Source organism: Pristimantibacillus sp. Z349TD_6, from assembly GCF_056173205.1.
In genome coordinates, this window is record NZ_CM149662.1 from 6048528 (window position 1) to 6960000 (window position 911473).

At 44.5% G+C, this 911473-nt stretch carries 750 protein-coding genes, 14 tRNA genes, 3 rRNA genes, 11 pseudogenes, 1 riboswitch and 2 other annotated features (2 of these 781 only partly in view); of the genes and pseudogenes, 166 read left to right on the forward strand and 612 right to left on the reverse strand.

Translation table 11 applies throughout. From position 1 onward, the window contains the following. Nucleotides 1-344 carry the 3' portion of an NAD(P)/FAD-dependent oxidoreductase gene (locus tag AC0VYE_RS26325; protein ID WP_475443488.1) on the forward strand. It extends 724 nt beyond the left edge of the window, so 344 of the gene's 1068 nt are visible here — the last part of the coding sequence; the start codon falls outside the window, past its left edge; it ends in the stop codon at nt 342-344. A gap of 9 nt (nt 345-353) precedes the next feature. On the opposite strand, the gene AC0VYE_RS26330 is transcribed toward AC0VYE_RS26325, so the two are convergent. Next, nucleotides 354-626, reverse strand: a complete 273-nt coding sequence (locus AC0VYE_RS26330) for a YuzB family protein (RefSeq protein ID WP_076267525.1) — start codon at nt 624-626, stop codon at nt 354-356. 86 nt (nt 627-712) lie between these two features. Here AC0VYE_RS26330 and AC0VYE_RS26335 point away from each other — a divergent pair, with 86 nt between their 5' ends. Then, nucleotides 713-958: a NifU family protein gene (locus tag AC0VYE_RS26335; RefSeq protein WP_054026871.1), complete on the forward strand. Its 246-nt coding sequence runs from the start codon at nt 713-715 to the stop codon at nt 956-958. Nucleotides 959-1078: 120 nt separating this feature from the next. Here AC0VYE_RS26335 and AC0VYE_RS26340 read toward each other — a convergent pair whose 3' ends face one another. From AC0VYE_RS26340 to AC0VYE_RS26440, 21 genes are all read right to left on the reverse strand, one after another. Further along, the gene (locus tag AC0VYE_RS26340) at nt 1079-1861 is read right to left on the reverse strand and encodes an SDR family oxidoreductase (RefSeq protein ID WP_076267524.1); all 783 of its coding nucleotides are present in this window, start codon (nt 1859-1861) and stop codon (nt 1079-1081) included. Nucleotides 1862-1880: 19 nt separating this feature from the next. After that, complete coding sequence (locus tag AC0VYE_RS26345; RefSeq protein ID WP_475443491.1) at nt 1881-2597, reverse strand: Cthe_2314 family HEPN domain-containing protein; 717 nt, start codon at nt 2595-2597, stop codon at nt 1881-1883. Nucleotides 2598-2658: 61 nt separating this feature from the next. After that, nucleotides 2659-3588 carry a COX15/CtaA family protein gene (locus AC0VYE_RS26350; RefSeq protein WP_475443493.1) on the reverse strand — a complete coding sequence of 310 codons (930 nt, stop codon included), beginning with the start codon at nt 3586-3588 and terminating at the stop codon, nt 2659-2661. 156 nt (nt 3589-3744) lie between these two features. Further along, complete coding sequence (locus AC0VYE_RS26355) at nt 3745-4092, reverse strand: thioredoxin family protein (protein WP_339204466.1); 348 nt, start codon at nt 4090-4092, stop codon at nt 3745-3747. A gap of 45 nt (nt 4093-4137) precedes the next feature. After that, nucleotides 4138-5757, reverse strand: a complete 1620-nt coding sequence (locus AC0VYE_RS26360) for a copper amine oxidase N-terminal domain-containing protein (RefSeq protein WP_475443496.1) — start codon at nt 5755-5757, stop codon at nt 4138-4140. Nucleotides 5758-5901: 144 nt separating this feature from the next. Beyond that, entirely contained in the window at nt 5902-7083 is a 1182-nt protein-coding gene (locus AC0VYE_RS26365) for a polysaccharide deacetylase family protein (protein ID WP_475443498.1), read from the reverse strand. A 96-nt stretch (nt 7084-7179) separates the two neighbouring features. After that, nucleotides 7180-8523, reverse strand: coding sequence for a sensor histidine kinase (locus tag AC0VYE_RS26370; RefSeq protein WP_256710850.1), 1344 nt, complete (start codon nt 8521-8523; stop codon nt 7180-7182). A gap of 66 nt (nt 8524-8589) precedes the next feature. Further along, a complete protein-coding gene (locus AC0VYE_RS26375) occupies nt 8590-9288 on the reverse strand; it encodes a response regulator transcription factor (RefSeq protein ID WP_076267519.1) in 699 nt (232 codons plus the stop codon). Nucleotides 9289-9444: 156 nt separating this feature from the next. Continuing rightward, a complete protein-coding gene (locus tag AC0VYE_RS26380) occupies nt 9445-10875 on the reverse strand; it encodes an ABC transporter substrate-binding protein (RefSeq protein ID WP_076267518.1) in 1431 nt (476 codons plus the stop codon). Between the two features lie 222 nt (nt 10876-11097). After that, nucleotides 11098-12741, reverse strand: coding sequence for a putative polysaccharide biosynthesis protein (locus AC0VYE_RS26385; protein ID WP_076267517.1), 1644 nt, complete (start codon nt 12739-12741; stop codon nt 11098-11100). 20 nt (nt 12742-12761) lie between these two features. Further along, complete coding sequence (locus AC0VYE_RS26390; protein ID WP_475443501.1) at nt 12762-13487, reverse strand: ThuA domain-containing protein; 726 nt, start codon at nt 13485-13487, stop codon at nt 12762-12764. A 27-nt stretch (nt 13488-13514) separates the two neighbouring features. Beyond that, nucleotides 13515-13997, reverse strand: coding sequence for a DUF456 domain-containing protein (locus AC0VYE_RS26395; RefSeq protein ID WP_076267515.1), 483 nt, complete (start codon nt 13995-13997; stop codon nt 13515-13517). Nucleotides 13998-14004: 7 nt separating this feature from the next. Then, nucleotides 14005-14757, reverse strand: a complete 753-nt coding sequence (locus AC0VYE_RS26400; protein WP_339204476.1) for a Cof-type HAD-IIB family hydrolase — start codon at nt 14755-14757, stop codon at nt 14005-14007. 177 nt (nt 14758-14934) lie between these two features. Next, nucleotides 14935-16389 (reverse strand): ABC transporter substrate-binding protein, encoded by a 1455-nt coding sequence (locus AC0VYE_RS26405; protein ID WP_076267513.1) that lies wholly within the window; start codon nt 16387-16389, stop codon nt 14935-14937. A gap of 141 nt (nt 16390-16530) precedes the next feature. Then, the gene (locus AC0VYE_RS26410) at nt 16531-17400 is read right to left on the reverse strand and encodes a metal ABC transporter permease (protein WP_076267512.1); all 870 of its coding nucleotides are present in this window, start codon (nt 17398-17400) and stop codon (nt 16531-16533) included. Next, nucleotides 17397-18338 carry a metal ABC transporter permease gene (locus AC0VYE_RS26415; RefSeq protein ID WP_076267511.1) on the reverse strand — a complete coding sequence of 314 codons (942 nt, stop codon included), beginning with the start codon at nt 18336-18338 and terminating at the stop codon, nt 17397-17399. Before AC0VYE_RS26415 ends, AC0VYE_RS26410 begins: the two co-directional genes overlap by 4 nt. A 3-nt stretch (nt 18339-18341) precedes the next feature. Further along, complete coding sequence (locus AC0VYE_RS26420) at nt 18342-19148, reverse strand: metal ABC transporter ATP-binding protein (RefSeq protein ID WP_076267510.1); 807 nt, start codon at nt 19146-19148, stop codon at nt 18342-18344. A 34-nt stretch (nt 19149-19182) separates the two neighbouring features. Beyond that, nucleotides 19183-20136 carry a metal ABC transporter solute-binding protein, Zn/Mn family gene (locus tag AC0VYE_RS26425; RefSeq protein WP_475443507.1) on the reverse strand — a complete coding sequence of 318 codons (954 nt, stop codon included), beginning with the start codon at nt 20134-20136 and terminating at the stop codon, nt 19183-19185. A 203-nt stretch (nt 20137-20339) separates the two neighbouring features. Next, entirely contained in the window at nt 20340-22436 is a 2097-nt protein-coding gene (locus AC0VYE_RS26430) for a peptidoglycan D,D-transpeptidase FtsI family protein (protein ID WP_475443509.1), read from the reverse strand. Between the two features lie 32 nt (nt 22437-22468). Further along, the gene (locus tag AC0VYE_RS26435; RefSeq protein ID WP_475443511.1) at nt 22469-23632 is read right to left on the reverse strand and encodes a transglutaminase domain-containing protein; all 1164 of its coding nucleotides are present in this window, start codon (nt 23630-23632) and stop codon (nt 22469-22471) included. Continuing rightward, nucleotides 23632-24081 (reverse strand): hypothetical protein, encoded by a 450-nt coding sequence (locus AC0VYE_RS26440; protein ID WP_076267507.1) that lies wholly within the window; start codon nt 24079-24081, stop codon nt 23632-23634. Before AC0VYE_RS26440 ends, AC0VYE_RS26435 begins: the two co-directional genes overlap by 1 nt. 162 nt (nt 24082-24243) lie before the next feature. On the opposite strand from AC0VYE_RS26440, the gene AC0VYE_RS26445 reads away from it, so the two are divergent. Both AC0VYE_RS26445 and AC0VYE_RS26450 read left to right on the forward strand, forming a co-directional pair. After that, nucleotides 24244-25407 (forward strand): MFS transporter, encoded by a 1164-nt coding sequence (locus AC0VYE_RS26445; RefSeq protein WP_076267506.1) that lies wholly within the window; start codon nt 24244-24246, stop codon nt 25405-25407. Nucleotides 25408-25814: 407 nt separating this feature from the next. Then, a complete protein-coding gene (locus tag AC0VYE_RS26450; protein WP_430059985.1) occupies nt 25815-26186 on the forward strand; it encodes a toprim domain-containing protein in 372 nt (123 codons plus the stop codon). Here AC0VYE_RS26450 and AC0VYE_RS26455 read toward each other — a convergent pair. Together AC0VYE_RS26455 and cyoE are read right to left on the reverse strand one after the other, a co-directional pair. Continuing rightward, the gene (locus AC0VYE_RS26455; RefSeq protein WP_339204487.1) at nt 26183-26788 is read right to left on the reverse strand and encodes an SCO family protein; all 606 of its coding nucleotides are present in this window, start codon (nt 26786-26788) and stop codon (nt 26183-26185) included. The genes AC0VYE_RS26450 and AC0VYE_RS26455 overlap by 4 nt on opposite strands. 24 nt (nt 26789-26812) lie before the next feature. Further along, nucleotides 26813-27670, reverse strand: coding sequence for a heme o synthase (cyoE, locus tag AC0VYE_RS26460; protein ID WP_076267502.1), 858 nt, complete (start codon nt 27668-27670; stop codon nt 26813-26815). Between the two features lie 261 nt (nt 27671-27931). Here cyoE and AC0VYE_RS26465 point away from each other — a divergent pair, with 261 nt between their 5' ends. Together AC0VYE_RS26465 and gerQ are read left to right on the forward strand one after the other, a co-directional pair. Further along, entirely contained in the window at nt 27932-28354 is a 423-nt protein-coding gene (locus AC0VYE_RS26465) for a cell wall hydrolase (RefSeq protein WP_076267501.1), read from the forward strand. 36 nt (nt 28355-28390) lie between these two features. Next, nucleotides 28391-28954, forward strand: coding sequence for a spore coat protein GerQ (gene gerQ, locus AC0VYE_RS26470; RefSeq protein ID WP_076267500.1), 564 nt, complete (start codon nt 28391-28393; stop codon nt 28952-28954). Here the strand turns inward: gerQ and AC0VYE_RS26475 are convergent. Next, on the reverse strand, nt 28944-29252 hold the full coding sequence (locus AC0VYE_RS26475; RefSeq protein ID WP_076267499.1) for a hypothetical protein: 309 nt from the start codon (nt 29250-29252) through the stop codon (nt 28944-28946). The two genes, gerQ and AC0VYE_RS26475, sit on opposite strands and share 11 nt — an antisense overlap. An 87-nt stretch (nt 29253-29339) precedes the next feature. Between AC0VYE_RS26475 and AC0VYE_RS26480 the strand changes: the two genes are divergently transcribed. Continuing rightward, the gene (locus tag AC0VYE_RS26480) at nt 29340-30326 is read left to right on the forward strand and encodes a metal-dependent hydrolase (protein ID WP_475443517.1); all 987 of its coding nucleotides are present in this window, start codon (nt 29340-29342) and stop codon (nt 30324-30326) included. A 166-nt stretch (nt 30327-30492) separates the two neighbouring features. Here the strand turns inward: AC0VYE_RS26480 and AC0VYE_RS26485 are convergent, their stop codons facing one another. Next, on the reverse strand, nt 30493-30705 hold the full coding sequence (locus AC0VYE_RS26485; protein WP_054023438.1) for an alpha/beta-type small acid-soluble spore protein: 213 nt from the start codon (nt 30703-30705) through the stop codon (nt 30493-30495). Nucleotides 30706-30837: 132 nt separating this feature from the next. On the opposite strand from AC0VYE_RS26485, the gene AC0VYE_RS26490 reads away from it, so the two are divergent. Beyond that, nucleotides 30838-31014 (forward strand): DUF5325 family protein, encoded by a 177-nt coding sequence (locus tag AC0VYE_RS26490; protein ID WP_179089778.1) that lies wholly within the window; start codon nt 30838-30840, stop codon nt 31012-31014. Nucleotides 31015-31048: 34 nt separating this feature from the next. Here AC0VYE_RS26490 and trpS read toward each other — a convergent pair whose 3' ends face one another. Next, nucleotides 31049-32038 (reverse strand): tryptophan--tRNA ligase, encoded by a 990-nt coding sequence (trpS, locus tag AC0VYE_RS26495; protein WP_475443520.1) that lies wholly within the window; start codon nt 32036-32038, stop codon nt 31049-31051. 61 nt (nt 32039-32099) lie between these two features. Then, nucleotides 32100-32361, reverse strand: a binding site (T-box leader). A gap of 120 nt (nt 32362-32481) precedes the next feature. Here trpS and AC0VYE_RS26500 point away from each other — a divergent pair. Both AC0VYE_RS26500 and AC0VYE_RS26505 read left to right on the forward strand, forming a co-directional pair. Further along, on the forward strand, nt 32482-33519 hold the full coding sequence (locus AC0VYE_RS26500; protein ID WP_475443522.1) for a permease: 1038 nt from the start codon (nt 32482-32484) through the stop codon (nt 33517-33519). Beyond that, entirely contained in the window at nt 33516-34346 is an 831-nt protein-coding gene (locus AC0VYE_RS26505; RefSeq protein ID WP_475443524.1) for a TIGR03943 family putative permease subunit, read from the forward strand. Before AC0VYE_RS26500 ends, AC0VYE_RS26505 begins: the two co-directional genes overlap by 4 nt. A 53-nt stretch (nt 34347-34399) precedes the next feature. Here AC0VYE_RS26505 and AC0VYE_RS26510 read toward each other — a convergent pair whose 3' ends face one another. Further along, nucleotides 34400-34804, reverse strand: a complete 405-nt coding sequence (locus AC0VYE_RS26510; protein ID WP_076267494.1) for an O-methyltransferase — start codon at nt 34802-34804, stop codon at nt 34400-34402. Nucleotides 34805-35313: 509 nt separating this feature from the next. Between AC0VYE_RS26510 and AC0VYE_RS26515 the strand changes: the two genes are divergently transcribed. After that, nucleotides 35314-36576, forward strand: coding sequence for a methyl-accepting chemotaxis protein (locus tag AC0VYE_RS26515; protein WP_372238977.1), 1263 nt, complete (start codon nt 35314-35316; stop codon nt 36574-36576). A gap of 82 nt (nt 36577-36658) precedes the next feature. Here the strand turns inward: AC0VYE_RS26515 and AC0VYE_RS26520 are convergent, their stop codons facing one another. Continuing rightward, the gene (locus tag AC0VYE_RS26520) at nt 36659-37468 is read right to left on the reverse strand and encodes a (2Fe-2S)-binding protein (RefSeq protein WP_475443527.1); all 810 of its coding nucleotides are present in this window, start codon (nt 37466-37468) and stop codon (nt 36659-36661) included. Nucleotides 37469-37560: 92 nt separating this feature from the next. Then, nucleotides 37561-38445: a fumarylacetoacetate hydrolase family protein gene (locus AC0VYE_RS26525; protein ID WP_475443529.1), complete on the reverse strand. Its 885-nt coding sequence runs from the start codon at nt 38443-38445 to the stop codon at nt 37561-37563. A gap of 88 nt (nt 38446-38533) precedes the next feature. Between AC0VYE_RS26525 and AC0VYE_RS26530 the strand changes: the two genes are divergently transcribed. Then, nucleotides 38534-39412: a polysaccharide deacetylase family protein gene (locus AC0VYE_RS26530; RefSeq protein ID WP_256710848.1), complete on the forward strand. Its 879-nt coding sequence runs from the start codon at nt 38534-38536 to the stop codon at nt 39410-39412. Between the two features lie 62 nt (nt 39413-39474). On the opposite strand, the gene AC0VYE_RS26535 is transcribed toward AC0VYE_RS26530, so the two are convergent. From AC0VYE_RS26535 to yicI, 9 genes are all read right to left on the reverse strand, one after another. Continuing rightward, complete coding sequence (locus tag AC0VYE_RS26535) at nt 39475-40113, reverse strand: 3D domain-containing protein (RefSeq protein ID WP_076267489.1); 639 nt, start codon at nt 40111-40113, stop codon at nt 39475-39477. A 119-nt stretch (nt 40114-40232) separates the two neighbouring features. Beyond that, entirely contained in the window at nt 40233-41111 is an 879-nt protein-coding gene (locus tag AC0VYE_RS26540; RefSeq protein WP_475443532.1) for a CAP domain-containing protein, read from the reverse strand. 230 nt (nt 41112-41341) lie between these two features. After that, the gene (locus AC0VYE_RS26545) at nt 41342-42028 is read right to left on the reverse strand and encodes a peptidoglycan recognition protein family protein (RefSeq protein ID WP_475443534.1); all 687 of its coding nucleotides are present in this window, start codon (nt 42026-42028) and stop codon (nt 41342-41344) included. 138 nt (nt 42029-42166) lie between these two features. Beyond that, the gene (locus AC0VYE_RS26550) at nt 42167-43006 is read right to left on the reverse strand and encodes a DUF4097 family beta strand repeat-containing protein (RefSeq protein WP_475443536.1); all 840 of its coding nucleotides are present in this window, start codon (nt 43004-43006) and stop codon (nt 42167-42169) included. Further along, nucleotides 43003-43560 carry an HAAS signaling domain-containing protein gene (locus AC0VYE_RS26555; RefSeq protein WP_076267485.1) on the reverse strand — a complete coding sequence of 186 codons (558 nt, stop codon included), beginning with the start codon at nt 43558-43560 and terminating at the stop codon, nt 43003-43005. The genes AC0VYE_RS26550 and AC0VYE_RS26555 overlap by 4 nt, the downstream gene beginning before the upstream one ends. Next, a complete protein-coding gene (locus tag AC0VYE_RS26560; RefSeq protein ID WP_076267484.1) occupies nt 43557-43877 on the reverse strand; it encodes a PadR family transcriptional regulator in 321 nt (106 codons plus the stop codon). The genes AC0VYE_RS26555 and AC0VYE_RS26560 overlap by 4 nt, the downstream gene beginning before the upstream one ends. A 220-nt stretch (nt 43878-44097) precedes the next feature. Then, the gene (locus tag AC0VYE_RS26565; protein WP_475443538.1) at nt 44098-45117 is read right to left on the reverse strand and encodes a Gfo/Idh/MocA family protein; all 1020 of its coding nucleotides are present in this window, start codon (nt 45115-45117) and stop codon (nt 44098-44100) included. Between the two features lie 34 nt (nt 45118-45151). Next, complete coding sequence (locus AC0VYE_RS26570; protein WP_076267482.1) at nt 45152-45922, reverse strand: sugar phosphate isomerase/epimerase family protein; 771 nt, start codon at nt 45920-45922, stop codon at nt 45152-45154. A gap of 205 nt (nt 45923-46127) precedes the next feature. Beyond that, the gene (yicI, locus tag AC0VYE_RS26575) at nt 46128-48449 is read right to left on the reverse strand and encodes an alpha-xylosidase (RefSeq protein WP_475443541.1); all 2322 of its coding nucleotides are present in this window, start codon (nt 48447-48449) and stop codon (nt 46128-46130) included. A gap of 171 nt (nt 48450-48620) precedes the next feature. On the opposite strand from yicI, the gene AC0VYE_RS26580 reads away from it, so the two are divergent. The 3 genes from AC0VYE_RS26580 (at nt 48621) to AC0VYE_RS26590 (ending at nt 50980) form a co-directional block, all read left to right on the forward strand. Beyond that, on the forward strand, nt 48621-49532 hold the full coding sequence (locus AC0VYE_RS26580) for an AraC family transcriptional regulator (RefSeq protein WP_076267480.1): 912 nt from the start codon (nt 48621-48623) through the stop codon (nt 49530-49532). A gap of 140 nt (nt 49533-49672) precedes the next feature. Then, the gene (locus AC0VYE_RS26585) at nt 49673-49900 is read left to right on the forward strand and encodes a hypothetical protein (protein ID WP_053372108.1); all 228 of its coding nucleotides are present in this window, start codon (nt 49673-49675) and stop codon (nt 49898-49900) included. A 180-nt stretch (nt 49901-50080) separates the two neighbouring features. Beyond that, nucleotides 50081-50980, forward strand: coding sequence for an ArsR/SmtB family transcription factor (locus tag AC0VYE_RS26590; protein WP_076267479.1), 900 nt, complete (start codon nt 50081-50083; stop codon nt 50978-50980). A gap of 6 nt (nt 50981-50986) precedes the next feature. Here the strand turns inward: AC0VYE_RS26590 and AC0VYE_RS26595 are convergent, their stop codons facing one another. The 9 genes from AC0VYE_RS26595 to AC0VYE_RS26635 all read right to left on the reverse strand — a co-directional run bounded on the left by AC0VYE_RS26595 (nt 50987) and on the right by AC0VYE_RS26635 (nt 63401). Continuing rightward, nucleotides 50987-52612, reverse strand: a complete 1626-nt coding sequence (locus AC0VYE_RS26595; protein WP_475443544.1) for a response regulator — start codon at nt 52610-52612, stop codon at nt 50987-50989. Beyond that, the gene (locus AC0VYE_RS26600) at nt 52605-54428 is read right to left on the reverse strand and encodes a cache domain-containing sensor histidine kinase (protein ID WP_475443546.1); all 1824 of its coding nucleotides are present in this window, start codon (nt 54426-54428) and stop codon (nt 52605-52607) included. Before AC0VYE_RS26600 ends, AC0VYE_RS26595 begins: the two co-directional genes overlap by 8 nt. 10 nt (nt 54429-54438) lie before the next feature. Beyond that, nucleotides 54439-55743 carry an ABC transporter substrate-binding protein gene (locus AC0VYE_RS26605; protein ID WP_076267476.1) on the reverse strand — a complete coding sequence of 435 codons (1305 nt, stop codon included), beginning with the start codon at nt 55741-55743 and terminating at the stop codon, nt 54439-54441. A gap of 30 nt (nt 55744-55773) precedes the next feature. After that, nucleotides 55774-57525: a family 43 glycosylhydrolase gene (locus tag AC0VYE_RS26610; protein ID WP_475443548.1), complete on the reverse strand. Its 1752-nt coding sequence runs from the start codon at nt 57523-57525 to the stop codon at nt 55774-55776. 84 nt (nt 57526-57609) lie between these two features. After that, entirely contained in the window at nt 57610-58443 is an 834-nt protein-coding gene (locus AC0VYE_RS26615; protein WP_475443549.1) for a carbohydrate ABC transporter permease, read from the reverse strand. Next, the gene (locus AC0VYE_RS26620; RefSeq protein WP_475443551.1) at nt 58444-59340 is read right to left on the reverse strand and encodes a carbohydrate ABC transporter permease; all 897 of its coding nucleotides are present in this window, start codon (nt 59338-59340) and stop codon (nt 58444-58446) included. A gap of 106 nt (nt 59341-59446) precedes the next feature. Then, nucleotides 59447-60733 carry an ABC transporter substrate-binding protein gene (locus AC0VYE_RS26625; RefSeq protein ID WP_441908357.1) on the reverse strand — a complete coding sequence of 429 codons (1287 nt, stop codon included), beginning with the start codon at nt 60731-60733 and terminating at the stop codon, nt 59447-59449. A 660-nt stretch (nt 60734-61393) separates the two neighbouring features. Next, entirely contained in the window at nt 61394-62053 is a 660-nt protein-coding gene (locus tag AC0VYE_RS26630) for a hypothetical protein (protein ID WP_475443553.1), read from the reverse strand. Nucleotides 62054-62150: 97 nt separating this feature from the next. Next, complete coding sequence (locus AC0VYE_RS26635) at nt 62151-63401, reverse strand: MFS transporter (RefSeq protein ID WP_475443555.1); 1251 nt, start codon at nt 63399-63401, stop codon at nt 62151-62153. Nucleotides 63402-63656: 255 nt separating this feature from the next. Here AC0VYE_RS26635 and AC0VYE_RS26640 point away from each other — a divergent pair, with 255 nt between their 5' ends. From AC0VYE_RS26640 to AC0VYE_RS26665, 6 genes are all read left to right on the forward strand, one after another. Beyond that, a complete protein-coding gene (locus AC0VYE_RS26640) occupies nt 63657-64547 on the forward strand; it encodes an ROK family protein (protein WP_076267469.1) in 891 nt (296 codons plus the stop codon). A gap of 230 nt (nt 64548-64777) precedes the next feature. Further along, complete coding sequence (locus AC0VYE_RS26645) at nt 64778-65380, forward strand: DUF4183 domain-containing protein (protein ID WP_475443558.1); 603 nt, start codon at nt 64778-64780, stop codon at nt 65378-65380. An 83-nt stretch (nt 65381-65463) separates the two neighbouring features. Beyond that, nucleotides 65464-65748, forward strand: coding sequence for a DUF4183 domain-containing protein (locus AC0VYE_RS26650; protein WP_076267468.1), 285 nt, complete (start codon nt 65464-65466; stop codon nt 65746-65748). Nucleotides 65749-65865: 117 nt separating this feature from the next. Continuing rightward, nucleotides 65866-66300 (forward strand): hypothetical protein, encoded by a 435-nt coding sequence (locus AC0VYE_RS26655; RefSeq protein ID WP_475443560.1) that lies wholly within the window; start codon nt 65866-65868, stop codon nt 66298-66300. 212 nt (nt 66301-66512) lie between these two features. Further along, complete coding sequence (locus AC0VYE_RS26660; RefSeq protein WP_076267466.1) at nt 66513-67064, forward strand: glutathione peroxidase; 552 nt, start codon at nt 66513-66515, stop codon at nt 67062-67064. Between the two features lie 48 nt (nt 67065-67112). Further along, nucleotides 67113-67793: a class I SAM-dependent methyltransferase gene (locus tag AC0VYE_RS26665; protein ID WP_076267465.1), complete on the forward strand. Its 681-nt coding sequence runs from the start codon at nt 67113-67115 to the stop codon at nt 67791-67793. A gap of 63 nt (nt 67794-67856) precedes the next feature. Here AC0VYE_RS26665 and AC0VYE_RS26670 read toward each other — a convergent pair whose 3' ends face one another. The 3 genes from AC0VYE_RS26670 to rbsK form a co-directional block, all read right to left on the reverse strand. Continuing rightward, complete coding sequence (locus AC0VYE_RS26670) at nt 67857-68423, reverse strand: TetR/AcrR family transcriptional regulator (RefSeq protein WP_076267464.1); 567 nt, start codon at nt 68421-68423, stop codon at nt 67857-67859. Nucleotides 68424-68442: 19 nt separating this feature from the next. After that, a complete protein-coding gene (locus tag AC0VYE_RS26675; protein WP_441908367.1) occupies nt 68443-69153 on the reverse strand; it encodes an MBL fold metallo-hydrolase in 711 nt (236 codons plus the stop codon). Between the two features lie 79 nt (nt 69154-69232). Further along, entirely contained in the window at nt 69233-70159 is a 927-nt protein-coding gene (gene rbsK, locus AC0VYE_RS26680) for a ribokinase (RefSeq protein ID WP_475443564.1), read from the reverse strand. Nucleotides 70160-70246: 87 nt separating this feature from the next. On the opposite strand from rbsK, the gene AC0VYE_RS26685 reads away from it, so the two are divergent. Next, a complete protein-coding gene (locus tag AC0VYE_RS26685; protein WP_475443566.1) occupies nt 70247-70792 on the forward strand; it encodes a hypothetical protein in 546 nt (181 codons plus the stop codon). 23 nt (nt 70793-70815) lie between these two features. Here the strand turns inward: AC0VYE_RS26685 and AC0VYE_RS26690 are convergent, their stop codons facing one another. Further along, on the reverse strand, nt 70816-72096 hold the full coding sequence (locus AC0VYE_RS26690; RefSeq protein WP_475443568.1) for an adenylosuccinate synthase: 1281 nt from the start codon (nt 72094-72096) through the stop codon (nt 70816-70818). 110 nt (nt 72097-72206) lie between these two features. On the opposite strand from AC0VYE_RS26690, the gene AC0VYE_RS26695 reads away from it, so the two are divergent. Continuing rightward, on the forward strand, nt 72207-73085 hold the full coding sequence (locus AC0VYE_RS26695; RefSeq protein WP_475443570.1) for a LysR family transcriptional regulator: 879 nt from the start codon (nt 72207-72209) through the stop codon (nt 73083-73085). Nucleotides 73086-73126: 41 nt separating this feature from the next. Here the strand turns inward: AC0VYE_RS26695 and AC0VYE_RS26700 are convergent, their stop codons facing one another. The 6 genes from AC0VYE_RS26700 to AC0VYE_RS26725 all read right to left on the reverse strand — a co-directional run bounded on the left by AC0VYE_RS26700 (nt 73127) and on the right by AC0VYE_RS26725 (nt 81152). Further along, nucleotides 73127-74905 (reverse strand): sensor histidine kinase, encoded by a 1779-nt coding sequence (locus AC0VYE_RS26700; protein ID WP_076267458.1) that lies wholly within the window; start codon nt 74903-74905, stop codon nt 73127-73129. Next, on the reverse strand, nt 74902-76443 hold the full coding sequence (locus AC0VYE_RS26705) for a response regulator (protein ID WP_475443572.1): 1542 nt from the start codon (nt 76441-76443) through the stop codon (nt 74902-74904). The genes AC0VYE_RS26700 and AC0VYE_RS26705 overlap by 4 nt, the downstream gene beginning before the upstream one ends. Nucleotides 76444-76570: 127 nt before the next feature. After that, entirely contained in the window at nt 76571-78226 is a 1656-nt protein-coding gene (locus AC0VYE_RS26710) for an extracellular solute-binding protein (protein ID WP_339204532.1), read from the reverse strand. Between the two features lie 77 nt (nt 78227-78303). Then, nucleotides 78304-79200 carry a carbohydrate ABC transporter permease gene (locus AC0VYE_RS26715; RefSeq protein ID WP_076267455.1) on the reverse strand — a complete coding sequence of 299 codons (897 nt, stop codon included), beginning with the start codon at nt 79198-79200 and terminating at the stop codon, nt 78304-78306. Between the two features lie 34 nt (nt 79201-79234). Beyond that, the gene (locus AC0VYE_RS26720; RefSeq protein WP_076267454.1) at nt 79235-80197 is read right to left on the reverse strand and encodes an ABC transporter permease; all 963 of its coding nucleotides are present in this window, start codon (nt 80195-80197) and stop codon (nt 79235-79237) included. Between the two features lie 175 nt (nt 80198-80372). Further along, nucleotides 80373-81152 (reverse strand): YheC/YheD family protein, encoded by a 780-nt coding sequence (locus AC0VYE_RS26725; RefSeq protein WP_475443576.1) that lies wholly within the window; start codon nt 81150-81152, stop codon nt 80373-80375. 298 nt (nt 81153-81450) lie between these two features. Between AC0VYE_RS26725 and AC0VYE_RS26730 the strand changes: the two genes are divergently transcribed. Continuing rightward, nucleotides 81451-82752 carry a glycosyltransferase family 39 protein gene (locus AC0VYE_RS26730; RefSeq protein WP_475443578.1) on the forward strand — a complete coding sequence of 434 codons (1302 nt, stop codon included), beginning with the start codon at nt 81451-81453 and terminating at the stop codon, nt 82750-82752. 1506 nt (nt 82753-84258) lie between these two features. Here the strand turns inward: AC0VYE_RS26730 and AC0VYE_RS26735 are convergent. The 13 genes from AC0VYE_RS26735 to AC0VYE_RS26795 form a co-directional block, all read right to left on the reverse strand. Further along, the gene (locus AC0VYE_RS26735) at nt 84259-85137 is read right to left on the reverse strand and encodes a carbohydrate ABC transporter permease (RefSeq protein WP_076267451.1); all 879 of its coding nucleotides are present in this window, start codon (nt 85135-85137) and stop codon (nt 84259-84261) included. An 82-nt stretch (nt 85138-85219) separates the two neighbouring features. Beyond that, nucleotides 85220-86080: an ABC transporter permease gene (locus tag AC0VYE_RS26740; protein WP_076267739.1), complete on the reverse strand. Its 861-nt coding sequence runs from the start codon at nt 86078-86080 to the stop codon at nt 85220-85222. Nucleotides 86081-86415: 335 nt separating this feature from the next. After that, nucleotides 86416-88113 (reverse strand): type 2 periplasmic-binding domain-containing protein, encoded by a 1698-nt coding sequence (locus AC0VYE_RS26745; RefSeq protein WP_475443580.1) that lies wholly within the window; start codon nt 88111-88113, stop codon nt 86416-86418. Between the two features lie 103 nt (nt 88114-88216). Continuing rightward, nucleotides 88217-89857, reverse strand: coding sequence for a response regulator transcription factor (locus tag AC0VYE_RS26750; protein WP_076267449.1), 1641 nt, complete (start codon nt 89855-89857; stop codon nt 88217-88219). Nucleotides 89858-89877: 20 nt separating this feature from the next. Further along, complete coding sequence (locus AC0VYE_RS26755) at nt 89878-91593, reverse strand: sensor histidine kinase (RefSeq protein ID WP_076267448.1); 1716 nt, start codon at nt 91591-91593, stop codon at nt 89878-89880. Between the two features lie 215 nt (nt 91594-91808). Beyond that, entirely contained in the window at nt 91809-93284 is a 1476-nt protein-coding gene (locus AC0VYE_RS26760) for a glycoside hydrolase family 53 protein (RefSeq protein WP_475443582.1), read from the reverse strand. Nucleotides 93285-93482: 198 nt separating this feature from the next. Next, a complete protein-coding gene (locus tag AC0VYE_RS26765) occupies nt 93483-98990 on the reverse strand; it encodes a glycosyl hydrolase 53 family protein (protein WP_475443584.1) in 5508 nt (1835 codons plus the stop codon). Between the two features lie 278 nt (nt 98991-99268). Continuing rightward, complete coding sequence (hflC, locus tag AC0VYE_RS26770) at nt 99269-100135, reverse strand: protease modulator HflC (RefSeq protein ID WP_076267445.1); 867 nt, start codon at nt 100133-100135, stop codon at nt 99269-99271. Then, nucleotides 100132-101202, reverse strand: coding sequence for an FtsH protease activity modulator HflK (hflK, locus tag AC0VYE_RS26775; protein WP_256710847.1), 1071 nt, complete (start codon nt 101200-101202; stop codon nt 100132-100134). Before hflK ends, hflC begins: the two co-directional genes overlap by 4 nt. Before the next feature lie 152 nt (nt 101203-101354). Continuing rightward, nucleotides 101355-103418 (reverse strand): alpha-galactosidase, encoded by a 2064-nt coding sequence (locus AC0VYE_RS26780; protein WP_076267444.1) that lies wholly within the window; start codon nt 103416-103418, stop codon nt 101355-101357. Between the two features lie 69 nt (nt 103419-103487). Beyond that, nucleotides 103488-105104, reverse strand: coding sequence for an ABC transporter substrate-binding protein (locus tag AC0VYE_RS26785; protein ID WP_076267443.1), 1617 nt, complete (start codon nt 105102-105104; stop codon nt 103488-103490). Nucleotides 105105-105198: 94 nt separating this feature from the next. Continuing rightward, the gene (locus tag AC0VYE_RS26790) at nt 105199-106086 is read right to left on the reverse strand and encodes a carbohydrate ABC transporter permease (RefSeq protein ID WP_076267442.1); all 888 of its coding nucleotides are present in this window, start codon (nt 106084-106086) and stop codon (nt 105199-105201) included. Between the two features lie 26 nt (nt 106087-106112). Continuing rightward, nucleotides 106113-107102, reverse strand: a complete 990-nt coding sequence (locus AC0VYE_RS26795) for an ABC transporter permease (RefSeq protein WP_256710846.1) — start codon at nt 107100-107102, stop codon at nt 106113-106115. Between the two features lie 196 nt (nt 107103-107298). Here AC0VYE_RS26795 and AC0VYE_RS26800 point away from each other — a divergent pair, with 196 nt between their 5' ends. Both AC0VYE_RS26800 and AC0VYE_RS26805 read left to right on the forward strand, forming a co-directional pair. Continuing rightward, nucleotides 107299-108873 carry a response regulator gene (locus AC0VYE_RS26800; RefSeq protein ID WP_076267441.1) on the forward strand — a complete coding sequence of 525 codons (1575 nt, stop codon included), beginning with the start codon at nt 107299-107301 and terminating at the stop codon, nt 108871-108873. Between the two features lie 16 nt (nt 108874-108889). Then, the gene (locus AC0VYE_RS26805) at nt 108890-110647 is read left to right on the forward strand and encodes a sensor histidine kinase (RefSeq protein ID WP_430059808.1); all 1758 of its coding nucleotides are present in this window, start codon (nt 108890-108892) and stop codon (nt 110645-110647) included. A gap of 94 nt (nt 110648-110741) precedes the next feature. Here the strand turns inward: AC0VYE_RS26805 and AC0VYE_RS26810 are convergent, their stop codons facing one another. The 3 genes from AC0VYE_RS26810 to AC0VYE_RS26820 all read right to left on the reverse strand — a co-directional run bounded on the left by AC0VYE_RS26810 (nt 110742) and on the right by AC0VYE_RS26820 (nt 115334). After that, on the reverse strand, nt 110742-113774 hold the full coding sequence (locus AC0VYE_RS26810) for a carbohydrate-binding protein (RefSeq protein WP_475443589.1): 3033 nt from the start codon (nt 113772-113774) through the stop codon (nt 110742-110744). Nucleotides 113775-113972: 198 nt separating this feature from the next. Beyond that, complete coding sequence (locus AC0VYE_RS26815) at nt 113973-114899, reverse strand: SPFH domain-containing protein (protein ID WP_475443591.1); 927 nt, start codon at nt 114897-114899, stop codon at nt 113973-113975. 6 nt (nt 114900-114905) lie between these two features. Next, the gene (locus AC0VYE_RS26820; RefSeq protein ID WP_475443593.1) at nt 114906-115334 is read right to left on the reverse strand and encodes an NfeD family protein; all 429 of its coding nucleotides are present in this window, start codon (nt 115332-115334) and stop codon (nt 114906-114908) included. A gap of 141 nt (nt 115335-115475) precedes the next feature. Between AC0VYE_RS26820 and uraA the strand changes: the two genes are divergently transcribed. Further along, complete coding sequence (uraA, locus tag AC0VYE_RS26825) at nt 115476-116777, forward strand: uracil permease (RefSeq protein ID WP_076267436.1); 1302 nt, start codon at nt 115476-115478, stop codon at nt 116775-116777. Nucleotides 116778-116848: 71 nt separating this feature from the next. Here the strand turns inward: uraA and AC0VYE_RS26830 are convergent, their stop codons facing one another. Further along, the gene (locus AC0VYE_RS26830; RefSeq protein ID WP_076267435.1) at nt 116849-117319 is read right to left on the reverse strand and encodes a 2-thiouracil desulfurase family protein; all 471 of its coding nucleotides are present in this window, start codon (nt 117317-117319) and stop codon (nt 116849-116851) included. A gap of 208 nt (nt 117320-117527) precedes the next feature. On the opposite strand from AC0VYE_RS26830, the gene AC0VYE_RS26835 reads away from it, so the two are divergent. After that, nucleotides 117528-118469 (forward strand): NADP-dependent oxidoreductase, encoded by a 942-nt coding sequence (locus tag AC0VYE_RS26835; RefSeq protein ID WP_475443596.1) that lies wholly within the window; start codon nt 117528-117530, stop codon nt 118467-118469. A gap of 116 nt (nt 118470-118585) precedes the next feature. Next, nucleotides 118586-118924: a L,D-transpeptidase gene (locus AC0VYE_RS26840; protein WP_076267434.1), complete on the forward strand. Its 339-nt coding sequence runs from the start codon at nt 118586-118588 to the stop codon at nt 118922-118924. A gap of 1 nt (nt 118925) precedes the next feature. Here the strand turns inward: AC0VYE_RS26840 and AC0VYE_RS26845 are convergent, their stop codons facing one another. The 4 genes from AC0VYE_RS26845 to AC0VYE_RS26860 are packed head-to-tail and all read right to left on the reverse strand — an operon-like array spanning nt 118926 to nt 123265. Beyond that, on the reverse strand, nt 118926-119888 hold the full coding sequence (locus AC0VYE_RS26845) for a DUF1861 family protein (RefSeq protein WP_475449741.1): 963 nt from the start codon (nt 119886-119888) through the stop codon (nt 118926-118928). A gap of 26 nt (nt 119889-119914) precedes the next feature. Then, nucleotides 119915-120994 carry a mannose-1-phosphate guanylyltransferase gene (locus AC0VYE_RS26850; protein ID WP_475443598.1) on the reverse strand — a complete coding sequence of 360 codons (1080 nt, stop codon included), beginning with the start codon at nt 120992-120994 and terminating at the stop codon, nt 119915-119917. Next, complete coding sequence (locus AC0VYE_RS26855) at nt 120987-122084, reverse strand: glycosyltransferase (RefSeq protein WP_475443600.1); 1098 nt, start codon at nt 122082-122084, stop codon at nt 120987-120989. The genes AC0VYE_RS26850 and AC0VYE_RS26855 overlap by 8 nt, the downstream gene beginning before the upstream one ends. Beyond that, nucleotides 122084-123265, reverse strand: a complete 1182-nt coding sequence (locus AC0VYE_RS26860) for a glycosyltransferase family 4 protein (RefSeq protein ID WP_475443602.1) — start codon at nt 123263-123265, stop codon at nt 122084-122086. The genes AC0VYE_RS26855 and AC0VYE_RS26860 overlap by 1 nt, the downstream gene beginning before the upstream one ends. A 366-nt stretch (nt 123266-123631) precedes the next feature. Here AC0VYE_RS26860 and AC0VYE_RS26865 point away from each other — a divergent pair, with 366 nt between their 5' ends. Then, nucleotides 123632-124207, forward strand: a complete 576-nt coding sequence (locus AC0VYE_RS26865) for a 50S ribosomal protein L25 (protein ID WP_083681848.1) — start codon at nt 123632-123634, stop codon at nt 124205-124207. A 52-nt stretch (nt 124208-124259) separates the two neighbouring features. On the opposite strand, the gene AC0VYE_RS26870 is transcribed toward AC0VYE_RS26865, so the two are convergent. The 11 genes from AC0VYE_RS26870 to AC0VYE_RS26920 all read right to left on the reverse strand — a co-directional run bounded on the left by AC0VYE_RS26870 (nt 124260) and on the right by AC0VYE_RS26920 (nt 126734). Next, entirely contained in the window at nt 124260-124499 is a 240-nt protein-coding gene (locus AC0VYE_RS26870) for a helix-turn-helix domain-containing protein (protein WP_076267430.1), read from the reverse strand. A gap of 167 nt (nt 124500-124666) precedes the next feature. Next, nucleotides 124667-124751: transfer RNA gene (locus AC0VYE_RS26875), tRNA-Leu, on the reverse strand. Nucleotides 124752-124800: 49 nt separating this feature from the next. Continuing rightward, nucleotides 124801-124876: transfer RNA gene (locus tag AC0VYE_RS26880), tRNA-Lys, on the reverse strand. Nucleotides 124877-124925: 49 nt separating this feature from the next. Next, nucleotides 124926-125000 (reverse strand) — tRNA-Glu (locus AC0VYE_RS26885). A gap of 110 nt (nt 125001-125110) precedes the next feature. Next, a complete protein-coding gene (locus AC0VYE_RS26890) occupies nt 125111-125428 on the reverse strand; it encodes a hypothetical protein (protein ID WP_076267429.1) in 318 nt (105 codons plus the stop codon). 180 nt (nt 125429-125608) lie between these two features. Next, a tRNA-Leu gene (locus AC0VYE_RS26895) sits at nt 125609-125693 on the reverse strand. Between the two features lie 49 nt (nt 125694-125742). Further along, a tRNA-Lys gene (locus AC0VYE_RS26900) sits at nt 125743-125818 on the reverse strand. Nucleotides 125819-125875: 57 nt separating this feature from the next. Next, a tRNA-Glu gene (locus AC0VYE_RS26905) sits at nt 125876-125950 on the reverse strand. A 105-nt stretch (nt 125951-126055) separates the two neighbouring features. Further along, nucleotides 126056-126146 (reverse strand) — tRNA-Ser (locus AC0VYE_RS26910). Nucleotides 126147-126151: 5 nt separating this feature from the next. Next, nucleotides 126152-126227: transfer RNA gene (locus tag AC0VYE_RS26915), tRNA-Asn, on the reverse strand. A gap of 27 nt (nt 126228-126254) precedes the next feature. Then, nucleotides 126255-126734 carry a SprT family protein gene (locus AC0VYE_RS26920; RefSeq protein WP_475443605.1) on the reverse strand — a complete coding sequence of 160 codons (480 nt, stop codon included), beginning with the start codon at nt 126732-126734 and terminating at the stop codon, nt 126255-126257. Nucleotides 126735-126865: 131 nt separating this feature from the next. Between AC0VYE_RS26920 and AC0VYE_RS26925 the strand changes: the two genes are divergently transcribed. Together AC0VYE_RS26925 and cmpA are read left to right on the forward strand one after the other, a co-directional pair. Beyond that, complete coding sequence (locus AC0VYE_RS26925; protein WP_076271831.1) at nt 126866-127228, forward strand: hydrolase/acyltransferase; 363 nt, start codon at nt 126866-126868, stop codon at nt 127226-127228. Between the two features lie 80 nt (nt 127229-127308). Continuing rightward, a complete protein-coding gene (gene cmpA, locus AC0VYE_RS26930) occupies nt 127309-127461 on the forward strand; it encodes a cortex morphogenetic protein CmpA (protein WP_144376923.1) in 153 nt (50 codons plus the stop codon). Nucleotides 127462-127646: 185 nt separating this feature from the next. On the opposite strand, the gene AC0VYE_RS26935 is transcribed toward cmpA, so the two are convergent. The 6 genes from AC0VYE_RS26935 to uptA form a co-directional block, all read right to left on the reverse strand. Then, on the reverse strand, nt 127647-128318 hold the full coding sequence (locus tag AC0VYE_RS26935) for a nitroreductase family protein (RefSeq protein WP_076271830.1): 672 nt from the start codon (nt 128316-128318) through the stop codon (nt 127647-127649). A gap of 179 nt (nt 128319-128497) precedes the next feature. Next, the gene (locus AC0VYE_RS26940) at nt 128498-128944 is read right to left on the reverse strand and encodes an RrF2 family transcriptional regulator (RefSeq protein WP_475443608.1); all 447 of its coding nucleotides are present in this window, start codon (nt 128942-128944) and stop codon (nt 128498-128500) included. Between the two features lie 103 nt (nt 128945-129047). After that, entirely contained in the window at nt 129048-131306 is a 2259-nt protein-coding gene (locus AC0VYE_RS26945; protein WP_475443609.1) for a Tex family protein, read from the reverse strand. 23 nt (nt 131307-131329) lie between these two features. After that, complete coding sequence (locus AC0VYE_RS26950) at nt 131330-131983, reverse strand: MBL fold metallo-hydrolase (protein ID WP_076271835.1); 654 nt, start codon at nt 131981-131983, stop codon at nt 131330-131332. A gap of 18 nt (nt 131984-132001) precedes the next feature. Further along, the gene (locus tag AC0VYE_RS26955) at nt 132002-132568 is read right to left on the reverse strand and encodes a thioredoxin family protein (RefSeq protein WP_076271827.1); all 567 of its coding nucleotides are present in this window, start codon (nt 132566-132568) and stop codon (nt 132002-132004) included. A 66-nt stretch (nt 132569-132634) separates the two neighbouring features. After that, complete coding sequence (gene uptA / locus AC0VYE_RS26960) at nt 132635-133243, reverse strand: undecaprenyl phosphate transporter UptA (protein WP_076271826.1); 609 nt, start codon at nt 133241-133243, stop codon at nt 132635-132637. 167 nt (nt 133244-133410) lie between these two features. Between uptA and AC0VYE_RS26965 the strand changes: the two genes are divergently transcribed. Both AC0VYE_RS26965 and AC0VYE_RS26970 read left to right on the forward strand, forming a co-directional pair. Next, complete coding sequence (locus AC0VYE_RS26965) at nt 133411-133857, forward strand: cupredoxin domain-containing protein (RefSeq protein ID WP_441876396.1); 447 nt, start codon at nt 133411-133413, stop codon at nt 133855-133857. Between the two features lie 75 nt (nt 133858-133932). Next, the gene (locus tag AC0VYE_RS26970; protein ID WP_076271824.1) at nt 133933-134244 is read left to right on the forward strand and encodes a dehydrogenase; all 312 of its coding nucleotides are present in this window, start codon (nt 133933-133935) and stop codon (nt 134242-134244) included. A gap of 95 nt (nt 134245-134339) precedes the next feature. On the opposite strand, the gene AC0VYE_RS26975 is transcribed toward AC0VYE_RS26970, so the two are convergent. From AC0VYE_RS26975 to AC0VYE_RS27085, 23 genes are all read right to left on the reverse strand, one after another. Beyond that, a complete protein-coding gene (locus tag AC0VYE_RS26975) occupies nt 134340-134522 on the reverse strand; it encodes an H-type small acid-soluble spore protein (RefSeq protein WP_475443613.1) in 183 nt (60 codons plus the stop codon). A gap of 40 nt (nt 134523-134562) precedes the next feature. Then, nucleotides 134563-134745 carry a hypothetical protein gene (locus AC0VYE_RS26980; RefSeq protein ID WP_076271822.1) on the reverse strand — a complete coding sequence of 61 codons (183 nt, stop codon included), beginning with the start codon at nt 134743-134745 and terminating at the stop codon, nt 134563-134565. 130 nt (nt 134746-134875) lie between these two features. Then, entirely contained in the window at nt 134876-136300 is a 1425-nt protein-coding gene (cls, locus tag AC0VYE_RS26985) for a cardiolipin synthase (RefSeq protein WP_475443614.1), read from the reverse strand. Between the two features lie 189 nt (nt 136301-136489). Continuing rightward, complete coding sequence (locus AC0VYE_RS26990; protein ID WP_475443616.1) at nt 136490-137461, reverse strand: glycosyltransferase family 2 protein; 972 nt, start codon at nt 137459-137461, stop codon at nt 136490-136492. Then, nucleotides 137451-138851, reverse strand: coding sequence for an undecaprenyl-phosphate glucose phosphotransferase (locus AC0VYE_RS26995; RefSeq protein WP_475443618.1), 1401 nt, complete (start codon nt 138849-138851; stop codon nt 137451-137453). The genes AC0VYE_RS26990 and AC0VYE_RS26995 overlap by 11 nt, the downstream gene beginning before the upstream one ends. Nucleotides 138852-139035: 184 nt before the next feature. Then, a complete protein-coding gene (rfbD, locus tag AC0VYE_RS27000; RefSeq protein WP_475443620.1) occupies nt 139036-139878 on the reverse strand; it encodes a dTDP-4-dehydrorhamnose reductase in 843 nt (280 codons plus the stop codon). Continuing rightward, on the reverse strand, nt 139879-140901 hold the full coding sequence (rfbB, locus tag AC0VYE_RS27005) for a dTDP-glucose 4,6-dehydratase (RefSeq protein WP_475443622.1): 1023 nt from the start codon (nt 140899-140901) through the stop codon (nt 139879-139881). Nucleotides 140902-140910: 9 nt separating this feature from the next. Further along, nucleotides 140911-141468: a dTDP-4-dehydrorhamnose 3,5-epimerase gene (gene rfbC, locus AC0VYE_RS27010; protein WP_475443624.1), complete on the reverse strand. Its 558-nt coding sequence runs from the start codon at nt 141466-141468 to the stop codon at nt 140911-140913. A gap of 14 nt (nt 141469-141482) precedes the next feature. Next, a complete protein-coding gene (locus AC0VYE_RS27015; protein WP_475443626.1) occupies nt 141483-142226 on the reverse strand; it encodes a sugar phosphate nucleotidyltransferase in 744 nt (247 codons plus the stop codon). A 15-nt stretch (nt 142227-142241) separates the two neighbouring features. Beyond that, nucleotides 142242-143372, reverse strand: a complete 1131-nt coding sequence (rffA, locus tag AC0VYE_RS27020) for a dTDP-4-amino-4,6-dideoxygalactose transaminase (RefSeq protein ID WP_475443628.1) — start codon at nt 143370-143372, stop codon at nt 142242-142244. Further along, the gene (locus AC0VYE_RS27025) at nt 143359-143796 is read right to left on the reverse strand and encodes an acyltransferase (RefSeq protein ID WP_430059771.1); all 438 of its coding nucleotides are present in this window, start codon (nt 143794-143796) and stop codon (nt 143359-143361) included. The genes rffA and AC0VYE_RS27025 overlap by 14 nt, the downstream gene beginning before the upstream one ends. A gap of 92 nt (nt 143797-143888) precedes the next feature. Then, on the reverse strand, nt 143889-144218 hold the full coding sequence (locus tag AC0VYE_RS27030) for an EamA family transporter (protein WP_430059769.1): 330 nt from the start codon (nt 144216-144218) through the stop codon (nt 143889-143891). Continuing rightward, entirely contained in the window at nt 144215-144574 is a 360-nt protein-coding gene (locus tag AC0VYE_RS27035; RefSeq protein WP_475443630.1) for an EamA family transporter, read from the reverse strand. Before AC0VYE_RS27035 ends, AC0VYE_RS27030 begins: the two co-directional genes overlap by 4 nt. Then, nucleotides 144558-145271, reverse strand: coding sequence for a WbqC family protein (locus AC0VYE_RS27040; RefSeq protein WP_475443632.1), 714 nt, complete (start codon nt 145269-145271; stop codon nt 144558-144560). The genes AC0VYE_RS27035 and AC0VYE_RS27040 overlap by 17 nt, the downstream gene beginning before the upstream one ends. Continuing rightward, a complete protein-coding gene (locus tag AC0VYE_RS27045; RefSeq protein ID WP_475443634.1) occupies nt 145268-145846 on the reverse strand; it encodes a PglD-related sugar-binding protein in 579 nt (192 codons plus the stop codon). The genes AC0VYE_RS27040 and AC0VYE_RS27045 overlap by 4 nt, the downstream gene beginning before the upstream one ends. Further along, nucleotides 145846-146784 (reverse strand): glycosyltransferase family 2 protein, encoded by a 939-nt coding sequence (locus AC0VYE_RS27050; RefSeq protein ID WP_475443636.1) that lies wholly within the window; start codon nt 146782-146784, stop codon nt 145846-145848. Before AC0VYE_RS27050 ends, AC0VYE_RS27045 begins: the two co-directional genes overlap by 1 nt. A 67-nt stretch (nt 146785-146851) precedes the next feature. Continuing rightward, complete coding sequence (locus AC0VYE_RS27055) at nt 146852-149062, reverse strand: hypothetical protein (RefSeq protein ID WP_475443638.1); 2211 nt, start codon at nt 149060-149062, stop codon at nt 146852-146854. 52 nt (nt 149063-149114) lie between these two features. Then, nucleotides 149115-150752 (reverse strand): acyltransferase family protein, encoded by a 1638-nt coding sequence (locus AC0VYE_RS27060; protein ID WP_475443639.1) that lies wholly within the window; start codon nt 150750-150752, stop codon nt 149115-149117. A gap of 19 nt (nt 150753-150771) precedes the next feature. Beyond that, the gene (locus AC0VYE_RS27065) at nt 150772-152130 is read right to left on the reverse strand and encodes a mannose-1-phosphate guanylyltransferase/mannose-6-phosphate isomerase (protein WP_475443641.1); all 1359 of its coding nucleotides are present in this window, start codon (nt 152128-152130) and stop codon (nt 150772-150774) included. Beyond that, the gene (locus tag AC0VYE_RS27070) at nt 152130-155387 is read right to left on the reverse strand and encodes a glycosyltransferase (protein WP_475443643.1); all 3258 of its coding nucleotides are present in this window, start codon (nt 155385-155387) and stop codon (nt 152130-152132) included. Before AC0VYE_RS27070 ends, AC0VYE_RS27065 begins: the two co-directional genes overlap by 1 nt. Further along, a complete protein-coding gene (locus tag AC0VYE_RS27075) occupies nt 155384-156289 on the reverse strand; it encodes a class I SAM-dependent methyltransferase (protein ID WP_475443645.1) in 906 nt (301 codons plus the stop codon). Before AC0VYE_RS27075 ends, AC0VYE_RS27070 begins: the two co-directional genes overlap by 4 nt. 13 nt (nt 156290-156302) lie before the next feature. Further along, complete coding sequence (locus AC0VYE_RS27080) at nt 156303-157565, reverse strand: ABC transporter ATP-binding protein (protein WP_475443647.1); 1263 nt, start codon at nt 157563-157565, stop codon at nt 156303-156305. A gap of 17 nt (nt 157566-157582) precedes the next feature. Further along, the gene (locus AC0VYE_RS27085) at nt 157583-158377 is read right to left on the reverse strand and encodes an ABC transporter permease (protein ID WP_475443650.1); all 795 of its coding nucleotides are present in this window, start codon (nt 158375-158377) and stop codon (nt 157583-157585) included. Between the two features lie 282 nt (nt 158378-158659). On the opposite strand from AC0VYE_RS27085, the gene AC0VYE_RS27090 reads away from it, so the two are divergent. From AC0VYE_RS27090 to AC0VYE_RS27100, 3 genes are all read left to right on the forward strand, one after another. Then, nucleotides 158660-160921: an O-antigen ligase family protein gene (locus AC0VYE_RS27090; RefSeq protein WP_475443652.1), complete on the forward strand. Its 2262-nt coding sequence runs from the start codon at nt 158660-158662 to the stop codon at nt 160919-160921. A gap of 185 nt (nt 160922-161106) precedes the next feature. Next, complete coding sequence (locus tag AC0VYE_RS27095) at nt 161107-162120, forward strand: peptidoglycan DD-metalloendopeptidase family protein (RefSeq protein ID WP_475443654.1); 1014 nt, start codon at nt 161107-161109, stop codon at nt 162118-162120. 5 nt (nt 162121-162125) lie between these two features. Next, a complete protein-coding gene (locus AC0VYE_RS27100) occupies nt 162126-162572 on the forward strand; it encodes a bactofilin family protein (RefSeq protein ID WP_475443656.1) in 447 nt (148 codons plus the stop codon). Between the two features lie 83 nt (nt 162573-162655). On the opposite strand, the gene AC0VYE_RS27105 is transcribed toward AC0VYE_RS27100, so the two are convergent. From AC0VYE_RS27105 to gltB, 5 genes are all read right to left on the reverse strand, one after another. Further along, nucleotides 162656-163450 (reverse strand): ABC transporter permease, encoded by a 795-nt coding sequence (locus tag AC0VYE_RS27105; RefSeq protein ID WP_475443658.1) that lies wholly within the window; start codon nt 163448-163450, stop codon nt 162656-162658. Further along, on the reverse strand, nt 163443-164363 hold the full coding sequence (locus AC0VYE_RS27110) for an ABC transporter ATP-binding protein (RefSeq protein WP_076268919.1): 921 nt from the start codon (nt 164361-164363) through the stop codon (nt 163443-163445). Before AC0VYE_RS27110 ends, AC0VYE_RS27105 begins: the two co-directional genes overlap by 8 nt. A gap of 518 nt (nt 164364-164881) precedes the next feature. Then, nucleotides 164882-166264 carry a sugar phosphate nucleotidyltransferase gene (locus AC0VYE_RS27115; protein ID WP_475443661.1) on the reverse strand — a complete coding sequence of 461 codons (1383 nt, stop codon included), beginning with the start codon at nt 166262-166264 and terminating at the stop codon, nt 164882-164884. Nucleotides 166265-166314: 50 nt separating this feature from the next. After that, nucleotides 166315-166755, reverse strand: coding sequence for a PilZ domain-containing protein (locus tag AC0VYE_RS27120; protein ID WP_441908428.1), 441 nt, complete (start codon nt 166753-166755; stop codon nt 166315-166317). A 385-nt stretch (nt 166756-167140) separates the two neighbouring features. Next, nucleotides 167141-171745, reverse strand: a complete 4605-nt coding sequence (gene gltB, locus AC0VYE_RS27125) for a glutamate synthase large subunit (RefSeq protein ID WP_475443663.1) — start codon at nt 171743-171745, stop codon at nt 167141-167143. A gap of 419 nt (nt 171746-172164) precedes the next feature. Here gltB and AC0VYE_RS27130 point away from each other — a divergent pair, with 419 nt between their 5' ends. Beyond that, nucleotides 172165-173514 (forward strand): SGNH/GDSL hydrolase family protein, encoded by a 1350-nt coding sequence (locus tag AC0VYE_RS27130; protein ID WP_475443665.1) that lies wholly within the window; start codon nt 172165-172167, stop codon nt 173512-173514. A gap of 7 nt (nt 173515-173521) precedes the next feature. Here the strand turns inward: AC0VYE_RS27130 and kapB are convergent, their stop codons facing one another. Then, nucleotides 173522-173917, reverse strand: coding sequence for a kinase-associated lipoprotein KapB (gene kapB / locus AC0VYE_RS27135; RefSeq protein WP_076268924.1), 396 nt, complete (start codon nt 173915-173917; stop codon nt 173522-173524). Between the two features lie 204 nt (nt 173918-174121). On the opposite strand from kapB, the gene AC0VYE_RS27140 reads away from it, so the two are divergent. The 3 genes from AC0VYE_RS27140 to AC0VYE_RS27150 all read left to right on the forward strand — a co-directional run bounded on the left by AC0VYE_RS27140 (nt 174122) and on the right by AC0VYE_RS27150 (nt 177783). Then, the gene (locus AC0VYE_RS27140; protein ID WP_076268925.1) at nt 174122-175237 is read left to right on the forward strand and encodes an MGDG synthase family glycosyltransferase; all 1116 of its coding nucleotides are present in this window, start codon (nt 174122-174124) and stop codon (nt 175235-175237) included. 83 nt (nt 175238-175320) lie between these two features. Continuing rightward, nucleotides 175321-176736 (forward strand): NAD-dependent malic enzyme, encoded by a 1416-nt coding sequence (locus tag AC0VYE_RS27145; protein ID WP_475443667.1) that lies wholly within the window; start codon nt 175321-175323, stop codon nt 176734-176736. A 402-nt stretch (nt 176737-177138) separates the two neighbouring features. Then, nucleotides 177139-177783, forward strand: coding sequence for a YqaA family protein (locus AC0VYE_RS27150; protein ID WP_076268927.1), 645 nt, complete (start codon nt 177139-177141; stop codon nt 177781-177783). Nucleotides 177784-177844: 61 nt separating this feature from the next. Here AC0VYE_RS27150 and AC0VYE_RS27155 read toward each other — a convergent pair whose 3' ends face one another. The 3 genes from AC0VYE_RS27155 to AC0VYE_RS27165 all read right to left on the reverse strand — a co-directional run bounded on the left by AC0VYE_RS27155 (nt 177845) and on the right by AC0VYE_RS27165 (nt 181269). Continuing rightward, on the reverse strand, nt 177845-178873 hold the full coding sequence (locus AC0VYE_RS27155) for a C40 family peptidase (protein ID WP_475443670.1): 1029 nt from the start codon (nt 178871-178873) through the stop codon (nt 177845-177847). 337 nt (nt 178874-179210) lie between these two features. Continuing rightward, complete coding sequence (locus AC0VYE_RS27160) at nt 179211-180116, reverse strand: cation diffusion facilitator family transporter (protein WP_475449743.1); 906 nt, start codon at nt 180114-180116, stop codon at nt 179211-179213. Nucleotides 180117-180270: 154 nt separating this feature from the next. Then, the gene (locus AC0VYE_RS27165) at nt 180271-181269 is read right to left on the reverse strand and encodes an ABC transporter substrate-binding protein (protein ID WP_475443671.1); all 999 of its coding nucleotides are present in this window, start codon (nt 181267-181269) and stop codon (nt 180271-180273) included. Nucleotides 181270-181466: 197 nt separating this feature from the next. On the opposite strand from AC0VYE_RS27165, the gene AC0VYE_RS27170 reads away from it, so the two are divergent. From AC0VYE_RS27170 to AC0VYE_RS27180, 3 genes are read left to right on the forward strand one after another with little or no spacing between them, the layout of a single operon-like run. Further along, complete coding sequence (locus tag AC0VYE_RS27170) at nt 181467-182474, forward strand: FecCD family ABC transporter permease (RefSeq protein WP_339204605.1); 1008 nt, start codon at nt 181467-181469, stop codon at nt 182472-182474. A gap of 1 nt (nt 182475) precedes the next feature. Beyond that, complete coding sequence (locus AC0VYE_RS27175; protein WP_475443673.1) at nt 182476-183522, forward strand: FecCD family ABC transporter permease; 1047 nt, start codon at nt 182476-182478, stop codon at nt 183520-183522. A 51-nt stretch (nt 183523-183573) separates the two neighbouring features. Further along, on the forward strand, nt 183574-184389 hold the full coding sequence (locus AC0VYE_RS27180; RefSeq protein ID WP_475443675.1) for an ABC transporter ATP-binding protein: 816 nt from the start codon (nt 183574-183576) through the stop codon (nt 184387-184389). 76 nt (nt 184390-184465) lie between these two features. Here AC0VYE_RS27180 and AC0VYE_RS27185 read toward each other — a convergent pair whose 3' ends face one another. The 8 genes from AC0VYE_RS27185 to AC0VYE_RS27220 form a co-directional block, all read right to left on the reverse strand. Next, nucleotides 184466-186121 (reverse strand): glycoside hydrolase family 13 protein, encoded by a 1656-nt coding sequence (locus tag AC0VYE_RS27185; RefSeq protein WP_475449745.1) that lies wholly within the window; start codon nt 186119-186121, stop codon nt 184466-184468. Between the two features lie 89 nt (nt 186122-186210). Then, entirely contained in the window at nt 186211-187302 is a 1092-nt protein-coding gene (locus tag AC0VYE_RS27190; RefSeq protein ID WP_076268932.1) for a carbohydrate ABC transporter permease, read from the reverse strand. A 1-nt stretch (nt 187303) separates the two neighbouring features. Continuing rightward, a complete protein-coding gene (locus AC0VYE_RS27195; RefSeq protein ID WP_076268933.1) occupies nt 187304-188386 on the reverse strand; it encodes a carbohydrate ABC transporter permease in 1083 nt (360 codons plus the stop codon). 203 nt (nt 188387-188589) lie between these two features. Then, nucleotides 188590-189981, reverse strand: coding sequence for an ABC transporter substrate-binding protein (locus AC0VYE_RS27200; protein ID WP_076268934.1), 1392 nt, complete (start codon nt 189979-189981; stop codon nt 188590-188592). A 294-nt stretch (nt 189982-190275) separates the two neighbouring features. Continuing rightward, on the reverse strand, nt 190276-191286 hold the full coding sequence (locus AC0VYE_RS27205; protein WP_475443678.1) for a LacI family DNA-binding transcriptional regulator: 1011 nt from the start codon (nt 191284-191286) through the stop codon (nt 190276-190278). 370 nt (nt 191287-191656) lie between these two features. Then, nucleotides 191657-193276 (reverse strand): ABC-F family ATP-binding cassette domain-containing protein, encoded by a 1620-nt coding sequence (locus tag AC0VYE_RS27210; RefSeq protein WP_076268936.1) that lies wholly within the window; start codon nt 193274-193276, stop codon nt 191657-191659. Between the two features lie 248 nt (nt 193277-193524). After that, nucleotides 193525-194592 (reverse strand): Gfo/Idh/MocA family protein, encoded by a 1068-nt coding sequence (locus tag AC0VYE_RS27215; RefSeq protein ID WP_441908444.1) that lies wholly within the window; start codon nt 194590-194592, stop codon nt 193525-193527. A 169-nt stretch (nt 194593-194761) separates the two neighbouring features. Continuing rightward, entirely contained in the window at nt 194762-195817 is a 1056-nt protein-coding gene (locus AC0VYE_RS27220) for an MBL fold metallo-hydrolase (protein ID WP_475449747.1), read from the reverse strand. Nucleotides 195818-196156: 339 nt separating this feature from the next. On the opposite strand from AC0VYE_RS27220, the gene AC0VYE_RS27225 reads away from it, so the two are divergent. After that, nucleotides 196157-197311: a virulence factor gene (locus tag AC0VYE_RS27225; protein WP_475443681.1), complete on the forward strand. Its 1155-nt coding sequence runs from the start codon at nt 196157-196159 to the stop codon at nt 197309-197311. 90 nt (nt 197312-197401) lie between these two features. Here AC0VYE_RS27225 and AC0VYE_RS27230 read toward each other — a convergent pair whose 3' ends face one another. The 5 genes from AC0VYE_RS27230 to AC0VYE_RS27250 all read right to left on the reverse strand — a co-directional run bounded on the left by AC0VYE_RS27230 (nt 197402) and on the right by AC0VYE_RS27250 (nt 202541). Further along, entirely contained in the window at nt 197402-198586 is a 1185-nt protein-coding gene (locus tag AC0VYE_RS27230; RefSeq protein WP_475443683.1) for a transglutaminase domain-containing protein, read from the reverse strand. A 179-nt stretch (nt 198587-198765) separates the two neighbouring features. Further along, the gene (locus tag AC0VYE_RS27235) at nt 198766-199743 is read right to left on the reverse strand and encodes an alpha/beta hydrolase (RefSeq protein WP_475443684.1); all 978 of its coding nucleotides are present in this window, start codon (nt 199741-199743) and stop codon (nt 198766-198768) included. Between the two features lie 17 nt (nt 199744-199760). Beyond that, on the reverse strand, nt 199761-200393 hold the full coding sequence (locus tag AC0VYE_RS27240) for a bifunctional 4-hydroxy-2-oxoglutarate aldolase/2-dehydro-3-deoxy-phosphogluconate aldolase (RefSeq protein WP_475443686.1): 633 nt from the start codon (nt 200391-200393) through the stop codon (nt 199761-199763). 28 nt (nt 200394-200421) lie between these two features. Further along, entirely contained in the window at nt 200422-201663 is a 1242-nt protein-coding gene (mutY, locus tag AC0VYE_RS27245) for an A/G-specific adenine glycosylase (RefSeq protein ID WP_475443687.1), read from the reverse strand. Further along, the gene (locus AC0VYE_RS27250) at nt 201663-202541 is read right to left on the reverse strand and encodes an AraC family transcriptional regulator (RefSeq protein ID WP_076268944.1); all 879 of its coding nucleotides are present in this window, start codon (nt 202539-202541) and stop codon (nt 201663-201665) included. Before AC0VYE_RS27250 ends, mutY begins: the two co-directional genes overlap by 1 nt. A 169-nt stretch (nt 202542-202710) precedes the next feature. Here AC0VYE_RS27250 and AC0VYE_RS27255 point away from each other — a divergent pair, with 169 nt between their 5' ends. Further along, on the forward strand, nt 202711-203058 hold the full coding sequence (locus AC0VYE_RS27255; protein ID WP_076268945.1) for a c-type cytochrome: 348 nt from the start codon (nt 202711-202713) through the stop codon (nt 203056-203058). A 77-nt stretch (nt 203059-203135) separates the two neighbouring features. Here the strand turns inward: AC0VYE_RS27255 and AC0VYE_RS27260 are convergent, their stop codons facing one another. The 5 genes from AC0VYE_RS27260 to AC0VYE_RS27280 form a co-directional block, all read right to left on the reverse strand. Continuing rightward, nucleotides 203136-203363 carry a hypothetical protein gene (locus AC0VYE_RS27260; protein WP_076268946.1) on the reverse strand — a complete coding sequence of 76 codons (228 nt, stop codon included), beginning with the start codon at nt 203361-203363 and terminating at the stop codon, nt 203136-203138. Nucleotides 203364-203424: 61 nt separating this feature from the next. Continuing rightward, the gene (acpS, locus tag AC0VYE_RS27265) at nt 203425-203823 is read right to left on the reverse strand and encodes a holo-ACP synthase (RefSeq protein ID WP_076268947.1); all 399 of its coding nucleotides are present in this window, start codon (nt 203821-203823) and stop codon (nt 203425-203427) included. A 95-nt stretch (nt 203824-203918) separates the two neighbouring features. Beyond that, nucleotides 203919-205991, reverse strand: coding sequence for a copper resistance CopC/CopD family protein (locus AC0VYE_RS27270; RefSeq protein ID WP_475443691.1), 2073 nt, complete (start codon nt 205989-205991; stop codon nt 203919-203921). Nucleotides 205992-206000: 9 nt separating this feature from the next. Then, nucleotides 206001-207062, reverse strand: coding sequence for a DUF4198 domain-containing protein (locus AC0VYE_RS27275; RefSeq protein ID WP_475443692.1), 1062 nt, complete (start codon nt 207060-207062; stop codon nt 206001-206003). Between the two features lie 164 nt (nt 207063-207226). Then, nucleotides 207227-208858, reverse strand: coding sequence for a hypothetical protein (locus tag AC0VYE_RS27280; protein ID WP_475443694.1), 1632 nt, complete (start codon nt 208856-208858; stop codon nt 207227-207229). A 219-nt stretch (nt 208859-209077) separates the two neighbouring features. Here AC0VYE_RS27280 and AC0VYE_RS27285 point away from each other — a divergent pair, with 219 nt between their 5' ends. Then, nucleotides 209078-209986 (forward strand): amidoligase family protein, encoded by a 909-nt coding sequence (locus AC0VYE_RS27285; RefSeq protein ID WP_475443696.1) that lies wholly within the window; start codon nt 209078-209080, stop codon nt 209984-209986. A 40-nt stretch (nt 209987-210026) separates the two neighbouring features. Here the strand turns inward: AC0VYE_RS27285 and AC0VYE_RS27290 are convergent, their stop codons facing one another. From AC0VYE_RS27290 to AC0VYE_RS27330, 9 genes are all read right to left on the reverse strand, one after another. Next, the gene (locus tag AC0VYE_RS27290; protein WP_076268952.1) at nt 210027-210407 is read right to left on the reverse strand and encodes a ribosomal maturation YjgA family protein; all 381 of its coding nucleotides are present in this window, start codon (nt 210405-210407) and stop codon (nt 210027-210029) included. 7 nt (nt 210408-210414) lie between these two features. Continuing rightward, the gene (locus tag AC0VYE_RS27295; protein WP_475443699.1) at nt 210415-211254 is read right to left on the reverse strand and encodes a P-loop NTPase family protein; all 840 of its coding nucleotides are present in this window, start codon (nt 211252-211254) and stop codon (nt 210415-210417) included. A 175-nt stretch (nt 211255-211429) separates the two neighbouring features. Beyond that, nucleotides 211430-212239 carry an ammonia-dependent NAD(+) synthetase gene (gene nadE, locus AC0VYE_RS27300; RefSeq protein WP_076268954.1) on the reverse strand — a complete coding sequence of 270 codons (810 nt, stop codon included), beginning with the start codon at nt 212237-212239 and terminating at the stop codon, nt 211430-211432. A 14-nt stretch (nt 212240-212253) separates the two neighbouring features. Continuing rightward, complete coding sequence (locus AC0VYE_RS27305; protein WP_076268955.1) at nt 212254-212688, reverse strand: BrxA/BrxB family bacilliredoxin; 435 nt, start codon at nt 212686-212688, stop codon at nt 212254-212256. A 102-nt stretch (nt 212689-212790) separates the two neighbouring features. After that, on the reverse strand, nt 212791-213168 hold the full coding sequence (locus AC0VYE_RS27310; protein ID WP_475443702.1) for a DUF3905 domain-containing protein: 378 nt from the start codon (nt 213166-213168) through the stop codon (nt 212791-212793). A gap of 15 nt (nt 213169-213183) precedes the next feature. Then, nucleotides 213184-213324 carry a hypothetical protein gene (locus AC0VYE_RS27315; protein WP_179089822.1) on the reverse strand — a complete coding sequence of 47 codons (141 nt, stop codon included), beginning with the start codon at nt 213322-213324 and terminating at the stop codon, nt 213184-213186. 81 nt (nt 213325-213405) lie between these two features. Further along, nucleotides 213406-213858, reverse strand: coding sequence for a GNAT family N-acetyltransferase (locus tag AC0VYE_RS27320; RefSeq protein WP_475449749.1), 453 nt, complete (start codon nt 213856-213858; stop codon nt 213406-213408). A gap of 24 nt (nt 213859-213882) precedes the next feature. Beyond that, nucleotides 213883-215568, reverse strand: a complete 1686-nt coding sequence (locus AC0VYE_RS27325; protein ID WP_475443704.1) for an ATP-binding protein — start codon at nt 215566-215568, stop codon at nt 213883-213885. Nucleotides 215569-215679: 111 nt separating this feature from the next. Further along, complete coding sequence (locus AC0VYE_RS27330) at nt 215680-216516, reverse strand: lysophospholipase (protein ID WP_475443706.1); 837 nt, start codon at nt 216514-216516, stop codon at nt 215680-215682. 62 nt (nt 216517-216578) lie between these two features. Between AC0VYE_RS27330 and AC0VYE_RS27335 the strand changes: the two genes are divergently transcribed. Next, on the forward strand, nt 216579-217835 hold the full coding sequence (locus AC0VYE_RS27335) for a BaiN/RdsA family NAD(P)/FAD-dependent oxidoreductase (protein WP_475443708.1): 1257 nt from the start codon (nt 216579-216581) through the stop codon (nt 217833-217835). A 76-nt stretch (nt 217836-217911) separates the two neighbouring features. Here the strand turns inward: AC0VYE_RS27335 and AC0VYE_RS27340 are convergent, their stop codons facing one another. Next, on the reverse strand, nt 217912-218322 hold the full coding sequence (locus AC0VYE_RS27340) for a hypothetical protein (RefSeq protein WP_076268960.1): 411 nt from the start codon (nt 218320-218322) through the stop codon (nt 217912-217914). A gap of 181 nt (nt 218323-218503) precedes the next feature. On the opposite strand from AC0VYE_RS27340, the gene AC0VYE_RS27345 reads away from it, so the two are divergent. Further along, nucleotides 218504-219409, forward strand: a complete 906-nt coding sequence (locus AC0VYE_RS27345; protein WP_475443711.1) for a helix-turn-helix domain-containing protein — start codon at nt 218504-218506, stop codon at nt 219407-219409. 19 nt (nt 219410-219428) lie between these two features. Here the strand turns inward: AC0VYE_RS27345 and AC0VYE_RS27350 are convergent, their stop codons facing one another. The 3 genes from AC0VYE_RS27350 to xylA form a co-directional block, all read right to left on the reverse strand. Continuing rightward, the gene (locus AC0VYE_RS27350; protein WP_475443713.1) at nt 219429-221144 is read right to left on the reverse strand and encodes a methyl-accepting chemotaxis protein; all 1716 of its coding nucleotides are present in this window, start codon (nt 221142-221144) and stop codon (nt 219429-219431) included. 268 nt (nt 221145-221412) lie between these two features. Further along, the gene (gene xylB, locus AC0VYE_RS27355; protein ID WP_475443715.1) at nt 221413-222909 is read right to left on the reverse strand and encodes a xylulokinase; all 1497 of its coding nucleotides are present in this window, start codon (nt 222907-222909) and stop codon (nt 221413-221415) included. Between the two features lie 19 nt (nt 222910-222928). Next, the gene (gene xylA / locus AC0VYE_RS27360) at nt 222929-224242 is read right to left on the reverse strand and encodes a xylose isomerase (protein WP_076268964.1); all 1314 of its coding nucleotides are present in this window, start codon (nt 224240-224242) and stop codon (nt 222929-222931) included. A 231-nt stretch (nt 224243-224473) separates the two neighbouring features. On the opposite strand from xylA, the gene AC0VYE_RS27365 reads away from it, so the two are divergent. After that, complete coding sequence (locus AC0VYE_RS27365) at nt 224474-225640, forward strand: ROK family transcriptional regulator (protein ID WP_076268965.1); 1167 nt, start codon at nt 224474-224476, stop codon at nt 225638-225640. Between the two features lie 599 nt (nt 225641-226239). Next, entirely contained in the window at nt 226240-227988 is a 1749-nt protein-coding gene (locus AC0VYE_RS27370; protein ID WP_475443718.1) for a glycoside hydrolase family 2 protein, read from the forward strand. A gap of 97 nt (nt 227989-228085) precedes the next feature. Here AC0VYE_RS27370 and AC0VYE_RS27375 read toward each other — a convergent pair whose 3' ends face one another. The 7 genes from AC0VYE_RS27375 to AC0VYE_RS27405 form a co-directional block, all read right to left on the reverse strand. Next, nucleotides 228086-234415, reverse strand: coding sequence for an Athe_2463 domain-containing protein (locus tag AC0VYE_RS27375; protein WP_475443720.1), 6330 nt, complete (start codon nt 234413-234415; stop codon nt 228086-228088). Between the two features lie 245 nt (nt 234416-234660). Then, the gene (locus tag AC0VYE_RS27380; protein ID WP_475443722.1) at nt 234661-235647 is read right to left on the reverse strand and encodes an S-layer homology domain-containing protein; all 987 of its coding nucleotides are present in this window, start codon (nt 235645-235647) and stop codon (nt 234661-234663) included. A 368-nt stretch (nt 235648-236015) separates the two neighbouring features. Then, nucleotides 236016-236192 carry a hypothetical protein gene (locus AC0VYE_RS27385; RefSeq protein WP_475443724.1) on the reverse strand — a complete coding sequence of 59 codons (177 nt, stop codon included), beginning with the start codon at nt 236190-236192 and terminating at the stop codon, nt 236016-236018. A gap of 233 nt (nt 236193-236425) precedes the next feature. Then, the gene (locus tag AC0VYE_RS27390) at nt 236426-237670 is read right to left on the reverse strand and encodes an MFS transporter (protein WP_441886481.1); all 1245 of its coding nucleotides are present in this window, start codon (nt 237668-237670) and stop codon (nt 236426-236428) included. A 34-nt stretch (nt 237671-237704) separates the two neighbouring features. Continuing rightward, nucleotides 237705-239066, reverse strand: a complete 1362-nt coding sequence (locus AC0VYE_RS27395; RefSeq protein WP_475443727.1) for a DUF2087 domain-containing protein — start codon at nt 239064-239066, stop codon at nt 237705-237707. Between the two features lie 145 nt (nt 239067-239211). After that, nucleotides 239212-240438 (reverse strand): MFS transporter, encoded by a 1227-nt coding sequence (locus AC0VYE_RS27400; RefSeq protein ID WP_475443729.1) that lies wholly within the window; start codon nt 240436-240438, stop codon nt 239212-239214. A gap of 42 nt (nt 240439-240480) precedes the next feature. Then, nucleotides 240481-241578: a lactonase family protein gene (locus AC0VYE_RS27405; protein ID WP_475443731.1), complete on the reverse strand. Its 1098-nt coding sequence runs from the start codon at nt 241576-241578 to the stop codon at nt 240481-240483. A 167-nt stretch (nt 241579-241745) separates the two neighbouring features. Between AC0VYE_RS27405 and AC0VYE_RS27410 the strand changes: the two genes are divergently transcribed. From AC0VYE_RS27410 to AC0VYE_RS27425, 4 genes are all read left to right on the forward strand, one after another. After that, on the forward strand, nt 241746-242108 hold the full coding sequence (locus AC0VYE_RS27410; RefSeq protein ID WP_076268974.1) for a LytTR family transcriptional regulator DNA-binding domain-containing protein: 363 nt from the start codon (nt 241746-241748) through the stop codon (nt 242106-242108). 144 nt (nt 242109-242252) lie between these two features. After that, nucleotides 242253-243251 carry an aldose 1-epimerase gene (locus AC0VYE_RS27415; protein WP_076268975.1) on the forward strand — a complete coding sequence of 333 codons (999 nt, stop codon included), beginning with the start codon at nt 242253-242255 and terminating at the stop codon, nt 243249-243251. A 177-nt stretch (nt 243252-243428) separates the two neighbouring features. Then, complete coding sequence (locus AC0VYE_RS27420; protein WP_475443734.1) at nt 243429-243923, forward strand: hypothetical protein; 495 nt, start codon at nt 243429-243431, stop codon at nt 243921-243923. Next, nucleotides 243920-244609: an AIM24 family protein gene (locus AC0VYE_RS27425; RefSeq protein ID WP_076268977.1), complete on the forward strand. Its 690-nt coding sequence runs from the start codon at nt 243920-243922 to the stop codon at nt 244607-244609. The genes AC0VYE_RS27420 and AC0VYE_RS27425 overlap by 4 nt, the downstream gene beginning before the upstream one ends. Before the next feature lie 50 nt (nt 244610-244659). Here the strand turns inward: AC0VYE_RS27425 and lacZ are convergent, their stop codons facing one another. From lacZ to AC0VYE_RS27455, 6 genes are all read right to left on the reverse strand, one after another. Beyond that, the gene (gene lacZ, locus AC0VYE_RS27430; RefSeq protein ID WP_475443737.1) at nt 244660-247767 is read right to left on the reverse strand and encodes a beta-galactosidase, LacZ type; all 3108 of its coding nucleotides are present in this window, start codon (nt 247765-247767) and stop codon (nt 244660-244662) included. A 219-nt stretch (nt 247768-247986) separates the two neighbouring features. After that, the gene (locus tag AC0VYE_RS27435; protein WP_475443739.1) at nt 247987-249792 is read right to left on the reverse strand and encodes an ABC transporter ATP-binding protein; all 1806 of its coding nucleotides are present in this window, start codon (nt 249790-249792) and stop codon (nt 247987-247989) included. A 140-nt stretch (nt 249793-249932) separates the two neighbouring features. Next, nucleotides 249933-250697, reverse strand: a complete 765-nt coding sequence (locus AC0VYE_RS27440) for a response regulator transcription factor (RefSeq protein WP_475443741.1) — start codon at nt 250695-250697, stop codon at nt 249933-249935. A gap of 81 nt (nt 250698-250778) precedes the next feature. Continuing rightward, nucleotides 250779-251609, reverse strand: coding sequence for a carbohydrate ABC transporter permease (locus AC0VYE_RS27445; protein ID WP_076268980.1), 831 nt, complete (start codon nt 251607-251609; stop codon nt 250779-250781). 3 nt (nt 251610-251612) lie between these two features. Further along, the gene (locus tag AC0VYE_RS27450) at nt 251613-252503 is read right to left on the reverse strand and encodes a carbohydrate ABC transporter permease (protein WP_076268981.1); all 891 of its coding nucleotides are present in this window, start codon (nt 252501-252503) and stop codon (nt 251613-251615) included. An 86-nt stretch (nt 252504-252589) separates the two neighbouring features. Beyond that, nucleotides 252590-253903, reverse strand: a complete 1314-nt coding sequence (locus AC0VYE_RS27455; RefSeq protein ID WP_475443744.1) for an ABC transporter substrate-binding protein — start codon at nt 253901-253903, stop codon at nt 252590-252592. 315 nt (nt 253904-254218) lie between these two features. Here AC0VYE_RS27455 and AC0VYE_RS27460 point away from each other — a divergent pair, with 315 nt between their 5' ends. From AC0VYE_RS27460 to AC0VYE_RS27470, 3 genes are read left to right on the forward strand one after another with little or no spacing between them, the layout of a single operon-like run. Then, the gene (locus AC0VYE_RS27460) at nt 254219-255193 is read left to right on the forward strand and encodes a glycoside hydrolase family 113 (RefSeq protein WP_475443746.1); all 975 of its coding nucleotides are present in this window, start codon (nt 254219-254221) and stop codon (nt 255191-255193) included. Then, nucleotides 255190-256401, forward strand: a complete 1212-nt coding sequence (locus tag AC0VYE_RS27465) for an AGE family epimerase/isomerase (RefSeq protein ID WP_475443748.1) — start codon at nt 255190-255192, stop codon at nt 256399-256401. The genes AC0VYE_RS27460 and AC0VYE_RS27465 overlap by 4 nt, the downstream gene beginning before the upstream one ends. A 14-nt stretch (nt 256402-256415) precedes the next feature. Further along, nucleotides 256416-257585, forward strand: a complete 1170-nt coding sequence (locus tag AC0VYE_RS27470; protein WP_475443750.1) for a glycoside hydrolase family 130 protein — start codon at nt 256416-256418, stop codon at nt 257583-257585. A 113-nt stretch (nt 257586-257698) separates the two neighbouring features. Here the strand turns inward: AC0VYE_RS27470 and AC0VYE_RS27475 are convergent, their stop codons facing one another. Both AC0VYE_RS27475 and AC0VYE_RS27480 read right to left on the reverse strand, forming a co-directional pair. Continuing rightward, on the reverse strand, nt 257699-259018 hold the full coding sequence (locus AC0VYE_RS27475) for a DUF4179 domain-containing protein (protein WP_475443752.1): 1320 nt from the start codon (nt 259016-259018) through the stop codon (nt 257699-257701). After that, entirely contained in the window at nt 258945-259547 is a 603-nt protein-coding gene (locus tag AC0VYE_RS27480) for an RNA polymerase sigma factor (RefSeq protein WP_475443754.1), read from the reverse strand. The genes AC0VYE_RS27475 and AC0VYE_RS27480 overlap by 74 nt, the downstream gene beginning before the upstream one ends. A 79-nt stretch (nt 259548-259626) precedes the next feature. Here AC0VYE_RS27480 and AC0VYE_RS27485 point away from each other — a divergent pair. Together AC0VYE_RS27485 and AC0VYE_RS27490 are read left to right on the forward strand one after the other, a co-directional pair. Further along, nucleotides 259627-259743 (forward strand): annotated as a pseudogene (locus AC0VYE_RS27485) (MBL fold metallo-hydrolase); the annotation flags it as partial. 139 nt (nt 259744-259882) lie between these two features. Continuing rightward, nucleotides 259883-260395, forward strand: coding sequence for an acyl-CoA thioesterase (locus AC0VYE_RS27490; protein WP_076269129.1), 513 nt, complete (start codon nt 259883-259885; stop codon nt 260393-260395). Nucleotides 260396-260408: 13 nt separating this feature from the next. On the opposite strand, the gene AC0VYE_RS27495 is transcribed toward AC0VYE_RS27490, so the two are convergent. From AC0VYE_RS27495 to AC0VYE_RS27545, 11 genes are all read right to left on the reverse strand, one after another. After that, nucleotides 260409-261611 carry a benzoate/H(+) symporter BenE family transporter gene (locus AC0VYE_RS27495; protein ID WP_475443756.1) on the reverse strand — a complete coding sequence of 401 codons (1203 nt, stop codon included), beginning with the start codon at nt 261609-261611 and terminating at the stop codon, nt 260409-260411. Between the two features lie 759 nt (nt 261612-262370). Continuing rightward, entirely contained in the window at nt 262371-264557 is a 2187-nt protein-coding gene (locus AC0VYE_RS27500; RefSeq protein ID WP_475443758.1) for a hypothetical protein, read from the reverse strand. Nucleotides 264558-264572: 15 nt separating this feature from the next. Further along, nucleotides 264573-266249 (reverse strand): extracellular solute-binding protein, encoded by a 1677-nt coding sequence (locus AC0VYE_RS27505; protein ID WP_076268990.1) that lies wholly within the window; start codon nt 266247-266249, stop codon nt 264573-264575. A gap of 54 nt (nt 266250-266303) precedes the next feature. Further along, a complete protein-coding gene (locus tag AC0VYE_RS27510; RefSeq protein ID WP_076268991.1) occupies nt 266304-267200 on the reverse strand; it encodes a carbohydrate ABC transporter permease in 897 nt (298 codons plus the stop codon). A 13-nt stretch (nt 267201-267213) separates the two neighbouring features. After that, on the reverse strand, nt 267214-268125 hold the full coding sequence (locus tag AC0VYE_RS27515) for an ABC transporter permease (RefSeq protein WP_076268992.1): 912 nt from the start codon (nt 268123-268125) through the stop codon (nt 267214-267216). A 5-nt stretch (nt 268126-268130) separates the two neighbouring features. Continuing rightward, nucleotides 268131-271205 (reverse strand): alpha-mannosidase, encoded by a 3075-nt coding sequence (locus AC0VYE_RS27520; RefSeq protein ID WP_475443761.1) that lies wholly within the window; start codon nt 271203-271205, stop codon nt 268131-268133. A 256-nt stretch (nt 271206-271461) separates the two neighbouring features. Next, nucleotides 271462-272619, reverse strand: coding sequence for a GntR family transcriptional regulator (locus tag AC0VYE_RS27525; RefSeq protein WP_475443763.1), 1158 nt, complete (start codon nt 272617-272619; stop codon nt 271462-271464). A 312-nt stretch (nt 272620-272931) separates the two neighbouring features. Beyond that, nucleotides 272932-274005, reverse strand: a complete 1074-nt coding sequence (locus AC0VYE_RS27530) for a LacI family DNA-binding transcriptional regulator (RefSeq protein ID WP_076268995.1) — start codon at nt 274003-274005, stop codon at nt 272932-272934. A gap of 12 nt (nt 274006-274017) precedes the next feature. Continuing rightward, a complete protein-coding gene (locus tag AC0VYE_RS27535; protein ID WP_475443765.1) occupies nt 274018-275307 on the reverse strand; it encodes an ABC transporter substrate-binding protein in 1290 nt (429 codons plus the stop codon). 17 nt (nt 275308-275324) lie between these two features. After that, nucleotides 275325-277175 (reverse strand): cache domain-containing sensor histidine kinase, encoded by a 1851-nt coding sequence (locus AC0VYE_RS27540; RefSeq protein WP_475443767.1) that lies wholly within the window; start codon nt 277173-277175, stop codon nt 275325-275327. Between the two features lie 20 nt (nt 277176-277195). Next, a complete protein-coding gene (locus AC0VYE_RS27545; protein ID WP_475443769.1) occupies nt 277196-277957 on the reverse strand; it encodes an SDR family NAD(P)-dependent oxidoreductase in 762 nt (253 codons plus the stop codon). A 290-nt stretch (nt 277958-278247) separates the two neighbouring features. Here AC0VYE_RS27545 and AC0VYE_RS27550 point away from each other — a divergent pair, with 290 nt between their 5' ends. Next, nucleotides 278248-279180 carry an ArsR/SmtB family transcription factor gene (locus AC0VYE_RS27550; RefSeq protein ID WP_475443771.1) on the forward strand — a complete coding sequence of 311 codons (933 nt, stop codon included), beginning with the start codon at nt 278248-278250 and terminating at the stop codon, nt 279178-279180. A gap of 93 nt (nt 279181-279273) precedes the next feature. Here the strand turns inward: AC0VYE_RS27550 and AC0VYE_RS27555 are convergent, their stop codons facing one another. After that, complete coding sequence (locus AC0VYE_RS27555; protein WP_475443773.1) at nt 279274-283683, reverse strand: DUF4855 domain-containing protein; 4410 nt, start codon at nt 283681-283683, stop codon at nt 279274-279276. Nucleotides 283684-284118: 435 nt separating this feature from the next. Between AC0VYE_RS27555 and AC0VYE_RS27560 the strand changes: the two genes are divergently transcribed. Then, nucleotides 284119-284313, forward strand: coding sequence for a hypothetical protein (locus AC0VYE_RS27560; RefSeq protein ID WP_475443775.1), 195 nt, complete (start codon nt 284119-284121; stop codon nt 284311-284313). A gap of 208 nt (nt 284314-284521) precedes the next feature. Here the strand turns inward: AC0VYE_RS27560 and AC0VYE_RS27565 are convergent, their stop codons facing one another. From AC0VYE_RS27565 to AC0VYE_RS27590, 6 genes are all read right to left on the reverse strand, one after another. Beyond that, nucleotides 284522-285796 (reverse strand): Gfo/Idh/MocA family protein, encoded by a 1275-nt coding sequence (locus tag AC0VYE_RS27565; RefSeq protein WP_475443777.1) that lies wholly within the window; start codon nt 285794-285796, stop codon nt 284522-284524. Between the two features lie 89 nt (nt 285797-285885). After that, on the reverse strand, nt 285886-287577 hold the full coding sequence (locus AC0VYE_RS27570; RefSeq protein ID WP_475443779.1) for a response regulator transcription factor: 1692 nt from the start codon (nt 287575-287577) through the stop codon (nt 285886-285888). Between the two features lie 13 nt (nt 287578-287590). Continuing rightward, the gene (locus AC0VYE_RS27575) at nt 287591-289324 is read right to left on the reverse strand and encodes a sensor histidine kinase (protein WP_076269003.1); all 1734 of its coding nucleotides are present in this window, start codon (nt 289322-289324) and stop codon (nt 287591-287593) included. A gap of 39 nt (nt 289325-289363) precedes the next feature. Continuing rightward, on the reverse strand, nt 289364-290188 hold the full coding sequence (locus AC0VYE_RS27580; protein ID WP_372239007.1) for a carbohydrate ABC transporter permease: 825 nt from the start codon (nt 290186-290188) through the stop codon (nt 289364-289366). Nucleotides 290189-290281: 93 nt separating this feature from the next. Continuing rightward, on the reverse strand, nt 290282-291169 hold the full coding sequence (locus tag AC0VYE_RS27585; RefSeq protein ID WP_179089829.1) for an ABC transporter permease: 888 nt from the start codon (nt 291167-291169) through the stop codon (nt 290282-290284). A 94-nt stretch (nt 291170-291263) separates the two neighbouring features. Continuing rightward, on the reverse strand, nt 291264-292904 hold the full coding sequence (locus AC0VYE_RS27590; RefSeq protein ID WP_475443781.1) for an extracellular solute-binding protein: 1641 nt from the start codon (nt 292902-292904) through the stop codon (nt 291264-291266). A gap of 376 nt (nt 292905-293280) precedes the next feature. On the opposite strand from AC0VYE_RS27590, the gene argH reads away from it, so the two are divergent. The 7 genes from argH (at nt 293281) to AC0VYE_RS27625 (ending at nt 301266) form a co-directional block, all read left to right on the forward strand. Then, complete coding sequence (gene argH, locus AC0VYE_RS27595) at nt 293281-294792, forward strand: argininosuccinate lyase (RefSeq protein WP_475443783.1); 1512 nt, start codon at nt 293281-293283, stop codon at nt 294790-294792. Between the two features lie 13 nt (nt 294793-294805). Beyond that, complete coding sequence (locus AC0VYE_RS27600) at nt 294806-295774, forward strand: amidohydrolase family protein (RefSeq protein WP_475443784.1); 969 nt, start codon at nt 294806-294808, stop codon at nt 295772-295774. Nucleotides 295775-295809: 35 nt separating this feature from the next. Then, on the forward strand, nt 295810-297171 hold the full coding sequence (locus AC0VYE_RS27605) for an extracellular solute-binding protein (protein ID WP_475443786.1): 1362 nt from the start codon (nt 295810-295812) through the stop codon (nt 297169-297171). Nucleotides 297172-297234: 63 nt separating this feature from the next. After that, a complete protein-coding gene (locus AC0VYE_RS27610) occupies nt 297235-298167 on the forward strand; it encodes a carbohydrate ABC transporter permease (protein ID WP_475443787.1) in 933 nt (310 codons plus the stop codon). A 15-nt stretch (nt 298168-298182) separates the two neighbouring features. Beyond that, nucleotides 298183-299046 carry a carbohydrate ABC transporter permease gene (locus tag AC0VYE_RS27615; protein WP_256710944.1) on the forward strand — a complete coding sequence of 288 codons (864 nt, stop codon included), beginning with the start codon at nt 298183-298185 and terminating at the stop codon, nt 299044-299046. 16 nt (nt 299047-299062) lie between these two features. Then, a complete protein-coding gene (locus AC0VYE_RS27620; RefSeq protein WP_475443789.1) occupies nt 299063-300373 on the forward strand; it encodes an LLM class flavin-dependent oxidoreductase in 1311 nt (436 codons plus the stop codon). Between the two features lie 77 nt (nt 300374-300450). Continuing rightward, the gene (locus AC0VYE_RS27625; protein WP_475443790.1) at nt 300451-301266 is read left to right on the forward strand and encodes a sulfurtransferase; all 816 of its coding nucleotides are present in this window, start codon (nt 300451-300453) and stop codon (nt 301264-301266) included. 69 nt (nt 301267-301335) lie between these two features. On the opposite strand, the gene AC0VYE_RS27630 is transcribed toward AC0VYE_RS27625, so the two are convergent. From AC0VYE_RS27630 to nfsA, 13 genes are all read right to left on the reverse strand, one after another. Then, the gene (locus tag AC0VYE_RS27630; protein ID WP_076269010.1) at nt 301336-302223 is read right to left on the reverse strand and encodes an ABC transporter ATP-binding protein; all 888 of its coding nucleotides are present in this window, start codon (nt 302221-302223) and stop codon (nt 301336-301338) included. A 3-nt stretch (nt 302224-302226) separates the two neighbouring features. Beyond that, nucleotides 302227-305118, reverse strand: a complete 2892-nt coding sequence (locus AC0VYE_RS27635) for an ABC transporter permease (RefSeq protein WP_076269011.1) — start codon at nt 305116-305118, stop codon at nt 302227-302229. Between the two features lie 82 nt (nt 305119-305200). Next, complete coding sequence (locus AC0VYE_RS27640; RefSeq protein WP_179089824.1) at nt 305201-306226, reverse strand: efflux RND transporter periplasmic adaptor subunit; 1026 nt, start codon at nt 306224-306226, stop codon at nt 305201-305203. After that, entirely contained in the window at nt 306210-306902 is a 693-nt protein-coding gene (locus tag AC0VYE_RS27645) for an ABC transporter ATP-binding protein (RefSeq protein WP_076269013.1), read from the reverse strand. The genes AC0VYE_RS27640 and AC0VYE_RS27645 overlap by 17 nt, the downstream gene beginning before the upstream one ends. A 135-nt stretch (nt 306903-307037) precedes the next feature. After that, nucleotides 307038-307970 carry an AEC family transporter gene (locus tag AC0VYE_RS27650; protein WP_475443794.1) on the reverse strand — a complete coding sequence of 311 codons (933 nt, stop codon included), beginning with the start codon at nt 307968-307970 and terminating at the stop codon, nt 307038-307040. A 1718-nt stretch (nt 307971-309688) separates the two neighbouring features. After that, nucleotides 309689-310633 carry a cysteine synthase A gene (gene cysK, locus AC0VYE_RS27655; protein WP_339204702.1) on the reverse strand — a complete coding sequence of 315 codons (945 nt, stop codon included), beginning with the start codon at nt 310631-310633 and terminating at the stop codon, nt 309689-309691. 73 nt (nt 310634-310706) lie between these two features. Next, a complete protein-coding gene (locus AC0VYE_RS27660) occupies nt 310707-312590 on the reverse strand; it encodes an ABC transporter ATP-binding protein (RefSeq protein ID WP_076269016.1) in 1884 nt (627 codons plus the stop codon). Continuing rightward, nucleotides 312565-314328: an ABC transporter ATP-binding protein gene (locus tag AC0VYE_RS27665; protein ID WP_475443796.1), complete on the reverse strand. Its 1764-nt coding sequence runs from the start codon at nt 314326-314328 to the stop codon at nt 312565-312567. Before AC0VYE_RS27665 ends, AC0VYE_RS27660 begins: the two co-directional genes overlap by 26 nt. A 27-nt stretch (nt 314329-314355) precedes the next feature. Next, nucleotides 314356-316197 carry an ABC transporter ATP-binding protein gene (locus tag AC0VYE_RS27670; protein WP_475443798.1) on the reverse strand — a complete coding sequence of 614 codons (1842 nt, stop codon included), beginning with the start codon at nt 316195-316197 and terminating at the stop codon, nt 314356-314358. After that, nucleotides 316194-316784 carry a PadR family transcriptional regulator gene (locus AC0VYE_RS27675; protein ID WP_475443800.1) on the reverse strand — a complete coding sequence of 197 codons (591 nt, stop codon included), beginning with the start codon at nt 316782-316784 and terminating at the stop codon, nt 316194-316196. Before AC0VYE_RS27675 ends, AC0VYE_RS27670 begins: the two co-directional genes overlap by 4 nt. Nucleotides 316785-316933: 149 nt before the next feature. After that, nucleotides 316934-317908, reverse strand: coding sequence for an aldo/keto reductase family protein (locus AC0VYE_RS27680; RefSeq protein ID WP_475443802.1), 975 nt, complete (start codon nt 317906-317908; stop codon nt 316934-316936). Nucleotides 317909-317989: 81 nt separating this feature from the next. Next, on the reverse strand, nt 317990-319348 hold the full coding sequence (locus tag AC0VYE_RS27685; RefSeq protein ID WP_475443804.1) for an LLM class flavin-dependent oxidoreductase: 1359 nt from the start codon (nt 319346-319348) through the stop codon (nt 317990-317992). 436 nt (nt 319349-319784) lie between these two features. Then, nucleotides 319785-320537 carry an oxygen-insensitive NADPH nitroreductase gene (nfsA, locus tag AC0VYE_RS27690; RefSeq protein ID WP_475443806.1) on the reverse strand — a complete coding sequence of 251 codons (753 nt, stop codon included), beginning with the start codon at nt 320535-320537 and terminating at the stop codon, nt 319785-319787. Between the two features lie 287 nt (nt 320538-320824). Here nfsA and AC0VYE_RS27695 point away from each other — a divergent pair, with 287 nt between their 5' ends. Further along, nucleotides 320825-321949, forward strand: coding sequence for an NAD(P)-binding domain-containing protein (locus AC0VYE_RS27695; RefSeq protein WP_475443807.1), 1125 nt, complete (start codon nt 320825-320827; stop codon nt 321947-321949). Nucleotides 321950-322086: 137 nt separating this feature from the next. Here AC0VYE_RS27695 and AC0VYE_RS27700 read toward each other — a convergent pair whose 3' ends face one another. The 23 genes from AC0VYE_RS27700 to AC0VYE_RS27810 all read right to left on the reverse strand — a co-directional run bounded on the left by AC0VYE_RS27700 (nt 322087) and on the right by AC0VYE_RS27810 (nt 349513). Further along, on the reverse strand, nt 322087-323472 hold the full coding sequence (locus AC0VYE_RS27700; RefSeq protein WP_475443809.1) for an ABC transporter substrate-binding protein: 1386 nt from the start codon (nt 323470-323472) through the stop codon (nt 322087-322089). Nucleotides 323473-323545: 73 nt separating this feature from the next. Continuing rightward, nucleotides 323546-324868, reverse strand: a complete 1323-nt coding sequence (locus tag AC0VYE_RS27705; RefSeq protein WP_441908521.1) for an LLM class flavin-dependent oxidoreductase — start codon at nt 324866-324868, stop codon at nt 323546-323548. A gap of 25 nt (nt 324869-324893) precedes the next feature. Then, complete coding sequence (locus AC0VYE_RS27710) at nt 324894-326264, reverse strand: ABC transporter substrate-binding protein (RefSeq protein WP_475443812.1); 1371 nt, start codon at nt 326262-326264, stop codon at nt 324894-324896. A 28-nt stretch (nt 326265-326292) separates the two neighbouring features. After that, entirely contained in the window at nt 326293-327609 is a 1317-nt protein-coding gene (locus AC0VYE_RS27715) for an LLM class flavin-dependent oxidoreductase (protein WP_475443814.1), read from the reverse strand. Continuing rightward, nucleotides 327609-328943 carry an LLM class flavin-dependent oxidoreductase gene (locus AC0VYE_RS27720; RefSeq protein ID WP_475443816.1) on the reverse strand — a complete coding sequence of 445 codons (1335 nt, stop codon included), beginning with the start codon at nt 328941-328943 and terminating at the stop codon, nt 327609-327611. Before AC0VYE_RS27720 ends, AC0VYE_RS27715 begins: the two co-directional genes overlap by 1 nt. Nucleotides 328944-329142: 199 nt before the next feature. After that, nucleotides 329143-330117: a carbohydrate ABC transporter permease gene (locus tag AC0VYE_RS27725; RefSeq protein ID WP_441908525.1), complete on the reverse strand. Its 975-nt coding sequence runs from the start codon at nt 330115-330117 to the stop codon at nt 329143-329145. A 23-nt stretch (nt 330118-330140) separates the two neighbouring features. Then, the gene (locus AC0VYE_RS27730) at nt 330141-331007 is read right to left on the reverse strand and encodes a carbohydrate ABC transporter permease (protein ID WP_076269028.1); all 867 of its coding nucleotides are present in this window, start codon (nt 331005-331007) and stop codon (nt 330141-330143) included. Continuing rightward, the gene (locus AC0VYE_RS27735; RefSeq protein WP_475443818.1) at nt 331004-333274 is read right to left on the reverse strand and encodes a DUF5696 domain-containing protein; all 2271 of its coding nucleotides are present in this window, start codon (nt 333272-333274) and stop codon (nt 331004-331006) included. The genes AC0VYE_RS27730 and AC0VYE_RS27735 overlap by 4 nt, the downstream gene beginning before the upstream one ends. Then, complete coding sequence (locus AC0VYE_RS27740; protein WP_475443820.1) at nt 333271-335424, reverse strand: YIP1 family protein; 2154 nt, start codon at nt 335422-335424, stop codon at nt 333271-333273. Before AC0VYE_RS27740 ends, AC0VYE_RS27735 begins: the two co-directional genes overlap by 4 nt. Nucleotides 335425-335436: 12 nt before the next feature. After that, nucleotides 335437-336240, reverse strand: a complete 804-nt coding sequence (locus AC0VYE_RS27745) for a carbohydrate ABC transporter permease (RefSeq protein WP_475443822.1) — start codon at nt 336238-336240, stop codon at nt 335437-335439. Between the two features lie 48 nt (nt 336241-336288). Then, nucleotides 336289-337185 carry a carbohydrate ABC transporter permease gene (locus tag AC0VYE_RS27750; RefSeq protein WP_441883658.1) on the reverse strand — a complete coding sequence of 299 codons (897 nt, stop codon included), beginning with the start codon at nt 337183-337185 and terminating at the stop codon, nt 336289-336291. Next, the gene (locus tag AC0VYE_RS27755) at nt 337175-340129 is read right to left on the reverse strand and encodes an extracellular solute-binding protein (protein ID WP_475443824.1); all 2955 of its coding nucleotides are present in this window, start codon (nt 340127-340129) and stop codon (nt 337175-337177) included. Before AC0VYE_RS27755 ends, AC0VYE_RS27750 begins: the two co-directional genes overlap by 11 nt. 36 nt (nt 340130-340165) lie before the next feature. Then, complete coding sequence (locus AC0VYE_RS27760; RefSeq protein WP_076269033.1) at nt 340166-341275, reverse strand: ABC transporter ATP-binding protein; 1110 nt, start codon at nt 341273-341275, stop codon at nt 340166-340168. Between the two features lie 98 nt (nt 341276-341373). After that, nucleotides 341374-342342 carry an aldo/keto reductase gene (locus AC0VYE_RS27765; protein WP_475443825.1) on the reverse strand — a complete coding sequence of 323 codons (969 nt, stop codon included), beginning with the start codon at nt 342340-342342 and terminating at the stop codon, nt 341374-341376. A gap of 95 nt (nt 342343-342437) precedes the next feature. Next, complete coding sequence (locus AC0VYE_RS27770) at nt 342438-342746, reverse strand: hypothetical protein (protein ID WP_339204725.1); 309 nt, start codon at nt 342744-342746, stop codon at nt 342438-342440. Nucleotides 342747-342771: 25 nt separating this feature from the next. After that, nucleotides 342772-342954 (reverse strand): YezD family protein, encoded by a 183-nt coding sequence (locus AC0VYE_RS27775; protein WP_076269036.1) that lies wholly within the window; start codon nt 342952-342954, stop codon nt 342772-342774. A gap of 104 nt (nt 342955-343058) precedes the next feature. Then, the gene (locus tag AC0VYE_RS27780; protein ID WP_475443827.1) at nt 343059-343844 is read right to left on the reverse strand and encodes a nitroreductase family protein; all 786 of its coding nucleotides are present in this window, start codon (nt 343842-343844) and stop codon (nt 343059-343061) included. Between the two features lie 737 nt (nt 343845-344581). Beyond that, entirely contained in the window at nt 344582-345109 is a 528-nt protein-coding gene (locus AC0VYE_RS27785; protein WP_475443829.1) for a nucleoside-triphosphatase, read from the reverse strand. 166 nt (nt 345110-345275) lie between these two features. Next, on the reverse strand, nt 345276-345527 hold the full coding sequence (locus AC0VYE_RS27790; protein ID WP_475443831.1) for a hypothetical protein: 252 nt from the start codon (nt 345525-345527) through the stop codon (nt 345276-345278). A 189-nt stretch (nt 345528-345716) separates the two neighbouring features. Next, a complete protein-coding gene (locus tag AC0VYE_RS27795) occupies nt 345717-346070 on the reverse strand; it encodes a nuclear transport factor 2 family protein (RefSeq protein WP_475443833.1) in 354 nt (117 codons plus the stop codon). Beyond that, nucleotides 346060-347115, reverse strand: a complete 1056-nt coding sequence (locus tag AC0VYE_RS27800) for a phosphotransferase enzyme family protein (protein ID WP_475443835.1) — start codon at nt 347113-347115, stop codon at nt 346060-346062. Before AC0VYE_RS27800 ends, AC0VYE_RS27795 begins: the two co-directional genes overlap by 11 nt. A gap of 292 nt (nt 347116-347407) precedes the next feature. Further along, nucleotides 347408-348889 carry a methyl-accepting chemotaxis protein gene (locus AC0VYE_RS27805; protein WP_076269042.1) on the reverse strand — a complete coding sequence of 494 codons (1482 nt, stop codon included), beginning with the start codon at nt 348887-348889 and terminating at the stop codon, nt 347408-347410. A 42-nt stretch (nt 348890-348931) separates the two neighbouring features. Further along, nucleotides 348932-349513 (reverse strand): hypothetical protein, encoded by a 582-nt coding sequence (locus AC0VYE_RS27810; protein ID WP_076269043.1) that lies wholly within the window; start codon nt 349511-349513, stop codon nt 348932-348934. 418 nt (nt 349514-349931) lie between these two features. On the opposite strand from AC0VYE_RS27810, the gene AC0VYE_RS27815 reads away from it, so the two are divergent. Both AC0VYE_RS27815 and AC0VYE_RS27820 read left to right on the forward strand, forming a co-directional pair. Beyond that, a complete protein-coding gene (locus tag AC0VYE_RS27815) occupies nt 349932-350288 on the forward strand; it encodes a YtxH domain-containing protein (protein WP_076269044.1) in 357 nt (118 codons plus the stop codon). 4 nt (nt 350289-350292) lie between these two features. Further along, nucleotides 350293-350439, forward strand: coding sequence for a hypothetical protein (locus AC0VYE_RS27820; RefSeq protein ID WP_179089826.1), 147 nt, complete (start codon nt 350293-350295; stop codon nt 350437-350439). Nucleotides 350440-350522: 83 nt separating this feature from the next. On the opposite strand, the gene AC0VYE_RS27825 is transcribed toward AC0VYE_RS27820, so the two are convergent. From AC0VYE_RS27825 to AC0VYE_RS27835, 3 genes are read right to left on the reverse strand one after another with little or no spacing between them, the layout of a single operon-like run. Next, complete coding sequence (locus tag AC0VYE_RS27825; protein WP_475443838.1) at nt 350523-351305, reverse strand: sigma-70 family RNA polymerase sigma factor; 783 nt, start codon at nt 351303-351305, stop codon at nt 350523-350525. Next, nucleotides 351302-351742 carry an anti-sigma B factor RsbW gene (gene rsbW / locus AC0VYE_RS27830; RefSeq protein ID WP_076269046.1) on the reverse strand — a complete coding sequence of 147 codons (441 nt, stop codon included), beginning with the start codon at nt 351740-351742 and terminating at the stop codon, nt 351302-351304. Before rsbW (AC0VYE_RS27830) ends, AC0VYE_RS27825 begins: the two co-directional genes overlap by 4 nt. Before the next feature lie 38 nt (nt 351743-351780). Then, entirely contained in the window at nt 351781-352212 is a 432-nt protein-coding gene (locus AC0VYE_RS27835; protein WP_076269047.1) for a DUF948 domain-containing protein, read from the reverse strand. Nucleotides 352213-352374: 162 nt separating this feature from the next. On the opposite strand from AC0VYE_RS27835, the gene AC0VYE_RS27840 reads away from it, so the two are divergent. Beyond that, nucleotides 352375-355122, forward strand: a complete 2748-nt coding sequence (locus AC0VYE_RS27840; protein ID WP_475443839.1) for an ATP-binding protein — start codon at nt 352375-352377, stop codon at nt 355120-355122. After that, nucleotides 355095-355985, forward strand: coding sequence for a CheR family methyltransferase (locus AC0VYE_RS27845; RefSeq protein ID WP_475443841.1), 891 nt, complete (start codon nt 355095-355097; stop codon nt 355983-355985). The genes AC0VYE_RS27840 and AC0VYE_RS27845 overlap by 28 nt, the downstream gene beginning before the upstream one ends. Nucleotides 355986-356084: 99 nt before the next feature. On the opposite strand, the gene AC0VYE_RS27850 is transcribed toward AC0VYE_RS27845, so the two are convergent. The 11 genes from AC0VYE_RS27850 to AC0VYE_RS27900 form a co-directional block, all read right to left on the reverse strand. Further along, a complete protein-coding gene (locus AC0VYE_RS27850; protein WP_076269050.1) occupies nt 356085-356336 on the reverse strand; it encodes a hypothetical protein in 252 nt (83 codons plus the stop codon). Between the two features lie 12 nt (nt 356337-356348). Continuing rightward, a complete protein-coding gene (locus tag AC0VYE_RS27855; RefSeq protein WP_475443844.1) occupies nt 356349-357623 on the reverse strand; it encodes a hypothetical protein in 1275 nt (424 codons plus the stop codon). Nucleotides 357624-357634: 11 nt separating this feature from the next. Continuing rightward, nucleotides 357635-358477 (reverse strand): hypothetical protein, encoded by an 843-nt coding sequence (locus AC0VYE_RS27860; protein ID WP_475443846.1) that lies wholly within the window; start codon nt 358475-358477, stop codon nt 357635-357637. After that, complete coding sequence (locus AC0VYE_RS27865) at nt 358474-359163, reverse strand: ATP-binding cassette domain-containing protein (RefSeq protein WP_475443848.1); 690 nt, start codon at nt 359161-359163, stop codon at nt 358474-358476. Before AC0VYE_RS27865 ends, AC0VYE_RS27860 begins: the two co-directional genes overlap by 4 nt. Next, nucleotides 359156-359557: a GntR family transcriptional regulator gene (locus AC0VYE_RS27870; protein WP_076269054.1), complete on the reverse strand. Its 402-nt coding sequence runs from the start codon at nt 359555-359557 to the stop codon at nt 359156-359158. Before AC0VYE_RS27870 ends, AC0VYE_RS27865 begins: the two co-directional genes overlap by 8 nt. A 785-nt stretch (nt 359558-360342) precedes the next feature. Next, on the reverse strand, nt 360343-360780 hold the full coding sequence (gene rsbW / locus AC0VYE_RS27875; protein ID WP_475443851.1) for an anti-sigma B factor RsbW: 438 nt from the start codon (nt 360778-360780) through the stop codon (nt 360343-360345). Next, nucleotides 360777-361109 (reverse strand): STAS domain-containing protein, encoded by a 333-nt coding sequence (locus AC0VYE_RS27880; protein ID WP_076269057.1) that lies wholly within the window; start codon nt 361107-361109, stop codon nt 360777-360779. Before AC0VYE_RS27880 ends, rsbW (AC0VYE_RS27875) begins: the two co-directional genes overlap by 4 nt. 77 nt (nt 361110-361186) lie before the next feature. Further along, the gene (locus AC0VYE_RS27885; RefSeq protein WP_475443853.1) at nt 361187-361801 is read right to left on the reverse strand and encodes a hypothetical protein; all 615 of its coding nucleotides are present in this window, start codon (nt 361799-361801) and stop codon (nt 361187-361189) included. A 129-nt stretch (nt 361802-361930) separates the two neighbouring features. After that, nucleotides 361931-363067 (reverse strand): SpoIIE family protein phosphatase, encoded by a 1137-nt coding sequence (locus tag AC0VYE_RS27890; RefSeq protein ID WP_475443855.1) that lies wholly within the window; start codon nt 363065-363067, stop codon nt 361931-361933. A gap of 201 nt (nt 363068-363268) precedes the next feature. Beyond that, a complete protein-coding gene (locus tag AC0VYE_RS27895; protein WP_076269060.1) occupies nt 363269-363667 on the reverse strand; it encodes a YflT domain-containing protein in 399 nt (132 codons plus the stop codon). A 73-nt stretch (nt 363668-363740) separates the two neighbouring features. Next, nucleotides 363741-363905, reverse strand: a complete 165-nt coding sequence (locus AC0VYE_RS27900) for a DUF1328 domain-containing protein (RefSeq protein WP_076269061.1) — start codon at nt 363903-363905, stop codon at nt 363741-363743. 236 nt (nt 363906-364141) lie between these two features. Between AC0VYE_RS27900 and AC0VYE_RS27905 the strand changes: the two genes are divergently transcribed. The 5 genes from AC0VYE_RS27905 (at nt 364142) to AC0VYE_RS27925 (ending at nt 368085) form a co-directional block, all read left to right on the forward strand. Beyond that, the gene (locus AC0VYE_RS27905; RefSeq protein ID WP_076269062.1) at nt 364142-365023 is read left to right on the forward strand and encodes an alpha/beta fold hydrolase; all 882 of its coding nucleotides are present in this window, start codon (nt 364142-364144) and stop codon (nt 365021-365023) included. A 111-nt stretch (nt 365024-365134) separates the two neighbouring features. Further along, nucleotides 365135-365293, forward strand: coding sequence for a hypothetical protein (locus tag AC0VYE_RS27910; RefSeq protein ID WP_179089827.1), 159 nt, complete (start codon nt 365135-365137; stop codon nt 365291-365293). 152 nt (nt 365294-365445) lie between these two features. Continuing rightward, nucleotides 365446-366123, forward strand: a complete 678-nt coding sequence (locus tag AC0VYE_RS27915; protein ID WP_076269063.1) for a GntR family transcriptional regulator — start codon at nt 365446-365448, stop codon at nt 366121-366123. A 19-nt stretch (nt 366124-366142) separates the two neighbouring features. Further along, nucleotides 366143-367234 carry a mannonate dehydratase gene (uxuA, locus tag AC0VYE_RS27920; protein ID WP_475443860.1) on the forward strand — a complete coding sequence of 364 codons (1092 nt, stop codon included), beginning with the start codon at nt 366143-366145 and terminating at the stop codon, nt 367232-367234. Beyond that, on the forward strand, nt 367231-368085 hold the full coding sequence (locus tag AC0VYE_RS27925) for an SDR family oxidoreductase (protein WP_475443862.1): 855 nt from the start codon (nt 367231-367233) through the stop codon (nt 368083-368085). The genes uxuA and AC0VYE_RS27925 overlap by 4 nt, the downstream gene beginning before the upstream one ends. A 107-nt stretch (nt 368086-368192) precedes the next feature. On the opposite strand, the gene AC0VYE_RS27930 is transcribed toward AC0VYE_RS27925, so the two are convergent. The 19 genes and pseudogenes from AC0VYE_RS27930 to AC0VYE_RS28020 form a co-directional block, all read right to left on the reverse strand. Beyond that, nucleotides 368193-368480: a 4a-hydroxytetrahydrobiopterin dehydratase gene (locus AC0VYE_RS27930; protein ID WP_076269066.1), complete on the reverse strand. Its 288-nt coding sequence runs from the start codon at nt 368478-368480 to the stop codon at nt 368193-368195. A gap of 305 nt (nt 368481-368785) precedes the next feature. Further along, on the reverse strand, nt 368786-369010 hold the full coding sequence (locus tag AC0VYE_RS27935; RefSeq protein ID WP_076269070.1) for a helix-turn-helix transcriptional regulator: 225 nt from the start codon (nt 369008-369010) through the stop codon (nt 368786-368788). A 122-nt stretch (nt 369011-369132) separates the two neighbouring features. Then, on the reverse strand, nt 369133-370461 hold the full coding sequence (locus AC0VYE_RS27940; RefSeq protein WP_475443865.1) for an LLM class flavin-dependent oxidoreductase: 1329 nt from the start codon (nt 370459-370461) through the stop codon (nt 369133-369135). A gap of 63 nt (nt 370462-370524) precedes the next feature. Then, nucleotides 370525-371061, reverse strand: a complete 537-nt coding sequence (locus AC0VYE_RS27945; RefSeq protein WP_441908559.1) for a GNAT family N-acetyltransferase — start codon at nt 371059-371061, stop codon at nt 370525-370527. 63 nt (nt 371062-371124) lie between these two features. Beyond that, on the reverse strand, nt 371125-371604 hold the full coding sequence (locus AC0VYE_RS27950) for a DinB family protein (RefSeq protein WP_475443867.1): 480 nt from the start codon (nt 371602-371604) through the stop codon (nt 371125-371127). A gap of 37 nt (nt 371605-371641) precedes the next feature. Next, entirely contained in the window at nt 371642-372799 is a 1158-nt protein-coding gene (solA, locus tag AC0VYE_RS27955; protein ID WP_475443869.1) for an N-methyl-L-tryptophan oxidase, read from the reverse strand. Next, complete coding sequence (locus AC0VYE_RS27960) at nt 372762-373952, reverse strand: amidohydrolase (protein WP_475443870.1); 1191 nt, start codon at nt 373950-373952, stop codon at nt 372762-372764. Before AC0VYE_RS27960 ends, solA begins: the two co-directional genes overlap by 38 nt. Beyond that, nucleotides 373949-374959 carry an LLM class flavin-dependent oxidoreductase gene (locus AC0VYE_RS27965; RefSeq protein WP_475443872.1) on the reverse strand — a complete coding sequence of 337 codons (1011 nt, stop codon included), beginning with the start codon at nt 374957-374959 and terminating at the stop codon, nt 373949-373951. Before AC0VYE_RS27965 ends, AC0VYE_RS27960 begins: the two co-directional genes overlap by 4 nt. Before the next feature lie 21 nt (nt 374960-374980). Further along, nucleotides 374981-375733: an amino acid ABC transporter ATP-binding protein gene (locus tag AC0VYE_RS27970; RefSeq protein ID WP_475443874.1), complete on the reverse strand. Its 753-nt coding sequence runs from the start codon at nt 375731-375733 to the stop codon at nt 374981-374983. Further along, nucleotides 375730-376440: an amino acid ABC transporter permease gene (locus AC0VYE_RS27975; protein WP_475443876.1), complete on the reverse strand. Its 711-nt coding sequence runs from the start codon at nt 376438-376440 to the stop codon at nt 375730-375732. The genes AC0VYE_RS27970 and AC0VYE_RS27975 overlap by 4 nt, the downstream gene beginning before the upstream one ends. After that, nucleotides 376430-377218 carry an amino acid ABC transporter permease gene (locus AC0VYE_RS27980; RefSeq protein WP_076269078.1) on the reverse strand — a complete coding sequence of 263 codons (789 nt, stop codon included), beginning with the start codon at nt 377216-377218 and terminating at the stop codon, nt 376430-376432. Before AC0VYE_RS27980 ends, AC0VYE_RS27975 begins: the two co-directional genes overlap by 11 nt. 27 nt (nt 377219-377245) lie before the next feature. Continuing rightward, a complete protein-coding gene (locus tag AC0VYE_RS27985; protein WP_076269079.1) occupies nt 377246-378082 on the reverse strand; it encodes a transporter substrate-binding domain-containing protein in 837 nt (278 codons plus the stop codon). Nucleotides 378083-378366: 284 nt separating this feature from the next. Beyond that, on the reverse strand, nt 378367-379278 hold the full coding sequence (locus AC0VYE_RS27990) for a LysR family transcriptional regulator (RefSeq protein WP_076269139.1): 912 nt from the start codon (nt 379276-379278) through the stop codon (nt 378367-378369). Nucleotides 379279-379440: 162 nt separating this feature from the next. Then, a complete protein-coding gene (locus AC0VYE_RS27995; protein ID WP_076269080.1) occupies nt 379441-379971 on the reverse strand; it encodes a DoxX family protein in 531 nt (176 codons plus the stop codon). A gap of 25 nt (nt 379972-379996) precedes the next feature. Further along, nucleotides 379997-380911 carry an L-lactate dehydrogenase gene (locus AC0VYE_RS28000; protein WP_430059526.1) on the reverse strand — a complete coding sequence of 305 codons (915 nt, stop codon included), beginning with the start codon at nt 380909-380911 and terminating at the stop codon, nt 379997-379999. A gap of 2 nt (nt 380912-380913) precedes the next feature. Beyond that, nucleotides 380914-381696: a formate/nitrite transporter family protein gene (locus AC0VYE_RS28005; protein ID WP_076269082.1), complete on the reverse strand. Its 783-nt coding sequence runs from the start codon at nt 381694-381696 to the stop codon at nt 380914-380916. Nucleotides 381697-382195: 499 nt separating this feature from the next. After that, nucleotides 382196-382483, reverse strand: a complete 288-nt coding sequence (locus AC0VYE_RS28010; RefSeq protein ID WP_076269083.1) for a HesB/YadR/YfhF family protein — start codon at nt 382481-382483, stop codon at nt 382196-382198. A gap of 124 nt (nt 382484-382607) precedes the next feature. Then, nucleotides 382608-383167 (reverse strand): annotated as a pseudogene (locus AC0VYE_RS28015) (HAD-IIB family hydrolase). Between the two features lie 105 nt (nt 383168-383272). Continuing rightward, nucleotides 383273-384211, reverse strand: coding sequence for a VanW family protein (locus tag AC0VYE_RS28020; RefSeq protein WP_475443881.1), 939 nt, complete (start codon nt 384209-384211; stop codon nt 383273-383275). Between the two features lie 144 nt (nt 384212-384355). Here AC0VYE_RS28020 and AC0VYE_RS28025 point away from each other — a divergent pair, with 144 nt between their 5' ends. Further along, a complete protein-coding gene (locus tag AC0VYE_RS28025) occupies nt 384356-385522 on the forward strand; it encodes a hypothetical protein (protein WP_475443883.1) in 1167 nt (388 codons plus the stop codon). Nucleotides 385523-385596: 74 nt separating this feature from the next. Here AC0VYE_RS28025 and AC0VYE_RS28030 read toward each other — a convergent pair whose 3' ends face one another. Further along, the gene (locus AC0VYE_RS28030; protein WP_475443885.1) at nt 385597-392478 is read right to left on the reverse strand and encodes a rhamnogalacturonan lyase family protein; all 6882 of its coding nucleotides are present in this window, start codon (nt 392476-392478) and stop codon (nt 385597-385599) included. A 594-nt stretch (nt 392479-393072) separates the two neighbouring features. Between AC0VYE_RS28030 and AC0VYE_RS28035 the strand changes: the two genes are divergently transcribed. Then, nucleotides 393073-393429 (forward strand): helix-turn-helix domain-containing protein, encoded by a 357-nt coding sequence (locus AC0VYE_RS28035; RefSeq protein ID WP_076269086.1) that lies wholly within the window; start codon nt 393073-393075, stop codon nt 393427-393429. A 55-nt stretch (nt 393430-393484) separates the two neighbouring features. Here AC0VYE_RS28035 and AC0VYE_RS28040 read toward each other — a convergent pair whose 3' ends face one another. The 20 genes from AC0VYE_RS28040 to AC0VYE_RS28135 form a co-directional block, all read right to left on the reverse strand. Next, complete coding sequence (locus AC0VYE_RS28040) at nt 393485-394348, reverse strand: hypothetical protein (protein WP_475443887.1); 864 nt, start codon at nt 394346-394348, stop codon at nt 393485-393487. A gap of 85 nt (nt 394349-394433) precedes the next feature. Next, the gene (locus AC0VYE_RS28045) at nt 394434-397676 is read right to left on the reverse strand and encodes a hypothetical protein (RefSeq protein WP_475443889.1); all 3243 of its coding nucleotides are present in this window, start codon (nt 397674-397676) and stop codon (nt 394434-394436) included. 28 nt (nt 397677-397704) lie between these two features. Further along, nucleotides 397705-399045: a UDP-glucose dehydrogenase family protein gene (locus tag AC0VYE_RS28050; RefSeq protein ID WP_076269089.1), complete on the reverse strand. Its 1341-nt coding sequence runs from the start codon at nt 399043-399045 to the stop codon at nt 397705-397707. Nucleotides 399046-399074: 29 nt separating this feature from the next. Then, a complete protein-coding gene (locus tag AC0VYE_RS28055; protein ID WP_076269090.1) occupies nt 399075-400442 on the reverse strand; it encodes a sugar phosphate nucleotidyltransferase in 1368 nt (455 codons plus the stop codon). A gap of 73 nt (nt 400443-400515) precedes the next feature. After that, complete coding sequence (locus tag AC0VYE_RS28060; protein WP_076269091.1) at nt 400516-401469, reverse strand: polysaccharide pyruvyl transferase family protein; 954 nt, start codon at nt 401467-401469, stop codon at nt 400516-400518. A gap of 1 nt (nt 401470) precedes the next feature. After that, on the reverse strand, nt 401471-402823 hold the full coding sequence (locus AC0VYE_RS28065) for a lipopolysaccharide biosynthesis protein (RefSeq protein WP_076269092.1): 1353 nt from the start codon (nt 402821-402823) through the stop codon (nt 401471-401473). A gap of 9 nt (nt 402824-402832) precedes the next feature. Then, the gene (locus tag AC0VYE_RS28070; protein WP_076269093.1) at nt 402833-403732 is read right to left on the reverse strand and encodes a glycosyltransferase; all 900 of its coding nucleotides are present in this window, start codon (nt 403730-403732) and stop codon (nt 402833-402835) included. 3 nt (nt 403733-403735) lie between these two features. Continuing rightward, entirely contained in the window at nt 403736-404767 is a 1032-nt protein-coding gene (locus tag AC0VYE_RS28075) for a glycosyltransferase family 4 protein (RefSeq protein ID WP_076269094.1), read from the reverse strand. A gap of 15 nt (nt 404768-404782) precedes the next feature. Further along, nucleotides 404783-405355, reverse strand: a complete 573-nt coding sequence (locus AC0VYE_RS28080) for a DapH/DapD/GlmU-related protein (protein WP_076269095.1) — start codon at nt 405353-405355, stop codon at nt 404783-404785. Next, entirely contained in the window at nt 405352-406485 is a 1134-nt protein-coding gene (locus AC0VYE_RS28085) for a glycosyltransferase (RefSeq protein ID WP_076269096.1), read from the reverse strand. Before AC0VYE_RS28085 ends, AC0VYE_RS28080 begins: the two co-directional genes overlap by 4 nt. A 1-nt stretch (nt 406486) precedes the next feature. Next, nucleotides 406487-407656, reverse strand: coding sequence for a glycosyltransferase family 4 protein (locus AC0VYE_RS28090; RefSeq protein WP_475443894.1), 1170 nt, complete (start codon nt 407654-407656; stop codon nt 406487-406489). After that, nucleotides 407653-409038 (reverse strand): hypothetical protein, encoded by a 1386-nt coding sequence (locus tag AC0VYE_RS28095; protein WP_076269098.1) that lies wholly within the window; start codon nt 409036-409038, stop codon nt 407653-407655. The genes AC0VYE_RS28090 and AC0VYE_RS28095 overlap by 4 nt, the downstream gene beginning before the upstream one ends. A 21-nt stretch (nt 409039-409059) precedes the next feature. Then, nucleotides 409060-410175: a glycosyltransferase family 4 protein gene (locus AC0VYE_RS28100; RefSeq protein ID WP_475443896.1), complete on the reverse strand. Its 1116-nt coding sequence runs from the start codon at nt 410173-410175 to the stop codon at nt 409060-409062. 95 nt (nt 410176-410270) lie between these two features. After that, the gene (locus tag AC0VYE_RS28105) at nt 410271-410960 is read right to left on the reverse strand and encodes a sugar transferase (RefSeq protein ID WP_076269100.1); all 690 of its coding nucleotides are present in this window, start codon (nt 410958-410960) and stop codon (nt 410271-410273) included. Further along, nucleotides 410957-411865: a UTP--glucose-1-phosphate uridylyltransferase GalU gene (gene galU / locus AC0VYE_RS28110; RefSeq protein WP_076269101.1), complete on the reverse strand. Its 909-nt coding sequence runs from the start codon at nt 411863-411865 to the stop codon at nt 410957-410959. The genes AC0VYE_RS28105 and galU overlap by 4 nt, the downstream gene beginning before the upstream one ends. A gap of 189 nt (nt 411866-412054) precedes the next feature. After that, complete coding sequence (locus AC0VYE_RS28115; RefSeq protein WP_076269102.1) at nt 412055-412747, reverse strand: CpsD/CapB family tyrosine-protein kinase; 693 nt, start codon at nt 412745-412747, stop codon at nt 412055-412057. Continuing rightward, nucleotides 412728-413483 carry a YveK family protein gene (locus tag AC0VYE_RS28120; RefSeq protein ID WP_475443899.1) on the reverse strand — a complete coding sequence of 252 codons (756 nt, stop codon included), beginning with the start codon at nt 413481-413483 and terminating at the stop codon, nt 412728-412730. Before AC0VYE_RS28120 ends, AC0VYE_RS28115 begins: the two co-directional genes overlap by 20 nt. 163 nt (nt 413484-413646) lie before the next feature. Next, nucleotides 413647-413931 (reverse strand): hypothetical protein, encoded by a 285-nt coding sequence (locus tag AC0VYE_RS28125; protein WP_076269104.1) that lies wholly within the window; start codon nt 413929-413931, stop codon nt 413647-413649. 861 nt (nt 413932-414792) lie between these two features. Beyond that, nucleotides 414793-415842: a M42 family metallopeptidase gene (locus AC0VYE_RS28130; RefSeq protein WP_475443901.1), complete on the reverse strand. Its 1050-nt coding sequence runs from the start codon at nt 415840-415842 to the stop codon at nt 414793-414795. Nucleotides 415843-415886: 44 nt separating this feature from the next. Further along, a complete protein-coding gene (locus AC0VYE_RS28135; protein ID WP_475443903.1) occupies nt 415887-416363 on the reverse strand; it encodes a GyrI-like domain-containing protein in 477 nt (158 codons plus the stop codon). Nucleotides 416364-416527: 164 nt separating this feature from the next. On the opposite strand from AC0VYE_RS28135, the gene AC0VYE_RS28140 reads away from it, so the two are divergent. Genes AC0VYE_RS28140 through AC0VYE_RS28150 form a run of 3 tightly spaced genes read left to right on the forward strand, consistent with a single transcriptional unit; the run spans nt 416528 to nt 418440 of the window. Continuing rightward, nucleotides 416528-417121 carry a bifunctional transcriptional activator/DNA repair enzyme AdaA gene (locus AC0VYE_RS28140; protein WP_475443905.1) on the forward strand — a complete coding sequence of 198 codons (594 nt, stop codon included), beginning with the start codon at nt 416528-416530 and terminating at the stop codon, nt 417119-417121. Further along, nucleotides 417105-417620 carry a methylated-DNA--[protein]-cysteine S-methyltransferase gene (locus AC0VYE_RS28145; protein WP_475443907.1) on the forward strand — a complete coding sequence of 172 codons (516 nt, stop codon included), beginning with the start codon at nt 417105-417107 and terminating at the stop codon, nt 417618-417620. Before AC0VYE_RS28140 ends, AC0VYE_RS28145 begins: the two co-directional genes overlap by 17 nt. Before the next feature lies 1 nt (nt 417621). Further along, nucleotides 417622-418440 (forward strand): SPL family radical SAM protein, encoded by an 819-nt coding sequence (locus AC0VYE_RS28150; RefSeq protein ID WP_475443909.1) that lies wholly within the window; start codon nt 417622-417624, stop codon nt 418438-418440. Here AC0VYE_RS28150 and AC0VYE_RS28155 read toward each other — a convergent pair. The 14 genes from AC0VYE_RS28155 to AC0VYE_RS28220 form a co-directional block, all read right to left on the reverse strand. Then, nucleotides 418437-419132: a DNA alkylation repair protein gene (locus tag AC0VYE_RS28155; RefSeq protein WP_475443911.1), complete on the reverse strand. Its 696-nt coding sequence runs from the start codon at nt 419130-419132 to the stop codon at nt 418437-418439. The genes AC0VYE_RS28150 and AC0VYE_RS28155 overlap by 4 nt on opposite strands. A gap of 19 nt (nt 419133-419151) precedes the next feature. Beyond that, nucleotides 419152-419769 (reverse strand): DNA-3-methyladenine glycosylase family protein, encoded by a 618-nt coding sequence (locus AC0VYE_RS28160; protein ID WP_475449752.1) that lies wholly within the window; start codon nt 419767-419769, stop codon nt 419152-419154. Between the two features lie 440 nt (nt 419770-420209). After that, complete coding sequence (pgsA, locus tag AC0VYE_RS28165; protein WP_475443913.1) at nt 420210-420788, reverse strand: CDP-diacylglycerol--glycerol-3-phosphate 3-phosphatidyltransferase; 579 nt, start codon at nt 420786-420788, stop codon at nt 420210-420212. Nucleotides 420789-420877: 89 nt separating this feature from the next. Continuing rightward, entirely contained in the window at nt 420878-422806 is a 1929-nt protein-coding gene (locus tag AC0VYE_RS28170) for a family 10 glycosylhydrolase (RefSeq protein ID WP_475443914.1), read from the reverse strand. Nucleotides 422807-422915: 109 nt separating this feature from the next. Further along, nucleotides 422916-424397: an extracellular solute-binding protein gene (locus tag AC0VYE_RS28175; RefSeq protein ID WP_475443916.1), complete on the reverse strand. Its 1482-nt coding sequence runs from the start codon at nt 424395-424397 to the stop codon at nt 422916-422918. A 105-nt stretch (nt 424398-424502) separates the two neighbouring features. Continuing rightward, nucleotides 424503-425372 (reverse strand): carbohydrate ABC transporter permease, encoded by an 870-nt coding sequence (locus AC0VYE_RS28180; protein ID WP_372239005.1) that lies wholly within the window; start codon nt 425370-425372, stop codon nt 424503-424505. Between the two features lie 24 nt (nt 425373-425396). Continuing rightward, nucleotides 425397-426353, reverse strand: coding sequence for an ABC transporter permease (locus AC0VYE_RS28185; RefSeq protein ID WP_475443919.1), 957 nt, complete (start codon nt 426351-426353; stop codon nt 425397-425399). 222 nt (nt 426354-426575) lie between these two features. Continuing rightward, the gene (locus AC0VYE_RS28190; RefSeq protein WP_475443921.1) at nt 426576-428180 is read right to left on the reverse strand and encodes a response regulator transcription factor; all 1605 of its coding nucleotides are present in this window, start codon (nt 428178-428180) and stop codon (nt 426576-426578) included. Continuing rightward, nucleotides 428177-430048 carry a cache domain-containing sensor histidine kinase gene (locus tag AC0VYE_RS28195; protein ID WP_475443922.1) on the reverse strand — a complete coding sequence of 624 codons (1872 nt, stop codon included), beginning with the start codon at nt 430046-430048 and terminating at the stop codon, nt 428177-428179. The genes AC0VYE_RS28190 and AC0VYE_RS28195 overlap by 4 nt, the downstream gene beginning before the upstream one ends. Nucleotides 430049-430050: 2 nt before the next feature. Further along, entirely contained in the window at nt 430051-431580 is a 1530-nt protein-coding gene (locus AC0VYE_RS28200; RefSeq protein ID WP_475443923.1) for an extracellular solute-binding protein, read from the reverse strand. 481 nt (nt 431581-432061) lie between these two features. Beyond that, nucleotides 432062-432943, reverse strand: coding sequence for a sugar phosphate isomerase/epimerase family protein (locus tag AC0VYE_RS28205; protein WP_475443924.1), 882 nt, complete (start codon nt 432941-432943; stop codon nt 432062-432064). An 18-nt stretch (nt 432944-432961) separates the two neighbouring features. After that, on the reverse strand, nt 432962-434026 hold the full coding sequence (locus tag AC0VYE_RS28210; protein WP_076269120.1) for a Gfo/Idh/MocA family protein: 1065 nt from the start codon (nt 434024-434026) through the stop codon (nt 432962-432964). 30 nt (nt 434027-434056) lie between these two features. Then, nucleotides 434057-435631 (reverse strand): FAD-dependent oxidoreductase, encoded by a 1575-nt coding sequence (locus AC0VYE_RS28215; RefSeq protein WP_475443926.1) that lies wholly within the window; start codon nt 435629-435631, stop codon nt 434057-434059. A 19-nt stretch (nt 435632-435650) separates the two neighbouring features. Continuing rightward, nucleotides 435651-436469, reverse strand: a complete 819-nt coding sequence (locus tag AC0VYE_RS28220) for a sugar phosphate isomerase/epimerase family protein (protein ID WP_475443928.1) — start codon at nt 436467-436469, stop codon at nt 435651-435653. Between the two features lie 659 nt (nt 436470-437128). Here AC0VYE_RS28220 and AC0VYE_RS28225 point away from each other — a divergent pair. Further along, nucleotides 437129-437379 (forward strand): annotated as a pseudogene (locus AC0VYE_RS28225) (transposase); the annotation flags it as partial. Between the two features lie 90 nt (nt 437380-437469). On the opposite strand, the gene AC0VYE_RS28230 reads toward AC0VYE_RS28225, so the two are convergent. From AC0VYE_RS28230 to AC0VYE_RS28285, 12 genes are all read right to left on the reverse strand, one after another. Continuing rightward, nucleotides 437470-439017 carry an ABC transporter substrate-binding protein gene (locus AC0VYE_RS28230; protein WP_076267075.1) on the reverse strand — a complete coding sequence of 516 codons (1548 nt, stop codon included), beginning with the start codon at nt 439015-439017 and terminating at the stop codon, nt 437470-437472. Nucleotides 439018-439100: 83 nt separating this feature from the next. Beyond that, nucleotides 439101-439991 (reverse strand): carbohydrate ABC transporter permease, encoded by an 891-nt coding sequence (locus AC0VYE_RS28235; protein WP_076267076.1) that lies wholly within the window; start codon nt 439989-439991, stop codon nt 439101-439103. Between the two features lie 15 nt (nt 439992-440006). Further along, entirely contained in the window at nt 440007-440912 is a 906-nt protein-coding gene (locus tag AC0VYE_RS28240; RefSeq protein WP_372238971.1) for an ABC transporter permease, read from the reverse strand. A gap of 251 nt (nt 440913-441163) precedes the next feature. Continuing rightward, on the reverse strand, nt 441164-442735 hold the full coding sequence (locus AC0VYE_RS28245) for a response regulator (RefSeq protein WP_076267077.1): 1572 nt from the start codon (nt 442733-442735) through the stop codon (nt 441164-441166). A 2-nt stretch (nt 442736-442737) separates the two neighbouring features. Further along, complete coding sequence (locus tag AC0VYE_RS28250) at nt 442738-444483, reverse strand: sensor histidine kinase (protein WP_475443931.1); 1746 nt, start codon at nt 444481-444483, stop codon at nt 442738-442740. A 92-nt stretch (nt 444484-444575) separates the two neighbouring features. Continuing rightward, the gene (locus tag AC0VYE_RS28255; RefSeq protein ID WP_475443933.1) at nt 444576-446846 is read right to left on the reverse strand and encodes a glycoside hydrolase family 3 protein; all 2271 of its coding nucleotides are present in this window, start codon (nt 446844-446846) and stop codon (nt 444576-444578) included. A 129-nt stretch (nt 446847-446975) separates the two neighbouring features. Then, on the reverse strand, nt 446976-448079 hold the full coding sequence (locus AC0VYE_RS28260) for a Gfo/Idh/MocA family protein (protein WP_475443935.1): 1104 nt from the start codon (nt 448077-448079) through the stop codon (nt 446976-446978). 22 nt (nt 448080-448101) lie between these two features. Then, nucleotides 448102-448971 carry a sugar phosphate isomerase/epimerase family protein gene (locus AC0VYE_RS28265; protein ID WP_475443937.1) on the reverse strand — a complete coding sequence of 290 codons (870 nt, stop codon included), beginning with the start codon at nt 448969-448971 and terminating at the stop codon, nt 448102-448104. A 574-nt stretch (nt 448972-449545) separates the two neighbouring features. Further along, the gene (locus AC0VYE_RS28270) at nt 449546-450454 is read right to left on the reverse strand and encodes a fumarylacetoacetate hydrolase family protein (RefSeq protein ID WP_076267082.1); all 909 of its coding nucleotides are present in this window, start codon (nt 450452-450454) and stop codon (nt 449546-449548) included. Nucleotides 450455-450495: 41 nt separating this feature from the next. Further along, nucleotides 450496-451269, reverse strand: coding sequence for an SDR family NAD(P)-dependent oxidoreductase (locus AC0VYE_RS28275; protein ID WP_076267083.1), 774 nt, complete (start codon nt 451267-451269; stop codon nt 450496-450498). A gap of 67 nt (nt 451270-451336) precedes the next feature. After that, nucleotides 451337-452497 (reverse strand): UxaA family hydrolase, encoded by a 1161-nt coding sequence (locus AC0VYE_RS28280; RefSeq protein WP_076267084.1) that lies wholly within the window; start codon nt 452495-452497, stop codon nt 451337-451339. Then, nucleotides 452494-452817, reverse strand: a complete 324-nt coding sequence (locus AC0VYE_RS28285) for a UxaA family hydrolase (RefSeq protein WP_076267085.1) — start codon at nt 452815-452817, stop codon at nt 452494-452496. The genes AC0VYE_RS28280 and AC0VYE_RS28285 overlap by 4 nt, the downstream gene beginning before the upstream one ends. A 212-nt stretch (nt 452818-453029) precedes the next feature. Here AC0VYE_RS28285 and AC0VYE_RS28290 point away from each other — a divergent pair, with 212 nt between their 5' ends. Continuing rightward, nucleotides 453030-453902 (forward strand): AraC family transcriptional regulator, encoded by an 873-nt coding sequence (locus tag AC0VYE_RS28290; protein WP_076267086.1) that lies wholly within the window; start codon nt 453030-453032, stop codon nt 453900-453902. Between the two features lie 134 nt (nt 453903-454036). Beyond that, nucleotides 454037-454903 carry a phytanoyl-CoA dioxygenase family protein gene (locus AC0VYE_RS28295; RefSeq protein ID WP_475443942.1) on the forward strand — a complete coding sequence of 289 codons (867 nt, stop codon included), beginning with the start codon at nt 454037-454039 and terminating at the stop codon, nt 454901-454903. 121 nt (nt 454904-455024) lie between these two features. On the opposite strand, the gene AC0VYE_RS28300 is transcribed toward AC0VYE_RS28295, so the two are convergent. The 22 genes from AC0VYE_RS28300 to AC0VYE_RS28405 all read right to left on the reverse strand — a co-directional run bounded on the left by AC0VYE_RS28300 (nt 455025) and on the right by AC0VYE_RS28405 (nt 497744). Beyond that, nucleotides 455025-455822 (reverse strand): polysaccharide deacetylase family protein, encoded by a 798-nt coding sequence (locus AC0VYE_RS28300; RefSeq protein ID WP_475449754.1) that lies wholly within the window; start codon nt 455820-455822, stop codon nt 455025-455027. A gap of 96 nt (nt 455823-455918) precedes the next feature. Further along, nucleotides 455919-457631 (reverse strand): hypothetical protein, encoded by a 1713-nt coding sequence (locus AC0VYE_RS28305; protein ID WP_475443944.1) that lies wholly within the window; start codon nt 457629-457631, stop codon nt 455919-455921. 1 nt (nt 457632) lies between these two features. Further along, nucleotides 457633-458715 (reverse strand): glycoside hydrolase family 88/105 protein, encoded by a 1083-nt coding sequence (locus AC0VYE_RS28310; protein ID WP_475443946.1) that lies wholly within the window; start codon nt 458713-458715, stop codon nt 457633-457635. A gap of 1 nt (nt 458716) precedes the next feature. Beyond that, the gene (locus AC0VYE_RS28315; protein WP_475443948.1) at nt 458717-459787 is read right to left on the reverse strand and encodes a TolB family protein; all 1071 of its coding nucleotides are present in this window, start codon (nt 459785-459787) and stop codon (nt 458717-458719) included. Between the two features lie 26 nt (nt 459788-459813). Beyond that, nucleotides 459814-462156 (reverse strand): helix-turn-helix domain-containing protein, encoded by a 2343-nt coding sequence (locus AC0VYE_RS28320; protein WP_076267092.1) that lies wholly within the window; start codon nt 462154-462156, stop codon nt 459814-459816. Nucleotides 462157-462212: 56 nt separating this feature from the next. Next, nucleotides 462213-463826 (reverse strand): extracellular solute-binding protein, encoded by a 1614-nt coding sequence (locus AC0VYE_RS28325; protein WP_475443951.1) that lies wholly within the window; start codon nt 463824-463826, stop codon nt 462213-462215. Nucleotides 463827-463906: 80 nt separating this feature from the next. Further along, nucleotides 463907-464713, reverse strand: a complete 807-nt coding sequence (locus AC0VYE_RS28330) for a carbohydrate ABC transporter permease (RefSeq protein WP_083681751.1) — start codon at nt 464711-464713, stop codon at nt 463907-463909. Nucleotides 464714-464813: 100 nt separating this feature from the next. Next, a complete protein-coding gene (locus tag AC0VYE_RS28335) occupies nt 464814-465794 on the reverse strand; it encodes an ABC transporter permease (RefSeq protein WP_339204824.1) in 981 nt (326 codons plus the stop codon). A 323-nt stretch (nt 465795-466117) separates the two neighbouring features. Next, on the reverse strand, nt 466118-468487 hold the full coding sequence (locus AC0VYE_RS28340) for an S-layer homology domain-containing protein (RefSeq protein ID WP_475443954.1): 2370 nt from the start codon (nt 468485-468487) through the stop codon (nt 466118-466120). A gap of 43 nt (nt 468488-468530) precedes the next feature. Next, nucleotides 468531-470153 carry an extracellular solute-binding protein gene (locus AC0VYE_RS28345; protein ID WP_475443956.1) on the reverse strand — a complete coding sequence of 541 codons (1623 nt, stop codon included), beginning with the start codon at nt 470151-470153 and terminating at the stop codon, nt 468531-468533. A gap of 30 nt (nt 470154-470183) precedes the next feature. After that, nucleotides 470184-471074: a carbohydrate ABC transporter permease gene (locus tag AC0VYE_RS28350; RefSeq protein ID WP_475443958.1), complete on the reverse strand. Its 891-nt coding sequence runs from the start codon at nt 471072-471074 to the stop codon at nt 470184-470186. Between the two features lie 33 nt (nt 471075-471107). Further along, nucleotides 471108-472034 carry an ABC transporter permease gene (locus tag AC0VYE_RS28355; RefSeq protein ID WP_441912201.1) on the reverse strand — a complete coding sequence of 309 codons (927 nt, stop codon included), beginning with the start codon at nt 472032-472034 and terminating at the stop codon, nt 471108-471110. 244 nt (nt 472035-472278) lie between these two features. Beyond that, nucleotides 472279-473283, reverse strand: coding sequence for an N-acetylglucosamine kinase (locus AC0VYE_RS28360; RefSeq protein WP_475443961.1), 1005 nt, complete (start codon nt 473281-473283; stop codon nt 472279-472281). Between the two features lie 18 nt (nt 473284-473301). Next, complete coding sequence (locus tag AC0VYE_RS28365; protein ID WP_339204840.1) at nt 473302-474306, reverse strand: LacI family DNA-binding transcriptional regulator; 1005 nt, start codon at nt 474304-474306, stop codon at nt 473302-473304. A gap of 130 nt (nt 474307-474436) precedes the next feature. Beyond that, entirely contained in the window at nt 474437-476665 is a 2229-nt protein-coding gene (locus tag AC0VYE_RS28370) for a family 10 glycosylhydrolase (RefSeq protein WP_475443963.1), read from the reverse strand. A 517-nt stretch (nt 476666-477182) separates the two neighbouring features. Continuing rightward, nucleotides 477183-478397: a formaldehyde dehydrogenase, glutathione-independent gene (fdhA, locus tag AC0VYE_RS28375; RefSeq protein ID WP_308995947.1), complete on the reverse strand. Its 1215-nt coding sequence runs from the start codon at nt 478395-478397 to the stop codon at nt 477183-477185. A gap of 91 nt (nt 478398-478488) precedes the next feature. Next, nucleotides 478489-479421 carry an NHL repeat-containing protein gene (locus tag AC0VYE_RS28380; protein ID WP_475443966.1) on the reverse strand — a complete coding sequence of 311 codons (933 nt, stop codon included), beginning with the start codon at nt 479419-479421 and terminating at the stop codon, nt 478489-478491. 319 nt (nt 479422-479740) lie between these two features. Beyond that, nucleotides 479741-480781, reverse strand: a complete 1041-nt coding sequence (locus AC0VYE_RS28385) for an S-layer homology domain-containing protein (RefSeq protein WP_475443968.1) — start codon at nt 480779-480781, stop codon at nt 479741-479743. Between the two features lie 329 nt (nt 480782-481110). Beyond that, nucleotides 481111-486801 (reverse strand): Ig-like domain-containing protein, encoded by a 5691-nt coding sequence (locus tag AC0VYE_RS28390; RefSeq protein ID WP_475443970.1) that lies wholly within the window; start codon nt 486799-486801, stop codon nt 481111-481113. Nucleotides 486802-487296: 495 nt separating this feature from the next. Next, on the reverse strand, nt 487297-493281 hold the full coding sequence (locus tag AC0VYE_RS28395) for a DUF7402 domain-containing protein (RefSeq protein ID WP_475443972.1): 5985 nt from the start codon (nt 493279-493281) through the stop codon (nt 487297-487299). A gap of 588 nt (nt 493282-493869) precedes the next feature. Further along, nucleotides 493870-495144 (reverse strand): Gfo/Idh/MocA family protein, encoded by a 1275-nt coding sequence (locus tag AC0VYE_RS28400; protein ID WP_475443974.1) that lies wholly within the window; start codon nt 495142-495144, stop codon nt 493870-493872. Between the two features lie 209 nt (nt 495145-495353). Then, on the reverse strand, nt 495354-497744 hold the full coding sequence (locus AC0VYE_RS28405) for an AraC family transcriptional regulator (RefSeq protein WP_076267119.1): 2391 nt from the start codon (nt 497742-497744) through the stop codon (nt 495354-495356). Between the two features lie 237 nt (nt 497745-497981). Between AC0VYE_RS28405 and AC0VYE_RS28410 the strand changes: the two genes are divergently transcribed. From AC0VYE_RS28410 to AC0VYE_RS28420, 3 genes are read left to right on the forward strand one after another with little or no spacing between them, the layout of a single operon-like run. Beyond that, nucleotides 497982-498935, forward strand: coding sequence for an ABC transporter permease (locus tag AC0VYE_RS28410; RefSeq protein WP_076267120.1), 954 nt, complete (start codon nt 497982-497984; stop codon nt 498933-498935). 52 nt (nt 498936-498987) lie between these two features. Then, complete coding sequence (locus AC0VYE_RS28415) at nt 498988-499854, forward strand: carbohydrate ABC transporter permease (protein ID WP_475443978.1); 867 nt, start codon at nt 498988-498990, stop codon at nt 499852-499854. 49 nt (nt 499855-499903) lie between these two features. Continuing rightward, nucleotides 499904-501502, forward strand: a complete 1599-nt coding sequence (locus AC0VYE_RS28420) for an ABC transporter substrate-binding protein (RefSeq protein WP_076267122.1) — start codon at nt 499904-499906, stop codon at nt 501500-501502. 193 nt (nt 501503-501695) lie between these two features. Here the strand turns inward: AC0VYE_RS28420 and AC0VYE_RS28425 are convergent, their stop codons facing one another. The 4 genes from AC0VYE_RS28425 to AC0VYE_RS28440 are packed head-to-tail and all read right to left on the reverse strand — an operon-like array spanning nt 501696 to nt 504941. Beyond that, entirely contained in the window at nt 501696-503054 is a 1359-nt protein-coding gene (locus AC0VYE_RS28425; RefSeq protein ID WP_076267123.1) for a hypothetical protein, read from the reverse strand. Nucleotides 503055-503079: 25 nt separating this feature from the next. Then, nucleotides 503080-503850 carry a DODA-type extradiol aromatic ring-opening family dioxygenase gene (locus AC0VYE_RS28430; RefSeq protein ID WP_475443981.1) on the reverse strand — a complete coding sequence of 257 codons (771 nt, stop codon included), beginning with the start codon at nt 503848-503850 and terminating at the stop codon, nt 503080-503082. Between the two features lie 6 nt (nt 503851-503856). Next, entirely contained in the window at nt 503857-504516 is a 660-nt protein-coding gene (locus AC0VYE_RS28435) for an alpha/beta hydrolase (RefSeq protein ID WP_475443983.1), read from the reverse strand. Between the two features lie 23 nt (nt 504517-504539). Further along, entirely contained in the window at nt 504540-504941 is a 402-nt protein-coding gene (locus AC0VYE_RS28440; RefSeq protein ID WP_475443985.1) for a DoxX family protein, read from the reverse strand. A 142-nt stretch (nt 504942-505083) separates the two neighbouring features. Here AC0VYE_RS28440 and AC0VYE_RS28445 point away from each other — a divergent pair, with 142 nt between their 5' ends. After that, nucleotides 505084-505635 carry a helix-turn-helix domain-containing protein gene (locus tag AC0VYE_RS28445; protein WP_475443987.1) on the forward strand — a complete coding sequence of 184 codons (552 nt, stop codon included), beginning with the start codon at nt 505084-505086 and terminating at the stop codon, nt 505633-505635. A 364-nt stretch (nt 505636-505999) separates the two neighbouring features. On the opposite strand, the gene AC0VYE_RS28450 is transcribed toward AC0VYE_RS28445, so the two are convergent. From AC0VYE_RS28450 to AC0VYE_RS28510, 13 genes are all read right to left on the reverse strand, one after another. Further along, a complete protein-coding gene (locus AC0VYE_RS28450) occupies nt 506000-508294 on the reverse strand; it encodes a glycoside hydrolase family 95 protein (RefSeq protein ID WP_475443989.1) in 2295 nt (764 codons plus the stop codon). Nucleotides 508295-508328: 34 nt separating this feature from the next. Then, on the reverse strand, nt 508329-508493 hold the full coding sequence (locus tag AC0VYE_RS28455) for a hypothetical protein (RefSeq protein WP_475443991.1): 165 nt from the start codon (nt 508491-508493) through the stop codon (nt 508329-508331). After that, the gene (locus AC0VYE_RS28460; protein WP_475443993.1) at nt 508490-508627 is read right to left on the reverse strand and encodes a hypothetical protein; all 138 of its coding nucleotides are present in this window, start codon (nt 508625-508627) and stop codon (nt 508490-508492) included. Before AC0VYE_RS28460 ends, AC0VYE_RS28455 begins: the two co-directional genes overlap by 4 nt. Before the next feature lie 457 nt (nt 508628-509084). Then, complete coding sequence (locus tag AC0VYE_RS28465; RefSeq protein ID WP_475443995.1) at nt 509085-514610, reverse strand: glycosyl hydrolase family 95 catalytic domain-containing protein; 5526 nt, start codon at nt 514608-514610, stop codon at nt 509085-509087. 113 nt (nt 514611-514723) lie between these two features. Then, entirely contained in the window at nt 514724-515731 is a 1008-nt protein-coding gene (locus tag AC0VYE_RS28470) for an S-layer homology domain-containing protein (protein ID WP_475443997.1), read from the reverse strand. A 57-nt stretch (nt 515732-515788) separates the two neighbouring features. Then, nucleotides 515789-519052: a cohesin domain-containing protein gene (locus AC0VYE_RS28475; RefSeq protein WP_475443999.1), complete on the reverse strand. Its 3264-nt coding sequence runs from the start codon at nt 519050-519052 to the stop codon at nt 515789-515791. A 5-nt stretch (nt 519053-519057) separates the two neighbouring features. Then, entirely contained in the window at nt 519058-520512 is a 1455-nt protein-coding gene (locus AC0VYE_RS28480; protein ID WP_475444001.1) for an OmpL47-type beta-barrel domain-containing protein, read from the reverse strand. A 247-nt stretch (nt 520513-520759) separates the two neighbouring features. Continuing rightward, nucleotides 520760-523138: a beta-galactosidase GalA gene (gene galA, locus AC0VYE_RS28485; RefSeq protein WP_475444003.1), complete on the reverse strand. Its 2379-nt coding sequence runs from the start codon at nt 523136-523138 to the stop codon at nt 520760-520762. Between the two features lie 21 nt (nt 523139-523159). Beyond that, on the reverse strand, nt 523160-524047 hold the full coding sequence (locus AC0VYE_RS28490; RefSeq protein WP_475444005.1) for a carbohydrate ABC transporter permease: 888 nt from the start codon (nt 524045-524047) through the stop codon (nt 523160-523162). A 13-nt stretch (nt 524048-524060) separates the two neighbouring features. Then, nucleotides 524061-524948: a carbohydrate ABC transporter permease gene (locus tag AC0VYE_RS28495; protein WP_475444007.1), complete on the reverse strand. Its 888-nt coding sequence runs from the start codon at nt 524946-524948 to the stop codon at nt 524061-524063. A 64-nt stretch (nt 524949-525012) separates the two neighbouring features. Continuing rightward, entirely contained in the window at nt 525013-526362 is a 1350-nt protein-coding gene (locus AC0VYE_RS28500; RefSeq protein ID WP_475444009.1) for an ABC transporter substrate-binding protein, read from the reverse strand. Between the two features lie 109 nt (nt 526363-526471). After that, nucleotides 526472-527257: a response regulator transcription factor gene (locus tag AC0VYE_RS28505; protein WP_475444011.1), complete on the reverse strand. Its 786-nt coding sequence runs from the start codon at nt 527255-527257 to the stop codon at nt 526472-526474. 4 nt (nt 527258-527261) lie between these two features. Next, nucleotides 527262-529034: a sensor histidine kinase gene (locus AC0VYE_RS28510; RefSeq protein WP_475444012.1), complete on the reverse strand. Its 1773-nt coding sequence runs from the start codon at nt 529032-529034 to the stop codon at nt 527262-527264. Between the two features lie 571 nt (nt 529035-529605). Here AC0VYE_RS28510 and AC0VYE_RS28515 point away from each other — a divergent pair. Continuing rightward, nucleotides 529606-529815, forward strand: a pseudogene (locus AC0VYE_RS28515) (transposase); the annotation flags it as partial. A 319-nt stretch (nt 529816-530134) separates the two neighbouring features. Here the strand turns inward: AC0VYE_RS28515 and AC0VYE_RS28520 are convergent. The 11 genes from AC0VYE_RS28520 to coxB all read right to left on the reverse strand — a co-directional run bounded on the left by AC0VYE_RS28520 (nt 530135) and on the right by coxB (nt 540081). Then, nucleotides 530135-531484: an ABC transporter permease gene (locus AC0VYE_RS28520; protein ID WP_475444015.1), complete on the reverse strand. Its 1350-nt coding sequence runs from the start codon at nt 531482-531484 to the stop codon at nt 530135-530137. After that, on the reverse strand, nt 531444-532346 hold the full coding sequence (locus AC0VYE_RS28525) for an ABC transporter ATP-binding protein (RefSeq protein WP_076267143.1): 903 nt from the start codon (nt 532344-532346) through the stop codon (nt 531444-531446). The genes AC0VYE_RS28520 and AC0VYE_RS28525 overlap by 41 nt, the downstream gene beginning before the upstream one ends. A 17-nt stretch (nt 532347-532363) precedes the next feature. After that, on the reverse strand, nt 532364-533281 hold the full coding sequence (locus AC0VYE_RS28530) for an ABC transporter ATP-binding protein (protein WP_475444017.1): 918 nt from the start codon (nt 533279-533281) through the stop codon (nt 532364-532366). A 12-nt stretch (nt 533282-533293) separates the two neighbouring features. Further along, nucleotides 533294-533680: a GntR family transcriptional regulator gene (locus tag AC0VYE_RS28535; protein ID WP_076267145.1), complete on the reverse strand. Its 387-nt coding sequence runs from the start codon at nt 533678-533680 to the stop codon at nt 533294-533296. Nucleotides 533681-533709: 29 nt separating this feature from the next. Continuing rightward, a complete protein-coding gene (locus AC0VYE_RS28540; protein ID WP_076267146.1) occupies nt 533710-534435 on the reverse strand; it encodes a hypothetical protein in 726 nt (241 codons plus the stop codon). A gap of 251 nt (nt 534436-534686) precedes the next feature. Next, entirely contained in the window at nt 534687-535148 is a 462-nt protein-coding gene (locus AC0VYE_RS28545) for a DUF420 domain-containing protein (protein ID WP_339204859.1), read from the reverse strand. Between the two features lie 35 nt (nt 535149-535183). Then, the gene (gene ctaG / locus AC0VYE_RS28550; protein WP_076267148.1) at nt 535184-536080 is read right to left on the reverse strand and encodes a cytochrome c oxidase assembly factor CtaG; all 897 of its coding nucleotides are present in this window, start codon (nt 536078-536080) and stop codon (nt 535184-535186) included. 91 nt (nt 536081-536171) lie between these two features. Continuing rightward, a complete protein-coding gene (locus AC0VYE_RS28555) occupies nt 536172-536489 on the reverse strand; it encodes a cytochrome C oxidase subunit IV family protein (RefSeq protein WP_076267149.1) in 318 nt (105 codons plus the stop codon). 3 nt (nt 536490-536492) lie between these two features. Beyond that, nucleotides 536493-537110 carry a cytochrome c oxidase subunit 3 gene (locus tag AC0VYE_RS28560; protein WP_076267150.1) on the reverse strand — a complete coding sequence of 206 codons (618 nt, stop codon included), beginning with the start codon at nt 537108-537110 and terminating at the stop codon, nt 536493-536495. Further along, nucleotides 537107-538954 carry a cytochrome c oxidase subunit I gene (gene ctaD / locus AC0VYE_RS28565; protein ID WP_076267396.1) on the reverse strand — a complete coding sequence of 616 codons (1848 nt, stop codon included), beginning with the start codon at nt 538952-538954 and terminating at the stop codon, nt 537107-537109. Before ctaD ends, AC0VYE_RS28560 begins: the two co-directional genes overlap by 4 nt. Before the next feature lie 74 nt (nt 538955-539028). Beyond that, nucleotides 539029-540081, reverse strand: a complete 1053-nt coding sequence (coxB, locus tag AC0VYE_RS28570) for a cytochrome c oxidase subunit II (RefSeq protein ID WP_076267151.1) — start codon at nt 540079-540081, stop codon at nt 539029-539031. A 368-nt stretch (nt 540082-540449) separates the two neighbouring features. On the opposite strand from coxB, the gene AC0VYE_RS28575 reads away from it, so the two are divergent. Then, the gene (locus AC0VYE_RS28575; protein WP_475444021.1) at nt 540450-541178 is read left to right on the forward strand and encodes a YhcN/YlaJ family sporulation lipoprotein; all 729 of its coding nucleotides are present in this window, start codon (nt 540450-540452) and stop codon (nt 541176-541178) included. An 81-nt stretch (nt 541179-541259) separates the two neighbouring features. Here the strand turns inward: AC0VYE_RS28575 and AC0VYE_RS28580 are convergent. Then, nucleotides 541260-541977, reverse strand: a pseudogene (locus tag AC0VYE_RS28580) (aldo/keto reductase); the annotation flags it as partial. 226 nt (nt 541978-542203) lie between these two features. Between AC0VYE_RS28580 and AC0VYE_RS28585 the strand changes: the two are divergent. Then, nucleotides 542204-542536 (forward strand): winged helix-turn-helix transcriptional regulator, encoded by a 333-nt coding sequence (locus AC0VYE_RS28585; protein ID WP_076267153.1) that lies wholly within the window; start codon nt 542204-542206, stop codon nt 542534-542536. 1 nt (nt 542537) lies between these two features. Here the strand turns inward: AC0VYE_RS28585 and AC0VYE_RS28590 are convergent, their stop codons facing one another. The 9 genes from AC0VYE_RS28590 to AC0VYE_RS28630 all read right to left on the reverse strand — a co-directional run bounded on the left by AC0VYE_RS28590 (nt 542538) and on the right by AC0VYE_RS28630 (nt 555247). Continuing rightward, nucleotides 542538-543410 carry a DUF421 domain-containing protein gene (locus AC0VYE_RS28590; RefSeq protein ID WP_076267154.1) on the reverse strand — a complete coding sequence of 291 codons (873 nt, stop codon included), beginning with the start codon at nt 543408-543410 and terminating at the stop codon, nt 542538-542540. A 445-nt stretch (nt 543411-543855) separates the two neighbouring features. Beyond that, a complete protein-coding gene (locus tag AC0VYE_RS28595) occupies nt 543856-544593 on the reverse strand; it encodes a GTP cyclohydrolase II (RefSeq protein WP_076267155.1) in 738 nt (245 codons plus the stop codon). 100 nt (nt 544594-544693) lie between these two features. After that, nucleotides 544694-546460 carry a glycoside hydrolase family 2 protein gene (locus AC0VYE_RS28600; protein WP_475444024.1) on the reverse strand — a complete coding sequence of 589 codons (1767 nt, stop codon included), beginning with the start codon at nt 546458-546460 and terminating at the stop codon, nt 544694-544696. 35 nt (nt 546461-546495) lie between these two features. Beyond that, nucleotides 546496-548970: a family 43 glycosylhydrolase gene (locus AC0VYE_RS28605; protein WP_475444026.1), complete on the reverse strand. Its 2475-nt coding sequence runs from the start codon at nt 548968-548970 to the stop codon at nt 546496-546498. 3 nt (nt 548971-548973) lie between these two features. Then, nucleotides 548974-549810: a carbohydrate ABC transporter permease gene (locus tag AC0VYE_RS28610; RefSeq protein WP_475444028.1), complete on the reverse strand. Its 837-nt coding sequence runs from the start codon at nt 549808-549810 to the stop codon at nt 548974-548976. Between the two features lie 40 nt (nt 549811-549850). Continuing rightward, nucleotides 549851-550744: a carbohydrate ABC transporter permease gene (locus AC0VYE_RS28615; RefSeq protein ID WP_076267158.1), complete on the reverse strand. Its 894-nt coding sequence runs from the start codon at nt 550742-550744 to the stop codon at nt 549851-549853. Nucleotides 550745-550802: 58 nt separating this feature from the next. After that, nucleotides 550803-552179 carry an ABC transporter substrate-binding protein gene (locus tag AC0VYE_RS28620; protein ID WP_475444031.1) on the reverse strand — a complete coding sequence of 459 codons (1377 nt, stop codon included), beginning with the start codon at nt 552177-552179 and terminating at the stop codon, nt 550803-550805. A 165-nt stretch (nt 552180-552344) separates the two neighbouring features. After that, nucleotides 552345-553403 (reverse strand): GntR family transcriptional regulator, encoded by a 1059-nt coding sequence (locus AC0VYE_RS28625; RefSeq protein WP_076271923.1) that lies wholly within the window; start codon nt 553401-553403, stop codon nt 552345-552347. Between the two features lie 467 nt (nt 553404-553870). After that, entirely contained in the window at nt 553871-555247 is a 1377-nt protein-coding gene (locus tag AC0VYE_RS28630) for an ABC transporter substrate-binding protein (RefSeq protein WP_475444033.1), read from the reverse strand. A gap of 309 nt (nt 555248-555556) precedes the next feature. On the opposite strand from AC0VYE_RS28630, the gene AC0VYE_RS28635 reads away from it, so the two are divergent. Next, nucleotides 555557-557602 (forward strand): RICIN domain-containing protein, encoded by a 2046-nt coding sequence (locus AC0VYE_RS28635; protein ID WP_475444036.1) that lies wholly within the window; start codon nt 555557-555559, stop codon nt 557600-557602. Nucleotides 557603-559001: 1399 nt separating this feature from the next. Here the strand turns inward: AC0VYE_RS28635 and AC0VYE_RS28640 are convergent. Next, nucleotides 559002-559754, reverse strand: a complete 753-nt coding sequence (locus AC0VYE_RS28640) for an SDR family NAD(P)-dependent oxidoreductase (RefSeq protein WP_475444038.1) — start codon at nt 559752-559754, stop codon at nt 559002-559004. A gap of 162 nt (nt 559755-559916) precedes the next feature. Between AC0VYE_RS28640 and AC0VYE_RS28645 the strand changes: the two genes are divergently transcribed. After that, the gene (locus AC0VYE_RS28645; RefSeq protein WP_475444039.1) at nt 559917-560600 is read left to right on the forward strand and encodes an HAD family hydrolase; all 684 of its coding nucleotides are present in this window, start codon (nt 559917-559919) and stop codon (nt 560598-560600) included. Nucleotides 560601-560915: 315 nt separating this feature from the next. After that, the gene (locus AC0VYE_RS28650; RefSeq protein ID WP_076267398.1) at nt 560916-562244 is read left to right on the forward strand and encodes an FAD-dependent oxidoreductase; all 1329 of its coding nucleotides are present in this window, start codon (nt 560916-560918) and stop codon (nt 562242-562244) included. Nucleotides 562245-562341: 97 nt separating this feature from the next. Here the strand turns inward: AC0VYE_RS28650 and AC0VYE_RS28655 are convergent, their stop codons facing one another. After that, nucleotides 562342-563310 (reverse strand): glycoside hydrolase family 43 protein, encoded by a 969-nt coding sequence (locus tag AC0VYE_RS28655; RefSeq protein WP_475444041.1) that lies wholly within the window; start codon nt 563308-563310, stop codon nt 562342-562344. Nucleotides 563311-563544: 234 nt separating this feature from the next. Between AC0VYE_RS28655 and AC0VYE_RS28660 the strand changes: the two genes are divergently transcribed. Continuing rightward, complete coding sequence (locus AC0VYE_RS28660; RefSeq protein WP_441882668.1) at nt 563545-564459, forward strand: ArsR/SmtB family transcription factor; 915 nt, start codon at nt 563545-563547, stop codon at nt 564457-564459. 38 nt (nt 564460-564497) lie between these two features. Here AC0VYE_RS28660 and AC0VYE_RS28665 read toward each other — a convergent pair whose 3' ends face one another. From AC0VYE_RS28665 to AC0VYE_RS28720, 12 genes are all read right to left on the reverse strand, one after another. After that, complete coding sequence (locus AC0VYE_RS28665) at nt 564498-564707, reverse strand: hypothetical protein (RefSeq protein ID WP_475444043.1); 210 nt, start codon at nt 564705-564707, stop codon at nt 564498-564500. Between the two features lie 17 nt (nt 564708-564724). Next, nucleotides 564725-564898 (reverse strand): hypothetical protein, encoded by a 174-nt coding sequence (locus AC0VYE_RS28670; RefSeq protein ID WP_475444045.1) that lies wholly within the window; start codon nt 564896-564898, stop codon nt 564725-564727. A 226-nt stretch (nt 564899-565124) separates the two neighbouring features. Then, a complete protein-coding gene (locus AC0VYE_RS28675) occupies nt 565125-566105 on the reverse strand; it encodes a carbohydrate ABC transporter permease (RefSeq protein ID WP_441912869.1) in 981 nt (326 codons plus the stop codon). Between the two features lie 5 nt (nt 566106-566110). After that, complete coding sequence (locus AC0VYE_RS28680; RefSeq protein WP_076267167.1) at nt 566111-566989, reverse strand: carbohydrate ABC transporter permease; 879 nt, start codon at nt 566987-566989, stop codon at nt 566111-566113. A 2-nt stretch (nt 566990-566991) separates the two neighbouring features. Beyond that, nucleotides 566992-569358: a DUF5696 domain-containing protein gene (locus AC0VYE_RS28685; RefSeq protein ID WP_475444048.1), complete on the reverse strand. Its 2367-nt coding sequence runs from the start codon at nt 569356-569358 to the stop codon at nt 566992-566994. Nucleotides 569359-569367: 9 nt separating this feature from the next. After that, the gene (locus AC0VYE_RS28690) at nt 569368-569985 is read right to left on the reverse strand and encodes a YIP1 family protein (protein ID WP_475444050.1); all 618 of its coding nucleotides are present in this window, start codon (nt 569983-569985) and stop codon (nt 569368-569370) included. Further along, entirely contained in the window at nt 569969-571468 is a 1500-nt protein-coding gene (locus AC0VYE_RS28695; RefSeq protein WP_475444052.1) for a hypothetical protein, read from the reverse strand. Before AC0VYE_RS28695 ends, AC0VYE_RS28690 begins: the two co-directional genes overlap by 17 nt. Before the next feature lie 13 nt (nt 571469-571481). Beyond that, nucleotides 571482-572342, reverse strand: a complete 861-nt coding sequence (locus AC0VYE_RS28700; RefSeq protein ID WP_256710834.1) for a carbohydrate ABC transporter permease — start codon at nt 572340-572342, stop codon at nt 571482-571484. Between the two features lie 6 nt (nt 572343-572348). Further along, the gene (locus AC0VYE_RS28705) at nt 572349-573308 is read right to left on the reverse strand and encodes a carbohydrate ABC transporter permease (RefSeq protein ID WP_475449756.1); all 960 of its coding nucleotides are present in this window, start codon (nt 573306-573308) and stop codon (nt 572349-572351) included. A 2-nt stretch (nt 573309-573310) separates the two neighbouring features. Then, a complete protein-coding gene (locus AC0VYE_RS28710) occupies nt 573311-576316 on the reverse strand; it encodes an extracellular solute-binding protein (RefSeq protein WP_475444055.1) in 3006 nt (1001 codons plus the stop codon). 159 nt (nt 576317-576475) lie between these two features. Continuing rightward, complete coding sequence (locus AC0VYE_RS28715) at nt 576476-577897, reverse strand: ABC transporter substrate-binding protein (protein ID WP_076267172.1); 1422 nt, start codon at nt 577895-577897, stop codon at nt 576476-576478. Between the two features lie 650 nt (nt 577898-578547). Then, on the reverse strand, nt 578548-579486 hold the full coding sequence (locus AC0VYE_RS28720) for a hypothetical protein (RefSeq protein ID WP_475444057.1): 939 nt from the start codon (nt 579484-579486) through the stop codon (nt 578548-578550). Between the two features lie 189 nt (nt 579487-579675). On the opposite strand from AC0VYE_RS28720, the gene AC0VYE_RS28725 reads away from it, so the two are divergent. Continuing rightward, nucleotides 579676-580173, forward strand: a complete 498-nt coding sequence (locus AC0VYE_RS28725) for a DinB family protein (RefSeq protein ID WP_475444059.1) — start codon at nt 579676-579678, stop codon at nt 580171-580173. Nucleotides 580174-580259: 86 nt separating this feature from the next. Here AC0VYE_RS28725 and AC0VYE_RS28730 read toward each other — a convergent pair whose 3' ends face one another. After that, nucleotides 580260-580460, reverse strand: a complete 201-nt coding sequence (locus tag AC0VYE_RS28730) for a copper ion binding protein (RefSeq protein ID WP_475444061.1) — start codon at nt 580458-580460, stop codon at nt 580260-580262. Nucleotides 580461-580483: 23 nt separating this feature from the next. After that, complete coding sequence (locus AC0VYE_RS28735; RefSeq protein ID WP_475444063.1) at nt 580484-580837, reverse strand: metal-sensitive transcriptional regulator; 354 nt, start codon at nt 580835-580837, stop codon at nt 580484-580486. 184 nt (nt 580838-581021) lie between these two features. Between AC0VYE_RS28735 and AC0VYE_RS28740 the strand changes: the two genes are divergently transcribed. The 3 genes from AC0VYE_RS28740 to AC0VYE_RS28750 all read left to right on the forward strand — a co-directional run bounded on the left by AC0VYE_RS28740 (nt 581022) and on the right by AC0VYE_RS28750 (nt 584023). Further along, entirely contained in the window at nt 581022-581966 is a 945-nt protein-coding gene (locus AC0VYE_RS28740; RefSeq protein WP_475444065.1) for a hypothetical protein, read from the forward strand. A gap of 111 nt (nt 581967-582077) precedes the next feature. Next, nucleotides 582078-582815, forward strand: coding sequence for a glycerophosphodiester phosphodiesterase (locus AC0VYE_RS28745; protein WP_475449758.1), 738 nt, complete (start codon nt 582078-582080; stop codon nt 582813-582815). A gap of 5 nt (nt 582816-582820) precedes the next feature. After that, on the forward strand, nt 582821-584023 hold the full coding sequence (locus tag AC0VYE_RS28750; protein WP_475444067.1) for an SLC45 family MFS transporter: 1203 nt from the start codon (nt 582821-582823) through the stop codon (nt 584021-584023). A gap of 59 nt (nt 584024-584082) precedes the next feature. On the opposite strand, the gene AC0VYE_RS28755 is transcribed toward AC0VYE_RS28750, so the two are convergent. The 4 genes from AC0VYE_RS28755 to AC0VYE_RS28770 form a co-directional block, all read right to left on the reverse strand. Continuing rightward, on the reverse strand, nt 584083-584949 hold the full coding sequence (locus tag AC0VYE_RS28755; RefSeq protein WP_076267179.1) for a YitT family protein: 867 nt from the start codon (nt 584947-584949) through the stop codon (nt 584083-584085). A gap of 256 nt (nt 584950-585205) precedes the next feature. Beyond that, the gene (locus tag AC0VYE_RS28760) at nt 585206-585484 is read right to left on the reverse strand and encodes a hypothetical protein (protein WP_076267180.1); all 279 of its coding nucleotides are present in this window, start codon (nt 585482-585484) and stop codon (nt 585206-585208) included. Between the two features lie 72 nt (nt 585485-585556). Further along, on the reverse strand, nt 585557-587296 hold the full coding sequence (locus AC0VYE_RS28765) for an ABC transporter ATP-binding protein (protein WP_475444070.1): 1740 nt from the start codon (nt 587294-587296) through the stop codon (nt 585557-585559). Between the two features lie 3 nt (nt 587297-587299). Continuing rightward, complete coding sequence (locus tag AC0VYE_RS28770) at nt 587300-589024, reverse strand: ABC transporter ATP-binding protein (RefSeq protein WP_475444072.1); 1725 nt, start codon at nt 589022-589024, stop codon at nt 587300-587302. 181 nt (nt 589025-589205) lie between these two features. Further along, nucleotides 589206-589284: riboswitch (ZMP/ZTP riboswitch) on the forward strand. A gap of 65 nt (nt 589285-589349) precedes the next feature. Here AC0VYE_RS28770 and AC0VYE_RS28775 point away from each other — a divergent pair. Further along, nucleotides 589350-590195, forward strand: a complete 846-nt coding sequence (locus AC0VYE_RS28775) for a bifunctional 5,10-methylenetetrahydrofolate dehydrogenase/5,10-methenyltetrahydrofolate cyclohydrolase (protein WP_475444074.1) — start codon at nt 589350-589352, stop codon at nt 590193-590195. 77 nt (nt 590196-590272) lie between these two features. Here the strand turns inward: AC0VYE_RS28775 and AC0VYE_RS28780 are convergent, their stop codons facing one another. Continuing rightward, entirely contained in the window at nt 590273-591229 is a 957-nt protein-coding gene (locus AC0VYE_RS28780) for a sugar-binding transcriptional regulator (protein WP_076267183.1), read from the reverse strand. 171 nt (nt 591230-591400) lie between these two features. Next, entirely contained in the window at nt 591401-598645 is a 7245-nt protein-coding gene (locus AC0VYE_RS28785; protein ID WP_475444077.1) for a 5'-nucleotidase C-terminal domain-containing protein, read from the reverse strand. A gap of 1242 nt (nt 598646-599887) precedes the next feature. Between AC0VYE_RS28785 and AC0VYE_RS28790 the strand changes: the two genes are divergently transcribed. Together AC0VYE_RS28790 and AC0VYE_RS28795 are read left to right on the forward strand one after the other, a co-directional pair. Continuing rightward, complete coding sequence (locus tag AC0VYE_RS28790; RefSeq protein ID WP_475444079.1) at nt 599888-600823, forward strand: helix-turn-helix transcriptional regulator; 936 nt, start codon at nt 599888-599890, stop codon at nt 600821-600823. An 81-nt stretch (nt 600824-600904) separates the two neighbouring features. Further along, nucleotides 600905-601408 (forward strand): DinB family protein, encoded by a 504-nt coding sequence (locus tag AC0VYE_RS28795; RefSeq protein ID WP_475444081.1) that lies wholly within the window; start codon nt 600905-600907, stop codon nt 601406-601408. Between the two features lie 157 nt (nt 601409-601565). Here the strand turns inward: AC0VYE_RS28795 and AC0VYE_RS28800 are convergent, their stop codons facing one another. Genes AC0VYE_RS28800 through AC0VYE_RS28815 form a run of 4 tightly spaced genes read right to left on the reverse strand, consistent with a single transcriptional unit; the run spans nt 601566 to nt 606511 of the window. Then, a complete protein-coding gene (locus AC0VYE_RS28800; RefSeq protein WP_475444083.1) occupies nt 601566-603347 on the reverse strand; it encodes an ABC transporter ATP-binding protein in 1782 nt (593 codons plus the stop codon). A 10-nt stretch (nt 603348-603357) separates the two neighbouring features. Then, the gene (locus tag AC0VYE_RS28805) at nt 603358-605100 is read right to left on the reverse strand and encodes an ABC transporter ATP-binding protein (RefSeq protein ID WP_475444085.1); all 1743 of its coding nucleotides are present in this window, start codon (nt 605098-605100) and stop codon (nt 603358-603360) included. Between the two features lie 17 nt (nt 605101-605117). Continuing rightward, complete coding sequence (locus AC0VYE_RS28810) at nt 605118-605693, reverse strand: hypothetical protein (RefSeq protein WP_076267188.1); 576 nt, start codon at nt 605691-605693, stop codon at nt 605118-605120. Beyond that, a complete protein-coding gene (locus tag AC0VYE_RS28815; RefSeq protein WP_475444088.1) occupies nt 605690-606511 on the reverse strand; it encodes a hypothetical protein in 822 nt (273 codons plus the stop codon). The genes AC0VYE_RS28810 and AC0VYE_RS28815 overlap by 4 nt, the downstream gene beginning before the upstream one ends. Before the next feature lie 154 nt (nt 606512-606665). Between AC0VYE_RS28815 and AC0VYE_RS28820 the strand changes: the two genes are divergently transcribed. Further along, entirely contained in the window at nt 606666-607754 is a 1089-nt protein-coding gene (locus AC0VYE_RS28820) for a glycosyltransferase (RefSeq protein WP_475444090.1), read from the forward strand. 86 nt (nt 607755-607840) lie between these two features. Further along, complete coding sequence (locus tag AC0VYE_RS28825; RefSeq protein WP_475444092.1) at nt 607841-608788, forward strand: TRM11 family SAM-dependent methyltransferase; 948 nt, start codon at nt 607841-607843, stop codon at nt 608786-608788. 13 nt (nt 608789-608801) lie between these two features. On the opposite strand, the gene AC0VYE_RS28830 is transcribed toward AC0VYE_RS28825, so the two are convergent. From AC0VYE_RS28830 to AC0VYE_RS28905, 16 genes are all read right to left on the reverse strand, one after another. Further along, complete coding sequence (locus AC0VYE_RS28830) at nt 608802-609575, reverse strand: alpha/beta hydrolase (protein WP_475449760.1); 774 nt, start codon at nt 609573-609575, stop codon at nt 608802-608804. 179 nt (nt 609576-609754) lie between these two features. Then, nucleotides 609755-610219: a divergent PAP2 family protein gene (locus tag AC0VYE_RS28835; protein WP_076267192.1), complete on the reverse strand. Its 465-nt coding sequence runs from the start codon at nt 610217-610219 to the stop codon at nt 609755-609757. A 54-nt stretch (nt 610220-610273) separates the two neighbouring features. Continuing rightward, a complete protein-coding gene (locus tag AC0VYE_RS28840; protein ID WP_475449762.1) occupies nt 610274-611125 on the reverse strand; it encodes an MBL fold metallo-hydrolase in 852 nt (283 codons plus the stop codon). Further along, on the reverse strand, nt 611125-611886 hold the full coding sequence (locus AC0VYE_RS28845; RefSeq protein ID WP_076267194.1) for an ABC transporter permease: 762 nt from the start codon (nt 611884-611886) through the stop codon (nt 611125-611127). Before AC0VYE_RS28845 ends, AC0VYE_RS28840 begins: the two co-directional genes overlap by 1 nt. Beyond that, nucleotides 611874-612626: an ABC transporter ATP-binding protein gene (locus AC0VYE_RS28850; protein ID WP_475444095.1), complete on the reverse strand. Its 753-nt coding sequence runs from the start codon at nt 612624-612626 to the stop codon at nt 611874-611876. The genes AC0VYE_RS28845 and AC0VYE_RS28850 overlap by 13 nt, the downstream gene beginning before the upstream one ends. 168 nt (nt 612627-612794) lie before the next feature. After that, nucleotides 612795-613775: a siderophore ABC transporter substrate-binding protein gene (locus AC0VYE_RS28855; RefSeq protein WP_339204896.1), complete on the reverse strand. Its 981-nt coding sequence runs from the start codon at nt 613773-613775 to the stop codon at nt 612795-612797. Between the two features lie 71 nt (nt 613776-613846). Then, nucleotides 613847-614605 (reverse strand): iron ABC transporter ATP-binding protein, encoded by a 759-nt coding sequence (locus tag AC0VYE_RS28860; RefSeq protein ID WP_076267195.1) that lies wholly within the window; start codon nt 614603-614605, stop codon nt 613847-613849. Further along, the gene (locus AC0VYE_RS28865; protein ID WP_475444097.1) at nt 614602-615543 is read right to left on the reverse strand and encodes an iron chelate uptake ABC transporter family permease subunit; all 942 of its coding nucleotides are present in this window, start codon (nt 615541-615543) and stop codon (nt 614602-614604) included. The genes AC0VYE_RS28860 and AC0VYE_RS28865 overlap by 4 nt, the downstream gene beginning before the upstream one ends. Next, on the reverse strand, nt 615533-616486 hold the full coding sequence (locus AC0VYE_RS28870) for an ABC transporter permease (protein ID WP_475444099.1): 954 nt from the start codon (nt 616484-616486) through the stop codon (nt 615533-615535). Before AC0VYE_RS28870 ends, AC0VYE_RS28865 begins: the two co-directional genes overlap by 11 nt. A gap of 1433 nt (nt 616487-617919) precedes the next feature. Next, nucleotides 617920-619629, reverse strand: coding sequence for an ABC transporter ATP-binding protein (locus tag AC0VYE_RS28875; RefSeq protein WP_475444101.1), 1710 nt, complete (start codon nt 619627-619629; stop codon nt 617920-617922). Beyond that, nucleotides 619616-621478, reverse strand: coding sequence for an ABC transporter ATP-binding protein (locus AC0VYE_RS28880; protein WP_475444103.1), 1863 nt, complete (start codon nt 621476-621478; stop codon nt 619616-619618). The genes AC0VYE_RS28875 and AC0VYE_RS28880 overlap by 14 nt, the downstream gene beginning before the upstream one ends. A 224-nt stretch (nt 621479-621702) precedes the next feature. Further along, nucleotides 621703-622716 carry a zinc-binding alcohol dehydrogenase family protein gene (locus tag AC0VYE_RS28885; protein ID WP_475444104.1) on the reverse strand — a complete coding sequence of 338 codons (1014 nt, stop codon included), beginning with the start codon at nt 622714-622716 and terminating at the stop codon, nt 621703-621705. Between the two features lie 14 nt (nt 622717-622730). Beyond that, the gene (locus tag AC0VYE_RS28890) at nt 622731-623675 is read right to left on the reverse strand and encodes an aldo/keto reductase (protein WP_475444106.1); all 945 of its coding nucleotides are present in this window, start codon (nt 623673-623675) and stop codon (nt 622731-622733) included. Nucleotides 623676-623739: 64 nt separating this feature from the next. After that, on the reverse strand, nt 623740-625242 hold the full coding sequence (locus tag AC0VYE_RS28895) for a UxaA family hydrolase (protein WP_475444108.1): 1503 nt from the start codon (nt 625240-625242) through the stop codon (nt 623740-623742). Next, entirely contained in the window at nt 625235-626731 is a 1497-nt protein-coding gene (locus tag AC0VYE_RS28900) for a tagaturonate reductase (protein WP_475444110.1), read from the reverse strand. The genes AC0VYE_RS28895 and AC0VYE_RS28900 overlap by 8 nt, the downstream gene beginning before the upstream one ends. After that, nucleotides 626728-627558, reverse strand: coding sequence for an amidohydrolase family protein (locus tag AC0VYE_RS28905; RefSeq protein ID WP_475444112.1), 831 nt, complete (start codon nt 627556-627558; stop codon nt 626728-626730). The genes AC0VYE_RS28900 and AC0VYE_RS28905 overlap by 4 nt, the downstream gene beginning before the upstream one ends. A 177-nt stretch (nt 627559-627735) precedes the next feature. Here AC0VYE_RS28905 and AC0VYE_RS28910 point away from each other — a divergent pair, with 177 nt between their 5' ends. Next, nucleotides 627736-628215 carry a GNAT family N-acetyltransferase gene (locus AC0VYE_RS28910; RefSeq protein WP_475444114.1) on the forward strand — a complete coding sequence of 160 codons (480 nt, stop codon included), beginning with the start codon at nt 627736-627738 and terminating at the stop codon, nt 628213-628215. A 9-nt stretch (nt 628216-628224) separates the two neighbouring features. After that, nucleotides 628225-629085, forward strand: a complete 861-nt coding sequence (locus AC0VYE_RS28915; RefSeq protein ID WP_475444116.1) for a helix-turn-helix domain-containing protein — start codon at nt 628225-628227, stop codon at nt 629083-629085. 67 nt (nt 629086-629152) lie between these two features. Here AC0VYE_RS28915 and AC0VYE_RS28920 read toward each other — a convergent pair whose 3' ends face one another. The 10 genes from AC0VYE_RS28920 to AC0VYE_RS28965 all read right to left on the reverse strand — a co-directional run bounded on the left by AC0VYE_RS28920 (nt 629153) and on the right by AC0VYE_RS28965 (nt 640445). Beyond that, nucleotides 629153-629947, reverse strand: a complete 795-nt coding sequence (locus tag AC0VYE_RS28920; RefSeq protein WP_475444118.1) for an ABC transporter permease — start codon at nt 629945-629947, stop codon at nt 629153-629155. Beyond that, nucleotides 629944-630903, reverse strand: a complete 960-nt coding sequence (locus AC0VYE_RS28925) for an ABC transporter ATP-binding protein (RefSeq protein WP_475444119.1) — start codon at nt 630901-630903, stop codon at nt 629944-629946. Before AC0VYE_RS28925 ends, AC0VYE_RS28920 begins: the two co-directional genes overlap by 4 nt. Nucleotides 630904-630924: 21 nt before the next feature. Beyond that, nucleotides 630925-632034: an ArsR/SmtB family transcription factor gene (locus tag AC0VYE_RS28930; RefSeq protein ID WP_076267207.1), complete on the reverse strand. Its 1110-nt coding sequence runs from the start codon at nt 632032-632034 to the stop codon at nt 630925-630927. Between the two features lie 171 nt (nt 632035-632205). Beyond that, on the reverse strand, nt 632206-633150 hold the full coding sequence (locus tag AC0VYE_RS28935; protein WP_475444122.1) for an EamA family transporter: 945 nt from the start codon (nt 633148-633150) through the stop codon (nt 632206-632208). Nucleotides 633151-633265: 115 nt separating this feature from the next. Then, the gene (locus tag AC0VYE_RS28940) at nt 633266-634084 is read right to left on the reverse strand and encodes an inositol monophosphatase family protein (RefSeq protein WP_475444124.1); all 819 of its coding nucleotides are present in this window, start codon (nt 634082-634084) and stop codon (nt 633266-633268) included. Between the two features lie 53 nt (nt 634085-634137). Next, nucleotides 634138-635085 (reverse strand): ComEC/Rec2 family competence protein, encoded by a 948-nt coding sequence (locus AC0VYE_RS28945; RefSeq protein WP_475444126.1) that lies wholly within the window; start codon nt 635083-635085, stop codon nt 634138-634140. A 32-nt stretch (nt 635086-635117) separates the two neighbouring features. Then, on the reverse strand, nt 635118-636200 hold the full coding sequence (locus AC0VYE_RS28950) for an ABC transporter ATP-binding protein (protein WP_475444128.1): 1083 nt from the start codon (nt 636198-636200) through the stop codon (nt 635118-635120). A gap of 12 nt (nt 636201-636212) precedes the next feature. Further along, nucleotides 636213-637859, reverse strand: a complete 1647-nt coding sequence (locus tag AC0VYE_RS28955) for an ABC transporter permease (protein WP_475444130.1) — start codon at nt 637857-637859, stop codon at nt 636213-636215. Nucleotides 637860-637945: 86 nt separating this feature from the next. Then, the gene (locus tag AC0VYE_RS28960) at nt 637946-639061 is read right to left on the reverse strand and encodes an ABC transporter substrate-binding protein (protein ID WP_441958255.1); all 1116 of its coding nucleotides are present in this window, start codon (nt 639059-639061) and stop codon (nt 637946-637948) included. A gap of 49 nt (nt 639062-639110) precedes the next feature. After that, entirely contained in the window at nt 639111-640445 is a 1335-nt protein-coding gene (locus AC0VYE_RS28965; protein WP_076267212.1) for a hypothetical protein, read from the reverse strand. Nucleotides 640446-640794: 349 nt separating this feature from the next. Between AC0VYE_RS28965 and AC0VYE_RS28970 the strand changes: the two genes are divergently transcribed. Continuing rightward, entirely contained in the window at nt 640795-641502 is a 708-nt protein-coding gene (locus AC0VYE_RS28970; RefSeq protein ID WP_475444132.1) for a GntR family transcriptional regulator, read from the forward strand. Nucleotides 641503-641612: 110 nt separating this feature from the next. Here the strand turns inward: AC0VYE_RS28970 and AC0VYE_RS28975 are convergent, their stop codons facing one another. Genes AC0VYE_RS28975 through lpdA form a run of 3 tightly spaced genes read right to left on the reverse strand, consistent with a single transcriptional unit; the run spans nt 641613 to nt 644844 of the window. Further along, on the reverse strand, nt 641613-642797 hold the full coding sequence (locus AC0VYE_RS28975; RefSeq protein WP_475444134.1) for an ABC transporter permease: 1185 nt from the start codon (nt 642795-642797) through the stop codon (nt 641613-641615). Beyond that, nucleotides 642781-643413 carry a biotin/lipoyl-containing protein gene (locus tag AC0VYE_RS28980; RefSeq protein WP_475444136.1) on the reverse strand — a complete coding sequence of 211 codons (633 nt, stop codon included), beginning with the start codon at nt 643411-643413 and terminating at the stop codon, nt 642781-642783. The genes AC0VYE_RS28975 and AC0VYE_RS28980 overlap by 17 nt, the downstream gene beginning before the upstream one ends. A gap of 30 nt (nt 643414-643443) precedes the next feature. Further along, a complete protein-coding gene (gene lpdA / locus AC0VYE_RS28985; RefSeq protein WP_475444138.1) occupies nt 643444-644844 on the reverse strand; it encodes a dihydrolipoyl dehydrogenase in 1401 nt (466 codons plus the stop codon). Between the two features lie 195 nt (nt 644845-645039). Between lpdA and AC0VYE_RS28990 the strand changes: the two genes are divergently transcribed. After that, nucleotides 645040-645606, forward strand: coding sequence for a TetR/AcrR family transcriptional regulator (locus tag AC0VYE_RS28990; RefSeq protein ID WP_475449764.1), 567 nt, complete (start codon nt 645040-645042; stop codon nt 645604-645606). 240 nt (nt 645607-645846) lie between these two features. On the opposite strand, the gene AC0VYE_RS28995 is transcribed toward AC0VYE_RS28990, so the two are convergent. Further along, the gene (locus AC0VYE_RS28995) at nt 645847-650226 is read right to left on the reverse strand and encodes a helix-turn-helix transcriptional regulator (RefSeq protein ID WP_475444140.1); all 4380 of its coding nucleotides are present in this window, start codon (nt 650224-650226) and stop codon (nt 645847-645849) included. A 352-nt stretch (nt 650227-650578) separates the two neighbouring features. On the opposite strand from AC0VYE_RS28995, the gene AC0VYE_RS29000 reads away from it, so the two are divergent. Further along, entirely contained in the window at nt 650579-651763 is a 1185-nt protein-coding gene (locus AC0VYE_RS29000; RefSeq protein WP_475444142.1) for an acyltransferase, read from the forward strand. 52 nt (nt 651764-651815) lie between these two features. Here the strand turns inward: AC0VYE_RS29000 and AC0VYE_RS29005 are convergent, their stop codons facing one another. Then, entirely contained in the window at nt 651816-652451 is a 636-nt protein-coding gene (locus tag AC0VYE_RS29005) for a hypothetical protein (RefSeq protein WP_475444144.1), read from the reverse strand. Then, nucleotides 652451-652918 (reverse strand): hypothetical protein, encoded by a 468-nt coding sequence (locus AC0VYE_RS29010; RefSeq protein WP_475444146.1) that lies wholly within the window; start codon nt 652916-652918, stop codon nt 652451-652453. Before AC0VYE_RS29010 ends, AC0VYE_RS29005 begins: the two co-directional genes overlap by 1 nt. A 243-nt stretch (nt 652919-653161) precedes the next feature. Here AC0VYE_RS29010 and AC0VYE_RS29015 point away from each other — a divergent pair, with 243 nt between their 5' ends. Next, nucleotides 653162-654034, forward strand: coding sequence for a VOC family protein (locus AC0VYE_RS29015; RefSeq protein ID WP_475444147.1), 873 nt, complete (start codon nt 653162-653164; stop codon nt 654032-654034). A 96-nt stretch (nt 654035-654130) separates the two neighbouring features. Here AC0VYE_RS29015 and AC0VYE_RS29020 read toward each other — a convergent pair whose 3' ends face one another. The 4 genes from AC0VYE_RS29020 to AC0VYE_RS29035 form a co-directional block, all read right to left on the reverse strand. Continuing rightward, nucleotides 654131-654538 (reverse strand): GNAT family N-acetyltransferase, encoded by a 408-nt coding sequence (locus AC0VYE_RS29020; protein WP_475444149.1) that lies wholly within the window; start codon nt 654536-654538, stop codon nt 654131-654133. A 184-nt stretch (nt 654539-654722) separates the two neighbouring features. Next, complete coding sequence (locus tag AC0VYE_RS29025; protein WP_475444151.1) at nt 654723-655769, reverse strand: hypothetical protein; 1047 nt, start codon at nt 655767-655769, stop codon at nt 654723-654725. Next, a complete protein-coding gene (locus AC0VYE_RS29030) occupies nt 655735-656262 on the reverse strand; it encodes an RNA polymerase sigma factor (RefSeq protein WP_475444152.1) in 528 nt (175 codons plus the stop codon). The genes AC0VYE_RS29025 and AC0VYE_RS29030 overlap by 35 nt, the downstream gene beginning before the upstream one ends. A 413-nt stretch (nt 656263-656675) precedes the next feature. Beyond that, nucleotides 656676-657185 (reverse strand): N-acetyltransferase family protein, encoded by a 510-nt coding sequence (locus tag AC0VYE_RS29035; RefSeq protein WP_475444154.1) that lies wholly within the window; start codon nt 657183-657185, stop codon nt 656676-656678. 114 nt (nt 657186-657299) lie between these two features. On the opposite strand from AC0VYE_RS29035, the gene AC0VYE_RS29040 reads away from it, so the two are divergent. From AC0VYE_RS29040 to AC0VYE_RS29050, 3 genes are all read left to right on the forward strand, one after another. Then, complete coding sequence (locus AC0VYE_RS29040; RefSeq protein ID WP_475444156.1) at nt 657300-658181, forward strand: LysR family transcriptional regulator; 882 nt, start codon at nt 657300-657302, stop codon at nt 658179-658181. Nucleotides 658182-658503: 322 nt separating this feature from the next. After that, on the forward strand, nt 658504-659433 hold the full coding sequence (locus tag AC0VYE_RS29045) for an ABC transporter ATP-binding protein (RefSeq protein WP_475444158.1): 930 nt from the start codon (nt 658504-658506) through the stop codon (nt 659431-659433). 5 nt (nt 659434-659438) lie between these two features. Then, nucleotides 659439-660560 carry an ABC transporter permease gene (locus AC0VYE_RS29050; RefSeq protein ID WP_475444160.1) on the forward strand — a complete coding sequence of 374 codons (1122 nt, stop codon included), beginning with the start codon at nt 659439-659441 and terminating at the stop codon, nt 660558-660560. 84 nt (nt 660561-660644) lie between these two features. Here AC0VYE_RS29050 and AC0VYE_RS29055 read toward each other — a convergent pair whose 3' ends face one another. From AC0VYE_RS29055 to AC0VYE_RS29085, 7 genes are all read right to left on the reverse strand, one after another. Then, nucleotides 660645-661721 (reverse strand): cation diffusion facilitator family transporter, encoded by a 1077-nt coding sequence (locus tag AC0VYE_RS29055; protein ID WP_475444162.1) that lies wholly within the window; start codon nt 661719-661721, stop codon nt 660645-660647. Between the two features lie 232 nt (nt 661722-661953). Continuing rightward, nucleotides 661954-663636, reverse strand: a complete 1683-nt coding sequence (locus tag AC0VYE_RS29060; protein ID WP_475449766.1) for a glycerol-3-phosphate dehydrogenase/oxidase — start codon at nt 663634-663636, stop codon at nt 661954-661956. A gap of 186 nt (nt 663637-663822) precedes the next feature. Continuing rightward, the gene (glpK, locus tag AC0VYE_RS29065) at nt 663823-665313 is read right to left on the reverse strand and encodes a glycerol kinase GlpK (protein ID WP_475444163.1); all 1491 of its coding nucleotides are present in this window, start codon (nt 665311-665313) and stop codon (nt 663823-663825) included. Between the two features lie 31 nt (nt 665314-665344). Next, nucleotides 665345-665899 (reverse strand): glycerol-3-phosphate responsive antiterminator, encoded by a 555-nt coding sequence (locus AC0VYE_RS29070; protein ID WP_430063306.1) that lies wholly within the window; start codon nt 665897-665899, stop codon nt 665345-665347. A gap of 59 nt (nt 665900-665958) precedes the next feature. After that, on the reverse strand, nt 665959-666978 hold the full coding sequence (locus AC0VYE_RS29075; protein WP_475444165.1) for a LacI family DNA-binding transcriptional regulator: 1020 nt from the start codon (nt 666976-666978) through the stop codon (nt 665959-665961). A 140-nt stretch (nt 666979-667118) separates the two neighbouring features. Then, nucleotides 667119-667487 (reverse strand): ArsR/SmtB family transcription factor, encoded by a 369-nt coding sequence (locus AC0VYE_RS29080; protein ID WP_372238973.1) that lies wholly within the window; start codon nt 667485-667487, stop codon nt 667119-667121. Between the two features lie 92 nt (nt 667488-667579). Next, entirely contained in the window at nt 667580-670246 is a 2667-nt protein-coding gene (locus AC0VYE_RS29085; protein ID WP_475444167.1) for a family 78 glycoside hydrolase catalytic domain, read from the reverse strand. A 219-nt stretch (nt 670247-670465) separates the two neighbouring features. On the opposite strand from AC0VYE_RS29085, the gene AC0VYE_RS29090 reads away from it, so the two are divergent. Genes AC0VYE_RS29090 through AC0VYE_RS29100 form a run of 3 tightly spaced genes read left to right on the forward strand, consistent with a single transcriptional unit; the run spans nt 670466 to nt 672235 of the window. Beyond that, entirely contained in the window at nt 670466-671332 is an 867-nt protein-coding gene (locus tag AC0VYE_RS29090; RefSeq protein WP_475444169.1) for a helix-turn-helix domain-containing protein, read from the forward strand. Between the two features lie 49 nt (nt 671333-671381). Then, the gene (locus tag AC0VYE_RS29095) at nt 671382-671543 is read left to right on the forward strand and encodes a hypothetical protein (protein ID WP_339204950.1); all 162 of its coding nucleotides are present in this window, start codon (nt 671382-671384) and stop codon (nt 671541-671543) included. A 47-nt stretch (nt 671544-671590) separates the two neighbouring features. Next, complete coding sequence (locus AC0VYE_RS29100) at nt 671591-672235, forward strand: metal-dependent hydrolase (RefSeq protein ID WP_076267236.1); 645 nt, start codon at nt 671591-671593, stop codon at nt 672233-672235. A gap of 104 nt (nt 672236-672339) precedes the next feature. On the opposite strand, the gene AC0VYE_RS29105 is transcribed toward AC0VYE_RS29100, so the two are convergent. The 12 genes from AC0VYE_RS29105 to AC0VYE_RS29160 form a co-directional block, all read right to left on the reverse strand. Then, nucleotides 672340-673323 carry an alpha/beta hydrolase gene (locus AC0VYE_RS29105; protein WP_076267413.1) on the reverse strand — a complete coding sequence of 328 codons (984 nt, stop codon included), beginning with the start codon at nt 673321-673323 and terminating at the stop codon, nt 672340-672342. Nucleotides 673324-673558: 235 nt separating this feature from the next. Further along, complete coding sequence (locus tag AC0VYE_RS29110; RefSeq protein ID WP_475444171.1) at nt 673559-674926, reverse strand: sensor histidine kinase; 1368 nt, start codon at nt 674924-674926, stop codon at nt 673559-673561. After that, a complete protein-coding gene (locus tag AC0VYE_RS29115) occupies nt 674923-675597 on the reverse strand; it encodes a response regulator transcription factor (RefSeq protein WP_475444173.1) in 675 nt (224 codons plus the stop codon). Before AC0VYE_RS29115 ends, AC0VYE_RS29110 begins: the two co-directional genes overlap by 4 nt. Before the next feature lie 130 nt (nt 675598-675727). After that, nucleotides 675728-677203 carry a protein adenylyltransferase SelO gene (locus AC0VYE_RS29120; protein ID WP_475444175.1) on the reverse strand — a complete coding sequence of 492 codons (1476 nt, stop codon included), beginning with the start codon at nt 677201-677203 and terminating at the stop codon, nt 675728-675730. Nucleotides 677204-677474: 271 nt separating this feature from the next. Then, on the reverse strand, nt 677475-679682 hold the full coding sequence (locus AC0VYE_RS29125; protein WP_475444177.1) for an S-layer homology domain-containing protein: 2208 nt from the start codon (nt 679680-679682) through the stop codon (nt 677475-677477). A 180-nt stretch (nt 679683-679862) separates the two neighbouring features. Continuing rightward, nucleotides 679863-680345, reverse strand: a complete 483-nt coding sequence (locus tag AC0VYE_RS29130; RefSeq protein ID WP_475444179.1) for a tetratricopeptide repeat protein — start codon at nt 680343-680345, stop codon at nt 679863-679865. Between the two features lie 590 nt (nt 680346-680935). Beyond that, on the reverse strand, nt 680936-683224 hold the full coding sequence (metE, locus tag AC0VYE_RS29135; RefSeq protein ID WP_475444181.1) for a 5-methyltetrahydropteroyltriglutamate--homocysteine S-methyltransferase: 2289 nt from the start codon (nt 683222-683224) through the stop codon (nt 680936-680938). Nucleotides 683225-683334: 110 nt separating this feature from the next. Continuing rightward, complete coding sequence (locus tag AC0VYE_RS29140; protein ID WP_076267414.1) at nt 683335-684237, reverse strand: LysR family transcriptional regulator; 903 nt, start codon at nt 684235-684237, stop codon at nt 683335-683337. Between the two features lie 370 nt (nt 684238-684607). Next, complete coding sequence (locus AC0VYE_RS29145; protein WP_475444183.1) at nt 684608-685609, reverse strand: phosphotransferase; 1002 nt, start codon at nt 685607-685609, stop codon at nt 684608-684610. A gap of 33 nt (nt 685610-685642) precedes the next feature. Next, nucleotides 685643-686368, reverse strand: a complete 726-nt coding sequence (locus AC0VYE_RS29150; protein WP_475444185.1) for a class I SAM-dependent methyltransferase — start codon at nt 686366-686368, stop codon at nt 685643-685645. A 97-nt stretch (nt 686369-686465) separates the two neighbouring features. Continuing rightward, nucleotides 686466-686624: a hypothetical protein gene (locus AC0VYE_RS29155; protein WP_179089773.1), complete on the reverse strand. Its 159-nt coding sequence runs from the start codon at nt 686622-686624 to the stop codon at nt 686466-686468. Between the two features lie 175 nt (nt 686625-686799). Then, the gene (locus AC0VYE_RS29160; protein ID WP_475444187.1) at nt 686800-687270 is read right to left on the reverse strand and encodes an SRPBCC family protein; all 471 of its coding nucleotides are present in this window, start codon (nt 687268-687270) and stop codon (nt 686800-686802) included. A gap of 287 nt (nt 687271-687557) precedes the next feature. Here AC0VYE_RS29160 and AC0VYE_RS29165 point away from each other — a divergent pair, with 287 nt between their 5' ends. Continuing rightward, nucleotides 687558-687962, forward strand: a complete 405-nt coding sequence (locus tag AC0VYE_RS29165; RefSeq protein ID WP_475444189.1) for a VOC family protein — start codon at nt 687558-687560, stop codon at nt 687960-687962. A gap of 94 nt (nt 687963-688056) precedes the next feature. On the opposite strand, the gene AC0VYE_RS29170 is transcribed toward AC0VYE_RS29165, so the two are convergent. From AC0VYE_RS29170 to AC0VYE_RS29215, 10 genes are all read right to left on the reverse strand, one after another. Continuing rightward, nucleotides 688057-688380 carry a hypothetical protein gene (locus tag AC0VYE_RS29170; RefSeq protein WP_475444191.1) on the reverse strand — a complete coding sequence of 108 codons (324 nt, stop codon included), beginning with the start codon at nt 688378-688380 and terminating at the stop codon, nt 688057-688059. Nucleotides 688381-688493: 113 nt separating this feature from the next. Then, a complete protein-coding gene (locus AC0VYE_RS29175) occupies nt 688494-689372 on the reverse strand; it encodes a cation diffusion facilitator family transporter (RefSeq protein WP_475444193.1) in 879 nt (292 codons plus the stop codon). Nucleotides 689373-689607: 235 nt separating this feature from the next. Then, a complete protein-coding gene (gene abc-f, locus AC0VYE_RS29180; protein WP_475444195.1) occupies nt 689608-691101 on the reverse strand; it encodes a ribosomal protection-like ABC-F family protein in 1494 nt (497 codons plus the stop codon). Between the two features lie 323 nt (nt 691102-691424). Beyond that, nucleotides 691425-691784 carry an MmcQ/YjbR family DNA-binding protein gene (locus AC0VYE_RS29185; protein WP_475444197.1) on the reverse strand — a complete coding sequence of 120 codons (360 nt, stop codon included), beginning with the start codon at nt 691782-691784 and terminating at the stop codon, nt 691425-691427. A gap of 57 nt (nt 691785-691841) precedes the next feature. Continuing rightward, nucleotides 691842-692966, reverse strand: a complete 1125-nt coding sequence (locus tag AC0VYE_RS29190; RefSeq protein WP_475449769.1) for an NAD(P)/FAD-dependent oxidoreductase — start codon at nt 692964-692966, stop codon at nt 691842-691844. A 121-nt stretch (nt 692967-693087) separates the two neighbouring features. After that, a complete protein-coding gene (locus AC0VYE_RS29195) occupies nt 693088-693714 on the reverse strand; it encodes a hypothetical protein (protein ID WP_475444199.1) in 627 nt (208 codons plus the stop codon). A 288-nt stretch (nt 693715-694002) separates the two neighbouring features. Further along, on the reverse strand, nt 694003-695394 hold the full coding sequence (locus tag AC0VYE_RS29200) for a family 4 glycosyl hydrolase (protein ID WP_475444201.1): 1392 nt from the start codon (nt 695392-695394) through the stop codon (nt 694003-694005). Nucleotides 695395-695405: 11 nt separating this feature from the next. Next, nucleotides 695406-696245 carry a carbohydrate ABC transporter permease gene (locus AC0VYE_RS29205; protein WP_475444203.1) on the reverse strand — a complete coding sequence of 280 codons (840 nt, stop codon included), beginning with the start codon at nt 696243-696245 and terminating at the stop codon, nt 695406-695408. Beyond that, nucleotides 696242-697138, reverse strand: a complete 897-nt coding sequence (locus AC0VYE_RS29210) for a carbohydrate ABC transporter permease (protein WP_076267254.1) — start codon at nt 697136-697138, stop codon at nt 696242-696244. The genes AC0VYE_RS29205 and AC0VYE_RS29210 overlap by 4 nt, the downstream gene beginning before the upstream one ends. Before the next feature lie 95 nt (nt 697139-697233). Then, a complete protein-coding gene (locus AC0VYE_RS29215) occupies nt 697234-698556 on the reverse strand; it encodes an ABC transporter substrate-binding protein (protein ID WP_441958123.1) in 1323 nt (440 codons plus the stop codon). Between the two features lie 255 nt (nt 698557-698811). On the opposite strand from AC0VYE_RS29215, the gene AC0VYE_RS29220 reads away from it, so the two are divergent. Beyond that, on the forward strand, nt 698812-699543 hold the full coding sequence (locus AC0VYE_RS29220; protein ID WP_076267256.1) for a response regulator transcription factor: 732 nt from the start codon (nt 698812-698814) through the stop codon (nt 699541-699543). A gap of 8 nt (nt 699544-699551) precedes the next feature. Further along, a complete protein-coding gene (locus AC0VYE_RS29225) occupies nt 699552-701303 on the forward strand; it encodes a cache domain-containing sensor histidine kinase (protein ID WP_475444207.1) in 1752 nt (583 codons plus the stop codon). Between the two features lie 135 nt (nt 701304-701438). On the opposite strand, the gene AC0VYE_RS29230 is transcribed toward AC0VYE_RS29225, so the two are convergent. The 3 genes from AC0VYE_RS29230 to AC0VYE_RS29240 all read right to left on the reverse strand — a co-directional run bounded on the left by AC0VYE_RS29230 (nt 701439) and on the right by AC0VYE_RS29240 (nt 705045). Then, nucleotides 701439-702275, reverse strand: a complete 837-nt coding sequence (locus tag AC0VYE_RS29230; protein ID WP_475444209.1) for a sugar nucleotide-binding protein — start codon at nt 702273-702275, stop codon at nt 701439-701441. 175 nt (nt 702276-702450) lie between these two features. Next, nucleotides 702451-703935: an amidase family protein gene (locus AC0VYE_RS29235; RefSeq protein ID WP_475444211.1), complete on the reverse strand. Its 1485-nt coding sequence runs from the start codon at nt 703933-703935 to the stop codon at nt 702451-702453. Nucleotides 703936-704076: 141 nt separating this feature from the next. Next, the gene (locus tag AC0VYE_RS29240; protein ID WP_256710836.1) at nt 704077-705045 is read right to left on the reverse strand and encodes a DMT family transporter; all 969 of its coding nucleotides are present in this window, start codon (nt 705043-705045) and stop codon (nt 704077-704079) included. A gap of 117 nt (nt 705046-705162) precedes the next feature. On the opposite strand from AC0VYE_RS29240, the gene AC0VYE_RS29245 reads away from it, so the two are divergent. Continuing rightward, nucleotides 705163-706515, forward strand: coding sequence for an aminotransferase-like domain-containing protein (locus tag AC0VYE_RS29245; RefSeq protein ID WP_076267260.1), 1353 nt, complete (start codon nt 705163-705165; stop codon nt 706513-706515). Nucleotides 706516-706518: 3 nt separating this feature from the next. Here AC0VYE_RS29245 and pruA read toward each other — a convergent pair whose 3' ends face one another. From pruA to AC0VYE_RS29260, 3 genes are read right to left on the reverse strand one after another with little or no spacing between them, the layout of a single operon-like run. Continuing rightward, nucleotides 706519-708066 (reverse strand): L-glutamate gamma-semialdehyde dehydrogenase, encoded by a 1548-nt coding sequence (gene pruA / locus AC0VYE_RS29250; RefSeq protein ID WP_076267261.1) that lies wholly within the window; start codon nt 708064-708066, stop codon nt 706519-706521. A 60-nt stretch (nt 708067-708126) separates the two neighbouring features. Further along, nucleotides 708127-709029: an arginase gene (gene rocF / locus AC0VYE_RS29255; RefSeq protein WP_475444214.1), complete on the reverse strand. Its 903-nt coding sequence runs from the start codon at nt 709027-709029 to the stop codon at nt 708127-708129. Between the two features lie 5 nt (nt 709030-709034). After that, the gene (locus AC0VYE_RS29260) at nt 709035-710246 is read right to left on the reverse strand and encodes an ornithine--oxo-acid transaminase (protein ID WP_475444216.1); all 1212 of its coding nucleotides are present in this window, start codon (nt 710244-710246) and stop codon (nt 709035-709037) included. 169 nt (nt 710247-710415) lie between these two features. On the opposite strand from AC0VYE_RS29260, the gene AC0VYE_RS29265 reads away from it, so the two are divergent. Then, on the forward strand, nt 710416-710727 hold the full coding sequence (locus AC0VYE_RS29265) for a hypothetical protein (protein WP_475444218.1): 312 nt from the start codon (nt 710416-710418) through the stop codon (nt 710725-710727). A gap of 79 nt (nt 710728-710806) precedes the next feature. On the opposite strand, the gene AC0VYE_RS29270 is transcribed toward AC0VYE_RS29265, so the two are convergent. From AC0VYE_RS29270 to AC0VYE_RS29280, 3 genes are all read right to left on the reverse strand, one after another. Continuing rightward, nucleotides 710807-711103, reverse strand: a complete 297-nt coding sequence (locus AC0VYE_RS29270) for a DUF6509 family protein (RefSeq protein ID WP_475444220.1) — start codon at nt 711101-711103, stop codon at nt 710807-710809. A 109-nt stretch (nt 711104-711212) separates the two neighbouring features. After that, nucleotides 711213-712145, reverse strand: coding sequence for a manganese-dependent inorganic pyrophosphatase (locus AC0VYE_RS29275; protein WP_076267266.1), 933 nt, complete (start codon nt 712143-712145; stop codon nt 711213-711215). A 136-nt stretch (nt 712146-712281) separates the two neighbouring features. Continuing rightward, entirely contained in the window at nt 712282-712875 is a 594-nt protein-coding gene (locus AC0VYE_RS29280; protein WP_076267267.1) for a GNAT family N-acetyltransferase, read from the reverse strand. Between the two features lie 346 nt (nt 712876-713221). Between AC0VYE_RS29280 and AC0VYE_RS29285 the strand changes: the two genes are divergently transcribed. The 8 genes from AC0VYE_RS29285 to AC0VYE_RS29320 all read left to right on the forward strand — a co-directional run bounded on the left by AC0VYE_RS29285 (nt 713222) and on the right by AC0VYE_RS29320 (nt 719852). Next, on the forward strand, nt 713222-713773 hold the full coding sequence (locus AC0VYE_RS29285) for an RNA polymerase sigma factor (protein WP_076267268.1): 552 nt from the start codon (nt 713222-713224) through the stop codon (nt 713771-713773). Continuing rightward, nucleotides 713766-714530 (forward strand): hypothetical protein, encoded by a 765-nt coding sequence (locus AC0VYE_RS29290; RefSeq protein ID WP_475444223.1) that lies wholly within the window; start codon nt 713766-713768, stop codon nt 714528-714530. The genes AC0VYE_RS29285 and AC0VYE_RS29290 overlap by 8 nt, the downstream gene beginning before the upstream one ends. A gap of 1 nt (nt 714531) precedes the next feature. Next, nucleotides 714532-715413, forward strand: a complete 882-nt coding sequence (locus tag AC0VYE_RS29295; RefSeq protein ID WP_076267270.1) for an ABC transporter ATP-binding protein — start codon at nt 714532-714534, stop codon at nt 715411-715413. Further along, nucleotides 715410-716699 (forward strand): hypothetical protein, encoded by a 1290-nt coding sequence (locus AC0VYE_RS29300; protein WP_475444226.1) that lies wholly within the window; start codon nt 715410-715412, stop codon nt 716697-716699. Before AC0VYE_RS29295 ends, AC0VYE_RS29300 begins: the two co-directional genes overlap by 4 nt. Nucleotides 716700-716711: 12 nt before the next feature. After that, nucleotides 716712-717857, forward strand: a complete 1146-nt coding sequence (locus AC0VYE_RS29305; protein WP_475444228.1) for a hypothetical protein — start codon at nt 716712-716714, stop codon at nt 717855-717857. Between the two features lie 163 nt (nt 717858-718020). Continuing rightward, on the forward strand, nt 718021-718449 hold the full coding sequence (locus AC0VYE_RS29310; protein WP_076267273.1) for a MarR family winged helix-turn-helix transcriptional regulator: 429 nt from the start codon (nt 718021-718023) through the stop codon (nt 718447-718449). 91 nt (nt 718450-718540) lie between these two features. Then, a complete protein-coding gene (locus tag AC0VYE_RS29315) occupies nt 718541-719374 on the forward strand; it encodes an NAD(P)H-binding protein (protein ID WP_475444230.1) in 834 nt (277 codons plus the stop codon). Then, on the forward strand, nt 719367-719852 hold the full coding sequence (locus AC0VYE_RS29320; protein WP_475444231.1) for an anthrone oxygenase family protein: 486 nt from the start codon (nt 719367-719369) through the stop codon (nt 719850-719852). The genes AC0VYE_RS29315 and AC0VYE_RS29320 overlap by 8 nt, the downstream gene beginning before the upstream one ends. A gap of 9 nt (nt 719853-719861) precedes the next feature. On the opposite strand, the gene AC0VYE_RS29325 is transcribed toward AC0VYE_RS29320, so the two are convergent. The 4 genes from AC0VYE_RS29325 to AC0VYE_RS29340 form a co-directional block, all read right to left on the reverse strand. After that, nucleotides 719862-720317 carry a GNAT family N-acetyltransferase gene (locus AC0VYE_RS29325; RefSeq protein ID WP_076267276.1) on the reverse strand — a complete coding sequence of 152 codons (456 nt, stop codon included), beginning with the start codon at nt 720315-720317 and terminating at the stop codon, nt 719862-719864. A 323-nt stretch (nt 720318-720640) separates the two neighbouring features. Further along, nucleotides 720641-721534: a sugar phosphate isomerase/epimerase family protein gene (locus tag AC0VYE_RS29330; RefSeq protein ID WP_076267277.1), complete on the reverse strand. Its 894-nt coding sequence runs from the start codon at nt 721532-721534 to the stop codon at nt 720641-720643. Between the two features lie 19 nt (nt 721535-721553). After that, nucleotides 721554-722411, reverse strand: coding sequence for a sugar phosphate isomerase/epimerase family protein (locus AC0VYE_RS29335; RefSeq protein WP_475444234.1), 858 nt, complete (start codon nt 722409-722411; stop codon nt 721554-721556). Next, nucleotides 722408-723466, reverse strand: coding sequence for a Gfo/Idh/MocA family protein (locus AC0VYE_RS29340; RefSeq protein WP_076267279.1), 1059 nt, complete (start codon nt 723464-723466; stop codon nt 722408-722410). The genes AC0VYE_RS29335 and AC0VYE_RS29340 overlap by 4 nt, the downstream gene beginning before the upstream one ends. Nucleotides 723467-723609: 143 nt before the next feature. Here AC0VYE_RS29340 and AC0VYE_RS29345 point away from each other — a divergent pair, with 143 nt between their 5' ends. After that, nucleotides 723610-724476 carry an AraC family transcriptional regulator gene (locus tag AC0VYE_RS29345; RefSeq protein ID WP_372238970.1) on the forward strand — a complete coding sequence of 289 codons (867 nt, stop codon included), beginning with the start codon at nt 723610-723612 and terminating at the stop codon, nt 724474-724476. A 69-nt stretch (nt 724477-724545) separates the two neighbouring features. Here AC0VYE_RS29345 and rnhA read toward each other — a convergent pair whose 3' ends face one another. From rnhA to AC0VYE_RS29390, 9 genes are all read right to left on the reverse strand, one after another. Next, a complete protein-coding gene (gene rnhA, locus AC0VYE_RS29350; protein ID WP_475444237.1) occupies nt 724546-725211 on the reverse strand; it encodes a ribonuclease H in 666 nt (221 codons plus the stop codon). A 123-nt stretch (nt 725212-725334) separates the two neighbouring features. Further along, nucleotides 725335-726567, reverse strand: a complete 1233-nt coding sequence (locus AC0VYE_RS29355) for a glycosyltransferase family 39 protein (protein WP_475444239.1) — start codon at nt 726565-726567, stop codon at nt 725335-725337. 201 nt (nt 726568-726768) lie between these two features. Then, nucleotides 726769-727521 carry a methylenetetrahydrofolate reductase gene (locus AC0VYE_RS29360; protein WP_076267282.1) on the reverse strand — a complete coding sequence of 251 codons (753 nt, stop codon included), beginning with the start codon at nt 727519-727521 and terminating at the stop codon, nt 726769-726771. A 168-nt stretch (nt 727522-727689) separates the two neighbouring features. Next, the gene (gene pyrE / locus AC0VYE_RS29365) at nt 727690-728220 is read right to left on the reverse strand and encodes an orotate phosphoribosyltransferase (RefSeq protein WP_475444240.1); all 531 of its coding nucleotides are present in this window, start codon (nt 728218-728220) and stop codon (nt 727690-727692) included. Between the two features lie 221 nt (nt 728221-728441). Continuing rightward, complete coding sequence (locus AC0VYE_RS29370; RefSeq protein ID WP_475444242.1) at nt 728442-728831, reverse strand: NUDIX domain-containing protein; 390 nt, start codon at nt 728829-728831, stop codon at nt 728442-728444. A 15-nt stretch (nt 728832-728846) separates the two neighbouring features. Beyond that, entirely contained in the window at nt 728847-729509 is a 663-nt protein-coding gene (locus AC0VYE_RS29375) for an HAD family hydrolase (RefSeq protein WP_475444244.1), read from the reverse strand. Then, nucleotides 729506-730837: a serine hydrolase domain-containing protein gene (locus tag AC0VYE_RS29380; protein ID WP_475444246.1), complete on the reverse strand. Its 1332-nt coding sequence runs from the start codon at nt 730835-730837 to the stop codon at nt 729506-729508. Before AC0VYE_RS29380 ends, AC0VYE_RS29375 begins: the two co-directional genes overlap by 4 nt. Before the next feature lie 372 nt (nt 730838-731209). Continuing rightward, nucleotides 731210-732568 carry a UTP--glucose-1-phosphate uridylyltransferase gene (locus AC0VYE_RS29385; protein WP_475444248.1) on the reverse strand — a complete coding sequence of 453 codons (1359 nt, stop codon included), beginning with the start codon at nt 732566-732568 and terminating at the stop codon, nt 731210-731212. An 18-nt stretch (nt 732569-732586) separates the two neighbouring features. Further along, entirely contained in the window at nt 732587-733483 is an 897-nt protein-coding gene (locus AC0VYE_RS29390) for a LysR family transcriptional regulator (RefSeq protein WP_076267287.1), read from the reverse strand. A gap of 123 nt (nt 733484-733606) precedes the next feature. Between AC0VYE_RS29390 and AC0VYE_RS29395 the strand changes: the two genes are divergently transcribed. After that, nucleotides 733607-734689 (forward strand): branched-chain amino acid aminotransferase, encoded by a 1083-nt coding sequence (locus tag AC0VYE_RS29395; protein WP_475444250.1) that lies wholly within the window; start codon nt 733607-733609, stop codon nt 734687-734689. Nucleotides 734690-734740: 51 nt separating this feature from the next. Here AC0VYE_RS29395 and AC0VYE_RS29400 read toward each other — a convergent pair whose 3' ends face one another. Then, on the reverse strand, nt 734741-735142 hold the full coding sequence (locus tag AC0VYE_RS29400; protein WP_475444252.1) for a VOC family protein: 402 nt from the start codon (nt 735140-735142) through the stop codon (nt 734741-734743). Nucleotides 735143-735492: 350 nt separating this feature from the next. After that, a pseudogene (locus AC0VYE_RS29405) lies at nt 735493-735760 on the reverse strand (ATP-binding cassette domain-containing protein); the annotation flags it as partial. Nucleotides 735761-735913: 153 nt separating this feature from the next. On the opposite strand from AC0VYE_RS29405, the gene AC0VYE_RS29410 reads away from it, so the two are divergent. After that, nucleotides 735914-737854, forward strand: a complete 1941-nt coding sequence (locus AC0VYE_RS29410; RefSeq protein WP_475444254.1) for a sugar-binding protein — start codon at nt 735914-735916, stop codon at nt 737852-737854. A 91-nt stretch (nt 737855-737945) separates the two neighbouring features. Then, nucleotides 737946-739376 (forward strand): S-layer homology domain-containing protein, encoded by a 1431-nt coding sequence (locus tag AC0VYE_RS29415; protein ID WP_475444256.1) that lies wholly within the window; start codon nt 737946-737948, stop codon nt 739374-739376. A gap of 145 nt (nt 739377-739521) precedes the next feature. On the opposite strand, the gene AC0VYE_RS29420 is transcribed toward AC0VYE_RS29415, so the two are convergent. The 3 genes from AC0VYE_RS29420 to AC0VYE_RS29430 form a co-directional block, all read right to left on the reverse strand. After that, complete coding sequence (locus AC0VYE_RS29420; protein ID WP_475444258.1) at nt 739522-739839, reverse strand: substrate-binding domain-containing protein; 318 nt, start codon at nt 739837-739839, stop codon at nt 739522-739524. A gap of 274 nt (nt 739840-740113) precedes the next feature. Beyond that, complete coding sequence (locus tag AC0VYE_RS29425; RefSeq protein ID WP_475444259.1) at nt 740114-740707, reverse strand: chloramphenicol phosphotransferase CPT family protein; 594 nt, start codon at nt 740705-740707, stop codon at nt 740114-740116. A gap of 191 nt (nt 740708-740898) precedes the next feature. Further along, on the reverse strand, nt 740899-741396 hold the full coding sequence (locus AC0VYE_RS29430) for an AAA family ATPase (RefSeq protein WP_441911517.1): 498 nt from the start codon (nt 741394-741396) through the stop codon (nt 740899-740901). A gap of 561 nt (nt 741397-741957) precedes the next feature. Between AC0VYE_RS29430 and AC0VYE_RS29435 the strand changes: the two are divergent. Then, nucleotides 741958-742647: pseudogene (locus AC0VYE_RS29435) on the forward strand (SDR family oxidoreductase); the annotation flags it as partial. Nucleotides 742648-743035: 388 nt separating this feature from the next. On the opposite strand, the gene AC0VYE_RS29440 reads toward AC0VYE_RS29435, so the two are convergent. From AC0VYE_RS29440 to AC0VYE_RS29495, 12 genes are all read right to left on the reverse strand, one after another. Further along, nucleotides 743036-743833, reverse strand: coding sequence for a YwqG family protein (locus AC0VYE_RS29440; RefSeq protein ID WP_475444262.1), 798 nt, complete (start codon nt 743831-743833; stop codon nt 743036-743038). Nucleotides 743834-744091: 258 nt separating this feature from the next. Further along, the gene (locus tag AC0VYE_RS29445) at nt 744092-744682 is read right to left on the reverse strand and encodes a tyrosine-type recombinase/integrase (RefSeq protein WP_475444264.1); all 591 of its coding nucleotides are present in this window, start codon (nt 744680-744682) and stop codon (nt 744092-744094) included. 249 nt (nt 744683-744931) lie between these two features. After that, nucleotides 744932-745726: a histidinol-phosphatase HisJ gene (gene hisJ / locus AC0VYE_RS29450; RefSeq protein ID WP_475444266.1), complete on the reverse strand. Its 795-nt coding sequence runs from the start codon at nt 745724-745726 to the stop codon at nt 744932-744934. 102 nt (nt 745727-745828) lie between these two features. Beyond that, on the reverse strand, nt 745829-746305 hold the full coding sequence (locus tag AC0VYE_RS29455) for a UPF0158 family protein (RefSeq protein ID WP_441880892.1): 477 nt from the start codon (nt 746303-746305) through the stop codon (nt 745829-745831). 241 nt (nt 746306-746546) lie between these two features. Then, nucleotides 746547-747140 carry a hypothetical protein gene (locus AC0VYE_RS29460; protein ID WP_475444268.1) on the reverse strand — a complete coding sequence of 198 codons (594 nt, stop codon included), beginning with the start codon at nt 747138-747140 and terminating at the stop codon, nt 746547-746549. A 211-nt stretch (nt 747141-747351) separates the two neighbouring features. Then, the gene (locus AC0VYE_RS29465) at nt 747352-747537 is read right to left on the reverse strand and encodes a hypothetical protein (RefSeq protein ID WP_475444269.1); all 186 of its coding nucleotides are present in this window, start codon (nt 747535-747537) and stop codon (nt 747352-747354) included. A 381-nt stretch (nt 747538-747918) separates the two neighbouring features. Further along, nucleotides 747919-748194, reverse strand: a complete 276-nt coding sequence (locus AC0VYE_RS29470) for a hypothetical protein (RefSeq protein ID WP_475444271.1) — start codon at nt 748192-748194, stop codon at nt 747919-747921. A gap of 133 nt (nt 748195-748327) precedes the next feature. Then, a complete protein-coding gene (locus tag AC0VYE_RS29475) occupies nt 748328-749170 on the reverse strand; it encodes a tyrosine-type recombinase/integrase (RefSeq protein ID WP_475444273.1) in 843 nt (280 codons plus the stop codon). Nucleotides 749171-749256: 86 nt separating this feature from the next. Beyond that, nucleotides 749257-749697, reverse strand: coding sequence for an oxidoreductase (locus tag AC0VYE_RS29480; protein ID WP_475444275.1), 441 nt, complete (start codon nt 749695-749697; stop codon nt 749257-749259). Between the two features lie 155 nt (nt 749698-749852). Further along, a complete protein-coding gene (locus AC0VYE_RS29485) occupies nt 749853-750854 on the reverse strand; it encodes an anti sigma factor C-terminal domain-containing protein (RefSeq protein ID WP_179089708.1) in 1002 nt (333 codons plus the stop codon). Beyond that, on the reverse strand, nt 750844-751338 hold the full coding sequence (locus AC0VYE_RS29490) for an RNA polymerase sigma factor (protein WP_076265443.1): 495 nt from the start codon (nt 751336-751338) through the stop codon (nt 750844-750846). The genes AC0VYE_RS29485 and AC0VYE_RS29490 overlap by 11 nt, the downstream gene beginning before the upstream one ends. Nucleotides 751339-751636: 298 nt before the next feature. Then, nucleotides 751637-752140, reverse strand: coding sequence for a hypothetical protein (locus AC0VYE_RS29495; RefSeq protein WP_475444278.1), 504 nt, complete (start codon nt 752138-752140; stop codon nt 751637-751639). 165 nt (nt 752141-752305) lie between these two features. On the opposite strand from AC0VYE_RS29495, the gene AC0VYE_RS29500 reads away from it, so the two are divergent. Continuing rightward, nucleotides 752306-753544 carry an RNA polymerase sigma factor gene (locus AC0VYE_RS29500; RefSeq protein ID WP_475444280.1) on the forward strand — a complete coding sequence of 413 codons (1239 nt, stop codon included), beginning with the start codon at nt 752306-752308 and terminating at the stop codon, nt 753542-753544. 957 nt (nt 753545-754501) lie between these two features. Here AC0VYE_RS29500 and AC0VYE_RS29505 read toward each other — a convergent pair. The 7 genes from AC0VYE_RS29505 to AC0VYE_RS29535 form a co-directional block, all read right to left on the reverse strand. Then, nucleotides 754502-754933 carry a DUF3888 domain-containing protein gene (locus tag AC0VYE_RS29505; RefSeq protein ID WP_441913536.1) on the reverse strand — a complete coding sequence of 144 codons (432 nt, stop codon included), beginning with the start codon at nt 754931-754933 and terminating at the stop codon, nt 754502-754504. A 158-nt stretch (nt 754934-755091) separates the two neighbouring features. Next, the gene (locus AC0VYE_RS29510) at nt 755092-755457 is read right to left on the reverse strand and encodes a hypothetical protein (protein ID WP_475444282.1); all 366 of its coding nucleotides are present in this window, start codon (nt 755455-755457) and stop codon (nt 755092-755094) included. A gap of 99 nt (nt 755458-755556) precedes the next feature. Beyond that, the gene (locus AC0VYE_RS29515) at nt 755557-755865 is read right to left on the reverse strand and encodes a hypothetical protein (protein ID WP_475444284.1); all 309 of its coding nucleotides are present in this window, start codon (nt 755863-755865) and stop codon (nt 755557-755559) included. Nucleotides 755866-755987: 122 nt separating this feature from the next. After that, nucleotides 755988-756488: an immunoglobulin-like domain-containing protein gene (locus AC0VYE_RS29520; RefSeq protein WP_475444286.1), complete on the reverse strand. Its 501-nt coding sequence runs from the start codon at nt 756486-756488 to the stop codon at nt 755988-755990. Nucleotides 756489-756756: 268 nt separating this feature from the next. Further along, nucleotides 756757-759438, reverse strand: a complete 2682-nt coding sequence (locus AC0VYE_RS29525; RefSeq protein WP_475444288.1) for an S-layer homology domain-containing protein — start codon at nt 759436-759438, stop codon at nt 756757-756759. A gap of 386 nt (nt 759439-759824) precedes the next feature. Beyond that, nucleotides 759825-761150 (reverse strand): UDP-N-acetylmuramoyl-L-alanine--D-glutamate ligase, encoded by a 1326-nt coding sequence (gene murD / locus AC0VYE_RS29530; RefSeq protein WP_475444290.1) that lies wholly within the window; start codon nt 761148-761150, stop codon nt 759825-759827. A gap of 250 nt (nt 761151-761400) precedes the next feature. Continuing rightward, entirely contained in the window at nt 761401-762600 is a 1200-nt protein-coding gene (locus AC0VYE_RS29535) for an MFS transporter (protein WP_076267294.1), read from the reverse strand. Nucleotides 762601-763038: 438 nt separating this feature from the next. On the opposite strand from AC0VYE_RS29535, the gene AC0VYE_RS29540 reads away from it, so the two are divergent. Then, the gene (locus AC0VYE_RS29540; RefSeq protein ID WP_475444292.1) at nt 763039-765300 is read left to right on the forward strand and encodes a fibronectin type III domain-containing protein; all 2262 of its coding nucleotides are present in this window, start codon (nt 763039-763041) and stop codon (nt 765298-765300) included. Between the two features lie 56 nt (nt 765301-765356). Here AC0VYE_RS29540 and AC0VYE_RS29545 read toward each other — a convergent pair whose 3' ends face one another. From AC0VYE_RS29545 to AC0VYE_RS29575, 7 genes are all read right to left on the reverse strand, one after another. Then, nucleotides 765357-766196, reverse strand: a complete 840-nt coding sequence (locus AC0VYE_RS29545) for an SDR family oxidoreductase (RefSeq protein ID WP_475444294.1) — start codon at nt 766194-766196, stop codon at nt 765357-765359. A gap of 17 nt (nt 766197-766213) precedes the next feature. Next, nucleotides 766214-766720 (reverse strand): YfiT family bacillithiol transferase, encoded by a 507-nt coding sequence (locus AC0VYE_RS29550; RefSeq protein ID WP_475444296.1) that lies wholly within the window; start codon nt 766718-766720, stop codon nt 766214-766216. 148 nt (nt 766721-766868) lie between these two features. Further along, nucleotides 766869-767579, reverse strand: a complete 711-nt coding sequence (locus AC0VYE_RS29555; RefSeq protein WP_475444298.1) for a hypothetical protein — start codon at nt 767577-767579, stop codon at nt 766869-766871. A 28-nt stretch (nt 767580-767607) separates the two neighbouring features. Then, complete coding sequence (locus tag AC0VYE_RS29560) at nt 767608-768519, reverse strand: 2-hydroxyacid dehydrogenase (protein WP_475444300.1); 912 nt, start codon at nt 768517-768519, stop codon at nt 767608-767610. Between the two features lie 426 nt (nt 768520-768945). Then, nucleotides 768946-769488 (reverse strand): DinB family protein, encoded by a 543-nt coding sequence (locus tag AC0VYE_RS29565; RefSeq protein WP_475449771.1) that lies wholly within the window; start codon nt 769486-769488, stop codon nt 768946-768948. A 67-nt stretch (nt 769489-769555) separates the two neighbouring features. Further along, a complete protein-coding gene (locus tag AC0VYE_RS29570; RefSeq protein ID WP_475444302.1) occupies nt 769556-770503 on the reverse strand; it encodes a helix-turn-helix transcriptional regulator in 948 nt (315 codons plus the stop codon). A 282-nt stretch (nt 770504-770785) separates the two neighbouring features. Further along, the gene (locus tag AC0VYE_RS29575; RefSeq protein WP_076267300.1) at nt 770786-771370 is read right to left on the reverse strand and encodes a TetR/AcrR family transcriptional regulator; all 585 of its coding nucleotides are present in this window, start codon (nt 771368-771370) and stop codon (nt 770786-770788) included. A 238-nt stretch (nt 771371-771608) separates the two neighbouring features. Here AC0VYE_RS29575 and AC0VYE_RS29580 point away from each other — a divergent pair, with 238 nt between their 5' ends. Further along, nucleotides 771609-772079 (forward strand): anthrone oxygenase family protein, encoded by a 471-nt coding sequence (locus tag AC0VYE_RS29580; RefSeq protein WP_076267301.1) that lies wholly within the window; start codon nt 771609-771611, stop codon nt 772077-772079. A 103-nt stretch (nt 772080-772182) separates the two neighbouring features. On the opposite strand, the gene AC0VYE_RS29585 is transcribed toward AC0VYE_RS29580, so the two are convergent. From AC0VYE_RS29585 to AC0VYE_RS29600, 4 genes are read right to left on the reverse strand one after another with little or no spacing between them, the layout of a single operon-like run. Continuing rightward, nucleotides 772183-772779 (reverse strand): hypothetical protein, encoded by a 597-nt coding sequence (locus tag AC0VYE_RS29585; protein ID WP_475444304.1) that lies wholly within the window; start codon nt 772777-772779, stop codon nt 772183-772185. Then, nucleotides 772755-773252, reverse strand: coding sequence for a GNAT family N-acetyltransferase (locus AC0VYE_RS29590; protein WP_475444306.1), 498 nt, complete (start codon nt 773250-773252; stop codon nt 772755-772757). The genes AC0VYE_RS29585 and AC0VYE_RS29590 overlap by 25 nt, the downstream gene beginning before the upstream one ends. 36 nt (nt 773253-773288) lie before the next feature. Then, entirely contained in the window at nt 773289-773840 is a 552-nt protein-coding gene (locus tag AC0VYE_RS29595; RefSeq protein ID WP_475444307.1) for an SMI1/KNR4 family protein, read from the reverse strand. Beyond that, the gene (locus AC0VYE_RS29600) at nt 773837-774859 is read right to left on the reverse strand and encodes a serine hydrolase domain-containing protein (protein WP_475444309.1); all 1023 of its coding nucleotides are present in this window, start codon (nt 774857-774859) and stop codon (nt 773837-773839) included. The genes AC0VYE_RS29595 and AC0VYE_RS29600 overlap by 4 nt, the downstream gene beginning before the upstream one ends. 197 nt (nt 774860-775056) lie before the next feature. Here AC0VYE_RS29600 and AC0VYE_RS29605 point away from each other — a divergent pair, with 197 nt between their 5' ends. The 3 genes from AC0VYE_RS29605 (at nt 775057) to AC0VYE_RS29615 (ending at nt 777756) form a co-directional block, all read left to right on the forward strand. Then, nucleotides 775057-776037 (forward strand): phosphotransferase, encoded by a 981-nt coding sequence (locus AC0VYE_RS29605; protein ID WP_475444311.1) that lies wholly within the window; start codon nt 775057-775059, stop codon nt 776035-776037. 169 nt (nt 776038-776206) lie between these two features. After that, on the forward strand, nt 776207-776488 hold the full coding sequence (locus tag AC0VYE_RS29610; RefSeq protein ID WP_054025100.1) for an ArsR/SmtB family transcription factor: 282 nt from the start codon (nt 776207-776209) through the stop codon (nt 776486-776488). Between the two features lie 71 nt (nt 776489-776559). Further along, nucleotides 776560-777756, forward strand: a complete 1197-nt coding sequence (locus AC0VYE_RS29615; RefSeq protein WP_475444314.1) for an MFS transporter — start codon at nt 776560-776562, stop codon at nt 777754-777756. 608 nt (nt 777757-778364) lie between these two features. On the opposite strand, the gene tyrS is transcribed toward AC0VYE_RS29615, so the two are convergent. The 14 genes from tyrS to AC0VYE_RS29685 form a co-directional block, all read right to left on the reverse strand. Then, entirely contained in the window at nt 778365-779654 is a 1290-nt protein-coding gene (tyrS, locus tag AC0VYE_RS29620; protein WP_475444316.1) for a tyrosine--tRNA ligase, read from the reverse strand. A gap of 73 nt (nt 779655-779727) precedes the next feature. Continuing rightward, entirely contained in the window at nt 779728-780786 is a 1059-nt protein-coding gene (locus AC0VYE_RS29625) for a hypothetical protein (protein WP_475444318.1), read from the reverse strand. A gap of 195 nt (nt 780787-780981) precedes the next feature. Then, on the reverse strand, nt 780982-782661 hold the full coding sequence (locus AC0VYE_RS29630) for a glutamine--tRNA ligase/YqeY domain fusion protein (protein WP_475444320.1): 1680 nt from the start codon (nt 782659-782661) through the stop codon (nt 780982-780984). A gap of 189 nt (nt 782662-782850) precedes the next feature. Continuing rightward, nucleotides 782851-783104 (reverse strand) — a binding site (T-box leader). A gap of 73 nt (nt 783105-783177) precedes the next feature. Then, nucleotides 783178-783504, reverse strand: coding sequence for a YnfA family protein (locus AC0VYE_RS29635; protein ID WP_076267312.1), 327 nt, complete (start codon nt 783502-783504; stop codon nt 783178-783180). 42 nt (nt 783505-783546) lie between these two features. Next, nucleotides 783547-784029: an SRPBCC family protein gene (locus AC0VYE_RS29640; protein WP_475444321.1), complete on the reverse strand. Its 483-nt coding sequence runs from the start codon at nt 784027-784029 to the stop codon at nt 783547-783549. Between the two features lie 21 nt (nt 784030-784050). Continuing rightward, nucleotides 784051-784305: a hypothetical protein gene (locus AC0VYE_RS29645; RefSeq protein ID WP_076267314.1), complete on the reverse strand. Its 255-nt coding sequence runs from the start codon at nt 784303-784305 to the stop codon at nt 784051-784053. Nucleotides 784306-784487: 182 nt separating this feature from the next. Then, a complete protein-coding gene (locus tag AC0VYE_RS29650) occupies nt 784488-785645 on the reverse strand; it encodes a Gfo/Idh/MocA family protein (RefSeq protein ID WP_076267315.1) in 1158 nt (385 codons plus the stop codon). Next, nucleotides 785646-786053, reverse strand: coding sequence for a VOC family protein (locus tag AC0VYE_RS29655; protein ID WP_076267316.1), 408 nt, complete (start codon nt 786051-786053; stop codon nt 785646-785648). A gap of 2 nt (nt 786054-786055) precedes the next feature. Next, nucleotides 786056-786487, reverse strand: a complete 432-nt coding sequence (locus AC0VYE_RS29660) for a VOC family protein (protein ID WP_076267317.1) — start codon at nt 786485-786487, stop codon at nt 786056-786058. 57 nt (nt 786488-786544) lie between these two features. After that, nucleotides 786545-787024: a VOC family protein gene (locus AC0VYE_RS29665; protein WP_475444325.1), complete on the reverse strand. Its 480-nt coding sequence runs from the start codon at nt 787022-787024 to the stop codon at nt 786545-786547. Between the two features lie 70 nt (nt 787025-787094). Continuing rightward, nucleotides 787095-787973 carry a carbohydrate ABC transporter permease gene (locus AC0VYE_RS29670; protein ID WP_076267319.1) on the reverse strand — a complete coding sequence of 293 codons (879 nt, stop codon included), beginning with the start codon at nt 787971-787973 and terminating at the stop codon, nt 787095-787097. Nucleotides 787974-787985: 12 nt separating this feature from the next. Continuing rightward, nucleotides 787986-788876, reverse strand: coding sequence for a carbohydrate ABC transporter permease (locus AC0VYE_RS29675; RefSeq protein ID WP_256710838.1), 891 nt, complete (start codon nt 788874-788876; stop codon nt 787986-787988). 128 nt (nt 788877-789004) lie between these two features. Beyond that, on the reverse strand, nt 789005-790435 hold the full coding sequence (locus tag AC0VYE_RS29680) for an ABC transporter substrate-binding protein (RefSeq protein WP_475444327.1): 1431 nt from the start codon (nt 790433-790435) through the stop codon (nt 789005-789007). Nucleotides 790436-790559: 124 nt separating this feature from the next. Continuing rightward, the gene (locus AC0VYE_RS29685) at nt 790560-791600 is read right to left on the reverse strand and encodes a LacI family DNA-binding transcriptional regulator (protein ID WP_083681815.1); all 1041 of its coding nucleotides are present in this window, start codon (nt 791598-791600) and stop codon (nt 790560-790562) included. Nucleotides 791601-791820: 220 nt separating this feature from the next. On the opposite strand from AC0VYE_RS29685, the gene AC0VYE_RS29690 reads away from it, so the two are divergent. Together AC0VYE_RS29690 and AC0VYE_RS29695 are read left to right on the forward strand one after the other, a co-directional pair. Then, entirely contained in the window at nt 791821-792654 is an 834-nt protein-coding gene (locus AC0VYE_RS29690) for a sugar phosphate isomerase/epimerase family protein (RefSeq protein WP_076267320.1), read from the forward strand. A 14-nt stretch (nt 792655-792668) separates the two neighbouring features. Continuing rightward, on the forward strand, nt 792669-793139 hold the full coding sequence (locus AC0VYE_RS29695) for a heme-degrading domain-containing protein (RefSeq protein WP_475444330.1): 471 nt from the start codon (nt 792669-792671) through the stop codon (nt 793137-793139). Between the two features lie 81 nt (nt 793140-793220). Here the strand turns inward: AC0VYE_RS29695 and thrC are convergent, their stop codons facing one another. The 5 genes from thrC to AC0VYE_RS29720 form a co-directional block, all read right to left on the reverse strand. Next, nucleotides 793221-794615, reverse strand: a complete 1395-nt coding sequence (thrC, locus tag AC0VYE_RS29700; protein WP_475444332.1) for a threonine synthase — start codon at nt 794613-794615, stop codon at nt 793221-793223. A gap of 220 nt (nt 794616-794835) precedes the next feature. Then, a complete protein-coding gene (locus AC0VYE_RS29705) occupies nt 794836-799527 on the reverse strand; it encodes an S-layer homology domain-containing protein (protein WP_475444334.1) in 4692 nt (1563 codons plus the stop codon). Nucleotides 799528-799797: 270 nt separating this feature from the next. Further along, nucleotides 799798-800334, reverse strand: a complete 537-nt coding sequence (locus AC0VYE_RS29710) for a DUF2812 domain-containing protein (RefSeq protein WP_076267324.1) — start codon at nt 800332-800334, stop codon at nt 799798-799800. Continuing rightward, a complete protein-coding gene (locus AC0VYE_RS29715; RefSeq protein WP_475444336.1) occupies nt 800327-800653 on the reverse strand; it encodes a PadR family transcriptional regulator in 327 nt (108 codons plus the stop codon). The genes AC0VYE_RS29710 and AC0VYE_RS29715 overlap by 8 nt, the downstream gene beginning before the upstream one ends. 194 nt (nt 800654-800847) lie before the next feature. Continuing rightward, entirely contained in the window at nt 800848-801504 is a 657-nt protein-coding gene (locus AC0VYE_RS29720) for a pentapeptide repeat-containing protein (protein ID WP_475444338.1), read from the reverse strand. A 269-nt stretch (nt 801505-801773) separates the two neighbouring features. Here AC0VYE_RS29720 and AC0VYE_RS29725 point away from each other — a divergent pair, with 269 nt between their 5' ends. The 5 genes from AC0VYE_RS29725 (at nt 801774) to AC0VYE_RS29745 (ending at nt 807630) form a co-directional block, all read left to right on the forward strand. Then, nucleotides 801774-803048 (forward strand): DUF3895 domain-containing protein, encoded by a 1275-nt coding sequence (locus AC0VYE_RS29725; RefSeq protein WP_475444340.1) that lies wholly within the window; start codon nt 801774-801776, stop codon nt 803046-803048. 312 nt (nt 803049-803360) lie between these two features. Next, nucleotides 803361-803885 carry a DUF4358 domain-containing protein gene (locus tag AC0VYE_RS29730; protein WP_475444342.1) on the forward strand — a complete coding sequence of 175 codons (525 nt, stop codon included), beginning with the start codon at nt 803361-803363 and terminating at the stop codon, nt 803883-803885. A gap of 5 nt (nt 803886-803890) precedes the next feature. Beyond that, the gene (locus AC0VYE_RS29735; RefSeq protein WP_475444344.1) at nt 803891-805279 is read left to right on the forward strand and encodes an MBOAT family O-acyltransferase; all 1389 of its coding nucleotides are present in this window, start codon (nt 803891-803893) and stop codon (nt 805277-805279) included. A gap of 21 nt (nt 805280-805300) precedes the next feature. Then, complete coding sequence (locus AC0VYE_RS29740) at nt 805301-806449, forward strand: DHHW family protein (RefSeq protein WP_475444346.1); 1149 nt, start codon at nt 805301-805303, stop codon at nt 806447-806449. A gap of 521 nt (nt 806450-806970) precedes the next feature. Next, entirely contained in the window at nt 806971-807630 is a 660-nt protein-coding gene (locus AC0VYE_RS29745; RefSeq protein WP_076267331.1) for a P-loop NTPase family protein, read from the forward strand. Nucleotides 807631-807720: 90 nt separating this feature from the next. Here AC0VYE_RS29745 and AC0VYE_RS29750 read toward each other — a convergent pair whose 3' ends face one another. From AC0VYE_RS29750 to AC0VYE_RS29795, 10 genes and pseudogenes are all read right to left on the reverse strand, one after another. After that, nucleotides 807721-808659: a magnesium transporter CorA family protein gene (locus AC0VYE_RS29750; protein ID WP_475444348.1), complete on the reverse strand. Its 939-nt coding sequence runs from the start codon at nt 808657-808659 to the stop codon at nt 807721-807723. Between the two features lie 18 nt (nt 808660-808677). Then, the gene (locus AC0VYE_RS29755; RefSeq protein ID WP_179089775.1) at nt 808678-808818 is read right to left on the reverse strand and encodes a hypothetical protein; all 141 of its coding nucleotides are present in this window, start codon (nt 808816-808818) and stop codon (nt 808678-808680) included. 200 nt (nt 808819-809018) lie between these two features. Further along, a complete protein-coding gene (locus AC0VYE_RS29760) occupies nt 809019-809897 on the reverse strand; it encodes an NAD-dependent epimerase/dehydratase family protein (RefSeq protein WP_475444350.1) in 879 nt (292 codons plus the stop codon). A 325-nt stretch (nt 809898-810222) separates the two neighbouring features. Next, the gene (locus AC0VYE_RS29765) at nt 810223-810858 is read right to left on the reverse strand and encodes an HAD-IA family hydrolase (RefSeq protein WP_475444352.1); all 636 of its coding nucleotides are present in this window, start codon (nt 810856-810858) and stop codon (nt 810223-810225) included. 15 nt (nt 810859-810873) lie between these two features. Next, on the reverse strand, nt 810874-811788 hold the full coding sequence (locus tag AC0VYE_RS29770; RefSeq protein ID WP_475444354.1) for a PhzF family phenazine biosynthesis isomerase: 915 nt from the start codon (nt 811786-811788) through the stop codon (nt 810874-810876). Nucleotides 811789-811854: 66 nt separating this feature from the next. Beyond that, the gene (locus tag AC0VYE_RS29775; RefSeq protein ID WP_475444356.1) at nt 811855-812385 is read right to left on the reverse strand and encodes a hypothetical protein; all 531 of its coding nucleotides are present in this window, start codon (nt 812383-812385) and stop codon (nt 811855-811857) included. 60 nt (nt 812386-812445) lie between these two features. Further along, entirely contained in the window at nt 812446-813321 is an 876-nt protein-coding gene (locus tag AC0VYE_RS29780; protein ID WP_076267337.1) for a DUF72 domain-containing protein, read from the reverse strand. A gap of 31 nt (nt 813322-813352) precedes the next feature. Further along, a complete protein-coding gene (locus AC0VYE_RS29785) occupies nt 813353-813775 on the reverse strand; it encodes a hypothetical protein (protein WP_475444358.1) in 423 nt (140 codons plus the stop codon). 99 nt (nt 813776-813874) lie between these two features. Next, nucleotides 813875-815110 carry a 2,3-bisphosphoglycerate-independent phosphoglycerate mutase gene (apgM, locus tag AC0VYE_RS29790; RefSeq protein WP_475444360.1) on the reverse strand — a complete coding sequence of 412 codons (1236 nt, stop codon included), beginning with the start codon at nt 815108-815110 and terminating at the stop codon, nt 813875-813877. A 21-nt stretch (nt 815111-815131) separates the two neighbouring features. Beyond that, a pseudogene (locus AC0VYE_RS29795) lies at nt 815132-816619 on the reverse strand (SLC13 family permease). Nucleotides 816620-816760: 141 nt separating this feature from the next. Here AC0VYE_RS29795 and AC0VYE_RS29800 point away from each other — a divergent pair. After that, complete coding sequence (locus tag AC0VYE_RS29800; RefSeq protein ID WP_475444362.1) at nt 816761-817651, forward strand: LysR substrate-binding domain-containing protein; 891 nt, start codon at nt 816761-816763, stop codon at nt 817649-817651. Between the two features lie 136 nt (nt 817652-817787). Then, on the forward strand, nt 817788-819143 hold the full coding sequence (locus AC0VYE_RS29805) for a dipeptidase (protein ID WP_076267342.1): 1356 nt from the start codon (nt 817788-817790) through the stop codon (nt 819141-819143). A 403-nt stretch (nt 819144-819546) separates the two neighbouring features. Here the strand turns inward: AC0VYE_RS29805 and AC0VYE_RS29810 are convergent, their stop codons facing one another. From AC0VYE_RS29810 to AC0VYE_RS29840, 7 genes are all read right to left on the reverse strand, one after another. Continuing rightward, nucleotides 819547-819999, reverse strand: a complete 453-nt coding sequence (locus AC0VYE_RS29810) for a disulfide oxidoreductase (protein WP_430063411.1) — start codon at nt 819997-819999, stop codon at nt 819547-819549. A 594-nt stretch (nt 820000-820593) separates the two neighbouring features. Further along, nucleotides 820594-822246: an extracellular solute-binding protein gene (locus AC0VYE_RS29815; protein WP_475444365.1), complete on the reverse strand. Its 1653-nt coding sequence runs from the start codon at nt 822244-822246 to the stop codon at nt 820594-820596. 72 nt (nt 822247-822318) lie between these two features. Beyond that, nucleotides 822319-823221: a carbohydrate ABC transporter permease gene (locus AC0VYE_RS29820; protein WP_076267345.1), complete on the reverse strand. Its 903-nt coding sequence runs from the start codon at nt 823219-823221 to the stop codon at nt 822319-822321. Nucleotides 823222-823264: 43 nt separating this feature from the next. Further along, nucleotides 823265-824128, reverse strand: coding sequence for an ABC transporter permease (locus tag AC0VYE_RS29825; RefSeq protein WP_083681842.1), 864 nt, complete (start codon nt 824126-824128; stop codon nt 823265-823267). 126 nt (nt 824129-824254) lie between these two features. Beyond that, complete coding sequence (locus AC0VYE_RS29830; RefSeq protein WP_441885103.1) at nt 824255-825139, reverse strand: carbohydrate ABC transporter permease; 885 nt, start codon at nt 825137-825139, stop codon at nt 824255-824257. A 55-nt stretch (nt 825140-825194) separates the two neighbouring features. Then, a complete protein-coding gene (locus tag AC0VYE_RS29835) occupies nt 825195-826079 on the reverse strand; it encodes a carbohydrate ABC transporter permease (RefSeq protein ID WP_076267347.1) in 885 nt (294 codons plus the stop codon). An 82-nt stretch (nt 826080-826161) separates the two neighbouring features. Next, nucleotides 826162-827520 (reverse strand): ABC transporter substrate-binding protein, encoded by a 1359-nt coding sequence (locus tag AC0VYE_RS29840; RefSeq protein WP_339205059.1) that lies wholly within the window; start codon nt 827518-827520, stop codon nt 826162-826164. A gap of 191 nt (nt 827521-827711) precedes the next feature. Here AC0VYE_RS29840 and AC0VYE_RS29845 point away from each other — a divergent pair, with 191 nt between their 5' ends. Next, complete coding sequence (locus AC0VYE_RS29845) at nt 827712-829535, forward strand: sensor histidine kinase (RefSeq protein ID WP_475444369.1); 1824 nt, start codon at nt 827712-827714, stop codon at nt 829533-829535. Continuing rightward, on the forward strand, nt 829525-831153 hold the full coding sequence (locus tag AC0VYE_RS29850; protein WP_475444371.1) for a response regulator transcription factor: 1629 nt from the start codon (nt 829525-829527) through the stop codon (nt 831151-831153). The genes AC0VYE_RS29845 and AC0VYE_RS29850 overlap by 11 nt, the downstream gene beginning before the upstream one ends. Nucleotides 831154-831301: 148 nt before the next feature. Here the strand turns inward: AC0VYE_RS29850 and gucD are convergent, their stop codons facing one another. The 18 genes from gucD to AC0VYE_RS29940 form a co-directional block, all read right to left on the reverse strand. Beyond that, a complete protein-coding gene (gucD, locus tag AC0VYE_RS29855; RefSeq protein WP_475444373.1) occupies nt 831302-832759 on the reverse strand; it encodes an alpha-ketoglutaric semialdehyde dehydrogenase GucD in 1458 nt (485 codons plus the stop codon). Nucleotides 832760-832792: 33 nt separating this feature from the next. Further along, nucleotides 832793-833725 carry a hypothetical protein gene (locus tag AC0VYE_RS29860; protein ID WP_475444375.1) on the reverse strand — a complete coding sequence of 311 codons (933 nt, stop codon included), beginning with the start codon at nt 833723-833725 and terminating at the stop codon, nt 832793-832795. A 49-nt stretch (nt 833726-833774) separates the two neighbouring features. Next, a complete protein-coding gene (locus AC0VYE_RS29865) occupies nt 833775-835496 on the reverse strand; it encodes a dihydroxy-acid dehydratase (protein WP_475444377.1) in 1722 nt (573 codons plus the stop codon). Nucleotides 835497-835498: 2 nt separating this feature from the next. Further along, entirely contained in the window at nt 835499-836476 is a 978-nt protein-coding gene (locus tag AC0VYE_RS29870; protein WP_475444379.1) for an aldose epimerase family protein, read from the reverse strand. 14 nt (nt 836477-836490) lie between these two features. Then, nucleotides 836491-837837: a family 4 glycosyl hydrolase gene (locus tag AC0VYE_RS29875; protein ID WP_475444381.1), complete on the reverse strand. Its 1347-nt coding sequence runs from the start codon at nt 837835-837837 to the stop codon at nt 836491-836493. A 49-nt stretch (nt 837838-837886) separates the two neighbouring features. Next, the gene (locus AC0VYE_RS29880) at nt 837887-838666 is read right to left on the reverse strand and encodes an SDR family NAD(P)-dependent oxidoreductase (RefSeq protein ID WP_441911994.1); all 780 of its coding nucleotides are present in this window, start codon (nt 838664-838666) and stop codon (nt 837887-837889) included. A gap of 36 nt (nt 838667-838702) precedes the next feature. After that, complete coding sequence (locus AC0VYE_RS29885; RefSeq protein ID WP_339205068.1) at nt 838703-839533, reverse strand: carbohydrate ABC transporter permease; 831 nt, start codon at nt 839531-839533, stop codon at nt 838703-838705. Nucleotides 839534-839542: 9 nt separating this feature from the next. Further along, nucleotides 839543-840409: a carbohydrate ABC transporter permease gene (locus AC0VYE_RS29890; protein ID WP_083681827.1), complete on the reverse strand. Its 867-nt coding sequence runs from the start codon at nt 840407-840409 to the stop codon at nt 839543-839545. Between the two features lie 68 nt (nt 840410-840477). After that, on the reverse strand, nt 840478-841803 hold the full coding sequence (locus AC0VYE_RS29895; RefSeq protein ID WP_475444384.1) for an ABC transporter substrate-binding protein: 1326 nt from the start codon (nt 841801-841803) through the stop codon (nt 840478-840480). A 152-nt stretch (nt 841804-841955) separates the two neighbouring features. Beyond that, complete coding sequence (locus tag AC0VYE_RS29900; RefSeq protein ID WP_475444386.1) at nt 841956-843530, reverse strand: response regulator transcription factor; 1575 nt, start codon at nt 843528-843530, stop codon at nt 841956-841958. Next, a complete protein-coding gene (locus AC0VYE_RS29905) occupies nt 843527-845353 on the reverse strand; it encodes a sensor histidine kinase (RefSeq protein WP_475444388.1) in 1827 nt (608 codons plus the stop codon). Before AC0VYE_RS29905 ends, AC0VYE_RS29900 begins: the two co-directional genes overlap by 4 nt. Before the next feature lie 282 nt (nt 845354-845635). Then, the gene (gene htpG, locus AC0VYE_RS29910) at nt 845636-847516 is read right to left on the reverse strand and encodes a molecular chaperone HtpG (protein WP_475444390.1); all 1881 of its coding nucleotides are present in this window, start codon (nt 847514-847516) and stop codon (nt 845636-845638) included. Nucleotides 847517-847782: 266 nt separating this feature from the next. Next, nucleotides 847783-848841, reverse strand: a complete 1059-nt coding sequence (locus AC0VYE_RS29915; protein WP_475444392.1) for a polysaccharide pyruvyl transferase family protein — start codon at nt 848839-848841, stop codon at nt 847783-847785. Nucleotides 848842-848857: 16 nt separating this feature from the next. Next, a complete protein-coding gene (locus AC0VYE_RS29920; protein ID WP_475444394.1) occupies nt 848858-849979 on the reverse strand; it encodes a glycosyltransferase in 1122 nt (373 codons plus the stop codon). Nucleotides 849980-849985: 6 nt separating this feature from the next. After that, complete coding sequence (locus AC0VYE_RS29925; RefSeq protein ID WP_076267364.1) at nt 849986-850678, reverse strand: glycosyltransferase family 2 protein; 693 nt, start codon at nt 850676-850678, stop codon at nt 849986-849988. Next, nucleotides 850654-851529, reverse strand: a complete 876-nt coding sequence (locus AC0VYE_RS29930) for a glycosyltransferase family 2 protein (RefSeq protein ID WP_475444397.1) — start codon at nt 851527-851529, stop codon at nt 850654-850656. The genes AC0VYE_RS29925 and AC0VYE_RS29930 overlap by 25 nt, the downstream gene beginning before the upstream one ends. After that, nucleotides 851513-851713 (reverse strand): hypothetical protein, encoded by a 201-nt coding sequence (locus AC0VYE_RS29935; protein WP_076267366.1) that lies wholly within the window; start codon nt 851711-851713, stop codon nt 851513-851515. Before AC0VYE_RS29935 ends, AC0VYE_RS29930 begins: the two co-directional genes overlap by 17 nt. A gap of 186 nt (nt 851714-851899) precedes the next feature. Continuing rightward, nucleotides 851900-859441 carry a glycoside hydrolase family 3 N-terminal domain-containing protein gene (locus AC0VYE_RS29940; protein WP_475444398.1) on the reverse strand — a complete coding sequence of 2514 codons (7542 nt, stop codon included), beginning with the start codon at nt 859439-859441 and terminating at the stop codon, nt 851900-851902. A 333-nt stretch (nt 859442-859774) separates the two neighbouring features. On the opposite strand from AC0VYE_RS29940, the gene AC0VYE_RS29945 reads away from it, so the two are divergent. Next, on the forward strand, nt 859775-860221 hold the full coding sequence (locus AC0VYE_RS29945; protein ID WP_076267368.1) for a tellurite resistance TerB family protein: 447 nt from the start codon (nt 859775-859777) through the stop codon (nt 860219-860221). A 79-nt stretch (nt 860222-860300) separates the two neighbouring features. Here the strand turns inward: AC0VYE_RS29945 and AC0VYE_RS29950 are convergent, their stop codons facing one another. The 16 genes and pseudogenes from AC0VYE_RS29950 to AC0VYE_RS30025 all read right to left on the reverse strand — a co-directional run bounded on the left by AC0VYE_RS29950 (nt 860301) and on the right by AC0VYE_RS30025 (nt 876344). After that, nucleotides 860301-860891: a thymidine kinase gene (locus AC0VYE_RS29950; RefSeq protein ID WP_083681829.1), complete on the reverse strand. Its 591-nt coding sequence runs from the start codon at nt 860889-860891 to the stop codon at nt 860301-860303. A 53-nt stretch (nt 860892-860944) separates the two neighbouring features. Then, nucleotides 860945-861511, reverse strand: a complete 567-nt coding sequence (locus AC0VYE_RS29955) for a hypothetical protein (RefSeq protein WP_076267370.1) — start codon at nt 861509-861511, stop codon at nt 860945-860947. 311 nt (nt 861512-861822) lie between these two features. Further along, nucleotides 861823-862917, reverse strand: coding sequence for a toxic anion resistance protein (locus tag AC0VYE_RS29960; protein ID WP_076267371.1), 1095 nt, complete (start codon nt 862915-862917; stop codon nt 861823-861825). 18 nt (nt 862918-862935) lie between these two features. Beyond that, the gene (locus tag AC0VYE_RS29965; protein ID WP_076267372.1) at nt 862936-863628 is read right to left on the reverse strand and encodes a hypothetical protein; all 693 of its coding nucleotides are present in this window, start codon (nt 863626-863628) and stop codon (nt 862936-862938) included. A gap of 169 nt (nt 863629-863797) precedes the next feature. Next, nucleotides 863798-864826, reverse strand: coding sequence for an ATP-grasp domain-containing protein (locus tag AC0VYE_RS29970; protein WP_076267373.1), 1029 nt, complete (start codon nt 864824-864826; stop codon nt 863798-863800). A gap of 48 nt (nt 864827-864874) precedes the next feature. Next, on the reverse strand, nt 864875-865672 hold the full coding sequence (locus tag AC0VYE_RS29975; RefSeq protein ID WP_475444401.1) for an HAD family hydrolase: 798 nt from the start codon (nt 865670-865672) through the stop codon (nt 864875-864877). Further along, on the reverse strand, nt 865669-866823 hold the full coding sequence (locus AC0VYE_RS29980; protein ID WP_475449774.1) for a cysteine protease StiP family protein: 1155 nt from the start codon (nt 866821-866823) through the stop codon (nt 865669-865671). The genes AC0VYE_RS29975 and AC0VYE_RS29980 overlap by 4 nt, the downstream gene beginning before the upstream one ends. A 27-nt stretch (nt 866824-866850) precedes the next feature. After that, nucleotides 866851-868152 (reverse strand): annotated as a pseudogene (locus AC0VYE_RS29985) (phosphoribosyltransferase family protein); the annotation flags it as partial. After that, on the reverse strand, nt 868094-869299 hold the full coding sequence (locus AC0VYE_RS29990; RefSeq protein WP_256710842.1) for an HpcH/HpaI aldolase/citrate lyase family protein: 1206 nt from the start codon (nt 869297-869299) through the stop codon (nt 868094-868096). The gene AC0VYE_RS29990 and the pseudogene AC0VYE_RS29985, both read right to left, overlap by 59 nt. A gap of 100 nt (nt 869300-869399) precedes the next feature. Next, a complete protein-coding gene (locus AC0VYE_RS29995; RefSeq protein ID WP_076267376.1) occupies nt 869400-870191 on the reverse strand; it encodes a TerC family protein in 792 nt (263 codons plus the stop codon). Nucleotides 870192-870214: 23 nt separating this feature from the next. Further along, nucleotides 870215-871495 (reverse strand): TerD family protein, encoded by a 1281-nt coding sequence (locus AC0VYE_RS30000; protein ID WP_076267377.1) that lies wholly within the window; start codon nt 871493-871495, stop codon nt 870215-870217. A 73-nt stretch (nt 871496-871568) separates the two neighbouring features. Further along, the gene (locus tag AC0VYE_RS30005; RefSeq protein WP_076267378.1) at nt 871569-872147 is read right to left on the reverse strand and encodes a TerD family protein; all 579 of its coding nucleotides are present in this window, start codon (nt 872145-872147) and stop codon (nt 871569-871571) included. A 168-nt stretch (nt 872148-872315) separates the two neighbouring features. Then, the gene (locus AC0VYE_RS30010; RefSeq protein ID WP_076267379.1) at nt 872316-872897 is read right to left on the reverse strand and encodes a TerD family protein; all 582 of its coding nucleotides are present in this window, start codon (nt 872895-872897) and stop codon (nt 872316-872318) included. A gap of 28 nt (nt 872898-872925) precedes the next feature. Beyond that, entirely contained in the window at nt 872926-873519 is a 594-nt protein-coding gene (locus AC0VYE_RS30015) for a TerD family protein (protein WP_076267380.1), read from the reverse strand. A gap of 540 nt (nt 873520-874059) precedes the next feature. Then, a complete protein-coding gene (locus AC0VYE_RS30020; protein ID WP_475444405.1) occupies nt 874060-874755 on the reverse strand; it encodes a response regulator in 696 nt (231 codons plus the stop codon). Continuing rightward, nucleotides 874752-876344 (reverse strand): ATP-binding protein, encoded by a 1593-nt coding sequence (locus AC0VYE_RS30025; protein ID WP_475444407.1) that lies wholly within the window; start codon nt 876342-876344, stop codon nt 874752-874754. The genes AC0VYE_RS30020 and AC0VYE_RS30025 overlap by 4 nt, the downstream gene beginning before the upstream one ends. Nucleotides 876345-876606: 262 nt before the next feature. On the opposite strand from AC0VYE_RS30025, the gene AC0VYE_RS30030 reads away from it, so the two are divergent. From AC0VYE_RS30030 to AC0VYE_RS30050, 5 genes are all read left to right on the forward strand, one after another. Beyond that, nucleotides 876607-877623, forward strand: coding sequence for a Bug family tripartite tricarboxylate transporter substrate binding protein (locus AC0VYE_RS30030; protein WP_475444409.1), 1017 nt, complete (start codon nt 876607-876609; stop codon nt 877621-877623). Nucleotides 877624-877731: 108 nt separating this feature from the next. Further along, complete coding sequence (locus tag AC0VYE_RS30035; RefSeq protein WP_076267384.1) at nt 877732-878187, forward strand: tripartite tricarboxylate transporter TctB family protein; 456 nt, start codon at nt 877732-877734, stop codon at nt 878185-878187. Between the two features lie 17 nt (nt 878188-878204). After that, complete coding sequence (locus AC0VYE_RS30040) at nt 878205-879731, forward strand: tripartite tricarboxylate transporter permease (RefSeq protein WP_475444411.1); 1527 nt, start codon at nt 878205-878207, stop codon at nt 879729-879731. A 39-nt stretch (nt 879732-879770) separates the two neighbouring features. After that, the gene (locus AC0VYE_RS30045; RefSeq protein WP_441957918.1) at nt 879771-881192 is read left to right on the forward strand and encodes an NAD-dependent malic enzyme; all 1422 of its coding nucleotides are present in this window, start codon (nt 879771-879773) and stop codon (nt 881190-881192) included. A 29-nt stretch (nt 881193-881221) separates the two neighbouring features. Beyond that, on the forward strand, nt 881222-881467 hold the full coding sequence (locus AC0VYE_RS30050) for an HPr family phosphocarrier protein (RefSeq protein WP_339205101.1): 246 nt from the start codon (nt 881222-881224) through the stop codon (nt 881465-881467). Nucleotides 881468-881572: 105 nt separating this feature from the next. Here AC0VYE_RS30050 and AC0VYE_RS30055 read toward each other — a convergent pair whose 3' ends face one another. From AC0VYE_RS30055 to abc-f (AC0VYE_RS30070), 4 genes and pseudogenes are all read right to left on the reverse strand, one after another. Then, nucleotides 881573-881878 (reverse strand): hypothetical protein, encoded by a 306-nt coding sequence (locus AC0VYE_RS30055; protein WP_475444414.1) that lies wholly within the window; start codon nt 881876-881878, stop codon nt 881573-881575. A 574-nt stretch (nt 881879-882452) separates the two neighbouring features. Next, nucleotides 882453-882659 (reverse strand): annotated as a pseudogene (locus tag AC0VYE_RS30060) (helix-turn-helix transcriptional regulator). A gap of 314 nt (nt 882660-882973) precedes the next feature. Next, nucleotides 882974-883423, reverse strand: a complete 450-nt coding sequence (locus AC0VYE_RS30065) for a DUF4362 domain-containing protein (RefSeq protein ID WP_475444416.1) — start codon at nt 883421-883423, stop codon at nt 882974-882976. Nucleotides 883424-883454: 31 nt separating this feature from the next. Beyond that, nucleotides 883455-885269 (reverse strand): ribosomal protection-like ABC-F family protein, encoded by a 1815-nt coding sequence (abc-f, locus tag AC0VYE_RS30070; protein WP_475444417.1) that lies wholly within the window; start codon nt 885267-885269, stop codon nt 883455-883457. A 433-nt stretch (nt 885270-885702) separates the two neighbouring features. On the opposite strand from abc-f (AC0VYE_RS30070), the gene AC0VYE_RS30075 reads away from it, so the two are divergent. Further along, the gene (locus AC0VYE_RS30075; RefSeq protein ID WP_441957926.1) at nt 885703-887577 is read left to right on the forward strand and encodes a 3-oxoacyl-[acyl-carrier-protein] synthase III C-terminal domain-containing protein; all 1875 of its coding nucleotides are present in this window, start codon (nt 885703-885705) and stop codon (nt 887575-887577) included. Next, a complete protein-coding gene (locus AC0VYE_RS30080; protein ID WP_475444419.1) occupies nt 887574-888458 on the forward strand; it encodes a DUF6999 family protein in 885 nt (294 codons plus the stop codon). Before AC0VYE_RS30075 ends, AC0VYE_RS30080 begins: the two co-directional genes overlap by 4 nt. A 65-nt stretch (nt 888459-888523) precedes the next feature. Here AC0VYE_RS30080 and AC0VYE_RS30085 read toward each other — a convergent pair whose 3' ends face one another. Beyond that, nucleotides 888524-889762, reverse strand: coding sequence for a TraB/GumN family protein (locus AC0VYE_RS30085; protein WP_475444421.1), 1239 nt, complete (start codon nt 889760-889762; stop codon nt 888524-888526). 606 nt (nt 889763-890368) lie between these two features. On the opposite strand from AC0VYE_RS30085, the pseudogene AC0VYE_RS30090 reads away from it, so the two are divergent. Continuing rightward, nucleotides 890369-890544 (forward strand): annotated as a pseudogene (locus tag AC0VYE_RS30090) (transposase); the annotation flags it as partial. A 156-nt stretch (nt 890545-890700) separates the two neighbouring features. Here AC0VYE_RS30090 and AC0VYE_RS30095 read toward each other — a convergent pair. Continuing rightward, entirely contained in the window at nt 890701-892314 is a 1614-nt protein-coding gene (locus tag AC0VYE_RS30095; RefSeq protein ID WP_475444423.1) for an S-layer homology domain-containing protein, read from the reverse strand. Nucleotides 892315-892496: 182 nt separating this feature from the next. Here AC0VYE_RS30095 and AC0VYE_RS30100 point away from each other — a divergent pair, with 182 nt between their 5' ends. Both AC0VYE_RS30100 and AC0VYE_RS30105 read left to right on the forward strand, forming a co-directional pair. Continuing rightward, nucleotides 892497-893117 carry a M15 family metallopeptidase gene (locus tag AC0VYE_RS30100; RefSeq protein ID WP_475444425.1) on the forward strand — a complete coding sequence of 207 codons (621 nt, stop codon included), beginning with the start codon at nt 892497-892499 and terminating at the stop codon, nt 893115-893117. Between the two features lie 129 nt (nt 893118-893246). Continuing rightward, nucleotides 893247-894575 carry an IS3 family transposase gene (locus tag AC0VYE_RS30105; protein WP_475442581.1) on the forward strand — a complete coding sequence of 443 codons (1329 nt, stop codon included), beginning with the start codon at nt 893247-893249 and terminating at the stop codon, nt 894573-894575. 105 nt (nt 894576-894680) lie between these two features. Here AC0VYE_RS30105 and AC0VYE_RS30110 read toward each other — a convergent pair whose 3' ends face one another. The 6 genes from AC0VYE_RS30110 to AC0VYE_RS30135 all read right to left on the reverse strand — a co-directional run bounded on the left by AC0VYE_RS30110 (nt 894681) and on the right by AC0VYE_RS30135 (nt 900214). After that, nucleotides 894681-895697 carry an LLM class flavin-dependent oxidoreductase gene (locus AC0VYE_RS30110; protein ID WP_475444427.1) on the reverse strand — a complete coding sequence of 339 codons (1017 nt, stop codon included), beginning with the start codon at nt 895695-895697 and terminating at the stop codon, nt 894681-894683. Nucleotides 895698-895920: 223 nt separating this feature from the next. Continuing rightward, on the reverse strand, nt 895921-896364 hold the full coding sequence (locus tag AC0VYE_RS30115) for an RrF2 family transcriptional regulator (protein WP_076271867.1): 444 nt from the start codon (nt 896362-896364) through the stop codon (nt 895921-895923). A gap of 225 nt (nt 896365-896589) precedes the next feature. Then, nucleotides 896590-897588 (reverse strand): hypothetical protein, encoded by a 999-nt coding sequence (locus AC0VYE_RS30120; RefSeq protein ID WP_083682758.1) that lies wholly within the window; start codon nt 897586-897588, stop codon nt 896590-896592. A gap of 42 nt (nt 897589-897630) precedes the next feature. Beyond that, nucleotides 897631-898401, reverse strand: a complete 771-nt coding sequence (locus AC0VYE_RS30125) for an RNA polymerase sigma factor (protein WP_475444430.1) — start codon at nt 898399-898401, stop codon at nt 897631-897633. Nucleotides 898402-898513: 112 nt separating this feature from the next. Continuing rightward, nucleotides 898514-899422: an aldo/keto reductase gene (locus tag AC0VYE_RS30130; protein WP_475444432.1), complete on the reverse strand. Its 909-nt coding sequence runs from the start codon at nt 899420-899422 to the stop codon at nt 898514-898516. A gap of 99 nt (nt 899423-899521) precedes the next feature. After that, nucleotides 899522-900214 carry a type 1 glutamine amidotransferase gene (locus tag AC0VYE_RS30135; protein WP_475444434.1) on the reverse strand — a complete coding sequence of 231 codons (693 nt, stop codon included), beginning with the start codon at nt 900212-900214 and terminating at the stop codon, nt 899522-899524. A gap of 207 nt (nt 900215-900421) precedes the next feature. Here AC0VYE_RS30135 and AC0VYE_RS30140 point away from each other — a divergent pair, with 207 nt between their 5' ends. After that, nucleotides 900422-901483, forward strand: a complete 1062-nt coding sequence (locus tag AC0VYE_RS30140; RefSeq protein WP_475444436.1) for an endonuclease/exonuclease/phosphatase family protein — start codon at nt 900422-900424, stop codon at nt 901481-901483. A gap of 68 nt (nt 901484-901551) precedes the next feature. On the opposite strand, the gene AC0VYE_RS30145 is transcribed toward AC0VYE_RS30140, so the two are convergent. The 14 genes from AC0VYE_RS30145 to AC0VYE_RS30210 form a co-directional block, all read right to left on the reverse strand. Continuing rightward, nucleotides 901552-902847 carry an outer membrane protein assembly factor BamB family protein gene (locus tag AC0VYE_RS30145; RefSeq protein WP_475444438.1) on the reverse strand — a complete coding sequence of 432 codons (1296 nt, stop codon included), beginning with the start codon at nt 902845-902847 and terminating at the stop codon, nt 901552-901554. A 142-nt stretch (nt 902848-902989) separates the two neighbouring features. Further along, nucleotides 902990-903406, reverse strand: a complete 417-nt coding sequence (locus AC0VYE_RS30150) for a DUF2203 domain-containing protein (RefSeq protein ID WP_441913722.1) — start codon at nt 903404-903406, stop codon at nt 902990-902992. Between the two features lie 215 nt (nt 903407-903621). Then, the gene (locus AC0VYE_RS30155; RefSeq protein WP_076271872.1) at nt 903622-904206 is read right to left on the reverse strand and encodes a GNAT family N-acetyltransferase; all 585 of its coding nucleotides are present in this window, start codon (nt 904204-904206) and stop codon (nt 903622-903624) included. A 40-nt stretch (nt 904207-904246) separates the two neighbouring features. Further along, nucleotides 904247-904423 (reverse strand): hypothetical protein, encoded by a 177-nt coding sequence (locus AC0VYE_RS30160; RefSeq protein WP_179089958.1) that lies wholly within the window; start codon nt 904421-904423, stop codon nt 904247-904249. A 659-nt stretch (nt 904424-905082) separates the two neighbouring features. After that, entirely contained in the window at nt 905083-907038 is a 1956-nt protein-coding gene (locus AC0VYE_RS30165; protein WP_475444441.1) for an AraC family transcriptional regulator, read from the reverse strand. A gap of 243 nt (nt 907039-907281) precedes the next feature. Continuing rightward, a tRNA-Leu gene (locus tag AC0VYE_RS30170) sits at nt 907282-907363 on the reverse strand. A 13-nt stretch (nt 907364-907376) separates the two neighbouring features. Continuing rightward, nucleotides 907377-907453, reverse strand: a tRNA-Arg gene (locus AC0VYE_RS30175). A gap of 17 nt (nt 907454-907470) precedes the next feature. Then, nucleotides 907471-907544, reverse strand: a tRNA-Cys gene (locus AC0VYE_RS30180). An 8-nt stretch (nt 907545-907552) separates the two neighbouring features. After that, nucleotides 907553-907627: transfer RNA gene (locus AC0VYE_RS30185), tRNA-Gly, on the reverse strand. Nucleotides 907628-907634: 7 nt separating this feature from the next. Beyond that, nucleotides 907635-907709, reverse strand: a tRNA-Gln gene (locus AC0VYE_RS30190). A 30-nt stretch (nt 907710-907739) separates the two neighbouring features. Continuing rightward, nucleotides 907740-907815, reverse strand: a tRNA-His gene (locus AC0VYE_RS30195). Nucleotides 907816-907982: 167 nt separating this feature from the next. Beyond that, nucleotides 907983-910914, reverse strand: a 23S ribosomal RNA gene (locus AC0VYE_RS30200). Nucleotides 910915-911153: 239 nt separating this feature from the next. After that, nucleotides 911154-911270, reverse strand: a 5S ribosomal RNA gene (gene rrf / locus AC0VYE_RS30205). 136 nt (nt 911271-911406) lie between these two features. Next, nucleotides 911407-911473: ribosomal RNA gene (locus AC0VYE_RS30210) — 16S ribosomal RNA — on the reverse strand; it runs 1489 nt beyond the window's last position. Together the 16S, 23S and 5S rRNA genes with 6 tRNA genes alongside form the textbook arrangement of a ribosomal RNA operon.

Below are 911473 nucleotides of genomic sequence, written 5' to 3' on the forward strand. Positions count from 1 at the left end.
AGCGAATGGAATTGCCGAAGGATAATCAAGGCAGACTTATCATTAATGAATACCATCAATTGCCCGATCATACCGATGTATTTATCGTTGGTGACTGCGCAGCACTGCCGCTGTCGCCAAGCGGTCAAGCCGCAGGTGCCCAAGGCAAGCAAATTGCCGAGGTACTGCAGGCTATCTGGCATGATAAGACACCTCGTCTTGGCAAAATCAAGCTAAAAGGCGTTCTCGGTTCACTCGGCAAAAAAAGCGGCTTCGGCTTGATGGGCGGAACCGCTATTATGGGCCGTGTGCCACGCCTTGTTAAGAGTGGAGTGCTTTGGAGATCTAAACGTCACCTAGGCTAGTACAACGTATTACAAATCATCGAGCAGCTTATCCAGCGCATCTTGATCTGCCTTTTGCTGCTCAATGGCTTTCAAAATATTGTCGTGCAGCTCGTCTACCGAGTCTGCGGATACGATTGCACCCTCAACTAACGCAAATGGGTTTAAATAACATTCGCCGCAGTTGCCTAAGCAGCCATATTCGGTTACTTCGTATTCATCATTTTGCTCAAATAATTGCATTATACGATCAGTGCCGTGGTGCATATTACTGGCACAAAACTCAATCATTGTTTTAAACATGAGGCCTCACCTAACTTTACTAAGTTACTATCCATTTTCAATTGCTTCACTTTGTACTATAATAGGGGAGAAAGGAGATGATTGCAATGAGTGAACAAGTACAAGACACGATGTACGATGAAGTATTGGACGTACTCGATAAGCTTCGTCCGTTTTTGCAGCGCGACGGCGGCGATGTTGAACTAGTCGATGTTGAAGGCGGCATCATCAAGCTTCGCCTAATGGGTGCATGCGGAAGCTGCCCAAGCTCGACGATCACGCTTAAAGCGGGTATCGAACGCGCACTTCTTGAAGAAGTTGAAGGTGTAATCGAAGTCGTTCAAGTATTCTAAAAATATAAGAACGAATCATGATTGCTCTAGGCATGACAAATGATGAAGAGTCTTATCGACAGCATAGGAGCAAGCTCCGAAGCTTAACGATAAGACTCTTTTTTTTAAAATCCTATAAGATCAGAACATCCCTTTAATATTGGCGACGATTGGATCAAAGCCGCCCGTGACATCAATTACATTGCCCGTTAAGAAATTCGATTGCCGGTCACATAGAAACAGCACCACACGCGCTACATCCTCGCCAGTACCTGGACGTCCGATCGGCGATTCTTTATCGTAGTCTTCCTCAACCTCAGCAATAGATCGTTCCTTGTTGACGCCCCGGATATCTCCAGGCCCAATTAAATTAACGGTAATGCCATGCGGTGCTTCTTCGACTGCTAACGACTTCGTAAACGAGACAAGTCCTGTCTTCGCAGCGGCATATACCGCTCGATGCGGCCAAGCCCGCGCTTCTCCTGCATGTCCGAAGCCAAAGTGAACGATACGTCCCCATTTGCGCTCTCGCATGCCAGGCAGCAGGCGATGATCCAGCAGCATAACGCCTAACAAATTGCCGTGGAGCAGTCTAATAATAGTCTCTTCATCATATTCGCTGAATAGACGCCGCTTGCGGACAAATGGGCCTGCGTTGTTGACCAGTATATCTACGCCGCCAAATGAACGCTCAGCCTCGTCAGCAAGCCGCTCAACGCCCTCAGTCGTAGCAATATCAGCTTGCACGGTAATTGCCTTTACACCAAGCTGCTCGATCTGTGCCTTTACCTGCTGTGCTTCAAGCTCGCTCTCGTAGTAGTTAATGACAACATTGCAGCCTTGCTCAGCAAGCTGGAGCGCCGTTCGTTTGCCGAGTCCCTTAGCGCTGCCTGTTACTAATGCTGTTTTCCCTTTGAGTCCCACGAGTTTTCCCCCCTCGGGATTATGGTTGCTTGTTTCGCATCAATCCGCATGCGTATTGATACGTGAGCAGCAGCGATTCCATCGCTAAATATAGACCCTGCGTCAAATCAGCGGATTGCTCTGCTACATTTTCCAGCTTGATCTCTTCACCGTACATACGGCTGCTTTGAATAAGATCATCCTGCATCTCCGAGTTCATAAAATGAATCTCGGTGTTTCTGCGCTTGCGCATCCTTGTTGTTGATTCCTTGTATTTCTCCTTCACATCATTCAGCTTCCAAGTAAGCCCTGGATGAGCTTTCTTCTCCCGCATGTTGCGCAAAACGGTGAAATAGGAAAAATGCGGCTTTATCCGCTCCGTTCTCATATCGAGAAGTTCATTAAGGAACGTACCAAGCTTATCCAGCAAAGAAAATACACGGATAAAAGCGTTTTTATCAAAGTAGATATAACGATTATAATGGATACGTTCCTCATCTGTCATTTGTTTGAGAGATGAGGAAGTAATTTTATGTTGAAAATGAAGGGCGACATAATGGCTTTGCTCTAGCTCGTCCAAAGAAGAACGAAGTCCAAGCGTCCAAATCTCATATTTGCGCAGCTTTTGAACGTCAGCTCCGCTCTCAGCCATTTTTTTGGACAAAATGGAGATGAACTGATCCATGAAACGATACGTTTCTGCAAGGGTTCCTTCCGCTTTTCTTAAGGGTTCATCAAACAGGAAACGCAGCATCATCGAACAGTCCCTTCTACATTAACATGCCTATTGCTGACTTTGATCATTTCAAATGCTTTTACTATCCTTTGCGCCCTTCTCTGAGGCGCCATGAACGAATTAATATGTCCATTAATAATCCAAACAATCCGGTTACAATCAGATTGTGCAATAAATTGGTGAACAGAAACCACTCTGAGTTTGTAATCGTAGCTGTCAAAAGCGCGCCGCTGAAAATTTGAGTAATGACAAGTCCGAGCGTCCACGCAGCAGGCTTCGTTAAACCAGCTCCGCCATGGCTGACCTTACGAATATGGAGATACAATCCTGCAAGGCTGATACCAAGCAGCAAAGCAGCCACACGGTGGATAAATACCGCTCCTGTTGCTCCGCTAATCTCTGGAATCACTTCACCGTTACAAAGCGGCCAGCCCAGACATCCGCCGCCAGACTCCGTATGCCGAATGAATGCTCCCAAATATACAACAACGTAACAAAAGATAGCCGTAAGCAGGACGCGAGGGAAAATAGAACGCGGTACTTTAAACTCCACTGGCGGTCCGTCTTTCGCTCTAAACGTCCAAATGACTAACAACAGTGTTGCTGCAAAAGCGATTAATGAAATACCAAAATGTATGGCCATAATAGGTGGCGATTGAGGCCACATGACGGCGGCTGCCCCCATTAACGCTTGGATGATTGTGAATAACAATGCACCGCCAGCATAAAAAAATGGCTCTTTGTAGCTGTTTCGGTTTTGCCTAAATTTACGGAACATTGCAACGGCAGTAGCGAGAACAAGAAGACCTTCAAAGCCTGTCACAAGCCGATGTGAATATTCAATCATGGATTCAATTGTATAAGCAGGAATAAATTTGCCATGACACAAAGGCCAGTCATCACCGCAGCCTCGTCCAGAATCCGTATTCGTCACTAATGCTCCGCCGAGCAGTACAAGAAGCATTCCGATGCACGCAGCGAGAGCTAACGCGCGAAAACGCCCGGTTACCATAATAAAATCACCTTATTTCATGTTTTAATAACAGTTCAATTATAGCCATAAAAAAAGGCAAAAGCCATGTTGAAAATGTGACACTTCAAGTAGAAGCACTGAAAAAAAGGAAAGCCCGCGCTGAGAGAATGAATTCTCTAAGGCGCGGACTAACGATTACTTTTGAGCCAGCGCGTCGCTGACTTGGATGGCACGATCGACGAATTCCTCGATTTCCTCGCGTGATTTGCGCAGCTTGCTAACGAATCTAACTAGCTCCTTGCTTTCACGGAAAGCGATAAAGCTCGGTATGCCCAGTATGTTCAGTTCGGAGCAAAGATCAGGTAGATCGTCGCGATCCAGCTCGATGAAAGTAACCTTGCCTTCATAATGACGTTCTAAATCCGGCATAAACGGATCGATAAAATGGCAATCCTTGCACCAAGTCGTCTTAAATACTGCAATCGTGAGCCCTTCGCTTGCCACTGCTTCGCGGAAAGCCTCATCTGTCGTTAACTTTTTCATCTCGCACCTCTGCACATCGTTGTATTTAACTTGATCTTATGCTGCTTATACTTCCCGATCCAGCGTAAATATTCTCATGTCATCGCCCATGTCGATCCAGCCAATCTTTGCTTTTAATGCTGCAGCCAAATTACGCGCTGGAACATAAGTCGTACCGTTAATAACGGTTACCGGGAACGCCCATTTTACATTTTTACCGTTAACGACGGCTGTATCGCTGCCATTTTTTAAAACAATGGTCGTATTTGTAGCTCCATCATTAACTTTTAAGCTTTTCGTTTTTGCGTCATACGTCAGAGTAGCACCCAACTGCTCAACCGTATCGCGGAGAGGAATAATTGTAATATTGTCGGCAGTCAAAATCACTGGATTATAATAATCAGAAGGATACCATGTGATGTTCTGCTTGCCGATATGCAATTTATTTTTCAATAAATCATAAGCAAATGATTTTTCATCAAATTGCTTCAAAACTTGATAACCTTGCATGCCAAGAAGCTTATCTAAAGAAATATCCGTCTTGGATGCTACAGGCGCATCTGCCTTTACAGCGCCGTTTACATTCCAAGTTTCGCTCTCAACCTTGATTGTCAGCCCTTTAACCGGCAAAATACCATATTCTAGGTCCACAGCTGGAACATAAGAAAGCTCATAGGCTTGTTTCCGAATATCTAGCTTATTATCGAAATAAACATCTGCTTTGATGGTTAAGTCCTTGCTGAAAATTTCGTCTAATGTTTCATCCGGCTCTTCCTCAAGCAGCTTCAGCTCGCCCTGCAGCTCCGTTAAGAGAAGAGCGATAGCGTCCGTTGCTTCCTTGATCGCTTCCTTAGGATCCTCGGCATCTAATCCGCTGCCTTCAAACGGGTTAATCGTACCTGCAGCTGCCCACACATTTGGATTGCTCTGAAGAATCTCAAACACGCCTGTTATCATCTTGTCTAAACCAGCACGATCAGCAACAAGTGCATCAACATATTTTTTCACCCATGCCCAAATTTCAGGACCATCGAGGTCAACATGCACTTTCATCAATGAAGTCGGTGAACCATTAATGGATTCATTTACTGGCTTCACTTCAATTCGTTCTGGATTTGGCAGGTTATGTATAACATACGAGCCAATGGTATCCAGCATCTGGTGGCCAAGCGCAGTTAGCGCCGCTTCATCAACTGCCGGAGCTTCAGCAGATGCTGCTCCCGCTGGCAAGCCCGTCAAATCTGATACCCCAGTCAAACCAAGCAAACCCTCGCTCGTCAGATCAAGCACAAAAGGATGCTTCGCTCCCTCAAGCTCCATCACAGCAAGTTTGTCAGACATTTTCAATGAGAATTTAATGCTTGCCGTTTCTCCAAAAACGAGGCTTCCATCCATGGAGATATTTGAGCTGTCCTGCGCTTTAACATGATCCAGTTGAAGCTTCATATTGGAAACCAGCTTCATAATGGCAAGTTCTTCTTCAGGAGCACCTTCATAGGCTTCCTCATCTAGCAAGAGCTTAAATTCTAGCGATTGCTTGCTTTCACTTGAGGTAACTTTAAGCGAGTTTTTGAGCGCCGTATTAAAATCAAGATTGGAAACCGCTTGACAACCGGCAACGAAAATAAGTGTTAAAGCTAATAAAAGAATCAATAACTTGCTTGGTCTTGCAAAAAATGATTTCATTCACTCGTCTCCTTTGTTATCGAACATCAATAAGCAGGTTATTGTTATTCACAAACTCTACTCATTGTACAGGAGACTCTATTTGTTGTAAATGTATGGAAAGCACTAGTTTTGTCGAATTTTCAAGCCTTTTACAAGCAGCCATTACGACTGTTTTGTTTGGATTTCCACTTGCTTTGTATCACGACGCCAATTGATTTTCCAATCATAATAAGTTGCAATGTCTCGCAACGCAATCATTTGCACCTCAGTACCAGATTTCTCGGAGAAATGGATGTCAGGAACCTCTTTCTCGTCTATAAGCAGCTTAGCAGAATGATCGCCCTTCAACTTACGGATAAGCTCTTCTTCGGTTTCACCTGCTCTTGCCCCATTGATTCGGAAGCCATTGTGATGAAGCTTAGCGTTAATGCCTTCTTTCGTCGTAAACGTAATAGGTATACCTACCGCTTTGGTCAGCTCCAAAACAGCTTCACTATAAGCACCATATGGAAACGCAAGCGCACTCACCTTATTGCTGAGTTCACTCTTCAGCCGATCCTCAGCCCTAAGCAAATCTTTTTTCAACCGTTCAACGTACTCCGCCTTTGTTTCCATCTTTTTCTTTTGTTTATCATAATTAAGCTTGGACATGACAGGCGCTTCATTACCGTGTTCGTTCACTGCTCCATAACGATGCATATCAAAAGTGTGGCTCATAAAGCTCATTCCCGCTTGCTGCATTTCCCTCATCTGATCCCAAGTCAGCTTTGGCGTTCCCGGCTTCGTACGGTCATCGATCGTCGAGACGATTACAAAGTTGACAGCAGGATAACCGTATTCCTTCAGAATCGGATAAGCAAGCTTATAAAAGCTTTCATAGCCGTCATCAAATGTAATCAACAGCGCATTGTCCGGCACATGGCCTTTTCCTTGCATGAAGTTAATATATTGTTCAATAGTAATAACTTGAAAGCCGTTTTGCTTCACAAGCTGCATTTGTTTTTTAAATCGCTCCACAGCAATAATGCCATCAGACTGAGGTTTTATTGCGATATCATGATACATAAGGACGGCGACCTGCTCTGAATAATAAACACTCTTTTTACTGGAAGACATACTGAATAAATCAAACTGCTCGTCAAACGCTTGCTCCAAATATTGCGCCGATACCATCAAGCGGTCGTTTTGAATCATAGCAGGCGCCTCGCCCTCTAGCTTTGTACCATTTACTATCAATTGAACGCTGTTTACCTTGTTCTCATTTGAACATCCTGTCAGCAGCCATCCAACCATCATAGCGACAGCAATGACGATTGCTAGCGCTGCTTTTTTCTTTTGATCCATTATGATTTCCCCCTCAACTACCCAACTAATGGATAGTGTAGAGGAGAAATCTTATCGACTGCGTTTATAGCCGCTTAACATATGCTTAAAGAAATCTTAAGTTTCAAGATGCGCCAACGGGAAGCTCATCTCGAATATCGTTTCCTTAGTGGAACTGCTAACCGATATTCGTCCATTTTGCGCTTCGATAATACTTTTGGTAATCGCGAGTCCAAGGCCCGTTCCTCCAGACCCCGATTCAGAAGATCGTGATCGGTCAACACGGTAGAAGCGGTCAAAAATAAAAGGAACATCTTGTGCCGGAATTTGCTCGCCGTAATTAATAACTCGAATGACAGCTCGATCTTCTATATTCTCGATCTGCAAATCGATAATTTTGCCTGTGCTGCCATATTGCATGGCGTTCGTCATTAAATTATCGAAGGCGCGCGCCAGCATATTCCCGTCCGCCATAATGAACAATGTGTTTTCCTTTGTTTGAATATTGCAGGTCATCTTGGCCTTCTCTAGGCTTGGAACGAACTCCTCCGTAAGCTGAAGTGCGAAGCCGACAATGTCTAGTTCATCAAGCTCCAGCGGCATGCCGTTGTTTAGCTTTGTGTATTCAAACAGATCATCGATCAATCGTTTCAGATGCTTCGATTTCTCATAGGCGATGTTAACGAAATATCGAAGCTCTACCTCATCCTGATAACGATCCTGATCGATCAGTTCAAGGAATCCTAAAATGGACGTAAGCGGTGTGCGCAGATCATGAGATACACCCGTAATTAAATCATTTTTTGATTTCTCGGCATTTCGCTCATCCTGCAGCAGCTGATTGAACTGCTTGCCTAATCCATTTATGCTGCTTGCAATTTCTCCAAGCTCATCCGACGCTTTGACAGGAATAACATAATCAAGCTCCCCAGCGCCCAGCTGCTGCAGGCCAAATCGTATTTCCTTCAAATAGTTAATCATGTTCCTGCTTGTCCAGAAAAATAAAGCTAGAAAAAGCAGACATCCAAAAATAGCAATGACAGGGGCAGAACCGATATTGTTTACGATCCAAATTAATGTACGATTATACGATGTGTATTGTATAAGAAAATAGGCAAGCAAATGCCCTGCAATGACGCAGCATAACATAAGACCTAAGCTTTGCAAGAAAGCAATGATAAAGGATAAACGAATGGTACGGAAAAACTTATAGCCTTTCGGATTATCACTCGCCCCACGCTGGTCAAGCTTCCTGTAGCAAATTACAAAGATCAATAAACCCGCAGCAGCTGCGATTGGCGTTGATCCGATGTTCTCAATTGCCCATTTGATTGTCTTGTCGTATGGGTTTATATCTAACATAAACCACAGCAGCATCCAGCCAATCACAGCAAACAGCACCGCTGCTCCTAAACTTGCTGCAGCTGCCTTTAAGTTGAATTTGTTCTTTTTCTTCATCATTTCAGCACCTTCATTTGCGAGGTTTGCATCTAAATAGGCAGGTGGAAGACGTGGTTTACACGATGCCTATAGCGCATCCATTTTATAGCCTATTCCCCAAACGGTTTTGATAAATCTCGGATTTTGGGCGTCCTTCTCAATTTTCTCTCGAATTTTACGGATGTGAACCATAACGGTGTTTTTGGATTCCATAAAAGGCTCGTTCCATGCGTTCTCATATATTTTGTCCATACTGAGGACAATACCGCGATTGACAGCCAGCAGGTTAAGAATAGAAAATTCACGAGGCGTTAGTTTAATTTCCTGCCGATCAACGGTTACCGTGTGCGTAGCTGTATTTATAATGAGATCATCGATGATGATTTCATTATCATTATGACTCGCTTTCGAATGAAATTGCTTTGCTCTGCGGATATGCGATTTGACGCTGGCAAGCAGTACCAGCGGGCTGAATGGCTTCGTCACATATTCGTCCGCCCCGAGGCTAAGACCCGATATTTTATCAATATCCTGCGATTTTGCGGACAGCATAATAATTGGAATATGGTTTTGCTCCCGAATTTTCATGCACGCTTCAAGCCCGTCCATAACAGGCATCATCACATCAAGTATAATAAGATCCACCTTATGCGTATTAAGCTTCTCCAGCGCTTCAAGCCCATTGGATGCCTTTAGCATCGTAAATCCTTCATTTTTAAAATAAATTTCCATTAGGCTTAGTATTTCCTTCTCATCATCTACCATTAGTATCGTTTCTCTATTCATGTCTCTGTACTCCCTCCTGCGGTGTGCTACTCATTAAATATAACATGATCTGTATCCATTGGTTCATTTATGTATGTTAGAGAGTGGCGCCGCAAATAAAAAAAGGAGCAGACTTCGCTTGATGGCGCAAGCAAGCTCCCCTTTATAATTGATTCCTTACTCCGTTTTGGACGATGCTTCGCTGCTTTCACCTGCAGCTGAGCCATCCGCCCGTGCTGGATCTTCTTTAAGCATTTCTTGGCCTTTAACCTGCAAAATACTAAGTGCCGAGTTTAGATCCTGTGTGTCTTCCTTCACCTTTTTCATCTCTTCCTTAACCGCCTTTGTGAATTCCTCATAGAAGTTGTCAGGCAGCTTGTTAAAATTTTTGTAGCCATTAAAAGGACTTGGCTTTAACTCATAGAATGCAGCATAATTATGTCCTTCAACATCCGTAATATATTTGGTGCGAACCGGCAAACCATTGTAGTTGTTCGACTTGGATTTTACTCTTGCATAATCATCGCTTGTCACATACTTGAGAAAATCCCATGCGACCTCCTTGTTTGGAGAGTCTGCTCGAATTGCAAACAAATTATTAAATGACATCAGATTCGATTCATCTGGACTTTGCTGTCCGATTGGAGCTGTCACAATGTCCCAATTTTTTACGATCTTATTTTTTAGGCTTGGATAATCGCTTGCCTGCTTGATTTGGTTCGTGTAACCAACGTCTTGAATCGTCATCGCCAAACGACCGGACAGGAAAGGATCTGATAACAGGTAGTCCTCATAGGACTGTGACATCGCTCCCTCTTGGCTGCTCATACTTTCAAAATAAAGCGCGTTTGATTCTACTGCATCCAGCGCCTGCTGAAATACATTTTTCCACGAATCCGTATGTATGGTCATTTGCTTTTGCCCAGCATTCACATAGCTAACTTTTTCAGACTCTGCAAGCATGATGGCCAAATCAAACAGCTCCTCGCGATATCCCATCTTTAAACCGTATACCCGTTCCTTCCTATCACCGTCCGTAGGGAAACGCCTCGCCAATTGTATCGTTTCATTCCAGCTCATTCGGCTTCGCGGAAGCTCAATTTTGTATTTTTCAAATAAATCCTTGTTGTAGTAAATAACCTGGCTGTAGAAGCTAGGCGCTAAACCGTATACTTTGCCGCCGCCCTGCTCTTTCAAATAGTCAAGCATACCGGGAATCAATCCCTCGGTTTCGTACTTTTCCTTTTCCATAACAGCATCGAGATCATAAAGCTTGCCTTCTTGTGACAGCTTTTGGTACCTCTCTCCATCCAGCATTAAAATATCAGGCTGTTTTTCTTCTATAAATTTGTTAAACGCAGTATCGTAGTCTGTATTTTCTTCACTGTACATCGACTGATTGCTAATGACTTCAATTTCAACATTCGGATATAATGCCGAGAACACCATACCATAATCTTGAAAGAACATGCCTTCATCGTAATACATGACCTTCAGTGACGACTGCTTCATTTTATTACTGTCCTTATTGTCACCTCCAAAGCTGCAGCCAGTTGCCACTAATGCCAAAACAACGACTGATAAAACAAACCTCGACCATGCTTTCATCTTTCGTTTCTCTCCCTCTCCGCATATCCCTAATATGTATCCATATCCTATTCATAAATAGTCTAGAGGAAAAAACTTACTAATTCTCTCTGCTATTTCTTAACAATAGCTTAATGAATGCTTAAGTTTTTCAAAGTTTTCGAAGCAGCAAGGGAGCTCTAACGAAAAAAAGGACACATCCCCCTATAAGGGCTGTGTCCTTTCTTCCATGAAAACTTATGATTATACCGCTTTTTTGTAAAATGGCTTTAAAACAATCCCGAGTATTTTGCGGAGCGGCCCCGGGAACGAGCGCACATCCTCTGGAGTGATAACGCGAAGCGCAGCGAGCAATATCAGATAAAGTGAGCCTACAACAACAGATGCAACAGCAGCTGCCAAGAAATAGGAAAGCTTATCTGCCCATGCACCCGTAATAGCCAGCACCCCGTACTCAGCTCCCCAGCCTGCAAGGGCAGGTACAGCAATTGCGATCAAATAGGCAATCCATTTGCCGCCTAGCACGTTCAAGTTAACGTCCTTGTTAATGCTTCTTAAGTTCAAATACGTAATGACAACGAAACAAATCGTAGATCCAATAATAAATCCATAGACGCCAAGCAAAGGAGCAAGCGCCAGACTGAACACCACTTTAAGCGCCAAACCAATAAACGTATGGTTCATCGGCAGCTTAGGTTTGTTGAGTCCGTATAGGATCGAATTCGAAATCATCATTGTAATTTGGAAGATCGCTCCGGCTGTAAGCATCGCTACCGTCCCGCTTCCGCTTGGAGTCGTAAATAGCAGTCCAGTTACAGAATAAGAGGCTACTGCCAGCAGCAGCGCAACCGGTACGCCTGTAAACAACACAATCCGCATGACGAGCGAGGATTGACGCTGTACTTCCTTCATATTATTCAAGGCAAATGCCGAGGAAATGATCGGAATAATCGAAGCGCCGAGCGCAATCGCAAGAATCGGAGGTATGCCTGCTATCCCCATCGCCTTCGTGGAGTAATCCGCCAACGCTTTTGTTGCTGAATTTTCATTATAAAAGGATTCCGTCAATCGCATAAATATCGTTATATCAAAAAAGTACAAAAGCTGTACCGTCATCGCCGTTACGACAGCAGGAATGGAAGTGCCGAATATTTCTTTATAAATGGTCCGATAAGGCAGGTTGGAGCTTGTCTTTACCGACTTATCCTTCACATTTATAGCAGATTTGGCATGCTCCGATTGATCTTGTTTTTTCAGCTTACGCCAAAACCACATCATAACCGAAAATGCACCAATACTTCCGAGCACAGAACCAAACGCAATAGCTGCAGCGCCGTACTTATCTCCCCAGCCCCAGCCGAGAACGATCAGGGCTAGTCCAATTCCACCGATGAGCCGCAAAATTTGTTCCATGATTTGAGAAATACCGCCTGCGGACATGATCTGCCGGCCTTGGAAGTAACCTCGCATCATTGCAATAATAGGAAATAGCAGCAGCGCAGGCGCTATAGCTTGCAGCGATAAAGCTGCATCCGGCACCTTCGAGAACCGTTCATAAGCTGGTGCAAAAACAAACATCGCAGTGGCAAGCAATATTCCTGTCACTGCTCCAAACATTAATGCCGCTCGATAAATTCGTTTGGCTTCATCGGGCCGGCCAAGCGCATAGCGCTGTGAAATCATTCGACTAATCGATAGCGGTATGCCGCCCGTCGCAATCGTTAGCAGTAATAAGTAAATCGTATTCGCTGAGTTGAATGCCGCCTGTCCGGCAGCTCCCAGCATGTATTCGAGCGGAATCCGCTGGAACAAGCCGAGAAACCGGACGACCAGCGCTGCGGCAGCCAGTATAATTGTGCCTTTAATTAATGAGTCTTTTTTTAGCATAATGGTCTGTCAAAGTCTCCCTATCCTTTATTTCCAATGGGCTCCAGCGGCTGATGATTGCCGCGTACGGGCACTGCTGCATGAGATGGAGAAGCCCAACGCACACCATTTTGAATCACTTGCAGCACTTGCGGGTTATAGTAAGTTGGATAAGTCTCATGCCCCGGACGGAAGTAAAAGATTTTGCCTTGGCCGCGGTTAAAGGTACAGCCGCTGCGGAACACCTCGCCGCCTTCAAACCAGCTCACAAAAACAAGCTCATCCGGCGCTGGGATATCAAAATGCTCACCATACATTTCCTCATGCTCCAGCGTAATGTATTCCGGCAAGCCAGCTGCTATTGGATGCGCTGGATTTACGACCCAAATTCTTTCCTTCTCGCCCACTTCACGCCATTTGAGATCACAACCTGTGCCCATCAGCTTCTTGAAAATTTTTGAGAAGTGACCCGAGTGCAGCACGATTAAGCCCATTCCTGCGAGTACGCGCTGTTGAACACGATCTACAATAGCGTCATCCACCTGGTCATGCCCCATATGTCCCCACCATATTAGAACATCCGTATTGGCTAGACGCACTTCTGTAAGGCCATGCTCCGGCTCTTCAAGCGTTGCTGTCGCTACTTCGATATCTCCACTTGCGATCCCTTTGGCTAAAGCTTGATGAATGCCATCTGGATATACATTTTTGACTTCCTCATGAATCTTCTCATGCAAAAACTCATTCCATACGGTTACTTTAATCATTGAGCTATCCACCTTTTATTCATTTCATTAAAAGACGAGCCATAGGACAAACACCACGATCATCGCCAGCTGCAAAATTACCTTCACGACTACGCTTGAAAACAATCCTACAACTGAACCTAAACCAACCTTGAGCGATTTGTCAAAACGTGTTCCGATAATCATCTCACCAATGACGGCACCAACAAAAGGACCGATAATAAGACCAAGTGCTGGAATAACGAAAGGACCAAAGATAAGACCAATTGTACTGCCGATCACTGAGGCTCGCGAGCCTCCAAATCGTTTGACGCCCCAGGCGCTAACCGCATAATCGGCGACAAACAGCACGATTAAAGTTACCGTCTGAATGAACCAGAACCAAAAACCAAATTCACTAAACGAGAAAAATAAGCCATAAACAAAAAATGCGCCATAAATGGCAAGAGCTCCCGGAAGAATCGGATAAATAGCTCCTGCCATCCCTACTACAAATAATAGAATAACTAATGTCCAGCCTAAAATATCCATACGTTTCTCATCCCTTCAGAAGGTAACGTCTAATCACTTCTGCAACTCCATGCTCATTATTCGTAAAAGTAATGAAGTCTGCAGCTTCCTTGACCGTTTCCTGCGCATTGCCCATCGCTACGCCTAAGCCAGCTTCGCGAATCGCCGCAATATCGTTCAAGCTATCGCCTACAGCAATGACTTGCGACATCTCGATGTTAAGCAAGCCGCAAAGCTCTTGAAGAGCGCTTGCCTTTGAAACGCCGAGCGGATTAAGCTCCAAATTAAATGGAGATGAATTCGTAATCTCAAGCGCTCCCCAGCTTTGTACTTCAGCGAGCAGCTTCTCCCTGATGCTGTCATCCTCTGTGTAATAGCCGAATTTCAACCAGTGATGTGATGCATAATCATCAGCAGGCGTAATCCATTTCTCTTTATTGTAAATTTCATCAGCTGTATACGCCCAGAACCACGGCTCGCCATGTGCGAGAGCAAGCTCATGCAGCCTTTGCACGTAAACGTGGCTTAGATGAGTACGTTTATGAAGCACATGCGGACGATGCCAGATCTCACTGCCGTTTACTGTGATCATAGGTGTTTCCAGCTTCAATTGCTCAGCGTAAGGCAATGCACTGCGAAAACCTCTTCCCGTTGAGAAGCTGACAATAACTCCAGCATCAAGTGCTTTTTGAATCCATTCTGCATTTTCCGTACTAATTTCACTCTGTTCATTTAGCAATGTTCCGTCCATATCAAGCGCAAGCAATTTATAATCTCCCAATATTGTGCCTCCTCGTAAATGCCGTATCGTTGTTGTACCTAACTAGTAAATTATTTTAGCACATTTACGACAGATTCCAAATGAAAGTCACTCTAAAAAACACGAATTCATCATACTTGCTCAGAAAAAAGGAGCAGCCTCCGCTAATTTGCGTAAGCATGCTCCCCATCTTTTAACTTACTCCGTTGTTTCAATTGTCGTAACAGATCCGCTGCTTTCCGAAGTTCCAGCTCCTTCAGCACCTTCAGTAGGTACAGGATCTTCCTTCAACAGCATTTCTTGGCCTTTCACCTGCAAAATGTCAAGCGCCGCATCGAGTTCCTGTTCTTTTTTCTTCACTTTTTCAAGCTCTTGGCTGGCTGCGCCTCTAAATTCTCCCCAGAAGCTTTGTGGCAGCTTGTCAAAATCTTTATAGCTATTAAATGTACTTGGCTTCAAATCATAAAATGCTGCAAAATTATGCCCTTCTGTATCCGTAATATATTTAGTGCGGACAGGCAATCCATTATAATTGTTCGACTTTGACTTTACTCTTGCAAAGTCCTCACTCGTTACATAGCTAAGGAATTTCCACGCAGCGTCCTTACTCGGCGATTCCGAGCGAATAGAGAAAATATTGTTGAAAGACATCATGCTTGATTGATCCGGATTTTGTTGTCCAACCGGAACCGTTACAATATCCCAGTTTTTCACGATCTTATCTTTTACTTTCTCATTCTCAGCCGCTTGCTTAATTTGATTGATGAAATTAATATCGCCCATCGTCATCGCCAATCGGCCCGCTATGAAGGGATCGCTTAACAAATAGTCCTCATAGGTTTGCGCCATCGCTTCGTCGCCACCTTGATTACGCATGCTATCAAAATAAAGCGCGTTCGAATCCAATGCGTCAATTGCTTGCTTAAATGCATTTTTCCATGAATCTGTGTTTATCGTCATTTGTTTTTGCGAAGCATTCACATAATTAACGTTTTCTGAATTAGCAAGAATGCTTGCCATTTCAAATAAATCTTCGCTGTAGCCCATTTTCAGCCCGTAAATCCGTTCCTTTTTGTCGCCATCCGTAGGGAAGCGGCGTGCCAATTGTATCGTCTGGTCCCAGCTCATGCGATTGGTTGGCGGCTCGATTTGGTATTTCTCAAACAAATCCTTGTTGTAGAACATAACTTGACTATAGAAGCTTGGCGTCATGCCAAAAACCTGTCCGCCGCCATTTTCTCTCAAATAATCAAGCATGCCGGGAATCAAGCCCTCTGTATTATACTTTTCCTTCTCCATAACCGGATCAAGATCATAAAGCTTGCCATCGAGTGCCAGCTTTTTGTATTGATCGGTATCAAGCATCAAAATATCTGGCTGCTCCTCCGTAATAAACTTTTCGAGAGCAGCATCCATATCCTTGTTTTCACTTTGATACATTTTCCTATTTTCTACGACTTGAATTTCGATATTTGGATATAATGCCGAGAACACCATGCCATACTCCTGAAAGAAAGAACCTTCATCGTAATACATAATTTTCAGCGTTGACTGTTCATTTTCTTTTTGTTCGTTTTTGCCCCCAAAGCTGCAACCGGTTACCAATAATGTAAAAACTACTAGCGGTATGACGAATTTTGACAACACTTTCATGTTCAATTTTCTCTCCTCTTCAGTTTCCTCCTAATATGTACCAATTACATTACGTTTCTTTTTGGATATAAGTTGCAGTTATACACCTTTTTTTGAAATAAATATGAAAAAAGCATCCATTAAGGATGCTTTTCGCAATTATTATGCTAACTTTCTTAGACGCAGTTTCTTGATTACAATGCCATGTGAGGGCGAGAACAAAAATGCGATAACGAACAATAATGCAGCTGCGCAGACCATACAGCCAGCAATTGAAGCATCCAATAAAACAGCTGCACCATACCCGATGAATGTACTAGCTACGCCGGCTGCTACACTCAAAACGATCATCAGGCCGAGCCGATCTGTCAGTAAATAAGCGGTAGATGCCGGGATAATCAGCAGTCCTACAACGAGTATCGCTCCTACGCTTTCAAAGGAGCTGACGGTAGCCATCGATACGAGACCCATTAACAAATAATGAAAGATAGCTACAGGTATGCCGATTGCAGCCGCTAGGGCGGGATCAAACGCGCATAACTTGAATTGTTTATAGAACAAAACGATAACTGACGTTATAATCAGCAGCGTTGTACCGAGCAGCCAAACGGCTTTCGGGCCCATATTTACGCCGCCAAGCTCCCAAATATTCCAGTGTACATACGCAATCTCACCGTACAAAATCGCATCCTGGTCCAAATGCACCTGACGAGCATACAAGCTTACAAGAACGACGCCAATGGCGAATAATGCTGTAAAGACAACGCCGATCGAAGCATCGGATTGAATGCCGCTTTGCTGAAACATTTGAATAAGAAAGGTCGTCAGCAATCCGCATAATAGTGCTGCGAACATCATCAGCAGCGAATCGCGTGAGCCGCTGAGCAGAAACGCGATAACGATACCGGGCATGACGGAGTGGCTAATCGCATCGCCGATCATCGCCATTTTGCGCAAAACGAGAAATACACCTAGAATACCGCAGCAGCTTGCTACTAGTGCACCTGTAAGCAAGATCCAGAAGTCGCTCATAATGCCGCCTCCTTCTTCACTTTGCCCTCAAGCAGCATTTCGGAGTCACGATTATAGCTTTGCTTCACTCTTTGGCGCACCAGTCTTTTTGCAAGTAATCCGCGCTGTGGACCAAATAGAATGGAAATGCAGAAGAGTAAGGTTGCTGCCAGCACCGTAACAGGTCCCGTTGGCAAGTTAGACACCGATGCGCTAATCCAAGTGCCTGCCGCACCGCTAACTGCACCGAATATGCCTGATAATACAACCATAAGCCCAAGGCGATCCGTCCAGTATCTAGCCGATACGGCCGGTGTTATAAGCAGCGCAGCTACGAGTACGACACCTACCGCTTGAATGCCCGCTACTACAGCAACGACGATTAGAAGCATAAGCAGCTGCTCAAGAAAGGCTACGGGATAACCGATGCCTCTAGCAAACCCGGGATCAAAAGAAATAATTTTAAACTGTTTAAAGAGCAGCGTGCAAACCGTAATAAGAGACACACATACGACCGTCATCGTAATAACATCAGATGCAATCATGGATGCCGCCTGCCCAAACAGGAATTTATCCAATCCGGCTTGATTGCCATAGCTGCCATGCTGGATAAGTGTAAGCAGTACGATACCTAGGCCAAAAAATCCTGACAAGACGATCCCCATCGCTGCATCCTGTTTAAGCTTAGAGTTTCGAGTAATATATCCAATACCGAACGTTGCGATAAGACCAGATATGCCTGCTCCTATGAGAAACAGTCCAATCGATTTAACGCCAGTAAGCATGAATGCAATGCATATGCCCGGCAATGCCGCATGGGCTAACGTATCGCCCATTAAGCTTTGTTTTCGAAGATACGAGAAGCAGCCGATCACACCGCTGCTTAAGCCAAGCAGCGTACAGCCTAGAAAAATCCATTGCATATTCGGATCGGTCAGCATCAACCATATTTTATCCATGAATTACTCACCCTTTCCGTCAAAACGTGACGGAGACTGCATGCTGCGATCAAGAAACGCCAGTCTGCCGCCGTAAGTACGCTGTAATTTCTCCTGCGTAAAGGTTTGTTCTGTTTTGCCGAATGCCTGAAGCTCTACATTCAGAAGCAGTACCGAGTCAAAATAATCTTGCACAGTCGCTAGATCATGATGGACAACGATGACCGTTTTCCCTTGCAGCTTCAGCTCCTGCAGCAATGTGATAATGGCTTTCTCTGTCGCTGCATCCACGCCTGCAAATGGTTCATCCATAAAGTACAGCTTCGCGTCCTGCGCCAGTGCACGCGCTAGAAACACGCGCTGCTGCTGTCCGCCAGAGAGCTGACTGATTTGCCTGCCTGCATAATCGGCCATTCCAACCTTGTTCAGGCACTCCAGCGCAATCGCCTTATCCTTCGCGCTTGGGCGGCGGAACCAGCCTAAATGACCATAACGGCCCATAAGTACAACATCAAGCGCATTCGTTGGAAAATCCCAATCCACCGATTCTCGCTGCGGGACATATCCGATCATTTTCCGCTGCTGCTTATAAGGCTTGCCATATACTAACACTTCTCCGCCAATACTCGGTATGAGGCCAAGAGCCGCCTTCATCAGTGTTGACTTACCTGCGCCATTGGGCCCGATTACCCCGACGAGCTCACCCTCGCTTACTTCAAACGATACGTTCCGAAGCACTGGCTTCTTCTGATAAGCAACGCTTAGTCCCTTAATCGTAAGCGGTGCAATTTGTTTCGTATTTTGCTTGGCTGCTGTTGTAGATTGGTTCATATTTATCACTCACTTTCCTTGCCTTTGTTATGTGCTATTTCAAAGCGGCTACAATCGTATCCACGTTATGCTTCACCATTCCGATATAAGTGCCTTCAAACGTACCGGCATCTCCCATTGCGTCGGAGTAAAGCTCGCCGCCAATCTTCACCTCATGGCCTAAGCTTTTTGCCCCTTCTATGACCGATTCAATTGATTTTTTCGGAACGCTGGATTCGATAAAAACAGCTTTTATTTTTTTCTCAACTAAGTAGTCGCGCAGCTTGCTAACATCCTTTGAGCCGTACTCCGACATCGTATTCATCCCTTGCAAACCCGTGACAGTTAGACCATACGCTTCGCCAAAATATCCAAATGCATCGTGTGCTGTTACTAAAATGCGGTCTGCCTCAGGAATAAGTGCAATTTGCTCTCTCGCGTAATTATCCAGATCCTCCAACTGCTTGATGTAGGCTGCTGCATGCTCTTTGTAGTACTCAGCGTGGACCGCATCCTTCTCCATTAGCGTGTCGCGGATCACCTCTGTTGTAGAAATCCAAAGCTTCACATTAAACCAAATATGCGGATCATGCATGCCCGCCCCTTGCCCTGGGGCAGAGTGCAGCTGATCTTCCGTCAAATATTTGGAGACGGCTACCGTCGGCTTGCGCTTCTCCAATTTCTCGAACATCTCGGCCATCTTGCCCTCTAAGTGCAAGCCGTTATAAAAAATAATGTCCGCATTATCCAGCTTCCGCACGTCTCCTTGAGATGCCTTGTATAGATGGGGGTCAATCCCTGCCCCCATCAATCCGCTAACATCGACATACTCACCGCCTACCTGCTGCACTACGTCTGTGATCATTCCTGTTGTTGTCGTAATTTTCAATTTCCCATCGCTCGTTCCTTGCTGACCGCAAGCTGAGGTTACCATTGCCGTCATCGCCAGAAAAGCGATAACCATAATAAATCTCCGAAGAGCAGAATTTGTTTTGTACGTTTTACGCATTGTGCTACCTCCTCCATCCCTGTCATTTTTTATATGCTCTAAAGTTTGCCCTTATGAATCTTAGTTTACCTAATGCCTTTTTTTTAATAATACACAAAAATGTTTCACTCGTGCAACATTTATTTTAAAATGGGCGATTTGCATAGCAAAAAAGGCAGATCGGAGTTGATGCTCCGACCTGCCTTTTTGATGTTTTTAGACCACTATTCGTTTGTTCCTGTTCCTGTATCAGTTCCTGTATTAGCATTATCCGCTGTATTATTAGCCGTATTTCCAGCAGCATCATTTGTAGCTGGCGCCTTCTTCTTCGGCACGCCGTACAAACCAATTTCCTCGTCATAAGCATCAAAAATCTTACGAGCAATTGGAGAGGCCCCATAACTCCCGAATCCACCATCAGGTACAACAACAGCTACAGCAAGCTTCGGTTTATCGGCAGGTGCATAGGCGATAAATACCGCATTTTCTGCAGTCCGCCCTTTTACTGATTGCTGTGACGTACCTGTCTTACGGTTATAGGTGTAATCCACGCCTTCAAAGCCTTGCGAGCTAACCTTCGACATGCCTAGCTCAACTTCTTTCCAGTATTCAATCGGGTAATTTACTTCATTCAAAATGACAGGCGTATAACCTTGAATAATATTTCCATCTGCATCCTTAATTTCGTTTACAAATTGCGGCTTCATTCGTTTGCCGCGATTAGCAAGCATTGCAGTATATTGCGCGAGCTGCAACGTTGTATACCGCCCTTGCTGACCGAAGGAGGCTTGAACGAGCGCTGATTGCGAACTGGCATTTTTCGCCTCGTTAAAGTACTCAATAACGCCCTTCGTTTCGTTAGGCAAATCGCTTTCCGTCAGGACGCCAAGACCAAATTGCTTCATGTATTCGTCCCAAATTTCTACGCCGTTCTTGCCATTTTGCGAGTCTCTTCTATAAAGCTTATCCCCAACCATAGCTGCCATAAACGTATTGGAAGAATGCTGAATAGCTTGGGCTCCATCAATGTAGCCATAAGATTTGAATTGGGAGTTACGGATATATGTCTCGTACCCTGTTCTACCATACGAGAATCTCCCATTATCTAAATAAGTACTTGACGTCTTAAACAATTTCTCATTTAATCCAACAAGAACGGATAATGGCTTCAATACAGAACCCGAAGGAAGGATAGAAGAAGGATGCTCATTGCGCTCCTCTTCGGAATATTTGCCATAGACCGTTCGAATCGTACCGTTCGATAAGATATTCTGGAAGTTCTCGTAATCCTCTTTGCTAATACGGCCGCCTGACCAAATATTGGGATCATAATCCGGCATACTCGCCATCGCCACGATTTTACCTGTATCAACTTCCATCGCTACTGCGAATCCGGTTTGTGCATATTTGGCACGCTCATATTTGTTTGTAGACGTTGATATTTTTTTGAGCTGATCCATAATGGCTGTTTCCGTCGTTAACTGCACGTTTTTGTTTATGGTTAAATAAAGATCCGACCCCTTCGTAGGGTTCGTTATTTCCATAGGCCCGATAATACGCTCCGCATTGTTAACGGGATAGGTTTTCAACCCATTTTTGCCGCGCAGCACGTCCTGATACATCCGCTCAAGACCGTCGAAGCCAACGTCCTCTTCATCCAAGTATCTCAGCGTAGGATCTTCCTCTGTCGTCTTTTCCTTGTAGAAGTCTACGTTTTCGCGAACGGTATTAAACTTCTTCAAATACCCGACAAGCTGCACCGAAATCGAATCTTTGTCATAATTCCGAACGCTTTCCTCCATGATATCTACACCTTTGAACGCCGTGCGATTTTCCATGAAATAAGCAACTTCTTTATTCGTGAGGCCGGATTTAATCCGCCGCGGGGTCGAGATATTATTCCGCTTAAAATCAAGATCCATCTGGCGAATAATATCGTCAACCGTCATCGCCTTGGCAGGATCGCCAAGCTTTGTAAATATTTCATAAAGCTTCTGCGCCATCTCTTTAGCACTTGCAGTCGCTTTCTCCAGCTTAAGCTCAGGCTGAATCGTGAAATAGATGGATTGGGTCGAAGTCGAATAGGCAATTGCATGACCCGTAGAGTCGTAAATGTTGCCCCTAATCGGCGGAATCTTCACGCTGCGTGTACTTTTGCCGATCCCTTCAGCACTTAACGTCGGCCCTTCTACAAACTGTAAAATGGCTAGCCTTACAATCAAAACACTAAATAATGCGAACGTAATAAAGAAAAATAAGTTCAATCGAAACGAAAAATGACGTCGATTTATAATTTCCCGTTTCTGCGGATCATCTTGCACGTCTAATCACCTCATAACCTTCTCATTTTAAGCTATGCATCACGTATGTGAGTATCGTCAAATGCCGGCGGATTAAACCAATTCCCGGTATTTGCCCAAGTAGCATCCAGTGGAATCCAGCCATTATCCCCTTCGCTGATTCGCACCTCATTCCAAGCATGGGGACCGAAGCCTCCCTTGCCGTTAGCTCCCATTCCAGTTACAACCCGTACCTCTAGACCTGCTGACCTAGCCATTACAGCATATAAACGAGCTATATCTATACATACGCCTTTGCGCGTATCAAATGTTTCGGGAGGTGTCTGTTCCTTCCAAATTCCCTGCTCTTCATAATTCCGAGCTTTGTCCCAATCGTAAGCAATTCTTGTTCCAAGAAAGTCATATAGCTTTCTCGCCTTATCCTCATTCGTTTGCGCATCCTTGGTCACATAAAGAGCAGCTTTCTCAATCTCAGCTGGGATGGCGTAATCAATAATCTCATATTTTCGTTGTAAAATTTGTTTGAACTGCGCTTCAACCGCTTGGGCGAGCACGGGTCCTTGCCCTGCTAGAACGTCTCCGGCAACTGGACTCAGCCACGAAGCCGCTTTGGTATAAACCGGCGATTCGGAAATTTTGTCGACATACCAGCCATTTGGCACAAGGGACACATAAACGAATAAAAGAACGACGAATACAAATGAACGACCCGCTCCGTGAGCAGCACCAATTAAAGCCCCTATGGCACGGCTAGCACTTCGCCTGCCTTGCAAGTGAGCCATAGGCTCTTCCTTGCCGCTCCTCAGAACGCCTTCTACTGCTCTTTCCAGCAAAGGCTCAATAGAAGCTGCCAATGCCCGCAGCAGTAAATAACCGAGCAGGAACAAGACGCCATAGCGCAGCAATGCAAAATCCCTCAAACTCGTAAGCAGCGTGTACCATGCTTGCTCCACCCCGCTGAGGTCATGAAGAGGAACCTTCACCTTGCTAGTCAGCCACTTCGCTACAGCTGGCGACAATGTATTCGTAAGCTGTGCTGCCAGTACCAAACATACGATAACTGCTAAACCTTCCCAAACAAAAAAGAAAAGACGCCTCGCAGATCCCGATGCGCCTCTCCTCATCCCCTGTATAAGAGAGCCAATTAGCAATAGAAGCACAATGATAGCAATGGGCTCCGGCTCTCTAAATAATTGATCCCAGCTTGTCATCGGCATTACCCGTTCTGCTTCGCTTGGTCGATGAAGGTTTGTATCGTATTATCGAGCTCCCACTTGCCGAGCGCCGTTCCGCGGAATGAAATGGCAACCTCATTCGCACCAGGCTCTCCGGTAAGCTCTACATTTTTAGTTTTCACTGTAAAGGTTCCATCCCCGTTATTCACGAAAGTAGCATCCTTTGCTTCGCCTACCATTGCATTAACGGCTTCCTGTTTTACTGTATCTGCAACCTTAGTGCCAATCTCTTTCAAATCATCCATAGTGTAGCCGCTATATACGACAATACCAAGCACGATTGCCACCACGAGTGCCCATTTAACTACAGTTTTCACGATGCGGATAATAATTAATAGTAAGATAAGCGCAATAACCAGCACAAGCCAATGTTCTTTAAGAAAAGCTGTCCAAGTGTCCCAATCATAGGTCGAAAAATTCAAAAAATCCAATTGCGATCCCCTCCATTATACCTCGTACAAAATCCCATTACAAAATATTATAACCTACGGAATATAGGGCGTAAACGCTCGTTTCCTTTTTATGCAGACATATCCTGTCCCAATTAGACGTACAAGTATATAAGAATGTAATTGGCAAGGAGGGTCAGCTCTGTGAAAACCGCGGTTTGGCTGTACTTATTTTTGTTTATCGCCTTTTTTGATTTGCATGCGCAATACCCCATTTTAACACCTTTTGCCATCTCTTTAGGTGCAGCGCCTTCCTTCATCGGACTCATGATGGGCATGTACTCCATTACGCATTTGCCTGGAAATCTCATTGCAGGCTTTGGCGTTGACCGTTATGGCAGCAGATTGTTTATCGTCTTCAGTCTTATGGCAGCCGGCATTGTTCTCCTGTTTCAATCGCATGTAACTAATCCTTGGCAGCTGCTCGCGCTCCGCTCCATCAGCGGTTTTGTGCTTGCATTTCTGTCTCCGGCTTGCTTGTCCCTGCTTGCAAGAATAACGAGCGATCGAACGGAGCAAGGAAAGCTTATGGCTGGCAATGGACTAGTTCATACGCTAGCATCAGTCGTATCTCCAGCAGCAGGAGCGTATCTCGTTGCAAAAATTGGATTTTCAACCGCTTTTACGCTGCTTGGATGGGTTCTGATCGTAACATCTGTCTGCGCTCTGTTCTTTATTAAAGAAGTTCGCCAGAAGGTAGAGCAAACGGAAGCTGAGGGCAACGACGGAAAAAAGAAAACGAAGCTGCCGCTTGAACCTGCAGTGCCTATTCCTTGGCTCGTCTACCTGCTGCCTGTTGCAATAAGCTGCGCGCAGGGTATCCTATCGTTCGAGCTGCCACTGCTTGCCAAAACGCAGGAAGCGATGATGACGACCGGACTTTTATTTTCCGTTATCAGTATCGGCGCACTCGTCACATTAAGCATGCTGTTTCTGAACCGCGTATCTGCGTATCTGCGAACTTTGTGGGGCTCGCTCATTCTTGCCATTATTTATTTTGGCATTGCATCCGATATACCGGCACCTCTAACATTGATGCTGCTGTTTGTCGGTATGGCGAAAGGAGTCATTTTGCCCGCGCTGTCCACCTTATTAATTGAGCTTAGCGGCGGAGCACGTTACGGCCGTACTTTTTCCGTATTATCCATCGCCTTCTCCATCGGTGCGTTTATCGGACCGATGGCGGCAGGACAGCTTCGCAACTATATATCGCCTTACTACATCGCGTTTATTGCATTGATGATAGCAGTCGCTCTGCTCCCGCTGCGAATTTCCCGTTCACTTTCTTCCCGCACCCATTTTTCGTAGGCATAGGTAAATGCACAGGGCTAATTCCCCATCATGTCATATGCTGTACTATGACAGGTGACTAGTTAGAACAGCTAAGCTCAGCTGTTTGCATTCATCCTTCTAACACTACGGAAACGAGGTGACCCCATATATGTCTGCAAATGTAAGTTCAGAAAATCGTGGTTATGGCCACGGCGGTTTCTCAAACCTTGGCATTATCCTTGTATTGTTTATCCTGCTCGTAATCATAGCTTGCACTTGTCTCTACTAGTAAAATAATAAACGGTCTGCAAACTGCAGACCGTTTATTCATTTTCAAACGAAAAAACCGATCATTTCCCGTTCTCGGTAAAATCGATTTTTGGTGGTAAACTATACATATGCTTCATGACCCTGCTCTACATTCACTACGCGAGGTGACTTCCATGGATATAGCCATTATCGTAGAAGGAAAAAATGACAAGGCAAGACTTAAACGCGTCCTTCATCAAGATGTACCGATTTTCTGCACCTTCGGCACGCCCGGTTCCGAGCAATTGGACAAGCTTAGAAAACAAATTGGCAAAAGCCAAGCTTATATTTTCACCGACAATGATTCCTCTGGAAAACGGATTCGCTTCTTATTGCGCGACGTATTTCCAGATGCTGAGCATATTTATACCCGCAGAGGTTATTCGGGCGTTGAGCATACGCCAGAGGAATATTTAATTGAGCAATTAGAAAAAGCGGGCCTCGATGCGCATATCCTGTACCCTGCGCAGAGTCCCGCTTCTATTTGGAGCAAAGATGAATTTTAAAGCACCTTGTTTAATTGATTTACAATTTCCTCAGCCGTCAAATCTTCTTTGCTGCCATCAATCCATTTGCGAATTTGACCGTCCTTATCCACAATCGTAATGACATTGGAGTGAGAGAAGGAGCCATCCTCATTTTTAATGACGCCAATGCCAAAATCTCTAGCAATTTGCATCGTGTTTGACTCATCGCCCCGCAGGAAACGCCAACCATTAAGATCAGCAAAATTCCGCTTTGCAAAATCACGAATCACTTCAGGTGTATCCCGTACCGGATCAAACGTAATCGAGATGAGCTCTGCTTTAGTGCCGAGCTTGCCTTCCTCTTTAAGCTGCTCCTGTACTTGCGACAACAAGAAGGTAGTTGGCGGACAAACATCTGGACAATTAGCGAAATAGAAATATACAATTCGCGCCTTACCATTTGTTGAAGCGAGCGTTACCTTCTGATCATCCAGATCCGTCAGCTCAAACGCTGGCGCAGCCTTCTCGATTGGAAGAGTCTGCTTCTCCGGCATGCCGTACGTAATAAATAAATAAATTCCCATTGCTGCGCAAAGCGCAAGTACTGCAATTTTGAAGCTATGCTTTTTGACAAAATCCACGCCAGTCACTCCTTAAGACGATAATTATGATCCCGTCGTATTAAGAATCATAACGATAAATATAACCATTAAATAATTGACCGAGATAAGAAAATTGGTTTTTGCCCATTTGTCGGTATCCTTGGCTTTTGGCCCCTTCAACGTATGGATAAGCCAGATTAAGCCGCCTGCAACGGATATGACCAAGAAGAAAATACCAACGTAACCGTAGGAATAAAACAATATGCCCGTTGGCAAAAGCAATACGATGTAAGGAATCATTTGAAACTTTGTACGTTTGATTCCTTTCACGACAGGCAGCAATGGAAAACCTGCTGCGCGATATTCTTCTACCCTTCTAATGGCAAGCGACCAGAAATGAGCAGGCTGCCATAGGAACATCAGAGCAAACAATATCCAAGCACCCGCATCGATTTCACCTGTTACCGCGCAATAACCGATAACCGGCGGCATCGCGCCAGAGATGCCTCCAACCGATGTACTCCAAGTTGAAGTACGCTTGAGCCACATCGTGTAAACCACAATGTAAACACCCCACCCTAGCAGTCCAAGCCAGCCTGATAAAGGATTAACGAGCAGGAAGAGAACAGCTAGTCCAACAACCCCCAAAATAATACCATAGGCCAGAACAGAGCCTGGCGTCATTCGACCGGTAGGAAGCGCGCGATCCTTCGTACGTTCCATTTTCAAATCAAGTTCCCGATCCCAATAATTATTAATCACGGTTGCTGACGCTATCGTCAACGTTGAGCCAATAATCGCCCATATAAGCAATAGAACGTTAATGTCCCATTTGGAAGCAACCATGAAACCACCTATCGCAGCAAATACATTAAGTCGAAGTAGCCGCGGTTTTGTCAATGCAATCCAGTCTTTAAGCACGAAGCTAGCCTCCCAAGTTATGCGACAAGACGCTGATGGCGTCTATCATCCATTGATGAATCGTTTTTAATCATACCGAAAAAAGAACACGATGACAACGTTCGACGGTTTTGTTCATCATTTTGCCACGTAAATTGTGACAAATCATTTAGTAACCAAATGGGCGGGTGCACAATACAATAACTATGTAGTTTGATGCCTATGCCGAACAGCAAATCAAACCGTCCTAAAGTCTACGAAAGGAAGTGATCTGTCAATTCCATGGCTGTCATCAAAACCAATTCCGAAGATACGAAGATGCTCGCTAGACTCATGCGAGCGGAAGCAGAGGGCGAGGGCGAGCTCGGCATGCTTATGGTAGGCAACGTTGGCGTAAACCGTGTACTAGGAAATTGTATCGACTTTAGAAATCTTCGTTCCATCCCAGACATGGTCTATCAAAGTCCTGGCGGTTTCGAAGCAATCACCAAAAGCTACTTTTATCAAAGCGCTCGTGATAAAGATATTCGATTAGCAAAGCGGGTCATTAACGGCGAGCGTCAGCACCCGGCTTCTAATGCATTATGGTTTTTCCGCCCAGCAGGCAGCTGCCCTGATACGTGGTGGGATCAGGCCAATAGCGGAAGGTATAAGAAACATTGCTTCTTCGTTCCAACGCCAGAGGATTGTCCGGCCGTTTATTAAAACTATTTCTAAAGTATGAAAGTGAGGAAATTCTAAATGTCTAATGGTTATGGTTACAAAAATCAAGTAAGCCCCGCAAATACAGGTCCTGTTCAAGGATTCGGCTACGGCGGTTATGGTCAATACCAGTTTCCAATGGGGATGCAGCAGCCGATGGGGATGGGCATGCAACAGCCAACTACGCTCCCAGCCAACTTTCAAACCCAACAAGCACAAGTCATTCCGCCAAATGTGCCAAGCGGATCGTTTATTACGCCACAAGGCGGCACCATCGTTTCGATGCCTTCCGTTGAAGAATCCTATGTAGAAAACATTTTGCGTCTGAACCGCGGCAAAATGGCAACTTTTTATATGACTTACGAAAACAATCGCGAGTGGAACGCCAAAATTTTCAAAGGAATCATCGAAGCTGCTGGACGTGATCACATCGTTATTAGCGATCCAACGACTGGTATGCGCTACTTACTTTTGACGCTTAATCTTGATTATGTAACATTCGATGAGCCGATTGCTTATGAATATCCATTCCAAGGCGGAGTAGTAAGCTCTTCCACTCCACTTGGCATGGCTACTCTCGGCACAGCAAATTCTAGCCGTTAATCGCTGCTTCGCCCTTTAGATGTGCTGGCTTAAAGGTCCAAATGTGCATTTTCGCAGCTCCCCCAACAATAAAGCTCGATATATGCATCCAAGAGGAACGCTCACTGCAGCGTTCTTTTTTGATTTGCTCCGCTTGCTCGCAGGTAGCTGCGTTCCAAACCTCTACAAATAAACCCGGCTGATCTGTTCCTTCATATAATTGCACATCGTATCCTTCCTTTAGCAGCGAAGCTGTGTATTCAAGATATTGTGCCCGAAATTCTGGTGAAACACGATATTCTGCAAAACATATGTACATTTGCCTTCAGTCTCCTTTAGATTATATTGATAAAGTTGCTCCCCTCCGCCGATACTACATCTAATTATCGATTGGGGAGGACTTGTCATGGACACAGGCACACATCTTATCATGGGCATCGGTTTAGGGGGACTTGCCGCAATAGATCCCGTGGTAGCAGCAAATCCAGCCATTCACACCGCTGTATTGCTCGGCACAGTTATCGGATCGCAAGCGCCCGATTTAGATGGCCTACTTCGTTTAAAAGGCAATGCGATTTACATTCGCAATCATCGCGGCATCTCTCACTCCTTGCCGGCTATCGCCATTTGGACTGCGCTAATTACCGGCCTCCTCCAATTATTTTACCGCGGCTCGCTGCCTTGGCTGCATATTGGAGGCTGGGTGCTGCTCGCCGTATGCGTGCATGTATTCACCGATTTATTTAATACTTACGGCACTCAAGCGATGCGACCCTTCACGGACAAATGGATCTCTTGGAATATTATACACATATTTGATCCCATCATTTTCACAACGCATGTCATAGCTATTTTACTGTGGGCAGGCGGATTCGTAAATCCAGCTTCAATATTCCCGCTTATGTACTTGTTTCTAGCCGTTTATTTTGTATGGCGAACAGTTACCTCCAGAAGTACGCTGCAACGGATGAAGACGCTGGACACTGAATATCATGAAGGCGATGCTTATATCGTCATTCCAACGATTTCTCTAACGATATGGAATGTAGTCAAGCAAGTTAAAAATGGCGGATTCGCTATCGGAAATTTACGAAATAACAATTTAGTATGGATTGATTATGTGGAATGCTCTGATCACCCGGCAGTCGCCAAATCCAAAAACGATCCCGCCATTCGATCCTTTTTATATTTCACCAGCTTTGCATGCGCAGACGTTCGGGAGCATACATGGGGCTATGAGGTCAGATGGTGCGACGTACGTTATCGCCATCGCAAGCAATACCCATTCGTTGGTGTTCTGCTTATGAATAAAAAGGATGAGACCATTGGCTCTTATGTCGGCTGGCTTAGCGATGAACGTTTATTGAAAAGATTGCGCATGGATACTTTTTAGTATTGACGTTCGAAAGCCCTTTGCTTCAAAATAGAGGGGGCTTTCTTTTTTTTGTTTTATATTATAGAAGAAAGTCGATGAGCCCTGTGCTAAAATGATGGTTACCATAATAAAAAGCCCAAGGATTACCCTTGGGCTTCATTTCATCACTGTGTATTAGAAGCGATTAACGGGAGCCGCCTGACAATTGTTGTTCAGCAATTTGAACAAGCTTTTTCGTAATATAACCACCTAGGGAGCCTGCATCACGAGTTGAAACATTACCGTAGTAGCCATCTTGAGGAATTTGTACGCCCAGTTCTTGCGCTGCCTCAAGTTTCATTTGTTGTAATGCTGCAGTTGCTTGTGGAACAACAAGTTGATTTCTGCTTCCTGCCATAATGTATTTCTCCTTTCGTCCTCTGCACTTTGATGTGTGTTGCAAGCTTGCAAGCTTATTATGTGCACCATCAAAGAATCTATTCTTAAACCTTTAAAATATATTGACGATTTATTAAGGAGAGAAAACAAGATGTCCAAACCGCTTTCTTTGTTCTTTTCCGTACTAGCTATCGTATTTATGAGCGCTATGGCTATCTCCATCAGCTATAATGGCTGGTTTGTATTATTGTTTGGTTTGTTGAGCCTTTTCACTATAGGAGCCGGCTTTATTACAAAAGCTCGCTTGCGCAGAAAAAAACAAGGCTGACGCTATGGCGTCAGCCTTGTAAGTACCTAAAAGATTAGCCGCGAGGCGGCAGAAAACCCATAAGCTCTTTCACGTCTGCAAGTGTACGATCTGCGACCAAGGAAGCCTTTTCTGCGCCTTGCTTCAAGATTTGATGAATTTCGCCCGAACTGCGAATTTCATTATATCGAGCTTGCAGCGGTTCTATAACCGCAACCACCTGCTCCGCAAGATCCTTCTTGAAAGGTCCATAACCTTGCCCATCATAACGAGCCTCGATATCTTCAATGCTCATATTTGCACAATGAGCATAAATACTCATTAGATTGCTAATCTCAGGTTTATTTGCTGGATCGTATTTCACTTCGCGGCCTGAATCTGTTGTCGCTCTGCTAATTTTTTTGCGAATCACATCTGGAGAATCAAGCAGCGCAATGAAGCTTCCTACGTTTGGATTGCTTTTGCTCATTTTTTTGCTGGCATCATCAAGCGACATGACCCTTGCGCCTACTTTCGGAATATAAGGCTCCGGTATCGTAAAGTATTTGCCAAACCTTGTATTGAAGCGATGCGCCAAATCACGAGTAAGCTCCAAATGCTGCTTCTGATCGTCGCCAACTGGTACAAGATCCGCATTATAAACCAATATATCGGCAGCCATCAGCGTCGGATAGACGAACAACCCCGCCCCAACAGAATCTTTTCCTGCAGATTTATCTTTGAATTGCGTCATTCTTTCCAGCTCGCCCATATTGGCAAGCGTCGTAAACAACCATCCAAGCTCAGCATGCGCGCGAACATGCGATTGTACAAATACATTCGCTTTGAGCGGATCTATGCCTGCAGCAATAAATAATGCGGCTACCGCTTCCGTTTGTTCTCTTAAGGCAGCCGGCTCCTGTGGAACCGAAATCGCATGCAAATCAACAATCATAAAAAAACATTCTTCCGTATGCTGCAGCTTTACGAAGTTTTGCATGGCGCCAATGTAGTTTCCAAGTGTGAGCTGACCGCTTGGCTGAATACCGGAGAGTACTTTTTTCATAATGCTTCAACCTCTTTCTTGTTAATTTCAGTCTAAAAAAAAACGCAAAAAATCCCCCGCCGCAAGGGACGAGGGACCGTGGTGCCACCCTAATTCGCTTATGGTACGCTTTGTTATACAATCGAAGCGTATTATTATCCCACAAGCCTTGTTGCTCCGTAACGGGGAACGTCCGTACAAACATCTTCGGCTGCTCGTGCAGCCAGTTTCCGTTCATAGGCTCCGGGGCCCATTCAGCATCGTTGTTTGCACCGGTTCGCAGCAACCACCGGCTCTCTGTACGCAATCCAATCGAGCTTACTTATTCCCATCATTGCATTTAAAACGATTATACATCTGTAATCGTTAATGTCAAGCGATACGAAAGTTGTCCTATCCCGCATCGATACCGCATAAGCTATAGTCATAATCGTAATCCTTACATAAAGAAAGGATATTGCACTATGGCAAAATTTCTTTACCGCATCTGCACGCCATTGCTCGGAGTAGGCTGCTTGATCATGCTCGCCCTTATCGTAACCAATCGAGAGCTTCCCACACATCTTTTTAGTATCGCTAATTTGCAATCCTTCAAAATATTATTTATAAGCATTATTTTAGAAGCATTTCCATTTATCCTGCTCGGTGTAATCTTTTCTGCACTTTTGCAAGTCTTCGTTTCGGACGAGCTCATTCAAAAATTCATGCCCAAAAACCCGGTATTAGGCGTTCTTTTTGGGGCGCTGCTGGGCATTTTATTCCCATTATGTGAATGCGGAATGATACCGGTTGTCAGGCGGCTTATTCGCAAAGGCATGCCTGCTTATATCGGAATCGTTTATTTATTGGCAGGACCCATCGTTAATCCAATCGTTTTTGCATCAACCTTTGCTGCATTTCGAACGACGCCAGAAATGGCTTACGCACGAATGATATTAGCCTTTGTCATTGCTGTTATCATCGGCTTGCTCCTTTATAAATTTATGCGAAGCAGTCCGCTCAAATTAGCTCAACCGTTTCATTTAATTAAACAGGGTCATACACACAGCCACAATCACACCCATAATCATGAGCATGGGACAAGCGGTACTGGATTCCGAGGAAGAGCCGCCTCAACCCTATCACATGCTTCAAACGAGTTTTTTGAAATGGGCAAATATTTTATTTTCGGAGCAATGTTGACCGCCATTATTCAAACGGTTATTGATCGCAGCACCTTTGAGGCATTTGCTGATCAGCCTTTATTTTCATACCTTTTCATGATGGGCTTTGCTTTTATATTATCAATCTGCTCCACTTCGGATGCTTTCATTGCTTCATCGTTCAGCGGCATGTTTGATTTTGGACCGCTGCTTGCTTTTCTTGTATTCGGCCCAATGATCGATCTTAAAAATACGTTAATGCTGCTAACGACATTCCGTATTAAATTCGTATTTATTCTCATTGTACTAACCGCGGCGCTAACCTTCATCGGCGCTTGGATAACGGAGGCGCTGCTATGATTCATCATCTTTTGCGTGCCGCAATTCTTACTGGATTTGCTCTGTTTATTCTCTACTTGGATCGAACGGGTGAAATGGCTCTTTATATCGCTCCAAAAATGGAGGTATACGTAAAGCTGTCAGCGTTAGGCCTCTATGCAGCAGCTATTTATCAAGTCTATGCCGCTTTACAGAAACGTATCGAAAATCAAACGCCAAGCTGTGATTGCGAGCACGAGCCATCTCCATCCGTGTTCAAAAACATCATCATTTATGGGTTGTTTATTTTTCCGCTGCTGCTCGGTTTTCTCGTCCCGACCGGGACGCTTGGGAGCGATATTGCTTCAAAAAAAGGGATCAGCTTATCTGGAATTTCAACAACTGAAGAAAATGGTGCCGGAGTCGATGCCTTTTATCCTTTCGATGGCTATATGGAAGCACATACAGCATACGCGAAGAAACTGTACAGCCAACCACTTATCCGTGTACCTGATACTCAATTTATTGAGACGTTGACGACATTTGATCTCTTTCGAGAGAAACTAATCGGTAAAGAAGTTGAAATTTCGGGGTTTATTTACCACGAGGACGAGATGGGCAAGGGGCGATTTGCGGTCAGTAGATTTGCAATGAATTGTTGTTCGGCCGACGCTATGCCTTATGGACTTATGGTATCTTGGCCAAAAGCGATGGATTACGCCGACGATGAATGGGTGACGGTGACAGGAAGGTTAACGACATCAACTTATATGAATCATGTTGTCATGACTTTAGAAGCCCAGCGGCTTGAACGAACCAAGGTGCCGGAATCACCTTATGTGTATCCTGATCTAGATTTCGGACAATAAAATGAGGAGCTGACGGGTGCCGTCAGCTCTTTTTTTTCTTTACGTAATTTTATTTATTGTGAATCCCATAAATCATTTCTTTTCGGATAATAGCGAGAATTCCAATTGGCCATATTGTAATTAGATTCAAAAAGTATGCTTGCCGACCAAGAATTAGCGCTTGAACGAACGGAAAAATCATATAAAATTTCGCCATGCGACCAGTCTTTCCTAAACTTAAGCGATTCAATGGCCATTTGTTTAAATGCCTGTACCTGAACAGCTGTCAGTCCTTTATCGACACTCTCGAACTTTCCATTTTTGCATTCGATTGGATGGTGCCTAACCCCAAATTTACCCACCGCATTGTTTCGAATATGTATTAATACTGTACCAGCCGTAGCATTTGTCAGTTCACTTTCAAGCTGACGAAACACAAATTCAACTTGACGAGCGAGAGCTGCAGATTCCGTTTGCATACTTATTATCCTCCTTTATGATTTATTAGGCATGAGTTTCCACTTAGGTCTCAACGCATATTATATAGTCCATTTCTATCATTATCAATATACTAAACAACATTATTTTTATTTATTCGATATTATTCGACCTTTATTTACTGGTTATATAACTTATTTTTACATAATTAAAGAAAGACCTTTTTTTACATCTTAATAAAATGAACCTTGCGAACTAAAATAATATTTTTTAATTTATTTTTCAATTCTAATTTCAAGATGTTTTTCTTTCTTACTTAGGAGTTATGTACCATGCAATCTAAACCATCAATTAATAATAAAAATGATTTCTAATTACCGATAATGGTATCATTTTCTATTTATTGTTACACCGAAAACGTATTTAGTATTTTCCGAAGTGCCGCATGCGGTCATTATTTATCTATTTTTTATGAATCGACAATTATAGACCAATTTCGCAGCTGGTGCTATAATATGGATATTCTATTAAAAGGAGCGCTTACATAATGATCCAATGGTACTATTCGCTTTCCGTGCGCAATAAGCTGCTGATTACTTCTTACCTAAATTTAGCAGTGTTTGCCCTCATTATGCTTGTCATATTATCAGTATCAGGCGGCTCGCTTATCGCTGGAATTGTTTTCACAATCATTATGGCAATCGCTACGCTTCCACTCGTTTCCTTCATCGAGAGATCCATCAATAATTCATTTGATGAAATTAAAGGAACCGCGCTTCGTATTTCCAAAGGTGATTTCACTCAAAAAATCGACACAACGTCTTCATCAGCTTTAGGCGAGCTTGGACATTCGTTTAACAGTATGATTGATAAACTTCGTGACATTCTTACGGAAACGACGAACATCATCCGTCATGTGTCCGATACAAGTCACAGCATTTTTGACAAAAATAATAATATTCAAATCGCGATGCAGCAGGTTGCTGCTTCCGCAAACGAGCTTGCTACTGGCGCAAACGAAATTTCCGAGGACGTTTCGGAGATGAGCGAATCCATTACCGAGATTGAAGAGAAAGTTTCCGATTACGCTACCTCAACAAAGGAAATGAACACACGCTCTGAGCAAACGCTTCAGCTCGTAGATAAAGGCATGAAGGCTCTTGATATTCAAGCCGACGGCATGCGCCGCAACGTTGAGGCAACCGAGAAGGTGTCTGCTACAATTGAAGATCTAGCCCGCAAAGCAAGAGGCATTAGTGCAATTACGACGACTATTTCCGATTTGGCTGAACAAACTAACCTGCTTTCATTGAATGCCTCTATCGAGGCTGCAAGAGCAGGCGAGCACGGACGAGGTTTTGCCGTTGTTGCACAGGAAGTCCGCAAGCTTGCTGAGGAATCCAGCGCTTCAACTAAACAAGTATTCAACCTAGTGAAAAGTATTGATGAGGGTATCAAGCAAACGATCAGCAATATGAAAACAAACGAAGAGGTCGTTAAGCTGCAAACCGAGCATATTAAGGAATCCGAAGTCGTATTCTCAGAAATTGTTCAAAGTGTTCAATTTATTACGGATAAAATTTATGTTTTCTCCCAAGAAAGCGACGCTATGCTTGAGAGTGCCCGCAAAATTTCCGGAGCCATCCAAAATATATCCGCGATTACGCAGCAGTCGGCTGCTGGCACTGAGCAAGTTTCCGCATCTATGAATGAGCAGATTGCATCTGTACAAGCGGTGGTAGAAGAAACCGAACGCATGCGTACAATGGCGGCTCAGCTGCTCAGAACCATCAATGTTTTCAAAATGAAATAATCAAGTTTTTGATTGTTTATCACGCAACAAAAAAAGACCATAATCCTTCCATTCAACATGGATGATTATGGTCTTTCTTATTTTACGCCTGCTGCTTGCAGCGATATTCTTCACGCTGTTCTGCACGAACGCTTTCTTTAACCCTTGGGCAAGTATAACAATAATAGCCGCCATCAACTAGGTAATACAAGCAGCATGCTGCTTTCAGCCGAACCTGCTTATCTTTGTCTCCCAATGACTCTGTCATACGGAATTTCACATCAAGCGGATTTTTGCTTCTGCCAAAAACCTCGCCATCAAGCGATTTGACCATATTGAAATAGGTCACAATGCTTTGCTTTGCCTGTTCATCTACTTCGGCACTCAGCATCCTGTCATACCCATATTCAAGCGAGGTAGGAAGCTGGCTCCAGAGCATGCCTACTTTCAATGTTCCTACCTTTGCAATCATGTCAAATACAGGACGTATCGTATGCTCAAAAAAAGAGCTGATTTTATCCTTAACCCACATGTCTTGTTCATCTAAAGGTAGTGGTGCCGCTACAAATTCAGAGTTATGTAAGTAAAAGCTGACAGCAATATATTCATGATTGTTATATTCAGCCTTGTATATTTGAACCGTTAAATTGTTAAGTGATAAATCCGGCGCTTGTTTCAATACCGACAACGTATAGAGCAAGCCCAGCATAGGCCCGCGAAACCAACCTGCCATGTACACTTCCCCTACGGAAGGGTCCATGCCTTTAACTAGCGGTGTATAGAAAGCTAATAATTGCTTCAATTTGTGCTCATCCAACAGCTCTATTGCAGGGCAGGTAAACAGAAGATTTTCTCGTTTATTTACCGTTAAATCATAGCTGTCCTCCAACATCGCAAACAACGCTTCATTCATTGATGTTCTCGTCCTTCCATAACATGAATGTACAATAATAAACGATACGATTTATTATACAACGGACGAAAATGATTATCAATTGCATTTCATTATCTCATTGTGACAGTTAACTCACCAAGCTGCTCGATTTCCACGGTTACCACATCACCTGATTTTAAATACACCCTTTGATCTCTCGGGTATCCGATTACTACCCCTTCCGGAGTCCCTGTTAATATGATATCGCCAGGTACGAGTGTCATATGCTTAGAAATATAACTAATGATAGATCGGCAAGAAAAAATCATATCTTCCGTATTCGAATGCTGCTTTTGAACACCGTTTACGCGGCAAGAAATAGTGAGCTTATCCGGATCATTTACTTCATCTGCCGTTACAATATAAGGACCAATTGGTGCAAATCCGTCGCAGCTTTTGCCAAGCATCCACTGGGATGTTCGGCGCTGCAGGTTCCTCGCTGACAAATCGTTAGCGCAGCTATAGCCAAAAACATAATCAAGCGCATCCGCTTCTTCGATGTTTTTTGCCGTTTTTCCTATAATGATCGCAAGCTCAGCTTCATAATCCACCTCATTGCTCGTAAGCGGCAGCTCCACCTCATCACCATGTGCACTCAGGGCATTGGCAAATTTATTAAACAAAATAGGGGAGGTCGGAATTTCAGCTTTCGTCTCCTCTGCATGCTTGCGGTAATTTAAACCGACGCAAATCATTTTTTGCGGGCTCGAAACGACCGGTGCGTAAGCGAAAGTTGTATCCTGTAGCACATACATGTGGTTGTTATTTGCAACGACAGCCTCAATAACCGCTTGAAGTTCCGCTAATGCTGTTTTACCGCCTCTTATAACTTCTTCTATAGAAAGCGGAGCTGGAATATCCAGAGCTTGAGAGGCCATTTTAATATCAATAATTCCTAAGTCAACCTGCACGCCGAGTCTTAGTTGATCAGATTGCTTAAACTGCAATAACTTCATAAAAGATAACCTCCCTGCCATGAATTGGTGAACTATATTTAGTTTAAGCCTCTCTTTTTTTAAAGTAAAGCGCATGAAAGTATGCAGCATGGGTAAAATAGCGGCACGGCTTGTTTACAATCAATCATGGGGACTGATGCAAATGTGGAAAACACCACATAAAATAGGGAAGACCGTGGCGGGCATTGCTTTAATCGGTTGTATGCTGCTTAACCTATCAACCGATTCCTATGCTTCAGCTGCCGATAAGCAGCAAATAGCTCAGTTCAAACCTGCAAAAGAATCAAAAAAACGAAAAACTGCTGTCGTGTCTTGGGATAGGCTTCATAGGCAATTTCCCAATACCTTTCTCCTTAATGGGCCTCGTAATAAGAAAAGAGTCGCGCTAACGTTTGATGATGTTCCCGATCCAAGATATACACCAGCTATTTTGGATATATTAGCGGAGCATGATGTTTGCGCTACCTTTTTTATTGTAGGGAACCGTGCTGCCAAATACCCTGCATTAGTAAAGCGGATACATAACGAAGGACATGTCATTGGTAATCACTCTTATGACCATGCCATTTTTTCAAAGCTTACTTTAACGAAGTATCAGAAGCAAATTTGGCGAACGGACACCATAATAAAAAATATAGTCGGATATTCTCCTCACTTTATACGACCGCCATACGGTGAACTGCTGCCTCAGCAAGTAAGATGGAGCAAGCAGGCTGGTTTTGCTATCGTCAACTGGGATGTGGATTCCGTAGATTGGAAAAACAATCCTAGCAGCGCATTGGTGCTGCAAAATATAAAAAGAACACTTCAACCTGGATCGATAATTTTACAGCACGCAGGCGGAGGAGTCGGCCAAAACTTATCCGGCACGGTTGCTGCACTCCCGAAGCTCATCCAATTGCTGGAAAGCAAAGGGTATGAGCTCGTTACATTGCCTGAGCTCGTCGGACAATCCGCAGCCCGTTGAGTTTATGTACAAAAAAAAGGCAATCCCTCATGAAGAGTGGATTGCCTTTTCCATCTATATTTTTATTCAAGAACGAATACTTTCACGTTTTGAATACCAAAAGACATGGCTTGGCTTGTTGAGCCTGGTACAAAAATATCAACGCGATTGCCTTTAATCGAACCGCCAATATCTGTTGCTGTTGCAATCATTCCGCCTTGCGGCAAACCATTATAGGAATACCCTGTCACATAAAGCTTAGTGCCAAGAGGTATCATTTTCGGATCTACGGCAATCGTACCAACCTGGAGCTTGTCTCCAAAGTAGTCGACTGCTCCCCACTTGCCATTCTCAGATGCTGCTGCTGTATAAGCTGTAGCTTGTACGAGAAGCGCTTTCGAGTAAGCGTATTCTTTACCATTCATAGCTTTAACTGTTTTTGAGGAGTCGTCAGCTGCTGAATTCATCGTTGCCGGTTTCTTCTCTACAGAAGCTTCTGTGGAAGGTATAGTAAGCTTTAAACCTTTATATAGGTTAAGCGGATCTATCTTAGGATTAGCTTCCATTAGTGTATCCAAAGGTACACTGTACTGCTTGGATAGCTTCCAGAATGTATCATTGTCATTCGCTGTATGTGTTTTCGAAGCTGCACTTACTGTTCCTGCTGCCATCATAACCGATAATCCTACTACTGCTGCTGCTAATGTACGTTTTTTAAACATGGGGTAAATCCTCCTGTGCGTTCCCGAAGTTTCACAACTTCGATCACGTGATTATAAATCTTGTTAAGGGCGGTTGTCCGCCCTTAACGTATTGCTGTTGTCTAAGGTTTAAGGAAAGACTAGCCGATAAACATTTGAACCCATTCGCCGTTTACATAACCAACGCCGATTTTAGTAAAGTTGCCGCTAAGAATGTTTGCTTTGTGACCTGGGCTGTTCATCCAAGCAGTCATAACATCTTGTGGTGTTTTTTGACCAGAAGCAATGTTCTCACCAGCATAAGAATAAGTCACTCCGAAAGAACGCATCATATCAAATGGAGATCCGTAAGTCGGCGATGTGTGGCTGAAGTAATTGTTAACGTCCATATCTCTTGCTTTCTCTGATGCTACTTTCGTAAGAAGCGTATCGCTCTTCAAAGCGGACAAGCCCACTTTAGCACGTTCCTTATTAACTAAGTCGACAACTTGTGATTGATAAGCACTCAAATTGGAAGCTCCTGTGTCAGTACCTGTGCCTGGTTTTGTTTCAGTTCCTGTACCAGTCCCAGTGCCTGTTCCTGGTTTTGTTACTGTTCCTGTACCAGTTCCTGGTTTTGTTACTGTTCCTGTACCAGTTCCTGGTTTTGTTACTGTTCCAGTACCTGTTCCTGGCTTAGTTACTGTTCCAGTACCTGTTCCTGGTTTTGTTACTGTTCCAGTGCCTGTTCCCGGATTAGTTACTGTTCCAGTACCTGTTCCCGGTTTTGTTACTGTTCCTGTGTTACCGCCTGTCGTAGGCCATTGAATGAAGCTGCCATTCAAAAGCTTGCTAAAATCTATTCCATATTTATCACCGATCTGTTTGATCGTATCTTGGCTAATGAGGCATGGTTGTTGAATCGTGGAGAAAGTTTTCACAGCCGGTGCTGCACCTGCCGTTGGAGCCGTAAAACCTGCGCCGATCACCGTTGCTGCGATTATGCCAGCGACACCTACACGTATTGGTTGCATCTTCATGAATGAATCCTCCTAATAAGATAAGTTTTTGTAAAAAAGCGTCTGACGACTGAAGCTTTTTCAGCTGCGCATTCGTTTTGTTTGCGCATCGTTCTTCCTGACGCCACTTATCTTACCATGGGGTTTTTGGTGTTTCATGACACAAAAACTGGTAATCGCGTGAAAATAGCTAGCAAAACAGCACCATTACTGCTTTATGAGAATATGCTCATCACCGTTTTTTGCTGCTTTTAGAGCTGACCGCTAGCTTTTCGAAGCTCGTTTGCGAGCCGATGAATTTCATCTTTCTCCGCTTTTGTGGTTGCTGCAAACCATGCTGGAGAGAGCCAAGTAGAGATAATTTTGTTAGCATCTGATGCGTTCATATCAACATCCCTCCAGTCGCGAACAAGCTCTAAGAAAGCCGCTTTGTTAACTGAACTTCCTGGACATGTTTTCGCTGGATTCATTTCGCGATGAAACAAAATTTGACTGTCTGGCAGCTTCCACATGGCAGCAATTTGACTTGTCAGCTTAACGGCTGAAGCAAGCTGAGCACCTTCCAGCTTCTCCGCTCCAACATCAAAATTACCGATCATCTCGAACATAAACGGATGTATGCGATCTGGATCAGGGTCGTTGTAGCCAACAGCAGAGGCCGGCGCTTCCAGAAGAGAACGCCCCTCCCATATATAGCCGTCAGGGTCGATCGTTGCATGCTGGGCGATATCACCCCAATTTTGGGTAATTGCATGAAACCGCCACATCCCTTGAATGATTTTCATTTTATCCGCAGCTCTCCGGTAATCCACAATAGTCGGCTTCCATGTTCCATGCACATGAATCTGCGAAAACTTCACTTTTGATACGAATGGTTTCAAATACTCAACATACTCCGCAAAAGTAAACCTTTGAAAATATTTGCGCTCTACGACCATTACGCATCGCATCCTCTCGATAAACAATTGCTATATTTTATGCGATACATGAATGAATCGAGACGGCAAACACATAAAAAAAGCAAGCCATGGATATATTCCACGACCTGCTTCTTGTTTTTATAAATCTATTTTTGCTTATCGAGTGCCGAGTTTGATGTTGCCCGTCTCCGACTCCATGCTTATTTTGATATCACCGCTGCCGATTACACCTTCAATATTATTTTCTGTCTCCTTGTTAACCGAGAAACCATCCCAATCCACCTTGCTGTTTCCGGTATCCTTCTTGATACGAATAGTAGCCGAAGCAGGCTGTTTATCTGCATTAACGATAATATTCCCGGTATCCGTCTTAATTGAAAGATCGCTGCGCAATTCGTCTGCTTCAACTCGTACATTTCCCGTCTCAGATTCTGCTTTTAGAATGCCTTTTCCGTCCGCAATATTAATGTTTCCAGTATCTGTTTTTAATTCAAGCTCCTGTGCCGCATAATTCGTTAATTTGATATTGCCGGTTTCTGATTTTAATTTCATTTTGTCAGCTTCCATCTGATCAACGACAATGTTTCCTGTATCGCTTTCGATATCGATCGAGCTCCATAACTTTTCAGGAACCTCAATCGTCAGCTTCAAGTTAACGATAGAAATACCGAATGTAAAACGATCCTTCGTATTTGCCTCAATATTAAGCGTATCCCCTTTAGGAGCTGCCGTTAGAATGACGTCTCCAGCAAGCTTTTCACTTACATCTCCTTCAAGTCTCACTTTAATATCATCTGCTGTGCCGGGAACGAAAGTGATATTAAACGTATCCGTCTCCGCATGGATCGAGCGAATGGACGATGCATCAATCGTTTTTTCCTGCAAAAAAGGTTCGCCCTGAAATTTCGTTACAAGTTCATCTTTATCGAATACAAAAAACGCGCAAAGTACTCCTATACCAAGCAAAATTAAAGCGAATGCGGCTAGTTTTTTCATTTGTTATTCCCCTTTACAATTCTTGTGTTGAATTTCAAATATTTTAAGGTCATCTTATAGAAGGAAGTTGTAAGTGCCTTTAAGCCGATGATGAGTAAAATCGTAATTGAGCTTGTAATCAAGCCTATCGTCAATGCCTGCGGCATAGTAAATGTGCCGTTCCATAAGCTCTCTACCATGATTCCGATACCGCCTACGCCTATTCCCAAAGCTGACGCCCATAAAGCAACAATGACCGACGCCAGAGCCAGATAGGGTCCTAGAACGAATATAATATTGAATAAACCAAGGCTTGCTGTTGCAAATACAGCCTTAGAGAGCTTTCCGAAGCCCTTGTTCGTCTCTGCCTGATTAACTCGGTATCCAAGCAGCATCTCGTTCGCAATCATTCTTGGATCTCCCAGCTCGCTTGCTGCTTGCTCCTCGGTTTGACCATTCTCTACCGCTTGCTGAAAATGAAGATAATAATCGTACAGCCATTCCTTACGCTGCGGCTCTGGAATGACTTTGAGCATGCTCTCAAGCTCCAACATATATCGATCTCTTGTCGTCATGGTCTTAAACCTTCCTCTACAATTTCATTTACGGATTGCGTGAAACTTTCCCATTCTGCAATTAATTTGCGCATATGACTCCAGCCCTCTGCTGTTAATTGATAATATTTCCGAGGCGGGCCTTCAGTTGATTCCTTCAAATAGGTTGAGAAATAGCCGTCCTGTGTCAATCTGCTTAGTAATGGATATACGCTTCCGACTGCTACTTCAAACTTTTCGGAAATTTTAACAGCCAGCTCATAGCCATATCGGTCTCCCCTTGTCGCAAGCACAAGAACGCATATTTCAAGCACGCCCTTTTTAAATTGAATGTTCATTTCGTGTCCTCCATCATTGAAGTTCTAATTCTTCGGTACTGTATGTGGAAAGATACTAAGCATAACTTACTATTAATCAATACAGTATAGCATCGTACAGCAATTCCGTCTTTTGTATAATTTACCACATGCTATTCTACAATGCAAGATAGTGTGCAAAAAAGAATACCTCCAACCTCACGGCTTGCGCACGTCGGTTGAAGGCATTCCTGTACATTGCTTAGTTTACGCTAATGAATTTGCCTGTTGCTTGTGACTCAAATGCACACAAGATAACTTTCAAAGAAGCACGGCCGTCTTCACCGCTTACAGCAGGTGTTGTGTTCGTAAGAATGCTTTCCAAGAAAGCATTGACTACACCGCTTGTCTCTTGCTTTTCGTTAGTTGAGATTGCGCCTACTTTATGCTTCTCAACTGTGCCGTTGCGCAGCTCTACGATTACTTGATCGTCAGGATGCGTACCGATTTTCATAACGCCGTTCTCGCACCACAAAATAGTGCTGTTGTCCTCACCCTTATAGTAAGTCCAGCTTGCTACAAGCGTGCCGATTGCACCGCTCTTCATACGAAGCAAGCATGATGCGTTATCATCAACATCGGTATCCTTATCAAGCGTGCCAACAAAACCAGCTACTTCTGAAACTTCGTCGTCAAGCATCCAGCGAATAAGATCGGATTTATGAACGCCAAGATCGCCCATTGCGCCCATAATAGCTTCTGGCTTACGGAAGAACCAGCTTTCTGCGCCATCGATGCTCCAGCCATCTGGACCAGGGTGACCAAACGATGTACGGAATGTAAGTACTTTGCCTAGAATGCCGGACTGCAATACTTGCTTCGCTTTAACATGCGGCGGCATGAAGCGTTGGTTGTGGCCAACCATCAAGTGAACGCCGTTTTTCTTAGCTGCTTCAATCATCGCTTCCGCTTCTTCATCGGTTACAGCCATTGGCTTCTCAACAAGAACATGAGCGCCCGCATTAGCTGCAGTAATTGACATTGAAGCATGCAATGCATTTGGCGTACATACGCTTACTGCATCAGGTTTGATTTCTGCAAGCATCGTTTCGAAATCAGCAAACGCTTTGCCGCCATGCAAATTCGCATAGTGTTCTGCGCGCTCGATAATTGGATCTACGAATGCAACAAGCTCAACATTCTCATGAGCTGCATATTCCGGGATATGACGGTATTTCGAAATCGATCCACAACCTATAACTGCTACACGTACTTTAGACATGAATATTTTCCCCTATCTATTATCAATTAGATTATTATTTGTTCAAAAAATTAGTTTTCAACCATTCCATGCTTTCTGCAACAGCCTCAATCGGAGGATTCGCACAAGTGTCCTGCTCAACAATAATCCATTCAACAGATGCTTTCGAGGCAGCATCAATAATAGGAAGAAGCGGCAAATCGCCACGGCCAAGCTCTACTGTATCGATTTGCCCACCCTTCTCACCAGCGCGGAAGTCCTTCAAATGAAGAAGTGGCAGACGTCCTGCGTATTTTGCAATGTAAGCAAGCGGATCTACACCGGAGTATTGTACCCAGCCGATATCCATTTCAACTTGCAGATATTGCGGATCAATCCGCTCATACAAAGCGTCAAATACGATTTGGCCGTCGATTTCAACTTCAAATTCAAATTCATGGTTGTGGTAAGCAAAAGAAATGCCTGCTTCACGGAAACGCTTACCATACTCTTCAAATTTCACGAGATGTCCACGCCATGCTTCTGTATCACGAGCATCTACCGGCAACCAAGGACAAATAGCATATTTAGCTCCAATGGTTTGAAGATAAGCAATTTCCTCATCAAGATTGCCTTCAAGCAGATGCAAGCCGACGTGGCTGCCGATTGCTTTCAAATTCAATTCTTGTAGCAGATCGCGCATGTCTTCAGCTTTGATATCACCGTATCCTGCAAATTCTACGCCCTCATAACCCATTGCTGCAACCTTGCGAAGCGTACCTTCAAAATCTTGTGCGGTAGCGTCTCTTAGCGTGTACAATTGCAAACCAATATTCATTCGTGACATGTGAGCTGCACTCCCTTATATTTATTATTTGATGTATTTGATTTTGTTTTCTGATCTTTATTATATCGACAGTCCTATGCGAAAACCAGTTGTATTATTAGTCTTTTCTTATGCGATTTTGGTCAATGCTCGTACAATGGCACTATAAAAGGGGCAGCTTCGCCCTAGCCTGCATACGGCTGGGACATAGCTGCCTCTTATTTGTTTAGATATGAATCGTAAACGCCAGCTGCTTCGAGCCTGCAGCAATGTGCAGAACTGTATCCTTCACATCAGCTTTTACCCCTTCGACAGAACGAATTGGACCGAACCCCTTCAGTGCCAATGAGAATGCTTTCCCGCTGCCCTCTAATTGAAGAGTGATCGCTTCGCCTTGGCGTGTTGCCGAGATCGTCAATTCTGTATCGCCTTTGGTATTGCGTACAGCCGTTGCAGCTGTTTTTCCGTCTTCCAGATTATGAAGCTCAAACTGGACGCCATCCGCATAATCATAATCTGGTTTAACCTCATTCGCTCCAAGCGCAATAATGGAATTAGGACGAACGAATAGTGGAAGGCTAAAGAAATCATATTTCTCTTTGCGCCATGAGCCGCCTTCTACAATTTCTCCGGATAACAAATGCGTCCATTTTCCAGCTGGCAAATAATAAGTGACATGGCCCTGCTCGTTGAAAATTGGAGCTACCAGTATAGAGTCGCCCAGCATGTATTGGCGGTCCAGCATTTCGCTGGTCGGATCTTCTGGGAACTCAAGCACCATGGCACGCATCGAAGGCAAGCCCAGCTCAGTTGCTTGAACAGCTGTATTAAATAAGTAAGGCATGATCCGGCATTTCAGCTTCGTGAAGAAGCGAGTAACATCTACCGCTTCCGTATCGTATGCCCAAGGCACTCTATACGATTTGCTTCCATGCAGGCGGCTATGGCTGGACAGCAGACCAAAGGCTAACCAACGTTTGAATACATGCTCTGGCGCAGTGTTCTCGAATCCGCCAATATCGTGGCTCCAGAAGCCGAAGCCCGACATCCCAAGCGATAAACCGCCGCGCAAGCTCTCCGCCATGGACTCATAATCCGCATAACAGTCACCGCCCCAATGTACGGGGAATTTCTGTCCGCCTGCCGTAGCTGAACGGGCAAACAAAGCGGCTTCGTTTCGGCCAAGCTTCTCTTCAAGCACTTCAAATACGACTTTGTTATAAAGCTGAGTATAGTAATTGTGCATTTTCATCGGATCGGAGCCGTCAAAATAAGCGACATCGGTCGGAATACGCTCACCGAAGTCGGTTTTAAAGCTGTCCACACCCATATCGACAAGCTCACGCAGATAATTTGCGTACCACTTGCATGCTGCTGGGTTTGTGAAATCAACGAGCGCCATGCCTGGCTGCCACAAATCCCATTGCCATACATCGCCGTTTGGCTTTTTCACCAAATAGCCATTTTGTTTGCCTTCCTCGAACAAACGCGAGCGCTGAGCAATGTAAGGATTGATCCACACGCAAATTTTAAGCCCTTTTTCTTTGAGCCGCGACAGCATGCCGACAGGGTCTGGGAATACCCGCTCATCCCACTTGAAATCGGTCCAATGAAACTCACGCATCCAGAAACAATCGAAGTGGAACACATGCAATGGAAGATCACGTTCTGCCATGCCATCGACGAATGAATTAACTGTTGCTTCATCATAGTTAGTCGTAAATGAAGTGGTAAGCCATAATCCAAATGTCCATGCCGGCGGCAGCGCTGGCTTGCCAGTCAAATCCGTATATTTATGAAGAACATCCTTCATGCTCGGACCATCGATAATGAAATATTCGAGTGATTCTCCTGACACACTGAATTGCACTTTTTTCACTTTTTCCGAAGCGATCTCGAATGATACCAGCTCTGGATGATTGACGAATACGCCATATCCCTTATTGGTCATGTAGAAAGGAATATTTTTGTACGATTGCTCCGAGCTTGTGCCCCCGTCTTTGTTCCAGAGGTCGACGACTTGTCCGTTTCTTACGAAAGGCGTGAAGCGCTCGCCAAGGCCATATACCCACTCGCCAACACCAACATCCAATTCTTCGCGCATAAACGTATTGCCGTTGTCTTCTTTAATGTAGGCCATCGATTTTTGCGTACTTCCCGTAATCCGCTCGCCCGCGCGATAGAAATCCACCGCCCATACGGCTCCTTTACGGATATGGACGCTGAGGCTGCCGCTTGTTAGAACAGCCCGCTCATCATTTTCTTCGATTACAACATGGTCGCCAGTTTGCGAGGACAACTCGAACACTGGGCCACGCTCCCGAACGCCTGCATGATGCACAAGCTTAACGCCAATAATGCCTGGCAGCGGAGAATGAAAATGGACCGTTAACAACATCGTATCCAGCATATTAGAGCGATTATAGATAGGTTGTGGCGAAGCATAAGCAGTTAGTTTGCCATCCTTTTGCTCGAAATCATGGACTTGTACAGCCCCTAATACTTTGTATTCATCACGAATGAGCCAGTTGCCGTCTGTAAATTTCATCGACTGAACCAACCTTCCTGTTTAGTTTTATTTGCAATCCTATATAATTGCATTATACTGATAATTAATCGAATAATTCTAACAGAATACTGCTCATCTATAGCACTATTTTGACGATATGCCTCTATGGAATGGTAACTAACTCGCATCAAGCACAGGAGGCCTCTCAAAATGGATCAAACAACTAGGCACGCCTTAAAAGAAGACCGGCTGCATGGCGACAATATGTTCCCGCTTGCCGCCTACTGGATTGAACATGAAGAGGCTGGCGTCCCCGTTCTGGATTGTCATTGGCATGCTGAAGCAGAGTTTTTTTATGTGCTTGAAGGTGAAGTGCTGTTCCAGGTTGATACCGATTATTTCATTGTAAAAGCAGGCGAAGCTGTTTTTATAGACGGTGGCGACATTCATGCTGGTCATGCACAAGGCGATACTGCCTGTTCTTTTTGCGCCATCGTGTTCGATACTCATTTGCTCGCCAGTGCCAGCTATGATGCCGTACAGGAACGATTTATTTCACCGCTTCAGGACAAGAAAAAGACGTTTCCTAGACATATTCAGCCAAAAACAGAATGGGAAATCGCGCTGCTTCAGCATTTGCAATGCATTATGAACGTATGTCAAAGTCAGAAGCCTGGTCATGAGACCGCGGTGAAGGGTCACTTTTATTTAATGCTTCATGAAATTGCCGCGCAAAGCAAGTTTTGCAACAGAAGTGAAACAAGCAATGCCGACTCTACAAAAATTGACAGACTGAAGACCGCTATTGTTTATATGCAAAATCATTTCCAGCGCCCTATACGGATCGCAGAAATTGCTGATCAAATTCCGATGAGCGAAGGTCAGTTTTGCCGATTCTTCAAGACGATGACCAGACAAACGCCAATTGAGTATTTGAATGCTTATCGAATTAGACAAGCAACGGAGCTGCTTCTGAAGCCAGAGCTCAAAATAGCAGCTGTAGCGCTTGATGTCGGATTCGATCATATTAGTTATTTCGTCAAAGTATTTCGCAAAATGATGAAATGCACGCCTTCCCAGTTTCGCAAAAAACAGCTTGAATCGTCGGATCGTCGTCCATAATAAGAAAAAACGTGTATGATTTGGTCATTTACTCAAAAGTTACAGCTTTGTAACCAAATACTCACCGAATTTTAAGAATTATTTAATAATTGTACGTTACACTATAAAAAAAAATCCTTCGCGGGATGGAGGTCCATACTATGAAAACGATGCTGATGTTCCAAAATAAAACGATACCTGTCTATTTAACAGATACAAATAAGCAAGCCATTGAGAAATTGACCGCAGTACTTAATCGTAAACTGACAACAGGCAAAAACGCACTTAAAACATGTATCAAATCGCTTATTAGCGTAGAAATTGTAGGCAGTGAGGCAACGCTTCATTCTTATTTCGAACGTGACACTCTAACCATTTCCCTATATTAATCTAGACTTCCCATATACCGAAATACGAAGAGGGTGATCCTTTTGGTCTATACAGGCCATCAGGACACCCTCTTCTTTTATTTACAACGTTCAAACGCTTTAATTAGTAAACATTTGAGTTGTGTAATTAACTTTCGAATTATATAATGTTAGCAAACATAACGGAATGAGGATCAATCGATGAACATAGAGGTTAACAGCCGCAATATCAAATTTCTTGAATGCTTTGCATCGGACACAAGAGTGAAGATCATTGAATTATTAAATATTAAACCAATGAATATTAAAGAAATAGCTGAAGCGCTAGGCATTTCGTCAGCCATCGTGACTAAGCATATTCAGAAGCTTGAAGAAGCATCCATTATTACGACAGAAAGTGTGCCCAGCACGAGAGGCCGTCAGAAGGTGTGCCATCTCACACTCGATTCTGCTACGCTGCAATTTCGTGTGAAGGAGCAAGCCATTCAAAATAGGTATGCCGTATCCATTCCAATTGGTCAATATTCCTCTTATGAAGTAAAACCTACTTGCGGATTGACATCGGATACCAAAATTATCGGCATGGTGGATGACCCGCGCTACTTCTCCGATCCTGAGCATGTGAAGGCATGCCATCTGTGGTTCGGAAGCGGCTATATTGAATATCGCATTCCTAATTATTTAGTAGGAAAACAATCGGCAAAAAGCATTTCCATATCGCTTGAAATATGCTCGGAAGCACCGCACTACAACGAGAACTGGCCTTCCGATCTTTCCTTTTATATTAATGACATCTTGCTCGGAGTATGGACTTGCCCAGGAGACTTCGGTGCAGTAAAGGGCGTGTATACGCCGAGCTGGTGGGATTTGGGGACTCAGCATGGCTTGCTGAAACAAATAACCATCGACTCAGGAGGCTCCTTCATCGATGGCATTCGGATGTCTGACCGGACGATAACGGATCTTGATGTTGGCTTTGGCGACGACATCAGATTCCGCATATGCGCGCCGGAGACGGCAACCCACAGCGGAGGGTTAAGCATGTTCGGCAAGCAATTCGGAAATTATGATCAGGACATTCAAGTTTACGTCGCCTACTAGCAGCAGCTAGTTCTGCATAACATTCGGTTTGATATGAATATCTTCACGGTATTCCTTTGGCGACATACCGGTTTCATTGCGAAACACACGGTTAAAATGGCGAATATTCGTGAAGCCCGTATGTTCAGCTATCGTAGCAATTTTATTATCGGTTTGAACCATTTGCCGCTTCGCTTCAAAGATTCGAATCTCAGTAAGCCGCTCAACGAAGGATTTCCCGGTTTGCTTCTTGAACAAGGTGCTGAAATATGCTGCATTTAAATAGACGGAATCGGCTACCTCTTTAAGCGTCAGCGCTTTGGAATAATGCTGTTCAATATATCGAATCGATTTTTCAATGGGATCATGCTCAGGCTGCGCCGTACTCTCAGCGATACATACGGCTAAACGAACGAGCAGCTGTGAGCATGCATCCATCAGCTCTTCTCTGGAAGAGATCGAGCAAATATCAAATAGAACGGTTTTCATATCCTTCATGCCCAGCCACTGCTTCGTTAGCCGCAGCCGCCCTGCTGCTTCATAATAATGAATGAGCAGCTTGCATAGCTGCTGATGCACGGTTTCCGGCGTTTTGGCATCAAGGCAAAGCTCACTAACGAAAGCATGGGCTGCCGCCGTGACCTGTTCCAGCTTCCCCTCATTCATGGCCAGATCCAGCTTCTCCCACGACCATTTTTTCAGTTCACCTTTGAAACGATCTTCCGTGCCTAAATCACTGTAGACTAACACTTTATCTCCGCCAACGATGAGCCTGTGAAGCAAAGCAATTTCCGCTTCGTTGTACGCATCGGATATCGATTTAAAGCCCTTTGCCACCTGGCCTATGCCGATCGTGACCGTCATATTCGATAAGCTTGTAATTTGTCTGCGAATCGTCTCGCCTATTTCCCGCACGGCAGCCATCGCTTGGTCACTATCCTCAATATTTAGCAGCGCCGCTACTTCCGTCTCCGACATGATAAAGCAAAAGCCATTTGTTCTCCTGCTCAGCACTTCTTGCACGAGCTGTTGAATATACAATTGAAACAAAGAAGGATCAGCTTGATTATACCGCTCACTGCCGATTGAATTTTTGTCTAATTTCACAACCATGCAGGTGAAGTAAGGTTGATGAAAGTCGATCCCAATGGTCCGAAGCAGCTCCAAATCCGCTTCATTCACGCTGCCCTTCAGAAGGCCAGTTAACAGATGTTCACTGACATGCTGCCTAATCCGATGCTCATCACGATGGGGATTGCTAACCGGAACCGCTTGGCTAAGCTGTACTTTCTCTTTAAGCATTTGAAGCACCTTATCCAGCTCTTCGCGCTCAATCGGCTTCATCATATAATCCTTCGCGCCTTGCCTCATCGATTGCTGAATATAGACAAAATCATCAAACCCGCTAATAACGACACATAACACATGCGGAAAACGCTCCTTCATCATCTGCTGCAATTGAATGCCATCCATGCGAGGCATCCGAATATCCGTCAGAATAGCTTCTGGCTCAAGTTCCTCCACCAGCTGCAATGCTTCATAACCATCCCGCGCTTCACCAACGACCTCCCATTCCGGGTCGAGTTCTATTATCATTTTGCGCAAGCCTTTTCTAAATATCGATTCATCATCTACAATAACGATTCTAGGCATGAGCATCCCCTTTCATTTGATCAGGCTTCTCAAATACAGCAGGAAAAGTCATCGTAACTTTCAAGCCTTGATATGGCATGCTCTCCAGCATTAAACCATACGATTCACCATAATGAAGAACAATTCTGCGATGGACATTTAATAATCCATTGCCGGAGCTGCCACCTAAATCCTTCGAATGCTGAAGTCGACGGCGAATATCCGCGAGCTGCTCCTCCGTCATCCCAATACCATCGTCTTCAATGATAATACGCAGCACGTTTTCTTCTATTTTGCAGGTTAATGTAATTCGCCCGTTGCCCACACCCTGATCGATGCCGTGGTTAATGGCGTTCTCGACAATCGGTTGAATAATTAAGGGAATGACCATACAGGTCAAAGAAGCCTCTTCTCGGTCTAATCGAAAATCGATCCGATCCTCATAGCGCATTTTTTGAATCGTCATGTAACCCAAGACATGTCCCAGCTCATCCTCAAGGTTGACATGTTCTTTCTGGCTGCTCAAGCTGTAACGCAGCAGCCTGCTTAAATTGTTCGTCATTTTGACAACCTCTTGATTGCCGTCGACTTCTGCATACATACTGATCGATCCAAGCGTATTATACAAAAAATGCGGATTGATTTTGCTTTGCAAAGCCGCAATCTGCGCATCCTTCTCGCGAATCTCTGTCTCATAAAGCAAGTAACCAAGCTCGCTTAGCTTGGATACCATCGTATTGAACGCTTTGCCCAAATGGCCAACTTCATCCCATTGCTTGACGGGAAAGGATACGAGAAGATCGCCGCGTTCCACCTTGCGCATGAGCCTAATTAAACCTCGCAGCGGCTCTGTTATTCGAAACGCAAGGAATACCGACATAAGCATAGCAAGGCCCATACAGATGACACCAAACAGAATAATCGAATTCCGCATAATTAAACTGTCCTTCATCAGCTCCGACACCGGAACGACTCCAACTGTCGTCCAATTGGTGATCGATGACGTCACGTAAGAAACGAGCTGCCGCTCTCCGTTAAGTGCAGCGTGTGTAACCCCTTCCGGTGCTTTATCCTTATAAAGGCCTCCCAAAGCCTCTTGCGGCATCGCTCGATTTTTACCGACAACGACTCCACTGTCTTGATCCATAATATATAAAGCTTCCTTCGTTCCGAGCGTAACCTGCGATATCATCTTATGAATGACCGTTGGATCTACATCAATAACGATATATCCAAGCTTTTTCCCGCTATCAAAGCTGCGCAGCTCCCTTGCAATAGAGAACACGGGGTATACCGTTCCGCTGGTAGACTGAATATTGTGGGTTGTAATAAAAATGGATTGTCCGTTGCCGCCCTTCTCGTTTTGGAGCCATTGCGCATTCTCATCTAGTCGATACGTCGTGACATATTGGCTTTCCGGCAGTACAACATAGGATGCGCCGCTTTCCCCAAATAACGAGACACCCACAATATCGATGCGGCCGTTCAGAAATACTTGGGAGACAAAGCTGTTTAATTGCTTAATCTCTTCCAGTGTTAAAGCCTGACCCTGCTCACGCTTGCTCTCTAGAAAAGCTGTGATTTGTTCATATTGATAGGGCATAAGCGTCAAACGATCTAATTCTGCCATATAAGTATCCAGATTTAGCGTCAGCTGCTTCATCGTCTGCAGTTGATAGTCGCCGACCTTCTGCTCAAGCGTCGAAGCAAACCGAGTGAAGGCGAAATACCCCATAACGCTGAGTGGAAGCACGATGAGTATAAAGTTTATGAGGATGAGCTTTCGTGCCAGCTCCTGATTTTTGAACCACCCAATCACCGCGAGTACCCGCTTCATAGCTATCTCCTTACTTCCTCAGCTCGATGTTCACCCTTTTCACGGCTGCTTGCAGCGTTTCCTCAGGCGTTTGCTCCGAATAATTCATTTTTTCAAATTCTTGAATTAAAATTTCAACGATCGACCATTGCCGGACATGACGCGGCCAATAGGCTACATAGTTTGCGGAAGCTGCATAGGAGCTTCTGTAATTCAAGCTGTTAAACGGTTCGCTGGCAACGACCTTTGTCATGCTTGGCACATGGCCCGCTTCCGCCCACATCGCACCGTTTTCTACACACCATTTGACAAAAGTAAGCGCCGCTCGCTTCTTCTCATCTGTCATCCCATGCTTGGTCGGTATGGCAATGGTGTGCGAATCCCCCCATACCGCAGCCCGGTCGAACAACGCAGGCATTGGAATTACGCCAAAGTCCAAATTTTTTGCTTTCTCAAATGCCCCCGTTCCCCACATCCCTGTAATTAGCACCGCAGCTTTTCCATCATAAAAAAGCTTGAATGCATCATTAATATCAGGCGGAATAAGCCCTTTCTTGTACAAATCATTCATATAGCTTAGCGCTTGCAGCGCTTGCGGATTGTTGAATACGGCAGCAGTTGCATCCTCATTATAAAAGCTGCCCCCGCCGTCTATTTGGTTATAAAGACTCCACCAAAGCCATACGGAATCAATCCGAGTACTCGGCTGAGCCATCGGCGCAATGTCGGCTGGTATCGAAGACTTAAGCTTCTGCAGGAAAGCTTCAAATCCCGCAGCTCCTGCCCCGATCAATGGCTTATCCGCCTCATCAATTAGACCTGCTTTACGCAAATAGGTTTTATTGTAAAACATAACAAGCGCATGCGTATCAAGCGGCACAGCGTAAGGGATTCCGTCATACATGGTAGAATCGAGAATATTGCGATTAAAGCCCGACCAGTCCAGCCCGATCTGCTTAGCAGGCTCTGTCAGATTCTCGATATAGCCGTTCTGAACGAACTGCGGCAAGCTTGTCTGATGCAAAATCGCAAGCTCCGGCGCATTGCCAGACATTATCGCCGTTTTTAGCCTCGTGTAATAGTCATCCAATCGAGAGTTTACTTGCACAACGTTAATCGTCGGATTCTCTTCATTAAATCGTGTGACCATTTCCGTCATAAACTGATTGTCGCCGCCGCTAAACGGCGTCCAGTACTCAAGCCTTATAGCCTCAGGCTTCGTCTCTTCATTCTTCTGATCTGCTTCTTGCTCGGAGGCGCAGCTTGTCAAGGCAATGACCAGGAGACCAATTAGTGTATAGGAGACCCACTGCGCGCTCCATTTTTTTATATTCATGTCTAGCGCCTCCGTAGCCTGAGTTGTTAGTTAGTTTCTATCGGATACAATATCGATATAATCGATTTCAAGCGGCCCGGTCGCATTTCCAAATTGCAAAGTATTGTCATCCATTTTCAGGTTTACGCTTACGGTTATCTGCTGCTCTGCATCTGCCTCACTTGCGGGAATGCTTATCTTTTGTACACGTCCGCTATTAACCTTCAGCTCCAGCATCTGCTTGCTTCCTGTCCCATTAGCCACACTTAAATGTAAAGCATATTTCCCACCCATCGGAACTCTAACATGATCAAAACGAATCGCGTCCTTATCACCCTCTGCCAATTGAACAGAACGGCCATTCGATTTTGTCGAGCTTTCAATAAGCTCACTGTCTGATGAGAACTGCGCGTACTCCGCTTCAAAACGTGGAATTTCAATCGCCGAGATCAGATCAGCTGCCTGATTTCCAATAAAAGAAAGGTTGTTTTGCCCTTCGTTCAGCGCAATTGAAGCATATACATATCCCACTTCATTTGGCTTAGTAGGTAGAAGTATAATTTCTGCACCAGCCGCATCATTCACATTGACCTGAATACGCTGCTCTGTTTCCGCATCGTTTGTGTAATGGACTAATAATGGGGCATCCGTATTAAGTGACGAGGATATCCCGCTGAAATCTAAGTTATCTTTGTCAGCAGCTGCTGCATGCTCTGCACGTATTAATCCTGTGCCCGCTGGTACTTCAATTGCTGTAGCAAGCGATAATGGAGAACCAAAGACAGGCAAACCATCCTTCTGCCATTCAATCCGCTGAGCACGCGCCTTCCGATTATTCCAGCCGTCCCCTTGACCGCTTGTCGCATGATAGACGATCCACTCCTCGGTTCCATCTGGCGAGGCAACAAACGTATTGTGACCAGGACCGTAAACCTCAGCGTCTCCATCCATTTGCATAAGCGGCTGCTCAGCCTTTGTCCATTTCGCCGGATCAAGCGGATCTGCTCCCAGCTCTAGTGACAATAATCCAATGCTATAGAACGGTGTCCAGCTTCCCGCACCAGAATAAGCAATCCATACACGGCCGTCTTTTTTCAAAATCGCTTGGCCTTCATTTATGAACGGAGGTCCGCCTGCTCTCTCCCATTCCAAATCCGGCTCGCTAAGCAATACTCGCGGTCCGCTAATCGTGTATGGATTGCTCATCGGTGCAATGTACGTATTTTGTTGTACATTTAAATCGCCTTCCCAGCCCGACCATACAAAATACAGCTGCCCCTCATGCTCAAGCGCGAGGCCGTCAATAGCCCATTTGTTTGTCGAATCCGTCACTTGACCTTTAAACGCATAGCTGCCCATCGGATCGCTGGTCTCCGCTTCGAGCGCATACATGCGATGGTTTTCATTTTCACCGTTATCTGCTGCAAAATAAATATAAAACTTTCCTTGAATATATTGAATTTCCGGCGCCCACAAATTTGCCGAATACATCGTATCCACAGGCGGGTACCATACCACCTTCCGCTCTGCTTGATTGAAGTCGAGCGATCGCGATTTCATAATCATAATATCCGTTCCGTTATGCGTAAACGTCATATAATAAAATCCATTGACGTAAATGATGCTCGGATCTGGTGTATCCATAGATGCTAATGTATTTTTGAACGTTCCACCATGCCCATTATAAGCTCCCGCAGCCGTAGTGTCATGATTCATTTTATTCACGATCCAAGCCCCCAAAATAATAATAATTACCGCAATCATAGATGTGATCAGAGTTATACGCTTACGATTAAGTTTCATGCCATTCCCTCCGCTTACTCGCCAACATGGACAGAAAGAGACCTTATCGGTCTCTTCTCCTTGCCATATCGGTGTAATCATTGATTATTTCACTGCCGATTGTGTAATAGCTCTCACAAAGGAGCGCTGTCCAAGAATGAATACAATAACGACTGGAAGCGTTGCGACTGTCGTCATCGCCATAAGCTTGCCGTAGCTTTGGGTATAGCTTCCTGTTGCCATCATCGCTATGCCCGCCGTGATCGTGCGCATCTCGGGTGATGTTGTCGCATACAGCGGCCATACAAAATCGTTATAGATCCCCATAAAAGTGAAGATGGCTAATGTCACCATAATAGAAACGGCGGATGGCAATAAAATACGAGCATATATCTGCCACTTGTTCGCTCCGTCAATACGCGCCGCTTCTTCGATTTCCTTTGGAAAGGAAGCGAAAAACTGATAGAGCAAAAAGACGCCAAACGCCCCCGCTGTTGCCGGCAAAATCAGTGCGGGATACGTATTAATTAAATTGAGTGCATTAAATTCCAAATACATGGGCAGAAACGTGAGAACGCCAGGAATCATAAGTGATGCGATAAATAAGGAAAGCATAATTCTGCGAAGCGGCAAATCGTTTAATCTCGCCAATGCGTAAGCAGCCATAGAATCGATAATGAGTACGAGAATGGTGCCAATGAGCCCAACCGACAAGGAGTTTACAATCCAGCGCGTAATGGGTACGTTCATTAATTCACCAGTCAAGCCTTGTACGAAGTTATCGAGCGTTGGTTTTATCGGAAAAAAGTTCATTTTCCCAGACAATGCTTCGAAATCATTTTTAAACGATGTTGAAATCATCCAAACGAGCGGGAGGAGGAAAAATACCGCAATGATTATGGCAAGCACGATAAGCCATAACTTTTTTGTCTTTACCATTTAAACCTCTCCCTTTCTGCCGCTCGTCAGCTTGAACTGTACGATGGATATAATAATAATGAGCAGTGCCATAACGATCGCCATCGCTGAAGCTGAACCTACTTCTTTGCGTAAAAAGGCTTGATCCAGCACATTGATGAGCAGCACCTTCGTCGTATCGCCGGGTCCGCCGCGTGTTAATAAATAAGGCTGCGCATAAATATTAAAGGAAGCAATCGTCGATGTAATCATAATGAACAGCATAACCGGACGAATCGACGGTAGCGTTATTTTCGTAAATTTATTCCATGCGTTTGCCCCATCAATCGAAGCAGCTTCATAGAAATCCTCTGGCACTTCATTTAGTGCATTTATAAAAATAATCATATTGAAGCCAATTGTCCACCAAAGCGTCGTCACAATAAGCGAGATCCACGCCCATGGCGTATCCGTTAGCCAAGGAATGCTGCTGATGCCAAGCTTCGCAAGCATACTATTAAGAAAACCGGCATTCGTATCGAACATCATCAGCCAAATGACCGCCATAACGGAAGCTGACAACGCGTACGGAAGAAAATAAAAGGTACGAAACAAACCGCGTATTTTGGCAGGCAGCGCATTAACAAGCATCGCTAATGACAACCCAACAATGATTAAGAGTGGAACGGAAAATAAGACAAACTGAGCGGTTACCCACAACCCTCTAAAGAAAATATCGTTGAGATACGTGCCTGGCGTAAAAATTTTGATGTAGTTGGCAAGTCCAACAAATTCATGTTCCTTCGATAGCAGCTCGAAATTTTGAAGGCTGATATATACGCCGTAAAGAATCGGGAACAGCAAAAAAATACTGAACGCTGCTAAGTATGGCAGTACGAATAAAAAAGAAGTGAATCGTGACGCAAATGTCGTTTTCAAACGGAGTCCCCCTGACGCTTTCCATATTTTCCAGCACAAGCAATCGCAGCTTTAGAAGATGGGAACGGACTCTGCTATTCCCATCCTCCTCGCTGCTTACAAATATTTATTTTTTCATTGCTTGCTTCGATTTGGCCGCCGCATCATCAAGAGCCTTTTGTGCATCTTTTTTGCCAAGCAATGCATTGTTCAGCTCGCCCCAGATTGGCTCAGAGATCGTGCCCCAGTTCAATACATTTGGCGCAAATTGTACATAAGAAAATGCCGATGCTACATTGTTTTGGAACGTTAGCGCTTTAAACGCATCACTCTCAAGCATTGGTTTCGATGCCAGCGCTTGACCGGATTCCGCCCAGTCCATGGAATTTGTAGATACGTATTTCAAGAAATCGCCGATACCTGCTGTTTTGGCTGCATCCGTTACGCTTTTTGGAATAACGAAGCCATGGGAGCCTGCGAATACCGCTTGCTTCGCTTTACCGATTTGTGGAACAGGCGCAACGCCATAATTTAATCCTGCTTCATCAAATTGTGACTTCATCCACGGGCCGTTGAATTGGATCGCATTTTTTCCTTGCAGGAACAATGTGTTTTCGCCGTCTTGTTGAACATTCCCAGGTGAAACGCCGTTATCCACCATGCCGCGCAGCCATTGAACCATTTCAACCGCTTCCGGAGAGTTGTAGGCTACGTCTGTTCCGTTCCAAAGCTCGCCGCCATTTTGCCATACTAGTGTTGGGAAAATGAACTGCTGTGGCCATAAGGTTGGAACAACATAACCGTAAACGCCTTTCTCTTTGTCCGTCAGCTTCTGAACGGCATCATCAAACTCTGTACGGTTCGTTGGAGCTGCAGAAATGCCCGCTTTATCGAACAAATCTTTGTTGTAATACATCACAAGCGGATGGATATCAAGCGGAATGGAATACCACTTGCCATCGAGCGTCGAATACGTCGTTGCTGCATCTGCAAAGTCCGCTTTATTGATGCCTGCGCCCGCTGCAATCTCATCGATCGGCTGCAATTGATCTTTGCTAGCGTAGGTTGGTACTTGATCAACGTGCATAATCATCATGTCCGGGCTTTCTTTGCCTGTGCTTAGCGCTACGTCCAATTGCTTGTAATATTCGCCGTTTGGCTGAATAACGAAATTCACTTTATATTGATCTTGCGAGCCGTTATATTTGTCTACGATTTTTTTCATGAACGGGCCATCCGAACCAGAGAATGGTGACCAGAACAAAATTTCTGTCTTTTTGCCGCTGCCGGCGCTTTTACCGCCGTCTGCTGGCTTCTCTCCGCCATCCTTGTTGCCGCTGCAGCCAGCTGCAACCAGCGCAATGATCGTGACCATTAGAAGCAGCATTGAAAACTTATTGCGTGCTTTACTCATTTTTTTGTCCCCCTAAAAATGATATTGGATAGACTTGGTGTCTTCCGTGGTTTCATCATAAGCGGAGGGGCAAAGCAAACATATGCCGCATTTATAGATGATATGGACATATTTTTGGATAGCTCTAGTTACCGAATGTGTATACAACGTAAAAAAAGGCCAACCAGTAAGCTCTGGTTGACCTAATCATACAAAGGAGCTGCCCCAGTAGTAGATTTATCTACGTTTGGAACAGCCCCTGCTTTTTATTGATAGAGCTTAGAAAGAAGAACGATGATGTCCTCTCCTTATCACACTTATAGCTTACGAACCTAGTAGGCCTTATTTAAAGCATTCTTAATGAATTAACATTATAACGAACTCTAGAATCGTTATTACGAGGAATGCAGCTCATGAGACCATGCAAATCATGATATAACGTGAATACGGTTCGTTAAAATGAAAGAAGAACGGTCTTCTGCATCATAAGCATACTACAGTTCGTTAGAGCAACCAGCGAACAGATTGCTTTTGAGAATGCCTACTTCTAATGTGCATAGGATGTTGAGACGACTAAAGTAGCATTATCGCTGCAGGTGCTTCGCTTTCGGAGGGTGCATTAGTTGATGCTTTGCTACTTGTGTTATTCGTACCGCCGCAGGCGGATACGAGGACAGATAGCTATTGCGTCGTAGTCTGCTGCTCCTGCTGCCTTGGCTGTCTGCCGCCGCCAGCGCCTCCGCCAAAACCACCGAAACCTCCCGTACGAACAGTAATGGATTCTGCAATCTGCGTATCGTCAGTTAGCATAATAGACAAAATATCATCAGCTTTTAGATCTGCCAGCGTTATTTCTTTCTCTGCCATTTGTTCATTCTCGAAGGTGACTGTCATAATTTTGGTCGTATCTGTCACTTGAATGTCCACCGTCTCCTCTGAGAACATAGCGTCCATATTCATCCTGCCGCCGCCCTCAGGAGCCGTTCCATCACCAACGGGGGGCTGCGGAGCCTCACCTTCTGCTGGCATTTCAGCGCCTTCTGGAGCCTGCTGCCCCTCGCCCGCTCCAGGCATATTGTCCGTTAAATCCCCTTGCGGCGGACCGCCTTGTCCCATAGCCGATTTGTAGAGGGTAATCGTTTGGCCATCCACCGATTTCACTTTACCCATCAAATCCGCTTGAGCCCCCATCTGCCCCATGCCCGCTCTGGCTCCATTCCGCTGTACTTTGCCCTGAGCATCCACTTGCTGATCGGATGAAACCTGTTCGTCCTGAGCTCCGCAGCCTGCCAAAGCAGCAGCGATAACCACAGCGCTAAGCATCACTTTCCATTTGTTCATATCGTTCATCTCCTACGAATATGTAATGAATAGCTTCTATTCATAACATTCTAGCATTCGATTATGAACATGAGATGAACGGAAACTGAAGCGAAAATTAACCTCTTTGAGTAAGCGGATTCCGCTTCCAATTGCCTGATATAAATAGAAACGTACCGATCCATCCGCATATAGAAGCAATAACCAGCAGCAATGACAAAGATACACTATGCGAAAGCGATGTGCTTAAAGTCGGCCCAATCGTTCCTCGAACGCCAAAAAGCATCAAATGCAGCCCGAAAACCATTGCTTCCCGGCCAGGCGCCAGTCGGAAGACAAATGCCAATATGCCGATATCCCAAATCGCTTCCCCGATTCCTTGTATCGCATTGCCGGTTATAACCGCGGCATAGCTGCCCCAAAGTCCATATAACATCGGCACTATAGCGTAAGCTGCAATGCCGCATAACAGCGTATATTTAATATCGATGCGATCAATCATCCAGCCCGCTATCCAGAACGTAAGCAGCAGCGCTGTAAAATAAGCGACACGAGCATAACCAATTTGCAAATTGGAAAGCTGAAGCACATCTACCTGTATAATTTGATACAACGGATTTGCAAACATATTGCCAAACCCGGTAAGTGTAGTCGCAGCTAAAAAAACAGCTAACGTTCGATTTTCTTTAATAAGCTTCCACTGCTCCTGAAGCGGGAACCGGCTCGTTTTTTTCAGAGAAGCAGGTTTATCAGGAGCCTTCTGTACAGGCAGCTTCAGTGTATTAAATAGACTTATAGAGAGAAAACCCGCAATGGAAGCTGCAATGAGTGGACCTGACGGCCCAAAGGCATCCGACCAGCTGCCAACAAAGTAAGCAAGCGGGATCATAATAATCCCCATTGCCACCCGCACATACCCCATTAGTCTTCCACGCAAATCAGAAGGATACATACGCGATACTAATGCCGCATACGCAGGAGCCTGCACGCCCATTAACAGCTGAAATACAAGCGCAGCCACTACATACAAGGATGGATAAGCGAAAAAAGCCGGCAACAGCAGGAGCAATCTGCCGATGGCATTAGGAATGACGACGAACGGCTTGGGATTATTCGCTTTCTCAATCCAAGACGCCCAAAATGGCGAAAACAATAAACCAACGGCAGGTGCTGCTGACAATAATCCAACTTGAAAATTGCTTGCTCCTTGTTGAATCGCGAAAGCTACATAGAACTGGTTCATGACGACATTAAATAAGCTGAAAAGACAGGATGCACCTAAATCGATGCGGGCATTTCTCCATACATTTGCAGTCATTGGCATACCGAACTTCATGATTCGCGAACTTTCCTTGGCCTCGGATTCCATTTGGGCAGCTACCTTCTTCTCTAGGTTGATGATATACGCACGGAGGACCCTTTGCGCCGCAAAGGATCCTCTCTCAAGCACTTCATTCGATTGGATATTACTACACTCCTTACTTTTTGTACAGCATTAGTTGATTAAAAAAGCATACGCTTCCAAAAGGCACTGATACGTTCGGTTCTTTCTAATATTCCAGTAGTATGATAGACTTTTTCTCAAAGGTTCACAGTCATTTTCATTTCATTGGAGGGTATTTACGTGAGTATTGCAGTAGGAATTGATATTGGTGGAACAAAAATAGCATTTGGCTTCGTAGACGAGCAAGGAAACGTTATTGCGAAAGGTTCATTAAAAACTAATCTACAGATCACGCCCGCAGACATGCTTGCGCAGGTTGCAGACGCGGTAAAGCAGCTGGCAGAGCAAAATGGGCTAGCGCTAGAGACGCTTAAAGGTGTTGGCGTAGGTGCACCCGGACCGCTTAATACGATAAAGGGTGAGCTGACTTGCCCTCCAAACTTAAAAAGCTGGTGGGGTTTCCCCGTTGTTGAGGCATTGCAAGCCCATCTGCCGCTTCCGATTAAGATGGAGAATGATGCAACCGCTGCTGCCCTTGCTGAGAAATGGGTCGGCGCTGCACAGGATTCCGAGCATTTCATCTTTATTACGATAAGCACAGGCATTGGCGCAGGCATCTTTATGCATGGCAAGCTGCTTACTGGGTCAACAGGAAATGCCGGCGATGCTGGCTTTATGATTATGGATCAAGCCGGTACGCCATGGGAAGTCGTCGCTTCCGGTACAGCCGTTGCCCGTCAAGCGACGGAGCTGCTCGGCCGAGACGTTTCTTCCAAAGAAGCATTTGAGCTGGCGGCGCAAGGCGACCCCCAAATGTCTGAGCTGGTTAATCGTGTATTCAAAACAATCGGCATGGGCTGCGTATCGCTAATCAATATTCTTGATCCGAACAAAATCGTTATCGGCGGCGGCGTCTCACAAGTAGGCGAACCACTATTTGCAGCGGTCAGAGACTATGTATCCAAAAACGCGCTTAACCCGTCAGGCAGGGAAACGGCTATCGTACCTGCGAAGCTTCAGCAGGACGCTGGACTAATCGGCGCTGCCGCATTAATTCAACAAGCTTACTAAGCGGTTGAAAATATAATATAAAAGGAGCTGCTGTTCGAGGCTATAAGCCTTGTACAGCAGCTCCTTTTTTGCGTGATGAATGAATAGAGTTATATTTGGATACTTGGTCTCTCCGTTACCTATTTTCATTTAAATAGTTTGCAGCCTAATTGTAATGGACGTTTAGTCCATACCGCTGTTCGATGGCGTCATATCATACCCTATATAGTTTAATATTTAGGGAGGTATGAATGAGCTTGGGAAATCCACTCGCAACAAAGAAGAAAACAATTCGTATATGCCCAATAAAAAGAAAGAAAAAGCACAAAAAGATCATTAATTTCAAGAAGAGGCCTCATGCTGTCAATCAACATAACTCACAAGAAATTCGAGGGCTACAAGGTTCGCAAGGGTCTCCAGGTCCTCAAGGTACACAAGGTCTTCAAGGGCTTCAAGGGCTTCAAGGGCCTCAAGGACCTCAAGGACCTCAAGGACCACAAGGACCTCAAGGACCTCAAGGGCCCCAAGGCGAATCGGGATCTATTATCGTCCCTTCTATTATCATTTTACCAGCTGCCCAAAGATTTTTTTATAAGATGACCTCAGATGCAGAATCCCAATTCACTATTCCAGCCGATGATTTTACAAACGATGAAGGAGCTTTCATAACTGCTTTTACAGGCAATGGTCCAAATAGCTATAGCAATCTTTATATCAATGGAATATTGCAAGCAGGCAGTTTGTATATCATTAATGAAAATAATTTGAACATTAGTCTCGATAATCAAACGATTTATTCGGGTACGCCAATCATTCTCGAAACCGTTACATTCTCAGCTACAGTTGTTCCTTAGTTCAATCTATTAAACTCCGCGATTCAGACCTTCCCTTTTTCGAATACTAGCATAAGTTAGTAGAGAGAAGAGAGGTGATATAAATGCCAATTACAAAACCATTCATGGCTGCCAGAAGATTTAGTGCCACAGCAGGGGACGGAACTGGAGTAGGTGCTGCGTATAATATTCTTGCAACAGCAACAACGAATGACACCGGTACAGCTGCAACTGCATTTCCAACTGCTCCTGCTTACTACAATCTATATATTAATGCACAGATTCAAACTGCAGATACATCAACCGTTACGACTACTGCAATTACCATACCAGACGGTGATACACTCGATCCTTTGACTCCAATTGTAATCGAATTTGTTGTAAACTAACCTAATTTGTTGACTTGGTGCCGACAATACTTCTTTTTTTATTGTCGGCATTGTTTTTCATTAGAGGTTATTAATTCCTTACATAGCTTCTAATTATAAATAAGGAGTTGAATATGAATGCCGTTCATTTACCCTATCTCTCCCCCAATAGGTTCTGGATATATTTATAATATCAGCGCTCAAACGGTTCCGGTGGAGGCAGATACTATTTTTGATACAAGTATTATTTTCACACCCGGTATTACGCATTCCCCTGGAACCAGTCAGATTACCGTTTCCACCACTGGAAATTACGAAGTTACTTTTTCAGTGCCGGGAGTAGAACCGAATCAATTCGCCTTATTTTCAAATGGAACGCTAGTTACAGGAACCATATATGGTTCAGGAGCTGGTACTCAGCAAAATAATGGGCAGTCTATTATGGCTCTAGCGGCTGGAAGTATTCTCACACTGCGAAATCATAGTTCAACTGCTGCCGTTACGCTGCAAACTCTGACCGGTGGCACTCAAACAAATGTAAATGCTTCTGTTGTAATCAAAAAATTAAGTTGATTTCTAATCCACAACCTCACGAGGATGTGGATTTTTCTTTCCTGCATAATAAATTAGCTTTATAATTTTTGCTAATGGCATCGACTGTTTATTGCATTTACCTATAACCATTATTTTCTTTATATATTATACCAATAGAATATTTGGCTATATGATAGATTGAATCATACAAATTGAAAAAATAAATCAGTAACACAAAGGAGGTTAACCACATGTCGATTTATGATTTTCAAGCAATCTCCATTTTCGGAGAAACAGTAAAACTGTCATCCTACCGCGGAAAAGTTATCTTGATCGTCAACACGGCAAGCAAATGCAGTTATTCACGTCAATTCAATGATCTGCAGGTGTTATACGAAAAATATCAGGAACAAGGATTCGAAATTCTCGCTTTTCCTTGCAACCAATTCAACGAGAAAGAGCCAGGCAGCAATTCGGAAGTGAAGCAATTTTGCGAGGTCAACTTCAAAGTTACGTTCCCGCTGTTTGAGAAAACGAATGTGATAGGAGCATCATCTCATCCATTATTTCAATATCTGACGCAGCAAGCTCCGTTCCAAGGCTTCGACACAGAGACGGCGAGCGGACAATGGATGCAGCACTTCCTGCAGGAGAAATACCCAGAAATATCTGCTGGGGACGGGATCAAGTGGAATTTTTCCAAGTTTTTAATTAATCGCGACGGATATGTTCAAGAAAGATTCGAATCGACGATAGAGCCCATCGCTATTGAGCCTGCCATCATATCGCTTCTATGTACTTAAGGAGAGAGCCAGTGAGAACATATTCGGATAGTCTAGGAGGATAAACGGATGGGAATAGAATGGTACGATCGAATTGCACGAAAAAATGGCGGATATCGAAGCAATGCGGTATTTACGATCGAAGGTATTTCAGCAGAGCAATTATTTGAAGAAAAATTAGTTGAAATGCTGCCTGCATTTGATACGGTTCTTGATGCGGGTTGCGGACACGGCGATTTTACACTAAAGATGTCACTTCATACTAAGTCGATTGTTGGATTTGATAATTCAATGGAAATGATTAAGATTGCCAACTCCATGAAAGATGAGAGCCAAGCTCATAATATATCGTTTATTTACGCGACTACAAAAACCGATTTGCCATTTACCGACGGACAATTTGATCTCATTTACGATAGGCGCGGACCAACGTCCATTTTGAATCATAGCAGAATACTACGCTCGGGAGGTACGATATTTGGTATACATTCAGGCGCTCTCGAATTGGTCAAAGAAAGATTAAACAGTAATGGTTTTATAAATATTCAAATTGAAGAGTTTAATCAAGCTGTTTTCTATTTTCCAGACACAAATGAATTTGCTAAGTTTCTCACAGGCATTCCCGGAAATCCTGACTATACTGATCCTTTATTAAGCAAGGATTTCGACGCCAAAGTTGAAGAGAATCAAATAAATGGAAAACTGGGCGTAAAAGAATACAAATATATTTGGAAAGCTAACAAACCTTAAATTACTATCGAAGCGGGATCCAAGCCAATCTATTTAGCATCTCTGGCTCCTGCTTCTTTTCTATCATGATTTAACACGAAGACCGTTCAAATACGTTTGGATGACAATTTTTAAGCTTTCGTCGATAGCCTGAGGCATGCCAAATCCACCCTTTTGTTCAATCGAAGCGAATCCGTGCAGCAAGCTGCGCAATCCCCGTACACTGTGAATGGCCTTCTCATACCCAAGTTCATAATGGCTTAGCGTCTTAACGAGCAAATCCACAAGCTGCTCTCCAATTGCTGCGTATTCTGCTTCATCCGCATCTGGCGAGCGCAGCGTCAGCTCATAGACGCCTGGATGTTTTCTGGCAAAAGAAATGTAGGCAGAAGCAATAGCATGAACCGCTTCATCGCCTTCTTTATTTTGTAACGATTCATTTATCGCTGCAAGCAGCTTCTGTAAACCGTAGATAGCCAGCTGTATGCGCAAAGCGTTTAATCCATCCACATGGTTATATAATGAAGGAGAACGCACTCCAAGCTTCTTGGCGAGCGTCGCCAGCGTAACCTCTTCGATGCCTAGCTCATCTGCTATGGCAGCTGCTTCCTCTACGATAGTCGCCAAATCAAGCCCTCTTCTAGGTGACATACAATCCCCCCTCTCCTATTTATTTAACTAAAGAACGTTCCGCTGTGGCAATCGCCTTATCCAATAAACGTTTAGGCTGCAGCACCATGTTGCCATGGCCAGCAGCGAGCAACGATGGTTTCAAATCTCTTAACCTTCGAGCCGTCTCCAAGCTCGTTTGTTTATCCCAAGTAGCCATTGCTGGAAAAGGAAACAGCAGCTTTATCTGTCCTGATACTGCAACGCCTGCTCTAGTTTGAAAAGCATCCCCTACGATGAGAATATCATTCCTCGTATCTAAAAATGCCATCGAACCAGGCGTGTGTCCCGGTGCAGCTACCGCAAGCAAAGAGCCCACGCGATCACCATCCACCAGCAAAACATCAGGTTTTGTTCGAACGTTTTTAGGCAAACCGCCTCGTATGGGCAAGCTGCTCTCATTAGGATCTAACGTATGATCACCGCTAAGCAGTCTTGCATCTCTCTTGGATATAAACACCTGTGCATTTGGAAGCCTTTCTTTTAGCCCGTCGAGCGAACCGATGTGATCCGCATGAGCATGAGTCAAAACAATGCGGGTAATCGGCTTGCCTAGCTGCTCCGCTGCCCTCAGAATGGCATTGACGTTGTTTGGAAGTGCAGCATCCACTAACGTCAATCCTTCCGCCTCCTCCACCAAGTAACAATTTACTGGAAATACCTTAGGTAAATAGGTCAGTTGTACAACCGTTTTCTCGCGTGTCATTCTCATTTCAAATGGCCTCCTCAACAAAAACTAATGATATTAGTTTTATAATAAACTAATACCATTAGTTTTAGCAAGCCTATTTTTAATTTTTCTGTTCGCTTTGAAGAAAAGCTTCAATTTCTGCTTTAGTGGGAATTGATGCTTGGGCACCTTCCTTCGTAACGGCTAGTGCCGCTGCTGCTGCTGCAAAGATTAAAGCCTGCTCAGCCTGGCAGCCATCGGCGCTTGCAGCGGCGAATGCACCGAAGAAAGTATCGCCCGCTGCCGTCGTATCAACAGGTTTTACTTTGAACGCAGGAATGGTAGCTGTGTCGCCTTGCTTATTTTGATAGAAACAGCCTTTCTCCCCTAAAGTTATAATGACGTTTCTTGTTCCTTTGCCCATGACTACTTCTGCAGCCGCTTGAGCTGAGGAAGCATCGTTTACCGTTAAGCCCGTAACAACAGCCGCCTCGGTTTCATTTATAATAAGAGTATCAATAAGCGGAAAAACATGCTCAGGAATAGCCTGTGCCGGGGCAGGGTTATAAAATACTTTACTGCCGCTGCTGCTAGCACTATTCATGACGGATAGCGTCGTCTCCCACGGTATTTCATTTTGAAGCAGCACGGCATAAATATCCGACCACTCTCCATAACCCGCTGCTGCATCCTTGTCTGTCAGTTGACCATTCGCACCCTCAGATAAAACAATATGGTTTTCGCCTTCACCATTCACAGTAATAATAGCGAAACCTGATGTTCCTTGCTTGCGTAATACTTGACTAGTGGAAATTCCATTATCTTGTAATGATGTAATCAATGTCTGAGCAAAAGGATCCTCGCCAACTGCGCCGATCATCACACATTCCGCACCTGCGCGAGCCGCTGCAACCGCTTGATTCGCCCCTTTACCGCCCGGAAAAAACGAGGTGGCTGCACTAGAGATTGTTTCACCCGGGAGCGGGAATTTTTCGACCTGACTAACGATATCCATATTTATGCTTCCAACAACGAGTATTTTTTTCATAATTTGTTCATACCCTTCCCTAATTAACGATTCAGTTCATTCTTTTGAATGCATGTACCTATTTTAACAGAAGGAGTAGATCTTCACATGATTACCGCTTTTATTATCGGCTGCGAGATAGGATTTTGGTTATTTGTACTTATCGGCTTATTATGCCGCTATATTTTCCGTTTAAAAAAGCTTGGCGCTATATTCTTGATTGCAACACCCCTCATCGATTTGGCACTAGTTATTGCTACTATTTATGATCTTCGCGGCGGCGCAACAGCTACCTTCGCGCATAGCTTGGCTGCAATATATATCGGGGTTTCCATCGCTTGGGGTCATCGAATGATCAAATGGGCCGATGAAAGGTTCGCTCATCGCTTTGCCGGCGGACCTGCTCCTGCTCGGAAGCCCAAATATGGCAAAGATCATGCTCGCTACGAGCGAAATGGCTGGCTGCATCACTTGCTCGCATGGGTGATAGGCGCTGCCATTTTGTATGGCATGATTTTAATGGTTGGCGATGCGGTGCGAACGGAGGTTTTATTTAACACGCTTCGTTTATGGTCGATTATACTCGTCATTGATTTTGTCGTCAGCTTTAGCTATAGCCTATGGCCACGCACCAAAAAAGCAGAATCCAATTAGGATTCTGCTTTTCATTTACTAAATTATCGTGTGATTAGCTGCTCACGACGCGGTCCTACCGATACGCTTGCAACTTTTACGCCAATCGCTTCTTCCACAAACTGAACGTATTTCTGCGCTGCTTCAGGCAACTGCTCAAAAGTTGTAGCTTGCGAAATATCGCAGTTCCAGCCTGGCAAGCGCTTTAGCAGTGGCTTAGCGGATGCAAGCGCTGCTGTCACTGGGAATGAATCCTTAATGATTTGTCCACCCAATTCATAACCTATGCATACTGGAATTTCATCTAAGTATCCTAAAACATCAAGATTGGTCAGCGCAACCTCCGTAGCCCCTTGCAGCATGCAGCCATAACGCGTAGCCACCGCATCAAACCACCCCATTCGGCGCGGGCGCCCTGTATTCACGCCAAATTCTCCTGCGTCGCCTCCCAAACGGCGAAGCTCATCCGCCTCCGCACCTGTCAGCTCACTGACGAACGGTCCGGCTCCAACACAGCTGGAATATGCCTTAACTACCGCAATAATTCTCGTAATTGCATAGGGTGGAAGACCCGCGCCTACTGGCGCAAAACCCGCCAGCGTAGATGATGATGTGGAATAAGGATAGATGCCGTGATCCGGATCACGCAGCGCCCCAAGCTGTCCTTCCAGCAATATCGACTCTCCAGCTCGATACGCATCATTTAACAGCTTCGTTGTATCACAAACGAAAGGCCGCAGCTTCTCCGCTTGCTCGAGCAGCACGGTCAGAAGCTCCTCCGCTTTGATCGGCTTTCTATTGTACAACTGCTCAAGCAGTACATTCTTGGCTGCCAAGGATTGCTCTAAACGCTGCAGCAATCGCTGCTCATCATACAGATCCGCAACTTGTACGCCAAGCTTTGCATATTTATCTGAATAAAAAGGAGCAATGCCTCTTTTCGTCGATCCGAAGCCGTTTGAGCCAAGCCTTTCCTCCTCCAGCTCGTCAAATAAGCGGTGAATAGGCAGTACAACCTGTGCTCGTTCGGATATTCGAATTTGCGGCTCCGGTACTCCTCGTGCTATTAGCTCAGTCCTCTCCCGCAGCAGCACTTCAATATCAAGAGCTGTGCCTGGGCCAATGACGTTCGTAATCTCTGGATAAAAGACGCCAGACGGCAGCATATTCATCGCGAATTTACCGTAGCTGTTAATAATCGTATGCCCTGCATTGCTGCCTCCTTGATAACGTACGACAAATGAGGATTTGGCAGCTAACGCATCTGTCATTTTCCCCTTGCCTTCATCTCCCCAATTCGCTCCCACTATAGCGGTTACCGTCAATTCAATCGCCTCCTAATGTTGTTAATGCCCTTTAAGGTTTATTATAATGAATCATGTGACATTAAAATAATTGATATAACTAATACTTCATATTAGGTGGGATTATATCTGTGATCGTAAACATGGAGTGGTATCGCGTCTTTTATTGGACGGCTAAGACAGGAAGCTTATCGCGCGCTGCAGAACAGCTTTATATTACGCAGCCAGCCGTGACGCATACGATTAAGCAATTAGAGGCAAAGCTAGGCGGCCAGCTTTTTTTCCGTATGGCCAAGGGGGTTAAGCTTACGACTGAAGGCGAGGTACTCTTTCGATATATTGAGCAAGCGTATAGCTTTATTGAAACTGGGGAAAAAATGCTCGCAGAAATGCACAACCTGCAAAGCGGTGAAATTAGTATCGGTGCAAGCGACACGTTATGCAAGCATTATTTGATGCCATATTTGGAGCAGTTTCATACGGAATATCCAGAGATTCGCATTCGTGTGACGAATCGAACAACCCCTGAAACCATCCAGCTTCTAAAGGAAGGAAAAATTGATTTTGGCATCGTACATATGCCTGCTTCGGACAGTCAGTTAGACTTTCGGTTAAGCGTGCCCTTGCAAGATATACTCGTCGGTGGTCCCGCTTATTCATCTCTTGGTGATACCGCCATCGAGCTTGAGGATATTAGCAAGTACCCGTTATTGCTTCTAGAAAAAGGGGCGGGCACACGAGAGTTCCTTGACGAGTATGCCGCAGCGCATGGTACAAAGCTCACGCCAGAGCTTGAGCTTGGCAGCATGGATTTGCTTGCAAAGTTCGCACGAAGCGGCTTTGGGCTGGCCTTCCTCGTTCGCAGCTATGCTGCTGATGAGCTTGCTTCAGGCGAGCTCGTCGAAATTCCGCTGCTCCCGCCCATCCCGGCACGCAGCATCGGTATCGCAACGCTTCGCGGAGTGCCGCAATCCGCAGCATCCAAACGATTTTTGGAGATGCTGCCTTAGCCGCTTGGCAAAAACTAAATGCATAAAAAAAACGTCCTATTCTAAATAGGACGTTCTGGTTCTATATCTTTTTTTCTAGCTGGAATAGTGATCGAAATGGATGTGCCCATTCCTCTTTTGCTCACGATACGAACGCCGTATTCTGCTCCAAAATGAAGCTTGATCCGCTCGTCCACATTCCGAACCCCGTAGCCCACATTCACTCTCTCAATAGGATCGGACATTTGGCGTAAAATCTCAGGATTAATGCCAACGCCGTCATCAATGACTTGGAAGGTTATTAAATCTCCCTCCATCTTGCCTACGATTCGAATATTAATCTGTGCTCCATACCAAGCATGCTCAAGCGCATTTTCGATAAAAGGCTGCAAAATAAGCTTTACGGTCGTAAATCTTAAAATATCAGGATCAATGTCAAACCAGATTTGCATACCGTCCTCGAATTTCGTCTTCTGAATATTGATATAGGCATTAATCTGCTCCAGCTCATTCCGAATCGGAATAACGGTTCTACCTTCATTCAGAGATAGCCGGTAAAATTTCGCTAAATCAAGCACCATTCGCTGCAGCTTATCTACCTGTCCAAACTTAGCCAATCTACTGATCGAGGACAATGTGTTATATAAGAAATGCGGATTGATTTGCGCTTGCAGCGATTCCAACTCCGCTTCTTTTTTCTTCATGTTTGTCATATAGACTTCTTGAATTAATCCGTCAATATTATGACCCATATCGTTTAAAGCAAAGGAAATGCGCGTAAATTCATCCTTCCCTTTAAAATGAATCTTTTTCTTGAAATTCCCTTCTTGAAAGGCATCCAGCACACGAACGATCTTGATAACCTTACGGGAATAAAAGCGAGAAATATACAAGCCTGCAAGTGAAAATACAACAAAGCAAGCCAAGCAAATTAAGAAGGTCCAAAGCTTTACCTTGTCAGTAGCCTTCTCCATAATATCGGTTGGAACGAGTGCGAGCAGCTTCCAATTCAGCTGTGGTATCTTTTCCTCTACGGCCCAATAGTTCGCCATTTCCGCTTCACTCAGCGATTCACCAATATTAAAATGGGTATCACCGGAGGAGAACATAATTCTTCCATTCTCGTTGAGTGCAAATATTTTCGTTCCTTTACCGATTTTCTCAGAATCAACGCTCTCGAGCAGATCGGTAAGTCTCAGGCTAATACGAACGAAACCAATTTCCTCAAGCGTAATGGGATCATTCATATTAACAAGTCTTCTGAGCAAGGAAATATGCCCGAATTTTGTATCCCCTTCAACCTGCTTCCACTGCATGGTCTCGCCATACCGCTCCACGGGGTAATCTATATACCATGCCCTGTCCTTAATTCTAGAAATATGGTACAAATCAAATAAAGGCCCCTCCGCGTTCAGCGGATCGGTATTATTATAATTGTGATAAATTTCCGGCAATGTATTGTTATGTAGATAGACTGCAAGACGCATTTTGTTGCTTGCTGCCTCCACCGTTGTTTGCATTTTTGGAAGGAGCTGCTTCGTCGTGGCTTCGTAGCTAACCCAGCCTTCTTCATAATGACGCAAATAGGATGCAAGATTACTGTCAAAATAAAGCATGCCGGATATACGTGACACATCCTCCATTTTGTACATAATATTATCCTTCATCTGAGCCAGCGTACCAAGATTAATCTCGCGGGTTCGCTCTTGAATGGAGCTTGTAAAAATAACATTCGCTGCATAGCCAATTAGGATCACCGGCACCATGATAAACAAGCTGTAGGTGAGCATAATTTTGATCCCAAACGGAATATAACGGTGCTCCTTCTTATGTTTGGTCATTTTCGTCTAAACTCCAACGGCGTCATACCGTACATTTCTTTAAATTGCTTGCTGAAATATGGCAAGTGACGATAGCCTACCTGATCTGCTATCTCATAAATTTTCATATTTGTTGTTTTGAGCAGCTCACACGATTTCTCCATGCGCAGCTGAATAAAATATTCGCTGAAGTTTTTACCTGTCTCCTCTTTAAAAATAAGGCCAAGGTAGTTCGGCGATAATGAAAATTGCTCCGCCAAATCGCGCAATGTAATGTTATCATGTGTACGTTCTTTCATATAATCAATCATTTGTTTAATAAGCTTCCAATTTTTTTTGTGCTTGTTTGCCTGCAAAGTTTCGGATATTTCGTAAACCCTGCGTCTCAGCCACACATGAATATCGTTGATCGTCTCAAACTGCATAATAATATCGTAATTATTCAGCTCCATGCCAAGCAGCTGAAATACATTTTCATTCGTTCTTTGCAAATAATTATCAAGCTTCATTACGATATAAAGCGCATAGTTGCGCAGCGTAAACTTTGACTTTAAGTTTTTGGCAACCTGAAATAAGTCATCCAGCTCATCATGAATGCGAACGAGCTCATAACCCGACATCGCAACAAACAAGGCTTCCAGCTTCGCATCGAGATGCTTAACATCCTCTTTCTCTGCCGGCCTAACCTCGCCGTGGCCAATGACCTTTCCTTTGCCATAAAACATTTTCAAATCCAAAGCTTCAACGGCCTGACGATAAGAGGCCGGGAATTCGTTGATCGAATCACATAATTCACCTACGCCTGCGGTAATGGAGAAGGTATGCTGTTCGTTGACTCGATTAACGATCTTGAGTGGCAAAACATCTTTATCCGATTGCTCAATGAGAATCGCAACCCGGAATTTGCTAATTTTACAAATATGCGAAATGCCAAACTCCTTACAGATCGATACCACTTGTTGAATCTCATCCTGCTCTGCCCGCGTCTCATCGTTCAGTTTCCAAGACAAATCATCGACTTCAATTACGGCTACTAAGCCAGGATAGAGAAAACGATTCATCTCATATTCTTGACTCAATACCTCAATGGTTTTGTCATCGCTCGTTCCTTCAAGCAATTGCAGCATATATTCATTTTTTACGATCGGAACCATTTGTCCATATGTATTTTGCCGCTCTTGCTCATGGTCCAAAACATCTCGAACCTTAAGCAGGGAATCAATCAGCTCCTGATCATCCATCGGCTTTAAAACATAATTGACAGCATTAAGCGACAATGCCTGCTTAACATAGCTGAAATCCTGATATCCGCTTACGAAAATAATTTTAATATCCTTCGACATCTCGAGTGCGCGTCTAGCCAGCTCAAGCCCCGTCATATTAGGCATACGGACGTCAGTTACAAGAATATCTATTTTTTCCGTATCCAGCACCTTACAAGCATCAAATCCGTTCATCACACCCGCTACGATTTCCATACCGAGATCTGTCCAAGGAATAAAAGCACGCATACCTTCCAAATCTAGCTTTTCGTCGTCCGCCAGCAATACTTTATACATGATGTTATCAGCTCCAATTAGGCAAAGGCTTTACGTTCATCGAACATTTCATCGTTCTATTAAAACGAAAAAACTCGGGTACACTAAATATCTTAGTATACCCGTCGTTTTTACGAAAAGCTATGGCTTATTCAGCTTTCATTTTTGCAAGGTTAGCTTGCCATTTTTCTGTTTTGAATGCTAGCAATTTGTCATAACCAGCAGCTTGAGCGTCTTTTTCGCCTTTATCAAGAACAGCTAGTACTTCAGCATCATTTTTCGCGAACAATGCTTTTGCTCTAACTTCTAGGAACAAGTCCTCGATACGTTGACGGATGATACCTTCTTCTGTATCCGGTTGTGGATCGATGTTAATGAATTCTGTTGCATTGGATTGCGTTTTCCACGTAATTTCACGTTGGTAACGAGTAGACCAGTTTTGTTGCTCAACTGGCAACGACTCTTCAAATTTAGCTTTTGTAGTATCTAGGAATACTGTGTTACCAACCCAGTTAAGGTTCGTTGTAATCGCTTGAAGCTTACCAAGACCGCCTGCATCTGAAGTGTATTTTTCTGTGAACTTCGGAGTTTCGCCGTCAGCTTCTACGCCATCCCAATAGATTCCTGGAGGTCCCCACATCAAAGCGCTTTGTCCTTCTGGACCAGTCAACCAGTCATAGAAAGCGAAGATTGCTTCTGGGTTTTTAGCGCTTTTCGTAATAACCGTTACGTTCCAGCCTAACATACCATACGTACCAGGGAATACTTTGTTTTTGTCAACGCCTTCTTTGTGAATCGGCCAGATCATGAAATATCCAGCTTCCGGATCGTTTTTCGTAAGCTCAGCATGTGCTTGCATTGCAATTTCAGTCGGGCTTGCTGATGCAAATACTGCTACACGGCCAGTCATTACTTTTTCAGTAATTTGGTCAACGGTTTGCGTCATTGCATCTTGCGTAATCAATTTTTCACGGAACAGCTTGGAAGTGTACTGCATTGCTTCACGGTACTCAGGATCAAGGAAGATCGAAGTCAACTTGTCGCCGTTAGGCACAGCACGCATACCTGGGAACTTCTGATCGTTTTCTTTGAATGCAGAGTACAATACATCAAGGCCTTGTCCATCTTTTGCTAAATGCGGCTCGTAAGGAACAACATTCGGATATTTTTCTTTAACCAGCTTCAAGTAGCTGTACAGATCATCTGTTGTTTCAAGCTTAGGTGAACCAAGCTCTGTGTAAATCTTTTTGTTTACAACATAACCAGAGTTTCCGTTAGGTTGTTTTGTATACCAGTTAGGGAATTGATAAAGCTTGCCATCTTCTGAACGAAGCATGTTGATGCCTTCATCGCCCAACCATTTTTTCAAGTTCGGATATTTATCAAGATAGTCATCGAATGGAACAAGCAGATCCGCTGTGCGCAATTTCTCAACATCAACGCGCTCTAGCCAGATCGCATCAGGAAGCTCGCCAGTCGCAATCATCGTATTCAGCTTTTGTGGAGCCGCACCACCGGAGTGGATTGGTTTTACGTTTACTTTCTTTGTATCTCTAATCCAAGTACTCGTAATGTCGCCGCCCCATGCTGGCATAGTGTACCAGTCATAATGGCCATAAAGGGTGAAATCAAGCTGCTCCTTGCCAAGTTCATAAACCGATGCCGGCTTATTGCCGCTATTTTCCTCCGGCTTGCTTCCTGTTTCTCCGTTTTCTGTTTTACCGGAATTACCGCTACAGCCTGCCATTAAAGAAACGGCCATAAATGCAGAGACGATTGGGACGAGTAGTTTTCTTTTTTTCATCTGTTTATTATCCCCTTTCAAGCTCATTTTTATATGTTCAAAGCTTTCGCTCTAAACCACATGTCTTAAACTGCCTGCTACTCTTTCAATGATCCAACAAGAACACCTTTAACGAAATATTTCTGAACGAATGGATACACCATAATGATAGGAATCGTGGCAACCATCATCGTTGCCATAGACAACGATTTGCTCGTTACCGTTCTCATTTTGGCTAACTGCCCTTGCGCAGCAGAGTCTAGCTGTGACATTTGATCGGATACGATATTAGAGTTCAAAATCTGCTTAAGCATCGTTTGTATAGGAAGCAGCTTCTCATTGGTGATGTAAATACTTGGACCAAACCAATCATTCCAATGAAAAACAGCCGTGAAAAGCGACAACGTTGCAATAACGGGACCAGAGAGTGGAACAACAATGCGGAAGAAGATACCCCAGTTGCCGCTTCCATCGATTTTCGCCGATTCCTCAAGCCCTGCTGGCAAGCCTTGGAAGAATGTGCGGAAGATGATCATGTTCCAAACGCTGACTAGTGTTGGAATAATGAATACCCAGAATGTATTCATGAGGTGAAGCTCACGAATGAGCAAGAAAGAAGGAATAAGTCCACCACTGAAGTACATCGTAATGATACACAAGATCATGTAAAACTTGCGGCCCATCAATTCTTTCTTCGAGAGGCCATAGGCGAATAATGCCGTTATAAAAATGGATGCGATTGTACCGACAACTGTCCGACTGATCGAAACCAGAAACGCAGTTACCAATCGTTCATCCTTGAATACGATACCGTAGTTTTCCAAAGTCCAATCACGCGGCCAAAAGGTTACGCCCCCCATGGAGGTGTCTATTCCGCTGTTGAAGGATATGACAAGTGCATTCCAGAATGGATAAAAGGTCATAAAAGCTAATAACGTTAGTAAAATGTAGATGGTCACCGTCATCACGCGGTCTCCAAAACTGAGCCTGATCACTGCATCATCCGCCTTTCCGGGCTAATTGTATAGTTTACCACAAGCTGCTGCCGGCCCTGCGTGCCAGAAAGTTCGCCATTGTCAAAAGTCCTACGCTGATAACGGCTTTGAACAATCCAACCGCTGTTGCGTATGAGTATCTAGAGCTTTGTATCCCGACTCGATAAACGTACGTATCGATAACATCTGACACGTCCCTGAGTACAGGGTTTACAGCAAGCAATAGAATGTCTTCGAAACCTGCATTGAGTAGATTGCCAATCGCCAGAATCATGAAGATAAGGACAACCGGCATGATCGAAGGCAATGTGATCAAAAAGATTTGTTTGAACTTACTCGCGCCATCCATAGATGCTGCTTCATACATGCTAGGATCAATACTTGCTATTGCTGCTAGATATACGATGGAGCCAAATCCAATTTCCTTCCAAACCCCAGTCGAAACGAGGATGGACCAGAATAGTTCTGGAAGTGATAGGAAGTTGATCGGTTCATCGATAAAGTTCATTTTCTCAAGTACGATGTTAATGCTTCCATTGTCCGTAGACAGCATCGACATAATCAGTCCCGCAACGATTACCCATGACATAAAGTGAGGCAGGTAACTTACCGTTTGAACCAGCCGCTTAAACATTAAGTTTTTCACTTCGTTAAGCATAAGCGCCAGCAAAATCGGTGCCGGGAATCCAATGAAAAATTTCAACAAGCTGATAATAACCGTATTTCGCATGACCTTGAAAAACTCCGGGGAGCTGAAGAACATGTCAAAATGTTTTAATCCAACCCATTCGCTTGCCATAAAACCTTTGAAGATGCTGTAGTCTTGAAATGCCATCAATATACCGTACATTGGGATGTAACTAAACACGATGATTAGTAACAATGCCGGCAATACCATCATTTGAATGTCCCATTGTTTTGCGAAACGCAGAAACGCATTTTTAGTTTTAGGTTTTGGTTTTTTTAATAGTTCTTCATTAACGGATAGTTGCGCCACTACTCAATCCCCCTTGCTCTAGTTGTTCTACTAGTATTCTATCGCGATCATAAACGCACTAATAGCTATCTGAACAACTAAAAATGATACTTTTCAATCATTGGAGTAAGCGCAATCATTAATAAGTATAAAAAAGCAGATCGAGAAATCGTCTCGATCTGCTTTACATTTTTTTTCATTTTGCATCGCGCCTTCCGTAGCTGGCAGCAAAATGTTTCATTTTTTTATAGGCCGAAGGATCAAGCTTTTTAAGGGGATGAAATTGCGGATGATTGGAATTCACCTCAAGAACCCATAACTGCTGCTTCTGATCATATGCAAAGTCGATGCCAAGCTCGTGCATACCCGATCGTTTTTTGCTTAATGTCCGTGATATTCGCAAGGCCACCTTGCTTAGTCTGCTGATCCGCTTATCCGTTGCTTCAATAGAAAGTCCTTGCCTTTTTCCGAGTTTTTTCATCGAATAGATTGCTCCGCCTTGATAATAGTTCGTTACGATTTTATGGCGAGCTCCTACCTTTACCATTAAACCCGTACAAACCCACTTGCCTTCCGGCTTCCGCTGAACCATCGCTCGAATATCGTAGGGACATCCATCCACGCGATCTAATGATATTCCTTTTTGAATAATAAGCTTACTCGATTTCATTTTTTTTATTTGCGAATAAGCTTCGGAAACGGAATTATAAAATTTTTGTATTTGTTTTTTCTTAACGATTGAATAAAGCTCATAACCTGAATTCACCCGTTTCAGCTTAAATATGCCCAAACCGAGTGAGCCAATATCTGGCTTGACATAAACGGTGTCATGACGGTTTAGCATCATCTGCAAGTGCTCACGGCTGAATGATACCGTATTCGGTACATACCGCTTCAATTTTTTATTCGCACATAAGTATTTGCAGACCCGCAGTTTTCCTCTTATATTGCGACTTGCATACTTTTTCTTATACACAAAAGTTCACCTCAGCTTACTTTATGACAGGCTGAACAAGTGCAACTGTACGAACGTTTATAGACAGCAAATATACTAATCCATTTTTCTTCCAACCGATTGGAACATTTTTCATATGATACACGTTATAATGGAGTTATTATAAGTGAAAGGTGAGCAGCAGAATAAAAACTAGGACTGATAGAAATCGTTGTAGCTTGAAAGAACTCGTTTAACCCAAATAGACCCATTAGACACAAAGCTTAAGGTCACACTATTATTTATAAGAGTTATAAATCATGAAAAGCGGGGCAATGAAATGAAAATTTTTCAAAAAGTAGACAATGAAGCACTTTTATACCGTATTATTTTAGCAGCTGTTGTTGTGTTTTTCATTGCAATAGGAACATTCATCACGTTTCAGCAAGGCAGCGATATGTATTTAGGCAATTTCGAAGAATATAATAACGATGATGTAAAATATATACGAAGTGCCGAGACATTGCTTAATGAAGGTACATTTACTTATCACAAAGTAGAAGATTCGACCGTATTTATTATGCCTGCCCTTACGATGGTGTTGGCATTTTGTATGAAGATATTTGGATATTGGCAAGGTATTACTGCATTCCGCATTCTTCAAGTTTTAATGATGGCAGGTACGATGATTCTTCTTTATCAAGTTTGTCGACGATTTTTTCATGAACGAATCGGTGTAATAGCAATCATGCTGTTCGCGCTATATGCACCTAACTATATGGCAGCAAATTTGATTTTAACGGAAGCCTTTGGGCAGTTGTTTTTATGGCTGTTTATTTATACCGGAATTATAGCTGTAGATAAAAAGAAATTGAGTTGGTTCGCCATTGCAGCAGTATGTTTAAGTATCGGGATATATGCAAGGCCAAACTTTGCACTCCTTCCGGTCGTATTTTTAATCTACATGCTAGTTAGAGGATATAAAATAAAAGAGATTATTAAACCAGCTATTGTTGTATCTGCTGTAATATTAATTTGCATTTCCCCTTGGTGGATAAGAAATGCTGTCGTATTTGATAAATTTATTCCGCTCACGCTCTCGTCCGGCAATCCATCTGTATTAGGAGCTATGATCGATTGGAGATATCCTGCTGGTGCAGAAGAGAAATTCAGTGAGGACTTTAAGCGGTTAGGCGAGGCAAAGGATGCTATCGAATCCAATGAAATTCAAGCTGAGCTTGCCAAAAAAATTAGAAATTATGGATTTGAAACGGATCGCAATCGTTATATTAAACATTACACCGTTGATCGGGTAGTCGATATGGTCAAAGTACCTTATTATTGGAAGCCCGTACTTCATATTTCGAAACCCATCGTGGGCGTATATCACTACGTGCTGCTATTGCTCGGAGTAATTGGATTGATCATGACCGTTATTTTTAAAAGCAAACGCAAAGAACTATCCATATTGATAATAACCATTTTATATTTCATTTTTACTTCGCTGCCATTTATTACGTTTGAACGATACGGTTACTTCATTATGGCGTTTATCACGATATATGCAGCCTATCTCATTCATGAGCTAGTTGAAGCTGTGCGTTCGAAGAAGAGAAGTTCTTTGAGACAATCAAATCATTAGAGGGAGGAACCAAACCTTTAGAGGCTTCTACCGGACCTTCAAAGGCTTTTCCAAACCTTATAGGATTACTACCAGACCTTCAAAAGCGTTTCGAACCCTTTAATGATTACTTCAAAGGCGTTTCGAACCCTCCCAAACCCTCCCTTCCAAGGGAGGGCCCCAAGGGCTGCGCCCTCTGGACACCCGCAATTGGACTAACGCTAAAGCTAACCATGCCCTCGTTTGCTACGTTTGTGTTGGAACGCTTTCGTCCCTTTGGGACACGCTTTACTTTGGGTGCATAACCCGCTGATTACTTGTTAACCCAACTTCAAAGGCGTTTCGAACCCACCCAAACCCTCCCTTCCAAGGGAGGGCCCCAAGGACTGCGCCCTCTGGACACCCGCAATTGGACTAACGTTAAAGCTAACCATGTGCTCTTTTGCTGCGTTTGCGTTGGAACGCTTTCGTCCCTATGGGACACGCTTTACTTTGGGTGCATAATCCGCTGATTACTTAAATACAATAACCAAACCTTCAAAGGCGTTTCGAACCCACCTAAACCCTCCCTTCCAAAGGAGGGCCCCAAGGGCTGCGCCCTCTGGACACCCGCAATTGGACTAACGTTAAAGCTAACCATGCACTCTTTTGCTGCGTTTGCGTTGGAACGCTTTCGTCCCTTTGGGACACGCTTTACTTTGGGTGCATAACCCGCTGATTACTTAAATACAATAACCAAACCTTCAAAGGCATTTCGAACCCACCCAAACCCTCCCTTCCAAGGGAGGGCCTCAAGGGCTGCGCCCTCTGGACACCCGCAATTGGACTAACGTCAGAGCTAGCCATGCGCTCGTTTGCTGCGTTTGCGTTGGAACGCTTTCGTCCCTTTGGGACACGCTTTACTTTGGGTGCATAACCCGCTGATTACTTAAATACAATAACCAAACCTTCAAAGGCGTTTCGAACCCACCCAAACCCTCCCTTCCAAGGGAGGGCCCCAAGGGCTGCGCCCTCTGGACACCCGCAATTGGACTAATGTTAAAGCTAACCATGCGCTCGTTTGCTGCGTTTGCGTTGGAACGCTTTCGTCCCTTTGGGACACGCTTTACTTTGGGTGCATAACCCGCTGATTACTTCTATAAGGAACTGTATGATGCTTATTTTGCTGAAAACTACTTTGTTAAAGTTCTAACGAATCCTAGGGACGTTATCTCATGTTATTTGGGGTGATATGTGCTACTTTTCCCGAAATAACGATTCTGGGGTTCGTTAGATTATTAATCCAGGACGAAACGTTTGAATAAGAGCTGCTGGGTTCGTTAGAGTTGGCAATTGCGTCGCTCTGCTTAAACTTCATCCATAAAACCCAGAAATACAGTGATAAAACCCAGAAATACAGTGATAAAACCCAGAAATACAGTGATAAAACCCAGAAATACAGAGGGGCTGTTCCTAGCGTAGATAAATCTACGTTTGGAACAGCCCCTGTTTTTTGGTGGGATGTGAGTGTGTGTTGTGTTTACTCGATTACTCTTTGACCGAACCCATTACCAGACCTTTGACAAAAAACTTTTGGAGGAATGGATATACGATAAGTATCGGGAGAGCGCCGATGAAAATTTGCGCTGATTTTACTGTTTTTTGTGAGATTAGCGCTAAATCAGCTGGGTTCATGCTCATCGAGCTCATATCGCGCTGGATGATAACCGTTTGAAGGAATGTGGCCAGCGGATAACGCTTTGGATCTCCGATATAAAGCAGACCGTCAAACCATGAATTCCAATGAAAGACCATGCTGAACAAAGCGAGCGTTGCAATGGCCGGTAAAGAAACGGGTAGATAGATGCTGAACAATGTACGGAAATGTCCTGCTCCATCAATAAGCGCTGCTTCCTCCAGCTCCTTGGGTACTCCGCGGAAAAAGTTGAGCATAAGGATCGTTAAGAAGACATTAACCGCTCCTGGAAGCACGAGCACCCAAAAGTTGTCCATAAGGCCAATCTTTTGAATGACCATATAAAACGGGACAAGTCCCCCGTTGAAGAGCATCGTGAATACGAACAGCCAAGCATAAATATTTCTGCCGCGGAATGCGGTGTTTTCTTTGGATAGCGGATAAGCTGCCAAGAAGGCTAACAACAAAGTCAACAGCGTACCGATTACCGTCCTCTGAACGGCGATCCACATCGAGTTTAGAAAGATCGGATTGCTTGTCGTTTTTCGGTAAGCATCCAACGTGAAATCTACCGGCCATAGACCGACGATATTGGCATCCGCTGCCGCCTTTGCACTTAGCGATACGGCAAGCACATGCAGCAGCGGAATCACACATAGCAGGGCAAGAACGATCAATAGGATCGTATTGAACGTGTTGAAAACGCGATAGGATGGTGATTTATGATACATTCGGCAGGTCCTCCTTTGGCTAGCGTAAACGGCCGTCGCGTCCTCAGACGGCTAACTCGTTTCGCGATCTTGCTTATATTTTTTAAAAAATTCTGTAATTGGCTAGTTTGTAAGCAAGGCGATAAGAGATAACGACTAAGACAAAGCTGATCACCGATTTAAACAATCCGATTGCCGTACCAAAGCCCATTTCGCCGCTTAAAATAGCTGTGCGGTATACAAACGTATCAATAATATCGCCCTTCGCGTAAACCAATGAATTATAAAGGTTGAAAATTTGATCGAAGCCCGCATTCAGCACGTTTCCGAGCGCCAGTGTACCGACTACAATCGCAATGGGAATCATCGACGGAACCGTAATATGAAGCGTTTGCTTCCAGCGGCTTGCGCCATCCACCTCTGCCGCCTCATAAAGCGATGGGTTAACGTTGGCAAGCGCTGCAAGGAATACGACGGTACCGAATCCAAACTCTTTCCATACATCAGAGAGGATAACGGTGAAGCGGAACCAATCGCCATCACCTAGGAAGAAGATCGGCTCGATTCCGAATATTCCTGTTAGGAGACGGTTCACCAGCCCGCCTTCCGTCGATAGAAGATCTGTAAGAATGCCGCCCAAGATAACCCAAGATAAAAAATGCGGCAAATAGACTAGCGTCTGTACAAAACGTTTAACAAGCTGTTTTCTAATTTCATTTAAAAGAATAGCGAATACGAATGGAGCAAAAAGATTCAGTACCATTTTGAAAATGGCGATGATTAGCGTGTTCCAGATTACCTGCAGGCTGTCTTGCCTCTCGAACAAATAGCGGAACTGATCCAGTCCAACCCATTCCGAGCCTGTCAGGCCTAGCCATGGTTTATAATCCTGAAAAGCCATTACAAGTCCACCCATTGGCAAGTATGCGAAGATGATTAGAAAGACGAGGGATGGAAGCACCATAAGATGGAATGGCCATTGCTTTATGAGGTAATAAAACAGCGGTTTTCCTTTTGATTTGACAACAGATACCGAAATGTCATCTTGTTGAATTGTTTGCTGCTGAGACATGTTTTGTTCCTCCCGCTGGATGAGATGCAGAACGCAATCAGCCTGTCACGGCACGTATGCATTGCGTTCCTTATATAAAAATTATATCAGCGACGGAAAAATTGAAGTAGCTAACAAACCCAACATTCATGGCACAAATGCAACCACTTTTGCAATCCAACATGTGAATTTAGCTTGCTGTATAACACAAAAAAATACGGCCCCTCAGGGACCGCATTTCGTCAAGCTTATTTCGTTAAACTAGCATACCACTCATTAACTTCTTTCGTCATATCGTCGCCGCCGGATGACTTCCAGCTTTTCACGAATTCATCAAAAGCTTCAGCAGGTTTAGCGCCATAAATGATTTCGTTAAACGTTTGAGCTTCAATTTTTTTCAAATAGTCCATGCGTGATTTCATTGTTTTGGTAGGAGGTCCTACAAACATATCCTTCTTGGAAATCGCATCTTGCTCCATAACGACAGTTGCAGCAAGCGCCGTTTCCGGTCCGTACTGCGCAACAACTTCCTTCTCGCGATAGGTTTTTGCTTCTTTGCCTTCAGCTAGGTTAAGCAATGCTTTAAACTGTGCATCAGGAATACGCGCACCGTCGCGTACAATGAAGTAACGTAGTGGAGCCGTAATGGCACCGCCTGGAACATCATCCAGGTACAGCGGTTTGCCGCTAGCATCAAGAGCGTAATCATAACCTTCAAAAGCGCCTAGCTCGAACGGGCTTCCTTCTTGCGGGTCAGCTAGGTTGTCGAATAGATAGTTCTCGTAAGTGAAGAAAGCTTCTGGATTTTTCATATCTTTATTGATCAGAATAACGCCATTTACAAAGGAAGTGCCGTGACGCATTGCTTTACCGTCTTCACCAGTTGGAATCGCATAAGGCTTCCATACTGCGCCTTCAGCATTTTTTGCTGTATCCAATAGCGGCCAGCCGCTCATCCAGTAAGGTCCAGGAATAATGCCTGCTGTTCCAGCTACAGCTGGTTCAGACGTTTTATTCTCATCCCACAGTGCTGCTTCTTTCGGAATATAACCTTTGTCGCGCCACTCTTTAAGCTTAATAAGACCTTGCTTCATGCCTGCGTTCGTAGAACCGTATTCCAAAGTTCCATCCGCTGCCTCATTCCATTGTGCTGGAAGTGTGCCATATGCGCCAAATACCCATGATGGATCACCCATCCAAGTGTTCATCGACGTTTTAAAGCCAACGCTTAGTGGAACAACTTTTTCTGGCGACAATCCTTGTGGATTATTGTTTTTAAAAGCTTCCATTACCGTTTCCAGCTCAGCAATCGTTTTTGGAGCTTTCAAATTAAGCTTATCCATCCAGTCTTGACGAATCCAGAGCACGTAGTCGTTGTTGTAAGCATAATCAAGTAATGGAATACCGATTCGTTTTCCATCACGCATATAAGCATTCCATACGCTGGTATCAAGATTCATTGCCGCTTTCCATTTCTCGCCGGCATATTTATCGAACAGCTCGCCTGCGTCTTGGAACATGCCGGAGTCAATTAGATCTTGTGCCAGCAGCTTGTCGCCAACGACAGCAACATCCGGCATTTTTTGTCCTGAAGACATCGCAAGGCGCATTTTTGTTGCAAATGCTCCATTTGTATCTGTCACTGACCAAAGGGAATCTACTTTAATACCAAGCGTATCGAGCGCCCATTTTGTTGCCACGTTGTTTTCAATCGTTTCTCCCTCACGGAAGGTTAGCGCAGGGTCTACTCCCCATACCGTGGAAATCGTAACCGGCGGATCGTATTTCTCTTTGTAAGGGTTTTCCTCATTGCCCGCGGAAGTGTTGTCGCTTGGCTTATTCGACGGCTCTGCCTTGCTGCCGCTGTTCGAGCAGCCAATGATGGCTGATACGATTAGAAGCATACAAAGCATGAACGTGAACCGTTTCTTTGTTTTCATATTCATTGTAATCCCCCTCATGATTATGTTCTACATGCTTAATTATAGGCTTAGGGGCAATTTCAGCCTATGACACAAAGCGAACATATCAGCACCTTTTACAACCACTTTACTGTTCGCGAAACTCCTGAGGTGTCATACCATAATATTTTTTGAACGTTTTGCTAAAATATTGCGGATTCTGATAACCAAGCTCACTCGTAATTTCATATATTTTTTTGTTCGTATTTTTCAGCAAATAAAGCGCCCGCTCCATCTTCATTCCGATGATCCATTCACTTAAGCTTTCTCCCGTTTCCGCTTTAAATACTTTCGAGAGATAGACCGGGTGAAGAAACACGCGATCAGCAATCGTTTTTACAGTCGTATCTAAGCTGAGGTTGTTCGCAACAATTTCCTGCACCTGCTTAACGATAAAGCTTTTGGAGCTCTCCTCTTTCACTGAAAGCACGCTTTGCAGCTTATGCAATACGCCAATTGACCAATCCTCCAGCCGATCAGGCGATAGTACAACCGTTTGATCCAAAATAAAATCGATACCCAGCTCATTGATTTGGGATACGTATTGGCCCTGTCTATGCGTAATATACATAAAAGCATTGGTAAGCGCTAAGTATACCTCGTATAGATGCTCTCTTGAGAATCGGGTATTTTTCAAATCGGCAAAAACATCTTTAATTTTCTGCTCTACCGCATCCCAGCGCTTCGACTCCAGCAATGTTATCATCGTAGGCGGCTTATATAAGCTTTCCATAGATTTAACAAAAGTGTTGTCCTTGCCCGAGCGATCCTCCAAATAATGAATAGAGTGCTGCTCTTCATTTGCAATCATGAACATCGCTCCTAGGCCAGAACGATACGCTGTCGTAATCGCACTAGGAAACTCGAACCAATCCGTAACGACAATGGAGATATCTCCTTTGAGATAGTTGCTCACATTTGTACGAAGCTTCTTGGTTGCTTCGGCAAGTATCGTTTTACGTAAATTGCGGCTTTCCATACTAAATTCTGATTTCTCGCCGGCTTCCGTTTTAGGCTGCGCCATAATAAGCAAATATTCATGCGGAGCTTTGCAATGCCATACATGGAAATGCTGAGCAAACGACTCCTCCGCAATATTCCCTACGGCAAACTCCATAAGTGAGGAAGAGCTATAATCCAGATGTGAAAATTGTTTGCCCAGTTGGACGAGCATCATGACGGTTGGACGTTCTATCTCAAGAGAAATTTCGTATTGCGTCAGCTTCTCTTTAATCGTCTTTGGCGAAAGCTGTCTGCCTAATACCAAGTCGACCATAAAATTGGCGCGCAGCACCTTGAAATCAGATTTGCGATCATACAGCAGCTGCTGATATTTCTCTGCCTGCTCCCATTCATCCTTTAGCGCTTCGATTGCTCCTGATATCGTTTTCACAAATTCATCGTCATTTACAGGCTTTAATATATAATCAAATGCTTGCAGCTGAACGGCCTTTTTGGCGTATTGAAAATCAGAATGCCCTGTAAGCAAAATGCATTTGATATTAGGCCAGCGCTGGCTGATCTCTTGAACGAGCTCAAGCCCGTTCATTTCCGGCATCGCAATATCGGTAACGACAATATCTATCGAGTTTTCTTCAAGAAGCTCCAACGCCTCAAAGGCAGATGTCGCTTGATACACGCTTTTCACGCCAATCGAGAGCCAAGGAATGGTCTTCTCCAAGCTTCCCGTAACATACGACTCATCATCAATCAATAAAATTTCAATCATTTGAAAACCCCTTTTTTTATCTAGCTTGGTGACCAAGTAATCGTGACTTTTAGACCTCCAAGATTTGAGGATGAGAAGCTAACCCCTGCTGATCCGCGAAATCGTAAGTGCATGCGCTGATGAACATTCCATAACCCGCAGCCCATTTGCTCATCCATTTGGTTCTGCATTTTGTGCTGAAGAATAAGAATATCCTCCATGCTCATCCCCTTGCCGTCATCCTCTACGACAAGCCGTGCTCCCTCTTCATGCCACTCTCCCGTTATTTGAATAATCGATGCATCAGTCCATGCCTCAATACCATGAATAACTGCATTCTCAACGAGCGGCTGCAGCATCAGCGGCGGAATTTCAAGATGGCGCATATCCGCAGGCAAGCTGATTGAATACTGTAGTCGCGGCATGCGCATTTTTTGAATTTCCAAATAGCTGGTCACAAAATTAATTTCCTCTGACATCGCAACAAGATCGCGTTCTTGCCTTGTCGTATAACGGTAATAGTTGGACAAATGATGCGACATGGCAACGACTGCTTCATTCTTTTCAAGCTTGGCCATGCTTGAGATGAACGAGAAACAATTATAAAAGAAATGCGGATTAATTTGTGATTGCAGCTGTTTTAAACGTGCTTCCCGCACATGAATTTTTTCCAAATACACCGTTTCAAACAGCTCTTGAATTTGAGCGACCATCAAGTTGAAGCGCGTATAAAGAAAACCAAACTCGCTCCTGCCGCGCGGCTTCATTCGAACCGAATAATCACCATTTTTCAGCTTTTGAAACCCAACGATGAGATGCTTAATAGGAACCTGTACCTGCGCATATAAAAGATAAGCAGCGATGCAGCATAACAGCAGCAAGCCTGCCAAAGATACATAAAATAATTGATTGGTCTTTTGAATAGGCCGAATGATTTCGGAAATCGGAATATAATCGATCAAATGCCAACCAATCGTTTCTGACTTCACAATATTGACCAAATATTTTTCCCCGCCCAAATCGATCGTACGGCTTTCCAAGTCCTGAAGCGGCTGCTGCTTCAACAAATGGATTACGTTGTTCGTCAGTTCCTTATCTGCCGAGCGATTATAAATAACGCCGACGCCTTCCAAATAATAAAAGGGTTCTCGGCGGCCATCGCTCTTGAACTTGTCCAACATATCTTTAATGTTCGAGCTGTCGAACTGCACCTCAATGACCAGGTTCGAGCTGCTTGGGTCCAAGTAACTAGAATACGGTGTTACCGCATAACGAGAGAAAACAAATTCATTATTTTCAGCGGCCTTCACTTGCCAGCCAGGCTTTAATCTTTTTTTCAAATCGGCGTCGTCATAAAGCACAACGTCATTATCCGAAATATCTCTATGGAGAATCGGTGAATAGATATGAAGACTGCTTCGCCACTTCGATGAATTTTGCTGAATGGCCAGCTTCGTTTGAATTCTTTTGATCAAAGTAATCATGCCCAGACTCAGCTCCGGCATTTCCGTAAAAATATCGCGAAGCGACGAAATATCGGGGTCCTGTATCAATAAGTCAGGCCAAAGGGCCATCGAATCGATGCTTGTATTGACTTGATTCTGAAAGAATAGGAGCTGATTCGTGTTCGACTTGTTAAGCTCCTCGCCAAGAATGTCGGTGCTAGTCTTATTAGAGTAGAAATAGAGCAGCATAATCGGAACCAGCATAATGATGATTAGAGCGACGATTTTAGTAAATAAATTAATTTTAGGCATATTGCTTTGCACCTCTGCTGGATGTCATTTGGGCTGCTGCTTAATAATCATTTTCTTCCTCTTCACCATACGTGGACATTCCATTCAATTCAACCCGTAAAATCGAAATGTATGTTATGTTTTTACAACTACTTTATCGCACAACATTTCTATTCTTTCAAAAAAAGAACCAGAATATCGGTTTTTACTCCGATATCCCAGTTCTTACGTTTACGTTAATTGTTATATTTGTACGCAAGCATGGAGGGCAGCGCATTTCCTTCAAAATCAAACAGCGTCGTGTTATCAACCACATTAGGAGCGTCCTTCTGCCAGCCTACGCCTGGTACATAAATCATGACGGGGTCCCAGTAGAGCACGCCTAGGCATCTTCCCCCATCTACCTGCTTAATGCCGTTCATCAGAGAATACATGAAATCACGTTGACCCTCTGGCGTACTCTCGTACGGCTCGGGCCCATTGTTCTCAAGCTGACCTCGCATGCCAGCCCCCGTAAACGCGCTCCAGTTAAAACCCGCTTCCATGAGCAAAATATCCTTATCAAATCTGGCAACCAGCTTATTGCAAAAGGCCACTAGCTGCTGAACCGATGCCTGTGTCCAGAACGGATAATAGGATGGTCCGATAATGTCATAGGGAACGTCATACCGCTCGCAATTGCCAAAAAACTGCTCGTATTTCTCATCCTCAGTCGCGCCGTCCAAATGAATAACGACCTTGCTCGTTTCAGATACTTCCTTCACCGCTTGATAACCTGCCTTTAGAAGCTCAGCCAGCTGCGGCCAATTCGCAATAGCACCATCGGGATAACACATGCCGCCTTGTATTTCATTGCCAAGCGATACATACTCAGGAGCTGTGCCTTGCTCGACCAAACGCGTCATAAAGGCTCGTGTATATTGATATAAGGCTTCTCTCAGCTCCGCAAAAGAAAGTCCTTCCCAGTTATGGGGCTTGTGCTGAGCCAAACCGTTTGTCCAGTAATCACTGTAATGGAAAGAGAATTGAATTTGGAATCCCATATCCTTCGCTCTTTTTACTAAAGCGAGCGTTCTTTCCTCGTTCTGATAACCTCTAGCATCCAGCTGATTCGAAGGCCAGTAGTCTTTGTTTCCAGGATCATTATATAGTCGAATCCGAACAATGTTATGCCCATAAGCTTTCAATATTTCAAGGCCGTCCATCGGTTCATGATTATCCTTATAAATACCGCCGTTTTCCTCAATCCGCGGCATCTCGGAGATGTCCCCGCCCTTCAGCAGCTCATAGGACTCATCACTTTTCACAAGCTCAAACGATTTCACCTTACACCAACTTCCGCCGTTCCCTTCGGTAAAGAGACCAATGGTGCACTTTCCATCCCTTACTTCTATGCCTCGTATAATAACAGGTATCCACTCCGATGATACTGGAAGGCTTGTTATCCGAGTCTCACCAGTTACAGCCTCCGCGAAAATATAGCAGGTTTGTTGCCCTCCGCTGTTTTGCGTCAATGCTGTCAATGTATAATAGCCGTTCTCAAGCTTTTCAATAGTCCTAGACGCCGCTGAGCAATAAGAAGAAGTATGTTGAAGCATGATATACTCAGTAGACGACGGATGATCCTGCTGGATGCCTTCAGCGTCTTGATTGCCGTTAGAAAACAAGCTCCAGTCCGCCCTTTGGTTTGTCTCAAAAGAAAAATGCATCATATACCTCCGATTTCATTCGTAATCGTTCTTTGCTATCGTATCAAACCGATTCCACGCCATACAGGGCATATTCACAACATATTGGTTGCTTTTTTAACCATACGCATAATTAGGCATGTTGAGTGAACGTACAAAAGGTTTTTTAATACAAACAGGGCATATCCGTCTAAGGATATACCCTGTTTGTTGTCTAACTCATTAATGTACAGAATACATCATTTGAAACAATCTTTCTAAAATAACAGCAGCCTGTGCTCTTGTCGCATGGCCTTTCGGTGCAAATACACCCTGCCCGACTCCGTTGACTAAACCGGCTTGCTGCATCTGTTGAATAGCTTCTGCGGCATAATCAGCTATTTGCGCTTGATCAGCAAAAGCTTCCACGTTTGTTAGATTACTCAGCTTTACGTTGACTGCTTTTACAGCACGGTACATCATAACAGCCATTTCTTCACGGCTTATGACATCATGCACACCGAAGCTGCCATCATCTTTGCCCTTCACAATACCGAGCTTTTGAGCGTTTATGATCGCTTCTGCATACCATGCTCCTTCTTTAACATCCGAGAAGCCTGGTCCATCTCCCTTAGCTGCTGTATCCAAAATCCCCATTAACATTTGCAGAAATTGTCCTCTTGTTACGGCATCTGTCGGTTTAAAGGTTTGATCCTCAAATCCGCTTATGATGCCTCTTGCCGCAAGGAACTCGATACTCTGCTGTGCCCATCCGGCCTTAGCTAGATCGGTAAATGAAACAGCCTTATAAACCGCTGCATATTTACTGAAATGCGATGGACTAAAAGTGATTGTCGCCTTCGCAGCATCATATATCGCGTTTTTCACTATTTCCAGCTTACCATCCTCGTTGATGTAAAAAATAACAACGTTATGAGGCTCTTCTCCTTGACGCAACGTATACGGAAGTTCGATTATGACCTTGTTCTTATCAAAATGAGGAACTTTCACCCCATCGACGGTAAGATTAAAATCATAAACCGTATGGTCGCCTACAGCCTTCTTCACTTGATTGGATAAGGCTGAAGCATCCACTTTAGCAGCTGAAAATTGTACGTTGTTTGATGCTGGGTTGATTACATCCTTGAACAGGTCAGGTGCGAACGAGATCGTTGCAAAGCCGGTTTTGAAAATAACCGCTTGCAGTCCTTCATTTGCTAACTCTGTCATCTGCTTTGCAGCCATATTCGCAATGATGCCTAAGGCTCCCGTTGTCGGCATCGTGGTTACTGTGATTGAATGATCCTTATCATTCTTCAGCCCTTGCCTCAAATCAACATTCACCGCCTGCACAGTTGGTGTAGGCTGCGGTGTCGCTGGTGTGGCCGGTGTCGGTGTTGGCTCCACCGGCGTCGTTGGTGTTGGTTCTGGCTCCACTGGTGTCGTCGGTGTTGGTGACGGTCCCGCTTCTGCTGCCAGCACAATCGTTACTCCAGTTGTCACCTGCTTATCGGTAACAGCCACCTCAGTTACTGAGCTCGTGATATAGCCTGCTTTACTCACAGCAATAGAATAACCCGATCCTTGCGGTATATCTGACAAGGTGAACTCGCCCGCAGCACTTGTAACCGCTGCATATTCTACTCCTTTAATGACAGTTTTTACGGCAGCATCCGCCAGCTTGTTGCCTTCTGCATCCTGCACTTCTCCGCTGATCGCACCGGTTCCTTCACCTAGAAAACCAACTGCAACCGCATCAACTAAAGCCCAGTTTCCTGCATTCGCGTTTGCATAGAAGCCAAATGTCAGCTCCCCGTGCTCTACTTTCACAACCATGCTGAATGGCGTCATCGCATTTGTTTTCGGAATATTTAGACGTGCCAGTTCACCGTTCGAGTCCTTGGCGTACATATAATATTCCTTCTGCTCACCGCCATTATAGAACCATGCTGAAACCGTATAATAACCATTTGCAAGCCCTGTAATCGTCTGATTAGCATCCGATTCATAGGCTCCCGCATGCCAAAGATTTAGTACATAACTTCCATCCTTTGGATTATCTTTCGAAGCAAAGGTTGCATTTGCTGTTCCCGTTGTGTTCCATCCTGGAAGAGTGTATTTATCGGCACCCTGCTGCTCAAAACCAGCATTGATTAACGGTATTTTCGCAGCTAAAATGATGTTGCCAGCTTTTATTGTCTGACGAGTCGCAACATCAACCGCTGAGGCCGAGCCGTTTAAATATCCTTCTTTGCTTGCCGAAACGGCGTAACCATTGCCGCCTAATACATCAGCAAGTACATATTGTCCCGCTGCATTCGTCTTTGCTGTATAGGTTTTCTCACCCTTAACTGCAATGACCGTCGCATCTTCAACAGGCGAGTATGAGCTGTCTAATACGATACCTGTTATCGCTCCAAGATTATTCAATAGCGTCAAATGAACATCACTAGTCGTTTCGCCAACTTTAACCGAAACAGGGGATGACTCCGCATTTAAATAACCTGATTTAATAGCAATGACCTTATAGTTGCTTCCCGCAGGTATGTTCACTAGTCGATATTCACCAGCTGCATTGGTCAATGCGGAATACACTTTTCCTGCTGCAGCAACGCTAACCTGCGCTTTATCGATTGGTGCTTTGTCACTTCCAATGATTGTACCTGTTATCGTGCCTGAATTTAATGCTAAAGATAAATCAATCGACGAAGTCGTCGACCCAATTGCTACCGAAGCGTTGACAGCTCCCTCGCTAACATAACCTTCTTTAGCAGCCGTCACAGTCACATTTGTAGCAGCAGGCAAATCTGCAAGCGTATACTGCCCTGAGCTATCCGTAACTACGCTGTATACAACGCCATCAATCATCGCACTAACCTTCGCATCAATAACCGCATTATCGTTTTGATCCTTAACGGCTCCCGTAATAGCGCCGCCGATCATTGCAATATTCTGATTCGACGTGAACGTACCCGCTTCCAAGAGGTTAACGGAAATATTTCCGCCTTCATAGCCGCTTTTTGCAGCTGTAATCGTATAGACTTGGCCGATTGGCAAATCCGGAATGAAATAGTTCCCAGCTGCATCCGATTTTGTCGTCAACATCGTACCATTTACATCAACAGCTATCGTCGCATGAGCGATGCTCTTGCCAAGCGCGCCTCGCACAACACCCGAAATATGTCCAAGCGTCGACCCTTCCGTATTTTGCTTGTAGGCATCATGAGCGGGCAATGCTTTGCCATCAAAATCAAACAAAGTCGTATTTGACACCACGTTCAAATCGGGTTGATCGTCAATTTCTTTAATCGCCCAGCCTACACCCGGCACTGCAATCATAATCGGGTCCCAATATAGATCGCCGATAACTCTGCCATTATCTACGCTCTTCAGACCGTTGAATAAATTAATCATAAATTCTTTTTGCCCTTGCGGAGAGCTCGTATCTGCTGGGTAGGGTCCGTTATCGTTTAGCTGGCCAATTGTGCCATTTGGCAGCGTGGGATTCCAGTTATATCCAGTCTCCATAATCATAATATCTTTATCATATTTTTTGCTGAAATAATTACAAAACGCAACGATTTGTTCAATCGTGTCATCCGTCCAGAACGGATAATAGGACGGTCCGATAATGTCATAAGGGACCTCTCTTGCCTCTATCTCATCAAAAAAGTTTTCATATTTGCTCGTGTTGCCTGCGTCATCCAGATGCAGAATGACCTTTGAGGTCGGAGAAGCCTTCTTAACCTCTTCCGCTCCGGCTTTAAGGAACCTTGCTAGATTAGCCCAGCTCCCTCCAGATGCTCTGCCGTAAGGAAACAAAATACCCGATTGCATTTCATTGCCTAACGACACGAACTCCGGCGTCGTGCCTTGGTCTACCATTGCTTCCATAACGTCTAACGTATATGCTCGCAAAAGCTCCTCCAGCTTAGTCACCTTTGCAGCATCATCTGCCAAATCCTTAATCGCCGTTTGCCATGCGTTAGGGATATTATGCGTAGCGCCGTTCGTCCAGTAATCGCTATAGTGGAAGGACAATTGAATTTGCAAACCAGCAGCTTTTGCACGTTTGGCAAGCTTCAGAATGTCCGCCTTATCCATAATGCCTGCTGGACGGTAATAGCTGCCGTCGCCATGGCCTTTGCCCGGTTCGTTATAGACGCGCAGACGTACGATATCGTGGCCGTTTTCTTTCAACAGCTGAAATAAATCCTTCTCATTCCCTTTGCTGTCGTAAAATTTGCCGCCTTGCGATTCTACATAAGTAAGCTCTGAGACATCGCCGCCTTTGAGAAATTTGTACGGCTGGTCATCCTTCACCAGCTCGACAAAATCAAGCTTCGTCCAGTTGCCTGCTTTTGCATCTGAGAATAAACCGATCGTCGCTGTTCCATTCGTAACCTGAATACCGCGCAAATACACCTTTGTCCATGTGCTGCCGATCGGTACCGCAGCTCTCGCCTCCGAGGTGCCATGGTCACGGGCGAATATGTAGCCCGCTTGCTGGCCACCGCCATTTTGCGCCCATGCTGTCAGCGTGTAATATCCGTTCTCTAGTCCCGTAATCGTCTGGGAGGTAGTCACCTTATAATCGTGATCAGAATAATGCGTTAAGCCATAGCTGCTTAAATAGCCCGGTGCTTCCGTATAAGAAGCGTCCATATCGCCTTCCTCTGACCAGGAGCTGATGACCTGAGCAGGTTCTTCCGCTTCGAAGCCCTGATTGCCAATCGCTACGCCAACAGGCTCCAGCTGGGCTTCCTCTTCTTTAACCAGTGAAATCAGATCGACACCAAGCCATTTGTCTGCAGCTCCGTCTGCATAAAAGCCGATCGTAACCTGATTGTTTTCAATAACGACTGGCAAGCTAATTTTGGTCCACGAGGATGAGCTGACCGGAATATTTACCTTCACCTCTGCTCTTCCCGTGTTTTTCGCGTACATATAGCTTTGTGTGAAGCCATCGCCTCTTGCAACCCAAGCCGATAACGTATAGGTACCGTTCTCAAGCCCCGTTGCGGTCTGGAACGTATCCGCTGTGTAAGCGTTAGCGCTCCAGTAGTTCAGACGCTTCGTGCCGCCATTCTCAGGAGTCCAATCTTTAATAGAGATAGGCGTCTCGCTGCCTTCTGGCCCAAAGCTCGTCTCCCATCCTGTTAAATCATTTTCAAAGCTCGTATTTTCAAGAGCTCTTGCCGGATCAGCTTCATCCAAGACGAGTGTAATCAAATCAACGCCCATAAAGTTGTTTGCATTGCCATCCGCATAAAAACCTAATGTCAGCTGGTTGTTTGCAACGACTAATGGCATGCTGATTTGTACCCATGCGCCGCTCTCCGGCACATTTACTTTTACTTCAGCAAGTCCCATGTCTTTGGCATACATATAGCTCTCATTAAATCCTGCTCCGCGCTCTACCCATGCGGATAACGTGTAGGAACCATTTTTCAAACCAGTAATGGTCTGATGCGTGTTAGCCGTATAATCTGACGCACTCCAGTAATCCAATCGTTTGGTACCGCCTCCGGTTGGAATCCAGCTTCCTTGAATCGTTATCGGCGTCGTTCCTTCAGCCGGTGTAAACGATGTATTCCACGAAGCAAGATCACTCTCAAAGCTTCCGTTTGGCACAATAACCGGCGTGCCTGCTGCATAAACTACAGGCCTATGAACACCTGTAAACAAACCCAATACGACACAAAATATAACAAAAATACTAATGCCCTTTTTACTGCTTCTTCTACTCACTTGGTTCACCCCTTCATCCCTGTTATCGATCCCCTGCGTCAAACACGAACCAAATAAAGCGCTGTCATTTATGGCAATGAAAATCGCTTTATGAGATATTACCTCTTTAACTTTAAAGGATTTGAAGTATACTACAAGCAGTACAAATGCAATATTTATGCAGGTTTGATAGCCTTTTCTATACAAAAAAACAGCATTTCGAGTTTTCACTCTCAAAATGCCGTTAGCTGGCCTTTACAAAAAGAAATCCCCAACGCTGAGGCGAAGGGGATTTCCGGTTATTGACCTAATAATATTTTTGCATAAGGTGAATCGATTGGCATCATAATGACTGGTTCGTTTTTCAACGTCGTTGCATAGCTCTCCAACGTCCGATAGAAATTGTAGAACTGCGGGTCGCTGCCGTATGCTTTGTTATAAATAACGGCTGCTTCACGCTCGCCTTCAGCGACGATTTTTTTGGCATCAGCTTGCGCTTGCGCTAAGAGCTCCGTAGCTGTACGATCTGCTTTGGAAGTAATTTTTCGCGACTCCTCATCACCTTCGGACAAGTAGCGTGCAGCGATCGATTGACGATCTGAAATCATCCGGTTGTATACGCTTTGCTTGTTTTCTTCCGGCAAATCGGTACGTTTAATGCGAACATCGATAACTTCAATACCATAATTATCACGTGTCAACGCCGACACAACATCCTTCGTAATCTCATCGTTAATATTGCCGCGCGCTGTGTTCTCACTAATGATATTATCGTAATTAACCTCTGATAGCTTACGGCGAACAGAGTTGTACACGGCCTCATCTATCCGCTGTATACCGCCGCTGACCGACTGCACCGTTCTTAAAAACTGTGATGCATTCGTGATGCGCCATACCGTATAGTTGTCTACTACGATCGGCTTCTGATCCTTTGTTAGAATCGTCGTCGGCGTGCTTTCATATGTCATTTGATATTTCGGCAGCGTCGATACGTTCTCAATGAACGGAAGCTTAAATTTAAGGCCCGGCTCTGGCACAGCTCTCATCGCTTCACCAAATCGAAGCACAACCTTATATTCGCCTTCCTTCACGATATACATCGAGCCTGAGCCCAATATGACAACAACCAGCACAACTATAATTGTTAACCATTGGTTTCTTTTCATTGTGCGTCACCTCCTTGCGGAGCTTCTGCGGCTGGCGGCGGCGTTGTTACCGGCGGAGTCGTCGTGCTGCCGCTACCGCTGCGCAGCAATTCATTTAGCGGCAAATAATTTACGGTATCGCTGTTCGAATTCGTAATAAAGATTTTCGCGTTTGGCAATATTTTTTCAAGGGTCTCCAGCACCAAACGACTTTGGGTAACATTCGGATTTTTTTTGTACTCGCCGAATATTGCATTAAACTTGGCAACGTCACCCTCGGCGTTCAGAATCCGAGATTTCTTCTGTCCTTCGGCATTTTCAAGAAGCGCTTGCGCCTCACCGCGCGCTTTCGGAATACGGTCATTCTCGTACTTCGCAGCGTTATTAATTTTGGTGTTTTTCTCCTCGCGAGCATTCGTTACCTCACGGAAGGCCTCAGCCACTTGACCGCTTGGCGGCTCGATATCCTGGAACTTAATGTCAATGATTTGTATGCCGGTTTTGTACTTGGACTGCAGCTCAATCAGCTTCTCCCGAACCTTGTCTTGGATGACTGTCTTACCGTCAGTAATGGCGTAATCAAGCTTCTCCGAGCCGATTACTGCACGAATCGAGGAGCTTGCTGCATTTCGCAGAAACTGTTCCGCATCAGAAATATTGTATAAGTAATCATGAATGTTGCTTATCTTCCATTGTACAACCGCATCCGCGGAAACGATGTTTTCATCACCCGTGATCATCATCGCTTCATCATCATTTGGAACGGCTTCAGAGCCCACTTGACGATAACCGATATGAATCCGCTGAGTCAGCTCCGCTTTTACAATTTTGACATCTTGAATCGGATAAGGCCATTTAAAATGCAAACCTGCTGAAGTTTCATTCGAATACTTGCCAAAGGTTAAAATGGCTGCCCGTTCCTGCTCCTGTACTGTGTAAAAGGAGGTTGTTCCTAAATAAATGACGATAACTGCGGCGACGATACCGAATACGATTTTTTTAACCGTACTTGGCTTTAGCTCTGGCGGCCTTCGACCGCTCATACTGTGATTCTCGCCTAGGTTCTGATTTTGATCTGTAAAGCTCAAAGAAATCTCCCCTTCCAAGCATCTTTTATATGGCTATAGGGGATAATACGCGAAAACGATGAAAAAGTAACCGATTTTGTCATATTTTTCTTAGCTTTCGTATTAAATAGCTCGTTTCCTGCATTTTACTTGCTATTAATCCATTTTAGTCGCTATTGCGCCTGTACATAGAGAAGCAGCTTAGACTCCGATGGTGCCAACTCAATACGATGTCCGTCACCCTCTGTCACGGCTTGACCCTCCTGTCCACTCCACAAATCCCGAACGACTATCCCCTTAGAGGAATCTATGCCCATTCTTGCAAATGATGCGTGCAACAAGCTTTCCTTCTCCACTTCGAAATTAAAAGCAGCGACATAAGTCCCTTCATCTGCACACATCATGAACAGATTTTCACTTTTGTTCCCACTGCTGCACTCAACCGGACGGAAGGTCACACCTCGTTTAGCTAACGCCATAATTTCTGGATTTGTCATCCATTCCTTGGCTCGCCGCGCTGCCTCCTCCATTCGGTAATCATCGCCGAGCAGAAGCGACGTACCTGCAATCACCGCACTGTTCAAACGGCTTCTCCCTTCATGCTCGCTAATCGCACGCTGGTTGTCGCTTTTATAGAGGACAACATGATCGGGGTCGTTGAAACGATACAAGCTATCGTTAATCCACCAGCCGTACGTTAACGCGTTAAGCATATATTCGGTATCATTAATCGTTCCGAATGCATCGCAGGATACACGGCGGCTGTGTGCATAGCCATGCGGAAATAACGGTGCAATAGACAGATTAATTAAGAACGGTCTGCCAATTTTCTCAGGATTCAGTGTCTCACGCACACAAGCCATACCTTTGTTGTACGCCTGTATTCCTGTTCTTATATCGGGGTCATAGAAAACGCCTTCCATCGCGCCATGCGTCAGAAAATCCAGCTTAACATAATCAAAGCCCTGCTCTATAAAGCTCTCCAGCCTTTTTCTAATTCGCTCCAGCGCGACTGGATGCGATGGATCTATCGCAAATGCGCCATCCAGCTTCGGCAGCGGCTGTCCAGCTGCATCCTTGATCAATATCTCACGGTAAAGCACTGCCCCATCTGTTCCTTCTACGGGCGTATCCGGATCGTTGCCCCAGAAAGCGAATGGCGTATAATAAGTGCCCGGCTTTTGACCGTTTGCTTTTACCCGTCTTAGTGCGTCCTTTAGCTGCTCTTCCGATAAATTGTCCCAGAAGGAGTCGAAGTTCACGTAAAGGCTTCCCTGATCGTCAGCAAAGCTGTTTTGCTGCAATTGTTTGGAGAAGAAATCAGATGTATACGTATACACATCATAATCAAGCTTGCCCATGACGGCTGACCAGCTGTTCCAGCCCATCGGTACGCCGCCTTCCCAAGGAAGTGCTGGTGTCAATACGGCATTCGCCTTGCCATACACTTCAAGCCCATCGCGGTAATCCGAGAACGCGCCTACAAAAATCGTCGGAGATACAATGCTTTTACCGCGAATTGTTCCGTGTGCGACTGTATCTCTCGTCTGCATATCGGCGGCTCCGCCATAAACGCGCAGCCTGCCCAGATCCTCAGGGAACGTCCCTTCCACAACAACCCCTGTTTTCCAAGTATCATGTGTGACTGATCCAATAACAAATCCGTTTCTGCTTTGCGCGCGATAAATGGCGGTTGTCTCATAGCTGTGTACGCTGCAAGGAATAGCATGCGAGGCAAAACGAACCCATTTGTCATTATCGAATGGAACGAATAACGCCCTGATTTCCTCGCTGGCACCTGCATCTGCCCCAAATTGTGCAATACTTCCATCATTTAAATATGCGGCTAGCGGCGTGATTTCATTCGTCTCCCATTCGAGCTCGCTTTCCACTTCAAGCTCCATCAACAAATAAGGCAGCTGCTCGTACATACGGAAATGCTGACGCATTAATGGCTTGCCAAGCTCTTCATGCTCAAAGCTCCAGTGCACTCCTTTGCCAAACCCATCCTCAATGGCGTGGGTAGACGTTTCGTTTACAACATGCTTGCTGTAGAAAGTGGAGCGAAGCTGCTCCAAACCATAACGCGCTTCGGCATAAAGGCCAACCAGCGCGGCGCCGCTGCTCCACTTCAGCGATACATGCCCATCCGTCAAATGTACAGTTGCCTGAATGACTCCGTTATCAACAACATATTCCTCCATGCGCTGCTCCAGCTCGAATTGTCCAATCTTCATCTCTCATCCGCTCCTCTTTTATAATGGAGAAGGCCGGCAGCGCCGGCCTCCATTATGCTTGCATTATGTTTATTTCCAAAGTTCAACACGATTTTTGTAATTGGTTGTATAAATCGCTTCAACCTTTGCATCTCCAGCAGCCTTCATGTCACTAAGCATTTTATCAAAAATGCTGTTTGCTTCTTCAGGAGACTTCGCCATAATCGCTTTCGTCAGCCCCTGCTTCACAATATCATTAACCTTCTGCTCATTCAGTGCTTCTGGCGTTCCTCCCTGCGGTCCAAGACCATCGTAGAGTACGGAGTCATACACCGAGTCAGACAAGTTTTTGAGTGCCATCTTATCGACAGCGCCACGTTCGAAGCGGCCCGCTAAGTCATAAGGTGTTCCGTCGGAACCATTGCCGTTTTTGATAAACCAAGTCCATTTGCGAATGCCTGATTCCTTTGTATAGGCATTCCAATCGTCTTTAAAGCTTTGCAGCACTTCTGGACGCGGCGTATGCTTGCCATCCTTCATATCCCAGTGCTGGCCTTCAATTCCCCACATCAACAAATATTGTCCTTCTTCGCTCGCGAGGAAGTTCATAAATTTCATCGTGCGTTCCGGGTTTTTATTTTTTTTCGTAATCGTAATCGCATCCCAGCCAAGTGAGCTGCGTCCGCCGTATGTCGTTTTTGCAGGATCTATGCCATCTGCTACAACCTTGTAAGGGAACAGCTGTGATTCTTCACCACGATCCTTCTTCAGAATCGTGTTTGCTCCTCCAGCATCCCAATACGCGCCTGTTGAAGCAAATACAGAACCTGTCGCCAATTTTTGTTCCCAAGCTTGCTTTTTGTTAATTGCCCATTCCTTATCGATCAGGCCTGTGTTGTACAAATCATTCATGTACATAATCATTTTGCGGTATTGCGGGTCTTTCACATCAAACTTCAGCTCACCATTCTCATCGTAGAAAGGCAGCATACCGAACATACCTTTGAAAGTGCCTAGCGTACCGCCAAAGTTCTCTCCATCCATCGATAGTGCGATCGTTTCTTTACCGTCCATCGTAGGATATTTCGCTTTAAAATCAAGCAATAGCTGCTTGAATTCAGTTTCCGTGAAAGGCACTCCGCCTTCTGCTTTATCAGGAGCCAGCTCCTTCAAAATATCTTTACGCATATTGAAGCCAAATACGGGCTCATTCTCAAACCCATACCAGTTGGAAAGGTAATAGTTTTTACCGTCTTTATAACGCGTTTTGTTAAGCACATCGCCATACATTTTTGCTACATCCGGGCCGTTTTTTTCAATCAAATCATTTAGTGGAATGATAGCACCCGACTCAATGTATTTGTTAACCAAATCACTGCTTCTCTCGAACATGATGAGATCCGGCAGATCATCACTTGCAAGCATCAGATTCAGCTTCTCCGCTGGATTTCCGGTTGGCTGCTGAATTTCTACTGTAATTCCTGTCCGCTTCGTAATTTCCGCCGCTACCGCGTTGCTGAATTTATCTCCCGTATTTTTATCGAAAAAGGTTATGGTCAGTGGTTCGTTAGACTTGTCATTTCCAGCGCTATTCTCGCCAGCACTCGAGTTGCCGTTTTCTTTAGCATTATTGGAGCCGCAAGCTGATAATACGGAAATGACAACGATCATGCTTAAAAATAATACGATCCATTTTTTAGTACGCATAGTATAAATCCCCCTCGTAAGTGATTCTATTATAGTACATTTTCATCCCTATTTAAGCGTGATCGGCATCACCTCCAACAAAGTTTCCGCTTCTTTAGCTTTTTACTGCGCCAAGGGTCATGCCTTTAACAAAATATTTTTGTAAAAATGGATAAACCATTAATATCGGAAGCGTTGCTACCATAGTTGCCGCCATCCGAATCGTATCCGGAGACACGGCCAGTCGTTTCGAAGCATCAGCGAGCTGCTGCGCATCGCCAACCATGGAGCTGGTTTGATACTGATTCAAGATTTTTACGAGTACGGCCTGAAGCGTCTTAAGATCAGAGTTATACGTGAACACGTAGGAATCGAACCAAGCGTTCCAGTGGCCAATAGCCGTAAACATGCCGATCGTCGCGAGCACTGGTGTCGTTAGCGGCAGTATAATTTTGAAGAAAATTTGCATGTAATTAGCGCCGTCTATTTTTGCTGATTCGTCCAGCTCCTGCGGAAGCTGCTGCATGAAGGTTCGAACAATAATCATATAAAAGACGTTCATCATGCCCGGTAAAATAAACACCATAAAGCTGTCAATGAGGTGTAAGCTTTTGAGCACCATATAATAAGGAATGAGTCCGCCGCCAAAATACATCGTGAACACAAAATACAGTGACCAGAACCGATTTCCAACGAGCTCGCGTTTACTTAGTGAATAGGAAAGCATACTAATGACAATAACCGCGAGTGGCGTTCCGATTAGCGTCCGCAGCACCGTAACTTTAATAGCCGTCCAAATCTCGCTATCGGATAAAATTTGCTTATAGCTGGCTAGGCTGAAATCCCTTGGCCACAAATACAGATTTCCTCGCAGCGTATCTTCAGCACTATTGAACGAAATGATAAAGATGTTCCAGAAAGGATAAAAGGTTACGATAAAAACCGCGATGATGAATAAGTAGACGATCGACATAAACAGAAAATCATTTTTAAATTTTGCCATGAAGTGTTCTCCTTTTCTTGTTTGTCCTAGAACAACGACTGTTCATTCATTTTTTTGGCCATCTTATTGACGCTTAGAACAAGGATAAACGCGACGACCGATTTGAATAATCCAACAGCTGCTCCGTAAGAGAACATTCCGTTTTGTAAACCATATTTGTACGTGTACGTGTCAATAACTTCCGAATATTGGAGCACGGTATTATTTTGCATCAAAAATTGCTGATCAAAACCTGCATTCAATATTCCGCCAACTGCTAAAATGGCAAGAATGATAATAGTCGGTTTAATAGACGGCAGCGTGATATGCAGCATTTGCTTTAATCGGCTTGCCCCGTCTACCTTCGCCACCTCATACAGCTCTGGGTTAATAGCTGAGATAGCGGCCAAATACATAATGGCATTAAAGCCCATGTCCTTCCATGTGTTGGAGAAAGCGATAATCCACCAGAACAGCGGACCGTTTTGCATAAATTGAATCGGCTCATCGATGATTCCAAGCCCCGTCAACAAATTGTTGATGACACCGCTTGAAGAAAGTACCGTGATAATAATATTTGCGGCAATGACCCACGAAATAAAATGAGGCATGTAAGATACCGTTTGAAACGTCCGTTTGAACCAGCCATTGCGCATTTCATTAATCATTAAGGCAAGAATAATCGGCATGGGGAAACCGAATAACAGAGATAGAAAGCTTTGTGCCAGCGTATTGCGCATTACTCTGACGAAATCGCCATTCGTAAAGAAGTAGTTAAACCACTCCAGCCCTACAAACTCTGTTGTAAAAAACTGACCAAAAAACGATCCCCCGCCTGGCGAGTAATTAATGAAAGCCATGTATAAGCCAAACATGGGAACGTAAGAAAATATGAGTGTGACGATTAAAGCCGGAAGCATGAGCACAAATAATAGCCGCTGTTCCTTCAATCTGCCCCACACATTTGAATTTCCAATGCTGCGCTTCTTTTTGGGTGGAACAGATTTACTTGATTCCGCTTTCATTATGGATTCCATTTAATAACCTCCTGCCAATCTTGCGTTGCTTAGTGACTTCATTATAGGTCGGCCGCCCTGCCCATTCTATACAAGCATTTACCGATTTGTAACGCAAAACGACACACTTCCATATGCTCCATTGTTGAAATGCGGTATTGCAGATAAACTAAATAAACATTCAAAAACAGATACATGATAAAAGGTGGGAACAAGCATGTACAGCATTTTGATAGTGGATGATGAAGCCATTGAGCTCGAAACGATGGAGCATTATGTGCCATGGGACAAAATCGGCATTACGGTCGCGGGAACGGCGCGAAATGGCAAGGAAGCGCTTAGTAAGCTGGCTGAATTAAAGCCTGACATTATTTTGACAGATGTCCGCATGCCCATTATGGACGGGCTGGAATTCGGAAGAAGAGCAAAGCAAATCGATAAGAACGTAAAAATCATATTTTTGAGCGGACATAACGAGTTTCAGTATATTAAGGCAGCGCTGAACATTGAGGCGACTGGCTACTTGTTAAAACCGATAGATATGGAGGAGCTGATCGCGTTAATTGAGAAGGTAAAGAAAAAATGCGAGGAGGAACAGATATCAGATCAGGGCGGAGAATGGCTGCGTGAAAAATGGATGACCCGTATTATACGCGAGCCGAATGAAGAGAAGCGGAAGGATTGGATTCGGAAATGGGAGCTTAGCTCATCTGATTTCAGTGCAAACAGGGAGTTTGCAGCCTTTTATGCAACGATTGATGCGCCGGCAGACTATCCGATTTCTGCACAGCCAGCAAGCGAAGCCTCTCCCGACAGAGTGGAGCTCATGCGGACTATTGCCCGGCAGTATCTCGATTCCTTTATTGTTGTTGAAAGCGAGCCGCATGCTTTATTCGTTCTCTTTCAATGGCGAAATGAGCAGAGAGCCGCACAATCTACAACGGATTTCTGGGAAAAGTTCCGAGAGGAGCTCTCCCTCTCCTTCGGCGCACAAATTACGATAGGATTGTCCGCGCCGCATACCGGGTTTCATCTTATTTGGGATGCCTACTTGCAGGCGCGCGCTTGCAATGAGGAGAAGTTTTTCAGGCTCGGCGGAGCCGTCATAACGCCGGATGATTTATTGCCTACCAAACAAACGGATGATGATGGCGAGCAGCTTGCAGCTCGGCTTGCTGCCGCCTTGCAGTCAGGAGACGCCAAGCAGGTAACCATGCAGTTAGAAGCGCTCTTCTCAACGATTCGCGTAGAACGTATCCATCGAAATTTCACTATCCGAGCCATTATTCGGCTAATGGCTGCATTAGAGCAGCATTTCTCCATGCTGCTTGCAGGCTCGCTCAAGGACTTGCTGCTTGTGGACCATTGGAAGGAAATTTCGTCGATGAGCTCATCCTCACAGATTCAAGCTTATGTCATGCACTTCTGCGAAGAAATAAGAAAGGCATTAAGCGAAAGAGATGTTGACCGCAATCAAGCCGTAGCCGACCAAATCGTTAAGCTTATTAGCGAGCGGTATCATTTGCCGCTTACGGTCGAGGAGATCGCCAAGGAGGTCTACTTATCACCCAACTATATTCGAAGCATTTTCAAAGAAAAAATGGGTGAGACGATTCTTGATTATATAACGAAGGTTCGTATGAACCAGGCAGCTGACTTGTTAAAGGACAAATCCCTTAAGGTGCGTGAGGTCGCTCACAGCGTCGGGTATGAGAACGTCTCTTATTTTTGCTCCATCTTCCATAGGCACAAAGGCAGTACACCTAATGAGTTTCGGAAAATGTATCTATAGGCTGGAGTGAGAGCGCATGAAAAAGGTAACAGGCTGGCTGACGAGGCCTTTTAACAATTTGCGGCTAAGAGAAAAGCTGTTTGTCATGTTTTTACTCGGGGCCATTATTCCTTTAGTATTTTTTGTTTTATATTCTTATCAGACGATTAAGAGCGAGCTTTCTGACCAAATGTACACGAACTCCGTTGCGTCTGTTGCTCAAATCAATTCAAATTTAGAAAATAAGCTGGATACGTACACAAAGCTTTCAGCAAATCTTTATTTAAACAATTCGCTGCGCGCTTACTTAACGAATAACTATACAGAGGAGCCCTCTCTTTTTGTTGATGCCTATCAATACATTAATAACACCTTTTCGAATATGCTGACTACAAATCCAGATATTCATTCCATGTCTATTTATATTAATAACGATTCGCTGCCAGCTGACGGCATTTACATTAAACGAATGGATGATGCGTTCAAAAGGTCGACTACGTACCGCTCATTGCTTAACAGCTACGGAAATGTTCGGTTTGTAGCAACGCCCCCTGTTGTTGACCAGCCTTCCATGTTTACGCTGACACGCATGCTTAATATTAGCAATCTAGACAATGCCTATGGGATTTTGACCATCAACATTTTGGAATCGGATATTTTCCGTTTGATGGAGAAAGAGACTTCAGAGAAAACGATATTAATCGTTAATGATAGCGGCCTTATTATGTCCGCTAAGGACAAAAACATGTTAAATCGTCCGCTTAATCAATTTGTGAAGGAGAAATTTCCGAGCGCCAGAGAAGGAAGATTCGACAGCAGCTTTAATGGAGAGAAAATGCTTGTCGTCTATAATACGACCAAATTCGGTTGGAAAAGCATCTCGCTCGTCCCTTACAGCAGCTTCCTTACCAAGGCGAATAAAACAGCCAAGCGGATTTTAATTTTTGCGTTAATCAGCTTTGGGCTTATGACGCTGTTCATCTACGCCACAGCCAGACAATTTACGAAACGCGTCGATTATTTAGTCGGCATGATCCGGCGCATCGAAAGAGAGGAGTTCGATCTCTTCGATATGAGGCCGCTTGGACGCGATGAAATTGGCCAAATCGGAAATGTGCTGCGGAAGATGGCGCAGCGGCTCAGCAATTTAATTTCCGACGTATACAAGAAAGAAATCGATAAGCGAGAAGCCGAGATGAATGTGCTGCAAGCGCAAATTAATCCGCATTTTTTGTACAATACACTCGCCTCCATATCGTCGCTTGCCATTCGAAATTCTGATCAGCGAATGAACAAAATGGTTACGGATCTAGCAAAGTTTTACCGGATCTCGCTCAACAAAGGGAAAAACAAACTTTCAATCCATGAAGAAATTCAGCTTACCCGCTACTACGTTGCCATCCAGCAGGTAAGATTCGGCGAACTCATTCGCGTGCATTATCAAATCGAAGAATCTGTGCTGCCCTGCCCAATCGTAAAGCTAACACTACAGCCATTCGTTGAAAACGCAATGAACCATGCCATTTGGGACGACACGCTCGGAATAAACATTATGATAAAGGCTTATCGCGATGGCCATGATATCATTCTCAAAGTCATCGATGACGGCATGGGCATGCATATGCGCGGCCATAGCGGAGAAGAGCTGCCGGTTAGCAGCGACAACTTGTCTGGTTATGGCATTCGCAACGTCGACAATCGAATTAAACTTTTGTACGGCGAATCATATGGCGTCTCTATTTACAGCAGGCTCGGAATTGGCACGACGGTCACGATAAGAATTCCTGGACGTTAAAATGCTAGACAATAAAAATCTCTCAAGCACTATTGCTTGAGGGATTTTTCGGTTTCACAGTCATAGCTGCTTAGTCATGATTTTTGCTGCTGGTTTATTTTACGGTAATTTTGTAAAGCTTCGATTGCGCGCCATTCAAGTCCACCTTTAGTTGATTTGCTGCCTGACTGGATGCATTCGTCCATAGGTCCGTAACTTTTACTTTGGAGGACGATGGAATGCCAACACGCGCAAAATCTACCGTATTCGACACAGGGGTATTCGTATAGTTAAATACAGCAAGATAATAATCTTTCCCTTCTTGCATGATGAATGTATCCGCAGCCCCTGTACCTGTGTTGCCCTCTACTGGCTTGAACGCCTGACCTTTAAGTGCCACCTCATTCACTTGCTTGTTAGTGAGCAGCTTCTTCATCAATTCTTGTGCTGCCGGATTGCTGACATCGTCTGAGCTTAGAAATACAGTACCGGAAATAGCCGCTGAATTGACCCGAGACTGCGCAGCATCAAACGAACCGCCCTTCACAAGCGTCATATAATCTGGATCGGTATACGGATAGATCGTTCCGTTCTGCCACCAGCCATAGGTAAGGTTGTTCAGCTGATATTCCGTGCGGCTCAGTGAGCCGTCAATATCACATGAGATCCGTCTTGCGTGGGCGTATTGACTCGGAAATAAAGGAGCAATAGAGGCGCTGATGAACATTTTTCCGCCAAGCACCTTATTGATATGAGCCATGCCTTGATTGTAAGCCTGAATGCCCGTTTGAACATTAGGGTCATAATGTTTGCCCTCAAAAGAGCCATGGCTTAGGAAATCGATTTTAATATACTCATATCCGTAATCAAGAAAGCGTTTGAAATAATATTCGATCCGCTGCTTAGAGCCCGGATGAGTCGGATCGATCGCGTAGGCGCCGTCTACTTTCGGCAGCGGGTTTCCGCTTTGATCCCGCAAAATAATATCTCCATACGTGTATTTCCCGTCTGTACCCTCTACGACCTGACTCATGTTGTCGCCCCAATAAACAAAAGGGCCATAATAAATACCGGCTTTTTGCCCGTTTTTGTTAATAACCTTGACTGCTTGCTTCAACTGCTCCTCGGACAGATTATCCCAATAGGAGTCCAAATTAATATAAACATTGCCTTTGTTCGAGAAGGAATTTTTCTGCAAATTTTTCTTGAAGAAATCAGACACAGCGACTACTTTATCGTAGCTTAAATCACTTTCATATGCGCCCCAACTGTTCCAGCCCACAGGCACACCCTTTGGCACGCCGTGCTTAAATGCAAGCGGCGGCGCAACTGCAGCGTTCGCTTGACCGAAGCTCTCAAGGCCTAGGCGGTAGTCGGAATAGTAGCCAACGAGAATTTGCGGCGAAGTAATCGTCGTTCCCGTTACCTTTCCATGTGGAATCGTATCATGCGTCGAGGTAGGGGAAGAGAAACCGCCGTATACCTTGAGCTTGTTTAAACGATCATTAGAACCGCTCCAATAAATTCCTGTTTTCCATTTATCATGTGTGACTGAACCAATAACCAATCCATTTCGGCTAGTATTATCATAAATAGCTGTCAATTCTGAGCTGACATAATTATTGTTGTTCAGACTTGTATTTATCGTCCGCGCTTGGTATCTAGACCACGCGTCATTATCGAACGGAGCGACCAGCACCCTATTATCCGAGTAGCTTCCAATATCGATTCCACCCTTGGCATTAAGGACAAGAGGAGCCATATCATTCGTGCTGAGCGTGTCTTTACCCGTTACTTGTTGACTAATTAGAAAATAAGGCAAACGCTCATAGATTTGATAAATTTGCTTCATTGTCGGCAGGCCGGACTCACGATTCTCAATCGTTACCCGAATGCCTTTGCCATGACCGTCATTTATCTTTTCAACTTTTTTCATGGAGAACAAATGCTCAGCGTAGTTTTTGCTGTCGAGCTGCTTGTCCAATTGGATACTGCTGTACAACCCTTTGGCGATCGTCTTGTTGTTCCATTCGAACGCTGAAAGTCCAGACTCTGTGTTATAAATGATTTTGTAGACACCGTTTGATAAAGTGACGCCTGACTTATGCTGCTCCACTTTAATCGAGCCAAATTTGCTGGAATCGATTTGCTTGCCAATATTGCCGATCCCATCCACATCACCCGGATTTTCACCCGGTGCCTGCGAGCTCATGATCTCGATTTTATCAATATCCGGCGACCATCCGCCGTCATCATCAAATAAAATGGTATTGCTGCCCGCTTGCAGCTGTACCTCAATACTGAACACGCCAACCGTATCCCAGTTCGCAGTCGCAGGCGGGGAATAGGTCTCTTTCTCGTTATTGTTCACACGAATGGAAAATGAACGAGGATCGCCGGAAATATAGCTCACCTTTAAGGTATAGATCCCCTCTGCTTTTGCAGCAACCTTTTGGAAAAGCAGCGTTGATCCGCCCCAAATGTCGCCTACCTTTTTTCCACCGGAGCATTCCGTTTCCGCTTTGCAGGATTTTACAGCAGAATTGCCGGCTAGCTTATTGTCCGGTCCTTCCGCTTCATACACTTGTCCGCTTCCAGCAGGCGGTTCATTCGGATCTGTGCCCGGACCAGCATTCAGCAATTTCAGCTCGATCTTGTCGATATCCGGCGCGTATCCGCCCTCATCATCGAAACGAATGACGTTCTCGCCTTGACGAAGCTCCAGCTGGATCTCGTAAGTTCCTCGCGTGCTCCAATCTGCCGTTTTCGGCAAATCATAATGATCGGTTCCCCCGCCGTTCACACTGACGGCTAACGATCTCGGATCGCCCGATATGTAATGCACCGTCATCGTATAGATCCCTTTAGTATCCACATTCACAGCGTTGAACTGTAAAGCAGAACCGCCCCACAGACTGCCTACCAGCTTATTGCCTGAGCAGCCCACCGCAAGCTCGCAGTCCTTAACCTCTGCTTTACCGCTAAGCTGATTAATGGCTGCCTCAGCCTCATAGGATTGGCTGTTTACAGCAGCAACCGGCGTCTGCGCCTCAGCAACTGTCGTATTCGCACCGACCGCCGTTTGGAATAACACAAGCAATGCAAAAATAATGGACCAACCTTTCTTGAATTTAAATCTACTCAACATTATTTCCTCCTCTTACGCGTTTAATATAAAGCGCTTTCTTTTTAAGTTTAAGGGGGAATCTCATGTTGAACTATCCAAGAATGTTATGATTCGTACTGCAAACCCACTGACTTTAGAAAAATATAATATCGGATGGCAAAAAAAATATCCCAAAAGCAGAATACGCTGCTCCTGAGACATTTTTTGCAATCACTTTATTTATTTGCTCGCTTTAAGCATTTCCCCAATGGCTCCAATGCTGCCAAGTGTATCGACTGCCCGTGTTGGAATGAAAACTTTATTCGCAGCTCCCTGAGCGATATCGGATAACGCCTCGAGTGAGCGGTACGTCAGCACATTCTCATCTAGACCCGCAGAGCGTATAAGCTCAATTCGATTTTTCTCAGCTTCAGCGATGGATTGAATGGCCTTCGCTTCACCAAGCGCTTCCAGCTCCTGCGCATGGCGCTGACCCTCCGCTTGACGGATTCTGGCTTCCTTATCGCCTTCAGCCTTCAGTATTTTACTTTGCTTGTCACCCTCTGCCCGCAAGATCATATCCTGCTTCGCTGCCTCTGCATCAAGCACCATTGCTCGTTTGCTTCGCTCCGCCTTCATTTGCTTATCCATTGCATCTTGGATGTCCGCTGGCGGCTGAATATCAATAACCTCTACGCGCTCGATGCGCACGCCCCACTTCTCTGTCGCTTCATCCAGCGCGATCCGAATGTCGGTCGATATTTTCTCGCGGCCTGATAATGTTTCATCAAGCTCCATTTTACCAATAATTTGCCTCATCGTAGCTGTGCTTATATTTCGCACCCCATATACATAATCAGATATGCCATATGTAGCCTGTTCTGGGCCGGTCACTTGATAAAAAATAATCGTATCGATTTTGACCTGTACGTTATCCTTCGTTATGACCGTTTGCGGCGGAACGTTTGCCTGCTGAATACGCAAATCATGATACGTTCGTACATGATCAATAATCGGAATTAGAATATTAACCCCCGGCGTAAGCAGCCGATTAAACTTTCCTAGACGCTCGACAACGCCTATCCTTTGCTGCGGTACGATTTTGATCGATAATGATACAAAAACGACAACGATAATCAATAAAATAATAGCAATAATATAACCCATATCTAGTTAGCCTCCCCATTTCTCAACTTGAAGCACTGCACTGCCGCGACTGACAACCCTAACTGTATCACCTTTCAATAACCGGTCATTCGATGCTGCACTCCACGTTTCATTTCCCACCTTGACGATACCGGGTACATCTGCCGCAATATCCTCAAGCACAATTCCTTGTTTGCCGACGAGCTCGTCCACGGCATCCTTAAAACCTTTTGAGGAATGGAAACGACGAGTAATTGGACCAGTGAAGATAGTCAAGATAAGGACAATGATACATCCAGCCACCAGCTCCACGACAAATGAGCCCGGCCAAAACCAATCAATGACAGCAGCGACTATGGCACCAATCGCAAGCCAAAGCAAATAAAATGTAAGCGTCAGCATTTCCACGACGATCAGTATGCCAGCGAGAATAAGATATATCACCCACAATTCCATCCTTTCACCTCCCCTTCTTCATTAATGTATTCGTATATGACCAGCGTATGATAAGAAAACACTTGTCAAACCTCGCTTCACTATGTAGAATCAACAAGGGTCAAAAATAGACAACCTATTAAATTGAAGGAGCTTATTCTCATGAAAAAAGCAATTGGCGTTCATGAAAGACCGCCTGCCCTGCAAAGCGCACTGCTAAGCTTGCAGCATTTGTTTGCTATGTTCGGCTCTACCGTGCTCGTACCGAATATACTCGGTGTTGATCCGGCAATTTGTTTGCTTATGAACGGAATCGGAACACTTCTTTATCTCTGGATATGCAACAATAAGATTCCAGCATATCTCGGTTCCAGCTTTGCATTCCTCGCACCAGCAGGCGCCGTAATCGGCGATCAAGTGGGCGGAGGCAGTTATGCCGCTGCATTAGGCGGATTTATTATTTCAGGCGTTATCTTTACGATTGTCGCTCTCATCATTCAAGCAGCAGGCACCGGCTGGATTAATGTTGTATTTCCTCCAGCAGCGATGGGGGCAATCGTCGCGATTATCGGTTTAGAGCTCATTCCAGTTGCTGCTCGGATGGCAGGCTGGATTATTCCGACTGATGCCGATCCTGCCGTCGTATGGAGCCCGGATCCAAAAATCGTAATCTTATCTACCGTCACCCTTGCCGTTACGGTGCTAGGTTCCGTCTTATTCCGCGGATTCATGCGCATTATTCCGATTCTGATCGGTATTACTACAGGTTATGTACTCGCTCATTTCATGGGCTTCACTGATTTCAGCAAGCTCGCTGAGAATAGCTTTGTTCAATTGCCGCATTTCACTTTCCCTGAGTTCCACTGGTCGGCGATTATTGCGATTGCACCTGCGTCGCTTGTCGTCATTGCCGAGCATATTGGGCATTTGGTTGTTACGGGCAATATCGTAGACAAAGATCTATCGAAGGACCCAGGTCTGCACCGCTCCATGCTGGGCAACGGTATTTCCACCATTCTATCGGGTTTTGTAGGCTCTACGCCGAACACGACCTACGGTGAAAATATTGGTGTTCTAGCGATCACAAAGGTTTACTCCACCTTTGTCATTGGCGGCGCGGCTGTCATTGCGATCGTCCTTTCCTTCTCTGGTAAATTCTCTGCACTTATTTCCGGTATTCCAACGCCAGTTATGGGCGGTGTGTCCTTGCTGCTGTTCGGTGTTATCGCTGCTTCCGGCTTCCGGATGCTCGTTGAGTCCAAAGTGGATTACAGCAAACCGACCAACCTGTTTTTGACAACCGTCGTTCTTGTGACTGGACTTAGCGGTGTAAAGCTTACAATCGGAGACTTCTCGCTTACTGGGATGGCGCTTGCAACCGTAGTAGCTATTATACTTAGTCTATTGTTCAAAGTATTTGACGTACTTAAGCTATCCAACGACCACGAAGCATCAGGTCACTAAACACGAAAGACGGGGCCTCCTAGGAGGCTCTTTTTATTTATGATTCTATTATTTTCTTGAATTTATTTCTGCTAGAAACTCATTTCCACCAAAAATTCCCCAAGCTGCTCTTCGGATATCACTCTTATGCCATTTCTTCTAAGCAGGGCAGTCGTGACCCCATTTCCAGTCCTCTTATTGCCTTTAAACTCACCATTATAAATCATCGCGCTGCCGCAAGAAGGGCTGTATTCCTTAAGTACAATCACTTCCGCATTTACTTCCTTCGCTTTTTTGAGAGTAATGTGTGCACCTTCCACATACATCGCCGTTACGTCCCTGCCCGATTTCTCTACTACTCTAGCTGTACCGTTTAACACATCATCGCCGTCGCCGCCAACAATTTCGGCTGACTCTCTTGGAGTAGAGAAGCCGCCCAGCAATTCAGGACATACAGCAACGGCTTTCTTTTGCTGCACCAATTGTTGAATGATTTCATTTACACTATGCGTTGCATTATATCTTACCTCATACCCTGCTAAACAAGAGCTTACTAGGATCATAAACTGCACCTCTTTAAGAAAATCATGATGTTCATTCATCTATTACTTTTATTGTACCATAGAAGCTGAGCAAGCTAATCTTAAGGAATCGTTTCGATCAGAAAAAAGTGTCTGCTTGCTTCCTTAATAGCATCAAGGTACATTTAACTCATATACAAATAGCCGAGCATTTGAACGATATAAAAAAATTTAAAGGAGCTGCTTCCCTATGTCGGATCAAACGATGCAAGCAATAAGAGTATATCAATATGGCAATGAAGAGGTGCTGCAGCTTGAGAGCATCCCCGTTCCTGTTCCAAAAGATAATGAGGTTCTCATACGTGTTCATTATGCGGGAATTGTTCCTGTAGATTACAAAATCCGAAATGGCTGGATGCATGCCAGATTTCCGCAAACCTTTCCCTATATCCCAGGCACAATCATGTCCGGTGTCATAGACACTGTCGGTTCCGCTGTAAGCGAGTTTAAAGCAGGTGACCGCGTATTTGGTTCGGTAAAAGGAGCTTATGCAGAGTATGCGATTGCTGAGCCAAAAGAGCTGGTGCATATGCCAGACAGACTCTCGCTGAAAGAGGCTGCTACCATTAGAGGCGGAGCTGACACCGCTTGGAAAGCTTTATTTTCAGAAGGAGAGCTAGGCGCAGGACAGACCGTACTTATCCATGCTGCTGCTGGCGGTGTGGGGCATTTCGCAGTGCAGTTGGCCAAATGGAGAGGCGCGACTGTCATCGGAACGGCATCCACAGGAAATATAGACTATATTCAGTCGCTTGGTGCAGACCAAGCCATTGATTATACGACTACAGTTTTTGAGAGCGTAGTTCATGATGTTGATCTTGTCGTTGATGCAGTCGGCGGAACTACAGAAGATCGTTCATGGTCTGTTATTAAACAAGGCGGCAAATTGGTCGCACTAACGCAGCTTCCCTCCAAAGAAAAAGCCAAGGAATTTAATGTAACAGCTACATTCAACACAAAGTTCCCTACTCATGCTAACCTTGAACAGCTTGCTCAACTCCTTGCAGATGGAACGATCAAAGCAGAGATCAACACTGTCTATTCTCTAGCAGATGTAAAACAAGCACATAAACAATGTGAGGGAAAACGAGGGCGAGGCAGAATATTGCTAGAGTTATTTACTATAAAATAAAATGACCAAAGAGCCCTAGGACACATCCTTAGGGCTCTCATTTTACGCCGTGCCTAAATCCTTGAAGCAAACCGCCGCCGCTCTACATAACATAGGAGAAAAGGAGTGAGTCCCCAATGCCCGACTACCGTATTATCATCGATCTTTCCGATCGTCAGCTCTATCTGCTGGACGGCGACGTCGTCACTCAAGCTTTTCCCGTTGGCATCGGCAAAATGGTAACTCAAACGCCTACAGGTGAATTTACGATTATTAATAAACAGCCCAATCCCGGCGGACCGTTCGGCGCCTTTTGGATGGGACTCTCGAAGCCGCATTATGGCATCCATGGCACCAACGACCCTTCTTCCATCGGACATATTGTCTCACACGGCTGCATCCGAATGTTTAACGATGATGTACTCGCCTTGTCCAAAATAGTGCCTATTGGCACTCGTGTTACCATTCGCCCTTAGCCTAGCAGCCAGCTTCATCTTGCTTCATCGCTTCGTACTCCGTGAACGGGTCTGCAATATCGATGTAATGCGCCTCCGTGTCGCTAGCGCCCACATAGAGCTCCGCTCGGTTGTTAGCCTTGCGGACCAGTCCACCGCTGAAGATTACATCAACTAGATTCGGGCGTTTAGCCGGACCCTCAGGGAAGTCGCTTCTTGTTGCTATGATTTTGACCGGTGACTTCTCTCTCGTCCAAGGATTGAGAACAAATGACATCGCATGATAATGAAGATTGGACTCCTCATCCGTATAAGAGATGTGGCCTAATACGCCGAGATACCCATTTTTGAGCAAATGAATTTCATTGGCCCCTCCCCATTCATCCTTTAGAAATTGATCACGAAACAATGGAGCGTTAATAATAGCTGTTTCGGACAACTCCTCAAAGGAATCAATAATGCTGAAGCCGATTACAGCTCTCGTGCCTTCAATCCCAAATGGTCTCGAAAAAATACCGATTTTCCCATCAGATAATTGTGTTAAGCGAATATCCTTCATGTTCCAAGGGCCTGTTGCAGCATGTACAAGCTCATGCAAATTTTTTCCTCGGTAAAGCACGGTTTTCCAGCCTATAATCGACCTCGATGTTTCAGAGTCAAAATAAAGATGGACCCCGCCGAACACCCACTCGCCGTTAATTTTCGTAATAAACGGATCCTGCAGCTGAAACTTAGGCAAATCCAGCTGCGGAGTCCAGATTCCATCTCTGCATGTAAAAAAGATAATCTCGGATTCCTCCGAATGACGATCTTCTACACGGCCGGCAATATAAAGCTCCCCCGCATTCAAGAATGGAGCAGTAATATTGTAAACATCGCGGTCCCCAACGCCAGCAAAATGAAGCTTCGTGCCTTGTTTTTGAGCAGGCTCATATTCTAGCAGCAGCTCTTTGCATGTTTTCGTTATCCATTCGAGCTTCATCATGGGGTTCATTTGAATGTAAGCCTTTCTTAGGCGTATTCGTGCATTCCCTTATCCTTCAATATTCGAACGATTTCCTTTACCTCTTGCGCTTTGTCTTTGGCACATATCAGCAGCGCATCCTTGGTATCCGCAATAATCAGACCATCAATTCCAATTGTAGTAATGAGCCGGTCATCGCCGTAGATGATGGAGTTCTGTGTGTCGATGCCTACGTAGTTCGCTTTGACAATGTTTCCATGCTCATCTGGAGGAAATATCGCGCCGAGCGCATCCCAGCTTCCAATATCATTCCATCCAAAATCGCCTTCAATAACGACAACCTCGTCACTGCGTTCTAAAATACCATAGTCGATTGAAATGTTTTGCAGCAAAGGATAAATCTCATTAATCATTTCTTCTTCGCGCTCCGTGCCCATGTACGCAATTAAAGGAAGCATTGTTTTGAAGAGCCTCGGAAGAAACCTTTTGAAATTATCAATGATGCAGGAGGTTTTCCAAATAAACATACCGCTGTTCCACAAATAATGACCGGACTGAAGATAAGATTGTGCTTTCGCAAAATTAGGCTTTTCGACAAATTCGGCTGCCTCATAAACAGGACAAGGCTCCTTGATGAAAGAGTCTTTCTTGCAAGAAATATAGCCATAGCCAGTTGAAGGAAAGGTAGGCTTGATGCCAATCGTAACAATCTTGTTTGTCTCCATAGCTACGATGCAAGCATCATTCAATGTTTTCTTAAAGTTATCCGTTTCGGTAATATGATGATCGGATGGAAATACGACCATCAGAGAATCACCATGGTTTTTCTCAATAAATAAAGCTGCAAGGAGTATGCTCGCCGCCGTATTTTTGGCAACAGGCTCTACCAGAATGTTAACGTGCTGAACACTCTTATGCATGATCCTCTCGAGCAGCGCCGCTTGGGTTCGATTCGTTACTACGATTGTGTTTTCCATCGGAATAACGCCGTTAAAGCGTTCAATCGTATCATTGAGCATAATGTCAGTGCCGCTTATATTGATCAGCTGCTTTGGCAGCTCCTGCCGGGATAAAGGCCAAAAACGTGTTCCGCCTCCGCCTGCGAGAATCGTAGCAAATTTATTCATTATGCATCACCTCATGAGCCATGCAGTATGAAACAATGTTTTCCGAGCCTTGATTTAAATTCAGGCCGCTTGCATGTATGCCATCATAACAGCCGCCGGTCTCTGCATCTATTAACGATTCTTTACGGGAGTTTCGCCCATGAAACCATTCATAGCATAAGGAAGCTTGCTCGCGATAGGTTTCCTTCCCTAACGTCTTGTACGCCTCTAAGCAGGCTAACAGCATCTCGCAAGCTTCTATCGGCTGCTCGTCATATAACGCTGCTTCTCCGCCTCTATCAAGCCAGCCATGACTGCCCACTGGTTTGAAATAACCTTCTTTTGCAAAAGTTATTGAGGCTAGAAAGTCCATACTTTCTTTAGCGGTTTGTCTGAATGTTTCTTTATTCGAAAAATGTGATGCTTTGAAAAGCGCCCAAGGCAGCATCGCATTGCCGTAAGTAATACGATCCTCAAACCACTGCCAGACCTCTCCTTTATTGCTTTGATACTGTGTATGCAGTCTCATCGCTAATTCCTCAATTAACGAAACGATTTGAGCTTCTGGAAGAAAGGCTGGATCATCGCTTTCCATATTCGGGTATGGGAACTTATAACGGAGCGCGTTCTCGGTCTGCATCATGGAAGTTAAGCCGATAATTGCATAAGCCATCGCTCTTGGCGATCTCAAGCTCCGCACATGCGGCAGCGCCTGATTGATCATATATTTACATGTATTTTGCACATTATGCGGGACGGAGGGCTCCGAAAGTGTAAATCCGAGCGCCCACAAACAGCGCCCCAGACAATCCTCAGAGCCTGTTTTTTCTATGAACAAACGGTTGTAGTCCATAAAGTTTCGAAAGCTGCCGTCTTCATTTTGAGCATGATGAATAAAGGCCAAATACGTATTTATAAGATTCAAGGATTCCTTATCTCTAATGCGCTTATTGAGCATAACTGCCGCAATCAAGGCCCTTGCATTATCATCGGAGGTATAACCTTTGGAACGGTCGGGAATACCGAATTTAGTATGCTGGAAGATGCCTGTATCATCTGTTAATGAGCGCAAATAATTCGTTGATAACGGCTTGATCATACTTACTCCCATTAAACCGCACTCCCTTTTAACACATAATGATGTGCCATCGTTTCACGGAAAAGTACCGCGTAAGATTTGGCGACTTCATTCCACATCATTGTACTGCCTAAAGCGAGCGTCTTGCTCTCCTTCTCCGCTTTTAGATTCGGATCGTCCAATATCGTTACAATATGATTTTCTAATGATGCGGAGTTGTGGAAATCCGCGAGCAATCCTCTTCCGTCAGCCAGCATCTCAACAGCGTAGCGATACGGAGTCGAGATAATCACCCTGCCGTAACCAATTCCGAATGCTAGTGTTCCACTTACAGCTTGATCCTTGCCAAGATAAGGCGTCACATAAATATCCGACAATACAAGAGATTGAACAACCTCCTCCTGCGTCAGATGCTTATCAACAAACGTAACATGATGCTGAAGGCCAAGCTTTTCCACTAGGTCTGTCAGCTTCTGTCTGTACACTTCTCCAACCTCTTGTTTCACAACAGGATGCGTTTTGCCGAGAATCATATAAAGTGCTTCCGGGTGCTTCTTCACTACGCCGCTCATGGCCTCTATGGCATATTCAATCCCTTTGCCTGGGCTTAAAAAACCGAATGTTGAAATGATTTGCCGATTCGTATACCCGAACCTTTCTTTAAGCTCAATTCTAGATTCGGTTGCAACTACCGGAACCCCATGATGGAACATCTCTATCTTTTCAAGTGTTATGCCGTAAACCTCATGCAAATCCTGTATTTTGGTATGGGCCATCGTAATGACCTTATAGCTTAAATCCGCCAGCTGCTTCATAATTAAACGCTGCTTCTCGCTCGGTTCGGACAATACGGTATGAAAAATAACGATAAACGGGATTTTGAGCTTCGCTGCCAAATCCAAAACGTATTCTCCGCTTTCCCCGCCGTAAATGCCGAACTCATGCTGAATGACTAACATATCTATATTGGATTGATTAAGATCCATTGCTATTTTGCTATAATCTGCACGATTGTGCTGTCCAATCTGAGCCATCACCTGATTACCGTACGCATAGGACTTATTGTTGTTAACCGCAATCATGCGTGGTGCATTAAAATCTTGAATTTGTTCGATCTCATTCATCAGATCCTGAGAAAAAGTAGCTAATCCGCATTCTCTAGGCAAGCTCGTTCCCAAAAATGCTATATTCCGCTTGATTAAAACTTTTTTCAATGAAATCACTCCCTTATTTTAAAAATATTTACAAATGACAATAAAAAAAAGAAATAAAGATGACTTTATTTCCGAGATTAAACGATATGCTTTTGGTTTTTAGCTATCCCAGTGTTACTGCTTAACAGCTTTCAGTTGCTGCCATTTCTTGCAATTCCGCTCCTATCTGCTGTTTAAACCTTAACACGACCATATTTTCTTGTCAATCGAGCCGGATTTGTACGGATTTGACAAGCAGAGAACTTGTGATAAAATTAACATATGACAAGAAAATATGGTCGTTAGCGGGCTGATTAGACATTCTATTGCTAATCAGTCTTTTTTATTGTCGGTTTGACAGTACCCCATTCGATTAGGAGGCAACAAATGATGAGCAATACTATCCAGTTAAACGAACGGGTCGATTTAAGCAAATCTAAGATTAATCTATTAAGAAAGCAAGGACAGGTACCAGCTATTGTATACGGCAAGGATGTCGGCAGCATTTCTGTTATCGTCGCTGAGAAAGAAATATTATCAGTCATAAAGCACAACCCGCGCGCCATTTTAAATGCAGCTATTCCGGAAAAAGGGAATAAGCCAGTATTAATTCAAAATATACAAAGAGATCCGTTAAGCAATAAAATTGTTCACGTTGATTTCTATCAATTGAATATGAATGTAAGTTTAGATTCGAAAGTAACGATTCACTTCTCCGGAGAACCAGCAGGTGTCAAAGAAGGCGGAATGCTTCAAGTCGAGATGTACGAAGTAGAGGTTCGCTGCATGCCAGACAATCTGCTCAGCGCATTCGAGGTAGATATTAGCGGCCTTAAAATAGGAGATCATTTACTAGTGTCTGACCTCTCCTTCCATGAAGGTATCGAAGTTTTGTCCGATCCTGGTGATATGTTAGTTAAAATCTCGCAGGCACAAGCCGAAGAAATAGTCGCTTCCGCATAATTATCATATAATTAGAAAAGGGAACCCTATACAAAATGTACAGGGTTCCCTTTTATTTATCCGGATCTATATCTTTATCGTCATGAACGACTACAATAAACTGTCCAGGACTGACATCAAAATATTTGCATAACCTCCATATCAGATCCCGCGGATACTGAACCATCTCATCCTTATACATCTTCCGAACAGAATCAAAATGATAGTCAATATCTTTGGCAAGCTGCCTAATCGATAGGTTTGGATCTTTAGCTCTCATGATTTCTTTTAAATTACTATGAACCCCCGGCATTTGTACACCCCCACTTCGCTAAATATATAACGGTCTAACTATATAATCAACCATTCCAACCTCTAGTATTCCCATTTTTTCAATATAACCATAAGTAGGATATCTTTTTTTGGTTAGAACACACAAAAAAACGGCTCTATCACTAGAGCCGTACGATTTATATACTTTGGTGCGGTAGACAGGATTTGAACCTGCACGTCCATGGGACACTACCCCCTCAAGATAGCGTGTCTGCCGTTCCACCACTACCGCACATTGTAAATTGTACGATCCTTCCCTCACATCTTCTTGATCAAGAAAATGGTGAGCCATGAAGGACTCGAACCTTCGACACCCTGATTAAAAGTCAGGTGCTCTACCAACTGAGCTAATGGCTCTCGTGTGATTGCAACGAGCTCCATAGAGCTGGTACACTTTGAGGATTAATGGTGACCCGTAGGGGACTCGAACCCCTGTTACCTCCGTGAAAGGGAGGTGTCTTAACCACTTGACCAACGGGCCGTCTGGAACTAAGAGAACAAATATGCTTGAGACAACAAAAATGATTATATCAGCTTATCATCAGAAGTTCAAGCATTTTTTCTCAAGTTTTTTAAAATATAATTTTAGCCTTACGATTCAATCGTTTCAGCCTTAAATACATTGTCTAACTTGTCTTCAGGCGTAAGTCTTTTCTTAAGCGGCACCTTAACGTCTCTTCCCAATTCTTTGAAGAAGGTTTCAACGTCACATTCGATTTTGTCCACAAATACGGATAATTTGCCTCTTTCAATAATCGCTTCATTGCCTTCTGCTGGTACAGTTACTTCGATTGAGTATTTTTTCATTAAGGTATTGCTGTACCGTGCGAAAATCTCAAGCAATTCCTCGTTGTTAAATTTGCTAATCGCTGCTTGTCCCTTGTTCGTAAAGTTTAAGTTTATTTTCATGTTTACAGCTCCTCATCTCTAATGATGCATCTGTTTTCACGGCTCGAGCAACTTATAACGAAAAAACCACTCTCTAGTCAGATTTATGATCTGAATATAAAGTGGCATCATCTATCAGAAAAGTGCATGCAAAATGACACCTTCTAAGTTCACCTATATACATCGGCAAAGAGTAAGTTATGGTGCGGTAGACAGGATTTGAACCTGCACGTCCATGGGACACTACCCCCTCAAGATAGCGTGTCTGCCGTTCCACCACTACCGCACATTTATAAGTCGAACGTTCATCGCTCGCATCTTCTTAATCAAGAAAATGGTGAGCCATGAAGGACTCGAACCTTCGACACCCTGATTAAAAGTCAGGTGCTCTACCAACTGAGCTAATGGCTCTCGCTGTAATTGTAAACGAGCTCCGAAGAGCTAGTACATTTTTTTTGTGTGAATAATTGGTGACCCGTAGGGGACTCGAACCCCTGTTACCTCCGTGAAAGGGAGGTGTCTTAACCACTTGACCAACGGGCCATACAGAACACTTCAAATGAGATTTCCACGATGCTGCAACCACTGTGGCAAATAAAAAAGACCGGATGAACGGTCTTCCCGTTGCAAACACTTGTGAGAAAAATGTGGCGGAGAGAGAGGGATTCGAACCCTCGCACCACTTACGCAGTCTAACCCCTTAGCAGAGGGTCCCCTTGAGCCACTTGGGTATCTCTCCAAATCTGGCTCCCCGAACAGGACTCGAACCTGTGACAACTCGATTAACAGTCGAGTGCTCTACCAACTGAGCTATCAGGGAAAAGTAAAAGTGACAAGTAATAATATATCATGTACTACTTTGATTGTCAATCACTTTTAACACTAATTTTCCGCGACATTTTCCACAAGCGTATTTAGCCGGATCAATCTTCCTTTTGCGCAGATACTCCATCCCGCATTTGGTACAAACAAGCTTGTACCGAAATGGCTGCTGCTTACGCTGCGAGCGTTCAGGCAACGACTGACAATAGCGTGAGCCGCCTACCTTAGCCAGCAGCTGTTTGAATTCAATATCACGATGCTGGTATCCCCGCTTCAATATATGCAAGTGATAATGGCAAAGCTCATGCTTAATAATTTTCTCTGTTTCTTCATGCCCGAAAGCCGAAAGCTGATGAGGACTGATCTCAATATTATGGGACCTTGTAAAGTAGCGTCCTCCTGTTGCTTTAAGTCGGCTGTTGAATGTAGCTTGATGTAAAAACGGACGATTAAAAAAGGTTATCGAAATATGCTCAACCCATTGCTGAAGCGCCTCATTATTCATTCATTATTCTCCCCCAACTACTTGAATTTTAAAGCTGGCATAGGCTACACTGTCAAGTAGGAATTATTAAATGTGCAGAAAATTTACAGTATATGTACGGTAACAAACTAAAGGGGAGATCAATAATTATTATGGCAACTATGCGCTACGTCCTATTGAAACAAAATGACATCATCTTTTTCGTGGAAATGCCTGAATCGCACGCTTATCAGCTAAGCGCGCTTAACCTCCGGCTTCATAAAGAAATTGACAAGCTAACGGCAGAGCATGTTCCAGTATTGCCTTATGCTGTAGCAGAGTGCAACGATGTTGAGCTTCATGATACTTCCATTAAAATCATCTCAGGCCTGGATTACATTAACAGCCTTGAGAAGGATTTTGCCGGCGTACAAGAGAAGTCCTATCCGCTTATTTCGCTTCTAACAGAAATTCGCGCCCTGCAAGCTCAGCTTGAACAGTGGTACGAAGAGTATGAAGAAGAACAGAGTATATAGGTAGGACCTGCACGGACACACGCCCTTCCCCATATTGTAGTATTACAACAAGTTAGGCCTGGGGAAGGAGTACGATAGGTATGCCACAGTGGCTGTGCAATCAAATGATGCGTGCATTTCAAAAAAAAGACCGCAGACAAATTAAGCTGCTTAATGACTGCTGGTATTTTTACCGCAACAAACAAGGTTCAAAGGAAGATGGCACCGGAACCGAATTCACCGAATTTCAGTAATGAATCACTGCCCAACCACATAACCGTATACGGCTGCTGCCATACTCTTAAGGGATTAGCTCGTTTAAACGGTGAATTAATGCAGAATGTAAAGGCGAACTCCTAATTACTTATCGTTAGAATAACAAAAGCGACCCCCATTATCTGAGGGTCGCTTTTTTTGTTATTGTTTGGTTATCGATAAATTAAAATTTATTAAAAAATGTAACATCATCAACCGATAGACGAGTCGTTTCACGGCCTTCTACTGCTGCTTTGCCGATTGGAAGCATCAATGTCGGCAAATAACGATCTGAAATATTAAACAGTTCCATCACTTGATCACGGTTATATCCGCCCATAGGAACGGAATCATACCCTTTAGCACGAGCTGTCAGCATAAGCTGCATCGCCACTAGGCCTGTGTCAAATACAACGATTTCTTTCAAGCGCTCTGCTGGCAAAGCTGAGTACATTTTCGTAGAATTCGCAATAAAGTTGTTGCCCACTTCTTCAGTCATGAAACCTGCTTCAATCGCAGATCCATAAATTTTTTCGGACAACGTGTACATTTCCAAATCAGCAAGAACAATAACAATGGCTGATGCAGCAGCTACCTGCTTTTGGTTAAATGCGATTGGAAGCAGCTTTTGCTTCAGTTCAGGATCAGTTACAACGAGAAAACGCCAAGGCTGCATATTCGATGAAGATGGCGCTTTGATCGCAGTTGCAAGAATGTCTCTGATTTCTTCCTCAGAAATTACTGCACTGCTGTCGTATTCACGTACAGAACGACGGCTATTTAAAACATCAAAGAAAGTTGCATTCAATTGTTCATTCGTTTGAGTTTCTTGTGAATTGCTTTGAGTTGTTGTCATATGGTTCCCTCCAAAGGAAAATTTTTTATCTGTGCAAGATTCTACTCAGTTAATCTCGCGAATATACTGTGCTTCGTACGGCACAGTTAATGAAAGATAAACTGTAACATTTATATACACAGTATAGGTCGTGTCGATACTTTTGTCAATCGACTAACTTTAGTAAATTTAATTACTTTTTAAGAAGAATTAGGCAATGTTTTTTGAGCAAGCTGCGCAATTGTAGACTGCTGCAGTGTTTCGATCGTATTTTGTTCAATCTCATTTGCAATATCCATGAATGCTGATTTCATATTCAATCCAGCATCATGCAGGCTGATTGTATCCAGCATGCCACTGCAGAGAGGTTCTCCTACTTTGAGAGCAATGTACACCTCAGCGAGCGATATCGCCTCTGGAGGGCGTTTCAGCCTATAACCTCCATCACGGCCTTCTCTTGTTTCAATCAACTGCCCAGCAGCCAGCTTAGCCAGCACTTTCCGCAATTGTGTTGCTTCCGAGTTCAAGCAGCCTGCAATAGCCGCACTTGGATAACATTCTGATTTGTGCGATAAAATAACGAGTGCCTGCAAAGCGAGTCCAAACCATTTTGAATGGGTCGATCCGCTTACCTTTTCTGTCTTCATAGTCATCTCACTCCTTTTGTAGGGTAGTAGGCGATGCCCATGCACTTGTTAAATTATAAAGGGCTTGCCTCCTAACAGGCAAGCCCTTTATATATGGAAACCGTTAGTTAGGCTTGCGCATCGTCAAGCTTACTCGGCCTTTTTTCGAATCGACACTAAGCACCCATACCGTCACCGTATCACCGACAGATACAACATCCATCGGACGTTTAACGAATTTATCGCTAAGCTGTGAAATATGAACGAGTCCATCATTTTTGATGCCGATATCGACAAAAGCACCAAAATCGATGACATTCCGCACCGTCCCGTGAAGCTCCATTCCTGGAGCCAGATCCTCGATATTCAGTACATCAGTATGGAAAATCGGAGGAGGAAGCTCTTCACGCGGGTCGCGACCCGGACGAAGCAAGCTATCCATGATGTCCCGCAAAGTTGGTACGCCCACGCCAAGCGTTGGTGCGATACGATCTGCGTCTAGCTCCGCAAGCTTCGTTCTTAGCTCTTCTGAGCCTAACTGCTTAAGGCTAAGGCCCATCTCACTAAACAGCTTGTCTACAACATCATAAGACTCCGGATGAATCGGCGTGCTGTCTAGAGGATTGACTGGTTCAGCAATTCTCAAGAAACCAATACATTGCTCATAAGATTTTGCGCCAAGACGCGGTACCTTCTGCAGCTGGTTTCGTTTAATGAAGCGTCCGTTTTCATCACGGTATTTCACGATATTTTTAGCGATCGTAGCATTAATGCCTGCCACGTAGGACAACAAAGATGCTGATGCTGTGTTCACATCGACGCCAACATGGTTAACTGCCGATTCAACTACACCGCCAAGCGTCTCATCAAGGCGCTTCTGACTAACGTCATGCTGATATTGTCCAACTCCGATTGCTTTAGGCTCGATTTTGACGAGCTCTGCAAGCGGGTCTTGCAATCTGCGGGCAATCGACACTGCGCTGCGCTCTGCGACGTCTAGCGCCGGAAACTCCTCCTGAGCGAGCTTAGAGGCCGAATAAACGCTTGCGCCTGCTTCGTTGACAATTATGTACTTAAGCTCAGCACCACCCGCTCCGGTCGCTTTGCGCTTGCCTATTAAGTCAGCAATAAATTGCTCCGTCTCACGTGAGGCTGTTCCATTGCCTATGACGATCAATTCTACTTTGTATTTATCAATTAAACCATTGATAAGCTTCTCAGCTTCAGCCACTTTGTTGTTCGGAGGAGTGGGATAGGATACCGCGACCTCCAGCAGCTTGCCAATATCATCAATGACTGCTAGTTTGCACCCGGTACGGAAAGCCGGATCAACTCCAAGCACGATATTGCCGCGAACAGGCGGCTGAAGCAGCAGATTGCGCAAGTTTTCAGAGAAAATGGAGATGGCATGCTCCTCTGCCTTTTCTGTCAGCTCGCCACGAACTTCACGCTCAATGGATGGCGAGATAAGACGCTTATACGAGTCTTCAATAACCGATATAAGCACATCGCGTACAGATTGCGCAGTCCCGTTTCTAAGCAGCTTTCTCTGGATATGCTCATGAATGCGTTCCGTAGGAACATCAAAGGCAACACGCAGCACATCCTCGCGTTCAGCACGATTAATCGCAAGAACACGATGTGGAGGAAGTTTTCGAACCGGCTCCTGATAGCTGTAATACATTTCGTATACCGTTTCCTCAGCAGCATTTTTTGCTTCTGTCTTGATTAGCGCTTGATCAAATGTAAATTTGCGAACCCAAGCGCGAATAGATGCATCATCGGCAATATTTTCGGCAATGATGTCCGAAGCTCCATTTAAAGCATCCTGAGCGGTCGGTACACCTTTTTCCTCGTTCACATAACGAGCAGCTTCAACAAGCGGGTCTCCGCTGCGCGGCTGTGACCACAGCCATTCTGACAGTGGCTCCAGTCCTCTTTCCTTCGCGACGCTCGCACGAGTCTTACGCTTTTGCCGATATGGCCGGTATAGATCTTCTATCTCTTGCAGCTTAACCGATTGGGTAATCGAAGTACGCAGCTCTTCAGTCAGCTTGCCTTGCTCATCAATTAGACGAATAACCTCACGCTTGCGCTCTTCCAGGTTCCGCATATATTGCAGCTTCTCTTCGATTGCTCTTAGATCATTCTCATCCAGCTCACCCGTCATCTCTTTGCGATAACGCGCGATAAATGGAATGGTGTTGCCCTCATCGAGCAAGCCTACTGCAGATTTCACTTTTGTTACCGGGATCGATAACTGTGCAGCTATTCCAGTAATAATTCGCTGACTTTCGGCAGCTTTCTGTTCCACTGTCAATTTCGATTTTCCCGCATTTTCTTCTACATCATCTGTAAAATGCTGTACCTTTGTATCCGCCAAACGTCATGCCCCTTCCTCATGCTTCATGCACCCGTATATGGGTTGTTCGCCATTTCAAAACCAATCGTCGTACGTCCGCCATGTCCTGGATATACAATGACTTCTGGGTTTAGTTTGTACAGCTTCAAGCGAATGGAGTCATATAAATCACGTTCACGTCCGCCTGGCAGGTCCGTTCGGCCAACTGACATTTTGAATAGCACATCGCCTGAGAACAGATGGTTGCCGTGCAGGAAGCTTACGCTGCCGGGAGAATGCCCCGGTGTATGCATGACTCGGAAAGATAATCCAAGCAGCGATAAGGTTTGACCTTCCGCGAGCGCATATTCAGCGGGGTCCGTTGAGAGCGGAGGCGTTACATCCTGCCATCTCATTGAACCATTTTTACGCGGATCCGTTAGCCAGTCTGCCTCCAAGTCATGGATGTACACAGGACAGTCAGCGAGCTTTCGCACTTCATCCACGCCGCCCATATGATCGAAATGAGCGTGAGTCAATAAAATTGCCTCCACCTTCACACCTTTAAGGCGCTCGATCAGCTTGCGCGGATTCATTCCTGGATCAATCACGATGCCGCGTTCCTGCCCCTCTTCACCACTTGCCGTTGCAGGCTCCTTCACCGTAATGAGATAAGCATTCGTTTGCAGGGGACCTAATGTAAAAGTTTCAATCTTCATATTCTCACTCATATTCGTTTAAAATGACTCCAACAAATTGCGGAGCTCTTTCACAATAACGGATTGATATGCAGTTCCTTCTCCATAACGACGGCCAATTTCCTGTCTTGTAATCGCCAGCTTCTCTTGATAGTCGGCTGCTTCACGGTCTGGATTTTCTTTTTTGAACGCGAGCATTGCTTCCTGAACATGAGTAGGACGCGGTCCCCACTTGCCTAGCACTGCTCCGCCTGTATCCGCAACAATAACGACAGGAACAGAACGGCCGCCAAGTGTCAAAAATTGATCCATCGTGTCGAGATGCTCTTCCATAATGAGCACGTCAATCGGAACGCCGCTGTTCTCTAGCGCTTTGAATACAACAGGAATGTTGCGTACAACATCGCCACACCAATCAGCCATCAGGATCAATACACGAAGATCATCACGATTGTTAAGCGATTCAAAATATTCCTTGTCGCTTTCGTCAGTCCAAACGAACTTTTCCGACCAATCCAAAAACTGCTCTTTATTTTTGGTCATGCCGTCAATAAATTGTTGCGGGCTAATCCCTTTGCCCAGTTTATCTGCAATGCTTTTGCTCATATGAATCCCTCTTTCGTCTATTTAATGGATGCTCATCAGAAAAAAAATGCAAGGTTGACTGTTCTATTATACCGATTTGCGGCGTGAGCGTACAAATTTGAAAAGGACATAAATAATAAGCAGTGCAATTGCGATAAGAATAGCAGGCTGTACATAAGGCGCAGCTTTCTCATCGATTTTGTCCCAGTTCTCGCCAAGCGATTTGCCCAGATAAATAAACAATATAGACCATGGAAGCGATGCAAGTGCAGTCAGCAATGTAAATAATCCAAAATTCATCCTTGCCATACCGGCTGGAATGGAAATAACCTGTCTCATTACTGGGACAAAACGTGCAGTGAACACGATGCCTACGCCATACTTGTTAAACCAATTTTCAGAAATATCTACATGTTTTTGTTTGATCTTTATATATTTACCGTATTTCTCGACGATTGGCCGTCCGCCATATCTGCCAATCCAATATAAAATCCAGTTTTGCCCAATTGCTCCTAACGTACCGAACAACACTGCCCCCCAGAAGGAAATATCCCCTTTGTATACGAGATAACCTCCAAAGCCGAGCACAATTTCACTTGGTATAACTTCAATTAATAGTCCGATCAAAATACCAAAGTACCCTAGACTCTCTACCCATTGCAATACATTGTCCAATACTTCATGAATAAAATCCATTCCTGTTCTCAATCCGCCTTCCTGCATAAAATATGGCTTTCACTTGCTTTTACTGCGCTGAAGCTATTCTAACATACGATACAGACAACCTTCCACTTTTGTCATGTGCTGACAAGCCCCTGCATAGACTAGCCTTAAATGATACGAATGGATGAGGTGAGCGTTTCATGTCAAAGGTCTTTATTGTAAGTAAACGACAAATTCAACTGTTTATTGTAGTTGCAGTCCTTATCGTATTCACCGGCGTTTACTTAAGCTGGGACAGATCAAAAGAGGTAGATGGACAACCGTCAGAGCCGCGAATTTTCCAGATTGTTACGGTTGAATACAAGTCACAAACCGCTGACGGCAAAGAGCATGAAATGTATCGCTGGGATCCGGGTCAAATTGTTGTCCAAAAGGATGAACTAACTGAGCTGCATATTAGTGGTGTAAGTGGGGCAAGCCATCCCTTTGTCATTGAAGGGCTTGGCATTAAGGGAGAAGTGCTAAAAGGCAAAACGACGGTTGTACGATTCACTGCCAAAAAAGAGGGGACTTATCCTATTTTATGCTTGACCCATACTGATATGCGCCACGGCGGACCAATGGTTGGTTATATCACAGTAGATTAGCAGGCAAACAGCTGTAACGAGTGACCTCCTTCTCTCCGGGCGCATACATATGGGGTAGAGAGGAGTCGGTCTATAATGAAAGCTAACGCGCCAAAACATACAGCCGGCTTACCGACTGCGCGTAAAATTCGCAGAGCCTGCAGCAACGAGCTATACCGCACCGTGAAGCGCATGAAAGTTTGGGTATCCAAAGAGAAAATCGAGCAAGCTGAAAAACTTTATTTTAAAAAGGTTATTGTCAACCTGATCTGGGTTCACGAAAATAAAGACAATCGGAAGGTCCAATGCGACTGGTGGGAAGAGAATGTCAGCGCTGAAATTGCCGAGTTATGGGAAGTCGATCGAAACCAGCTTTGTATCGCGTTTAGAGAAGCTTTTGGCGGTTAAGATGGTTATTGGGTAAACAAAAAAAGAGGCTTTCCCATTTATTATTGGGATTGCCTCTTTTTCTGTACAGCTGCTTGTTGCTTAGCTTGTAACGATTAACTTTCTTCCTTCAATCGGTCACAGGATACCGTTTTTGTGTTCACAGGATTGTTGCCGACCATAACGGTCGCCATCCCATTCGCCTCGTCGACATTTTCAATCCAGACCGAATCCTCATCCAGATTAACTTTAACTGTCTGTTCAGATTCGTATATTTGCTTCGCGCGTGCTACGTCCATACTGTCTCCCCTCCTTTTTTATAAATTCATCGAACTATTGCTATCTGGATTCACGTTCCATCGTATCTGTTGTTGATTCGTCAATAAGGCCGTTTTGCAGCGTTACATTGCCGCCGCCCAATCCTTCATTTACCATCCTGTCGATATCCATAAAATAATCCTCTCGACCCTCATGCTTCGGATCTGCCGCCTCTTGTTTTTGCTCGTCGTTAGTATCTGTCATAGTTACACCCTCCCATTTGTTTTGGCGAATACGTATACCGTGTAGGCCCGATTTCGCATTCGCGGCGGTAATAACATGGTTTATCCACCTTCGAAAAATATGCCCGAAAACGCAGTCAAGCATGCATCGTTCACAGCAGCGGCGATAACATGCGCAGTAATGCTTCTGCTGCCTTTTGTCGATTCGGTCGATTCATAAAGGTCTTTTTGTCCAATTCTCGGCTATGCTTCATATCCTCCATAAAATCCGTTTCCAGCTTCTTAATCGTCCCTTCGTCAAAAAGCACTGCGTTCAGCTCAAAATTACTTAGCAAGCTGCGCATATCAACATTTGCTGTTCCAACAGTGGCCAGCATATGATCTACAATCATCACCTTCGAGTGAATAAATCCTTTCTCATAACGATAAACCTTCACTCCCGCATCCAGCATCTCTTGCATATAGGATAGTGTGGCAAGCAGCACGAGCTTGGAGTCTGCAATGCCCGGTATAATCAACCTCACATCTACCCCGCTGAGTGCTGCCGTTCTGAGACCCATAAGCAGGCTGGAATCAGGTATAAAATAAGGCGTCGTTATATATATCCTCGTCAAAGCCGCTGTTATCGCAGCAAACATGACCTCGTCGATCTTATGAGCATGCTGTCCTGGTTTACTTGAGACCATCAGCACCCTTTCATTTCCTAGGCAATGATGCTGCGTCATATACGCTTTACCATCCAGCTCTTCTTTTGCCGCGAAGGCCCAGTCGTTCATGAACAGCTCCTGCAGGTAATATACGGAGTCCCCTTTCAGACGCAAATGAGTATCCCTCCAGAAGCCCAGCTTCGGATCCTTTCCTAAGTATTCATCACCGATATTGATACCACCGATAAATCCTACGGTCCCATCTACTACAACGATTTTGCGATGATTGCGATAATTTAATTTTCTGTCAAAAAAGGCGATACGCGGCGGTAAAAAGCAGCTTGTCCGAACTCCTGCAAGGTGAAGCTCTTCGATATACTTATCACTTAAATGCAGGCTTCCTATCCCATCATATACGACTCGGACCTGGACTCCTTCTCTCGCCTTACTCGTTAACACCTGCAAAAAACGTTGGCCAATTTCATCATCTCTAATCGTGTAATAATCCATATGTATATGATGGGTCGCTCGCCTCAGCTCTCTCAATATCTCCTCGTATGTGTCATCACCGTTATTCAGAACGAATGCTTCATTATTACGGGTAATCGGAAACGGAGCTAAGCCGGTAAGCATGGCAAACAGCTTCTTTTGTGTCTCAACCTGCTCATTTTCCATATCCGCTGCCTCTGTAACCTGCTGGGATAATTGATTCGCATAGCGTATATTCTCCTGCTTAAATCGTTCCAAACGCCTGCGTCTGACAAAGTCTTTCCCAAGCATGATATAGGCTATAAAGCCTATGAACGGGAACATAAATGTAATGAGAAGCCATGCAGTCAACTGTGCTTGACGACGATGCTCCATCACAAATACCGCAGCGAGCTGAATAATATATACGATTAATATTGCCGACAGCCAAATGAACCCCATAGTTAAAATAACACCTCGTTTTCTCCTTACCGTACATAGTCTTACAAGTCCCTCTAGTTTGAACGCATGCTTACATACCTATTCTTATAAAATCTTATAACATGAAAAAAAGCTCGTCCGATTATTATTAATCGGACGAGCTTTAGAACTTGAAATATTGCAGATTAATGACTAAATCTTGTGAGTGGATTATTGCTTCAATGTCACGCCGGCATTATTATTTTCGATATGAGTAAGGATAAGGCGATGCATGCTAAGCCTTCTTGTTATAAACTGCGGCAGTAAACGGTAATTCATGCCTAGCTTATAGCCAATCAGCTTTGCTGCTGATTCAGCGATCAGCTTTGGAATCAGATGCCATTTGCGGGTTCGATTGAGCTCATTCAGCTGCAGCTTAACGAGCTTTGAGCCTGCCTTGCCAACCGCGCTGTAAGGCGTGATCCATGTATTGCATCGCATAGATATTCCATTATCGAAGTAACGCTTGAATTGCTGCTTTATCGAATAGTCATGCGAATGAAAAACAAGAGCCTCTGCGCAGTAAGCAACCTTATAGCCAGTCAAAATGCATTTGGCAGCCATAAACAAGTCCTCATTAAAGATGACTGGCTCCTGAAACCGTCCCATTGTCTCAAACGTCTCACGCCAAATCGCTGAGCATACGTTGGAGCAAAAAAATGTTTTTATCCCAAGCTGCTCAATATCCTCATAAGCTTTCAATTGCGACTGTGCCGGATAGTTATGTTCCCTTGCCAGTCTTTCCAGCACATTAGCTTCTGGTCTCGGCAGCTGCCTTGCATAGGCATATGCCACATTATTTCCAGAAAAAAGTGGGCGAGTCAGCTCTTCAATAAGCTTATCGTTGCAAGGGAGAGCATCCTGCGTCATAAATAGCAAAATATCGCCGCGCGCTTGCATCGCTGCAACGTTGCGCGTACCACCGTGATCGAAGTCACGACGTTCAACGCGCATCACTTGGGCGCCAGCCATGAGCGCTCGCTCCTGCGTTCCGTCGTCCGAGCAGGAATCCATAATGATGATTTCATATGGAGGAAGCGACTGATGCTTCAATCGCTCTAATAGCTCTTCCAGCTCTGGCCCTGCATTTAATGTAGGAATAATAATCGATACTCGGCATGCTGAATCGCTGTTAGTAAGCATTTTTGTTAATCAAGCCCTTCAGTACCGTTTTGAAAATAATTTTGATATCAAAGAAAAAAGTCCAGTTTTCAATATAAAAAATATCAAACATAATACGGTCTTGTATGGAAGTGTCGCCTCTTAAGCCATTGGTCTGTGCCCAGCCTGTTATCCCAGGTCTAATCTGATGCTTAACCATATATTTTGGAATTTCCTCTTTGAACTGATTCACGAAATAGGGACGTTCTGGCCGCGGACCAACCACGCTCATATGGCCGAGCAGAACATTAAAAAACTGCGGCAGCTCATCCAGACTCGTGCGACGAAGGAAGCTGCCAAACTTGGTGCGCCTTGGATCGTTCTCTACCGTCCACTGTGTATCCGATACTTTATCCGTCGATACACGCATCGAGCGGAATTTAAACATATGGAACGTTTTGCGATCGAGTCCCATCCGCTCCTGCTTAAACAATACCGGTCCAGGCGATGTAAGCTTTAGCCCTATGACAGCGAACAACATGATTGGAGACGTTATAACAATCGCTACTAATGAGAAGGCGATATCAAACCAGCGCTTTAATATCCGATTGCTCAGCTCATCGAGCGGAATATCCCTTACATTAATAAGTGGGATGCCTGCAAAATTATCAAAAAATGGCCGAGCCGGCAGCAAATCAAAGAAGTCAGGAATAATTAGCGTCTTCACGCCCGTTCGTTCACACATTTCAATAATTTCCGCATACTTCGCATGCGCTTCAAGCGGCAGTGCAATGATGACTTCATCAATAGGCATCATATCCAGCTTTTGCTTCAAAGCATCTAGCCTTCCGATAATCGGCTTCATATACTGATGCTCAGTCGCATGCTCATCTTGATAATCATCCAAAAAGCCGACTACCTCATAACCAAGATCCGGGTGCTGCTGCAGATTCGTATAGAAACTGCGTCCCACCGAACCAGCCCCAACGATAAGCACAAAACGTTTATTAAAGCCTTTGCGACGAAATGAAGCGAGGATCGATTTGACCCAATATCGGTATGACGCAATGGCGATAAAATTCATGAAAAAGAAAATGGCTAGAAATTCACGAGAGATATGTACTTCACGGGTGAAATATAACATGCCTAACAGACCAAGAAAACTAATGGTTTGAATCTGAAAAATCTTCCAAATGTCATAAGAATATCTTTTTCGACGCTTAGGGGAATAAAACTGCAGATAAAAACCAATTAATACTGCCGAGAAAGAATAAACTGTTCCCCATAACAAATAAGTAGAAAATGGTAGTGATTTAATATTAGGCAATATATAAAACTTTAACCAATACGCAAATAAAAATACAAGCAAAGCGCATATAAGATCTGCCATCATGTATAATTGCGTCAGAAACCGTTGGTTTTGTCGAAGCATTTTGCTGAGTTCACCTACGTTTCTTTAAAATTCGATCTAGTAACAGTTTATCAAAATCTTTAATATGTTTAAATACCTCAAAAGACATATATTACAAAATATCAGAACTATCATATAAGAATATAAAAAAGGGGGCCTTGGACAGTGTTTACTTCCTCGACCTCCCCGATATCATTAATTAATATTAACTATTTAAATAATGATTAAGTGCTTCTCTCCATGGTCGAAGCAGTTTTAAACCATTAATTCTTATACCGCTATGTTCCATAACCGAATAAGCTGGTCTTGGAGCTGGACGAGGAAATTCCTCTGTACTACAAGCAGTAACGATTGTTTTATGTCCGCTTTCTTCAAAAATTGCTTTTGCAAAATCAAACCACGAACAAACTCCAGTATTAGACGCATGATAAATTCCAAAATAATCGGTCTGTACCAATTCTATTAAGAATTCTGCTAAATCATACGTATAGGTTGGTGATCCAAGCTGATCCGAAACCACTTTAAGTTCACTTTTTTCTTCAGCCAGCTTTAACATGGTATTAACGAAGTTATTTCCAAACTTACCATAAACCCATGATGTACGCACAATATAATATCGATCATGTAATGTTTGTACTAGACGCTCGCCTGCTAATTTTGACTTACCATATACCGTCTTCGGGTTGGTAATGTCATACTCCTGATAAGGGGTGACTCCAAACCCATCAAACACATAGTCTGTACTGATGTAGCAGAGCTTGGCACCTATCTCCCTAGCAGCAATAGCGACATTACGCGTACCAACAGCATTTACTCGAAAAGCTTCATCTGATTCAGATTCAGCTTGATCCACTGCTGTATATGCGGCACAATGAATGACGATGTCGGGACTGTGAAGTGAAAATATTTGGCGACAAGCTGATAAACTCTTAATATCAAGGATATCTCGACTAAGTCCAATAATATCGGCGGATATGTTCGACCACTGTGATAACTCTTTTCCCAGTTGCCCATTAGCACCCGTTACAACTATTTTTAGTCTAGACATTTATTTTTTCGCCTCCAAACGCTCCTTGTATTGAGTATCGTAGTATTGTTGATAAGAGCCTGACGTAATTTGTTCCATCCATTCTTTATTATTTAGATACCAGTGAATTGTTTCCTTAATTCCGTTCTCATAGTTAAACTTTGGCTGCCAGCCTAGTTCATTGCGGATTTTATCTGCATCAATTGCATAGCGGCGGTCATGGCCAAGACGATCTTTTACAAATGTAATTAGTGATTCTGGTTTACCTAGTTCTGCGAGAATTGTACGAACAACCTCTAAATTGTTGCGTTCATTTCGACCTCCGATGTTGTAAACTTCACCACTACGTCCTTTTTGAAGTACCAGATCGATAGCACTGCAGTGGTCTTCAACATATAGCCAGTCACGAACATTCAATCCATTACCGTAAATAGGCAGGAGTTTGTCTTGTAAAGCGTTTTGAATCATCAAAGGAATAAGCTTCTCGGGGAATTGGTAAGGACCATAGTTGTTTGAACACCGAGTAATATTTACATTCATTCCAAATGTTTCATGATAAGCTCTTACAAGCAAATCTGCTCCTGCTTTACTTGCTGAGTATGGACTATTAGCTGCAAGAGGAGTCTCTTCCGTAAAGAGACCAGTCTCACCCAATGTCCCATATACCTCATCTGTAGAGACTTGTACAAATTTATTAACATCATATTGCTTCGTAAGGTCAAGAAGAGTTTGAGTACCAAGTATATTGGTTCGTACAAATACATCTGGTTGCAATATACTCCGATCAACATGAGACTCCGCTGCAAAGTTAATAACTGCATCTATGCCATACGCAAATAATGGCTCCAACTCTGTGCGTTCAGTAATATCTGCTTTGACAAATTTATAATTCGGTAGATTCTCTATTGAACGTAAGTTTTCTAGATTGCCAGCATAAGTAAGTGCGTCAACATTAATGATTTCATAGCTTGGATAATTATTAAGCATATATAAAACAAAGTTGCTACCAATAAATCCGGCACCGCCGGTTATGAGTAATTTCACGGTATTAGCTCACCTTTCGTATACAAAATTAATTTCCGCTTCTGCAAGTAACGGGTGTTTCTTGTCTTTATCAGACAAAATCGGAATCGATATAGGCCAATCTATTGCTAGAGCTGGATCGTTCCAAGCGATACCACGGTCATTTTCTGGTGAATATAATTCATCTACTTTATATTGCACTTCACTGTTTATATCAAGTGTACAAAATCCATGAGCAAAACCTTTGGGAACAAGTAACTGCTTTTTATTAGCTGCACTAAGAGTAAAACCTTGCCACTGTCCAAAAGTAGGAGAGCCATGGCGAATATCAACTACAACATCATAGATTGAACCTGCCGTAACACGTAATAATTTTGTTTGTGCTCTCGGATTTAATTGGTAATGCAATCCACGAAGTACACCTACCTCAACTGATAGTGAATGATTATCTTGAATAAATACACTTGTAATTCCATTTTCATTTGCAACCTTTTCATTATAGCTTTCCATAAAAAAGCCTCTGTGATCACCAAAAACTGCAGGCTCCAGGAGCTTTACGCCTGGTAGATTCGTATCTATTACCTTCATACGTCACCTACTTTTTATAATTTTAATTTTCCAAACTCTTCACCAAAAGTCGTTTCTTTCGCCAATTCATTAGCTTTTGCAAATGAGTCATGTGTACCTGCATCTGTCCACCAACCTGGTAATATATCAAATGATAATTGCATATCCTTAATATATGCATTATTAACATCAGTGATTTCCAATTCACCGCGGCCTGAAGGTTTTAATTTTTTAACAATATCAAATACTTTGGAATCAAACATATAAATCCCAGTAACTGCATAATTGCTTTTTGGTTTCTTCGGTTTTTCTTCAATAGAAATAATATTATTACCTTGAAGCTCAGCCACACCATATCTCTGAGGGTCATGAACCTCTTGAATTATGATTCTAGCACCTTTACTCTGCTGTTTAAAACTACTAACGAATGGTGAAATACCATCTTCGAAGACATTATCACCAAGGATCACAACCATCTGATCACCGTTCACGAAGCTCTCTGCTAGGCCCAGTGCTTGCGCTATTCCACCTGCTTCATCTTGCACTTTATATGTAAAGTTTACCCCAAATTCATAACCACTACCAAGAAGGTTAACAACATCCCCCATATGATCCTTACCAGTAACGATTAATATATCAACTATATCCGCTTCTTTTAGTTTATGTATAGAATGAAAAATCATCGGATATTTACCTACAGGCAATAAATGTTTATTAGTTACTTTTGTAAGGGGAAATAATCTTGAACCCGTTCCCCCGGCTAAAATGATACCCTTCATCTTGTCACTTCCCAATTATGATTTATAAAACTTATTGATGCAGTCTACTACTTTCTCAACATCACTTTTCGATAAATTATAATACATTGGTAGCCTTAATAGCTTTTCGCTTTCCGTTGTTGTAAATCTATCTTCACCATTAAACCTTCCATATTTAATACCAGCTTCAGATGAATGTAATGGAACATAATGAAATACCGATTGGATGTCACATTCCTTCAGATAACTCATTAATCTTGTTCTCTCGTGAAGAGACTTACATTTTAAATAAAACATATGTGCATTATGAGCACACTCATCTGGAATATGAGGTAATTCAATAAATCCATCATCCTTGAGCTGAGACAATCCTAAATAATAGCTATTCCAAGTTTCTAATCGATTATTATTTATTGCCTCAGCATTCTCTAATTGCGCATATAAAAATGCTGCATTGATTTCACTAGGCAAGTAAGAGGAACCTATATCAACCCAAGAATACTTATCTACCTGACCTCTAAAAAACCTTGATCGATTTGTTCCTTTTTCACGAATAATTTCCGACCGCTCTATATATCCATTAAGATTCAATAGTAGAGCTCCGCCCTCACCACAATTATAATTTTTAGTTTCATGAAAACTATAGGCTCCTATATGACCTAAAGTCCCTAGATGCCTGCCCTTGTACTGACTCATTACTCCTTGTGCAGCATCCTCAATTACTAATAGATTATACTTCAGAGCCAGTTCCATAATTTTATCCATTTCACAAGATACGCCTGCATAATGAACAGGTACAATTGCTTTTGTTTTTGAGGTAATCGCTTCCTCAATTAATGTTTCATCTATGTTCATCGTATCTGGACGAATATCCACGAAAACAATTTTGGCACCTCTCAATACAAATGCGTTTGCAGTAGAAACAAATGTATAAGAAGGCATTATAATTTCATCGCCTTCTTTAATGTTAGCTAAAATCGCTGCCATTTCTAGAGCATGCGTACACGATGTTGTTAATAATACTTTGAGAGTATCAAATCTGTTCTCCATCCACTGATTACTTAACTTAGTGTATTCACCATCTCCTGAAAGTTTTCCCCCTAAAATCGCCTTTTGAATATAAGTTTGTTCCTTACCAGTTATTGTAGGGATATTAAACAGTATCATTAATAATCTCTCTCCTTTTAATAACTACTGCTGGGCTTCCAATTGCTATAGAATATGGTGGAATATTTTTTGTTACGATAGAGCCAGCACCAACTACAGCCCCTTCACCAATAACTACACCAGGCAAGATAATAGTGTTCCCACCAACCCATACATTATTGTTAATTATGACAGAACCTGCTGTATCAGGAAGATTTAAATACCGATAATCATGAGAAGCCGAGAATATAATCACATTCGGTCCTAAAGCAATATTATTACCTAGAACAATTTCCGCATCTTTAATATAATAAGAACCGTATAATTGACAACCTCTATTAATCCACACATTATTACCGATTGAGATTTTCGTTGGGTATCTAAAATACGTCTTATAATCAATATTATTATTTGTACCAAAATTTTTAAATACTATCTTGAACATGAGTCCTCGAATAATTGGAGGGAGAACTTCTAATAAAATAAAAAACAAATTGAATAAATACGAATAGAGGCTGAACAAAAACCTTTTTATGTTCATATATTAAAAACAATCACTCCCGCAATAATTAATATTGTTGAAATCACTTTTATCTTGGTGTACTTTTCCTTCAGTATTAAATTGGAAAACACTAATGTACCAACATAATTTAGCGCTATAACTAAAGTTAAACTCTTAAATTCAATAAATTTCAGAAGGTAGACTGATAATAGTGTTGCAATAAAAAACAATAAATATCCAAATATTGTTTCGGGACTGATTCTCAAAAAAAATACTTTCTTACCTACTTTGGTAGCCCCAATTTTTAATAATATTTGAGCAAAACTATTAATCAAAACCAATATGAAAATGAGTGCTAATGTCATTTAGTCACACTCTTTAAGTTCAGAACTACTATCCCTATCATAATTATTATTACTCCTAAAATATTATTAGTAGTGATTTGTTCACCAAATATATAAAAGCTGAATATTAGAATAAAGACATTATTAAAAGCTGTTAATGGGTATGCTACTGATAGTTCAACTTTTCTGAGCGTTAATTGCCAAAATCCTGCTTGTAGGACTAAAAGAAATAATGACAATAAGTAATAGATATTTAGCATTGTCCCTATGAAATTATTAGATTCCATTTCTAATGAAGCTATTTTTGAAAATATAAAAGAAACTGATTGAAAAAATATACTCAATATCAAATATAAGTAATTAACCTTTGACTGCATGCTTCTCTTGCCTCCAGCCCCATATTAAATATGCGGATTCAGGACCAGCATGAAACAATAAATCTAGTATTGATACGTAATGATCAAAGGGAGGATGAAACTGTTCATACTCTGGGTAATCCTTATAATCCTTATAGACTAGTTCAATCCCCTCTACATGAAATCGAGATGGATCAATATAATCACTTGCCGCAGGTCCTGAGATATACTCTTTTGCCTCTGTTTTTTTCAAAATATCAATTAATCTATCCAATTTTTTTCCCGTACTAACAAACTCACGCGAGTCTTTAAACTCAGTAGTAATGCCTAAAAATTCCCTTGATATATATTTAATTAAATATTGATTTAATTCTGAGAGATTAGACCACTTCAGTTCTAAATATACGTATTCAAGAAATGGCTTATACAGTTTATAATAAGCTGCCTTTGAGTACAGAGCATTTAATGTTTTGAAGTGCTTGGCTAAAAGATTGGAATTTGACAAAACAACATCACATATCAATAAATCATTTGATGCATTTACAGGTATTGTTATCCACTGAGAGCCTGTCGACGATTTAATTTTGTTACGATTTCTCCAATCATTCTTAGTATATTGAACATCATCATAAAACACAAAAAGGTCAACATCGTTAATAATGTCAAAATAACCTTTCCATGGTATGTAGTTCGATTGAATTATTGCTACTTTTTTCATTCTGTACCTCCTTTCCTGTGATAAACTACCCCAGCTTTAACAAATGAGTTATCTGGAATATTGTTACCATTTACCACAACAGCCGAAGCACCTACAAAACAATGATCTCCTATATTAACAAAACCGCAAATATTAACCTGTGGAGATAAGAAACAATTTGAACCAATATTAGAATCATGGTTCACTATTACTCCAGGCCATATAAAAGTAACTTCTCCAACCTTTGTGTTATAGTCTAAAATTGCTCCTATGGATATTATCGTTCCATTACCAATAATAGATGATTTATGTATATTTGCTTTTGGATGAATTAATGAAATAACTTTATAACCACTCTCCACAACTCTTTCATAGACATCCCATCTTGTTTTCAAGTCGGAGTATCCAATTGCAATAACAATATCATAGTCTTCTTTTTTAAAGGTCTCTTTCACTTTGTTAAAAGACCCTAGAATATTTTCACCTTGATCATTAAAATCATCTATAAAGCCGACAAAGCTATGACCACATTCAATTACAAGGTCTCTCACATATTGCGAAAATTGTTGCGAACCATAAATTATCACATTGCTCATTAAAATTCTCCATCTTCATATTCGTATATTTTTTTTATTACAGTAATAGGTCTATCCTTAGTCTCAGTATAAATTTTCGAAATATAAATTCCTAAAGTCCCAATAGAAAATAAAATAATCCCACTTAGAAACCATACAGAAACCATTAAACTTGTCCAACCACTAATCATGGATATATTGAAAATTTTACGAACAATTAGAAAAAAAGCATATAGAAATGAAATTGAAGAGATCATTAATCCAGTCATCATAATAACCAATAAAGGTTTACTACTAAATGACGTTATTGCATCAGTCATTAACGCAATCTTCTTAAATGTATTATAAGAGGAGCTACCCTTGTAGTTTTTGTTTATCCTAATAGATTTTTGTTTAAAACCCGTCTTCTCAAATAATGCAGCTAAAAAAACATTTTTATCTTTGAAGCCCAATAAACTATCAACGTACCTTTTAGTCATTAAGCGCACAGTACATATATTTTCAGAAATTTGAACATCAGATAAATAGTTGAATAACTTGTAGAACATCGCCCCTGCAATACGTCTATAGAAGGTTCCACTTCTATTTTCTTGAATTCCATACATTACATCATACACTTCTTCATTTTCTATCCATTCTTTATAAAATTGTGATAATAATTCAGGTTCCTCTTCTAAATCACAATCAATTAAAAAAACAATATTACCTGATACGTAAGATAGTCCTGTAAGAATAGCTTTATGATGTCCAAAATTCTTTGATAAATCTATAACTTTAACTGAAGTATCAATATTCTGAATTTTAGTAGCTATATCCAATGAATTATCCGGCGAGCCATCGTTAACCATAATAATTTCATGGGTTAGGTTCATAGACTTCAATGTATTTTTTATTCGAGTATAAAATTCCTCTAAATATTTCTCTGATTTGTAGAGTGTTGTCACAATTGAAACATGCATATAATTCTTCCTTTCAGATAACGGATCTGTAGAAATTCTAACAATACATCCAAATTCACACTATTACTCATTGTTCTTTTGTATCAATGAGTATTAGATCATACTTTTCTCCAGATAGGACCTGACCATTCTGATTACTGGTTTTCCTAAATTCATCTAAGAGTATATAAATAGGGTCTTTACTTTCTTCAACTGTATTTGGCAATATAATATATTTAACTTTACTCCAAGTAATATATTCATTTAAACTTTTAAGATCAGAAAATATTTTTGAATTGCCTAAATAATCATTTCCAGAAGCATTAACAGTCTCCATCCCACACGCGAGCTGATTTAATAAATAATCGTCCCCATACCCTATACATCTATCCATGCTTCCTGTATTATTTAAGTATTTTTCAATTTCTGATAAACCGTGATATTCAAACATTTTATTTTTGATTTCTTTTGTATTATTGACATCCTTGTAAGTGAAGTTCACGGGAGACATACCATAACTCCATGATGGATGTGAAACAAACATTACTAATGTCTGGATAGGTATAAATAATAACAAGGAAATCAATAGCATCTTTTTATATTGAAATAGTAAAGAATTCATGAACGTCAATAGACCAATCATTCCTAATATTAGAGGAACCATATAGGTATTACCGTCTCCTCCATTTGGAATAATGGTCGCATAATAGATACCAAGGAGACATATTGGAGAAACTAGAAACAGAAAATTGTTTTTTTCTATAGATTTAATTTTAAAACCGAAAATCAATATAAATAATCCCACTAATAAGAAACTCAAATTACCAATCCAAAGCATAATTACATGCCCAAATGGTTGAGGATCAAAGAACATGTGATACCAACGGGTTACGAAACTCCTTATTTCAAAAGAGGCCGCAAATTCACCTACATTTTTTAGAATATGTGGATATTTCCCTTCAAAACCCAGATGTGACCAAAGGTTACCTAGAGTTGGGTAGATTGGAAACCCTGTAATCTTATACGTTCTATAACAAACTCCTAAATATACCAACAATGATAAAACAAAAAGCACAAAAACTCTCAAATTAAAACCAACAATATTAATTAAATTATTATGTTTGAATTCTTTTTTATTAATAATTATATATAACGCTAAACCAAGAATTATAAATGGAACATACACTATACTAGTAGGCTTACCACCAAGTGACAAAACAAATGCTATGGTAGCAAACCACAAATACTCGCTTTTTATATTTACGTTCGGTTTAGATATTTCCAATATCCAATTCCAAATGTAATATACCCCAAGAACCAATAAAAAAGTAGAGGATATATCTGATTTTGCAGTAGAAGCCATGTTTGAAATAACTGGGGTACTTGCTATCAAACACGTATAAAACAAGGAGACTACTTTATTAATTTTCATTTCTTTGAAAAAATAAATCATTAAATACATCAAAAGGGATAATATCATCACATTTACAGATAGAATATACTTATAACTTCCTAAATTGCTCATTGGGAGCAAGAATAACTCGAATAACTTAGGATAAAAATGGACAAAGCTCAAAAAACCTAAATTGTCAAAAAAAGAATCCCCCCCAACTAGCACAGCTTCTGGCCTCAATCCATACCACACTGAATCAAATTCATTTGCTAAAAGTGTGTTTGATTTAGCGAATTGAATTAATATTAATAACAACAAAAATGACGCAGGTAACTTCTCATACTTCGTTAAGGTTTTGTATTTTTTGAAGATATGTACAACGAAAGGTGTATTAAATCCGTTAATAAAACTTATCAATACTAGAATTATTGTTACTATTCTTAAATCATTGATACCCCCAAAACCAAATAAAGAACTCACAATACTTACAAAACTCCATATCAATAAACCAACTAAGAAATAAGATAGATATTCTGAATTTCTTTCTTTCTTTTTAAATAAAAAAGATATGCTAGATCTACCAATTGACATGATTGATTCAAAGTAAATTAAGCACAACATAGCAGATAACAAAACTCCGTGAATTTGCAGGAAAATTCCACAAACAATAATAATCAGTAGTGTAGACCATCTAGACTTAATAATAAAAATTATTACGCAAAAAATAATTGCAACAATAAATAATTCTAGCAATCCATTAATTGATTCGGGTTGTGCTAATTGCCATTTATAAACCTTATACAATATGTTCTTCAATGCGGAAAATTGAAATAAAACTGAGCATATTGAAATAATTATTAAGCAGAATATTAAACTTTTCTTTCTCAACTCTAGCTTCAATTTCATAATGCCCTCCCGATCCCTGTATCATCTAGTGAAATAGTAAGGTAATACTATTTCAGTTTTTTATCTCAATTTTACTTATTAAAGCGCTCAATAATCTTTGATCGACATCATTATCCGCAGGAATGTGCGCTGCATTAAACTCTATAGTCACTACAGTGCTATTACTCTTCGATTTTATCGGGAAATTTAAAAAGAAACCTTCACCTGCTATAAGATTACTCTCTCCAACCATCATATTATCTGAATATATGATAACCTTATTAACCTCAGTAAAGGACTCTGGTACAAATCCATTAATAATCAATACAGAATTAATAGAGGCGTCTAGCTCAACACTAGCCTTATTAGCAATCCATCGATAATTCTCATCTTTATTCTGCGGTAGCCAACCATCATAAAAAATATTCTCACCCTTCAAATAAGGAAACTCAATTACATTCGGCTTCGAATTGAAATTTAAAAATAGCAGAACAAATATAATAAAATAAATAGAGAATTTCATCCAACTTATGCTAAGAAGGTATTTAAGAAGAGTTTTAAAATCCTCACACATTTTTTTAATAGGTTTAGCAAAACTTTCAGTTTTGAAGGTTTCTCCTACAATCTTGAGCTTTTTCAATTTAAGAAAATTCTTCTCTATTATGAACCATGAAGCTATTGCAAATAATATTGTCAACGGTGTTGCAATAAGAAAGTTTGCTAACAGGCTTGTCTTACCTCCATACCAATGAGTTATAGCCTGCTGAATAGGAAAGGCATATAAATATATACCATAAGAAAAATCACCGTACTTAGTTATTAATGCAACCTTGGTTTTTGGTAAAAACGCAATATAAAGGATAATGTAAGTACCAAAGATAGCGAAAAGTGGCTTGAAGCCTCCATAAAATATTGAAATAAATAGAATAAATATTCCTATCATAACAAGTTTTTTATCTAAGTAAATTATTTCTTTAAATAAACAGGCTAGAGTTCCCATAAGAAAAAACAATAATAATTCAACTAATGTCTTTATTTCTAATCCAAAAATATGCCCCGCGCCAGTTGGCGATATTTTCTCGTTAAACAAGTAATAATAAAAAAGTCCCGCAGTTACTAACAACACCAAGTACTTGTGTTTTAGTAACCCTAGAAATCCTAACGCACCTATTAGAAGATAACACAAAAATTCAAAAGGTATCGTCCACAATGACCCATTCACAGCGCCTTTATATGCGTTCTCCTCAAATACTCCTGGTAAATTCCACTGCATCGGGAAAAGAAATATAGCTTTTAAATATTGAATTACACCATAATTAGAAATATATTCACTAACGGAGAAAGAAGTAACCATAGGTCCTAATATGAAAGCAGAAAATAACAATACTCCCAATAATCCCGGAAAAATTCTTAATACTCTATTTTTCAAGAAAGTAATTAAATTATTGGAATACAAAAAACTTTGTGTTATTAGCAAACCACTTATAATAAAAAATATAATTACAGCTAGATTTCCAAAAGTGGTTTGACCATTTGTAATGTGGTACAAAGGTTCCGCTTTTCCTGTTCCTGATAGAGGATAGGCATGAGAAAAGATAACTAGCAGAGCTGCTATCAATCTGATTAAATCAAAATAATTATCTCTTCCCTTTAGTAAATCATTCAAAGATTTAGTATTACTAATCCCATCTATTTCAATTGACTCTTTCATATTAACTCCCTATTTCAGATTATTTCTTTAACCGAACCACATCGTCTTCCTCCACATACTCCCCTGCTTGTACCTCAATCAGATGAAGATCAATTTTCCCTGGATTTTCCACAAAATGTTCATCACCCATTCTAATAAACGTTGATTCATTTGTACGAAGTAAAGACTGCTCACCATTTACGGTAATAAGTGCTGTTCCACTAACGACGATCCAGTGTTCATTCCGATGAAAGTGTTTTTGAATACTTAACTTCTGACCCGGTTTAACAATCACTTTTTTTATTTTGTAATTTTGGGACTTATCTAACACAGTGTGATTGCCCCACGGTCTATATGCTGTTACATGATTGTCGCTTAAATTAGATCTTCTATTCTTCAATTCTTCTACAATTTGTTTAACTTTCTGTGAAGAACCTTGTTTGGAGATCAATAATGCGTCTGCTGTGTCAACGATTACGAGATCATCTACATCTACTGTAGCAATCATCCGCTGGTTAGTGACGATTAAGTTTCGTGATGAATCGATACCAATATGCTGATCTGTAATTGTATTCCCTTCTTTATTTTTCGGAAGCTCTTCATAAAGCGCTTCAAAACTTCCAAGGTCCGACCATGCGAAATCTGAGGCAACAACCTTCACAATGCTGCTCTTTTCCATCACAGCATAATCAATGCTGTCAGCAGGAATAGATTTCATGTCACTAGTATGTATTCTATAAATTTCATTATGTTTATACGCTTTCTCAAATGCAGTAAGTGAAGCTGCGTAAATATCAGGAGCATGCCTCTGCAATTCTCTCAGAAAAGCCCCCGCTTTAAACATAAAAATACCGCTGTTCCAATAAAAATTGCCTTGTTGTATGTACTTCTCAGCTAGCTTTTGATCTGGCTTCTCCTTAAAGGAAAGTACCGTACTGCCATTTGCTTCAATATAACCATAACCTGTCTCAGGATAATCTGGCGTAACGCCAAAAGTAACAAGACTTCCCTCTTCTGCCAACAGCTTTGCTTTTTGTATACAGGAATGATAATATTCATTATTTTTAACAATATGATCAGAAGGCGTAATAAGTAACAATTCTTCTTCATCGACTGATAAGCTCGCAAGAGCTATAGCTGGAGCAGTGTTTCTCCCTATTGGTTCAAGTAAGAACTTAGCTTCTTTCATTTGAAGCTCATCTAAGTGATCTAGAGCTAAGAAATATTGCTCTTCATTCGAAACAATTAATGTATGATCGCAAATTGAATGATTACGTTCTACTGTCAGTTGAAACAATGAACGATTAGACATAAATTTATTAAATTGTTTTGGGTAAAGCGTTCTAGAAACGGGCCATAATCTGGTCCCGTTTCCTCCGCACAAAACTACATTTATCATTAGGAATTCTCCTGATTTGTAATGTCTAAAGATAAAATTTCCTTTGCAGCTTCTACCGTGAAATATTTATCAACATAATTTACTGATGCCACGGAATTTGCATCCCATATGGCAGCATCGTTATATAGCCTGATAACAGCATCGGAGAACTCTTGCTCTTGATCTTTGACAGTTAAGACTCCATCGACCTCCTGCAAGCCTTCAGCTCCAATCGAGGTTGTTATAACAGGGACCTGATAATACATTGCTTCAACAACTTTCCCTTTGACTCCAGCACCATAACGCAACGGCACAACAACAATTCTAGAAGTAGCATAATATTTTTCTAATTCATTATCAGTAACATATCCTGTAATAATAATATTTTCAGATTGCTTTTGGAGCAGATCATCAGGAGGGTTGGAGCCTACGATATACAACTTAATATCAGGGATGTTTAACTTAATAAGAGGTAGGATATGATCAATGAACCACACAATACCATCAAAATTGGGCTTATGATTAAATCCTCCGACAAAAAGCAGATCTTTTCGAATATCAAATCCAGGAACAAGATTATTGGTAGAATATAAGCTGTCATAAGGAAATAAAGGAATATTCCGAATCGATTTATCCGAAATTTGCTCCTGAAGCACTTTTTGTTCATAGGAACCTACAACATGAATAACATCTACGGAATGAAATAATTTAAACTCTACTTCTTTCCATTCCATAGATGATTTTAATAGGCTAGGATTTTTTGTTATTTCGTAATTCCGCATTTCACGAAGATAATGAAGATCGTGACCGAAATAAATAATTTTAGCCTTTGTATGCATTTTAAAGATGTCAATATACTTAATTGATATATGAGGTCGATTCAAATAAACATAATCAATGTATTTTCCATTTGTTTTAATCCATTGGTTAATATTTTTCGCGTACCAATTTCCATATATGACTTCTATGCCAATCTGCTGAAGCTCACTCGTATAGGGTTCATGTCTATAAAAATTGTCACCAATAAATATTACATGGTAACCCATTGAAACCATAAGCTTCATATACAAATTTGTGCAGCGGCCTCCCGCATCCTTATCATAATGAGGAACATAATGATCGACTACTACAATTGTCTTTTTGTATCTTGATCTGTCACGGGCTAAAAACACATGCTCTGCATTTGGAAATTGATTTTTCTCCAAATCGGCCTTCCACTTTTGAAGAAACTTTTCTTTGTTAGTAACCTGATAACTTTTTATGCCACTACCTGTATCAGTACCGTGAGAAATACCTTCAAAATGAACAATTACTGACTTAGGCTGCAACATAACTTTATAACCTAGACTTCTTATTGCGAAAGCCAAATCTGTGTCCTCAAAGTATGCAGGAACATATTGTTCATCAAACCCGCCAAGTTTAAGCCATAAATCATGTCTAACCAAAATAGCCGCACCAGAGATATAGTCGACCTCTTTCACATAACTATATTCCGATTTATCTGGATCATCTAATCTTCCGAAATTCCAGCCGCTAGCATCATTCCAAATGATTCCCCCTGCTTCTTGCTGTCTGCCATCTGGATAAATAAGTTTCGACCCCACCATGCCAATGGTATCGTCTGATTCAATTAATCTCAGTAAATAATCTAACCACTGATCTTGAACATTTGTATCATTATTTAGAAAGAAGATATACTTCCCTTTTGCATGTTTTGCAGCATTATTGCAGTTCAGTAGGAAACCGCGATTAACGCCATCCCGAATTACAGTAATATTTTTAATATAGGTCTCTATGTTAATAGTCTCATCTGTAGACATATCATCTGCAATTATGATTTCGTATGATAATCCTTTTGTGTTCTCTAATATAGATGCCAAGCAGGCGTAAGTATAACTAAACTGATTGTAAACTGGAATAATAATTGATACCTCTGGATCTGCTTGAAAATCAAATTCCAGTTTTGAATACTCAGAGTTATTAAACAACTGAATTGGCATTTGTGGTTCACTCGAAATTTGATGCCTATTCATAAAGCTATCAATCCGATGCTCAACTAGACTAGCATCTTCTGAACTTAAGTAATATTTCAGCTTCTTTAAATTTGATTTATTTAAATTATTAATTAGCAATTTGGGATTTCTTAAAAACCTCGAAAAAAGTTTTACAGCCAATCTAGCTTTACTATTAGTGGGTATAACCGAGTCCCGAGTTTTATAATATGTTTTTAATAATCGCCAACCACTTGATTTATAAATGTTTTCTAATTCTCGTTCTTGAATAAGCAGTTGTTGGATATGTCCCTCTTTATTAAGAATAGTTTGATTTTTCTCAGTTATGAATAGTTCCAATGCCTTGATTTGGTCTATTTGCTCATCTATTGTTTTCTCAAGTCTTTCGGCTCTTGAACGTATATTTCCAACTAAAACAAAGCTTTCTTCTAATTCACTATTTTTATTAAATAATTCAATGTTTTTATGCTCAATATCTTGCTTCAGTTTTAAGTTGATATTCTCAAGATCAGCTAAAGAAATAACATTATTTTGCACCTTTGATGCATTTGAGAAATGTCTTGATTCTCCAAATACAAAATTTTGAAAACCAATTTCCATCTCCTTAAAATGTTCAATGTGTTCCTCTTTTATGCCCAAATATGTATATATTTCAGAAATGCTAACAAAACCAACTAAATTTTTCTCATACTTGCTCAAAAACTCTGTAACACTTCTAAACATTACGAATTCTACAGGTAAGTAAAATTTGAATACCCACTCATAATCTATTACTGTCAATCGTTCACCGTCAAAAGTTAAATTATCGAATGTTAAATCAATATTAATGGGCTTAAGACATAACACATTCCGAAGATTCACTTTCTTTTTGAACACATTTTCAAACAATTGATCTGATTCATAGTTTTCGAAAAAGACCGTATCTTGTTTATGAATCATTTGCTTGTAGATGCCAAGATAATTTAAAAATAATTTTTTATTATTATTTAACATTGATTTATATAAATAGCTTTCTAATAATGGAGAATCTGAGTATTCAAAAGTAATGGAATCTCCATCCAGCTCAGAATTCGCTATCTGAACTGCTTTCATTGTATGTTTTAAAGTATTATAATTATCAAACATTAGGTTAATATGATGAAACGCTTCAGGGTTTAATGCTTTTTTACGAGTAAAAAAAACACCTGATTTTCTATAAATAATCGTTTCTGTCTGGAATTCAGGCAAGCGTTCTCTATTATATTTCGTAAACAATATATCCATCATTCATCACCTTGCCTAGAAAAAGTTAAAAAAGAATTTGCGAAAAACGGAAATTGATTATTATCAACAATATTGTTAAATGTGCTTTGTTCATTAAATAATAGATAGCGGTCCCGATCATAGTTAGGTGTCGTTCTAATATCGCCCGGCTTAGGAAGATAGTGATCTGAATATATTTTGTTAGGTAACTTGTAATCAGGTAGCGGATAATAAAACCGATTGCTCAATAAGCCGGATTCATAAAGAAGTTCTTCTAACTCATTTCTACTGAATGTTTTAACACCATCATTTTGTAGATATCCTTCAACACTCTCGAACAGTTTTCCAGAATGATCTTCTCTAGCACCAGCCCAGTATTTTAACCCAAATTTATTTTCGATGGCTACTATTAACGTTCCATTCGGTTTAAGTAAGGATCTAACTAATTCCAGAAATTTTTTGTGTGGCTGTACACCGTCTATATATTTTCCAGCGTATTCTAATACACCTATTAAAGTTATATAATCGAATTTTTTTTCAAAATGTATATCCTCGATATTACCAACTATAATCTCTAGATTCTCTTGCTTTTTACATCTGTGCGAAATGATTTCGGCTCTTTTTTTCGACAATTCTACCGCTGTAACATCATGTACCTGTTTACAAAATAGACCCGTTAAAGCACCGCAGCCTGCTCCAATTTCCAATAAAGATGACTCTTTTTCAAATGGATACCATTGCAATAAATTCCACCTTAATGGAGACAAGTGATAAAGTATGGGCCATCTCTTATTATCTTGAAGAATACTTTCATATGAATCATATTTTTGAACGATTTCTAGCAATTCATTTTCAACGTCACCATCACTATAATAATCACTGCCACTATAGTATATTAGGTTTAACTTCACACTATTTCGCTCCATAGTAACCTCTTCCCTAACCCAAACGTTCGATATGAATATTGGTATTTAAATTTGTTATGCCAACAATGGATTTAAATAAAACAACTCTAAAAAAAATAACGTCATATAATCGATGATAAACAACCAGTTCATCCCCAACATATCCTGTACAGCCTAATGACAGCATATAGTCTCCATGCTGCAAATTTAATTGATGAACAAAAGTAACAATTACTTCATCACCTTGTCTATAATCTCCAGTCAGAACACTGTCATACCAAGAATTACTACCTGCTATTTCAAGACCTTTTACATCTTTAATCGTATACGCAAAGATTGGGTTTGAAATATCTTGATGAAAATGGATTTTCATTTTAAATGTAGTCATTTCGTCACTTTGTAACGTTGTATTTAATTCATTTGCTTCATTGAATATGCCATAGTCTACAATTTCAATTTGTTTGTCGCCATATTCCAATCGATGAGGATGTATCTCCATCTCATCTTTCCAATTAGAATTGGATTCTTTCGTTATGTCTTTAACATTATTACGTGTTGTACTCTTAGTTATAATTTTTTTGAAAATATCTACCATTTCTTTAGGAGATCCTTGATTAATCAGTTCTCCTTCATTCAAGACAATAGCTGAAGTACAGTATCTTATAATACTGTCTAATGAGTGAGTCACAAATAAAATTGTCTTGCCTTGCTCTTTAAACTCATCAAACTTACGATAACACTTCGCTTGAAAATGAATGTCACCTACTGCTAATGCCTCATCTACAATTAAAATATCAGGATCAACATTTATCGCAACGGCAAAAGCTAATCTGGCAAACATACCGCTTGAATATGATTTGACAGGTTGATTTATAAACTCTCCGATATCGGCGAAAGATAAAATATCATCTAATCTTGCATCCACTTCTTCATTACTAATTCCCATGATTGTTGCATTTAAATAGATATTCTCCAGACCAGTATACTCAGGGTTAAAACCAGCCCCTAGCTCCAATAAGGCCGAAATTCTTCCATTTACATTTACGCTTCCTGAAGTAGGAGTAAGAACACCTGTAATTATCTTCAACAAAGTGGACTTCCCAGATCCGTTTTTACCGATAATTCCAAGCGCTTCTCCTTTTTTCAATGAAAAGCTTACATCTTTTAAAGCTCCAAAGTCTTTATGATATTTTTTCTTCACAGGATTTAATGCTTCTTTTAATCGATCCGAAGGTTTGTCATACAATTTATACTTTTTAGTTAGATTACGGACTTCAATTACAAACTCATCGCTCATTTACATGTTCCTTTCTATTACAAAACATCTGCAAAATGCGGACGAAGTTTTTTAAAGACAACTGTACCTACAACTAAAACAATTAAAGTAAAACACCAATAATATATTGTAAGATTAGGATACTCCCAAAACCATTTATGATAGATAAAAGAATCCCGATATCCTTGTACAATATAATAAAAGGGATTTAACTTAAAAAAGAAATGAAATCTTTCAGGAACCATTTTCAAAGAATAGAAAATGGGAGTTAGCCAAAAACCGAATTGTATCATCACTGATATAATCTGACCTACATCCTTTAGAAATATAACTAATGATGAAGTAATCCATGAGAGTCCTATTACTAGAATAATTGCTGATGCTAAATAATAGATTACCTGTAAAGAATAGATCGAGGGAAAGTAACCGTATAACGCAAACATTACAATCATAAATATCAAGAAAAATAAATGTATATACAAAGCTGAATATACTTTAACTATGGGAAGAATACTTACTCTAAAGACTACCTTCTTCACCAAATAACTATTATCAACTATCGAATTTGTTGAGTTTTGTATACTATCAGACACAAAGAACCATGGGACCATTGCACTTACTAGCCACAATATAAATGGAAAATTATCAATTGGCACCGATTTAAATCCAACCTGAAAAATAAACCAATATATAATAATTTGAATGGTTGGTTGTATAAATGCCCACAGAACTCCTAAAAAAGATCCTAAATATCTAGCTTTAAAATCGCGTATTGAGAATTCCCAGATAAACTTTTGTATATTCTTAAAATCTCTAAGAAAGCTTAAAACCATCCTTAATATCCTCATTTCTTTAAACGAAAATCTTGACTAATCTACCCCTGCTATCTTACCAAAATTCCTCCCACATTAACACCTTATTCTACCTTTACACCGAATAAATTGTAGAATTTTTCCGATTTCATCTCTATTTCGACAAAACCTCATATTCTACAAATTTGTAAACTACATACAAATCGCTTCTCCTAATATAGTAATCTACTCCCCCATTTGTTAAAATACAAATAAAGCTAAATGTTTCATATCTACATAACGATGGATGAGGAGTACATACGAATGGGTGCACGGAACAAATCAAAAAGGAATACGAACACTTTAAATGCTGATTTTGCGCTTTTGAGGTGGATTGGGGCTATTGGAATCGCTCTATTTCTAGTCATCTTCCCCTATGAGAGAGCATTGTTTAACGGCTACGAATTAAGCTTTGAAGGCCCTATTTATGGGGCACTCATCTTCGGTTACGTGATGCTTGCCTTTACTGCATTTTATGTGTATCGCAACTCACAGATGAACAGTTATCGTGGAATTTTGTCGATTGCCGTCATGCTGCTTCCATTCATTTATTGGTTGTCATCATTACAGGCGGTTTCAACCTATTACGCGAAGTTTATGACTCTCGTATTTTTCTTACTTGCTGCTTTATTCATAGGCGCTCTGTATTTTGCAGAAAATAAGCTTACGCGCAAAACGATCGAATACGCGATTATGCTCTCCTCCTATTTAATTGTACTATTTGGTTTACTCAACCTTTTTGGTCAAATCTATTATAAGGATGCGCTATGGCTTGCACATGACGGCTACCGGCTTTCATCGGTATTCCAATACTCAAACTCATACGCCGGCTTCCTAGTCGCTTTATTTCTAGTTAGTTTGTATTATGCAGTTCACTGCGTGCGTCCATCTGCAAGAATCATTCATGCTGCCATGCTTGTACCGATTTGGATTTCATTCATGCTCACTTATTCCCGCGGTGCAATTGTTATTATTCCGGTTATGCTGCTTATTGTACTGCCTTTCTTACGCTTAACGAAGCAAATTACATACATCGTGTTTATGGGCATATCTGTAGTGGTTTCCATGGCTGTCCTTGGAAAACTAACAACGATTGCTGATAAAATAGCAACACTAGTTCAACCTACTGAAACGAAAGCGCCAAGTACAATTTCCTTGTTCAGCTCACTGCCTATGCAGGGCTGGGGATTACTTGTGCTAGGCCTGCTCATTGTTACTGGCCTTATCATGCTTTATCATGCCAAAGCTGCTGCATTCCTAGAAACGAAGCTTACCAAGCTTTCTTCGTACAAGTGGTCTTTTGCGGCTGTGCCTGTCATTACAATCGTGCTTACTGCTATAGCAGCGGTCAGCCTTCTTGGCAGCAGTGCTATTCGCGGCTTGCTTCCTGACAAAATTGCTGCACGCTTTGAAAATATTAACCTCCAACAGCACAGCGTTTTGGAACGTTTAACCTTTTACAAAGACGGTCTTCGTGTAGCTGAGGATTACCCTCTGCTTGGGGGCGGCGGCGGCGCTTGGCAAGCCATGTTTGAGCAATATCAGAATAACCCTTACTGGAGCAGACAAGCACATAGCTTCTTTGTACAAGTTCTTGTGGAGAGCGGTTGGCTTGGTTTACTAGCAATCGTCGGACTGCTGGCGTTTGTATATTTTTTATACATCCGATCCTTTATTCGTTATCCCGAGCTTAGAGGCAGCCATTTTGTCTTTTTCATTTTTTCTTTGGCGCTGCTAGTCCACAGTGTGATCGATTTTGATATGAGCTATATTTATATTATCTCTCTCGTCTTTATTTCTCTCGGTTGTATGCTAGCTCCATATAGCCACAAGCTAATAATCGAACGTATGAATGGCAAGCTTAATAAATCTTGGCCAAAAATCGCATATCCAGCGGTTATGGCGTTATTGTCTATATTCCTTCTCGTCATTGCCATTCGAGAAACTAACGCAACTAGTAACTATAATAAAGCTATCGATTTGGCAGTTGGGCAGCAAACTTCTTTAGAACAACTTCTGCCTATTCTTGATCGTGCCATTAAGTCTTCACCAACACAGCCTTATTATAAGCTAACGAAAGCTGACTGGCTGGAGCAGGCTTATAAGCAAACGAACACCGCTACATTCCTTGATCAGGCACTTAGTACAGTTAAGGAAGGCAGAAAATATGATCCTTATAATCGAAGCCTTCTAATGTCGGAATATCGTTTTCTGCAAGAAAAGGGACTTTTTGAAGAATCGCTCGCAACAATTAATGAAGGTGTCAAAAAATTCCCTTGGGACATCAATCTATATGAAGCTGCGATAACCTCATACGCCAAAGCAAATCAAACTGCACTGACGGGCAAGGATGAAGCTAAAGCAAAAGAATATGCTCAGCAAGTTGTCGATCTCTCTAACGAAGTTAAAAGAAGAATCGGTCAGCTAGCTTCACTTCCAGCCGAGCAGCAGCAAGGACGTACATTTGCAATGACACCAGGTATAGAGGAAGCAGTAGCCCAAATCGAGCTTGCTTCGGCACAATAAAGTGTTGTCATGATCTCGTATTACAAAGACTGCCCGCTTGCACAATTCATGTGCGACGGGCAGTCTTTCTCGTTTCATACAAGTTTCACGCAAGTTTTATGGCATGTTTTACTTCGTTTAAGAATAAATAGCAATAGAACGTTCTGATCGTTTATAGCCAATCTTAAGTAGGAAGGAGAAGTCTATTGAAACGAGTCCAGAAGCCAAAATGGTCTTTTGTCGTGCTGCGCGGCGCTGACAAAACCGTTAAACAGTTTCACGTTTCAAAGCGATCGGTCTTTGCCGCTCCAACGGCGGTAGTAATAGCGGTTACGGGCTGTATTGCTGGGCTTCAAATAAAGTCGGCCTATGAAATGAACCAACTGGAAGAACAGATGTCACAACAAGACGAACTATTTGCACAAACCGTTTCCGATAAAAACGAAGCTATTGTCTCGCTGCAGCAAGAGATAATCGGATTGTCAGAGCAAGCAAATGAAATGAAAGAGAAAATCGATGATCTGCAGCAGCTCGAGCTGAAGCTAAAGCAGTTTATCGCAAACTATGGCAGTAAACTTGAAACCTCTACCTATCTGACGCCGATAGACAAAAGTGAGACAGCTGTAAAAATTCTATCCGATACTCCCTCATCAGGAAATCGGAGCTTTAACGATTCGAAGCAAAGCAAACAGTTTGTTTTGCTCGCACAAGAAACAGGACTTCATCTCGCCGATTTGCAGCGGATGGTTGAGACGATGGAGGATTCATTAACGTTGACGCTGCAGCTCGCACAAGCGACAAGAGTCTCCGTTGATGCTTATCCTTCCGGCTGGCCGACACGCTCCAAAATGCTGACTTCTGGATTCGGTTATCGAAGAGATCCTTTTACTGGACGAACGGCTTTCCACGCTGGACTAGACATCACTGGCAAGCTAGGAGATCCTATATTTAGCGCAGCAGACGGCACTGTATCGGACACTGGCTTCAATAACTCATTGGGCAAGTATATAATCATTGATCATCTCGGAGGCCTGCAGAGCGCCTATATGCACTTGAAGGAAATCGAAGCGAAAGAAGGCGACATCGTCGTTCGAGGCGAAAAGATTGGTTTACTCGGATCGAGCGGCAGAAGCACTGGCCCGCATTTGCATTTCCAAATTATGCAGAAAAACGAGCCTGTTAACCCTTTACCATTTTTGTCATTAATAAAGGAGGATTAATGTTTATGTTCAAGGACCATAAGCGGCTGGCAGCCACTGATACATTAATTGGCCAAGGCACGATAAGCGAGGGACGGCTAATTTGTGAAGCAAGTCTTCGCATTGAAGGGGAACACCGAGGCGATATCGAATGCAAAGCTGACGTCATTATTGGAGAATGCGGCCTTGCTCGCTCAAATATTACGGCGCGTGATATTACCATTGCCGGAAAGGTTTTCGGAGATATCGTCACCAAGGGAAGGCTAATCATTACTTCTTCCGGCACGTTAACCGGGGCAATTACAACTCAAACACTTATCATTCAAGATGGCGGCAAGCTGAATGGCAACTGCCACATGGAGCAAACAGCTGACAGCAAAAATCGTGTGCCATTAGAATCCGATCCGCCTCACATCAACGTTAAAGAAACAGTAATTAAAGAATCCAAAGAAAAATCTCGCCAAGCAGGATAGTACAGCAAAAAAGCCGTTCTACACATGCATGTCTTCCGAAGAAGCGGCATGTATAGAAACGGCTTTTTAAATTCATCTAAAGTCTAAGCTGCAACATCGCGTTTCTTAAAGGTATACCATGTAATGGCGATGAAAAGAGCATAATAAACACCGAGCACCACAAGCGAAAAGCCTAAGGTCATGCCCTCTCTCATCGGATTTCCATCCAAGTATTGCGTTAGATTCAAATGAATAAACAATAGATAATCGATCCATTTGTAATCGAGCATTGCAACTAAACCAATAAAGCTGTTCACGCCTAGAAGAAGAAACAATGCCATACCAATCGCTAAACCGCTGCTGCGGAATACAGTAGAGAGCATGAACGCAAGCGTTACGGTAACAACAAGCGAAATTAACGTTAAGCCATAATACTTAAGCATATACGAAAATGGATTCGTTCCTTCATCTCCAACGAAGGTTGGCTTTATATCCGGCGACGCATTAATGCCGAAGCAAATCCAGTTCACAAATATCGTCACAGCAAACAGTACAATAGCAAGCAAAAGAGCGAATATCATGATCGAAATATATTTTGACAACAATATTTTTGAGCGTGACCAAGGTCTGATTAGGAGAAGCTTGATGGTACCGCTCGTAAATTCCTCTGCAACGCCGCCAGCAGCGATTACAACGGTAAAGATCGTAACGAGCAGAAACAAAATGGAGGATTCCATAAAAGCAACATCCCACATCGAAGCATCTCTACCGCCGAATATTACCCATAAAATAGAAATAGCCAGTACTAACAAAATCAATATGCCGGTCATCACCCATGTGCGAGGACGACGGTAAATTTTCATATTCTCATTTTGAATAAGCGGCAAAAAATTACCCAATTCGTTCCCCTCCTGTCACTTCTAAAAATTGGTCTTCAAGTGTCTTAACCTGTACGCGAATGCCATAAACCTTGATTCCAGCATGAACGAGAGATGCATTAATGGCAGCTGTGTTTTCCTTATCTGTTTCAACCGCTATGGCATCTTTGCCTTCAAGCACAGCAGTAAAGCCAGATGTGAACAGCACATCCATCGCTGCCTGCTGACTGTCCACTTCAATAACAACACGGTTATGTACTTTAGCTGCATGCTCACCCTTAATGGTTCGCACGTCTATGAGCTTGCCATTTTGAATGATCGCAACACGATCACACATAAGCTCCATTTCAGATAATAAGTGGCTCGAAACAAATACAGCAATACCTTCTTCTTTGGAAAGCATGCGCAAATAATCACGAAGCTCTCTTATCCCTGCCGGATCCAAGCCATTCGTAGGTTCATCCAAAATAAGCAGCTGAGGCTTATGCAAAATAGCCTGTGCTACGCCAAGCCGCTGCCGCATGCCGAGCGAATAGGTTTTCACCTTATCCCGAATTCGTCCTTCAAGACCAACAAGCTTAACAACCTCATGAACACGATGTTCTGTGATGCCTGGAATCATTCGTGCATAATGAATTAAATTATCATAGCCGCTCAAGTATTTGTACATTTCAGGATTCTCAACAATCGCTCCAACATGGCGAATTGCCTTTTCGTATTCCTTCGTAATGCTATGTCCTCCAATAGTGATTTCACCATCTGTGAGCGACATTAAGCCAACCATCATTCGAATTGTAGTGGTTTTACCCGAGCCGTTGGGACCAAGGAAACCAAATACTTCCCCAAGCGGGATATCAAGCGTTAAGCGATCAATAATCGTTCTGCCGCCGATTTTTTTGGTTACATTTTTTAATTTAACAATAGGCTGATCCATATTTGTGCTCCTCCTTCAAAAATCCAAATCCTATTCATTATAAACGATTAAGGAAACAATTGGTAGTTTACAAAAAAATACACCTCCACTCTACAGTTAAACTGTAGGGCAGAGGCTCTCATTATCATTTGTGCGATAGGGCTGTATAACATGTTCGGCAACTTTCGCATCTGCACGAAGGAACATTTTATAGTCGTAGTTACTGGTCTTACCCGGCGATCCTACTATAGCATCCAGCCTATCCTGCTCCACGCTGCATGTTAAGCAATAACCCATTGGATGTACCACTCGGAAAAATCCTGTTCGAAACAAAATATCTGCTTCAGGACTTAAAAGCATCTCCCCGCAACTAACACAATAAAAACGGTCCTTTGAACATATCATTCGATAGATCGCTCCCTCTCTCTTTCGTAATGATTGTATCAACCTCAACATTAAAAACGGCATTAAGCGTTAAATGGCAGAAGTTCTATCATAACGTCGATTGCAATCCATCCCAAACATGCTTTAACAGCATATTATACACTATTTAATTGACTAGTGATTTCATCCCATGTCGTTCCAAGCCTTATAATGTCATCCTCATTAATCTGTTTGCCTGTCTGAACCTCAATTAGCTCAACGTCCGTAATTGCCCGCAGGCTGTGCCTCGTTCTCTCCGGAATCGATACGGTATCGCCTGGCTCAACGTGACGGTACAGATCATCCAGAATTAGCACTCCCTCTCCTGAGATAATGGTCCACGCTTCTCTTCGCTTAAAATGCATTTGATAGCTTATATTTTGGCCAGCTGCAACAAAAACCCGCTTAGTAACACAATGAGTTCCTGATGACAAGACAACGGAATCAACAATCTTGGAATGCCCCCACCTGCGCTCCTCATACTTTGGACGCTCATTCATGAGCTTAAGCTTCGCATCGAGCTCATTACTCGCATTTTTGCTAGTAACCAAAATGCCGTCGGGACTTGCCGCAACAATCACATTCGTAAGCCCAATAATGGAGATAGGAATGTCCAGCTCATTGATGAGCTGGGATTGCTCACTGTCATCCGATATTTCGCCCATGCCTAGTCGTTCAAAGGCCAGCTCCTCGGATAATGTTTTCCATGTGCCAAGATCTTTCCACTCACCGTCGTAACAGATAACTGAACGAGAGGTTTCTTTTTGCGATACTTCAATTTCGAAACTTGATTTAGGAATTTTCGTATATTGTTTATATAATTCGTCATAATGGATAGGCAGCCTGCGATTCATGAGCAAAGTAATCATATAATCAAGCTTGAAAGCGTAAATACCGCTATTCCATAACGCTCCGCCTTTTATTAATTGATTAGCTTCAGCCTCATACGGTTTCTCTTTGAATGAATGTACTCTACGTTCATAGCTATCATCATCATTGCTGTGCCGATTGGCTTCTGGAACGATATATCCATATTGCTCTGACGGATAACTTGGCTTAGTCCCAACCATAAGCAGCTCAGATTTGCTTTCTCTGATCAACTTTGGAAGTCCTCTTATACATGAGAAAAAATCACAGCTTACATAAGCATCAACTGGTATGACAATGACCGTTTCATTTAAAGATACGCCCGCGATTGAATACAAATAAGCAGCGGATAACGCTATCGCAGGAAACGTGTCACGCTGCTCAGGCTCAATGATAAGCGGTGCTTTTACACCAACCTGTCTTTGTAAAATCTCCACCTGCTCACGGCAAGTCGAAATGCGAGTATGCTCCTGCAAATCCGACTCTTCCAACTGGCGCCATATACGCTGCAGCATTGATTCCATGCCGCCGTTTGGACTCTCCAGTACAGTTAAATATTGTTTTGCTCGACTACTATTCGACAAAGGCCATAATCTCTTTCCAGATCCGCCTGATAACAAAATAATTTTCAAAGCATGTCCCCCTTCTAAGTTGTTATTGAATTCTACTTCCTATCAGATCGTTAACTACTGTAATACAGCCGTTTTGTATTCAATAATCTGCTGTATAAATAATGAATTTTTTTCTGCTGTGGCTGACTTTCTAATATTTCTTGGTTCATGACACCAATAATAAGAGAGCGAAGTGTATTCGAGCATTCAAATAACACGCCATGAGCGAATTGATTATCTTGTTTCAAATTCCAAACGATCCGACCGCGAATCATAATCTGTACATTCGAAATCGTCATTCGAAATTCAACAAGATAATTGGATTGAATCGGTAATTGCAAGCCGGATAAGAAGCATAAACCATTTTGGCTTAAATTAAGTAGAAGTACTGTAGTCGTAGACGGCGTCAACAATTGTCCATCTTTACTAATTAGCCGCAGCTCTGCCTTAACGCCCTCTGTGAAGCGTAGCCTAATGTGGTTGCGCGAGGCATCATTTGAATTCGTCGCCATGCTTAATTCCTCCATCATACCTAATAGCAATAACAATCCTTGTTACAGCTCAAATACTGGACTCCATTTCTATTAATGCCTATTCCTCTAGCAAGAAATCTATTTCAAGTACAGTGACGGCTGCGTCCCAAGCTCCCTCTCCGCTATCCATCTCTACTTTATCTCTTAACCTCTGACCAACTACATATAAATTACTAATAATGATAGATATATTAACATCATTATACCCGAGTCCGCGGATGGAATATGTCGGTTAATGGGCGCGGCTTTCTTCTAATTTGGTGGCATTTTGTCGAAAAACAAAAGGGACTGTCGTCTGAAGTAATGAAGCTACTTCAGGGACAGTCCCTTGACTCGTATATACGATTTATAAAATAAGTCTGAATTACTTGCCGCCTGCGCGTGCAAGCTCTTTCTTGTTCGCTTCGAACGCTGCAAGAAGTGCCGCTTCGCCCACTAAACCTGTGTCTTCAACCTTGCGGATCTGTTCAAGCATACGCTTGTAGTCCTTAGGAATAACTTTAACGAATTTCGAAAGCGATGCTTCCCAATCATTCATTAGACGGGTACCAATCGCACTCTCTGTATACTTAACATGTGATTCAATCAAACCACGAAGTTCAGCAACATCTACAGAGTCCTCTAGGCGCTCCAGCAATACCATCTCCAGATTGCAATGATTGTAGAAATCGCCTTTCTCATCGTAGATATAAGCGACTCCGCCAGACATGCCTGCCGCAAAGTTGCGACCTGTGAGACCAAGAATAACGACGCGCCCGCCTGTCATATACTCACAGCCATGATCGCCGACACCTTCTACAACTACATTTGCGCCGCTGTTCCGAACAGCGAAGCGTTCGCCAGCTGCACCGCGGATATAGGCTTGACCGCTAGTAGCACCATACAGCGCTGTGTTACCGATAATAACATTGTCCTCAGCCACAAAAGTTGCCTTTGGTGACGGTGCTACAATGATTTTACCGCCGGATAGCCCTTTTCCTACATAGTCATTCGAATCGCCTTCGATTGACAACGTGATTCCTTTTGGCACGAATGCACCAAAGCTTTGGCCAGCCGTACCGACAAAATGGTAAGAAATCGTATCTTCCGGCAAACCTGCTGCACCGTATTTACGCGTAACTTCGCTGCCAAGAATCGTACCAACAACACGGTTCGTGTTCAAAATAGGGAATGTTCCGCGCACGCGCTCGCCATTCTCTATCGCAGCCTTTGCAAGTGGAACGAGCTGCTGCATATCAAGCGACAATTCAAGACCATGGTTTTGCTCTTGAACATTGTAGCGAACTGCATCCTGTGGTAGATCAGCTTCGTACAGCAAGCCAGAGAGATCAATACCTTTTGCTTTGTAATGCTCAAGCAGCTGCTTCGTTTCCAAAATATCGACGCGTCCAACCATTTCTTGAATGGTACGGAAACCGAGCTCTGCCATAATTTCACGCAGCTCTTCAGCAATGAAGCGCAGGTAGTTAACAACATGGCTAGGATCGCCCATAAATTTTTTGCGAAGCTCAGGATTTTGTGTTGCAACGCCTACTGGACAAGTATCCAATTGGCATACACGCATCATGATGCAGCCTAGCACGATAAGCGGAGCCGTCGAGAAGCCATATTCTTCTGCTCCAAGCAGTACAGCAATCGCAACGTCACGGCCATTCATCATTTTGCCATCTGTTTCAAGAACGACACGGTCACGCAATTTATTTAGCATTAGCGTTTGATGTGTTTCTGCAAGACCAAGCTCCCACGGCAAACCTGCGTGACGAATCGAGCCCATTGGAGAAGCTCCAGTTCCGCCATCATAACCGCTGACCATAATAACATCTGCGCGGCCTTTCGCAACGCCAGTCGCAATCGTACCAACGCCGACACCAGATACCAGCTTTACATTGATTCTTGCGCGTGGATTAGCATTTTTCAAATCATGAACAAGCTCTGCCAAATCCTCAATAGAATAAATATCGTGATGCGGCGGCGGCGAGATCAGTCCTACGCCAGGCGTGGAACCACGAACCTCAGCTACCCAAGGATATACTTTAAGGCCAGGCAGTTGACCGCCTTCACCAGGCTTAGCGCCTTGAGCCATTTTAATTTGAATCTCATCTGCATTAACCAAGTAGTTGCTCGTTACGCCAAAACGTCCCGATGCTACTTGTTTAATCGCGCTGCGTCTGGAGTCGCCATTCGCATCTGGTATAAAGCGTGCTGGATCTTCTCCACCTTCGCCCGTATTCGATTTGCCGCCTAGACGGTTCATCGCAATAGCCAGACTCTCATGAGCTTCTTTACTGATTGAACCAAATGACATCGCACCTGTTTTGAAGCGTTTTACGATGGATTCAAGTGATTCAACTTCCTCAAGCGGAACGGCTTGACGACCTTCCTTAAACTTGAGCAAAGAACGAAGCGTAAGATGTTTTTTGTCCTCGCCCTGTACAAGCGCAGAGAACTTTTTGTAAAGCTTGTAGTCATTTGCACGAGAAGCCATTTGTAGCGTATGAATCGTTTGCGGCGTGAACAAATGGTCTTCGCCATCTTTACGCCACTGGTAATCACCGCCAGAGTCAAGCTCTTTCTCTCCGCCTTCTTGCTCAGCGAATGCGCGGTTATGGTGCTTCAACGTCTCTTCGGCAATAACATCTAGACCGATGCCCCCGATGCGGGACGGTGTCCATGTGAAGTACTCGTTGATCACATCTTCTTTCAAGCCGAGCGCTTCAAAAATTTGAGCACCACGGTAGGATTGAATGGTCGAGATACCCATTTTGGACAATATTTTGATAACGCCTTTAGTGGCTGCTTTAATATAGTTTTTCACTGCTTTATCATGCGATACGCCGCGAAGCAAACCTTGCTTAATCATGTCGTCAAGCGATTCAAATGCAAGATAAGGGTTAACTGCGCTTACGCCGTAACCAAGCAGCAATGCATAGTGATGCACTTCACGAGGTTCGCCGGATTCCAGCAAAATAGCAACCTTCGTCCGTGTACCTTGGCGAATAAGATGATGATGCAGTGCCGCTACTGCCAGCAAAGCTGGAATTGCAGCATTTTCCTTGTCGACGCCGCGATCGGAAAGAATAAGCAGATTATGTCCCTTCGCAATAACACGATCAGCCGCTTCACACATTTGTGTAAGCGCAGCTCGCAAGCCCGTCTCACCTTCATTTGCAGGGAAGAAGATCGGGAGTGTAATGGAACGGAAGCCAGGACGGCGCACATGGCGCAGCTTGGCGAATTGCTCATTAGACAAAATAGGCGTATCCAATTTGATGTGTCGGCAGCTCTCTGGCTCTGGATTAAGCAGATTGCGTTCTGGACCAATCGTTGTACCTGTCGCCGTAATAATCTCCTCACGAATCGCATCAATAGGCGGATTCGTAACTTGTGCAAACAACTGCTTGAAGTAATTGTACAGACGCTGCGGGCGCTCTGACAACACCGCCAGCGGTGCATCATAACCCATCGAAGCGATAGGCTCCATGCCGCTGCCAGCCATCGGCTCAAGCACTTTGCGAATGTCCTCAAAAGTATATCCGAACGCTTGCTGTCTCATTTGAACAGTAGCATGGTTTGGTTCTGGCAGCTCAGGAGCTTCCGGCAAATCTTCCAAATCAACAAGATGCTCATTCAGCCATTCGCGATATGGATGCTCGGTCTCGATTTCCGCTTTCACTTCTTCATCAGAAATGATGCGGCCTTGCTCTGTATCTACAAGCAGCATGCGTCCTGGACGCAAGCGGTCTTTGTACAAAATATCCTCTGGCGGAATCTCCACGGTTCCAGCCTCGGAGCCGAGAATAATATGATCGTCCTTCGTTACGTAATAACGAGCTGGACGAAGACCATTGCGGTCAAGCACCGCACCGATTTTTACGCCGTCAGTAAAACCAAGCGCAGCTGGGCCATCCCATGGCTCCATCAATGTGCTGTGATATTCATAAAATGCTTTGCGCTCGTCGCTCATGCTCTCATGATTGGACCAAGGCTCTGGCACCATCATCATCGCGGCATGTGCCATCGAACGGCCGGACAAGAATAGGAACTCCAGCGTGTTGTCGAACATTGCTGTATCCGATCCATCTGGGTTAATAACAGGTTTGATTTTCTCGATATCATCACCGAACAATTCAGAGGCAAACAAGGTTTGACGGGCATGCATCCAGTTCACATTGCCGCGAAGGGTATTAATTTCTCCGTTATGAATCATATAATGGAAAGGATGAGCGCGTTCCCAGCTTGGGAATGTATTCGTACTAAAACGGGAATGTACAAGCGCCATTGCCGAGACAACGGATTCATCGTTCAGCTCGGTATAGAACGAACGCACCTGCTCTGTCGTAAGCATTCCTTTATATACGATTTTTCTGGAGGATAGGCTTGAGAAGTAAAACATATTGCCGCCTTCTTTGCCGGCATAACGAATCGCAAGCTCAGCGCGCTTACGAATAACATATAATTTGCGTTCAAATGCCATATTGTCCTTCAGACTGTCGTTCATGCCGATAAACAATTGACGAACATAAGGCTTAACAGCTAATGCGGATTCACCCAGTTTCTTATCATCCGTTGGAACCGTACGCCAACCGATAACCGATTGGTTCTCCTCTTGAACGATCGTTTCCACTTCACGCTCAATTGCACGGCGAGCTTCTTCATCCTGCGGCATAAAAATCATACCTACGGCATAGTGTCCTTCGGCGGGAAGTACAATTTCTTGCTTCTTTAATTCAGCCGCAAAAAATGTATGAGGAATTTGAAGTAAAATACCTGCTCCATCTCCCGTATTCGGTTCGCTGCCTTGACCGCCGCGATGCTCCATATTCTCGAGCAGCATCAGCGCTTGGCGAATGACCTTGTGTGACTTGATTCCCTTGATGTTGGCCACAAAGCCCATGCCGCATGCATCTTTCTCAAACTGCGGATCATAGAGCCCCTGCTTCGGCGGCAATCCCAAAATATGTTCTTTCATTGTGAGCAACCTTTCTATGAGAAGATTTTTGGGTAAGCGTGAACGTGTTGAAATTAAGCACCGATGAATACGCATTACGCTTCATTTTTGGCTTGTTTTATCATAGAATGGTAGTCAGCGAGGCACACCGGCCTGCTCCTTGACATTCCTAAGCTAAACGGAAACGTCTCTTATAGAGCGTTAACGTTTAATTGACCACACCCGGCCTTTACCGCGTCATAGCGATTATCCTGTTATTTTATCATTAGGCCAAAGCGGAATCAATTTAATATTTTCATAATAGTTTGCACTATTTTACTACAAATTCAATTATCGAACATGGTTTTGGAAGGCGTTAGCTTCGATTCTCTGCGGAGTATCATCATAGCATACCCTGCAGTTTTTATTTCCTTTTATTTTAACAGAGGAGTGTGTACTTATTGTATAGCAAGTTTAGGAAAGCGGCGTTTCGCGCTGCATCGTCAGTAATGATCGCTATCGTGCTTACAACCGGTATTTTCTCTCCACTAAGTATAAGCACTGCCGGGAATAACGCTCCTACTGCTCACGCTGCCTCTGTAGTTGACAAAAAGAAAGATGATCACACTTACCGCATCGTCGCGGTTGGTGATTCATTAACTGCCGGCTACGAATATGGCTTTACCGAACAATCCATTCCATATGGCTTCGTAGAGCATGTATACGAACAAGCTCTATTCCATGGACTTCGTGCAGAGTACATCAATTATGGGGTTCTAGGGCTCCGAACATCAGGATTAAATCGATGGATTGATGCCGTTGTGAGCGGTGTCAGCGTAAAAAGCTCTGATATTCAGAGCGGACTGCCAGATCCACGCGCAGAGCGAATTTTTGCTGAAACATCGCTGCTCCGCTCTGCCTTAAGTGAAGCTGATCTAATCGTAATGACAATAGGCGGAAACGACTTGTATGCTGTTCTCGACAAGCTAAATAAGGGTGCCGATCATGCCGAGACGATAGCTGTGCTGGACAAGGCTTTGGACACTTACGAGACGGAGCTTGAGCCTGCTCTAAGATTGCTGCTTTCTCAGCAGCCAAATGCCCAAATCATTATCGCAGATCAATATCTGCCAATACCTCCTCCATTAAAGGTAGGGTCGCTCATCTTTCCTCTATACCCTGAGGCTGACCGGTTGTTTCTGAAGGATAGCATCAAGCAGCTGCGGGAACGCTTAAATCAGATAATCGATCGGCTTGTGAAAGAAGGATTTAATGTTAAAATCGCAAATGTCTCATCTTCCTTCATAGATAATGAGCTTAGCTATACTTCAATTGCAAAAGGGGACATACATCCTAGCAGGGTGGGTTATGCTGCAATGGGGAAATCCTTTTCGAAAGCCATTTGGGGAGATTATCGTGTTGTTAAGCCAAGTGCAAAAGATAGTGAGGCTGCTCTTGCTATTGTCGTTAATGGAAAAGAAATGATTAGCGCAAATAAACCAATGGTTGTTCAAAATCGCACCTTCGTACCGCTTCGGAGCATTGCAGACGCATTAGGCGCTACCACCAAATGGAACGCCGCTGCTCAGACGGCAACTATAAAAGTTGCCGATCGAGCGGTGGATATAACGGTAGGACAATCCTCTTTCCGTGAAAACGGTGCAGTTAAAGCACTAAATGCACCGCCTGCTTTTATCCATACCGTTGGCAAAGCAAGTACGTTATATGTTCCGCTTGCCGCATTATCAGAAGGATTGCAATTCCAAGTGATTTATCGCGGTACTCTAAAAACCGTCTTCATTAATAAATAATATAAAGCTATTTATATTCTTTTAAGAGCTGCTGCATTTGCTCTAAGCCTTTAGCCGCCCAGCGCTGCAGTCGATCCAGTGAAGCAATTTCGGCTTCTGCGGCTGCTCTTAAAGAATCGTTATACTCTGGAATAATGCCTGTATGCCGCTTTACGTCACGCAGCAAAACATTTGTTTTTTCTGTAAAGCTTAGTGCACGACGCTCATGAAACATAGGCACGTCTGGATTATAAGGATTATGCAGGTCTCCTTGCTCAGGATGCTTTAACACAGCTAATACCTTTACGAGAGCACGAGGCCCGTTAATTTCAACAAGCTCGCCTAGATAATGACCGGAGCGGATTTCAGCTCTAACGTTATCCCCTATTTTCAAACTATCGTCAACCTGGTTATTTCGTTCCATATCGAACCATCCTCACTTTATTATGTTATATTTGCTTGTAAAATATATGTAAATATAGTTGACTACTTAGTTACATATAATAATAATGTGTACATCTTCATTCTAGGATAATTTATCCACCACATTATTCGCAACCCTAGCGGATAAAACTTGTGTTAGTCGCACTTGCATCGTAATATGGAATTAGAAAAGTAGGTGGAATGAATGCGTAAGAAAAGAGTGCTTCTGCTCTCTGAAGGCTTTGGCTCTGGTCATACCCAAGCTGCCTATGCGCTCGCTGTCGGACTCAAGCAATTAAGTCCGGGGATTCAGACCCGCGTCATCGAGTTAGGAAATTTCCTTAATCCGGTGCTTGGTCCGTGGATTATATCTGCATATCGCAAAACGGTAAGCAAACAACCAAAGATGGTCGGTCTTATGTACCGCAGCAACTATAAGAAGTCGCTTAACCGCTTTACACAGCTTGCGCTTCATCGTGTGTTTTATACCCAAACGTCACAGGTCATATCCCAGCTGAAGCCAGAACTAATCGTATGCACCCATCCTGTACCGAATGCTGTCGTTGCTCGGCTTAAACGTCTAGGACTAGACATACGGTTATATACGCTTATTACAGACTATGATGCACATGGGTCATGGGTAAACCAAGAAGTCAATAAATACCTCGTTTCAAGCGAGCTTGTGAAAGAGCGGCTCATGGAAAAAGGGGTTACAACAGACCGAATTGAAGTAACAGGAATTCCTGTTCACCCCAACTTCTGGCATACATACGAGAAAGAAGAGATTAGAGAGCAATTTGATTTAAAAAACATGCCGACCGTACTCATAATGGGCGGCGGATGGGGAATTTTATACGAGGACAATGCCCTTGAATATATGACCAAATGGCGCGAAAGCACACAGCTCATTTACTGCGTTGGCTCAAACGAGAAGATGAAGGAAAAAATGCTTGCCGATCCCCTTTTTCAGCATCCGAACATTCGTATACTTGGCTTCACTCGCGAGGTGAACAAGCTGATGGATGTCTCCGATCTTCTAATTACGAAGCCTGGCGGCATGACCTGCACAGAAGGAATGAGCAAAGGAATTCCAATGCTGTTTTATGAGCCGATTCCTGGACAAGAAGAAGAGAACTGCGAATATTTCATCAATAACGGATTTGGTGAAATGCTCGATTCGAACGATACTGTCGATAAGTGGTTCAAGCTTATCCATGAGCCCTACGCTTCAGGTCAGTTTAGAGACAGCCTGCTTACCAAACGCAATCAACAATACGACCCCACGAGTTGTCCGAACGCCGTCCTGCGACTGATGCAGTGACGGTTTTCTTTTTAAAATAAGAATGAAGCATAAATTGTATGCCCTTATCCAAATAGTATAACTGATGAAGGGAGCTGTTTATAATGAGTTCGAAGATGACAGACGGAAAAACGATTATTTTGAGGTTGGAAATTGATACGAATCTTGCGCAGTTTGGCCGAGCAGCTACAGCAATCGAACAAGCCAAAGGCGATATTATCGCCATAGACGTCATACATACAGACAAAAATAAAAGCTTGCGCGATTTAACTGTGAAAATATCGGAGCATGGCGCAGCAGAACGGCTTACGACAGCGCTGAAATCATTGGAAGGCATTCGGCTCGTTCATATATCCGACCGTACCTTCCTGCTTCATCTTGGAGGAAAAATTTCAATTCAGCCGAAAACGCCGATCCAAAACCGCGATGACTTGTCCCGTGTCTATACGCCGGATGTGGCTAGAGTATGCCAAGCGATTGCTGAAGAACCATCCAAAGCTTATACGCTTACCATAAAAAGAAATATGGTTGCCGTCGTTTCCGACGGGAGCGCGGTGCTTGGTCTCGGCAATATCGGTCCGTATGCAGCTATGCCAGTCATGGAAGGCAAAGCGATGCTGTTCAAGCAATTTGCCGATGTCGATGCGTTCCCGATCTGCCTTGACACGCAGGATACCGAAACCATCATTGCTACGATCAAAAATATTGCTCCTGCCTTTGGCGGCATTAACTTAGAGGATATTTCCTCCCCTCGCTGCTTTGAAATCGAACAACGGTTAAAGCAGGAGCTTGATATCCCTGTCTTTCATGATGATCAGCATGGTACTGCAGTCGTATTATACGCAGGGCTGCTAAATGCGCTGAAGCTGACAAATCGCAGCCTCCAAGAGGCTCGCATCGTTATTTGTGGAATCGGGGCAGCAGGAACCGCTTGTACAAAAATGCTGATCGCCGGGGGAGCAAAACATATTATAGGTGTGGACCGGGCTGGGATATTGTCCGCTGACTGTGTTTATGACAACCCGATGTGGCAGTGGTATGCTAATCATACGAATGAAGAGCGAATCACAGGCGGTTTAGCTGAAGCGCTAAACGGCGCTGATGTTTTTATAGGCGTTTCGGCCGGCGGCATATTGACGCGAGAGCATATTACAACGATGGCAAAAGATCCAATCGTTTTCGCAATGGCGAATCCAGAGCCCGAAATACGCCCTGAACTAGCTGAGGATATCGTTGCTGTTTTTGCTACGGGGAGATCGGATTATCCTAATCAGATTAACAATGTTCTCTGCTTTCCGGGAATTTTCCGTGGAGCGCTCGATAGCCGCGCTGCTACGATTAATGAAGAAATGAAGCTTGCGGCAGCAGAAGCCATTGCCTCCGTTATCAGTGATGAAGAGCTGAGCCCTATGTATATCGTTCCTAGCGTCTTCAACACGAGAGTGGTTGAGGAAGTACGGCGACGCGTCATACAGGCTGCACAGCAAAGCGGTGTCTCTCGCCGTCAAATTCGGGAGTAGCTGCTGCCGCTCTATTCTTTGTAGTCATTTCCGCTCGTTTACGGACCCCGTAACGAGCTTTTTTTATTTCTAACAACTTAAATGTCTCTAAGTAATCAATATGCATAAGAATTGAAAATGCTTGGGGGGGAATATTCTGAAAAAGACGTTGAAACCTGTAAGCAGGTTATCACGTATTCGTTCTTAAGCACTTGGTCTAGAGGAACTAGAGAAGCGGAAATGAAACACATGACAAGTATCATCTTCTTAAGGGAAAAAATTATGCTATAATTAAAATATCAAGCGCTAAAGCGCTTTTTCAACAAGCTGCAGCATATGTTAGCATAAGTGGAATTTACACACGGTATATTTCGTAAAAGCAGGCTTTATGTGCAGGTTAGTTGATGGAAAGGGAGCCTGGTAATGTTTCAAGCCGTAGTCGATTTTTTAAAGGATTTCGGTCCACTCGGATTGTTTATTCATTCGTTTCTAGACGCAGTTATATTTCCCATTCCTGCTTTTTTTCTTCAAGTCTCATTGAGCATACTCAATCCATCTACAGCATTATGGCTGGCCACTGTGGGCTATATCGCCTGCCTCCTAGGTACACCTGTCGGGTATTATTTGGGAAAGATTATGGGCAAATCCGTTCTATATAAATTTCTAAAAAAAGAATGGATCGATGCCGCTACGGATAAATTTCAGAAAAATGGCGAAGCAGCCATTCTTATTGGCTCTTTCACACCTATTCCATTCAAAGTATTTACAATATTGTCTGGTTGCTTAAATTTCCCTCTTTGGAGATTAATCGGTTACGCAGCAATTGGCCGGGGCTTAAAGTTCTATATTGTTGGATCATTATTTTATTTCTACGGACGCGCTGCGGAAAGCATGGTTAAGGATGTTTCCTTGTATATTTTTTTAGGAGCCGTGCCTATTCTCATTGTTTATCTTTTACTTCGCAAGAGACGTAACAAGAAGAAAGCGCTCGAAGACAAAGAAGCTGAAGCAGTCCAGAACGAACAAATTAAACATAACGATAATGCGAAAATTCAAATAGATTCTTAAGCAATTTCATACAGATGTAAAAAAGCCAGTTAGGATTAAATCCTAACTGGCTTTTTTGAGGTTACAACGCGCTTCCGCCAAACAGAATCCGATACTCCCAATGTGTACCTTCAATACTGCTGACGGTAACGCCGCCCCCCTCTTTCGAATACGTATGCAATACTTTGCCGTCTCCCAAATAAATACCGTCATGAGTAATCGTAGCTTTAGATTTATCAATTCCATTATAGGCTGATGCCTTCGTTCCTTTATAGGACATAAAGAATACGATATCACCGCGTTTCAACTGCTTCCAGTTGGTCGTAATCGAACCTTTATCCTTTACGTACTGGCCTTGCTGACGAGAGTCAGCCGGGAGCTTCAGTGAGACGCCATCAAGAAAGGCTTGTCTCACGAAATCAGAGCAATCAAAAGTTGTCGTCGTGTTGCGATCAGAGCTGTATTCATAAGGGGTGCCTAAATACTTCATCCCTGCAGCTATGATTTTCTCAATCTGCTTATCTTTTGAAACATCAGGATTCGTAACTGATCCGCCGCCATTGCCGCCCGTGTTCCCACCAGTATTCCCACCAGGAATAGTACCAGTAACTTTCAAGTAGGAAGAATCTGTGCTTACATAGCCGCGAACACCGTTGCCATCCTTCACTTCATACCAATAGCTGTTTGTCTTTGCTACGATAGTTACCTGCTCGCCTTTCTTCAAATATCGAATGCGTTCACCCGATGTCGATGCCGCCTTTCGGAAGGAAACAGACGATAGAGCGACTGCATTGCCGTCTTGTGCAGGAACCGAGGCTTGAAGCTCAATATACTGTGATGAGGTAGATATGTAACCTTGCTTACCTGAAGAATCTGCTACTTTATACCAATATGAATTAACCTTATCCATCACCGTAATTTGTTCGCCTTTCTTTAAACTGCGAATAATGGATGCTGATGTGGAAGGTGATGTGCGCATATTTACGCTTGATTGTACCTCTGCTGCTTGTGTTGTCTGAGCCGCCAGCGCTGCTGGAACTGAAAGTGAACTAAACAATAATGCTGCCGTTAACGTTGCTGTTGCCATCCTTTTTTTCATGCTGTGTTGCAATCCTTACGCCTCCTTGGTGTGTAAACAGTTTAAGTTTCACGGTTCTGCTTCATTGTAAATTCGATTAGATTAGACAAGTATCGACCAAAAAGCCTATTTAACCCCTCTTTGTAATAGGTTTTAAGAACCATAAATTCGTCGTATGTACACAAAAAAAAGACATCCTAATTTAGAGGATGCCTTAGTACCTAGTTATACTTGAAATTTACTCCATCACTGCAACTAAATTGTATGATTTTCATGTAAAGAGTAGGTCTTTTGGTAGAATCAGCCTTTCATGCCATTTGAACCATGAATTTTGGTTTTGAACTCATTTGGCAACAATTACCGATTGGATTTAATGATTTTCCGGCTTGTTTGCCCCTGTATTCTCGATTAACTCATCGGGCTCAACGTGAACATGTATGCTCATTATGTTATGCTTCCTGCTCATTCGACGCTCGATTTCGTCACTTATTTGATGGCTTTCGATCAATGTAAGCTCGGGATCAACCTGAACGATTACATCGACAAGTACATGACTGCCATGTACTCTAGCTTTAATATCCTTAATCGATTTAACACCTTTCGTTTTGGCAATTGTTGAACGTAGAGAGGACAGCTCATTCTCATCAAAGCCGTCCGTAAGCGCGTGCGTGGAGCTATAAAAGATTTCCCAAGCCGTTTTACATATGATAATACCTACAGCTATTGCCGCTACAGGATCAAGCCATGGCAAGCCAAATTGTGATCCTATAATACCGATAGCTGCCCCTATGCTCACAAGTGCATCTGACAAGTTATCCTTAGCCGCCGCTAATAAAGCTTGATTGTTAATTCGGAGGGCCAGCCTTCGATTATAAATATAAACCCCGCCCATACATGCCGCTGCAAACAAAGCAATCCATGCTGTCATTAGATTAGGTATATGATGATTAGCAGCAAACAAGGATTTTACTGCACTGATCAATACTTGGATGCCCACCGTCGCCATAATGAACGAAGCGATAAGTGCTGCAATGGTCTCCGCTCGAAAATGTCCGTATGGATGATCCTTATCCGGCGGCTTCTGTGAAATTCGCAATCCAATCAGTACAGCTACTGATGCAACAATATCCGTAAGATTGTTATAGCCGTCTGCAACGAGTGCTCCCGATACGAACCAGTAGCCTGCTCCGAGTTTGATGGCGGATAACCCCAAATAGGCGCCGATACTGACCCAAGCACCCTTCTCGCCCTGTTTTATCTCATCATACTGATTCAGCTTAAATACCCCCAAGCAATAAAAGTATGTATTTTAAAACCATCCAAATAACCTATCGGTATCATATTCGAACGATCATATCCTAATTAACTTACCCGTTATTATAAGAAAAAAACAGCCGGTATAAGAACCGGCTGCTTTAAAAAGCGACTATTTAGTTAATTTCATAAATCTTATAAAGTTCATCAAGCATTAGATTAGCTGCAATGACGCCGCCGGCTGTATTCCAGATTGCATCGCTCACTCTAATCGCTTTATTATTTTTTACAACTTGAAGGCTTTGCCACAATGGATCCTTCAACATCTCTTCTTCCATCTTCGTTCCTTTGCCATCACCTGTTTCATAAGTGAAGTAGAACAGCATATCAGCATCTACTTCCGGCAAACGTTCTTTCGTAATTTCCTCAACGAATGTATCTTTATATTTTTGATTGTCTGGACGTGTAATTCCAAGCTTCGAGAATGCAATCCCTGTAAAAGTATCCTCTAAGTAAATACGCGTTTTGCCTGCCATAAACCGAACGACTGACACCTTCTGGTTGAGCTTGTCGCCAGCTTTACTTTTAAAGTCTGCTGCACGGTTGTCATAGTCGGCAATGATTTTTTCACCATCAGCTTTTTTGCCGATCGCATCAGCATATAGCATGAAATTAGACTGCCAAGCACCACGAAGCGTTTCAGAAAACACAGTAGGTGCAATAGCCTTAAGCTGATCATAAACTTTCTCTTGGCGCAGTTTATTACCAATAATAAGATCAGGTTTTAGGCTTGCAATCAGCTCGATGTTAGGCTGACTCTCTTCACCTACAACGGTAACACCTTCCATATCCGCTTTTATGTGGTCATACCATGGGTCGCCTGTCCAAGATTTCACTGCGCCTACCGGTTTAATGCCAAGTGCCAGCAACGCTTCTGTTCCTTCGTTAGATAATACGACGATACGAGTTGGATTACCTTCTATTTTTGTCTCGCCCATTGCATGCGTAATTACTCTCGTGTCTGCTGTCTTCGACGCGTTCGTTCCTTCTGTTGCCGATGAATTGCCTTCGTTATTTTTTGAACCGGATTGGCCGCATCCCGAAACAATTACGGCTAGTGCAAGCAATAGGGCGGATGCTGTCCAAGTAAATTTCTTCTTTAATACATAAGACATTTTTTTCTCCCCTTCATGTTGAAAATCATTCTCAGTTTTATTACAAACGAAACTATACCAGCCATATAAAACAATGTCAATAACTGTTGATAATGATTTTCAACTTCATTGACACTATGTACATGATCCCCTAAAATGTTTTAGTAGTCCTAAATCATGAATACCCTTCACAATTGACACCAAGGAAAGAGGAAATTATGAGTACATTATTACATACACGAGCCCAGAAAATAATAGGGCTGATAACCGGCTTGCTCCTCTTTGCTGCTGGTATCGTTTGCAGCATCGCTTTTGGAGTAACGAATATTAGCTGGCGCACGATTTTAGCTTCATTTACCGCATTTGATGGCTCTCAGGAGCAACTCATCATTCAAACGGCAAGAGTGCCGCGCGCGTTTATCGCAGCCGCAGTCGGAGCGAGTCTAGCTGTAGCAGGCTCGCTCATGCAGGGAATTACCCGCAATCAGCTTGCTTCTCCAAGCATATTCGGCGTGAATTCAGGAGCCGCTTTCTTCATCGTCATCGGCTCTGCCTTTTTCGGAGCTAGCGGCATGACGACTTTTGCAACTCTGGCGTTTGTAGGAGCAGCCTTTACAGTGACTCTCGTTTACTCGCTTGGCTCGATCGGCAACGATGGTTTGACACCGCTCAAGGTTACGCTTGCCGGCGCAGCTATGACTGCTTTTTTCTCTTCACTCACGCTGGGTGTATTGCTTACAAGCGGCCAGACGTTTGATCAGGTGCTTTATTGGTTTGTCGGCTCCGTCTCAGGACGCGACATGAACATCTTTACAGCCGCTGCTCCATATATGGGTATTGCCTTGATAGCGGCCATCGTGCTTGCAAGACATATGAACGTGCTGGCGCTTGGAGAAGATGTTGCTGTTGGATTAGGTCAAAAAACCGTCTATATCAAATTAGCAGCTGGAATCATTATTGTCCTTCTAGCAGGCGGCTCGGTCTCTATGGCTGGTCCTATAGCTTTCGTTGGCATTATTATTCCTCATCTAATGCGTTATTTAGTTGGTATTGACTATCGTTGGGTTATTCCATACTGCGCAGTGTTTGGCGGCATATTGCTGCTTGCTGCTGATATCGGATCAAGATATATTTCATTTCCGAAGGAAGTTCCCGTGGGAATCATGACAGCGATTATTGGTGTTCCTTTCTTCGTGTTTATCGCTAGAAGAGGAGGCCAATCCTAATATGAATAAATGGATCACACTCAGGGGCCGCAAACACTCCTTTCAACTTGACCGCCGAACGTTAATGGTGATCGTTATGTTGCTAATTGCCAATTTTGCAGCAGTCGTCATTTGTGTTGGGCTTGGCAGCAAAACCATTAATCCTATCGATGTCTTACTTACTTTTGTGGGACAAGGTGATTCGTCAGATGCGATGATTATTTTTTCACTTCGTCTGCCACGCGTGTTGATTGCCGTAATGGTAGGCTCAGCACTCGCCGTTTCAGGGGCGCTGCTGCAAGGTATTGTGCGCAATCCTTTAACATCTCCCGACATTATCGGTATCACGGGCGGAGCCTCTCTTGGCACCGTTATATTCATTTTGTATTTTTCGCATATAAGCATCCGATTCATGCCGATCAGTGCTGTTATTGGAGCTTTTGCCGCTGCGTTTCTCATTTATTTATTTGCTTACCGAAAAGGAATCACGCCGCTCAGGCTCGTCCTAATCGGTATCGGAATGGCTACCGCACTAACTGCGGTTACCTACATGCTTATCCTTACGTCATCCTTCACGCCTACTGCGGTAGCCGTCAAAGCCTTTACTTTTATGACTGGCAGCATCTACGGCGTATCATGGGACAGAGACTTTTGGACTTTGCTTCCTTGGCTTGTCGTTTTGTTTCCAATTGCGCTTATCTACGCTCGGCATCTTAATGTCCAGGAGCTTGGCGATGAGGTTGCTACAAGCGTAGGCAGCTCCGTTCAAATCAAAAGAACGATACTGCTCATCATCAGCGTTGCGCTCGCGGGTGTTGCGGTTGCTATAGGTGGTGCCATTAATTTCATCGGGCTTATGGCGCCTCATATTGCCCGGAAGCTTGTAGGCCCGTCTTATGGTGGCGTAATACCTGTGTCCGCTTTAATAGGGTCGCTCGTATTGCTGCTCTCTGACCTTATCGCAAGAACTGCATTCCTTCCGCTAGATATTCCAGCAGGTGTCTTCACTGCAGCGATAGGCGCACCGTTCTTTATCTATTTATTGTATCGCCATCGCAACCGATCATAACGCACTGCGCGTTTATAATTAAACAATAATAAGCAAAGGGGAGAGATTATCGTGTCCTCCATTCAAGCGAAAAATCTTACGTTATCCTACGGACAAAAAGCGATTTTCAATAATCTTGATTTGCTGATCCCTCCCGGCAAGATCACGGTATTCATTGGCAGCAACGGCTGCGGCAAGTCAACGCTGCTCCGTTCCCTTGCCCGCCTTTTAAAGCCGCAAGAAGGCTCTATTCTTATTGATGGCTATGAGATTGCCAAACTCTCGAGCAAGGAAATCGCAAGGCGCCTAGCGATCTTGCCGCAAGGTCCAATCGCGCCGGAAGGCTTAACCGTCCATCAGCTCGTCAAGCAAGGCCGTTATCCTTATCAAAGCTGGCTGCAGCAATGGTCGCATGAAGACGAGAAGATGGTCAAAAAGGCGCTTGAAGTGACGCATATGGACGAGCTGTCCTCGCGCTCACTGGACTCGCTATCCGGCGGTCAACGCCAACGTGCTTGGATAGCAATGACGCTAGCCCAAAACACGCCGACTATTTTGCTTGATGAGCCAACAACCTATTTGGATATGGCCCATCAGATCGAAATTCTTGATTTGCTTTTTGATTTAAACGAGCAGGAGAATCGTACGATTGTGATGGTGCTGCATGACATTAACCTAGCTTGCCGTTATGCTGACCATATTGTAGCTGTGAAAGACGGCCAAATACATGCGCAAGGCAAACCGGAAGCCATTATGAACGAACAGCTTATACGCACCGTGTTTGATATGGAATGCCAAATCACAGCAGATCCCATATTTGGCACTCCCCTTTGCATCCCTTACGGGAAAGGCCGCAAGCTGCCATTAAAGCAAGAAAGCATGCGTTAAGCGCATAACAAAAAAAATGGTGGGGCAGTTTTTTCTCTGCTCCACCATTTCTTTATAATCGCACGCTCACGCTGAGTTAGGTGATTACTTCATAGATTCGCGCTTCAAATTGCCTCAGCTCAATGCTTCGCCCTTCGTCATCCCAAGTGCTTAATGTATTCTCATACGTACCAAGCACCAGCTTCAGCTTCAAAGCTTCCTCTCCAAAAAACGAATCCGAAAACGTAAAGGTTCGGGCTTCTTCTCCGTGATTCAAAAGCACAACCCATTCGGTTCCCTCCAGCTCTCGAACATAAACATATAGATTCGGATCATCTTCACTTATATCGGTAAAGTCGCCATAAACCATGACTGGATTGCTCTTTCTAAGCGCAATGAGCTTCCGATAAAAAGCTAATACCGAATTTGGATCTTTTTCCGCTTGCTCTACATTAATCTCTTCATAATTTGGATTAACCTTTATCCATGGCTCGGCGCTGCCAAAACCTGCATTAAGCTCCGTATTCCATTGCATTGGCGTTCTGGAGTTATCCCGGCTAAGCGCCTGCAATGAACGAAACACTGCGGCAGGATCTTTGCCTTTGCCGACTTCCTCCACATATCTGTTAATCATCGCAATATCTTTATAATCGCCGATCGTTTCATACCTTACGCCTGTCATACCAATTTCTTCGCCTTGATAAATGTATGGAATGCCTGGAAGCGTATGGACCATCGTAGCAAGCAGCTTAGCTGATTCCTCGCGGAATTCCTTGTCATTCCCATAACGAGATACTTGCCGCGTATGATCATGGTTATTTAAAAACTGCGAGCCAAAGCCTCGGCCAGCCAAAGCCTCCGCCCACTGCCTCTGGATGCGCTTGTAACGAACCATATCCCATTCCGGCATTTCATCCGCAACTTCAAAATGGAACAGCGTATTCAGCTCCATACGCTCCTCTTCAACGAACAAAGGACCTGTCTCCGGTGTTGCGAACGCGATTTCGCCAACGGTCATCATATCGTAATGCCGGAAAACCTCACGGTTCATTTCCTGCAAATAGTCATGCAGTCCCGGATTATGTGTTAAATACCTGATGTCATGTGGATCTTCTACATCGCTGAAGCTGTTTGGCTTAGCCAGCAACGCCAGAGCGTCGAGCCGCAGCCCGTCTACTCCTTTATCCAGCCAGAAACGCAGCATGCTGTAGATTTCCATTCTCATTTCTTTGTTTGCCCAGTTTAAATCCGGCTGCTCGATCGCAAAGGAATGCATATAATATTGCTTTGTCGTCTCATCAAATTCCCAGCTTGAAGGGTTAAAATAAGAACGCCAGTTGGTAGGCGGCTCGCCCTCTCTACCATCCTGCCAAATATACCAATCTCGCTTCGGATTATTGATCGAGGAACGAGATTCGATGAACCAAGGATGATGATTGGATGTATGATTAACGACGACGTCCATCATCAGCTTCATGCCCCTTGCATGCGTCTCCGCAACGAGCTGATCAAAGTCCTCCATCGTACCTGCTTTTTTCATTACCGTATAATAGTCGGACACATCGTAACCATTGTCCTTGTCTGGGGATTCATTAAATGGATTAATCCAGACCATTGTCACACCTAACGATTGAATATAATCCAGCTTTTCAATAACACCTCGAAGATCACCAATGCCATCCCCGTTTGTATCTTTAAAGCTGCGCCAATAAACCTGATAAACAACTGATTCCTTCCACCAAGCTGGTTTTATCTGCATTCTAATCTCTCCTTCTCTCTATACAAACAAATGGCGCGCGAGAGGACACCGTGTCCAGACGCTGCGCCATTCTTTTGCTGCTGTTACCCTTTGATGGAACCGCCAAGCATCCCGCGAACAAAGTATTTTTGAAGTGCAAAAAATACGGTGAGCGGCATGAGCATCGAAACAAATGCTGCTGCTGTAAGCAAATGCCAGTCATTGCCTCTGGAGCCTACCATGTTTGCAATATTCATTGACAATACCTGCACTTCAGGCTGGCTTCCGAGAAATATAAGGGATATCAAATAATCATTCCATACCCATAAAAATTGGAATATGCTGATCGATGCTAGTGCAGGGACGGATAGCGGCAGGATGAGCCTGCTGAAAATCGTAAAGTTCGTAGCCCCGTCCATAAATGCCGATTCGAACAAATCCTTGGGCAGCTGACTAATTGATGTGTACATGAAATATGTGATCAATGGCAAACCAAACGCCGTATGCGCAAGCCAGATCCCAAAGTATGTGCCATTCAGTCCAAGCGACGTATAATCACGCAAAATCGGAATGAGCGCTACCTGCAAAGGCACGACAAGCAAAGCGATGACAATAACAAACAACGTCTTTCTCCCTGGGAACTTGAGCCAAGCAAAAGCATAAGCAGCAAAGGAGGCGATGAAAATCGGAATTACGGTAGCTGGTACTGTAACCGCAATCGTATTCCAGAAGGAACGCGACATACCGCTGCCCTTCTCTGTCTTGGTCGTACCATCTGGCATCGTGATGGAATACGTTTTTCCACCCAGCACCGTCTCATAGTTCTGAGTTGTAAAATTAGAAATGATCGTCCACTGCTTATCCTGTACATTCAGAAGTCTAGCTCTCCGGTTTTCCCAAATCATTCGTTCACCGTTAAGCTCCACACCCGCACGCAGCTGATCATCGGTAAACGTTGTTCCATTCACCTTAATGGGCTCACGAAGATCGGTGTCCTTGGGCAGCTGAATTTGCTCTGTTGTGCTCCAATCTCGATGAGGCAGTATATTCCACCAGCCTGTAGATAATATATCTGCTGCAGGCCGGAAAGAGGAAACGAGCAGACCGAGCGTCGGGATTGTCCAAATGAGACATATGACAGCTAGCACTGTATTCACGAGCCACTTGGACTTACGGGATTTTTTATTCCTGCTCATATTAGAACCCTCCTTCTCTACGGAACTGCCGCAGATTGATTATGATGACTGGAATGACGGCAACGAGAAGCACAATGGCTAAGGTTGAACCATAACCTGCATTTTGGTACATAAACAGCTGGCGATAGAACTGTGTTGCCACAACGTCCGTCTCATATTGTCCGCCTGTCATGATCATAACAACATCGAAGATTTTTAGTGTAAACACAATAATCGTTGTTGTAACGGATAACAAAGTTCCCGCAATGTAAGGAATCATGATTTTGAAAAAAATACGAACCTCGCCTGCGCCATCCATACGAGCGGCCTCCAGCATATCCTCTGGGATGCTCTTAATTGCAGCTGAGAATATAACCATTGCAAAACCTGTTTGCATCCAAATGAGAATAACGATAAGGAACAGGTTATTCCACGGCTGAATCATACTGAGCCATGCCTGCGGTTCCCCGCCAAATTTCACTACGATCGCATTGAGCAGTCCAATTTGCTCTTGGCCTGGCTGATAGTAATAAATAAATTTCCAGATAACGCCTGCCGCTACGAACGAGATCGCCATCGGCATAAATATAAGACCCTTAGCCAGCTTCTCGAAGCTGCTTCGATCGGCAAGTATCGCAATTAAAAGACCTAAGCCAACACAAGCCAGTGTGCCAAAGAACACCCAAAGCAAGTTGTTGCGTAGCGCCATAATGAGCAAGCGGTCCGTAAATACAGCTACGTAGTTGGCGAAACCGACAAAATTGACCGAGCCGGCATCAAAAAAGCTTAAGTATAGCGTCCGCAATGTCGGAAAGACAAGCAGCCAACCAAGCAGCAGCACCGCTGGGCCAACAAATACAAAAGGCAATATTCTCCGCTTCCATTGATCCGGATACTTTTCAACTACCCAGTTAAACGAATAGTAAATCGAATAAATGCCAACTGCTCCCCATATGACTGCAAACACCGCATTGAGGATAGGCGGAAGGTTGGAGTCGCGAAAAAGTATAAATATGCCCCCGTGAATGACAATATTGATAACTGGCACGAGTATGGATAACAACAGTAGCCGCAGAGCATTGCCTTTCCTAGCCTGTAATTCCATATGAATCCTCCTCCAAGGTTTGTAAAACAAACCTTTCTTCGTAAGAGTAAACTTAGGTTTGCGTAGCAAACCTATCTTCGTAAGCATAAACTTAGGTTTGTAAAACAAACCTTTCTTCGTAAAAGCCACCATTATCTGCGCTGATTATAGAGGGGCTTTCGCCTTGCGGCGAGAAGCCCCCGAATCACTCAAGCAGCAGTCAATTATTTTTTCCAGCCTGCTTGAATTTCTTTTAGTGCTGTATCCAAATCTACTGTTCCACTTACCCAGTCCGTCATACCTTTCCAGAATGTACCTGCGCCAACTGCGCCTGGCATAAGGTCAGAACCGTCAAAACGAATCGTTTCCGCTGTTTTCACGAATTCTGCCATTCTGCGTTCTTGATCGTTCGGGTACCATGATGGATCAGCATCATTCATAGGAGCCGTTACGCCGCCTGTTTGAATCCAAGCTTTAAGCGACTCGCCCGTTGTGAAGAATTCCATGACAGCGCGAACCTCTGGACGATCATTAAACATAGCATAAATATCTCCTGAGATTAGAGCTGGTTGACCATATTTCTCATCAATGGCTGGAAGTGGGAACCAATCATAATCATCAGCTGTCAAGCCTTCTGGGAAGAAGCTTGTAATAAAGCCAGCTTGACGGTGAAGCCATGCTTTTGGCGGATTATCGAATAGCGGCTTAACTGCATCACCAAACGATGTTGTAGCGATTGATTTTTTTCCACCGTATACATAGTCCTCGTTGAACCAGATTTCAGCCATTTTTTCTGCTGCATTTTTGACTACAGGGTCTGTGAATGGAAGCTCACCCGATACCCATTTGTCATAATTTTCAGGCGTAGTCGTGCGGAGCATAATATCCTCCATCCAGTCTGTAGCCGGCCAGCCAGTTGCTGTACCGCTCTCGATGCCGATGCTCCAAGCTGGATCGCCGTCTTTTGCGATTTGATCAGTCAGCGCCATAAGCTCTGTCCATGTTTTTGGAACGGTATAACCTGCTTCTGCAAATGCTTTTTTGTTGTACCATACTAAGCTTTTTACGCTGCTGCGTGCCCAGATGCCAGACATTACGTCTCCGCCAGTACCTTTCATCGTAGCCATGTCGAGCCAGCTTTGGTTGTATTGTTTCTTCAAATACTCATCGCTAAGGAATGATTTTACATCAATTACCTTGCCAGAGTTCACAAAGCCCTTCAGCAAACCCGGCTGCGGGAAATCCGCAATATCAGGAGCATTTCCGCCGTTTACACGTACCGAAATCGTTGCTTCGAACTCTTTAGAGCCTTCATACGCGATGTCAATTCCAGTCTTGTCTTCGAACGCTTTAATGCTTTCGTTAAATTTCACTTCATCCGCATCCGTAAACGGACCGAACATCGTAACCTTTTTACCTTTAAAATCGCCGTTCAATGCTTTAGCTAGCGCACTGTCGCCCGCCCCTGCTCCTGCGTTCGTTCCGCCCTCTGCTGGCTTCTCTGTCGGTTGGTTCGTTGTATTATTATTTTTTCCTCCGCAAGCCGTAATCGTCATAACAAGCGCTAGCGTTAGAATAAAGACAGTCGATGCTTTTTTTGTTTTTCTCGTGTACATAGACCTCATCCTTTCATGTTTAAGTAATCAGTAATTAAATTACACTTACTCGGCCCTTTTGAAACGTTAAATTAACGTCAGATAACAAGTTGTTGCCTCACCTCCTTTAAAGTGCCAATGTAGGTTGTTTTTATGCTCAACAGGTATCGAAAACAAAATCTTTTAAATAGATAACGCTTCCATTACTCTGAAAAGCTTTTCAGAGAAGAGTTAAAGCGAACGACCAAAGCCAAAATTTAGAGGCAAAGCCGTTTCGCTATTAATATTCGCAATCTAAGCATTGTTATTTCACGACTATGATAAATAGGACTTGGTTGACTCCCGTACAATTAAATGATGTGGAAGCTTCTCTCTGAGTACTTCAACTTTCCCTGTTGTAATCAGCTCATGCAGCTTCTCAACGGATCGATACCCAATATCATAGGTTGGCTGGTCTATCGTCGTTAGCTTAGGTATAAACATCTGAGCCATTCGGATATTGTCAAAACCTACGACGGACATTTGCTCAGGTACGGACTTGCCATTGTCGCGCAAATATGAAATCGCACCCATCGCGAATTCATCTGAAGCTGCAAAAACGGCCGTTAAATCGGGACAACGAGTGAACAGTCGTTCAGCTGCATCATAAGCATGCTCAAATCGATGTATTGCAAATTCAATGCAATTCTCGTTTTCTGAGAGGTTATATTCCAGAAGCGCCTTCTTAAAGCCCGTATATCGCGGCTCACCGGAGATTGTGATTCCTAAAGGAAAACCAATCATACCTATGCGGCGATGTCCTGCTTCAATTAAATGTTTGACCGCATCATACGCACCCTGCTCATCATCAATATCAACGGACGGAATATCATACTCCGGAGCATTGGTAGAAGCTAGAACGAATGGCAGACGATAGCGCTGCATCTCCTCATAATATTCTTCATGCAAAGAATCACTCGTAAATATGATGCCATCTACCTGCTTCTCAAAAAAGCTTTGCACATAAGAGATCGTCCGCTGCTTGTCGCGGTCTGTATTACAGATCATCAGACTATGGTTCAGCATAACAGCCGCATCCTGCATTCCGCGTATTAAGCCGGCATAATACGGATTTTCTATATCCGGAATCATAACGCCAAGCGTGTCTGATTTTTTGTAAATCAACCCTCTGGCAAATCCATTCGGCTGGTATTGAAGCGCCTCAATAGCTTCCAGCACCTTGATACGTTTCTCCTCCACTACGGTTTCCGGCGCATTCATGACCCGGGATACGGTGCTTATGGACACGTTAGCGTATTTTGCTACATCGCGTATAGTCGATTTCATAATGGCACGCCTTTCTTGATGAGTAAGAATCATGTAACATGCGCTTGTTTGCATTTTATTATGATGAGTCATGTTTCACATTAATGAAAGTGCTTTCTGAAAAGCTTTTCTGAAAACCTTTTCAAACGTAGTATAACTCCCTTTTACGCATAAATCAACCTAAAATTTTGCATGTTTGTCCACTTTATTTATGCCAATTGTTGCACAACTTTAGATAAGACTGCTGCTTTCGAGCTTAATAATGTGAAGCTTCATGCTGTTTATCGTAAGCAAGTGGCTAGAATTTTAAACTAAATTTCATAACCTTATATAGTCAAAAAAAAGCGTCAATCAGCGAGACTATCCTCACTGATTGACGCTCTATAGTAAATTAAACAGCGTACATACGTTCACGAAGCGCTTTAACCTCAGCACTTTCAAGGTACTCGTCATAAGTCATCATCCGGTCGATTACACCGTTCGGCGTAATTTCAACGATGCGGTTAGCGATCGTTTGTACGAACTGATGGTCATGCGAAGTGAACAAAATCGTACAATCCGTATCGGTCAGACCATTATTCAGAGCCGTAATGGATTCAAGATCCAAGTGATTCGTTGGCTCATCCAAAATAAATACGTTCGCGCCCTCAAGCATCATCTTGGAGAGCATGCAGCGAACTTTCTCGCCTCCGGACAACACGCTTGCTTTCTTCATTGCATCATCGCCCGAGAAGAGCATACGGCCAAGGAATCCGCGAATAAAGGTTTCATCCGGATCTTTCGAATATTGACGAAGCCATTCCACAAGGTTCAAATCAACACCATCAAAATATGGTGAGTTGTCTTTCGGGAAATAAGCCTGCGATGTTGTTACACCCCATGAGTAGCTGCCAGCATCCGCTTCAACTTCACCAACAAGCAATTGGAAAAGCAAAGTCTTAGGCAAGCTGTTCGGTCCAACAAATGCAACTTTATCGCCTTTATTAAGAGCGATCGTCAGATTGTCGATCACTTTCTCGCCGTCGATCGTTTTGGTCAAGCCATCAACAAGCAGGAGCTGCTTGCCCGCTTCACGCTCACCTTTGAAGAGGATAAACGGATATTTACGGTTAGATGGACGAATATCATCAAGCGAAATTTTCTCAAGAAGCTTCTGTCTCGAAGTTGCTTGTTTCGCTTTCGATTTGTTCGCACTAAAGCGTTGAATAAACGCCTGCAATTCCTTGATCTTGTCTTCCTTCTTCTTGTTCTCACCGCGCATCAACTGCAAAGCAAGTTGGCTGGATTCGTACCAGAAGTCATAGTTGCCGACATACATTTGGATTTTGCCAAAGTCGATATCCGCAATATGTGTACATACCGTATTCAGGAAGTGCCTGTCATGGCTGACTACGACAACAGTTCCTTGGTAATCGGCAAGGAAATCTTCCAACCAGCGAATGGACTCAATGTCCAAGTGGTTGGTAGGCTCATCGAGCAATAGAATGTTCGGTGTGCCAAACAATGCTTGAGCCAGCAATACGCGGACTTTCTCATTGCCGCTTAGCTCAGCCATTTTCTTATCATGCAGGTCAGGAGTAATACCAAGTCCATTTAGCATCTCTGCTGCTTCAGACTCAGCTTCCCAGCCGTTCATGTCTGCGAAGTCAGCTTCAAGCTCACCTGCTCGCATCCCGTCTTCATCAGTGAAGTCTGCTTTTGCATACAAAGCGTCCTTCTCCTTCATTACTTCATAAAGACGCTTGTGACCCATCATTACCGTCTCAAGTACAACGGACTCATCGTATTCATAATGGTTCTGCTTTAGAACGGCTAGCCGTTCACCCGGCGTTATATGCACTTCTCCGTGCGATTGCTCAACTTCACCGGATAATATTTTCAAAAATGTCGATTTGCCCGCGCCGTTAGCGCCGATCAAGCCATAACAGTTGCCTGGCGTGAACTTAATGCTAACATCTTCAAAAAGCGCCCGCTTCCCGTAACGGAGCGTTATGCCACTTGTACTAATCATTCGTTTAATCCCGTCCTTCACTACAAAATCACTTTATCTTGATCTATTATACCACAGTATGCAAGGAAACCGAACCTTCTTTTGCCTTTGCCTTAGCATTTGGATAGACAATCCAGCAACGAGGATTACTTTTAATTCATAGATCTCACGATAAAAAAACCTTCCTCCATGCGACTTTGATACAGTTGTCGCATTAGGGAAGGTTTTTAGTATTACGATATGAAGCAGTGAAGTCTTTTATTAAAAGATTAATCCCACTTCAGCTTAACTTCATTGCCCGTGCGGGATGATTCATATATTGCATCAAGAATACGGTTATTTGTATAACCCGAAAGTGCAGATGTAATCGGCTGCCTGCCTTCGCGAATGCAATCGACAAAATGGCGGCTCATTAGAATCCGATCCTCTTCACCCTCTAGCGGAGTGATGTCGCTTTCAACGACTTCATTGTTCTCATGCGTAACATACTTGCCGTTATTGCCAATGATCGCTACGCCGCCCTCTGTTCCCATCAAATGAATAAACGGATCTTCCGGCAGGAAGGCTGAATGTGCAGCCCAGCTAACCTCAAGCGACAAGGTCGCTCCATTATCAAGTTTAATAAGCGCCGAGGCAAGGTCCTCAACGTCATAATACCCGTCCCAATTTGGCGTGCCCCATGTCCCAGTACCGAGACGGTTAGGTCCAAATTCAGCATAGGTCGAGCCGTATACGGAAACAGGCTTCGGATTGCCCATGAGATAAAGCGAAAGATCAAGCATATGAACGCCGATGTCAATAAGCGGGCCGCCGCCTGCTTGGTCTTTGCGAGTGAACCACGAGCCCCAGCCGGGAATGCCTTTTTTGCGGAACCAGCCAGCTTTGGCATTATAGATATGGCCTACATCGCCGTTATCAATTCGCTGCTTAAGTGCGCGGCTTAGTCCAGTCCAGCGCATTTGATGCGACATCATTAGTATTTTACCTGATTTCTCAGCTTCCTCTACGATTAACCGCGCTGCTTCGGAATCAATGGCCATCGGTTTCTCCAGCAGAACATGCTTGCCTTGCTTCAGTGCTTCAATAGCAAGCTCGGCATGAAATTGGTTAGGCACACCAATAACAACTGCATCGATCGATGAATCCTCTAGCAGTGATTGTGGACTAGGATGAACCGTTTCAATACCGTACTCAGCAGCACGCTGCTCAGCAAGCGGAAGGTAAGCGTCCGTTACAGCAACAACATCGATACCTTCGACTTTATTGAATGTCTGCATATGTATGCTACCGATTGCACCTGCACCGATAACGCCTAGACGAATGTTTGCATGAATCATTCCTTGCTCCTCCTTATAGGTACCTTGCTTCGTAAGATAAGCTTAGATTTGCGCATGCAAACCTAAGCTCCCTAAAATTATTCCACTATGCATACTTATACTTAGCAAGTATAACGGTTTCGCTTACCTTCGTCATTGCTCGAATTTGGCAAACCTTTGTCCTCGTTTGTTATTTCCCGGACATACGCCATGTCTCGCCATGCGGCAGAACTAGAATTCGCTCGTCAGAAATACATCGTTTTCTGCGTTCAGCTTCCAAGCGATCGAGCGCTTCACGAGGCGTATCATCCGCAAGCTTAAACGCACCATAGTGCATAGGAATAAACCACTTGGCATCCAAATCATCGAAGGCTTGAAGCGCTTGCTCCGGCGTAATATGCTGCGGCGCCATGAACCATTCCGGCTCATACGCTCCAATCGGCAATAACGCTACATCAACCGGGAAGCGGCGGCCGATCTCCTTAAAGCCTTGAAAATAACCGCTGTCCCCTGCGAAATAAATAGTCGGAAAATCAGATAGGACTGGCCGCTCGACGGATGCTGCACCGCTAAAAAACGGACAACTCCGAGCAGCTGCCGGCTCGGACGCGCTTGCGATTTGCGCTCGCGACTCTGCAGCTGATTCCATTCCGTTACCAGCCGCAAAAGTATCACGAACATGGCTTACAAGCTTTTCGCTGCGTGATGCTGGACGCTCAATGACAAAGCCTCCCCAATGCGAGCTATTCGTATCCCATGGATTGCGGCGAGTCGAATGCTGCGAAGGAACGAATGTGAATTTTACGCCGTTATACATAACGGATTCCCACCAGTGCAGCTCCTTAATTCTAAGAAAGCCCTTCTTGCGAAGCTTGGCACCAAGTCCTGCAGGCACAAGCAATTGTCTAGCGCCAACCAGTCTGCGCAGCGAATTTATATTTAAATGATCATAATGAGAATGCGATATTAGCACGATATCAATAGGCGGAACGTCCTCTACCTTGATACCTGGCGCTGAAAGTCTTTTTTGAAATGCCATTTGAGTCGACCACACAGGGTCTGTAATAATGTTTAATCCGCCGAACTGAATAAAAAAAGTGGAATGCCCTACCCAAGTAATAGAAGGCCATTTTCGGTTATTTTCCAAGTATGCGATGTCAGGTTCAACATTCGGAACGGTGAATGAATAATCTTTCATTCTCAGCTTGCGAATGCGTTCCTGACGCCATCTTTTGAACTGCTTCATTGAAGTGTGCTGCTCGATAGGATCTATATTAGCAAATCGTTTTAACTTCAACCGTCCATCCCTCCTTCGCATTCATTTGTTGTTTTATTAAGATACCAAGCCAGCGGTACTCAATGCAAATATGTTATTTATGCGAAATCATCCACGCACTCGTATGACAGTCTATCCAGAAATGTGAATTAGAGACAATCTCTCGTTTCATCGTTCGCATCCTAACATAAAATCAGTTACACTTGGTTATAAAGCATTTACACATAAGATTACGCTTTCGACGCAGCATTTGTTACATAAATGAAGCAGATGAGCGTCTAAATATCAATTAGCCCAGGAGGTTTCCTTATGAAACTAATTTCAATAGAACCAACGCCGAGTCCTAATTCCATGAAGCTGAACGTCGATGAGATGCTCCCTCGCGGACGCAGACTCACCTACAAAACGAGTGAAGCTAGCGACGCTCCTGAGCTGCTTCAGCAGCTTTTGCAAATAAACGGAGTGAAAAGCTTATTCCGTACAGCTGACTTTATTGCGCTTGACCGCAAGCCCGGAGCAGATTGGGCTGCTATACTCGCTGAAGCAGGACAATTGCTGCAGAAGGTTGCTGATGGCGACAACGGCGAGGGCAGCGGGAGCGGGCCTTCAACTAGCTTTGGCGAAGCGCAGGTGCTCGTTCAAATGTATCGCGGCATTCCGATGCAGGTGCGCGTAAGAATGGGAGACATCGAGGCACGTTCAGCGCTTCCGCCACAGTTTGGCGAGGCGGTTAACCTTGCCGCTGGCTCAGGCATGATTCGCGAGCGCAAGCTGGAAGAGTTTGGCGTTCGATACGGAGAACCCGAGGAGATTGCAGCTGAAATTGTACGCGAGCTGGAAGCTTCCTATTCGAGTGAGAGATTGGATACTCTTGTACAAGCAGCTATTGAGCAAGGGAATGCTGGTGCTCAAGGCGAAGCTCCAGCTGTCGTAAGGCCAGCTCCGCTAACTTTTGAACAAGCGCAAGAGCAGTTCACCTCATCGAATTGGCAGGTTCGTTACGCAGCATTGGAGCGATATGTTTCCGCTATAGAAGGTTTGCCTTTGCTTGCACAAGCGATACAGGATGAGAACACATCCATTCGTCGTCTTGCCGTTATCTATCTTGGCGATCTGCGAGCGCCTGAAGCGCTGCCGTATTTGTTTATGGCGCTGCGTGATTCCTCAACTTCCGTTAGAAGGACGGCTGGCGATACGCTGTCTGATCTTGGTGATCCCGCTGCGGTTGGACCGATGATTGAATCGCTCCGTGACAAAAACAAGCTTGTCCGCTGGCGCGCGGCACGCTTCCTCTATGAAGCAGGAGATGAATCTGCGATCGATGCGCTGCGCGAAGCTGCTAACGATAATGAATTTGAAATTCAGCTTCAGGCCAAAATGGCGCTTGAACGTATTGAACGCGGTGAAGAAGCAGCCGGCTCTGTATGGCAGCAAATGACCGCGGCGAGAAAAAATGAGCAATAATTGACTTACTCAAATAGGAAAGGGGGTGCAGAGATGCACCCCCTTTCCTATTTGAACAAAATGAGGTGCAGCCCTCTGCACCTCATCCTATTATTTCGCATATTCCAGCTGAAGATTAACAAGAAGTGATTGATCGCCAGCATAAGGCTCATAGCTTGCCCGATAACCAACTGCTACGTTTATACGTTTGAAGGCAGCCTTTAAAGCTGCTGGGAATTGATCACCTTGCTCATATCGGAATGATAAGCTCCCTGCCTTGGAATCAAGCGCCGATTGTATAACTTGATTCAGCTGCGCTGAGCTTGATACTGTATATTCCGGTTCTAGCCAGTGCAAGCCAAGCGCGATCTTCAGCCTGCTGAAGCGGCTGCGCTCCGTTTGCGCCCCTTGCTTCTCCAGCTCACGAATCGTATCGGCATAGGAGACGTTTGCAGCAGGATAAGTTCTAGTCCACTGGTGATCAACGCGCAGTTCCTCATCCGTTCTCAAATAATAGTTATAGCGAATCGTACTCTCGCTTGGCGAAACTTTTTGTACCGTATTTTGGCTGCCTGCTGATGCTGCTGCGACCGGATCATCCCAGGTTAGATCCAAATGGTACCAAACACCGTCTACTTGCACCATATTCCATGCATGCTCGCCCGTATTCACAGTACCCTCTGCGATTAGAACCGTCAGTCCCGCTTGCTTCAGCATTTTATAGCCTAGCAATGAGTATCCTTGACACACGGTTTCTCCGAGTGTCACCGCATCATAAGCAGTGTAATGCTTCAATGTTTTATCATACTCCACATGGCTAACGACCCAGTCGTGAATGGCTTTTATTTTCTCATGCTCATTCATTCCCGGCTCTATTATAGATTGGAGCGCCTTTGCAACGGTGCGATCTACAACTGCCGTTTGTTCCAGTGTCTCGCGGTATCTGGCTTCCAGAGCAATCGTCGATTTATTTCCCCAGCTGCGAATGGTGTAGATGTAGGATTCAAGAATGTAGGCTGAATAATCATCATGCTTTAAAGCAGCACGAATGACCTCTGTCATTTTCTTCGATAGTTCCTGCTTGTCCCCCGTGTATGTCACTGAAAACCGCTCAGACCTGGCTTTGAAATGTTTAGCAAGCTCGAGCTCCAAGCGCTCCATCTTATTCGTTTCATCCAAGGCGGCCACCTCCTCCGACTCTGCTGCCGCCGGAAATAAATCCAGCTTGAGGTCAAGACAAAATGCAGCTACTACGATAACGACAACCACCAACAATTTAGAAGCTACTCTACGCATTCGAACCTCCTTAACAATAAGTGAAAGAAAGCAACCATTTATCGGAAACTTCTTCACATTTATATTTTCAACTAAAAGGGATGCCCGCTTAAAGCTAGCAGCCTTGTAATCAAACTGTAATATTTCTCTCATCTTGGTTTCATCTTATGCTTATATAATAAATTCATGACCCCCCTTTATTATATATTCTCTCTTGAAGCCTGCAGCCTCGTGCCGCGGGCTTCCTTTTTGATAGAAGCATACTCCATGGATTCCAGCAAAAAAGGGATAACCTTCTCCCAAAAGCTAGAATCTTGCTCGGAAGTGCTATGTCCTTTGGTCGATACGAACAGTGTTTGAATCAGATGATCTGGCAATTGCTCTTTCAGCTGCTTCAGATCCTCCGCACTAATAAACTCATCACCATTCGAATGAACCATCATAATCGGTGTACGGCCAATGTCGGAACTGCCGGCATGTTTAGCTATTACAGCAGGAATGCTGGCCTCTTTAAACTGCGACCACGATATGCGTGAACGAATAAGCCATATCATAGGAATCAGATAGGCTAGCGGGAAAAGCGGCAGTTTTTTGCGTCGCAATTCCGATTTCATCATCGTATCGAAATGGACGGGCATTGAATCCGTTACGACCGCTCTCACCTTCATACCTTGATCAAGGGCAAGCAGCGCTCCAAATCCGCCAAGGGAATGACCTAGTATGGCAATTCGGTCTGGATCAACACCTGGCAAACTTTTGGCTGTTTCAAGAGCAGCGAGCACATCATCCCGAAACATGAGCGCGGAAGGCGCAGAAATCGAATCGCTGTTGCCGTGGCTGCGTGCATCATACATCAATATAGCGAACCCTGCTTCATAAATCGGACGCGTATACCTAAGCACTCTCGTCCGATTCGATCCCCAGCCATGCGCAATAATAATAAGAGGCGCAAGTCCATCCTTTAACAAGTTGTTGGAAGCAGGCTGAAGGAGCCAGCCTTCCAGCTTAGAGCCATAATTAGTGAACGTTAAGGATTGCCACTGCGTGTCGACAATAGGAGTCTCCGCATTCATAATCTTTCGAGGCTTCTGGCTGCGCGCGCCCATTTGCCAGATTAGCGCAGCAAGCAGCAAAACAATAATAAAGAAGATGATAACGATCCATAAGACAACGTCCATGAGATAACCTCCTTGCTCTATAACTTGCTTACGATATCTACGAATTGCCGCGCTCGTTCCGTTACTTGAGCGAATTTCCCCTCGCGAACCCATTCCAAATTAACGAGCTTGCTGCCCATTCCAACAGCATTTGCTCCTGCTTTAAAATAATCTGCAATATTATGTAAATCCACTCCGCCAGTAGCGATCATCGGAATATCGTTTAATGGTCCGCGAATTTCCTGCAAGTAACCTATGCCGAGCGTGCCCATTGGAAAAATTTTCACAGCATCCGCTCCTGCCTTCCAAGCTTTCACAATTTCAGTCGGTGTCATAACACCGGGCCATACGGAGAGGCCGTGCTCGCGGCCATATTCAATAACTTCCTCATCTAGATTAGGCGATATGAGATATTGGGCACCTGCCGCCACAGCCTCCTTAGCAAGGTCTACATCCGTTACTGTGCCGGCGCCTACTGCAGCCTTTCCATCAAACTTCGAACGCCAACGCTCTATCATAGCCACTGCTCCGTCCGTGTTCATCGTAATCTCCATCATATGAATGCCGCCATCTATTAAAGCCTGCGCTGTATCATCTGCATGCCGATCTTCAATTCCTCGTAAAATGGCTACGATTTTGTGCTGCAAGAGCAGCTCCAGCATATTGCTCATTTGCTTCTCCTCCGACTCTTATAATCATTTATTCCCAAAATTGCTTTAAAATGCGCAAAAATAAATTCGGAAACGGCAGCGTGTCCATATCTTCCTTTGAAATCCATCGGTAAGTGCCCGGCTGCTCCTTATGTTCCTCAGTAGAAACATCTATAGCTGCCGCCTTTTGATTCACTTCATAAGAGGACGCTGCCTCCGCAGCAATAGCTGCGTTGTCCGATGCAACTGCGATGTCTGCGTCTACAGCTGAATAAGATGTTTCACCCAAATCGGCTAAATAAAAACGCATTTTCCAATGAATATGACTAAAAATATGATCAGCATCTGTAAACCAGCTGCGCGGACGAATAAGAAGTCCTGTGTCCTCATCAAGCATGCGGCTGATCATCTCGGCGAGCTCGCCCTGCTCCTTCGGCGCTGTTTCATCCAGCCAGTTCACCTTATCCGGCGGCAGCAGCAAATGAGGAAGCTCCCACATTTGGGCTAGAAGGCCTGTAGCTGGACGCTGCCTTACGAGCACTTTGCCGGCATTTTCTCCGCTGCCAACAACGATCGCTGCCGCCCTAAACTCTGGACGAGGAGGCTTAGCCTTCGTCTTGATCGGCAATTCTATCTCTCTGCCTGCTAGCCTCGCCTCACAATGCTCCATGACAGGGCAAGGCAAACAGCTTGGCGATTTGGGCGTACATACGAGAGCACCAAGCTCCATCAGCGCTTGATTGAAGTCACCAGCAGCACCTTCAGGAATCAGCGAAGCAGCCAGCTTCTCAATGCCTACTCGCGTAGAAGCTTTTGCGATATCATCCTCCAAGCAAAAAAATCGCGAGAGCACACGCATCACATTACCATCCACTGCCGGCTCTGGACGATTAAATGCGATGCTCATAATAGCTCCGCTAGTATAAGGGCCAACGCCCTTCAATCCAGCAACGGACGCTTTATCATCTGGGACAATTCCCCCATAACGCTGAGCGACCTCTTTGGCACCTGCCTGCAAATTGCGGGCACGCGAGTAGTAGCCGAGTCCTTCCCAGCTTTTGAGCACTTCCTCCTCAGGAGCTTCAGCAAGCGCTCGCACGGTGGGGAATTTACTCATAAATTGGTTGTAATATGGAATGACAGTGTCTACCCTCGTCTGCTGCAGCATAATTTCGGATACCCATACCCGGTAAGGATCTTTATTAATCCGCCATGGCAAATCGCGTTTGATAAGCCGATACCAATTTAGCAGCTCTGTACTAAAATATGTCTTTACATCTATTTCTCCCATTAGCTTTTCTCCTCGTTCATTCTTGTTGTAAGCGTCTTTCGATTGGTTCCGGTATTTTTTCCAATCCGTCTATACTGAACCGGCGTGATGCCTGTATATCTTTTGAACAGCCGAGATAAATAATGATTTTGCATGCCAACCTGCTTCGCAACAACCGCTACAGGAAGCTCCGTTTCCATAAGCAGCTGCTTAGCGATCGCGATGCGGCGATTCGTCACATATTGGATCGGCGAACAGCCCATGATGTTTTTGAAGGATGTAATGAAATAGTTTGGATGAAGAAAAGCAAACTTAGCTAGCTCCTCAATTTGTATATTCTGATGCAAATTTGCTTCAATATAGGCGAGCACTTCATTCCATTTTACCTCAAAATCCGATTGCTGGAATGTTGTTCTCTGCACATGGCTTTCTTCTAAATAATAGGCAAGCAGCTCCAGCAGCACCGACTTTAACCGCAGCTCTCGTGTAATCGATTTACGATGCTGATATTCGTTCATTTTTATAAAAAGGTTCTTCATCATTTCTTTGTCTTTCACATAAACAAATGGCGGAAGCTGCAGCGCATTTATAACTTGAAAATCGCTAAGCTCCAAACGGAAATGGCACCAATAAAGCCCAAGCTTTTCATTTCCCTCTGTACCAAAAGATTGTTTTGTACCCGCCGGCAAAAAATAGAGAGTGCCCGGCTGTACGAAATAAGTGTCATTTTGTATGTTAAGCCGGGCTTCTCCCTTGACTGTATAACCGAAACGGAAAAAATCCGGCTCGGTTTTCTGCTCGAACCAGCCCGGTTCAAATTCGTTATAGGCAGTCATAATAACCTCGGCTTGAATGTTGTTCAACTGATTTTGCAAAATACTTTCTATTGTCGGTTTCATGAATTCTCCTATAAGTAAAACTGAGATATAATAGTTATATCTTCTCTCTAGTGGTTAACATCTTCTCTATTATACGAACTAACGATTCAAATTCATATGGAAGTCTTATGAAGACCCTGAACAAGACCGAATCTTCTATAATAAACAATTAATGAAAGGATTGCTATATATGAATCGAAACCGAGGTTTTTCTATCGCAATAACATTCTTTTTAGCTGTAATACTGCTAGCGGGCTGTGGAGGCAAGGAGAACAGCTCGACTGAGAAAACCAACGCGCTGATTGGGCCGGAGGAAGTGATTTCGGTTTATAAGGCCAATTGCGTCAGCTGTCACGGAACCGGGCTTCAAGGCAGAGTAGGCCCGGCAACAAATCTCCAAAAAGTTGGAGAGCGCATGAGTGCTGCTGATATTACGAAACAGATTGAAGAGGGCGAAGGCTCGATGCCTGCTTTCAAAGAGCGTCTGACTGCTGAAGAAATTGCTGGGCTCGTTAATTGGTTGGCAAGCAAAAAATAACAAAGGCTTAGCGAAAAAAAAGGATGCCTGAGCAGATTATGCTGCTCAAGCATCCTTTTTTTCTTGTTCACGATCGCTTAATAGCCGATATGATGGCCGTTTATTTTTGGAGAGCTCATGAAATGAAGTGCCGCTTGGCCGGCGTAGGTCCAATGCGTTTCACCCATTTGGGGATGCATCGGAAAAAGATCACCCTGTACAAGCACTAGATCTCCGCCCCAATCGTCTGAATACAACCCGTCGAATTCAACCCATTGTCCGGTTTTAAAACGACGCTTCGTTTTTTGCAGCCGCTGCTCCTTCATTGTCGACATCCCCTCTCGACTAGCTAACTTGGTATATTACATTCCAAGTATAGTCAAAAGGTTACTCCGATATCCGTTCCGCAACAGCAAAAGCTGAAGCAAGCTTTCGCTCATGCGTAATCGTAACATGAACTCGAACAGCCTCAGGGCTAAAGCCTAGACGATTCCAAGCTGCCACCGTTAAGTTGCACTCGGGTTTGCCGCAGCTTCCTCGCAATATTTCAATGTCTGTGAATCCTAATATATTCCCTATTCCACAGCCAAAAGCTTTCACAACCGCTTCCTTCGCAGCGAACCGGCCAGCCGTAAACTGATAAAGCCGCTCGCCTGTATACTCCGAAGCCAGCTCTCGCTCGCCCGCAGACAGCACCCGCTCCAAAAACCTTCTGCCTGTGCGGCCATCCACTATTTTCGCGATTCTTGTAATATCTGATAAATCATGTCCGATGCCGATGATCATGCTAACACCCGCCTTTTCCCTGATGGTGAGATTAGCAGAAGCATGAAGCGAAGTCAAGCATGGACGTGACTTTCACACTTATTTTGACGTAACAACTATTCCGTCAGAGAGTCGCCTATCGCTCGCTCATAATGGAAGTTGTTTCCTTTCTCGTCTTTTACATCTACTGTAATTAACCCTTTTTTCTGATTATCGATAAACTCACCTGATGAACGATACGTATATTTCGTAAAGCCTGGAAATTCAAACATCTCTTCCCCCATCGGCTGCAATTCCAACGGAATCACGATTTGGTTTCCTTGCTCGGTTTCCTTTTCCGCTTCCGCTTGATTCGAGTCTATCTTAACAGCTACTTCCGCGGATAAAGGCGTTCCCTGATCTTCAGGAAGCCACAAATCAAGGCGTACAGCCTGATCCCCAGTCTGATCATTCTCCGAAATACGCAAACTCATATGCGCCTGCTCACCCATCACATGCCAATAAATCGGTTCAGCCAGCTTCGACTCCACGCGCGCTTCCGGCGGAGAAGTTGTAGACAACCAGCCTGCCAGCACGAATAGAGCAACAGCAAGCAGCATCTCAATTCGGATGCCAACCAGCAAACCTCTTGCTGCGCTCGCTTTCGCGATTTGCGGCATGAATACGAGCTTATGAAGTGCTGCAATGACGACGACAAGCAGCATGAGAATGGTTTTGGCGAGGATTAGCTTGCCATACGCTGTAGTGAACAATTGTCCCCATTCTGAGAGCCTAGCAGCCGAAAGCCAGATTCCGCTAATCAAAATAACGATCATGCTTGGCAGCGCCCACTTTGCGAAACGCACAGCCGCTTGGTTCAAGTGCTCCACAGCATTTCTATCGAAAGTTAATGACAGCAAACCCGCAAGGCCGCCAAACCATATTGCGGCAGCAGACATATGGACTGTATGGGTCACTATTCCAAATACGACATCGGTTAAAGCAGCATTCGCATGGCCTGTGAGCGGGAAGCTCACTATCAATGCCGCTGCAGCTATCCATTTAATCATATTCGCCCATCGTCTCTCCCGAATAGGGGCAAATGCGAGAAGAAGAGCGATTAAAGCAAGCCCAACCCTTAACGTCGCTATCTTTCCGATCATTGTTCCATTAGCTAGTGCATAGATGGATACACCGCCGAATTGGTCTGCAAGCATCGACAAGCGAAGCAATCCGGAAACCAGCCAAATAAGCGCCGCAGCTCCCATCACTAGTCTCTCGGCTCGGACGGAGAAACCAAAGGGTGCCTTAGATTCATCATCTCTCCAGATGGCATATCGGAAGAACAGTATTCCAGCGAGAACAACCGCCGTCAAAATATCGAGTATGCGCATCAGCACCATGAAGCCTTGGCCACCTGCATGATCGTGCTCGGCCTCTCCAGCGCTGCTGTCGCCGCTGTGATTGCTATGGCTGCTGTGATCATTAGCCGTATCCTGTTCGATCAGCGGGGCAGCATTATCATCTTCCACAGCATCCGCATCAACATCTTTTGTATTTGTATTTGAATCCGGCTCCGCTGTCACCACCTCTTCACTGCTTGAAATCGTGGGAGACGGGGTAGCGACCGTCCCTTCACTGACTTCTATAGACTTTGCAGTCGGAGTGGGCGATGTAGATGGCGTAGGCGTTATATCCGGCTTCTTTGTAGGCTTAGGTTTATTTGTGGACTCTGGACTCTTTGTAATTACTGGTTTGTCAGTCACTTTTGCTTCATTTCCAGAGCTGTTCCCTGTATTACCAGCAGAAGCACCGTCCAGTGAAACCGTATCATCCGGTTTCACAGCCTCAAGCTTCACGCCTACCGCAAATTTAAAGGAACCGTCTGTTATATGAGAATCAAGCGATAACACCTGCCAGCTTACTTCATAAATGCCCTTATCCAGCTTAGGAATGGTATAAACAAGCGTAAGATCATCATCACTGCTTAACTTGCCAGTAATGTCAGTGCCGCTACTGCTTTTTAGTGAAATATTACTTAGCTTCGTATCGATTTTCTCTGTAAATTTTATTCGAATGGCGGGCGGAGCTTCCGCCAGCTCCGCATCCCCATAAGGTGTCGATTGCGCAATATAGGCATGCGCCGAGACGAAGCTCGGCAGGCATGCCCATATTATTACTATTGCAACTATCAATCTTATTTTTTTCATCTGCAATCCTTATTTCGTGTAAATGGCGACAGCTGCTTGATTACCGCCTACGGCAGGGAAGTATTCAACAGAAGCACCAGCTGCCTCAGCTGCGGAACGAAGGGTTACTGCACCTGTGCCTTTATATGCTGCGTCTACGTATTGCTTAATAAACGCTGCATCTACTTTCGTCGTACCATTTGAAACGGTCAAACTGCTTACAGCTACTACGTTTCCGTTTACGTAAATATGTGGTTTAGCAGACACGGCGCTGCCTGGGAGCTTCACTGATTTATTTTGAACCGTGAAAGTCATTGTAGCTTCGTAATTGGTTGCGCTGTATTCGCCTTCCTTAGCTTCCGTAGTGCTTGGCTTCGCACGTACTAAGTAATAATCGGCAGCACCCGTCGTAAATGAAACCACGCCCTTATCATCGGTCTTCAGCTCCACTGCTTCAGAATTGCTTCGACGAATAATATCAACCGATGTGTTGGTAAGCGGTTTTCCCTTTAGAAGCAGCTCAATCGACACTTTTTCACCCGGTGTAACTGCAGCAGGATTGAACAAAGGGATGAGCTCCGCTCTATCCGGGCTTACTTCCTTAGAGAAACCTGTAAGTGCTTTAACCCGCTCAATGACAGGAATATCGCTAATCGCTACGAATGATTTGGCACTGCGCAGCGTACGAGTAGCAGCGTCTGCACCTTTGTACACGCTGTCTGCTTCGGTTGATATAATGTACGCGCCTGGAACATTTGATTTAAATGACGCAACAAAGTAATTATTTAGCGCTGGCGTTGTTTCCGTAGCCGGCTCTCCAGTATAGAAACGAGTGCCTGTAATATCTGACTTTTGCCCTGCCGGCGTAGTCACATATACTTTTGAAGTGCTGCCCCACTGTCCTTCCAAGCGGTAGCTCTTGTGCTCGTTGGAGTGGTTTCCATACATAAGCTCAACATAGGAAACTTGACCCGGCGCTACGATTGGTGCACTCGTCTGAGACCAACCGTCATGCGCGAATACTGGAGCCGCCGCTCCTAATGTCAACACAGCTGCCAGTGCGACACCTGCGATTTTTTTCTTAAGCTTCATAAAAATACCCCCATCGATTTGGATTCACTGTCCAAATTGTATCAATGGGGGAGCTGTATCACATGACTCGTTAGAGCTATATAGTGGTGAAAGATATGTGAATCATGACTATGCAATTATGGAAAATGAAGCTTGCCTTCCGTCTTTAACAATACGCAACTCGTTTAAATTCTATATTCACTAAAATCAACCGAAAGGCCATTGATCAATTTTTCAATGCTGCCTGTTCCATCCACATTTAGCTCAAGTACGCTTTTATCATGGCTCACATACTTCACACTAAGCCTTTCCTCAGCAGACCAAGCTGGCCTATTGTTTTTTGCCTGTTCCACAAATGCCTCATAGCTGCTTATGCCTTTCTTCAACGCATCGTAACGGCTGATTACTTCGACAATTACGCCGTTTTCTGAGCCTTTGCTTGTCACGATAGAGCGATCCGAACGATGTTCCAGATCATAAGGCTGCATGACATAAATCGCCAAAAACACATTCTCTGTCTGACCAACAAGCATGCCCGGCTCTTGCAGCCAATCCATACATGGCAATAACCCGATAATCGTATTGTCTTTGTCAGATGGAATCGGATATAAAGCCATTATTGTGTTTTTATAATAGAGAACTTCCGTAAACTCGGTTTGATGCCGCAAATCTTCAACCGCATTCGCCTCTGCCGGATGGAAGAAGTAGAGTTGATTCACGCCGTTTTGCAGTCCCAATGGCAAAGAAATATCCCAGCGATGCTGCTCATTGTCAAACTCCGAGAATCGCTCCCACATTCCGCCCGCTGCAAAATCCGAAGTAATGTAAGCATAGCTGTGAAGCATGCTTGCTCCTTCATCCGTAAGCTTCGTAATCGCCTTTTTCACCTCAGTTGGCTCACTTCGATTAAGCGCCGTACGACGAGCTGTTTCAGGCGCCTCGTAAAATAAAAATCCTGCATACTCCGTCCGCGGCATTTGCTCTGGAAGCTCGAAATCACCGAATTGCACATAATCATGCAGAACATTGCTATCAAGCGGAATGTCATGCTTCTGACCGCGGCAATGAGCTCCGACAAAGGCGCCTTTCAAGTAGAATGCAGCTCGCTCATTCCAGAGAAAATCAAGCATATCGGCGAGCTCTTGTTTAATGGCTGCGTCCTCTATTTCGTACCAAGCACAAGTGAATGCCTGCACCCAATGCCAGAACCAAGGCAAGCTGTTGTATTCGGACATGCCATACTTGCGGATATGGGCTAATGTAAGCTGAAGATTGCTGCGACCATCCTCCAGCAAATCAGCATCGGCAAACATCTGTCCAAAAATCAGCTTTGCAGCTGTATATTTTGCATCATGATGACCAAATACATTTTTATGATGGAAGAAGCCGCTTCGATAAATATGGATAAAGGCAGTATCAAATGCTTGGACTAGCTGTTCGTCAAAAAACGTCCTATAGCGGCTCGCAAAAAATGCCATCAAGCTCCCCATCAGCTCCACGGGCAACGTATTTGGCTTGGAGTCCTTCGGAACATCCTCTAGTCTAAGCGGCCAATGTCCATAAGTATCGCTTTCTACAGCCTGATCTTGCAGCGCGAGCACCTCTAGGAGCACAGATCCCGCAGTTCGTTTAGCAGCCTCTCTTTCAAACGGCAGCTGCTCTGATTCATCAACTGCAGCTGCAAACAAATAGGAAGCATAATAAAAGTTATCGCGTAAATCGTGGTGGAACCATAAACCGCTGCTTAATAATGGCTGGTTATGGGCTGCAATTGCTATTTTTTGAATAATCTCTTTTTGCTTAGCTGTAAAGCTCATTATACGAATCTCCTCAATTTACCTTTTTTCTTCTAATCATATATAATTTGAATAATAAGAGATACCACTTCATTATTTTTTTAGTTCAAAACTACAATCATTTTTTCGAATAAGGAGGACATTTTATGTTCAGAAAAAAAATCCCTCGTTAATCTCGTGGTCCGCCTCGCTTCCTCTCTTTAAACTATCCAGCTTATATAAATGGAGAGGATGATGGCAATGTGGCCAAAAATCGTTGATTGGAAAGAGCTGCGCTTTGGCGTGGAAATTGAGTTTGTAGGCGGAAATCCAGAAAGCTTGGAGCTGCTGCCTGGTTGGGTTATTTCTTTGGATGAGCGGCAAATTGATGCAGAAGGTATGGAATCAGGCAGTGAGCTTAAGCCTCCTCCGATCTTGTGGGAAGAGCGTGAGCAAATTCAAATCATGTTAAACAGGCTGAGGGAACAAGGAGCAACAGCTAATTGGAGCTGCGGACTCCATGTTCATATCGGTCTCGAACCGTGGGGAGAAGATGCTGTCCTCCCGCTTATAGACGCCGCACTGGAATATCAACAAACGATCCAAGCGTTATTGAATACGAGCGAGCACCGACTGCTGTTCTGCCCGCCCGTTACTCCGGACATGCGAGAGAGCTATATTAAAAATCCAAGCGATGAAGCCGTTCTCCATGAAGGTCGTCCGCAATCTCATCGTTGTGGAATAAACACAGCGGCTTGGTTTGATATAGGCACGGTGGAAATTCGTTATGCAAATGGCTCGGTGTGTGATGAAGAAATTCTTCGTACCATTGAGCTGTGCTTGCGATTCGTAGCAGCGATAGGTGCCGGCCGTAAGCTTTCCACCGATCCCCTAAAAATGGCTCTTGAGCTTGAAGCACCTATTGATGGTTATCCTTCAGATTTATCACCGCCACAATGGTATCAAGAAAGGTGCTGGCTGGAGGAAGCTCTCATTCCTATCTTGACGCCGCTGGCAGCCGAACTTGTACCGGGTGGAGAAATTCATCATATCGTACCTGTTCAAGATGGTATTATGGTTGTTATTGAGAAATCTGGAGAACACCTATTTAAATTTGTGCTAAAGCCTGCTGCTGAGAGCTGGACAGTTGTACGTCAAGTTGAATCATAAATCAAAAACCCTTCCGCCGCATTTCGGTGGAAGGGTCTTCTTATTTTTTAAAAATAAAATATCGATCAACAACTATGGCAAACATAATGCCCACGCTGTACCTGATCAAATCCACGGTCAAAAAACCGCTCCCGAGCACTAAAGCTCCAATAAATGTCCTGCGAATCTCATTGATCCAATCTGCCTGGTAGAGCTGACTAAACTCGATGCCAAAACAAAAGATGAGGCTAGCGCCAGCAGCCCAAAACAAGTTTTTGTGCACAACTATAGTACGGAAGCCATAATAAATCATACATGCCCAAAGCGCATCGCCAAAATGCTCTGCAGCAAACTCAGGCAGCGAATCTGCAAAGCTCCTTGAACTGTAGCCAAGCACCATCGTTATAACAACCGCAATCGCGTATCGTATTCTCGGTTTCATTTGAAAATCACCTGCTTAAACGATTTTGCAGATCGCTTTGGATTTGGCTGTGGATCTTGACCCAGTCCAAGCTGCTTTTATTAAACAGCATTTTATCGATCGGCAGCTCGTTTAGTATCGCTAATTCATAAGCCTTTCGCAGCTCAAGCACCTCGAGAAGACCTTGAGTTCCCTTGAGCCCTTTACTTTTGCCGTAGCCCTGCTCCGTGTAATACCAAGTAATAAAGTTTAGCCATTCTGTTGGCCGTTCAGCAATTATTGCAGGAAATGCATGTTTAAAGTCATCCTGATACAAATAGAACAACACCGGATTTAGCTGCTTAATCAAGCGGTTCAGTTCATGAATGTAGGTCGTTATTTCAACCTCGGAACAATTGTCTCGTACAAGCATGACGGTTAACGGATTTTGCAAAAAACAGCATTCCAATATGTACACTTCATCTTCGTTAATAGCCTGTCTCGAAAAATCGCTCCACTTTTCAAAAATGAGCTGCTGATGCCTCTCCAAAGGGAGGTTATATACATCATAATCCCCGAAATATTCACTATTAATCGAATCTGTTTCCTTTAGCAGCTTCCCGTAATATACGATATACCCGTCAGCCTTAGCTTCGGAATGCTTAATGATTAACTGCTGTTGCTCCGTATACTTTTGCAGCATTTGCTTATATTGTTCTTCTGTAAAATAAGCGGCGGAATCATAATCGGCTGGGTGCTCCAAATCCCCCTCCAAAAACAAGCGATTGGCAATATTCTGTTCATCTAATAGCTGTTTTATATAACGTGCCGTACTCGTTTTTCCTGATCCGGGCAATCCTTCAACAAGGATTAACTTCGTATTATTCATGGCATTCAGCTCCTTTCACAACTACTATATTCTATCTCCCATCCGTTTCTCCTCCATCATTGGCGTCCGCTTAGCTATTCAAATGCTAGTCCACTGCAACAAAAAAAGACTGTCCCCTGCCGATTTCTCGGTTCAAGGGACAGTCTTTGTATTGCTCGAAGCTTAAGGCAGCTCATTAAATACCCGGAATCGGGGAGCGCTTATGCTCGGTTTTCAAATATTGCTTTTCAAGCTTCTCGCGAGCCTCTTCGCTAATGGACTTGCCTTCAAGATAGTCACTGTTATCACCGTAAGTGATGCCTAGCTCGCCCTCGTCGGTTTGTCCGTCCCATAGGCCTGCCGTTGGCGCTTTGTCGAGCACGCTTTGCGGTACGCCGATATGAGAGGCCAGCTCACGAACCTGCCGTTTGTTAAGCGTACTAAGCGGAGTAACATCTACCGCTCCGTCGCCCCATTTCGTGTAAAAGCCTGTAATCGCTTCAGATGCATGATCTGTACCAACGACTAACAGATTAAGGTCGAATGCAAGCGCGTATTGCATAACCATCCGCGTTCTTGCTTTCACGTTGCCTTTGCCGCCGCGGCTCAAATGACGCGGAATGCCTAACGACTTAAAGCTATGCTCTACTTCAATCGCGATTTCATCCACAGCTTCTTCAATATTCGTCTCCGCGCGGTGCTTTAGCTGGAACGCTTCCGCTACTGCATAACTATCCGCAATATCGGATTGCTCGCCATAAGGCTGAAATACGCCAAGCGTCATATACTCGCGGCCTGTTTCAGCGCTAAGCTCATCTGTTGCCCGCTTGCAAAGACCCGCTGCGACTGCGCTGTCAATTCCGCCGCTAATCGCAATAAGCAAACCCGTTGTTCCCGAGTTCGTTACGTATTCCTTCAAGAAATCAACCCGTTTGCGAATTTCCTGCTCCGGATCGATTTGCGGCTTAACGCCAAGTCTTTGAATAATGGATTGTTGTAAGCTCATAGTTACCTTCCTAATTAGCGGCAAAACCGATCGAAAGCGTCTGTCAGATCGGCTGCAATATCCGATGCGGAACGATTTTCGATCTGGTGGCGCTCGATAAAGTGTACTAGCTCTCCATCCTTCAACAAAGCGATTGAAGGGGAAGATGGCGGATATGGAGCGAAAAACTCACGAGCTTTTGCTGTTGCTTCTTTATCTTGTCCTGCAAATACAGTGTATAAATGATCAGGAGTAATATCGTGTTGAAGCGCATCAGCCACGCCTGGACGACATTGACCTGCTGCACATCCGCAAACGGAATTGATAACAACAAGCGCCGTACCTTTTGCATTTGGCAATTTTTCTTCTACTTCTTCAGGTGTGCGAAGCTCCTGAATACCAATTCGAGTAAGATCGTCTCTCATAGGCTGCACCATATCTAACATGTATCGTTCGAATGACATCGACATCGAAACACACTCCTTTAATTACTTTATTTTAGCTACTATTATACCTTCCGTAGTCAAAATAAAGCAACCGGAGCGCTCGCACTCCGGCTGTTCTTTTTCAGCTTAAACAGGAGCGTCTTTCGGCTTGTCCAAACCATATGACGCATTTTTGTCAGGATGAGTAAATATGCCTCCTTGCGGCTGAAGGCCCTCCTCAAAAATATCCCGATTTTCAGCGGTTAAAAAACCTACATCCTTAAAAGGATGCACCCATTCATCGCCAGCCATCACAGCTGGATCTGTTTCCTCGCTCCACTGCGACAATGGTGAATCCGGAGACTCATATTCATGATCGCCTATAACGATGCCGTGTGAGTTCACAAACGGCGCACGGCTTCCTCGCCCTTCGCGAAACTGAGGCAGAAATTCGATTTCAAAAGGATCTAATGCGGGATCATCTTTAAGCATTTCATCTTCATTCTTGTGCTCATGATCTGGCATATGAACACCTCCGCGCTAAATTGAAGGACGATTAGGTCCATCAAGCTTTTTGTCAAAACCAGCGGATTCGGGTGATTTGCTGTCAGCAGCCGTATTATTTTTAGCCTGCTTCGCTTGCTCAGTCGAACGATCTTTTTCCTCATTATGCTGCGTCATTGTGAGCGCTCCTCTCGTCATAAAATGTAACCGCAATTGCCGGTTATCTTTCAGAGGTAGTATGCTCAGCTGGCGCTTTCCTTATAAATCCTGTGATAAACGAACCATATCAACAACCTGTATTCCGTTCTCATAAATCGCTTCCGGATAATGTCTAACAAAGAAGTCACGGTCAATACTCGTCATTCGAAAGCCGCATTTCTGATACAATGCAAGCTGGCTGACCCCTGAATTGCCCGTTCCAATTTCAATCGTTTTGTAGCCTAGAAGCTTTGCATATGAAATCGCATAAAGTACCATTTGCTTTCCAAGCCCTTGACCTTGCTCTGGCTCCGCTACTGCTACATTTACGATCTCGATCGTCTCTGGCCTGGTTGGCAGCAGTACAAATACTGCAATAATTTCATTGCTTATAACACCTACAAAAACTTCCCCGCGTTTTATGTATTCTTCTACGAGCTTAATCGAAGGATCTGCTAACAAGAGCAGTTCCATTGGGGGTAGTTCGTTTGCTAACAACTTACGTATTTCCATTTCCACTCTAATATGCTCCTTCATTCAACTCGCGCGTTCCTCCGGCACTGTGAAAGTAACGATAAATGCTGTACCTTCACCTTCCTTCGACTCTACGTCAATTCGGCCATTATGGCGCTCAGCGATGCTTAAGCATAACGGAAGGCCAAGGCCCGTTCCTTGCGTCTTCGTCGAGAAAAAAGGCTCGAACAAATGCTGCATTTGCTCTGGAGGTATACCGACACCCTGATCGGCAATCCGCAGCTCAATTTTATTCCCATTATTACGAGTACTAATATGTAATGAGCCTTTATTGTCCATAGCTTCCATTCCGTTACGGGCAATATTAAGAAAAAGCTGCTTAATCTCTCTGTCGTTCATCATAATTAAAGGAATATCTTCGCAAAGGCTCACTTCAATAGATTGGCCTCGCAAATTCGCATCCGCACTAAGCAGCGGTATAAGTTCATTAACAACATCATGCAGCGAAGTCAGCTCCATGGCTAGTTCCCTATTTTGAGCAAGCGATAGAAAATCACTAATAATCATATTCGCACGATCCAGCTCATCGATCACAATCTGAAAGTATTCCTCTTGATTTTTTGGACTGCGCTCCTGAATCAATTGGACAAAGCCGCGAATAACCGCCATCGGATTGCGTATTTCATGAGTGATGCTTGCTGCCATTTGACCTATCAGGCTTAATCGTTCCATTCGCCCAACCTCACTCTGAAGTTGACGAAGCTCCGTTACATCCTGAACGATAAGTGATGCGCCTGCATTTTCAGCATTAACCGATGTACGCATCGAAATAGTTGACAAGAGCAGCATTTTATCGCCGCTAACGTACGGAACGAGAGTGTTCTTCCTGCCGTTTAACGCCTGAGAAAGCAGATTTATGCAGACATCGCCATGTCCGTCCTGAAAAATAAGCGGGAAGGCGACGCCTAGCAAATCCTTCACTTCCGAATCCTTTGAAGGAAGACTGAGAACTGTTTTGGCTATATCATTAAAATGTGTGATTTTCCCTTCACGATCAACAATGACTACCCCAAATGAAGTCTCATCTATAAATTGCTGAAGCTTCTCCACTTCATTGCTATAATTAACCGACATTCGTTTCACTTCATCATAGAGCTGCTGCTTCTCTTTAACATTTTCGATCATAAAGATAGAGAGCCAGGTTGCCATTAATGATGCACAAACAGAGATCAACTGCACGTAAATCATCACATTCGACCACCAAATACCATTAAATAACATAATTCCAGTAACGGAAATAATGTAGTATAGAATCAAAATGGACATGATCACTAAGCCCCTGCGTTTTTTCTGTTCTTTGCCTAAAACAGAGGTACGCTGGAAAGATGGAATCGCATACAACATCAGCGGGACAAAACCAATGACAAAAATAATAAAGTTAATGACTTCCAAGCTGCCTTCGAGCATAGATACTCTTACTGCAATGTAGATGACAGTTAAGACGGCTAATGTAGGCACGCCTCCATAGAGAGAACCTATTACATAAGGAATGAGACGAAAATCGACTTCATAACCTAATAAATCAGGAGCAGTCACCATACACAATACCATCGATCCACCGCAAAATAGGCTCATAAAAATAGGTATTCCCTTCCATCTTTGGTCTTTGTCGTACCAAAGCTGAAAGGCGAAAACAGGCAATAAGGACACAATGAATTGTAAGAGCAATTCCTTTAACACAGACGTCACGTCCGATCCCCCTACTACGCTCTGAATCTATTCCATATTATGTTTTTTACGTAAAATAGCTTTGTATTTGAATCCATCTATTAATCCGATTAAAACATAAAATACCTCTATTTACAATTGTTCTTCTAACCAATCAATTAGCTCTTGAACAGCCTCTTTCCCCTCCACGTCATTGTGCAACTCATGATACCCGCCATCCCAGCGTCTAAAATAACATTGGTCTCCGATTCGCTCAGCAACAAGCGCGCTTGCTTCAAAGGATGTTACGCGATCTGAAGTGCCGTGCATAAGCAGCAGCGGGACCTGCAGGCTGGATGCATGAGCGATCGCCCACTCGCCGGCAGCGGTAATCTCCATATAGGTTTGGAGTGTAATTTTGGTATGACATAAAGGATCTTCCACGATTGGCGCAGCAAGGTCATAGCCAGGACGAAATAAATCGGCAGGATTTAAGCCTGTAGATTGGTGCATCGTCGGGACAAACGCTGCCAATTTGCGTCCAAACCACTCAACAGCTGGATGCGGTTTGAATGCAAGCCTAAGCCAAGGGCTTGTCAGTATGAGTCCACGAATTGGAGGCTGAAGTCGCAGCGCACAATTAAGCGCCACATTGCCTCCCATACTGTGGCCGTATAAGAAGATCGGCGTTCCAGGGTGCCGTTTGCCAGCCTCTTCAATCATAAGCGCTGCATCGCTTACAGCTGCGCCAAGTGAATGCAGATGCCCCCGTTTGCCTGAAGAGCGGCCATGGCCTTGCTGATCCAGCGCTATAAGTACAAAGCCAGCAGCAGTAAGCTGAGCAGCTACATGTCCATAACGATCGCCATGCTCCCCCATCCCGTGTACGAGACAGACGACAGCTTTTGTCTCTAACGTTTCTGACGTCCATTCCCGCAAAAATATTTGCGACCCCTTAGCGCCAGTTATGACCCATTCATCTCGCAGCATTCAAACGCCGCCTTTCTTTTGTGGTATTATAATACTACTAATAATATAGCAGGTGGAAAGCGATGCAATATGATGCAATTGTAATTGGTGGAGGCTCCGCGGGACTAATGGCGGGTATTGCTGCAAGCAAGGAAGGCGCTAAAGTGCTTCTCCTAGACAAAGGCGATAAATTAGGACGCAAACTCGGCATATCCGGCGGCGGCCGATGCAATGTAACGAATAATAAAGAACTGGATGAGCTGATCAAGCATATTCCCGGTAATGGGCGTTTTCTTCACAGTACATTCTCTAATTTCAACAACAAGGATATTATCGCCTTTTTTGAGAACCTTGGCATTGCTTTAAAGGAAGAGGATAACGGGCGCATGTTTCCCGTATCAGATAGAGCTAAAACGGTGGTAGATACGCTTGTTAACCAAGTACGCAAACAAGGTGTCAAAATCATACTGAACGCTCCTGTCGATCATATCATGTATGACAATGGAAGGGTCACAGGCGTGCGTACAAAAGCTGGTGAAACATTCCGTGCCCGCAGTGTCATCGTAGCTTCCGGCGGCAAGTCCGTGCCCCAGACCGGTTCAACCGGCGACGGTTATGCATGGGCAGAAAAAGCTGGACATACGATAACTGAGCTTTTTCCAACTGAGGTTCCGCTTACGTCAAATGAGCCCTTCATTGTAAGCAAGGAGCTGCAAGGGCTATCTCTAAGGGACGTTGCGCTGTCGGTTTGGAACCCGAAAGGGAAACAGATTATTGAGCATCAAGGCGATATGCTATTTACGCATTTCGGTATTTCCGGACCTATTGTGCTAAGATGCAGTCAATTTGTAGTGAAAGCTCTTAAGCAATTTAAGACGGGCAATATTGAGGTTGCGATTGACTTAGTGCCTGATAAAAGCAAAGACGAGGTCTATAAGGAAACATTGAAACTCTCCGAGCTTGAACCGAAAAAAACGATTAAAAATGTCCTTAAAGGTTATTTGCCGGAAAAAATGATACCAATCTTGCTTCAAAAGGCCGGATTGCCGGATAGCCTTACTTATGACAATATTCCAAAACAGGACTGGATAGCCCTTTCGCTGCTGATCAAACATTTTCCGATTAGAGTGTATGGCTCCTTATCCATTGAAGATGCTTTCGTAACCGGCGGAGGCATTCAGTTAAAAGAAGTCGATCCAAAGACGATGCAATCCAAGCTCATGAGCGGTTTGTTTTTTTGCGGAGAAATATTGGATATTCATGGCTACACCGGAGGCTACAACATTACTGCGGCTTTCTCCACAGGTTATACGGCAGGACTTCATGCTGTCATTCAGTAAGGATATAAAAAGGCTGTCAAACGTCGTTAAACGTTGAGACAGCCTTTTTTAATGCAATTATGTACATGAAGTACGTCTAAATTCGAACATCACCTGAAAAATGATCATACGTCCCGGGATCAGGAAGAAATTCCTCGGAATAATCCGCAGCTTCATCCCGATTGTGCAGCTCCTCAGCATCATTGCCTTGTCCATCGGTTGCAGCCCAGTCCTCATTCACAAGATGTGCCGGAATTGCAATCGCATCAAGCGAGTATGCAGTACCGGTAACTGCGTTCGCATCGATATTCGCTTGCTCGACGAGCTGCCCCCCATGTGATTGTGCAATTTCGAGTGCTGAAGTTAGATCGCTTCCTTCTAAATGAACATGCATGCTGCTTCCTTCATGAAGAACCGTCTCATATCCGAGCTCCCTCAGCGTCTCGCAAGCAAGAGCTGCACTTTGAGCATCGTTAAAATCAAACAATAAGGCTGAGTTCGTAGACAATAGCGATCATCCTTTCTAACGTTTTGTTTAACATACCCTATTCATACAAAATCATGTAAAAAAAGAATACGGAAAGGCGTCATGATATATAATTACAAATAACTATTTTATTATGTTATGTTTTATGACATAATCATTACATAAGTGTGCAGCTAGGCTATTGATAAGGAGGATGTCATCGATGAACCATTTATTTTATTTACTTTCAGATCCTATGCTTATCGTCGAGTGGGACGAATCCCGTTGGTCTATTGTAGACGTCAATCAAGCTTTTGCAGCTTTTTCCGGTTTTAAGAAATCAGATCTTATGCTCCTCGATCCATCTACTATTATATCAACGGATGAGACAGCTCTCTCCTTTGATGAAGCCGTACATCAACTTGCTGATGAGCAAGCCCTATCACCGCTTCTTGAATGCAAGCTTGTCACGAAGTCATCGACTCCTGCAGATATACGTTTGTCCTGCCGCAAGCTCCAGCTCGAAGACCGCATTGTTTATGTCATCATTTGCAAGGATTTACGGGAAGCCAAATGGATTGACGAATATATTTTGCATCATAAAATAATGGTATCTACCGTTGTGAATGAGCGCTATAACATTATGAGCTTTAAGCATTATTACGCTCCAGTGCAGCAGCCGTCCTCTTCCTATTTAAACAAATCCATATTTGAGCTTGTTCCAGACCATGAACGAAGCAAGCTTAAGCGAGTATTAGAATATGCGAAAAACAACCGAACGGCTGAATCCGTGGACTTCCATCTTAAGCTTGGGGATCGTTGCTATAATGCTGATGCGGTTGTTCAACCGTTTTACAATGGCAATCGGACCTTAAAAAACTTTGTTGTCATATTAACCAGCCTTCATATGAATAATCAGGATGAGGACCCCTCCTACAAGCTTCGTATGCTTATGCTCAGTAAAAATATATCCGTCACTTCTCTCGCTCAGTCAACGCTTATCTCTCTTACGACCATTTCCAAAATACGCAATGGGAAAATAAAAAAGCCCCAGCGTCTAACGGCAGAATTGATCGCCGGAGAGCTGGGTGTTAGACCCGAAATGATATGGAGCAGCTATAAACGATAATAGCTGCTCCACGTTTTATTTACAGCTTGAATTTTTGAGCCACTTCGTTCATTTCCATTGCAATTACACTCAAGCCGTTAGCTGATGATGATATTTCCTCTGCTGAGGCATACTGCACTTCCGAGGATGCAGAAACTTCGCCGGCAATAGCGGAGGTTCTAGAGGCAATTCCTGTCATTTGGGAAATGGATGAATTGACCTCCCGCGCACTTGCTGCCAGCTGCTCCGAGGAGGACGCTGCCTCCTGAATTTTTTCAAGCACATCTCTTGAAGCATGTGCGATTTGAATGAATGCATCTCCTGCATCTGTTATGCTCGCCAGTCCTTCTATCGATTCAGCTTCACTCATTCTCATCGCCTTCACGGCAGTTTCTGTATCATTCTGAATTTCATTGATCAAATCCTGAATTTTTACAACAGATTCCGCTGACTGTGTAGAGAGCTTGCGCACTTCTTCCGCTACAACCGCGAAGCCCCTTCCATGCTCTCCCGCTCTTGCCGCCTCAATCGCAGCGTTCAGCGCCAGCAGATTTGTCTGCTTTGAAATATTTCCAATCAGCTCAGATATGGCTCCAATATTTCGGGTATGCGCTGCGAGCTGCTGTACTTGCTCAGCTGACTGGCGTACTGCCATATCAATCAACGTCATCTTGTTAACCACCGTCTCAATTAACTCGCCGCCCGTCCGTGAACGATCTACCGCAGCGACTGACAGTTCAGATACATAGGAACTTGCTGCTGCAATCTGCTGTACACCAAGAGCCATTTCTTCTGAGGCGCGGCTTATATCTAGAAAGCTATGCAGCTGCTCCTGCGAGCCTGCGGCTACCTCTCGAAAACTGTTCATTGCATGCTGCGCCGAGTTGCGATTTTGCTCTGAAATAGCCAGCATCTCTTCTGATGAAGCGGTTATGTTCATCGAAGCATGCTGTACGCTCGTAATGGCAGAACGGAGAGAGGCAAGCATTTCAGCGGAAGCACTGACCATATCTCCAATTTCATCACGATTTTTCACTTTCGGGACAATAGCGGATAAATTTCCTTGAGCTACCTCCGAAAGGACTTGCGCCGTTTTCTGAATCGGAATGGAGATCGCTCTGCGAACGTACCAGATAAGAAATCCGACAAGTACCGTTGCCGCTGCAAGACCGCTAATGATCTCAATGTTGTTCTGTTTATGTATATCCCCGCTAACGATTACCGCTCTATCTGCTCCTTCACGATTAAGCCGAATGAGCGTATCTGTAAAGGTCTGCATCGCCTTGAACGACTGCTCGGACTCTGCCAAAGCTGCATCTAAAATTTCTTCATTGCTCGGCTGCGCAGCTGCGAGCATCACTTTTTTGTAGATTTCGATATATGACTTCCATTCGTTATTCAACGATTGTGAAAAGTTCATATCCTCTTCCTTGGAACGGTTTGCGCTATATGTCTTGAACAGCTCGTCGATGGAGCTGATCGTAACTTCCCCATCGGCTGCCAGCATTTCCTTCTTAAGCGGCTCTTCGGTCGTCGCAGCTTTAAGCTGCAACGTAAATAAATGCTCTGTTAAATAATTGATTCGATGGATCGTTTCAATATTGGGCATCCATGTTTCGGATATCACCGCTGCTTGCTTATTCATATTCTCAGTCATACTAAATACTAATAACCCATTTAATAACAAAATAATTAAAATACTCAAGAAGGAAACGGTTAACTTTCTGCTTACGGTCATGCGCATGCTTCGTTTCATAGGGATATCCTCCTCAAGAGTTGGCAATCACTAATCTATCAATCTTTACAAAATAGTATAACTTATAATGGTAATAGGACTAAAGATTTATTTTTTTATTGTAATAGGGCTTAAAGACTCATTCCCTTCAACTAAAGAACCATTGCTCTCATTCATGAATGTTAGTTTAAATGTTTTAATAAAAGGCACTTTTCTGAAGCATTGGTCAAAAAAAAGAAAGGACCGTCACCCTCAAATCGAGGATAACAGTCCCTTCTATTGTGTACGACTAGCCGCGATAAGGCGCTAGCGCCTCATTTAAGCCTTTTGTTTGTTCATAAACCTGCTGGTACACTTTGAAAATGCCTGCATAAGCAGCAACCGCTTCAGGCTGCGGCGAATACGAATCTGCATGTTTAACGAATTTATTTGCACAGGACTCCAAGCTGTCGAACCAGCCTGCACCATATGCAGCTAGCATCGCAGCGCCTAAACCAGGTCCTTGCTCATTCTCTAACGCGACAACCTTAGCATCGAAAATATCAGCCTGCATTTGCAGCCATACTGGGTTCTGCGCGCCGCCGCCGATCGAAATGATCGTATCGACCGTCTTGCCGGCGCGTCTAAACATATCGACTGACTCATTGAGGGAGAAAGTAATGCCTTCCATCACCGCACGAGCAAAATGAATGCGTTCATGTGAGCCGTCAACACCGATAAAGCTTGCACGAATGAGCGGATCTGCATGTGGGGTGCGTTCGCCAACGAGATATGGCGTGAACACTAGTCCGCCAGCTCCCGGCTTCACTGCACCTACACCTTCGAGCAACTGATCAAAGGATTCATTCGGAGCGAATGTTTTCTTAAACCAGCTTAAGCTGTAGCCAGCAGCAAGTGTAACTCCCATTGCATAAAACGAGTCCTCTTTGCCGTGATTAAAGAAATGCACCTTGCCTGCAAAATCCTTTGTCTTGTCATTCTCATAAGAGAGAATAACGCCGGAAGTACCAATGCTGCAAAGCGTTAACCCTTCGGATAAAATACCTGAGCCAATCGCCCCGCATGCATTATCCGCTCCACCCGCGAACACCTTCGTTGTGTTTGGCAGCCCCGTGCTGTCAGCATACTGCGGCAGCAGCGTACCTACGAGATCATGCGACTCAACAAGCGGTGGACAAAATTGTGCCGGAATTCCAAACGCTTCAAGCACTTCTTCGCTCCATGCTTTGCCAGCCACATCAAGAAGAAGCGTTCCCGCCGCATCGGAGTAATCCATATGAAGCTCGCCTGTTAAGCGGTAGCGAAGATAATCCTTCGGCAGAAGGAACAGCTTTGCCTTGGCGAAGGCATCCGGCTCGTTCTCGCGAACCCATAAAATTTTTGGAAGCGTAAAGCCCTCCAAAGCTGGATTGCGAGTAATGCTAAGCAGCTTGTCTCCAAGCGTGCGTTCGATTTCACGGCATTGCCCCGTTGTACGCGTATCATTCCATAAGATAGCGTTGCGAACAGGGTTTCCTTCACCGTCCAGCAGTACAAGTCCATGCATTTGGCCGGAGAAGCTAATCCCTTCAATTGACTGGGCATCGATGCCTGCTGTTGATGTCAATTCACGCAAAGCCTCAACTGTACCTTCTACCCAATCATCTGCCCGCTGTTCGCTCCACCCGGAGTAAGCATGAAACAGCGGGTAGCTGCGGGAGACTTCCCCAGCTACCGTGCCATCACGGTCAACAAGCAGCACTTTAACGGCGCTCGTTCCTAAATCTATACCGATTACATAGCTCATTTGTCAGAGTCCTCCCGACTTAAACGCTGAAAATAACTTCGCTCAAGATAAGGCGGATTCGTTCTTGACGTCCGGACTCATTTTTAATTGGATTGTTTTGAAGCGCATATTGCTCAAGTGAAGCAAGCGTTGCTTTGCCGGAAACGATATCCGCGCCGATGCCCTCTTTAAAGCTGCGGTAACGGTTGTCAACGATGTTGTCGAGAATTTTCTCTTCCGTCAATTTGGCAGCTGCTTTCAAGCCCCAAGCGAAGCTGTCCATACCAGCGATGTGAGCAAGGAACAGATCATCCGTTTCGAATGATGCACGGCGAACCTTCGCATCGAAGTTAACGCCGCCGCGGCCAATGCCGCCAGCTTTCAATACTTCAAACATCGTTAGTGTAGTTGAATATAGATCAGTTGGGAATTCATCTGTATCCCAGCCAAGAAGCAGGTCGCCTTGGTTCGCATCAAGCGATCCAAGCATGCCGTTAATTGCTGCCGTACGAATCTCGTGCTCGAACGTATGGCCAGCAAGCGTAGCATGGTTCGCTTCAAGGTTAAGTTTGAAATGATCCTTCAAGCCGTATTTTTGCAGGAATGAAATCGTTGTTGCTGCGTCATAGTCGTACTGATGCTTAGTAGGCTCTTTTGGTTTCGGCTCGATCAGGAATTGTGCGTCGAAGCCAATTTCCTTCGCGTAAGCGATTGCCATATGATACAAGCGTGCTAGGTTATCAAGCTCAAAGCCCATGTCCGTGTTAAGAAGTGTTTCGTAACCTTCGCGGCCGCCCCAGAAAACATAGTTTTCCGCTCCAAGCTCTTTACCCACTTCAAGACCTTTTTTCAGCTGCGCACCAGCATAAGCATAAACGTCCGCATTGCAAGTTGTGCCAGCGCCATGAACAAAGCGCGGATTCGTGAACATATTAACAGTGTTCCAAAGCAGCTTTTTACCGGAGGATTTCATGTTGTCCTTCAATAAAGCTACGATGACATCAAGATTTTTGTTCGTTTCTTGCAGCGTTTCGCCTTCAGGTGCAATGTCCACATCGTGGAATGCAAAGAAAGGAATATTCAATTTAGTCATGAATTCAAAGTTAGCTTCAACACGCGCTTTCGAGCGGTCAAGGCCTGTATATTGATCCCAGCCGCGAACCATAGTAGCTGATCCGAATGGGTCCGAACCATTCGCATTAAATGTATGCCAGTAAGCAACTGCGAAGCGAAGATGCTCTTCCATCGTTTTGCCCATAATAACTTGGTTTGGATCGTAATGTTTGAATGCAAGCGGATTGTCTGAGCCCTTACCTTCAAATTGGATTGTGTTAATATTTTTAAAATAAGTCATCGTAATCAAAATCCTCCTTCATGGATTAGAAGTTTATGATAGTGCTTACATAAAGAATAACATGCCTCTACTTAGTTTGTCTATTAAACAAACTAAGTTTTTGTGTTAAAATAAATGCAGTACTTATTTGGCTTAGATGTCTCAAAATCCACATCCCCATCTAGTAGGCTCTAGATTAAGCTTTTCATGATACAATAATAAATATTTTTATTTGGACGGAGGCATTCTTTTTTGAAAAGGAAACCAACAGGCGACTTAGCGCTCATCAAAAAAATAAATACAGCCATCGTGCTTGAAGCGGTGCTTGGTTATGCCCCGCTCTCTCGAGCTCAAATATCGGAGTTCACGGGATTAAATAAGGCAACCGTTTCCAGTCTCGTTCAGGATTTGATCGACACCCATCTCGTCGTTGAGAATGGTCCCGGGCTATCCAGCGGCGGGCGCAAACCTGTCATGCTGCTCTTTAATGGTACGGCCGGTTATGCTGTCGGCATCGATCTGGGTGTCAATTATATTCGCGGCCTGCTCGTAGACCTCGAAGGCAATGTGATTGCAGAGCAGCAGCGCAGTCTGAAGCAGCAGGATGCCGATCATGTAATTGGGCAGTTAATTTCATGTATTGAGCTGCTTATTAATGATGCGCCGGAGAGCTCATACGGAATTGTCGGAATCGGCGTCGGTGTACCAGGTATCGTGGATGACAATGGCACGATTCTTTTTGCCCCAAACTTAAAATGGCGACAAGTTGAGCTGCAGCAGCAGCTCGAAGAGCGTTTCAACCTTCCCGTTACGATAGACAATGAAGCGAATGCGGGCGCGCAAGGAGAGCAGAAATACGGGGCAGGACGAGGCATCGCCAACCAAATTTATGTCAGCGTCGGGATTGGTATTGGAACAGGCATTATTTTGAACAAGGAATTATATAAGGGCGCGTCAGGATTCTCAGGTGAGCTCGGCCATCTCTCGATTGAGTATGACGGCAAGCCTTGCAGCTGCGGCAATCGGGGCTGTTGGGAGCTATATGCTTCGGAGAACGCTTTGCTTGAGAGTACAGCATCGTTAGGCTTTGAGAGCTTGGAGGATCTGCTGCTTGCTGCAACAGCTGGAGATGAACGCGTTATCGCGCATATACGCTCGATTGGCGATTATTTAGGCGCAGGCATTGCTAATATCGTCAACGTATTTAATCCTGACGTTGTCATTATTGGCAACCGTATGAGCCGTGCTGCTCAGTGGCTGCAGCCAGCCGTACAAGCTGCCGTCGATCAGCGCACACTTTCGTATCATCGCGAACGTATGCGAATCTTGTTTGCAGAGCTTCAAGAGCAGTCTGCTGTGCGCGGCGCGGCATATTACGCGATTAGCACGTTTTTCACGAAGATTAAGAGCGGGCAGTAGCATCGTTATGCATTGCTAAACATTGCTAAACAAAAAGTTTTTTCTACAAGCTTGCAGCAGATCAACTCTGATGCAGGCTTTTATTAACAGGACTGCGTTAAAATAATATTCATCCGGCATGATCAGCTCCTTTTCCCCCTCTTTATTTCTCTTTTCACGATACCTCTTGGAAAATATGAAGTGCTCACATTTATGTTTAATACGGCTACCTAGGTTATTGTACGGCTGTAACTATGATTAGTATTTTTAATCAGTAATGTTACTCAGTAATGTTACTCAGTAGTATTGATCAGTATTATTATTCAGTATTTTTATTAAGTATTTTTATTAAGTATTTTTATTAAGTATTTTTATTAAGTATTTTTATTAAGTATTTTTATTAAGTATTTTTATTAAGTTTCGTTAATCAGTTAATAGTATCGATTTAATACCATCTTCTTTTAGATTGGTGTTTTAAATAGATTTTGTAATTAATTTATAAGTTAATTACAAAAGATTAAAATTAATTATTTATTGACAATTCGGTCAAATATTCATTAAAATCAATAATATAAGAACTTATTATTAACTTTTAAATTAATATAATGGAGGAATAAAAAATGGAACAGCAGCTAATCCCTCGCCCTGAATACCCAAGACCCCAGTTCACTCGAAATTCATGGCTCAATTTAAATGGTGAATGGCAATTCGAAATGGACCCTGGAAAAAGCGGTATCTCGCGCGGATTAAACCAAGACGAGCAAAAGCTAACTCAACGCATCATCGTCCCCTTTTGTCCAGAAAGCCGGCTGTCAGGCATTGGGCATACAGATTTCATTCCAGCCGTTTGGTACAAACGAAGCTTCAAGCTTCCTGACAACTGGAACGGCGGACATACATTAATGCATTTTGGAGCGGTAGACTATGAGGCTCAGGTGTGGGTTAATGGCAAACATGTAGGCAAGCATCGAGGCGGTTACAGCTCTTTCTCATTCAATATTACAGATGCCCTGCATCAAGGTGACAATGTGGTTACCGTATATGCCGAGGATGATACTCGCTCTGGCTTACAGCCACGCGGCAAGCAGAGCGGTACCTACCATTCACAAGGCTGCGACTATACCCGCACGACTGGCATATGGCAAACGGTTTGGCTTGAGCATGTGTCGGAAACATATATAGAATCCTGCCGTTTCGTTCCAGACCCGGAGAACAGCTGCCTGCACGTAACTGCCAAGCTGTCTGGAAACACAAAAGATGTAGAGTTCCGCTGTAATGCGCTGCTCGATGGCCTGTTGGTAGGAAAACAAACGGCAAACGCCGGCTCGATGTCCGTTTCATTAACGCTGCCCCTCTCCCAAATCAAATTATGGAACACCGATTCACCTGTTCTTTATGATCTGGAGCTTGAACTCATTCGTGATGGCGAAGTATTGGACTCAGCATCTTCATATTTCGGTTTGCGTTCCATTCAATTGGATGGCAAGGCGTTCCGTATTAATGGCAAATCCGTATTCCAACGGCTCGTTCTTGATCAAGGCTTTTATCCTGAAGGCATTTATACAGCACCTACTGACGATGATCTAAAACAAGATATTGAAATGTCACTCGCACTTGGTTTCAACGGTGCAAGATTGCATGAGAAAATGTTCGAGCCTAGATTCCTATATTGGGCAGATAAGCTTGGATATTTGGTATGGGGAGAGCATGCTAACTGGGGTCTCGATATATCAACAGCTGCCAGCCTTGCTCAATTTCTACCGGAATGGATTGAGGGTGTGGAACGAGACTTCAACCATCCAAGCTTGATCGGATGGTGCCCATTTAATGAAACTTGGGACTCATCACGCGGCACTCGTCAAGATAATGACGTACTTCGCGTCGTTTATGAGACGACTAAAGCTATTGATCCAACGCGTCCGGTCATCGATACAAGCGGCAACTTCCATGTTGTAACGGACATTTTTGACGTCCACGATTATGATCAGAATCCTGTTACATTCAGGGAACGTTATCAGCCGTTTGCCGAGAAAGGCGAGGCGTGGGTATCCTTCCCCGACAGACAAAGCTATAACGGCCAACCTTATTTCGTCAGTGAGTATGGCGGAATTTGGTGGAATCCTAATCAGTCCGACGAGAAAAGCTGGGGCTACGGGGATCGTCCACAAAGCGTCGAGCAATTTATTGAAAGATATGACGGCTTGACCAGTACTCTTCTTGAGAATCCTAATATGTTCGGGTTCTGTTATACACAGCTTTATGACGTGGAACAAGAAGTGAATGGGCTTTATACTTACGATCGACAACCGAAGTTTGATGTTGAACGAATTAAAGCGATCAACAGCAAAAAAGCCGCTATCGAGGATTAGTGCTCATTAATCTCAAACAAAAAACAGGCATGCTGCGATGGCAGCATGCCTGTTTTTATAGCTTTTCTACTTACAAATGACCTAGTAACCCGCTCCACTATTGAACGCGATGTACGCCAACAATATCTAATGTTTGCCCATCTATCGTTATGTCTACTGACTTCGTTTTCACTGTGCCATTATTGTAGTAAGCAGAAAATGTGAATGTTAAGGTGCCTTTAGCAAGCTTTGTGAATGAGGCATCCCAAAGCTCACCCTGCCAGCTGGTTTGCCCTGTGTTTAACGCAGTTAGAGACGTTTCGTAATTACGCATATGCACCTCTACCCGATCCGCTTTTGTAGCCGTACCTGTAAGGGTTGTATCTGCCTCCAGTATAAATTTCTCTCCTGCCCAAAATACCGAATAACCGCGCGGCGAATTCTCATCTCCTGAATGTTTTAAATTAAAAGCCTTACGATGCTTATCCCATAGCTCCGTATGTCGTACATAACCATTGACTTGAAGCGGCAGCACCTGCAGCGTTTTGGTCACGCTAACCGGCTCAGCTATACCGTCGCTAACCGTGAGCTTCATACTCCAAAGTCCGACCGTTGTTAACCTTAGTGAAGGCCCTTTTACCGGATAGTTTGGACCATTAACGGTATAGTAATAGCTGCTCTTCACACCAAGCGGACTTGTCAGCTCATAAGCAATCGTAAGCGTATTGCCATCAGCATCTGTCACATTGGATAGAAAAGTTGTCATATCTCCTTCATATACAGGTTTGGGCGTCCAATCAAAGTCAGCCGTCGGAGGTCGATTGGTAACGAAATAAATATATTCATAATGCCCTTCATTGCCGGCAACGTCATAATCGATTACGGTAAGACGATATGCTTGTCCAGAAATCAACCCAGCAACTTTGTATGATTGCTTAGAAAGTGCTAAAGGAATGCTGTATTCCGTTTTACCGTCACCATTTAAATCAATATTCGTCACACTGCCGTCCGCGTTCACTTTTTGCAAATAGAAGGTGCGAGCAGCATGTCCCGAGGAAGGCTCGGCATCATAGAAGGTATTGAACTGAACCGTTACGGCCGTAGGTTCAACAGTAAGCTGTTCTTTCACATCTGCAGGTTTAACCGTATCGACAAAGAAAAACCCGTTGCTTGAATACGGTCCCCATAAAAAGCTGTCATTCGCTCTCGCTCTCCAGTAATGCAGCCCCTCAGCTAATACAGGTGTTGTGTAATTAGCAGCAGCCAAAGCAGAGTTCGTGTCCACTACCATAACACCGCTCGATGCTTTGAACACCTCATAGTCTATCGCTTTAATGGGGTGGTTCTCTGGATCAATCGTAAACGCGTGCAGCTGTGGACGATTTGAGTTTGTATAAATAGGATTATTGGCATCAAGCCCGTTAAATGAAAGTAAATAGGTTTGCGGCGGGAGATCCAGCACAAAATATTTAATATTACTTAAATTTGACCATACCCCAGCTGAGTAAACCTGCCCTTGCACCTTAACGACGCGACCTGGAACGATGCTTTCCGCAAGCATAGGATACGTAAGTGCATTTCCTTCATGCTCAATATACAAGGCCGTTTCATTGTTATCGACATAGGTTAGTGTTAAACGATAACTTTCTTGCGGATCATTCTCCTTATCATAATACGTCCATCGAATCGTCGGTTCTTTTATCAGCACTGTTGGTGTTGTTTGAGTTGTTCCAGCTGGAACCGTAATGGTCATAACAGGCTTCGTTTGGTTAACTGGCGGTATTCCGTCCTTATAGACTATCGATTGCCCCCAATAAGACCATGCTCCGTGTATATCTCGAACTTGCTCCTGTACAATCAGCTCCACTCCAGGGCGATTATAGTACTCTCGTTTCCCGACTGTCCATGTGCTTTGATCAGCCCACCGTGTACGGAATAACTTGTCTGATAAAATATGAGCAATATCAGGATCATAAGAGGTATCAAAGGTTTCATAATCCAGTGCTTCACCTTCTGCAAAAACTTTGCCTGTAAACCTAACATCAGGCTGTGCGACCGGTCGTCGATGCACATAGAGCAGCTTTTTCACTGGCTCTGACCATTTGCTATAAGCAGAAAGACCAGGATTGTCTTTAGCACGAAAGGTGATTTCATATACCCCAGGCTTCTCTAGCGCGTTTATAGTTGATCCATACGTTTTTCCGCTATAAATGCTCAATCCTTCTGGATTTTCAAAAAAGTTTGGATTATGGCTGTAGCTCCACTCTTCTGCTCCCATTGGGTCTTTTTCAACGTCATTGAACAGTTTCTCATAAGAGATCGGATCATTGACGAGAACAGAATCATAGGTTTGTTCGATGTAAGTGTCACCATAGTTCGTTTTCTTTACATTAGAGAATACAGCGTTGGATTGCCCAAGTGACATTAATCCCGCGTAGCCTCTTGTATACGTACCATCGGCAACCTCCAGTACTTTTGCATAATTCACGTATACGCGCTGAATGCCATTAACCGATTCTACTTTAATCGGATACGTGTTAAACGCAGTCCGTGTCATAGGTGCAGATTTCAATAATCTTTTCGCACCATTGACTACACGGAATAGCGACAGGGTGTTCTTGCTCCACTCCATTGCATACATATTCTTTTCATTCTGAATCTGAAAAGCAGCTCCGATAACCTTGTCGTTTCTTATATCACTTACATTTACATGAAATTCTAAAGCATAGTTTTTCATAGAGCTTCCTGCATCATAGAGCAGTCCGCCCCAATCGTCGCTCGTAATTTCAACGGTATTTGCATCTATTTCCTTTAATGTTCCATTTGCGTTAGCTGAAACAAACGGCATGACATTTTTATCGTAAAAAACATAAATGGAGCCATCCGGTAAAATAGGTGTTGATGTTCCTGATTGCTTCTGATTATTTCCTGGTTCTGGTCCGGAATATGGTGTCTGGGCAATGACACTATTGGTTGTTGCGTTATACAACGTGGCCCATATTTTTTTAGGTGCATCGGCATCACCCCAAGAGCTTCCCACACCCATAAACACTGGATAAATAATCTGATCGTATTGATTGATAAATATTTTACCAAGGTTTGCACCATAATCTACACCTTGAAAACTGCCGTGTTGGTCTCCATAGTAATTAAAAAATGCATTATACGATTCGTGCGTTCTGCCTTGGGAATACGTCAATAAATTGGAAAATACGATTGGATTTGCATTGGGTGCTACATCTGAATAACCTAATGGATGTGAACTTTCGTAACTGACAACCCTTCTTCCAAAAGCACTCTTAAATATTTCTTCACCGTAATAGTTAGTACCGCTCTCAATTGCCTCAAACATAGTAGTACCTGTTTTACTGCTACCCATGGACACATAATTTACATATACATATCTTTTTGAATCTGATATGGAAGCCGCAGATAGTCCAATTGCACCCCCTACAGTAACGGTACGAGCTACACCATTTTTTTTCACTTGTACAACGAGACCTCTCACTCCTCCTAATCCAGAAGAATAGCGATCTTCAAAATTATACGTAAAGTACGCATCTCCGTTATCATCTTCGGTCAAGTTGATGTTTGTAATAAATCCACGATCCAAGTTCTCTCCTGGTGCTTCCCACACTAAGCTTTTCGTTTTTAAGGAGTATTTGAAAATTCGCAATTGATTATTGTAATTATAATTATATTGCTCTGGTACATCATACGAGAATTTACTAGCTACATACATATACTCACCATTAGATGATATTTGAACAAGAGCCGGTCCAATTCCGCTGCCTAGTCCGCTAGGTGATGTTAAACTAGATTGCAAATGAATGGAATCAAGATATACACCATTTTTATCGTACCTGGCAATGACCACTAAATACGGGTTGGCTGCATTTTGACTTCTATCTGCAAAGTAAAATGTTTCATCTCCGTCAATTTCCATAAGTGTGAAGCCACCTGGGGTATCAAAATTAACCGTCCTCAAAAGCTCACCTGTAATTGAATTACGTTCATAAAAAGTATAGGGATAGTTAGGCAAGCTATAATTTTGATTATAAGAATATAGACGGTTTCCACCGAAAACCTTGTTAAATAATATTTCATTAACCGGCACAGTCCAAGTGGGTTTAGCAACAATATCAGCAGCAAGCTGATATTTGGTTCGCGAGTTCGCTCCATTTCCTGAGTTCGGGTATCCAACAGAAAAGTTTGCGTATACTCCATTTTTTGTCGATAGTGTAGTAGCATCCGCTTTCCATGCCGCTATTTGAGCATTTCCGCCTTTGTATGGCGTCTTAGCCGTCCATGAACGGAAAATTGATTGTGTTGAGTAGTTCGTAACTGGTGGGCCGCTGTCTTCTCCCTGTCCTGGCTGCTGTGTAGTTCCAAACACGTTGAAGTTTGCAGACGGCGCGTAGTTCAGAATATCAGTAGTGGCAATGCCCGAATTGCCTTTTAACCCATAGTCTTCTGTCACGGTAGCACGATATTGCCTCTTCCCAACTTTGGAGTAATTGAGCGAATGTGTTGTCTTAAAAACTCCATCATATAAGGGTTTCCACGCTTCTTCCTCAAAGTTTTCATCACCATCTTGGTCATATCGCTCTTCGAGAAAAAGATGATTTAGAATATCGCCGTCAGGACTCTCAGCATCGATATAAAGCATGAATCCGTTACCTCGATATGATTCTTCAGGTGCTATCACTTCAACTGTAGGTGGTGCATCAGGTATAACCTCCATAATCAAATCATCCCAATCACTAACTCTTCCAGTCGTGTCATAAACCTTTCCTTCGATACGATATTCGCCTAAATTAGCAGGCGTTACGGTGAACCAACCATTTGTATAGGCTGCATCCCCTACTTTTTTATAGCGCATCTCCGACTTGCTAAAATCTATTTTTTCGCCTCTATCCTCTAATGGTGTATACGAGTTTAAAAGATTGTAAGGCCGCTCTAACGGTCTTCCTTGTATTACACGCGTTATTCCCGATACAATGGCTACTGGTTTGGGATCGACAACCCGAAGCAATGCAGTATCCTTTTGCGATCCGCCAAATTCATCGGTTACGGTAATTTCAGCCGTATAAAATCCAGGATTTGAATACGTTTTGTACAGAAACTCAAAGTCTGTATTATTGGGTAGTACAGCGCTCAAGTTGTTCGTAAATGTCCATGTATAGCCGTTCAATCCTTTTGACCGATTTATAAGCGAGGACTTTTCCCCTGCAATGATACTAGGGGGATCAAATTCTATATCCGCTTTCAAATCAGGCTTAGGTGTAGGTGTTGGCTCAGGAGTTGGCGTAGGGCTTGCGCTTGGATTAGGCGTTGCTTTATTTGCCACGTTTATTATCAGCTGCGCCCATTCCGAAACTTTTTTTGCGCTATTGGTGACACGCAGCTCAATTAGGTATTTCCCTTCAGCAGCAAAATCTTTTTCTGTTGGTTTTGTCGCAACCGTTTTACCAGTTGGGTTTTTATATTTCCATTCTCGAATGGTGATTGATTCCTTGCCTGGCGAATAGGAGAGTTTGTCATCAAGCATCGGCTCTGTTGCCGGCTTCATGGTTATTTCGGGGGTTGTTCGATGGTCTCCCTCTTTATGAGAGATGATAGCTATTGGAGTAGTGGGTTCGTTCTTTTTATTGAATGCAATTTTAAAATCTTTGGTGTTGTTATTTTCGTTTGATTCGATGACTGCTTCACCAAAGTCAGTCTTCGCTGTGAAGGTCTTAAATCCGCTTGTTGTAGAGGATACATTGACGGTAACTGTTTTGGTTTGTCCGGGAGGAAGATTTGAAATAACTTCTGATTTAATGGTAGTACCAACTATGCCGACTGTAAAAGCACCGCTATTTTCTATTCCTTGATTCTTAGTTGTTATCTTTATCGGTACCGAGTCTCCAACCCATGAATCAGCAGGACTAATTAATTCACTAATAATGAGGTCAGGCTGTTTCTTAACCTCTAGCTTGTTTAATGGTGGTATATAAAACATCTCGTACCACCAAGATCCGTCAGGTTGCCAAATATTCCACATTTGCACAATTCCAGGAGTGTAGCCTGTTGGTACTTGTTGGATAATCACATAGTCTTTAAGCGTATCTCCCGTCCATCCTTTATTTGTTCGTTTATTATAACTCTGAATAAATGTCGGAGATTCTTTATAGGGATCTATAATAGATTCTAACCATTTTTTCGCATCAGGATGGGATGTTAATAATGGAGTTGGGGTAATTTGCTTACTTTCTCCTACCGATGTATTCCAAGGTGTTTTCACCCAATTTTTAGCTACATTTAAGGTAGCTCTTGAATCACTACGAAATAGCCAGTTACGATAAAGATTTCCGTTAATATCCCAACCAAGGTAACGCCATTGTCCTTGATCAAACGTATTTCCCTCTGCTGTAGAGATGTGAAGAGGAGATCCGTATACAACCAACTTCCCACCCATACCGCACTTATTTGAAAGAAAGTTTCCGTTTAATGCTTTTTTTCCCTTTCCAGTTTCTATAGAAGTAGGAAGGTTGTACTGCTCAATTAGAATTATCGCCTCTGAATCATAAGATGATGGTAGAGGGCAATCTTGGCTACCTGCTGCTTCAACATTAAATGGGATAGAGGTTACTAATAGTAAAAATATCAAAGTCAATATTATATTTTTTCGTAGTTTCTTGTACAAGTACATCATTCTCCAATCCGGATCATTACTGTTTTGTTATCATTCCCCTTATAAACTTTAAAAGTGCGATTATCGTATTTAGACTCGAACACACTATTTGAATTAGTAGAATCTAAACCATTAACCTTGATATAGCTCGCATAAGCCTTTTCAAAAGATTTTGGATAATAATATTTTAATAATTCTTTAACAATGCTTTGGTTTTCAGACGTGGATTCTGAAATTATAATTGATGTTTTTTTTAATTCACTTACGTATTCAATGGCTAGTGTATTATCAAAATACTCATCTGATCCTTTTGAGTTAATCAATACAATTCCATTATGACCAAAAGTCGTATTCCCTTTAAAACCTGATAATGACTTAATCATTGTATTAAGTTGTTCTTTTGTCTTGGGATATGACGTAACTGGTGCTGGAGGATTCTTCACAGTCAGTGTATTAGTAATCATCACCACTGCCTCAGCACGAGTTGCATTCTTCTCCCCGCCCATCGAACCATCGGGATAACCCTTCATAATTTCAAGCTTCTTTGCCACAGCCAAATAACCCGAATTTACGCCTTCGGCATCTTTGCCTAGCGCACGGATCGTCATGCGCGCGATCTCTTCTCTCGTAATCATACGATTTGGTTCAAATGTATTTTCTGGATAGTCCCCAACCTTAATAATGGATTGCTTCAATCCTGTTGCAATGTATGAGCGGAACCAACCGGTATCATCAACAAAAGGAGTATCTGTATCTTCCACTTTCAACTTCATCGCCATCACAATCGACTTCAAAAACTCTGCGCGTGTCATGTTCGCATTTGGCTTAAATGTTTTTGCATCATAACCATTAATCCATCCTTGATTAACCGCCGTCGCAATTTCATCCTTTGCCCAATGCGTTTTTGTATCTGTAAAAGCAACCGTTGCCGCAGCTGTCTCCGTATTTATCAGAATCGTCACCAATAACGTAATTGCGAGCATGATTTGTCCTATTTTCCGCATATTTAACCACTCCATTTATTAGGATGATATAAATTCACCAACGATCTAAATAACATTTTTAACACATTTTTTTACAGCAGCTTCATAATCATTCTTCTTGCCTGTCTCTTTTCCCTTCTTTTCTTATCCCCTTTCCCTCCAATATTTCCCGTATTTCGACAGCATTCCTTCCCCCCATCAGCAGGCCACTCTCCCAAGAAACACCGCTGAAGCAACGCAAAAAAGCACGCCCCTCCCTCTACCGAGGGAATAAGCGTGCTTCGCTATCCTACATATCAACTACAGCAAATGTTACTTCACACCGGAGAATCTGTCAATATATAGGTTTAATCACTTTTATCGTTACTATTTTTTGATTTTATTATATTCTACTGCTTTTGATTCTTTTTATAATATTTCATAATAAAAGATACAATAACGAAAACCGATCCTAATAACCCGATATACATATAGTAATCAGGATTGTCCGTACTAATTAAGCCGCCGCCTCCAAAGATGACTGCTAGTGGAATCCCAAATACGAGCAATAGTCGATCCACCTTCATATACAGACCTCCCCCTACAAGTTCAAAAGATAAATTTAACGCTTTGAAATTCACATCATCTTTTATAGATTAACAATCAACTTACCAATCAACAACGAAAATAGATTTAGTGTTTTCCGAAATCTATTTTGCGCACGCACATTTTTGCTTTAACAAAAAAATACAGAGCATTGAGGTTTATTCCCCATCCATGCTCTGTATCCCTATTCATTATGAATAAACTTTCTCTCCAACTAAGAACTAGACTGAACAACAAGCGGTTTATGCTTGAACAACGGAACTAGGAGCAGCATTCCCAAAAACATAATCGATCCTGCGACGCAATAAATGCCGACGAGCGGAAACACCGTTTTGAGCTGTCCGGCAACAAGCGTCATAATAACCATCATCCCCATAAACATCGGGGTAAGCACGCCATTGACCCGTCCCGTATAGGACTCCTCTGAATATTGCAAAATCATTGTGCTAATACCGATCTGAATCATCGGGAAGCCTAAGCCGCTAATAAATTGCAGCACTAATGTAATGGGTATGCTTGTTGATAAGCCTACACCAATCATACAAAGCGAGCTCATCAATAGGCCGATTGCTAGCAGCTTTTGCGGAGCTACTTTTTTGGCTATAACCATGACAGCCCCGCCGCCAACCAGCATCGCTATCCCGTTAACCATCAGAATATATTGCAAAAATTCCTTAGGCTGACCGAGACGTTCAAGCACGATGAACAAGCCAAGCGTCTGGGCAATTCCTACCGCCGTACCCGCTAATGCAAACGTACCTCCAAGTGCTTTCAAGACTGGACTGCGCCATACATACTTGAATCCATCCTTGAACTCTTTCCAGAAATGTCTCTCCAATGCAGCGTCTGTTTTCTCCACTTCACGATCACGCGGAATTCTGAACAACACGACAGCGGACAGCAAGAACGCTACACCCATGACTCCAATGGAAACTTCGATGCCGAATTTTTGATACGATATGACACCAAGTGACGGACCAAGCACCATGAATATCGCCATAAGCGATTGGAACATCGCCATCGCCGATTGCAATTGCTCTGCCGGAATATGCTGCTTAAACAGCTTCATAGCAGAGGGCTGTGAAAATTGCGATAGGATTGCCGATACAAACGTTGCAAAATACACCATATGCCACGAACCGTAAAGCAATGTAATCAGTACAACAAACACAGATAACGCTGATAAAAAGTCACACCAAATCATCGTGAGCCGCGGCTTCCAGCGATCTGCAAACGTTCCTCCGATAAACGAGAATACGAAAATCGGTAAAAATTCCACGAAGCCCATCAAACTAATCGCAAACGGGTCCTCGTTCGTCTTGTCTGTCACATACATCAGAATAGCGAAGTTCCTTACCCAAATTCCAATTTGAAGCAATACGTTTGAAAATATAATCGTTTGAAAAAACTTGTTCCGAAGCAAACTTTCTCCCGCTCCTGTTACTTCTTTAGCAGACATTTCAATCAGCACTCTCCCTCAACCAAAAAATGATTTATTTCTCCACCTTCTCGGCTGGGCCATGATAACCCTTTTCACCATAAGGCTGCAGCTTTTGGGCCCATATCTCCTTTAAATCGTTGACTTCTCTGTTGTATTGTCGCACCATGTCAACGGGTTGACGGCCTTCCGGGTCCAATACGTCTTTATAATCATAACGAATCTTTTGTTCCAATTTAACGGTCTCTAGAACGAGAAAAGAAAAGTTTTCGCCGCCAAATTGCTTCCATTCCTTCTGCAGCGCCTTATTCGCATGACCATTCATATTCAGTACAAACTGTTCTTTTCCCCAAAGGGCATCTAAATTAGTGGAGCTTCCTAAATAAATTTTTCCGTTCACATTATTTTTGATCTGAAAAACACCCATCTGCCGCTCACGCTCTTGGTATTCAGCTGTCAGCTGCTTCCTCTTTGCCTTATCCATTTTTGGCTCACCCTTTCGTTCTTCCTCTTGCTCCTGCACTTTGGCCTGAGCTTTCTGTTTATCCGTTTTTCCTTGCTTGCCTTTAGCAGATTTCTTTGGGGCTGTCATTTGCTCAACCTGCTCGGTCGACCCACTCTGTTCAAGCTCATTTTTCTTAACTCCTGAACCCTTCACCCAATACACTTTGCCATCATCTTTACGATCCAAGTAGCCATAATCGATCAGATAGCGGCGCAGTGTTGCATAATCCTCTTCCCAAAAAGACATTAACCGCTCATTCACTTCTTTCTCGGTATAGCGGACTCCGCTTTTGAAATAAGAGGCGATATGACGCAGCACTGCTACTTTACGTTTCTCCTTGCGCGGAAATGAGGCGAGCGGACCTTCAGGACCATCCGGAAAATATTGCTTTAAAAGATCTGCGTATTCATCCTCTGTAATTGCATAACGTTCATCGATTTGTGTAGCCGTCCGATGTACAGGCACGAATCGCGGAGCCGCAGTGTTGCCATGATCCATCATTTCAATAATCGCGAGCAGCAGCTTTGCCTGCTTGGCCTTTTCCTTCAGCACGAAACGATGATTTCGAATGGTCGAAGCGCTGCCTATTCCAGTACGGCTCATCATTACGTTGTCAGTCAGCTGATCGGCAAAACCTTGAATAAGCTCCTTTTGCAAGTCGGTCAGACCCGTCTGCCGCTTATCCAGCTCAAGTAAATAATCAAGCATGGAGCCATGCTCCTGCTGCACATGATAGGCTGCATATTTACGCGCCTCATACCAGCGTCCAGACTGCTCATCCCGAAAAATCTCTCCGTCCTCAAAACGTTCTCCGCAAATAAGGCAATAATAAAATCCTTCGGCTTCCTCATATACATAACCCTGCTTCAATTCTTCTACCGATGCCGACCAAAAACGTTCTTCATCAACCATTTATCCAAACACCTCTCAATAACGTCTACTTATTTTATAAACATTATATAATTATGTTTGGTTTTTATCAAATAATTTTTCTAACAAAAAAAAGTCGCCTTAAGGAATTATCCTTAAAGCGACTATTCTGCCATTCCTATTCGAGTTAAACCATTTCTTTCCTATCCTTTGGCAGCATAAGCGCCAGCAAGCCCATCAGCGGCAACACGCTGCAAGCGACCATAACAAAGCTGAGTGAACGGGCATCCGCCAAATATCCGAGAACAACCGCACCAAGACCACCCATTCCAAAAGCAAGACCCGTTATAAGCCCTGAAGCCGTCCCTACCTTGCTCGGCATTAGCTCCTGCGCATACACGACGCTGACCGAGAAGCCGGATTGCAAAACAAAACCAAGCACTACGATTACTGGATATACCCAGGCTAGAGGCAGATGCGGCAGAATCAGAGCAAATGGTGCTGCACCTAGAATGGAAATCAGCATCATTTTTTTGCGTCCGATCCGATCCGCCAATATACCGCCAAGAAAGGTGCCGGCAACACCGGCTGCCATAAATAGAAATAATGGAATCTGTGCTTGCTTAATCGTCAGATGATAGGCTTCCACCACATAAAACTGATAAAAGTTGCCGATCGCTGCCGCATACCAGGATCGTGCAAATACGATCACGAACAAGATAGCAAGTGCAAACGCAACAACCTTGGGTGCAAGAGCGGGCTTCGCGCTGCCTGCCGCTTTGCGCTGCATGTTGCCATCATGTACAGCTAACTGCGTCTTATACCAAGGAACGACTTTCGTCAAAATAATAATGGCAGTAGCAGCAAGCAATGTCCCCCATATAGCGCCCTTCTGTCCAAACGGCAGGAAGATCAGCATCGTCATCAACGGACCGAGCATTTGACCAAAATTACCGCCAACCTGATAGATCGACTGGGAGAAAGCTCTGCGATTGCCTGCGGCCAAATGAACAACCCGAGAGCCCTCTGGATGGAACACGGCTGAGCCAAGCCCCACAAACACAACCGCGAGCAGCACCAAGTAGAAGTTCGGTGCGAAGGCTAAGCCAACCATCCCAAGCATGCTGGCACACATACCGACAAGAAGCATCCAAGGCGCAGGCCTCTTATCCGAGATCAAGCCCACAACAGGCTGCATAACGGATGAAGTCATATTGAGTGTAAAAGCAATCCAGCCGATTTGTGCCAAGCTTAACCGCAGAGATTGCTCCAATACGGGAAACAGCGCGGATACAACCGATTGCATCATATCATTCATGAGATGAACGGAGCTGATACAAATGAGAATCGAGTATACAGTAGCAGATTTTATCGCTTCTTTATTCAATGTTCTGGTGCCTTGCGGTGCAGACATGTTTAGCAGGACCTGCCTCTCTTATGGAAAAAACCTCGGAAGCTAAGCTATTGCAAACTTCATGCAAACAGGACTAGGCAGCTCAAGCTCCGAATCCAGCTTTGACAGCAGTCCGCTCTCCGCATCTACCGAGAATACAGCAATATTGCCTGTCTTCTGATTCGCAACGAGCAAATGATCGCCGCTTGGCGTAATGACGAAATTTCGCGGCGACTCTCCGCCGCAATCGATATGCTGAATAAGCGTGAGCTGTCCGTTTCCTTGATCCACTGCAAATACAGCAATACTATTATGACCACGGTTAGAGCTGTACAAATAACGTCCCGAAACTCCTAAATGAATATCCGCTGAATCGTTATATCCATTGTAGTCCGCTGGCAAAGCTGATATCACCTGGTTTGCTGTTAATGCGCCCAGTTCCGCATCCACATCAAATTGTGTAATCGTCGAATCCAGCTCATTCATCACGTAGCCTGTTTTTAAATGAGGATGGAAAATCAAGTGACGTGGACCAGCACCGCGATGAACCTTGCTAATCCCATGAGGAATAAGCGAGCGCCGTTCCTCATCAAAGCGATAAATAACGATCGCATCGATACCCAAATCAACTGCACATACATAAGAAGAACCAAACGGAATGATGCAATGGGCATGCGGTGCATCCTGCCTTGCTGCGTTTGGACCGAGCTCACCGGCATTTTGCTGAACAGATGTTGCCTCCTCCAGCCCGCCATCAGCCTTAATCGGTAATAATGCAACGTTTCCACCTGTATAATTGGCAGCTAAGAGCACCTGCCCCGCTTTGTCGGTGCTGATGTAGCAAGGATGAGCGCCATATGTAAGCAGGCGGTTGCCTGTAGGCTTCAGCAAGCCCGTTGCTTTATCAATCTCAAATGAAGCGACTGAACCGCCGCTGGCATCACCAGTTACTTCAGTTTCACTAGCTGCATATAAGCTGCCGCCACTTAGATTTAAAGTCAAATAAGAAGCGTTTTCGAGCCCGCTAAGACGCTGCAATATCGTTAACTCACCTGTCGTGTCGTCGAACGTACATACATGAATCGTTGATTCCTCTGCTGTTCCATATGAACCGATATAAAGGATGCTGCTGGATGTCGATAATCCATTTTGATTGCTCATTTTATACCCTACCTCTCTGACTTTTTGGCTTTACAGTGACCATAGCATAAGCGGCTTCATCAAACAATGTCTTTTTTTTATAAAAGACTTCACAAATACTATTGTGACATGTTACAATGTAAGCGCTAACAAATTCAGCGATTCACATTTCTAAAGGGGGAATTGAGATGATGAATGTTGTAATGAGCGAACGGAATGTGTATGAGGATTTCGAGTTGGAGACAGACGTGCTCTATTTCAAGCTCGGTATGCAAGGACTCGTAAGCTTCCATGGCAGAAACTATAATATAAAGAGACGAATGACTGCCGAACAGATTAGCCAGTTGACTAACGAACGCAGCTTCTATCAAGTCAGCTCTAATTGCTACATCAATATCGGAAAAATCAAGACGATTGATGCTGGTACGATTTATTTTGACTCCGAAATAACAGACTCTAAGCAAGTAACCGTAAATCGCCGCAAGCAGTTCGTCATCCAACAGCTGTTTTCACAGCGTGCTTCAAGCAAAGAATATCGGATAACAAAATAGTTGTACATACAACCGCCCCATTTTCCGCTATTATCGGAATAGGGCGGTTGTTTGTTGTCTACTGTCCTGCTATTCTAAAGTTGAATATTATTATATTTTTCGCACAAATGAAGTCAATTATTAATCACTTTTAGGAGGACTACCATGTCTACGCAAGGACAAGCATTTGAGAAATTATTTCATGATGAGCAAGCTGTATGGCTGCAATGGGGCGCTTATGAAGCAGCTGTATTGCCAGCAGTTGGTGCAAATCTTATTGCGTTTCGCGATAAAGCAAACAACTATACCTTCCTTCGCGAACCATCCCTAGAGGAAATGGACAGCTTCAGAGAGAATCCGGGCATTCACGGCATCCCCGTTCTGTTCCCCCCAAACCGTTATGAAGATGGTACTTTTACATGGAACGGCAGAACGTATAACTTTCCAGTTAACGAAGCAAAAACGGGCAACCATTTGCACGGGTTTTTCCATACAGCAGCTTGGAGTGTCGAGGATTTTGGCACAAACAAAACGGAAAGCTACGTATCGCTCAAAATTTCAATCGATGAAAGCCACCCGATCTACACGTATTTGCCGCATCGCTTCACGATTAAGCTTCGTTATGCTTTAAATGATACTGGTCTGCTGCAGCATGTATCGGTACATAATGAAGGAACGGACGCTATGCCTTGCTTGATCGCTTTCCATACAACGATCAATGCACCGTTCGCATCAAATAGTACAGCAGATGATTACCGCTTCACGCTTACAACCGGCAAGCGCTGGGAGCTTAACGAGCGGATGCTGCCGACAGGCAATTATCAGACGCTAGTTGCTGACGAGGAAGCCATGAAAACAACAGGCATCTCCCCATTCTGGGAGCCGATGGATAATCACTACACAACCGAGCCGCAAAACGGCCGCAACGCGATGGAGCTGACTGATACACGCAATGGCGTAACGCTAGTCTACGATATTGGAACAGCTTACAAGCAGTGGATGATTTGGAACAACAACGCTACGCCAGGCTTCTTCTGTCCGGAGCCGCAGCTGAATCTCGTCAATGCGCCAAATGTGAACTTGCCAGCTGAGCAAATCGGGCTTGTCTCACTTGAGCCAGGCGGCATTTGGGAAGAAACGAGCCGCTTGTACGTAAGAAAATAGGAACTGGTCAAAGGATAGCAGCAATTTCGCTGCTATCCTTTTTTTTATGTAGAAATAGATTTTTAACGAAGCCGAATCATTTTTTCCATCCAAATACAGGACAGGAGTGACTATTGTCGAGAAAGGCTGTAAAATGTAAGCATCAGCCCCTCTTATGTCGAAAACTGAAGGGAGAATATGATGCGGCAATCATTATGGAAAGCACTTGTCATTACAAGCTTCTTATCCTTTATTCTCATCATCATTCCACAATCAACTGTCCACGCAGGTTTAATTGATCGAATCAAAGACATTTACAATACACCTGAGAAAATAAGCGAGCTCCAGGAGCAGTATATTGAAGCTACAGAAGCGCTCGCTAAGCAGCAGCAGCAGCTTGAGGAATCCGCAAAGGCTGCGGCAGCGTATGCAATGAAGCAACAGGAGCTGCTTGAACAAAACAATCAGCTTATCGCGCAAAATGCCGAGCTGCAAGAAGAGATGGATCGCATGAAGCAGGACAAACAATCGTTTATCAGCAAGCTTATTAATACTGTCATTATAATCGCAGCTGTTTTTGTTGCTTATATCGTATCTCTGAGAGTTTGGCGTTATGTCGTATGGCGCAAGCAGCGCAGCACAAGCAGTAGAGACAGCAGAGGCAGCAAAGGCAGCAGAGGAATTAGCGGATGAAAATAACCGTTCCTGCCCAAGTCGGCCATGTGCATCTCACCCTTGATACTGCGGACAAGCTTCATGTTCTGCATCCAAAATCAATCATCGCTTTCCAAGGTGATCCACAAAATCGCGAGGATCGTTTCATGGATTTGGCAGGCATGTATCGCAAGAAACGCTGGATTCGCTCCCTTATTTCTGGACCGGCCGAATTCATTGTCGGCTTGCCTGCAGGCTGCTCGCTCGAAACGCTGCACATCGACGAGAAAAGCGACTTGCTGTTTGATTTCAGGCATATTATCTTTTTCTCGGACGGCATGAAGCTAAAGTCTGTCGTGCAGAAGCTCAAAAACGCATGGATTACGAAGGAATTTGTGCGAATGCGATTTTCCGGGCCGGGCTTGCTCGGAATCATTACCGCTGGTGATGTGAAATCCATTCAGCTCCATCCGGATCGTCCTTTGTATGTTGAGACTGGAGCACTCGTCGCATATCCAGAGCATGCTTCCATCCAGCTGTCTGTTTACGGCAACAAGCTCGCAAGCCAGCATATGAATGTGCAGTGGGAAATTCGCGGCACCGGCCCAGTACTTATCCAAACAGGCTCCCGCGATGCCGAACTGGAGGAGCAGCTGCAAAACGGCGGCTTTATCAAAAGAATTCTTCGCGAAGTGCTGCCGTTTGGCGGCATCTATATCAAATAAAACAGAGGCCAGCCGACCGTCAGCAGACGGAAGACAAGCCTCTTTTTATTTTAAAGCCCTTTAATTGAAAACTGATGGGAGTATGCTTGGTTCGCAAACAAAATGTATTCCTTCTCCGGAAGCTGTCCCCAGCTGTCATGTCCACCCACGCCAGTTTGCTTATGGTTGACGCGTACAACCGTTTTGTTGCTTGGTGGCAGCAGATGAATATGATCATGCGCCTCCAGCTCCAATGGCGTATAAGGCAGTACATTTAGTTCAAAATGTGGCGCGCCCTTCAGCACGATACCCTCGCCCTTTGCATTCGTAACCGCAGCATGGCGAACGTCCATCTTATTGCCGCATTCCTGTGGCCTGATATACGGTACGAGCTGATCCTGAACGCTGCCAGCGTAAAGCCCAAGCTTACCTCCCGTCTGGCGATCCCAATACGTCTCGTCTGGACCTTTGCCATACCAGCTTACTTGATCAAATGATGCTGGCATCTGGAAGAGCATGCCGATTTCCGGAATTTCCGGTAAATCCGCTCCAGGCTGCAGCTTCTCGTATACATTGATCTCACCATCTGCATTTACTTTGTAAATTAACGACAGCATCGATTCCGTTGAAGTAGGCAAGCTATACTGCACATGAATTGTTGCACTGCTTGCCTCAAGCTCCCAAGTCATCGCTTGCAGAACGCGCTCTGTCCCCGCTTCACGCCATGTTGCACAGCGCAAATGCTGCTGATTGCCGCGATCATTATCCGTGTATGCACGCCAGAAATTCGGAGTCAATCCTTGCAATAACCGCTCTGAGCCATTCCACACGTAGGAAGCAAGGCTGCCATTTGCTAGATCAAATTGCGCAGTGAAGCTTTCACCGCTTACGAGCAGCGCCGTTGCCGACAGTTCAGCATGAACAGCAGGCTTAGCTGGTACAAGACCAATAATCGGCTCAATAGGCGCAGGCAGTACAAATTGCTCAAACGCGATTTCATGACCCGCTTCGGCCCAAAGGGTTTGCTCCTTCAGCCGCAGCTGTACCGTTAGTACAGCCTCTTCTGAAATGGAAGAAAGCTTAGGCAGCGTATAAGGAATCGTTATCGTTTCCTCACTCTCAGGTTGTGCGGCCGCTTCTACCGTGCCTGCTTCCACAGAAACACCGTTAATCGCTACTTGCCAAGCAAGCGTAAAGCTATTTAAAGCACTGAATAAATGACGATTGGTCACCTTAATGGTGCCATTCTTCAGATCAATCGCTTCAAACTTAGCATTTTGGTATACCTTCTTCACCTCTTGAAGCTTAGGCGACACTGTACGATCTGCGAAAATAAGGCCGTTGCCGCAGAAATTGCCATCATGCGGCGATTCGCCAAAGTCGCCTCCATACATCATTTTCACTGTGCCGCTCTCATCTCTTACTCGAATGGCTTGATCGATCCAATCCCATATGAATCCGCCCTGCAACACAGGATACTTCTCAAAAACCTCCCAATACACATGCAAGCCCCCGCAGGAATTGCCCATTGCATGACTGTATTCGCATAAAATATAAGGTTTTTGCGGGTTGCTTCTCGCATACTGTTCAACGCCCTGAGGGCTGGTGTACATATGGCTTTCGATATCAGAAGCAGCATCCGATTCGCGGTAGTGAAACGCTCCCTCATAATGAACGACGCGCGACGGGTCAGCTTCACGCAAAAAATCATGCATTTTTATGAAATTGTCTCCGCCGAATGATTCATTTCCAAGCGACCAGATGACGATAGATGCATGGTTTTTGTCTCTTTGCATCATCGAATTGCAGCGATCGAGCACAGCCCCTGTCCATTCCGGTCTGCTTCCAGGCACCGTAGTGCCAAGCTCCTTCTGTCCATAAGTCCAAGAACCATGGGTTTCCAGATTCGTTTCATCAATGACATAAAGTCCATATTCATCACAAAGCTCGTACCAGAGCGAGTTGTTCGGATAATGTGAGGTGCGGACGGCATTGATATTATATTGCTTCATCAGTTCAATATCTTTGCGCATATCCGCTACATTAATCGCACGGCCTGTATCGCATGAGAATTCATGACGATTTACCCCTTTGAACATGATCCGGCGTCCATTGATTTGCATCAGGCCATCTTTGATCTCAAACTTGCGGAAGCCGACCTTGCAGCTTATCGCTTCAAGCAGCGTGCCGTCCTCTGATTTCAAGCTAAGTATTAGCGTATATAAATTCGGCTGCTCAGCACTCCATTTGAGCGGATTTGAAACAGCGGCGCGCAGTTGAACAGAAGTGAGCTCCTCGCCTTTCACCTGCGTCTGGATCGTCAGCGGGCTTGGAAATACGGCAGCTCGATTCGCGTCATATAGCGCTGTCTCCAACGTTATTTTGCCAATTGGCCTGACAAAATAGTTAAGCAGCTTCGCATCAACAATCAGCTCTGCGTCAAGGCACTGCTCATCAAGCTCTGTATGTACAAAATAGTCATAGATATGCGCCTCTGGAGTGGAGTACAAGTAGACATCTCGGAAAATACCGCTCATTCGCCAAAAATCCTGATCCTCCAGCCAGCTTGCGTCACTCCAACGATAAACCTCTACGGCCAGCTTATTCTCTCCGTCTACAAGGTAAGGCGTTAGATCGAACTCGGATGGGGTAAACGTATCTTGGCTAAAACCAACAAGCTCACCGTTAAGCCATACGTAGAAAGCCGACTCCACACCTTGGAAGCTGATAAATACAGGTTTACCATCCCACTCGGATGGTACTGTAAAAGTACGAGCATATGATCCAACTGGATTATATGCAGTAGGGGCAAACGGCGGCTTTATGTCCTCGTTGCCATCCCAAGGATATCTGACATTCGTATATTGCGGATAATCATAGCCCTGCAGCTGCCAATGCGCGGGTACCGTAATGCTGTCCCACTGGCTATGATCATAATCAGCTTCATAAAAGTTGACTATTCGTGATTCGGCATTCGCTGCAAACGCAAATTTCCACTGGCCGTTCAGCGATAAATAATTCGAAGACTTATTATGATCGCCATCCCATGCCTCCTCTATCGTATCGAAGGGCATTAACGAAGCATGCGCATCCATACGGTTCAAACGATAAATTTCAGGGTTATTGTTCCACTCCGGGTAACCGTTGGCCGGCGGCGTATAGACTAGCTTTTTTCGCATAAAATCAAGCACCTCATCACTATTATTGGATATGATATTCACATTATAAGGCATTGCTATTTCTGATATCATAAAACAATTTTCATATCTTCTATAAAAATATGAACATTACGATTCAAACGGTGCTCGTGATTGGAAGCGTAAAGCAAAAAAAGGCTGACCGAGATAAAAACACCCGATCAGCCTTAACCGCCATATCTAGAAGCAGACCCGCCTCTTCTAGAGCTGCAGCTGCTTCAAATTATAAAACTCGCCTTTGCTTGCCATCAGCTCATCGAAGGTGCCGACCTCAACAATACGTCCATGCTTCATGACGACAATACGATCTGCATCACGAATCGTAGACAGGCGGTGAGCGACAATGAATGTCGTCCGGCCCTTAATCAGCTCCTGCATCGCCTTCTGAACATGAAATTCTGACTCATTATCCAGTGCGGAGGTGGCTTCATCCAAAATAATAATTTTTGGCTCGCGTACAAGCGCACGTGCAATCGCAATCCGCTGACGCTGGCCGCCAGACAGCTTGCCGCCATGTTCGCCAACCATTGTATCAAGGCCATCCGGAAGCTGCCCGATAAACTCGGATAGGTTAGCCATCTCAACAACACGATTCACTTGCTCATCGGTAATATCGCGAAGGCCATACGTAATATTGTCTCGAATCGTACCTGAGAACAAAATATTCGTTTGCGGCACGACCGCCAAATGCTTGCGATAGCTGCGCAGGTCAATGTCCGCCAGATCAATGCCGTCCATCATTACTTTCCCGCCCGTTGGCTGCAGGAAGCCGATAACTAGATTGAGCACTGTTGATTTGCCTGCGCCGGATGCGCCAACAAATGCAATGCATTCGCCTGCTTCAACTTCGAGGGTAACATCCTCAAGCACATGATGTTCACTGCCCGGATATGAAAGCTCTACACCCTCGAAAGAAAATTCGCCTCGTACATCGGCAACTTTTCTTTTGCCGCTATTATTTTCAATATCGGTCGATACCAAAATCTCTTTAATGGAATGAATCGATTCAAGACCTTTGGCAATTTGCGGATAAATGTTAATAAGACCGGTAACGGAAGCCAAAATCATCGCAAAAAAACCTTGGTACATAACGACGTCGCCAACCTGAATTTGCCCATTGTAAGCTAAGTATGCCGTAAAAATTAAGCAAAGCACCTGAAAAATTTGAAACGTCACCCAGTTTGTTGAGCCAAAATACGCCTCCACCAAATCCAGCCGATACCCTTTGCCTTGAATGTTGCTCAGCGTCTTGTCAATACGTGCGATCTCAACCTTCTCCAGACCGTGTGCGCGCGTAATCGGAATCATCTCGACCATCTCTGACACGCGAGAGGACATGTATTCTATTTCTTTACGGAATTCCTTGTTCGACTTACGGATTTTACGCCTGAAAATCGTTACGATTGTTATAGACATTGGAATGGTCAGTATAAAAAACAACGACACAATCCAGCTGCTGTTCAGCGTTATAATAAACGATACGATAATGTTAACGACAGCCGGCGCCAAAGCAATCATGAACTGCTTTGACATCATCTCAACCGCTTCGACATCGCGCAGCACCTTCGATTGCAGCTTGCCGGCAGGCAGCTCCCTATGTTGATTAATGGACAACTGCTGCAGCTTGCGCACAAGCGCGCTGCGAAGTCCCGCTTCTACATATCTTACTGCACGGCTCAAAAAAGATATGTAAGCGGCGTGGGTTGGTATGTTCTGCAGGATGACGATCAAAATAATAACAAAGTTAATCCAAATGCCGCTTAGCGGATATTTTGCTGGATTCGTCGCAATGTTGATAATATTAGCTGTTACAATTGGCAGCACATAAATGGGCGCGCTTTTGATGAACAAAAATAATAATGAAATCAATAGATTGGCAAAGTTGCCTTTGTATAATGACAATAAAAACTTCAACGGGCTGGCATTTTCCTCTAGTGCCGCGTTTTCAAATGTGCTCGCTAGTCCTTTTGCAGCACCAAGCTGAGTTTTTACAACCCTCTCTGACATTTCTCTCTCCATCCTTCTGCAGCTCTGCATGCTGTCCAACCATTCTTAATTCGGCAAGCTACCGCATCATCTTACGCTCATTCCACCTTCCTGTAAATGTGCGATATTGCACTTCTTATATTCAATTTTGCTCTTCAATACTAGTGGTGCTTGGCTTTATAATCCTTAGGAGTTTCTCCAACCATTTTCTTAAAAAGCTTATTAAAGTAAACAGGATCACTATAGCCGACCAGCTGTGATATTTCGTAATTTTTCAAATTTGGATGATCGCTCAAAAATTGCTTTGCCTTCTCTATCCGAATATCGATCAAATAGTCTGTCAGCGTCATGCCCGTCTCCTGCTTAAATAAACGGCTCAAATAATTGGCGCTCATGCCGACGGTGTCAGCGATACGCTCCATTTCGAAGTTTTTGCCGTATTCTTGCTCCAAAATCGTTTTCATTTGCTCAATAACATGATGCTCTTTTTCCTTCGAGATCGTCTCTTGAGCTGGAGCAGATACCGCTGATTCCGATGTTTGCCCGTTTTCATTGCGCTCCTGCTCAATCTTAACCAGTATGTCGTACAAGTTCGCCTTGTCCACCGGCTTGAGCAAATAATCCCGCACACCCGAGCGAAGAGCCTTGCGCGCATATTCAAATTCACTAAATCCACTGAGCACAATCGTATCAATCGACTTATCGCGCAAGTGCTCAATAAGACGCAAACCGTCCATCATCGGCATCTTTATATCGGTAATCAGCACATCCAGCTCGCCTTCACTAAGCTTCGAAATTTGCGCCCAAGCGTCCATTCCGTTGCTGTAGGAGCCGATAACTTTGATGTCCAAATCCATTTTCGTTAATATTTTTTCTAGACCCAGCCTTATGAATTCTTCATCATCCGCGATCATAATGTTCAACAATCCTGCTCGCTCCTCCCCGCGTGTTCCTCATCTAGTTTGTGCTAAAATCGGTACATCTGCAATGAAAAGAAAGCGGACGGTTTATTTAACCGCACCGCTTGTCACACCCGCGAAAATATATTTTTGCAAGAACACATAAAGAATAGCGGTAGGAATCATAATGATAAGAATGGCTGAGGATATCATTTGCCAGTCCCCGCTGTTGACCCCGAAGAAGCGCATGAGTGACGTTGATACGACAACATGTTCGGCCCTAGGCAGATACAGGAGCGGAATAAACATGTCATTATAGATGCTGATTGTTTTCAAAATAATGATTGTCGCTGTCGCTGGCGCAAGCAGCGGGAAGATGATGGAGCGGAAAATACGAATCAATGAAGCACCTTCGATCATCGCGCTTTCATCTAGTTCATAAGGGATATTTCTAATGAATTGCAGATAAATGTAGATTTGCAAAATATCTGCGCCTACGTAGATTAGTACAGGTCCCATCAAATTATTCGTTAAGCCAAGCGCCTGAATCGTTTTGTAATTGACGACTTGCGTTGTAATCGCTGGAATAATCGTGGCGAATAGGAACAAGCCGACTAACGGGCCTTTAAATTTGAAATTGAAGCGCCCAACGGCATAACAGAACGCCGATCCGATCAATATGTTCAAAATTAGCGTGATCGCGATAATAAACAGCGTATTCCCGAACGCATGGAGCATATCCGCCTGCTTGAAGGCTTGCGCAAAGTTTTTAAAATAGAGAAAGCTATCCGGCATAGCGATCGTCGATTTCGTGTGAAATTCATCCTTCGTCTTAAAGGCATTGACGACGATGATATAAGGCGGGAACAAAATCGCAAACGCAGCCAATAGAAGGCTTAAATACTTGATTGTGTCCCAAAGCTTATTGGATTTATTCATCGATTATTCCCCCTTTCCTTTCAACAAAAACCGCTGAATCGATAATACGATGACAACAAAGAGTAACAAGACGACGCTCATTGCGGATGCCAAGCCATAGTTGTTGAACTGAAAGGCGGTCTCAACAATTTTCATAACGAAGGTTTCACTCGATCCTGCCGGCCCGCCCTTGGTTAAAATATAAGGCAGATCAAACACCTCTAAAGCGCCGGTGACCGTTAGGAACAAATTGAGCTCGATAATTTTGTAAATGTTCGGCAGCGTGATGCTAATAAATTTTTGCCAGCCGTTTGCCCCGTCAATCGATGCCGCTTCGTAAATATCACTTGGAATCGATTGAAGCGCCGCCAAATAAATGACCATATTGAAGCCCATAAAGCGCCAGAAGCCAATAGAAGCAAGCGTATAGTTTACAAAAGAACCACTGCCGAGCCAGCTTGTTTTGGAGAGTGCATCAAAGCCGAGCTGTCCTAGCAAATAGTTTAATGATCCGTTTGTCGTATCGAATACGTAACCGAATAAGTATGCTACAGCAACGCCATTTAGGATGTACGGTAAAAAAAGCAGCAGCCTGAAAAAGTTTTTCCCCTTCAGCTTGCTGTTCAGCACCACTGCGAAATAAATCGCGGCGATATTTTGTACGATTCCAACAGCGAAATAGGCAAAGTTATGTTTGAAGACGCCAAATATAGCTGGATTTGAAAATACTTCTTTGTAGTTCGACCAACCGATCCATGGTTTGTTTTGACTTAAGCCGTCCCAGCTCGTAAAGCTTAATCGAATGAGTTCCATTGCCGGATAATAGGCGAATGTCAGCAGCAGCAGCAGCGGCAATGCGACGAAGCCAATAATGACATAGTTCTTCTGTGTTTTAAAAGGCAATCTGCTAAACATGAGACAACCCCATCCTCCCTGCGTCTTTCTAATTGGAAGGTGCAGGATAGACATCCGTTAAAGGTTATCCATCCTGCACGCAGCCCTTACAATCCTAAATCTTTTTTCGCTTTCGCCCACGCTGTGTTCACTTTATCCAATACCTTTTGCGGGTCTTTCGCTAAGACGAATTCTTGTACAACTGCAGCTTGATCAAGCTGCGCTTTGTTTTGAATTTCTGTCGCTGCATCTACAGGTGCAGCCGGCTCGAAAAATTTAGGGGTAAAGCTGTTGAATTCCGAAAGCTGTGGAAGCTTCGATTCTTTCGCTTTCAAAGTAGGAATGAAACCTGCGAAATCATCATAACCGGATTCTTCGATCATCCATTGTACGAATGCTTTGCCTGCTTCAACATTGCCGTTTTTGTTAACTGCATAGAAGAAATCCGGGTTAAGCGGTGCTTTAGCTTCGCCTGTGTTATCGACTGGGAATGGGAAGAAGCCAATGTCTTCTGCAGGAGCGCCGTTTTCGATTACTTGGTTAATTACCCAGTTGCCAAGCAGATACATACCGAATTTGCCGGTTGCTACGTATTTTTTCGATTGCTCCCAGTTCGTCGAGTTCACGTCTGTTTCTAGGAAACCTTTTGTGTACAACTCACGAAGAATTCCCCATGATTTGCCGTATGCATTATCAAGCGTGTACGGTGTTTCAGATTCAGCACGTTTGTTTTGGTGGTCAGAAGCTCCGCCGATTAGCGTTGGAACATCGTATACCCAAGTATCAAGCGGCCATTTATCTTTGAAGTTTGATGCAAGCGGCACGATGCCTGCGTCTTTAAGCTTTTGCGATGCAGCTAGAAATTCGTCGTACGTTTTTGGAAGAGCTGTAATGCCTGCTTTCTCGAAAGCTTTCTTGTTGTATACGATACCGACTGTCGATCCGCCAGAGGATACACCATACATTTTGCCTTCTTGCGCCTTCAAATCCTTGAAGTGAATTTCACCTGAGAATGCAATGTCGTCAAGCGGAGCGAAATAATTAGGCAGCTCTGCGTTTGGAATGGTTGGTACAAATACGACATCTGGGAAGTCTCCGGAAGCGATGCGGATTTTCAACGTTTTATCATAGTCTGTTATGGCTTCAAATTTAAGATCGACACCAGGGTATTTGTCTTCAAAACGTTTTTCGTAATCGACGTACTGTTTGTTAATCATGTCGGTACGGTTTGTTAAGAATACGACTTCACCTTTTATCGTTGATGCTTCTTCTGTTCCACCGTTTTCCGGTTTGTTTGTTGCGGTGTTATCCGTGCTCGGCTTGTTCGTAGGTGTATTCGTGCTTGCGTTATTTCCACCACACGCAGCTAACGATGTTAGCATAACTACAGAAACAAGTGCTAACGAAATGACTTTTTTCATTTTCTAAATCCCCCTCAGCTCGTTTTGATTCCGCTTACATTTCGATAATACCTCATAAAATGTGGTTCTAAAATGGTTTAAAATATGATTTATAGTCTTCAACTGTCATTTTGTGAAAACGCTTTTTTACGCATTTTCACTCATTATTGTGCATACACATGCCGCTTTCCGTGTTATTAAATGAAGCAATTTTATAAGGTTGCTTGCTGTTCAAGAAAGGTATTGCAAACAAGACTAGAATCATGTTTACTTGTTATATAACAAAAATATTATTAGCAATAACAAAAATATCAAATACAAAGTGAGGCGACTCCAATGACAACTAAAGCAGCCTATATAGGCGGAATGACATGGGGCTGGACAGGCATTCGAGGCACATGGACTGGCGAAAAAGCGGATCGTTCGATGGAACTGATGGCCGAGCGGTTAAGTGTGAACTGGACAGCTATTGCACTTGGCGCACTTCAAGATCATGCCCACTCCACCGAAATTAAGTTTCGCGAGGCGCCTACGGTTACCGATGAGGAAGTTCTTAGTGCCATTCACAAAGCGAAAGAACTAGGCCTTAACGTTTGTTTGAAGCCGGTCGTCAATTGTGCGGATGGCACATGGCGTGCTCATATTAATTTCTTTGATCTCGATGTGCCTTGCGAGCCAAAATGGTCTGACTGGTTCGCTTCGTATACCACATTCATTTTGCACTATGCCAAAATTGCCGAAGAAACAGGTTGTGAAATGTTTTGTGTTGGATGCGAAATGGTTCAAACCGATCGCAGAGAAACGGAATGGCGTGAGCTCATCGCAGAGGTTCGCAAAGTTTATTCGGGCATCGTTACGTACAACTGCGACAAATATCAAGAAGGCCAAATTAAATGGTGGGATGCTGTTGATGTCATTTCTTCCAGCGGCTACTACCCTATCGATGCTTGGGAAGAGCAGCTGAACCGGATTGAAAAGGTCGTATCCGAATACGACAAGCCTTTTTTCTTCATGGAAGCAGGCTGCCCTAGCCGCGAAGGCTCGCAGTATATTCCGAACGATTGGGGACTTGCCGGCGCGCCTAGCGAAGAGGTTCAGCGTCAGTTCTACGAGACGATGTTCTCCCATACGGACAAGCGTGATTGGGTTGGCGGCTTTATGCTTTGGGATTGGCCGGCGAGACTATATGAAGAGGCCGATGCGAGTGCTAACGACGATTATTGTATGTATGGCAAGCAAGCAGAACAAACCGTTCGTCAATATTATGCAGCCAAAATAGCTGAATCGAGTGACGGAGGTTTGGGCGAATGAACGTAAATAACGAGCAGTGGCTAGCAAGCATCAAGCAGGAGCTGGAATCTAACATTCTCGGCTTTTGGATGAAGCATACGATCGATGAGCAAAAAGGCGGTTTCTACGGCAATATCAGCAGAGATTTAACCGTTAACGATGAAGCTGGCAAAAGCTTGGTGCTTAACACACGTATCTTGTGGACCTTTGCCTCCGCTTATCGCATGACTGGCAATGAAGCTTATCTCGAAATGGCTGATCGTGCCTATCGATATGTAAATAAATACTTTGTAGATCAAGAATACGGCGGATTATACTGGATGGTCGACGCAGCTGGCAGCCCAGCCGAAACGAAAAAGCAGGTATACGGCCAAGCCTTTGCTATTTATGCTTACTCCGAGTATTACCGCGCTACCGGTAATGAAGCTGCGCTTCAGAAAGCGATCTCACTATTTCATACGCTTGAGAAATATAGCTACGATGAGCAATATAAAGGTTACTTCGAGGCTCTTACACGCGAGTGGCTGGAAACCGACGATAATAGCCTGAGTGAAAAGGATTTGAACGAGAAGAAATCTATGAATACTCATCTCCACATCATGGAGGGTTATACGAACCTTTACCGGGTATGGAAATCAGATGAGCTGTATGCCAAGCTGAGAGAACTAATCGAAATCACAATAAAACATATTATTAACCCAGATAACGCGCACTTTATCCTTTTCTTCGATGAAAAATGGAACGGCAGATCCGAGCATATTTCTTACGGTCATGATATTGAGGGCAGCTGGCTGCTGGTCGAGGCCGCTGAGGTGCTTGGAGATGCAGCATTGCTGGCTGAAGCCAAAGCCGTCGCCATTCGAATGGCAGAAGCGACGCTGAATGAAGGCGTTGACGAGGACGGCGGTCTTCTTAATGAGGCAGGTCCTGATGGGATCATCGATTCGCACAAGGATTGGTGGCCGCAAGCAGAAGCTGTTGTTGGTTTCTATAATGCTTATCAAATGACAGGCGATGAGAAATACCTTAAGGCTGCTTTGAAATCTTGGCAATTCATTGAAAATTTTATCGTCGACAAACAGTTTGGCGAATGGTACTGGAGCGTAACTCGCGATGGAGCTCCAAGCGACAATTTACAAAAGGTTAGTCCTTGGAAATGCCCTTATCATAATGGTCGTGCATGCTTTGAAATGATCGAACGCTTGTCTGGTAAAGCAATTTCACACTAATGGAGGTTTATACAATGAGTAAATTTAATGAACGCAAGCAAATGCTAACAGACCGTTATGAGGCGCTCGTACAGCGTAAAAACGAGCCAGCAGAAGTTAGCAACGGTGTTTTTGATCGTTACGTGCACCCTGTTCTAACAGCAGAACACGCTCCGCTGATTTGGAAATATGATTTTAATCCTGAGACGAATCCTTATTTCTTGGAGCGCCTCGGCGTTCATTGCGTATTCAATCCAGGCGCAATCTTCTTAAATGGCAAATTCCATCTCGTAGCGCGCGTTGAAGGCAATGATCGCAAATCATTTTTCGCCATTGCAGAGAGTGACAGCCCCGTTGATGGTTTCCGCTTCTGGAACCACCCTATCTTGCTTCCAGAAACAAGCGATCCCGATATTAACGTCTATGATATGCGCCTCGTTCAACATGAGGACGGCTGGATTTATGGTCTGTTCTGCACAGAGAGGAAAGATCCTTCCGCTCCAAAAGGAGATCTGTCGAGCGCGATTGCACAATGCGGTATCGTAAGAACAAAGGATTTGAAGCAATGGGAGCGCCTTGCTGATCTAAAAACAGCGTCCAACCAACAGCGCAACGTCGTGCTTCACCCTGAATTTGTTGACGGCAAATACGCCTTTTATACTCGACCGCAAGACGGCTTTATCGATACGGGCTCAGGCGGCGGTATTGGCTGGGGACTATCTGATACGATCGAGAACGCTGTTGTAGAGCGTGAGATCATTATTGATGAACGCCATTATCATACAATTAAAGAAGTGAAGAACGGTCAAGGTCCCGCTCCAATTAAGACGGACAAAGGCTGGATTCATATTGCTCACGGCGTTCGCAACACTGCGGCTGGCTTGCGTTATGTACTCTATGCATTCCTATCCGACTTGCAGGAGCCTAACAAAGTAACGCATCGTCCGGGCGGCCACTTGCTTGCGCCAGAGGGCATTGAACGCGTCGGCGACGTATCGAACGTAGCTTTCTGCAATGGTGTTATCGCACAGGATAACGGTGACGTGTATATTTACTATGCTTCCTCCGACACACGCTGTCACGTTGCTGCAACGACCGTCGATCAACTGCTCGACTATTGCTTAAACACACCGGAAGATCCGCTTCGTTCCTACGCATGTGTAGAGCAGCGCATCGCTTTAATTGATCGCAACTTGCAGCTATAATCCGCTTCGCCATAGCAAGGACCTTTAGTCTTTCCAGCCTAAAAGAAAGAGCTTCCCAGAGAGCAGCATTTCTGCTTTTGGGAAGCCCTTTTTCATTTATGGTTTGATACAAATTACTTTTTGATATCCATAGGAATAGAGATTGTCTTATCGTAGGTTTTAATATAGGAAAATCCGTTAAGCAGCAGCTGTTCCGGTTCCTCTTCCGTGTTAAAAGAAAACGTCTGCTCCCACAAGATATTGCCATTTTTCAAATCCCACGGGCGTGATGAGGAAATGGATGAGATAGGAACTACACTATCACCCGATTGAACAGATAAGTTTTCCGTTTCCAAGATTGTAAATTGTTTTCTGGCGATAACGATATCATAACCTGTATCGGTTTTTGTGACGCTGCGAATCCATAACTTTTCATTCCCAATCTCTATGGACAGATCTGATGGTGAAGCTAGGGAGATCGGTTCTTCTATTTTCTGATAGCCAGCAAAATTTTCAAGTACGAGCTCAATGGTTTCCAGCTTGTCTGTCGGCAGCACATCAAATTCAAGTTCAAATGCTGCTTTGCCCTTTTCACCGGAATGATCCGACTGCATTCCCCATGATTTCACTTCTGTTCCATTCACATAAAGCTTTGTTTTTCCTGAGAACCTCGGGTATCCCCCATCATTCATTTCATAATGTCCCTTTACGATTGTAGAAGTAGGTGAAGCTGTGATGGCGTCATAGTGGACCGATCCCTCATCGACCGAAACGGATTTTGAGATCTCCTCTTTAAGCATGCTTTTCATCGCTTTATTCGCTTCAAACTTGAAGGAGATTGGGTAAGATGCCCGTTCTCCATTTTCTAGCCACTCACTAAATGTAACGGTTAATGTTCTAGAGAATGGACTAACCGATTCAAATTTATAGACACCCTCGTACTGGGTCTCGTCTTTGCTATAATTGCCGCTTCCTTCTTTGGGATCGGAATCCGTCAAGAATCCTTCCATTTGACCCACGTTATAACGCAGTGAACTATTGTCAGTAAATACAGAGCCTTCGGTTCTATCAATGCTATAATACATAAGCAAAGCGTTATCGTCCGCAATAACCCCGTTGATGGTAATGACAGTACCGTCCTCTAGCGTTTTGCTTTTGTTGACCGATTGTCCGTAGCCTTGCTCCGCCACTTCGGAGAAGCTAAGAGAGTTCAGCTCGATTTTGTTAAACAACTTGCCTCCGTAAAAAGCAAATGCAGGATATTGATAAGTGCCTACAATTAATAGGAGTGCTGCAGCTGATGCGACAACCCATGTCATCGCTCTATTTAACTTTCTTTTCTTAGCAGGAACATGCTCAAGTGCATTTCGAAGTCTGTCCTCAAGTCCTGACGGTGCCTGCACGATATTCAAGCTCTGTTTGTGCTCCTGTAATCTCTCCTCGATCGTTTTCATTACGATCCCCTCCGATCATCGCTTTCAGTTTTTGTATGCCTTGCGAAATTCTTGATTTGATTGTTCCAATCGGCGAACAGGTCATGTCCGCAATCGTCTGATACGGAAGATCATGTACGTAACGAAGCTCGATAGCTTCCCGCTGCTGTGCATTTAGATTAGAAAGCAGCACCTGCATGTTCATCTCAGACTCCGTGTTGCGATAAGGGTTATCTTCAGTTAATCCAGCAAAGGATGATTCTCCCTCGTCTCCCAGTGGAACAAATCGTTCTTTTTGGCGGAGCAGTTTTTTGCAACGATTGACGAGAATGGTTTTGCTCCAGCTGTAGAAGGCTTCACTCTTTTGCAATTGATCCAGCTTTTCATAAAGCGTAACAATCATATCTGCCATGGCATCCATCGCGTCATGCTCATTTCTCAAATAGCTGTAGGCAAGACGATAATAAGCGTCCCGATCGGCTATGATTAGTTGTAATAAAGCTTCTTTGTTGCCTTTTTGAGCTTGTCTGACAAGACGGCTTACATTCATGTTCTCACCCCTTTCATAGATAAGAGATCACAGAGGCTATTAAAGTTCATTTTGCGAAAAAAAATATTATATAAAAGAGGCTCGTCTCTCTTTGAAAAAATACGTAGACCTCGATATTGCATCCGTCGTTTGTTATCACGGGGGATTAAGTACCGAAAATGTTAATGATCAGTTGTTAAAGCTCAGCCAAGAGTAACTATATATAAAGGGTTCCACATACTAATCAAGCTTTATATGTGGAACCCTTTTAAGTTTTATTTTAGAAGCATAACCTATCCATAAAGGGGAGAAAATACCCAAAGATCAGCCACTTTCTAGAAAGTTGTGTGAATGCTTTGGAAAATAAATATGTCAAAGAAACGCGATCCTTTAAGGTTTCGAGAGTATTCCCAACCGATGTAAACAATCATAATACGTTGTTCGGCGGCAAACTTATGTCTTATATCGATGATATTGCTTCGATATCCGCTTCCAAATTATGCAGAGTTACCGCGGTAACCGCTTCGACGGATTCCGTTGATTTCTTGCATCCAATCCGGCCAACAGATTCCGTTTCCCTAGAGTCCTTCGTTACTTGGACAGGCAAAAGTTCAATCGAGGTTTTTGTGAAAGTGATACGAGAAGATTTAAGAAGCGGCGAGCGAAAAATAGCAGCAACCTCTTTTCTTACTTTCGTTGCCTTAGATGAACAAAATAAGACAATACTTGTACCTCGTATTGTCCCTGAAACGGAAGAAGAAATTAAATTATATGAAACGGCCGAGCATCGCACGGCAATGAGGAAGCAGCGCAGAGAAGAGAGCAAAAAGTTTGCTGACTTTTTGCTGACGAAGTTTCCGTGGGAATAATCGTCCCCTTTTATTACAGTTTATTTTGACGAACGGCATCATTGCTATTGCTGCGCGTTCCCTCGCCCAGCAATTTCATCGTAACCATGCCGATTGCCAAGCACCAAACAGGCGCAGAAACGCCGAGAAAGGCGACGTTCGCTACCGCAATCGCAAATGTAAAGGCCGTTGAGTAGCGGTAGGCAGATTCCGAAAAAGCTGATTGAAGGCTTTGAATGAATACCCCCATCAATGAAAAACCCGTTAGAAGCCAAATAAATGAAGACGGCAGAATATTAATAAAGGCAATAACCTTCCAAGCAAATAATCCAAACAGCGCCACTAATGCGCCCGAGACAATCGCTGCATAAGGACGAGATTCCTTTGCACCAGCTTCTTCGCTGCTGCACAGCATACTCATCATTCCGCCAACATTTACGCTATGACCGCCAAGAAACGCTACAGCAGTCGTGGCAAAACCAGTTATCGTAATCGTCTTGGAAGCGGATGGCTCATAGCCATTTTTGCGAAGTGCTGCCAAAGCTACAAACAAATCGTTGCTAAGCACGAGTATCGACAAAGGGATAGCTAACGATAACAGCCCATTAATCGAAAACTCAGGGTTCACCACATGCGGCAGCGCAAACGGCAGCACCTCCATAGGAGGCAAATCGTAGCCAATCCATAGAGCAAGCAGCCCCATACAAACGACGCCGAGCACAGGCGGAAAGCCCTTGAATAAACGGGGAAATAAGAAAAAACCGACCAATGCCATGAACCCGACAAAGGGAGCATCCTTGACCGCGGGAACGATTTTTACAATATGGTTGAATATTAAACCGGCAAGCATCGCGTCCATCAACGGCTTGGGCAGGAAAGCCAGCAGCTTATCGGACAGACCAGATAAACCAAATACAGCGATAATAATCCCGGAAATAATGCTCGCACCAGCTAACTCCTGCACGGTAAACTGTGTCGCAGAAGTGCTTAAGAAAGCAACGGCGGTTATCGAATGCGCGCCGCCAAACGGAATTTTATATATCAACGTCAAAGCTATGTTCAGCAGTCCGCCAAAAAAATAAACGGCGAACAGCCACGCGACGAGCTCTAAGGTTGAAAAACCTGCTTTTTCAGCGCTGCTCACGATGAGTACGGCTCCGCCTGTACATGCCAGCATCGCAGATAATATACCAGTAAACACATTTTGCCGACTGAGCTTGGAATGGGTTTTTATCATCAAATCGCTTCCTAATCGTATAATAATATGGCTTCCGTGTTGTTCAAGTGCTTAAGTATAACCGTTTCTCAGCAATTTGTACCCATCCACTGCTCAAACTTTTTTCAGCCATTTCTGCGCATAACATATCAAGGCATCCCAAGACATCCCAAGATCAATTCTCTAACGAACTGTATTATTCTTATTGTGATGAAAATAGCTTATTTAAGTTTTAACGAACCTCATGAACGTTATAGCATGCTGAATTGGGTGTCATAAGCTATTATTCTCGAAATAGCGATTCTGGAGTTCGTTACACTTTTAATCTATTACTTTTGATTAAAATAAGAGCTGCTAGGTTCGTAAGTAATAGGTCCGAAAACGTTCACTCTGTCTGAGCTCCAGCTCCATTTCCCACCTCGATCATACGCCGCAGCTACTCTATAAGCGCATATTTGTGCTTACAGACCACAAAACTAGCCCTTTCTCTCGCTGTAAGAACATATACGTGCTTATTGCTCAATTTCTTACCTCGATCATACGCCGCCGCTACTCTATAAGCGCATATATGTGCTTATTGCTCCATTTCCTACCTCGATCATACGCCAAGATTCGCTTGTCCATCATTTGCTTAAGCAAACATCAATAGACCAAAATAGAAAAAAGGCGTCACAGGAATAAATCTCTGTGACGCCATTTTTTCAATATTCATATCGAGCTATCTCTCCAGTGAGATCATCACTTTGGGACAGCCCCTTCAATCGTTCGGTTATTATCGCATTACCATTCCACGCTTACTGCAATTCCTTCGGGAACGCCCGGATAGCGAAGAAGTACCGTTCCTGACTCTCCATCATACTCGTATGATGCCGCTTGATCACCAGCTGTGACGCTGCTAGGCTCACTTGGAATACGCAAGCGCGTACTAACCGTGATGTCCAGCGGTGACTCTGAAACAAAGGAAATTCGGTTTTCAGCCGACAGCTCCTCACGAATGCGAGATGAACTAACAAGAATACTTGTTTCCCCTTGCTGGTTATCAGAGTAGTTCAAATCAAACAACAAGCTGTCCTCGCCCGATTTGATTTCCACGGAATGTTTCACAGGCATGCTCGCTTCGAACAAATCAACGAACTGACCCTCCAGAACGATTGAATCATCCGCTTCCCTCTCATCCAGCACATGAGTAATGACATAAGGCCCCCGTCTAATATGCAGCGAGGTGCTTTCCTTATAGTCAGCCATTTCTCCGCGGATCTCGAGCGACCTTTTTACAGCACTCCGTATAAGAGCTGCACCCGCTTCAGAGCGGGACAACTCCGCCGGATTCTCACGGTAAAATAAAACAGCACCGCTGCCTACCGTAAACTCTCCTTGCTCCGGGTTTCTACCTAAGCCAAGCGACTCGAATAAATGTTCTTCCGGACGCATGTAAGAGCGGCGGCTGTTCTCACGGTTCCACCATTCCCGCACTTCATGATAGGGGTCCGATCCGTCACCGACATAGATGAGTATGCCGCCCTCCCTCACCCATTGTCCGATAGCTTGATGAATGCCCGGATGCTCCGGCTTCATAAATTCGTAGCTGAGCAGCAGCACTCGGTAATGATCCAAATATCCTGGGAAGGTCAAAATATTGTCCAGCTGTACCGGTCTTAGCGGAATGCCTACCTTCACGAGCGGAAGCGCGAGTCCGTAAAAGGATGACCAGTCAAGAAGCTCCTTCTGCTCTGCACTCAGCTCTTCAGCTGAACTCGTTCCGTCATATTTGGCAGCTTCGCCTTCCTGCTCGCCTTCACGGATAACGTCCCCGCGTTGATACATCGCGGAGTTGGATAAGCAAAGGCCAATGCCAGCTGTGTAGGCGTCGTCTCCAGCAACCTCATCATGGTTATGCATGTCGCGCAGCACATTCATGACCGTCAGAAGTACGGTCGCATAGTCACCCGGGATCATTTCTTTTCCTTTCCCGTCCTCAGTCGGATAGCTGCCCTCGAATACACGGCGCGGCCATGGGCATACCTCGTATTGCTTCACCTCAGGATGCAGCAGGGAAGCAACAACAGTAGAACGATAGTTTTTACGATAATCGCTCCAGCTGTATCTAGGGTTATCCTCAATCGGATCGTGAAGGAACCACATTTCACGCCCCGTCCCCCGCGTGAGCTCCTGCATAATTCCATATTCCAAATATGCCGTCTCGAAGGTTCGCTCTCTGCGCAGTCCCTTATAAACGTTCGGAGTACGAGCCGTTCCCGTCCAGATCTGAGCAATGAAACCGTCACAGCCAGGCATCGACACGAGCAGCGCCTCAGGACTAATAATTCGCCACTGCGTATAATTGATCAAGCTGTGAGTTGGGACATAGAAACGCACCGTTCTACCGTAGGTTACTAACGAATATTCCTTCATTTGACTGCAAAGCCGGTCAAGCGCACGATAGTACATTGCCGCCTTCAGCTTGGATGCTCTGTACTGAGCGTCCGGCGAGGAGTGGGGAGGAATCCAATCCTCCCCGTAATAGTTCAGCCACTCCCGCTTGAACGCATCAGAATAACCCGATGCTGCCCAAAATTCCGGCTCCTCCAAATGAATCGCTTCTGCGCCAGAGTCGATTGCCCGTTTAATATGAGAAGCCAAATATTCAGCGAAGGCAATGGTCGGAACCATATAAGGAACATCCTTGCCATGAAGCAGATGATTTCCGCTGCGGTCCATTTGAGCTTCATCCCAGTGCTCCCGTCCGTCGAATCGACCATACAAGTAGTCCTGATACTCCCCCCAAGATACACCTGTCATCAAATGAATCTTATAGCCGGCATTTCTCCAGCCTTCGATCCGCTCAGGCAAATCATCAGATATTCCGTATACCATGACAAAATCGGTCCGCAAATCATACTTCGGGCCATACGGCCTTGATTCCTGAAAACCGGTCCACTCTGCTCGTTGTCCCAAACCCTTCGTCAAAGCGAGAAGCCTCCTTTAGTTTGCCATTCCAAACAAAGCAACTTCCTTGCCTTTCAAGTTGTCATTAGTAAACTGCATTGCTTCTTTATAGCCTGTTTTATTCATCTGTCCACGAAGATCATTAATGATTTTCAGTGCCGCTTCATCCGATTTCGCATAAATCGCTTCTTTCCAGACGTCGCCTATTTTGTCCATGGATGGCTTCAGCATTTCCCACTGTGGAGACTTAATCATAACGTCGCCAGGATTGTATGCCGAAATAACACTAATACCGTTTGGACGTAAAATTTTACGCGCATTATCCATTGCTGCCAGACGATCCTGATCAGACCAGATGTCTCCAGCGCCAACAGAGTTGATGCGGTCTTGGCCAGACATGCTCTCAAGGCCAATACCCATGCCTTCGTTTTTCTTCATCTTGCCCGTTGTGTCCGCTGAGAATTTATCAAACCATTCTTTTTTGGCTACAGGCTTGCCGTTTTCCATATCCCAATGTTCGCCTTGAATGCCGTAACGTACGAGAAGGAAACCTTCATCAGAAGCAAGATAATCCAGCAAGCGAAGCGCTGCATCTACGTTTTTCGATTTTTTCGGAATAACGGTTACGTTGTTTCCTTGAATAGAAAGGTCAGCAGGACGGTCTGCAGCAGCGCCAGCACGCTCAAGCGGGCCAACTGGAATATAATCACTGCCTGGATGCGCTTTCACATAGTCTTTGGAAGCATCGAGAATCGCTGGATAGTGAGCTGCCAGCACTGCAATACGGCCTTGCTTGATTTTCTCATTCGCGATTGGATCGGTTTGCGTAAACGCTTCAAGATCAAGTAGACCTTCGGAGATCAGCTTGCGGTAATACAGCGTATAATCCTCGTATTGTTTCGAGAAGAAGCTGTTTTCCAGCGTTCCATCACCTTTATCTACATAACCAGAGCCATAGAACATCGTATTACCAATACCAACAGCCCAGCCGTTATGGAAGCCTCCGAGAGGAATAACAGACATGCCATTTTCCTTCAGGTCAGCGTCCTTGATTTTTTTCAGGAAGCTGTAAAGCTCTTCCTTTGTACGCACGGATTGTGGATCTACTCCAACCTTCTCAGCAATATCCTTGCGGACGTAGAAGCCATAAAGCCAATCCATTGCATCCTCTGGTGTTGCAGGGTGGTTCTGATAAAGCAAGAACTGCTTGCCACCGTACACATCAAAAGCTTTCTCATAAAGCGCTGGCGGAACATTGTCTTTCTGAATCGCTTTTGCTAGATTTGGATATTTGTCCAGCTTATCCGAAAGATCGACCAATTGGTCTTCCTTCGCTGCTTTTATAATGCCATCTAGCTCTCCGCCCCAAGCTGGACCTGTGTAAATATCAGGCATATCTTGAGTTGCAAAAATGGTGTTCACTTTCTCAACTTCACTGCCCTTTGTATATTCCCACTCGATCGTAATCCCCGTTTTTTCTTTAATAACCTTCTCGATCGCCGTCGTGTCTGTGTCACTGCCGCTGGAGCCGTTCCAGTTGTGAAGAACTTTGAGTTTCACCTCTTTTTGCTCTGTACCGCTGTTAGTTGTGCCTGCGTTGTCCGAAGGCTTATTGACGGCGCCACCGTTGTTGTTGCTGCAGCCAAACAGCGTAACCGCCATCAGAGTTACTGCGAGTAACAACGAAGTGCTTTTTGCTCTTTTGTTCTTCATAAAAACCCTCCCGTGAACTGTAATGAAATATGATAAAGTCCCGAATGCGGACGATTATCCTTTGACCGAGCCAATCATAACGCCCTTGACGAAGTAACGCTGCAAAAACGGGTAAATACACAAGATCGGAAACACCGTGATAACGAGCAAAGCCATTCGAAGCGATTCCGGTGTTGCCCCAGCCACATTGACGCTGACGGTCTGACCGCCTTGCTGCGCCGCTCTTTGCATGGAGGATGATAGCGCTTCCGCTTCGGTCAGCAATTCTTGCAGCAGCGTTTGAACGGGTATCAGATTTTTATCCGACACATAATAGGCGCCTGTAAACCAGTCGTTCCAATGTGAAACCCCGATAAACAAAGCGATAGTCGCAAGAACTGGACCCGATAACGGTAAAATGATTTTAAGGAATATTTGAAAGTCACCGTAGCCGTCAATTCGTGCCGATTCCTCAAGCTCCTCCGGTATGCCTTGCAGGAACGTTCGAAGAATGACGATATGCATGAAATTGAATAACATCGGAATGACATATACCCAAAAACTGTTGATCAGATGCAGCTTCTGCAAAGTGATGAAATACGGAATGAATCCAGCGCTGAATATCGTTGGCAAAAAGATGTAATACGTAAAAAATGTTCTTCCTGGCAGCGATTTTTTGGAAAGCGCATAAGCCATCAGCGTACAAAGCCCTACGTGCAGGAATGTGCCGAGCACCGTTCGGAGCAGCGTAATTTTGTAGGCCTGCCAAATGCGGGCATTATCAAAAACCTCTACGTAATTGTCGAGTGTAAATTTACGAGGGAAGAAATAAAGCGCACCCATCATCGAATCTTTTCCGTCGTTGAGCGAGTAGACCAGAATGTAAATAAACGGGTAGATCATCGACAATCCGAACAATGTTAAGAAAATATAATTACAAATGCTAAATATAGAAAATCGGCTTTTCGCCATATCAAACCACTCCTTAAAACAGGGATACGTCGCTAACCTTGCGAGCAATTCGGTTGACAGTCACGATGAGAATGAGTGCAATGACACTCTGGAATAATCCTACAGCAGCCGCATAACTTAATCGGCCTTCACCTATACCGGAGCTGATAACATGCACATCGAGTACGCTGCCGATTGCGGCGGTAGCCGGACCGTTCAGCAGGAGCAGCTGCTCATAACCAGCGCTCATTAAGCTGCCGGCCGAGAGTATGAACAAAATAACGGCAATGTTGCGAATACCAGGAAGCGTTACATGCCACATTTGGCGAGTGCGCCCAGCGCCGTCGATCTTAGCCGCCTCGTAAAGCTGCTGGTCAATGCCGGCGATTGCTGCCATATAGATGATCGAGTTCCACCCGATGTTTTTCCAAATATCTGAGCCTACAACAATTTGATAAAACCATGTTGTATTGTTCAAGAACTGAATCGGTTCTACACCAAACACACCAAGCAATTCATTGATTGGACCTCCAGATGGAGTAAGAAGACGCTGCATCAGCGTAACAACTACAATCCATGAAACGAAATACGGTAAATAAGAAAGCGTTTGCACGGTTTTCTTGAATTTAATGTTTCGAACCTCGTTCAATAGGATTGCGAGACATATAGGCATTGCAAATCCGATAAGAAGCTTCATGAGACTGATGATAATCGTGTTGCGGATCAACTCGAATGACTGATAATAGGAGAAAAACTGCTGGAAGTATTTCAGTCCTGCCCAGGGGCTTCCAGTGAAGCCCCCAGAGAACATGAAATCACGAAATGCCACTTGTACGCCAAAAAGTGGAACGTAGGAAAAGAGGAAAAACCAGATGATGCCGGGCAGCATAAACAAATAAAATAGTTTGTGCCGCCAAATTCGTTTCCACAATACTGACTCTGTCATATGCTCTACCTCCTTGCCAAACGGATCGTTTTTATTTCAAATGGAGTAAAGGCCAGGTGGTATGCCCCTTCCTCCGCATGGATTCTATCGATGGGTGTTTCCATCAAATCAGTAAGCCAAGCATCCGCTTCGTTCATAGCTGCAATGAGTTTTGCCTTAAGATGTGTTCCTGCGGTTTCATATAAACGGATGATGAGATCATCTCCGTCCTCTGCCTGCTTCACCGTTTCAACCATTACATTGGAATGGTCAACGCTGAAAAATGATTTTGCTGCTGGCAGATACTGTGCCTCGTCGCTTGCTGGCATGCTTACCGAACGCAGTGGTACGTTAAGCTCATATCCACGCTTATAAACCTCTGCCTGAACATGATCACCCTTGTGCGGGTACAAGGAGTACGTAAACTGATGCTCTGCTTGATCGGCTTCTGGATCTGGATACGATGTACTGCGCAAAAGATTCAAATCCAGCACATTCTGCCAAGCACGGTGTCCGTATTTGCAATCATTGAGAAGTGCGACGCCATAATCCGACTCCGAAAGATCGATCCATTGATGAGCGCAAATTTCATCCTTCGCATAATCCCACAGCGTATTGCGATGTGTAGGGCGTTTCAAGTAGCCGAACTGAATTTCACAGCTCGCGCTGTCCGAACGAATATTGACAGGGAAGGATGTACGCAGCATCTTCGCTGATTCTTTCCAATCAACGTCCGTAACGAAATCGATGCGGCGGCTGCCTTGTGTCAGGATGACCTTCTGCGTCATTGTTGATTGACCAAACTGATATACAAGCAGCAAGCCTACCGTTGGACCATCTTGGAAAGCTGATGATTCAGATGGCTCAAGCGGCACTCCTCCCGAGAGGCGATAATCTTGTTTAATATCCCATGCATCGCCCTCATCATGATACAGGCTGAGTTCATTCGCCTTCTGGCCATGCGGGATGATTTCCCGTCCAAGCTCTTTATCAATGATGGATATAATCGTGAAGTCTTCAGCGAACGTAACCGATAACAAATCATTTTCCATTATCCGATCGATAGCCGATGACCTCATATCAGGAAAGAGGTTATTTGCCGCTGTTTTTTCTTGCGTCCGGGCAGCTGCAATTCCTGCTTCAGCTGCTGCCGTTTCAGCAAGCGCTAGTGAACCATTTGCAACGGCATATCCCATAGCAGGAATACGAACCCGCTGCCATGTGCCATTGTTTTCAATCCATTCTTCCCGATCCCATGACAGGGAGTTAAAGATTACTTCAGAGCCTTTCTCGGCAGTTACGGATTGTGCAACCGCTTCGTACGCTTCGGAAATTAATTGCTCGACACGGTCCAGCAGTATAGCGTATCTCTCCAGCGATTCATCATATACGCGCTTGATAGAGGAGCCTGGCAATATATCATGGAATTGATAGAGCAGTACTTCTTTCCATATCGTTTCCAGCTCCTGCGCAGGATAAGGTTTGCCCTTTGTTCTTTCAGCCAAGACAGCTGCATATTCTAGCTCGCGCAATGCTTTCTCAAGCTTTCGGTTATACCGTTTATTGCGTGCTTGACTCGTCAGCGTTCCTTGATGGCGCTCCAGATAAAGCTCGCCGGACCACACTTGATAACGATCTGAACCAACTGCAAGCTTCTCAAAAAATTGTGAAGAATGCTCTTGAACAACTGGGCTAAGGCCAAGTAAATTTTTCTCCCGTTGCAATCTCTCGAGATGCTCCTCGCCAGGACCGCCTCCGCCATCGCCAATTCCGAACAACATGAGACAATTCTCCGATACGTTTTTGTCCATATATTCATTCTCTGCCTTCACAATGGAACGAGGTGCAGCCGGGCTGTTATACGTATCCTCAGGCGGCATATGAGTCAGGACACGCGAGCCGTCGATTCCTTCCCAATGGAACGTATGGTGGGGATGACGGTTGTAAATGCTCCATGACAGCTTCTGCGTCATCATGTAATCAACGCCTGATTTTTTCAAAATTTGAGGCAGGCTCGCTGTGTATCCAAATACATCCGGCATCCAAAGCGACTTCATCTCTTGACCAAACTCTGCTTGGAAATACCGTTTTCCGTAAAGGATTTGACGAATCAGCGCTTCCCCGCTAGGCACGTTTGTATCCGATTCAACCCACATTGCGCCTTGCAGCTCCCAGCGCCCTTCTTGTACACGCTCTTTGATGCTTGCATACAGCTTCGGATAATGAATTTTCATCCAATCATAAAGCTGTGGCTGGCTTGCTCCAAAGATGTAGTCAGGGTAACGTTCCATCATCCGCAGCACCGTTGAAAATGTGCGTGCTCCCTTACGGATCGTTTCACGGATAGGCCATAACCAAGCCAGATCCATATGCGCGTGACCGACGGCACTAATAGTAAGCACTGGATCTCCGCCGCGTTTATCAAGCTGCTCGCGCAGCAGTTTCGATGCCTTAGCTACTCTTTCTTCACTCAAAGATGTAAGGATATGAGAGGCTTCATACAAAGACTGCAAAATGCGTGCTCTGCGTGCTGAACCTTCAGGCAAACGATCCGCCGTCTCCAGCAGTACCTCAGCGTCATAATAAAGCTGATGGATGTTCTCGTGGCAGATTGCGACTTGGGCTTCCTTCAAAGTGCCGCTGCGGAAGCGACCGAACAAATCATTGCAGCCTGCGTCGCCCCACAAATCAATTTCTTCATCTCCCTGCGCGCTTTCACTAATGTGTACTACACGTTTGCCAGGAAGGCCAAGGCTATAATCAAACTCAGAATTAATATTCGTTAAACCCTGAGTAGGTGTTCCCTCTTCATCTACTAAACAAAGCTCACCATTCACATCGATAAGAAGTACAATTTTGGAGCCCTTCGCCTCTTGCGGTACTTTTCCGCTAAAGTGAAACCAAGCGCAGTCCCAAAGATTTCCCCAACGGTCTCCCGCAGCGAGTTCAATCTTCCGGCCTGACTCCCTATCCTCGTAAGAAACCGGCTCCTCAGTAACCCAAGCGGTTACTTTCAAATCCGTAAGCGGCTTGTAGATTTGTTCCTTCAACCGATCTAACAGCGACTTCAACTGCTCCGTTCTCACTTTTTCGTATGGCATTTGTAGGTCTCCTTTATCATCCAGTTCTATATTTCATACAGGCTTTTTCCCATACATGCCTATCGACTTCAAATTGTTAGCGTTTTCAGATCGTACTCGTGAATCTATTCAAAACTTCGCTATATGACTTTTGCAATCAAGCTTTATAAACATTCGTCTTATTCATAATATAATATATAGATTCAATATATTCAATATATAAATAAAAAAATCTTTTCCTTAGCGGAAAAGATTCTCAATTTTATCGCTTATTCAATTATTGAACAGGTCTTGGTCCAGTCGTTTGGCGGATAACCAGCTCAGGATTAAGCAGCGTTTTGCTATATCTATTGTTTGGGTCTACCCCATTCTCAATAATGTTGATCAGCGTGCTTGCTGCACGATAACCCATATCATGCTCAAACTGATTGATATGTGTAAATAAGCTGAACTCATCTACGATAGATGTCGGGTCATCGAAGCTGATGATAGACAAATCCTCAGGCACGCGAAGCCCCGCTTGCCTAGCCATTTGATAAATTCGAACAGCCAGCCTTCCGTTAAGCGTAATATAAGCAGTAGCCATTCGGTTGCGAATATAGCGGTATAACGGGTGCTTCTCCGCATCCTCAAGACTACTAACATTAAAATCGGTAATAATATGAGCCGGATTAATGAGTGCGCCTTTGTTTTTCAAAGCGTCCATATAACCTTCAATCCGCTCCTGTACCGTAACCGTTTGCAGCGGAGAATCTGAGCAAATCGCAATTTCCCGGTGCCCAAGCTCCCACATATATTCGACTGCAAGGCTTGTTCCAAGCCTTCCATCCGCAGCGATATAATTGGTTTCTACGCCAGGCAGGAAACGATCGATAAGTACAAAGGGGTAGCCATTGAACTTCATATTTAATATTTCTTCGTTATAATTCTCTTCATCTACGGGAAATACAAGCAAACCATCCGTACCAAATTCCTTGAGACTCTTAAACGCTTCTTTCTCTTTATCCACATCGCCCTCAGACAGCAAAATCATGCTTCGGTAGCCCTTTTCTCTTAGCGCCCTCTGCACTCCCTCAACTAAACGGATGGCAAAATAATCATAAATAGATGGCATAACGAGACCAATCATACGCGTTTTATTCTGGGTTGCCGCTCTTTCTAAACCAACTGTCGGCGCAGCCGGCACAATCTCATCAACTTCTACCGGCCCATCATTGCTGACGAAGCTGCCCTTTCCTGGTACCCTTGAAATGATTCCATCGTTCGCAAGTCCGACCATCGCATTCACTACAGTTATTTTACTGACGTTAAACAACTTCATTAGATCTTTTTCGGTCGGAATGCGGTCCCCCGCCTTCAAGCCTTCCGTAGCAATCAACTCGCGGATATAATCCTGGATTTTCTGGTAAAGCGGCGTACGGACTGTTGAATTCATTTGCTATCACCAAGCTCCATATTAATATTTGTAATATATAATATAGGTTAGCCTCTTTTTAGGCAATACCTACATCTTTGTCGAATGAAGTAAATCACCCTTCTTTGGAACTAAGGAAAACGCTAATTTATAGCTTTTTTCCTATACATCGGGCGTTTTTAACCACTTTTCTTGTCGAATATCGCGAATTTTGTATATATAATATATACAATATATATTTTTAAATGTATTCGAAATCGTTATCAATATGACAAATCATACGCAATTTATCCATTTAAACCTCATTGTTCATGCATCAACCTATGTCCTAAGTCATGCTTTCACCTGCGCTGTTGACTCTCGGTACAAGATCTCTCCAGCTACAAGCAGCTTCTCCATCGGCTCCTGCTTGTTCGCTATTCTGCTAATCAGCCTCTCTACCGCCCGCTTGCCAAGCGCTTCCTTAGGCACATGCACCGTCGACAAAGAAGGTGTCATGCGATAGGAATCGTCAATGTTGTCATAGCCTGTAATAGACACCTCTTCCGGCACCGCAATACCTAGCTCCTTCATGGCGTCAATTGCACCGATACCGATCATGTCATTTGCACAAAGAAGCGCCGTTGGCATCGTCTTTGCCTTGAGCCTTTTGATTGCCCACTGTTTTATCGGCTCTTGAAACTGCTCATGCTCAAAACCTTCAACGGGAAGATAACAGTCATTGCTCATTTGAAACTTAGGCTCTACCAGAGCCTGCTCCTCCAATACACTTCGGAACCCAAGAAACCGATCCTTAAAGCTCCGCGAATAATTCATATCCCCAATAAAGCACAGCTGCGTATGTCCTTTACCAATCAAATGTTTCGTCAAGCGATACATTGAATCATAATTGTTCGTAAACACCGTATCACTAGGAATCAACATATCCTCATGATCCACGAGCACCATTGGCAAGCCGATGCGATGCACCTCTAGCAGCAGCGGAGTTGAAATTTCTCCCACGCCGATAAGCCCCAATATGCCATTCGGGTTCAAGAAATGAAGGAAATGATCGACGCTTTGCTCTGACACAATGACCATGCCATAACCATCTTCCTCCAATCGCGAAGCAATCCCATCGAGGATTCTTCCCCAATACAGAGACTCCTTCGTTTGGAAGCGAATATTAGGCATAAGCACAAGCACCGATTGTTTGTGGGCGGCAGGCGTTTTGGGAAGCTGCTCAAGCTTCATTGTTTTCACATAAGCATTCTTTTGCGTAAAATAACCCAGCTGCGATGCCGCTTGAATAACCCGCTCCTGTGTTGCCTCACTGACGCCGCCTTTGCCAGAGAGCGCCTTCGAGACAACAAACTTTGATACGCTTAAATAATCAGCAATTTGCTGCATTGTAACCTTGTTTGACATCGGTAGTCCACCTTAGCTTTCAGTAATGGTTCGCGCTTCTTTCCAGCGCCTATTGTATTCGGTAAACACCTTCTGCAAATCTGGAGAGGCAATCCACTCTTGAATATAATCGCCGGACCAAAATGCAATTTGAGCTGTATTCGCAATTTCAAGCAAGAGGTCGTCTGGCACTCTTCGCTCCAGAAATTCGATGTTGAACGATAAAAACTGTTGAAATTGCGGCAAGGAAGGCTGCTTATCCTCAATCACAGGCAAGAAACCCGAATCATCAACATAACCAGATTCGTTTACAAAAAATTTGACCCACGCCTCGGCAAGCTCTTTATTCTCGCTAAATTTGCTTACGCCCACAAACCAATCCGGGCTTAGCGGCGAGAAGCGCTTCTCGCTGTTGTCGTAAGGGAATGGGAAAAATCCGATATCTTCCGATTTCGCACCCGCTGCAATAACTTGATTAATGACCCAGTTACCCATTAAATACATGGCGGCTCTACCGTCAGCAAGCTCTTTTTTGGATGTTTCCCATTGATTCGTGAGCAATTGGTTTTCCACATAACCTTTTGATATTAATGTTTTGACGATGGAAATTGACTGTCCCCATGCATTATCAATAGTCCACGGCTCGTCCGTGTTGACCATATTATTTAAATAGTCGGCATTGCCAGTCATATAGCTGACTAAATCCTCTCCCCAAGTCATAAGCGGCCACTGAGCGCCATAGTTCAGATAGACAGGCACAATGCCGGCTTTCTTTAGCTTCTCGCATGCTGCATAAAACTGCTCCAAGGTCGTTGGAATTTGTGTAATGCCTGCCTTTTTGAAAGCTTGCTTATTATATACGATCCCTGTCGTGGAAGCGCCCGTAGCAATACCAAAGCGTTGTCCAGCATATGCTTTAAAGTCTGCAAAATGAATATGCTCAAACAAGCTGTCGCTTAGCGGCTCAAAATAATCAGGCAAGTCTTCATTTTTAATATTGTTCGGAAGCAGCAGCACATCGCCTAAGCTGCGAGTGGATAAGCGCAGCATAATATCGCTGGCATAATTGGTTATGCCCTCAAACTTGACCGTTACGCCAGGATTCAGCTGTGCAAATTGATCGGCATATTTTTGAAACACGCCATTCTCCATCAGATCAACGCGATTGGTCATTACGTTAATCGTCACATTTTGACCAACTTGTTCCCCTTTGCTAACAGGCTCCTTTTCCTTCTCGCTGTTGACTTGTGCCTTCTGGCATCCCGTCAAACCTATGCTGGACAAAAGAACAATAAGCAGCAGCATACAAATGTATTTGTTCATGCAGCGTCTCTCCCTCATTATAGTGGAAACTGTAAAATAACCTCGGTGCCTTTCCCCCGTTCACTGGTCACCTTCAAGCCATACGCGTTTCCGTAGTGGAGCTTGATACGCTCGTTTACATTTTTCAAGCCGATTCCGCCTGATTTGCGCTTGACGACCGCTTCCTCCGATCCTGCAAGTGAACGGTTTAAGCGATCTAATGTATCCTCATCCATGCCAAGCCCATCATCTTTTATGCGAAGAAGTACACCATGCGGTGTACGCTCGCTGCTCATCACAATTCTCATCGAGGCCTTATTGTCATCCATGCCGTGATAAATTGCATTCTCGACAATGGGCTGCAGCACAAGCTTAATCATAGGATACTTCAGCATGTCCTCGGTTATATGCGTTTCTAAATGGAAGCGGTTCGGATAACGATAATTAAGCATTTCCACATAGTTGCGCATATGCAGAACCTCATTCTCCAGCGTTACTTCCTCATGCAAATCGCTTATGCTGTATCGCAGCAGCTTCCCGAGTATGGCAATCATGTCTGCTGCGATCTGATCGTCGTTCAGCTCAGCCGCCATTCGTATCGATTCGAGCGTATTATACATGAAATGCGGATTAATCTGGCTTTGCAGCGCGTGCAGTTCAGCTTCCTTCTTCTTTGTCTCCATCAAATAAATATCCTGAATGAGGTGATCAATTCGGACAATCATTCGGTTGAACTGATTGCCTAGCTGGCCTACCTCGTCCCGATATTTCACTTGAAACTGAACGTTAAAGTCACCCTCCTGCACGTTCTTCATCAATCGCATCATTTTGCGGAGCGGATTCGTTAGTGCAAAGGAAAACACAACCGATATGAAAAGCGCGACGATAATCGTAATAATCGTAGCAATCCAAGTTACGTTGCGAATGACAACGGCATCTTTCGTCAGCTCACTATCCGGAATGGAGGTCATTACCTTCCATTTCGTATTGGGCGAGGTCGTATAAATGTATAAACGATTAACACCGTCACGCTCAAAATAAAAGCTCCCCTTCGTGCCCTTTGCTTGGGCTACCGTAGGATCACTCATAATGTTTGTGGCCATTCGCTGCTTGTCGCTGTCATAAACGACATTGCCAAGCTCATCGATAATGACCGATTTTCCATTTGTCACCTTGTCGAGCTCACTCATTTGATCCTCAATGACGCTAATATTCGCATCCACCGCAATCATGCCGATAGGCTTAAGCGATTTATCAATCACCTTGCGAACGACGGTAAACGCATATTTGATGCTCTGCAAATTGCTCGTATATTTTTGCGTGCTGAACAGCCTCGCTTCACCGCCGGAAGTATTGATGAGCTCTCGCCATTTCTCATAGCTCTCCTTCACGTTCAGCCGAATGCCGCCGCCTGCTGTAGAATAATAGCCATTGCCGAACTGATCAAATATATAAACCGAGTTGGCGCCGCGTTTTATCGTATTGATGAACGAAATATTTCCCTCAATGCCTCGCTGAATCAAGAGCAGAAGGTCAAAATCGTCAGGCACCTGATTGCTATTATCGATCGACGTTTGCTGCCTTTTCTCGTAATAGCTGTTCGAGAGAATCAGGTTTTGTTTGATATCGTTCTGGTACGCAGGAATAGAGGAAATACGAATCATATCCTCGATATAATCGTCAACACGAACCATCATGTTCTCAAGCATCTTGGTCGAATAAACAATCGTTTTCTCCTCAATCGAACGCGAGTAATTGCTATATGAGATGTAGCCTATAAACGATAACGGCAGCGTGATTAGAAGCAGGAAAACGATAAAAAGCTTCCCCTCCATTCTCATGCTGCCTAAAGCTGCCCATATGCGCCACAATCGTTTTCTGGGGCTCATCCTCTTAACTCTCCCTTATTCTAGATGGCAGGCATAACGTTTCCGCCGTTTACAGGAATGTAAGCGCCAGTTATAAAGCTTGCTAGATCCGATGCTAGAAAAGCGACCGTATTGGCAATCTCTTGGTCCGTTCCTCTGCGTTTAAGCGGAACGTTTTGTGAATAATCAAGGTTCTCCTCCGTACCGGTGGCACGATCGCGATCGCTGATGGTCCACCCTGGCGCCACCTGATTAACCGTAATTTGATGCTCCCCAGCTTCTTTGGCTAACACACGATAGACGCCATCCATCCCGCGTTTCCCAGCTGTATAGGCTGATTGTCCCGCAAAATTTTGCATCGCGCATTCGGTGTTGATGCCAATGACTCTACCGCCGCCCCGCTCGATCATCGCCGGCACAAAAGCTTTTGCTAAAAAGACGCTTTGCAATACGCAGGATTCGAATTGGCTGACATAATCAGCAACAGGCTGTTCTAGTATGCTTGTCCATTGGTACTGAATGACCGCGTTAGCGACAACGATGTCTACATGGCCGAGCTCCTCTGTTACCTTAGCTTTCATTTCATTAATATGCTGTTCATTCGTTACGTCTGCCTGTACGATCATCGCTTTTCTGCCCATAGCTGTAATTTCCGTCTGCAATTCTTTGGCCTTTGCTTCGTTATTATTGTAGTGCAGAACGATGTTAGCGCCGCAGCTTGCCAGTGTACGTGCCATAACCCGTCCTAAATCGCCAGTAGCTCCTGTGATTAAAGCTGTTTTATTAGAAAGATCAATTTGCATGAATAAGGTCACCTTTCTTTATGGAAACAGATTTGTTAGATCATTTGCTAATAATTATGCTACCAAAAAATATTCATTTTATAAAGCTTATCCAAAAAAAATGAATTTGTACACACAAGTAAACGATACGGCGAATTAATTTACAATATGGTTATCTTCTTCGTGGCTTTCAGCGGCTATTTCAAGCAATATTCCTTGTGATTTCGACTATTTTCATGTATATTACAGACTATAGCCTACTCTAAACATTCACATATGTATTAATAATAACTCTTATTCGGAGGTAACCCTTGAAAATCGAGCTATCAGAGCAAAGCCTGCCTATATTTGAGGCTATATCGAGTAATGTACGTATTCAAATGATTCACCTGCTCTCCAAAAAATCAATGAACATTCGCGAGCTGGCAGAGGCTTTAGGCTTAAGCAGTGCAATCATGACAATGCACGTAAAAAAGCTGGAGAAGGCCGGAATCATCAAATCCGAAATGACTCCTGGCAAAGGCGGTGCCGCTCAGAAGGTGTGCTCGCTTAGCATGGATGGACTTGAAATAGCATTCCCCCGCAAGGACGTCGTACAGCGCGAGTCAAGAAGAACCGAGGTTTCCATCGGACACTATACCGATCTCAACATCGTTCCTACATGCGGCATTTGCACGACGGAAAAGGTTATCGGAATTTTCGACGACCCCCGCTACTTTCTTGATCCCGATCGCGTGAACGCCAAAATATTATGGTTCTCGCAAGGCTATATCGAATACAAAATTCCTAACTTCCTATTAACGAGCGAGAGTCCAGACGAGCTCGAAATTTCGATGGAAATTTCGTCTGAAGCGCCTCTCACCAATATGAACTGGCCTTCGGATCTTACGTTTTTCTTTAATGGTGTAAATGTTGGCATGTGGACGAGCCCTGCCGATTATGGAGGAAAAGGCAAGCTTAACCCACCTTGGTGGTTTGATGATGTCAACCAATTCGGTTTATTGAAGCGGTTGATTATTAAGAAGGATGGTACTTACATGGACGGCCTTAGGCTCTCGGATGTAAGTCTCGACCAGATTGATATTAGCAACAGTCACTGGACGTTCCGCATTGCGATTTTGGAGGATGCTGAGCATATTGGCGGCTTTACTTTATTCGGCTCTGGTTTCGGAAACTATAATCAGGATCTCATTTTCAAGCTGTACTATACGAAGCTGGCGCAAGAGGATCGGATAACCGTCTAATCTGCTAAATACGAAGAAAAGAAGAGGAGCCCCGCATGGGGCTCCTCTTCTTTATCTTGATTAAGCTGCTTCCTGTCATACTGCCTCGTTAATCTATTCTTTCTCTGATAGCAAATTCAATATTCGGTAAAGAAAAACTGCTGTTTCAGCACGGGTAGTATGACTGCTTGGCTTGATCATGCCGCCATCGCCTTGAATGAGCCCAAGCTCAATCATGCCTGCTATGCTGCCGGCTGCATAATCCGGCACCTTATCTGCATCCTTGAAGCTGCTGAGCGATGCAATATCGCTAGGTAGCTCTAACGCTTCCGCTGCCTTTAATGTCCGCGCTGCCATAACCATCATATCTTGCCTTGTCATCTTTGCTTTCGGCTCAAATCGTCCACCTTCCATGCCGGTAACGATACCTAGCTTCTTGGCAATAGCCACTGCATCATAATAATAATCCTGTGGCTGAACATCTGTAAATGTATCGCTTGCCTCCGCTTTCAAGCCTAGCGCTCTTACAAGCATTAGAATAAAGTCTGCTCGGCTTACCTGTACAGCCGGGCTGAAGGTTGCAGCCGATGTTCCTTTTACGATACCTAAGGCAGCCAACTTCTCAACCGCTTCCTGCGCCCAAGAGTATTTGCCGAGATCTGTAAAGGCTGCTGTAGGCTGTTTATAAAATACTGCATAGATGCCCATACGGTCTGTTTGGAACCTGATATGTTTATCTGAGTCGGAATAGGCTGCTGCCGCAATTGCTGATGCTGTTCCTTGTTCATTAATGGACAAAATACCGATTCTTGACGCTGTCTCGCTGCCTGTTAACAAATACGGAACCGTAACGGTAATCGGTGCTTTTGCATTGTTCCATGTATAAGCCTTTCCGTCCAATAGCGCCGAAAGCTCAACGACTGCTCTTTCACCTACCTGGATCTGTACATCCTGCTTCAACGTCTTAATGTCCCGCTCGCCAATAATAAGACGCAGCTCCCTGCCAAGCTCTGAAGACTTCACCAGCATCTGTCCAGATAGCAAAATCGTTGCTTTAGGCGTCGTTACTTCAATAAACAAGTTAGGATGATCAGACAAGAAGGATACAGGAAGATCCAAGGCATATTTCGCTGCCTCACCGTTTTTCTTAAGCACAATCGTTGCTTTCAGCTTTCCGTCTTTATCTGCTTTCGCCCGAGCTATCGCCTTCTGCAGGTCTTGTTCACTGACCACACCGACAGCCATCGTTCCGCTCGGATCAAGCTTAGTGCTCATTTCCGCTTTGACAGAACCATCTGCTTGCAGCTGGAACAAGTCAGGAATGGAAATAACCGAGTCCCCGCCTCCTCCGCCAGTCGATGCTTTCTTGTATTCAAAAGTAACCCACTTAGGCTCGCTCATATCATCTAATGCTAGATACGCCTCATAGATACCCTCTGCATCACCTGTCAATGTAAAGGCGAATTGAAAGTTTCCAGCTTCTGTACTCGTCGTCTCAGCTGTGTAATTCACCTTGCCTTGTGGATCAAGCACCTTCAAGCTTACTTTTGTATGATCGCCATTCACCACTAACCCATCAATTGTTACCTTTTTTGCCGCAGTATCTAGTCCTGCTTTAAGTCCTTCTATCGTCTTAATAAGCTCAATCTCTTTTTTGTATTCAAAAGTAATCTTCTCCGGCTCACTCATATCATCTGTTGCTAGATAGGCCTCATAGGTACCCTCTAGTTCACCTGTAAGTGTAAAGTCGAATTGGAAGTTTCCGGCAGCTTCACTCATCTTCTTCGCTTCATATTGAACTTTTCCTTGTGGATCGACGACTTTCAAACTTACGTTTGCAAGATCGCCATTCATCACTAGACCGTCTAAAGTTACTTTTTTGGATGCCGCATCTACCGTAGTTTTAATGCCTTCAATAGGCTTGGCTTCCTCTGCTCCCGATAAGTGATAAACGCCAAATTCATAGAACGAATATCCGTAAAATGTTGCTCTTTCTATCCCTTCAAATTTAATGTATCTAGCCTTGATAGGGTCAAAATGAACCGTTTCTTTGCCGTCTTTCGCCGTAATTACGCCAGCATTTTCCTTGATCACACTCTTCCAATTTTGCTTATCATCGGAGACGAGTAATTTATAGGTTTTTGCGCGAGCGTATTCCCAATCAATCGTTACAGTGTCCATCTCCGTCACTTCTCCGAGATCGACCTGGAACCATGTATTGTTCAGCAGTTCACTTGCCCATCTTGTTGAAGGGAATCCATCAACTGCTCTCCCCGGAGCATAATTTGGATTATCAGCTTCTACTGTAGATGCTTCCGCGGCCTTATTCTGTGCCAAATTTCCAAGCAGGTAATAGACGTCTTCCTTCAGCGTGCTGTACGCCCCGTCTGTAATCATATGCTCTTTTTTCAGAAGCTCCAGCTTCGCATTAAAGCCTTTTAAGTACTTGGTAAACTTCGTCTTGTCGTTTCCTTCGAACCGGCTCATCATCTCCAAATAATTGTTCAGCGAGCGAGCTGCTTCGTCATTCGTGATTTGTTTGGTTTCCTTGTAGCTTTCAATTAATGTTTTCAAATCGGATGCGCTGGTACCCGCTTCAATCACATAAAATGTTTTCTCCGATTTGCCTGCTGCTACGGTAATGACAAGCTCATGTTTTCCTGGCTTGCCTGCCAAATTTACAACCGTTCCTTCTGTGTAAGGCTTGCCATTAAAGGTAGCAGTTACTTTATTCAATCCGCTTCCATCATCATTGATTAATTTCCATGTAAACGAAACGGGTTCTCTTTCCGAAATAGCCACTCCGCTTTGAAGCACTTGGCCATTCATTTGTACTTCTGCCTTTGGAGGGGCAGCGTTGTTCGCTTGATACGTTCCATTTATAAATTGATAGAGCCAATCGTACAAAATGCGTGTTGCAGGATCAGCACTTACCGCCGTATCAAATACAGCATTATTACCTTGGTAGTAGGCTTTAAAGGCTGATTGCATAAAGCCGGTTTGGACGCCGCTGTTTAAATAATCAACATATCGCTCCCTAAACACGCCATCAGTCACCATACGATCATCAAACTCGAGCTCAACGCCCATCCCATACTGCTTCGCTATGTTCGTGGCGTCTTCCAGACGATCCTCATCCAATGGCTCGAAAAAGTAGTTTGGCTGGAAGGCTACTGCATCTATCCCAACATCCTTCCACATATGGCTTTTGTAAGCTAAGAAGTGCGGTATCCAGAAAAGCTTCAAGTTCTGAGCATGCACTTTATTACTCGTCGAACGAATTAAATCCGGCCCTGTCGCGCTTGTACTGATTTGTTCCTCCAGCCAGTACATGCCGGCAAGCTCAAGATGAGAGTAGTGGTTTAATGCCCATTTTTGTTCCGCTTCATTTAACCACCACTGTATCGCTTTCTCTCTATTTGCATACGCTTTCATTTCTCCGACTTCAGAAGCATTGAAGCTTTCAGATATACCATCACCGTCAATATCTCCGAAATCGTTCACATACTCACCTGGGTCTGGAATCATTAAAACAACCTTGACCTTATGATCAGGCTGATTCAGCTTGCTTCCAACTTCCATTGCCGCTTCGTTTAGCTGCTGCATATCGCCTGTTTCTGCAAATGTTTTGTTCAGGTACCATTTCCAGTCCTCCAGTGTAGCTCCTCCGCCAAACGCATTTCCGGCCGGCGATGTAAGTCCGAGATAAAGAACGCCGTCAAAAAGCCAATCCACTGGTTCTCCGGCCCCATCTACGTAACTGATATTAGGAATAATCCGATCCTTCGTCCAAGTACCCTTATCATTCGCATATTGTCCGTTATAGAGCAATCCAAGATTACGAATGCCAGCCGTTGCTTCTCCCGGCTCTAAGTAGCTCGGCTGCTCAGCGGCAACTTCTTCCGCTCCTTCCACTTTACCATCTGCGCCCCAAATTTCGATTTCATCAATGAAGGTCCAAGCTCTCGTATGCATCGAGAAGGTTACTTTCACATAACGGGCATAAGCCATCTCCGCATCAGAATTCCCGCTTTTGATGCCATCTCTGCTTCCATTCCAGTCATATACCTCTTCTCTTGGCGGACCATCCCCCCAAAGCAGCTTGGTTGAATTGTGTGAAAGCGTTCCCCAATTTTCTTTGTCGTCGGATACGTACATTGAGACCGTCAACGGCACAAGCATCGTGTTGTCAGGCCAATCCTGCAAAAATCGCGCTTTAATGCTCGAGATAGATTTCTTCTCGCCTAAATCAAACACAACCTCGCGAGTCATCTTCTTCACATGTCCTACCCAAGCCGGGTCCGACATATCCAACTTGCCATAAATGCCATCCGTCAGCTTATTATGATCATCCGGGTACTTAGCCTCCGGCGCTTCGGACCATTCATATCCAAGCCCCGCAGCAAGATTACGGAATGCAGACTGTCCCTGATCTTGTCCCTCTTCCGCTTGTACTGCCGGAATCAGTGTCAATAACAGGGCACTTATCAATGCGATAGCTATCCAGCTTTTACTTCTTTTCATTAATGACAGCTCCCTTTCTATTCTCAAATAAAAAGACTACTAAACATGCAATACAATAGGTTTCATTTCAAGCCTGCTTTAAGTCTTTTGCAGCACTCAATCCCCCTTCCTAAGATTCCATCGCAACCGATATAGAAGCTTGCAGCCATGTTCTTACTGTTACTTTAAGAAACTTGACCCGACTTTCAAAGAGATAACTTATGACTTTGATATACATTTGTTTACTTGTCTCATTTCACCGCCCAGATTGACCTTGTCATGGACAAATAAATGGGCCTATCTCAAAAATAAATAGACCCAAATAGGGAATGGCGTCACAGAAATAAATTTCTGTGACGCCATTTTTTCATCAGCTGCATGATTATTAATGAAATTGAGCTATCTCTCCAGAGAGTTTATCTCTTTTGAGACACAGCTTGCATGGGAGCGATAGGTTTGATTTTACAACGCAGTCTACTTTCGCATTTAGGCGTATTCACACAATCCGCCTCAACTGTTGACGCTCAAAATGCTCTGTTGCTAGCGGTCATCGTTAAAGCATATATCGCTAACGAACCTAGCAGCTCTTATTTAGACTATTCGTATCGTTTTGAAATTCTAACGAACTACAGAATCGTTAATTCGAGGTAAATGAGGCATAACACCTTATAAAACTTGGAATAACGACAATAAGGTTCGTTAAAACTTAAAACAGGTATTTTTCTGTACAATAAGCTTAATACAGTTCGTTAGAGAAGTGATCTTAACATGTTGTACGCCGCTGACAGCGGCACAACGATTAAACACAAAAGGGTACTATCCACTATTGAGACACCTTATCTCAACCTGTCTGTTTACCTTATGCAGGCAGCTCTTGCTTCTCAAGCATATCCGACAGTTTGATCGCAAGCCCCTCATGCAGCCTCGAATGCTCCGACGCAAATGCGATCAGATGGCTTTGCAGCGACGCCGTTGCAGAGGTCAAGCCATGTGAAGGATTGCTGTCGAACTGGCAAACGTTTCGCAGGAACGAGCTGACCATCCGATCATCTCCGCCTCCGTGGCCATCCCCTTGGACGCTGCAGCGAATTTCAAGCTGTTCTCCTGTTGCATAACGATACAGCGTAAAAGAACCTTTCTCCATATCGCCAATAATTTCACCTTTTGTGCCCATCATTTGAACACGGCGTGTACCGCTTTGCGTCAATCCTGACATAATGAACGATGCATTCGCTCCATTCTCGAATTGCATATTCACAACCTGATGGTCAACGACATTGTTATCGCAGCGGTATACACAACGTCCAAACGGTCCTTCCTTCAGTGCTTTCAGAATACCCTCTTGTGACAAATCATTCGTCATATATCTCGCCCAAGCGTGATCCGGCGCCTGCATATACATCTTTATCGCTGAGAAAGCACAATCCTTCTCGACGGCGCAGCCATCAATGCAGCGTTCCGCTGAACCATCCGGAGCATTCTCCGATTTGAAATGCAATAAAGAGCCGTACGAGCTAACGCTTGTACAAGGCTGATCCATAAGCCAGGAGATGATATCCAGATCGTGGCACGATTTGGCCAAAATCATTGGACTAGTCTCCTCTGAATTCCGCCAATTGCCGCGCACATAACTATGCGTCATATGCTGATAACCAACATTCTCCGTTAATTGAATCGTACCCACCGTGCCAAGCTCGCCGTCCTCGATACATTTTTTAATCCCAGACCAAAATGGTGAATACCGAAGCACATGCGTAACAACAAGCAGCCTTTTATGCCGCAGTGACGCCTGCTCAAGCTGAATGCATTCCGTAAGTGAAGGCGACATCGGCTTCTCAAGCAGGACGTGATAACCGAGCTCCATGGCCTTCATCGCCGGTATATAATGCATCCGATCGAGTGTACAGATGATCATGACATCTGCTATACGCCCTTGCTCAAATACTTTCTCCCAGCTGTCATACACATGCTCTTGGTTGATTTGATGGATTTCTGCAAACCGATTTCTGCGTTCTTCATTTGGTTCAGCTACAGCAACCATTTTTAATTCATTCGGAAATTTCTCCGCATACGGCCCGTAAATGTATCTCCCTCTGCTGCCTGCGCCTAGTAATACGGCTGTTAATGTTCTCAAAATTTCTCCTCCTCTTGTGCGCTATCTATACATCAATTGTAAGGGGAGCGTTCAGGAGGAGACAGAGATCGTTGTTTACAATCCATATACTATTGTTGACCTTGCATTTGCGACTGGCACCTTGCCATGCGGAAATCCTGCGGCGTCGTCTCGTTCTGCTTCTTGAAAAAGCGAATAAAGGCAAGCGCGGAATTGTATCCGAGCGCAGCCGCAATTTCATTAACTTTCATGGATGTGTTCAGAAGCATGTCTTTGGCAACCAAATTCCGATAGTCGTTCACGTATTTTGATAAGCCTATGCCCGTTATTTGCTTATAAAGTCTGGACAAATAAGAAGGATTTAAGCTTACGTAATCCGCTAAAGCGGTTAAGGAAATATCGGTAGACAAATTCTCTTCGATATAGCGATGTACTTTATTTACTACCTCAGTCGGCAATTGCGAGCCGCGCAGCGTATTCCATTCAAAAAAACAGTCCGCCATTTGCCTATAATACTGAATCAGTTCCGTCCATGAGGTAGAGTCCCCGTAGCGGTATAACTTCTCCAAGTCGAGCTGTGTATTCATGTAATCCCGAATGTCCCGGTTTTTGTGTATATAGTAAAGAAACACTGCCGAGAGGGAATGATACATTTCTATTTTGCGCTCATTTGGCGTTCCAGGGACATTCCAAATTGCAGTAAGCTCCACATACAATTTATTGAACTGCTCCCGATTGTTATTTTCTAGACAGCTCATCAGCAATTGCACCCGAGCATGGTAAAAGCTATCATGAATGCCGCCGGCTTTATCGTCTGTCTCTTGGTTCTGAATGTCCTTGTCGGTCATAATGACCTCATTAAACAATCCATGCCCTTGCACCAAACCATATTTGTTCGCATGAAAACGATCCGATAGATCATTCCATTCCGTCACTTCGCTGCCAAGGAGAAAAGAAACGGTCGTTCCCAGCAGCCTCTTGCATGTGCCTTGAATCGTTTCCAATATGCCGCTCGTATAGCGATAGGCTCTAACAAAATCCAAATTGCTGGAACTGGTATCAGCAGATAACTCATCAGAGCTTTTCGGTTGAATCAACCAGACGATCTTTGACAGCTCAAATACAACGGAATAGCTTTTTACCTGTGCAGACAAATATTCGTCGCCAATATTTTGCAGTGCATAAGTTAATAAAGCTTTATCAGGCGCAGTGAACATTTCCTTCCATACATCGATTCTGGCAATGAGCACATAAACCGGCAGGGCAGCATCGAGCGGAATATTTAACTCATTGAAGGCCTGCTTTAACTGATTCTCCGCTGCATGCTTGCCCTGCAGAAGCCCCCATATATACTCTTTTTGCAATGAGGGCAATGCCAGCCTCATACTGGTTTGGGCTCTCGTAATCATCTGTACTTGATCCTGTTCCTCTTCTATTTTCTCGATAGCTCGTTCGACAGACTGGATGATTTTCTCGTCGCTTTCTATTTTCAGAATATAATCAAAACCACCGTAAGTAATGGCGTTTCTTGCATATTGAAAATCGTTATATCCCGTTAGAAAAATAACTTTGCAGGCAGGCCACTGTGCCTTTATTTCCTGCAACAGCTCGATTCCTTCTATTCCCGGCATTTTAATGTCGGATACGACGATATCCATGCGATGCTGGGATAATACCTCCAATGCTTCTTCCCCTGAATAAGCTTTCATCACTTCGAGCTGCAAATGCTCTGTCTGCTCGAACAGCTCTACTAAACCATCTACAATAATGGGCAGGTCATCTACAATGAGCAGTCTGTACATGGTGTTTCCTCCTCTAGCTTGCACTCAGTTTGATTGTGACCATCAATCCGCCTAAATCAGATCGTGACAGCGCAATGCCGTAATCCTCTCCGTAACGCAGTTGAATTCTACGATGCACATTAATAATTCCTGTTGTTTCCTCGATATGATTGGTTGAATGCCGCAGCTTCTTCTGAAGCTGTTCAATCTCTTTATCCGTAATGCTCTGGCCATTATCCTCCACATAAATCGTGAATTCATTTTCCGTTTGGTCACTGTGTACCTTCAATTCGCCGCGCTGTACCATATTGCCTAAAGCATGCTTATAGGCATTCTCAATAATAGGCTGCAAAATCAGTCTTGGTACGTGAATAGCTGGGACATCTCCTGCAAAAGAAACCTGTATCCGTTCCCCGTAACAGATCGATTGCATGTCAACATAAGTACGCGAATGCTCTACCTCAAGCTCGAGAGGGATCTCATCCTCATCATCGCGAGTAATAAACTGAAAGTATTGCCCAATGTATAAACAAAATTGATAGGCCTTCTCCTTCTGACTGTCCAATTTAATTAATCGGCATAGAACAAAAAAACAGTTATATAAAAAATGAGGATTAATTTGCGATTGCAGTCGTTTCAGCTCCGAGCGCTGATTCCGAATTTGCTGCTCGTAATTTTCCTTAATTAACGTATTGAGCGATCGTACCGTGTCATTAAAGGCTTTGTACAAATATCCGAATTCATCTCCTCCACGGTCAATCACAATCGGCTCCAGCCTATTCTGCTGAACACGGCGGAAAGCTTGCACCAGCTTCATAAGAGGCCGGTAAATAAAGCGCAATAGGAAATAGGTGAAAAACAAGACGATACCTACCGAAAGAGCACAAGCCCATAAAAATAATGTTCTGTACATTTGCAATGATCCAAGAACCTTCTCTTCGGGAATACAGGTAATCGAATAGGAATTCCAAAGCGTAGAATATTTATATACTGTAAGAAAGCGCTTACCATTGTAGATAACCGTTTCGTAACCTTCATTGGACTTTGATTCCTGCTTTTTTACAGCTAAAGCTTTCATTTGCCCCAGTAAAGCCGGGTCTACCCCGCTTTCAATTTCCCAGCCGCGTTCCAAATTAAGCAGCACGCTGTGTCCGTCTCGCGTTCCGCCAATTTGCGATAACGTGTCCTTTATTTTGCTCGTTGAGAGCTCAACCCCTACAATATACAACGGATTTTTAACTGAAATAATAGGATATTGCATCGTTATAAACAATCGGTTTTCCCAATAAATAAAGGGCTCTTCATACAATTTCACATTAGCCTGCATCGCGGTATACTCCGATTCATTCAAAGAGGTCTCAAAATCATTGCTCAGAATCGTGCGCTTGATTAATGGAATATACGCCTTTGCTTCTTTAATAAACGGACTTGAATTTTTCATAAGCTCAAGCCTTCGCTGGATATCCAATATTTTGCGCGAACGCTCATATGAGCTCATGTCATTGCCCGTTGTAGCAATTTCCATCAAATCTTTGTCCATCACATAGTTCGGCAAGTAACGGCTAATTCGATCCGCTTCCTTGTCGAGAGAGTCCATATAAAACCTAGTCGTATTCAGTATCGATTCTGAGATCTCGCTGCGAATATTTTCCGAGCCCTTCTCTATAATCATCCAAGTAATAGCCATCAGCGGCAGCAAGGCCGCCAAAAAGGCAGCCATAATTTTTTTGAATATGGAGGAATCATGCAAAAAGAATAGGTTTTTCATCGTTTTTACTCCTGCTCGTAGTAGTAGACCATTCCGGCACTATTCTTTTACGCTCCCCATTACGATTCCTTTGATGAAAAACCTCTGTAAAAAAGGATACACAATCAGAATCGGAAATGCTGCGACAAAAATTTGTGCCGCTCGGCTTGTGCGATCAGACAGCTTAAGCATCAATTCGGCATTCTCCGCTTTAATAAAGCGGAAATCCATCTTGATAATGACCGTCTGCAGAAACGTCTGAAGCGGATAATTCTCAGTATGATTCATATACAGCATGCCGTCAAACCAACTATTCCAATGCCCCACCATCGTAAGAAGTCCCGTCGTTGCCAAAGCTGGTAACGATAGCGGTACATATATTTTCCATAATGTAGTGAAATGACCTGCACCATCTATACGCGAGGATTCCTCTAGTTCTTTAGGCAAATTACGATAGAAGTTAAGCAATAAAATAACATTAAACACCGGAATAGCCGTTGGCAGGACGAGCGCCCACATCGTATCGATTAAACCTAGCGATTTTACAGTCAAATAAGAAGGAATCAGACCGCCGCTGAACAAAATCGTAAACACGAATAACCATGCATATAAGGTTCTAAGCCGAAATTGACGGGGATCTTTGGATAATGGATAAGCGGTTATAATCATCAAAACCATACTAATGGAGGTTCCTAGAACAACGCGCTGAATCGATACCCAGAACGCACGCAAATATTCCGGTTTTCCAAATACATTATCATAAGCCGCAGTCGTGAATTCAACCGGCCATAAAATAACCTTCCCAGCAGCCGCGGCAGCTCCAGAGCTGAATGAGATCGCCAAAATATGAATGATAGGCATGAGGCATAAGAAGGATGTCAGCATGAGAAAAGTAAAGTTGCACGCTACAAATAGCCGTCTGCTAAATGATCGGTTTGTAATCACGTAATGTCTCCCTTCTGAATTACGAACGCATCGTTAAAAAATGCGGTAATTCGCTACACGATAAGCTAATAGATAAGAAAGAGAAATGAATATAAAAGAAACGATAGATTTCAATAAGCCTACTGCCGTGGCGAAACCGAATTGCGCTTGCTGCACACCCATTCGATAGACAAAGGTGTCAATAATATCTGCGCTTTCATAGACAGGCGGACTATACAAATTAAAGATTTGTTCGAAGCCTGCGTTCAGTACATTCCCGATATTAAGCGTAAACATAAGCACGATAATCGGCATCATTCCAGGCAGTGTGACATGGAAGGTCTGTTTGATACGCCCTGCACCGTCAATTTCGGCTGCTTCATAAAGCGAGGGATTGATGCCCGTCAGCGCAGCCAAATACACAATTGTGCCAAATCCAAACTCCTTCCATACATCCGAGGCGACCATAACATATGGAAACCAATCATTGCTCCCTAAGAAAAAAATAGGCTTTATCCCGAACAAGCCTAATATTTGATTGAAAACGCCTGAGGATGGAGAAAAAACATCAACGATAATTCCGCTTAGCAGTACCCATGATAGAAAATGAGGCAAGTAAACGAGCGTCTGAAACGTCCGTTTTATCCATTCTCTCCGCAGCTCATTAAGCAATATCGCAATCGTGATCGGTACAATGAGACCTACTATGATTTTCATCACGGCGATATAGACCGTATTAAAGAAAATACGCCCGATATCAGGGTAATCAATCAATAGCTGAAAGTTTTTCAGTCCAATGAAGGGGGACCCGAATAACCCTTTGTTTGGTACATATTTCTGAAAAGCCATCATGATGCCGACCATTGGGACATAGCTAAAAATCAAAACCAAAACGATTCCCGGTAGCAGCATCAGATGAAGAGGCCATTCCCTCTTCCACATCCGTGTCAGTACATTCAAGCCATTCACCTCGTTGTTTAAGGTTAATAAAAAGAGGGATTGCTTCAACCAATCCCTCTACTCATTCGTTTTGCAATTATTTCAGAGCAGCGTAAAACTCGTTTACTTCTTTTGTAATTTCATCGCCGCCAAGCTTTTTCCATTCCACGACGAATTTATCGAATTCATCCACCGATACTTGATTCATGATGATTTTGAAGAAAACTTCATCCCGCTTTTTGAGCAAAATTTCTTGTCGGTCTACCATAGTTGGAGTTGGCGCTCCGTAAAATTTATTTTGCAAATATTGCTTATTCTTCTGGATTTCCGGTACATGAGAGAACGCGCCGCCTGGGCCTGAGATCAAATACTCCCACCACATGCTCGTATCACCGTCAACATACTTCATTGCCCGCTCATACCGCGTTTTATGATCCTTCGTTACCAAAATGCTAGTGTCTTTATTGGCAATCGCTTTTGGCAGTATTTCGCCGTTGTTATCCAGTTGTTTACCTACGCGCAGCGGACTAAGCAGCCAGTAGTTGTTGCCCTTCTCTTTCAAGTCTTTACCGAATTCATATACCTTTTGCTCATCGGTTGGATGATTATCGACGGCAATCCACTGGTTCAACAGCTTAATAACGCCTTCTGGATGCTTCGCCTTCTTGGAGATGACATAATATTCATCAACACCCAGCCCGATTTGGGACAATGCAGGGCTGCTGTCTACCGTTGGAATCGGGAATGCTCCCCACTCCTGAACCACTTTTCCGTCCTTCACAGCACCTTTCACAAGCTGAGCTGGTGTCCAAGATGCACCGTAAACCATGCCAATGCTATTGTTGTAAACGAGTTCTGCCGCTTTCTCCACATCTTTTACAGCGAACTCAGGATCAATCAGCCCTTTTTTGAACATATCCTGCAGTGCAGCAAGCGCATCCTTTACTTGCGGCTGAATGTCGCTGTTAACCAAGCCGCCTTTGCCATCTTCAATCCAAATATTTTCATAGGCATGATAACCATTGAGGAATGCACGTAGTCCCGTTACTCCTGTATCCATACTGAATGGATTTTTACTTACGGCAAGCCCGTATGATGTGCCTGTGCCGCCTGGATCTTTGGCTTTGAAAGCTTCAGCAATCGCCATGAAATCTGCCATCGTCTTCGGCTCAGGCAAATTCAGCTCCTTCAGCCAGTCTGTACGCACATACAAAAACTGATATTGGTACGGATTGTATGAGCTCGGAATACCCATCAGTTTGTTGTCAAACATCGCTGTTTTCATCTGCATGCCGCCATCCATCGTCAAAAACTTTTTCGTTTCCTCTGTGGCATTCTCGTCATACACTTTGGTCAAATCCATAATCATATCCGCTTCAGTCAGCTCTTTCAATTGCGTTGCATTAACTAAGAGGAAATCGGGAAGATCGTCGGATGCGATCGTAATCTTTACCTTTTCCTTGAATTGGCTCGTATCGGCTACCCACTTGTTCGTAATCTTGACGCCAATGTCTTTCTCATAGGCATCGTATACGGAATTTTTCTCGAAACTCTCGCCCTCATCAAACTTCAAATATTGATCGCTTGGCGAAACCGTCGATACTTCAATTACTTCATTTCCTTTTTCAACAGGCGTGTTAGTCGATTTTTCCGGTTCATTCGTGTTTTTGCCACATCCAGCTACGGCCAAGCTAAGAACCAATGCGATACTCAAAAGCGCCTTCCTTTTCTTCTTCATACTACCCCTCCACATGGTCTTCATAATAATAATGCGGCTGCTTTTATGCAGCTTTCCTTCTTAGTTCTAGTATAGAAAGGTGAGCAATGTTGATCCATATACTAGTCTTTACTTTCGTATACACCTCTTGACTCGAGCGAGCTCCTGCCTGTACCAAGCGATGAAATGTCGAAGATCTAACGGACAATAAAAAGAGTTGCGCTCCAAATAAAACCGTGATACTATTCTAATCATACAATTCCACTAGGAATAATATGGAAAACGACCGGACAGCCGGAGAAATCGCTTTATGCGATAGCTCCGGCTGTTTTTATATTCTCATGCAATCTCAACATCTGCCAAATAAAAAGTTATTTTACGAAGGAGGGCGTACACGATGACGATTAGACGGAGCGACACAGCGGAAGGCAGCTCGTTCCCTGGCAGAACCTATGCTGAAGCGGTACTTGCGCCTGCCTATGACCAAGCCAAGAAGGAGCTTCTGCTTCCAATGATCTCCGTGCATAAAGCGCATCTCATCATGCTGCTTGAGCAAGGGCTGCTCAGCAAGGAAGAAGGCCATAAAATCGCCAAATCATTATTTTCTGTTGATTTGGCGCAGTTAAACAGCGGTACCTATACCGGCCAATTTGAGGATTTGTTTTTTGAAGTGGAACACCAGCTGCTTAAATTATCGGATGAAGCCTCCGGCAGCCTTCATTTGGCTCGAAGCCGCAATGACATGGGTATCGCCATATACCGAATCACTTTACGAGAAAAACTGCTTAAAACGATCTCGTCTGCCCTGAAGCTGCACACTGAACTGCTTGCTTTCGCCCAGAAGCATACAGAAACGATCTTTATCGCTCATACGCATACCCAGCAAGCACAGCCGACGACAATCGCCCACTACATTGCAGCGGTAACCGACTCGCTCGCAAGGGATATACGCAGATTGCAAGCGGCCTACGCAAATTGTAATTTAAGCAGCATGGGAGCTGCCGCTCTGACAACGTCGGGTTTTGCCATTAGCCGGGAACGCGTTGCCGAGCTGCTTGCTTTTGACGGGTTAATTGAAAACTCATATGACGCTGTAAGCGGAGCAGATTATGTAGGTGAAATCGCCGCTGGAATCTCGCTCGCAGCGATTAATCTTGGACGATTTACGCAGGAGCTGCTGCTGTGGTGCACACAGGAATTTGGAGTCATTCAAATAGCCGCCCCATACGTCCAGATCAGCTCCATTATGCCGCAAAAAAGAAATCCCGTTTCTGTTGAGCATATCCGTTCACTCTTATCCAGCATTGCAGGCAATGCTCAGACCGTCCTTACAATGATTCACAATACGCCTTTTGGCGATATTGTGGATACCGAAGACGATATGCAGCCCTATGCTTGGCGCAGCCTAGAGACGCTTGAAGTTGTATACCGATTGTTGTCCAAGGTCATCTCCACCTTGCAGCTAAACGAGGATGTTCTGAGGCAGCGCACTGCTGCAAGCTTCGCTACTGTTACCGAACTTGCTGATACGATCGTCAGAGATGAAGGATTATCTTTTCATAAAGCACATTCAATCGTAAGCAAGCTCGTCACGCATGCCGTTCAGCATGGCAACAAGATAGCTGACTTGAACCTTGAAGCATTAAATGAAGCTGCGATCCAAACCATTGGCATCCCGCTTGGGCTGACTGAGGAGCAATTAAAGCAAGCGTTGGAGCCTGCGCATTTTGTAAATATACGCAGGCTCCGGGGCGGTCCTAGCCCTGCCGAGATGAACCGGGCACTTACCGTTCAGCAAGATAGATTATCCGAGCTTGCGCTATGGCTGGAGGAACGAGAATCACGATTGGCAGCTGGCGCTGCCGATATTGATTTGATTTTGACTGATTGGATCATCAAGGAATTATGAATGGAGTGAAGCTATGTTTCGCAGCCAATTTAAAGTATTTGATGTACATGGACATCTTCCTTACCGATTAGTGCTAGGAAATAACAAACGACATGAATCTGTTGCTCGCTATGGTGCAGAGAGAAGCGAGCGAATGCGGCTCACTTGGGATTTTCCAGATGCAACGATTGCAGACAACGATAGTGAAAATGAAAACACGCCGTTAATTGACCGATGGGTGAAGGAGCTTGATAAGTACGGGATCGGAGGACTCAACTTCCTCACCGCGCTTGATAATGACAATTTGGCCGATCATCTGGCCAGTCATCCTGATCGTTTTACCGGCTTTGCCCATCACGCCATCGAGGATGCTGGCGCAGAGGAAGAACTTCGAAGGGCAGTTAATGAGTTAGGGCTTAAAGGTTATAAGCTGTTCGGCCCGCTGACTTCCATTCCTTTTGATGATCCGTCCCTCACGCCCGTATGGACCTTTCTCGCAGAGAAGAAGCTTCCTGTGTTGATCCACTTCGGTTTACTCGGCCATGCGGGAGGAATTGCCCATCATCCGAATATAAGTCCTCTAGCAATTTTCAACACGGCAAGAGAATTTCCGGACATTCCGTTCATCATTCCTCACTTTGGCGCAGGTTATTTCCAAGAGCTGCTTCATCTGTGCTGGAGCTGCCCGAATGTATATGTCGATACTTCCGGCTCCAATCAATGGATGCGCTGGATGCCCTATGAGCTCACCTTGGAATACGCGCTTCGCAAAACCTATGAGCTGATCGGGCCTGAACGTATTATTTTTGGAACGGACGCCAGCGGATTTCCTCGAGGTTACCCTTATCGTTACCTGCAGGATCAAGTTCGCGCCTGCCGCGAGCTGCGATTCGGAGAGGAAGATATCGAGAATATATTCGGCAATAACGCTAGGCGCCTGCTCGGTCTTGAGCTGCCGCCTAACACGATTTCCAAGAAATCCGACATCGCAAGCCAAGCATAAGCATCGTTTTTCTATAAAAAAAGGAGTGGATACCATTGAAGAACAAAAGCTTAGTTTCTATCGTTACAGGATCACTTATCATCGCACTTGCTCTAGCAGGCTGCGGCAGCAACAATCAAGCAAACAGCACAGAACAAAATAAAGCAACGGAAAAACCAACCGATAAAGCAACAAACAAAGAAACAGACAAAGAAACAGATAAAAAAGTGACGATTGAATATTGGCAATATGAATTTCCAGCCAAGGTTGAACTGATCAACGAACTCATAAAAGAATTCCAAACCTTACATCCGAACATTACCGTAAAACAAACCAACTTCCCTTATGATCAATACAATCAGAAGGTTGCTACGCTCGTGCCAGCCGGCAAAGGCCCAGATGTTATTAACCTCTACTATGGCTGGCTGCCGAAATACGTCTCATCCGGTTATTTGCAGCCGCTGCCTGAGGATCATTTTCCAACTGCGGAAATTGAAAGCAATTTTTACCCATTAGTGAGCGCCGCAAAAATTAATGGCTCCTATTACGCTATTCCTACTGCCGTACGCACACTCGCCTTGTTCTACAATAAGGATCTATTGTCCAAAGCCAATATTACTGAGCTTCCTACAACATGGGAGCAGCTGGTAGACGTATCCAAGAAACTGACAGAAACAGATGCCAAAGGGCAGTTTGTCACTGAAGGTTTCGCATGGGAGCCCGGCGCGCAGCTGCATCACTGGTATCGAGATGGTCTGCTGCATCAAGCAGGCGGTCAAGACTTAAGTGATGATCGTCGCAAAATATTATGGGCAGAAACACCTGCAGGTTTGGAGGCATTTCAATATTTAATCGATTTTGCCGTGAAGCATAAGGTTGGGATTAACGGATTTTATGAGAATGACAGCAATGCCTTTATGACCGGTCATGCGGCTATTAATATCGACGGTTCCTTCCGGCTTGGCTCCATTAAGAAGGACTTTCCAGATTTAAATTATGGCGTTGCACCTCTTCCGTCCTACAAAACCAAATCAGCTCCGTCCTCCTTCTGGGCGAACGCCATTCCCAAAAATGTAGAAGGCGACAAGCTGAAGGCTGCTTCTGAATTTTTGGAATTTCTAACGAGCAAAGAGGTTCAGGAGAAATGGGTAGAGCAAATCGGAGAGCTTCCAGCACAGAAAGCTGTTGCGACGCAGGATAAATACGTAAACGACGAGAAGCTAGGGCCATTTATTTCCCAATTGGACGATAGCCGCGCGCATTTCTTCATCGACGAAACCCAAGAAAAAACATTGTTTGTTGATGCGACAAATGAAGTGCTGCTTAATAAAGTTCCGGTCGAGAAGGCCTTCCAAGACCTTGTAGCCAAAACGCAAAAGCTCTATGACGACTATTGGGCTGCTGCAGACAAAAAGTAATCTAAAAGGCGCTCGGCCTAGAGCGAGCGCCTTTCTTTTGATGAAATGGAGGTGAGTTCCATTATGATTGCACATGCCTTAAAGCTAACCGTACGCAAAAGCCGAGAACTGTTCCTCACACGTTTATCCTACCGCACGCAGCGTTATTTGTTTATTTATATTACGCTCGGAATTCCTCTGCTTTATTTCCTCAGCACGCGGTTGCTCCCCATCTTGTATGCCTTCAATGTGAGCGTTCGTGAATGGGATTTATTGTCCCCGAGCAAACCTTATGTTGGACTGGCGAATTTCAAGACGCTGTTCACAGATGAATTCTTCCTCAAGTCGATTGCCAATACGTTCAAATTTGTTGTTATTGGTGTTCCCGGACAGCTGATCGTTGGGCTATTTGTCGCATTGCTGCTTCACAATATCAAGCGGCTGCGCGGCTTGTTCCGTACCGTGTACTTCATCCCTTACGTCACAAGCATCGTCGCAGTAAGCTGGGTATTCCGGTGGATTCTCATGCGCAACGGCTGGTTAAACGAGATGTTATTAAATCTCGGTCTAGAACCGCAATTGTTTCTGCAATCGCCGCGTCAGGCGCTTATTCTCATTACATTAACGATGATATGGCAAAGCACTGGCTTTCAAATGCTTATCTTTATGACAGGGCTTGAAGCGATACCGCGCATGTATTATGAAGCGGCAGCTATCGATGGTGCAAGCGCATGGCGGAAATTCCGTCATATTACGCTTCCGCTGCTTAATCCCGTCATCGTTTTTTCGGCTGTCATTGGCGTCATCTCTTATTTGCAATCGTTCGGACAGGTGCTGAGCATGACAAATGGAGGACCGCTGAATGCGACAACGACGATGGTGCTCCATATTTACAATTTAGCGTTTCAGCAGTTTAAGATGGGCAGCGCCGCAGCTGCTACAGTTATTTTGTTCGTCGTCATTTTGGTGCTTACGCTGCTTCAATTAAAAGTGTTGAACAAAAAAGTAGAATATTGATGGGAGGACGAATCAGTGAGCACACAAAGCGTTTACAAAACACAGAAAAACGCAAAGTCCCCCGCAGAGAGGCTGCGCACGCTTGTCATTTATTTGCTGCTAACGCTTGGCGTCGGCATCATGCTGTTTCCGTTCTTATGGATGGTCGCTACCTCCTTCAAGCTTCCTCAGGACGTTTACAATCTACGCTTAATTCCTGAGACGATAACCTTTGACAACTACGCTGCCATATTCAAGAAGGCTCCTTTCGCACAATGGATCAAAAATACGCTCATCATCTCTCTGATTGCAACCTCTACTGTTCTAATCTTCGATACAGCGGCGGGGTATGTGCTCGCCAAATTTTCTTTCGTCGGCAAACAGCTCATTTTTCTGCTCATAATCAGCACCTTAATGGTTCCAACAGAGATGCTCATCATCCCGTGGTATTTAATTGCGAATGAATTAGGCTGGTCCGACACTTATTGGGGCGTGCTGTTTCCCGGCATTATTACGGCCTTCGGCATCTTTCTTATGAGGCAGTTTATGGACTCCATTCCTTCCGATTTGCTGGATGCGGCTCGCATTGATGGACTTAATGAATGGCGTATTCTGCTGCATATCGCCATCCCACTAGTGAAGCCAGCTATAATCACTTTGATTATTCTTACCTTTATCGGGAACTGGAACCAGTTCATCTGGCCGCTCATCGTGCTGCAAACGGAGGAGAAATTCACACTGCCCGTCGGGATTGTTTATTTTTCCAGCGAGCTGAAGGATACGAGCAATTGGATCTTAATTATGGCAGGAACAACGATATCAATCGCTCCGCTTATTGTTATTTTTCTTATTTTCCAGAAGCAAATCATTCGTGGAATTGCGCTTAGCGGCATGAAATAAACAGGAGGTGATCCAGATGAGCGAGCCTAATCGCAGAATGATTTTAAATTTGTTTCTACACAATGCGGGTGCTCACAAAGGAGCTTGGCGTCATGCAAGCACGAAGCTGGATGAAATTCATGACGTCAGTCATTTCCTGCGGATCGCCAAAAAAGCGGAAGCCGCCCGGATAGACTCCCTATTTATCGCGGACGGTCTGTCGATTGAGGCAAAAGCAGTCCAGCATGGTCCGATCTTCGGCTTCGAACCACTGACATTGTTATCTGCCATTGCGACCGTAACGGAGCGAATCGGCCTTATTGCTACCGTTTCTACAAGCTTCACCGAGCCCTATAACACAGCTAGAATATTCGCCTCGCTTGATCATATAAGCGGCGGGCGAGCTGGTTGGAACATTGTAACCACTGGCGTAGAACGTACCGCCTTCAACTTTGGGCTGGAGCAATTGCCAGCTCATGCAGAACGTTACGAGCGAGCGCGGGAATTCACAGAGGTCGTGCTCAAATTGTGGAGCAGCTGGGAAGCCGATGCGCTCGTCCAAGACAAAACATCCGGTGTGTATGCCGACGTCAACAAGGTTCATGATATACAGCATCAGGGGGATTATTATTCCGTACGCGGTGCGCTTAACATGATGCGTCCACCGCAAGGAAGACCTCTGCTTATCCAAGCCGGAGCCTCAGAGGATGGCAGAAATTTAGCTGCTCAATATGCCGAGCTTATATTCACCGTCCAAAACTCATTTGAAGACGCGCAGCTGTTTTATCAAGACATCAAAGAAAGAACTGTCAAAGCCGGACGTTCCGCGCATGATATTAAAGTATTGCCGGGCATTCATGTTATTGTTGGTGAAACGGAGGCTGAAGCTCGTGACATTGCGAGAGAGCTGCAGCAGCTCGGTTCAATAGAACGTTCGGTCATGTCTCTTTCCAATTTGCTTGGCATCGATTTTTCGGGATATGCACTGGATGATCCTTTTCCGAAGCTTCCTGATATAGGCCAAGTTAATGCGTATCAAACCTTCTATCAGATGGTCAAAAAGATTGTTGATAATGAACAGCTGACACTCCGGGAGCTGCTCGAGAAATATTGGGTAGGCAACGGTCAGCTAAGCATTGCTGGAACACCTAACCAAGTAGCTGATATTATGGAGCATTGGTTCGTAAATGGTGCTGCTGATGGCTTTAGCGTTATGCCTCAGCTGGCATTTGGCGGTATTGACGCCTTTCTGGAACTAGTCGTTCCTGAGCTGCAAAGGCGAGGATTATTTCCTAGCGAGTATGCTGGACAAAATTTGCGTGAAAACCTCGGCTTCAGTCCGTTGTAACTTATTAAGATGAGGAGGCTGCTAACATAACGAATACGAGCGATTTACATTACCCTAATGAACATCTGCTGGCAGAGGTGCATTGGCTTAAAAACCATTACCAAGAGCAGAACATCGTTTTATTAGATGTCAGAGCCCGCGGATATGAATCAGGTCACATTCCAGGGGCGTACTGGCTGGACGCCAAAGCATTAAAGGATAGCTCACGCTGCACTTTTGCTGCCGCGGATGCTCTTGCTTATTTGTTTGAAAATGTTGGCGTCAGCAATGATTCAACAATTATCGTCTATGATGATGGAGGCGGAGTGTTAGCGGCGCGCGTCTTTTATGTGCTGGAGTATTATGGTCTGAAGGATCAAGTGAAGCTATTGAATGGCGGTTTCGCAGCGTGGACTACGGCGAGTTATGAGACAACAACTGATTTGCCGCCAGCCTCTAAAGGTACACTGACGTTATCCGCTCATTCAGAGCTGGTTGCCACGAAAGCATCTATCCAAGCTGGGCTCGAGAATTGTCTTCTTGTCGATACACGTTCCGCTTTAGAATACACCGGAGCTGATCAACGCTCGAATCGAAAGGGCGGGCATATTTCTGGCGCAGTTCATCGAGAGTGGAACGATTCCCTAGAAGGGGCAGATCAAAATGGCGTCGTGCGTTTCCAAGCTTATCGAGATTTAAAGCAGCAATTTGATGCTCTTGGCATTGACCCTGCAAAAACAATCGTGCCTTATTGCCAAACAAATCAACGCGGAGCGCATACTTATTTTACTTTACGACTAATGGGCTATCCTCATATTCGCCCCTATGAAGGCTCTTGGGATGAATGGGGCAACGATGAGTTTACCGAAGTGAGCCAATCGAACGCCTCATTCTCTAGCTTATCTAACTCGTAAGCTTGCAAGAAAAAGAGCTGTGCAACGGTCATTGCAGACCAAGCACAGCTCTTTTTGCCACCCAATATTTTACTCGGCTTTTTCTTTCTCCTCAGGAGGCAGCAGGATAATCTTGCCTTCTCCAAGCTCTACGCGCAGCTTATTCGAGTTTTTCACACCGATGGATTCCAAATAGTTGGAAGGCACCTGCAATCGACCCGCTTTATCAAGCACCGCATATTCTACATGCGTGCCTTCCTCATCCTCCTGCTCAAGCTCCGCCAGCTCTTCCGCATATGAACGTTTGCGCAGCATTTCGGATGAAATCTTGCCGTCTCGGATGGCTGCTACACGATCTACCTTCTTCGCAAGCTCTGGATCATGCGTAACGATAACAACGGTAATGCCAATCGTACGATTCAGTTCACGGAATAAGTCCAAAATCTGATTAGCCATTCGCGAGTCTACCGACCCAGTAGGCTCATCCGCAAGCAGCAGCTTAGGATGATTGGCGAGCGCAATGGCGATTGCCACCCGCTGCTGTTCTCCCCCTGATAATTCATATAGCTTATTTGAAGCACGGTGGCTTAGGCCAACGGCGTCAAGCAGCTCCTTCGCTCTCCAGCGCTTGCGACTGCCTGTTAGCAAAATAGGCAGCTCTACATTTTCAAGCGCGGTTAAATAAGGGATCAAGTTTCTCGCATTATTTTGCCAGACGAAACCTACGCTCTCTCGCTTATACCGAACGAAGTCGCGCTCCTTAAACTTCAGCATGTCTCTTCCGTCAACGGTCAGCTTGCCTGCCGTCGGACGGTCCAGTCCGCCAAGCATATTCAGCAGCGTTGATTTGCCGCTGCCGCTGTTGCCAATAATGGCCATCAGCTCGCCGCTTTCAATTTGAAGATCGAGGCCTTGCAGGGCGAATACCTCTAGGTCGGCTGTTTTGTATATTTTGACAAGCCCTTCGCAATGAATCATCCGTCAATCCTCCCCTAGCTTGATCGCTTGATGAATACGCAGCTTCGATAGCATATAAGCTAATATGCCAAGTCCGATGACCAACATAAAGCCGACAAGCACATAGATCCGTATTAAATCCGTCGCATCGAACATAACCTTGAAAGGCGGTACAAGGCTGCTTGGATTGAACGCAATTTGGAAGTTAGGCACATACAATCGACTGGCAATATTTCCGACACCTATTCCAATAAGAACAGCAACGCCCGAAGTTAACAGCTGCTCAACCCCAAGCATGCCGATGAGCTGTCTCAGCGATAGACCGATCGCGCGCAAAATACCATTTTGCAAGGTCCGGCCTCGGAGTGATAATACCCAGTATAATAAAAACCCGATAAAGCTAACAAGAATCGACAAGACGAAACCTAAAGTCAAAATACCGTTTAGTGCCATAAGGAACGGATCGTTTTTGGCAGTCACCAGCTTCTCTCTTGTATTGACAATATTCGTAATCGGAAGCTTCGATTCCTTAAGCCCCTCATAAAACTCGGAAGTGCTCACCTCAGGCTTTAATTTAAGCCATACGTCGTAAGGCTCAAGTGCAAGCTGAACTTGAATACGCGGCAAATGGCCAACGATCAGCATCGGTGCTCGGCCACCCGATGTATCTTTATCTTCGCTAACATTTACGCTGCCTACAGCAGGGTTCGGATTAAAGGTTGGGAAATAATTAATGATGCCATACACCTTGAACGGCTGCTGCGGTACATCGCTCCAGCCTACCCAAATCGTGTCGCCAGGCTTCACTTTGTTCTGATCGGCTAACGTCCGCGATATGAGAACAGCCTGCGGATCTGCTGCAAGCAGGTTCAAATAATCATTAAGCGGATAGTCAAGCAAGCTGTCACGGAACCACGTTGTTTCTCCAAACTCATCGGAATCAATACCAATTAACGTTGCAGGGCCATTGCTTTCATTTACGCTAAAGGCGACTTCTTTCTTGAATACTTTAGCTGCATGCTCTACACCTTTGAGTGCTTTAAAGGGCTCGAATGCCGGCTCCAAGTAATGAACAGGCGCGAGCATAGCTAAATCCTGCGCTGGCGTCGACGGTGCTCCCGGAGGCGGAGGCGGCGGTGCATCGTTCATCCATTGTGTAGTCAATACGACCTCTGCGCCATTGCCATACCTGATTCGATCCTCTGTGTTATTGTTGATCGTTCTTGCCGCTGAAGCGCTAAATACGCCGGTAGCAATCGTCATAATAAGAAAAATCATTAAAAACTGATATTGCGAACTGGAGCGTCCAACCTGAATTAATGTGGCATATACGGAAGGCGGCCACCATTTCTTGCCGATCCAATAGATGAGTCTAAGAACCCACGGGTACAAACGAAGCAAGAGCAAACCTGCACCCATAATAAACAAAGCAGGAACAACAAATTGCAGCGGATCGATGTTCAGATCATCCGCATTTAAACCTAAGCTCTGCAAATCAGCAAGCCTTTTCCGGAATGTATATAAGCCATAAATAGCCAACGCTAATGCAATCACATCAAGGAACATTTTGTGCCATAACGGTGATTTCAAAAGTCTAGCCAGCTGCTGCTTATGACCAACAATAGAGACGCGAGTAGCCATAATGATAGGAATCATCATAATGACAAAACAAACGCCGGAGGCAATCGCTCCATAACGGAAAGACTCGTCCGTAAGTTTGACAGGCAGCCGAACGCGCTGTACAAATTCAAGGAAACCATTGGATGCACCAAGCATCTCGGTCAGCATGACGCCAAGCAAAGGACCCACACCAAAGGCGATGCCGCATAAAATAATGCCTTCCACGGCATAAGAGCTAATAACCTGCCAACGTGCAGCTCCTCTGCTTCGCAGAACAGCAATCTCATTTTTTTGCCGATCCGCAATTAGATTGGATACCATGAACATGTAGAACCCGAGCATAATCAAAACAGGAACATTAAGCGACCACATGAGCGTCTTCAGCTGTTCTGCCCGTACCATGTATTTCGAAATCGTATCCAGAGCCGGTGTTTCCGAGACGGCTTGATACATCGTTACATTATTAAGCATAACGTTGCGAATTTTATTCGTTGTCTGTATGAAGCCATCTACCAAGCTTAGCTCAAGCTTAGAATAATCCAATACAAAAAACCAACCAACGGACGCTACCGGAATCCGGCTTTCCTGCATGAGCTGCTGCTTAGCGAGTTTATCACTAATGACAAAGCTCGAGCTTAGCTCACTTAGATCCGTATCTCTAAAATAGGGATCGTCATCCTGCTTTTTCTTGAACACGCCTACCGGCTTAAATGCTATTTCCCCGGCAATTTTATCGTCGTTCACATAAAACTTTGAATCCAGTACTGTTTTGAACTGAACCAGGCTTCGTTCTGTAACAAGCACCTCATAAACGCCATCAACTGGCTGCTGCTCAGCCGGCATTCTGCCGTCCGTCAGCGTAATATGCTCTTCAAGATCACTGAAGGAGCGAAGCGACATCGTCTTGAGATTTTTTTTCGTATCGGGCTCAGGATCATTCTCCGGTCTGATCTTCATTGATCTGGATTGAAAATCAACGATAAGCTCCTGCACCGGTATGCCAAAGTTGGATTGTGCTTGCTCACGTATGTAGCGATCTACTTTTGTATAAATCTTATTAACTTGCTCCGGTGTTTCTTTCGTGTAAAAAAGTTTATTGTATTGATTGCCGGGATATATCCCCCGCTCGCTCTGCATAGTCTCTAAATCCTTGACCAGCATCCTCGATAAAATGGCTTCCGAATAAATCGGCATGCTGCTTACCAAGGCTACGGACATGACTAAGCCAATAAACAAGCTCCCGACCAACCACTTATTTTGCACCATTTTACGAATAATCATAATAAACAAAGCCACTTCAAAACCTCCCAAGCGTAAACGGCTCATAACCTTTCCTATGAAGCTAGTTGATGGTTATCAATCGTTCTATACAGACTCATTATTGAAGTACAACAATCGCGCCTTCTTCCAAGCCCTTCGTAATTTCAATTTCCGTCGAGCCTTTTATGCCCGTTTCGACATCAATCTCACGAATTTTATTGCCATCCTCAAGCGTTCTTACGAATGTTCTGCCAAGGAAGCTGCGCACGCCGCTGCGTGGGATTTTGAGTACATCATCACGCTGCTGCAAAATAATTTTGACATCGGCAAACGCTCCGATTGTGGCGTTCCCAGGCACTTTCGGCACTTCAATAAATAATGTTTTGGAGTAACGATCTTGAAGCTGCTGGTTCAGCGTTGAAGGAGCCGATGATGGTGTCTGTACGACTTTCCCGTTCACTTCTTCAGACCCGAAGGTAACCATTGCTGGGAAACCAACATCAACGCTGCTAATTTCCGCACCTGATTCAACTCGCAGCGCCAGGCGCAGCTGTGATGGATCGGATATGACAACAAGCGTTTGATAAGCCTCAACAAAATCGCCTTCCTTCAGATCCTCAACGAAAGTTACTTGGCCGTTCATTTCGGCAACAAGCTGCTTGCTGTTAAAGGTCGCGGTCAAACGATCCAGCTTTAACTGCTCAATATCCATTTGCAGCTTAGCGATATCAATCGCATCATTGTCTCCGCCTAATTTAGCCTGTTTAAATGAAAGCTTAGCTTTGGCATGGGCGAGCTGCTGTTCCTTTAATTGAATGTCCAGTCCATCTACATTAAGCTGAACCAAGACATCTCCTTTCTTCACCTGCGCTCCCGAGGTAACCATCATCTTCGCAATACGGCCGCCTTGTCCTTTAAACTGCGCAATCTCTGATTGCGTCGACTCCAGGCTTCCGCTTCCTTTAATTTCTTGTGTAATTGTCCCCTTCTCGACCGTTACCGTGCGGTAATTTTCTTGTGCCGGCTTAACAAGAGGAGGTTTTAAGGCAGCCTCCTCGGCAGGAAGCAAGGAGCACCCTGTTAGTGAAGCGCTAAGAAGCAGCGCGAATGACCAGCCGAGTATCGGCTTAAGCTTTTGCGACAATTTGTCCATCCTCCAATTCATAAACATGGTCAACAATTTCCATTATTGCAGGATCATGTGTCGTCATGATGATTGTCATTCCTGCCATTTCTACCAAATCACGAAACACTTTCATAATTTGCAAGCCTGTGCGGCTATCCAGTTCAGCTGTAGGCTCGTCTGCCAAAAGAAGCTTCGGCTTATGGGCAATTGCCCGTGCTATAGCTGTTCGCTGCTGCTCTCCGCCCGATAGCTCGAATGGCCGATGATGCATGCGGCTTTTTAAGCCAACCTGCTCTAAAGCGTTAATCGCTGCTTCCTTGCGGCCGTTTGCCGCCATACCTGAAACTCTTAATATAAACTCCACGTTCTCATAGGCGGACATTAGAGGAATGAGTGCAAAGGATTGAAAAATAAGCCCCATTTCCTTGCGGCGTACCATATCTCTCTCTTGATTCGACATCGCCGTCAGATCGCGTCCAGCAAACGTAATATTCCCTTCGGTCGGACGATCCAGTGCGCTTAACAAATTAATAAGCGTCGTTTTGCCAGAACCTGATCTCCCTTTAAATGCAATAAGCTTGCCGGATGGTATCGACAAATCGACACCTTTTAGTACGGTAACTGCACCGTTTCCACGTCCAAATGTTCTTTTTAAAGCGCTTGCATGAATAATATCATGCGTGATAGGCAGCATCTAGTAATAGACCTCCATTTCCAATAAATCGATTACCCTTGTATCTTTTTCCATTTTAACCTTGTCCATCTTGTTGTACAAGAAATAAAAAACCTAACAAACTCAAAATTAAGAGGTTGATAGGTTTACTAGTTTCTAGATATCAAGATTTAAGAAAAAAATGACTGCGGTAACCGTGACTATACTTAAAATAGTAGAAACAAAAACAGATTGCGAGGCAAACTCTGGCTCGTTGTCAAACTCTACAGCGAGAAGCACACTGCTGAGTGAAGTAGGGACAGCTGATGAAACGATGAGTGCAGCTGCCGTCATCTTGTCGAGTCCCATCAGCCAGACGATCAGCCACGCGAGCAAAGGACCGGCAATCAGTCTGAGTATGCCCGATATGCTGACATCAATGAGAAGTGACCGCTTTATTTTCCACTCCATATTGCCCAGCTGTACGCCCAGCGTAATAAGCGCTGTACCGATAAACGCTGCTGATAAGTAACCGATCGGTGTAGCTATAGGCTGCGGGATGGGAACGTCGAACCCTCTGAGCAGGAAGGCAAGCGGGATGACATATATAATCGGCATTGAGATAATTGTCCGCCAAATCGCCCGCATATCGGCTTTGTGCGCGTTGACGTTGTATATGCCATACGTGTTCGGTATAAGAGATTGCATCATCATAATTAATATCTGAATAGCGAGTGTTTTCTCGTTTCCTGCAAAAGCCAGCTGATTGAGCGGAATGCCGTAATTTGCGCTGTTATAGAATAAGACGCTGTTGCGCATCGCGCTCTTCATGCTTGGCTGATACCCTCTTATTCTAATAACCAGCTCAACGATAATATATTGCGTAACCATAAACAGCACAAAAAATAATAAAATTCTCCCTACTACTTGGGCAGAAATGTCCGTTTTATATAGGAGGTCGAACATAATAGCCGGTGAAAATAAATAAAAATTCAGCTTCGATAACGTTTTAATATCCAGCTTGAACGCTCTTTGAATAATAATGCCAAGCCCAATCATGATGACCATCGGAAGCACGTTTGTCATTAAAATGTGAAAGAAAATATTCATCGCTGCATCTGCTTCTTTCTATTATATAGTGTGAAAAATGATAGTGTCGGAAATGGCCATGACTGCGACTAAGATTGCTTCCTCATTTTAATAGGTTCATGCTTGATAAGGCAAGCATTCATGTGGGACTGGCTATTGTGATAAAGCGTTTGGTCTTCAGTGAGTTGCTGTGAGTTGTTGTGATGTGCGATACTACAAATCAATTCACATACACATCCATGCGGCGAATCAGCCCATCTTCCCTCTAAGCCGTGAATCGGCTGAAATAGATCTAGAAACTAGTCTTATCCTGATGTAAATTTCCCACTATACACGTCAAAACACCAAATCAGCAAAAATAGAACTAAAAACTAGATCTATTTCCATAATATCAGCTTGTTTCGTGCGAATAAGACTATGAACTAGTCTTATCCGTAAGTAAATCGCCCCACTATCCTCATCTAATCGGCGAATCAACAGAAATAGAATTAGAAACTAGCTCTATTTCCATTAAATTAGCTGGTTTCGTGCAAATAAGACTAATAACTAGTCTTATCCGTAAGTAAATCGCCCCATATCCTCGCCAAAGTATCAAATCACCAAAAATAGAACTAAAAACTAGATCTATTTCCAAAATATCAACTTGTTTCGTGCGAATAAGACTATGAACTAGTCTTATCCGTAAGTAAATCGCCCCACTATCCTCGCCAAAGTATCAAATCACCAAAAATAGAACTAGAAACTAGCTCTATTTCCATTAAATTAGCTGGTTTCGTGCAAATAAGACTAATAACTAGTCTTATCCGTAAGTAAATCGCCCCATATCCCCCTCAAAGTACCAAATCAGCAGAAATAGAGCTAGAAACTAGTTCTATTTCCATCAAATTAGCTTATTTCGTGCGAATAAGACTAGAAACTAGACTTATCCTAATGAAAATCGTCCCAATATCATCATCTAATCGGCGAATTAACAGAAATAGAATTAGAAACTAGTTCTATTTCCATCAAATTAGCTTATTTCGTTCATATAAGACTAAAAACAAGTCTTATCCATAATTAAATCGACCGAATATATCCGTCTAAGTAGCAAATCAGCAAAAATAGATCTAGAAATTAGTTCTATTTCCACTAAATTTGTTTGTTTCGTGGGAATAAGACTAGAAACTAGACTTAACCTAATGTAAATCGCCCCAGTATCCTCATCTAATCGGCGAATCAACATAAATAGAACTAGTTTCTAGTTCTATTCCCATCAAATTAGCTTATTTCGTGCAAATAAGACTAGTAACTAGTCTTATCCGTAAGTAAATCGCTCCACTATCCCCACCAAAGTATTAAATCAGCAGAAATAGAGCTAGAAACTATTTCTATTTCCATCAAATTAGCTGGTTTCGTGCATATAAGACTAAAGACTAGTCTTATCTATAAATAAATCGCCACACTATCCTCGTCTAAGCAACAAATCAGCAAAAATAGAACTAAAAAATAGATCTATTCCCACCAATCCAGCTTGATACGTGCAAATTAGTCTAAAAGCTAGACTCCCCCCATATGGACACAACATTCAACAAAGCAAACAATCACTTAGTCAATTAACCAAACACGTTAACCTAACCGCTCACTCCAAAACAGTCTGAGCCTGTTACTGCCTTACGCTCCCACCATCCGCAGCAGCAAATAAAAGACAGCCATTGGCTATATCGCCTCTGGCTGTCTCTCCTTCTACTATGACCAAACCTTTAAAGCTGCTGCTCCTGTTGATACAGCACCGTTGACAAGTAGCGCTCGCCGTTGCTTGGGATAACAGCAACTACCCGCTTGCCGGTGCCCAGCTTCTGCGCCAATTGAATAGCGGCATATATAGCTGCTCCTGAGGAAATGCCGCCTAAGATCCCTTCCTCCTTAGCCACTCTTCTAGCTGTCTCAAATGCATCGTCATTGCTCACTTGAATAATCTCGTTATAAATATCGGCATCCAATATTGAAGGTACAAAACCCGCGCCAATGCCTTGAATTTTGTGCAGGCCAGGAGCACCTCCCGATAAAACCGGTGATGAGGACGGCTCAACAGCTACAATATGGATATCGGGGAAACGATCGCGCAGTACTTCGCCAGCGCCCGTAATCGTACCCCCTGTGCCCACACCTGCTACAAAACCGTCCAGCTTGCCATCAAGCGACTCCACTGCTCTTACGATTTCAGGGCCAGTCGTTTCCCGGTGAATTTTCACATTTGCCGGATTATCGAATTGCAGCGCAGGGAAATAATCGGGATGTTTCTCTTGCAGCTCCTTCGCGGTGCGAATCGCTCCCTTCATTCCCTCAGCTCCGGGCGTAAGCACCAGTTCCGCACCGTATGCCCGCAGCAGATTGCGGCGCTCCAAGCTCATCGTCTCCGGCATAACAAGCACCGCTTTATAGCCTCTAGCTGCGGCTACCAATGCAATGCCAATGCCCGTATTGCCGCTCGTCGCTTCAATGATCGTATCGCCCGGCTTCAGCTTCCCTTCCCGCTCCGCCTCTTCAATAATGCTGATGGCAATCCGGTCCTTTACGCTGCTGCCCGGATTAAAAAACTCCAGCTTCAAATAAATTTCTGCACTTCCGTCCGGCACGACCCTGTTCAAACGAACCAAAGGCGTGTTTCCTATCAAATCCGTAATATGATTGACAACATGACTCATCTAATCTGCCTCCTATATGATGAATGGCCTAGCGGCTCGTGCCGAAAAAAGTAAATATGGCGCAAAAAGAGTTTTATACAGCAATATTGCCTTGCGAATGCTCATACAGCTCCTTATAATGTCCATCATGCTCCAGCAGTTCCTGATGATTGCCTTGCTCCACGATTTCACCGTGACTCATTACAATAATCCGATCCGCCTGCATGATCGTCGACAAGCGATGCGCAATTACAATGGTTGTTCGATCCTGTGATACGACCTGAAGCGCATTTTGAATCAATTGTTCCGTATGAGAATCCAAGTTAGCGCTCGCTTCATCCAAAATAAGCACTTTAGGTTTGAACACAATAATTCTCGCAAAAGAAATCAGCTGCCGCTCACCTGCGGATAAACCGCTGCCGCGTTCTGACAGCATTGTATCGTAGCCATCCCTCAGCTTATGAATAATCGTATCCGCGCCTACAAATTCACAGGCACGAATAACCTCCTCGCGAGAAATGGATTCGTCGAACATTCTTATATTCTCGATAATGCTACCCGAATACAGATAAGGCTCCTGCTGAACCAAGCCGACTAGTCGATGCAAAGTTGCTTGCGGGATATCCCTGACATCAATTTCATCTATTCTTATGCTGCCTTCCTTCACATCATAGAATCTGCATAATAAGCTGATCAGCGAGCTTTTGCCCGCACCTGTTGTACCTACGACGCCAATCAGCTCACCCGAATGGATATGCAAATCCAAATCTTTTATGATCGGAATTCCTTCCTCATAGGAGAAGGAGATCCGATTAAAATCAATTTGGCCCTTCACCTGCTCCAAGCTCAAATTGGATATAGACGCTTGACGTTCATCCGCCTCTTCATCGCTATCCGTCTTATGCAGCTCGATCGATTCAAGCTCGCGATCTGTAATGTCAGGCTTATTCGCGAAAACGCCCCAAATTCTCGTAATGGCAACGGTAGCAGACTGCAACGTATTCCACTGCTGCGTAATCGTATTAATCGGTTGAAAAAACTGGCGGATATACGTAATAAACGCATACAATACGCCGAATTCCAGCTGGTGGCCAAGAACAGCATTCCCGCCAATCCATGTCACAAAGGCAATCGATAAATTGCTCAAAATATCAAAGGTTCGGCCAAACACAACATTCGTCCGAATTTCCCGAAGATTTGCTTTAAAATATAAGCTGTTTCTCTCGTTGAATTGCTTCTCTTGCTCCTTCTGCTGATGAAACACCTGTACAAGGTTCATCCCCGACAGGTTCTCGGCAACAAACGCTACAAGCCGAGATAGCCTCGTTCTAGCAAGCTGATAGGTCGTGCGCATAAAGGAGCGGAAGGCGATTGCAATCGCCCATATGATCGGCAATAAAATCAAGCAATAAAGCGCCAGCTCCGTGTCTAATTGAAACATCATCACCATAATAAAAATGAGTGTAAGCCCATCCCTAAACAAGCTCAGCAGCACCTGATTAAAAAACTGGTTCAGCGCCTCTGTATCGCTTGAGACATGCGTAATTAAGCTGCCGCTCGACATCCGATCGAAATACCGCATAGACTGCTTCAAAATATGACCAAACAACTGCTTGCGAATGCGCGACACGATGCTTTGCCCAATATTTTGAAGCAGATTGTTTTGCAAATAGCTAAACAGCAAACTGGACATGGATAAGCCCAAATAGATGAAACAAATGGTTAGCAACCCTTTGTAGTCATTTTTGCCGGATAATAAATTGTCATCAATCGCTATTTTCATTAAAAAAGGCTGGAACAAATCAGATAAAATCGCGATTAACGTACAACAAAAAACACCAATAAAAGCCCATAGATGAGGTCTCGCATACCCGAACAATGTGCGGAAGGCCGAGACATATTCCGGTTTCTGCTCCGGTTGATTCGGATCAGCCTTCTGATCTGCCTGCCAATTATGAATGGCTTGTGCCGGTCGCATGTTGACTTCCCTCCTCCTGTATCGCATGAAGCGTCGCATAGAGTCCTTGCTGCGAGAGCAGCTCTATATGAGTGCCCCGCTGCACAATCAAGCCGTCATCCATCACAATGATTTCATCCGCATGCTTGATTGCACTAATTCGGTGCGCAATAATGATCGTCGTTTTGCTGTCTCTTTCCGTTTGAATCGCTTCTATAATATCCTTCTCTGTCACCGCATCTACGGCACTGACACTATCGTCCAAAATCATAATCGGAGCATTCTTAATCATTCCGCGGGCCAAGCTTGTGCGCTGACGCTGACCGCCGGATAAGGTTAATCCGCGCTCGCCGAGCCTCGTTTCAAACTGATCAGGCAGCTCAGCAATATTATTATAAATTTGAGCTTGCTTCGCGGCTTGCTCAACCGCTTCAAGCTCAAGCTCTCGGTTAGAGAAAGCAATATTTTCTCTAATTGTTGTACTGAACAAAAAGCCGTCCTGCGGGACGTAGGCAACTTGAGTTCGCAAGCTCTCAAGCGTCATTTCTCTTATATCTGTTTCTCCATACCAGACCGTCTCTGGAGGCGGGTCGTAGGTGCGAAGCAGCAGCTTCATTAATGTTGTCTTGCCGCTCCCTGTACGCCCGATGATGCCAAGTGTTGAGCCTGGTTTAACGTTCAGGTTAATATTTTTCAGTACTGGACTAGACAATGGATCGTATGAAAAGGATAGATTACGAATCGTAATGCCCGCGTCTGTCAAATTCACTTCTTTCGCATTAGGAAGCTCCATAATTTCGGTTTGCTGCGACAATAAGCCGTTTAGACGCTCAAGTGAAGCGCGAGAACGTTGAATGGAATTAATGACATTGCCGATCTGCTGGAGTGGATTCATCAGCATTCTAATATAGAGCGTCAATGCAACGAAGTTGCCCAGCGTAATTTGCTTCGTGATCGTCATGTAACCGCCAAAAGCAAGCGCGACGATTAAAGAAATTGCTCCTAGAAACGGAATCAACGCTTGGAAAAAAGAAGAAACGCGCACTAGCCGCAATTGCTTCAGCCTGATCTGGTCGACCGTTTTGCCGAAGCGTTCATTCATAATGTCTTCTACCGCAAATTTTTTCGTTACACGGATGCCGCCGAATTGCTCCTCTGCCGTCTCTGTCATGAGGCCTAGAGATTCCTGCACCTCAAGCGACCTTTTTCTAATAATAGGTCCGAGATATACGACGATAAAAGGGATAAGCAGCAGTGGAAATATCGAAGCCAATATCAAATAATAAGGAATATGGCTGACAAGCATCATCGTTATAGAAGCCACGAGCAGCATCGACGCATTCGCTGTTGAATTGACCCCCATCGAGATCGATTCCCTTACAGCTGTAACGTCATTCATAAAGTAGCTGAGCAGCTTGCCTACACCATTTTTCGAATAAAACCGTTCGCCCATTTGTGTAAAATGCTTGAATAGCCCTCTTCGAACAACAAATTCAAATTTTCTTCCTACATACATAACCAAATACATTGCGATGCCGTTAAACAGCACCTGTCCAACGCCAATAAGCAGCAGCAATAAGCTGTAATCCACAATAAGCTTGCTTGTTAATCCGCCAATTTGCAGCTTATCCGTGAATTGTCCCAGTACCTTTGGAAAAAAAACGTTGATCAGGTTAGAAATCAAATGGAAAAAGAGAGAGAACAGGTAAATATGCCACGTACTCCGAAAAAAATCGGCCAACAGCCTTTTTGATCTCAAGAAGCGACCACTTCCTATTTTTCAAAATTATTGTTCCGAAACATCCTTTTGCGGGAATTGCAGCTCATAGAGCTGACTGTACCGGCCTTGATGATTGAGCAGTTCATCATGCGTTCCATGCTCGACGATTTCACCTTGCTCCAGCACGTAAATCCGATCCGCCTTCTGAATCGTAGACAGACGATGCGCGATGACGAGACAAGTCCGGCCTTGCAATAATTGTGCGAGCGCGTCTTGAATATGCTGCTCTGATTCGGTATCAAGTGATGCAGTAGCCTCATCCAAAATAATAATCCGCGGATTTTTTAAAATCGCCCGCGCAATGGAAAGCCGCTGCTTCTGCCCGCCTGACAGCTTCACGCCGCGCTCGCCAATTTGCGTCTCATAGCCCTGCAGGAACGATTCTATAAAGCCGGCAGCATTTGCCGCTTTTGCCGCTGCAATAACTTCCTGATCTGTCGCATGCAGATTGCCATACCGAATATTCTCTTCAATAGAGCCATTGAACAGCACGATATCCTGTGATACGATGCCGATTTGCTCCCTAAGAGACGCGATCGTTATATCCTTTAAGGAATAACCATCAATCGTGATGTCGCCAGACTGAGGTTCATAAAATCTAGCGATAAGATGTGCAATGGTTGTTTTGCCAGAGCCCGAAGATCCAACAAGCGCTGTCACCTTGCCTGCCGCAAGCTCCAATTGGAAATCGTTTAACACAGTCGAATCCTTTGAATACGCAAAATCAATATGATCAAAAACAATATGCCCGCTCACTGGCGGAAGCTTCACAGCTCCTTTCTTCTCAATAATTTCAGCCTTCGTGTTCATAACCTCCATAATGCGTTCATAAGCGGCGGCCGATTGCTGAATCGTATTAATAATGCGGCTAAAATGACGAATCGGGTTTTGCAGCAGTCTGAGATAAGCTATAAAAGCAACGATTGTACCCACTGTCATTTGTTCTTTCATTGCAAGCCATGCGCCAAAAACAAGGACGATTGCAAGGCCAAGAAAATTTAGAAAATCAATAATAGGTTCATAAGCGGCTCGCAGGCGAGTCACCTGAATATTCGCATCCATATTTTTCTGTGTTCGCTCGGAGAATCGTTCAGACTCGTAATTCTCGGCAGTAAACGCTTTAATAAGGCGGATGCCGGTTAACGTATTTTGCAGATGATCGCTTACATCAGCCACCGATTCCTGTACCGTTCGGAACGAGGAGCGCATTCTTTTGCTGAAAAATCTAGTTGTCAAAATCATAAAAGGGAAGGTTGCAAGCAGCATTAACGTCAGCTTCCAATCGATCCACAGCATATAAACCGCAATGGCCGTAAAGGTGAAAAAATCGGTAAACAACTGCATCATGCTGGAGGAAATCATTTGCTGTAGGATGCTTACGTCATTCGTGACCCGAGACATTAAATCACCGGTACGATTGCGATCGAAGAAAGAAATATCAAGGCTTTGCATATGGCGATACAAGTCGTTTCGCAAATTGTAAAGTACCCTTTGACCGATAGACGCCATAAGAGAAGTGCTAATATAGCGCAAAGCACCGAGCGCAACAGCTGCTCCCATGACGCCACCGCCGATAAGCAGCAGTTTATTAAAAAGCTTATTCGGAATGATGTGGTCAATCGTCAGTCTCGTTAGCTGCGGAACGATGAATTCAAGCAGCGATATGGCGATAACGCAGGCAACTGCTGCAATCAATGCGGGCAATTGCGTCCGCGCATGCGCATATATTCGTATAAACATGCTGTAAATGCTGGCAGGCTTTACTTTCTCGCCTGTTCCGAATTTTCTCATGCCGCCCATTCCTGCCCCGCCTCGAAATGCCGGCGCTGAATTGTGCTGCTCTCTCATATCGCGCCGCCTTCTTTGCTGTCACAGTCGGTTTCTGTTGTGATTTGGCGAAGCGATACTCGAAGGTCATCCAGGATGACGCGCAGCTGCGCAGCTTTGCTCGGATCAGTGACAGCCGCTCGTTCTGCAGCCTTCAGCAAATGCAGCAGCTCCTTGCCAGCAGGCGTTAATCGACGGTTCGGCTTTCTTCTCTCAAAGGGAGCGCCTTCGTCTTCGGGTTCACTCTGCTCAGGGCGTTCCATTCCCGTTCCAGCATTATCGTTCTCCTCCAGCAAATAAGCTCTGCCTTCCTCAGTAATCTCGAACACCTTTTTGCCGTCTTGCTTGGAAGACTCTACAAATCCTTGATCCCGCAGCATCTGGAGCGTGGGATAAATGGAGCCAGCACTTGGTTTATAGGTGCCTCCTGATTGCTCCTCAAGCGCCTTCATCATTTGGTAGCCGTGCATGCCCTCCTGTTCTAGCAGTGCCAGCAAAGCATATTTAACTCCGCCGCGGCTGAAAAAACGTCTGCCCGAGCCGTGTCCCTCCCTTTCATTCGCATGATGTAAAAACAATTGTTCCTCTGGCTGCCATTCTTTCGTCATTGTGTAATCTCCTTCGTTAACGATATATCGTATTAATTTACATACTATACGATATATCGTTAACTGGCAATTACTTCTTGCGATTTCATGACAAAGTCCAGTAACGAGATGCTCTTTACTGGACTTTGCTCATTTTTGGCCAGAGATGATTAGAATGAACCTCGTGTAGATACAGGGCCGTTATCGATAACCGCTGCAATACGTTCTAGTGTCTCATGATCAAGTTCAATACCTGATGCCTTCACGTTTTCTTCGACCTGATCGGGACGGCTTGCACCAATCAAAGCGCTGGATACGTTCGGCTGGCGCAAAATCCATGCGAGCGACAGCTGACCCACCGTCAGCTCCAATTCGGATGCGATTTCCTTCAGCAGCTCAACCTTCGCCAGCTTTTCCTCCGTTATGCGGTTTTTAAAATTTTCTTGCTTCGCGGCTCGCGACTCATCGGGCACTTGTTGATTGGATGAGTACTTCCCTGTGAGCAGCCCCTGCGCAAGCGGCGAGAACACGACCTGCCCGAAGCCCTTTTTAATGCCTAGCGGTATAATCTCCTTCTCGATATAGCGCTCAAACAAATTATAGATAGGCTGATTCACGACAATACGATCGAGTAAATATTTGTCTGCGATGGCGAACGCTTCGGTTATTTGAGCAGCCGTCCATTCGCTGACGCCGACATAATGCACCTTGCCTTGACGGACCAAATCCTCAAAGGCGCGCAGCGTTTCTTCAAGCGACGTCTCCTGATCAAAGCGATGGCTGTAGAACACATCTACGTATTCAAGTCCAAGCCTCTTCAAGCTTGCATTTGCTGATTCAATGACATGTTTGCGAGAGAGCCCGCGATCATTCGGTCCATCGCCAATTTTTCCATAGACCTTGGTCGCCAGCACATAGGATTCTCGGGGATAAGCACGTAGCGTTTCTCCGACTACTTTCTCGGCTTCGCCTTTCGCATACACATTAGCTGTATCAAAAAAATTAATGCCGAGATCATACGCCGTTTGAATCGACTTCACTGCATTTTCACGCTCGACATAACCACCATACGTCAGCCAGCTCCCGAGACTAATCTCACTAACCTTTAATCCGCTTGCGCCTAAATTTCGATATTGAATCGCCATATGAACAACCTCCTCAAATGTATACAAACGTTAGTTTTCTGCTGCGGCAGCGGAATGAAAGCTACTGCCTCGTTATGGAAATCAGCCGTTTATCTTTTCTGCTTCTTTGCTTAAAGCCCATATCGCTTTATGTTTATTTTCCGGCTTTTCCAGCCCTAAATTCTCGCGCAGCGTTTTACCCTCATAGGCCGTTCGGAAGAGTCCGCGATTTTGCAGCTCAGGAATGACCTTATCAACAAACGTCTCCAACCCGCTGTAATAAATATGCGGCAAAATATTAAAGCCGTCCGCGCCGTTATTTCTAATCCAGCTTTCAATGAAATCCGCCGTTTGCAGTACAGAACCCGTAAACGATACATGACCATGACCGGCTGCGCTTCGAGCAAGAAACTGACGAATCGTCATTTTGTCTCGTACCGCGGCATCCACGACTACCTCCTGCCGGCTTGTAATGCCTGTCGTTATCGTTCCGTATGGCTTTGCTTTATCGACGGGAACAAGACTATCAAGCGGATATTCTGACAAATCGACTGTAAAATAGTTTGAAAGCCGCTTTAACGCTTGCTTCGTATTCAGCAGTTCGTTAAACTCATCCTCGATATCGCGGGCTTCTGCTTCCGTATCGGCCACAATTGGACTAAGCCCTGGCATAATGAGCAGCTGCTCCGGCGTCCTTCCATGCTTCTGCAATCTCCCCTTCACATCCGCATAAAACGCCTGAGCAGCACCTAATGTTTGCTGTGCTGTAAAAATAACATCCGCTGTTTTGGCTGCCAGCTCCTTGCCGTTTTCCGAGGAGCCCGCTTGCACTAGAACCGGATATCCCTGCGGAGGCCGAGGGATGTTAAGCGGTCCTTTTACCGTGTGATATTTGCCCTTAAAGTTAATTTCGTACACTTTGCTTTTGTCCAACGAGACATCTGCAGCTCTGTCATAGATCAGCGCATCCTCTTCCCAGCTATCCCAAAGCTGCTTCGTCACCTCAACAAATTCATCGCCGATTTCGTAGCGCTTTTGCACGTCTGGATGTTCCGTCTTATTAAAGTTTTCAGCATCATCTTGCGAATGCCCCGTTACGATATTCCAAGCAGCCCGCCCTTTGCTGATATGATCCAGCGAAGCGAATTTCCGCGCTACATGGTAAGGATCGTTATAAGTTGTACTGACGGTTGCGATAAGTCCAACATGCTTAGTCAGCGCAGCAAGCCCAGAGAGAAGCGTAAATGGCTCCAGTCTCCTGCCAAGTCCGGAATAGTTGTCGGCTGTAAACAACGAATCAAACAGCCCTCTTTCCGCAATCTTTGCTATGTTCGCATAATACTCCAAATCCAAATCTTCCTTTGGATTCGAATCCGGATGTTTCCACGCGGCAGAATGATGACCCGCTCCACGCAAAAACACGTTGAAATGCGCCTTCTTGTCCCGCTTATTCTCGCTCATTTGCCATCCCTCATTTTCGATTCATTATGAAAACACTTTAAGTTCAATATGAAAACACTTTAAGTTTAATGTTGATTCTCAGGCATCGTTTCTTCACCACGCTATTCGGTGCCACTTGAGTACTTAACAGGAATTTCTCCTGTTCATTCAGCGGAATTCGAATAGAAAAGAGAGTTAACAGGAATTTCTCCTGTTAATTTAAACATTTGCTGATAAAACCGCTTATTTCCGCCCATTTAACAGGAGCTTTTCCTGTTAAATGGCACCCATCTGATGAATTCGCAAAAATAGCTGGAGTTTTTCCCGTTAGTTTAAAAAACAAAATAAGATTCCAAATAAAATGAGTCTAACTAAATAAAAAGAGACTTAGCTTATCGTTAGCTAAATCTCCGGTGGTCCGGTCGTATGGTATGGATTGTGCCTTTTATAAATAAATTCATTTCAGCTTGAACCCTTGACCTACAAGGAAGTCATGCAAATGATCACGCAGCCGGTCCGACTTAAACCTTCTTAACATTTCACGAGACCACCTTGTTTCCTGCTCTCCGCCTTTGCCTCCGCCTTTGCGCGTAGCATAATACTCCCGAGTGATCGAATCGTAAGCAATAATTTCATCCTCCAACCCGCTCTGCTTATACGTTTCTTGATGATAGACAGCTGCGAGCGGCAATCTTGGACGAAGATCAGGCTCTTGATCAGAAACGCCTACGCACATGCCAAACACTGGATAGACAAGCTCAGGCAGTTCAAGCAATTCCGTTACTTCTTTAGGATTATTGCGAATTCCACCGATATAAACGATCCCATAACCAAGTGACTCCGCAGCGATTGCCGCATTTTGAGCAGCCAGTGTCGCGTCAATCGTTCCGAGCAGAAACAGCTCCACGTTCTGACGAAGCTCTACATCCTCATGCAGCCTTGCTGCCAATCTGACTTTATTTAGATCGGCACACCAGATGAGAAACACCGGACTTACCACTATTTGCTGCTGATGGCCAGCAAGCTCCGCAAGCTTTCGTTTCCGCCCAGAGTCCTTTACCGCAATTACGCTGTAAGCTTGGATATTAGATGAGGTGGAGGCTGCTTGCCCTGCCAATATGATTTGTTCCAAATGCTGCTCAGGAATGGGCGAGTCTTTATATTTGCGGATGGAGCGATGGTTTTTTAATAAAGCAATTACTTCGTTCATTGCTATACCTCCTCTACATGAATAAGTGCTCTTGAAACAAAAAAACCGAAGACACAGATCAACTGTTGTCTCCGGTTTTCCGGTAGAACTATAATTCCGATTATTCAAACTGTTTTAGTGCGAAAAATGTACTGAAAATTTATCACGTAATAAATCTTTTGTCAATCATCATTGTTGTACGCAATACGATCTATCGTACCTTTTAGAAAAAAGTGTATTGCAAAACATATTATTCTTAGTATAATACTCGGCATAAAATCAAAACAACTCAAATGGAGGTGAAATCTGTGGTTGATCTCATCATTATTGGCGCAGGCCCCTACGGAATTTCACTTGCCGCTCATGCAGCCGCAAGCCAAATGTCCTATGTCCTTCTGGGCAAACCTATGTTTTTCTGGAAGCAGCAAATGCCGCAAAATATGTTCATTCGCACCCATCCCCGCTACATCAGTCTCTCCGATAAGAATGATGAATTCACCATTGAACGATTCAGCTGCGAAACCGGCATAGAACTGCAGCCTCCCTTTCCTCGTCCTCATTTTGTTGATTATGCCTTTTGGTTTGCCAAACAAACCGATATCTCCTTCACATCGGAGCATGTATCAGAGCTTCATTATTCATCCTCAGGCTTCAGCGTGATCACTCACGAAGGTAAGCAATATCAAGCCAAACATGTGGTCATAGCTACAGGTTTGCAGCATTATAGCTACATCCCTCCAGTACTAAGCTCGTTGCCGCCTCAGCTCATCTCCCACACCTTCGCTCATCTTGATTTTAAGCCCTACGCAAACAAGAAGGTAGCTGTTATCGGCAGCGGCCAAAGCGCTTGGGAAGCTGCCGCACTGCTTCATATGGCTGGAAGCGAGGTTGAGCTTTTGTTCCGGCGTGACGCCGTTCAGTATGCAAGCGAGGATAATGTCGAATCTGGCCAGAAGCTCATCGACTCCGCTGAACAGTTCTATCTACAGTCCGACCAGCTCAAGGAGGAGCGGCGAAATACACCGCGTAAAAGCAGTGTTGCTCCTTTCTTAAAGCCCTACGTAGAAGGGAAAGTGACGATGACTGGCGGCGCAGCCATTGCGCATGCAGAAGCTACGATTGATGGCAAGGTGCTGCTTCAGCTTGGAAACAATGAAACTCGCCTCGTCGATCATGTTATTGCCGCTACCGGCTATCAGATCAATCTTGACCAAGTACCTTTTCTGCCGTCCCATGTGTTGCAGCTTATCGAGCGAGAGCCGTATTCTAATGCAAAATTCCCTCTGCTAAGCGCGCAATTTGAAAGCAGCATACCTGGACTTTACTTTGCCGGCCCACTAGCGACCTATACACATGGTCCCGCTTTCGGCTTCGTTGCTGGCTTGCGCCAAGCATGCCGATCCATTATTCCTCATATCCAGCAGCATACGTAATAAAAGCAGGGGCAAATGAATGTAACATTCACTTGCTCCTTCGCTTTCCTTCCTTATCCTATTCCAATCTGCTTAAATGAACAGCACAAAACAAAGGGGCCGCATTTAACGCTGCACCTTTGCTTTGGCTCTCTAATCTACTTATCTCCTATTGTCGTTCGGAGCGTTTCAACGTCTTTATTGATGGCCTCCGTTGCTTTGCGAATCGCAGAGTTTACATCCAACCCGTTGATGGCTAAATCCTCAGCCGCCTCAGTCAATCTTGTCGTTATTTCTAGCTCGTAGGGATGAACGTAATGCTCCTGCAGCGGCTCGCCAATAAACACATTTTGCACCGCTTTCCCCTGCAGCACTGGAATATCCAGCCCATATTCCTTCTCCAGCTCTGGATTAATAACAGCCGGAACTCGGCCATTTCTCGATAAAATCCGCTGGCCCTCATCCGATAAAATTTCAGCAATGACTTGGAAAGCTTCATCCTTATGCTTGCTCTGGCTGTTCACCGAAAGCGAATGAATTTGCGCCTCTCTTGTTTTGCCCAATTGGTCGCTAAAGTTTGGTGCCGGAGCGAAATCCCAATTAAACTCAACGCCCTGCTGACGCAGCTCCTCCAGCGGACCGATCATATTTGCCAGCCAAGTTACCCGCATGCCGATAATTTGATCCTTCATAAATTGATCGCGTCCCCAGTTCCATGTATGGTCTGGCGTTACGTAACCAGGAATTTCAAAGATGCGCTTGTTAAGCTCAAACACGCGCAGCCAGTCGGGCGTATCGAGTGCAGCATTTCCCGTATCATGATCGACGTACGGCAGCCCCAGCCCTTTGGCTAGCCCCGTTAGGTTATCAACCGATAGACCGATATACTGCACGCCATTCTCCGTACGAGTCAGCTTTGCAGCAATATCCAGCACCTCATCCCAGGTCAGCTGTTTTTCTGTAGGATACGGAACACCAAACTTATCAAAAATATCTTTATTATAGTAGAGGATATGCTGATTGGAGTTAAACGGAATCGCATAGATTTCGCCTCCCTTGTCTTTCGTTATATCTTTGATGTAGTCATACAAAATGGGTTTGATCCGGCTCTCATCAAAATGATGGCGTTTAATCAGCTCTCTCAAATCCTCATAGGCGCCCGTTCGAATAATGCGCTGATGGGAGGAAGAGGAGGAATAAATAATGTCCGGAACATGTGTGGAAAGCACTTCTTCATTTGTAGTTGTTGCCGCAGGCGTTATTCTTTCGATGGTTACATTTGGAAATTTTTTCTTAATGGGGTCCGCTATGAGCGTATTAAATTCCACGTCTGGAAAAGTACCGCTCGTGCTGAAAAGGGTTAACGTAAGCGGCTCGTCACCAAGCTTTTTGAAATCCGCTTCTTCCTTTTCAGCTGCGTTCGTTTCTTGCTGCTTATTTGCATTGCTCCCAGCCTTATTGGCCGGTGTATTATCCTTACTGGCACAAGCCCCCAATAAAGCAAACAACATTAAAATAACTACGCCTATCGTAAGTTTTTTCATGATTAAACTCTCTCTCCTCTATCATGAGGTACAGCTGTGTCGTTTAATAGCCAACAAGCTCTCACCTAGTCTTTTAAAGTACAGCTTTGCTCTCATAACGAATATTCGCCGGCCGCTTCAATCCAAGCTGCTCTCGCAAGCTCGTTCCCGAATATTCCGTCCGAAACAATCCGCGATTTTGCAGCTCTGGAATCACCTTATCTACAAATTGCGTAAGGCCGCTCGGGAAAATCTGTGGCATAACATTGAACCCATCAGCAGCGCCGTTAACAAACCAATTTTCAATCACATCTGCAAGCTGAAGAGGTGTACCCGTAAATGTAAAATGCCCTCTCGCTCCTGCTAGCCGATTGATCAATTGCTTCAGCGTTAACTGCTCATGGCGGACGAGATCCAGTATGAGCTGATGTCTGCTCTTATTGCCATTAACCTCATCCGTTTCACGCACACCCTCCAATGAAAGCGGCTCATCCAGCGGATACTCGGATAAATCAATGCCTAATCGCTCCGATAGCTGTTTAATTGCACCATCTTTATTTACATAATTGAATAATTCGCTCTCGATTTCTCTCGCTTCCTCCACCGTGTCTGCCAATATCGGGCTAATACCCGGCAAAATCTTCAGCTGGTCAGCCTCTCTTCCATACTTCGGCAGTCTTGATTTCACATCCTTATAAAACTGCTGAGCACTTTCAATGCTTTGATGCGCGGTAAAAATAACTTCCGCTACCTTTGCCGCAAATTCCTTGCCGCTCTCCGAGGAACCCGCCTGCACCAGCACAGGATAACCCTGCGGCGGCCTTGCGATATTTAGAGGTCCCTTCACCGAATAATATTTTCCTTTAAAATCAATCGTATGGACTTTGTCTTTATGAATACGGGTTCCTACCGTTTTATCATTAATGACCGCCTCATCCTCCCAGCTGTCCCACAGCTGTTTGGCGATTTCTACGAATTCATCTGCTTCCTCGTAACGCAGCGCATGATCAGGATGATCCTCCCTGCCGAAATTATGTGCGGCCGATCCAGCACCTGTAACAATATTCCAGCCCGCTCTGCCTTTGCTTATGTGGTCTAGAGAGGCAAACTTCCGCGCCACATGAAAAGGTTCATTATACGTAGTGCCAACCGTAGCAATTAAACCGATATGCTTCGTCCTGCTTGCCAGCGCAGCCAGCTCCGTGAATGGCTCGAGCTTATTGGAGCGTCCGATATAGCCATCAGCCAAAAATACGGAATCCATTAGTCCTCTTTCAGCCGTCTGAACGATTTGCAGCACATGCTCGAAATCAAGGTTGCGGCTCGGCTCCGCCTCCGGCAGCCGCCATGAAGCTTCATGATGGCCGGTCCCGAACAAAAAGGCGTTGAGATTTAATTTGCGCTCCGATTCTCCCATATTTAATCCCCTCTCCATCGTCTGCTTATTGACCGATCGTCGTTTTTAAAGTCTCTACATCTTTATTAATCGCATCCGTTGCTTTGCGTATAGCCGAGTTAACATCTAGACCATGGATAGCAAGATCCTCAGCTGCTTCGGTAAGCCGTATCGTAATGCTCGATTCATAAGGATGAATGAAATGCTCTTGAATGGGCTTCCCAATAAAAACATTCTGAACGGTTTTGCCTTGCAGCACCGGTATTTCTAAGCCGTAATCCTTCTCCAGTTCCGGATTGATAATAGCTGGAACACGTCCGTTCTTAGCAATAATCCGCTGCCCCTCATCCGATAAAATTTCTGCGATTACTTGAAACGCCTCATCTTGATGCGGGCTTTGGCTGTTGATCGCAATAGAGTGGATTTGCGCTTCTCTCGTATTGCCAAGCTGATCGCTGAAGTTTGGCGCCGGCGCAATATCCCAGTTGAATTCCACACCTTGTTGGCGCAGCTCCTCAAGCGGACCAACCATATTGGCAAGCCAAGAAACCCGAATGGCAATGTTTTGATCCTTCATGAAATGGTCACGAGTCCAGTTCCATGTGCCGTCCTGCGCTACATAACCTGGTATTTCAAAAATCTTCTTCTGCAGTTCGAATACACGAAGCCATTCCGGCGTATCGAGCGCAGCCTGCCCCGTCTCGCGGTCCAAGTAAGGAATACCCAGCGATTTACCCAAACCAGTTAAATTGTCTACAACTAGCCCGATATATTGAATGCCGTTTTCTGTTCTGGTCAGCTTCGTGCCAAGCTCCACCGCTTCGTCCCATGTCAACTGCTTCTCGGTTGGATAAGGAACGCCGAATTTATCAAAAATATCTTTGTTATAATACAAAACATGCTGATTGATATTGAAAGGTAGCGCGAGAACCGCATCTCCTTTGCCCTTCGTTATGTCCTTGATATAATCGTAGCCAATCGGTTTGAGACGGCTCTCGTCAAAATGATGTTTTTTGATTAATTCTCTTAAATCCTGATATACACCCGTCCGAATAACCCGCTGCTGCACACTGCCAAATATAATGTCCGGCACATGTGTGGACAGCACCTCCTCCGGAGTCGTCGTCGCTGCTGGCGTTATTCGTTCAATCGTTACATTCGGATACTTCGCATGAATGGGACCTGCAATCATTGCTTCAAATTCCACGTCCGTAAAGGTAGCGCCAGTGGAATAAAACGATAATTTTAGCGGCTCATCCCCAAGCTTCTTGAAATCAGCCGTTTCGGTCGCACTGTTCGTTGCCTCCTTCTTGCCTGATGCATCATTCTGCTTTGCAGGTGCGATATTGTCTCCCCCGCATGCGGAGATCGATGCTGCAAGAACAAATATGACGATAATAACCCCTAGTTTCTTCATCCGATATCCTCTCATTTCTATTATTTATTTATATTTGCTGAAGATGGCGCGTATTGGCGGGGCGCTGAAGACCTAAGCTGTCACGTAGCGTCTTACCTTCATATTCGGTGCGGAATAAACCACGGTTTTGCAGCTCTGGAATGACCTTGTCTACAAAGGTTTCAAGCCCTGTAGGAAAGAGCTGCGGCAGCACGTTGAAGCCATCAGCCGCATGGTTTTTAAACCATTTTTCAATAAAATCTGCGGTTTGAAGCACAGACCCGGTAAACGTGATATGCCCATGTCCTCCATTGCTGCGATAAAGAAGCTGGCGAATCGTAAAGCTTTCTCTGCGCGCCGCATCGATAATAACCTCCTGCCTGCTGCGAATGCCGTTGAACTCCTCAGCAGGTTTGGCTTTCTCGAGCGGTACCGGCGCATCCAGCGGATAATCATTCAAATTCACCGTGAATCGCTCCGATAAGCTATCAAGTGCACGCCTTGTATCTACAAAAGCATGCAGCTCTTCCTCGATCTCGCGCGCTTCCGCTTCCGTATCAGCCACAATCGGAGCGAGCCCTGGCAAAATAACGAGCTCATCAACCGTTCTCCCATACTTCGCCAAACGTGATTTCACATCGTAGTAGAAGGCACGGCCTGCATCGAACGTTTGCTGCGCCGTAAAAATAACCTCCGCCGTTTTCGCTGCCAGCTCCTTGCCTTGCTCGGAGGAGCCTGCTTGCACGAGCACCGGATATCCTTGCGGCGGACGCGGAATATTGAGCGGTCCCTTCACCGAATAGGTATGTCCTTTGAAGTTGATCTCGTGCACCTTATTTGCATCCAGCAATTTACCCGCTTTTTTATCGAAAATAAGGGCGTCGTCTTCCCAGCTGTCCCATAGCTGCTTCACCACTTCCACGAACTCCTCGCCCGTCTCGTAGCGCTGCGCATGCTCTGGGTGTTCGTCTCTGCTGAAGTTATGGGCAGCTGAGCCCGCACCCGTCACGATATTCCAGCCAGCTCTGCCTCCGCTTATATGATCCAGCGAGGCGAATTGCCTTGCGACATGGAACGGATCGTTATATACGGTCCCGACTGTCGCAATCAAGCCGATATGCTCCGTTACAGAAGCAAGTGCTGCGAGCAGCGTGAACGGCTCCAGCTTGCTGCCGCCGCCTGCATATCCATCTGCTAAAAATACGGAATCCAGCTTGCCACGCTCAGCGATTCGAGCAAGCTGCCCTAAGTAATCAATGTCCAGCTCCAAATCCGGACGAGCATCTGGATGCCGCCAAGCTCCCGCATGATGGCCTGTCGCTCTCAAAAAAACGTTCAAATGAACCTTTCGACTCGCTTCACTCATTAGGAATGCACCTCTTCTTCCTTTTTTTTGGCCTGCCAGCTATTTGTAGGTCTCGCTAAACCTAGATTTCCGCGCAGCGTTTGCTCTTCATAGGAGGTACGGAACAATCCGCGATTTTGCAGCTCAGGGATAACTTTGTCGACAAAGCGCTCCAGCCCGCTCGGATACACCTGTGGCATCACATTAAAGCCATCAGCCGCCCCATTCTTGAACCACTTTTCAATGACATCGGCCAGCTGCAGCGGTGTACCCGTAAAAGTAAAATGCCCTCTTGCCCCTGCTAAGCGATTGATCAATTGCCTGAGCGTCGGCTGTTCGCGTTCTACTAAATCCAAAATAAGCTGGTGGCGACTCTTCATGCCGCTTACCTGATCTGTCGTTTGTGCGCCATCCAGATTGACAAGGTCATCAAGCGAATGATTAGACAAATCAACGCCTAAGCGGCCCGATAACCGCTTAATCGCTCCTTCATGATCGATAAGCTCAAACAGCTCATTTTCCAGATCCTGCGCCTCTGCTTCTGTATCCGCCAATATCGGACTAAGTCCAGGCAATATTTTCAGCTGATCCGCCGTCCTGCCATACTTCGCCAAACGTGACTTCACGTCTTTATAAAAGGCTGCTGCCTCCTCGAAGGTTAGTTGAGCAGTAAAAATAACCTCCGCCAGCTTAGCGGCAAATTCCTTGCCCGTCTCAGATGAGCCCGCTTGGACGAGTACAGGATAACCTTGCGGCGGCCGCGCGATATTCAGCGGTCCCTTTACTTTGAAATATTTTCCATCATAATCAATCGTATGAACCTTGGCTTCATCGATCAGGATGCCGCTTATCTTGTCATTTGGCAGCGCGTCATCCTCCCAGCTGTCCCACAGCTGCTTGACGATTTCTACAAATTCCTCCGCTGATTCATAACGATCATGATGCTCCGGATGCTGCTCCCTGCTGAACTGTTCTGCAGCAGGTCCCGCTCCGGTCACGATATTCCAGCCTGCACGACCCTTGCTAATATGGTCTAAGGAAGCAAACTTCCTTGCGATATGAAACGGTTGATTATAGGTCGTTTCTACCGTTGCAATTAAGCCGATATGTTTGGTTGCTGCTGCTAATGCTGACAGCATGGTGAACGGTTCAAGCGATCCCGATCCCGCCCAGTAGCCATCCGCCAGAAATACAGAATCGAGCAAGCCGCGTTCGGCAATTTGAGTCAGCTTTAAGTAGTGTTTAATATCAACACCTCGCTCCGGCTGCGTATCCGCATGCCGCCACGATGCTTCATGATGGCCTGATGCGGCCAGAAACGCATTAAGATTTAGTTTTCTTTCCAATCCACTCATCGCACGACTCCCCTTAAGTCATTTTCGAATGAAATAACTTTGTTCAATTCCCCAAAAAAAATAGCCAGAGCTGCCCTAAGGCAATCTCCGGCTATCCGGTCGATTATTTCCAATTAAATCAATTGGTTTTATAAGGATTATAGTAAGTGGTAAGAATTTATCATCTCAACTTCGTAATGTCAACGTTTTTTTTGATCTACTATTCTACCAATCCTGTCCGTTCTACCCCTTCAATGAACCATCGCTGAGCGAACAAATACACGACAAGCAGCGGCATAATAATTAGGAATGAAGCCGCCATCTTGATCGCTTCGGCATAAACGGTAATCTCCCCCGCTCCTTCTGCAAGCTTCATCTCGCCAGCCATTCTTGCCAGCGTAATGGAGAGAGGTACGTTCTCCGCAGTAAACATAAAGAGTGACGGAAAGTAAAAATCATTCCAGTTCCAGACGAAGGAAAATAGTACGACCACAACGGTAGCCGACCTCGACAGCGGAAACATGACGCGAAAGAACAGGCGGAAAGGGCCTGCGCCGTCCATACGCGCAGCCTCGTCCAGCTCTTTGGGCAATGTGGAATAGAAGGATCGATAGATGATTACGAACATCGCTCCTTTCAAGCCATGGCCAAATAAAGCGGGGACAACCATCGGCAAAAACGTGTTTAGCCAGCCGAACTCTTTAAAGAGCATAATCGATGGCAAAATCGTAATTTGCGGCGGCATAATAAACGTAAACAACAGCAGAGCTCCCCATACTTTTTTGAAGGGGAACTCCAGCCTTGCGAACGCATAACCGGCAATTGCACAGGAAAATACCTGCAGCACCGCTACGGAAGAAGCCAGCGAGACGCTGATGAGGAAACTCTTCGTGTAATTCAGCATTTCACTCGCCTGCTGCAGATGCCCCAAAAATATGGACCGCGGCACCCAAATAACGGTAGGGTCAAGAATATTTCTCGCATCCTTCACCATCGTCGTCACCATGTATAGAATCGGCTTCATATAGATGAAGGCGACATTGATCAGAATAATATAAACAAACAGCTTGAAGAGAATGCCCTTATCTATTTCAGCTCCAAGCAGCCGATACCTGAGACCAATCAAGCTTCTTCGCAGCTTTTCATCGCTATATAGATTAGTCGCAATCTCATTTCCTTTTTTCACAATTTTCATGAACGCTCACCTCTCTTTCCCGCTTATCGTTTTCCTGAAAGCGACTTATCCACTCGGCTGTATAGCAATAAGGTCAAGAGTACGAAAGTTAGGATGATTAAGAAATAGATCCATGCCAAAGCGCTGGAGCTGCCATAATTGCTCGTATTCACTCGGCTGACAATCGGATTGGAAGGGAAGGTGAATAAATCGACTACCGTGTACATTAAGTTCAAGAAAATATAAGGGACAAGTCCGGGCAGCGTTATTTTCCAAAACGTATTCCAAGGTCCCGAGCCGTCAATACGGGAAGCCTCGTACACAGATGCCGGAAGTGTCTGGCGTCCAGCAAGGAAAATTAGAATTTGCACTCCTGAATACCAAAGGACAAGCACAAATGAGCTCATAACCTTTTGAATCGGAGCCGCCCATGAACCCGGAACATATTCACGCAAATAATAGTCGATACGCAGCGTCTCCATAATGCTGAGGGAGCCTTCTCCCTGCGCAATAAACTCCTGCACGATCTGTCCGGAGGAGAAAATAACAGGCAAAAAGAAGATAACCCGAAACAGCGTTCTGCCTGGAAAACGCAAATTAAGCAAGATGGCGACAAACAGGGAAAAGACAAGAATGATCGGAATCATCATGGCTGACTCCCTTAGAAACGGGAACAGCTCCTCATAGAGCAAGCTTCCGTTCGCGATCAATATTTCCCGGTAATGGCTGAGTCCAATAAACGTATAGTTGACGCTGCTCACCGTAATTTTCACCTGATGAAAGCTCATATACAGCGAATAGCCGAGCGGGAACGCCACAAAAACGAGGAAGCCAAACACCCATGGCGCGATAAATAGGGAGCCTTCGAGCTTCCTAACTGTCGTATTTTCCAGCTTGCGACTCCATCTCATGGCTTCGTTCCTCCTTTTATGACGACAAAGTCTTTTGCTGGAACGATAATGCCATCCTTGCTGTAATCGGTCTGATTATAATTGACGATGATACGATAATCGCTGCCATACTCTGTTTCCTTCACATTTGGAGCAAGCGTACGATGTCCCGTAATAAACTGCTCCTGCACAGCTGCAAGCGCCTCATTTGTTTTGGCATATTCAGCTCGTAAATGATCGATCCAATCCTTATAGTTCAAGCTGTAATACCAGTAGGAATAGGAATTTTTCAAATCAGCTGCCTTGTCGCCGCTAAGCACATACGCAGGGTATGCCCCATATTCAATGCTGCGGAGCAGCTCATCATCGAACTCATCGCGCAAATTAGACCATTCCAGCGAATACGTGCGCAAGCCATGGAGAACGATTTGGGCAAAAGGAATCGCTTCACTGATGAAGACATCATACGAATAATCAGCGGTTAGGCGGTGGACATGATCGATTTGGGCTAGCGCATAGAAATTCACGTTATTCGCCGCAAGCGACCCGAGTGCTTCCTTGCTTTTGTTCAAAATGCTGCGCTGTACATCGACAACCTCTGCCCTGCTCGCCGAGTATCGGCTGTTGAAATCCGTATTGACCTGCTTGCCGATGCCATCCTCGAAATAGATGCCGTCTGCTCCCAAGCTCTTATAGCTGTTCAAATCGGCCGAGACCACCTTCTCATAAAACCTCGGGCTTACAAACTTCGCTGCGTCCTGGTCCTCATTTCCCCTTTCCTCCAGCACCGTTCCTGCCAAATTGCGCAAGCCGTCGCGTCTCCACCAGAACCGATCGTCGCCATTCGTATTGAGCGTATAATTCGCCGTCAAATAAACCGGAATATCCAAGGTATGAGCGAAGGAGATAAAGCTTTTCATCCCTTTGTTTCCACCTAAGCGCTTATCTACAGGAAAGTAGCCGCCATGCGTGCTGTAACCGTCCTGCTGCCACCCTGAGAATTGAATTTGCAGATGCTGAATCCCGCTGTCATAAATCGAACGAACAAGCTCGGTCGCCTCTTCTGTCGTGGTCGCTTTTAAATATGAATCTGCAAAAAGCCCCTTCTCGATGTCTGCGCCTACAATGTCCACAAACAGCGGAATGTCCTTTTTATTTGTTTCCAGCGGTTTTACACCCTGCTCTTGAATCAAATAATTGCGATAAACCTCCGCCATGCCAGCATAATCACTTTTATTAGGGAGTAGTGGATAATAACGTGTTGCGCGAGCATTCGTTATAAACTTATCGCCGCTGTATGTATAGAAGCCTTCACCCGTGCTCTTGCTTACACTTTGGAAAAACTTCTTCCGATACTGCCATTCGGTCGTCACCCAGTTCGAGCGGCCCACCGCGCCTGACGGCGCTGCATAAACATTCGCGAACGACTCCCCTTCAGAGATAATCGCAACAAACGCCTGATCCCCTGACTTTAGGCCGAATACAGGCATCGTAATCCCCTGTCTGCCTGTATTTTCGTTGTAATAGGATAGATCCTGCCCATAAACACTTTCATTATAGGTCAACTGCTGCATCAAGCGATCTGCCTCAAAATGGATCAACGAACCGGAGCCGTCCGGCAGCAAAAGGTAACCCTCCTGCCCAGCAGACGGCTGGGCCCCAAACAAAGGGTAAAGCTTAATATTCAATAAGCTTAAAGCCCCTTCGACGATTCCCTCATCCAAAATTCTCGTCTCTACATAATCCTTGTGCAGACGCACCTCAATCGGAATTTTCAACTGCACCTTCGGCAGCGCGAAGGTCACTGTGAATCCATTTTCCGCAGCCTGGAAATTTTCCAAGTAACCTTGGTTCTCGATTAATCCGGCAGTTACAGAGGAGGATTTGTAGTTTTTTGCATTTACGTATTCAATAATGACAGGAGAAGTTAAATTATTTTTCCACGTATTCGGAACCGTTTCTTCCTCCCAATACTTCGGCTCTGGATAAGAACGCCATATCTTCCCTGTTGCTTTATCGATTACTTGGAAGTGAGCAGATGCCTTATCTACAAGTAGCTTTAATTGGTCTGATTCTGCGATTTGCTCAAAATTTGCTTCAACTGGCAATCCCGCCTTATAGGGAACGGTTCCTTTCATTTCAAATGGATTTCCAGCAACTACGGCCACATCAGCGGGCTTGCCCCATAACCCAACCGCCACAAGAGCAAACCATCCTATACCGATCAGCAAAACAGCAGAGAGCAGCAGCTTCATAACGAGCTTTATGTTTATTTTGCGCACAGTCATCGGATGATCACCTCCTGATATAAGGAATTAATAAAGTTGACCAATTCTATGCTTAAGCTAATTAAGATGAAAATGAGAATGACAATAATAGCAAGCGCAAGTAACGATAGTAGAATAATAAAAATAGCTTCAATAAAGGTGTAGTTGTGTATGCCCTGCACCATCCATATGAACAGGAAGACTACCCATAAAACGATAAACAGCTTCAAAAACTTAAAGATCGCCAGCTCGTTTAAGGTCAGCACATTGGAGAGCAGAGTTACAGGTATACCGATGAGAATAATCGGAAATAAGGCGTAGCAGCTGCCATAAAATACGTCTCGGAACCGTCCCTCACCTCTAAGAAGCGAGCTGATTAAATAGTTGGAGACGACAAAGCCGAGCCAAATCCCAACAAATTGAATCGTAATGGGAAACAGATCAATACCGACATGCACAGCAGGGTTAAAGACAAAGCCTGTTCCCGCCTGTATATATCCGTACGATGCTAGTGCAAATATAAGTATCAGTATGCTGCTTAACCAACCTGCCTTGTTTTCGTACCGAATAGCATAGAAGCCGTCTACAGGATGTTTTATTAAATAGAACATATGCTGCAGCTGTTCAAGTATCGGATGCCTAGCACTGCGTTTAGCTGACGATTTGCCTTTTAAGCGAAGCTTTTTGGATAAAGCATTCCATAGAAGATACACGACGCCGAGCACGAGCGCCACATTCATGAGGACGCCAAAGTGCTTCTGAAACCATGTCAACCGATTTTGCCAAAAGGATTCTGAATAGCCGCCTACTACGCCCGCCTGATAAAACAGCTGCTCCGACCTTGCATACTCCTCTTTTTTGTAAGCGGCCTTCGCCAAACCGATCAGTGCCGGTGTATATTGTGCATTTAAACGATGAACCTCGCTCCAGAGCGGCTCGCTTTGCTCGTATCTCCCTTCCTGCGTTAATTGATTCGCTTCATGGACGAGATGGCCGAACTCAGACAGCCGCAGTACTTGAATGAAATTATTAACGCTGTCCAGCACGAGCAGTTCACCCTTGGAATTGCTCGCAATAGCTGCTGGCGCTTTGACGATTCCTGTCTTGGACGTAGCGGTAATGACATCCCCGCCCCAGAAAAACAACAGATTGCCATTCGAATCATATTGGCTAATCATATTGCCTACAGAGTCGATCACAGTAAAGTTGCCGGCAGCATCCACCGTAATATCATTGAGCTGAGGACTTACACTTTGCCTAGTTCTGTGAAATACCTCTCCGTAAGAACGCACTGGCTGCAAGGCGGCGAATTCCCCTTTGCCTACCAGCTGGTCGAGACCCGCGATGTTAAGCTTCTTCACCTGATCCGAGCTAATTTCCTTCGTCACCGTATAAATAAATCCGTTCTTGTCTATCGTTGAGCCCGCAATAGCTCCAGGCAGCTTCTTCAGCTCCCTTTGATACATTTCCCGCGTATATACAAATCGCTTAAATGCGTCAAACAAAGAGAAGCTTACACGATTCGGCCCAAAAAAACTAATGAAATTGCCCTCTGGATCTAGCTGCACCAAGCCTTGAAAAGCGCCAAGCGTCGTTACATAAATAAAACCGCGCTTATCTACAATGAGGTTAACCGGGTCATACTTGAAAGCCGGCGGCAAATAGCTGGACTCCGGACGGCCAAATGCTTTTAGCAGCTTGCCTTCTTGATCGAGCCTTACGACCCGGTTGTTGCCCGTATCTGCAACGTAAATCTCTCCAGCTTCATCGACATAAATGCCGCTTGGCTTCTTGAGCGGGCTTTCTGTTACTTTGATTTCACGAATATATTGGCCGTGCTCATTCAAGTGTACGATTCGATTATTGCCCGTGTCTGCAATGTAGATATGGTCCTTATCATCCACAAATAGATCCTTGGGCTGATTAAGCTGCAGCTTTGTTTTCCCTTCGGCTCCCGCAGCTTGGTTTGCTTCCGTAATCTCAACATTCGTGCCAATAATGCCAGCAGGAATGTAAGCCGCTTGCGTCTTCACCAGCTGTCCGAATCCATCCTTATAGTAGGTTTCGTACGGTAACTGCGAGGCTGTGGCCGGTGAGATGGGCCAAGCTATGTAAATCGCCGTAATCAGGATTATAATGATCGGACGAATCCGCAGCCTCCTGTTCTTCAAACGATTTCCCCCTTATTTAATACCGGAATGCGCCATTGTCGAAATGACCTTGCTTTGCAAAATAACAAAGAAAATTAAATTCGGAACGAGCATAATAAGCGCTGCTACAGCAGCGGCACCTTGACGCGCCACATTGTTCGCCAAGTTATTGGTCAATGTCGATAGGAAAAACGGAAAGTTTTTCATTTCATCGTCCTGCATAAACAGCATCGATGTCTCCACGTTGCCCCAAGAGTTCTGAAAGGCGAGGATCGCAACGGTCGCGATGGCCGGCATACACATCGGAATGACGATTCGAGCAAATACGATAAATTCGTTTGCCCCGTCTATTCGTGCAGCCTCCAGCAGTGAATCAGGAATCTGATCCACGAATTGCTTGAGCAGGAACACGCCCACCGGCAAAGCAAGTACGGGCAGCAAATGCCCCCAATACGTATTCATAATGCCAAGGTGGCTGACGACCAAATACCTCGGAATTTGAATTACCTCCGGCGTAAACATCAGCATCAGAATAATCGTAGCAAAGATGAATGCGCGGCCCGGAAAAGGATGTTTTGACAGCGGATAAGCGCAAAGCGCACTCACCGTCGTCACGCCAACAACACTCGCAGCCGAAATGAACAAGCTATTGAACAAATAGCGCGATACCGGAACGATTGAATTGGACGTTACCCAAAAGAGCTCAACAAAATTCTGAATGTTCGGCTCCTTCACAAAGAAGCTCGGCGGATAGACGAACAATTCATGATAAGGCTTGAAGGCATGATTAAAAATATAAATGATCGGCAAGATCATGATGACGGATATGATGAGCATGAACAGATTAAAGCTTATTTTTATACCAAGGCTTGATTGTTTCAGCTGTTATTCCTCCTTCGTACCGAACAATCCCCAGCTGAGCTTGTTCGCGAAATACATAAATATAAGAAGAAACACCGAAACCGTCGCCGCATAACCCATTTCAAAACGGATGAGACCATAATCGTTAATATGGTTCACGATCAAATGCCCGGCATATTCCGGCGTCGGGTTTTGACCGGAGAGCTCAACACCAATGGATCCGGTCTTAAAGGTCGTAACGATCGCCATTACGGCGCCAAACAGCATTTGCGGCTTCATGGACGGAATCGTAATATACCATAGCTCCTGTATATTGTTTTTGATGCCGTCGATTCTTCCAGCCTCATAAAGTATCGTATCCACGTTAAGAATACCCGCGAGCATCGCTAGGAAGCCTACACCCATGCTCGACCACAACGTGACGACGATCATCGAGTTCATAAGAAACTCTGGACTTGTCACCCATAACTTTGGCACGTCGATAAGGCCTGCTTTTAATAGAAAGCTGTTCAAATAGCCAATGCGATCGCCCGACAGCAAGGGAAGCCAGATAATCGTCATCGCTATGCCAACGGTAAGCGATGGCGTATACATCGCAAGCGCCACCCACTTGCGAACGCCGCCGCTCAGCCGTGAAATAAGCCATGCGAGCAGGAAGGCGGCAGCATAACCGCCGGGACCAACAATGACAGCAAACTTAAATGTATTGGGCAGCGCATATTTTAGGAACAGCAGATCCTGCGCGATCAAATACTGAAAGTTGCTCCAGCCAATAAAGCGAGGAGGCTCAATCCCGTTGTAATAGGTAAAGCTTAAGCCTACCGCCGCAAGAATCGGAATAACGATAAACAGAGCGAAACATATAAGAAACGGCGCGATAAACAAATACGAAATGCGATACGACCATAATCTACTCCACATAACGATCAATCCCTTCCCAAGGCTGATCGACAATAGGAATGTCCAACTTATTCACCTGTTCGCCTCGCTCATTAATGTAGCCAAATTCCTGCTGCTTCCTTAGAAGCTCACGGTTAATGTCCCGAACGGCTTGCTCCAAGGAGGACATATAATTCGCCGTTCCAACAACGGATCGATTCCATGCATTATGAATCTCGCGTTCCAAGAAATATCCGCCGGGCACATTCGGAATATCCTTATACCATTTCCACTGGTTCAAAATAATTTCAGCATCCTCCTTTTTCCACGGCAGATGCGTGAAGGCTTCCACGTTGGACGTATTCCAGCGGAAAGCGACGCCATTGACCGCTTCCAAGTCAGAGCCATATTGCTCCTGCACCTCGGCTGACAACCACCACTTCAGGAATTGCCATGCCTCTGCTTTTTTATTGGACTTGTCAAAAATGACACCCGTACGCTGCCCCCCGCCAGCCCAGCGGCTTATCGATCCGTCCGCCTGCTTCGTACCGGGAATAAGCGCGATACCCCAGCGGCCATTCAGCTCAGGCGCAGCAGCCGAAAGCTGCACATACATGTTGTAATCCGATATGCCGATTGGCATCGTTCCGCTGCGGAAATGCTGATAGAAGCTCGGCACCTCCCGCTCCACAGCGTACGTATTAAATAGATCCGTCCACTGCTTGAAGGAACGATAAGCTTCTGGACCATCGAGACCTGATTTCACACCGCCCGGTTCATAAAACTCCACGCCGTTTTGATAGAAAAAATGCGTAAACTCCTTCGGATTTACGTAGAAGTTCATAAAGTTTTGCTGCAGCGTAGGCAATAACTGATAAACGTCCTCCCATGTCTCGGGAATTTCAGCTCCTATGCGCTTCAAAATATCCTTGCGATAATAGAGAACTTGAAACGACTGCGTTTCCGGTACGCCATAATAACCGCCATCGTAGTGCAGCGGCAGCCATGATCCCGGACTGAACTTCGGATACAGCTGATCAAAGTCTTCAAACTCGCTTAAATCCTGCAGTGTACCGCGAATGGCATAATCGACCGGCAAATCCTGCGTCAAGCCAAGGGCAATATCCGGCTGCACGCCAGCTGCATTAGACATAAGCAACAGCTCAGCATTTGGAAGCAGGTTCACCTTTACCTCAATGCCTGTTTCTGGCGTGAACGACTCATCTGCAAGCTGCTGCAGCTGATCCACATAATCCCTGCCGCGCTGAACCCAAATGTTCAGCTTCTTGTCGTCCAAATCGTTAAGGCTGTCCCTCGCATCGAAAGAGTAAATAAAGTTTTGAGCGCTGCCCCATAGCCGGCCAAAAAAACCAGCTTCCATTTTCGGAGCATCCGTCTTCTCGGGAATAATATAAACCTCATCCAGCTGCAGCGATTGCTTGAGCAGTGTATCGATAAAAGTACCGAATTTCTCTCTCATCGAAGAAATCTCTTCGACCTGATAAGGAATTTCTTCAGGCTTCTTAAGCAATGCACGCAAATCCTTCGCTGATGTATCGAGTCCTTGACTGATTGAATCCTTGTTGCCGTTTGCTTTCACTACCCGCTTCGACAGTGACTCCATGACATCCGCTGCCAGCGCCATCTTGTCAGTCATCCCCGGGAAGTCCTGCTCCATGTTCCACGTACGATTGCGGTCAATGGTCTTCTTCGAGCTCGAACCTGTAATCGTACGCAAATCCCAGTCAATCGCATCCAAATGAGCGATCAGCTTCTCGACATCCACAACAATTGACTTGATAGGCGATTGTGTGACGGCTAGCGACAACGTATGCTTTCCTTTCTCAAGCTTAAGCAAATACGGATTATTTTTTTCGTCCTGCAAAATCATTCCGTTCCAACCAGTAGAATAAGGAAATCCATACGCTAAAAATTGCTTAAACGGTACCTCTCCATCCACTCGAACGACCCGGTAGGAGGTTTTCTGAGCTATCGTATTTTGCAGAGCGCGAAAGCCTATTTTGTACAAGCCGCTCTCCGGCACCTCAAACGACCATGAGATTTCCTGATTTTGTTCAAGCCAGCGCGGACCGCCAACCGTATTGTAAATAATTCTTCCCATATACCGCGGCAGCGTGCGTGAGTTTTTATCCGAAAATAGCTTAATTGCCGTATCATTTTTGCTCGTGAAATCCTCCGCTTGAATCGTCAATACATCGCCTGCAAGAGAAGGCGTATCGGCATACGCAGCCTTAACTTCAGCATAATCTGGTATTTGCTTGCTCGGAACAAGCTTAATTCGCTCAAGCGCAACAGGGTCAAACCCTTGCAATCGAATGGTATGCGTTCCTTGTTCGAAATGCCATTGCAAAGGCTGCGCATATGCCCCTCCTGAATCCGTTAACGGCTTCTCGCTCCAGCCCGACACATCAATCGAACGAGGACGAATTTCATCGCCGTCTGAGTTTTTCAGAATAGGACGCACATCCTCCCATGTCCGATATAAGGATATGGAAGAGGCTTCCCTAAACGGTCTTTGGCCATCTATCGTTACCTCCCACCCGATCGGTCCCTTTCTTCCATCCTTCAGAGGGTTATAAGAAACGTGGATTTCATACAGCGCACTCTCTGCAACGTCAACTTGATATTCAACCCATCCTGTGTTCCTTGTATTCCAAATCAGTATGTTTGATTTACCGTCGTAATCGCCTGCTTTGATCTCCTCTTCATTCGATACACGAGATGGCTTCGCTGCATCCAGCTGAATTGAAGTTGTTGCATTGCTCAGCCCCTTCTCCTGCCATGCTGCCAGCGCATCGCTAAAATAAGGGTCAACCTCATAATTAAATGTAGTTACGAGCTTGTCATATTGGACCGTATCGGTTTTGTCTCCAGATTCTGAGTTTACTGCCGCTCCAGCATTAAGCAGCCATGCTGCTATGACAATACTGGCACCATAGACAAGCCATTTCCGTTTTTTATTCATAAAGGTTAAGCCGCCTCCCTCCTTCGCAAATACCGATCATTCTGTAAATCTTTCACCCGTATCCTTATGAAAGAAATGAGCCTTCGATAGATCAAGCTCTACCTTCACTTTCTCATTTTCAGCAAAACGATTATCGGGATCGACGCGTGCAATAAGCAGCTTCTCCTGTCCGATGTCTAAATAAAGAAAACGATCAGCGCCCATAAGTTCATTGTCCTTATAGGTTCCGGTAATGATCGTCTCCGAGAACAAGCCTTCCAGCTTCACATTTTCCGGCCTTATACCTAATATTACCGATTTGTTTAGTTGGTTATTTTTGCGTAAAATATCCTCCATCACTTCATTTAACTTCAGTTGAAAACGATTCGTATGAAACTCTAATCGCCCCTGCGGATTCTCCTGCACGCGTCCATGAATGAAATTGATTTGAGGAGAACCTATGAAGCTCGCAACAAACGTATTCGAAGGTTTGGAGTAGATCAGCTCCGGCGTATCACATTGTTGAATGACGCCGCCCTTCATCACGACAATACGGTCCGCCATCGTCATCGCTTCGACCTGATCATGGGTAACGAATATAAAGGTTGTGCCTAATTTTTTGTGCAGCTTCGTTATTTCCATTCGCATCGTTACTCTAAGCTTGGCATCTAAGTTAGACAACGGCTCATCCATCAAAAACAGCTTCGGGTCACGCACGATAGCTCTGCCAAGCGCCACCCGCTGGCGCTGACCGCCTGACAGCTCCTTTGGCTTGCGATTTAAATACGGCTCAATCTCCAGAATTCGGCTAGCATTTTTTACCGCCAAATCGATCTCATGCTTCGGAAGCTTGCGCATCCTCAGTCCAAACGCAATATTCTCGTATACACTTAGATTGGGGTAGAGGGCATAGTTCTGGAAAACCATCGAAATATCACGGTCCTTCGGAGGTAGCTTATTGACGAGCTGCTCTCCAATATAAATCTCGCCTTCGGAGATCTCTTCAAGCCCCGCAATCATTCTTAATGTCGTCGATTTGCCGCAGCCGGAAGGACCGACAAAAACGATAAATTCTTTATCTTTAATTTCCAGCTGGAAATCCTGCACAACCGCGTGTTTGTCTTTGCCATATCTTTTGTATAGATGATTAATCGTTACTCCCGCCATGCTTACCGCCTCCCATCCGAACTTGATAAAAAAATGAGGATATCACGCACTGCTCTGATATCCTCCATTGATACGGTAGAATGTATTTAATTATAGAATTAGCTCGGAATGGCTTCTTTTGCCGGCTCCAAATTGGAGGTTGCTTCATCGGCCTTCGCTAGTTCCTCAGCGCTTAGTTTAACATCCCAGCTTTTTGCAGCTTCCGTAATATGCTCAAGTTTCGAAGCGCCTAGAATCGCCGACGTAATGCCAGGACGACTCAGTACCCAAGACAATGCGTATTGCGCTTGAGTAAGGCCTTTTTCTTCCGCCAAAGGTCTAATCGCCTCAGCAACTGGAATTGCATTTTTTTTCAAAAGCTCCTCCAGCCTTTGCTCGCCTGCCGCAAGCCGTGATCCTTCAGGCGGCGCTTCTCCAACCCGATACTTGCCAGAGAGTATTCCTCTGCCAAGCGGACTATAAACGATAACGCCAACTTGCTCCGATTGCACAAAAGGTATAATTTCCTTCTCAATTTCACGCGAAATGATGCTGTATTCCGGTTGGAGACTTTCAAAGCGATGCAGGCTATGCAGCGCGCTTATACCGTGAGCCTTCGCAAGCTGCCATGCAGCAAAATTAGAAGCGCCTATGTATCTTACTTTCCCTTGACGCACCAGATCATCTAAAGCTCGAAGCGTTTCTTCAAGGGGGGTATTAGAATCAAATCGATGTACCTGATACAGATCCAAATAATCGGTTTTCAACCTTTTTAAGCTGTCTTCAACAGCTTTGTAAATATGATAGCGGCTTTGCCCAGAATCATTTATCCCTTCGCCTACGCGGCCATGAACTTTGGTTGCCAGCACAATTTGGTGGCGCCTTTCTTTTAACAAATTGCCCAGTATACGTTCCGACTCGCCTTCCCCGTATACATTAGCAGTGTCAACGAGGTTAATGCCATGATCCAGCGCGGCATCCAAAATCGCAGCAGATGCATCCTCATCAATCCATCTTCCAAACGCCATCGTACCTAAGCTCACCTCAGATACTTTTAATCCTGTTCTTCCCAATTTACGATATTCCATGTTCGATATCCTCCTCAAATTTTGTACAAAAAAAACCGGAGACAGGTTTTGCATTTGCAAAATGTCTCCGGTTTTCCGGTCGAATATATTCATTATTAGTATGCGGCCAAGGCTCTTATTACCGGAACTTCGTGTTCAGCAGCAAATTGGCTAAGCTGAGCGACCAAATTCCCTTTGCCAAAAGATAAATACTTATGGCCTTCTTCCGCCTGCAGCTTGATCATGTGATCTAGAAACTGAATAATCATCTTCCGCCGGCCTTTGATTCCAGCATAACCGTTGTCATACAGCCATTGATCAATGGTATTGTAGACACCACGGTTCAGCCGATACATTTGCAAGCAGTAATGATGAAAGGCAAGATCTGGCCATTCATATAAACTGGAGCTCCTATCGTTCTTCATACGCATCCTCTCCACTTATAAACGGTTATCTTTGCTTGCGAGCAGCAGATGGCAGCTTCTCCACCTCGTAACGGCTGCGCTCCGTCCGATCAATTTGTACAATTTGACCATTATGAATCGTAATTTGAACGATGCCATATTGAACGCCTGCCAATTGATCCTGTATTCGCTTCAACCATTCATCAGCAACCTCAACCGTTCTGGACATATTCAACATCCTCTCCAAATTTATAAGTGTTTTCAAACTAAATGTATAAGTGCCATCAAACCAAATGCATGGTCACACGGGTTTCCAGAAATGCGATTAGCCGTTTAATCTACCTTAATCTCCAATAGACTCTCAGCCAAGGGGCGTCGCCCATTCGGAATTTCTTTATCGCGAAACTTTTCATCGAGCGTATCAAGTCCTCCACGATGACCGAGTGCAATGACGGCATGCAGTGCAATATGTTCGGGTACTTCTAAAATCTTGCGTGCTTCCGCTCGGTCAAATCCTCCAACGGCACGAGTCGATAGACCAAGCAGCCTCGCTTGCAGCGCCAAAGTTGCCCAAGCAGCTCCTGTATCGAAAGCATGCGACACATTCGGATTGCCATCTTGCTTAACCGCTTCAGAAGCTAGAAGCAGCAGCACGGGTGCGCGATCTGTCCACAAGCGGTTGCCAGGCACGATGAACTTGCGGAACTGCTCATGCTCGGCTTCTTCCCTTGCGACGTAAAATCTCCATGGCTGCAAGTTGCTGGACGATGGCGCCCATCTTGCAGCTTCCAAAACCGTATAAAGCTCTTCATCGCTCACAAGCTGCTCCGAGTAAGATCGTGGCGACCATCGATTCAGAATAAGCGGGTGTACAGGATAATCAGGGCTTCTTGCATCGGCAACCTCTTTACTGTATTGCTGCTCAAGTGACTGAGCATTAGCTCCAAAACCAACATGACTCACTATCCCCATCTCCTCTTCCTTTGAATAAAAAGAAGGCGCACGACAACCGATTCGGCATTCGGTTGGCATGCGCCTCCAGTTTTCTAGCGAGCGCGACTTGCAATCAAATACAGCGAAACCATTGCCATGAATGACGATGCAAGTGTCATTATTCATTTCCGACTAATTCAATAGGATAAATTAAATTTAACATGATGTTTTCCATCCGTCAACACTTATCGGACTAATTTATACGACTCTTTTTTACAAATTAGCACCATGCTTTCGCTGCTGCAAAGGCCAAGCTTGCTTCGCCACTTGCTACTGAGCTCTCTACGCCAACTGAAGATTCACACACTCAATTCACTAATTTATTACCTAAATCCTTATACTGACTGGATTCTTCGTATGAATTTCCCCATGATACGCAACTCCCTATACTAACTCGATTCTTCATACGGGATTTCCTCTCAATTGGTACGAGAATCCCTACGCTAACTCGATTTTTACGCGGGATTCACGCAAATGTTACCCAAACCCTTTACTAAATCGATTCTTCACACGTAAATCCCTTCAATTGTTACGAGAATCCCTACGCTAACGGGAATTTCTCCTGTTAATTCATCAAAAAGGGGCTAATTCAACTAATTACATGGAAATTCTCCCGTTAAATTTCTTCTTATTCCTCAATTAGAGCTAATTTCGCGAAATTAACGGGAGATTTTCCTGTTAATTGAGCATTTGACGTATAAACTGAGAAATTAACAGGAGTTTTTCCTGTTAGTAGATCGATTACTCAAAACACGATTAACCTCACACATACTCATTATCGAGCAAATCTGCCCATTCAAAAAAAGCCTCCCCACCCACTTAGAACGTGGATTAGGAAGCTTCTTTATCGTACAATAAACCACCTACAATAACCTAAAAAGATCGTTCTCCAACGCCTCTATCGTTAATTCTCTATTTTCTTCATTCATAACGTAAAGCTTAATGCCTGGCAGTTCCTTTATCTTGTCAATTTCGGGATGGCTATCCAAGCAAATCGTGCCTATGATGAGATGCTGAGAGCTTGAAACTAGGTCAAAGACCATTTTCCGAAAAGGTACCGATAACATTTGCATGTAGCCAATTTCATCAATAACCGTTACCTTCTTCGTCTTCAAGGATTGTCTAATTGACGTCAGAGCTAAATTCTCAAAAGCTTCTAATTCAACGCCATATCTTCCTATTCTTATGGAACTTGTACTATCTACACTTGCTATTCTTACGCTTTCTCCATCCAATGTTACGCAGTTAAATCCAATACGATCCGTCTCATTTCGTATTTCTTCCGTATAAAATCCTCCAACATGCTCAGCGCCTATTCGGTTAATGAGCTGTATAATGGCAGTCGATTTGCCCACTCGCGGTTTCCCAGACAACAAAAAAGATGTTTCCATATCATTCCCTCATTCGGCGGTGCAGCATATTTTCTGCTAGGGCATATAACAAGCCCACAACCGCAAATATTATAATAGAGCTATTTCTATTCAACTCGTATCCCGAGACAAAATTATCATATAAATAATGAAACATATATACTCCCACCAATCCACCAAACAGGATTTAGATTGAAGCCTTAATCATTAGTGATTTCACCAGCTTATGAACAACCAAAGAGATGGGCAGCAATGTAATCGGATAAAGAAAGAAGGCGTAAACAACCATCAGCAAAACGAACGTCAGCCCGATATTACGGAGACCATAATATTCGGTTGTCATAATTTTGCTCCCCTCGAATAATTCCAAGACCACCGCTGCCGCAACAAACAATATAATCATAAAAATCCAAAGAAAAAAATGTTTGACTATCTCCAATTAAACACCGCCTTGTTTGCTTAGATAAGTATTAAACGTTTATTTAATTTACAATGTTTCACAATTGCCTCATCTGTTTTATTATTTAGATGCTTCGCTCCATACACAAAAAAGCCCGCGCAGCGCACGGACTTAACAACGATCAGCCTTTGTGGAACTAAAATCATATTTTTCACCTATCAACCCTCGTTATACAGGTGTACCTTGATGGAAAAACATTTGCCAGTTTCCATCTCTAAACTTCCAGATTGAGCTGCGCAGCGTATACTGCACTTTTACGTGATTGAATATTCGGTATGTAGTTAACACAGTATCATTAGCTAGTTTATGAATTTCAAAATCCTCCAGCGTCATGTTTACGATACCAATTCCCTCTTCACCAATACCATCGCTCCTGCGCCAAACGATACCTGAGCTGCCAAATTCAAAAAAATCATCTGCAAGCAGCTTTAACAATGCTCCGCGGGATGTACGAGTTTCCGGCTTTAACAACTCATTCTCGAGTTCAAGCAGCTGTTTCTTTAAGGAAGCTTCACTTTCCATTATCCTTCCTCCCTAAAATTGCTGTTCTATCGATTTCCACAGGTTCGATAACTTGGAATAAAAACCGTGTATCGTTTAAATAATCTCTTATATACGCCTGAGCATACGGCTGTTCTGCAATTAAACTGGCTGTTTCTCTTGGGTCTGAGGCATGATGGCAATAATTCTCGATCATGAACATGACGAAAAAACATTCAAGCCTCTTAACATAGTCCGTTTCCAGCTTTCTTACGCTCTCGTAGCCTTGAATAAACAGCCAGCGATGCTTCGGATAAAGCTCTAATAGCGAGCCTGCCATATCGTACAGAAAATAACCAAAACCGCATCTGCCAAAATCAATGGGATACGGCAGATCCTCGTTAAAAACGATGTTGCCGCTATGCAAATCCGCATGAATGAGTCCGTAGTTATCTCCGCTTCGTTCCATTGCAGCCAGTTCCGATATGATTTTCTCAGCCGCTGCTTGATACGAGCTCCATGCCTCACCCGATAAAAAACATCCATAATACTGTTCCAGCTTAGCCATTTGACGACTAAAGCTCTCTGCTCCCCAAACAGGACGAACAAAATCAGAAGTTGGGACAAAATTTGCAGCCGCTTTGTGAAGCCTTCCCATCATGGCACCCATAAGCTGAACCGTATGATCCGAAAACTCCACGCTAGCGTGCTCCCCATCTACCCATCGCATCAGAGTAACATACGGACGATGATAGCCCGCTTCCGTATCGATCTGCAAAACATAAGCGCCGCTGCAGCTTGCCAGTGCTTCTGGCACATACAAATCTTCCGATTTATTTAAGGCCTGAAGCAAAGCAAGCTCTGAACGAATTTCCTCTATGCTGAGTCGATCCGAATGAATTCGAAGCAAATATTTTTCCGCTGTACCTGTCTCAATTTTATATGTGATCGTGTCGGATAGCTGAACAAATTGAATGCTCACCCATTCCAAGTCATACTCCAGCAGTGCCGATAATGCAACTTTTCTCGCTCGAGCTAGCAGTGATATCCTATTCTCATCTGTATCAAAACGAAAAAAATCAATCATATCTTATCCCCTTCAACGGCTCTAACCACTATTTTCATTGTTCTTGTCATTATAATGGCTATCATGCCGTGAACCTAAGTAATAAACATTTAGAAATCATTTAGTACACAAAATCACTCCATTATCTGCTCAACGATAACAGAGGTTTGTGATTCCATATTTGCGCGTAAATTATTCATGCATATTCATATAAAACTAACAAAAAAACGCCATTTCAGGAGCCGCCAACCCCATTCGCGGTAAGCAGTACTCCTTCTATTGGCGTTTTCAATAAAACTTATAACAAATCAGCTTAATGCTTCGCCGCCATTTGCTTAAGCTCTGAAAGCAATTGATCAAGCTGAGCATATTCTTCTACCATCGTATGAATCTTCATATCCTGTGTTTCCATGCTGGCATGGACCTCTTCAACAGAAGCCATATTTTGTTCCGTCGTAGCTGCGATATTGAGCATTTCACTCGACATGCTCGCATAACGCTCATGCAATTCATTGGCAGAGCTGCCAACTGAATCGGAATGCCTTTTTACAAGCTCCGTATTCTCGTTTATCTGATCAATAAGCTTCTCAACCTGCAAAGATACATCTCTGCTCGTTGTCACTGCCGCTTGGCCACTTTCAACTTGCGCATGTACAGCACTGATTTGTGAACGAATACCTGTCAAAATTTCAGATATTTCATTCGTCGCCGCTCTCGCATTATCTGCAAGCTTGCGCACCTCGCCTGATACGACAGCAAAACCTCTGCCGTGCTCTCCTGCGCGAGCTGCTTCAATCGCAGCATTAAGCGCAAGTAGATTCGTCTGCTCAGCAATCGTACTAATCGTTTCTACAATTGAGCTTACACGATCATTTTGCTCATTGAGTTCAATCATCATGTCCACGGTATGTGTAATGATAGAGCGAACGCTTTCTACCTCTGACGATAACACAGCCATTTTCTCCCGATTGTTCTCCGTCAAATCTGCATTAACCGTAGAAAATTGCTTCAGCTGCTCCGTACCTTCCAAAAGCGTTTTAACCGAAGTATCAATGACCTGCGAGGATTCACTAATGTTCATAATAGTCCCTGTCTGCTTCTCGATCGCAGCCGACATTTCGGAGAACGTTGCCGTTACCTCTTTCGATATTTCTCCAGTGGAACGAACCGTCAGCTGCTGGCTGCTGCTGAACTCCGTTAACACAATAATAGAAGAGTTTAGTTTAGCGAGCAGCGCCTCTGCCATATCCTTAGAAGCTAAAGCTTCCCGCTGCTTGTCTGTTACCTGCCGCTGCAATTTGCCGCTGAAGCCAGCTGAGAATGCGAGTGCAACGGTAGCAAATAAGAGATACAAAAATAAATAAACAAGCGATTCGTTAGGGAATAGCTTAGGCTGCAGCACAGGATCAAAGAATAAATATGTGCTTACTGCCGCTCCCAAAACACCTGTCAAAATAATCGGTCTATAGTCTGCGTAAAGAGTAATGATTGCAAGATTTACATAAACTAAAAAGTACGTGCTCACAATAGGATTCGGATCCGATACAATTAATAAAGTAACGATAATGGTCAATATAAAGGGTACAAAAAATTTAATAGATTGTGTAAAAATGCCACGGTATGTCATGAAAGTAGCTGCACCGCACAAAAATATACCGACTCCCGCAAGAAGAAGAACCATCTTTGCATCAAGCCCAATAGCAAGATCTGTAACGATCCCGAGAGCAAGCAAACTCCACAGGATTTTTATTAACAATCGATTCCGTTTGTCTAGTTCTGTTAATTCTTTTTTCATGACATTTCCGCCTTTTCTGAGTTAACTCATGTTTTCATACGTTTAAACGGTACGTCCAGTTCCTCCTGCACCGTTTGCAGCCAAAACCGCTTCTTGCGGATAGACGAGCCATTCATAACTATTTTTGTTGCGATACATCTTTTCCATATCGAACAATACGGGAATGACGTCATCTCCCTTATAGAACACCTTCTCTCCTACTTTTTCTAATGGTACTTGATATGAAATACGAAGTGCCCTCATAAATTTCGGCTCAAGCAAAGAGACAAAATATTTCAGCTGCAGCTTCTCTGCTATGTAGACTGCCGACGAGAGCAAATCTGAGATATGCCTTCCTCTATAGGATCGGAGCAGTGCAATTTTGTCAATTTCAGCTACAGCGTCGCCTGCTTCAATAATTTTCGGATGCGTTTGAAACGGACCTGCATCGTTAATGGAGCTTGAAGTCAAGGAATAGGGCTTAATTTCAGATGTCCCTACATAATGTCCTTCCTCTGTCACAATGACGAATCTCTCAAGAGTGTGTTCAGAAAATTCAAGTTCAAAACCTTTCTCCATCCAGACGGTTGTCCAAATGCCGTTAAACATAGCCAGCTCCAGCTCATTCTCCACTCGTTTAAACATGATTTCTCTCCTCTATCTCTCTATTTTTGCGAGTTTCTACATAGGTGAAATAGGCAGGCAATTTTTTTATCGGAATAATTAACTCAATAATTAACCAATTTAAGAGAATAAATATATTAATTTTAAAAACTTTTCTAAAGCTTCTTCCAATTTTTCTTCTTACTAAATATAAACGCCCTCCTTCTCAATCTTTTTATATAAATTATTCCATGCTTTCGATTACTCAACCGTTCATATCACATAATTCCTAGCAAGTAAGTGAGAAATCGAAACAAATCGTAGCATCGTCTCCCTTTAATTGTCAATAGTTTCCTTATTGTTTTGTTTCAAAACGTTTGTTTTCGTTTATATATAATTAAGAAATTCAAACAACGTTGATCAACTTGATCGACAAATACAAATCGAGGAGAGATGACAAATGTCACGAGAAAACTCTAGTAACGGCGTATTGATTGGCGCAATCGTAGGAGGTGCTATCGGTGCTATTTCAGCTCTGCTGTTCGCACCAAAAACAGGTGCAAACCTGCGGGAGGATCTCTCCAACAAGTTCAAGACGATTAGCGAGAAGACAAAGGAAATTGCCACTACGGTGGGAAATAATACAAAGGATTTAGCTGCTACCGTTGGACAAAACACGAAGGATATAGCAACTAATATCAAAGAGGAAGCTGGCGACTTGGTAGATCACGCCAAAAAATCAAATCAGCATATTATGGATTCCATTTCCTCTGCTAAAGATGATGTCAAGGATGGACTTGCAACAACCGGGAGGTAATAAAATGAAAGACGAGGACGAGCTTGAATCAACTACAAATTCAATGGCACCTACAGAAGAAGAGATGATTAAGCTTGGCGAGGATATGGAGAACATGGAAACCAATGCGCAAGTCATTGAGAATGGCATGGTACCCGATCCGGTTCAATAACAATAAGGCTTATAACAAAAACCCCCTTTCCATCAAGATGGAAAGGGGGTTTTTAATATATTAAAAAAATAATAAAAGTGCTTTTACGTTCCAAATTCAGCGCTATGATCTGCTAAGAGTACCTTCAGTTTCTCAATCGCCCGCTTTTGTATACGAGAAACGCTCATCTGCGATACGCCAAGCTGATCGGCTATATCACGCTGAGATTGACCATTGTGATATGCAAGAATGAGTACCTTCTTCTCCTCTTCTTTCAGTTGATCCATCGCCTCCTCCAAGTCTAGACGATTATCAACATTCTGATAATCGTCCTTGTCTGAGCCAATTAGATCGCCTATAGTAGCAGCGCTTTCCCCTTCGCTTGATAATGGAGTATCAAGCGATACATAATGATAGGATTCGCGGCAAGAGAGTATCTCTATCGTTTCTTCCACCGAAAGCCCCAAATGAACCGCAATTTCTTCCATTTTGGGCGAGTGGCCGAGCTCGACGGTTAAGTGATCGATGGCTTGCTGAATCAGCAAGCCTTTTTCTTTAATCCGTCTCGGCACCTGGATATACCAAGACTTGTCTCGCAAATAGTTTTTCAAATGCCCGATAATGCTCTTCATTGCATATCCCTCAAATGGGATTTCACGCGAGCTGTCATACTGCCTAAATAAACGCAGCATAGACAGCTGACCGACTTGGTATAAATCCTCATAGAGATCTGGTCTGCTGCGCGACATCTTTGCAGCGGCCATCTTCACAATAGGCTCAAAATGCTGCAGCAATACGGTTGCAACTTCATTACAATTCGATTGCTGATACAATTTTATTTTTTCAATCATATGTTCTGGATCCAGGAAGGATGAATTTGCGTTCATGCCATCTCCTCTTTCCTACCAAATAGCTTGGTCAAAATTACCTCGGTGCCTCTCTCAGAAAACACTTCCACTTTATCCATCAATGCATGCATCATAAACAGCCCAAGTCCACCAGCCGTTACTTCACTTAGTTCTTTATTGTGCAGAGACTCGGTTTTACTTGCGGATGGCTCATATTTAAAGCTCGTACCCTCGTCCTTGATGCGAATAGAAAGCCCTTCTTCCTCAAGTTCGAAGCTAATATCCACTACACCAGGCTGGCTGTTGCTGTACGCATGGAGTACAACGTTCGTACAAGCCTCGGTTACAGCAACCTTCATATCTTCAATTTCCTCATAGGAGAAACCTGCTTTGTTCGCAACGCCAAATAATGTAAGTCTAACAATATCAATAAATTCTGCTCTCGCCGGAATCGATAAACGAATGAATGAGTTCATAGTCGCTTCTGTCCTCTCTTCTATGTTCCTATTATAGCTTATATTTTCTTAACTTTATTCCATATCCTTATTGTGGAAATCGCACCATCGTATATCGTACTTATTAAGCTAGGTTCTGACGCTGGTTTCTTCTTGCCTTCACCTTTAATGGAAGCAACTACGCTTGCTGCCGATTCCTTAGCCGCTCCAGTAAATGAGTGCAAGGCGTGACCAAGATCATTGACAGATGCGAACAACACATCGAGCGAGCTTAGCTTCGTTCGTACATCTAGTGTCATTGCATTCGTATTATGAATGGCCTCCTTCACCTCAACACTAATTTGAGTCACTTCGGTTCGCAGCGAGCCAACGGTTTGCCTCATTTCATCGAGTGCACCTCGCAATACTTTCAACGTTTGAATTAGTGAATACAAGAGAACAAGAAAAGCAATCGCTATAACCGCAATACTGATTTGCATAAGTAGATCCATCGGTCATCACTTCCTTTTTTTCATTACATACCCGTAATTTCATTCTTTGAAACAAAAAGCGGTTTTTCTCATAATAGAGGTAGGAATATTCTATGCACTCATTCATGCTATAATAAAGAGAGACTGTTACTAGAATTCTTTCATATAAAGGAGTTTATTCTATTGGGTAATTTACGTTTCAAAATCCGCTCAAAGATTTTACTCGGCTATTTTCTGATCATACTCTGCTTGGGCGTTTCTATCCTTGTCGTCAGCGAGAGAATATCATCCTTACAAACAGAAATTGAGTCCATTACAAGTCGAGACATCGAAGTTCATAATTTGATTACCAGTATTCGCTATAATGTCGTAAGCATGGAGACTAGCCAGCGCGGTTATGTGATTACGGGCAATGACCTTTATTTAGAGCCCTATATTCGTGGAAAAAGCGAATGGGAAGCCAACTATAACGCACTGTACCAGTATTTATCCGACAATCCAACTACACTCAAAAGTATGGAAGAAATAAAACTGACCATACAAAATTGGATCGAAATTGCCGGTGAGCCTACTCTAACCATGCGCAAAAATAACGATACGCAAGGCATTATTGATTTCTTTAATGACGACATTGGAAAAGACCATATTGATTCGCTTCGGATACAGTTAGAAACCTTGCGACAAAATGAGATCACTTCAACGAAAGAGCACATTGCTGAATTGGAAAACCGAAATGACATACTCATTATTAGCTTGTATCTCATGCTGCTTATCGTGTCCGTTGTTGCTTTCATTATCGTTTCATTTGTTTCCGGCGCAATCGTCAAAACGATCCAACAGGTTGTGAAGACGATAAACGATATCGCATCCTCCGGAGGGGATTTATCCACTCGTATTAAAGTAAATACACGAGATGAAATTAAAGATCTCGCCGAAGCAACCAACAGTTTGCTTGATAATATAAACGATCAAGATTGGATCAAAACAAAAGTTGCCGAAGTGGCAACGATGAATCAAGGCATTAATGATACCTCAACGCTAGCCGATTCGTTTCTCACGAAGCTTGCTCCAATTCTAGGTGCTGCCTATGGCTTATTTTATCTCCGCCAAGGTGCAGGCGAGCAGCAGAGACTTGTGAAAATGGCTTCCTATGCAGCCCATGGCGACCAGTCTGGACTAGAAAGCTTCCGGTTGGGCGAAGGCCTTGTCGGTCAAGCAGCGCTTGAAAAACGTACGTTTTTGTTGAACACGGCTCCAGAGCATCCTATTAACTTAACCTCAGGTCTTGGAACGCTTCAGCCTAAGAGCATCCTGATCGTGCCTTTCGAGTATGAAGGCAAAGTAGTAGCTGTCGTTGAATTTGCTTCCACCGAGTCGTTCACTTCTCAGCACCTAAAGCTGCTTGAACAAATCGATACTCATTTTGGCGTTGCGATTAACAGCGTTGTTGGCCGAATGGAAATCGAGAGGCTGCTTAGCGAATCGCAAGTAATGACGGAGGAGCTTCAAACGCAAACCGAGGAGCTGCAGACACAGTCTGAAGAGCTTCAGATGCAGCAAGAGGAAATGCGCATGACTACCGAGCATCTAGAGGAACAGAATCTATTTGCTGAGCAGAAAACAAAGGAATTGGAAAAAGCAAAAGAAGAGCTTGAGGCCTATTCGGAGCAGCTTAAACAAAGCTCGCAGTACAAATCCAATTTCTTGGCTAATATGTCTCATGAGCTTCGTACTCCATTAAACAGCATCTTAATTCTCTCTCAGCTCCTTGCGGAAAATGAGAACCATACGCTTAATTCAGATGAAGAAGGGTATGCTAAAGTCATTAATACTTCCGGTAATGATCTATTAACGCTAATAGATGACATTCTTGATCTGTCTAAAGTCGAGGCAGGAAAGCTCATCTTGACGATGGATGAGGTAAACGTAAGTGAAATTCCTGAACATATGAAGCTGCTATTCCAACCTGTCGCTGAGCAGAAAGAGATAGCTTTCCATATTAACGTCAATGCTAATGTACCTCAATTGCTTTATACAGATGGTCAGCGGCTGCAGCAAATTTTGAAAAATCTACTGTCCAATGCTTTTAAATTTACGGAAAAAGGATCAGTTACTCTGAGCATCCAAAAGGCTGGCTCGCATGAAGTACAAAAACTTGTACCAGCACATATAAATAAAGACGTTTTGGCCATATCTGTAACCGACACCGGAATAGGCATTCCACTGGATAAACAGCAGCTTATATTTGAAGCGTTCCAGCAGGTCGATGGCGAAACGAATCGACAATATGGCGGAACAGGATTAGGTTTATCCATTTGCAATGAATTTACTAAGCTTCTGGGCGGCAGTATCGTCCTTGAAAGCTCGCCAAAAAAAGGGAGTACTTTTACTCTCTACGTACCAAGTCTGCCTGATATGGAGAAAGAACAGCTTGTATCCCTTAATCAAGAGGTTGCAGCAGCTTCAGAAACTGTGGTCAGCGATACCGCGCCTGATATTGCCGATCATAACATTTCTGACTTATCGGAAGATGAATGCACTCTATTTAAAGGGAAAAAGGTGCTGCTTGTCGAGGATGATTCCCGTAATGTATTCGCTCTCGTCAAAGCGCTTGAGAACAAAGCATTTAACGTAACCGTGGCAAGCAATGGTAGACAATGTTTGGACATTATAAAAGAACAATCCGACTTCGATATTGTGCTCATGGACATTATGATGCCAATTATGGATGGATTTGAAACGATGCAAATCATACGTCAGGATACTGAAATGAAGGATACGCCAATTATTGCGCTTACGGCGAAAGCGATGAAAAGCGATCGCGACAAATGTTTGGAAGCCGGCGCTTCCGATTATATTAGCAAACCTCTAAATATGGACCAGCTTTTCTCGCTGATGCGGGTATGGTTGACGAAGCAGGTGGGCAATTGACCAGTCAAGGAAATGAAGAAGCTGTAGATTATAATGAATTAACGCTCGATGATCTGGAACGAATCGAAATCGATTTATTATTGGATGGCATTTACCGCGTCTATGGTTATGACTTCCGCAATTACTTGCGTTCATCGCTTCGCAGACGCATTACGCATCGAATGAATCTTGAAGGCTTGCCTACGATCACCTCTCTCCTAGAGAAGGTGCTCCATGAGCCTGGATTTATTCATATATTGCTTAATGATTTCTCCATACGAGTAACGGAAATGTTCCGTGATCCAAATTTCTTTGCTGCGTTCCGCAAGGATGTTATTCCTTTTCTTAGGAACCTTCCTGAAATTCGCATTTGGCATGCGGGCTGTGCGACTGGAGAAGAAGTTTATTCGATGGCTATCCTGCTCCAAGAAGAAGGCTTGCTGGATAAAGCGAAGATTTATGCGACGGATATGAATGAGCATGTTATCGAGAGTGCAAAGCAAGGGAAGTTCCCACTCAAACGAATGCAAGGATTCACCAAAAATTACTTGCAGGCTGGCGGTACAAAAGAATTTTCCTCTTATTATACGACCGATTATGAGCATGCTTTATTCCATCCTTATATCAAAGAAAATTTGATGTTTGCCCAGCATAACTTGGCAACGGATCGTTCTTTCAATGAGTTTCATGTTATTTTGTGCCGGAACGTTCTCATTTATTTTGACCCGGATCTGCAAAGCCGTGTTCATACTTTGTTTTTTGAAAGCCTCGCTCTACAAGGCTTCTTGGCACTAGGCAATATGGAATCACTAATCTCGGTTCATAAAATCAAATACGAGGATTTTAATCAGTCAGAACGAATTTTCCGCAAAATAAGTAATTAGCTAAAGCTGCTTCAGCTCACGAAACAAATAAGAGCCAAAATCCTTTCCTAAGGATTTTGGCTCTTTCCGTTTTAACGTATGGATGATTTCGTTTGTCTCCTATCGGCTAATCGAAACCGAACCTGCTGCTTTAATTGAGGCACTAATCGTTAGTTTTTTCGCTAGGCCTTGCAGCTCCTCCGCCGTTCCCTCGAATGGCTTGTGAGCAAGGCATAATTGCAATAAAGCAGCTTTTGCTGCCTCTTCTGCGAGATATGCATCTTGCAAAATAAAGTGAGCAACCTGATAGGCGTATTGCTCAATCCCTTTTAGCTGCTGGAGCTTGCAAGGTGTTAGAATGGCTCTGCTCATAACATTTCCTCATCAATTTATTTTTCCGACGATTTCCAAATTGTTTAAATGTAAATTCTCCTTTAATTCTTCTGGTGTTTGCTTGTCATTACCGATTTCAACAACACGGCCAGTGTAGAGCAACTCCCCTGTTGCAAGATCGAGTACAGATGCTCCGGCAACATCTGCATGATTGGTCATAACGTATACACGATTTGATTTAATCAACGGGAATTTGATCTCGTCTACGTTCAACTGGTCTGCGGATAATTTGGCATAAGCTTGCTCGAATTTATTCGTTGATAAATGATAACGCGATAAGGTGATGTGTTCAGGTCCACTTTCTGCTACATAATATTCATCGCCCTGCAGACTCGTCCACGCTTCCTTAATAACTAAATTAGTCAATTCAGTCATTAAGCCCGTACGGTAGGAATAGGCATAATATTTCTCGCTTAGCGTTTCTGGCACCTTGTTCGCTTCTCGATCTTGTTGGCTAATTTTCTCTTCCCTTACAATAAAGAGTACTTTCTCGAGAGGAGTACTGTATTGGCCACTTGAATCCCCCATATGTCCAATTTGGATTTGAACATTTTTTTTATTGCTTGTGGACTTGATGCCCAGTGACTCGATATTCGTATTACGCCGCAGCTTCCCGCTTTTCATATCGATGACAAATATCTCGTACCTGCTGCTCTCGTTGTCGTAATCATATGTACTGACGAGCAAATGAATCTCTTCATCTACCTTTTGAACATCCACTAAATTCATATAATTATTGCTGAAATTGTTCACTCTTGTCGTTTTCACAGCTCTCGGCAGCTCATAAGTCACTTTAAGCTTCGATACTTTGTCTGTTGATTCTTCAAGCAGCTGCAGCTGAAATACCGCCATTGCGGCTTCTGAGCCCTTTTTTTCTGCTTTGACTTCTGCATAAATGACCCACTCCTCGTCCCTGTAAAAGCCTTGAGCATTAAGTTTACCCCGCATAAATGACTTATGGTCTTTTATCATTTGCTTAATGTCAGGCTGCTTATAGAACCACGAGTCTCCGCTAAGCACATTTTTACGCATATTTTCATTCGACCTGTAATATTCGCTTCCTTTGGAATTAATATTTAGAGCTTCGGAGCGTCTCTCTAAATATTGAGAGCCTGATAATTCGATAACAGCGCCTTCCTTGGCATCGCCTTGTATCGTTTCCAGCTTATAATCAGGCAAAAAATCTAATCTGCCATATGAATAATAAATGGCTATTCCGCTTACAACGAGCACAACCATTAAGATCGATAACCAATAACGTCTCATGAACATTCTCCTTACACCGTAATCTTTTTGGCCATCAGCCGCATGCCGAGCCACACCGAAATGCCGAGCACAAGAATGCACAGGGTTAGCCCAAGCGTAAATATTTCATAGGGATACAAATAACTATAGTACTGATCCATATACAAAAATAAAAATGGAGCTGCCACAACGAACACACAACCGACCAAATAAAGCACGCCATACAAAATGCCTAAACGGCGATAGCTTCGCTCCAGCAAAATAGCAGTAAACACAGCGACTACAACGATGGCTCCAAAGCCGTATAAATAAACAAACTGTTCAAACTGCTGCGGAATAAGCCATACAAGTGCTTGATTGCTGATGATTGCTTCAACGATATGGGAGTCTATTCGCTGATCAGCCGGAACGATGAGGTTGAATACGATATGCTGAACCTTGAGCAATAGTAATTGAAACGAAATAAACGCAAGAACGAACAGGAGAAATGCCGATATTTTGGCTAAATAAAGATTCCTTCTAGCCGTTGGCAGCATAAGCAATCGATATACAAAAGTAGAACGGCCAAACCAATCACGGTACCAGATAACAAAAACATATAAGGCAAGTACACCCATACAAAGGAACATCGGCAAAATATAACCCATCTGCGAGCTGAAAATGGCCCATTCAAACGATAAATATTGAGGAGAAAAACCACCCAGGAGACTCTTGTCTACAGTCTCTAACAACAGCTTTTCTCGAAATGACAATTCTTTGGTCGTCGCCCAAATGAGCGAAGCAAATTGGGTAATCGCAACAATTGCCATTAGAATAGCGAGCACCCAGCGAAAACGATGTACTTCCATATGAACAAGCTTCAAATAACGGTTCATCCTCGGTACACCTCTCTCATCACATCAATGACTGATTTCCCTTGCTCGCTGCGCATTTCTTCGCAGTAAAACGATTTGTTTATTTTACCGTTCTGCAATAAAATAGCTTTATCAATGAGCTGCTCCATCTCTCCGATTTCATGCGTTGTTAGCAAAACGCCACGCCCCTCAATCAATTCACTCGTAAACACGTCCACTATCGTTTCTCTGCTGAACAAGTCGATGCCCGAAAACGGTTCGTCCATTAAGATATAATCAGCATCTTGTCCTAATCCCAGCATGAGATTGAATTTAGCGGCAGTTCCTTTCGACAGGTTCCCGATTTTATCCGAATACTCCAGCTTAAAAAACTGCATGAGCTCACTTGCGCGTTTTGGATTCCAGCTTTCATAAAAGTCAGCCATAAACTTGATTGCATCGGATATTTTCATGCTGGTTGGCATCGTCAAATGATCGGGCACGAACGCTATTTTCTCATACAAGCTTGGACTTAAAAGTTGTTCATCAATAAGGATCGAGCCTGCCGATACTGGAGTCAGTCCCATGATTGCCTTCAGAATCGTTGACTTACCAGCTCCATTCACGCCGATAAGGCAAGCGATTTCTCCCTTTTGTACGGTAAAAGAAACGCCACTCAGAACATCGCGGCGTCGATACCGCTTATGTATATCTTTTACCTCAATCATGCTCCGGCTCACCTTCCTCATATTTGTTCTTTACCAGCTGCAGCAGCTCTTCGATAGGTACATCAATTTTGCGCACCGACGCCACAAAAGCACCTACCGCCTCGCCAATGAGCTCCGATCTTATTTGATTCAGCAGTTCTTTATCATTCGTAATTCGGCTAGGTGAGTTTCCTTCCGTAATAATCAATTGCTGCTCCTCCATTTCCTTATACGCTTTCTGTACCGTATTTGGATTAATTTTCATAAGCGTGCCCAGCTCCCTTCTGGAGGGAGTTTCCTGGCCAGCGGCAAGCTTGCCCGTTGCGATTCGTTCTTTAAAATGACGGACCACCTGCAAATAAACAGGGTCCCGATTATTGAACGCAACTTCCGTCCAGCCTTCTATCGTGTTCATAGTCATACCTCACATTCATCGCAAATGTGTATTACACGCGTAATACACTTCATAAGCGTATTATGCATGTAATACACTTGGAAGTCAATGGGAAATTAGACAATAAAAAAGAAGGGCTTTCCCAACAGTGGATACAGCTACACTGGAAATAGCGCCTCCTTTTTTATTTAGTAGACATTAGGCAGAATGAATCTCCGAGCGGATCGTTATCTTATTGGATATATAGCTAACGAACCCAGCAGCTCTTATCTCATCCATTAGTAATGAATTATACTTTTAACGAACTCCAGAATTGTTATTTCGAGGAAAATAGCTTATGACACCCTATAAAGCATGAAATAACGCCAATAGGATTCGTTAAAACTTCAGAACCTTAGTTTTCAGCATTATAAGCACATTACAGTTCGTTAGATAAGCGAGCTTGTGTGGATGTGGATCATTGCTTAGTCCTTTTCCATAAACAGAGGTTGCCTGAATGGGATGAGATCAGAAATTCGAGTCATTCTGAGGGATATAAGCTGCAAATAACAAGTGAAAAAAAGTGATGCAGCGAGGAACGTTATTTGCTGTCGCTCAGAAGTTTGACTAAAACCCACAGTGAATATGAGCAGGAAAAAAATAAGCAGGAATTCAAGCTATTTCTGCTTCGCAGCTGCTAATAGTATGCCTAGGCCGCGTTTTGCTTTCTCATGCTTACAACCAGTAACCCTGGATCGAAATTAAAAAAAGCGGTGCAGGAAAAATTCCTGCACCGCTTTTTTTATGTTTTTGTAACCTTAATCACACTAATCCTCTGCTGCTGCATCCAAATATTTGGTTAGGACGACTTCCGTACCATTCTCCAATGGATGAACTTCTACCTCGTCCATCAGCGCCTGCATTAAATAAATGCCTAGGCCTCCGACACGAAGCCCGCTAACGTCGGCTTCAGGGAGCGGAGCTGCTTTATCGAGTGCATCCGATAAAGGGAAAGCTGATCCACTATTCTTTACTTTGATCGTTAATCCCGTTTCAGTTGGTTCAAAGGAAACGTCGATAACCTCCTGAGCGGAGTTCTGAACGCCATGAATAACTGCGTTGTTGCAGGCTTCAGAAACAGCCACCTTCATATCTTCCATATCTTCATATGCATAACTCATCTTTGAGGCAATTCCGAATAGACAGATTCTGACCAGATCGATATAGTCCGCATGGGCCGGTATTTGTAAACGAATGGCATTCATGCTTGGGCCTCTGTCCCTTCTATTAAATATCTTGAAATGCCTGTGATGTCAAACAGACGCTTAACCGCGGAAGGAATATCCCGCACGAAAAACGGCGCTTTTAGCTCATCACGAAGTTTTAGCACCGAAACGATAATGCCGATTCCGGTACTGTCGATATATTTTAAATGTTTAAGATTTAGAATCAATGCTTTATCTTCGCGGTTCATAACCGGTTCCAGAGCTGCCCGCAGCTGCGGCACTACAGATAAGTCCAACTCTCCGCTTACATGAAGAATAATTTGATTTTGTGTCTCTTCTTGCTTGACTTGAAATTGCTCAGCTTTCATTCCATTCACTCCGCTCACTTTTGTTTAATAAATAGTATCAAGATCCTTCTCCTTGTACAAGCTGTACAAGTGAATTATTACATAGAGAAGCTGTGGAAGTAATGAATGGACGTCAGCTTCTGCGTATCCGCATCAATGAAAAGCTTTAATAAGGCTTCATCTCGCTCGAATACGATACCGTCCTCCGTCACATAATCGGGTTCCCCTAACGCATCCTTTACAGCATCTACTGTCGCTGCAACTTCACTTCCATCAATCAGCAGCGTTTTGGTATTCTCCGCCATTTCAACAGATTGTATGAACTCACCGCTAAAAATGACATTCATATTCGGGTATTCATAGGTGATCAGATCGGTTAAATCCGGGTCCGCCGTTTTGCTTTTTGGTTTACCCAGCTTCTGAATCACAAGGCTTGGATCATCATAAAGCGTGATGCCGTTAACCGTTTGAAGCGTAAATTTTGGTTTCTTTGCCTTCACAACCGGTGTTGATTCTGCTGCATAGGTAACTTCGGTTACAGTAGAGGGAGATGCAGAAGCGATTACAATTTCATGAGTTGCTTCCTCAGCCTTTATCGCCTTCACTGGGCTTGAAGCAGTCACTGGCGAATACGTTGCGGTGACCTGTCCAATATCTCCCGTGTATGCGAATATACCTCCGATTAAACAACCAATAAGAATAAACGTCCTCATAATTATCTCCCTCCTATGCGGGATTGTCGAGCTTCCTTTTGCTTATACTTACATATAAACCGTTCGGATTGCTTTGAAACAGGTTAAACAGATATTTTTAAAATATAATGATATCTCCAAGCCGGAAATTTATTTGGTTTCAATCATGACTAAGCATATATCGTCCTTCTGGCTGACACTCGCATGCTCCGATAAAAATGCACTGACCATTTCCGCATGCTCACTCGCATCTTCTTTTATTAGCTGTTCGACAAGCATATTAAGCTTATCCTCTTCTTTATCTCCAAGAGATTCACTTAATCCATCCGTATAAAGAACGATCTTCATATGATCCTCGTAAGAGATGCTGCCCTTATGGATGTCGATATTTTCAAACAGCCCAATCGCACAGCAGCCTGCAGTCAACAAGGTTGTCTCGTCGCCAATTAGTACTTTTCCCGGAGGATGTCCGGCATTTACATATTCAATGACCCGCTTATTCGTATCCAGTACTAAATAAATGGCGGTAAAATAATAATTAAGCAGTTCTTCCTTCTTATACAGCTGGTTCATATACCGATTCAGCTCGCGCATAACAAGACTTGGATCGGTAATATGCGTAATTGTATCCTTAAGAACCGAGGAGATATACATGCAAACCAATGAAGAAGAAATGCCATGTCCCATCATATCCAGCAAAATAACACCGTAACGATTCTCATCAATCGGGTACCATGCGTAGAAATCGCCCGCAAGCTCCGAAGAAGGCTGATATACAGCACTTATCGCCACATGATCATCGTTGATCGGCTGGCTTAATACATTTCGTTGCACCTTTTTGGCTAGCTCCAGCTTTGCTTTAATCTGCCTGTCTCTTTCTTTGTGCCAATCAATTTCACGCTTGAGCCTTAAAGCAGAACGAATCCTAGCGAGCAGCTCCATCTTGTTAATCGGCTTCATCACGTAATCACTGGCACCGGCATCAAGCGCTTCCGCCATCTTGCTGGAATCGCCAAGCGCAGTAACAAAAATAATCGGAACATCCTTATAGCGCTCCACCTGCAATATTCGTTTGCAAGCTTCTAAGCCATCGATCTCCGGCATCATCATATCCATCAAAATCAAATCTACGTTTGATTCAGTCGATAACGTACAATCAATGTCCAGCATCGTATAAAGCTCTTTTGCCGAGGACGCGATCTTCAAATTTTTATAACCTTCTTTATTTAAAATAGCTTTAATAATAATCTGGTTAGTAGCATTATCATCTACAATTATAATACTCATATGCAGGCTCCTTTAGCTCCAATAACTACTACTTATATTCTGAGCGTAAGCGGTAGTAGAGTCAAATTTTTATAAGTAAAATTACCAAGCAGCATATTAACTTATAAGCTTACTTATAAAATTGAAACTTAGCTTTCTAATAAAGGGCCTACCCTCGCGGATAGGCCCTGATTGAATTCTTGGTAGTTGTGGTGCCTGTTGTTAACCCATGTATTGAGGGTAGTAGTATACGGCAGGGTCAAATTCTTCACCTGTATATTCTTTACCGCCCCATGCGATGACCAAGATTTTATCCTGATCCATCTCGCGCTCAAGACGCTGTGACTCTTGCTCCGAAATACCAAGTGATCTCATCTTCGCCCGCAGCTCATCTCCGGTCGAGCGGAAAATGTTTGCGATCGCCGATCCTAGACCTTCTTCGGAAATGCCGATTTTCTCAGCGTCCGTGTTGTCAGCAATACGATTTGTCCGGTCCTTGTCATGCGTCAGTACAAAAATTTTGTCCTTCGCATAACCTTCCGTTTGAAATTTATAAACCTGCTCTTGCACCTCGACAGCGTTGTTTACCGTGTGTACCTTCGTATTGGATAAATGGTTCATAATAAATTCCTCCTCAGTTTTTGTTTGGAATCGTTTTGTTTAAATTAGTGTTGTTCTACTTTGTTAGATGAAGTTAACTGACTCGTCTTCTACCAACGATGAGAGAAACAATAAAGAGAATAACGAATACGACGAATAATATTTTTGCTATCCCGGCTAATGCGGAGGCAATGCCTAGAAATCCGAAAATGCCTGCGACAATGGCAAAGATGAAAAATAATAATGCCCATCCTAACATCGGAATCATCCTTCCTTTGAAGCTGTGTTTTTGTTGATTGGTTAATTTGTTAACTTGTCATGTTATTAACCAGCCTATTGACCTTTGAAACAACCCATTCTCAGACTTCCGAATTGAAAATAGGGCTATTAATGAAGAAATAAATAATCCGTTTTTTCAAATGTTTCAGAAGCTCTGGAATAGGTTAAGAGACTACACCAAAACAAATCGATAATAGAAAAGGCTGGTGATGATCGATGGAAAAGCAGCGTATACACGTTAATGGCATCGATTTAGTCTATGAAGAATGTGGCAGTAGTAAAGGAGACGTCATTGTATTGCTCCACGGCTTTTGCGGCTCATCTCAATACTGGCAAAAAATCTGTCCTGTATTAGGTGATCAATATCGCGTCATCATCCCTGATCTCCGCGGTCACGGCGGTTCATCTGCTCCTGAGGGCCCGTATACAATGGAGACTATGGCCGAGGATATTGCAGCACTTTTGGAAGCACTTGCAATTGAGAAGGTTGTTATGTTCGGTCATTCCTTGGGCGGTTATGTAACAGCTGCCTTTGCAGAGAAATATCCGGACAAGCTCGCAGGTTTTGCCCTTATCCATTCGACTGTGCTTCCCGACTCCGAGGTTACAAAGGAGAAACGTGATACAGATATTGAAGCGATTCACGAAAAAGGCATTTCAAAATATTTGTACAGCATCATTCCTAATCTATTTACCGATGATAAAGTCGGAGAAATGCGCGACGAGGTCAATCAGCTAATTGGAGTAGGTCAGGAAATGGAGGCGCACGCTGCTATCGCTACATTAGAGGGGATGAAGATGCGTCCCGACCGCAGCCATGTGCTGGCAGAAGCCAAATACCCTATTTTGCTAGTAGCAGGCGCAGAGGATGGTGTCATTAAACCTAATGATACGTTCACGGTTACGAGTCTGGATCAACCTGAAACGACGTTCAAATACCCTCATATTCTGGAGACAACATTCGAGGATGTCGGACATATGAGTCTTATGGAAGTATCCGATCAGCTAGCGAGAGTGATGTCGACGTATTTGAAAACGCTATTAGAGCGTGAGAAAACGAGAACTGAAGCAAAAACGGAAAATGCCGCAAGCAGCTAAGTTATCTTTTTTCACTACAAACTGTTTCATATCATGCTAAGCGGGGTAAATAAGAATAAGCAGGTAACCCCCTATCTACCTGCTACAAAATAACTGGAGGTGCTAGTTACTATGAGTAGTACGAATACTTCTTATCGAACGGGAGAAATTGTTAAGCATGCTGGGAACTACATTTCAGAATCAGGCAAGAAAGATAAGCTCCAAAAGGGAGAAAAATTCCCTGCTTGTCCTATTAGCGGTAATGAAACAACTTGGAGTAATGCCGATTAGCGCAAAATAAACGTATGGAACCATATTGAAGGGCTGTCTCAGAAGTAGTTTATCTACTTTTGGGGCAGCCCTTCTGGCATTTTAAATTTATGCTTACGCACTTGTATACTTGTATGGTAGTATGGTAGTGTGAAGATGAAAGGAATGAGCCGATGGATTACCATGTACGTCAACAGCCCCTATCCACTAGAGACTCCGTTTATATGCAGCTAAGAGAACAGATTTTGAAGCTGGAACTGCCGCCTGGAACAGCTCTTTCAGAGAATGAGACTTCCATTTTGTTCAAGGTCAGCCGTACTCCCGTGAGGGAAAGCTTCCTTAGACTCGCTCAAGAGGGTCTTGTTCAAGTGCTTCCACAGCGGGGAACACTCGTTTCATTAATCGACACTGCACTCGTAGAGGAAGCAAGATTTATGCGAGAGCATCTAGAGAGGGCTGTCATTCGGTTAGCGTGCAGCCATTTTCCAGCGCCCTACCTTCTCGAGCTTCAGAACAACCTTCACCTTCAGCAGGAAAGCATTCACAACAAAGATAACCAAAGTATGTTTTCGCTTGACGAAGCCTTTCATCGCATCTTATTTGAAGGCTGCAGCAAGAGCAACACCTGGTCGAATATGCAGCAAATGAATGGGCATCTCAATCGAAGCCGTATGCTGCGTCTAGTGGATGATCTCCACTGGGAAAATCTTTATGCGCAGCATCGCATGATGGCAGAAGCTGTAGAAGCTCAAGATGCGGATACTGCTGAACGGCTCATGACGGAGCATCTTACTCAGAACATATCCGATCAGGCCGTGCTTAAGGAAAAGTATCCTCATTACTACAAATAAAACGGGAGGATTGATACGCATGAAAATGACTTTTAGATGGTTCGGAGAAGGCAACGATACGGTTCCCCTTAGCTATATTAAACAAATTCCCGGTACAGACGGTATCGTCTGGTCGCTTCATGATGTTGCGGCAGGAGAGGAATGGCCGCTGGAGCGAATTTTGGAGGTAAAGCAGCAAGCAGAGCAATACGGTTTGCATATCGATGTCGTTGAAAGCGTTAACGTGCACGAGGACATTAAGCTTGGTTTGCCGTCTCGTGATTTATACATAGACAATTATAAGAAAACAATTGAGAAGCTAGGCAGCGTTGGCGTTAAAGTTATTTGCTATAACTTCATGCCCATCTTCGACTGGCTGCGCACCGATTTGCACAAGCCGATGGGCAATGGTGCAACCGCTTTATTTTATGAAAATAGCCGAATAGCTGATGCCGATCCATTCCAATTTGTTGAAGAGATTAACGCGAACTCAGCGTTAACTATGCCGGGTTGGGAGCCTGAGCGGCTTCAGCATTTGACGAAGCTGTTTGAGGCTTATCAAGGCGTGACCGAAGAGCATCTATGGGAAAATCTTCGTTACTTCTTAAATGAAATTATACCTGTGGCAGCACGCAACGGCATTCGAATGGCCATTCATCCGGATGATCCGCCATGGTCTGTGTTCGGATTGCCGCGTATTATGACTTGTCAGGAAAACTTCAGAACTTTCCTCAAGCTGTATGATAGTCCTTTTAACGGAATCACGCTTTGCAGCGGCTCGCTCGGCGCAAATCCTAACAATGATATTATTTCTATGATTCATGAGTTTGCAGACCGTATCCCATTCGCCCATATCCGCAACGTCCGCGTGTATGAGAACGGAGATTTTATCGAGACTTCTCACCGTACAGAAGATGGAACCGTTGATATCGCCGGCATTGTGAGGGCTTATCACGAGGTTGGCTACACAGGATATGCAAGGCCTGATCATGGGCGTCATATCTTCGATGAGCAGTGCAGACCGGGATATGGCCTATACGATCGCGCGCTGGGCATTATGTATTTATGGGGGCTTTGGGATGCGTATCAGCTTGCAGCCACTACGACTGCAGGTTCGGAGGGCAAATCATGACACAGCTGCCTAAGCATGAGTCATTTGAAGGCAAGGTCGCTGTCATCACTGGCGGTGCGGGCGTACTTTGCCGAGTCATGGCGCTTGAGCTTGCTAGGCAAGGTGCCAAAATCGCCATTCTCAATCGCACCGCTGAGAAAGGGATTGCCGTGGCTGAGGAGATACAGGCTGCCGGCGGGATCGCCATCGCTGTCGCATGTGATGTCACGAGCGCTGAGAGCACGAAAGCAGCAGCAGCGGCTGTGCTCGATAAGCTTGGTCCATGCGATATATTAATTAATGGTGCAGGCGGCAATCATCCTAGCGCGAATACGACGAACGAGACCTTTAAGCCGGAGCATCTTCACGCAGAAAATATAACGACGCTGTTTAATTTGAGCATTGAAGGATTCCGCAGCGTCATGGATCTCAACTTTATCGGCACACTTATTCCAACGCAAATCTTTACAGAACAAATGCTTGGCCGTCAGGGCGCAACGATCATAAATATTTCATCGATGAGCGCTCCATCGCCGATGACCAAAGTACCTGCCTATAGTGCAGCCAAAGCAGCTATCGTCAATTTCACGCAGTGGCTGGCCGTTCATCTAGCTGAATCCGGCATTCGAGTTAACGCTATTGCTCCTGGATTTTTCCTAACTGAACAGAACAGAAAGCTGCTATTGGACGAGAATGGTCATTTAACCGAACGCTCGGGCAAAATTATTTCCCATACTCCAATGCGCCGATTCGGCAAACCCGAAGATTTGCTGGGCACTCTATTATGGCTCGCTGACGAGACAACGGCAGGTTTTGTCACTGGTACAACGATTCCAGTTGACGGCGGTTTTTTAGCCTATTCAGGTGTTTAGTTTTTCATAAAAAATAGCAGGCTGCCTAATGAACTTATCGTCTGGGGCAGCCTGCTAACCTTTTCCCATACATTTGCTTAGAAAATTCAGCTTAATCAAGGGTATAGTCAAGCGCTGGCATAAGCAAGGTCAAAAGCTGCTGCTGCTGTAAAATCCAGCTCCGTAAGGCCGCCATCATGCCATGTCGTCATTCGGAGCGTTACCATTTTATAATCGATAGCTATGAATGGATGATGGTTCAGACGCTCGGATGCTTGCGCAACCTCGTTTACGAAAGCGATAGCGCTTGGAAACGATTTAAAGCGATATTTTTTGATCATCCATTTACCCTCCTCCCGCTTCCAGCCTTCACATGCCGCCAAGCTTTTTTCGATTTCGGGCTCCGTTAGCTTCATACATTCCACTCCCTCGTCTCACTATGACTCCACTCCTGTACAAGGTCTATCTTATTTCATAATGTTATAGCAAGAAAAAGGATTGAACAAGTTTGGCCATACGAATTAATGAACATATTGCATATGCGAACCTTCGCTATTAAATGGAGAGTGCGACAGCAAGAAAAACGCCGCCCAGGGAGCTGGACAGCGTTATTTTTTAAGGCTTATGCTCTGTACAGGTCGGCTTCCTGCACGTCCAATATTTTCAGCGAAATAGCCCGGCAGGTCGTAGAAGACCTACAGGGCTATTTTTCTTTGAATTATTATTCTACTTCATTGGATGTCCGCAACTCATAGAGTTCGGGTACATCACATTTAATCGTTGCAGCTATCGAAATCGCCACCTTAAGCGGCATGATTCGTTTGTTGTCGATATAGTCGCCGATCCTCTCGGGTCTCACCATCAGTGCATCTGCAAGCTGCGCCTGCGATAACCCGCGTTCGCTTAATCGCTGCTCCAGCAGGCAATTGCCCAGTTCGTATTTCATCGTATTGCACCTCCATTTAACAGAGCGCTCAATACAAGTCTACCCAAGCGACCATCTCTATACCCTCTCAAGACTTGTCATTATCACAACATGGAAGGAAGGACTATACATTTTTAAATTAATTAGCTATTCACTTTCTCTTTGGTATAGCGATTCGCTGGAATCTGTAAGCCGAGATTGCCGCGCAGCGTATCCGATTCATAATCAGTGCGATAAATGCCGCGCTCTTGGAGAATTGGAACAACCAGCTCAACAAAATCATTCAAGCCGCTTGGAATCGAAGAATGAATAATGAAGCCGTCTGCTGCTCCCTCTTCATGCCACTCCTCAATCAGATCTGCAATTTTCTCAGGTGTACCGATGAATTGCGGACGCGGAGTCGCGGATTGAAGCGCAACCTGGCGCAGCGTAAGATTTTTCTCTTTCGCTACTTTTTTAATTTTGTCCGTTCCGCTGCGGAAGCTGTTTTGACCGAGGTCGCCAAGCTCTGGGAACTGCTCATCAAGCTGATATTGAGAGAAGTCATGATGCTCGAAGAAACGCCCTAAATAGTTCAAAGCATTCTCGATCGTCACTAACTCTGCCAGCTCTTGGTACTTGCGCTCAGCTTCCTCTTCCGTGCGTCCAATAATCGGACCAATGCCAGGAAGAATAACGATATCATCCACCGAACGGCCTTCAGCCACCGTACGATCCTTCACGTCTTTATAAAATGCTTTGGCATCTTCGATATTGTCATGGCCTGTGAATACCGCATCTGCTGCTTTGCCAGCCAGCTTCTTGCCGCTCTCAGAAGAGCCCGCTTGAAAAATAACCGGATGACCTTGCTTCGAGCGAGCAATATTAAGCGGACCTTGAACGGAGAAATACTCGCCTTTATGATCTAGACGGTGCAGCTTAGACGGATCAAAGAACACACCTGACTCTTTGTCTCTGACGAAAGCATCGTCCTCCCAAGAATCCCACAAACCGCGTGTCACTTCCAAATACTCTTCGGCAATTTTGTAGCGCTCATCATGTGTCGGATGATCCGTTTTGCTGAAATTGCTTGCCGAGCCCTCAAGCGGAGATGTAACAACATTCCATCCAGCACGACCGCCGCTAATATGATCTAAAGAGCCAAATTGTCTTGCAACCGTAAACGGCTCACTATATGAGCTCGATAATGTGCCAACCAATCCAATTTTGGACGTAACAGCTGCCAGCGCGGACAATATCGTAATCGGCTCAAAGCGGTTTAAAAAATGCGGAATCGATTTTTCGTTTATATATAGACCGTCAGCGATAAAGACTAGATCAAACTTACCCGCTTCAGCAGTCTGTGCTTGCTCCGTATAAAATTTAAAGTTCACGCTCGCATCAGCCGGCACTTCCGGATGCCGCCATGCCGAGATATTGCCTCCCACACCATGAATCAATGCGCCAAACTTAAGTTGCTTGCGGTTCGCCATAATAAACAGCCTCCTAATAAACATAGTATGATTGATCTTCTGACAGCAAAAGCAGCAGTCCTGCTAAGTTACCTGCAATAACGACGCTTCCTTTAATTGAAGCCGGTAGCTCTTAACGAGCGTTTCCCCATTCATTAAATCCTTATCGAATGCGCGCTCGAAGCCAAGGCGCTCGTACAGCCTTACAGCTGAATCCATCATGTCTGAAGTATGAAGATGCAGCGTCTCCGCTCCCCATTCCTTTGCAAGCTTTGCACTGGCACGGATAAGCTCCGTCGCTACGCCGAAGCCGCGTGCTGTCTGCGATACAGCGAGCAGGCGAATAATCGGTGAATGAATTTGAAGCTCCGGCCGTCCATAGGCCGCTTCAGAGGAATCAAACAAGAACACACTTCCAACGATCTTCCCGCCGAGCACCGCGACTAAACGCGCCTTCGTTGCTGCGCCTTCAACAGATTCCAGTATGCTTTCTTTATATTGATTCCATGCCGCTTCAGGCAGCACTTGCTCATATTGGCCATAAGCATCAATAAGTACTTCCCGTGTAGCATCTAGATCCTCAAGCTCAGCATTACGAATAATGACAGCTGTATCAGACATGCTTCTTCACCTGCTCTCCCTTTATATGATTACAATGGCTATACCTTTTAAAATGGCATCAATCTAATTGCGAGAGTCCAGCTCTCCCTGCTTGATTCGACGAATTTGACCTAAGTGACCTTGCACGTGTTTCACAAATGCCGGTACGATCACAGCTATTGATACGGGCTCACCTTTAAAGTTAATGCCGGTCTTGCTCCATTCTTCCTCGGTCAAACGATTAAACAACAGGCTGTTATATTGAACAAGTGAACGTGCCGCAAGCAAAATATCTTTAGCATCGCCTTCATTTGCCCTTTGGCCAGACACCCAAGCATCCTGTTTAAAGGAAGGCAGCCTTGTCTCGGAGCCAGACAAGATTTCACGAATGCGAAAGGATACGATAATGCTGTGATCAATGAGATGAGCGAGCACCTCGGTCACACTCCATGACTCAGGGGCAGCCTTCCATTTCAGCTGGTGATCCGACAGCCCTTCCAATTCCTGCTCAATTTGATCATATACGTTCACAAATGCATGAATATCGACAATGGGTTCGCTCATTTAAAATCCTCCTCGTGAATAACAAAAGTAAATTGTGTTATGCCCTGCTAAAACGATCAAGCTCAAATAATCGTAAATCGTACCCTGTATTCTTTTTTTGTATTTTGTCAGCCAAAATCTCGCCAACCACGCTCGCAAATTTAAAGCCATGACCGGAAAAACCGCCAGCAAGCAGCACATTATGATGCTCAGGATGAGCATCAATAATGAAATCCTCATCAGGCGTAAACTCGTATTTGCATACTGCCCCCCGCAAAAGCTTGCCGGCCGCATCCGGAACAAAAGCGGCAAGCGCGCGGCGAAGATCCTCTTCGTCTTCTGGATAAGCACCAAATGGAGCAATCGGCTCACCTGGCTGCCACTCCACGCCTGTATCGTGTCTGCCAATTTTAATTCCAGCGCCGCCGATGCTCGGAAAGCCGTAGTAGCCTCCCAGCGCGCCGCCCCAAGTGAAGCCGGGAAATACGCCTGCATCAAAAGCGGGTGAACGCGTTTCAAACCACCCTACTACCTTGCGAACTGCACGAATGGGAAGCTTAACATGCTTCGCGAGCATGCCAAACCATGCGCCGGCGGTAATAATGATTTGCTGTGCGGTATAAGCAGCTTCTTTCGTATGAACGGTGACGCTTGAAGCACTCGCCTGAATATCTGTAACGAAGCTGTTTACCAGAAGCTCTGCTCCGGCTGCTATAGCTTGCTGCTTATAAGCAGCTACACATTTTTCACTGTATAAGTAACCCGCATTCGGCTCGTACATCCCTTGGAAGGAGTCAGCCAATTGAACACCTGGAAAACGCCGATTAATTTCTTCCGCTCGCAGCAGCTCCACTTGAACGCCGTTGGCCATAGCATCGCCTAATCTGCCTTCATAATTGTAAAAGCTCGATTCTGCCATATTGAGCACGCCCGATCGCTCCAGCAGCTTTTCCCCCGTTGCTTTCTCGAGTGCCAGCCACCTCTCATCAGCACGAAGCGCCATCTTCACATAAGTATCGCCGCCATGATAAGCATGCCGGATTAGACGCGGCTCGCCGTGATGGCTTCCCATATTATGCGGCGGATCAAAAGCATCAATGAGTAAAGTCCTTGCTCCGCGGGCTGCGAGCTCATAACCTGCGCTCATCCCCATGGAGCCTGCCCCAACGATGATCACATCATATGATTTCGGAATGTTGTCGTCCTCCCGGCGCATTCTCGCCCGCCAGCTTGCGCAGAGCATCCACAGCAAGGGAAGCAAAAAAAGAAGCAGCAATCGGCAATGCTTTTTCATCTAAATCAAAGGCTGGATGATGCCATTCCTGTGAGCCGGCTGTGCCAAAAAACACAAACACCCCTTCGGTTTCCTTCAAATAAAACGCAAAATCCTCGCCTGCCGGAGAAGGCGTCGGCTTCACCACTGCAAGGCCAAGAGCATTCGCTGTTATCGAAGCTTGATCGGCCCACTTCTGATCATTGACAACTGCTGGCGGCCCTTCCAGCCACTTCACTTTCGCACTCGTTGCAAACGCCGATGCTACACCATTTACGACCTGATCAAAGCGCTCGCGCACTTTCATGCGGACATGCTCTTCAAACGTACGCAGCGTACCGTCAAATACCGCTTTGTCCGAAATAATATTCCAAGCGGTTCCCGCATGAAGCCTTGTCACACTAACAACCGCACTGTCCAGCGCACTTACGCTGCGGCTTACGATCGATTGCAGCGCCGTAATCATATGCGCCGCGGTTACGATCGGATCAAGACCCGCTTCAGGTACTGCGGCATGACTGCCGCGGCCTTCCACTTCAACGACAAAACCATCAGCTGCCGCCATGATTGGCCCGCCTGTAATTCCAATCGTTCCAACTGGGAGATCCGGCTTGTTATGCATGCCGAACACCGCGCTCACGCCTTCCAAAGCTCCGCTTGCAATAAGCCTCTGAGCACCCTTTGCTTTTTCTTCCGCAGGCTGGAACAACAAGCGCACCGTTCCTTGCAGCTCCTGCTCCCGTTCCTTGAGCAAAAGAGCAGTTCCTATAATCGACGCCGTGTGGAAATCATGTCCGCAGGCATGCATTTTACCCGGAATTGTTGAAGCAAATGCAAGACCCGTCTCCTCCTGTATCGGCAGTGCGTCTATATCCGCGCGAACCGCGACAATCGGGCCGCCGTGCAATCCACCAATCTCTGCAATGACACCGGTTTGAAGTCCATAATCAACAACTCGAATGCCCGCCTCCGTTAACCAGCCGCGTATGGAAGCCGTCGTCTCGAACTCCTCATGAGAAAGCTCAGGATGCTGATGCAGCTGCCTTCGAATGGCTATCAACTTCTCCTCTATGAATTCAGCTGAGAAATCGCTCATACCAACTCTCCTTCAAAGGCTTCCTTAAGCAGCTCGAAGGATCGTACACGCTTGGCGAAATCAGGAATAATCGTCGTAAAAATAAACTCATCCACGCCATACTGCTCCCCAATTTCAAGCAGTCGTTTGCGAACCGTCTCCTTGGTGCCGCGGGTAATATCCGCATCCCTTTCCTCTGCTGTAAATGTCTCTCCCGCCTGCCTAGCAAATTCCTTCGCTTGTTCCAGCGTGCCTACGTTTACAGTCTTGCCGCTTGCCAGTGTAACTCTCACATTTTTAAAATGACCTGCCAGCTCATTCGCTTCTTCTTCCGAATCGGATGCTATTACTGACAATGCTAGAATCGCTTTAGGCTCTCCGCCAAACGACCGATTAAATTTATTCCGATACGTATTTATCGCCTTTTGAGCCGTATCTGGATCGTTATTAATGAATAATGCAAAAGCATACGGATAACCCTTCTCCGCAGCCAGCTCCGCGCTTGATAAGCTTGTGCCAAGCAAAAAAATGTCAGCAGGCTGCTTCGGCAGCGGACTTGCAACAAGCCCAGCCAGCGGATGCTCTTCGCCAGTCTTATCATGGAGCAGCTGCTCCAGCTCTGTCAGCTTCTCAGCTAAAGTGTCGACTTCCGCTACGCCCTTCTGCAAAGCTTTCGTAGAACGCGGCAATCCGCCTGGCGCTCGCCCGATGCCCAGCTCAACTCTTCCTGGCGCGAGTGAAGCAAGCACATTAAAATTTTCTGCCACTTTATAAGGGCTGTAATGCTGGAGCATTACGCCGCCTGAACCAATGCGAATGGATGATGTTTGAGCCAGCAAATAAGCAATAAGCACCTCTGGCGAGGACCCCGCCATCCCGGGAGAATCATGATGCTCTGATACCCAGAAGCGCTCGAAACCAAGCGTTTCTGCCAATTGCGCCAGCCTCACGGTATTCGCCAAGGCTTCAGCAGCAGTTTGACCGGGAAAAATAATACTTTGATCCAGAATGCCAATTTTGAGTGACATATTGATTCGCTCCTCTATGTGTTAGATGGAATAGACACCCTCAGGTGTGATCCGTTTCAAAAATTGTTTGGTTCGTTCTTCTTTCGGATTGGTGAAAATATCGTTAGGCCTGCCCTCTTCAACGATCGCTCCGCCGTCCATAAAGACAACATGGCTGGCAACATCCTGCGCAAAGCTCATTTCATGGGTCACGATAATCATCGTAATGCCTTCTTTTGCGATTTTGCGAATTACGCTAAGCACCTCGCCAACCAGCTCTGGATCAAGCGCCGAAGTCGGCTCATCGAACAAAATAACTTCTGGGTTCAGCGCCAGCGCACGAGCGATGCCCACACGCTGCTGTTGTCCGCCAGACAGCTCGCTCGGATAAGCATGCAGCTTATTGCCAAGACCAACCTTTTCAAGCAGCTCCTCGCTTTTTTGCCGCGCCTCTTCCTTCGGGAGCTTCTTAACGATGAGGAGACCTTCCATTACATTTTCAATTGCCGTCTTATGCTTAAATAAATTATATTGCTGGAAAACCATTGCGCTCTTTTGCCGAAGCGCATGAATTCCTTTTTTATCGGGACGTTTGCAATTAACGGTGAAATCACCAATCGAAATTTGACCGTCGCTTGGCTTCTCTAAATAATTGATGCAGCGCAGCAGCGTTGTTTTCCCGGAGCCGCTTGGCCCGAGTATCGCAACGACCTCGCCTTTATTGACTGTAAGATCGATTCCTTTGAGCACTTCATTGCGTCCGAAGCTCTTCCTAATTTGCGTCAGCTTAATCATGAGACACCGCCTCTGTTGTACAGGTTAAAGCGCTTCTCGGCTAACGCGGTCAGTCGCTCGATGAAAAAGGTTAATCCCCAGAAAATAAGAGCTGCGGCAAGGTATGCCTCAAAAAACTTCCAGTTTGTTGAAGCAACGATTTGCGCTTTAGCATTAATGTCAACGACGGACACTGTAAAAGCCAGCGTTGATCCGTGCAGCATGCCAATTACCGAGTTCGATAAGTTAGGCAAGCTGGCAGCAAAGGCTTGGGGCAAAATAATTCGGCGCATCGCTTGCGAGGTCGTCATTCCAATGGAATACGCTGCTTCCATTTGTCCTCGGTTAACCGCAAGCAGTCCCGATCTGACAACCTCAGACATGTATGCGCCAGCCGTAATCGAGAAAGAAATATAAGCGAATCCTATCATGGGAATTGAAACCGAACGGAACGACAAGCCTAACGCCTCAGCTATACCATCAACGATAATCGGCAAACCGAAATAAATAAGCAATAAATGCGTTAGCATAGGAGTTCCGCGGATGACGGTAACATAGGAAACGGCGATAGGATAAAGGACTGGAATCTTATAAAGTCTAATGACGGCTACAGATGTGCCAATGATAAAGCCGCAAAAAACAGAAACGAACGTAATCGCCAAAGCCGTAGGCACCGCGCTCAAAAGCTGAACAAAAGCCGTCCATATGAATGCGAAATCAAGCTTCATTTTCCCTTCCTCCTCTGCCAAAGCCTATTCCGGCTGCAAACCGCCTTGATTTATCTTTTTTGATAAGAGGTTCTTTGTCTTCTACCGCGATGCGGCGCTCGTGCTTCAATAACCTGCGTTCGATCAAATGGAACAGCTTCTCAAGCCCAAAGCTCAAAATAAAGTAGATAATCGCGAGCGAAACATACGTTTCAAGGAAATGCCTCGACATAACAGCCAGTGTTTGTGATTTTCCTGTTAATTCCATAATACCTAACGAAAAGGCGAGTGATGTATCCTTCAAATTTGCGATAACAAGATTAGAGAATACCGGCAATGCAATCGAAACGGCTTGAGGTAGTACAATTCGGGTAAAAGCTTGGAAACCCGTCATTCCTACCGCATAAGCTGCTTCAACCTGGCCCCTATCCACTGCCCCGACAGCCGCGCGAATCATCTCCGCTATATAGGCTCCGCTGTGCAGCGCATAAGTAAGGATGACAAAATATAATGCCGGCACTTTAGCTACATCCAAATGAAAAAGCTTCAAAACCTCAGGCAAGCCGTAATAAAACAGAAATAGCTGAATGAGTATAGGCGTCCCTCTAAAAAAAGATAAATACACCTGTGAAAACCGTCTTAGAACCGGAATCTTATAAAGCTGGGGAAAGGCGACGATAAATCCGACGCCAACCCCAAGTACGATGGAACTCACCACAATAAGAAGAGTGACTTTCAAGGTAGGCAGCAGCTTTATTAGATACTCGAACACGTAGCTGATATCAAAAGGTTCTCCCACCTTAGCCATCTCACCTTTCAATTGGGTTTATTTTTCTTGGGAAGTAAAATCATCGCCCAGCCATTCTGAGCTAAGCTTAGCCAGCGTACCGTCTGCTTTCAGTTCTTTGATTACTACATCAACTGCATCAGAAAGCTTTTGCTGCTCCGGATCGTCCTTGCGGAACATGAACAAGATGTCTGCTTCGCTCAGTGCCGGTCCTACTGCTTTAAGCTCTTTCTTCGGATCAACTAACGATAAAGTAAAGTCAGCAGCGAGGAAGGCATCCACTCGGCCCGAGGTTACTTGCGATACGTTGTCGTTTGCGCCGCCATTTTGATACACAAGCTCAAGCGCGTTTCCGTTTTCCTTGTTGTAATTTTCAAGAATCGTTGCCGCTGCGCTTGTTGCCGTTGTTAGCACTTTTTTACCTTTTAGATCAGCCAACGTTTGAACTGAATTATTGTCCTTGTCAACAATGATCTTGTTTCTCCAGTGCGCATAAGGCTCTTTATTAAAGAGGTACTTCTGTACGCGTTCCGGATTTTGCTCCATCTCATGTGCAATCATGTCAATTTTTTTCGTTTCCAAGCTTAACAGCAGGTTCGTAAATTCAAGCGTTTGAATGTCAAATTCATAATCTGGAAGACGTTTATCAATTTCTCTTACAAGCTCTACATCGAAACCAGTAAGCTTGCCATTCTCATCTATAAAGCAAACTTTAGGGAATTGTGTTCCTGTGCCAACAACAATTTTTGTTACGGATTTGGAAGCCTCTCCGCTTCCTGTTTCCGCACTGCCGCCGGTGTTGTTTTTATTGCTTCCGCAGCCAGCAACTGTAAGGGCAAGGACGAGTGCAATCGATAAAACGAATCGTTTTTTCATTTTCTTTTCCCCCTAAATGTTTAAATCCTTATAATTCCTACCTGTTAAGTAAGGATTATGTTGAATTCACTTTACCACCGGACTGCCAGCTTCGTCAATCCTCTAGCTTATAGAGATCTTCTATAAGAAAATTGAATAATCCAATGATGCTTTTATCAACAAAAAACGTCCGCTGCTTCAGTAGGAGCAGCGGACGAATGTGATTAAGTGCACTTTTCATATCGGCTTAACTGTAATTATGAATGTACCATACCCATCGCTTTTCGAATAATAGAGTTTTTGTATTACAGATTTATATTTGCTGATAAGCTTAGCTCCGCATCTGCTAATTGCTTGCCTATTTCGGTAATGGCATGTACAAATTCCAAATGCTCTCCATGATGCGAAATGAGGTTCGTCTGTAAAAAAATGCCTTCCGTCTCGGGGACGCGTATCGGATAAAGCTTCCCATCCTGCAGCTCCTGCTGGGCGCATAAGCCTGGAAGAAACGCGATGCCTGCTTTCTGAATGACAAGCTTTTTGGCCATCTCAGAATTATCCGTCTGAATTTGAATGTTGGGCGGCAGCTCCAAATTCTCGAATATACGATGAATGCGAAGCCAATCCAATGAGCCGCATTCAAAAAAAACGAGCGGCTGCTCAGCGATCGCCTCAACCGTCAGCTTATCCGTTGTTAAGAACGGATGCCCATGATACACATGCAGCCGTATTGGATCTTCATAGAACTTGGTCGACTGCAGGTTAGGATGATTCACCTTGCGAACAAAGCCAATATCCACTTCCTTGCTCAGCACTTTATTCACAATCTCATCCGTGGTGCTTGTGACGATTTTATAGTGAGTGTGTGGGAATTTCTTCTTTAAGCGAGGTAATAAGTCAGGAATAATATAATTGGAGACAGACACGGTACAGCCAATTCGGAACTCGTTCGGCAAAGACTTCTTCTGATTAATATGCTGCTTGCCCTTCTGATAGATGAGCAGCAGCTGCTGGGCATAAGGGAGAAATCGTTTACCGTCTTCCGTTATTTGAATCTGTTTGCCATTTCGATCGAACAGCTTGCAGTCGAGCTCCTGCTCAAGGGACTTAATTCTTGCTGTTACAGAAGGCTGAGACAAATACAACGCGTCAGCTGCTTTATTAAAGCTTCCACAATGGATGACATAGACGAATGCTTCTATATTCTCAATGTTGATTTGACACACCTCCACTTACTTAAATCCAACTAAACCAATACGAATATATATAATTAAAGTAACAAACTAAGGAGTTCATGTCAATCGACCAAAAAAAACGGGTTGCCCCAAAAGTAGATACCTACTTGTGGAGCAACCCTTATTCTTTACATTCGTTCCGCTCTAACGAGGGATTGTATTGTTGTCCGCATACCCGCTATCGCTGCGGTTGCCTTTCTTAAATAATTTGCGCAGATAAGGAAGGGCAAAGTAATCAATACCGAATTTACCTGCGTTCGTGCCAGCGATGAATACGATAATTCCGATTAGCAGCATCCAAGGGTTAGTCGATACCGTACCTGCAAACATAAACATGAAGTTCATTAATAATCCGAAAAATGCTGCAGCTGTCGTAAGTGCGCCAACGATAAGTCCAAGCCCTACCAAACATTCACCAACGGGAATGAGGAAGTTAATGATGCCTGCATTCGGAAGAGCAACATGTTCTAGAAATGCAGTGAACGTCGGATAAACTAATTCGTTTGTCGCTTTATCCATTACTGGGTTGCCAATAGCTCCTTTTAAAAATCCGCTGGCATCAAATCCGCCCAGCTTATGCCATCCAGCGCTCAGCCATTGCCATCCCAAATACACCCGCAGCACAAGCATTAAGCCCGCTGCATATTTGTTTTCGCTTAGCCATTTGGTTACCATGACGATCAGCTCCTCTTATTTTTGTCTAAACCGAGATCGTTTCAATCAGTTCCTTCAGTTTGTTCGCCGAACGGTGCAGCAGCGCTTTTTCTTCCTCTGTAATCGGAATGTCCAGCACCTCTCTTACTCCATTGCGATCAACGACGCACGGAACACCCATGTATACATCCGATATGCCGTGGTAGTTTTCAACTAACGTGGATACATTGAGTACAGCCGACTCATTGGACAATATCGCAGTTACAATACGATCCAGTGCTAACGCAATAGCGTAATAAGTGGCACCTTTCGCTTCTATGATTTCGTAGGCCGCATCTCTCGTATGCGTAAAGATGTCTGACTTTTCTTCCTCGCTAAGCGAGATGGACGAACCAGCTACGTTTGCGAGGCTCCATAATGGAAGCTCGGAATCCCCATGCTCCCCAATGATATGGGCATGTACGCTGCGCGGGTCAAGCTGCAATCGCTCGCCGATTAGATAGCGGAAACGAGCACTATCGAGCAATGTGCCTGAACCGATTACACGGTGAGTTGGCCAGCCCGACTTTTTCTGGCAGAAGTAACTCATAATATCTACCGGATTCGTAGCGATTAATAGAATGCCGTCATCATTGTATTTCAATACTTCGGATACGATGCTTTCATAGATGGCAATGTTGCGCTTTAATAGATTCAGCCTTGGCTCCCCAGGCTTCTGTGCTGCTCCAGCTGTAATGATGACGATATCCGCATCCTTACAGTCCTCGTAAGTTCCTGCCCATACTTTAGTCTGACCAAGGAATGGCATCCCGTGATTCATATCAAGCGCATCCCCAACTGCTTTGCCTGCATTCGCATCTATTAACACAAGCTCATCCATCCGGCTGCGAAGCAGCAGCGTATAGGCTGTTGTGGATCCTACTGCTCCTACACCAATAACGACAACTTTTGATTTTTTCATTGTTATTCCACCTCTTCAAATGGTTTGTTTACGAAATAATACATAACGCCCATAAGGACGGAGCCACCAATTAAATTACCTAGTGTTACAGGTACAAGATTATGAATCATGCCTTCTAGTGAAATGGTTCCCGGATGATTCAGCACAAGCGCAATGGCGAAGGTGCAAAGATTAGCGATGCTGTGCTCGTAGCCTGAAATAAAGAAGCAGAATACGAATAGCATCATAGCGAACAACTTTGGCCCATCTCCGCGCAGTGACATCGGAACAAAAAATGCTAAGCAGACCAGCCAGTTACACAATACACCCCGGAAAAACAATTCCCATACCGGTGCGTGAAGCTTCTTCTCTACGACACTGAGTAAAAATCCATTAACGGACGCATCGCTGAACAATCCGGTTGCCCATATGAGAAGGGCGAAAGCAACTGCACCAAGAAAGTTGCCTGCGTAGCTTGCACACCATAGCTTTACAACGTTTAGCCAGCGCATTTTGCCCCTAAGAGCTGCAAAGGTGAAATAGAAGGTGTTTCCTGTAAAAAGATCTCCTCCGCCATAGGCGATTAGAATGATTGCTGCTCCAAACGTTATCGCCGCCATTGGATAGGTTAGCGGACTATGTGACTCATAGAAAAAGCTGCCTGTCTTAAACGCTACGATTACGCCAAATCCGATAAACATACTCGCTAACATGGCTCGCAATATATATCTCAGCTTGCTTGTCAAAAACACCTTTTGCTTCTTCAAAGCAAGCTGTTCAACCCTTCTCAAAGGAGCATGCTCCATATGAAATCCTCCTAATGTGTGGTGTTAATCGTTTATGCTGTGCTCGCTTTCGTTTGCTACACCTTTAGTTTAGGGGATTCTCTTCCATTTGTATGTCGGGGAACTCCCTGAACTATAGCTAAGGGTTTCTATGCGAAAGCTGCTTAGCAAATAGGGAGGTTCCCCGATGTGGCCTCCATGATCATTCTTTTATAATAGAAATAAGTGATCGGTAAATGAGAGGATGGCGGTAAACAAAATGGACATACAAGCATCTATAAATGAGGATAACAAGGAGAATACAGAAAACGGAGCACCACATGATAAAGACAAGGCAGCTGGTCATCGTCATAACGGCAAATGCTGCAATTGCTCAAAAAGCTCATGCCAGGACAAAACTAAAGCAGAATCGCATCATGATAAGTAACAAATAAGCGCCAACACGCAAAAAAGGAGCAGCTCCTTAAGGTTTATGACCTATGGAGCTGCTCCTTTTTTGTTGTCCTGCTATGCCATGTGGTTATTCCACAACCATTTTAATTTCTTCATACTTCTCGTCAAAAGAAATGCGAAGCGTCTTATTATCCAAATACCACAGATTATCATCTTCTATAAAATAGGTAATACCTTCTACGACATCACGAAGTCCCGCTGTCTTGGGCTCATCCTTCATAATGCCAAGTGAAAGTCCTGGATGAACGCTGCCGCAGCCGCCCAGGCGAACGTAAATACGAATCGCTTCACCATCGGAAAGACCCATTTCTTTTTTGTACCAGCGAGCTGCTGGTTGTTCCACTATTAAATTCATCTTAGGTCAGCTCCTTCCGCTACATGCTCTACTCCATCATCACGAAATCGCTTAGCGGTGTCAACCCTTACGTACCAAACCATCATCAAAAAAAGCCGATCACTTTCGTATAAGAAGGAAAGGGTTATATAATCCCATACTTTTTGAGCGCAAACTCAATTCCGTCCTCGCTCGACTTTTTGGTAACAAAATCAGCTGCTTCTTTTAGCCGTTCACTCCCATTGCCCATTGCAATGCCTAGCCCTACAAATTCGAGCATATCTATGTCGTTCTCGCCATCGCCAAAGGCAACCGCTTCTGATTTATCAAGGTTAAAATACTGCAAAACCTTGATGATCGCCAGCGACTTGGATACCTCCTCCTGCAATACATTGAGGACAAAAGGATGCCATCTTCTAAAGGTTAAATGAGGAAACTGCTCCCTGTATTTCTGGGCTGTTTCTTCATCAGCAAACAAGCACATTAAATAAACCTCTTGTTCATAAATCAAAGGATTTGCCGCTGGGTAATGAAGCAAGGATTAATTTCATCGCACATGGATAACGGCCTGCCTGTTGCAGCAACGACCTTGATTCCTTTGTCAATTAGCGCCTTTATCGCTTTTTTTGTTTGATTTGAAATGCTGCCATCCTCATGGTGCGTAATCGTTCCATCTACATCGAAAAAAACAATTTTGTAATCCATAAGCATCTCTCCCTTGCTTTACTTTACCTTTGCAATTGAGATCTAGCAATAAATTACATCATAAAAAGACTGCCAACTGGCAGTCCCTAATCTAATCTTTTATGTTTATTTTTGTGGCTCCGAGCCGCCAGCATCCATCTCCAGCTTAATTTCCTCAGGCAATTTTTTCGAAGCGCTGGGCACTTGTCTCGTTTTTGCATTAACGTCTTCCGAAGAGCAAATAACGATGCTAACCTGTCCTCCCTGCGCATAAGCACGAATGAGTATAGGCTGATCATATTTATTTTGAAACACAAAGTCCGGCCCATACCAGCTTACCGTCGCATCACGTCCTGGAGGAACATATTTGACATGCCGGCTGTGTGAGTAGCGCTCAACAATTTTGAGTCCTGCCCGGTCCACCGCATTAAAGAGGGTAGATGAAATTTGACAAATACCGCCGCCGACGTCTTCCGAAACTTCTCCCCTCACAATGACTGGAGCACGCAAATACCCTTTTTCCCTTGTCCGCATGCCAACAACCTCATTAAAAGAAAACCGTTCATCCGGGAAAACGACATGGTTATTAATTGCTTTCGCAGCTAATTCAACATTATGAGAACGGTTTTTGTTGCGTGAGTTGTAGTATGTAGCATAGAGTCCAATTTTTTTGGTCTTGATGTTCGAGAGCAGCTCGCTGTCTACTTTCGGATAAGTCGTTAGCATAGGAGCCTCAAGCTTTAATAATTCCCCTTCATAAATAAAGCTGTAAAACAGCTCCTCGAACGCTTTACGATTAAGCTTACTTCCTGTCTGCTCGGACATGATTCTCCCCGCTCCATCCAGCGCTGCGTTAATAGGAGGCTTCTGCACTCGTTTATCAAGCTCATCCATAAATTTATCAAGCTTCTCTTGATTAACGAGCGGAATGCCAGTCATCGAATCGCTATACTGTGCACGTTTCATTTCCGAAATCGCATGGCCTTCATGCTCGATAACTAAAGAATCAGAATATGCTCCTTGCTGGAACAAAAACAATATGGCCAGAATCCAAGGCAATCCCATTGTCGTTAATCACCCCTATACGGTAGTATCCGTGCTAGTATGAATCATTTTAGGCAGAAGCATGCATACGCGGTGACCACATAATTAACGGGAAATTGGCTGAATATAAAGATAACGACAATTGGGATTGGAGGAGGACAACTTATGACCCGGATCTGGAGACAAGCAGCTGTTGTTATATTCGTTCTTATATCGCTGTTAACCTTACAAGCCAACGATGCCGCTGCGCAGACGATGATGTTGAAGCCCAAAAAATCAAATGAGCAGCAGCAACTTATAATGATTATGACTGTCCGCTCTGGTCAACAATCCTCATTTATGAGCGAGCTGCAAATTGAAAGCCAAGAAATGGATGCCGCTTTGCGTCAATCCAAGCATGTTCCTGAAGCAGAAATAGACTATTACTCCGATATAGACATCGCACTAAAGTCTGCTGAAACGGTACATTATCGCTTGGATCGCTCTGGACAGCTCTGGAACGAAGCAAAAGCAGAAAAAATAATTTTGCCTGACAAGCTAGCTAAGAAGCTGGTTCGATTAGCCGAGGGTTTGCGGACACAGCATTACGGGAAATTGTTGACATGGCAGCAAGCAACGGAGCTTTTGCCTAAAAAAAGCATGTTTTCCGTGACGGAGCTGGAGACGGGATTAACCTTCCATGTACAGCGGCGCGCTGGCAGCGATCATGCAGATGTTCAGCCGTTAACGAAAGAGGATTCCCGTGTTATGAAGCAAATTTATAATGACAAATGGAGCTGGAAAAGAAAAGCCATACTCGTCCACTCCGGCGACACCTGGATCGCTGCTTCTATGAATGGCATGCCGCATGGCGGTGACGGCATTCCGGAGAATGGCTTCTCTGGTCACTTTTGCATTCACTTTCTAGGCAGCTCCACCCATAAATCAGATACACCAGACCCCGCGCACCAAATGATGGTACATAAGGCTGCTGGTCAAATCAAACCTTATTTTGAATCTGTTCAGCCAAGCGTTCTAGCTAGAAGCTTCGTTGAAGCGATGTATCATCAAGACCATGAATTGTTGCTTCCGCTCGCCAAAGAAATGCCAAAGGAAAAGCTCGCTTCCATCTTACATGTTATGGAGTCACTCGTTTCCATACGAGAGCAAATCCCGCCAAAATCCAAAGGCCAGATCCACACCGATGAGCTTGGTGATGCTTTAACGACCCAAATAAGATTACCTGTATCCATCCATCAGCTGAATAAGCCTCGCCGAAGCAGCGTCTATACCTTTATGTTCAAACGAGAAACCTCTAAGTCCCCGTGGCATATTCAAGATATTATTGAATAAAAAAATCCCTATAGCTGCGGAATCCGAATCACTCGGCTTTCCTTCGCTATAGGGATTTGTTCAGTTGAAATATTTTATTCGAGCATGCTCATCATCGAGTAAATGACTTTTGCTGCCTGTGCTCTTGTACTCCATCCATTTGGCATAAATGTATTACCCGACATGCCGTTCAGAATGCCTGTCGACTGCATTTCCTGAACAGCCTTGACTGCATAATCGGCAATCTCCTTCTGATCGGTGAAAGCAATCGCGCTTCCACTCACAAGCTTCAAGCCAGCCGCCTCAGCTGCACGGTGGGCCATAACGGCCATATCCTGCCGTGAGATAAGCTCGTTGACGCCAAAGGTTCCGTCAGACTTGCCTTTTATTATGCCAAGCTTCTCAGCTGCGGCAATTGTGCTGGCGTACCATGCGCCTGCTTTCACGTCGCTAAAGCTGCTTACGCCTTCGCTGTCTTCTAGCTCTAATGCTAGCATCAGCATTTTCACAAATGCTCCTCGTGTCACCTCGCCATTTGGCTGGAAGCTGCTATCTCCATAGCCATTAACAATGCTGCGCGCTGCCAATGCTTCAATCGGATCGATTGCCCATAAAGCTTGATTCAGATCCGTGAATGCAGATGCCGCATATAGGCTAGAATAATAGCTGAAATGATTCGTATTGAAGGTGATCGTCCCTGTTTTTGCATCATACTTTCCATTGCGAACGATTTTGAATTTGCCATCGTCTGCGATATAATAAACGACCACATTGCCCGGCTTCTCACCTGGCTTAAGCACATAAGGAACACTTATCTCAAGTGCATGCTTGCCGCCCGCGAATTCACTAATTTTCTTATCGCCTACATATAGATTGAAATCATAGACGGCTGCATCGCCAACTTTCTCTCGAATAGTCTCGGAGAGACCAGAAGCATCCATCCTATCGATTGATAGTTTAAGCGTTTCTGTACCTGCGCCAAGCGCACCCTTAAGTGCTTTGTTCGAAAGGGTTACTTTTGCCGAGCCCGTATCAATGGTTAAAGATAATTCATCCTTCGTATTCAAGCCCGCAAACGCACCGCCACGAATGCTGATCTCTACTGATTTGGCAGACCCTACCGCATTCACCTTAATGGCGAGCGATTTCGTTGCTGCTTCGATCGCTTTTTGGAGATCTGCAGCTTCTACCACCGCTGTCGCTTTTCCGTTCACTGTCACTGCTTCAACCGTTACTTGATTGCCAGCAGGTGCTGGAGTTGGCGCTGTACCACCAGGCGGTGAATCCGGTGTTGGACTTGGAGTTGGTGTCGGTGATGGACTTGGTGAAACGACTGGATTCGCAAGCAGGGTAATTACTTTCTCCCCTTTTACACCCGATCCATCCGCAGCCGTCGCTACGACGGTTACCTTTCCTTCCGCTGTCGCATGTAGCAGGCCATCTGTTCCGATTGCTGCCAGAGTAGTAGTGCTGCTATCCTCATTCACAACTGACCAAACAACATTTTTGTTAGCCGCAGTATCCATATGAACCTCTGCATTCATCTGGAGCGTGCTGCCCACCTTAACAGAATCGGCTTGCCCTGCCGCTGTTACCGTTATCGAAGTAACTAGCGCTTGAATATATTGAATACTTGGAGCTGCTGGCATCGCCATTCCGTCTCCTAAATAGAAGCTTGGATGCGGCGGCTGGTTATAAGCAACATTTTGCCAAGCTACTCCTAAACGATAGTTCGGATCATGCATCAGCGTGCGAATGCGATATTCAGTTTCATCCACAGTAGAGTAGATTCTAAATTCGCTGCTGTCTTCTGAACGCCACATGATCTCCTCGCGCCAGTCGCCGAACAAATCAGCCTGCAAGCTAGAGTTCGCTTTCGTCGAGTTATTTGTAGCGGAGCCAACTGCGGTCAATAAATTAACCGTTTTTGCATTCATATAATCCCACTTATCGATGCGATTATAATCCTGCAGCTCGCGCAGCAGATCGCCATCCCACCATACGCCAAAGTTTGTCGAGCTTGGGATGCTCGTCGTTATTTTCTCGCCTTTGGCGCTATACAAGCCTGTAACCGGGATATGCTCGCTACTTACAATATTGGCGCTCCACATCTCTTCACCCAAATATCTTGGATCGAGATCCGCTGACATCCCGCGGCCCGTATCTACGCCGGTATGAATACCCCAAATAATTTCGCCTGTACGCGCATCCTTCAAATCCATCCCATATGGGGAGTCGCTATGCTCTTGTACAGCGAATATTTCCAGTCCCGGACGTTCAGGGTCGAGGTCGCCAAAGTGCATCGCATCACCATGACCAAGTCCCGTATTGTAGAGCGGCTTGCCATCGTCATCAATACCCATCGCGCCAAAATGAATCTCGTCTTTGCCGTCGCCGTCCGAATCGCCTATCGATAAATTGTGATTCCCTTGGCCTGCAAAGGAGCCGTTTCCTTCATCGTTAGAGTCAAATACCCACCGCTTCGTCAGCTGACCATTGCGATAGTCATAAGCAGCAAGCACCGTACGCGTATAATACCCTCTGCTAAAAACCAAGCTCGGCTTCTCGCCGTCAAGATACGCGACCGCTGCTAGAAAACGGTCTACCCGATTGCCGTAAGCATCTCCCCACGCTGCAACATCACCGCGAGGCGGATCATATTCTGTTGTGGCAAGCGCTTTTCCAGTTGAGCCTTCGAATACGGTTAAATATTCATTGCCTAACAAAACATATCCGGTACTGTTGCGATAATCCTTGCTAGGATCACCGATGGCTTTGCCCGTTCCGTCAATCGTACCATCCGCTGTCTTGAACGTTACTTCCGCACGTCCATCACCATCCAAGTCATAAACCATAAACTGCGTATAATGCGCTCCTGCTCGAATATTTGGTCCGAGATTAATGCGCCATAGCCGCGTGCCGTCAAGCTTATAAGCGTCCATATATACAATGCCTGTGTAACCGGCTTGGGAATTGTCTTTGCTGTTGGATGGCGACCATAACATGACAATCTCATATTTACCGTCACCGTCCAGATCCCCTACGCTAGCGTCACCCGCTGAATACGTGTACGGCTGTCCGTCCTTCGTATAATCATCAGCTGGCTTCTGCAGCGGCACTGATTTGTACTGCTTTTGCCAAACGCCGAAGCTGCTGGTCGCCGCCTGCTCAACACCGCTCAGCACCGATGTAATATGGTACGAGGATGTGTCTGTACCCGCCGTATCCACATAGTTCGTGCTCTTCGTGATTAGCTCATCGTTAAGCTTGACGCCGTCACGATAAACATTGAAGCCGATTGACTCTGGATCAAGTCCTAACATACGCCATCCCAAATAGTTGCCGTTCTCCGTCTTAATGGCGACAGGCGAACGATCCAGATACTCCATTGCACGAACTAGCGTTGTAATTGCCTGTGTCTCCAAAGCATCCGACAGCTCAGAAATACCGCCCTCATTGACAGAGGCCACTTTATAGTAATAAGGAATCGTCGTCAAAACGGTGGTGTCGGTATAAGCTGCCGTAGAAGACTTTCCAATCAACGTATAAGGGCCATTCGCTTCTTTGGCGCGATATACATTGTACATTCTTGCCTGTGGAACGGCATCCCAAGTGAAGCTGATATCGTTTTTGTGAATGGAAGCAAGCGCAAGGCCTGTTGGAATCGCTGCTTTCTCCACATTCGGATCAATCATGGACACCTGTAGGAAATTAGAGGTCACTGACTCGAATCCGGTATTGTCTATTGCCGACACCGAATATACGTATTCTAGGCCAACATCCGCGCTTGTATCAATAAACGTTGGTTGCGTCGTCACGCCTAGCAGCTCGGCGCTGCTTGCGACAGTAGCCTTGCGATAAACATGATATTTTACAGCATCTGCTACTCCCGTCCATGAAAGCTCCGCCTTAATTGGATTGCTGCTCAAATCAAGATCGTTTAGCTCTAGCTTCGTAGGCGCTAGAAGCAGCGGCGTTATTTCGACCCCATTCAAATGAGCAGTCTGACCGCTGAGGATCATGTTCAGCTGTCCGTCCTTAACGGCAATCATGTTGAACACCCGTTCAGCAATATTTTCCTTGCCCGATGATACCGTGCCATAATCCTTATTTTCAATATTAATATTCGTTTTCGTTGACCCGATCCAGTCCCCCGTATAGGTTTTGACTGAGTAATAACCGTTTGGCAGGTCGACTTTGAATTCATAGCTATTGCCAAAATAAGCAACAAAGTCTCGTCTGAGCGCATCCGTACCCGCTCCGCGGTCGCGATCTATCATACCTGTACTGTCTGTTATGCCATACCCGCGTTCAGCGGTGTAGATCGTATTGCGAGTAACCTCGGTATATCCGGCCTCAACTACACCGCCAATCGTTCCGAAATCATATTTGTACAATGCCGATTTCGTTTGAATAAAGATGGGATCGGATGGCGCAGACTCTCCTTTGCCATTCACTGCTGTCACATAAACATGATAGCTGTTCCCTTCAACTAGGCCGCCCATATTCAGCGTCGGAAGTGTAGAGGTACCAATCATGGCATACGCGCTATCCTGCTCTGAGGAAAGCTTGCGATAGATTTTATAAATGTCTGCCGTTGCTGTTTTGTCCCATTTGAGCAATGCTCCTGCATTGCTTATGCTTCCAGCGATAAGGCTGGTCGGCTTAGCTGGGACGTTTGCTGGCAATTCAATTTCTTTTACGGATTGAGCCAGAGGCAAATCCAGCTGCTTAATCGCTGCCGAGAGCATACGCGCAAGCTGGATGGCGCCATATTCTTGGAAATGCGTATCATCAGCGGAGCCATTCGGGAATGCTCCGTATACACCAGCTGGCGTATGAAGGAACACCGATAACGTTGCTGCTGGACCGATTGAATCATAATACGCAATACTCAGCGTGCTCAAATCGACCACATTAACGTCAAGCTCCTGCCCAACTTCCTTCATCGCTTGCACGTATTCTGGGAAGCTGACGTTAAACTTTCCAGTCTCGGCGTTGAAGCTGCGCCTGCCCATCGGTGTCACAAGAATTGGCGTTGCTCCGCGCTGCTTCGCGCCGTTTACATACGTTTTCAAATAGTTTTTGTAATCAGCTGGAGATGCATAACGATCCGGTACGCTAATCGTTGCATCATTATGACCAAATTGCACGAGGAAATAATCGCCCGGCTTAATAGCTCTCAGCACCTCGTCCAAGCGGCCTTCGGATATAAAGTTTTTGGTGCTACGACCGCCGATTGCATGATTTTTGAAAATAACATTTTCAGAGAAAAAGCTTGGAATCATTTGTCCCCAGCCCGCTTGTGGAAGCCAGTACGGATCGTACGTTTGTACTGTAGAGTCACCTGCTAGATAAATAGTAGGCAGCTCGCCTGGTGTACGCTCCGCTTTTTTCGTAATGACGAGCGCGTTGATTTTTGGAGCAGTCCCCGTAAACTCGAAGTTCAGCTGCCCGTCTACGAGCGCAATATCAAAGTTCATTTCAAGAAATTGACCTGCTGGCCTAACCGCATTGCCGTCCAGTCGTTTTACCTTTTCAATGTTCTCGACCGTAATTGAAATATCCGTTACGTCATTCAGATCCCCAGCAATAAGAGACACGGTGTAATCTGCATTCGGCAGATCCACAATAAAGGATGTGTCTTTTATGATGCTGAAATCCGAGCGCAGCGCATCCGCTGTGCCGCTGTCGACGAAGCTTACCTTTGCCGGATCGCCAAATCCGTATTTTCGCTCCGCGGAATAAGCAACAGCAGAGGAAACGGAAACATAACCATCGGCTGTAGAACCTTTTCCAAAATCAAAACGTTTCACGACTCCATCCGGCAAGACGACCGGCGGCACATAAACGGTGCTTGCCGCGTAAGCCGAGAAGTCCGACGTGACTTGTCCATTCCGTGCTTTTATTTTGTAATATTGTACGATAGCGGTATTCGCTGTTTGATCGATATAAGACAATGCTGCTGATTGGCCAATCTCAGCATACGTCCCATCCACTGCATCCGAACGATATACCACATAGTCCGCCGCTCCGGCAGAAGCGCCCCAAGCAAGCCGAGTAGAGGCGGCATTCACTTCGGTAACTGCTAGATTGGTGGGAACAACAGGAGACTGCGGCATCGGAATCGAGGCAGCCTCGCTAGCAGTGCTTAAAGGCGATTGCTGGCCAAAGGCATTGACGGACGAAACATAATACGTATAGCTATCCCCAACACTTACATTAGCATCGGAATAGCTCGTTTCTTTGATTTGCTCAGCAATCGGCGCACTTGGCTCACTGCCGCCAGTTGTACGATATACATGGTAGTAAACCGCATCCGTAACAGCTGTCCATTTCATTGAAACTCCGCTTGCGCTTATACTCGTCAGCATGAGTCCTTCTGGCGCAGAAGGAAGTACTTGCTCGATGATGACAGCGTTCAAAACACTGAATGTTCCATCGCCTGTCAGTTGAATATTTAGTTGTCCATCTGCGACTGAAGCATGATAAACCTTGCTCTCTACAGCTCTGCGAGAGTTGATAGATTCCCCGGCTACATCCTCAATCGTTACCTTCGTTTTGTAGGTAGAAGTCGTTTGAAGAAGATCACCGGAATAAAGCGTGACCTTATAGTTGCCATTAGGTATGTCCGCTTTGAATACAAAAGGAACATTGGTTCCTCCCAAAACAAAATCGTTAATTACGTTATCCGGTGATTCTGCCCCTCGAAAACGAGAAGCAAGATTCATATCCAAACCATAGCCCTTCTCAGGTGTATAAAGCGTCGTTCCAGTAATTCCGATATAACCATCCGCAACAGGACCGCCTGTACTTCCAGCAGGTGCTGGCGCTGAACCAAAATCAAACTTCCACATCTGCGGCTGTGCAGTTTGCGCGGCCTCTGCTTGCTCATTTGTAAATCCTGCAAAAACCGTGCAGAAAACCATAACTACTGCCAACACTAACGACATGCTCCGTTTCAATCGCTTACTCATTCAGCATTTGTTCCCCTTTCATAAATGGGCTAAAATAAGCTGTAAACGTTTCTAGCAATCACGCAAAATTTTTTGCAAGAAATATTTACCTCTTAATAGTACTCTTATAAAGAATGCGCTTTCATTAGAAAAAACCATAATGATTGTTCAAATATCCGTGTATTTAGGCAGCTTTTGCAAATACGACAGACTTCGGCGGCGGCATACAGGGCTGTTGATTAGTGAAGGTGACTGTAAGCAAGTCGGTGTTCTAAAAGCTTTAAAGTTATGTTAGTTTGGTAGCTGTAGGTACATATATGCGCTTATAGAGTTAGGTGGGCCGTTGGAGTGGGGATTTATGGTGGCTATTAGAACGTATATGTTCTTAGAGCCTTGAAGTATCATGAGTTTGGTGGTTATAAGCACATAGATGTGCTTATGGAGTCAATTCGGAGTCGGAGCGGGACTTTTGGCGGCTGTAAGGTTGCTTACAACAAGCTAGTGTTCTGATTTGTACATGCAATTGGAAAACATGATATAATTATGTGTGCATTTACCTTGCAAGCAATATGATCATTTTAAATAGACATTGTGACGTTGGAGAGGGGGATATTGATGTTTGCGAAGCGCCTTAAACAGCTGCGTAAATCGAGGAAATTAACGATGCAGGAAGTTGCTGATTATTTAGGAGTTGCGAAAAGCACCTATGCAGGTTATGAATCCGGCTATCGACAGCCGACTCTTGAATCCATTCAAACCATTTCACGCAAGCTGCGCACTTCCGCTGATTATCTTCTTGGGCTTACTGATTATCCTGAGCCGCCAATCGAGCTTAATCATAATGCGAAGGAATATTTGAATTATGATCAGCTGCACTGGGATGGGGTTCCTTTGGAAAAGGACGACCTGGATTTAATTCGCAACTTGCTCGAACGTGTACTCCGCGATCGCACCTTGCCAAAGGATGAATGATCTATCCACTATATCTATATTTGATTAAAATAAGGAACTCCAAACGTTCTTAGCTTCAACCGCCCATCAATTGCAGCAGCTTCGCCTCGAATTGCCCTTCAAGCTGCAGCATGAGATCGCTGAACGTTTGCTCCCACTTATCCGTAATTTCTGCCTCTACATTATCCTTTTCTGCTTGTGCAATAATTCCTTGCATTTTTGTACTGCATGTCGCTTCCACCTTCGAAAGCCCGTCCATCCATTTCTGGCTTAACTCCTGAAACGCGTAAGGATCAGACATATCCAATTGTGCAACACTTGATTCCGCCCCTGCCAATACATCATTCATATCCTGCGTACACTTAGCTTGAATCTGAACAATCTGCTGCTCATACTTTTCTGTTGACGTAATTGGAGCTTCCGTTTCCGGCACATTTGGCTGATCAGGCGAAGGCGTTGGCTTTGGTTTTGTCGTTGGCGTTGACGTTGAACCATCATTCGGCTTCGTCTCTGTCCCTTTGTTCGGTTTAGATGTACTTGATGGCTTCGTCGTCTGAACGGGCAAAGGATTTTCATTTTCCCCAGCCGGCTTATCCGCCTCTTTCTCCGGCAGTACAGCTTCCCCTCCACTTCCAGCAGGCTTACCCGCTACCTGTTCCACTGGTTTGCCGGTTTTGTCAGTTGTTGGCGGTACGCCATCTACAGTTGGACTCGTTTTCTCAGGCGCTGTCCCATACAGTTCTTCCTCACTCAGCTGTGCTTGCTCGTTTAATGCTGCGCCATTCGCATTCACAATAAGTGATTGTTGTGAGGATTCATTCCAATAGAGACCGCCCCACACAAATAACAGAATAAGCGTTAATGAGCCTAAAATAATATTAATCGTATCCGGTCTCTGAAGCCGCGGACGCCGTTTCTTCCTTGCATGATGCTTACTCATATTATGCTCATACCACCTTCCGTTTTGAATAGAAAGCAGCCAGTCTCCTTTCTCTTAGGCGAGAAGGAAGACTGGCTGCTTTTTGTTAAGATCGCATGATTTCCGTAATAATAGTAGTAAGCAATTTGTTGACCTTGCTTTTCGTTTCATTTATCGCCTTATTTTTCAGCGCATTCGTTGTTTTTACTTTATTGATCTCATCAACAGCTACATTTCTAGCCTGTACAACATCCATGATCAGTTGTGCCTTCTGCTCATCGTTAGTCGCTGCTTTCAGCTTTTTCTTAACCTCGTTCAGCTTGCTATCCAATTCTTCAGCTATTCTCTTAAACTCTGCCTTAGGATCAATTTCGACATCTTCATTAACGAGCGTCACTTCTTGCTGGAAAATCACTTTAGCAGAGCCGCCGTATGGATTCACTAACGTCGCTTGAATAACAGCCGTACCATTAGCAACCTTTTTCGGAATCGTTACTTTCCCTCGTGAATCGACCGTGACATCTTTGCTTCCCGATACTTTCTTCCATTTCAAGAACGAGGATGGCAAAACAGTGCCAAGCAGCTTCAAGCTGTATTCATGCTGCCTACCGCTAGCCGTAATCTTCACCGCCGAAATAACTTCTGAACGGATATAAGCAACTGTTAATGCGTTAAGGGCCCGCTCATCATATTTCAGCTTTAGTTGGAATTTAAAAACAGATAGTCGTACATCAGCCGATTTAACACCTAAGTTGTTCAGCGCCTCGCTTAATGCATAATCATCCTTTTTGGATAAAATTTCACCCATGGCTTCCATAATAACCGCATTTATTTTTTCCTTGTTGCCGAGCAGCTGAGCGATCTCCTGAGGCTTCATATCCGAGATAATTTTGCGAACGGTCCCTTCAACACCTAGGCGGTCAGCTCCGTCACCGAACAACAGAACGAGGAAATCATCCATGCTGAGGCTTGTTACCCCGCCTGCTGCGGCAATCGTCTTCAGTGCAGCTCGGAACTCTGGATTCGTTCGAATCGCTTCAAGTCCCTTCGCTTCTGGATCATATTGCAGGGAGCCTACAGACTGAATGATCTGGAACACAGTCTTCTTCAGCTCCGCTTGGTTAACCGTTGCGGGAAGCTTAGGAGCAATTTTGACCCACACAGGATCAATAAGGGATTGATCCTTGGCGAAATCAAGCTTGGCGATCTCATCGCGCAAATTGCGTACATCCTGCACATCCGAAGGATCTCCAGCAAGCAGTGCCGCGTGAAGCTTATTCATTCTCTCAAGGAATTCTTCTGCCGGGAAGTGTTCTCCCTCTCCATTTGTAGCTGTTAACGTAACCTCTTTCTCAAATATAACTTTAGCTTGTCCACCATATGGGTTAATCAATGTCGCTTGAACAACCGCCGATCCGCTGGCAACGCCTCGCGGAAGCGTAACCGTACCGCCAGTAGATACTTTCACATCTTTGCTTCCAGATACTTTGCTCCACCTTAGCGCAAGCGGCGGAACATCCACGCCGAACACCTTCAAGCTGAATTTTTGCTCACGGCCGTCTTCACTGATTTTAACAGCCTCGACAGCTTCAGAGCGCATATGAGCGATAATTAGCGCTTGAATTGCTGGCTCATCCATCTTCAATCGAGCTTGGAAGTTAAGCATGGTCGCAGCAGACTCCTCCGCCGTTACACCCAACTGGCTTAAAACGGAGCTCAACTTATAATTGCCGGTTTCACTTAGCAGCTCCTCTGTCTTCTGGAGCAGCAGTGTGGAAATCGCTTGCTTATCTCCAATCAACTGCAGCAGCTGAGTCGGTGACAGGCTGGCAAGCTTCTGCCTTATAGCGCCATCTATACCTGGGTTAACGCCACCATCGCCAAATAAAAACATGAGAATATCGTCTATTACAAAGCTAGTTTCACCGCCTCCGGCTGCTCCAAGCTCAGCTAACACAGCACGATATTCAGGATTTTTGCGAATCGCCTCTAAACTTGCAGCCTGCGGGTCATATGGAATCAAGCTAATGTCCTTAACCATATTGAATAAAACAGCCTTCAGCTTTGCTTGGTCTGCTTCTGCGGGCAGCTTAGCTGCAATCTTCTTCCAAATCGGGTCGATTAAATTGTGATCCTTAGCAAAGTCCAGCCCGGCAAGCTCATCACGCAAATTGCGAACGGCCCCAATATCTGCTGGATCTCCTGCTGCTAGAGCAGAATGCAGCTTATTCATCCGCGCAAGGAATGACTCCACAGGAAACTCGGTCTCATGCGAAATTGCAGCGTTTAAAGTAACCTCTTGCTCAAATATGACTTTCGCCGAGCCACCGTATGGATTAATCAGCTTAGCCTGAATAACAGCTGTGCCGGTTTTCGCAGCATCCGGTATAGTAACGACACCCGTAGGCAATACCTTTACATTAGAATCGCCGGATACCTTTGACCACTGCAGAACTTGAGGGAAAAGATATACGCCGAACACATTTAGGCTATACGAATGCACACGACCGGTGTAGTCTATTTTCACGCTTGACTTCACGCTTGAACGAATATACGCCACAGTCATCGCGCTGATCGCAGGCTCGTCCTTCTGAAGCTTCACCTGGAAGTTTTGTACGGTCGCTCTTACATCCTGCGGCGTCACGCCTAAATTTTTCAAAATAGAGCTGAACTTGTACTCCTTTGTCTCACCCATCAGCTTCTCCATCGCTTGAAGAAGAACCGTTACAATGCCCTGCTTATTGCCAAGCAGCAAAATCAGCTCCTCCGGAGACTTCTGCGCGATCAGGCTGCCAATCGTTCCTTCCACGCCTTTACGGCTGCTGCCATCGCCAAACATAAAGACAAGAAAGTCTTCCAATCGGATGTTCTCGTCACCGCCGGCAGCTGCAATCGTCTTTAACGTTGCACGAAACTCTGGATTCGTGCGAATAGCCTCCAAATCAGAGGCTTCAGGGTCGTAACGGAAGGAGCCTACAGCCTTGATCAACCGGAACAGGCTCGCTTTAAGTTCCGCTTTATCGGCAGACTCAGGAAGCTTCTCGCTAATTTTTGTCCAAATCGGATCGATCAGCTGCTGATTTGTTGCCTCATCCAGACCGGCAATTTCATCTCGCAAATTTTTAACCTCTTGCATGTCCTTCTTGTCCCCAGCTGCTAGTGCAGCATATAGAGCCTGCATACGCTCCAAAAACACGCTTGAAGGCAGCGCAGCTTCTGCGGCACTCGCCGCTTGAACAAATCCCAGCTTCTCCGTCAGCCCTTTCTGGCTGAGCGGCAATCCGCCTAGCGATGCTGTAAGCATGGAGATCGCCAGCGCGGATAAGGTTACTTTTTTTCGAAACGTCATTTCATTCACCTCTGGTCATTAGTTTGGTTTAAAATTGTAATACAGGTATTTGCTGCTTTACGCCTTGATTAAGGCTAGGGCGGCCTACGGAGTAATAAACAAATTCAGTACCAACCAAATGCTCCTCTTCGAAAACATTGCGGCCGTCAATCAGAATCGGACTTTTTAATACTTGTTGAAGCAGTCCAAGGTCAACATGCGAGAACTCCTCCCACTCTGTCAGCAAGCAAAGCGCATCCGCATCTTTTGCCGCTTCCATCGCGTCCTCACACCATTCAACACCGCTAATTTCATATAAAGTGCGGAAGTTGTCAGTCGCAATAGGGTCATAAGCCTTGACCTTAACGCCGTTGTCCACCAAATGTTGAATAATTTCCGATGCCGGCGAATCCCGCACATCATCGGTATTCGGCTTGAACGCAAGCCCCCATACTGCAATCGTCTTGCCTGAAAGCTCACCTTGGAATATTGTCTCCAGCTTGCGAATGACGTTGAAGCGTTGATCCTGATTGACCTCTACTACCGAGCGCAGCAGCTTGAACTCATAATCAACATGTCCGGCAATTTGAATTAAGGCGCTTGTATCCTTTGGAAAACAAGAGCCCCCGTAGCCGATTCCCGCTTTTAGGAACGATGGGCCAATTCGCTTGTCATAACCCATTCCTTCAGCTACCTTCGTTACATCTGCGCCTACCTTCTCGCAAATATTAGCGATTTCATTGATAAATGATATTTTGGTAGCTAGAAATGCATTGGACGCATATTTAATCATTTCAGCGCTGCGAATATCTGTAATAACGATTTGTTCCGTTAAAGGAATATGAAGCAGCTTCATAATTTCTGCTGCGCTTTGTGAGCTGGCTCCGATAATAATGCGATCGGGATGCAGCGTATCTTGTATCGCCGAGCCCTCGCGCAAAAACTCTGGCAGCGAGATACTGTCAAACAACTCACTCGTGTGGGAGGCGATAACGGTTGCTAGGCGTTCATTCGTTCCAACGGGTACGGTGCTTTTTACCGCTATGATTTTATAACCGTTCATCGCCTTAGCAATCTCTATGGCTGCTTGGTCAATGTAAGATAGATTAGCCTCGCCATTTGGCAGCGGCGGTGTTCCTACCGCCAAAATAATAATGTCCGATTGCTGTACCGCGCTTCGCAAATCAGTCGTGAAGGTGAGCATTCCTGCAGCTCGGTTCGACGCTGCTAGCTCCTTGAGGCCTGGCTCATAGATCGGAATGCCGCCAGCGTTTAGTGTCTCAATTTTGCGCGGGTCCTTGTCTACGCAGATGACGCGATTGCCAAGCTCCGCATAACAAATGCCCGACACGAGCCCCACGTAGCCCGTTCCAATAACCGTGATGTTCATGCTATTCGCTCCTTCATTGAATGATTTATTTATACGGTGCATATTTGCATAATCTCATTCCAATCGAAGGCAAGCCGGACGATGTCCTCTTCAATAAGCTCCGTCCCTGTCTGAATTTCGATAATGTCCATTTCCGTTTCTGCGCGCAGACTATGAAGGCTTTCTTTCGATATCGTTAGCACATCGCCTGATTTCACTTCAAAGCTTCGACCATTCAGTACCATGACGCCATGTCCGGCAACAATCGTCCATACCTCATCTCTCAGCAAATGATATTGATAGCTTAAGTTCCGTCCTGGCGCAACGCATATTCGTTTAGTCAGCACTTCCTTGCCGTCGGGATATTTCAAATAATCAAGCACACGATAGCGGCCCCAACGACGCTCCTCATACATCGGACGCTGGTCGGAATGCTTCATGACCTCCTTGATCATAGGACTAGCGGCTTTATCCGATACCAAAATTCCGTCCGGACTCGCCGCTACAATGACATTCGATACATTCAGCAGCGTAATCGGGATGTCGAGCTCATTGATGACATGCGTGTTCGTTGAATCTCCCGAAATAATCCCTTTCCCAATAAGCGGCGTTTCGATTTCCTCGGTCAAGGTGTTCCAAGTTCCAAGGTCTTTCCAATCGCCCTCATAAGGCAAGGCTACGATATGATTGGACTTTTCTACGATTTCATAGTCAAAGCTGTTTTTCGGCATCTTCCCGTATTGCTTCAGCATCTCGTCGTATTGAATCGGCAGTTCATTAGCAATCAGAATGTTAATGAGAAAATCAAGCTTGAATGCAAAAACCCCGCAGTTCCAAAGTGCAGCCTGCTCAATCATGGCTGCCGCTTCTTCTTCGCGGGGTTTTTCTCTAAAGCTGTTTACATTGACATAATTGTTCGCCTCAGCTGCAAGCTCAGGAACGATATAGCCGTATTTTTCCGAAGGATACGTTGGCTTCACGCCCATAAGCGCTAAGTCTGCTCCCGATTCATTCAAAACCAGCTCAAGCTCCTTCGTCTTATGGAAAAACGATTGCTCCACGTAGGGATCAACTGGCATGACAACGACTGTTTCATTCAAGCTTACACCTTGCACCGAATATAAATAGGTTGCTGCGAGCGCGATAGCAGGGAAGGTATCCCTTCTTTCCGGCTCGACGATCACTTCAATCTCGCTTCCGAGCTGGCTGTGAATCATATCTACCTGCGGCTTGCTTGTTGCGATATAGGCATGCTCGCGTAAACCCGCCTTCGTGATTTGTCCCCACACGCGCTGAACCATCGATTCACGCTCGCCGCTCTCGTCTTTTAGCACCTTCAAAAACTGCTTGGATCTCGATTCGTTCGACAACGGCCACAGCCGCTTGCCCGAGCCTCCGGATAGAAGAACAATCTTCATGTTGATTCCTCCTAATCGTTTTTATGATACGGTGATTCGATTCGCACTTACTCTCTTCGATATACCGGGGTTATTATGCTTCGTTCTTCACCACCAGCTGCGCTGACTTGATCCCGCTGGTCCATGTATTGTAATAGTTCGAGTTTTTGCCATATGAGTTATCGAGCAGCGTATTAGGCTTGTCCATCAAGCAGGATAATATATGCCCGTGCAGCCTGGAGGTTTGCACGATGCGATAGCCGCTGAAGCGCTTGACCGCTTTGTCTACGAGATAGTCGGAGTACTTGCCCCATATCGCCTGCATCGGCAGAGGGACACCGCTTTTCGTCATCATCTGCCCGATCATCTTAATTGATTTTTTCTCGACGCGATTGTATAGGGAAGCCCAGTCCAAATAATCGCCTCTCCCTGCCAGTTCAAAGCTCGCCTGCTCGCTTGTCTTCTCGATGTCGGTACGGAAGAAGCAGAGCAGCTCCTTGCCGGGGCTGCTTTTGGGCAAAATCGGCCACAGTTGATGTGCCATATCCGGCGATAAGTATACGCAGCATTTATCAAATTTTTGAGCTGCTATCCCATAGGACAGCGTATCCCGCACAAAAAGATGAACATCCTTATGTGCGTTAAAAATACGCGCCGTGCGATCATACTCCGCTTCCTTCTCGAAGAAAATCGTCTGCGGCAGCAGTACAATTCGGTGATTAGGATAATCCTTTACAATTTTCTCCCGCAGCTTCTGATGAACCGGGTACAAATCACCAAAGTTGCCTCCGCCTTGAAGCACGATAATTTGATCATTTGGAATGGTCAGCTTGTCTGGAAAATCAAGAACGCTATAACGCGCGGCCACGCGGATATGATTGTCTTTAAAAAACGCCTCTGCACCCTTCATAATGAGCAAATCGCCGCCATTGTTGTAAACGGGATAATCGATATAATAAATGCTTGAACCCGGTGGTATTACCTTTGTAATTCGGAGAAGCATTTTTTTGAGGCCCTCCATCGGATGTACCTGTGCTTCAACTTGCATATCAACGCGCTCCTTTACGTTGTTTTTTGTCTTTCAAACGCTCGATTAAAAAACGGAAATCATTTTTATCAAACAGCATCCCTGATAGTTTTACTTGGAAAATAATTCTCATAGACGCCAACGTCACTACTAAACGAATGACTGCGCCGATTAATAAAGCAAGTGCAATTCCATTAAGCCCATACAAGGGTGTAAACAGAAAAAACAATCCGATGGTTGCCGCTAGGGCAATAAGCTGGCGGACAAGTACCAGCCCTGGACGACCCATCGCATTAAACGAGGATGCCAAAATCCATGAGCCCCCGCCGAGAATGCATTCGAACGACAGCAGATAGAAGGCCCCGCTTGCTTCAAGGAACGGCGCTCCGAACAGGATGCCCATCAGATAACGCCCAATGAACATGCTCGGGATAACGACGATCGTCATCAGCAGCATCGATAACCGAAACGCCCTGCCTACCGTTGCGATGATGGCTGACTTCTCCATGCCGGTAACCTTCGGAAACACAACATTCGTAATCGCCATCTGTACGACATTGAATACGCGGGACAGCGCATAAACGACCGTATACAACCCCAGTTCTCTAGCTGTCAGCATCGATAGAATGATAAGCTTGTCAAACTGCGTGTACAGTGTGCCGAGCAGTTCCACTCCGAACACTTTGCTGCCATAGCCGAATAACGCTTTCGCTGCCAGCCGATTGCCGAGGCCCTTCAACCAGTTCATCTGAAGCGTTTCTCTTAAACTATAGAGCGACCATGAAACGACAAGCACGCTGGTTACGAGAAATACAAGCGATGCATTATGCAGGCTTAAATCGCCAATTACCCATAACCCCAAGAGCCCAACTAGATTGCACAGCGGAACCAGTAAGCGCAGACCGTTATAAATGTTAAACTTGCCCGTACTTTGCGCCAGCGCCGATATTAAATTAATAGCGAGCAGAATCGGCAGCATGAGTACCGTATACCATCTCGTAATTTGAATGATGTCAGCTGGGTAATTGCCAAGCCAAACTGGCAGCCATATCCACGCGACCACGCCAATGATGATGCTAACCGGAATTTGAAATAGAAAACCCGCTCTAACAAAATCGCTGCCGCTGCCTTTGTTTTGCTTCATATTATAAATAAGAGAGGTCGGCAGGCCGAAGCCAACAAGACCCGCGAGAAGCGTTGGCCAAAACAAAATGGCTGAAAATTCGCCCTTGCCAACAACGCCGAACATGCGCGCCGTCACGATGGAAGTCAGCGTGCTGATGACCATGACTAGCAGGTTCGTTGCACTCGTGCGCATAATCGTTTGAACGAGGCCGTTGCCTCTCCACGCTTTAGAGATTGCGAGCTGTGCCATAACTTTCCGTCAACCCCTACCGTTATAGCGCAGAATGCCGACTAATGACCCGTTGCGATAACATATTTTCACGATCTGACTGATGAATTTCTTAAAATGAAAAATCGACAGCAAGGATGTTCCAATCGCCTGAATCATTCGGATCACATGTTTTACGATAGCAAAGAGGCTTCGATCCTGTCGCTTAACCGCATCGCTCACGCCTTGCCAGAAGATCCGCTTCAAAAACCATTTTTTTGTCGTTCTCTCCTTGGCAATTTTGTGTTGAACGGATCCATATGGCGTATAAAATACTTTGTAGCTTTCACGAATCCGTGCGATGAGCTCACTTTCCTCACTTGAGAGCAGATTTGTGCCTACCCGCCCAAGATCCTCTCGGAACGGCTTATACTTATGAAAGACGCTTGCCCGAAATGCTACGTTAGCGCCATATGGAATGGACGGTGCAGGCATTTCCTTCACCACGTTTGCATAATCAAGAATCGTGAATACCGAGCGATGCTCCTCTGGAATCCAGTCCGGCTCAGCCGCTTCCCAAATCGGATCAATTTTGCCGCCTACGCAGCCAATCGCCGGATCGCTTTCGAACACGTTCACAATATGCTGCACCCAGTCCCGCGAAGCCAACGCATCATCATCCAAAAATAAAATGAATTCACCGTTTGCTTCCTTAATCGCTCGATTGCGGGCTACCGACAAACCAAGCTTGTTCTCAAAAATATACCGAATGCTTGGGCCATACCGATACGCAAGCTTGCCTACCACTTCAGCCGTATTGTCTGTTGATCTGTTGTCGATTACAACAATCTCGATTTGTTCCCGCTCAAAGCTTTGAGCAATTACGCTCTCTATTGCCTCTCCCGTATCCTTCGCCCGGTTATGGGTGCAGATGGCCACCGTTACCTTCATCCTTTATCCCCATCCTTGGTAAACATTTTTTATCCTCTGTGCGATCGCGCTCCAGTCGAGCTCCTTAAGCACTTCTTCGTACTTAGGCGTCTTATGCTCTCTCTTCACATTTAACGCGGCTTTCATTGCATTTTCGAGACCGTTATAATCGCTTGGGTTGTAGCTCACGACCATATCCTCCATAAAATACTCATCGATAAAATCATTGTCCGGCATGACGATCAGCTTCCTGAACGAGAGGCCAAGTATCGCAGAGCCGGAGGTCGTAATTTCCTTGTACGGCATCACCATCACATCAACGGCGCTAATCAAGTCAGCGACTGCTTCATTGGGAATAAAGCGCAGGTCCAAAATAATGTTTTCCTTATCCTCTACCCGCTTCAAATAGGATTCCATTTGCTTGTCCGCTTTGCCCGCAATGATCAGATAGGTGTTTCGAGTCTTGAATGCATTAAACGCTTCAATTAAATCCTCGACACCCTTATACGCTTTGATTGCCCCTAAAAACAAATAAACATCAGCTTCCTCGCTGATGCCATAAGACGCTCTGAAGTTGAAGCCTGCAGGCTTATAAACGCCAAGATAATGACCATGCTTTACGACAAAAAGCTTGCTAGCCGGCACTCCGAATTCCATCATAACCTTACGTTTGATCGACTCCGAAGCAACCAGCAGCTTGCTGCAAAATTTGCAAATGATCGTTCGCATGTAACGCTCCAGCCGCTTATACTTCACCTGATGCGGATACAGATTATGAATCGTCCAAACCAGCTGCACTTTTCGCAGCTTCAAATAAAGCATCGTCATTATAAATATGATCGATTTCACCATGAACAACAGCAGATTATCATTCTGATAGGCATGATGCATCCAGTGAATATGGACGATGTCGCCAGCTTTCGCTTGCCCGACCTGAAGCGCTAGCTTGCCATGCTGCAAATCCTTTACTTCCATGCCTGCACTGCTGAGTGAATCGGTCAATAAATCATTGTAAAAGTTCAATTCGCTTGATTTTGGCCACATCCATACTTTCATCGCCGTACGCTCCCTTTAGTTATATCTGCGAACCCATTCCTTCGTAATTTGGAGCTCGCGAATAATCTTTGCGGGTGCACCGCCTGCCAGCACATTATCCGGAATATCCCGCGTTACGATGCTGCCTGCAGCAATGACTGAACCGCTGCCAATCGTTACGCCAGGCAAAATAACAGCTCCGCGTCCAATCCACACATTGTCCGAAATGACGATGTCCTTGCTGCCAGCTCGGTCTTTCATATCTACAGGGTGGAAGTTCGTATCGATAATGTTCACCATCGGACCGATAATCGTGTTGCTGCCAATTCGGATTGATTTCGTACAGCCAATATCGAGGCCATAATTAAAAAACACATTATCACCTACCCAAAGCTCCGCCTGCTTCTCTACGGTAACGGAAGAAGGCAGCGGCTTCGCATGGAAAGAAACATTTTTCCCAACGATGAACCGCCCTTTGTTTCGCAAGGTCAGCTTTCCGGAAATACGGCCAAGCCTGCCAGCTGAACTCGTCTTGACTCGCAGTATGGCAGCCCCCTTTAATACAGCCAGGAGCTTGCCGAAGCTTAATCGATTATATACGGTGCTCATCTAACCATCCCGCCTGCCGCTTCCGATTTTAAGTTTGGCGCAAGCAGCTCACGATATGTCGACTCCACCTTCTTCGCTATGGAGCTCATATTAAAGTCGCTCATTACGCTTGCATAACCTTGGCTAGATAGTTCCTCATAATCAACTTCCCCATCGTAGACGCTTCTCATCGTCTGATATAGCTCTTCCACGTCGCCGTCCTTCACGATGAAGCCGCCTCTCGTATGATGGATGATTTCTGGCGCTCCGCCCGAATCTGCAACGATAACTGGCGTTTCAACGAGCATCGATTCAATAATAACTCTGCCAAACGGCTCGTTAAGGGAGAAGTTTATCGTTAAATCACATTCCTTCATCACATCTAGCGGCTTTTTGCTGTAGCCATAGAAGACCACATGATGCTCCAAGCCGTAGGACAGCACCTTTTGGATCATGTCATTATAATAGTCATCCGACCCGTCAACGGATGCATCGCCCACGATGAGCAGCTTCCAATTGTTCCGATTGCTGTCGCTTAGTTTCTTTACTGCCTCGATCATGAGATGGTATCTTTTCCATTCCACAATCCGGCCGAATGTCCCGATGACGAGCGTATCATCCTCCATAAAAGCTCTGCTCTTTCTTGTCAAAGCAAGCTCTGGATCAACACCGTTATAAATGATCGTCTTGTTGCTGCCCTGAATCGAATTGGCTACAAAATGCGAAATGCATATCACCTGATCAAAAAATTTAGGCAGCACTTGGTTGAACATACGCAAATGGGTATAGTCGCGATGATGCCAGATCAGCTTTGACTTCGTCATAAACTTTAGCGGAGCTGTGTACCAAGGTGCGCGCCAGCCATTGGCATGAACGATGTCGATGCGATTTTTACGAACAAAGGACTGAATCTTAAGCACCGTTTCGATATAACCTAAGCCTAGTTTTTTCTTAATGCTGCCCAGCTGCAGCGGAAAATGAACATAATCCGATCTAATTTCATTTAGATACGACGCATCGCGAGGGCTTAATAAGAAAATCCGATATTTTGACGTGTCCAAATAATTGATGAGATGGATCAGGCTTTGCTCAGCGCCGCCCTTCTTATCCGCGTGGGTAACAAACAACACATTCGTTTTACTTCGACTCATATTAGAGCACCTGCTTTACTGGATAACTGACGTTCAAGGATTGCATATATGTTTTCAATACTTCTTTGTGATTGTAATGGATGCGCAAGAAGCTTTGCGATGACTCCAGCAATGATTTTGCCCTTTGCGGATCATCGAATAGCTGCTTGATTTTCCCATAAAATTGTTCCGGCCGATCAGCGACCATGATATGCTCGTTATCTACAAGTCCTGTTCCCTCGTAGCCGATGGAGGTGGAGATAACCGGCAAGCCGTTCTGAATCGCTTCAATCGTCTTCAGCTTGACGCCTGCTCCGTTCTGCATCGGGTTAACGAATAAATAGCCGCTTCGGTATATTTCATCCAAACTCTTTGGCGTATCATGCACAATGACATTCTTTAGGTTGTAGCTGTCGAGCCAGCTGAGACTCTGTTTTCTGCTGTTCCCTGCTATGATGAACTTATAGTCCGGCTCCTTCAGCATCAGCGGGTGGATATGCTCCAGATACCACTGAATCGCTTCTCGGTTGTTCGGCATAAATAGGGAACCAATGAACACGACATGCTTGCTGCGAAAATCACTAGCTTCGAAATTGACCTTCGTAACCGGAGGCGGAAGGAACAAGCTTTTTGCAGCAGGATGCTGTTTGCGGAAGCTTTCAAATTCCTTGCTCGATATAAACAAGTATTTATCCACCTTCTCCAGCATTTTTTTTTGCAAAATCGTGAATTTGCGGCTCTCCATGTGGTAATACATTTTGTGAACGACGTTTTTGGTGCTATTGGCTAGCGCCTTGAAATAGACCGCTTCATCGTTATGCACCCGCAGGATAACCGTATCATGCTTGATCTTTGGATTTTGCAAAACCGGATACACGTAGTCGCCTTCAAGCAGTACATAATCATAATCTCCTGCCAGCTCTACATTACTTAGTTCACTGCGCGACTGTACCTGCATTGGAATAACATGCAGCAGATCAGCCAGCTTGCTTCTTCGATCACATAACGTAATCTCTTCCACGTAATTATATACTGTGTCCATTTCTTTCTTAGATGGCATCTGCTTGCCGCAAACGAGCAAGTGGATTTTCCAGCCAAGCTCCGCCAGCACCTTGATTCTCCCCCATGTGTCTACCCTTCCGCCATGATCGGCGGGATAGGGAAAATCACTGCACACCACAAGCATCTTCATTTGGATACCCCCGACCTTTTTGGTTGATCTATATCGTTTTTCCCTAAATAAAGGCTAATAAAAGCAAATAGCAGCCATATCTCATATTTAATCTCCAAGGAAACAAGAAGCATTGAAAATAAGATAAAAACTAAAGCAAGAAATAGTATAGAGCTGGATTTCACTTTGACGATCAGGTTTTTGGCAAGCAGATAAAAGAACACGACTGCGAAAAGCCCGCCAAACATAATCCATTGGAAAAAGCCCGATTTGACGCCTAAGTTTTTGTCCGAGCCCGAATATTGCAACAGCTCCCCCGCATTAATTTGGCTGATGCCAAATGTATTGTAATAGAAATGAGACATCATGCTGATCGAATCATTCACATACTTATCGAAATACATGAGATATGCTCCTGTGCCAACCCCGAGCGGATTGTGAAACACCGTAATCAGCGCGATGATGATCGTTCCCATACGCGTGTAGGAAGATGTGTAGTTTTCGATGTCATTACTGAACGAGCTGACCAGCCCCGCAGAAAAATTAGTGATGAACATATACATGGCCAGAACGACTGAGATGAGCAAAACAAAATTTTTCTTTTTCCGAAAATCCAAAAACTTAATCATCGTCACGACTAGCGTGAACAAGCTGATAATCATAAACCCTTTGGAGCCTGTAATAAATAAGTAAAACAGAAAAAAACCTGAAGCATAAACGATCGTTAGCGTCTTGCCAAAGCTGTTCAAATACTTTGTCAGATATACCAAAATGGATGCATACACGACCACGATGGAGCCCGTCGTGCTGCTCTCCGAGGTCAACATCCGAACCCTCCAATAAGGGTTGCTCCCTGCATGCAAATACGTGAAGGCGTTCGGCATACTCATAAGCTCCAAAATCATAATGACCGTCAGCAGCGTAACGATTGCAAGGAAGCAGCCATACAGCGTCTTAAAGCTTGTAATTTTGGAAAAAACGAGCTGCATATGCCTGATGTAAAGCAGGATGAGCACAAAATAAATAAGTACCTTTATCGCTTTGCCAAGCAAACTCTCTGATCCAAAGCTATAGCTGCCTTGAATGAATTGAATAAGCAAATAGGCAATGCTGATAAAGCACAAATATAAAATAAATCCGAATATATACTTCTGCAGCATGCTGCCATGCATCACCCGCTTATGCTTCGCCAGCAGCCCAATTTCGCATAACACAAACAGCGGAACCAGCAAAATAATGGGTGACCTGCCAATCTCGCCGATCATATTGACTAACGGGAAATCCTGGTAGACGGTCAGCACCAGCAAGAAGCATAAATAAATCGCCAAAAAGATTTGCTGCTTCTCTTCTTTTTTGGCTAATTTAGCTTTAATCACTAGATTGCTTTGCAAGATTTGGCTCATCTTCTCTCCATCCCCGTAAATCTAGACGTATTTTTTGACGGCGGAGGATAACGGTTTGCTTGATTTCTGCAAGGCTTCCTCGTAAAGCCGCTCGATTTGGTTGTTCATTTTATCCGAATGGAATTTCTCTTGGAAAATGTCCCATCCCGCTAAGCCAAGCTCTCTCAGCTTCGGCTTGTCCAGCTCATGAATGATGTCTGCCAGCTCCTGCTTATTATCGAAGTCGAATACATACCCGTTAACGCCATCGCTTATAATTTCCGGCAGCGCTCCTCGATTGCTCGCAATAACCGGCTTCTTATTCCGCAGCGCTTCAATGGCGACGATGCCGAAGCCTTCCCAGCGAGATGGAATAATGACCGCATCACAGGATTGCATATAACGATCGATCTGAGAATTGTCCACCCAGCCGATCTTAATTGTGTTCTCAGGAAACTTGTATTCAACTTCCTTCAGCACCGTATCGCCAACCAAATATAGGCGAACGTTTGTAAACTGATGCTTGTTGAACACCTCAAGCAGCAGATCAAACCCCTTCTGCCGATCGAAGCGTCCTACATAAAGTAGATGAATCATGTCAGGATCAGTCTCGAAAGGCGGCGTGCTTAATTCCGACGTATCCGAAACGCCGTTATAGACGACTCCCGACTTGGCTGCTGGCAGTCCATAATGCATGGCCTTCTCATATTCATGCCTCGAGATATTAATAATGAAATCAGTCCGAAGTGCGAGCGTCTTCTCAACTAAGGCGAATATCCGCTGCTTCCACGGCTTAATATCCATCAGAAAAGCCCAGCCATGCGCATTATAGATGACGACCGGGCGCTTGCTCTTGAAAAAAAACAACGTCCGCAGGAAAACACCTGCGAACGTTCCGTGTACATGTACAATATCAGGCTTGAAGTCCTTTACCTTACGATGAATAGCTTTCATGGCTTTCACAAAATAAGCCGGCTTCCTCTTGTAAGGGTACAAGCACAATCGATCTTGGCTAATTTGAAGCGACTCAGGGCTCGAATTCTGCTCAGAAGCCATAAGAAATATATCATGTCTGCTCGCTTGGTAGCTCAGCACCTCGTTCAAGTGCGTCTCGATACCGCCCTTCGTGAACTCCGAAATATGCAGGATTCTTGCCATTTTTATCAACTCCTCAAAGTTTTGCGAAGCAAAACTGACTTCGAAAGCATACGCTTGTTGTGCGTAGCAAAACTATCTTCGTAAGCCTTCACACTCTAAAAAGCATCCTGAGAGCCGACTAACGTTTTCACCGTTCTCAGCATAATTTTGAAATCGAACCAAATGCATCGCTTCTGAATATAGGTCAGGTCAAGCTCAACCATTTGCTTAAAGCATAGATTGTTTCTGCCGCTTACCTGCCAAAGTCCCGTGCAGCCTGGCGTTACGGACAAGCGCTGCTTGTCGTACTCCGTATATTCCGCTACCTCCCGTGAAAGAGGCGGCCTTGGACCAACCAAGGACATTTCGCCCCTCAGCACGTTCAGCAGCTGAGGCAGCTCATCGATGCTCGTTTTGCGAATGATCTTGCCGATCTTTGTAATGCGCGGATCATCCTTCATCTTGAACATTGCACCGCTAATTTCGTTCTTATCCAGCAGATCCTTCAGCTTGTCCTCCGCACCCGTCAGCATCGAGCGAAATTTGTACATGCGAAACGGCTTCTCATCCTTGCCGATCCTTGTTTGATAGAAGAAGACAGAACCTTTAGGGTCCTCCCACTTAATAAGGATAGCGATGATGATAAACAGCGGGCTTAACAGGATTAAACCGACTAGCGAACCAACAATGTCAATCGTGCGTTTGATAATCGAATACATGCTTACTGTTTGCTGAGCGCTGCGTCTATTCGAATAGTAATCTGAAACGCCGATTACCGCTTCATCCTGATATTGTGGAGGTGTCATCTTCTATCACTCCTTCCAGCTAATAACTGCTTGCTAAGCTCCCGTTCCATTAATTCCTCAAGCTCAGTCATCAACTGATACTTAATTTCATTATTTCTTAAGGCAAAGTCAAGCGTCGTCATAATGAAGCCAAGCTTCTCTCCGACATCATAACGAATGCCTTGGAAGTCAAAGGCATAAACGCCTTTTTCTACGTTAAGCTTTTGAATCGCATCGGTAAGCTGAATTTCGCCTCCAGCTCCGCGCTCATGACGTCCTAAATATTCGAATATATCGGGAGTAAGCACATAACGGCCCATGATAGCTAGATTGGAAGGCGCTTGTCCTTGCGGCGGCTTCTCTACAAAGCGATTAACCTCATAAAGATTGTCTACCCGCTGTCCTGGGTCAACGATACCGTAACGATGCGTCTGATCAACGCCAACCGTCTGTACGCCAATGACCGAGCGGCCGGTTTTCTCATATTGCTCAATAAGCTGCCTTGTGCAAGGGACTTCTGCTTCTACAATGTCATCCCCAAGAAGCACTGCAAACGGCTCGTCCCCAATGAAGTTGCGAGCGCACCATACCGCATGCCCAAGCCCCTTCGCTTCTTTTTGCCTTATGTAGTGAAGATTCACATTTGATGATTTTCTTACCTTTTCCAATATATCCAGCTTGCCTTTTTCTTCTAATATATGCTCAAGCTCAAATGCGATATCGAAGTGATCTTCAATCGCCCGCTTTCCTTTACCCGTAACGACGATGATATCCTCAACGCCTGATTCAATAGCTTCCTCTACAATGTATTGAATGGTCGGTTTATCGACGATCGGAAGCATTTCTTTTGGCATCGCTTTGGTTGCCGGTAAAAACCGTGTTCCAAGTCCTGCGGCGGGGATAATGGCTTTTCTCACTTTTTTCATTTGATTTCACCCTATCCTATTATTTTTTTTTTGGTTGTTAAGGGGCATCTAACCCCTCCTCACGTCACACCCTTGACGATTAACGTCTAAGGTCGGCTGACCCACAGCATGACCGAGTGCCTCCGGTGATAGAGGTGCAGGAGACATTACCTATCTATTTCTTGCTTCTATGAGCTGGAGCAAAGACGATTAAGCTTCTGTCTTTTCTCCGTAGTAGTAAGAGTAGATATCTGAATGATTTCGATTGATCTTATTCAGCACGACGCCGATAAGATTTGCTTTCACATGTTCAAGTGACGCTTTTGCTTTAAGGGCAACATCTTTTTTCACTTTTCCCGAGTCAATCACAAGAACGACCCCATCGCTTTGCGTGGCTACTATTTGAGCATCCGTTACAGACATGATCGGCGGCGTGTCGATAATGACTACATCGTACCGCTCTCTAGCTGTCTTAAGCAGCTCCGCCATTTGCTCCGACGAGAGCAGCTCGGAAGGATTGGGAGGCGTTGGCCCCGCTTGGATAATGGACAGATTTTCCGTATTCGTAAACTGAATGATGTCCTCAAGCTTCAGTTGGTTCAATAAAGCCGTCGTTAAGCCGCTGCGGTTGGACTTCCCAAAAATATGATGCTGCGAAGGCTTGCGAAGATCCGCATCAATCAGAAGCACTTTTTTGTTTGCTTGTGCAAATGCGACTGCCATATTGGCGCATGTCGTGCTTTTGCCCTCGCTTGGCTTGGAAGAGGTGACCATAATAATTTGCAGCTTTTGATTAATTGTCGAGAACTCAATGTTTGTCCTGAGCATACGGTACCCTTCAGAAATGGGCGATTTGGGATTAAGCTCCGTTATCAAGTTCCATTTAGGAATCAAACGAGACATTTTGTTCCCTCCCTGCATTCGTCTTTAACGAGGCGTTGCTGCTATGTTCTGTCGCATCCCGCTCTTCGAACTTCGGAATCGATGTTAGTACTGGTACTTCCAGCAGTGCCTCGATGTCCTCTTCGGTCTTAATCGTGTCATCCAAGTAATCCAGCAGGAAGGAGATGCCTACACCTACCATCAATGCCAGCATGAACGTGACTGCAATGTTCATCTTAGGATTCGGAGCAACGGGCCCGTGTTGTTCATGCGGATCAGCTTGGTCCAGCACGGAAACATTATCTACCTTCATCAGCTCTGGAACCGATTTTTGAAAAACGATGGCGATCGCATTCGCGATTTTTGCTGCTTGCTCATAGGAGTCATCACGTACCGATATGGACATGACCTGTGTTTCATTCACTGAGCTTACACTTACCTTGCCGATGAGCTCGCCGTATGTCACACCGAGATCCGGGTATTGCTTGACAACTCGCTTCATCATTCGCGGCGTTCGCAAAATCTCTTTATAGGTTTTGATAAGTCCGATCGTGGAGTTAATCGATCCAACATCTATGCTCGGAATGAGCGAGCTGCTGTCCTTATACTGGTTAACGATTAACTTAGCGGATGCTTCATACTGTGGTTTGATAAAGTAGCTGGAGTAAATGCCGATGGTTAGACAGCTCACTGAAATAATTAAAGCTATCATCAATAGCCTTCTTTTGACGATGATCCAATACTGTTTTAATTCCAAATCATTTCCTCCATTGCTTTAAAATCATCCGTTGCCGAACTTCACGAAAGTTGTTCTTAATGAATATTAAAATTCTCTCATTATTCAAAACGCGAACTTTTGGGCATCATTTGTTTACAGGAATAGGCTTATCCATGGATTCCTGCTTAGACATAAAATGTTATCATCTCGTGTTATTAATGAACTCATCCACGGTCCCGCCATTCATTACATGCTCCATCATATCGTTAGAGCAGGCTTGCAGGCCGATCTTACCGAGCAGCTGAGATATCAGCTTCGCCATGTCAATCGGTTCATTATGGATTAGGCAGCCAGTTGCCATAAGCAGCTCAGGCAGCGACCTCGCTTCCGATTGACCGTCTTTCTGTAATAGAGAAGGATCCTCGGATAGTATTTTCAAAAACTGCTTCAGCTTCATCTGCTTCTGCTCCTGATTTGAAACATTCATCTCTGAAACCTCCATTCATCAGCTCGCTCATACATTTTGAGTTTTGGAAAGCTTCTTGTCTCTCTTTGCACTCTAGTATGACACAGATGATAATAATTCTTGAGGGAATAAAGACATGGTCACACTTAGACAATCTTGCTCATTTTCATTATGGTTTTCATAAGTACGGACTCCTAATTGATGCGAATAGTGGGATATGTCATGTCATGTTTTTTATCGCCAAATTGATAATTCTGACTATTGAAAGCGCTTAATAAACAGAAGGTGAAATTCCCACTTGGGACTCATGTTTTCCCGCATGCTTTTTCCCTCTAACCCATGTAAAATAAAGGTTTTTTTTCTGTTTGCCACTTTCCACCGAACGAAAAATCCAATTAAAATTCCACTGATTCAGCGAAAAAATAAGGGACTATTGACCAGCATCCTACCTAAGCAGCAGTAAATCACCATTCGACATATTTCGCATTCCTCTTTTTCCTGTACGTTTTAACCCCTAACTGCCGTAAATTTACACTTAAAAAACAAAAAAAAGCGGGGTTTGAATTGAAAAAGGGACTATTTGGAGCCTAAAAAGCGGATATTCCATCGTTCTCAGCTAATCGATCATACGTTTCAGCAATCTATATTTTGCACCCTATCAGGATAAACCAACATCATTCGGGATAAATATAAAGCTTCTAAAGCACTGAAATCAAAGAGCATTCCCTATCTTTTTGTCCCAAAATAACGCTTGGCGCTCTTCTACTAACGTCCTACTTCATTGTCTTTCTGACAAGATTAGTCATCAAAAAAAGAAGAGCACCGATGTCATCGTCGCTCTTCTTCGCATTTTTTCTACCTGTTGAATATTAACTAGAAATCTCACTCCATGACGTACGCCAGAAGCAAAGCAGACGTGCCAACGATGGCATCTGCGTGTGTGCGTTCCATGCCGTGGGAAGCGTGAACGCCCGGTCCGATTAGTGCCGCACGAATATTGCTTCCGCCGCGCAGCGCAGCCGATGCATCGGAGCCATAGTGCGGGTAAATATCTACTGCATAAGCTAGGTTCTCACGTTTGGCTAATTCAATTAACTTAGTCGTCATATTATAATCGTATGGTCCAGTCGAATCCTTGGCGCAAATGGATATATCCTGCTCTGTCGCAGAAAGATCATCTCCCAGCGCTCCCATATCCACCGCAATCATCTCCGTTATATCCTCAGGAATATAAGAACTTCCGTGTCCCACCTCTTCGTAGGTCGAGAAGATCAGCTTGAGTGTATGTGCAGGTGTGTTTCCTTCTCGCTTGAACCATTCCATTAATCCAAGCAGCGCTGCTACGCTTGCTTTATCGTCCAAATGCCGTGACTTCACCCAGCCATTCGGAAAGATGCGCACTCGCGGCTCCCACGAAATGATATCGCCTACGGAAATGCCCAGCCCCTCTGTATCTGCTTTGGTTTTCACCAGCTCATCTATGCGAATTTCCATATTCGCTTCTTCGCGCTTCCACTCCCGCGAATCGGAGTATACATGCACAGAGGCTTTCGTAGACAACACCGTTCCCTCATATTTCCGGCCGTCACGCGTATGAATAACGCAATATTCCCCTTCGACCGTTTGCATATTGTAGCCCCCGATCGACGTGAAGCGAAGCTTCCCATCCGACTTGATCGAACGAACCATCGCTCCAAGCGTATCCAAATGCGCGGTTATGCCGATCACCTTCTCTGAATTGACGCCTGGAATGGTTATCATTCCATTGCCTTTTGGCGTTATTTCGAGCGAATAGCCAAGTCTCTCTGCTTCCACTCCTAGATGCTTCACAATGTCCATACAGTACCCGCTAGGGCTTGGAATGTTCAGTAAAGCTTCAAGCTGGCTAAGTATAAAATCCCGATTAAGCTGTTTCGAAAGTGGCAATGACATGATATTGTGCTCCTTTTAAAGCTATATTTTTTTATAACCTCTCATTACTTCAATGCAATATACAAATCAATTTCATTATCGGGACTTTCGGGTTGATATCGTTCATCCCAAATTTCAAAATCGTAATCTTTGGGTTCATTTCCCGTTTCATTCATCCAATCGCCATAGACATAGCCGTACGAACGACTTAGCTCGGATTCAAGTCCTTTGTGCTTGTATGTAACATACTTACTTTCAGTGACGGTATGACTAGTCATATCTACTGGAACATCAGCTTGTTCACTTACCTCATAACAGATCAGATTCGTAAACCGATCGACCTGTGGGTCAAAATCATCATTCATGGGGTAGATTTGCATTAACATCACATTTTCATTTTTTCTATTCATAATTTCCGCTTTTCTTTCAACGAGTAAACGATAAGTATCCTTGCCAAGACCAGACTCAAACTCTGCTACGTTAGCTTCAATACGATAACCTACAACATGTAATAAAGGTAATGTTATTACTTTAGCTTCCATAGGCTCTCCTCCATTGGCAGCATTGATCCTTCTATTTTACGCGATTGCGCGTCAGGATCAAAGTCTACCCTCTAATCATCCCGCTTTCGTTATCTTGCTTTTACATTCTAAAATGCGTACATACGTTCACTTTCGAGGTTATACTAATGATGGAGGTGAGCAAAATGGAGAAACAACACTCAGAAACATTGACCGAGGAAAGGTGGCATGCCATCTTAAACAACAATGCTGCTTATGACGGAATCTTCTTTTACGCGGTGAAAACGACAGGTATATTTTGCAGGCCATCCTGCAAATCCAAACCGCCCAACAAAGAAAATATTGCTATCTACTCGACGGCCGAGCAAGCTTTATCTGCCCGCTTTCGCCCATGCAAACGATGCAAGCCTACCGGGATGCGCCTGCCTGATGATGAATGGATTCATTTGGCTGCCCAATATATCGGCAGAAACTATATGAACAACTTAACTTTACAAGTCGTTGCCGATCAATGTCACGGCAGCCCCTATCACCTGCATCGGACCTTCAAAAAAATCAAACACATGACACCAGTTGAATATATACAGCAATTACGAGTCGATAAAGCGAAGGAGCAGCTGACATCATCCGATTTGTCCATTTCAGACATCGGTTCAAGCGTCGGCATGCGCAACACGCCGTATTTTGTAACGTTGTTTAAAAAGAAGACAGGCTGCACACCCGCAGCCTATCGGCAATTGCACAAACAGGAGGCTGATTCGAATGATCAAACACAGTAAACCGCCCATTTATTGGACATTGCTTACGCACGAGGCTTGGAGCCTATACGTTGCAGCCACAACGGAAGGACTTTGTTTTATCGGCTCTCAGAATGAATCGATAGACGAGCTGGTCCAATGGGCAAATACCCGCTATCCAGGCAGCCCTTTACTAGAGAATGTTGAGCTGCTCCAGCCTTATACAATTGAAATAGCTGAATACCTTCAAGGTTCCCGCAAGCAATTCAGCATTTCCTTCCACTATCAAGGAACAGCCTTCCAACAGGAAGTATGGAAAGCACTTTGCGAAATACCTTATGGGGAAACGAAGTCTTATTCCGATATCGCTCATCAAATCCAGCGGCCAGCAGCCGTTCGCGCTGTGGGCACGGCGATTGGCGCTAATCCGATTTTAATTACAATTCCCTGCCACCGCGTCATTGGAAAGAACGGATCGCTGACTGGCTACCGCGGCGGCATAGAAATGAAAACAAAGCTGCTTCAGCTGGAAAAATACTAATATGACGATCGAATATTTCTATACACAGCCCAAAACCTTATTGAATAAAGGAACCGGCTTTCTTACCGGCTACAGCCATTCCTTAAATCCTTATACAGGGTGTACGTTTGGCTGTTCCTACTGCTATGTGCGGAAAATACCTGTTTCTTTATTTCGAGGCGCCGAATGGGGAACATGGGTCGATATTAAGGAAAATGCTGCTGAAGTTTTTCGCAAACAATTTTTAAGAGAAAAGTCTAAAGGTCCGGTTACTATTTTTATGTCATCCAGCACTGATCCCTATCAGCCGATTGAATATAAGGAACAAATTACTCGCTCCTTGCTCGAGGCGATGGTTGATGATCCTCCTGATTTTTTGTTCGTGCAAACGCGAAGCCCGCTTGTTCAGCGGGATATTGATCTGCTCTTGCGACTTGGAGAGAAGGTTCGCGTCAGTATGACAGTGGAAACAGATCGCGAGGACATTCGAAAACATTTTTCACCGAATGCCCCTCCGATTAAGGCTAGGCTAAAGACGCTTCAATTGCTAGATGATGCGGGCGTTCCTACTCAAGCGACGATTGCCCCCATGCTGCCAAGCAGTGAGCAATTCGCCGAAATACTGCGACCGCTCGTTGACCGCATCTGCATAGACGATTATTTTAAGGGTGACGGAAGCAGTGGAAAACGAACGCGACAACTAGGCATCGATGCTTTGTATGAGCAGCTAGGTCTTGAGGAATGGTATCATCCGGCTGCTTATCGCGTCGTATACGAGCGGTTCAAGCAGGTTTTTTCCGAGGATCGCATTTATGTAAGCCAGGAAGGCTTTGAGCCTTAGCTTTTTTTTCGTTTCATACCGCGTATTATCATTTTGGTTTCTTGATCGACGCGGTATGATTCTATTATTTTTTGCAGAGCTTTGTTGTAGGTGAAATCGTCTAAAGAATTAGCACCGCTTTTCAAATAATTCATAGTAGCCTCTGGCTGCTTAATATAACAAATCGACAATGCCCATGCTACCGCCATCTTGACGTAATACGTCTCTCGTTTCGTCTGATCAAGCAGCTGCAAGAGGCGCTCAATATAAGTTTCTTCAATATAATAGCCAAGCAGCATAACGACGCCAAAGCGTATCTCATACTCTTTGTCAGATACCAAATACGGCTGTATGAAATCCCATACCGCTGACTTATTGTCCGTTGTAAATTTCAGTCCATTGCAAAAGCTGTCACAGACTGACCAATTGTCTATCTTCGGAACAAATTCAGCGACAATGTTTAAGCGTTCTGTGATATCCGCTTGAGCATAACCAATGACCATCCCCTGCAGCATCACTTCCTCAAAGTACTCGCTATCCGCAGCCTTTAAATAGGTACGCCAGTCATCGCTTGCTATCGACTTAGCCAGCTGGCGAAGCTTCGGCAGGCGAACGCCTAATACATTATTTATTGTAGGAATAAGCGCAGCCGTAAATTTCTGAAAATCGTCTTCCTTCAATGCTATGAGCTGTTCTTTTATTGTTTTCTTCATGTTGTTGCTCCTTTTTAGCTTACTCCATTGACAAGGTCCACAAATAAATCGAAGCCACTGAACCATAGGGGGAATACCTTAGCCGGTAGGTATCGAACTGTTCTTTGGTTAAATCTTGAAGACCATACAGCTTCATCATCCCGCGGCGAATGGCAATATCTCCCCAGCTCACGACATCTGGGCGCTCCATCGCATGAATGAGCAGCATTTCAGCCGTCCACTTGCCAATTCCCTTTAAGGTCATCAGCTGCTTGATAACCTCTGCATCCGATAAGCGGTTCAGCTCTTCCAGCCGGATTTCACCTTGTATAATCGACTCCGCAATGCTTTTTATGCAAACAGCCTTCTTCATCGTTATCCCGCAGCTTTGAATATAATCTGCCGTTTGATTAGCTATGTTCGAAGGGGATATTTCGCCAAGCCGCACCTGCATTCGCTCCCATATGGTGTGTACTGCTTTAGCTGAGATCAGCTGGCCTACAATCGCATAAACGAGTGAAGTGAATAAGTCAGGCATAATGATGCGTTCGACTTTTCCGAGCCGAGACATGGCAGCACCAAGCGCTTCATCTACGCTTTTCAAATAATCGATCTCTGCTTGCCCATAGTCAAAAAGCTTTGTTTGTATCGTTTGCAGACGGCTCGCCCCCTGTAAATCGAAATAAATAGCTGTATATTCTTACTATACCTCATCGGGCTTTGTATGTTTTGATTACCGAATATAATCGCAAGATAACGAAATCGGCGATGATAGAAATAACGGACATCAGATGCCTTATTTGCCTTGATTTCCTCTTTTTTCAGAAGTAACGGACATAAGGTACGCTATTTGGCTCCAATCGTTATGATTTAACACGATTTCGACTAAATAGCGTATCCTATGTCCGTTAAATTCAAATTAAGCCCGAATTATGAAGAATAGCGGATTCTATGTCCGTTAGCATCAAGCCTGAGCCACAAATGTATAAGAATGCTTAGAAGGAAAACGAGCTTTTACTAAAACAGCGGCAGCCTTGGACTGTTTCATCTCGTCCATCGCTGCCGCTGTATTTTAATCTTTCTACTCTACTCTTATTTCTACTGCAGCAAGCGATAGTTGTTTTTGATGTAGTTAGCTCCTGATAGGATGGTCAACGCTAAGGCAACATACATCAAAATTTGATCAACAGGAATCGCTGTCAAAAAGCTGAGCGGACGATGGTTTAACAACACCGCTGAAATCGCAACAACTTGAAAGACCATCTTAATTTTGCCGAATTGGTCGGCTTGCAAGGCAATTTTTTGAGATGAGGCAACAATTCGAATGCCCGTAATAATAATCTCTCTTCCGATAATCACAACTGCAATCCAGCTGTATATCATCTGCTCGCCTACCATTAATATTAACGCGGCGGATATTAGCAGCTTGTCTGCCAGCGGATCGAGCAGCTTGCCAAGATTCGTAATCTGATTATATTTTCTTGCAATATGTCCATCTAGTTTATCTGTCGCTGAAGCGAGTATAAATAATGCTGCTGCATAATAAATGCCATAGGTATCTATATGTAGAAAAAATTCTGATTTGTTGATTAACCACTCGGGGTATATCGGGAAAAATAAAATAAACACAGGTATTAATAAAATACGAGCAATCGTTATTTTATTCGCTAGATTCATATGGTTCCTCCTTCGCATTATGCTAGTCATCATACCATATGTTGGGAGGTTTCTAAAGAAGCTGCCTGTGCGCCACCATCACCTATCCTTTACGCTCTCTTTAAAGACTGATTAAGCATATCCCAATCGGCATGCGAGGCGTCAAACAGCATTAGCCCGTCTGTGTACCGGAAAGCCGAATGGAATACCTCACCCTGCCGCTCGACGCTATTCATTTGATTAAGAGAAATGCCCGCATATACCGGAACTTCTCCACCTGTGGCAATGTTGCCAAGCGCCATATATTTCTCCACCTCGGCCAGCGTATCCTGATAGGTACCAATCATGAGGAAATTCAAGTGCCGGACATAGCCAGTGTCTCGGTAGTCCTTAGTATAGACGGAGCCCTCCTGAAATAGTAGGCGGCTGTCATATTGAAAATCAGGGCTGGACCAGTTTGCACCGTTGACATAATAGGTATCAAACCAAGACCCCACGTAGGCAGATAACAAAACATCGCTTCCCGTCTGTCGATTATGACCGTCCACCATCTCCTTGACCTCCGCAACAAAAGTGGTAATGACGCCTGCACGGAAAGCCCACCAGTCCAAAATCAACGGACCATCTATTCTCGTATTGCCTTCGTAATCGAATATATCCTCAGGCCAACGATGAAGCCGCTTGCCCCTTTCCGCCAAATAAGCCTCAAAGCGGCTTCGTGTCAAAGGACTGAAGTCCGCCGTTTCATTGTCGTATCTGCCCCGGTCCAAAATAATGCCGTCCACCTGATAGCCGGCAATCACTTCCCGGAAAGCAGCCAATTGATGCTCGCGCACCTTCGCATGCAGCGGGTTGGCAAACGCAACCAAGCCCGGAGCCGAGCTGTCTCGCTGCCGCTTGATCACACCTTTATCCTGATGCTTGTAAACCATTTCCTCCCATTCAGGATGCTCATTTAGAATCGCATATTGACCACGTACAATGGAGCCTTCTGCAAATACATTCATGGATGCATGAATAGCTAGACCAAGATGATGCCCCTCTTCTATAAAAATCTGCAGCAAATCCAGCTTTGGATAAGGAATACTCTGCCCAGCGTTTACCAATTCACTCATGTGGGGACGGCTCGTCAGCGGATTTTTGAAGTAAGAAACGTAACCTTCCACCCCTTTAACGTCAAGCGCAATATCCGTAACGCCTGCATGTTTTGCACGCTCCAGCAGTTTTCTTACAGCGTCCGCAGACTGCAGCTTCCCACTGTTGGCTCTCTGATCTATCCAAAGGATCGTCCTCTGCTTGCTCTCAGCACGGCTCTTAGAAAAAATGGCTAAGCTTCGAGCAACTGATGTTTCGTTCCCCGTTTTGATCTCCACATCAACAAAGTTTACGCCAAGCGCCAGTTTCAGCGTATGGGCAAAAGCACCATGCTCGTCTACCACAGCAGCTTCACCATTAACCGTTAGCGCCGGAAACTCGCCCGCTTTGCCGCCGCTCACAATACCGCTAACTGTGGTTACAGTCTGCGTTTCCGAATAAACGGATGGATGGTTCAAATAAAGGCTGAATTCATGATCAGCAGCGCCTGCCAGCCCGTGATAATCAGTCACTGCACCATCCTTGCGCAGCTTGATCCGATCTCCTTTTCTAAAGCAGGTAGACAAAAAGAAGCGGCTGCTTTCCGGAGCATACAAGGGATCAAGGGCAACAAGCACGTAACCATCCTCAGGGATGTCTAGTATCGTTGGGCCCGACCAGGCCGGTGCGAAGCCGACAGGCGCTTCATTAACGACGCGTAAAACCAAGCCGCCTGTTCCTACCTGCACCGCAACGCCATTCTCAGGAACAGTGACCGATTTCCCCCATGCGCTTGTAAATAAGACAAGCCACTCTTCGGCCGCCGGAATGGTGTTGACTGCCGATATAGCATGCCGCTGCCCTTCTAATGTAATCGTAATATCCTCTGGCGCAGCTTCCACTTGGGCATGGATAGCAAGCATATCAACCTCACTGCCTTTATACGGCTTAAATGGTTCGTTCATTTCTGTTCCCCCTCAGTTAATTATGCCGGGCATTTCGCCTGGGCGACAAAGAGGCACCTGCGATTCGCAGCTGCCCCTTGCCATCAAGCCTACGTCTATAGGCAAGCCTTTATTTTGAAATGGTTTGATACCACTCGTTCGCTTCCTTGACGGATTCTGCGCCGCCTTCGGCCATCCATTGCGCAAGGAAGGTATCGTAGCTGTCTCTAGATTGCGCACCTGCGATATACATTAGCACCGTGTCGTCCAGCAGCTTCGTCAGCTTTTGCTTGTTTTTGGATACCGCATCGATCGGCGGCGCAATCGACATCGGATCAACGACAATATTGCCTTTCGCCGCGTTTTCCTGAAACGCCTCATAGTAGCTTTGCAGCACAGGGTCCTTCCGAACGCGCGCCTGCCAGTAAGCTGGATAATCATATTCATTAACCCCGGTCATGTAGGAGCTTGCATTGGTCAAGTCATCATTGAATTTAGGCAGAATGGGATAATATTTGCCATCCTTCACTTCGTGATGAACGCCTTCCTCGCCAATGGCGAGCTTTATGAAGATATCCTTCTTCAGCTTGGTATCGAGCAGCTTGATCGCATGCTCCTTTTGCTTGGATACTTTCGGTATCGCTATAAACCAAGTAGTTGCCAGGTTAACGCCAATCGATGATTTGCCATCCTTGCCAACTAAGTAAGGAATAATGCCGATTTTGGCTTCTGGAAAGTTTTTGACAAGGGCAGCTTCTGCGCTAGAAGCACTCCACCAAGCCAGCTTGATCATTGCGGCATTGCCGCTGGAAAACTTCTCAATCGCTTTCGCACTCGTATTGATTGGCATCTCCGAATCCAGCAGTCCTTCGCTGTACAGCTTGTTCATATAAGCCAAAAATTCCTTCATCTGCGGAAGCTCTGCTTTATGCAGAAGCTTGCCATCCACATCGTTCCAGTCGTTCAGCACGCCGAATGCCGCTGCAATATCTCCATAGATGGAATCCTTTGAACCCGTTAACGGTACAATATTTTTGGCTTTCTTGATCGCTTTCAACACCTCATACAGCTCATCCGGCGTTGTCGGGTTTTTCAAGCTCAGTTCTTCCATCCAATCCTGACGGACAACGAGCTCCTCGCCTACGCTAATGCCAGAGCCAGTCTCCGGTATAGCATAGATTTTGCCGTCGATCGTAACGCTTTCCCATGAATCTTCCTTAATCGCCGCTTTGATGTTAGGGCCATGGCTTTCGATCAGATCATTCAGCGGCTCCAGCGCGCCCGCTGTTGCCAGCTTGTAGAACTGAGCAGAACCCAGCTTCATGATATCGAAGTTTTGCTTGTTCGCAACCATCAAGTTCAGCTTCTCGTCGGCACTTTCCGCCGGAAGCATTTCATAGGTAACCTTGTAGCCGGTCGCATCTTCTATGTTTTTAGCAACCGGGTCTGCGTTCGGATCGAACAGGCTGTACTGCATCAGCATCGTGAGGTTAGGATTGCCTTCGCCATCTCCCCCTGAGCCGCTGCCCGGAGCCGGAGTGGAATTGTTGCCGCATGCGGCAAGAGCAAGAGCAAATACAAGGACTATGGCCAACCAAGAACCTTTTTTCATAGAGTACCCTCCCGAATATGTGTTTTAAAGTCAAACTTCATTACCCTTCCATTGCCCGCTATCATGACAAGCTGACAGCATCACCGCCTTTCATGGCCGATAGGTTTAACCCTTAACCGAACCTACCAGCACACCTTTGACAAAATATTTTTGCAAGAACGGATAAACCATCAGGATCGGCAGCGTAGCCAGCAATATTGAAGCTGCCTGAATGGATTGTGGCGTTATGTTCAGCGCCGCGTCCACGTTATCCTTCAAAAACTCGCTGCTGGAGGAAACCAACAGTTCCTTCAGATACAGCTGCAGCGGTTTGAAATCCTGATTGGTAATGTAGATCATCGATGTAAAATAGTCGTTCCAGAACGCCACCGCGAAAAATAGCGCAATGGTTGCCAGCACAGGAAGCGACAGCGGCAAAACAATGGAGAATAAAATTCGGATGTTGCTTGCTCCGTCCAGCTTGGCGGACTCCTCCAGCCCGTCCGGCAGCCCTTCAAAGTAATTTTTGATAATCAGCATGTTGAACACGTTGATGGCCGCCGGCAGGAATAGAACAGGAAACTGATTGACCAGTCCAAGATTCTGCATGAGCAGGTAGGTAGGAATCAGGCCGCCGCTGAACAGCATTGTGAAAATAAACATTAGCAGAAACCATTTTCTGCCTCGAAGCTGAACGCGAGATAATGGATACGCCGTAATGGTCGTGAGGAATAATCCTAACGCCGTCCCCACAATGGCCAAAAGAATCGAATTTTTTAAAGAGTTAAGAAACATGGAATCCTTGAGCACATACATGTATGTCCCAGTCTGAAAGCCAACAGGCAGCAAATTGACCTTGCCGGAAATGACCGCCGCTTCGCTGCTGAACGATTTGGCGATCAGGTTAACGAAGGGCAGCAGCGTCGTCAGACCTACCAGTATGAAAAATAAATAGTTGCAGAAATTGAACAGCTTCTCTGAAAATGATGTTTTCACGGTCACAGCAATCTCCCCTTTCAGTTACCAAATCCCGCGTTGCAGGTATTTGCGGCTAAGCGCGTTGCCCGCCAAGACGAGCGTGAAGGCAATAACGGATTCAAATACGCCAACAGCAGTCGTGAAGCTGTAATCCTGATTGCCGAGGCCCATTCGGTATACGTAGGTGCCGATGACATCAGAGACCTTGTATACTGTGGGATTGTACATGACGAGAATTTGCTCTGTGCCAGCCTCCAGAATGCTGCCCAGCCTTAGAATAAACATCAGCAGTATAATGGGCGCGATGCCAGGCAGCGTAATGTGCCACAGCTGCTTCATCCGACCCGCTCCGTCAATCTTGGCTGCTTCGTACAAGCCGGGATCAATTGTGGCGAAAGCCGCAAGATACACGATGGTACTCCACCCAGTCTCCTTCCAGCCCGCTGAAGTAATCAGAACACCTCGGAACACGCTGTTGTCTAGGAAAAACGAGATCGGCTCCATGCCGATCATACCCATTACCTTGTTGACCAAACCGCCGTTGCTGGACAGCATGTCAATAAATAGACCGCTTACGATAACCCATGACAGAAAATGCGGCAAATAGATAACGGTCTGAATCGCACGCTTGAACAACATCCGCCTGATCTCATTCAACAGCAGGGCAATGAGAATCGGCAGCGGGAACAAGATACCGATCTTCAGAAAACTGATAATAACGGTGTTTTGAAAAACATGCAGAAAATCGGGAGAGTTGAACAGTTTGGCAAAATGCTTCCATCCCACCCACGGGCTAGCGTCATAGCCATCAAAGATATTGAAATCCTTAAAGGCGATGGTAATGCCATACATCGGGGCATATTTGAAGAGCAAAAGAAACAAAATTCCAGGGACAAGAAGTGCATATAAATCCCAATCCCGTTTGACATCGGCAGCAAGCCGTTTGACATAATTGCTTTTAGCCTGGGGCTTATCCAGTGGTGCCGTTGCGCTTTTCATCGTATTCCCCCTCGATTTGATGCTTTCTACCTAAAATTGTAGTATCCAGCGCTCAGGGTTGGTAGAGTAATGCCATTACTATTTCTGGTACTTTGATGTTTGATTTCTTCACAAAGGAACGTAATCGGCATAAAAAAAGACAAAACCGCTTTCTTTAACTGAAAGCGGTTTTGTCTTTTTAATTTTTTGGTTATTGCACGCCAGCATAATTAGGCGCAGCTGTCACGCTTTAACTCCACCCGGGTTGACGCCCCAATATTTACGGAACACCTTGGTGAAATAGCTCACATCCCGGTAGCCCACGAGACGAGCGGCATCGTACACCTTGCCCCCATTCTGCAGAACGGTTTTGGCCCGTTCCATCTTGCGCTCCAGCACATAGGTCGAAAACGGTACTCCTGTCTCCTGCTTAAACAGCCGACTTAAGTAAGATGAATTGATAAAAAGGCGATCTGCGACCGTATGCAGCGTAATATCCTGATCGATTTCCTGATTGACGATAGACAGAATGGAGCGTACCACTCCATTGCTCGTCGTTTTCCGCTGCTGCTGCAGGTAATCGCAGATGCGGCCAGTCAAGCGGACCAGCCAAGCCCGAATCTGCTCCTTCGTCGCCAGCAGCCTGATGTTCTCGAAATAAATCATATCCTCTCCTGCCACGCAGCCAATTCGCCAGCCCTGCTTCTGAATCATACGGATATACAGGCTGCTCAAATAAAGGACAGCCTCATGAACCTCTTCCGCCGTCTCCACGGACTCTAGGCTTTTGTCCCACAATCCTTGCAGCGCCTCCAGCGCCTTGGCCTCGTCAGCGGTTTCCAATGCGATCTCCAGCGCTTTCTCCAGCCCTTGCTGTACCTGAACCCCCTGTTCCTTACGGCCAATCTCGCGGTAAGGAATGGCGATGTCGCAGCCGTATACAATACGCTCCTGCAAGGCTCGGCAAGCTTCGGCATACAGCGCGCTCATGCTGCCAATCCCTCCGGCCGCAGCGCAAATGCCTGCGCTCGCTGTCAGCCCAAGCGTCTCCCGGGTGCGCGACAGCAATTGAACGACCGAGGCCTGTACACGCAAGGCGCTGTCACCCGGCTCCTCCTCGCGCCGCAGCACAAAAACAAGGAGAGTGTACCCCTGATGATCAGGGCACACCCAACAGGAAGCGGGCAGCATTTCTCTCGCCAGACATTGCAAAGAGAAACGCCACATTGGAGCATCCTCCGCGCGAAAGCAGCCATCCCCTTGCGGAAGCGGGTCAATATCCACCACCGCAACTGCGATCCGGTCGGACTCCTCAAGCTCAATCTGATATTCCGCACCTCTTCGCAGCACCTCGCTATCGTCGTAGTCGCCTGCTGCCCACTGCCGAATAAAACTGCTTTGCAAATGGGGAAGATGCTCACGCCACTTTACCTTTAGCTCTGCCTGCTCGCGCCACTGCTCCATCTCGTCTCGCAGCTGCTTTGCCGCTTCCAGTACGGCGCCCAATATTTCCTCTTCAGCCGCGGGCTTCAGCAAATACTGGGAAACCCCTAAAGCGATAGCATCCTGAGCGAAGCCAAAGTTGTCATGTCCGCTTAATATAATCAGTTTCAGCTGTACGCCGTTGTCTGGATATTCCCTCAGCTTCCTCACCAGTGTCAGCCCATCCATCTCCGGCATCTGGACATCAATCAGCATGATATCGGGTCGCTTCCGCTCGATCAACGCCAGCGCTTCTACCCCGCTGGCAGCCAGTCCGACGACCTCAATGCCATGCTCCTCCCATGGAATATTATTAGCCAATCCCAACCTAAGCCGCAGTTCATCCTCAACGATCATTAAATTCATGCGGATCGCTCCCCTTTTTCCAGAGTATGGTGAGTTACAGCACGAAAACTTTCCTTGCATTGATCCAGCGGCAGCGAAATGGTGACCGAGGTTCCATGTCCTTGCACGCTTTCGACAATCAATTCAGCTTCCTTGCCGTAATAAAGCTTAATGCGGGTCATTACATTGCGCAGGCCGAACAGGTCACCCGTCTCCTCGTCCTCCAGCGAAAACAGATTCGCTTCGCGCCGCCCCAGCCGCTTCATTTCTTCTTGAATATAGGCTAGCCGCTGCGAACTCATCCCTGAACCATTGTCGCTAACGGTGACCTGAACGGCCTCTCCATCTTTTATTCGGCCCGAGATAACAAGCTTTCCGCCTTCCGTTTTCCCCTCCATCCCATGCAGGATAGCATTCTCCACAAGCGGCTGCAGCAGCAGCTTCAGAATCGGGATGGGGCGGCAATCCTCCTGAATGTCGTATTCCACCTCAAAGCTGTCCAAATAACGAATTTGCTGAATGCGAATGTAATAATGCAGATGCGACAAGCTTTCGTCAATCGTAAATACATCCTTGCCCTTGTTCAGGCTTAGCCGGAAAAACCGCGACAAATTCAGTACCATCTCGCTAATTTCATCCGCCTCGTAATTTTTAGCTGTCCAGTTAATTGAATCCAGCGTATTATACAAAAAATGAGGGTTAATCTGGGTTTGCAAAAATTGAAGCTCCGTCTTGGCCAGCCTCAGCTGCTGCTCGTAATGATCTTCAATTAGCCGCTTCTGGTCTACCACCATCCGATTAAACGCTTCCGTCAAATAACCCAGCTCGTCGTGCCGCGTATTCTCCAGATGCACATTCATATTTCCCGTACCCAGACGCTTCATGCCCTTGAACAGCTTATCTACCGGAGAAGCGATACCGATATAAACGAGCCAGGATATGCCCAGCGCCAGAAGGACGCTGACGAAAATAATAGCTAACGTATACAATCGAAGCTGATCTGTTTTGGCGTACAGCTCTTTTTTGGGTTGAATCAGCGTCAGCCGCCATTTGGAATACTCCGAATCGATAGACACCGACATCTCCGCATCCGTCGTACGGGGAAGGCCAGGCATGCCCCCGCCCTCCGCAAGCGTATGCTCTGCGCCGTCGAGCTTGCCTGTCCCGGCAATCAATTTGCCGGTATCGCTGTGCAAATAAATGGTAGCTGAAGGCGATGGGAGCAGCGATTTCATCAGATTGATCAGCTTGCTTTTGTCCACTGTAATAATAACTACATCCGCTCGGCGATTGTTGTTGTACAAATCCATGGTTCGCAGCAGCGATACGCTATCGGTATTAATTAAGCTGCCGAAGGTCGCGTTGCCGGCAATCGGCTCCTCCGCCAGCAGATAAGTGATTTCCGTCCCGCTAGTAATGGCGGTATTCTCAAGCCATTGCTGCTGCTCAGGGCTGCTCAGCCTTCTCCCTCCATAATTCGTCGAAATCATCATATGGGAGGGCTGATGATACAAGGATATTTGCGATACGATATGATTAATAGAGTTTACATTCGACAGCTGCTTCAGCAGCATCGAAAAATCGACGATGGAGAGCGGCGACAATTCCGCTCCGTTATCTGCAAGCAGCTTGATAAACACAGGGTCTGTTGCAATCAGCGTCGAAATCTCCTCCACATTTTGCAAAGTCAAATCAATATAGTCCATAGCTGAATTCAGTACCGTACTGGACCGCTCCACCGCTTGGTCATGCAAAATGCTGCGGGAGCGATCAACGGCAAATAAGCTTACCAACACGAGCGGCAGCAATATCAACATAAAATAGCAGGTTAGCCGAAACTGGATTTTGCGGGAAAAGCGATCCCGAAACCATTTGACGGGATTTCTCATACTTATCTCCCCCCTCCGGCGCTCAAGCGGGCTTCGTACCATTGATTAACTTCCGCTGTAACCTCTGCGCCACCCTCGCGGTACCACTCCTCCACAAAGCTGTCGAACTTATCCAGCGAAACAATACCCATCACGATTTGTGTAAAAACGCTCTCAAGCTCCTCTAAATGTCCGGCATACTTGCTCATCGCCGGTGTGGGAATTCCGAAAAATTCGTTTTTAATTAAATTTTGTTCAATCATTTGCAAATTATCGTATAAGTGAAAGTCGCCCAGCGAATCTAATCGAGCCTTAGCCATGACAGGATCAATGACATCGACGAGCGACTGGTAGATGCCCCTGTACAAATGCTTGTCATGCTCTTCAAAATCGGTGACCATTTTCCCGTTTTCCATCGACCAAATCTCACCTTCAAAACCAAGCTTCAACGTCTCCCTGCCCTCTCCCACGATGAAATTAAGCAGCTTTACCACTTCTTCGGGATGTTTCTTACCAACTGGCACCACGTTGTAACCGCGGATTAAATCCTTGTTATATACGCCGCTGTGCCCCTCCGGTCCAACGGGATACTCCAGCGGAATCCATTCCGCCTTGGGATCTTTCTTTTTGCTTGCCGCGATGGGTCCGCGCGTATCATACCAAGTCGCTGAGAACATGCCGACCTTCCCGTTCTCGATTTTTTCGATAAAGGCATTGTTGCGGTTAAGTGGGAATTCCGGATCAATCAACCCTTCCCGGTAAAGCTTTGCCAGGAAAGCGAGCGCTTGCTTGGTCTCCGGCAGCGTACTGCCATTAACCAGCTTTCCATCGCGCGCCACCCAAGAGTTCAATTGAACACCAAAAGCGCCAAAAAACGGCGCAGTCCGCCCCATGTCCTCGAGCAAAATAAGGCCCATCGTATCATTAAGCCCGTTCCGGTCAGGGTCTTCCTTAGCAAAGGCACGCATAACTTCATAATATTCTTCCAGCGTCTTAGGCGGCTGCTTCCCTAAAACATCAAGCCAATCCTTCCGCACATACATCAACTCGATGCCCTGCACGTCTGTTAAACTTGGAATGCCGTAAATTTTTCCGTCGTAGCGCATTCGATCCCACGCCTCTTCAGGAATAAACTTCTTCAGGTCTTGTCCATATTCGTTGATATAGTCGTCAAGCGGCGTAAAAGCCCCTTTTTTGACATATTCATCAAACCAAACCGGGTTAAAGGTGTGAATGAGATCCGGGAGATTTCCGGAAGCCATAATGACATTCAGTTTCTCTTCGTAAACTTCCTGAGGGGGAATATTGACCCGCAAATCCAGTCCTGTACGTTCCTTTATATAGTTTATATAAGGATTATCGTTTTCGTCTGAACCATCCGGGAATGTCATGCCCAAATCGTTAATGACCATCGAGATCGCGACGCGGCTCTGCGATGTGGGCAGCGGCTCGCCCAATTTCTCCCACTCGCTGCAGCTTGGCACCGTCGCAGCTACCATTAACAATGCTATTATCCGAACAATCATACGACAGTTGAACCTTTTGCGCTCCATAGCTCCCCCTCCATCTCTTCCGGAATGCATCCGGCATTACTCCCTATTCAACTTCTCCTTCAAGCAAGCGCTAGACTTCGGTGCATAACCAGCAAAAGCAGCCTCCTTCCCACCTACTGACTGTTATCTACCTAAATCATGTTAACTATAATAACATTAAATACAACTAACGAGAGTGGAAAGGCATAACACATTAGTCATACCTTCATTTCACGTCACAAAATCGAACATCAATTAAAGCGGTTGCATAAATAACAAGGTAATGCGGATATCGCTATTGAATATACTTTCCTATATTTTAGAATAAATAGAAGCGGCTGCCCTTACGGCTATTCGAACTTTGCAGGCTGTTGAGCCCATCCTATTCCAATAGCCGCTCCAGCAACCGCTTTACGTCCAATCCAGCAAATGTGAATAAATCTGTTATTTCCAATGTACTTCCAACAAGCGCCCGCTCAAATCTTAGATTCCACAACAGCGGCTAGCGGAAGCTCTTAATAAATTGAACCGCTTTGCGTATATCGGTCTCCGGCTGATCTCCAACTTCGCGTTCGATCGTCAGATAGCCATTATATCCAATCTCCTTTAACGCCGTAAAGTATCTGTCGAAATCAACATTCCCTTCGCCGAGCGGCAGCTCGCGGAAAAATTGTCCCGAGCTCACCATCTCCGCAATTTTGGCATGATCCATCGGCTCATAGCCAAGCGCACCGTATACCATGCGAGGATCTACCACCTTGCGACGTATGCCGTCCTTGACGTGGGTGTGCACGACGTAATCCTTAAGCAGTCGAACCCCTTCCGCTGGATCATCTCCCGTCACCATCACCATATTGGCAGGGTCAAAGTTGACAGATACCCCTCTGCCACCTAGCGTATCCAAAAAACCCTTCAGATGAGCCGCCGTCTCCGGGCCGGTCTCGATAGCGAAATAGGCCTTCATGCTGCTGGCATATTCATTCAGCTCGCGGCAAGCCTCCTGCATAACAGCGAACACCTCTCCATCTTGGTCCTCCGGCACGATTCCGATGTGAGTCGTTACAATGGTCGTGCCGAGGTCCAGCGCCAAATCGAGAATCCGCTTTGATTTCTCCACCTTTTCCACGTTAACGGATTTATCCTGGAAGCCATGGCCACCTAGGTCACCGCATAACGCGCTGATTTCCAGCCCTAATGAATCGATATAAGCCTTTAGCTCCCTGCGGGCGGCAGCGTTCAGATTAGCAGGGTCCATCTCGCCTGAAACGGCATAGATTTGCACCCCCTCCGCACCAACCTCCTTCGCCTTCTTCAGCCCTTCCTTAACGCCGACGCCAAAGCTGTCTACAATGACGCCTATGGGATTTCTGATATTTACAGACATGCCGATTCCACGCCTCCCCTAGTCGAAATGGATTTCCTTGCCTAGAGTCGCCGACTCGTACACGCCGCAAAGTATTTTCATGATTTCAACGCCGTCCTGCACTGGACTGATCGTGTTTTTCTTCCCTTGGCAAACTTCAACAAAGTAATTTATTTCGTCTTGGAAGCCCTGCACAAATTCGAATGAGAGATTGTCAATTTGCGGCGTGGCGTTCAGAATCGTGTCATACTTCTCTGTAATTAAAGTCAGCTCCGGCTCCAGCTCGACGCCGCCTTTCTCGCCATAGAGCTTTACCGTCAGCTCATCCTGCTTCGCATGCAGCGTAAAGCTGACATCAACCAGCAGCGACGCCCCGTTCTCAAAGCGTACCAGCGCATTGGCCATGTCCTCAACCGTGTTCAGTGCTGCATCATAATCGGCAGCTTTGTAGAACTTCAAGTTTTTCACATTGGAGCGGTTGCCTAAACGGTTGTAGGTATTGCCGCTAATAGATTTAACTTTGGGCTTGCCCATCAAATACCAGCATAGATCGATGACGTGAACGCCGATATCGATCAGCGGACCGCCGCCGGAGCGCTCCACATCAGCGAACCAGCCGCCAGGGTTGCCCAGCTTGCGTATGCATGAAGCTTTGGCGTAATAAATCGGACCGATTTCACCATTGTCCAAAAATGCTTTTACAATCCGCGTATTGGAGGCATAGCGGCGGACAAATCCTACCTGCAGCGTCTTGCCGGATTCCTTAACAGCTGCTTCAACCGCCAGTGCCTCTTCCACCGTTTTGCTGAGCGGCTTCTCGCAAAGCACATGCTTGCCTGCCTTCAGAGCGGCGATACTGATCTCCGCATGGGTGTTGTTCCAAGTACAGATGCTGACCGCATCAATATCGGGGTTCGCCAATAGCTCGTTGTAATCGGTGTAAACGTTAGGAATGTCATATTTCTCCGCCTTTGCCTTTGCCCGTTCTTCCTTCAAGTCGCAGACAGCGACCAGCACGGCATCCACGTTTTTGCTGTAGGAGCCAAAGTGCATTTCTGATATGGAACCAGCTCCGATTACGCCAATTCGAATAGGATTGCTCATTGCGATTTTCACCTCATTAGTTAATTTAGTTTAAACTGCGCGCAGCGAAGGCCATGCCAACTCGATGCCCTCTGCAGCCAGAAACCTCTGGTAAGCGGCAAGCTCTGTCTCCGAAGAGCGGACATCGCTTGGCGTTAAGCCGCGATCCAAGCAGAAGCTGGCACAATAGCCCGCTGCCTCGCCAATATTCCATTCCACCGGATGAAGCCGGTAGCAGCCGTTTGTAATATGAGTAGTTCCGATATTTTTACAAGCAGCAAGCAGATTGTTCACTCTTACCGGGATGAGACTGCCCAAAGGAATCTGGAATGGCAGCGACGATATATCAATATAGGGCTGATTTTCCGTGCTGGGATGCAGATCAATGCGGTAACAGCCGATGCCCACTGAATCCGCGAAATGTTCCGCACGGCCGTCAGGACGGCTTTCCGTTGCAACATGCTGCTCCAGAATCGTAAACTCCGCCTTGATTCGGCGCGACTCCCGAACGTACGGATACATGGCAAGCCCATCCTCTGTCCCCACCACATCGGGACGAAGCCTGAGCCCAGGGTAACCTTTTCCCCCATCCGGGCGAGGAGCCTCTGTCTGCATCCAATAAAGCAGCGACAGGCTGAGCTGCTTCGCCTCGCTTAAGTGACGCTCCCTATCTTCCGGCTTCACATCGATAATAGAGCCCAGCCAATAATCGTTCTGCGGCCAGTTGACCAGAGAAATAGAACTGTTGTAGGTACCTTGAGCGTAGTGCTCCTTCTCAGCGATTTGACGATATTTGAACAGCGAAAAAGCGCCTTCGCCAGGGAACAGACCGTACTGAACCGGCTGCATCGTTGCCGGCTTGACGCCGGTCCAGCTTAGCAGGCGATCCGGCCAGAAATCCGCCTTGTATTCCTTCCAGAAATCATAGAGCTCTGGCTTTGGAATCGTATGATCCTCGCCTTCCAGATAATCGATGGCGAAGCAATAAGTAAAGCCCTGCATATCTTGCGGCAGCGCCTCTCCTTCTACAGCATGAGGCTCCCCGGTTTCTTCACGTGCTTCCGCACCTGTAACATATTCAACGCCGGCCAGCGGAAGCAGGTCGCCGCATTCCGTAGCGTCGAGAAAATATGGAGCCTTCAGCAGCACGGTATTTCCGCTGTCCAAGCTTTTAACCGTCACCGAGACGATGGCATCGCCATCGCAATGGGCGTTTACTGGAACATGGCGGCGCAATATCGTCAGCTGCCCGCTATGTACATAAGGAGCAAGCTGACGCTCCAAAACGGCAAGCGCGGCGCGTGGCTCATGACATAAACGGCTGACCGTACCGCCACCTGGATTTAGCTGTTCGTTCTCCCGCGCCGCTGTCGTGAGTGGAAAAGCATCCCGGTAATAAGCGCGGATATCCTCGCGAAAGCGGCGATAGCTCCGGGTGCAGCCGAAGGACTCGATCCAGGGATGCTCGTCAGGCGGAACCGCCTGACTCGTTAATTGACCGCCGATCCAATCCGTCTCCTCGGTCATGATAACGGTTTTGCCCGACTTCGCCGCTGCCAGCGCCGCCGCAACTCCTCCCGTGCTTCCTCCTACAACTACGATGTCGGCCATTGCTTCTCGTTCCATGCGCTTATCTCCTTTGGGGTTAAATAATGGTTGCAAAATAGTCATAGCTGCGCCGGATGCCTTCCGCCTCGCTGCCTACACCTTCATATTCAAGAACAAACGCTCCGCGGTATCCATTCTCCACCAGCTTGTTCACGATTTTCTCCAATTCAACATCGCCGTCTCCTAGGTTGATTCCTTCAAAAGCTTTGCCTCCGAGAGACTTATAGCGCCCGTCTTCACGCATTTCAAAATCCTTGAAATGAACATGCGAGACATAAGGGAGCAGCGTCTCAAGCGCAGCTGTCGGATGCTCGTCTACGAGCAGGAAATTGCCTGTGTCAAACGTGGATCGCAGAGCTGGAGAACCAACCCGATCGATGATCGTTTTGACCTGCTCGCCGCTTCCCGCTAACTTTCCGTGGTTTTCCAAACAGAGAACCAAGCCTTCCTTCTCAGCGACCGCAGCAGCTTCTTTCAGTCCATCCACTATCCAGTCCAGCGCTTCTTCGTAGGTTGCAATGTCGCTGAGGTTGCCGGAGAACACGCGGATGACGTTTGTTCCGAGTACCTTCGCAACAGGGTAGGCATCCGTAATCTCCTTCAGCGCCCCTGCTCGTTCCTCCTCGGTTGCCTTGACGAAATCATTGGCTACCGCGTAGCTGGACACCTTGATGCCATTATCTCTCACAAATGCAAGCACGCTTGGCAGTTCCTCCAGAACGTCCTTCCAGAACACATTCAACAGCTCGACATCCTCAATCCCTTCATCCTTGCAAAAGGATAGAAAATCCAGCACCTTCCATCCGTTTTCTCTCACGGTTCTGTGCATGCTCCACATGCTAAGTGACAGCTTCATTTTGCAACTCCCTCCATGCTCTGTTATGGCCTCGCTTTGTTGAAAGGCAACGCTATTGCTTACTGCGTACCACCATTGTAAAAGCTGCCATCCGGCATAAATAGGGTAGACCGATGACCATTTTTGGTAACTTGATGCGATTATCTCTCCATTCACTAAAAAAAGAATTGAAAGTTCCTTGCGCAGCCCTATTTGTTCGTAGTCGGCTTGTGCTATCCTGTATTTGCTGGCTACGCTCTCCAGCAGTCGAAACCAATGCGAAAGTTGAATAGTTTAGTTCTTATATAACTAAAAAAGGGGCTGTCCCAAAAGTCATTTTGCGATTTTTTGAGCACTACTTAGAACTTATTTTCATCGAGAAAAAGGACCTCAAGCTCCACTATACAGTGGAATTTGAAGTCCTTTCATTTGAAAACGGGAATGTTTCCCTGATGCAAAGACTTTTGCGGCAGCACCTGCAGCAGCTTCATCTAAGTGCAGAAATGCACTTATTTAACCAAATTTTCTTCAAATCTGATCAATTAGAGGTATTAGTACACCTATTTGCAACTTTCCAATCTTGTTTGTTAAAAACAGGTGCACTTTTACACTTATTTACTCTCCACTATCGGTTCGCGCACATTACAATCATACGACGATCATCGCTGATGCTGGATATGGTCAGTCTGAGTTATTATGCGCTACAAGCAGCAAGCAAGGGAAATAGCGAGGAAGGATATTCGCTGTCGGTAAGACGAATGATTGAACCCGAAAGTATTTTAGGGCAGATAAAGAATAACCAAGGATTCCGGCGTTTCCGCTTCGCAGCTTACCTAAGGTAAGTCTGGAGGTCGAGTGGCTTTCGCTTGCCCATAGTCCTATGAAGCAAGCAACCATAGACCAGAATAGAAAAATAGCAGTACAGGAATAGCTCTCCTGTACTGCTACCAATACTCCCGTTTAAAACGAGCTATTCCTCAGCGAGCTTGATGCTTATGGGACAGCCCCATTCAGCTTCTGCCTATTTTTTAGCTGCCGCCCAAGCGTCCAGCTGTTTTTGTTTCTCTGCGATAATTTTGTCTATTCCCGCTGCTTTCAGCTGTTTATTGAATTCAGGCAGCTTCGAAACAGGATCGACCGTTCCGGTCTCCAGTGCAATTTTGTACTGGTTTTGCACATTCGTTACTGCCGCAATTTCTGTTTTCACGGCATCCGCATTAAAGGTAAAGCCAAGCGCTTTTGATTTCACGGCGTTTCTATTAAACTCAGCCAGCTGATTCCAAAGCTCTGGATCATCGCCATTCCAAATGTGTGAAAGCGATTGGTTGCCAAACATCCAGCCCATTTGAAGGTTGTAGCCTGAGTTCGTTGCATCCACGCCTTGCGGGTAATCAATGACATTGTCGGAAACCTTCACGTAATGCTTGTTCTCAATCCCGTAATCCAGCAGGTTGATGAAGTCTTTATCGGTATACATCATATTCAGCAGCATCATCGCTCTCTCAGGGTCCTTCGAGTTTCTTGCGATACTCCACATAACGGAAGTAATATTATACGTCGCTGTTGCTGCAGGGCGGAAATGCACCGATACCATCTCTTTGCCTGTAGATCTTGATTCCTGCGTCTCAATACCCGGCTTCATATGGGATATGAACGAGAATGCTTTGCCGGATTTAACTAGATTGTATTGCGTCTCAGTGCTTGTAGCTGCATCCTTGGCAATATAACCTGCTTGATTCCATCTTCTCACTGTATTCAGCATTTCGGCATATTCCGGCGTCTCATACATGTTCACAACCTTCAAGTCGTTGTCATAGCCTGGAAGCACGCCAAAACCTTCGCCCAAGTTATCAAAGTAGCTGAGAACAAAAATATCGAGAATAGATGTTCCATACTTAACTGTCGGAATCATATCCGGTTCATTATCTTTAATTGTTTTGAATACAGCGTCCAAATCATCCAAAGATTTAATCGCGGCAGTATCAATGTTATATTTTTCAACCAAATCCTTGCGCATCGTGATGCCATAATCTGCTGCCAAATCCCTGATACTTGGTACTGCATATATTTTTCCATCGATTCTCGTCGCATTCAAGAACGCAGTATCAAGGGAATCTAACGCTTCCGTAACCCCTTGTCCATTCTCAGCCAAGTATCCATCAAGCTCAAGAAGCTGCCCTTTAGCTACATCTTGGCTGTAGGTTCCAAGTCCGCTGACGATCAAATCCACCTGTTCATTACCCGACATCATTAGCGTCTTCTGCTGAGCCCATGCGCCAAAGCCGATAGGTACCAGCTTTACCGTCGCATTGATTTTTGCTTTTGTCATTTTGTTGATTTCATCCTGCACCAGCTTTAAATCCTTTGGCTCGCCCCCGACCGGAAATACCATAACTAGCTCAACAGGCTTGAGCTCCCCGCTGCTGTTGCCGCTTTTTCCTTCTGCTGTTTTTCCATCGTTGCCTGCATTAGTGCCCTTGTTGTCTCCATTGCCGCATGCACTGATCACCATTGCGAAAGCTAGTACGATTAAGAGAAGCGTTTTTGCCACAAACTTGTTTTTTCTCATTGCTGTGACCTCCCTATTTTTATTTATGATCCGATTCTATCTATAAATGCATGATCCATGCCGTTATAGCGTCTATGAAAGATTTATCCTTTAACAGCACCAATCGTCAGGCCTTTAACGAAATACTTTTGGAAAAACGGATAGGCGATCAACAGTGGAATGACTCCAATTGCGGCCATTGCCATCCGCATTGGCGCAAGCGGAATATTCGCTCCAATATCTGCATTACGGCTGCCTGCCTGCGTAGAAGATTGTAAGAACTGTACGTCCAGCAATATTCGATTAAGAAGGTTTTGAAGGCTATAGTAGTGACTATCTGTAAGATAGATTAGGCCATTAAACCAGTCATTCCAATATAATATGGTGTAAAATAATCCTACTGTAGCAAGCACCGGCGTCGAGAGCGGCAATACGATCCGGTAAAATATTTTCCATTCCCTTGCCCCGTCGATATAGGCGGATTCAATAATCGCTGTCGGAATTGAGCTTGCAAAAAAGGTTCTCATCAATATGATAAAAAATCCGTTCATCAAAAGGCCCGGTATGATTAAGGCCAGCATCGTATTTTTTAAATCAAAATAGTTGGTGTAAAGCAAGTACGTCGGTACAAGACCTCCGTTAAACAGCATCGTAAAAAATACATAAAATGCGAGCGTGTTGCGAAACGGCATTTCTAGACGCGAAAGCGGATAAGCGACCATCGCAGTAAGCGTAAGTCCAAGCGTCGTACCAATTATAGTCGTTAAAACCGTAATGCTGTATGCCCTTATAATGTCAGAAGAGCTGTTCCACAAATAGTGGTATGCGGAGAAGCTGATTTTATCTGGGAAAAAAGCATAACCGCTGCGAACGAGCTCCATATCATCGGTAAGGGAGGCGGAGAACAGCAGCCAGAAAGGCATGATGCAGAAAAAAGTGAACACTAGCATAACGATGTTAATGATCCATTGATAGAGCTTCCCCGATGCTTGCATAATACATCTCCCTTTCTAAAACAACGCGTTGTCTTTGTTGTATTTTCGTACGACCGCATTCGATAAAATAACCAAAATGAATCCGACCAATGCTTGGTACAAACCTGCGGCCGAGGACATCCCGATGTCGCCGAGGTTAATCAATGCTCGATAAACATAGGTATCAATCGTATTCGTTACTGGCATCAGCGCGCCTGTGTTAAGCGGAACTTGAAAGAATAAGCCGAAATCGGAGTAGAATATACGTCCAATGGCGAGCAAGGTCATAATCGTAATAACCGGCGATACGAGCGGAAGCGTAATCTTCGTAATTTGCTGCCACCGGTTAGCTCCGTCGATCGTTGCTGCCTCGTAATACTCATTATCGATGCCGATGATCGCTGCCAAATAGATGATGCACAAATTACCTACGCCTTTCCACACGCTTACGAGCGTTAGAATCCAAGGCCAATACTTGGTCTCACTGTACCAAGAGATCGGATCAAGCCCCATCATCGGAAGCAAGGTTTTGTTCATGAATCCGTTCTCAACATCGAGGAAGCCGAGCACCAGATAGCCGACAATAACCATCGAGATTAGAAAGGGAAGCAGGATTAGCGTCTGATACAGCCTTGATAAGAAACGTTTGCGAATTTCATTAAGCATGATCGCAAGCGCTAATGCAATCCCCGTATTCAGCAGGATAAAGGTAATATTATAAAGCAGCGTATTTCTTGTAATGATGTAAGCATCCGTTGTTTTGAACAAATACTCAAAGTTTTTAAAGCCAATCCAGTCGCTGCCCATAATTCCTTTGGCAAAATTGATGTCCTTAAATGCGATCACGATTCCGAACATCGGCAAATAGTTGTTAATCAGCAGGTACAAAAGGCCGGGCAGCGCCATCAGTACGAGGGCGCGGTATTTCTTAACCTTTCTCATCTCCGATGCGAATGCTGCTTTCTTCTTCGTCTTCAATGAGACCTGCTTCATATTGGAGGGTGACGTCTCAGGATTTGCTTGCACGGGTCTCAACCACCTTTGGCTTCGTTTAATATGTTGCTTAACTAATAGTAGCGCAAACAAAATAGAGCCACTACTAATAATCCGACATCCGACTTTCGAGTTTCCGACATCTTAAACGGGAAAAGAAAAATGCCGTCAGAGGGTCTCTAATCCTCTAACGGCATCGTTTATTTGGACGGACAGCCTTTGCGATAATACTGGGGTGTCATCGATACTTCTTTTTTAAACAACGTAGAAAAATACGAAAAATTCGAGAAGCCAACCGCGAGTGCGACGTTGCTGATCGTAGTATCGGTTCTTGCGAGCAGCTCCTTTGCAAGATTGATTCTTTCTTTCAAAATATAGTCGGATATCGAGAGCCCCGTCTCTTTCTTAAACAGTTTAACGATGTAATCAGGGCTTAAGCCAATATAATCGGCGATATATTGTCTGGACAGCTCCTCATCGATGTGAAGGGCAATATAGCGCTTGATCTTCTCGACCACCGTCTCCGTCGAATCCAGCTTTTCCATATGGACGAGCGCCTTCTCAAGCACATCCCGCACCCAATTCTGAAGGTTCGTCACGCTTCGTGTCGCTGACAAAATACGCTCTGGCGTCAAATGATCCGAAAAAATTTCATCCGCGCGCAGCCCCTGCTCATGCAGCGTATGCAGAACCATTTGCAGAAAGCTTTGATAAAATTGCTGCAGCCTTTTGGCACCTAAGCACTCAATTCGTTTCCACGAATCCAAAAACAGCTGCAATTCATCGAGTACCTTTTTCTTATTTCCTTGCTTAATGAGCTCCGACCATACATTCATGGGCGGCATTGGAATCTGCGATTCCTTCTTTATTGGATCATCGATGAACATCACACAGTCTGCCATATTAACTTGATTCTTTTTAAAAGCAATCAAGCCTTCCACCATATCCCGCACTTCATGGACTTGTGCCGATTTGCCAATATAGCAGGACACATGACAATATAAATAATGATTGCTCATCTCAATAAATGACTGACAGCGCCTTTTAATTTCTTTGCTAAAGAGCTTGCCATCTTCTGTTTGCATAACATCCTGTGCAAACACAATGAGCATGTAATCAGCGTTCATCCGTACGATTTGCGCACTAGCAGCACGCTGAATAACGACCTCCTCAAGGGCGTTGTGTAGCGCATACTCCATAATTTGCAGATCACGGGCGGTTAATGATTTCTCCCAATGCTCGATACTGATAAGAACCGGTAGAAATGTCATAGACCTCGTATACGGAAGCTTCTGCTTGCCGATAACCTCCATCATTTTATGCTGGTTAGACGGAATGGCTTGCTTCAGTACATCCTGCCAAAAACGCTCGGCCGCCATCGTTGCCGATTCCCGTTCCTTCCTGATTTTCTCAATTAGCTTCGTCATCACAAGCTTCAATTCATCATGCGGAACGGGCTTCAACAAATATTCAAAGCTGCCAAGCTGAAGAGCTTTTTTCGCATATTGAAAATCAGCGTGACAGGTTAGAAATACACATTCGGTTTGGGGATATTGTTCACGCACCCATTCAAAGAGCTCCAGCCCGCTGCCCTGCGGCATTTCAATATCACAAATCATCATATCAAATGGCTGAAGACTAAATTCCTCCTTCGCTTGCCGAAGATTATGTGCGAGAGTGACACTTATAATGCCGAGCTCTCTCCAGTTCACACTCGATTTAATGCCATTTGCGATAAAGATCTCATCATCAACGATTAATAAACGGTACATATTCACGACCTCATTTCTTTCGTTAAAGGCATCGTTATTTCAACTGCTGCACCATCTTCGTTATAAAAAGCCATGCTCGCCTTGTCCCCGTATAACAGTCGCAATCTGCGTCTAACATTCCAAATGCCAATATGCTCGCCATCTTCATTCATTAAATTAATTTCCTGCTGCAGCTTCTGCAAAACCTCCTCAGAGAAGCCGCGGCCTGTATCATGAATTTGAATTCGCAGCCTCTCTTCTAGCATCGATTCGCATCTTCCAATCGTTATCGCAATATGAGTCGGCTCATCTGTGTTAATTGCATGTTTTATCGTATTCTCCGCAAAGCTTTGGATAATTAACGGAGGAATATAACATTCCCTCAGCTCGCCATCAACAGCGATGTCGTACGTAAAGCTTCCGGGAAAACGAAAGGTCTGGATTTTTAAATAGTTTTCACTATGATTTAGCTCATCCTGCAGAAGCACGTAATCCGTCTGGCTGCGGAACATAAACCGGAAATAGCGGATCAAGGAGAGGGACAGCTCCTGTATTAATTCGTACTTCTTCTCTTGCGCCAAGTAATAGACGATGTTGAGGCTATTCAAAAAGAAGTGAGGGTTAATCTGCAGCTGCAGCTGTTTCAGCTCTGCTTTCTGATTAATCAATTGTTCCTCATATACGTCAATTTTCAATTGTTGAATATCGCAGACCATGCTGTTGAACGTTTCATTCATCATTTCGAATTCATTGGAGGTCGGTTTATTTGGTATTCTTGCCTCCATATAGCCTTCTTTGATTTTGCGCATGGCGACAATAATTCGATTGATCGGCAGCAGGACCACTTTACGCAGAAAATACAAAGCAATCACTAGAATGAGAATCGAGCCTGTCGCAATCAGCACAATGATTCTTTGCAGATAAGGAAGCTTCTCCAAAATATTTTGCTCGGGTACGACAGCTACTAATCCAAACTCACCTTTGCCTGACTTTTCGCCCATGACGAGGTAATTGTTGTCTGCGCCGGAAAGCTGATACGTCTTAGAGATATAGGATAAATCAATTTTATTTTTTTCGAAAAAGTCCTCGTCCTGAAGCGGCCTATTGCTCTCATCAACAAGCAGTGACCTGCCTTCCGATCCGAGGTCTAGAAAGTCCAACGGGTCCATAACTCCGTCCACATTTACCCCTGCCCCAATGTACAGGCTGCCAGCCTTAATCATATGAAGCAAATAATTTTGTTCTTTCAAATTCAGCACAGACCATTTATCGTACTGATAGCTTTTCATCGCTTGTTCATCGTTCAGAAGCGCAACAATTCCTTCCTTGATGAAATCATTGTTGGTATAAGCAGAGCCCGTCAGCTTAGGCGCGAACAACAAATCCTGATTCAAGGGTGAATAAATAAAAAAATAGTCCAATGCTTTATAATAAGTCGCATTGTCTCTTAACTCTGTAAATAGCCAAATTCGCTGCAAATTGTATAAATCTACATCTGCTTCTGGGAGACTATCGAGAATATTCAAACCGGATTCTTCCGCAGTAAATTTGAGCATGTAGCTATCTATATCCTCAAGCGTCGTGTCAATCAAACCCATGTATAGATTAAGCATATTGCTGTTGGACTGCGCTACTTGATTACGAACGACATCAATCGAATACAAATTGTTATAAATGAGAAAGGAAACCATCGGAATCATAATAAGCATAAGCCCTGTTACCAGCTTAAATCGAAGCGAATTAAAGAGAGAACGATTAAGTAATTTCAAGTTCTGCTAAGCCCCCATTTGCCTCTTAAATAAAAAATAGAGCTATATACAACTATTAGCCGGGGATTAATCCCCGGCCGCACGTTATCAAACTATTTTTTCTTGCCGTAGTGTTTCGTCCTATCATCCACGATAATCCCGCTCCAGTTTAAGCCATATGCAAAATCATAGGCGTTCCCCTCGGAATCAACATGTACTTCCATATCATGTGCAACATCTTCCAGCTGCTCCTCAACGGTCTTCATATTCGCAGGCATCTGCATCGGCAGCAGCCCTGAAGGCTCTGCTTCACCGGTAATAATATCTAGAATCGCTTGGTCCTGTACACCAAATGCAGCAATGATTGCATCGGCCTCTGCTTCAAATTCTGCAACGATAGAAGGCTTCGATAATTGCAGCGACACAATGACAGGTTTGCCTTTCATAACCTCTTTCGTTCTCAGTACAGCCTCCAAGTCCGAAGCATTTGCGGTCGTTACCGTTTTCCCCTTATAGGAGCGGTTTAACACATCTCTTTCATCGCCGGCTATACTAATTTCCCTAGCATGCTCTGCAGTATAAGGGGCGTATTGCAAGCTTATCGGAACATAACCGTTTCCACCTGCTTCAGCATCTGCCTTGCTGTATCCGCTGCCGGAATCTGCCCCTGTAATGAACACCATTGCAAAATCAGCTGTCTCCGGGTCATCCGTTACGTTGAAATATTTCTGTATAAAATCCATATTGACGGGATATCCGTCAAATGCAGCAGTCGGGAATCCGATCCAATTGGTACCTGCTGGTCTGAAGCGTTTAGGAATATAGACCGTCTTCAGTTCTTGTATCGGGAGAACATTTCCTTTGTTTTTAAGCAAAACGAGTGATTTGAGCTGCGCTTCGTAGCCTGCAGTCATAAATTCAGCATTGCCGACAATGCGAGTGGTTTGTTCGGGTTCACAATACGGGTTCTCGAATAAGCCGACGCGGAACATGTTCTTCAAGAGCCTTACCGCTGACTGCTCAAACCTTGCTCGCATATAGGCTTCACCATGCTCTGCCACACCGATATGATAAGCTTCAATGACAGGACCTGCGTCATTATTTCCACCGAATTGATCTACTCCGGCCATAAGTGCTTTGTAATGACGCTCCGAAGCGGTATAACCTTCCTCAACCCCCCATGCACGTCCTCCTGGAAACAATCGTGTAATATCAGTGCCTTCATCGTCCGTAATTCCCCAGTCCGTGCACACGACACCATCGTAGCCATATTTATCACGAAGCAGGTTTCCGATAATATGAGCGTTGTAAGCATTGCCGACATTCTCGCCATTCACCTGATCTTGATTATAGGAAATCGTATAATAAGGCATAATGGCCGATGCTTTCTCCGTCCCTCCTGAGAGCTTGAATGCGCCGTCCAAGAACGGGATCAGATGCTCCTCGAAGTTGTTGCCTGGATATACTGCAAATTTGCCGTATCCAAAATGAGCATCTCTGCCGCCTTCGCCCGAACCGCCGCCTGGCCAATGCTTGACCATCGCATTTACGCTTCCTGAACCCCAGCCGTCTGATGGAGTCTCTTCTTCAAACGAGGTCTGAAACCCGTCGACGTAGGCTTTTGCCAAATCGGCTGACAGTCTTGAATCCTCTCCGAACGTGCCGTCGAAGCGTGACCATCTTGGATCGGTCGCGATATCGATTTGGGGAGAAAGAGCGGTTGCAATGCCAAGCGCCCTGTATTCCTGAGCAGCGATCTTCCCAAACTGATGAACAAGCTCAGGATCAAAAGCTGCTGCAAGCCCCAGCGTTTCGGGCCACATGGAAATTGCGCCTCCCGCCCCTGCATTATATTCCTTGCTCGCATCGGATCCATGGCGCGGATCGCTGCTGTTGTTCGCCGGGATGCCCAAACCTGTACTTTCGGCCAAGGCTTGTACTTTATTGTTCCAATGAGCAGCAATCTCCGGACTTTCAACAAAAGTAAGGAGCACATGCCGCAGATGGTCTTGGGTTAAAAACTTTATTTGTTCATCGGATAAATCATGCGGCATCGCACCGCTCTCCGAATAGGGCTTGCCATTATAAGAGGCGGTGAAAAAGCCATGCGAAGCTGGAACCGCCTGATGCGCGCTGTACAACATCAAACCGGCAATTTGCTCGATGGACATTTTTGAGGCTAAATCCTTTGCTCGCTCTTCTGCCGGCAAGCGCCAGTCCTCGTATTTATCCAGCTTCCCATCCTTATTGAGGTCTTTAAATGCAAAACCATCTTCCACTATAATATTTACGCCTGAATTAGCTGAATACCCGAGTGTTGGGCCACCTTCGTTTTTTACATATGTAATCGTTTCCAATTTTGTTTCAGTCCAATGATCACTCATGTCATTACTGCCTCCTAGGACGATTATCATATTCAGACATTAACGTATTCCCTCTCACTAGCGGAAAAACCTTCCCACTGATGGAAAGGCTCCCTTTTATATTGTTACTCCGTTAAATGAATTGAAACTTTATTCAAATTCTACAACTTTGCCCGTTTCAGCTGACTTATAGATCGCCTCTAAAATTTGCGTGACCACATAAGCTTGCTCTGGTTTTACGAGAGGTTCGGTATCATTAATAATACTATCCAGCCATTGTCTTGCCTCTTTCACGCCATCATCCTCAGCCCCTGGACCGAAGTAAGCAATGCCCCCGCTAAAAGAAGGTTTCGTCTCCACAAGCTGTCCGTGCTTGGCGCTATTAAAGATGACATCGCTTTTCCCAAACGTTGAGCTAGCTTTCATTTCTGCTCCGCCTTCTGTCCCGCAAAGCGTAGTCATCGCCTCTTTAGCATCGGTTGTATTTAATATCCATGACGCCTCCAAGAAAATCGTAGCGCCGTTTTCCATTTTAATAAATCCGAAAGCCGAGTCTTCTACATCATATCTTTCCGGGTCCCATGCACCCATCATATTGCCTTCGAACTTATCCGCCATTTTATGATAGACAGAACCACTCACCGATTTCGGCTTATAGTTATCCATGAACCATAATGCCAAGTCCAGCGCATGCGTGCCTAAATCGATTAACGGTCCGCCGCCCTGCTGCTCTTTATCCAGAAAGACACCCCATGTCGGCACTCCGCGTCTGCGCACGGCATGAGCTTTAGTCATATAAATGTCTCCTAAATCACCTTCGCGGCATGCCTTATGCAAAATTTGAGAGTCATTTCTAAATCTATTCTGATAACCAATCGTCAGTTTCTTGCCTGTCCGCTTAGCCGCATCTACCATTTTTTTAGCTTCAATTGAGTTGATCGCCATTGGCTTCTCACACATAACATGTTTGCCCGCTTCTAGTGCATCAACTGTTATATAAGAATGCTGCAGGTTCGGTGTTAATACATGAACAACATCGATTGATTCGTCTTCGAGCAGCTTTTTGTAATCGGCATAAACTTTAGCGCCCTCGCTTCCAAAATCCTGAGCTGCCTTTTGCGCTTTCTCTTCAATAACATCACAGAAGGCAACCATTTCACCCATATGTGAAAGCTTGGCTAACGATGGCATATGCTTCTGGTTCGCGATACCGCCGCAGCCGATAATACCGATCTTAAGTTTTCCTTTGTTCATTGAACATTCTCCTCCTTGTGGGCTATACATATTGTTGAAGCACAGTCAGATCCTTGCGAATGCTGCCAAACTTGTCTTCCGACTCGCCCTCGTTCTCCACAAGCGCATAACGGACATGCCCCATTGCTCGGATTTGCTCATACACAGCTGCAAAATCAAACCTGCCTGTGCCAAGGTCAACGAAGTCTCCAGGGCCAATATGCTTCTGATAGATTTGAAATGGTTCAAGCCCTTCTTCGCTGCCTTGCTGCATAGCTTCCATAATATTGAGCTGGCCGGATAGATTATTGCTTATATCCTTCTGGTGGACAATATCACAACGATCGCCAAGCTTCTCTAACACATGAATCGGATCTATGCCTGCGCGTACGACCCATGCCATATCGATTTCAAATTTCACATAGGATGGATCTGTATTTTCCAAAATCAAGTCGAACAGCGTTTGATCACCGACCGCTTTAAACTCATGCGCGTGATTATGCAGATAAAACTGGAACCCGCCATCCTTCATTTTTTTGCCGATACTGTTCATTTGCTCCGCAGCTTTCAGCGTATCCTCACGATCTTTGATCCACACGGATGGGAGCACGATTCGTTGGCAACCGATACCCGCGTAATACTTCATAAGCGAATCCCAGTCATGCGAAATCAATTCTTGCCCTGGCATCGTGCCTTCATGAACCGCTACTGCATTTAGACCAAGCTCACGAAACTTATCTCGAACCGCTTCCATAGGAATTTCATCGATATATCGTGTAAAGGACTTCATATTGAATCCAATAAGTTCAATATTTACATACCCTGCGGCAGCAACCTTCTCCAGCGTTCCAAAGTAATCCTCACCAAGCTCCCTGTATACGGAAAAAATATTAATGCCAGCTTCAATAGTCATTCGGCGAAATACCCCCATCTCGATTGGTTGATTGTGTTCTTATTTATTATGATAGAATACCGGAGACTTTCTTTCTTTCACGTATCCGTCATTCTATTATTGAATTTCCGCACTGTGGCTGTCGGAACGAAAGTTTTGCCGCTAACTAGTTGGATAAAAAAAAGGGCTGTCTCAAAAGTAGAATGACCTCCACTTGAAACAGGCCCTGCTTTTTTTGGATAGAGCTTAGGCAAAACGATGTCCTTCCCTTATCATACTTTTAGCTTGCGAACCGAATAACCCTTATTTCGAACATTCATCGTGGTTTATAATTGTAACGAACTCTAGAATCGTTATTTAGAGAAAAGTTGCTCATAACCCCTTATAAAGCATGCTATAACGTTAATAAGGTTCGTTAAAATAAAAGAAAGGACGTTTTCTGCGTAATAAGCATAATACAGTTCGTTAGTGAAATGATCTTGGAATGTTATGCGCTGGGCGAGCCTATTTATAGCCAACCACATTTCTTTCTCTATTAATAAAAAAAGAAAGCCTCAATGAAACAGGCTTTCTCCACTCGCTGAATCTATGCTGTTTACTGAACTTCCTCTACAAACCGATTCGTCAGCGAACCCAGCTTTTCGATTTCGATCGTAACCGTATCGCCAGCCTTCAGCCATACCCGCTTCTCTTCCGGGTAGCCGAGTACAACACCCTCAGGCGTTCCAGTAAGAATAATATCGCCTGGCGACAATGTCATATGCTGTGAGACATAACTCACGATTTCATCACAGCTAAAAACCATATCCGAAGTATTGGACTGCTGACGCACTTCGCCGTTAACCGTGCAGCCAATAGACAGATTGTTAGGGTCTGCAATTTCATCTGCAGTGACCAAATAAGGGCCGAGCGGGCTGAACTTGTCCAATGATTTGCCAAGCAGCCACTGCTGCGTGCGCATTTGCAGATCCCTTGCGGACAAGTCGTTGACGCAGCAATAACCGAATACATGCTCCAGCGCCTGCCCCTTCTCAACATACTTTGTTTTCTTGCCAATGACGATAACCAGTTCAGCTTCATAATCAACCTGACTTGTCACCTTTGTTGGAAGCGGAATATCTTCTCCATGAGCAGCTACGGTGTTATCGAATTTGTTGAACAAAATCGGATACGCAGGAATTGGAGCGTTGGTCTCATGCGCGTGTTTGCGGTAGTTCAGTCCGATGCAAATAATTTTGCCCGGCTCGGTTACACATGGGCCGAATGTAATATCCTCTTCGCGGTATAGGGCAGCAGAATATTGTTCTAAAGCTGCGGACACTTCCTCCACAAACTGGCTTAACGCACCAAGCGTATCCGAACCACCTTCAATCACTTCCATAACTGCTGTCGGTACATTCGGCTTATTGTTGATTTTCAGCGCCTCAACGATATCCAAGACGCCACTCGCTAATTTAACTCCTAAATGAGAGCCATTTTCTTTTTGAATGACAAGCAATTTCATAGTTATCTTCCTCTCTTTTGTGGATGATTCATACTGCCGCGTCAAGCATTTTTGCCAAACACGACGCCTCCATCAATGTAAAGCGGTGAGCCCATCATAAAGCTCGACTCATCGGATGCAAGAAACAGTGCCGCCTTCGCTACATCTTCCGGACGGCCTAATTCATTGCTGAGCTGCCGTGATTTTAGCGATGCGATGGCAGCCTCTGGGTCCTCGTAAGAGGTGCGTAAATAGTTTTCAACAAACGGCGTCATAATCGTACCCGGCAAAAGTGCATTCACACGAATATTGTACTTAGCATAATCGACCTGCATCGATTTGGTAAGTGCCAGTACCGCTCCTTTGGTAGCTGCATAAGATGCGCGGTTTGCAAGACCCATCTCTGCAATACAGGAAGACATGTTAATAATCGTGCCGCTCGCTCGTTCCATCATATGAGGCAGGACATACTTGGAAGGCAAATAAACCCCGCGAATATTGACCCGGATCACGCGATCCCAATCATCCGGCTCCACCTCATGAAGCGCCCCTACACCGCTAATGCCGGCATTATTGAACAGGACGTCAATTCGGTCGTGTGCGGCAAGCGTTTCGCTTACCATGGATTGAACGGAATCTGGATCAGTAACATCCGCATAAACAAACGAAGCCCGCCCCCCTAGGGAGTTGATCTCTTCTACCGTTTCCTTTCCTTTATCTGCGTTCAGATCGTTAACAACAACAAACGCGCCTTCCTTGGCGAATAGCAGCGCCGAGCTCCTGCCAATGCCTGAACCTGAACCGGTAATGAGGACAATCTTATCCGCTAATCTCATATACTAAGCTCCCTTCTATATTCGAATTCACGCCCCAAAACTAACCGCGCGACCTCACAAAATGTTCCTATAGGCTAGGTCCGATACGGTTAATGCTGAATTCTTGATGGCCCAGTGTTTCTGCCTTCGTCCATTTTCCATCCGCTACATCTATGATTTCTTGCCATATTTTCTCTCCTGCCGACTCCAAGCTCAGCATGCCGCCCAGCATATCGCTGACGTCGACGTCCATATTATCTTCCATCCGCTCAAACATCCGTTTGTTCCCTGTAATTTTGATGACTGGCACGACTGCTGCCCCCGTTGGCGTTCCTCTTCCCGTCGTAAAACAAACGATATGAACGCCCCCCGCTGCCATACCCGATACACATTCGATATCATTGCCCGGCGAGTCCATGAAGTAGAGTCCACCCTCCGGTATTTGTTCTGCGTATTCGATAACTCCTTTAATGGGTGCTTTCCCGCATTTGCTAATGCAGCCTAGTGATTTCTCTTCAATCGTAGAAAGGCCGCCTTCAATATTGCCGGGACTCGGATTGCCGCCCCGCATGTCAGCGCCCATCCGCTCTACCTCTTTCTCAAAACGGCCGACAATATGATACAGCATATCCGCTGTTTCCGGCGTGGCACAGCGCTGTGCCAGCACATGCTCGGCGCCGATAATTTCGGTCGTCTCGCCGATAACGATTGTTCCGCCTGCTGCGATTAAAGAATCCGCGGCTTCACCAAGTGCCGGATTCGACGACAAGCCGGAAGTGGCATCGGAGCCGCCGCATTTCACGGCTACCTTGAGTTTTGACAGCGGAACAGGTACTTTCGGCTGAAGCTCTAGCTCCGCCATCATTTTTTTGGCTAGCTCCGTTCCATGCTGGATCGCTTTCACCGAGCCGCCAACCGACTGGATATCAAATACTTCCACCAGTTTGCCGGTTTTACGAATATCCTCTGCAAGCGCGTAAGGATCCACTACCTCACACCCTAGACTGATGATGATCACTCCGCCTACATTTGGATTTTTCCCAGTTCCCGACAGCACCTCGAAAGTACGTTCCTTGTCCGCTCCGATCTGGCTGCAGCCATGCTGATGAGGAATGGCCACAGTACCCGGTACTAGCTGCATGATTCGGTTGCAAACCTGATTGGAACAGATGACTGTTGGAATGATGAGCAGATGATTGCGGATGCCAATATCTCCGTTCGCTCTTTCGTACCCCATAAATGTACTCATGCTTCCACCTTCCCGGCTATGTCGCCTCTGCCGCGTATTCCTTCAATATTGTGGACATGAACATGCTGCCCCGCCAAAATGGCCATGCTCGCTCGCCCGATGGTTTCGCCGTATTTCCGCACTTCCTGTCCTTCGCTAAGCGCCTTAATCGCCAGCTTATGTCCGAATGGAATAGCATCAAGTGCTTTTATTTCATGAATTTCCTCACCATCTCTGTAGCGAATGGTTTCTTCAGCTTCAACATCACGCAGCGCCATCACAACATGATCTCGGTCATCCATAATTAAAGCATCGACGCCATCTGTCATTTGTTGTTTCATTCAGCCACTCCTCCATCTTTTGTTCGTTCATGACTAATCGGTTTACTATCCATTTTGTAATCGTTATCCTTCATAATAATCGAGCATTTAAGATATGAAAATTGCGAGAAAACGCTTAAACATACCCTATTTTGACTATTATTCGGATAGCCATTACACTAGTACCGAACAGCATATTTTTATATCTTTCTCATCAAGGAGGCACCGCCAAAATGAAGCCGATTCGCAAGCAATTTGATGCTGCTGCTTCTTTTCCATTCGAATTCAGCTATCGTGCGGTAAAGGATTCGCATAATGAGCTGCCCAACCACCTGCATGATTGGCATGAAATCGTCTATGTCCATTCGGGAAAAGGCGTGTTTTTTATTGATGGCTCCTTCTATGCCATAGAACCCGGTGATTTATTTCTGCTCCCTGGCAACACCGTCCATCGTGCATTGCCGGATGAAGAAGCGCCGTTGACGGTGAGCGCCATTTATTTTCACGGTCGTATTGTTCAATGGGACTCCTTAGGCGATACCTTTTCTTTTGTTCAATGCTTTGAGGAGGCTAACAAGCGGAAAAGCCAGAAGCTCAGTCTGGATACATCCGACCAGCACTTGATAGAAACAATGCTGGTTCATATTAATGATGAGTTGACGATGGATAAACCAGGGCGCCGCCATGCTGCCGTCCTTCATCTGCTCCAGCTGCTGCTTCTGCTGAATCGCCAAATACCCGCTCCAACAGCCGAACGGAAACATACGGGTGCGCCGGAGTGGATGAGGCTAACGCTTCGTACAATCGACGAACATCCTTTTGGCGACGTCAGCTTATCCACGCTAACCGCCAAAGCGGCAGTGAATCCATCACATTTTACACGTGTCTTTAAGCTCCTTACTGGTATGACGCTAACTGAATATGTCACGGCAAAACGGATCAGTCACGCCAAGGAGCTCCTTCTATCCTCGGATGCGCCAATTCATGCGATAGCGAGCGAATGCGGGTTTGAGAGCCTGCCGCATTTCCATCGCACATTCAAAAAACTAACAGGAACGACGCCAGCCGGCTACAAACGCAGCAGCCTAGCGTCAGACTTTAAATAGGCGCAGCAGGGACTTCATGTTAAGCAGGTTAGCGGATGTATTGATAAATCATCGTACTGTTATCTAAATACAGCTTCAGCTCCTATTTGGTACGATGGGTTCAATTGTTGATAACGAATAGGAGGAAATAAAACATGACAAGTCCATCTAAATTCGGTAGTTTAACGAAAGAACAAATTGATTTTTATAATGAGCAGGGGTATCTTGTGCTTCCAAATCTGCTGTTGGAACAGGACTTAGCGCCCGCCAAAGAAGCGATGAATAAGAAAGTATCCATGATTGCAGATGAGTTAATGCATGCAGGACTTATTAGCGATAAACTGGAGCATCGGCCCTTCAAATATAGGCTCGCGGAGTTGTTTGCGGATTTGACCTCAGAGGAATTTCTGAACTACGGTAGAAGCTGGCGTGATAGACTGCCTGGCTACTTTGATTTAATGAGCAATCCAAAAATATTGGACGCTGTAGAATCTTTAATCGGGGGAGAGCTTTTTTCCAATCCGGTCTACAACACAAGACCCAAAATTCCGAAGGTTGCTGCTGGAGCAGTGCCTTGGCATCAAGATAAATCATATTGGCCCGATGCCAATTCTAATCCTGTCATCACCGTTTGGATTCCTCTTGTCGATGCGAACGAAGTTAATGGCTGCTTGCATATCAAGCCTAAGACTCATCGCACGAAGCTATTGGAATGGCATAGCGAAAGCCATACAGGTACAGGCTACACGGCGTTGCATGAAAGCCAGCTGGGAAAAACAAAAACTGTCGTCTTGCCCGTTCCAGCTGGAAGCGCGATTCTATTTAATGACCGTTGTCTGCATATGTCCACACCGAATGAATCAGACGAGGTACGCTGGAGCGTAGATTTGCGATATCAACCAACGGATCAAGATCCTATGCCATCCCATGGCGCAGGTTTTCTAGCAAGAAGCTATCTTCACCCAGAAAGAGTAGCCACTCTGGAAGATTGGCTTGCAGAAAAGCCCGAACACAACACATAAAATATAAGGGAAAAAGCCGCACTACTTAGCATTTGTTCAGCCAGAAGAGCGAGATATGCTCTTCTGGCTGTTTATTTTATAAGCTGCAGAACGTCAGGAATGGCGAAAGCTTAGCCTTATTTTAAAGCTGAATAACTTGACCTGCACTAATTTTAATAGGTTTATCGTCCACGCTTATCCAGACGTCGAGCGCAGAAGGGTTATGAACAATGCTTCTATCTACTGAGAATCTAAGTCTCTCGAGCGCTTGCATATAGGCTATAATCTCTGCATTCGTTGCATGCCAGATAGTATCGTTATCCTTTAGCAGCTCCCCCGCTTGATCAATAATTTCCCAGTTATCGTCATTGTCAAACTCATAGCTATGGCCCCAAACATAAAGCAAAGACATTCTTTTAAATCTTTCCTGATAGTCTCTGAAAATTTCAACCTGTTCTAGCAATTGTTTATGATGACATGTTGGATGCCAACGAAGCGGATCAGCTGGCATATCGAATCTGCCATGGCTGTTCACCGTTCTAGCATACTCAATTCCAAGCGCTGGAAGCATAGCAACGACTTTATCATTATAAGTGCCAAAAGGATAACTCATTCCACGTACCGGATATTGTACAAGACTCTCCAGCGTCCGCCGATCCTCCAAAATTTCATGTGCTACTTGATCTGGTGGAGATATTTCTAGAAAAGGGTGACTAACCGTATGTGCTGATACTTCATGGCCCTGAAAGAGCGTTCTAACCTCTTCCGCTGTAATATATCCCTCGCGCCCAAGAAAACCAGAGTTAAGATGAAAGGTACCTTTGAAGCCGTACTGATTTAATTTCGCTACGAGCAGCCGGTCTTGAGTGCGCCCATCATCATAGCTGAAGGTCATCGCCTTCGTTCGTCCTTCTGGAAATAACGTGTACTGAACTTTCATCACATTTCGTCCTCTCTTATTCTTTTTGCTCAGCTGGACTATACACACTGCTAAAAGAAAAACCCATCAGTTCGATGGGTCAAGCTTCGTGGATAATTACAGCATACTAGGCTTCAACTGCAAAGTAAGCGCTATATCCTCATTATTCCAGCTTGCACTAATAGTTGCAAGCTCTTTTGTACGTTCGATTTGCGGCTTAAAGCTATCAACTTCTTCTCCTATACAAAGAGAGAAAAGAAATGCAGCCTCATTCATTTTTTGAAAATCAATGACCTTCTTTTCACCGGTATGAAGCACAAGGTCGATGCCGAGCAACTCACCCTCCCTAGTTACTTCCCAGCTCCAGTCTCTTACAGCCTCGCCTGCACTCTGATTATCAAAGGCTGCAAACCAGCTGCGCAGCGATACCACAGTCTCCCCTATTCGCAGGCTAACACTGCCTTTCTCCACTACGGTGCTGACCTGATCCAAAGCGCCGCCAATTTCCAGACGGAATCGCAAATCTGAAGCTTCGATTGAGCCATGAATCATATCCAAATTCGGGTGGGTATCTCCGCCATTGACGACAAAATTCACTCCAAACAGCAGATGGTTCTCCCGCTGCTCCCCATGAAAAATAGCCGAGCAATAATCATAACCATCGTGCAGCGCACGCAGATGCAAGTAAGTCGCCTCGCCGCCATTATCAACATAGGCGAGCAAAGTCCTTGTCTGGTTCCACATAATCTCTTTGTTGAAGCTGCCAAGTGAATAGGCCTGTGTCATATAAGTAGTTGCCCACTTCTCTTTACCGTTCCCATTGATCCCGAAGCATTCCTTTATCGTCCGCTGACCGCGCTCAAGGAAATCTTCTACATATTGCTCTGGACATACAGCGCCGCACTTATACCAATCTTCATAATAAGGAAGTTCATCCTCCGTATAGAAAGCCAGCTTTCCTCCGGTTGCTAGTTGTAGAAAAGCTTTGCTTTGAGGTGTAAGCAGCGTTTTGTAACAACGGCTGTGCGGACCGGACCACTGCCTTGTACCGGCATGAAAATGATCCGCTACACTTTTCCATGCGATGTTTAGCAAGTCGTTTCCAAGCTTCTTTGCATGAGTATTGCTCGTTTCCGTTACAATAGCAGACAGCTCCAAAATAGCAACATAAGTGTACGTCGGACTATTATATTCTTGAAACGCCTGCCGAGGCATTGTATAGTTATGCAGCTTTTCCAGTCGTTCCAATCCGTATTTCGCATAATCCTGCCGCTCGAACCATTCACCAGCGATGAGCGTAACGAACGCGCCCATAATCGCAATGTTAGTGTAATGCGGTCCAACATTCCGAATGATAATCGCATCACAGGCATTACAGATAGCTTGTTGCACCGACTGCCGCAGCTTCTCTGGCAGCCTTGCGTCGTGCCTTGAAATGACCAGCACAAGCAGCTTGCCGCAAAAGTCAGCCCAGTTCCAATCAGGAGGGGACATTTGATCAAGCGGCTCCTCATAAAACCAAGACCAGATACCGAACGTATTGCGGCTCCGATCTGTATCCTGCAAGGAGACCATTTGCTCAATGATATCGAAAGCACGCTGCTCATACTGTTCTTTTCCTGTATCCAGCAGACCAAGCGCATAGCTGAGAGAACTCCGTGTTGAATGGATAAAATCAGCCTGTTTAATGGTCGTATGATAGCCGGGACTACTGAAGGGTGACCTAAGTAAACGGTTTTCTGAATTGTACTGGGAGTCTAGGGAATCAATCAGCTCAATCAACTTGTTTCTGTTATCGAATGAATTATTGGAATTGTCCACTATGTTCATTTCATCCCTCACCTGTAATCAAGTTATCTTCGTTTGCTTGCTCAGAAGTCAGCAAAAGCTTAAATTCTGTCAACAGCTGTAAAGTTAAGCCTTGCCCATAAAGTGTCGGATAGATCGGAATCTGATTATAAGCGTCCACGGATGGCATAATAGGTGTTCCGCCCGAGACACCTGCAACTTCACCATTAGAATTAATTAACGACAACACTTCAGATAGCGTTCGCTCAGCCGGCTCCAGAAATGAGGCGTCAAGCATACCTGTGTTGACCCCTCTGAGAAAACCGCATGCAATTCCAGCACTTGCCGAGGTTTCTTTATACGTATCCGTGCGATCCAGCACCGTATGCCACAGCCCGTCTGCAGCCTGACAAGAGCGTAGTGCAGCGGCAAGAGTGGAATATCGTTTATTAAGCTCTGTTGGTATGGCTGCTAACCCGCTGATTTCACTCACAATCTCGGGTATGCTCATAACGATCCATGCATTGGCGCGAGCCCAACGAACCGCTGATAAATGGTTGCCTGCCTCACAGTTCCAGCCGTGAAATAACAATCCCGAATTTGAATCCTGCAGCAGTTGCAAGTGAAGCATGGTCTGCTCCAGTGCCTCTTTAGCCAACTGCTTATCACCCGTCGTTTTCGCCAGCCTAGCTAGAAATAAGACAGCCATAAATACCGTATCTGCCCAAACCTGTTCACGAAATTCTACCGCCTCCGTAACGGTGTGCTCGAAAGCCCGCTCGCGTGTGCGAGGCGCTTCATTCAGCATCCACTGTGCAATTTCCTGCGACTTGGCGAGCAGCCACTGCTCTTCAGTACGGCGATATAAGGAAGGAAATACGGCAAAAGGCGCCATTGCATTAATTACTTTCAGAGCATCGGCCTTATGCTTATTCTGCTCTACCCATTTTTCTACGTACTGGATCGCTTCTTCTTGCCCTGATTTCTCACCATAATCCAAAATTGAGATGATACCGACACCAGGAACCCAGTCCCACTGATTCATATCCATGCCCCAATTTCCCTGATGATCATCGGTCATATAACTGTAGATTTTGCTCATCGCCTCTGCAATTTGCCCTGTCATATCAGTTCTCCTCAGTTAATTGATCAATGTCAATGATGCCAATCCATAAGTGCTGATCCTCATCTGCAAAAGTAAACGACACCTTTTTACTATCGGGACTGAACATGGGGTGAGGATGTCCGGGATGATCTCTCCAAAGAGGCAGCTCGCACAGCAGCTTGGAGGTTCTTTTCTCCAAATTGATGAGGACGATTTTGCTTACCTTCATTCCCTCTTCAAACGTATCCGCAACGGCAAAACGCCCATCTGGACTCGGCGCTACATGCCAGTACCTGTAGTCGCCATTGATAAGTTCATAATCTTTGCCCGTTTTTTCAACCCGATATACTCCTGTTGGTTTTAGCGGGCTTTGCGGATACTTGACGAAATACAGATACTCCCCATCTGCTGCCCACATCTCGTGCCCCACATACTCCACATGCTCACCTGTATCCAGCCGCTGCTGGCGAAAAATATTTCGTATCTCACGCGTTGTTGTATCAGCAACGTAGATACGATCTGCAATATGGTCTGTCCTGCCCTCATGGGCAAAAAAAACAAGCTGATCATAACGAGGATTAATCATCGAATGATTCGCAATAGGGTAGGGCTCTTTAAACCCCGGTGCAGCAACAATAGAGACCTCACCTGTGAGGACCTCAACAATCCCGACTACCCATTCCTCGCTGCGTTTCCAGTAAGTTCCTATTTTCTTCCCGTCATTTGTGATGGAGAGCGGACCATACACCTCAGTCCCAACTTCCATTTTGCATACGTTGCGAGACAGCTTCGTATGCAAATTAAACTCATAAATCGCAGATCCGACATAATAATAGAAATAATCATTTGACGATACAACACCGCATCCCCAGCTGAGGTTTTCAATCAGTGTTTCAACCGCACCCGTCTCTATATCAAAAAGAACATAACGCCCTTTAAAGCTCTCATCTATATCTGTACAGACCATAATATTGCGGCTGTCTGCCATCCAGGTTTGTGCTGTAAAATAGTTTTGGCCGGTATCCGTACCAGGGTTCCCAACAGCCTGAATAGTGATATTCGTTAAAGGATCCTTCAACTTGCGAATGATCATGCTGCACCTTTCCTCTCCTCTATATTTCAAACCTCTCCATCTTGTTCTCTCCGCGCCCGCTCTCTGAATTCCGTAGGCGTTAGCCCTGTTATTTTCTTGAATAATCTCACAAAGCTATTCACATTTGTATAACCTACGCCCTCCGCAATATCGCGTATTTTCTCTTCCGTATCCTTCAGCAGCTGCTTGGCCTTGTTCATGCGCGTCTCCATCAAATAATCGATAAAATTGCATTCCTGCTGTTCTTTAAACAGCTTGCTGAGATGAGATACGCTCAAATGAAATTCGCTCGCGAGCAAATTAAGCGACAGGTCGCTGCGCATATAATGTTTTTGAATATAGAGCATCACATTGTCAATGACATCATTTCGTTCCCTGCTGCTTCGCTTTTCCTTAATTCGTTCGATGAAGCTCGAGAGGGATTGTATCGTAAAGGCCTCAAGATGGTGCAGCTGCTCATACTGGTTCAACATTTCAACCATGTACTGCTCCGGCAAAATTCCCTCGGGGTCAACGCCAATTTCAACAGTGGCTGTCGCGGCCTTCATCAGGCATTGTACAATCAGCTGCATAATCATTTCCGGCGGCACAACATGCTCGGTGAACGATTCGAACCATCTGTGTACTTGCAGCTTCATCTTGTCTGTATCTGACACCTTAACCGAAGCGACAATCCCATCTGTCATGGCAAATAATCGGTAAAATTGCGGGGATTGCTCACTGAACACATCCTCTTTCGTAATAATCGAATTGCTCCCCATTACGAGCTTATAGCTCAGCGCCTCAAGCGATTGCTTATAGGAGCGATGAATTTCGTTGACCGTTTCAACAATATCTCCGATGCCAATCGTAATCGTGCGGTTAAAATATTCCTGAACAAAATCCTTCATTAAATCAGCTACTGCGACCGCCCGCATCATATGGCGCTGCGGATCATCGTGATCGCCGAAGCTCATAATGACAGCGCATTTGCCAATGCTCAGTTCCACTGCAATGCCGCGGCTCTCCGCATTCATCAGCTCCTCTGCTACATTGCAGAGCGCATAGGCATAAAGCTGCAAATCCCGCGGCGAAGCAAATTCATGCTTGTTGTCAAATTCAATGCTCATGACGACATAATGCTCTAGATACAAACTAATGCCAAGCATATCCATATAAGGCTGCAGCACTGCAATATTTTTGCGTTTCTCAGAAAGCAATTCAGTGAGCAGCTGCCATTTGATAAGTGGCTTGCTCTCAATCACCTGCTTATGCAGCTCTTCCCGATCTTGCAAAATATGCTGTACCGTCGATTCGAAATATTGAAATTCATCAGTGTATTTCCGTGTTGTTCCTTCCTTCGGATGGATCGTCAAATGCCGAGTCATCGCCTGAATAAATCGGTTAACTGGCTTGAAAATCCAGCGACCTACCATCGCTGCCGATGCCGTCGCCACCACAAACAATACAATGGCAAGAATAAGCAGGCCATTGCGAATGGCATAAAGCGGCTTTAGAAACTGTGCTTCTGGCACTACCCGAACAATATTCCATCCCGTATAGTCTGACTTCACATAAAAAACGGAGGATGCTGTCCGTTCAACCTGCTCAGAAAAATGGCCGCTCGTTTCCGAGGCATTCAATATTTGGTTAATATACGGAAATTCACTAATGTCCTTGCCCAGCTTGCTTTGGTCTGCATGCAGCACCACGACGCCTTCACTATCCATAATGAAGGTCTGTCCTTTATCCATCGCAGCCGTATTGCGAATCAAGCCATACAGCAGATCCTCCTTAATATTTACGGCGATCGCACCTTCCCGCGTACCTGACGAATGAATAAGCGGATAAGAGCGTACCAGCGTTACAACATTGCGGTATACCGGATATTGCGAGTGATTAAGCTGTACCTTGCGAGTCGACATCCAATTGAAGTATCCATCATACTGCTGAAATTCTGGAATCCATGAGAAATCCAGCTTATAATCCTGTTCAGTCAATACATTTCCTGAAACAAGCCGCTGCGTGCCATAGGAATAAAGATCGATGGAAAAGAGATAATCAATACTATTAATCGCATTCGTAATTAGAGTGGATACGCGAAAAGCATTGTTCTTACTCTCCAAATCGCTCAGCTCATCATTGAAGAACCGTCCCACCTCAGACGTCTTCAGCAGCTGAATTGCCGATTTATCAATATGTTTAAGCGACAGCTCCAGCTTCTGATCCAGTTGTCCTAGCAGTTCCATGTTCGTACTGGTCAACTGCCGCTCCAGCTGTCGGTTGAATACGGAGTATGTCAAAAATGCAGAAGAAAAAACGAGGAAGAACAGCAGCATCGATAGTACTGCAACCGCTTTTACAAGCCGCCGATTTTGTACGAGCTTCATATCTGTTCCTCCTTCATTTTTGTCTTATCGCGCAAATGCTTCGAATTTAAAAGAATCTAGAAGCTGGCTTTATTTTCTTCATACCACTTCTGGGCAATCTCTTCTGCTTTTTCACCGCCAAGGCGTTTCCATTCCTTGCGAATCTGGTCCAGTGCCCATTGACCTGTATATTTGTCTCCTTGGGTTACGGCATTAGCACGTGTTTCCCTAATGAAGGTATCCAGTGTTGAACGGATTTCATTAATTTCATCAAAGCTTGGCTGATATGGAATATCGCGGCGGAACTCATTTTTCAACGCAATATCGAGCGATTCCATATCAAGCTTAGCAACGCGTTGTGACAAATCATCGCTGGCCGCTTGAACAAGCAAATTCTCGGCTTTAAAACCGCTCTCGTCACGCAATACAGCGTATTCCCCTGCATAAATCACTTCTTTTGTAAATTTATCCGGATCAAGACGTTTCGCAACGTCACCTACCATTTCATGATGGACGCCTTCCTCTCCATTCACGAGTGTGAACCAGCCCTTCTCCAAAATCCAATCCAAATACTCCATAGCGGCCTTCGGATTTTTCATATCCTTATTGAAAGTGACATAAAATAGCGGCGAAGCCTCCTGATACGTACCATATTTGCCATGCGGAGTAGCAACCGCTTCCAATGGCTCAGGCTTGGCGTCCGGCACATTAATGAGTAGATCCTTCGTTATAATATCGGTATTACCGAGTCCCCATTGCCCCATATAGATTCCAGCTTTACCTGTTGTCCACAACTGAGTTGCACGCTGATTGTTGCTATCCGTTAAATATTCACGATCAACAAGTCCCAAATCATACAACTGCTTTTCCAGTTCAATCGCTTCACCAAAACGGTCAAGGGTTGCACCATATACCATTTTCCCATCTTCCACATACCATTGATTGTTCATTGCCGCATATAGAGCAGAGTAAATATCGAATGTCGTATGACCGACTATTGGCGTGCTGTCTGGGTAGCGTTCTTTCATCGCTTTGGCTACAGCAACAAGCTCTTCCACTGTCGTCGGCCTCTCAAGCTTCAATTCGTCGAGCCAATCCTGTCTTATCCACATGCCATGGTTTACAATGCCGGTAATCGCACGTTTCGTCACTGCCGCATAAACTTCTCCATTGAAAGTAATATAGGGCAGCAAATCCGGATTTTCTTCCAAATATTTTTTGTAGGTCGTGCTGTATTTCTCAATATAATCACCGATCGGTTGAATAACTCCTTGGGTGACCAGCTTGCCAATATATGTCCGGTCATATTCCCACAGCAGGTCCGGCGCTTGTTTCGATGCAATTAATACGTTAAGCGCATCCTGTGCTTGGTTGCGCGGTACAGGTACGATCGTTACATCAATACCCGATTGCTCGCGAATCCATTTTACCCAGCGATTTTCTTCATAGGTACCCTCATCGCTTGACACTGCTCCTCGATCAAACGTGGAAATGCTGACCTTCTTAGGCATCCCATCATAGGGATCTTTTTCGCCTGTAGAGGACTCGTTGGCAGGTTTGTCAGTGGCCTTGTTCGTTGTATTCGTAGAACTGCTGTTTTCCCCACTGTTGGAACATGCCGTTGCCAAGAGTGCCATAATCATAATCAGCATAAGCAGCATTTTTCCTTTTTGTATTCTCTTCTGTTTCATGCTTGACCTCCTACAAAATAATTTTTTTTATATCAAAATGTGCATTCTTGGCACCCTTGATATTCAGCTCATGCCGTGCATTATCCTTTAATCGAACCAAGCAGCACGCCTTTAATAAAATGCTTTTGCAAAAATGGATACACACACAGAATCGGCACGATAGCAAACACGACTGCTGCAGCCCGAATGCCTTCCGGCGTAATCGAGATTTGCGACACACCTTCACCGCTTCCACGCAGCAGTTCTGGACTTACCAAATCGATCATCTGGTACAGCTTCACCATCAATGACACTTTATCCGTACTTCGAATGTAGATTAAGACATTCATATAGGAATTCCACCAGCCCACGGCATAGAACAATGTTAATGCAGCGATGACTGGTTTGGAGAGAGGCAATATGATTCGCCATAAAATAGTGAAATCACCGGCACCGTCAATCGCAGCGGATTCTTCCATCTCGTCAGGCAGCCCTTCCAGAAACGACTTCATTACGAACATATTGTAAGCGCTTATAAGTGCTGGCAGCCAAAGTGCCCAATACGTATTGGTAAGTCCAATGCTATTGATAAGCAGAAAATTAGGAATCAACCCGCCGCTGAACAGCATCGTAAATAAAATAGCCATCAGCATGACATTTCTGCCTTTTAATCTTGCTTTAGAGAGCGGATAGGCAGCAATGATCGTAAAAATCATATTCAACGCGGTGCCGATGACCGTAATGATGATGGTGTTCTTCATCGCTACAATTAATTGGCCGTCTTTCAGCAGCTTTAGATAGGCTTCCACATTGAAATCAACCGGCCACATAAAAATTTCTGCCGCATTGATTGCCCTGCTGCTGCTGAATGAAACAGCAATGACGTTAATAAACGGAAACAACGCCATGTAAGCAAGCAGCGCCAGCAAGATGTAGTTAAGCCAGCGAAATATGACCGAAAAAACGCTTTGTTTTCCAAGCTTCAGGTTGCATCACTCCTTTCATCCCTTACCACAATCCTCGTTCTCCCAGCGCCTTAATGATTCGGTTCACCGACACAATAAGAATGAGCGCAATCAGTGATTGGAATAAGCCTAATGCGGTTGTGTAACTGTACTGCAGGTTGACAATCCCCCTTGTGTACACGAAGGTACTGATTACCTCCGCCACACTCGTTACCGCCGGATTCCGCAGTGCATAGACCTGCTCGAAACCAACGTCCATCATTTTGCCTACTTGCAAAATAAGAAGAATCGCAATCGTACTGCGAATGCCTGGCAATGTCACATGCCAGATCTGTCTTATTTTATTGGCGCCGTCAATTTTGGCCGCTTCATACAACGTTGGATCAATTGAGGCCATCGCAGCTAAATAAAGAATCGTCCCAAATCCGGCTTCTTTCCAAATGCCCGACACAATAAACGTCACCGGCCACCATAGCTTATCTGCCATAAAATAAATTGGCTCTATTCCAAACGCCTGCAATAAATAATTCACTATGCCTGTAGATGGCGATAACAGTGCAATAATGATGCTTCCGAGGACGATCCACGAAATAAAATGAGGAATGTAGAGCAAGTTTTGCAATGTTCGTTTGTACCACTCCACCCGAACTTCATTGAGCATGATTGCGAGCAGAATCGGAGCAGGAAACGCAAAAAGCAAGCTGTACAGGTTAAGCAGCAGCGTATTTTTTAATACGATATAAAACTCGCGACTGGCAAACAACTTTTCAAACTGCTGGAACCCTACCCAAGAGCTTCCCCAAATCCCATCGGATAATCGGTAATTTTTGAAAGCAATGATTTCTCCAGCCATCGGTGCGTATTTAAATAGCAATAAATAGATGGCTACTGGCACTAGAAGCATATAAAGAAATCGATTGCGTTTTAATTCCTTCCGCATGGACCTTATCCATCTCGAGCCTGCTCCTGCTTTCGGCATTTTAGGCATGGGAGCTAAATCCGCTGACTGCGAATGTTGCTTCAAAGTAATCCCCCTTTCTTTTGGCATGTTATCATTCTGTTCAGCAACGCCTTGCCAACTTAACGTAACATGTACAGCCGAATGCGGAAATCTCCACTTTTTGTGCTGCTATTCCTTCACTCTGAAAGCGCACCTTCCATTTTTGTGATGCTATCCCTTTTTCATTATCTATCGGCTGAAAACCCTTTATTTACTTGAGATCTGGGATTTCAGAATACAAAGTCTTAGGTACAAATTATTTCAAACCTAGAAAAAAGAAAAGAACTTCTTACACCCGCTCCCAGCGGAGCGGGTAAGAAGTTCCGATCTATACAACATGGTTTTTGCTACTTTCCTTCATCACCTGCGATAACATGAACATTAGTGAATACTGCCTTATTATCACTTGTACTAGCTGGATTGCTGAGTGCCAAGCCTATATAGGCATCTTCATTCATAATCGTTTCAAAACTGCTGACTACCGTCCAGTCCATTCCATTATCTGAAATTGAACCGGTAAATACATTGCCGCTGCGATTCAGCTTAAGCCACAATGGCGGACTCCCATCCATCGTTTGATCGACGGTGCCTCCCCCTTCATTTTCCCGATATTGAAAGGTAGCTCCATTAACTGGGGTAACCATCATGTCTACATGCTTGGCGTCCACGTCCAGCGTCTCACGAATCATCAAGCCTGCTTTGGCCCACTCACTCATTTCTTCCATTACAGTCACTTGCGCTATAATCTCCCCATCCTCGTGCAATGGCTTATAAATATAATTCAATAGATCATTATTTCCCCAAATATCGGTTGAACTTCCTGTTAACGTGAATGTCTCGTCCGCTGCATTATAGGATGCATCGCCAGACTTCAACCCGATATTTCTAGCTTTCCAGGGCTGTGGAAGATCAGCATCATAATCATGCTCCACAGGCGGCTCCCAGCCTGCAGTTGGCCAAGCTCTTCTCGCATCGATTGCCTTAAGCACATTCCAATCCCAAGCGCCATAATTAAAGTAAGAGAGATGTGTAATTGCAGGAAAGTTCTCTCGAATTCCGCCATACACCGCTTGATATTCGTCATCCGTCCAATTGTCATCGAGCGTCGGCACGATCGCTACTCCAGAACCGACAAGAAACGATGTATCGGATAAAATCCCGTTCTTATCATAGACCCATTCCTCATCGAATCCCCAATCATCGAAATAAGCCATCGGAGCGACAAAATTCACTGCATCCTTGAACTTCGAAGCATTTTGGCCAACCTCTACGAATTCCGGAGGCAAAATGAAAACGCCCAGCTCCATGCCCGCTTTAATCTCATCGATATCCTCACGAACATCCTGCACATAGCCGCCGATTTGATCCGTTCTCCATTCATTCCATTCATTCCTGCGAGTAGAATCTTCATCAAAGTTAATCTCAAGCGGCGAATATCCGTATATGCTCTCGTATAGGTTAACCGTGTAGCTGCTTACATCCATATTGTAATTATCGAATCTTAACCAATCGAGAACAACGCCATCTACATCATAATTGCTTACGACCTCTTCAATAATCGAGCGCTGATAGGCTTGAACATCGGGATGGATCGGGTTGACGAAATACTCGCTGCCATTCGAGCCTGTATAAGGAACTACAATACCGTCAACTAAAGCGTGCATCTGCCAGCTTGGATCCTTATGAAAGGCTGCCTGATCATGGAACTGAGGAATCCATGCACGAACCTCGATTCCCTTCTGATGCGCCTGCGTGATCACTTGCGAAAGAGCATCGAAGCTCTCATAGCCATCGGCTATGGGGGCGATCGCACTGTTGTAGAATACATGGCCTGAAGGCACTTCATCGTCTTCGTCCTGCTTGACACTCATATTAATAATATCCACATTGTACTTAACGGCTTGCTCAACAAAGTCCGCTACATCACTTGCACTACGAAACTGGTTAACCGTTCGTACCGTAATCTCGGTTTTGAACGGCGTGTTCTCTTCTTCAACGGGCGAGGTACCTCCCCCGTTGCCGTTTCCTCCATTATTGCCGCCGTTATTACCGTTCCCACCAACATTCCCGTTTTCCGGTTTGATGGGAAGCTGGCTTAATTTAACTTGCAGCGAGCGGTCCAGGATAACCACCAACTCCGCACGTGTCAATGGATTCAAAGGCTTAAATATGTTTGCAGAATTATAGCCGCGCATTATTCCGTGAATGACCACATTACTAATAGCTTCCTTGGCCCATTCGGCAAATTGTTCACTATCCGAAAACTCCATCATCGCTGCATTTTTGTCCACTTGCAATTGAAGCAACCGATTTATGACGACAGCCGCTTGCTGCCTTGTAATGAACTCTCGCGGCGCGAATTGCTTTGCACTCTTGCCGCTGATATAACCCGCTGCGACAGCCCTTGCAACATCTTGATAAAACCAACTATGCTTAGGCACATCTTGGAAGGTCAGCTCCGATTCATTCGTGAATTGAAAGGATCGATTAACAAGCGCTACAAATTCGGCTCTCGTTAAAAGCTGATCCGGCTGAATTGAACCATCCCCGTAGCCTTTCAGCCAACCCTTATCCATCCATTCTGATAATTCCTTATTAGCCCAATGATCGACAATATCCCGTTCCGATTTTGCCTCCGCTGCAAAGCTAAATGAAGTGAATAACATACTAAAAATGAGCATTAATGCAGCGATCCTATATGATTTTAAATGACTCATGCTCCGGCCCCCTATTGTAGATCTGGGTTACACCTTGCTCCACTCAATATTCGGCATTAATTTTCTTAACATTCGCCTGCCATTTCTCGGTTTTAAATTCGAGCAGCCGCTCCAGCCCTGCTTTTTGTGCGTCATTTGCTGTTTTCTCCATGATGGATGCGACCTCATCATCAGATTTAGCAAATACCATATTTGCAAAGGCTACTGTGAAAATATCAGAGATTTGCTGTGAGATAATGCCGAGCTCTGAATCAGGCAGCGGATCCACATTGACGAATTCGGTAATGTCCTTCGATGTCGCCCAAGTGACAGAGCTTTGCGCTATCGTCTCCCATGATCTTAGCTTCTCCGACAAGGCCATCTCCAAGCTTACCTTGGCTTTATCGATGAAGGTCGTGTTGCCCGCCCAGTTAAAATCTTCGAATTTTCTCATCGTTTCCGAACGCTTATTGACGTCCCCACTTTTATAGTTTTCATTCGGAATTGGCGATCCGTCCTCATTTTGCTCATCCCAATAAAGGCCTTGCGGTCCGAAGAATAGAACCTTCTGTCCTTCAGGTCCAGTAAGCCAGTCATAATAAGCGAAGATTGCTTCGGGATCTTTGGCTTCGGTCGTAATAACGTTGACATTCCATCCTAAGCTTTCAAATCCACTCACAAAAATATTCTTTTTGTCCAAGCCAGCTTTATGAATCGGCCAAATAATTTCGTAACCACCGTCTGGTTTAACCTTAGTCAATTCACGATGCCCTTCTGCTCCGTAAGTTGTAATATTCGATTCGACCATAACAGCCACTCGGCCAGTGTTCACTTTTTCTTTGACTGCATCCTGGGTTTGTGTAATAGCATCTTGGGTAATCAATCTCTCTCGGAATAGCTTGCTAATATACTTCATCGTTTCCTGAAATGCAGAATCCTCATAGATCGAGACTAGCTTGTCGCCTTCCGGATAGCCTCTCATGCCGATGAATTTGCTAGTTACACCTTCTTTGAAGCCTCCGTACAACAATTCCAAGCCTGCGCCTTTCTCCCCAACTTCAAGCGGTACAACATCTGGGTACGTGTCTCTGACTTTAATTAAGTAATTGTATAGATCATCGAATGTTTCCAGCTTCGGCCTGCCAAGTTCATTATAAATTTCTATGTTGACCATCCATCCGCCGTTCCCAAAGGTTCCCGATGTATACCAATTTGGAATTTGATAGATCTTTCCATCCTCGGAACGAAGCAGATTGAGCGTAGATTCCTTCACATACTTTTTGAAATTGGGATACTTATCGTAATACTCATCAAGCGGCACAAGCTTACGTGCTTGAACCAAGCGATCGACTGTCGCACCGCGATCGGTAAATATGACATCTGGCAAATCGTCAGAGACAATCATCGTGTTCAGCTTCTCTACCGATGCGCCGCCAGATTGAATCGGCTTAACGGTAACTTTCTTGTTGTCCAAAATCCATCTGGTTGCTTCGTTATCCGCCCAAGGTGCCGTAGTTAACCAATCATAATGACCATAAAATGAAAATGTTACCGGCTTTGGACCGTCGTTTCCTCCGGAATTATTCGGGTTGTTCGATACTTGCGGCCCATTGTTGTTGTTTGAACAAGCAGCCAGAAAAACCATCAGGACAATCAATAACGACACCCATCTCAATCTTGTATTCATTTTTTCCCCTACCTTCTTTTTTTATTGGGACTATCCCTTTATCGAACCGATCAATACCCCTTTGACAAAATATTTCTGCAGGAAAGGGTAGGTCAGAATGATGGGAATAGTAGCAACCATCATCGTAGCCATCAGAAGAGACTTTGTCGTTATGCTTCGGTTTCTGTTGATATGTTCCATTGCAATTGCATTGCCGGACGACATTTCTGTCATAATATTCGAATTCATAATTTGCCTTAATAAGGTCTGAATGGGCAATAGCTCATCCTTGGAAATATAAATGGCTCCGGTAAACCAATCATTCCAATGACCCACCGCCGTAAATAATCCGATGGTAGCTATAATTGGACCCGATATAGGCACAACAATTCGAAAAAAGATTCCGTAATTGCTGCATCCATCGATCTTCGCGGATTCTTCCAGACCGTCGGGAAGCGCAGAGAAAAAGGTACGGAAAATGATCATATGATAAACACTGATTAGTCCCGGAATAATCATGACCCAGAACGTGTTCATCAATCCAAGGTTTCGCACCAGCAGGAAGGTCGGAATTAATCCGCCGCTGAAAAACATCGTTACAATGAAGAAAATCATATAGTAGTTCCGTAGCTGTAGATCTCTCTTAGACATCCCGTATGCCAGCAGCGACGTAACGAATACGGACAGAATCGTGCCGATCACTGTACGCATCACCGAGATCCAGAAGGAATTCAACAATCGAGTATCCTTGAATACAACATTATAATTTTCAAGTGTAAATGCCCTCGGCCAGATCGTAACTCCGCCAAGAGCCGTATCTCTTCCTTCATTAAAGGAAATAACTAGAGAATTCCAGAAAGGATAGAACATCAAGATTCCCAAAATGATCAGGCTTGCATATATCAAAGTCTGAAATACTTTATCGCCCGTGCTAAGCCTCATGCTTGCATTCCCCCCCTAATATTGCAAAATGAATTACCAAAGACTAACTCCCGCCCTGCGTGCCACTCTATTCGCTATTAGCAGCAAAACAACACTAATAATAGATTTGAACAAACCAACAGCTGTCGCATAAGAGAACCGTGAATTTTGAATGCCGACTCGATAAACATAGGTATCTATGACATCTGAATATTCTCTGAGAATTGGATTGGAGGCCAGCAATAGAATATCTTCAAATCCAGCGCTAAGGATCCCGCCAATGGCCAATATCATGAAGATGATAATAACCGGGGTTATACATGGAAGTGTCACTAAATAAATTTGCTTAAATCGGCTGGCTCCATCTATTGATGCAGCTTCATACAGCGTTGGATCTACTCCAGCAATGGCTGCTAGGTACACAATGCTTGCAAACCCAACCTCCTTCCACACGTTGACGCTTACTAGAATCGACCAGAAATACTCAGGGATGGATAGAAAATTTATGGGATGCTCTATGAGATCCAGCTTTGCGAGAAGAATGTTCACTGTACCGTTATCAACCGATAACAATGAGACGACGAAGCCGGATACGATGACCCAGGATAAAAAATAAGGCAGATAACTGACCGTTTGAATGATGCGCTTAAACGCCATATTTCGAATCTCATTAAGCATGAGTGCCAAAATAATCGGTGCTGGGAAAGAAATGAGCAGCTTTAAAAAACTGATAGCTATCGTGTTGCGCAGCACATTAAAAAATTCCGGAGCATTAAAAAATAGGCGAAAATTAGTCCATCCCACCCAACGGCTATCCCAAATCCCTGCGAAAATGTCATATTGCTGAAAAGCCATTAACACCCCATACATCGGAATATAACTGAATACAAATACGAAAATGATTCCGGGTAAAACCATAGATTGAAGATCCCATTGTTTCATAAATAGGCTGCGTCTAGTTGGCTTTGAGTTGATTTTCATTCGCCTTTTGCTCCTTTGCCAAGATTAAATAAATCAGACAACATAGGTATTTAATATCTCTTTAGTTGCTAGTTCGAACCACTGCTACCTGCTGCTGCAGCAGCTCATCCTTCCTATAGGAATAGTTCTAACAATATAATGGAACCGCTTTCAGCATAAGAAAAATTCAATGGCACCAAATCTGATCAGGAGCATAGCTGGCATGATTCGATTACAGATAATTCCCACTCACTATAATTATTTTTTACATCGTTTTTTGAACATTTTGAATATTTCGAATATTTTTTAGCTTAAATTCGGTTAAGTTATTCATAATATCGGGTGAAACCTCCTCACCACTGCTCTCCATGGCTAGAATGAGAGCACCAACCGCCGGCTCCGTATTTAAAATAGTAATCGAACAACGCGGCGCTGCTTGCTTAGCCTTTCGTTCAATAATACTCCGCAGCAGCCCGTCCTGGTCGCCGCGTGTCAATATACTGCCTGCCAAGACAATATCGAATTTTTCCTCGTTCATAGCTAATCGATTGATGGTTGCTGCGGCCGCTAAGCCTAATTCTTCGCCCTGCTTTACCAAGATACGCCTCGCTACTTCATCCCCTTGCTGCACGGCATCGAACAACAATCTTGCAACTTCGACAGGCAAATAGTTGGAGTAATCAAGGAAATTATCCCTTAACGCCTCAACGCTTTCATACCCTAATTTATTTATTAGCAAATTCGATAAGCTCGTTTCTTCCTCTCTTCCCTCCCAGGCACGCATTACGCTGCGGAATACCTCTATACTCAAATCTTGCCCTCCGCCAAAGTCACCGAACATATAGCCGAATCCCCCACATTGAAAGGATTCGCCTTTTCTGTTCATTCCTGAGCAATTCACTCCTGTTCCACAGATGAGAACAACACCAAATGGCTGATTTGTTCCTGCTCGAAGCGCTATTGTTGTATCACACGAAATATTTGTATTCGGAAGATTCATCTTCTGAATGATTGGCCTTAAGATGCGATAGTCGCTTTCTCTGTCCGCACCAGCTAAGCCAAACCAAGCAAATTCGATTTGATCAACGTTTAATTGGGCTTGCCTTAATGCATCTGAGACTGCACTACTCAGGCTTGCTTCCGCTTGATCACGATTGGTTTGGTGATTGCCGTTTCCCCCTCTTCCTACACTCAGAATGGTTCCCTCAGAATTAGCGACGAGGGCATAGGTTTTACTTCCCCCTGCATCAATACCCATATAATATTTCAAGTAAATCGTCACTCCTATTTATATTGAGTTATTTTTTCTCAAGTAGGCCGTTGATTCTCTAATTAATAATTGGGGTGTCAGCTTGGTGATCGTCGTTTCCTGAATCGTGCCGTTAATATGCTTCAGGAGCAGTTCAACTCCGATAGTGCCTAATTGTGCTTCAGGTTGCCTGACGGTCGTTAATCTTGGGAAAAACCCAGCAGCCAGCACCTGATCATCATAACCTACGACTGAAATATCATGAGGAACACTTAACCCTTCTTCACTTAGAGCATGGATAACCCCAAGTGCAATGAAGTCATCTGCTGCGAATATGGCCGTCGGCAGGCTATCATCCCTGATCCATTTCTTAGCTACTTTGTAACCATCACTTACCGTAAACTGGCTATACTCAATAGCAAAAGGGGTTAGCCCTGCTTCGGATAAGGCTTGCAAGTACCCCCTTCTTCGCTCCTTAACGCTCAAGAACAGCGTTGGTCCCCCAATATGGGCAATCTCCGTATGACCTAGATCTATCAAGTGTTTCGTTGCCTCATACCCACCTAAATAATTGTCAACAACCACACTCGATACATCCTCATGCTCTTCTTGATTATCCAGTAGAACGAAAGGAATATTTTTTCTTTTCAACTCGGCGATATAGCTTTCTTCTTCAATCGGGGAGAGGACAATAATGCCATCCACCCTGTCCTTCTGAAATAAGAAATTGCTGGTGTCCCCTTCCCCCTCATTTTCCGAAATAGACAAGGTTAGAAAGTAGCCTTGCTCTGCTAATTTCCGATTAGCAGCCTTAATCACTCTATCGTAAAAAGAATCGTTAAGATTCATAATGGTCATGCCAATAATTCCGGTCTTTCCTCGAATTAAGCTTTGGGCAGCGGAATTGGGCTGATAATTCAATTCTTCCATCGCCTTTAATACCTTCTCCCTGTTCTTTTCACGAACAGACGGTGCATTATTGATGACTCGAGAAACCGTCACAACAGATAAACCGGATTTTTTTGCCACATCATGTATATTCACTGTAATGTTGTTCTCCTTTTAGTAAGTATTAAAGTTAAATCCTTTTAATTTCAATGTGATGCTAGCATCCATCCAGCATTGTGTCAATCCTGGATGGATGCTAAGCGTTGTGTACCCTATAAATAACTGCTTAAAGCACAATCTTGACCTCATTGAACAATGCCTGATTGGAGGTAGAACTGCCTGGATTGCTTAGAGCAAGCCCAATGTAAGCTCCGCTGTTCATGGTCAATGTGCGTCTGCCAACCTCTGTCCAGCTAACCCCGTTGGAGGAGATATAGCCAATGAATTGATTGTTTATTCGCTCCAGCTTAACCCAACGCGGCAAGGATGCGGCAGTTACGGTGTCCGTTGTTATGCCTCCAGCTGCCTGCCTGTATTGAAACGATGCTCCATTGCTAGGGGTGATAAGCATGTCGACATGCTTCGCATTGGCACCCAAAGTCTCACGAATCATGACTCCCGCTTTTGCCCATCCGTTCATATTTGTCATATTGGAAACCTTAGCGATAATCGATCCATTACCGGTTAACGGAAGATAAGCATATCGCATTTTGTCTACGGTTCCCCATATATCAGTGTCTCTGCTCGATAAAGTATAAGTTCCTGACTGAAAATGGGCAGCTCCTGTAGTCGAGTTAATATCCGTGGTTTTCCACAGTACAGGCAAAGCGCCGCTAAGCGAGACATGATCGATTAGCGCTTGACTATTGGCCGAGCTGCTCGAATTGCTCAGTGCCAAACCTATATACACATTGCTGCCCATTGCGATTGATGCGCTGCTCACTGCGGTCCAGTTTTCCCCGTCTGTAGATATCGAGCCTGTGAACTGATTGCCACTGCGCTCCAGCATTAACCACGACGGAGGAGCTTCAGCTATAATATGATCGACTGTGTTCCCTTGGTTAGCTGCTCGGTATTGAAATGCGGCTCCATTCTCAGGAGTTACGATCATGTCCGCATGTTTAGCATCCACAGCAAGCGATTCACGGATCATTAAGCCTGCTTTCGCCCAACCGTCCATATTATTCATTCCTGCAACCCTAGCAACAATCGCTCCATCCCCTTGCAGAGATTGATAGATGTAGTTTAATTGATCCTCATTGCCCCATATATCCGATGCGTTGCCTGACAATGTGAAGACCCCGCCGCTATAGCTAGCACTACCTGGCTTAAAGCCAATATTTCTTGCCTTCCATTCCGTTGGAATATTCGCTGCATAGTCTTGTGCAACAGGCCAGGTCCTACGCGAATTAATATCGCTTAGCACGTTCTCATTCCAAGCTCCATAGGAGAAGAAGGAGAGATGAGTCACTTGTGGAAAGTGATCTCTAATACCGCCATATACCTCCTGATATTCATTCACTGTCCAATCGTTATCCAGTGTTGGAACAATCGTTACTCCAGAACCAGCAAGCGACGATGTATCTGACAAAATCCCATTGGCGCCATAGACCCATTCCGTATCAAATTCCCAATCATCAAAATAAGCCATTGGTGCAACAAAATCAATCGCATCCTTGAACTTCGCAACATTTTGACCAACCTCTGTGAATTCCGGCGGCAAAATATAAACACCGAGCTCCATATCTGCATTTATCTGATCAATGTCTTCACGAACGTCCTGCACATAGCCGCCGATTTGATCCGTTCTCCATTCATTCCATTCATTCCTACGATTAGAATCCACATTAAAGTTAATATCGAGTGGAGAATATCCGTATATACTCTCGTATAGGTTAACCGTGTAGCTGCTTACATCCATGTTGTAATCGTCAAATCTCAACCAATCGAGTACTACGCCATCTATATCATAGTTGCTTACAACCTCTTCAATTATCGAGCGCTCATAGGCTTGAACATCGGGATGGATCGGGTTGACGAAATACTCACTGCCATTCGAGCCTGTAAAAGGGACTGCATTACCGTCAACGAAAGCGTGCATTTGCCAGCTTGGATCCTTAAGAAATGCTGCTTGATCATGGAACTGGGGAATCCATGCACGGACCTCGATACCCTGCTGATGCGCCTGCGTGATCACATGCGAAAGCGCGTCGAAATTCTCATAGCCGGCGGCAATCGGGGCAATCGCACTGTTATAGAATACATGACCAGAAGGCACCTCATCATCTTCATCCTGCTTTACGTTCATGCTAATAATATCTACATTGTACTGAACAGCTTTTTGAATGAATGCGGTTACATCGGCGACATTTCTAAATTGGTTAACGGTCCGTACAATGATCTCGGTTCCGAACGGTGCTTGTTGGATTGCCTGAACTCCCAATGAATGAGTAGGAAATAGGACACTGACAAATAACACAAACACCAGCAATTTCAAACCTTTAGTTTTAATCACCCTAATATCTCCACCTTTTTTATCAAAAGTTTAAAGCATTTAACTTTCAGGCTAAAAAAAATGCTAAAACCGTGAGATCACATATTGAGCGACTAACTGTTTGTTGATTAAGTCCTAATAATGGTTTGTTTATTCAAGTTGTTATTCAATCCATTGCAAACATTCCAAAAGTTTAAAGCTTTTAACTTTAGCTAGATATTATCATTCAATCGGAAATACGTCAATAACTGGAAGAAAAAATATTGTTCTTCCGTGCAACCGATTCAGTACTGTACTGACCCACATTCAGGAGGTAAATCAGGTTCCTCTCGTTTATACGATCGCGTTCGTAGAGGGCAGAAAAGGAATAAGGAATCAGAAAAAGGAAAAGAACTCCTTACCCTCGCCCCTAGCGGAGCGTGCAAGAAGTTCCTAACGAAATATTGGAGTTAAAGCATCTACTTGTTCAACCTAAGCTTCTTCAACAACATAACAATGCATGCTGCAAATCAATGCGTATTATAAAACAGTGACTACATTATTTAACGACGCCATGGGGATCTATAACAAATTTCCGGGAAACGCCGCGATCAAAATCTTGATAAGCTTTTGGAGCCTCATTTAATGATATAAGTGTGGCATTCACGGCTTTAGCAATTTGTGCACGGCCGCTCATGATTGCCATCATTAATTCTCTGTTGTATTTCATAACTGGCGTTTGGCCTGTCACAAACGTGTGGGACTTCGCCCAACCGAGACCAAAACGAATTTTCAATGTTCCAATTTTCGAATCCTCATCCACAGCACCTGGATCCCCTGTTACATAAAGTCCCGGAATTCCTAAGCTGCCGCCTGCACGAGTAACTTCCATAATGGAGTTCAATACCGTTGCTGGCGCCTCGCCATGCCCCTTCCCATGCCCATGCGCTTCAAAACCAACACAATCTATCGCTGAATCTACTTCAGGAGATCCCAAAATTTGATCAATTTGTCCGGCCAAATCACCATTCTCACGAAGATTAATCGTCTCACAACCAAAGCTTTTTGCTTGGGCAAGACGCTCTGCATTTAAATCACCTACGATAACAACCGCTGCCCCTAGCAATTGAGCAGAGTGCGCTGCGGCAAGACCTACCGGACCTGCACCGGCAACATATACCGTTGATCCTGGGCGAACCCCAGCACTAACCGCACCATGATAACCTGTTGGGAAAATATCGGAGAGCATCGTTAAATCCAGAATTTTTTCCATTGCTTTCTCTTTATCTGGAAACTTCAATAACTGAAAGTCTGCGTATGGAACCATGACATATTCGGATTGCCCGCCAACCCATCCACCCATATCCACATAACCATAAGCGGAACCAGGACGATCTGGATTGACATTTAAACATATATTTGTATTACGTTCTTTACAACTGCGACAACGTCCGCAGGCAATATTAAAAGGAACAGAGACCAAGTCGCCCTTTTTTATAAACTCGACATCACGGCCAACTTCAATAACTTCACCTGTTATCTCATGACCTAAGATAAGACCGGATGGAGCCGTCGTCCTTCCTCTAACCATGTGCTGATCGCTTCCGCAAATATTCGTTGTAATCACTTTCAGAATAACCCCATGCTCACATTTACGTCCTACATTCAATGGATTGACACCGGGTCCATCCTTCAATACCAAGTCTGGATAAGCGGTGTCTCGTACCTCAACACTTCCCGGTTTACTATAAACAACTGCTTTATTTCCAGACATGTTCTCATCTCCATTTACTAGATTATTTAATTACAGTTTAGATGCTTTATCAGCCTGTATGCCTAAATAATGAAGATTCTTTACCACGAAATTATGCAAGTGTAAGCTTAGTTATACGTCCATCGAAAATCCATTCCGCAACATAGACAGAACCTTTGGAATCCACACAAATACCATGTGGTGAACTAAATTTATTATCCCTGTAGTAAGACTTAGGCAAATTCGGCCAGCCTGCTTGTTTGTAAGCCTGCTGATCTTCACCTAAATGACAGATCAACCGATCATTTTTGTCGAAGATCGTAATCCGACTGTTTAAGTCTGGGAAGAAGAGATCGTCCCCGTGATAATAGAAGCTGCAGGGCTGATCCATATCATCGATGATGACTCTTTTGAAATCGCCCTGTAGAGTGAAGACTTGAATCCGATGATTGCCACGATCAGCTACATAAACTTCTTCTATCCCACTGCGAATATCAATCGAAATACCATGCGGGCAGTTCAGCTGTCCTAGTTCCGTACCTTTCCCACCCCACGAACGGATATATTCTCCTGCTGCTGTATATTGATGAATCCAGCTTTGTCCATAACCATCGGATACATAAATATCGCCATTTGCCGAAACGGCTACGTCTGTAGGGACATATTTAAGCTCATCGTTATAAATATCAGGACGATCAGGTGTTCCCAATGTCAATAAGTGCTTTCCGCTCAAATCCATTTTCACAACATTACCGCGAGCTGTGTCTGTGATATAAAGGTATTCGCTATTTTGCTCCTTATGAAGATAAAATCCGTGTGCGCCACCCTCGAACTCTTCGCCCCAAGCCGCTTGAAATTGTCCAGTCTGATCAAATTTGAAAATGGAGGGTTTTCCTGTATGAAAGACATAAACATTATCCTGTTGGTCTACGACGATTCCATGTGTATAGCCAAACTCCAAGTGAGCAGGAAGCTTTGCCCAGCCTTGAACAAGATCATAGCTGCGTGCCGTATTTCCTAATTGCGGTGTTTTGTTTGTGATCATATTTAAATCCTCTTTTCCTTAGTTGAGTGATTAACTTTTTTGTTAGCAAACGCTATCATGAATTGGCTCATCATTTGATTTAAGATCAGCTTTTACCCGCTCGCGAATCAACAAATGATAGTGTTGTCTGATATGATAAACTCCCAACCTCTATTAGTCTTTGAACTAACGAGACTTAATTTTGCACTATATGGACATTTAGATGAAAAACGAAGATTTTAATCATTGGCTTCTTCAATAAAAGAAGAAGGGAAGGCTTTTCTGCCTCCCCTCTGTTCCAACTACTTTGGCCCTGAATTATACCTTTTCCGCTTCACTATTAATTTGCTTTTTCTTTATGTTCCAACATCCCCAAGATCATGATCACTGCTTCCGCTCTCGTGGCGTTCTCATTCGGTGCGAAGAGGTTCTTCCCGCGGCCTTTAATGAGATTCACTTCATACGCTGCAGAAACAGAGGGTCTTGCCCAATCAGCTACTTTGTCCGCATCGGCAAAAGATAACTTCGCATTCGGATCAACTTTGAGCTTTAGTGCACGAACGATCATTACCGTCATTTCAGCGCGGGTAATATTACGTGCCGGACGGAAGGTGTTATTGTCATAGCCTTTCAAAATGCCTGCTTCTATCGTTTGTGAGATGGAAGGTCTAGCCCATGCCGGAATCTTATTAAGATCCGTGAAAGGCAGATCTCTTTCTACGCCTTCTAGTTTCAATGCACGGCTCATCATGACGGCGAATTCACTTCGTGTGGTTTGTGCGTTCGGCCGGAATGTACCATCAGTAAAGCCCGCGATGAATCCTAACTTAACCGCTTCTTCGATAGACAATTTCGCCCAGTGACTGGAAATGTCGGTAAACCCATTGGCATTAGTTCCTGTATCGTTTTTCACAACAGCTTTCACGCTGGAACGACTTGAAACGACCGTGGACTCTATTTCGGAATTTACGAGTTTCATGCTTGAAAGTGTAATTTCGACTGATCCCACAGCAATCGCCTTAAAGGTTAGTGTGGCTAGAGCCACATTTCCTTTTTTGCCTGCTTTTTCTCCTATTTGTGTATGAGCTAACTGAATCGTATTTCCTTTCAAAATCGGTTTTACTGCGAACCCGTCCTTTCCGAGGTCCGCGCTCACAAACTGAAGTCGTTTCGAATCGTAAGTTAAATTAATTTCATAAGCGTACAAATCAATAACATTTGTTCCATTCACTTTGACCTGAAAGGTTTGGTTCACCTTTGGACTAGCATTGGCAATGGATAACGAGTAGGCTTGCTCTTTCGCTGCAAACGCAGCTTTCGGAGGAAAACAAGATATACACAGGAATAAAGCCAAACTGTACAAAAGTAATTTACGAATCATTATTGAATCATCCTTTCGATAGTTGAATGGCTATTCGCTCACTGTTTACTACCTCAGTATATGTTGATAACCTCACCATACTAAACATTAAAAAATGAATAAAACATCAAAATCAATAGACTCGACGCACCAAAAAATAAAGAAACTCTAAAAAGAGAATACTATTCAAGCTCTACATATAGTTAAGGCACGGCTCAGAATGATTGAGCCGTGCCTTCTGTGTTTTCACCGAACATAGCAGTCGACTTATTTATTAGTAAAGAGAATCATAGTGACCACTTTCGCCCATGTTACAAACTTAATAATCTTCCTTTTTAGGTTAATAAAGGTCATTCCAAAATCTTTCTAGCAATCGCCGCAAGATCCAGAATATCGATAACGCCATTACGGTCAAAGTCTGCGGACTTGAACTGATTCCAATCTGGGTGCTTTTCATCCATACCATAATGAGCCGCTGCGATAGCGAGATCGGCGATCGAGTACTTGTTATCGTTGTTCGAGTCTCCTGGCAATATAGGAACCGTCATTACCTCAACGTGTACAGACGCTGGAATTGCTAGACTTTCATTTCCTTCCGCGTCGCCTAAAACGGCGCTTGTTACCGATATCGACCCGCTTGCGTTCTGCGAGACTTGCTTAGCTATAAATTTCAGCTCTACGATTTCTGCATCACCCTTGATCGCATTGTCCATTCCAAGACTAGCGACTAGCAAACGTATTTGTCCAGGAGCAGGTATCTCCTGTACATAGACACTAATTCCCTCATGAATGGCAACCGCCTCTTTGAAATCATAGAGACTGGAGTCATACTGGAGCAGCACATCCTGACCCAGCACCGGATTTTGTACTTCCTTCAGACCATATTTCAACGAGAACGGCTCGCCCTTCATAACGGAAGACGGTCCAGAAAGCTTCACAGCTGTTTGCTGCTCGTCGCGCTTTGTCACATGAACCTGCGCCGTCACCGTTTTTCCGCCATAAGTTGCGCTCAACGTCGTGCTTCCTTCCCCTACCCCGGTCACCATTCCTTTGTTATCTACAGTGGCAATCTTCCGGTCCTCTGTCGTGAATATGGCTAGTGAGGTGACATCCTTCACCACTCCGGATTCGCTGTATGTCGATGTGACGACCGTTTGGTGCGTATCGCCTACGGTCAGGCTGTAGGACGGTTTGTTCAGGCTGAGCGTAAACAATTGTTGAACCTCAGCTACTCTAATCGTAGCTTTTGGTTCCGCCGATGATCCTTCTACCGTTCCTTTAACGGTAATCACGCCCGCTTGGGCTACCATTTCTGCCGTAATTGGTGACCACACAACATCCGCGAGTCCAGTCGTTCCGTCGTTGTACACGGCTTCAACCTGTGCGGGAAGTGTGGGAATTACGCCTTGATCCGTATCTACGGCAACCGATTTATAATCCACAATTGTTTTTTCGAATGGTGCCTCTGCCGCGAATACTTCAAATTCTGTAAGTCCTAGCTCACCCTGTTCAGCAGGGGATGAGTTCGAATATTTATTGTCCGGGTCTATTGTGAATTTAATCCAGCTCGTCAAAATCGGCTCGTCAAAGATGACTACGTTATCGGGTTTGCCGTCCCACTTTATATTCTGAACCTTCCGGCTGCCGCCTTCCCATTCCAGAACCCCTTCCCCGATCTCATTGATTTTGTGACCGCGGTCAACTAGATTCACCTTACCGATTGTGTACGGAGCATCAAATTCCAATCGAATCCATGGAGCCTTGATGTTGTCGCTTGGAGATGACGCCCAGCTTGTCGATTTGTCGCCGTCGATCGCTTTCGTGCCCACGTACCGGGCATCATCGAATCTGACCGACACGACTGAGACCTTGGCTGACCGAGCTAAATTCTCGCCGACCGCAGTAATTGCCATAGGGCTGCTAATTTGAGTTATCCCATCCAATGTGACCTTAACAGTAACATTCGCTTTAAATCCATTGCCGATATCACCCTTCACAACGATCGTATTGCTGCCCTCGACAACGGACAACCTTCCATCGCTGAATTGATATTCGACTACAGCTCTAGATAAATCAGCCTGTGTACCCGTGTTTAACCTTCCCTCTAAAGTCCCTATAATCGGTTCATTCAATCTTATGGAGCTGTTATTTAGAGATAGCTTCACTTCTCTCAGAAAAGGAGCTGAATGTATGTTACCGTCAGCGTCAACATCCACATAGAAGAAATCGCTAGCGCTATTGCTGCCAAGCCTTGCGGTTACATTGATCTTCGCCTTGCCTTCTGCCACGGCTGTAATCACCCCATCTGCGCCAACAGCTGCAACGGAGGGGTTTTCACTTGTGATCGTAATTTTTGCATCGGTAAGGTCCAGAGGTTCTCCTAAGAAGGAAAAACCTTCTACATTTACCGTTACCGTTTTGTTATCCACACCGACCTTCGGTGCAAGCTTAATGTTCCCAAGTGCTGTTAAATCTCCTGATGAGAATACCTTAACCTCCAGCACATCAATCGGGCTTCCTCCTTGACCGCCGCCTGGAAAGGATACTCTTACAAAACGCCCCTGTGCGTCGGGTTTGCTCGGATCAAGCGGATAGTTGTAATACAAGCCCTCTTGCTCCCAAGCATACAAGGTTGTATTGCTTTTTGGAACGGCCAGTGTATTTCTCGATGTCGGCAATCCACCGCCAGACAATGTATTAGTTTCATTGCCTGCTATCCAATTTGTTCCGTCAACGCTATAATCAATCTTCACCTTGTTCGGCACGTTGTAGTAAGTAACGTTGTCGGCATTTGGCATATGGTGGTTGAAGAAGATATTAACGCGGTTAAGCTTTTGCAGTTTGCCCAAATCATACGTGATGCTTGGATTTGCGTCGCTTGCCGGCGCTACCCATTTTGAGAGATTGCCGCCGGTGGAATCGTTGAGTATGCCATCAGATAATGTTCCGGCGTTACCGCTGTCGCTTGTAACTGTCGGTATAATTCCAGCTGCGACGTTTGCATCCGGGATAAGTGTAATGTAGTTACGCGTCGATGTATAAGTCTTTCCGTCTACAGTGATGTCAGCCCAGTAGCTGTACATCGTAGGAGTAGAAATTTTACCTGTAAATTGCATGGTGTTGCCATTCACAATGAACGGTACTTGATCGGCCGGCACTTCAGTTACTATGATTTTACCTGTAGAGTTATCGCGTTTACCGTCAACGGTTGCATAATGGTACTTGATAGTTGTGCCGCCCAGAATATCAACCGTACCGCCCTTTTCTGTAAAGCCCTGGAATGTCACAGCAAGGTCTTGATTGGTGGAGAATTGACCCCAGAATAAAGCGCCTTCTGTGAGCATATTCACACCAACAAGCGGAAGTGCAGCTGAAATCGCACCTCCCGATACCTTTACAGGATAGGTATCGGTCTTAACCTGAGGAGCGTTCACACCATCATCATAGGTTGCCGTAACTGTGATGGTAGCTGTACCGTCACCGACAGCTGTTACCAAACCTGTGGCCTGGTCTACAGTTGCTACGCTTGTCTTGTCGCTTGTGTAGTGAAGTGTAGCGGCCGCGAATAAATTGCTGTAGTTATTCATATAGCTCTCTGCTCTAAGTTTCAATTTGTTTGATTCCGTTTGGCTGCTGAACAATTTAACGCTTGTCATTTTGTATTTTCTTGCAGCGTTTTTTGTTGTAATTTTTATGATTGTATCAATAGGGTCTGCAACAACTTGTGATGTATCAATTGTAATGTAATATTTATTATTCTTTTCTTGCGTCGTGAATGGCAGTGAAACACCCTTGTTCAGCCACTCGACCTTGTCAACCGGGTAATTGAAGGGGCCAATTCCGCTCATCGAGGCTTGGCCGGTAAATCCGGTCTTGCTCACGCCGGAAATTAGGTTTTTAATCATGTGCATATAGACATACTGGTCACGGGACATAGCGTAACCCCAATCAGGACCCTGACCGTGGGAGATAGCCTTCTGCGGGTCGGTATGCCAGCCTGATTTAATGGTGTAATCCATCGTATATGGCAAGGTGCCGGACATGGACTCCCGCAGGTCCGGACTGCCGGCATTTGCCATCCATTTTGCAATGGAGCTGCGCATACCTAGCGCATTCTGTGATTCAATAGGCACCATTGAGAAGATATTTGCGTTATCCAAATTACTAAACAGGTTATCCATACCGCGGGTTCTACCAATGGACTGGTCATAATTCATGACATAACCGTGTCCATATTGGTTCAAGATTTCCTTTGTTAACTCAATCCAATTGTCTCGTTCGTTGCCTTTTGCGTATTGGGCCCAGATATCGAGTGCAGTTGTAAATGGATCGTTCCATTCCTCATGGGCAACTTTTTTCGTTTGTGGCAAAATACCGTTTATCCAGCCACCGTTGGTGTAAGGTTCACTGTGCCAGAATGGACGCTCGTGAAGGGTAATATCTTGGTCACCGGTTTGTGCATCAGGGTTTGCATTAATTAATACACGGTCGTTATAGTTGCGTGCAGAGCTCCACGCCACGTCAACATTGCCAGTGCCCTGAGGATTACCATCGGCAAAGACATACCAAGGGTTGTATCTTGCTACCAACCCTTGGATATCACTTTCTATAATGTCTCTACCTTCGTACTGTGACGACAAGTACACACCGAACTTCATGCCGTAACGCTCTGCAGCCTGCTTTGCCTGCATCACTCTGTCTTTGACATGCCAGTTGTCGTCATCAGATTTGTACAAAGCGTTGTATTTATACATTTTGTTACTGTCGCTTGGAGTTAAGTTTGCGTTGGGTGACGGCCAGTAGTAAATGGTGTTTTGCACGGTTTCTGTCGAAAGCATGGTCATTCCCAATTCTTTAGCTGCCTGTGCCCACGCGTCAAAGTTATAGTTTGGGTCATAAAGGTTCGGATAGGTGCCTGTAGTGTGTGACAGCGCTGACATCTTGCCCTCAATAAACCAATCCACCGGGTTTTCCTTGACCGTTATCGTATATTGCTGCGTTGCAATAGAACCTTGAGCGTCCGTCGCCTTCACTGTGAAGGTGTAATCCTTCTGTGATGTGCCTTGAGCGCCGTCTGCAACCTTACCTTCAATGTGACCGACTTCTGCTAATGTCAGACCGGGCGGCAACTGACCATCGGCAATTTCCCAGGTGTAGCCGGGATTTCCACCCGCAGCCTGGAATACAAAGGGAGATGCCTGCGGGGCATCAGATGATGTATTCAGTTTGTCGTCAATTTTCCCAGCCATCCATACATATGGATTTTCATCGTAAGCGTATGGTAGTGTGTTTGACGGATAGTCGTTTGCCGGAACATTTGCATTGCGGTCATCAAATGCAGTTTTATCAATAGCAAGGCCCTGTGTCACAATTTTCAGTTGGTTGTCTGTTACGTTTGGTCCCGTTACGGAATAGGTGAGACCTGAAATTTCATTTCCGTTGTTGTCGGAGAGTCTTGTGTAAAAACCGAGGAAATTCTTGTTCGTACTGGGGTTTTTGTGCTGAATTTCAATGAGAAGCTTGTTCCAACCTTGTTTTAATGCAATTGGATATTTGGTGCCGTTCTTGTTCACACGAGATGCGGCTTGGGTTTGTTGTCCACTAAGCGTTTCGTTGGCGAATAGTTTATACACACCCGAACCACCAACCTGCCACTGAACCGTTTGCGCTTTGGGGCTGTAAACATAGGTCCCTGCAACAACCCACTTGTTGACTGTGTCCTGTCCCTGCTTGACATCAAAATAACCCATTAGGTCATTGTAATCATCATAGTTGCGGTTGAAGATACGATCATCGAAATATTGCCAGGTAGATGTTTCCGAGCTGTTCGGATCGACAAAAGACTCGCCAATGACAGGAACGATGTTTCCAAGAGGCTGCTCGTTGGTAAAAGGACCGGAAACCGCCCATTGGTTCAAGTAAGGCGCGGTTCCGTTCGTTCGAGCCGCGTCTACTTGATTTGTATTCATATACGTGAACGATGAAACCATTATAGTGGTTGCTAATAATAAAGAAGAAAATCGTTTCAGTTTTTTTCTCACTGGATTATTCCTCCATTAAAGTTTTTTAGAAACAGACTCTTTATTAGTCGTTTGGTCCGGCATGATACCGCTTTCACGAAAACTTATCTATTCACAACGCAGAAATGAATACAAAGTATATCTCCTTTCTATCACACTCCTTATGTAATTAAGAATTTGTGCAGCTAACCCCCGATAAGCATCATCCTCCGCGATCAAAAAAAATGAATTCCTGTGGATTGCAACTCAACACTAATGGATCTGATTCATCTTGAATACAAAAAAAAGGAGGTATTCCTCTAAAAATTAACGACAGCAGATCTCCAAAATGAACTTTTTTCATTAAGATTTTAATATTTTCAATCCTAGCATATGAAAAAGCCTTTGATATTCGCTAAGTTACGATTTCGGCATCGCATGAGAAACAACCACCCGCTCTGCATGATGACCAGGCGGATGGTTGCACGGTTAGCGTCTATGAATCTTCGTTACAGGTTTTGAATGCGATTCCCTTGGTCATTCCAAAATTTTTCTAGCAATCGCCGCAAGATCCAGAATATCGATAACGCCATTGCGATCGAAGTCTGCGGACTTGAACTGATTCCAATCTGGGTGCTTGTCATCCATGCCATAATGAGCCGCTGCGATGGCAAGATCAGCGATCGAGTACTTGTTATCGTTGTTCGAGTCTCCTGGCAATACAGGAACCGCCGTCACTTCTACGCGTATGGACGCCGGAATCGCCCCACTCTCGTTTCCTTCCGCGTCGCCTAAAGCGGCGCTTGTAACTGATATCGACCCGCTTGCGTTCTGCGAGACTTGCTTAGCTATAAATTTCAGCTCTACGATTTCTTCATCACCCTTGATCGCATTGTCCATCCCAAGACTAGCGACTAGCAAACGTATTTGTCCAGGAGCAGGCATCTCCTGTACATAGACACTAATTCCCTCATGAATGGCAACCGCCTCTTTGAATTCATAGAGACTGGAGTCATACTGGAGCAGCACATCCTGGCCCAGCACCGGATTTTGTACTTCCTTCAGACCATAGCTCACCGAGAACGGCTCGCCCTTCATGACCGAAGACGGTCCAGTAAGCCTCACGGCTGTTTGCTGCTCACCGCTCTTTGTCACATGAACCTGCGCCGTTACCGTTTTTCCGCCGTAAGTTGCGCTCAATGTCGTGCTTCCTTCCCCTACTCCCGTCACCATTCCTTTGTTATCTACAGTGGCAATCTTCCAGTCCTCTGTCGTGAATACGGCTAGCGAGGTGACATCCTTCACGACGCCGGATTCGCTGTATGTCGATGTGACGACCGTTTGATGCGTATCGCCTACGGTCAGGCTGTAGGACGGTTTGTTCAGGCTGAGCGTAAACAATTGTTGAACCTTGGCTACTCTAATCGTAGCTTTTGGTTCCGCCGATGATCCTTCTACCATTCCTTTAACGGTAATCACGCCCGCTTGGGCTACCATTTCTGCCGTAATTGGTGACCACACAACATCCGCGAGTCCAGTCGTTCCCTCGTTGTACACGGCTTCAACCTGTGCGGGAAGTGCGGGAATTACGCCTTGGTCCGTATCTACGGCAACCGATTTGTAATCTACAATCGTTTTTACGAATGGTTTCTGAGCTTCGTATACTTCAAATTCTGCCAGTCCGCATTCTGCACCGCTTGGATTGTTGTATTTATTTTCCGGATCGATGGTAAACTTAATCCAACTTGTCGTTATCGGAGTATCGAATGTCACGATGTTATCCGGTTGGCCTTGCCATTTGATTCCCGTTACCTTTAGGCTGCCGCCCTCCCACTCAAGGAGTCCTTCAACAATTTGGTTCACATCGTGTCCTCTATCAACCAGATTAATATGGCTAATTTCCATAGGACTAGGGAATTGAAGTTTTATCCATGGGTTTTTATCCGCAGCTTTCGCTGCCCATGTAGTTCCTTTATCACCGTCAATCGCTTTAATTCCAAAATAGCGATCGTCCTGATTGTTTCCATCAGGGACGCCATTTCTATCTCTTACAGAGGATACAGATACGGTGGCGATGTTGGCTATATTTGCGGCTACAGCAGTAATGCTTTGCTGATTTGACTCCACAATCACTCCATCCAGCGTTACTCTTGCTTTCACAGTCGATTGGAACGTTTTGTTGACAGCTCCTTTTACCACAATCGTATTGCTGCCCGGAACAACCTCCAATCTCGAATCACTAAACAGATATTCGACTACAGCTCTTGATAAATCACCTTTTTCTTCCGTGTCTAACAAACCTTCAATAGCTGCAACGATCGGTTCGTTAGGTTTAATAGTCGTTTTATTCAACGTAACGCTAACTTTGTTCAAATAAGAACGAATATAGAGATGTCCTGACTTATCAACGAATAAATATGCCACTTTCTCCAGTGAGCGTCCGCCAATCATTACCTTAATATTCAATTTGGCCATACCTTCGGAAACAGCCGTTATCAGGTTGGATTCATTCACCGCAATGACATCCTGATTTTCACTTGTCACCACAACCTCAGCATTTCCATCGATTTGCTCGCCCGCGCCAGTGTAAGCTTTAATGTCATATTTCCCTGTCGTCGCGTTCACTGGTTTGAACTCATATTCGAAGCTATCGAACAAATTGGACTTATCAAGTCCATTCACAGCCACTTCTAACAAATCCATCGTCGATCCGTTTGAGCCGCCCTCGAATGCGAATCTGACATATTGCGCCGAAGTGTTTACTGGATATTGATTATAGAATCCAAAATAAGCATTCCCCGTCGGACCATTAACGGTGCTGACATCGTTCCAAGCCGTACCATCCTCGCTCGTTTGGATGTTAATCGATTTCGGCGTATTGATATATCTTTGATCTAATGAATTAAAATTGATATTGATGTTTGCAATCTCGGACTTGGTCGGCAGCTGAAATTGAATCCATGCCTTTTCCTCTGCTGCAACGGACCATTTTGCTTGATCAAAATGAATGCCGTCGATAGTTTTGCCATCCGCTAAATGTTCTACCGCAGCTTGATTATGGCTCGCTGTAATCTCGGCAGACTTCGCAAGATTGGTATAAGGAAGCACATCCATGAACACTTTATTGGTCGTAAATGTCTTCCCGTCTAACGTGACATCCGCCCAAACAACACCCTTCATTAGTTGATCGACATACGGCGTGATCATTACATTTTTGTTGAAAGTAAAAGTACTTATTTCTTTGATCGCAACTGGTTTATATTTATCCCCCGCCTGCACGTCAACGATGCCGCCGTGCCATACAATTTGTGCGGCATCCAATCCGATGGCTCCGCCTTTCGCTGATCTGCCCTCAATCTGATAGCGGAGTGTTTCTAATGTGTTGAATTCACCAAATGACTCCTTGCCATTGACAAGCAATGTTGCCCCAATCATACTTTCACCCACATAAATTTTGCCGTCTCTTGCAGTTACCTTCAATGTATCCTGTTTCTTAACTCCCTCATAAGTACCGCTTACGGTAATGGTTGTTGTTCCATTCGATACCGGAGTCACGGTTCCATTATTATTGACTGCCGCTATGTCAGCATTCCCGCTTTGGTAAGTTAAACCGGAAAGCTTGACTTTAAGCGCTGGGAAGGTCATATATCCCTCGGCGTTGATTTGGAGTGACGAAGGCGATAACTGCTCGCCCGTCGCATTAACATTCGTAAGTGAATATTTGCGAGCGGAATTGTCCGTTACAATTTTGATGATCGTATCGATCGGATCCTCCTGTACGCCCGCCAGATCAATGGTCAGGCTGTCCCCGCTTTGTGTAAATGATGGGATTGGACTATTTTCGTTTAACCATGTTACCGATGTTACGTTATCCTTGATCGGACCAATAGTCAAAGATCTATCCGCAATCGCATCGAATCCTTTTTTGCTGTCGGGACCTTTCATAATATGAAGGTAGATATTGTTATCCCGATAAGTCGCATATCCCCATTGCGGGCCTGTTGTGCTGTTAGGAAAAGCAAATTTCTCATAGTTTCCTTTTCCATCATCTGCGAAGCCATAGCCTCTGAGGAAATAGGGCGTTGTCCCTGTCGTGGATTCATGCCTCTCCGGTTTGCCTGCAGGCGTAAACCATGCGATCATTGCTTCTCTCACATCTATGAATTCCTGCTCTGCTTTCGGATACCTTGTTGCGATATCCTGAACAGAATCCCAGAAAGGCCCCCGGCTGTCTACAGGCGTCTGATCATTATTGTCTACGTAGCCTCTGCCTGCATTCATCATCATTTCTTTCGCCACTTGCCGGAAATCGTCGCGTTTGCCGTAATAGGGAGAGAGCGCGTTTTTCGTCCGAATCAGTTTCCACGGTTCCATCGGCGTCCGCTTCAACAGATGATTCGCCCCAGCGTTGTGGTAAATGCCATCCGCTTCCGCCGTTCTTAGATCCGGGTCTCCAAACTCCTCGCCCCAAGCATTGGAATTGACGATAATTTCATCGCTATAATTGCGGATGTTGCTGTACATTACATCATAATTGGCGCTGCGCATAGCTTGAGGACCGTCAAAATAAAGGTAGGACGGATCATAACGCAATATGAGGTCCTCCACATTCTGCATAAACACATCCGTAGAATTATGCTGCAGCCCTCCGCCTTCGGTTGCGTAATAGATACCGAACTTCATGCCATGGCGTTTGACTGCCTCCTCAAAAGGCTTAATGGTGTCGAAGAGCTTGCCGTTTTCATCCTTGGGTAAATGCTCATGCCGAGGATGTTTCGGATCTGCAAATTTAGACGGCCAAGTATAAATTTGTTGCAGCGATTCAATTGAAACTAATGAATGTCCTTGACGCTTTGCTCTTTCTGCCCATAGATCAATCGAGAAATTCGGGTCCACAAAATTGCTGTACGACGGGAAAGCATGAGTTAAAGCACCCACACGCCCTTCTTCAAACCATTTGTTAGGACGTTCCTTTACTGTAATGGTCATATCCTTACTAGTTGTATTTCCATCTAAATCCTTTACTTGTACAGTAAAGTTATAATCACCTGGTTTAGTATTAATATCGATGATACCTTTCCTGCTACTTAAGTCGACATTTCCATTTACTAATCCATCTGTAATGGTTCCATCTGCATTTAATTCCAAGCCATTAGGCAGTTTGCCGTCTACGATCGTCCACGTATAACCGGGCTTCCCACCGCTCGCCATAAATTGAAATGCCGATGCCGCGACGCCGTGTTGCTTAGCGGAAGTCGATTTATTCCATACATAAGGCCATTCCTTGTAACCAATCGGCATATTATGAGTTGGAAGTGCGGCTTCCAGCTCATCCTCGGTTGAAAGGCCTTGCGTGACAATGTTTAAAGATTCAGCTTCGCCTTCGACCGATTGGATTAGTCCGCTTATTTTATTGCCGTTTTGATCCGCGACTCGGCCATAAAACCCGAGATAAGCTACGTTCTGATCCTTTCCTACCGGAACATTGTTGGCATTCACATCTTCTGTGTAGGTATGTTTGATTTGAATCATCAGTTTATTCCAACCCTGTTTCAATTGGATCGCTTGTTTTGTCAAATCCTTCTGCACTTCCACCGGGGTGGTCGGCGTGGTAACGCATGCATCATTTACATAGAGCCGATACGAACCGCTGGCGCCTACATTAAAATAGGCTTGTTGTTCAGTCGGACTATAAACATAGGAGTGAGCGTACACATATTTATTTCTCGTGTCGACCCCTTTTTTGACCGTGTAATAACCGTATAAGTCTTGATAATCATCGTAGTTGCGGTTATAAATGCGATCATCAAAATATTCCCATTTATTATTTTCACTTGCTGAGCCTAATGAATCACCAACTTTGGGAGCGATTACAGAATTGCCCGTACCGGATTCACTCTTAGGCTTGTTATAGACCTCTATTTCCGATATGCCCGTTATCGAAGGATACGGCGTACGTCCTTTGTCGACTTCAACCTTCATTTCAACTACATTTTTTAACGCAGTCTGCATGGTATATATGGTCGGTTCCGATGAGCTTGGAGACGTGCTGTCAATCTTTCCGGATTCTACTTTGCTTCCGTCTTCAAGAGTGAAAGTAAGATGATACCAATTGTTAATGTGACGCGAGTCGCCCCATTGCGTTAATTTAACTTCGTTGATTGCAATAGGTTCACTCCACTTCAAATTCACCCACGGACTGGAATCGTTTTCCGTAACCCACTGATTTTTTGTACTCCCGTCAACTAAATTGGAGACAGGATTCGCTGCAAGAGCTGCGGATGCCGTAACTTCCGATGCCTGCGGCGCTAAATTTACGATTTCCCCCGCATCGCATGCATAGATTTGATCCGCTACGGGCGAATCGAAAGGACCGGAGACCAGCCACGAGTTCATAAACGGAGCATTGCCCGCCGTTTGCTGCGCGTATACGTTCGTGCTCAGAAAGCCAAACGAAAATGATGTAAAGATCACGGCAGTTGCCAATGCAAGGGAAGTCGTTTTTCTGATTTTTTTCATCATGAATACCATTCCTCCTCTATTGTCAATTTCCAGACGTTTTTATGACCGTTGCCTATTTGCTTGGATCCGCCGAACCGCAATCATGCATAAGTTCCCTCCTTTTTCTTTTCTCTATTAATAAAGGATACCAACTACCGTGGACGGTAATTTCACATTAGTAGAACGGCGAGATCTTGCATACACAAAAAAGCATACATTCCTCTAATAATTGACTGTTGAGATTCTCTGAAAAATATATTTTTCAATAATTAATCACTCTCTACTTAATTGATCCAACAAGACTATGTCCTGTAAGGGATAAACAGCTATCCTCTCCTATTAGACTGACTCGAATTACAAAAAAACGACAGCCTTGGACTGAAAAAAAGAGTCCTAGACTGCCGTTGATTTATTTCCACTATCATACATCTCAACATCTGTGTTGACCAAATGAATCATTGCAGAGTCCAGAGTCAGCTTCTCGAACGAGGTAGAAACACTTTGAAGTAATCCGCAGTGTCAAAAGATCGAACACGACCGTGTTTTAGACAACCATCGTAGATATACATCGGCGTGTCAACACCCGTTGTCCTATGTGTCAAAGCATAATCATTTCCTATTCTTTAATTCATTGATATATTCATCCATCAAAATAACTCGGCTTTCCAAACGCGATTTTTCAGCGGCGAAAGCAATCAGATGACTCTTTACAGAAACACCTGCACCTGTAAGCCCTTCTTCCTTCCCATCACTCCGAACAAGACGTACAAAATCTCTCATTATACCTGTATCACCGCCCCCATGACCTGCCAAGTTCGTATCCAAAGTGATTGTCTCCGTCTCCCGAGTAACAAAGCTCGTCACTTCAATTACATTCTTCTCCATATCGCCTCTTATCTGACCATGAGTGCCCATTAGCTTCACCGAGCGTCCGCCTTCATAAGTAAATGCGCTCATTGTGAACGCAACCGTCACTTCATTTGCAAATTCCATGTTCACTACCTGATGATCGACCACATTGTTATCGCAATGATACACGCATCTTCCATATGGCCCATTTTTCAGTGCTCGAAGCACTCCCTCATCACTTGTATCGTTGCTAACGACCGTGCGCAGCACCTCACCCACCCAATCATCTCGTTCAATATACATTTTAGGTGCATAATAAGGGCAGCTGTCCTGCACGGGGCAACCGTCTAAGCAGTACTTAGGCGCGCCTTCCGGCGCACTTTCTTTGCGGAAATGAGTTAATGAGCCGAAAGATGAAACTTTAGTACAATCTGTATCAACAAGCCATTGTAATATATCCATGTCATGGCAGCTTTTCGCCAGAATCATTGGACTCGAAACCTCTGAATCACTCCAGTTTCCTCTTACAAAGCTATGTGCTTGGTGACGATGTTCTACATTTTCAGTATGTTGAATTGAAACGAGTTTGCCGATTTTTCCCTCCGTAATAATCTGCTTGATCGTTGAAAAAAAGTCCGTATACCTAAGTACATGACATATCGAAAATACCCGATTATATTTCTCAGCATATTCCCCCATGACAATACATTCTCTTGGATCGGGTGACATCGGCTTTTCCATGAGCACATGGTACCCTTTCTCCAATGCTTTCAACGCAGGCTCATAGTGCAGTTTATCCTGGGTACAGATGAGAATCGCATCGGCTAGCTTCGGCCCTGCAAGCAGATCCTCCCAGTTCGAGTAACAATTCTCATTCAGAACACCATGGTCTTTTTGGAATCGCTCTCTTCGCTCAGGATCGATATCCACAACGGCAACGAATTGAATGTCGTCTGGATGTTGCAAGGCATATGGAGCATAAGCACCTCCCCCTCTTTGTCCAGCTCCAATTAATACAGCAGTAATTTTTTTCATTCCTGTGCTCCACTCCATCTCTATTGTTAGTTAATATCAGCTTAAATAGGTTCGTCCATTTTGAAAATAATAAAAAGTTTGTAATTCTTCGAAAAGTAATACAAATCGACTACTATTTAATATCTTTTCTCTGAATTCTATCTGATAACTTTCAAGTTAATAAAAAAAAGCCCAATATCCGCAATGGAATCAGGCTCTTCAGAACGATGCTAATATTGAAATGGCATATCATTTTCATGATCTATCTCTTGCCCAAGCTGCAGTCTGTAATCACTCAAAGACATGCCAAAATGCTTTTTAAATCGCGTGTAAAAATAATTATTCCTCTCTAGTCCCACCTTTTCAATAATGGATGTTAAAGGAAGCTGCGTATTGCGCATATATTCGTCCAGTTTTTGCATTCGCGTATCGAAAATAAACTGCGCAATAGACTGCCCATGTGCAGTTTTGAATATATGGCCGACATAGTTAGATGATAACCGTAATTTTTCGGCGATAGAGCTCAGGCATAACTCTGTATTGGAATATTCTTGCTCGACAATTGCGACAATACGTTGGATCAGATGGTCATTACTATTGGAAGTGTTCCTGAGAACCTCCACTTTATTACACAGCTTCTGTAAAAATGAATCCATAATGCTGTCCATATCTGTACTCACTTCTGCATTTTGAATCCCGCGCAAAAACTTTTGTAGAGTTAAATCCTGGCTATCCTTTACTGCAGGCATCTTGCTTAGCACACTGGAGTAAACACTGTAAATCAAATGAACAATGCAATACAAAATTTCGTCGTAAGTGTATTGATATAACTTTGGACTGATACTTTGATAGATTGCGGCAGCAGATTCATAATTGCCCTCGAGTACTTTCTCAACCAACTGCTCTTCTTTCTTGACCGGTATATGAAAATTATCCGTGTTGATTTCATCCATCATGTAAGGAGTAATAATACAACCATGTCCGTAGCGCATCTTCAACAGAATGGAGCCCTTCATATTATTGTACATGCTAGGTAAATGCTCAATCCCCTGAAACATCGTGCTGTACGCCATAGATAAAGAAATACGAAGATACTTAAGTGTATTACTGTGTACCTCGAGCAAGTAACGCTCTATTTTCTCCTGCAGCACTTTATATTGGGTTACTGTGGAACAATCCATAATCACTACGAATTTATCGGGCTCACTGCTGAAAATTTCGCACACACCATAGTCCGCTGCCAGTTCTGTTGCAATATTCACAATAGCATAGCGTAGTGCCCATCGTTCCTTCTGGCTATTCACAGATACAAATTGGCTGTAATTATCGATTTTAATGAGGCACATGCACAACTGACTGGTGGCGATATAATCCAGTTTGATGTCATGTAGTTTCTCCTGCACTTGGTCTATAGAGTGTGTAGTACTATCACTTAATAGTGCATTAAGAAAGTCTTGTTTGACCGCATAGCCTGCTTCATGGATTATTTTATCAAGCTGTTGATTTCTCTCCTTCATAGACTCGAATACAGACAAAATAAATTGAAATTCTTCCATTCTCGAAATGACTACATCGTTTTTCTCAGAAGCTTCGCCGTTAATAATTTTCGTAATCGTTTGAATCGGATGATTCAGTCTGCGAGCCAAGTACAGGCAAATTATTGCGCAAATGATAAATACAACAACTACGATACCCGCAGACACCATTGATGCTTTAATTACATCCTTAAACGTTTCTTTTACAGGAGTAAGGCCCATAATGTACCAATTGTTTGCGTTGCTTTTACTGCTGGATACCAAATAGCTGATACCCCCAATTTCTCGTATCTGATTATTGCTTCCAACAAGTTCATTTACTTGCTGGCTTAATCCGCCTACTTCACTCATATTATGCTCAAACTCCGGTGTGAGCGTCTTACTTAGAATAGAGCCGTTTGAATCAACGACTAAAAAAGAAGATTTCGTTTCAGGGTCATTGCCATTGATCGCTTGAATAGATTCCGTAAGCGCTTTCGTGCGAATGTTGACGACAATAGCATTTTTCAAGCCCGATAAAGTCTCCCCCGGTTCAAATAATATATAGGAACATGTATCGGCCGATTGCGTTGCTTCTTCTACAGATGTCACAATAGGCCGACCACGATACTCCGCTATAAAATTTTTATCGGTTAGCAGCGCTACAATCGCTTGATCTGAGAAGGTAGAGGCTGATTGGCGTTCACCGCTCCTTGAAGAATAAAACAAATCCGCCCCCGCATTGTAAAGATAAACGCTATCGATATCTTTTAGTGTCAGAAAGTGCTTGTCAATGACCTTGCTTGCTAAAATCGCCACGATCTCATCATTTTTCTTCATATTAATAAATTGGATGATATCTTTATCGCTGTACAGTGCATTTCCTAATTTTTTTGCAGTCTCATCTAGGTAGGTAATACTGTAATTGTAATGTTCAATCAGCTCATGATTGAAGCGGTTAATCATCGAGATACTCGTGCGTAAATAAGTAATGGTCAAGAAAACAGTAAGCAATACAGTGATGAGGATCGTAATAATCAGAAAGGAGAAGAATGATTTGCGAAAAAAGCTCGTACTGTTTTTTTCCAATATCCTCGGTAGCTTCATTGTGATCCCCCAGTTCATACGACTTCGATTTTCTATGTATTTACAATTATCATCATAATAGCATAAGTATCCATTTAGCATCACAACGATTAAAGCTCTTTGTAGATTTCATTATTTTTTAGAGATGCCATCTGTCGAAAAACTAAGAGAATGATGGTTTTGATTGTTGTGGATAAAAGTACCACTAAATACAATGAGGGAAGTAAAAGATTAATTGCACGGAAGGGGGTGAACTCAATGAAACTAACTACAAGACCAATTCATAACAGAACATTGCGCAGCGTACGTAAACAGTTTCCTTTCTATTTAATGATGTCACCTGGTCTTCTATTCATTGCAATCATGTGTTATATCCCAATGGGCGGTGTCATAATCGCCTTCAAAGATTACAATGCACGCGATGGTATATTCGGAAGCGCATGGATGGATCCGCTGTTCAAAAACTTCGAATTTTTCTTTAAATCCGAAACAGCGAGAATTGTTACGTTCAATACACTTTTCTACAATATCATAGAGATGGTTGCCGTTACGCTCGGTGCACTAATATTGGCCATTCTATTGAGCGAAGTGAAAAATAAAAAGCTCTCAGCCACCTATAAAGGTGCTTTATTGCTGCCAGTTTTCCTTTCATGGATTGTAGTTCAGTATATTGTGTTCGGTATGCTTAGTGTAGACCGAGGTATTGTCAACAATGTTATCGAATCATATGGTGGAGAAGCTATTTACTGGTACAGTGAGCCTTCACATTGGCACTATATTCTTCCCTTAGCCTATCTGTGGAAGAATATCGGTTACTATTCGGTATTGTATGTAGCAGCGATCGCGGGGATTAATACGGACTATTATGAAGCTGCTCAATTGGATGGCGCTTCGAAGTGGCAGCAAGTCAAATATGTTACATTGCCTCTGCTGAAACCAATAATTATCGTCCTCATGTTGTTATGGGTAGGTAAGTTGTTCAATGGCGGATTGGGCGACTGGAATGGATTCTATACCCTTTCCAATGATTCAGGAGCACTATATGGTGCAACAGATGTTATAGACACCCTTGTATTCCGCTCTCTGAAAAAGCTGAACGACTATGGCATGTCGTCTGCAATTGGTCTATATCAGGCAGTGATTGGTCTCGTTCTTGTCCTGATTTCTAACTATATTATTAAAAAAACAGACCCCGACAGCGCCTTATTTTAATCGATCAGCGTAGAGAAAGGGAGGGATTTTCATTTTAGCAAGAAACTTTCACGTGTCAAAGATCGTGATTCATCTCATATTCATTGTATCAGCACTAGCCTGTATCATTCCGCTGCTATTAGTTGTATCGATATCGTTTACAGCTGAAAAGTCGCTTATGGTCGACGGATATAATTTTTGGCCCAAAGTGTTCGATATTTCAGCTTATCGATACGTATTTAGCGGAGCAGGCTCGATTGCCAATGCATACGCAGTAACGATCTTTGTAACCGTTGTTGGTACGCTGCTGCATTTACTTGTTACTTCGATGCTGTCCTATTCGTTGACGCGACCTGAAGTTACCTATCGAAATGCACTCACTTTATTCGTGTACCTTCCCGTGCTGTTCAATGGCGGACTTGTTCCATCCTACATTTTAATAACGCGATATTTGCATCTTAAGAATACCATCTGGGTTCTCATTGTCGTCTTCCTTGTGTCAGCGATCAACGTGCTCATTATGAAAAACTTTTTCAAATCGATTCCTAGTTCCTTGTTCGAGTCTGCACGCATAGACGGCTCAGGTGAAATTCGTACTTTTTTCAGTATTGCACTTCCACTTTCAAAGCCGTCACTGGCGACTATCGGTCTGTTCACAGCGATTACCTACTGGAATGACTGGACGACCACTGCCTTGTATATCGAAAAGCCGAAGCTGTACACATTGCAATATTTACTGCAATCTTTAATGAACAATATCGGCTATTTGCAAGCCAATGAAGCAGCATCTAAATCTATGGAAGCCGCCATCGGTATGCTTCCTAGTGAAGGAGCACGGATGGCGACCTGTGTACTTGCCATCGGTCCGATTATATTACTGTATCCTTTTCTACAGAAGTATTTCGAGAAAGGCTTAACAATAGGTGCTGTAAAAGAGTAATTTTACAAGAATCTAGTTGAGAAAAAAATTAGTTTTTAGGGGGATATCAATGAAAAGAATTTCTATGTTGTTGATCAGCGTAACTCTGCTTCTCACCATGATCCTGTCTGGCTGCTCGAAGGCTTCACCAAACGCTAACGGCGATTCTACGACTCCAGCACCTGATACTAAAAATGCTGAAAAAGAAAAGGAAAAAGAAAAAGAAGAACTCGTTACCCTTAACTTCTATATGTCGAACAGCCCTGTCAATGACTTTGACCGCATCATGAACAAAGCTAATAAAATTATTGCTGAAAAAATCAATGCCAAATTGAATTTAGTACTTGTAGACGGCAGTACTTATGCAGATAAAATGAATCTGATGATCAATTCGGGCGACGACTGGGATCTTGCTTTCACTGCATTCTGGGGTGGAATCAATTACTTCGGAAACGCTGCAAAGGGAGCGTATGCTGACTTAACTGACCTTCTTCCTGTACATGCGCCAGAAACGTTTTCCCGCATCCCTCAAGGTCTATGGGATGGTGTGAAAATAAATGATCGTATTTATGCAGTTGTCAATTATCAGCAATGGGGCGTTGCCAAGCGCAGTGGCTTTATCTTCCGCGAAGATGTTCTTAAAGAAACGGGGTTTGACTGGAAAGCTGTTAAAGGCAAGCCAACCATAGAAGCTCTCGAAATGGTAGGACCATTCCTTGGTCAAGCGTTAGCTAAGCATCCTGATATGATCGGATTTGAAACTAGCGCTAATCATAGTTTTTTTGCCAATGAGCCGCTTTACTGGGATATGGAGCCTGTAGGTGATTTGCTAACTCCTGGCTGGGTCAATCTCAATGCGCCAGACAAAGTTATCAACCAGTTTGAAACTCCTGAGTTCGCTAAATACGCAGAAATTATGCGTGACTGGTTCAATAAAGGCTATGTGCGCAAAGATGGTGCAACGGTAAAAGATACAACTCCTGATCGTAAAGCTGGAAAAATTGTTTTTGCGATGCACTATGGCTGGCCTGACAGCATCGATCTTCCAGGTCAAGAGCAAGCTATGTCCATGACAGAATACAAAGATTTCCCTGCTCTATCCGTATCTACTACTCGTACATTGATTTCAGCTGGAGCTGCCTCCAATGCAGCTATTGCTATCAATTCAGGTTCAAAAAACGTTGAAAAGGCTTTGCAATTAATTGAGTTGCTAAACACTGATGATGATCTATACAAACTCATTACATTAGGAGAAAAAGACGTTGACTACACCTACAACGAAAAAGGTGACTTCACTCAAATTGAAGGCAAATATAATTTCAACTGGAATGAATGGCAAATCGGTCAATCCTTCAGCCCAACATTCAACCGTGCCGATCATGCCGAAAATGCGGCTGGCGAAATGAAGAGAAAAGCTCAGTCAATCGTTTTTGAAAATGATCAAACAGCAGATGTTTCGCCATTATCAGGCTTTGTATTTGACCCAACTCCTGTAAAAACGCAAGTTGCCAACGTAGCTTCCGTTATGACTGAGATGATCCCGGCTATCAGCTCTGGTTCGATTGACCCGACTACAGCCGTGCCTAAATTCCTCGAGCGTTTGAAAACTGCTGGCGTAGATGACATCATCAAAGAAAAACAAGCTCAATATGACACTTGGAAAAAATAAAAATCTCTCACTCAGTAATGAAATCCGGTGTATCGCTTACACCGGATTTCTATTTTAATGAGCCAAGTAGAAGGGAATACGCTATTCGTTATTCATTTATGTGTAAATCTTTTTCACGCTATTCTTTCGATCGAGTCAACTTGTAATGCCCTTACATTTTCTAATGCCACCAGCCACTCTTTAGTTTTTTGTTCTAATACCTCACCACAACCATTAAAAAAACGATCAAACTGAGCGCCATACAGCCGGCGAACTTGTAATTCGGTGCAGCTATCTCAAACACTGATTTCTTTAGCAAACCGGACAGCAAGTTGTTTACAGCCGAAGCCGGCGAGATGGGATTAGACAAAGCCCAGCTTCCAAGCAGCAGCACCGCAAAATAAGTTGGGCTGATTTGCACGCTCACGGGATCAATGGCTCCAGCAAGCATAGTCACTGGCACGATTGGATGGAGACCAATTAATGAAGTGCTTGCAATCAAAAGAACGGTTAATATCGTGAATGTGAAGGAAATCGGCATTGGAACAAACTCAAGTAAATTCGGAACCTTTGAGCCGAAGTTTGTAATCCCAATTGCGCCACTGAAAAAGCCAGCGGCCAGAAAAAGCGTAATCTCTTTCTGCAAAGCCGGCAAAGTGATTGTTACATGATTTATAATTCCTTCTCTGTATATATTCATGGTCCCCTTTATAATGCACCAGAACAAAGGGAAAGCTACTGCAGCCATACAGATTAATAAGACCATTGGCAGCTTGATCATACGTTCCATGGTTAAGATGACAATTATGGCGCCTATTAAATACATGCCGAGTCCAACTGGAAAATTCGAGTTCTCCTTTTTGTCTACTGCCTCTTCAAATTCATCTAGACTAGCGTCACGCAATTCCCGAAAATCGACTGCCCAGCTTATGCCGAGGCTAAGAATGGCGAGTCCAAGCATATAGGGCAGAACGGACGACCAGGACAGTCCTAACGTTGAAGTCACTAGTGTCATGGCAGCGAAATAAGGTGACCAGAGAATCGCTCCCGCAAAACCTCGGTTGAGCGCATTTGCAAGCAAACGGCTCATCCCTGGCTGCGGTTTAATAAAGACCATTTGATAAACAACCGGTATCGAACCTACGTTGATAAATACGCCCATAATTTGAGTGAGCAGCTGCGTTCCCAAGTATAGAGCGGCCTTGCTGTGCAGGTTAGCCTCGTAAAACCGCTTCAAGGCCTTAACGTATTCAGGAATACGAACTGGAATCCCGAACAACGGAGCGAATAGGAAAAGCGTTACAATGGTCACGTTTATTCCAGCCGACTCGAACCAAATCCTAGCATTTGCTTTCTGAAGCGCAAGAAGTACAACTCCAATAGTCACAAAGAAAATCGTGAGCCAAAACGTCATCCCCTTCAGTTTTGGCAACAGTAAGACGATTGCAGAAAACACCAATCCACCGAGCAGAAAGACCAGCATCTCAAGCTGCGCCGCTTGCAACGCAATATACACAGCGGCAATGGAAAATATTATTATCCTCTCCGCTGCCGTCTTAAATGCGGATGTCATCCGATCCGCCCTCTTTCATTTCATCTTAGTTGAATTGCCAGCAGCTTAAGCTTAGGTTGCCGTATTGGTAGCTGCGGTGAAGAAGTTTTGCGTTACGGTTGACGTCACCTGCTCCCATGGCGAGAAGAAGCGGAATGAGGTGCTCATTCGTCGGTACAGCCTCTTGGGCATGCGGAGCGAGCTCACGGTATTGAAACAGGGCTTCGGTATCCCATGACTCCAGTTTACTTTGAATCCAGTTGTCGAATTGTTCCCCCCACTCGTCAATTCCCTCCGACCGCCAGTTCAATTTCCGTAAATTATGAACGGTCCCACCGCTTCCGATGATAAGAACATCCTGCTCGCGAAGTTCTGCTAAACCCTTGCCGATTTGATATTGTCTTTCATTAGATAGATAACGATTTACGGATAGCGCTACGACCGGAATATCTGCATCCGGATACAGTAGTTTTAGAACAGCCCATGCCCCGTGGTCCAAACCTCGTTTTTCATTTTGAACGTTCTCAATACCATGCTTTGTAAACAAGTTTTGAATCTGATCTACTAATGATCGGTCGCTTTGTGCCGGATAGGTCATCTGGTAAAGCTCATCTTGGAACCCGCCAAAATCATAAATGGTTTCATAAGTTTCTGCGGCGCTAACCGTCTGTATCGATTCTTCCCAATGAGCGGAGAAGAGAACGATAGCTTTCGGTCTTGGCGTATGCTCTTTAAATTGCTTAAGCAACTTTGTATATTCGTTATCATCGAGCACGATTGATGGTGCGCCGTGCGCGAAAAAATAGGATGGCATCATGTGATCTCACTCCTTATTTATGTTTAATTCCGCATCCTTCTTCATCCACTTCATAAAATCTAGCTGGTTCTCTTCAGATATGCCGTGGTCGGTCGGATATAGTTTGAAAGTTAAGCGCTCCGTCTGGTCTTTTAAATAGGCAGCTGTCTCGTGCCCGATACGAACCGGGAATACGGAGTCGATTTCTCCATGCGAGACAAATACGGAAACATCCTTAACACTTCGAAGTGAATACTCCGTTTTCACAAACTCAGGAATATATCCGTTCAACGCTACGATTCCCTTTAATTGATCTCCCATTGTAAGTGCAAGCGTCATGGACAGGATTGCGCCTTGGCTAAAGCCGAGCAAATAACGTTTGTCAGGATCGATTGGATACTCCTCAGTCGCATAATGAATGAATGCTTCGAGATCTATAACCGCTTGGTCATACATCTCTCGAATTGGATTTCCTAAGCTTTTCAAATCGTAATATTGGAATCCCGTACCAAGCGGCAAATTACCGCGAATCCCTATGATGATGAAATCTTCAGCCAATGGAGCAACCAAACCGAACATATTTTGTTCATTCGATCCTTTGCCGTGGAAGGTGAATATCGTCGGATATTTCTTTCCTTGCTTTAGTTTAACCGGTAAGTGAACGTCATATTGATATTTCGGATTCATCTTCGTTTCCTCCATTCTGTAAGTTATTCACTGCGCTTGTTCATAATAAAACGGTCAACAGAGAACGGAGATCGATCGGCAACAACCAGATACAACGAGACCAAGATGAATCCAAGATCCAGCTCATAGCCAGCCATTTGACCGTTACCAAGAAGTCCAGCCGATAATTTCGCGGTTATAATTGCACCGATGAGTATGATGACAAACAATCCTGCTACATAACGAGTAAACAACCCCAAGATCAACAATATACCGCCGATAAGTTCAATCGCTGCAACAACATAAGCTAAAACTCCTGGGATACCTATCGAACTGAACCAAGCTTCTACATTGTTTATTCCCTGAAACTTATCCACTCCGTGAAATATAAATATGATGCCCAACACCACACGCATGATAATGGAAACAAAAGCTGTTTTAGTCATTCTTTTTTCCTCCAAAAATATTAGTAATAGAAATATATTTTCTATAGGTGTAATTTAAAACGATTTACATTGACTTGTCAATATAAATATTGATAATATAAAATTAAATTTAGTATTACAAATATTCTAGAGGTGTGATTAGATGGATATTGGCTCCACTATACGAGCGATCCGGAAGCGAAAAAATATCACAATCGCTCAAATATGCGAAACAACCGGCCTGTCTCAAGGATTTATGAGTCAGGTTGAAACGAATAAGACCTCACCGTCCATCTCAACATTAGAAAGTATAGCTCAAGCACTTAAAGTGCCACTTGCCTACTTGCTTCTAAAGAAAGAAGAGCGAATGAGAATTGTTCGGAAAAACGAGAGGACAATCACTACAAGCGGTTCAGAAAATCTAAAAGTCGAACACTTGAGTTCCACAAAAAACGTACGGATGATGATTATAGAGTTTCCTCCTGGTTCTACGACTGGCAATACTCCTCATGCACATGAAGGTGAGGAGGTCCATGTGGTCATTAAGGGGAGAATTTACGCGGAACAAGGGGAAGATAAGGCTGAATTTGGAGAAGGTGATTCCTTTAGTTGGAATGCTTGTACGCCACATTTAGTAAGAAATATAGGTGAAGATACGGCAATCGTGCTGATGTCCATCTATAAAGAGAATGAAAATGAAAATGAGAATGGATAGGACCTCATCTAACTAAGCCAAAAACCCACAATCGAGCCAGATAGGCCGAATGTGGGTTTTTTTCAATAACTTTTGAAAACCTGTATTGGGTAAATTCGAAGCAGATGGAATTTCCAACGATTTTAGGCAGCCTCAATCAGATTGTGAGTAACGTCTATAATTGAGACAAAACGAACTATATTCAATAATAAATGAGACTTGTTACACATCATGCAATTGATACCAATGACTCCAAATACTGAGTTTGGCGTCCTTAAACCATTCGGGACATTGAACTTTCTAAGTGAGAAAAATTGGCTTCAAAAGGTTTACTGACCGTTAGCATTGGACTCCCTCTCCCTTATCATGAATTGGGTCGTTCTGTTTAAGCTGAGATCGTAATTTCATATTGCTCCCCTATCTGAGTATCAAATTCCAATCTGTTGTGATCGATAGTTGTCCGAATTAGCTCGTTCCCGCATCGAACCTGAATCTCTATCATACCGAAGTTAAACGTTATGCGGCAGCACCGGCCTAGCTTGGAAGTGACGGTCGCCTTGTCCATTCTTCCGCCGCTCCAGCGCATTTCGAGCTCAAATCCTCCCCGGGCGCAGACGCCGCGAATGCTTCCTTCTGCCCACGCGGTTGGAAGAGCAGGCAGCAACCTGATCTCGTCTTCATCGCTTTGCACAAGCATTTCCACAATACCGGCAGCCCCCCCGAAATTCCCGTCGATCTGAAAGGGAGGATGCGTATCAAACAAATTATTTTCTGTAGAATGGGCTAATAAAGTATGGATATAGCGATAGGCTTGCTCCCCATCTCCCAGATGCGCCCATAAGTTGATAATCCATGCGCAGCTCCATCCCGTATGTCCACCGCCATGCCGTAATCTTCGTTCCAACGAATTCCGGGCGGCGGCCTGCAGTTCAGGCGTCTTTCCGTTAATGCTATGTCCCGGGAATAAGCCGAACAGATGCGAGATATGCCGGTGCCCCGGCTCCGGCTCTTCATGATCTTCAAGCCATTCTTGCAGCTGGCCGAATCGGCCGACTTGCATCGGCGGCAATTGTGTGCGATTCCGAATGAGAAGCTCTCTGAATTCATGATCCTTCCCTAGCACTTCGCTTGCCCGAATACAATTTCCAAACAAATCGTCAATGATTTGAACCGTCATCGTTGGACTCATATCCAGAGCAGTCTTCGTGCCATCCGCCGCCAAGAAGATATTCTCCGGCGATGTCGCCGGTCCGCTAACCAACCATCCGTAACACGGATGCTCCACCATAAAATCCAAATAGAACAAAGCCGCTTCCTTCATAAACGGATAACCGCGCTTCTCCAGCAGCACCTTATCCCCAGTAAACAGATAATGATCCCAATAATGTCTGCTGAGCCATGCCGCTCCTTCTTGCCACAGCAGCGATGGTGTCGCTCGCAGCGACGTATTCAGCCAAGGATTCGTCCTCGTGCTGAATACGATGCCGTTGCAGCTGTAGCGCTCGCGAGCCGCTTGACGTCCCGGTTGTATGAGCGCATCCATCAAGTCGAACAATGGCTCATGCAGCTCGGACAAGTTACATGTTTCAGCATGCCAGTAGTTCATCTGCGCGTTAATATTAATTGTATAATCGGAGAACCAAGGAGGCGTGAAGCTGTCGTTCCATATGCCTTGCAAATTCGCCGGTAACGTCCCTCTCCGTGAACTTGCAATCAACAAATAACGGCCATATTGCACGTATAAAGCGCACAAATAAGGATCAGCCCCGCCCTGTTTAATCCGATCGAGACGCTCGTTCGTAGGCAGGTCCGCGAATTGATCCGGACCCAAATCAATATCCATGCGATAAAATAATCGCTGATGATCGCGAATATGGGCTTCTTTCAGCGCCTCCCACGAATGCCCGCCCGCGGCTTCAAGCCGTTCCTCATTCGATTGGTGAAGATCAAAGTGCCGATACGTCGTAGCGGCGCTGACAAACAATGTAATCGCCTTGCACCCACTGAAGATGACGGAATCCTCGGTAGAGCAGCACATTCCTTCGTCTGCGCGGACAGTGACGCTCGTTTCAAATTCGACTCCTTCATAATCGCAAGCTCCGCGCTGCGTCAGGCCATGCGGTCCATTCCGATGAACGCTTGCGCCGCGTTCACGCTCCAAGCGGATACTGCCACTTAGGCTTGGCGCGCCGCCAGCTTCAAGTCTAATGACCATCAATTGATCGGAACTACTGCAGATGACTTCGCGCGTAAATAATATATCTCCAACGGAATAGGACGTTTTGCATACAGCTTCATTCAAATCCAGTTCTCTCCGGTAGTTCGTAACTTCGCCCAACGGTAGGTGCAATTGAATAAATAAATCTCCAAGCGGTTGATAATGGCCGTATTGAGGATTAAGTGGCGTTTTCATATGCTCTTCCGCCAATTCATGAGCTTCGCGATAGTTGCCTTCGAACAGTAAGCGACGAGCCTCACCGATCGATTGTTGCAGCCCAGGACTGGCGTCGTAATGAGGCTTCCCCGACCATACCGTCTCTTCGTTCAATCCAATTCGTTCCTCATGAATGCCCCCGTAGACCATGCCGCCTAGTTTGCCGTTCCCTACAGGAAGCGCTTCTGTCCATCGCTCCGCCGGACGGTCGTACCAGAGGCGCCAGCACTCCCGCGCGTTATTCATCCGCATTCTCCTCCTGCCGTATAACAATTCATTTTTAATATTTCAGTTCACTGTACGCTCTAATTTCCACAACTTCGGCATATTCGCTGCCGTTAATCGACTCGACGACAAGCCGCAGGCGTTTGGTCATACGGATTCGCCGAAAATATGCCTTCTCGTCCGTTTCCAGTTTTCGGTCTCCCGGTGAAACACCGGTCAAGCAACCTCTTTCCACGCATCGATACGATAGTCCTTTACAAGCTCGGGAAGGATATCGAAAGGATTTCGGTGATGATGCAAATTAATGAAATACTCGTTCACATCGTCATTAAACGTCACCTGCACTTCATTCACGGATTGTCAATCATCCCAGTGCAGTTCCAGACATTGCTCGGTTTGATTACCATGAATCCACTTAAAACGTCATATTATCTGCTTCGAATCGTCCTAAGTTTTACTACAATCCCATATCCCATAAATAACCGACCAAAGCTCGTCGCTCCTCCTCTCGCTTATGATTTACCGTTTCATATCTCACAGACTGTACCTCCTAAGCCGTATCTATTAACTGTTTGTCTTTTTATATACCATGGATTTTCCTCTGTAAAATCAGTACGATCCTGGGCGTGCTCATAATTGTCGTAGTAAAAATTACGATATGCCGGATCATTTTCATCATAAGGCACATCCACATACGGGTAACTGTAAACGTCTTCGCACAGATTAGAGAAATCTATTTTCCAAATGAAGAAAGAACAAGGGATAACTAGTCCATAGCAACCCCTTATTCAATTACAATAATTTTAAAAAATTACAATTTTTTCACATAATTATACAATAACTGTGTAGTTTGTGCCCGTGTTACTAGCGACTGTGGAGCAAATGTTGACGCACCTACACCTTGCATTAACCCAGTAGCAATAGCATGATTTACTGCTTCAATTGCCCACTTAGACACTTTGGACGCATCCGAATAATTCTCTATTTGGTTACTGCCTCTCAGGAATTGCTTACCTTGCCATTCTGACGCACGCATAATCATTACTGCCATTTGCTCTCGACTTAACGTTGTGTTTGGAGCAAAGTTATCTGCACTTATACCTTCGATTAAACCCGCATTATAAGCAAGTGTCACAGCTTCATGATACCATGCTGTATCAGGTACATCGGTGAAGGGTTTATTCGATGCTTGATCGTTTACTTGTAGTCCAAGAATTCGAACTAGCAATGCAGTAAATTCTGCGCGTGTAATCGAATCATTCGGAGCAAAGCTTAGTTCCGTCTTGCCTTTTACAACGTGATGAGCACTCAACACTTCAATCGCACGCTTAGCCCAATGATTATTCGGTACATCATCAAACTCTTTTTTAAACTGCAGAGGTGCATAAATTCCTGCTTCTGTAATCATTTGTTCTATAACGTTTTGATTATTGCTCCAAATTCCCCCAACATATTCCCACTGCTGCTTCTCGTTATAGCGATAAATGTCCACTAGCTCTTCATCCAGTGTAGTTGAAATCTGCACTGTCAGTGCTACTGGCCAAGTCGTTAATTTACGCTCCTGCTGCTCTTGATCCACCACATATAGTTCAACCAAATAAACCGAACCATCAATTTTCTTATCTATTTGATATTGAGATTGATCAAGTGCTTGTTGTATTTGGGATGACAGTGATTGTAATTGATAAACTACCTTCAATTCATTAGCTTCTCCAAGTTGCTGTGCAAGTACAGCAAGTGCTTCTGGACTTAATTCTAATCGATCATTTCCATGTGTAAGCACTACACCATGCTGTTGTACTGCCTTACTTAATGGAAGCACAACCGCTATTTTGCTAGTCTGCAGTTTGACCGTTTCTTGTGCTAGCACCTCTGCTTCTGTAATAACAAGTACTTCATCAGTCTCCTCACCCGGATTGGGATTGACTGGACCAATCGGACCGATCGGGTCGACAGGGTCGACTGGTTTAGAAGTAGAATCAATTACTATCTGAGACAATTTTGTTTTTTCAGTATGCCCCAGGCTGTCAACCGAGTAATATTGAATTTTGTATTGACCATCCTTGATTAATTCGATTCGCTTATTAGAATCATAAGCTGACCATGTGTTGCCTTCATCTAGACTATACATTGTACTTGCTACACCTGATCCTGAATCGAACGCTGTCAATATTGCTGTCACTGGACCAGTATAAACTCCGCTGTTTGTTTGCTCACTTGCACTAGTTACGTTTACTCTTGTCACAGGTGCGCTGACATCTACTTTTAAAGAATGTATAATTTGTACTTGTTCAATATTTCCTGCCCAATCCACGGAACGATATTGGATTTCAAATTGTCCATCTAACTTCAGCACAATTTTATTACTAGGATCATATTGAACCCACGTCATTCCACCATCAAAACTATATTCTGTTTTCGCTACACCAGAGCTATCTTCACCCTCGTCTTTAGCAATCAATGTAATGATGATTGGATTAGTATACCAACCATCAGCATTTGGAACTGCCCCAGAATACACATTTATCAAAGTTTCTGGTACATCTAAATCTCCCTGTTGCTCCAACAAAATATAGTCGAGACCTAAGAAATGTTTCTGTGTAGCATGGGTACTGTTAGTTTCATTTAACATCTCAAATCTAACAATATATTCACCCGGCTCAGTAAATTTGTATTCACCTAGCTCTTTCATAACATATTTAGTTGAACCGTTGTAATTATCTGTATTATCAGCAATTAAGTCGAAAGGCTTGTTTTCTTTCCCAATAGATAATTTATAAATACCACGGTTAAAAGCTTGTCTTTCCATCACTTTAACCTTATAAATGCCGGCTTCCTTTATAGTTACGTTATACTCAACAAAGCCCCCTGGTGCTCCGAAGGAATAGTAAACCGCATTCCCCCCTGTAGCATTTGCCTCATAAAGAGCTTGTGGAGCTAAACTTTTGTTACGAATATTCGTTTCAGCTTCTACTTGCACACGTTCTGGACTATAATGTCCCGGCCCGGATGTCGGTTGCTCCTTTATTTTTTCTAGAGACCATATTTGTGCTGGATTTACATCAGAAAGAGCCTCAACAGTAACAAAAGTTTCAGTGTCACCACTTGAAATACTAGACAATACTAGACGGTTCTTAACATTGTATATTCGATATTTATCATCAGCTACATGTACAATACTCCAATATTGTCCAATATCACTCGTTTCATTTGCTATCTCTCGTTGTTCAATTGCATTAGCATCATTTAATAGGATCGCTTTATCACTGTACCGGTTAATAATCATGTATTTACCATGACCGATATCTTGCAACTTCCATTGTGCAAACAACATTTCGCCATCATCGGATTGTAAACCTACATTTACACCTTCAAAGTAAGAAGTACTAGCTAAATAGCTTTGATTAACATTATTGGTAAATTGCCATTTGTTTTTCGTTGTAAATAAATCTATCCCTGTTGGCGTTGGCATTTGGCTATCCATCGAACAGACATATAACTCATTGATGTTTACATGATCTGATTCACTAAACACGGTTAATTGTAAAAAGCGCATTGGAATCGAATCAAATGTTACTGCCTGTTCTGATATAGCTGTGATTGGTAAAGGAAAATAACGAATACCGTCTAAGCTATATTCCAGCATAAATTGAACAGGCTGCTCAGTATCAGCCAACACATCAAAACGATTGATACCCGTATACGTATACCCTAAATCAATCGTTACTGCACCTTCTGAGCCTGGCTCAATTGCTACACCTGTTTGAGCGTTGCCATCAACTAACTCATTATAGCGTGTCAATTCAGCTCCATCAGCTTTGTATGCTGAGTTAACAGAAATATTAGCAGGTGCAGATTCTAGCTTCTCCCCATCACTGACAAATGTAATACGAGGATCATTTACATCTAGAATCGTATCTCCGTAACGAACGATAGGCTGTGGAATAGTATCTGATAATGCATCAATTTGTGCGGATACAAGTTGACGGTTTTTCCACTCAATACTAATCTCATACCCACCTCTAGCTTTTACACCAACTAATTTTCCGCTATCCCAACCTGTTGGCAATGATGGCAATAGTTCAATTTCTCCTGTATGACTTTGAACGATCAGTTCAGGAATATGCGCACCAGTTGGCACCCAAGATACCGTCCTGCTTGCTTCTTCACTTTGGAACAATGTAATAGAGTCAATTGCTTTATCCGGCTCACCTAAACGTGACCACATAAAGGCCTTACTCGGAATGGTTCCTCCATGTAAACGATATTCAAGTGATGCCTTTGCAGCTTCATACAATTCTGGAGTACCGCGTTTTGTTATAATATCGGTAAAGAATACCCCGACTAAATGTGACGCATGGCGATGTGCTTGTTCTTTTGTTGGATAATCATTGTTATATTCTTTAATTAATCCATTTTCAATCGGGATTGGCAGTAATTTCTTCACAGCTGCCTCAACTTCAGCTTTAAGTTCTGATTTCCAGTTCTCTGCTCCCAGTATGGAAGAAGCTTTCAAATAATCATTAAACAATTGCCTAGTTAATGTCATATCTACCGTACTGCCACGAGTTAATGGCATCAGATACCCATCAGATAGTCGATACGTATGTTCAGGCGATGTAGATGGAGAAGTAACTAGATAACCGTTACTGTCCTCCACGAGTAAACTAAGTAAAAATTCCGCTGCCCCTTCTAGTAACGGATATGCGACGTCTACCAAGTATTTCTTATCTTGCGTAAATTCATAATGGTCATAAATGAGATACATTAGCCACGTTCCGCCAGTTGGGAATACAACGTATTCGTTAGCAGTTTCATTCTGCCCACTACCTAATTGTGTGGATAGCCATATATCTGAATAATGTGGTCCCATCCACCCTTCCCAGCCATATTCCGCTGCTGATTTAGCCCCGCTAATAGCCAAGTTCTGTGTCCAATTCCGCATATATTCACCTATTTCTGGTATGTTGGCGGTTTCAATTAAAGCAAAGTTTTTTTGCACTACTTCGTTTAAAAAGATCGCCCCGTACCAATCTGGCGTCCAGCTCTCACTCCACATTACCATTGGTGGCAAATCCCTCCAATGACTAGTCGTCTTCATTTCGCGGTTTGCTGAAATCATTCCATAACGAGAAAATTGGTACGTTTTTATGTGATTATCAATTTCACCATTTACTTCTAGCCACAGCTTACGGAAAAGCTTACGAAAATCTGCAATATGTGTCTGAAGCATGTCTTCATAGCTTTTGCTACTAGCTGCTTCTATTATGCTATCCACTATTGGTGTGGGATTAACCCCCTCCTGTCCTGGGTTTGGCATTTTGAAAGGGCCATTATAGCTTGTAGCATTAGAATAAATCAGCACTACCTCGCTTGCATCGTTGACCTCTAATAAGCGCCCATCAGCACTCGCCCGTATATTGGCAGCCTCAGATGCTTGAATACGCAAACGAGACTCATAAGTAATTCCTCTGCCCTCTTCCCACTGTTTAATATTAGTGTTGCCACGACTATATGGTGCAGTACCCGTCATAATTACTTCATTAATACCAGTCTCTGAATTTGCTTGAACATAAACTGAAGTAAATTCTTTATTCATTAAAGTTGGGTTTTCCATAGTAGCAGTAAAGCTCATCGGTTGATCGTCATCATTCGATAATTTGATGACAATCACATCATCAAGATAGCTTGCGAATACTTCACGCTTGTAAGTGATTCCATTTACTACGTATGTTGTTGTTACTAAAGCTCTATCCATATCAAGCACCCGTGAATAGTTCGAGAAGTTATCCATATTATCAAATTGCAAGTTAATTTCACCGATTGGCAAATAAGCAGAACTGCCTCCTTCCTTCCCCCACATACTTGTAGCTGCAAGGTTAGCTGCTTTAAGTTTGCTCTCTCGTTCTGTCACAGTTGTTGCTGCTTCTGCTTCTGCTAATAGTCTTCTGGTTTCTTCCATTGCAGCTTTTCTTTCATCCTTACGAAGCTCATCCTCATTTGGTTCAGCTGACCAAAACGTTTTATCGTTTAGTGTTAAGCGTTCATTGACAACTCCACCGTATACCCTTGCGCCAATACGACCATTACCGACAATAGCACTAGAATTATTTCCACCCGGGTATACCTTACCTTCCTCTGTCCAAGTATATTTCAGTAGCTCCCAATTTCCTGCTTTTTGCACTGGAAGAAGTGGTTTGTTCGGAATCTGGTTCAGTACTAAATTTGTATTTTCATTAGAAACATTAGCTCGTACTGACTGTGCCGGCATAAAACAGCCGATAATTAACGAGCAAGCAAGTATTACCATTACTGCTGCCTTAAGTTGATATTTCAATGCCTTTTCCTCCCTTTAAGTTAGCTATCAAAACTACTATACCGATACAACACCTTATTTTTAAGGAACATTTTTTCGGGATTTCAACATGATATTTGGGATCTTATATAAATTTAGTAGTGACTGAATAATCTCTCTATCATTACAATTGCCTCGGCTCTCGTTGCTAGATCATGTGGTGCAAATAGATTGTTACCTTTACCTTTAATAACTCCCTCTTGAACCGCGAGAGCTACAGAAGATTGTGCCCAATCTGGAATACTGTTTCGATCATTAAATGTTAACTGCAACTCCCCCCCCGGCGGTTTATTCAAACTGCGAGCAATAATAACAGCCATTTCTGCTCTAGTAATATGATTGCCTGGACGGAAAGTCTGGTCAGGATAACCTTGGATTAAACCACTCTTAACAATTTTCGCAATACTTGAGCGTACCCAGCTGGCAATCTTATTCGAATCTGTAAATGCAAGCTCTTCCTCTTCTCCCAATTGCAATGCACGAGTCAGCATTACCGAAAACTCTGCTCTAGTGATCTGACCATTCGGTTGAACAGTTTGATCAGGGTAGCCTGTTACGTAACCACGTTTTACAGCTTTGATAATAAGCTCTTCCGCCCAATGGCCTTTAATATCAATTAATTCATCTGCTGTTATTGTTACTTTTGTTTCAGACTGTACATGTTTAATTTGAGAACTTTGTTTACTGTCTACAAGCTTTAGGGATTTCCAACCAAACTGTGCTAAACCAGCTTGCTTAGCTTTAAAAGTCAATTGACCGAAATTAACAAGTCCTGATTCGCCCGATTTTTTTCCGATTTTAGTATGAGCAATAACAACTTCATTGTTTTTCTTTAGTGGATTAATTGAAAAACCTGCAATAGCCGTTTGAAAAGATACCAGCTCTACCAAATCTGGATTATAGCTTATTGCCGCTTCATAACCGTAAACATCCTCGATGTTAGCTCCAGATAATGAAACAATAATATTTTCGCCCTTAACTACTTGCTCTTTACTGCTTGTCATTTGAAATGTCATCTCTGTTGCTGCCATCGTATTTACAGGTAATAAGCCGATTGATAATAGTAGACAAACGGACAAAATAAAAAACATTTTCCCTCTCATCTGCGTACTCCTCGTATTCACATTGGAATTTAGACTAGCTAATTATACATCTGCTTGTTATCTCATTTGTAAAGCAACGGCTACTAAATCAGCAATATTAATAATACCGTCATTTGTTACATCCGCTTGTTTAATGTTTGACCAGTCACTGCTTGTTGAACTTTTACCATAATGAGTGGCAATAAAGCTTAGATCCACTAATGGAGTCTCTACTTTAGGCTGCTCTCCCGTCGGGTTAGTCGGAGGCTGCTTCCGCTTATTTAGTGTGATCGCCTCCACCGGGATCGAGTCTATTTCCGCCCCATCTGCTTCTGAGATAATAATTGGATCAACTATAATATTGGTTTCTATATTTTTATTAATAGCTTTAGCTTCAAATAATAGTTTGACGACTAGCACATCGCCGCTTATCGCATAATCCATTCCATTACTAGCTAAAACAAGACGTATTTTTCCAGGAGTAGAAGTGTCTGTTGCAAGCAAACTCAAGCCTTCTACTAAGGAATTAGTCGAAATAAATTGTAGACGGGCAGCATCATAGTTAATGGTAACGTCTTCTGCTAAAACTTTGTTTTTCAGCCCTTTTAATCCAATTTCCACTTCTAAAGTATCCCCATCTTCAACTGTTGCAGAGGCAATAATTTCAACCGCAACTGAACTTACCTGACTATTTTGGAATGTAAGTAGTGCTTGCTGCAGTAATGCACTAGCCGAATTTATTTCTTCTACCGTTGCATTCTGATCGTCAGCTGCCGTTTGAGCAGTTTGAATTGCTGTTAATAATTGTTGTTTTGCATTAATCGGATATTGGCCAGATTTATTGCCTGTTTTTGCATCCTCGTAAAGCTTGATTGCCTTAGCAATCACACCTTGCAATACCGTTGCTTCAGATGGTGATAGGCCTGTAACCATGAGATCTGAAAAGCTGGCATCGGCTCGCACCGTACCAAGCCCAATTTTCGCAACAGAATAGGTGAGCTCTGGATCAACTGCCGTTAACACAATATCATCGTCAATATAAATGCGAATCAATTGATCCTGTACTTCAACCTTTAATCTGTACCAAGTATTCGGCTGGAATAAATACTCTATCTTTGCCTCTATTGATTCATTGCTAAGACGTTTCAATGCGGAATGCACGCCGTTACTATTTTTCATAATGGATAGCTGATTATTACGCATAGAAACATAATAATGATTATTTTCATTTAAGAATCTGGTATAGAGCTGAACAGCACCATCCTCATCCAAGTGATCGGGACGAACTTTAATATCAATAGTATAGTTGTCCCCCATAAAAGTAGACAAAGAGGAAATGGCTTGCTGATCCTGATAGCTCTCGCTTTTGTAAATAATATCATTAGATTCGCGATTCAATTTCCAAAAGCCGCTAAGCTGATTCCATGCTTCATTAGCGAGGAGATCACTTTCTGTCCATCCTTGCTCTACAAGCACCGGGCTGACCAACACAAGAAATACGGAGTTGATAGTCATGTCAACATTTAATGAAATATTGTCCGTTGCATGTTTTACTCCGCTTTCAATTAATTGCGGTGCAGTTTGCTTTAAATCGTAATACGTATTTCCACGTGTAGCATCCACGGCATAAACTTCATAATGTAAATTCTGATTGGCCAATGCAGTCGGTAAATTGTTAATGTTTAAAGTTAAATCATATTCATTGTAGTAGGTTTCGATTTGATAATTATGGACGAGCACCGCCACCTGCTTCTCATCTTTAGTTGCAAAAGCGATTGGCTCTCTGCGCGCTTCATCATTCGAATTGCCTGTAACATTCAATATAGTTGATGGCATTCTCGCTTGCATTTTCATAACATTGCCTATTGGCGTTGGAACAAGCTTTCCAAGAACAGGTGTGTAATACTTATCATCTACCGATGTCCAGGCTGCAAATCGGTTTGTACTATTAGCTACGTCTCCCCAGCTTATGCGAAGCGAGGTCACCTCCTGTACAGATCCTAAATCGAGATAAATCGGATTGTAGGACATGACGTTCGATCTGTATGAAGTCGCTAAATTCCCATCCGTTATCCGCTGGTAATCCATTGCCTGAGCGTTAAGCTTGGTACCGTTTTTGTTATATACTTCAATTTCATTAATAATGGAAATACCGAATTCACTGTCAGGAACAATAATGATATAGCGTGCTTCCGCCTTTACAAAAGAATACTCTGAAAAATCGCCTTGCTGCTGCAAGGATGGAACAGGTGCAAGCCTATATTCTGCGTGATGCTGTCCCGGTTGATTGATTGTGTAATAATGTGTAACTGCACGAAGCTCCTTTGTATTATAAAAGGTCGATGCTGCTGCGTAATGCGCTCCGTAAATTGCTGCCTCCTGATGTGCACTTATAGTTGGATGCCCTGGATTGTAACCAGGCAAATTGTAACCGAACTCTGTAAGGTTTATCTTTGTACCAGCTAATCCACGTGATTCCAAATCCTGCTCTAATTCTAATAACGCATCATCAAAGTTGCGAGAGCCGTAATTGTGGAAAGAGTAGAAGTCCATTTGCAGCTGTTCATCTTTTACAACATCTAAATATTCTTTAGTGAATTCCCAGCTGCTTCGATGGAAATTTGGACCGACCTCTATTGGGCGACCATTATTAATTTCCGCGTTTACTCTATTAGTTGCACTTATTGAGCGTTTGTATTTCTCCACATACAACTGTACTTTTCCTTTATGTCCGGTATCACCTTCATTTATTGCTTCATAATAAACAAATTTAGGGACATGATTTTTTAATTGTTTTAATGTTTCATATACCTGCTGTTCATAACAGTCGAAATCAAATTGTCCTCCAACTTCGCAAGACATTGGTGTTCCACTAATAGCAATACTTACATTTTCATAATATTTGCTTTGATCCATTACATACTTTAATAATCTTTCGAAGTTAACGCTTATCGGGTTTCCACCAAACGGCCGAAGAGTATCGTTATAATAAGTATTAGAATAAACGTGTAAGGTTTCTTGCTTGTAATTGTATGGAAGCTCCATAATTTGCGGATCACCAAATGTACGAACATGATTGCGCTCAGGTCTTGTTGTAAGCTGCCTTTCTTCTGAAGAAGCATCAACGTTGATTGTCCAATTTTGTATAGCTGTATTCGCATACAATTGGCCCATTGGTGGCAGGAAGCTTATCAGCATTAAAAAACATAGACTTACATATAATGAAATTTTTCTTTTCCTAATCATGCGTTCCTCCTTGTGATGCTTTGCTGTATAATCAATAGTTTTGCAAATACTCGTAGGAACCATTTGCAAAGCTATTGCTAATTCAAAGCTATTCAATCATTTCATCTATTAATCATTTCGCTCGCAACTAGTGATAAATCCAGAATATCAATATTACCATCGCCATTCACGTCTACTTTGCTTGCTTCTTCCCAATCAGCACTCTCTGTATATTTCCCATAATGTGCTGCAACAAGCGCTAAATCCCCAATGCTCACTCGATGGTCGCCATTTATATCCGTTCCAACAGCTACAGATTTTGGAGCAATATTTATTGATATTGCTGCTTCTAGCGGATTAATTTCCATTGCATCACCGTTAAGAACAGCACCAAGCTCACTTCCACTTGTTTCAATCGCACCTGTTACCATTTGCGTTGTTTCTTTCGCTTTCCAATGTAATTCAAACAAAGCAGCGTCACCTATTATTGCATTTTCAATACCCAAAGCAGCACCGATGATTACTACTTCTCCATCTAACTCTTGCAAGTCGTCAATAGGTACAATTTGCAATTTGGGCAGCAATGACTCAATATTAACAAGCTCAAATTTATCTGCATCGTAATTCACTGATATATTAAGCGCTGTCATCGGAGCCGTGACATGTTTTATTTCAAGTACAGTAGTGAACTCTTCTTCACTCGTCACTTGTTCTGGCCCATCAAAACTTAGTGTAGTTTGACTAGTATCAATTGCAAAAGCAACACTTTGTTCTGCTTCTTCATTACCTGCAATATCGACCGAGCGATAATATATCGTATATTGGCCATCATCACTTACTAGTAATGGGTTTAATGGATCATAATCTACCCAATCTTGGGAATCATTCATACGATATTCTGTTTTTGCAACCCCTGAAAAATCATCATTTGCATTCAAAGCAACTGTTACCGGCTGAGTATACACCGTTTTTCCAGGTAGAAGCTCTGGTGTTATTGTCGCTGTAGTAACTGGTGCTTCGTTATCATCTGCCGTTAATTCGATGTAATCTAATCCAATATACATTTGAGCTGGATTAGTTGTATTGCTTGAATTTCTACCTATCACCATAAATGTGAAAATCTGCTCTCCTGATTCAGTAAAATGAACGTTTCCGAAATCAATAAGAGTAAAAGTACCACTCGATGCATAGTTGTCTCTCGGAGCTCCATGATCTACTCCATTAATTTTCAGCTGATAAGTTCCACGATTATTGGCATTTCTTTGTCTTATCTTCAAGCCATATGTCCCTTCTGCTTGAACATTAATTTTGAAGCTAATATAATGCCCAACCTCTGATGATGAAAAATAAAGAAACTTGCCAGCACTAGCATTAATATCAGGATATACATAATAGCTAACCAGCTGCGTTTTTTCCGGTACTGCGTTCTCCACAAGTCCCTCAACTTCAATTCTCAATGCATTCAAAGCATCATCTTCAGGTGCAGCATCCGCTATAGATGAATATTGCATACTGATAATTATCATCGCCATTACAACAATCGATAAAAAAAACTTAACATTAGATAGCGCTTTCATAACATGACCTCCGTATGTAATAAGATTAATAACTCTTACATTACTGTAATCATATCGCGATATAAAACTATTGATAATAAACGTTTTTTGGGGAATAAAGCACAAACTTCGGCAAGCATTATTTAGCAGGCTATTGGTTATATACCTTACCTGGCACAAGAAAAAAGCCGAGCAGATGACAGGATCAATCCTGTATTTGCTCGACTCAATATAATATACTGGAAGACATATATCATTTAAAAGCTTCTCAATTCACATTTTCCACTTGTAATACGATTTGCGCTCGTTTTAAGCCATGAGCAGTTGCCTTTACAGTCACTTCTCCACCTTGATCCGATGCTTGAATTAATACTAAACACCAGCCATTAAATGCTCTGCGATAATTGGCTTTGTCAGATTCATGACTGCTTGGATCACCGTTGCCTACACCAAGCAAATGTCCTGCGCCAGTTACTTCAAACTGAACATCATTATCGGCAAGAGGTAAGACATGACCATCCTTATCCAGGATAGCTACTCTTACAGGAATTGTATCTAATGAATCTGCCCTCATTGTCTTCCGATCAGGATACAGTGCGATTTGATGTGCAGCACCGGTTGTAACTACGGCGAATTCTTTAATAACCATACCGTTTGTTTTGCCAATAGCTTTCAACTCACCTGGTTCATACGTAACCATCCAGGATAGATGATCATTGCGATCAACTGCTCGTTCACCTAAACTCTTACCGTTTAAAATTAATTCTATTGTTTCTGTATTTGCAAATATGCGTACTTCTATCTCCTGACCAACTTTATTCGGCCAATTCCAGTGCGGAAATACATGAACGACCGGCTCAACTGTCCAAGCTGCTTGCATATAATAGTAAACATCTTTCGGAAAGCCGCATGTATCCATCAAACCAAAATGCGAGTTAATACATGGCCATAATTGCGGAGTTGGTTCGCCTCGATAATCAAAGCCTGTCCACATAAATACTCCTGTTAAAAACGGATGACGTACAACATCCCCCCAAGCCTTCTCTGGACTGCAGCTCCAAGGCGGAATATTCGTTCCATACGTGGAACAATACCCTTTTGCCGCATCATCTTCATAAATGCCCCGCGTTACTGTAAAGCTAGCACTTTCACTGCCTAACATAATGCGATTCGGATAGGTCTCATGGTCACGCACATCCAACCCATCACGTTGCCCATAGTTATAACCAATAATATCGACTACATCAGCGTAACCACCGTCATTCCAACCATGATTCATTGCTGCTAGTGTTGGACGCGTCGGATCTAATCGCTTCGTAGTATCGACTAACGTTTTTAGAATGCGCGCCCCCATTACAGTGCCTTCTAATATCTCTTCATTCTCCATACTCCATATAATGACACTCGGATGATTACGATCCCGATAAATCAACCTTTCCAATTGTGACAATCCATTCGTGCTGCTATCCAGCCTCCTATTCTCATCCATCACTAACATACCTAAACGATCACATATGTCTAGCAATTCAGGAGTAGGAGGGTGATGGGCACTACGATATGCGTTACAGCCCATTTCTTTTAATAGCCTTATTTTGTATTCAATCAAGCTTACAGGCAACGCGACACCGACCCCAGCAAAATCCTGATGATTACATGTTCCTTTAATCGGAAGATGTTGCTGATTTAAAAAGAAGCCATGTTCAGAATCAAACCGGATACTTCGAATACCAAATGTTGTTTCATACTGATCTATTAATACTTCTTTAACTATAATGTTTGTCACCGCAGTGTATAAAACTGGTGTATCAGGCGACCATAACGCTGGTTGATTTACTATGATTTGTTGTGTAACGGTTTCTGTTGTGTACCAGTCTACCATTACATCAACAGATTCAGTTATCAGTAACTCACCGGAAGCATTATAGATTTGGGTTACTACATTTACATCCTTCCGCTCTGTATATTCATTTTCAACTTTCATTTCGATATGAACCTCAGCATCTGTTGCAGTAATAACAGGTGTCGTTATATACGTACCGAACTCCGCTACATGAAGCTTATCAATCTCTTCCAACCAAACATTGCGATAAATGCCACAGCCTTCATACCACCAGCCTTCATAGTCGGTAGCATCTACTTTAACAACAATAACATTTCTCCCTTCATCGCCATAACGCAATACATCCGATAGATCATACGTAAAACCAATATAACCGCCTCGATGCTCTCCTATTAAATGACCGTTTACCCATACTGTACTTAAACCACTCACACCATCAAAGCGAATGGTCCACTTCTTCCCTTCTCCATCCTTTGGAATAGAAAATTGTTTTCTGTAAAAACCGATACCCGTTGGCAAAAAACCATGACTGCCAGGTCTTGCGCCTATCGTATTATCATTTACATATTGCTGCTCCACACACCAATCATGCGGCAGCTGCAATCGTCGCCATTCTAAATTAGCGGGAACCATTCCTTTATCATTAAAGGCGATATGCAGCCATACCCCTTCTTCAGTACCCATATTATCTGTAATACCACCGGTCATACCGGCTTTCACTGCAACAGGAATATCGATATCTCTTTCATAAAAATCCCAGTCAAAATTAAACAATTGTTTCTGTCTATTACTTTCGGTGAACGTCACTTGTAAAACCTCCTATAACCTTTAACCTTTTACTGCCGCACTCGCAACACCTTGGATAATATATTTCTGGAACAATAAAAATACGATGATCATCGGCACAATTGCTGCTGATGCAGCTGCCATCATTCCGTTATAATCCACCGAATTCTCAAGAATAAAATTTTGCAGAGCAAGCGGTATTGTATAAAGTTTTTTATCGATCAAGAAGATAAGTGCATTTTCATAATCATTCCAGTGCCATGAGAAATCTAGTATAGCTAGCGTTGCAATTGCTGGCTTTGCCAATGGAACAATTATTTGTAAAAATATTCTAAAATGCCCAGAACCATCAATAAGAGCTGCTTCTGTTATTTCTTTTGGTATTGATATAAAAAACTGACGCAGCAAAAACACTCCAAAAATCGTAAAAATACCCGGAACAATTAAAGCCAAATGCGTATTGAATATGCCAATCCAGTTGAAAATTAAAAACTTAGGCACGAATAAAATTTGTGGCGGTATCATCATCATGGACAGATAGAGTAAAAACATCGCATCTCTGCCTTTGAATTCAATTCTAGAAAATCCATAGGCAGCTAGTGATGATATAAACAAAGAGCCTATCAATGATATTATGGCTACTTTTAGTGAGTTCATATAATATAGAACAAAGCTCTGGCTGCCAAACCAAACATTCTGATGATGCTTCCATTCAATGGTCTCCGGTATCCACCTAATAGGATATTCAAAAACGGTTGCCGGAGTTTTAACAGAGGTGCTTAGCATCCAAAATAATGGAATAATCATCAACAGGCCCATTATAAAAAATAGGATAGTAAGGAGGAGTTTGCTCCATACCAGTGTTGATTTTTTCTTCAAGAGAGGTTCTCTACGAATTGGAGAATTGTTCAATTTAGTAGCATTCATCATTATCTCTCCCTTCTTATTCGTAATGGACCCATTTTTTCTGGCCATACCAATTTACAAGCATCAACATTAAAATTGCCATAAAGAGTACCCATGACACCGCAGATGCAAAGCCCATTTCATAATAGCGGAATGCCGATTTATAAATATAGAGTGCGAGTACAGTTGTACTATCTCCTGGCCCCCCACCTGTAATCGCTTGAATCATACCAAATGACTTTACAGAGCCGATAAATCCAGTTACAAGCAGTAAAAAGGTAGCCGGGCTAACAAGCGGTATTGTAATATGTCTAATAATTTGACGCGATTTCGCACCGTCAATTTTCGCTGCCTCCATGAGCTCGGTAGATACATTTTGCAAAGAAGCCAAATAAATGATCATATTGTAGCCAACGGACAACCAAATCTGAATAATGACAATTGCATAGATTGAAGTACTCGATGTAGAAAGCCACCCCGGCGGATCTGTAATACCAATTGCTCTTAATACGTTATTAATCGGACCATTTCTTGACTCAAACAACAGCATCCAAATAAATCCAACCGCCACCCCATTCATAACATAAGGCAAGAAGTACATAGAACGCAGCAGTTTTTTGAAGTACATGCTTTTATTCAATGCAAATGCAAGAAAAAACGCAATTATAAGTGATATAGGCACATGTGAAATAAAAATTAATGTATTATTTACGGAACGATAAAAGGAATCATCCCTGAATAACCGCTCAAAGTTTTCAAAACCTACAAACTGCGGCATTTTCCCGCTCATAAATTTCCAATCCGTAAACATTAAATAAAAGGAAAATAGTGCCGGTACCAAGTATAGAAGTATAATCCCAAGCATACTTGGTGTAACGAAAAGATAGCCTGCCATTCTTTGCCGCTTATTGTAGTCCAACTTCATATAAGGTACCTCCAAGTAAAAAGAGGGAGTGCAATGAAGCTCCCTCCTTAAAATTCATCTATTATTACTGTGCAAGAAATTCATTATGACGCTTAACGATATTACTCATGGCTGCATCGAGAGTTTGTTCTTTCAAAAAATAACGCTCAATCTCTTCTTTTCGAATATCACTTACTTGACTTGGGTTCGTATTCACAAACGTTTCTTGTCCTTCCAGTACTACTGCTTTAAGTGAATCCATATCGTAAAGATGCTCCAAACCTTCCGTCATTAGCTTAACGACTTCATCTAAATTCGCATTTTTGGAGGCTGGGATTCTTCCGCCTTTAGCCAGGTAACCTACGCCTTCGTCGATATACCATTTCAAGAACGTCCAAGCTTCTTCTGAATGCTTCGATTTAGCGTTAATAGAAACTACATCACCCAAACCGCCATCACTCTTGAAACCAGCTTGCTTATCTACAGCGCTCGGCATAGTTGCAAATGCAATTTTAAAGTCACGCGGGAAATCCGTCAGATTACTAGCGGATCTGAAGTTCCAGCCACCGCCGCCAAGCATACCTGTTTTGCCTGTCAAAAACATCGTATCTACAGCCATCTTGGTAGCAATTTGGTCGCCATATGTCGGGATTGATTTGTCCTCGTACATCATCGCATGCCATGCTTCAAAACCTGCCCTAACCTCCGGTCTATCCAATTTGGATTGGCCATTTTCTGCAATATCATTTTGCAATGTTCCATCCATTTGCGTGTAATAGAACCAATCGAACTGGGCAAAACCAAATTCAAATTTATCCTTCAGTGCATTCGCATATTTGCGTAGATCATTCATGGACCAATCTAGTGGCGGAACTGGCAAGCCAGCATCGTCTAGCGCATCCTTATTCAAAAAAATAAAGTTTCTTGACTGATTTGTCGGCGCTCCGTAAAATGCACCATTGAATTTCCAGCCTTCAGCATCCGATCCCACTGCTTCTACAATGTCAAAATCGGTACGTTCACTTAAATTGATTGCTACATTGCTCGCGACACGCTTTTCAAGAAATTGCTTGTTATAGTTGACATACAAATCTACTTCCTGACCTGTAACTAGCGCAGTATCCAATTTAAGGTTTCCGCTTTCATCGTTAACGAAGCGAACATACTCAACTTGAATGTCGGGATTTGCAGCATTCCAGGCATCTACCATATCCTGTGGGCCTGCTTCTTCTGGAACCGCTCCCCAAAACTTAAGAGTAACCTTCTCTTTTGGTTTAGCTGTCGCTTCGGTTGTCGCTGACGGCTTCGATGTATTCGCTTCACCGCCGCTTTGATTTTTGCTGCCGCCACCGTTGTTTGATGTGCCGCAGGCTGACAACATAAGAGTGAAAGCAAGTAATAAGATCGTTGTCAAACGCCAAGATTTAATTTTCATAACACCCTCCGAATAATGTTTTTTTAATTACACCCCAAGAATACCATTGTTATAAATAGCTTAGAAGAAACAGATTTCGCTATCTATTGCACAGATTTTGTTTCTTGCTTTAATCATTTTCGGATATAGTTAGAAATTTGCGAAACTCACTTGGCGTTGCAGCCATCATCTTTTTAAATATACGGACATAGTAATTGACGTTTATAAAACCGGATAACTCAGCAATATGTGCAATTGTAAAGTCAGTTTCTCTTAATAGCGCTATCGACTTAATTATCCTTACTCGCTGTACAAAGGAAATTAAAGTATGCTTCGTTTTTTTTTTAAATAATTCACTTACATAGCTTTGGTTCATGTTTATGTAGTCAGACATATTTTTTAATGTGATCTGTTCTCTATAATTCGCATAAATGTAACTTATGATTTTATTCACTTCGGGATGATCGGTGTACCTCTCTTCATTATCACTCAATTGAAGCTGAGGCAATAAATGCTCAACCATCGTCAGCTTTCTCTGCTGCTGCAATTCTTTATTCATTTTTTGGAGGATGGCTTGAAACTTATCACGTTCTAAAGACAATTTCAATACATAACCGGATGCCCCGTATTCAATCGCTTGCTGAGCATATTCAAACTCATTCATACAAGTAAGCATAATAAAACGACAATCAAAACCCTCATTACGCACCGTTTTTAACAAAGTAATGCCATCCATCTCCGGCATCATAATATCACAAATGACCAAATCGGGCTGGTATTTCCTAATAAATTGCAATGCACTTTCACCTTGCCGGCATTCTCCTACAATTGTAAAACCTTCCTCTTCCCAGGCCATAAAATTTTTCAAATACATTAAAGAATACGGTTCATCCTCAACTAAAAGCGTTTTCCACATGATGCTAGCCCCCTTCTTTATATGGCTCCGACTTTAAAAATGGTATCTTCAAGTGCACTGTAGTCCCATTCTCAGAAGAATTCATTTCAAACTGTGCATCTTCCTTAAACAACAATTGTAAGCGTTCCCGAATATTATCGAGACTTATCCCTTTCCGCTTTCTCAATACTTTTGTTTCCCTCGCTTTGTCTATACCAATCCCATTATCAGAAACCTCAATAACTAAATAGCTATCCAGCTTTACTATTCGTATAACAATTATTGGTTCTGCATTATCTTTAAATGCATGAATCAGCGCATTCTCTACAAGCGGTTGCAAACTGAATTTCGGCACAAGCGTATGCTGCAAACTCGGCTCACTCTCAAACTTTATTTTTACGATTTGACCAAAACGCTGTTCATATATAAAAATAAATGAATGTATTAATTGCATTTCCTCTTCTAAAAAGATCATGTCAATATCAACATTAAGCCCTGTTTCCAAAATTTTACCAAGAGCTACACTAACCTCATGCACTTTATGCCGTTCTTCAGGTATAACCGACATACTTTTTATCATATTTAAAGTATTTAACAAGAAGTGAGGGTTCATTTGTGATAACAACACCTGAAATCGAACTGCTTCCTTCTGTCTCTCTTCTCTTTTTAACTTTGCAACCAAATTCTCAATATCATCAGCCATAGAATTAAAGTTTTGTACAAACGTCAACATTTCCCCATCAAATCGTTCTTCATCGATTCTAGTTTTTAAGTTGGAGCTTGCCAACTGTCTCATTTTACGTTGTAATTCTCGCAATGGACGACTCATATTAGAGGAAGTAGCGAAAGTAACAATAATAAAAATAATAGTTAATATATTAAACGACCAAAAAAAGGAGGATCGCAATTGATTTGTTTCAGCAAATAATATATTAATAGGGATAACCCGGGCTAAATACCAATTCAGAGTAGGTAAATAGCTAGAATGATAAGCAAATTGACCATCATTGATACTTGATGATTCATTTTTTCTAATTTGCTCTATTACTTTTTTCCCATCCATTTCATCGTCTTCGTCAGATGCTAATACGATTTCTCCATTTTGATCGAGAATATAATATTTCTCATTATTGACCGACTGTTTTTTCATTTTTGAGAGCCATTGCTTATAATCAATACTAATTCTTACAATTCCATACGTACTCAATTGCTCGTCCTTCAATACAGCATATAATGACAAGAGCTCTGGACTTATCGTATAATCTCGAACCACATAACTAGCTTCTCTTTTCCATAGATAAGCCTCATTTTGAGACTGCATTTCCTCAAACATATCTATCATTATCTTCGATTGATTATCATTATTTAGAGGTCGATAGGTTAAAAAATTTCCCCCTTGCAGATCGTTTATCGTATAAAATACTAAAGGTGCAGAAAGATACAAACTGCTCGTTAAGCCATTAAACAAAGCTTCAATTTCATCTCTTCGATCCAGATAAGAATATTTTTCAGGATTTTTCAGCTTATCTTGAATTGAAAGATTCTGCTCAAGTAGTATCTTAGTTTTCACAGCAATCCCCATGTAATCCTCTAGCTCCTGCCGAATCACTTCAAGCGTACTTTGACTTTGCTCACTGCTTTTCAGCCACATTTTTTTCTCAACCGTATAAAAACTATATAAATTAATTGCAGACAAGGGGATAAGAAGTAACAATAAATAAGCAAGAAACAGCTTGTATTTCAATGTCGAAGGAATAATTTTTTTAATTAATCTTTGCAACAAATTGCGTTTCATCATCAAGCTCTCTCCTCCTTCCAAGTCTAATATCAAATTAAAGCCGCATAACAACTCTGCTTACATTGCATACCTGGCTTCTCAATTTAATAAAAAAATCCTATTCTTAAAATTAAACTATACCGAATGTTTTTAAAATTGTAGACTCAGGTTTTACGGCAATTTCAGTATAATCTTTGGCTATTTCCTAATACTCACTATCACACCATAGATTGTTTCAGCTCACAACAGTCTAAAAAAAACTATTCCGTTGATAGTTGATCTGAGAGCTCCGATACCTGTCTAAATTGCAAATACAGTCGTCAGTTGAAAGTTCTGCAAGGCTACTCAACTTAGATATATACTTATGTAATCCCTCCGGTTACCTCGAACGACTTACACGACTTCTACTTTAATAATACATGAAAACTCGCTCTATTTTGTAGATATTTGTAAATAGTATAGGATGCCACAATCCTTCCCTATCCATATTACAAGGGAAAGAGATATGTTGTTACTGACGCCCCCACATGACCGGATATTGTGGCCGCCATATGGTATATATATAGAGGAAGTGGTTTAACTGCTAAGCCACCATAAAGTACGTGTATTTGATCTTACGGATATCTGTGAAGACTTTTTAGTCGGTGTATCGAGCGATGATGAAGCAGCCAGCCTGGCAGTACTTGATCGCTTTTGTGACAAGTGGAAACCATCCTATCTTAAAGTGATCAAATCCCTAGAAGAAAACCCGCACATCTTTACGTTCTACAGCTTCCCTAAATCGATCTGGAGAAGTATATTCATTTACACATAATTCTTGACACTACCTCTGATTTGATCTATAGCTCTTATTGTTAATAAAAAGGAAAGTGAAATCTAATTAGCTAAGACAACAAGTCTCACTTATTATGATGATTTTTGATCAAATCATCTTATAATTCACTTAGAGTCTAATGTAATCAATATTTTGAGATCAAAACACAAAAACCCTGATAGATCAATGTTCATGATCATATCAGGGCATATTTAAGTCTCATTTATAACTGTTTTTTGTCTCATCTATTGTCGTAACCTGTCTCATGTATAACCGTTACCCACACAGATGGAACCAAGAACTACTCCTAAATCTTATACGCCTTCATAGCCTTGCGGATTTCTTTCAAGCTAGGGCGCTTGCCGTACATAAGCACGCCGGTGCGATAGATCTTAGCGGAGATGTAGACCGCTGCGTAGATTGAGACGAGCAAGATGCCGAAAGAGAGAAGCGTCTGCCACATCGGCACTTCCGTCAGCCCAAGGCGGAGCAGCATGACGAATGGCGAGAAGACCGGAATGTACGACGTCACCTTCACAAGCATGCTGTCCGGCGCGCTTATGCTGAAGATTGCGATGTAGAAGCCCGCTAGAGAGACGAATGTCAGCGGCATGACCGCTTGACCCAGGTCTTCCGTCCGGCTTACGATTGAACCGACCGCCGCGTACAGCGTCGCGAACAGGAAGAAACCCGTCAGGAAGAACAGCAGCGCGTAGATGAGCAGAATCGGATCGACGAGCGACAAGTCGATGTCGAGATTGCCTAATGCCCCTTTGTTATGCGGCATGGATATGTTCGTCAGAATGACGGCTAAGTAGAATGTGACCTGCACGATGACGACGACGAACATGCCGAATATTTTGCCGAACATTTGCTTCAGCGGCGATACGCTCGTAATGAGGATTTCCATGACGCGCGAGCTTTTCTCCGCCGTAATCTCCGACGCGATCATGTTGCCGGAGGTCATGATTGCCATGAACAGGAAGATAATCATGACATAGATGACGCCCATGTTGACGCCTTGCTCCGCCGGTGTTCTGCCCGTGTTGCCGCTGCCCGAACCCTCGCCGGTATAAATCTGAACGGTGCCGATCTTGATCGGAGCCGAAAGCTGCGCCATTTGCTCGGCCGAAAGGCCTGCATCCTGGAGCACGTTCGTTTGGCGAATTTGCAAAAGCGCTCCCTGCAGTGATTCCGTCATGCCGAATTCCATCAGCTTCTCGGACTTGTAAGTCATTTCCGGGAAACCGCTGTCCGTCATATCGCCGAACTCAAGGTAGCCTTTGATTTCCCCTTCATCGATTGCTTTTTTCAGCTGCTTCTCGTTTGCCGAGGCATCGCCTTTGTCCTCAAGAGGAACCATCACGATGTTCGAATTTTCTTGTTTCTCGTAGTACGCCTTCAAGCTGTCGCCTGTTGCCGTACCGCTCGCCGCTTGTTCGCTCTGCGACTGGATATAGCCGATATTTGTTACTTTGTCGCCTTTATCAAACTGTGCAATGATATAAGGAAGATTAATGCCGATGCTGAGAATTAACGCGATAATCAACGTAGTAATGACGAAAGCTTTGCCTTTGACCTTATTCCGGATCGTAAACCCTACTACCGTCCAGAAACTATTCATGACGATCACCCACCATTCGGATAAAGATTTCATTTAACGTCGGTTCCTTGATTTCGAAATGATTCACGTTCGCCTGCTCCATCGCCAAACGTAGAATGTCAGCACCCGCCGCTTCGTAGGAGATGGCAATGTCGTAGCCGCGCTCCGTGCGTGTGACGCCGGTTACGCCAGCCAGCCGATCGAGTCCGCTAATTTCTTTGTCAGTGCCAAGGATGACACGTTCTCTCGGAAATTGTTTTTTTATTTCCTTCAAACTACCCTTCAAGACCGTGTTCGATCGATGCAAAATCGTAATGTTGCGGCACAGCTCCTCGACATGCTCCATCCGGTGCGTCGAGAACAGGATGCTCGAGCCGGAGTCGCGCAGCTCCTTCACCGTCGACTTCAACAATTCGACGTTGACGGGGTCAAGTCCGCTGAACGCTTCGTCCATGACGACGATGCGTGGTTTGTGGTTGACAGCCGCGATGAATTGAATCTTCTGCTGGTTCCCCTTCGACAGCTCTTCGACCTTCTTGTTGTAATATTCCGGCACCTCGAACCTCTCCAGCCACTGCTTCAGGTTGCGGTCGGCATCCGCTTTCGACATTCCTCTGAGCTGCGACAGATAGATGATCTGATCGCTGACCTTCACCTTCGGATACAGCCCGCGCTCCTCCGGCAAATACCCGAGCAGGCTAAGCTGCTCATTGCTGTAAGGCTTTCCGTTGTAGAGAATTCGCCCTTCGTCCGGATAGATCAAGCCGAGCACCATCCGCATCGTTGTTGTTTTGCCGGCGCCGTTGGCCCCGAGCAGGCCGTAAATCTCGCCCTCACTTACCTCCAAGCTAATTTCGTTGACTGCTGTTTTATCCCCGTATTGCTTAACTACCTTTTCTACTATTAATGGATTCATTTCATTACTCCCCTCTACTAGTTCATTCTTGTATTTAATCTATCTTGTGTAAGCAAAGCATTCATAATCTCATCCAGCTCTAGTGCCTGCCTGCTTACAATCTGATAGCCTTCCTCAGCACACCATGCTTCAGCTTCTGCAGCCTGATTTGTCGCAATTCGATAGGTCGTACCGCCTGCATGCTCAACAACGGTTTGACCTGGGATTAACGCTGCTTTCTTCGGAGTCAGATCCGCTCCACTTACAAATAACGTAAACCAACTGCTGAATAACTCATCCTTCTCGTACATGCCAAGCACTCTGCCTTGAGCCATAAAGATGATAAAATCAGCAAGTCGTTTCACCTCTTCGATGATATGGGAGGTCATAAGAATGGTACGATCTCCTCGATCCATGTACCGATGAAGCACCTCAATCATCGTTTTCCATGCAAGCGGATCAAGCCCTGAGGAAGGCTCGTCGAGCAGGAGCAGCTCCGGATTATGTGTTAGGGCTAGTGCAAATTCAAATTTGCGACGCATCCCCTTCGACATTTTGCCAAGCAGCTGATTATCATCGACCTCAAGAATGCGAAGCAGCTCCCGATAACGATTCACATCCCATTTGTCATACCAGAAGCGATGAAACTCAGCTTTCTCCGTCCCCTTCATGTTGTCCTCATGCGGGGAGGATTGATCATGCAGGTAACCAATTCGTTTTTTAACCTCTGTGCTGAGCCCATTCTCCACTTGCTCTCCAAGCAGCTGAATGGTGCCCACATCCGCTTTATCCAGATCAAGCATTAAGCGAAAGGTGGAGCTCTTACCGCATCCGTTCGGCCCAACAATGGCAGTGATGTAACCCTGTGGAATACTCATATGGACCGGCCCTAGTTTGAAGCTCGCACGATTTTGCACAACGCCGTCTAATTGTATCGCCATCGTCTCATTCATCATATGTCCCACCCTTTAATCAAAATGCTTGCTCATCGCTTCTTTAAACATCGTCTGCAGCTCTTCCTCTGTGCACTGAACCCGCTTGCCGGCTACAACTGCCTGCTCTAGCGCTTCAATAACAGCAGCAAGACGATGCCGGTCACGTTCCTGATCACCTACCTGTGCCACATAGGTGCCAGTTCCTTGCCTTGTTCGAAGCAGCCCTTCCGCTTCCAAATCGTTATATACTCTTTTTACTGTAATCACGCTGCACTTGACGGTTTGGGCAAGCTCGCGAATCGATGGCAGCAGCATCCCTTCCGAAAGTTGGCCGCTGACGATTAAGGCTCGCAATTGTACTTCGATCTGATGATAAAGCGGCTCTGCACTTTGTTCATTAATTTGGATCGGCAGCCGCATGAGGTTCACCTTCTTCCATTCTCAAATATCTATGCTCTGTAGGTTCTTTTCTCCAGCCGATTTTCAATTCGTTTAACGCCGAGGAACGCAGCAGCAACACCAATAGTTACGGTTATGATTGGCAGCCACCAACTGCCGTTCTCGATTGCATGCAGCGAACTTGAGACAATATTTCCAATATCCAAAAAGGCTAGACTGATTGAAAAGATAAGCAGAAAAGCGAGATAAGTGATGTTGAAGAAAAAATATGTTTTTCCTGAATGCCCCAATTCCCAGTATACATAACCAATCCCCATTGTCAGTGAATAGCCAAACCAGCTTGCTCCATATAACACGAAGCTTAAGGCTGAAATATCAACGCCCATATTCCGTGCAATGATAAATTGCAATAAGAAGAAAACAAGTTGAGCAGCAAACAATACGATAGCCAGCTGAATGATTCTCCCTAGTGCAATTTGTTTCGATGAAATCGGCAGCGTTCTCCATTGTGCGATCTTCCTCGTATAGGAATTCTCTTTCCAGGAACGCATCATTGTCTTATTAGCAATGAACCCTAGAACAGGCAGAATCGAAAGGTAAATGAAATCGAGTGACCAGTTTCCGAATGGTCCATTTTCCCCTATGAAGCCATCTCGCATTAAAGGAACGGTAAATAACAATAAATATCCAATAAAAAATAATGTAAAAAGACTTTTCCAACGATCTTTAGCCAGCTCATGCTTCGCTAAATACCATGCACCCTTCCATAACCCCACAGCATTTGCTCCCTTCAATCGCTTAGCGAATATACTGTATATATCCTTATACACAGTATATTCAGTGTATACACAGATGTCAAGTACTCCCATAAAAAGATTTTTGGAGGAGAATTCCCTTCTACGGTAAATAATCCTGCACAATGGAAATCCCCCTATTTGCAAGCCAATCACTTCTGCATAAACATAAAAAAAGCCATGTTCTCAAAAGAGTAGTCTCTTTTGAAAACATGGCTTACACAATATCTTTTCTATCCGAAAATAGCATCAATAACGGGTTTCGTATGGCCGCCTGGATACATAAGATACAGCAATACGTACACCGCTGTGCCTGTAATAGCTGTAATAAACCAAACTACTGAAGTTACTTTACCCCATTTGCGATGTTTGGCAAACTTTTTCTTATAACCAAGCGTTAGTGTTGTAATTCCGAATGCGCCGCCAACTGTAGCAAGCACGATATGGAACAATAAGAAGACAAAATAGTAAGGCTTTAAGCTGTCTGGGCCGCCCCAGATTGTATTTCCTACGAATATCGAACGCGATACATATACGATGAAGAAGATCGTTGCTGACACTGCTGCATAGAACATAACCTTCTGATGCTCCGCCAGCCTGCGCTTAATCGCGAGCCTCCAGCCTACGGCTACCAGCACCGCACTAAGCACGATGAAGAAAGTACTGATTGTCGGTACAATATTATATTTGTCCACTTTTACCCCACCTAATGTTCGTTAAATAATTGGTACTAAGCTGTTCCTGTATTCGTATTCGGCAATTCATCGTCCTTATGCTCACGCTTGAACCATTGCTTGAATATATACGCCAATATAATGCCGTACATAATTTCCTGCACGAACTTCATGACGATTCCGCCAAGCTGCTGGTCTTCAACAACGTCCATAATATTAAAAAATTGCGGACCGCTAAAGCTCTCCAGCAAACGGCTCGGATCACCCGATACACAGTAACCCATCGCTGTAACCCAAACATTAGGATCGCTATAAATCGCATACATAGACGTTTTGGCAAAAATAATTAAAGCACAAGCTGGTGTCAGAAGCATACCGTTCGCAAACACATAAGCCATTCTCTTCACATCGCTAAGTCTGCTCCACTCCGGAACAGGTGAGGCAATCTGCCACCACATCATAAACGACGTTACAAGCAAAATAAAATAATAAAGACGATGCACAGAGAAGTGCGTCATCACATAGTCATGGACAATTGGGACATGATAAACCGAGAACAAAATATTAAACAACAAAAGACAAATAATAGGATGCATCATGAAGCTAAGTTTTTTCCAAAACGGAGCGGAGAACATTTTTCGCCATAAGAAGCTTGGAACTCCAAGCAATACTAGCGGCGGTACAACTAAATAAGATACTGACATATTGACCATATGAAATGTAAACATAAGGTGACCTAATAGATTTAAAGGTCCTCCGTGAACCATATAAAACATAATTGCAGCCGAAACAAACATAAACTTCTGAAGCTTTGTCGCTGCATCAGCCTCAGGAGCATTCTTCTCACGCCATGGTCCAATTAAGTAAAAATATAGAATGACGATTGCGGCCATTCCGAATAGAAACATGGGGGTCCACAATTCCTCGAAGCGAAAATATTGTAAGCCAAGCATCGTGGAAACTCCTTTCAATTACGCTAGCTTTTTTACAAAAGAGGAGGGACCCAAGCCTCGGGACCCTCCTCTCCTCCAATAGTTAAATCGGTTACCACCAAGCCCAGTATTCAGCCATAATGACACATGTGAAGACGATGAATACACCAGTCAAAATCCCAATAATTGCGAAAGTATGACCACGGTCTTTCATGTGCATCCAGAATGCCATTTGTACGAATACTTGCAATACCGCTAAGCCGATCAAAATGATGTAGATAAAATCTTTGTTGATTTCTCCGCTTATTACGGTCGCGAATGCGATGAACGTAAGCAAGATCGAGAAAATAAACGCGATAATATGCTTCTTAGGTCCTTCGACCTTATGACGCTTGGGGCTTTCCTCAGTGGCTGTATGATTGCTTGCCATGGATTAAACCACCTTTCCCATCAAGTAAACGACGGTGAAAATGAATACCCATACAACATCGATAAAGTGCCAGTACATACCAGCTACATATACCTTAGGTGCTGTTACTACAGTCAATCCTTTTCTTGCTAATTGAATAATAATCAATGTGATCCATGTAATACCGAAAGCAACGTGTGCTCCGTGGAAACCTACCAGCGTATAGAACGAGGAGCTGAATGCGCTCGTTGTAAAGCCGTGGCCTTCATGTACATAGTGCCAGAACTCATAAATTTCAAGAGCAAGGAAACCTGCGCCAAGAATGACCGTAATAATCAGCCAATTAATTAACGCCTTCACTCTGTTTGTATGCAGCGCATGAACAGCGAACACGCTTGTTAAGCTTGACGTAAGCAAAAGTGCTGTCGCAAGCGCAACGAGTGGAAGCTGGAACAATTCATGTGCTGGCGGTCCATCAAGGACTTGATTCCGTAGTGCTAGGAACGCTGAGAACAACGTTCCGAACAATACAGTTTCTCCGCCAAGGAAAAGCCAAAAGCCTAATACTTTATTGCGTCCCTCGAGGGTCGCCTTTTCGGGCTCATGAGGCAATTGCCCCTCTACATGCGAATGCGCACTCATGCTTTACCCCCCATATCTCTAAGGATTTCTTCTTCTTCAATGTGGAAGCCGTGATCATCGATTACGGAACGAAGGAACATGCAACCGAACAGGATCAGCAAACCAACAATACCGAGAGCATAACCTGATTTGAATGATCCAAACAAGTTGCCCCAATCTTTAGCGTACATGAAACCTAAACCTGCGATAAACAATCCAAATCCCATGAAGAAAGGCAGGATCGAAGGAGAAGGCATATGAATTGGACCAATTGGCTCCGCAGGCGTCATGCCCTTGTGACCGTCCGTTTTTTCTTTCCAGTATGCATCATAGCCGCGTACAAGCGGTGTTTGAGCAAAGTTGTATTCAGGAGGTGGAGATGGAATCGTCCACTCTAGAGTACGACCGTCTTCCCATGGATCAGCTGGTGCATTTTGTGGTTTGAAAGCTGTGATAACAACGTTCAGCAAGAAGAAAATTGTACCAAAGCCCATCAAGAATGCGCCCACTGTACTGATCATGTTCATTTCGTTGAAACCAAGACCGTCGAGATATGTCCAAATACGACGAGGCATACCTAGCAAGCCAAGGAAATGTTGAATAAAGAATGTTAAGTGGAAGCCAATAAAGAATGTCCAGAACGTCAATTTACCAAGTGTTTCATTCAGCATGCGTCCGAACATTTTTGGCCACCAGTAGTGAAGGCCTGAGAAAATACCCAGTACCAAACCACCTACGATAACATAGTGGAAATGCGCTACGACAAAATAAGAATCATGATATTGGAAGTCAGCAGGTGCTGCTGCCAGCATGACGCCGGTAACGCCGCCCATTACGAAGGTTGGTATAAATCCGACAGCGAACAAGTTAGCTGTCGTGAATTTAATGGAACCGCCCCACATCGTAAATAGCCAGTTGAAAATTTTGATACCTGTTGGAACCGCGATAAGCATCGTTGCAATGGAGAACAGCGCATTCGCGACTGGTCCAAGACCAACCGTGAACATGTGATGCGCCCAAACCATGAAGCCCAAGAAGCCGATCAGGATTGTAGCGAATACCATCGAGCTGTAACCGAACAAACGCTTACGTGAGAATGTACTTATTACCTCGGAAATAACGCCGAAGGCCGGCAAGATGAGGATATAAACCTCAGGATGCCCGAATATCCAGAAAATATGCTCCCATAGGACCGCGTTACCGCCGCCAGAAGGATCAAAGAAATTTGCATCAAACAATCTGTCGAACATGAGTGCCGCTAGACCAACTGCCAAAGCAGGGAATGCGAACAGGATTAGCGCCGAAGTAATGAACGCTGCCCATGTGAACATCGGCATACGCATGAACGTCATGCCTGGAGCACGCATGTTAATAATCGTTACGAGGAAGTTAATACCCCCGATAAGTGTTCCGATACCCGCTATTTGCAAACCTAGTACATAATAGTCAACGCCGTGATCGCCGTTATAGGTCGTCCCAGCGAGCGGTGCATATGATGTCCAGCCTGCATCTGGAGCGCCGCCAGTAAACCAGCTCACGTTAAGCAAAATACCGCCGAACAAGAATGTCCAGAAGCCTAATGAGTTAACGAAAGGGAAAGCTACGTCGCGCGCGCCGATTTGAAGCGGTATAACCGCATTCATTAAGGCGAATAAAAGCGGCATCGCTGCAAGGAAGATCATCGTCGTTCCGTGCATGGTTAAAAGCTCATTATATGTATCCGCGCTAACAAAGTTATTTAGCGGCTTCCACAATTGAACCCGAATCAAAATCGCTTCCAAACCACCGACAAGGAAGAAAAAACCGCCGGCAATCATATACAATATTCCGATTTTTTTATGGTCAACCGTAGTCAGCCAGTCCATCAGACCGCTGTAACGTTTGACCTTATGCGTATGCGCATGAGCCAAAGTAGGTACCTCCTTCAATCACCGATAAATTATTGTTCGTAGTTAAGCTTCAATTCAGATAAGTATTTAGCAATACCTTCAATCTCTTGTTCAGTCAAATCTTCGATTTTACCCATTTGGTTGCCCGGTTTAACTTCGTCCGGGTTTTTGATCCAACGGTGCAAGTTGTCGTATACTGAACCTTCATTGGAATATTGCGGATCATCGGTGTTAACAAGTATACCCCCGACAGTCTCACGGCTTCCGATACCTGTCAAGTTAGGATAAGCAGGTCCGCCCAAATCACCCACTGCGTGGCAAGATAGACATTTGCTTTCAAAGGCTTTAGCAATTGCCGGATCGCTTGGAAGCGCTACAGGTTCTTTAAGTGCAGCTACCCAACGATCAAATGACGACTCGTCCACTGATTTAACTTTAAAATCCATCAAACCATGTGAAGGTCCGCAAAGCTCAGCACATTTACCCAGGTAAACGCCTTCTTTTGGTGCAGAGAAGTACATTTTATTTACGTTTGCACCAGGGTTGGTATCGATTTTCCCAGCAAGCGATGGAATCCAGAATGAGTGAAGCACATCTGCGGATTTCGCTGTGATGGAGATCGTCTTACCTTTTGGAATAATAAGCTCTTGTGCAGTCTTGATTCCGTAAGCTGGGTATTCAAACTCCCACCAGTATTGGTGTGAAGTAACGATGACCTGAACCGCTTCCGGATCTTTGCTGTAGTCTTTAGCAAGATTAAATACGGATTGAACGGTTGGAACACCCAAAATGATAAGCATGATGATTGGAATTACTGTCCAAATAATCTCAAGCTTATGATTTCCTTCCACCTGCTTAGGAATTGTTTTGTCTCCCGGACGTCTGCGGAAACGAATAATTACAAACAAAGAAATCGCAAATACGGCAACAATCACGATCAACATGATTCCAATTGCCAGCTTCATCAGCCCGAATTGTTCTTCCGCTACAGGTCCCTGAGGATTCAGCGTCGACAAATCGCTCCGCCCGCAAGCCGCTAGTACTAGCACCATCATGGCCATAAGCGGCGCAAGCCGTTTTACAAATCGCCACCGTTTCATCATTAATCAACCCCACTTTTGACGTTTTCGCAGCTGCCTAATTTTCACGTGGCATACGGCTGGCTGCGTGTTTCACAGATGTTATTACAACTCCTGCAACTTAAATCACTTTATTAAATATAAAGTTGAAGCCCCTATTTGTCAATGTTCCACAGAGAGTTCACAAATTGTTCTCAAAGCTGTCAAATTCGCATCATTACTGCGTTTTTTCGCATGATAAACTGTGTTGTTTAGCCCGTCTGCATGGCGTTCTCTCTATCCTACATTGTGCACCAAACCCATGGTCAATTATGTATGCTTGCAAAAACGTATATTTACGGAGCCGCGGCAAAAACTAAAGCCATTATCGTATGAATGGGGGTCCGTTCTTTATGGTTAAACGAATTGCCGCCTTGCTGTTGTCGGCAGTCATGATAACAACTTCAGCCGGCTGTGCCTACAAACAGTATGCTCAGCAAAGCGACACCGATTATGGAAGCCGTCAAGCTAACGATCCGAAGATGCTCGGCGGCAGAGCTTATGGCAAGGCTACGAACAATGCTGACCAGCATAATAATTCATTTTTTGAATACAGCTCCGTCATCTCACGCAAAGTAACTGATCTTAACGGTGTAGCTTCCGCAATCGTTATGCTCACAGACAAAAATGCTTATGTCGGCTTAATGCTTGATTGGACCGCAGTTGGCACTCGCAATTCCGGCGGCAAAAGCGAGCAAGACAATACAGGCACTAGTGAAGGCGTATATAACCATGATACGGGCAGTCCGTATGGCAACAGTAAAATTCTTGTATCACCGTACAACTCCTATTTCTCAGTCAACGATGTTAATGATTTGTCGGATGAACTTAAGCAGACTGTCGCTCTTAGAGTTCGCGAGCTCGCTCCAGCTGTACAAGAAGTTCATATTTCAGCCAATATGGAGTTCGTAAATTACTTCAACGATTTTGCCAAGGAAGCTTGGGGCGGTCGATCCTTAATGCCACATATCGATAAATTCAATACTGTAGTGAACTATCATTTTGCCGGTGGAAAGGATATGCCTTCTCCAATTACACAACCAGGCACCTACAGCCCCTCCGAGACCCAAATGAATCATTAAAAAAAAATCGCTTCTATTATATATATAGCAAAAAGGCACTTCTCTTGAAGAGCCTTTTTGTTATTTCTATCATTTTGCTTTTTAACGCATCGGTGCAAAGCCACTGATTTCTGCCAAGATTGCTTCAGTTTGTGATAGCAGCTCATCTGTCAGCTCAATATCTACTGATTTTATGTTTTCTTCGATTTGAGCCGGTCGGCTCGAACCGATAATAGCTGAGCTTACATTCGGCTGACGCAGCACCCATGCTAATGCAAATTGTGATAACGATGCTTCAATCGTTGCAGCCAGCTGCTGCAGTTTCTCTGAAACTGCAGCACATCTTCACGCAAATAACTGTTTATAATGTCATTTGTTTTATCATTTGCAGCACGACTGCCTGCTGGCACGGCTTGGCCTGGCTTGTATTTACCTGTTAGAATCCCTTGTGCAAGCGGGGAGAAAACAACCTGCCCCATGCCTTCTTGCTCACAAGCTTCGATTACGCCTCGTTCAATATACCGCTCAAACATATTGTAAATCGGTTGATTCGAAATTAGCTTTCGGAGGTTAAGACGTTTGCCTATCGCAGCAGCATCCGTAATTTGCGCAGCTGTCCACTCACTGACCCCTGCATAAAGCACCTTCCCGTGTGCCGTCAAATCATTGCCCGCAAAGTTTCCTCAACCGGCGTTTCCGAATCAAAGCGGTGGCATTGATAAAGATCTATATAATCTGTACCCAAACGCTTCAAGCTTGCATCACATTGCTCGACGATATGTTTTCTAGAAAGTCCGCGATTATTCGGGCATGAATCGATTTACTCCGCTCTTCATCTGTAGTCTATAGTACTACGTTCTATTATTAAAGTAGTGAATCTTTTTTCAAAATATAAGAAAGTATATTATTTTCTCATACTTATCTTATATTTCACCGTCTAAGCTGCTTCAGCGTCAGAAGGACGCCGAAAGCGTTTTAGCTAGCTTTACTATCTTTAATATACATACTATACTATTGGTAGCAGATAGCAGAGAGGGGAATTGTCGATGAGTGCACATAATTACATTCCGAAGGAACCGCTCCATATCGAATGTAATATTGAGAAGACATTAGATGTGATTGGCGGTAAATGGGCTTTTTTAGTGCTGAGAGAACTGTTTTGCGGCACCAAAAGATTCGGAGAAATACAGAGGCTTATTCCGGCGGTTAGTCCTCGTGCATTAACAAGCACGCTCCGTCATCTCGAGGATAAGGGCGTGCTTGAACGCAAGGTTTTTCCAACCGTGCCCGTTACCGTCGAATACACACTGACACCTAAGGGCGAGGACTTGCATCATATTTTAAAAGAAATGAAGCTTTGGTCGGCTAGATGGACATAGGCTAATGCTTCAACAGCTGATCAGGCAGTGACTTGGTGCTTGCTTGAAAGCGATCAATTGCAGTCTGATAAACGCGTCGATCGCTTTCATTACGAGACAAGCGTTCAAGTCGAATCAACTCCGCCTCAAACTGCTCAATCAACATAATCACACGATCCTTTGGTTTGGATTGTTGACTATTTTGCGGCTGTTTGCTCTCTTCGCCAGTATCGATAAGCAGCTCGCCATTGCTGTCAATTTGAGCAAAAAACACCTCTGATTCCTTCACATTTCGCTTTTCCAGCTCCTGCAGCAGCCATTGTCGGTCATGGCCTAGGTTTGAGAGCACTTCATCCTGTATTTCCCCGTCCATCAATACGGTCATTGCCTCTCGCTCGTTCGGCACCTGCCAGCCAAGCGTATCCGGCGTTAAAGGCTGATAGGCTTTCTTCAACAGCACATTGACCTCACCGCTTGATTCCATAACAGCAAACTCCACGTCGGCTACACGGTATACATCCTTTTTGCGCAATTGCTCTAGCATCTCATCCAAGGTCAACCGTTCCTTGTGCAAGCTTTCTTTGAGCAGCTGGCCATCTTTAATTAGCACAGTACCTTTACCATCAATAAAGTCACGAGCCTTCTTGCTTTTTATGGTCAAAAATTCCATTCCGACCGACACACTAACCCAAACCGCTAATGATACCATCCCTAAAAACCATAAGTTGTCGAGATCAAGCGAGATATATGCGGCAATATTACCGATAGATATACCTGTTATGTACTCGAACAGCGACAGCTGAGAAATTTGGCGTTTTCCCAAAACCTTCGTAAGCGCAAATAAAATAGTGATGGCCGCTAACGTTCGCAGTACAATTTCAATCCAACTTGGCATTTTACTTCCCCCTTCCATTTCTAGAGTATCCAGAAAGGAAAAAGTCATTCGCTGTAATTTGCTGTTGCATTTAAATATAATATGTAGTATGATAATGGGAATGTATAATATTTAACCCCATAACATCCCCAGTAAGATTCAATGATTTCCTCAGATTTTGATTTCTTTGCTGTTAATTCCAAACCTGTTACGTGATGTATTTCTGATTCACACTGGCGCGGTCATCGGAGCCGCGAGGACGGAAGAGAGGTAGGGCTTTCGTTGTTTTAGGATGCGAGTTTAAGACAACTTGGTACACATGCTGTTTGCTGTTAATAAGGGGACCCAATACGGCCTTTCTTATAAGAAGAAGAGGTCCGGTTAAATATATGATACAAATAAGGGCTGTCCGGCTAGCGCATTTATGTGCTATCGGGGCAGCCCTATCCAATTTTTCAACCTTTAATTATTCATTAGGACAACCGCTTGCTGCAAAATGACCCGAACGATTCACTTTTGTCGCGAGATACCTCTCATTGTGCTCCGATCGATCTCCCCACAGCGGAATACGATTTTTCACATCAAGTCCCGCCGCCTGCAAGGCATCCAGCTTCTTCGGATTATTCGTAATGAGTGACACTGGTTTCTCACGAAGTGCTTTCAATACGAGTATCGCATCACTATAACTGCGAGCGTCATCAACAAAGCCAAGCTCCTCATTCGCCTCTACGGTGTCATAACCCTTCTCTTGCAGTAAATAAGCCATCGCTTTGCTGAACAAACCGATTCCTCTTCCTTCATGATTGGCCAAATAAAACAATGCGCCTGTACCCTGTTCCACAATCATGTGCATTGATTCATGCAGCTGATAACCGCAATCACATCGTTTGCTGCCAAAAATATCGCCCGTATGACAAATGCTGTGCATACGAATCCACGCCTCATCTGCCTGTTCGAAGTCGCCATACACCAGCACGCTTGATTGCTGCATTTCTGCTAAATTAATCGACGAAAGCTTCTTGATGACTTGCTCCGCATCGTCAAGCTGCTCTTTGCAGAGCAGCCAACAATACCATTGAAAAATTGCCTCGCCTTCATCAAGCTTCACCGGAAGTTGAATGGGACCGACTAAATAAATAGTGCCATGATCGCTTTCAATTACTTTTATCTTCTGATCAACTATAGATACTGCTTCTTTAAACATATCGCAATGCTCCTGACCTGTTCATAGTCTTTGTTTCGACTATTATGTTCGGTAAGTACATTAGCTATGCTAAGTGCAGTTCGCAGCATTGGAATATCGCTTATAAAACCGGGATCATTCCTTTGTTTAACTCTCGGTAGGTTTCAATAGGAAGCTTCGGTTCACGCTCGAAGGACAGCAAGCCATTTTTCTCCTGCTCAACATCCGTTAACTGCGTATAACAATAACCTTGCAGTCCGCCAGCCGCTATAATCGGACGCATCACGGCAACTAAACGGTTCAAGAAATCCTGATCGTCTCTAGCCGAAGAATACCCCCAACCTACTTCATTATCCTTAATATACGAAATACCGCCGAACTCCGATAGCTGCACCGGCTCGCCATTATAAGTGAACCCAGGCACAAGTATTTTTCTGCCTTGAGGATCACATTTGACGGACATTTCTGGCGTTGCATATCGACTTGCCAGTATCTCTTCTTGGCTCTCGTAATCATGAACCGTGTAAATATCAGATTTCACATGCTCCCAGCCATCGTTAGAGATAACGGGTCTTGTATCGTCAATAGATTTGGTCAAATAGTATAGAGTAGAGGCATGGTGCTGCTGCCTTTTGTCTATTAATATATTTGGCGTTCCCCAGCTTTCATTAAGCGGAACCCACACAACGATACAAGGATGATTGTAATCACGGTGAACAGCCTCCTGCCATTCATTCATGATACGCGTCACGTATTGCTCGGAGTATTGATACGCATTGGCCATCTCGCCCCAAACGAGCAACCCAAGCTTATCGCACCAATACAAATAACGCGGGTCTTCAATTTTTTGATGTTTTCTCGCCCCATTGAACCCCATTTGCTTGGTCAGCTCGACGTCTGTACGGAGCATTTCATCGCTTGGAGCTGTCAGCACACCGCCTGGAAAATAACCTTGATCCAAAATTAGCTTCATATAATAAGGACGATTGTTTAAGCAAATGACGCCATCCTCAATCGATATCTTTCTCATGCCGAAGTAGCTTTTGACATGATCCAATTCTCGTTCTCCATCAAGCAGCATAAATTCAACGTCATACAAGTTTGGCTTCTCCGGCGACCACCAGCGGCCAAGCCCATGATCATTAAAATCATGTAGCTTAATAGAGACCTCCTCTTCTTGCTCCATAACACGAATAACATCCTCAGCGATTAATTCACCTTCAAACGATATTTTAATGCTGAGGCGCAAGCCATTATATAGTTCCGTTCCCTTAATAAAGCTGCGAATATGAATTTTATTATGATCGATATCCGGCGTCAACCTCACTCGGCTCACATGCGCCTGATTAACAGCCTCCATCCAAACCGTTTGCCAAATCCCAGTCGTCCGCGTGTAGAAAACTTGCTCTGACTGCTCCTTCCAATACTGCTTCCCTCTAGGCAGCGTGACGTCTTTACTATAATCTTGAGCACGCACGACTATGCTATTGGGTCCTATTGCATTCAACACAGCAGTAATATCTGCATGAAATGGGGTATGGCCTCCCTCATGACTTGCTACTAAATGTCCATTTACCCATACCTTTGCTTCATAATCAACAGCACCGAAATGGAGAATGATTCGTTTCCCAGCATACTCCGTTGGAACCTCAATACTTTTACGATACCATACGATATCGTGAAACGATTTTTCATTAATGCCGCTTAACTCGCTTTGGTAACAAAATGGCACCTGAATCTTGCGATCAAACTGTTTTCTCTCGAACCATTTATTATCACAACCTGCGTTTGAGTCGTCATACTCAAATTCCCATTCCCCGTTCAGGTTTAACCAGGATGATCGCTCAAATTGCGGTCTTGGATATTCATTTCGTATTGCATCCATCATGTTCCCACTCCAGTCCTATTGCTTATGCTTATATATTATTTTTTTAGCGGATTTATCATTAAATGGTTGAACAACATTGTTGAACGTTCTGACCGAATGCCTACCTTGCCATGCAAAAATGGATGAGGGTCCGTATAATCAATAACTGGAGTTGAGCCATCCCCCAGAAATACTTGTATGTTCCCGTCTTTTACAACAACTCTGAACGAATAGGCTTTACCGGCTTCCAGTTCTGTGCTTTCACTAGCTACTAAATTGGAATCATAGTTCATCCGATTCAATGTCAGCTGCGAAGAAGAAATACCGATGTAATAGCCCATGACTGCATCCCTAACCTGAGCCGGATGGTAGGATTCATTGGAAGCTCGAACAAAAACGCCTCCGATATCCGTTTCTGCATTCAACTGCACATCAAACGCCAGCTCATAATTGTCCCAATTGTCACTGCCCGCAAACAACATGTCATCATCTATGCCGCTGCCGCTATAATCATCCTCCGATTGTCCAAACAGCCCCATTCCCGTTTGAGAGGATAATGAATGGAACGGCTGCTCCTTATCCAGCAGGTCTATAGCAAACAGCTCAAAGGAATGCACTTCCACTGGTCCAGCTTTCAGTTCTATCTTAAGCTCATGAAAACCTGCCGCAATTTCGATTGTTCCGATTCGAAGCTTCGCTGTGCCTTCTACAAAGGCTGGGTCATCGGCTTTGATCTTTGTCTTCACGGCTTCGCCGCCGTCAATTGACCACGCCAAGACAACATCCTTCTCCGGCTTTTTAAGCGTTAAGCCGATCCCGTATTTTGCATGATCCTTCACATTCAGCTTGTATTTCAACCAGTCACCGCCTTGCAGCAGGCTCACGGAATAACTGCCATCTTCCAGCTTGCGAATCGGAACTCCGTCTGCTTTCCTAAAATCACTGATCTCGGATGACTTCTGCTCCAAATAAAAGCCGCGATCAGCTTCCTTCAAATAATGAACTGCTTCAATTGCTCCAGGCACAGGCTTATAAGCTTCAAAATCACTGCTGCCGCCTGCTTCATTCGTAAAGGCTGTATATTCATAAATGGGCTGCGACTGATTGGCGATATAGCCAATTTTCCCGCCGGTCGGCTTAGCTGTATGCTCCTCTATCTTTTTCATTCCATCGAAGAAGACAAGAACACTTTCATCACGCTGCTCAACACGAATCGTATGCAGCTTCGAGTAATCAAATGCATTAGGAAGCAGTGCTTGTGCAAGCTGTTTCTCTGATCCATTTTGAACCGTTACATACCCAATCTCATGTTTGCCTGGCCACAGCTTGATTGCTGAATAATTAGCTTCATCTGCATAAGAGAATACAGCTGCAATCGTACTGCTATCCACTGCACTGTCCGAAAGATTCAATCGGAAGTTATATTCCGCAATAAAGGCATCTTCCGTCGAAAGTTTACTCAGCACCTTTTGTTCAGCCGCTGATGAGGATTCATCCCATTGTTCTGAAGAAATGCCGTCTGTGAGCCAGCTATATAATGAAGGCATTGCTGGCGCAGGCTGCATATGATCATGAGATGGTCCAAAAACAACCAGCTTATCACCGTTATAGGCAAGTCGATCAATATTCAATTCACGTACTGGCGGGCCTTCAGAAGAATGTCCAATCAGATTATGATAAGTCAAATAATAAGAGTCCATATCTGGCCCAAGCACTGTTGCACTATGGCCAAGCCCTTTAAATTCATCCTTTACGCTGATGACGATCGGATTGTTTGCAGGAATCGTATAATCACCGAAAGGCCCCTCCTTGGATACTGCGTAGTTCACCCGATAACCGTTGCTAAATACGTGATTGCCCGTATACGTCATATAGTAAAGGCCATTTCTCTTCCAGATCATTGAACCTTCTGTCCAATGTCCAAGAAATGCATTAGTCGTTACGCCAACATCAATCGTTAATGGATCTGGCATTTCATGCGCGACGATGCCTTGCGTACCTGCATTCGTAAAATACCATTTCCCGTCATCGTCAATAAAAACAGAGCCATCGATAGAATTCCCGAGATTTTCGGTTTTGACGACGAAAGGGCCCGTTGGGCTGTCGCTTTGCAGCACATAATGCCCTTGGCCTGCCGGTGATGTATATAGGTAGAAGCTGCCATTCCAGTAAAAGACCTCAGGTGCATAAGCCCCAGTCGTAATGGGGTCTTCAGTAACTAGTCCTTCATATTTCCAATCTACTAAATTTTCGGAGCTCCAAGCTTTAATGCCCGGACGAAAGTCCTTTGTACTGCAATACAAATAAAACCTACCGTTGTAACGCATGATGAAAGGATCTCCGATCCCGTAATCCTCCCACTCTTGCTCCAGCTTCAACGAATTTGTATACAATTTAGCATCCTCCTTCAACAGTACGACTGCTTTTTCTTCTGGCGTGGACTTGCAGCCACTTAACATGACTACCATGCATACAACGAGGAAGGCGACAAGCTTCGTCGCCCTCATTTGTGTAAGGTTAAAATATCTCATGCGCTAACCTTTTAAGCCGCTAATCGCCATAGACTCGATAAAGTAGCGTTGGCAGAAAAAGAATACAAGAATGACTGGAACCATCGATATAATCGATGCCGCCAAGATGACCGGATAGTTAGAAGATCCCATATATTGTGATTGCATAGAAGCAATGAGAACTTGAATGGTTTGTTTCTGCGGGGAGCTTAAATAAATAAGCGGTCCCATAAAATCATTCCAAATGCCCATGAAGCTAAGCGCCGCTTGAGCTGCAATCGCAGGTTTTGCAACCGGCAGTGCAATGGTCCAGAAGGTACGGAAGAAACCGCTGCCGTCCAGCTTTGCTGCTTCCACCAACTCATTCGGCAAACCTCCCGCCAAGTATTGGCGCAGGAAGAAAATAACGACGATATTGCCAAATAACCCGGGTACGATAAGCGGCAAAAGCGTATCCGTCCAATTAATTGACGAGAAGCCAATAAACTGAGGAATCATAACGACGGAAAAAGGAATCATCATCGTGCCAAGCAAGGATAGAAAAATAGCATCTTTAAACGGAAATTCAATCTTAGCGAATGCATATGCCGCCATTGTGGAAACGAATATTCCAATGACAAGGACAAAGACGACAATAATCATGCTATTTATAAAACCGCTTAGCAACGGAGAATCATTCCAAGCCGTTACATAGTTTTTGAATGTAGCCGGGTCTGGAATCCATTTAGGCGGAATCTCAAAAACGTTGCGTTGATCTTTTAATGAAGTGGATATCGTCCAAACGAACGGCGCCAGCATAATAATAGAGCCGATACATAAAATGAATGCCACCCAAAGGTTTGTTAGTCGTTTCTGTTGCATTTGAAATCAAACTCCCCTCGCAAACTGTAACGGTAAAAGATTAATCGTTGTACACCCATTTTTTCGATAAACGGAACTGAAGGAGTGTAACGATGAAAATAATAATGCCAAGTACCCAAGCCACTGAGCTGGCATAACCCATATTAAAATACTTGAACGCATTTTCGAAAATATAAAATACTACGGTTGCCGCACTATACTCCGGCCCTCCGTCGCCTGCCAATACGTAAATTTGGCTAAACGATTGGAACGCGCCGATAACGCCCATGACAATAACGAAAAAATGAATGTTCGTCAGCAGTGGAATGGTAATTAACCGCAGTTTCTGGAATGCACTCGCGCCATCCACTTCAGCTGCCTCGTAATAGGACGACGAAATCGATTGCAGCCCGGCTAAATAAAGAACCATCGTACCGCCAACGCCGCCCCATACTCCCATCAAAATCATGGAAGGTTTAATCCAATTTGCGTCACCTAACCAGTTAGGCCCTTCGATGCCGAACCAACTCCACATCGTTTGGTTGAGCAAACCAAAATCTTGATTCAATATCCATTGCCATAACAACGACACCGCAATAATGGGCGAAATGACTGGCAAGTAATAGATGGTCCGTAAAAACGAGATTCCTTTGAGCGGACGGTTCATCATAATAGCAAGCAAGAGTGCCACAATCATGCCAATGGGTATGCCAAGCATCATAAATACAGTGTTAAAAAGTGATTTGTACACCTTCTCATCGTGAAAAACTTCGATATAGTTGTCAAAACCTACAAACTCAGGCGGCGTAACCAAATCCCAAGACGTGAAGCTTAACCACGCTGAGTAAAGAAGCGGTGCGACTCCAAAAATGAGAAAGCCAAGCACTGGGGCCGCGACAAACAGGTAGGCCCATGCATATTCTTTGCGGATATAACTAGGTTTACTTTTCCTCATGCGTACACATCCTCGCACTAGCTATTCGTTATTTATGTTTATCATTCGAAACTTTAGTTTACTTATTTCCCTTGTCATACAGCTCTTGAAGCTTCGGCTGCAATTCCTTCGCCCAGTCCGCAGCTGTCATCTTGCCGTCCCACACTTTGCCTGCCTCTTGCCACATCGTATCGATCCACTTCGTATCCTTTGAACCGAACTCAATTGGCGGATGACCGTAATCTTCAATAATATCAAGGAAAACTTGACGATTTGCTGGTGCTTTGTCATAAGCTACAAACTCGCCTTTTGCCATATCGATCAGGTTTGGCACCGCTTGCCCAAGCTCGTAGTTTTGCTTCTGTCCTTCTTTATCCAGCGCAAGGAATGCCGCTAAGTTAAACGCTTCTTGTGCATGCTTCGTTTTGCTGGATACCGAATAACCCATTGAGCCAACCCATGTTCCTGCTTTGCCTGTCTCCGGGTTCACCGGCCATGCCGCGATATCCCATTCAAACGGCAAATCCCAAAATCCCGGTTGATCCCATGGTCCCATTGGGAACATGCCTACTTTGCCGGCTACAAATCGCGAGTACGAATTCATCGCTTTCTCATCCTCCGGCGACGGCGATACATTATGCTTCAGGCGCAGGTCTGCTACCCATTGCATTGCTTTTGCGAATTCCGGTGTATCAATCGTTACTTTGCCTGTTGTATAGTCGATGAAGTCGCCTCCGCTTGCCCATACCGCGCCTTCCAGCGTAAAGTTGGCTCCGCCATAAATGTCGACTTTGCCATCGCCATTCTCATCCTTCGTCAGCTTCTTCGCTGCATCTAACCAGTTGTCCCATGTCCATTTGCCAACCTCTGCCGGCGGCAATTCGAGCCCAGCTTCAGTAAACATCGTTTTGTTGTATGCCATTGCCCACGGACCTACGTCCTTCGGCAATCCGTACAAATCCCCTTGCCCGAGCTGCTTACCGTCAAAACGGTAACGATCTAGCGCTTGTTTCCATACGTTATCGGCTTGGAACAGCTCTGTCGTTTCTAGAAACGGCTGCAGGTTTTGAATCGTGCCTGCTTCGGCAAACTTATAAAACTGCGGGCCCGATACGTAAAATACGTCCGGTGTTTTGCCCGATGCAACCAGCGTAGACAGCTTCTGATTGTATTCAGCTGGCGGCACGCTTGTGTACTCTACCTTTACGTTCGGATATTTTGTTTCGTATGATTTGATCAGCTTCGCGAATATATCTTTCTCCTGCGGGCTGCCATGACCCATAAACGAAATCTTCACTTTTTCTTGCGGTGCGTTTGTTGCTGCATCGCCTTTATTCCCCGTATTTCCATTTGCAGCAGAGCTGTTGCCGTTTCCACCTGATGAACAAGCCGATAGCAGCATTCCAAAGCATAATAGCATTACAAGTCCAAGCTTCGCGGATAATTTGCTCTTCATTGCGGTTGTCGCCCCCCTATGTTGTGTGAGTACTTATTGCGCTCTGTAAGCGCTTAATCCAATGAATTCATTATAAATTATATTGTTATATGTTTATATACTGAATATAATATAAAAAATACCATGCGCTAAAAATCAGCACACGGTATTTTTATGTTCTATTAATTACATTTCGCAAAATTTCACGGGTACGACGATACGCTGCGGCTCGTACTCCCCTTGTAGCTGCGCATGAAGCAATTCAACGGTAACCTTGCAAATCTCGTCTTCATTTTGCTGCAAATACGATACATCCTGAAAATCAGGCCGGTCAAAACAAACGAGCTCGAGATCGTCAGGCACTAACTTCTTCAGCCTCTTCGCTGCGTAATAGGTATAGTTGGTCAACTCCACATTGACAACGAATGCTGCTGAAACTTCAGGGCGCTCACTCATAAAAGTTTCAATAATGTGCTGTGCATTGCCGCTCGATATATCCTCAATTTTGAGAATACACCACAAATCCTTGTTAATCGGAAGTTTTTTGGCTAAATACGCTTTTTCGAATCCGATCACTCTTTCTTCGGTCGCTGTATTCGTAATTTCAGGCGTGATAAGGGCAATATGCTCATGGCCGCTGTCGAGCAAATGAGTGATAGCCTGTTCCGTTCCATTCACATTATCTGAGCTGACGCTGTACGTGCGAATCTCTTTCAAAAAACGATCAATTAGCACATGCGGAAATTTATCGAGCGACAAGCGTAAAATGCTATCATTATATCGCTCCTCCTCCGTCGGAAATACAATTAATCCGCGTACATTTGCAGCGACCATCGATTCAATAGCTGCGCTTTCTTCAAGCTGCGACTCTCTCGTAATCCGTACCTGTAGGTTATAGCCGCTGGCTGTTACGTACTTTTCGATTGAGTCCAGTATTTTCTGATCCACCTTCGTCTTCATGCACGGTAAAATAAGTCCTATGACGTCCCGCACATGGCTTGAAACATCTAAATCCTCTGCCGTTTCGCCATCCTGTCTTACAAACGTGCCCTTTCCTTGTACTCGAACGAGTACGCCTTCATCCGCTAAACCAATCAACGCGTTTTTACTCGTGATTTGGCTTACTCTATACTTGTCCGCAAGCTCCTTCTCGGATGGGACACGATCTCCAGGACGCAATTTCCCAGCTTTGATTTGCCCTAAAATATCGACTTGAATTTGCTTATATAAAGGGAAATTTTTCATAACGACGTCCTCTCATTATATTAATATATTAATTATACTAAATTAATTTTATTTTGTCTGCAATGGAATAATTGGTGATCTTTTATAAAGACGATGGAATTCTCTCAAATACAATTATTGATCTCATCGGTTATGCATAATATCCTCGAATCATTTTTCTAACGAACGGTATGATGCTTATTATGTAGAAAACTGCTTTTATTTCATTTTAACGAACCTGATTAACGTTATATCATGATTTATAGGGTGCCATGAACTGCTTTTCTCGAAATAACGATTATAGAGTTCGTTACATTTTTAATCCATAATAAATGATTTAAATAAGACCTACTGGGTTCGTAAGCTATATGAATGATACGGGGAAAAACAGCGTTCTCCCTAAGCTCCATCAAAAAAACAGGGCTGTTCCAAAAGTAGAATGATCTACTTTAGAAACAACCCCTTAACCTCACTATTGCATAATCCTATTATTTATTGCCCTTGTCATACAGGTCTTGTAGCTTCGGCTGCAATTCCTTCGCCCAATCCGCAGCTGTCATCTTGCCGTCCCACACTTTGCCTGCCTCTTGCCACATCGTATCGATCCACTTCGTATCCTTCGAACCGAAATCAATTGGCGGATGACCGTAATCTTCAATAATATCAAGGAAAACTTGACGATTTGCTGGTGCTTTGTCATAAGCTACAAACTCGCCTTTTGCCATATCAATCAAGTTTGGCACCGCTTGCCCAAGCTCGTAGTTTTGCTTCTGTCCTTCTTTATCCAGTGCAAGGAATGCCGCTAAGTTAAACGCTTCTTGTGCATGCTTCGATTTGCTGGATACCGAGTAACCCATTGAGCCAACCCATGTTCCTGCTTTGCCTGTCTCCGGGTTTACCGGCCATGCCGCGATATCCCATTCAAACGGCAAATCCCAAAATCCCGGTTGATCCCATGGTCCCATTGGGAACATGCCTACTTTGCCGGCTACAAATCGCGAATACGAGTTCATCGCTTTCTCATCCTCCGGCGATGGCGATACATTGTGCTTGAGGCGTAGATCTGCTACCCATTGCATCGCTTTTGCGAATTCCGGTGTATCAATCGTTACTTTGCCTGTTGTATAGTCGATGAAGTCGCCTCCGCTTGCCCATACCGCGCCTTCCAGCGTAAAGTTGGCTCCGCCATAAATGTCGACTTTGCCATCGCCATTCTCATCCTTCGTCAGCTTCTTCGCTGCATCTAACCAGTTGTCCCATGTCCATTTGCCAACCTCTGCCGGCGGCAATTCGAGCCCAGCTTCAGTAAACATCGTTTTGTTATATGCCATTGCCCACGGACCTACGTCCTTCGGCAATCCGTACAAATCCCCTTGCCCCAGCTGCTTGCCGTCAAAACGGTAACGATCAAGCGCTTGTTTCCATACGTTATCGGCTTGGAACAGCTCTGTCGTTTCTAGAAACGGCTGCAGGTTTTGAATCGTGCCTGCTTCGGCAAACTTGTAAAACTGCGGCCCTGATACATAAAATACGTCCGGTGTTTTGCCCGATGCAACCAGCGTAGACAGCTTCTGATTGTATTCAGCAGGCGGCACGCTTGTGTACTCTACCTTTACGTTCGGATATTTCGTTTCGTATGATTTGATCAGCTTCGTAAATATATCTTTCTCCTGCGGACTGCCATGACCCATAAACGATATCTTCACTTTTTCTTGCGGTGCGTTTGTTGCTGCATCACCTTTATTCCCCGTGTTTCCATTTGTAGCAGTGCTGTTGCCATTTTCACCTGATGAACAAGCCGATAGCAGCATTCCAAAGCATAATAGCATTACAAGTCCAAGCTTCGCGGATAATTTTCTATTCATTTCGTTTGACGCCTCCCTTTTTTTGCAAGCGCTTCCTTGATGAACTCATTCTAGATTATATTGTTATACTTTTAAATACTCTATTTAGTATAAAAAAAGAGAAATAATCTTCTTTCAACTAATGCTTCATCTTAAAAAGCAGTCTATAACCCCATTTTCTAATGAAAACTTCTGCATTTTCATTCAACTTCTATCATTCCAGCGTTTTTAAAGCACAGGATATACTAACTTTAGTATATATTTAAATACTAATATACTCTATAATCCGTTTTGAAGCGCTTACAAAACAATAAGAGGAGATGGTTTCACATGTTTGTCCAAAGCAAGGTTAGAATAACCGCTTTATGGATTGGCTTGCTTCTTATAATCAGTATTCTGCTCCCTGGTTTTCAAGCTTTTGCAGCTCCTGGATTAGCTTGGCCCTCAAATACCGCAACCGTATTCACCCCTCAAAATGGCGGAGTATGGTATCCACGGCTGCTAAAGCTGAATAATAACGATATTTTAGCCTCTTTCGATACGAATGCAGGCGGGGGAAATACAAGAGTCATGCTTTCTCGCAGCACGGACGGCGGTCATACCTGGTCTCCTGCCATACAAGCTGCAGCTGATTCCAGCGGTAATGTAGGTAATGGCCAAATGCTTCAGTTGCCGAATGGCGAGATTTGGCTATCGTACCGCCTTGTTGTGCAATCGGGTTCGATTTATAACACTTACCTAAAAACCAAAAAAAGTACCGATGGCGGCAGCACCTGGTCAGATTTAACGAACGGCCAAATCGGATCTGCCACAGCAAACTCGTTCAAAGGATTATGGGAGCCGCATCTACAAATGCTTGGCAATACAATAGCTGTATATTATGCGGATGATAGTCCTGCCACTGTAGGCAATACAGGCCTTCAGAAGCTTATTATGAAAACATGGACCGGTAACGGCTGGAGCGGCGAAATAATTGTCAGCGACGGCGTTGCCGCAGGCTCTAGAGATGGAATGCCAGTTATTACCCAAATGGCTAATGGCCAATACATCCTAGTGTTCGAAGCGACCGACGTCGCAGGTCATCCTTTTGTTATAAAATATAAAATATCGTCGGATGGTTATAACTGGAACGTTCCTCGTCAAACCCTTTATGTCCCTTCCAAAGCCGGAAAAAAAGCTGGTGCGCCTTTTGTTGTTAAGCTTGGAGATGGCCGCTTGCTTGCTTCTTTTCAAACGGACAATGACAGTACGAATACCGGCGACGCATTCTCCTCCATGTACACGATGATTAGCGCAGACAATGGTGCAACTTGGCAATATCGGACTAATATTTTCCCAGTAAGCGACTCGACCAGCTCCAATTGGAATGCCTTGCTGCCCATAGATTCTACTCACGTCCTTGCAGCGACGAGTGCAGACTATCCAAGCAGCGGAGTGTATATTCGATTTGGTCATGCAGTTACACCATCGAACACAAATCTAGTAACAAATTGGAGCTTTGAAACGGCAAATGTAAGCGGCTGGACGACATTTGGCGATGATTTCCCCGCTCGAATTAAAGTACATGGCACAAACGATGGTGTCGGTGTACCCGCCGCCCAAGGCAATTATTTTATCGGACTAGCCGGAACGAGCGGACCTGCATCGGCTTATGTTGGCCAAACGATTAGCGGGCTTGATAATGGCAGCTATACGCTGCGTGCGTATATGCGGAGCAGCGGCGGGCAAAATTCTTGCATAATGGAAGTAAAAGATTTTGGCGGAACGTCGCTGCAAACCAATTGCCCCGTAACCACAGCTTGGACGCCGGTTACCCTCTCGAACATCGCAGTTGTAAACGGGCAGGCAACCATTGGCTTTTTCACATCAAACAGCCAAACGAGCCAATGGGTCGATATTGACCGGGTTGAGTTTACTCGCAACGATGTCTACAATGGTGTCGTTTCAGGCGGTGTATACAAGCTTATCAATACAAATAGCGGCAAAGCGCTTGAGGTGGGTGCTTGGGGAACAACGAATGGCTCCAATGTGCAAATTTGGACGGAGGGTGCGAATCAGGCAAATCAGCTCTGGCAGATTACGCATGTCGGGGGCGGAGCATACAAGCTCATTAACACAAACAGCGGCAAAGCGCTTGATGTCAGCGGGGCAGGAACAGCAAACGGCACCAATGTTCAAATCTGGGATTACGCGAACTCAGATAACCTGCATTGGAAGATCATCGACACAGGGAGCGGTTATTTCAAGCTTATCCACTCACTCAGCAATAGAGCGCTGGATGTCGCTGCTTCTGGCACAGCCAACGGATCAAACGTTCAAATCTGGGATGATCTCGGAAACGGCGCCCAAAGATGGAAGCTTGTTCGCGTTAGCTGATGAGGCAACCCCTGTTTGTTTTATTAGCATAAAAAAGAATTCAATACATGGGTTGGTTGGCCTAGAAGGTAAAAACCTTATCGGACATTTCATCAACGTATTAACACATCGTTTCTTTTGTGCTCTTTCCGGCAACAACTAGTCTAAAATAGGTCACCTTTCTATCCACGAAGCGTTTGGAATTGGAGTCCTATTTAATTGTGTAATATGAAGGATTGCATAAAAAGTAAGCCATGAAGTAAATACTCATCTCGCAAAAGCTGCCTAAACCATTCTAGAGAGGAGTATTTATTCATGGCTTCATTTCAGTTTACACTAAGTTTAGGTCACCAATGATGCATCCAGCTGTTTATCGAAGAGTCTCGGGACGCAGGCATCACAGTTAGTCTAATCTGAAATAACGTTGATGGGGTTTCACACGCAAGCATGGAATGCGCACCTTTGTAAAAACTGATCTAGAAAATAGCCTTATTTTCGCTCATCACCCACGATAATGCACGATAGGAGCCTATTCAGCAAAAATAAGACTAAAATATAGGCCTATTTTCATCAAACATGCCCTTCTCACCAAAATAGAGCTAGAAAATAGTCTTATTTTCGCTCATCAGCCTCGATAATGCTCAATAGGAGCCAATTCAGCAAAAATAAGACTAAAATATAGTCCTATTTTCATCAAACGTACCCTTCTCACCAAAATAGAGCTAGAAAATAGCCTTATTTCGCTCATCACCTTCGATCTAGCACGTTAGGAGCCTATTCAGCAAAAATAAGACTAAAATATGGTCCAATTTTTATCAAACGTACCCTTCTCACCAAAATAGAGCTAGAAAATAGCCTTATTTTCGCTCATCAGCCTCGATGATGCTCAATAGGAGTCAATCCAGCAAATATAAGGCTAAAATATAGTCCTATTTCATCAAACGTACCCTTCTCACCAAAATAGAGCTAGAAAATAGCCTTATTTTCGCTCATCACCTTCGATCTAGCACGTTAGGAGCCTATTCAGCAAAAATAAGACTAAAATATAGTCCTATTTTCATCAAACATGCCCTTCTCACCAAAATAGAGCTAGAAAATAGTCTTATTTTCGATCATCACCTTCGATCTAGCAGGTTAGGAGCCTATTCAGCAAAAATAAGACTAGAATATAGTCCTATTTTCATCAAACATGCCCTTCTCACCAAAATAGATCTAGAAAATAGGCTTATTTCAGCTCCTCTTAGTCAAGTAAAATCACTGCTTTAAATAAAGCAATGGCAGTCTCAAAAGCAGATAAACTGCTTTTGAGACTGCCTCTTTTTGGTAAACAAATATACTCCATACGGCGCTGGCTCACTACGAGATCTGCTCCAACACCTCCGCCCTATGCCATTACACTCGCTCTACATCGCGCGTCAAATTACTCCTCATAAATCATTTTTCTCGTCATACCGCCATCAATTGTGATGTGGGTTCCGGTTACAAAATCATTTTGAGGGTCTGTTAGATACAAACATGCCCGTGCAATATCCTCCGGTTTGCCTACCCGCTTAGACGGATGCTGCTCATGATCCTCTGGGCGCAGCTTGCTGTAATCACCCGTTTCGATCCAACCTGGACATATTGCGTTAACCGTAATATGATCTGGGCCGAGCGACACCGCCATCGCGTGGGTTAGCGAGAGAATCCCACCTTTGGATGCCGCATAGGCTTCTGAATTCGGTTCCGACATCATTGCTCTCGTAGAAGAAATGTTTACGATAGCTCCACCGCCGGTTGTCCGCATCAACTTGGCCGCCTCACGCGTACAGACAAACGTCCCGCGCAGGTTCGTATTCACAACGCTGTCCCATTCATCAATGGATAGGTCGTATGGCGACTTCCATATGCCAAACCCCGCATTGTTTATGACGATGTCTAATCTCCCGACAATCATTTCCAAATCACGCAGCATTTTAATAATGTCATCAGGTTTGCTCATATCGGCAGAAAGGGATAAAGAATCATAACCTGCCTCTTGCAGCAGCAAGCCGGTCTGCTCCAGTCCTTCTTCGTTTTTATCCACTAATACAGGCAGTGCTCCTTGTTCCGCATAAGCTAGTGCAAGCGCTCGTCCAATACCAGCTCCAGCGCCTGTTATGAGTACAACCTTATCTTCGTGTGCTGCTTTCATTTTGAATGCCTCCTTAGCGTGCCCTTTTACCTAAAGAGTTTAAAGCAATTCGAAGCAAAATGAAAATCCCATCCGCTCGCCCTCCATGAAGAGGACAAATACAGCAGTATCACGAAATAATAGGCAACGGAACGATGGCACAATTAATAATAAATTTGAAAAATGGAGCTGATCACCCTGAACACCAGAGCTATCTTTTTCGATTTATTTGAAACGTTGATAACTGAATTTACGGATGGCAAGCGCACCATCAATAGATCCACGGACGATGCTGCACTTCTCGGCATGAATCATGGCGATTTCAAGAAAGAATGGCGCAAACGCCAAGAAGCAAGAATGACCGGACAATATGTTAACTTCTTTGAAGTGATGAGAGACATTTTGGAGAAGCAGAATTTGCCTTACAACGAACAAGTGGTGGAGCAATTGTATCGAACAAGAATCGATGAAAAGCAGGCTCCATTTTCAACAATTCAGCCAGCTGTTCTTGCCATGCTGAAAGAGCTGCAAAGCAAGCACATAAAAATAGGGCTTATTAGCAATTGTACAGAAGAAGAAATTCGCCAGTGGCAAGCTAGCCAGCTTGCTCCCTACTTTGATGATGCCCTCTTCTCGTATGAAGTTGGCTTAGCCAAACCAGACATTCGTATATATCAATTAGCCTGTGAGAGGTTAGGCGTATTGCCCGAAAATGCAGTATTTGTAGGCGATGGAGGTTCTAATAAGCTGGATGGCGCATACAACGCTGGCTTAAAAGTTTTTCATGCTTTTTGGTTTAATACCTACATAACAAGCCCCTACACGAAGCTGCTCCATCCTTATCATTTAATAGCTCATTTGCCATAATAAAATAGAAGCAAAAAGATACTTTGACGATTCACAGCCGCTGCTCTGAGTTTATTATCATCTAATCGTATGGATAAATGGTTACTGTGGAAGTTGTGGACAAAACGTGTCAAATAATCTGAAAATTTAATTAATATTGTAAAAACAGCTTGAACACCCCTTGTCAATTTTCTCAAAAGCGAATATGATAAAAGCAATCAAAGGTTGTGAATCTTTTCACACTATATAGTATATTGTGAATTAATTCACGTTGTAAGGGCGGCTGCCCTAGCAGACTACCCTCTACACATCCCATAGGAGGCGTTTTTTATGACGATGAACATTGCTGTTATTGGCTGTACACATGCAGGAACGGCTGCAATTAAACAAATGGCTGCACTTTACCCGGAGGCCAACATTACCGTTTATGAACGGAATGACAATATCTCGTTTCTATCGTGCGGCATCGCACTGCATGTTGGCGGTGTAGTAAAAAATGCTGAGCAGTTATTTTATGCTTCGCCCGAGCAGCTTGCTGAGCTTGGCGTGAAGACGCATATGCGACATGATGTGCTTGCAGTAGATACGGATGCCAAACAAATTGAGGTCCGCAATCTTGTAACTGGCGACGAATTTACTGAAAGCTATGATAAGCTCGTCGTTACAACAGGCTCGTGGCCGATTATTCCGCAAATGGACGGCATCGCGCTTGAAAATATCGTTCTTTGCAAAAACTACAACCATTCGAAAGAAATCATCGAGAAAGCAAAAACAGCGAACCGCATTGCAGTTATCGGAGCTGGCTACATCGGTATTGAACTCGTAGAAGCATTTGAACAGCTTGGCAAACAAGTAACCTTAATCGACAATATGGAACGCATTTTATATAAATACTTGGATCGTGAATTTACAGATGTTACAGAGCAGGCGTTGATTGATAAAGGGATAACGATCGCAACTGGTCAGACGGTTACTTCGTTCAAGGGCAGCGAGGGACATGTAACGACAGTCATCACGACAGCTGGCGAATATGAAGCGGATCTCGTCGTACTATGCATCGGCTTCCGTCCTAACACTGAACTGCTGAAAGGCCAAGTAGATATGCTTCCTAACGGCGCGATTATTGTGGATGATTATATGAGAACGAGCAAATCGGATGTATTTGCTGCTGGCGACAGCTGTGCCATTCACTATAATCCAACAGGACAAAACGCCTATATTCCTTTAGCCACAAACGCTGTCCGCATGGGAACGCTCGTTGCCAAAAACCTGATGAAACCAACGGTCAGATATCTCGGAACACAAGGCACATCGGGCATTAAAATTTACGATTATAACATTGCATCGACTGGTTTAACGGAAACAGGCGCGCTTGCTGCGGGAATGAATGTGAAAAATGTCACAATCATTGATAGCTACCGTCTTGAATTTATGCCTACCTTTGAGCAAGTGACTTTAAAGGTCGTATATGAAGCGGATAGCGGCAGAATCGTTGGCGCACAGGTGTTATCGAAGGTTGATCTTACCCAGTCGATTAATACGTTGTCGGTTTGCATCCAGAACGGAATGACAATGGAGGAATTAAGCTACGTCGATTTCTTCTTCCAGCCGCATTACAACAAGCCATGGAACATGCTTAACCAAGCTGGTTTGCAAGCTGTATAATTTTATAAAAGCTGCAAGGATGGCACTCTGCCATCCTTGCAGCTTTTTTATTACAATAACAAAAGCCGCCCTTATACAGGCGGCTCTTGCCTATTCACTACAAATTATCAGCCGGCGGCTTCCCGAAATGAGGGGTTCCATCGGCGTTCCACGTAAATACCTTGGCGCGGGCGTGACGATTGGGATCAAATAACGGATCGCCTTCAATGTCCTTGTAGCTGCGAGCATGATAGATCAAAATATCCTGTTCCCCATCCTCAGACACGGTGAAGCTGTTGTGCCCTGGCCCATACTGACTATTTTCCGGACAGCTTGTAAACACTGGCGTCTGCGTCTTCACCCATGAGCGCGGATCGAGCAAGTCGCTCGTATCGTCAGCAGTCAATAAACCCATTGCATAGTTATGATTGGTGGCGCTGCCGGAGTAGGTCATAAATATTTTCCCGCCCCGCTTCAGGACAGCCGCTCCCTCATTTACCATGAAACCAATGACTTCCCAGTCGAGCTCCGGCTTCGTAATCAATACCTGCTTGCTCTTCAACGTCCAAGGATTGCTCATCGAAGCGATATACAAATTTGTATTGCCTTGAATGGCTGGGTCTTGCTGCGCCCATACTAAATATTGCTCGTCATTATGCAGGAAGCTTGTCGCATCAAGCGAGAAAGAATCCCAATCCGTAATGATCTGGCCCCTCTCCGTCCACTCGCCCTCAAGCGGGTTAGCCGAATCATTTTCAATAACATACATGCGATGCCTGAATGGCGCATCTGCCCTTGCGGCAGCGAAATATACATACCATTTTCCAGCGATAAAATGCAGCTCAGGTGCCCAAATATTGTGGCTCATTGGACCCGAATCGTGTTTTTTCCATACCACAACTTGCTCAGCGTCGGTAAGTCCTTCCAGCGTTTGTGCTCTTCGCAGCTCAATCCGATCATACTCCGGCACGGAGCCTGTGAAATAATAATACCCGTCTGTGTGCTTTACAACCCACGGATCTGCTCGTTGCTCGATTAACGGATTTCGCAGCTGCTTCTGCGACTGTTCAGATGCTTGTGTGCTCATGTTTCTCTCAGTCCTCCAGCTAATATTTCTATTTTTATAAAATAACTTCATCGATTCATTACTATAAATACGAAGGGTTCCAGCGGTCTAAATATAAATTGTCAACGTTTCTCTTTGCATATAAAATAGATAAGATATATCAGAATAACATTTTCATTAACGAATTCGACTTCATATTTTCAATCACCAGCTGTAAGGCAAATCCAATGTTAAAAAATTGAGCGGAGTGAACGTATGAAAATTGATATTTCAGATACTCATTTACCCATCTATGAAGCATTAGCCAGCGATGTAAGGCTTAAAATCATACAACTGCTTGCTCTGCAGGAGATGAACATCAAGGATCTCGCACAAGCGCTCGAGCTGAGCAGCCCCATTATGACGATGCATGTGAAGAAGCTCGAAAAAGCCGGCTTAATCAGCTCCGAGATGGTTTCCAGCAGCGGCGGGACCAAAAAAATGTGCAAACTTATCACGGATAGCATTGAGATAGATTTCCCGTCAACACGGCGCCCAGCGCTTCGCACTTATCATGAATCCATCATTTCCATCGGTCACTACACCGACTTTGAAGTGGAGCCTACCTGCGGCCTCGCTACGACTGCTAAAGTCATTGGCATGTTCGATGAGCCGCGTTTTTTTCTCGATCCTGATCGCATCAATGCCAGAATCCTTTGGTTTAGCAGCGGCTTTATTGAATACAAAACAGCCAATTTTTTATTGAAAAGCGAGAAGCCTACTGAGCTCGAAATATCGTTTGAAATTTCCTCCGAGGCTCCTTTTGCTAATGACAATTGGCCTTCGGATATTTCCTTTTACTTAAATGACACCAAAATCGGCCTATGGACGAGTCCTGGCGACTTCGGCGGTAAACGAGGAAAGTATACCCCCGATTGGTGGTGGGATGAAATTAATCAATATGGCCTGTTGAAGGTGCTGAAGATTACGCAAGCCGGAACCTTCATCGACGGTCAGCAAATTTCAGATGTTACCCTTGATGATGTCAACATATTAAGCAAGCAATGGAAATTTCGCATAGCTGTCGAGAAGGACGCCGAAAATGTCGGCGGCGTTACGTTATTCGGCTCTGGATTTGGAAATTACAATCAAGACATCGTCTTTAAGCTTTATTATGAAAGGAACGAATAAGAGCTAGCGGCGCGAGCTGCTAGCTCTTCATCCCCTTTTTACGGTAAATTTTCCAGCCTAAAGATCGTAATGGATTGTTGCCCAAGCTCAAGCTTAAATGTGTTAGACACCCCATCGACAGCCTGCTCCTTAGGCAGCACGGCCGCTGGCATCGCAAACGAATTCTCCACAACCATATCCGCTTGGAGTGACAGCTTCGTTCCTTGCGGAGCTATCGTTTTCCCCTTTACTTCGATAGACGCATTCACTGTATAGTCATTGGCATTTACGATATTTTTAGAATGATTTCATCTGTCTTCTCATCTCTGCCCGCTATGAAATAGAACGGCTCCTCACCTTGTTTACCGCCGCGTCCCGCCTCGTACGATTCGCCGCTGCGCATGCTAATTGAAGCTGGCAGTACCGAGCTCGCAACATGATGGCTGAACATTTGCTGCAAATTAACTGGAAAAACTCCTGCTAATATAGTGCCATCAGGGGCGTTATTCTCACTTAGAAGGAATTTCTCCCGTTAATTCCTATTATTTAAGCCAAAAGAGGCTTCCATAGTTAAATTAACGGGACAATTTCCTGTTGTTTCTCACTTATCCCGGCATTTCAGAAAATTAGCTGGAGATATTCCAGTTAGTTTCACTTGGATGCTGGATGTTAGATGGTGTATCCTACTATTCACCTGCGATACCGGAACGCTCGACGCTCTCGACGAAATAACGCTGCGTGAACATATACAAGATAAGCACCGGCAGGATCGTTAGCATAACCCCAGCCATAACTTGGTTTTGCAGCGTCGGCGCCATGCCGAGCGTACCTGAGGATACCGAGCTGGATGCCTGCTGAAGATCCAGATTCGCATTGCCGTTGAAGAAAGCCATATTTTGCGCCAGGTTGAAATACTCTGGAACGAGTAAATACATATTCGGCTCAAACAGGTCATTCCAGTGCCACACGACCGAGAAAAGGAAGACAACCAGCATGGCGGGTTTCGCGAGCGGAAACATAATCATCCAGTACGTCCGGAACGCACCCGCGCCATCGATTCTTGCCGCTTCCTCCAGCACATTCGGCAGCGTTCGGTAAAATTGAATAAAGATAAGGACGAACAAAGAGCCTTTCAGTCCGTGTCCAAGCAGCGCCGGCACAACGAACGGCAGATGCGTATTTACCCAGCCCAAGTCGAGGAAAAAGGTAAACAACGGTACAACGATCGTCTGCGGCGGCACAAGAAATGTAAATACAACCATCGCTAGAAACAACGCTTGACCGGGAAAACGGTAACGTGCGAAGCCGTATCCTACAATTGAACAGCTAACGACTTGAAGCATCGCGCTGCCAAATGAAATGATGGAGCTGTTCAGCAGTCCCGGCCAGAAGTTAATTTCCTCCATCGCGATCGAATAATTCGTTAGATTAAACTGCTTCGGAATCCACTGAATCGTAGCATCCGCCACATCCTCCGGCCGCATTAGCGATTTTGATACCATATAAAGCAGCGGATAAACGAAAACAAACGCCAAGCTGAGAATAACGACATAATAGAAAATCGTTCCGATTACGCCGCGTCCGCGCTTTATCCAAGTAATCTTCCAGACCTCTTCCGCTTTGCCTTGAAGGTCGGCATATTTTTCGGTCATGCTAGGTGAATTCATGCCATCTACCCCCTACCTTCGGTTGCTGACAAGCTTTTGCGGAAGATGAAGAATACGACCGCTAGCACAACCGAAATCACAATAAAGTAAATCCAGCCCATTGCCGAGCCATAAGCGTAATTATTCGTTTTGAACACATTGTTCATAATGTGATTCATAATTTGGTTATCTGTTTTGGTGAACGAGTTGACGACGCTGTAAAGCGTGTTGACGAACAGCATCGGCATAATCATCGGAAACGTAATCTTCCAGAAGCTTTCCCATTTTGTCGCGCCATCACATTTGGCTGCTTCATATAACGCCGGTGAGATCGTCTGCAAACCCGCGATAAAAATCAATATTTGCACGCCCGAATCCCACATGACGAGGGTTAAAGAATCTGCATATTGAAGCAGCGGGTCCAAGATGCTGTCGGGTATAAATGCGTTTAGCTTGCTGTAAAGATCGTATTGATAGAAGATCGGGAGCTGGGCAGCCCCTTGCTCCAGGAGCTCCCTTAAGATTGCGCCGGAAGCGATAATAACCGGCAGAAAGAATATGCCGCGGAACAATGTACGACCGCGAAACGGACGATTAAGCAGCAATGCGCTGAACATCGCAAATATCAGAATAAGCGGAACCTGCGTCAGCATCGTTGTCAGCGTAGCTTGCAGCAGCGGCACAAAATCGATGTCTGTCGTAAAGGCAGCCCGGTAATGGGTTAAGCCCGTGTAAGATGCCTTTAGCCCTGCCTTCGTAACCTCTAAATTGTTAAGCGAATAATAAAGTGATTTGCCAAGCGGAATGACCATGAACAGTAAGAAACCGACAACCCATATGGAAATGAACGAGTATCCCTCAAAGATGTGGCGGCCTCTCATCGAGAGTCCAAATTTTTTGCCCATGCTCATTTCCCTCCGTTTCGCATGAGATATCCTGCCGCAGGAATAGATAAGCCGTCAACCGTCGCTGAAGCACTGCCATAATTGACAATAACCTTTGTTCCATTCGCATACGTTGTTTGATATACGTTATTGCTCAGCTTCTCATGATCAGCAATCGACTGATTAGCGATCGCTTTATATATCAACTTAAGTTCGTTATATTGCTGAACGGCATCATCAATCCATGTCCTATATTCGGAGCTCCATAACCGATCCTCCAGCGTTCTTTGAAGCTTCGTTGTAGGCTCATAAGTCAGCTCTAGACTAGGCAGCGCACCATACTCTACCATCCGAAGCAGCTCGTTCTGGGCATCATTTCGCAAATTGATTGGATTAGCCGTATAAGGCACCAGCCCGCGTACCGCAATCTGATAGAAAGGAACCGTCTCGTCATTGTAAATAAAATGGCTGGAATCAAGCGGTGCTCCGCTAATGCCATCAATATGCCCAAGCATATAAGCAAATCCATAATCGACTGACGCTCCGCCGGTAGTCTCCCGAATAGCATCCGCAGCTTTCACCCAAGCTGATGCTGTCTCGCCGCGCGTTGTCAGCGACTTCGGATCGATATCGGAGTACAATGTATTTCCCCAAAAGCTAAGATGGACACCAGAGATGCCAAGCTTCGAATAATCCTTCAGCTCTTTGTTCAGATGTTTGCTGATGACACGCTCTGGCTTCATCCAATAATAGAGTCTGCTGTCGTCATTCCATCTGCTGCCAATATAATAGTCCGTACTTGGCGCTACTTCACGATCCATGCCGCGAATGGCGTCTTTTGACTTCTTCATGCCGTCGCTATCCGCGATTGCGCGAGCATAGTTTGCTTCCAAATAAAGCGAAACCCCTTTATTAGCGGCATAGGCGGCAAGATCCTTCAAATCCTTTGCTCCGCCCAGCTTTTTCTCCACTGGAAAGTGATCCGGCTGATCGCCATATAAACCATCATCAGACCATCCGGAAAACGTAAGCTCTAAATTCGCGATTCCTTTTTTCTGAAAAGCATCAATAATCTCACGCGCTTGATCGAATGTCGTCATCGAAATGAACGTATTGCCAAGCACCTCATCACGCAAAATACCGCCAAGCAGCTTCACCTTAAAGGGAATTGCCGTTTGCTCCAAAGGCTTAACTCCTTGCTCTTCTTTCAGAAATTTGCCATATGCCTGTGCCATTCCGACATAATCAGCTTCCTTGTCTTGAAGCAGTACGTAACGCAGCTGCCGATCGCCTTTGATCCAGTTGCCTTGGAAAAATGGGATTTCACCCGATGTCCCGATGAAAATAACATCGCTCCAGCGGTACACGAATTCCGCCGACGTCCGATAATAGGAGATCGCGCGGATGCCTGACGGCGTTCCATTAATCTTCGCATCGTATTGACCTTTCGTTACGATACCGAGCGAACCTACATCGTCGCGGTAATTGCCGAATACCGGCAGCGCAACCATTTCTTTTGGAGCAAGCTTTTGCCGCCACATTTGATCAATATCCGTATGTGATTGCGTAACATAAGCCGGGTCGGCGCCATAGATCATTTCGGAGTAGCCTGCAAAATACTGCGGATGCTTCGCGCTGTATTTCATAAGCGCGCCGGAGCCGTCCGGCAGGAAAATCGCTCCTTCCTCCGTATCCGCAGCAGCGTTCCAGAATGGCAGCGGCTCAATACTTACAAACTTTGCTTTGCCCGCCTCCTTAATGGATGCTTCCGGAATCGACAGCTCGAAGCCTTTCTCATTCAAGCGATAATCAATCGCAAACTCCAGCTTTTCCTTCACGAATTGGAAGGTTACTTTCGCACCGCCGTCGATTGTCTCAACCTTCAGCTTGTTTTCCTTTTCCTTTGCCAAATACGTTTGTACAGTATCCGAGCCCTCTGTATACTTCACATGAACGGCAGCATCCATAAACTTCTTATTATTAGGCATCGTCGTTCTAGGAAGCTGCGGCGTCCCCAGCCATTCTTTCTTCGTTCGCTTGTCAACGAGGCGAACATTGCCTGTTTTATCGTCGATGTACATCTTGTAGCTGTCATTCTCCGCAATCTGCTTTGTAGCCGATACAGGATACTGCTTCACTTCGCCTTGGTCAACAGGTTCCGTTGTCTCTGCAGCAGACTCTTCTACTGGAGCCTCCGAAGCAGCAGTTGAATCCGAAGCCGCTGCGGCATCTTCATCCGTGGTCGCCTCCGACGCAGTCGCAGTTGCACTCTTGCCCGCGTCTTCCTCTGCTTGAACACGGGTTTCGCCTTCCACGCTCCCGAAGTGAGGGAATATGCTGACAACGAGCAGCAATGCCACGATAATAAGCCATTTTCGTTGTTTCCTCATCTCGTCCACCTACCTTCGGAAGTTTATTTCTTTGAACATGTCGATTATAAAGTTAAGGAGTTGATTGATTAAGCCAAACATCAGAATGCCAATAAACCAAATAATTAATATGCCGACGATGCTCAGCAACGTAATCCAGATCATTTTGCCAAGCTCAAAATCATGAACGATTCTTACCTTAAGCAAGAGCAGCCACCCTACCCAGTAAAGAGTAAGATTGATTAAAAACGAATAAATAGAGCTTTCATCCAGCGCCAAAATATTGGTTAGCAGCGTGATCGGGATAATAAAGATCGCATAAGGAACCAGCGCAAATGCACTGCCGACAAACACTTCCTTAAATTTCCCTTCCCCTTCAAGAATCGCACTGACGCCCCAGTTCGATATCGTCCACGTTACCCATGGCACAACGATCCAGATCAGCTCATGCACAAACGAGATCTCATATGTTTCTCTCGTCTCGAACGCATACCCCGTAATTAGAATGGCAACCATTCTCGCGATATAAGCCAGTGCGACGATGAACAACGCTTGCCCCCATTTAATGCGGCCCGGCTCCTGAATATCGTGGTAAAAATCGATCGGGTGCACGAGCACCTGCCGCATCATTTTAAACGTTGCGATCATAAGGCACTCCTCCCTTCACCTGAACCACTTTAGCCGACTTGCGGTCTTTCAGCATCGCAGAAGCTCTGCGCCAAACAAAAGGGATGATGTAGCGCAAAAGCACGATAAGCACGATAATGGCTAAACATATCCATGCAAAATGCTCTCTAATATATTCCTTTCGATATTCCTTAAAAGCGACCGAGTAATCGTAACGCGATCTTGCCAGCTCAAAATACTCCATAGCTCCCTTATAGTTTTCCGCTTTATAGAGAGACTTGCCGATTGCAAGGTAGGCGAGATCAAAGTTTGCATTCAAATGCAAAACCTCGTTCCACATTCCCTCCGACTCTTTGTATCGTCCATCAACGAATAACCGCGATGCGTCATGCACCAGATCTGCAAACGGCGTCGTACGGAACAAATCGATGCGATTGCGTCCTTTATCGACCACATACACCGTGCCGTCTGCTGACTGATCAAGGCTTGATGGCGTTATAAACAAGCCGTTCTGATCGCCGAGCCCTCCGAACACGAACAAGAAATTCCCGAGCTTATCGTACTGATAAACTTTGCTGGACTGAAGGTCAAGTGCAGTGATAACACCGTCCTTATCTACAGCTAGATCAAGAAACGACGACACTTCGAAAGGTCCAGCATCAAAACGTCCACCGTATCTCTTAGGAACAATATTGAGCGTATCCACACCAACAGGCGATAAACGCTTTAATTGGTTCATTTCTGTTCCAAGTGTGGACGTGTAGACGAAACCTTCCTCATCCTGCACCGCATTGGAGAACTCGAGCGGCTTAACAACCGACAATTTTGCCTTCTGCTCCTCCGTTGCAACGAGCTTAACGAACAATCTGCTCCAGCTGAAGCCTACATGATTCGCACCATAAAACCCTTTAAATTGCCCGTTCGGATCAATTTGAATGAGGCCCTGTGTGTTTCCATCACTTACGACAAACATGTAATTCCGCTTATCCACGAGCAGCTTTGATGGAGAATACGAGAAAGTTGCTCCGAGCAGCGGACTTTCAGGCTTGCCGAACTGCTTCTGGAATTTCCCGTTTTTATCAAAAATAGCGATTCGTTGGTTTTTCGTATCAGCTACATAGATGGTTCCATCCTGCTTCACGTAAACGCCTTTTGGCTCGTTCAGCTTGCCGTCGCCTTCTTCGTCGCCGATAATGTTCAGCACCTCATGCTTCCCATCCAAATGGACGACCCGGCTATTTCCTGTATCCACGATATAGATCGTTCCATCGTCAGCAAGGAAAATATCCTCGGGTGAGCTAAATGGTCCAGATGATAGGTTATAACCGTCAATTGAGCTCTCATACATGTACCCGTTGATCGAGTGAACATCTTGGCCCAGCTTATTTCTCGTATACCCTTCATATGGAGAGGCCGCGAACGTTTGAACAGGTAGAGCTGTAACTAGCATCAGTAAAGCGATAGCTGTACTGACAACGAATCGGAATATCGTAACCTGCTTCATCCCGGTTGTCCTCCTACTCTTTCAGACCTGAATGCGCCATCGTTTGCAGCACTAAGCGCTGCGTTACGATAAAGACGATTATCGTCGGCACAATCATCAATAAACTTGCCGCGGCAAGCGTGCCGACACGCGCAACGACGCCGTATCCACCGCTTAACGTCTGGATTGCCAGCGGCAGCGACTTCATATCCTGATCGGTCGTATAAACCATCGCTGGGTATGGATCATTCCAGGCTGATATGAAGCTGAATAATGCAAAGGTCGCGATGGCTGGCTTCAGCATCGGCATGACGACAACCCAGAACACCTTCCACTCGGATGCACCGTCCATGCGTGCTGCCTCCAGCAGGGCATCCGGAATTTGGCGCAAAAACTGCGTCATCAGAAACATCCCTATCGGAGCCGCCAAATATGGCAAAATCATCGCCCAATACGTATTGATCAAACCGATTTTGCTAATGAGCAAATATTGCGGAATTTGCACGACCATCGGCGAGAACATAATTGCAAGCACGACCATGTTGAATATAGCGCTGCGAAACGGCATATTGTGCTTCGCCAGCGGATAGGCTGCCATGGCCGATACGAGAATGCCAAAGCCAACAATACAGGAGCTGATCAGCAAGCTGTTAAAAATAAACCTGGAGAACGGAACGCTTGTCGTTCCCGTTATGAGCAATAGATCGCGAAAATTGACTAATGTCGGATTGTTCACGAAAAATCGCGGCGGAAACAGGAACAGCTCGCTTGTTGGTTTAAAGGCTGTAGATACCATATAAACCAGAGGGGCAAGCATCAAGAGACCGAACAACGTTAGAAATAGATAAAGGAAAAACCCTCCCCAATCCTTCCTGCCTTTCACTGCGCCAGTCATATCGGTTCAGTCCTTTCCTAGCCATTTGAATATGAGACGGTTTAGTCCGATCATCATGACGAACAGCACAACCGCGATCGCCGCAGCGTAACCCATCTCAAACTTGATAAAGGCATAATCGAATAAATGTGTCAAAATCGTATGGCCTGCATAAAGCGGACTCGGCAATCCAACGAGCTGCACGCTCACATCAAACACGGTCAACGAGCTAACAACCTGAAGCACTGCGCCGAACAGCAATTGCGGCTTTACGGATGGAACCGTAATATAAATGAGCTGCTGCCATCTATACTTAATTCCGTCGATTTCCCCGGCCTCGTAAAGATCCTTCGGTACGTTCTGAAGTCCGGCTAGGAAAGCCAAGAACCCTACCCCCATCGACATCCATAGCGAGACAATGATGATAACAGGTACAATCGAATTAATATTTTGCAAAAATAAATAAGGCTCGTCGATAATGCCCAGCTTCGATGCAAAATAGTTAAGCAAGCCTTTGCGGTCGCCCGCAAACAGGTAGAGCCATACGACCGACATCGCCGTAGCGCTCGTAATGGACGGCGTGTAATAACAAAGCGTATAGAAGAAGCGGTATTTTTGCGGAATTTGGCTGATGAGCCAAGCCAGCAAGAACGCCATCACATAGCCGACCGGCCCTGTAATGAACGCGAATTTCAACGTAATGCCAATCGCCTTAAGGAAAATATCATCGTCGACAAACAACAGCTTGTAATTGGAGAGACCAATAAACTTTGGCGCCTCCAGAATGTTGTAATAGGTAAAGCTGAGTACAACCGAAGTGACGACCGGTACGATCGTAAACAAGGTGAACAGGATAAGAAATGGAGCGAGAAACAGGTAGGAAACCCTGTTTCTCTTCATTTCATGCCACAGCAAAGACAATTTGCTCGGTTTGCGGAGGCGCTCCGCTGCCGGAGTGACCACGGTTGCCGCTGAATCTGGGTTCATTTTCACGGGCTGTCGCCTCCTTTGGAAGTTGCTTGGCTGGAAGATGCAGGCGCATCATTTAAACCAAATTCCTCGCGCTTCTTGCGCAATTCCTTATCGATTTCCTTAACGCCTTCCTCCACCGCTTCACGCGGTATTTTGCCATTCAATACGATTTGGTTCCAAATATTCGCGATATGTCTGGTCGTGTAGTAACCGCCAATGACAACCTCGCGCTCCTTGAACCATTCCCACTGCTCGAGAATCGCGTTAATATCAGAGGATTGCCACGGCATCCGCTTCAGCGCCTCGATATTAGCGGTGTTCCATCTTGCTTCTACGCCAAGCAGCGCTTCAAGCTCGGATCCGAATCTTTCCTGCGTATCTGCACTCGTCCACCATTTCAGAAATTCCCATGATTGTTCTTTCATGTCGGTATCTTTGAAAATCATGCCCGTTTGCGCGAGGCCGCCGGTTGAACGGTTTATTTGTCCATCCTCTTGCGGAGTGCCCGGCATCGGCTTCATACCCCACCAGCCTGTAAGCTCCGGCGCTGCAGTGGATAGCAGCACATAAGTGGAATAGTCCGCTACCCCGATTGGCATTTCGCCGGAACGGAAACGGTTATAGAAATCGGCTTGCTTCGAAATTTTAAAGTTCGTGAACAATCCAGTCCAAAGCTTAAATGCCTTCATCGCCTCTGGCGAATCAAGGTTCGAATATTTACCGTCTTCACGGTAAAACTCGCTGTTTTGCTGGAACAGGAACGGCGCAAATTCATTAATTGCAAGCGCCGGATTATTCGGAGCATGCGGGTAGAAAAAGTCCATTCCGTTTTGCTGCAAGATCGGAATAAGATCCATAACCTCCTGCCAAGTGTCTGGAATTTCAGACTCGGAAATGCCCAGCTGCTGCAAAATATCTTTGCGATAGAACAGCATGTTGAAATTTTGATTTTCTGGCAAAGCGTAGCTGCCGTTATTATATTTATAAGGAATAAGTGCACCTGGTCTGAAGCGAGCGGCTACTTCATCGTAATCGTCGTATTCCTCCAAGTTGACCAAACCATTGCGCACAGCATAATCAATTGGAATCTCACCCTCTACACCAAGCGCAACATCTGGCGCTAGACCCGCCGTACTCGCTAGCAAGAGCACTTGCATCTGCTGAGCCGGAATCACGTTGACATTTACTTTGATGCCTGTTTCTGTGGTGAAATCCTCATCAATCATTTGCTTAATAATGTCGACCCAGTCGCGCCCTCTCGCTACCCAAACGTCCAGCACCTTCTCGTCTTCATACACGTTGCCGATACCTCCGTAGTTTTTCGTGAACGAGCTCGTAAAGTCGTAAATCATCGTACCCGTTCTAGCCAACCAGCCTGCATCAGGCTTCGGCCATGCCGTATCTGGCGATTTAATGATGAGATAATCAAGCAGCAAGCTCTGCTTGCTCAGACCATTCACCCATGTCCCAAGCGATGCCTGCAAATCATTGAATTGCAGCATACGCCCTGGAATGGAGGTTGTATCGTTAGACATGCTGAGTAGCACGTCGCGCGCTTCGTAAAGCGGACTTACTTCAGAGCTGCCCTTGTCAACGCCCAGCTCATAAAGACCTTTGATCGTATCGTCGAAGCTCTTGGCCATAAGCTGCAGGCGTTGTACGAGGTTCGCGATATTTTGCTCCAAGCGCCAGTCGCCATTCGGATCGGGGTTCGTACCCGTAACTTGAATAACCTCACGGCCGAGCAGAGACATTTTGCGTGTCGTATCTGTAACCGTCTCGAGCATACGCCCAAGCGCACCAACCTGAACTTCCATTCGAATCGTATGCTTGCCCTTTTCTAGATAATAGAGATAGGGCTCATTGCTCTCGCTGTCGCCGCCGAACTTAGCAACTTGGAACTCCGCCTTATAAGGAAAAGAAATTTCATTCATTTCTTTAAATGGCAGCTTGCCATCAATCGTTACTGTCCGCTGTGTTGGCATTCCGTTAAGAAACCACTGCCCATAACGTGCTCCGATTTCATACAGACCACTTTCAGGCACCTCAATTTCCCATTCCGCCCACTGTCCGCCCGTTCGCCAGCTAGCGCCGCCGAACGTGTTAAGTACAATAGAATCTTTTTTGAATGGCTCTGTTAACGGCTCGCGATCCTCGATACGCTTCAGCGTCGGATCGGATTTTAAGGTCGACAGCTCGGCCTGTGCCTTAATGAGCTGCCCTGCCGTTTTCTTGTAGCCCTTCTGTTCATATGTGCTGGCAACCTCGGCGTAAGTCGGTACCTTGACCGGCGAGTAAATGTCAATTTTCCCAATTGCCGCAGGCTCCCTAACCGCTTGAAGGCGCAGCGTATGCTTGCCCTTAGTCAGATAGAAACGAAACGGCTCGTACGTTTTGCCTTCTGCATCACGGAATTCCCGGTATTGCCAACCGAATGTCTCTTCCCTGCGCGGATTGAATTCATTATTCTGATTGTCAAACCATGTTTTTCCGGCTTCCTTCCACATCCTTTGGAATTCCAGCTTCTTCGCTTGGAAAAACGGATATTTTCCGTCAATTTGCAAGCTGCGAACGATGGATGAGCGCTTGCCCTCCATCGCGTAATAGCTCATTCCCATTTGATAATAGCCATCCTGCGGCACTTCAAAGGAATAATCCGCCCAGCTGTCCTCATCCATAAGGGCTAAGGCTTGACCTGACTGATCACCTAAGCCCGAAACGATTTGTGTTCCTGACTCGCTGATTCCCTCATAATCTGTAGAAGACAGCGTGATGCTGAAATCCGTCGTATCCGACGCTCCTTGTTCACTCCAGCTGTCTGCATATTTATTAAAAGACGGCTCCAGCTTGCTGCTGGCGTCTTCACCTTCCAAAATTGACGATTGATCGATTCCAGCATCCAGCGCAATTCCAGCCATCGCATCATCGTTGTAGCCCCTTGAATTATTCCACCATAAAAAGAAGCAGACTAATGCGGCAATGACAATCAATGTTACCTTATACTTGCTTAGTGAGCGGATCACCAAGGAGCACCCCCTTGCCATACTAGCGTAAACGGCTTGCGCCATTTAAAGCAGGCGCAGCTATCGTTTCGCGATAAATGTTAAAACGTATCGTTGTGTTATCATGCCGAATCATCCTTCAATGAAGGATGATTCGGTTTTCTGATAAAGGAAACAAAATTATTGGGCGAGCTCTTTAATCAGTTTTTCCTTTTCAGCCTTCAGCTTGTTCTCAATGTTTTCTTGCGTTTGCTGAATGGCTGTTTTTGAATCAACGTTTTTATCAAGTGCGGCTAATACACCTTCAACCCATAAAGGCCATGCTAAACCGTCAAGACGAGTAAAACGTCTAATAGGAATGAGGCTTGCAAGCTCATTGTAGAACTTGTAATCCTCTTGGTCGCCGAGGTAAGGATTTGTATGTGACAGGTACCATTCTTGGCTTGTAATATGCTTGTAATCCGGTTGAACCGATTGTTCAATCCATAGTTTCCACGCTGCTTCGGACGTTGTAATAAATTCTACGAATGCCCATGCTGCATCTTTATTGCTGCTTTGTGAAGGAATGACGAATGTCGATCCGCCCATACCTACGTTAAGCCCAAAAGGCATTGTTGTAGCTTTCCATTTGCCTTTTTGATCCGGGAAGTTGATTTCTAGATCACGTGCGCCGTAAGTTCCCGCTACGTACATTGGGGACTCGCCTTTTTTCACGCGCTGCTTGCCTTTGTCACTGTAGATGCCGTCATGCGGAGCAATTTTCAATTGGTTAACTTGTTTTGAAATATCGAGGAATTTTACGAACTCATCCGTGTTGCGAACCCAGTTCATTTCGCTGTCGTAGTATCCAAGTGAATCGCCTAACCAGTGAACGGGTGAATCACGCCATTCCATGGAATACTTTCCGTTTGCTTTCAACGTTTGAGCTAGTGTGAAGAAGTTATCTGGATCTTGAATGTATTCGCCAAGCTCGGCTGGATCAGATGGCAAGCCCAGCTCTTCAAAGATGTCTGCACGATAGTAAGTTACAGCAGGTGTAACATCCCACGGCATACCTAACAATTTGCTGCCGTCAATAGACGACCAGCGGTTCCAGTTATACTCCGATACAAGGCTTTGATATTTGCCCGCATCATATTGCGGTTGAAGCAAATCCTCCAGCACATTTCCTGTGCTATAGCGTGTAAACTGGCCTTGCTCAACAAGTGCAACATCCGGTGCTCCTTTGCCAGCTGCCAAAGTCGTTTGCAGCTTATCGTGCAAATCTCCGAACGGTACAAAAATCGTTTTCAGCTTAATATTCGGATAAACTTCATTAAACGCCTTTTGAAGCGCAGCATCCTTCTCTTTGTTGTCAAGGAACGTCCAGAACGTTACTTCACCTGCAATCGACGAATCAATGGAGGACTTGGCAGCCCCGCCATCAGGCTCAGAATTATTAGCGGCCGGCTCATTTGTAGACGCTTCCTTATTGCCTTCCGTATTCGCAGGCGTATTCTCTTTACCATTATTAACCGAGTTTTTACCTGCACCGCTGGAGCATGCCGTTACGAGCATAATAAGAGCCAACATAAAAATGAAAGTGCTTGTTAACTTTTTCATTTAAAAAAGCCTCCTCCGTAATTTTGAATAAAGCGTTTACATTTTATCCCTTAAACGATATAGTCATTAATGCCTTGTTTGATTATCGTTCATAGATGAGCAAACAGTGTTTAACACATTTGTTAATCAGAAGCATTTTTTGCAGGCATCAAAAACAATTTCTATTTTTTGTTTCTCTTGCTGCTATGACTCCCTCTAGTTATCAGCATTGTGAAGCTTAAATGACTCCAGCTTACTTTCACTGCTCAGCTTCTGTTTTGAATCAAACATAAGCAGCTCTTGACTTAACAGCCCAGTTTGCTTATATTCTAGTTAATTTATTAACCGTATAGCGCGAACCTATATTATTGCATTAAAACATACGTAAACTTATTTAGCTCAAGCTTCACCTCCATGAGAAATAACTATTATGTTAATCGATTAATAATTATGTTACATGATTTAGTTTAACACGTATTTTTACGTTTTCAAGTACTAAAATTCGATTGAAGCAAAATTTTCGTTCAACTTTTTTCAATGCAGAATCACATTTTTATTAACAATCTGCTTATTACCCGCTGGACTGCCTCGTTTTTCATGTTTAAGCACAAAAAAATCACCCATTTCTGAGTGATTAGCATTTATATAAATATTTAATGTTGATCATTTCTTTACTCTGCCTCAATCGTAAACGGAACAATAAATGTTTTTCCTCCACGCTGAAATTGTCCCCAAATTTTATATAACCCCGGTTCAGGGAAACGAGTGGAGAATTCAGCGGTCGGTCCACTTCGGTTGTCATTCTTCGGATGGACATGCAGGTAACGGCTCATGTCTTCGCTCAAAATAACAACATGTCCGATAGCCCCTAAATAAGGCTGTAAATCAGTAATCGGTTCTTTCGTTTTTTCATCGCTTAACGTGAATATCAAATCTGTCTCTTGATCGGCTTTGAATGAGGAAGCCTTCAAGGAGACAGCAATACCATCAACGATTTTTGTTAAGTTTTTATCCTTCTTCAGCGGCTCCTGAGCTTGCTTTTCTCCTGACACCTGTAGATGGGACGTAACCGTCATCTGCGGAGAACCTGTTGGAATAAAATCTGCGTACAGCTTATAGTTTCCACTCTTGTTGAAGGATGCAGCTACCTCGAACTTACCTTTTCCTTTATACTCCGGATGAATATGCATGAACTCCTTCAAATCCTCGCTTACGAGAATGAGATGCATGAGCTTCTCATGATTGACATCATATTTTTCAATCGCCTTTCCCGCTTGATCATAAAGAAACAGCTCGATATTTGTTTCTTTCCCAGGACCAGGGCGCACTGGATAATAACGCCATTCCAGCTTAATATCGGCTGCTGACATTTGTTTTAAGTCGTTGTGGCCGCTATGATTTTCCGAAGTCTCATGTTCTATCTCATCACCCTCTGTTTTAGCAGTGTGACCACGATGTTCATCTGCGACAGCAGCATTGCTCACAGCATGCTGGGAATGCTCATTCCCTGCCGGGCTTCCGCAGCCCGCCGCAAGCAAGCCAAGAATTATGAATCCCGCAGCTACTGTCCGCTTCCGATACTTTTTTGTATGCAAAGCCGATTTATTCATAACCATTCACCTCATGCTTTAAAATCTAATCTCATCCATTATTGCCCATCGTCCTCAGCCTCAATCCTGCTAACGGACGATAGTAAGCGTTATCCCAGTGCTTAGAATAATGTAATAAATAGTACCAAGTCATAGTACCTTGTTATATGATTATAGTAGATATTACCATCCGCTTAAGGAGAGGATCAGATGGATGATTTTAATGAGTATTTATCTACAACTAGAGAGAAATTTTTAAATGAAATATCATTCCTAGATGACGATGAATTCAATCGTACATTTGAAACTTCAATGTGGAGTATAGCTCAGGTTTGCCATCATTTATTGAAAACGGAAAATTTGTTTAGAAAGGCCATTTTATTCGGGCTTAAGCAAAAGATTTTATCCAAAACCGAACGACAGCCTATTGAGATTGTGTTGGATAAGTCGGTGAAGTATCAAGCTCCCCAAATTTCAGAACCTGATTCAGGACCATTCCAAGTATCACAGATCATTCAATTATTAAGCGAATCAAGAATTAAATTAATGGATGTTCTTGTTAAGATTGAGGATAAATCTATTGTGGAGGAAATAGCAGTGAATCACCCGAGGTTTGGCAGCTTGCCATTAGATCAATGGATCGAACTGCTATATTTGCATGAGCAGCGGCACACCGAGCAAATTAAAGATTTAAAAGCACTTCGTTAATATAAACGTTATATTTATTGCTTGCATAGTAAACGAAATCAGAACCAAAAAAAGAGGGGCTGTATTCAGCCCCTACCTGCTTTATTTTATACGATGTCGTAGCCTTGATCCTCGATCGCAGCTTTTACCGCCTCTATCGTAACCTTCGATTCGTCGAAATCGACTGTTACTTTCTTGTTTGCCAAATCCACCTTGCCTACCGCTCCTGCATTTGCAACGGCCTTCTCAACCGAACTGACACAGTGACCGCATGTCATACCCTCTACCTTCAATACTGCGTTTGCCATCCTTAAAATCCCCTCTCCGTCTATTATTTCATTAGTTTGTTAACGGTTATTAGCAATTCATCGATAACTTCACTCTCGCCAGCTTGAATACGTTCAATTACGCAGCTTCGCATATGTCCTTCAAGCAGCAGCTTGCCGACACTGTTCAGAGCGGATTGTGCTGCCGCAATCTGATTAAGCACGTCATCGCAATACGTATCCTTCTCTATCATCGCCTTAATGCCTCTAATTTGTCCTTCAATACGGTTCAAGCGCTTTGTTAAATTGTCCTTCATTTGTGAGGAGTGATGACTCTTCCGCGGACCATTTGGGTCGCAGCAGTCATCTGGCGGATGGGAATGCTCATGACTCCCATCGATTATTACTTCATTGTCCATTTCGCATACCTCCATGGGGTATTACTTAATAAATTCATCATATCATACCCCTTAGGGGTATGTAAATACTCTTTTCAATAATGTAAATTTATCCCTTATATGACACTTTTATTCTTTTCTCTATTATGCTACGATCATCCTCGTGTTCATCCTAAACCATATCGAATCGGAGGAATATCAGTTAATGGATTATTATGCACATGTCAAATGGTTTACAGACATCATCGCGGAGAAACAACCGCTTGCCGCCATTCTTTCTCCTTTTTTCATGAAGCTGGCAATGATCATCACCGCTCTGCTCGCCGTGCTAACCAAATTCCTTCCTGAGTTTTCGAGCTCCAATTTGTCTACAAAAGTGGACCGTCAGCTCGTTAAGCTCCGGCGATATTCCTTACCTATCCTAAAGTACGGCACAGCTGCTGCTCTTCTCATGCAAGCAGCTTCCGGAACACGCTTCGCACTGGAATTTAAGCTTACAGACGGCTGGCAAACGATCCTCATGTGGGCTGCAATCATATTACTGCTTATTCCGCGGCATTATGCAACAAAAATTGGTGCGCTTGTGCTGCTCGTTCTGTTCATTGAAACAGGCATTGAAGCAGGAATATTTCATATGCTTGATTATGGTTTTTATTTGGCCATTATCGGCGCATTGCTGCTCGAGCGGACCAAACAATCCGAATGGGGATTCCCCCTTCTCTATTTGGGAACAGGCTTATCGCTTTGCTGGGTCGCCGTAGAGAAATGGATTTACCCGACAATGGCAGAGGACATTATTATGAAACATCACGTACCCACGTTTGGTTTTGATACCTCACTCTTTATCGTCATGGCTGGTTTTATTGAATTTGTGGTCGGTTATTTACTCGTAATCGGTATTTTAAACCGAATGTTGTCTGTGGCGCTAACCTTCATTTTCATCTCCGCAACGATGCTATTTGGCATGAAAGAGCTGATCGGTCATTTTATGATACACATCGTACTTCTTTTGTTTATTATCGAAGGCGCTTGCATCTATAAGAAACCGCTCTCAGTATATCGCACGACCTTCACGCAAATGGTGTTTGTACCGCTTAATTTTGTTTTCGTGCTGGCTACCTACCTCCTCCTTTATTACCGCTTCGCTTAACTCTTATTGAAATCATTCCGAAGCCCGCTTTTTTTTCGTGTTTGACACAGCCATAATATTACTTCTATATAGTTAGTAATAGACTCTATTGTGCAGAAAGGATGAATCGTTATTAAAACTATTATTAATTTCGCCCATCGCGGAGCAAGCGGCTATTGTCCCGAAAACACGCTCGCTGCATTCAAGAAAGCCATTGAGCTAGGTGCTACTGGCATCGAAATTGATGTTCAACTAACAAAGGACGACCAAATCGTTATCATTCATGATGAATCACTAATGCGGACAACCGGCTTGAACAAGCTTGTGAAGGATACAACATACGAGGAGCTTACGTCACTCGATGCTGGCAGCTGGTTTGCCCCCGCCTTCCAAGCCGAACGAGTTCCACTTTTAGAGCAGCTTCTTGAGCTCCTCCGTCATACGGATATCATTTTAAATATCGAACTTAAAAACGGTATCATCCAGTATCCAGGTTTGGAGCAAAAGGTAATTGACATGGTTCGAGCCTACGAAATGGCTGATCGCATCATCCTATCCAGCTTCAATCATTATTCGCTCTTTCTCTGCAAGCAGCTGGCGCCTGAAATTCGTACTGGTGTTCTGTATATGGAAGGGCTTTATCGTCCTTGGGAATATGCGGCGACGCTTCAGGCTGATGCACTGCATCCTTTCAAATACGCTGTAACGCCAGAATGGACAGCTTCCGCCGCTGAGCATGGCATTGCCTACCATCCCTTTACGGTTAATGATGCGGAAGAGATGGAGCGACTCATAGACGCAGGTGTAAACGGCATCATTACGGATTATCCTGATCGATTGGCTGAGGTGCTGATAAGGAGAGGGGCATAAGCGGTATGAAAAAAACATGGCTGCTCGGGTTCGGTTTTTTTAGCATCAGCATTACATGGGCGCTTTACAACGCATTCGTCCCCTTTTTTCTCGATAAGTTTTTGACGAGTACGGCGCTGATTGGATTTATGATGACGATCGATAACTACTTTGCTCTTTTTTTGCAGCCATGGATTGGAAGCCGCAGTGATCGCACAAACACACGCCTTGGCAGAAGAATGCCCTATTTGCTCATCGGCATGCCGCTTGCAGCCTTGTTCGGTGCGCTCATCCCGTGGCACACAAGCTTGCTCACGCTCGTATTGTTTATGGTGCTTATGAATCTGTCGATGAGTTTGTACCGTTCCCCGACCGTCGCGCTTATGCCCGACATCACTCATGACAGCAAGCGTACAAAAGCAAACGGCATTATTAACTTCATGGGCGGCATCGGCTCCATTATCGCTTTCGCAGGAGGCTCGTTTCTATATGAGAAGCATCACTCACTCCCTTTTCTAGTTGCATCCATTTTAACGCTTATTTGTTTAGTCATTCTCTTGAATAACATAAAAGAAAAACGTGATGCACTCTCTTATTCGCCTGCTGAGGAGAAAACAAAAATATCGTTCAAAGAACAATGGAACCGTCCTACGATGTTTTTGCTTGGCGCAATTTTCTTCTGGTTTCTTTCCTATCAAGGGGTTGAAGCCTTCTTTACTCTGTACGGCACAAAGCATTTACAGCTGACCGAAGGCCAATCATCATTTTCGCTTGCCTTCTTCTCACTCGCTTTTGTAGCTGCCGCCATTCCAAGCGGACTGCTTGGCAACCGCTTCGGCAAAAAGCTTATTATCACGCTAGGAGTTATTGGCCTCATCGTTATTTTTGCAGCAATCTCCTTCGCGGACGCGCTGCTCCCGCTTCGTACCTTGCTTATTGTCGGAGGCATCTGCTGGGCGATGATCAACATCAATTCCTATCCGTTTATCGTTTCACTCGGCAAAGAGCAAAGCATCGGTACACGGACAGGCATCTATTACTTAATCTCTTCACTTGCTGCTATCGCTTCACCGCCGCTCATGGGCGGCTTGATTGATCTGCTTGGATATTCCGTGCTGTTCTATTTCTCATCAGGAGGCATGGTTATTGCGCTCTTGTTTCTGCTATGTGTAAAAGACAAGGGTCTCGCTAGGAGTGTGAGTGATCCATCTATTTCGACAAGCTTATAATATAAAAAAAATCCGGCTGCGCGTCTTCTGACGTCGCAGCCGGATTTTATTGTTATGCCTTAGTGGATGCTGCCTTTGCTGAATCCGCCGCCCATGACGTCGGATACATGCTCGATAGCAATAAAGGCATTCTCATCGATGGATTGCACGATAGCTTTGAGCTTCGCAAGCTCAAGTCGGGATACGACGCAATAGATCATTTGCGTTTCATCCTTCGAATAGCCGCCGCGCGCTTGGATCAATGTCGTTGTACGACCTAAACGGTCAATAATCGCTTGCGATACCTCATCATATTCAGAAGAAATAATCGTTACCGATTTCGACTCATCGAGACCTTCCACAACGATATCAATTAATTTAATCGCTATATAATATGTAAACATCGAGTACATGGCTGAATCCCATTCAAACACAAATCCCGCAATTACAAAAATGATAACGTTAAATATCATGATAATTTGTCCGACTGGCATACGCATTTTCTTCGAAATCAGGATCGATACAATTTCTACGCCATCCAGCGAGCCGCCAAAACGTATTGCAAGACCAACTCCTGCACCGAGAATAAGACCACCGAACAAAACAGCAAGCAGCTTTTCTTCTGTAAATGCTTCAACGTGATGGAGCAATGATGTCGTGATCGACATGACGATAATGCCATAAAGGGTTGAGATCGCAAACGTTTTCCCAATTTGTTTGTATCCAAGAATTAGGAACGGTACGTTTACTACGAACAAGAACACGCCGAGTGGAAGCGATGTGAGGTGCGCCAACATAATCGATATACCGGCAATGCCACCATCGATTACATTATTCGGAACAAGAAACAATTCGAGTGCGACGCCCATTAAAATCGAACCAATCGAGATAAAAATAAACCGCTTAAAAATTTCTAAAGAAGATAACCCCTTATGCGTTTTTGCCAACTGCCCATCCTCCGTTTTCCCGATTTCATCCTATAACTTTAGCATAAAAAAGCATTTTTTTCAAAAACGCATGTACCTCGTTTAGAACATATGCTGTACTATCCTGTCCTTATTCCGTCGCAATAACCGTGCAAAACATCTATTTTCAGCTAGTGTTTACAAAAATATTATAAACTTTCCAACACAAGAAGAACTGCCTCAGCCAGCATGCGCTTAGAAGCAGTCCTTCATAGACTTACCTTTTTGTGCTCACAGATTAGTCTACGTAACCTGCAAGGCCTTTGTCCATCAAATAATCCATTTCTGCGTCCAAGATCGATTCCACAACCAGCTCGTTCGACTTTACATCAGGACGGCTCAGTACATAATCTACGAGCTCGTCGCCGTCAATATCTACCTCGCCATTTTTATCTTCCTTCGCGCTGCCGATGAACGCTTGCTCATGCTTTAATACAAGCTTAATCAGCTTCTCATCCGCATTTGTTTCGTTTGCTATATACTGCAAAAGTTCTTGCTCGTTCAGTTGTTCTGTCATCGTCTGTCATCTCCTAATTGTATCGCTCGTCTCATTGTACCACATTCATATGACCTTTATGAGACCGTACGTCTATACTTGTTGTAAAAATTGACTGCCATGCAGTTGATCATACAACCCTTTTTTGGCGAGCAACTCATCATGTGTACCGCGCTCCGCGATTTCACCATCTTTAATAAATAAAATGGTATCCGCATTTCGTATGGTACTGAGTCGGTGCGCAATAACGAAGCTCGTTCTGCCGCTAAGCAGCTTCTTCATCGCTTCTTGAATTTGGAGCTCAGCCAGCGTATCTACACTGCTCGTTGCTTCATCGAGTATAAGCAGCGCAGGATCTCCAAGAATGGCCCGAGCAATCGTGATAAGCTGGCGCTGCCCGTGGCTTATGTTCCCGCCTTCCGCTGTCAATTCGGTCTCATAGCCTAGCGGAAGCTTCGTGATGAAGCTACTCGCATTCGCTTGGGCAGCCGCCTCCTCCACCTCTTCATCGGTAGCATCCAGCTTGCCATAGCGGATATTTTCACGAATGGTACCCGAGAACAAATGGGCATCCTGCAGCACGATTCCAAGCTGTTTGCGCAAGCTGTTTTTGTCTATCGTGCAAATGTCTTCGTCATCAATCAGTATTTGACCGTCCTTAATCTCATAGAATCGCCCAATCAGATTAATGATCGTAGTCTTGCCCGCTCCAGTTGGACCCACTAGCGCAACGGTCTCTCCCGGCTTCGCAATAAAGGAGATGTTATTAAGCGCTGCGGTTCCGTCGTTATATTCAAAACGCACATCACGAAACTCTACCTTGCCGCCAATTGATTCCATCTCTTTCACGGCCTCGGGTTCTTCATATTCTGATGGAATATCCATCATTTCAAACACCCGCTCCGCGCCTGCTACCCCCGACTGAATCATGTTATATTGATTGGCAACCTCATTCAAAGGGCCTGAGAATTGCTTTGAATAACCGAGAAAGCTTATGATGACGCCCACTGTTGCATGGTCATGAATTGCCAGCCAGCCGCCGACACCTGCAATGATCAAATAGCTGATATGACCAAACATGTTCATGAACGGGCCCATCGTACCCGAATAAATTTGAGCTTTTGTTCCGACTTTCTTCAGCTTGGCATTAGCGGCGCTGAACTGCTCCGCCATTCGCTCCTCTTGATGAAACAGGGCTACGACCTTCTGCCCTGATACCGTCTCCTCGATAAAGCCGTTAAGCCCGCCAAGCTCCTGCTGCTGTCCTTTGAACTGACGCTGTGTTACCTTAGCAATTCGTTTCGTTACCATAACAATGACCGGAATAACAATGAGTGCTACAAGCGTTAGCCACACATTTAAGAAAAGCATCATCGCGAACGAGCCTATGAGCATGATAACGCTCGATATAATTTGAATTAAGCTTTGATTCAGCGTATTCGTAACATTGTCGATGTCATTCGTCGTACGACTCATGAGTTCACCGTGGTTTTTACTCGCAAAAAACGGAATAGGCAGCTTTTGCAAATGATTAAATAATTCCTTGCGAAGACTCCATACGGTCCGCTGCGATACATCAGCTAAATAAATGGCTTGAAGCCAGCTGACTAAGCTGCCAGCCGCGTATATGCCAAGCATAAGCAAACAAATAGAAAGCAGCCCCTCGTATCGATTCGCTACAATATAATCATCCAAAGCTTTGCCCAAAAAATAAGGACCGGCGAGCGTAAGCCCTGCGGCAACTATCGTTAGTGCAATAACCGCCAGCAATCTAGCGCGGCCATGAAGCAAATAAGTTCCAATTCTTCTTAATGTCGTTAGCGTATGATTCATCTATCAAGCTCCTTGCTGGGAAAAGGCCATTTTCTGGTATAGCTTGCTTTGTTCAAGAAGCTCCTGATGCGTGCCAATTGCAGTAATTCTTCCATCCTCAAGCACAATAATCCGATTTGCCTGCTGTACGGATGCAATTCGCTGACCAATGATAAGACAAGTGCTGCTCTTCATAATCTCTTGCAATGATTTGCGTATGAGTAAATCCGTTCTCAGATCAACCGCGCTTGTACAATCATCAAGGATGACAATTTTAGGTTTCAGCAGCAACGTCCGAGCTATGGACAACCGCTGCTTTTGGCCGCCGGACAGATTGACCCCGCGCTGGCCAAGCAGCGTATCGTAGCCATTCTCCAGCTTCATAATAAAGGCATGAGCCTCAGCAGCCTTGGCTGCTGCCTCTATTTCATCCTGACTCGCATCCGGTTTGCCATAGCTGATATTGTCACGAATGGTTCCACTGAATAGATGCGCCTGCTGAAGCACCATACCGATATGGCTATGCAGCTCTGCAGAAGCGATCTCGTTAATCGGATGGGAATCAATGCGAATCATCCCCTCTGTCGCTTCATAGAACCTTGGTATAAGGCTGACCAGCGTTGATTTTCCTGAGCCGTTTACTCCTACGATCCCAATTGTCTCGCCTGGCTCTATATCCAGATCTATGTCGTGAAGTATGTTTTTCTCCGAGCCTTCATAGCTGAAGCTCACATGGTCAAACGTAATTCTGCCAGCCTGTATTTTCTTGGACTGCTCGTTAGCTTTTCGTTCAGCTGTCCATTTATCTGCCGGTACCTCCAATATCTCGTTAATGCGGTCAGCAGAAGCCTTCGCCCGAGAGATTGCAATCAATTGATTTCCAAGTCCTAGAGTAGAGAAGAGAAGCTGTGTAATATAAGTTAAAAAGGCGGCGAGACTGCCCACCGACAGCGCCCCGTGCTCAGTGAGCATTCCCCCATACCATAATGCAGCTACAATACTAAAATTAAGAATGATCGACACAAGCGGCGTATTAAGCGCAACGATCTTAGCTGCTTTTAGACTGGCATGCAGTAAATTTGAGTTCGTTTCATTAAAACGTTCTTCCTCGTAATCGGACCTTACAAATGCTTTCACAACGCGGATACCAGACAAATTCTCTTGCATCACGGTATTCACTTGATCAAGCCGGTGCTGCATCATTGAAAACAAAGGAACGGTAATCCGAGTTGTAATGATGAGGAATAGAGCTAATAAGGGTATCATTGCGAGCAAAATAATAGAAAGGCGCGGGCTTATTACAAAAGCCATGACCAGACTGCCGATAATAATAAATGAACTGCGTGCAAATACGCGGAGCAGCAGCAATACTAAGCTCTGAATTTGTGTGACATCACCCGTCAGTCTCGTCACGATAGAGCCTGAACCAAAACGGTCAAGCGATCGAATCGACAGCGACTGGATTTTTTGAAACAGCTCCTGCCTGAGATCAGCCCCAAAGCTTTGTGATGCTATCGTCGAGAACACCGTGCAACCGACACCTGCTATTAGTCCGATTAATGCGGCGATCAGCATTTTGGGCGCGGTGCTCGCGATTGCTGTGAGATCCCCCGCTATAATGCCCTCATTCACAATGCTCGCCATGAATTGCGGCTGCAGCAAATCCATAAACACCTCTAGCAGCATAAACAATGGTGCAAGCACAGCGCTAAGCCAATATTTCCTCAAAAATCTAGTGAGCTTTAACAACTTATCACCTCTATCTCCCATCATTTTGCGCAAACTGCAATAAAGAGGGCAGCGCGACCCGCTCCCTCTTGATAAAGTAATTATAGCATCCATCCTCTCATTTCTACACCTAAATAATCATAAAATAACGTTAATGACTCGCTTTTGAACTTTCCACCTGTTAAAATCAAAATACCATTAAAAAGCTGTGCGTAACTGGCGGAACATGGATAGCCATGAGGAAGCGCACAGATCATTAGCCGTACGCCTGGGCAAAGGTAAGGGGACATACCCCTTGCCTTTTTATGTTTTTTTAACATCTATTTATAAGGGGCTGAGGTAGAAGATGACGGAAAAATTGATTTTGGATGGAGCCATTGTGGCCGATGCAATTAAAGAGCAGCTAAAAGCAAGAGTGGAGACTCTAAGCAAGCGAGGAATCATTCCATGCTTAGCGACAATACTGGTGGGCGATGACCCTGCCTCTGAAACCTACGTTCGAATGAAGGGCAATGCATGCAAGCGGCTTGGCATTGATTCCAAACGTATTCATCTGAACAAAAACATATCCACAGATGATTTGATTGACGTTATTTTGCATCTTAATGAAGACCCGCTTATTCACGGCATCCTCTTGCAGCACCCCGTTCCGCATCAAATTGATGAGCGTGCTGCCTTTGAAGCGATTAGTATCCATAAGGATGTTGATGGTGTAACCGCGCTAGGTTTTGCTCAAAATGCATTTGGTTATGCCCAGTATCCGTCATGTACCCCTGCTGCTATTATGGCTATTCTTGATTACTATGACATCAAGGTTGAAGGCAAACATGCCGTCGTCGTTGGACGAAGCCCGATTCTAGGCAAACCCGTTTCTCAGATGCTGCTGAACCGCAATGCAACCGTAACAACCTGTCATTCCAAAACAGAAAATTTAGCGGAGCTATTGCGCCTTGCCCATATCGTCGTTGCTGCAGTCGGCAAACCAAGCTTTATTCAAGGCGAATGGATTCGCGATGGCGCTGTAGTACTTGATGCAGGGTACAATAAAGGGAATATTGGGGACGTTGACTACGAGGCATGCCTAGCAAAAGCAAGTGCGATCACCCCTGTGCCAGCAGGCGTAGGTCCTGTTACGATCGCCACGCTTCTGAAGCATACGGTTGACTCCGCTGAGCGATTTGCACTTCAATAAGAGATATAGGAAGAAAAACGAGGGGATCTTATTTGCTGCTTTGCAGCTAAGATCCCCTCGTTCGTTCTATAGGATGTCTACACATCCCGTTCTAATAAATACCTCGCTGTAAACTGATCGGTAATGAGTACATTCGTGTAGCCGCCGCGCAGCGCGCCATAAATGCCATCTACCTTCTTCGCACCGCCCGCCACAAGTATCGACTGGTCCTTGCGCTTCAGTTCATCGAGACTGATTCCAATCGTGCGCTGGTTCATGAGTGTTGAACAAATATTGCCTGTAATATCGATATAGCGTGAGCATATATCGCCAGCTGCCTTCTCGCGAATAATTTCCAGATCGGAATCTGTGAAATAATTGGCTCTAATTAATACAGAATCATCCGTAGGGGCTCCCACGGTTACAACGGCAATATTAGAAAGCTTTCCTAGCTCCAAAATATTGCGGATATGGCGATCCGATTCAATCGTCCGCTTGACAACCTCATGGTCAACAAGCGCCGGCAGCGGAATAAAGTAAGGTATCGTATGGAAAGCCTTGCCGAATAAATGAACAATTTCATAAGCGTATGTATTGGTTTCTGAATGGCTAACCCCGCCGTTGAGCTGTACGACCTTAACGTCGCGAACCGGCTTATCCTTAAGCTGAGAAGCCATTTGAAAGAGCGTCGTTCCCCACGTTGTCGCAATGATATCGCCATCTTTTACCGTATCGTATAAATAGTTCGCTGCCGCTTCGCCAATATACCTCTTTACGATGCTGTCCTCATACTGCGGCACAGAAACGATAACCGCTTTTTTCAGCCCAAACTTCGCTTCCAAACGATTCGCCAGAACAAAATTGTTTTCGTTCGGGTGTACGATTTTTATTTGAACGTACCCCTCATCCTTCGCCTGCTGTAAAAATCTTGATATCGTAGGGCGCGATACCCCCAGCTTCTGAGCGATTTCTTCCTGATTATAATCCAGTTCATAATACAGCCTTGCTACATCAATCATTTTGCTAAGCTTATCATCCAGTCGATCATCAGCCATCCAAGTTTCACTCTTTCTATTTATGTCTAGAAATGCAAACGGTATCTACTCCCTCTAATTTAACATAGGTTTCAAATGAAGTGTCGCCTTCTTTGTATGAAAACAACAAAACTTAGCAAAAAAAACGTCCCACCCCACTCATAACAAGTGGAATGGGACGCTTTGGCTTAATTAAATTCCGTTTCTTCCTTCATACTCTAGTGCGGACAAAATCAGTGTAACCACATCTGCTCTTGTTGCATTTTTCTTAGGTGCAAATTTATTGCCGCCCATGCCTGCTACTAGTCCTTCGGCTTGAGCCGCAGCGATATAAGGACGTGCCCATACAGGAATGTCACTCAAATCAGCAAACGTCGGCTTCGCCTTCGGATCAACTTTAATGCCTAATGCGCGAACAAGAATAACGGTCATTTCCGTTCGTGTTAATTCACTTGATGGTCGAAGCGTGTTATCCTCGTAGCCTGCAATGACCTTATCCTCGATAAGCTGTGCAAAGAAGGAGCGTGCCCATGCAGGAACTTTATCTGCATCTGCAAAGTCCAGCTTGCTCGTCGACGATTCAAGCTTCAGCGCTCTGCCTACCATTGTAATAAATTGTGCTCTTGTTGCTGTGTCTCCAGGGTGGAACGTACCGTCTCCATACCCATTAACAAAACCAATTTCCACTGCCTTCGCAATAGCATCTGCAGCCCAGTGGCCGCGTACATCACTAAAAGTGATGGTTGGCGTCGGTGTTGGTGTCGTCACCGGCGGTGTCGTCGGTGTTGGCGTTGGCGTTGGTGTCGGCGTCGTCACCGGCGGTGTTGTTGGTGTTGGAGTAGGTGTTGGAACTACAACATTCACATCAACAATACGTCCTTCTGTCGTTGCATTAATCGTACCTAATTGATTGATATACTCCAAGAATACCTCGTAGTCAACAATGTTCATTTCGTGCTGACGTCCAGCATCTTTGGCTTGCTTCATCGAGCGATAGAAATCGCCGCCATTAGCCATAAATGAGTTTGTTGCTACAAAATAATAAGCATTCAAATCAATTGCACTGTAGCTGCCGTCTGCGTTTTTAATTTCAACCTTCGTAATGCGTTCCCCAGCCTGCTTAAGCTTTCCGTCTGCATCCAATATTTCAGGGTTCTTATTAGAATCGTAGTAGAAGCGCATGCCCGATACTTGCGGGAAGCGGCCTTCTCCAGTTTTGATTCCACTTACGCCATTCTCAAGGGCTGCAACTATTTCTTGCCCCGTCATTCGAAGCGCTGTAAGGTTGTTTCCGAAAGGCATCACCGTAAGCAATTCACCCATCATGATGTCACCATCCACTTTACCCTCAGCGGTTTTCTTAATTGATTCGCGAATACCTCCGCCATTCTGAATGCCAACATAACCTTTTACATCCAATTGCTTCAATGCCTCGTTGCTGTTTACGAAGCTTTTTACTTTTGAGACCATTCCGTCTGTGATCAAGTTTCCTAAGTTGGTTTCTTTTGACCGTACAGAATTACGATCACCATCCAGGAACACATTTGTTTTACCGATGACTTGCTTCTGAATATCGGCAACACCCGCACTGTATGGCTTCAACATTTCAACAGCTTCCGGGTCCGCTGCATAGTCGCTAATTGTAAGCAGCTTGCCATTCCATGCGGTCAATATCCCTTTGTTATTGAATTCGAGGTCCAAGCGGCCTAAATAATTTCCATATTGTTCTGCCTGTACAACGAGTGTCGGTTCTCCCGCAGCATGATATACAAGCGGTGCGTCAACCTTCGTGTGGCTATGTCCACCGACGATAACGTCGATGCCCGTAACCTTCTCAGCCAATACTTTATCAAATTCATTTCCTAGATGCGTCAATGCCACAATCTTATTGATGCCTTCTTTTTGGAGCATTTTGACCGTTTCTTCAGCTTTCTTAATATAATCCTCGAACACAATATTATCTCCTGGCGAAGCAAGGAATTTTGTGTCCTCCGTTGTTAAGCCGAATACGCCGATCTTTTGCCCGCCTTCATCCAATATAATCGCGTCATAAATTTTACCTTTCGCAGCCGGTTTACCGATTGCCTGATCAGACACAAGTCCGTTCAGTGCAGTTTCCTTGCTGAAGTCGATATTTGAGCTTACAAACGGGAACTCTGCTTTTTTGATAAAATCAGCAAGAACGGATGGACCTTTATCGAATTCGTGGTTTCCGAATACCATCGCGTCATAACCAATCTTATTCATAAACTCCAAGTCCGCTTGACCAAGATATTTGTTGAAGAAGAGCGTACCTGAGAACACATCTCCTGCATCAAGCAAGATAGAGTCTTTTACTTCTGCACGAATTTCTTTAATCGCTGTAAAACGTTTTGCAATCGAATCAAGGTGAGCATGCGTGTCGTTAACATGCATAATCGTTAGCTTGAATGGATCGTTCTCACCTGGAAGCGGTTCGCCTTTTAGATCTGTAATACGGCCTTCAACAGCTGAAGTTGCTGCCGTGATCGTTCCAAGCTTCTGAATGTAGCTCGTAAATACTTCATAGTCCGGCAAATACAATAAGTTTACGCGTCCTTCTTTATAAGCCTTCTCAAGTGAAGCATAGAAATCTCCGCCTTTGGCCGTAAAAGCATTTGTCGCAACTTCATATTTTGCTTTCAAATCAATCGGAACGTAGCTATCTCCGTTTTTCACTTGAATGCGCACTACACGCTCGTTTACTGGTTTAGTCGAGTCATAGTCAAAACGCATTCCAGCGATATGCGGGAAGCGACCGTCCTTAGTCGTTGTAATCGTAGACACACCGTTTTCCATTGCGTCCTTGATTTCTTGGCCCGTTAAAGTGATCGTAACCAAATCGTTATTAAATGGAAGAACGGTTAATACTTCCCCTTGAGTGATCGGCCCCTCACTAATCGTTTCACGTATTCCGCCGCCATTTTGCAGCGCAATGACCGCATTTGTTCCTGCCGCTTTCGCTGCTGCCAGCATACCGTCAGCGATCAAATTTCCAAGGTTCGTTTCTTTTGAACGAACATCAGCACGAAGGCCATTCAATATAACATCCGTATTTCCTACTACCGTTTTTGACATCTCAACAACGCCGGGCTTATACTTCGATTCTAAAATTTGTTTAGCTTCGGTATCCTCAGCAATGTTAAATTCCTTACCTGTCATCGCATCGATGGATATCAGTTGATCATGCCATTTGGTTAGAATACCTTCATCGTTAAAGCTCACTTCAAGCTTGCCAAGGAACTGGCCTTTTTCACCCGTTTGAACGATAAGCTTTGGTGCGCTCGGATCCGAATTGTCGACAACTGCTGCATCTAATTTCGTATGACTGTGTCCTCCGACAATGATATCGATACCTTGCACCGCTTTAGCAAGCTCCACATCTGCCTCATAACCAATGTGAGATAAAACAATGATTTTGTTAATGCCTTTTCCTTGAAGCATAGCAACTGTCTCTTTGGCTTTCTCGACTGCATTTTCGAAAGTTACATCGCCCGGTGAAGCGATATTAGCCGTATCTTCCGTGGTAAGACCAATGATTCCGACTTTCGCACCATTAATATCTTTAATAAGTGCCGGATATATGGTTGCACCAACGGTTCCATTGCCAATTTCGTTTTTGAACAATTCGTTCAAAACAACATCTTTCGAAAAATTCACATTTGATGAAACGAAAGGAAACGTTGCATTTTTAATAAAATCAGCAAGTACATTCGAATTTTTGTCAAATTCATGATTACCGAAGGTCATCGCATCGTATTTAACTAAATTCATAAATGCAAGGTCCGCTTGTCCCAGGTATTTGTTGAAATACAGCGAGCCTGAGAACACATCTCCAGCATCGACCAGAATCGGATTCTTCGAGCTTGCTTTCGCTTCCTTAATCGCCGTCACACGGCGTAAGATATTGTTCGGTACGCTCGTCGTATCTAAATCCAAATTCGCATGCGTATCATTTGTATGCAATACGGTCATTGCAAATTCTTTCTTTTTCTTAGCTGAAAGATCCAACTGCGCGAGAAGCGGATCATGATCGCTAACTCTGCCCTGTTCTGTAGAGAAATCTGCATTGACATGTACTACGTCGATTTCTGCTTTTGTCCCATTTGCTTTATCCACGAGAATGTGATCAAGCGTTTGAGAGTTACCGTCATAGATATACGAGTAACGTTCTGAAACCGGCAGCGTATCAACAAGATTCGTTAATTCATTGCCTTTAATTTTGTTCAGTGTACCTGAGAATTGGAAATCGTTAAAGTCGCCTAACACGACTACGCTTGCTTCTGGGTCTTTCGTTGTCAATTCCTTCACGAAGCTGTTAACAGCTTCCGCTTGCTTCGCGCGCTGTACTTCGCTGCTGCGAACAACCGGCTGAACATCGCCCCAAGGCTTGCCGTCTCCACCTTTTGAATTCAGATGGTTCGCAATCGCAACAACTCGTTTTCCTTGGAACATAAATTCTGCTACAAGCGGTTTACGAGATGAAGCAAATGTTGAAGCGTCATCAGAGCCAATACGGCCAGGATTTTGCGTTAAGCCGCCAATTCCGTCTACCTTAATTGTTGATTTGTAATCGCCTTTCGTTCCTTGAGCAAGCGTTACACGGTCGTCTTTATACAAGAAACCAACGCGGATATTACCGCCAGGAGCGCCGCCATCTTTATTTCTCTCAGGAGCGATGTCTGTATAAGAATACGTAGGTCCGCCTTTTGCTTTAATCGCATCAATCAGCGTTTTGAAGCTTTGGGCAGCATCCGTATTTTCAGTATCCTTTTCGCCATCGTTGTCTTGTACTTCCATTAAACCGATAATGTCTGGCTGCTTCATATTCGTTACAATAATTGAAGCAATTTTTGCAGCTTTAGCTGTTTGATCTGCGCTGAAGTTTTCCACATTAAATGTAGCAATCGTCAACTTGTCCGGGTTCGGTACAATATTCGTTACCTTCTGGACGTTTGCGCTGCGTACGATAGTTGGCAAAGCTTGTGTAGGCAGCAGTTTATACAGATCACCAGCGTATTGAATAACGCCAACGATATTGCCGTTAAAAGCATCGCCAGTTTTAATCTCTGCACCAGCTGGCTTTGATCCGCCTACATACAGCTTCTGCGGGTTCAAGCTGCTATCAATTGCAGACAAACCATTTCCTTGCAATACAATTCCGCCTACAGCGGTTTTCACTGGATTGTTAGCACCATTATCAAACGTAATTGGAGTTACCGCATTCGCGTAAGGTCCAGTAATCGTTGGATTTTTCACTTCAACGAGCATGCTCTCCAAACTCTCGAAGAAATCAATTGCATCGTTTTCTGGGTTGAACTTACTGAAGCTGTCGGTATCGATCAGGTTAGGAATGATTCGACCGCCTGTTCCTACCAATGTAGCTTTAGGAAGCTGGTTATCGCTCGATACCTTAGTGATTGTTGATGCATTGATTTGCGTTACAGTCAAAGATGGACTGTTTCCAAATTCCTCTACAGTACCTGTGACTGATACTCCATCCTTAACAGCTAGGCCATGTGCTGGCTTGTACACCTGAATAGCCTCGGACGTATTCGAATTCTCATCCTGATCCGCATCAGGTGCCTGCATGTAGAAGGAATTCGCGCTGACCGAAGTAATAATACCAGTAACATTCGAAACCTTTACATTGGTATAGATCGATTTATGCGTCTCACCTTGAATTGTATGAATGGCAATACCATTCGTATTTTCTAATACTTTATACGTAAACGTCGATACATCACTTGTCACTCCACCATCTGTTACGACTGCTTTAATGACCATATCCGCATTTACAACAATGGCTTTCGTATAAAGCGTTCCTGTTGTAGCTGTAGGAACAGTTCCGTCTGTCGTGTAACGAATCACACCACCCGGAACTAGTGAGCTTAGCGATACAGCTCCTCCAGCGTTAATGCCGCCTGACGGAATGCTCGCTTGAACAGCCAACCGTTTCTCAACAATGTCTAGTGTATTACGCGGCAATAATTCCAATCCTACACTGGAATGGAACGTCATAACGCCAGTAACCTGCTCGAAAGTTTTACCTGCCACGAACGAAGCATCGGAAGAATAAATAATAACTTTGCCGCCATTCACAGCATCGGTAGCTGTAACAACGCCGCTGGCAACACTTTCAACTTTAATATTTTTGACTTGAACCAAACGACCTTCGAATTTGTTGCGATTTTCAGTCGTTTTGCCAAAGCTCGAAGAATCAACAACGATCTGATCTGGAATAGGAGCAGAACCCGTTACTTTTGCATTTTCAGCAGATGCCTCCAATTGAAGCAATCCCGAAAATTCAGTCAGCTTGCCGTAAGCCTCAATCATGTCGCCCGGTTGTGCGGAGACGCTGTTTGGAACTCTGACAATAATGCCTCCGTTTTGATCCTGTACAAAAAGATTTACAAAAGCGCCTGAATCCGCTCGATGTGTTACAACACCACTAAGCGTTACGCTTGTACCAAGTGCAGCCGCACGTGCTTGCGCGATAGTCACTAGTGTAGATATCGTATAAGAATATTCACGCAAAGCACTATTTGGAAAACCTTCTTTTTTGGCATAAGTATGAACCGTTGTAGGCGCATCAATTTTAATTTCTGTTACATTCGGTTGATACCATGTAAAGTCCTCTGGAGCAACTTGCGTTTCTCCTGCACCGTATACACTGTAGTAAACACTAGCGCCAACCGTTGGCGTCGAGAGCTTAATGATTGTACCCGGAAGTACAGCTCCTTCGTTTACGTCTGGCGTTACTGCTTCAATTTTGTCAGAAACAACGCCGTAAGAGGAGTTGCGCGGGTCAGGAGTGCCCACTTCGAAATCCGCTTTATTGTTATCAGTGTCCTGAGCGCGATTGCCTTTACGAATCACTGCTGTAACATTAGTAAGTGAAGTACCAGCAGAACCTGTTCCTTCAAACTCTGGACTGGTACCATAACCAACCAGATCGATAATATTATTTTTACTATCTACTAGCTTTACCTTTCCACCCGCTGCGCCCAAGGCTAGGGTACCAGTATCATCCGGGCTAGGCAGGTTAGGAGCATTAACATCTGCACCTGCAGACTGTTGAATTAAATAATATTTTCCGGCTCCTATCGTAACATTCTTTAATTGCATGAAACTCTCCGGCCATACTCCCACCAACGAAGTTGCCGATCCGTAAAACAATTTCATTTCATTTAAGGAAATTTCTTTATTCGTCGGGTTGTAAAGCTCAATAAAATCTTGCTTAAACGTCGAGCCAGTTCCGTTTCCCCCACTACCATACACTTGTGAAATAACGATATTATCTCCTGCAGGCGACGCCTGAACCGGCGCACCTAAGCTGCCGAGCGTACCTCCAACCAAAAGAAGAGCCGCTAACAGCATGCAAGCTTTTCTTTGTATTCGTATGACCAATTTGTGCATCCTACATTTTCCCCTCTCCACAACCATTAATGAATAAAATAGTTTACCCAACAATTAGATTAGCTACAAAGTGTAATCACAACATCAAAATGAAATTAAGTTCTCGTAAACATGCACATTTGTTCATAGATGGCAATAAAAAATCCCCTTACTCCAAAAGCATGCATAACATCCGTGAACAGACTATTTGCATTGATGAAGGAAGGGGATTTCAACTTCGGGCCCAAAGTTTATGAACCATCTACTTTTAAATGTAATGTAAACTAACACAAGACTTTATGGAGAGTATACAACGGAACATTTTTCCTGTCAATTGGTAGAAGGATTTGTTTTAAAAAGACTGAAATTGTGTTTTAAGTACCATGTACATAACTTAACATGTAACTTTAATGGGTCATTTTGTCTATTTTAAAAATGCCGAAGTGGTTCTTTCCGTATATTCAAGCTTAATGTTACAATATTTTCAAATACTTAAGCGTGCCTAGAGATGTGTTGCCCTTCTAAATTCTCTACGAAACTCCTATTAATATGTCGAAAGATACGATATTCATAGGATTTAATCGCAAAAATAAAGGCTTATCGAATTAGTTTGAAAATGAAAGGATGGGCAATAGTTCCCCACAACTGAAAACTAACGAACACCAAACACCTTATTTGCTTTAAAATGCTACCTTTTTAGTTCTAACGAACCTAGGGAGCTTTAATAGACCTCAATTGATGTAAATGAGCTCTTTTTTACGCATATAACGTTATCTGAGTTCGTTAGAATTTATTTAGGACCTGATTATTGCAAATAGCAGCATATAGGTTCGTTAGAATTCAGTTTATGCTCGTTGCTTCTAGGCTAGGCAGAATTCAATCTCTGCTTATTGCCTCTGAGTTCATTAGCATTCAGTAACTGCTTGTTGCTTCTGGGTTCATTAGCATCCAGTCTCTGCTCATTGTTTATGGGTTCACTAGAATTCAGTCGCTGCTCGTTACTTCTGGGTTCACTAGAATTCAGTCTCTGCTCGTTACTTCTGGGTTCACTAGAATTCAGTCGCTGCTCGTTACGTCTGGGTTCACTAGAATTCAGTCGCTGCTCGTTACTTCTGGGTTCATTAGCATTCAGTCTCTGCTCGTTACTTCTGGGTTCATTAGCATTCAGTCACTGCTCGTTGCTCCTATATTCGTCATAGCCAGCCGCCCCAAACCCAACAAGCACTACTCTCTACAATAAATCCACATTCACAGGTGATTACTTTGAAAATAGAACGATTGCTCGCTGTTATCATTTATTTATTGAATCACGGCAGAACAAGTGCTTCGGTATTGTCCCAGAAGTTTGAAGTCTCAAACCGAACGATTCAGAGGGATATGGAAGCTATAAATATGGCAGGCATCCCCATCCTTTCATTTCCCGGACTGCTCGGAGGTTTTGAAATTATGGAAGGCTACCGCTTAAGCCATCAGGTTCTCACTAAGGATGAGCTCGTTTCCGTAATGACGGGGCTAAAAGGGCTGCAAAGCCATTCGGATGATCTTGATGTTGCCCGTACGCTGGAGAAAATGCGAGCCCTATTGAAAAAAAGCGATATTCATTATACAGACAAAGCACTGGAACAATGGATTATTGATTTATCCTCATGGGGCTGCAATGAGGAGGAGAAGAAAAAAACAACTCTCCTTCGACAGGCTATTCAGAAGAAAATGGTCGTAACTTTTGACTATACCAATTCCCAAGGCTGCTCAGCTAAAGCTGTCGTGGAGCCGGCTTCCGTCGTTCATAAAGGGTTCCATTGGTATTTGTATGGCTATTGCAGAGACAAAAATATAACAAAGCTTTATCGACTATCGAGAATGCGAAAACTAGCTGCCATATCTGAAATCTTTGACCGAGAAATCGCCGCTTATGACGCTGCAGCCATTGAAGCCGAATGGAAAATGAATACGAAGACGGTACATTTGGTGATGCGTTTTCAACCTAGCGTTAAGGTGAGAGTCGAAGATTCTTTTCAAGAAGGAATCATTCGCTGCGAGAACGACGGTACAATGTTTGTTGAAATCGTTTATCCTGAGGATGAATGGGTTTATGGCATGATTTTGAGCTACGGGGACGCCGTGGAAGTAATGGAGCCGATATATGTGAGGGATATTATCCGAGATAGAGCGAAAAATATATGGCGGCTTTACAGCTAAAAAAAAGGAACGAAACGATGACAGGCAGTTGTCGTGGTTTATGTTCTACAATTCAGTTATATCTGATTGTAGGAGGATTATATGATTAAACAAAATGAACTTATTCAACAGTTTGGCAGCTTGGCGCCGTGGTATTCATCCTTATCCCATATCGCACCTGAACCAGCATGGCTTAACCCGATCAAGGAAGGCAAATGGTCCGCCGCAGAAATCATTGCCCATTTAGACAGATGGGATCAATATTTCATAACAAGCGTACTGTTCGAAGCTGAAAAACACAGCAATGTTGAATTCCCGGACCACGATGAATATAATGCTGCCTCCTCGGCTTACGCATTATCCGGCGTATTGCCATCTGAAATTTTGAATCAAGCGATGGAGACAAGACAAAAGCTCGTGCAAAAATTAACCGAAATGACTGAGCAGCAATTTTTTCATCCTATCACTGTACACGGAAATACACATTGTCCACAAACGAAAGCTCCCTATTCGATCGGATATTTAATTTTTGATTTTATCCAGCATGACGAGCATCATCGCAAACAAGTGGAAGAGTTTCTACTTCAGCCGCAGTCTAAGAAGTGATACAAGAGATCACATAAATGAAGCCGAGTTCAACTAAATCAGCACACGCTTTAAAAATATATGACTCTATAAGGTCATAACATAGCAGCGGCAGCCTCGGAATAATTCCATGGCTGCCGCTATTCTCATTCCTATTCAAAGCGTTAAAAGTAAACTTCTATCGTCCTTGTGTTTCCATCGTAACAGCGGACGGCTCAGTCGATACTTTCTCGCCTTTCTGCAGCTGATACATTTTATAATATCTGCCTCGCAGCGCCATTAAAGCATCATGATTGCCGCGCTCCACGATTTCACCGCGATGCAAGACGAGAATCTGATTCGCCTCTCGAATGGTGGACAAGCGATGAGCGATAATTAGTGTTGTCCTGCCTTCACTGACTACCTTCAAGGCTTGTTGAATCAGCCCCTCCGTCTCACTGTCAATGCTGGCTGTCGCCTCATCCAATATAAGAATAGAAGGATCGAAGGCTAAAGCTCTAGCGAAAGAGATAAGCTGCCGCTGTCCCGAAGACAACGTACTGCCGCGCTCAACCACTGGCTCATCATAACCGCCAGGCAGCTGCTCTACAAAAGTTGCCGCCCCAACATCCTTCAGCACGCTTTTCACGCGATCTATTGTGATGTCCTTGTTGTACAGGCTGACGTTGAATTTAATGTCGCCTGCGAACAAGTACGGATCTTGCAGCACAATGCCCATATGCTTGCGCAGCTCCTGCTTCGAATACGTCGCTATATTACGTCCATCAATCGTAATGTTCCCTTTGTCCGGCTCATAAAAGCCAAGCAGCAGATTCATGATCGAGCTTTTGCCCGAACCGGTATGACCGACTAATGCAACCGTCTCTCCCCTGCGCGCTTCGAATGAAATTTGCTTCAGAACGTTTTCGCCCTCTTTATACGCAAACGTAATGTTATCGAATTTCACGACACCATCCGGACGTTTCACCTGAGCTACCTCTTCGACCTCCATGCCTTCCATGTCTAATACCGCAAATACCTTCTCCGCAGAAACAAAAGCACGCTGTGCATTCGTCAATTGGTCGAAGATACCGATAATCGGCTGAAAAATACGACCCAAATAATCGATAAAAGCATAAAACACGCCGTAAAGAATTGCTGTTTCCAGTGAAGCCCGCCCAAAGTACCAAATAACCATCGCTGTTACTAAGCTTCCAATGGTGCCCACAATGTTTCTTGAAGACAAAGAGAAAACTCTAAACTGCTTGATCTGGTTAACGTAACGATCCTCGTTCAGCACCTCAAACTCTTCGAGCGTCACCTTCTCGCGGCGAAAGGCTTGAATAATCGGCATAACGACAATCGATTCGTTGATCATCGCATTCATGTCGCTGAGACGTGCGCGCATAATCGTAATGTATTTCTTTGAGTATTTTAAATGTATGACCATAATGATCGCGAAGAGCGGCGGCAATAACAAGCAAAACATCGCTAGCCGCACATCCAAAATAAACAATGCAGTAAAAATACCGAGCAGCTGTACGAAGCTGACAACAAAGGTCGCCATGAAGCTCATGAATAAATCCCTGACCGCCTCTGTGTCGTTCGCAATTCTCGATACAATTTGCCCGATCGGCGTATTGTCGAAGTAGCGCAGCGGAATTCGCTGGATATGACTCATTAAATCCATACGCATATTTTTGATAATGCGAAGCGCCGTCGTCTGCAAAATATAGGATTGCGAGAAATTGCTAATACTTGCAACAAGCAGCAGCCCCATATAAACGCCCAGCAGCCCGAGAACTGGCATGATATCATTCCCGCCGACGGATAAATGCTTGTCGATTATCGTTTTTATAATAAAAGGTCCGCCGAGCTCAGCACCTACCGCGCAGCACAGAATAAGCAGGGCGCCGATAATTCTAAACTTATAGACGAGAGCATATGCGAATAGTCTTCTCGCCGTTGATTGTTTTGGCATTCTAAGCCTCCTATTCTTCCAAGCTAGCTTCCATTTGCTGCCGTTCCCATTGTTCCTTGTACCAGCCGCCAAACAGCATCAGCTCTTCATGAGTGCCTTCTTCGATGATTCGGCCCTCATTCAGCACAAGTATCCAGTCCGCGTGGCTAACCGCTGATAGGCGATGAGTCGTAATAAATGTTGTCTTTCCTTCACGCTCCAAACGAATATGGTGAAGAATTCGACTTTCCGTCCGTGCATCAACAGCCGAGAGTGAATCATCCAGCAGCAATATTTCGGAATCAACGAGCAATGCCCGCGCAATCGCCAGCCGCTGTTTTTGTCCACCTGAGAGCATGACACCATTTTCCCCAACGACCGTTTCAAGTCCTTCTGGCATTTGTGCAATATCTTCTGTAAAAGAAGCCATTTGAACCGCTCGAGCGATTTCATCTAGCGTTGCGTTCGGCTTGCCTAGCGCAATATTTTCTCGAATGGTCTTGGAGAGAAGCAGATGCTCCTGAGGCACATAGGCAATCCAGCGTCTCATCTGGTCTATCTCAATTTGCTCAACTGGAACTCCCGCTATCATTAAACGATCCGCTTCAAGCGGATATTGACGCAGCAGCTGCTTAAGCAGCGTACTCTTTCCACTCCCCGTTTTCCCTACGATTCCAAGTGTCTGGCCTCGTTCAAGCTGAAAGGATACATTGTTCAAGCTAGGCTGGCTAGCCGTAGGATAAGTAAAGGTGAGCTGCTTCATCTCAATGCGCGTAGGCAACTTAATGGCAACAGGCTTATCTGAATCTTGAAGATCCGGCTTTTGCGTTAACGCCGAGTCCAATCGGTCAGCAGAAGCACTGCCGCGCTGCAGCACATTAATAAACTCGCCAAACGAAATCATTGGCCAAATGAGCATGCCCAAATAGATATTAAAGGAAATGAGCTGGCCAAGTGAAATCTCGTCTTGGAATACGAGATATGAGCCATAACCTATTCCAATCGAATAACTGACTCCTACAATTAACGAGATAATCGGCTGAAACATCGCATTTAGAATCGAGACTCGTTTATTTTTGTTCATAACCTCTGAGGTTACATGATCAAATGCAACAAGATCATTGTTTTCCTGCACGTACGAGCGAATAACGCGTATTCCCGAAATCGATTCCAGCGCATGTTCATTCATTTTCCCAAAGGAAGCCTGCGCGTCCAGAAAGCGGGTTCTTACTTTTTTGCCCAGCTTGCTAATTACGACTGCCAGCAACGGAAGCGGAATAAGTGCCGCGATCATTAATTTGTAGCTGACTAATGAAATCATCATAATAATGACTACCGATGCCCCTACCAGCGTGTTGACGAGCGTCATTACACCGTATCCCGCTGTCTGGCCAATTGCGAGTACATCATTAGTCGCGAGCGCCATCAGCTGTCCCGTGCTGTTGCGCTGAAAGAAAGCAGGCGTCATCCTTGTTAAATTTGCGAGCAGCTTCCCTCTCAGCACCTTCTCGATAAGCGCCGAATTGCCAAACAGTGTCGTAATCCATATATAGACCATGACGTAAAGAAATAACGCAAGCAGAACTAGTGTCAACACCGTCTGCGTTAAACCAGCTGAGGTCAGCTGACCATCGCGGATGTTGTCAACCGTCCGGCCAATTAGATTAGGCGGTATTGTGGAGAGCAGGCTAACTAACGCCATAATGCCTATGGCAAGCGCATAGCTGCCCCATCTATCCTTAAAAAACCATCGCAACCGTTTTACAAAAGACATGAGATCCCCCTTTTCCGCTAATTCAACGACCTTTTCTCTCTCACATTTGAGACTCGAAATGGCAATCGAAGAAATAGCAGCTCCATAATGAATAACAATATTCCAAAAGCGATTAACAGCATGACCCAGCTATCTTCTACATTCAACAAGAACGGATATATTATAACCATTAAAATGTTGAACACCAAATAAGTATTTCTGCGGCTAATCGCAGTATCCAACAACTGAACAGCCCCATCCTGTTTCAACATTTCAATAAGTCCATTGAAAATCCAATACGCCATCAAAATATGAAGAATAAACAGCAGTTGCGAATAGAGATGGACGGCGAGCGGTATAGACGAAAATTCCGTAATCATTACATTTGTTTGGATAAACAGAACTGGAATAGTAAGAATGACCAGAACAATAGAAATGTACTTCGCTTTTTTATATGCCGGGTGCATGGAGCCCAGATGCTGCAGGGCTGACAAAACCATCAAGTAACCTATAATGTCAGGCAGCAAATCAAAGTATCCAATCCTTATATCAATCATTGCAATAACAAGGCCCCAGCCAAGTCTCCTTAGTTCACGTCTGAAAGGGGTGCTCAATGCATTTCACCTCCCGAACGGACTAAACGCTTCAGCTGCCGCTCACTAAAATTAAGGTTATGATTAATCGGAATATCCTCAATCATTTCCTGTCCATCTTCCAGCTTGAAATGAAGAATGATTTTGGATTTAAACATCGAGACGGCTTCGGGCTCATTATCCGGAATAGACCATTGATATGTAAATGCTAATGAATCATCTTGCGACAGCTTCATAGGGAATTCAACCGACGCAAGCGGCTTCCCTGATAGATCAAGCTTGAACCATGGCTTCACTTTGTCGCTGAACGTATATTCAATCTTCTCCAAAACAGCCGTTTTCCTTACATAAACCTTATAGCTTCCAGAGCCATTTGAGGATGAGCTTCCCGAAGCAAAGTCCAGTATGCTTTCTCGTTTATTCCACACGACATTAATTTCACCAATCGGAACTTTTCTAGACTGCCCTTTTTCGTAATACACCGTAATCTCTCTTATTGTGAACGGTATTTTCCTATCCTCGTTGATAAGATCTGGCATCAATTGTCCAGAGGCTCGCATCTCAGATTGATGAGTATGTATGTTTCTTTTATAAATTTGAAATCGAAATTCGGGCAGTTCTTCTATTTGAATGCTGCTTACTTTATTAGATGCTTGTTTATTTTCAAAAAATGTAAAATCAAGTATTTCACCAGTGCTCCCATTTATGGTGCTGTCATGCTTTAGAAACAGCGCCTCCTTCAGCTGCATGCTCTGAAAATACCAAAGGTTTCCTAGCCAGCTTCCCGCAATGAGAAACACGACGACAAACCATCTTATTTTAATTTTCAGTCCTGTCACCCCTCTCCTCATCTGTTCATATTACCACTTATTTGTGCTAGAGATAATAATTGGTTTAAAAATAAGAGGTTGTTCTTTATAACGAATATGATATGATTATTTTGAACATTGCTTTATGAAATTCAAACGATCGAACACGTCAGAGGTGTAGCCTATGAATTACGCGATAAGTGCGATTGTACCTATATTCAATGCTGAAAATTGGCTGCGTCCCTGTTTGAAAAGCATTCTTAATCAGCCTTTTCGAAATATTGAGGTGCTGCTCGTCAATGACGGTTCCACTGATCTCAGCGGCGCGATATGCGAAGAATTCGCTATAACAGACAATAGAGTTAAAGTGATTCACAAGCCAAACGGCGGTGCAAGCAGCGCCAAAAATACCGGTTTACAAGCGGCAAGCGGCAAATACGTCGCCTTTCTTGATGCTGATGATGAAATCGATCCGCTTTTTTTCGTAAAGCTATACGCCATGGCAGAAGAGCATGCTTGCGAAGTGTTGATTGGAGGTTACGCGACAATTCCAACCAAACAGAACGTATCGCCCTGCTTTCGGCTGCATACCGTTATGAACGGCAAAGATTTAATACTAAGCGCCGCAGCTGTTCATTCTAATAATGACCTGTGTTTTACTTGGCGCAGTCTATTTCTTCGCGCATCGCTTGAAAAAAACGAGATTCTGTACAACGAGGGATTAACGGTAGGAGAAGATACCATTTTCCATTTGGAAGCCTTGCTGGCCTCTGATCGTGTCTGCGCGATTCCGGACCCTTTGTATTTTCACAACACGGTTAACAATCTGAACAGTCTGATACGTTCTCCCTATAAGCATTATCTTGAAGAAAGCCTTGTTCTGCAGTACCAGCTGCGAAAGAGCTTATCCGAGAAATTCGGTTTATTAGCGCATGCCCATTATAGAAAGGATATGGCGTCCTACCACATCCAAACGATCCTTTCGATGCTGATCAACAATTTCAAACACAATCCTGTCGCCCCTGCAAAAAAAGATTTGGCAAGAATCATCAACCTTAAAATGATGACAGACAGTACGAAGGAGCTTGGCTGGCTTCACAATTACAGCAACATCAAGTCATTTCTTTATTATTTAACGCTTAAATTCAAGCTTGCGGCATGGCTGTATCACTTTGAATTCCGCTTGCCGCGCCAATCGCCATTGCTGTTTCTCAAGCTTTTTGGTAGAAAAAAAACCATTCATAACCGACTGATTCGCTACACTAAGCGTTAATCGCACATCGCCATTCCTTTGTCCGCCCATCCTTTTCATGTATACTAGAGGCTTCAATTCAATTATACAAAGGATGCGACAATAACTTGGAAAATAGAAACAATCTATTCGTATATACCTATGGCTATCGCATTGAAGAGGCTGATTTATGCCGCTTGGAGATGCGTTCTTTATTTGGAAAACAATCAGAAACTGATCTTTTGTTTAGCGAAATAGACGTACATCCCGATCGAAGTCCTTTTATGAGAGAACGGCTTGAAGTTTTATATCAAGGCGAACGGCTTGAGGATATTTTGGAGCAGGTGAAGCAAATTCAATTAGGAGAGGCTACATTTAAGGTGATTTTCCTAAAAATGAATGACCTGACGGCGGAAAACAAAATCGATTTTGAAGGACAACGCGCAATTGAACGTGAACTTGGCGTTTATATCGAAGGCGAGGCTGATGTACGCAAACCTGATCGCGTTTTTGGCATTTTAACTTGGGGCGGACGCTGGTACTTTGGCAATTATATAAAAAGCAAAGCCGTCTGGCTCGCTCACATGCAAAAACCGCGCAGCTATTCCATTGCACTCAGCACGCGAATTGCGCGCGCCATAGCCAATATCGCTATCCCGAATCCAGTCGGGATCAAAGCGATCGACCCTTGCTGCGGCATTGGGACGGTACTGGTAGAGGCGCTGTCTATGGGCATGAACATCGTCGGCCGAGATATCAATCATTTTATCATTCGCGGGACACGTGAAAACCTGGCTCATTTCGAATATGAAACAGATGCCGTTTGCGGTGATATTGCTGATATCTCAGACCATTATGATGTAGCCATTGTAGATATGCCTTACAATCATTTCTCTAATACGACACCTGAGGCACAATTCTCCTTGCTGCAGCATACTCGCCGAATCGCAAACAAAGCTGTCATTGTGACTGCTGATCCAATGGACGAGCTTATTGCAAACGCAGGCCTTACCATCTTAGATCGCTGCATGACTCGAAAAGGCAGCTTCGTCAGACAAATAATCGTCTGTGAATAGTAGATTACAGCTATTATTTGTACCCATTAAATGCTAGCCACGATGCGCAAGCAGCCGTCCATTCTTTTGTATGCTCCTCATCCTCGGCTAAGCCAAGCCCATGACGTCCTTTCGTATACACGTGAAGATCAAAAGGAATCTGGTGCTTGCTCAGCGCGGATGCAAACAAAAGGCTGTTCTCGACAGGAACGGCGCCATCATCTGCTGTATGCCATAAAAAAGTTGGCGGTGTATCAGGGGTTACCTGCGTTTCATTGCTGAGCTGTTCGATTTGATTCAGGTTCGCTTCTTTGCCAAGCAAATTTTCTCTTGAGCCCGCATGCGTAAAAGGGTCTTTGAGTGTGATGACAGGATAACATAAGACGAGTAAATCCGGACGGCAGGACTGTCGTTCAATAACATCCTCTGCATTTTCATTCCCTTGGTCATAGCTTGTCCCCGCGTTCGAAACTAAATGCCCGCCTGCTGAAAATCCAAGAATGCCTATTTTATTCGGATTAATTCGATACATTTCTGCTTTGAAACGGACGGTACGTATCGCCCGTTGAACATCCAGCAGTGCGCAAGGATATTGATAAGGCGCCACCCGATATCGCAAAACGAACGCAGAAATGCCTAAACTGTTCAACCACTGTGCAATCGGTTCTCCTTCATGGTGCGCTCGCATGCCATAACCACCGCCTGGACATACGATAATTGCTGGTCTATTCTCGCCATCTACAAGATAAGGCGTTATAGCTGGACAATCCTCATCTGCATTTCCCTGTGCATACGGCGCTCCGTGCATCCATAATAATTGCTCTGCCACCTTATTTCCCCCTTATGCTGCATAAGAATTGAAATCTTTTACCATTATATAACTAATGATAATGTCAGTCATCTGCAATCCTATATTCAAATAAAAACAGGCTTAAGCCGAAAAAACGCGCCTAAGCCTGTCCGTTCATTTTACAATTGCTGCTTGCCTTATTTCTTGATAATCGTCAAAGCTCCAACGAAACCGATAAGCGCTCCAAGCAGTGAGCCAGCTAAAACTTCACTAGGCTGATGACCGAGACTTTCCTTAAGCCGTTCACGCCTGCGCTCATGATACAATCCTGGATGCTCGCCAGCCAGCTTCTCCACATCCTCGTCCAAATCATTTACCTGCACAGCAATTTCACCTGTATGTCTGCGAATATTCATCGCATCGTACATCACAATAATGCCAAGCATCGCAGATATGGCAAATTCCGGCGTCTTTACGCCATACTTGGTCGCCGTGTATGCAGCTAGCGCGGAAACGCCGCTTGAATGTGAGCTCGGCATTCCACCTGAACCAATAATTTTCCGCACATCCCATTTGCCGCTTCTCGCAAAATGTACAGGCAGCTTAAGCAATTGGGCTGTCCCAACAGCCGTCAACGCTGTCACAAGTCCTCTGTTTGACATATCCGTCAACCTCCAGTCCTTATTCCCATCTCATTTTGCCCTGCTGAGCGTAAATTATTTCATATAAATAAATCGCTCGCCAGGTGCGAACATATGGAACTTCTGGGCTGGATAATGACGCTGGATATAATCGACGAAATAAGCCGGGTTCTCATCATTGTGTGGAAATAAGCCATAATGCATCGGAATCAATAAATCAGCATGAATTTGTATCGCAATCTCAACAGCCTCACGATAATTGCAATTGCCGACGATCCCCTGTTCATTGCGAACAAAATCTCTTCCATTGATCGGCAATAATGCAATATCGATTTGTCTGCTTTGCAGCCAAGTGACAAGCTCTGGGAAACCAACGGTATCGCCAGAGTGATAAAGATGAATGCCATTAAAATTCGCAACATAACCTAGAAACTTATGTTCACCTGCTTCATCCTGTTCGAACTGTTCATGCTTGGCAGCGAATGCATCGAGCCTTATGCCGCCTGCAAGCTCAATCGATTGTCCATGAGAAATACCGATCAGCTGCTCATCACGGAAACCCCATTCCTTCAATAGCGGAAGATGAGCTCTCGGCACGATAAATCGTGTTTTGGAAGATTGCTGAATAACTTGCAGCGTCTGCTTGTCCATATGATCCTCATGGTGGTGGGAGCATACGACATAATCGACATCGAGGCAATCCGAAGGCGACAGCGGCGATTCGAAGGCTCGTGACCACGGCGGTCCTGCCATCTCATACACCCAGTTCGTCAAATACGGATCAAATAAAATCGTTTTTTTGTTCCATTTGACGAGAAAGCCCTCTTGTCCAAGCGCCCATAACGCCAAAGCTTGATCTGGAAGTTCCGTTCCGGCTATTTGCTTTACTAAATTTTTCCCACTGTTATATACGTTCACGACGGTCATCACCCTTTTTGCTCCATATTTTGAATGCGAAGGTCTTTCGTAAACCATAGCTTATAGCTTAATAAACTTAAAATAATGCTCGTAACCGCAGCTGAGCTTGCGAACGCAAACACAATTAATATTTGGTACCGAACCGCTTCGATCGGATTCGCGCCAGCGATAATCATCCCTGTCATCATACCGGGAAGCTGAACCAGACCTACTGTCTTCATTCCGTCTATCGTCGGAATCATGCTCGATTTAACCGATCGCTTCATTACATCTTGAATCGCTTGCCTTGCTGTCGCTCCAAGTGAGAGCAGCGTCTCCATCTCGCCTTTCGAGGATTCGACCTCTCTTCTCATTTGATTGAGCAGTAAACCCGAAACGACCATCGCATTGCCGATCGTCATGCCGCTAATCGGAATAATGTATTGCGGTGTCGCTTCTATAATTCGAAAGCCGAGCAGCAGTCCCATCATAAGCAGCTCTGTCGATGTGATCGCAATCGCGATTTTCCAAATGATGCCCTTCAGTCCAGCTCCCCTTTTACCAGCATGATAAGACGCTACACTAATCATAAGTACAAGGATCATTGTAATAAACAGCGGATTGCTCGTATTAAAAATAAATTGCAGCACATAGCCGACAAGCAGCAGCTGTACCGCAGAACGAATGGTGCCAATCGCGATGTCTCGCTCAAGCCCAAGCTTCTGCCATACGGAGATAAGCATCGTAATCATCACAAACAACAAGGTAAAGCTAAGTGCTACGATTGACATGGCTGCTCCTTTTGTATCGGCGCTTTTATATAATTTTGTGCGAGCTCGGATGTTGGATGTTCAAAAAAAGCAGCCGTGTCGCTGTTCTCCAGCAGCGTTCCTTCCCCCATAAACCATATAGAGCTGCTCATCTGCTGAGCCTGCTCCAAATCATGTGTAACCCAAAGCATCGTTGCCCCTTCTTGATGATGCCACTCTCGCAGCACTTCCTCCACCATTTCCTTGCTGCCTCGGTCAAGCGATGCGGTAATCTCATCAAGAAGAAGCACGGTAGGATGAAGAAGCAAGGAACGGAGCAGCGAGATTCGCTGTTTCTCTCCTCCTGACAGCTGTTCGGCGCTTTTGCCCATATCAAGATGATCCAGCCCTAGCCTTGGCAGCATATGACGTACGAGCTTCTCGTCATACGGCATGCGATGCAGCATACTCACGGTTCTCAAATTTTGCTCAATGCTCCCATTCAGCATAACGGACTGCTGAGCAACGTAACATACCTTCATTCTCCAAATCCTTGGATCTAATTCTCGCTGTGAAACATTATGTAAACGGATATCACCCTCATCGGCGTTATCCAGACCTGCAAGCAAACGCAGCAGCGTACTTTTGCCTTGTCCAGATACACCTAATATAGAAATAATAGCCGGATCAGCAATCAATGCAGTAACATTTGCGAACAGCTGAACATCCTCATCACCACTGCGGTTTTTCCTAATACTCTGAAGTTCCAAAACACTAGCCACAAACGTTCCTCCCTTCGGCTTCCCTTACATTATAGCTGTAATGCTTGGCTCTAAAAAGTAAATTTAATAAGCTACAGACCCGCTCGTATGCAAAAAAAGGCTGATGACTACTGCCGCAGTTGCGGAAGCAGGCCACCAGCCTTCATAGTCCATCTATGCTTGCTGCTATTATTTTATCGCTGCGTCAATTTCTTTAACCATTTCCGCTACAGAGATAAGTCCGCCGCCAGAAAGGTACCAGAAATCTGGATTAAGATAAACGATATTTCCTTCTTTGTACGCTTTAGTGTTTTTCACCAAAGCATTCTCAACGGAAGAATGTGCATCCCCTGATCCTTCTGTCACTGCATTGCGGTCAACAACGAATAAGTAATCAGCATCCTTCTCTGCTACATATTCGAACGTTACAGGGTCGCCGTGCGTTGAAACTTTAATGTTCTCATCTACAGCCGGTATGCCAAACACGTCATGAATGATACCGAAACGCGATGCTTTACCATATGCGCTGATTGCACCTTCGTTTGCCAAAATAATAAGGCCATTTTTTCCAGAAGCTGTTGCTTTTTCATTCAATGCTTTAATGGAATCATTAATTGCTGCTAGCTCTGTATCTGCTTCAGCTTCTTTAGAGAAGATTTGAGCCAGTGTTTTCACGTTAGTCGTAAAGGACTCCATGAAGTTTTTGTTGTCCACACCCATAAAAATCGTAGGAGCGATCTTCGTAAGCTCTTCGTAAGCATCCTGTTGACGACCTGAAATAATGATCAAGTCAGGTGCAGTTTCATTGATTTTCTCAAAGTCCGGCTCTTTCAAGCTGCCTGCGTTTACGTATTTTGCATCTTTAAATTTTTCAAGGTATGCAGGAACGCTAGCTTGCGGAAGTGAAGCAACCTCTACGCCTAGCTTGTCTAGTGTATCAAGAGTACCATAGTCAAATACGACAACCTTGCTAGGATTAACAGGGACAACCGTTTCGCCAAGCTGATGTTTAACTGTAATTTCTGTAGGTGCATCTGTTGCAGGTGTTTCAGATGCTGGTGTGTTCGTAGCGCTGTTAGCGCCTTTATTTCCGTTGTTATTTGCGCCGCATGCTGCAAGCACCAAGCTTAGAATGACTAAAATAGCCAATACAGGTATAGATTTTTTCAAAACATTCACCCCTAAATCAATTTTTTTATATTGAAAAACTTGAAAACCGGAAGTAAGTAAATCTTTCATGACTACTTAAAATAGACGCCGATACGATTCCCGTTTATGAGCTCAATCGGTATGTCCATGTCATAGATGTCATGAAGCACGGCGTTGTCGATGATCGTCTCGGTTGAACCTTCCTTGACGACCTTTCCATCCTTCAACGCCACGATATAATCGGAGTAGCAAGAAGCGAAATTGATATCGTGAATAACGAGCACGACCGTTTTGCCAAGCTCCTCAACGAGCCGCCGCAGCACCTTCATAATTTGGACGGAGTGCTTCATATCCAAGTTGTTGAGCGGTTCATCCAGCAATATGTATTCGGTGTTCTGAGCGATAACCATCGCAATAAATGCACGCTGGTTTTGTCCACCGCTCAGTTCATCAAGGTACTTGGCTTGCAGATCAACAAGATCCATATAAGCAATGGCTTCATCTACTTGCTGCCAATCTTCCTTCGTCAGCTTGCCTTGAGAATAAGGGAATCTGCCGAAGCTGACGAGCTCTCGTACAGTTAAACGAAGATTAATATGATTCGACTGTTTTAAGATTGATATTTTTTTTGCAAGATCTGCGCTTTTCCAGCTACTTACTTCCTTCCCCTCAATTAACACTTGGCCGCTGTCCTTCGCTAACAATCGGCTAATCATAGAGAGAAGCGTACTCTTGCCTGCACCGTTCGGTCCGATAAACGAAGTGACCTTTCCCTTCGAAATCCGAATCGATACATCCTCGATGACCGGCTTGCCGCCATATGATTTGGAAACATTTTTAACCTCTATCATGCTTTCTTCTCCCTTAGCAGCAAATATAAAAAGTACGCTCCGCCGATGAAGTTAATAATGACGCTAATCGTCGTTTCAAACGTGAACACATGCTCTACGAGCAGTTGACCTCCAACGAGTGAAATGATGCTGATGAGTATCGCCCCTGGAATGAGATAGCTATGCCGATAGGTCTTCATGAACTGATAGGCTACGTTGACAACCAGCAGTCCAAGGAAGGTAATCGGCCCAACTAAAGCCGTGGATACAGCGATCAGAATGGCGACGATGACGAGCACTCTTTTGACAACATAATCATAAGGAATGCCAAGATTGACTGCATGCTCCTTGCCCAGCGATAACACGTCAAAATATTTGCTTAACCGCATGCCGTAAATGGCTACAAGAGCGACGATGATGATTGAAATGATAAGCAAATCCGTGTTGACGTAATTGAAGCTGGCGAACATTTTCCCCTGCACAATTAGAAATTCATTCGGATCAATAAGAACCTGCATGAACGTCGACATGCTCCCGAACAATGTGCCCATCACTAGCCCTATTAATAGAAGGAAATAAAGATTTCTGCCTTCCCTTTTGAATAGAAACTTATAGAGCAGCAGGGCGAATGCTATCATTGCCGCTATCGTAATAAAAAAATTAAGATGCTTGTTTGTGCTTGGCAGACTCATCGATCCAAAGGTAAAAACGACGAAGGTTTGAATCAGCATATAAAGGGAATCCAGCCCGATAATGCTCGGCGTCAAAATACGGTTGTTCGTAATGGTCTGAAAAATCATAGTGGAGTAAGCAATAGCGCCCCCGGTTACGACAATCGCCAGTACCTTCTTCAATCTTCTTGGCAGTGCATAATCCCAATGGGTCCCAAGATCGATGAACAAAAATACGACAATTAATGCGACGCCCAGCACCGCAAGCAAACTTAGTTTAAGCTTCATATGCCTTTCTCCTCATCAACAAGTAAAGAAAAATAATGCTTCCGACAACGCCGATCGTGAGTCCGATTGGAATTTCATACGGAAAAATAATTAGGCGGCCAAGCACATCGCACACCAGTACGAATATGGCTCCAAGCACCGCCGTGTGCGACAGGTTTTTCTTCAAATTGTCGCCCATATACAGCGTCACGATATTCGGAATAATGAGGCCAAGGAAAGGCAGCGTACCGACAGTCAAAATGACGATAACCGATACAAGAGCTACAATTACAAGCCCGATGTTAACGACAAGCTTATGATTCATTCCCAAATTGGTTGAAAACTCTTCGCCAAGGCCAGCAATGGTAAACTTGTTCGCGTAGAGATAAGCTACTACGAGCAGCGGTAGGCTCACATACAGCAGCTCGTAACGTCCACTCATAACAAGCGAGAAGCTGCCTTGCAGCCAAGATGAGATGTTTTGAATAAGATCATTTTTATAGGCAAAAAATGTAGTAATAGAGCTGATGATGTTACCGAACATCAATCCTACTAGCGGAATGAAAATCGTATCTTTAAATTTCAGACGATCGAGAATTTTCATGAACAGATAGGTTCCTGCGAGTGCAAAAGCAAACGCGATCAGCATTTTCTCAAGCGTACTCGCCGATGGAAACACCATTAAGGCAACGAGTATACCGAGTCTAGCGGAATCATCCGTTCCGCCGGTCGTTGGCGATACAAATTTGTTGCGGCTTAGCTGCTGCATTATCAAACCTGTAACGCTCATGCCGACGCCGGCAATTATAATACTGATAAGCCTAGGGAAACGGCTGATGGTGAGAACCTGAAGCTGCTCATCCGTCAGACTGAACAAGTCCAGCGGCGAGATGTCTTTTACTCCGATAAATAAAGAAGTAATCGATAATACAATAAGCACGACAAAAAGATACCATAGCTTCATACTCAATCCTCGAATCATCACGAATATTATCAGAGATAATCATTCTCATTAATTATCAAAAAAATACATTGCCTCCGCTTATCATCATTCAATGATAACCATTATCAGCAACATTCACTATGTTACACGATTTTCAGATGATCGGAATGGACTTTCCTGTTTTCAAGGATGGACATTTCTATACAGCTGGGAGGTGTGACGGGTTGGTGAACATGGATACGCTCCGTTCGGGGAAGCTAATTAGCGGTTTGTGGCTCTGTCCTCACCAAATTCACTATTTCTGCGCAGATAGCTCTATAAACTAGTCTTATTCAAGCAGCTCATCTCGCCAAAGTGCCTCTAAAGTGTGAACTGATCAGAAATAGAGCTAGAATATAGCTCTATTTTCACCATATCCACCATTTCGGGGCAGTTAGAGCTAGAAACTAGTCTTATTCAAGCAGCTCGACTCGTCAAAGTACCTCTAAAGCGTGAACTGATCAGAATTAGAGCTAGAAACTAGCTCTATTCTCACCAAAATCACCATTTCAGCGCAAATAGAGCTAAAAACTAGTCTTATCCAAGCAGCTCATCTCATCAAAGTACCTCTAAAGCGTGAACTAATCAGAAATAGAGCTAGAAACTAGCTCTATTCTCACCAAAATCACCAAGCCAGCGCAAATAGAACTAAAAACTAGTCTTATTTAAGCAACTCATCTCATCAAAGTACCTCTAAAGTGTGAACCGATCAGAAATAGAGCTAGAAACTAGCTCTATTCTCACCAAAATCAACATTTCAGCGCAAATAGAACTAAAAACTAGTCTTATCCAAGCAGCTCATCTCATCAAAGTACCTCTAAAGTGTGAACCGATCAGAAATAGAGCTAGAAACTAGCTCTATTCTCACCAAAATCACCATTTCAGCGCAAATAGTGCTAGAAACTAGTCTTATTCAAGCAGCTCATCTCGTCAAAGTGCCTCTAAAGTGTGAACTGATCAGAAATAGAGCTAGAAACTAGCTCTATTCTCACCAAAATCACCATTTAAGCGCAAATAGAGCTAAAAACTAGTCTTATCGAAGCAGCTCATCTCGCCAAAGTGCCCTTAAAGTGTGAACCGATCAGAAATAGAGCTAGAAACTAGCTCTATTCTCACCAAAATCACTATTTCAGTGCAAATAGAACTAAAAACTAGTCTTATCCATGCTGCTCTGCTCGTCAAAGTACCTCCAAAGCGTGAACCGATCAGAAATAGAGCTAGAAACTAGCTCTATTCTCACCAAAATCACTATTCCAGCGCAAATAGAGCTAGAATCTATTCTTATCCAATTAACTCATCTCGGCAATGAACCTCAAAAGTAAAACAAATTAAAAATAGAGCTGGAATCTAAAACTAGATTCCAGCTCTACCTCCATACAAACAGCCTAACTTGCTTGCTGCTTCATAAATTGCATCTAATGCTGCGCCATGAGCAGCTGTTGATACACCTTGCCTGTGGCGAGCAGCTCTTCATGGGTGCCGGTCTCGGCTAACGATCCTTGATCCATAACAAAGATCACGTCAGCATTCTCGATAGTGGACAACCTATGTGCGATCATAATTGTCGTCAGCCCCTTCCGTCTTGCTTCTAGACCAGCCAGCAGCTGACGCTCTGTCTCTAGATCGAGCGCTGACGTCGCTTCGTCCAGCACCAAAACTTCCGGATCACTGACAATTGCCCGTGCAATTGCAATACGTTGACGCTGTCCGCCGGATAGCTTGATGCCCCTCTCTCCAATATTCGTGTCATAACCGTCAGGCAGCCCCAGAATAAAATCATGAATCTGAGCGATACGGCAAGCTTCCTCCACATCCGCTTCGGTGACCTCGTCTCTGCCTAACATCAGATTTTCACGAATGGTATCAGAGAACATATACGGGTCTTGGAATACAACAGACACCTTACTCGCCCACTGCTCGCGGTTGAAGATTTGGGCGTCCATATCGTTCAGCTTAAAAGTCCCCTTCGGCGCATCAAAGAAACGAACCAATAGCTGAGCAATGGTTGATTTTCCTCCCCCGCTCGTCCCTACAAAAGCAATTTTGCTTCCGATCGGCAGATCAGCCGAAAACCTGCGAATGACCTCCGGCAGCTCTGGCGAATAGCGAAAGCTCGTATCCTTAAAGGACAACTGCTCAATCGGTCCCGCTATACTCTTTTGACCCTTATCTTGCTGTTCCATTTCCAAAATACGCTGAACCCTGTCCACGTTAGCAAGCTGCGACGACATGCCCATAATAAATTGAAATAGATTATAGAAGGAATCCGACATTTGCGTAGAAAACTGAAACAAGATGACGAACGTTCCGATCGACATTTGTTCATGAATAAGCTGCATACCGCAGTAGCCAAGCACAAGAATGCCAATGCCCCATTTCATCGGGTCGCTGTAGCGAATTTGCCGATTCACGAGTTTTCCTTCAGCCATTACCTGCTCAAAGTATTCCGCAAACATTTTATCGTAAAGCTTCATTTCCCACTTCAATCGGTGATAAGCGACCACTTCTCGTGTAGAGGCTACCCCCTCTTCAATTTGTATGAGCAGCGCCGTACGCTTCTCCGCCACTTTCTTGGCTTGCTCCTTCAGCTTTGGGGTGAAGTAAAATCCAATAAGAACGTAAATGGTACAAAGCCCCACAATCATAAGCAGCAAAATAGGGCTGGAAATGCCAATGATCGTCATCAATATGCAAAGGTTTAACGTCTCCTGAATACCGCGCGGAATCTGCCAGCCCATCACGCTTGCCGAGACGAACAGATCCTGTGTGAACGAATACACGTACTTCCCGGTTCGCTCATTCTGAAACCGTTCTACAGGTACACCTTCAAGCCGCTTCAGCATTCGGGAGAGCAAAGAGCGGCTGACTGCAAATTCATTGCGAACGAGACTTCGGCTCGTCATCGTAAACATTAGCGAGTAGACAAGGCCTGCAAGCGCGAAGATGCAGATGACAATCGGCATCAGCTCATACTTGCCTTCTGTAAACACGTCGTCAATTAATATTTTTTGAACATATACAATCGTATAATTGGATACGGACTCCAGTGCGAGATAGAGCAGCACAATGAGATAAGTGCCTTTCAGCATAACGGAGTTCGACCAAAAGATTTTAAGATACTTCATGTGCCACCCTCTCTTCCGCTGCTTCGGATTGCCCGATTTCCAGCTCATACAGCAGCCCTTTGCGTACAATCAGCTCTTCATAGCTTCCTGCCTCCGCGACGCGGCCCTCGTGAATGACAACAATTTTGTCAAAATGCTTCACCGTTGACAGCCTATGTGCAATCGCAATCGTCGTACGGTTAACCAGTACTTCATCAAGCGCACGCTGCACTTCATATTCACTTACATTATCTAGAGACGAGGTCGCCTCATCGAGCAAAATAATAGCTGGCTGCTTTACAAACATCCGCGCAATCGATACTCGCTGCTTCTGTCCGCCAGACAGCTTCATGCCTCGCTCGCCAACGAGCGTATCGTAGCCTTCGGGCAGCTGCATAATGAAATCATGCGCATAAGCAGCTTTGGCGGCTGCAATCACTTCTTCATCGCTTGCTTCTGGTTTGCCGAATCGAATATTCTCTTTGACAGAAGACCCGAACAGATAGGTTTCTTGAAATACATAACCGATCGACTCTCTCAAACGCTCTAGCGTCATTTGCTGTATAGGTACACCATCAAGCTTAATCATGCCAGCAGTCGGATCGTAAAAACGCCCAATCATTTTAAACATCGTAGTCTTGCCGTTGCCGCTTGCCCCTACAAAGGCGACCTTCTCTCCTGGCTTGATGGTGAGCGAGAAGCCGTTAATAACAGGAGGCTGCTCCGGATACTGAAAGTAAACATCCTCGAACGTAAGTCCGCCGCGCACCTCATCTAGAGCGATGGGATCGGCCGGATCATCAATCTCAATTTCTTTGTGCATGAATCTATATAGCGGAATCGTTTGGTGGATGATGAGCTTCTGTTCCGTAAGCTGGGTGACGAGCAGCGTAAGGCGGAACATCGTCGTCATGTATAAGAGGGTGAAGGCGATAAAACCGCCTAACGTAATCCAATTATTTTGGAGAGAGTAGTAGCCCGTAATAAATAATGCAATGGCGCCCAAATAAAATGTAAACCGCCGAAAGCTGCCTCGCCCGAAGCTATACGTAGCAGCAAGCAAGTAAACATGCGACCACTCTTTATGTTTCCCGAGCGTCCGTCCATGGTACCAGGGCTGCGAGCCAAACGCTCGAAATTCGCGCAAGCCGGATATGCTTTCGTAAACCGATTGATTATAGGCAATTCGTGATTGACCGGATTCTCTCCCGTAAAGGGAAGCTTTCCGTTCAAAATAGGGCCCAAACAAATAATAAAGCCCGAATGTTGGCAGCATGATGAGGCATAACCAGCCGCTAATGCTGAGCAGCAAACAAATAGCTACCGCTATAAAAAGCAAGTTTTCGATGACGCTCGGAAGGACATTGCGGTATATTTTCTGAACCGAAGCTACCTCGGAGTTGAACATCGACAGCGTCTCGCCCGCAGGGTGCCGCTCGTAATGAGCAAAGCCGAGCTTGCGCAAATGCTTGAAAATCGCCGTTTGCATATCGCGAGAGGCAAGCTCTCCTATCGTCCGCTGCAATAGATTACGATAATTTTTGGCGATAAGCATGAGCAAATTAATAGCTACAAGAGCTCCCAAAATCATCATAAAAAGCGAGGTATCCTTGTTGACTACGACATGATCGATAACATATTGGATCATCTTTGGCGTTAATGTTTCCCCGAGCACCGCCATCGTGCCGCAGGCCGCAAGTGCTGCGATTTGCTTCTTATAAGGCGTCAAAAACTTTAGCGCCCAAATGTAGGAGCTTTTTGATTCATTCAGCTCAGCCTTCTGTTTTCCTTTGTCCGCTTGCTTGCGAGCCTGTTCGCTCATCTGCTGCGATGGCCTATCGGCTTCCGCAGCTTTTTCTGTTTTTAGCATCGTTGTTCCCTCCTCATTTCTGTTTGTTAAACCCCTTTAAACAACCTATTTTTTGGCAGTTGGCTACCTATCATAATTCTGGGTACACATTTTGTCAACGCAAAAAATGATTATAATCATTCATTACCAAGCAGCATCACCACTGCACATAAACACGTAAAAAGCCCGGCTCAAGGCACCAGCGCCTGTTGACCGGACTTTCTATAATAGTTGCGATATCTTGGCTATAATTCCACAATCGCTTTAATAACCTTTGATTCTGGCTTCAGCCAGCTATCGAAGTGGTTGATCATTTCAGCAAACGGCACACGATGCGTAATGAAACTAGCCACATCAATGCTGCCGCTTCGCACAGCTTCTTGAACTGCTGAGAAGTCCTCAATAGTCGCATTTCGGCTTCCCATTAACGTCATCTCCCGCTTGTGAAACTCAGGATCGTTGAAGGAGAGCTCCGCTTTGACGAGGCCAACATATACAAGCTTGCCTCCGTGTGCGACAAAACTAAATGCATCGCTCATCGATCTTGCGCTGCCGGTAGCATCGAATACAACGGTTGGAAAATCTCCATCTGTTAATTCTGAAATTTTCGCCGCAGCGTCTTCCAAAGCATTAACCGTCTCATCCACCTTCGCCCATTGCTTGCAAAAGGCTAGGCGATCCTCCTGAATATCCATTGCGATCACCCGCGCACCGCGATGTTTGGCAAAAGCCATAACACCAAGCCCAATCGGCCCAGAGCCTATAACGAGCACCGTTTCGCCAGCTCGAAGCTCCGCGCGGCGAACGGCATGTGCGCCAATGCTCAGCGGCTCAAGTACGGCTGATTGATCAAGCGTCAGGTCGTTCGTCACGAGCAAATGTGTGGTCGGTACGACAACTAGCTCGCGCATGCCGCCATCAATATGCACGCCTAGCACCTTCATGTCGGTGCAGCAATTTGTTTTGCCATGCCGGCATGCGATGCAATGGCCGCAGTGCAAATAGGGGATGATGCTAACCTGATCGCCCGTTTTGATCTTGCCTTCCTGATCATCCACCTGCTCAACGATGCCAGCCAGCTCATGACCCAGCACGCGCGGATAAGAGAAGAAAGGTTGATTTCCTTTATAGGCATGCAGGTCGGTTCCGCAAATTCCTATTCTCCGAATACGGACGACTGCAGTCCCCGGCTGCAGGACAGGCTCCTCTTGCTCAACCAGCCTAAGCTGATCGACTTGTTCACATACGATTGCTCTCATCCTGCACCTCTCCCTTAAGCGTCGATTCTCGTATTATATTCTTCTCTTCCACTTCTCCAGCTAAGGTTATGAATCGGCTCCAATATAGCAAGAACCTCTCGCAGCAGCTGTACATTAATCGGCTCGTCCGTCCATTCTATATTTTTACGGATATTAGCCGGATTAGCTGTACTCACCAGTGTGGTTGGGATTCGTTCATTCGCCGTGGCGAATTGTACAGCCAGCTTGGCGATATCCTCGCCCTTAGCAGCACAATACTCGGCGGCTTTCGCACATAAAGCACGTATCTGTTCACCAGCAGGATGCCAGCTCGCAACTGCGCGATTGCCAAGCAAGCCCATCGAAAGCGGCGATGCACTAACAAGCCCAACCTGCTTTTGCTCCAGAAGCGGCAATAGCTCCAGCAAAGAGGTATCATTTAAAGAATAATGGCAATAGGAAAGTACGGCATCGAGCTCGGTATACGCCAGCGATTTCTCAAATACAGCAAGCGGAAGCCCAGATACACCCGAGTATCGGATTTTCCCCTGTTGTTTCAGCTTATCGAGTGCTAAGAACGCACCCTCTGCAACTTGCTCGAAGGGAACAAATTCAATATCATGCAAAAACAATATATCGATATAATCCGTCTGCAGCCTAGTGAGGCTTTCATCCACGCTGCGGATGATACGCTGCTCCGAGAAGTCGAACTCGTCCGCACCATACCTTCCAGCCTTCGTTGTCAGAATAAACCGATCTCTCGCAATCTCAGTTATCGCCTTGCCAAGCACCGTCTCCGCTTTCGTTAAGCCATAATACGGCGAAACGTCGATCAGATTAATGCCCATATCCACCGCAGTATGCACGGTACGAATGCTTTCTGCTTCGTCCGTCTCTCGAAATACAGAACCTAGCGAGGATGCGCCAAAGCTGAGAGCTGACACCTCGAGTCCTGTCTTGCCAAGTTTACGATATTTCATTTATATCCACTCCGATTTTGAGAATCAATCTGTTATTGCCGTCTATCACCGTTCGCCGCGGCATTTACAAAATAACGCCGTCTTTAAAAATCGCGATTTCCTTAAACCCGTTCCGCTCATTGTGTGTTTGCACTTCGCCTGAAGCCAAGCTGATTAATTGCTCCCACAGCTCATCGGTCAGCATCTCCATGCTTTTGTTCTCAAGCAGCTCACCTGCGTTAAAGTCGATCCAGTTTTTCTTGCGGGCAGCAAGCTCACTATTCGTCGCAATCTTCACCGTTGGAACCGGCCCGCCAAACGGCGTTCCCCGTCCTGTCGTGAACAGCACGATATGCGCTCCTCCGGCTGATAGCGCCGTAACCGATACCAGATCATTGCCAGGCGCTTCTAATAAATTGAGACCGCTGCTCGTAATGCGCTCCCCATAAGGCACAACATCCCTTACTATAGCGTGTCCGCCCTTTTGAATGCAGCCGAGTGATTTTTCCTCTAACGTACTGATGCCCCCTGCCTTATTTCCAGGCGATGGATTCTCATAAATTTCTTGATCATGCTTTATAAAATATTGCTTGAAATCGTTTATTAAATGAACAATTTTGTGAAAAACCTGCTCATTTGCTGCGCGACTCATCAATATCGTCTCTGCGCCAAACATCTCAGGCACCTCGGTCAATATAGCTGTGCCGCCCGCTTCGATCAAACGATCCGATACCGCCCCTACGAGCGGATTCGCCGTTATGCCGGACAAACCATCCGAGCCGCCGCATTTCAGGCCAAGCTTCAGCTTCGATACGGAAACCGGCTCGCGCTTGAATCGTTCTGCATAACTTACGAGCTCTTCTACCAATCCCAGCGCGTCCTCGATCTCATCCTCTGCCTCTTGCGACTTGAGAAACTTTACTCGTTCCGCGCTATGTTCGCCAATTGCCCGCTTAAACGCATCAATCTGATTGTTCTCACAGCCTAAGCCGATAACGAGTACGCCCGCTGCGTTCGGATGGTTTACGAGTGAGGCAAGCAGCTTCTGTGTATGCACAAGATCATCGCCAAGCTGCGAGCAGCCGAACGGATGTGCAAAATGGTACACCCCATCCACACGTCCTTCATAAAGCGCATGTGCTTTTCTTGCTACAATCTCACAGGTTTTATTAATGCAGCCGACCGTGTTAATAATCCAAATTTCGTTTCGTATACCGACATCGCCATTCTCGCGAATAAAGCCTCGAAAGGTACGATCAGCATCACGCAATACTGCTTTCACTTCTGCTGGCGACGGAGTCTGCTCATACGAATAATCGAGAAATCCTTTTAAGCCCGTCCCCATGTTATGGGTATGAATCCAGCTGCCTGGCTCAATATCTTCCTTCGCAACTCCAATCGAGTAACCAAACTTGAGCACATGCTCCCCTTTGCGAGCAGCTCGCGTCAGCACTTTATGACCCTTCGGCACCTCATCTTGCAGCTCAAGAACTAGTCCCGATTCAAGCGTCAGCTTATCCCCTTTTGCAAATGACTGCAGCGCAATAACGACATGATCATCCTCATGCAATCGAATCCAGCTATTCATTCGCTACTCGCTCCATTTCCTCTATGCTCGTGCTTACCGCAGCTGCTAGTTCTGGCCATAGTGCCGCCAAATCACATCCCCACACGTTTTCCAAATGCAGCAGTCTAGATATGGTCTGCTCCAGCGGCCATTTCTGCTCTTTCGCTTCCGACCATACAGACGCAATGATGGCAAGCAAGCCAGCATCATCCCGCACCACGTACGACAATCCGCTTAACGTTTTCCCTTCGTAACCCGTCTCACCAAGCATTACTTTGTAATACCGCAGCAAACCAGCAAAACCTTGTATAAGCCCAGTTGGCAGCATATTACCACCTTCCGCATAATGAAGCAGGGATGGAAGCAGACGCACTTTAAATTTACTTAAGCTGTTCATCGCAATATCCGCAAGTCGATGACGAATGAACGGATTAAGGAAACGTTCATAAACATCCTGTGCATAGGCGTGCAGCTCCTCTTCAGAAATGGCAAGTGACGGAATAATTTCTGTCTCTACTGTTGCTCTCACCAGAGGACCAAGCACTGTATCCTCCATCGCTTCCCGCACCTGCTCCATATCATGCAGCAAGCCAAGCGGCGTCATTAACGTGTGTGCACCATTCAAAATTCGTACCTTCCTCAGCTGGAACGGCTTCAAATCCTCGACATAATGTACATTCAGACCCGCCTTGCGCAGTGGGAGCAGCTCATCAAGCTCTTGTCCTGTCTCAATCGCCCATAAATGATACGGCTCTGCTGTGCTCAGCATGGAATCGGAGTAGCCCCATTCACCAAACCAAGCTTCGGCCTGCGCTGCATCGGGATAACCTGTAACAATGCGATCGACTAATGAGTTCAGAAAACGGTTATGCTGAGTAACCCAATGTTTGAATTCTTCGGAATATCCCCAATCATCGCTATAGCGCAAAATACAGCTGCGAAGCTCATCGCCATTACGTTCCAGCAGCTCGCAAGGCAAGCATACTAAGCCGCGCTTCGGATCGCCTTTAAAATAATTAAACCTGCGGTAAAGCAGCTGTGTCAGCTTGCCGGGAAACGACTGAATCGGTTGTCCCTCGATGAGCTCCTCCGGTCGATAAACAAGTCCCGCTTCCGTCGTGTTGGATACGACAACCTGCAAGTCTGGGCTTTCGGCCAAAACGAGATATTCATCCCAATTGGAATACGGATCAAATACTTTGTTAAACACAGACACAATCTCTGTACGCTCCACGCTAGTACCATTCTCCAAACCGCGAACAACAAGCGTATATAGACCGTCCTGTTCTGCCAGCGCATCAATCTTTGGTTTGCCTCCGGGACGCGGCTGTGTCACCGCAATGCTTCCCTCGTATAAGCCTTGATTCTTGCAAGCTTGAATCATCCAGTCAAAAAAGCCGCGCAAAAAATTGCCTTCGCCAATTTGCAGTACCGTAATCTTAGCTTGCTTCATTTCCATATATCGCTGTTTCTGATCTTCATTTAATTGCTGCTCGTTTAAAGTATTCATATTCGATAAAACTCCTTTGCGTTTCGTCCAAACAACCGCTCTCGCTCTAATTCCGTCCATGTCTGCGGCAGCGCCTGCTCCAGCACGGACACAACCTCGTCGTAGCTTGCCGCAAGCAAACTGACCGGCCAATCACTGCCAAACATGACCCGCTTGTAACCAAATGCTTCGAGCGCATGCTCGATGTAGGGAAAGAAATCAGCTGGTTGCCAGTTATCATGATCCGCTTCTGTGACCATTCCCGAGAGCTTGCAAAATAGATTAGGATGAGCGGCCATTTGGCTAATCTGGCTTTTCCAAGGCTCAAGCTCCCCAGCTTTTATTCTAGGCTTCGCGATATGGTCAATGACCGCATGAAGGCCTGGCACTTTATCCAGCAGTTCAACTAGAGGAGTAAGCTGATGCGACACAACTAACAAATCTATCGGTATTCCTTTGTCTGCAAAATATGTGAACGCTTCCAAATAGCTTGGTGCCAAAATCGCATTCGCATCGGGCATCTCTTGAATCATGACACGGAAGCCTACACATTTCGGATGCTGCGCAAAACGCTCGTAATGATTGCGATAATCCGGATCGGCAAGATCCAGCCATGCGACAACGCCTAATATCGTATCGGATGACTCGCTTAATGTCAGCAAATAATCCGTTTCTGCAAGCGTCGCTGCCGCCTGCACAACAATCGTACCGTCCAGCTTATGTTTATTTAGATGAGGCTCCAAATGATGCGGCAAAAAATCGCGGTAAAGCACCGGAATGTCTGGTGTGATCCAGCCGTAATCCCCTCGTTCAATCTTCCAATAATGTTGATGCGAATCTATTCTCATCTCATCAGCCTCTTTTCTAACAAAGTAGCTTCCTCTTCATTATAAAAAACAATATTGATAGCTGAAATAATCAATTCATGCATATTTGTACTCTTTTTTGATATTTGTTACAATCAGGCTGATGCTAGGAGGACTAGCGCTTTTTGAAACTTAAAATAGAATGAAAAAGGTGATCGGATGATCCGTCTGTTTAAATTTGAAGATGTAGATTACATCATTAACTCCCACTACAATCTTTACAATAAGGAGTTCCAATACGATCTTTCTTTCCGAGCGTTTATTGCTGATCGTGTACATGGTTTTATCGAGAGGTCAGATCCTAATGAGAACATTTGGATTTTGGAAAGCGAAGGAAAGCAGCGTGGTTCGATTAGTATTCATAAAGTAAATGAGGATACCGCTCAGCTCGGTTTGTTTCTCATTGAGCCTGACGTAAGAGGAGCTGGTTATGGGCAGCAGCTGGTACAAACGGCGATTGATTTCTGTAAGGGGTTAGCTTTCAAAACCATCATCCTCTGGACCAACAGTGAGCTCGTAACAGCAAGACGAATCTATGCTAAAAATGGATTTGTTTTAAAGGAAAGTCATACTGAAATGTTGTCTAATAAACAACTTATCGAAGAGAAGTGGGCGTTATCTATTCATACAGGAGAGTGAGGGAAAGCTATGAATCCCTATCGTAAAAGGTTTGATGCCCATACACCGTTTCCGTTTGAATGCGTATATCGAGACACCAAGAGCGCGCAAAACGAATTGCCTGATCATATACACGATTGGTATGAACTCGTTTATATTTATAGCGGCAAAGGTACGTTCTTTATCGATCAGACGTTTTATGATGCTGTTCCTGGCGACATCTTCCTCATTCCCGGAAACACGATCCATCGCTCCTTTCCAGATTCGAATGACCCGAAAACATCAACTGCGCTTTTCTTTAATGCTTCACTCGTGCACAGTCCGCCACTTGGCGATCCTTTCTCCTATTTGCGCTGCTTCGAGCAAGCCAAGCGCCATAAGGCGTACAAGCTGTCGAAGGCATCTGCTGAAGAGAAACAACAATTAGTCGATTTAATCGATCGGATACATTTGGAGGAAATGGACAAGCTGCCAGGCAATCGCCTAGCTATCCTTCTTCATCTCCAGCAAATATTGCTGTTCCTCGGGCGCATCCTCGCTCCCTCTGAAGAAGGCCAAACGGTTTCCTCATCCGCTCCAAGCTGGATGACCGCTGTATTAACCTATATCGATGAGCATCCGAGCAGCCCTCTTGGGTTGTCACAGCTTGCCAAACGCGCATCGGTTACGCCCGCTCATTTTTCGCGTGTTTTCAAAAAACTAACCAGCATGAACGTTACGGAATATGTCACGACCAAACGAATCATCCGCGCGAAAGAGCTTTTGATGGAGAGCGATGCCAATATTGCCGAAATAGCCGAGCAATGCGGCTTTGAAAGCCTTCCGCATTTTCACCGTATGTTCAAGAAGCTAACAGGCATGACACCCTCGCATTATAAGAGGAATGAATAATGGATGAAGTAAAAAGGCTTCCTCCGCAAGGTTTTCACAACCTGTGCAGGGCAGCCTTTTCTACATATTAAACTCGCCAGCTGACCAGTCGATTAACGATGACCAGTGTCATAGCTGTGTAGAGTAGCATCATGAGGCAATCCAGCATGACCCCTTGTGTCCAGCCATGAAGCAAAACTACGCGCATGGCGTCCGCTGCATAAGTTGTAGGGAAAATATATGAGACGACCTGCAGCGCTTTAGGCAGCTGATTGAGCTCTACCATGACAGGTGATAGGAAGGTTACAACCATCATAAGCAGCTGAGCTAGCATGCTGGTCAACTGCTGATTCGGCGACCAGAAGCCGATGCATACGCCAAGTCCTACCACACTCGTCAGCGACAGCAGCATAACGACTGGCAAACCCCATGATAGATGAAGGTCTACGCCATAAACAAAATAACCAATGACACCCAGCAATACGAAGGACGGAATCGTGCTCATAAGCCCGCGCAGCAAATTAGCGGCTACGAAGTTTATTTTCCGGATTGGAAGCGACGCATAAAATGTAAAATGTCCTTGATGCTTTTGCATCGATATTTCTTGCCCCATACTGTTTAAGCCCATAATAATGACGCTAAATATCATATTCCCCGCAATGATTTGAACCATCATCTCCGGGGCAGGGTCAGCGATAAAGAAACGCATAAATAAAATCGTCGTGAGCGGAAACATCGTTGCCAGCAGCACAACGATTACCCAGCTGTCACGTATAAGCGCGAATTGAATGCGGAATAAAATTTCCAGCTCCGTCCATAATCGCTTCGGTCCAGATAGTTGTATGGACTGCATGTGCCGCAAGCCAAGTGGTGTTCCATTCATGATGCGGATACCTCCTTCATCGCCAAATCATCAATATGGAAATAAACATCCTCTAAGCTTGGAGGCACTACGGCATATTCCAAAATCGGCAGCTCTGTATGGTCGATAATATACTCTAGCACTCTGCCGGCAACATTCTTCTCAACTAGCAGCAGCAAACGATTCTCTCCGCTCTCCTGCACGATCCCGTAATGATGAAGGGCAGCAGCCGCTTCGGCACGACGCCCATTCTCTGTCGTAAGCTCAAATTTCAAGCGCTGATCAACCTTCTGCTTTAACGTTGCTACATGATCAATCGCCAGCAGCCTGCCATGATTGATGACAGCCGCTCTGTCTACAACCTGCTCAGCCTCCAGCACATTATGCGTGACCAAAATAATCGTCGCGCCTTCGCGGTTGCGCTCCTGGATTAAATTCCAAACGAGCCGCCTTTTTTTCGGATCAAGCTCATTGGTAGGTTCATCAAAGATAAGCACAGGTGAACGGCCAATTAACGCTGTGCCAATACCAATCAATCGTTTCTGTCCCCCGGACAACTGCTTCAGCAGCTTGTTTCTTACATCCGCCATATCAAATTGCTCCAATAATTCCTTCGCCTGCTTTTCTGCCTCTGATGCTGGCATCCCTCTTAGCCTGCCCGTAAAAGAAAGAGCCTCATGCACTTTCAGCGCTGACAGCACATGCGGCTCCTGCGCGTAATAAGCCACCATGCCGGATACGTGACGAGTATTCTTCATCACATCCTCGTCGCAAAACAAAACCTGCCCTTTGGTAGGTTTCAATTGACCGACCATTTGTTTAATGAGCGTCGACTTGCCCGCCCCATTCGGGCCGAGCACGCCGAGTATCTCTCCTTCACGAATCGTAAGCGAGATATCATCATTGGCTGTGACCATCGTTTTGCCTTTCTTATATATCTGACTAACTCCCTTTAGCTCGTATACATACTCACCCAATCTCATTCACTCCCTTATGGATTACGGCAGCAGCTTGCGCCTTGTTTGCTCCCAGTAATAAGCGATTTTTTCTTTGTCGAGCTCATAATAGATGCGATTATCTACCCGAATCAGCTGAATGAGATTAAGATCAAACAACATATTCGTATGATAGCTTATAGCAGCAGGCGTTAAGCCCATTTCCTGAGCAAGCTCATTGCCATAGTAATTTTTATGGCGAAGCAGCTCAATCAATTCCAGCCTTCGCCTATCGGCAATAACCTTCAAGAAACGCTCAATCGTCTCTTGATCCTCGTTACGCCATGCAAAAGCGTCATTGTTGATTCCAATCACCACCAAATGGGAATGTCCTTCCCGGTCATCGCGATGAATGCCAACACGTACCTGCGAAAAATAACTAACATGAACGGCTGTCTCTTTATCGACCAGATCAACATCCATCTTCGTAATATCACGGATCGCGCGCTCTGGCTGTTCATCAAATAAGGCACGATATTTCACAGCTCCAGCTTCACCAAGCTCCTTCAAGCGATCTCGCATAGGCATATAGGCGTAACGATGAAACTGCTCCATTATAAACAGAGTCCGCTGTTTGTATTCCTCAGAAAATCGAATATGTTCCAGCAGTGCCGCATGCTCCGCTTGATCAGGCAGCTCACATCCCGCAACGAGCTCGTAAAGCAAGCCCGCATCCTTTGAGATGTCTCCCCAGTCTCTCCCCTTCGTCCATTCCATGTTCTCGTCATTATATTTCGCAGCTGTCAGATGGAAGACGAGCTCGCTTGCAGGCTTGCCACGGTAAAACGCCAGAAAATCTTCAGAACTATTCAGCTTGTCTCGTTCCTCTACAAACAGCACAACCATGACATAGTCAAGTCGCTCTTTAAACATGTTGTCACCAAACAAGGCAGCTATCTCTGCTTTCACATAATTGCTCATGCTCGCATTCGCAGTCTCTGCCATACGAATCATTTCGTCATCCAGTATAAAATGAATCTCGCGCGCAAAAGCCTTCATATGCTCGAATTGCGCAACAAACTTCATCGTGACTAAAAATTCAATAGGCTCATGATAAGAAAAATGCAATCTTTTGGCTGCTATTTCCCAGTCTAAAATAATTAACGCCTCCATACTTCGTTAAGTCTTCGTTTAATGTTATTTGAATAATACATAAAAGTCATTTAACATTGGTTAAACATTAATTTAAATGAACCAACCTAAATTGTCAATATCATCCACAAAAAAAGCTCTGCACAGGCTTAACTTCTTAGCCCATGCAAAGCTTCTTCTATCCATTATTTCTTACGATCCGAATAATCGCATCAGCAAGATACCCGCGAAGGCAAGTGAAATGCCGGTAATCTCTATCTTCGTGAACTTCTCTTTCACAACGAATCGTGTATAGAGCAGCACAATCAGAACGTTTAGAGCCGTGACAGCTGATACTAGCCCCGCTTTGCCAAGATCAAATGCGGTTACAATAAGCATCATGCCAACTGCGTTAGTTGTGCCGACGGCCAAACCAATAAGAAACGTTTTTTTGCCGCTCCAAGCCGGTGGCTTAGCGGTTAAACTAACGCTGGACGAATGCTGTGACACACGCACTTCACCCCGGGCAGCGACCGCACCCTGCAGCGACAACGCTCTTCTAGCTCTCTCCGCTTGCAAATCTCGCAGCCACCATATACCAAAACACGATGCGCCCGTCACAAACATAAAAAACATGGTAGGAAACAAATCTGCTTCCATAATTGTTGACCATTTGCCTGACAAATCATTTGCTGCAAACAACAGCATGGCCAGCAGCCCCCACTGTGCTCCTTGCAAATTGCGCAGCGAGATGTCATTCGACAGCCGAACGAGAAGCACTCCGCCAACAATCACAACAAATGCAATGAATTGCATCGCATGGAGTTTTTCTCCCCAAAGTCCAAACGCAACGATCACAACAACGACTGAAGGCAATGCCGTTAGTATCGCTACAAGTGAAGCCTTGCCGACTGCAAAACCCTTGAACATGCTGGCATTCGCACCGAATGAAAACAAGCCCATTTGAATGCCTATCAACGCCGCGAGCGTCCAGTTCGATGAGAACACTAACGCGCAAATACCATTTACGAGCGCTCCCATAGTAAACGCACCGCATAGCAACAAGTTACGGTTAAGCGGCTTCTGACTCGTCCAATGGTACAGAATGCCTCGCAAGCCAAAACATAAGGCTGCAAACACTGAATAAGTAAGCCACATGATTGCAATAGAACCCCTTTCTTAAATCAAACCTATATGAAAGATAAACAAAAAGGAAGCGGTTGTCTACACCGCTTCCCTTATTTAAACGAAAGTAATAGGCTAAATTCCTCTCTCACTTCAAAACAGCTAACAAAGAATGGTGAATGTACGAATTGGAGGCAACTAGCGTATCATCGCTCAATTTAAACTCATTTCCGGCACGGTTTGATATCTTCCCGCCCGCTTCTTGAATAATAATCAAGCCAGCGGCGACGTCCCAAGGATAAAGCCCATCATGCCAAAATCCAGTCAATCTCCCCGATGCCACTAAACATAAATCAAGGCTAGCGGAGCCAATAATACGCACATCTCTAGCTGCACCCGTTATTTTTGCTATTTGCTCCACTACGATTGAATTGGCTTTCCATTCCTTGGCTGGGAATCCCGTGCCGAGCAGAGCTTGACCTAACTCTTGCTCCTGACCGACTTGAATCGGAATGCCGTTCAGAAACGCACCGCCATGTTTCCGGCCGAAATATAGCTCATCCGTTACCGGATTATAAACGACTCCACCTATCGGTATTCCATCCTTTATGATGCCAACCGAAATCGCAAAATGGGCCATTTTATGAATAAAGTTTGTTGTTCCGTCAATGGGGTCAATAATCCACCCGTATCCTGAAGGCGGCTGCAGCATTAAATGATGAGAGTCTTCCCTGCAGCCATCGGTTTCTTCCGATAAAATCCAGTGGCTCGGATAATCATTCAAAATTCGATTGCGAAGCAGCTCTTCGCTTTGCATATCTACTATCGTGACAAGGTCGGATTGATTTTTCTTTTCATGAATTTGAAGAGGCTGCTTCATGAGCTCCAAAATCAATGCCCCTGCTTCTTTCACATAACGAACCGCATCCCGCATTATCGTATCTTCCATTTCTAGCTGTTCGTTCATTACTACACTACTCCTATCACAACTAGATTAATAATAAGTTTATGAATCCATAGTTAAAATCCGATCTCAACCTTTAAACTCCCATTTTCGATTTCAAGCTTCTCACTGGATACTAGACTGCCCGTCAAATAGAACGTTGCGTCTGTATTGCAACGAAGCTCCTCCCATTCATTCTGAAAAGCCGAGGAACGTATGACGCTAATGGGTATAATGCAATGCTTCGGTTGTATCCAAGATAATATGCGGGCATTAAAACCATCCTGCAGCCCATGATGAGAGACCTTTAAGATTGTGCTTCTAATGTCTATTCGCTGTGCTAAACGCTCCCATCCCGGCTCCAATAAATCACCGCCAAAAAGAACATTCGAATCCGGCTCCTCCATGCAGCTAAGCCGATAAACAGAACTATCATGATTGGATAGCTCAAAAAATTTGGCGGTATTCTCAAGAATATAATCATCCTCGTAGCATGCTGAGTTCGTGCCCGCTTCAAATAAAACATCATAAGCCGGTAGAGGATCGCCATGCCATGGGTACAAATGAGTGAAGACAACGCCTTCCTCTGACCAAACGATACAGTCCTCGCTAGATCCATAGGCGCTCCGCCATATCATTTCAGTTCCTTGTTCGCCTAATACGTGAACCAGCTCCAAATAAGAGGCCAGCATAGCGAATACTCTTTTTGTAAAATCGTCCCCTCGTTCTTGAACCAGCTGCTCTGGCGGAAGGATGAACGGTTCATAGGGGAGAATAGCTTTGGTTACTGATTTGACTCGGGCGATGTCCAAAAGCCCATTAATATGATCCTCGTGGATATGCGTTAAAATCATCCAGTCCAATTGTTCAACTTTGTTACGGTTCATCCAAGATAAGGGATGGTCCTGAACAGGCGAGGATACACCGTCTCCCCCATCAATTAAACAAACTTTTCCTGAAGGGAGCTCGATGAGGTGAGCATCTCCCCAGCCTACATTCAGAAACTGAACTTTAGCGCTCATCATATCTCAACACCTTTATGGTTAGTTTCGTTGTTTCACCTTTCCATAGGCAGCAGATGAATTTTTTGCTTATCTACAGACAAATGTACGGTGCCCTGCAGATACCCGCGCACACTTGGGCTCGAATCATCCACAATCCACTGCAGCGGCGAGCCATCGATCCAATAACGAATCATCCGTCCTTGAAAGCTGCTTCTTTGAATGCTCCCGCTCCAAACGTTCTCTTCTCCATTTGTCGCTTCGCCTATTGAAATGCATTCCGGTCGAATGACCAAGGTTACTCTGTCGCCGGACCGAAACGGATATTCGCCACGATGCACCTTTAGCACAGAGACACCGCATTTTATGATCAAATCGTCTCCTTCAATCGCTGCTACTTCACCCTCTATGAAATTAGCTGTCCCTACAAAATCAGCTACAAACTTATTATTTGGTTTAAAATAAATGTCCCAAGGCGTCCCGACTTGCTCGATACGCCCTTTGTTGAACACAGCAATCCGATCAGAGATGGCCAAAGCCTCATCCTGATCATGTGTCACGAAGATAGCTGTAATTCCGAGGCGCTGCTGCAGCTCTCTAAGCTCATTTCTTACTTCAACTCTCATTTTGGCATCCAGGTTGCTAAGCGGTTCATCCATCAATAATATCTTCTGTCCCATAATAAGTGCTCTTGCAAAGGCAACTCGCTGCTGCTGTCCGCCGCTAAGCGCTCTAGGAAGACGATCCTGCATCCCTTGAAGTCCAAACATATTCAGCATCGCATCCACTTTCTCCCTCGCTTCTTGCCGAGGAAGCTTCATAAGCTTTAAGCCATATGCAATATTTTCATAGACGGACATATGAGGGAAGAGAGCATATTCCTGAAAGACTAGCGGCGTATTGCGCTTGAATGCCGGAAGCCCGTTCGCTTTTTTGCCTTGAATATATATGTCACCGGCATCCGGTTCATAAAATCCTGCAATCAGCCGCATCAGCGTCGTTTTACCGCAGCCGCTTGGCCCGAGCAGCGTAGTAAAGCTGCCCGCCGGAATATCGAGGGAAACGTGACTGATCGCCTCGAAGTCTCCAAATCTTTTCGACATATTCGTAATTTGAATCATCTGTTCCTCTGTCTTCATGTTATCCTCCACTTAAAGTTCTATCGATCTGCCTTGTTTCTTTAGAAACAGCTGAGCGGCTGCCAGTACAATAAAAGCAATAGAGATGAGTACGATAGTAAAGGCTGATGCGCTTCCCCATTCCCCATTTTGCACAAGCCCGAGAATCGACACTGTACCTACGGAAGTTTTTGCTGAGTAAATAAAAATGATGACGCTGAGGCAAGTGACGGACCGCAGGAAAGATACGACAATGCCTGAGATAAATGCTCCTCTCAATAACGGCAGAAGCACCTTCCTGAAGGTCGTTATGTTACTTGCCCCCAAATTAAGCGATGCCTCCTCCAGCGCTCCGCTGATCTGCTGCAGTCCAGCAAGACACGCACTATAGCAGGTTGGCAAATTCCATACCATGAGTGCTAGAACCATGATAAGAGAAGTTCCTGCAAGATGAAGCGGCTGTCCATTAAAGGCCATTGCAAAGCCCAGCCCTAGAAATACGCCCGGAACAGCCCCTGGCAATATAGCTAAGAAATCAAGCAACCGATTAATACCTACTCGTTTTCTTTGCACGATAAAAGCGAGCGGCAAAGCCAGAATGCCTGAAGCCAGCGACGCAATCGCCGCAAACTTGATACTGTTAACCATCTCACGGCCCTTTGCAGCAACATAAGTCAAATTCTCGAGAGTGAACGACCAATCATACCCCCAAGTTTTAGTAAAAGCGCCGTATACCAAAACGCCATATACCGCAAGGATTAAGACCGTAACGAACATGCAGAAGCCAAACAATGTCCATTTCACAGCAGGAGGCAGAGGGAAATGCTCAAGCGATGTTTCTTTGCCTGTGACAGTAACGTATGATTTTTTGCCAACCCAGACTCTATTCCATACAAATAAACCAAGTGCAGGAAGCAGAATAGCTGTTGACAGCACAGAAGCCGATTTCAAATCAAACATACCTGACATCTGCATATAAGCCTCTGTCGGCAGTACATTAAAGTTTCCGCCTATAACGATGGGGTTGCCAAAGTCAGCTAAAACACTCATCGCCGCAATTAGCACTCCGCCCGCAATACCCGGTCTGCAAAGAGGCAGCAGTATGTTCTTAAATACTTGCCAATGCGTTGCTCCAAGATTGTAAGCCGCATACTCCAAATTCGTTGAGGTTGACTTCATAACGCCATATATGACGGCATAAGCGTATGGAAAAAAAGTAATGGTCTGAACCAGCCATAAGCCGTGCCAGCCATAGATATCAAAATTTACATGCAGCACATATTTCGTAATCATCCCTTGTCTGCCAAAGAGCAGGATATACGATAACGCCACAATAAACGGCGGTGAAACGATAGGCAGGATCGTTATAAATCGGAACAGTCCCTTAAATGGAACGTTCAATCTTGTCATCGTATAGGCAAATATGAATGCGACGACCATACATGAGATGCTGGAAATCACCATCATGAACAAGCTGTTCAATGCCGCATGATACCATCTGGGATATGTAAATAACTTCAAATAATCCCCTAGTTGAGAGAAGCTGATTACTTTAAGGATTGGCCATACAACAAAATAACTTGTAATAAGCATGATCACAATAATAGCTGCCGCTAAAACAGGATCATTTTTTAACCTTTTCAATTCCGCCCAGGTGTCTTTGACAGTAGTTGAAAACAAAACCTTTCACACCTTTCGGTTAAACGTGTATACACTCCGCTTGCTAACGCATGGCCGCAGGCGGAGTGCATTCGTTTATCTGTTAATTATTTCTTGTCGATCATTTCCGTAAATTTCGCTACAACGTCTGCTTTCATTTCGGAAGCCTTGGTTCTGTCATAATCAACAAGCTTCACATCTTCAATCTTGATCATGCCTTCTGGAGCGGCTACATCTTTTCTTACAGAGTAGCGGTTGGAAAGCTGAGTATTCATTTCTCCAACTGGCTTCGTTAACAGCCAATCTACAAATATCTTCGCATTTTCTAGATCCGCTCCGCCTTTTACGATACTTACACCGCCAATTTCAAATGCGGTTTGCTCTGGAACGATAACTTTGATCGGGTAACCTGACTTGGCGGATTTGACGATATCATGCGCCCAAGACATACCGGCAATGAATTCGCCTGTTGCTGTAAGGTTGATTCCGTCTCCAGCAGCTTTTGTATAGTGATGGACGTTTTTATTAAGCTTAGAGAGATAATCCCAGCCTTGCTCTTCACCCAAGCGGAATAATTGATCTGCAACAAAGATGTAGCCGCCGCCCGCTGTCGCAGGGTTCGATGTTACAAATTGACCTTTATAAGCAGGATCAAGCAAGTCGTCCCACGTAGCCGGTTCTTTAATCCCTTTCGGCTCCAGCTCTTTTTTGAATCTTTCCGTATTTAGAACAATACCTAGAACACCCATATACCATCCCTGCCAGAAGCCTTTCGGATCGTTGAAGCGCTCTTCAATTTCTTTGGCATTTGGAGAAGTGTAGGCCTCAAGCAGCCCTTGATCAGCAAGTGTCTGATGAAATTCAACCGAGCCTCCCACAAAAATATCTGCTTGCGGCGCATCCTTCTCCGCTTGAATTCGCGTGCTGGTCTCTCCAGCATTTCCTACACGCAGATAGTCCAGCTCAATCCCTGTATCCTCTTTGAATTTCTTCTGAATTTGGACGATGTCATCCTCATTCAGCGCTGCATATACAACCAATTTCTTCGATGCTGGTGCTGGTTTTTCCGTTTCCACTACCGGTGCATTCGTTGGTGCATTGGTTGCTTTATTTGCAGATTCTTGATTATTTTTGTTTGCACCGCATCCCGATAAAAGGCTTGTTGCCATAAAGGCTGCCAGTACTGCCGTACCCCATAATTTTGCTGTTGGTTTCTTAAACATTTCCATCCTCCTATTTTTTATAGGGCTATGCCCATTCTCTATCCTTCAATTACTTCGCTGACACAATCGCTGATATGATGGCTTGTCCATTACTTGTTACAGCATTGTTCCATGTCACCGTATTTCCAGGAGCAACGACTGCTGATACATATCCCATGTCATCGTCACCAGAGGTTCCATCTGAATCATAAGCATGGATTTCTACATTCGTATTGGATGGTTTGGCAACATAAACGGTGTTGTAGCTCTCCGAGAAGTTAGGTCCAAATTCCGCATCATTTGCGCCAAAAGCGATGTTGAAATTTTGGAATTTCGGTGCATCATTTTTTTTCCAGAACCTAGCGTCCGTCTGACCTTGGCCATTTACGTAAGCTTTAATAAAGATATCGCTTTTTCCTCCAAAGGGATCACGATCCTCTAGACTCTGCATATTAAGTAAGGTAATCTTATGAGAATAATACGGATTAGAGACATACGTATGCGAGAATTGACCAAGACCATTCAGATGCACGTCTACTTGATGAGCCGGATCTGACCAGTTCATCCCCTGAAGGGCAGGGCCATCGTCACTATCATCCCAGCCCCAAGGCGCTTTTGCTGAGTTGGACGTATGATTATCGCCTGCAAATGTACCGAATGAGGAAAAAATGTTAGGATCGGTTCTTTTACTCCAAAGATCGCCCCATTCCATTAAATCGTAGCCGTATTGGTTAGTGTAGCTTCCGGAAGTATTGGTTGGAAACTCGGCTGTACCCGTATAATTGTAAACAATCCCGTCTCCGCCTGGAGCGCTTGATCCGTCATAGGCTTTGACGCCATGTCCTCCGCTAGGGCTTTGGCCATTCGCCTGGCTGAATACTTTAGGATGGCTTCCATTGAATAGAACCCCGCCATCGACATCGTCTGAGCCTGAAGTAATGTTAGGATCATTCGTATAGTCATACCACTGATTATGGCCCATAGTCTCCATTAGCTGAAAAGATCCATATGTAGATCCATCTTTTCTGATGACTAAGAACAAACCTTCGAGGTCATTCTCATGCGCATCAAGAGGTCTCGTATAAGCATCGTCCCTAGCGTGGAAGAGATCGTACTCGATGAAATAATGAGTGAGCGTTTCTGATACCTTATAGTAGACATAAGCATTTTGATTAAAGTTGTTAAGATTTTCCCAATTATTACGCGCAATAAAGTCGCCATCATAATTGAAATTAGTTATAAAATCGGCTCTAACGTCTAGATCAGCATTCACATCTTGATAAATCTGAGGCGCCCAGTGAGCGGCTAATTCCGAATGACTTGCTGCATGCGTTACAGCAGCTCCGCTGAAGAAAGGAATGACCAATGCACATGCAGTCACAAGACTTAAAATGGTTTTCTTCATATACGAACTTCCCCTCCGGTAAATGAAATGAATTTCAATTGAAGATCGGTATAAGCTTACGAGCTAAAAATTCTGCAGCCCAGAGCAGCAGCACAGAATCATTGCAGCCTCATTCGAGAACCCCTCCATTCTTCGTTTCATGCAAGCTCATGCTGTCTGACATCTCAAATTATAGGGAAAATATCTTTGCAGTGTCAATCCATCCAATGTTAAATAATTGTATAGATGATTAGTGCCATATAAGCTGTATAGTTGATCAAAAAAACAAAAATATGCTACAATTATGTTGTCAGACAGCATAGATCTGAAGAAAGTTATAATCAACTTATCGAGAGAGGAAAAGCGCAATTTGGAGAAGAAACTGCTTTACCTCAAAGTCAAAGAGGAAATTGAAAGAAGCATTAACGAGGGCGAACTGCAGCCCGGGGATAGACTTCCTTCCGAGCCTGAACTAGCAAAGAAATATGAAGTGAGTCGTCCTACTCTTCGGGAAGCGCTCAAGATGCTTCAGCGGGAAAGGATTCTTATAAGCAAGAACGGGGTCGGCACTTACGTTAACAACCGCTCTGATTTTATAATCAATCCACTCAGTAAGCTTCAAAGTGTGGGGCAAATGATTAAAAACGGGGGCTATACCGAAAGCGAGTTAGACATCAAGATTTATTCGCGTGAGCCGGAGGATGATTGGAAAAAACAACTGCAAATTGATGAACCCGTTGTCGTATTGGAGCGGTCTAGAACTGCGAATGGGAACAAGGTAGCTTTTTATTATAATATTTTCCCGCAAAGCTTGGTCACAGGGCATATCGATGGGGAATTTACGGGGGCTATCTTTGATTTTTTGAAAAACAAGATGGGGATTAACATTGCTTATGCCATTACTGAAATCTGCGCGTTAAACAGCTCCAAGCTGCTCGACCAGAATGCTATCGATGTACTCGGCAATGAAATTATTTTATTAAAGCAGCTCCACTATGACGATAACGATAAACCTGTTTTTTACTCCCTTGATTATTTGAAAAATAGTGTATTTAAACTATTTATTAAACGCGAATAAACAAACCTTCGAACAGTCGAGAATCTGAACTCTCATAATCCCCCCGTGTTCCCTTGACTGAAATAGGGTATCTATCTTAGTCAAGGGCGTTATTCGAACGGGTAAGAAGCTTAACTACTTAACGAACTGCTGCTCGGCAGAATGTCCGCACTCACGACTCGTTCCCGGCTGGAATATGTTTTCCCTGCTTCCCGCAGTACCAGTAATCCAATGAATAAGGACACCCCGCCTATAATGATCAGCAGTGCTCCGAGCTCCTGACTGTAGGCTGTTAGCGCTCCATCCCGAAACGCCATCCCGCGTATGAGGCGGTTAAGCCAGTTCATTGGCAATACCCATGCAAAAATTTGAAAGGGCTCTGGGAAGGCAAGCGGAGTCAGTTGAATTCCAGTTGCAAGAAATGAGGGATACAATACGAAGCTGGTTCGCAAATTGACTTTAGACAAATCTTTGGCAGAATAGCCGATCAACAGCCCCATAAGTGACAACGCAAAGGCATAAACAAGCAATGGGATAATAAAAATATAAGGCTCCGCTTCAAACCGCATTCCCCCCACCTGCTTCAGTAATCCATAACATAAGAGCAGCGAAAGGGCGGTCATGACCGCGTAAGGAACACTGCGAATCCAAAGCTGCAAGGGCGACTTACCGTTTGCGAAGAGCTTTCCTTCCTGACGCAGACGAGGCGCAATAGAGCCCGCTGCGCTTGTTGTAATCATGAGAACCACAATATTCACAAAACCAAGCACCATAAAGCCGACATAACTTGTGGTTGGATTAAACAGCATCCGCTGCTGAAGAGACAACGGAGAAACTACGCCTCTAGCGGTTTCGGCGTCCATCCCTTTTTGAAGCAGACGGGACATAGAAAGGGTCATATTTTCCGTTACGATGACTTCCTGAATCGCTGTCCGAATGCCGGTTAACCCTGAGGGCATCGTGTTATCCATTAAAATGCCGATATTCGTTGATATGCCCTGCTGTTGGAGCTGCTCCAGCTGCTTAGGCAGCATGATGACCGCTACAGCCTGCTCATTTGCAAGCAATATTTCCGGGCTCAGGCGGCTCGCGTACACATTTGTAACTTTCATGTAGGGGGAAGCATTTATTTTCGAGATCAGCTGCCGCGAATACGAGCTGTGATCCTCATCAATGACTACAACAGGCGATTCGCTAATTTGGTTATGCGAGAACATTAATCCAAAAAATAAGGCCGCAACTAGCGGACCAATAAAGATTAAACGCAAATACTTGCTGCCCGATACGTACTTCCATTCGTCAATCAGCGATTTCATCAAGTCTCACCTCCGCCGTCATCCCCGGAAGCAAACCTACATTTGGATCCACAGCTATTCGGACAAGAAACATACTTAAATCTGCCTGCCCTTTTTCACGTGACATGCGCAAATTCGCAAATTGAGGGGCCGCTGAAATCGAAGTCACAACACCAGTCACCTGTGCGGGATCATCCAAGTATGGAAAATGAATACCAATGCTTTGATCAACCTTAAGCTTTTGTATCTCACTTTCCTGTATGTAGAGGTCTGTATAATAGTTGTTTATTTGCAAAACCGCCATTGGCGCTCCTTGCTTTACCTGGTCCCCAGGCTTAACAGCAATTCTGCTGATCAACCCATCATCTACTGCAAGCACATCTGCTTCTCCTTCTTCAGCTGATTTAACCTTGAACAACACATCACCCCGGTTTACCCAGTCACCCGCAGCCACACCCACCTCTACAATCGAGCCTGGACTTTTCTGATAAAACAGGGTCGTTTGCTCCGCCTCAAGCACACCTTGTTTCCTCATCTCAGCCTGACTGACTGCATCCTTTCCTTTAACAACCAGAAGCGAACCTCCAACGATCAGCGCAACCGCAATCCCAATATAAAAACCTGCTTTTATTTTCATTCCTCAATCTCTCCCATTCTCTATTTGCAGTTAAATCTGCTGCTCTTTTTTTATCTTCATCATTTTTCTAACCGCATTTTCGGCAGCTTCCATAATTACTTCTCCCAATGTCGGATGGGGGTGAATGGTCAAAGCCAAATCCTCCACGGTTGCTCCCATCTCAATAGCAAGTCCAAGCTCTGATACGAGTGTTGAAGCCGCCACGCCAACGATTTGCGCACCGATCACGATTCCTGAGGCTGGGTCCGCCAAAATTTTCACAAACCCTTCAGTCTCCCTCAATGCCAAAGCTCTTCCGTTGATTGCAAAAGAAGCTTTGCCTATAACAATCGGTATGGATTTAGCTTTTGCTTCCGTTTCATTTAAACCTACGCTGGCCAGCTCTGGATGAGAAAAAACGACGAGCGGAATGGCTTTATAATTAACCTCAGAGGCATGACCAGCAATGGCTTCTGCCGCAATTTTCGCTTCGTAAGAAGCCTTGTGGGCGAGTGCCGGACCAGCCGTAATATCCCCAATTGCAAAAATATGCGGGATAACCGTTCTGCACTGTTCGTCTGTCTCAATCAGTCCCCTGCTCGTCACGGGCAAGCCTATGTTCGCAAGCCCTAAACGACCGTCTGTGTTTGGTTTTCTGCCGATAGTGACTAACACATAATCTGCTGTAACCTCATGTTGCTCCTTATTTTTTAAATAATGCAGTGTAACTGAATCAGCATGCTGCACCACTTTCTGTGCTGTCGCTCCAGTCATCATTTGAATACCATCGGCTTTCAACTGCCGAACCACAGGGATCGCGAGATCTGCCTCGAAGCCCGGCAGCACTTGTTCTCCTCCTTCTAGAATCGATACCCTTGTTCCAAATTTGGCATACATTTGGCCTAGTTCGATTCCGATATAACCTCCGCCAATAACGACCAAACTGGTTGGAACTTCAGGGAGCGATAGCGCTTCTGTGGAAGATAAAATACGTCCTCCAACCGGAAAAGCTTGCAGCTCGATCGGACGAGATCCCGTTGCCAATATGGCGTTTCTAAAAGAAATGGTTTGCTCCCGGCCGCTTTGCTGAATAATAGCTGTATGCTCATCAACCAAACTGGCCTCTCCCTCCAAAATGCTCACACCAGCAGTCTTTAATAAATAGCTAACTCCTCCTGCCTGCTTTTTCACAATTCCCTGCTTGAAATGCTGCGCAATTTCAAATGCTGCTGCCGCATCCGCATGATTGAACTGCTTAAGCAAATGATAGCGATGCGATTCTGCAATTAATGCTTTGGATGGAATACAGCCAACATGCGTGCAGACTCCGCCAAGCTGACTGCGTTCCACAATCGCCGTCTTCATTCCAAGCTGTGAAGAACGCAGCGCCGCCACATAACCTCCCGGACCTGATCCAATGACCAACGTTTCTACGGATTCAAGCTTACTCATTTTCTGATCCCTCCTGATGAAACCATTTAAAATATGATGACCGCAATATATTATAACCATCATATTTTAAAATCGTCAACAACCGTATTAAGCCCTTCCCAAGCTAACCGTTGCTGAATTCACTCAATTGACACCCTATATTATGACGACTATAATATTTTGAAGATACAATTATGAAGCTGTGGAGTGATTACAATACCGTATCCCAAAGGTCATAAGATGAAAGTGCGAAATAAGATCGTTGAAAGTGCTGCCCAAGCTTTTCGCACGAAGGGTATACTCGATGTAAGTGTTCCGTTCATTATGAAGGGGGCAGGACTTACGCATGGAGGGTTTTATTCACACTTTGACAACAAAGAACAGCTGGTCGCCGAAGCCTGCCGGTATGCGATCAGCGATACCATAGCCATTTTGCAGAATGCTGCTGATCAGGAGAAGCAGCATCCCAAAATCAATAGTGTCATCGATTATTATTTAAGCCCGTATCACCGCGACAAAACAGAGATGGGCTGCATCCTTCCTGCTCTTTCTGGTGAAATTTCCCGTTCTTCCGAAGAGGTCAGGCAGGTATTCACCCATGAACTGGAGCGGATGATTGCTTTCATCTCCAATCTAGCGGAAATTGACAGAACCAAGGGCAGCGCACTGATCAGTACAATGGTCGGCACTCTTGTTCTTGCACGGTCTGTTCATGATCCAGAACTGAGCGGCACTCTTCTTTCGGCAGGCAAGCAGTATGCCAAAGAGCTGGTTAGGGCCTAGTATTGCCCGTAGCATGTCCAATAAATAAAAAAAAGGCGTCACAGAAATAAATCTCTGTAACGCCTTTTTTTCAATATTCACATGATTTCTTAAGCAAAGCATGTTATCTTTGGGACATTCTCTTCTGTGTGTTTCGTGGAGCCTAGTAATTAGAATAATGTTCTTTCTCTGATCTGACCCATTCAATCAAACCATTCCTTACGGGATAGGTTTCTGCACATAAATGCCTATCCCATACAACTAATTAACCAGCTCTAATTCTTTTGCACGCGCAATGGCCTGACTGCGCCGTTTCACGCCTAATTTTCCGTATAGATGGAATACATAACTTTTCACCGTGCTTTCCTTTAATCCAAAACGATAGGCGATTTCCTTATTTGACAATCCATCGGTTAAAGCATACAAAATCTCTGCTTCACGGTTTGTCAGCAGTTCAACTAGCGGCTGCGGCTGTGCAGCATTGGCTGCGATATCTAGTGGACTATGCTCCGAATCGCTGCTAGACGCACTGCTTTGCATTAGAAATTCCTCTGACGATTTCAAATAAACCATCCGTGCAATCATCAGATCCAGCACTTCCAGCCTCTCCTTCGTAAATACATCGGAGATCAGATTATTCTCCAAATAAAGGACAGATTGCGATGATGTCCCTGGAAAGGAAACCGGCATACAAAGAACAGACTGAGACTTACTGCGAGTGATATAGGGATCAGCTGTGTATGAGCTGCGTGAAGCATTTGCCAGTACGACCGAATCACCTGTCTTAACCACATAACGGACGATAGCCTCCGCATACGAAGGCTCTCCATCACTCTCATTTCTAGTGCCAGCTTGATCTGCAATGGTGAAAATCTCTTCATGGCTCTCCAGCACATATCCTTTTTCCGCACCGGAATACCGAAGTGCCGACTCCAGGAATTGGCTCATTACATTAGAGTCATCTGCCTTCCTTGACCAATCTGTAATTTGCCGTATAAATGCCTTTTCATCAACGAACATTGGCGTGGTTTCACGGATAGTGTTTACTTGTCCAATTTCCTCAGTGACTGCCACGCTTTCTGTTTGTAGTTCAGCCATAGCTAATCTCAGTGTGGAATTTGAATCTATCAGTCTTTTTGCTTTAGCAGTTGCCCCCCATCTTGAATAAGCAGCGCAGGCATCTGCAATCAGAACATCCGCTCCGGTAATACTCTCAGCTTCCCTATAGAAGAGTGAAGCACGCTCACAAGAAATAGCCTCCATTAGCCCATTTTCTTCTCTTCGAGCTTCTCGGGTCGCTCCCTCAAATCCTTTGGCTGCATTCACTCGGTCACCATCAATACGGTGGAGCTCAGCGGTTATGAGCAAATATGCTGAAGATTTATTCCCGTAATATCCCGTCCATTGCCTCATGCTGCGCAATTGCTTGTTAAGCTTTGCGCGAATGCCTTTTTGCTCATCCACCGCTGCCTCCGCATACATGGCAGCAAGCGTCAGGGAATGGTAAATATGCTGTTTGCGCACTTGCATCCGGGTTTGGCGAAACGTGTTGAATTTGCCCTTCTCAACCCATTCTAGGGCATCGTGATATCGTCCGAACAAATAAGCAATTTCTATCTGAAGGGTACAAGTATAATAAACCTCATTATTCAGCTTCTCCTCGAATCGATCCTTCAGCACAGGCACTACGACTTCATCGTATTCACCCGCTCCATCCTGCATTTGTGCGGCATACCACCTTGCAATGCGAAAGATATTCACTGTGACTTCATCCAGTAGCTGCTGTGAAATTTCTTCAAAATTCGAAATCCTTGCAGTAAGTGTATGCAAATCACCGGTATGAGTGGTCGTAGAGGTTAGCATAGCGATACTTACATAGGACAGATTAATCGATTCCATCCCATAGTAAATCGATTGCTCAAAATGCTTGACGCTTGCGTCAGGATTCTGCTGCAGCCCAACAAGCCCCTTAATATAGTGCAGTCTGCTTCGCAAATCCGAGCTTTCAAAGGAGGCTGATAGCTTAAATGCCAAATCTATATATTGGGGTCCCGTATGATAGAAAGAAATTTTAAAAATAATCATGCCATAGCCAGCAAGCATAAAAGCGAACGCTTCGTTGCTTCCATGCTTTAGAGCGTAGCGAATGAACCTTGAGAAAAGTACAGCAGACAGTTCAAGGCTTAATGTAAATACAGAAGATGATATCGCCATGACCAAGTCCGACAAGGCTTTATACTCAGGATTACGATTAATCGGTAAATTCATAATCTCATGCCGCATACTAAATAATGCACTTTGCGTCATGATCAATTCCTTTACGATGACAGCTTTAGAGGGCTTACTGGAAAAAATCCAGCCAAATTCCGCCAGCGCCTGCTTTCCAATATGGACAGCAAGCTCGTCATTCTTCAAGTACGAATACATGGCTATGCGTTTCAGGTAAATCTGAGAGCGCTCCACCAAGTCCGTAGTACAGGACATCAATTGTTCGAGCAGAGCTTCTGCCTTGTCTATGCGACGGCACATATATTCACATTCAGGCAGCTCCAGCATCAGACGATAGGCAAGTGAGCTCGTACTTCTCCAATCATGCCCCGCGAGCTGCAAGCCTTTTTCAAAAAAGTTCAGAGCAGCCGCAAATGCTGTTGCTGCCTTCGATTTCAAACCGGCCTGATAGTTATATTCAGCTAGCTCCATCTTTTCTGCTTCATTTACCAGCTTATCGCTGCCCATATTCAAGTGATACACCATATCATAAATGGAGTGTTCACGCTCTTCTAATAAATGGTCGCGTAACACACGGCCGATGGTCAGATGCAAGCTCGCTTTTTCCGCTTCGGTAATGGTCATATAAGCTGCCTGCTGCACACGGTCATGCATAAATGTATAATATCCTTCATCCGCTGCTGCATCATCCATCTCAATTTCTCTACTTAATAAACCCTCTTCCTCTACTAAACGTAAAAGCTGAAGTGTATGAAGCTGAGAGCGGCCGCTTACTAAAGCGATCGTAGAGGAATGAAAACGATGACCAATCGCTGCACCTATGGCAAGCAGCTCAACCATATCCGGAGAAAGCATACGAATACGGGTTCCGATTAAATGAAGAATGTCAGGATGCTCCGGTATTTGTGTAACTGCCGCAGCATCCCAATTCCAAATCGCAGCTTCCTCATCGTAATAAAGCTTATTCTCACGATACAGGCTGTCTAGAAGACGATGTACGAATAATGGATTGCCGCCTGTTCGATGATATAGCACCTCTGCAAGTGTTCGTACACGAGCCGAATTTTCGTTAAGAACATGCGAAAGGACTTGTCTTACATCCAAATAGGTCAGCGCTTCGAGCGCGATATGCTGTACGGGTATGGATGAGCTTGCGTACTGTAAGGAAAGTGTGTTCTCCATCCATACGGCTGCTTCACCTTGATTTGCTCCGTTGTTCGAGCAGCCAGCAGCCGTTTCCACTCTGAACGTACCTATTACTAGTAAGTTTAGTCGATTGGGAGCATGGGCAAGCGAACGAAGGACATCCAACGTAGCTGGGTCTGCCCATTGTAGATCATCTAGAAAAATAAGGAGAGGATGTTCCTTTTCAGCAAATATATTCATAAAAAGAGGAATCAAGCGATGAAACCGAATAGCCGCTTCAGCAGGAGGCAGCGGCTCCACAGACGGAAGTTCGCCAAAAAGCTTAGCTGCTTCTGGCAGCAGCTGTACGATAACGGCTGCTCCTTGACCTAAAGTCTCTTCCAACTGCAACTTCAGCTTTGCCATTCGTTCAGGGGATTGGCTGTATATTTGCCGAATCAAGCTCCTCAGAGCCTGCAAGAGCGGCGAGAGAGGAACGTCCCGATTCATTAAATCACATTTTCCTCCAATGAACAGACTGCCTTCATTTCTAGCCAGCACCTGAAACTCTCGAATGAGCGCAGTTTTCCCACTGCCAGCACTTCCGCTAACGAGTACAAACGAAGATACACCGGCTTGCGCCTGTTGCAAAGCCTCTCGGAGCGCCCTTCCTTCCATTTCGCGGCCAAAAAGAGTTTTTGGCAGCTGAAACCGACTAGCCTCATCGACACGAGCGATTTCGAAAGGGATGATTTCTCCTTTTTTCTTCATAGAAGAAGCACAGCTTTTCAAATCAAATAACAAACCAAAAGCACTCTGATAGCGGTCTTCTGGCCTCTTCGACAACAGCTTCATAATTATATTTTCGAGAGAACCCTCCAGCTCCAAACGCACCTCACGCAAAGGCATTGGCACAATCGCAAGATGGGCATGCAGCCATTCTTCCATAGTCTGTGCTTGAAAGGGCAGACGACCTGCGAGCATGTGATAAAATATCATGCCGATTGCATACAAATCGCTTCGTTCGTCAGCTTTACGATTGATTCTGCCTGTTTGTTCAGGAGATAGGTAGGCGTAATCTGTTATTCTTTCGTCTGTGAGCACAACAGTACTTATTTCCGATTGAATGAGTATCCCTGCTGGATTCAAATGACCGATCAGTAGGTTTTGCTTATGAGCCTTATGTACGGATTCAGTCAGCGCGATCGCTATATGTAAAAAGGAAGGTGTATCCATTTTATTTCCGTTCAGCAAATCCTTTAACTTAACATTATTTGCAAGCAACATGTTATCCAGTCCTCCATCTAATCCGTGCAATGCTACTTTTCCAAAACGTTAAAGGCTATTCCATAGTTTATCACTGTTCAGTCATGTAATGAATAAGAATTACAAATAGGTCTGGTTGCCAATAAAAGAGCCCCAGAGACTAGTCTCTGAGGCTCCAATCTGTTAAACCTGATGGCTGTAAACGAAAACACAAAAAGCCTCTTTCAGCGTTAGGAAGAGGCTCTTTCTTCTGTAATCCGATGCAAAAATAAAAGTATTGGCTGAAACTGGGACTAACCTTATAATAACGAATAGAGGTTTCCTCATAGCCTCTTAACACAAGCTAGTATCTTATAAAAATAAGGGGATTTTAATGGCACAATTAGCAAAAAGACCATATTTACCTGCGCTAGACATTTTTAGAGCATTCGGTATTTTAGCGGTCATCATGATTCACGCAACATCAGCGGTCGTAGCTAACTACGATCACAAGGCTACGCTATATCCTCTTTATGTCTTTCTAAACACATTTACCAAATTCGCAGTGCCCGTCTTCATCTTTCTAAGCGGCTTTGTCCTGTTTTACAACTACTACAACAAACCCTTCACAGCAACAGCAATTGGGCAGTTTTACAAAAAACGAATATCTAAAGTATTGATTCCTTTTGTATTATTTTCGTTCCTCTATTTCGCCTTTACGAGATTGGCAGCTTACGGATTTAGTGACCTGCAGACCTTTATCGGTTACTTTACAACGACTAAATTTCTCAAAATGCTTATCTTTGGCAAAACCTATGTCCATCTTTATTTTGTCGTTATTATTATTCAATTTTATGCAATATCACCACTAATGCTGTACGCCGTTAATCGGTTTCGAAAATCCAGCCGGCATATCGTCTGGATAGGTTTGCTGGTGCAATGGTTATTTATTTTTATCATTGTCCGGGAATATCATGTGGTTAGCCCCGGCAGCTATGCGTTTACGTATATGCTTTATTTTACAGCTGGTGCGTTTATCGGTATTTATTATGAGAAATTCGCTGAATGGATTAATCTCACAAGAAAAAATGCTACGCCGGCAAAAATTGCAGCTTCACTTGTGCTGTGGGCACTATTCTTATCGTCAAATATGACTATGGTCTACTTTTATTACGAGAAACGGTTAACTGGGCTATCCGTTATAAACACAAGTCTATTAGAGCTGATAGATGAGGTGCGGTGCGTTACGGCTGCTATTGTGCTGCTTCAAGTTTCCTTCTGGATTTATACATCATGGAACAAGATGGTCGTCAAAGCTCTTATACATATCGGTGCCACATCCTTTGGCATATATTTGGTCCATCCCTTAATTCTATATCTATACCGCCAGACGAATGCCAGCGGCTCTCCAATTCTGTTCCATGTTTGGGTGGCCGGCGGCTTCCTGCTCGCACTCGTTATTCCTTGGGCTATCATGGCACTTAGCGCACCATTCAAATGGCACTGGCTGCTGTTTGGTCCGCTTCCAACTAAGAAGAAACAGCCTGCTTCTCCAATACAGCCAAGTATTCAAGGATAATAAAAAAAGAGCCGTTCGATCGCTTCCAAAAAAAGCGCGGACGGCTCTTCTATTAAATTGCTTCCTTCATTTCTGTTTCTGATTTCGCATCCGCTTTAATTTCTCGCTGCTCATCATTTAGCTCATATAATAATTGCCCGTCTGCATCATAGGCATACACCTTATTCATCCTGGAAGCCGACTGCTCTTTAGTAGAGCTGCGAATAGAACGCCCAGCAAGATATACCCCGTCTTTCATAAGCGCATCCTGCTCATATCCATCCCACCATGCAATTTGCACCCTGCTTATATTCGGATCATTCATTTCACCAACAGCATAATAATGTCGATACTTGCCAAAAGTAGACATGCCCATTCGAAAGCTGAGTATGATTTGCGGGTCCAGCATCATCCCAAATCCACCGCCGCGGAAGCTCCAAAAAAATCCAAGCGAACGTTTCACGAACAATTGATGTTGGAGCTCATGTTTACGATCAACGATTAGCAACAGCTCATAGCCTTGGCCTGTCTTTGATTTTAAGGAAATAGGAGCGTAAGGAGACTCCATCATATCCAGTGCATGCTGTGCTACTTTCTCCACACGAATAGAGCTTTGTGAGAAAAGCGCAGAATAAATGATCGAGCAAGCCAGAAAAATCAATAACCAACGGATCAAGTGTCCGAAAATTATTTTTGTAGTTGTGTGCATTAGTCTGCCATCCCCCTTTCAAGTGGAATATAAAAGGAGAAGGACTCGCCATAAGCTTCATTAAATACAGTGACGCTTTTCAGATTAGGCGGCACGTTAGTAAACGTAAATTCTCTATTTGATCGATAAAGCCGCATGGTTGCACTTGAAGATTTATGCTCAAGCACCTCATTGGCATCTGTTTTTATTTGAATCGTATTAGGCAGTTGCGGCACCGAAAAAAAACGTTTTGAAGACAAATAAACAACTAGCTTCCCTTCCCCATAAACAACGCCGTCAATATTTATCTCTTTGTTGAAATAGGTTTGCTTATCTACATCCACCTTATAATAAAAACCCTTCTTCTTAGCCTCGCTCAGCTCAGCATTATGATCAAACATATCAATTGAAGGAAGCGCAAAAAGCAGCGAAAAACCTCCAATAACAATAAGCAGCACCCACTCTACCCTACGTAATATTTTTCTCATTTCAACCTCCTTTTTGATTAAAATACTATAAGTTGATTACTTTTAATAAGCTACTTTAATTTTTATACTGCATATGCTATTATAAACCTAATTCATACGATTTGAGCTTATAGCAGCCTTAATTCTCGTTGGTTACATTTTCCAATATTGTACATGATATAGACGTAAAGGACTATGCTTTAGGTGCAGTTTATTTAAAGCAATCAAGTATCACAACCATATATACTTCAAGGAGGATTAATCATGTCGACATTTTTGGATGAACATATTTCACTGGGAGAAGTAAAGCTTAAGGTAAGCAATCTCGAGCGTTCAATCCTTTTTTATACGGAAGTTGTCGGGCTAAAGGTTTTGCAGCATGATGAAATACATCGTGTTGCAGCGTTCACTGCTGATGGGAAACAGACGCTGCTCGTTCTAGAGGAAGTACCGAATGCCGTTGTGCCGCAAAAACGCTCTCATGCTGGTTTGTACCATTTTGCAATTCTGCTGCCGGATCGTCGCTCCTTGTCGCTTGCGCTCCGCAACTTGATTACAAGCGGCATTCATATTGGGCAGGCCGACCACTTGGTAAGCGAGGCGCTTTATATTTCAGATCCGGATCATAACGGCATCGAAATTTACGCGGATCGTCCGCGTGAAGAGTGGAAGCGAGATGCCGAGGGCAATTATGTGATGGCAACAGACCCGCTTGATTGGGAAGATCTGCTTGCTCAGAGTGATGGTTTAGAATGGAGCAGTCTCCCGCAAGGAACCGTTATTGGACATATCCATCTTCACGTAGGCGACCTTAGGAAGTCGCGCGCGTTTTATGAAGGCAAGCTAGGCTTTGATGTTGTTGGCGATTATGCGCAAATGGCTGCTGTATTCGTCTCGGCTGGCGGATACCATCACCATATCGGCATGAACATTTGGGCAGGCGCAGGTGCTACCTTGCCGTCAGCCAATACGGTCGGCTTATCTTATTATACGATTGTTTTCCCAACTTCAACTTCTCGTGAAGCTTGGCTCGAGCATCTGCGCAGCGACGGTGTTGAAGCTGTGGAGCAAGGAAACGCGTTCGTTGTACATGACGCTTCCGGTATTGCTATTCACGCGACTGTAAAATCGGATTAATTGTTTATTCTAGTGAGCAGACCTGATTCAAATAACAAAGGCAGACTAGGACATCAAATCATGTCTTAGACTGCCTTTGGTTTGTTCACCCCTAAACTATCTTTTCACTAGGCGATTCATAAATCGTTCAGTATCTTTTATAAATCCATACTGTTCATACAATTCATGAGCATCATGCGTTCGCAGTATGCCGCCAATCCCTTCGAATTCTTTGGTAATGAATTCAACTAACTTCTTTCCGAGTCCTCTGCCTCTATATTCTTCATCAATAAAGACATCACACAAATAATAAATCGTTGCCCAGTCCGTTACAATTCGAGCAAATCCAATCTGTCTTTTATTATCGTAGATGCCAAAACAAACTGAATTTTGAATTGATTTATGAATCGTTTCCTCTGGCCTTTGGTTTGCCCAATGGCTCTTTGATAAAAATTTGCAAACGGTATCCATATTAATAAGTGACTTGTCATCACTAATTAGAAACTCTTTATATAGATGATTCAAGTTGATGGCCTCTTTTCATATTGTATTTTTATACATATAAATTAATATATATTCAGATTAATTTTATTTATATTTCTTGTCAATACAATGCAGGTTAACAGCTTCTTCTGTAACCAGTCCATACCATCAACAAAGAAAAGAGGAACTGCATACCTGCAGTTCCTCAAATCGCACAAGAATTGAATTAGTCCATCGGAATGACCTTATCAAAAAATTCGACAGCTTTTATTTCTTTATCATTGATAATGGGGGTAAATGGCTTCACAATCGTTATGGTGTTAGTTATAAGATCCCCCGAGGACATCCCCTTAAAAACAGCCGTTGTCTCCGATGTTCCATCTTTGTAATGTATGGTGATCGGATAATGATCCGCATACTCGTTTAACCCTATTTCCCGCGAGGAGTGGCTCGCTGCCTCAGAAATCTCTTTGGTATGCGCACTGTCTACTTTTATTGTAACGGAAATGGGCGAGATAGAAATGGATGATAGTGTTGCAGCGTAGTTATATAATGATATGCCCTGATCAATCTGATACGTTGTTGACATATCCTTATAGTCCAAATTGAATTTGATTTTCCATGAACCTGGATTTACTTTTTCAAATATATCGGGATAAACATCTGCCGCCTCTAAATGACTAAGCATCAAAGTAACAGGACTTCCTGCGATTGTTCTATTCTTCGTTAAATAACTCATCATTAGACTGATTTTATTATCGCTTGGATTCTCATCGTCCAATAAGGTGTAACCGGTTGAAGAGCTATTTGAACTCATATGATCAAAACTTAAATATGTCTCAAAACGATACCTTTTGGCATCTAGAACGGTACCTTCCGGCGCGGTGAAGTCCAAAAGAACATATATCAAATTGCTGTCTCCGATAATCTGTTTAACTTCAATGATTCCATTCTCGTTTACCGCTTTTTTGTTGACTAATTGAGCGCCGTTTTCCAAATACAGCTCCTGTTCGTCATTCGACGGGTTTAGAAAGTTCAAAAATTTCATATCGAGACCCATATAGCTTGCTGCAAAAGCAGTGGTCGTTAGCAAACAGATCATAACCGCTGCTGCCAGCATCGCAGATCTTGCATGTCTCCAGGATACAGGTATTCTTTTGTCCACGGTTTCCGATTCAATTTTTACAATCATGTCGTGTAATAGCTTGTCCTTATGTTCCTTATTAGGTTTTATGGTTTCAAATATTCCCTTGAACTGGTTTTCCGTCAACATATATCCCTCCCAAGTCAGCCTTCAGGCGTGTTCGTCCTTTTGATAATTGTGTTTGCAGCGTGCTCTCTTTTCGATCTAATAGTTTTGATATTTCTTTTACAGAATAATCCTCCACATAGTAGAGGTATAACACCGTTCTGTACTTTTCTGGAAGCCGCAGCAATTTCTCGAGTATATCCCTCTGCTGCTCATTGTTATCCCAGTATGTTTTTTCCGGCAAAACGTCTACATCAACCCGGCGTGATCTCCACCAGCTTTTTAATATGTCTTTACAGGTATTTTTGGTTGTCACTATAAGCCATGCTTTTTCATGCTCGCGGTCATTAAAGGTTTTGTTGTGCTTGAATAGCTTTAAAAATACAGACTGAACAGCATCATCCGCATCCGTCGTATTTTTCAATAGGATGAAACATAATCTGTACACCATATCGATATTCCGCTCATACATTTCAGAAAACTCATTATGGATACGACTTATAGATTGGTTGTCCATTTATTCACCTCCTATATAAAACACGAACGACCATTCAAAAATATCTTATAAGAACATTTTTTTATATGGCTTCATGAAATAAGAGCAGCCTGCCATGCGGCAAACTGCTCCTTGTTCTTTATTTTATTAGAATTCAATCCATATTGGCAGTATTAAAAAAATGATTGTAACTACTACGCTTATAGCAAGCAGAAGCTCACCAATTCTTTTGCTGGCGACTGCTCCAAAATCATGAATATTTCTTTTCGAAACTAATATTGTCGCTAACCAAAACGGCATGGAAGCTAAAAAGGGAGTATAGAAAGTGATCCATATCCAAAAGGTTTTCTAACTGCCAAAACAAATCAACTCCTCCACAGATAAATGTATGCGAGGAAATCTATTCTGGGAGTTTGCCTGATCTAACAGATCAATTAATTCAGCATTTTGTAATAGAAAACCGTTGCATCTAATTTACCGTCTGCCGATCGTGCATAGCCAGGAATGCGTCCGGCTTCAATGTACTCTAATGAAGTATACAGCATATTCGAAGGATCCCCCTCCCTCGTATCGAGAACTAACAATGTAATGCCTTCGTGCCTTGCTCGCCCTTCTGCCTTTTGCATGAGTAAACGACCAATTCCTCTAAGGCGATAGTTTGGATGGGTCATTAATTTTGCAATTTCTCCTCTATGTCCGCCATTTTGCTTCGTACATAGATGCAGCTGCACGCTCCCAACGATACAATCATCGATTTTGGCAACGTATAAAATCACCTCCGGACTTAACACAGCCTCCCAGTATATTACAGCATCAGAAAGCTTCATTGGGGGTAAAAAGCCAATTGACGCACCGTCTTCTACGACCTGCACCAACAGATCCGCCAACCCGTTAATATACTCTTCAATGGATTGTATTTGTTCAATCATCACATCACCAGCCATTCAAATCTCCTCCAAACCATGAGTATAGTTTAATAGTAATGATCAAAGTATAATTTGTATAACGAATTTATTTGATTGTAATGATTCATATTTCAAATTAGTTGAGGTGCAGCTATGGATATTCCACAGTTAGAGGCTTTCTTATCCGTGTGCAAAATTCGCAATTTCACAAGGGCCGCAGAGTATTTGCATATCTCGCAATCTGCTGTTACAGCAAGAATAAAAGCGCTGGAACAGTCCGTCGGAAAGCCGCTGTTTCTACGTGATAACCGGAATGTAAGCTTAACGCAGGCAGGCATCCATTTCCTCCCTTATGCCGAGAGGATGCTGCTGCTGTTCGAAGAAAGCAAGGTAACGTTATCCGAAGGATTAGAAAACTATATCGTCATGAGCGGACCTGGCTCTGTTTGGCATTATTATTATTTGCAGCACATTGTTTCCTTTAGGCAAGCTCACCCGAAGGTGGCTATTAAATTTCTGAGCTACATCGATTCCAGCTACATGATTCGTGACCTTTTACTCGATGGCGTTGTACAAGTAGCTATTCGATACGACCCTCTTGATCGCCCTAATGTCAATAAACATTTCCTATTTGAGGACGAGATTATTCTTGTTTCTTCTCAAAATAGTTCTACCTTGTTTACGAAAACAGACTTCTTCTCGGGACAATATTGTCACATCGAGTGGGGATATCCGTTTCCAGATTGGTTTCGCTCGATCGTTGGCGAAGGCTATCTGCCTACTTTTGAAACCGACCACTCCACCATAATGCTCACATTGCTTTTGCAAGGAGCAGGTTTTGGCTTCCTTCCCCGATCTATTGCACAGCCTTTTCTAGATGATCAACGTTTATATGAACTGCGCTGCGAATTGCCTTTTCCAGTTATGAGAGCTTATGCCCTCTATTTAACAGAAAATCACGACCATCCAAGCGTAAAACTAGCCTTGCAATTGCTCGATGTTCCTCTAGCTTCGGCAGGAGATTCAACACGCTGATCGTTTACAAAATCTCCAAACCATTCCGGTCTCCGCCTTAAGACCGAGTCCGAAGCATGCTTAAGACGGTACTCTCATAAAATGGATACGGTTAAAATTATTGTAGCAGATCAATCAAATCGGAAATCTTATATCACAAAAACTAAGCGTATGCTTTCGAAGTGAGTTTTTGCTTCACAAAAACGAAGCTTATGCTTTCGAAGTAAGTTTTTGCTTCACAAAAACTAAGCGTATGCTTTCGAAGTGAGTTTTGCTTCACAAAAACGAAGCTTATGCTTTCGAAGTCAGTTTTTGCTCCACAAAAACTTTAGGAGGTTACATAATGCCCGTATTAGAGGTGCGTAATTTACAAAAGAGCTTTGGATCAGTCAGCGCTGTAGCCGGCATTAGCTTCACCGTCGAGGCGGGAGAAGTGTTCACCATCATCGGTCCAAACGGCGCTGGAAAAACGACTACGCTTGAAATGATTGAAGGGCTGCAAAATCCTGATTCCGGCCAAATCGAATTTGGTCCTCTAAATTGGACAAAAAACAGTGAACAAATCAAGGTGTCCATCGGTGTTCAGCCTCAATCCAGCGCTTTGTTCGATTTATTGACGGTAGAAGAAAATTTAGATTTGTTCGCAACCTTTTATCCAAAATCCCGGCCAGCAGCAGACGTGCTCGAAATGATTAATCTCACTGATCAGCGCAGCAAGCAGGTTAGGAAGCTCTCCGGCGGACAGAAACAACGGCTTGCCATCGGACTCGCCATGATTAATGACCCTACGATCATTTTTTTAGATGAACCTACAACAGGACTAGATCCGCAGGCAAGACGGAATATATGGGACATTATTCTTAAGCTGAAGGAGCTAGGCAAAACAACTATCCTTACTACACATTACATGGAAGAGGCCGAAAAACTGAGTGACCGTGTATGCATTGTTGATCAAGGGAAAATCGTCACCTTAGATACTCCAGCTGCTTTAATTGATCGGCTCACGAAGGAACGAGAGGTCAGGCTTACCTTTATTGATGGCGCTGAGGCAGCTCTTGAGACTGAGAAAGTCGCTACACTCCACCATGCTGTCGTCCGAACGAATCGCGAAGGCGCTTCGCTCCAGCTATGGACGACCCAGCCTGAAGAAACCTTGTATGAGCTGTTTGGATTTACAAAGGATCGCGGCTTCCGCGTCGAGCAAATCTCTATTCGTGAAATGAGCCTGGAAGATGTATTCATTGCCTTCACCGGCAAGGAATGGAGGGATTAAGTCAAATGAACAGCACCAAACAATTTTCCAAAATGTTTAGCGCCCAGGTCAAAATGATGTTTCGCGAAAAACAAGTATGGTTTTGGAACATCTTTTTTCCGATAATTTTAATGGTATTATTTATGGTCATTTTTGGCGGAGGCTCGCCCGATAGCTTTAAAGCTACAATTGCCGTTGTTGATTCACAGCCGAATGCCAATTCGAGCATGCTGCTTGAACAGCTGCGCCAAATCCCGGTATTCGAGTTTAAAGAAGAGCAGCCAATCACGAAGGAAGCCGGCAATACGCTCATTGAGAAACAAGATATTGATGCGCTCATTATTTTGCCAGAATCCGATAGCTCCACCACAATGCAGCTCGTTGTAAACAAAGCCAATGAGCAAGGCGCTACCACCCAGGCTATTGCCGGCATTTTGGATCAATTTATTCAACAGACGAATTGGACCGTAGCCAAAGCTACGCCAACATTCAGCTTAACTAGACAATCCATTTCGCAAGGCTCAGAGGATTTGAATTATGCAGACTTCCTGCTAACTGGCATGATCGGTCTAACTCTCGCGCAGGGCGGTCTGTTCGGCATGGTCAGTCTAGTTGAGATGCGCAGAAAGGGACTGATTAAACGGCTTCGCATGACGCCAGCCAAAATGGGCCTTTACGGGCTAGCTGGCGTAATTGTAAAGCTGTTGCTCGGCGTTTTTCAAATCATTATTTTAACATTGATTGGCGTATTCGGTTTTGGCGCAAATCTTCATATTAATGTATTAAGCTTAGTTATTGCTTTCTTTGCAGGCGCACTCGTATTTAATGCGATGGGTTATTTATTCTCTTCCTTCAGTAAATCCATAGAAGCCTATATGGGGATGTCCAACATTGCAAGCATGCTCATGATGTTTCTTAGCGGTGTATTTATCCCACTCGAAATCATGCCAAACTGGCTGCAGCCGATTGCACAAATTTTGCCGCTTACTTACTTCGTGGAGGGCATGCGGGATGGTCTCATCTACAATTCCGGGATCGTTTCAACCTCATTCTGGATCGGTATTGGCATTATGGTCACATGGGGCGTTGTATCCTTCTTAATCGGCTCCCAAGTGTATAAATCGAAATCAGCTGTTGAAGCAGCCTAGTCCTAATCATAAGCTAAAAAATAGGGCTGTCACAAAAGTAGATCGTTCTACTGAAGTGACAGCCCTATTTTACGATTACCAGATCTATACCTTGCAAGCAGAGTGCTTCAATTGCGATTTCTCGATTTGAATCGTCGAATGTTCAATTTGGAATCTGTCGGCCAGATGTTGAATCGCTTCCTGAAGAATGGCTTGGCAATCCTTCTCATCCTCAACAATAAGATGGCAGCTTAAGGAGTCTATTCCCGAAGTTATCGTCCAAATATGAAGATCGTGAACGTCTTTGACACCTTTAATGTCTAGCAGTGCTTCTTTAACCTGCTCAGCATTCACATGAGCTGGCGTTCCCTCCATCAGAATATGAACGGTTGATTTAATCACTCCCCATGCGCTTCGCAAAATAAGAAGAGCAACCACTACACTAATGATCGGATCAGCGATATACCACGAAAATGAATACATCAAAATGCCGGCAATGATCGCGCCTACCGAACCAATGGCATCTCCGATGACATGAAGATAAGCACTGCGAACATTTAGATTGTCCTTCACATCTGCCTTCCGCATAAGAAACCACGCACTTGCTATATTAGCCAGCAAACCGATACCAGCAATAATCATCATCGACCCGCTCGCGACGGTCGGCGGTTCACCGAACCGCTTGATTGCCTCCGCAATGATAAACGCGGCGATAACGAACAGTGTAATGCCATTAAACAAGGCTGCCAATATTTCAAAACGATGAAATCCATAAGTGCGGTTAGAAGAAGCTGGACGCACGGCAATCCACATTGCTGCCAAGCTTAACGCCAGTGCCGCCGTATCGCTCAGCATATGCCCTGAATCAGACAATAGCGCCAACGAGTTCGTCACAAGTCCCCCTACAAACTCCAGAACCATAATACCTGCTGTAATAATAAGTGCGATCAGCAGTCCCGCTTTATTATTCGGAGCATGAGAATGTCCATGATGACCATGACCATGCGAGTGACCATGGTGGTGACCGTGATGGCTGTGATTCCCATGCGAATGCTTAGGTGCGTTCTGTTCATGGCTATGGTTATGGTCGCATGCTCCATCTCCATGATCATGTTGATGGTTTTCCGCAATGGCTGCTGTTTTTAAATTTCCCCCTAGTTTCCCATCCTGTGATCCGTTCATAATTCTCTCCCCCAATCCATTTGAGCAGACTTTATTAGTCTGCATCTAAACCAACTATTTCATGAATACAATCGAATTTCTATAACATATGAATACATGCTCATATGTTATTAGATTTATTATATGTAATTTATGCTAATGTTGCAACTACTTTTACGCACAAAAAAAGAGGCGCATCTCTGCACCTCCATTTCTATTCGGGTTCCGTTGATCTAACGAATATCGAAGCAGCTTAGCCTTTCAGCGGCTCTACTGCTTCAACCAGCTTTTCTTCCAGTTCCAATGTATAAGCAGTGCGCTGCTCATCATTCCACTGCAGACGATTCGCCATCGCGGCTATGACCTGTGTTTTCCACTGCTGAACATATCCGATTCGGAAGAACAGATCACCCGTGCGGCGAATAAAGAAATCGGTTGGCTTTACTGTCATTTCCGCCTCTATGGCGTAACGAAGCTGTACCGCTAGTATGAGCGGCAGTTCAAAGGTTTCCGCCCAAGCGCCTGTGCTTTGCGCCAGTGAGAACAGCTGATCCACGTTTGAGCCATAACGCTGCGCCAGAAAAGCAGACTCTTCCTTGCTGAAGCCATAATGCGCTCCCTCTGCTGATTTCTTCTGAACAAAAGGCTCAAAACCTTTTGACCCGCCTAAATCCCCGCCTGACATCGTAATCGTCTTGGTTTCGCTTTTGGCAAAAGCTTTGCTGCTGCCCTCTTGCCCGAACAATTCTACCACTTTATCTACAACGGTTTCAGCCATCTTGCGATAACCCGTCAGCTTGCCCCCCGCAATCGAAATCAGCCCGGAATCCGATACAAAAATCTCATCGCGACGCGATATTTCCGAAGGCGATTTCCCTTCTTGCTGGATAAGCGGACGTAGGCCTGCCCAGCTTGATTCTACATCAGCTTCCACAAGCTTCAGGTCTGGGAACATAAAGTTCACAGCTTGCAGCAAATAAGTGCGATCCGCAAGCGTCATCACAGGATTGACGGTATTGCCCTTATAGTTGGTATCCGTCGTACCGAAATACGTTTTTCCCGCGCGCGGAATTGCGAACACCATCCGGCCGTCCGGCGTATCGAAGTAGACGGCTTGGTGCAATGGGAAACGACTCTGGTCGAAGACCACATGAACACCTTTTGTCAGACGGAGCGTTTTCCCCTTCTTCGATCCATCAATTTCGCGAATATCATCGACCCAAGGGCCCGTAGCATTAATGACTTTAGCTGCCTTCAACTCGTATTCAGCGCCGTTAATCATATCTTTAACCAACGTGCCTTTTATTTTACCGTCCTTGCCATAACGAAGCGTCTCTACCTTGGCATAGTTCACCGACAATGCGCCGGTTTCTACCGCCTTCTTCATCACTTCTATCGTTAGCCGTGCATCATCGGTACGGTATTCCACATAATAGCCGCTGCCCTTTAAGCCATCCCGCTTCAAAAGAGGTTCTTTAAAAAGCGTATCCTCTACGTTTAGCATCATCCGGCGCTCTTTTCGTTTGACTCCAGCTAGAAAATCGTAAACGCGCAAACCAATCGATGTTGAGAATTTACCGAAGGTGCCGCCCTTATAAAGCGGAAGCAGCATCCATTCCGGTGTCGTAACATGCGGCCCGTTCTCATATACGATTGCCCGCTCCTTGCCAACCTCAGCTACGACACCAATCTCTAGCTGCTTCAAATAACGCAAACCGCCATGGACCAGCTTCGTTGAACGGCTAGAGGTCCCTGCTGCAAAATCCTGCATCTCCACTAAAGCCACTTTCATACCGCGCGCAGCAGCATCAAGCGCAATGCCCGCGCCAGTAATTCCTCCGCCTATGACGAGTACATCCAGCTGCGATTGCTGCATCTGCTTCAGTACTTGCTCACGATTTTGGGCAGCAAATATTTCTTTATTATGAATGGTCATCATGATTTCCTCCCGATTGTCTATTTATTATTGTTCTGCCATTTACAGTTCATTACTCATGAATGAATCTAAATAAACAAAAAAACCACGCAAACCGCTCCCCAATCCCTAAAAAGGGTGTGAAAGCGGTTCTCGTGGTTTCTCCTGATCTCCAACCGTTATTAACTTGCCATCAGTATAGCATAATTATTGTGCGAAAGCCATGGCCGCTCGGACTGCACGATGCCATCCGCTGTATAAATCGGCACGTGTCTCCTCTTCCATAGCAGGCTTAAATACTTTATCTACCTGTCTCAGCTTAGCCAGCTCCTCGCGGTTTTGCCAGAAGCCTACCGCAAGTCCGGCTAAATATGCAGCTCCGAGCGCTGTAGACTCATTTACTACTGGACGCTCCACGGGAACGCCAAGCAGATCACTTTGGAATTGCATAAGCATGTTGTTAGCAACGGCTCCGCCGTCTACACAAAGCGACTCCAGCGGCAAACCTGATTCCTCCTCCATAACGGAGAGGACGTCTTTGGTCTGGTAAGCCAGCGACTCTAATACTGCACGGACAAAATGTGCCTTGGATGTCCCCCGCGTGAGTCCAAATACGGCTCCTCTAACATCGCTATTCCAGTAAGGCGTACCGAGTCCAACAAATGCCGGCACGACATAAACACCGTCCGAGGACTCCACCTGCTCCGCCAGATCTTCCGTCTCGGATGCTGATTCAATAAGCTCTAGACCATCTCTAAGCCACTGAATCGCAGCACCTGCCACAAATACGCTGCCTTCAAGCGCATACTCCAGCTTGCCATCAACCTCCCACGCTATCGTGGTGAGCAGCCCCTTCTCGGAGACGATTGCTTTGGTGCCCGTATTCATTAACATGAAGCAGCCCGTACCATATGTGTTTTTTGTATTTCCTTCTGCATAAGCATTTTGACCAAACAAAGCTGCTTGCTGATCACCAGCTGCTCCTGCAACAGGAATTTTGCGTCCGACTATTTCATCAACCACATGTCCGTAAACTTCAGAGGAAGAGCGTACCTCCGGCAGCATCGCTTTAGGAATGTTCAAAATATGCAGAAGCTCATCGTCCCAGCTCCGCTCATGAATATTGAACATAAGCGTTCTAGAAGCATTCGAAACATCCGTTACATGCACCTGTCCACCGGTTAAATTCCAGATCAGCCACGTATCAATCGTGCCAAAGAGCAGCTCGCCTTTCACAGCACGCTCGCGTGCGCCCTCCACATGCTCAAGCAGCCAGCTCACCTTCGTGCCTGAGAAATAAGCATCAATGAGCAGGCCCGTCTTCTCATGAAACTGTTGCTCATAACCGCTTTTCTTAAGACCATCACTAATTTCCGCCGTTTGGCGGGATTGCCATACGATCGCGTTATGAATCGGTTGACCCGTCGTTTTGTCCCAGACAACGGTTGTTTCCCGTTGATTTGTAATTCCGATTCCAGCAATTTGCTCAGCGGTAATGCCTGTTTTGGCCAGCAGCTCTGCCATTACCTTTTTCGTCGACTGCCATATAAACATAGCATCTGCTTCTACCCATCCTGCATGCGGGTAAGACAGCGGAAGCTCTTCTCTTGCTATATCTACTATTGTTCCACTCTTATCCACGAGCAGCGCGCGCGTGCTGGTTGTGCCCTGATCGAGCGATAACATATACGTTTCCACTTGAATCCCTCCTTCACTTTTCAGCTTCCGCTTATTTTCCTAGCTTCCACAGCTCTTTCCGCGATGTCGTTATCGCCGAAGCTCCCGCTTCAAGCGCCTGGCTGACATGCGCCTCCGTACGAATTAGTCCTCCCGCTATAATGGGAATGCCGCTCCGCTGCTTCACTTCACTTATAATATCCGGTATAACACCCGGCAGTACCTCAATGAAATCAGGACGATTTTTGTCCAGCACCGTATAACTTCTCTCCAAAGCATCCGAATCAATAAGAAATAATCGCTGAATGGCAATCAGTCCATTCTGCTTCGTACGACCAATAACGCTGGATCGCGTCGAGATAATGCCTGCAGGCCTGATAGACTGGCATAGAAACTCTGCCGCGTATTCATCGTTTTTCAAGCCATCGATCAAATCGGCATGCAGCAGTACCTTTTTGTTATGCTGACTCGCCAGATCAACGATATGCTTTAACTGCCCCAAATGCCCTCCAAGAAGCACCATGTATGAAAAAGGCGAGGCAAGCACCGCTTCCACATCCTTCAGCTTATGCACTGCCGGCAATACATTTTGCCCGTTTAGCAACATCGACATCTTGCCACCTCCGCTCGAATGCTTGAATTTACTCGTCTTAGCTGCTTCTTTATTCAGCGCTTCACTCGTTTAATGCTGCTCTCACGTTCCTGCAGCTTGGTCGGCAATACGATCTTTTTCGCAATATCCCGCTTTGAAGCCAGACGATCAGCAAGCAGCTCAACAGCCGTCTCGCCCATATACTCCATGTGCACCTTAACCGTCGTAAGCGGAGGCTGCAAAAAGGCTGAAATAGCGATATCATTGTAACCGACTATGGAAATATCTTCTGGCACCCGAAGCTCCGCTTCATGGAGTGCTCGGAGGGCGCCGACGGCCATAGAATCATTTTCGATAAAAAAAGCGGTTGGCACTTTATTCGCTTTTATCGCTTGCTGCATCAGCTTATATCCGTCTTCGGAATACAAATGCTCTCCCGTATAAACAAGCTCTGCATCGTACAGTCCTTTATCAGTCATTCGTTCTATAAATACATGCTCACGCTCATCACGCACACGCTTATTATTTACTAAGTTATGCCCGCCAATATAACCGATTTCTGTGTGGCCTAGGCGAGTTAGATAATCAATCACTTCTGAAACCGACTTTCCGATATCAATAACAACAGAATCAAATCGATTGTCATCTGGGGAAGAATCAACGAACACAATAGGCTCCAGCCCCTCTGGAAAACGGTTCAGATCCTCTTTCTCGAAGCGCCCGATTGCGATGATGCCATCAAACGACTCGCCTCGCCAATCTTTCTCGTCAGAGTGGACTTGCATAAACAATTTTACCAAATCCATATTTCTGTGGAAGCACTCTCGCTCGATACCTAGCCGAATGGCCATGTAATATGGATCCAGCATTTCCTCTTGATCAGAATACCAGTTCACAAGACCAACCCGATAACGCTCTTTAAGCCCAGCACCGTTACGTTGACGCAGCGTCTTGTAATTCAATTGCTGCGCAATTTCAAATATACGTTTGCGTGTCTCATCTGCAACCGATATGGCTGGATCATAATTAAGCACCCGCGACACGGTCGCAATTGAAACCTTTGCTTTTTGTGCAATCTCTTTAATTGTAGCCATATTCCCTTTCCTTCCTGCTAACCCGTGACGATAAGTAAAATTATACTTTAATTTTACTAAAAATCAATAAAATCCATTCCAATAAAACAAAAGCTGCTCCTCATGGTTGCTAACCGTGAAGAGCAGCTTTGTTTGATATATTATTCATGCTTCAAATGCTGAAGCGTCAGCATAAAGACTTGTTCTACATGATCGTCATCGAGCGAATAAAAGACGGTTTTCCCGACTTTCCTCCGCTTGACGATACGCATGTTACGTAGCAGCCGAAGCTGATGAGAAACCGCCGATTGCCCCATGGAGAGCACCTCAGTCAAATCATGAACGCAAAGCTCAGACTGCACTAGCGCATGGATAATCTTCACTCGCGTGGGATCGCCAAGCGCCTTGAACAAATCAGCCAACTGAGCAGCTGTTGTTTCATTAATCATTTTGCTTCTAACATTCTCTATGTTTACCTCAGAGCCTGCGCACGAATCATCACATGCTGCGACAACTTGATTATCCATCATCATCCCACCAACCCTATTCATCCTAAAGCATATTATAACATGTTTCGGTTGATGGGGTGAATTTGAAATACCTGCTTGCAGCTTGCACAGATCTACCAAGCAAATCGATAGCTGCCAGACCCTGCTTGTATCGTAACGCCTGCCTCGGTCTCAGCTGCTGATGTTATTCCCGCACTCTCGGCAAGCAACCCGCCGCTCTCCGTTACCTTCGTTCCCGATTCCGCACCTGGCAAACGAATTTCCGCAGTGGTATTCGAAGGAATTGTCACATCAAGCTTGAAGTGCCCCTCTTCCGATTTGGACCATTTTGAGCTAACTGAGCCATATACCGTCTCAAGCTTCCCTTCCGCCCACGTCAGCCCTTCGCCCGGAAGCGGTGCGATGATGATTCGTTTATAGCCAGGAGCATCTTCCACCGTTTGAATGCCCGCTACCGTCCGGTACATCCAATCGCCAATCGCTCCGTAAGCATAATGGTTAAATGAGTTCATATCCTTGCTCCAGAAGCTTCCGTCCTCCTTGATACCGTCCCAATGCTCCCAAATCGTCGTAGCGCCTTTGGTCACAGGGTACAGCCAGGATGGATAGGTTTGCTGAAGTAGCAGCCTATATGCCACGTCGTTTTTACCGAATGCACTAAGCACATGGTTCAAGTAAGGAGTACCGACAAAACCTGTTGTCAGATGGTCTTTGCTTTGCTCAATTAGCTCTGTCAGCTTGGCTATAGCGCGTTTCTCTGCTGCTTCATCCAAGAGTCCAAACATCAAGGCTAACACCTGAGCCGTTTGCGTCGGAACAGCCAGCCGTCCAGCACCTGTTACAAATTCTTCTCTAAGCGCGGCTACAATATTGTCATACAGTTCCGAGTATCTCTTCGCATCAGCAGCCTCGTTGAGCACTGCTGCCGTCTTCTGAACGATGGATACCGAATAGGCATAAAAGGCCGTCGCGATAAAATCCCGATCCGTTGCCCCTACATAATCGCCCGACTTGGCATCAAGTCCAAGCCAATCCCCGAAGTGAAAACCTGTATTCCATAAAAACTCATTTTCGCCTTGGCGCTGAATATACGATACCCACGCCTGCATGCTGTCATATTGCTCTTCTAATATTCGTTTGTCTCCGTAACAAATATATAACGTCCAAGGGCAAATCACTGCCGCATCTCCCCATGCTGCTGAGGACATGTCATTCTCGCCCAGCACGTGAGGAACCACGAACGGAACGCCGCCGTCTTCTGCTTGATCCGCTTCTACATCACGCAGCCACTTCGTGAAAAAAGGAGCGACGTTAGATAAGTAAGATGCCGTTTGAATGAACATTTGCGCATCGCCAGTCCAGCCTAGACGTTCATCCCGCTGTGGGCAGTCGGTCGGTACGTCAAGGAAATTCCCCTTCAGGCCCCATTTGATATTATGCTGAAGCTGATTGACGAGCGGTTCAGAGCATTGAAACTCACCGGTTTCCTCCATATCCGAATGCAGCACAACACCTGTAAAATCATCAAGCTTAATGCTCTCCGTTTCAGGGAAGCCAATCAGCTGCACATATCGAAAGCCTTGAAACGTAAAGCGCGGCTCATATGTTTCGGACTCTCCGCCCTTCAGCACATATCGAATCATTTGTTTTGCCGCACGCAGGTTTTCAGTGTAGAAATTGCCTTCCTGATCAAGCACCTCTGCATGCAGCAGCGCTACTTCGGAGCCCGCTTTTCCCTTTATGGCAAACTGCACCCAGCCAACCATGTTTTGGCCAAAATCAAGCACGGTTTCCCCTTTGGGTGTCGTAATCAGAGCAACTGGCTTTAACCTCTCCTGCTTGCGAACAGGCTCATTCACCTGCGGCCTAAGCATACGCTTCTCATGCTGAACCACTTCAACCGTCTGCCACTCTTTCGTATTGTCGTCATAAGCGGCTGTACTCCAGCCCTCTTGTTCCAGGCGTGCATCATACGTTTCGCCATGATAAATTTCCGAGAACTGAACTGGACTGACCCCGGCCTTCCACTTCGTATCGGATACAATAACCTCTTCACGTCCATCCTCGTAAACGATGTGCATTTGCAGCAGCAGCGCCAAACGATCGCCGTACACGCAGCGCTGATTGCCCCACGCCAAGTTCCCTTTGTACCAGCCGTTTCCAAGGGAAGCGCCAATTGCATTCCCGCCTAATTTCAGCAGATCAGTCACATCATAAGTTTGGGTTTGCAGCGTATGATTGTAACTCGTCCAGCCCGGCGCAAAATAACTGTCGCCAACTCGCTGTCCATTTAGCTCTAGCTCATATATGCCGAGGGCAGTCGCATAAACCCGCGCTTCCTTCACTTTGCCTGTAAGCTCAAAGCTTCTCCTCATTAGCGGGCTAGGCTCCGCCTCAATTGGTAGCATCGCAAGCGGTGCAGCGATCCAGTCGCCAAGCCACTCGTCTGGACTAAGCAGTCCCATTTCCCAGAAAGCTTCAGCAGACCATGCGGTTGCATCTCCATTTTGATTCCAAGCCCGAACACGATAATAATAACGCTTACACGATTCAGCGACAAAAGAGTTCAGCTCAACATGCGTGGACTGCTCGCTGTTCACGCGCCCTGACTGCCATAGGATCGATGCAAAGTCTGGTTCTGCCGCAATCTCAATCTCGTAAGCCGTTTGCTTGACCGCCCGCTCATCTGAAAGCAATTTCCATCCTAAACGAGGTTTTCTCACTCCGATTCCAATTGGGTTTTGCTGATATTCACAATATACCGCACTAATTTCAAACATCCTATAATCCTCCTTAAGATCATTGATAACTATTAATTGTTTGTCCGAGCTTATTATAGAGTTGGCGCCCTTTTTTTGCGTGTTCGCCTTCCTTGCCACAACGCTTTACACTATAATTATAAAAAAGCATGCTTGAAAAATGTTGGGTAAAACGGACAATATCATGCGGCAAACAGGACATTTTCACAAAATGTAGAACTTGCGCAGGGAGAGCTCACGATGAACCATCCCGTAGAAACATACCGTGGAGAGTACTTTTTTCAGAACAACCAGCTGCTTTACGTTAATCGTGCAAGTGAAAGCATCATGAGCCCCTATCATGATCACGATTTTCTCGAATGCGTATATATTGCAGAAGGAGCCGGCTATCACCATATCGGAGATCAGGTGCATAAGGTGCGGAAAGGTCAGGTATTTTTCATCCCTATCGGCATTTCTCATGTGTTCAGGCCCATTTCCTCCGACCAAGCCCGCAACCCATTAAGCGTATTCAACTGCGTCTTTTCTCCATTGCTGCTGCATAAGCTTAGTGCATTCGCTTCCGATTATCGCAGCGCGCAGTTTATTAATGATATGGAAAGCGGCAATTTTCCCTATTATTCTTGTTTGGATACAAATAGTCAGTTTGAGAAGCTGTTTCTATCCTTGCATAGAGAATTTGAACTGACTCAGAGCGGCTCGTCCGATTACTTGCATACGCTGCTGCTCCAGCTGCTCATTACTCTGCAGCGCTCTGTTGCTAGCGATCCGGAAGTTACGGCTCGTGCACCGCAGCAGCTGGAATTTATAAAGCTGTTACATGATCTTGATCAGCGTTTCCAGCAGGAGCTGACCCTAGCGAAGCTGGCCGAGAATAGCGGCTGGAGCGAGCGTCATCTGCAGCGGCTCTTTCAGCAGTATACGAAACAAAGCTTTCATCGTTATTTGCAAAATTTGCGTATTCAAAAAAGCCAAGAGCTGCTTCGCGGCTCTCAGCTAAAAATCAGTACCATTGCCGAAATGGTTGGCTATCGCGATATTCATTCTTTTAACGCATTGTTCAAAAGGTGCACCGGCATGACGCCTAGCGTCTATCGCAGAGGCTAGAGAATAACCTCAGCTGGCATGCCTAAGCAGAAGGAGGTTCAATATCATCATGTTTACTCTAAAAGAAAAGCTTTATTTGCTTCAGCTGCTGAAGCAGCAAAATCGGAAACGTTTATTTGGCTTTGGCAAAAAAGACCCGGCGCATGATCGGCTGGTAGAGAAGCTGGAGCAAATGGTTCGAAACGAGCAAGTTAACAAAGAACAACTATAATAGACTGCCATATTTCATGCCACGCATAGTCAGTCACAGGAGGAATTATGACAGGAAAGACCCATCTTGCCATCGGAGCAGCTGTTGGTGCAGCCGCTTCTGTTTATTATCCCTTTACGATCGAGCACGCCGCTTTGTACATTGCTGTAGCCGGATTTTCAGCGCTAAGCGCTGATCTTGACGGACCAAGCATGCTCAGCACCAAGCTCAGCAAGCTATCGAAGCTCATTCGTGAGCTTACGCTTTGGTCCGGGTGCCTGCTAGCCGGAATCGTTGCCTATTATTTTTTCACAGATCAGTCTCCATCACCGGTGTACATAGGCGTCGCAGCCGCTATCTTCCTGCTGGGTCTTGTTGCTAAACAAGGCGTTATCCGAAATGTGCTTGCCAGCGCGGTTGGCTGTGCGGTTATGTACGCAGGCTACTACTACCAAATGAACTGGCTTATCGGCTTCGGACTGTTTTCTGCTTGGGTGCCTTGGCTGAAGCACCGCGGTATGACGCATACAATATGGGCCGTTCCGATTTGGGGATATATCGGCCTTGGACTGGAAAATCAGCTCCAAATCGAAGGGATCGCGATCGTGGCTATGCTCGGTTATTTATCTCATCTCGTAGCGGACACGCTCACGCCAAGCGGCGTAAAGTGGCTATATCCGCTTACGAAAAAATCTTTTAAAATCCGTTTATAATCTAAAATAAAAGCGGCAGCCTGGACGAATTACTAACGTCCGAGACTGCCGCTTTTTATTTAGCCTACTATCTTCTTGATCAGCATCTGCTTCTAAATGATCGTCTATTTGTCTTGTTTTACTTGCTCCATAAATGCCCGGAAGTTCTCAGCGATTTCTTTTGACTTGGTATGGTGCAAATAATGACCACCTTCAAATGTCATCACTTTACCATGAACAGAATCTTTTATTTGCTCTTCATGCAGCGGTATCCAACCTTTTACGCCTGTGTTATTCGCTTGTATAAAGAAAATAAGGGGAAGCTCTTTTGGGAATGATAAGCTTCGAGCTGCAACAAAATTGGGATAAAGATTTTCCAATTCATTTATGCTGGTGCTATTAAACATGTTTTTGTTTTGCAGCATCTTCATTTGTTTTTTTGTTTCATCATCATATGGCATCCCAGCAAACGGATCCTCACCAAAACTCGTCATCAATCTGCCGAAACCTGATTGCTTGAGCAGTTTAAAAGTTCCTAATGGTAATTTTTTATCCATACCGCCTTGCGTTGGAACACTCGTATCGATCCCAACAAATGCACTCACTTCGTTTGGATATTTGTTCACATAATCGAGTCCGTAAATGCCTGTAATGGAGTGACCCATTAAAATAAAACGGTCAATATTAAGGCTCTGCAGCGCTTCATGAATTTCACTTACAATATTATCTGTCGTTCTTTCTTTGTTGGTTCTATCACTTAATCCATAACCAAAAGGCTCAACCACGACAACTTTGTAAAATGGCGACAGCTCATCAATTAACGGCTTAAAATCAAGCGCTGGTGTCGCAGTTCCTTGACCAGGCAGGAGCACGATTGTTTCTTCGCCTTGTCCCTGAATCAGAACATTCATATTTTTCCCGTCTACCTTTACAGACTGACCATAGGGTTTAATTTTACCTTCCTCTGATTTGCTGTTGATCTTATTCACAACAAATACTGTAGCTACAAAAAGGACGATTGCTATAACTATTACTGCTAATACTTTAAGTAAAATGAACAATATTTTTTTCATTTTACTGGCTGGTTTTTTACCTGAATTCAAATCCATTTTCTTTGCCTCACGTATGTTCACTCTCATCTTCTCCTGTCATTTTCTCTGTGTTGGGCACTCTTAATTGGCCGCTAAAGAAAGCTTATACGACGAAGATGTACTCCGCGTGACGGCAATATGAACTGAATATGAACAGCAAAAAAAATGCTGCGGCAACACATGCAATGAGTTTGCACAGGCTGCTGCAGCATAAAGTAAACGAGCGATGTCGACTAATACAATATGAATCGAATTATTCTGTCGGAGTAATGATTGGCAGGGTGACAATGAAGGTCGTTCCTCGGCCAGGCTCACTTTCCACTTGGATGTCACCTTGATGAAGCGATACGATCTGTTTAACGATGGCAAGTCCCATGCCGCTGCCTTCATATTTACGGCTATGGGAGCGATCCGCCTTAAAAAAGCGCTCGAAGATACGCTTCTGATCCTCTAGTGCAATACCTATGCCGCTGTCGGATATTCGGACGGTCACGTTTTTGATATCTTGTTTGATACTCACTTTAATGATGCCGCCATCCTGCGAAAATTTGATGCTATTGCCGATTATATTAATCCATACCTGATTTAACAAATCATGATCAGCTGAAAAAATAACAGTGGGCAAATGGAGGTCGAAATGAATATTGCAAGTCGACCACTGCGGCTGAATCGCGACGATAATTCGTCTTATTTGTTCATCAAGTCTAAATGCGGTCAGCCGCATCTGTTGTGACTGAGATTCAAGCAAACTCAGCTTTAGCAGGCTATCACTCATTTTGGACATCCGCTTCGCTTCAGCAATAATAATATCCAGGTAGCGATTACGATCGGTATCCGCAAGATTTGCTTGCTTGAGCGCTATAGCATAGCCGGATATCGACGTGAGCGGAGACTGAACCTCGTGCGAGACATTCGTTACGAATTCTCTGCGCATCTGCTCCAACTGCTGCAGGTCATGCATCATTTCTTCGAAGCTTCGAGCCAGCGTTCCCAGCTCGCCCGTTTGTTTAATATTCAGCTTGACGTTGAAATCGCCAGATGCTATCCGCCTAGTCGCTCTTGTTAGCTTCTTGATTGGACTTATTAGAAATATGGAGGCAATTAGAATAAATAAGCTTCCAGTAATCAACGCGTAAGCGACAAAAGATAATCCCCATCTGAGTATAGTAGAGGCAGATGGAGGGGAGAGTGCTTCCACAAACATCGCTTTTATTCCCATGTCTGTATTGAGCGGCAATCCTATGAAAGTAACAGTCACCCCCTTCATACGAACCTGAACTCTTTCTCCAGCCAGTACCTTTATTACTTGTTCCTTGGCTATTGCAGCAGGCTTATGTCCGTGCAGCGCTCCGAAGGACTGGAACCGATCCGTCGTTTCGTAAATGCGAACATGATAGGAATTGAGCTGCCTCATTCCACTTACGAGTTTGTCCGCTTCACGTGAGGGGATGGCCTCATAAATTCGGGTAATATCCTGTCCAAAATTACTCATCAAAATTTGCGAGTTTTCACTCAATTTCTCTTGAAATGCCCAAGTTGCCACAAAAAAAGCAATGATCGTGCCCCCGATCACGGAGACTAGAAATATGAGGACGACTCGTGTATATAAAGATTTGATCATTCGTGCACCTCAAGCCGGTAGCCAAGCCCGCGCACCGTCTCGATATGAAAATCGGTAGTCGTCGCGAATCGTTCGCGCAATCGTTTAACATGTACGTCTATCGTTCGATCGTCGCCTGCATAGTCGATCCCCCAAATTTGATCGATCAGCTGCTCCCGCGTATAGATTTGTCCAGGTGTTCCAGCGAGCTTATAAAGGAGTTCAAACTCCTTGAGCGGCAACGCAAGTGATTCCATTCCTCTCATCACTTTATAGGTTTGCCGGTCAAGAATGATGCTGCCAAGCCGAATCGTCTGCGTTGAGCCAATCCGGTATCTTTTCAGAAGTGCCCCAACACGAGCCGTCAGCTCCAATGGATCAAATGGTTTCGTCAAATAATCATCCGTCCCGAGTTGGAAGCCTTTCACTTTCTCCCATGTCTCGCCTCTTGCAGTCAGCATAAGTAACGGAAGATCGGGATTGCTTCTTCGGAGCTCCTTGCACAACGTCCAACCATCCATAATCGGCATCATAATATCGAGTACGACAAGATCTATATGTGTCTGTGCATAGACAGCCAGCGCTTCCTTGCCGTCTCCCGCTTCAGCAGTTTCGAATCCGTCATTGCGTAGAAATAAACAAACGAGTTCGCGAATGTTCGCATCATCATCAGCAACCAGTATAGTAGGCATTCGTTCCCTCTTTCCCTGTTATGCGTCCATATAATAGTAATCATTATACTATAAATCGTGTTGAATGATAAAAACAGCACAGCACAGACAAAAGCAGCTGACCATTGAGGTGAGCTGCCGCTTTTTTATATCAGGTACCGCAAAAGGTTTGGTATGGACGAGTTGATACCCCAGGGAGCGTGTAATGATCAGACCGTTCGCGGGAGTGATCGTATGGGCTCGAAAGAACACTCAGAAGCTGCTCCATCACACGGTTGTCGCCTTGCTTCACTGCGGCTTCTAGCGCTTCTTCTACTCGAAGGTTGCGCGGGATTACCGCAGGGTTGCTTGCGCCCATCAACTGATAAGATGCCGCTTTGGATTCCGGCTGCCTGCCAAGTCTCGCTTGCCACAGCTCATACCATGGTGCAAATCCCTCGGTACTAAAAATAGCTGTGTCTTCAGGTTTATCTATTGTGAACGAGCGGAAGGTATTGGTGTAATCCGCACCATGCTCCTGCATCATGCGAAGCAAATCTGTAATTAGAGCCTCGTCCTCAAGCTCCTCGTTAAAAATTCCAAGCTTCGCTCTCATTCCATTAAGCCAGCTCTGATGGTACAGCTCTGCAAATCCAGATAACGCATCCTCTGCCAGTTTTATAGCTTGTTCTTCGTTGTCATGCAGCAGCGGCAAAAGCGCCTCAGCAAATCTAGCGAGATTCCACGCGGCGATACGCGGTTGGTTGCCATAGGCATAACGGCCATGAACGTCAATGGAGCTGAATACCGTTTCGGGATCATAGGCATCCATAAAGGCGCAAGGCCCATAATCAATGGTCTCTCCGCTAATCGACATATTGTCTGTATTCATCACACCGTGGATAAAACCAACGAGCTGCCATTTGGCGATTAGCCCTGCCTGACGCTTAATCACTTCTTGCAGCAGGCGAAGATAGCGATTCTCAGCTTCGCCAACCTCTGGGTAATGCCTTTGCAAAGTGTAATCAGCAAGTTGTCTGAGTTCTTCAGCCGTACCCCACTGGGCAACATATTGAAAAGTGCCAACGCGCAGATGGCTGGAAGCCACGCGGGTCAGAATTGCACCCGGTAGCTCCGTCTCGCGGTATACAGGCTCGCCAGTTGTGACAACGGCGAGGCTGCGAGTGGTAGCAATACCAAGCGCGTGCATAGCCTCACTTATAATATATTCGCGAAGCATCGGTCCAAGTGACGCCCGGCCGTCGCCTCCACGGGAGTATGGCGTTCTGCCAGAACCTTTAAACTGAATATCAAACCTCTCACCTGTGGGCGTAATTTGTTCACCCAGCAATAGCGCACGGCCATCCCCTAATCTGTTAAAATGTCCAAATTGATGCCCAGCATAAGCTTGAGCAAGCGGCAAAGTGCCTTCGGGAATCTCGTTGCCAGAAAGCATAGCAGCACCGTCCTGGCTTAGAAGCGATTTAACATTTAAACCTAGTGATTTTGCGAGCGATTCATTCATAATATTCAACTGCGGAGAGTGCACAGGCGGCGGGCTCATTTTTGTGAAAAACGAGTCCGGCAGCCGTGCATAACTGTTGTCAAAGTTCCAACCTATATTATCTAATGCTGTTTCCTCAGTCATCGTATCTCCTATATTCTTGTGTCGTTTATCTTCGTTATTGCATGGTCATCTAATGGAAAAAGTCATAAATACCATTTATCACCTAGATGGTTCCCATTTCTTTGCAAGGCAATTCGTTTTATATAGATTGATTATAACACCATTTCCTCCTTCGCTTCTCCTCTTTGAACCTGAGCAAGCGTTTGTGGGTGGTTTGACTGGTCAAATACTATGAATAGCAGACTTCGAATAGGAAAATGAATGCATAGTCATTGAGCAGAGTGCAGCATGATCAATCTAAGTACTTCTCGGGATATAGCAGCTTCTGCAGCCTCAAAAGGATCGCCGCCGCTTGCTCTCGGACCAGCGTCTGCCGCGGATTGAACTTGCCGTCGCTGCCGACCATCACCTTATACTCGTTGACAGCTTGGATAGCGTGGAGACTCGTCGCGGATAGACCCTTAATATCGTTGAACGCCATTCGACCCTCACTGCCGAAGGCTGCTAAACGACCAGCATTTGCGGTCATCATCGCTGCCTCTTCGCGGGTAATCGTACGCTCTGGCTCGAAACGCCCGGACGTACGGTCAGTAATGCCGAGCTTTGCAGCTCTGGCGATTTCGTCGCTGTACCATTTGCCCGCTGGAACATCATTGAAGGGAGATTTGCCAGCAGGCTGATCCGTAGCGCTGTGTACCAAGCGGAGCAGCATGGCTGCGAACTCAGCGCGAGACAACGTCTTTTTCGGAGCCAGTACATTATCCTTCACGCTTACTCCCTGGATGTAACCTTCATAAAGTGCATGTGCCATATTTTCTCTTGCCCAGCCTGCAACTTGATTAGCATCCTTAAAGTCAGCCAACGGAGGAGCAGAGACCGATAAATAGTAAAGATTTTTGGCCACAGCAGGCGCAGCATCCTTCCGATACCCGGTAAGAGTGACAACATGCACACCGGATGGCATTCCCGCAAAAGCCACTTTCCCTTTCGCATCGGTCACCATCGTCTTCCCACCGACTGTCACCGTTATATTCGGCGCCGGCAGTTGACCCGATTTACGATTCGCTTTCTTAACGAACAGCTCGAAAGGAGAATTTGCTGAAGGCCGTCCCTCTGCTAGTTGGCCATTTACATTTGAGCCATTAACAACGACTAAGTCGATAACCTCGGTTGTATCCGAACCATAATAAAGCAGCAATCGACTTCTATCACTAAGAACATTCCCGCTGCTAGCATTTTCTGGGAACATCCAACTGCCATATCTACTGTACTCAGCGAACTTCCATCCATTCTTTCCGCCGTATTGCAGGGCGTCGATGCCTTTAATCGAGGTGATTGCCTTCTCCCCGGAAGAAGTTGTCTTCGTCTCATAGGCAATTCCTTCTTGCTTAAGGAAAGCAAGAGCTCTATCTACCGCTTTACCGCCACTTGGAACGCGTCCTTGTGCGATGGTACCGGTAGGCCCCTCGATCTGAATAATCGCGCTGCCCGCAGCCAAATTCAAGTCATCGATCAGCCGTTCTTTGCCGTTCACATACAGCTTATAAGCGGTCAACGCCAAATAAGCGTGGAGCGTCGCCGTCATATCCAAAACGCCATCGCTGCGCTCCGAGAATCCACCTTCATCCAATCGACGAGACATCAGAAAATCGAGCGGCTGAACGCCTCCCTGCTGCGCGAACGCAGCAGCGTCCATTCGTTGCGATGACAGTGCAATGATAACCTGTGCTGTTGCCGCTGTGCTGAATTCGAAACCGCCGTCGACTGATTGCTGCATGCGCAGCCACTCCAGCGCTTTCTGCTCTGACTCCGTCAGCTCCCGATCTTGCGTTCTCGAAATGAGTGACAATCCTGTCAAAGCTACAGCCGTTGCCATAGCACTACCTTTCCCATTAATGGACTCGGACCAGCTTCCATCTTTCAACTGCTGATTTGTGATGATATGAGAAAACGCATCAGGATACCAGAAAGGGTTTGAATTAGGAGAGTAGGGACTGGAACTCTTCGCCACGACATAAGCGGGTACGAGTTCATATATCCCCTTCTTCTCAAGGTCAGGATTATTCAAAACGGCTGAGAAAAAATCAAGACCAGCGATATTGTTAATGTTGCTGCCGCCAGCAGCAGCATAAGCGATCACCGTTCTTGTCATATCTATATACGTATCAAATCTTCCGCCATTGTTAAATATGACATCTGCTTTCTCCTGCAGGAAGCCTTTTGGAACTGCTCGGCCGTTCTTTGCAAATCCGATTGCCGCCCAATCCGAAAAGGGCTTCTGATCATATAGCAATTGCTCCGCTTCCTTTAATGCATCCTGCATGTCTGTTGTGAAGGCCAGCGAACGATCGACCTTGCTGCTTGCGTTAACGCTGCCGCCAGATGCCAGCTTCTCCGCCGTATTGGCTGACGCGACGCCAACAAGCAACTGCAACATCAGACATCCAGCCAGAAAGACGCGCCCCATTCTCATTATTAATTTCAATCCATTTTGTTTCATTCGTATTGCTCCCCCTCCTGCAAATCAACGCGAACAATTTTGATGGTAAAATTTACACTAATTGTTAGACGATACAAAACGTTATTTGTTTCGAATCATCTAAATAAAAACGGCGATAGACTAGGACGTCATCATGACGTGCTAGTCTGTCGCCGTATAGTTGGACAATAGCAGGCTGGCTTAATTCCATACCTGATCCAATTTGTCTGAATAAAAAAAGATAGCTCTCTTGTACGACTGAACTCCCTCATCAGCGCTCGTTTCAGCTAATTGCTTCAATAAAATTTCCATTGCCTTGTCGTAAGCCTTCAAGTTGTATTGAACCATCGCATAAAACACCTGAAACTCTCTACGTTCTGGAAACTCTTTTATTGCTACTTCAAATATACGTTTTGATTCATCATACATGCCTAAAGTACGATATGTACTCCCTAGGCCTAACAATGCCCCTTCTCTTTCTTTACCTACTAATCCTAGTTCCAATGATTTTTCATAAGAAGGGACGGCTTCCCTTTCGAGTCCCATAGCATCATGAACCCAAGCTAATTGATACCATATCGAAGAATTTTGCTGCTCTTCTTTGACTAAATCTATTAGCAATGTCTTGGCTTCTTCCAGTTTCCCTGCTTCTCTTAAACTTATGGCGGTATGAAGCTTATCCATGATATTCATTCCTTTTAAAATCAATTCGTTTCGTTTCGTTTCGTTTCGTTTCGTTTCGTTTCGTTTCGTTTATAGTATCATAATTAGGAAATCAGCCTAATTCTAGTTTATTTATAAAACAAAATCGAATCTGAGCCGCACTTGCCCGATTACACTTTCCGATTCAATCATCAGTCCACAGACAGCATGCCAAGATCACTTTTCTAACGAACAGTATCATGCTTATTACGCAAAAAACTGCATCTTTTTAAATTTAACGAACCTTATTCACGCTATTCCATGATTTACAGGGTGCTATAAGTAGTTTTTCGCGAAATAACGATTCTGGAGTTCGTTATAATTTTAAACCGTTCCGAATGATTCAAATAAGACCTGTTGGGTTCGTTAGCCATAGTCTAGCCCAAGATCTAAGATCACAATGACCTCTCCTATCAGAGGCCGTACAAGCATCAAAAGTATAGTTACCTTGTGTGGCAACGAAAATGTATAATTTGGAATATAGCATGTTGATTTGGCACAATTAAAATAGGGCTGTTCCAAAAGTAGATAAATCTACTTTCAGGACAGCCCTACCCTATTATTAACCTAGCTTACACCTGCAAAGAATGTTTCGCACGAGCGATCTGTGTCGCTTCAACCATGTTGCGCAAGGAATCAACGGTTTCTTCGAGTCCACGTGTTTTAAGTCCGCAGTCTGGGTTAATCCAGAACAACTTCGGATCAAGCACACGCAAAGCGCGTTCGATCATACTCGTCATTTCCTCCACTCGCGGAATACGCGGGCTGTGGATGTCGTATACGCCTAAACCTATACCCAGCTTGTAAGTATTCAGCTCAAAGCTATGAATCAATTCACCATGACTGCGTGAAGTCTCGATGGAGATAACATCTGCATCCATCGCTTCAATGGAATCAATCATGTCATGGAACTCGCAATAACACATATGTGTGTGAATTTGCGTCGTATCTTGAACCGTACATGTAGTCACGCGGAAAGCTTTGACAGCCCAAGCTAAATAGTTGGCTTGGTCTTCTTCCTTAAGCGGCAGACCTTCGCGAACCGCAGGCTCATCAACCTGAATCATCCCAATGCCCGCTTGCTCAAGCGCTTCTACCTCTTGTCTAAGCGCATAGGCAAGCTGGTAAGCGATTTGCTCACGCGTAATGTCATCACGGACGAACGACCAGTTCATGATCGTGATCGGTCCCGTAAGCATTCCTTTAACTGGACGTTCAGTCTTCGACTGAGCATACTTCGTTTCCTCTACAGTCATTGCTTCTTCAAACGCTACATCTCCAAAAATAATTGGAGGCTTCACGCAGCGGGAGCCATACGACTGTACCCAACCGAACTGAGTGAACGCAAAGCCCGCAAGCTTCTCACCGAAAAACTCAACCATATCTGTCCGTTCAAATTCGCCATGCACAAGTACATCCAGTCCGATTTCTTCCTGAAGCTTAATCCAGATATCGATTTGCTCACGGATGAAGTTAGCGTATTGTTCATTGTTCCAATCACCCTTGCGCCATTGTTGACGGGCTTTGCGCACCTCTGCGGATTGCGGGAAGCTGCCAATTGTCGTCGTTGGGAAAATCGGCAATTGCCATTTTTTCTGTTGGGCAATATGACGCTCAGAAAATGGCAGATTGCGTGTTGGATTCTGCTCGCTAATAGCGGCTACGGCTTGCTGAATGCTGCTGCGATTGCGCTCGCTTGATTGCTTAAGCGCCTCTAGAGCAGCATCACATTTCTCAAGCTCGGCAGTAATGAAAGCATCTTCCGAAGTAACTGCTTTCGCAAGAAGAACAATCTCATCCAGCTTCTCATCCGCAAATGCTAGAGCACCCTTTAGTTCAGGCAATAGCTTAGTCTCCTTTTGCACTGTGACTGGAACATGAAGCAGGCTGCAAGATGACTGTACAATTAGCTGTTCAGCCGTTACGACTTCAGCCAACTCTTTCAACAATGCCAATTTATCGCGAAGTGATGCTTTCCAGATGCCGCGGCCATCAATGACTCCTGCACCTAGAACCTTGTCCTGAGGGAAGCCAAATTGCTTAATGGATGACAAGTTTGCGGACAAACCGTGTACGAAGTCAAGCCCAATTCCTTTGACCGGCAACGCAACGATGTCAGTATAGTATTCTACGGATTCGAAATACGTTTGCAGCATGATGTTTAGATTAGTTACCGATGCAGCAAGCGTGGTATAAATATTTTTTAGGCGACTGCGATCAGCATCGCTAAGTTTTGTTACAAGAATTGGTTCATCTATTTGTACCCACTGAACGCCTTCTTTTTCAAGCTCTTGCAGGATCTGCACATAAAGCGGCAGCAATCGATCCAGCCAAGCATCCGTCTCTGATTGACTATATCCTTTTGACAGCTTCAAGAAGGTTAATGGGCCAACAATAACAGGTTTACCCTCGATACCGAGCTTTTCTTTAGCTTCCAAATATGCGATAAGCGGCTTATTCTCTGTAAGTACAGGTGCTGCTCCGTCCAGTTCAGGTACGATGTAGTGATAGTTGGTGTTAAACCACTTGGTCATTTCGCTTGCCGTTGCATCCTTCGTTCCGCGGGCAATGCCATAATAAACCGACAGTGGTACTGAACCGCCTTCATATGTGAAGCGCTTCGGAATGATCCCGAACATCGTTGCTGTATCAAGAATGTGATCGTAATAGCTGAAATCATTGACCGAGATAAGGTCGATGCCTTTCTCCTGTTGCTTGCGCAAATGATTCAAACGGATTTCTTGAAGCTTGCCATGGAACTCTGATTCTTCAAGCTTGCCTGCCCAGAACGCTTCTAGCGCCTTCTTCCATTCCCGATCCGCACCAATACGTGGATATCCCAAAACACTGCTTTTCACCATCTCGTAACACTCCTATACAAATTGTTACAAGAAAGATAACACGTATTCACTGTTATAGAGTAACTGGATTAAACTATATCTAGTCATAGCCTTAAGCTATACCCGCACTTTTATTTGCCAATCGCTTGTTTGAGCGCCTCAATATAGGCCGATCCGAGCTTGGATAAGGAAGCATTTCGCTGTGAAATCCAACCTACATTTATCGTCTCCTCGCAATCGAGCGGCACAGGAATAATCTCATTGCCATTTAAATCAGCGCTTAGAACGCCAGTTGATATTGTATATCCATTTAATCCGATCAACAGATTGAACAGCGTCGCCCGATCATTTACACGGATGCTTTTTTTATGAGTCATCGTACTTAAAATTTCTTCTGAAAAATGAAATGAATTGTATTCGCCTTGGTCAAAGGACAAATAAGGATAATTTTGAAGCTGGTCTATGGTCACGATGGATTGATTGGCTAACGGATTATTAATGCTGATGAAAATATGAGGCTTAGCTGTAAATAAGCTAATAAACTGCAAATTCGCCGTTTTGAGCAGCTTATTGATGACCTTCCCATTGAACTCGTTAAGATACAAGATTCCAATCTCGCTGCGCAGGCTTTTAACATCTTCAATAATTTCGTAGGTTTTAGTCTCACGTAATGTTAATTCATATTCTTCCTGACCATACTCGCGAACCAAACTGACAAATGCATTCACTGCAAAAGCATAATGCTGAGTAGAAACCGAAAAATGCTGCGGCGAAGGTTTGGCATTTAGGTAACGGCTTTCCAACAATTCCGCCTGCTCAACGACCTGCCTTGCATAACTTAAAAACTCAACACCTTCCTTAGAAAGTGAAATTCCTTTATTAGATCTCTCGAAAATCTCTAGCTGCATTTCCTCTTCCAAATCCTTAATGGCATTGGAAAGACTAGGCTGAGAAATAAACAACCGCTTGGCTGCCTCATTAATGGAGCCTCGATTGGCGACCTCAATTACGTATTTTAATTGTTGTAGAGTCAATGAAATACTCCCTTCTAACATCCTGCTTGTCTTTCTTATATTATACATATATAACAAGCCAAACATTGCATCGTCTGCCGTTTAAGCATAAGAAAAAGGAACCCGAATTGCAGCGGATTTCCAAACGTTCTTTAAAGCTATCGACGGAAGACTGACTCTACGTCCATCCTTCAGTTTTTCGCTATTGCACTGCTTTCAGTGCAATCATTCAATATACCTCTACTGATGAAAGGTGCGATTGACACCAGTGCTTTTAAGCCTTCTTTCTCAAAAGCTTTTTTCGCGCATTCATCAATCGCACCTTGATTAATAAATGGGGCTAACGATACGTACTTTTTGTATATCAATCGGTGCTTGAGCCCAGAATTTCTCAAACCAGATAAAATTCAAGTAGTGCTTGCAAGGCCTCACGATGCTCGTTCAACCAGTTATTTCGTGTTTGAAATTGATGGAGTATATAGTTGAAGTTAGCTTCAATCGGTTTACCTGAGTAATGCTGGCCTATATAAATATGGAGAACTGCAATATGATAAATCTGCGTCATGAGCTGCAAATGATTAATTTCTTGAATAGTTGCCTTGCGATAAACGGCATAGCCCTTGATATAAGCTTCAGTCAGTTCCATAGATCCATTCGATATTTGCAAAATATGATTAAGGCTGATGACAAATTCCATAAAACCAGCATCAATCGAAGTGAAATCAAAATCCAATACGCCACATATGTAGTTGTTTTGGGACAATAGGTTGAATATGAGCAAATCATGATGAACGAGCTGCCTTGGTAAACTTTTTAGCTGGTGAATAGACATCTCAACGGACAAAATCGTATCTTTATAGAAGTTCAGGTGGGATTCAGAAATGTAAAATGGCGGATTTTCAATAAAAGAAGTTATATCATTACGCTGGGCCAGTGGATGAAGATCATAAAGATCTGAGAAAGCTTTTCCATGGTGATCTAGCAGATCAGTTTCATATTTGCTCAGTGTTGAAGAGATTTCTCCAACTACCTGTCCAAACTTCAAGGCTTGTTGTGCTTCTACTATTTCTGGTACACGGCCTTCAATAAATGATACGACCGCACCTAAAGTACCGTCTGTTAATTGTATGTATTCCTCCCCATTGAGCGCCCGAAGAAATACAGGCACTTGAAAAGTAAGATTACTGCCACTTAAAAACGAAGTTATTTTCGATTCCATTTCCATGCTTTGAACATTTTTCGTATAGCGATCGTAGATGCGGACTACATATTTTCGATCATTGATTTTAACAATCTTCGTGAGGTTTGTTAAACCAAAAGGAACGGACTCGATTTCATAGCTCGGATGAATAAAATAATAGTGTATTAGCTCATCGATTAATGTCTGCATCATATCCCCCATATCCTAATTAAGAATTCTATCTTTCTATTTCCGTGCCTTCACAATGAGAAAATGAGGATTAGTCGAAAGACGATCATACCAACGCTTATACCAATCCATAGCATCTGGTTGATCTTTAAAAGCTAAATCCGGCTGCGGCTCGATGATTTGATCAATGATAAATTGGTCAGATGTGACATTCAGAATCTCTTGAAGAGGCCTCCTATAAAATGTAACCTCCACAGGGCCAGATTCTTTCTTGTTCCAGGTTTCCATAAGCAGCTCGTGAGCGAAATAATCAGGTCTTTCAAAATGTTTAAAGTCCATAAATGGATGATGCACGGAGAAAACAACTTCTCCACCCGGTTTCAATATGCGATGGAATTCTTGCAAGGTTGGGGCCCAATCATCGATATAGTGCAGGGTTAATGAGCTTACTATAAGGTTGAAAGTTTCGTTTTTAAATGGGAGGGGCTCCGTTAAATCACAAGCGAATACTTCTGCCTCATAACCAACTCGTCTTTTGCATGCTTCTACCATAGCAGGACTCAAATCAATAGCCGTTACTTGAGCACCGCGCTTTAAAAATTGCTCCGAATACCAACCTGCAGCACAGCCAGCATCAAGAACTGTAATCTGATTCATATCGTCAGGCATAAGTTTCATCATTGCTGGCCGCTCATAATAAGCGTTGTGCCCACTCTCCGTATCCACATGCTTTTCGTAGTCTTTTGCAAGTTTGTCGTACGCTGTGACAACCTTTTCCTTCATTTAGTTCACACCCTCCTAACACAATGGCTGCCTCCTCTTGGATCAAATGATTATATTTTAAGAGCTGGAAATAATGCTAGAGATATGCTCACAATTTTCAACCATAACCTATCAAAAACAAATTTGAAAAATGCCACGTAGAAATGGCTAGCGGGATAATGGATAACAGCTTAAGCCAATTCTTTTTAGCTGCAAATCCGACCACTAACATGATTACTCCTATGATTAACAATACAATCAGTGCTAAAAATGACATCTTGATGCCTCCCAGCTCGTAATCCAGCAATCATCTGCTTCCTTACAGATCAATTCTAATAAAAACCTTTTCTTGAAACGAGTACCAACTTTTTGTAGTACCTATTCATATATGGTTTCTATCATCTTGCTTGATTGTTAAGAGAAGCTTGCCAGAACAAAGCGTTTAAACGAGGTCAATCAAGGTTAGTGACTAGCTCTTCTGCCCTACTCTTTAATTGATTATTTCGATGCTCCAAAAAACTTTTCATGTACCTTTTTAGTATCAATCTTTCTGTGATCCATCCAATTATTCCAAACGGAGCTTCAAAAACCAATATGTCTTTCATTAATGTCATTCCATCATGTTCCTCAAATATATGCTCATGTCTTAAACTTTTAAATGCCCCCTTGCTCATTTCGTCTACAAAAAGATAGGGTCTTTCATATTCCGTAATTTTCGAGGTGAGTTTTTGTCTGATTAGAAAATGAGTAGCCCGAAAGGTCACGGTTTCTCCTTTATTAATCATGCCTTCAATCGTTCCTGCTATGGCCCTCTCCTTCGTATGTTTCCAGACCGTTTGAGTATGTACGTCTATATTCCTCGCTAGATCAAAACAATGATGTATTGGAGCATTTATAAGAACCTCGGTTTTAACAGTAACCAATCCAAACACCTCATTAAGCTACAATTACTCTTAAAGCCAGCATTGTACCCATTTTTTAATTAACTTATTAGGCAGCCAAAGATCAGAAGTTAATAAATACTTTCCCGAGCTGCAACTTCATTTTATCATTACTGGAAATTCGCTGCCTGCCAGCTTGATAAAATAATGCTAAATTTTTTTTGGAAGCTGTCGATATTCTAATTTCTCATTCGTTGTCTAATTAGAGGCTGAGTTCATCGGTTATCTACAATAATAATTCAAACTATGGGATGAGAGGATGTTATAAGATGGCAAAACACACAACTTATATTATGTCGGAGGACGCAAAAGCTCAAGCTGAGTTCTATACTCATGCGCTCGGTGGTGAGATCCTGTCCGTTATGACGCATGGACAGCTTCCTGATGCAAAGGAAGAACTCAAGGAAAAAGTTGTTAACTTGAGTCTGATGGCTGGAGGAATTCACTTTTTAATGTCCGATTCTGTATTTGAACCAATCATTCGCGGGAACGCCATACATCTGTGTCTCGAGTATGAAGCAGAGGCTGAAGCCCGCGAAGCCTTCGATAAGCTAGCTGTAGGCGGTAACATAAAATGCCCGTTAGAGCCGGCATTTTGGGGCACATTGTTCGGACACATCGAAGACAAATACGGCGTAATGTGGATGATCACCACTGCTGGACCAACTGCCTAAACAATCATTGGATGTGCAAAGCCCGCCCGAACATAAAATCGGGCGGGCTTTTTTGAGGACTGCACATCTGCAACTCTTCCACCATAGTTATCCGTTAGCTGAATATATTTGAGGGAATCTCGCCATCGGAAAAGTAACGGATTGCCTTACCTTTTTCTTCAGCATATTGAATCTCTTTTTTTGTACTGTTGCCTATATATCCATCCACATCAATTACGAATATTTCATCAGAAATATCTATTTTTCTAAAATGCAGCTGCCCTAGTAACTCTGCTTGTTCTTCTGTAATTTTAAGACCATCACTTTGTTCAAAAAAAGCAACGCTAATAACAATATTGCCTTGAAGTGTAAGAAACGCGTTTGCTTTTTCAAATTGATCTTTGAATTTTGTAGAACCGCATAAAGTTATTACTGCCATGTTCAATTCCTTTCTGATGATGATCTTACTATATTATATCAACTTGAAAAAATCTTTATTCTCCACTTTTCATATCAACGCACAGCTGTTACTCTTAAACTTACTCTGTGTACTTAACTACTCACCAAAAAGGGCTCTATGTGAATGTGTACGTAGGAAATGCTGTGCAATTCAGCAATACGTTTCTCAATTTGTTCTGAAATGTCATGGCTTTCGCCTACATTTAGCTGATGGTCTACGGCAATCGTTACGTCTACCAGTTTGTTATTCCCGTGAATACGAGCTTTTATATCAATTATTTTCTCTACGCCTGGGGTATCGGAAACGGTTTGTTTAATGGTTTGAAGTTCTTCATGATCAAAACCGTCAGTAAGCGCATGCGAACAATCACGAAAAATATCCCATGCTGTTTTACAAATAATGATGCCTACAATTAGGGCTGTGACTGGGTCAAGCCATGGCAAGCCAAATTGTGAACCGATGATGCCAACAAAAGCGCCCATGCTTACAAGAGCATCCGAACGATTATCTTGTGCGGCCGCCATCATTGCGTGACTATTTATCTTTTTTGCTAAACGAATGTTGTAAAGGTAAACGAAATAAATGGCTATGGCACAAAATAGGGCAGTCCAAGCTGCTATAATATCTGGTGATTCAATTGTTGGAGCTCTGAACTTCATAACCGTCTGATACAATACTTGTATACCAACAGCGAACATTATAAAAGAAGCGATTAGGGCAGCTACCGTTTCAGCTCTATAATGACCATACCGATGGTTTTTGTCCGGTGGTTTCCGTGATATTTTAAGCCCGATTAACACGGCTATAGAAGCAATAATATCGGTTGAGTTGTTCAGACCATCAGCTGATAAGGCTTCCGAGCCAGTGAGGTAACCTATAAGTAACTTTATTGCGGACAAGAAAATATAAGCGCCAATGCTCAGCCATGCACCTTTTTCGCCTTGTTTGATATCATCATACGTTTCTTGCACTTATTTCACTCCCAGTCGGTTTTGCAGAACAAAACCTATGTTACTTGATAGAATGCGTGTGGGTCTAGAGAAACAGTTTTGTTTTTGGCATCAAAAATAAGCTCAGACAAACAGTGTTGCACAGCACCAATTTTTAATATCGAATCATGCAACTGGCAAATAATAAAACTGGCCTTCGATTACATAAAAAAAACAGCAGCCTTATGGCTGCTGTTTCGTTTAAACGATACGATTTTTAGTCAAAGTTTCCTGTCAGTTCAATTGTTTTTGTGGCGACACGGTCGTGAAATTCACGATCATGTTCCACGAACACGATGGTCGGTGCGTACTCATGCAGTAGTTCCTCAATCTGCATCCGGGAAATGACGTCAACAAAGTTCAGCGGTTCGTCCCAAATATGCAGATGAGCCTCTTCACATAGACTTCTCGCGATCAGAACCTTTTTCTTCTGTCCGCCGCTAAACGCCGACATATCCTTCTCAAACTGGATACGGGCGAAATCAAGCTTTCGCAGCACGCTCTTAAATAAACTTTCGTCGATTCCGTGCTCTGCTGCATAATCAGAAAGTGACCCTCGCAGATGAGAAGTATTCTGGGATACATAGGAAACGCGCAGCTGAGGATCAAGCCGAAACGTACCGGTATAGTGAAGCGCCTCGCCGTTTAGCAGGTGGAGCACGCTAGACTTACCCGAACCGTTTGGACCCGAAATGGCGATCCGATCTCCTTGTTCGATCGTCAAACTAACGTTTTCGCAAACTGATTTTTCCCCGTAATAAATCGAGATGTGATCCAGCACAGCCAGTTCAGATTTGGAATACGCGAGTTGAGAGATCACAAGGCTTTCTGACTGTTCAAAATTTCGAAGCAGTTTCGATTTCTCTTCTACAGCGGCGTTTTGCCGCTGCTCAATGGATTTCGCGCGTTTCATCATTTTAGCAGCTTTGTGACCGACATATCCTTTATCCAGTTTGGAACCGGAGTTTCGTGTGCCGTTTTTCGATTTTTCAATCTCGTGGGACCAGCCGCTCGTGCGTTTGACAGAGCTAGATAAACGCTCGATATCTTTGTACAGCTTCTCGTTTTGTGCCAATTCGAACGTGTCCTGGCGGGTTTTGTTCGTCCACCAGCTGGAGAAGTCGCCTTTTTGAATTTCTATATTTGTTTTGTTGATCGATAAAATATGATCGACACAGCGGTCGAGAAATGAGCGGTCATGTGACACAAGAATAAAACCGCGCTTCGTGTTTAGATAATCACCGACAAGTTTGCGTGCATGTAAGTCGAGATGATTGGTTGGCTCGTCGATGAGCAGAAAGCGATTGTCCTGGATGAACAGCACGGCAAGCAGTACCTTCGTTTGCTCGCCTTGGGACAGCGTTTCGAATGGCCGGTACAACACATCTTCCGAAACCTTAAGCAGATTTAGTTCTCGCATCAGCTTCCAGCGCTCATAGTCTGGCACGATTTCTTCGATGACGTCGACGGTCAAATATTCCGGATGCTCGACGGGAAACGGAAAATAATCAAAGGCAACGGGTGCGGAGATCTTGCCGCTGTATTCGTATTTCCCCTGCAGCAGGTTAAAGAACGTCGTTTTCCCCCGACCGTTTCGCCCTGTAAACCCGAGCTTCCAGTCTGTATCGATTTGAAAATGAACATTCTCGAATATGAGGTCATAGCTGCCTGGATAGGCAAAAGTGAGATTAGATACTTGAATCGCGGGCATGGCGATCATCCTTTCGTATGAAAATAAAAAAGAGACGCAAGAAAGGTGCTTTCTTGCGTCTCTAATCCATACGAGAAAATACAGCCCCATTCTATGGGACTGGATGACTAGCCGGATAGGGAGCGCAAACGAAATACAGACCTTTCTTGCAGAGACGAAATAAACCAACCACAGCGGATCGCTGAGTTCGTTCTATTCGTGATCTCACAGCAAGAAAGTTCTACATTGTATTCGTTCAACTCCCGTCATCAAAATTAGGTACAGTTTATCACAATCTTAATTTAACTACAACCTGCGAAGTCACGTCATACGCTCTGAGCCATTTAGTTCTTTTCGTTAATAGATTCTCGAAGGCTCTTAGAAAGACTTTTGACAACCAGCTCGTAAGAATGATCAATCATTTCAAAAACATCCGACTCTGGCAAAGAACCGTCGATCGTAACTGTATTCCAATGTTTTTTATTCATATGGTATCCTGGTCGAACAGCCTCATGCTGTTCCCTTAAGTTTTCCGCAATTATCGGATCACATTTTAGGTTTAAGCGAAGATGCTCCCCTTTGTCCTCAAAAATAAACGCGAATATTTTACCTGCAACTTTAATGACCAACGGTTCGAATCCGAAGGGATAATCCTTAGACGCTCCGTTCTTCTTTAAACAGTATTCGATGATATTATTCTTCAAAACAGCAGCTCTCCTTTTACGATATTAAAATGACTTATTATAAAATTAACCTACAGCTCAGCTAATGGCTTTACAAATTTCATAATCGGTTAAATCGATATCCACTTCCATTCCTAGTGCTAGCTTAGCCAACTGGTCTCCGATATAAGGCCCCATCGTCAAGCCGGAAGCCCCGAGGCCGTTTACCGCAAGCAATCCCTCCCAATCTGGAATGGCGCCTATAACCGGAAGAAAATCGGCAGTAAAAGGGCGAAAGCCTACTCTTGCTTCCTGAAATGTACTATCTGCCAGATCAGGTGCCAATGGAAGACATTTGCTTAAAATTTCATGCATTCCACCGGGTGTGATCCTCGTATCATAACCTTCAATATCATTTTCATGAGTGGCCCCTATGATGATTTTTTGCTGATCAAAGGCGAGTAAATATTGATCGGAAGGCGGCATAACAACCGGCCAGATGCCAGTATTCTGTTTGGCATCTGGAAGCTGCAAGTGCATGATTTGTGCTTTCTGATAACCCACTTTAAAATCAATGCCCAACGGTTGCAGCAGCTGCCCTGCCCAAGCCCCTGCACAGACGATCACGATGTCAGCCGGATAACTAATTGCCTGGGCCGTTACACCCGTTATTCGGTTGGATTGATATTCAAGCCTAGCATCCCCATAGATAAGCTCAGCCCCATTCCTCTGTGCAGATCGAAGCAAAGCATCGCGCAGCGCACGGCCATCCACACGAGCGGCTCCACTAATATGAACGGAAGAATATCCTTCGACGAGCAGCGGGAAGAGCTCTCGGGTCCGATGTTCATCAAGCTGCTTAATCTCACCGATTTCTGGAGCTTCTTCTAAACGCTTGTAAGCTCTCGCTTCCATCTTCTCGATTTTCTCCGAATCCATATGTATACTGAGGGCGCCGACCTTGGCATATCCGGTTTCGGTTTCCCCTTCACTTTCCAGCTCTTCAATTAAAACAGGGTAATAACTCGCTCCGGCCTTAGCAAGGCGATACCACGCCTTATTGCGCCGCTGCGACAGCCAAGGACAAATAATGCCAGCTGCTGCATCCGTAGCCTGTCCTTCATCTTTCCTATCGATAATGAGGACGTCTGCACCCTGCTTAGCCAAATGGTATGCAGTTGATGCTCCAGCAATTCCTGCACCAATGACAATGATCTTCATGATGATTTCACTTCTTTCTATAATCGCTCTTCTCATTATAACGAGATCCCTCTCAAATAGAAAAAGCCGCGTATGACGCGGCAATTTATGTTTCTCATGAAGTGCAATGGTCTATTATCTAATTTTAATCATCTGACATATCCGTTAACGATATAGGTATTTCAACATAATCAGGTCCTACAATCTTTACACCATCTTTTTCATCTGAGCCCACCGCAACCGAAATACTGAATGGATCTGACTCTTCTATTGCCTTTTTATCAGAAACTAAGTCAATCACAAGCGTTCCTGTACCGCCTCCCGTTGATTTATAGGCGTTTCGTCCTCTTCCAACTTCAATTATCGCTCTCCATTTATTTTCTGTATCCGCGGTAGTCAATGTCGTTATATAGTCCGCAGGTATGGATTTTGTTTCTTTTTCAGGATAACTGCTTGTAATGTTTGAAATATACCATTTATCAGGAATATTGAAAGCAACACCACCCCAGTCTTTAGGGTCGATTGATATCGAAGCAACAATCTGTATATGTTCCGGAATTCCTTTGTCTCCCTTGATAAATAATGTTCCTTTTGCTGATGTATTCAAATCTGTAGAATCAGAACTCACGCTAAAACTTCTAGTTTGAACTATCTTTTCGTTAATTGCTGTTTTGTGAATAAATTTCTCTTGTCTTGATGACAGCAGTAAAATTAAAAGGGTCACACTAATTATTAATACAGCAAGCAACATGTATCTCGCTTTTATAGTCATATCTGCCCTCCTTAGCAGTCCACATAGCTTTACCTTTTACGAAGCAAATCAGCTTCTAAATACTTTATAAGGTAAAACGTTATTCCTAAATGATATCGTATAAATATCTTAACATATATTGGTTTTTCATCCTTATTGAATTAATCTTTCAGTTAGACACACACTTCATTCTAGATTGAAAACCAAACATAAGAAAAGACCGCCATCAGCGGTCTTGGACTTACAGCGACAGCACAAACAAAAAAAGCAATTCCCTCTAAAAAGGAATTGCTTTACCTGTTGTTTTTGCTACAGGTCCCAGCCAGGCAGCGTCGACTTCGTGTTCTGAAGCATTTTCTCAAACAATGCTGCGCCAGCATGATTAGGCAGACTAACAAGCGGATCGTTCATGAAAGCCTGAAACGCCAAAGCTTTGTCTTTGTTTAAGGCTGCCTGAAGGGTCATTTCCTGATTTATTACATGGGGCAGCACCAGCTGCTCTACCTCAGGAATAAGACTGCCAGCAACAATCGGGCTTACGCGGTTATAACCGAATACAGCGTTCGTCTCCACGACGGCACCCGCCGGCAAACCTTCGATCTGTCCGCGATTCGGCATATTTACGTTCGTAATCAGCTCGCCCATTCCGAGTAATGCTTTTATCATCTCGATGCCTTCCTCTCCGGTAGGCTTCACCTCGAATGCTTCCTCACCAGTTGCTAGCCGCTGGCCCTTGGCATAAAGTTCTGCCTGGTTTTTCTTCCGCCAATCCACCTTCGTTAGGCTGAATTTCCAGCTTTGCACCGTCTCAGGGTTCTTTAAATAAAGCTCGCCCGGCATAAACTCCGCCAAATGCCTATCGCCAGCCGCAGCAATGATGCCGTACTTACGGAATAAATCAAATTTGACCCGCTGCGCAGAAGCAAAATGATCGTTGAGCCAGTGGCCTTTTTTCTTGCCTTCATACCCTTCCGCATAATGCTCTTCAACAAATTCCTTGTAAAGCGGGAATAAATCGATGCCTTGGTAAGAGGCTCTGTCCAGCCATGTAAAATGATTGATGCCCAGTACATTAACCTTGATGTCACGCCGGTCAACCGAAGGGACTCCCAGCTTTTTCTCCACCATGGAAGCGAGCAAATGCTGCGTGCCAAACACCTCGTGGCAGCATCCGATGGCCTTCACCTCCGGAAACACCTCGTAAAGCGTTCTCGTGCACAGCGTCATTGGGTTCGTATAGTTAATGACCCACGCATCCGGCGCATATTGTTTGATCGCATTCGCAATCTCGACATATAGCGGGATGGTACGGAGCGCACGGACAAGTCCGCCTGGTCCGACCGTATCGCCTACCGACTGGTAAATCCCGTATTCTTCCGGCAAATGGACATCCGATTCCATCTCGGCAAAGGTTCCTGGCAGAATGGAAATGATGATAAAATCTGCACCTTGCAATGCGTCTTGCAATGCAGGCACTGCCTCATAGCTCCACTTACCCTTCGTGTCAGTCGCCTGCGACAGCCTGTTGCCGATGATCGCATTTTGCGCGGCTGATTCATAATGAATATCATACAGCTTAACGTTGCCGGCAAGCTCGCTTTCTGCTGCAAGGTCGCTCATCAATCCCCAAGCCCAGCCGCGGGAGCCGCCTCCGATATAAGCAATTTGAACGTTCTCTTTGCGTTTCTCATCCGGTTTCATATCGTTTCTCCTTATCCTTTTAATCCTGTAGTGGAGATGCCTTCAACAAAATATTTCTGCGCCAAAAAGAATAACAAAATGCAAGGAACGACGCTCACAACCGACATCGCAAGCACCTGATTCCACGAAACGGCCGAGGAGGCATCCAGCGACAAGCGCAGGCCAAGCGAGACCGTGAATTTTTTTACGCTGCTTATATAAATGATTGAGTTAAAGAAATCATTCCAGGTCCAAATGAACTGAAAGATGCCCACGGAGAAAAGAGCCGGCTTGCATAAGGGCAGCAGTACACGAATGAGAATCATAAATGAATTGCAGCCGTCAATTGTAGCCGATTCATCCAGTTCCCTTGGCAATCCCCGAAAAAACTGAATAAGCATATAGATGAAAAAAGCTGAGGTTGCGAAAGCCGATGGTACGATAAACGGCAAATAAGTGTCCAGCCATCCAAGCTTATTGAACAGGATATAACGCGGAATCATAACGGTTGCATCCGGCAGCATCAACGTCGCCATCATAATGGAAAACAGAAACGTTCGAAGCGGAAACACAAACCGGGAAAAGCCATAAGCAACGATAACACTCGAGATGATTGTCAGAACGACCGTAGGCAGCACCATCTTAAGCGTATTAACAAAAAAATGCTGAAAGCCGTATTGGCCAGTTCCTGCCCAACCCAAGGAATAGGAATCCCAAACGTAGGTATCCGCAAACAGCTTGCTGGAGCCGAAAATATCTTGATTCGTCTTAAACGATGATACAAACAGCCATATTAACGGATAAATCATGACAAAGCCTAACAATGTCAACAGCACATAAGACAACCACTTATTCGAGCTGGTATGCGTCATTTGGTTTTACCTCCGTCTTCATAGTAGACCCAGCGGTTAGAGGTTTTGAAAATAATGCCTGTTACGACCATGATGATCGCGAACAAGACCCATGACAGCGCTGAAGCGTACCCCATTTTAAAGAAGGTGAAGGCTTCCTCATACAGCTTCAAAGCATAGAGATAAGTAGACTTCATCGGTCCGCCGCTCGTAATAACGAAGGCGCCGGTAAATTCTTGGAACGCGTTAACCATCTGCATGACCAGATTGAACAGGACAATTGGTGTCAGCAGCGGCACGGTAATTTTAAAGAACATGCGGGTCTTGGAGGCACCGTCGATGGAACCTGCTTCGTACAGGTCACTAGGAATTTGCTGAATACCTGCTAGAAATAAAACCATTGAAGACCCAAATTGCCAAACCGATAATAAACCGAGTGTATAAAGCGCGATATCTGGGTTGCCCAGCCAATCGATTGAAGGAATGCCGACATTAGCCAGCAAGCTGTTGACAACGCCGTCCTTCATGAACAGGAACCGCCAAAGCACCGATATCGCCACGCTTCCGCCAAGAATCGAGGGCAAATAATAGATGGTTCGAAACAAATTAATGGCTCGCAGCTTGGCGCTAAGCACTATAGCAACGAATAAGGCAAAGGCGAGCTTCACCGGCACGGCAAGAACCACATAAATCGACGTTACTTTTAGCGCTTGGGTAAAGCCGGGATCATTCATGAAAATTTGCTTATAATTATCCAAACCAATGAATTTGGGGGCATTCACCATGTTGTAATCCGTCAAGGAATAATAAAATGACGCGATGAAGGGATACAACTGAAAAATGAGCAGCCCCAGAATCCATGGAAGAACATATATAAGTCCGATATATCGAAAGCTGCGCTTCTTCCTGGCCACTGGCTCACACTCCTATTCTCTATCGGAAATGTGGGAGAGCACGCCAGTCAATCGCATAGCTATCACTGGCGTGCACCCCGTTCTTTAAATCCGTTTTATCTTCCTTGCAGCTCTTTCAGTTTTTTCTCCAGGCTGCTAACGAGCTCTTGCGCGGCCTTGTCTGGCGTCAGCTTTCCGTAAGCCACCTTCTCGATAACATCCTGCAGCAGAGCGGATACCTCCGAGTTAGTAGAGATTGCATTATCTACAATGCCTGCGTTTTTCAGACCCATTTCGACTGCTTTCGTAATCGCTTCGTCTATTTTCCCTGCCTCTACAGCAGCGGTTTGCGCGGAAGAGGATGCTGGAATGGAGCGGACATCGCCTAAGATAACTGCTGCTTCTGCGTCATTCATCAGCCAGTTCAGAAATTTCACGGACTCTTCCGGGTGCTTCGACTTGCTGCTTACGGCAATCAGCTGCGAGGGCCTTACCAATACGGCTGAGTTTTTCGCATTTTTATCGATGGCAGGCAAGGCAGTCACGACTTCCACACCTTCAGGCAGCACCGAGCGAAGCGACAAGAGCGTACTGCTCATAGCCGAGATGATCGGAATATCTTGATTGATCCATTTCGGATTCTGTTCGGTTTTGCCGAAAAATAAATCGGATTCTCCGAGCGGCTGATATACCCCAGCTTTCATGGCCTTGTCGATCCATTCCAAGGCACCCGCCGCTTCCTCTTTCGTAAAGCCAAGCGAATAATCTTCATTGATCCACTGAGTTCCGGTGCGCTGCTTAAGCATGTTCGTGAAATCCTGCATCAGCATGCCGTGGTCAGCAAGAAGCAAATACTTGGTATTGTCTTTATCATGAAGCTTCTTGCCTTCCTCGTAGAGGGTATCCCAGTCCCACTGAATATCGGTCGGTACGCCGAGCTTATCGGCTGCCGTCTTATTAATAACGAGCGCATAAGCATTTACGCCGGAAGGGAGCGCTACCATTTTGTCGTTATAAACGCTGAAATTGTTCAGGAAGTCTTGATCAAAGCCCTCCAACGACAGTCCTTCCTGCTTACTAAGATCGAGGAAAAAGTCATTTTTCGTCAGTTCCTTCATCCATGGAACGTCAAGCTGAATAATATCGGCGGACGTAGCGCTGGCCAGCTGTGTTTTGACCTTTTGCTCATAGCCGTCAAAGCCCTGGTATTCCGCTTCAATCGTCACGTTCGGCGCAATCTTCTTGTACGCTTCTATAGCAGCAAGCGTAGCTTCATGGCGGCCGTCGCCACCCCACCAGCTAAAGCGCAGGGTAACCTTCTTATCCGAGCCGCTGCCTTGGTTTTCTTTGTCCGGTTTCCCGGAGGAACAACCTGAAATGATGATTGCAAATACGACTATCAAAGCAATGAAACCGTTTAATCCTTTCAATCGGTGCATGTGAACCTCTCCCTTTTGTTTTCTTGGAAACGCTTTCTAAAGTATAGGATTGATTGATTATTTACATAAGGCATCTAATCTTAGATTTAAGTATCATTATTTGAGCAATCCCATTCCGTAGTATCATTTTATCGGTTAACGTATCATTTTTATCTTAGATGCCGCATGGCTTCTCTATGAACACATTAGCCTGATCCTGCTGTGCTATAATCTCATTATCAGCAAAGGAAGACTACATCGTTAAGAGGTGATGAGATGTACAGGCTGCTGCTAGTTGATGATGAAGCGGATACAAGAGAAGCTTTATCTTCCTACTTTCCGTGGCAGGAGGTCGGTTTTCAAATTATCGGCCAATGCGGAAACGGTAAGGAAGCATTGAATTTCATTCAAAATCATGACAAAATCGATGTCATTCTTACCGATATTAAAATGCCTGTCATGTCCGGCCTTGAGCTTGCCGAGGTCATTCATGAGCAGAAGCATAATATTCATGTTATTTTTCTTAGCAGCTACCGCGAGTTCGAATATGCCCAGAAGGCGCTTCGTTATCGAGTCAACAACTATATCGTGAAGCCCGCAAAATATCAGGTTTTATTGGACGTATTCGCCGGCCTGAGAGACGAGCTGGAAGCAGCGAAGCACGCCTTGGATCAACCGCCTTCTGGCACGAGCAACGAAGGGCTGATTATTACACAAATTAAAGCGTATATCCAGAATCAATATAAAGATGCGAATCTGGAGGATGCGGCAAAGCAGGTATATTTGAATGCTAACTATTTGAGCTATTTGTTCAAACAAAAAACCGGTCAAAATTTTACCGATTATCTCATACAGGTGAAAATGAAGGTTGCGATGAGGCTCATTCAGGAGAACCAATTTAAAACATACGAAATTAGTGAAATGGTCGGCTACAGCAATGCCAAAAATTTCACCCGGACATTCAAAAGTTACTATGGCAAGACACCTAGCGAATGTAAGAACGGATGATCTAAACGATGAAAGAGCGCTATTTTATCAAGCATTTGGCTACTTTTCTCATTCCTTTAATATTGCCTTTAATCATATTAGGCTCGTTATCCTTTATAACCACACAGAGGGACATGAAGGCAGACATTAACAAGAACAGCCGTTTCCTGCTATTGCAATCACAGCGCCAGATCGAGATGATTTTGGATGAACTAGACACGTTGAAGCTTGCATTATACCAGAACGCTAAAGTTTTCAATGAGCTGTCCAACGTTCTGCAAAATCCGATCTATACGTATGAGAGTTCTACTTCGTACCAAATTATATCCAGCTATTTGAATGCGCTTACCAGCTCAAAACCTTATATCCATTCTATTTATTTCTACTCGGACAATCCGAATGGCCGTTTCGTGTCCTCACTTGACGGCTTGTCTTCAATCAACCGTTTCAACGATACGGGCTGGTTCGAGGAATTCATGAAATACGATGGGCCCGCTACGGAATGGACGTCCAAAAGGGAAGCCAAAATTTTTGCGTTCGAGACGCAGCCGACCGAATTAATATCTATTTACAACGTGCTGGCGCCACGGAAAATCGGTATTATTTTAAACGTTCGTCCAAAATATATTGAAAATATTTTATCCAACATCACCACGTATAAGGATCAAATTCTGCTCGTTCTAAACGAAAATAATCAGATTATTTTCTCCAATAAAGAAGAAAATATTTTAACAAATGCCGAGCTGGATCAAATGGCAAACCACCCATCCACCTATTTCGATCTGGCTTCCTCACTGGGAGAAGTAAACGTAACGAAGGTGGAATCGGAGCAGTACAACTGGAAATACGTGTCCGTCATTCCGCATGCTTCGTTGTACGAGACACCCTCGCGCATATTAAACTATACAATCATTTTTGCGTGCTTGTCCTTCTTTTTGGGACTTGTTTTGACCTTTTATTTGACCCGAAAAAATTATAGGCAGCTGCTTGCTATAACCTCGCTGCTCAGATCTGCCGAGAATAATCGCACGCCATTGAAGCCGCCTAGCAAAGTTAATGATGAATATTCTTACATTATTCAGAACATGATCGCCCATTTCATTGAACATCGCTATATTCAAACCCAACTCTCAGAGAAGAAATACAAGCTTCAAGTGATGGAGCTGCTTGCGCTTCAATCCCAAATCAATCCACATTTTTTGTATAACACGCTCAATTCGATTTATTGGGAAACCGTCGGCTTAACAGGAAAACCGAACAAAGCGAGCGATATGATTGAGAACTTGTCCGACATGCTTTCCTATTCCTTCAGCCGTCCAACCAATGAGGTAACGTGGGAGGAAGAAATCGCGAACACCGTCAGCTACATCAATATTCAGAAGAAACGGTACAAGGATACCTTCGATGTACTGTTTGAATACGACGAAGAAATACTCAAGCTCCATACGATGAAGCTGCTGCTTCAGCCTTTAGTCGAGAACAGCTTATACCATGGCATAAAGGAAAAGACCGGGAATGGCCTGATCAAAATAAAAATTTTAATCATTGGGGAACAGCTTCGGCTTGTCGTCTCCGATAACGGGAACGGCATTCCTTCAGACCGGCTCACTGAAATCAGGAGATCTTTGGTTGCATCCGAAGAGCAGTCCAAGCACATCGGCTTATTGAATACGAATAAACGGCTGAAGCTGCTGTATGATCGGAGCTATCACATCACGATCAAGAGCAAGCAGGGGCTCGGGACCGTGATCAGTATTACACTCCCCCAAATCAAGCAATAGAAATGAAGAGGACAGGATTGTTCCTGCCCTCTTTATGATAGATGACGCTCTATGCTTCTCGGGACCAGTCTGTTGTCACAGGGCTGTTTAATAAAAAAAGCCGCCGCCGGCAGCCCCATCCTTTTCAAACTATTGCTACTCTTTATTCAAATAATCGCTCACTAAATATGATATCATCTCAGCATTAGTGCTTCGCGGAGCGTTGGCAAAGTCATCGCGATTTGAACGCAACTGAAAATAATATGTAGCAGCATCATCTTCATATAATCGTTCTCGCAATATACTCTTTTCGCTTCCTAATTGCTTTAAAATTTGTTCATAAAATTGCCCTTGTGTCAGCGTATCCACTGCGTCTAAATGAAAAATTCCTTTTAGCTCTTCTTCAATAATGAAGCGCAGCTGTTTAGCGAGCAAAACATCCAGAAGATTGTTAAACACGAGATTGCTGTAAACCTCTATCTCTTTATTATTTTCGATACTATCTTTAACGGTGTTCCATCTCGGAGAATCTTTCCCCCATATCGCGGGTATTCTGACAATCATCGCTCGTTCATTCAAAATTTCTGTAAGCATGTTTTCACATTCGATTTTGAATTTCCCATAATCGGTTCCGGAAATAGGGAGATCTGTTTCAAAATGAGGCTTTGAGAAGTCTCCATCAAATACGTTCGTCGTAGAAAAGAAATACAGTCGACTATTATGCTTAGCTAATTCCATAGCCAATTCTTTATGGAACAACAGCTGTTGATCAAACTCTCCTCTTAAGCAAGAAATAACAATATCGGGTTTAATCGAATGGATGATTTTCTTCATTTCATCCATTTGCTCAACATCTAATTTGTGCTGCTTATCAGCAGGCAGACTCGTAAATGATGAAGAATAAGTGCCATACAGATCAAAACCGTGCTGCAATTCATCGACCAATGCCCTTCCTACAAGACCGCTTGCACCTAGAATAAGTACCTTTTTCATTATAAATCCACTCCTCCAAAGCACCTTTATTAGAAAACGATCTATAACGAATAAAAGATACGCAGTCTCTAAAACATAACAAGCCATACTGGTTTCTATTCCTTATTTCTTCCCAAAAAACAGACGCAAACTAGCGGATTATATCCGTTGTTTACGCCTGCTTATTTCAAGCTATTCAATTAAAAGCTGACGGAGATACACGATGCTTGGTCGCCTGCTCAAAGCCATAGGCTAGTTTAATTAAGGTAGGCTCGCTAAAGGCTGTACCAATAAAGGTGACCCCCTGCGGTCCCTTGGTCGTATAACCGCCTTCGGCAATGATTCCCTTCTCCGCATAACCGCCAGGCACGGTAATGACCGGATAACCCGCTCTTGCGGCAAGATCATCGCCATCATCATTGCCTAGAAACAACAAAGCATCCAGTTGATGCCCCTGTAAAGCGAAGTCAATTCCATGCTTGCCTGCCAGCTCTTTATTTCTCAAAATACTATCGACATATTCCTGTTCGGTCAACGTTCCGCTCGTTTCCTCCGCCGACAGCAGCGTATCCTGCCCATATTTTAAAGCAATGTCTGCGTGCTCTTCGTTATAAGCAATTAGCTCCTTCAAGGAATGAACAGGAACCGATTCATCCAGCTTGCCGAGGTAGTCATTGATATATTTTTTGAATTCATATCGCAGCACATGCCAATCCCAATCAACCTTCTCACACGGCAGCTCAACGGGATCGATAATCGTCGCGCCAGCCTGTTTCAAAACCGCAATAGCCGACTCCATGATCGCAAGCCTGTCTTCGTCCAAATCTTTATAATAAAAGCGCGGAATTCCGATCCTTGCTTGCTTTAAATAACTAGCATCAAGAAATGGCGTATAGTCGGATTGAGCTTGCTTTGCCCCATTTACCGTAACCGCATCTCGCTCATCGGCGCCTGCCAATGTTCCAAGAAGAATAGCCGCATCCGTTACCGTTCTAGTCATCGGGCCTGCCGTATCCTGACTGTTTGTAATCGGTATAATGCCAGTTCGGCTTACTAAGCCTATCGTTGGTTTAATTCCTACTAGGCTCGTTTGGCTTGCAGGGCTAATGATGGAGCCCGAAGTTTCCGTGCCAATTGCAGCAGCTGCCAAGTTGGCGGCAACCGCAGCGCCCGATCCCGAGCTTGAGCCTCCAATGAACAGTTCTCCCGGACCATATGGGTTAAGCACAAGGCCTCCTCTTGAGCTGTATCCCGCCCACATCGTGCCTGACATGAAATTAGCCCATTCTGTCATGTTCGCTTTGCCTAGCAGAACCGCTCCTGCGGCACGTAATTGCGAAGCAACAAAGGAATCTTCCGCAGCATATGAATTCGCTAAAGCTACGGATCCCGCGCTTGTGTGCATATTGTCGTGTGTATCGATGTTGTCCTTGAGCAAAATCGGAATACCGTGCAGGCTGCCACGACTCCCTTTTTCTTGTCGCTCTTTATCTAAAGCTTTGGCAATCTCAATGGCATCGGGGTTCGTTTCCAAAATAGATCGAAGAACGCCATCATATTTGCTGATTCGCTCCATATATAGCTGGACCAGCTCTTCTGAGCTTATCCATCCCTTTTCCATTGCTGATTGCATGCTTGTAAAATCCGCTTCCACAATCCATGTATCCTTATTCTCGATCACTTGATCATCCCCTTAACGCCGCTTCTAATAACCTACAAACCTAATCATATCCATTATTAGAGCAGCTGTCAGCGTAGAGAATGAGTATAACTAAGCTTTCCGGCAGCAGCTGTTCGACTCAGATGGAATCGCTGCCTTCTGTTATCGTTCCACCTTTTGAGAAACACTTATCGAAGATGTTCCCTTTCTTTTACCGAATGCCCCCATGTTCGTGCCCAGCACACCAACAAGGATAACTGCAGCGCCAATGAAATGGTAGTATGCCAGCTTCTCGCCGAGAAACACAAATCCACCGATAACAGAGACCAACGTAGCCAGATGATTAAATACGCTCACTTTAGACGCTTCAAGCTTGGATAAGGCGTAATTGCTGAGCAAGCTGGATACGAGCGAAGAGAGTACGCCCAAATATAATATCGATAGGAGGAACACTGGACTGGCAAATGGTTCAAAATAATGAGCAATCGTTCCTTTGGCGACATGTTGACTTATTGCGATAAAGTTAAATACAAGGAAGCCAATAGCCGTCATCATATACGTCATCGACATTACCTTCATGCGACCTGAGAGTCGCCTCGCTAGTACGCTGTAGCCTGCCAAGGAAAGAGCTGACAAAAGTATGAGCAAGGTGCCTTTTACATTAGAAATATCGATTGACGTCCCCTTCATGACAAAGATGAATATAACCCCAACAACGGAGAGCAGGGTCGATAGCTTCTGTACCTTAGTCGTCCGCTCCTTCAAGAAATACGCTGCGGCAATCATCGTGAAAATAGGCACTGTGGCATGAATAATGCCTGCTTCTGCGGAGGATGTAAACTGTAATCCATAGGCTTGGAAAGCAAAAAACATCGACGGATAAAAGACAGCTAGCGGAAGAATGCTTAGCATATCCCGTGCTTTAAGCTGCAGCTTGATCCAACCGAATAAGACTGGTATTGTTGCCGCAATAAAAGATATGGTGAAACGGTGGGCGAGACTGTCCAGCGGACTTGTAACCGTCAAGGCTAATTTCCCGAAAAGAAAAGAAAGCCCTACGATAGTGGAATAAACAATAATCGCTGTATACGCAAGCCGTTTCGACTTCAAATTATTGTGTGTTGTCATCATGGTCTACCTCCTAGTAACTGTTCGCTTTATATAGGTATCGTATCTCCAAAGCTGCACATGCTACAATATACAAAAAAGCCATCTGTATCGGTACAGATGGCAGGAGGTACTGTTAAAATGTACTTTTATTTAAAGCTCATGAATGAGCTGGAGGAGCTTATTGCAAAGCAGCCCTATAAAGATGGGCAGAAGCTCCCTTCCATTCGAGCGCTGGCAGAGCAGTTCAATTGCAGCAAGAGCACAATTATTAAAGCTTTGGATGAGCTGGAGAAACGCCATCTCATTTATGCGATGCCAAGAAGCGGCTATTTTGTTGTAAAAGGGATGAACGCCGCTCAAGATGAAGCAGCTCGCCTGCTCAACTTTGCAGCATCGGCGCCCGATCCGGCATTGTTTCCTTATTTGGATTTTCAGCATTGCATTAATAAAGCAATCGATACTTACCAGAAGGACTTATTTGTTTATGGCACCGCCAAAGGAATGGATTCCTTAATTGATATCGTTCGCAAGCAATTGATGAGCTATCAGGTGTTTGCGCCAGAGCGCAATATATTTGTTGTCTCCGGGGTTCAACAGGCGCTGTCTCTGCTTGCATCTATGCCATTTCCGAGCGGCAAGCAGAAGGTGCTGATTGAGCAGCCAGGTTATCATCTGTTTATAGAGTATTTACAAACACGGCATATACCCGTAATCGGCATCGAACGTCGTTTCGCCGGCATTGATTTCAACAGGCTGGAGGAGATCTTTCGCACAGAGGACATTAAGTTTTTTTATACGATGCCGCGGTTTCACAACCCGCTTGGCTGCTCCTATTCGAAGAAAGAGAAGCAGCTGCTCGCTAAGCTGGCCGCCAAATACGATGTATATATCGTTGAAGACGACTTTCTAGCTGATTTCGAGCAGAACAGCAAAGCCGATCCGATCTATGCTTATAACGACTCCTCTCATGTCATCTATTTAAAGAGCTATTCCAAAATTATATTTCCCGGCCTGCGGATCGGTATTGCGGTCATTCCTGATTTACTTGCACAAGCGTTTCGACTATACAAAAAACAAGACGACATCGACAGCTCCATGCTGTCGCAAGCCGCTCTTGAAATCTATTTGCGCAGCGGCATGTTCGAGCGTCATCGCGCCAAAATCCGCGGGAAATACTCGGCAAGGGCGAAGCTTCTCGATACGGCGCTTGCGAAGGAAGCTTCACGCAGCAAAGGTGCCTTCACCTATGAGCGATCCAAATATCCGATCGTTCATACTCATATTTTGCTTCATGAGACCATTTCTGTCCCGCTTCTAATCAGCAAATTGCGCAAGGAGGACATACTGGTTGATGCCATGGATCGTGACTACTTGTCTACTTTTCAGAGGGCAAATCTATTGAAGCTTAATGTGACCAATGTGATTGAGGGGAACATTGAGAGCGGCATTGAACGGATCGGCAGTTTGATAGCCCAATCCGCTCGCCTATAACGATTAGAATTTTTCTGATACAACCTTCGCCTGCGTGAAGAGCAGCAAGTAATCACGCCCGCCAGCTTTCGAATCTGTACCTGACATATTAAATCCGCCAAAAGGATGGACGCCAACTAAGGCACCTGTACACTTGCGGTTAAAATAAAGATTGCCGACATGAAACTGCTCGCGGGCCTGCTCCAATCTGCTGCGGTTCCGCGAGATGACGGCACCCGTCAGCCCATAATCGGTGTTGTTCGCGATAGCAAGCGCTTCGTCAAAGCTGCCTGCTTTAATAAAAGCGAGTACTGGCCCGAATATTTCCTCTTGCGCGATGCGGGCAAGCGGAGCGACATCCTTAATGATTGTAGGTTCAATGAAATAACCGCTGCTATCTCCAATTTTGCCGCCATGCACGATGATTCCTTCGCTGCGCCCAACCTCGATATATTTTAAAATACTCATGTAGGCTCGCTCGTCAATGACCGGTCCAACGTAAGTAGACTGCTCGCTTGCTTTCCCAAGCTTTAGCCGTTTTGTTCGTTCAACAACCTTGTCAATAACCTCGTCATAGACGAGTTCATGCACAACAGCACGCGAACAGGCCGAGCATTTCTGTCCAGCATAACCGAAAGCGGATGCTGTAATCGCATCGGCCGCCAGCTCAAGATCCGCCTCCGCATCAACAATAATCGTATCCTTGCCGCCCATCTCTGCAACGATGCGTTTCAACCATTTCTGATCCGGCTGGCCGGTAGAGGCTTTCTCGTTAATACGCAGGCCAACCTCCCTTGACCCCGTAAAGCATATAAAGCGGGTTAATGGATGCTCCACCAAAAAATCACCCACCTCATTTCCCGCGCCGGGCAAGAAATTCACAACACCGTCAGGCAGCCCTGCCTCCTCCAGCAGCTCAACAAATTTCGCCGCGATAACAGCCGTCGCGCTGGCCGGCTTTAATACTACCGTATTGCCGGCAACAACCGCCGCCATGGTCATACCAGCCATAATCGCAAGCGGAAAATTCCATGGCGGAATTATAACGCCAACGCCAAGCGGGATATAGACTAGCTCATTATCCTCGCCTGCTGCAGCAACAATAGGCTGACGCTCTGCAAGCCGTTCCATCTCCCGCCCATAATACTCCAAAAAATCGATGGCTTCGGCTGTGTCTCCGTCGGCCTCCGCCCAGCTCTTGCCCGCTTCATAAACGAGCCATGCAGAAAACTCGTGCTTACGCCTTCGCAGTAACGTCGCTGCTTTATACAATACTCTCGCCCTCGCAGAAGGCGTCACTTTCTTCCAATGCTCGAAAGCCTCTGCGGCGGCAAGTATGGCTTTATGCGCCAGCTCGGAATCCGCCTGTGAGACGATTCCTACAAGCTGCCCAACATCAGAGGGATTGATTGATTTTCGCTTTTGAATCGTCTCGATGCGGTCAGCTCCAATCCTTAGAAAATATTCTTGGCCCAGCTCCAGTTCAACCTTGCGCAGCGCCTCCTGAAAATCATTAATATGGTCGATTACCGAAAAATCGGTAAATGGTTCGTTCTGATATGGCTCTCGCATAGCTCAGTTCCTCCTGCTCATTCGAATCTTTGCTAGTCGCTTGAGGCGCTTTCTCCTGATTCACAAAATCTGTTCGCCCAGCAGCGAGCCAATTAGCTCCACCGCAAGCTTAGCCGTCTGGTCATTATGGTCGAGGCTTGGGTTAACTTCCACAACTTCGGCTGATGTGACCAGATCCGATTGATAAAGAAGCTCAAGTGCAAGATGCGCTTCACGGTAGCTGAGCCCGCCCCTGACAGGCGTGCCCGTACCCGGTGCCTCAACCGGATCAAGGCTATCAATGTCAAAGCTGACGTGGACGCCATCAGTCGTTTGCTTAAGCTGCTGTATTACCTTCTCCATTACGCGTGCAATACCATGGCGATCAATATCATGCATAGTATAACAAGCGATGCCTAAAGATCGGATATAGGCCTTCTCACCGGAATCAAGCGATCTGGCTCCGACAATCGCGACATGCTCTGGCTTTATTTTGGGTGAAAATCCTCTTAAATTCGTTAACAATGGGATGCCTCTGCCAAGGCTGATGCCCAGCGACATTCCATGTATATTGCCCGATGGACTTGTATCCTCCGAATTCAAATCCGAATGCGCATCAAACCAAATGACTCCAAGATTTTTATAATGCTCGGCTAAGCCAGCAATCGTCCCAATGGAAATGCTATGATCTCCGCCTAGCACTAACGGGAATTCCCTTGCCGCAACGATCTCCGATACGCGTTCAGACAATCGGCTGGTCACTTCGTGCACCTCAGATAAATGTTTGGCATTTACGGATTGAAGCGGCGGTATTGGAGTGATTAAGCCAATCTCACCCGCTAACCGATGCGGGATGTGAAGCTCCGCCAGCATGCGGCTAAGCTCTGCCGCCTGCAATATATGCGCTGGACCAAGCTCCGCACCGGGATTCCCTGCCCCTTTCCCAAAAGGAACAGCAACGATTGCCACCTGTTGAATGCTCATCGCCGTCACGCTCCTGCCTGTATGCTATTCGCGAAGACCGTTTGAATTTGTTCGAAGGCAAAGTCGAGCTCCTCTTCCGTGATGATGAGCGGCGGTGCCAACCGAATGACATGCTCATGTGTTTCCTTGCACAGCAGCCCCAGCTCCATCAACTTCTCGCAATAAGGCCTTGCAGGCGTCGAAAGCACAATAGCGATGAACAATCCGCGTCCTCTAATTTCAGCAATGTCCGGATGGCGCAATGTAGCAAGCTTACTCAACAAATACTGCCCCAACAGCTGCGAGCGTTCCGCCAGCCCTTCCTCTTCGGTTACTTCAAGCGCTGCAATCGCAACAGCGCAGCTAAGCGGATTTCCTCCAAAGGTTGAACCGTGAGAGCCCGGCTCGAATACATCCATAATGCTCCCGTTCGCGGCGATAGCCGATACAGGCATGACCCCTCCACCCAGCGCTTTCCCCATAATATAAATATCAGGAATGACATTTTCCCAATCGCATGCAAATTTTCGTCCTGTACGCCCGAAGCCGGTTTGAATCTCATCTGCCACAAGCAGCACCTGCTGTTCTGCACATAGCTGAGCAACAGCAGCAAGAAATCCATCCGGAGGAATCCGAATGCCCGCCTCGCCTTGAATTGGCTCAATCAATATCGCAGCGGTATTCGGCTGCATCACCGACTTCACTGCCTCTAAATCGCCATATGGAACAACACGAAATCCAGGTGTAAAGGGGCCGTAACCTTGCTTATATTCCTCCGTTGAGGAGAAAGACGTCAGTGTCAGTGTTCTGCCATGGAAATTGCCCTCAAAAGCGATGATTTCAGCTTGATCATTCGGTATTTTCTTGACGCTGTAAGCCCAGCGACGTACAGCTTTGATCGCCGTCTCAACTGCCTCTGCCCCTGTATTCATAGGAAGAATTCGTTCCTTGCCGGTATAGGCTGCCAGCTTCTCGCAAAACGCACCAAGTGCCTCATTATGAAAAGCTCGTGATGTAATCGTGACCTTATCCGCCTGCTCCTTTAACGCTCTAATGATCCGAGGATGTCGATGCCCTTGATTCAATGCCGAATAAGCGCTCAACATATCCATGTAGCGAGCACCTTCTGAATCCTGCACCCATATGCCCTCTGCGCTGCTAATCACAATCGGCAGGGGATGATAATTATGGGCGCCAAATCGCTCTGCCAGCTCAATATCCTTATTTGCCCTGTTCATCACCTGCTCCTCTCTGCATGCACCGCAAAAAATAGCTGTTTTTGAATTTTATGCGGTTAAGGGGTGACAAATAACAAAGGGAACCGAGGATAGGCAGAAAGTAACAATTTCACTTGTACAAATCCGCGAGGCTTGCTTTAATAATATTTGGGGGAAAGGGGGTTGAGTGATGAAAAACAAAAAGGTTTTTCTTTCAATGCTAATTAGCCAAATCTTGTTCGGAATGTTTACGATTGTTTGGCTTTTTGTCGCGTTAATGTCTGTTATGATGTTCGACTCGCCAGGTTCAGAAAATCTATTCTGGCCTGTGCTTTTATTTATTGTGATTTGGCTTTATCCGGTAGCTCTTATTTTGTCCATTATTGCAAGCTGGGTGCTTTATCGGTTCAACAAAATGAAAATAGCGGTTACCATCGCAATGGTACCGCTCATTTGGGTGCTGCCTCTTATCGGTTTTTTAATCTATGCCAATGTCAGCTAATCGATGACATGGCTAAAAAACGCTGCCAGCCCTGCTCCATACTGAATTATGTATTATAATTCAACTGCTAAAAGGCTGTTTATTCCTCCGGCTTGTCAAAATGCTCCTGACAAAACGCCAGTACCATCTTCTCTTCATCCTCTTCCAGCTCAAAATCAATGTACTTGTTGGAGGAAGTAGTTAGAAATTCATACTTCGCGATGCGGGCTGCATCCTCTTCGATTACATAAATGACACGGAGCGTCACGCCCTCATCATGATAAAGCTCATCATCATCCGCTACATCCAGATCAAGAATGAATTCATACCTCTTTCCTGACAAAATGCCAAACGGGTCCTTCATTAATTCAGCGCTATATTCTGTTACAGTAAACATGTCATCCGCTCCTTCTTCTCTAGTATAGCAAAACAAAAGCAGCCTGAAACTTGAAATCCAAGCTTCAGACTGCTATTTTTTTGGCAAACGGCTGCTGCCTCGCTGTTTCTTACAGGCTGCTTAGCGTTTCTGTAAGAACAGGTACGATTTGCGATTTGCGGGAAACAACGCCTTTGAGTACCGCTTTATTGTCTACCAACGTTACGTTGTAAGCTTTCTCAACCGCGTGGGCTTGAGCGCCAAGTGCCAGCGCTACGGAATCATTGTTCAATATGTCCGTTACAACAAGCACAAACAGATCCAGACCTTTTGTAGCAATAATATCGTTAAGAGCTGCTTCCAGCTCAGCTTGGCGAGAAATAACATCGTTTGTATCAACCGCGTTTACTTGCGCAATTTCTACTTTGTAGCTGCCCATTGCGAATTCTTTCGCATCTAGGGAAATCAGCTGTGCAATCGTTTTGTCGCTAAGATCCGCGCCTGCTTTAAGCATGTCCAGACCATAGCTTTCTGCATTAACGCCAGCGATTTCAGCAAGCTCGCGAGCGGCTGCTACATCTTGCTCCGTGCAAGTTGGCGATTTGAACAGCAAGGAATCAGAAATGATAGCAGACAGCATAAGGCCAGCAATTTCTTTGCGGATTTCAACGCCGTTCTCTTTGTACAATTTATTCAAAATCGTCGCTGTGCAGCCTACAGGCTCAGCGCGGAAATATACAGGGTGGCTTGTCTCGAAATTAGCAATACGGTGGTGATCGATTACTTCAAGTACACGTACGCTGTCGATATCGTTTGCGGATTGTTGACGCTCATTATGATCGACCAAAATAACCGTGTCAGTCTCATCAGCAACATTCTCGATCAAACGAGGTGCTTGGATGCCGAAATAATCAAGTGCGTATTGTGTTTCGCCGTTAACGTCTCCAAGGCGAATCGCCTCAACGTCAGCACCTAGCTTTGTTTTTAGCTCAGCGTATGCGATCGCTGATGTAATCGTGTCGGTATCCGGGTTTTTGTGCCCGAAGATAAGCGTTTTAGTCATTTCGAGTACTCCTTAAAAGTTATTTTTCGGCTGGACCAAACAGTCATTAACGGCCCATGTCCTTTTGTAAATGATATACTAAAAACCATTATAGCTTTAAGTGCTCTTTATTCCTATACCTTTACACTGAATTAAATCAGAAAATTTGTGAATGTTGTATGTGCTTAAGTTTGTAGTAACTGTATTCCCTATTTTCAATAACGATATTGTTTTGAAATTCAAAACCGCATTTTAGGATCACTTTATTCGATGGTACGTTGCGTATCTGAGCGATAGCCACGAGCTCCTCGACATTCGTATTTTCAAATAAATAGTTAATTAATCCGTTTGCAGCTTGAGTCGTGTAACCCTTATTTCTATGATCATTTGAAATTCCATAAAAAATCTCTCTGTTTGGCGGCGATATTTTATCCAATATTCCTGTCCCGCAAATACCGATAAATTCGCCAGTATCTCTGGATATTATACTCAGTCGCAGACGCAGCTCTCCAATATCGCCATCTTTGGATACCGCTTCTAAAAAACGCAGGTTTTCTGGTATTTCATAATGGTTGAACCAGTCTGTCCTTTGTTCCTTAGAAACATTCCAATCCAGCAAAAATTTATGAAAATGAGGCTGCCAAGTGAGATTATGCAGAGCATCTAAATCCTCGACCTGATACTCTCTCAAAATAATATCTTTGCACGCTATAGTTAAAATGCTATTGCCTGTATTTTGTGAATGACTCATCGATATCCTCCTAATGTATAGAAGGAATACAAAGCAGAATATAGAGAAGCATCATAAATCACAAAAAAAGCAGCAAATCACAAGGATTCGCCGCATGATGTGATGTATAACACACTTTGCTTTGTTTCCTTGTAATAGTAAAAATAGAATTGTAGATTAAACTATTACAAAGTAACTGGCATAGTGTTGATTCCCCTTCCAAATATAACCTGATAAAAATTGTAGCAAAATTCAAGCTCAAAGACAATTAAATATACAGAATCTTTCTGTGCATGCAAACTATTTCTGACCGGACTTCGAATATACAAGCAAGCGGCAATTTACTATGTGGGAAAGAGAGAGCGATATGGACACAGAAGCAGCATGGATCAAGCAAGTTCAGCGACAATCCAGTGAAACGGCAGCGAATGCACTCGTTTCCCGGTACTACAAGGAAATGTACAGCTACGCGTACAGGCAAACAACGAACAAACAGCTGTCCATGGATCTTACACAGGACATTTTCATTCATATGCTGCAGTCGATTGGAAAATTTGACGGCGCCCGCGGTTCCTTCCGTACTTGGCTGTACAAGCTTGCCACAAACCGAATCGTCGACTACTATCGCTCCAAATATTACAGCTATACCCGTCATACCGCTCCGATAGAGGAGGAAATGCCAGATGACGGCGATTTTACATTGGAAATAGAAAAAAGAGAGCAGATTGAAACGATAATGCTCCAGGTAAATCAAATGGATGCTGCCTCACAGCATATTTTCCGCTTGAAGTTTTTTGCTGAGTACACGTTCTCTGACATTGCGCCGCTGCTCAATATTCCAGAATCAACAGCGAAGACCAAATACTACGCCATGATCAGAAGGCTAAAAAAACAGCTTGGAGGCGACAGCAATGAATGAGCAAAAATTTCAGCAAGTCGAACTGCCGGATGAACTTGAGATGGAACAGCATATCCGCAGCATTGTTGCAGCTGGCCTTGTACCAAAGCAAACGTTCTATCACTATTTACGAACGATGTATCGTCGTCTCGGCTTCAGGCATCTGTTCCATGACTGGACAGAAATCGTCTTTGCGCTAACTGCCGGGTTCGCTCTTATCATCTGGTTCGCACTCACCGCATTTGAACGTACAAGAGTACTGAGTGAAGACCTATATTCAGCCATATTCATCGGATCTCCCGTTTTGTATCTCGTCATCGCTCTCCTATTTTTTGTCCGCCGAAAGTACAGCGATACGTATGAGACAGAAATGACCTGCAAGTATAATGTGTACCAGCTTGCCTCGCTGAGGATGCTTGTATTCAGCCTCGCCTGCATGGTCGTTAATGCGGTTTTAATTGTCGCGGCAGCCATCATTTACAGCCAACTAAACGTTTTATTCGCAATATCGCTGTCAGCCGCCTCACTATTTCTTTTCTCTGCTGCTTTCTTGTACATCATGGTCAGCGTGCATTCGGACATGATGAAATATGTGCTCATTGCAGGCTGGTTTATTTTGAATCTGACTCTCCTGCAGCTAAACAAAGAGTTATATCTTCATTTCATTTCCGCCATTCCAATTTCTATTTATATTGCAGTCGCCATCCTTGGATGCGCCATATCCTTAAAAAATCTTAAGAAGCTAACGACATTCCAAAGCTCGGAAGGAGCTCTCTGACATGCTAACCGTACAAAATGTGTCCAAACGCTTCGGCAACTTCAGCGCGCTGGAGCACATTAATCTTGAATTCAACAACGGCGTTTATGGACTGCTCGCCCCGAACGGAGCAGGGAAAACGACGTTGATTAAAATGCTAGTCACACTGCTGTACCCCAGTGAGGGTGAAATATTGTACAACGGCGAAAATATTATAAGGCTGGATGAACGCTATCGCGAGCAGCTCGGCTATCTTCCCCAGCATTTCGGCTATTACAAAAATTATAGTCCGCGGAAATATCTTCTCTATATTGCGGCTTTAAAGGGCATCGAGACCGCTGCCGCGAAGTCCAAAATCGTGGAGCTGCTGAAGCTCGTTGCGCTTGAAGATGTGATCGATAAAAAGATGAAAAAGTTTTCCGGAGGCATGATCCAGCGTGTCGGCATTGCACAAGCGCTGCTGAATGATCCGCGAATTCTTATTCTGGACGAGCCTACAGCGGGTTTAGACCCGAAGGAACGAGCACGGTTTCGCAATATGTTGACCAGCCTAGCGCGTAATCGAATCGTTATATTGTCTACACATATCGTGTCGGATGTGGAATCGATTGCGAATGAAATTATTTTGATCAAGGACAAACGCGTGCTGCATAAGGATTCCATTGCGAATATTTGCAGCCTCATCGACGGTATGGTGTATGAAACTACGGTTGATTTTGATGCTGCAGATGCATTTCGACATTCGTATCTGTCGCTTTCTGAGAAGCAGGAATCAGGTCGGATGAAATTTAGGTTTATAGGCACAGGGCATCCTAAGCCCGATTGGCACCCCTCAGCGCCAAGCCTTGAGGATGTATTCATCTACATTTATCAGGATGAATCCGCTGCGGAACAACCGGTATGAGCTGGAAAATTCGAGTTTACGAGCTGAGAAAAGCGCTTCTCTCACCCGTCATTATCGCGCTGCTGCTGGTGTTTACCGCTTATAATCTATTCCTCATTGCTCAAGAAGCTTATAAGAAGGATGAAATGAGCATATTGAACGAGCTTGTTGCGCAGTTCGGTTCCGAGATTACTAAGCCAATGCAGGAGGATTACAAGTCTTACTATTTGTCGCGACTGAACAATATGAACAAGCTGACGAACAAACGGACATCTCAAACGTATGAGATGCCCAGCGATTTTTTTGAATATGAAAATTATAAGCGTTACGTGACCGATCAACCGAATCTTTACAGCACTGATGAGCTAGATTTGTTTAATGAGCTGCGAGTTATTCAAAATTATTATTTCTTGATGCAAGACATCGATGATACCTATGCTGGGTTCGATATGAAGCAGATCGCCGAGGGCGAGATAAAGAAATATGGATTCAGCGGCTCGGCGGCTGATTTGGTGAGACAGCGGTATGACCACATTGCTGAGAGACTACATCAGCTTATCGCAAGTGGCGAGCACAAGAATCTATTCTTCATTGGTCAAATCTATCAATCACATGCGATGCTGTTCAAAACGCTCATTGGATCTATTTTGCTGCAGCTGATGATTTTAGTTGTATTAATGACCGGGTATATAAGCAATTACGAATTTGAGCAAGGTACACATCTGCTGCACTACTCCACCAAACGAGGCAGAAGGCTGCAAACGGATAAGCTGCTTTCCTCCTTCGCAGCCAGCATAATCGTGACGACCGCTCTAACCGGAATTTCGTTGTCCGCCTACTTCCTGACCTTTAGCTACAAGGGGCTTTGGAAGGTGCCGGTCAGCAGCTTTTTCAATTGGGAATTCGGTATGCCTTATCCTTATTTAACTTGGCACTCGATGTCTTATATTGCCTATTTAGGCTGTGCTATCGCGCTCATCTTTGTGCTCCTGCTTATCTTTACCGCCATCACCTTTGTGTTAACCGCAATTATTCGCAACAGCTATTTGGTATTTGGAGCATTTGCCATACTTTTCGGCTCTTTTCTCCTAATCATCAACCTCGTACCAAGAGATTTAAAGCTTATTTTATTTACAGGGTTTACTCCCTTTCATCTTGTATTGAATCCGAAAGCGTGGTTTACAGCAAGCGGCGCCTTCATGAGCCTTCCAAATAACGAATGGATTACAGCTGGCATTTGGCTGGCGCTACTAACACTGTGCTGCATCCTCTGCTTTCATCAATTTAAACGACAAAATATTAATTAGATAGGAGCTCCTATGACAATCGTGCTGCATGAAATAAAGAAGGTTTTTGGCCTGAGGATGGTCATTATGCTTCTAGCGATCAATGTTGTATTTTATTTCTTATTCATACAGTTTTATTTTCAACATTTTCCTAACGGAAATCCCGATACTGAAATTCATAAAGCCAGCATTGAGATGAAAAAGGATTATGGCACGCATATGGATAATGCTGAGTATGAGCTGTTTAGACAGAAATACGATGAAACAATCGAAAAAGCAGAACAATTCATGAAGACCGATCAGCAATTCATGGATGCTGGGATCACTACCTATGAGCAATTTTACAACAGTGATTATAACAATGAGCAACTGAACAAGCTCCATAATTATGCTGTATTCGAGTCGGATACCGAACTGTTCTGGGAGCTGCAAGCACGCAGGTACATGATCGAACGCTATGAAAATAGTGAAAAATATCCTTACAACGCATATGGCGAGGTTGATGCGAAGCAGCAGAATAGAATGGAGAAGCATGTTGCTTCCGATGAGGGTGACTCGATATTTACCGATGTTGTTTTCAGTAATTATATGAGTTTAATCATCTACATGACCGTTCTTATCGGTTTAAGCATCCTCTTTATGGTTTCACCTATTTTTCTTCACGATAAACGAAGCAAGCTTATTCATTTGCAATATACTGCGCGAATCGGACGAAGGCTTTTCTTGCGAAAGCTTACTGCTGCAATGATTTCCACACTTCTTATCGTAACCGTACAGCTTGGCGTCTTCTTCCTCATGTATAGCAGGCTGGGAACAGGATTATTTCTGGACTCGGGCATCAATTCGATATTTAATATAGGTTACTTTTGGTATGATCTCACATTCGGACAATACATCGGTCTGACTGTAGCAGCTATATATGCGCTCAGTCTAATCACCGCGGTGTTTGCAGCATGGATCTCGAGCATAGCTCCTAATTACATGGTTATCATCGGACTCCAAATCCCTTATGCTTTTCTGATGTTTGGATGGATGGAAAAATTACTAATCGGTAGACTTGCCGATATTTATTACTCGCAGCATGTGCAGCCGCTAACTTATTTACTTCTTGCCGCAGGCGCAGTTCTACTATTTGTTCTTCGCTGGCGGAGTGAGCGACGAGCAGATTTGCTCGTGTAGCAAGCATGATTGATCTAACTGTTAGTTAAGATGCTGAGGCAGCCTAGAATTAAAAAGAAATACTTAGGCTGCCTCAGCCATAAAAAATAGGCTTTACAACAAATTGGAAATATATTATATTTGTATGCACAAACAACTTTTATGTAAAAATGAGGTAATGACGATGCTGGATACGTATTTAAAGGAATGCCTGTACTTCACTGCAAACCGATTGGGCAGAATTATCACAAAGATGGCAGAAGATGAATTTGCCGTTAGCGGCATGTCACCCACGGCTGCTTTTTTATTAATGGCTGTGTATGAGAAGGATGGCATCTCACAGAAGGAGTTAGGCGAGATTCTCCATCTCCAGCCCTCCACAGTGACCCGTCTGATTGAGAAGCTTGTTATCAAAGGGCTGCTCACCAGCCGAGTAGATGGGCGTTTATCACTTATTTCCGCCACCGAGAAAGGCAAAGCATTAAATGACACGATTAATGAGTGCTGGATGAATTTGCGTAAACGTTACGCCTTATTGCTCGGTGAAAAAGAAAGCGAAGAGCTGTCCTTTCAACTATGTGCGGTAAGCGATCAACTAGAAAATAAAGAATGAAAACATCTTCTTTATTTAAGAAAACATTTGCTTGTGCAAACAAGTTAAATAGTTTTATTGAATATAAATAAAAACGCAAAGGAGAGATTTTATGAAAAACAAACCTATTTTAATCATTGGAGGTACCGGTAAAACGGGTCGCCGCGTAGCAGAAAGATTGACCGCTCGTGGACTGCCCATACGAATCGGCTCCCGCTCAAGTGATCCTTCGTTCGATTGGGGAAATCCGTCAACATGGACAGCGTCCCTGCAAGGCGCAGAGTCTGTATATATTACGTACTACCCCGACTTAGCGCTTCCCGGTGCTGCCGCATCGATCGGTGCTTTCGCTGAGCAAGCAGTGAAACAAGGAATCAAGCGCTTGGTGCTATTGTCCGGCCGAGGTGAAGAAGAAGCTCAGCTTAGTGAGAAAGCACTGCGCGACTCTGGTGCTGACTGGACGATTTTGCGGGCGAGCTGGTTTTGTCAAAATTTCAGTGAAAGCTTCCTGCTGGATTCCGTACTCAGCGGAAGTGTCATACTCCCTGCCGCGGACGTAGCTGAGCCATTCATCGACGCGGATGACATTGCCGATGTCGCAGTTGCAGCGCTGACTGAGGATAGCCATATCGGCAAGCTTTATGAGCTGACTGGCCCGCGCGCGCTCACCTTTAAAGAAGCTACCGAAGAAATTGCGTTAGCCAGCGGCAGAGATGTCCGCTACGTACAGGTAACCTCCGAGCAGTTTATCTCTGCGCTTGCGCAGCAGGATATGCCTGATTATGTTCTCACGTTATTGACTGAGCTATTTACTAAAGTGTTGGATGGACGCAATTCACATCTGACAAATGGCGTTCAGCTCGCTCTGAACCGTGATCCTCGGGATTTTACCGACTATGCTCGAGACACCGCAGCTACAGGTATATGGAGGGCTCCAAATGTTTGATCGCTCCATCGTTATCTTAACTTTTTTCTCTGCTCTTGGCTCAGGCTTGATGGCCGGATTGTTTTTTGTCTTTTCGACGTTTATGATGACCGCTCTCTCGCGTCTTCCTGCAGCGCAAAGTATTGCTGCCATGCAATCCATCAACGTCGTAATATTGAACCCGTTGTTTGGTCTAGTGTTTTCTGGGACAGCTTTAGCAAGCATCTTACTTGCGATTGTCTCATTTTTCCGATTAGGTGAACCCGCGGCAACCTATTTGCTTGCCGGCAGCCTTCTCTATCTCATTGGCTCCGTTCTAGTAACGATTGTATTTAACGTACCTTTAAACGATATGCTTGCCTCAGCAGACCCAGGTGTCGTAGGCCCCGAATTATGGACGCGTTATGTTGCCAGCTGGACGCCATGGAATCATGTACGAACCATTTCCACCATTGCGTCGTTGGTTTGTTTTATTATAGCGTTCCGACATTCGAGCTAACGGTGGTACTTAAAGCTTCTTTTCAAAGCAAAGGCTTGAATCGCAGGAAATATATTCACCATATCTATCAATTTCATAATAATGATGTTTTTTATAGAAATGAAGCGCTTCGGGTTGTGGAGCCCCTGCTTCCAAACGGATATATTGATAATTCATATCCTTCGCTCTGGCTTCTAAATCCTTCAAAACTTGTGCGGCTATGCCGTTCCTTCTAAATTCGGGGCTGACATAAAATCGTTTTAATTCTATATACTCCTCATCCAGCGGTTTTATGGCTCCACATCCAACCGGTTCTCCTTGCTCGTACGCAACCACAAATACAATTTGCTCAATTCCAGGATCACTAAAATCTACTGTAAACACTTCCTCTGCCGTATATCTTTGCGCTAAATCCTCATCCAGCTTCTGAATAAGTCGATGTAAATCTGTATCGGTATGTGATACTTGTACAATTTTCACAGCCATTTCTGCACGTCCTCTAGTTTGAATAGTTACATGATTATCAATCGATGGTATTCCGTCTTCTATTATTTTACCGAATTCGCTTCACCCTTTCCACCTTAAAGCTAACTGCAAAAGTCAAAAAAGCTCTCATGGACTAAGCCATGAGAGCTTTCTTTTGGGCGGTTTCATGAGATTTTCGCTTAAATCTACATCACACATTCATCTTAAACCGATGACTAACCTCTTATTTGCCGCCGTGCAGCCAGACGGTTTGCCTTCCAGCTGGACTGCTTGCAGCCAATAATTCATCTGTAGAGAACGATTGAGGATGCTCCATGCTTGTTTTATTGTCCTTTAAAAGCTTTCAAAAACTGAACAGCTTTGCTAATATCCGCTTCTGGACTCGTACCAACTTCACGCTCGATCGTCAAATAACCTGTATAGCCAATTTCCTGAAGCGCTCGCAAATATGCCGGCCAGTCTACAGTACCATCACCAAGCGGCACTTCGCGGAACGCGGAGCCAGTCTCGGCCATCGCAGCAATTTTCTCATGGTCGAGTGAAACCTCGTAGCCATAATCGCCATAAACGTCGCGCGGATCAACATCTCCCAGCTTCACGCCGTCCTTCGCATGCGTATGAACGATATAATCCTTAAGCGTGTAGACGCCTTGGACAGGATCATCTCCTGTAACCATAACCATGTTGGCAGGGTCAAAGTTAACAGCTACGCCTTTGGTGCCAAGACCATCAAGAAACGACTTCAAATGCGCAGACGTCTCAGGCCCTGTCTCAATCGCAAAATAAGCGTTCATGTCATTTGCAAATCTAGCCAGCTCTTCGCATGCCGCATGCATCGTCTCATAAACACGGCTGTTTTTGTCGCTTGGAACGATACCGATATGCGTCGTAATAATGTTTGTTCCAAGCTCCATGCCAAGCTCCATAATCCGTTTGGATTTATCGATTTTCGCACGGTTTTCCGCAGGGTCCTGAAAACCATGGCCGCCCAAATCGCCAACTAGAGCGGAAATATCAAGGCCTAGCCCATCAATATAAGACTTCCATTCTTTTCTTGCAGCTGCGTTCAGGTTAGCAGGGTCCAGCTCGCCATGTACCGCATACATTTGCACGCCATCCGCACCAACCTGCTTCGCTTTAAGCAAACCTTCCTTTACACCAACCTGAAAGCTATCCACGATAACGCCGATTTTGTTCGTAATGATAGGTGATGTCATCTTCGAGTCACTCCTTCGTTTAAATTTCGTTCCATACACGTCTTACGAATTCAAAGCCAAGTCTCGTTCCAAGACGGCAATCTTCCAAGCCTTCAAACTCGATGGAAATATAATCATCATAGCCGCTTTCTTTCACTGCACGCAGTACTTGCGGCATTGCGATGTCACCATGTCCGACGATCGCGCCCCGAAGCCAATTGCCGCCTTTGGATTTAAACCAGCCTTCACCCGGATTTTCGGTAGATGGACGATAGTAGAAATCTTTAATATGGACCATAGAAGCCAGGCTGACATTGTTTTTAACAGCAGCAAGAGGATTCTCATCCACACAAAGGAAGTTCCCGACATCAAGCGTTGTCTTGAAGTTTGGACGATCTACAACCTCAATGAGTGCCTGTACCCGGTCGCTATGTTGTATAAAATAACCGTGATTTTCTACACTTGTTGTAATTCCAAACGTTGCTGCATAATCCGCAACTGCTTGGCAAGCCTTCGCTAGCTTTGGCAGCTCCAACAAGAAGTTCGAAATGGATAGGTTTTGCGATGATGCCACGTCGTGACGCATCTTCTTCACGCCAAGTGCTGCTGCAATATCTACTTCACGCTTCAAGCGGTCAAGCTCCAGCTCGAATTGCTCTTCATTTAAACCGGAGAAGTTTGCACCTACCGCATAATTCGATATTTCAATACCGCTTTCCTGCGCTTGCTTCTTAATCACATCGATCAGTTCCGGATTTTCAGTAAGGTTAAAGCCAAGCGGTACAATTTCAACATGCTCTCCACCAATGGATGCGATATATACGATAACATCCTGTATCGTCATTTCGCCCGTTCTCAGTGCATTATATAAGCTGTATGTGCTGATTCCTAATTTCATAGACGCACTTCCGCTCCTTTTGCTGCGGATTCATAAATGCCGACTAATATTTTCATAATTTCCACGCCATCCGCCACTGGGCTGATTGGCTGTTTTCCGTTAGCAACACAATCAACGAAGTGGTTGATCTCATTTTGGAAAGCGCCAACAAAATCAAAGCCAGCGTGATCCGTCTGCGGATAAACGTTTAAGATCGTGTCATTTTGCTCTGTTACAATAACGGTTTCCGGATCGATTTCAAAACCGCCTTTTTCCCCATACAGCTTAACTGTGTTTTCATTAGACTTAGCATGCAGCGTGAAGCTGACATCTACGAGCAGCGATGCGCCATTCTCGAAGCGAATAAGTGCATTTGCCAAATCCTCAACTGTGTTTTTCTCTGCATCGTAATCCGCCGCTTGGTAGAAGCTTAAGTTTTTTACATTGGCACGATTGCCAAGCTTGCGATACGTATTGGCACTAACGGATACCGGCTTTGGACGTCCCATCAAATACCAGCAAAGATCGATGACGTGTACGCCAATATCAATAAGCGGTCCGCCGCCTGAGCGCTCAATGTCGGAGAACCATCCGCCTGGATTTCCAAGGCGTCTGAGCGTTGATGCTTTGGCAAAATAAATTTCACCGAACTCGCCTCTGTCAGCCATCGCACGAATCAATTGTGCACTCGTATCGTATCTGCGGACGAAGCCCACTTGAAGGAGCTTGCCGGATTGCTCTACAGCCTCTTGCACAAGAAGCGCATCTTCAACCGTACGGCAAAGCGGCTTCTCTACGAGCACATGCTTGCCAGCTTTTAGAGCCGCAATGCTGATTTCAGCATGCGTATTGTTCCACGTACAAATGCTGACTGCTTCAATAACTGGATCAGCGAGCAGCTCGTGATAATCCGTATAAATTTTTTCGGCGCCATATTTCTCAGCTGCGGCTTTTACGCGCTCTTCATTTAAATCGCAAACCGCGTAAATGTTCGCATTAGGATTTTTCTTATAGGAATCTAGATGAGATGATGAGATAGAGCCTGTTCCAATAACCGCGATTTGTATCGGTTTCATTGCTAATCTCTCCTTATGAATTCTAATAGTAAGGTTTTGCATGTCTACACTTTCGTATTATAATGGTTTCAACCTGCAACTCCATGTAAAGCTGTGCGGTTTGTTTGTACTATTGTGCTATCCTACTGAGGAGGTCTTTCAAGTTGGAAAAATTCGAAGAACTGCGTGAGCCTATGGACATGCCAGACCCTCATTTTCCGATAAAACTGCATCACAACACCTTCGACCAGCAGGGAATGGTCATTTTCCCGCATCATTTTCATGAACATCTTGAATTTTTATATTTTGTGTCGGGCACAGCCTCGATAGAGTGCGGTTCTACTACGATAACAGCATCCGCTGGCGATCTCATCGTCGTGAACAGCAATGAGCTTCACTACGGAATCAGTCTATCATCAGATTTGTACTACTATGCGCTCATCGCCGACATTTCCTTGCTGCACAGCCAGTCGGTGGATGCTGCCGAAACGAAGTTCATTACGCCCATTACGCAGAACCGCCTTCTGCTGCAAAATTATATTGGCGACGACAGCAAAGTAACGTCCTGCATGCATGCCATCATCAATGAGCTCGAGCAGCGCGAGTTCGGTTACGAGCTGGCCATAAAGTCCGAGCTCTACCGCTTGTTGACGCTGCTGCTTCGCGGCCATGTCGCTACCGTGCTCACCAAAGACGAATATGCAGAGCGTATGAAGAACATTGAACGCTTCGCGCCTGTCTTCAAGCATATTGAGGACAGCTACAAGGATGAGCTTTCGGTGGACCAACTGGCAAGCATGGCAAACCTCAGCCGCTACCATTTTAGCCGATTGTTCAAAGAGCTGAGCGGCCATACCGTGACGGAATACATTACGATGACTCGGCTCGGCAAAGCCGATTACTTGCTGCGTCATAGTCCGCTTACGGTGTCTGAGGTTGCAACAGCGACAGGCTTCAATGACATTTATTACTTTAGCCGTACGTTCAAAAAACACAAAAAAGTTTCCCCGTCCTCGCTTCGGGGAAACTAATGTTGTTTGATGCTACACGTTTGAATTTTTACGGTAAAACAGAGTGGCCACTTGGGTCTGCATCGCTCCTCATTTGCGGCCAAAATCCGCTTTGATTTCGCCCCACTCCTCGGTATTCCATTTCAATACCTTATTCGTATAGGTATGGGTTTGAAGCCACTCCACAGCTTCATCTGTAAGCTCCCAAATTTTCGAAGTCGAAGCATCCCTTTTTAAGGTCGAGGCTACTTTTTTGTTGCGAAGCCAGCTTAGCGCTGTTCTTGAATCACTGTAAACCGTCCTTGTGCTGCCTTTCTCCTTCAAATAGGAAAGAGCATGTACGATAGCAATAAACTCGCCTAAATTATTAGTGCCGTTCGGTACAGGTCCAACATAAAATAAGATTTCGCCCGTTTGTGTGTCTACGCCTTTGTATTCCACAGGCCCTGGGTTTCCTCGCGTTCCTACGTCAACAGAAATACTATCGTAGTCAATAGAAGCCGTTTCTTCCTGTAGCAGTACAGGCTGCTTTACGCTGCTTCCTGTTTTTGCGCTCGAAGCAGCAGTTTTGCCTGAGCCTGTCCCCCAATGACTGCGCCAGCCGTCTTGGAAAGCTTTTTCCGCCAGCTGCTTCGTCTCGAAAGATTTAAACTTCGCATCCTGTACTCCGCTAACCTGAGCTTGGCACTCGGGCCATGAAGTAAATATCCCTGTTTTTTTGCCAACCCAGACGACATAATATTTTCCTTTTGCCATTGACCAAAATACCACCTTTGTTAAAGTCCTTATTCATACTTTCTTTCCAGCTGCTTATATTCGAATAAAACGCGATATTACATTTAGTTCTATCTATTATAAAACGTCCATGCCTTAAAGCAACTATGCTCGATAACCTTCATTTTTAATTGGTCTGCCCTTAGACGTTATGGTACATGAAAGCAAATATCCCAGTCCCAAGAAACAAAGCGGAATCGTCGGATAAAAATATCTTGGCGTAGGCGAGAAGGGTAGATACAGCAGTATGCTAAATACGGCGAGCAATGCAATCATCATATACATCGCATTTCTTCTTTCATGGATAATGATCTTCACGAGTCCACCCAGACCAATGACCATAACGACCATATGCAAAATGGTTATCAGCTTGGACAATAGCTTATTTACTGTTATAGATCCTAAACCCGGAAAAATCTCACTAATATAAATTAGCAGCTTGCCCCAGCTGTACCAGCTCAAGTAGGTGAAAAACTCATAGCGGAAACCATTGATAATTCGCTCATAAGCTATTCTCCCCATTTCCGCGGGATCTTGTTTAACATCAACATGGGGACTCCGTTCAAAAGGATAAGAACCCCATAACAACGGATTTCCCGTCTGCTCCGCAAGCAATAGCACCTTATCTAACGTAATCCAATTTCGAATCCACCAGGGCAGCATCATTGCAGCAAAGCCGATCGTAATCACGGAAATCGCTTTTAGTACCGCTGCCATTCCATGTTTTCTGCCGTATACCGCTACACCAGCTAGCAAAAAAACTATAAAGGGAACGATCGTTGGCCGAATCAGTACACAAATGCCGAAGACGACACCTAGTGATAGAAACCATCTAAGCTTCGTTTCCTGTGCACACCTCACTAGAAGATAAATAAAGAATAGAAAAAATAAACCGTATAACGTTTCAGTTAAAAGGTACATTGGCGATAAAATAAACGTGGGATGCAATAAATAACAAGCCATCATCAACAGGCTAATGCCCGTATGCGCAAACATCCGTCTCGCAATCCTATACATGATAACTGCACATATAAGTTGAATTAATATTTGCAGCGCCTGAATTTGTACGACTGGTGGACGATCTCCCGCATATCCAAATACGGCATAACAGCCAGCCAAAAAAAGAGGATAACCTGGCGTTGTAAACGCATTAGGTTTTTCTGAATAAGCATATGGCGCATATCCGTAAACGCCCTCGTGAAGCAGCTGCAGCACCATTTTATTATAGCCAACCTCGTCACCCGTCAGCTTTTTATCCCAATCTGTATAATAGCAGCGAAGCAGCAAGCCTAGCAAAAGCAATATAGTGAAAATGACCGTTTTGGTTCTGATAGCCATATCATGTTCAACCCTTTTTTAACATATTGTACGATATCTGAACTTCCTTACATTTCCAAATGACCACACTTGAACGATTGTAGCATTATTCTAATCTTGCAGCCAATGAAGTTTTTTTCATAAAAACACAAAAAAAGACTGCTCCTCTTGGCATGTTGCCTTTGGAGACAGCCGTCATTTGTTATCCATTCGCATTTTACTTTATACGAGTACTTTACTGAAGATCCCATCAAAATAAGCCTGCAAATCGACTTTTATCGGCATAAAATAAATATGGCTGTTCGTCTTCTTCGTAAACGCTAATGCTTGCTTCGCAAATTCGATATTCCACTCGAGCGTCGGCTGAAAATCAGCAGGGAATACAACATGATTTCTTGTTTCCCAATATTTTTGCGATTTGTCCGATACGACCGGCGATACGCCCCAGAAAATTTCGGAGCCCTTCACCATATTTGAATACTGCTCCATCAAGCTCAGATCAAAAAATGGCTGCGTGAAGAAACCGTCTGCTCCAGCTTCAAGCTTTTTTTGTACATACTCATATTCCTCGTCCATGCTGCTACGATAAGGATCTATCGCTGAATACACTTTAATATGAGGGTGATCCTTCTTGATCTTGGCGATCAAGTCTAAACAAGTCGTCTGATAAACAACTTTCTCGCTATTTTTTGGAATATCGCCGGTTACGACGAGCACCTCAGTAATGTTATGTTGGTCTAAGCGTTCTATGAATTGCAGCGGTTCTACACAGTCGAAGTCCATGGCCCGGATATGGGGAATGCTAGACTCATATAGAGATTTGCATAGGCAGGATGCCTCCCAGCTGCGCAGCTCGAACCTCGTCAAATCAGGAATATTAATTGTATTGATAGCAGGAAACTGTGTTTTAATTAAATCCAGCTCCGCCTTCAGCTGGGCCTCGTCTCTTGGAACCAGCTCTAATGAAATTCTCACCTCATAAGCCCCTTACTCTATATAGAATGAATAGACTCCATGCTCGTCAAGATTATTGCATATTAATACATATTAACGAATTTTAATTCAGATTACCAATCAATTAAATAGCAGCTTGCTATCATTTTCTCTTATAAAGGGTAATAGTTGCTCAGGTATTACGAAATATTACTTAGTCGAAGCTTGCAATAGCTCATCGATATGGAATAAAGAAATGTAGGTTAATCCCGCCTCTTCGAGATTCCTCCTGCCCAGCGGCTCTCGTTCAATAACCGACATAACGGACTTGATCTCAGCCCCATATTTCCTCAGATCATCTGTGCTGATAAGAATTTGTCCTCCTGTTGTAACCACATCTTCAATAATACAGACCTTTTTCCCTGCTATGTCTACTCCTTCAGCAAGCTTACAGGTGCCATATTTCTTTGCTTCTTTCCTTACAAATGCGGCAGGAATGCCTGTTTTCAGCGAAAGAGCTGTTGCAATCGGAATGCCGCCCATTTCGAGCCCCGCCAATACTTCGGTATCGCTGGGTACAAACGGAGCCAGTTTCTCTGCAATTTCAGCCAATAGCTTAGGATTGGACTCAAATAAGTATTTATCAAAATAGTGATTCGAAGTTTGACCTGAACGCAGCTTAAACTCTCCCTCTAAATAGGCTGCTTCATAGATTGCTTTCGCCAATTGTTCTCTCATCATTTCTAAAACACTCCTTCGCGTTTTTAAGTATAAAAAAAAACACTAAAGCAGCAATCGCTTTAGTGTTTCATATAAGAATGGAAATATAAAAATGATAATCGAGGTCTTTCCCGAAGCGCCTCTATCATCGTCTTCATACTCCCACCCCTTCCAGTCATTCCTATTATTGTAAAGGTGAATTCACCATTTTACAACTAATTTTTCATAGATGGCGAAAAGAGCTATAAACAAGCAATGACTCTAGACACCTGCAGATCGTTTTTCTTTTCCTCTAATGTAAACCATGCGATTCCTTTCAATACCTGCTCATCAGCAGAGAGCTCAGGGTCTACTCCAAGCTGTGCCTCTTCCTTCGCATCAACGGTAACAAGGTAGCAATAATCCGGCCCTAATGTATATTCCGCTTCAAATAATAGCCTTTCCGCTTTGCCATTTAGACAGACTTCTTCCTTAACCTCACGAATAACCGCTTCCTCATTCGTCTCCCCAGCTTCTACGCCACCGCCGGGCAATGTCCAGAAGCTCCGATTCTCGAGGGGATGATCTTGAAAGACCATCAGAATTTTCTCATTACGAATAATTGCCGCACAAACCCTCGGCCTTATCTCCATTTTAGTTTTCCTCCGTTATTTCCATTGTTCAACTAGATGTCTAATTTCTATTAAGTCCTTCACCTTCGCGTCATACTCAAATGACTCCGTATAATAGTTGTCTTCCTTCCATATTCCCTTCATGCCTGTCGCTTTGCTCGCAGTGATGTCATTGACTGGATGGTCCCCAACATAAACACATGCCTTTGTCGCTACATTCAGTTTTTCCGCAGCTCGCAGGAATATAGCGGGATCAGGCTTGCGGAGGCCCTCCCGCTCCGAAATAAGAATTTCATCAAAATAATGAGCGATTTGGAGTGCCTGAATATTGCTCGCTTGAAAGTAGCCGAATCCGTTCGTAATCATCGCCAGCTTATAGCCTTTCTCCTTAAGGCTATCGAGCAGTTCAATCATATTAGGAAATGGAACCGCATGATTTGAGAAACCTATCTTATAGTCGTCTAACAGCTCATTCCAGTCCAGCCTAAGCTCAAACTCTCGTATGAGCTCTTGATATACTTTGTCCTTCCAAACATAGCCACGACTGTCTAATGCGATGAACCTTTTAATATAACTCTCTTTATCCACCTCGACGTTCGGTCTAATCAATCTCTCGAATTGCTCCTCTACGAACTTCAATAAGGAACGATCACGATCCAGCAGCGTACCGTCTAAATCAAAAATAACGGCTTGAATCATGGCTTAACGCTCTTCACTGCTTTTTTGGCGCCGCCAAACAGCTGAACCGTTATTTCTGGCACAGATCCGGTTTCGGTATATGTAATCTTTCCATCCATTCCATTCAAGAAAAACAGCAGTTCTCCCTCTAATGCGGAATAAGGACATAGCTCAAATTTAAACCACGTATTTTGTGTGAGATAAAACTTCTCTTGCTCTTGTGAAATGATTAATGGCGAGCCTGTCTCCCCTTCCACATCATAGCTGCCAACGAGATTGTTATACTGATTAATTTCCAGCTTGATCGGCGTATGCGTTATTGGAAGCGGAACCTCCTCGCCCAAAACAAGCCGCGCCAGCTGCTGACTAATCGGTCCTACCTGCGTCGTTACAAGATTGGATAAAACGATTACCGTTACATCTTCTTTTTTATAATGCCTCATTTCGGTTAAGAAACCATTAATGCCCCCGCCATGGCCGATAACTTTCCTCTGGCTGCCCATAATTTCTTCCTCATATATAGATAATCCGTAGCCATATGTATCTTTGAAAGGTGTCGTCATGCTCGCATAAGCCTTCTCGCTGATCTGCCTATGTGAATGCAGCGCCAGTCCCCAAATATAAAGGTCCTCGACGGTCGAATACATGCCTCCAGCGCCGGATGGGATGGTCATTTCAAGGAACTCTGCATTCACTACTTCACCCCAAACCTCGTAGCCGGATGCACGGTTTTTCAATATTTTCTTAGCATGATCATAACCGGTATTTATCATTCCGAGCGGCTTCAATATGGCATGGTAGATATAGTCCTCGTATGTGCGTCCAGATACTTTCTCGATAATTGCTGTAAGAAGCACATAACCTGAATTGCTGTAATCAAACTTCTCCCCCGGTTCAAACAACAAGGGCTTGTCTGCAAATCTGGCAATGAGGTCATCAGTAGAAGAAACAAGTCTCATCTTTGGTACAAAATCCTCTAGGCCTGTGTAGTTCGGAATTCCAGATGTATGTGTTAGCAAGTGATGAATCGTAATTTTATCGCCATTTGGGTAGCTGGGGAGGTACTCGGAGATCGGGTCTTCTACGTTCAAAAGCTTCAGTTCATGCATCATAACGATGGCTGCTGCCGTAAATTGTTTGGTAATCGAGCCGATACGGAATTTCGTCTGCGGGTCATTCGGAACATTCAGCTCAAAGCTTGCCATCCCATAACCCTTGTTTAAGATGATTCGTCCCTCGAATGCAACCAATACACAACCGTTAAGATAACCTAGCTTAGCTAGACAATTGCAATGATTGTCTAGTTTTTGTTGCAATTGTTCGTTAGATGTTACGTGTTCTGTATTCATCAGATCATCTCCCTTTAGAAAGAAGTCTATTCTATTAGCTAATAAACATGAATAATCAGCCACCTCAATAATACCGTACACACGTTCGTAATGTAAACATTTTCCTTGTTGATATCTTTTTATAAAATAGGTAAACGCAGCCCTATATTTAGACTTTGTTGGCGCTCAAATGACTTCAATACATGTAACGAACTCAGGAGACGTTATTTCAATCAAATTATCGTTTTCTGAACTCTAACGAACTCCAGTAACGTTATTTTACAAAATAACTTCAATATATGGAGCTACAACGTTAAATAGCGCCAGTGGGATTCGTTACATATCAAAACGAGTTTAATTTGATCATATAGCGACTCTAGAGTTCGTAAGAGATCAGTCAGGGCTCCAATCTTCCGCTTTCAAGCCTTCACCGTTATACGAAGTTAATGGTGAAATTTCAATTTCACGACCATGCAGCTGTTCTTCAGAAACACCAGCGGCGCGCAGCCAGCTTCGATGAAGCGACTGTACCAGCTTGCGTGCACTAAGCGGACTGTCTTCCCCCGATTTGTTTTTGACTGGAGCGAATTCATCCTCACGAATCCCCCGTATAACAGTAACTTCATCGGCCAATGGTAAAAAATCGAAAATAAAGCGTTCGAGCTTATAGGCGTTTGGCTCCGTAGGTGTGATGATGCTTCCTTCGGCGTCCATGTATTTCATCTTTTTGGAGGCAATATGGAAAGGAATATCCGTATCTGCATGCTCTTCTATGAAGTCCAGCTTAAATAGATGGATAGATATATGCCCTAAGCTATAAAACAATCGCCCTTCATTCGTTCTTTTATCCTTAATGGATGATGGAATTTCGTTATACTCGAGCACAGCCGGACGATCATTTTTCAAACATAAAATCCCGATTTTCTCGTCAACATCCGTTTTTTCGATAACCTTTGTTGCAACCATCTGATTGCGTGACGCAGCTATTCCAATAAAAGCAGGGTCTGCGACCTTTATGAGCGCATTGTCTACATTATAATAAAACAACCACTCTAAGCCTCTTTGCTTCATATCAGCAATTGCTCCTGTGCGTTTTAACGACGCGAAACATTCTCCATTGCCGCTAGGGGCCAGCATAAGTGTTCCGTCCTCCGATAAAAGCAGCTTACCGTCATGATCAAGTGCAGGCATCGTATTTTGCTGGAAGAAGAAACAGTCCTCTGCTGGATAACCAAAGTAATGCAAGGAATGAAAAAATGCCTTCGTTGCTTCATGATTATCGGGGCTAGTCATGATGTACCATGGGATAGACTTGCCGGCTTTTCTCGATAAATACTGCAGCCGCTCTGCTTGAAGCTGAAATAAAGATTTATGGGATGGAAGTCCAATATCCAGCGTACCCTTAGGTCCATCATGGCCAAGCCTGCTGCCCTGCCCGCCAGCAACAACGATGACTCCAACTTTTCCAGTTCGCAGCAGCTCCCAGCCCTTTTCGGTATATGCCGCTTTTTCTCCCTGTTCAAAATCTTCCCAGTCTTCAAACGGTATCGCGGATATCGTATCGTTGCTCAGCTTCTTAGTATCGCTGCGGTCGGCTAAAGCTTTGGCTATCCGCTCAAAATCAATTTCTAAAATTTGCACAGCCAGCTTGTTTTTCTCCTGCTCCGGCAGGTTTGCAAGCATCTCCAGAACATGCTGCTGCTCATACATACGAAGCTCGGCTTCCGCTAATCTTATAGGTAGCTGATCCAAGTGTTGTCTCCTCCTTTATTACATTTCAGTACGAAAGCTTTCAATAAATTGCTGTGCGCGCTTGGGCAAATAATGATCCTTCAGCCACAGAATGCCGACGCCCGACTGAAAGTCCGCATCCTCAATGTTGAGCATTTTGACGACGGTGCTTGGAAAAGAAGACATAACCGATTTCGGAAATACGGTTGCTCCAATGCCGCATGCGATAAGGGACATAATAATGGCGACACTAGAGCATTCGCATATAATATTAGGAACGAAGCCGTGCCGTTTGCACTCGTTCACGACCTGTTCATGCATGCGAGTCGTTCGATCCGTCTTCAAGGTAAGAAACGGAAACTGGGCAAGCTCCTTCATGCACAATGCTTCTTTTCCTGCATATTCCGTCCATGAGCTTGGAATAACGGCGACAAACGGATCTGATGGCAGCGGCATAATGGAGTATTGCTGCGGATGCTTCTGTGCCTCAAACGGCAGCCGAGCGATAACTAAATCTATGGCCCGCTTCTCCAGCTGTTCACCAAGATAGAAGTGATCGCCCTCCGATATTTTAAACGTAACTTGAGGATATTTTTCTCTGAACAGCTCAATATTTTTGGGCAATAAGGAAATGCAGGAAACAACCGACCCGATCGACAGGACGCCGCGAACCCCCTCCTCCATCCCCTTTACCTCTCTGAGGGATTCATCAAACTGCAAGAGCAGCGACTCCGCCTTCTTCTTGAGCAGCTCTCCTGAATCGGTCAAAATCAACCCTTTGCCGTTTCGCTCAAACAGCTTGACGCCAAGCTCCTCTTCCATTTGTTTCAATTGCCTGCTAAGAGGCGGCTGTTCCATATTAAGCAGCTTTGCAGCGCGCGTAACCTGTCCCTCTTGTGCTATAGTTAAGAAGTATTTAAGCTGCCGCATGTCCAATTCGATCACTCCGTCCGTTCATACCCTAAAGGTATGGACATTCAATAAAATAGATATTTTAAATATATCGCATGAAGTGATAGCATTCAATTAACTAACGATCAATAAAGGGAGATGGGCCATTTGCTACAATCATTGGAAATCGAGTTAACCAAAAACAAGAAACAACAACCAGAAGTGGACCAGCTTGGGTTCGGCAATCATTTTACCGACCATATGTTTATTATGGATTATTCGACGGACAACGGCTGGCACAAGCCGCGTATTCTGCCTTACCAACCGATCGTATTAGACCCTGCAGCTAAAGTATTTCATTATGGACAAACGATCTTTGAAGGCTTGAAAGCGTATAAAACCGACGATGGTCGCGTATTGCTGTTCAGACCTCAAAAAAACATACAACGAATGAATCGCTCTAACGAGCGTCTCAGCGTTCCTGAGCTCGATATCGATTCAACGATTGAAGCTTTAAAACAGCTTATTTCAGTTGATAAGGACTGGATTCCAACAGCACCTAGCACGTCGCTTTATATTCGTCCTTTCGTCATAGCGACTCAACCTCAGCTTGGAGTTGCACCGTCTACAGAGTATAAATTCATCATCATTATGTCGCCGGTAGGCGCTTACTACACTGAAGGCGTAAACCCGGTAAAAATCTTCGTTGAGTCCGAATATGTTCGTTCCGTTAAGGGCGGCGTAGGCGAGGCGAAGACTGCTGGCAACTACGCTGCTGGTCTGAAAGCGCAGGAGCTTGCTAAAGAGAAAGGTTATTCGCAAGTGCTCTGGCTCGATGGCGTACATCGCAAATATATCGAAGAAGTCGGCAGCATGAACGTCTTTTTCAAAATCAACGGCGTTGTTCATACGCCTGCACTAAACGGCAGTATTCTCGATGGGGTGACTCGCAATTCCATCATTCATATGCTCCGTCATTGGAAAATTGAAGTTGTCGAGCGTCCGATTACGATCGAAGAGCTGTATGAGGCTGGCCGCAGCGGCGCATTAGAGGAAGCTTTCGGTACAGGTACAGCTGCTGTTATTTCTCCTATTGGAGAACTGAACTGGCAGGATGATGTTCTCGTCATCAATGGAGGCCAGACAGGCGAAATCTCCAAGAAACTTTACGATACGCTAACAGGCATTCAAATGGGCAAAATTGCTGATCCATTTGACTGGATGGTAGAGGCTACTCCTGTTAATGTCTAGCTTAATTTAATAAAAGGCTGCCGAATCCATTGATCGGCAGCCTTTACTATTTTAGTTGCCTGGGTTGCCATCTGTTCCGCCGAATGCAAAGTGGTAGCCATCCGGATCCTCGATGACGAACTCTTTCCATGGTCCTCCGTCTGCATAAATAATTGGTTCCACGGAAATGATAACATTTTTGCTGCGGAACTCCTCGTACAGCGCATCCAATTGTGCCCATGTTTCTGTGTAAACCTGTACATCCACGGCATAACCGCCGCCAGTTGGACGCTGGTTCGGCCTTACATCCGAAGGGTCGGCCGCTTGAAATAGCTTGAGTGCAACGCCATGCAAGCCGCCGCGCTCTGCCCACCAATCGGTTACATTAAAACCAAGCGAATCGCGATAAAAGCTTTGAGACTTTGCTAAATCGGATACCATTAATACGGTAAGAGAGCTAAGTTGATTAGACATTTTCGCTTCTACTCCTTTGATAGCATCGTAATCCATACTTTTATTCGCTTATTTGTTTATATTTCCTTTTTTCCTTGAAGAAAATGATGCTGAAGCTTCTAGTCCAATATTTCTATCTCCTCTTGCTTGCTCTCTTCTTATGAGTTCTTCTTTCGAGCATATGTGCGATAACTTGCTCATCTACTTCTCTTGTAGGTTCAATATCTGAAAATTTATTATTAAAAAAATTCTTGATAAAATCATCTATTGATTAATGATGAAAAAGAATCTCTTTCTGATTTATCAGTTCATTAGAAATAGCTCATTAAACCAATACTTTTGCAAGTACAAAATCTGTATCTTATAAAGCCAATTTGTGTATAGGTGACTAAATGACTTGTCGGTTCATCAAGAAGCAATACGTTTGCTTTACTGGCGAAAACTTTAGCCAATTGAAGCATATTTTTTTCCGCCAGATAAAGATTCTATCTTTTGATTAACAATTTCTCCGATGAATTCTTCTAGTATTGTATTAGAATCCTTTAGCATTTCGCCTTCAATATGAGATAAATAAGCCACTTTAACATCAGCATTTATTTGAATTGAATCATGATTATTTTCAAAGATTTCTCGGAGCAAGCGTTTCCATAGATTCTATATTTTGACAGGTTGAATACCTGGTAAATATACCACATCATATAGTTGGGCGTTTGTCAAATTGACAATGTGTCCGAATACGATGCGGTTAAGCCGTGGGCGCACCGAATCGAAAAATAAGGAGGATTTTCATTTATGCAAAAACGATTTAGCAGCATGCTCGCGTTCCTCAGTTGCTTAGTAATGATGGCATCGCTAATGCCTACCAGCTATGCCGCCGACACTGACAACATCGAGAACGCAGAAGCGAATGAAACGCCGACCGCCATTTCCGGAACTCCCGAACTCGGGTCAGACGACCCACTGTGGGCCCTGACAATGGAGCATCAAATCAACAAAAGCACTGTGCCCGGCGACTCCAGACCCCATGCCACAGGCACAGCCAAAATCCTTTGGGACCACAACTACCTGTATGCACGCGTAGTTGTGGAGGACAGCAATCTATATCAGGGAGCCGGTGGAGATCACCAGTACGACAGCCTGGAGTTTTATGTCGGCACCGGAACCGGAGGCTCAAACCAATGGCGAGTCAGCGCGACGGGCGTGTTTTCAGGGCAGGCCGCTCCGGGAAGAGCTGCGTGGACCCAGATCACGGAAAAAGGATATATTGTGGAGATGAGAATACCCAAAAGAACCTTGACCTTGGAGGAGGGCATGCTTACCTTTGAGGTTTATATCAATAACTCGACGGAAAAGGGCGGTGACCGCTATGAAGTCGTTTCCTGTTTCGGAGATCCTGACGCGGCTTATTCCAGCGATGTTTCATTTATAGACAGCCTGCAGCTCTCTTCAGCCAATGAAGTGGACACCAGATTCTCAATCACCGCCACGGCGGGATCGGGCGGTGAAATAACGCCGAATCCACCCGGTGATGTTCTGAGACTAGATAATGGCTCAAATAAAGAATTTACGTTTACCCCCAATCACGGCAAAATTGTGGATACCGTAACGGTAGACGGCGAGGCCGTGACTCTATCCGCTGGCACTTATACCTTTTTAAATGTTGAGGCTGACCATACAATTCATGTGACATTCAAAAACGATCCGGACGCGAAGATGCTTCCCTTTATCGTATGGAATGACAACTTCGCCCGTGGCGAGTACACGACGGCTGTCATCATTGACTTAGGCGAGGGGAAGGCAGCGTTAGGCTCCCAGCTTAATCCCAGCTTGTTTACCGTCTCGGCTAGGAACACAACCCTGAACGGTGACTCGGTGACCTTTGAAGGGACGCGCAAAATCACAAGGGTATACGCCAATGACGAACCGAAGGTGCGCGGCTATCTGGGGACGGTAAGCAATTCACCGGATTATCAGGCCGGACTGGCAAGCGGCCGTTACATCGTAGTTGAGTCTGACTTTTATTCAGCGAGCGGCGGCAATATAACGCTGGATGGCAGCAGTAACTCGACAAAGCAGGTTTACAACATCGTCCAAAACAGCGAGATTGTATTGACAGAAGGGAGTCCGCTTCGCAACGTGGTTTTTGAACAGGAAAAAGTTGTGAATCCGATCCTTGACAAGTTTACAACACCCACGGGCAATTCGGTCAATCGCGCGCTCTACCTTCACAAGGATGAAAGCGGTAACATTTTGCAAGGATTGCCTCTGTATGTCTATACCCACGGCATGTCACGCGGCGGCACAAACGCAGCAACTGACCAAAAAGCGGCTATGAAATCCGCCAACGGCTCGGTCGCTCTAATGAAGAAAATGGAAGAAAATCCCGAAAAATACGCCAGCCATATATTAAATATTTCCTATAATGGCGTATCTACTCCTTCTACAGCCAATGTTAAGAAGGTTATAGACAACCTGGTTGCCAGCGGCGCAGCAGACCCTAACCGCATTTACGCGGCGGGCTTCTCATGGGGCGGCCAGTATACGAACACCTTAGTTAACGACTCCCCCGGCTTCTTCGCGGCCGCCGCACCTATGTCACCGGTAAGCGGCTCACCGAACGCGAACGCCAACGCCGCTCACATCGAACTGGCCTATTGGATGTTTATAAATGCTAATAACGTTGGAGTATACCAGACTAACCTCAATAACTTCATAAACTCCTGTCCTTGCTGATTATGTAGCGCACGAGGTTGAAGCTGCGGTTCTTTACAACCAGATAACTACGGGGACTTGGAGCATAGCTCCAACGGCGCAGTCCTCTAACTTGCCGGCTTGGAACAATGATTACACGGACGTCTTTGAATGGATGTTCGCGCAGAGAAAAACGGACGTGCCTGGTGCTCCGGGCGGCTTCAAGGCGACGGCGGACGACGGACAGGTCACATTGAGCTGGACTGCTCCGGCGGACGACGGTGGCAGCGCGATATTGGGTTACAAGGTCTGGTACGGCAACATGACGCCAGTCATACTGGGTGCGGCGGAGACCAAATATACCTTCATGGGCCTGACAAACGACCAAGGCTACACCTTCAAGGTCGTTGCGGTAAGTGCGAAGGGCGACGGCACAGAGATCAGTGCAACGGCTACGCCGACGAAGACGACGACTCCCATTGTGCCCGATCCTTCTGGTAGCAACAGCGGCAATACGGGCACCGGGACAAACGCTGGATTGTCGAAGGCGAACTACACAGTGAATGCACCTAAGGATAAGCCCGCGGTCACAGACAAAAGCGGCAACACCACCCTACCTGGCGGCGGCGAGATTGCGACCAAGGGTGGGACGAAGATTAAGGTACCCGAAGGCACAACTATAGACTCAAACGGTAAGGTGACCATTCCGGTGGACAAGAGCGCCGAAGTGGCACTACCCTGCGGCAACAGCACAGTGACCATTCCGGGCGGATCGACGATAGCGGGCGACGGTACGGTCACAGTGGGCGGCGGAGACGCGCATGTGATCCTGCCGAACGGCAACCAGGTGGATATCCACGGCGGCTCGAAGATACAGAGCGGCGGCGCGGTTGTGGTAGGACCGGGCGGCGCGAGTGTCAGCTTAGACAACGGCATGTCGCTGAACATCCATGAGGGTACGGAGCTTGTGTTCGATGACGACACCCCGCTGGGCTTCCTCGTGATGTCGGGCAATCCTTTCAAGGATGTCAACATGGACGACTGGTTCTACAGCTACGTAAACTTCGCCTACACATACGGTCTTTTCAGCGGCACGACGTCCACGACGTTCTCACCGGGCACCTCAATGACGCGCGCGATGTTCGTGCAGGTACTGGCCAATCTTGAGAACGTAAACCGCTCCGGCTACACGAGTTCCCGCTTTAGCGACGTGACGGACGGGCAGTGGTACACGGCGGCAGTCGAGTGGGCGGCCGAAAGCGGCATAGTCAACGGTATAAACGCAGACCTGTTTGACCCCAATTCACCGATGACGCGCGAGCAGATGCTGATGATAATGTACAACTACATGAAGTACAAGGGCTATGAGATACCTGAAAGCCAATCTAAGTCCTTTGCGGACGAGAGTGAGATCAGCTCATGGGCGTTGGAGATCGTTCAGGCGCTGCGGGGCATCGGCATTGTATTAGGCAAGCCGGACAACCTCTTTGACCCCAAAGCCACCGCCACTCGCGACGAAGTAGCCACTATAATTGTAAGGTTCGTCGAATATCTGGCTAAGTAAAAGCGTAAACAGAAAAATGCGGACCCATCCGGCTGGACAATATCCAACCGGATGGGTCTCCTTCTATTTACAAAGAAAATCTCCGGTCTGATGCCTCTAAACACACGACAGTAGCATAGGGTTTTGGTCTATGACTGCTTCATTATCACTTGGGTGCCGCTGTCGATGCACACGCTATCAATGACGGTCTGTATAATAATCCCTCATTTCCCGGACAATCGGTTTGAATCATATTCAACAAAAACTCGGCGTCTTTTTTTCCGAGTATTTGCTTTGAATACTTGACGGAAGTCAGCGGAACCTCGCAGGTCGCAGCGAGACTGCTGTCATCGATTCCAACGAGAGAAAGGTCCTCCGGTACGCGACCAAATTCTTCACCCGTTTTCAGATTAGTTGCTTTTAATTGATCATCTTCAAATATAACTTCATAATTTCCAGTATTAATAACGGCTCTATTAATCATTATCTTATTTCATTTTCTTCAATCCCGATATATCCTTACCACACACTCCACATGCGCTGTCTGAGGAAACATATCGTCGCGGGATATGCTCGAGTAATAAATCGATTAGACTGCTTAAAAATAGAAACAGCGGTAGCCTTGGACTCAGATATTAAGTCCAAAACTGCCGCTGTTTATTGAACTAACGTTCTCCGTTAGCTCAATCCCGAAATCCCTCGGACGCTGAGGGGCGATAGCCCCTATGCTTGAATATGGTGGTATCTGGATACGCCATCTAGGAAACACTAACATTTTTTTTGCTTAATTTCTTAAATGCCGAGTATTCCTTATCGGACTTAATAAAATTTAATATTTTTTCGGCACATTCTTTTGGGTTCATCTCTTCCGTATTTACTTCGAGGTCATATTCATCAAAGTAATATACTTTGCTAAACTGTGAAGCTGCCAGTCCAATTTTCCTATCTCCTCTTGCTTGCTCTCTTCTTATGAGTTCTTCTTTCGAGCATATTACACCTATAAATATCGTAGACTGATCGAAAAATTGATCAAGAAACTCATAAAACCTCTTGTCGTTGTCGATTACGGTATCTACTATTACATTAAAACCCAGTTCTGATAACAATTTTATTGTCGAATGGTACACTGAGAATATGGAATCATCAAGTAATTGTGAGACAACTTGATGATCTATTTCTCTTGGAGGTTCATCTGGAAATTTATTATTAATAAAATCATTGTAATTATTAAAAAAATCATCAATTGATAAATGATAAAAAGGAATCTCTTTCTGATTTATCAGTTCAGTCGATATGGAAGTCTTTCCAGAACTTGAAGTTCCATTTAGATAAACTAATATCCCTTGCTTCAATTTAATCAACCCTTCAAAAAATAATCTTTGCGTATTTTTCAGATAACGTTGTATTCACAGTTTATAAATTATTCAACTCAGGGAATATTCTAGAAACGATTGAATTATCCTGCCCGTAAGCTTAATAAAAACAAGGATTAGCTACCGTAGTATCTGCTTCATGTACTGTTCAACTAATGTTCCCTGTTAGTTCAAGCGTATTGGAGAACCCACTCTTTTATCTGAGAGGCAACTTCGGTTACATCAGTATCCGTTGTATCAATAGTAGGCATAGGTGGGTTATAGACCTCATCAGCAATTTCAAGCAATCGTTTTGCAAAGTTTTTGTGGTTTTGAATCTCTTCCTCTGACCAATTTCTTTCACGAAGACGTTTCTCGCGAGTTTCTTCATCACAATGTAGGTTTAGGTAATATACATGCTTAAAAAATGGATAGTCCGCACATTTTTCAATATCCCAAGGCATCATTGTTCCGCATATTATAGTCATGCGCCCACTTTGAGCGATATTTCGTGCAACCCTAAGCCAAATATTTCGCATTTTCTCCCAATCATGCCCAATAAATTCAACAAGACTATCAGGGTCAAAAATATCAAAATCAGGCATCAATCTCCGTAGTTCCTTAATGACATATGTTTTCCCTGACCCACTTGCACCTGTTACGATAAATAAAGGCAATTTATTTTCCATTAGTTGTACCCCCTCCCATTTACTTATATTTCACAATTATAGCATCTCACAAATGATATAGAAGGTAGTAAACAATTATAACTAAACTGCCAGTTAGCATAATGAAGCAGCCGATCATTGTGATCGGCTACTTCCGTTTTTTTATTGAACTATCGTACCCGGTAGCTTAACGTCTCCGCGTTTATGTGCAATCCAAGAATTTCAATCACCTCGCTTGTCCCAGCCCGAGTTTGAAATGACTTACGATCGTGGCAACAATATGTATGAAATGGAAGTGTGGATTCCTGTCGTTAAGAAGTCTGCATCTTGCGGACTAACCCCATAGCTTATGCAAGAAGGCGACCCTATCTTGGTCGGCTTTCGAGCTTCCAAGGATAATTTCCGTCGGGCCTATATGGTCAAAATTAGCCGGTACAGCATTCAGGCTGAAAGACAGTAAAGGAGGGAGGTCGAAGTCGGGGAACAAAGACGAACGCTCCGCTTCTTCAGCAGCAGTCGTCGATACGGACAACGCGAACATGAGCGACGCTAACGTGAACGGTAGTGCGGTCATCCGAAGCAATAAGAGAGCAACATGCTTTTGTCGCCGTACATTACGGTCAACGCCGCCATGAAGCAGAAGCGGTCGTGCAACAAATCGCCCAAAACGGAGGAAACGCCTGTGCGATTGGCGCCAATTTGAGCACGCCTGACGGCATTCGCGAGTTGATCGCGGCGCTGGACGAAGCAATTCGAGAGCACGGGGACGGCGGCGGATTCGATATTTTGGTCAACAACGCGGGAATCGGGCAAATCCTTACTTTCGAAGAAGCGACGGAAGCTACTTTTGACGAAGTGATGACGATTAACGTCAAAGCGCCGTTTTTTGTAATGCAGCAAGCTTTGCCGCGGTTGAAAGACGGCGGGCGCATCATCAACATTTCTTCCTTCGTGACACGTGTAGCTTCCCCGGGTGTCTTCACCTACAGCATGACAAAAGGAGCGATCAATACCTTTACACTGCTGCTGGCCAAGCAGTTGGGGAGCAGAAATATTACGGTCAACTCCATCCAACCCGGCATCATCAACACCGAGATGAATGAAGGAACTTTGAGTCATCCAGACGGACAAAAATATGCGGCAGGCCTTTCCGTTTTCAACCGTTGGGGAGAACCCGGAGACGTTGCGGATATCGCCGCCTTCCTCGCTTCTCCGGACAGCCGCTGGGTAACCGGTCAGTTGATCGACGCAAGCGGCGGTTCGCATCTTTAATAGCCAGGCAAGCCTATCTAGCAACAACATATATGTTATATAAAAGTATGGATATTAAAACATGGAAAGCAACACGAGTGCATATCGCACTACGTGTTGTTTTCTTCGTTTGCATTGGACTATTCCGGTTGATCGTATTGTTAGGTCTCTTTCCACAACAAAATTTTTAGCCGTCATTTATGGTATGGTTCACCGTGTATGTTCTTCAACTATCCTGCCCGTTAGTTGAGAAAACACCAGCCGGTCATTGGCCGGCTTCCGTCGTGTCAGGATTGAGTTATCGTTCATCCGTATGGCTGAGTGACTCGACTTCCAGTAAACGTAGTGGGGTTTGTTCAGAATTTCTATTTAGTTCCTAACAAATGGGGGGATTTTATGGGGCCGCATACTAAGTACCGACCCGATCAGTAAACACTTCATCAAAATTCCTATTCAGCAAATCTTCCTTTGTAATATAAAAATAAAGTAATCCTGATAAATCCCATTGCATTCCTATTTCATCATTGGTATCTGCCTGAAATAACAACTCAGTATCAGCATCTTGAAAGTCATACTGTAATCCATTTATATAGCCAAAAAAGCGAAATCCAATATCATGATTACACATCTCATAATATGAAGAGCAGAAGTTCTCGTAGAGGACATACGCTTCCTCGTCGTTATCAAATAAACGTTTTTCATTAATAAGTGAGTTAACCGGAATCATGTTTTCAAATTTTAAATTCATTAAACAACTCGAAAATGAAATGATATCGGGATCTGCCTGAATTCGTTTCAGATCGGATAAATCAGATGTGTAAAGCACCACGTTTTGATCTTTTGGAAAGGCGTCATATAAAAATTCATCAGAGAAAAGCACATCATCATCACAAGGATAAAAAAAATGAAGAATCCCAGTGGCAGGGTAATTCTGATCTATCGAAGACATAGGAAATTCCTCTAAATTTATTTGTGCTATAAAACTCATTGGATGCCCTTCCCAGTCCGGCCACGTAAAACCTCTTGGAATATCAGGGTTCCCTCCAATCTTACTTTTTCCGATAGGAATTTCATCTTCTGGTGCTATAGTCGGTTCTAGGAAGAAACCAGGCTTCACTAACTGATTGTATTTCTCCCAATGTCTTTCCAAACCTGCGTTCAAAAATAATTGTTTGATTACCTCCAATGACGGCTCCGGCTGCATCATTCGCATATCCTCCATAAAATAGTATCTACTGTATTTCGACAGAAGATATTCATCCCCTTTAGCTAAACAAAAAAGGAGATCCGTCTATTCAATTATCCTATCCTTCAGTTGAATAGCGGCGGATTTCTAAAGGGGTATCCGCCGCCAATACGCACTAAAAAAATCGTCGATAAAGTTCTCTCCGACGCTCGCCGCGGAGCTGTGCGTAAATTTATGTGGTTGATGCTTTCTCATGACCGAGCATACCTTGGATGAAATCTAGAGGAGCACCATTATCAAGGAGCTGGCATGCATAGTATGTCTAAAGCGATGAGGATATACGTTCGCTTCAATTTCTCCCCGATCTGCAAGCCGTTTTAACGCCCATCTAATCGTAGGTATAGCCATACGTTTTGTTGGATGAGTATCGGTTACAAATAAGGCTTTACAGGAATCCCCACGACTGGCCAGGTACTTCTTTAACCATACTTTGCACTCTGTCGTAAAGTAAACTTCTCTCTGCTTCGAACCCTTGCCATTAAGAATTGCTGAGCAGTTCTCCCAATTATGGTCCTCGATATTGATCTTCTCCACCTCCCCAACCCGGCAGCCGGTACAGTAAAGAAACTCAAGCAGCGCTCTTTCCCTGAGTGACTGACAAGAGATCTTCAAGTGTATAACGCCCTCCTCAATCAAAAACTTAGGAATGCGCTTATCTAATTTTGGTTCTCTCAATTTTAGAGAGGGATTTGAAGTCAGATACGTCTCTTCATACGCGTAACGGAAAAGAGAACGAACAAACTGAATTCGATGGCCTAGGCTGCTTGGCTTCAACCGATCTGCTTGTTTTGCCAAGTACTCCTTAAGCATTGTTAACGTTACCTCCGTTATATCGAGGCCACCTAGCTCCAGTATATTTTGTGCTGAAGGGCGTATACCTTTAATGTTTTTGGACTGAACCCTTGAATACGTTTGTCAGCTTCATACAACCTCCACAACTCATTTAAGTTCATAACAAAACCTCCCTTTAGAAGCTATTAAATCTAGTTTGCTTCTAAGGAGAGGTTTTAATCTGCCTACAGTATTGAACTAGCGTGTCCCGTTAGCGTAGTGCTCTAGCTACACAAACCAATCCCATCCAATCCCTAAGTGATCTGGAGAATGGGCATCTGACCCGTATATACACGAAACCCCATGGTGCCTACATTTAATCAGGAACCATTCAGGCACATACGCTTTCCCACATGTATCTATCCTTAATCCTGCCGTGTTCACATCAAGTCCAACATTCATTCTAAGGAGGAGCGGAATAATTTTCTCCATGCGATCTTTGATTTGCCCTTCATCTATTTCAGGCAAGACGGTTTTAAATTTTTCAATTAGATTAATATGTCCAATTCTTTTCCGTATAGAGAATTGGGAGATCCAATCAATTGCTTCTTCAATATAGTTGTAGTACTCATCAACAACCTTCTCCATCGTTCCGTAATGCTTTAATATATATTCTTTAAAATAATCTGGTCGGTAATTAATTAATCTCATTCCACCCATACCGGGTATATAGTGTACTGAATAAATAATGTCTTCTAAATCCTGATCAAAGTCATCTATTATTCTTTCAGTGAAATCAAGTTTACCTGGTAAGTAATTTAGCTCTAAACCAACAGCAACATCTATCTTTCCATTGTATTCTTGCTTATAATGCTTGGCATGTTCGATGTACAGAGAAAGCTCACTGTAAGGCATTGCTAGCCTTCTATATAACGAAGCATCATCGATCCAGTTCAATGGTAAAGGGGCATGTTCACTGAGCGTGTAACGCTCGAATCCTAAATTAATCGCTCGTTCTAAATATTCTTCTTGTGAAGTGCCACTACCATGATGACAGTATGGGGTATGGGTATGACCGTCCATTTCAAATGAAGGTTCCTCCTTATACAAATTGACTGACGGCTTGACTCTTGTAGAGATATCTAATTGTCTAACGCCATGTTTATCCTCCCAATAAATAACACTTCATTCCTCTATTACAAGACCCTTCTCTTTACACCATTCCATAACTAATTCCTTCACCTTTTTTTCTTTGAATTCATACCATTGTCTTTCGACGTCATGTTCAATGATTCCATCTTTAAATCTTCTAAATGCTCCTCTTCCTTGAATAGCTCCAAACAATTTTTCTCGAACCTCTGCTTTGTCTAATGTCTCAATAAATTCTTCTATTAGTTCATACTCATGGAACTCGTTTCTTAATGTGAAATCGAGGTAAACCTCGTCTTCATCCTCTATAATTTTTATGGCTTGTTCAATGTTCTCTCGTTCCCAATCCGGATAATTGTCAAGCAGCTCTTCATCTTCTGCCGCTCTCATCTCTTCTCTCGATAATGTTATTACTTCTCCTGTCTGGATGTTTATGTATGTTAGGGTCTCATCCATTTGAATTTCAATTTCAGTAATTAGATCATCTAATTTTACTGTTGCTTTTCTCTCCATTTCACATCTGTCCTTCCATTGAGATTCCTTCTACAAAACAGTCTATTCAAATTACCAAAATAAATCATAGAGGAGCTGCTTTTAAACACGTAACTCGTCCTCAACTATCATCAGACTTTGCAAATTAAATCCGCAGCAACAGCAGCAGACTAGGACGCGAAATAAAGATCTAGACTGCCATTGCTATGGCTACGACTTTTCAACTATCGTTCTCCGTTAGCTTAATCATGTGATGTACAGGTTATCGTAAAGGCTTCCCATAAGGTTTCAAATATTCACGCATCAGCTTATTGGATAAGGCTAGGGCCTCTTCTCGTGTTGTTGCGGGGGCAGATAGCATCTTTCCGTTCTCAGTGTTCCAAACGGTCTGAAGATTTCCATTTTCGGATTCAGACTGTTGATTAGGCGTTGTTATAAGGAATGTTACTTGACTAAAGTCTTTGTTCGCGAATATAGAATGTGACTGGTAAATTTCAGCTCCTACAGTTGTTCCCCGTTCGTCATAAAGAAAATAAGGATAGGCTATTGAACCCCAGCCGTCTCTAGAAAAATGAATTTCTATATTGCGCTGATCCTGAGGCACTGGAATTTGTTCACCTACAATTCGTACTACACCCTTAAATATTCGCTCTCTTTTCAAGCTCGTATGCATCTTGCCCTGAATTATAACAGTTGCAGGCTCTATCCCCGATTTTACATCTTCGTAACCTAATTGATACTTAACACCAATCAGCTTTACATCAATTGTGCTGGGGTGCTTCACATACATGACCCAGATTGCGCCAATGACGATAATAACCAAGCTGATTGATACAATCCATCTTTTCGTCTGCAACTAGATTCATCCCTTTTATGGAAATCATTTACTTTACTACCTAATTCATACGATTAATATAGTCTTAAGTTGCGCTAAACTGCCCGTTAGTTTAGCGAGAAAGAAGCAGCTGCCATCGGCTAACTGCTCTATGGTCCGTTGAACTATCGTTCCTCGTTAGCGTAATGGAAAGAGAGTAGCTACCGTAGCACTGCCCCATGATTTTGTCCAACTATCCTTCTCCGTTATTATTAGTTTCCCTCTTGTAGATCCTATCTATAAAACCAATTAAAATATGTATTATTGTAATAAGAGATGCCATCTGTATAGACTTTATAAAACTAACCCCTACAAAGTAATACCCCATAAGTAAAGTCGCAAAAAAATAAACTCCCATACCTAATATAAGTTTTAACATATTTATAAGCCCTCCCAACTCTATAAGTTAAACATTTATTACATTTTATGCATTGGACATATCTGCACGTTAGCTTAATCGTTCATTTTATTTTTTCTTCTTATTTCTCGATTTCTATTTATTATTTCTTTTACTGAATCTGATTTAGAAAGCCTGTTTTTAATATCCATCAACAAGAAAATAATAATTAGTAACAAACCAATTATAATAAAACTCATTTTCTACGTACCTTCCTTCAATAGTGATTTCATCTGGGGCTTATTCATTATTAAAAGTATTCGTTAAGTTTATTAAACTAACCTGCCCGTTAGTTGAGAAAACGGCAGCCAGATTCATGGCAGCCGGTTCATCGCGTTTATTCAGCTATCGTGTCCCGTTAGTTCAATGAATCTTTTGGTTGTTTCCTACACTCTTGTCGTCAATATCTTTTGTTTTCTTATATTTTAGATAGCAAATGATTGCAACAGGCAAATTTGTGATTCCTAAAAGCATAGCAAAAAAAATTGGTATAAGCTGTTGGATAGTAGGAGCAGAAACTCCATCTCCCACTGGTCCTGTTTTGGGCTGGTTAGCATCCCATAAGCCATATAGAAGGGCACATAAAGGTAAAATTATCATTAAGACTGATGAAGCTATATATAAAACGAACTTGTTCACTATATCACCTCAATGTATATGTTTTTTATATCCTTAATCTGTATACGTTCGTATCTTTTGAATGTTTCTGTATTAAACTAAACTGCCCGTTAGTTCAGTACGGCCGGCGACGGTTCTGAATGGAAAGACATATCTAAAAGTAACGGCGATAAAGTTCTCGCCTTCGCTCTCCTCGTAGTTGAGCATATATTTGAGTGGTAGACGCTTTTTCATGCCCCAACATGCCTTGAATAAAATCCAAAGGTGCTCCGTTGTCAAGCAGCTGACATGCATAGGTATGTCGAAAGCGTTGAGGGTACACATTTGCTTCTATCTCTCCACGATTTGCAAGCCGTTTTAATGCCCATCTGATCGTCGGAATGGCCATTCGACGTGTAGGGTGTGTATCCGTTACAAACAAGGCTTTACATGAGTCCTCGCGGCTCGTCAGATATTTTTTCAACCATACCTTGCACTCGGTGGTAAAATAAACTTCTCTCTGTTTGGCTCCCTTACCATTAACGATTGCAGAGCAGTTTTCCCAGTTCAGATCTTCTATGTTGATTTTCTGTACTTCTCCAACACGGCAGCCGGTACTATATAAGAACTCCAGAAGTGCTCGTTCCCGCATGGATAGACAAGATATCTTCAAATGAATCACATCTTCTTCGTTTAAGAATTTTGGAATACGCTTATCCATCTTGGGTTCTTTTAATTTTAGTGAAGGGTTTGAAGATACATATGCTTCCTCATAGGCAAAACGGAATAAAGAGCGAACAAACCGAATTCGATGACCTAAGCTGCTTGGCTTCAATCGGCCTGATTGCTTCGCCAAGTACTCCTTTAGCAAATGTAGTGTAACCTCTGAAACATCAAGATCACCAATTTCCGATATCAACATCTTCAGCTGCAAGACGTATGCTTTTAGTGTGATTGGACTAAATCCTTGGATCCGCTTATCACCTTCATACAGTCTCCACAATTCACTCAAATTCATAATAAAACCTCCCATTAGACCTATTAAATATAGGTTTACTTCTAATGAGAGGTTTTAATCTGTTTGTATTGAACTAGCGTTACCCGTTAGCGTAATCGACCAATGTCACAAGCTTTTTCTATTGATGATTTGTAATTGTCCCATTCAAAGTGAAAAGGCCCTATATCAAGCAGTTGATTATTATGTTCTAAGTAAAAATTACTCCACGCAACAATATCTGCTTCTTTATCAACAGCTACAGAAATATAACCACATTCCAAATCTCCGCACAGCGGACAGATCAATATTGGATACCTATGATATTTATATTCAAAGGGATATTTAAATAAAAAGTAATCAGTTATAAGCTGTTGATGCTCAGCATTCCCCCAACCAAACGCAGGCACAAAGTCGTACTCTTTTAGCCTTTGATATAAGGACACCGAATCAATGATTATGTCAACAAATACTGTGTTGTTCTCTTCTTTTGAACCATCTTCACCATATCTGCTCGCTAATCTTGTCTCTAGAAAATTTATATTAGTCATGGCTCCTCCATTGAAAACGTTCAAGTTTTTACACATTCGGCAGAGCGATTAAACTATCCTGCCCGTTAGTTGAACGAAAGGCTGCCATGCGGCAGCCCATTCATCATTGAGCTATAGTACCCGTTAGTTCAACAGTCTCCTGCAAGTATTGATGTTTAGTATTTATCAACAATTGCTCCCAATACGGCTGCTTTCACATATCTCTGCCCCTTTAGTGCTTTTAAATGTTCCACTGTTCCCGTCACGACAACGCCGAGTATACGGACATCACTTTGAGCCGGTTTCTCTTTTTCTTGCCTCAAATAATCAAAGATACGTTTGTATTCGCTATAGTATTTTCCCTTGACGTTTATTCCGTTCTGTACAGCTGATAGGAAATCTTTTTCGGTTACATCCTCGTAATCGGGGTGAACTCCGAATCCATACACTCTTCGTGCTGGGTCGGGCGACGGGTTATCAATAGTACCGTCAGGCATTTTCTTAGCTAGGTATGGCTTTTTATTTGAATAGGTGTCCACCCAATACCACACGGGATGTATACTTGGCGGCAACATCTCATTGATCTGCTCCACGGTATAGTGTGTATTAAATGAGATTCCGAGCTCGACCAATTTCCTGCTATCCATGTCATCAAGCTGCGAAGTTTCATTCAGAACCTTCGGGTAAGAGACATCAGGAAGGTAAAACAACATCTCTCTTTCACCATTGTAAGGATTGTAAGGTCTTAGATAGTCAAACTTTTCATTGCTCATGGAGAAGTCAGGTAGCGATAGAGAAGAATAGTCTCCAAGAGACCTGGAGAAGTTACCCACTGCATTGAACTCATAGGTTTCTTTATTCCAAACAACGGGAATACCCTCTACTAGCTTATATGTCTGAAATTCTAGAGCCCCCTCAAGAAAACCGAAGTTTTGTCGGTAGCCTGCTCCGTACTGATTCGGACCACTAATTTCTTTGAACATCGAAATATCACGCAGAGCATGGTCCGCTTTTTTATATAGCAGTTGCAGGTTTACAAGATACGCACAAGCTAGAACGAGTAGGGAAATACCCAGAGATACCCCCACGATCCGCCACATCGATCTTCGCTTCGCTTTTTTTATCAGTTTTGATAATCCTCCATCTTCATCTGGGTTAAATTCTTTATCATTCATCATGCAGGCCTCCATATTTTTTTTGAAATTGTTTTCGAGCTCGATACAAATATGTTTTTACCATTTCCATGCGTATACCTAGCAAACCGGATATTTCTTGATAGCTCAAATCCAATTCATATTTCATGATCAGTAACTGCTTATAGATGGGGGTTAGATCTTCCAATACGCGTTCGATCTCTTCCCGTCTTTCCTTTTGGAGGAAAAGTTCTTCCGGGGCTTCATTACCTTCAGCTGCGACATCCTCAATCGGAATTTCCATCCGTTTTTTCTTTCGGCACAGATCGTAATAATGATTTAGGGCAACTTTGAACATCCATGCCGAAAATTTGTCCTCATGAATGGAATCTATGTATAACAGCCCTTTGTAAATGGTTTCCTGAACGATATCCTCAGCGACGTCTCGGTCGGCTCCTAGACGGATCAAATATCGCTGGATTTGTTTCATTTTCAGATTTATAAGTCGATACATCAGCTCATTGTCCACCTTGAACCTCCCTTCATGCTATATAACGAATGAGCTTCCTTTATGTATACACTTGCCCCTCAAAAATGTTGGGACTTCATATTTGTTAAACAATACTGCCCTTTTTAAGCATAGCGAAGGGCCGCCATGGGGCAGCCCTTCAGCATTTCTATTGTGTTTCGTTAGCTTACTTAAACAGATTCGCTTTCTCAATTCAGGTGAACGCCAAAAAAGTTCCGCATGAAAAATACCTGTTACAGCAATAAACAAATGAGGGATTTCCGAATTGCAATCTACTGTCGTTTCCCGTTAGCTTAGTCTATGTCATCTTTCTTTTCATTCTGATTAATAAATCAATTATTAAACTGATTATTACTACGACGATTACTGGGATTGATTCTTGCTTGAATTTATCGAAATTAAATTCCCTAATGAATAAAAACAAACCAAAAATATAAGTACAAATAATAAAAACTGTAATAATAGTTTTGAATTTTTTATTAAAAGTTTTGAGTCGTTTGAAGTTTAGAAGTGTAAAGTACACAGTACTAAACTTATTATTATAAGAAATATCATTAGACACCACTTTCGTTAATTCGCCTTGCTTAAGAAATTCGCGAAAGAATTGAACTAACCTGCCCTTTAGTTCAATTGGTTGGGGGGTTATAAATTGAAAGATTCCAATAAAGATGAGCAAAGTCACGAGTACTATTATAAAAGTTAAGCTCAACCTCAATATATTAGATGACTGAAGTTGTTTGTTCTGAACTTGCTTTTCCAGAAAGCCAATACGTTTTTCAAGCTCCTGAATCTCTTTCTCCATTGGTAATCCTCACTTAATACCACATAACTGAATTGCCTTTACGCTTTGCTTTTTCGGGGTTTAAAAAAAGTGGAATGGCGTCGTGTAAAATTATTTTAAAATGATGTGGCTTTTTACCTCCCTTCGGTGTCTAATGAATTGTAAGTTCAGGAGGAGGTAATACTGGTGTCACGAGCTCAAGACAAAAAGAAAATCCCTGTTCTTCCGGAGGAGCAGGAGCACATCCAGCATTTCGAAGCCTTTTATAATCAATATCGAGATAGAATTCGAAATTATATTGCAGTAAAGACAAATTCGGCAACTGCCGATGACTTAACGCAACAAGCTTTTTTAAAAGCAATGGAAAACTTTCACTTGTTTAAGTGTAACTCCAGTATATTTACTTGGCTATTCAAAATCGCGCAAAATATTGTGAAAAACGAGTATCGTACGAGATCACGAAATAAAGAAATGGTGCACGAAGTAATCGATTTTCAGTCCCAATCGATATCCCTCGATATTGCTAGAGATGTCGATATCCGTCTTGATATTAGTGCTGCATTAGCCCGATTAAATGAATTAGATCAGCAAATCATATCATTGCGTTTTTTCGTCGATTGCACTTTATTGGAAATATCCAAAATCATCGGGATGCCTGAAAGCGCAGTCAAGAACAGACTCTATCGTGCCTTAAACAAACTAAAAAAAGAATTAAAAGAATGGGGTGACATTACAATCATGTCTATTAAAGAATTGGTATCAATTGTGGATAAAAGTGAGGCTCCCTCCAAGAATGATGGTATGAACAAGGTATACCATGACTTATTTGAAGAGTTGAAAAGCAATGTAGATCGAATTATTACAACCTATCGTCATCGACCTTCTCAGAAAATCGCTATTGAGATCTATCCGGATCTGGCCACTTTTCATCAAGCAATAAACGAGCCGGATGCGCCCAATTGGTTTATGGGAACCTATGAAGACAATAAAATTAAAATCGTATCCCCACTCAACCCAGGCCCTGAACATACGTATCAATCGGTACTACGGCACACTATAAGCTTGTTTACGATGTGGTTAGTGAAAGATATCAATCCGTTGGCACCGAAATGGCTTACACACGGGCTCGGCGGGCATGAAGCCAAACAAATGTCACAAGAATATATCCAGTATAGCACCTCCGAAGCGATTCAAAATAACGCTGTCCCTAGCTTTCAAGCATTAACTAATGATACCTGGGATTTCGAGAAGATAGGGGGATATGGATTCTCGCACTTGCTCGTAGAATATCTCATCCATTCATACAGTTTAGATGCGCTCAACAAATTCATACGCGATGCCACTGATTTTCAAGGCGCATTTCAAGTATCGGAAGCTGAGCTGCACGGGATGTGGGTGCAATATTTAAAATCTAGGCTATGTTAAATTTTGATACTAGTATTTGACCATAACAAAACCACCTTTGAAAAGGTGGTTTTGTTATGGTCTCCCATAGCTTAACAGTACACTATACATTGTTCTATCTAGTAAAGCCTTATAGCCCCAATCATTAAACTATCCTCCCCGTTAGTTCAACGAGGTAAGAGATTGTTTTCAAAAATGATACTGGCTACTTCTGAAGGTTTCTCCACCTTGTTATTCAGTGGCTCAACACTTAGAAACTTTGCAAACCCCGCCAGCGCAGCAAATTGAGTGCCTCCCGATTGTCTCCTACCGTCTCGCAGAAACGCATTTTGGAGGCAACATCGGGCGAGCCAAAGGCGGTGAGTAAACAGTACCACTGGCACTCCGATTTTAGTGATCAGAAAAGGGTAGGGATCGGAGGACACGATACGGCATCGATGAATCGCGGATCGATACCATAGAAGTACCAGTATGATCCGCTCCATCTATACCCAGCAACACCGTCCATATCGACAGATGTCGGATAAAACCAGAAGTTCTCGCCAGACCTAAGCCAAATATAAGTGTACTGGTAAACGCAGTCAACGATATAAGAAACAGCGGGTTTCGGCGGGATGAATGCGGGAGGAGGTGACTGCGGCGGTTGTCTCATGGGTCCTATATTTCGCATTTGAACCATAACATCACTCCTAACGGAAAATATTCATGATATTACATGAAAGTGTATCTTATACTATGTAGGTGAATAACCACTTGACTATACGCATGCCTAGTCATAACCATTTTGCACGGTCAACCGCTGCAATTTCTGTCCTGAAGCTTAAACTCCAGGGAATAGCTGTTATTATGTGTACGATTTCCATTTCACAAGGTACTTAAAAATTTCTCAAACTATTGGCTGAACTCTCCTGCCCGTTAGCTTAGCAAAAAATGGGAGCAGCCGCCACAGCCATAGGTATGTTCAACTATCGTTACCCGTTACCTCAAAAGATCTTGATAATTTGGGGGGAAATCATTCTTATCTGGTCCTCTAACATGTTCAAAATTTTTAAGCTCAACTCCAGCTGGCGACATTCGATATATAAAAACATCTTCACCGACAGGGATATGAGGTCCAACTGTTGGACGTACATCAAGAGTAATCAAAAAATCAAAACCACGGAAGCCATTAACCCTTTTTATATCCTTCACATCAACAAAATAAGGATAAATATCGGGTGAACCTGGTACAGAAAATACATCCGAATACGCCTCAGCAAGTTTCTCTCTCATATGAGGAAGCAAAAGCAATACGAGCATATCTTGAAGTTGCAATTCTTTTGAGTCCTTAAGTGGCTTCTCATCAACAGCATTACAAAATTGCATTCCAACCAATGAGAATAGAATTACAAAGCATATTATTACCCTCAAGAACCTCGACCCTTCCTTTACCTTAATCCACCAAACATAGATTAATCTGTCCAGAAAAGAGAGGTGTATTCATTAATCTAAACTGCCCGTTAGCTCAACGAGGCTGCCGTTTATTTCCGGCAGTCTTGTCCTGGTGATTGCTACACTATAGTGTCACGTTAATTGAATAATGGTTCGCTTTCTATTCTAAACCGAATCCATTCGATACCTGTAACTTTTGTTTTAGTGGTTAGTCCACTAAATTCCCAAATTCCCGATTCTGAATTGGAAGGACCAGAAACCTGCCATTCATAAGCCAATTTGTGAGCACTTACTAGGGTTGAGAAAACGGCATGAGAAATATCGTCCTTATTTAAGGATGTGCTAAAACCAACATCATATAAAGCCGAATCCTTCCAATAACGTTCACAGGATAAAAGGACAGCATTCGTCTCACAAACCTCTTCGAATCTTGAGAGTAATTTTCGAGCCTTCTCCTCTGTATTCACTTTGAAAAACGCATGCCAATGAATGCTTTTATACATCTAGATACCCCAATCATTGAATAAGATGCGATGGTAGTTTAACGATTCAGCCTGTTGTCATTGAACTATCGTTTCCCGTTACTTCAATTCCTGGAAACGTTACCAAATATAATAGCCTAAGTGTTTTTTGTTATTTATTAAAATCATGGTTATTGAAACAGCACCCAATATAATATATATCCCTAGAAATACTGGTAATGAGAGGATACCCTTGTTTTCAAAAATTCCCATTATAATAAAAGTCATTCCTAATAAGATGTGTGGGAATATCAATCTTTTTTGGTATGAGGCTAGCTCATCCTCACTCAAAATATCTATTACGGATTTTCTAAGAAGAAAATTAAGTTTAAAAAAATGACAAACCCCGGTTACAAGCATCCAAATACCTAGAAAAATTTGTGCATACATTCCCTTACCTCCTTTCTTAACATATTACCATTTTTTATCAGTTCTGTTGTTAAGCAAATCTGCCCGTTAGCCTAAGGCATCAAGTAAAATGTGCTCTTTTAGAATAAACTTCAAACTAACAGCTAATTGATAGTAAACTCCACCGCCAAAAAGTAAGTATCGTAGTCGCCTGCTTTTCTAAAATCGAGTATATCTTTCACTATTCGGTATTCACCAGTAACCAGTCTTCCATAGAGCCAATTCCAATCAACTGTCCATTCGCTAACATTTGAAGTTTCCAAGCCATGTCCAATACTATTAACTCCGTAATTACCATCTATAGTAACAGGGACTTGATACCAACTACCCTCCATTTTCTTTTCCAACAAAAAATATTCACCATAAATACATTGCTTACCAGAGTTATTATCAAATACTACAGTCAATTCAGTAGTGGTGACCATTCCTTTCTTAACAGACATCGTTACTCCTTCAAGGTCGTTGATAGTTTTATATTTTGTAAGTTCCCAATCAGTAATTTCTCCTGTATTAGTCTCTTCATTAGCATTAGAGCATCCGACTATTAGGATAAGACAAAGTACGATGCACAGAGTAAGAACAGATGAACAAGATAACTTCTTCATTTAGAAACCACCCTCATTTGTTATAAATCCGTTTCAACATAAAAACGAGCTCGTCATCAGTTTTGTTGCGTAAAACTGCCAGTTCGTTTAATAATCGCTCCTCGTTTAACCCAAACGCAGCTTTAAATGTCTTACTCTCATCCATATTAGAATGGAAACAATCAAGCTTCCATTAAGAGTACCGCTATTTCGTGCTATGAATGACGCTGCAATATACAAAAAAAGAACCTTCAAGCTGCTCCATAGGCGGCTGAAGGTTCTTTCGTATTTAAATATACAAGCGATCAAGCAGCCTGAAAATCATGGCCGCGGCTTCCGCTCGGCTTGCTGCACGATCCGAACGGAACGTTAGATCGGTATAGCCCGTTATAATACCTTCCGAAACCGCACGGTTGATGGAGTCCTTCGCCCATGCCGGGATAGCAGCTGCGTCTTTAAATGCCATTTCCGCACTTGCTGGCTGCTGCTCGTTAGCCTTTAAAGCATTCGCAATCATGACTGACATCTCAGCGCGTGTAATCGTTTGATTTGGCTTGAAAAACATCTTCCCGTTTTGCTCGTAGCCTTTCAAAATACCCGCTTGCACCGCAGCAGCTACATCAGCTCCAGCCCATGCTGGAATGTCGCTGTTATCCGCAAAGCCTGCAGCTCCTGAAGCCGCTGGCAGTCCCAGAGCTTGCACGATCATTTTGGCAAAGGCAGCACGGGTAACCTTCTCTTCTGGATGGAATGTCCCATCCTCAAAACCTTGAATTACGTTCATGCCAAGCAAGCGATCCGCAAATGGTGCCACCCAGTGCGTTGTCGCATCGGAGAATAGCTTTGCTTCTGCTTGGAAAACCGCAAATTTGGTAAAGTGGTTCACCTTTGCTGAAATTGTACCATCTGCTTTGACAGTGCCGCCAACATATATCCAACGCTTTTGCAGCTCGTTAAAGTAATAAATGGCCGCTTTTTTGCCCGATTGGACTTGATCCTTCTTGTAGTTGAAGTTAATTTCAACCGGTTTGTTGAATTGGTTGCCTGCTGTGCTTTGGAATTCGACCATCGGACTAAGCGCATCAAGCGTCCCAGCCGACGGTGCCTCATTCGCCCCTACAACCTTAGCGCTTATTTTTCCGTTAACAGCTGCAGCGCCTGCTGGCACATTAAAGCTGATAACATCTTTAATTGCGCCATCAGCCCCTTTCGACGCATCCAAGTCTACTTCTACAGAATTAGCTGGAGCCGGAGGAGGCGTCACGATCGGTCCTGGACCTGGATCTGTGTTGCCATCGTCTTTTGGCTCACTCGTTACAAAGATAGGATTCGAATAAAACCAAAGATCCTTGTAGTTGCGATCGTTAATTTCATTAAACCGTTTCATATAACGGATATCTAGATCCTCAATCGTTGTATCGTCTTCTGTTCTGACGTCAATGAGCGGCTCGCCGTTTTCAGTTTCGCCAGCTACATTTTCGCCAAGATTAGTGCCTCTTAGTCTAAAATACTGATCTTTGTAAGCTGGATCGAGATCATACGTAATGACATTGTAGCCTTCCGCGTCTGTTGTCCAGTCTTCGCTCGTGAATCTGGCAATGACCTTCGTTGAATCATTCGTATCTTTGTTGTATTCATCCGTACCAGACTTAACCTCACCTGTAACATCACCGGCTATCAAATCTACGTGGTCAACCTTAACGGCATTTGTCACGTCACTTTGGTAAATATATTTGTCATTGATTGCTGGGTTTTCACTTTTAATCACGGCGTAATTGTTTGTCTGCGGGCTTTTGAAACGAATAGTCAGCTTAAGCGCATCGCCATCCTTCACCTTCAAGTTTTGCCCCATTTCGCCTTTGTTTGCACCGTTAGTAATCGTGAAATCTAGCGCATTAATCAGATCACCTGTTGTCGAAAATGATTTGCCTGAACGCATGCCGTCCAGCACAGCTGCCATGTCGCTGCCTTCTACCCATGTATAATTTTTGGAATATTCGCCCGGCGCGTAGCCACTGGAATAAAGACCTTGCGATACTTTGAAATGGGAATCCGAGTTGGTGAAATTCCAAAACCGGCGACCTTCTCCAAGCAGCGCGTCCCACACCCCGCCAACCTTAGCAATCATATAGTCGGAGCCGCCGTACGTCTTGGTCTTGGGATTATTTTGATTCAAGCCGGCTCTATCTGGCTCCATCTGATTGCCTGGCATGCCCTCCATCCCAAAAAAGATGTTTGGCGCTATATTGTTAAAATCACGTATATCTGAAATTCGAAAAATCGCATTGCCATTGACAAGCTTTCTGGATGGATGATTAATGATCATATAGCTGGAATCTGCATAATTTGTTTTCAACCACTTCACAGCATCGCGCGCGGTAGCCGCATTTAGTGCAGGTCGCGTAGGGTACTGCAATTTCCACTCCGCTACAACTGCCGGGTCAAACATGCTCTCCGGGCGATCCGTATACAAATATTCAAAAAGGCTCGTTGCCTTTAAGCTGCTTTCTTCGCTATCCGCTAATATGCCTGCTCCGACATGATCGTAGGTTGGCATATCCCACTCAAACCCTGAAAAAATAATTTTATCCTTGTACTTTCCTGCGTCTTTTAGTTTATTAATAATGTTTACCTGATATTTATTAACAGCATCTTTAAATGATATCGAAGAAGGAAGCGAGTTTCCTTCATCATCCCGCTTTGAAGTTCTCAGATGATCAGATAAATTCATCCAGTCCATCCCATAGGTTTCAAAAGCTTGATCGAGCACCGTCTGAACTGATTGCTGCGCATCATCTGAAACGTAGGTATGGGCATGGTATTCCCCTGCCATCCATTTTCCAGTGCCAGATGTCCCAGCCGACTGATTGCCCGCTTCCGCAAATGTTGTTGTCAACGCTATATTTTGCCCTGCAAAGCTTGCTGTTAGAATAAAAGTTGCTGCCAGCTTGGCCCACTTACTAGATAACATGTTATAATCCTCCATTATAATGTTGTAATTGCTTCATCTGCCTATCTCATGTTAACTATGCCGCTAATGCTGACCTCCTATTACGATTGATTTGAACAGCTCCACCCAAATGACCACATGTCTAAAATAAGAGATTGCTAAGGCTCTGTCTATGCTTTTGGAGCAAACGATATAATTTCTTAACATTAGAGATTGGAGCAAAAAAATCTATTCACATAGGAGCTTCGTTGTATACTGGCCCCAACTATAAAAAAACAGCGGCAGTCGTGGACGGAAAAAAAAGTCCTAAACTGCCGCTGTATTATTGAGCTAACGTTACCCATTCCCGTTTACTACACATGAGGGCAATCAGGATTTCCCGGAAAACGCCTGTGTCTTATTCAATCCTATCTCTCCGAACGACGCAGCGTCCCGACCAGCTCTACAAAGTGGCGCCCGCGTTCTTCAAAGTTGCTGTATTGGTCAAATGCAGTGCAGGCAGGGCTCAGCAGCACCGTGTCGCCCGGTGCGGCCAGCTTGTGCGCATGCGCCACGGCCTCGGCCAAGCCTTCGCAACGGAAAATTGGCGGGCAACTCGGCACGCTGCGCGCTGCAGCCTCGATTTGACTGGCCGCTTCGCCGATCAACAGCAACACCTTGACATGATCAGGCAGCAGCCTAGCCATCTCGTCAAAAGGTACGTTCTTATCTCTCCCGCCGGCGATCAGCAGCACTCGGCCCACGTGCGCGTGCAGCGTGGCAACGGTACGGGCGGGGCTGGATCCGATTGAATTGTTGTAGTAATGCACGCCGTTCACAGTGGCCACCCATTGGTTTCGGTGCTCCACGCCGACAAATGTGCGTACCGTCTCCAGAATTGCCTCGTCCGGCACGGTCCCCCTCACGGCGGTCATGGCAGCCATAACGTTTTCCACGTTATACCACCCGGGCAAACGAATGTCACTGATAGGTACCAGACCGTCGATCACTCCATCGCAGACCGTGTGCCCGCCGAAATATTTGGTCCGCCCCCGCCCGCGCAGTGTGGCGGTAGCCGGGTTGTCGCCGTTAAGAACGGCAAGGTCGTCAGCACTCTGAAAATCCAGCAGGCGACGCTTGGCGGCGATATATTCATCCATGTCGCGGTGCCAGTCGAGGTGATTGGGCGAGAGGTTGGTAATGACCGCCACATGGGGAGAGCGCGTCATATCCATCAGCTGAAAGCTGGATAGCTCGACCGCGCACACGTCCAGCGGCGACATCTCGCCCGCGCGCGTCAGCAGTGGCGTGCCAATGTTGCCTCCCAGATGAACTGTACGCCCCCCGTTTGCCAGCATATCTGCAATTAACGATGTGGTGGTGGTCTTACCGTCCGAACCGGTCACGCCGAAAATAGGACAAGGACACAACGCAAAAAACTCCTCCATCTCACTGGTCACACGGCTGCCGCCAGCGCGGGCCGAGTCCAGCGCCGGATGGTCTGGGCGCATGCCCGGAGTGCGGAACACGATATCGCCCCCAACGCGGTCAAGGTAATTCTCCCCTAGACGCAACCGGGCGCCTAGATCGTCCCACTCCTCCCGGGGCAGAACCGGATTGCGGTCGCGAACGGTGACGTGCGCCCCTGCTGAGCACAGCATGCGAATCAGCGGTGAATTGCTGACGCCGGCGCCGATGATGGTCACGTCCTGGCCAGCCAGCGATTGGATATAGGTGTCAAAAGCAGGATTCATAAGCACCTCCGCTTAAAGAATGTCATTAAATCAAATATACCACATATTGGAACCACCCTGCCTGCCCGTTAGCCGTTCATTCAGCTCAGTAATCAGTCCACAAAGGTTGAATTTTTTTCTTTTGACAATGAATGCGCCTCAAAAGCTAGAGAAAAAAAATAGGACTAGAAACTAGCCCTATTCCCCTCAATATAAATTAAACGACCCAAATAGATCTAGAAGCACTTATGCACGAACCATACTTTAGCACTCAGCTAGAAATCTCTACTTTTGGCACCTCAGCTGCTTTTGGCCGAAATCCAAAACCAAGCAGCGCGAAGATAAGGAAAGCCGCTCCTAAAAATAGAAAAATACTATGAACAGAAACATAACGAATCCCATAACCGCCAAGCGTCGGGCCCATGATGCTTCCAATACTAAAGTGAATCGAAGCGATAACATTCGCCGCAGGCAATATCGCCCGAGGCAGTATATCAGCTGCATAAGCGAGACCTAAAGAGTAAAACGATCCAACCACTCCGCCAGCAATAGCAAATAATACAAAGAGCAGCGCGATATTATCTCCAGCCACAGGTATAGTGAAAAATACGAGAGCACCTACCACTGCACATCCAATCAAAACCGGCTTCCTGCCGATCCGGTCACTCCAAATGCCAAGCGGCAGCTGAAGAATTAAAGCCCCGACTCCGAATGCCATAAGCAGAAGCGAAATCCAGTGCTGGCTCAGGTTGATCCGCAATCCATACAACGGAAAGTTGCTATTCATAGAAGCTTCCATGAGTCCATATAAGAAGCCAGGTATAAGGACAAACCACGCGAGGCGGTAGGTTTTTACAAAGCGATTCTCAGACGCCGTTCCTCGTGCTGCCCGCTCCGGCATTTCATTCTTCATACGCAGCACAAGCATCAGTACAGTTACAAAAAATAAACTCGACACTAAGAAAGGAACCGCCCTTCCAAGTGGAAGAAGATTGATGCCCAGCGGCCCTAAGCTGAAGCCGAGTCCATAAGCCATACCGTACAGCGAAATAAATTTCCCCCGTCGATCCGCTGGACTGGAGCTTACGATCCATAACTGTGTCGCATAATGGAGCGAGCTATCGCCGACACCAACCAGCAAACGCAAGACGAACCATATCGCCAGCGAATGAGTAAATGGAAACAGTAGATTAGCAAGTGTAACTAACGAAATGCCGACTAAAATGACTTTTTTGTACCCAAAACGCATGACCGGCTTCTCAACGAAAAACATTGTACAAAAAATTCCGATATACATTGCAGCTGAATTAATCCCGTTCATATCTGATGATACGCCTGAATCCTCCAGCATAATCGAAAGCAATGGCAGCAGCAGCCCTTGACTCATACCGGCTACTACAACAACTAAAAGCAATGTGGTTAAACGAACATGGAAAGAAGGCGAAGCTGAAGCTAAAGCACTTGATGACAAACCTGTTGCACTCCCTTTACTAAAACTATCATTCTGATTTTCTCCTTACACATTGTATACCTGAGAGTAAAGACTGACAACCGCTCATTCATTGGCAGCGCCTCTCGCAATCGCCTATGCTGATTCAGAATTGCCGGGTGCAGCGATAAGTGATAGATTTTTCTCCCTAAACTACAGGAAAAATCCCCCTTTATTTTTACTCCTTTCCCCCTCAAAATAAAAGTTGTTTCCTCTTGAATTAGTCTCCTATTTGCCTATCAAGTTTTCTTACTCCATTGCAAGAAGAGTCGAACTCTATTGTACCTCTCGGTTTGTCGCCACACTCTAAGTACATCCCATTTATACGGTTAGGAGGTGATGTTTTTAAGAGATTGAATGTAATCGCTTACAAAAAGGTAGTGGTCAGAAGCTTTATATTGAGAAGGGAGATAGTTGACGATGAAAAATTATTCGCGATCAACGAAACGAATGATGAAAGCTCTTTTAGCTGCCCTAGCGGCGCTGCTAGTATTGACTGGATTACCCTTAGGTACGGATAGAGTAGAGGCCGCAACGACTCGCAACAAAATAATCGTAGGCTACTGGCATAATTTTGACAACTTCTCTACCAATATTCGTTTAAGAGATATTTCTCCGGATTACGATGTGATCCAAGTCGCTTTTGCCGAACCAACAGGTGGCGCACATACTGGCAATATGGTGTTCACGCCTTACAACGCAACAGTTAGCGAGTTTCAGTCTGATGTTGCTTTCCTTAAAGCGAGAGGACAAAAGGTGCTCATATCCATCGGAGGCGCTAACGGCGCAGTGGAGCTTACTACACCTCAGGCCAAAACAACATTTGTGAACACGATGAAGGGTATTATTAATTTATATGGATTTGACGGACTCGATATTGACCTTGAAGGCAGCTCTCTTGCCCTTAACACAGGAGACACCAACTTCAAAGCCCCTACCACTCCAAAAATAGTAAATTTAATTTCCGCTACGCGTGAAATATTAAATAGCTATAGTCCAGATTTCCTTCTAACCATGGCACCGGAAACGGCCTATGTTCAGGGTGGAGCAGGAAACTATACAGGACTTTGGGGAGCATACCTCCCTGTCATCTACGATCTGCGAATCGAGCTGGATTACCTGCATGTTCAGCATTATAATACGGGTCCCATGTTAGGCCTTGATGGTAAAGCCTATTCTCAAGGTACGCCTGACTTCCATGTAGCTATGGCTGAAATGCTGCTTGTTGGATTTCCAGTCGGAGGCAACCCGAATAATATGTTTCCGGCGCTTCGTCCAGATCAAATCGTCATTGGTTTGCCCGCTTCACCACAAGCAGCAGGCGGAGGTTATACAACACCGGCTAACGTGCAGAAAGCTCTTGATTATCTTATAAAAGGTATACCTTTCGGCGGAACCTACGTTCTTCGCAATACCGCTGGTTATCCTGATTTGAAAGGATTGATGACCTGGTCTATCAACTGGGATAAATATACGAACAATCTATTTTCTATGAGTCACCGTACCTATCTCGATCAATATGGTTCGGGTGGAGGTGACGTTACAGCTCCGTCAGTTCCTGCAAATCTTCAATTAACCGCCAAAACGTCCACGAGTGCGAGCCTGTCTTGGAGTGCATCTACCGATGATCGAGGAGTAACGGGATATATCCTCTCATATGGATCAACTTCAACAACCGTTACAGGTACAAGCACAACAATCAGCGGTTTGACACCTAACACAGCGTATTCATTTACTGTAAAAGCGAGAGATGCAGCGGGCAATATTTCTGGCGCGAGCAATGTGATTAATGTAACAACTGATGCACCCGTTGTGGATGTAATAGCACCTTCAATACCTGCTAATTTACGCACGACAAGTACAAGTGCATCCAGTGTCGACTTAGCATGGAACGCTTCGACGGATAACGTTAATGTAACCGGTTATACCGTGACTTACGGTACAACAAACGTGAATGCAACGGGTACAAGCGCAGCAATTAGCGGATTAACCCCTAACACTGCCTATACCTTTACAGTGAAGGCATATGATGCAGCAGGCAATGTGTCTGGTGCAAGTACGCCAATTACGGTTACTACAAGCCCAGCAAATGTTTGCACCGTACAGCAATGGAACACCGACACAGCCTATACAGGCGGACAGCGCGCTTCCTACAACGGCTCTGAATACGAAGCTAAATGGTGGACAAAAGGAGAGCGCCCAGATATTAGCAGCGTGTGGAAATTAATTGGTCCATGCGGCAATGCAGGACCAGCGGATACTACAGCGCCAACTGCCCCAAATAATCTTCAAGCAACAGGTGCTACAGCTTCTACCATTAGTCTTTCATGGGGAGCATCAACGGATAATGTCGGCGTTACCGGTTACACCGTTTATTATGGATCTTCCAGCCTCAATGTTGCTGGAATTACAGCTACCGTTAGCGGTCTTACAGCAAACACAGCCTACAGCTTTACAGTGAAAGCAAAGGATGCTGCAGGGAATTTGTCGGCAGCTAGCAACGTACTTCAAGCCTCAACAACAGCTGGCTCGGGTGGAACAACTTTTTGGGCTGCTCAAACAAGCTATGTTGCTGGCAGTACAGTAACCTACGCAGGCCTCTCCTATGTTTGTCTCCAGCCTCATACCTCACTGGTTGGCTGGGAGCCGCCAAATGTGCAATCTTTGTGGCGGCTTCAATAGTAAAGTAAGAAAATGGACTATGGGCGCAATAACTCATAGTCCATTCCTATCTTATATTACATTTCTAATTGAAGTTTACGGGTATTCAGCATGCCCTCCAGCCCAGTAGGATCGTTGCTTACTTTATATTGTACAAACGCTTCAGCTTTATCGGATGTACGAATGCGCAGCGGCTTCGTCTCCATATTTACTAACTGAAACACAACATCAGCAACGGATTCAGACGTTTGAGGAACGGAGTTTCGCTTGGAAAAGGTATTAATAATGGTGTCATACGTTTGTTTATATTCATCATCTGGAATGCCGCCTGTTTTTTCAATATGTGCAAAAACAGTATTGTTGAAATGGGTCCCAATTGCTCCAGGCTCCAGCAGAGTCACATCAATATTAAATGCAGGCTTGTAATAGGTCGCTAAGCTCTCCAACAACCCTTCAACTGCAAACTTGCTTGCGCAATAAATTTCATTTAATGGTTGTCCGACTAATCCGCCTACGCTCGTCGTTGCGATCAAATGCCCAGAGTTTGATTTGCGAAGGAGTGGCAAACCCGCACGAATCGTATGCATAACCCCGTACACATTCGTATCAAAAACAGCTTGAATTTCCTCGAAAGTAGCCTGGCCTAGTGCACGTAATAGCCCAAATCCTGCGTTGCAAAATAAAACATCCATATAACCGTGTTTTTGCTTAATGACCTCAAATGCCTGCTCTAATGATTCCGGTTTAGTTACTTCCATTTCAATGAAATGTAGATTGGGCTGATCGCTATACTTTGTTTGATCACGTTCTGCATGCCGAGTTCCAGCGTATACGATCCATCCTTCTTCAGCAAATTTTAATGCTGTTGCAAGACCTATTCCGGATGAGGCGCCTGTAATGGCAATAATTTTATTCATGCCTGATTCTCCTTATTTTAAAATATGGAAGCGATCTGTGCAGTATGATGCCGATTATGCCAAATGAATCGTTGAAGCGCAGTATCAAGACTCATAGCGCCGTGAGTTGGACTTGTAAACGTTCGTTGAAAATCTAATGATTGCAAAGATCGGAGAATTGCTGTAAACCGACTATGAATGGATTCTAGGAGAATTAACGATGTTTCGAGCGGTGTTTCATAATCGCTTAATTCCGCCCATAAATCTTCTCTATACGAGCTGGCCATGGGATTATCCTCCGTTAGCGCTCTCTTGAAACGAATAAAAGCATTCATATCGTTGTCAGCCATATGGTGAACAACCTGCCTGACGGTCCAACTGCCCGGACGGTATTGTAAAAGCAGCTGTTCAGACGTTAAATTTTGTACCGTGTGCCGCACAATCGGAGATATTTGCGACACATCCTTAATCCAGCTTTGCCGAAGCTCGGTCGTTGCATGCTGTATGAGTTTAAATTGCCCAATAGGATAACGCAAATCATTCATATGCTCACCCCCCATTCTTTAATTAACCTTCAATAAACATAGGGATTTCCATATGGTTAGGATTAGAAATCCATACACTTCTCGTTGGCGCTCCCATAATAAAATTCAAATCATTGTCGGGATGCAAACTTAGCTGCCGTTCTAATTCTCACGTTATCACCTCACTATTGTTATCGCATTTTCCTTGAATATTTATATTTGCTGAATGTCTTATTGCTCTTGCATTCTTTATGCTTGTTGCTTCTAATATTCTGTTTAAAATATCTACTGGAGTGTTGGCGTTATGGGCTAATGACAACCAAACATAGGGCTCTTTTGTCTCAAAAAGGGATTGAAACTCTTTAAGTGTTAAATCATTGCGGCTCGCATATTTAGCAGTGTCCACCACAGTAAGCAATCTTTGCAATCTGTCTGCATCCTTATTCCTTTTTATAGCCGCTTCGAGTAATCTTCGCTTTTCAGGTGATGACGGCTGTTTATAAATCAAGCTCTCCATCATCCATTTATGATTATCATATTTGTTAAACAGCAGCTCCATTTCTTCATGGCTAAAGGATAGTTGAGTGTAGACGTCTATCGCTAGTGTCAATAAGGCTTCGTCTACGATCTCTGCTAATCTCCACAAGACATCGTAGTCTTGTTTGGAATGACCTAAATCCATAATAGCAATATTCCTATCTATAAGGAAAAAAGCGATTTGTTTCGGGAGAGGTTTATCGTATAACGAGATCAGGTTTTTCCAAACCTCCTCCTCCCCATCCGTATTCTTAGCTTCATTGTAAATTTCAAATAATATGTCTTCCGTTAATTCTATTTCCATTTGATTAGAATGTAACAATTGTTCGATAAAAGGATTCATTTCACTCCACTCCTTTCATTAAGGAACGTCACTCCATAGCGTACAGATTATTAAAATATTCAATAGCTTGATCCAATAGTTGTAGATTCATATCCGAAATCGTTTCATTTGTATAATAGGCAAGATGTGGAGTACATACAACATTAGGCAGATCATATAGCTTTCTTTTGGTATTGGGCTCTTCAGGGAATACATCTAGTCCAGCGCCCCGTAATTTCCCACTCGAGAGTACCTTTTCTAAATCATCGTAATCTACCAATCCTCCTCTTGCAGTATTGATGAGAATGGCCCCTTCCTTCATCATTTCAAAATGTTTCTTATTTATGATGGGTTCCAAATTATTTGTCGTCGAGGCATGTATCGTTACGATATCGGATTGCTGCAGTACTTCTTCCATAGATAATTGTCCTGCTTTGGAGCTTGATCGATTAGAAGCGGTTAATACATTCATGCCTAGAGACTTTCCAATTAATGCTACAACTTTTCCTATTTTACCGTAACCAATGATCCCTAAGCTTTTACCTCTTAGTTCAACATTTGGAGCTATTCCTTCTCGCCACCTTCCGTCTCTTATATTTTGATTCGAGGGAATTAGCTGCTTCGTAATAGCAAAAATCAAAGAAAAAGTATGCTCTGCAACCGCATTCTCTCCTACTTGAGGGATGCCACGAACAACCATTTTTTGTTCATGGGCAAGATCGCTGCTAACATAGTCAGTGTTGTGCGCACGAATTCCAATGTATTTGCAGCTAGCAAACCTCCCCAAAATCTCATTCGGTATCTTTGTATGAATCAAAAACATATCATAACCCGCAAGCAGTTCCTCTTTAGTCTTCAATATATCAATTGTTTCGACAATGAACGTTTGCTCTAATTTATTTCGTTCCTGTGCTGTTAGAGTGATTGTTTTGTCTACTGCACATTGCCATTTCTGCTTCATTTCTATCCTCTTCTCATGGATTCTATAGGTTTAATTTCATAATAATAGAGAACCTAAACCGTTTCCAATATCTAGTTTATATAGGAAAAATAGATACAGCCTATAATAAAGCACCTCAGATTTCCTAAAATAAGTTTTAAACTGACCTCAGAAATTGAAACAGCGACAACCAAGGATATGAAAATAAAGTCCTAGACTGTCGCTGTTTTATGAACTTTCTATCTGCTCATTTTTGCATCGCACTGGCAATTGTCAAAAAGTCCTCCCGACTGATCTCAAAATGACCGTAGCAGAAGGAATATCCCCAATTTCGGTTCTCTCCACATTTCACATGGGACGCGGACACACCACCAATCCAGAAGCGGCTTTGCTCGCTTATTTCATCCATTTGCATACCTCGAAATCCCTTCCTTTTTTAAAACATGTTTATGTCGCTTCCCGTACCAGCTCTTGCTTTAAGCGGTCCAGCTGCAGGAGATGGTGACGGTAGTGCATTTCAACAAGAAGGAACCATTCCTCCGCACACAATCCACCGAATCTCGGATGGGACACTGTCTGTTGTTTGGACACTTTTTCAAGGGTAGGTTCAATGTCCTTCATTCTCTGGATGACAGTGTGTAAGCCTTGAATTAGCTGCTCTTTGCTTTCTGGCTGCTCCGGAGTATATTGCGGGGAAGGCGGAACATGAATACGAATGGGGGGGAAGCTTCCTTGAGAAAATATAGCCACACCAACCTCGGTTTTTTCCGTTCCAGGTACCATGGGATCTTGGCTTGGCATCAAGCATTGATCAAGATTACGAAGCTGCATATAAAGCGCCGAGCTAATGAGATGTTGAAACATCTGTCCGATTGACCATTCGTTGTCACTTTGCTTTTGCCTCAACTGCTCCAGACTGAGTTGATCCAGTTCATGAATATAATATGTCGCAGTTTCCTCAAATCGTTGTAATGCTAGCTTTGTTGTAATCATCATTTATTATCGCCTCTAATCATCTTTTTTCTAAGTATACAAAAACGCTACTGACACCATTATGTCAGTAGCGTTTTAATGCTTTTTTCAGTTCGTTTCTAACCCGATGTCGAAAGGATTCCGGCTCCAGCACAGCCACTCCGCCTCCCCAGCCGAGCACCCAATGCAGCAATTCCTCAGGCTGCCGAACGCGTAAGGTCACCAGCAGCCCTTCCGTATGATCCTCTATGGTTTCTATATAGAAGTTGTTCGATTCCCTTACCTTATCGGCAATGTCAGGTTGGACCCAGATGCGCACACGGACGTTGCGATCGTCTGGAGGCTGGTATGCATCTAAATTGAAATCTGCTGGCAACATAAATCTATCTTCCAGCTCGATAAGCTCCGACATCCGGGACAACCGGAAATGACGGATATTTTTACGCAATTCACACTGTGCAACGAGTACCCATGACCCTTGAAGAAGCACAAGTCCATAAGGAGCAACCGTACGTACACTTTCGCGGTTCCCATCAGCCTCGGCAATTCTTTTGGAATAGCGGAATCTTATTTTTCTTTCCTCCAAAATCGCTCGACGAATCGCTTCCAAGTATGCCTTCTCTTGTATTCGTGCTATATCTTCAACGGAAGCAAGCAAACGAAAGCTCTTGCGAATCCGGGATGCCTCGCTGCGGATCGGTTCCGGCAGGATGGCTTCAATCTTCCCTCTTGAAGTTCGAGACTTACTGCCATAGTGAACATCAAACCATTGCTCGATAAAATCTGTCCCGATGAGTAACGTCACTGCTTCTTCCACCGTGAAACTGACTGGCGGCAGGAAATACCCCTCCATTAGGGAGTATCCCTGCCCTGGCGCTCCTATCACGGATACGCCAGCCTCACTTAAAGCCTGTATATCCCTGTAAATGGTTCTCACGCTTGTTTCAAATGTAGCGGCTAAATCCTCGGCTCGTAACACTTCGTTACGCTGCAGCTCAAGCACTATGGCTAACAAACGATCCGTTTTGTTCATGCACTGCACCCTTTTCCGAGAGATTGTTTATGCCAGAATTCCTCCACTGAAAGTATTTCACTAGTGTATCCTAACCGTTAGCTTAATGAAGCAACGTCAGTCTACAACTTTTTTTCTTCTGACAACATATAATTTATAGAGAAATGAAGTCAACTAAGGGTTAGGTTCGTTACAAACGTTAAAATGAACAAGCTACCGACTATGTCGGCAGCCTGTGCTCATTTCACTATCCTATATTGAAAATTTCCAAGTGCTGAAATCCCAGCAACACTCATCTATCAGCTATTCGCGAAGGCGGTTAAGAAGAGCTAATGCCATTTCTCTCGCGGCTGCAACTATTTCTTCGTCCGTACGCTCCGTTCCACTGGCGGCCATCAATGCCGAGTTAATGCTGAGAAAGGCCATTCTCACGAGTAATTTCCGTGTGGGATCAGCGTCCTTGCCAGCCACAAGCTCAGCCACTGCCCCAAGGCTGTCGCGGATTTGGCCACCGGGATTGCTAACCACGCTCCGCATGAGATTGGGATTCGCATTTACGAAGCGGATGCCGCGCAGCTTGTCTACAGAAGTAGAATCCACCCAACGAAGCACCGTGCGTTCCAGAAGGTCTGGACTCGGTTCTTGGCTGACGGCCCATGCGAGAAGTTCAGCCGCCTCGTTACCGCGGGAGGACATCATTGAATTTACGATGTCATTTTTGCTTTTGAAATGGTAGTATAGCGCGGCCTTGCTGATCCCGAGTTGCTCAGCGATCTCACGAAGTGATGTCGCCTCAAACCCTTTAGTAGTGAAAAGCTCCAAAGCTACACGCTGAGCTTCCGCTTTTGTTTCACTGCCCGTCCGTTTCACTGACTCACTCATACTCATGATTGTCACACTCCTTGCCTTTCACTCATTTTAGCCATAACTTATCATACTTGACAACTTACCTGTCGGCAAGTAAAGTGTATTTTATAGTTAACATTTCAATTTTTCTTCACCAAAGTTTGAACGCTCGGTAATCGAGCCGTCATGAAAACAACCATAAGGAGGATATCCTAGTGACTAACATCGTTCTACCAATATCTCCACTACCAGCAGCCTGTACTCTGGATAGGTACTTGTTATGAATCATATCATTATTGAGTTCATCTGTTTATTTCTTGCAGGCATCCTTGCTGGCGAAGAGCTCGTCATTCGCTATGGGGTGCACATGTCTCTGGCTGGTCTAGACGACCAGTCTCAAATTAAAGTTCGTCAAGCACTAATACTTAAACTGCGTGTGCTGGTGCCCGCTATCTTTTTACCTACGGCCGTGTCGGGAGTTGCGGTGCTAGTACTGAGCGGCTCCGAGCCAGGTTTGTTCTTCCGCTGGGCTGGCGTACTGGCCTTACTCCTCTTCATCCTAGTCACGCTCATCGGCACAGTCCCTATCAACAAGGGTGCGCTCGAATGGAAGCCCGACGCGCCACCTAGCAATTGGAAGTTGCTAATCCGCCGCTGGGAGCTGCTTGATGTGGTTCGTTCATCGGCAGCAGTTTTGGCATTTGCATGTTTCTTGACAGCTGTTGCACTGCAGTATTCGAGCCTGCAATAACAAGCTTTAGACTCATTTTAGCGAAAAAGGCAATGACTGCTTCGGACATAAAAAAAGTCCTAGCTGCCATTGCCTTTTTAAAATCAGATAACAGTTGGTTCAACTATTTAGCAGCCGCTTTCTGCTTAAAATCTTCAATAAAATGCTGTATATCCATTTTCCAAATATGTTCGTTTTTCTTTAAACCATAACCCACAGAACTAGTGGATAATCCCAAGCTTACAGTAATGACTACTATTACACTATTTTCTTCAGCCGTTTCTTCATTAATTTGAATGGAATCATAATATCTATATTTCAAAGCTACTTCTTGCTCAGTATTCAACACGTACTCATTGTAGTCTTTTCTAAAGCGTTCAGGATCAGCTAATAAGCCATCATTGTAAGTAAGAGCGTAAATGGCTGCCGTATCAACTATAGCAACAGAATGCATGTAGATTAACACTATTTGCTCAGGGGAGAAGCGTAGCAAATGACTCGTATCCCTGTCTTTCACAAATAGTTCATACTCCTTAATCCGCTCAGCAGGCAATTGCTCCAAATATGAGAATCCTTTGTTTGGTGCTTCTTTTATTTCGGTTATGTCTACTTTCTTTTGGTTAAATTCTGTTGTCTTTTTGTCACTTTCGAAGCAACCTGTCAGTAAGACTATGCAAATTGAAAAGATGACTATTCTCATAAGTGAATCCAGTAGTTGCATTTTCCACCTTCATTCGCTTCTAGTACACCATTATTTAACTCAATGACTCTTCTAGAAGCGATATTACTTTCCACACAAGACAGCATAACATCCTTTATTCCCATGCTTTCTGCGTTTTTTAGGAGTTCATTTAACATGACCGTACCGTAGCCTTTTCCACGTTTGCTTGGTCTGATCGAATACCCTATATGTCCGCCTGATTTTTTTAAGTGATCATTCAAATAATGCCTTAGCTTTCCGTAGCCAACGGGATATGAATCAACGAATAACCAGAAAACAGTCTGGGGAACGTGCAGAGGTAAGAGATCAATGCCTTGCGAGATCGCTATATTTTTACGAATAAATCCAGGAAATTGACTATAATCGATATCATGCGCGCTATTCACAAACCCATTTTCTCCCGGGCCTATTTCTACTAACATGTCAAAAATATCACGTCCATCATCTACACTTGCTGCTTTTAGTTCAATCATCTTCTTTAGGCCTCCTATTTATATTTTCCGCATCTACTAGTCTCTTAATTTATTATTATTTCCCTCGTTATAAATAGGCCAATTCCAATACTTCTCACCCTGACATATGATAAAACGATCAAACCATTGCTCAAAATTCATATGCAGCGGCCTCGCTTCATGAAATTGATCAATATGGCCTTTGACCATTAAGTAATGGTCTGAGCCTTCGTTAAAAGCTTTTAAATGAATAACAATGTCATCCTGATAAATGTAAGCTACTTTCAAATAACCTTCATTAGGCTCCTCGTACGTTACTCCAAATGTATCCTGCCACCCGTATAAGTAGGCCTCTCCTCCGTACTCCGGATGGTCAAAGAGGGAGCAGCCATTCGTTATTCTAAGAAAATTCAAATAATCCTCAGGAAGTTTACAGTCCAGTTTTTCCTGAAAAAGCATTAAATCTTCTTCCCTTGCAGGAGGTCTAAATGTACATTTGGCCTCGTATAGCTCACCGTCACGCAGCTGTAAGCTTAATAACTCGTTACCCGCCTCTAATCTTTGCCTTAAGGAAGTGATGGTTTTCTTAATGATACCGCCTTGAATCATCGAGCACCTCCATAACTGCGAAGCAGATCGTATGCCATATTTCCAAACTTTCTTATGTCGTATAAGTAATCATATCCGCTCGAACCCTGCAGCTGGTTATACATGCGAACCACTACGGCATCGCAGCTCGGAATGACCAGACAGGCGCAGCCTGTAATTCCAAGAACTTGATAAGCGTCACTCGGCAGAAGCTCGCCAATTTGATTCAAGGGAGTATCACTTTGCAGCCACCATATAAAACCATTTCGAGGCAGAAGAGATGGAACAGTGAGTGGCGTATGCAGCGAAGTAGCTCTTGCAAAAACAGGTTGCGGCAGCAACTGTTTTCCATTTACATTGCCGTTTTTAAGATGCATATGTCCCCACATCGCTAAATCGCGCGCACTAACGAACAAATTGCTTTGATCACCTTCATCACTATCGTTTGGCCCCACCCACGTATGTTCATCATCGTAATAATTATATATAAGTTGCTCAGCAGCTTTTGTTCTCCAACCCGTTTCCTTTAAGCCATATTGACTAAATACATGACTCTCCATAAAAAAACTTAAGTTTTGCCCCGAAATATGCCTAACTAATTGAAAAAGCATGCCAATTCCCGTATTGCGGTATGCCCATCCATATCCAGCAGGAAACTCTCTTGTTATCTTCCCGTTCTCTTCGATTAATCCATGGGTATGCGTAAGCAGATGCCTCAGCGTTACCCCTCGCGCTGCATCTTTATAATCATTGAGATACTGCCCGATTTCATCATCCACGCTGCCTATTTTCCCTTGCTCTATTAATAAACTGACAGCAAGCGCTAGATACGTTTTACGGATTGATGCTACGTTGAACTGCGTTTTTTCATCCACGAGTCTGGGCGCATCTGATGCTGCATGTGTACCGGAATACCACTCGTTTACAACAACGTCGTTTTGTATGATATAGGTTGCGGCAGCTGTGGCGCCGATACTTTGTTGAATAGCATAGACATACTCATTCAGGCTTTGAAAATGATTCGTTACCACTTTCTGCACATAATCCTCTCCTGCTTCAGAGTTGTTTTACCAATTCTGATTAACAATAATCTGCTGCCCTTACCTTGTCAAATAAACCCAAAAAAGCGATTCCCAACAGTAATAAACAACTATAGCCATTATTTCTATCCCCTTCGCTTCACGATTGCTATAGGATAAATAGATAATGGGAAAGACATTGAAAGGATGATTGTGACATGCTGCATATTCCTGCCGTACATACTGTATTTCATAAGGAAACGCTTTTTGAAGCCATGGCCTTATTATATGATATCGGTACACCGCTAAAGAGCCAATTCGTGTCCAATGGCTTGAATGATACCTATTCGGTTGAGACGAATACCGGAAAATTTATATTGCGAATTTATAAGCATTTATGGCGAGCAGAATCCGATATCCGTTTTGAGCTGGATTTGTTAACCTATCTTAAAAACTGCATCCTGCCGGTTTCCTATCCCATCCAAAGACGAGATGGCGAATGGTTGACTGAGCTCGATGCACCGGAAGGCACTCGTTATGCTGTGCTATTCTCTTATGCGGATGGCGCCGGGAAGCTTAATGTCGATACAAGCCAAGCTTACGGCAGCGCTATAGCGCAGCTTCATCATGCCATGGATTTCTATGAACCCAAACATGAAAGGTTTGCGCTTGATGCTGCCCATTTGCTCGACGAGCCTCTTCTGTCGATGCTTCCGTTTTTACAGCATCGACAGAACGATGTATCGTTTGTTCAAGAAACAGCCGGAAGGCTGAAAGCCCGCCTTGCAGAAGCCGCGAATGGTGCATATGACTGGGGAGTATGCCACGGGGATCTGCATGGCTGGAACGTCTTTCATTCGGATGACGGCAGCATGACACACTTTGACTTTGACTGCTGCGGCGTAGGCTGGCGCTCGTATGATCTATCCGTTTATTTATGGGATCGCGTCCATGGCAGATCGGATAGTGAGAGCTTTGAGGATGAATGCTGGGATGCTTTTCTGGAAGCCTATACAAAAGAACGACCGTTAAGCAAACAGGATCTTGCGATGATTCCCGTATTCGTAGCCGTCAGACAGCTTTGGCTGATCGGACTTCATACAGGCGGAAGCGCCATTTGGGGATCTTGGCAGGATGATGGTTATTTTGACGGGAAGCTTAAATTTTTGGCGGCTTGGGTAAAGGCGCATAACCTATAATGCGATGAAAGAAAAGGAACTGCTTGCGGCTCCTTTTCTTCTTTTATACGATTACAGAAATGCTTGTTGTAAAATAAAATGAATGCTTGCCTGTTTACATTCGAATATCGATATGCTATCTTATTTCTACAAATATAGAAATAACGACTGCAAGAAAGGTGAAGCCACAATGACAGAAGATCATGCGGACGTACGTCAAGCTGTAAAAGTATATAAGGCGCTCGGTGAGCCTACCCGTCTAAAAATAGCTCTGCTGCTTACTGAGGAGAAAAATTTATGCTGCTCCGATATTGGCACAAAGCTGGAATCTGTAGCCGGCTCTACCCTCTCACATCACTTGAAGCAATTGACGGAAAGCGGGTTGCTAGATCTCCGCAAAGACGGTACGTATATCTACTACAGTGTGAACCGCGAAATGGCTCGAAAGTATGCGCCATATTTGTTGGAGTAATTTTTTTAGGTTATATTTCTATAGATTTAGAAATATAAAAACAGTGGAGTGGAGAGAGGAGTATTTTTTATATGTCTAACGCGTGGAAAATTTACATGCTGGCTATAATTAGCTTTTTGGTTGGAACGTCCGAATTTATTATTGCGGGTATTTTGGATAAGGTCGCGGGCGACATAGGTGTATCCGTATCTGCAGCAGGCCAGCTGATTACCGTTTTCTCGCTAGCTTACGCTATTGGCACGCCGATTCTTATGGCAGTTACGGCGCGTGTTGAGCGGCGTCAGCTGCTCCTCTACTCATTAGGTGTATTCGCGATCGGCAATCTTATTGCTGTTGCTTTGCCTGGATTTGAGTTTTTGATCGTGTCCCGCGTTGTCCTCGCGCTCAGCACAGGCGTATTCGTCGTTACCGCTTTGACCGTCGCTTCTAAGCTTGCACCCGTTGATAAACAGGGCAGTGCCATTGCGACGCTCGTTATGGGTTTTAGCACAGCATTAATCGTTGGTGTCCCTCTAGGCAGGGTAGTCGCATCTGTATACGACTGGCATCTCATCTTCGGAGCAATCGGACTGCTGGGCCTGCTTGCAATGCTCCTCATTTTATCCAGCATTCCAAAAACAGATGGTGAAGAGCCCGTTCCACTTCGCAGTCAGCTTGCTCTCTTGAAGCAGCCGAAAATTGTAACGGCACTGACGGTCACCTTCTTGTGGATCGGCGGCTATTCTATCGTTTACACCTATATTTCACCATTCCTGCTTAGCGTAACGAAGCTGAGTGAACAAGGCGTGAGCATCGGACTATTTGCATTCGGTATCGCTAGCCTGATCGGGTCTAAATTTGGCGGCTACAGCACCGATAGATGGGGAGCGCCGCGAACATTAGTCAGCGGCATGCTGTTCCATACGATAGCGCTTGTTCTACTCTCGTTGGCTGGACAGTCTCCGGTTATCGTATTTCCTCTGCTTATGATCTGGGCCTTTACCGCTTGGTCATCCGGTCCAACTCAGCAGTACCATTTGATGTCACTAGCTCCAGAAGCTTCGGGTATTATGCTTAGCTTGAACAGCTCTGTACTTCAGCTGGGCATGGCTGCAGGAGCCGGGCTTGGCGGGGTTGTCGTTGAGCAAGTATCGCTCACCTCTATCAGCTGGATTGGAGCTACAGGCGTCATTCTCGCCGCTGCTACAGCCGCAACCTCCTTCGGGTTCTCCCGCGCGCGTTCCCGCCGGAAGATAGCCGAGAGCAGCTTGGCAAAGACCAGTGCTTAAACTTTAGCAGCTTTGCTTTGATCATTGATTAAAGTCACTCCTATTTTTAAAAAATGGGGCTGTCTCAAAAGTCATTTTGCGATTTTTTTGAGCACTAATTAGATCTTATTTTCTTTGAGAAAAAGGACCTCAAGCTCCACTTTACAGTGGGATTTGAGGTCCTTTTATCTGAAAACGGAGATGTTCCCCTGTCATGCGAAAACATTTACGGCAGCGCCTGCAGCAGCTTCATCTAAGCGCAGAAATGCACTTATTTAACCAGATCTTCTTCAATTCTGCTCAATTAGAGGTATTTGTACACCTATTTGCATCATTTCAATCTTGTTTGTTAAAAACAGGTGCACTTTTGCACTTATTTACTCTACGCTAACGGTTAACGCACATCACTAGGATAGCTAAACGCTGGTCGCAGTGATTGGTGTCGGATAATAGCTAAACGTTGGTCGTGGAGTTTAGTATCGATGGATAGCCAGACTCTCGTCGCGGAGATTGATGTTGGATGATAACCACACGTTGGTCTCGGAGAGCGTAAACTCGACTTGCTAAAATAGATATAACATTCAAAAGAAAACCAGACTTCCATTAACGGAAGTCTGGTTTTTTTTGTCCTATTCAAATCGAATCAAGAAGTAATTTTTCTTGCCGCGGCGCAGCACGACAAATTTGGCATAGAGCTTTTGCTCCGAGCCGATGATGGATTCTACATCCGTGTTTTTCGTGCCATTAATCGAAATCGAGCCGCTCGTAATATCTTGTTTCGCTTGGCGGCGAGATGGTGCAGCTCCAGATTCGATCAGAAGATCCATAAGCGCAATCTCTTCTCTATTCGTAAGCACCGTTGTAGGCATGTCCTGCAAAGCTTCGATCAGCTCAGCTTCACTCAGTTGATTTACATCGCCGGAGAAAAATGCCTGCGTAATTTTCTCTGCGCTGTCGAGCGCTTCTTGTCCATGAACAAGGCGAGTAATTTCACGCGCCAATTCACGCTGTGCCACCCGCTTCTCTGGATGCGACTGAAGCTCTGTCTCCAAAGCTTCGATTTCTGCACGAGAGAGGAATGTGAAATATTTTAAAAATTTGATCGTATCGTTATCTTCAGTATTGATCCAGAACTGATAGAACTGGTACGCCGATGTCTTCGAGCGATCCAGCCAAATTGCGCCAGATTCGGATTTACCGAATTTCTTGCCGTCGCTTTTGGTAACGAGAGGCATTGTCATGCCGTAAGCGTCGCCTCCGCCCATTTTGCCAATCAGATCAAGGCCTGCTGTAATATTGCCCCATTGATCACTGCCGCCAATTTGCAAGGAACAGCCATGTTCTTGATGAAGCTTATGGAAGTCGTAGGCTTGCAAAATCATATAGCTGAACTCGGTAAACGAGATGCCTGATGAAAGACGGGAATCGACCGAATCCTTCGCCAGCATGTAGTTTACAGTAAAGTTTTTGCCTACATCGCGTAAAAAAGTAATGACATCCAGCGGCGAAATCCAATCGTAGTTGCTTACGAGCTTAGCCGCATTATCCGCAGCATTGAAATCAAGAAAGCGGGAAAGCTGACGCTTCAAGCTCTCTGTCCACTCGGATACTGTATCCGCAGTGTTAAGCGAGCGTTCCGTCGAGCGGCCGCTTGGATCGCCAATTAAGCCTGTTCCGCCGCCAACTAGCGCAAGTGGAATATGGCCAGCCTGTTGGAAACGACGCAAGCACAAGATCGGGAGCAAGCTGCCGATGTGTAGGCTGTCCGCTGTAGGGTCGAATCCGCAATAAAGTACAACGCGTTCACTCGTAAGCTTCTTATGTAATTCCTCGCGGTTAGTAAATTGCTGTACTAGCCCTCGGTATTCTAGATCAGCCAAAAGATCTTCATGATTAATGGTTAATGCTTCGTTTGTCATTTAACTCTCTCTCCTCTAATGTTTCCTACAGTTTACGTTGATTTCGAGTTTTTTAAAAGATGTGGACGGACGATTACATGGTTTTGGTCATTTCTCTACGTCTACGAATCGTTCTTCTAATTAAAATATCACAAATAAGCAGCCCTACGCCAACAACAAAGTCGACAAACCCTACAAAAATAGCGTTAAACGGATAACCGCCCATTTTCGAGATATAATATACCGTAAAAGCAAAAATCCCAAATGCACTGATCGTAAATAAAAAACTTTTTCTAAAAAACAGCGCAAGCGCTGCAGCAATTACCGTTAATGCGGCGACTGTTCCCAACACCAAGAGATTATGATCCTTCTCTATATTCGTTGGATACAACAATCTTTTGGGATACGTGTAAGAAAAATACCAGTCCTTGCTGGGCAATTCATTAAAAACAGCTTTGAATGTTTTGGAGTCCGTTTGTTCCATTGCTAAATTCGAATGAAGCGCAGCGCCGGGTTCGCTTAGCCGTATTTCAAGCTCGACATGCGGTTCTCCCTCCCAGAAAGCTGCTGGGGTCAAATAATAAAGATGGGAAAAAATCGTCGTAATCACGCCTTTATTATACATCCCCCCATTTTCAATATAGTTGATGACAATATTTTTCGTTTCGTTCGGCTCAAAAGATAAAGGGAACCTCGCTCCTTGTGCTGGCCCAATTTCAGATGAATAATTGGATAAACGCAGCTCCTTGCCGCTTACTGGATCAGTGACCGTATTTTTCACTTGGGTATTTTGCCAATTAACCGTCTTTACATTCGGATCCATGATCGCATTAATCTCATTATTTCCCTCTGATACCATAAAGGCCTCACTTACAGGCGTTACAAATAAAACCTCCAAGTCCTTAGCGGAATCGGACGTATTGTGAAGTTCATACTGAACCGTTACTTCCGCATGGCTTTTGAACCGTTCGATATCACGGAAGGTAAACACAACCTTCTCACGAACCAAACTCACTTGCGATTGATCATCCAGCTCCAGCCTGCCATAACCCTCCGCAGGATAATGCAGCGGTCCCCCGTTGGCACTTGCCGCTTCTGGTAAAAGCATAAATAATAGGACAGCGGACAAAATCAATGGTCGAAGCTTATGCAAGAACACTCCATCACCTCGTTCTCCGATTGTTGAGCTTCACAAGCAAAAACGCCTCCAGCATCCTCTGGATGCTGAAGTAGCTTTGACGATGAAATATAAGATAAGTAGGAGCATAGATTTACTTTCTTATATTTAAAAAAAGAAGCCTCCATATGTATTATTTTACCACATGAGAGGCTTCATCTTGTTATCGCTTTATTTTTTCTTCCACGTATCCTTAAGCGGTACGATGCGATTGAAGACTAGCTTCGTATTCGTTGTATGTTTTTTGTCCACGCAAAAATATCCATGCCGAACGAATTGGAACTTATCCTCTGGCTGCGGAAGAACCTCAAAAGGCTCAATCCTACAATCTTTCACGATTTGCAGTGAGTTCGGATTAATGACGCTGTCCCAAGCTATATCGGTATCCTTCGGGACTTCATTACCCCGCAGCAGACTCTCATAAAGGTGGACATCCACCTTAGCCGCATGACTCTCCGAAACCCAGTGGATCGTCCCCTTCACCTTCCGGCCGGTAAAGCCCGTTCCGCTTTTCGTTTCGGGATCGTAAGTGCAGCGAAGCTCAATGATCTCACCTGTGGCTTCATCTTTAATGACTTCCTCACATCTAATGAAGTAGGCGCCGATCAGCCGGACTTCAGCTCCGGGCGCTAATCTGTGAAACCCTTTGGACGGCTGCTCCATAAAATCATCTTTCTCTATAAATAGCGTGCTAGAGAAGGTGACCTTGCGTTTGCCAAGCGTGTCGTTCTCGCTATTATTATCAATGGACAACAGCTCGGTTTGGCCCTCAGGGTAATTAGTAATGACCACTTTCAGTGGATGGATGACGGCCATTACGCCTTTGACCTTCGCCTTCAAATCCTGTCTTGCCGCATGCTCCAGCATCGCGATATCAACGGAATTTTGCGCTCTAATCATGCCGATCTCATCGATAAAATTTCTAATGCTCTCGGGCGTAAAGCCTCTTCGCCTGAGTCCACGAATCGTTGGCAGCCTTGGATCATCCCAGCCGTCGACGAAGCCGCCCTCAACGAGCTGTCTCAAATATCGCTTGCTCGTCACGACACCCGTTAGATTCAGCCTGCCGAATTCCCTTTGCCTTGGCGGATGAGCAAATTCCAGCTCCTCTAATACCCATTCGTACAAAGGACGATGGTCTTTGAACTCAATGGAGCATAACGAGTAGGTAATGCCCTCGATGGCATCTTGAATCGGATGGGCAAAATCGTACATCGGATAAATGCACCACTTATTTCCCGTCCGGTAATGCTCTGCATGGATAATGCGATAAATAACGGGATCTCTTAAATTAATATTAGGCGCACTCATATCGATTTTGGCACGCAATACTTTGGAAGCGGCCTTAAAATCACCGTTTTTCATTTTCGCAAACTGTTCTACATTTTCTTCAATGGAGCGATTTCGGTAAGGGCTATCCTTGCCCCGCTCCGTAAGCGTCCCCCGATATTCCGTTACTTCCTCTGGTGATAATTCACAAACATAAGCCTTTCCTTTACTTATGAGCGCAACAGCAGCATCATATATCGCATCCGAATAATCCGAACCATAATAAATATGGCTGCCCGGACGATAACCAAGCCAATTGATATCTTCGATAATAGCATTTACATATTCGATGTCCTCCTTCAGAGGATTCGTATCGTCAAATCGCAAATGAAACTTCCCATTATACTTTTGCGCAATCGTATAGTTCGTATGGATGGCAAAGGCGCTTCCGATATGCAGGTATCCATTAGGCTCCGGCGGGAAGCGCGTGCACATTTCTCGTGTAAACACGCCTGCTTGAAGATCCTCATTAATGATTTTGTATAAAAAATGATCCGTGTTCGGCTCTAATTCGCTGCTCATTGTAAAACCTCCAATTTAGGGTTGCTATCGATACCTTGATTTTTCATGTCCCAAGCAAAAACGCCTTCGGCGTCCTTTAGACGCTGAAGTAGCTTTGACGGTGAAATATAAGCCCTTTATAAGCTAACAAACTTATAAATTCTTATATTTCAAAAAACAAAAAAAAAATCCACCCCCAAGACTTCGCGTCTTGGGGACGAAATTTTTCGCGGTACCACCCCAGATTCGTTAATATGTCGCCATATTAACCTCTTCAAGTACGGCACCAAAGGATGCTTATACTCTAGCTCTATAACAGGAGCTCCTGTCACAGCATCCCCTTGTTCAGGTTCCGATGTGATGCTCAGAGACTTGTTTCGATAAACCATTCCTTGCCCCTTTTCAGCTGCCGGGGCTCTCTGCGAAAGAATTTGTTTATGTACTCTTCTCGTCATCGCCTTTTTCAATATTTCATATATGTTAACAAATCGTTCCCTGAATTGTAAATGGTTATTCTACACAGTAAGCTAGACCATACTAATGCCTTGGCGCCCACAGTATAACTGAAACACCGACCAAGCAAATAGCAGCACCTATCCAGTCGTATAAATCAGGTGTTTTTTTATCGACAAGCCAGCCCCACAAAACAGCCATTACTATAAAAACGCCCCCGTACGCCGCATAGACTCTTCCGAACGAGGGGAAAGATTGAAATGTAGCAATAACACCATATAGTGCTAAAGCTACACCTCCGACCATTCCCCAATACATCGGCTTGCCTTCACGCAGCCATAACCAAATCAGGTATCCCCCACCTATTTCAGCTAACCCTGCTAGTAAAAATACCAATATTCCTGTAATCATCTCTTTCACATCCATTAACCCAAGCTGATTGAATACTTATTTCTAAGCCTGAGGTAAATTTTCAAAGGCTTGTACATATTTATCGTATTTCATTTTCCATACATCCTTGCGAGAGGCAATGGTATTTCCATCCAGCAATGCCTCGATAACATCCAAACATACATCCCAGCCGGCAATATCTCTAGGGGTATGCGCTGTAATTTGGGTAAGCTTCTCGATCAAAACCAAGCGACAGCCCTCTGGCTCTGCCTCTAATTCAAAACGAACGATATCCTCAGCCCACGTAAACTCCAAAACCGATAACGCTTTGAGCCTGGTGATGGCCATCTCTTCAAATTGTCCATTCTGCATATCAAATTTTATTAATCCGCCTTCACGCAGGTCCGCGACATGCAGCTCGGGGAACCACTGTGCCAGCTTCTCGTTGTCAGTCAGCATCGACCAGACACTCTCCACAGCATGCTTCAAATTGCGCTCGAAACGGACCGAATATCCATTCTCAGCTTGGGTAATGGATGCCAACATGTCTACTCACCTCATCCTTATTTATTCCTGATTAAATTTTTTCTCAAAAACAGACCATCGAATCAAAGAAAGAGTAACACCTACGACAACTGAAATAAAAATAATAGGTGCCATTTCGATTTGATCTACACTTTTACGACCTAGTACAATGAGTACTCCCTGAATAATTAACACGTAAATTAATAAATAAAGCACCCATCTAATAGCGTATGGCAGCCTGCCCTTTGTTCTTATCTTGCTCCATTTCTCGCGATTGAATTTGTTGAAGTCATTCACAGGTTTTCCCTCACTCAATTACATATTTCTAGTGATACATACTCCCGAAATAGGATTCAGCACCTTATTTAATATGGCGATTATAACATAAGTATAAACAAAAATAGGCTGCAGCAAGAAGAAAAATCCTTCTTCACTACAGCCCTGCACGTCAACCGACTATTCATTTTTGTTATATGAGGCTATGAAAACAACAAAGAATCGCTAATTGCAGGTACATCCATCCACTGTCTCGACTCGGCAGAACGCTCAACGGCTTCAATAACGAGCTGATTTCTATAGCCGTCCTCGAAATTCGGAGCAGGATTAATGCCGCTGTGCAGCCCTTCCATGAACGTCGCCATCATATTAATAAAGGTATGCTCGTAGCCGATAATATGACCAGCCGGCCAATAGCTTCCGGCGAAAGGGTGTACCTGCTCTGTACACTGAATTGTGCGAAAGCCCTGAATGCCTTCTGGATCGTCCTCCAAATACAATTGAAGAAGATTCATATGCTCCATATCCCATCGTATAGACCCTTTTGACCCGTTTATTTCAAATCGATGTCCATTGCGGTTGCCCTTGGCAAATCTGCTCGCTTCGAAGACACCGATCGCGCCATTTGCAAATTTAGCTAGGAAAGAGGAGGCATCATCAACATCAACACAGCCTCTTTCCCCCATCTTGCCCTCCAGAGGCCGCTCTTTCACAAACGTATGAAGCAAGCCTGTTACTTCGGAAATTTCTCCGATTAGGAATCTCGAGAGGTCAACTACATGCGACATCAGGTCACCGTGCGCTCCTGAACCGCTTTGCTCCTTGCGGAGACGCCACCCTATCGGAATATTCGGATCTGCCAGCCAATCCTGTAAATACTCGCCTCGAAAATGATAGATTTTACCTAACCTGCCCTCATCGATCAGCTTCTTAGCTAGCTGTATCGCAGGCGCAAAACGATAATTATGGCAAATCATATGCATAACGCCTGCTTTTTTTACCGCCTGCAGCATCTCCGCTGCTTGGCTTGCATTGACCGCGAGCGGCTTCTCGCAAATGACGTGCTTGCCCGCTTCTGCCGCAGCGATTGCGATCTCAGCATGAAGATGATTGGGGGCTCCGATGTCAATGACATCAATATCCTGTCGTTCAATAAGCTTTCTCCAATCTGTCTCCCAGGAGAGCCACCCCATCTTATGGGCCGCCGCGCTGACTTCCGCTTCATTCCGCCCTGCGATTGCCTGCAGCACAGGCTCTACCGGCGAATCGAAGTAGAAAGGCAGATCGCGATAGGCGTGGCTATGCGCTTTCCCCATAAACTTATAACCAATCATGCCAATTCTAGCTGTTTTCTTCATCATTTAGCTTCTACTTTGCGGCGAGCGCGGATCAAGCTGCATAAATTCGATAGGGAAGCCGTCAGGGTCTTTCGCCCAGCATTGTAGATTGAGGTCTTTGCCTTGTTTGGGCTCACTGTCCAGCTCAATGCCATGTTTCTTCAAATGGTCAGCGATTTCATAAATATCATCGACCTCGAAGCAAATATGTGTCGAGCCCGCATTTTTTGGATTGCTGATATATTCACGGGTACCGCCATAAAACAGTTCAATAAATTGGCCATCGGCCACCTTCAAATAATTAATCCATGGCTTGCCTTCATCGTCATCCAGCTTGAAAGCTTGCTCGAAGCCAAGTACCTCACTATAGAAATGAAGCGATTTGTCCATATCCGATACAACAAATGCGATATGCGCGTTACCTTTTAACATCGTTATGCCTCCTTTTTTGCACTGCTTTTGGCATGCGGGGAATCGGGATGAATCTGCACAAACTCAACCGCATTTCCGTCGGGATCATGTATCCAGCAGTTATGATTTAAATCCTTGCCGTGTCCAGGCTTGTCATCATTCATCAGTCCATGCTCATAGAAGCGCTTCGCAAGCTCCGCGATATTATCGGTTTCGAAGCAGAAGTGGTGATATCCAATTAAGTCCGGCGCATAGCGGTTTTCCGGCACCTTTACCCCGTCATAAAACAATTCCAAAAACTGTCCGCCTGACACCTTCAAATAAACGATCCATGGCTTATTATCGTCATCATGAATTTCAAACGCTTTGGTCAATCCAGCAATGTCGCAGTAAAAGTGCAAAGACTTTTCCATGTCTGTGACACGAATCGCGTTGTGAGCAATACCTTTTATCATATGAATCCTCCTCAAAATCTAATTTTCTTGAGACTCCGCTTGTGCGATGTGCTTCGCTTAATTTTGTTTTGGACCAAGCTCCTGAAGCCCCAAAGTTACGCCCAGCATGTTCTCCGAGTCAAAATAGGAATAACGTCCGGAGCCATACTCTCCTTTGTGAGTAAGCGGTGCACCCTGCTGCTGCATGAAATCGATATGCTGTTCAAAGCCATTGATCGTAAAAGCAATAAAGTGAACGCCTTGCCCATGCTTTTGCTTATATTCATTCCAAGGGCTAGGCTCATCCAGCGGCTCTAGCAGCTCTACGGTTACCGGACCCAGCTGCAAATTCGCAAATTTTGTCCGCGTGTCACGATATTCGCCGCGGTACCACGTATAATTGTCATCCGTATGCTCTGTGCTTGGCTCCTCTAGCTTCGGCACTTGAATTTCTGGCAGCGGCAGGTTGAATAAACGGCAATAATGGTTGACTGCCTCTTCAATGTTATCTACAACGAGCCCTATTTTGGTTAAGTTGGAATTCTGAATATGATTCACATGCGCACATCCTTTTCCGATAAATTAGTTATTTCATCATCGTCATTTAGCAACTCACTCTAATAAACTATTAGTCGTTGCTCCCCCAGCGGTTGCTAACCTTGAATAGAACCAGCGTAAAGACTAGAGCTATAACAAGCAGCACCCATGCCATAGCCGAAGCGTACCCCATCTTCGCATACTGGAAGGCATTCTGATAAAGGTATAGAGAATAGAACATCGTTGATCCATTTGGCCCGCCCTGCGTAATAATGAAAGATTCCGCAAACGATTGAAAAGTGCCGATAATGCCGGTAATGACATTAAAGAGAATGACCGGCCTGAGCATAGGCAATGTAATAGAAAACATCTTTTGCATCGAATTGGCGCCATCGATTGATGCCGCTTCATAAAGCGATTCTGGAATACCTTGTAGTCCGGCAAGATAAATAATGATCGATCCGCCAGCACCCCATAGCCCCATAAGGATAAAAGCAGGCTTCGACCAGCTTGGACTGGCAAACCACCCTGGGCCATCAATGCCAATCCAGCCAAGTACTGTATTTACCACACCAGAATCCGGCTGCAGCACCCACACCCACAGAATCGACAGGATAACAAATGGTACGAGCGTCGGCAGAAAAAAGATCACCCGGAAAAAGGCCATGCCTTTAACCTTCTTATTATTAAGTAGAATCGATATAAATACGGTACATGCCGTTATGACAGTAAGACCTATAAACACCATATACAACGTATTCTTAAGCACGGTATAAAACATATCATCACCGGTAAAAAGCGTCTTATAATTCTCCAGACCAACAAAGACAGGCGGATTGATGATATCGTAGTCGGTTAATGAATAATAGAACGAACTGATTAACGGGTAAGCAGTGAAAAACAAGAATCCAACAATCCACGGTGAAATAAAGAGCAAACCGTTGACCAAATCTTTTCTCATCATATTCATCTTCATACACTCCTAACCTTTGATCCCCGAGAAGGCGATCCCTTGAATGAAATACTTCTGGAGAACAAAGAAGATAACGAGCACCGGCACCGTCATGCTGATACCAATTGCCATTAGAAGCGGCCAACGCGGATCATTAACGGACATGATCTGCTGGATACCAAGTGAAAGCGTATAAAGCTTGTTATCACTCAAAAATACGAGAGGGCCAATGAAATCACCCCAAGCGTGTGTGAAGGAGAAGATCATGACTGTTGTAATTACAGGCAGCGATAACGGAAGAATCATTTGCCAATAAATCCGAAATTCGCTTGCCCCATCGACCTTAGCGGATTGCGAAAGCTCCTTCGGAATGCCCATTAGAAATTGACGCAATAAGAAGATAAAAAACGGGTTTCCAAAAAATACAGGAACAATAAGCGGGAGGAACGTTCCGATCCAACCGAGCTTTTGAAACATAAGAAATAGTGGAATCATCGTCACTTGAAACGGCAGCATCATTGTCGCGAGGACTAAAACGAATACACCGTCTCTCCCCTTCCATTCCACGCGGGAGAAGCCGTAGGCAATCAACGTATTCGATATAACTGCTCCGACGATGCCAAAGCCGGCAATGGTGAGCGTATTTCGTAAATACAGTAAAAACGGAAACTCGCCAAAGGCTGTTGAAAAGTTGGACCATTGCGGCTTGCTAGGAATCCAAATCGGCGGATTTGCAAACAATTCCGTGCTGCTCTTGAGTGAACCGGACAGCAGCCATAGAAAAGGCAGAACAAATGCAATCGTGATCAAGCCCAAAACAAGGTAAACGGCAGCAAGCTCCAAACGCTCCATTCCTTTTTTGGATTTGTGCTTGGCAGGTACAATCGGTTTTCCCTTAAGGTCTGTAGCAGTAGTTCTCAAGTTTATTCACCACCTTGCAAGTATTTACTTCCTACATGTTATTGCCTTAGAAGCTCCTGCTCCCGGAAGCGGTGCATGTGCAACTTCATCCGAGAGCGGGTCTTCTGTATTTCACTATTTCTATTTCATTATTTCTTTTTGTCTACTTCCTTTTGCAGCTTCTTCTCTACTTCTTCAAGCAGCGGCTTCGGATCTTTATTGTTATAAATGACATTATCACGCAGCAGCTTCAGCTCATTGGACATTTCTTTGGCAACTGGCGTTAATGCCGGATGTCCGGAATTTGGTGACGCTGCGACTTCGCGAACGACTTTGTAGACTGCATCATTTTCCTTATCCCACTTAATCGCATCGCTTGGCGCATTGTAAATGGAGATGGAACGCCAAGTGTTAATATTGTCAGCAAGAATTTCAGGCTGACCTCCAAACAAAATGAATTTCATCGCATTCTCAGGGTTTTTCGCGCCCTTTGGAATCATGAATACATTCGTTCCGAACGTTGTTGCTTTCTCGCGGCCATTTGCCGGAAATGGTATTGCCGCTACGCGATACTCTTGGTCTGGCGCATAAATGCTGAGCGCATTCGCGAACCAGTTGCCGTTGACAGTCATCGCCACTTTACCCGTGAAGAATGGGTGATCCGGGGAAAACGCTCCGCCAAAGCCCGACGTAAATGATTTGATTTTCTCTGGATTGTATTTCTGCGCATACTTATTCATCCAGTTGTACATATCGCTCAAGTGATCATCATTGAGCTTAACATCGCCTGTTTTATCATCAATGAAATTCGCTCCGAAAACCCAGCCCCACAGAAACGCGTCATCACCGGCGTCGATCCATGGGATAAAACCTAGGCGTTCAACGTTTTTGCCGTTTAACACCGTCAACTTCTCAGCCGCAGCATCAAGCTCTTCGATTGTTCTCGGCGGGTTATCTGGATCAAGTCCGGCTTCTCTGAACATCGCCACATTGTAATAGAGCAAGTTAACATTGGAATCCTGCGGATATAGATACGTTTTGTCATCCCGCTTCATTAACGGCAAGAATGAGGGCAGAACGTCCGATTCGTTGAAGCCCATAGCGGAGAGATACTCATCCATTGGCTCAAGGGCGCCTTGCGCTGCGAGTGAGTAAGCGCTTGCATAATCGGAACTAATAACGACGTCCGGCGGATTTTTTCCAGATATGACGGATACCAGCTTGCCATTTGAAAGGCCGCCATCCGGTGGAACATAGGTGGCATTAATCTTATAGGTTGGGTTTTTCTTCTCGAACTCTTCCATTCGCCATTTGTCCCATTTCTCCGAGTCGCCGCCCCAAGGATACCAATAATTAATGTCTCCTCCAGCTGCGGCAGCCCCTTCATTCCCGTTTGTTCCTGCATCATTGCTCGGCTTTGGCGCGGAGCCTGACCCGCCTGAGCAGGCCGTAATTAATAACATCGTGGAAATTATACTACTAACTAATACCGTCATTCCTTTTTTCACCGTAAATACCCCCTTGATAAAAGTAATAGTCAGTTCAGTCTGCTTCGTATCCATCGTCAAGTAGGAAGCCATGTTTCGATTACACCTTAATCACCCCTTCCAATGTGAACGCGTGTTTATTGCGGTTTAAAAAAATGTCTTCCTCGAAGTTGCTCAAATAAACATTGAACACGCGTTTATTATTTGATAAAAAAATTTACACCCTGCGGCATGAATCCCGAACGACTAAACTGCAATCCAGTGTAATTTGTTTGACTGATGCTTCCTGCTGCTCAATTCTGTCGATGAGCATAGAGGTCAATTGCCCCAGCATACCGCTAAAATCAATCCGGATTGTCGTTAATGCCGGATGATGTTTCTCGCTAAGCGCATGATCATCAAAGCCGATCATCGACATATCTGCAGGCACTTGCAATCCCTGTTTCTTTAAAGCTCTAATCGCCCCGAATGCTACACTATCATTAGCAGCAATAATTGCTGTAGGCAGCTCGCTCTTCGTATTGAGAAAAGTATGAATCGCTTCATATCCGCTTTCTTCATGAAAACTGCCCTGTATTACCCAATCCAGATTGACCTGCAAGCCGCATAATTGCATCGCCTTCACGAAGCCTTCGTATTTCGCAGGGCCAGATAGCCGCTTCATATCCCCGTTAATGACACCTATTTTCGTATGGCCAAGTCCAACTAGATAGGCGACCGCCTGCTTCATGCCGGAATCATTGTTGAAATTTGAAACGATTCGGTTGGACTGTGGATGCTCTGGCTGCTCCTGATCCACAACGCCGACGATGAAACCCTCCTCAATAAGCTCCTCTATAATAGGCTCATGAGTAGCGGCACCAATAAAGATACCTCCGTCAATCCGGCGCTGGAAAAAAATCTCCTTTACGTTCTTCATTGTCTCGGTATCGTTTGTATCTCGGATGATATGTGTAAGAACATAATATCCATAAGCTGAGGCATCCTCAATTACACTTACGATCAGCATGTTCGTGAGAATATCACTAGATACATGGCCGGGAGCTATCAGAAACAAGCCAATTGTTCGTGCTCGTTTCCCAGCTAGCACTTGAGCCGATACATTAGGAAAATAATTATACTGCTGGATCACCTTCATAACTTTCTCACGCGTCTGTGTTGGAACGTTGGAGTAGTTATTAATAACTCTGCTGACCGTGCTGCGAGATACGCCAGCCAAGCGGGCGACCTCTACACTATTTATGTCTGCCTTTTTCAATTGTTGCTAGCCTCTTTCGTGAACGCGTGTTTATGCCATTATCATATACATTTCATAAATTGGCTGTCAATCCCTTTGCAGCAACAAAATTTTATTTTTTCAATGTGCTCATCCTCATCAAAAAGATTGATCTTGTATAAACACGTGTTTATGTTATACTTTGCTCAACATAAGTTATTCCTGCTAGCGAGAAAATATTCGAACAAAGGACGGGGTTTCGATGAGGCTTGGAGGTCAGGTTTTTCTAGAAAATAAAAATCCTGAAAGTTGGTCAAATGCACTTATACAAGCGGGCTTCCGCGCAACAACCTGCCCCATAGACGGCAATGAAGATATTAGCGAGCTGGATGATTACTTAGCCGCAGCAGCAAAACATGATATTCTAATTTCCGAGGTCGGCGCATGGAGCAACCCTATTAGCCGAAATGAGGAAACAAGACGCAAAGCAATTGCATACTGCACGCAGCGTCTGGAACTTGCAGAACGAATGGCTGCGCAGTGCTGCGTAAACATTGCCGGCTCACGCGGCGAACAATGGGACGGACCCGATCCAGAAAATTTCAGCGATGAAACCTTTGAGCTCATTGTAGAGACGACGCGTGAAATTATCGATGCGGTTAAACCAGAGAGAACCGTATTTGCCTTGGAAATGATGCCGTGGGTGTTCCCAGATTCAGCTGACTCCTATCTTGCCTTGATCAAAGCGATCGATCGCAAAGGTTTTGGCGTACACTTCGATCCCGTCAATATCATTAGCAGCCCTCGGGCCTATTACCAAAATGGCGAGATGATCCGTGATTTCTTTGCAAAGCTTGGGCCATATATTCGGAATTGCCATGCGAAAGATATTTTGCTGCGCGGTCAATTGACCGTTCATATGGATGAGGTCATCCCTGGCCAAGGCTTGCTTGATTACCGTACATTTCTTACCGAGCTGAACAAGCTGCACCCGGATACGACGCTCATTATCGAGCATCTATCCACCAATGAGCAGTATCAGCAAGCTCGGGAGTACATAGCAAAGACGGCTTCAGAGCTTAATATATCGCTGTAAAGGAGATCGGCATAATGAATCACGAACAACTCCTAGAGGAATTAAAGCGGGAGGAAGAGGAACTGCAATTCGACTCCTTCACGAACGAAACCGCGCTGCAAATCGGACTTGGGCTCATTGAGCAGGCCAAATCGGAGAACAAGTCGGTAACGATTGATATCCGAAAAGGCGAACAACAGCTGTTTCACTATGCTTTTCCCGGCACCTCGGCAGACAATGATGACTGGGTCATGCGAAAAGCACGCGTCGTCAATCGTTTTGGAGTCAGCTCCTATCGTATGGAAATCGAGCTGCGCGCTGCCGGTACAACACTTGCCGAGCGTTATTCGTTATCCCCTTCACTCTACGCTCCTTATAACGGAGCGTATCCCATCTACGCTAGAGGCTTCGGGGTAATCGGAACCATTGCTGTATCCGGATTGCCGGATGATCAAGATCATAAGCTGATCACTTCTGTGCTCCGAAGTATACTTAAGCGAGCCTAAATATAGGCTCCAATAGAAAAAAGGCAGCAGCGAAAGGATTTCTCCTCTAGCTGCTGCCTTTTCGTATCCAAGCATGAATGATTATGCGTTATAAAATGCTTCTAATTCGCTAACGACCGCTGCAAGCGATCCGTCTACGCGAGTCTGACGCTGCTCTTTGCTGAACAGCGAAGCGATTTGCTCAGGGAATTGCTGCTCGATGCCGCAAAGCTCGATGGCTTCGTTGAACTTAGCTGGATGAGCCGTCGCAAGCGAGATTGTGATTCCTTGTTCATTGCTGTATTTGTCAGCCGCAGCGACGCCGCAAGCTGAATGCGGATCAAGCAGGTAGCCGTTTTCCGCTTCATATTTCTTAATCGTGTTCAGGCACTCTTGACCTTGTACGCCATGCGCGCCAAACTCGGCTTGCACTCTGCTCAGCGCATCGCCGGTAATGACGATTTGTCCTTCGGCTTTGAACTGATCCATCAGACTGCGAATTTGAGCAGCATCCTCCCCAAGCACATAATACAAGTAACGCTCAAAGTTGCTGGCTACTTGAATGTCCATCGATGGGCTGTACGTGCTGCGGAAGTCTCCCGGCTTGTACACGCCCTCAAGAATAAAGCGCTCCAAAATATTGTTCTCATTCGTAGCTAGAATAAGCTTGCCTACAGGAAGTCCCATACGCTTCGCTAGGTAACCTGCAAAAATATCACCGAAGTTGCCTGTCGGTACGCTAAAGTTAACCTGCTTCGCATCCGTCTGCTTCGCCACTTGGAAGTAGGCATAGAAATAGTAAACCGTCTGCGCCAAGATTCGAACAAAGTTGATGGAGTTGATCGCCGCAAGCTGATTATTAGCTTTAAAATCAAGGTCAGCGAACAAATCCTTAATCATGCGCTGGCAATCGTCGAAGTTGCCATCTACAGATAGATTCAGTACATTGTCGTCCTGAACTGTCGTCATTTGCAGCTCTTGTACTTTACTTACTTTGCCATGTGGATGTAGAATACAAATCTTAATGCCGTCTTTGCCTTTAACGCCCTCGATTGCTGAAGCTCCTGTATCGCCGGAAGTAGCACCGAGTATATGAATTTTTTTATTTTGCTTCGCTGCAACATACGTGTAAAGCTGGCCCATAAACTGAAGCGCGATATCTTTAAAAGCAAAGGTAGGACCGTGGAACAGCTCCAGCAAATAAAGATCATCCTTCAGCTTGCGGACAGGCGTTACTTCCGGGTCACGGAAAGTAGCATAGCTCGCGTACACCATGTCTTTCAAATCCTGTGCTGGAATCTCATCATTCGTAAAATGCGAGAATATAGCAAGTACAAGCTCTTGATAGCTAAGATTCTGCCATTCCTTCAATGTTTCAGCTGAAATAACTGGAATTTCGCTCGGAACAAGCAGTCCTCCATCGTTGCCTAAGCCCATCATAAACGCATCGATAAACCCTATTTTGCCAACATTTCCTCTTGTACTAATGTACTCCATCTGTAAATAGCCTCCTACATGCGCACAATTATCGTCAAATTTCGTTATCTAAATCATATCATCGTTTTCCATAATAATCGATTGTTTTCACAACAGTATATCATTTTTATCGTCTAACAAGCTAAAACGCATTCGGCGTTCTTTAGAAAAAAAATATACTGTCTTGTATTTAAATAAACGAAAGACATCCCTTATTTAGGGATGTCTTTCGTTAAACCAGCTATTTGACGAAGTTTGCTACAATCGATGCAATCTCGGCGCGTGTAATCTTTTCCTTTGGCCGGATGGAACCATCCTCATAACCTTTAATAATGCCCGCTTCTGATAATGCTGCTATAGCTTCTTTAGCCCAGCTGGACACGCCTGGCTCATCCGCAAAGGATGGCTTGGCTGCTCCTGAGGCAACGATTATTTGGTCTTTAACCGCTCTATACAAAATAACGAATGCTTCCTCTCTCGTCATTTCCTGATTCGGCTTGAAGCTGCCATCATCAAAACCAGTTATAATTCCATTGGCATACAAGCCATTCACATATTTACTATACCAAGCCGTCGGCGTAATATCTCCGAAGCCAGGTTCGCTGTTTTCTGCTTTGAGGCCTAACAATCTGTAAATAACAGCTGAAAATTCCGCTCTGCTCATTTCCTGATTAGGCTTAAAGCTGCCATCTGGAAAACCGCCCAAAATGTTTTGGCCCGCCAGCTTATTAATCGATGCTGCTGCCCAATGCCCTGCAGTATCCTTGAAATGCGGCTCTGGGTCTGGGCTCGGTGTTGGAACCGGACTTGGTGTTGGGTTCGTTCCAGGGTTTGGCGTCGGACTAGGCGTTGGATCTGGACTCGGACTTGGTGTAGGGTCCGGGCTAGGGCTCGGTGTTGGATCTGGAGTCGGGCTAGGCTCTACGCCAGTGTCCTTCTTTTTCTCCACCGTTACGACAACCTTAGCTGTAAATCCGCCGTCTACAGTCACAACCGTAAGGGTAGCTGTTCCTTCTTTTAGAGCTGTAACAATGCCGTTTGTATCGACTGATGCAATGGCTGCTGCATCGCTAGACCATAACACGGCTTTATTATCCGCGTTCAGCGGTGCAACTTCTGCAGTCAATTGCAGCTGCTCTTCTTCCTTCAACGTAACCGCATCCATGTTCACCGTAATTCCTGTTATATGAACAGCCGTATCCGGCTGCTTTAACACAGTGAACGTGAACGTTCTTGTTACAGTCGATTTTCCATCTGATAGAACAGCGGTCAGTGTTACAATCTGATCTCCATTTTCAAAAACAGGCCGTGCAACAGTACCGCTATTACTAATGATTGACTCATGATCTGATTGCCATGTAATGGTTGCTCCATGCAATCCAGTCGTTGGCAGCTCGAGATCCGTCAGCACTGCATCCTTGCTGCTATTCTCCCCAAGGAAGCTCAGGTCGTCTAATTGATCGGCCGCATGTTGTAGCAGCAGCACCTCCATGCTTGCCAGCTTCTCATTTGCCGCCACATTAAGCTCGCTCACTTCAGAGGCAAGAAGTGCGCCATTATAGATTTGGAAGTCTGCGATCATACCGCCAAAATAAGCGTCTCCCGCATAAAAGGATTTCCCAATAAAACCGCTGATGCCGTTTTTATTGTTAATTTGATCGAGAGTAAAGCCGCCAGCATTACCAGTCGAGACTAGCTGGCCATCTACATACAGCGACAGCTTGTTGTCTGTACCTGACATTACTGCCGTAACGAGCTTCCAATCAGCTGATTGGAGCAGCGGCGCTTTTGTCGCCACTTCATTGCGCCAGCCATTCGTTGCGATACCGAATCGCGCCGTGCTGTCTGCATTATATTTTGGCGTCATATACAAATAATGTGTATCGCCTTGTCCAAGCGCAAACAGCCATTCTGCACTGTTCTTGCCTTTCCAATTGACAAGGGCAGATACCGTGACATCCGTCAGCCCATCCAAAATACCTTGCGGCATTTCAATATAAGAGCTTGTATTTCCGCCAGCAAAGCTGATGGCTCCTGCTGCATCTGTCTTAATCCACTCCGCATTTGCAGGATTAACCCATTTGCCATTGTATTTGCCAGTCTGGTCAATGACCGAAGTACCTTCCAGCTTGCTCATGTCATAATGGACAATTAGCTCTGCAGGAGTCTCAACAACATCGCCTTTGCTATCCGTTATCATAATCCAGCTAATTTGCGGATCAGAGCTTGTTGCACCTGCGTTCGCCGCTCGATGCACCGTCAGCTCCAGCTTTCCGTTATCAACGGCTACATTGCCATAGCTAAGCACATCTTTTGCTGCGGAGAAAACATACCCGCTTGTTTTTACTTCTCCGTTCAGCAAAATATCAGCTATCCGTTTGCCGTTCGAATACTGGGACCACGGGTCGTACAAGCCTACATAAACATCGTAGCTTCCATTATCGATGTCGAAGCGGTACGAGAGATCATTGCCGGCATTGCTTTTCAAATAACGCAATCCATCAAAAATATTGCCGCTGTTCGTACCGGATGTCAGCGTATTGTCTCCGATATAACCCCAAGTTTGATTGTTCGCCGGATCGTATTTCTGATCGATAACGTTTCCGTTTAGCAAATGATCTTCGCCAATCAATTGAGTAATATCTTTATAATCTGACGTTTCCGCACCGCCTGCATGAACAAAATAAGTGCTGCCCTCTGGAATGACATACATCTGATGTTCGATGACCTTATTGGAGAGCTCTGTCAGCTTGCCGCTGACGCGCACCGTCCCCGGAATTTTGAATGACGCTTCATTTATGCTCCAGCTCATCGGTGTATCCTTTACCGTTCCATCTGATAAGGTCACTTGTACAGTCGTCGGAAGTGCTGGCGCTTTGCCAATTGTTGTACTTGCAGGAAGCGGAGTATTCAATGTCACCTTCCCCATGCTGTCAAGCAATTCAAGCGACCACTCATCATGCCATTGAAGGGCAATTTCATCATTTTGACCAAATTCAATCGGCAGCCAAATATAGCGGGAATTCGCAAGATCGTTTTGATTCCAGCGGTCACCCATATAGATGAATTTCCCAGCTGCTGCGTCTACAGTAATCACTTGAGTGCTCTGCGAGCCAAAGGTCGTTGAGCTTCCAGGCGCAACATCGCGCATCGTTTTCCACGGTCCCATCATGCTGTCGGCAACCGTATATTTGCCCACGTTCGGAGCCCAGCCCGTCGCACCGGATGAAATCATGTAATATTTCCCTTGGTACTTAAATAGTGCCGGTGCCTCGCGCTGAGCTAGCGGGAATACGCGCACATAGTCCTCGCCATGCACTCCCTTGTACTCCGTATCTCGCTCTTCGTTGCCGTCTTTATGCCAACCAACAACATCTGTATACGAATCATTGAGCTTGGAGATGTACATCGTTAAATTTTCTTCACTCGAATAAATCAAATAACCGGTGCCGTCGTCATCCTTGAATAACGTCATATCCCGCGCCATGCCTGGCTGGTTTGGCTGGCCGTTATCAGTTGCTCCCTTAGGCGCTTGGTCCATGCGATGGCTCTCCTGATAGACAAAAGGTCCGAGCGGAGAGTCGCTAAGCGCATAGCCGGCTTCTGCTTTCGCATAGTTGGCTGTCGATGTCTCACTTGGGCCATCCGTGTGCATCCACATCACATATTTTTTTGTATGATCGTTATAAATGACTTTAGGACGTTCAATGATGCGATCCGTACCGATGTCGTTCAAAATATCGGCTTGATCTGTCCGGCCAGCATATAGCTCTGAAATAAGCGGATCATTCTCAAAGTCATCTATCGAACCGATCGCTGTCAGGGCGAGTCCATGATCCTCCCAGTTGTACAAATCCTTGGACGCGTAAACCCTTACCCCTCTGGCAGGCAAATAACCGTAGGTTTTATCCTCACCGTACCAGTAATAGGTTTGTGTATTCTCATCAAACATCATGCCAGCGCCGTGCGCTTGAATGAGCGCCCCGTTCGTATCTCTCCAAACCGCACCGGGCTTAAAAGAATTGTATATCTCTTTAACCGCCAGCTCTGATATCGCCTTTGATAATGCTGCGATAGCCGAAATAATCTGCTCTTGAATTGCGAGATCCGTAATATCCGCACCGCTGCCCACTAGGGATTGCAGAACGGAATCACTCTCTTGAATGACCTCGTTCAGTACTGCGAGACTGTATGGCGTATATTTCGTGTTTGCTGCTTCAGCTCTTGCTGCTGCAATCTTGTCTTCTAAATCAGAGAGCGGAACCGTTCTGTTCTGTCTAATGATGAGATAATTAACGAGTGGATCGTTATAGTTTGAGAGCGCAGCTGTTGCCGGCCCTTGTATCCTTACGTTTAACATCCCATCGGTAACGCCGATTTTGCGATAAGTAACCGATTTCTCAGCCCCTTCACCGCCAATTGCAAAATCACCGCCAGAAACGTTATTCCCTTCCAGCAGCAAGTTCACGCTTCTTCCGCTCCACGGATTATTGAAGCCAAAGGTCACGTCATATTCGCCTGTTGGCAGCTCAAAATCATAAGCCAGCGCCTTCTCTCTAACCTGCGTACCGTTATAATATCTTAACGTTCCGGATTTGGTCGTTGCATCCCAGACGTTTGTGCCGCTCGTTGTCGTCACCAAGCCCCATGATTTAGAGGTTAGGGGATCAATTCCATATACCTGCTCCGTAACCGAGCTATACAAGCCCAGCTTGTCGTTCCCTTCAACCGTCTTCGGGGTTGAATCACCTGCATTAACGAAATATAAAATATAATCGTTATCCTTCAGCTCCTGCTCTGTAAAATCGTCGGTGACAGCTAAAGCTTCCTCTAGCCCTTCACTTGCTGCATTTACAGGGGCAAGCGAGGTTAGAAAACTTGCTAATAGAGAGAAGCATAGCGCCAAAGACAGCCATTTCTTTCTTTTCAACAATTGAATTCCTCCTTTGAGTTTGGGTATCCGCTCTTTATGTATGCGTTTGCATATCATGCTGCTTAGAACGTCTCCATGAATGTTAGCCTAGGTGTACTGTCTCTTCAACTGAACAATTTAGACAGCAATGAACTTCCATTAGACCGCCTAATTCTCCCGGAAATGAAGCGGTTATGTTCACTCAGGTATGATTTTTTCACCTGCTCAAAACGGTGTGCACACATGTAAAAAAAGAAAAAAGACTGCCCGCGGGCAGCCTCTACTTCTATCCTATTTATGCAAATCTCGTCTCTTGATAAGCCTTCGATTATTGGAAACGATACGAATAATACCATAAACAAACAACCCAACAACGATCATATACAAACCTAAAATGATTAATGACCATGGGTTGAACATTTGTAACGGAAAAATGTTAATCAGTATAATGGGAAACTGTGCGAATAATACGACTGAAAGCAGTGACAAAATTCTTTTGTTGCGATCAATTAGAGAGTCCAGATCGGAGTAGATTTCAGGCCGCACCTCACTGTAGGGCATTCGCCAAATATACCAGCCTGCGCCGGAATATACGAGCTCCCAGCCTGCTTCTTTAAACAGCTGCACATAGTTTGGGTCTTTGTTCATCTGATAGTCGAGGCAATATCTTAGCTTCCTAGTCTCACCCTTCTGGAAATGGAAACGAACGACATTGCCGCTTACTTTCCTCAGATGCCATCCTTTAGCTTCCTCTTGCTCAAGCCATCTCTCTATTTTTTCCGAATCCCAGCTTACCCACCATTTCGTCACCCGTTTCTCGTTATTCATGAAGTTTCCCCTCCACTTTTAAACTATTATGATACAGCTCTCCGATCCGGTTCATCTCTAGTTTGAGCAAGGTTTTACCGTCATCCGTGATGCGATAAAATTTACGCCTATCCTCTTCAAGCACAACTTCAATTAATCGGTCTTTTTCCATGCGCGACAGGCTTCCGTACAAAGTCCCGGCGCCTAAATGAATTCTGTTGTTCGTCAATTCATCTACATGCTGCATGATCCCGTAACCATGACGAGTCTCTATAAGCGACAGCAAAATATAAAAAGCCGTTTCCGACATTGGCAAATAATTGCGAAGTAATTTCTCCATTGTGACTCGGCTCCTTTTGTGTGGAACTACCGAAAGTGTATTTCACCCGATGTTATATCGCACCTCGATATATCATGATGCGATTGTATCACGACACGATATATAAGTAAATCATTTCCATGCAAAAAAAAGACCACTGCTCGTACGCAGTGATCTTCTTTGTTACCATTTTGGCGTTAATATGCTGCTCGCCATTATGTTCCATCATTGACAACAAGCCCAAAAATGGTCGCCATTGTAATCGCCTGTGCAGGCGAGATGATGCAGCGCCGCAAATCCTCTAGCGAAGCGCCTAAGCTGTTAAATTCACAGCTGCTAATATCGACGCCGCCAAGCTTCGTCTGTGAAAGCTGCGCTTGATCGATATTTGTTTCATGCAGATAGAAATTAACTAATGTCATATTGGACATGTCTGCTTTGGCTAACGAGCTTTTCTCGAATTTAACGCCTTTGGCATTGGCGAAGCGCAGTACGGCATAATCCGCAACACATTGCTCGAACCTTACGTTGCGCAGCATTGAGCCAGTCAAATCCATGCCAAGCAGCTTGCAATTAAGGAATGTGACCCTATGAAATACCGCTTCACTTAGATCGATATTTGATAAATCGCAGTTGTCAAAACGAACATCGGTAAATTCCGCTTTTCGCAGGCTTGTCGCCCGAAACGATACGTTATTAAACACTACGCGATCAAAACAAGGCTTATAAGCCGATTGATTATGAACACCGCTGTCTTGAATGATGCTGTCGCTAATCTCGATCTCATCCGCCCATTCGTAATCAGGAACGTCTAAAGATTGCAATTCGCTTGATATTTTAGGTGCTTCAATTTTCTCTTTTTTGCTGGACATAAGTAGGAGGACCTGCCTTTATTATGAAATAAAATCTATACAACCTCAGCTTCTTTATATTATACACTTTCAAATCCTGATAGGACGAATTCGTTTTTTAAGCAACAAATCTTAAGGATGCGGATTGAACATTATGAAAAAACGGGTAATGAGTTGTATAGTTTGGCATCGCTAATGACTTCTTGTGCTCCCCCATCTATAATGTGAATAAATAAAGTATGCCATAAAGGGGGACTTCACTCCCTTTTTAGACGGAATAGAGGTGTGTTATGAAATACGAGATGTCGCTGGAGCAGCGCGATAACATAATGGGAACGCTCACGGAGGAGCAGCGTCATTTTTTGCACCATGAGCTCGTTAGAGGCAGAAGAACGTTGTTCGCACGACAGCTTGCCCGAAAAAAATGCCAGTTCATTCCCGAGGACGCTGAATTCGAGGATATTGAATCGTTTATTGAAGAATGGGACTATATCGGGTTCACCGATAGCGGCGAAGTGTCTCCTCATACAAAATGTGAATGCGGCCGATCCTTGCGCTACCAGCATCAGGTGCTTCATCTCCCTACCAATACGATTCGCTACTTCGGTATCGAGCATTTACAGCTGCATACCGGAATTGATGCGAAAGCCATATCGGATATTATGAAAGGTTTTGACATCCTCGATGGCGAGATGAATGAGATGTTATGCAAATATAGAGATGGCTGGCAGCTCGATCAGCATCTTTTTTTGCCGCTGCCATCGGAGCTTGAAGTGCCTGCCGACATTCAAGCACATATCGATGCCAATCTTCCGCTGCTGGAGAGACAGCTGTCTCGGATTCGCAGAAGACTGCATGAGCTCGACCTTGCAAGCAGGAAGAAGCGGATAGCAGCTGCTTTAACCTATTATGATCAATCGTCTTCAGGAGACGATGAACAGCAAATACCGGAGACCCCGAACTTTCATAGCGACTACCGTTCCGACAAGGACATCATGGAGAACAGTAATCAGCCTGTTGACCATCCAGAACATTCGCAAGGCTCCTTCGATTTTGGAGATAACGATGTAACGCAAGGCGTACTCAGCTTTGACAATTCCAATGATGGCCAAGGTGCGTTTGTATTTGATGAAATCGAAAACAGTCAAGGCGCATTCGTCTTTGATGAGATTGAGGAGAGTCAAGGCGCGTTTCTGTTCGATGAGCCTCCGGTGAACCAAGATGCGTTTGCATTCGAGGAGGCTGGCAAAAAATTAGGCGCTGCCGCAATGCGAGAATCTGAGCTAAGCAGCTCGAATGCCAAAACTACAAGTCCCTTTTATTTGTCGCAGCCGGCTCAGCGTGTCGTTGACGATGCTCTCAAATACGGACGTATCAGCACATTAGCGATCTCTAACTTTTTAATTGAACAGAAGCTTGTACAAGATATACGAATGTCTACGGGAAAACCAAGCATCTACATTGCAGTGGCAGCCTATTTGGACAAGCTTTCAGCTGCAGGCCAATGTGAGCTCGTGCTCGGCAATTCCGAGGATCGCGTTTATTCGAATTCGAAGACTTCGTAATTGCTTTTTTGTACCGAGCGTTCATCCAGCTTTCTTCCCACAACGAATTTCTATTTTTGAGTCCACTTTATCGACCTCGTTTTTTGTGAGAGCTTGACCATCGATATATCGAAAAGCATTGCTGCATGGTCAAGCCTCTCCTCTATGGCAAAAACTCCGCGTAATCACTCATTTTTCTCGTTTAATAAATAATCATATTCTTATGAATTATTAACGTTATTTTTTACCATAATAATTAAACCTGCAACATTAATTTAATAATTTCCGTTTTTAAACTTGATAACAAAAATGACACCGAGGAGATTGATTACGATGAAAAAAAGATATTTTGCATTTATGCTTGTCATTGCTTTAGGTTTGGTGCTGACGGCATGCTCAGGTTCAAACTCAAATTCAGGAACTAACTCCAATACATCAGGCAACAAAGAAGAGCAATTCGTAACAACAAAAACGACAAAAGAGATGGTTGACGGCATGTTGGCCAAAATCGAGCAACCCGCGTTAGCAGAAATGACAGGCGACATGGTGAAACAAATGTATTACTTCGATCCATCTATTCTGGAAGAATATACAATTATGTCACCTTTAATGAATGTTAAAACAAATGAAATAGCTGTTTTCAAAGTGAAGGATGCTAAAGATATTGCTGCTGTTGAGGACGGAATCAAGAAACGTGCTGCGGATGTTCAAAAATCTTTTGAAACTTATTTGCCAGATCAGTACGAAAACGCCAAAAACTATAAGCTTGTAGCGAAAGGCAATCACGTCTTTTTCGTCATTTCTGAACAAGCGGATAAATTTGTAACTGAATTCGATTCCTTCTTCGCTAAAAAATAAGCAATATGGTATTCAGCAGTCTACTTTTCCTATTTCTATTTCTGCCTGCTGTATTGCTGCTGTATTTCGTGTCTCCGTGGCGAATTAAAAACTTCGTTTTGTTCGCCACAAGCCTCGTATTCTACGCATGGGGCGAGCCCGTGTACATCGCAATCATGCTGCTCTCGACGGTTACTGACTACAGCTTCGGACTTGCTCTTAGCAACCCGAAGCGGAGCAGCCTGCAGCGGAAATGGATTGTCGTCGCCTCTGTCGTCGTAAACTTAACCTTGCTAGGTTATTTTAAATACGCTGATTTTCTCATTAACAATGTGAATGCACTATTAGGTACACAAATACCATTAACTGAATTGGCTTTGCCAATCGGTATCTCCTTTTATACTTTTCAATCGATGTCCTACATTATTGATGTTTATCGAGGTACAGCAAAGGCACAACGCAACTGGATTGATTTCGGTACGTTTGTCGCTTTGTTCCCTCAATTGGTCGCAGGACCAATCGTGCAATATTCTACAATTGCGGAGCAATTGCGCCATCGCACAGTGAACATCGAGCTGTTCGCCGAAGGCGTTAGACGATTTATTATCGGTTTAGCGAAAAAGGTACTGCTCGCAAACAATATCGGACTGTTATGGAATACGATATCAAGCACAGGCGCAGATACGATGCCTGCCTTGACCGCTTGGCTCGGCATTATCGCCTTTGCTTTCCAAATTTATTTTGATTTCAGCGGTTATTCCGATATGGCCATTGGGCTTGGCATGATGTTCGGCTTCCGATTTAACGAAAACTTTAATCGTCCTTATACGGCGCAAAGCATTACTGATTTTTGGCGCCGCTGGCATATATCGCTCAGCACCTGGTTCCGCGACTATGTGTACATACCGCTTGGCGGCAACCGCAAAGGTCCGTGGATACAGCTTCGCAACATTATGATCGTATGGCTGCTGACCGGTATTTGGCATGGAGCCAGCTGGAACTTTTCACTTTGGGGCTTATACTTCGGCGTCGTTCTTGTATTCGAGAAATGGTTCGGTCTAAAGCTGCTGCAGCGAATGCCAGCTTGGGTTAGGCATGTGTACGCGCTGCTGCTTATTTTGATCGGTTGGGTATTCTTTGCCTTTGACGATTTAGGCAATATGGTTACTTACTTTGCTGCGATGTTTGGCGCCAATGACCAGCCATTATGGAATAATGAAACTTTATATTTATTGTACACAAATGCCATTTTACTCGTATTATTAGTGCTCGCATCCTTGCCTAAGCGCAAGCTCAAGGAAAACAGAAGTACGCGACCCGTTTTACAGCTTGGCTGGCATGCTTTGTTGTTCTTTATGTCCGTTGCTTACTTGGTTGATGCGACGTTTAACCCATTTCTTTACTTCCGTTTCTAATGTAAAAGGAGGCTGGCGGTTTTGAGCAAGAAGACGGACCACGTTTTTGTGTGGGGCTTCGTCGGTGTCCTATTTGCTATGTCGTTATTATTTTTTTTACTGCCCGTACAAGCCTTCTCGGACGTTGAGAATCGCACGCTCCAGAAGTCGCCTGAGCTGACTTGGGATAATCTTTGGTCTAAGAAGTTTGCCGATGATACGGAAAACTACGTAACCGATCATTTTCCTTTCCGAACCAACTGGGTATGGACGAAGTCTGTATTTGAGCAGCTTCGCCTGCAGCAGGAAAATAACGGCATCTACAAAGGCTCTGACGGTTATTTGTTCGAGAAATTTAATGAACCGAACGATAAAGATATAGAAGAATACACTGCTGCGGTGAATAAGTTTGTACAAAACCATCCAAACGCCAACATCACCTTTATGCTTGCTCCGACCTCCATTGGCCTGTATCCTGAACGGCTGCCATGGCTGGCTGATGCTTACCCGCAAACGAAGGTAAACAGCTTTATCGCCGATCAGGTTAAAGGGAGCTTGTCATTTATCGACGGATTCGAATTTCTGAAGCCTGAAGCCGGCAGCAGCAGACCGCTTTATTACAAAACAGACCACCACTGGACGACTTATGGCGCCTATCTAGCCTATGTTACTTACGCAGAGAAGATGGGCTGGACGCCAATGGCCGAAAAGGATTTCGACATCGAGACCGTTACCAACTCTTTTCTAGGCAGCTATCATACTCGCGGTCAGTTCAGCGGTTTAACACCTGATTCCATTGAAGCGTACAAAGCTAAAAACGGAATTAAAACAGACATGTATGTTGCTGATACGGACAAAAACTTTACGACCATGTATGATTCAAGCTATTTGGAAAAAAAGGATAAATATTCGTATTTTCTTGGCGGCGTGCACGCTTTAATGACGCTTCACAACGAGCTTCCTCCAAAGCAAATCGATAAGAAGAAGCTGCTTGTCATTAAAGATTCATATGCGCACAGCTTCCTCCCTTTCCTGACGCAACATGTCGAGGATATCCACGTGATCGACATTCGCTACTATAACGGCAACATTAGTGACTATATGGAAGCCAACGGGATTGAAGATGTGCTGCTGCTGTTTAATACAACGACCTTCATTGCGGAACGCAATTTATTGAAGCTGAAGTATTAATGGTGGGTGTAAGTTCAAATAATAGATTCGCAAAACAAAGGAGCAGCCGTGGTGGCTGCTCCTTTGTTTATTTGGCGTTCCTCTCAGAGGTAATTTGGCAGCTGCTGAGCCGTTTAACAGGAAATACTCCCGTTAATTAAAACGATTATTCTCTCTCAAAGCCATTAGATGGAAAAACTCCTGTTATTTTTAGCAAATCCTTATCAAATGGGCCTATTTGACGAATATAGCAGGAGAAATTCCCGCTAATGGGGCAAAAAGCAATTTATTTATCGAATTAACGGGAGGTTTTCCTTTAAATAAGCTTTGGTCTCAAACGCTCGAAGCAAAGTTTAGTTACCATTCCTAGTGAAATAAGCCTCACCAGAAAAAGGGAAATGAATAAAACGAAGCGAATTTAATGTTAGAATCCAAATGTTTGGAGGTATAACAAGTGAAAATGAACGCAAATTTCAATTTTTGCTGTCTGAAACCAAGAATGATCCGTCCTTATTCATTTTAAATTTAGGGAGGATCTGTACATGAGCAAACAAAAAAGATTAATTATTATTGACGGTATTCCTGGCTCTGGAAAAACGACAACAGCTAAATCCATTTTAGATAAACTAAATTCAAAGCAAGTAGCAACAAGGTGTTTTTTAGAAGAGGAAGCACTGCATCCCCTGCTCTTACAAGGACCGGAGTTCAGTTCTTTCACAAATGAAGCAGAAGCAGATCAGTTCATACAGCTTCTCACCACTCGTTATCTTGACTTTGTTCAAGCTGAGCTAAACAGTGCCCATGAAGTCATTATTATTGAAAGTGTGTTTCTACAAGACACCATTAGTGTCGCTCATCTCATGGGCATGGATAAACAGAAGCTTCTCACTTTCTCTTCTTCCTTACAGCAGATACTGGCACCACTGGCACCAAGCCTTATTTACTATTATCAAGTGGATGTTGAGAAACAATGGCGGTTTATTTGCAGCGTAAGAGGAAATGAATGGGGTCCCGTCTCCTTGCATACGGATGAGGATTTCAAACAAGCTGCAGAGGTGTGGTCACGGAGTCAGTCCTTTGTCCGTGCGATTGTTAATGCGTGGGACATCCCGAAATTAATCATCGAGAATAAAGACTATCTCTGGGATGAGTATCACCAGCAGATTAGTGAATTCATTGATTCTCTGCTTCCAGTTCAATAAATAAGCTCCTCTAATCCCAAAAGAGGCTGTTCTAAAAGTAGATAAATCTACGTTTAGAACAGCCTCTACTTCATTTAAAGCAGCTATAGTTTAGAAGAACCTCTTCTTCCAAAAGATAACGGCTGTGACACTCGATAAAATAACAGATATGGTCATCGCGATATAAAAGGCATGAGGGTAATCCTGAAACGGAATTTTAACGTTCATCCCATAGAAACTTGCGACCATCGTAGGCAGCGATAAAATAATCGTAATCGAGGTCAAAAACTTCATAACAATATTCAGATTGTTGGAGATGACCGAAGCGAAAGCATCCATCATACCGCTTAATATCGTCGTATGCGTTTCAGACATTTCAATAGCCTGTTGGTTTTCTACAATGACATCCTCCAGCAATTCTTGGTCATCCTCATACATTTTCATGTATTTGCTTTTCAACATTTTTTGCATGACGATGTTGTTTGACTTTAATGAGGTTGTAAAATAGACCAAGCTTTTCTCCATATTCAATAAGGAAAAAAGTTCTTTGTTTTTCATCGACTGATGCAATTTTTTCTCTATTTCGTCTGTCATTTTAATAATTTGCTTAAGGTACTTCAAATAAGAAGTCGCTATTAAATATAAAATTTGAAATGAAAATCTTGTTTTTTTGTACGTGTAAAATTGCTTTATTTTATTTTGTGCAAAAACGTGGAAAATCGGGTTGTCTTTTAGACACACTGTAATAAAACAATCGTCCGCTATAATCATCCCTAGTGGAATCGTATCGTACATGGGAATACCCTTGTCATCCGTCGAAACCAAGGGGAGATTTACAACGATTAGCACATTGCTATTATCATTTTCAATCCTTGATCGTTCTTCTTCATCTAATGGGTCCTTTATAAAATCCAAAGGAATTTGTGCTTTAGCAGCTACTAGATTCATTTCTTGCTCCGTTGGAGCTACAAGATTGACCCAGCATCCTGAAGTAATCTCATCCGTTTCTTTCAGTATTCCGTGCTCGTCAGTAATATAAATATTCAACATGGTTAAAACCTCCTCAGATTAATGAGGAAGCCAGAAATGCCCCTGCCATACAAAAGAGTTGACCTTCAGTTCAGTAATCAATCTTCTGAAGATTGGTTTGTTCATGACTTCCCCCTGCAGCAAGCTTGGCTCGGGTTCGGCGCTACTTCGACTATCCATTACAGAACTCAACTCCTTTTTTTTCGCTATGGTTAAGCACGCTCATTATAATACGCCAAATAAATGAAAATGTCATGAAATTAAAAAAATCATAAAAAAAGATGGCCCCGTGCTTGCAGGGACCACCTCTTGTACGCCTAAATATGGCATTTGCTTATTCAAGCGCTATCCTCAGACAGCGCTGCTTTTCACGATTCAACCTATTCATTTAACGCTGGAATTTCCGAAGGAACCCATAGATTAGCAACGTCGATCCCTTTTTCATCTCTGATCTTTAAGTCTCTCAAAAACTCAAGAAAACCGTATGCCGGTTTCCATCCAAGCATCTCCTCTGCCTCCGATAGATCATGCTGCTCAACTTGTTTTGGCAGCGTCAACTCATACTTCTTCAACAGGCGGCTTGCACCCGGCACTTGTGTCTCACACCATTCTGCGCCAAGCTCGCTGAAGTTCTGAACAACCTCTTGCGGCATATGATGATTGGTATGTACAATCGTGCGAAATAGCCCAATCTTCTTTTCCAAAGCTGCTTTGACCGATGCCACTGTAGCTGCCGCCACATCCCGTCTATCTACCCCATTGCGAAGCAATCGTTCCCCAAACTCTAAATATGGCCGAGGAATAAATTCATGATAACGCAGCATTGCAATCGATGCGCCTGTCATTTCATGATAAGCCTTGCAGAGGTCTTCCCCGATGACTTTGCTTACTCCATAAACCGAGCCCCATCCGAATGCCATCGAGGAGGCATAGACAATCGCTTTTATACCAGCTTGCTTGCATGCTTCTAATAGATAAAAAGTACCATCGACATTAACAGAAAAAATAGTTTCATCACTAACTGGCGGATTGTGTGCACAGTGCCATGCTGCTAGGTGAACAACGGCATCCACGCCCTCCACCGCACGCTGTACATCGCTTGGCGTCCTAATGTCACATCTAACAAACTCAAGCTGCTTCAAATCATCAGACTGAGGGGGCATAACGTCTGCCATCCGAACGGTATAACCAGCTTGGGCCAATGCTTTGCATACCGCCTGACCTCCATTGCCCGCAGCTCCTGTCACAACAACTTTCATTTCGTTCACCTCGTCAGTTTTATCGTAATTTAAAATGGTATAGCTTGGTTGGTTACTATCATGATAACGCTTCCAGAAATATCAGAATCATTTGTTTATTCATCTGCTTAAGCCTTTCATGTCTAATAATAGTACAACGATATATAAATATGAAGTACGCAATTTCTTTTTACTTAGTAACCTAAAAGTAACCTATGAATATGCATGGCAGTAAGCATGCGAATCAGAGGAGATTCTCATCTCCCCCCTGGTTTAATGTCCGTTGGATTGGACGATTCCCATACTTGAATTTCCTTATCTTGTTTAATTTATTCAATATTTTTTTCTATTTTATTAAGATCCCCCTAATTTCATCCGGTTGATCGACTAAATAATTTGGATTCTCTGCCAGCAATGATTCTTTTGTATCCAATCCCCAAGACACTGCAATGACATCGATTTCGCATTTCTTGCATGCAATAATATCTCTTGTTTCATCACCGATATAAATTACATCTTCACGATTTAATTGATTATCTTTTAAATATTTTTTTAGCGTTTGATGTTTTCCGAATAGTCCATTTGACGATCGAACTTCATGGATACCCTTGAAATTTTGAGTATGTAAAAAATTAGAGACATTCGCTGCCGAGTTCGATGTAATGATTGCGATTTTATAACCTTTATTTTGAAGTGCATTTACCACTTCTCTCATCTGATCAATAAATAATATCGAGTTAAGATGCTGTTTGTAGCGCTCCTTAAATTCCTTTCCTATTTTTCTAATCAAAAGGAACTTATACATCGGAACGTTTAAAGCTTTAAACCGTTCTTTTAATGATAAATGGTTTAATAATTTGTATTCTTCATGATTTACTTTTTTAAAATTATATTTTACTGCTAATTCGTTATATACCATCATAATTTCCGACGTTGAATCTACTAGTGTGCCGTCAAAATCAAATATTATATGTTTATACATCTATTAAATGCACCCTCAATCTATCACTGCTGCGTTAGGTAGTTGTATCTCAAATTCATTAACATAAATAGCGTTGCCAGTAATCTCGATATCGAGCTGATCATCATTCCTTGTTACCGATACACCAACTCTGCCATTGCGGCCAATCTCTTGCCCTTGTTCAACGACAAGATGAATTGATTTTTCCGAGTTGTTATCTATGTACTTCGCGTAGTATGCACCCATTACACCGGAAGCCGTACCTGTTACGGGATCCTCAATCGTTCCTGAAAATGGCGATGAAAAATGACGGGCATGCATCTGTGCATTCACATCGTATGTTTCTAAACAAAACGGATGGATGGACGCTCTTGGCATTTCTTTTAAAATATGTGGAAACAACGAATTGTTTGGCTTCATTTTACTGAAAGTGCTCAGGCTTTTTATAGGAACTAATAAGGTCCATGCACCGGTACTTCCAAACAAAGTGGGGAGCTCCGTCTCGATCTCACTTTCATCGATGCCCATAGAATGAGCCAGCTCCAATAAAGAACCATCGAATGTCTGAAATTCAGGAGAGGCTTGCCGCATCGTAATACGAGGTTCACCATTTGCATCAAAATCGATTTTTATCGGCAATACTCCAGCTTTTGTTTCAATCGTGAATGCTGAAGGATGATCCAGCAGCCCTTTTGTTTGCAGCGCATAAATGGTTGCCATCGTTGCATGACCACAAAGATTTATTTCATGGCCTGGCGTAAAATAACGAATTCGAAGATCAGCCTTATCCGATTTCAGCGGAAATGCCGTCTCATTGAAGCCAACTTTTTCTGCAATGGTCAGCATCTGTTCTTCGGAGAGACCATCACCATTAAGTACGACTCCCGCAGGGTTTCCCATGTTTGGAATATTGCTGAATGCGTCATAGTGATACACATTGATCGTTCTCATAAACAGTCCCCCCGCCTACTCAGCGTACTCAATTTTTATTAAAGTGGAGAATAAAGTTGTACTCGCTTATTGTAGAGAATCGGACTCAAACCAGTTGGTTATACTTTTCGTTTTCGTAAAACCTAAATATTTGTACGTGATCGTTACGTTCTGTATGGGTTGATGTTCATAGCGAATTCGGAGACCGTATTGCATTGGTGTATGTTCTTTTCTCTCTAGTGCTGCTTGAATCTCACCCCGAGAAAGCGCTGGATAAATAGAAGAGGCCGATAGTTCCATAAACTGAGTAGCAGGATCTAAACTCGGTAGAACCTGCACCATATGAGTAGAATCATAAGAGATGCCCAGTTGAACGTCATCCGAGCGATCTTCACCATTCACTCTGACCTTCTTAATGTCGATTTTCTGAAACCCTTCATTGCTGAGCTCAACGACATACTCTTCTACCTTACCATCATGATTATTGATTCGTTGAAGTCCGTTATTTACTAACGGGTCCGTTATTCGATACCAAATAATTACGGATAAAACCAATGCGATAAGAATGAACAAGCTGAAACTTACAACTGTTCTCTTCACGCTCCATCTCTGGTTCATATCAAGCCTCCTATCACATTAATTGGATGATTTTGTATTTATTAAATTATATTCGTCAATCTAAAATAAATCCAACTGCTCAATAATCGGAGGCGGCGGCCCATTCGGACTTTCGCCGTTCGGGCGAGTCAGTCCCAGTATCTCCATCATCCGCTTCGCGTTGTCTGCTGCGTCCCCTCCGGAATTGTTATTAAAAATGACGTAGATATGCTCGCTCTGCTGCTCCAGCAGCCGTAGCTTATTCGCCCAATCTTGCAGCTCTTCCTCGCTATAGCGATACAAATACCGAACTTCGCGCCAATTCGGCGCACTGGCTTGATTCCAGCCAGACACATTGCGTCCATGGAACCTGACAATAGTTGATTGTGCATCGGTTGCTGTGAGAACGATCGGTATGGAGCCTATTCCTGCCTGCGGCTCATCACAAACACTGTGCATCCACTGCTCCTGCCTCATGAAATCCAGCGTTTTCTCACAGTACTCCTGTGTAAACCAGCTTTGATGACGGAATTCCAGCGCGCAAGGAATGCCGTTCATTCTTGCTTTCGTCTCCCGCAGAATTCGCACATTGGCTGCTGTACAATCAAACCACGGCGGATACTGGAACAAGGCTGCCGTCAATCGGCCAGTCTCCATCACGGGCTCCAGCATTTGCCGGAATGCACCGAACATTTCATTTGTCTCCGAAGCCGGAACTGTAGGCCCGCGTTGATGTCCGGTCATCCCTTGATAAGCTTTAACGACGAAGTGAAGGGATTCCGGCGTATCTGCCAGCCATTTGCTGAATCGCTCTTTAGATTGTATGGCATAAAAGGTGCTGTCTACCTCTACAACCGGAAAATGTTTTGCATATTGCCGCAGCTTGCTGCCCGCTTTGCTAACTGGAACATACAACTGGTCATGATCGCCCCATCCTGCAAGGCCTATTGAAATCATATCTTCACCTCTTTTATACGTTCATTCAAATCTAATGATTTCTATTAAACGAATACAAATACTCATTTTTCACTTCCGCGATCATCGTTGTGAGCATTAATAGAATAAATGGTAAAAGCGAATAAAGCAAAATCTGTCGGATTTGGATATTTAGTTGTGCGTTGATCGTACTCATTTCGGAATATACTACAATTCCCCATTTATTTTCCGGCACATAGGAATATCCCGCCAATAAAACCGCGATAGATTCCTTTTTCGTCATATAAAGACTCATTGATAAATACGATAAGTTGCTTCGTACTGATTCATCTACGACCATAATCGAGTTAAAATAGTTGCTGCTTTTACGGATGAGATCAAGATAGCCCGCGTCTGCCGCATTAACCACTGAATAAAAAGCAGCAGCATTTTGAGGCTGCTGCTCATGGATATAAATAAAGAAAAAGAAAGCCACGTTTCGGAAACGTGGCTTAACCTTTATATCAGCAAATATTTAATTACAACTATCGCTTCGCCTTGCTTTTTTGAATAAGCTTGATCTTCTCATCCTACCCTAGTTACCCTGCTTCTTCACTCGTCCAATTAATCCGTGCAATGTTTGAATAAATCCATGTCCAGTTAGACGCCCCAATCCCCCATACGCACAATCTATTTCATTATAATGTTTGGTTCGATCTATTCGAATACTTGGTCCATTGATTAAAATAGGCACTGGATCGCCGGAATGCTCACCGATTTCACAAGGGGTAGAATGATCAGCCGCCACAGCCAAATATACATCTTCAGATATTCCCTGCGCTATGATTCCTACCATTTGATCAAACAATTCAATCGCTTTTGCTTTTTCAAACGGTTTATTATCATGCCCCTTAACGTCGGGTGCTTTTAGATGCACTAATACAAAATCATTTTCAGAAATTTCTTCAAGTGCCAGCTTAGCTTTTAGTACAATGTCCGTATCCATATTTCCTGTCATTCTACTATCTGTTACCGGTTTAAAGCCAGCCAATTTGGCAACTCCAAGGACGGTACTCTCTCCAGCAATGCAACTGCCCTTCATATGAAGAGCATCGGTTATGGGATCAAGCTGAATCATCTGTCCAGCTCCACGCGTGAGAATAAAATTAGCTGCTAATTCCCCTTGTTTCATACGCTCTACATTAACAGGGTGATTGGATAAGATGACATGCGCTTTATGAAGAAACAAATTTAAAACCATCGCTGTCCGTTTGGACTCCGCCGAGGAATCAAGCGAGACTATAGTATGATATGGGCAGCCATCGTTTGGCGCCTTCGGATCAGAATCGCTGATTTGATCACTGAGCCCAGTTCCTCTTAATATAAGTACAGCACGATGCTCTGTAGCCGGCTTGAAATATATGCTCACTCCCATTATTTCTAACCCATTAATCGCGTCAGCAAGCTCTTCTGTTCCATTGCGTATCCTTCCTGCCCTGCGGTCAACGACAATCCCGTTCTCATCCACTCCAGCAAAGTTGCACCTCAGCACGATATCGCCCGGAAGAACATCCATGTTAATTCCTAAAGCCTCAATGGGCCCGCGTCCCGGATAATGATGAGGCTGATAACCAAACAAAATTAGATGCCCCATATCGGTGCCTACTGGAATGCCAGGGCTAATCAAATCCATGATGCCTGTAACCCCCGCAGAAGCTAATCTATCTAGATTAGGTGTATCTGCATATTCCAATGGCGTTTTGTTTTCAAGCAAAGGATGTGGAAGATCCCCTATTCCATCTGCAATAGCTAAAATAACTTTTCTGTTCAATATGGCTCCCTCCTGCTCTCTCTATATTCCGATTACTTTAAACCAAGTAAAGATCGCCAAGCTAATTACGCATGCCCCGACGAAACAAGTAACTACCGCATATTTCACTTGATCCAACACCGAGAAGTATCCTGTTCCAAAATAGATCGTATTTACCTTCGAATGCGGCGGAAGTGTAATGGTATAAGTCATGGTCATAGCTGCTGCTAATGCGAGAGGCACAGGGTCCATGCCGAGCGTTTTTGCTAAAGCGATGAATGCTGGTATTAATATAGTGACCCTCACTGTTTTACTCGTAAATATAAGATGACTGTACATGCTAAGGAATACGACAACGACATATACCCAAACATGATTCATGCTTTCCAATCCGAGCGCAGCAACTACTTTTCCAATAATCCATTCTGCGCCGCCGGATTTATCCAATGCATTCCCTACTGCATAAGCGCCTGCTGCAAAAATCATGAGCTCCCATTTGATGTTCGTTTCTTTCCAGGTCAACAAACCTACTCTTGGAAGCAAACAGAGAAGCGCTGCGAGTACAGCTGTCTGTTCCGTACTGAGTTCAAAGCCAAACCAAGCGCTATGGTAATCTCCTGTAGCCCATAATGCCACCGTAAGGAGGAATATCGTTACTGCCTTTTTCTCATCTAAAGAGAAGGAGCCTAATTTTAGCAACTCATTTTTTAACGTATCCCTCGCATGATCGAAGTGGGATTCACTTTTGATGGAAAAGAGCTTTAAACCAATGAAAAACGTAATCATCATCGTAATAATTGCAGTTGGCATAGAGGCGAGAAGCCAATCCATATAACCAATATCGCCGCCCGCTTGTTCATTGATGAAACCAACAGCTATGATATTGCCAGAAGTAGCTGTCATAACACCCGAGGTAGCAAGTGCATCTGCTTGCACGCCTTGAAGCATCATTACTTTTCCAAGATTGCTCTCACCTGGCAGCGCTTTATACACCTCTAATAAAATCAAGCATATAGGCACCATGAGCGTAGCTCTTGCTGTAGTTGAAGGAACAAAAAAAGCTAAAATAAAATTAATAACGATTAATAAAAACAATGTCTTTTTTGGCGTTTTACCAAACTGCGTGACCATCCATAAGGATAAGCGTCTACCCAAATTTGATTTTATCATGGCGGAAGTGAGGATGAATGCGGAAACCATCAGCCAGATCACATCAAATCCTAACGTACCGAATGCCACTTCTTAATCTTCAACTGCTCCTACTAACGGAAGAAGCAAAATAGCGATGATAGATGTTAAGTAAATAGGCAGCGGAGTCGTAATCCATAAAATCAATGCTCCTGTAAATATTGCAATTGCTCTTTGGGCTTCTAAGCTCATGCCTTCCGGTGTAGGCATAAAGAACAAAAGCAGCCCCACAATAAGTGCAAGTGGAATACCAAATCTTTGCATCCCTTCTTCAAGCTTCCCTTTTTTCTTCATAGGCGGCTTTTTAGTCTCATTTTCTACATCTCGCGAGACTTCACTCATCTTGCATCCTCCTCAAACTAATAATGTTACCGTTTTCATTTTATAAAACCGGAAAATATAATACAATTTGATTAACTTTGAATAACCATAACGTTTTGTTATAGATTGATTTTAAATGATAAGTCGAAAGGTGTCGTAGAAATGAACATCAATAAACTTCAGACCTTTATTACGCTAACAGAATGCTTAAACTTTACAGAAGCAGCGGAACTTCTCTACTGCTCACAACCATCGGTAAGCATGCAAATTCAAAGTATAGAAGAAGAGCTTGGCGTTCCTCTATTTGATCGAATTGGCAAGAAGCTTTATTTAACGAAACAGGGAGAGAATTTCAAGCCATACGCAGAGCAAATTATTAACCTGCTTCATACAGCCAAAGACCATATTAAGCAGCTGGAAGACTTGTCATACGGAACTTTATCGTTTGGTGCGAGCAACTTTGTAGGCGTTTATTTGCTTCCTATGATCCTTAGAGGTTATACCAAAAAATTTCCGCAGATTAAAATAAACATGAACATTACAGCTTCAAATCACCTTGTTCATATGTTGGAATCCAACAAAGTAGAGTTCTTAATTATTTCTGATCGTATTGAAATCGATGAATCCCGTTTTCAGCGTAAAACCTTTTACGAGGATGAGCTTGTCTTAATTGTGAACCCCTTGCACCCGCTTGCCCATAAACAAGAGTGCACACTCGAAGATTTGGTCAACGAAACGTTAATTATTAAACCCGATAAGTCAGCAACACGCATTTACTTAGAGAAAAAATTTGCTGAGTACGGGCTTGAGTTTCCTACACAAATGGAAATTAGCAATTTAGAAGGAATTAAACAAGGGGTTATTCATGAGCTTGGGGTATCTATTGTTTCTAGCTTTGCTATTCAACAGGAGATCAAAAGCGGCTTATTGGTGAAGGTGAACATTAAAGGAGTAAAATTCAATAGAGGAATTAGTTATGTCTATCATAGGAATAAGCATCTTTCCCCTGCGGCCAAACAATTTATTTCTTTGCTTGATACTAATTATTTATAAACGCAGATAACAGATTGCTTTCCACTATTTTTGCTGCTTGCTGCCCGCAATACACGAATTAAATTTTGCAGCTGTTTTACTTATTCGCTTGTAGACGTATACTTAGTCTATACCAAATGTAAGGAGCAACTATCCAATGAGCTATGAATCCTATTTTCAGAACCTAAGAGAACAACATTTGGATGAGCTGAAGCAGTTTTTGACGATCCCGAGTATTTCAGCTTTATCCACTCATAAAAACGACATGAATGAAGCGGCCAAATGGGTTGCAGCCAAATTAGAGAAGGCTGGTCTTGAGAATGTGGAGATCCATCCTACCGCTGGGCATCCCATCGTGTACGCCGAGCATATCCATGCACCAGGCAAACCGACAGTACTTATCTACGGCCATTATGATGTGCAGCCTGTAGATCCGCTTAACCTTTGGGAGACTCCTCCTTTTGAGCCAACCATCCGCGATGGCAAATTATATGCTCGTGGTGCAACCGATGATAAAGGCCAGCTTTTCCTGCATGTAAAGGCGGTTGAGGCGCTTCTAAACCAAGAAAATGCGCTTCCAGTCAACGTTAAATTTTGTATTGAAGGCGAGGAAGAAATTTCAAGCCCTAATCTGCCAACCTTTATGGAGACGAATGCGGATAAGCTGAAGGCTGACGTCATTGTCATCTCAGATACATCGCTTCTTGAAAAAGGAAAACCTGCTATTTCTACTGGGCTGCGCGGACTGTGCTCCCTTGAAGTAACGATACTTACTGCCAATACCGATCTGCATTCGGGTACATTCGGCGGCGGCGTTCCGAACGCCCTTCACGCCATGATTTCCTTGCTGAGCTCATTGCATGATGATCAAGGCAGAGTTTCAATCGAAGGTTTCTATGAAGGTGTGCCAGAGCTTTCCGCTGCTATGCGTGAAGAGTTCCTAAAGCAAAATCATAATGAAGAAGAATTAAGAAAAAATCTCGATCTTGACGCTTTGTACGGGGAAGAAGGTTATTCCTTTGTTGAGCGTACAGGCGCAAGGCCAACTCTTGAACTAAATGGCGTTTATGGCGGGTTCCAAGGCGAAGGTTCGAAAACGGTCATTCCAAAAGAAGCTCACGCCAAAATCACTTGTCGTCTAGTTGGCGATCAGAACCCTGCTCAAATATTAGAGCGTATTGTAACTCACCTGGAATCGCATGTTCAGTCCGGTGCCAAGCTAATTATAAAACGCGGCGAAAAAGCACGTGCCTTCGACATGGACCCATCCAATCCAATGCTCCAAAAGGCAGCCGATGCTTACGAAAAAGTATATGGCACTCGCGCGCTCTTCACGAAGGATGGCGGCTCGATTCCAATCGTCGAGACATTCTCCCGTGTATTAGGCGCTCCTGTCGTCATGATGGGCTTCGGGCTTCCAGACGAAAATCTGCATGCTCCTAATGAGCATTTCAACCTTGAGAACTTTGACAAGGGACTTCTGACGATTGTTGAATTTTTGAAACAACTTTAAGCCGAGGCGTAAACGGAGCTGTTCTAGGCGTAGATTGATCTACGCTTGCAACAGCTTCTGCTTTTTTTTAATGGAGCTTAGGCAGAACAATGTCCTCCCCTTTTCATCCATATAGCTAACGAACCTAGTAAGTCTTAATTAAACCATTTGTTATGGATTAAAATTGTAACGAACTCCAGAATCTTTATTTTGAGAAAATTGACTCATGACACCCTATAAATCAACCTATAGCGCTAATACGGTTCGTTAAAATGAAAGAAAAGTAGTTTTCATCATAATAAGCATAATACAGTTCGTTAGAGAAATGATTCTGCGACGATATGCGCTTAGCCTAATAAGCAATCACAATAAAGGCAGCTGTGCACTCAATTTTTTGAGCTGCTCAGCTGCCTTTTTCATGAAATTATGATTGTTTATTTAGCTTCTTCAAGCGAAGCAGCGCCGTCAAAATGATCAAAAAAGCCACGAGAGCCAGCATTGGAATGGTAATAAATCCAAACCAGTTCAAATAGTCTCCCTGACAAGAAACGGGGCCGCATGCGGCAAGCGGAGAATCATGCGGCAGCTTTTGCAGCACTGTATGATAAAGCGAGAAGCCTCCACCAATTACAACTAAAGGCAGTGCGTACGATACGATGCCTTCATCTCCCTTAGAGTAGGCTATGCCTAGTATTAGTGCCAATGGATACATGAATATTCGCTGGAACCAGCATAAGCTGCATGGTGCAAAATGCATAACCTCACTCAAATACAAGCTTCCCGCCGTCGCCAAAACTGCTGCAGCCCAAGCCACAAACAACCAAAATGATTTTTTCTTAGCCAAATCCTCTTCCACATCATTCGCCTCGGCTTCCATAGGTTATATTACTTTTTTCTATCTCCTATTCTCCCTCGATAGGGAGGGTAAAAACATGACTCGAAAGGGCTATTGCATGTGAATTATATTTGTGAATTGTAAGAATCAATGCGTGCTTACAGCTTCTTTTCGGTGTCGGCGAACGTGCAAACCATTGCTGTAAGAACCTATTTGTGCTTACAGCCACAAAGTAATCTCAGTTTGTCCGGTGTAAGAACGTATGCGTGCTTACAGCTTCATTTCGGCGTCTGCGAACGTGCGAACCACTGCTGTAAGAACCTATTTGCGTTTACAGCCACAAAGTAACCTCAGTTTGTCCGGTGTAAGAACGTATACGTGCTTACAGCTATATTCCGGCGTTGGCGAATGTGCGAAACACTGCTATAGGAACCTATTTGCGCTTACAGCCACAAAGTAATCTCAGTTTGTCCGGTGTAAGAACGTATACGTGCTTACACCTTCATTTCGGCGTTGGCGAACGTGCGAAATACTGTTGTAGAAACCCATTCGTGCTTACAACAACAAAAAGAAGGCCCGCTCCTAGGTAAAATCCTACCTAGGAGCAGCCCTCCTGAGCTCGCTCATTTACAACAATTACTTGCCGTTAATCAAAGCAAGGTTTTCTTGCCATCTTGCTGTACGGTATTCGTTAACTTTATCGAAGCCAAGCGATGTTGTAGTCTTTTTCGCTTCCTCGATCAAGCTAAGCACCTCTGCATCGCTTTTCGCGAACAGAATTTTTCCGAAATACTCGTTAGCTGTTTCCGTCACTTGCTGATTAATGATTCCTTCATCCGTTTCTGGAGCCGGATCGATGTTGTTGAATTGCGTCATATTCATCGATGTTTTCCATGCAATGTTAAGCTGTGCCAATGAACCCCAGTTGCGTTGTTCTTCCGGCAGCGTTTGCTCGATCTTTTGCTTGCTCGTATCTACAAAGGTTGCGTTTCCTGCCCATACATAGGCTTCCAGCTTATCTTTGTCCTTCTCTTCTTGCGACGTGCTGAACCATTTGTCGTTCGGGATCGGTGCGCCATCCGCATCAAATTCATCCCAATACAAGCCTTTTGGCCCAAAGAACATGATACGAGTGCCTTCCTCGCCCGTCATCCAATCCAAATACGCAAAAATACCTTCTGGATTTTTAGCGCTTGTTGTAATGACGTTAACGTTCCAGCCTAGTGCGTTATAACCGTTTGGATAAATTTTGTTTTTATCCAATCCTGATTTAGCAATTGGCCAAATAAATTCATAACCTGCATTTGGATCTTTTGCTTTTAATGCGTTATGGCCTTCGCGTCCCACATTAGTCGCATTACCGCCAACAAATACAGCTACTCTGCCCGTTGCAAGCTTCTCTTTTACCTGATCATCCTTTTGAGTCATCGCATCCTGTGTCATAAGGCCTTCTCTAAATAGCTTGCTTGCGAACAGCATCGTTTCTTTCCAAGCTTCGTTGTTGTAAATCGTATCAAACTTATCCCCGTTAGGATATGCTTTCATCGAATGGAACGCACCGTTTGCACCCTCCTGGAAGCTAGGGAACATGACCTCAACGCCCGAGCCGTTGCCGCCTACCTCTAATGGAATCACGTCCGGATATTTATCTTTGACCTGCTTTAAGTAAGCATACAAATCATCGATTGTTTCAAGCTTCGGTGAGCCAAGGTCTGCGTAAATTTTCTTGTTCACAAACCAGCCGCCGTTGCCCGTAGGCGCTGCTGTATACCAGTTCGGGAATTGATAGATTTTGCCGTCGCTCGAGCGGAGCATGTTTAGCGTCTCTTCGCCTGCCCATTTCTTCAGGTTCGGATATTTGTCGATATAATCATCCAGCGGAACAAGTGCTCCCGCAGCTCTCAATCGTTCTACTTCAGGTCCCCGGTCCATCATAATTGCACCCGGAAGCTCCTTCGACGCAATCATCGTGCTCAGCTTTTGCGCTGCAGCGCCGCCGGATTGAATCGGCTCTACGGTTACTTTTAAATTATCTTGTACCCATTTACTATTCGGATTAGCACCCCACGGCTCCGTAGTCCACCAATCATAATGAACATAATAAGAAAAGTTTACCGGTGTTTCTCCCAAAACGAATCCATTGCTAGTCTCTGTTTTATTCGTGCCTTCCTTACCTGTATTGCCCGAATTGCTTGATTTTCCGCCGTCGTTACTGGAGCAGCCAGCTAGAAGCACAGTACCGGCAAGACCAGCGGTCATAAGCACAGTTAACAGCTTTTTTCCTTTCATGTTCGTAAACCTCCCAATTTTTAATATATATACTCATACCCAACACCAAAGCGCTAAGGTCGAATACCCGCATTACTCCTTTAAGGAGCCGATCATTACGCCTTTTACGAAAAAACGCTGTACGAACGGATACACCAAAACGATAGGAATCGTCGCTACCATCATCGTAGCCATCGTTAAGGATTTGCTCGTCACACTCTGCATTCTGCTTAACGCATCTGAGGCAGCACCGCTTCCTTGTGAAGCGATCGAGAGCTGCTCGCTCATCGTGTTGGAGTTCATAATTTGCTGCAGTAAAGTTTGAATCGGATATAGCTTAGCGTCATTAATAAAAATCGTAGCTGTAAACCAGTCATTCCAGTGATAGACAGCCGTAAATAGTGAGAGCGTTGCCAATACAGGTCCAGATAAAGGCAAAACGATTTTGAAAAAGATTCCAAACGTACTGGCTCCATCGATCTTCGCAGATTCCTCTAGTCCATCAGGCAGCCCCATAAAGAAGGTACGGAATATAATCATATTCCACACGCTTACCGCTGTCGGAATGACCATAACCCAGAACGTATCCATTAAGCCAAGCTCGCGGTTCAGCAGGTAAAAGGGAATAAGCCCCCCGCTGAAATACATCGTAATAATCGCAAAGATCATATAATACTTTTTTCCGATAACGCCTTTAACGGACAAGCCATAAGCGAAGATAGCCGTTAAGAAAATAGAGATCAACGTGCCGACAACGGTACGGGACACCGAGATTAGGAACGCATCAATAATCCGGTTATTTTGAAATACGATTCTATAATTATCAATCGTGAACACCCTTGGCCATAACGTTATTCCGCCTTTTGCCGTGTCGAGCCCTTCGTTAAAGGAGATCACCGCGGAGTTCCAGAACGGGTACAGCGTAGCGAGTCCAAGTAGCACTAGTAAAATATAAATCCAAACCTGCAATACTTTATCGCTGCTGCTCAGCTTCACTAGGCTTCACCACTTTTCTGAATATTAATAGAAGTTCGCTGAATTACCATAGGCTTGAACCTGCTCTCCTAGCCATGTAGTTTGCCATCGTCAGCAAGCCTACACTTATAATCGCTTTAAACAGACCAACTGCCGCCGCATACGAGAAGCGGTTATTAATAATGCCTACCCGGTAAGCATACGTATCGATGACGTCCGCCACATCTCGGAGCATCGCACTTCTGCCGAGCAAGAGCAAATCATCAAACCCTGCATTCAATAAACTTCCGATGTTCAGAATTAGAAAAATAATAATAACAGGAGTAATCGATGGAAGCGTTATCAAAAATATTTGTTTAAATTTGCTGGCACCATCAATAGAAGCCGCTTCATACAAGCTGGGATTCACGCCAGCGATAGCTGCTAGATAAACAATCGTTGCAAATCCGATTTCCTTCCACAAATTCGTCGTCACGATAATTCCCCAGAAATATTCGGGCAACGACAAGAAATTAATCGGCTTATCAATAAGACCAAGCGCTTGCAGTGAAATATTTAAGCTGCCGTTATCCACGGACAATATGGAGATCGTAAAGCCAGACACAATGACCCATGATAAGAAGTGAGGCAAATAACTGATCGTTTGAATGATTCTTTTGAAAGCCATGTTTCTTACTTCGTTTAGCATCAGGGCAAGCAGAATCGGAGCCGGAAAGTTAATGACCAGCTTAAGCAAGCTGATCACAATCGTATTCCGAATAACTCTATAAAAATCCGGCGAGTTAAAAAACATTTCGAAATGTTTAAAACCCGCCCATGTGCTGCCAAAAAAACCTTTAAATAAGCTGTAGTCCTGAAATGCCATCAAGACACCGTACATCGGAAAATAATTAAAAACGAGTATAAAGATCAGTGCTGGAAATATCATGAGCTGTACTTGCCATTGCGCAAGAAACCGCCGCCACAGCGGTTTCTCTCTTCGCGAGCTCTTTACTGCTGCATTTGCCGTAACAGGTGTTTGCACGCTTCCTCAGCCTCCTTATACTCTCCTCATTTAACCCTTAACTGCACCAGCCGTAATTCCGCGTGACATTTGCTCTGTAAACAATAAATAGATGATAACTGTCGGCAAAGCGATGATGGTCATTACCGCGAACTGTGCGCCATAATTGGATGAGTACTGACCGGTAAACTTCATAATGGAAAATGGCAGCGTCTTGAAAGTCTCGGATGTTAGAAACGTATTGGCCATAATGAATTCATTCCACCAGCTGATGAAGTTCATAATACAAACCGTCGCAATGGCAGGTTTCGTCATCGGCATAATAATTCGGAAAATAACGCCATAGACCGAACAGCCGTCCATAACCGCCGACTCCTCTATGCTCTTCGGAATGGTTTCAAGAAAACCCGAAATAATGAGCAAGCTTATTGGCAGCGAAAAAGCAATGTAAGGAAGGATCAAGGACAAAGGATTATCAATGAGATTCAGCTTGTCGAACAAAATAAAGTTCGGCAGCAAAGTCGCATGAATCGGTACGATCATACCGAGCATAATGAACGCCATCGCAGGACCGCGCAGCTTCCATTCCATCCGCGTGAACGCGTACCCGAGCATAAGCGCTAGAAATGCAGCAACCAAGATGGTTACGGTCGTAATAAAAACACTGTTTAATAGAAACTTTGGAACGCTCCCGTAATTGAATGCATTCACATAGTTATTCCACTCAAATGTTTTGGGCCACTTTAATATGCCGCTGCCAAAAAAATCTCCGCTCTTCAGAAAGGAATAATTGATGAGCCAAATGAGCGGAAAAATTTGCAGAAGCGCTACGACCCATAAAACGAGATGAAGAATGACCTTTAATGCGGGCGATGCGGCGTCCTTCTTCTTGCCGTTTTTCGCTTGGCGATTGGTCTTAGCTGCAAGAGCTTCCACGGGCATGCCTCCTAAAATAATTCATATACCAAATGTGCATATACAAGGGTGAGTATTAAAACTCACCAACATCTTTTTTGAACGCTTTGTTCATCGCTACCGTAATAATGAGACAAATGATAACGAACACAACGGATATTGCGTTTCCATAGCCGTACAGCGACGAGGAAAACGCCGTTTTATAAAGGTAATTACCAATAAATTGTGTCGTATTGGCAGGTCCTCCGTTCGTCATAAGGAATACGGTTTCCATCTGCTTTAAGCAAGCCGTAACCGCGATGACGACTGCAACTCGAACCATTGGCGAGAGAAGTGGAATGATAACGCGCGTATACAGCTTCACTCTTCCAGCTCCATCAAGCTCTGCCGCCTCATATAGATCCTTTGGTATGCCTTGAAGCCCGGCGTAATAAAGCAGAAGCGCATAACCAAAGCCTTGCCACATGACCACAACGATAATGCACCAAATGGCAATATTTGAATCGCCCAGCCAATCCTGTTTCCAGGTGCTTAGGCCGGCGCCCTCAAGCAATTTATTTAACATCCCAAAGTTCGGATGAAATACGCTTACCCACATTTTCGAAGTAACAACGATTGAAATCACTGCTGGTATAAAAAAGATAGCCCGAAACCATTTCTCTAGCTTTCCTGCATGCATCACAAATATGGAGAACAAAAGCGCAATCGGGTGTTGAATCAGAAGCGTAGCTGCAAGCAGCAGTAGGGCATTAAGCAATGAACGCCAAAAAACGCTGTCATGAAACAAAATCTTTTGGTAATTCTCGAGTCCAACGAACTCGTAAGCACCGATTCCTGTCCAATTCGTCGTACCGTAATATGCACTCATAATGATAGGAAAGCAAACCATGAAGAGAAACAGCATAAAACCCGGTGCCACTAGCCAAAAAATGGTGATGCGATTGCTCATCAGTTTGTGCATGGTTCTCCCCGCTCTCTCTTTGGTAGAAGGCGGGGCAGACCGAATGAATTCGGCTGCCCCATCAGCTAACTAGCTCATTTGTTTACTTCAGAACACCGACAGCTGCGTCCATTTCTGTTAAGAACTGCTCAGGTGTAATTTGTTTTCCAAACAGCTTTTGGTGAGCTTCCATTACTTTTGTCTTGAATTCATCCGTACCGTTATCATGTACCGGTGTACCGCTGGAAGAAGTCATTGCGCTGAAAATGCCAACCAATTGTTTTTGAAGCGCTGTTTCGTTGCCTGTCAGGAATTGATCAAACTTCTGAGCCGGAGTGCCTGATCCTGTTTGCCATACTTGCTTCGCCCAGTTCTCAGGCTTGAAGAAATATTGCAAGAAAGCGACTGCTGCTTCAGGGTGCTTCGATGTTTTCGATACGGAGTAACCGCCGCCATACCATGCAGCTACATCTGTTGCTTTACCTTTGTCAGAAGCCGGGTAAGAGATCGCTCCTACGTTATTGCGGAAATCTTCAGGGAAGTTTTCGTCTGTTGCAAGACCTGCTTCCCAGTTACCCATCACGAACATTGCCGCTTGACCTTGCCCGAACAAGTTGCGGGAAGTGCCGTAATCTGCTGTCATGAAGCCATCTGCAAGTGCTTTGTTCTCTGCCAGTGCAGCAATGTCTTGTGCTGCTGCAAGGAAGTCAGCGTCGCCCGAGAATTTAGCTTCGCCCTTCAATACCGCATCCATTTTGTCAAAATTGCCTGTGTGGCGCTGTGCTGCATACTCAAACCAGATTGGCAGTGACCAGCCTTCCATTGCGTTCGTTGCAAGCGGGTTAATGCCTTTTGCTCTCAGCTGCTTGGATACTTCAAGCAATTCTGCCGTTGTTGTTGGAACCGTTAAGTTATTGTCATCAAAAATTTTCTTGTTATAGTAGATAACCAAGAAATCTGTACCGCGCGGCAATCCGTATAGCTTGCCGTCTTGGGAGAATCCATCTTTTGCACCTGGTACAAAGTTGCTGCTCTCAAAATCTGCTTCATTTAACTCAAGCAGCATGTTGTTATCGATCAAAGGTTTAATAAAAGAAGTTTGGCCCCACGCCTGGATAATGTCAGGTACTGCATCTGTTGATGCATATACTTTAATTTTCGCTTTATAAGGCTCATCTTGAAGCGCTTCTACTTCTATTTTCACATTTGGATTTTCTGCCATATAACTATCAATGATTGCTTGCTCGATTTTACCTGCTCCGTTAGAGCGGTCAGCCAGCGCTGTGAAAAACTTAAGCGTTACCTGCTCCGGCTCCTTCTCTTTCGGCGCTTCCGTTTCTTTTGCTGCATTAGTTGGACTATTCGTCGCTTCGCTGCTTCCGTTTTTCCCATTATTGCCGGAGCATGCCGCTACTGTAAAAACCATCATTATTGCTACTAGCGAAATCCATATTTTTCTCATCGCTACCCCACCTTTTTTTATTTGAGCAGGCGTTCCCTGTTCTGTCCCCATTATAACGTGTTATATCTGCGACAAAATATGATCCAAATTTAAGAATAGATGCCTCATTTTTTGGATCATTCCCAAAATCAGCCTAACTGGATTTATTTCTTGGTATACTGAAGTCACAAATCTGAATGCTACAGGTGAACATGATGCGATCCTTTTTTACTCCCTTTCGACATATTACGCTGCAACGGAAACTGCTTACCTTAGTCATTCCCCTTCTGATTGCAACCGTTGGGATTACCGGGCTGTATTCTTATTACATTGCCTCGGGAGAAGTGGTCGATAAGCTTCATCAATCTCAAATGAACATGGCGATCAAGACAAAGGATCAACTCGACTATTTTGCCAAAAACACGTTAAGCTTCTCTAATTACTTGTTTCTAAATCCGACCGTTCAAAGCATGGTTATGAATGGCGACACGCAGCAGCGCCGTGATCAAGTGTTCAAAAATTTGCTGCCGCTTATGGTTACCGGCGAAACGATCCAATCGCTAGTGCTTTATCCCTCTACGAAGGATGATGTGCCCGCTCAGCCGTTTGCGATTACACAGACCGGTATTGCAAGCGCTATCAGCCTTGAGCGTTTTATGAAAACGCGTTACTATGAGAGGCTCGCTAATACAGAATCAGGACAAATATGGGATATGTTTTACCCTTCGGATGGTATTCTGCTTGGTGACACCCATCACAAGATCGTTTTAGTGAAGCCGTACAAAAACTTTTACAACTATGTTCGAAGCGGCCTTTTAATTATAGGGATGGACGCAGATAAGCTAAGCAAATCCTTATATCATGACGATGAGGAAGCTACACAGTTTGTAATGAACGATCAAGGCACCCTACTCGCCTCAACTGATTTGCGCATGATTGGCAAACCGATAACAATGCTGCCCGTATTCGATCAGATGGATACAGCTGCCATCGAACCCGCAGAAGGATTAGCGCTGCTTAAGGAAAATGAACATTATATCGTTTCAGATTCCTTATCGGATATTACCGGCTGGCGTACTGTCGTTATCCAAGATCGCAGCAAGCTGGTGCTCGAATTGAAGCATATCGGCTCCGTCACCTTCTCGATCATGGCGATCGTTACGCTCATCACGATTATTGTCTCTTGGGTCATTGCCCGCATTATTACGAATCCGATGAAAAAGCTGATGTTCTCCATGAGGGCGCTCCAAACGGGGGATTTTACGCAGAGGGTACACTTCAACGGCAACGATGAGATCGGCAGACTAGGCCATTTGTACAATACGATGGTTGGACGAATCAAAACCTTAATTGATGACGTATATGCTTCGCGACTGAAGCAGAAGGAAGCCGAGCTGAAGGCGCTGCAGTCGCAAATTAATCCACATTTTCTATACAACACTTTAAATATGATAAACTGGAGCGCCGTGCAGAAGGGGGATAAAGAAATATCCGAGATGGTCCTCTCACTCTCCCAGGTGTTCCGACTAAGCCTTAATAGCGGCAACGATTTTGTAGAGCTGAAGCACGAGATCGAGCTGGTACGAAACTATTTATTTTTGCAAAAGAAACGATTTACGACGAGGTTTAATTTTGAGATTGATTTGGAGCCCTCGATTGAGCACTTTCGTATGCCTAAGCTGCTCCTGCAGCCGCTCGTCGAGAATGCGATTATCCATGCCATCGAGCCCTCAGGCGGAAATGGACATATTCACATCAAGGCTTATACAGAGGACTCGCTTATTATTCTAGAAGTCACCGATAACGGACCTGGCATGCCGGAGAAGCAGGTACATCTTCTTAATCAACCAACCGTAGAGGAGCCAATGCGCAACTTGCAAACGGATGACGCTCACTCTGGGATGGCACTGGCTAACATCAAGGAAAGGCTCGCTTTATTTTATGAACAGGCAGAATTCGAGATCGTAAGCAAGGAAGGCTTAGGCACAAGGGTGCAACTTCGAATTAAACAAGGAGGCAATGGAAATGGTGCTTAAAATGATCGTTGCAGAGGATGAGCAATCGTTCCGAGAAGGCATTCTTACACTTGTCGACTGGAAGCTGTATGGCATTGAGATTGCCGGAGAAGCGGAGAATGGCAAACAGGCTTTGGAAATGATTCATAACAATCCCCCTGATTTGCTGCTGACCGATATCCGTATGCCTTTTCTAAACGGTCTTGACCTTATTCGTGAAGCCAAAGCAGCCGGCCATGAATTTCATTCTGTGCTACTGACCGGCTACAATGAGTTTGAATATGCCAAGGAAGCGATCAAGCTTGGCGTTTCCGACTACCTCTTAAAGCCTTGTATGCCGCACGATATTATTCGTGTAATTATGGACTTAAAGCAAAAAATTGAACAATCCGAAAATGAAGATAAAGCTTTAAATGCCCTTAACCGCAGCTGGAATCGCAACCTTCATCTGCTCAAAAATCAGATTTTATCGCAATGGGTTCAGCATCCGCTCATGCCTCTGGAGGATCGGTCCAGCGTAATGAATGAAGTGGACATGACGCTCTCGTGCGGACCCATTCAAGTCGGTCTGATCCGCATTGACTCCAACAAGGCGCAGAACGTCACCGCATCCAAGCGTGACTTAGAGCTTATACGATATGCGCTGCTAAATATTGCAGGTGAAACCCTTCGGCCGTTGTACGATGGCAAGCTTGAGGTGTTTCGCCATGGCGACGAGATGTTATGGATCGGAAATTATCCAGAAAACACGACCAACGAGGCGATTGAAGGTGCTATGAAGGAGCTCCAGCTTAATCTTGAAGCTTATCTAAAGCTCTCGATTAGCATATCAATCAGCTCAGCTGCTGCTTCGGTTGATAATGCGCATATCGGTTACCAGCAAGCGATTGAAGCGATGGAAGCCAGATTCTATCAAGGAAGAGGCGGCATATTTTTTCATGCCGAGGCTGGTAAGCAGACCGATGCCAAAAGCTCCATTCTAGACGATGCCTATTTGCATCGACTCGAGAAAGATCTGCTTCTCGCTTTGCAGAACGAGCATTATGAGCAGGCAGTCGATGCCATTGAAGCGAGCATGTCGCATATTCGGAACAATTCGAGCTATTCCAAAGCTGAGGTTCATCTGCGCTCCACAAGTCTTATTCTAGAGCTGCAAAAATTTGCCCAAGAGCGCAAAGTTGCCTCTATTGAATGGCAGGACAGCTTCGTGAACTGGATCGAGCAAATCCCTAACATGGAGACGCTTGATGACTGCTCCGTCGTCCTGCAAAAAATCGTGCAAAGCATCGTCGAGGCTGTATCGAACCAGAAGTCACTGCATCGTACTGTGCATGCTACCATTGAGCTGATTAAGCAAAAGTACAATACAAATCTCACACTAGAGCTTGCTGCCAAGGAAACCTTCGTCAGCAATTCCTATTTAAGCTCGCTGTTCAAGCAAGAGCTTGGCGTTAACTTCCTTGACTATTTGCATCAATACCGCGTAGAGCAATCGAAGGAGCTGCTGCGCCAAAGCTATAAAATTTATGCGGTTTCCAAACTGGTAGGCTATCAGGAGGAACGTCACTTTAGCTCAACCTTCAAGAAGTGGACGGGGCTTACACCGCGGCAATATCAGAAAAACTACAATGCGGGTTGACACAAGCCGTGTGCCGCATAACAAAAAAAACTACGACGGCAACTTATAGCAGCCTTCTCCGCTACTACCAATTTCAAGCTGTGAGAGTTAAGTTAAAAAGTCCCAGTGAACTCTTGCTTCACTGGGACTTTCTTGTTTCCTATTTACATTAAGCTTTCAAAAAAACGGTTTTAATTGAGGTGAAAAATTCGATTGCCGCTTGCCCCTGCTCTCTCGAATGCGAGCTGGATTGCTTCATTCCGCCAAATGGTGCCTGCAGCTCCACACCTGCCGTTTCCGCATTTATGCGTACCAAGCCTGCATCCATATCAGAGATAAAGGTCAGAATATGGCTAATATTTTGTGTATAAATAGAGGCACTCAGTCCATATTCCACGTCATTGGCCAGCGATAAAGCCTCCTTCAAGTCCACAAAAGGTATGAGCGCCAGAACCGGGCCAAAAATTTCCTCCTTGGCAATCGTCATATCCACAGTTACCTTTTCGAAGACGGTCGGTTGCACGTAATAGCCATTCGACAATTCCTCATCCTCCGGTATGCTTCCGCCATAGAGAAGGCTCGCTCCTTCCGCGATTCCCTTATTAATGTAGGAAAGAACGGTATTACGCTGCTTTTCATTGGCACAAGGCCCCATCCATGTGGTGGAATCCTTCCCATTTCCCAGCTTCAATTGTTTGACTTGATCCAGCAGCTTCGCCCGGAACGCTTCATAAATAGAGGCTTGCACGAGGACCCTGCTCGTAGCCGTACATTTTTGTCCCGTGGATTTCAAACCGCCGCTAATCGCTGCTTCTACCGCAAGATCGAGGTTAGCATCTTCAGCGACGATAAGCGGATTTTTACCGCCCATCTCCAATTGATACTTGGCTCCACGCGAAAGAGCCGCTTGGCCAATCTGCTTCCCTACTTTATTGGACCCCGTAAAGGTAATACCTTGAATATTGGAATGATTGGCAATACCGCCTCCAATTAAGGCACCGTCACCTGTGACCATATTGACAACACCAGGCGGAAAGCCTGCTTCCTCAAAGCATGCAAGCAGCTTTGCTGCCGTAATCGACGTTTCAATGGCTGGTTTTATGACAATCGTATTACCATAAATAAGCGCCGGTGCCATTTTCCACATCGGGATCGCAACCGGAAAATTCCACGGCGTTATGACACCTACGACACCTAGAGGCACTCGAGTGGTGAACATGATCGCCTCATGATCAGTTGAAGGAATAACGTCACCTGTCTTCCGCATGCCTTCCCCGGCATAATAACGAAGAATGGCAACTCCACGAGCCGTTTCACCTTTACATTCCGCAAGGGTCTTGCCCATCTCGCGCATCATAGTTCCAGCTATATCTTCCAGTCTTGCCTCCAAAAGGTTGGCTGCCTTGAACAGATAATCGCCCCGCGCTGCGCCCGGGAGCCTGCGCCATGCTTCTTTAGCACGATTAGCGGCATTCACCGCAAGATCAAGATCCGCTTCATTGGAATCTTGCACATATCCGACGATCTCAGACGAATTCGCAGGATTAATGCTTTCCGTCAACCTTCCGGTTGCGGATACGCTCCATTTTCCATCAATAAAGTTTAAATAGGTCTGCTCTGTAGCCATTTCTCTATTCACTCCATCCCTTGGGTTATCGCATTAGTGCACTGAGGGAATTCCCAGCCCTTCGGCAAACTTGTCGGATTGAATGGCAGACGAATGATATCGATCGAGAACTTGAATGCCCAAATGAGCTCTGCGCACTTTCTCCCTGCACTGCGCGATGGCCAGCTCCTTGTTGTGAATACCCGCCGGATACACGCTAACAGCATTTCGAAGCCCGAATTTCAGATAAACTGGCGAAGCGATTCTTACAATTTCCGGAATTTCATAGTTGCGGATAAAACCGCCCATATCGTCCGGCGACTCAATATAGAGATCGATCGGAGCATCAACCACGGTTCGAATCGATGACAGCTGCGGCAGAGTAATATCGCCAGGCAAATTCAAAGTAGTCCCGCCAAGCTCCGTAAAAATCCGAGCATTTACAGGGTTGGTTGGGCTCATCAGCGCTGAAATCTTAACGACTAAATTGGTTGGCAGCTGTCCCTTGATTTTCGCTTGATTGATCAGCCATAATAAGCCTTCATCCGCCACAAGAACGCTTCGAATGCCTAATTCAGCCGCACGAAATATTTCTTCCAATCCATAGAGCAGCTGATCCATTCCGGCGTGCCGCCCGCCTAGCAGCTTTCCGCTGCTGCTAAGAGACATCGCTCCGATATCGAAGCTCATTCGCGGCCCAACAAATAGGCATACCTCCATCCCTTCCGCCCTGCCCATTTGAACCATATCGTTAATTTCGGAATCGCTTAACAGCATAATTCCGCTGCCCTGAGAGACGCGGTTGACCGTTAGTCCAAATTTCTTGGCTTCTGCAATGACGCTCTCCATAATTGCAGGGCCCTCTACCGAAGGGATTTCCACACGGTAATGGGCTCCATCTTCAAATGTTTTTACGCTTGTCGCGAGCTGATACTGTTCTTTGTCCGGCAGGCCCAGACTAGCCGCAAACGCTTGAGCTTTATTCATCGTTGTTTCCCCCTTCACTCATTCCATATAGGTGAATGACTAACTTCTCTTAACCTCGTCCGACGATTGGTTCTATAAATTTAGCTTCCTCTTTCGAATTTGGACGCAGAAAATCAAGGTCGCAGCCTTGGTCGGCTTGCAATACATGATCCGCATGCAGCTTCATAAACCCTCGCTTATGCGAACGAACAGGCGACCAATCACGCAGACGCTCACGTATTTCCACATCCGCTAGCTCTACGCTAATCGTACCGTGATCCAGATCGACCACAATCCAGTCCCCGCTTCGAATGGCAGCGATAGGCCCTCCAAGCTGGGCTTCCGGCGAAACATGCAAAATATTCGTACCAAAGCTAGTTCCGCTCATTCGGGCGTCGCTGATTCGTACCATATCCCGAATTCCTTGCTTTAGCAGCTTCTTCGGAATCGGCAGCGCTCCCCATTCGGGCATCCCTGCTCCCACCGGTCCGCAGTTTCGCAGCACTAACACGGAGGTCTCATCGACCTCCAGCTGTTCGCTATCTATGGTTTCATTCATCTCTTCATAGCTATCGAATACTATGGCTTGGCCTCTATGCCGGTGACTGATTAAGGAACTAGCCGCTCGTTTCAGAACAGCTCCCGCAGGAGCGAGATTGCCTGTTAGTATGGCAATGCCCGCTTCCGATTTGAAGGGCTCGGCCACCGAATAAATAACCGTATCCGTATAGGCTGGATAATCGCGATAACATTCTTCAAGCGTTGTTCCAAGCGCGCTCAGACAAGTCGCATCCAGCTCGGGCAGCAGTCTGCTGATCACCGCTCCAAGCCCGCCTGCTTCAAAAAAATCATCCATGCTGTACTCTCCGCTCGGCTGGAGATTGACCAAAAGCGGGATGCCCTTAGATTTTTCTTCATAGCGCTTCAAAGGGATATGGATCCCGAGCCGCCCTGCAATCGCAGTTAAGTGGATAACCGCATTGGTAGAGCCGCCAAGCGCTGCCAGCAGCTTGATGGCATTATCGAATGCAGCTTCCGTCATTAGACGAGCCGGAGTCAACTCTTCCCTAACCATCGCAACAATTCGTTTACCCGTTTCTTCGGCTGCCCATTTACGGCTGGCATGCGTGGCCGGAATCGTGGAGGTGCCTGGCAGCATCATGCCGAGAATCTCCGATAGGCATTTCATCGTAGAGGAGGTGCCCATGACAGGACATCCGCCCTGCGTGCATGAAATGCATTTTTCCAGCTCGCTCCATTCCTCGTCTGTCAGAAGGCCCGCATTGTAATCATCCATCAGCTTCCAAAGATCCGTACCATAATTCACTTTCTTCCCGCGAAAGGAACCCGAAGCCCGGTGTCCGGCAGCAAGCTGCAGCGAAGGAATATTGCTGCTCGCTGCACCCATAAGCTGGGCGGGTGTTGTCTTATCGCATTCGCAAAGCAGCACTGCACCGTCAATGGGCAATGCCCGAATGGATTCCTCAACGTCCATCGCCATCAAATTGCGATAAGGCAGATCGGAAGGCTTCATAAAATCAGCAGGTGTCGTGATCGTGTGCATCTCAAGCGGATATCCTCCGGCAAGCAGCACTCCGCGTTTGACAAACTCGACTAATTCTTTATGGGGCGCATTACAGCTATTCAAATCACTCCAGGAGTTGAAGATGCCAATAATAGGCTTGCCTACAAATGATTCGGGAACATGTCCATTAGCCCTCATGGCCGACAGATGCTGGAATCGCGTTTCCTTCAACGGGTGTTTAAACCATCGGTCACTGCGCAAAGACATGCTCAAATCACCTCTTCCATCCGAATTCGTGTTGTTGTTGTCACTTGCTCGCCAGGCTGAAGAACACGGAAGCCCGTCAGCTCCTGCGGAAGCTGCAAGTTTGGTGCATTCGTTATCCAAGTATAAGGCTCTGGGCACAAATAACCCTGCCGTGCATCATGGTTGTAGACCACCCAATGCTTAAATTGCTCGTCCGCGCTGTACACAACGCGAATGCCGGAATTCAGATCGGTCAGCACTGCCTCATTGGCTCCCGATTCTGCTGTCTGAAACGCATCGTCCAGCGCGTGCTCGACTAAGCTTTTCCCCTCGCGCAGCTCCTCCAAATAAGGAATATCCACTAGTTCGCCGGTTGGCAAGAAACGTTCGTCCAACACCCACTGCTTATCCGCATTGAGAGAGAATCGACATTTCGCCAGATCTCCAGAGCGGTCGAACGGATAATTAAAGGTCGTATGATAGCCCAGTCCCCAAGGAAATGGCGCGGCATCCTGGCTGCTGATTGTCGCTTTAATCGTGAGCGTTGCCCGCTCCAAGATGTAACTCATTTGAACACTAAATGAATGTGGAAACCGAGTTAAAATCGCTTCATGCTCATCGGAATGAATGATCGTCTCCAGTACGATCCTCTCTCCCTCTGCCTCCGCCCGTAGAAGCTTCCACGGCGCATCAAATAATAAGCCATGGGTATGATTGTGTTCAGCAGCATCATTAATATCAAACTGATAGTCCCTGCCATAAAAAGCGAACCTGCCATCGGCAATGCGATTGGGAGGGAAGAGGATCGGCAGGCCATACAAGATAGGATCTGCCTTAAACATCTCCTGACTTTCCGGAAATCGCAGCAATTCAAGATCTTTATTTTTTAATCGCAAAGATAGCAGGTTGCTTCCCCAAGCCGGTACCAGCGTGAACGCCAGCTCCTCATTCTGTACCCTTATTGCCGTTTCCCCATAAAGCTCAAACTGTTCGATAGCCAATTCTGCCTGCCTCCTTAATTAAAGTGCTGTCTCATCGCAGCAAGGCTAGGCAATTTAAGGATATCATCCAGCAGCGCACGAGCCTGTTTCTCGGAACGGGTCCACGGATCCATCATAATTAGCTGAACAAGATCTTCAAGATTCCCGCTATCATAGGCCTGCAGCTCCATTTCCACGGGAGCGACACGATCACGAAGCGCAAAGTTAATCAGAGGCTTAGGCAAGCCTTTGGTCTTAATGCCTTGAACGCCAATTCCACTGACGTAACAAGGAATTTCCACTTGAAAATCGAGCGGGATACCCGGCACGTAGTTGCTGTCATTCAATATATTAAGGATCATCACTCTAGGCACATCACATGCTATCGCTTCAATAAACGGAATCATTGGTTCTGACGAATGCACTGGCGGGAAATGATCCATAACTGCTTCTGTCGTATTTTCGGAAACCTTCCGAATCCTCTCTACGCCAGCTGCACCTCCCGCGAAGTAAAGATCACGCCACCAAGCCTGAGGGTCTTCCTTATAGAGTTGCTCCGTCTCTTGATCCGCATGGTGCCAAGCCGGCCAAGAGCCGCCGCCCGGATTTCCCGTATCGCCAATTGGAAATACGCCGAATTTCTTATAGAGATCAAGCGCTTTGGGACCTAACCAGTCGCAGGTAGCGCAGTTCTCAATATAAGCAGCCGATTTTTCTTCGATCCAGCGATCCAAAATAGGAAATGCATTTTCCCCTTTGTATCGGAACTCGGTCAGCCAAATAAAGTGATTCACGCCTGGAATCTCATACGTAATATGATTCGGGTCAAGTCCGATCACCTCAGCCACAGCTTTTACCCCGTTAGAACCATGGCAGAAGCCTGCTAGCTTGGCTTGTGGATACTTGCGCTGCAAGTAGGTTACGCCCGCCATGACCGGGTTGGACACGAGCATATACCAAGCGTCCGGACAAATTTCCAAAATATCCAGCATAACCGATTCCATCAGGCGCAGCTGATCGAAATTAATCCAGAAACCTTCGTCATGCATCACATGCAGGCTCCCGCCAAACCGATAACCGTGCTTCTGGGCAATATCCCATCCGTCCTTCAAACGCTGATGGCCTCCGACCAGCGCAGCAAGCACGACGAAGTCGGCTCCACTAAGCGATTCTCTCCGGTCCGTCGTTTTTTCCAGCACCAGATGGATATTAGCTTCTTTGGCATAGCGTTCGCAAAGGGAATATGCGCTTTCCAATCTCTGCTCATCGATATCCATAAAACTGACGACACTGCCTTCAAGAGAAGGCGTCAAGCAGATGTCCTTGATTAGGCTGAGGGAGAACATCGCAGAGCCTGCTCCGATAATACTAATTTTAGCCATAGGTATAACCTCCATATGAGAGTGAATGATTTTGAATGAGGGCTTGTTATCAAATCGCAGCCGATGCTGCTCCGTCAATGCTTAGATTAGAGCCATTAACGACGACCGATTCGTCGGAGGCTAGGAATAACACCGCATACGCGACTTCGCGCGTCGTTGCCATTCTTCCGAGCGGCTGCTGCTGTTTAATGATCGGGTACAATTTATCCATTCCGCCCATGCTTTCGGCAAGACGGACGTTCATATCCGTCTCCACCCAGCCTGGCGAAATCGAATTGCAGCGGATGCCTTTCTCGGCATAGGAGACGGCAATCTCTTTGGTTAAACCAATAATGCCTGCTTTGGAAGCAGAATAAGCGGTATAGCCAGGCTCCGTTAAGGAGGCCATGACCGAAGAAGTATTAATGATGGAACCGCCATTTCTCTTGAGCATCTCAGGGATCGCCTTTTTACACATTAAGAACATCGACTTTAAGTTAACCTGCAGCACTTCATCCCAAGTTTCTTCCTCATAATCCAAAATATCGCCAACAGGCATAATGCCCGCATTGTTAAAAACGATATCAAGCCCGCCGTAAGCGTTGACCGCGCTTGCCACCGCATCTTCAGCCGTCTTCATCAGGCCCACGCTGCCGCATACGATCTCGCAGCTTCCGCCCATTTGGCGAATTTCGGCAGCCACATCGTTTAATTTTTCCTCGTTGATGTCGACCAGGATAAGACTCGCGCCTTCTTCAGCAAAGAGCAGCGCCGTTCCTTTACCGATTCCTGATGCCGCTCCTGTAATAATCGCTACTTTTGAAAAGAGGCGTCCTTGCTTCGTACTCATGTGATGACATCCTTTCCTATCCTCATTCGATATCGTTTATTTAACAGCTCCAATAACCAGCCCTTTACGAATATAGCTTTGAAAAATAATATAAATCGCAATGGGCGGTAGCGAAGCAAGCAATAGCCCTGACAATAACAGCGGGTAGTCTGAGCTGAACCGATTGAGCACAGTCGCCACCGCAACGGTTACGGTCTTTAAGCCATCCGATTGCAAATAGATGAGCGGGGTTAACAAATCGTTCCACCAGTTCGTCGCATTAAAGATCGAAACCGTGACCACGCCTGGCAAGCTCATGGGCAAAATCACTTTGAACATCGCCTGATGATATTTGGCACCGTCTATTTTTATCGCTTCGAGCACTTCATCGGGCATGGCTCTCATTAGTGAAGTGAGTAAGAAGACCGTGCTCGGAATAGCCGAGACAGACCAGATGGTCACCACGGATATGATATGGTCGGTCCAGCCGATCTTTGACATCAACAAATAGTTTGGAATGATAAAAGTAATACCCGGTATGGTCATCGTAGCGATCATAATAATATAAAACCCGTTGCGGTATTTGAATTTTAATTTGGCAAAAGCATAGGCCGCTGGAATAGACAAGGCTAGGGAAGCAACTAAGCTGAGTCCTACGTAGACGAGCGTATTGCCAAACAACCGAACGAGAGAGAAACGATAAATGAGTGCGATGAAGTTATCAAAATACCAGGTTTTTGGAAGACCCATCGGATGTTTGATATATTCTATCGTCGGCTTCATACTGCTGATAGCCATGTAGAACAACGGATACATCGCCATGAAGGCAATGACAGCGAGCACGATAAAAATCAGAAATCTAACCATTCTTCTAGAGGCTGTTTTCATAATGTCCTCCTATTGCTCCAAGCGCTTGGATATTTTCAACTGAATCCAGGTAATGAACATAACAATGAAGAACAAGAATACCGAAAGCGCGCTCGCATAGCCCATATTTCCGCTTCGGAAGGCTTGAATATAAATCATATAATCGATCGGTGTTGTCTCGTAACCGGGCCCGCCGCCTGTGATCGAATAAACAAGGCCAAACAGCCCGACAAAAACGTAAATAACATTGACGATCGTAAAGTAAAATATCGCTGGATATAACGACGGGATGACGATGTACATTAATCGCTGACGCCAATTGGCTCCGTCTATTTTGGCCGCATCAAACAATTCATTGGAGATCGAAGATAACCCCGATAAAAAAATGAGCGTTCCTTGGCCCAGCGTCTGCCAGTAAAAACATAAAATCAAGATCATAAATTCGGTCGGCACCGTATTCAGCCAATCCGTCGTGAACGCGCCAAGTCCGGCATTTTCCAGAAGCGTATTCACGATCCCTTTGTTCGTAAACATGGATTTTGCCAAAAAACCGATAACGACCGAGGAGAGGATCGCCGGCAAGTAATACACCGAACGAAACAAGCGCCACCCCGGAACCTCCTCATGCAGCAGAACCGATACCGTAAGCGATATGAACAAGATGCCCGGTACCGATAATAAAAAGATCAGATTGTTGCGCAGCATAAGCGGCAAATCGCCATTACTAAGGATCGTCTTAAAATTATCCCAGCCAACAAACGTAGAAGTGACCCCATCCCATTCTGTAAAGCTATGAAAAAAAGTGTTAAACATGGGATAACCTACGAATACAGCTAGTAACAGAAAAGCCGGCAGCAAGGAGAACAAACCTACCCATCGTTCTTGCTTGAGACCCATCCTTCTATTCCTCCTTGCCTTTTGGTAGAAAGCGACCTCCTTTCCTATGAAGGCCGCTCCTTAACCGCCTATTTATTTTTCAGAAGCGAATCGCGTTTCTGGTCGATTTTTTTCATAAATTCCTCTGCCGTCATTTTCCCGCTGGAAACCAGGGATTGCAGCGACATCATCTCGCTTGTCAGCTCCGCTGGGTAAACATTGTCCGGCCAGAAAATAGTGCTAGGTTCGTTGGCCATATCCTGCATCGTTTTCACTAGCGGATCGGATACGTACTCGTTCACATCCACATCGTTGACGACTGTAATGCGTGCTTCGCCCGACTTAATTTTGTTGATTTGCTCTTCCTTGCTCATCAGGAATTTGACGAAATCAGCCGTTTCTTTCTTGTGCTCCGAGTAGTTCGTCACCACAAACGCAGCGCCCACCCCGCCAGGACCGCCATCGTGGATTTTGACATCCTCGCTGAAGTCTGGAATTTTCATAAAGCCGACCTTGTCGCCCATCTCCTTGCTGAAGTTCAGGATGTCCGCATTTGCTCCAACCGTCATGCCGAGCTGCTCTTGAATAAACAGTTGTCGAACTGAATCATCGGCAATGACCAAGTTTTTCTCGAACAGCTCGCGCCAGCCCTTCATGACATTCACCAGCTTAGGATCGGAGAAATTGGTTGTGCCTTTGACCAAGCTGTCGAGGCCCGGAATATCCACCGTTTGAGCAATCCAATAATCCGGTACATGAAGGAAGCTGTCTTTAAATAAACCAAGCGGTGTAATATCCTTCGTCTTCACTTTCTCCAGCATAGCCACAAACTCTTGAAAATTTTTCGGGCGCTGGGCAATGGGATCGATTCCGGCATCCGCAAAAATTTTCTTGTTATACGCTAGAAGAAAAGTTCCGTCTGTCCCAAATGGAACGCCATAGGCTTTGCCATCGGCCGTAAAGTCTTCCGTTGTTGCACTCCATCCAACGATTCTGGATCTTTCTTCGCCTGAAAAGTAACTATCCATCGGCTCTAAAAATTGCTTAAACCGAAGCATATAGGAACCTGACCAGAGTACCGTTAAATCAGGACCGTTCTTGGCAATGCTGGCCGTTTGGAATTTAGCAAATAGCTCATCTCCCGAAGGTACGTCCTGCACATCAATCTTCACATTGGGATGAGCCTTCTCATACCTTGCAACGGCCTGAGAAATGTAGAAGTCTTCTTTTTTCTTCGCTTTGTTATTTTCATCAATGGTCGCAAACCCTGAATTCCAGAAAACAATGTTGACTTTCTCCTGTCCTTCTCCACCGGTAGAAGCGCTTTCATTTTCATTCTTGGAACATGCAGAAAGCGTCATTGTAACCAGCATCATTAAAGCTATACTTAAAACAGACCATCTTCTCATTCTCATGGAAACCTTCCTTCTTTCGTTAGTTGATGTCTTGCTTCCTAGTATAGAAGCTTTCCATAAGCAGATGAATCTCCTAAGCCAACCATTTGATTTATCACTTTATATCCGAAGAGGATGCCATTTATCATTTTTCAAGCCGCAGTTAACATCTTTTAATTCTTTTCAGCATCTGCATAGTGTGAGGGGGCAATCCCCTTTATTTTCTTAAACATACGGGTAAACGAGCTTAAGTTTAAGTAACCCAGCTTGTCCGAAACCTCAGTTAAGGTCATTCCGCTGCGGATCATCGTTTCGGCCTGCTCCACCTTGGCTGTCAAAACAGCGGTGCTAAAAGAAATCCCTTTCTCTTCCTTATATATTCTGCTGAGATATACAGGGCTTACTTTAAGATGCATTGCGATGGCATTTAAACTAATTTCATCAAACCTGTGCTCTTGAATAAACATCTCGGTGGCTTCAACAAACTTCTTTCTTTCATGGCCGTTCTTCTCTTTGAATGCCGGTTCCTGCAGCACATGGATAGCGTTGTATAACAAATGCACCGCTTGCGTTAATGAAACGCAGTCCAGCAGCTCAGATCTTTGGAAATAAGTCTCCGATGGACGCCGTCCCGACATTTCGCAGATTTGCTTCAGCTGGAATAAAATATCCTCCAGTACATTGTGCAGCAGGTTTGGTTTGGGATATGGCGGGCCGACGACCTGCTTGAGGTTTGCCAGCAGATCTCCTGCCTGCTCGTATTGAAAGCTGGACAGTTTGTTCATTATCGCCTTTTTCCAAATAAACACGGCATCGGAAAGCGTTGCTTCAGGCAGCTCGCCCTGAAACAAGTGGTCATTTTCACAAAAATATTTGAGGCTTAGCAGATCGCTAGCTGAACGATCATACACAGTCCACTCCCGCCAGTCTATAAACCTTTTACTCACAGCAATGGATAGAGTATGGCCCAAATACTGCGAAACCGAGTCGATCAACTGCTTCGGGTCAATATCCGAGCTATTCGTGCTGCTTACCAATACATGCCATCGGTTATCATTTATGTTTTCCACGAACCCAATCAGCCTGCTGCGGTAAAGTTCAACAGCCATATGGTCAATCGAATGGCCTATTTTAACGATTTCTTGGGAAGTTAATTTGGATTCATCCTGAGAAGGATCTAATGCCACAACCCATGCCTCATATTCTCCCTTTTGCAGAAAATATTTATACTCTCCCAGCTTCTCAGCAAACGCTTCTGTCTCTTCGCTGTTATACAAGCCGTGCAGCCAATCTCTTAATAAGCTGGCTTTACGAACGAATCTTGAACCCGCTTCCGGTGTCCCTTCTTCCTGAAAATGATGCTCCAGCAGCTTTGCTTTCATTTTGGCTGTCAGCTGCTTCAAAATAAGCTGAAGCTCCTCAATTTCCATCGTGGATTTTACAATAAAGTCATGAACGCCCAGGCGCAGCGATTTGCGTACCGTTTCGAAATCTTGGTTGCAGGTCAAAATAACAAATTCCCCGTCCGGATTTAAGGGCTTTACCTTCTCAATAAAATCAAGCCCATTCATTCTGGGAAGCAAAATATCTACAAGTGCGATGTCCGGCAGAAATCTCTCGTACAGCTCAACAGCTTCAACTCCGTCTCTGGCTTCGCAGACGACCTCCAGCCCCATTTCAGACCAAGGAATTAATGATTTGATCCCCATTCTAACTAGCATATCGTCTTCAATAATCATCACTTTCATTCCGAATCTCCTCCATTATGATCGATATAGGGAAAGGTAAGCGTTACGTTCGTCCCTTTACCCACTGCACTTCGAATTTCGATGCCATACCTTTCGCCATACTCCAGCTGCAAGCGACGATGCACATTTTTAAGCCCGATCCCCGAGGTTCGTTCCTCATCCTCATCCTCATACTCATTGGAATCCGTTATCAGCATACCGGCAATGGAGCCTTCTTCAATTCCGACTCCGTTATCTATAACCTCCACCCGTACCTGCTCCCCTTCCATCGCGCAGGTAATCGTCAGCTGTGGCGTAATTCCATCAAGATTAGTAAATCCATGCAAGATTGCATTCTCGACAATCGGCTGCAGCGTCAGCTTCAATATTCTTGCACCCTGCACCTCATGCGGCACATCCCATATCGTTTCAATTTTGATGAACATCCGTTTTTCCTGGAACGCAATATAGCTTCTGACATAATCCATTTCCTCGCCCACCGTGCTCCATATGGTCCGTGATTTGCTTAGTGTATAGTTCAGCATGCTGCTTAAATTAACAAGAGTCTGGGCAATCATCTTCTCGCCCTTCATTTCCGCCATCCAACGGATCGAATTAATCGAATTATGCAGGAAATGAGGCTTGATCTGGGACAGCAAGAGATTGAGCTCCAGGCTCGACTTTTCCCGTTCATCCGTTTTAATACGCTCAATCTGTTCATTAATCCGGCTTAGCATTTGCTGAATGCCCGAGAATAAAATCTCGATTTCCTCCAAGCCTTTGTATTGGAAATTTCCAATGACGTCCTGCCCCTGCCCAGCATCATTAAAGCGTATTTTCCGAACCATCCTTGATAAATTCAGCACAGGTATCATCGCTTTTCTTGTGAATATATACAGGATAAGTGAAATCAAAAGAATGGACGACACGGTTACCGTGAGCGTATGGCTCCACAATTGCTTAGTGGGACTTGCCAAAAGCTCTTCCGGCGTTAACGCAATTAAATACCATCTTAAGAAGGGAATGTTTTGGATGGAGCAAAAGTAGCTTTGGCCGTTCCACTGAATCAGAAAGCTTTCATATCCCCCGCCGTCCACCTTCGCCTTCGATATGGCCTGTCTGGACAGCTCCTGCAGACGGTCGTCATCGTCTTCACTAGATATCAGCAATTCGCCATCTTCTTGGCTTATAAACGCAAGGGTTGAGCTGTTCAGTTGGATTTTGCGCAGCAGCCGCTGAAATAAGCTCTCGTTGATCTCTACGTTTAAGAGGCCTAGCGCCGAATTGCCTTGTACAATGTTTTTCGTAAAATAAAAGGCGTTCTGCCCCTCCGAGAGATCGTGAAAGTTGGGGCCTACATTGCGATACATGATGTTATTATCATAAGGTATCCTCTCGGAAGGCCAATTAAACTGCTGCACCACTTGCTTTAACCGTTCAACTTCTGTGTCATGCAAAACGCTATTGCTGAATACTTCCCCTTGATCGTTAATAATTTGTACGTATAAGGGCACTCTTAACCGATACGCAGCAGTGAATGTCTTGAGTCGATCTCTGATTGCCTGTTCATTTATGGGAGCGTTATCATTTCGACTTAATAGCCTCTGCAATTCCTGATCCTGCGACAAGGTGCGAATATAATCCTCGATATGGTTCACATAAAAGTCCAAGCTGATGGAGAGCGACTCCATATTGCTCGAAACCGATTTGTCGTACAACGTTTCCACTTGCGTAACCGCTCCTTTGCCCAACATATAACCTTGGATAAGAACCGGAACAATAATAATACACATGAGCAGCAAAATAAGCGTAATTAAGTTCAGCCGGCGTTTTATCCGTATCATCTATAAACCCTCCTCTGCGGCTTTACATTTATTCATGCAATGAATAATGTTTATTTATTTGTTTCTGCATTCTTATTCATTTATTTCTTATCTTGTAGTGCTATTATATCCGGAATAATAATCAATACCATGATTAATTATATTTTGCGCAAGCACAATACACGCCTCGTGTAATTTTATCGGTAGCTATGGTCAGCATCCATAATTGTTCTGTCGTAGAAAAAAAGCCCGTACGGGAATGACCCCGTACGGGCTTCTTACACTTGCTTGTCGCTTGCTCTATTAAACCATTACTTTGCAAATATCGTTCGTAAACGCAACTGGATCTTGAATTGGCAAACCTTCGATGAGAAGCGCTTGGTTGTAAAGCAGGCTTGTATAAAGAGCCAGCTTCACTTTATCCTGCCCAGCAGCATCCTTCAACGATTGGAAAATTTCATGGTTCACGTTAATTTCGAGCACCTTGTCTGCTTTTACATCTTGGTTGTTCGGCATCGAATTCAATATTTTTTCCATTTCAATCGTTACTTCGCCTTCAGTAGATAAGCACACAGGGTGTGTTTTAAGGCGTTTTGAAGCTTTTACGCTTTTTACTTTATCGTTAAGAATTTCTTTCATCTGCTCGAAAAGCTCTTTATTAGCATCCTGCTCTTCGGCCGTTTCCTTGTCCTTCTCGTCCTCTTCAATACCAAGATCGCCGCTTGATACCGACTTGAATTCCTTATCCTTATACTTCGCAACCATCTTGATAGCAAATTCATCAATATCGTCCGTGAAGTACAAGATTTCAAAGCCTTTATCCGTTACCAGCTCGGTTTGCGGAAGTCGATCAATCCGCTCAATCGATTCACCGGAAGCATAATAAATGTACTTTTGATCCTCGCTCATTCTTGACACATACTCGTCCAGTGTAACTAGCTTCTTCTCTTTCGAGGAGTGGAACATAAGCAGGTCTTGAATCACTTCTTTGTTCACACCGTAATCATTGTATACGCCGAATTTCAGCTGTCTGCCGAATGCTTTGTAGAACGATTCATACTTCTCTCTGTCATCCTTCAATACGCCAAGCAGCGCGCTCTTGATCTTGCTGTTGATGTTCTTCGCAATCAGCTTCAGCTGACGGTCATGCTGCAGCATTTCACGAGAAATGTTGAGCGATAGATCCTCCGAATCAACCATACCTTTAACGAAGCTGAAATAGTCCGGTAGCAGGTCTGAGCATTTATCCATAATTAGAACGCCATTTGAATAAAGCTCCAGCCCCTTCTCATATTCCTTCGTATAATAATCGAAAGGTGTGCTCTCCGGAATATACAAAATCGCATTGTACACAACAGCGCCATCCGCACTAATATGAAGATGCTTGATCGGTTTATCGAAACCGTAACGTTTTTCAAAATAAAACTGATCATAATCTTCCGATGTCAGCTCATTTTTATTTTTACGCCAGATCGGCACCATGCTGTTAACGGTTTGCTCTTCTTCATATTCCTCAAACTCGTTTTCTGCATCTGCTTTTGGCCGTTGGCCTTTCACATCCATCTTAATTGGGTAGCGAATGAAATCAGAATATTTTTTGATGATCGACTTCAAACGGTACTCTTCCAAGTACTCATCGTATTGATCATCTTCGGTATTTTCCTTAATATTAAGTACAATTTCCGTACCAACGGAATCCTTCTCGCATGACTCAATCGTGTAACCGTCCGCGCCAGTTGATTCCCATTTGAACGCCTCATCGCTGCCAAGAGCTTTGGTCACAACGGTAACCACATCCGCCACCATAAATGCAGAGTAGAAGCCTACGCCGAATTGGCCAATAATGTTATGTCCATCTTTAAGCTCATTTTCCTTCTTAAAGGCAAAAGACCCGCTCTTCGCAATAACACCAAGGTTATTCTCCAGCTCTTCCTTCGTCATGCCAATCCCTGTATCGGTGATCGTTAATGTTCGGTTTGCCTTGTCGGCAACGACTTTAACATAATAATCCTCTTTGTTAAATACCATTTGGTCATCAGTTAGCGCTCTGTAATATAGCTTGTCGATCGCATCGCTGGCATTCGAGATCAGTTCTCTCAAAAAAATCTCGCGCTGCGTATAAATGGAATTAATCATCATTTCCAGCAATCGTTTCGATTCTGCTTTGAACTGTTTTTTGGACATGGATAGATCCCCTTTCCATTCATCAATAATTAGTAAGCCTAAAGGTAACGCAACAGGAAGGCTTGTTCAACGTTTATTAAACCGCTACCTTATATTTTAGCACTCAAACTCTTTGAGTGCCAATCCTTCTTTTTATATATCATAAACTATTTTTCGATGTCAACCTTCTTCCTATAATATCCATCCTTTGTCTATTAAAAAAAGGAGCTGCCCCGAAAGGTAATAAACCTTCGGGCAGCTCCTTTTACGCTGTTGCAGCTATTTCATTAAAACAGTTGTTCTTGAAATGGCTTTTTCAGCAGCTCGCGATAACGGCTCTGATGCGAATAAAACTTTTCGCGAATCATATCCGTTTCTTTTTCAATTTTGGCTACTCTGTCCAGAATGCTTTCGCCAAGTGCCGTATCGCCGGTGGAGAGCACATAATCCTGAAGATCCACCGAGCAGCCAAAGTCTATACATTTGAATCGATATCCAAGGCTTACGAACGGCACCCCTGCTGCTGCTGACAAGTAACTAGCATGCAATTTGAAATTGATCGTCAGCGCATAGGACTTTAGCTTCTCCATCAAATCCTCATGATGGTACAGCTCCAAATCAAGATCCACATTCGTCTGGTTTCCCAGCTTCGCATATAGACGCTTGCAAGCTTCTCTATCAGGACCCCAAACGGAGAAAATATTGATGCGATAACCTTGCGATATTAGTATACGCAGCGCCTCTACCAATTGCTGCTCTACCTTTTCCTCATTGCCGCCGAATATTCGATTATAAGCAGTTCCCCAGTTCACACCAATCGTTCTGCTAGCCTGCCCATTCTTGCGTGGCGACGGTGCAGGCAGCAGAAATGCCGGGTCACCGCTTATGATCGCCTGCTCCATTCGGACGCCAGAATCCTCGAGAAACTGATAGGACAACGGACCTCGGACGCCGCAATACTTTGACATCTTCACTAGCTCAGCTAATTTCTCATTCGTTGCCAGGTTCTCGTTGGTGTAGGCCAAATGGGCTGCGACCTTTCCCGAGGCATCCATTACAGGAAACTCCTGTCTGTCATGACCGCTGCCCCAAATCATTACTTTTTTATGGTTCCTAGCCGCTTGGTAAGCAACATCGATATAACCTGGAATGAGCAGCGAGCCGCCGCCGAGCACAACAACATCATACGGACCCGAATTCCGAATATCTACGCCCGGTATTGACGGAATGACATCATATTTTTTCTCAGGCAGATAAGCTCTGCACAGGTCGCGAAACAATAGCCACATTAACTCATCACCAACATTGTTAAACCCTAACCAGCCTACATACAAAATTCGTTTCATTGCGTACCGCCCTTCATTAAATCTCTCCTATTGCTGAACGATACACGCTCATAATTTGATCAATGGAATGATCGATATGAAACTCACGTTCCACCCACCGTCTTCCCTCTATTCCATTAGCGCGCAGCCCCTCCAGCCTGCGGCATCCATCTGCAATCTCGCTTGCAAACAAATAACGGGAATAAGCAGCAGACGAACCGTGGTCTCCAAAATAGTTAAGCCAAGCCTGCTCATAATTGCTCGGCTCCACCCAGCCAAAATAGCCATGGTTACCAATGGCAAGCACTGGCTTCTCGCAAGCCATTGCCTCCAGCGCAACGCGTCCCGTACCGACAACGATATCTGAAGCATTGTAATACTCTCGCATTTGAGATTGTTTTCCAACCATATGAATGAACCGTCTTCTGCTTTCCGCCTGAATAAATTCCGCAAGTTCTGAAATTGCATTATATTTAGGACCATCCCCAACAACGATTAGCTCAAGCTTATCCCACCCATAACGATAAAGATCCTTCATCGCTCGCAGCAGGACATCACATGCTGTTGCCTTTCCCCAAGCCAATCGGCTAGCGTACGTAAGTACAATTGCATCTTCAGAAATACCTAAGTCTGAGCGAAGCTTTGCGCCGCTGGATGGATAGAACTCCGCTAGATCGATGCCATTCGGGACAACGATAGACGGAAAGCCAAACCGCGTGATATAGCTTTGAAGAGGAGCACTTACACATATGACCGATTCCGAGTAAACAAGCAGCGACTTTAGAGCAGTCTGCGGATAATAGGTGCCATGAACGGTAAATATAGACGGAATACCTAATAGATTAGCTGCCTTTGCCGTAAACAAACCGGATGGAGTCTGATGCACATGAACGCAATCCACTTTCTCGCTACGCATAATTTCCTGCAGCCTAACGATTCGCTCCGTTTGAACTGACGCTCCAGCTGGCTGGAATTCAAACAAATATACATGGCACCCGGCATCCTCAAACCGAAACCGCATAGGGCCGTCCGCGGCAATTATACTCACTCTTTGACCTATTTTTATTAGTGCTTTTGCTAGACTTAATACATGTGTTTCCGTACCGCCGGCATCCATACTGTCCAGAGCCATTAAGACGGATAACGGCGAGCCTGCCATTTCACCTCACTCCTTTTTCGCATAAAAAGCCAATGAACGTTGGCTCGCATGCAGACGATAGTAATAAAGTATTTCAGGAATATTTTCAATACGAGCTTTGTTATTCAAAAATTTAACGATGAACTCATAATCCTCCGCTCCGACAATTCGGCGGCTCAATCCGCCAATCTGGTCAAAAGCATCGCCGCGAAACATGATCGTCCCATGGCAAACACAGTGACCGCCGCTGCGGTAAACATCAAGAATATCATCACCGAAACGCAGCCATTTTTCCTGAACATACTGCCTCTTCTCGGCCGCATCAAAGCTAGCGTAGCTCGTTCCTACCAGTGCAACCTCTGCATGGCTTTGGAGATACGCTACTTGTTTCTCTAAACGCTGCGGATGAGAGAAATCGTCCGCATCTTGAACCGCGATATATTGTCCGCGAGCGTGGAAGAAACCCGTCGTAATGGCTCCAGAAAACCCAATATTTCTAGGAAGTCGAACGAGTACTATAGATTCTGTACCCGCTACTCCGTTTGCTTCGCACCAAGCCTCAATAACATCCAGCGACCTATCGGTCGATGCGTCATCTACAATGATGATTTCTTTATTCAAATACGTTTGGCTCATCAAGCTGTCCAAACATTCAATGAGATATGCTGCACGATTATAATTTGCAATAACGATACTTACTTTTCCAAATTCCCGCTGCATCCTATCTCTCCTTTCTTGCCCTCTCTCCTATAAATGGCATGCAGAGCTTCAAAATGATCCCCTATTATTTGCATCGTTGCAATGGAATGGTCTCCTCCGGCATTTTTGTGTTTGATCGGACGATAACGGTTTAAGCGATCAACTTCCACGCAGTGAACAGGCTTGACGGTCAATCCCCCGAGCAGTCCGAGCGCATAAGCTTTCGGCGGACATAATAAATTGGACCAATGAATAACATTAAGCGCCCGCCTATTCAGCGCAAATGGAACATGCACGAGTGAAGCATTCGCCAAATCCTCGCGGCCAACTGCCATATTCAGTGCTATTTTTAACGTTGTCACGGCACTCCAAGGCATGCGCATGCTGAGGTGGTGATCCAGCTTATTAACAGCCAGATCACATTCCCTTAGCAGCGCATTAGGAAAAGGAGCAAGCTCCTTCCAATGGATATGAAAATCTCCATCCACAAACAGCAGCGCATCGCCAGTAGCTGCATATGCGCCAATAGCTCTGCCCACATCCGTTCCGAGCGGCTCCTGAAAAACTATGACCGACGCGCCAAGCTCTCTAGCAATACTCTCTGTACGATCATTGGAGCCATTAACAACTACGATAATTTCAGCTGGCGACAGCCATATTATTTCTTGGATGACACGTCCTATTGTCCGCTCCTCATTTTGAACGGGTATAATCACTGACAAGCGCTGGTGCACCCCGCACCGATTGCCTGCTTGGGAGAAATCTCTTCCTTTTTGTAAAGGAGGCAGCACATCTTTATCTGCGATCAATCGCTCGACATAGTCACGCCTTCTTCCATCATCCGTACAGCCATTCCTATAAAATCCGGACATATTCGATGACCCGCAAACGTATCAGCACATCTTCCGTCCCACCGTATCCAGGTACACTCAAGGTTCGAACCACAATGTATGAGAAGCCTACCGTCAGCAGCACACCTGCAACCACATCCCCATTAGAGAGAATAACTTCTACATCTCTCCCTAGGTACGTGCGCAGCTTAAAATAAAATGACACATCATCAACTCCTACCGTTTGATACCCTCATCCTATTCGCTAGATTAATAGTGAGAACGGCATCCGACTATTTTGAAAAAATTTTCATAGAATAGGCAAAAAAAGAGAAGCCCTCTTTCCCACATTAACAGTGAGTTCGAAGGCTTCTTCCTTGTCATTCAATGGGCCGCATCGCTCATCCCAATCTTATTGCTTGTTGTAAATGGCATACATAATAACTGCTGCTTCCGCGCGGGTTGTATAACCAAGCGGGTTAAGCTTAGCGCCGTCGCCCTTCACAATGCCGTTCGCTACGAGAAGAGCAGCACTGTCCGTTGCATAAGCTGCTAGCTGCTTCAAATCGGTGAACGATTGCAAATGCTCCGAGCTTCCTGCTTGCAGCTTTTTGCCAGAAATATTTAACGCTCTTGCTGTCATCGCGATCATTTCTTGCCTTGTAATGGAGGCATTCGGATCAAATGTACCGTCCGCACGGCCAGTTACTACGCCAAGCTTCTTCGCAATGGCAACCGCATCATAATAATAAGAACCTTTTGCCACATCGGTAAACTGACTATCATACGCAGCATTAAGACCTAAAGTTTTCACGAGCAGGGTAATAAAATCTGCCCGCTTCACATTTTGAGCTGGAGCGTATGCTTTATCCGATATGCCGTTGATGACGCCTTTAGCCGACATTACCTTAATCGCTTGTTGCGCCCAAGGATATTTGCCAAGATCGTCAAACGTTTTGCTTACGAATACTACGCCATACGTACTGAAATGATTTACTGTGAAAAGCACAGCACCTTGCGATTTATCATACTTCCCGCTTGGCACTGCAATCACTTTACCTGCTGCGTCGAAATACCACACTGTAATTTGTTCGCTGCTCGCCAGCTCATCAGCTGTTGGAGTATAACTAAGCGATACGTTTACAGCAGCTTCTGAATTGCTCCATTCCACTTTAACGCCGTCAACGTAGAGATTCAGCTCAACCGCAGGACGGCTACCGATTGCTGCTCTCGCTTCTTCGCTAAGCTTTGTTTTATCGATGTTCGCAATCACAATGGATACGTTTTTCGCATCCGAAGGCAGTGATTTCAACATATGGCTTGGTACAACAATCGTACCCGTACCTGTCTGAATCTCATACTGTACCGATAGCTTAGTCTCGCTAATAGTCCCTTTAGGCAATTGCACCTCGTAGCCATTAGCTCCATTTACAATCGGTACTTTAATTGTAATGGTTTGAACGGTACCATTATTTCCTTCTACTGATTTCAAAGCTTCGTCGATAAGCGTTTGGCTTATCGCAGTTTTACCAAGTCCGCTAGCCGTGTCAACGACCGGTGTTGGTGCCGGTATTGTGCCCTTTCCACTCGGAGGCGTCGTAGGAGCTGGCGTTACAGCTGGCCCCGTTGGTGACGTCGGTGTTGGTGTTGGCTCCGTCGGTGTCGTCGGCGTTGGCGTTGGCGTTGGTGTTGGTGTTGGCTCTTCCCCTGGTGTAATGATATACGTAAATGGTGCAACAAAGCTGTCCTTCATTCCTGCTTTAATCGCAATCGTGCGGAGCACTGTCAGCTCCGAGAGCTTAAGCTCTCCTTTGTACAATTGCCCGTTTGTACTGCTAGGCAGCGATCCATCTGTTGTATAGTAAATGGCTGCTCCTTCTGTAGCAGTCGTTAAAGCAACCGTTTTGGTTCCTTTGTAGGCTCCAGCTTTCAGCGAAGCAGTCGGAAGTGCTGTCGTACCTGTAATTTGCGTAACCGCTTCAGTCTGCTCAAGCGTGATCCAATCAAGGTTTGCCCCATCATTATTACTAGTAAATTGAATCGTTTGTACGCCTTCCGCAAGCTCTACAATGCCAGAAGCCTCCGCATATTTATCCCATCCGCCACTTGCTCCTAGCGGCGTAGTAGACAACTTTTGCCCATTCACGGACAACGTTCCACTCACGCCTGCTTGCGGCGTTGCATAACGGTAGGTCACTTTGTAGAAGCTCGATTTTGCGATATTTACGTCAAAATAAAGCGAGCCTGCTGCCGCAATAAAACCTACGTTTTTGAATAACAGCGTTTGTCCGTCCATATTGCTTTGAACAGCAGCCGCATCCGCATGGGTGTAGCTTTCCGCTTCAATTTTCATAACACCGCTCTGATCCATTACCTGTACAACATACGGCTCAAATTTAATGCCTCTAAGCTCATAGCCGGAAGCTCCAGCCAGAATACGAAGCTTTTGGTCACCTTCAACGAGATCAATGACGATTCGCATTTCAACGACCTGGTTGTAAAGGTTTGGTACGTTAATCGTTTTCCGAACAGCGCCGTCTTGCGCCTCAAGCACGATGCCATTCACAGCTTGGCCGCCAGATGTAGCCTTAAAGGTCGCTACATAGGAACCAGTTGCTGGCACGTGCACCAAATAATCGGCATAATCGCCTGCATCAATTTGAGTTAGCCTGCTCGCGCTTCCTGTTCCAGACACTGCGAATCCTTTTAATCGATTGAACTGATCCAAGGAATCAAGGGACAAAAGATTTACTGGCTCCTTCACATTTTCGGTTCCAAGCAGCACTGCCTTAGCATTTAACGCCGTACCTCCTGTTGAATCATCGTAGGCTTGCAGTGGAACGTTAACCTGCAATTCCAACTCATTATAGTAAACGGTTCCGCTCCAGTTCAGCGTAAGCTTCACTCGATTAGGGCTGAGAAGCTCAGCCGAGCGCAGTGATACGCCTCCTTGCGAGGTTGCCGCTCCCGATACGGTTATCGCTCCAAGCTGACTCTGCACGAATGTACCGCCAGCAAGGGTAACGATTAGCTCCTTGTTATTTACGTCATAAGCAATCTGACTCTCTGACAAGGATAACGACTCCGCATCATCAATAGCCTTAATGATAACTTTAGAGCTCATCGTCTTACCGGTGCTTCCAGAAGCAGCTTCGTATGTGCTGGCTGTTACTGTGACGGTACGATCAGAGTCATAGTCTCTAGTCGCCCCTCCTCCTAAGGTAAGCTTAGCCATATGGTCATCAACACGATAAACGCTGTCTACAACCGTTCCCGCATACCCGTCGATGGACCAGTTGGAGGAAGTCAGCTCCTCTTTATACGTGTCGTTAAGCAGCCGGACAAAAATATGGCTTCCAGCCTCTGCACCTTCTGTTACTGCTGAGGCATCTGCGATAATAGCAGGCCCAACCGCAATGGCATTCAAGTTAAAGCCTTGATCAACGATTCGAACTCTTAACGTATGAACACCTTCAGTCAGAGCAACGGTATCTGAAGCCATAGCCCAAGCATCCCAGCTCTCGCTGTTTGGAAGCTCAGTCGTTTTCAGTACATTTCCTCCTAGTGAAAGCTCTGCTTTTGCACCGTCATAGGTCGTGGAATATTGATACGTAATACCGTAGTTTCCATCCGCCGGAACCTGTACCTGATATTCCATCCAGTCATTCGGATCGGCATAGCTGACCGCTGAGCCGTTTACGAGTACATTAAAGGCAGATGTGAATTTACTCGCCTCTATAGATGCGGGAAGTAAAATAGCTGCCTTATCCGCCTTCGTGAACGCAATACTTCTAACATTGAAGTCGTTTTTACTCACTTTCATTGTTAATTTGTGCGCACCCTCTGGAAGCATAACGCGCTCGCGGCGATTAGCGAAGTACTCCCACTGGTACGTCGTCTGATTGATCGGCAGTGACACAAGCGGCTGGCCATCCAGTTCAAAGCTAACCAGACCATTCGTTTGGAAGCCAGCAATCGCCAGATCGAGTTCATACTCGCCTGCTTCTGCTACATTTACAACATAATCGAACGAAGCTGTTCCATTTGGTGCAAAAGAACCTAAGTATCCGTTTGGATTAACCTGGAACTCGCCTTCTGCTGAAGCAAAGCGCGTAGCGTTAATCGTTGCTGGAACGTTTGTTATTTGCGTACGATTCCAGCGATAGGTTGCTGCTGATTTGGCTGGAATGACCGCTTCAATTTGAAGTCCATCAACTATAATTTTAAATGGCTGCGGGTCACTCGTTTGGTTGATGACAACCGTTACAATTTCTTTGCCGTCTGGGCTTGCAAACGCAACGTTGGTTACTGTCGCAGCCGAGCCGTAATTGCTATCAATTCGCACATAACCAGGCTTCACGAATTTCGTAAACTGCCCCATCAAATAATACTCCGGCAGCAGCCAGTAGTGATCTGGATTCGAGGAATCCTGTACGACTGGGGTCGGATCAGGAATGCCTACCCATTGATGGGATGAAATATCGCTGTCCAGCATCGTAACCCAGCTGTTATAGCTCTTGGCATAGTTGCGGAAATATTGTGCGATTCGGTCAGCGCCCGTTGTACCCCATACCGCACGCTCCGTTAAATACACGCTTTTCTGCGGGAACAGCTTTTGAAGCTCCGTCATCATGGACAGCTCGCCGCCATAATCGTGGAACGCCGTCCCTTCTATGGCATCGTAAGCCCCTTCTACGGAATTGCCCAGAATTTGTGCTGGATAAGCCATCGTATCGCCGGGATTGTGGTCGAACATCCACAGCTTTACACTTTTGATTTTTGCATTGCTATTCTGATCGAGCTTCGCCCGCAGCAGCTTGGCTAGACGTGACGCTTGCTGCCATGACATCGCTGTACTTGGATAATCAATTTCGAGCAGCGGCTCATTTTGCAGCGTCATGCCTTCAAAGTAGATGCCATGCTCAGCGTATGCCTCAAGAAATTTCACATAATAATCTGCAAGCACAGGAAGATACTCTTCCTTCACTTGACCTCTTACCATGCTGCCCGTTGTTTTCATCCAGCCTGGAGGGCTCCAAGGCGATGCAAAAAATTGAACATCGGGATTAATCGCTTGTATCTTCTTAACGGTTGGAATGATGCCAAAATCAATATCCTTCTGAATGGAAAATTTCTTAAGCTCAACGTCCGTTTCACCGGCAGGCAAATCATCGTACGAATAAAACTTTTGCGCTGTAAAATCGGAGGTTCCGATCGTTAGGCGAATCAAGCTCATGCCGATGCCGTTATCCTTGTCGATCAATTGGCTAAGCAGCTCTGTTTGCTTCTCCGGAGACATTTTCACAAGATTATGAATCGTCGCTTCTTCCATGGACGAACCGATTCCTAGCATTGTTTGATACTTTTTATCCGGATTTATCGTAATCGTTGTCGCTTTGCTGTTATCTGGAAGGGTAATATCTAAATTTGTCTGCTGCTCCAGCTTCTTATCGCCAGCTTGATAACGATCCGCATAATACCATTTGCGGTCACCCGCATCACGTTCACTGGAGATCCATGCCTCTACAGCTCCGCTAATCAGTGCTGGCTGTTCGCCGCCTCCATTACCTGGATCAGTGCCGCCACCGCCGCCGCCAGCTGGAACATCACCTGTGCGCGTAAACTCTACCCAGTTAAAATTAATGTCTCCGGCAATAAACTCAAGCCTCAGCTTTTGAATGCCTGCTTGGCTTAGCACGATATTCTCGACGCTGGCCGTTTGCCAGCTTTGCCAGCCTCCGGTGGAGCCTACGCTCAACGTACCAAGCGTCGCTCCCGCTTCGTTCTTGATCTTAATCCCCGTTGCGCCTCCGTTGCCCGCATAGCGGAAATCGGCTTTATAGGTACCGGGTTCGCTCACTTTCACCCTATAATCCAGCCATGCGCCGCCGGACGTCCAGCCAATATTTTTGCCGCCGCCAATGTCCTGCGTGTCCTCTGTATTCAATCCGCTGCTCTTCGCATCGAACGCTTCCGCCTCGACCTTGCCTGGGATAGGCAGTGAAGGCTTCTCTGGTTCTACAGGTTTGCTCGGCAGATCAGGCGTAGCCTGCCCGCTCGTCAAGCCGTATCCGATAGGAAACAACAAATTCGGGCTGGCTTCGGTCATAATTGGATAATTATTCGTTACATAAAATGGCCATTTGATCGGGTTTTTCCCTTTAAACGGTTTGCCCCCAATCAGTACATCAGCCACACCTTGACCTTCCGTACCTGGAAGCCATGCTGCGACAAGCGCATCCCAGTCACCCAGTTGATCCGCTATCGTAAGCGGGCGTCCTGATACAAGAACAACAACGAGTGGAATGTTTGGATCAGCTGCACGAATATTTGCAATCGTTGCGAGATCCTCTTCGTCGAGATTTAGGCTCGTACGATCTCCATTCGTTTCTGCATAAGGCGTTTCGCCTACAACAGCAATAGCTACGTCATAACCAGCAGCGCCGCGGCCATGCTTGTTGTACGTTACCGTCTTCGCGGCTCCTGCAACCTCTTTAAGCCCTTCATAGATTGTCGTTCCGGTCGTAATCGCCCCGGATGCTCCCTGCCAAGTAATTGACCAGCCGCCAGATTGGTTGCCGATATCGTTGGCATTTTTACCTGCTACGAAAATTTTGTCCATATCCTTCAGCTGAGACATAATCGGTGAACCGTTCACCTCATCGTTCTTCAGAAGAACGAGCGACTCCGCCGCAGCTTGACGCGCAAGCGCACGATGCTCAGATGCACCGAAGTAGCCTGCCAAGTCTGTATCTGTCTTTGGATTCTCAAATAGGCCAGATGAAATTTTCACCTTCAAAATACGAAGAACTGCATCATTGATACGCTCTTCCGTAATGCTGCCATCCTTAACAAGACTAATTAAATGCTCAAGGCTAGCTCTCCAGTCACCCGTCAGCATGAACATATCTACGCCTGCATTAACGGACGCTTTCAGCTGATCCTTCAAGCCGCTGACTGCTTTGCCGTCTTGATCGCGCGTGATTTGCTGAATCGCGTTATAATCCGAAATAACAAAACCTTTAAATCCAAGCTCACCCTTCAGCACATCCGTAAGAAGCCGCTTATTCGCATGCATCTTAAGGCCTTGAATGCTGTGGTAGGATGCCATTACCGTTTGTACCCCTGCATCAACAGCCGCTTTGTACATCTCTAAATCACTTGCAATGAGCTGATCCTCTGTGTACTTCGTTATATTCCCTTGGTTGACGCCGTTATCCGTATAGCCTTCACCTAAAAAATGCTTCGCAGCGCCAACGACATGTTTCGTCTGACTGCGCTCCGCAGCTGTTTCTCCTTGCAGCCCTTGAATGTATGCTGCACCAAGCACCTTGGATATCGCTTGATTGCCGCTGTATCCTTCATAGGTCCGGCCCCATCGAATATCCTGCGGGGCTGCAATCGTCGGCGCAAAATCCCAATTTGCTCCGGTTGCTCGTATTTCCTTTGCTGTCGCAGCGCCGATTTGTTTCACCAGCTCAGCGTTATTCGCTGCACCTAAGCCGATATTATGCGGGAACAAGGTTGCTCCCTTCACATTGTTGTGTCCGTGTACTCCATCCACGCCATACAGCAGCGGAATCCCGAGACGCGTAGAAAGCGCGCCATCCTGATAGCCGTCTATAAGCGTCTGCCAATTTTCACGCGTGCTGTCCTGCTGCTTGCCGTTCGGGAAAGAACCGCCGCCGCTAAGCACCGAGCCGATAAAATATTGCTTTACTTCCTCAGGTGTAATATTCGACTTCTCTGGCTGTATCATTTGTCCTGCGCGCTCTTCTAGTGTCATCCGGGCAAGCAAATCCGCCGCCCTTGCATCAACGCTCTTTGATGGGTCCAAGTACGTCGGCAATCCCCCAGTTGACTGCGTCAAAGGCGCTGCTCCTACTGAAAGCAAGCTCGTCATTAGCGATATGACCAGCAGCATCGCCGTCATCATCGACATTTTTCTTTTCAAACCAAACCCTCCCCATAACTATAATTGTCGTCTCACGGCAAACCCCTTCTTTATTGAAATGGACAGCTGTAGACGAGATTACTTACAAGTATAAAATTGAAAACGATTTCATAATATGAGTCATTTTTAAGATGATGTGCGTTGTTTTTTGTATAATGTAATCGATTTCAAAAATACATCGTCTTTCCTTCTATCGTTCATCCTATTTCCTTCTCATTCAACGATCTAATCTAATAGCATAAACAGACAATTTACCGCAAAATTTGCTAAATGACCCCAATTAAATCTACAATAGAATAATAAGATTAAATTCACCCTAGGAGGCTGAGCTAAATGAGCTCTTTCAAATCATGGCTGCAAACAAGTAAGCAAGGACTAACCGATCAGGTCAAAAAATTCAAAAATAAAGAATTCCTAGATGCGGTAGTAGCCGGCTGTGCGATTGTAGCAGCAGCAGATGGTTCCGTCGACTCCAATGAAAAACAAAAAATGGCCGGCTACATAGGCCGCAGCGAAGAATTAAAAGTTTTTGATATGAGTGATGTGATTAACCGTTTCAATCACTTTGTAGGCAATATGGAGTTTGACGCGATGATTGGCAAGCAAGAGGCGCTTAAAGCGATTGCCAAATTCCGCAGCAAACCAGACGTTGCTCGTGTAATCGTTGGTGTGTGCAGCGCAATCGGAGCAGCAGACGGCGATTTCGATATGAAGGAACAAGCTGCTGTGCGTGACATCTGCAATACCCTTGGACTTAATCCGAGTGAATTCAGTCTTTAATAGCAAACCAAGCAAAAGAACCTCCAAAGCCACTGCAACAGTGGATCTGGAGGTTCTTTTGTATTGTTATTACCCCTGCTTACGCATTGCGAAAAGCTTCATTATAGCAGCGTCTGCATACAGGCTTATAATCCTCGTTGCCGCCAATCTGGATTTGCGCACCTGCATTCATTGGCTGTCCGTCATTATAGCGTATAACCATCGTTGCTTTCCGATCACAGAACCAGCAAATGGTTTTAATCTCTTCAATTTTATCCGCCTGCACGAGCAGGTTATAGCTGCCCTCAAATAATTGATTTTGAAAATCGTTTTTGAGTCCAAACGCCATTACCGGGATGTTAAGCTCATCCACGACTTGTGTAAGCTCCAAAATATGATGTTTCTTCAGAAACTGCGCCTCATCTATGAGTACGCAATAAATTTTGGATGGTGAAGCTCCTGCAACGAAGCTTTTCACACTTTCAAAAAGGTTCGTATCCTCTTGAACCGGAATGGACTCCCGCTCGAACCCTACACGAGAACCTACACGATCCACCCCGCCTCTTGCACTTACCGATGGTGAATAAATAAGAACCTGCTTGCCTTGCTCTTCATAATTGTGAGCCACTTTAATGATTTCGAAAGATTTACCGCTGTTCATTGTTCCATATTTGTAATAAAGCTGTGCCAACCTAATCTCCTCCAGAACCATTCAGTGCTTCTATTATACAGGAAGTGACTCCGTTATTGTATCGTTTGGAGCCTTGTTTTCGCTTCCCCATATGTTTTGACAATTTGTTGAATTTTCTGGAATTCCGGGTCGGTTGGACCTAGATCAGCCATGAACATTCGGTGCAATATTTGATTATAAAGATTTTGACGCGATTCAATCATTTGTACTTCGAGCCGAATCAGATCCTCCAGGTCATTTTCTTCAATTAACTGTTCGATATTGATTTCTTCTGGCTTGGAAGAACGCTCTTCGTCAAAGATCAAGTCCGAACCGCGCCCTATACGAGGAAGCGCTTCGTACTCCACCTCTGTCTCCTGCTGCTGTCCAAGCGGAATGGACGTATTCAGCTCGGAAAGAAGAATGCCTTCTTTCGCTAACATCACTTGAAAAGGTTTATGCTGGATCAAATCTGCTATGACAAGCCTACTCATATCTTTATTGCGAATCAAAGAGGAATCAAAAGGATGAAGGACCCATTGCTGGTCTCGATTGAACAGATTAAAAGTAAACCACTCACCGCCATAGATGAACCGTACATTAATATTTGACTCCGAAATAATTTCATAGGTAAACTCCAATTGGAACACCTCCGATCAGCCAGTATAATTCATCCTATTATACCAAATCAGAGGTGAACACAAACAGCGATGCTTAAAAATCTTTCAAAATATCCTCCGCCCGTTCAAAGCTGGCAACAACAATTAAGACGACAATGAGTGCAGCTATGGCAATTTCGCCAATCATAGCATGATCACCTCGTTTTTTCTTTAAGACTATGCTGTTTCTTTATGCTTTATGAGCCATTACTTGTAGGACATCCGTCATTTCTTCTCAAAAAACGCAAAAAAACGAGCCCTTGGAGAGCTCGTCCTGCTAATTTTTTTTTGATTTACTCCAAAAATCCTTTGGCTGCTGAAGAAGGAAGCTCCGCTTGACTAGCTCCAGAACCCGCTTGAATGCCTAAGCGTTGTCCAACCTTTTGATTAATTTGCGTCATTTTTTCCGTTTGCTGGGATACCGTTTGAATAATTTGTCGATTGGAGTTCTCGTACTTGTCCATCGCGGAGAAGAGATCCGACATTGCCCGCTCCACAAGCTCCATGCTCATAGCCGGCTTCGTTAATGCTTGATTAGCTCGCTCGCTCGTTTCATTCAAAAGACGCGCGTTCTCAGCAAATTGATTGCCTAACATTTCATTCGTTGAATTGACTGCTTCTATAGCCTTCATCTGGTCATCAATCGCACTCGCAATCAAGACTGACACCGACATGAGATGCTGGGTTTTATCTATTGAGCTGTCCAGCGCATCCATCAGCTTATCATTTGTATCATTAATAATATCCGTTGCGGCAATCGCTTGCTGATAAAGCATGATCATTTCCGTATACGTTTGGAGCTTCGTTACAACCTTGCGAAGTCCGCGCTCCAAATAAGTTTTCCGGTGTTCGTTCTCGGGCTTAGCAATTTCCTCTTCGAACATTTTTTTGAGACGATTGCCATATTCGACAAGCAGCTGCAGGTCATATACATTGTCTAGACTGCTGCGCTTCAAATTTCTCATATGAATGACGTTCTCTTCCAAGTTGTCGCGACCATCTCTGAGCGATTTGACGATCACCTGCACGTTAGACTTGGCAGATTGATATTTATAAATATAAGCCTTCATCGGTGCTTTCCGAAGCAGCTTCTGCACGAGCGAGAGCTGCTTGCTTTTGCTCAAATCCTCAACCTCGCTGCGAAGCTTAAGCATGTTGTTTGCTACCTCGGACCGTTTGCCTGACATGAGATCCGACAGCGGTCTCTCGAGCATCGTAAGCGTCTGGCTTGAGCGCTCAAGCGTCTTCTGGCCTTTTTTCGTAATCTCATCCATTAGTGTATCCAAATGCATAGCATCGGTTGTGGCTACCTTCTGCATCGTGCTTTGTACTTCTTGCTCCAGCTTCTGAATATCTTCATTTTTTAATTGTACGAGTTGTTGCGCCATTGTTCATTTCCCCCTTCATTAGTCAGTAAGTCGATAACGCTGCTGAATTAACTCAGCCTTTGTATGAAGCTCCATAAGATCCTTTTGCTCAAGCGTCTTCGTATAAAAAGTAAGCTTGGAATCTACATCCTTAATGCCATCAAGCAAAAGCCGCCTATTCTGGCGTTTCGCTTCGCCGCTGAGCCGAAGAAATGGATTAATGGTCGAATTCAAATCCTTTCGCACCAATCGCAAAATATTGTGATTAATGCTCGAGTCTCCTAACGCCATTAAATCCGGAATTAGTCGGTTAAGCCGCGACAGCAATGCGAGCGTCTTCTGAACAATTTCATCGTCTAAATTATTTTTCTCGCCTTCGAGTAAAATCATATCTTCAATGATTCCGATGTATTCTAATGCAGAAGCAAGCTCAGGATCTAGAACCTGCGGCGGAATGACAGCTGCAGGAGCTGGCTTTGAAGCCAATGATGCTTGAGCAGTTGAAGCTGCACTGGGTTGTTGTATGGGCGGGTTTTGCGTATTTTGCTGCAGCTCTGGCTCGCGTGTTGGCTGATTAATTTCTTTCCTTGGACGCTGCTTCCATGATAATGCGATTAACAAACCGAACACGGGAACCGCCATAGCTATATATGGGGAGGTAATCCCATTAACAACTAATGCGACTGCATAAACGCCAATCGCGATGGCTGCGTTTTTTTTCAATGCATTCATTGCTGCACCTCCATATGAGCTTTCTGAACCTAATCTTTATGCTCGTCTTCTTCCTACAATTATCTCGTTATTGGTACATAGAAGTCAATTTTAAAAAATAAAAAAAGGATGTTGTGCCAAATTAATGAGCACAATATTAAAAAAAAGGGGCTCTCGCCCCTTTCTTCGGTTATTCTACTCTGTTCATTTCCATGATCAAAGGCTGCTCTACATAACCCGCTTGTATACCGAACTTCGGATCAGGCGGATCAATCGTTTTTCCTTGCAGCGCTTGAACAGCCAAATAAGGCATATTTACGCCAGACAAGCAGGTAATATAAAGGCCGCCAGACATCCGCGGGTTGATCTCCAGCAATTTCGGTATGCCATTGTTGTAACGCACCTGAATATTAAAGGCATAAGGAATGCGAAGGCTTGTCGCAATTCGATCTGCAATTGCCAGCAGCTCCGGCGTATCCTCCAATAAATAAGTCCTGCCCGTTGATTTACGGCGAGGAATAGCTGTAATGAGTTCACCCTCAGCAGATGCTACACAATCGATACTATACTCCGTACCGTCGAGCAGCTCCATCACCATCAGCGTGTCAAAATGCTCCGTTAATGACAACGTTTCATAAGCTTGTTCAAACGTTGTAGAAAGAGTTACATAGCCATACAGGTCACGCAGCGGATCCCGTTCATTATCAATAATCCGGAAACCCATGCCGCCTTCTGACTTCGTTGGCTTAAAGCACACCTTATGACCAGCAGCTGTGAGTTCCTCATAGGCTTGCTTAAACTGTTCTGCTGTATTTACGACACGGTAGTCTGGAATCGTCACGAGGTCTTTTCCTTGCAGCGCTTCATAAAATTTATCCTTCTCAATCATGGAGTCCAGCAATTCGATATCACGGCATACCATGACCTTCGTTCCAATCTCATCAAATAAATGAACATATCTTGATATTTCCTCCATATGCAAACGTGGAATGAATATATCAATTTGGTTTCTTTTGCAGAAATCCACACAAAAATCTACGTATTCGCGTCCAAAAACAGCAGGCTCTGTTCCGATATGATCGGATGCAAGCAAAGACATATGATTAATATCCGGGTGCGTGCCAAAAAACTCAAACGACTCGCCGTCTGGATTGTTCCGAATCATATTAATGTAATGGTAAGCTACCGAAAACCAACGATTCATATAAACTCGTGTCATGTATAAAAACCTTCTTCCATCTGATTAGATATATTTTTGCGATTGCATTTATAATCTTCGTGCATGCTCTAAGATGGAGTCTAGCAGTTCTTCCGAGGCAAGCGCGCCTCTTGCTTGTGTAAATTGAATATGTGGATGTGCCGAATAGGATCGTCCTAATTCACCATGTACAGGCGATATGGCATAATCAGCTGCCAGCAGCAGACTCTCGTCGAGCAGGCTGTCGCCGGCTGCATATACGAAATTTGAAGCGAGCTTCTCTTTCACATACTGGATGGCCGCACCCTTGCTTACCTTCTCTGGAACCAAATATATTTTACGGCCTTGGAGTGAGTAGCTCCAGCCAAGCGAGGCAAGCTTCGGCTTCAGCTCCTCCAACGTTTCATGCGGCAGCTGATCTCTCTCTACCTTAATGGAATAAAATAGCTCATCACAAAGATCAGTCGACTTCACCCAGTGGGTAGAAGCAATTTCCGCAAACAGGCTCGCAATTTCCGTATGTTCAGCACAATGTTCCCTTACAGCTTCACGAACGAAGCTATGCCACTCCTGATCAATTTCCCCATTTCGGAGAACGGTACCGCCGTTGCTGACGATCACATATTCCGGACGGAACTGTTCTCTTATCGCGAAGATGCGGTTGTATTGCTCCGGAATTCGCGTCGTCACAGGAACAAAACGCATAATGCTGACAAGCTCTTGCAGCTTCTGAATCGCCGGCTTTGTCATATAAGAAATATATCTTTCCTCATAACGCTCAACAGGCGCCATTTCTTCAAGCTCTATCTCGCCCTTGGATCTTACGGAATAAATTAAAGTTTGGTCCAAATCGCTCGCAAAGATCATTCCGTCTCCCCCTTCAAAGCCTTAATAATACCGCAGCAGGAATAGGTCATGTTTGGATATTCCTCCACAGGTACACCACGGTCCTTAGCCAGCAGCAGTATATGCTTCAAGTTAGGATTATCAAGTCGATCAACGAGGATTTTCCAAGGAACTCTGCGCAAAAGAACACGAGTCGTTTCACCTACGCCAGGCTTGATGAAATTAATATCAGAGATTGCAAAATCAGTTTGGATACGAGCAATATCCTGCATCCCTTGCCAAGTCATTTCATTTTCCGCAGGATTTGATTCCATTTGAAGAGCTTCCGCTTTGGAATCATCCGCTATCTGACCAAAATAAGCAGAAATCGTGTCCACAAATAGTTGAGACAGATCAGAGCTCTCCCACTCCTTATAATACTTTGCACCATGGAAATCATCGGCGCCAATAAGATCGCTGCGCAATACAGTCCGGCTGACTAAGCCTGACACCGTTGAATTAAGGCAAGCGCTTGGAATGAGGAAATCCTCTCGTGTGCCAAACGTACTTGCACAATAGCCGGGGTCTGCGAGCACCGCAAGCTCATCATTCAGTTCAATGCCGTATTTTTGCTTCATCTGGCTGCAAGCTGCTATGAGCACTTTGGCAATTGCACCTTTGCCCGTCCAGCCATCTACAAATTGCACGCGTTTATGCGGATGATTCTGATTAATATACAGCAGCGCATTCTCATCAATGCCTTTGCCTCTAATAATGGAAAGGCTATAATGCGGAACCTCAATACCATACATGTGCTTGATATATCGCTTAATCAATACGCCGATTGGCGTACCGCCTCGCGCTAAGGATGCAAGCACAACATCAAATCCATTTTTTTGAATGATTCGCTCGGAAACCGTTCCAACTGCTCTTGCGATTCGAATAGCCGAATCACTGAGTGTATTTTGAAACAATTGTATATACTCATCAGTAGGCTGATATTCAATCGGCAAGCTTTCCGAATAGTGGCCGCCTGTTTGCATGGCCGCTTCCCGGTCCTCCGTTCGCTGCTCTAACGAAATATCGCTAAGGTCTTTTAGCAGAAAAGTAACATCCTCCTGCTTATAGCTCCCGATAGGAGCCGGATCGGCAAGCCTTTTCCGACTGAAATAAACGATATGAACACGCTGGATTCCTAAGGAGAGAAGCACCTTATTAAGCTCCTCCATTTGCGCTCCTGCAACCTCGCGCTCCATAAACAAAAACATCTCATCATAATAGCCATTCGGTATGTTGTACATAAAATTCATGACGTCAGCATGTTCAGGGGAATTAAAGGGATAAGCTGTATTCACCGCATACTGTGAACTGGAATCCGGATGAATGGGGCTTCTTGTACTCGATTGATACCATACATCATCGCCTAGTTCTGCTGCTACGCGCATAGGAATGAACATGAATTCGCCGGTTCCCATGCATAGCACCTTGCTGCCCGTTCGATGTTCTCGGAGGAACGCCGCCGCCTGTCCTACTTCTGCGTCAAGCACCAAGCTTTCATCAGCCGTCAATCCGAAGCGGCCAGTATGCTTCAGGTAGGAAACTTCTCGATTTAATGAGGGAAGGCTAGCAAACCGATTGTTCACATAGAGAACATTAATGGCAGGCTCCGACTCATTTGTTTGCAACTCTGCTGTTTTGTCAGCATTTTGAATAGGGGTACCGTTAACAGATATCCGCCCCGCTACAAGCGATAAACAGTTTACCGATATGCCAAGCTCTTGCTCCAGCTCATCAAAACGTTCCATATCCTCTTTTGAACGCCAATCAAGCAAACTAGCAACAATATATTTTTTCTTCCCATACCTGGCATTCAAATCGTGAATTATATTGATGGCTGTTTTCCCGGTCGTCATCTCATCATCCACCAGCACAATCGTTTCTGCATTCTCGAATACAGCTGGGTTGTCAGCATAGCAGCGATGTGTGGTCGCATGGGAATGCTCTTCCTCAAAATCGATGCAGGACGTCATATAGTCAATTTTTTCCCGCGTGGTATGCAAGAAAGACGCATTACCTTCGAACATATCGAACATGCTGTGTCCAAGCGCTGTTGCCGTTTCCGCAAAGCCGATAAACAGCGTTTTCTCATCTATGACCATTTTATTTTGCTTCATCTGTTCATAGATTTTACCTGCTGCCTCAGGAAATTCAAAGGCATGCAGCAGCTGCTCCATCTGGATAGGAAGCTTCTCGCCTTTAAACTGCTGATACAAAAGCCCAAGTGCCGCACCCGATAACAAAGACAAATGCGGGCGAACAGGAATATGCTTACCCAGCACCTTGCTTACGAATAAAAAACTGCGTTTTTTATTAATTCGGGCTGCCATTTGAAAAAGCTGCTCAAGCGGTATATGAAACGTATTACTCGTAACCTCAATGGCAATCTCTAAATCTCCAATAATATTAAACGATTGCTGATTCTCGTTCTTCTGCGAGCAAGCAGGTGAAGTTTTGGTTTTCATTTAGCACCCCATAAATGTCTGATCTGAACAATATTCGTTTGGCCCATGTCATATGCGGCTTAAACTCATTCATTTTGTTCGAATAACGGCTCTTCATCACACCCAAATCGCCTTGTTCATTTTCCATAATGTGCAGGGCATCCATATACTCCTCATGCGTCACCACAAGCATCGACTGTACAGGCTTAATATGGGTAGGATGGATAATGGTTTTGCCAATTATCCCATTTTCCTTGTCCATTGCGACCTCGCGAATAAGCCCGTCCACATATTTATTAATATAATCCATACGCAGAATCCGTCCGTGTCTTCCCATGCTTTCCTCAAAAGGTGTTTGTCTGAGCTGGGGCTTAAATACGCGATCACTCTTAAAGTACTCCCATACGGGACCGGAGATCACATAATGATTATCCATCCGTCCAAAAACATTTACGATATCCGCAATACAATCACGAATGACGCCGATGTCGTAGATCGTATGATCCGGACTTCTTCGAAGCCCAAATAAACTCGAAAAATCTGTTGCTCCAATCCGAACATTCAGCACATAGGCCTTGTATTCATTCAGCAGCTGGGAAATGCCCATTAGCGTTTCCATTCTTTTCTCGCGATAAATGACGTCAGAGCTTTCCAAAATAGGCATGCCATATAACGTGGAGCTTGTTGAGCGTTTGTTCTTGTTGTATTCATGCAGCAGCTTTAAATACTCTCCACCAGTCTCCACGTTAAACTTTGGAAACACGATTCCTGTAATATATTCAATCTCTTCACCGAAAAACGAGAGCAGTCGTTTAAGCTGTTCAACAGAGCGAACTCTTATAAACATAAGCGGAATATCGTCGGCATGGAGCAAACCAATCGAAATGTAACGGCCAATCTTAATCAACGTTGCCTTCAACGTCTCTTCGGCAAATTCGATTTGATTATCACCTACTGCATCTTCAAGGTCTATCACCATAGACACGAGTCCTTCGTGTTTTCCGGTTACCAAATCATCTGCTATGTTATCCTTGGTGGCAGGCATATAAAGCGCTGCACCAATCGCGTGAGCAATAACTTCTTTGTCAGCATAATTATTGAACTGAGTTGGAAGGGAGTAAAAGAAATTTTGCTCTTCTTCATTGGTAAGATAGTTAAAATACCTCAAAGTGATCCCTCCTAAAAGTTGTGTAAAGCAATCTGAGAGTGAAAAAATATCCCTCGCGATCCATTGAGGGATATTTTCCATAAACAGAGTATTATCGAATCTAAACCGCTTTTGATTCTCTTTTCTTACGTGCTGCGCTGTAAAGAAGGGTACCACCGAATACAGCTATAATTAAACCGAAGAACAAAGCGTGCGGCACATGCAAGCCATACGCTCCGCCAATCATTTTTGCTGCGATAACGATGATTAGAATAAACGCCGCTTTCTCAAGCTCAGGGAACTTGTCAATCAACTTGAGGAATACTTGAGCGACGCCACGCATCATTAGAACGCCGAGAATACCGCCGAGGAACAGAACCCATACCTCTTCACTCACGCCGAATGCAGCTAGAACGCTGTCGATACTGAACGCGATATCCATAATTTCAACAGCAAGTACTGTACGCCAGAAGCCGTAGCCTTTATTTTGAACTTCAGCATCATCGTCGTTACCCTTCTTGCCGATGTAAGGAATTAATGGAATGTTGCCGACACGAGCAAGCTTGAATTCCAGATGGAATAGATTGCTTAACGCAATCCATAACAGATACAATCCGCCCGCTACTTTAATCCATGTAATTTGTACGAGATAGACACCTACTCCGATTGCGATAAATCGGAAGATATAGGCACCAATAATACCGTAGAACAACGCTTTTTTCTGCTGGTCTTTCGGCAAATGCTTAACCATAACCGCTAGTACTAGCGCATTATCTGCCGATAACAAGCCTTCCAAAAGAACGAGTGTTGCGATTATTCCCCAGTTTGTCGGGTTGGTGAGAACTTGTGACAAGTTGTCCCAGTGAAAGAAGCTCCCGAAGTTGGCTATTACATTTTGAAAAAAGTCGACCATCTCTTAAACCTCCGCATTTTTCTTTATTTGCTTCCTTGTACCCATCTGAGACCCCAGCGATAAGCCTCGTCAAGCTCTTTATGGCCTGAGAAATATTGCACGAGCCGCTGAATGCTGAAGGTTTGATCATTTACATTCTCGATCATCGCAATCGCACACATACCCTTGCGATTATTATGCTCGTCCATCCGCACCTCTATATCAGGCCCGCCTGTTTGTGTGATGGTTACAATACCAGCAGCCTCCGCCCAGTTTGTAGCTCCTTCATAGATGTATGCGTATATGACGATTCTCTTAATCTCAGAAACTTTATTACCGTTGATTCTAAGATTTTCACCCGTTGTAATAGAGCCGGTTCGGTCATCCCCGTCAAGCGAAACGTACGGTGCTCGCGAAAAATCTCCGAAGCTGTTGCCTAGCGCTTGAACAGAACCTTTCATACCATTTTTCAATTCATACAAACATCCGACATCTAAATCTACACCGCTGCTTGAACGGCCAAAAAAACCAGTGGAGGCTTTTTTCTGATTCCAGTTCAAATTAACGACAATCTCACCAAGTGATCCGGCACCTTTTTGTAAGTTGATGACATCACCGCGTTTGGTAAGCGAGATTTTGCTGAGGCTAATTGGCGGACTGCTTGGTTCTGGTACGATTGGTGCGGGAGGTTTTGGTGGAATAAGTGGAGCTTTCACTGGTGCTGGTGCTGGTGTTGGCGCCTCAGCAGGAGCATCTGCCTTTACTTCAATACCAAAGCTATTGCAGAGTGCAGCAAGACCGCCTGAATATCCAGACCCAATGGCATTGAACTTCCATTCGCCATTATATCTATATAAATCTCCTACGACTATCGCAGTCTCAATAGAGAAATTTTTTCCAAGATCATACCGCAAAATTTCGCGTCCTGTTCCTTCGTCAATAACCCGGATATAGGCATCATTCACGCTAGAAAAATTTTGTCTCTTCGCTTCCCCATCATAAATGGTTAAAGTAAATGAAATACGTTCAATCGTTTGAGGCACATCGCTAATCGCGATCAATACTTGTTCGGTATCCGTTTTCCCTGCAATACTGCGTTTATTGCCGCTTGCCAGTTGAATAGAACCGCTGACATCCTTAGGATTGCTGTAAAAAATCAAATCTTGGTCTCCAGCTGTTTTTCCATTCGCTCGTAATAGAAAAGCCGAAAAATCGACATCTACACCTGCTGCAGTGTTCCATCCCATGCCAACTAGAAGGTTTTTTATGGAAGGATTATTTTTGGTAATATCCGCTTTTTGACCTTTCATTAATGCCAGCTCCATGCTTAAACCGCCCTTCGGTAATAATAGAATAGAGTGGCAAACCCTCAAACTGCCACCCTATACGCCAGATAAATTAAACCGTAAGCCCGTAATTACGACAAAGCGCTGCTAGTCCGCCCGAGAAACCTGAACCTACCGCTTGGAACTTCCAATCGGCATCATGTCGGTACAGCTCGCAGAAGACAATCGCTGTTTCAACGGAGAAATCTTCTCCTAGATCATAGCGCAGCACTTCTCTTCCAGAAGACTCGTCTACTAGACGAACAAAGGCATTGGATACTTGACCAAAGTTTTGCAGCCTGGACTCGGCATCATGAATCGTAACGCTAATTCCGATTCGCTGAATGTGCGGAGGGACTTTTTGAAAATCAATTTTGATTTGCTCGTCGTCACCTTCACCCTCACCGGTACGATTATCGCCCGTATGCTCAACAGCGCCGTTATAAGCAATCAGTGCATTATAGAATACAAAGTCCTTCTCGTCCTTTGCTTTGCCATCCTGATGAAGCAAAAACGCGCTCGCATCAAGGTCAATTTCTCCGCCGCCTGAATATTTGTTCGTATCCCAGCCTAGACCGAGAACAACCTTCGTAAGACCTGGGTTTGTTTTTGTAAGATCAATGCGTTGACCTTTGGAAAGATTTATAGACATCGTTCTATTCCTCCTTGAATTGACTAGGTTTGAACGCCAAAGTCAGTGCAAAGGCCTACTAGACCGTTTTGATATCTGCTGCGACTTTCCGCTGTTCACTTACTTATAAATTGTTATATTTTAAAAAAGGGCCGCCACTGGCGACCCTTTACGGGTAGATAAGTATGACTAGCTAGCAGAAAGACCAAAGTTGCGAGCAAGACCGCCTAGGCCGTCTTGGAAGCCGCTTCCGATTGCGCTGAATTTCCACTCGCCGGAATGACGATATAGTTCACCAACGATTACTGCTGTTTCTACAGAGAAATCTTCTCCAAGATCATAACGGATAAGTTCTGTGCCGCTTTGCTCGTCCACGATACGAACGAATGCGTTGGATACTTGTCCAAAGTTTTGGCTGCGTTCTGCGCCATCATAGATCGTAATGCAGAATGCGATTTTGTCAGTTTCAGCTGGGATAGCAGAAAGGTCAACGTTTACTTGCTCATCGTCGCCATCGCCTGCGCCTGTACGGTTGTCACCTGTGTGAACAACTGAACCGTTTGTATTTTTTGGGTTGTTGTAGAAAATGAAATCAGATTCAGAACCTGCTTTGCCTTGTGCATTCAAGCAAAATACAGAAGCATCAAGGTCAAAGTCTTTTCCGCCGTCATATTTATTAGTATCCCAGCCTAGACCTACTGTAATCTTTGTAAGACCTGGGTTTGTTTTCGTGAGATCGATTTTTTGTCCTTTGGATAAGCTGATTGCCATTTTAAAAGCCCTCTTTTCTCACATAAATTTATTGGTATTGACGTGCAAGGATATCAACATGGGCAGCATGAGTGCCTTCCCCAATTGCATTAAACTTCCATTCACCATTGTGTCTGTAAAGCTCACCTACGACTAGAGCCGTTTTGCCTGAATAATCATCCGTCAAGTTAAAGCGAATCAGTTCTTGATTGTTCGCAGGGTTGACGATACGAATAAAGGCAGATTTGATCATGCCAAAATCTTGTCGTCTGGATTCACATTCGTAAATGTTAACTACGCAAAGGATTTTGTGAATATTAGCAGGAACACGATCAAGCTGCACGATGATTTGCTCATCGTCGCCATCGCCCTCACCAGTAATATTATCACCCGTATGAACGACCGAGCTGCATCCGCTTTGCTTGTTGTAGAAACAAACGAGATTTTTCTCGCCACTTAGCTTGCCGTTTTCATCAAGCAATAATGCCGATGCGTCACAGTCAACGTTAGCCGCTTTTTTCATTCCGAAAAAACCGCCTTTGGTTTGAGCCGGGTCCCAGCCTAAACCAACGATAACTTTGCTGAGACCAGCATTGCCTTTCGTTAAATCTACCTTTTGACCTTTTACGAGAGAGATAGCCATTGTATTTGCACCCCCTTTCCATAAGGTTCACTACTAAAAAATATCCAAATACAGCGATTCTGAACCTACTAACCAACAATACGCCTATTCGACATGCAAGTTCCAAAAAAAATGTATGATCCATACATTATTCTACAAAACCTGAATATTACCTCTTCTTTACGGCAATTTTACATAGAAAAAAGTGCATTGGCAGCAGGCAGTTCCTTATCGCCTCTCCCAATCAATTTTATAACAATTGCTGCTCCAAATACAAATTTCTACAAATAATGAACCTTAAAGCGGAATAAACATAGGCTTAGGCACAAAAGCGTGCATTTTTTCCGTCGCAAACTTGATATTCGCTTCATTTTTACCAAAAAAAAGGTGGAAAAATGAGCCCAAAAACGAGATAATTATATGTAGTAAAAAAAAGTGGCGAGGTGTTCGAATGGAATTTATAAAAAAGAATAAAACCGGCCTTATCTTTGGTGCGCTGCTCCTCATTAACGGGCTATTTTTATTATCCATTGTCCTCTCGAAAAACTAAAAATGGCAGCCTCACATTTGCTCTTTTCTTTTGTAAACCCGCTCCGGCCTTCCAACGGTCCCATAAGAAATATCAGCTATTAATTCACCCTTGGCCACATAATACTCCAAGTACCGCCGAGCGGTCGTACGGCTGAAACCAGCCTTTTTCCCAAGCTCCTCCGCCGTTAATACTTCAGGACCTGCGTGAATGAAAGAGAGTATTTTCTCATTCGTTATCTTATCGATGCCTTTTGGCAAATAAGAATCCTTATCCGTACGATCATTTACCCCCCACAGCAGCTGATCAATCCCCTCTTGATCCACTTGTTTATTTGAGCCGCCGAGCAGTGCCATTTGGTTATGATATTTTTGATAAGACTTCAGCTTCTCTTGAAAACGTTCAAATACAACCGGCTTGATCATAAAATCATATACCCCGCCGCGAATGGCTTCACGAACCGTTTCAAATTCCTTAGTGGCCGTAATAATAATGACATCTGTTAACGGGTTGTTTTTCTGTATGTAGTGAAGCAGGTCGAGTCCGCTCATATCGGGAAAATATAAATCAAGCAGCACTAAATCCGGAGCCAAAATATCTAAATGCTCATGCGCCAGCTGCATATCTGTTGCAATTCCAACGACTTCAAAGCCCTCTATCTTCTCTAGAAAGCGTCGATTGATTTGTGCAATTCGAAGGTCGTCCTCGATAATGACCACTCGTATCATATATCTTTCCCCTTTTCTTTTGGAATCACAACGGTAAAGATCGTCCCTTCCTGCGGACGCGATTCAAAACGGATATGACCCCTTAACTGTTGTATCGCCTGCGTAACAATCACTAGCCCATAACCCCGATGATCCTCATTTTTCGTGGAGAAACCGAGCTCAAACAGCCGCTCTGCGACATCCTCCTTAATGCCGCTCCCATTATCTTCGATAATGATTGTAAAAGCTTTGCCTATGTCAGACAGAAACACCTTCACGGTTCGATTATCATCATTTTTCTCTAGAACAGCATCCAGCGCATTGTCAATTAAATTGCCGATAATCGTTACCAGGTGATTGCGGTTAAGATCATCGGGGATCGTTTTGAAGGTGCTCTTGGAATCAATCTCAAGCTTCACCTTAAGCTCATTCGCACGATTGAACTTGCCAATTAGTATGCCGCCAATAATAGGATCAGGAATTTCCTGCAGGAGGAAATGGATCAGATTTTGATGAACATCGGTTTCATGTGTAATAATATCCATCGCTTCTTGGTACGACTCCAGCTGGATTAGCCCATAAATCGTATACAGCTTATTGGAGTATTCATGCGTTTGTGAACGCAGCGCTTCGGTATATCGCTTCACCTGCGTCAGTTCCTCCGTTAATCGAAGCAGCTCGGATTTGTTGCGAAAGCTGGAAACCGCCCCTACGACCCGGTGCTGATGATCAAATATCGGCAAGCGATTGACGACTACACTGCTTTCGTTAATGGTCATTTCTTGATCAATTTCCGATTGCCCTGATTTAATAACCTCCATTAGCCGCGATTCTGGAATGACATCGCGCACATGCTGCCCGGTAATCTCCATTTGCTCGAGCGGATCGATCAGCTTCAAAGCCGTTTGATTGACAAGGGTAATCGTTCCCTCTGTATCAACGGCAATTATGCCTTCATGGATCGTTTCCAAAATAGCTCTCTTTTCCTGATACAACAAGCCGATTTCCTCAGGCTCTAGACCATGGATCGATCGTTTTACGCTATTGGCAATAACAATGGCTCCGCCAGATCCAACCATCAGCGCAATGGCTGCAAAAATAATCATCGCATTACGGTATGTCACTGCCGATTGTTCAATGTCTTTTAATAAAATACCCACTGATACAATGCCTATAACTTCATCCTGATCATTAAAAATGGGAGTTTTCCCCCGCAAGGAGGGGCCCATCGAGCCAACGGCCTCTGAAATGATCGACTCTCCATTAAGCACAGGCCCATTGTCACCGCCGACCATTTCTTTCCCGATTCGGTCCGGCAGCGGATGCGCATAACGAATTCCCTCTTTATTCCCAATGACGATGTACTCAGCGTCTGTTTCCATTCTAATTTTCTCAACGATGGGTTGAATGATGGCTGAAGGATTCTCCTCTTCAAAGGCATGTCTAATGACGTCCATCAACGCTACTGTTTTTGCAATTTTCAGAGCTGATGCACCTACATTTTTCTGCAGCGTCGTCACTAGTATTCTCTCAAAGCTGAAGGTAAGAGCAATGATAATAATAAATAGCAAAGTTCCAATTAACAAAATCAATCTCGTTTGTAATCGCATTCAATTACCTCCATGCAAAAACTTCTCATCCGCGGGACGCTGATTTTATTGTATTCTACATGCTTCCCCGAACATAGTACCTTGAGTCGATAATGGCCGTAAATTTTATGAACAAAATAAACAGTATGACTACTTTTCAACTTATGTGGTTATTGTATTCAACCCCAATTCGCGATGATAGTATGAAGCATATCAAACAGGTAAGCGCTTACAGTAATCGTTCATACGTTTACTTGAATGAAACTAAAGGGGGATTATTCGTATGGGATACCAAACAAAAAATTGGAAAACTATAGTAGCTGCTGCTTTTGTTGCTGTTAGTTTGACGGCCTGCGGCGGAACAGCATCAAAAGGCAGATCGGCTAATTATCCTGAGAAACCTTTCATTGTGACAGCCCCATCGGGAGCTGGCGGCGGATGGGATAAGACAGCAAGGTCCTTGGCCAAAGTGCTAGGTGAAACGAAGCTCGTTGATCAAACGATGACTGTTGAGAACAAGCCCGGCGGCGGCGGCACTGTGTTTTTAGCCGAATATGTAACCAAAGACAAAAATGACCCCTACAAACTGTTTGTCAGCTCCCCGCCTATTCTCATTAACAACCTCAAAAAAGAAGGGAACAGCCCGTACGGCTACAAGGATGTTACCCCGCTCGCACAAATAACGAAGGATTATGGCGCAATCGCGGTTGCGGCAAATTCCAAATATAACGATCTTCATTCACTAATTAACGACATTAAGGCAGACCCTTCAAAAGTTACACTAGCCGGCGGTTCGGCGCCTGGTTCTATGGATCATTTAATTAGCGTACTACCCGCCTTTAGAGCAGGCGTTGACCCAAAAACAGTCAAGTACTTGTCCTATGATGGCGGAGGCGAAGCCATTGCTGCGCTGCTAGGCAACAACGCTGATGCGATTGGAACAGACATCTCTTCCCTCGGCAGCTATTTAAAAGCAGGAAAAATCAAAATTTTGGCCGTTACTTCTGATGAACGGATTGAAGGCGACTTCAAGGATGTGCCTACGTTAAAAGAGCTGGGCATAGATGCAGAGTTCACGATCTGGCGCGGCGTATTAGGTCCGAAAGGCATGACCAAAGAGCAAATCGCTTACTGGGATAAAACATTAAAATCTCTCTCTGAACACGAAGCGTGGGCGAAAGAATTGAAAGCAAACGATTGGGTCAGCGAATACAAAAACTCCGAAGAGTTCACTGCCTTCCTTGCTGAGCAAGAAGTTGCGGTACAAGAGCTGTTGACAGCGCTCGGTATGCAGAAGTAAATGACTGAACGAAGAACAAACGCTTGATAAAAGCATAAGCATGAGTGATTGGATGGGAGAGAGCTGGTCTCTCTCCTCTCCTTTCATCATTCATCGGAGGTGAAGGCCTTGAACAAAACATTTGATCGATACGCCAGCATCATATTTTTCCTTCTCGGTGTTGGATTCATGTGGCAGAGCACACTAATTAGCGCTTCATCCTACGGCAGCAAGGTTGGTCCTAATATCGTTCCCTTTGGTCTGGGGGCGCTGCTTGTCATTTTAAGCTTACGTCTATTTTACGAAGTATTAAAGTTTAAAGGCTCTAGCAGCAAAGCGGGAAAGCTTGATGTGAAAAAGTTTTTAATTATTTTTGCTGCTGCATTCTTATACGCATTCTTCTTAGAAACGATCGGCTATATTATCGGGACATTTCTTTTCCTCCTAATCAGCTTTCAAGTGTTGGAAAGAGGAAAATGGCTGAAATCAATCTTAATCTCCGGACTGTTTGCAGTCGGCGTTTACGTCATCTTTGTTGTCATTCTGGAAGGAACAATGCCTGGCCTTCCGTCTTGGCTATCGTAATAAAAGGAGGCATCTGAATGGATACATTACAATTTCTCGCAGACGGCTTTGTGACCGCCTTCCAATGGCATAATTTGCTTTTTGCTTTTGTAGGCGTGTTGATTGGTACGGCTGTAGGGGTATTGCCTGGTATAGGCCCGATGAGCGGTGTCGCTCTACTGATTCCTATAACAGCATCAATGACTGGCGGCTTACCTCCAGAAGCAGCAGCGACAAGCTCTATTATCCTGTTGGCAGGGGTTTATTATGGAGCGATGTATGGAGGGTCAACGACCTCTATTCTGCTTAATACGCCTGGAGAATCCTCCTCTGTCGTAACGACTTTAGACGGCTACCAAATGGCCAAACAAGGTAGGGCTGGATCTGCCTTATCTATCTCTGCAATCGGTTCATTTGTTGCCGGAGTGTTTGCCGTCCTTGCACTTATCGTATTAGCAGAACCGTTATCAGAACTCGCCATAAGGTTTGGGCCAGCTGATTATTTCAGCTTGATGCTCCTTGGTTTATGCGCCGTCAGCGGTTTGGGCGGAAAATCCATTACGAAAGCATTAATTATGACGGTAATGGGCTTGCTTCTGGCTACTATAGGTATGGATACCGTTTCAGGCGTAGCAAGATTTACTTTCAGCATTCCAATGCTGTATTCCGGACTTGAGTTTTTGACAGTGGCAGTTGGTCTATTTGCCTTGGGCGAAGTATTCAAAACCATATTGGAAAAAGACTACTCCAACGATAAAATATCAAAAATCGGGCGTGTCCTCCCGACAAAACAAGATTTAAAGGATAGCGCAGGTCCGATTGCCCGCGGCTCATTATTAGGTTTTTTCATTGGTATTCTGCCCGGTGCAGGCGCCACATTGGCCTCGTTCCTCAGCTATATTTTGGAGAAAAAAATAAGCAAAAATCCTGAATCATTCGGCAAAGGCAATATCGCTGGAGTAGCCGCTCCTGAATCCGCGAACAATGCTTCATCTGGCGGGGCAATGATTCCGCTGCTTACGCTTGGCATACCGGGATCGGGAACAACCGCTATTTTAATGGGCGCTTTAATCATGTATAACATCCAGCCAGGCCCGTTGTTATTTGAGGAGCATCCTCAAGTTGCATGGGGATTAATTGCCAGCATGCTAATTGGAAATCTCATTTTGCTTATTCTTAATATGCCGCTGGTGAAGATTTTTGCAAAAATCATTCAAACGCCGCCGAAATATTTGATTCCGATCATAATCGCTATTTCTATATTTGGAGTTTATGCAGTACAGGCACAAATTTTTGATTTGATGCTGCTGCTTGGCTGTGGCATTGCCGGTTTTCTTTTGGTGAGAAATGATTACCCTCTAGCACCACTCGTGCTTGGTTTAGTGCTTGGGCCTATGATTGAAAACAATATGCGGAGAGCTTTAACGACATCTAACGGGGATTTTATGATTTTCGTGCAGAAACCGTTGTCGCTTGTTTTCTTAATTATCGCAGCGCTCTGGTTAATTATACCTATTTTGCTAAAGAAGAGAGGGAAAGAGGTTGTCATTAACGAAGAAGGTTAATTACGAACGATAAAAAATACAGATTTGATGGGGGTAGCCATGGATAACAATAAACTAGGTGGGAAAAGTGTAATACTGCGTCTCGAAATGAATACGAAAGAAGTACATTTCGGACAGGTTGCATCCTCTATTTTCGAAGCCGGTGGAGATATCGTGGCCATTGACGTCATTCAGACCAGTCAGCATATGACGATAAGAGATATTACCATTACCGTCACGGATACAGTCGATATTAACATTATTACCGAAATGATTAAGAACCTGCACGGAGTCAAGCTAGTGAATATTTCGGATAGAACCTTTTTGCTGCATCTTGGCGGTAAAATCGAAACTAAACTGAAATCGCCTATTCAGAACCGCGACGATCTCTCTCGTGTTTATACGCCCGATGTTGCACGCGTCTGCTTAGCCATTCATGAAGAACAAAGAAAAGCATTTACGTTAACGATTAAGAGAAATACGGTTGCTGTCATTTCGGACGGCAGCGCTGTCTTAGGGCTTGGCAATATTGGCCCCTATGCAGCTATGCCCGTTATGGAAGGAAAATCTATGCTATTCAAGCAGCTGGCAGACGTAGACTCCTTCCCTATCTGCTTGGATACGCAAGATACCGAGCAAATTATCGCAACCATTAAGGCGATTGCTCCCGGCTTCGGCGGCATTAACCTTGAGGATATTTCATCGCCGAGGTGCTTTGAGATTGAAGAAAGATTGCGTGAAGAACTCGATATTCCAGTATTTCATGATGACCAGCATGGTACAGCAGTTGTATTGTATGCGGCGCTAATCAATGCATTAAAAATTGTGAATAAGCCCATTGATGACATTAAGGTCATTGTTTGCGGAATCGGTGCAGCAGGCGTCGCGTGCACAAAAATTCTTTTATCCGCTGGCGTTACAAACATCATTGGTGTAGATCGGAACGGCGCGATAACCGCTGGAACTGACTATGATAACCGCATGTGGAACTGGTATGCCGAGCATACCAACCCTAACCGCATTGAAGGCTCTTTACGAGATGTAATCCAAGGCGCTGATGTATTCATTGGACTTTCTGCTGGAGGACTGCTGCGACGCGAAGATGTTATGGCGATGGCGGAAAATCCTATCGTCTTTGCAATGGCGAATCCAACACCTGAGATCAAGCCTGAGGAAGTTGAGGATATTGTAGGGGTAATCGCCACCGGACGATCGGATTATCCGAACCAAATTAATAATGTGCTGTGCTTCCCTGGTATTTTCCGCGGGGCACTGGACTGCAGAGCAACTACGATTAACGAGGAAATGAAGCTGGCGGCATCAGAGGCGATCGCATCCGCTATCTCGGATGAAGAACGAAGCAAGCACTACATTATTCCGAGCGTTTTCAATCAGGCCGTTGTGAAAGCTATTCGCGATCTCGTCATTAGAGCAGCGATTAAGACAGGCGTAGCACGCAGAATACCGCGAGAGTACAGATAAACAAGAATAGTGGAACGGAGGTTATCCAAGTGACGGCTGGAATCAGAGCTATCGTTGATATTAATCAAATGGCGGCCGATTTTAAATCAAGCATCGTTCTCCGCACCAGCGATTCCAAATTTATCGATGTCAAAAGCATCCTTGGACTTAGCATCATCTTGTACCAAACCCATGCCTACCACCTTGAAATACATGGACCAGATGAAGAGGAAGCCAAAACCGCCATGATTCACATTTTCAAAAAACATAATCTTCAAGTCGATGTGAATCGATAATCCCCCCGCTTCAATTGCCTCGTTCGTTGGTTGCAGTGCTTTTTAAAATAGGGGTTGTCCCATAAGCAGATGTCATTGCTTATAGGACAACCCCTTTCCTCTTCCTCACGGACCCGTCCCTACACTCGCTACGTACCATAACGGCCCCAGCTTCTTCAAATAAACGGCTCCCAACTCATCTCCCGTAGGGTAATGCATATACCCGTTCACATTGTATAAATGACCGTACTTTTCATCGACTCTGCTCGTTGTGGAAATATCCGCTTTCAAGCTATTGATAGGCTGCAAGCTCATTAGTATATGTCTGCGGATCGTCCACTCGGGAGATAGAAAGGTAAGAATCCATGTAAAAACAACTACAATAGCTACAACGATAAATATTGCCTTTTTCTTCTTTAAGATCGTGCTCACCTCCGAGTAATGGTTGAATCATTAACGTTATAGATACTTATTACCGTTAATTGTAAATTTTTTATCCACTCAACACTCAACACTCAACACTCAACACTCAACACTCAACACTCAACACTCAACACTCAACACTCAACACTCAACACTCAACACTCAACACTCAACACTCAACACTCAACACTCAACACTCAACACTCAACACTCAACACTCAATTATCAATCTCTACTAAAATCTTTCAATGCTTTAGTCCAAAGCATTCTAGTATAGTGGCTTACCTCAACCATCTGTGTTTTTATGTTCATGCTTTATCCTAACGAACTCAGTAGTCGTTATTCTTGAATATCAGGGCTATATTAATCTTTAACGAACTCAGGAATCGTTATCTGCCCTTAATAGAGCCCAAATGATCGAAATTACAAGAAATAAGACTCGCTGTGTTCGTTAGATTCAAAAACAGAACGCTACGCAGCAAATAAGGCCACTGTAGTTCGTTAGCTAAAATGCCGAACGCATGATGCCCATACTTTTGCAACTCTGACGTGATCCGTTCGTCTATGAGCTTCTAAACCTTCATCAAGATGCCTCCCAAAATAAATCATTTAACGTTTTGCCGAGAGTCTTGCAAATAGCGATACACTGACGAATACTCGGATTGTAATTGCCAGCTTCAATGAGTCCGACCGTCTACCTCGTAACACCAACCGCTTCAGCAAGCTGCTCCTGCGACATATCGTTCTCAACTCTTGCCAGCTTTAATTTCATATTTTCATGTTCACCCATCCGTATTCACAACATCTGCCATCATTCACATTGTAAATACTGTAATTTATATCCATATAGATGTAAACCATATATTGCATTTCAAACTTACAAATTCCAGTCATACTACTCTTCACTATTTCAAAGCAACAAAAAAAGGGGATATCCTAAAAGGGTAAATCTGAGTAAGAGAATCCCATAGTATTTGCAAAAAAACCTTCAAAACCACTATGAAAGTGAATTTGAAGGTTCTTTTTTTCAGATTATTACGTGGAAAGTGGGGGCTGTATATTCGGAGTTTGCTTTAAGGAGAGCCCCTCCCTTATATCTCCTGCCTAAATCGGAACGTCCAACAAATCTATCGGCTTATTGGCTGCGCCACAGCCACTTAGCTTATAGGCGTAAGAGCGCCCCGTTTCTTCTTTTTTCAACCCGTCACATGAATAGGTTTTTACGCTTGATGATCCATACTGATCCTGTGATGTATCGTAGCGCACCTCGATCTGATCCTTCGCCCTCGCAAGATTATAAAAAATCGGGTTTCCTTCCGTTATAAAACGTACAACCCGAACCTGATCTATAGCACCGCTCACAAAAGCATCTAATTTCTCGCTATTCGTTACTTCACCGGACCTTGCAATAACATCCTCCGTCTCATTAATTGTATAGTCATAGGTTTCATCTGAAGCTGAAGTTTTTTCCCCAGACTTAACCTGCTCCTGACCAGCACATCCAGCCAGCATGAGCGCCGCTAAGACTATAAACGCCATATTTCTCCAAACCATGTTGTAAATCCACCTTCCTCCAGCCTGCCCATCAGCTATTTATTTGCGCCCGCAGCTGGCGAATTTCATTCATCAATTGCTTCTGCTCCGCTGGATCTTCCGGCTCAGCGCAGCTCATAAGCTGCGTTAATCGCAGCTGCAGCATCTCCCGCTCATTTTGGCTTGCCTGTTCATCCGCTGAAAGCAGCCGGCTTCGATCCTTAGACATATACTCCTCATACGATCCGTGGAACAAGCTCGGTTCATTTTTTCCATCGAGTGCGAGCAGTCGATTAGCCGCTTGGCGAATTAAATAGCGATCATGCGTAACAAGCAGAACGGCACCCGGATAATGCTGTAGCGCCTGTTCAACCTGCTCTCGCGTGCTAATATCCAAATAGTTCGTCGGTTCATCAAGCACGAGCAGATTCGCTTTGCCAAAATAAAGCTTCAAGAATGCGACTCGGCATCGCTCACCCATGCTTAAGTCCCCGATTCGCTTAAATACGTCTTCCTTCGTAAACAGGAAGCAGCCCAAAATCGTCCTTGCATGCGATTGCGTCATCTCCGGCAGCAGCAATAAGCTGTCAAGGATGGTCATCTCGTTGTCGAGCTTATCAAGCTCCTGCTCAAAATATCCGATTTTCACCTGCGGATGAATGCTAACCTTGCCTGTGCTTGGCAATAAGCTGCCTGTCGCAAGCTTAAGCAGCGTCGACTTCCCTACTCCGTTTGGACCAAGCACAGCTAGTCGATCACCTCTGCCTAGGGTTAGATTTAGGCTGCTTATAACGTTCCTATGCCCCTCATAGGCAAAACTAACGTCCTCCATCCGAAGCAGCGTAGTCGCTCCAAAACCGCCCGACTCCAGCTGCATTCGCAGCTGTGAGTCCTCGCGCGGCTTCTGCACCTTATCCTTGTTCAACCGCTCAAGCGCAGACTCCTTCGCATGCAGACGCGACACGTTTTTCTTAGATTTTGATCTAAGAAAATCATTTTGACCCGCCGCCTTATGCGCCTGCTGGAACCATTCGGCATACATGCGTATGCTCTCAAGCAGCTTCTCCCGCTCCAGCTCCTGCTTCTTATACAGCGCCTCCTGCGTCCTTAGCTCCAGCTCTTTCTGCGCCTTATACTGCGTGTATCCGCCCGAATAGCGCCGGCATCCATCTCGCTCAAACTCAAGAACAGTCGTTGCTGTCCGGTCGATAAACGTACGATCATGCGACACATAAATAACCGTTCCCGGGTAATCCTGCACCCATGCTTCCAGCCAATCCAGCGCCGAAGAATCCAAGTGATTCGTCGGCTCATCCAGCACAACGAGCTTCGGCTCTCTTACCATCAGCGCGGCTAATTGTGCTTTCGTCTTTTGACCTCCGCTTAGCTGTGAAAATGATAAGTGCCACAGCGAGGGATCAAAGCTTAACTGCGTTAAGCATCTCTCCACCTTCATCTCCCAGCTATAGCCATCAAGCTGCGCATAACGTTCGTACAGTTCACTGTACTCGCTTAACAGCGACTCACTTGCATCCTCTTGCATTCGCCTAGTTAACTCCACCATCGACCGTTTTAATCGGAACAATTCTTCTGTGCCGGCCTGCACGAATTCAAGCAGCGTGAGTGAGGAATTCATCTGTGCCTGCTGATCGAGCCAGCCCCACTCTGCAAGAGGAAGCAGCCGCTGCACCTCACCGTCATCGAATGGGATTCTGCCTGTCAGTCCTTGCAGCAGCGTCGTTTTGCCCACGCCATTTCGTCCAAACAGAGCCAGCCTTTCGCCTTCTCTGACTTCAAAATTTATATTTTCGAACAGGATATTGCCATCCCATTCCTTGTTCACATGTTTAACTTTTAATAGCATCATTGAACATTCCCCATTTCAAAAAAACATAATAAAAAACCGTGGCCAGCGGCACACGGTCGAATACGCAGGGGAATATCAGGTAAACGAAAATAACGATGCGTCACACCGCTAGTTAGCGGGTAAACATCTCGTATCTATCGCTGCTGATTGACTATCCATAAATCCCCAAATCGACGCACGTATCCCTGACCGGTTCTCGCTATGAGAACGCCGCTTGTACTTAAACAAGTTGTTTACAGGAATCGTGTACTTACTTCATCGGCTGGGTTACCTCCGTCAGTCATCAGTTTTGATATGCGTTTATTATATAAGACGATCATGCATATATTCAAGCCCTACTTTAATTGCGGTACCAAATAAAGTTAGTACTAGGCTTGAAACGCTGCATAACCGATCATAAGACTTATAAATATTTCTTATTTGGAGGTGCTTGATGAATCCCGTCTATATAACCAGCATTGGCAAATTTCTTCCCGGCCCCCCTATCGGCAATGATGAAATCGAGGATTATCTCGGCAAAATAAACGGTAAAAGCTCCAAGTCGATGCGGCGCATTCTTGATCAAAACAAAATACGCTTTCGGCATTATGCGATAAACAAAGAACAAAAAAGTCAATATTCAAATGCAGAAATGGCCGGACTTGCGATACAAGATGCGCTCTCCCGCAACCAAGCGGCACTGAGCGATCAAATCTCATTTCTCGCTGTCGGTACGACCCAAGGTGATTTGCTTGTTCCCGGCTTCGCGAGTATGGTACATGCGGAAACGAAGCTGCCTGTTATGGAGGTTGCCACGCATCATGGTGTTTGCGCCAGCGGTATGCAAGCGATGAAAAACGCATTCCTGCATGTGCAGTCCGGAGAGCAGCAAACCGCGATTTCCTGCGCCAGTGAATTTCCGAGCCGCGTATTCAAAAATACGAGGTTCGAAGCACAAAAGGGTGTCGCCGATCATCCCATTCCTTTCGACACTGACTTTCTTCGGTTTATGCTATCCGATGGAGCAGGTGCAGCGGTTCTTCAGCATCAGCCTGCCGCCAGCGGTTTATCCCTGCGCATCGAATGGATCGACAACAAATCCTACGCTAATCTATACGATGTCTGCATGTATGCGGGAACCAACAAGGATAATGCCGAGCAGCAAAGCTGGCTTGACTATGCCACCATTCATGAAGCTGCTGACGACGGGACTCTTAATCTCAAACAAGATATTCGGCTCGTTAATGAGATGCCTAAGGTCGGGGTTAATCGATTTTTCGAGCTGGTGGATGAAGGCAAAATCGAACCGAGAGCTATCGACTGGATGGTTTGCCACTATTCGTCTCATTTTTTCCGCGACGAAATATTTAAGCTGCTGCAGCTTGGCGGACTTACCATTCCTGAGGAGAAATGGTTTACGAATTTATATACGAAGGGCAACACCGGCGCTGCTTCAATCTATATCATGCTGGAGGAGCTGCTTAACGAAGGCCATTTGAAGCCAGGCGAGCAGGTGTTATGCATGGTGCCGGAAAGCGGTCGATTCCAAACCTCTTATATGCTGTTGACGGTTGTAGGCGACACAGCTGATGTGGGACATATCGCAGAGCCAATGTTTGAAGAGAGGCAGCCTGAGGCACCTCATCTCGAGTATAACGAAGCAGACCACGTTCAAGCACAGCTCGTTAGGCAGCTCGTACAGGTTTGGATTGATTTTGAGCAAAAGCTGGCTCATGTCCCGGTTATTCATAAGCTGTACAACAACAAGTTTACCCTTCATGACTACAAGCTGCTAATGGAAAACATCCGCCAACAGGTCATAGACGGTTCTCAGTGGATTGCGCGGGCTGCCTCGTATATCGCGATTGAGCATATCGATCTCCGATCGACGTTCATTGCCCATGCGCGCGATGAGCATCGTGACTTTCAAATACTTGAACGCAACTACGTCGCCATCGGCGGCGACCTAGCGCACATCCAATCAGGCGAAAAAAATATTGGCAGTGAAGCATTGTCGGCTTATTTGTTCCAGCGTGCTAGCCGCGAGAATCCTGTTGATCTCATTGGCGCAATGTGGATTATAGAGGGACTTGGATGCCGTATGGCGCGCTACTGGGGCGAAATGATTCGCGATCAGCTTGGGCTGAGCGATGAAGAAGTGTCATTCCTGCTTTATCATAGCGACTCTGATGAGAAGCACTTCGAGAGGCTCGAGGCAGTCGTCCAGCATCCGATGCTTACTGCGGAGATTGCAGGACGAATAGTGAAAACAGCTAAAACGACGGCGCGCTTATACTTGCTGCAATTAGAGGAGCTGGGCAATGTATGAGCAAAACTGATTATTTTCATCAAATGCCGCATGACAAAAACGATCCCAATCCGTTTCTAGCCATCTTTATGGATCAGAGCATTCCCTTCAATGAGGAGGCCAAGGCTGCCTACCTCAAGGATTGCTCGAGCAGATCACGGCAGTTTCTGCTGCCCGTACTGCGTCCTTTTGCGAGATTAATGATTATTGTTCTTCAGATTTACAAAATAATCGTACCTAAGGCACTCACCTCATCCCGGCTGCTGCACCGCGTCCTGCATTTCGGAATGAAAACCTTCGTAAGCCCAGATGCTAATTATATGATTTTGCGCCACTTCTATCTTGGCTCTGAGGTGCTTGGCTTCATTCGTGATAATGTGCCTGACGTTCAGATTGAGATGAATCCGCTCAAACCAACTAATCTGGAGCCGGTAAAAGATGATCTTTTTCTCATCCACGATCTCAATTTATACAACTTCGTCATCAATCTTAATCGCGAGCTGCGTCACAAAGGAATTGAGGTTACAAAGCAGGACCGGCTTAACTTTAACGCCATCACATCGGAGGCTCTGCCTATTGAGCAAATGCCTAATCGCTGGACCAATTTTATGGATTTGACGACCGCCATTGAATGCTTCACCCCTGTCTATCAAATGTTTCTAACCGATAATGACTTCTGGCGTGCGACGAACTCCCTTCAGCTGGATGAAACGATTGGCATCCTTGCTTCCAAAATTATCGGCAGCAACGACCGACTGGCGCTTATCAACAACAAACATCCCATGGTGCCGCTCACGACGCTTAAAGCAGGCTTTCGACTCGTACTGCATGGCCTAGCGACAGAGCAGCTGCACGCGCTGCTCGTTGAGCTTAAGCTTAAACAGCAGCAGCATATCGGCTGATCGCACAACGAACAAAAAGAAGGCAAGCACGCTCACTGCGCGATTGCCTTCTCTCTTTCATGCTGCTATTGACGAACTACAGTAAAACCTTTCTTCTCCAGCAGTGGAACGATACCGTTCTCGCCGAGCATATGTGCAGCTCCTACGACTACGAAATAGGTTTTTTTTGTCGTGTCATTCAAGTAACCCGTTATTTTCTCAACCATTGGAGCATTGCGGTCAGTAAGCAGCGCTTTATTAAGCTCCGCATTCGATGAAGCTGATTTCGTCAGCTCGAGCAGCTGCTCCTCATTTCCGGTAACCCACATTTTCGTAAGATCTTCAATCCCTGATACTTCTGCAAAATAGTTCTCAATCGAGCCTTTCAGCATTTCTTCTTGCAGTTTGTCTGAAAAATTATTGAACATATTAAGCTGATATTCGATCGATTCCAGCTCTAGGATTGGCTTCTTGTTCTCCAGCGACTGCTGCAAGAAATGGGCATCAATCCCTATGCCTGAATCATAACCTTCTTTTGCTGAGCTAAGATAATCAACAGTAGACGAAACGCTCCAAGGCTTATAGGTATCCAGTGTATTTTCCGGTAAACCGTTCTCCTTCAAAATCTCGCCAAGCTTCTTGTAAGAATCAGCTGAGATATGATCTTTAAGCGTTGTATTATCCTTCAATACGCTTAAATCAAGCACTTGCTTTTGTACCTTCTCATCATTCATCTTCGAAATATCAGCCTCTACAACCAAATAGTCGGATGCTTCATAGGCTTTTTGAATTTCAGAGCGCAAAGGGTACATCGCTTTGTTCGCAATATGTATCGACCCCAGCAAATATACGGTGCTGCCGTCCTTTTCTACTTTCCAAAGGAAACCTTTACTTGGCTCATTCTCCTTAAGAGAAACAGAGCGCTGCTCTTTATTCCAAGTAATTTCATAACCTGCTGCTTCACTTACCGTACGCAAAGGAATATATACAGTTCCTTTAACGACCTTCGGCGCAGCAAGCAATCCAATTTCCGTCTCGTTAGCCATTGCCCCTAAGTTGTCGATCTGAAATAAAAGGGTTAGTCCTTGCTTCTTGCCTGAAATGACTTTATTTTTCTGATCCCAAGTTACTTGGAAATCAAGCTTTTGAAGAACCGTCTTCGCCGGAACAAGAATCGTTCCCTTTTCCATCGTAGGTTGATTCTCACCAAGCTGTACCTGCTCGCCGTCTATCCAAACTGAAATAGGCTTAGCCTCTGCTTGGATGTTCGTTACGAAAGAAAATAGTAGAGCTAATGATAGAAATAATGACGCAAACTTTTTCACGAATAGACCCTCTCCCTCTCATCTTAGCGGCTTCATTTCATCTACATATAACCAATAATTACCGCTCTGCCTAACATATTTTACACATTTTCACCACGCAATAGCTAGTTCGGAAAATACGAATCTAGTTTTCGTTGCTTTACATCATATTCATAACATATAATGCCTCATCTCATAAGTTATCAGCAGACTTTTAAAAAAGGGGCTGTCTCAAAAGTCATTTTGCGATTTTTTGAGCACTACTTAGAACTTATTTTCATCGAGAAAAAGGACCTCAAGCTCCACTATACAGTGGAATTTGAAGTCCTTTCATTTGAAAACGGGGATGTTTCCCTGATGCAAAGACTTTTGCGGCAGCGCCTGCAGCATCTTCATCTAAGTGCAGAAATGCACTTACTTAACCAAATCTTCTTCAAATCTGATCAATTAGAGGTATTAGTACACCTATTTGCAATATTCCAATCTTGTATGTTAAAAACAGGTGCACTTTTACACTTATTCACTCTCCACTATCGGTTCGCGCACATTACAATCATATGACGAACATCGCCGATGCTGGATATGGTCAGTCTGAGTTATTATGCGCTACAAGCAGCAAGCAAGGGAAATAGCGAGGAAGGATATTCGCTGTCGGTAAAACGAATGATTGAACCCGAAAGTATTTTAGGGCAGATAAAGAATAACCAAGGATTCCGGCGCTTCTGCTTCGCAGCTTACCTAAGGTAAGTCTGGAGGTCGGGTGGCTTTCGCTTGCCCATAATCCTAACCATAGACCAGAATAGAAAAATAGCAGTACAGGAATAGCTCTCCTGTACTGCTATATATTTACCAATACTCCCGTTCAAAGTGAGCTATTCCTCAGCGAGCCTGATTCTTATGGGACAGCCCCCATATCGTTTGTTCTTGCGAATCAATTCAGCGGTTTTGGTAAATAACTATTAGGAGAAGGAATAACCCAAAAATCGATCCGCATTTTTTAGACTTATCCATATATCCGGACTTTCGCCGCCTACATACCAGTAAGCTAGTCCAGCAAGCTTGCTTTTTACAGCCAGCTTATATTTTTCGGTTAACGAACGCCCGTCCTCGACCCATATTTTATGCTGTATACCATTCTTCATGTATGCAGCTGTGTACTGACCGATTTTAGCGTCCCACAAAGGCCTGATTCCATATTTACTAATGAGCGCATTCTGCTCGCCAAATGATATAAATGCAGAGGACTCAACGCTGCCGTCCTTCTTTAAATCCCAATCACGGTTATAGAAAGGCACGCCCAATATTACCTTTTGGCTTGGCACCAATTTAAGAAGCTTATTCACAGCCGCTTCATCAAAACCTATAGAGGCGTTGGAGCCCGCTTCCGAGCCGTCTCCCCAGTGCTCATCATAGCCCATCAATACGATATAATCGGCTAATTTTCCAAGCGCGGCAAAATCGAAAGCGTCTGTCCAATCCGTTCCCCGGTCGGGGGATACGTCAAGCGACAGCGTGACGTTCAAAAGCTTCATTTTTTTGGACAGCTCCGTGATGAAGGCGGTCAAAGCTGCTCGATCCTGCGGCGCAACATTTTCAAAATCAATATTGAGCCCGTCGAGCTTATACTTTGTTACGTATTCTGCAAGCTGAGATATTGCTTTGGTGCGTAGTGTGGAACTGGATAGCAGCTTATGAGTAGCCGCTTGATCCGAGCGGTTGCCGACCATTGCCCATACTTTTTTATTATGCTGTTTCGCCCAAGTTACAAGAGACGGATCCGTGTTATCCGATATCTCTCCCGCTTCCCCTGTAAAATACCAACGCGGAGACAGGGTGTTTACATTAGAATTCAAAACCGTTTGTTCATACTGCTGCGTCGTCTGACCATACTGCCAGCCTAGCTTTATCGTTTCCTTGGGCTTAGCTGCAAGCTCAGCTGCCCAGTTCACATTTTTCAGCACCCGATGAATCATTACTGCGGTTTCTTGTCTGCTTATCGGATCGCCCGGACGGAAATTTCCCTTATCGTCACCTTTCATAAGGCCAAGAGCATTCATCGCTGCTACAGAAGAACTCGCCCAATCCGCAATGCGGCTGGCATCGCCAAAGCTTAGCTTTACTTCCGAGTTATGATCCAGCTTCTTCAATGCTCTCGTTAATAATACGGCTGCTTCCTGCCTTGTAACTGCCTTCGCAGGTGCAAACAAAGAGGCGCTGACGCCATCTGCTAAGCCAAGCTGCACAGCAGCCTGAATCCATCCGTAATACCAAGCCTTCATAGGTACGTCAGTATATGGCGATACTGGCGTCGGTACAGGCTCAAGCCCGAGCAGCCGATCCAGCACAGTGACAAACTCCGCTCTCGAGATCGATTGCTTCGGTGAGAAGCTTCGCTCCGATGTGCCCGTAATAATCTTTTTATTATACAAATCGATTATTTCCTGTTTGGCATAGCTGCTTGAAATATCATCAAAAGGCAACGTGCTTTGAGCTGCAATGGGATGAGCAACAAGTGTTATGATATATAGTAAAGTAAATGCTGCTAGAGCAAATCTAGTATAAGTATGCTTCAAGAAAGACCCTCCTCATGCGATCAATCCTCGAAGCATAACAAAATCTACTCTATAACTCATTACTAAAATATTGGTAGAAAGCATAATCAATAGTAATTAAGCCTAATCCCCTACCACAGACTAGGGTGTCAAAATAAACAATATGATAAAATAAGCGGATATAAAACGTAAGGAGATTCAGCATGCTGGAGCGAAATCATGTTTCTCATCCTACATTACAGGCTCAGCTGAGCCTGGCAGCAAGAAGTAAGCGCAAGCGAAACCGAATACTGCTGTTTATTATTTTAGCGCTAACCGCTGCTCTTTTATGGAAAGTTATTCTTTCCTTTGATCCATACTTGCCGAACAATGATCCTATTGAAGCTCCACCCGTAACGGCACTGCATCCTATCGTATTCATTAAGCAGACCGAGCTGATTGCCGAAACGAGCAAGGCCGGCATCACCATTCTCGTCACAGACGGCTTCCGTTCAAGCGAGGAGCAAAATGCGATTTATGCAAAAGGACGCACAACAGAGGGGAAAGTCGTTACGCAAGTTCAAGGCGGACACTCCTATCACAATTACGGCCTTGCTGTCGATTTTGCCCTGCGAACGAAGAAAGGCGAGGTCATATGGGACATGGAGTATGACGGCAATAAAAATGGGCGGTCCGACTGGATGGAAGTTGTTGAAATTGCCAAGCGCCTTGGCTTCTCTTGGGGAGGTGATTGGAAAAACTTCCCTGACTATCCTCATCTTCAAATGGACTTTGGTTATTCCATTAATAAGCTGCGCAAAGGGCACTATCCGCCTATCGAGTAAATCAGCTCATTTAAAGTAAAAAAAGAGTGAAGACTTAAACTGGTACCCATACACTGGACACTTTGAAAAAAGGGTTTAGTGTATGGGTACCTTTTTTTGTATACTAGAGTGAATAGTGGGGGCGGTCATATGAGTAAAAAACACTTTAATCAATATGAACAAGAACAGTTAGCTAACAACCCGTATGTCTTACGAGTCAGCGAAAAATCAATTACGTATGCTGATGAATTCAAACGTGTGTTCATTGACCAATATGTATCGGGACGAACTCCGAGGGAGATTTTTGAAACCAGTGGATTTCAAGTGGAGATCCTCGGGTTGAAGCGGATCGAACAATGTGCAGATCGTTGGAAGAAAGCCTACGAAAAAGATGGGATTACGGGACTTGCGGACTCGAGAAAAGAAGCGGTTCTACGTCCATCAAAACGAGATTTATCTCCTGAAGAGATTATTGCCAGGCAGGATGCAAAGATTAGACTTTTGGAGGCTCAACTGGCATACGTAAAAAAGTTAGACAGGAACGAAAGGAGGCTAACAGCAAACGGAAAGATCCTAAATCCGAGTGATTGTTTTAACCTTATTCAGGAAGCTGTTCAACAAGGTTTGGGGCGAATGACACGTTACCTTTGTCAACTGCTTGACGTGTCACGCTCTGGCTTTTATAACTACCTTCACTCTGCTGACAAGCGTCAGAAGCGTACGTTAGCGGATGAGCAAGCAGGTGCACTTATCAAGAAAGCCTTTCATCGAAGAGGTTATAAAAAAGGCTCCCGATCCATTAAGATGACGCTCCAGAGCGAATATGACACCTGTTACAATCTAAAGCGAATTCAAAGGCTAATGAAAAAATTTGACCTCGTTTGTCCTCATCGAAAACCTAACCCGTATCGACTTATGACCAAAGCTACACTCGAACACCGCACGCTCCCAAATAAGCTGCAGAGGGACTTTAAGAAGGGAATCCCAGGCCTTGTTTTACTCACGGATATCACCTATCTTCCGTATGGAAAATCACAGACGGCTTATTTGTCGACCATTTTGGACGCCTCTACAGGGGAGCTTCTAGCCCGAAATCTCTCCGTATCCCTCCAACTGCCTTTAGTCACAAATACCATTGAATCGTTAATGAAGCAGAAGCGCGTAAAACTTCATAAGAAGGTCTTTATCCATTCCGATCAAGGGAGCCATTACACGAGCCCTACCTACCAGAAATTATTGAAGAGTAAGGGCCTTGGACAATCGATGTCACGTCGTGGAAACTGTTGGGATAATGCACCTCAGGAGTCCTTCTTCGGTCATATGAAAGATCATGTGAAGAGTCAAGACTGTACAACCTTGGCTGAATTAGAACGAGAAATTAATCGCTATATTCGTTATTACAATCATCATAGATATCAGTGGAAACAAAAAAGGATGACTCCTGTTCAGTACAGGAATCATCTCTTAAGTGTGGCTTAGTGCTCTTTTTTTCAAAGTGTCCTTGACTAAGGGGTCAGTTTAACTTGGTTAATAAGTCTTCACTCTTTTCTATTCTGCTTCAATTTTATTAGTTAATTTGGTAGATTACAGACCCGCAATAATTTCATATGAGCGCAATCTAGCTTGGTGATCATAAATATGTGCGGCGACCATAATCTCATCCGCCTTCGTCGCCTCAATATATTGCTTCAGCTTCGTACGTACCGTCTCCGGTCCGCCAACAATGGAAGAGCCTAATTGCTGCATCAAAGCGATCTTCTCCTGCGCTGTCCAGACGTCATCCATATTGCGAACAGGTGCAGGCAAAGCTCCACGCGTGTTGCGAATAAAGGATAGGAACAACTGCTGCATCGATGTTGCTAGATATTCAGCCTCTTCATCCGTATCAGCCGCAATGACATTTACCGCAACCATTCCTTTTGGCTTATCAAGAATCGCTGATGGCTTAAAGCTGCTTCGATAAAGATTCATTGCTGGAACGGTGAAATTAGGCGAGAAATGTCCTGCAAAAGCAAATGGCAATCCTAACTGTGCAGCGAGCAAGGCGCTGAAATCGCTCGAACCCAATAGCCAAATCGGAATATCAAGACCTTCACCCGGAATCGCTCGCACTGGCATGCCCACCTCAGCACTCGCCGGATCTAGAAACGCGCGCAGCTCAGCTAGCTGCTCTGGGAAATCATGCCCATTGCTTCTTCTGTTTCCACGAAGGGCAGCTGCTGTAAGACCATCCGTTCCAGGAGCGCGGCCAAGTCCTAAATCAATACGGCCTGGAAACAACGATTCCAATGTACCGAATTGCTCAGCAATAACGAGCGGTGCATGGTTCGGCAGCATAATCCCCCCAGCGCCTACACGAATCTTGGATGTACCTGCGGCAACATGGCCAATAACGATGGATGTCGCTGAGCTGGCGATGCTTGGCGCATTGTGGTGCTCCGCAAGCCAGTAACGGTTATAGCCCCATTTTTCCGCATGCTGTGCAAGATCTAATGTATTGCTAAGCGATTCGGCAACAGTGCCGCCTTCTACAATGGGAGATACATCAAGAACGGATAACGGAATATTAAAAGCTGAATTGTTTATCGTTTGTTCTGACATGACATTCACTCTTTTCTTTACGAATAGAAGCGATAGCTTCTATTAATATTATTATTTGCAAATCAACTGTACTATTATTAGATACATTTTACACGCAAAAAAGAGCCGCTGCAAATGCATCAGCTTCATGACAGGAGCGGTAATATACAGTATTCAACTCTATTTACCGCTCTATCGTGAAACAGACATGATGCCTGCATAAACTGGCAAGCATTGAAAAGCATCAAACCTGCTTTTCTTTAAGCTGCTGCTGACATTTTCGAATCTTGTCCAAAGCAGTTTGAAGCGTATTTTGCTCCAAATAGGCCACGTAATGAAGCTCTGCCTCGTAAAAAAAATGATCCATCACCACTTGAATATTAGCGGATACCAGACAGTCCTCCTCTGGATTTCCTGAACACCAATGCGGCTTTAGCGTACCGCCTGATAGTGCTCGATATATTTGTGCCAGCGTAACCTCATTCGGCTCACAATTCAAAATATATCCCCCGCCGATTCCTTCCTTCGTCTTCACAAAGCCATGCTTCCGTAAGGAACTCATAATTTTGCGAATACGTGTCGGATTCGTCGAAACGTTGCGAGCAATGGTCTCGCTGCTCGCCATATGATCAGGCAAATAAGCTAACAGCACTAAGCTGTGAACCGCAACCGTAAATTCACTATTCATTTTCACAACTCCCTCTCAAGAAGGATACTGTAATGTTATTTCATACAGTTGATAATGTCAAACCTTCCACCCTAAGAATAGCACAGAGAGAAAGCCTTGGTATAGGCTTTCTCCCTGTCAAACTTTTTTGAGCAGCTTTATTTGACGCTATCGCTGCTTATATCTTTAAAAACTTTCCCCATTGTCTTTCATCATACACTTGCCCAACCGTTACACAATGATGACTCAGTTCACCCAGATCTCCGAATAATATTCCTTCATAAAATGAAACAGCTGCTCCAGTTGCTCCATTCCCTTCGCCTCCGCCTCCTGCGCTTGCCGAAGCAGTACGATTGCACGATCCGCGGCTTCAGGGTCCTTCGGCTTGCCGCCTTCTGGGAATGGGAATAACTCTCTCAGCTTGCCCAGCGCCTCAGCAACTATCTCGTAATGCAGCGCCGCTTCACCCGCATGCTTGCGAACCGTTCTCTCCACAACATTTGTCCCATCCCAGCGGAATGCCAATTCGCGTAAAAAACGAGCAGCGAACTCACGCGCATCAGAAATGACAGCCACGTTATAGGCATGACCATGCTCATCCGCATTTCGCCGCTCCATGACACCAATCCATGCCTCATAACCCGCTAAGCCTTGTACAAATTTATCTTCGAACACATGCGTCCATTCCTTGCCTCGCCCATGATCCACGATCATCGATAACGCCATGCGCAATATTTCGTATTTCGAGTGAGGCAGGCTTTCGCTAATCGTCGTCACGAACAACAAATCAATCTTGGAATCGGCAAAATCGGCATAACTTATCGTGCCATCCTTCGATACATCTTTTGCATGAAAGAGCTGCTTATCATCATCATAACCATAGATCAAACCGAATTCAGGTATAAACAAATCAAATGAAATGGCAGGGATGCCACGGTCGATTGACTGCTGAACGAGAGCGATAGTTCGCTCCACTTTATCCGGTGTTAACGGGAGCATAGGATCAGCCAAACAGCTCGTAAAGCCGAGATTTCCTATATTCCTCCTCAATATATATCCACCTGGGAATGAGGTTGGTCCTGCAGCATTAATACTAACGGGATCAATATTCATGCGAAAAGCATGACCGGTAAATCCCATCACATCTGTTAGCGTAAAATGTTTTTTATCCGTGTAGCTCACCGCGCCATGAATAGCAGCAGCGGCCGAGGTCCATGTTTTGGACCAATCCCTATCCAGCGTCATTATTTTCAGCTCCATTCAAGGTTTATCATAAACATTCTGAACCTACATAGGGGGCGGAGTGAGAATTTTTCTTCTGGGCAAACCGAGCAACGCCCTTTGCTCCACATATAAACTAATCGATATGCGAATACGCTCCTTCTGAAGCTTAACCCTTGATCTCGACAGCATATTGTATACATTTGCAGTCGTCGTATCGAACAGCTCAGCAATCTCAGCCGGCGGCAGCTCGCCAAAAAATCTTGCTTCAAAAATGTCCCGCTCCCGCTTGTTCAAGCATCGGATCAGTGTTTGAATGCTCTGGAGCGTTTCTTGGCGGATGACAGCATGCTCCGGATTTTGACCTTCGCTCGGCTCATTCATGGCTTGATCCGTTAAATGAAACAGGATGCTATCAATATCGCTCCAATCAACCGACTGCCCGCTTATACCTGCCTCTGCTGGCAGCCCTGATTGGCTCATGAAGCTAACGAATGGCCGCTCCTTGCTATAGGGTCCGCCTCTCCTCAGCTTCATGTAGGCTTGATTTCGCACAATCCTGTGCAGCCAAGGAATAAACCTGCTCGCGTCAGTAAGCGTACCGAGGTGCATAAATGCACGAATCAGCGCTTCCTGCACGATGTCCTCTGCCATAAACGCATCCTTCGTCAAGCTGCCAGCGAGCCCAAGCGCCTTAGCTCGATGACGACGCACCAGCTCCCCGAACGCTTCCTCATCGCCGGTTCTTGCTCGTTCAACTAACGACTGCTCCTGTGCTTCTGCCCCTGCTCCACTACTTAACAGAGCTTGCCATTTGGGTGCCCAAACCTCCATCATTCATCCCCCTTACTAGACAGATGCCACTTACGCCAAATATCTATCAATGGATCAAAACTTTTTTATTTTATAATCAAAAAAAAGCTGCCTATCAGGCAGCCTCTCCTATTCTCTAACGGTGCTGTTCAAAACGATTTTCTTTACTTAACCTCTTGATGGTCTCCAGCTCAGCGGGAGATAGCTGATGAGCTTCACTTGCCGCTATATTGTGCAGCAGCTGTTCTAACGAGCTCGCGCCAGGAATAACAGCAGCTACAGCAGGGCTGGCTAAAGCATACCGAATTGCTGTATGCGCCAAATCACGAGAGCCTTCTCCCATCTCTATCAAAACGTCTCGCAAAGACGACAGCTCCTCTTTGTCATAATCCAAATAACCCTTTTCCGCCTTGGCAGCTCCATTATCGGTTAAAATCCCTTTTGCCACCGGACCTCGAGCGATTAAACTAATGCCCTTCTCTTCTAACAAAGGCAATATTTGCTCTTCAGGCCTTCTGTCCAAAATACTATACTGGCTCATCACACTGACGATATTTGAACGCTCCACATATTCTCGAATAACATTTGGACGAATCGAAGAAATGCCGTAATAGCGAATGAGTCCCTCTTGCTTAAGCTCCTCAAATGCTTCAATCGTCTCCGATATGGGATCATCCAGTGTACCTCCATGCAGCTGATACAAATCGATATAGTCCGTTTGGAGCCTTCGCAAGCTGTCTTTTACAGCCGACTTAATATAAGCTTTCGACGGGTCCCACGACCAGCCCGCTTTTCCCTTCTCCCAATGATTGCCGACCTTCGTCGCAAGCACAATATCTGCCCGTTTTCCCTTTATTGCCTCACCGATTATTTCCTCATTAAGACCCTCATCATAAAGATCAGCCGTATCTAGAAAATTAATGCCCTTCTCGATCGCTTCATGTACTAAGGCTGTCGCTTTTACTTTATCTGTCCCTAGTGACATGCAGCCAAGGCCGATCTCACTTATGTAGAGCTCTGATTTCCCGAGACGATTGTGCTTCATGCTTGAACGCTCCTTTTCCTTAACCGATAATCTAGCCGCTTCATTATTCATTTATGATATTACTTTTGGACTAAGGGAGCAACAAAAATGGTGCCACTATTAACACTTTAAGGAAATCTGATCCAATATGCCATGTAGCAGCGTTAGTGACTGCTCAGTGCGCGCGAATTGACTGCGAATCTGTTCAGCTGTTTGAATGTATGGCGCCTGAATAAACTCTGAAGACCAGTGTGCAAACATGGATTCCATGCATGCAGCTGTCGTCTCCAAATGAAATTGCAGTCCCATGACATGCTCGCCATATGCGAATGCCTGCACCTTGCACGCCTCTGAAGAAGCGAGGAGCCGCGTGTCCTGCGGCAAGTCGAAGGTATCGCCATGCCACTGAAACGAAATAAATTGCTCAGGCATGCCGCAGAGCCAAGGATGCTGCTCCTGCGTACGATTAATCGAATGCCAGCCTATTTCTTTATGCGTATTTCGGTATACTCGGCTTCCCAGCAGCTCAGCTATCATTTGAGCGCCAAAGCAGATGCCCAGCACTTTTTTGCCAAGCTGAATAGCTTGCCGTACGAACTGCTTCTCTGCCGTAAGCCAAGGATATTTCTCCTCTTCATAGACGCTCATTGGCCCGCCGCATATAACAAGCAAATCCATCTCGTCAAGCCATTTGGCATCAATCTCAAGAGCAGGATCCTTTATATCCAAGCGATGTCCTCCAAGGCTGGCCCATGAACGAAACGCATAATCATCATCAAAAGCGAAGTGTTTAAAAGCTATTATATTCATCATTCATTCCCCATCCTTGGTCGCATATGACCTGTAATGAGCTTAATTATAGTCTCATTATTTAGTATCGTTAATATCACTTTCCTGAATAGTGGGAAAGCATCAATAAAAAAACAACTAGTTCCCTAACCCATATCATGGTACATTTCCAGTAGCATACTTATAAACTTAAATGTGAGTACCGCAATACGTAATGAAAGGATGGAACATATGGGGAAAAAGATATTAAAAACAATTGGCACGCTTGTCCTACTCGCAGTTGCGATAGCGGGAGGGTTTTTACTGTATATTACTTTATCCGATTATAAACCTGCAGAAGTTATCGAGATTACGTCAGAAAATAATAAAGGGCAACCCATTGAGCAAGGCGTTCCATTTACAGTTACGACCTTCAATATCGGCTATGCTGGCTTGGACAAAAAACAAGATTTTTTTATGGATGGAGGTAAAAAATCACGCTCCAGCAGCAAAAATCAAACGATTTCCAATCTAGACTCCATTTCGTCCTTTATGAAAACAAACCAATCCAACTTTTTTTTGCTTCAGGAAGTCGATGCCCGCTCATCAAGAAGCTACCATATTAATGAAATAGACTATTTGGCAAAACCTTTGGAAGATTACAGCTATGCATTTGCTTATAACTATAAAGTGGCATGGGTTCCCGTCCCGATTTTTAATCCAATGGGTTCCGTTCAGAGCGGCCTTCTAACCTTCTCAACATTCAAAAACAAAAGCAATCAGCGATACGATCTTCCAGGTAAAGAGAGCTGGCCGATACAGCAGCTTGAATTGGATCGTGCTTTTATAGAAAGCAGATTTGAGGTCAATAACGGCAAAGAGCTTATTGTTATCAATCTTCATTTATCTGCCTTTGATGAGGGCGGCAAAATCCGCAAGCAGCAATTGGATTATTTAGCCGCATTTTTAGAGAAGGAGAATGGCAAGGGCAATTATATTATTGTAGGCGGAGATTGGAACCATGCCCTGCCCGGCACTACCCCTGATCGATTCGAAACGACACAGGCATGGCCAGAATGGCTTCAGCAATTTCCTGAGGATTTCAAACCAAGCGGCTTCAAGTGGATGGTTGACGACAGCATCGCTACTGTACGCACATTAGATGTTGCATACACGGAAGGCGTTAATTTCAGAGCCGTCATTGATGGTTTTCTCGTTTCTTCAAACGTAGATAAAATTCAGCTGCAAAGTACAGATTTAGCATTTGAACACAGCGACCATAATCCGGTAACCGCTGAGTTTATTTTACGATAAAGCAAAGAGCCCCGATTTTTCGTAATCGGGGCTCTTTTGTTATTAGCGCTCATTGAGCTGTTATTTAATTATTTGACGCTAGATTTCAAGCTGGTTGGTTGTTTAAATGCGAGCAGCTTGCCTTTTGTCTGGATCACAATCATTCCGCTCTCAAGCAGCGTCTCTCCAAACTCTCTTTCATTTGTTTTTAATTGTACAATTGGCGCTGCTGTATCTAAATGGATAGCTGATACCGTTCCATCCGTTTGCGCCACATATATCCCTTTACCAATTAAATCAAAACGTGCGATGAGGCCTGTTACACCAGCATTATAATCTACGGTTGTCTTATTAATTAATTTAACACCATATATCCCGCGGCCATTCGTATAAATCAATTTCCCCTCATATGGCCCAGCCGCATATTTGAATCCTGGCGCGTAAACAACAGGCTTATACACCTTGGGCTCTATTTTGCTCGGATCAGCATTTAGAGGGTAACTATACACCTCAGAATTGAAATTAACGAATACGTTGTCCCCGTTAATCCAAGCGTCTCCTTCGTTGCCGGATTCTCCTTTATTTAAGTCAATCTTTAGAGGATTATATTGTACGCTGTTAAGTACTTTGCCCGTCTTGATATCTAGGGTATCAAGTGTAGTTAATGGAGCAGGCTCAAACAGGTTAACGAGCTTCTGCGCAGTTAGAGTTCCATCCTTTGCTCCAATAGGAAAGTTGTAATGTGCAGCTTCCCAAACCCTTTTTCCTGTCTTGCGATCAAAAGCATGAAGGAGCGAGTAAGTGTAAGCACCTGATAGCTCATTTTCTCCTATTATAAAATCGCCATGAAACAGTATCTTTGTGTGCAGCGGCTCTTTGTAATTGTCACGCCACTGAAATTTACCATCCTTTATGCTGTAAGCTTGAATGTCTCCATTAAAGGTGAACAGCCGATCGCCATCCGGAATAATATCATGAATGTTATTAGCGTTCACGGAAGCCACCCATACTTTTATGCCAGAGGACGCCTTAATAGCGTGAACACGGCCTCCGCTCGAATTAACGTACAGTTGGCCTTCCTTATATACGACAGGAGCTTTGAGCTGACTGCCATACTCCCACAGCTTTTTCCCATTCTGAATATTAACAGCTATTACTTTTCCCTTTAGCAAATAAAAGACTTTACCTTCACCTGTTGCTGCTATACCTTCGTAGTTCAATGACCATTGCGGTTTAATAATAGGAGCTGCTATCTCCGTTTCCTTGTTATCTCCCACATAGGAAGTACGTGAATCAAATGATGCAGATACAACAGAACTCATTAATAGTAGAGAACAGCATGCCATCAAAACGCCTCGCGAAAAAGCTGTTTTCCAGTTTCTCATTTCACACCTTCTTATCTCTAATTTTCATCGCTTAACTTACATAACGTATAATAATTGTAAAATGTTTCTAATCATTCCGTGTTGTCTTCACACTAAAAAGACCAGCCAAGGATAAATCCTTGCTGGTCATTAATTATGAATACTATTCATCCTGCGGGAACGGTTTTCTACCCATAAACCCGTCATGCAAACCATGATAATGGCTAACCTCAGCTTCGCCTTCCTTCCAGCAAATCAGAATATCCTCATTACCCAGCACCGCTGGAAAGTCAATTAAACCAGGAGTAATCATTTTCAACTGCACGCCTTTTCGCGAGAAGTTTTCAATTAACAGGTCTACCTCCATCTTCATAAATTCCAGCTGGCTTTCCCTCTCAAAGAAAGGGTCCTCACTGCCTTCAATAGCAGCAAAAACTTGTTCATAAGCAGCCTTCTCTTTCTGATAACTTATATATAAATCTTCAAATTGCGCCGTAATGTGTTGAAGCTTCCGTAAATCCTCTTGCAACTGCGGCAGCATCTCGTTCGCTTCGCTCAGCGTGAAGGTTTTGTTCCCCATCCCGTAAACACTCCCTATCTGATGATGATCATTTATTTCATTCCATAATAAGTATCCTACACTCTCTTTCAAGCTCCGTAAAGGAATGGGTTCTAGAGAAGAGCTGGAATCTGCTCCTCTTTTGACGAAAGAGCAAGGTTCTGTTTTCCCTCGAATGATCGATGATACCTATACATGGTTGAGAAAATAAGCCTATGTAGTGCTGTTCTTTTTCTTCAAAATTCTTTGCCTCTTACCTTCGCAAACACCATCGTATCCCGCAGAATACCGTTGACATCACATTTTTCATTTCGGAGTATGCCTTCTAACGTGAAGCCCAGTCGCTCCGCAACTCGCGCGCTTCGATAATTCCTAGCATCACAACGTATTTCAATACGATTGGCTTCTAGCTCATTTATTGCAAATGTTGAAATTGCATTCGTCGCTTCCGTTATAAAGCCTTGGCCGCTGTAAGCTGTACGAGCCCAGTACCCGATTTCAAATTTTCGCGCTTGCCAATTTATGCGATGAAGACCGCTGCTTCCTATCAACTGACCTGTATCCTTTAAAAAAAGAAGCAGCATGAGGTCTGAACGATCCATATACTTGGACCGTGACTTCCTGATGACAACTTCAGATTCTTGAATCGTCGGCATCGCTTGAGCCCATGGCATCCAAGGCTTAAGCTCATTTTCACTTTCTCTAACGGCCTCATTCAGCTTCGCTCCGTCCCCCCATTGAGGCGCGCGGATAAGAAGACGGCTGCTTTCAAAACTCTCTGGAATGGATAACAGCAACGGGTTGTTATTATAATGGCTCATCTTAACGCACCTCCAAGCATGGCTTCCTTTCAGAAGGAAATTATAAGCGTCTGTTGCCTTTTTCATCTAAATGAATATCTAAAGCTTTGATCGCTCTTATCAAAAGTTTAATAAGTAAAAATAAACAATAAATACCCATAAGCGCAACGACACCATACACAATAAACAATACTATTGGAAATATTCCAAAAATAATACCTGATGACATACCGTCCATTACTCATATCCCCCTTATGTATTTATTTTAAAGAACAGAAAAGTTCAGTTATGTATTAACTTACAGATATTAACTGTAAAATGCAATCATCACTATGATCATTTTTACCTACGGCTACGATATTGCGTCAAGAGCAAGCATTCTTCTGAACAAAAAATGAGCCATACCTAAAATACTCTTATCGAAGTAGGTGTCTAGACAATTCTTCAATAAAGGGATTTTAGTATGACTCACTATCAGATTAATGCATATTCTGAAACTTTAGCATTTTTAATAATCCATCGATCTACTCATTCAAATACGTCGTCACCCGATTTTGGATCAGCTTGCTTACTTCTTCCGCAGATTTCTGCCCGCTCATGAAGCTATTGAACTCCTCCATGTCTCCGGCCTTGTAAGGACTCGCAGAAATAACCTAAAAAGAAGCAGTTTTTAGACGAAGAATCAAACTAAAATAAAAGTTTTAATAGAACAGCTCCGTTTCCTACCTTTAACAAAAGTACGGAACGAACACTCAAGGGACGACAATTAATACCAATTGCTTCTTCTTTTTTGCCGGGAAGGACAAGGATAAGAAGACTTTCATCACCTAGTTTAGTCGCTTTGCGTAGCACAATAAAAAAAGGGAAAGCATGCTCGCCTCCCCTTAATACTGTGAATTATTGTATACCAAAGGCAGCGAGTACATCGTCGATTTTCATACTGTCTGCTGTAGGTCCATTCAGCATCCAATGTCTGGATGACATCTTGTACACATGTCCTTGCTTAACCGCAGGAATGGACTTCCATACTTTCAGATCCTCCACTACATTCATTTCCTGTAAAGCAGCCTGCGCTTCGTCCTCAGAATCAAACGAGCCGCCGACCGTGACAAATAAATAGTCCGCAGTCAAATTAGACAGTGTTTCAAGTGATGCTTCTATCCCCCAAGTGCCTTCTTCCTCTTTACTTTGCAAATTTGCCAACATCGGTTCAAGCGTTAAGCCTAAATCTTTGTACGCGATGTTAGTATAGGAGAATGCCGGGAAAAACAGTTGAACATCCTTCTCCGATGGTCGAATAAAAGCTAAAGTTCGATCCGTCCCTATTTTCGCAACGATAGCCTCTTTAGCCTTAAGCAGCTTTTCCTCGTAATCTTGAATGACCAACTGAGCTTTCTCTTCGAGATCAATTGCCTTACCGATAGCGGCTATGGATGTCTTCCAGTCGCTGCGATCATAGACAATAGTTGGAGCAATTTTACTTAGCTGCTCATACGATTCTGTATCCGTGGCCAAAAGATTGGCAATAATCAAATCAGGTTTTGAGCTGAGAATAGACTCATAATTTAAACCGCCTGGCGTGTAGACTGATGGAATCTTTTTTGCTTGCAGCGTATCATACAAGTACTGCCCCTTCATGGATTGGGCATGAACCATCGGCGCATCAAGCGCAAGCATAATGTCCTCGAGCCCGTTCACGGCTATGCGCTGCGGATTGATTGGAATTTCGCTTTCTCCCATCATATGCTTAACCAGCTTTGTCTGCTGTTGCTCCTGTGCGACCGTTGCTGGAGAGCCAGCTGTAGCGGATGGTTCATTGGAACCTGTTGAAGCCCCGCAACCACTGAATAACAAAGTCATGCAGAGCAGCATCACTGCGCCTACTGATAGTTTTAAATCTTTGTACATCGTTAAATCTCCCTCTTTTCCATAATGAGAATCATTATCATTATAGCCCTGACCTTTGCGAGGGACAATAGCTTGTCCTGAACTATTAAATGGACTTTTCTGAACCGATATTTCTGCTGCCAGTGATCTAAAGTGCAGCGGTGATGTGCCGGTTTGTTTTTTGAACACGCGGCTGAAATAGTAGACATCCAAATATCCTATGCCAAGCGAAATTTCTTGAAGAGATGCCTTCGTTTCTTTCAACAGCCTGCTTGCGTGTTCAATGCGAACTTGGGTCAAATATTCATTAGGCGTTGTTCCTTGCTGTTTTTTGAACACGCGAGTCAAATAGCTGGAGCTGCAGCCAAGCAGCTCGGCCAGACTCTCAACCGTAAATGCATCCGAATAGTTGGTCTCTATGTAGCGTGTAGCTTGGGACACAAGGTCAGCTCGAGTCTCCCCAAGCTCCTGCCCAGCCATCTGACCAAGTAATTCATGTACAAATTGATAAAGAACGCCTTTGGCATACAGCTTGTCGAGCAGCGTAAGCTTGCGCCAGCTTTGTTCCATAATCTCGAATTTTGAATGAAGGGCAAGCGGAGCATGAGGCGTGAATCCATATTGAATGTGGAAAGGACTGCTGCGTTTTAACAATCGATCCAAGTAGCGGTTGCCAGGGACAGCTAAAAAAGCCTTGTACATAATAAGATCATATTCGAGGCGATCCCCTGAGGAGATAATGTCCAGGCTCATGCCTTTTCTGCCATGAAGCAAATGAAAGCCATCGACGGCATAACCAACACCGTCCAGCATCACCCGCCCACGTCCGTATGTCACCCACAGAAAAGCATTGGATGGAAGCTTGTAACCGCGAAGCTCGTCTCCATGTGCCAACGACTGATGTCTAATGTCGAGCAGCTTGACATTGGCTTCGTTCCACAGCAATAGATGTTCATTCCAATCCATACCAATCACTTCCTGATACTAAAAAATATGGCCTATTTAATGAGGCTGTATCTCATTATAATTGAAAATAATTCTCATAACTAGTGTTTTGTATGACCACGTATCCAGTGGATTTAACTATAGTTAATTTCATTTGGAGTATATTTCGAAGCTATCATCGGCTCTTGCTATTAAAGGGGTTTTAAAGCTAAACAAAAAAAGCTCATTAGATAAAATATCTAATGAACTATTGTTTATACAATATGGTGCCGATGAGAGGACTCGAACCTCCACGGTTTCCCTCACGATTTTGAGTCGCGCGCGTCTGCCATTCCGCCACATCGGCATTTGAGTAAAGATGGCGTGCCCTAAGAGATTCGAACTCCTGGCCTTTTGATTCGTAGTCAAACGCTCTATCCAGCTGAGCTAAGGGCACATTTTATAAAATTGTAATGGAGGCGCCACCTAGACTCGAACTAGGGGTAGAGCTTTTGCAGAGCTCTGCCTTACCACTTGGCTATGGCGCCAACTTAAATGGAGCGGAAGACGGGAATCGAACCCGCGACCCTCGCCTTGGCAAGGCGATGCTCTACCGCTGAGCCACTTCCGCAACTAAATGGCTGGGGATTCAGGGATCGAACCTGAGAATGACGGAGTCAAAGTCCGTTGCCTTACCGCTTGGCTAATCCCCAACAAAAAAATGCCATACTACTTTTAAAAAATGGGGCGATCGAGGGGAATTGAACCCCCGAGTGTCGGATCCACAAACCGATGCGTTAACCACTTCGCCACGACCGCCATAAATAAAATCAGGTGCTGAACAAAAAAGAAAACCCACTTTTGTGGGTCGTCTGCTAATGCACGCATTAGCAAGTTGCGCCCTGAAAACTGGATACGAAAGATTAGGCTTGCTGAAGCCTTTTTAGCTGCTGTCTACTGGATGTATGGGTCACAGTAAACGTGTTTAGGATAAGCCCTCGACCGATTAGTATTCGTCAGCTACACACATTGCTGTGCTTCCACTCCGAACCTATCAACCTCGTCGTCTTCAAGGGGTCTTACATACTGGGAAATCTCATCTTGAGGGGGGCTTCACGCTTAGATGCTTTCAGCGCTTATCCCGTCCGTACTTGGCTACCCAGCGGTGCTCCTGGCGGAACAACTGGTACACCAGCGGTACGTCCATCCCGGTCCTCTCGTACTAAGGACAGCTCCTCTCAAATTTCCTGCGCCCGCGACAGATAGGGACCGAACTGTCTCACGACGTTCTGAACCCAGCTCGCGTACCGCTTTAATGGGCGAACAGCCCAACCCTTGGGACCTACTTCAGCCCCAGGATGCGATGAGCCGACATCGAGGTGCCAAACCTCCCCGTCGATGTGGACTCTTGGGGGAGATAAGCCTGTTATCCCCAGGGTAGCTTTTATCCGTTGAGCGATGGCCCTTCCATTCGGTACCACCGGATCACTAAGCCCTACTTTCGTACCTGCTCGACTTGTAGGTCTCGCAGTCAAGCTCCCTTATGCCTTTGCACTCTTCGAATGATTTCCAACCATTCTGAGGGAACCTTTGGGCGCCTCCGTTACATTTTAGGAGGCGACCGCCCCAGTCAAACTGTCCACCTGACACGGTCCCCGAACCGGTTTCACGGTTCTAGGTTAGAACTCCGATACGATCAGGGTGGTATCCCAACGTTGCCTCCACACAAGCTGGCGCTCATGCTTCAAAGGCTCCCACCTATCCTGTACAGATCGTACCAAAGTTCAATATCAAGTTACAGTAAAGCTCCATGGGGTCTTTCCGTCTTGTCGCGGGTAACCTGCATCTTCACAGGTATTAAAATTTCACCGGATCTCTCGTTGAGACAGCGCCCAAGTCGTTACGCCATTCGTGCGGGTCAGAATTTACCTGACAAGGAATTTCGCTACCTTAGGACCGTTATAGTTACGGCCGCCGTTTACTGGGGCTTCGGTTCACAGCTTCGGATTTCTCCTAACCGCTCCCCTTAACCTTCCAGCACCGGGCAGGCGTCAGCCCGTATACTTCGCCTTACGGCTTCGCACAGACCTGTGTTTTTGCTAAACAGTCGCTTGGGCCTTTTCACTGCGGCCCCCTCGGGCTATTCACCCTACCGAGGCACCCCTTCTCCCGAAGTTACGGGGTCATTTTGCCGAGTTCCTTAACGAGAGTTCTTCCGCGCGCCTTAGCATGCTCTGCTCGCCTACCTGTGTCGGTTTGCGGTACGGGCACCTAGATCTCACTAGAGGCTTTTCTTGACAGCCGGAGTACATGACCTTCGCTACTGCAATTTTCGCTCCCCATCACAGCCCAGCCTTATGATCGACGGATTTGCCTATCGATCAGCCTCACTGCTTGGACGGACTATTCCATCAGTCCGCGTCACTGCCCTTCTGTGTCACCCCATTGCTCAAACGATCCTCGGTGGTACAGGAATTTCAACCTGTTGTCCATCCACTACGCCTTTCGGCCTCGCGTTAGGTCCCGACTTACCCTGAGAGGACGAGCCTTCCTCAGGAACCCTTAGGCTTTCGGCGGACAAGATTCTCACTTGTCTTTTCGTTACTCATACCGGCATTCTCACTTGAATACAGTCCACCAGTCCTCACGGTCCAACTTCAATCCGTATTCAACGCTCCCCTACCCAAGTACCATACGGTACATGTCATAGCTTCGGTGGTGTGTTTAGCCCCGTTACATTTTCGGCGCAGAGTCACTCGACCAGTGAGCTATTACGCACTCTTTAAATGATGGCTGCTTCTAAGCCAACATCCTGGTTGTCTTTGCAACTCCACATCCTTTCCCACTTAACACACACTTGGGGACCTTAGCTGATGATCTGGGCTGTTTCCCTCTTGACAATGGATCTTAGCACTCACTGTCTGACTCCCGAGTAGCACGTCTATGGCATTCGGAGTTTGACTGGACTTGGTAACCCTTGGCGGGCCCCGCACCCAATCAGTGCTCTACCTCCACGACGCTCATTCCTCGAGGCTAGCCCTAAAGCTATTTCGGGGAGAACCAGCTATCTCCGAGTTCGATTGGAATTTCTCCGCTACCCCCACCTCATCCCCGCATTTTTCAACATGCGTGGGTTCGGGCCTCCAGTGCGTGTTACCGCACCTTCACCCTGGACAGGGGTAGATCACACGGTTTCGGGTCTACGACCACGTACTTATTCGCCCTATTCAGACTCGCTTTCGCTACGGCTCCGTCTTCCCGACTTAACCTTGCACGTGATCGTAACTCGCCGGTTCATTCTACAAAAGGCACGCCATCACCCATTTAACGGGCTCTGACTTTTTGTAAGCGCACGGTTTCAGGTTCTTTTTCACTCCGCTTCCGCGGTGCTTTTCACCTTTCCCTCACGGTACTGCTTCACTATCGGTCACCAGGGAGTATTTAGCCTTGGCAGATGGTCCTGCCGGATTCCGACGGGGTTTCTCGTGTCCCGCCGTACTCAGGATCCGTCTCGGAGGGTGCTTGCTTTCGGTTACAGGGCTTTTACCTGCTCTGGCGGGCCTTTCCAGACCTCTTCGCCTACCAAACACTTTTGTAACTCCATGTGAGACGTCCTACAACCCCAAGAAGCAAGCTTCTTGGTTTGGGCTAATCCGCGTTCGCTCGCCGCTACTGACGGAATCACTATTGTTTTCTCTTCCTCAGGGTACTTAGATGTTTCAGTTCCCCTGGTATGCCTCTTACTAACCTATGTATTCAGTTAGTAGTAACTATCCATTACGATAGCTGGGTTTCCCCATTCGGAAATCCTCGGATCAATGCCTGCTTACGGCTCCCCGGGGCGGTATCGTTGTTCGCCACGTCCTTCTTCGGCTCCTGGTGCCTAGGCATCCTCCGTGCGCTCTTACTAGCTTAACCATTTTGCTCAGGTGATTCGGCTTGTGCGCCGTTTTCATTTTGTTTCTCTGATCTCCTAAGACATCAAGTGGTTGAAACAAAACGAAAAGAAGTCGCAACAATCTCGAACACCTTTCGCTTACGTAAAAACAACTAAAGGATGTTTCAGCAATTCTTTTTCTTTCGTTATCCAGTTTTCAAGGTGCAAAGTAAATCACAGACAACCTCTCGGTTGCTGTTAGGTGTAAAACATAACACCTGCTTGGCGACGTCCTACTCTCCCAAGACCCTGCGGTCTAAGTACCATCGGCGCTGAAGGGCTTAACGGTCGTGTTCGGTATGGGAACGCGTGGTTCACCTCCGCCATCGCCACCAAACGGATGACTTGACTTACATTGAAAGAAGGTTTCCAGAACCCTTTACAGGGTGCGGTTACTCTTTCAAAACTGACAACGAGTAAGCGATAAACTGCCAAGTTTATCCGAACCTCATCGGGCTCGGGTATTTCCTTAGAAAGGAGGTGATCCAGCCGCACCTTCCGATACGGCTACCTTGTTACGACTTCACCCCAATCATCTAC

Bases quoted from the DNA above. Each gene is read 5' to 3' on its own strand.
- AC0VYE_RS30015 (WP_076267380.1), bottom strand. From the start codon at position 873,519: ATGGCTATCTCTCTCGTAAAAGGTCAAAAGGTAGATTTAACGAAAGGC.
- AC0VYE_RS28490 (WP_475444005.1), bottom strand. From the start codon at position 524,047: ATGATGAATGCTACTAAATTGAACAATTCTCCAATTCGTAGAGAACCT.
- AC0VYE_RS28595 (WP_076267155.1), bottom strand. From the start codon at position 544,593: ATGTTTAAAGAAGCAGTATCTATAGTTGATCAGAAGATAAAAGTAATT.
- AC0VYE_RS26755 (WP_076267448.1), bottom strand. From the start codon at position 91,593: ATGCCTAAAATTAATTTATTTACTAAAATCGTCGCTCTAATCATCATT.
- rbsK (WP_475443564.1), bottom strand. From the start codon at position 70,159: ATGAAAAAAATACTCGTTGTTGGAAGCATAAATATGGATATCGTTAGT.
- gltB (WP_475443663.1), bottom strand. From the start codon at position 171,745: ATGAAAGAACATATTTTGGGATTGCCGCCGAAGCAGGGGCTCTATGAT.
- AC0VYE_RS29970 (WP_076267373.1), bottom strand. From the start codon at position 864,826: ATGACACGAGTTTATATGAATCGTTGGTTTTCGGTAGCTTACCATTAC.
- AC0VYE_RS29880 (WP_441911994.1), bottom strand. From the start codon at position 838,666: ATGAGTACGAAGCAAGGACGCCTCTTTTCAAAAGTAGCGATTATTACA.
- AC0VYE_RS26890 (WP_076267429.1), bottom strand. From the start codon at position 125,428: ATGAAAATAAACTTAAACTTTACGAACAAGGGACAAGCAGCGATTAGC.
- AC0VYE_RS27225 (WP_475443681.1), top strand. From the start codon at position 196,157: ATGAAACTAATTTCAATAGAACCAACGCCGAGTCCTAATTCCATGAAG.
- AC0VYE_RS28325 (WP_475443951.1), bottom strand. From the start codon at position 463,826: ATGAAACAGAAGAGAATACAAAAAGGAAAAATGCTGCTTATGCTGATT.
- AC0VYE_RS27150 (WP_076268927.1), top strand. From the start codon at position 177,139: ATGTTTCAAGCCGTAGTCGATTTTTTAAAGGATTTCGGTCCACTCGGA.
- AC0VYE_RS28405 (WP_076267119.1), bottom strand. From the start codon at position 497,744: ATGAAGCTACCGAGGATATTGGAAAAAAACAGTACGAGCTTTTTTCGC.
- AC0VYE_RS27230 (WP_475443683.1), bottom strand. From the start codon at position 198,586: ATGCGTAGAGTAGCTTCTAAATTGTTGGTGGTTGTCGTTATCGTAGTA.
- AC0VYE_RS30125 (WP_475444430.1), bottom strand. From the start codon at position 898,401: ATGATGGAGGTTTGGGCACCCAAATGGCAAGCTCTGTTAAGTAGTGGA.
- AC0VYE_RS27630 (WP_076269010.1), bottom strand. From the start codon at position 302,223: ATGATTCATTGCGAAGGGCTTGTCAAAATATACAAAACAGCCGACCTA.
- AC0VYE_RS29865 (WP_475444377.1), bottom strand. From the start codon at position 835,496: ATGTCTTTGCGCAGTGACCGATGGTTTAAACACCCGTTGAAGGAAACG.
- AC0VYE_RS29755 (WP_179089775.1), bottom strand. From the start codon at position 808,818: ATGGATAGTCGAAGTAGCGCCGAACCCGAGCCAAGCTTGCTGCAGGGG.
- AC0VYE_RS26790 (WP_076267442.1), bottom strand. From the start codon at position 106,086: ATGGCAAAATTTAAAAATGATTTTCTGTTTATGTCGATCGTCTACTTA.
- AC0VYE_RS26540 (WP_475443532.1), bottom strand. From the start codon at position 41,111: ATGAAGATGCAACCAATACGTGTAGGTGTCGCTGGCATAATCGCAGCA.
- AC0VYE_RS27140 (WP_076268925.1), top strand. From the start codon at position 174,122: ATGCGTAAGAAAAGAGTGCTTCTGCTCTCTGAAGGCTTTGGCTCTGGT.
- AC0VYE_RS28640 (WP_475444038.1), bottom strand. From the start codon at position 559,754: ATGAAAGCAGCACACGAAGATAAGGTTGTACTCATAACAGGCGCTGGA.
- AC0VYE_RS27255 (WP_076268945.1), top strand. From the start codon at position 202,711: ATGAATCGAAACCGAGGTTTTTCTATCGCAATAACATTCTTTTTAGCT.
- AC0VYE_RS27880 (WP_076269057.1), bottom strand. From the start codon at position 361,109: ATGAAAGCTGAGCAATTTCAAGTCAAGCAAGAAGAGACACAAAATCAA.
- AC0VYE_RS30010 (WP_076267379.1), bottom strand. From the start codon at position 872,897: ATGGCAATCAGCTTATCCAAAGGACAAAAAATCGATCTCACGAAAACA.
- AC0VYE_RS26810 (WP_475443589.1), bottom strand. From the start codon at position 113,774: ATGTTGAGTAGATTTAAATTCAAGAAAGGTTGGTCCATTATTTTTGCA.
- AC0VYE_RS27390 (WP_441886481.1), bottom strand. From the start codon at position 237,670: ATGTCTGCTAAAGAAGTAACAGGAGCGGGAGAAAGTTTGCTTCGGAAC.
- AC0VYE_RS26555 (WP_076267485.1), bottom strand. From the start codon at position 43,560: ATGACGACAAGAGATCGATATATGTTGGAGCTTGAGAGCATGCTCAAA.
- AC0VYE_RS28530 (WP_475444017.1), bottom strand. From the start codon at position 533,281: ATGATGAATGAGACGATGGCGATACAATTAGACGGCGTTGTGCAAAAT.
- AC0VYE_RS26745 (WP_475443580.1), bottom strand. From the start codon at position 88,113: ATGAATATGAAAACAAAGAAACGGTTCACGTTCATGCTTTGTATGCTT.
- tyrS (WP_475444316.1), bottom strand. From the start codon at position 779,654: ATGACAAACGAAGCATTAACCATTAATCATGAAGATCTTTTGGCTGAT.
- AC0VYE_RS29300 (WP_475444226.1), top strand. From the start codon at position 715,410: ATGAGCTGGAAAATTCGAGTTTACGAGCTGAGAAAAGCGCTTCTCTCA.
- AC0VYE_RS29905 (WP_475444388.1), bottom strand. From the start codon at position 845,353: ATGATACGGATAAAACGCCGGCTGAACTTAATTACGCTTATTTTGCTG.
- AC0VYE_RS26870 (WP_076267430.1), bottom strand. From the start codon at position 124,499: ATGCCGGGGGTTCATAGTAATTTAAAAGAAATCATGAGAGCTAAAGAT.
- AC0VYE_RS26475 (WP_076267499.1), bottom strand. From the start codon at position 29,252: ATGTACATATGTTTTGCAGAATATCGTGTTTCACCAGAATTTCGGGCA.
- AC0VYE_RS26735 (WP_076267451.1), bottom strand. From the start codon at position 85,137: ATGTATCATAAATCACCATCCTATCGCGTTTTCAACACGTTCAATACG.
- AC0VYE_RS27580 (WP_372239007.1), bottom strand. From the start codon at position 290,188: ATGCTGACATCCTTCTTATGCCTCATGCCTATCATTCATATTTTGGCG.
- AC0VYE_RS26410 (WP_076267512.1), bottom strand. From the start codon at position 17,400: ATGAGCGACTTCTGGATCTTGCTTACAGGTGCACTAGTAGCAAGCTGC.
- AC0VYE_RS27985 (WP_076269079.1), bottom strand. From the start codon at position 378,082: ATGAAAAAACGATTCGTTTTATCGATTGCACTCGTCCTTGCCCTTACA.
- AC0VYE_RS28010 (WP_076269083.1), bottom strand. From the start codon at position 382,483: ATGAATTTAATAGTGGAACAACCAGCAGCTCGCTGGTACAAAAAAGAA.
- AC0VYE_RS27320 (WP_475449749.1), bottom strand. From the start codon at position 213,858: ATGGAAATACGTAAGTTGTTAGCAAACGAACTACCCCCAATGGAACTG.
- AC0VYE_RS28105 (WP_076269100.1), bottom strand. From the start codon at position 410,960: ATGACACCTCCACAATATCAGGATGAAGCGGTAATCGGCGTTTCAGAT.
- AC0VYE_RS27370 (WP_475443718.1), top strand. From the start codon at position 226,240: ATGGAACAGCAGCTAATCCCTCGCCCTGAATACCCAAGACCCCAGTTC.
- AC0VYE_RS26615 (WP_475443549.1), bottom strand. From the start codon at position 58,443: ATGGTAAAGACAAAAAAGTTATGGCTTATCGTGCTTGCCATAATCATT.
- AC0VYE_RS27995 (WP_076269080.1), bottom strand. From the start codon at position 379,971: ATGGTAACCAAATGGCTAAGCGAAAACAAATATGCAGCGGGCTTAATG.
- AC0VYE_RS28125 (WP_076269104.1), bottom strand. From the start codon at position 413,931: ATGAATGTTTCAAATCAGGAGCAGAAGCAGATGAAGCTGAAGCAGTTT.
- AC0VYE_RS28145 (WP_475443907.1), top strand. From the start codon at position 417,105: ATGATCAAACACAGTAAACCGCCCATTTATTGGACATTGCTTACGCAC.
- AC0VYE_RS27825 (WP_475443838.1), bottom strand. From the start codon at position 351,305: ATGAACGCAAATTCATCCTTCCTGGATCCAGAACATATGATTGAAAAA.
- AC0VYE_RS26500 (WP_475443522.1), top strand. From the start codon at position 32,482: ATGGCAAAATTTCTTTACCGCATCTGCACGCCATTGCTCGGAGTAGGC.
- AC0VYE_RS29925 (WP_076267364.1), bottom strand. From the start codon at position 850,678: ATGCAGCGGGAATTTGGAAAAGTAAGTATCGTTATTGCAAATTATAAT.
- AC0VYE_RS28775 (WP_475444074.1), top strand. From the start codon at position 589,350: ATGACGGAAAAATTGATTTTGGATGGAGCCATTGTGGCCGATGCAATT.
- AC0VYE_RS28625 (WP_076271923.1), bottom strand. From the start codon at position 553,403: ATGAAAAATTTCCCTTTATATAAGCAAATTCAAGTCGATATTTTAGGG.
- AC0VYE_RS30030 (WP_475444409.1), top strand. From the start codon at position 876,607: ATGGGATACCAAACAAAAAATTGGAAAACTATAGTAGCTGCTGCTTTT.
- AC0VYE_RS28720 (WP_475444057.1), bottom strand. From the start codon at position 579,486: ATGAATAAATCGGCTTTGCATACAAAAAAGTATCGGAAGCGGACAGTA.
- AC0VYE_RS29280 (WP_076267267.1), bottom strand. From the start codon at position 712,875: ATGAGTCATTCACAAAATACAGGCAATAGCATTTTAACTATAGCGTGC.
- AC0VYE_RS26350 (WP_475443493.1), bottom strand. From the start codon at position 3,588: ATGGTAACCGGGCGTTTTCGCGCGTTAGCTCTCGCTGCGTGCATCGGA.
- AC0VYE_RS27205 (WP_475443678.1), bottom strand. From the start codon at position 191,286: ATGAAATCGACTATACGCGATGTAGCAAAATACGCTAACGTGTCCATA.
- AC0VYE_RS28320 (WP_076267092.1), bottom strand. From the start codon at position 462,156: ATGAAGCTCGTACAAAATCGGCGGCTTGTAAAAGCGGTTGCAGTACTA.
- AC0VYE_RS27270 (WP_475443691.1), bottom strand. From the start codon at position 205,991: ATGAAAAAAATAAGATTGATAGTTGCAATAGTAATAATATGGGCATGC.
- AC0VYE_RS28555 (WP_076267149.1), bottom strand. From the start codon at position 536,489: ATGGCAAGCAATCATACAGCCACTGAGGAAAGCCCCAAGCGTCATAAG.
- coxB (WP_076267151.1), bottom strand. From the start codon at position 540,081: ATGATGAAACGGTGGCGATTTGTAAAACGGCTTGCGCCGCTTATGGCC.
- AC0VYE_RS28170 (WP_475443914.1), bottom strand. From the start codon at position 422,806: ATGAACGAACCATTTAAGCCGTATAAAGGCAGTGAGGTTGATATGCTT.
- AC0VYE_RS28590 (WP_076267154.1), bottom strand. From the start codon at position 543,410: ATGCCAAGTTGGATTGAAATTGTACTGCGAACGTTAGCGGCCATCACT.
- AC0VYE_RS29630 (WP_475444320.1), bottom strand. From the start codon at position 782,661: ATGAGCAGCGAATTAGAGCCGAACACGGATCATTTTTTATACAAAATC.
- AC0VYE_RS28730 (WP_475444061.1), bottom strand. From the start codon at position 580,460: ATGGCAAACGCAGTATTGAAGGTAGAGGGTATGACATGCGGTCACTGT.
- AC0VYE_RS29090 (WP_475444169.1), top strand. From the start codon at position 670,466: ATGAACCATCCCGTAGAAACATACCGTGGAGAGTACTTTTTTCAGAAC.
- AC0VYE_RS26385 (WP_076267517.1), bottom strand. From the start codon at position 12,741: ATGCTAAAAAAAGACTCATTAATTAAAGGCACAATTATACTGGCTGCC.
- AC0VYE_RS27075 (WP_475443645.1), bottom strand. From the start codon at position 156,289: ATGGAGCGAAATAGTGTGAAGTTAAACCTAATATACTATAGTGGCAGT.
- AC0VYE_RS27395 (WP_475443727.1), bottom strand. From the start codon at position 239,066: ATGGTTGATGAAGAACGTTTTTGGTCGGCATCGGTAGAAGAATTGAAG.
- AC0VYE_RS26785 (WP_076267443.1), bottom strand. From the start codon at position 105,104: ATGCGTACTAAAAAATGGATCGTATTATTTTTAAGCATGATCGTTGTC.
- AC0VYE_RS29080 (WP_372238973.1), bottom strand. From the start codon at position 667,487: ATGATGGATAATCAAGTTGTCGCAGCATGTGATGATTCGTGCGCAGGC.
- AC0VYE_RS26685 (WP_475443566.1), top strand. From the start codon at position 70,247: ATGATTACCGCTTTTATTATCGGCTGCGAGATAGGATTTTGGTTATTT.
- AC0VYE_RS27710 (WP_475443812.1), bottom strand. From the start codon at position 326,264: ATGAAGAAACTAGGGGTTATTATCGTCATATTTGTTCTTGCAGCATCG.
- metE (WP_475444181.1), bottom strand. From the start codon at position 683,224: ATGGTGAAAAGCAGTGTTTTGGGATATCCACGTATTGGTGCGGATCGG.
- AC0VYE_RS26750 (WP_076267449.1), bottom strand. From the start codon at position 89,857: ATGATTGAAATTTTATTGATTGATGATGAGTCGTATGTTACGGGAAGC.
- AC0VYE_RS27030 (WP_430059769.1), bottom strand. From the start codon at position 144,218: ATGACATTAGCACTCATTTTCATATTGGTTTTGATTAATAGTTTTGCT.
- AC0VYE_RS27415 (WP_076268975.1), top strand. From the start codon at position 242,253: ATGTCTACGCAAGGACAAGCATTTGAGAAATTATTTCATGATGAGCAA.
- gerQ (WP_076267500.1), top strand. From the start codon at position 28,391: ATGTCTAATGGTTATGGTTACAAAAATCAAGTAAGCCCCGCAAATACA.
- AC0VYE_RS30110 (WP_475444427.1), bottom strand. From the start codon at position 895,697: ATGTCAGAACAAACGATAAACAATTCAGCTTTTAATATTCCGTTATCC.
- AC0VYE_RS26820 (WP_475443593.1), bottom strand. From the start codon at position 115,334: ATGGAATTGTGGGTGATATATCTTATTCTCGCTGGCATACTGATCGTC.
- AC0VYE_RS27935 (WP_076269070.1), bottom strand. From the start codon at position 369,010: ATGAAATACGAACTGGGCAATTGCCTGCTGGAGCAGCGATTAAGCGAA.
- AC0VYE_RS29155 (WP_179089773.1), bottom strand. From the start codon at position 686,624: ATGTCATTTTTAGCACTGATTGTATTGTTAATCATAGGAGTAATCATG.
- argH (WP_475443783.1), top strand. From the start codon at position 293,281: ATGACGATTAGACGGAGCGACACAGCGGAAGGCAGCTCGTTCCCTGGC.
- AC0VYE_RS27480 (WP_475443754.1), bottom strand. From the start codon at position 259,547: ATGAATGTAAGCCGTCTTGTCAGACAAGCTCAAAAAGGCAACAAAGAA.
- AC0VYE_RS27195 (WP_076268933.1), bottom strand. From the start codon at position 188,386: ATGGAATTACAGGCTAGGAAAGGCAATGCTCTGCGGCTACTGTTGTTA.
- AC0VYE_RS29545 (WP_475444294.1), bottom strand. From the start codon at position 766,196: ATGAATAAAATTATTGCCATTACAGGCGCCTCATCCGGAATAGGTCTT.
- AC0VYE_RS26965 (WP_441876396.1), top strand. From the start codon at position 133,411: ATGTCAAAGGTCTTTATTGTAAGTAAACGACAAATTCAACTGTTTATT.
- AC0VYE_RS28385 (WP_475443968.1), bottom strand. From the start codon at position 480,781: ATGATTCGTAAATTACTTTTGTACAGTTTGGCTTTATTCCTGTGTATA.
- AC0VYE_RS26365 (WP_475443498.1), bottom strand. From the start codon at position 7,083: ATGGATCAAAAGAAAAAAGCAGCGCTAGCAATCGTCATTGCTGTCGCT.
- AC0VYE_RS30075 (WP_441957926.1), top strand. From the start codon at position 885,703: ATGAATCCCGTCTATATAACCAGCATTGGCAAATTTCTTCCCGGCCCC.
- AC0VYE_RS29380 (WP_475444246.1), bottom strand. From the start codon at position 730,837: ATGAATACAGAACACGTAACATCTAACGAACAATTGCAACAAAAACTA.
- AC0VYE_RS27175 (WP_475443673.1), top strand. From the start codon at position 182,476: ATGAATAAATGGATCACACTCAGGGGCCGCAAACACTCCTTTCAACTT.
- AC0VYE_RS27240 (WP_475443686.1), bottom strand. From the start codon at position 200,393: ATGAGCAATATGCTGGAGCTGCTCTTGCAGCACAAAATCGTAGCCATT.
- AC0VYE_RS26405 (WP_076267513.1), bottom strand. From the start codon at position 16,389: ATGAAAGTGTTGTCAAAATTCGTCATACCGCTAGTAGTTTTTACATTA.
- AC0VYE_RS28090 (WP_475443894.1), bottom strand. From the start codon at position 407,656: ATGAAGATGCTTGTGGTGTGCAGTGATTTTCCCTATCCCGCCGATCAT.
- AC0VYE_RS29320 (WP_475444231.1), top strand. From the start codon at position 719,367: ATGTTTGATCGCTCCATCGTTATCTTAACTTTTTTCTCTGCTCTTGGC.
- AC0VYE_RS30100 (WP_475444425.1), top strand. From the start codon at position 892,497: ATGCTGGAGCGAAATCATGTTTCTCATCCTACATTACAGGCTCAGCTG.
- AC0VYE_RS27475 (WP_475443752.1), bottom strand. From the start codon at position 259,018: ATGAAAACGATCGAGGAGAGATTACAGGAGCACAAACAGAGCTTGAAT.
- AC0VYE_RS29075 (WP_475444165.1), bottom strand. From the start codon at position 666,978: ATGGCTACAATTAAAGAGATTGCACAAAAAGCAAAGGTTTCAATTGCG.
- abc-f (WP_475444417.1), bottom strand. From the start codon at position 885,269: ATGATGCTATTAAAAGTTAAACATGTGAACAAGGAATGGGATGGCAAT.
- AC0VYE_RS28000 (WP_430059526.1), bottom strand. From the start codon at position 380,911: ATGAAAAAATCAAAAGTTGTCGTTATTGGTGTAGGAGCAGTAGGATCC.
- AC0VYE_RS28425 (WP_076267123.1), bottom strand. From the start codon at position 503,054: ATGACATCCGCATTTAAGACGGCAGCGGAGAGGATAATAATATTTTCC.
- AC0VYE_RS29305 (WP_475444228.1), top strand. From the start codon at position 716,712: ATGACAATCGTGCTGCATGAAATAAAGAAGGTTTTTGGCCTGAGGATG.
- AC0VYE_RS29340 (WP_076267279.1), bottom strand. From the start codon at position 723,466: ATGAAACCGATACAAATCGCGGTTATTGGAACAGGCTCTATCTCATCA.
- AC0VYE_RS29525 (WP_475444288.1), bottom strand. From the start codon at position 759,438: ATGTTATCTAGTAAGTGGGCCAAGCTGGCAGCAACTTTTATTCTAACA.
- AC0VYE_RS29095 (WP_339204950.1), top strand. From the start codon at position 671,382: ATGTTTACTCTAAAAGAAAAGCTTTATTTGCTTCAGCTGCTGAAGCAG.
- AC0VYE_RS27770 (WP_339204725.1), bottom strand. From the start codon at position 342,746: ATGAAGAACGATAGGAGCTCCAGTTTATATGAATGGCCAGATCTTGCC.
- AC0VYE_RS29960 (WP_076267371.1), bottom strand. From the start codon at position 862,917: ATGGCGCAACAACTCGTACAATTAAAAAATGAAGATATTCAGAAGCTG.
- AC0VYE_RS30065 (WP_475444416.1), bottom strand. From the start codon at position 883,423: ATGGTTTGGAGAAATATGGCGTTTATAGTCTTAGCGGCGCTCATGCTG.
- AC0VYE_RS29100 (WP_076267236.1), top strand. From the start codon at position 671,591: ATGACAGGAAAGACCCATCTTGCCATCGGAGCAGCTGTTGGTGCAGCC.
- AC0VYE_RS30115 (WP_076271867.1), bottom strand. From the start codon at position 896,364: ATGAATAGTGAATTTACGGTTGCGGTTCACAGCTTAGTGCTGTTAGCT.
- AC0VYE_RS28230 (WP_076267075.1), bottom strand. From the start codon at position 439,017: ATGAGAAAAAACAAGTTTGTGGCAAAAACGCTTCTCTTAATCGTACTA.
- AC0VYE_RS26740 (WP_076267739.1), bottom strand. From the start codon at position 86,080: ATGGTGCTTCCATCCCTCGTCTTTCTAATCATCTTCGCATACTTGCCA.
- AC0VYE_RS28735 (WP_475444063.1), bottom strand. From the start codon at position 580,837: ATGGACAATGAAGTAATAATCGATGGGAGTCATGAGCATTCCCATCCG.
- AC0VYE_RS28140 (WP_475443905.1), top strand. From the start codon at position 416,528: ATGGAGAAACAACACTCAGAAACATTGACCGAGGAAAGGTGGCATGCC.
- AC0VYE_RS29800 (WP_475444362.1), top strand. From the start codon at position 816,761: ATGAACATCAATAAACTTCAGACCTTTATTACGCTAACAGAATGCTTA.
- AC0VYE_RS28630 (WP_475444033.1), bottom strand. From the start codon at position 555,247: ATGAATAGAAAATTATCCGCGAAGCTTGGACTTGTAATGCTATTATGC.
- AC0VYE_RS27470 (WP_475443750.1), top strand. From the start codon at position 256,416: ATGAGTAAATTTAATGAACGCAAGCAAATGCTAACAGACCGTTATGAG.
- ctaD (WP_076267396.1), bottom strand. From the start codon at position 538,954: ATGGACTGGCTGACTACGGTTGACCATAAAAAAATCGGAATATTGTAT.
- AC0VYE_RS29835 (WP_076267347.1), bottom strand. From the start codon at position 826,079: ATGCACAAACTGATGAGCAATCGCATCACCATTTTTTGGCTAGTGGCA.
- AC0VYE_RS26935 (WP_076271830.1), bottom strand. From the start codon at position 128,318: ATGACAACAACTCAAAGCAATTCACAAGAAACTCAAACGAATGAACAA.
- AC0VYE_RS29655 (WP_076267316.1), bottom strand. From the start codon at position 786,053: ATGTTAAAAGGTAACGCGCATATCGCATTTGTTGTATCGGATATGGAC.
- AC0VYE_RS27065 (WP_475443641.1), bottom strand. From the start codon at position 152,130: ATGATAAATGTAGTTTTGTGCGGAGGAAACGGGACCAGATTATGGCCC.
- hisJ (WP_475444266.1), bottom strand. From the start codon at position 745,726: ATGGACGGTCATACCCATACCCCATACTGTCATCATGGTAGTGGCACT.
- AC0VYE_RS29440 (WP_475444262.1), bottom strand. From the start codon at position 743,833: ATGATGCAGCCGGAGCCGTCATTGGAGGTAATCAAACAATTATTTTTG.
- AC0VYE_RS28965 (WP_076267212.1), bottom strand. From the start codon at position 640,445: ATGAAGAAAACCATTTTAAGTCTTGTGACTGCATGTGCATTGGTCATT.
- AC0VYE_RS27900 (WP_076269061.1), bottom strand. From the start codon at position 363,905: ATGTTAGGATGGGCATTATTATTTTTCATCTTTGCCATTGTCGCAGGC.
- AC0VYE_RS26465 (WP_076267501.1), top strand. From the start codon at position 27,932: ATGGCTGTCATCAAAACCAATTCCGAAGATACGAAGATGCTCGCTAGA.
- AC0VYE_RS29695 (WP_475444330.1), top strand. From the start codon at position 792,669: ATGAATCACGAACAACTCCTAGAGGAATTAAAGCGGGAGGAAGAGGAA.
- AC0VYE_RS28820 (WP_475444090.1), top strand. From the start codon at position 606,666: ATGAATTACGCGATAAGTGCGATTGTACCTATATTCAATGCTGAAAAT.
- AC0VYE_RS29455 (WP_441880892.1), bottom strand. From the start codon at position 746,305: ATGGAGAGAAAAGCAACAGTAAAATTAGATGATCTAATTACTGAAATT.
- AC0VYE_RS27850 (WP_076269050.1), bottom strand. From the start codon at position 356,336: ATGAGCAGAGCCATTCTAACACCTTGCAAGCTCCAGCAGCTAAAAGGG.
- AC0VYE_RS29430 (WP_441911517.1), bottom strand. From the start codon at position 741,396: ATGGAAAATAAATTGCCTTTATTTATCGTAACAGGTGCAAGTGGGTCA.
- AC0VYE_RS28085 (WP_076269096.1), bottom strand. From the start codon at position 406,485: ATGAGTCGAAGTAAAACGAATGTGTTGTTTGTTACCCACGCGGATAAG.
- AC0VYE_RS29590 (WP_475444306.1), bottom strand. From the start codon at position 773,252: ATGATTGAACTAAAAGCAGCAAGTGTAGATGATGGACGTGATATTTTT.
- AC0VYE_RS27680 (WP_475443802.1), bottom strand. From the start codon at position 317,908: ATGGCGATTCAATATCGAAATTTAGGCGCAAGCGGATTAAAGGTTAGT.
- AC0VYE_RS29810 (WP_430063411.1), bottom strand. From the start codon at position 819,999: ATGGAAGCCGAGGCGAATGATGTGGAAGAGGATTTGGCTAAGAAAAAA.
- AC0VYE_RS28195 (WP_475443922.1), bottom strand. From the start codon at position 430,048: ATGAGAAATCCCGTCAAATGGTTTCGGGATCGCTTTTCCCGCAAAATC.
- AC0VYE_RS27940 (WP_475443865.1), bottom strand. From the start codon at position 370,461: ATGGCGAACCGCAAGCAACTTAAGTTTGGCGCATTGATTCATGGTGTG.
- AC0VYE_RS26645 (WP_475443558.1), top strand. From the start codon at position 64,778: ATGAGCTTGGGAAATCCACTCGCAACAAAGAAGAAAACAATTCGTATA.
- AC0VYE_RS27190 (WP_076268932.1), bottom strand. From the start codon at position 187,302: ATGAGCAGGAATAAAAAATCCCGTAAGTCCAAGTGGCTCGTGAATACA.
- AC0VYE_RS29555 (WP_475444298.1), bottom strand. From the start codon at position 767,579: ATGAATCCTTTTATCGAACAATTGTTACATTCTAATCAAATGGAAATA.
- AC0VYE_RS27045 (WP_475443634.1), bottom strand. From the start codon at position 145,846: ATGAGCAATGTGATAATTTATGGTTCGCAACAATTTTCGCAATATGTG.
- AC0VYE_RS28930 (WP_076267207.1), bottom strand. From the start codon at position 632,034: ATGGAGGCGTTAATTATTTTAGACTGGGAAATAGCAGCCAAAAGATTG.
- AC0VYE_RS26655 (WP_475443560.1), top strand. From the start codon at position 65,866: ATGCCGTTCATTTACCCTATCTCTCCCCCAATAGGTTCTGGATATATT.
- AC0VYE_RS28740 (WP_475444065.1), top strand. From the start codon at position 581,022: ATGGATTATTATGCACATGTCAAATGGTTTACAGACATCATCGCGGAG.
- AC0VYE_RS28830 (WP_475449760.1), bottom strand. From the start codon at position 609,575: ATGCACGGAGCGCCGTATGCACAGGGAAATGCAGATGAGGATTGTCCA.
- AC0VYE_RS28150 (WP_475443909.1), top strand. From the start codon at position 417,622: ATGACGATCGAATATTTCTATACACAGCCCAAAACCTTATTGAATAAA.
- AC0VYE_RS28055 (WP_076269090.1), bottom strand. From the start codon at position 400,442: ATGAAGATTGTTCTTCTATCCGGAGGCTCGGGCAAGCGGCTGTGGCCG.
- AC0VYE_RS26580 (WP_076267480.1), top strand. From the start codon at position 48,621: ATGGATCAAACAACTAGGCACGCCTTAAAAGAAGACCGGCTGCATGGC.
- AC0VYE_RS29005 (WP_475444144.1), bottom strand. From the start codon at position 652,451: ATGCACACAACTACAAAAATAATTTTCGGACACTTGATCCGTTGGTTA.
- AC0VYE_RS29515 (WP_475444284.1), bottom strand. From the start codon at position 755,865: ATGTATGCACAAATTTTTCTAGGTATTTGGATGCTTGTAACCGGGGTT.
- AC0VYE_RS28910 (WP_475444114.1), top strand. From the start codon at position 627,736: ATGATCCGTCTGTTTAAATTTGAAGATGTAGATTACATCATTAACTCC.
- AC0VYE_RS28885 (WP_475444104.1), bottom strand. From the start codon at position 622,716: ATGAGAGCAATCGTATGTGAACAAGTCGATCAGCTTAGGCTGGTTGAG.
- nadE (WP_076268954.1), bottom strand. From the start codon at position 212,239: ATGAGCTTACAACAATCCATTATTCAAAGACTTGGCGTTAAGCCGCAA.
- AC0VYE_RS29670 (WP_076267319.1), bottom strand. From the start codon at position 787,973: ATGAATATGATGAGAAAAGATTTGGTCAACGGTTTGCTCTTTATTTCA.
- uxuA (WP_475443860.1), top strand. From the start codon at position 366,143: ATGAAAATGACTTTTAGATGGTTCGGAGAAGGCAACGATACGGTTCCC.
- AC0VYE_RS26845 (WP_475449741.1), bottom strand. From the start codon at position 119,888: ATGATGAAGCTCGAATGGATAACGAAAACATGCAAAGAGCTGCTGCTA.
- AC0VYE_RS27650 (WP_475443794.1), bottom strand. From the start codon at position 307,970: ATGAATATTTTCTTTCACATTTTAATGACAAACGTGCTTCCGATGGTC.
- galU (WP_076269101.1), bottom strand. From the start codon at position 411,865: ATGAAAAAAGTGAGAAAAGCCATTATCCCCGCCGCAGGACTTGGAACA.
- AC0VYE_RS28045 (WP_475443889.1), bottom strand. From the start codon at position 397,676: ATGACGTTTCGAAAAAAAGTAACCTTATCCGCGCTGGCGATCTCCATG.
- AC0VYE_RS27685 (WP_475443804.1), bottom strand. From the start codon at position 319,348: ATGAGCGAGAATAAGCGGGACAAGAAGGCGCATTTCAACGTGTTTTTG.
- AC0VYE_RS30145 (WP_475444438.1), bottom strand. From the start codon at position 902,847: ATGAGAAACTGGAAAACAGCTTTTTCGCGAGGCGTTTTGATGGCATGC.
- AC0VYE_RS29780 (WP_076267337.1), bottom strand. From the start codon at position 813,321: ATGATTTCAATAGGCCTTGCAGGATGGGGCGATCATGACCAGTTGTAT.
- AC0VYE_RS28610 (WP_475444028.1), bottom strand. From the start codon at position 549,810: ATGCAACAGAAACGACTAACAAACCTTTGGGTGGCATTCATTTTATGT.
- AC0VYE_RS27145 (WP_475443667.1), top strand. From the start codon at position 175,321: ATGAGTTCGAAGATGACAGACGGAAAAACGATTATTTTGAGGTTGGAA.
- AC0VYE_RS26380 (WP_076267518.1), bottom strand. From the start codon at position 10,875: ATGAAAGCATGGTCGAGGTTTGTTTTATCAGTCGTTGTTTTGGCATTA.
- AC0VYE_RS26545 (WP_475443534.1), bottom strand. From the start codon at position 42,028: ATGGTCGTAGAGCGCAAATATTTTCAAAGGTTTACTTTTGCGGAGTAT.
- AC0VYE_RS29965 (WP_076267372.1), bottom strand. From the start codon at position 863,628: ATGAATGCATTGAAAAAAAACGCAGCCATCGCGATTGGCGTTTATGCA.
- AC0VYE_RS26550 (WP_475443536.1), bottom strand. From the start codon at position 43,006: ATGAAAAAACTAGCCGCATTCGCTTTAATTTTGCTTGGTATAGGAGTA.
- AC0VYE_RS29410 (WP_475444254.1), top strand. From the start codon at position 735,914: ATGCAAAAACGATTTAGCAGCATGCTCGCGTTCCTCAGTTGCTTAGTA.
- AC0VYE_RS27040 (WP_475443632.1), bottom strand. From the start codon at position 145,271: ATGAAAAAAGTAGCAATAATTCAATCGAACTACATACCATGGAAAGGT.
- AC0VYE_RS27085 (WP_475443650.1), bottom strand. From the start codon at position 158,377: ATGGTTTTAAGCTTTCTTAGAGATTTTAAGAATATACAAAAGTTTATC.
- AC0VYE_RS27520 (WP_475443761.1), bottom strand. From the start codon at position 271,205: ATGCCATACGAAAAAGTGAGAACGGAGCAGTTGAAGTCGCTGTTAGAT.
- AC0VYE_RS28635 (WP_475444036.1), top strand. From the start codon at position 555,557: ATGTTTGTCCAAAGCAAGGTTAGAATAACCGCTTTATGGATTGGCTTG.
- AC0VYE_RS28795 (WP_475444081.1), top strand. From the start codon at position 600,905: ATGATTAAACAAAATGAACTTATTCAACAGTTTGGCAGCTTGGCGCCG.
- AC0VYE_RS29660 (WP_076267317.1), bottom strand. From the start codon at position 786,487: ATGATAAAAGGTATTGCTCACAACGCGATTCGTGTCACAGACATGGAA.
- AC0VYE_RS28020 (WP_475443881.1), bottom strand. From the start codon at position 384,211: ATGGGATTGCCTTGGATTCTGGCCATATTGTTTTTGTTCCAGCAAGGA.
- ctaG (WP_076267148.1), bottom strand. From the start codon at position 536,080: ATGCTTGGCTTACAATATTTTCGCTTCGAGGAATTGTGGACCCCCATG.
- trpS (WP_475443520.1), bottom strand. From the start codon at position 32,038: ATGAAAAAAGTACTCTCCGGTATTCAGCCAAGCGGTCAGCTCACACTT.
- AC0VYE_RS27170 (WP_339204605.1), top strand. From the start codon at position 181,467: ATGAGTACATTATTACATACACGAGCCCAGAAAATAATAGGGCTGATA.
- AC0VYE_RS29290 (WP_475444223.1), top strand. From the start codon at position 713,766: ATGAATGAGCAAAAATTTCAGCAAGTCGAACTGCCGGATGAACTTGAG.
- AC0VYE_RS28340 (WP_475443954.1), bottom strand. From the start codon at position 468,487: ATGAGTCATTTAAAATCATATAGGATCGCTGCATTAATGCTCATTTTT.
- AC0VYE_RS27345 (WP_475443711.1), top strand. From the start codon at position 218,504: ATGAACCATTTATTTTATTTACTTTCAGATCCTATGCTTATCGTCGAG.
- AC0VYE_RS28935 (WP_475444122.1), bottom strand. From the start codon at position 633,150: ATGTGGCTTACTTATTCAGTGTTTGCAGCCTTATGTTTTGGCTTGCGA.
- AC0VYE_RS29145 (WP_475444183.1), bottom strand. From the start codon at position 685,609: ATGATGCAGACATTAATCGATGAGCTAATACACTATTATTTTATTCAT.
- AC0VYE_RS27305 (WP_076268955.1), bottom strand. From the start codon at position 212,688: ATGTCGATGTCATTCGAACGATACATGTTAGATATGGTGCAGCCTATG.
- AC0VYE_RS27510 (WP_076268991.1), bottom strand. From the start codon at position 267,200: ATGGCGAAAAGCCGATTTTCTATATTTAGCATTTGTAATTATATTTTC.
- AC0VYE_RS30005 (WP_076267378.1), bottom strand. From the start codon at position 872,147: ATGTCTATAAATCTTTCCAAAGGTCAACGCATTGATCTTACAAAAACA.
- AC0VYE_RS29315 (WP_475444230.1), top strand. From the start codon at position 718,541: ATGAAAAACAAACCTATTTTAATCATTGGAGGTACCGGTAAAACGGGT.
- AC0VYE_RS27200 (WP_076268934.1), bottom strand. From the start codon at position 189,981: ATGTACACGAGAAAAACAAAAAAAGCATCGACTGTCTTTATTCTAACG.
- AC0VYE_RS28780 (WP_076267183.1), bottom strand. From the start codon at position 591,229: ATGGCTGATGATCGACTGGATGATAAGCTTAGCAAAATGATTGATGTA.
- AC0VYE_RS30165 (WP_475444441.1), bottom strand. From the start codon at position 907,038: ATGGATTGGAATGAACATCTATTGCTGTGGAACGAAGCCAATGTCAAG.
- AC0VYE_RS28200 (WP_475443923.1), bottom strand. From the start codon at position 431,580: ATGGAGCGCAAAAGGTTCAACTGTCGTATGATTGTTCGGATAATAGCA.
- AC0VYE_RS27385 (WP_475443724.1), bottom strand. From the start codon at position 236,192: ATGAAGGTGGATCGACTATTGCTCGTATTTGGGATTCCACTAGCAGTC.
- AC0VYE_RS27750 (WP_441883658.1), bottom strand. From the start codon at position 337,185: ATGTGGAGTAGATTATGGTCGTATCGCATTTCGTATTTGTTTATCGCG.
- AC0VYE_RS28615 (WP_076267158.1), bottom strand. From the start codon at position 550,744: ATGAGGAAAAGTAAACCTAGTTATATCCGCAAAGAATATGCATGGGCC.
- AC0VYE_RS29335 (WP_475444234.1), bottom strand. From the start codon at position 722,411: ATGAAATTAGGAATCAGCACATACAGCTTATATAATGCACTGAGAACG.
- AC0VYE_RS28940 (WP_475444124.1), bottom strand. From the start codon at position 634,084: ATGAACGAACAGCTAGAAATGGAAGATACGATAATGCGGGATGCGGTT.
- AC0VYE_RS27715 (WP_475443814.1), bottom strand. From the start codon at position 327,609: ATGAGTGAAGCGAGTCGAAAGGTTCATTTGAACGTTTTTTTGAGAGCG.
- AC0VYE_RS29400 (WP_475444252.1), bottom strand. From the start codon at position 735,142: ATGTCTAATCAACTTAGCTCTCTTACCGTATTAATGGTATCCGATTTA.
- AC0VYE_RS30160 (WP_179089958.1), bottom strand. From the start codon at position 904,423: ATGGACGGTATGTCATCAGGTATTATTTTTGGAATATTTCCAATAGTA.
- AC0VYE_RS28305 (WP_475443944.1), bottom strand. From the start codon at position 457,631: ATGAACATAGTGGACAATTCCAATAATTCATTCGATAACAGAAACAAG.
- AC0VYE_RS29420 (WP_475444258.1), bottom strand. From the start codon at position 739,839: ATGATTAATAGAGCCGTTATTAATACTGGAAATTATGAAGTTATATTT.
- AC0VYE_RS28440 (WP_475443985.1), bottom strand. From the start codon at position 504,941: ATGACTAAAACAGCTTTTGTTTCCATTATCATGCGTGTGGTGTTGGGC.
- AC0VYE_RS27780 (WP_475443827.1), bottom strand. From the start codon at position 343,844: ATGAATAATGACACTTGCATCGTCATTCATGGCAATGGTTTCGCTGTA.
- AC0VYE_RS26335 (WP_054026871.1), top strand. From the start codon at position 713: ATGAGTGAACAAGTACAAGACACGATGTACGATGAAGTATTGGACGTA.
- AC0VYE_RS28260 (WP_475443935.1), bottom strand. From the start codon at position 448,079: ATGAACAAAGGAAAACTTAAGATCGGTATTATCGGCTGCGGCGGTATC.
- AC0VYE_RS29060 (WP_475449766.1), bottom strand. From the start codon at position 663,636: ATGACCATTCATAATAAAGAAATATTTGCTGCCCAAAATCGTGAGCAA.
- AC0VYE_RS29195 (WP_475444199.1), bottom strand. From the start codon at position 693,714: ATGACTATAAAAGCGAGATACATGTTGCTTGCTGTATTAATAATTAGT.
- AC0VYE_RS28560 (WP_076267150.1), bottom strand. From the start codon at position 537,110: ATGAGTGCGCATTCGCATGTAGAGGGGCAATTGCCTCATGAGCCCGAA.
- AC0VYE_RS27905 (WP_076269062.1), top strand. From the start codon at position 364,142: ATGGAAAAGCAGCGTATACACGTTAATGGCATCGATTTAGTCTATGAA.
- AC0VYE_RS28680 (WP_076267167.1), bottom strand. From the start codon at position 566,989: ATGGGCAAAAAATTTGGACTCTCGATGAGAGGCCGCCACATCTTTGAG.
- AC0VYE_RS28645 (WP_475444039.1), top strand. From the start codon at position 559,917: ATGGAGCTGATCACCCTGAACACCAGAGCTATCTTTTTCGATTTATTT.
- AC0VYE_RS29715 (WP_475444336.1), bottom strand. From the start codon at position 800,653: ATGGAGAAATTACTTCGCAATTATTTGCCAATGTCGGAAACGGCTTTT.
- AC0VYE_RS29275 (WP_076267266.1), bottom strand. From the start codon at position 712,145: ATGACTAAAACGCTTATCTTCGGGCACAAAAACCCGGATACCGACACG.
- AC0VYE_RS27315 (WP_179089822.1), bottom strand. From the start codon at position 213,324: ATGACGCAGCATAATGAGGAAAAAGATCGTTCGACTGAGCAAGCGAAG.
- AC0VYE_RS26360 (WP_475443496.1), bottom strand. From the start codon at position 5,757: ATGAAATCATTTTTTGCAAGACCAAGCAAGTTATTGATTCTTTTATTA.
- AC0VYE_RS26980 (WP_076271822.1), bottom strand. From the start codon at position 134,745: ATGACAGATACTAACGACGAGCAAAAACAAGAGGCGGCAGATCCGAAG.
- AC0VYE_RS26425 (WP_475443507.1), bottom strand. From the start codon at position 20,136: ATGCGTAAAACGTACAAAACAAATTCTGCTCTTCGGAGATTTATTATG.
- AC0VYE_RS29775 (WP_475444356.1), bottom strand. From the start codon at position 812,385: ATGAACCAGAGATGGAGCGTGAAGAGAACAGTTGTAAGTTTCAGCTTG.
- AC0VYE_RS29575 (WP_076267300.1), bottom strand. From the start codon at position 771,370: ATGAGTATGAGTGAGTCAGTGAAACGGACGGGCAGTGAAACAAAAGCG.
- AC0VYE_RS28840 (WP_475449762.1), bottom strand. From the start codon at position 611,125: ATGACCGTCGTGAACGTATATAACAGTGGGAAAAATTTAGTAAAGCAA.
- AC0VYE_RS27950 (WP_475443867.1), bottom strand. From the start codon at position 371,604: ATGAGCGAACCCATTGTCGATATTCATGCATTTGTGAACGTATATGAT.
- AC0VYE_RS26815 (WP_475443591.1), bottom strand. From the start codon at position 114,899: ATGGGTTATATTATTGCTATTATTTTATTGATTATCGTTGTCGTTTTT.
- AC0VYE_RS29220 (WP_076267256.1), top strand. From the start codon at position 698,812: ATGTACAGGCTGCTGCTAGTTGATGATGAAGCGGATACAAGAGAAGCT.
- pyrE (WP_475444240.1), bottom strand. From the start codon at position 728,220: ATGATGAGAGAACAATTGGCGAAAGCAATCTATGAAGCAGCCTATTTA.
- AC0VYE_RS28495 (WP_475444007.1), bottom strand. From the start codon at position 524,948: ATGAAGTTGGACTACAATAAGCGGCAAAGAATGGCAGGCTATCTTTTC.
- AC0VYE_RS28060 (WP_076269091.1), bottom strand. From the start codon at position 401,469: ATGCAAGTTGAAGCACAGGTACATCCGATGGAGGGCCTCAAAAAAATG.
- AC0VYE_RS27600 (WP_475443784.1), top strand. From the start codon at position 294,806: ATGTTTCGCAGCCAATTTAAAGTATTTGATGTACATGGACATCTTCCT.
- AC0VYE_RS27960 (WP_475443870.1), bottom strand. From the start codon at position 373,952: ATGAGCGATTTCTCAGCTGAATTCATAGAGGAGAAGTTGATAGCCATT.
- AC0VYE_RS28175 (WP_475443916.1), bottom strand. From the start codon at position 424,397: ATGAAAAAAGGTTCTTGGTTGGCCATAGTCCTTGTATTTGCTCTTGCT.
- AC0VYE_RS29330 (WP_076267277.1), bottom strand. From the start codon at position 721,534: ATGACATCACCTATCATTACGAACAAAATCGGCGTTATCGTGGATAGC.
- AC0VYE_RS27860 (WP_475443846.1), bottom strand. From the start codon at position 358,477: ATGAACCGTTATTTGAAGCTTGTTCATATGGAAGTACATCGTTTTCGC.
- AC0VYE_RS26800 (WP_076267441.1), top strand. From the start codon at position 107,299: ATGTACAGCATTTTGATAGTGGATGATGAAGCCATTGAGCTCGAAACG.
- AC0VYE_RS26605 (WP_076267476.1), bottom strand. From the start codon at position 55,743: ATGAATATAAAAAAATGGAGCGCGCAGTGGGTCTCCTATACACTAATT.
- AC0VYE_RS30155 (WP_076271872.1), bottom strand. From the start codon at position 904,206: ATGAGCCATTATAATAACAACCCGTTGCTGTTATCCATTCCAGAGAGT.
- AC0VYE_RS30140 (WP_475444436.1), top strand. From the start codon at position 900,422: ATGGGGAAAAAGATATTAAAAACAATTGGCACGCTTGTCCTACTCGCA.
- AC0VYE_RS26590 (WP_076267479.1), top strand. From the start codon at position 50,081: ATGAACATAGAGGTTAACAGCCGCAATATCAAATTTCTTGAATGCTTT.
- AC0VYE_RS27735 (WP_475443818.1), bottom strand. From the start codon at position 333,274: ATGACTGTGCGCAAAATAAACATAAAGCTCGTTATGAAGCTGCTGCTC.
- AC0VYE_RS26975 (WP_475443613.1), bottom strand. From the start codon at position 134,522: ATGGACGTAGCACGCGCGAAGCAAATATACGAATCTGAACAGACAGTT.
- AC0VYE_RS29050 (WP_475444160.1), top strand. From the start codon at position 659,439: ATGAACAGCACCAAACAATTTTCCAAAATGTTTAGCGCCCAGGTCAAA.
- AC0VYE_RS29550 (WP_475444296.1), bottom strand. From the start codon at position 766,720: ATGAATGATTTGCGTTATCCTATTGGGCAATTTAAACTCATACAGCAT.
- AC0VYE_RS28975 (WP_475444134.1), bottom strand. From the start codon at position 642,797: ATGAAATCGCTGATTGACGAATGGAAGTACGTATCGGGCAGCAAGTAT.
- AC0VYE_RS27785 (WP_475443829.1), bottom strand. From the start codon at position 345,109: ATGGAAACATCTTTTTTGTTGTCTGGGAAACCGCGAGTGGGCAAATCG.
- AC0VYE_RS29230 (WP_475444209.1), bottom strand. From the start codon at position 702,275: ATGAAAAAGGTACTTATTCTAGGTGCAAGCGGTCTTGTAGGAAGGGCA.
- nfsA (WP_475443806.1), bottom strand. From the start codon at position 320,537: ATGAACGAAGTAATTGCTTTATTAAAAAACCATCGCTCCATCCGCAAA.
- AC0VYE_RS27745 (WP_475443822.1), bottom strand. From the start codon at position 336,240: ATGCTCATCATATCCGTCATCATGATCTTGCCGATCATTTATATTTTT.
- AC0VYE_RS28115 (WP_076269102.1), bottom strand. From the start codon at position 412,747: ATGTCTCGTTTGATTCCTAAATGGAACTTGATAACGGAGCTTAATCCC.
- AC0VYE_RS27290 (WP_076268952.1), bottom strand. From the start codon at position 210,407: ATGAAACCGAGAATACGATACGCGATTGCGGTTGTTATAACGATGGTG.
- AC0VYE_RS26530 (WP_256710848.1), top strand. From the start codon at position 38,534: ATGGGTAAAATAGCGGCACGGCTTGTTTACAATCAATCATGGGGACTG.
- AC0VYE_RS29895 (WP_475444384.1), bottom strand. From the start codon at position 841,803: ATGAGAATGAGAAGATGGTCTGTTTTAAGTATAGCTTTAATGATGCTG.
- AC0VYE_RS27660 (WP_076269016.1), bottom strand. From the start codon at position 312,590: ATGCGACCGGCACAAGCCATTCATAATTGGCAGGCAGATCAGAAGGCT.
- AC0VYE_RS29720 (WP_475444338.1), bottom strand. From the start codon at position 801,504: ATGTCCAGCAAAAAAGAGAAAATTGAAGCACCTAAAATATCAAGCGAA.
- AC0VYE_RS26510 (WP_076267494.1), bottom strand. From the start codon at position 34,804: ATGCAAACGGAATCTGCAGCTCTCGCTCGTCAAGTTGAATTTGTGTTT.
- AC0VYE_RS28895 (WP_475444108.1), bottom strand. From the start codon at position 625,242: ATGAATAGCTGGATTCGATTGCATGAGGATGATCATGTCGTTATTGCG.
- AC0VYE_RS27610 (WP_475443787.1), top strand. From the start codon at position 297,235: ATGATTGCACATGCCTTAAAGCTAACCGTACGCAAAAGCCGAGAACTG.
- AC0VYE_RS27885 (WP_475443853.1), bottom strand. From the start codon at position 361,801: ATGAGGACGTTTATTCTTATTGGTTGTTTAATCGGAGGTATATTCGCA.
- AC0VYE_RS29265 (WP_475444218.1), top strand. From the start codon at position 710,416: ATGAAAAACAAAAAGGTTTTTCTTTCAATGCTAATTAGCCAAATCTTG.
- AC0VYE_RS27975 (WP_475443876.1), bottom strand. From the start codon at position 376,440: ATGAAGCTTGATTTCGCATTCATATGGACGGCTTTTGTTCAGCTTTTG.
- fdhA (WP_308995947.1), bottom strand. From the start codon at position 478,397: ATGTCTGGAAATAAAGCAGTTGTTTATAGTAAACCGGGAAGTGTTGAG.
- AC0VYE_RS29165 (WP_475444189.1), top strand. From the start codon at position 687,558: ATGGCAAAACACACAACTTATATTATGTCGGAGGACGCAAAAGCTCAA.
- AC0VYE_RS27895 (WP_076269060.1), bottom strand. From the start codon at position 363,667: ATGAACCATTTATCCAATACGAAGGTACACACGGTAAACAACGCTGTC.
- AC0VYE_RS28620 (WP_475444031.1), bottom strand. From the start codon at position 552,179: ATGAAGAGCAAATTATCCGCGAAGCTTGGACTTGTAATGCTATTATGC.
- AC0VYE_RS27645 (WP_076269013.1), bottom strand. From the start codon at position 306,902: ATGCTGCCTATCACGCATGATATTATTCATGCAAGCGCTTTAAAAAGA.
- AC0VYE_RS28880 (WP_475444103.1), bottom strand. From the start codon at position 621,478: ATGCTAAAAACAGAAAAAGCTGCGGAAGCCGATAGGCCATCGCAGCAG.
- AC0VYE_RS27405 (WP_475443731.1), bottom strand. From the start codon at position 241,578: ATGAGCAATCAAAATGGATTATCGACATCCAGCAGCATCCTTTATATC.
- uptA (WP_076271826.1), bottom strand. From the start codon at position 133,243: ATGGATTTTATTCATGAAGTATTGGACAATGTATTGCAATGGGTAGAG.
- AC0VYE_RS26420 (WP_076267510.1), bottom strand. From the start codon at position 19,148: ATGAACCAATCTACAACAGCAGCCAAGCAAAATACGAAACAAATTGCA.
- AC0VYE_RS26990 (WP_475443616.1), bottom strand. From the start codon at position 137,461: ATGCTTACTAACAGCGATTCAGCATGCCGAGTATCGATTATTATTCCT.
- AC0VYE_RS26855 (WP_475443600.1), bottom strand. From the start codon at position 122,084: ATGGGAGTAAGTATGATCAAGCCGTTATCAACGAATTATTTGCGCTCA.
- AC0VYE_RS27705 (WP_441908521.1), bottom strand. From the start codon at position 324,868: ATGGGAGAATCGGAGCGCAAATTAAATCTCAACGCCTTTTTGTTCGGG.
- AC0VYE_RS26635 (WP_475443555.1), bottom strand. From the start codon at position 63,401: ATGGAATCCGAGGCCAAGGAAAGTTCGCGAATCATGAAGTTCGGTATG.
- AC0VYE_RS27445 (WP_076268980.1), bottom strand. From the start codon at position 251,609: ATGAATAAATCCAATAAGCTTTGGGACACAATCAAGTATTTAAGCCTT.
- xylA (WP_076268964.1), bottom strand. From the start codon at position 224,242: ATGACTTATTTTAAAAATATTAACACAATCCAATTTGAAGGTAAGGGC.
- AC0VYE_RS28080 (WP_076269095.1), bottom strand. From the start codon at position 405,355: ATGAGCACCGTATATAATCGATTAAGCTTCGGCAAGCTCCTGGCTGTA.
- AC0VYE_RS29225 (WP_475444207.1), top strand. From the start codon at position 699,552: ATGAAAGAGCGCTATTTTATCAAGCATTTGGCTACTTTTCTCATTCCT.
- solA (WP_475443869.1), bottom strand. From the start codon at position 372,799: ATGCGCCGGGAGGACGACAACATTCCGAAATCATATGATGTGATCATC.
- AC0VYE_RS28480 (WP_475444001.1), bottom strand. From the start codon at position 520,512: ATGAAAGCGCTATCTAATGTTAAGTTTTTTTTATCGATTGTTGTAATG.
- AC0VYE_RS26650 (WP_076267468.1), top strand. From the start codon at position 65,464: ATGCCAATTACAAAACCATTCATGGCTGCCAGAAGATTTAGTGCCACA.
- AC0VYE_RS28330 (WP_083681751.1), bottom strand. From the start codon at position 464,713: ATGGCGTTGTTTCCGTTTATTAACGTCATTGCTGTTTCATTCAGCAGC.
- murD (WP_475444290.1), bottom strand. From the start codon at position 761,150: ATGAATCCTGCTTTTGACACCTATATCCAATCGCTGGCTGGCCAGGAC.
- AC0VYE_RS29680 (WP_475444327.1), bottom strand. From the start codon at position 790,435: ATGGCTTCCTACTTGACGATGGATACGAAGCAGACTGAACTGACTATT.
- AC0VYE_RS28765 (WP_475444070.1), bottom strand. From the start codon at position 587,296: ATGAATCATACGCTAACGACATTAAGAAGAATTGGAACTTATTTGCTT.
- AC0VYE_RS29520 (WP_475444286.1), bottom strand. From the start codon at position 756,488: ATGAAGAAGTTATCTTGTTCATCTGTTCTTACTCTGTGCATCGTACTT.
- AC0VYE_RS29920 (WP_475444394.1), bottom strand. From the start codon at position 849,979: ATGGCAGGCTCGCCGTTATCCGTCTTAATGGCTCTGGACAGTATGGAT.
- AC0VYE_RS29750 (WP_475444348.1), bottom strand. From the start codon at position 808,659: ATGTTGAATATTTATATTACTGACGAGCACGGAATACTGAAAGAAACG.
- AC0VYE_RS28025 (WP_475443883.1), top strand. From the start codon at position 384,356: ATGACCCGGATCTGGAGACAAGCAGCTGTTGTTATATTCGTTCTTATA.
- AC0VYE_RS29475 (WP_475444273.1), bottom strand. From the start codon at position 749,170: ATGAATTTGAGTGAATTGTGGAGACTGTATGAAGGTGATAAGCGGATC.
- hflC (WP_076267445.1), bottom strand. From the start codon at position 100,135: ATGAAAAGAAACCAATGGTTAACAATTATAGTTGTGCTGGTTGTTGTC.
- AC0VYE_RS29650 (WP_076267315.1), bottom strand. From the start codon at position 785,645: ATGATGAAGAAAACAGCTAGAATTGGCATGATTGGTTATAAGTTTATG.
- AC0VYE_RS28500 (WP_475444009.1), bottom strand. From the start codon at position 526,362: ATGAAAATTAAATCTTGGCGTTTGACAACGATCTTATTACTTGCTTTC.
- AC0VYE_RS27865 (WP_475443848.1), bottom strand. From the start codon at position 359,163: ATGATTGAGGTAAAAGATATACATAAGCGGTATCGACGCCGCGATGTT.
- AC0VYE_RS29055 (WP_475444162.1), bottom strand. From the start codon at position 661,721: ATGAACGGATCACAGGATGGGAAACTAGGGGGAAATTTAAAAACAGCA.
- AC0VYE_RS27335 (WP_475443708.1), top strand. From the start codon at position 216,579: ATGCAATATGATGCAATTGTAATTGGTGGAGGCTCCGCGGGACTAATG.
- AC0VYE_RS26730 (WP_475443578.1), top strand. From the start codon at position 81,451: ATGAAAATTTTTCAAAAAGTAGACAATGAAGCACTTTTATACCGTATT.
- AC0VYE_RS26570 (WP_076267482.1), bottom strand. From the start codon at position 45,922: ATGTCACGAATGAATATTGGTTTGCAATTGTACACGCTAAGAGACGCT.
- AC0VYE_RS27055 (WP_475443638.1), bottom strand. From the start codon at position 149,062: ATGAAATTGAAGCTAGAGTTGAGAAAGAAAAGTTTAATATTCTGCTTA.
- AC0VYE_RS26505 (WP_475443524.1), top strand. From the start codon at position 33,516: ATGATTCATCATCTTTTGCGTGCCGCAATTCTTACTGGATTTGCTCTG.
- AC0VYE_RS28310 (WP_475443946.1), bottom strand. From the start codon at position 458,715: ATGACAGGGCAAATTGCAGAGGCGATGAGCAAAATCTACAGTTATATG.
- AC0VYE_RS29245 (WP_076267260.1), top strand. From the start codon at position 705,163: ATGTACTTTTATTTAAAGCTCATGAATGAGCTGGAGGAGCTTATTGCA.
- AC0VYE_RS30120 (WP_083682758.1), bottom strand. From the start codon at position 897,588: ATGACGCTGGATAGGGATTGGTCCAAAACATGGACCTCGGCCGCTGCT.
- AC0VYE_RS26865 (WP_083681848.1), top strand. From the start codon at position 123,632: ATGATGAGCAATACTATCCAGTTAAACGAACGGGTCGATTTAAGCAAA.
- AC0VYE_RS26535 (WP_076267489.1), bottom strand. From the start codon at position 40,113: ATGTTTAAAAAACGTACATTAGCAGCAGCAGTAGTAGGATTATCGGTT.
- AC0VYE_RS27585 (WP_179089829.1), bottom strand. From the start codon at position 291,169: ATGTGGAAGAGGGAATGGCCTCTTCATCTGATGCTGCTACCGGGAATC.
- AC0VYE_RS26955 (WP_076271827.1), bottom strand. From the start codon at position 132,568: ATGAGCAAAAGCATTGCAGATAAACTGGGCAAAGGGATTAGCCCGCAA.
- xylB (WP_475443715.1), bottom strand. From the start codon at position 222,909: ATGAGCTATGTAATCGGTATAGATTTAGGAACGAGCGCCGTTAAAGTG.
- AC0VYE_RS27060 (WP_475443639.1), bottom strand. From the start codon at position 150,752: ATGAAAGAGTCAATTGAAATAGATGGGATTAGTAATACTAAATCTTTG.
- AC0VYE_RS29995 (WP_076267376.1), bottom strand. From the start codon at position 870,191: ATGGTCGACTTTTTTCAAAATGTAATAGCCAACTTCGGGAGCTTCTTT.
- AC0VYE_RS28135 (WP_475443903.1), bottom strand. From the start codon at position 416,363: ATGGAAGCTAAAGTAATAACATTACCTTTATTACATGTTGTAGGTTAT.
- AC0VYE_RS27015 (WP_475443626.1), bottom strand. From the start codon at position 142,226: ATGAAGGGTATCATTTTAGCCGGGGGAACGGGTTCAAGATTATTTCCC.
- AC0VYE_RS28235 (WP_076267076.1), bottom strand. From the start codon at position 439,991: ATGCAAGCATCGGGGAAGCTCTATCAATGGATCATTAACATCGTTATG.
- AC0VYE_RS29635 (WP_076267312.1), bottom strand. From the start codon at position 783,504: ATGATTACAGGAATATTGGTATTTTTACTAGCAGGGTTAGCTGAAATA.
- AC0VYE_RS27280 (WP_475443694.1), bottom strand. From the start codon at position 208,858: ATGAGCTTTACAGCTAAGCAAAAAGAGATTATTCAAAAAATAGCAATT.
- AC0VYE_RS29580 (WP_076267301.1), top strand. From the start codon at position 771,609: ATGAATCATATCATTATTGAGTTCATCTGTTTATTTCTTGCAGGCATC.
- AC0VYE_RS29355 (WP_475444239.1), bottom strand. From the start codon at position 726,567: ATGGCTATCAGAACCAAAACGGTCATTTTCACTATATTGCTTTTGCTA.
- AC0VYE_RS26925 (WP_076271831.1), top strand. From the start codon at position 126,866: ATGGCAACTATGCGCTACGTCCTATTGAAACAAAATGACATCATCTTT.
- AC0VYE_RS26705 (WP_475443572.1), bottom strand. From the start codon at position 76,443: ATGTATAAAGTATTGCTGGCGGACGACGAAAAGCTAGATTTGGAAGGT.
- AC0VYE_RS29930 (WP_475444397.1), bottom strand. From the start codon at position 851,529: ATGTCCGGATTTTATAGGAATGGCTGTACGGATGATGGAAGAAGGCGT.
- AC0VYE_RS27760 (WP_076269033.1), bottom strand. From the start codon at position 341,275: ATGGCGGGAGTAACGATTAATCATCTATACAAAAGATATGGCAAAGAC.
- AC0VYE_RS29825 (WP_083681842.1), bottom strand. From the start codon at position 824,128: ATGATATTTCCAGCACTGATCTTTATACTCGTTTTTAATTATTTTCCG.
- AC0VYE_RS27590 (WP_475443781.1), bottom strand. From the start codon at position 292,904: ATGAAGAAGAAAAGGAAGGCGCTTTTGAGTATCGCATTGGTTCTTAGC.
- AC0VYE_RS29480 (WP_475444275.1), bottom strand. From the start codon at position 749,697: ATGACTAATATAAATTTTCTAGAGACAAGATTAGCGAGCAGATATGGT.
- AC0VYE_RS27670 (WP_475443798.1), bottom strand. From the start codon at position 316,197: ATGAGAGAGCAGCACAATTCAGCGCCGGCATTTCGAGGCGGGGCAGGA.
- AC0VYE_RS29295 (WP_076267270.1), top strand. From the start codon at position 714,532: ATGCTAACCGTACAAAATGTGTCCAAACGCTTCGGCAACTTCAGCGCG.
- AC0VYE_RS26780 (WP_076267444.1), bottom strand. From the start codon at position 103,418: ATGAAGATTGGACAATTCGAGCTGGAGCAGCGCATGGAGGAATATGTT.
- AC0VYE_RS27220 (WP_475449747.1), bottom strand. From the start codon at position 195,817: ATGAAGCAGTTCAAAAGATGGCGTCAGGAACGCATTCGCAAGCTGAGA.
- AC0VYE_RS28660 (WP_441882668.1), top strand. From the start codon at position 563,545: ATGAAAATTGATATTTCAGATACTCATTTACCCATCTATGAAGCATTA.
- pgsA (WP_475443913.1), bottom strand. From the start codon at position 420,788: ATGAATCTAGCGAATAAAATAACGATTGCTCGTATTTTATTAATACCT.
- AC0VYE_RS28650 (WP_076267398.1), top strand. From the start codon at position 560,916: ATGAACATTGCTGTTATTGGCTGTACACATGCAGGAACGGCTGCAATT.
- AC0VYE_RS28445 (WP_475443987.1), top strand. From the start codon at position 505,084: ATGGATATTGGCTCCACTATACGAGCGATCCGGAAGCGAAAAAATATC.
- AC0VYE_RS26520 (WP_475443527.1), bottom strand. From the start codon at position 37,468: ATGAATGAAGCGTTGTTTGCGATGTTGGAGGACAGCTATGATTTAACG.
- AC0VYE_RS29900 (WP_475444386.1), bottom strand. From the start codon at position 843,530: ATGAAAGTGATGATTATTGAAGACGATATGCTAGTTAGAATGGGGATC.
- AC0VYE_RS28450 (WP_475443989.1), bottom strand. From the start codon at position 508,294: ATGAATAACGCGCGGGAGTGCTGGCGCCTCTGGTACGACCGTCCGGCG.
- AC0VYE_RS26835 (WP_475443596.1), top strand. From the start codon at position 117,528: ATGTCGGATCAAACGATGCAAGCAATAAGAGTATATCAATATGGCAAT.
- AC0VYE_RS29485 (WP_179089708.1), bottom strand. From the start codon at position 750,854: ATGATGAATGATAAAGAATTTAACCCAGATGAAGATGGAGGATTATCA.
- AC0VYE_RS26585 (WP_053372108.1), top strand. From the start codon at position 49,673: ATGAAAACGATGCTGATGTTCCAAAATAAAACGATACCTGTCTATTTA.
- uraA (WP_076267436.1), top strand. From the start codon at position 115,476: ATGAAAAAAGCAATTGGCGTTCATGAAAGACCGCCTGCCCTGCAAAGC.
- AC0VYE_RS29170 (WP_475444191.1), bottom strand. From the start codon at position 688,380: ATGGCAGTAATAACTTTATGCGGTTCTACAAAATTCAAAGATCAATTT.
- AC0VYE_RS29585 (WP_475444304.1), bottom strand. From the start codon at position 772,779: ATGCAACTACTGGATTCACTTATGAGAATAGTCATCTTTTCAATTTGC.
- AC0VYE_RS29860 (WP_475444375.1), bottom strand. From the start codon at position 833,725: ATGAATAAAGCTCAAGCGTTTGCGGCTAGTCTGGGCCTGCCGGACAAA.
- AC0VYE_RS29130 (WP_475444179.1), bottom strand. From the start codon at position 680,345: ATGGATAAGCTTCATACCGCCATAAGTTTAAGAGAAGCAGGGAAACTG.
- AC0VYE_RS27210 (WP_076268936.1), bottom strand. From the start codon at position 193,276: ATGATTAGTACAAGTGGCATAACGCTCCGTTACGGGAAGCGGGCGCTT.
- AC0VYE_RS30130 (WP_475444432.1), bottom strand. From the start codon at position 899,422: ATGAAGCACAATCGTCTCGGGAAATCAGAGCTCTACATAAGTGAGATC.
- AC0VYE_RS28785 (WP_475444077.1), bottom strand. From the start codon at position 598,645: ATGCACAAATTGGTCATACGAATACAAAGAAAAGCTTGCATGCTGTTA.
- AC0VYE_RS27575 (WP_076269003.1), bottom strand. From the start codon at position 289,324: ATGAAAAACCTATTCTTTTTGCATGATTCCTCCATATTCAAAAAAATT.
- AC0VYE_RS27570 (WP_475443779.1), bottom strand. From the start codon at position 287,577: ATGTACAGACTGCTCATTGTAGATGACCTGCCCATTATTGTAGATGGT.
- AC0VYE_RS28355 (WP_441912201.1), bottom strand. From the start codon at position 472,034: ATGAAAATCAACTCAAAGCCAACTAGACGCAGCCTATTTATGAAACAA.
- rfbD (WP_475443620.1), bottom strand. From the start codon at position 139,878: ATGTCTAGACTAAAAATAGTTGTAACGGGTGCTAATGGGCAACTGGGA.
- AC0VYE_RS27725 (WP_441908525.1), bottom strand. From the start codon at position 330,117: ATGAAAATTGTGAAAAAAGGAAATGAGATTGCGACTAATCTATATAGC.
- AC0VYE_RS26795 (WP_256710846.1), bottom strand. From the start codon at position 107,102: ATGGAATCCATAATGAAAGCGGAATCAAGTAAATCTGTTCCACCCAAA.
- acpS (WP_076268947.1), bottom strand. From the start codon at position 203,823: ATGATCATCGGCATCGGACATGATTTATCAGATATTACAAGAATCGCG.
- AC0VYE_RS30150 (WP_441913722.1), bottom strand. From the start codon at position 903,406: ATGGGGAACAAAACCTTCACGCTGAGCGAAGCGAACGAGATGCTGCCG.
- AC0VYE_RS29010 (WP_475444146.1), bottom strand. From the start codon at position 652,918: ATGAGAAAAATATTACGTAGGGTAGAGTGGGTGCTGCTTATTGTTATT.
- AC0VYE_RS28835 (WP_076267192.1), bottom strand. From the start codon at position 610,219: ATGTCAAACAGAGGACTTGTGACAGCGTTGACGGCTGTTGGGACAGCC.
- AC0VYE_RS27815 (WP_076269044.1), top strand. From the start codon at position 349,932: ATGTCACGAGAAAACTCTAGTAACGGCGTATTGATTGGCGCAATCGTA.
- AC0VYE_RS29040 (WP_475444156.1), top strand. From the start codon at position 657,300: ATGGATATTCCACAGTTAGAGGCTTTCTTATCCGTGTGCAAAATTCGC.
- AC0VYE_RS26660 (WP_076267466.1), top strand. From the start codon at position 66,513: ATGTCGATTTATGATTTTCAAGCAATCTCCATTTTCGGAGAAACAGTA.
- AC0VYE_RS29030 (WP_475444152.1), bottom strand. From the start codon at position 656,262: ATGGACAACCAATCTATAAGTCGTATCCATAATGAGTTTTCTGAAATG.
- AC0VYE_RS29915 (WP_475444392.1), bottom strand. From the start codon at position 848,841: ATGAAACGAATTTTGTATGTAGGCTGGTTAGGGTTTAACAATGTTGGT.
- lacZ (WP_475443737.1), bottom strand. From the start codon at position 247,767: ATGCGAAAAAAGCTAGTCTATACGCCGCCGGCCAACGGTTACCCGGAG.
- AC0VYE_RS26435 (WP_475443511.1), bottom strand. From the start codon at position 23,632: ATGCCGATGACAAGCTGGGATCAATTATTTAGAGAGCCGGAGCCCATT.
- AC0VYE_RS29085 (WP_475444167.1), bottom strand. From the start codon at position 670,246: ATGTTTGAAATTAGTGCGGTATATTGTGAATATCAGCAAAACCCAATT.
- AC0VYE_RS27110 (WP_076268919.1), bottom strand. From the start codon at position 164,363: ATGGATCAGCCTATTGTTAAATTAAAAAATGTAACCAAAAAAATCGGC.
- AC0VYE_RS28040 (WP_475443887.1), bottom strand. From the start codon at position 394,348: ATGAGTAAGCATCATGCAAGGAAGAAACGGCGTCCGCGGCTTCAGAGA.
- AC0VYE_RS30135 (WP_475444434.1), bottom strand. From the start codon at position 900,214: ATGATGAATATAATAGCTTTTAAACACTTCGCTTTTGATGATGATTAT.
- rffA (WP_475443628.1), bottom strand. From the start codon at position 143,372: ATGATACTGTTTAATATCCCTACAATAACTGGTAAGGAACAAACTTAT.
- AC0VYE_RS27070 (WP_475443643.1), bottom strand. From the start codon at position 155,387: ATGATGGATATATTGTTTACGAAATATAATAGAGAACGCTTGCCTGAA.
- AC0VYE_RS26525 (WP_475443529.1), bottom strand. From the start codon at position 38,445: ATGAAGTTATTGCAGTTTAAGCAATCTGATCAACTAAGACTCGGCGTG.
- AC0VYE_RS29115 (WP_475444173.1), bottom strand. From the start codon at position 675,597: ATGCCTACTATACTGGTTGCTGATGATGATGCGAACATTCGCGAACTC.
- AC0VYE_RS28960 (WP_441958255.1), bottom strand. From the start codon at position 639,061: ATGTTTAAGAAACCAACAGCAAAATTATGGGGTACGGCAGTACTGGCA.
- AC0VYE_RS27765 (WP_475443825.1), bottom strand. From the start codon at position 342,342: ATGGAATATCGTAAATTGGGAAGAACAGGATTAAAAGTATCTGAGGTG.
- AC0VYE_RS28075 (WP_076269094.1), bottom strand. From the start codon at position 404,767: ATGAAAGTATGGATGTGGCCAAAATCAAGCGAATTGAACTTTTACAAT.
- AC0VYE_RS26630 (WP_475443553.1), bottom strand. From the start codon at position 62,053: ATGAACAAATGGAAAGTGATGCTTAGCGCTGTGGTTATCGCTGCTGCT.
- AC0VYE_RS27420 (WP_475443734.1), top strand. From the start codon at position 243,429: ATGATGCGGCAATCATTATGGAAAGCACTTGTCATTACAAGCTTCTTA.
- AC0VYE_RS28655 (WP_475444041.1), bottom strand. From the start codon at position 563,310: ATGAGCACACAAGCATCTGAACAGTCGCAGAAGCAGCTGCGAAATCCG.
- AC0VYE_RS27495 (WP_475443756.1), bottom strand. From the start codon at position 261,611: ATGATAAAAACCCATTCCAAGCTCAGTCGGCAAAATGTGTTTACTGGT.
- AC0VYE_RS27410 (WP_076268974.1), top strand. From the start codon at position 241,746: ATGATGAATGTTGTAATGAGCGAACGGAATGTGTATGAGGATTTCGAG.
- AC0VYE_RS27945 (WP_441908559.1), bottom strand. From the start codon at position 371,061: ATGTCTGATACAGCTGTCATTATTCGTAATGCTGAGCTTGAGGATCTA.
- AC0VYE_RS26485 (WP_054023438.1), bottom strand. From the start codon at position 30,705: ATGGCAGGAAGCAGAAATCAACTTGTTGTTCCACAAGCAACTGCAGCA.
- AC0VYE_RS29105 (WP_076267413.1), bottom strand. From the start codon at position 673,323: ATGGATTTGAATTCAGGTAAAAAACCAGCCAGTAAAATGAAAAAAATA.
- AC0VYE_RS28805 (WP_475444085.1), bottom strand. From the start codon at position 605,100: ATGTCTTTTGTAAAACGGTTGCGATGGTTTTTTAAGGATAGATGGGGC.
- AC0VYE_RS28245 (WP_076267077.1), bottom strand. From the start codon at position 442,735: ATGTACCGTTTATTAATCGTTGATGATGAGATCTTTATCGCAAATGGC.
- AC0VYE_RS29840 (WP_339205059.1), bottom strand. From the start codon at position 827,520: ATGAGAAAAATATGGATTTCGCTAGTAGCAATAATGATGGTTTTTACA.
- AC0VYE_RS28095 (WP_076269098.1), bottom strand. From the start codon at position 409,038: ATGAGCCAAATCTTGCAAAGCAATCTAGTGATTAAAGCTAAATTAGCC.
- AC0VYE_RS29260 (WP_475444216.1), bottom strand. From the start codon at position 710,246: ATGAACAGGGCAAATAAGGATATTGAGCTGGCAGAGCGATTTGGCGCC.
- AC0VYE_RS28265 (WP_475443937.1), bottom strand. From the start codon at position 448,971: ATGACTATTGAAGCTGGCATTAATATTTTTTCCGTATACAGGGAGCTT.
- AC0VYE_RS28050 (WP_076269089.1), bottom strand. From the start codon at position 399,045: ATGAACATCACGGTTATTGGAACGGGCTACGTGGGGCTCGTGTCGGGC.
- AC0VYE_RS27525 (WP_475443763.1), bottom strand. From the start codon at position 272,619: ATGAATTCAACAGTCCGTACGCCGCTTTACCAGAAAATCCAGGATTAT.
- AC0VYE_RS26415 (WP_076267511.1), bottom strand. From the start codon at position 18,338: ATGGATAAAATATGGTTGATGCTGACCGATCCGAATATGCAATGGATT.
- AC0VYE_RS29815 (WP_475444365.1), bottom strand. From the start codon at position 822,246: ATGAAAGGAAAAAAGCTGTTAACTGTGCTTATGACCGCTGGTCTTGCC.
- rfbC (WP_475443624.1), bottom strand. From the start codon at position 141,468: ATGAAGGTAATAGATACGAATCTACCAGGCGTAAAGCTCCTGGAGCCT.
- AC0VYE_RS29205 (WP_475444203.1), bottom strand. From the start codon at position 696,245: ATGACGCATACCAGCTCGAATAAGTGGTTGTCTTATGTGCTGTTGACA.
- AC0VYE_RS30025 (WP_475444407.1), bottom strand. From the start codon at position 876,344: ATGCGATTACAAACGAGATTGATTTTGTTAATTGGAACTTTGCTATTT.
- AC0VYE_RS26700 (WP_076267458.1), bottom strand. From the start codon at position 74,905: ATGACCAAACATAAGAAGGAGCACCGTTATATTCCGTTTGGGATCAAA.
- rnhA (WP_475444237.1), bottom strand. From the start codon at position 725,211: ATGGCAAAAGGAAAATATTATGTCGTCTGGGTTGGCAAAAAAACAGGG.
- AC0VYE_RS29375 (WP_475444244.1), bottom strand. From the start codon at position 729,509: ATGATTCAAGCCGTTATTTTTGATTTAGACGGTACGCTGCTGGATCGT.
- AC0VYE_RS27215 (WP_441908444.1), bottom strand. From the start codon at position 194,592: ATGATTCATGCAAACATTCGTCTAGGCGTTATCGGTGCAGGTGCAATC.
- AC0VYE_RS29760 (WP_475444350.1), bottom strand. From the start codon at position 809,897: ATGAAAGTTGTTGTGACAGGAGCTGCGGGCAATGGAGGTCAGGCGGTA.
- AC0VYE_RS28420 (WP_076267122.1), top strand. From the start codon at position 499,904: ATGAAAAGAATTTCTATGTTGTTGATCAGCGTAACTCTGCTTCTCACC.
- AC0VYE_RS26450 (WP_430059985.1), top strand. From the start codon at position 25,815: ATGGATATAGCCATTATCGTAGAAGGAAAAAATGACAAGGCAAGACTT.
- AC0VYE_RS28980 (WP_475444136.1), bottom strand. From the start codon at position 643,413: ATGAAAATAAAAGCAGGTTTTTATATTGGGATTGCGGTTGCGCTGATC.
- AC0VYE_RS26675 (WP_441908367.1), bottom strand. From the start codon at position 69,153: ATGAGAATGACACGCGAGAAAACGGTTGTACAACTGACCTATTTACCT.
- AC0VYE_RS27530 (WP_076268995.1), bottom strand. From the start codon at position 274,005: ATGTCAAACAAGGTTACAATGCAGCAAATTGCTGATTATTTAAGCGTA.
- AC0VYE_RS27450 (WP_076268981.1), bottom strand. From the start codon at position 252,503: ATGTTTAGCAGATTGCCTTTTAAAACACAGAAGAACTATGTCATTATT.
- AC0VYE_RS27350 (WP_475443713.1), bottom strand. From the start codon at position 221,144: ATGAAACGAAGCATGCGCATGACCGTAAGCAGAAAGTTAACCGTTTCC.
- AC0VYE_RS27275 (WP_475443692.1), bottom strand. From the start codon at position 207,062: ATGAAGCTTAAGAAAAAAATCGCAGGTGTCGCACTGGCAGCTGTGTTG.
- AC0VYE_RS29240 (WP_256710836.1), bottom strand. From the start codon at position 705,045: ATGATGACAACACACAATAATTTGAAGTCGAAACGGCTTGCGTATACA.
- AC0VYE_RS29120 (WP_475444175.1), bottom strand. From the start codon at position 677,203: ATGACTGAGGAAACAGCATTAGATAATATAGGTTGGAACTTTGACAAC.
- AC0VYE_RS28470 (WP_475443997.1), bottom strand. From the start codon at position 515,731: ATGAGAGGGAAAATGTTTTTTATTTTGTCCGTTTGTCTACTATTATCA.
- AC0VYE_RS28130 (WP_475443901.1), bottom strand. From the start codon at position 415,842: ATGTCATTGCCACTTTCGAAACAGCTTAATCGGGATTTTATACTTAGC.
- AC0VYE_RS30000 (WP_076267377.1), bottom strand. From the start codon at position 871,495: ATGGAGCTGGCATTAATGAAAGGTCAAAAAGCGGATATTACCAAAAAT.
- AC0VYE_RS28995 (WP_475444140.1), bottom strand. From the start codon at position 650,226: ATGTTGCTTGCAAATAATGTTAAGTTAAAGGATTTGCTGAACGGAAAT.
- AC0VYE_RS29875 (WP_475444381.1), bottom strand. From the start codon at position 837,837: ATGGCTAAAATTAGTATTATCGGAGCAGGCTCTGCGATGTTCTCCCTC.
- AC0VYE_RS27250 (WP_076268944.1), bottom strand. From the start codon at position 202,541: ATGAAACCGACAATAGAAAGTATTTTGCAAAATCAGTTGAACAACATT.
- AC0VYE_RS27535 (WP_475443765.1), bottom strand. From the start codon at position 275,307: ATGAACAAATACATTTGTATGCTGCTGCTTATTGTTCTTTTGTCCAGC.
- AC0VYE_RS28315 (WP_475443948.1), bottom strand. From the start codon at position 459,787: ATGATCATTCGCAAGTTGAAGGATCCTTTAACGAATATCACTATTCAG.
- AC0VYE_RS28380 (WP_475443966.1), bottom strand. From the start codon at position 479,421: ATGATCACAAACAAAACACCGCAATTAGGAAATACGGCACGCAGCTAT.
- AC0VYE_RS27310 (WP_475443702.1), bottom strand. From the start codon at position 213,168: ATGCCAGATCATGAGCACAAGAATGAAGATGAAATGCTTAAAGATGAT.
- AC0VYE_RS28300 (WP_475449754.1), bottom strand. From the start codon at position 455,822: ATGAAAGTTCAGTACACGTTATTTCCAGAAGGACGAACGAAGGCGATG.
- AC0VYE_RS29570 (WP_475444302.1), bottom strand. From the start codon at position 770,503: ATGAACAAAACGGATCGTTTGTTAGCCATAGTGCTTGAGCTGCAGCGT.
- AC0VYE_RS28510 (WP_475444012.1), bottom strand. From the start codon at position 529,034: ATGATGAAACGCAATTTGTTGCAAAGATTAATTAAAAAAATTATTCCT.
- AC0VYE_RS27890 (WP_475443855.1), bottom strand. From the start codon at position 363,067: ATGAGTATTATAATTGTAGATGATAATGCTACTAACCAGATTATTATT.
- AC0VYE_RS27025 (WP_430059771.1), bottom strand. From the start codon at position 143,796: ATGTTCAAGATAGTATTTAAAAATTTTGGTACAAATAATAATATTGAT.
- AC0VYE_RS27425 (WP_076268977.1), top strand. From the start codon at position 243,920: ATGAAAATAACCGTTCCTGCCCAAGTCGGCCATGTGCATCTCACCCTT.
- AC0VYE_RS29890 (WP_083681827.1), bottom strand. From the start codon at position 840,409: ATGGGTCTCAAGCAAGAACGATGGGTAGGTTTGTTCTCCTTGCTGCCG.
- AC0VYE_RS28685 (WP_475444048.1), bottom strand. From the start codon at position 569,358: ATGAGGAAACAACGAAAATGGCTTATTATCGTGGCATTGCTGCTCGTT.
- AC0VYE_RS26625 (WP_441908357.1), bottom strand. From the start codon at position 60,733: ATGAGTAAAGCACGCAATAAGTTTTCAATGCTGCTTCTAATGGTCACG.
- pruA (WP_076267261.1), bottom strand. From the start codon at position 708,066: ATGCGAGAGCCATATCAGAACGAACCATTTACCGATTTTTCGGTAATC.
- AC0VYE_RS28920 (WP_475444118.1), bottom strand. From the start codon at position 629,947: ATGAATGGAACACCACTTGGCTTGCGGCACATGCAGTCCATACAACTA.
- AC0VYE_RS29000 (WP_475444142.1), top strand. From the start codon at position 650,579: ATGGCACAATTAGCAAAAAGACCATATTTACCTGCGCTAGACATTTTT.
- AC0VYE_RS29595 (WP_475444307.1), bottom strand. From the start codon at position 773,840: ATGATTCAAGGCGGTATCATTAAGAAAACCATCACTTCCTTAAGGCAA.
- AC0VYE_RS29200 (WP_475444201.1), bottom strand. From the start codon at position 695,394: ATGAAACCGGATGAGAAACGCAAAGAGAACGTTCAAATTGCTTATATC.
- AC0VYE_RS27505 (WP_076268990.1), bottom strand. From the start codon at position 266,249: ATGAAGAACAAAAGAGCAAAAAGCACTTCGTTGTTACTCGCAGTAACT.
- AC0VYE_RS26840 (WP_076267434.1), top strand. From the start codon at position 118,586: ATGCCCGACTACCGTATTATCATCGATCTTTCCGATCGTCAGCTCTAT.
- AC0VYE_RS26805 (WP_430059808.1), top strand. From the start codon at position 108,890: ATGAAAAAGGTAACAGGCTGGCTGACGAGGCCTTTTAACAATTTGCGG.
- AC0VYE_RS28705 (WP_475449756.1), bottom strand. From the start codon at position 573,308: ATGAACCCAGATTCAGCGGCAACCGTGGTCACTCCGGCAGCGGAGCGC.
- AC0VYE_RS27460 (WP_475443746.1), top strand. From the start codon at position 254,219: ATGACAACTAAAGCAGCCTATATAGGCGGAATGACATGGGGCTGGACA.
- AC0VYE_RS28210 (WP_076269120.1), bottom strand. From the start codon at position 434,026: ATGAGCAATCCTATTCGAATTGGCGTAATCGGAGCTGGTTCCATATCA.
- AC0VYE_RS26330 (WP_076267525.1), bottom strand. From the start codon at position 626: ATGTTTAAAACAATGATTGAGTTTTGTGCCAGTAATATGCACCACGGC.
- AC0VYE_RS28690 (WP_475444050.1), bottom strand. From the start codon at position 569,985: ATGATCGCAACGTTTAAAATGATGCGGCAGGTGCTCGTGCACCCGATC.
- AC0VYE_RS27400 (WP_475443729.1), bottom strand. From the start codon at position 240,438: ATGTCTGCACCGCAAGGCACCAGAACATTGAATAAAGAAGCGATAAAA.
- AC0VYE_RS29730 (WP_475444342.1), top strand. From the start codon at position 803,361: ATGAAAAAAAGATATTTTGCATTTATGCTTGTCATTGCTTTAGGTTTG.
- AC0VYE_RS28030 (WP_475443885.1), bottom strand. From the start codon at position 392,478: ATGAGTAAGCGATTGAAACGGAGCATGTCGTTAGTGTTGGCAGTAGTT.
- AC0VYE_RS29025 (WP_475444151.1), bottom strand. From the start codon at position 655,769: ATGTTGACGGAAAACCAGTTCAAGGGAATATTTGAAACCATAAAACCT.
- AC0VYE_RS28280 (WP_076267084.1), bottom strand. From the start codon at position 452,497: ATGAGTACATTTATGGGGTACGAAAGAGCGAACGGAGATATTGGCATC.
- AC0VYE_RS28535 (WP_076267145.1), bottom strand. From the start codon at position 533,680: ATGCGGCTGCCGATCCAAATTAATGAACAAAGTGCAGAGCCGCTTTAT.
- AC0VYE_RS28275 (WP_076267083.1), bottom strand. From the start codon at position 451,269: ATGAGATTAGCGGATAAGATTGTCCTCATTACCGGTTCAGGTTCAGGC.
- AC0VYE_RS27810 (WP_076269043.1), bottom strand. From the start codon at position 349,513: ATGTTTAAACGAGTGGAGAATGAGCTGGAGCTGGCTATGTTTAACGGC.
- AC0VYE_RS26830 (WP_076267435.1), bottom strand. From the start codon at position 117,319: ATGATCCTAGTAAGCTCTTGTTTAGCAGGGTATGAGGTAAGATATAAT.
- AC0VYE_RS28435 (WP_475443983.1), bottom strand. From the start codon at position 504,516: ATGAATCCGAAATATCAATATGACGTTCACTTACCGGTTAAACTAAAG.
- AC0VYE_RS29560 (WP_475444300.1), bottom strand. From the start codon at position 768,519: ATGAAGCAGAAATGGCAATGTGCAGTAGACAAAACAATCACTCTAACA.
- AC0VYE_RS29270 (WP_475444220.1), bottom strand. From the start codon at position 711,103: ATGTTTACTGTAACAGAATATAGCGCTGAATTAATGAAGGACCCGTTT.
- AC0VYE_RS28725 (WP_475444059.1), top strand. From the start codon at position 579,676: ATGGATGATTTTAATGAGTATTTATCTACAACTAGAGAGAAATTTTTA.
- AC0VYE_RS29725 (WP_475444340.1), top strand. From the start codon at position 801,774: ATGAAATACGAGATGTCGCTGGAGCAGCGCGATAACATAATGGGAACG.
- AC0VYE_RS28695 (WP_475444052.1), bottom strand. From the start codon at position 571,468: ATGAAGCAGGTTACGATATTCCGATTCGTTGTCAGTACAGCTATCGCT.
- AC0VYE_RS28255 (WP_475443933.1), bottom strand. From the start codon at position 446,846: ATGAGTGATCATTGGACTGAAACAAAATTGGAAACGATTACATATGTA.
- AC0VYE_RS29495 (WP_475444278.1), bottom strand. From the start codon at position 752,140: ATGGAGAAAGAGATTCAGGAGCTTGAAAAACGTATTGGCTTTCTGGAA.
- AC0VYE_RS28345 (WP_475443956.1), bottom strand. From the start codon at position 470,153: ATGAATACAAGATTGAGATGGGTGTCGTTATTGATTGTCCTGATGGTT.
- AC0VYE_RS27965 (WP_475443872.1), bottom strand. From the start codon at position 374,959: ATGTCACTCAAAATTGGCATTCTGGATCAAAGTATTATTTTTCCCGGT.
- lpdA (WP_475444138.1), bottom strand. From the start codon at position 644,844: ATGAGTAAGCTTGAATCCGTAGAAACGTTGGTCATTGGATCAGGTCCG.
- AC0VYE_RS26600 (WP_475443546.1), bottom strand. From the start codon at position 54,428: ATGAAGCGGGTACTCGCGGTGATTGGGTGGTTCAAAAATCAGGAGCTG.
- AC0VYE_RS29735 (WP_475444344.1), top strand. From the start codon at position 803,891: ATGGTATTCAGCAGTCTACTTTTCCTATTTCTATTTCTGCCTGCTGTA.
- AC0VYE_RS27050 (WP_475443636.1), bottom strand. From the start codon at position 146,784: ATGCATGTTTCAATTGTGACAACACTCTACAAATCAGAGAAATATTTA.
- AC0VYE_RS27090 (WP_475443652.1), top strand. From the start codon at position 158,660: ATGGGTGCACGGAACAAATCAAAAAGGAATACGAACACTTTAAATGCT.
- AC0VYE_RS29690 (WP_076267320.1), top strand. From the start codon at position 791,821: ATGAGGCTTGGAGGTCAGGTTTTTCTAGAAAATAAAAATCCTGAAAGT.
- AC0VYE_RS29805 (WP_076267342.1), top strand. From the start codon at position 817,788: ATGAGCTATGAATCCTATTTTCAGAACCTAAGAGAACAACATTTGGAT.
- AC0VYE_RS27915 (WP_076269063.1), top strand. From the start codon at position 365,446: ATGGATTACCATGTACGTCAACAGCCCCTATCCACTAGAGACTCCGTT.
- AC0VYE_RS27930 (WP_076269066.1), bottom strand. From the start codon at position 368,480: ATGAAGCTAACGGAGCCCGAAATCGAAAAAAGCTTGGCGGCATGTGAA.
- AC0VYE_RS28760 (WP_076267180.1), bottom strand. From the start codon at position 585,484: ATGACAGAACAACTGAACGAGCAAGAACTTTTGCAGTATATAGCAAAC.
- AC0VYE_RS30105 (WP_475442581.1), top strand. From the start codon at position 893,247: ATGAGTAAAAAACACTTTAATCAATATGAACAAGAACAGTTAGCTAAC.
- AC0VYE_RS28905 (WP_475444112.1), bottom strand. From the start codon at position 627,558: ATGAGAATAGATTCGCATCAACATTATTGGAAGATTGAACGAGGGGAT.
- AC0VYE_RS29370 (WP_475444242.1), bottom strand. From the start codon at position 728,831: ATGGAGATAAGGCCGAGGGTTTGTGCGGCAATTATTCGTAATGAGAAA.
- AC0VYE_RS29510 (WP_475444282.1), bottom strand. From the start codon at position 755,457: ATGTATAAAAGCATTCATTGGCATGCGTTTTTCAAAGTGAATACAGAG.
- AC0VYE_RS27100 (WP_475443656.1), top strand. From the start codon at position 162,126: ATGTTCAAGGACCATAAGCGGCTGGCAGCCACTGATACATTAATTGGC.
- AC0VYE_RS29215 (WP_441958123.1), bottom strand. From the start codon at position 698,556: ATGCACCGATTGAAAGGATTAAACGGTTTCATTGCTTTGATAGTCGTA.
- AC0VYE_RS26480 (WP_475443517.1), top strand. From the start codon at position 29,340: ATGGACACAGGCACACATCTTATCATGGGCATCGGTTTAGGGGGACTT.
- AC0VYE_RS26565 (WP_475443538.1), bottom strand. From the start codon at position 45,117: ATGTCTAAAGTACGTGTAGCAGTTATAGGTTGTGGATCGATTTCGAAA.
- AC0VYE_RS27720 (WP_475443816.1), bottom strand. From the start codon at position 328,943: ATGAGTGGATTGGAAAGAAAACTAAATCTTAATGCGTTTCTGGCCGCA.
- AC0VYE_RS28430 (WP_475443981.1), bottom strand. From the start codon at position 503,850: ATGATGCCATCCTATTTTTTCGCGCACGGCGCACCATCAATCGTGCTC.
- AC0VYE_RS26560 (WP_076267484.1), bottom strand. From the start codon at position 43,877: ATGAACATTCAATTTAAAAAGGGCGTGCTTGAAATATGCGTTCTTGTG.
- AC0VYE_RS27730 (WP_076269028.1), bottom strand. From the start codon at position 331,007: ATGAGATGGAGTCGCAAGCTGGAAAATACGACAGTTAGGAAGCTCGAA.
- AC0VYE_RS28950 (WP_475444128.1), bottom strand. From the start codon at position 636,200: ATGAAGACAGAGGAACAGATGATTCAAATTACGAATATGTCGAAAAGA.
- AC0VYE_RS28240 (WP_372238971.1), bottom strand. From the start codon at position 440,912: ATGAGAAAGGTTAAGAAATACCGCGCCCTCGTACTGATGGCGCTGCCC.
- AC0VYE_RS29045 (WP_475444158.1), top strand. From the start codon at position 658,504: ATGCCCGTATTAGAGGTGCGTAATTTACAAAAGAGCTTTGGATCAGTC.
- AC0VYE_RS29765 (WP_475444352.1), bottom strand. From the start codon at position 810,858: ATGTATAAACATATAATATTTGATTTTGACGGCACACTAGTAGATTCA.
- AC0VYE_RS28900 (WP_475444110.1), bottom strand. From the start codon at position 626,731: ATGAATACTTTAAACGAGCAGCAATTAAATGAAGATCAGAAACAGCGA.
- AC0VYE_RS26995 (WP_475443618.1), bottom strand. From the start codon at position 138,851: ATGCTTCGACAAAACCAACGGTTTCTGACGCAATTATACATGATGGCA.
- AC0VYE_RS26375 (WP_076267519.1), bottom strand. From the start codon at position 9,288: ATGAATAGAGAAACGATACTAATGGTAGATGATGAGAAGGAAATACTA.
- AC0VYE_RS29610 (WP_054025100.1), top strand. From the start codon at position 776,207: ATGACAGAAGATCATGCGGACGTACGTCAAGCTGTAAAAGTATATAAG.
- AC0VYE_RS27925 (WP_475443862.1), top strand. From the start codon at position 367,231: ATGACACAGCTGCCTAAGCATGAGTCATTTGAAGGCAAGGTCGCTGTC.
- AC0VYE_RS28395 (WP_475443972.1), bottom strand. From the start codon at position 493,281: ATGATGAAAAAAATCAGAAAAACGACTTCCCTTGCATTGGCAACTGCC.
- AC0VYE_RS26670 (WP_076267464.1), bottom strand. From the start codon at position 68,423: ATGTCACCTAGAAGAGGGCTTGATTTGGCGACTATCGTAGAGGAAGCA.
- AC0VYE_RS29125 (WP_475444177.1), bottom strand. From the start codon at position 679,682: ATGAAACAAAATGGATTGAAATTAATAATGAGAATGGGGCGCGTCTTT.
- cysK (WP_339204702.1), bottom strand. From the start codon at position 310,633: ATGAGTCATGTTGTCAATCATATTACGGATTTGATAGGAAACACGCCT.
- gucD (WP_475444373.1), bottom strand. From the start codon at position 832,759: ATGGCTACAGAGCAGACCTATTTAAACTTTATTGATGGAAAATGGAGC.
- AC0VYE_RS29615 (WP_475444314.1), top strand. From the start codon at position 776,560: ATGTCTAACGCGTGGAAAATTTACATGCTGGCTATAATTAGCTTTTTG.
- AC0VYE_RS29150 (WP_475444185.1), bottom strand. From the start codon at position 686,368: ATGAAGGAAAAGGTTGTCACAGCGTACGACAAACTTGCAAAAGACTAC.
- AC0VYE_RS27330 (WP_475443706.1), bottom strand. From the start codon at position 216,516: ATGCTGCGAGATGAATGGGTCATAACTGGCGCTAAGGGGTCGCAAATA.
- AC0VYE_RS29445 (WP_475444264.1), bottom strand. From the start codon at position 744,682: ATGCTTAAGGAGTACTTGGCAAAACAAGCAGATCGGTTGAAGCCAAGC.
- AC0VYE_RS27435 (WP_475443739.1), bottom strand. From the start codon at position 249,792: ATGTCAGAGAGGGTTGTAAAAACTCAGCTTGGTGCTGCAAAAGGACTA.
- AC0VYE_RS26665 (WP_076267465.1), top strand. From the start codon at position 67,113: ATGGGAATAGAATGGTACGATCGAATTGCACGAAAAAATGGCGGATAT.
- AC0VYE_RS28750 (WP_475444067.1), top strand. From the start codon at position 582,821: ATGAAAAAAACATGGCTGCTCGGGTTCGGTTTTTTTAGCATCAGCATT.
- AC0VYE_RS28410 (WP_076267120.1), top strand. From the start codon at position 497,982: ATGAAACTAACTACAAGACCAATTCATAACAGAACATTGCGCAGCGTA.
- AC0VYE_RS28575 (WP_475444021.1), top strand. From the start codon at position 540,450: ATGGTTAAACGAATTGCCGCCTTGCTGTTGTCGGCAGTCATGATAACA.
- AC0VYE_RS28035 (WP_076269086.1), top strand. From the start codon at position 393,073: ATGTTTGCGAAGCGCCTTAAACAGCTGCGTAAATCGAGGAAATTAACG.
- AC0VYE_RS27755 (WP_475443824.1), bottom strand. From the start codon at position 340,129: ATGAATAAAAAACGGAAATGGCTTGTCTATGGTGCCAGTATTGTCATA.
- yicI (WP_475443541.1), bottom strand. From the start codon at position 48,449: ATGAAATTTACAGACGGCAACTGGCTCATTCGTGATGAATACAAAGTA.
- AC0VYE_RS27775 (WP_076269036.1), bottom strand. From the start codon at position 342,954: ATGTCCAGAACGGTTGAGGTTGCTGATGAATGGTTGAAGCGAATACAG.
- AC0VYE_RS27295 (WP_475443699.1), bottom strand. From the start codon at position 211,254: ATGAATAATACGAAGTTAATCCTTGTTGAAGGATTGCCCGGATCAGGA.
- AC0VYE_RS27120 (WP_441908428.1), bottom strand. From the start codon at position 166,755: ATGGCGACGAATTCAAATGATGCCTCGCGCAACCACATTAGGCTACGC.
- AC0VYE_RS29110 (WP_475444171.1), bottom strand. From the start codon at position 674,926: ATGATCAAATCTTTATATACACGAGTCGTCCTCATATTTCTAGTCTCC.
- AC0VYE_RS28520 (WP_475444015.1), bottom strand. From the start codon at position 531,484: ATGAAATCTTTATCCGAATGGTGGGTGATCGTCATGAATAGTTTCTGG.
- AC0VYE_RS29015 (WP_475444147.1), top strand. From the start codon at position 653,162: ATGTCGACATTTTTGGATGAACATATTTCACTGGGAGAAGTAAAGCTT.
- AC0VYE_RS28290 (WP_076267086.1), top strand. From the start codon at position 453,030: ATGAAGCCGATTCGCAAGCAATTTGATGCTGCTGCTTCTTTTCCATTC.
- AC0VYE_RS27540 (WP_475443767.1), bottom strand. From the start codon at position 277,175: ATGAGCCCCAGAAAACGATTGTGGCGCATATGGGCAGCTTTAGGCAGC.
- AC0VYE_RS29850 (WP_475444371.1), top strand. From the start codon at position 829,525: ATGGTGCTTAAAATGATCGTTGCAGAGGATGAGCAATCGTTCCGAGAA.
- AC0VYE_RS29325 (WP_076267276.1), bottom strand. From the start codon at position 720,317: ATGGCTGTGAAAATTGTACAAGTATCACATACCGATACAGATTTACAT.
- AC0VYE_RS27465 (WP_475443748.1), top strand. From the start codon at position 255,190: ATGAACGTAAATAACGAGCAGTGGCTAGCAAGCATCAAGCAGGAGCTG.
- htpG (WP_475444390.1), bottom strand. From the start codon at position 847,516: ATGTCCAAAAAACAGTTCAAAGCAGAATCGAAACGATTGCTGGAAATG.
- AC0VYE_RS28285 (WP_076267085.1), bottom strand. From the start codon at position 452,817: ATGAAACAACAAATGACAGATGGCGTCGATGCTTTAATTATGGATGAC.
- AC0VYE_RS27285 (WP_475443696.1), top strand. From the start codon at position 209,078: ATGTGGCCAAAAATCGTTGATTGGAAAGAGCTGCGCTTTGGCGTGGAA.
- AC0VYE_RS27515 (WP_076268992.1), bottom strand. From the start codon at position 268,125: ATGACAGAGTCAGTATTGTGGAAACGAATTTGGCGGCACAAACTATTT.
- AC0VYE_RS28600 (WP_475444024.1), bottom strand. From the start codon at position 546,460: ATGATGGATGCAATACGAAATGAATATCCAAGACCGCAATTTGAGCGA.
- AC0VYE_RS27035 (WP_475443630.1), bottom strand. From the start codon at position 144,574: ATGCAGTCAAAGGTTAATTACTTATATTTGATATTGAGTATATTTTTT.
- AC0VYE_RS29035 (WP_475444154.1), bottom strand. From the start codon at position 657,185: ATGGCTGGTGATGTGATGATTGAACAAATACAATCCATTGAAGAGTAT.
- AC0VYE_RS27545 (WP_475443769.1), bottom strand. From the start codon at position 277,957: ATGCAAATTGATCTTTCTAATAAAACAGCTTTAATCACAGGAGCTACT.
- AC0VYE_RS26595 (WP_475443544.1), bottom strand. From the start codon at position 52,612: ATGCCTAGAATCGTTATTGTAGATGATGAATCGATATTTAGAAAAGGC.
- AC0VYE_RS28800 (WP_475444083.1), bottom strand. From the start codon at position 603,347: ATGCCAAAACAATCAACGGCGAGAAGACTATTCGCATATGCTCTCGTC.
- AC0VYE_RS27235 (WP_475443684.1), bottom strand. From the start codon at position 199,743: ATGGACGTTGTCTTATGGATCGTTATCATCTTCTTTATTATTGTTTTG.
- AC0VYE_RS29710 (WP_076267324.1), bottom strand. From the start codon at position 800,334: ATGAATAACGAGAAACGGGTGACGAAATGGTGGGTAAGCTGGGATTCG.
- AC0VYE_RS26370 (WP_256710850.1), bottom strand. From the start codon at position 8,523: ATGATGAAGAAAAAGAACAAATTCAACTTAAAGGCAGCTGCAGCAAGT.
- AC0VYE_RS27455 (WP_475443744.1), bottom strand. From the start codon at position 253,903: ATGAAAAAAGTCATTTCGTTAGCACTTGTTTCTGTAGTTATGCTAACA.
- abc-f (WP_475444195.1), bottom strand. From the start codon at position 691,101: ATGCCCGCGATTCAAGTATCTAATCTCACTTTTGCCTATCCAGGCAGC.
- AC0VYE_RS28890 (WP_475444106.1), bottom strand. From the start codon at position 623,675: ATGAAATATCGTAAACTTGGCAAGACAGGACTCGAGGTGTCAGCTCTC.
- AC0VYE_RS26395 (WP_076267515.1), bottom strand. From the start codon at position 13,997: ATGGATATTTTAGGCTGGACATTAGTTATTCTATTATTTGTAGTAGGG.
- AC0VYE_RS28400 (WP_475443974.1), bottom strand. From the start codon at position 495,144: ATGAAAAAAATTACTGCTGTATTAATTGGAGCTGGACAAAGAGGGGGA.
- AC0VYE_RS26610 (WP_475443548.1), bottom strand. From the start codon at position 57,525: ATGAAACTTAATCGTAAGCGTATAACTCTGATCACATCTATGATTGCG.
- AC0VYE_RS28270 (WP_076267082.1), bottom strand. From the start codon at position 450,454: ATGAAATTGCTTGTCATTCAAAAAGAAAATGGCTCTCATTTAGGAGTT.
- AC0VYE_RS27080 (WP_475443647.1), bottom strand. From the start codon at position 157,565: ATGAGCGATGAGTTTGTAATTGAAGTCCGTAATCTAACTAAAAAGTAT.
- AC0VYE_RS28065 (WP_076269092.1), bottom strand. From the start codon at position 402,823: ATGGCACAGCTCGCAATCTCTAAAGCGTGGAGAGGCAACGGCCTCGTT.
- AC0VYE_RS30045 (WP_441957918.1), top strand. From the start codon at position 879,771: ATGGATAACAATAAACTAGGTGGGAAAAGTGTAATACTGCGTCTCGAA.
- AC0VYE_RS27845 (WP_475443841.1), top strand. From the start codon at position 355,095: ATGGTTGACGAAGCAGGTGGGCAATTGACCAGTCAAGGAAATGAAGAA.
- AC0VYE_RS27260 (WP_076268946.1), bottom strand. From the start codon at position 203,363: ATGAAGGAGCAGCGGCTGCAAAAAACGAAGCGTCGTTTTAAAACCGGA.
- AC0VYE_RS27380 (WP_475443722.1), bottom strand. From the start codon at position 235,647: ATGCGGAAAATAGGACAAATCATGCTCGCAATTACGTTATTGGTGACG.
- AC0VYE_RS26970 (WP_076271824.1), top strand. From the start codon at position 133,933: ATGAAAGCTAACGCGCCAAAACATACAGCCGGCTTACCGACTGCGCGT.
- AC0VYE_RS27910 (WP_179089827.1), top strand. From the start codon at position 365,135: ATGAGTAGTACGAATACTTCTTATCGAACGGGAGAAATTGTTAAGCAT.
- AC0VYE_RS28605 (WP_475444026.1), bottom strand. From the start codon at position 548,970: ATGAGATATTTTAACCTTACACAAATGAGGGCGACGAAGCTTGTCGCC.
- AC0VYE_RS28915 (WP_475444116.1), top strand. From the start codon at position 628,225: ATGAATCCCTATCGTAAAAGGTTTGATGCCCATACACCGTTTCCGTTT.
- AC0VYE_RS28005 (WP_076269082.1), bottom strand. From the start codon at position 381,696: ATGGAGCATGCTCCTTTGAGAAGGGTTGAACAGCTTGCTTTGAAGAAG.
- AC0VYE_RS29885 (WP_339205068.1), bottom strand. From the start codon at position 839,533: ATGAAAACAGCCTCTAGAAGAATGGTTAGATTTCTGATTTTTATCGTG.
- AC0VYE_RS29975 (WP_475444401.1), bottom strand. From the start codon at position 865,672: ATGATCTTTGCGAGCGATTTGGACCAAACTTTAATTTATTCCGTAAGA.
- AC0VYE_RS27675 (WP_475443800.1), bottom strand. From the start codon at position 316,784: ATGACGAAAGAATGGCAGCCAGAGGAACAATTGTTTTTACATCATGCG.
- rocF (WP_475444214.1), bottom strand. From the start codon at position 709,029: ATGAGCATTCAACAGGTGGCAATCGTTGCTGTTCCTTTTGGGAAAGGG.
- AC0VYE_RS29945 (WP_076267368.1), top strand. From the start codon at position 859,775: ATGAGCTCTTTCAAATCATGGCTGCAAACAAGTAAGCAAGGACTAACC.
- AC0VYE_RS28870 (WP_475444099.1), bottom strand. From the start codon at position 616,486: ATGAAGCTATGGTATCTTTTTGTCGTGCTTATTGTATTATCGATTACT.
- AC0VYE_RS28185 (WP_475443919.1), bottom strand. From the start codon at position 426,353: ATGAAAAGCGCAACGGCACCACTGGATAAGCCCCAGGCTAAAAGCAAT.
- AC0VYE_RS27870 (WP_076269054.1), bottom strand. From the start codon at position 359,557: ATGAACACGATAGAAGGCTGGACGGAAGTTGCGTTCAATAATCGGGAC.
- AC0VYE_RS28700 (WP_256710834.1), bottom strand. From the start codon at position 572,342: ATGACTGGCGCAGTGAAAGGCAGGAAGGATTGGGGAGGGTTTTTCCTT.
- AC0VYE_RS28860 (WP_076267195.1), bottom strand. From the start codon at position 614,605: ATGATAGAGGTTAAAAATGTTTCCAAATCATATGGCGGCAAGCCGGTC.
- AC0VYE_RS28585 (WP_076267153.1), top strand. From the start codon at position 542,204: ATGAGTGCACATAATTACATTCCGAAGGAACCGCTCCATATCGAATGT.
- AC0VYE_RS26490 (WP_179089778.1), top strand. From the start codon at position 30,838: ATGTCCAAACCGCTTTCTTTGTTCTTTTCCGTACTAGCTATCGTATTT.
- AC0VYE_RS27970 (WP_475443874.1), bottom strand. From the start codon at position 375,733: ATGATTAAGCTGACGCAAATTAGGAAGAGCTTCGGACGCAATGAAGTG.
- AC0VYE_RS26920 (WP_475443605.1), bottom strand. From the start codon at position 126,734: ATGAATAATGAGGCGCTTCAGCAATGGGTTGAGCATATTTCGATAACC.
- AC0VYE_RS30020 (WP_475444405.1), bottom strand. From the start codon at position 874,755: ATGATACGAGTGGTCATTATCGAGGACGACCTTCGAATTGCACAAATC.
- AC0VYE_RS29745 (WP_076267331.1), top strand. From the start codon at position 806,971: ATGAGCAAACAAAAAAGATTAATTATTATTGACGGTATTCCTGGCTCT.
- AC0VYE_RS28205 (WP_475443924.1), bottom strand. From the start codon at position 432,943: ATGTCTGTAAATATCAGAAATCCCATAGGCGTCATTGTAGACAGCTTT.
- AC0VYE_RS27165 (WP_475443671.1), bottom strand. From the start codon at position 181,269: ATGTCTTATGTATTAAAGAAGAAATTTACTTGGACAGCATCCGCCCTA.
- AC0VYE_RS27820 (WP_179089826.1), top strand. From the start codon at position 350,293: ATGAAAGACGAGGACGAGCTTGAATCAACTACAAATTCAATGGCACCT.
- AC0VYE_RS28070 (WP_076269093.1), bottom strand. From the start codon at position 403,732: ATGAAGGTAACGGTGGCCATCTGCACCCATAACCGGGCGAAGGATACG.
- AC0VYE_RS30040 (WP_475444411.1), top strand. From the start codon at position 878,205: ATGGATACATTACAATTTCTCGCAGACGGCTTTGTGACCGCCTTCCAA.
- AC0VYE_RS29540 (WP_475444292.1), top strand. From the start codon at position 763,039: ATGAAAAATTATTCGCGATCAACGAAACGAATGATGAAAGCTCTTTTA.
- AC0VYE_RS28190 (WP_475443921.1), bottom strand. From the start codon at position 428,180: ATGAATTTAATGATCGTTGAGGATGAACTGCGGCTTAGGTTGGGATTG.
- AC0VYE_RS27835 (WP_076269047.1), bottom strand. From the start codon at position 352,212: ATGGATCTACTTATGCAAATCAGTATTGCGGTTATAGCGATTGCTTTT.
- AC0VYE_RS28945 (WP_475444126.1), bottom strand. From the start codon at position 635,085: ATGATGAGCGCTAAAGTTCAGTTTCTGAATGTAGGCTGGGGAGATGCT.
- AC0VYE_RS29605 (WP_475444311.1), top strand. From the start codon at position 775,057: ATGCTGCATATTCCTGCCGTACATACTGTATTTCATAAGGAAACGCTT.
- AC0VYE_RS28715 (WP_076267172.1), bottom strand. From the start codon at position 577,897: ATGAAAAAGTTAACAAGCACTTTCATTTTTATGTTGGCTCTTATTATG.
- AC0VYE_RS27795 (WP_475443833.1), bottom strand. From the start codon at position 346,070: ATGGAAAGTGAAGCTTCCTTAAAGAAACAGCTGCTTGAACTCGAGAAT.
- AC0VYE_RS28350 (WP_475443958.1), bottom strand. From the start codon at position 471,074: ATGAGGCTTAGCACGGGCGATAAAGTATTTCAGACTTTGATATATGCA.
- AC0VYE_RS26850 (WP_475443598.1), bottom strand. From the start codon at position 120,994: ATGAATAAATTTGCTACGATTCTCGCAGGCGGAGGCGGAACACGTTTT.
- AC0VYE_RS27805 (WP_076269042.1), bottom strand. From the start codon at position 348,889: ATGAAAAAAGAATTAACAGAACTAGACAAACGGAATCGATTGTTAATA.
- AC0VYE_RS28845 (WP_076267194.1), bottom strand. From the start codon at position 611,886: ATGTCAATCGTAGCACTTAGCTTTACCTTGTTGTTTGTGATGATTACG.
- AC0VYE_RS30080 (WP_475444419.1), top strand. From the start codon at position 887,574: ATGAGCAAAACTGATTATTTTCATCAAATGCCGCATGACAAAAACGAT.
- cls (WP_475443614.1), bottom strand. From the start codon at position 136,300: ATGGGGTTCATTTGGCTGTCGGCAATATTAATCGTATATATTATTCAG.
- AC0VYE_RS28100 (WP_475443896.1), bottom strand. From the start codon at position 410,175: ATGGCAAGAATCCTGCATATTTCGGAGTTCACGAAGGGCGGTATCGAG.
- AC0VYE_RS28675 (WP_441912869.1), bottom strand. From the start codon at position 566,105: ATGAATTCACCTAGCATGACCGAAAAATATGCCGACCTTCAAGGCAAA.
- AC0VYE_RS29070 (WP_430063306.1), bottom strand. From the start codon at position 665,899: ATGTTGCTAAACGGGCAAAATGTATTGCCGGCAGTGCATAAGCTGAAG.
- AC0VYE_RS28220 (WP_475443928.1), bottom strand. From the start codon at position 436,469: ATGAAGCTGTCACTTAGCATGTGGAGCATGCACAGAACCGTGAGAGAA.
- mutY (WP_475443687.1), bottom strand. From the start codon at position 201,663: ATGGGAGAAATAGATGTAAAGACATATTTTAGTACAGAGCTGCTAAAT.
- AC0VYE_RS29770 (WP_475444354.1), bottom strand. From the start codon at position 811,788: ATGAGAACGATCAATGTGTATCACTATGACGCATTCAGCAATATTCCA.
- AC0VYE_RS26390 (WP_475443501.1), bottom strand. From the start codon at position 13,487: ATGATTAAAGTAACCGTATGGAATGAGTTTTTGCATGAGAAGATTCAT.
- AC0VYE_RS27800 (WP_475443835.1), bottom strand. From the start codon at position 347,115: ATGATTGATTTTTTTCGTTTTGATACAGATGAGAATAGGATATCACTG.
- AC0VYE_RS27620 (WP_475443789.1), top strand. From the start codon at position 299,063: ATGAGCGAGCCTAATCGCAGAATGATTTTAAATTTGTTTCTACACAAT.
- AC0VYE_RS29465 (WP_475444269.1), bottom strand. From the start codon at position 747,537: ATGTTAAAACTTATATTAGGTATGGGAGTTTATTTTTTTGCGACTTTA.
- kapB (WP_076268924.1), bottom strand. From the start codon at position 173,917: ATGGAACGAAATAACCAGGTTGACGATAGTTTGAAAATAGGGGATAAC.
- AC0VYE_RS28215 (WP_475443926.1), bottom strand. From the start codon at position 435,631: ATGGAACGAGAAGCAATGGCCGACATCGTAGTTGTAGGAGGAAGCACG.
- AC0VYE_RS26355 (WP_339204466.1), bottom strand. From the start codon at position 4,092: ATGAAAAAGTTAACGACAGATGAGGCTTTCCGCGAAGCAGTGGCAAGC.
- AC0VYE_RS28505 (WP_475444011.1), bottom strand. From the start codon at position 527,257: ATGTGGAAAACGCTTTTAGTTGAGGATGAACCGTATTCTTTAATGTAT.
- rsbW (WP_475443851.1), bottom strand. From the start codon at position 360,780: ATGAATGCCATTCGTTTACAAATACCGGCCCATGCGGACTATATCGAT.
- AC0VYE_RS29285 (WP_076267268.1), top strand. From the start codon at position 713,222: ATGGACACAGAAGCAGCATGGATCAAGCAAGTTCAGCGACAATCCAGT.
- rsbW (WP_076269046.1), bottom strand. From the start codon at position 351,742: ATGAACTCATTCATTCGTTTATCGATTCCGGCGAGAGCAGAATTTATT.
- AC0VYE_RS26345 (WP_475443491.1), bottom strand. From the start codon at position 2,597: ATGATGCTGCGTTTCCTGTTTGATGAACCCTTAAGAAAAGCGGAAGGA.
- cmpA (WP_144376923.1), top strand. From the start codon at position 127,309: ATGCCACAGTGGCTGTGCAATCAAATGATGCGTGCATTTCAAAAAAAA.
- AC0VYE_RS28525 (WP_076267143.1), bottom strand. From the start codon at position 532,346: ATGAATCCATTAATAGTAGAAAAGGTAGTTAAGCAATACGGGGATAAA.
- AC0VYE_RS29845 (WP_475444369.1), top strand. From the start codon at position 827,712: ATGATGCGATCCTTTTTTACTCCCTTTCGACATATTACGCTGCAACGG.
- AC0VYE_RS26940 (WP_475443608.1), bottom strand. From the start codon at position 128,944: ATGAAGACAGAAAAGGTAAGCGGATCGACCCATTCAAAATGGTTTGGA.
- AC0VYE_RS27855 (WP_475443844.1), bottom strand. From the start codon at position 357,623: ATGAGACGTTATTGGTTATCGATCTTAATGGTTGTGCTCGTTGTAAGC.
- AC0VYE_RS28155 (WP_475443911.1), bottom strand. From the start codon at position 419,132: ATGAAGAAAACAATAAAAGAACAGCTCATAGCATTGAAGGAAGACGAT.
- AC0VYE_RS29310 (WP_076267273.1), top strand. From the start codon at position 718,021: ATGCTGGATACGTATTTAAAGGAATGCCTGTACTTCACTGCAAACCGA.
- AC0VYE_RS29640 (WP_475444321.1), bottom strand. From the start codon at position 784,029: ATGTTGGCATCCATTACCCAAGCTGAGAATGGATATTCGGTCCGTTTC.
- AC0VYE_RS27700 (WP_475443809.1), bottom strand. From the start codon at position 323,472: ATGAAAAAACTTACGATAGGCGTAGTTATTTTAATGTTGTTTGCTTTA.
- AC0VYE_RS26760 (WP_475443582.1), bottom strand. From the start codon at position 93,284: ATGATGCATTTTTCTTTTGAGACAAACCAAAGGGCGGACTGGAGCTTG.
- AC0VYE_RS28295 (WP_475443942.1), top strand. From the start codon at position 454,037: ATGACAAGTCCATCTAAATTCGGTAGTTTAACGAAAGAACAAATTGAT.
- thrC (WP_475444332.1), bottom strand. From the start codon at position 794,615: ATGGAGTACATTAGTACAAGAGGAAATGTTGGCAAAATAGGGTTTATC.
- AC0VYE_RS26710 (WP_339204532.1), bottom strand. From the start codon at position 78,226: ATGAAAAAAAGAAAACTACTCGTCCCAATCGTCTCTGCATTTATGGCC.
- AC0VYE_RS27555 (WP_475443773.1), bottom strand. From the start codon at position 283,683: ATGAAAAGAAGTAAAAGCTGGATAGCTATCGCATTGATAAGTGCCCTG.
- AC0VYE_RS28875 (WP_475444101.1), bottom strand. From the start codon at position 619,629: ATGAAGTATCTTAAAATCTTTTGGTCGAACTCCGTTATGCTGAAAGGC.
- AC0VYE_RS26950 (WP_076271835.1), bottom strand. From the start codon at position 131,983: ATGAAGATTGAAACTTTTACATTAGGTCCCCTGCAAACGAATGCTTAT.
- AC0VYE_RS28865 (WP_475444097.1), bottom strand. From the start codon at position 615,543: ATGAAGCTTAAACTAAGTTTGCTTGCGGTGCTGGGCGTCGCATTAATT.